Genomic DNA, 922746 nt, shown 5'->3' on the forward strand with positions numbered 1-922746 from the left:
TTAAACCCGCTAGAATGAATCCCTTGCCGTCACGCCGTCTCCAATCGGTGCCAGTGGCGGCTCTGGTGCTCGAAAACAAGAATACAAGCATTCGGGCAAATTCCATATTTGCTATCAGTTGAGGAATCGGGCAACCGATGGAAAATTTTTGGTCTATCTGTCTGGGCCGCTTTGAGCAGGAACTGTCAGCTCAGCAATTCAATACCTGGATCAAGCCGTTACATTTTGAGACGCATAACCATACCTTGCGGTTATTTGCGCCGAATCGCTTCGTCCAGCAATGGGTGAAAGACCGCTTTCTACCTCGTATCCAGAATCTCGCCGAAGAATTGATACAGCATCCGGTTGAAATCGAACTGGGGCTGCAAGACCCCTCAATGAAGAAGCAAATGGCAGCCCCAGTCGTTAAGACTGCCTCTGCTGACCTTAAGGTAGAAGAGGCTGCAGCGCCGTTCCTTCAGGAACCCCCCGCAAAAAAACCCGCGGCAAAAAATGTTGAGTCCAAAAAAAGCAAACCGCACGGCAATCCTAGCGGTCTCAACAGCGCCTTCAATTTCGATAACTTCGTGACGGGCCGTGCCAACCAGTTAGCGCGCGCAGCCGCCCTGCAAGTGGCGGAAAATCCTGGGACTGCCTATAACCCTTTATTCATCTACGGTGGCGTGGGCTTGGGTAAAACGCATTTGCTGCAAGCGATAGGCAACCATCTGAAAATGAATCGCCCGGATGCCAAGATCCGTTATCTGCATGCTGAGCGTTATGTATCTGATGTGGTTAAAGCCTATGAACTGAAAGCGTTTGATGAATTCAAACGCCAATATCATTCACTGGATCTGTTGTTGATCGATGATATTCAATTCTTCGCCAAGAAAAGCCGGACCCAGGAAGAATTCTTCTATGCATTCAACTCGTTAATTGAAGCGAAAAAGCAGATCATCATTACCTGCGATACCTATCCTAAGGAAATCGTGGATGTGGATGAGCGCTTGCGCACCCGCTTTAGCTGGGGCTTGACCGTCGCGGTAGAGCCTCCGGAACTGGAAATGCGGGTTGCCATCCTGCTTAAAAAGGCCGAAGAAGCCAAGTTTGTGTTGCATGAGGACGTCGCCTTCTTTATTGCGAAGCAAGTAAGATCCAGTGTGCGCGAACTGGAAGGGGCGTTAAACCGGATTGTGGCCATGGCCAACTTTACAGGTAACCCGATTGATGTCCATCTGGCAAAAGATGCGCTGAAAGACCTGATTGCGGTACGTGGGCGTCAGATCACGATGGAGAATATCCAAAAAACCGTCGCCGACTACTACAAGATCAAAGTTGCTGAAATGTATAGTAAAAAGCGCTCACGCAACTTTGCACGTCCCCGGCAGATCGCCATGGCACTCGCTCGGGAACTGACTAACCACAGCTTTCCAGAAATAGGAGAAGCCTTTGGTAGTCGGCATCACACGACTGTCATGCACGCATGTGAAGAAGTTGAGCAGTTACGCCAGAATGACCCCAATGTGGCACGAGATATCGCTTTTCTTACCCAGGTGATTCGTGATTAAGGCGATAGAGTAGGGTGATCTGAGCGAAGTTAAGCCGTGGATAAGTTGTGTACGTAAATGCAGGTTAGGCGCGATTTTAATAAAAGGGTAGAATAAGTAACATTTTATCCACAGCAGTATTGCTAGTTTTACGCAGACATAAAAGTTAAATAATAAATTGATTTAATTATAAAAAAACGAGTTATCAACAGAAATTCACACCATTATTGTTATTACTACAGAATTTATTATTTAGATTGTTATAAAACATGAACATCAAAATAAATCGCGATACCTTGTTAAAACCCCTCTCTTCTGTGACGAGCATCGTAGAAAGAAGGCATACGTTGCCTATACTTTCCAACCTTTTGCTGGAAGCAAAGGACGAGAAGATCGTTCTGACCGCAACTGACTTGGAAATGCAAATATCGCTAGCCTTACAAACGCCAGTAGGTGGCGAGTTGTCCACCACCATATCCGCCAAAAAATTGCTGGATATCTGCAGATCCTTGCCAGAGAATGCCGAGATCACCATGGCAACAGCAGAAAGCCGTATCCAGGTAAAAACAGGGAAAAGCCGGTTTAACCTGCAAACCTTGCCCGCTGCTGATTATCCGGTCATGACGAAAGCGACCGGTACGACATACACCGTCGTAACCATCGATCAGAAATCGCTCAAGCGCTTATTCAAGCAAGTAGAATTTGCCATGGCGCAGCAAGATATACGTTACTATCTGAATGGATTACTGTTTGAGGTCAACGGTAATCGCCTGAATGTCGTGGGTACAGATGGCCACCGATTGAGTTTTACATCAACAGAGCTCGCACAAAGCTACGAAAAACAAGAGCTTATCCTCCCACGCAAGACAGTGATTGAGTTAATCAAACTGCTGGATGACAGCGAAGAAGATGTCACTATTGAGATTGCCAGTGGCCAAGTGAATTTCTCGTTTGGCGATATCAAACTCATCTCCAAAGTAATTGATGGCAAATTCCCTGATTACACGCGCGTAATTCCGGTAGGGCACAAAAACAGCTTTAACGTTGATCGCATGACCATTCTGCTGGCCATGCAACGTGCTTCCATTCTGTCAAATGAAAAGTACCGTGGTATTCGAATGGTGCTTGGAAGCGACAGTCTGCGTTTGATCAGCACGAACAGCGAGCAGGAAGAAGCAGAAGAGGAACTGGAGATTGCCTACGCAGGAGATTCACTGGACATCGGCTTCAATGTGACCTACATGATTGATGTGCTGAATAATGTGAATTGCGATAGCGTGACTTTCTCGTTTGCGGATGCAAACAGCAGTTGCCTGGTAACGGTAGCAGATGACGAAACCTACAAATACGTTGTTATGCCGATGCGAATTTAAATCATCGGTTTTAAAGACTTGCAGTAGATTTCATTAGATTTAAGTGTTTCACGTGAAACTTTGAAAAGACAAAAGCATGACAGACTACGATTCATCCAGTATTAAGATTCTTGAAGGTCTGGACGCAGTACGCAAGCGTCCTGGCATGTACATTGGTGACACGTCCGATGGGAGTGGATTACACCATATGGTATTCGAGGTGCTGGATAATGCGATCGATGAAGCATTGGCCGGACATTGCGATGACATTAAGGTGATTATCCATCCGGATAATTCCGTCAGCGTTTCTGATAATGGTCGCGGTATTCCTACCGATATCAAACACGATGACATCAAGGCAGTAAAACGCTCGGCTGCTGAAATTGTAATGACCGAGTTGCATGCAGGCGGCAAGTTTGATCAAAACTCTTACAAAGTGTCTGGTGGTCTGCATGGCGTGGGTGTTTCCGTCGTGAATGCCCTGTCTGACTGGCTTAAGCTAAAAATTTACCGCAATGGCCAAGTGCATCAGATGGAATTCCGCCGTGGTGAAGCTGTTGCTCCACTGGCGATTACCGGCACCACGGAGCGTAAAGGCACTGAAGTCCACTTCCTGGCCTCTATCGAAACCTTTGGTCTAGTGGAATTTCACTTCGAAATACTGGCCAAGCGCATTCGTGAACTGTCTTTCCTGAATAACGGTGTCAAGATCGAGCTCATTGACCAACGCAATGGCAAGTCTGAAAACTTTGCCCATTCTGGTGGTGTACGCGGCTTTGTGGAATACATGAACCGTAGCAAGACGGTGCTGCATCCCAAGCCGTTCTATGCAGTGGGCGAAAAAGATGGCATGACTATTGAAGTTTCCATGCAGTGGAATGACTCCTATGCGGAAACCGTGCAATGCTTTACCAACAACATTCCGCAACGCGATGGTGGTACTCACCTGACCGGCTTGCGCACGGCGATGACACGGACACTCAATAACTACATTGAGCAAAACGAACTCGCCAAAAAAGCGAAAATTGAAACCACGGGCGATGACATGCGCGAAGGCTTGACCTGCGTTCTGTCCGTCAAAGTACCTGAGCCAAAATTTTCTTCACAAACCAAAGATAAACTGGTGTCTGGCGAAGTTCAGCCAGTGGTGCAGGAAGTAGTGGCCGCCAAGCTTGCCGAGTTTCTGCTGGAAAACCCAGTCGATGCCAAAGTGATCTGTAACAAGATCATTGATGCTGCCCGTGCACGCGATGCTGCCCGCAAGGCGCGTGAAATGACACGCCGCAAGGGCGCTATGGATACCATGGGCTTGCCGGGTAAACTGGCCGACTGCCAGGAACGTGACCCAACCAAATGCGAGCTGTACCTGGTGGAGGGTGACTCCGCGGGGGGTTCTGCCAAGCAAGGCCGTGATCGCAAATTCCAGGCCATTTTGCCGCTGAAGGGTAAGATCCTGAATGTGGAAAAAGCCCGCTTCGACAAGCTATTGTCCTCGCAGGAAATTGCCACCCTCATTACCGCCATGGGCACAGGCATAGGCAAAGACGACTTCAGTGCCGACAAGCTGCGCTACCACCGCATCATCATCATGACCGATGCTGACGTTGATGGTGCCCACATCCGTACCTTGCTGCTGACATTCTTCTATCGTCAAATGACGCAACTGGTGGAACGCGGCCATATCTATATTGCCCAGCCACCGCTCTACAAGGTCAAGCAGGGCAAGGACGAACGGTATCTCAAGGATCAGCAGGAGCTGGATCAATACCTGTTGCAATCTTCGCTCAAGGGTGCCGAGCTGTTGACACGAGAAGGTGGAGAAACGCTAGCCGGTGAGCAACTGGCTGAAATTGCCAAGCAAATGGTGCTCACCGAGGCGGTTATCCGCCGTCTGGCCTCCCTTTACGATGAAAGCGTGCTGCGCGCCCTGCAAAATGTAGAGGGCACTGTCGAGCTGGATACAGAAGCCAATGCCAATGCCGTCGCTGAAAAATTGCGGCCATTGCTGGGTCACACTGGATCTGAAGTGATTGTGGCACAAGACCTGGAAACCGGAACCTATCGCCTGGAAGTGAACAAATACGTGCACGGTAATTTGCAATCCTGCGTAGTTGATACCGACTTCCTCGCCAGCGGCGATTACCGCCAGATCAGCAAGATGTCGGTCATGCTGCAAGGCCTGCTGGGTGAGGGCGCCAGCATCAAACGCGGTGAAAAATCGCAGCCTGTCAGCAACTTCAAGGCAGCGCTTGACTGGTTGCTGGAAGAAGCCAAGCACAACCTCAATATTCAGCGCTACAAAGGCTTGGGCGAAATGAACCCGGAACAGCTTTGGGAAACCACCATGGACCCGACCGTGCGCCGCTTGTTAAAAGTGCAGATCGACGATGCGATTGCCGCGGACGAGATTTTCACCACCTTGATGGGCGACCAGGTAGAACCACGCCGTGCCTTCATTGAAAGTAATGCACTTGGTGTAAATAACCTGGATATTTAATTACTTAGCTTGATTTAGCTATTAAAAAAGCGGCCTAAAGGCCGCTTTTTTACGTTCAGTACTATTGATAGAACTAGTCAGACAGTTTTTGCTGCAATCTTTCCAATACCGAAGCTTCACCACATATCTGGAAGAATGTTCCTTGCTCATCCGAGCGCTCGCCCCTTACCTGGCAGGTCGCATAGATTTCGCCTAAAAGTTGTTGCTGGGCCCAGGGTACAAAAATTTCCGTCTCAATCAGGTCACGCTGGAAAAACGCCACGATCATCTTATGCAGCCTGGCGACATCGTCAGGCCGACGGGCGCTCATGACCACACAGTCAGGGTATTGGGCTTTGAGGGCGGCTTCGCGCTCGGCCTGCGCTGCTGCATCGCCCACGTGATCGATTTTATTGAAGACGCGGATGCGCGGGACATCATCGGCGTTGATTTCCTCAAGCACCTTGTCTGTTACTTCCAGCTGACGTTCAAAACCGGGGTCGCTGGCGTCGATCACATGTAGCAGCAGTGCGGCATCCAGTGCTTCATCCAGTGTGGATTTGAAGGACGCGACCAGACCGTGGGGCAGGTTTTTGATGAAGCCTACGGTATCGCTGACCAGCACGCGCGGCACGCTTTCCGGATAGAGCGTGCGCACGGTGGTGTCCAATGTGGCAAAAAGTTTGTTGGCCACCAGCACTTCACTGCCAGTAAGGGCACGCATCAGCGTGGATTTGCCGGCATTGGTATAGCCTACGAGTGCAACGCTGGTGAGGCCTTGCCGCTGTTGCCTCCTCGCGCGCTGTGTTTTGCGTTCAGCCTCCATCGCCAATATTTCCAGCTGTAGCTCGGCGATGCGGTCGCGTATCTTGCGGCGGTCCAGCTCAGTAGAGGATTCCCCCGCACCGCGGCCACCGACACCGCTACGCTGGCGGCCCTGTGGCCCAGCAAGCTTGGCGGCTTCACGCAGTCTGGGTGCCATGTATCCCAGGCGTGCAATCTCTACCTGGGCTTTGGCCGCCCGTGAACGGGCATTCCGGTGGAAGATTTCCAGGATCACCATCGTGCGGTCCATGACTTCACAGCCCGTTTCTTTTTCCAGGTTGCGCGCCTGGGAGGGCGAGATTTCATGGTCAACCAGAATAGCCTCGATGAGATGGCTATCTGCGGGAGCGTCTTCCTGCTCGGCGATTTCGTTTTCATGGTTGACCCAGGCCTGGATTTCCTGACGTTTGCCAATGCCGAGATAAGCCGTGGTATCAAAACTGCCGCGCTTTTGCACAAAGGTATGGACCACATGGTAGCCCAGCGTTTTGGCAAGTTCCCGCAGTTCGGTGAGGGATGCCTCAAACTCAATGTCGCTGACACTGGGTAATTGCACGGAGGCGACAATGGCGTACTTTGGAGCGTCTTTTACTTCTGTTTGCATAGTCAGGGGTAGGGTGCCTTGAAAAAAATCGCCTGAGCGATCAGAAATGCGTATTGGGGAAAATGTTATTAACTATGTTGTGGTCGAATTTTATGTGCGGGTGTTTCGGTGGCGCGGGCCTGCTTTTTTTCTTCTTCCTTGCGCACATCATCAATCACGCGCAGCACGCTCTTCAAATCCACCGGTATAGCATCTGGAGCTACCTGCCCGCTAAGTGATGATTCCGTGCTCAGGTCACCATGCGCATAAAGGGACCAAATTTCCTTGCCATATTGCGTGCCGAGCAGCGAAGGGGCAAAGCGGCCGAAATAGGCAGCCAGGTTATCCACATCGCGCTCCAGCATGCTGCTGGCGTGGTTGTTACCCGCTGCGTTAACAGCCTGCGGCAAATCGATGATGACGGGACCATCAACACCCAACAGGATGTTGAATTCGGAAAGGTCGCCATGCACGATGCCCGCATTCAGCATGCGGATAACATCCACCAGCAGGCTTTGGTGATGCTGCAGCGCTTCTTGCTCGGTAAATTCGACATCGTTAAGGCGAGGAGCGGCGTGGCCCACGGCATCCGTTACCAGCTCCATCAGGAGCACGCCTTCGTAAAAATTGTATGGCTGAGGTACGCGTACGCCAGCCGCCGCGAGGCGATAAAGCGCGTCGACCTCGGCACTCTGCCAGGCTTCTTCCTGCAGCTTGCGCCCATAGCGTGAACCTTTGCCCATGGCACGGGCCTGGCGGCTGCTTTTAACCTTGCGGCCCTCGGTGTAATCCACACTCTGGCGAAAGCTGCGTTTATCGGCTTCCTTGTAGACTTTGGCACAGCGGACATCATCGCCGCATCGCACCACATAAACGGTGGCTTCCTTGCCACTCATGAGCTGGCGCAGCACTTCATCAATCAGCCCATCTTCAATCAGGGGCTCCAGGCGTTTGGGAGGTTTCATTGGCCCCATCATACGGGGCTGCAAGCGCCCCGGCAAACTTGCGGGTAGCGTGTTAACCCGTGGTACCGAATTCAACCGGTGTTTTGACGTAAAACAGGGAAAGCGCATGTTGCGCCAAAACAGCAAAAAGCTGGTCAGCTTCGCTAGCTTGAACAATCATGACCACCAGTACCGGTTGATCTGCCAGTTCAAAAAAATGCGCGGCATGCAAAACGCCATCATGCCCATAACCCTGACTGGCAGGAATAATAGTGGCACCTTTGATGCCCAGCTTGCGTGCTTCATCCAGAAGCCAGTCGTGCATGGGGCGCTGTTCATGATGGCGGTTTTGTGCGGTGTAAAACGTGAGTTGAAATCCTTGCATGGCGGGCTCCTCTTTTCTAAAGCGATTTGATCGCGTTGATGGTGGCAAAGCCGAGCAGCGTCATGCTGATCGAGCCCGCCACATGCAGCAGAATGGCAGCGCCCGCCCAGCTAAGGCGACCCTGCTGCAGCAAGGCAGTTACCTCGGCAGAAAAAGTGGAGAAAGTCGTGAGTCCACCTAAAAAACCAGTGATGGCAAACAAGCGCCACTCGGGAGACAACTGCGGCAGGCTGGCAAACAGCGCCAGAAGCAAACCGATCAGATAGCCACCAATCAGGTTGGCAGCCAGTGTACCTGGCGGTATGGCCGGAAAAAGGGCATTGAGTGTCGAGCCCAGCCACCAGCGCGATATAGCCCCTAATGCAGCACCGAGGCCGATAACGAAAATAGAGTTAATCATGAAAACTGTCCTTCAGGATTGGCAGATTGCAAAGCCGGGACAGGGGGCGTGTACCTACGCACCCTGGCCAGGGTGTTATCGTAGGCATCATCAGCTGCAAGGCAGCGGTTAAGGGAGGAATGCCATCTCCACCGCCTGTAGTATAGCCGTCGGCTGGGAAAAAATCTAACTGTCGAACCGGATAAAGCCGCGAACGCAGAAATATTGGAAAAAGCGATTAATCACTTCATAAGTTGATGATTTATAGGTGGATTGTTTACACAACTTTACACGGGAAACAAGAACTGCATATTCCGCAATCCAGTCTTATGAGTAACCCGCATTTCGACGGGTAGACAGGATTAACAATATGCATGGCTTTAAAAAAATCATCTTGGCATTAAGTGTGGCTGCAGGTTTGCTGGGCAGCGGAGTCGCATTGGCTGATCGTGGACATTTTCACGGGAGTGTAGGTGTTTATGTCGGTCCGGGTTTTGGTCCCGGTTGGGGACCTGGCTGGGGTCCTTATTATCCCCGGCCGTATTACTACGATCCTTTCTATTACCCTTATCCCTTGCCCCCTGCTGTGATTGTGCGTCCAGCTCCTCAGCCTGAAGTGTATGTGGAGCAACCACAAGCTCAGGTTGCTCCCGCACCGGCTCAGGCGCCCGCAGCCCCTGCTACGGATAATTACTGGTATCACTGCGCGCAACCCGAAGGCTATTACCCTTATGTGAAGGAATGCCCACAAGGCTGGCAAAAGGTGGCTCCACAACCACCTGCACCCGCCAAGTAGGGAGAGAACATCATGAAGATTCCATTATGTTTATTGCTCGGCGGTAGCCTGGTGGTGAGTGGTTGCGTGACCGTACCGGATGGTCCTAGCCGTATGGCTTTGCCTGGCAGTACCAAAACATTTGACCAGTTCCGCGCCGATGACGCCAGTTGCCGTCAATATGGTCTGGAACAAAGCGGTGCTTCGGCCAAGCAGGCCGGCAACGATAGCATGGTGAAAAGTGCGGCTGTGGGTACGGCGGTAGGTGCTGTGCTGGGTGCTGCCATCGGTGGGCATGGCGCCACAGCCTTCGGTGCCGGCACCGGCTTGCTGGTAGGCACAGCAGCTGGCGCAGATGCGGCACAGGCCTCGTCTTATACCGTGCAGCAACGCTACGATAATGCGTATTTGCAATGCATGTACGCCAAGGGACATCAGGTGCCAGTGGCGGCTAGCGAAGCAAATCAACGCCGTGTGGTGCAGACTTACAGTCCCCCGCAACCTGCTTACTATCCACCTCCACCCCCTCCGCCAGGGTACTACTGAGCGCATTTTTCTAGCGCTACATGATCAGGGCTGCATGCCGCAAGGTATGCAGCCCTTTACACGCCGGTCTGCACCGAGCAGGCCGAGCCCCAAGCAGTTATAATAGCGCCGCTATTCATCATGCAATCGACGGATGCGCATCAAGCGCTTGGGGAGAGACGTGGCAGACAGGCAGGTTGATATTTTGTTGGTAGGCGGGGGTGTGATGAGCGCCACCCTGGGCACCATGCTGCAACAGCTGGATCCCACCTTGACCATCTTGATGGTGGAACGTCTGCCACAGGTCGCCGCCGAGAGCTCGGATGGCTGGAATAATGCCGGTACCGGCCATGCCGGCTATTGTGAGCTAAATTACACTCCACAATTGCCGGATGGCAAGCTGGAGATCAAGCGCGCCCTTGGCATTAATGCGGCATTTGAAGTTTCCTTGCAATTCTGGTCCTGGCTGGTCGAAAACAAGCTATTGCCTGAGCCCCAGCAGTTTATTCGTCCCACCCCGCATGAAAGCTTTGTCTGGGGCGCGGAGAACGTCGAATTTCTGCGTCAGCGCCATGCGGCGCTCAGCCAGCATCCTTTGTTCAAGGATATGGAGTTCAGCGATGATCCACGCGTGATTGCGGAGTGGATGCCATTGATCATGCGTGATCGCCCAGCCTCGCAGCCAGTAGCCGCTACACGCGTGGCTTATGGCAGCGATATTGATTTTGGTGCACTGACCCGCCAGCTGGTGCAGTCGCTGCAAACGCGTACAGAGTTTGAGCTCAAGACCCATACCAGCGTGAAAAGTCTGCGTCAGCTGCCGAGTGGCCGCTGGCGCGTGCAACTGAAAGGCAAGCAAGCCGCGAATAACCAGGTGGTGGAGGCTGGCTTTGTATTTCTGGGCGCGGGCGGCGGTGCGCTGCCTTTGTTGCAGAAGTCAGGCATTCCCGAAGCACGTGGCTATGGCGGTTTTCCGGTCAGTGGTTTATGGCTGGTGTGCAACAAGCCGGAGATCATTCGTCAGCATCAGGCCAAGGTCTATGGCAAGGCCCCGCTAGGCGCGCCGCCCATGTCGGTACCCCATCTGGATACCCGCTACATTGATGGCAAGCCCGCCTTGCTGTTTGGTCCATATGCCGGGTTCACCACCAAGTTTCTCAAGCAAGGCTCCTGGTTGAACCTGCCGGCCTCGGTAAAGCCACGCAATCTCAAATCCATGCTGGGGGCCGGTCGGCACAATCTTGACCTGACGCGGTATCTGATAGGCGAGGTGTTTCAGTCACACAGCAAACGCGTCGACGCGTTGCGACAGTTTTACCCGCAAGCGCGTGATGAAGACTGGACGCTCGCCAAGGCAGGTCAGCGCGTGCAGATCATCAAGCGCTGTGAAGATAAAGGCGGCAAGCTTGAATTCGGCACGGAGATAGTCGCCTCGGCCGACGGTACGCTAGCTGCATTGCTCGGGGCTTCCCCTGGGGCATCCACCTCGGTACAGGCCATGCTGGATGTGCTGCAGCGCTGTTTCAAGGCGCGCCTGCAAGAAACGGCATGGCAACAGCAATTGAAAGCCATGGTGCCTTCCTGGGGCGAGTCTTTGATTGAGGATGCGGACTTGCTGGCGCAAGTGCGTACTCGCACCTTGCACACTCTCAAGCTGAAAGCTTGATCAGTCAGGCGGCTTCCTAAGGGGCGACAGTAAACCGGTAGCGGTTGCTACCGAGCCGCTTGCCCTGGCTATCCTGTAACTCTGCCTGTAGCTCGTACTGGCCTGGTTTGGCTTGTTCCAGGCGGTAATCTTCCAGCTTTTTGCCGCTATCGGCGGCCATATCCAGCATCCATTCGCGTTGATCCACGGCCTGACCATCTCGCAACAGGCTGATGGTGTACTTCGCCTGCGGGTATGGCTGCCAAAGATCGTTGATGGCCCATAAACCAATGATGATGGTTTCACCACTCGCGTATTGGTCTTTCACCCATTGCAGGCTGGGCAGCACAGGTTGAAAGGCTGTACGCAAAGCCTCATAGCCGGGTTTGGGCTGGCGCCAGTAATCCACTACACCCCAATTGATGGAAGGCCAGTTTTCTACAAACATGAATTGGAAAATGGCGGATACCGGCGCATAGCGCTGTCGCCGGTAGTTTTCGGCAGCAAACTGAATCAGACGCGATTGATACGCCTGGGTATTTTGCATCAGCTCCTGCACATTGTTGCCGCGCGGCACATGGGCAATATTGAAAGTTTCATGTGGCTGAAAGTTATGGAATTGCCATTTTTCCCATTGTGGCTCCGTTTGCGGCCACATCTCTGCATCTGTAAACAGGCGCTGAAGGCTGCTCATCACGGGCAATGCCTGCGCACCAAACTCGGTAATCCATGGGTTAGGAGCAGGGCGGGCGAAGGCATGCCAGTTGTCCGAGTACCAGCCCAGCCATTCATGCTCCTTGGTGCCGGATTCGCGGCGTGTGATGCGGGTGTCGTCCAGCGCCCGCACGTCCTGATAAAGCGCATTATCCAGCGCGAGATTCTGATCAGCGCGATAGTCCGGATACTTGCTCACCATCCATGGGGAATCCCAGGGCGGTTCGTTGTGCATGGTCCAGGAAACCACTGAGGGATGGTGGTACAGGGTGCGGACCATGTCTGCCGCCTGCGCGCGTGCGGTACGATGAAAAGCCTCGTCATCGCTATATCCCCAGAGCAGGGGGAAATCCTGCATCACCAGCATGCCATTGCGATCGCAGGCGTCGTAAAACGCTGCCGATGAGATATGGGCATGCACGCGGATGGCATTCACATGGGCGTCGCGCATCATGCGGATATCACGCTCATAACGGTCGGGCGTCATTTCCGCCAGCCACTGGCTGCCAATATAGTTGGTGCCGCGGATGAACATGCGGTGATTATTGATGTACCACTGCTGCGTGGTTTCATCGACACGGATCTCTCGCAGACCGAGCGCCTGTTCTCGGGAGTCCAATACACGACCATTGTTGGTGATACGCAGCTTGAAGCGATACAGATTGGGTTTGCCATAGTCTGCCGGCCACCATAGCTCGGGCTGGGTGAGCGCATACTGCATGGTGAAGGTCTGGCTACCAGGCTTTAACTTGAGGGGTTGTGCAAAACGATAGCTGCGGCCTGCAAAATTTTCTGGCACCAGTTCGGCTTCAACCTGAACCAAGGTTTCATGTGAAACATCTCCTGCCAACGCGACTTCGCCATCCAGGCGCCAGGCATTGCCATGGCGGCGTGGTGTGAGCTTGAGACCCTGTACCGCAAGCTGATCACTGAAGGCGATGCTGACCGGCGCCCAGATGCCGCCGGTATTCTGTTCTTGCCCACGCACTGACCACGCGCCGCCAGGGCGAGTGTCGTGGTGACTGAATATCCCTTTCACCAGTCGTTTATGCAAAGACCAGTCTTCGGGTTTTTCCAGTGGGCTGTCCACGAGCACGGTAATGACATTATCGCCATCGCGCAGATGCGGCGTAATATCAAACGAAAATGGCTGGAAATAACCTTCATGGTGACCCAGATACTGGCCATTGATCCAGACATCTGCCAGATAATCCACACCTTCAAACTTCAACTCGGCATGCTTGCCGCGCATGCTGTCATCCAGTTTGAAGCGCGTGCTATACCAGGCTTGCCCAGAAATATCCTGACCTTGCCGGAACCAGTTGTCAGGCACATTGATGGTTTTCCAGCCTTCTGCAGGCGGTGTCAGGGACGGCGTGACGGGGATGCGATTGGTGGGCATGAACTGCCAACTGCCCGATAAATCGAGTACTTGCGGGCCACTGGATGGTGCTGCTTGCGCCATCCCTGGATTGATGGCCAGCCAGCACGCCGCCATCAGTATCAGAAAAAAGACGGCTGGCCCGAGCGGGCGCCCGTTGTGAATGTTCTTTATCAACGTGTATCCCAGTCGAGCCTGTTAATGTGAAGTGATAATGCAGGGTAAAACGGGCAGGGGCCAAGCCCCTGATATTACAGGCGCCCCATGCTGGCGGGCGCCCGATTGTGCTGCAGTCAGCTTATTCTGCGATTTTCGAAGGTTCGCGATGCAGGTAAGACTTTGCAACACGCTTAACGATATAACCAACCACCAAAGTCTTGATCAACAATCTCATGATGCTCTCCTTGTGATGAGTGACGAAGTCGGTGAAAAACCAACATAACGTCTGAGTACATTATTGCGAGTAAGTTGCCGCTATCTGATCCATGCAGCAACAATGAATACTCAGTCTAAAGGGCATGGCATCGGCTGGCTATCAGGCCTGGTCTGACATGGCTGTCGGACTAGCGCTTTATTTGATGGTTTCCCAGGCATTCAGCTTTTCAGCTTCCAGTTGCTGGCTGTGACGATAATAACGTTGCCCAGCCAGCCATAAGACGAGGCCAATCAGACTGAAGCCTAGTTGGCCTGCTGCCAGCCACAATACCGAATGGGATAGCACAGGCGCCAGCGCACCTGCTACCACGGCCGATAGCATGGTTTGCGTAAAGGACTGGCAGGAAGCCACGGTACCGCGGATGGCGGGGAACAGATCCAGCACAAACAAGGTGATACCAGGCGCGGCCATGGACATGCCTATGGTATAGAAAAACAGCGGCATGACCGACCAGGGCAGGGCAGGCGGGAAAATGGCATGGTAAATGACGTTGGCCAGGCCGGCGCCCACCATGAAGATAAAACCGATGTGAACCTGGCGCTGCACGGGCAATTTGCCCGCCATGCGATTGGCGGCCAAGGCCCCCAGAAAAATACCCGACACCGCAGGAATAAACTGCCAGCCGAACTGGTCAGGCCCCAGGTGCAAATGTTCGGTGAGAAACACGGGCGCTGCTGCCACATATAAAAACAGACCGGCAAAATTGAAGGCCAGGGTACCGGACTTCAACTGGAACAAAGGCGAGCGGAATACCTGCTTGTAGCTGGCCCATAAAAAATGCGGATTAAACGGCTGGCGTTTGGCCAATGGCAAGGTTTCGGGCAATAACTTGTAGCAGGCCCAGAACAGCAGAATGGTATACGCGAATAAGGCCAGGAATATGGTGCGCCAATCAAACCATTTCACAATCCATCCACCCAGGATAGGCGCGATGGCCGGGGCAATGGAAAAGATCATCGTCACCAGGGACAACAGGCGCGCAGCAGGCACATCGTCGTAGCGGTCGCGAATGATGGCGCGCCCCACCACTACGCCCGCCCCGGCCGAGACCCCCTGCAGAATGCGAAACGCCCACAGGTATTCCACACTGTGGGCGGCGGCACAGCCCAGCGAACCGATGGCAAACACAGCCAGCGCTACCAGCACGATATTGCGACGGCCAAACGCATCAGACAGCGCTCCATGCCAGAGAATCATGATGGCAAACGCGAACATGTAAGCCGTCAGGGTTTGCTGCACCTCAATCGGCGTCGCGTGGATGGAGGCCTGGATGGCTGGGAAAGCGGGCAGATAAGTGTCCACTGAAAAAGGGCCCAGCATGGCAAGTGCCGCAAGCAGGATGGCGAGTGTGGTCGAGCTGGAAAATAATTTATTGCGCGGAATCAGTGGCATATATCCATGGGAGGGGCGATTGCCCGGTTAAGTTTTCTTGGTTGATAAGGACGAGATGATATGGCCGGACACATGCTGGGTTGGTCAATTTACAGGTGAAAAAGTTTTAAAGTGGGCATGTGCTAGGCATCGCGTCAGCCGGGTGTCAGCCCTGGGCATTTTACCCTGAGCCGCGCATATTTAAATTGGACACTCAGCAGCAATTGGGATAGTTTTATAAGGGGTTGTTTGCATAATAAGTTCTTGCGTCATGAGCTCCGTTACAGGGATATATCGACGGCGGCTTAATGACCATGAGAATAATGGGAAGAGCACATCGCAATGATGACCACATATCTCGTTGACGCCCAGAAGGCGCTGGCTGACAGCAAACAATTGCTCGCCATGGCCGGTGATCTTGCGCGCATCAGCATGGCGATAGTCGATACCGATGGGCGTTGGCTTGCCGCCAATACCCCCTGTTGCCAGCAATTGGGCTACGAGGAAGCTGAACTGCTCAATACCAGTTATTGCGACCTGGTCCACCCCGAAGACAGAAGGGCTGAAAAGCTCACCTGGCGCGAGGTCCTCGCTGCCTGTTGCGCCCAACCGCTGGAGCACAGGTTCAAACATCGCTCTGGGCGTCATGTCTGGCTCAGCACCTCTTTTTCTCCCATACGCTCCCAAGATAACACCCTGCTGTTTTATCTTCTGCGCATTGAAAATATCACTGATCGCAAACTGGGGGAGCAGCATCGTGTACTGATGAATTTTGCGCTCAACCAGGTGAGCGAAGCCGCCTACCTGCTGGATGAAAATGACCGCCTGACCTATGTGAATGATGCGGCCTGCCATGCCCTGGGCTATAGCCGGGAAGAGCTGCTGCAGATGGAGATGGGAGATATTCATCGGGATGGTTGGCCGGAAATAACACGTACCACACTCAACAATTCGGCGCCTCATCTGGTGGCGGAAGCCATGCATACCCGTCAGGATGGCAGCCAGTTTCCCGTGGAAATTCATGCCAGCCTGTTTGAGTATGAAGGCGTACCCTATCGTCTGGTCATGGTCCGGGATATCGGCGATCGCAAAGCGGCAGAACAGCAATTACGTAGCCAGGAGCAGCTCTACCACACGCTGGTGGACCATTTGCCGGATCCGGTCATACGTTATGACAGCGAAGGCAAACGGGTTTTTCTGAATCCGGTTGCCGAGGCCCTGTTACAGCGGCCAACAGCCGAGTTGCTGGGGAAAACCAGTCTGGAACTGAATCCCGCCTCCCAGGCATTGCAAGAATATGTGGAACGGGTGAAGCACGTGGTCGCCACCGGCGAGGCGAGCGACTTTGATTTCTTTATGGACAGGCAACCTAGCGATCTTCAGGTGCACAACAAGGTGATCGCGGTGCGCATGGTGCCGGAACGTGACCCTGAGGGCCGGATTGCCGGCGTGCTGGCGGTGGGGCGTGATGTGAGCATGTTGAAGGAAGCCCAGCGCAAATTCAGCAGCCTTCTGGAAAATATCCCGGATCTCATCGCACGCTTTGATCTGCAGGGGCGTTACCTGTATGTGAATCCGACGTTTTGTGAAACGTTTGGCATGAAGGCCGCTGACCTGATTGGGCAGCAGGGCATTACCTGGCCGGGCGAGGCAGGGCAGAGTGCCCCTATTTTGAAGTCGATCCAGGAGGTTGCCCAACGCGAAGAGGCCATTACCGTTACCCTGGATGTGGCGCTGAATGGCAAGCCAAGTTACCTGGAGTGGCGGCTGATCCCGGAAAGTGATCAGCAGGGACGCGTGATCAGCGTGCTGGCGGTGGGGCGCGACATGACGCAGCTACGCATGCATGAGCGGCTTGAGCAGATGCGTTTGCTGATTCTGGAATCACTCGCGCATGGTGACGCTTTCTCCAGCGTGCTGGATCTGGTCACACGCTACATGGAGCAAGCCAAGCCCGGCTTTTTATGCAGCATCATGCTGCTCGATAGCACGGGCACGCGCTTATTGTGTACTCATGCGCCCAGTCTGCCGGCTGAATTTGTGGCTGCGGTGGATGGGGTTACCATCGGCATGGGGGTGGGATCGTGCGGAACGGCGGCCGTCTTGCAAGAGCGAGTGCTGGTGGATGATATCCGCACCCATCCCTATTGGGCGCCGTATAAAGAGATAGCTTTGGCCGCCAATTTGCTGGCGTGCTGGTCTGAACCCATTTTTGACTCCGCTCATCGCATGCTGGGTACTTTTGCCATTTATCGCCGCGAAGCAGGATCACCCAGTGCAGAAGACCTCAACTTTATTCACCAGGCCAGCCATCTGGTCGCCATCGCCATTGAGCGTCATCGCTCGGATACTCAGTTGCAGGAGCGTGAGCGTGAGCTTCGTTCATTGCTGGATAACTCGCCCGATACGATTACCCGCTACGACGCCAATTGCAGACGTCTGTATGTCAATCAGCGCATGCTGGAGTACTTTGATACCACCCCGGACGTTGTCCTCCACACCACGCCGCGGGATTTTCCCGGTGGCAGCGTGACGGTGGAGTACGAGGCCCGTATCCGTCAGGCGTTTCTGACTGGCCAGCCCGATGAGCTGGAGCTGCCGCTGAAAGCATCGAATGGAAAGCTCCTGGTGCGGCATATCCGCATGATGCCGGAGTTCAACCCCGACGGCACGGTGGCCAGTGTGCTGGCTGTCGGGCGCGATATTACGGAGATCGTGGAGTACCGCCAGCGTATTCACGACATGGCGTTCTACGATGCGCTGACCCGCTTGCCCAACCGTGCCATGTTGCTGGAGCAGATGCGCAGCGGCATATTGGCTGCGGCGGCAGGGGCACAGCAGGTTTTCAGCCTGATGGTGCTGGATCTGGACCGCTTCAAGCAGATCAACGAAACCCTAGGGCACAGCACCGGCGATTTGCTGTTGTGCGAGGCGGCTGCGCGTTTGCAGGATCATCTTCGGGAAGGTGACATGCTTGCCCGCATGGGTGGCGATGAATTTGTGCTGCTGTTGCGCCCCGGCGATGCCGAGCCTGAACTGATTGCCATGGCACAGACCTTGATCCAGGCGTTTCGTCAGCCTTTCCTTGTGGCGGGCAGGGAGCTGTTTGTCTCGACCAGTGTGGGCATTGCCCGTTACCCGACTGATAGCCAGGATGCCGATACCCTGCTCAAGTTTGCCGATACTGCGATGTATCACGCCAAGGCGCAGGGGCGTAACAACTTCCAGTTTTATGTCAGTGCGCTGACCGAGGTTTCATCTGCCCGGATTGAGCTTGAAACCATGATGCGCCGCGCCATTCAGCAGCAGGAGCTGGAGCTTTATTACCAGCCGCAATGGGATCTGCTCGAAAACCGGATTGTGGGGGTAGAGGCGCTGTTGCGCTGGAACCAGACCGAACATGGGCTCATGATGCCCAATGTCTTTATCCCGGTGGCCGAGGAAACCGGCCTGATCATCGAGCTTGGCGAGTGGGTGCTCACAATGGCTTGCAAGCAGGCCGTGCAATGGAACAAGGATAAAGACGAGCCACTGAAAATAGCGGTAAATCTCTCTACCCGCCAGTTTATTCAAAATCCTTTGCTTGCCTCTGTTACCCGCATCCTGCACGACACAGGCTGCCGTCCGGAATGGATCAAGCTGGAAATCACCGAAAGCCTGTTGCTGGAAAGCAACCTCGATATTCTCAATACCCTGAACGCTTTTGATGCCATGGGGCTGGTAATCTCGATCGATGATTTTGGTACCGGCTATTCTGCGCTGAGCTATCTCAATCGTTTCCCGGTCAAGCAGATCAAGATTGATCGCAGCTTCGTCAAGGATGTGCCCCATGACACGCATAAATCCGAGCTGGTGAAAGCCATGATCTCCATTGCCCATGTCCTGAATCTGGATGTCGTGGCGGAGGGTGTGGAAACCCAGGTGCAATCGGACTATCTCAAGGCCTCGGGTTGCCGTGCAGTGCAGGGCTATTTTTATGGCAGGCCCATGCCGCTGGCGGCACTGGAAGCCATGTTGCGTGAGCAGGCCCTGACCCGCAAGCCTGCCGACATATAAAAAAGGCCGGGTAAACAGGTTTACCCGGCCACGCTATGGATATGCCAAATGGAGATAAGGCATAAACTTACTGCAGCAAGTCGTTAATGCTTGACCGCGTTGCTGCGCAGAAACGCGACCACTTTGAGTACTTCATCCGGGGTAAGGCCCTGGGTAGGATCATCCGGTACCATGGCGCCCGCGCCTTTGGCCCCCATGCCGCCGGCTGTGCCGGCCCAGATCGTTTCAAAAATACCCTGATCGTTGGCATTCTTGGCGTAGTTCCATTTGTCATCAATCAGGTTGGGGCCGACAGCACCTTCGCCTTTTGCACCATGGCAGGCAGTGCAGCTATACATCTGAAAAATTTTCTTGCCGGTTTTGATGGCATCGGCATTGCCCAGATAGGCATTTTTGCCGGAACTCATGAATTCCTTGGCGGCAGGGGTATCAAACATCGCGCCGGGGATCGCCAGCGGTTTGTTGTCGATGGTGGATACCAGGCTGATGCCAGCGTTACCTGCGTAAGGCAGGGCGATAGCCAACAAGGCGATATAGCGTAATTTCATCATGTTGCTCTCCTCACGGGGAGACCCGTCTAGATAGGGCCTCCCACCGTTTTTTATGGTTTAAAGACTGAACACATTCATGGCACCGCCACCAGGCGCTGCATTCCACTTGGTCAGCTCCTTGTAGCCGCCGGCTGCACCCAGGCCATCGGTTTCATTGGTGAGGCCCAGATTCATCGCCACACCTGCCCAGCCACCGATACCCGACAGAACGCCCACGTATTGCTTGCCTTTGTGGCTATAGGTAATGGCATTGCCAACCACACCGGAACCTACCTGGAATTTCCAGAGTTCCTTGCCGGTTTGTGCATCCACAGCCTTGAACCAGCGGTCCAGGGTGCCGTAGAACACGATGTCGCTGGACGTTACCAATGCGCCACCCCAGGCAGAGAATTTCTCTTTGTTGTACCAGGCTGATTTGCCCTTGAGGCCGTCCCAGGCCATGAAGCCACCCATGACACCGTCAGGACCTGCAAACATGGTCAGGGTTGCGCCTACCCATGGCTGGCCAGCGATGTACTTGGACTCCACGGGTTCATAGGTCATGCACACATGGTTGAGTGGAACGTAGAACATGCCGGTCTTTGGCGAGAAGGCAGAAGGTTGCTCATCCTTAACGCCCAGCGCCGATGGGCAAATACCCTTGGCGTTGTAATCCTGGTGAGTCGAGAACTTGGGATCTTTCACCGGCACGCCTGATTTCAGGTCTACCTTGGTGGCCCAGTTAACGAAAGGATTCATCTTTTCAGCCACCAGCAACGTGCCGTTGGTGCGGTCAAAGGTGTAGCCAAAGCCGTTACGGTCAAAGTGTGTGGCCAGTTTCTTGCCCTTGGCTTCCCACAACACGATCTCGTTCATGCCGTCGTAATCCCACTCGTCATGCGGTGTCATCTGATAACCCCAGCGTGCCATGCCGGTATCCACATCGCGTGCGAAAATCGTCATGGACCACTTGTTGTCACCAGGGCGTACATCAGGGTTCCAGGTGCCTGGGTTGCCGGTACCGTAGTACATCAGGTTCAGCGCAGGATCAAACGAGTACCAGCCCCAGGTAGGGCCGCCGCCATGTTCATAGCCGTTTTTGATAGCCTGAGGCTTGAGCCAGGTACGGGTGCCCAGTTCTTTTTCCGGGAACTTCATCTGATCCTTGGTCAGGGCCTTGAATGAGCCGCCTTCCTTGTTGCCACCATTTACGTCTTCGTAAACCGACAGCGCGCTGTAGTGCGGGTTATCCTTGTTGAAACCGTCGCCAATCAGCGTTTCGCTGTCCGGGCCGGTGCTGTATGCACGCCATGCCAAGGAGCCATCCTTGATGTTGTAGGCGGAGATATAGCAACGTACGCCATATTCGCCACCGGAACAGCCGGTAATGACCTTGTCCTTGATGACGTGTGGCGCATTGGTGTTGGATGCGCCGGTTTTGGTGTCCACTACCTTAACGTCCCACAACTTGTTGCCGTTCTTCGCATCCAGGGCAACCAGAGTGCCGTCGTTCTGTTGCAGGAAAATCTTGCCATCGCCATAGCCCAGGCCGCGGTTAACGTTATCGCAGCACAGCAATGCCTGAACCGATGGATCCTGCTTGGGGAAGTAAGACCAGATGATCTTCTGGTTGTCGTTCAGATCCAGCGCGTATACGTTGTTGGGGAATGCCGTATGTACATACATGACATCATTGATTACCAGCGGGGCACCTTCGTGGCCGCGGTTCACACCCGTAGCAAAGGACCAGGCCATTTTCAGGTTGCGCACGTTGCCTTTGTTGATCTGGCTCAAACGGCTGTAGCCGGTATTTGCATAATCTTTACGAGGATGCGCCCACTGGTTGTCGTCCTTCATCAGGTTTTCAAGTTCAGTCGCGGCAAGGCTGCTCAAACTGCTGAGACCCAGTACGCCGGCTAATGCAAGTTTCAAGGTTGTTGTCTTCACGCTAAATCTCCATAGTGAATTTGTTTTAACAGCATGTGAGTGACTGGCCACCAGTTCCGGCGGGGGATCCAGAAGCCGGTGGCAGTAATGCCTTAATTGCAATCGCTGTGCCAGCCATGAAGCCGAGATGGGATGATTGCCTGGATGCCGCGCGGAATAAGGCTCGCGGGCGAGATGTGAAAATCATGGCCGTAGGGGGAATGCCGCTAGCGGCAGGCGTGTGGTTGTCACGAAAATGAACAGGTGTTACATTCAGTGACAGGTAATTTTCCCTGCATTTTCCCAGCCATACACTGATAGCAAAGCATGCAATATTCCATTCCCGATGAGGCACACCAGATCAGAAATGCGCGCTCGCAATTTCTGGTCAGTGGTCAGGTGCAGCAAGGTGCCGTGGCGGAAGAAATCGCCCGCTCCTGGCAGCGCTGCCTTGCCAATGGCATGGACAGCGCCGGGGCTGTGGATAATCAAATACTGACGCAATATGAATTGCGCCAGCGCCAGGAGCAGTATCATCTGCTGCTGTCGCATGCCCGTCCCGAAATGACCACGCTCAATGAGCAGATTGCGCATACGCGCAGCATGGTGATCCTGACGGATGACCAGGGCGTGATTTTGCATAGTCTGGGAGACAATGCGTTTCTGTCAGAGGCACAACAGCTTGCCCTTAACCCCGGTAGCTCATGGCATGAGGCGGACCGGGGCACCAACGCCATTGGCACGGCCCTCATTGAGCAATCTGCGCTTACCGTGCGCGGTGCCGAGCACTTCATGGAGCGCAACCAGCTTCTCAGCTGCTCCGCTGTGCCGATATTCGGGGCACACAATAATCTGTTGGGGACACTGGATGTTTCCAATGATTTGATGATGCCGCAACAACACACCCTCGCGCTGGTAAAAATGGCGGCGCAAATGATTGAGAACCGCCTTTTCCGCGCCAGCCACCAGGCCGAGATGGTGCTGCATTTTCATGCCCGGCCAGAATTCATTGGCACCTTGTGGGAGGGCATCGCCATGTTCGGAGCGGATGGCCGCCTGGTCGCCCTCAATCGAAGTGGACAGTTTCAGCTGGGCGTAGCGCCTGCAGAGTTGCCACCTGGCGGTGTCTATTTCCATCAGCTTTTTGAAAGCGACCTCGCCAAGCTCGAGGCGGCCAGTGCCAGTACGCTGGTCTTCCCTTTGCGCCTCACGAATGGTGCCCGCCTGTTTGCGCGTGCAGAGGCACGCAACGTTAGCCCCTCGCGCCCGGCGGCCACGATAGAGCCCCAGAAACGCGATGCGGCGGCCAATCTGGGCATGCTGAATACGGGTGATCCTCAGGTCGCGCGGGCGATCAGCCAGGTGACCCTGGTATTGAATCAGCAGATTCCGATTCTGATTGAAGGCGAAACCGGGGCGGGCAAGGAGTTGTTTGCCCGGGCAATTCATGAGGCCAGTGCGCGCTTTCAAGGTCCGTGGGTTGCGGTTAACTGCGCCGCCCTGCCTGAGGGCCTGATTGAGGCCGAACTGTTTGGCTATGAAGACGGCGCCTTTACCGGTGCACGCCGCAAGGGCAGCACCGGCAAGCTGGAGCAGGCTAACGGGGGAACCTTGTTCCTGGACGAAATCGGCGATATGCCCTTGGGCCTGCAGGCGCGGTTGCTACGCGTATTGCAAGAGCGCAGTGTTACCCCATTGGGTAGCAGCAAGTCCAAACCCCTGGACTTCATGCTGGTCAGTGCGACCAACCAGAAGCTGCGTGAACGAGTGGAGAAGGGCGAGTTCCGGCGGGATCTGTATTATCGGCTGAATGGCCTCAGTGTCAGTCTGCCGCCTCTGCGGCAGCGCACGGACCTGGCCGCGCTGGTGCAGCTCATCCTGCAGACGGAAAACGCTGAAACTACGCCCATCGATGCGGAAGTCATGCAGTTGTTCGAGTGTCATCCTTGGCCTGGCAATATTCGCCAGTTGCATAACGTGGTGAAGACGGCTCTCGCCTTATCAGGTGGGGGCAAGATCCAATCCATGCACCTGATGCAGGATTTTCTGGATGAGCTTGATCAGGGCGTGGGAGCACCGGAGCGCGTTCAGGAGTCTCCCCAGGCCTCGCTCGATGCCGTGACAACCGAGGCCGTACGCAATGCCTGGCAGCAACACGCGGGCAACGTATCTGCCGTGGCACGCCAGCTCGGTATCAGCAGGAATACCCTGTATCGCAAGCTCAAGGCCTTGCAGCTCATTTAGTCTTTCCCCGCGTCTTCATCGCGATTTCCGTTCGTCCTACAGCTAAATCGGACCAGACCTATACAGGCCGCGCAGGCTCTCCCGTATGGTAAAGGGCTGATCATAGGCTATAGACAACAGGAGGTCATCATGGACCATTATCAACATCGAGTAGCAGGCGTATACGTTTATCCGCAAGAGGCAGAAAACACGCTGCAAAAGCTGCGTGAGGGTGGTTTGCAGCCGGAGCAACTTCATCTGCTGACCTCAGATCGTCAGGCTACACACGAGCAGGAAGGTAGTCGCGATGTATTGAAAGACGTTATCAAGGATACAGCCATTGGAACGGTGGTCGGCGGCGGAGTAGGGGCCTTGGGCCAAGCGGCGATAGTCGCTGCTAATGTCAGCCTGTTTGTGGCCAGTCCACTGCTGGCACCTTTGGCCATGGTGGGCTGGGGAGCGGCAGTGGGCGCCATTGCTGGTGCGGGCGCTGGCATTGCGCAGAAATCAGGCGATTTCAGTAATTTTGTGATTGATGCGATCAATAATGGCTATGTCGTCTTGCTGGCATACACGCGCTCTGGTGATGAAACCGAGCTGGCGCGCGAGATTATTGCCGCCTCCGGCAAGGAGCAGCATGAGATGCAAGTGGTGAAATTGTAGAGGTAGGTGTCTATACCACAACCAGCTAAAATTGCTATAGTCGATATGTATCATTCCAATTGACGCATGTTTTGATATATTTGCTTTATCAGTAAAGTTGGGATGGTCATGACCCTTAGTGAACTTCGTTTCATCGTGGCAGTGGCCCGAGAGCGTAATTTTAGACGCGCTGCCGAAAAAAGTTTTGTCAGTCAGCCAGCGCTCAGCCTCGCCGTCAAAAAGCTCGAGGATGAGCTTGGCGTGATGCTGTTCGAGCGCAGCCGTAGCGATGTCAGCATGACGCCGGTTGGCGAACGTATCGTCGAGCAGGCCATACGTACGCTGGAAGAGGCGGGGCGCATCAAAGAGCTTGCCAAGCAGGGCAACAACCAGCTGATCGGCACATTTAAACTGGGCGTCATTTATTCTGTTGGTCCCTATCTCTTGCCCGAAATCATTCCACCATTGCGTAAAAGCGCGCCCGATATGCCATTGGAGGTGGAAGAAAACCTGACGGCCAATCTGGAAACCCAATTACGCAATGGCAATATAGACGCCGCCATTATTGCCCTGCCATTCGATATTCCCGGCATCAAGCTTCAATTGCTTTATGAGGAAGAATTTGTAGTGGTAGTGCCTGCGGATCACGCCTGGGCTGGCCGCCAGAGCATTAATCCGGATGATCTCGCCGAAGAAAAAGTGCTCTTGCTGAACACAGGGCATTGCTTCAGTAATCAAGTGCTGCTGGCTTGCCCGGATCTCTCCCGCAAGGGCGAAATGCTGCAGGGCAATTCTCTTGAAACCATACGCAATATGGTGGCTTCCAACCTGGGTATTACCGTGCTGCCTGCCAGTGCCGCGGTTGAGCGCTATCAGAATCCGCTGATCAAAGTCGTGCCTTTTGAAGCGCCGGTGCCCAAGCGCCAGATCGCCCTGGCCTGGCGCAAGAGTTATGGTCGCGAAAAAGCAGTGGATGAAATTGCCCATGCCATACGGGGCATACAGTCCGAATGCATACAAGTGAATAAACCCCATTAAAAAAGGAGGCCATGGCCTCCTTTTTTAATGGGAGCGTGGATCTAATCCACACCTCCTGATGCTATTGAATTAACGATTGCAAACGTACATCGTTACTTCAAAGCCGAAACGCATTTCAGTAGCTTCTGGTTTGGTCCACATGGTGATCTCCTTGGTAGTCAATGGATACTGCATGAAACACATCATAGGCTTGCGAGGGCTCGGCCGCATGCGCAGCTTCATGAAAGAACACTCATGAAAATCATGAGTGCTTAGTAATTCACAAACAAGCGGTAGCCTGAGACGGTTTGATGATCTGCTGTGAGCAGCAGCTTGATAGGCAGCTCTTTTCCTGCCGGGATGCCTTTTTCTACCACAGTGCCGGCAGGCAGATACTCTGCCGGGGTGAATGTGCGACGCAACACGGCTTGATCATTCGCATCGGTTAAGGTTAATTCCAGCTGCGGATAGGCTTGCACATGTCTTGCCTGATTAATCAGGGTGCTGGTCAGGATCAACAGGCCTTCGTAGTCGCTGTCTTCCAGCAGATTGGCATCGTCGATCACCAGTTTGCTAGCATCTCTGGGCAGTTCGACTTTGCAATTCAGCATGGCGCATGCTTGTTGCAGATAAGGTTTGCTTTCCGGCCAAGCCAGTGCCAGCGCATTGCGCTGGAAATAGGCCAGTTGCAGAGCAATCGTGATTACCAGCAACAACGCAAACAAGCCACTCAGCCAGGGGAAGGCCTTGGGCTGGATCAGGACTGTTTGTAACTTGGATTTTGGCGCTGCGTCATGCCAGGATGGCTGGGCAGGGATGTGCGGTGGAGTCTGGTGCGTTATATGCGCTTCTGCTGCATGGGGCTGAGCCTCAGGTACGACAGTCTCAGGTACGACCAGGTGCGACAGACTCAGGTGCGACAGACTCAGGTGCGACAGACTCAGGTGCGACAGACTCAGGTGCGACAGACTCAGGTGCGACAGACTCAGGTGCGACAGACTCAGGTGCGACAGACTCAGGTGCGACAGACTCAGGTGCGACAGACTCAGGTACGACAGTCTCAGGTACGACAGTCTCAGGTACGACAGACTCAGGTACGACAGACTCCGCCTCATGCAAGTGATCTAATGCATTAAACACATGCTGGCATTCGCCGCACCGTACGATCCCCCGCCGCAAGGATAATTGCTCCGGCTTCACGTGAAACACGGTGGAACATGCTGGGCAGGAGGTAATCAGACTCATCTTTTGCGACCGGTGAGTAACACCCAGCTATCCATGAATTGCGGGGTATCCATATCAAACCATTCGGCATAGATCGCCGAGACTTGCTCCTGTTGCTCACGCAAAATGCCGGAAAGCGCTATACGGCCCTGAGGCTTGCAGGCGGCGGCGAGTGCGGGGGCCAGCACCATCAGGGCGCTGGAGAGAATATTGGCAACGACCAGATCGGCAAAGCTATCAGGGAGTTGCTTTGGAAGATAGAACTCAGCTACTACGCCATTATTTTCGGCATTGAATTCACTGGATTGTATGGCCTGGGGGTCAATATCGACGCCAACAACCTTGCCCGCTCCCAATTTGCTGGCCGCAATTGCAAGAATGCCCGAACCGCAGCCGTAGTCCAGTACGGTGAGATCCTTGCGGACATGATCAGCCAGCCATGCCAGGCACAGGTGCGTGGTGGGGTGGCTGCCCGTGCCAAATGCCAGACCGGGATCCAGCACTATATTCAATGCATCCGGGTTGGGGGCGTCATGCCAGGATGGCACTATCCATAAATCATCCCGAATACGTATAGGATCAAATTGGGATTGGGTGGCACGCACCCAGTCCTGTTCTGCCACATGCTCCGTCGTGTAGGGCAAGTCGGCAAGCCCGGTGGCCATGGCCAGCTCGCCCATCAGTTCAGGAATATCGGTCGACTCTGCCAGCAGGGCACTGACAATGTTGTGTTGCCAGATGCCGGGAGGGGGATCCCCTGGTTCACCAAAAATCGGCTGTTCATCCGGGGTTTCGGCGTTGGCGTCTTCAATACTGGCGGACAACGCCCCAAGTTCCATCAGGGTGTCACTGATGAGGTCGGCGGTGTTGTCCCTGGCTTCTATTTTCAGCGATACCCAGGCCATGCTACTTGCTGCTTATGCCCAGCTTGTGTTCGAGATAGTGAATGCTGGTTTCACCGAGGTGGAACGCGGCATCGTTCATCAAATCACTGTGTAGCGGCACATTGGTTTTAATGCCTTCGACTACCATTTCCGACAGCGCGATGCGCATGCGGGCAATCGCCTGCTGACGGGTATCACCGTAAGCAATCAGCTTGCCTATCATGGAGTCGTAATGGGGCGGAACCAGGTAGTTCTGGTAGGCATGGGTATCAACGCGAATGCCAGGGCCGCCAGGCATGTGGAAGGTGTTGATACGGCCGGGGGAAGGAACAAAGTTGTATGGGTCTTCTGCATTGATACGGCACTCGATGGCGTGACCACGCAATACGATGTCGCTTTGCTTGAAGGAGAGCTTTTCGCCCGCTGCAATCAGGATCTGCTGCTGAACGATATCAATGCCGGTGATCATTTCCGTGACCGGATGTTCCACCTGGACCCGAGTATTCATTTCAATGAAGTAGAACTCGCCGTTTTCATACAGAAACTCAAAGGTACCTGCACCACGATAGTTGATGCGGCGGCAGGCATCGGCACAACGCTCGCCGATTTTTTCGCGCATTTTCTGGGTGATACCAGGCGCAGGTGCTTCTTCCAGTACCTTTTGGTGACGGCGCTGCATGGAGCAATCGCGTTCGCCCAGATATACGGCATTGCCATGTTCATCAGACAGCACCTGGATTTCAATATGGCGAGGCTGCTCAAGGAATTTTTCCATGTAGACAGTCGGGTTGCCAAAGGCTGCGCCTGCTTCTGCCTTGGTCATGCTGACCGAATTCAGCAAGGCGGCTTCCGTATGCACTACACGCATGCCGCGACCACCGCCGCCGCCTGCGGCCTTGATGATCACAGGGTAACCAATTTCCTTGGCAGCACGCAGAATTGCATCAGGATCATCGGGCAATGCGCCTTCGGAGCCTGGCACGCAGGGTACGCCAGCGGCTTTCATCGCATCCTTGGCGCTGACCTTGTCACCCATCAGGCGTATGGTTTCAGCACGTGGGCCGATAAATACAAAACCACTTTGCTCTACACGTTCTGCGAAATCGGCGTTTTCGGACAAAAAGCCGTAACCGGGATGGATGGCTTCCGCATCGGTGACTTCTGCCGCACTGATCACGGCGGGAATATTCAGATAACTTTGATTGGAGGGCGCGGGGCCAATGCAGACGGATTCATCTGCGAGTTTGACGTACTTGGCTTCACGGTCGGCTTCGGAATGCACCGCAACCGTCTTGATGCCAAGCTCGCGACACGCGCGCTGTATGCGCAGCGCAATTTCGCCGCGGTTGGCAATGAGGACTTTTTCAAACATGGAAACCTCGTTAGCCAATAATAAAGAGTGGTTCGCCGTATTCTACCGGCTGACCGTTTTCAACAAGTATCGCCTTGATCACACCGGTGTGATCCGCCTCGATTTCGTTGAGCAATTTCATGGCTTCAATAATGCAGAGCGTGCTGCCTGCGGTGATGCTGCTACCCACTTCAACAAATGGCTTGGCATCAGGGGAGGGCGAGCGGTAGAACGTACCGACCATCGGTGATTTCACCACATGCCCTTCAATGACGGGAGCGGCAGCGGCTTCTGCGACGGCGGGAGCGGCGGCCTGCGGAGCAGGGGCAGCCTGGATATACTGTGGAGCGAACTGCATGCCGGCATGAGCATTTGGCAGATTGCGACTGATGCGTACTTTTTCTTCACCTTCGGTCAGTTCCAGCTCGGAGATGCCGGATTCTTCGACCAGGTCGATCAGTTTCTTCAGTTTGCGTAAATCCATGTTGAACCTCTAAATGATTAAAGCGCATGTAACATGCGGTTATGTTGGTAGTTAATGTTGTAAACGGCGGATGGCGTAATCCAGCGCCAGAGAATAACCATGTGCGCCAAGCCCGCTGATGACACCGACTGCGATATCCGAAAAATACGAATGATGGCGGAAGGATTCACGGGCGTGTACGTTGGAAAGGTGAACTTCGATAAACGGTACTTTAACAGCGGACAGGGCATCGCGCAGGGCGACCGAGGTATGGGTGAAGGCAGCCGGGTTGATGATCACAAAATCGACAGGGTGTCGCGCGAGATCATGAATCCGTGCAATCAGCTCCGCCTCGGCATTGCTCTGAAACGTTGTCAGGGTGACGCCATGCGTATCGGCCTGCTCCTGCAGGCGCTGGTTGATCGCCTGAAGAGTATCGTTGCCGTAATGGTCAGGTTCGCGCAACCCCAGCATATTGAGGTTGGGACCATGCAATACGAGGATGGAATGAATCGTATCAGCAACCATGGCAGTGGGATTCGGAGGACCGGAGACGCGCTTTCATGGCAGCAAGTTTGCCGTAAATTGGGGGATATTGTCCAGTGAATTGACGAAATTTACGGAATTTAGATGTTTTTGAAAACTTCTAAGGGGCGGTGCTGGCTTGCAGTAAGGGCTTGACGGTTTGTTCGAGCAAATGGCGCGTGATACGGCCAAAGTATGTTTTGACGATATGACCATCGCGATCAATAACGACAGTGTAAGGCAAGACGCTGCGATGGTTGCCCAGACTATAGCTCAAGGGGCCAGCTTCTGTATCCGCTGCGAAAAGAGGATAGCCTACCGGCGACTCACTGGCAAACTGATTTACACTTTCCTGATCTTCGGCGGCAATGCCCAGCACGAGCAGGCCTTGATCGCGGTACATCGCCTGAAGTTCGCTTAGCTCGGGCATTTCTTCACGGCAGGGCGGACACCAGCTTGCCCAGAAATTTACCACCAGAATCCGTCCTCGCAATTCGGACATCGGCTGCATGGTACCTTTGACATCGGGCAATATCACGGCAAAAAAGCGTGCGCTGCTGGCAGCGGGATGATCCTGGCTGAAGCCGCCCTCTTGCCAGCGGCTGACCAGCGAATAGGCGCCTGCGGCAATCAGCAGCAAGGCAAGGATGAACAGGGCACGCCGGGAAATTTTCATATCAGCAATAGGCGATGCCGGTTTCACAGCCCAGCGTATGGCGTGCGCGCAAGAATTGCTCGCTATTCTGATAGCCAATCAGCTTGAGTTTAGGATCACGTTGGTCCTGCCCATGGAAAAACAGGATGGCAGGCGGGCCGAACAGCTGGAAACGTTGCAGCAAAGCGGCATCTGCGGGCGTATTCTGCGTAACATCCGCTTGAAGTAACACAACATTCTCGAGGGATTGCTGTACCCGTGGATCGCTAAAGGTGAACTGTTCGAGCTCTTTGCAGGCAACGCACCAATCCGCATAAAAATCCAGCATTACGATCTTGCCTTTGGCATCAGCCAGCGATTGCTGCAGCTCTCCCAGACTATGAATGCGCTTGAAGGGCAGTGCAGGGGCTGCGGAGGTTTTTTGCAGGCTGACGGCATTAAATCCCGAGAACGGTTGCAGGGGAGATCTTGCGCCGCTGAATGCGCCTATCAGCATCATCACGCCCAGCAGCAGCAGAATAATCCCCAGCCCCTTCCACACGCGTTGCCAACCCGTCGCCGTTTCCGGCAAGCGATCAAGCGCATGCAGAAAGATGGCAGGTACTATCAGCAGGGCCGCCCACAATGCCATCTGCACGGGTAATGGAATCACCGGGCTGATCAGCAGCAAGGCGACATAGAGCATGACCACGCCAAACAGTTGCCGTATGCGTTCCATCCACGGGCCCGCTTTCGGTAACAGGCTGCCTGCCGAAGCGCCGATCAATAGCAGTGGCAACCCCATGCCCAGCGATAGCGCAAACAAGGCGCTACCGCCCAGCCAGACATCGCGCGTCTGGCTGATATACAACAGGGCGCCCGCCAATGGGGCGGCCACACACGGGCTCACAATCAGCGCGGATACTACGCCCATCAGAAACACCCCGACAAAATGCCCACCGCGGATACGGCTGTTGGTACCGGTCAGACGATCAGCGAGCGACTGCGGCATGCGGATTTCATAAAAGCCGAACATGGAAAGCGCGAGCAGGACGAACAGTAGTGCCGTGGCTCCCAGCACCCATGGGGTCTGCAGGGCATTGCTCAGCAGTTGCCCGGACAGGCCGGCGGCGATGCCTGCCAAGGTGTAGCTGAGGGACATGCCGAACACATAGGCGGCGGATAACAGGATGGCGTGACCTTTGCCCCCATGGTTATGCGACTTGCTGCCGACGATAATGCCAGAGAGGATAGGAATCATGGGCAACATGCAGGGCGTGAAGGCAAGCAGCAGGCCTATGCCAAAAAAGCCGCTCAGTATCAGCCATAGTTTGCCGCTACCCAGGAGGCCTGCAATACGATCCTGCTCGGGTGGAGTTGCTATAGAGGTTTGGTCGGTGGCGTCCCCACCCAGACTCACATCCAGCGTTTTATGGATAGGCGGATAGCAAAGGCCTTTTTCACTACAGCCCTGGTAGGTCGCATTGAGCTTGAGAATGGCAGGAACATCGCCGCTGAAAGCGAGTTGCAGTTTGGCCTCGGCTTCACGGTGAAAAACATAGGTAGTACCAAAGGTGGGATCTTTTTTGGATTCCCCGGGGGGCAAGCTGGTATCGGTGACCGTCACGCCCGGGGTTGCACTGGAAAACTTGATGCGATCTCGGTAAATGTAATGGCCGGGAGCAATCTGGAAGACGGCTTGCAGGGTATCTTGCCGTATCGAGCCCACTTCCAGCTTGAAGGCTTCATCAGGCGGCAGTATGCCATCATCGTCGCTGGTAAAGAGCGCCAGCTTGCTGCTGAGCGGCGCGGCGGTAGCGGGTGCGCTGGACAGGGCGGGGAGGAGGCTGCATAACATCAGCAGCGCGTTCAAAAGGTGTTTCATGGGGTCAGGCCGTCGTTTCCTCGTTAAGCCACGCCAGGTAGGCAGGCAATCCAGTGCTGATTGGGACACAGAGGATTTCGGGAAGTTCGTAAGGGTGCTGCTGCACAATGGCTTGCTGCAAGGCGGCATATTGCGTGCGGCATGTCTTGATCAACAAGGGGATTTCATTGGCGGTTTCGACTTTGCCCTGCCAGCGATAGACCGAGGTGCAGGGCGTCAGGATATTGACGCAGGCAGCCAGCCGCGCGTTGACCAGCGACGCGGCCAAGCTGTTTGCCGACGTTTGATCCGGCATATTGGTCAGTACCAGAATCGCCTCGCTGGCCGTGACTGCATTTGATAAGGTGTCATGTGACATGATGTCAGCATCCCCGACTTGAAATATCCACGTGAAGCATCATTTACAAGGGAACAAGCGCGATGACGCGACGTCAGACCCTTGCTTCGCTATTTTTAAAGTACCGTTTATATGCCTTTACCCTTGCTGCTGCTGATTTTACTCGCATTCCCCGTTGTCGAGATATGGTTATTGATAGAACTGGCCGGGCGCTATGGCGTTTGGGTACTGGTTTACCTGGTGGTGGTCGCCATTCTGGGCTGGCGTTTGATACAGGACGAAAAGCTGATGATGCTGGGGCGCATGACCCAAACCCTGAGCCAGGGTGGCGCCCCCGCCCGCGCTTTGTTCAGTGGTGCCAAAAACATGCTCGCCGGCATCTTGCTGATTATTCCAGGCGTGGTGACCGATGCCATTGCCGTGATTCTGCTGCTACTGCCCTCGGCCAAGCCGGATGCTTTTGATGAAACCGTGCAAGCTGAGCCCCGCCAGAGCCGCAGGCCACAAGCAGCGAATGATGATGTTATCGAGGGTGAATATACCCGCGAAGATTAATGACAATCCTGCAACGCTCTGGGGCTATGCAAGCTCCGTTTGCAGGTCGGCATGCAGCTTGATCCAAGGCTTGTGTTAAACTCGCGCCTCACCTAATGGTTTGTTTTTGTGTGCATTAATTCTTTGCGGTCACATGGCCGACCAGACTTGATGCCACTTTCATCATTGTAGAATCAGGAACTGAACGCATGTCTCACCAAGTAACAGTCAAGCCTAGCGGCCATAGCTTTGTTGTTGAAGGCGACGCCACCGTATTGAGCGCCGCCATTGATGCAGGCCTGGGCTTGCCCTATGGTTGCCGTAACGGTGCCTGTGGCGCCTGCAAAGGCAAAGTGCTGCAAGGAGAGGTGAGCCATAACGATCATCAGGCTTCCGCCCTGACGGATGCCGACAAGGCCAATGGCCTGGCATTGTTGTGCTGTGCGGTTCCGCAAACCGATCTGGTCATTGAATGCCGCGAAGCCACAGGCAGCAATGGCATACGGCCTCGTATCATGCCGGCCCGCGTGCAGAAAATGGAAAAGCTGTCACACGATGTGATGGCCTTGTATTTGAAGCTGCCCAGCAATGAGCGCATGCAGTTTCTGGCCGGCCAATACATAGAATTTCTGCTTAAAGACGGCAAGCGCCGCGCTTTTTCGCTGGCGAATGCGCCACATCATGATGAATTACTGGAATTGCATCTGCGCCTGATTCCGGGCGGGACCTTCACCGAATACGTCTTCAACGAAATGCAGGAAAAAGCCATTTTGCGCCTGGAAGGGCCATTTGGCAGTTTTTACCTGCGTGAGGATCATGAGAAGCCCATCATTTTCGTCGCAGGTGGTACCGGTTTTGCGCCTATCAAAGGCATTATCGAGCATATCCTGCATCAGAAAACACCTCGCAAGATGGTGCTCTACTGGGGGGCTCGCTCCCTGGAAGACCTTTACATGCCGGAACTGCCCATGCGCTGGCTGGAGGAATCCAATCTTTTCAGTTACGTGCCGGTATTATCCGAGCCCAAGGACGAAGACGGCTGGCAAGGCCGACGTGGCCTGGTGCATGAAGCCGTATTGGAAGACTTTGCCGATCTGAGCGCATATCAGGTGTATTGCTGTGGTGCGCCGCAGATGGTGGATGTTGCCCATCAGGCTTTCCAGCTGAAGGGCTTGCCAGAAGACGAGTTCTTTTCTGACGCGTTTACCTTTTCCAATCCACCGCCCAAGCCTGCGGCGGCATGATCCTGAGGCGCAAGCCTTAGCTTAACGGGCAGTTGGCCGAGCGGCACTGCCCTTATTCGAACCCCGGACAGAATTGCGTGCTAAGACGGAATTGGTGATTGGCCGCTTCGGTCTCGCCGCGCTCGTCCAATAGGCGCGCCAGTGCCAGATGGGTGGCGGCACTTGGTTTTACGCTCAGGCTGGCCTCAAAGTAACTCTGCGCCTTGCCCCACAAACTCAGGCGTACACACAAATTTCCCAATGAACGTAGCAGGTCTGCGTCATTTTCATGGCTCAGCAACCAGTGTTCGGCCTGTTGCAGCTGCTTTTGCGGTTGTGAGGACAGGCAGTCGCCCAGCATTCCCGCCAGCTTGCTATCCCAGCCTTTGGTCAGGCTCATTTCTACAATTTCCGCAGCCTGGTCACCAGCACCTGCCTGAATAAAGGTCTGAGCAGCAATGCAGGCGATGCGGTTGTTCAGCCGATCTTCTTCCGGCATCTTTTTCCAGTAGGCATTCAGCTTGTCCAGATCGTCTGCCAGGCGTTGCAAGAGATGGGTATGCGCCTGTTGACGCAGTTCACGCAAATGCCAGCTTTCAATCGCATCATGCTTTTCCAGGCGGCGCAGGGTTACCAGCACCTGTTCCCAGTTTTTCAGGTGCACCTGGGCTTTCAACTCCAGGCGCAAGGCGGGAGGGTACTTGGATTCCAGTTTGTCCAGCTTGTGCAGTACATTCAATGCTTCGTTGTAACGGCGGTCATCCAGCATGAATTCGGCCTGGTAAAGCAGGCGGGCAACGGCAGCATCTGGCGCAATGCGTTCGGCCTCGGCCAGATAAAAATCGCGCTGCGATTTGTTCTTGAGCTTGTGCGCAGCCCGCGCAGCCACCAGTGTGGACAAGCCCGGATTTTCTTCCAGTGCCAGGGCTTTATTCGCTGCCTTTTCAGCGAGCAGATAGCGGCCTTCCGCCAGCGATTGCAGGCCTTCACTCAAGGCGGCACGGCCCAGGCGAATGCGGCGTTCTTCCTTATAGCTGCGAACACTGGCTGGCAGATGGCGTGTGTATTGAATCAGCCGCAACAAGAGGTGCAGGCTGATAAAGCCGCCCAGTATCATCACCAGCAGCAGGTTGAGCGATAGCTCCATGCGGTAAGGCGGCCGCACGATCAGCACATACCCTTGATTATTGACTGCCAGCAGCGAGATGCCTACCGCCAGCCCCAGAATCAGTAAAATCCAGAACAGCCAACGCACTATTTACGCTCCGTGTTGCTTTTTGCTGGTGTGCTCAGGCGTTCCAGCGAAAGTTTGTACTTGCTCACAAGCGACAGGCTTTCGTTCACATCAGGCAGGTCAATCACGATTTCCTTGGAAGAAAGTTCTTTCAGGATGTTTAACGCCAGCTGTGTGCCACTATCTCGCGGGTCAAAATGGCTTTTCAGCCATTTTTCGGCGGCTTGCAGATCTGCCCGATAGGTCGCTTCATCATGTTGTAGCAGGGCAATGCGGGCTGTCAGCAAATGCAGCTTGATGTTTTCGCGCAGGAAGAAATTCTGCTCCGGGGCCAGCAATGGGGGTTCCGGCCGGTCGATACGCTCCAGACGGATCATGGTGCGCAAGTCCTGCCATACCTCCTGGGCCAGGCGCCGCCATGGATTGCTGTCCCATTCGGGGGCCAGCGCTGGCGCGGATTGTGGATGGCGCTCGCTTACCAAAGGCAGCGTGCCGACGGATTCCGCCAGGTTTTCCAGTTTCAGGCTGATGCCTACCGTGTCGACTTGCGGCATGTTTTGCAGACGCTGAATATCCTGGCCTATGGATTTGCGCAACTGCACGACCTGGCCGCTATCCAGATGTTGCAAGCGGGTATCCGCAGTTTGCAGGGCCAGCAGGGCGGGCTTGATATTGCCAGCCAGCTGCAGCTGCTGGTTGGCGATGATGATCAATTGCTCAACTTCGGCAATCGTGCGTTCCTCACGATTGTTGGCAAGCTCCAGGTAAAGCGTCTGCAAGGCTTCGGCCTGATCGCGTGATTCGGCCAGTTTTTGCTCAAACAGGGAGGCGCGGGCACTGACTTCGGTGCTGCGCTCATCGGCATTGCGGGCCAGGGCCAGGGCTTGCTGGTTCACGCCATTGAATTGCTCAAGTTTTTGCGAAAGCTCCTGCTCCAGCACTGCGAAACGCTGGCGCGCGTGATACCACTGCCATGCCATGGCAATCGCCGCTGCCAGCGCGATGACGAGCGCAAGCTGGGTCAGCCAGTTGTTGCTGGTCGCAGAGGGCGCAGCCTCTTCCTGCAAGACCTCTTGTGCAGGCACGTTGGAGGTCGCGATGGCGGGCGTTTCAGCTGGCTGGGAAGGCGTGGGTTGTTCGCTCATATTCAGTGTCGTTGTTGTTTCAAGAGGGCTACAGTATTCAGGCATTGCAGCATGGCATCGTCTCCCGGCGCTTCTGCCACGATGACGCGCAATCCAAGCTCAATGGGCAGTTCGGCAATGCGTGCATGATTCACACACAGTGTCACATCGCGTATCCAGGCGTGCTGTCCGTTATTCGTCATGTTCAGCAAATAGCGCATGGCTTCACTGCTGGTGACTACAACGGCATCAAGCTGCTGTTGTTGCCAACGCTGTTCCAGTGGCTCTGCGCTGGTTTGCGGGTTGATGCGGCGGTAGCATTCGGCAAAATCCACAGTAGCTCCGCGGGCTCGCAGGCTCTCTGCCAGCAGTTCCCGGCCACCCACTCCACGGAAAATCAAAAACCGTTGCCCCTTTACCTGCTGCATCTCGGGGAGTGCCAGTAGCGATTCACTATCATACCTGCCTTGTGGCGTTAGCACTGGCCCGATGCCCAGCCTGGTCAGTTCGGCAGCGGTGACCGGGCCAATGGCAGCATGCCGCAATGTGGCTGGCGGCTGGCCGACCAGATTCAGCATCCTTGGTATGGCATTCTGAACCGCATTACTGCTGATAAAAATAGTCCAATCGTACTTGCCGAGCTCATGCAGCTGGGCATCAAATGCGCTGTAATCTGCCAACGGGGCAATTTCAATCAGCGGAAAGCCATAGGGCGTTCCGCCTGCTTCCACGATCAAGCGCGACAAGCGCGTGGCCTGATCCAACGGCCGGGTGATCGCCACCGACAAGCCTGTCAATGCCACGCTGCTCAGTGGTAAATCAGCCATGCGCGCTTTGTTCAGCCAGCGCCTGCAGAATCTTGTCTGCGCCCCGTGCAATCAGGGATTGGGCTAGCTGCTGGCCCAATAGTTCAGGCTTGGCCGCATTTCCTGTGGCTTCGGCACGCAGCATCTGTTTGCCATCTACACTGGCGACGAAGCCATGGATGGTGATGTTCTCGCCCAGCTTGGTGGCATAAGCCCCCAGCGGCACCGTGCAGCTGCCGGCCAGCGCCCGGCTCATGCCGCGCTCGGCTTCCACGCAGGCGGCTGTATCGGCGTGGTTCAGGGGCGCCAATACCGTTAACAGATCGGTACGCGCTGCGTTGATTTCAATCCCCAGCGCACCCTGGCCCACGGCGGGAATACTGTCTTCTGGCGCAATGGTTTGCGCAATGCGGTTACCCAGGCCCAGGCGGATCAGGCCTGCGGCTGCCAGAATGATGGCCGCATATTGGCCTTCATCCAGTTTGCGCAGGCGGGTTTGCAGATTGCCGCGCAGGGACTCAATCACCAGATGCGGAAAGCGCGCTTGCAACTGGCTCTGGCGGCGCAGGCTGGAGGTACCGACGATGCTGCCCGCAGGCAAGGCTTCCAGCGATGGGTAATCATTCGATACAAAAGCATCCCGTGGATCCTCGCGTTCACCTATCGCTGCCATGGCAAAGCCTTCGGGCAAATGCATGGGCACATCTTTCATCGAGTGCACCGCCAGATCGGCGCGGCCATCGGCCAAAGCCTGCTCCAGCTCTTTCACAAACAGCCCCTTGCCGCCAATGCGTGCCAGCGGGGAATCCAGAATCTGGTCGCCGGTGGTAGTCATGCCCAGAATTTCTACCTGCGTGCTAGGGTACAGCGCCTGCAAGCGAGCCTGGATGTGGCGTGCCTGCCACATGGCCAGCGCACTCTCACGCGAAGCAATAACAAGTTTTTCTGGGATGCTGATGGGGGAAGTCGAAGTCATAGTGGGCTGGCGGGGCGCAACGCCCGAAAAATCGAATAAAACGCTATTTTAACATACGGATGATGACCGCTTTGTGCGTCTGGTCAGCCTGCCAGATTTTTAAGCAGGTGCAGTTGCCGCCGACTGACGCCCACGGTTTCCGGAATGCCTTTCAGCAGCGCAACCCATTGGTGTTCCCCCTCCGTCATTTTCTGATACCCCAGCAGATAGTGTGGATTGACCAGGCAGTTGCGATGCAGCCGCAGAAAGCGCTCGCCAAATTCCTGCTCTATGCTGTTGAGGCTGTCTTCGATCAGGTATTCATGCTGTGCCGTGCGCAAGGTGGTGTATTTCAGCTCTGCACGTAGATAGATCACCTCGTTGACCGGAACCAGCAAGACACGTCCGCGCTCGCTGATGCTGAAATGGCTACGCTGGGGCTGCATGGGACGTATCGCCGCCAGTTGCGCAGGCAGCAGGGCGCGCGCCTTGTTGATGGCGGTGAGCAAGCGTTCGCGCCGGATGGGCTTTAGCAGGTAATCGATGGCACTCATGTCAAATGCCTGCAGCGCGTAAGCATCGTAAGCGGTGGTGAAGATGATCGCGGGCGGCGAGGGCATTTTCTGCAGATGGGCAGCCGCTTCTATGCCATCCATCTGCGGCATGCGTATATCCAGCAACACCAGATTGGCTCCGCTTTGCTGCGCCAGGGCAATGGCCTCGGCCCCATGGCGTGCTTCTCCAGCAATGCTGACGCCGGGCATGTCGGCCAGCAGCTCGCGCAGGCGGTTGCGTGCAGGCGCTTCGTCGTCGGCGATGATGAGCGTGACGGCTTGATCAACCATGGTTCAGTGGTAACTGCATCTTGAAATCCAGTTGTTTGGGCATCGTGCCATTTCTCATTTCAATAGCGTGTGTCAGCCATGGCGATGGCGTTGATAAGGCAGCACGATATGCACTTCATAACGGCCATCACGTGCAGAACTGGAGAGTGTGGCGGCGACATCGAAGTGCAAGGCCAGGCGCTCCCTGATATTGGCCAGCGCCATTTTGTTGCCCGAGGTGCGGGTCTGCTCGGGAGCCAGCGGGTTTGAGAGCAGCAGGTGTACATCATTGTGCACGGTGTAAATCTTGATGATGATCTCGCCGCCTTCACTCAGCGGCTCTATGCCATGGTAAACCGCATTCTCCAGTAATGGCTGCAACACCAGCGGCGGCACCATGGCATCGGGCGGCATGGTATCCATTTGCCATGTGACGAGCAGGCGCTCATCCAGCCGCAGTTTTTCCAGTGCCAGGTATTGGCGGCACAGGCTGATTTCCTGTGCCAGGGGCACCAGTTCGCGATTGTCCGCCATCAATACACGGAACAGTTCCGCCATGTCTTCCAGGGCGGCTTCTGCCCGCTGTGGCTGGCTGCGCACCAGCGATAGCACAGCATTCAGGCTGTTGAACAGAAAGTGTGGGCGTATGCGCGCCTGCAATGCCTGCAAACGTGCCTCGGCCATCGCGGGCGACATAGCTCGGTAACGCAGATGCAGGTAGTAAGCGGTGATCAGGCAGGCACTCAGGCTCAGTAGCCAGATTCTGGTTAGAGGCGGCAGGGCATCCATGCCCAGTATCTGCGTGCCCGCGAGGTACAGCAAGGTCACCACCAGCATGGCGCTTACCCCTGCCAGCAGCATCGCCAGGCTGTACCGCAGCCGTAACAGCCATGGGTATGCCAGATAAAGCACGAGCAAGCTCAGCAACAAGGCTGGCTGACCAAACGCCGATTGTTCGGTGAAGTGGCTGAGCGTTGCCGACAAGCTGGTGTTTTGCACTGCAGCAGAGAGCAGCATGAGCAGATTGACCAGTAACAGGATGCGCAAGGCGATGCCGGGATTACGAAAATCCGGCAGTTTCTGCAGCGCCCCCGCCGCGGTCGCAGTGAGCGTAAGGCCGGGCTTTTGCTTTATACTTGTCATAAGCTCATTATTCTTAACGAAAACGTCTCATGCAAGAACAATCCCGCACCCCCAATTCACTCGATGCAAAAGACAAAGCCTGGTCCGGCCGCTTTAACGAGCCGGTCGCCGAGCTGGTCAAGCGCTACACGGCATCGGTGGATTTCGACAAACGCCTGGCCGAGTTTGATATTCAGGGGTCGCTCGCCCACGCCCGCATGCTGGGCAAGCAGGGCATTATCAGCCATGAGGATGTCAGCGCCATTGAGCAGGGGCTGGCCTCTATCCTGCAGGAGATTCGCGCGGGTGAATTTGAGTGGTTGCTGGATCTGGAAGATGTGCATCTGAATATCGAGAAGCGCCTGACCGACAAGATAGGCGATGCAGGCAAGCGCCTGCACACAGGCCGCTCACGCAATGACCAGGTGGCGACCGATGTGCGCCTGTGGCTGCGCGCCACCACCGATGATGTGATCGCCGGCATTCGTGGCTTGCAGGCTTCGCTGCTCGATCTGGCCGACGCGCATAGTGATACCGTGATGCCTGGCTTTACCCATTTGCAAGTGGCCCAGCCAGTGACCTTTGGTCATCACCTGCTGGCTTATTTCGAGATGTTGCAGCGCGATGCCGAGCGTTTTGCCGATGCGCGCAAGCGTATCAATCGCCTGCCGCTGGGCGCTGCCGCGCTGGCAGGCACCAGCTACCCGATAGATCGCGAATACGTCGCGCAGCAACTGGGCTTTGATGCGGTCTGCCAGAACTCGCTCGACGCCGTATCCGACCGTGATTTTGCCATTGAATTTACCGCCGCTGCGGCGCTGCTGATGACCCATCTGTCGCGCTTTTCAGAAGAGCTGATTTTGTGGTCCAGCCCGCGCTTTGGCTTTATCGATATTGCCGATCGCTTCTGTACCGGCTCCAGCATCATGCCGCAGAAAAAAAATCCTGACGTACCCGAGCTGGTGCGTGGCAAGACGGGGCGCGTGAATGGTCATCTGGTGGCACTGCTCACCTTGATGAAAAGCCAGCCTCTGGCTTACAACAAGGATAATCAGGAAGACAAGGAACCCTTGTTTGACACCGCCGATACCATCCTGGTGACCTTGCAGATTTATGCCGACATGCTGCGTGGTATCAAGGTGGACAAGGCCGCCATGCGCGCTGCGGCCAGCGAAGGCTTTGCTACCGCTACCGACCTTGCCGACTATCTGGTGAAAAAAGGCACGCCTTTCCGCGATGCCCATGAAGTGGTGGCGCTGGCAGTGCGTTATGCGGTGGAAAAAGGCTGCGACCTGTCAGACCTGCCTTTGGCCGAGCTGCAGAAATTCAGCACCCAGATCAGCGATGATGTTTATGCCGTGCTGACGCTGGAGGGCTCGCTTGCCAGCCGCAATCACATTGGCGGTACCGCGCCGGAGCAGGTCAGGCTCGCCATAGGCCGCGCCCGTCAAGCCCTGGCCTGAGCGCTCGCCGCCCTCGGCATGCCGGTCGGATTTTATACATTCAGCGTGTCAGATGCTGCCCAGCATCTGACCTTTCCCGTTATTGCTTTTTACCCTGCCACCCAGGCTCCGCAGTCACACACGATAGGCCCTTACAGCATGGAAGTGGCGCTGGATGCTCCGGTGGCCCCCGGCGTTTATCCGCTAGTCGTGATTTCACACGGCAGCGGTGGCGCGCCGATCTTGTATCGCACCATCGCCCTGGCCTTGGCGGCGCGCGGCTATGTGGTGGTGTTGCTGGAGCATCCAGGCAATAATCGGCTGGATAACAGCCTCAAAGGCACCTGGCAAAATCTGCAGAATCGTCCGCGCCATGTCTCGCTGACCATAGACCATCTGGCCTCGCATCCGCAGTATTCCCGCTATCTTGATTTCACCCGCATTGCCGTCATCGGCCATTCGCTGGGAGCGTATACCGCGCTTGCGCTGGCGGGCGGGCAGCCCTGGACTCAGGAGCGGGAGGCCGTGCCGGTGGAGGCTGATGATCGCATCTCTACCCTGGTGCTGCTGGCGCCAGCCACGGCCTACTATCTGCCCGAGGACGCCTTGAGCGCGGTTAATCTTCCCATCCTCATCCTCACCGGTGAGCACGATGACATTACGCCGCAATGGCATGCCGACCTGGTGATCAAGGGCGTGCAGCAGCCAGCGAGTGTGAGCTGGCACGAGGTAAAGAATGCCGGGCATTTTTCCTTCCTGAGCCCGTTTCCGCAGGCGATGCAGCGGCCTGGCCTGGCTCCGGCGCTTGATCCCCCGGGCTTTGATCGTGTCGCCTTTCATCAGGTCATGCCACTGCAAATTGCAGACTTTTTGGATCACCATACAGGCCGGAGCTGAGGCAAAGCGGTGCACTGCTTGCTGAATTTCGCACATCTGTAGCAAACGGGCGGGTGCCTGCCTGTGTGACCGCGCCATGCTTTTTGTGTTAACTTGATGATTGTTAGCGGATTTTAAACATTGGCGCCCAAGTTGCAGCGGGCGGTACAAGAGTTGCTAGTTCTCCTGTTTGAGCAAGCGTGGATGCCAGGGCAGGCTATCGGCAATCGCGGGCTTGATGATAAAGTGACGTGCGGCTGGGGGTAGGCTGGGGGTAGGGAAGATCAGCCGCGTCAGATGAGATTCAGGGGTTCATCTGTGATATTTAAGAATTAATAGAAAAAGATAATGAAATCAAAGGCGCTGTTCCCATTTTTTAATGAGGACCCCAAAAGTCAATCACTCTCCATCGGGTGGCTGCTACTGGGGTTTGCCAGTTTGTTGATGTACCTGCTCAAGGTATCCATCGACGTCTTTGATCTTCAGCGCCAGCTCATGCTCTCCTGGGGCGTGTTTGTGATTCTGGCGTGCATGTACAAATGGCAAGTCACCAAGCGCCCACCATGGCGCTTTTTGTTTATTCTGCTTTCCGGCTTTCTGGCGTTGCGCTACCTGATCTGGCGCAGCACCGAAACCCTGATCTATACCGGCCCGCTCGATTTCATTGCCATGACGCTGCTGTATCTGGCCGAGGTGTATTCGCTCACCATTTACATGCTGGGCATTCTGCTGAATCTCTGGCCTCTGCGTAACCGGCCGCTCAAGTTGCCGCCCAATCTGGCAGACTATCCAACTGTCGATGTCTTCATCCCCACCTACGATGAGTCAGACGACATCATCCGCATTACTACCATCGCTGCCAGCCAGATTGATTATCCCAAGGACAAGCTGCGTATTCATATCTGCGACGATGGCAGCACAATAAACAAACGCAATAATCCGGCCACCGCCGAGGTCGCCTGGGCCCGCTATTACCGCTTGCGCAGACTGGCGCAGGATCTGGGCGCCAACTACATTACCCGGGAAACCAATGTTGCCGCCAAGGCGGGCAATCTCAACCATGCCCTGCATCAGACCCATGGCGAGCTTTTCCTGGTGCTGGATTGTGACCACGTGCCCACCCATGACATCCTGCGCCGCACCGTGGGTTTCTTTGCGGCCGATCCCAAGCTGTTTCTGGTGCAGACGCCGCACTTCTTCATTAATCCCACGCCCGTCGAGAAAAACCTTATCGGCGTGGGTAATCCCAATCGTGAAAACGATATGTTTTACAAGGAAATCCACCGTTCGCTGGATTTCTGGAACTCCAGTTACTTCTGCGGCTCGGCTGCATTGTTACGTCGCCGCTATGTGATGGAGGTAGGCGGCATTGCCGGTAAAACCATTACCGAAGATGCCGAAACCTCCTTTCACCTGCACAGCCTGGGCTACAACAGCATTTATCTGGATCGCCCCATGGTGTGCGGGCTATCGCCTGAGAGCTACAAGGATTACATCCTGCAGCGCACCCGCTGGGCGCAGGGCATGGTGCAGCTATTTTTGCTGAGCAATCCGCTGATGGCCAAAGGGCTTAGCTTCCACCAGCGCTTGTGCTATTTCAACTTCTGCTTTTACTGGTTCTTTGGGCTGGCGCGTGTGATGTTTTTTATCGCGCCCGCCTTGTTCCTGCTGCTCAGTCTCAAGATTTACTTTGCGTCGTTCACGCAGGTCATCAGCTATGCCGTGCCGTATATTTTTTCTACCTTCATGCTGATGGATTTCTTTTATGGCCGGGCTCGCCAGCCGTTTTTCTCGGAAATTTATGAGAGCGTGCAGTCGATTTTCCTGGCACCGGCGGTCATCGCCGTACTCTTTAACCCGCACAAACCCTCGTTCAAGGTCACGCCCAAGGGCAACACGCAGGAGCAGGATTTTCTCAATCCTCTGGCGGCCATCTTTTTTGTCATTATCCTGGTGAATATTCTGGCGATTGGTGCCGGGGTCATCAGCTGGTTTACCGATCCTATCCTGCGCGATACCTTGTCCGTGACGGCGGTCTGGTGCACTTACAATGTGGTTCTGGCGGTCATTTCGCTGGGTGCCTTCTGGGAGCGCAAGCAGATGCGCCAGTTCCACCGCATCAATGTGGAAGAGTCTGTCAGGATGCGCTTGCCGGGCGGGGATGCCGAATACACAGGGGAGACCATGGACCTTTCCATCACGGGCCTGGGATTCAAGGTCAAGCTGCCCCAGGCACCCAAGGTCTCGGACCTGGTGATACTGGAAACCAGCAGCAGCGATGGCAGGAAATTTGTCTTTAACGCGGTGTTCAAGCGGGTGATTGAGCGTAACGGCGTGTTTTATTGCGGGACGGAATTTGTGCTGGACAAGCAAAGTTACGCCCAGGCCGTGGCTTATTTGTATGGCGATAGCGGGCGCTGGACGCGCTTCTGGGCCAAGAAAACCCGCAATGAGAAGACATTCAGAATGCTGGGCCACCTGTTTGTGTCGGGCATCAAAGGCATGGCGGACAGCTTCGGGATCATGACGTCATCAGGGGTGCAGTACCTGGTGGCCTTGCAAAGAAAATACGCAAAAAAATAAACCAATCAATCATGGGGAAGTTCGGGGGTCGTATGAAAGTATGGATGTATGTCGTTTTATGGATGTTTCCGCTGCTGGGGTATGCCAATACCCAGCAGGTTGAGCTCGACAAGCTGATTGCAGCGCCCACGCTCACCTTGAAATGTACCGGGGATGAGCAGGGGCTGGATATTCCGCTGGCACATCGCTGGAATGTGAAAAAGGTGACGCTGAACCTGCATTACGTTTCCTCCATCAACCTGATTACCAGCCAATCCCAGCTGGTGGTCAAGCTGAACGGCATGCCCATCGCGCAGACCAAGCTCGACGCCTTGAGCCCGGATGTGCTGGTGCAGCTCAATCTGCCTGTGCGGTATCTGAGCGCAGGCTATAACAAACTCTCGTTTGCCGTGGCCCAGCATAGTGAAAGCAAGGGCTGCGAAAAGGGATGCTCGCCCGATATGTGGACGACCATAGACCTCAAGCGCTCGGTGCTGGCGATCGACTACGAAAACAAAGCGGTACCCGTGGCATTGTCCAGTGTGGGCACCCTGCTGTTTGATCCGAAAGTCTTCCCGCAGGCGGAAGTGCATCTCGTCACGGATACCCAGGATGGCGAATTGCTGAACCCGCTGTCGATAGTGGCCTCCGGCGTGGCGCATCATTTTGATTACCGCCAGGTCAGTTTCACGGTTTCACGCCAGTTGAAACCAGGGGTGGATAACATCCTGGTGGGCAAGCACGCCTTTGTCCAGGGCTTGCTGGGCGAGTCCAAGCTCGCCCTGACCGACCACGAGCAGGGTGGCTATGTCAGCATGCTGCCTCTGCCGCAGGCGGGAGGCGGGCAGGATGCAGGACATGCGCTGGTGGTGGTCACAGGCAAGCAGGTCGATGACGTCAAGCTCGCGGCTGAAACCTTTGCCAGCATGTCGACCTTCCCCGGCACGCCCAGCCTGAGCGCGTATGAATTCAAGTTGCCCAAGCTCAGGGAATACAGCGGACGTGAGCTGATTGAGCCGGGCAAGGAATATACCCTCAAGGCGCTGAATTTCCCGACGGCGACTTTCCAGGGTGGCAACGCCAGCGGCAAGGATATCAATTTCCGTTTGCCGCCGGATTTCATGATACGGCCCAACCTGTCTGCCAAGCTGGCCTTGCACTTTGCCTATGGCGCCGGCATGCGTGAAACCTCCGCGATGAATATCGTAGTGAATGGCAAGATCGTGAAGGGCATCCACCTCGGCAATACGGATGGCGCCTCGTTTCAGAATTACGTGATTGAAATCCCCACGCGTCTGTTTCAGCCGGGCAGCAACCGCATTTCCTTTGCCACCGAGTTGCATCCGCCCTTGAAGGAATGCGACCTGATGCTGACCGGCAATATGTTCCTGACCGTGTTTGATGACACCACCTTCAGCTTCCCCGACATGCCGCACTTTGTCGAACTGCCCAATCTTGAACTGTTTATGCTGAGTGGCTTCCCGTTCACGCGCTGGGCGGATGGCTACGAAAGCAAGGTGGTGCTGACCCAGACCGATGACAACACCCTGTCTGCGGCCATGAATCTGATCGGTTTGATGACGCAGAAAAGCGGCTTCCCCTTGTATGCCATCCAGCTGGACAAGGCTCTGGCCAACCCATGGAAGGGTGACTTCATCATGCTGGGGTCGCCAGACAGCATTTCTGCCGCGTTGGGCGGCAAGAGCCTGCCTTTTACCAAAGGCAAATCTGCCGTGCCTTATGCCTTGGTACGGGACTGGGCGTCAGATCCGGTGCTGATCAGCAGCGTGCAGTCCAGTCAGCTGGGGGAGGGCCAGGGCTATCTCCTGCAGTTTGAATCGCCGTATGAGTCGGGACGCACCGGCATGGTATTCGCCGCCCGGGATTCGAAAAACCTGCTCAGCCTGAGCGAGGCCTTGCTGAAATCCGAAGTGCAGGCGCAGACCGAGGGCGAGCTGACCATGCTGGACCTTGCCTCGCAGGAAGACAAGGCGATTGTGAAAAGCTTCAAGCCTGAAACCACCTACACCACGGGTAAATCCGGCAAGAAATCATTCTGGCAGTCCTACCTGTACACCCATCCCTATATCTATTACGGGCTGGTGATTTTGCTGACCATCGGGTTTGCCATCACCCTGTTTGTGGTGCTGCGCCGGTATCGCAAGAAGCGTGTGGCAGGGCGGCCGGTTTAAAGCGGCTTTATTCCAGCTGGTGATCGATGGTGCGCGTGCCATCCAGCGAGCTTAAGCCGTGCTGCAGTGGCTCGCGCCAGGTATACAGAAGCACCAGCAGAAACGGGATCAGGCAAATGAGGATGACCTTGATGAAAAAGCCAACGGAAGGCGCGCCTTGATGATGCACGGGGCCTGCCAGCTCGAACTCCTGCATTTTCCAGATGGCTTTGTAGGCGGTGGTGCTGGCATGATCCACCGTCCTGAATTTGATAGGCTGATCGTGGTGGATAGCGCGGTATGCGCTTTCTGACAGATGAATTTCCCCCGGACGCAGAAAAGCCGCTGGTGGGGGTGGCAAAGCTGCCGTGATATTTTCATCGCATGCGATATGAATACCCAACAGTATGGGCGGGTGGCTGCCGTTATCGAAATTGAAGAGGTCAGTCGCGCGCTGCATGGCGATGGCGGCCTCGAGGCTGGCGTCGGTACTGACAAAGCGGGCGACCCAGTACGTGTCTTCCGTGCTGATGCTGCCGGTGTGTTCTGTCACCGCCTCTTGCGCCAGCTGACGAACGCGCTGCAAAGCCTCATCGCTGTGGCTGAAAACCTGAATGGTCATCCGGGCTTCATGTGCCGGATGCCCTTGTTGTAATTGTGCGGAGCCTGTCATTGTTACCCTGTCAGTCATTTTTGAGAGACGTTATGTTTATGAGGGATAAGTCTTTATCTTACTTTAAGGCACTGCTGCTGGGTTTGCTAGTTCAATTTGGCAGCGCTTCTGCCATGGCAGGCCAGGCCGATTGGACGGAATTCAAGCAGCGCTTTGTGCTGGCCGAGGGGCGGGTGGTGGATGTGGGCAATGGCGGCATCAGCCATTCCGAAGGCCAGGGCGTCACCATGCTGCTGGCCGTGCATTACAACGATCAAAAAACCTTTGATCGCCTGTGGCAGTGGACGCAAAGCGCACTGCAGGTGCGCAAGGATCGCCTGCTTGCCTGGCGCTGGACCACCAAACAAGGGGTGAGCGACTTCAACAATGCCACGGATGGCGACTTGTATGTGGCGTGGGCGCTGCTGCGCGCCGCAGATAAATGGCATGTGCCCGCGTATAAAAAGGCAGCAGAGGCAATTCTCAACGATGTGAAGCGGCTACTGGTAAAGCCGAGCAAATGGGGCCCCGTGATTCTGCCCGGCTCGGCAGGTTTTGAAAAACCGGCTGGCCAGATCGTTAATCTGTCTTACTGGATTTTCCCGGCCTTGAATGATTTCAGTCGGTATGCGCCGGATCCGGTGTGGGATCAACTGGGCGAGAGCGGCGTCGCCATCATCCGTGAAAGTCATTTCGGCAAATGGCAGTTGCCCACTGACTGGGTGCAGCTCGGTAGCAAGGTGACGCCAGCGCCGGGGTTCCCTGCGCAATTTGGGTATGACGCGGTGCGCGTGCCGTTCTTCCTCATGTGGGGCAAAAAAGCCAACGCCAACCTGCTGGCACCTTTCCAGGCGTTCTGGGGCTATTACCAGAAAACTCCGTATCTGCCGCCTACCGTCAGCATGGAAAACGATGCAGTCGCCCCGTATGGTGCGGCGCCCGGCATACTCAATATTGCCGACCTCACATGCCGCTATCCAGCGGTAGCGCCCCGGCCTGACTATCCGATCAACACGCAGGATTATTACTCGGCCACGCTGTTGCTGCTGGCCGATATGATGGTCGGGGAGCAGGCACGTTGAAATACAAGGCTCTGGTGGTGATGCTGTCCGTGGCCGGCTTGGCCGAATGCCCGCTTATCGCTTGTGCAGACGAGGCCGCTGGCAATATGCGGGCGGTGACGGCCACCCCATCTGCATGGGCAGTCGTCGCAGAGCAGGAATCAAATGCATCACAGGCAACCATCAAGGCAGTGCCGTCCAATGTCATCAGCGAACCCAAGGCGGTATCTGATGCCATCGAATCGCAAACGCCAGAGAAAAATGGCCGGGTGCAAAGCCAGCCGCTGATCAACAATGTGCCGCTTTCCAGTTTTCTGACGCCCGCAAAAAAAGCGCCGGCTGCGGTAGCTGCCAAGCAAGACGCCGCACCCAGCGCGCCTGATACCCGCCCCCTGTGGAAGCTATTTAACCAGCATGAGTATGACCGTGTGGAGCAGGGCATTGCCAAGCTGCAGAGTCAGTATCCAGACTGGAAAGCGCCGTCTGAGCTATTGTCGCTGCTGGCGCAAAAGCGTAGGGAGCAACGCCTGGAGCAGGTGATCCGCGAGCAGGATACCGAGGCGCTGGTGAAGCTGGGTGAGCAATACCCGGAAGCCTTCTCCTGCGCGGCCATAGACAAGGCCTGGGCACTGGCCGCCGCCCGCGCGACGCTGGGGCAGCGCGAATCCTTGCAAGCGCAGCTGCAGCATCTGGTTACCCAGTGCGAGAAGGAAGAAGACCGGCTCGCCACCCTGTATAAAGCCCAACACTGGCTCAGCCGAGAGGAATGGGAGGCCTTGATTGCGCTTGGCGCGGCCACCCCGCGTACGGCGCGCGGCGAGGTACTTTTTCAGCAACTGGTATACCAGAATGGGGTAGAGGATCTGGCGCTTGCCATCAAACAGCATGACAATTCCAGGGTGGACAGCCTGTTTGAGCAGTTGCAGCCAGAGATCGTGGCCCGAAAAGATATCAGCCAGCTATTGCTGGTGGCCTGGCATGACTTCAAGTTGGAGCGACTGGCCGCAGCGCAGGATTTGTTTGCGACAGCACTGGCGATGGAACCGCAGAATGACAATGCCCGCTATGGCCTCGCCTTGGTCTTCGCGCGCGAGCAAAATCACGAAGAAGCGATTACGGTGGCCCAGGGCTTGCCGGCGAACGATGCCGGGCGCAATGATCTACTGCTGAATGCCTATCTGGCACTTGCAAAACAGGCCTACGGGCAACAGGATAGTCAGCAGACGCTGAACTACTTGCAGCAGGCAAAGCAGGCCGGGGCCTTGCCTCGTTATGCTTCGCTGATGGAGGCCTGGTCCCAGTTTGGATTGGGGAATACCACACAGGCTGCCGAGGTGTTTGCCAGCCTTTACCGGGCGCAGCCGGATAAAGAAAGTGCCGCGGGCGTCATGGCGAGTTATCTCAAGCTGGACCGGGCAGATGACATAGCTCCGCTGGCGACCACCGAGCCGCTGGCCAGCCAATACAAGCATCATGTGGCGGCGGGGTTGTTTGGGCAGAAGCGCTTTTTTGAAGCGCGCGCACTGGATGCTGACACCTATGGCGATGCCGGTGGCATAGCCGCGCCACAGGCCGGTGCCGGGATCGCGTTGCGCGACAAGAGTGGCACGCAGGGCTTATCGCAGTTGAGCATACGGCAGGTACCGGTGCTGGAAGCCAGCATGCCGACGGGTAACCATGGCGAGCTGAATGTGTCATTGCGCGAGGTCCGTCTGGATAGCGGCACATTGTCACGCGATGCGCTGGTGGGCTCTGGCAGTTCCGGTGCCTGGCGCTATTCCCCAACCACCTCTACCACCGGCCTGGAGCCGCGAGTCAGCTGGCGCGACGATGTGTGGGATATCGCCCTGGGCATGACGCCGGATAACGGCGAGGTCAGCAGCCGCCCAACGGGCTATGTGGCGCATCAGAGCATGAGCAAACTGGCGACGCTCACCAGCAGTTTGTATGTAGAGCCGGTGCGTGAATCCATCCTGTCGTATACCGGTATGCGTGACCCCTATACCGGCAAGCAATGGGGGCGCGTGCTGCGCAAAGGTGTTCGTTTGAACGGCCTGCAGCAACTGGGGAATAACTGGTCCGTGAGCGCTGCCATTAACCTGGAATATCTGGACGGCGAGAGTGTGGAGACGAATCGCCATGCGGGCGTGTTTGCCAGTGTGGGCAAAAACCTCGACTTGCCAGCATTTTCATATGCGGTGCTGGGGTTGGGGTTCAATTATGACCATTATCAAAAAAATCTCAGCCATTTCACGCTGGGGCATGGGGGATATTTCAGCCCGGAACGCTTTGTCAGCATAGGCCCGGCGCTGGACTTTTTGACCCGTGAAAACCAGCAGTTTATCGTGAAGGGGCGTTTGGCGTTTGCCACCGTGTCCATCGCCGAAGCGGCCTCGCCGTGGTTTCCCGGCAATGACGACGGCAATAGCTATGCCTCCAGCAAAAATAACGGCATGAGCTATACCGCTGAAGCCAGCGGTGTCTGGCGCATCAACGACAGGCTGCAGATCGGCGGTGCGCTCTCCGAGCGCAATGCGCCGCAGTACAAGGACGAAACGGGCATGCTGTTTTTACGGGTATTGTTTGAATCGCGGCAATCCGTATTAAGTACGGACTTACCGACCAGAACATTCAACGGGCTTTATTAAGCCGGGCTGGTAGATCGACTGTGATCTGCCACGAGACTGGGACCTCTGGCGAGGTTACTGCGCTGTTTATTCTTCCAGAAAGAGTTGCAACAGCTCATTCAAAAAGCGCTGCCCCAGCGCGGTGGGGGCAATCAGCTCGGGCGTGCGGGTGATCAGCCCGCGCTGCTCGGCCTGCTGCAGGGCCGGTTCCACCGTGCTCAGAGCTTGCCCTGTCATGGTGGTAAATAGCATGGGGTCAAAACCTTCAGTCAGGCGCAGGGCATTCATCATGAATTCAAAGCCGAGGTCAGACCGGTCCAGCAGACGTTCTTCCTCAATGTGGCCGGTTTCTGCCACGGCTTTCATGTAAGCATTGGGTTGCTTGATGCGGGATTGCCGCAGAATGCGGTCGTGAAAGCTCAGCTTGCTGTGAGCGCCCGCACCTATGCCCAGATAATCCCCAAACACCCAGTAATTCAGGTTATGCCGACAACGCTTGCCCGCTTTGCCAAAGGCCGAGGTTTCGTAATGGCTGTAGCCATGTTCTGCCAGCAGATGCTCGATGGCTTCCTGCATGGTGGCGCTGGTGTCATCGTCGGGCAGAGCCGGTGGCTTGTAGTAAAACGGGGTGTTGGGTTCCAGTGTCAGGTGATAAGCGGAGATGTGCGTGGGGCCTAACGCAATGGCGGTGCGCATATCCTGCAGCGCTTCTTCCAGCGTTTGTTCCGGCAGGGCGTACATTAAATCCAGATTGACGTTGCCGAAAATCTTGATGGCGTGCTCGGCGGCGTATTGCGCTTCTTCGCTGTTATGTATGCGCCCCAAGGCCTGCAAATGGCGCGGATTAAAACTTTGTATACCAATCGAAATGCGGTTGACCCCAGCATCACGGTAGCCTGCAAAGCGTTCCGCTTCAAAAGTACCAGGGTTGGCTTCCAGCGTGATTTCCGCTTCGTATTCCAGCGGTGTGAGCATGCGCACATGACTGAGAATGCGGTCTATGGACTCCGCACTGAACAGGCTGGGCGTGCCACCACCAAAAAAGATGCTGCGTACCTTGCGGCCCCATACCAGCGGCGTGGCTTGCTCAAGGTCGGCAATCAGCGCATCAACATAGGTACTTTCCGGGATAGGGTTGCGCGACTCATGTGAATTGAAATCGCAATAAGGGCATTTGCGCACGCACCAGGGGATATGGATATACAGGCTGAGTGGTGGCGGATTGCGCAGGCCGCTGCTGGTGAGCTGGCCGACCAGCGGATTTTCAGTCACCGGGGCAGGCGCAATCGGAATGATGGGTATCATGCGGCGCGGATAAGCGCTAAGCTTTGTTGTACGGATTGATCAGGCTGTCGACCAGCTGGTGCAAGGCATCACGCATCTGCTGCTCGGAGACTTCCATCAACAGGCCGTCCTCCAGCGCATCCTGCGCAATCTGTTTCAGCTCGTCAAAATTCTCGGTCATCACCTTCACTTTTTCAGTGCAGGAGACCACGCTGTTGTCATCACGTACCCATTTGGGCCAGTCGTTGCTACTCATGTTGCCAATCTCTCCAGCCTATGCAGCAAGCGGGCCATGGCCTGGCCTCGATGGCTGATGCGGCTCTTAATATCCAGGGGTAATTCGGCGACGGTCTTGCCGGTTTTGGCATCCAGAAACAAAGGGTCATAGCCGAAGCCATCTTCGCCGCGCAATGAGTCCAGTATCTCGCCTTGCCATACGCCTTCGGCAATCAGTGGTTCCGGGTCGTCAGCATGCCGCACCAGCACGATCACACAATAAAAATGCGCCTGCCGCTGGGTGAGACCCTGCATAACCTCCAGCAGTTTCGCATTATTACGGGCATCTGATTTTGGTTCACCGGCATAACGCGCTGACAGCACGCCAGGCGCACCCTGCAGGGCATCCACGCACAGGCCGGAATCATCGGCCAGCGCGGGCAATCCGGTATGGCGGCTGGCATGGCGCGCCTTGGTCAACGCATTTTCAATAAACGTGCAGTAGGGTTCTTCCGCTTCCGGCACATTGAGGGCGGATTGCGGGATGATTTCCAGGTCGAGCGGCGCCAGCAGATGGCGGATCTCACGCAGCTTGCCGGCGTTACCGCTGGCGATGACCAGTTGGTTGAATGGCAGCGCCATATTACAAGCCCAGCGCCTTGGTTTGCAGGGTGGTCAGCTCGCGTATGCCTGCGGCGGCGAGGTCCAGCATGCGATCCATATCGGCACGCTGAAACGGCACACCTTCAGCCGTGCCCTGAATTTCCACGTAGCCGCCGCTGCCTGTCATCACGACATTCATGTCGGTATCACAGTCGGAATCTTCAATGTAGTCGAGGTCCAGCACAGGTGTGCCCTGGTAAACGCCGACCGACACAGCGGCGACGGAATCGAGCAAAGGCGATTCGCTGATCAGGCCCTGCGCCAGCAAACGGCTGATGGCATCATGCAGGGCAACATACGCGCCGGTGATGCTGGCGGTGCGGGTGCCGCCGTCAGCCTGAATCACATCACAGTCTATCTGTATGCTGCGCTCGCCCAGTTTTTCCAGATCGATGATGGCGCGCAGGGAGCGGCCAATCAGGCGCTGAATTTCTTGTGTGCGCCCACTCTGCTTGCCGCGTGCCGCTTCGCGGTCCATGCGGCTGCCGGTAGAGCGGGGCAGCATGCCGTACTCTGCGGTTACCCAGCCCTGATTTTTGCCGCGCAAAAAACCGGGTACTTTTTCGTCCACGCTGGCGGTACACAGCACATGGGTATCGCCAAATTTGACGAGTACCGAGCCCTCGGCATGCTTGGTGTAGTGCCGGATGATTTCAATGGGGCGTAGCTGGTGGGTTTCTCGCTGGCTGGGGCGCATGATGGTTTCGCTCTGTCAAAACCCTGATTATAAGCCAGTCATGGGGAATTCAATAATGCCGGGTTCCACGTGAAACGGCGCCACCCGGCAGGTGACTAGCCGCGTGATTTGCTAATGGCGGCCTGTATCTCGGCAATGGCCAGGTCTATCTGCGCTTCGCTGAGCTCGACATCTTCTGCCTGGCCTGCGCTTTCGGTCACCGGGTTCAGAATGGTGGTGATGGCACCCATCGCCATATCATGAGAAGACAGCATCAGCTCGGCTTGGCCCAGACGCAGCCCGATGGCACTGGCATTGTCACCTTCACTGCCATTTTGCTCCTCGGCAGTTTCCAGCATCCTGGGAATGGCAATGTCGACCGGATGCTGGTAAATCATCTCGGCCATCTGTTCTTCGCTCAAGCCTGACCACAGGCCATCCGAGCACAGCAGCAGAATGTCGCCATCCATCAGCTTGCGCGGGGGGGTCAGCTCGATTTTGGGCGTATGGCTACTGCCCAGGCAGTTATAGATTTTGTGACGCTCCGGATGACGCGCCATCTCATCGCGATGCAGCAAGCCCTGGCGAAACATCTTTTGCACCACGGAGTGATCCTCTGTGTGGTAAATGCTGCGCCCGCTGCGGAAATGATAAAGGCGGGAGTCGCCCACATGGGCGGTGTACAGACGATGCTGCTGAATAATGGCGGCCACGATGGTAGTGCATGGTGCCTCGAGCATATGCTGGGTGTGCTTGAGTTGATGCAGGGCCTGATGAATGATCTGGATTTGCTCCATCAGGTAACGTCCGGGATGCGGTAGCAGGTCTACCGCTCTTTTTTTGAAATCCTCGGTCAGGGTTTTGACGGCCATGCGAGCGGCCACTTCACCGTGGCGATGGCCACCCATGCCATCGGCCAGCACCATCAGCACGGCATCGCGGCTGTAAGCATAGGCCAGCCGGTCCTGATTATGTGCGCGCGGCCCTTTGCGGCTGCTTTGGTAAATGCTGAATTTCATGTGTCTGGCCGCAAGTACTGACGCAGCTTGTCCATCAGGCCGGCTTTGGCGACTGGCGCACTGGGGATATTGTCCGCCAGCATTTTTTGCAGGGTCAGCACGCTTTGCGGGCGTTGCATGTGGTCCAGTGCCAGGCAGCGATCAATAATTTCCAGCAGTGCCGGCGAGTAATGGGCTTTGCCCAGGCGGACGGCGGGGATGAGTTTATCCTCCTTGCGGCGGGCATCGGCGGCGGGTGGCGTGCCACGGCTGATACAGGCATACATGCTGGCGCCCACGCTGTAGATATCGCTCCATGGCCCCAGCAGGGTCTTGTCTAAGTATTGCTCGGGGGAGGCAAAGCCCGGCGTGTAACTGGGCGGCAGGCTGGGCTGGGTGGCGGACAATGTTTGCCGGGCCGAGCCGAAATCCAGCAGCACAGGCGAGCCATCGAGCCGGATATAGATGTTGGCGGGCTTGATGTCCAGATGCAACAGCTTGCGGGCATGCACTTCACGCAGGCCATTCAGCAGCTCGCAGAAAACGCGACGGATGAAATTTTCCCCCAAGGGTTGCGACTGGTTGAGGATGGAAGCCTGCAGGGATTTGCCACGCTCGTATTGCATGACCATGTAAACGGTATCGTTGGCGCGGAAAAAATTCAGCACCCGCACTATATTGCGGTGTTCGATGGTAGCGAGTGCTCGCCCTTCCTCAAAAAAGCATTTGAGGCCGTGCTTGAAATTGGTAGAGGCGGCGGCGGAGTTGATCTGCACTTTGCTGCCTTCGCTGCGCAAGGCGAGGCCTGTAGGAAGATACTCCTTGATGGCGACGGTATTCTTGCTGGCATCCTCGGCCAGGTAGACCACGCTGAAGCCACCCGCGCTCAGAACCTTCTTGATGACATAGTCCTGTAGCGGGTGTCCAATGGGGAGAGACTGGTTTTGCGTAGCCTGCATACTGAACGATACATCCCAAGTGTCGGCCGTGGCATGAATAAAAAATGCGCATCATCATCAGAAAACCATGTGCCGCCGCGGCGAGGCACCAGCTTATTTTGGCATGAATCCGGCGGGATTTGATACCATGCCCCAACTTTAAAATCTTCATCTCCCCCAGGAATTTTCCATGACATTCAGTATGACCGGATTTGCCTCGCTGGAGCGCGAGGTCAGCGGCGGTACCCTCATTATCGAGTTGCGCTCTGTCAATCATCGCTATCTTGAATTGCACATGAAGCTGGATGACAGTCTGCGCAGTTTTGAGCCCATGGCACGCGAACTGATCGCGGCCCATCTCGGGCGTGGCAAGGTGGAATGCCGCATGAGCCTGATGCGCAGCCAGGATGCTGCCAAAAAAGCCGAGATTGATGTCAGCATCGTGCAGCAACTGGCCAAGCTGTCAGCCGATGTACAGCAGCACATGCCTGCCAGCGCACCGTTGACCGTAGCTGATATTCTGCGCTGGCCCGGTGTGGTGATGAGCGATGGCATCGATACGGCTGCGCTGGGGGATCAGGTCAGGGCGATTCTGGAGCAGGTGTTGCAGGACATGAGCGCCGCACGGGCACGTGAAGGTGCCAAGCTGGCCGCGGTGATCCGCGAGCGCCTGGCCGAGATGGAGCGCGAAGTTGCCCAGGTCAAGCCGCTGCTGCCATTGCAGATCAAGGCATATCAGGAGCGCCTTGTCGCCAAGCTGCAGGAGGCGCTGAAATCGGTGGACGAAGAGCGCGTGCGGCAGGAGTTGGTGCTATTCGCACAACGTGTGGATGTGGACGAGGAGCTCACACGCCTCACCGCGCATATTGAAGAGGTGAAGCGCATTCTCGGGGCCAAGGGCGCCGCCGGCAAGCGTCTGGATTTCCTGATGCAGGAGCTGAATCGCGAAGCGAATACGCTGGGTTCCAAGTCGGTCTCAACCGAAGTATCGCAAACCGCGATGGCGCTCAAAGTATTGATTGAACAGATGCGTGAACAGATTCAAAATATCGAGTAATCACATTTGAAAGGGCAGCGCGGAAACGGGCAGCCCATCTTGCAATCGCCGCCAGCCGGCGCAGACCATTTAAAAGAAATCACGAGCATGACAGGCAATCTATTTATCATCACCGCAGCTTCTGGCGCGGGCAAAACCAGTCTGGTGCGCGAATTGCTGGCGTCAGACAGCCAGATCCAGCTATCGGTGTCGTACACCACCCGCAAGCCGCGACCAGGCGAGATGGACGGGGTGCATTATCACTTTGTGGAAGAGGCTGAATTCATGCGCATGCTGGAAGCCAGCGACTTTCTGGAAAGTGCGCATGTGCATGGTGCGCGCTATGGGACATCGCAAAGCCGGGTGGAAAGCGTGTTGAAGCAAGGCAATGACCTGATTCTGGAGATTGACTGGCAGGGCGCTGCCCAGGTGCGCAGTCTTTACCCGCAGGCCATCAGCATTTTTATTTTGCCACCCTCGCTGGAGGCACTGGAGCAGCGCCTGCACGGCCGTGGACAGGATAGCGCCGAAGTGATTGCCCGTCGACTGGCGGCTGCTCGCGATGAGATGCGCCATGTGGTCGAGTTCGACTATGTTACAATTAACGACGATTTTGAGGTGGCGCTAAATGATCTGCGCGCCATCATCCGCACCCAGCGTTTGCAGCGCGAAAAGCAGTTGCTGCGGCACCAGGATCTGCTGGAAAAACTCATATAGATCATACGGAGGAATAACACATGGCTCGCATGACAGTAGATGATTGTCTCGAAAAAATCCCTAATCGCTTTCAACTGACGCTGGTAGCAGCGTACCGTTCGCGCCAATTGGCCAACGGCTCGGAACCTTTGGTCAATACCCATGGCCAGAAGGACAAGCCCACAGTGCTGGCATTGCGCGAAATCGCATCCGGCAAGGTCGGTCTGGAAGTGCTGAACCGCGGCCAAGCCTAAGTTCAACATCCGGTGCTAGATGCACCGAAGATCAAGCAAGGCGCTGTTTGAAGGCATTATGTGTGTTCAATCGGTGCCTTGTTTTTTTGGTAAAACCCTTTAGAAGCTTATGGATAGTCACAGGTGGTTGAGTCAGCATGCCTAAATTGGTAGCCAAACGTCCAGCAGAGTCGCTGAAACATGTGGCAGCCCCCCTATTGCCCGCCGATAGCGAAGATTCGCTACTGACGCAGCGCTTGCGGGTTTACCTCAAGCCCGAAGATATTGAACAGGTCTGGGCGGCGTATCGCTTCAGCGATATGGCGCATACCGGCCAGCTGCGCAAGAGCGGCGAGCCGTATATCACGCACCCGGTGTCGGTGGCCTGCATCCTGGCCGAGCTGCATATGGATGTGCCCACGCTGGTTGCCGCATTGTTACACGATGTGGTGGAAGATACCGGTGTCACCACCCAGGAGGTGAGTGAGCGCTTTGGCAAGCAGGTAGCCGAGCTGGTGGATGGTCTCTCCAAGCTGGACAAGATCAAGTTCAGTACCGAGACCGAAGCTCAGGCGGAAAATTTCCGCAAGATGCTGCTGGCGATGTCGCAAGACGTGCGCGTCATTCTGGTCAAGCTTGCCGACCGCCTGCACAACATGAGTACGCTGGGGGTGATGACCCCGGAAAAACGCCGTCGCACTGCGCGCGAAACCCTGGAAATTTATGCGCCCATTGCCAATCGCCTGGGGCTGAATGCCATTTATCAGGAGCTCGAAGATCTCAGCTTCAAGCATTTGTACCCCATGCGCTATTCGGTCATCTCCAAGGCGATCCTGGCTGCGCGCGGCAATCGCAAGGAAGTCGTCGGCAAGATCCTGGATGCCATACGCGAGCGCCTGGGCGAGATGCACATAGAAGCCGAGGTGACGGGGCGCGAAAAGCATCTTTATAGTATTTACCGCAAGATGACCGGTAAAACTGTGACCTTTTCGCAGATATATGACATTTATGGCTTCCGCATCATCGTCAAAGATCTGTCCAGCTGCTATCTGGCGCTGGGGGTGTTGCATGGTCTCTACAAGCCTATCCCAGGCAAGTTCAAGGATTACATCGCCATCCCCAAGGCCAATGGCTACCAGTCGCTGCACACCACGCTGTTTGGCCCGTTTGGCACACCGATTGAAGTGCAGATACGCAGTCGCGAGATGCATAACATTGCTGATGCGGGCGTAGCGGCCCACTGGCTGTACAAAACCACTGACGCGCATCTGACCGAACTGCAGCAGCAGACCCACCAATGGTTGCAGCGCTTGCTGGATATCCAGAGCGAAAGCACGGACTCGCTGGAGTTTCTCGAGCACTTCAAGGTCGATCTGTTCCCGGATGAGGTGTATGTATTTACGCCCAAGGGCAAGATCATGGCGCTGCCTAAAGGCGCGACGGCGGTGGACTTTGCCTACGCCGTGCATACGGATATTGGTAACCGCTGCGTGGCCGTCAAGATCAACCAGGAACTGGCGCCGCTACGTACCGAGCTGCATAACGGTGATCATGTGGAGATCATCACCGCTGCCCATGCGCACCCCAACCCCGCCTGGCTCAATTATGTTGCCACCGGCAAGGCGCGGGCGCATATCCGCCATTTTCTCAAGTCCTTGCAGACAACCGAATCCGCCCATCTTGGTGAGCGCTTGCTCAACCAGGCCTTGCGCGCGTTGCATGCGGATGTCGCGAAGATCGACGACACGCATTGGCAGAAACTGCTGCGCGATTATGGCGCCAAGAACAAGGAAGAAATTCTCACCGATATTGGCCTGGGCAAGCGGCTGAATGTCATGGTCGCGCATCAACTGCTGGCGATGAGCGAAGAGCAGGGCGAGCGCCATGCCAAGCATACCAACAAACCGCTGGGCACCATCACCATACGCGGTTCCGAGGGCATGGCGGTGCAGTTCGCCCAATGCTGCCGCCCGATACCTGGTGACCCCATCCTTGGCTTTATCAACAAGGACAAGGGACTGGTCATTCATACGCACGATTGCCCGGCCATTCGCAAATTCCGTGTCGACCCTGAAAAATGGCTGGATGTCGAATGGGATCCGGATGGCAAGCGCCTGTTCAATGTGAATCTGAAGCTGGTGGTCGCCAATCAGCGCGGCATGCTTGCACAGATCGCATCTACCATCGCCGAGGCGGGCTCCAATATTGACCATGTCAGCATGGAAGAGTCAGACAGCAGCGCCTATACCAATATGCATTTTACCGTGCAGGTGGAAAATCGCGTGCACCTGGCCGAGTTGATGCGGCGTATCCGCAAGATTCCTGACGTGGTGCGCATCAATCGCGTCAAGGGTGCCGGAACCGAGCAGCGCATACAGTAGGCTCGGCTACATCACGCAAACCTAATATCCTGAAAACCAAGACCTGAGGAAAACCATGGCAAAAAAGATCATCCATACCGACCACGCTCCTAAAGCGATTGGCACTTACTCGCAGGCGGTTGCCGTCAATGGCACCGTTTACCTGTCAGGGCAGATTGGCCTGGACCCCGCCAGCATGGAGCTGGTAGAGGGGATTGAAGCACAGGTGCATCGTGTATTCACCAACCTCAAGGCCGTGGCTGAAGCGGCTGGTGGTTCTCTGGCGGATGTCGTGAAACTGAATATTTTTCTGACCGATCTCGGTCACTTTGCCCTGGTTAATTCCATCATGTCTGAATATTTCAGCGAGCCTTATCCTGCGCGTGCTGCCGTTGGCGTCGCCACACTGCCACGTGGTGCGCTGGTGGAAGCCGATGCCGTCATGGTGCTCGCCTGAGTTATTAATTTTTCCGCTGGCAAGGATAGTCTCTGAAACCGCTGCAAGACCTCAAGGGCATCACGCAGCCGGTGCTAAACGGGCTGCGCAAGCTTGGCATTCATAGTATTGAAGACTTGCTCCTCCACCTGCCCCTGCGCTATGTGGATGAAACGCGCGTAACGCCGATTCGCGACCTGCGGCTCGGCGAGCAGGCGCAGGTCGAAGGCGAGATTATTCATGCCGAAGTCCAGTACAAACCCCGTAAAGCCCTGATTGCAAGATTGCAGGATGCCAGTGGCATCCTGACCTTGCGCTTTCTCAATTTTTATCCCAGTCAGATTGCGGCGCTGAAAGAAGGCAACCGTTTGCGCGCACTGGGTGAAGTGAGGAATGGCTTTTTCGGTTATGAAATGGTGCACCCGCAATGCAAGCCGGTGCGAGAAGGGGCTGCGGTCAAGCAGACCTTGACGCCGGTCTATCCGACCACGGCAGGCTTGTCACAGCCTTCGCTGCGGAAATGGATAGGGCGCGCCCTTGAGACGGCCAGCCATGATGAACTCCTGCCGGCCAAGGTGTATCAGGGCAAAGCCTGGCCTGATTTTCAGCAAAGCCTGCTGCAGTTGCACTATCCGCCGCCCGATGCTGATCAGCATGCCCTGCAGGAAAAAACTACCCCCGCCTGGCAACGCCTCGCATTTGACGAGCTGCTGGCTCAGCAGATTTCCATGCGCAAGCATTACGCCCGTCGTCGTGGTCTGGGCGCGCCTGCCATGCCGCCTTCCAAAAAGCTGGTTTCCGCATTATTGAAATCCCTGCCGTTTGGCCTGACAGCAGCCCAGCAGCGCGTATTCTCCGATATTCAGCACGATCTTGGCCGCAGTTATCCCATGCAGCGCCTGTTGCAAGGCGATGTCGGTAGCGGCAAGACCATTGTGGCGGCCATGGCTGCCTTGCAGGCGATTGAGCATGGCTGGCAAGCGGCCATCATGGCGCCTACCGAGATTCTCGCCGAGCAGCATTTCAATAAGCTGAATACCTGGCTGCAAAATCTGGCGGCTGGCGCGGCTCCGGTGCGCGTGGTCTGGGTGGCTGGCAGCCAGGGCAAAAAGGCGAGAGCAGAGGCACTGGCCGCGATTGCCAGTGGCGAGGCGCAACTGGTGATCGGCACCCATGCCGTGTTTCAGGACCAGGTACAGTTTGCCAGGCTTGGCCTCGTGGTGGTGGATGAGCAGCATCGTTTTGGTGTGCAGCAACGCCTGGCGCTGCGGCAGAAGGGCGCACAGCCGCATCAGCTGATGATGAGTGCCACGCCGATACCGCGTACGCTTTCCATGAGCTATTTTGCCGATCTGGATGTGTCAGTGATTGATGAGTTGCCGCCCGGGAGAACCCCGGTGGTGACCAAGCTGGTATCCGATGCGCGCCGTGAAGAAGTCTTCGAGCGGGTGCGTGCAGCTTGCAGTCAGGGCAGGCAGGCCTATTGGGTTTGCCCGCTTATTGAAGAAAGTGAAGCCTTGCAGTTGCAGACGGCGGTGGATACGCATATCGCTTTGCAAGAGGTGTTTCCCGAGTTGCAGGTGGGGTTGGTGCATGGCCGCATGAAGCCGGCCGACAAGCAGGCCGTCATGCAAGCGTTTGCTGCCAATCAAATCCATTTGCTGGTGGCGACGACGGTGATTGAAGTCGGGGTGGATGTGCCGAATGCCAGCCTGATGGTGATAGAGCACGCCGAACGCATGGGGCTTTCGCAATTGCATCAGTTGCGTGGGCGGGTAGGGCGGGGGGCCGCCAGTAGTGCCTGCATTCTGCTTTACCAGACGCCGTTGTCGGAAACGGCGCGTGCGCGCCTCAAGATTATTTATGAATCGAGTGATGGGTTCGAAATTGCCCAGGCCGACTTGCACTTGCGGGGGCCGGGCGAGTTCATGGGCATCCGGCAGAGTGGTACCCCCATGCTGAAGATTGCCGACTTGGAAAGAGATGCCGGGTTGCTGGAGGAAGCTCAGGCCATGGCTGACTGGTTATTGCAAAAGCATCCCCAAGCAGCCGAAGCGCATTTGCAGCGTTGGCTGCATCAGGCGCAAGAATTGGTCAAAGTGTGATTGAGCCTGCGATAATAGCGCCGTGAGAATTGTCCGCGCCTTCCCCCAACAACGTCAGCACTGGTTGCGCCAACCGATGGGCAGCGGCGCCTATCGCTCCTGGCTGGTGGAGACGGCATCCCTGACACAACGCCTGCAATCCCGTTCGACAACATTCGCCGTTCATACGCTTGGCCTGAGGCAGGCAATGCCTGCTCCGGAAGATGCCGTGTTACTGGGTATCCCTTCACGGCGTGCTTCCCTGATGCGAAACGTACATTTGCTTTGCAATGGCGAGCCAGCCGTCTATGCGTTCAGTGTGTTGCCACAATCCAGTTTGCGCGGCGCCTGGCGTGGTCTCGGGCGATTGGGGAACCGTTCGCTGGGCTCCATGCTGTTTTCCAATCCCCGGGTGAGCCGTGCGCCATTAAGTTATCGCAAACTGACAGCGCAGCATGCGCTATACAGGCAGGCTGTGGCGCATTTGCACAATAAACCGGCCTACGTGTGGGCAAGGCGCTCGGTCTTTCATCTTGAGTGTTCCGCCATTCTGGTCACGGAAGTTTTTTTACCCTCGGTCTTAACCTTATGAACTGGCTAGTGAAGAAGAGTAGCGCCTACTGGCGATTGACGCGCATGGATAAACCCATCGGCATCCTGCTGCTGCTGTGGCCCACGCTCTGGGCGCTGTGGCTCGCCAGTGCCGGTAAACCAGACCTGAAAGTATTAGCGGTGTTTGTATTGGGTACGGTGCTGATGCGGGCCGCTGGCTGTGTCATGAACGATATGGCGGATCGCAATTTTGATGGGCATGTCGCACGCACGCGCCATCGCCCCTTGGCGACGGGGGAGGTCAGTGTTAAAGAGGCATTGTTGCTGGCGATGATATTAAGCCTGATCGCTTTCGCATTAGTCATGCAATTAAACAAGCTGACGGTGCTTCTGTCTTTCCCGGCCCTGTTCCTGGCGGCCAGCTATCCATTGACCAAGCGTGTGATTGCGATTCCCCAGGCCTATCTTGGCGTGGCCTTTGGTTTTGGCATTCCCATGGCATATGCCGCACAGACGGGTAGCATCCCTGGTATCGCCTGGTTTCTGCTGCTGGGAAACGTGTTCTGGGCCATCGCTTATGATACGGAATACGCCATGGTGGATCGGGCGGATGACCTGAAGATCGGTATCCGTTCTTCGGCTATCTTTTTTGGTCCTAGGGATGTGGCGGCCATTATGCTATCGTACGGAGTCTTGCTGGGAGTATTGCTCCTTACGGGTCTTCATTATGGCCTGGACTGGCCTTATTATCTCGGTTTGATCATTGCCGCCATGCTCGCGGTTTACCACTACCTGCTCATTCGTGAGCGTCAACCAGCACGCTGCTTCAAGGCGTTTTTGCATAATAACTGGTTGGGTGCGGTGGTGTTTTTCGGGCTGGCTGCAAGTTATGCTCTTCATTTTTCGTCATAAAACCGCTAGCAAACGCAATATATCGTTTGACAAGCGTTACTTGCGTGACATAAAATCCGCCTCTTAATTTTTTCAGCGATTAATGGTTGTCCGATGAAGACCTTTTCTGCAAAAGCGCATGAAGTAAAGCGCGACTGGTTCGTGGTAGATGCCACGGATCTGGTGCTGGGCCGACTGGCCAGCGAGATTGCCCACCGTCTGCGTGGCAAGCATAAAACGATTTACACTCCGCACGTGGATACGGGCGATTACATTGTCGTGGTTAACGCCGACAAGATCAAAGTAACCGGCAACAAGGCAGGCGACAAGCTGTACCATCGCCACTCTGGTTACCCAGGCGGTATTTCCACCACGACCTTTGCCAAGATGCAAGACCGCTTTCCTGGTCGCGCGCTGGAAAAGGCTGTCAAGGGCATGTTGCCCAAGGGTCCTCTGGGCTATGCCATGTTCCGCAAGCTGAAGGTATATGCTGGTCCTAAGCATGACCACGCGGCACAACAGCCACAACCTTTGACTATTCAAAGCCAAGCGTAAGGATAAACGATGATTGGTAAATATAACTACGGTACTGGCCGCCGCAAAAGCTCGGTAGCTCGTGTCTTCATTAAGTCCGGCAGCGGCAATATCGTTGTTAACGACAAGCCTGTTGACCAGTATTTCTCCCGCGTGACTTCACGCATGATCGTGCGTCAACCACTGGAATTGACCGACAACGTTGCCAGCTTTGACATCATGGTCAATGTGGATGGCGGCGGTGAGTCCGGTCAGGCTGGTGCAGTTCGCCACGGTATTACCCGTGCACTGGTAGATTACGATGCAGCGCTGAAGAGCGCCCTGTCCAAGGCAGGCTTCGTTACCCGCGATGCACGTGAAGTTGAGCGTAAGAAAGTCGGCTTCCGTAAAGCACGTCGTCGTAAACAGTTCTCCAAGCGTTAAGCAGGACTGCTTTACCATGTACAAAAAGCCGCACTTGTGCGGCTTTTTGCTTTTCGCACACTTAATCGGTTTGGTGAGCCCCGCAAGCTTTGATACCATAAGCGCAACAAAGCCAGCTTAAGCTGGCGTTTTATTCATAGAAATCAGGTCATGCAAACATCTAAAATCAAGGTAGGTATTGTAGGCGGCACTGGCTATACCGGTGTTGAGTTGCTAAGAATACTGGCGATCCACCCATCGGTGGAGTTGAGTGTGATTACGTCGCGTGGCGAAGCCGGTTTGCCCGTGGCAGACATGTTTCCCAGTTTGCGCGGCTATATCGACTTGAGTTTTAGTGATCCGGCCAAATCAGACTTGGCCAGCTGTGACCTGGTCTTTTTTGCCACGCCTAATGGTATTGCCATGCAGCAGACCAGAGAATTGCTGGCAGCGGGGGTGCGGATTATCGATCTGGCAGCTGACTTCCGCATTCAGGATGTGGCTACCTGGGAAAAATGGTATGGCATGACCCACGCATGTCCGGAGCTTTTGTCACAGGCGGTATATGGCTTGCCGGAAATGAATCGTGAACAAATCAAGGGTGCGCAGCTGGTGGCAAATCCAGGATGCTATCCCACGGCAGTGCAGCTTGGGTTTATGCCGCTTCTTGAAGCGGGGCTGATTGATCCTCAATACTTGATTGCAGATGCCAAGTCCGGGGTGAGTGGGGCTGGCCGCAAGGCGGAAACGCATATTCTGTTTGCTGAAGCCGGAGACAATTTCAAGGCGTATGGTGTAGCAGGGCATCGCCATTTGCCGGAAATCAGTCAAGGCCTGACCAATATGGCAGGCAAGCCAGTGGGCTTAACCTTTGTGCCGCATCTGACGCCGTTGATTCGGGGTATTCACGCCACTCTGTATGGCCGGCTGAACAAAGAGGCTGATTTGCAGGCTTTATTTGAACAACGCTACGCTAACGAGCGTTTTGTAGACGTGCTGCCCAAGGGAGCACATCCTGAAACGCGTTCGGTAAGGGGCTCCAATCAATGCCGTATTGCTGTGCATAGACCACAAGGCGGTGACACGGTTGTCGTATTGTCGGTTATCGATAACCTGGTCAAGGGGGCTGCCGGGCAGGCTGTGCAAAATATGAACATCATGTTCGGCTTTGCTGAGAATACAGGGCTGGAAATCGTGCCCTTGCTGCCTTAAAAATGCGATCTGTCAAACGCAAGCTACGGCGACACTTCGGTGCGACTGCGCATCGTGTTGCTGTGCGTGCGCATCTGGCCTGGTATTGGTTGCCTTTGACGGCGCTTGTTGCCCTTGTTGTGGGCTATGGTGGGGCCTATGTGCAATTTGCCGGGAGCCAAATCCGTGGCATACATCAAAAATTGGCGGATGTGGATGCACGGAACCAGGTTATGCAGTTCAAGCTCGTGCAGGCTGAGCGCCAATTGCAGGTGGAGCGGGCAGCCCAAGCCAACTTGTCACGAGAGCTGGACAGCGTGCAGGCAGAGAGTATGCGGCTCAAGGAAGATATTGGCTTTTATCAAAATATCTTCAATGAACGCAAGGCTTTACGGGAGATACGTCTTCATACCTTCAAGGTGAATAAAGCGCTGGGCAATGGGGATTATGATTACCACATTCTGCTGATGCAGGCAGGCAACCATGATAAAGTTGTCGATGGTAGCCTGACGTTGACGTTATATGGAGCGCCGGCAGGTGGAGTGGAACCTCAGGCTATCTCGCTACAGGGCAACCCCAATCTGAAACAAAATCTGAGTTTTAAATATTATCAACAGGTGGACGGTAAATTTTCTTTGCCCGCCAATGTCAAATCTGGATATTTATTGCTGGAATTTGTTGAAAAAGGGGCAGCCCGTGCCAATATAAGTGAAAGGGTAGAGATTCCTGCTCAGTAGCGAATACTCAACCATGAAAGGGTCATGATGTTTTCCAGAAACAAGAATAAGCCGCAAAGCCGCATTGATACCTTGATCGGCGTAGAGTCCAGCATCGAGGGTAATGTCAGATTCAATGGAGGGCTGCGGGTTGATGGAAAAATCAAAGGTGATGTGACGGAAGCAGAGGCCAGTGCCTGTACCTTGGTATTAAGCGAGCATGGCAGTATCGATGGGGCCATCAAGGTTGCGCATGCGGTACTGAATGGCAATGTGAACGGCCCGGTTCGTGCCAGTCATTATCTTGAGCTGCAGAGCAAGTCACGCATTGTCGGAGATGTACATTATCAAACGCTGGAAATGCACACGGGCGCTGTCATTGAAGGAAAGCTTGTTTACCTGGGTGACGATAAAGAGTCCCCTGCGCAGGATAATAAAACGCTGGAAGATTGACCTGCTATCAAGTCCGCAGGATAATGATTTTATTAAGAATTTAAGGAGTGTGAAAAATGAACGCGATTACTGAAATGCCAAGCCCTTTGGTCTTTACGGACAACGCTGCCAAGAAAGTAAAGGAATTGATTGAAGAGGAAGGCTCGCCTGACCTCAAACTGCGCGTTTTTGTTAGCGGTGGCGGTTGCTCCGGTTTCCAGTATGGCTTTACTTTTGAAGATACGGTGAACGAAGACGACACCCAGGTGCAGAAAGATACCGTGACACTGCTGATCGACCCTATGAGCCTGCAATATCTGACGGGGGCCGAGATTGATTATCAGGATAGCCTGCAGGGTTCACAGTTTGTGATTCGTAATCCGAATGCGACGACGACCTGCGGTTGCGGTTCGTCTTTCTCGGTATAAATGAACTTGGATTAACCGGGCCCGAAACGGGCCGGCTGATTTCAATCAATAAAAAAGGAGCCTATGGCTCCTTTTTTATTTGGTGCTACATCTACTTAGCGCTGATCAATCGGCACAAAATCGCGGCGGATTGAGCCAGTGTAAAGTTGACGTGGTCGACCGATCTTGGCTTCCGGATCCGACATCATCTCGTTCCACTGTGATACCCAGCCAGCGGTGCGGGCAAGGGCAAAAATTGCGGTGAACATGGAGTTGGGAATTCCCATGGCGCGCATGACGATGCCGGAATAGAAGTCGACATTCGGGTAAAGTCGACGGCTGACAAAATACTCATCTTCCAGCGCAATTTGCTCCAGCTTGAGTGCCAGCTTGAACATTGGATCATCATGCAAGCCGAGCTCATCCAGCACCTGGTGACAGGTTTCACGCATGATGGCCGCACGTGGGTCCATATTGCGATAGACGCGATGCCCAAAACCCATGAGTCGGAAAGAATCCGATTTATCCTTGGCGCGCTTGATGAATTCGCCTATGCGGCTCACATCGCCAATTTCTTCCAGCATGTTCAGGGTGGCTTCGTTTGCACCGCCATGCGCAGGGCCCCAGAGCGACGCAATCCCTGCAGCAATACAGGCGAATGGATTGGCACCGCTGGAGCCTGCCAGGCGCACTGTGGAGGTTGAGGCGTTCTGTTCATGATCCGCATGCAGAATCAGGATGCGATCAAAGGCTTTTGCCAGAATCGGATTCGGTTCATACGTTTCACACGGCGTCGCAAACATCATGTGCATGAAGTTTTCCGCAAAATTGAACCGGTTCTGCGGATACATGAACGGTTCGCCTATATTGTATTTGTAGCTCCAGGCAGCGATGGTTGGCACTTTGGAGAGCAGGCGATAGGCGGATATTTTGCGGCTCTGTGGATCCTTGACATCCATGGCGTCATGATAAAACGCGGACATGGAGCCCACGACGCCCACCATGACAGCCATGGGATGCGCATCACGGCGGAAACCACGGAAAACATTGGTCAGCTGGTCATGCAGCATGGTGTGCTGCGCAATGCTGTCAGTAAACGATTTTTTCTGCGTGGCATCGGGCAATTCCCCGTGCATGAGCAAATACGAGACTTCAAGAAAGTCGCAATTCTTCGCCAATTGCTCAATGGGATAGCCGCGATAGTACAGCAGGCCTTCGTCGCCATCAATAAAGGTGATATTTGAGCTGCACGAGGCTGTCGATAAAAAGCCAGGGTCGTAAGTAAATACGCCGTGCTTGCCGAGATTACGAATATCAATAACGTCGCTGCCTAGGTTGCCTGAAACGACAGGCAATTCAATGGGAGGGGCGCCATTGTCAAAAGTGAGTGTTACTTTGGTGGGCTTTGTCATAGTCATTTTTGTATTTTAGTGAATGCGGCGGTGAATGCCAAATTACCTAGCATAAATCGCGCCCAGAATACGCGGCCCTTTGGCGCCGGTAACTGCTGGCAGGTTGGCAGGTTTGCCTTCCATGCATTGTTGAGCCAGCCATGCAAAGGCTGCCGCCTCCACCCAATTTACGCCTATCCCCAAGCTATCGCTTAAGCGGATCTTGATCGCTGGCAGCACCTCCTGCAAGCGTTCCAGTAGCAGGCTGTTGTGCGCCCCGCCGCCACATATATAAGCCTCGTCCACATTGTCGCAAAAGTCGTTGATGGCATTGGCAATGCTCCTGGCAGTCAGCTCAAGCAAGGTGCGCTGCACATCTTCAGGTGCATATGGATATTCCAGATGTTGCTCCAGCCAGGCCATATTGAAGCTGTCCCTGCCCGTGCTTTTGGGCGGGGATGCACTAAAATAGGGATATTGCAGCCATTGCTGGAGCAATTTTTCGATCACCGTGCCCGTTGCGGCCCATCGGCCCCCTGCATCATATCGCTCGCCCAGATGTTTCTCTGTCCAGGCATCCATCAGCATATTGCCGGGCCCGGAGTCAAAGCCCCTGACCTCGCCTGCGCTTGGCAAGTCTGTAATATTGGCAATCCCACCGATATTGATGACGGCGCGATTCGCTTGTGGGTGAGCAAATACAGCCTGATGAAAGGCGGGCACCAGCGGTGCTCCCTGGCCGCCTGCGGCAACATCACGGCTCCGAAAGTCCGCGATTACTGTCATGTCGAGTAGCTCAGCCAGCAATGCCGCATTGCCCAGTTGCAGCGTAAAACCCAACTCAGGACGATGGCGAATGGTTTGACCGTGACAGCCAATCGCGCGGATACGCGATTTATCAACATACGCACTTGCCAGCAGGGCACGTACTGTCTCGGCGTAAAGATGGGCTAGCTGATTGGCTGCGCTTGCGGCCAGCTCAAGCTCATTATGGGCGGGCGTGTGCAAATCCAGCAATGCAGCACGTAACTCGGCAGAATAAGGAATGGAATAGGTGTGGCGTACATGGCAGCTATGCCCGTCCAATTCCGCAATAACCGCATCGACGCCGTCCATGCTGGTGCCGGACATCATGCCGATATAAAGCTCGGTTGACATAGAACTAGACGATGCTCAAGTGAATACGATATTCACCTGAGCCTGTGAGATGGCAGTCCATGGAAAGGATTACTCGAGAGAGGCAAGGTTGCTGCTGATCAGCAGCTGTAACTGGGCAACCAGCTTGCTGCTGTTGGCCAGAAAGTCAGCTTTGTATTTTGGCGCAATCGGCACAGCGTTAGGCAAGGCCACGGTGAGCGGATCGCGATGCTGGCCGTTCAGTAGAAACTCATAATGAAGATGCGGACCAGTGGCCAAGCCTGTCATGCCCACATAAGCAATGATGTCGCCTTGACTGACTTTGCTGCCGCGATGCAAACCCGCAGCAAATCGGGATAAGTGCCCATATACCGTGCTGATGCCGTTTTGATGGCGCAGCACAACAACATTGCCGTACCCGCTTTTGACACCGACAAAATCCACAACGGCATCGGCGGAGGCTTTGACGCGAGTCCCAATGGGGGCGGCGTAATCGACGCCTTTATGCGCACGCATTTTTTGCAGAATCGGATGGAAACGACCGAGGCTGAAACCAGAACTGATACGGCTGAACTCTAAAGGAGAGCGCAGGAAAGACTTGTGCAGGCTTTTGCCTTCAGGCGTGTAGTAACTGACTTGACCTTCGGGGTTGCGATATCTGACGGCACGATAGGTTTTGCCGTCATTAATGAATTCGGCTGCCAGTACTTGGCCAGTGCGGGCCAGTTCCCCATTCCAGTAGCTCGCTTCATAGACGACCACGAAGCGGTCACCGCGGCGGAGATCGCTATGAAAATCGATATCCGAAGAAAATATCTCGGCCAGTTGTATGGCAATCGCATCAGGAATGCCGGCTTCATCGGTAGCACCGAAAAGCGAGCTTTTGATTTCTGCAGATTTCAGGACAGGATGAGTTTCCATCACTGTTTCAGCGACATGAGCTTCATAGCCGTTCGCGGTTAGTTCTACATGCAGGGTAGAGTTGTTGTCAGTCTGGTATTGCAGCTTTAATAGCTGACCATCCTGATTGGTTTGTGCCTGAATGGATCTGCCGGGGCGCAATTGTGTTGCCAAGGCTCTGGCATCAGGGTTGCGCTTGAGGAATTCAATGGCATCATCATTCGTGATATTGAGCCGAGAAAGTAAGCTGGCGAGGGTATCGTCGCGCCGGATCTGGTCTGCTTGCCAGAACGAACTATTTTGCGCATCCACTTGCACCATCGGCGCAATTGTCTCGGGAAGCTCAATATTTTCGACCACGGTATGGATGTTGATGTCTTGAACCGAAGTCTGTGGCGCAATACCGAATGCCGTGAAAATGCCGAATAGAGGAAGGCTTGAAAAGGCCAATAACCAGCGGAGGCGTAGCTTTCGTTCTTTAAATCTGCGGTTTTGCGATAAAATGCCGGGTTTGGAACTAGGTTCGCTTCGCTGCACTGGAGCTACCTCAAATACATGATAGGGATAGGGGATGCTAACAGAAAACCTATTCCTGGTGAAGGCAAAATGCCAGAGGCATGAAAGATAACAAAGAATGCGTGCTTTAAATGAAGATTTGGCGCTGATCAAGCGCGGATGTGATGAACTGCTGATTGAGCAAGAGCTGGTAGAAAAGCTCAAGCTGGGCCGACCTTTGCGCGTCAAGGCCGGTTTTGATCCCACCGCGCCTGATTTGCATCTGGGGCATACTGTATTGCTCAACAAATTGCGTCAGTTGCAAGAGCTTGGGCATCACGTGCTCTTTTTGATAGGCGATTTCACCGGAATGATCGGCGACCCAACCGGCAAGAGTGCTACTCGGCCACCGCTGACGGCTGAGCAGGTTCAGGAAAATGCCAAATCGTATGAAGCCCAGGTTTTCAAGATATTAAAGCCTGAGCAAACGGAAGTAGTTTTTAACTCTGCCTGGATCAGTCAGCTAGGGGCTGCCGGCATGTTAAAGCTGGCGGCGACACATACTGTCGCCCGCATGCTGGAGCGCGATGATTTCAGCAAGCGATATAAGAATAATCAGCCCATCGCTATTCATGAATTCCTCTATCCTTTATTGCAGGGATATGACTCCGTGGAGCTGAAGGCGGATCTGGAGCTCGGCGGTACGGATCAGAAATTCAACCTGTTAATGGGGCGTGAATTGCAAAAGCATTATGGCCAATCGCCGCAATGCGTGTTGACCATGCCCTTGCTGGAGGGGCTTGATGGCGTGAATAAGATGTCCAAGTCGCTCGGTAACTATATAGGTATAGCGGAACCAGCAAACGACATCTTCAGTAAATTGATGTCCATATCCGATACCTTGATGTGGCGTTATATAGAGCTGCTGTCGTTTGAGTCCATGGAAACCATTGCATCCTGGAAGCAATCGGTAGAGGCGGGTGAAAATCCTCGCAATATAAAAGTAAGGTTTGCCCAGGAACTGGTCACCCGTTTCCATTCTGCCGAAGCCGCAGAGCAGGCGCTGGCAGATTTCTCCCTGCGCTCCAAAGGTGGAATACCGGACGATGTGCCTGAGGTAAGTATCGCCTTGGCGCAGGATCGGATAGGTATTGCCGCCTTGCTGAAGCAGGCCGGGCTGGTCGCAAGCACCTCCGAGGCATTGCGCATGATAGAGCAAGGCGGCGTTAAGCTGGATAGTGAGAAGGTTGAAGATAAGGCTCTGCAACTGGGGGCTGGCGTAACAGTAGTGGCGCAGGTTGGTAAGCGCAAATTTGCCCGCATTACAATCAATCGCGGTCAATTGTAAATAATTTGTAATAATCGCGGATTGGGTATTGACGTCATTCGGCCAATCCGTAGAATGCGCGGCTCGCTTCAACGGCGACGTCGGGCAGGAAATCAAGCAGTAGAAAATTTCCCTTGACCAAATAAATTTGGTCTGTAAAATGCGCAGCTCGCTTGAGAAAGCGGCAGTGCAAAACAGGGCGAAACAAAAGCTTTTATGTTTCGCTTGACCAAGTAAAAACGGTCTGTATAATGCGCGGCTCGCTAGTAACAACGCGGTGTGCAGAGAAGTTAGCAGCAAAATTTCTCTTGACTGAATTAAAACGGTCTGCATAATGCGCACCTCTCAACGGAAGCGTTGATGAGTGAAGGCGAAGTAAGAAGTACCTGCTCTTTAACAAACTGAACAATCGATAGGTGTGAGTGCTTGTGGTTTTGTGAAGTCGGCCCGGTAATGCCGGGTGACACTCAAGATACATAAGTGCTTAACACCTTGAATGAAACTTTGTAGAAATACCCAGATTCATTTGAGAATTAAGCCAAGCGACATACCGACCCCTTTATTGGGGTCACAAGTAATAGTTGGGAATTAAACTGAAGAGTTTGATCCTGGCTCAGATTGAACGCTGGCGGCATGCTTTACACATGCAAGTCGAACGGTAACAGAGAGAAGCTTGCTTCTCTGCTGACGAGTGGCGAACGGGTGAGTAATATATCGGAACGTACCGTATTGTGGGGGATAACTAGTCGAAAGATTAGCTAATACCGCATACGCCCTGAGGGGGAAAGTAGGGGATCTTCGGACCTTACGCAGAACGAGCGGCCGATATCTGATTAGCTAGTTGGTGGGGTAAAGGCCCACCAAGGCGACGATCAGTAGCTGGTCTGAGAGGACGACCAGCCACACTGGAACTGAGACACGGTCCAGACTCCTACGGGAGGCAGCAGTGGGGAATTTTGGACAATGGGCGCAAGCCTGATCCAGCCATGCCGCGTGAGTGAAGAAGGCCTTCGGGTTGTAAAGCTCTTTCGCAAGGAAAGAAAACTTACTCGCTAATACCGGGTGAGGATGACGGTACCTTGATAAGAAGCACCGGCTAACTACGTGCCAGCAGCCGCGGTAATACGTAGGGTGCGAGCGTTAATCGGAATTACTGGGCGTAAAGCGAGCGCAGGCGGTTTTGTAAGTCAGATGTGAAAGCCCCGGGCTCAACCTGGGAACTGCGTTTGAAACTGCAAGGCTAGAGTATGGGAGAGGGGGGTAGAATTCCACGTGTAGCAGTGAAATGCGTAGAGATGTGGAGGAATACCAATGGCGAAGGCAGCCCCCTGGCCTAATACTGACGCTCATGCTCGAAAGCGTGGGGAGCAAACAGGATTAGATACCCTGGTAGTCCACGCCCTAAACGATGTCTACTAGTTGTTGGTGGAGTAAAATCCATTAGTAACGCAGCTAACGCGTGAAGTAGACCGCCTGGGGAGTACGGTCGCAAGATTAAAACTCAAAGGAATTGACGGGGGCCCGCACAAGCGGTGGATTATGTGGATTAATTCGATGCAACGCGAAAAACCTTACCTGGCCTTGACATGCTACTAACGAAGCAGAGATGCATTAGGTGCCCGAAAGGGAAAGTAGACACAGGTGCTGCATGGCTGTCGTCAGCTCGTGTCGTGAGATGTTGGGTTAAGTCCCGCAACGAGCGCAACCCTTGCCAATAATTGCCATCATTTAGTTGGGCACTTTATTGGGACTGCCGGTGACAAACCGGAGGAAGGTGGGGATGACGTCAAGTCCTCATGGCCCTTATGGCCAGGGCTTCACACGTAATACAATGGTCGGTACAGAGGGTTGCCAACCCGCGAGGGGGAGCCAATCCCAGAAAGCCGATCGTAGTCCGGATTGCAGTCTGCAACTCGACTGCATGAAGTCGGAATCGCTAGTAATCGCGGATCAGCATGTCGCGGTGAATACGTTCCCGGGCCTTGTACACACCGCCCGTCACACCATGGGAGTGGGTTCTACCAGAAGTAGTTAGTCTAACCGCAAGGGGGACGATTACCACGGTAGGATTCATGACTGGGGTGAAGTCGTAACAAGGTAGCCGTATCGGAAGGTGCGGCTGGATCACCTCCTTTCTAGAGAAAATCCGAAGCTGCAAGCATTCACACTTATCGGTTGTTCAAGAGCACATCAAGGAATGGCCTTAGAAGGGTCTGTAGCTCAGCTGGTTAGAGCACCGTCTTGATAAGGCGGGGGTCGTTGGTTCGAGCCCAACCAGACCCACCAGATTCACCCGAGTAGGGGGATTAGCTCAGCTGGGAGAGCACCTGCTTTGCAAGCAGGGGGTCGTCGGTTCGATCCCGTCATCCTCCACCACTACCTTGATGAAGAAGTTAGAAATAAGTGCAGGTTGCTGTATTTATTTCTGGCTTTTAAAGCCGGATTGATCTTTAACAAAATGGAAGAAGTAAAGAGAACACAAGAACTTTGTGATGAGGTTCTGAGTGTTCAAATGGGTAATTGATTGCAGAAATCAAAACATTTGAGCTCGTTTAGTTCGAAAGAAATAAGCGGATTCAAATAAGTTGCTTTAGAAGCAAGCCTATAGCGGACCGACTACTACTCGTTGGTCGCGAGATTTGAGTTTAAAAGGGCTCAGGTTTTAACGTTATAGGGTCAAGCGAATAAGTGCATGTGGTGGATGCCTTGGCGATTACAGGCGATGAAGGACGTGGTAGCCTGCGAAAAGTCTCGGGGAGCTGGCAAATAAGCTTTGATCCGGGAATGTCCGAATGGGGAAACCCACCCGCAAGGGTATCGCTCTCTGAATATATAGGAGAAGCGAAGCGAACCGAGTGAACTGAAACATCTAAGTAGCTCGAGGAAAAGAAATCAACCGAGATTCCGGAAGTAGTGGCGAGCGAACCCGGAAAAGCCTGTTATTTTTAGCAGACGCGATAGTAGAACGGAATGGAAAGTCCGGCCATAGCGGGTGATAGCCCCGTATACGAAATCCCGTTTGTGGAACTAGGATAACGACAAGTAGGGCGGGACACGTGAAATCCTGTCTGAACATGGGGGGACCATCCTCCAAGGCTAAATACTCGTAATCGACCGATAGTGAACCAGTACCGTGAGGGAAAGGCGAAAAGAACCCCGGGAGGGGAGTGAAATAGAACCTGAAACCGCATGCATACAAACAGTGGGAGCCTCGTAAGGGGTGACTGCGTACCTTTTGTATAATGGGTCAGCGACTTACATTCAGTAGCAAGCTTAACCGATAGGGGAGGCGTAGCGAAAGCGAGTCCGAATAGGGCGATAGTTGCTGGGTGTAGACCCGAAACCAAGTGATCTATCCATGGCCAGGATGAAGGTGCCGTAACAGGTACTGGAGGTCCGAACCCACTAATGTTGAAAAATTAGGGGATGAGCTGTGGATAGGGGTGAAAGGCTAAACAAACTTGGAAATAGCTGGTTCTCTCCGAAAACTATTTAGGTAGTGCCTCGTGTCTCACTCTTGGGGGTAGAGCACTGTTATGGCTAGGGGGCTCATAAGAGCTTACCAAACCATTGCAAACTCCGAATACCGAGAAGTGCAATCACGGGAGACAGACCATGGGTGCTAACGTCCGTGGTCAAGAGGGAAACAACCCAGACCGCCAGCTAAGGTCCCTAATGACGTGCTAAGTGGAAAACGAAGTGGGAAGGCACAGACAGCCAGGAGGTTGGCTTAGAAGCAGCCATCCTTTAAAGAAAGCGTAATAGCTCACTGGTCGAGTCGTCCCGCGCGGAAGATGTAACGGGGCTAAGCACGTAACCGAAGCTGCGGATGCATATTTATATGCATGGTAGGAGAGCGTTCTGTAGGCCTGCGAAGGTGTTCTGTGAGGAATGCTGGAGGTATCAGAAGTGCGAATGCTGACATGAGTAGCGATAAAGGGAGTGAAAAGCTCCCTCGCCGAAAGCCCAAGGTTTCCTGCGCAACGTTCATCGGCGCAGGGTGAGTCGGCCCCTAAGGTGAGGCAGAGATGCGTAGCTGATGGGAAACAGGTTAATATTCCTGTACCTCAATGTAATGCGATGTGGGGACGGAGAAGGTTAGGTCAGCCATCTGTTGGAATAGGTGGTTTAAGCGTGTAGGGAGATCCTTTAGGCAAATCCGGAGGGTCAATTCTGAGGCGTGACGACGAGTGCACTTGTGCACGAAGTGATTGATACCAAGCTTCCAAGAAAAGCCACTAAGCTTCAGTTATATTGAGACCGTACCGCAAACCGACACAGGTGGGCAGGATGAGAATTCTAAGGCGCTTGAGAGAACCCGGGAGAAGGAACTCGGCAAATTAGCACCGTAACTTCGGGAGAAGGTGCGCCCCGGTAGGTTGTAGAGATTTACTCTCGAAGGCCGATGGGGTTGCAGTGAAAAGGTGGCTGCGACTGTTTAATAAAAACACAGCACTGTGCAAACACGAAAGTGGACGTATACGGTGTGACGCCTGCCCGGTGCCGGAAGGTTAAATGATGGGGTGCAAGCTCTTGATTGAAGCCCCGGTAAACGGCGGCCGTAACTATAACGGTCCTAAGGTAGCGAAATTCCTTGTCGGGTAAGTTCCGACCCGCACGAATGGCGTAACGATGGCCACACTGTCTCCTCTCGGGACTCAGCGAAGTTGAAATGTTTGTGAAGATGCAATCTACCCGCGGCTAGACGGAAAGACCCCATGAACCTTTACTGTAGCTTTACATTGGACTTTGACAAGATTTGTGTAGGATAGGTGGGAGACTTTGAAGCAGGGACGCCAGTTCTTGTGGAGTCAACCTTGAAATACCACCCTGATGTTGTTGAGGTTCTAACCTAGGTCCATTATCTGGATCGGGGACCGTGTATGGTGGGCAGTTTGACTGGGGCGGTCTCCTCCCAAAGAGTAACGGAGGAGTGCGAAGGTAACCTAGGTACGGTCGGAAATCGTACTGATAGTGCAATGGCATAAGGTTGCTTGACTGCGAGACGGACAGGTCGAGCAGGTGCGAAAGCAGGTCATAGTGATCCGGTGGTTCTGTATGGAAGGGCCATCGCTCAACGGATAAAAGGTACTCTGGGGATAACAGGCTGATTCCTCCCAAGAGTTCATATCGACGGGGGAGTTTGGCACCTCGATGTCGGCTCATCACATCCTGGGGCTGTAGCCGGTCCCAAGGGTATGGCTGTTCGCCATTTAAAGTGGTACGTGAGCTGGGTTTAAAACGTCGTGAGACAGTTTGGTCCCTATCTGCCGTGGGCGTTGGAAGTTTGAGGGGGGCTGCTCCTAGTACGAGAGGACCGGAGTGGACGGATCTCTGGTGGACCGGTTGTCATGCCAATGGCATAGCCGGGTAGCTAAATCCGGAAGAGATAAACGCTGAAAGCATCTAAGCGTGAAACTTGCCTCAAGATGAGACTTCCCTGTGCTTTAAGCACACTAAAGAGTCGTTCGAGACCAGGACGTTGATAGGACGGATGTGGAAGTGCAGTAATGCATTAAGCTGACCGTTACTAATTGCTCGTGAGGCTTGATCCTATAACCTTGAAACTTGAGTTCAAGGTTGCTCTAAAGCGCAATCAATACGCATACTTTACTTCTTCTGTTTTTTAAAGACGCTTGTCTGCAAGGACAAGGTCAGCGTGTTCGAACGAACATGCAAAGCTTAACAGGGCTTGAATGCATCATCTCAAGCACTACCGGTTATGCTTGGCGGCCATAGCGAATTGGAACCACCCCTTCCCATCTCGAACAGGGCCGTGAAACGATTCTGCGCCAATGATAGTATACTTCTCGTATGCGAAAGTAGGTCACCGCCAAGCTTCTCCGGTTATGCTTGGCGGCCATAGCGAATTGGAACCACCCCTTCCCATCTCGAACAGGGCCGTGAAACGATTCTGCGCCAATGATAGTATACTTCTCGTATGCGAAAGTAGGTCACCGCCAAGCTTCTTATATATACTTGCCTTTGGTAAGTTTTTAGAAAAGCCCTCATTAGAGGGCTTTTCTATTTGTGCTATCTTGTATTATCAATTCATTGAATTGATTGATATAATGTATTTTTGATGGGCGTAAGCCCATTTTTTGTTTCTGTAGAGGATAAAAGGCATCTCGAATGCAGGATTTGTATTCATTATTGGAAAAATCTGTCAGCCAGCTTGGTTATGAGTTGGTGGATGTCGAGATTTCTAACCGGGGCAAGCTGATCCGATTATTTATTGATAAACCTGAGGGTATCAATATTGATGATTGTGTACTCGTCAGTAACCAGCTAGGTAATGTGCTCGCGGTAGAAAACGATATTGACTATGACCGGCTCGAGGTTTCGTCGCCTGGCTTGGATCGTGTCTTAAAGAAAGATGCCGATTTCATCCGCTTTACTGGTGAGCGTGCGCAAGTGAAATTGCGTATCCCAGTGGATAACCGGAAGAATTTTATTGGGATTTTGCAAGGTATTGAGCAGGATAACCTGTTGATTGAACAGGAAGGGGTGCTGCATCGCCTTGCCTTGTCCAATATAGACAAGGCTAGACTGGCACCTGAGTTTAAATAATTTAAGTACCTGTTGTGATACAGATTTTAGGCGGAGATTTGAAATGAGTCGCGAAATATTATTATTGGTAGATGCGCTGGCCCACGAGAAAAATGTGGCCAAGGAAGTGATCTTTACAGCGCTGGAACTGGCGCTGGCCTCTGCAACCAAAAAGCGCTTTACCGAAGATGCAGATGTTCGTGTCGAAATTGAGCGAGATAGCGGCAATTATCATTCATTCCGCCGCTGGCAGATTGTTTCTGATGATGATCTGGAAAATCCTGCTGCGCAGATGTATACGGATGATGAGCGTGCTGAAGGCTTGAATCTCGGCGATTATTATGAAGAGCCGCTGGAATCTGTTGAGTTTGGGCGCATTGGTGCCCAGGCAGCAAAACAAGTTATTTTGCAAAAAGTGCGTGAGGCCGAGCGTGAGCAGATTCTGAATGATTTTCTGGCGCGTAAAGAGCATTTGGTGACAGGTGTCATCAAGCGCATGGAAAAGGGTAACGCGATTATTGAAGTGGGTCGCATTGAGTCTGTGCTGCCACGTGATCAAATGATCCCCAAGGAGAATTTGCGCGTTGGTGATCGCGTGCGTGCATATTTGTCGCGAATCGAACGTACCGGACGCGGCCCGCAGTTGGTGCTTTCCCGTATCGCCCCTGAATTCTTGATCAAACTGTTCGAGCTTGAGGTGCCGGAAATTGAAGAGGGTCTGCTTGAGATCAAATCTGCTTCTCGCGACCCAGGTTTGCGTTCCAAAATTGCCGTTAAATCGAATGATCAGCGTCTGGACCCTGTCGGCACTTGCGTCGGCATGCGCGGTTCACGTGTACAAGCCGTCACCGGTGAGCTGGCTGGCGAACGTGTAGATATTGTTTTATGGTCCATGGAGCCAGCGCAGTTTGTCATTAACGCAATGGCGCCGGCCGAAGTCTCCAGCATTGTCGTGGATGAAGATGCACACAGCATGGATGTGGTCGTGGATGAAGAGCAGCTGGCACAAGCGATTGGCCGTAATGGTCAAAATGTTCGCCTTGCCTCTGAGCTGACCGGTTGGACATTGAATATTCTGACCGAAGCCGAAGCTGCTCAAAAACATGAAGAAGAATATACCAAGACACGTCAGCTCTTTATAGACAAGCTGGATGTTGATGAAGAAGTTGCCGATATCCTGGTGCAAGAAGGTTTCAACACACTGGAAGAAATTGCCTATGTGCCTATCGCTGAAATGAGCGAAATTGATGCCTTCGATGAAGAAACAATCAACGAATTGCGCAAGCGCGCACGCGCAGCCTTGTTAACCGAAGCCATTGCCAAGGAAGAGAAGCTGGAAGAGGCTTCGGAAAGCTTGCTGACAATGGACGGCATGGATGATGCTACAGCGCATTTGCTGGCATCCAAGGGCGTTTCCACGATGGAAGACCTGGCAGACCTGGCTGTTGATGAATTGATGGAAATGGCCAACATGGATGCGGAACGTGCCAAGCAGTTGATCATGACGGCACGTGCGCCATGGTTTGCGTAAGCAAATCATGAAATTGAATTTCAGTTAGACGCAACAACGTTTGTAATTAAATGAACAGTGGTATGCGTAAGATGAGGATGGAGTAACAGGATGGGACAAACAAGCGTAGCACAATTTGCCAGTGAGTTAGGGCTGCCGGCCGAGCTGTTGTTGGAGCAATTAAGAGGGGCTGGGGTAAATAAGGCTGCGGCGGATGACACCTTGACTGAGCATGACAAAACCTCATTGCTGGAGTTTTTGCGCAAGGAGCATGGCGCCCAGGCACCAAAAAACAAAATTACCCTTACGCGCCGCCAGAATACCGAAATCAAAAAGACGGACAGCAGTGGCAAGGCCAGAACCATTCAGGTGGAAGTGCGTAAAAAACGTGTCTTGGTACGTCGCGATCCATCCTTGCCTGAGCAAGATGATCAGGGCAACGAGTTTATTCCTGAATCTCAGGCTGAGCTTGAAGTTCAAGAATATGAAACCGTTGCTGAAACTCCCGTAGCCGAGCCGGTTGTTGAAGAGATTGTGCGCGAAGAGCCAGTTGCCGAACCGGAGCCAATTGCGGTTGTTGAAGCTGAAGCACCGGCGATCGTAGAAGAGCCCGAAGTTATTGCGGAGCCTGTTACGGCTGCCGAGGTAACTGCTGAACCCGCTGCTGCTCCCGCATCTGGTGGGCGTATCAGTGTGCTGAGTCCTGAGCAAATCGCCAAACGCGAAGAAGAAGCGCGTCGTCACGCCGCGCTGGTTGCTATTCAAACGGCTGAGTTGCGCAAGAAGCAGGAAATCCTGCAGAAGCGTCAGGAAGAAGAAGCCAAGAAAGCTGCAGCGGCCGCTGCAGAAGCCGCCAAGCCTGCCAAGGTTGAAGGTACGCTGCATAAGCCAGCGGTCAAGGATGCTACCAAAGCTGATGATAAGGGCGCTAAAAAAGGCAGCAAAAATAACAAAGACTGGGCAGACGCCGAAAACAAGAAGCGCGGTATTAAAACGCGCGGCGATGCTGCGCCTACACAAGGCTGGCGTACTCACAAGTCCAAGTCAAAATCCCACCGGGATGAAGATCAGCAACACGCGTTTAATGCGCCTACTGAGCCGATTGTGCATGAGGTGCTCGTCCCTGAAACAATTTCAGTCGCTGATCTTGCACACAAGATGGCGGTTAAAGCCAGTGAAGTGATCAAGGTGCTCATGAAAATGGGCATGATGGTAACCATCAATCAGGTTCTGGATCAAGAAACGGCCATTATCCTGGTAGAGGAAATGGGTCACGTTGCCAAAGCGGCAGCGGCAAATGATCCGGAAACCTTCCTGGAAGAGCACGATCATGCTGAAGCCATTCAGGAGGCCCGTCCTCCCGTTGTTACCGTCATGGGTCACGTTGACCACGGTAAAACATCCTTGCTGGACTACATTCGCCGTAGCCGTGTGGCTTCCGGTGAGGCTGGCGGCATTACGCAGCATATTGGCGCGTACCACGTTGAAACCCCACGCGGCATGGTGACCTTCCTGGATACGCCAGGTCACGAAGCCTTTACCGCAATGCGTGCTCGTGGCGCCAAGGCTACCGATGTGGTTATTCTGGTCGTCGCTGCCGATGACGGTGTGATGCCACAAACGATTGAAGCCGTTCACCATGCTAAGGCTGCAGGTGTGCCGGTTGTGGTCGCGGTAAATAAAATAGATAAGCCGGATGCCAATCCAGAGCGCGTCAAGCAAGAGCTGGTAACGCACGAGGTGGTCCCTGAAGACTGGGGCGGCGATACCATGTTTGTTGAAGTCTCAGCCAAGGCTGGCACCGGGATCGATGAACTGTTGGAAGCCGTGCTGTTGCAAGCAGAAGTGCTGGAGCTGAAAGCGCCAAAGAACACCCCTGCCAAGGGCCTGGTAATTGAAGGTCGCCTGGACAAGGGCCGTGGCCCGGTTTCTACCATTCTGGTTCAATCCGGCACTCTGCGTCGTGGCGATATGTTGCTTGCAGGTACCGCGTTTGGCCGCGTGCGCGCCATGTTGGATGAAGCGGGCAATGACATCAAGGAAGCGGGTCCTTCTATCCCGGTAGAGATTCTCGGTTTATCCGATGTGCCATCCGCAGGTGAGGAAGTGATCGTGCTGAATGATGAGCGCAAGGCACGTGAGATCGCCTTGTTCCGTCAAGGTAAATTCCGCGACGTGAAGCTGGCCAAGCAGCAAGCTGCCAAGCTCGAGAATATGTTCGAGCAAATGGCCGAAGGCGAAGTGAAGGTGCTGCCGCTGATCATCAAATCCGATGTGCAGGGTTCATACGAAGCTCTGGCAACTTCCTTGCAAAAGCTCTCTACCAACGAAGTCAAGGTCAACATCATACATACCGGTGTGGGTGCAATCAGCGAGTCTGACGTCAACCTGGCAGCAGCATCCAAGGCTGTTGTCATTGGCTTTAACGTCCGTGCGGATGCCGGTGCTCGCAAGCTGATCGACTCTTCGGGTGTGGATGTTCGTTACTACAACATCATTTACGAAGCAGTGGATGAAGTGAAAGCCGCCCTGGGTGGCATGTTGTCACCGGAGCAGAAGGAATCCATGATCGGTACCGTGGAAATTCGCGAAGTGTTCCGTATTTCCAAGGTGGGTGCGGTCGCGGGTTGCTATGTGAGCGATGGTGTTATCCGCCGTTCATCCAAGGTGCGTGTCCTGCGCGATAACGTGGTGATTCATACTGGCGAGCTGGATTCGCTGAAGCGCTTCAAGGATGACGTGAAGGAAGTGAAATCCAATTTTGAATGCGGTTTGTCACTGAAGAATTTCAATGATATTGAAGTGGGTGACACGCTGGAAGTATTTGAAATTGTTGAAGTTGCCAGAACGTTGTAAGGTCAGAAGGCGAACATGGCAAAAGAGTTTTCCCGTAGCGATCGCGTAGCGGAGCAGATGCAGCGCGAATTGGCAGATCTGCTTCAGTTTGAAGTAAAAGATCCTCGTGTGGGCATGGTCACCGTTACTGAAGTTGAGGTGAGCGGTGACCTGGCGCATGCCAAGGTCTTTTACAGTGCCGAAAAAGGCACGCCAGAATTGCAGAAGGGGCTCGAGAAAACAGCAGGCTTCTTGCGAAGTCAGCTGGCTAAACGGCTTTTATTGCGCACAGTGCCTCAATTGCATTTTGTTTACGATGCATCTATTGATAATGGTATGAAAATATCGCGACTGATCGATGATGCGTTGGCGCAGGATCAAGATAACGCTGACAAAGGTGATGCCTGACGCAATGACGTCAGTCATGTTGCAACTGTGCAGTTCAAACGAATCAAACGCGATATCAGCGGCATTCTGTTGCTGGATAAGCCGTTAGGGATATCCAGCAATCAGGCATTACAAATCGTCAAACGCCTGTTTCAGGCAGCCAAGGCAGGCCATACAGGCAGCCTGGATCCATTAGCAAGCGGATTGCTACCAATATGCTTGGGTGAAGCGACCAAGTTTTCTCATTTTCTGCTGGATTCCGATAAGAGCTACCGTGCCCTGGTGACGCTGGGCAGCACGACCACAACGGGTGATGCCGAAGGTGAAATACTCGAGCGGTCACCCGTTACGACTACCGCGGCAGAGTTGGATGTTGCGCTCAAAAAGATGGTGGGCGATATACTGCAGGTCCCCCCCATGTATTCGGCGTTGAAACATGGTGGTAAAGCGCTTTATGAATATGCCCGGGATGGCGTAGAAATTACGCGGGAAGCCAGGCCGGTTCGCATACATGACATTACGCTGGAGCGGTTTGAGGGTAACCAGTTTGAGATCGTAGTGTCCTGTAGCAAGGGTACATATATTCGCACTCTGGCCGAAGACATCGGTAAGTTGCTAGGCTGTGGTGCCCATCTTGGTGGTTTGCGCCGATTGACGACCGCACATTTCCATCTGGATGATGCAGTGACTATCGAACAGCTGGAACAAATGTCACTGGAGCAGCGAGACGAGGCTCTGCTTGGTGCGGATGCTGCGATCGAGGATTTGCCGCAGGTGACGATTGATGCTGATAGCGCCTTCTATTTACTGCGAGGCCAGGAAGTGTGGAAGTCAGGCCTCAGTATTGAAGGGGTATTCAGAATCTATAATGAACAGGGTGATTTTCTGGGGATAGGGGAGCAAACCTCACGCGGCGCAATCGCGCCCAAGCGATTGCTGCGTCAAACTGCCTGACAAAGCGCGGTTGAGCGACCTCCGTACCTGAACTATTCTTCACTCAAGAATGCAGCCAGTCTGGCAAAGCTTTCTTGAGTTTATGATTGAATGAAGATATAATTAAAAGTTGATTGTAAATGAATGCTCTAGCGGGGCTGGATGTAACCTGCATTTGCATTGACGCGCAAACACATCTCACAACACAGGATATAAGTTATGGCAATTACAGTTCAAGAAACAGCAAAGATTGTTGCTGATTTCCAACAAGCTCCAAATGATACAGGTAGCCCAGAAGTTCAAGTTGCACTTCTTAGCGCTCGCATTACATATTTGACAGAGCATTTCAAAAGCAATGCCAAGGATCACCACTCCCGTCGTGGTCTGCTGAAGTTGGTAAGTCAGCGCCGCAAATTGCTGGACTACCTCAAGCGCAAGAATGCTGATCGTTATCGCACTCTGATTGAGCGCTTGGGTCTCCGTAAATAATTACGTTGCACCTTGTAAAGTATCAGCGCAAATTCGTGAATTGAAGAAACAAGCCGAAGGCAAAGCGGTAACGCGGCGCTTATCGGCTTTTTTCGTTTTAATAAGGACATAAGACGTGAAAGCCATTAAAAAAACGATTACGTATGGTCAGCATGAGCTGACTCTGGAAACGGGCGAAATCGCTCGTCAGGCTGATGGCGCAGTGATGGTGAGTTACGGCGATACCGTCGTGCTCGTTACTGTGGTCGGCAAAACTGATGTAAAGCCTGGTCAGGATTTTTTCCCATTGACTGTGGATTACCAAGAACGCACCTACGCTGCCGGCAAGATTCCTGGCGGCTTTTTCAAGCGTGAAGGTCGCCCTTCCGAAAAGGAAACGCTGACATCGCGTCTGATCGACCGTCCTCTGCGTCCGCTCTTTCCTGAAGCTTTCTACAACGAAGTGCAAATTGTGGCGACCGTGATGTCGTCGGACAGCGAAATCGATTCCGATATTCCTGCCATCATCGGCGCTTCCGCGGCCCTGGCCATTTCCGGTATTCCATTCTATGGCCCGATTGGTGCAGCGCGTGTAGGTTACATCAATGGTGAATATGTACTGAACCCGACTGCCACTCAGTTGAAAGATACAGAGCTGGATCTGGTAGTTGCTGCGACATCGACCGCTGTACTGATGGTGGAGTCGGAAGCCAAGGAATTGCCTGAAGATGTGATGCTGGGTTCTGTGGTTTATGGCCACGAGCAAATGCAAGCCGTGATCAATCTGATCAACGAAATTGCGGCAGAAGTTGGCAAAGAGCCATGGGATTGGACTCCACCTGCTGAAAACACCGCACTCATCGAAAAAATCACTGGCATCGCTAGCGCCGATATCAACGCTGCTTATCAGATCAAGTCCAAAGGGGCTCGTTCTTCCAAGCTGGATGAAATCAAGAGCCGTGTCTTGAGTGAGCTGATTACTGAAGCCACGTCGACTGAAGAAGCGAACGAAATCAAGTCCATTCTGCATAATCTCGAAGCCAAGGTTGTACGTGGTCAGATTCTGAATGGCGAGCCACGTATTGATGGCCGTAATACTCGCACTGTGCGCCCGATTACTATCCGCACTGGTGTGCTGCCTCGTACCCACGGTTCTGCCTTGTTCACCCGCGGTGAAACGCAGGCGCTGGTCGTGGCTACTCTCGGTACTGGCCGCGATGAGCAAATCATTGATGCTCTGCAAGGTGAATACACTGATCGTTTCATGCTGCATTACAACATGCCTCCTTACGCTACCGGCGAAACTGGTCGGGTAGGTACGCCTAAGCGTCGTGAAATCGGCCACGGTCGTCTGGCCAAGCGTGCGTTGCTGGCTGCATTGCCAAGTCAGGAAGAGTTCGGCTATACCATTCGCGTCGTATCGGAAATTACTGAATCCAATGGTTCAAGCTCCATGGCATCCGTCTGTGGCGGCTGTCTGGCATTGATGGATGCAGGCGTTCCAGTCAAGACCCACGTGGCAGGTATTGCCATGGGCCTGATTAAGGAAGGTAACCGCGTTGCAGTTCTGACCGATATCCTGGGTGATGAAGATCATCTGGGTGACATGGACTTTAAGGTGGCCGGTTCGGAGGATGGTATTACCGCTCTTCAAATGGATATCAAGATTACCGGTATTACTGCCGAAATTATGCAAGCCGCTCTGGCGCAAGCCAAGGAAGGTCGCCTGCACATTCTGGGTCTGATGAAGGAAGCCATGGGTGAGACCCGTCAAGAGCTGTCCGCTTTTGCGCCTCGCATTATCACCATGAAGATCAACCCTGAAAAGATTCGTGATGTTATCGGCAAGGGCGGCGCAGTGATTCGTGCGCTGACCGAAGAAACCGGTACCACCATTGATATTGAAGAAGATGGCACGATCAAGATCGGCTGCACCAGTGCAGAGGCTGGTGAAGAAGCTAAGCGTCGCATTGAAGCCATTACTGCAGAAGTGGAAATTGGCCAGACGTATGAAGGCACTGTCATCAAACTGCTGGATTTTGGTGCGATTGTTTCATTGCTGCCAGGCAAAGATGGTTTGTTGCACATTTCGCAAATCGCTCATCAACGCGTAAATGCAGTGGGTGACTTCCTCAAGGAAGGCCAGGTTGTTAAGGTCAAGGTAATGGAAGCTGACGAAAAAGGCCGCGTGCGTTTGAGCATGAAGGCGCTGATCGATCCACCTGCAGAAGAAGCCAAGGCTGAAACCGAAGCATCTTAAGCATATAGGATAGCGATAGCACTAAAACAAAAGGCCGGAATTTCCGGCCTTTTTGTTTTTCTGGCAAGCCATCAAAAGATGGTGATGCCGAATAGAAACGCTTATTTATTTAGCAACTTGACGCTCGCGAATTTCATCCAGCGTTTTGCAATCAATGCAAAGTGTTGCGGTAGGGCGAGCTTCGAGACGCTTCAAGCCAATTTCAACGCCGCAGCTGTTGCAATAGCCATATTCGTGCTCATTGATCTTGCCCAGGGTCTCGTCGATTTTCTTGATCAGCTTGCGCTCGCGGTCACGATTGCGTAGCTCCAGCGCCATGTCGGATTCTTGGCTGGCACGGTCATTCGGGTCAGCAAACATGGTCACCTCGTCCTGCATGGTGTGCACAGTGCGATCAATGTCGTGACTTAACTCGGCTTTCCAGTCATTCAGGATCTTGCGGAAATGGTCGAGTTGCTTGTCATTCATGTATTCCTCATCCGGTTTCGGTTGATAAGGAATAAATTGTCTTGTGATTGCTTCAGCCATAGGTGCCTTGAAAACTCAAAATGCGATTGACAAAATTTAAAGCGGAGAAAGTGTACACCTAATATAAATGGTATGCAAAACACCTAACTGCATTGAACATGTTGCCTTCGTATATCAAATGAGCGTTCAATTTCCACAATGTCGGCTAGTGTACTACCAATCAGTATACTGGTAACTATATTTGGGCGGATTCCTTGAGTTCAAGGGCCATCAAGGTATTTTCCATCAATGTGGCAACCGTCATGGGTCCGACACCACCGGGTACAGGTGTAATCCAGCTGGCACGTTCCTTGGCAATGTTAAAGTCGACATCGCCGCAGATCTTGCCATCTGGCAGGCGGTTAATACCAATATCAATCACTACCGCGCCGGGTTTTATCCACTCACCGTTAATCAATCCGGGTTTGCCTGCGGCTGCAACGACGAGATCAGCACGTTCGATATTCTCGCGCAGATTTTTGGTATGGCGATGACAACAAGTAACCGTGCATCCAGCCAGAAGCAACTCGAGAGCCATGGGGCGGCCGACATGATTTGAGACACCAATCACGACAGCATCCAGTCCCATTAACTGAATATTGGCTGACTTCAACAGTTTGATGACGCCAAATGGCGTACAGGAGCGTAGGGTCGGCTCACGCACAGCCAAGCGACCGATGTTATATGGATGAAAGCCATCGACATCCTTGCTTGCGGAAATGGTCTCGATGATTTTCTTTTCGCTGATATGCGGAGGAAGCGGGGATTGCACCAAAATGCCATCGATTTCACTATCTTCATTCAACTGTCTGATCAACGCCAGCAGATCGGCTTCTGAAGTGTCGGCTGGCAGATCATAGGCAAGAGAGCGTATGCCAACCTTCTCACACGCGACGCGTTTGTTCCGCACATAAATCGCCGACGCAGGATCTGCGCCTAACATAATGACAACCAAGGCAGGTGCACGCTTGCCAGCAGCCAAGCGCTGGTCAACGCGTGCCTTAAGCTCAAGTAACATGGATTCGGCAACGGCTTTGCCATTGATGAGTTGTGCGGACATAGAATATGGACGAATGAAAAACCATGATTTTAACAGATTCAGTTTGACCACACCGCTGGTTTGCGCTATATTTGCGGTCCTCGGGGTGTAGCGTAGTCTGGTAGCGCGCCTGCTTTGGGAGCAGGATGTCGGGAGTTCGAATCTCTCCACCCCGACCAGTATTTCAAAACGATTGTCCGACAATCTGCCCGTAGCTCAACCGGATAGAGCACCAGCCTTCTAAGCTGGGGGTTACAGGTTCGATTCCTGTCGGGCAGGCCATGATACTGATCCCCCAGTTTCAATGGTGGCTGTAGCTCAGTTGGTAGAGCCCTGGATTGTGATTCCAGTTGTCGTGGGTTCGAGCCCCATCAGCCACCCCATTTGCTTGCTAGTTTTAAAATCCCCCTTATCACTCGCATCTAGTAGTATCAAATCCACTACGCTCGCTTAACTTCAAGTTGTTATCTGTTGGAGCGCTCGCTGGATGGCTTCCTGGCTGTCTGGCCTCACTTCTCGTGTTATTTCTTTACCATCTCGCAAAAATATCAATGTTGGCCATAGCTTGACGCCAAAGCTACGGCCCAGGCGACGCCCTTTTCCGTCTTCAACCCGGAAATACCTTATCTGGGGATTGGCTTTTATCAGTGCATCTATCCATGGGCGCCTTTGTTGGCAATAGCCACAATACGAAGCCCCGAATTCTATCAAGGCAGGACCTGCCAGCTGATCAATTTCAGCTCGAGTCGGATCAGGAAGGTTTTCAGTCATGATGTACTTGGTCCTTTTACGATCATATTCATCATGGGGTGGATATCGTATCGCCATTTCCGTTCAAAATAATGAAGAAATACGATCACAAACCGATGCGTACTGTAGGCTTTTTGTCCGTGGCGAATGAGGCATCTGGCGCGCTCCTGCATCGATATCTGCCATTGATGCTACTGGGCTTAGTGGTTATAGTAACGTCATGAAAAATAAAGATTCTTTAATTTAAGCTGTGGTAAGGGGGTGCCATGACTACAGCTCGTCCAGTTCTTATTATTGTTGACGATGATCCTCTGATCACCGATACATTGCACTTCGTATTGGGTAAATCGTTTGATGTATTTGTCGCCGCTTCCCGTGCCCAAGCGCAAAGCGTATTGCGCCAGCTGAGTGAGCCGCCTTCCCTGGCTCTGGTTGATCTTGGTTTGCCTCCCTCGCCACAAAAGCCGGATGAGGGATTTCAGTTGATTTCCGAATTGCTGGCGCATTCGCCCACCATGAAGATATTGGTGCTGTCGGGCCAGAATGAAGCGTTTAATGTGAAGCACGCCCTCACGCTGGGTGCCGTGGATTTTATCCCCAAGCCATGCGATGTCGAGCGACTGCAGACGATTTTGCTCAATGCCTTGCAGTTGCAGCATGCCGAGCAGAGTGAGGGGTACTTAAGCAACGAAACTTCCTTGCCAGGCTTGCTGGGCGAAAGCGCGCCTATTCAAACCTTGCGCACGCAAATAACGCAGTTTGCAGATGCGCCATTCCCCGTACTGATCGAAGGCGAGTCCGGTAGCGGCAAGGAACTAGTGGCAACCAGTCTGCATCGCCTGAGCAAGCGTGCGAACGCGCCTTATCTTTCCATCAACTGCGCGGCCATCTCGCCCTTACTCGCCGAGTCCATTTTATTTGGGCATGGCAAAGGCGCATTTACCGGAGCCGCCAACACCCAGACAGGGTATTTTGAAGATGCCGGGGATGGGACGTTATTTCTGGACGAAATTGGCGAGTTGCCACTGGAGCTGCAAGCCAAGTTATTACGCGTGCTGGAGAATGGCGAATACCAGCGCGTGGGTGAAACGCAGACCAGGCAAAGCCGGGCGCGCATCGTCGCCGCCACCAATCGCGATTTGCGTACCGAGGTGCGCAATGGCAAGTTTCGTATCGATCTTTATCACCGGCTGAGCGTATTCGCTTTGCGCGTTCCGCCATTGCGTGATCTGGAAAATGACCGATTGCTATTACTGGAGCATTTCAGTCAATTCTATGCTCGTGAAACTGGGCAGGCGTTATTTAAGCTGGATGAGCAGGCGCAGCAGTTATGGATGGATTATCACTTTCCGGGCAATGTGCGCGAGCTGCGTAACATCATTATCCGCCTGCTGGCCAATTACGCCGGCGAGACGGTGACGCAGAGCCGCCTGTCCTCAGAGCTGGATTTGATCGGGCAGATCAAGGTGAAAGAGATTCTGCTCAACGATGGTGATGCCATCACCTTGCATGCTTACCAGCACCTGCGCAGCGAAGCCAACATCAATGTGGATGCCGTGCTGAAGCGTTGGGAAAACGCTTATGTGAATGCCGCCCTGAAAATTACCCACGGTAATTTGAGCCAGGCTGCCAAGCTGCTCGGTATCAATCGAACGACCTTATATAGCCGCATACAAACCCAGGAAGAGTACAAAGAATAGGCCCATGTACTATGCGCATTTCGGCTTAAAGGAACCCCCTTACAAAATCACGCCGAATACCGACGTGTTTTTCACGGGCGGCAAGCGAGGTGCGGTCCTGGACGCCCTGATATATGCCATTCGCAGTGGTGAAGGCATTATCAAGGTGGTTGGTGAAGTGGGAAGTGGCAAAACCATGCTATGCCGCATGCTGCAGACACAACTGCCGGATAGCATAGAAACCGTTTATCTCGCCAACCCCAGCATGGCGCCGGATGAAGTGCTATATGCCGTAGCTTTTGAGCTGCAGCTCAAATTGCCTAAAAATGCGGACAAATTTCATGTCATGCAGATTCTGCAGCAGTATCTGCTCGACAGGCATGCAGCAGGAAAGCAAGTGGTGGTGTTCGTGGAAGAGGCGCAAGGCATGCCCCTCGCCACACTGGAAGAGCTGCGCTTGCTGTCCAATCTGGAAACCAAGCATGACAAGCTTTTGCAGATTGTCCTGTTCGGGCAGCCCGAGCTGGATACCAATCTGAACGCCTCGCATATTCGGCAGTTGCGGGAGCGTATTACCCATAGTTTCAAATTGCAGCCGCTCGATCAGCAGGAGGTGAGTGAGTACCTCATGTTTCGTTTGCGTGCTGCTGGCTATTTTGGTCCGCCATTATTTACGCCGGCTGCCATCAAGCTGCTTTCACGCACTGCGGAAGGTCTGGTGCGCAGGGTAAATGTACTGGCAGACAAGGCGCTGCTGGCGGCTTTTTCAGACAATGTCTACCAGGTGCGCCCCCAGCATGTGCGTAGCGCGATTGCCGATAGTGAATTTAGCCAGCAAGCACAGCAAAACAGGTGGCGGAGATGGCAATTTGCCCTGGGCGGGCTGACTTTGTGCGCAGGCTTGGTTGCTGGCTACATCGGGCATCAGTGGCAGTCTGGCAAACCCATTTCTCAAGCTGTAAATGCCCCGGTGTTAGCGCCATCGTCTGCGCCTGTGGTTTCCAAGCCCCGGGTAGAGGAGGTGAAACTGACAAGCGCCGCCGGGTCAGCGATTCATTCTTCAGCTGCCGAGCAGCCAACAGCCAGTGCAGTGCAAGATGTTCTGGAAGCCCGCTTGCAAGCGACGCACGCGTGGTTAGACCGACAGATCGAGACCACCGTCACCTTGCAGTTGATGGGGGCCTATCGCGATGAGGATATGCGTGATGCCCTGAAAACACTGGCGCTCAAATTGTCGCTGGATGATCTTTATGTCGTGCGTACGCGAGTTGGCGGCCAGCCATTCCTGAGTCTTTTTTATGGCAGCTTTGATAACCGCGAGGAAGCAGCATCCGCCTTGAAGCAATTGCCAGAAAGCGTGCGTGCCAACCAGCCACATATGAGGACTGTGGGTGGAATCACAAAAGAAATAAAACAACTTAAATAGCTTAATTGCCATACTGTACTTAATATGCGATAAATCAGGGGCTGTTTACATGGGGAATCACAAGGCACGATGAATAAGAAGATCGTCACTGCTATTGCCTGGCTCGGGTTGGCCGGCTGTTCACATGTATCGCAGATCACACCCTCCACGGGGCATATTGATGCAGTGACGCCACCTGCGCCAGTCGCTGCCATTCCCCAGCCCGTCAAAATCACCCCATTTGTCCCCGCGCCCAAGGCCAAAAATCGCGAGCAGACTTACAGCGTTGTCGTGAATGAAGTGCCAGTCAAAGAAATCCTCTTTGCGCTGGCGCGTGAGAGCAAGCTCAATGTAGACATTCACCCGTCCATCCAGGGCAAAGTCACACTGAATGCCGTGGATCAGACCTTGCCCGCGATTCTGGAGCGCCTCGCCAAACAGGTTGACCTGACCTACAAGGTTGAAAACAACGTGTTGTATGTGGCTCCCGATATGCCGGTGTTGCGTACCTACAAGGTCGACTATGTGAATATGTCGCGCGACACAACCGGCTTTATCGGAGCGGCAGCGGAAATTGCCAGTACCGGGCGTAGCGCCAGTACCGGGACTGCAGGGAGTGTGTCCACCGTCACAAGCAACGGTACCGGCGCCGCCAATAGCTCACGCACCGCCGTGAATAGCGAATCCAAAAATCATTTGTGGGAAACCCTGATTCAGAATCTGCGTGACCTGCTGGCAGAAACGGATAAGGAAGTGATCATTTCGCGCACGGCGAGTCCATCGCAAGCGGAGTCACCTGCTTCCACTAATGAAGGGAGCAATCCTGCGCAACCACTGAATCCGAGCCAGACCACATTGCCTCCGGCTGCAAGCAATGCTCGCAACGCGCAAGAAGAGCGTGATCAGGCACGCGCCGAATACAAAACCCTGTTTGCCGCGACCGTGATTGCCAGTCCGGAAACGGGCGTCATCAGCGTGCGAGCCACCAGCAGGCAGCATGAAAAAGTGCAGGAGTTTCTGGATAAAGTCATGGCGAGCGCCCGACGCCAGGTATTGATCGAAGCTTCCATTGTCGAAGTCACCCTCAACGACACGTATCAAGCCGGCATTGACTGGACCCGCCTCGGCGGCGGTTTTAACATCAATGGTTCTCTGGGCACTACCGGTATTGTTTCGCCATCCGGGGTGGCCGCGGCGGCGGGCAGTGTGAGCCCGTTTGTGGTGGGCTACAGCAGCAACGACATCAGCCTTGGTCTCAGGTTATTGCAACAGTTTGGCAATACCAAGGTGCTTTCCAGCCCAAAACTGATGGTCTTGAATAACCAGACAGCGGTGTTGAAGGTGGTGGATAACCTGGTGTATTTCACCATTCAGTCACAGATATCCCAGGGCCTCACCACCGGCTCCACCAATCTGCAATCGGTCACCACCACGCCCAATACCGTGCCTGTGGGCGTGGTCATGAGCGTCACACCGCAAATCAATGATCTTGGCCAGGTTAATATCAATGTGCGGCCAACAATTTCGCGGGTGGTCAGCTACGTCAATGATCCCAATCCCCAACTTGCCAACGCTAATGTCATCAGCCGTATCCCCCAGATTCAGGTGCGCGAGCTGGAATCGGTGTTGCGGGTGAACAGCGGCAACACGGCGGTGTTGGGTGGCTTGATGCAGGACAATATCCAGCAAGCGTCCGATCGCGTGCCTGAAGTGTCCAAAATCCCGTTTTTTGGCAAGCTGTTTACTGCCCGTAGTGACTTTACGATTAAAACCGAGCTGGTGATTTTCCTGCGGCCCATCGTCATTCAGAACGCCACGCTGGAAAGCGAGGAGCTGCAGTCATACAAGCAATATCTGCCCAGCATGCAATTACAGCAAAAACTCGATGAGTCTGCTAATTAAAGCCCTATCCCGCGCTGAACAAGGCAAGAGCAGTGGTGACGCTGCGACTGCCGAAACCTTGTCGCTCGAGCCGCAAGTCGCAGCTGGCAATACGCGTGAAGCTGAGCGGGCGCCTGCAGGCGATCGGGCTACGGCAAGCACGCTGATGCAGGCCAAGCCCCGCCATTCCGGAATATCGCCAACCACCCTGAGTGTGTTGGGATTAGTGCTGCTGCTGGCATTGCTTGGCGGATATTTTTTGTATGACTACCTGCAATCGTTAGCCAAACCTGACATTGTCATGGCAAAAATGGCCCCGCCAGAAGTGCCAGCTGCTCCATCCAGCCCAGTAGATGAAGAGCTGTCTGTGGCGGATGATAGTCCACCTGCGGCGACTTCGTCTGCGGAAGTGTTCTCAAACAAACATCCTGTACCCAGCGCTGGCGCAGATTCTGCTTTGGATATGAGTGCCCCTGCGAAATCACCAGCTGCGGCCAAAGCGGCACCGCAGGTATTTGGTGCGACGCCGGACTTGCCTACGGCAAGTACATTTACCGTCAGCAAAAGCAATATTGCGCCGGCGGTGAACCCGAATCTCATCGCCGCATATAAAGCCTGGCAGGCAGGAGATATTGCCTCGGCGCAAAAGCAATACCGCATGGTCCTGCAAAGTGATAGCGGGAATGTGGATGCCTTGCTGGGCATGGCGGCCATCGCCCTGCAGCAAGGGCGGCAAGCCGATGCACGCGGCTGGTATAGCAAAGTGCTGGAGCTGGATCCCCGTAACCCGACAGCACAATCGGCCCTGATAGGCATTGGAGAGGCGGCGGATCCTCTCGGTAGCGAAAGTGCATTGAAAAATTTGCTGGCGCAGCAGCCAGAGGCGGCCCACCTGCATGCCATGCTGGGCAATCTCTACGCCAGCCAGCAGCAGTGGGCTGCGGCACAGCAGGCGTATTTCCAGGCGCACCATTTTGCGCCGGATAACGTCGACTATCTGTTCAATCTGGCCGTCAGTCTGGACCAGATGGGCAAACCTGCACTGGCACTGCCGTATTACCTGCAGACCCTGCAACGCCTGCCCGCTGCCGGGGCGTCGCAGGTGGATCGCGCGCAGCTGGAAGCCCGTATCGCCCAGTTACAGCCTTGAACCTACATCGCATTTTTAAAGAGCATACTCGAACGGCATGACAGAACCTCAGCGTAAACAGCGGCTTGGTGAATTAATGGTGCAGCAGGGACTGCTGAGCCAGGATCAGCTCCGCATTGCGTTGATTGAGCAATCGCAAAATGATATTCCGCTAGGCCGTCATCTGGTGCGCCTGGGCTTTGTGACCGAAGCCATGGTGCGCGATCTGGTGGCGGACACCATAGGCTATGAAAGCATAGACCTGGCGCCTGTGGTGGCTGATGCCGAGGCACTTGCCATGGTGCCGGAGGACTTTGCCCGCCGCTATCATCTGTTGCCGATTGCCTATGAAGAAGCGGCGCGCCAGCTGGTGATCGCCATGGCGGATATGTTCAACGTGGTGGCGCTTGATCAGCTACGCGCCATGCTGGGGCCGCAGATTCAGATCAAGCCGGTGCTGGCCGCCGAAGCGCAGCTGGAAGAATATATCGACCAGTTTTACGGCTATGAGCTCTCGGTGGATGGCATTCTGCGTGAAATCGAAACCGGCGAAATCGATTACCAAAGCCTGCAGGCCGATGGCAATGAATATACCCAGCCGGTAGTGCGTCTGGTCGGTGCGCTGTTGATGGATGCGGTCAAACGCAACGCATCGGATATTCACTTTGAACCCGAGCTGGCTTTTTTACGCATACGTTACCGTATTGATGGCGTGCTGCGGCAGGTGCGTAGCCTGCACAAGACATTCTGGCCTGCCATTGCGGTTCGTCTCAAAGTCATCAGCGGGATGGATATTGCAGAAACCCGCGCCCCGCAGGATGGCCGCCTGCAGATCAACCTGGTCGGTCGCCCGATTGATTTCCGTGTGGCAAGTCACCCCACCATCCACGGGGAAAACCTGGTATTGCGCGTGCTCGACCGCGAAAAATCCATCATGCCGCTGGAGCGCATGGGCATGCGGCCGAATACCCTCAATGAATTGAAGCGCATGATGACGCGCCCCGAGGGCATCGTGGTCGTCACCGGCCCGACCGGTAGCGGCAAGACCACTACGCTGTATTCCCTGCTCGCGCATCAGAATACCGAGGCGGTGAATATCATGACGCTGGAAGACCCGGTGGAATACCCGGTCACCATGATGCGTCAGACTTCGGTAGCGGAGGTCAACAAACTCGATTTTGCCAATGGCATACGTTCCATCATGCGGCAGGATCCCGACATTATCCTGGTAGGCGAAATCCGCGATGAAGATACCGCCACCATGGCATTTCGCGCGGCGATGACCGGGCATCAGGTATTCACCACTCTGCATACCAATTCTGCGCTGGGGACTTTCCCCCGTTTGCTGGATATCGGCATTTCGCCGGACATCATGGCTGGCAATATCATCGGCGTGGTGGCCCAGCGGCTGGTGCGGGTACTCTGTCCGCAATGCAAGCAAGGCCATGCGCCTAACGAAGACGAGCGCACGCTGCTTGGTTTGGCCCCCGGCCAGGATGCCATTATCTACCGGCATGTGGGCTGCAAGCGCTGTGGCTATACCGGCTATCGCGGTCGCATGGCGATTATCGAGCTGCTGCGGATCGACAGCCAGATGGATGCCCTGATTGCCCGCCGTTCGCATCTGGATGAAATGCGCGCCCTGGCGATGGAGCAGGGCTTCGTGCCGCTGGCTGAAGATGGCGTGCGCCGCATTCTGGAAGGCTATACCAGCATCAGCGAAGTCATGCGGGTGATCGACCTGACCAACCGGATGCGTTGAGCATGCCGACCTTCAACTACAAGGCGGTGGATCAGATCGGGCGGCCAGCCCATGGCCAGATAGACGCGCTGAACGAGGTTGACCTGGAAGTGCGGCTGGAGCGCATGGGGCTCAGCATGATTACCTTTCGGCCTGCCCGCAAGTCGCCTGCCTTGTTCAAGCGCAGCCATGTCAGCCTGCAAGACCTGATGATGTTCTGCTTTCAACTGGAGCAGCTCACCAGCTCAGGCGTGCCTCTGCTGGAAGGTCTGGCGGATTTGCGCGACAGCACGACCAATCTGCATTTTCAAAAAATTATCGGCGCGGTGACGTCTGAGGTCGAGGGCGGCAAGCTATTGTCACAAGCCCTGGCCGAGCATCCCAAGGTGTTCAATCCATTGTTTGTCAGTCTGGTGCAGGCGGGGGAGCAAACCGGGCGTTTGCCCGAAGTATTCGATAATCTCGCCAACACCTTCAAATGGCAGGATGAACTGCTCTCGCAGACCCGCCGCCTCCTGGCCTACCCGCTGTTCATCATGGTGATGGTGCTAAGCGCGGTGGTGTTCCTGATGATTTACCTGGTGCCCAAGATGGTGGGCTTTCTGCGCAATATGGGGCAAGAGCTGCCTTTGCAGACCAAGGTGCTGATTTTTCTTTCCAATGCTTTCGTCAATTACTGGTGGCTGATTCTGGGGCTGCCGGTGCTCATTATCAGCGCACTGGCTTATCTTATTCATCACTCACCCGCGGCGCGTTACCGTTTTGATTACCTCATGCTGCATTTGCCCGTCACCGGGCCCATATTGCAAAAAATCATACTGGCGCGTTTTGCCCGCTATTTTGCCTTGATGTATCAAACTGGCATCCCGATTCTGGATGCCATCAAGACCAGTGAAAACATCGTGGATAATCGCGCGGTGGCGGATGCCCTGACGCGCGCCCATCATCAGATCAATGCGGGTGAAAGCATGAGTGAAAGCTTTCGCAATGCCGGGCTTTTCCCTGCGCTGGTGGTGCGCATGATCAAGGTGGGCGAAAGCACCGGTGCGCTGGATGTCGCACTGCTCAAGATCAGCTATTTTTATGATCGCGATGTACGCGAGTCCATCGAAAAGATGCTCAAGATGCTGGAGCCCGCGCTCACGGTCATCCTCGGCGCTATCATGGCCTTTATCATGTTCTCGGTGTTGGGCCCGGTTTACGATTCCTTCAGCACGCTAAAACTCTGATGGCCATCTTCAATAAAATCGTCCTCTGCGCTACCACTACCCAGCTGATTGCCGGGGTGTGGCGTCTGGGCAATTTGCAATCCAGCCACGAGTTCAGCAGTGATCCCAAAGGCTATGAGGCTTTTGTGCGCTTTCTGGCCCAGCACGACAATACCCGGCTCTACATGCTGGTGGATGCAGTGGAGGAGGATTACCAGCAGGATTATCTGCCGCATACCCGGGGCAGTGCCCGCCGTGAAATGCTCGCGCGCAAACTGAATCATGGTTATCGCAATGCCACTTTCAAGGCCGCGCATTTCATTGAGCGCCAGAAGGATAAGCGCAAGGATGATCGCTTCATCTACGTGGCCCTGACCAAGTCAGATTTCCTGCAGCCCTGGATGCAAGCGATCGCAGCTCAACGCATGCCGCTTGCTGGCGTCTATCTGCTATCGATGATGAGCGAGCTGTTGCTGCAGCGCATGAAGCTCAAGGCGCCGCATATCCTGCTGAGCGAACGGCTCAACTCGGGTCTGCGCCAGACGTACTTTCATCATGGACGTTTGCTGATCAGCCGCTCGGCGCCGGTGTCGCCCGCCATGCAGGAGCGCATGGCCTATTTTTACCTGGCTGAAACCGAGAAAACCCGGCTCTACCTCATCAGCCAGCGCCTGGTGATGCGTGATACGCCGATCAAAATGGTGCTGGCAGACATTGACGACACCAGCCGCCAGATTTGCCGCAATATTTCACAAGAGCAAAACCTGGAATGCGTCAGCGAAGATTTGAAAGTCCTCGCCAAAAGCCTGGGATTGAATCCGGAATTGCTGACGCGGCATCCCGAGCTGATGCACATGCATCTGCTGGCGACTGGCGAGTTGCCGGTCAATCTGGCTCCAGCCAGCTATACCCGCCACTATCAGGTTGGTAATGTGGCACGCAGTATTCATCTCGCCAGTGTGCTGACTTTGCTGGGCGGGTTTGTGGCGGCAAGCTATATCGGACAGCAAGCGGCGCAGACCTTGCAGCAAACGCTTGAAGCCGGCCAGGAAACCCGCATGCAGGAGCAGAAGTACCGCGAGGTCGCCAAAAATTTCCCTCAAACGCCTATCCCCAGCACAGACCTGCGTGCCGCGGTGGAAACTGCGCGCAAGCTTGCGTCTTATGTGCAAACGCCACAAGCCGCCATGCAGACGCTCAGTGAGGTTTTGCAGGCGCAGCCCGATATGCAGATTCATCGCATGCGCTGGTTGAATACGCCGGATATCACGATACGGGATGACAAGGCCGAAGGGGTTTCTGTGGGGCCAGCACAGGCTGCTCCGGCCGATGCTCAGCTCAGTGATACCAGCGTATTGCACCAGCTGGTGTTCGTGGATGGAGAGGTGGCGGGTTTTAATGGGGATTACCGCGCAGCTTTGGTACGCGTCAATCAGCTTGCTGAAAAGTTGCGCAGCTTGCCGCAAGTGGCATGGGTAGAGGTGCTGCAGGAGCCGGTGAATGTCAGCTCCTATTCCCGCTTGCAAGGCAGTACGACGGATGCCGTGTCGGCGGTTTCCATGGCGGCCGATTTCAAGCTCAAGTTTATTCTCCGGCCAACGGAGGGCGCGCAATGAAGCTCACCCGCCAGGATTGGTCGCGTCTGGCCTACCCATTGGCCGGGTTGGCATTGGCACTGATTGCGGCGGCCTTGCTGATCAGCTTTGCCTACGATCGTGTGACGGAAGCCGAGCAGGCGCTCCAGGCGCAGCAGCAGCAACTGCAGCGAGCCCGCAGCCGGTATATGGCGTCAGGCCAGGAAAAAGACACCATCGTCAGTTTTCTTCCTCCCTATAAAGCGCTGGTGGAGGAAGGCTTTATCGGCGAGGAGCGGCGTATCCTCTGGCTGGATAGCATCCGCAATATTCATCAGCAGTACAAACTGTTCAAGATCACTTACACCATTGGTGCGCAGGAGCCTTATACCCCACCGTTTCCGGTCGACACTGGCAGTTTTAAGCTCAATCGCTCGGTGATGCAGCTGGAGCTGCCCATGCTGCATGAGGGCGATATCCTGACCTTTTTGCAGGCATTGCGTCAGCAGCAGCGCAGCCCCATCATCATTCGCGAATGTGAATTGACGCGTTTGCGCGCCATCATGGATGCGACGATGACGCCTAATCTTATCGCCAAGTGTGAGCTGGACTGGTACACCCTGCGTGAAGCGCAACCGGGAGTGGCGCCATGAAAATATGGCTGACTATACTGTTATGTCTCGCCTCTGGCATGGCGCTGGCGGACGACCTGGGGCGATTGTTCACCACACCATTGCAACGCACACAGCTGGATGCGCAACGCCGCAATATGCGCGCCCTCCCGGAAAAAATACCGGAACAGGACATGGGGGCCGTGATGGATAGCGCCCCCTCTGGACCGATTTCAGTACAAGGCTATGTGCGCAGAAGCGATGGCAAGCCAGGTACGGTATGGGTCAATCAGCAAGCCATGCAGGAAAACAGGACGCTAGGCACCATGATTGTGGAAGAAGGAAAAAACCGCCGTGTGGAGATCAAGCTACCGGGTACCGGGCAATCGGTGAGGTTAAAGGCGGGGCAGGTGTACAAACCTGATAGCAACCGTATTGAAGAGTACAAGGCGACGGCCAAGGAATCCGCCCCCGTGTCACAAGAACGAGAAAATGCGCCTGCAGTGCCCTGAGTATTCCTCGCCGGCCACAGAGCAGCAAGGCATCATCATGATCGTGATGGCCCTGATCCTGCTGCTGGCTGGCAGCATGGCCTTTTTTGAGCGCATGGATGGCTATCAATACAAAGTAATGCGCGAACAGAAAACACTGGATGCGCTGGCAGAAGCCAAGGCTGCGCTCATAGGCTGGTCGGTAGCACATGCACAGTACCCTGGCATCCTGCCGTTTCCTGATCGAAATTCGGATGAAAACTACGATGGTCAGAGTGATTGTGTCAGTCAGGTGAGCACGCTCAATTACAGCCACTTGCTGGGCAAGCTGCCTTATCTTGCGCAAACGAATCCGTGCGTCGGTAGCGGCGCAGGTACCTATGGCTTATCTGAAAACCTGATGGATGCCGAGGGCGAGCGCTTGTGGTATGCGGTGTCACGCAATCTGGTGCGGCCTTCCACCAGCGCCGTGGTGATCAATCCCGATATTGCCGATGCCCCCACCTATCCCTGGCTGCAAGTGCGAGACAAAAGCGGTCGTCTGCTTTCAGACCGCGTGGCGGCGATTGTCATATCGGCGGGGCCGGTACTTGGTTCACAAAACCGGGCAGGCGGGATTGCGGGGCCGGCCGCCTATCTCGATAGCATCACCATCAATGGCGTTGCTTATTCGAACGCCAATTATCTGGTCGCGAATGAAGTGTTTATTAACGGCGAAGCCAGTGATCGTCTATCCAGCGAGAAACAGACCGAATTCAATGACACCCTGGTATTCATTACCATTGATGAACTGCTGGCTGCCCTGCAGAACAGGGCGATGGGGGAGGCGGCCACCGCGTTGCGCACTTATTATTCGGCGAGTGCGGCAGCAGCAAATAGCCGGTTTTTCCCTTATACCTCGCTTTTGCCCGATAGCACGCGCGCGTGCCAGGAGGGCAGTTTGAGTGGTAGCCTGCCGCTTATAAACAATAATTGCAGCCACCCGAATCCGGCGTTAACCCTGCCTGCCTGGTTTACGGAAAGCCACTGGCAAAACTATGTGAAATATGAACTCACGGCGGATTGCAGCTATGCAACGCGTGGCTGTAGCAGTAATGGGCTGGCGCAACTATCCAACCTTGATGGCACACGTATTTTGAAAGTAACACCATGACGTCGTATCGAATAAGCAGTCGAGGCTTCAGCTTGATCGAGCTATCGATAGTGCTGGTGATCGTGGGGCTGGTGATTGCTGGCATGCTGGTGCCGCTGTCTGCCCAGATTGATCAGAAAAATTACAACGAAACGCAAAGAGCCATGGCCGAACTGCGCGATGGCCTGATCGGATATGCCAGCAGTAATGGGTATCTGCCATGCCCGGATACCACGGGCGACGGGCGGGAAGACCGGGATGGCACAGGTGCCTGTGTGGTAGACCCAGCCGAGGGTAATTTGCCATGGGTTGACCTCGGCATGGGCAAGCAGGATGCCTGGGGGCAAAAGTATCAGTACCGGGTGGCAAAGGATTTTGCCAATAGCGGCAGCCGAATTACGTTTGCTAGCGCAGCCAGCAGCACTTTTCTGATGACCATTAACGACAGTAGCGGCACCAACCTGGCCCTTCGGGTGCCCGCCGTGATTGTCTCCAAAGGCAAGTCTGGTGCGGGCGCGGGTGCCAATGAGCAGGAAAACAGTGACAAGGATGAGTATTTTGTCAGCGATACTCCCAGTGCCGTGGCAGGCAACGAGTTCGACGATATTGTGGTGTGGGTACCATCGACCTTGCTATTGAACCGCATGCTGAGCGCCGGAAAACTGCCATAATTGCGGGTATGAACGACAACCAACTTTTACGCTATAGCCGCCATATCCTGCTGCCCAATATTGGTTACGAGGGCCAGGAGCAACTCGTCAACAGCCATGCCCTGATTGTGGGGGCGGGTGGACTGGGCGCGCCGGTGGCGATGTACATGGCGGCCGGCGGCACTGGCAAGCTCACCATCTGTGATTTTGATACGGTGGATATGACCAATCTGCAGCGCCAGATTATCCATACCACAGCCTCCGTGGGTATCAACAAGGCCGAGTCCGCGCAGCACGCCTTGCAGGCATTGAACCCGGAAGTAGAGGTGATCACGATACGCGAGAAATCGACAGAGGCTACGATGTCCGCTTTGGTGCGTAACGCCGATGTTGTGATCGACTGCAGCGATAATTTTGCTACCCGCTATGCCTTGAACCGCATTTGCCTGGCGGAAAAAAAACCGTTGGTATCCGGGGCGGCCATTGGCTTTGAGGGTCAGATTACGGTGTTTGATTTCCGGCAGGAGAACAGCCCCTGCTACCATTGCTTGTACCCGGATACAGGCGCCGACGATGCATTGCGCTGTGCTGAAAATGGCGTATTTGCACCGCTGGTGGGCATGATAGGCACGACACAGGCAGCCGAAGCCATGAAGCTGCTGATGGGAATCGGCCAGAGCCTGCAGGGCCGCCTGCTGCTGCTGGATGTGCTGAGCATGGAGTGGCGCAGCCTGCGCCTGCAACGCGACCCCACCTGCAGCGTTTGTCAGCCTTCTTAGGGGCGGATGCGGATATTGGGATATTGCTCGGCGATGTAATGCAGCAGGGCATTGATGAACAGGATCAGGCCTAGCATTTCCAACCCTTCCTCCAATGTACCCAACAGGCTGTATCCGAAGTTATCCCGACCATGCAGGGCAACATAACGCCCTCCCAATATTTCTACTCCAATGATCGCTATACAATATACCCCACCCGCTAGTAGAAATCGGATGCAGTGCGTGCGTTCAAGGTGTCGCAAAAAGCGAATGTAAGATATGCCGATGATGCTGATCAGTAACACGCCTGGTATCACCCAAGAGAAATTGAACCAAAGACTGTTTTCCAGATGAAGTTGTGGGGATATACCATTAAACAGCTCATGAAAGCTCATGAACTCATCCGCAGCCATCAGCAAAAAGCCCAGAGAAAGTATGTACCAGTGCGTAGCGTAAAGCGCTTTCTGAGTATGTTTCAGGTAAGTGATCAAGCCCAGTAAGGCGCTGCATATAAGAAGCAAAATGACTGAATAGAATGTTGGAATGTTGACTTCGGCATCCAGGTTTAGAAGCCTGGTCAGGCCCATGAGCCTGCCATGATCAGTGAAGTATTTCATCCATTGGGTTATCAGACTTGCCAGCACCAACGTAAGTGCGATGAGCAGCAATGCACGCGTTGCGACGAGTGTTGTTTTCATACCCCTTATCCCTTTTAATTATTATTCAATGACAGCCCGCTATCCTGCGGGCTTGTCATGCAGTTTATATCAGCTTTTGCCCCCCACAATAGCCCGAATGGCGCTGACGATATCGCCAGGCAAGGCCACGATCTTGCTGTTTTCTGATTCCCCCATGCGCTGCAGTGCCTGAATATAACGATCGCCTAGCAGGAATGTCGCAGAGCTGTTGTTTTCTTTCACGGCTTCGGCAATCAGGCGTATCGCCTCGGCGGAGGCCTGTGCGGCAACCATTTGCCCTTCGGCATCCTTGCGGGCGGCTTCCAGCCGGGCTTCGGCGTTCAGGATAATGGCCTGCTTTTCGCCTTCGGAACGGGTTACCAGCGCTACCCGCTCACGCTCGGCGGAGGCCTGCATTTCCATGGCTTGCTGCATGTTGGGGGAGGGCTTGATGTCCTGGATCTCCACCGACTTGACGGTCAGGCCCCAGTCGAGCGCCTCGTCGGCAATCGCTTCTTTTAGTTCAGCCTTGATACGGTCACGCGAGGTCAGCGCCTGGTTCAGATCCATGCCGCCGATGATGGAACGCAGGCTGGTTTGCACCATATTGCGCATGGCTTCACGAAAATCCTCAATGCCATACACCGAACGCTCAATATTGCTGACTTTGATGAACGACACCGCATTCGCCAGAATGACGGCATTGTCCCGCGTGATCACTTCCTGCTGGGGCACATCCAGAATGATGTCTTTGGTGGTGACTTTGTAACGCACCTCGTAGATGAACGGGATAATGAGGTTAAGCCCCGGCATCAGCACACGGTTAAACCGCCCCAGGCGTTCCACTACCCATTCTTCGCCCTGCGGCACAATGCGCAGACCTTTCCAGATGGCAATCACAACCAGGACGATGAGGGCCAGCATGAGTTCGGTCATTTCAGTTCCTTAAATATAGCGTTGCTTGATGTTTGCATGGTGCGGAAAGTTATCAACAATCTCAGGCGGCAACGCCAGAGCGTTTCACGCGCAAGGCATTGCCTTCAATACTGGTAATCTCGGCCTCTTCGCCTACGGCTAATGTCTGGCTGGAAATGGCTGTCCATTCCTTGCTGCCCATCACGCCCTGAGAGAAGCGGATACGCCCGCATTGCTCGGGACTGACCGCGACGACTATCTGGCCTGTGCGGCCAATTTCTTCCCCTTGGGACTGTCCCAATCGGGAGGCGGCCGGTTGACGGCGTTCAAATTTTTTCCATATGAGCAGGGTACTTAGGGACAGACCAGCGAAGAGCAGGAGTTGCACCCCGAGTGAAATGGCGGGAAACAGCCATAACAGCCCGCTGATGATCAAGGCCGCGAGGCCAAACCATAGAATGTACAGTGTGCCCGTTGCCAGCTCGGCAGAGAGCAGTACCAATCCGAAAATTCCCCAGATCCAGACGGCGTCCAATGGCGACCTCATGTGTCAACAGGTAAAGCCGTATCCTAACCCAAAGTTCTGACTTCGCGTCAATTCCGGCATACGCCATGGTCCGCATGAATCTCTGGGCAAGGGCGGGCCAGGCAGGCGGCCGCTGTGGTAAAATCCCCGACCTATGAATACTCAAACCACTGAAAACGCAGACACTTTAGCCAAAGCTTTTGACCCCAAGGCGCTCGAAAGCAAATGGTATCAATTCTGGGAATCCCGCGGCTATTACGCGGCTGGCATGGATGCCTCCAAATCAGACAATTTCTGCATCCTGCTGCCCCCGCCCAATGTGACAGGTACCCTGCACATGGGCCATGGTTTCAACCAGACCATCATGGATGCCCTGACACGCTATCACCGCATGCGCGGCGACAATACGCTGTGGCAGCCGGGCACGGATCACGCTGGCATTGCCACGCAGATCGTGGTGGAACGCCAGCTGGATGCGCAAGGCGTGAGTCGCCACGACTTGGGCCGCGAAAAATTTCTGGAAAAAGTGTGGGAGTGGAAAGAATACTCCGGCGGCACCATCACCCAGCAGATGCGCCGTCTGGGCACATCGCCAGACTGGAGCCGCGAGCGCTTCACTATGGATGCCGGCCTCAACAAGGTAGTGACCGAGAGTTTTGTCCGCCTGTATAACGAAGGCCTGATATACCGCGGCAAGCGCCTGGTGAACTGGGATGTGAAGCTGGGCACGGCGGTTTCTGACCTGGAAGTGGTGCAGGACGAAGAAGACGGCTCCATGTGGCACATCAACTATCCGCTGGCAGATGGCTCCGGGCATCTCACGGTAGCGACCACCCGCCCGGAAACCATGCTGGGTGACGTAGCGGTGATGGTGCATCCTGAAGATGAACGCTACGCGCATCTGATCGGCAAGGCCGTCAAGCTGCCATTGTGTGATCGCGAGATACCGATCATCGCCGATGACTATGTGGATCGCGAGTTCGGTACCGGTGTGGTCAAGGTAACACCGGCGCATGACTTCAATGACTATGCGGTAGGTCAGCGTCATGGTTTGCCCATGATCGGCATCCTCGACCTCAAGGGCTTCGTCAACGAGAATGCGCCTGAAGGCTATCGCGGTCTGGAGCGCTTTGCTGCCCGCAAGCAGGTTGTGGCTGATCTGGAAGCCCAGGGCTTTCTGGGCAAGGTCGACAAGCACAAACTGAAGGTGCCACGTGGTGACCGCACCGGCGTGGTGATTGAGCCCATGCTGACCGACCAATGGTTTGTCGCCATGAGCAAGCCGGCTGCCGATGGCAAGAGCATCACACAAAAAGCGCTGGAGGTGGTGGCCGACGGTCAGATCAAGTTCTACCCGGAAAACTGGGTAAACACCTACAACCAGTGGCTGAACAATATTCAGGATTGGTGTATTTCGCGCCAGCTGTGGTGGGGGCATCAGATCCCTGCCTGGTATACCGACAGTGGCAAGGTGTACGTCGCGCATGATGCGGACGAAGCGCAAGCCCTGGCGGCAAAGGATGGCTATACCGGCAAGCTGAAGCGCGATGATGACGTGCTGGATACCTGGTATTCCTCCGCTTTGTGGCCGTTCTCTACCCTGGACTGGACAGGGGATGAGGCCGTGGATGCGGCGAATCAGGCACTGCAGCAATATCTGCCATCCAGCGTGCTGGTCACCGGCTTTGACATCATTTTCTTCTGGGTAGCGCGCATGGTCATGATGACCACGCACCTCACCGGCAAGATTCCGTTCAAGCATGTGTATGTGCACGGGCTGATCCGCGATGCGGAAGGGCAGAAGATGTCCAAATCCAAGGGCAATGTGCTGGATCCTATCGACCTGATCGACGGCATTGATCTGGATGCGCTGATCAAGAAGCGCACGACTGGGCTCATGAATCCCAAGGACGCGGAAAAGATCGAGAAGCGTACCCGCAAGGAATTCCCCGAGGGCATCTCTGCGTATGGCACGGATGCGCTGCGCTTTACCTTTGCCAGCCTGGCTTCGCCAGGGCGCGATATCAAGTTTGACCTGCAGCGCTGCGAGGGCTACCGCAATTTCTGCAACAAGCTGTGGAATGCCACGCGCTTTGTGCTGATGAACACCGAGGGGCAGGATTGCGGCCTGGAAGATTGCAAAACCAAGCCTGAAGGCTATCTCAGCTTTTCCCAGGCTGATCGCTGGATTGTCAGCCTGTTGCAAAAAGTGGAGGCGGATATCGAGCGTGGTTTTGCCGATTACCGTTTTGACTTGATCGCGCAAAGTATCTACAAGTTTGTGTGGGACGAGTATTGCGACTGGTATCTGGAAATTGCCAAGACCCAGTTGCAGACCGGTACCGAGGCCGAGCAGCGCGCTACGCGCCGCACTTTGCTACGCGTTCTGGAGACCGTCCTGCGTCTGGCGCACCCCATCATGCCTTTCATTACCGAAGAAATCTGGCAAACCGTGGGCCCCTTGTCTGGCCGTGACATGCATCAGCCTGGCCCCAGCATCATGCTGCAGGTGTATCCAAAATCACAGCCAGGCAAAATTGATGAACAGGCGGAAGCTTGGGTTGGTCTGCTGAAAGAAGCCGTTGATGCCTGCCGCAGTTTGCGCGGGGAAATGGGTATTTCGCCCGCGACGCGCGTACCCTTGATTGCGGCGGGAGATGCCTCCGCATTGCAAGCCTACGCTCCGCATCTCAAAGCCCTGGCCAAGCTTGCCGAGGTTGAGATTGTTGCCGAGTTGCCGCAAGCCGATGCCCCGGTGGCGCTGGCAGGTGAATTCCGCCTGATGCTGAAGATTGAAGTGGATGTTGCTGCAGAAAAGGAACGCCTGAGCAAGGAAATTACCCGCTTGCAAACCGAAGTCAGCAAAGCGGAAGCCAAACTGGGCAATGCGAGTTTTGTCGATCGTGCGCCTGCCGCCGTGGTGGCACAGGAGCGGGAACGTCTGGCGGGCTTCAAGGCAACGCTGGACAAGCTGCAATCCCAATTGGCGCGTTTAGTTTAGGGAAATGACGGCCGCGTGACGCGGTTGTCGTTTACTGACCAAAAATGTCAGTCCTTTAGAAACAAGCAGATAGTAAATTGACTTTGCTGGAGCGCGGCGCGTTAATAGATGCATGAAAAGGCAAACCCGTTTGAAAGAACGGAGACGCAAAGCTACCGGTCTAAGGAGCAATCTATGACAGCGGGGCCGCCAATCCTCCAGTAAGCCAACCGGCTGGCTGCCTTTTCGGATAAATTCAATTTTTTGTTCTTAACACCGTTAAAGAACACTATGGATGCAAGACGAGAGGACAACATGATGAACCCCAGAAACGCAATATTGGCCGCGATTACTATCATGGCCAGCACCGCTGCAATGACCGCTCAGGCTGCGGAATACATTAAGTGCACTGGCACATCGGGCAAGACGATTTATACCAACCTGCCTTTTATGTGCGTAGACGCTGCCAAGCAGGCGCAAGAAGCAACGAAAGCGGCACTCGCTGCGCAGGCGGCCAAAGACGCGGCTGCCAAAGCGGCCGCCGAAAAGGCCGCCGCCGAAAAAGCAGCTGCTGATAAACTGGCAGCAGAAAAAGCAGCCGCCGCCGCTGCTGCCGCCGCGGCTGCTAATAAATTGACCACAGATGCCGTCTTTGCACCCACCAGTTTTTGGTATACCCCCATCCCCAAAGATGCTGTACTGCACGAAAACTCGGCTAAATTGGTAGAGGAATTCGTCCGCCAAAAGAAGTCCTACTACAACACTGTAAATATCAATACCGGACAGTATTCCAGCCCGATATATATTGCTGATGCAAAAACTCCGGTTATTCGCGTAAACGAGTGGGATTGCCAGAAAAAAGGCTATAAGGATTCTGGGCTAATGACGCAATGGGCTAATGTTCCCATGCCAAGTTATGCAGTAGCTTCGGAGGGAAATGATAAAGAAATGACGGTTTATCAGCCTTCGACCGATACTGTCTGGGAATTCTGGCAGGCGAAAAAAGAAAATGGGGTTTGGTATGCATGCTGGGGAGGCCGGCTTGATAATGCATCCAAGAGCAATGGGGTATTCTTCAAGTATTATGGGACAACGGCGACCAGCCTGCCATTCCTTGGTGGCCAGATTACGGCTGAAGAGCTCAAACGAGGAGAAATTCGACATGCTATCGGCATTTCCATGGTCGATCTTGAGCACTGGAATATATTCTCGTGGCCTGCCAATCGCTCTGATGGTTGGAATCCTAACAAAGCCCCTAACCGTATTATGGAAGGCCAACGTTTCCGGTTGGATCCCAACATAGATGTAAATGCGCTGCGGATGACCAAGGCCGGCAAAATCATAGCCAAAGCAGCGCAGACATATGGGTTCGTTGTATGGGATAAAGCGGGAGCAGTGTCTATCCGGGCTCAGAACATCTACTCGTATACAAAATTAGGCATGCCTGACCCTTATCCTACACTGTTTGAAAACAAGCCAAGCTATGCTGTTCTGGATGGTTTTCCATGGGAAAGCTTGCAGTTCATGCCCATCAATTATGGTAAGCCCGAAACTACTACCACTAAGTAATCTCAGGTTTTAGCTCGTACGCTTGCGAATGTGGAATGTAAACACCTTGTCCTGCATGGCCTCATCCGGCTCCTGCAGGGCAAGCATTTCATGCCCCGTCTGTTTGCAGAACGCCTGAAAATCTTTTACCGACCCCGGGTCGGTTGCCAGCACTTTCAATACTTGGCCGGACTCTAGCTCGGCCAAGCCTTTTTTACAGCGCAAAATCGGCAGCGGACATTTAAGACCGCGCGCATCCAGTTCTTTCGTAAATTCCATTTCTTATTCTCTTTCAAGATCACGCTTGAAGCGGGGCAAAAGGAAATCCAGCCCTTCCCCAAGCCAATACACCGCCTTGCAGGTTGTACACATTCTCACGGCCATGACTTGCAATAAACGATGCAGCTTGCCCTGACCGTATGCCGCTATGGCAATAAAAAACCAGGGTTTCGCTTCCTGCCGTCAAGTCATCAACGCTGGCCGGTATGAGGGAGAGTGGAATATGACTTGCGCCAGCGATAATCCCCCGAGCCACTTCATCGGCGTTGCGCACATCGATGAGACGCAACGTCCCTTTCTCAATGAGGGCAAACAGGTCTGCTGCGTCTATGTCTTTATGGGTTGTCATGGTGGAGCCTAAATATTGAAGTGAGAGGGCAATCATTCACTGCAGTCGGAGAGAACACAAGGCGTCGATGTTTCTAATGACACGCCCGGCTAAATCTGGAGCAGTGCTTTTGTTTTAGCGAGTGATGATTCGTACATGCCGATGGCGATGTAAGTTCCTGCAATGAAGGGGGTGATTTTATCGCTAATGTGACACGCCGTCTCTTGTTAACACCTTAAGTGCTGTCATCCAGAGTATTTTCAAGTCAAACATCAGCGATTGCCTGTGCAGATACTCTGCATCCAGTGCCACTTTCTGCGGGATGGGCAGCTCATCTCGTCCATTGACTTGGGCCCACCCTGTTAAACCAGGTACCAGTGCATCCACTCCCTGCGCTGTACGCAATGCAATCAGATCATCCTGGTTGTACAGGGCTGGCCGAGGCCCGACAAAGCTCATGTCGCCTTTGAGTATGCTCCAGAGCTGAGGTAGCTCATCCAGACTGGATTTGCGCAAAAATGCCCCGATCGGTGTCAGCCATTGCGAAGGGTTTTCCAGCAAGTGCGTTGCAACGGCGGGAGTGTCGATGCGCATACTGCGGAATTTAGGCATTTTGAAAATCCGGTTGCGCCGTCCAACACGATCACTCCAGTAGACGATGGGCCCTGGGGATGTCAGCCTAACAAGCATGGCCACAATCAGAATGGGCAGTATCAGCAACAGGGCAGCGATTAAAGCCAGTATCAAGTCAAACGCGCGTTTCATGCTTATCCTCGGACTGGGCGGCGCGCCGCAATCCTTCATCAATGGTGATTGGTGGGTTCCAACCTAATAACTGTCGCGTCTTTTCAATATCCACCTGTAAAGAGCCACATAGCCGCTGGAAAATGCTGCGCTTGTTCAGCAAGATAGCCCCCAGCTTTAGGATCGGAATGGGTACAAAAAAGAGGCGGGCTGGTTTACCAAGCGCTTTTGCCATGCGAGTCAAGAGCTCGGCAGATGACAAATCCTCCCCATCACTGACCAAAAATATTTGGTTGGCGGCGGCAGGATGGTCGATGCAGGTAATAATAAGATCTACCAGGTTATCCAAGGCTACCAAGCTGCGGCGGTTTTGATTTACAGCCCCCAGAGGTAATGGCCATCCGCGGGCCAGCCACTGCATCATAGAGGCAAAATTGGCTTTTACGCCGGGACCGTATACCAGAGGTGGTCGGATAATGACGACCTCCATGCCTGTTTTTCTTCCTATGGAGAGCAATGCTTGTTCTGCTTCATATTTGGAAACCCCATAAGCATCTTCTGGCACGGGCTGGCGATCCGCTGAAAAAGTCTGTCCAGGAAGAGTTGATTCCCCATTTACTTTGATGGAGCTGACAAAAATAAAACGTTTCACCCCCATTGCCGCTGCTTGGTGAGCCAGATTCAGGGTTGCGTCAACATTCACATAACGAAATGCTTGCAAAGGGTCGGTGCTTTGTTCAGACATCACATGCACACGTGCCGCAAGATGAATGACATTGCTGACATTACTTAAGGCTAATGTCCAGTCGGTGTTTTTGGAGATATCACCAATCGTAGTTAACTCAATCTCGTCGACCGACTCTGAACGGGAACGTATTGCGCCTCGCACAAGATATCCCTTTGTTGCCAATGTGTTGCATAGTCGCCTACCGACGAAACCATTGGAACCAGTCACCAGCGTTCTCATCGTTAGAGGTCCAGTGTTATCAGCGTTCGCGAAAATGAGAATGCTATGGGGTAACGCCATTCAAACGTGCATATGTTTTGACGCATTATCAAATCACTCTCCCCGGCGAGGTAGACGAGCGGCATGCTTCATGAAATAACGCGCCATACTCTGAAGATGCCAAGTCAAAAAACGCAGCCTTACATGGCTGGCTCGCTGCGCGGCATGAGTGACATGCACCATCGGCTGAATAGCCTTAATCTTTGCTCTGGATTTCCATAGGCGGGTACAAATATCCGCATCTTCATAATAAAGGAAAAAATGGGTGTCAAAGCCCCCTACCATCGAAAACCACTCGCTACGGAACAGCATGAACATACCCGCTACCCAATCAACCGAGATAGCGGTGCTATCTGCAGGAACCGTTATTGCGCCAGATTTCCCAAAAATGACTTTTGAAATAAGACCAGACAATGTTGGAAACTGACGAACATTGTCTTCAATGGCCCCATCGGGCGCCCTCACGACAGGTGCAATTACCCCCACATCTGTTTCTGCTATTGCCATTTTCAAATGCGAAAAAGGGTCACCGTTGAATGTAATGTCAGGGTTGAGCACACAGAATAAAGGGGTGTTACAAAAACGGAATGCCTGATTATGGTTTTCCCCAAATCCCTTGGGGTTCATATTCTCAATTTTATAGATACGATCAACCAATGCCTCTGGTATCTCAAGCAAAGGCTCCGCAATATTAAGCGTGAGCACAACCTTCGCAATATCGGGGCATTGAGTTAGAGCTCTCAAGCATTCGTTAAGCAACGCGCCATGGCCATGACTGACAACGGAAACGGTAATGGTATTTTTCATGTCGTTTTTAAGGGTGATCAGGGTTGTCTAGCCACTCACAAACGGTCATATCGAACTTTTTACCATCTGCAATAATTAAACGTTTATCGGGCGCAACACCCTCAGCAGCAATAGTGGTTGCAATGACAGTGGCCCCAGAGTCTACCATCTGAAGAACCTTGATTTTTACGCCTGCACCATAACGCAAGGGTGCAATGCATAATGTGGCTGCGGCAAGTAGAGGCGAGGGGTCATCCACTGCTCCGGTGATTTCGATGCCTGCAATAAATTTTGCCAACACTCTAAGCAGAAAACGAGGCCGTATACCCACAACCCACAAACATGCATCGGGGTGTTTTGCTTTTATTTTCGGAAAGTGAAAAAGAATGAAATGGACTATGGACCAGTGGTTTTCAGCGCGCTGCATATTGCCAAAAAAGACCAGGTTGCGCCTGCCAGCAAATGATTTAATAAGCTCCCAAGCTGGCTTACCTTCTGGCACAACCCCAGCTTTAACATGATGTAGAGGTGCCACAGAAATCTCACCTGCATAGCCAATATTGCGTAATAACACAGCATCTTTTTCTGCCATCACATGGCAGCGCTCTGCATGGGAGCTAAGGCGATTCTCTATTGCACCAATCTGATTTTTTAGTAAAGACAGCAAGGGGCGCCGGGAAACTTTCTGAAAGACGATGTCATGCACGAAGTAGTCTATCGAACGTTTTTTTAGTTCAGATACGAAACCTAGCGATGAGGGAAACTCTATCCAGATAGAGTCGAAAAGAGATGTTTCCAGTTTTTGTTTTAAATGCAGCCGATTGCCAGGGCTGCATCGAGTGAAAAACCATGGCGCAATTAAGCTGCCATAGCTCCAGTTGCACAGAATACCAAGCACGGAAGTCCAGCGGCTCTGCTCGATCACCGTATAAGATTTACAGAGCTTCACTACCTCCGCATTCTCGTGTTGGGATGGGAATGAAAAACATACCACATGCACTTCGTGACCCTGTTGGATAAGGTTTCTTAGATTACTCTCGCAGACACCTTCACCTGCGCCAATGAATCCCTCTCCCCCCGGATGCGACGACGTTACGAAAAGAATGCGACTCATGCTGTCTGCTAAATCCAGCGTTTTCTTAGGTTGAGGATTGAACAACGTAAACTGGCTAGTTTTTCGCTGAGATACAGCCTGTAGTTAGCTCTGATATGGACATTGTTGGGTATCACGCAACCATGCTTGCCAATTTCACCCGATAGCCTGTGCTCAAGATATATACAGCGCGCTTTGGTCGATATGAGCTTGGCATCTGTGGAGTAGCGACCTAATCCAGGCCAAACAAATGAAGGATGCCCATAAAGCAAAAATGCCCGGATGAACTCTCTAAAAGCGGCTGGTAGGTTAACACCCCATGCTTCATCAGAAATAGCAAGGTTGCGGTCAATGCCATCTGCATCTGCCAGCGATGGTAAGTTAAGAAGAATATTCATCCCTATGCTATTTAAAAGGAAACAATAGGTCGAAATGTAAAGATTCAACCTGCTCCATGGATTCTGATGGCATAAGGTGAGATATTTATCAGCCTTGCCACAAATAGCGGGCACTTGAAGTTTTTCTACCAAATCACGGTATTTCAGTGTCTCTTGCGCATTGGCATATGCGCTGTGGATAGAAAACAAACTATCATTAATGAATAAAATGGAAGACGGTGGCTGTTCGTTTAATGCCAGACAGTGTTTAAGACCTTCAATATAGGCTGAGAAATCATGGTCAGAGTTTGATCCATGAATATAATTCCAATCAGAATCGTTGGATGGTAAGGCCTCCTTGTGATTACTGACTATAATGCCATGCAGTTTCAGCCCTAATCGCTTTGATAGAGCATCAAGTTTGTTGCGTAGGTCTGCTACATGTAGAGAGTATGCACAAGCTATTACCAATTGTGAGTTATATGGATAAGACATAAATACCACCTAGTAAGCTAGCGGCATGGCCGAATACCGAAAATGGTAATGGAACATATTAAGTTCAACTTAATGCTTTTTTGATCCAAAGACATTTCTTACTGCTTCAAGAAATTGGTGGCCGTGACGCAAATCAGGCTCGAGGTGGCATCCCTCGGCCCATTCATTCCAAGCATTGATAAATATAATTCGCTCATCTTTCGGGTATTTGCTTACTCTTGATGAAGCATTTCGCAGCCATAACTCAAACAGTTTTGGATCATGGTTCTGAATTACTGTTGCTCCTGCGCGTCGCCTAGCTGATTTGTCCCAACTTGGCACTACACAAGGGAATTTACGTTCCGTTGAGGTAGGTGAGTTAATAGCATTAAGCAATAATTTTTTATAATCAAAAACATTTAAAACTGGCAATTGAGGTATGAATCCAGCTAGGCCTATGCTTTTACTCAAATAATTAATGACTCTTGCTGGGAAATAACGAAGGTAGTGCCAAGCATTTGGTTTCTGCATTGTACTAGAGTGTGGCTCAAAATCGACAATCGCATCAAACCCGAGTTTTATAGTTTCATCATCGGCTAATCTATGCATATGACTGCGAACAGCACAAATGTACAACCCAGAGAGACCCAGCAAAACCGATTTTTTTCTCCATCGATCCAGAATATTTTTAATATCTGGGAACTGATCGATTCTATATATTAGAATCAAAGGTTTATCATTAATTCGCATGTATCTAATATCGGCAAAAAAATGCTTTAGGTAATCCAAATGTTCTTCGGGATTATACGCCTCTAAATCTTGTCGTATTAAGAGCTCGTTTTCCCTACCATCCCAGCGTCGACTCCAAGATTCGTTAGCCCAACAGATACAAAATGGAAAATCAGGCTGACCTTCTTTAATCATTGCTTCTATTGGAGTTTCAAGAAGCATTTTTCCATTAAACCAGTAATGATAATAGCAAAAGCCGTTCACCCCGTATTCTCGGGCGAGTTCAGCCTGAGCAATTCTTGTTTCTGCCATTCGTAGATCATAAAACCCTAAATCTGCCGGAATATGAGGCTGGTAATGACCCCAAAATTTAGGCCGAGCCTTTGCTACATTTGTCCATTCTGTAAATCCATTACCCCACCACTTATTGTTTTCTGGAATTGGATGAAATTGTGGTAAATAAAATGCGATTACACGAGATTCTTTATCTTTATTATTCATCATCTCAGCTTGAGATTATATTAATATCTACGACTTCAATATTAGGTAAGGGAAATACTAAATTTATACCGAAAAACTTTTTATTAGATATAAAGAAATCTCTGAAATGCCAAGGTAAGACTATGAGATAGTCTGGTTTTTTAGCAATTAAGTCATCTTCGGGAATTATCGGAATCCAAGTACCTGGAGTATAGGAGTCAAACTTTTCTGAATTTACTTCGCCAACGAAGTTAACCTCTTTACTTGTAAGGCCACAGTATTGCAACAGCACGTTGCCTTTGGTAGATGCACCAAGTAACGCTAGTGATTTACCTTCAGATCGGGCTTGGGATATGAAAGCCAGTAAATCATGTTTTGTCTGAGCAACCCGTGTTGAGAAAGCACGGTAAGGCTCAAGGGTATCTAATCCTTTAGTACGTTCACTATCCAAAATATTTTGTACATGAGGCGCTATGGACTGATTGCCAAGAGACTTTTGTACGGTCACGGAAAAACTGCCGCCATTAATATCATTGAACTCAACATCGACAATTCGGAATCCAACCCGATCAGTCATCCATTTGATTTGTCGTAAAGCATAAAACTCAAGGTGTTCATGGCAAACCGTGTCATACGAGTTTGTTTCTAGCATGGTTGGCATGTAGCTTTGTTCAAAAACCCAGATTCCGTCGTCGGCTAGCACGTCATAGACCTGTTGCATGAACCCCATTGGGTCCTCTAAGTCATAAAACATGGAAAAAGAGGTGATTACTTTTGCTTTTTTATCTTGAAACCTAGTAGTAATAAGTTTTGATGAAAAGAAATCTGGAATTAGTTGTATATGGGGGGGGTAAAAGGTGTGAAATTTGATCCCGGTTGGATCAATACCAACCAATAAAGGGCCATTGGAAGGATAAGCTTGTAATGTGGTGCTGTCATTACTACCAATATCAATAACCAAGTCCCCTTCACCTAAGGACACAAGATCAAGGATGCGTTTCACCTTATTATTCAGGTGAGTTACCATACTTGCATTCAGGCCCGATCGATATCCGTAGTTTTCTCCATACATTTCACCCAGGTCATATGAGTGCTCCATTTGTAGTAGCCCACAAACATCCTCGGTACCAGTACATTTTACCAATCTCAGAGGGCCCGAAGTGATCTGGGCGTGAATTTGCTTTGGGAATACACCAGTAAGCATCTGATCTCCAAGATCTAATACCTGTTCAAGATGTGAATTCCCACAAATCCTGCACTTTTCTATTTTCTTATACATTCGCTAAGCCTTAATTATTCGTTAATACAATGCGTTAGATGGTGCAAGTCAGCGTCCACCATTTTGTGAACCAATTCCTTGAACCCTGTTTCTGGCACCCAGCCAAGGACTTTGCGCGCTTTTGCTGCTGATCCAACTAAAGGGCTTTGTTCATTCGGACGAAATGCTGCAATATCTTCACGAACATATTCTTGATAAGCCAGCCCCAAATGACTAAAAGCAAGCTCGCAAAACTCTCTCACAGTATGGATTTCTCCAGTCGCAAGCACAAAATCATCTGCGGTTTCCTGCTGAAGCATTAACCACATGCCTCGCACGAAGTCGTTGGCAAAACCCCAGTCGCGTTTTGCATCCAGGTTGCCCAGATGTAGTTCTTTTGCCAAGCCTAACTTGATTTTTACAGCCTCATGCGAAATCTTGCGAGTTACAAATCCTAGTCCACGTCTAGGGCTTTCGTGGTTAAACAAGATGGCCGAGCACGCAAAGATAGAATAGTGCTTGCGATAAATCTTGATCATCGAGTCAGCATACAGTTTCGCTGCACCATATGGGCTTCGAGGTATTGTCGCTGTTGACTCAGATTGAGGGCTCTCAATTGGGTCGCCAAAAATTTCTCTACTAGAGGCTTGGCATAGACGCATGGTAGGGTCTACACGTTTGATAGCTTCCAATAGTCGCGTTACCGCTATACCGTTTACCTCACTAATCAATACAGGATCGTCATACATCCCGGAGCCAGAAGACATGGCGGTAAGGTTGTAAATTTCTCTGGGCTTGTACTTCCTCAAGACATGCGCGATTTTTTCCTGATCAAAAACATCCCACTCGACTAATTCAACATTTCTGCGAATAGTCTCATTAATTGCGCGCTCAGCTTTAGCTATATCTCTGACGCCACCAATCACTCGGTATCCCTTGCTTATCAGAAGTTCAGCCAAATAACTTCCATCCTGACCGGTGACGCCTGTAATTAAAGCAGATTTCATATGCCTTACCCTACCTCGGAAGGGCTACGAGCTATGTTTTGATAAATTTCATCGCGTATATGAGTTGTTGATTGAACGCTGAAGTTCTCAATATATAAATTGTAAGCATTTTTTGAGAGAGTACTAGCTAATTTGGGATCTTCTAGCAAACTTGCTATAGCATTAGAGAATTCCGTAGGATTATTAGCTATCATGCCATTCACGCCATGAGAAAATCCAAATCCAAAAGCAGCTTTGTCTGTAGTCACTACTGGGATGCCATTGCCGATAGAAAGCAGAACTTTTAATCGTAAACCACCCCCTCCAAGTCGAATGGGGACGACATTAATACTGTTTTTTATATAACTATTTATGTCGTCTACATATCCCGTAAATACAACGCGGTTATCATGTTTAAATTTTGAAACAAAAGATTTAGACCATCTTCCCAATACAAAAAACTTTATATCAAATTTCGAAAGTTTAGGAAGTATTTCTTCAATAAACCACTCTACTGCATCCTTGTTAGGCAGGTGGCTCTCGTGACCAATAAAGACCAATTTATCCACGGAGAAATCTTCACGGCCATAATCTATCATGACTGGATCGTTTATTAAATTGAGGGGTGATACGTATATAGGCTTTTCTGGGAGTAATTTTTTTAATCTTTCTTGATCGTCATTGCTGTAACTAATTATTGCATCATATTTAGCTAGCAGAGCTATTTCTGTCGCTTTAACATTCTCAATAATAAAGTTATAGTAGTCAGATTTATCTGAGTTACCAATTAAAGTATGATCTGCAAGTAAAGAATATCGGGACTCTACTTCAACATAAACTTTTTTTATAGTAGATGGCAGGCAGTTGACTAATGAAAGATTCTGAGCATATTCAACCTGTATCAAGTCAAAATCAAAATGATTTGCATCTACAATTTTCTTAAGTGCATGAAAGTATCCCGGATTGCAATCAAGAAAGGGATAAAGTAAATGCGGGTCATCAAAAATTGATCTTTTGAATATAACTCGATTCAATATGTAAAATAGTTTTTTAACAAGACGAGAAAAGAACCAGGTTATATTTCTATGAGGAGCCTCAGTAGAAAGGATGTTTACATTTTTCCAATGCTCTTTGAGAGCGCTTAAATTTTGCACATCATTACGGTTGTTTGATGGCATGAGAACTGTAAAGTCGTATTTATTTCTAAGCTGCTCGATAAACGTATAGCTCGCTATTTTCCCACCGTCATCCGGGGGGAATGGGATAACAGGTAATAAAACAAGAATTGAAATATTTTTTTTCATGACTGAAGATTTTATCTCGCAGTTATTGATTGATGTGTAGATAATTTATTCAAAATAAGGAATATATTCTAAAGTGTAATCGACATTGTTATTTCTTTTCCCTATGGTTCTTGCAGGAGACCCAACTGCAATATCCCAGTCTGGGATGTCTTTTGTTACTACTGAACAAGCACCAATGATCGCACCTCTCCCTAGAGTTACCCCCGGCAATATCATTGCCCTTGCTCCTGTCCATACATAATCATTTATTAAGACTGGCGAGTTAACAGTTTCAAAAGATCTTGAGTCTTTCTGATGTGTTAGGCTAAAAATATAAGTCTGTGCAGTTATGGAAACATTGTTTTTGATAGTGATATCGCCAAGTAGATGACAATATCTCCCTATTACAGAATTGTCTCCAATTTCAATTTTATTTGGATAGAAAAAGCATCCCATATGGATGAAGCTTTTTTTTCCTACCTTTACTCCTATGGCGTGTATTAAATATTGCTTTCTCACAAAATAAATAGGGAAAAACGTAAGCCAGTGATTATATATATATAGGAGGAACGCTTTAGTTATCAGCTTAATACACAAAATGTATTTTCTAATTCCTATTGACTTAAATTCTCTATGTTTTTCAGAATCCATTTCATTTGCCTTCATTCACATTTAATATATATCGATGAAAGGTTTTTTTAATAGGAATGCTAAGCTCAGGTGTTAGGTGGAGCGCTACTATAAAAAAACATATTGAAGAAATAATGCCGGTTGCTAAACTTCCATATGTCGAAAGGTTTAAGTTGATTACTGTGATCTTAATTAAAACTGTGATCAACGCTACTATGAGTATTGGTAAAGCTACGTCTTTAGTTACCCACGCAACCGCTTTGCCGTGCAGAACCTTTTTATTGGTCAGCCAAGTGCTGAAAATCACATAAGATATATTCATTACTAACCATGCTAGTGCTCCACCAATAGCACCTCTAGACAGGGATAGATATATTATAAGTGGCAATATAAAAATCATAAGTACGCCATTAATAATAATGGGAAGGCGAGTCATTCCGTATGCTAGTTGTAGTGCATGTGGAATCATCATTATCCCATTCAAGGTTACTCCTGCTGCAAGTAGGGAAATTATTGGGGCTACGGAATTCGCAATTTTTAAGTTTCCAGTCCAGATTTCAATAATATTTTCCGGATATGCGATTAGTAACACGGCTGCGGGGATTAGAAAAACTAATACTATTCGAGTATATAGCCTGAATTTCTGTAATATTAAATCTCGATCTCCGGAAACTACCATGCTTGAGAATTGTGGATAAGCTGCATTATAGACAGGGGTTATTAGAAGATATAATCCATTAACTACAGTCGAAGCAAGCATGTAGTGGGCAAATTGTTCTAAATCTAGAAATTTGCTCAATATTATTTTGTCGAGTTGTGTATATATCATCCCCATTAAAGAAATTGCACTCATTCCAGCTGTGAATTTCCATATATTTTTTAATGAAGAATAATCAAATTTTTTTCTTTGGGTTGATCCTATGATTTTCCATGCGGCATATCGTATTATAAAAGCATGAGATATGCTGGTGATGGCTTGCCAGGTGAAGAACGCTGTGAGGGTGGGGGATATAAATGCGATGACCACAATAGCACCAACATTGCCTATAGTTATCATCGTCATATTGATTGAGCTTGAGAGGACGATGCGCTGTGAGCCCATTAATGCACCTTGATATAGCCCTATGGGCCAACGACAAGCCGCAACCAATCCCATATACATAATCGCATTGGAAACTGTTTCGACCGAATAAGTCTGTGATTTCAGCCAAAATTTTGCGATTAATGGAGCAAATGCCACAAACGATAATGCTATTGCTCCAGCTATTAACCAATAAATGATTGCAAGAGAATGTAGTAGATTGGTGGCTTCCTTGAGTTTTCCAGCGGCTGTGCAGCGAGCGACTTCACGGTTTATCGTTGGCGCCATTCCCATGTCAAGCAATTGAAGGAGCGCTTGCATGGTCGCAAAAAATCCGATGATTCCGTAAGCTTCTACTCCTAAATATTTGAGATAGAACGGTATTGATGCCAAAGCTATTAGGGCCGACCAACTTGAGTTGGCCAATCCGGCAATCAAATTCCTTCCTAGGGTCACGTAGTTTTACTCGTGAAAAATATTGGTATGGTATCCGTGACTTTTTACTAGCTCATCACGTTTAGCTGTTTCCAGATCTTCTTTGACCATCTCTTTAACCAATTCCTGGAATGAAGTTTTAGGCTGCCAGCCCAGTTTGTTTCTAGCCTTTGATGCATCACCCAGTAGTGTTTCTACTTCTGTTGGACGAAAATAGCGTGGATCAACAGATACTATACAATTGCCATTAATGTCATATCCCTTTTCATCAACGCCGTTACCCTCCCATTGGAGCTGCATTCCTAATTCTGTCGCGGCAATGTTTACAAAGTCGCGAACGCTGTATTGAACACCTGTAGCAATTACAAAGTCTTCAGGAAGTTCCTGTTGTAATATTAACCACTGCGCTTCTACATAATCCCGAGCATGTCCCCAATCTCGTTTGGCATCTAGGTTGCCAAGATACAGTTGTTTTTGCAGGCCGAGTTTGATGCGTGATAATGCGCGAGTAATCTTGCGAGTTACAAAATTCTCGCCGCGTACAGGCGACTCATGATTGAAGAGGATGCCATTGCAAGCGAATATGCCATATGCCTCGCGGTAGTTAACCGTGATCCAATAAGCATATAGCTTGGCAACTGCATAAGGCGATCGTGGGTAAAAAGGGGTGGTCTCTTTTTGGGGTGTTTCCTGTACTAGCCCATAAAGTTCAGAAGTGGATGCTTGATAGAAACGCGTTTTATTTTCCAACTTCAGAATACGTATAGCCTCTAATATTCTTAGAGCGCCTAGAGCATCTGAGTTTGCTGTGTATTCCGGCTCTTCGAAAGACACGGCGACATGGCTCTGTGCGGCAAGATTATAAATTTCATCAGGTTGTACCTGCTGAATAATACGGATCAAACAACTTGAGTCTGTCAGGTCACCATGGTGAAGAAAGAAGCGGACGCCCTCTTCATGAGGGTCTCTGTACAAGTGGTCGATGCGAGCTGTATTAAATGACGAAGCACGACGTTTAATGCCATGCACGATGTAGCCTTTGTTGAGCAGTAACTCTGCCAGATACGCCCCGTCTTGCCCGGTTACGCCTGTGATTAATGCAACCCTGTTCATTATTTTCTTTCCATAAAAACGTCAAGCTATATCGGTATAGTCAATTACACGCGCACCTCAAAAAGCACTAAAAAACACGCGAAGATTTTTCGTTAAACCGTTTTAGTGCAGTTTCATATTGCTCTGCGTTATTTCTTTGAGAAGTCTAGGGTCCTTGTTCACCATACTCGCGTAATTTTTGTTGGCTGACCGCACCGTGCGTGAAATCTTATGCAAGCGCGGTGGATACGGGGCAAAAGAGAGGTGCTGGGTGCTGATTGACGAAGCGTCAAATTTTGCCACATTGACGTAGGTTTGAGAATTTTTTCGTTGATTCAGGAGGTATTCATGACGTATTGGTATCCCGAGGAGATGAGTTACTCGGGGTTTCCGCTAGTTAGCTGAAAAATTCATTTTTTTGAATTTTCATGTAACTTACCGTTGACCTTGGAGCAATCCTACTAGCGTGTACCAAGAGGGTGCTGTTGATAACATTATGAAAAATAGAATCACTTTCTCGTTTTCACTAGAAAACGAGAAAGTGTATTTAGAATGAGAGTATATCTTTCTTGGTGGTGGGGTCGATTACTACTCAATCAACCCCAATTCCTTGAGTCTCGCCCTCAGAATATTCCGGCTGATACCAAGCAATCTCGCGGTATGTACCTGATTATGATGGCAAAAATCATAGGCTTTGCTCACCAGCAGGTTGTTGACGATGTCGAACAGCTTGTCCGGTGATTCCTGAAATAACTCATAAAACACCGTTTCCAGTGGGTAGGTGGAAACCTCGCTGCTCTGACCAGCGGAGGGCTTGGCAGGTTTGGCGGGATGATGCGGCCGGGCCGCGTGTTCCTCGCGTTGCAGCAGGGAGTGCGGCAGGTTGAGGTCGTGCGGTTGCAGGGTGTTGGTGTTCGAGACCAGCAATGCACGGTGAATCACGTTTTCCAGCTCGCGGATATTGCCTGGCCAGGGGTATTCGAGCATCACGCGGATGGTTTCCGGGGCCAGTTGGGGCGCAGCAGTCTGGAGTCTTTCCTTGTATACATTGAGGAAGTGTTCCACCAGTGGCAGGATGTCGCCACGGCGCTCGCGCAATGGCGGCAGGTTGATGGGCACGACCTTGATGCGATAGTAAAGATCTTCGCGGAAGCGGCCGGCACGCACGGCCTCTTCCAAATCCACATTGGTGGCGGCAATCAGCCGTACATTAATCGGGATGGCTTTGCGCGCGCCTACCCGCACCACTTCACGCTCTTGCAATACGCGCAGCAGTTTTACCTGGGTGGATTGTGGCAAGTCGCCGATTTCATCCAGAAACAGCGTGCCGCCATTGGCAGATTCAAACCAGCCGATTTTGGACTGCGATGCACCGGTAAAGGCGCCGCGTTCGTAACCGAATAATTCGCTTTCTACCAGCGTTTCAGAGAATGCGCCGCAATTGACGGCCTGAAAAGGCGCATGTTTGCGCTCGCTGAGCGCGTGCATCTGGCGCGCAATCAGTTCCTTGCCGGTGCCGGTTTCGCCAATAATCAATGCGGTGGCATCGCTCTTGGCTACGCGCTCTATCATTCTCAGCAGCTGTTGCGATTTTGGATCGCTGAATACCAGGGCGCTGGCCCGGATGGACAAGCTGACAGAGGATGGATTTGGGTGCGTGATGACGTGCTCGGCCCCTTTTGGTGGCTGAGTGGGCTCGTCGTCTTCCAGGTCATAGTCCCATAATTGAGTTCGCATTGTATGACGCTCTCTTTGGTAAATTGCAGTGCGCAATATAGCTAAATGTTATTAACATTTCCACTAATATCACATTATACCAATATAAGATATGGTTATATCTTATTCAGGCTCATGCAAATTAAGGCATGTAAAAAGTGGTGGTCAGGCAACAGTCTTGTGTTTACAGATGTTTGCCTGCCAACACTTGCTTGATCATGTCCACCTGGGTAAAGGCAGTGTGTGTTTCATAGGTCAATGAATTTAAACAATTAAAATTAATCATGCTGTGCTGGTTCTTTTTGGCATAGCTCTTGCCCCTGCTTGTTTATGCATCATTGGATGCAATACATATACCAACGTAGAGGGCAAAAAAATGAGCGTGATCGCTGTTGAAGCAAAAAGAGAGCTGGACGATTTTGTACAAAGCGTGCTGGAAGAGTCGCAATTGGCATTTGATGTGTTCCGCGAGACCGGAACCATCACGGCCAATGGCACGGTAGGTTTTGTCGAGCGTGTGCCAGGCCAGGAACAACTGGTGATCGTCAATTACGGCGGGCCTTTCAACAAGGGCAAAAAGCTGGAAGCGCTGGTGGTGGATTTTGATGGCAATGTCGTCATCGGCAAAAGCGGCCTGGGCAATACCCGTTACAACAAGCTGTTCAAGCAACATGCGGATGTCACCTCGATTTCCCACGTGCATTCCCCTTATCTGGGCGCATGGGCGCAGGCACACCGGCCTTTGCCTATCCGTTACGTGCCGGTGCAGCGTTTTAACCTGATTCGTGAAATCCCGATCTATATCGACCGTCGTCAGCAGGAAGTCGATTTCATTCTGGATCAGATTCGCCTGAACCCCCACAACACCGCGATTCTGGAAGCCAATGGCGGTTCAACCGTCTGGGGCAAGCAAGGCCTGCGCAAGCTGGCCGAATTCATTCTGCTGCTGGAAGAGGGCGCATTGATTCAAAGTCTGGCCGATTCCCTCGGCGGCTCGCGTGATTACGGTCCTGGCGTGCTGACCCAGCAGTGGAAGATGGCCAAGATTTATGACCAGGCCAAGGCGCTGGGATTGGTGCCTGCCAATGACAGTGCACCTGCCAGTCTTCAGGCAGCAGGTTAAGGGGATATCCGTGAGCTCAACCACTGCACAAGCCATAGACCGGCTCTGGCTCACCCGTTGCCCGGTGCCCACTGCCACCGGTCTCGCCCACAAGCTGGGCTGGCTGGAATCCGAGTTTGCCGCGGATGGCATTGTCCTTTCCACCTTGCAGGATCATCGCGAGCTGGCGCGTCATCATTACGATCACCAGCTGCCCACGCTGATTCGCGAGGGCGGCAATCTGCTGGCGATCGCAGCGCGGGCACAGGGGGCGCCTACACGGCTGATCGGCCTCACCTGGATTGATGAATGGCAAACCATCCTGGTACGGCCCGACTCAGGGATTAGCGAACCCGCTCATCTCAAGGGGCTGCGTCTGGCATTGCCCGCCTTCATAGAGCATCCCCTGCACGACCACATTCGCGGCAGCAGCATTGCGCGCGGCATGAGCCTGCATGGGTACAAGGGCGCGATGAAAATCGCCGGACTGACGCTGGATGATGTGCAGCTGGTGGAAGTGGGCTCCGGACAAGGTGGGCGTGAAGATCTGGGCGGCTTGTGGGCCGGTATCGAGCAACTGGCGGCGGGCAAGGTGGATGCCGTGTATGTGAAAGGAGCCTCTGCAGTAGAGGCCGCACAGCGGCAGGGTGTGGTCGTTGGTATCAATCTGGATACCTACCCGGACCTGCAGTACCGCGTGAATAACGGCACGCCGCGCCCGATCACTGTCCATGAGCAACTGCTGCAGGAGCATCCAGAGCTGGTCGCGCGCTTTCTGTATCAATCCTTGCGCGCATCCGAGTGGGCAAAAACCAATCTGGAAGGGGTGCGCAAGGTGCTGGAAGGGGAGACGCGCTCTGGCGGTATCGGCGTTCAGCAAGCCTACGGGGATCAATTCCATCTTAGTCTGGCCCCCGATTTGTCCGAGCAGCGGGTTCATCTCTTCCAGCAGCAAAAGAACTTCATGTTGATCCATGGGCTGCTGGATCGCGACTTTGATCTCGATGCCTGGATAGACCGAGGCCCACTGGAGACCGCCATCGGCTGGCTGCAAGCTGAGCGAAAAGCAGCCTGAGCGTAGTGGGCGCATTGTCCCAAATGAATGAATTAAGGAGCAGGTAATGAAAGTGAATGTGGTGTATCGCCTGGCGATACTGGCAGCAAGTGTGGCGGCATTCTGGGCATTTGTCGCCCAGCAGGCCGTGGCAGAAGAAGCACCGAAGGTGGTGCGTATTGCCGTGGTGGCTTATAACCTGGCAGGCAAGACGTCCTACATGGGCGTGGATGCCGTCAACAATGAAGGCGGCCTTGAACAAAGCCTGGCCAAAAAAGGCATCAAATTGGAGTGGGTGCCAGCCTCGCACTCCGGGGTCGGTCCTATCATCAATGAAGCCTTTGCCAACGGCACCATTGATTTTGCTGCCTATGGCGATTTGCCACCGATTATCCTCAATGCGGCCAAGCCGGTTGTTCAACTGGTGGCGCCCTGGGGCAGCAATGGCAATTCCTATCTGGTGGTGCCCGCCAACTCCACGGCCAAGAGCATTCTTGATCTCAAGGGCAAACGCATTGCATTGCATCGTGGCCGCCCATGGGAAGCCACCTTTGCCAGCCTTGCCGCTTCACAAGGGCTGACCCTCAAGGATTTCAAGATTGTGAACGTCAATCCGCAAGTCGGCGCCGCTGCGCTTGCCAGCGGTACGGTAGATGGCTTTTTCAGCCTGAATGATGCCTACAACCTGCAGGATAAGGGTGTCGGTCGCATTATCTGGTCCACTAAGACCTCGCTCACGGATCAAAAGCTGCGTGGCGGTATCTGGGCGACAAACGACTTTGTGAACAAATACCCGGAAATTACCCAGCTGGTAGTGAATGCTTATGTCAAAACCAGCTATTGGGCATCGCAGGAAGCCAATCGCGATAAATACATCAAGGACTACCTGAGCCAGGTGCAGCCGGAGTCGGTGGTTCGCCGTGATTACGAAAGTGATGCCGTGCCATGGAAAGACCGCTGGTCGCCCGTGTATGACGGCGTTCTCACCGCCCATTATCAACGCCTGGCTGCCTACGCCAAAAGCTCGGGCTTGATCCGCAATGAGGTGAGTGTCCAGCAACTGCTGAACCCGCGATTTGTGAATCAGGCACTCAAGGATCTGGGGATAGAGCACTATTGGGTGGCGCGCTCTGCGCCGCCTCCGGTGAATGTGGCTCAAGCCAGGAACTAACAACAAGCCGTCGCAAGACGGCTTTTTTCTTGGCTGTTGCAGGGGAAACAAAAGCCACCGTATTTGCTGTTGCCTGAGCAACAGTTGATTTTTTTATGGGATGGATGGTTTTGGTAAATAGCTGAAAATAAACAATAAAAAATACATACCTATGGCTGGCATATGCCTTGCATAGTCATATAGACATTCATGCTCATGCTGTTTTGGAATAAACAGTCATGGGTAAACAGACATTAGGTCGCAATACGATGCGGCATTGAAAAAGAGGTTGGCAGGCATGGCAGTGACAAGGGCAGTAATCGATTTCAGGCGGAGTGAAGAGCCAAAAGATGAGGTAGAGCAGCAGCCTGCGTCCTATGCGCTACAGCTGGATCATGTATCCAAAAGCTACCTCCTGCATGGCGAGCCGCTCAAGGTGCTGGATGATATCCAGCTGGATATCCGTTCTGGCGAGTTTGTCTCCATCGTCGGCGCCAGTGGTTGCGGCAAATCCACGCTGCTGCGCCTGATTACCGGCCTGGATGCGCAGTACCAGGGCAATATCGTGTATCAGGGCCAGCGTATCTCCGGTACGTCGCTCGATCGCAGCATTGTGTTTCAGGAGCATCGCCTGTTCCCTTGGCTGACCGTGGAAGAAAACATTCTGCTGGCGTTTTCGGCGACCAATGTTTCGCAGGAAGAGCGCCATGCCCGCGTCAAGGCGCAGATTGCCACCGTGGGGCTGACCGGCTTCGAGAAAGCCTATCCCCACCAGATTTCAGGCGGCATGTCACAACGTGTTGCCATCGCCCGCGCGCTGGTGTTGCGGCCCCAGCTCTTGTTGCTGGATGAGCCATTTGGCGCGCTGGACGTGCTGACCCGCATGAAGCTGCAACACGAATTGCAGCGCCTGTGGGAGCAAGAAGGATTAACCACGGTGCTTGTCACCCATGATGTGGAAGAAGCCGTGTTCCTGGGCGACCGCATTGTGGTGATGACATCACACCCTGGCCGTATAAAACGCATTGTCCCGGTGAAGCTGCCACGTCCGCGCATACGCTCGGCGAGCGAGTTTCAACGCATACGCGATGATGTATTGAGCGATTTTATTTGATGCGCAATCCACCCATTACTTATCGAAAGGAGAAAGGTCATGTCTAGTCTTTCGAATTCTCAGCCGAGTTACCCGTCAAGTTACACAAAGCTCGGCGCCTTGCCGGACATTGAAGAAAATTTATCGGTTCTTAAAGACGCTGTGGCGCGTGCCGTCTCGGATGGCGGCGAGCGTTTCGGGCTCTACCGCAATCGTGCCCTGGAGCAGCTGGAAAGCTCCGGCAAGTGGCTGACACAACGCAACAGCGGCATCGTCGCGCTGGTGGTGATCGCCCATGTTGTTGGTATTTCGGCCTATCTGGAATCCCAACGTGTGCCGCCCAAGCCACCTGCGCCCAAAGAAGTGGTCGTCGAATTTATCAAGCCAGCGCCCAAGATTGAGCCTGAAAAGAAAATCGAGCCGCCACCTCCACCACCACCCAAGGTTGAGCGCAAGCCGCAGCCAGCCAAGCCAGTGCAGGCCTTGAAAACGGCGCCGGCCGAGCCGGATATCAAACCCAGCGACATGACCGTGCAGGAAAACACCACGGCGCAGCATACACCTGAGCCCGTGCAGGCCGTACCTACGCCACCGCCTGCACCACCTGCGCCCAAGGAAGAACCACTGACCGAGGCCGTGGGCTATGCCGGTTATCTGCACAATCCGCCACCCGAGTATCCCGCGTTTGCCCAGCGTCAAGGCTGGGAGGGCAAGGTCATTCTGCGTGTGCGCGTATTGGCAAGCGGCAAGCCGGGTGCTGTGGAGGTGAAGCAATCCAGCGGCCGCAAGACACTGGATGAAGCGGCCCTCGAAGTCGTCAAAAACTGGGTATTTGCCCCCGCCAAGCGCGGCAGCACCCCGGTGGATGGCTGGGCCACCGTGCCTATCGAATTCCGGCTGGCCAAGTAAGTTGGTCGCCAGGTTACGCATTTATTAAATATCGCTAAATTAAATATTGTTAAGTTAAGGAAATCATTATGGCAATCAGTTCATCAACCTCCCTCATCGTCGATAGTGTGCTTTGGACACTGGTCGCATTTTCTGTTGTCACCTGGACGCTGCTGGCGGTGAAAGGCGTGCAGAATTTCCGCGCCGGCTATCAGAACAAACGTTACAAGAAGGCATTCTGGGCGGCGCCGGATTTACTCTCCGCGGCGGAAATCAACGACTTCAATGGCCCAGCCGCCCGCGTGGCACAGGCAGGTTTCAATGCCCTGCGCGATGCCGATACCCCAGGGCAGCATGACCTGGAGCACAGCGGCGAGCGTCAGGACTTGCTGGAGCGTTCCTTGCGCCAGCAGATCCTGAAAGAGCGTCGCAGCCTGGAAAGCGGTCTGGCCATCCTCGCCAGCATTGGCAGCACCTCACCGTTTGTCGGCCTGTTTGGCACGGTGTGGGGCATCATGCACGCGCTGACCGATATCGGTCGTCTTGGCACTGCCAGTCTGGAAGTGGTGGCCGGCCCTATCGGTGAAGCACTGGTTGCTACGGGCCTGGGTATTGCGGTTGCCGTGCCTGCCGTGCTGGCCTATAACTTTTTTACCCGCCGCCTGAAGCTGGCAAGTGGCGATCTGGATGATTTCGCCGCTGACCTCATCAACCTGTCACGCAAGGTATCGTTCCGCAACAGCAACAAGCCCGACGTGGCATCGTCTGTGGTCAATATCAAGAAAGAGGCATTCGCATAATGGCATTCTCTACAAGTAACGACGCCGATGAGGTATTGAGCGAAATCAACATCACACCGCTGGTGGATGTGATGCTGGTGTTGCTGGTGGCTTTTATCGTCACCATTCCCGTGCTGAATAACGCGATTACGGTCAATCTGCCAAAAACCGCACCCACTCAGCCTGCCGAGCAGAAAAAAGCGGTAAGCCTGAGTGTGGATGCCCAGGGCAAGGTGTTTATCGACAAGCGCGAGCTGGCGGTGGCTGATGTCGAGCGCGAGCTGAAAGCATTGCACGCTGCCGACCCAGACCTGAGCTTGCACCTGAGCTCGGACGAGTCGGTGAATTACGGCACGGTGGCCAAGGTCATGGCCGCGATTGAGCGGGCAGGCATTACCCGGCTTGCTGTATTAACCAACGCAGAATAGCGGGCGCAGGCAAATGAGTATCGGTATTCGGGCCGCCATTGGCCTTAATCGTGTGGCCGGGCGCGTGCATTATCGCAAGCTCAAGCTGGCAGCGTTTGTATCGCCCGTGCTGCTGGTGCTGCTATGGGGCTGGGTCAGTCACCTGCAGCTCATTTCCCCGCAGCTGCTGGCATCGCCACTGGAAGTCGCCAGTACCTTTCAGGAGCTGCTGGCATCCGGTGAGTTGCAGGAGCATCTCAGCAAAAGCCTGTCGCGTCTGGCATTTGGTTACAGCCTGGGGGCATCGGCCGGGCTGTTGTTTGGCATCCTGATGGCCCTGTCCAAAAACGTGGAGGCGCTGTGCGCTCCGCTGTTTCATGGCATACGCCAGATTCCCACCATCGCGCTGATCCCGATTTTCATCCTGCTGCTGGGGGTGGATGAAAGCTTCAAGATTGCCATTGTCATCAAGGCCTCGTTCTTCACGGTGGCACTGGCGGCCTATGAAGCTACCCGCGGTGTCTCTGTTAACTACCTGGAAGTGGCGCGGGTATACAAGCTGCCCTGGACCACACTCTATGGCAAAGTCATTATCCCGGCGATTTTCCCGCCGGTACTGACGGGTTTGCGCATTGCGTTTGCCCGCTCATGGACCGTGCTGGTGGCGGCCGAGCTGCTGGTGGCGGATAGTGGCCTTGGGCAGATGATGCAGATGGGGCGCGATATGTTCCGCCTGGATATTGTGCTGGTCGGCGTCGTGCTGACAGGCGTGATCGGTTTTTGCATAGATCGCAGTTTTAAATGGGGCGAAGCCCATCTGGTGCGCTGGCGCGTTGCCTGAGGAGTAGGTAGTCATGCGTTCAATTTCTTCTTTGTTTTCCCGGATAGGCCTGGGCCGTCGCGCGGTCGGCCTTATCCTGCCAATACTCCTGCTCCTGGGCTGGCAATATATGTCCACTCGCGGCGCCTCGTTTGCCTATGCTTTTTCGTCGCTGTCGCAAATGCAGGACGCCCTGCGCGAGCTGATCGCCAGTGGTGACCTTCAGGTCAATCTGGCGGCCAGTTTGCAGCGGGCGCTGACCGGGCTTGCCATCGGTGGTTCGTTTGGCCTGGTGCTGGGCGTTTCCATGGCCAGTTCCAGATTCATCGATACTTCGGTGGGGCCGCTGTACCATATTCTGCGTCAGGTGCCACTCATGGGTCTGGTGCCGGTGTTCAGCCTGTGGCTGGGCAATGGAGATACCGCCAAGCTGTTTATCGTGTGCCTGTCGGCGTTTTTCCCACTGGTGTTGGCCACCTATGAAAGCCTGCGTCAGGTCGATGGCAAATTTCTCGAAGTGGGCAACGTGCTCAAACTGAGCCGTGCCCAGCAGTTCCGGCATATCCTGTTGCCCGCTGCCTTGCCCAATATCTTTACCGGTGTGTCATTCGCGCTGGCCATGGCCTGGCTGTCTACCATAGGCAGCGAGATTCTGTTCAATGCCGGGGCTGGCCTGGGTAATCTGATGATGAATGCCGAAATGGCCTCCCGCATGGATATCCTGGTAGTGGTGACCATATTGATCGGTGTCGTCGGGTATCTGCTGACCTTTGTGCTGTATCGCATCACGGCTTATCTTTTCCGCTGGCGCAAAGTCGCCAGCGAGTAAACAGCCTGCATAACAACATCCATTTCATAACAACAATAATTCACCATGACCTACACCACCGAGTTTACCTACACCCGCTCTCCTGTTCCCACGCCATTGGGGTTGGCGATACAACTGGGATTGCTGGAGCGGGAGTTTGCCGGGGATATCCCGCTACGCTCGCTGATCGAGTCGGACAAACCGTCCGACCTGGTCTCGCACTTTGACCACCGGTTGCCCAATCTCTTTCGGCAGGGCGGCAATACGCCTGCCATCTGGGCCAAGGCCAATGGCAGCGATACGCGCGTGATCGGCATCAGCTGGACTGACGAATACCAAGCCATCATCACGCTGCCCGGTTCCGGCATACGCACGGCGCATGATCTCAAGGACCGCAAGGTCGGTATTCCCATCCACCAGATCGCCAGCGACTACAACCGCGCGGCCGCGCTACGGGCTTTTTATGTGGCGCTGGAACAGGCGGGTCTCGGTCTGCGCGATATTGAAGTGGTTGAGCTGCCGGATTCGGCTTATATCACCGTGAATGATATTGATCGGCCCGGTGGCTGGGGCCATGCGCGACACGGCTATGTCAATGAGGTGTATGCCCTGGTGCGCGGCGAAGTGGATGCGATTTACGTCAAGGACGTGCGCGGCGCTGAAATCACCCATCTGCTGGGCGCGCATATTGTGTTCGATCTCGGCTTTCATCCTGACCCGTATATTCGCATCAGCAACTGTGCGCCGCGGCCCCTTACCGTCAACGCCGACACCATTGCCCAGCATCCGGATGTGGTGGAGCGTTTTTTACGGCAAGTCGTGACTGCCGGCCTGTGGGCAAAAAAGAACCGCGAAGAAAGCCTGCGCCTGATCGGCCATGAAACCGGCTGGTCGGAGGCCTGGCTTGATAAAGTACTGGGGCCTGACTTTCACCAGAATCTGGTGATCACGCTGAACCAGCAAGCCATCGACGGCCTCACCATCGCCAAGCAGTTCCTGCTGGAGCATCACTTCATCGAACAGGATATCGACATCGCTGCCTGGATTGACCCCCTGCCGCTGGAGCGGGCGCATGACAATGTACGAAGGATTGCCTGACAGCGCCCTGGCCGGTCTATGGTGGGCCGCTCCAACACCGATGGCGCGTTCGCGCGTGCCAGCTGCTGCCCATCCTGTGGCGCGGCATGATCACATGCTGCCGGCATTCTCCCGCCGGCTTCTCCTTGTCCCCTTATTTCACCTGATTGCGCCTGCCAGCTGTTTGCCGTGCTGTTGCTAGCGCAACTTGTCTTGTTGCCATACCACCAGTTTTCGCGAGGCAGGTAGGCGGGCCAACGGCCACTTTCCAATTCAAAGCTTATGTCGGGGATGTCATTTGTGAGACGAATTCAATCCAACACAGAACGTTGGCGACAGGCGGAGCGCATTCTTCGCCGCACCAAATGCATGAAGCAGCTGAAACAGGCGCAAGCCATATTGCTGCCAGAAAAATACGGCATGACCCTCTTGCAGACCGCGGGTCTGCTCGGGGTTTCGCTAAGCCGCGTTACGCAGTTGCGCCGCATGCCACTCAAGGATGGCGAAGAGCGCGCTCCGGTTCGAGGCGGCCGAAAAAGGCAGAACATGACGCCTGAAGAAGAGGCCATTTTTCTTGCGCCCTATATTCAGCGCAGCGCCGATTGCCTGCCGACGGCGCTGGATATCAAACGGCGGCTGGATGCCTATCTGGGGCGGGCTGTCCCCTTGTCCTCGGTATACAACCTGCTGAAACGCCACGGACTGATACGCAACGCCCGGGAGTAAATTCATCGGCCTCCCCGCCCGTCATGCCTTTACGGCTGAGTAACATTTTTGAATTGGAAACCCGTTTGACCCATTTCCCCGGCACGCATGTTGCCAACCCCTAAGGCATGCAAGGCCGCAGCAGCGGCATGGCTGTTTTAGTTGTTTTGATTATTTACCAAGGGGAAAAAAGTAATGTCGCGAAGTTCCATCAATAAACCCAAGATGAAAGCACTGTCGCTGGCGGTATATGGCGCGCTGTTCCTGAGTGGCCCGGCCGTCGCCGCAGAGGAGGGCGAGGCCGCCACCGAGAAGTCGGCCGACCTGGGTGCGATTGTCGTCAAAGGCAAGGTGCAGGAAACCGTCGCCGATGCCAAGAGCGAGACCGTGCCTGAGTCGCGCGCCACGCTGACCAAAGCGCAGCTGGAAAAATTCGTCGGCCTGGACTCGGCCGTCACCGGTGCGTTGAAATATGTCCCGGGCGTGCATTTCAGCGGTGGCGATGCCACTGGTATCAGCGAAGGCAATATCTCGATTCGTGGCTTCTCCCAGGATCAGATCGGCATCACCCGCAATGGCATTCCATTGAATGACCCGCTCTACCTGACACCGCACAACGACTTTTTCGGCGATCCGGAAAACTACGAATCCATCAGCGTGATCTACGGCGGCGCCTCCATCAATGCGCCTACCCTGACCGCCAGTGGCGGCAGCGTCGAAATCCAGACCGTCAAGCCCACCAAGGAAGCGGGTCTGCTGGTGAAGCAGGGCTTTGGCAGCAACAACACGCGTCGTACTTTTGTGCGCGCCAATCTGGGTGAGAAGAATGGTCTTTCCGCCTGGGTATCGGCGTCGCGTACCACGGGGGATCTCTGGACCAAGGGCTCTGGTGCAGTGGAATCCAACCGTTACGAAGGTAACCTGCAATACGAGTGGGGCAATAACAACAGCATCAACGCCATCTTCTCTGTGTTCCTGATGCGTACCAATAGCTACTCGCACCCGACCCTGGCCCAATACCAAAGCCAGGATTATCGCCAGAATTACTCCTCGGCCATTAACTCCTCGTTTGGCGGTACCAATGGCGTAGCCGATATCTCAAGCGCGAATTCCAACAGTGCCAATCTGCAGCGTGCCGATTTCAAGATCCAGACCTATGGCTTGAATGGTGTATTCAACCTGACCGATACCATACACCTGAAAGTAGACCCTTATTTCGTGCGTGTGGCTGAGGGTACTGCGGCGGTATTTGCATCGGCAGTTCCGGAATCTGTGCTGAATGCCGATGTGAACGGCGATGGCGATCTGCTGGATATCAAGCCCTTTGCTGGCGCGGTATATCCCACGCAGTACCGCATAGGTTCGTCGCAGAAAATCGACTTTGACCTCAGCTCAAGCAATGTGCTGCAAGTGGGCGCCTGGTTTGACTACACCCACGCGACCAACCAGATGGCGGCGATACGCCTTAACGGCAATGGCAAGTCGGTCAGCATAGACGGTAGCAATGTGATCCGCGATGTGAATGGCAATGGCATCTATTTCACCAATCAGCGCAGCAAGATCACCACGCAAAAAGTCTGGGTGCAGGACAGCTGGAATTTTGCCCAGCAATGGAATCTGAAGGGGGCGCTGGCCTGGCAACACACCGAGCTGGAAGGCGAGAACGTTGCCGGTGTACTGAGCGGTGCAGCATTTACCAATTCCGCTGATTACTACCGCTTTTTGCCTAGCTTCAGCCTGGATTACCAGTATGACCAGCAGAATCAGGTGTATTACAACGTGACCTCCAATATCCGGGTGCCTGCCGTGGCTTCTATCTATGGCAACCAGTCGCTGGGCCAGCAAAATCCGGAAACCACCCTGAATCAGGAAATCGGCTGGCGCTATACCACGCCTGAGCTTCTGCTGAGCGCAGCCGTGTTCTACGACCAGTTCAAGAATCGCCAGGTGTCGTTTACCTCGCTGGGTACCACCTCTTACCTGAACGCCGGAAAAGTGGCGACCCAGGGGTTGGAGTTGTCGGCTAACGGCAAGCTGCCACACAACTTCAATTACCGCGGTGCCTGGACCTATGTGAAGGCCGAGCAGGATGAGGATTACACCCAGAACGGCGTGGTGGCAGATACCAAGGGCAAGCAGCTTTTCAACACCCCCAAGAATCTGGCGTCGGCAGGCATTGGCTATGACGATGGTCGCTTCTACAGCAACCTGCTGGCCCGTTACACCGGCAGCTTCTACGGCGATCTGGAAAACACCCAGAAAATCGGCGGCTATACCGTGGTGGACCTCAACCTGGGCTATTACTTCGATATCGGCAGCAAGCTGATCAAGAAGAGCCTGATCAGCTTCAACATCAACAACCTGTTTGATAAGGAAGCCCTGTCCGGGACATACGCCGGCACGGTGACGGCCGATGCCTCCAGCGCCCTGTACGCTGCGCCGACTTACAACCGGCTGCAGCCACGTAGCGCCTTCGCCAACCTGACGCTCGAGTTCTAGGCGAAGCCGTCTGCTGACATGAGGAAAACAGGCTGAGCAGCAAAGCCTGTTTTCCCTCAGCATTTCTAGGAAAAGTAACATGACAGATACGATTTTTGACTATGTGATCGTCGGTGGCGGCACGGCGGGCAGCGTGCTTGCCAACCGGCTTTCGGCCCGACCCGAAAACCGGGTTTTATTGATTGAAGCGGGTATTGATACCCCCGAAAACAACATCCCTCCCGAAATCCATGATGGCTTGCGTCCCTGGCTACCACGCCTGTCTGGCGACAAGTTTTTCTGGCCCAACCTGACTATCCATCGTGCCGCTGAGCACCCGGGCATCACGCGCGAGCCGCAGTTTTATGAACAGGGCCGCCTGCTGGGCGGTGGCTCCAGTGTGAATATGGTGGTGTCCAACCGCGGCTTGCCCCGGGATTATGACGAATGGCAGGCGCTGGGCGCCGATGGGTGGGACTGGCAAGGCGTGTTGCCATATTTCATCAAGACCGAACGCGATGCCGATTACGGGGATGATCCCCTGCATGGTAACGCTGGCCCCATCCCGATTGGCCGGGTGGATAGCCGCCACTGGAGCGACTTTACCGTGGCCGCCACCCAGGCGCTGGAAGCGGCAGGCCTGCCCAATATCCACGATCAAAATGCCCGCTTTGATGATGGCTATTTCCCCCCCGCGTTTACCTTGAAAGGCGAGGAGCGCTTCTCCGCCGCGCGCGGCTATCTGGATGCCAGCGTGCGGGTGCGCCCCAACCTGAGCTTATGGACAGAGTCTCGCGTACTCAAGCTGCTGACCACCGGCAATGCCATCACCGGTGTCTCGGTGCTGCGCGGCCGGGAAACGTTGCAAGTACAGGCGCGCGAGGTGATTCTGACAGCAGGGGCCTTGCAGTCGCCCGCCATATTGTTGCGCACCGGCATAGGCCCGGCGGCCGACCTCCATGCTCTGGGGATTCCGGTGCTGGCAGACCGGCCCGGCGTGGGGCGCAATCTGTGGGAGCACTCGTCCATTGGCGTGGTGGCGCCCCTGACCGAGCAGGCGCGGGCCGATGCCAGTACCGGCAAGGCAGGTTCACGTCATCAGCTGGGGATACGCGCCTCCTCCGGGGTGGATCCGGCCACGCCTTCCGACCTGTTTCTGCATATCGGGGCAGATCCCGTTTCTGGCCTTGCCAGCGCCGTCTTCTGGGTCAACAAGCCCAGCTCTACCGGCTGGCTGAAGCTGAAAGACGCCGACCCGTTTTCGTATCCGGACGTGGATTTCAACCTGCTGTCTGACCCGCGCGATCTGGGCCGCCTCAAGGCAGGCTTGCGGCTCATTACCCACTATTTTGCGGCGCCATCTCTCGCCAAATATGGCTTGGCTCTCGCGCTTTCACGCTTTGCCGCGCCGCAACCCGGCGGCCCGCTGCTAAACGATCTGCTGCAGGACGAAGCTGCACTGGAACGCTATCTGCGAACCAATGTGGGTGGGGTATGGCATGCCAGCGGTACCGCGCGCATAGGCCGGGCCGATGATTCTCAGGCCGTGGTAGACAAGGCCGGGCGCGTGTATGGCGTGACCGGCCTGCGCGTGGCCGACGCCTCCATCATGCCGACCGTGCCGACAGCCAATACCAATCTTCCTACACTCATGCTGGCCGAAAAAATCGCCGATGCGATTTTGACCCAGGCTTAAGGAGCGCTTTTCATGTCGACATTTCATTTACTTATTGATGGCCATCTGCAAGCCAGTGACCAATCGGATGTGGTGATCAACCCCGCGACCGAGCTGGAAGTCGGGCGTGCCCCGCGTGCCAGCGCCACCCAGGTCGACCAGGCAGTGGAAGCCGCACATCAGGCATTTCATCGCTGGGCATCACAGCCTGAGGTGCGCCAGCAGGCATTGCTGGGCGCGGCCGCCGCCATTCGCCAGCATGCCGATGCCCTGGCACGCCTGATCACGCAGGAGCAGGGGCGGCCATTGCACTTTACCCAGGGCGAGGTGGCCGGGGCTGCTGCTACCTTTGAACATTATGCCGGGTTTGCCGCGCCATCCGATGTGGTGCTGCAGCAGGACGAGCAAAAGCGCGTCAGCATTGAGCGCAGGCCGTTTGGCGTAGTGGCTGCCATTACGCCCTGGAATGTGCCCATCATCCTGCTGGTGCTGAAAATCGCCCCGGCCTTGAAGGCTGGCAATACCGTGGTCGCCAAGCCATCGGAATACACCCCGCTTTCTACCTTGTACCTGGGCGAAATTCTGAAAGATGTATTTCCGCCCGGCGTGCTGAACGTGATAGCTGGTGACGGTCAGGTGGGGGCCCGCCTGGCATCGCATCCGCTAGTGCAGAAGGTGACGTTCACCGGCAGCGTGGCAACCGGCAAAAAACTCTATGCCAGCGCCGCGCAGGATGTAAAACGCCTGACGCTGGAACTGGGCGGTAACGATGCGGCCATCGTGCTGGACGATGTCAATGTCGATGCCATTGCCGAGAAGATTTTCTGGGGCGCCTTCTGGAATAGCGGTCAGGTGTGCTTTGCCATCAAGCGCCTCTATGTGCACGAGGCAGTTTTTCAGCCCTTGCTCGATGCCCTGGTGAAACGCGCGCAAAAAACCCGCGTGGGCGATGGCCAACTGCCGGGTACCGAGCTCGGGCCGCTTACCAACAAAACCCAGTTTGAGCGCGTGATATCGCTGGTGGAAGACGCCAGACGCCATGGTGCCACCATTCATTCAGGCGGTGCTGCATTGCCCGGCCCCGGCTATTTCTATCCGCCAACCCTGGTCACCGGCATAGGCGCAGGTGTCGCGCTGGTGGATGAAGAGCAGTTCGGACCAGTATTGCCGCTGATTCCTTTCCGCGACGAGCAAGAGGCGGTGCGTCAGGCCAATGACAGTCCGTTTGGTCTGGGCGCTTCGGTCTGGACCGCCAATCCTGAACGCGGCCTGGCGCTGGTACGTCAGCTCCAGGCCGGGCTTGCCTGGGTCAATCAGCATGGCGATATCCATCCCGGTGCGCCCAAGGGCGGCTACAAATCCAGTGGCCTTGGCTACGAGGGCGGGCTGCGTGGCTATGACGAGTTCAGCGAGCTGCAAGTCGTCAATGCGGCGCTGGTTTAATCCGTCTGCTTAATCCATTTCATCTTTCATTAGCTTAGGAAATATCATGCGTTCAGGTACCTGGCCTTCTATTATTCTTACGCTGGCATTCGCCGTGATCATCGCGGCGTGCCACGGCAAAACCATTGTGCTGGTGGGCGACATTGCCAGAACATTCGGCGTCAGCCCTGCACACGCCAGCTGGGTGGTTTCCGCCGTGGCGCTGGTGGCGGCGGTCGCGTCGCCCCTGGTCAACTGGGCCATTGCCCACATCGGGGAGCGACGCTCCGTGGTGGCGGGTTTGATCATTGCGGCGACTTTCAGCTATTTCGGCAGTCTCGCCACATCGTTCTATAGCTTGTTGGCATTGCGCGTGCTCGAAGGCGCGGGCTATATCCTGGTGGTATTGGCTGCCCTGGCCCTCATTCTGCATACCACCGAGGGAAAGAAACGCACCAGCGCGCTGGCCTTCTGGTCTGTGGCATCGCCGCTGGGTGGCGCGATCGCGATTTTTTCGGTATCGCCATTTGTGGGCGGACACTGGCAAACGGCCTTCAGCGGCCATGCGCTTATTCTGCTGGTCCTGCTACTGCTGACGCCGTTGCTGCCTGGCGGTAGTCATGTGCATAAATCCGAGCGCAAACCGCTGGCTAAAGTGTTCAACATCTACTCCGACCCATCGCTGCTCCGACTCGCTGCGGCCGTGGGTGCGCCATTGACCCTGGCGCTGGGCCTGGTGGCGATTGTGCCGGTCTACTTTATCAGCACCTTGCATGTGGCGCCGACCACCATAGGCGTCATTTCCACCGTCGGTATTCTCTCCAGCGTGCTCGCCGGCATTTTTGCCGGGTTTATCCTCAACCTGCGCAATGTCGGTCCCTGGGTCGTGCTGTTTAGCGCCACCAGTGGTCTGGCCCTGGAGTTTGTGGTGTTCTGGCCTGGCATCAGTGCCGATGTGGCGATTGTGGCCAAGGTGCTGCAAGGCTTTTTTGGCAGCTTTGTGATCGCCTGGATTTTCACCAGCATTCCCAAGATGTCCAAGCGTGGCGATGTCATGGGCGCCGGGGGTGTAGCCGAACAGTTCCTCTACATTTCGATGTTCCTGGGTCCCGTCGTGCTGTTCCCCTTGTTTGCCTTGCCAACGCTCATCCCGTTCTTCATTGCGGTGACGATTGCACACCTGCTGCCGTTGTTCCTGTTGCCACTGGATCTGCCGTTTACGCGCGCATCCCGCATGAAGAAAGAGGCTGTGCAGGCATAGACGACCGTGTTGCTCCAATAAAAAAGCCTGCATATGCAGGCTTTTTTATTGGGTAATGGCTTGTATTACTTGTTGGGCTGTGGTGTCAGGCGCAGATAAGGTCTGACGGTTTTGAAGCCTTTGGGGAACTTGGCTTTGAGGATATCCGGATCGGTGAGTGAAGGCACGATCACGACGTCTTCGCCGTCTTTCCAGTTAGCGGGGGTTGCCACGCTGTGGTATTCGGTCAGTTGCAGCGAATCGATCACGCGCAGGATTTCATCAAAGTTGCGGCCCGTGCTGGCGGGGTAGGTGATGGTGAGGCGGACCTTTTTGTGCGGGTCGATAACGAATACCGAGCGCACGGTGGCGGTGGCGCTGGCATTGGGGTGGATCAGGTCGTACAGGGTAGAGACCTTGCGATCGGCGTCGGCCAGAATAGGGAAGTTGACCGTGGTGCCCTGGGTTTCGTTGATGTCCTTGATCCAGCCATGGTGAGACGCTACCGGGTCAACGGAAAGCGCGAGCACTTTGACATTGCGCTTCTTGAATTCGTCGGCGAGCTTGGCGGTGGCACCTAGTTCGGTGGTGCACACTGGCGTGTAATCGGCCGGGTGTGAAAAGAGAATACCCCAGCTGTCGCCCAGCCATTCGTGGAATGAGATGGGGCCGATGCTGGAATCCTGGGTAAAGTCGGGGGCGGTGTCGCCCAATTTGAGAGAAGCCATGTATACCTCCTTGACGAGAATAGCCCACACCGGCCATCAGGCCAGCGCGGGCTAGTGAATGGAACGAATTAATGACAGTAATTCGATCTGGTACCGCGATCAAGCTGAGCCGTGATCATGCGGCTTTCTGCTTGCGGGTGCGCAACAGCTCATCCAGCGGACCAGGCGCTATCCAGTCTGCCACGTCAAAGTCAGCCTTGAGGTAGCCCCATTTGAACAGGAAATCCTTGTAGGCACTGAGGCCGGCAATGGAGAGATCGTCCAGCGAAGTACCTTGCTTGAGATGGATGTCGTTGCCATAGGCTTTGCGTACCCACTCGTCAGTAGAGTGCGATTCCTTGGCAATGTAGCTGACGGTGTCGGCTTCATGTGCGGCAGCCCAGTCGGCTACATCCAGAATCTTGCTCAGGAAACGCACTACCAGGTCGGGGCGCTCTTGCAACAGGGCGTTGTCGACGGTAATCGGACGCGGCGCACTGTTGTTGGCACGGGCGATAGGATCAGGATGGTTGCGTACATCATAGAGCGTGGTGACGCCATGCTTGTGGGCTTCTTCCACGCCGCGCGCGCCTTTGACGTAAATGGCATCGACCTTGCCAGCTTTCAGGGCTTCAAACTCGGTGGCATAGGGCGTGTGGCTGGAGGTCCAGCCCACACCGGCGCCGCCCTGTGGCACGGGTAGATCTACAAATTGGATATCGTCGGCGCTGAGGCCAGCGGCTTCGAGCGTGACGACAATGCCGCGCAAGGCACTGGCACGCTGGTGGTCGATGCTGATGTCGTTGAGTGGCAGTGCAATGCGTTTGCCTTTCAGCTCGGCTACGCTGGTGATGCCGGAGGTGGGCAGGGTGACCACCAGTTGCGCTTCATCCACCCAGTTAAGGCCAATGACGCGGGTATCGGTGCCGTTGGCACGTGCCCAGATGGCAGGCACGCTGCCGCCCTGGCGGAAGGAGTGCGGCAGGCGATGGTCGTAGTGAGACTCGCGCAAATCGGCGTCTGTCACTTCCTGCAGGGTTTTGATGGTGATGTGGTCGGGGGCGAATTCCTGGGCAAACCAGTTTTCACGCGCGGCCAAACCCAAAGGGGTAGGCACTGGGCAGCGTGTGTACCAGATGCTATCGATAGCGGTAACAGACATGAGAGCTCCTCGTGATAAAGATGCGTAGTTAAAAGATCAATTTAAATGCGTGACAGGTATTTGCAGTATCCATACCAGCACGTGACAGGCCTGCCGCAAAAATATTGGCTATGTAAATCAATGGTTTGGTTTAAATGGTCAGCGCATGCCGCTGTTGCAGTGACTCGCAGTCAACAGGCGGCATGGCAGTTCTGCTTCCTAGGCAACAGAGCGCAAGCTGTCAGGCTCGGGCACGGAGGCTTCTTCATACGCCTTGTACAGCTGGCTATAGGCGCCACCCTTGGCGATGAGGGTGGTGTGGTTGCCGATCTCCTTCACTTCGCCATGCCAGATCACGGCAATGCGGTCGGCATCGCGAATCGTGGCGAGCCGGTGGGCAATGACGATGGCGGTGCGGCCTTCGCATAGGCGACGGAAAGCCACCTGCACGCGGCGTTCGGTATGAATATCCACGGCCGAAGTGGCTTCATCCAGCACCAATACCGACGGGTTGCCGAGATAAGCACGCACCAGGCACACCAGCTGACGCTGACCGTGGCTGAGAAAGGTCCCGAGCGGCCCGACTTCGGTCTGGTAACCCTGTGGCAGCCGTTCCAGTACCTCGTCGGCACCGAGATCGCGTGCGGCGCGAATCAGCTCTTCATCGCTGAAATCAGGCGCCGCCAGCCGCAGGTTGTGCAACACACTGCCGGAAAACAGCACGTTATCCTGCAGCACGACCCCGACTTTGCGACGCAACACTTGTTGCGGATACTCCCGCACATCCACATCATCCAGCAGCACGGCGCCGCCCTGCACTTCGTAAAAGCGTGTCAGCAACTGCACCAGCGTGCTCTTGCCATGGCCGGTCGGGCCGACGATGGCCAGCACTTCGCCTGCCGCCACCTGCAGGTTGAGGTGGCGAATCACCGGGCGGCTGCCGTCCTGCTGGTAGCCAAACACCACATCGCGAAATTCCACGCTGCCGCGTGGCAGCAAGGGGTTGCGGGGGGTGACCGGATCATTGATTTCGGGCTCGGTGTCCAGCATGAGAAAAATCCGCTGGGCAGACGAGGCGCCCGAGGTGTAGCGTTCCAGGAGCTCATTCAGCTCCTGCAGCGGCCCCAGGAAAAGATGCACATAGAACAGACTCTGGGCGAGCTGGCCAACGGTCATTTCGTGCTGGGCAATGCCCAGGCCACCGGCAAGCAGCAGGGCCGCCTGCCCCACGGTGCTGAGCAGCTGGGTGGTCGGCAGGAACCAGCCCGTGCGGATATTGCCCTTGACCAGCGTCTGGTTGAAGTCATCCACCAGCGCGCTATAGCGGGCTTCGTTGGCGTCTTCCTGTACGGTTTGCTTGATGATGCGCACGCCGGAAACGGTCTCTACCAGGTGCGCGGTAAACCGCGCGCGGGCTTCGGCCACTCGCGCCCAGTTGTCTTCTGAAATGCGCTTGAACAGCCAGGTACCCAGGATCAGCAATGGCGTGATACTGGCGAGGGCCAGCAGCAGCTTGGGCGAAATCCACCACAGGGCAAACGCCGCGCCCACCAGACGCAGCACCGCAGACAACAGCTCGGGCGGCCCCTGGATCAGCAGGGGTTCCAGCGCATCTACATCGCGGTCGGCGCGCGAGATGATGCGACCGGCCTTGGTGCTATCAAAATAGCGGATGCTGAGCGCCTGAATATGACGGAATACCCGCACGCGCAGGGCGTTCAGGATGTGAATGGCCGTCGAGCCCGCCAGGTATTGTGAGACTGCGGCGAAGGCAAAGCGCAGTGCCCAGGTCAGCCCCATGCCCAGCGCCATCCATACCAGCAACGGTGTATTGAGCACCAGCCCTTTTGCAGTCTGGATAAAGCCGTGATCGATGACTTGGCCAACAAACCATGGCCGCAAAAAGATGATGCCGACCAGTATCACCTCAATGCCGATAATGGCGGCAATACGGCCTTTATACGGCGCCAGCAGCGGTAACAAACGCCAGAACATATTGCGGTCCAGGCTCTTTTTGGCGAGCTTTTGTTCCAGCTCAATGTCGTTCAGGGCGCGCTCTTGGCGCAGGGACTCAGCCATGATGGACTCCTACCAGTTCGCGATATTCCGCATGATGTTCAAGCAAATGGGCGTGCTGGCCTTCGGCCACGATACGGCCTTTGTCCAGCACGGCGACACGGTCTGCCAGCAGAATGGTGGACAGCTTGCTGGCAATCAGCAGCACGGTCACCGCCTGGCCGCTGGCATCGCGCAGGCGACGAATGTTATCCAGCACGCGGCGCTCGGTCAGCGCATCCAGTGCGCTGGTGGCATCGTCCAGAATGAGGATGCTGGGATGCGCCAGGAAGGCGCGGGCCAGGCTGATGCGCTGGCGCTGCCCGCCAGAGAGCGTGATGCCGCGATCGCCGATGCGGGTCTGCAAGCCATCCGACAGCGAGTCCAGCACATCGCGTGCGGCCGCCAGCTCCAGCGCTTCCAGCAGCTCGGCTTCGCTGGCCTGCGGTCTTGCCAGGCGCAGATTGGCTTCCAGCGTATCGGAAAACAGAAAACTTTCTTGCGGCACGACATGGATGCGTCGCCGCAACTCATCCAAGCGGAACTGGTGGACGTTTTGCCACCCGGACGATGCAGAACCGATATCCACACTGCCATGGCTCGCATCCAGCAGCCTTGGCAGCAGAGCGGCCAGGGTGCTTTTGCCCGAACCGGTAATGCCGACCAGCGCCAGAATTTCGCCCGGGGCTGCGCTTAAATGGCAATGCTGCAAAATGGCATTGCCACCGGCGGCTTGTACGGTGACATCGTGCAAACGGAAACCCAGGGCAGCCTTGGGCACGGAGCCCTCACCGCCGATAATGGTGGGCGATTCATCCAGCAGCTCCCAGATGCGGCCAGCGGAAGAGCGGGCATCGGCAAATACCTGCATCACGCGGCCGATAGGCTCAATTCGGAAAATCAGCGTATTGGCGACCAGCAGGGAGGCAATGAGCGCACCGACTTCCAGCTGGCCTTGCTGGATCAGCCAGGCACCAAAACCCAGAATCCAGACCTGGGAAAGCGCAACCAGTGTTTGCGGCAGTGGCGTATGAACCGCCGCGTAGGCCAGCGCCGTGTGGGCATGGCGCACAAAGGTCTGCACAAAGCTTTCAAAAGCGCCAATGCGCGAGGATTCCAGGGCAAACGCCTTGATCACGCGCACGCCGTTAATGCCTTCACTCAGCTCCTGATTCACCTGGTCATACGCCTGGCCCACCGCGCGATCCAGCGTGACCAGTTGATCGGTCTGGCGAATGAAAATGGCAATGCCTGCCAGCACGAAAGCCAGCGTGCCCAGGCCCAGCCAGACGTTGTAAAGGCAGAGCAGGCCGATGGAAACCAGTATCCACACACTGGCTTCAAACACCTGGCGCCAGAAGTTGATCAGCGCATCGCGCACCTTGTCGGCATCGCGCGTGGTGCGGGTGACCATTTCGCCTACCCCGTGCTGCAGGTGGTAGGCGAGGTCCAGGCGCTGCACCTGCACCAGAATGCGCTCGCGCAGCAGGGAAAGGAGATCCTGACCAATGATCAGCGACAGCACGCCGGCAAAGTATTGCAGGATGCCACGGCCGGCAGCGACAGCAAGAATAATGGCGATCCAGTACCACGCGACGCTGAAGTCATAGTGACCATCTGCCAGCAGCTTGATGGCCTCGCCGGTATGGACTGCTTGCACCGCTTGGCCTATAAGCCAGAGCTGCCATGCCATGGCAGCATTCACCAGTAAAAACAGAAGGGCGGTCAGGCTGAAGCGCCATGGCATGGTGCGATATAGCCACAGGCAGCGGAGTAGCGGATGGGTGGGGGAAATGGACATAGTGCCTCGCATAAAACGTAAAAAGCGGATACCCGGCACGTGGCCGGATATCCGCTACAGGGGCTCTGTTTAGAAACGCAGTGTCAGCGATACACCAGCAGTACGGGGTGCGCCATAAATAGCGGTGGAACCGGTTGCAGGCGTGGCTGGCAACGCATGTGCCAGATACTCCTTGTCAAACAGGTTGTTCACGTACCCGGTAATGGCCAGACGATCACCTTTGGTGCTCCAGGTGACGCGTGCATTGACGATGGAGTAGCCTTCCTGGCTCAGCAGTTTGTAATAGGTGTTCTGCGCGGTGTTCTGTGCATTTACAAAATAATATTGCTGACCGGTATAACGCCAATCCAGACTGGTCACGATCTTGTTGTCGTTCGCCAATGGAATGCGATAGTTGGCTGACAGCAAGGTATTCAGGTTGGGGGTACGTACCAGATCGTTGCCGTCGTAGTTGGTGGTGCTGTTCTGTACCTGCAGTTTGTCGAACTCCCCGGATTGCAGGCCGATATTACCGATCAGGCGCAGATTGCTGGTCGGCAGTGCCTCCACTTCAAACTCCGCGCCTTTTACCGTCGCGCTATCCGCATTCTGCAGATACGACACGGTGGTAGTGGCACCCGCAGGCAAGCCCACCACGTTTACCTGAACATCCTTGTAATCGTAGTAGAACAAGGTCGTGTTGAAATTCAGACGACCGTTCAGCCATTCGGATTTGTAGCCGATTTCATAGGCATTCAGCTTTTCCGGTTTTACTGTGTTCAGGGCAGCCGTCGCTGTCGCGGCCGTATTAAAGCCGCCAGACTTTTCGCCGTGCGCAAACTTGAAGAAGGTGCGGCTGGTGTCGCTGATCTTGTATTCCGGCGTGAAGTCATAGGTAAACGAATCCCAGCGTTTTTCCTGATGTGCATCGAAGTTGGTTACGAGGCCAGTCGGATTGTTGTAGCTGCCGATGTAGCTATTCCACCATTGACCCAGATTGTCCCAGCTGGCAGCGGTAATGCCAGCACCAGAGGCCGAGCGGCGGCTGATGTCGACTTCTTTCTTTTCGGTCGACCAGCGCGCGCCCACGGTGGTCTTGAAGGCGTCGGTCCAGTTATATGTAGTGCTGCCAAACAGCGCGAAGCTGGAAGCCTTGTGATCGTAATCGGTGTAGCTGAAGTTGTTCAGAGCGTTGGTGCTGGTGCCGATGTAGGCTGGCACGCTGCCATTAGGCAAGCGGGCGGCAGCGCTGTAGGAACTGATGTCTTCCTTGAAAAAATGTACACCCGAGAGCCAGTTCCAGCGGTCTTCACGTGGTGATGCGAAGCGGAATTCCTGTGAATACTGCTTGCTGTCGGCCTTGGTATAACCACGGGAGAGTTCCAGCGCGCTGTTGTCAGCATCATTCAGCACGGTCTGATCCCAATCTTCGTATGCCGAAATGGACGTGAGCGAGTACTTGCCCAAATCCCATTTCAAGGTCAGCGATGCGCCATTCTGGGTTGAGTCGCCGCTGTTTTCGGCATTCGAGCTCACATCCTTGCGGCTGGTGCTGGGGACATAACCAAAGCGGAAAGCACCGCCCGGGCCGGCACCAATCACGGTCTGAATGCTGCCATCGGTAGTGTAGTCGCGACGGTGCACATTGAGCAGGGCTTCCAGATTATCGGTCAGCTGGAACAGCAATTGACCGCGCACGGCGGTGTCCTTAATCGCGCCATCGCGTTGGCCAGTGAATTGGTTGCGGAAGAATCCATCGCTGCTTTGATCATAGAAAGACAAACGGCCAGCCACGCGCTCGCTGACGATTTCGCCGCCTACGGCTCCTTCAAAAATGCGCGAGCCATAATTGCCGATATCGGCTTTCACATAATTTTCACCCGTATTGAACGAAGGCTTTTTGCTGATGATGTTGACCGCGCCGCCAGTGGTGTTCTTGCCCCACAGCGTGCCTTGGGGGCCGCGCAGGACTTCAACCCGGTCGAGGTCAAACAGCGGGAAGCCGCTAGCGGTGGCATTGCTGATATAGACGTCATCCAGGTAGATGCCTACCGGGCTGGCCATGTCGATCTGTTGCTGACCGGAACCCACGCCACGAATCCACCAGCGTGGGCGACCATTGAACTGGGTGTTGGCGGAGGCATTGGGCACGTAGTTGAGTACCTCGCCTGCGGATTTACCTATGCCTTTGTCCTGCAATTCCTTGCCGCTTAATACGGTGATGGCGGTTGGCACCTTCTGGGCGGTTTCTTCACGCTTGTTGGCGGTGACCACCACGCTGCCCAGGGAGGCTTCACTTTCGCCCTGGCTATTCACGGTGGCTGGCTGGGCAGCTGCGGTGGTGCCGGTGTCGCTTTTGCCATCTTCGGCGGATTTGGTCTGTGCCGTAGAGGCGTCATTGGCTGGCGTGGCATCAGCAGCATAGGCCTGGCTGATTACCAGGCTGCCGATAAAGACGCTGCTTAAGGCGCGCAATAGAGGTTTAACGATAAAGCGCGTTTGCGCCGGCTGATCTGATGGGCTGCTCGTTGTTATGGTCATATTGTTTCCTGTTAAGTGCAAATAAATAAACGACGACATGGGCTAGCGCAGAATCTGTGCCAGCGGTGGATGGCTGTTTGGAATTAACGCTAACTGTTTGTTGTAAAAAGATTTAAATGCACAGGCGTGTCGCACTTGTTCACTTGCTGCTGTTTTTGCAGCAACAATTTCTGGTGGGTCTGTTGCGTTTACTGTTGGCAGGGCAACAACGGACCTTCATGTGCCTGCAGGAATCTCCGGACACGAAAAACTCGCGACTGTTGCTCCAGCATCAGCAGTGGTGGAGAAAGTGTTGCGTGCTGCACAAACGCGTGAAGAGAACGCTAGTAAATGTCGATGAAAATGGAGAGAAAAAGACCGCTCGGAGAGGCTAGTCGATTGAAAAATAAGAGATAGACGTATGGCCCCAATATAAATGCCATGGGTTGGCACAAGCATTGCCAATGCATCGGAGGTCTGGCTATCACGCCATTAATAAAACCTCTTAATGTAAAGGAGACCTCATGTCTAACCCGCTGTCCGAGATTGACCTGATTTCATACGTGGAAGATGCCAAAGCCGATGCCATTCATGCCTTTGGTGTGCTGAGCCGCAACGGAACCCTGTCTGCCAGCCTGACTTACCATGTCACCCACCTGGTGCCAGGGCACGACAAATTGCTGCATATCCGCTTCCCAGGCGGCCTGGCGCGTGATCAGTCGCCCAGCATTGCCATTACCGAGTTCGCCCAGCATCCCGACCATATCCTGCGTGAATCGCGCCTGGACGCTGATACCGTCATCCATGCCCATACCAATTTCCTGTCAGCGTGGTCGCTGGCGCACAAGCCATTTCCGATTTTGTATGTGGCCGCGGCCCGCCATCTGGCCGCCCGTGAGATTCCCAACCATCTGGACCGCACGCGCAGTGTTTACGACGTTATCAAGGAGCGGCTCGATCAGCACCCTGAGCTCGCACCCCCACCTGCATTGCTGGAGTCGAATGGCGGCGCCAATTTCTGGGGCAAGGGGATTATCAAAACCTCCGAGTTGATCCTGTTTATTGAGGAGGCTGCGCGCTATCAGGCGATTGCCGAGCAGATCGGCGGCGCACAGCTGTATACCTCGGGGGCGCTGGAGTTGCAGTGGCAGCGTACTGGCCTGCTGGATAAAGCCAAGTCTTACACCGGGCGCTATCTGGCCGATATCACTGGCTAAGCACGGGGCCGGAGGTACGCGCTCCGGCCCGCCATCCACTTGATAAGCATGAAAGCAAGCACATGAGTATTTCCCGTAGTTCGACCTATCCGATTGAACCGGTTTTTCTGCAACGCTGGTCGCCGCGCGCATTCAGCGGCGAGGCTATCTCCGAAGAGACATTGCTGGCCCTGCTTGAGGCGGCGCGCTGGGCACCCTCGGCCAATAATGCCCAGCCATGGCGTTTTATTTATCTGCGGCCCGATTCGCCAGATTGGCAGGGGCTGCTGAACACCCTGAATGAGAACAACCGGCGCTGGGCGCCGCAGGCTTCGGCATTTCTGGTCCTGCTTTCCAAGACGACACATATACGCCCTGGCACCAGTGAGCCTGCTCCTCTGTATAGCCATTCACTGGATGCGGGTGCCGCCTGGGCTTATCTGGCTCTGCAGGCTGAGGCCAGCGGCTGGAGCACTCATCCTATCGGCGGCTACGATAGGGCTGCCCTGCAGGTATTGCTGGGGGTGCCGGAGGGCTATCGTCTGGAAACGCTGGTCGCGGTAGGAAAAAGGGGACCCGCCGAGGGGTTGCCAGACGATTTGCGCAGCCGGGAGCAACCCACGCCGCGTCGTCCACTGACGGAGATCGTGGCCAAAGATCGCTTCAGCTTTGCCACTACCTAGCGTGACGAAGCCTGGCCAACGCGACAGTTGGTCAGGCAACAGTCCGTTGCTGTAGCAGCAGCTGGCGTGTTGCCACAGCACCAGCTGCTCACACACTGCTGATTTTAAAACAGTACTAAGTTCATGGTTTTTATGTGTTTTTATTGGCGGACGAGGGTGGGCACGCATCCTGCAATATCCAGTTGTCGACCACAGTGTCAACTTTCAACAAGGAAACCGACATGACTATCCAGTTTTACTGGCAGGTGCCTACGCGCGGAGATGGGCGTTTGGCGGATGCTGCTGTCAAGCTGCGCGGCGAGCGTAGCGATGACCAACCTTATTTCACGGCAGGCGTGACTGATCCGCGTGGCCGCCAATTCAATTATTACGACCATCTGCATCAGATTGGCAAAGCGGCGGAGCTGGCCGGCTTTGATGGCCTGCTGGTGCCCAACGATCCGCAAGGCGAAGAATCCTGGATCGTGGCTGGTTATCTGACGCGCAATACACGCCGCGTGAAGGTATTGGCGGCTTTTGATTCGGCCCGCGGGTCTGCCGTGTATGCCGCCAAGAATGCCGTGAGTTACCAGCGCTACAGCAACAGCCGGTTTGCCTGGCAGATTGCGACACCCGCGGATGCGGCCGAGCGGCGTGCCAATGGCGACTTTATTGATGATGCGGATATTCCACAACGTACGGAAGAGTTCGTGACGGTGGCGCGGCATGTGATCACCGAGACCGGCTATAGCTTCAAGGGGCGTTTCTTTGAGGTGCTGGAAGGTGGCTTTAAAGGGCCTCTTTCCGGCCAGGCGGTACCACAGGTATTCCTGACCGGGCAGACCGAGGCGGATCTTGCGGTATCGGCCAAGCTGGCGGATGTGCATGTATTTGAAGCGCTGCCACTGGCGGAGTTGAAACCGCATCTGGAGCGCTTGCAAGAACTCTCCGCCAAAGCCGGTCGTCCGGTGCAGGCAGCGTTACGCATCGATTTGCTGGTGCGTGAAACCGCTGCAGAGGCCGTGCACGATGCTGCCCGTCAGGCGCGGCAGCAAGGGCAAACGGCCTTGCCAGACCAAGCCGGTCTGTGGCCTTTGCAAACGCCAGGCGCCGGTGCGGCACGCGCCACCCTGGTGGGCGATGCCGATCAGGTCATTGCTACCCTGACGGACTATGCCGCTGCCGGTATTACCGTGTTCCAGCTGGGCGCTGTGCCTGCGCTGGAAGAAGCTTACCGCATAGGCGAACAGGTGCTGCCCGCCCTGCGTGCACGCCTTGGTTTAACTCAACAACAGGCCGCCTAAGGAGACGATAATGGCGATTGATATTTTCTGGCGTATTCCTACGCATGGCGAGCCCAGCTCGCTGCGCAACAAACTTCACCATCGCGGTGACTGGTCGCAACAGGAGGGGGATCATATTGTGCATCGCGGCCTTGCCGGCGGCGGTAGCGATGGCTTCAACAGCCTGGACTATATTGCCGAGGTAGCGCGCGCCGCCGAAATTTCCGGCTTCCATGGTGGCTTGATTCCCTCATTCCCCATGACCGATGAGCCATGGGCGATTTCGTCTTTCCTGGCACGCGAAACCAGCACGTTCCGCTTCATGATCGCGTTTCAGCCGGGCTTCCTCAACCCGGTGACGGCGGCGCGCATGACCGCCAGTCTGCAGCGCGCCAGCAATGGGCGAGCATTGTTCAACATCATCACTGGCGGCGGTGGTCCCGCCCAGCTGTGGTGGGGCGATGTCGCGCCGCATGATGACCGCTATGCGCGCACGACCGAGTTCCTGGATGTGCTGCGTGGCTTGTGGAAGGGCGGTAGTTACTCTCATCACGGCAAGTTCTATCAGCTGGAAAATGCGGCATTGCCGGAACAGCTGCTCGGGCAGGATTTTCCTGAGATTTACTTCTCCGGCTCATCGGATGCGGCCTTGGTCTCGGCTTCCCAGCACGCTGACTTTTATCTTTCCTGGCTGGAGCCTTTTGACCAGCTCAAGGAGAAATTCGACAAGGTCAAAGAAAAAACCGACAAGCTGGGTCGCAAGGTGAAATGCGCCGTGCGGGTGGATATTGTGGCTCGGGCGACGGAAGAAGAAGCCTGGCGCGAAGTGCGGCGCGGCTTTGAAAACCTGAGCGAGGCTGATAAGGAGCGCTATGCCCGTTTTGCCCAGCAGACCGGCGATTCGGTTGGCGCCAACCGCCAACGCAACAACACGCCGAAGACGCTGGATAATTACCGTGATTTCATCCTGCACCCCAATATCTGGTCCGGTTTCAGCCTGCTGCGGGGTGGTCAGACCAACGGCATCGTGGGGAGCTACGAGCAGGTGGCAGAGCGTCTTGATGATCTGGTCAAACTGGGGGCGGATGCCTTTATCCTCGCCAGCACGCCACATCTGGAAGAGGCTTACCGCGTTGGCGAAGAAGTCCTGCCGCTGGTACAAGGCCATGGCGCCAGAAATTCGATACTGCGCGCGGTAGGGTAAAACGTCTCGAGCAGGCAATGTGCCCCAGCAAAAAGCCCAGTCATGACTGGGCTTTTTGCTGGGTGCAGCCGTTATAGAAAAGAGTGCTCGGGCCAAAGTTGCAGAACTTTTACCTTGTGCAATATGAAATCTCGCCATCACCTGTGGTGTTCGCTGAGTGCTTGGGATATTTTTCTGTTTTATGCGTAACGAGATCAGTATTCCGGGGTCTGATCATAGTAAATAAGCGAAGGCAAAATCAGCAAAGTTAGATCAGCCCTCGCTATTCCCCGGTGAGCATGTGGAGTGACATATCATGTTTTTTTGGTCGCTATCTGTGCATCCGTCTTTTTCTGGCGTTGTGCCACAACGCTTTATTAGTCTTTCTTAAGCCTGCTTTTAGTGCATGATGAAGTCTCTATGGAAATAAAATCCCACGATCTCTTGGCCAGCTTTATGGACCTCCTGATGGATGCCGTCCTGGCGGTGGATGTCGATGGCAAGATCGTCGTGGCAAGCGCGGCTTGCGAACGTGTATTTGGTTACACCCCGCAGGAAATGGTGGGCAGGAATATCTTTGCCATGGTGGTCCCGGAAGACCTTGACCGTACCACAGAGACTGCCCGTGAAGTCATGTCCGGCAATCCCTTGTTGTATTTTGAAAATCGCTATATCCGCAAGGATGGGCAGATTGTCGACATCATGTGGACGGCGCGCTGGTCGCCTGAAGACCAGCTGCGCATCGGCGTCGCACGCGACATTACCGAGCGCAAGCGCGCCGAGGCATTGCAGGCCGCGCTCTATGCCATTTCAGAGGCGGCGTATGCGGCGGAAGACCTCATCTCGCTGTTTCAGCGCATTCACCATATTGTCGGCAGCTTGCTCCCTGCGGACTGCTTTTCGGTGACGCTCTACGACGAGGACAAGGATCAGTTAACGTTCCCGTATCTGGTGGATAAGCTGGAATGGACCGAGCAGCCCTCCAAACCTGCCGCCGGTACCTTGTGCGCCGAGATTATACGGAGTGGCCAGCCTTTGCTGCTGACGGCAGAAGACATTGCTGCGGGGAGCGCTCTGGTGAAAAACGCGCTTGAGCCGCATGTGCTGAGTTGGCTCGGTGTCCCCCTCAAATCGCAGAAGGGCATGATAGGGGTGCTCACGATAAAGCGCTACCTGGGTGGCATCAGCTATCAGCTGAAAGATCAGGAGCTGCTGCAATTTGTATCCACGCAGATTGCTACCGCCATTGAGCGCCAGAAGATGCAGGCCAGGTTGCAGCAATTGGCCCAGTATGACGCTCTCACTACCTTGCCCAATCGCGAGTATCTCACCCATAAACTGGAGGCAGCACTGAGCTCTGCCGAGCGCGAGCAACGCCATTTGGCCCTGTTGTACCTGGATCTGGACAAGTTCAAGCAGGTCAATGACAGCCTGGGACATGACGCTGGCGATACGTTGCTGCAGGAAGTGGCGGCTCGTCTCAAGCTCAGCATGCGCGAAACTGACATGGTGGCGCGCCTGGGCGGGGATGAGTTTGTGGTGTTGCTGCAGGATATTTCTTCGCCGGATCAGGCGGCGATGGTGGTGGAAAAACTACGCGGAGTGCTGGCCCAGCCATTTGAGATTGATGGGCATCGCCTCGCCATTCGCCCCAGCATTGGCATCGCTCTTTATCCTGATCATGGGCAGGACAGGCATGCCTTGCTCAAGCACGCCGACAAAGCCATGTATCAGGAAAAGCATGGCGAGCGGAATGCAACAGCGAAACCTCAAACGGCATGACGATGCTTAACCCCTGATGCGGGCTATCAGGCACTCGGCTGTGAACGAGGCGGCAGCCTCTCAAAAAAATACTAAAAAATAAAAGCGGGCGGGAGCAGAAATGAAAACGCCCAACTAAAAGCTGGGCGTTTGATATTGGTGGCCGGGGGCAGAATCGAACTGCCGACACGCGGATTTTCAATCCGCTGCTCTACCAACTGAGCTACCCGGCCGGCGTTTTTGAGCACTTGGCTCGCAAACAAGACGCGCATTATAGCAAACTTATTTCAGCTGTGTCATTGCCAATCTGCGGTCACGCAAAGAATTTAAGATATTTTGCCGCCCTGCCATTAAAATGGTGCCAACTCATTGTTAGCCGTTCTCATGCAAATTCCTGATATTCAAACGCTGGACCGCGGCCTTTCTGCGGCCCTGCAGCACAAAATTGACCAGAAAACCAAACCACTGGGTGCCCTGGGCCGTCTGGAAGGGCTCGCCCTGCAGCTGGGGCTGATACAGCAGCGCCTGGATCCGGTGTTGCGCCAGCCGGTGATGATGGTATTTGCCGCGGATCATGGCATTGTCGCGGCGGGCGTCAGCCCTTATCCGCAGGCGGTGACCATGCAGATGGTGCTGAATTTTCTGCAGGGTGGGGCCGCAATCAATGTGTTTGCCCGCCAGGTAGGCATGGATATCCGTGTGGTGGATGCCGGTGTGAATCATGATTTTGCGCCGCACCCCATGCTGCTCTCGCACAAGGTGGCGATGGGTACGCAGAACATGTTGCAAGCACCTGCGATGTCGGAAGCCGAATGTGAAAAAGCCATCAATATTGGCAGACAACTGGCGCATGACGAGATTGCGAAAGGCAGCAACGTGCTGGCGTTTGGCGAAATGGGCATAGGCAATACTACGGCGGCAGCGACCCTGATGGCAGCGCTGTGCCAGCTGCCTGCCCAGGCATGTGTTGGCAGGGGCACAGGGCTGGACGATGCCGGCCTGCAGCGCAAAGTGGACGTGGTGGAACAGGTGCTGCAACATCACGCTTCGCACCTGCACAGTCCTTTATCCGTCTTGCAGCATGTCGGTGGGCTGGAGATCGCCATGATGGCAGGCGCCATGCTGGGCGCGGCAGAAAAGCAGGCCGTGATACTGGTGGATGGCTTTATCTGTACCGCCGCCATGCTGGTGGCAAGTCGCATCGCCCCGGCTGTGCTGGATTACGCGGTGTTTACCCATTGCTCTGGCGAGCAAGGGCATCGGTGTCTGTTACAGGCCCTGCAGGCGGAACCTTTGCTCGACATCGGTTTGCGGCTGGGTGAAGGCACCGGCGCCGCGCTGGCATATCCACTGTTGCAGGCCGCGGCCAATTTCATGAATGAAATGGCCTCGTTCGAATCCGCCGGTGTGGATGGCAAGAGCGCTTAAATCGCCGTGAAGTTCATCCATCCATTTTTGCTGGCACTCGGGTTTTTCAGCCGCATTCCCGTGCCATCCAAGCCGGATTTCAAGCCTGCTGACATGGCCGGGATTTCCGCGTTTTTCCCGTTAGTGGGCTGGATCATTGGTGCTGGCATGGCCGCGGTGTATATCGTCGTGCATCAGCTGCTGCCGCATGGCGTCAGCATAATTTGCATGCTGGCAGCCGGTATGTGGCTCACAGGAGCTCTGCATGAAGATGGTTTGGCCGATACAGTAGACGGCCTGGGTGGCGGCTTGTATCGAGAGCGTGTGCTCACCATCATGCATGATTCGCGAGTGGGAAGTTACGGCGTGCTGGCTTTGGGCGTGATGCTGTTACTGAAATTCAGTACCTTGTCCGCCATGTCTTCAGGGGTGATGTTATGGGCTGTATTGGCCGGGCATAGCGTGAGCCGCCTGGCGGGCGTATGGCTGATGCAAACACTGGAATACGTGCGTCCGCAGGGCAAAGGCGGAGGCATGACCCAGCCACTCGGCAAGCAAGCGCTTGCCTTTGCCATGCTGACAGGCTTGCTGCCTTTGCTAGGCGCCGCCTGGTGGATTCCACTGTGGAATTTGCCACTGGTGCTGCTGGCAGTGGCCCTGGTGTGGTGGTGGTTTCGCGCCGTGCTGCAGCGTCGCCTTGGCGGCTACACCGGAGATTGCGTAGGCGCCATGCAGCAGTTGACTGAAATCATGTTTTATCTGGGAGTGTTGGCATGTCTAAGCCAGTGATGGAATTGTATCTGGTGCGGCACACCACGCCGGATATCGCGCCGGGGATTTGCTACGGGCAGTCGGATATCGGCGTCAAGCATACCTTTGAAGAAGAGGTGACGGCACTAAGGCCTAAAATCGCCCATATTGAAGCCGCTTCCTTTCATAGCAGTCCATTGCAGCGTTGCCTCTTGCTGGCGCAAGCCGTGGCTGGGGCCGAGCACGAAATTCAGCAGGATGCCCGTCTCAAGGAACTCAACTTTGGCGATTGGGAACTGCAATCCTGGGATGACATTCCCCGTGGCCTGCTGGATGAGTGGGCGGACGAACATGTCAAACTGGCGCCGCCCAATGGCGAATCTTTCCATGATCTCTCGCAGCGTGCGCAGGCCTTCGTCGATCAGCTGGCGAACCAAGGCGCGGGCGTGCATGTTGCCTTCACGCATGCCGGGGTCATACGCGCCCTCACCGGATTTGCGCTGGGTTTACCCCTCAGTAACGTGTTTAGACTGCACATCGACTATGCTAGTGTCACGAAACTGATGATTGATCTTGACCGTGACCGGCCGCTGATGCGCGTCGGCTTTGTTAACCGCTGAGCCCCGTAACCTAACCTTATGTCTACATCGTCCACCCCATCCAGTCAGAAAAAAAACGCCGGGGCGGGCGAGCTGGTGACCCTGGCAAAACGCGCCGACCAGACCCTGGCGCAGGGGAATTACAAACTTGCCCTGGAACAGTACAACCAGATCCTGGTGCTACAGGCAGATAATCTGGCCGCGCTGGTGGGGTGTGGGCGTGCGCTAACTTCTCTCAAACAATACGAATTTGCCATCGCGCATCTGGATTATGCGCTGGCTGCCGCGCCGCAAGACGCCGCTATCCATCATTACCGTGGGCTCGCCCTGCAAAAGGCGCGTCGCTTTGATGAGGCTATCGCTGCCTTGCAGACGGCCATCGAGCTTGAGCCTGATCAGCCTGCGCTGTACCTCAATCTTGCCAATACCCTGGCAGACGCGGGAGATGCCGAGCTGGCCCTGGCGTTTTATGACCAGATCATTGCGCAATATCCCTCGGCGCTAGCATTTAATAATCGTGGCAACCTGCATCTGGATCAGGGGCGCTTTGCCCTGGCCATGCAGGATTTTAACGAGGCCATTGCCCGACAGCCCGATCAGCCCCGGTTCTTCTGGAACAAAGCCCTGCTGCATTTATTGCTGGGGGAGTACGAGGCGGGCTGGAAACTCTATGAATATGGATTTCACACCGAAGGCGAAGCACGTGGCCTGATGCGCAGGTTTGATCAGCCGCGCTGGCTCGGCGATACCCCATTGGCGGGCAAGCGCTTGCTGCTGTGGGCAGAGCAGGGCTATGGCGATACCATCCAGTTTAGCCGCTATGCGCTGCAGGCCATGGAGCAGGGTGCGCAAGTGATTCTTGAAGTGCAGCCGCCCTTGCAGGCGCTTATTCAGTCTATGCATCCGCAGCTGCAGGTTGTTGCCGCCGGGCAAGCCTTGCCGGCGTTTGACCTGCACAGCCCCTTGCTCAGCATGCCGCTGGCATGGGCCAATGCCGGGCAAGCCGGTGTGCCCGCTTACCCCGCCTATTTGCATGCCGATGAAATGCTCAAGGCGAGGTTTGTGCACGCCTCTGGTAATAAACCACGCGTAGGTCTGGTGTGGTCTGGTTCTACCACACATAGCAATGACCACCGGCGTAGCCTGCTGTTGCAGAGCCTGCAATCCTGGCGCGATTTGCCGATAGCGCTGCATTGCTTGCAGCTGGACGTGCGTGAGGCAGACCTGACTGCCTTGGCCGAGTGGCCCGGGATGCATCTCTATACCAGCCGCCTCAAGGATTTTAGCGATACAGCTGCCTTGATCAGCACGCTGGACGTGGTGATTTCGGTCGACACCGCCGTCGCGCATCTGGCAGGAGCCTTGGGCAAACCCGTATGGGTGCTCTTGCCATGGATACCGGATTTTCGCTGGCTGCTGCATAGTCCACATAGCCCCTGGTACCCCACGGCACGACTTTACCGGCAACCGGTAGCCGGAGATTGGGCGAGTGTGGTGGAGCAGGTGAGGATGGATCTGCTAGCCTTGGGCAGTCCGTCATAAGCGTTCACATAAAAATGAAGAAGGATGCGGCCGAAAAACGGCTTGCTGAAAACAGGGAGTCAACTGCATGAAAAATAAACGGCCCGCTGCGCCCCCGCAAAAACAGCCCGCTGCCGGTGTTGAGCCGCTGGAGGTTGGCTTGCGCCGCGGCATGCAGCTGCAAACCGCGCATGACTGGCAGGCTGCCGAAGCGTTGTATCAGCAACTGCTCACCCGTTTTCCGGAAGACAACCGTTTGCTTACCTTGTTGGCCAGCCTTTATTTGCAGACTCAGCGTCATGAACCATGCATTGAGTTCTGCATGCGTCTCTTGAGCGCCAACCCGGAGCAAGCCGATGTCTGGGCCATGATAGGCGAGGCATGTTATGCGCTGGGACGCTATGAAGAAGCGCTCACTGCGCTGGAAAGCGTATTGCAACTGCGCGAGACCGATGCTGCCAGTGCTTTCCTGGCAGGCAATGCTTGCATGATGCTGGGCCATGCAGAATCCGCCCAGGCTTATTACCAGCGTGCCCTCCAATACCGGCCTGACTACGCCGAGGCCTACCACAATCTTGGCATTATTCTGAACCAGCGGCGGCAATGGCAGGATGCACTCAGCTTTTTCAATAAAGCGATTGATCTGAAGCCAGACTATCTGGAAGCCTATACCAGCTGCGGCAATGCCTTGATTGAGCTCGGTAAGCACGATTTTGCCATCGCGCATTTTGATCATGTACTGCAAGTGCAAGCGCAAAATCCGCTGGCCTTGAATGGGCGTGGCGTTGCCCTCAAGCACCTGCGTCAGCATGCGCTTGCACTGGCAAGTTTTGACGCTGCCCTGGCGGCGCGCCCGGGGTTTGCCGAAGCCACATTGAATCGCGCCAATGCATTGCTGGCTCTCGACAGGCATGAGGAGGCGCTGGAGGCTTACGGTGCTGCGCTGGCCCTGACCCCGCATAACCCGCAGGTCTATTCCAACCGCGGCAATGCCTATCTGGATCTGGGGCAATACGATGCCGCCCTGCAGGATTACGATCAGGCCCTGCAGCTGGAGCCGGACAACGCCACCGTGCTGTGGAACAAGGCCCTGATCTGCCTCGTGCATGGCGATTTTGAACAGGGTTGGCATTTGTTTGAACACGGCTGGGAGGCGGAAGGCCCGCCACGCGGTTACCGTCGTGTATGCTCACAACCGCTGTGGCTGGGCGATGCCCCCATCGCAGGTAAGCGCCTGCTACTGACTGCCGAGCAGGGCCTGGGCGATACCGTGCAGTTTGTGCGCTATGCCAGGTTGGCGGCAAACGCCGGAGCGCAGGTCATTCTTGAGGCACAGCCAGCCTTGGTCGATCTGCTCAAGACCATGGGGCCGGAGTTTACCGTGGTAGAACGTGGCACGGGCTTTGAGGCGTATGACCTTTATTGCCCCTACATGAGCTTGCCGCTGGCATTTGAAACCACACTGGCTACCATTCCTGCCCATATCCCATATCTGGGCGTGCCAGAAACGGCGCATCGATTTGAATTTCCTGCCCTTGCAGACCAACCGCAGGGCTTGAAGGTGGGTCTGGTCTGGTCCGGCTCAGCCACCCACATGCGCGATGCCAAGCGCAGCATCCTGCTGCAAAGCCTGGCGCCACTAATGACGCTACCGGTGGAATTCCATTGTCTGCAAAAAGAGCTGCGGCCAGCGGATGAAGCTGTCATGGCGAGCCTGCCGATACAAGACCACCGGGCTGCGCTTCACCAGTTTGCCGATACGGCAGCTCTGATCGATGCCATGGATGTGGTGATTACTGTTGATACCTCCGTGGCGCACGTAGCGGGCGCCATGGGCAAACCGGTATGGGTGTTGCTGCCCTTTGTGCCGGATTATCGCTGGTTGCTGACGCGGGAGGATAGCCCCTGGTACCCCACCGCCAGATTGTTCCGTCAGGCCCAGCGGGGAGATTGGTCGGCAGTCGTCGCTCGCGTGGGTCAGGGCTTACAGGCCTTGCTGGACGCGCGCTGAGTGAAATCCGGCAGGGGAAATTGCGCGTTCAGGATGGGTATCCTGGCGCAGGCCATCTTAGCGTGGGTATGGAAGTAAGTCTGCGCTAAGCCCTGTTATTACATGGTGATTGCTTGTTTGCCCAATCGCTCAGTGCGCGTTGCAGCATGTCCCAGCGTTCAGGGGGTGGCAGTCCAAGCCGGATGGCCGATGGTTGGGCAAATAGCCGCGTCCAGATACCATGCCGTGCCAGATGGGTATGAAGGTCGATAGCACGCGGGTCTTGCCAGTAGCTGAAGAGCGCGGTGCTGCCAGTGGGCGAAATCCTCGCCGCATTCAGCAGCTCTTGCATTTTTGCCATGTCCTGCAGCAGGCGGTGGCGTTGCGCATGCTGCCAGTCATGGTCGGCCATGGCGGCTGTGGCGATCAGGCGCGCCGGGCCGCTGAGCGTCCACGGCCCCAACCATTCCCGTAGTTGATCCAGTAAGTCCGGCGCGGCTAGCACCATGCCCACGCGTGCCCCAGCCAAGCCAAAAAACTTCCCCAGAGAGCGCAGCACTATCAAACCAGGTTTTGCGGCTTGCGCGCTGATGCTGTTCTCCGGCGTTGCGTCCATGAAAGCTTCATCCACGATAAGCCAGCCGCCCGGCGCCAGTGCCTGTTGCCATGCATGCAGTTGCGCAGGCGGGCACAGGCGCCCAGTCGGGTTGTTCGGGTTGCACACCACCAGCACGTCCACATTTTGCAGCTCGTTTATCTCGGGCAAGTGATCGCGCTCGGTGACGGTATGGCCGTGTTGTCGCCAGGCGTGGGCATGCTCGGCATAAGCAGGAGTGAGTACCCATACACGGCTGCGTGGGCGCAAATGCGGCAGCGCCTGAATGGCGGCTTGCGAGCCTGCCACGGCCAAGAGATGCTCTTGCTGGTAATAACGGCGTGCGGTTTCCAGCAGCGCATCGTTTTCTATTGGCAATCGTTGCCAGAGCGCAGGGCTGATAGGGGGTATCGGGAAGGCGTATGGGCTGATGCCGGTGGAAAGGTCCAGCCAGGCTTCCAGCGGGCGATCGTTGTCTATGCAGGCTTGCTGCAGGTTGCCGCCATGCTCAAGCATGCAGCAGTTTCCAGATCAGCCAGGCCACTAAAACGCCCGCGCACCACAGCATCATGCTGCGCTTGATCAAGGCTAGCGCGGCCGGAATATGCGCTGGCTCGGCCGTTGCTCCCAGCCCCAGCGCTGGGCGATCTTTCCACACGCCATGGTAAGGCGCGCGGCCACCCAGTTTGACTTGCAGTGCGCCAGCGCCAGCCGCCATCACGGGCCCGGCGTTGGGGCTGTACCAGGTGCTCGCCTGGGTGAACCAGCATTTGAGCCCTGACCAGGTGTGGCCACAAAGCGCATAGGCCAGCGCTGTCAGCCGTGCTGGAATCAGGTTGAAGACATCATCAAGGCGGGCGGCAGCCCAGCCAAAATAGCGATAGCGTGGCGTACGGTAGCCCCACATGGCATCCAGGGTATTGGCCAGCCGGTAAGCCACCACTCCTGGCCCGCCCAGCAGTGCAAACCAGAAAATGGCGGCAAATATCGCGTCATTGCCATTTTCAAGGACGGATTCGACGGTAGCGGAGGCAATCTGCCCACGGCTCAGTTTTTTGCTATCGCGGCTGACCATCATGCCAACCGCTTCACGTGCGCGTACCAGGTCGCGTGCCTGCAGCGCCTCAAAAACCCGCATGGCGTGCAGGTGCAGGCTGCGGGCGCCAATGGCGAGGTAAAGCAGGATAACGTCTATCACCCAGCCCAGCGGATGCCAGGTGATGAGCATGGCGACCAGCACCGCAGGCACCAGCAGTATCAGCCAGGCCAGCAAGCCAGCAATGCGACCGGTAAACGCACCCTCCAGATGATTCATGGCGCGCTCAAGCCGCGCTGCCAGCGTGCCAAAGCCCACCAGGGGATGCCAGCGGGTGGGCTCGCCCAGCCGCCAGTCCAGCAGACAGGCGGCGATAATCAATAGGGCTGGGGTTGGCAGCCAACTCATGGAATAATGGACCAATGGCATCCGTTCAAACATTCATGGTTCAGGGTACGACTTCCGATGCGGGCAAAAGCACGCTGGTCGCGGGCTTGTGCCGGGTATTGTATCGCAGGGGCGTGCGTGTCGCGCCGTTCAAGCCGCAAAACATGGCGCTCAATTCGGCGGTGACGGTGGATGGCGGCGAGATAGGCCGCGCGCAAGCCGTGCAGGCCCAGGCCTGTGGCCTGCCGCCGCATACTGATATGAACCCCGTGCTGCTCAAGCCCAATAGTGATACGGGCTGCCAGGTGATCATTCATGGCCGTGTGGTCGGCAATCAGGAAGCCACGCGCTATCACGATTACAAACCCACGGCCATGAAAGCTGTGATGGCCTCATGGCAACGCCTGTGCCAGCAATATGAACGTGTGGTGGTGGAAGGCGCGGGCAGCCCGGCCGAGATCAATCTGCGCCAGAACGATATTGCCAACATGGGCTTTGCCGAGGCGGCGGATTGTCCGGTGCTGCTGGTGGCCGATATTGATCGCGGTGGGGTATTTGCCCACATTGTTGGCACACTGGCCTTGCTCAGCGAATCCGAACGCCAGCGGGTTATCGGCTTTGTCATCAACCGCTTTCGTGGCGATATTGCCTTGCTGCAACCCGGCCTGGATTGGCTGGAGCAGGAGACTGGCAAGCCGGTGCTGGGCGTGCTGCCGTATCTGCATCAACTGCATATCGAAGCAGAAGACGCTGTGCCGCGCGAAGTCGCGCTCAAGGACGACATCCGCCTGCGTGTGATCGCGCCCGTGCTGCCGCATGTGAGTAACCACACGGATATGGATGCCCTGCGCCTGCACCCGCATGTGCATTTCGAATTCATCAGCATGGGCGAGCCGGTGCCGCCGGCGGACCTGATTATTCTCCCCGGTAGCAAAAACGTGCGTGGCGATCTGCAGACGCTGAAAGCGCATGGTTGGGAGACTGCCCTGGCGCGCCATTTGCGCTACGGCGGCAAAGTGCTGGGCATTTGCGGCGGCTTCCAGATGCTGGGACAGCACATTCACGACCCGCACGGGCTGGAAGGCGATGCCGGCTCAGACCCCGGTTTTGGCTGGTTCGATATGCAAACCACGCTGCATACCCATAAAAAACTGGCGCAGGTGGCAGGGCGCCTTAGCTTTGGTAATCAGGCCGAAGTGACGGGCTATGAGATACACATGGGCGTCAGCGAAGGCCCGGCCATGCAACAGCCCATGCTCTATATAGGCGACACGCCAGAAGGTGCTATTTCAATGGATGGCCAGATAGCGGGCACTTACCTGCACGGCCTGTTTGACCAGGCCTCGGCGACCAGCGCCCTGTTGCAATGGGCAGGGCTGCCTGATCTGGAGGCACAGAAAACCGTGCTGGAATACGACTATATGCAACTGCGGGAAGATGGCCTGAATCGCTTAGCCGATGCGCTGGAACAACATCTGGATTGGGCGCGGCTCGCGCCCTATTTGTAGCACCCGCTCAGCCTGCGCGGCGGGTAATTACATCAAGCCGGATCTGCCGCAAGCACCTGTATGGTCTGTTCCATGCACTCCACTACCTGGCCCGCGCGTATCTTGGCGGTCTTGCGACTTTCCGGCTTGCCATCCACCGTTACCAGACCATCGGCCACCATGGCCTTGCCCTGGCCGCCAGAGTCGGCAATGCCGGTCAGTTTCAGCAGGTTGCAAAGCTCAATGAACTCGCCCTTGAGTGTAAATTCCATGATTATCCTTTTAATGTAAGTGGCAGCCCGGCGGCGACAAAAGTCACCCGCGGTGCAATGGCGGCAATCGCCTGGTTCAGCCTGCCTTGTTCATCCTGAAACTGGCGGTTGATCTCGCCCAGCGGTACGATGCCCATGCCCACTTCATTGCTCACCAGCAACACTTCGCCGGGCAATGTCGGCAGGGTTTCCAGCAAATCTCGTTTCTCCTGCTGCCAGTCTACGCCTTCCGGCGGCGCACAGTCCGGGCATATGCATTGCGCCAGCCACAAGGTCAGGCAATCCACCATCAGGCAGCGGTCAGCCGCCGCATGTTCGCGCAAGGTAGCCGCCAGGCCAAACGGCTTTTCCACCGTTGGCCAGTGTGCCGGACGCTGTTTGCGATGATGCGCGACGCGCTCGCCAAATTCGCTGTCATATACCTGCGCGGTAGCGATATAAATCACCGTCTTGCCGCTTTGCTCCGCCAGCTTTTCGGCGTACAGGCTTTTGCCAGAGCGGGCGCCGCCGAGGATCAGATGAGTAGACATGCTTAACTCCAATGCTTTTGATGGGCCTGCCGCGCGCCCCATTGCTGAATGATCTCCTGCAACTGCCGCAAGCCGTGTTGAATCAGGCTGGGGCCGGGCTGCAGAATATCCGCTGATTTTATCTCACGCAGCCAGCCCTGCTGCACGGCGGGGATAGTATCCCACCCCGGCCGCGCCATCACTTGTTCCGGCTGAAATTTTTTACCGCACCACGAGCCGATGATGATATCCGGCTGGCGGTCTACCACCTGCTGCGGGTCCGCAATAATCCTGTCCCTGGCGGAGGGAAACTGCGCCAGCTCGGCAAAGGCATCCTCGCCTCCCGCCAACGCAATCAGCTCGCCCACCCAGCGTATGCCGCTCATCATGGGCGCATCCCACTCCTCAAAATACACCCGCGGCTTGCGCGGCAGATAATCCGCCGTCTCGCGCACCGCATCCATCTCCTGCTGCAAGCGCGCTACCAGCGCCTGTGCCTCGGCGGCCTTATCCACCAACACACCCAGGCTCAAGATCATCTGTAACACCTGCGCCAGCGAGCGCTGGTTATACACATGCACCTCCACCCCGGCCCGTATCAGTGATGCTGCAATATCCGCCTGCAGGTTAGAAAAGCCAATCACCAGATCCGGCTCCAGCGCCAATATCTTGTCCAGCTTGGCACTGGTAAACGCCGACACCTTGGGTTTCTCGCGCCGCGCCGCCGCTGGCCGCGTGGTAAAGCCGGAAATCCCGACAATACGATCCTGCGCGCCCAGAAGATAAAGCGTTTCAACGGTTTCGGTAGTGAGGCAGACGATGCGGTGGTACATGAGGGTTCCTAAAAATTAATTGTAGTGTTCTTTTTTAAACCATAAGTGATGTGGAAGTTGGCTGGCTTGCAAAGCACTGACTAGAATCTTAAGCCCGACACAGTTGCTAAAAAAACAATACTGATACTTGATGAACTTGGTAATTATAAAGAGGTTATAAGATGAAATATGTACGTTATCCAATAGTTGATGGTGATCAAACTACAGCTGGATCATCAAGCAAGGTTATTTCACCCCCTATGAAATGTCCGCAACCTATTTTCGGTGCAGACGCAACATATGAGGGCGATAAAATTTGGTGTTCAGCTTGTGAAAGTTACGGTGTAGCGAAATGTATTCCTCCGTTTCGGCCTGATAAATCTTTTGATGGAAGGCAGCGAGTTTTAAGTGGCGATTTATGTATTTGTAAATGCCAAACTCCACCTCATTTAATTGCCAGAACCAAAAACTATACAATTAATTTTAATGAGGCTGAAGTAAAAAACATGCCTGGGTCTGAATATTGGCTTTCATTCATAAATAAAAGCGATTATAAAAATATACAGCCTTCTCATGATCAATATTTTATATTTATTACTGAAACAGGAGAAAGGTTATCCGGAATAAATTATAAAATTTATGATGACTTTGGCGGTCATATTTCAGGTAAATCAAACATAGATGGATGCACAAATAAAATTGAAGGTACATCGGGTTATCTTGTTAGTTGTCTGATAAGTAAAAGTGAGTTGGTATGAACGAAAATTATGGATTGTTAATAAAAGATATTCCGCTTACTCCTAAGAGTGATGATCGTGCTGTCTTCGTTAAGATTAAAACATTCTGGAAAACAAAAAATATTTGGAATGATAACTATATAAAACTCTTCCAGAGTCAGGTTCCAAATCTTGCAGAGAGAATTAGAGGCGAGAAAAGTTGGGATGGTGAAGGAAATGTAAATGCTACCAGATATACATGTGAAGATTTTGCATTAAGGGTTTTAGTGGAGTTTTCTTCAAAATATCAACTTCCCATTAAGATTAAAACGGGTGTTAGAGTTTATGAAAATATGGAATTTTATAATCCAGAGCAGCATGATCAATACTCGTCAAATCCATTAGGGTTTTGCGACATGGTAATGAGTACTTTTGGCGCGCCTGACTTTCAGAGGGTTGGAATTAATACCGTTATGATAGATGGACCAGAAAAACTGATGCCAGGCGATATTTTGGCTCAGGTTCATGACAGACGTGGTGATGTAGCACATCATATACAACTGGTTGCTGCATCTAGCCATAGCAGCATCCAAATTTATCAGGGCAATTCCGGTGCTGGCAATTGGCTTTCCCCTATGTTTAAAGTATTTGGAAAAAATCCCGCTGATCCAATGGACCACTCTTACACTGGCAAGCCAATAGAAATTGGTGTTTATGTAAAAAGTTATGATGAATGGAATTATGAAAATCAAACGCAAGGAGTATACAAAAAAGATTACTTGCGATTGTTTTCTTTTTATAGATGGAAATTTATGGAGTTTAACAAATGAGATTTATACAATTTCCTGAATGGATTACTGAACCTGCATTGTGTGTGGATGATGGATTTCGAGCCCTTTTTTTAATTACACTGTCTCTTTTTCATTTTATTGCTCTGATGTTGGTGGCAAGGCTAAAAATATCCATTGTGCTAAAACTTATTATATGCACGATACTGTCTCTAGTTCCACTCGTGACATTTTTATTGCTATACGTGGCTAGTCTACCTAAGGGGTAACAAGTTACCTTGCTTAATAAAGTAAATTTATTCTTTACTTAGGTAGGGAGTCTTATCCCATTCATCCTCCATCACCATCTCACTCAATGGCTTCGCCTCCGCCCATCCCTCCTCAATCAGCATGGGCTGCGCATAAAACGCGGGCACATGGCCCAGGCATAGCACGGCGACCGGCTTTGCGCCTTCTGGCATGTTGAGCAGTCTGGCGAGTTGCTCGGGGTCGAAGATGGAGACCCAGCCCATGCCGAGGCCTTCGGCGCGGGCGGCGAGCCAGATGTTCTGGATGGCGCAGGAGACGGAGGCGAGGTCCATCTCGGGCAGGGTGCGGCGGCCGAAGACGTAGCGTTCGCGGCCATCGCACAGGGCGGCGACGATGACTTCGCCGCATTGCAGGATGCCTTCTACTTTCAGGCGTAAAAATTCGGCTTCGCGTTCGCCCAGGGCATGCGCGGTTTGCTGGCGCTCCTGCTCGACCAATGCGTGTATCTGCTGGCGTAAGGCGGACTGAGTAATGCGGATGAAGCGCCAGGGTTGCATGAGACCGACGCTGGGGGCGTGGTGCGCGGCGTTGAGCAGGCGTTGCAGGGTGGCGGGGTCTACCGGGTCTGGCAAAAAATGGCGCATGTCGCGCCGTTCGGCGATGACGCGGTAGATGGCGGCGCGCTCTTCATCGCTGTAACGAAAGTCGCTCATTTTGCGGTTCCTTGCGGTGAGACTGAGGGTTGAGCGGGCTGCTTTGTTTGGGCGGATGGGTTGGCCTGCTCGATCAACAGCAGTTTGCCGGTTTTTTCATCGCGATAGACCTGGCCGACGGATTGATAGCCGCTGCCAGGGTTGCCGGACACGCTGGGTGGCGCGGCGATCTCGCGGCCGCGCTCCAGTTCCTTGGCGGGTTTGATCATGGCCTGGCCACCGGCGCTAAGGGCGGCGAGCAGGCCGCAGGCGAATACCAGCATGACATCCACCAGATTGACCAGGCTGGCGCGCGGGTCTTCATCGTCGTGGTCAAAGCGGCTGTGCAGGCGGCGTTTGGCCGGGCGTGGGGCAGCGGCGGGTTCCGTGTTCATGGCAGGGCCCGATTTCATGCTTGAGCTTTTCATGATAGGCCTTCAGCTTTCCAGCGATTCCAGCACATCTTCATACCAGCGGCGGCGCAGCTTGCCGATGACGAGGCCGGCAATACCGGCGATCAGGCCCAGCACGGTGGCATCAAACGCCGTGGTGACAGCTTGCGCCAGTTGCGCCGGGTTGCCTTGACCCAGCGCGGCGAGGCCGGGCCCGAGGGGGATAATGGTCGCCATCAGCCCCAGCATGGGCGGAATGCGCGCCAGCAGATCGGCGCGTTCCAGCCGGTGGCGGGCGGTTTTGATCACGGCATCGCTCGCCGACTGGCGCATCTGGCGCAGGCCAAACAGCCGCTCGCCGATGGCAATGCCAGATTCCAGCACGGCGAAGGCGACCGAGGCGATGAGAATGGCGATCACCGACGTGAGCAGGCTGGTAATGGCCGCGTGCAGATTGTTCATGTCAAACAGCATAAATCGTCCTTTTTACAATGTGATGCCGGGATGGGCTGCCATGGTGATGAAGCATCCTGCAATGCGGGGCAGTCATCGTCAGCGTTGTATATCCCACCGATCAAGCCTGCGGTTGCTTGCGCATGCCCAGCCAGATACCCAGACCCAGCGCAGGCAGCAGTGCTAGCAACCACCACCCCAGATGCAATTGCACGGATTTCACCGCGACTTCATACATGGTGGGTGCGGCTTGCACCGGCGCCGGAGGTGTTTTGGCAGCGGGCGCCGGTTTTTGTGCGGCCTTGTTGGCGTTTACTGGCTCGGGTTCTGGTGTCGCATCCGGCAGACGCGGAGCGTTGGCCTCAGCCTGTGCAGTGGGGCCATAGGTATTCAGGCCGTCACCGCGCGCCTTGGATAATACCTGCTGCAAGGCTTGCTTATCCTGGCTGCTGAGGTGGCCGGCGAGCCACGACCACATGGGGTGGTTGGGCGCGGTATGGCCGCTGCCGGGCAGGCCATTTTTGCTGACCAGTTGTGTGAGCTGGCTGCCGAGCTGGCGCACGGTGGCGTCATCGGCATGCCAGTAGCCTTTTTGCGCGGCAACCAGCATGATCGCCAGCATCTGCGCCTTGACATGGGCGTTGTGCTTGTCTTCCAGGAATTTATCCAGCCCCAGCCCGAGGCCATCGTCTACATACACGCGCTTCACTTCGTCCCAGGCCCAGTCCTTGATGATGTCGGGCCGGGTGACTTGCCAGCCCCACAGGTTTTCCATGAACTCGGTGCCCATGGTGCGTGCACCGGCATAGCCGTGGTCCATCAGCGGGCGTATCCAGTTGGGGTTCAGGTAGCGGCCACGCATTTCCATCAGCAGGGCGGTTTCCAGCGGATCGTCGCTGACGTTATTGGGGTCGCTGTGATTGAGAATGCGCGCCGCCGGACGCTGGCCGGTAACCTGCTCGGTGGCAAGGGAGAGGCCGCCCAGATAATCAAATGCATCGTTGTTATCCATCAGGCCATACAGGTTGGATGCGCGGCCATGGTAGGTGTTGGCAATGCTGCCTAGCGCGGTGGAAAACACAGCGTGCGCGGGCTGGCCCTGCGCATCCAGCCCATAAGCGTGGCCCATGCGGGTGAGGTAGGCGTTGCCCAGTTCGCTGCGGTCTTTCCAGCTGCCGGAGCGCTCGGTGAGGCGGTTGATGCCGGTGCCATAGGCGCCCGGGGCATCGCCAAAGATACGCCAGGCGGCTTCACGCCCGGCTTGTGCCAGCGGCATGCCCTGGGTTGCCAGTGCCTGGGTGCGGCGCAGCCAATGCAGTGCAACGCCATTGTTCTCCAGCGATTCACCGGCTTCCTGCCGGGCTTCGCCCAGCGGAGTCAGCGCGGCGTCCAGCGCATCATTGAGTTCAGGGTGCTGCTGCCGTATGCGCGTGGCGGAGGCGGCGAGCGCCATGCGGCCTGCAGTGTCTATCCACTGCATCAGGTTGGGGTAAAGGTCACGAAACAGCCCCGAGGTGGTGACGATGACATCGTGCCGCGCCACGCCGGGGGTGAGCTGCATTTTTTGCACAATGCCGCGCGCATTCCACTCCGGCTCGGTGCCCATCAGCCGCAAGATAAAGCTCACGATCACGCCTTCATCGCGCACCGCATCGGAGGCCCAGAGAATCACGCCTTCACTATCCTTGATGCTGTCGCGCTGTTTGACCTTGTCCGCCATGGCGGCGCCCATCTGAAAGCCCAGGCGCGTGGGCAAGACATCGCCATCCAGCGCGTGAAAATTGCGGCCCGTGGGCAATGATTCTGGCGAGCGCAGCGGGTCGTTGCCCTTGCCCGGCGGTATAAAGCCGCCATCCAGCGCATGCAAAAAGGCATGCATTTCCAGCCCCGGCGAGGCGGCGAGCGCATCGTGCGTGGCATCACTCACCTTGTGCTCCTGCCCGCGGCCCATGGAGTCCAGCATCAGTTGCAAGGACGCCTCCGACCAAGGGCGGCCGAAGATATGCAGGCCATGCGGCATGAACTTCTCCTGCAGCTTGGTCAGGTAATGGCCGACTTCATGTGCCAGCAAATCATCGTCCGTCTGCTCAAAGCCGATGCCGCGCACCTGCAGCACATCGGCCATGCTGGCTTCCAGCTCCGAGCGCAGTTGCAGGGCTTCTACCAGCCGTCGCATTTCACGGGCGGCCTCCAGTTTCATGGTGTCCGAGCTGGAGGATTCGTAGGTTTCCACTACCTGCCGCAGTTCCAGCAAGCGGTCATACAGCGGCGTGGCGGTGAGTGGTGGTGTCAGGTGATCTATCATCACCGCCAGCCCGCGCCGCTTGGATTGCGTGCCTTCGCCCACGCCATCGACGATATACGGATAAATGCCGGGCAGATCGCCCGCGATCAGGCGCGAGTAGTCATTGGCCGAGAGTCCCACGGCCTTGCCGGGCAGGAATTCATAGGTGGAATGGCGGCCAATGTGCACCAGCGCATCAGCACCGAAATCGGCTTGCAGCCAGTGGTAAAAACCCAGGTACTGATGCGGCGGCGGAATGGTGGTGTTGGCATGCAGCAATTCTTCATCCACCTCCCAGCCGCGTGGTGGTTGCGGGCCGATAAAAATATTGCCGAAGCGGATGCCGGGAATCAGCATGTTGCCGTTATGCACCATGACCTTGCCCGGTGGCTGACCCCAGCCGCGCAGGCCTTCAATACCCAGCGCGGCGAGGCGGGATTTATCCTGAGTGAGCTTGTTGCAGTCGGTGTGTTGATCCAGGCATTGCTCGTAGCCGGTTTGCAGGGCGGCAAGCTGGCGCAAGGCTTCATTGCGCTTGGGATGGTCCGCGCCTTCCAGCAGGTGGCGCAGCTCATGCATGGCTTTATCGAGGCGCGTGCGGCCAATGGCGATTTCTCCGGCTTGTTGCGCGGCCACGATATCCGCATGCAGCCTGCCGAGCGGGCCTTCGGTCATCTCGCCGCGCACGGCGGCGGGCAGGGTGGCAAACCAGCGCTGGTAACTTGCCGCATCCATATTGATGACGTGCTGCTGCATCTCGGCCAGGGCGCCGTTGTCTTCCGGCAGGTTAACGCCGCGTTGCTGCATGATATCGAGCAGCGCCTCGGGCGAGGCTGGCAGCTCGCCGGTGGTGTAGCCGGCCTGTTGCAGCGCGTGCAGCATGTCGAACAGGCTGGCGGGCACATCAAGATTATCGGCCCCGATATTCTGGCGACCTGGCGGGTGGTTGTAGTAAATCAGCGCGACTTTCTTGTCGGCATTCGGTTTGTCGCGCAGGGCTTGCCAGCGTATAGCCCGCGTCACCAGCGAGCCGATTTCGGCAGGCAGCATCTGCGGCAACTTGAGTTCCACGCCGGTTTGTTTGTCCAGCGTGGTGGGGCCAGCGGCCGCGACCACGATAGGTTGCGAACTGCCTTGAATCTCCGGCATGGCCACGCGGTATTGCACCGAGTTGATCGGCAGGCCATCCTCCGAAAGCTGCCAGGCCGAGGCGGTACGGTCGGTGAGGCGTATGGCCTTGTAGACCGGCACATCGAGCTGCGACAGCAGGTTGGTGACGGCCTCACGCCCTTCGGCGGCGCCGACCACAAAATCCTGCAGCACTACCAGCCCGGCGGGCTTGGCCGGCGCCACCAGGGTTTTCAGCTGGGCGATGGCATCGCGCGAGCTTTCGCCCCAGCGCGCCATCAGCACCAGGCATTGCAGTTTGCGGCGGGCGCTGTCCTGGCAGATGGCATCGGCGGGTTGCGGGTCGCTGGTATTGAGGTCGAGCACCACCAGTACCGGTGCGGCATTTAGACGCAGTGCCGTTGGCGCGATTTCCTTGTCCTGCATGCGGTAAACCATGGCAGGCTGCGGCTTGGGTAATGGCGCTGTGCCACGAGGGTGTAGCCAGTAGCGGATGAAGGCGGTCTGGTTTTCACTGCCACCGGCTTGCCACAGGTCATGCAGGGCCAGCCATTGCGCGGCTGCCGGATGGTTGCGCGCGGCGCTGGCAATCTCCGGGGCGAGATTGTTCTGAGTGAGTGTCAGCGCTGCCGCATCCTTAAAGCGGCTGACCGGCTTACCAGCAAAGCGGCTGCGCATGGAAAGCCCGCTTTCGCCATTGAGTGCGATGAAGTTGCGGATATCGCCACTGCCAGCCCGATCCAGCCGGACTTGCAGTCGTTGCGCGGCTTCGCCATAGACGGCGATGGCCATCACGGCATCGGCATTTTTCAGCCAGCGATCCAGCGTTTTGTCGTCCGCCGCCAGTACTTGCGATTGCGTGCGCAGCAGGATTTTATCCTTGCCGTTATTGGCAAGTACCACGTGCGCCGCATTGGCCACTGCCGGGGCGGTGCGATCGGAGACGATGCCGAACAGCGTGGCAGCGGAGGCAGGCGGGCTGGAAAGGGTGAATGCCGCAAGCAGCAGGCCGCCAAGGGTATAAGCAGGCAGCCGGGCCATCATGCGGTGAAGAGGGCGGCGGCCGCTTGCGGGTTGGAGGGGAAGTAAAAGTGCAGATAGCTCGCGGTCAGGCTGCCATGGCGATAGATGGCTTCGCCGGGTTTTCCGCGCTGGGTGATGGCGCTGTGCATAGGCGGCAAGGTGGTTTCCATGCGGGAGTAATGAAAGGTGTGGGCGTTGAGGCGCCCATCGGCAAAGTCGGCAAACTGCACGCCCAGCCCCTGAAAGCGCGGCTGCATGCTGGTGCTGCCAGGCAGCAGGCCAAACATCGGCGTGCTATCAATCGCCTCACTGAGTGCCATCATGCCGCCGCATTCGGCCAGCATGGGTATGCCTGCTTGCCAGGCTTGCTGCAATGCCTGGCGCATGGCCTGGTTGGCGCTGAGGGTCGCGGCATGGATCTCCGGATAGCCGCCGGGAAACCACAGGGCATCGGCGGTGGGCAGCGCCTGATCATGTAGCGGTGAGAAAAATTCGAGTTGGGCGCCCATTTCACGCAGGCAATCCAGATTGGCAGGATAAATAAAACAGAAGGCTGCATCGCGTGCGATGGCGATGGTTTTGCCCGCCAGCGGACGGAAGCTATCGGCTGGGGTGTCGGTTGGTGCAGCGAAGTCGGTAGCCGGGGGTAGCGGCAAGATGCCATCGGGCTGCGAGGCCAGCAGGGCCTGTGCTGCAGCGCTGATGCGTTGTTCCAGATCGTCAATCTCGTCGGCACGGTGCAGGCCGAGGTGGCGTTCTGGCAATGAAAAGTTGTCGGATTTTGGCAAGGCGCCCAGCCATGGAATATCGGCTGGCAGGCTCTGACGCAATAAATCCGCATGGTGGCTGCTACTGGTGCGGTTGCCGATGACACCTGCCGGAATCAGCGCCGGGCGATAGCGATAAAGCCCGGCTGCCAGTGCGCCAAAAGTCTGCGCCATGCCAGCAGCATCTACGGTCAGGGCGACAGGGATACGAAAGCGTTCGGCGATATCAGCGCTGGATGGCGCACCATCGTAAAGCCCCATCACGCCTTCAATGATGATCACATCGGCGTCGAGCGCGGCCTGATGCAGCCTGGCCTGGATGTCGGCCTCACCATTCATGGCCAGGTCGAGGTTGTAAACGGGATGACCGGTGGCGGTCGCCAGGATCATGGGGTCAAGAAAGTCGGGGCCGCATTTGAAACCACGCACCCGCAAGCCGCTATCGCGCCAGGCGCGGGCCAGGGCGGCGGTGACCAGTGTTTTGCCCTGATTGGATGCCGGGGCGGAAACCAGCAGGGCCGGGCAGGCCGCCGCTACCACTCCACCCCCGGCATGGCTTGCACGCCATTTTTAAAGGCATGCTTCACCATATTCATTTCGGTGACGGTGTCGGCCTGCTCTATCAGCTCCGGCGGCGCTGCCCGGCCGGTGACGACCACATGCTGCATAGCAGGGCGCGCGGCAATGTCCGCCAGCACATCGGCCAGCTCCAGGTAATGGTATTTGAGCACGATGTTGAGCTCGTCCAGTATCACCACGCCGACACTGCTATCTTGCATGGCTTGCTGCGCCTGGGCCCAGCCTTGTTTGGCAGCGGCAATATCGCGATCGCGGTTTTGCGTTTCCCAGGTAAAGCCTTCGCCCATCACATGCCAGGTGACATTGGGCTGGTTGCGGTAAAAGGCCTCTTCGCCGGTGTCGGAGCGGCCTTTGACAAACTGCACCACCACCGCACGCTGACCATGCCCCAGCGCACGCGCCAGCAGGCCAAACGCTGCGGTGGATTTGCCTTTGCCATTGCCGGTATTCACCAGCAACAGGCCGCGCTCTACCCGGGCGGCCTCAATCTTGGCATCGACCACTGCTTTTTTGCGCGCCATGCGATCGGCATGGCGCTGGTTCAGCCCCTGGTCTTGCTCACTCATGCGGCTTGCTTGGCATCAGCGCGCACCAGCTTGATCACGATATGAATGATGGCGGCGGTGGCGATGTAAAACGCCAGGGTTTGCAGGGAAGATGGATAGTATTTGGTCAGGCGTGGCAGGAATTCCATCAGTGATGGATCGGCGTAGCGACCGGAGAAGAAGTAGAAGCCGCCGCTGGAGAACAGGTGGCAGATAAAGCTACTGACCAGTACAGCGCCGCTCAATGTGAACAGGGATTTGATGGCAAAGCTGTAGTGCTTGGCAAACCAGCGACCGCCCAGCCACAGGGTACCGTAAGCCGGTACCAGGAAGCCATAGGCCGGGCTGGTGCAGAAATCGCTGCCGCCACTGGCGCTCACCGAGGCAAAGTCCAGACCCGCTGCGAGGCCCATGAAGACGGGAAACACCCACATTGGGCGCAGATAAACACCCAGCATGAAAAAGACGGCCCAGGATGCGCTGGGCAGATGGTTGACGCTGGCAAAGTGGTTGCCACGCGTCATGATCATGAGTGCTGCGAGCAGTAAGCCGACGATAAGCTGTTGCTGTTTGGTGAGGTTAAGCATGAGAGATTGCCTTATGGTTAAAGTATTTAAGAAACGGAACATTTCAATATTTTAAATGAAATGTTCCCTTAACATTGCCTCTTGCATGGCCTATCGTTTTGCCGCTGCTCTTTGCCCGCCTTAAAGCGCGGGCGAATAGCGCAGTGTGACGAACAGGTTGGTGCCGAACGTGCCATAGTCCTTGGCCAACTCATACTCGCGATCAAACAGATTGTTGACGCGCGCATTCACTGACCAGTCCTGGTTGATGCGGTAATTGGTAAACACATTGAGCAGGGTGTAACCGCTCAGGCGGAGAGCGTTGGCCGTGTCATCAAAACGATGGCCGGAGCTTTCGATTTCACTGCCAAATTGCCAGTCGCCCCACGTTTGGGTTAAGCCCAGCGCGCCATGCTCACGGGCGCGACGCGGCAGCCAGTTTCCTGTGTCGGCATCTTCTGCCCGCAAAAAGTCGGCATTGCCGTATACCTGAGTGCGATCCCAGCTGCCGTTGTAGCTCAGCGTCAGGCCTTTGAGATCGGCTTTATTGACGTTGATGGGTGGAGTAGTTGTGCCCACCGATGGCGTGATGATCAGGTTATCCACCTTATTTTTGTAATAGATGGCGCTGATACGCTGGCCACCCTGGCTAAATTGCAGGCCAATCTCGCCATTTTCGGCTTCTTCTGGTTTGAGGTTGGGATTACCTATGTATCTACCTTGCAAGGGGCTATAAAGCTGATTAAAGGTCGGTGCATTAAATGCCGTCCCGTATAGCGCATGGGCGCGCCATTGCGGATTAATCTGGTAAGCATACCCAAGGCTGCCGGTGGTTTTGTCGCCAAACTGCGAGTTCTGGTCGAGGCGACTGTTGGCCTGGAACTGGTGGCTCCCGAGCTTGTATTGCCAGCCCAGCAGATAGGATTGAATGTTGCGTTCATCCTTGGCAAATTTGGTCGTTCCCTCAACCTTCTGTTCGCGCCGCTCAGAGCCCAGCGTAAACAAGCCCAAATCTGTCGTGATGTCGTTTTGCCAGCTGTATTGGGTTTGCGTGGTCTTGATCAGTGAGCGGACTTTCAGGGTATTGGCCGTGTTTGGGCTGAATGACTCCAGATTGTCCTCACTCTGGCCGACGCTGAAATTGCTCATCCAGTTTTCGGTGAACTGATTTTTGCTGTAAACCGAGATCAGAGTCTGACGGCGGTTGCCATAATAATCAAAGCGGTTTGTTGGGTTTGCTGCTGGACTAGTAGTGCCACCATCGTAATGGTTGGTGCCCTCATTCAGCCAGCCCTGGATGCCGAGCTCATGGTTCTCGGTGAAATGCTGAGCCAGTTTCAATGACACATTTCTGTTGTTATAGCCATCGTCATCCGGGTTGTAATTTCTTAATGTTTTATTAGCAATGGCAGAGACGCCATTGGTGGAACTGGCTCCGGCCTGCACGCTGAAACTGGTGTTTTCGACTCGTCCCGCAATTCCAGCCGTGGCGCTGCTGCTGCCATAGGTGCCCAGGCCCACGCTCGCATTCAGGCGCGGTTTGCCTTTGCCGCTCTTGGTAAAAATCTGGATGACGCCGCCGATTGCATCAGCGCCATACAAGCTGCTGGCCGGGCCGCGCAGGATTTCCACGCGCTCAATCTGGTCGAGCGGAATATTTTCAAGCGCTGTGGTGCCGGTGGTGGCGGAGCTGACGCGCAGGCCGTCTATCAGCACTAGCGTATGTGTGGCGTTGGCGCCACGGATAAAGATATCAGCAGATTTGCCGGTGCCGCCATTCTGTACGATCTGCACGCCGGGTTGCATGGCGAGCAGTTGCACCAGGGTCGTCTGACCGGCTTTCTGAATCTGATCCTGGGTAATGACGGAAATATCGCCCAGCGCATCGCTGACTTTTTGTTCGGTGCGGGCGGCGGTGACGACGATGTCTGACAGTGTGGTATCGGCCGCCACTGAATTGAATGAATGCGCAAACAAAGGCGCAAGCGCGATGGCGAGTGCAGAACGGTGAAGCATGGAATTTTCCTTATGCTGTTCCCGGCAACGCTTGCGCCTGTGGCGTGGTAATCAAGACAGAGTGGAGAACAGCTGAAGCGAGTCTGGTGACGCTGCAACCCCGCAGCAATCCCTTGAATCATCAGGCCGGTCTCCGGGCTCATACGTTTTGTTAATCCGCCTTCCCATGGCTATGCCACAGTGGCGTGTAGGATCAACCACACGTAATTACCGTTGCGGGGGCAGCACAGGGTTTGTTTGTGAAAACTCACCTGTTTCCCAGTTTCACCTCATCGCAGAATAGCGACTTCGGCACCTGAACAACTGCGTGAATTATATGCGATGTCGCCGAAAATAAACAGGCGGGGAAATGCGGTTGAGGAAAAGCGAGGAACGAACGTTAGGCGTCTGGAGATACACTTTTTGCAAGCTTACATGGCATGCAGCCCAGCAGATTGCCGGGCTGAGAATGTTGATGAGGCTGACGTGGGCTACCACGCTACCCGACAAAGATTAAAGCGATATGCGGCTGGGAGCGGCGATACGCAATTTGAATAAACGGGCTGCCAGCCAACCAATCGCCACATACATCAACGCGTAGCCGACATAGGGCATGTAATACTTGGCTACGCGGACGCTAAATTCGGTAATGGTCAGGCTATCCACTTTGTCTGAAAACGCAAACCAGAAGGCATTGGACACAACAAAAGCAATGCTGGTGGAGCCCCAGGCAAACAAGGCAAATGGCAAGATGGAAAATGGCTTGTCACTATCCGCCAGTAACCGTCCCGCGCCCCATACCAGACCATAGGTGGGAATCAGGCCCCAGTAACCAGGCGACATGCAGTAATCCGACACGCCTTGCCAGCCCATGGCATACCCATCCATGCCAAATGCCGCAATCAGCGCCAGCCCCAGCCAGCTCGTATTAGTGATCAGCAAGCCGCCCATGAACAGCACCGCCAGCGTGGCGTCAGGCAGGTAAACATCATTGCCGAAATGCTGGGTGCGAGTGGCGATGATCAAGAGAATCAGGATAGCGCCCACCCAGAAAGACTGCTTGTTGTGCTGCGGCATTTCGTCAAAACTCCGTTGTGCTTGCTTAGTGCCTTGGATTGTAACTGTTTAAATCAAAATCCCCAAAAGCAAAAGCCGCCAGATACATTCAAGTAGGTGGCGGCCATATCAGCTTTAAGGGCGATTAAAAGTCAGCTTTCATGCCTACGCGCCAGGTACGTGAGAAATCGACTGGATAGATGGCATCGTCACGCACCTGTATGGAGTTCTTGTGTTCAAAAATGTTATTAAGTGCAGTGAATAGCTGCACATTCTTGAATTTATAACTCAGGGCAAGGTTAGTGGATTCGTAGCTATTTTGTTTCTGCGTCAGGTTATTGGCGAAGTCATCCGCTGAATAAGTGGAAGAGCGCCACACATGGCTGAGGTTTAGGTAAGCATTTTCGTAAAAACGATACCCAAGATTAGCTACTACCCCATTGCGCGATACTCCCGGGAGTTCTTTGCCATTAAACGCTCCATTCCCATCGGCTTCTCTATCGATAATTGCCCGTGTGTATGTGTAAATGAGGGACGTGCTGATGTTATCGGTAACTTGAAACTGATCTTGAAACTCAAGGCCATATTTGTGGGACTGGTCTATATTTGTATTAAGCCCAATAAGTGAGTTGTAATAAATTTCGTCATGTAAGCGAGTTTTGAAAAGGGTGATTTTCAAACGATTTTTTTCAATCAAATGATTGAAGCCCACATTGAGAGTTCTGGCCCGTGATGGCGCAATGAAACTATTAAATGCGCCGATCTGGTTGAAGAAACGGTCAATATCAGGAGCTTGGTAGGCTTTGTTATAGTTGGCAAACACGCTGGATTGCTGATTAAGGCGATAGTTCATGCCTATATCCCAAGCTCCCAGTTTATCCCCATTTTCCCAGCCAGTTGTTCCGGTTGGATTGTAGTTATATTCCACTTTTTCTCGGCGGGCTCCTGCCGAAAGTGTAAGAGCATCAAGATGCAGTTCTGATTGAATAAAAGCCGCTGTATTGTCTTTGGTGAAATTATTGCTAGTGCCTTTTCGCTCCCCTTCAAAGGTTTGTAAACCTCCAACAACGCTAAAGAGGTCGCTCTGATATGTCAGCCCTACGTCATGGGAAAGATAGTCGTAGTCGAACTTCGAACTATAGTTGAAATACTCGGAGTGCTTATCTTCCTGTGTGCGGTTGGCACTGAGTTTCCAATGATTGTTGATTTGATACTCCAGCCCCACTCGCCATTGATCAGAGTCCAACGCTTGATGGGTATATGCTCCGCTGCTGCCGTTTTGGCGAGGGTTATCTCTAAACTGTGCGCGTGTCAGTGAGTTGACATAGCGGATGTCGGTGCGCGAGCTCGTGCCCTCTACATTAAAACGAAGGCCATCCATAGGCTTAATACCGAGTTTGATATTCTGTGCTGTGGTTGAGTAGCTGTCTCTTTTGCCAGTACTATCTTTTTTGCTGTATCCATCATTGCTGTCATCAGAAGCGCTGGCAGATAAATCAAAGTATTGCTCAGAAATACCCGCGGAAATATTGCCAGTTTTGCTTCCGAAGTTCCCCGCTGAAGCGCTGACAGAAACGCCAGTGCGTGTTTTTGTATAAATCTGAATGGTCCCCGCCATTGCGCCGTCACCATAGATCACGGAACCACTGCCTTTGGTAATTTCGATGCGATCAATATTGCTGAGCGGAATCCCGCCAATCAATTGCGGTGAACCATCAATGTTATTCAGGCGTTGACCATCGACTGACACGACGATGTTTTGATAGCCGTTAGCATTGCCATAGCCACGCATATCAATCGAAGGCGTCGCTTTATTCCCGAAGTTTGGGAGTGTGGTGATGGACGTATGCTGGGCAAGATAATCATAGAGGTTGGTAGCGCCGGAAGCCTGAATCATCTCTTGAGTGTGCACTTCGGATGCGTAGGTCGTTTCGGTGTCTTTCCGTTCCAGGCGGTTGGCTGTGACAATCACGGTGCCAATATCCACGCTTTTTTCTTCTTCCGCGTATGCGCCCGTCGTAAACAGCAAGCCTATCGTACTTGCCAGTATGGTTTTGTTCATGAATACCCCTTTGTGTGCATGCGACCCCGCATGCGAGAAATAAAAAGGGAATACCGTGAGGGAAGCTGTTGAATCTATCCGGAACGAAGGCGCAATATGAAATTAAGTTATGTGCGATTCGCTGCGAAAACCGTCACCCCGCGGTATTGCCTGCTTGTGAGCTATCGGGCCGGTCTCCGGGCTTATACGTTTTGTTCATTCGCCTTCCCATGCATGTGCACAGTGGCTTGTTGAATGAACCGCACGTAATTACCGTTGCGGGGGCAGCACAGGAATAGTTGCTCGATTCGTCGTCAACGCACCTGTTTCCCAGTTTCACCCGGTTTGCAGAGCAGCAAATCGGGCACCAGATAACGTGCATAGGATTATACGTGATGCAAAAAATTTCACCAAAGTGAGATTAAAACTTAACGTGTTGTAATACTTTCAAAAATGCTCGTTAGCAGTTGACCATGCAAGCTTTTTACAATTATAGTGCCGATATGGAATCCGATCTGAAAGCCCTCGAAGACAAGGTAGGTGAGCTGGTGCAGCTTTACCATGCCGTGCGTTCGGAGAATCTGCAATTGCGTCAGGAGCTTGCCCAAAGCCGTGATGAGTCGCGCCTTTTGAAAGAGCAAATGTCCAAGGCCGGCAGCCGGATCGAGGCTCTGTTAAGCCAATTGCCAGAAGGTAGCCTATGAGCGAAGTGCGTGCAGTTGATGTCAACATCATGGGGCGGGAGTTCAAGGTTTCCTGTACGGATGATGAGCGTGAAGGATTGATTTCAGCCGTCACGTATCTTGATCGCAAGATGCGTGAAATTCGCGATACCGGCAAGGTGATTGGCATTGAACGTATTGCGGTGATGGCTGCCCTCAACATGGCACATGAGCTTTTGACTACCCGTAGCGGCGGCTTTGACATCGGGGATTTGAAGCGTAGAATGATGTCCATGCAGGAACAGATTGACGAGGCGATTGCCGAGCAAAACAAGTTGTTCTGATCAAAAATTTTCTTTTGCCATGTCTGTCATGGCGCCAGTTTGTTCCCTGCGGTATTGTTTAGGTCATAAATTCCTTGAACTAGTCTTTGGCATCGGTTTCGGTGTGTTGATTCACTGTTGAGCGCGCTCCTAATGTGGGTGTACCTGATGTGTTCCACGCTGTTACCACTTGAACCTTTTGGTTCAGGATGCTGGCCTGGGTGATGCTTGCGGGGAACTCCCACATTGCAAAAAGCACGTGATTCCAATGGAACCCCGTGCTTTTTTTATGGCGATGTCCTGATGATTTGGGTTATCGCAGTTCGTGGTATTTCAAATCGCCCAGACTCACAATCTCCAGCGCACGCTCGTGCGTGGCCTCCAGAATCACCGGCGGCGCAAACCCTGCCTCTGCGGCTTCATGCCAGCGGGCGGCGCACAAACACCAGCGGTCACCGGGTTTCAAGCCTTCAAATCCATATTCAGGTCGTGGCGTGCTGAGATCGTTTCCCCGGGATTGGGAAAACGCCAGAAACTCTTCGGTGACTTGCGCGCAGACGGTATGGCTGCCTGTGTCTTCGGGGCCGGTTTCGCAGCAGCCGTTACGGGTGAAGCCGGTCAATGGTTGAGTGCTGCAGGATTGCAGCGGGGTACCTAACACGTTTTTTGCCATGGTGCAGTTCCTGTATCAGTGCTTGGTGTGGGTATACTCCTCGATCTTGAAATGCAGAACCGAGAAGCTGGTTGGGCTTTGACGTTACGCCATTGAGTTGGATTATCATACGTAAAACTGAACGTCATAGAGAAGAAAAATGCGATATTGGTTAATGAAGTCTGAGCCCGGCGATGTGTCGATTGATGATCTTGCCGGTTTTCCCAATCAAACGGTGGACTGGTATGGCGTCCGCAATTATCAGGCACGCAATTTCATGCGTGACCAGATGAAGGTCGGCGATGGCGTGCTGTTTTACCATTCCAACTGTGCCGAGCCTGGCATTGTCGGCATCGCCGAAGTGAGCAGGCTGGCCTATCCTGACCGGTTGCAGTTTGTTGAGGGGCATAAATATTATGACCCCAAGGCAACGCCAGAAAATCCCCGCTGGTTCAATGTGGACGTCAAGCTGGTGCGTAAAACCCGTCTCTTGAGCTTGAAGGAAATGCGCGAAACACCTGAGCTGGAAAGTCTGCGCATTCTGCAGCGTGGTAATCGTCTTTCCATCACCCCGGTAGATCCGCGCGAATGGAATTTCATCATGAAGCTGCTGGAAGCCTAGCATGAGCAAGCAGTTTGACGCGCTTGGCCAGGAGCACATGGAGTTCATCTGGCAGCAACCCATGTTCTTTGTGGCTACTGCTGCGCCGGAAGGCCGGGTCAATCTCTCGCCCAAAGGTTTGGATTCATTGCGCGTGCTGGATGCCAACACCGTGGCCTGGCTGAATGTGACGGGCAGCGGCAATGAAACTGCTGCGCATCTGCTCGAAAACCCACGCATGACGCTGATGTTTTGTGCGTTTCAGGGCAAGCCGCTGATTTTGCGTCTATATGGGCAAGCGCAAGTGGTGCATCCGCATGACCGTGCCTGGAATGAGTGGGCCGCCCGCTTTGAGCAGCTGCCGGGAACACGCCAGATTTTTATATTGAAAGTTGATCTGGTGCAGACTTCGTGCGGCATGGCCGTGCCCTTGTTCAGTTACCAGGGCCAGCGCACCCAGTTGACGCAATGGGCAGAAAAACAGGGCGAAGCGGGCATGCGACGCTACTGGCAGGACAAAAACCAGCGCAGTCTGGATGGCAAACCAACCGGGATTTTTGGCCCGGATCTGTTTGATCCTATTTAACTGTTTTTTCATACCTCGCGTGCAAACGTGAAAAGCAAAAAAGCCCGCAATTGCGGGCTTTTTTGTACTGATCGAAGTGCCAGTCAGTGATTTAAGGCTGATCCAGGCTACCCATGGATTTAGGGTAAGTGACCAGGCCCCAAGGCATATCCTTGTCGGTCACGCGTTTTACGACATCCAGCGTCGTCGCATCAAATACCACCACTTCGTTGGATTTGCCGCATGCCAGCAGAATCTGCTTGTCATCTGGGGTGAAGCTGAAGTGCCAGCAACGATCACCGGTGGTAACGGACTTCACCTTGCTGTAGGTCTTGGCATCGTAGACTTCCAGGGCTTTTTCCTTGGAGGTGGCGACATAGATGTGCTTGCCATCGCGGTCATAGGCGATGCCGTAAGGACCCTTGCCGGTATCTACAGTCTTTAACACCTTGAACTTGTCATCCAGCACGACAAACTTGTTGCCGAATTCCAAAGTGGCGACATAGGTTTTGCCATCAGGGGAAACCTTGATGCCGCGTGGGCGTTCGCCGTATTCCTTGGTCTTGACGGTTTTCAGCAACTTGCCTGTAGCAATGTTGTGGACGGTGATGGTGTTGTCAGCCTCGTTGGTGATAATCAGCTTTTTGCCGTCCTTGGAGAATTCAATGCCTTCGGTTTCCGGGCCGCCGACAATCTCACGGATTTTCTTGCCTTTTTTCAGATCCACAATGGCGATGCGGGCTGGCTCGTCATCATCATCGTCATCTTCCTTGGCTGCGGGTTCACCTGGTTTTGGTGGTGGGCCGCCTTTGGAGCTGGGCTCAAAGGATACAAAGGCCAAGTCGCCCTTGATGCGGACAAATTCGGGGTTTTTGCCGATGTCGATATGCTGCACCAGCTTGCCAGTCGCGGTATCGATCACCGAGATATTGCCATTTTCCTTGTTGGCGGTGATGAGCAACTTGCCATCCGCCGTGACGCCCAGGCCACGTGGTGCCTTGCCCTGAATGTCGATGGTTCTGCTGGTTTCCAGGGTATCCAGATTGATGACGCTGACACCGGCATCCTGATTGGTCACATACGCGATACCTTTGTCGGCCATTGCCGCATGGCTTGCCAATAGTCCGCTGGCTGCCAGGATCAAGGTGGCGCTAAACCTCATGACGAGGGGGGTAGATTTCATGCTGACTCTCTCCTTCTTACGTGGTGGTTGACGTGCTTTTTATGATCTGTTGTAGGCAACGTCAAAATGCATAGGTTCATTGCCGTGCAGCATGCCTGGGGGCATTGCACGGGGCCGCTGACATCCATGCAAAAATCGTGCTGGAAAATTAATTCGAATTATTTCAAAAACTTGAAGAAATCCCCCAAAGAAACTGGCTGTAAGCAACCACCACTTTGGTTGCTTACAGCCAATGGCCTAGCCTAAAAATAATTCATAGGCGGGGTTGTGGCTTTCGTTCCAGTAGGGGTAACCCAGGTTCTGCAAGAAGTCGGCAAAAGCCTGCTGATCTTCAGGCGGAACCTGCATGCCGACCAGCACGCGTCCGAAGTCTGCGCCGTGGTTGCGATAATGAAACAGGCTGATGTTCCAGTTATGCCCCATGGTGTCGAGGAAATTCATCAACGCGCCGGGCTTTTCGGGGAATTCGAAACGGTATACGCATTCATGCTTGGCTTGCGGGGCATGACCGCCGACCAGATGGCGCAGATGCAGCTTGGCCACTTCGTTGTCGGTCAAGTCCAGCGTGGCCAGGCCATGCGCCTGCAGCATCTCGACCAGTGCCCGCGACTCCGCCGGATCCTGAATGGCAATGCCGACATAGATGTGGGCGGCCTGTGGATCGGAGTAGCGATAATTGAATTCGGTAATGCTGCGGCCACCCAGCAGGCGGCAGAAGGTTTTGAACGAGCCTGGTTTTTCCGGAATCGTCACTGCCAGCACGGCCTCGCGCTTTTCGCCGATTTCGGCGCGCTCAGCGACAAAGCGCAGGCGGTCAAAATTGATATTGGCGCCAGAGGCAATGCCAATCAGCGTTTTTCCCTGCAGTTGGTGACGCTTGGCGTATTCCTTCAGTCCGGCGGTGGCAAGCGCACCTGCAGGCTCCAGAATCGAACGCGTGTCTTCAAACACATCCTTGATGGCGGCGCATATGGCGTCGTTATCGACCAGTATCATTTCATCCACATACTCACGTGCCAGGCGGAAGGTTTCTTCACCGACCTGCTTGACCGCGGCGCCATCGGCAAATAGTCCGACCTGATCCAGCATCACACGCTGGCCTTGATCCAGCGAAAGCTGCATGGCATTGGCGTCGCTTGCCTCTACGCCGATGATCTTGATCTCCGGGCGCACCTGTTTGACATAAGCGGCAATGCCGGCAATCAGGCCGCCGCCACCTACGCAGCAGAAGATAGCTTCGATGGGCTCTGGATGCGCATCCAGGATTTCCATGGCAATGGTACCCTGGCCTGCAATTACATAAGGGTCATCAAAGGGGTGTACAAAGGTCAGGCCTTGTTCCTGCTCCAGCTTGAGCGCATAGGCATAGGCGTCTGAGTAGGAGTCGCCTTGCAGCACGACTTCAGCGCCGCGATTTTTGACTGCATTGATCTTGATCATGGGCGTGGTGGTCGGCATCACGATCACGGCACGGCAATTGAGCTTTTGCGCGGCGAGGGCGACACCTTGGGCATGGTTGCCGGCTGAGGCAGTGATCACGCCACGTTGCAATGCATCGGCGCTGAGATGCGCCATTTTGTTGTAGGCGCCGCGCAGCTTGAAGGAAAAAACCGGCTGCATGTCTTCGCGCTTGAGCAAAACCCGGTTGCCAATTCTGGCAGAGAGATTGGGCTGAAACTCCAGTGCGGTTTTGCTGGCGACGTCGTAGACGCGCGCAGAGCGAATTTTTTCCAGGTAGTCGTTTTTCATTAGGGGGCCGGGCGTGTATGATTCAAGTTTGGACGTGATTATAAAGAAAACAGGTAGGTAAAAGTAAAATGGCAACACAAGACGAATTGAAACAACAAGTAGCGAAGGCCGCGGTTGAATACGTTAAGGGCGGCATTATTGGGGTAGGCACTGGCTCTACTGCCAACTTTTTTATCGACGAACTGGCCAAGGTCAAAAGCAAGATTGATGGCGCGGTAGCAAGCTCGGAAGCCACTGCACAGCGTTTGCGCGCTCACGGCATTGAAGTATTTGACCTCAATAGCGTGGATGGCATGGAAATCTATGTCGATGGCGCCGATGAAATCACCGAGCACATGCACATGCTGAAAGGCGGCGGTGGTGCTTTGACCCGCGAAAAAATCGTCGCAGCCTGTGCCAAGACATTTATCTGTATCTGTGATGCCAGCAAGTACGTGCCTGTGCTGGGCAAATTCCCGCTGCCAGTAGAAGTATTGCCCATGGCCCGCAGCCACGTGGCACGCGAGCTGACCAAGCTGGGCGGTCAACCCAAGCTGCGCGACTTTACCACCGATAACGGCAACATCATTCTGGACGTGCATGGCCTGGAAATCCTCAACCCGGTTGAGATGGAAGCCAAGATCAACCAGATCGTGGGTGTTGTCACCAACGGTTTGTTCGCCGCGCGTCCTGCAGATGTTCTGCTGTTGGCCACGCCGGAAGGTGTGAAGACATACAAGCGCTAATGACGCGCCGCTGCTGAGAGGGTCTGGTGCTTGCGCCAGGCCACTCAGTCCGATAATTCGGGAAGATGAAGCGGTTGGGGGTTGTGCGGGCAGACATCAAACTGTCACATTCGCTGATTACACTACAGCGCTCACTTGATGACTGACCTGCGCTCTACATACTGAATAAAGGATCTGCGCTATGCAATTTGAACATACTTTCAAGCAATACGATGCCGAACTGGAAGCCGTCCGCGCCAAAGTGCTCCAGATGGGTGGCCTGGTGGAGCAGCAGATCGTCAATGCGCTGGATGCATTGGTGAATGCCAACGCCAGTCTGGCCGAAAGCGTCATTGCCAACGATCACCGCGTGAATGGTCTCGAAGTGCAGGTGGATGAAGACTGCAGTCATATCATTGCCCGTCGCCAGCCCGCTGCCGGCGATTTGCGCATGATCATGATGATGGTCAAGACCATTACCGATCTGGAGCGTATTGGTGACGAGGCAACCAAGATTGCCCGCGTTGCCCAGAAAATCTACGAATCCGACCGCATGTACACCCCACGGTTTGCTGAAATCAAAACCATGGTGGGCCTGGTGCGCGAAATGCTGCGTACTTCGCTGGATGCGTTTGCCCGCCTGGACGTCAGCAAGACTGTGGATGTTGCCCGTCAGGATGAGCAAGTCGATGAGCAATTCCGTGCCGCCATGCGTCAACTGATCACCTTCATGCTGGAAGATCCCCGTACCATCTCCATGTCACTGGAAGTGCTGTTCGTGGCCAAGGCGGTGGAGCGTATCGGTGACCATGCCAAAAACATCGCCGAATACGTGGTGTACATGGTAAAGGGCAAGGATGTGCGCCATACCAGCATGGAAGAAATGGAACGCGAAACGCTGCAGTCCTGATTCCGGGAGCCTGCATCGCAAACCCCGTCTATCCAGATCACCGGAAGACGGGGTTTTTGTCTTGAGGTGCGCCAATCGGGCATTTCAGGATTTATACTAAGAATTCATCACCTCATATCTCCAAAGGTTGTTTTGGCTACACAAATACCGGCACCTACTGAAATTGCCGCAGTAGATCTAGGCTCCAACAGTTTCCGTCTGCAATTGGCCAAAGTGGTCGATGGTCATCTTATTTTTCATGACTCCCTGCGCGAAGCGGTGCGGTTGGGTGCTGGCCTGGGCAAAGACAAACGCCTGGATGAAGACGCGCAGCGTCGCGCCATCGAGTGCCTGAAGCGTTTTGGCGAACGCCTGCGCGGTTTGCCGCCGCATGCCGTCCGAGCCGTGGCAACCAATACCTTTCGTGTTGCCAAAAATGCACCACAGCTGCTGAAAGAGGCCGAAGCGGCCTTGGGCTTTCCGATTGAAATCATCGCCGGGCGTGAAGAGGCCCGCATGATTTTTGTCGGCGTCAGTCATTGCCTGCCGCTATGCGAACACAAGCGGCTGGTGATTGATATTGGCGGCGGCTCCACCGAGTTTATTGTGGGCGAGGGTGTTGAGCCTATCCAGATGGAAAGCCTCTATATGGGCTGTGTCAGTTACAGCCTGCGGTTTTTCCCGGAAGGCCGCCTGACGGAAGACAACTTTGAGCAGGCTCGCATTGCAGCCGCGACTGAAATTCAGGCAATCCGCAAAAATTTCTCGTCATCCAACTGGCAGGAGGCGGTGGGCTCCTCCGGCACCGCGCGTTCCCTGGGTGAAATCATTCGTCTGAATGGCCTGAGCGATGGCAGCATTACCTATGAAGGATTGCGTTTTATCCGGCTGCAATTGATCAAGGCGCGCGATATCAAGAAAATCGAGCTGGCCGGTGTCAGCGCAGATCGTGCGGCGGTATTGCCGGGCGGCCTTTCCATCATGCTGGCGGCATTTGAAGCGCTCAACATAGACAAGATGACAACCGCCGACACCGCGCTGCGTGAAGGCGTGCTGTATGAGCTGCTGGGCCGTATTCATCATCATGACACCCGCGAAGCGACGGTGAGCAGCTTCATGCGGCGCTACCATGTGGATGCCGCCCAGGCCAAGCGCGTACACAGGCTGGCGCTGGATTTGCTGGCGCAGGTGAGTGACCAGTTGCGCATGGACGTGAGCAAGGCAGAAAACTACCTGACCTGGGCCGCCAAGCTGCACGAGATTGGCATATCCATTGCGCATAGTGGCTATCACAAGCATTCGGCCTATGTGATTGAGAATGCGGATATGCCTGGCTTTTCGAAAATGGATCAAGAAACCCTGGGCTTTCTGGTGCGGGCGCAACGTCGCTCACTTGCCAAGCTGGCGGTGCCCATGTTGTCGGACGACCATTGCCTGCTGGTGCTGATTTTGCGTCTGGCGGTGCTGTTCCATCGCAGTCGCCTGAGTGACCGGCAGCCCAAACTGGGCCTGAAAGGGCACGGGCAGCGCTTTGAGTTGTCAGTGGAGCCAGGCTGGCTGAGTGAAAATCCGCTCACCGATGCCGAATTGCGTAATGAAGTGGATTACTGGCGCGAGATTGGCATCAGCCTCACCCTTGCTTGATGGTCAGGATTTGAGGGGAGAGATCAGGAATGGGCGTTGCGCGTTGAGGCAATGCCCAACATTGACTGGTTTAAGTCCAAGGTAAATCAGGTAAATCAAATGCGCCCGCCAAAGGAGACTTCCTTGACGGGCGCATTTGCTTAGATCTCCGGTGGCAGATCCTGTCCGAGTTCCTGAATCAGGAAGTTCTGCGCGCTGAAGGCGGTGCCGCGACGTGCCGGGCGCAGTTTGTAGGTGCCATCAGGCAACATTTCCCAGGCGTTCGTGTTGTCCTTGAGGTAAGGCTCCAGGCCCTCGCGGATCACACGCTTTTTCACCTTGGCATCCAGTATCGGCAGGCAAACTTCAATCCGGCGGAAGAAGTTGCGGTACATCCAGTCGGCACTGGCAAGGTACACATCCTCAGCCCTGTTATTGTAGAAGTAGAAAATGCGGGTATGTTCCAGAAAGCGCCCGACAATCGACCGCACGCGGATATTGTCAGATATGCCGGGAATGCCGGGTTTCAGCGCGCAGACGCCGCGCACGATCAGATCAATTTCCACGCCTGCCGCTGACGCGTCATACAGCGCGCGGATTATATCGGAGTCCAGCAGGGCATTCATCTTGGCGATGATGCGCGCTTTTTTGCCGGACTTGGCGATCTCCATCTCGTTCTGGATGGCCTTGATCAGCCGTTGGTGCAGGGTGAAAGGCGATTGCCACAGATGGCGCAACTTGCTCGCCTTGCCCAGGCCGGTCAGTTGGGCAAACACATCATTCACGTCTTCGCAGATTTCTTCCTGGCAGGTCAGCAAGCCAAAATCGGTATACAGACGGGCGGTACGCTGGTGGTAATTGCCGGTCGACAAGTGCACGTAGCGGCGCAGCTTGTCATCTTCACGCCTAACTACCATGGCCATCTTGGCGTGTGTCTTGTGGCCCACAACGCCATAGATCACATGCGCACCGGCATTTTCCAGTTTGGCGGCCCAGTTGATGTTGGCTTCTTCATCGAAACGCGCCAGCAGTTCCACTACGACCGTGACTTCCTTGCCGCGGCGCGCCGCCTCAATCAGCGATTGCATCAAGGTGGAGTCAGCGCTGGTGCGATAAAAGGTCTGCTTGATCGCCAGCACCGTAGGGTCTTCCGACGCCTGCTTGATGAACTCGATGACCGGGTTGAACGATTGGTAAGGATGATGCAAGAGCACGTCGCCCTTGCGGATCACCTTGAATATGTCAGCTTCCTTGGCGAATTCCTTGGGCGCGCTGGGTGTGTAGCGCGCAAACTTCAGCTCTGGGCGGTCCACCCAGTCTGGTACTTGCATCAGCCGCACCAGATTGACGATGCCATTAACCTGATACAGGTCTTCTGGCCCCAGGCCAAACTGGCCCAGCAGGAAGGAAGACATGGCCGGTGGGCAACTGTCGGCGACTTCAAGCCGCACAGCGTCGCCATACTGGCGGTGCGACAGCTCGCCCTGCAGCGCGATGCGCAAGTCTTTGGTTTCTTCATCGTCCAGATTGAGGTCGCTGTCGCGTGTCACGCGGAACTGGTAGCAGCCTTTGACCTGCATGCCGGAGAACAGCTCATCCACATGCGCATGCAGGATGGATGACAGGAAGACAAAGCCATATTCGCAACCTGCGATATCGCTGGGCAAGCGAATCACACGGGGCAACGCGCGCGGCGCTTGTACTACAGCCACGCCGGAGTTGCGGCCAAAGGCATCCTTGCCTTCGAGCTCTACCGCAAAGTTAAGGCTCTTGTTGAGTACGCGCGGAAACGGATGCGATGGATCCAGCCCGATAGGCGTGAGGATGGGCATCAGCTCGCGGAAGAAATAATTGCGTATCCATTCGCGCTGGGTATCGTTCCAGTGTCCACGACGCAGGAAGCGGATATCGAGCTGCGCCAGTTGCGGCAGCACGATGTTATTGAGGATGTTGTATTGATGATCAACCAGCTCGTGGGATTCGCTGCTGATTTTTTCAAATGCCTGCTTGGGCATCAGGCCATCCGGGCCTACATGCAGCGAGTTGTATTTGATTTGCTCTTTGAGTCCGGCTACGCGAACTTCAAAGAATTCGTCCATATTGCTGCTGAAAATACAGAGGAATTTGAGGCGCTCAAGCAGCGGGACACGTTCGTCTTCGGCTTGGGCCAGCACGCGGCGATTGAAGGCAAGAATGCCGAGTTCGCGATTTACAAAGTATTCTGGGCTCAATTTGAGTGGGAACAAAATTAAAACCTCACTCTACTGATGCAATATGACAAAACGATGACTCATGTGAAGGTTTTGTAAACACATGGGTCATCGCAAATGATGGCGTTTTTTAATTAATCTTTAGGTGGAACATAGCCAGAAGCGGTATCTGCCCCGCTGCCAAAAAAGTAGGCTTCGGTTTGCTGGGAGAGATATTTGCGTGCTTGCGGGTCCGCCAGGCTCAGCCGGTTTTCATTCACCAGCATGGTTTGTTGCTTGAGCCAGCCAGCCCAGGCTTCTTTGGATACATTTTCATAAATGCGTTTGCCGAGCTCGCCAGGGTAAGGGGGGAAATCCAGGCCTTCCGCGTCATGTCCCAATTTAACGCAATGTACAGTCCGTGCCATAAGTGTTCTATCTCGCAAATGCCAAAACGACATGATAACGCATGGGGTATGCCGGGGGTAGCTCTGCTTGGACCTGGTAAGGCGCGGGAAGGATGGAAAGAGAGGGCGTGAGGCAGGTGCTGCCCCACGCCCGATACGACTAGAACGCGCCGCGCAAGCCGACCATGATGGAGCGGCCACCCATGGGGGCAATGTCCTTCAGGTAGGAAGTGTGGTCACGAATCTCTTCGTTCAACAGATTGTAGGCCTTGGCAAAAGCCTCCAGATAAAACTGTGAGGGAATACGATAAGTCGCCGTCAGGTTGACCTGGGTGTAACCATTGGTGGCCAGTTCTGCATCTGCCGTCCGGTCTTGCTTGAAGGCATGCAACACATCCAGCTTGGAGCCGAAGCGATCCAGCTGGTACAAAAAGCCGAAGCCAAGCTTGAGTGGCGCAATGCGTGGCAGTGGTTCGCCGGTATCACGGTTGGTGGCGCGCACGTAATCGCCGCGCAGGGTCAGGTCAAGGTCGCCCGTGCCTTCGTATACGCGGAATTTGCCTTCACCTTCCAGGCCTTTGAAAATGGCAGGCACCTGCAGAATTTGTGCCTCGGTGAGATCACCCCCAACCACGCCATCTTCATCCACTTGCCGCCCGGTATTGTTGAGCGTGATGAAATTGCTGAAGCGGGTATAGAAAGCACCCACGCTGAAACTGTTTTTGCCCTCTTTCCAGCGCAATTGCGTATCCACGCCATTCGAGCGCTCCACATCCAGATTGCTGTTACCAATTTCGTATTGGGCGGTGGCGACGTGAGCGCCATTGGCATACAGCTCGTTGTAGCTGGGGGCGCGTTCGTTATGCGAGAGATTGCCTACCAGCGACCATGTGGGTGTCAGTGTATACAAGGCGCCAAATGCAGCGCTTCGCGGTGCAAAGTCGCGCGAAACTGCCGGGCCAAATTTTCCGCCGCCATTCGAATCCACATCTACTTGCTCGGCGCGGCCCCCCAGACTTAATTTCAATGCATCCAGCGGCAGTTCCTCGTATACATACAGGGCTTTGCTGTCGGTGCTGTTTTTGGGAATGAAGGCTTCTTCGCCCAAGGCCTGAAAGCGGGAGTTTTGCAGTTGCAGCCCCACCACGCCAGACAGCGGACCGATGTTGCCGTGGCGCGCTTCAATCGCAGTTTCCAGGCCGCGGTTACGGAATGTCGTGCCTACCGCGCCATCTTCGATTTCCTGATGCTGGTAATCGGTATGCGCCATCTTGACCTTGACTGCCTGCACGATATTGCCGAGATCGCGGAATTCGGAGGCGAAGTCCCAGCGCTGGCTGTCCATGTCAATACGGACATCTTTTTCTGCTACTGTGCCGTAATTGCTGTTGTAGTCAGAGAACGAAAGCCCGGCATAGCCATTACCGAAATTCACCGACGCGCCCAATGCACCGCCATCGGAGCGTGCAGCACTATTAACCAGGCGGCCGCTGTCTTCACGCGCTGTGCCATCTGCTTCACTTTTACGACGAGAAACCGCATAGCCGGGAATATCCAGATCATCCGTTTTGCGTTCGTAGGCATCCGCGTGCAATGTCAGAACCCCATTGCCAGCATCAATGACCGCTGCGCCGCTCTTCTGGTTATCGGCGCCACCCAGGCGGACTTCGCCGCGCCCTGTCACACCGTCAATCGCTTCTTTGGGAATACGATGGTCAATCGCGTTGACTACGCCACCCACCGCACTGCCGCCATACAGCAATGCCGCCGGGCCGCGTACCACATCAATCTGCTCAATGACTAAGGGATCCAATGCCACGGCATGGTCCGGGCTTAATGCCGAAGCATCCAGAATGCCGACACCGTTTTGCATGATGCGAACGCGGTCATTATCCAGTCCGCGTATTACGGGGCGCGAAGCATTCGGCCCAAAATAACTGGAACTGACGCCGGGGATGGATTTCAGGGTTTCGCCCAGTGTGCTTTCACGTTGCAGGGACAATTCGCGGCCGCTTAGTACGGAGACCGGTGTTACCAGCGCATCGGAATCTACACCCAACGGGTTGGCAGTCACGGCCACGGGCGCTAATTGCAGCGTGGTGGAAGGTTTTGTGGTGTCATCTGCAGCATAAGCGTGGCTTGCAGACAGGGCTGGACTGAACGCCAAAGCGATAGCCATGAATAATTTTTTGCGTGCGCCAGGGCGCGCGGCAGGGGAGATCGGCAGCATGGGAAAACCTCAATTGCATAACATGAGTGGAGTGTCGGCGACTAACCGGCACAGCGAACAAGGTTATGCAGCAGAGGGAGGAGCGCGCGCTGAAAAGTGGCTGGAAAATGCAGGATGGTACGGGGTGCTCTGGTCGTGCCAGGCCAACTCCGAAAACGGTACTACGGGGATAGCGTGGATAGCTGGCTGCAGGCCTGCTGCCAACTCGCCAAAGCTCAGGCATTTATCGCAGAAACCACCATGAGGCGAAGCATCCTGCTTTTGCGAAAGAATGTCCGTGTAGTGCGATATTTCGTGCACGGCGGCGCTCTGTTGGCCAAAGGCAAACAGGAACACGAGCGATACTGTGAGAAATATGCGACGCAACATAGTTGCAAGTTTAGCAGAAATTTACACAAGACGGACAGGGGCCAAGCATCGCATACATTTGTGACACTAAAAAAACAAAAGGCCGCGAAGGCGGCCTTTGTGTCTGCTAGCTTAATTGCTTAAGCGGCGAAGTTTGCCGAAGCAAAATCCCAGTTGGCCAGAGAAGCCAGGAAAGTCTCAACGAACTTGGGACGTGCATTGCGGTAGTCGATGTAGTAAGCGTGCTCCCATACGTCGATGGTCAGCAGCGCCTTGTCACCGGTGGTCAGAGGGGTGCCAGCGGCGCCCATGTTGACGATATCCACAGTACCGTCAGCCTTCTTGACCAGCCAGGTCCAGCCGGAACCGAAGTTGCCAACAGCAGAAGCCTGGAATGCCTTTTTGAACTCATCGAAAGAGCCCCATTTTGCATTGATTGCATCGGCCAGTGGGCCAGTAGGAGCGCCGCCACCATTTGGCTTCATGCTGCTCCAGAAGAAGGTGTGATTCCAGATTTGCGCGGAGTTGTTGTAAATGCCGGCTTTGGAATTCTTGATGATGTCTTCCAGGCTGCTGTTTTCGAATTCAGTACCTTTGATCAGGTTGTTCAGATTGGTGACATAGGCTTGGTGATGCTTGCCGTAGTGAAACTCAAGTGTTTCTTCAGAAATGTATGGAGCAAGCGCGTTTTTGGCATAAGGTAAAGCAGGTAATTGATGTTCCATTGAGATTTCCTTTGAATAAATGAGGGAGGTGTGACGAAGCTTAGAGTTTTATTCTGCCATAAGAATTCGAGAATTCTCGTGCTGAGAATGATTCTCAAAAAATAGAGAAACTGCCAAGCGCGAGCTGAGCAATGGTGTGCATTCCGGGTTTGTCATTCTGAAAAACAGCTTGTCGAAACCTGTTTTGGAGATGTATGTCAGCAAGGCTGACGTGATGTCGTAGCCAAAATCCAGAGTGTTACTTTTTGCGGGCACGTGGATGAGCTGAATCGTAAACTTTGGCGAGATGGTGACAACAGGCAGGCTACTGCCTGTTGCGGTGGAGACTCATGCCAGCAAGGCTGGCGTGATGTCGTAGCCAAAATCCAGAGTTGAATCGTAAACTTTGGCGAGATGGTGAAAATCCAGATGCGTATACACCTGCGTAGTACTGATGTTGGCATGCCCCAGCATCTCTTGCACGGCACGCAGATCGCCACTGGATTGCAGCACATGGCTGGCAAAGCTGTGTCTGAGCATGTGAGGATGCACGCGGATATTGATGCCTTGCCGGATCGCCCATTGCTGCAGGCGATATTGCACGGCGCGGCGACTCAGGCGTTTGCCGAGGCGCGACAGGAAAAGCGCGGAGGTATCCTGAATCGGCAAGCCAGATCGTATGGCGAGCCAGGCTTGCAAGGCATTCATGGCGTGTTGCCCGACGGGAACGATGCGCGTCTTGTTGCCTTTGCCGGTGACGGTGATAGTGCCTTCGCCCAGATTCAAGGCATCCAGATTCAGGTTAACCAGTTCGGCCAGACGCAGACCTGAGGAGTAAAACAGCTCCAGCATGGCATGGTCGCGCTGGGCCAGGGTATCTTCATCGTCTATGGAAACCAGTTGTACGGCCTGATCTGGTGACAAGGCGTGCGGTAATGATTTTGGCGATTTTGGCGCGCGTATACCTTGGCATGGATTGGCTGAAAAACCATGGCGCTGAATAAGGAACTCGAAAAATCCGCGCCATGCGGAAAGCATGCGGGCGATGGATCTGCCACCCAGGTTGCGGCCATGCAGGGTGGCTACGTGGCGACGAATATGGGTGCCTGTCATATTCTGCAGCGGCACCTCACCATTCAACTCCAGCAGCACCTTCAGGTCGCGCTGGTAATTCTCGCGGGTCAGCGGACTTAAGCGCCGCTCATGGCTCAGATGGTCGAGATATTGGACAAGGTAATCGACCATCTGGCTTTAACTGTACAAGCTAGCTGAGCGTGACATGGCGTAACAGAGCGGCGCTGACCAGCTCGCCAATACGCTTCAGGAAGAGGGTGCCCATTTCCGGATAAAAGCGATTGGCATCGTCGGAGGCTAATGCCAGCAGGCCAAATGCATGCTCGCTACGCAGGGCAATGAGGGCATAAGACTGCGGTGTCGCATCAGTGCCAAACCATGTGGCAAGATCCAGCCCGGGCTGCTTGCCGCAATACGGCGTGAGCAGATTTTGGGTCCATTGGCTGAGCTCGGCATCTACTTGCTGATAGGCGTCATGTGCTGCGTGGGTGAGTTCCTGAGGCGTTGCCCACAGGCGAACCGCCACGTGCGGCACCTGAAAATCCTCACGCAGGCTGTGAATCAGCAGTTGCAGCAGAATATCAAACTCCTGCGCGGCGAGCAGGCCCAGGCTCAGGCGATGCACTTTCTCACTGATGGTGTCGTTTTCCTTGCCGTAGCTGAGAAGCTCCGACATGCGTGACTCAAGCACCCGGATCTTGTCGCGTTGGGCAAGTTGCTGCCGCTCGGCCAGGGATACGGTCCCGATGCCATGCGGGCTGGGCAGATACATATCGGCCAGCAACATGGGGTGGCGTTCAAAAAACTGCGGGTTTTTTTGCAGATATTCAGCGACCTGATCGTCTGAAACTTGCAGTGTGACTTCCATGTAAATTCCTTGTGCTTGATGGAGAGGGCAGATGATATCCGCCCCGGATTTATAGATGAATGGCGCCGGTAAATACGGTGGCAGCAGGCCCCGTCATCCAGACCGGGCTATCGCCACCTGTCCAGGCAATGTTCAATTCCCCGCCGCGGGTGCTGACCCGGACCGGGGATACAAGATGACCTAACCGTATACCGGATACGACAGCCGCGCAAGCCCCGGTCCCGCAGGCCAGGGTTTCACCGCTGCCACGCTCAAATACGCGCAAGCGGATGTGATGCGGGTCGACGATCTGCATGAAGCCTGCATTTACCCGCTTGGGGAAACGTGGGTGCGATTCAATTTGTGGGCCTTGTTCGGCAACGGGAGCCGTGTCGACATTATCGACAAGCTGAACGGCATGTGGATTCCCCATTGAGGCGATCGCCACTTCAACGGTTTCATGAGCCAGTTGCAGGGGATATAGCGATTGGATCGTTTCTGCTTCAAAGGGCAGATCGGCGGGCAGAAAGCTGGGCGGCCCCATGTTGACGGTCACTTCCCCATTGTCTTCCAGGCGAGGGTAAATCAAACCACGTGCGGTTTCGACGCAAATCTCGCGTTGCTGTGTCAGGCCCTGGTCATGCACGAATTTGACGAAACAGCGTGCACCATTGCCACATTGCTCGACTTCGCCGCCATCGGCATTGAATATCCGGTAGCGAAAGGCGGCTTCTGGCGTGGTGGCATGCTCAACAATCAATAGCTGGTCGCAGCCCACGCCAAAGTGGCGGTCGGAGATCGCGCGGATTTGATCCGGCGTCAGGGAGACGGGCTGGGAGTAAGCGTCAATGACGACAAAGTCGTTGCCGATGCCCTGCATCTTGGTAAATTCAAGTTTCATCATGGGTTGCCGTTGCTAAGTCTAAGCAGAGGAATACCCTGCATTATAAGTAGAGTCGCTGTTTGCCCCTAATTATGCAGTCGGTGTTGCGGTGGCCGGCTCTGCTTTACGGGACTGCGGTTGCTTGAAACGCCGATAGCTCCATAAATATTGTGCAGGATACTGCCGAACAAGTTGTTCAATTGCATCGTTAATATTTTGGGGTGATGCCTCGCCTTGCAAGGGCGTAATATGAATGGCGAATCCACGGCCCCATGACAAGCGCTCGCCAAAGGCCATGAGTACCACGGCGCCCGTGGCCTCTTGCAGCTTGCTGACGAGCGTCATGGTGTAGGCCGGATGATTGAAAAACTGTGCCCAGACGCCTTCACCATGCTCGGGCACCTGGTCGGGAAGTATGCCCACGGCTTCGCCTTTTTTAAGGGCTTTCAGCAGGCTGCGAACCCCGCTCAGGGTGGTGGGCGCCAACTTCATCTGGTCATGCAGGCGACCTTGCTCCAGAACGCCAGACAGCCAGGACTTGCGGGCTGGGCGAAACAGGATGGTAATGGGATGCAAGGTGGCGTAAAAGCGGGCGGTGATCTCATAACAGCCCAGATGCGGCGTGAGAAAAATGATGCCTTTGCCGCTGGCAAGCGCCTGGTCGACGTGTTCCCAGCCGTGCCGGCGTTTGACCCAGCGCAGCATGGCGGGCCGTGAACGACCCCAGAGTGAGAGGGTCTCAAGGATGGACTTACCGGTCTCGGCCACATTGCGGCGTAACAGGCGACGAAAATGATAAGTGGTGTTGGTTAACCCGACCATGTTGAGATTTTTGCGGGTGCGACGAGAGAATTTCTTGTCCGTCCAGAAGGTGATCCAGCCTGCCACAACACCGACAAGATGCAGCAGTGGCAAGGGCCATGCAGCGAGGAAACGGAGTAGTACGTTGAGCATGTATTTCTTTTTGAACCAAGGGGATTTTGCTATTCTAGCAATCTTTTGCCGTCCGGCCCGTGACGACTTTAATCTTTAAAAATATCCACTACATAAAACTGAGAAGCGATGAGCGAATATCTTTTTACCTCCGAATCCGTATCTGAAGGTCACCCAGACAAGGTGGCTGACCAGATTTCAGACAGCATTCTGGATGCTATTCTCGAGCAAGACCCTACGGCACGTGTCGCGGCAGAAACGCTCACCAACACTGGCCTGGTGGTATTGGCCGGTGAAATCACCACGTCTGCCAATGTGGATTACATCAAGGTGGCGCGTGAAACCATCAAGCGCATAGGTTACGACAATACTGACTACGGCATCGACTATAAAGGTTGTGCCGTGCTGGTGGCTTACGACAAGCAGTCTCCTGATATTGCCCAAGGTGTCGACAATGCCAATGATGATCCGCTGGATCAGGGTGCTGGCGACCAGGGGCTGATGTTCGGCTATGCCTGCGACGAAACCCCGCAATTGATGCCTTTGCCTATCTGGCTGTCTCACCGTCTCATGGAGCGCCAGTCGCAACTGCGCAAGGATGGCCGCCTGCCTTGGTTGCGTCCTGATGCCAAGAGCCAGGTCACGGTGCAATATGTGGATGGCAAGCCGCACAAGATTGATACCGTGCTGATCTCGACGCAGCACGCGCCAGAAAAGTCGCTGGACGAAATTCGTGAAGCCGTGATTGAAGAAATCATCAAGCCGACCTTGCCTGCGGAACTGATCAAAGGCGAAATCAAGTTTCTGGTAAATCCGACCGGCCGCTTTGTGATTGGCGGACCTCAGGGCGATTGCGGTCTGACTGGGCGCAAGATCATCGTGGATACCTATGGTGGCGCTGCGCCGCATGGTGGCGGTGCTTTCTCCGGCAAGGATCCTTCCAAGGTAGACCGTTCAGCAGCCTATGCCGGGCGCTATGTGGCCAAGAATATCGTAGCGGCGGGGCTTGCCTCGCGTTGCCTGGTGCAGGTTTCGTACGCAATTGGCGTGGCACGTCCGACCAGTGTCATGGTGGAAACCTACGGCACAGGCAAGGTGCCGAATGAAGTGCTGACACAACTGGTGCTGGATCATTTCGATCTGCGTCCCAAGGGCATAGTGAAGATGCTGGATCTGTTGCGGCCGATTTATGCCAAAACGGCTGCCTATGGTCATTTTGGTCGCGATGAACCAGAGTTCAGCTGGGAATCGGTAGACAAGGCTGCTGCCTTGCGAGCTGCTGTGTAATGTCCTTAACCATATAAGAATAAACCGCGCTCAACATCTAGCCATCTAGTCGAAAGCCATTATGTTAAAGCGTATTGCTGTTACCCAGGTGCGCCTGGGTATGTACATCCAGGAGCTGGGAGGCTCCTGGATAGACCATCCATTCTGGCGCAAGTCTTTCAAACTGGAAGACCCCGCCATGCTGAAGGCCTTGCAGACAAGTCCGATCAAGGACCTTGTGATTGATGTTAGCAAGGGCCTGGATGTATTGAATGAGTCGGGAAATGCCGAGGCCCATGAGGCCCATGAAGCAGCGCCGCTTGCGCCATCAGCAGAAGCTGAAAGCCCATCCCCCGGGGCAGACGCTTCGCCTGCGCCTGCGATCAAACGCATCAGCGCGGAGCAGGAAAGGGCGAGGGCGAAAAAGCTCCTGAAGGCCTCCAAGCAGGCCATTACCTCTATGTTTAATGAAGTGCGCATGGGGCAAGCCGTTAATGCGGCCGATGCCATGCCGCTGGTCGAGGAGATCACCGCGTCTGTCTCGCGAAATGAAGGAGCGCTCATCAGTCTGGTGCGGCTCAAGCATAAGGATGATTACACCTACATGCACTCGGTGGCCGTCTGTGCATTGATGGTGGCCTTGTCCAGGCAACTTGGCATGGATGACAAGCAAACCAAGCAGGCGGGCCTTGCTGGCTTGCTGCACGATATTGGCAAGTCTGCCATCCCGCTGGACATACTCAACAAGCCAGGCAAACTGACCGATGAAGAGTTTGATATTGTGCGCGGTCATCCCAAGGCGGGCCATGAGATTCTGCTGGCCTCTAATGGGGTAGATGAGGTCGCGCTGGATGTCTGCCTGCATCATCATGAAAAAGTCGATGGCACGGGATATCCCCACAAACTGCCAAACGATGAAATCAGCATCTTTGCCAAAATGGGTGCCGTATGTGATGTTTACGATGCCGTCACTTCCAATCGCCCCTATAAAGAGGGTTGGGAGCCTGGTGTGTCGCTGCAACGCATGGCGCAGTGGAGCAAAACGCATTTTGATGACCGGGTATTCAAGGCCTTTGTGAAAAGTGTGGGCATTTACCCCATCGGCTCCATGGTGATGCTGCAATCCGGGCGCCTGGGCGTGGTGGTGGATCAGAATCCGGTCTCACTGCTCAAGCCACTGGTGAAGGTGTTTTTTTCCACCAAATCCCGCACACGCATTCCTGTAGAAGTATTGGACTTGTCCAAACCAGCGGTGCAAGACAAAATCATGGGGCACGAAGACCCGATACTGTGGGGCATCGAGGATATCCACGAGCTATGGAGCCAGTAACTTGTTAACTACTGAATACCGCGTATAATCGCGAGAATTCCGAGGAGCGCTGCAAGTCCGCTTCGCCAGGCGAAGCCCTCCCAGGCTCGGAAAAATGCAGTAAACGGCGCTCACCTTACCAACCCGTGCCGGACACGGGATGAGGGTGAGCAGCGTCAACAGACCTCCCAACCCCCTTCCCTCCGGCCACAATTCAAAGGAATAGAAAATGAATTCTGTGGCTGATATCAAAGATTATGTAATTGCCGATATGAACCTTGCCGCCTGGGGCCGCAAGGAAATTGCCATCGCCGAGACCGAAATGCCTGGTCTGATGGCAATCCGCGAAGAGTACGCGTTAACCAAGCCTTTGCGCGGCGCCCGTATTACCGGCTCCCTGCACATGACCATCCAGACCGCCGTGCTGATCGAGACTCTGAAGGATCTGGGTGCTGAGGTACGCTGGGCTTCCTGCAATATTTACTCTACGCAGGATCATGCTGCGGCAGCCATTGCCGCGACAGGCACCCCTGTGTTTGCGGTCAAAGGCGAAACACTGGATGAATACTGGGATTACACCCATCGCATTTTTGAATGGACTGATGGTGGCTATTCCAACATGATTCTGGATGATGGTGGCGATGCCACTTTGCTGCTGCATCTTGGGACCAAGGCAGAAACCGATCCTTCTGTATTGAGCAGTCCGGGCAGTGAAGAAGAAATCTGCCTGTTCAATGCCATCAAGGCTAAGCTGGCCGTTGACCCTACCTGGTATTCCACCCGCCTCAAACACATCAAGGGCGTGACCGAAGAAACCACCACAGGTGTGCATCGTCTGTATCAAATGCACAAGGAAGGCCGTCTGGCATTCCCTGCCATTAACGTGAACGACTCTGTCACCAAGTCAAAATTCGACAATCTTTATGGTTGCCGTGAATCGCTGGTGGATGGCATTAAGCGCGCTACCGATGTCATGATCGCTGGCAAAATTGCGGTGGTTGCCGGGTATGGTGATGTGGGCAAAGGCTCTGCGCAGGCACTGCGCGCTCTTTCAGCCCAGGTATGGGTAACCGAAATCGACCCTATCTGCGCCTTGCAAGCGGCGATGGAAGGTTATCGTGTGGTCACCATGGATTATGCTGCCGAGCATGGCGATATCTTTGTGACGGCGACTGGTAACTACCATGTGATCACCCATGACCACATGCAAAAGATGAAGGATCAGGCCATCGTCTGCAATATCGGTCACTTTGATAACGAGATTGACGTCGCCTCGCTGGAAAAATATCAGTGGGATGAAATCAAGCCGCAAGTGGATCACGTGATTTTCCCGGACGGCAAGAAAATCATCCTGCTGGCCAAGGGTCGCCTGGTGAATCTGGGCTGTGGTACTGGCCATCCGAGCTATGTCATGAGCTCGTCATTTGCCAACCAGACCATTGCCCAGATTGAGCTGTTCACCCGTACCGAGCAATACCCGGTCGGTGTGTATACCTTGCCCAAGCATCTGGACGAGAAGGTGGCCGTATTGCAGTTGAAGAAGCTGAATGCCCAGCTGACCCGCCTTACCGATCAGCAAGCAGCTTATATCGGAGTATCGGTGGAAGGCCCATACAAGCCTGAGCACTACCGCTACTAAAAAACGCAAGGCCCGCGTTTCGCGGGCCTGTTTAAAGGAAATATGCCATGAAATTATTGCTGGTCTGGATACTGAACGCGCTGGCTTTGCTGGCGGTTACTTACCTGATGCCATCCATTCATGTGTCTGGCTTTGTCGCGGCCCTTATCGCGGCGGCGGTCATCGGGCTGGTCAATATGCTGATACGGCCGATACTGGTATTGCTGACCTTGCCGGTCACCATCGTGACGCTGGGCCTGTTCATTCTCGTGATTAACGGTCTGTTGTTCTTGCTGGTGGGGCATGTATTGCAAGGCTTTGAGGTGCATGGCCTGTGGGCAGGCATTGTCGGGGCATTCCTCTACAGCGTGATTTCATGGTTATTAAGCGCAATTGTGCTGCGCGATTGAGAAAGCGCAGACTGTGATGGATAAGCAAGAACTCATGATCAGTGTTGAATTTTTCCCTCCAAAAACTGAGGAGGGCATGGCCAAGCTGCGCGAAGCGCGTACACAACTGGCCAGGCTCAATCCCAAGTTTTTTTCGGTGACCTTTGGTGCCGGGGGCTCTACTCGCGACCGCACCCTGGATACGGTGCTGGATATTCAGGCGGCCGGATTTGAGGCGGCGCCGCATATCTCGTGCATCTCGTCCAGCAAGCAGGAAATCCGGGATCTGCTGCAGCTCTACCAGCAGCACGACATCAAGCGGTTGGTGGCATTGCGTGGGGATATCCCTTCTGGCGAAGTCAGTGCTGGCGATTTTCGCTATGCCAATGAGCTGGTGGAGTTTATTCGCCAGGAAACGGGCGATCACTTCCATATCGAGGTGGCCGCCTACCCTGAATTTCATCCGGAAGCGGCATCGCCTGCTGCGGATCTCGCCAACTTCAAGCGCAAGGTGGATGCCGGCGCCAATTCCGCTATTACCCAGTATTTTTACAATCCGGACGCGTATTTCTATTTCCGGGATGAGTGTACACGCCTGGGTATGGATATGCCGATTGTGCCGGGCATCATGCCTATCTATAACATTACCCAGCTGGCGCGTTTTTCCAGTGTGTGTGGCGCAGAAATTCCGCGCTGGCTACGCTTGCGCTTGCAGGGTTACGGCGATGACCTCGCGTCCCTGAGGGCGCTGGGGCTGGATGTGGTAACGGGAGTGTGCGAGAAACTGCTGGCCGGAGGAGCCCCCGGCCTGCATTTTTATACATTGAATCAAAGCGGAATTATCACCACTCTGGCCGAGCGCCTGGGCCTGAAAGCGGTCTGACACTCAGCCTGTGCAAAACCCACCTTGCGTTGTTCAGTGCAGCGTAGGGTGGGCATCGCCGAAGACGGCGTCTTCCACAAACAGGTAATCCTTGGTTTTACCCTGTTTCCACAAGGCCATCAGCACGATCCAGCGAGTTTCATCCAGGCCGATGACCGGCTGTGGCAAGGCTAGCGCACGGTCAACGATCAGTTCGCGCTCGGTGGCAGTCAGCACTTTTGCCTGTTCAAGGAACATGATGAAGCTCAGGCTTTCACTACTGATCTTGGTGGTTTCAGGTTCGCTGAAAATACGGAAACCCGAGGTGTTGAGTTCGGTGCCAGCCAGTTCCTTGGCGGTCATGGCCTCAAGTGCACTGAACCAGTCAAAGGCGTGATTAATGTCATCACTATCGAAACCTGCGGCGAATAATTCTTTGGCGAGAGTAGATTGGTCGGGACGGATATCTGCTTCAAAGTAATTCTCAAACATATATACCAGCACTTCGAACATATATATTCCCCTATGTGGATTCTTCTAAGAATTAAGCCTGACATCTTTATCTTTTAACGCCAGAATCAGGCCAAGCTTTAATTCTTAGAAGCAATCCCGCAAGCGCTGCAATCAGCTCATGCGCTGGTAGCGACCACCGGGAAGTGCCGCCACTTTATTTTCCAGCTCCAGTACCAACAGCATGGCCGAAAGGCTATCACTCGTCAAGCCACTTGATTGCTGTAATGCATCGATACTGATGGGGTCATAACCCATGCATGTGAGCAGTTGCGTATGAGGCGTTTCCTCAGGATCGTGTCCCGCAAAAGCATCTTCCTGAGAGGCTTGCTGCTGTTGGGAATGCAACGGTGCCATCTCCTGCACGATATCCTGTATGCAATCGACCAGTTTTGCCCCTTGTTTGATCAACTCGTGGCAACCTTTTGAAACAGGAGAATGGATAGAGCCAGGAATGGCAAACACCTCGCGTCCTTGTTCTGCTGCCAGCCTTGCTGTGATGAGCGAGCCGCTTTTGGCGTTGGCTTCTACCACCAGGCAGCCCTGGCTTAATCCGCTGATAAGGCGATTGCGCCGCGGGAAATTCTGCGGACGGGAGGGCGTGCCCAATGCAAACTCGGAAATGATCAGGCCTTGCTCCACTATCTGATGGGCCAGTGCGCGGTGTTTGGACGGATAAACAATATCAAGACCAGTGCCGACCACGGCGATCGTGATGCCTTGGGCTCGCAGGGCGCCTTGATGGGCGGCGCCATCAATCCCAAGCGCCAGGCCACTGATGACGCAATAGCCTTGCTCACACAGAGCCTGTGCAAAATCCGCCGCATTTTTTTCACCTTGGGGCGTTGCATTACGACTACCGACAATCGCCATTCCAGGCAAATCAAACGCTGCCAATTGGCCTTTAGCGTAAAGCAAGGGTGGTGGGTCGGCAATTTCCAGCAGGGCGGGTGGGTAGCGGCTATCTGCCAATGTCAGCAGATGATTGTTTTCCTGCATGAGCCAATTGGCAGCTAAGTCGGTCGCTGCCAGATCAGGGCCAGCGGTAATGGCTTCAGCAACAGGTTCGGGGACAACTTGCCGCAGGGCATCATGAGGTGCCGCAAAAATCTGTTCCGGACTGCCGAATGCTTTGAGTAGCTGGCAGAGCCGCTGACCGCCCAGGCCTGGAACCAGGCTCAGGGCTATCCAGAGGCGAGCTTCCTCTAAATCTGACGCACTAAGTGACATTCAGCTTCAGGGTGTATTGACGGTATCCAGCAGATTGACGGGCTCTGCTGCCTGCATGATCAAGCCGTAGGACACGCGATCAAACGTGCGGAATACCATCAGCAAGCCAATGCGCTCATCCGGTAGTTTGACCAGCGATTTGTCATTGGCGGGGTCTTTCTTCGGATCATATTTTTCGTCGGTTTTTGCCTGTGGCTTCTTGTTCTTCTCTTCGTTAGGGTCCACATCCTTGAAGCGGAACTCAGGCAGCTTGAATTTTTCTTCGGCCTTCTTTTCGGTGGGTTTACGGCTGACATAGGTGCCGGCGCGATTGATGCTCAATACATGGCCCTCTTCCAGGCCATCCAGCTTGCCCTTGTTGATCGAGATAATGGTGTTGGCACCTGCTTCAGCCACGCCGCCATAAATCGCCATGATGCGGCCTTTGATATCGCTTTCCGGTGCATGCGGGATATAGTTGAATTGCAGCTTGTCCTCAACCTTTACCAGCCGGTCATCGCTGAAAATCTCTTCTTTGGCACGGGTAATTTCACCGGTGGCAGGGTCGCCGAACTTGAGCACCTTGAGATCACCCAGGTACAGGGCTTCCAGCCCCAGTGGTTCTTTGGTTTCGGGGTCGACCATGATTTTACCGGGGCGGTAGATATGCCAGACATTGCCTTGGTCTTCCGGCAACTTGTCGATGTAGACCTTGTTGCCTGGGGCATAGGCCACGCGGTTTTGCGGGCCGGCGATAATGGTGGGAGAGTCTTTCAGCGAGTCAGCCTCGACGATGAGCGGGCGGCTGAGGAAAGGCGCAATGGTGCTGGGCGAGATGCTGGGAACAGCTTCTCTATCCAGCGGCTCTTCACGTATTCCGGGTTGCAGGGTGACGGTTTCGCGCAGTAGGCGCAGCTGAGGTTCGCCACTGCTGGTATCCAGCACAACCACGTCGCCGGGATAGATCAGATGCGGATTCTTGATTTCCGCGCGGTTCATGTTCCACACCCTGGGCCACTTCCAGGGATCTTTGAGGAATTTGCCGGAAATAGCCCACAGCGTATCGCCTTTCACCACAACGTAGCGTTCGGGTCGGTCAGGCTGCAGCTGCACATCATCCGCCGCGGCAGGTAAAGCCAGACAAGCCAATACGAGCGGCGTTATAATGTATCTCAACATATTCAAGACCTCGGCAATGATGCGGCATGAAATATCCGCGAACTTGCATTAAATTCTGCATGTAATTCATTCAACAATCAAGATTTATGGCAATTTTAGACATATTAAACTACCCCGATCCACGGCTTTATACGGTTGCCAAGCCGGTAAAGGAAGTGAACGCCAACATCCGTCGTCTGATCGATGACATGGCAGAGACCATGTACGCTGCTCCGGGCATAGGCTTGGCCGCTACACAGGTGGATGTGCATCAGCAGATTATTGTCATGGATCTGTCCGAAGCCAAGAACGAGCTGCGCGTGTTCATCAATCCCAAAATAACCGCGAAATGTGGCGCCCAGGATTACGAGGAAGGTTGCCTGTCGGTGCCGGGCATTTATGAAAATGTGACGCGCGCCGCCGAGGTCACCGTGGAGGCACTGGATCGCAATGGCGAGCCCTTTGTGCTTGAAGCACAAGGTCTGCTGGCTGTTTGCATCCAGCATGAAATGGACCATTTGCTGGGCAAGGTATTTGTTGATTACCTGTCGCCACTCAAGCAAAACCGCATCAAGACCAAACTCAAGAAACGTCAGCGGGATCGCTAACATGCCCGCACTCAAGATTATTTTCGCTGGCACGCCAGACTTTGCCGTGCCAGCACTGGCCGCCCTTGTGGCATCGCAGCATGAGGTTGTGATGGTGTTGACCCAGCCGGATCGCCCGGCGGGGCGGGGCATGAAACTCAAAGCCAGTCCGGTCAAGGAGCTGGCCTTGCAGCACCAGATCCCGGTGTTGCAGCCCGAGACCCTGAAGGATGCCGACATACAGGCGCAGATTGCTGCGGTGAAAGCCGATGTCATGATCGTGGCGGCCTATGGCCTGATCATTCCGACCTCCGTGCTGAACATGCCTGCACTCGGTTGCTACAACATCCATGCCTCACTACTACCTCGCTGGCGCGGGGCTGCGCCCATACAGCGCGCGTTGCTGGCCGGGGATGCCGAAACGGGTGTGACGATTATGGAGGTGGTGCCCGCGCTGGATGCCGGCGCCATGGTTGAGAAAGGTGTGCTGCCTATCACTGGGCGCGATACCGCACAATCGCTGCATGATGGCTTGTCTGCCATGGGCGCTCAACTGATGGTGAAGGCCATGGACACCTTGGCAACGCAGCGCAGTCTGCCTGCCGAGCCGCAAGACGAAGCCTTGGTGACGTATGCCGCCAAGCTGCAAAAGGCCGAAGCCGGCATAGACTGGACGCAGAGCGCCGAGGCGATTTCACGCCAGGTGCGCGCGTTCAACCCTTTCCCTGTCGCGCAGGCCAAGCTCAATGAGGACATCTGCCGTATCTGGATGGCGACGGCAGTGGACGGTAACGCAGAGCCCGGCGTGGTGGTTTCGGTGGGCGATGCCATTGTGGTGGGCTGCGGTCAGGGTCTGCTGCGCATTGAAGAATTGCAGATGCCCGGTGGCAAGCGCCTGCAGGCGGCGCAGTTTATGGCAGGCCATGCACTCAAGCCGGGTGACCGCTTTTATTCGGTATTGCCACAGGCTTGAATTTTTGCCGATCAGCCGCATCTAAGGGGCATCCTTCCCTTATTAATGAAAGACTTGAGGAATACACATGTTAGGTAACTGGTTGAAAACCTCCATTCTGATGGCGGGCATTGTGGTGCTGTTTGGTACCGTGGGCGCTGCGCTGGGTGGTGCCGGTGGCATGATGATCGCGTTGTTGCTCGCCGCGGCCATGAATGTTTACGCTTACTGGTTTTCCGACAAGGCCGTACTCAAGATGTACAACGCCCGCGAGGTGGATGCCGCCTCCGCTCCGCAGTTCTACAACATGGTGAAAGAGCTGGCGCAGAATGCCCAGTTGCCTATGCCCAAGGTCTACATCATTGACGAAGACCAGCCTAACGCATTTGCCACCGGGCGCGACCCGGAGCATGCAGCGGTCGCCGCGACCACGGGCATCATGCGTATCCTGAGCGAGCGCGAATTGCGTGGCGTGATGGCGCATGAGCTGGCACACGTCAAACACCGCGACACACTGATTTCCACCATCTCGGCCACGATTGCCGGGGCTATCTCCTCGATTGCCCAGTTCGGCATGCTGTTTGCCGGTGGCCATGATCGCGAACGCAGTGTGCATCCTGCCGTGGCGATCCTGATCATGATTCTGGCACCGATTGCTGCCATGCTGATCCAGATGGCGATTTCACGTGCACGCGAGTTTGAAGCGGACCGTGGCGGCGCAGAAATCAGCGGTGACCCTACCGCGCTGGCGGCCGCTCTGAAAAAAATCCACGATTACGCCCATCAGATTCCGCTGGAAACGGCGGAGCAGCATCCTGAAACTGCCCAGATGATGATCATCAATCCATTGTCAGGCGAAGGGATCAAAGGCTTGTTCAGTACACACCCGCAAACGCAGGAGCGGATTGCGCGCCTGATGGCCATGGCCTGATCCTCCGTCACAAGCGGCCGCAGACCTTAAATCTCTGCGGCTTTGTTTTTTTAGAATCCCCCGAAAGGCCGTTTTGCAAATAGCTCAACAACTCGCCGCCGAAGCCGTGCATCAGGTGCTGACGGGCCGTAATCTTGGCGTCACTCTGGATGCCATGTTCAGCCGGCAACGCAGTCTGACCCCGCAACAGCGTGGCATGACGCAGGACCTCAGCTACGGCTGCCTGCGCCAGTATGGGCAACTGCAAGCGCTGCTGAATCAGCTTTTGCAAAAACCACTGCAGGATGAGCGCTTGCGCTGCCTGCTGCTGGTGGCGATCTATCAGTTGCAGCAGGCACGTGCCGCCAGCCACACCATTGTGGATCAGGCCGTGCAGGCTTCGGCGCAATTCAAGAAACCATGGGTCAAAGGCCTGACCAATGCCGTTTTGCGCAATTTTCTGCGCCAGCAGGATGCGCTGGTAAAAAACATTGACCCCACTGACGATGTCGCTCGTTACTCCTATCCCCAGTGGTGGGTGAACAAGCTGCGGCATCAATATCCGCAAGACTGGGAGGCCATGCTGCTGGCAGGCAATCAGCATCCGCCCATGACCTTGCGTGTAAATCGCCGCCACCTCAGTGTCGAAGCCTACAGCCAGCAACTGGCAGATGCCGGGATAGCCGCGAGTCTTCTGGGTGGCAGCGCGGTGACCTTGACCCAGCCTATCCCCGTCGAGCGTATCCCCGGTTTTCTTGAGGGCGATGTCTCGGTGCAGGATGCAGGTGCGCAATGGGCGGCCCCCCTGCTTGATCTCGCCCCCGGCATGCGTGTGCTGGATGCCTGCTGCGCGCCAGGTGGCAAGACCGGCCATATTCTTGAGCTGGCTGATGTGGACTTGGTGGCCATGGATAGTGACGCTGGCCGATTGCGCCGTACGGAAGAAAACCTGCAACGCTTGAAATTGAAAGCCCAACTGGTAACGGGCGATGCGGCGGATGCTTCCGGATGGTGGGATAGCCGGCCGTTTGATCGCATTCTGGCCGATGTGCCATGTACCGCGTCTGGCATAGTCCGGCGGCATGTGGATATCAAATGGCTGCGCCGCGAGGCGGATGTGGCGTCCTTCGTTCGCCAGCAGGCACTCATTCTGCCGCAACTGTGGCAGTGCCTGGCAAAGGGTGGTAAATTGCTTTACGCAACGTGCTCGGTTTTTCATGAGGAAAACCAACAGCAGATTGACCGGTTTCTGCAACAGCACGCCGATGCGAAGCAGTTGCCGCTGAGTCAGGATGCTTCGCCTCATGCTCGGCATGGACAACTTTATCCTTGTGCAGCACATGACGGCTTCTTTTATGCACTTCTACAAAAAAACTGATTTTCGTCGTTTATTTGCCACGCTGTTGACCGGCAGTTTTGTTCTTTTCATGCTGACGATGGCATACGCTGCCGTTAGCAATCTCCATATCCGCAATGCCGAACTGGTGCCAACCGAAGATAGCTATCTGCTGAATGCCGATTTTGACGTCACGCTGAGCCCCACGGTAGAAGAAGCCCTGAACAAAGGCATTCCGCTGACCTTCCTGATTGAATTCCAGCTGACCTCGCCACGCCGCTACTGGTTTGACGATGAAATTGCCACGGTCAGTACCTATGTCACCCTGAGCTACCATGCCTTGTCACGGCAATATCTGGTCAATCTGAATAATCACCACCAGCGCTCATTTGCGTCCTTGCAGGATGCCAAGCAGGAGCTTTCACGGCTGGAGCAGTGGCCAGTATTTGAGAAAGCCCTGCTGAAAAAAGGCGAAGCCTACAAGGCCGCCTTGCGCGTGCGTCTGGATCAAACCAAGCTGCCCAAGGCCTTGCAGGTCGATGTGATTGGCGGCTCCGAGGACTGGAATATGGTCTCCCAACGGTATCGTTGGGTACCCACGCTGTTTTAGCATGCCTTTGCATCAATGAAATACATCGTTTTTATCAGTGCCCTGCTAGGTGCAGTTTTGCTGTACCTGCTGTCGCATGCCAGCACCAATACCGCTGCCTCAGGTAATTATTACACCTTGCTGCTGGTGTTGAATGGCGCCCTGGCGGTGGCCTTGATTGTCATGATCAGCATGCAGCTCTGGCGCCTGTTTCGCCAGATGCGCGCCCATGTCATGGGCAGTCGGCTTACCCTGCGATTGCTGGGGGCCTTTGCCCTCATGGCGATTATTCCTGGTGTGATTGTGTATGCGGTATCGGTCAATTTCCTGACGCGCTCGATTGAGTCGTGGTTTAACGTGAAAGTGGAAGCCGCGCTGGAAGGCGGTTTGCGTCTGGGGCAAAGTGCACTCGACATCATGCTGTCTGATATTGAGGAAAAAGCCGAAAGCATGGCGGTGTCTCTGGCGTTTCAGCCATCGAATTCACACCTGAGCGTGTTGAATGACCTGCGGGAAAAAAGCGGGGTGGAAGATGCGGTGCTGTTGACCTTGCAGGGGCGCATTCTGGCGTTTTCCAGCAATAACCCGGCGACATTTCTGCCTGAGCTGCCCAGCATTCCCCAGCTGCGCCAGGCACGGCAACATGTGTATGGCACCATAGAACCTATTCCGGATAAAGGCCTCTATCTGCGGGTACTGGCCCCGATCGTGATGCCGGATCTGGCAGGGGAAACGCGTATTCTGCAGCTGTTGCAGCCGGTGCCCAAAAGCTTGTCCACCACCGCGGAATCCGTGCAGGATGTGTATCAGGATTATCAGGAGCTGTCGCTCAGCCGTGAATCACTGAAAGAAGTATTTGCGCTGACACTGACGCTGGTGCTGATGCTTGCCATGTTGTCGGCTGTGTCGATTGCCTTTGTGTTGAGCCGCCGCCTTTCTGCGCCGCTGGGCGTGCTGGCGGAAGGCACCCGCGCCATTGCCCGCGGCGATTACGGCACCATGTTGCCGGTGCATGGCAAGGATGAGCTGGGCATACTGGTGCAATCGTTTAACAGCATGACGAGACAGCTGGGCGATGCCACGCTGGCGGCCGAGCGCAACCGGGCACGGGTGGAAGCGGCGCGGGGTTATCTGGCAACCATTCTGGCGCACTTGTCGTCCGGCGTGCTGGCGCTGGATGATCGTGCGCAATTGCGTACCTGCAATATGGCGGCTTCCAATATTCTTGGCGTCAACCTGAGCAATTTTCTTGAGCAGCCTTTCCAGCAGCTGGGGCAGACCCATGTGGCGCTGGAGGCGTGGGTAGAGCTGATTCTTGCGCATTGTGGCGACGACGACACGGGCGAGTGGCAAGAGGAACTGGAGCTGGTGACCGCCCAGGGCAAGCGCATTCTGCTGGTGCGAGGCACGCGTTTGCCGCAAACGGCGGATAGCGGTTTCCTCATCGTGTTTGACGATGTAACGGCCATGGTGCAAGCGCAGCGCGATGCGGCCTGGGGGGAAGTCGCACGGCGACTGGCACATGAGATCAAGAATCCACTCACGCCGATTCAGCTCTCGGCCGAGCGCCTGGAGCACAAGCTGGCGGCCAAGCTCGAAACCGACGATGCCGATATGCTACGGCGTGCCACCAATACCATCGTGACGCAGGTGGCTGCCATGAAAACCATGGTGAATGAATTCAGCGAATATGCCCGGGCACCCGCGCTTAATCTGAGTGAGCTGGCGCTGAATGGACTGATCAATGATGTGCTGGCCCTGTATGAGCCAGCGGATATTCAGCTGGAAGTCAGCCTGACGGAAGGGTTGCCCTCCGTCATGGGCGACGCCACCATGTTGCGGCAAGTGCTGCACAATCTGCTGCAAAACGCCCAGGATGCGCTGGAAGGCAGGGCGGATGGCGTGATTCACATCATCACGACGGCTGAAACGGAAATGGTCAAACTGGAGGTACGAGACAATGGCACCGGTTTCCCGCTGGAAATTCTCAGCCGTGCGTTCGAGCCCTACATGACCAGCAAGCGCCATGGCACCGGTCTTGGCCTGGCGATCGTCAAGAAAATCATAGAAGAGCATAAAGGCCACATTCATATTGAAAACCTGGCAGAGGGGGGCGCAAGCATCACTGTGACTTTGCCAGCAAAAACGAAAAGGGTGGAGTAATCGTAATGACCGCAAGACATGTGCTAGTTGTCGATGATGAAATCGGCATACGTGAGCTACTGTATGACATTCTGCAGGATGAAGGCTACCAGGTGAAACTGGCCGAGAATGCGGCGGAGGCGCGTGTTTATCGTGAACAGATGCGTCCTGATCTGGTACTGCTGGATATCTGGATGCCAGATTGTGATGGCATCAGCCTGCTGAAAGAGTGGGGGAATAGTGGCCTGCTGACGATGCCGGTGGTCATGATGTCCGGCCACGGCACGATTGATACCGCAGTCGAGGCAACCCGCATCGGGGCGTTTGATTTTCTGGAAAAGCCGATTGCCCTGCAAAAACTGCTGAAAACCGTTAGCGCAGCGCTCAAGCATGGTGAGCAATTGCCACGCTCTGACATGACGCTGCTCAACCTGGGCAAAAGCCCGGTGATCAGCGAACTGCGTCAGCGCCTGGAACAGATTGCAGGCGTCAAGAGTCCGCTCCTGCTGATCGGCGAGCAAGGCAGTGGCGCCGAGCTGTGCGCCAAATTTTTGCATAATCCGGATACTCCGTGGCTGAGCCTTACCGATTATGAACAGCTGGCGACAGCACCGCTTGATATTCTGGAGCAGGTGCAGGAGGGCATGCTGTTTATTCCTGAGGTGGCCGATCTCAGTAAAAACCAGCAGAAAGGCCTGCAGCTCTTATTGGCACGTGCCGACAAATACGGCGCCCGCGTCGTCTGTGTCACGGCCAAAAGCCTGCCTCAGCTGGTGGTTGCCGGGCGATTTGATAACCTGTTACTGCAGTCTATCTCCGCTACCAGCCTGCGTATCCCCAACTTGTCAGATCACCGTGAAGACATCCCCGACCTGGCCCGTGCCATGGCCGCGCTGCTGGTCGACAGTGGCGAGGTGCTGTACCGGGAGTTTGACGTCGCGGCGCTGAATGCACTGCGCAATGCGGAATGGCCAGGCAATATTACCCAGCTGGATAGCGTGATACGTAATCTCATGCAGACCAGCCTGGGCGAGAAAATCACCTTGGCGGATGTGAATCGCGTGCTGGAGCAGTTTGCGGCATTCCAGGCGGCCTTGCCTATCGTCGAGACTTCTTCGGCCAGTGCAGGCCTGGCGGCCTTGAATATCGACAAGCCTTTGCGCGAAGCCCGCGATGATTTTGAGCGTCTGTATTTCGAGCACCATCTGGTCAAGGCCGGGCACAACATGAGCCGGGTGGCCGAAGCGGTGCAGCTGGAGCGCACCCATCTCTACCGCAAACTGAAGCAGCTGGGTATCAAGGCGAAGTAAGCGAGACGAATTAAACTAGACGAAATAAACCAGGCAATCAGTCAGCCAAGGCTGACTTTGCTTGTCCGTTTGCTGCTGCGTCGTGGTTTCAAAGGTTTGGTACGCAAGGCGGCCGCATAAGCCTTGCGCGCCCAGCTGGCTGCCAGGTCCCGATCTTCCAGGATGAAATCCGGGGCTTGATAGTAGGGCAAGTCTATCCAGCGGCCCTGCTTTTCATAGCCAAAACGGGGCAAGGCCAGCGCTTGAAAGTCCCCTGCATTTTCCGCATCGGCCTTGAGATACAAGGTCTCGTCAAATACCAGTCCAAAGGTCAGCCCCTGATGATAGAGCGCATGGCCGCCAAACATTCGCCGTATGCTGATTGGGCCTAACAGCGCAAATATATCGGGCAGATAGTCGGTGAATTCGCTCATCGTTCACACATGCCATTCAGGTCTGAAGTCATACCATGTGGTTAGTTTGGTCAAGCTGTTCAATGCTATTCGGATAGCTCCAGTACCACCGGCGTATGATCCGAGGGCCGTTCCAGCTTGCGTGGAGCCTTGTCTATCCAGCTGGCCTTGCAGGCGGCCAGCAATGGCGTGCTTACCAGTATGTGATCAATGCGCAGGCCGAGGTTGCGGCGGAAACCCGCCATGCGGTAATCCCACCAGCTGAAACTGGCTTCTGGTTGCTCGAATAAACGGAACGTATCGTGCAAGCCCAGACCCACCAGCCCCTGAAACGCGTTGCGCTCGGGTTCGCTGACCAGTACCTGGCCTAACCAGGCTGCGGGGTCGTGTACATCGCGGTCCTCGGGAGCAATATTGTAATCCCCCAGCAAGGCCAGCTTGGGATGCGCTGCCAGCTCTGCCTGCAGGTGCGTGGTGAGCGAGGCCAGCCAGTTCAGCTTGTATTGATACTTGTCTGAATCCACGCTCTGCCCATTTGGAATATAGGCACAGACGATGCGTATGCCCTTGACTGTCGCGGCAATCAGCCTCTTTTGCTCATCGGCAAAGTCCGGAATGCCGTAGCTCGGATGTTCCAGCACATGGCGACTGAGAATCGCCACTCCGTTATAGGTTTTCTGGCCGCTATGGATGGCGTTGTAGCCAATCGCGGTCAGTGCTTCATAGGGGAATTTGCTGTCCTCCTGCTTGGTTTCCTGCAGGCACAGCACATCGGGCTGATTGGCCGTGCACCAGTCCAGCACATGCGGCAGGCGTACATTGAGCGAGTTGACATTCCAGGTGGCGAGTTTCACGTAAAGCTCCTGTGGATGCGTGGGCGCATCTCTTGGTGGGTGCCGTTGACCGTGGTCGTGGCGTGGTTAAGTTAAGGGGATTTGGCTTCGGCAGCCGGTTGCTTGTCGGCGACCTTGGCCGCCTTGGACGGTTTCTTGAAGTCTGCCATGGGGTTGCTGCGTGGATAGCCGGCCTGATCCAGCGCGCTGTTCCAGGCGGACTCTTCAAACCCCAGGTGCGGGTTCTTGCCTACCATCAGGAAAGGCACTTGCAAGCGACCAGTCAGCTTTTGCAATTCCAGCTTGTCCTCGTCCTTGTTCTTCAGGGTATAGGGCGCGCCGCGCTTGTCCAGCAGGGCCTTGGCCTGATCACATGGATTTCCGCACTCCTTGAAGACATACAGGGTGAGGGGATTTTTTTCGACAGCTACCTTGATTTCATAAGGCTCTTTGTCGGTTTCCACCACATTCAGGCTTTGCTTCAGTTTTTCTACCGAGCGGTTTTTCGCGGGGGGTGTATCGCCATAATTCACGCTTTCGGCATCGGTCCATTTGTATACATCCGCCAGACAGCTGGTGGCGCTGCATAGAGCGATCAGGAGCAATGCACGAAAGCGCATCATGGTGGTGTTCCCTTTAGGTCGTCATGCCATTGTGGCGCAATAGCGCATCAATATCCGGTGCACGGCCACGGAATGCAATAAAGGATTCCAGTGCCGTGCGGGAGCCGCCCTGGGCCAGAATCTCATTCCAGAAACGGCGGCCTGTTTCTTCGGATAATACCCCGTTTTCTTCAAACAGGCTGTAGGCGTCGGCAGACAGCACTTCCGCCCACTTGTAGCTGTAATAGCCAGCGCCATAGCCGCCCGCGAAGATATGCGAGAAGTTATTCGGGAAGCGATTCCATTTTGGTGGGCGTACCACGGCCACTTCGTCGCGGACTTCCTCGATCAGGTCCAGCGAGGTCTTGCTGCCATTGGGGTCAAAGTCGCCATGCAGGCGCATGTCGAACAGAGAAAACTCGATCTGGCGCACAGTCTGCATGCCCGCCTGAAAATTCTTGGCCGCGATCATCTTGTCGAACAGCTCGCGCGGTAATTGTGCGCCGGTTTCCACATGCTTGGTCATGTGACGCAACACATCCCACTCCCAGCAGAAGTTTTCCATGAACTGGCTCGGCAGTTCTACCGCATCCCACTCCACGCCCTTGATGCCGGAGACGCCGTAATCATCCACCTGCGTCAGCATGTGGTGCAGGCCATGGCCGAACTCGTGGAACATGGTGATCACTTCATCATGGGTGAACAGCGCCGGTTTGTCGCCTACCGGTGCCGAGAAATTGCAGGTGAGGAATGCCACGGGCGTTTCAACACCATGCGATTTTTTGCGACGGGTAATCGCTTCGTCCATCCAGGCGCCGCCACGCTTGTTGTTGCGAGCATAGAGATCAAGGTAGAACTGGCCTACCAGTTTGCCCTGGTGGTCGGTGATTTCGTAAAACTCGGCATTGTCATGCCATACCGGCGCCTTTGACTTGCGCACATGCACACCGAAAATGGTCTCCGTGACCTTGAACAGGCCATGCAGCACTTGCTCTTCCGGGAAGTACTGTTTCACTTCCTGATCGGAGAAGGCATATTTTTCTTCGCGCAGTTTTTCCGACGCATAGGCAATATCCCATGCCTGCAGATCGGTGAGGCCGAGTTTGCTGGCGGCGTATTCACGCAGCTCCTGCATGTCGCGCTCGGCAAATGGTTTGGCGCGCTTGGCCAGGGTCTGCAGAAACTCTTCGACCTGTGCCGGGCTTTCCGCCATCTTGGTGGCCAGCGATTCTTCAGCGTAATTGCGATAGCCCAGCATCACAGCAGCCTCGTGCCGCAGCTTGAGTATGCTGGAGATCAGTGCAGTGTTGTCCCACTCTGGCTTGCCAAACTCCGATGCGCGCGTGGCATAGGCGCGATACAGCTGTTCACGCAAGGCGCGGTCGTCGGCATATTGCAGCACAGGCATGTAGGAAGGGAAATGCAGGGTGAATTTCCAGCCACTTTTGCCATCTTCACGGGCCGCATCCTGGGCGGCCTGCAAGGCATCTTGCGGAATGCCGCGCAGGGTATCGGCCTGGTCGATATACAGGCTGAAGTCGTTGGTGGTATCGAGCAGGTTTTCCTCGAACTTGGCGGAGAGTGTGGAAAGCTCTTCCTGGATGGCCTTGAAACGGGCTTTTTGCGCCTCTGGCAATTCAGCACCGCCCAGGCGGAAATCACGCAGCTCATTGTCGACAATCTTGCGTTGTGCCGGGCTTAAGCTTGTGTAGCCTGCACTCTCGCGCAAGGCGCGGAAACGGGCATACAAGCGCTCATCCTGTGAGAGATCCGCATAAAACGCGGTCAGCTTGGGTAGGTTGTCGTTGTACGCCTCGCGCAGTTCCGGGCTGTTGACCACGGCATTCATGTGCGACACCTGCGACCAGGCACGTGAAATCTGCTCTTGCATGTCATCCATTGGGCGCACAAAGTTTTCCCAGGTGGGCGTTTCAGTGGCGCTCGCCAGTTGCTCCAGTATGGCGCGCCCCTGATCCAGCAAGCGGTCTATGGCCGGGGTGACATGGGCAGCTTTGACCTCATCAAAGCGGGGCAGGCCGGAAAAATCCAGCAGCGGGTTATCTTGCAAAGCCTTGTCGTTCACGTGAGCCATCCTTCTGGGTAATGCGGGTTAATCAAAAATTCCAGTATTAAAATTCAATTATGAAAATTCAAGTATCAGTTAATCAGGCGGAGCGTAAATGGGTAGCGGTAAGTCTCTCCGCGGCTGGCCGCCACGGCAGCCAGAAAGCTGAACACAATATTCAGCAGCCAGACGATGCCCATGAGCAAAAACCCCACCAGGATGAAAATCAGCGCCGAGCTGATGGCCTGGGCAATCAGCACCGTGATCTGAAAATTCAATGCTTCACGCGATTGCTGGCTGATGTAGGGACTATCGTTGCGCTTCAGCAGCCAGACGATCAGGCTGGGAAAGACGGAAAACAGAATACCGCCCAGGTGTGTCAGCACCATGATATTCAGGTCGTCTGACGGAATCTCCTGGGGTTCACGCTCGTGTTCTAGGTCTGTCATATGGTTATCTCCTTTACTGGAGATTCAGTTTTTGCAGCAAAGGTTCAACCCGATCAATATCCTGGGTGCCCAGAATCTTGCGTGCTACCGGAGTGATCAAGGGTAAATCGCTCTGCAGGATTTGGCGTTTGACGGTCAGGATCTGCGATGGATGCATGGAGAATTGACGCAAGCCAAAGCCCAGCAACAACCGGGCAAGCTTGGCTTCGCCCGCCATTTCGCCGCAGACGGATACCGGCTTGCCCAGCTTGTTGCCCGCGCGTATGGTCATCTCCACCAGTTGCAGCACGGCAGGATGCAAGGGGTTATAGAGATGCGAAACGGTATCGTCCGTGCGGTCAATCGCCAGCGAATACTGGATCAAGTCGTTGGTGCCAATGGACAGGAAATCCAGCTCGCGGGCAAAGGCCTCGGCGCACAAGGCCGCTGCCGGGATTTCAATCATGCCGCCAACCTGGATGTCTTTGTCGTAATGCGCTTTTTCCGCATCCAGACTTTGCTTGGCGCGCTCAATCAGTGCGAGCGTTTGCCGCAGTTCGGTAATCGAGGACAGCATGGGGATCAGAATCTTGATCTTGCCGTAATGCGAAGCGCGCAGGATGGCGCGCAGCTGCGTCAGGAAGATCGCCGGTTCTGACAGGCACAAACGAATGGCGCGCAGTCCCAGCGCCGGGTTGGTGCATGTGCGGGCGGTATCCGGATTCATTTCCTTGTCCGCGCCCAGGTCCAGCGTACGGATGGTGACCGGCAGGTCCTTCATGGCCTCGGCCACACTGCGATAGGCGGAAAACTGTTCTTCTTCACCCGGCATCTCGCGCCGGTTCATGAACAGAAACTCGGTACGGTAGAGGCCGATACCGGTCGCTCCCGCTGCTCTGGCATGGCTGACATCTTCCGGCACTTCAATGTTGGCATGCAGTTCAATGCTGGTGCCATCCAGCGTCACCGCCTTGGTGAGCTTGAGGCGTTTCAGTTTTTGCTGCTCGATTTCCCATTGTTCCTGCCGCAGCTTGTATTCGGCAAGGGTGTCCTTGTCCGGATTGACAATGACCACGCCCTGGTTGCCATCGACGATGATCAGTTCGCCATCGCGTACCAGGGTGCGTGCTCGTTGCAAGGCAACGATGGAGGGAATATTGAGGCTGCGCGCCAGAATCGCCGTATGAGACGTAGCACCGCCGACATCGGTGATGAAGGCGGCAAACTGGTGCTGCTTGAACTGAATGGCATCAGCCGGGGAAAGATCATGCGCCACCAGAATGATGGCACTCTCCTGCGAGCGTAGCGGCACCTGGCTCGGGTGCCCGAGCAGCACCTTGATAATCCGCTCGACGACCTGAATCACATCCTGTTTGCGCTCGCGCAGGTATTCGTCTTCAAATTTTTCGAACTGGGCAACGAGGTCTTCCATCTGCTGCTTCAGCGCCCATTCGGCATTGCAGCCTTCCGCCTTGATCATCTGCTTGGGCGTTTCAGACAGCGCGTGATCCTGCAGGATCATCAGATGCGTGCTGATAAAGGCGCTAAGCTCAGGCGGCGCTTTTTCCGGCAGCAGGCGGCGCACGGTTTCCAGGTCGTGCTTGACGGTTTTTACTGCCTTGTCAAAACGGGTAATCTCGTCGGCAATAAGGGCCTTGGGCACCTGAAAATGCACCACTTCAAGCAAGGCATGTGAGACGAGATGGGCATGACCGATGGCAATGCCGCTGGACACGCCAACGCCGTGGATGGAAAAACTGACTTTGGAAGCGGGGCTGGGGGCGGCCACGATGAATTTATTCCGGTTCGCCAAACTTGCCCGAGATCAGGGTCACCAGCGCCTGCATGGCGGCCTCTTCATCGGCACCATTGGTTTCTAGCACGATCTTGCTGCCTTTGCTGGCGGCCAGCATCATCACACCCATGATGCTCTTGGCATTGACTCTTCTACCGTTGCGCTCGATCCAGATTTCACTGCCAAACTGGCTGGCGGTTTGCGTCAGCTTGGTAGATGCGCGTGCGTGCAGGCCGAGCTTGTTGATGATTTCTATTTCTTGTTTAGTCATGATGCTTGCATGCTTCCTCAGTAAAATGGATAACGCCTTCGCTACCCCCGCTCAATGCTTTTTGTACCAATAGCTGAATATCCCCGTTGCGGTACGTCAGTGTGCGCACCAGCATGGGCAGGTTCACCCCGGCGACACCTTCCACCCGTCCCGGCTTCAGCAATTTGCCCACCATATTACATGGGGTTGCGCCGTAAATGTCCGAGAGGATGAGCACGCCATTGCCTTCATCCAGTTCATCCACCAGTTGCTGCGCCTGTGGCAGCATGGCGGCCGGATCATCGTGGGTGCCTATGCCCAGTTGCTTGAGCAGTGGCGGGCGTGTGCCCATCACATGGCTGGCGCAATGTATCAGGCTCTCACCCAATGTGCCGTGCGCAATAATCAGTATACCTATCATGAAAGCGTCCTGTTGCCGGGGCCCGGCATCGTGAATTTAAACAAGCCTGTCTACTCTAGCTCGCGGTGCCTGATCAGCACTTTTTGTTGTTTGTCCTTGAAATACTGGCTCAGCTGCTCGACGAAAAACACCGAGCGATGCTGACCGCCAGTGCAGCCGATAGCGACGGTCAGGTAGCTGCGGTGATCGCCATCAAAGCAGGGTAGCCAGCGCTCCACATAGCCGCGTATATCCTGCAGCATCTCCAGCGCCATGGGCTGTTGCCGCAAAAAGTCCTGTACCGGTGCATCTTTGCCGGTGAGCGGGCGCAATACCGGGTCGTAATGCGGGTTGGGCAGGCAGCGCACGTCAAACACAAAGTCGGCATCCAGCGGTATGCCATGCTTGAAGCCGAAGGAGACAAACAATAACGTCATGCCGGTGCTTTGCTGCACGACAAAATCGCGCACCCAGTTGCGTAAAGTATTGGCGCTGAGGTTGCTGGTGTCGATGCGATGATCCAGATTTACCAGCCGGTTCAGTAGCTGCCGTTCGTATTCTATGCTCTCGGCCAGTGTGGTTTTTTCATCGCTGAGCGGGTGCCGGCGCCGTGTTTCGCTGAAGCGCTTTACCAGGGTTTCGGCGTTGGACTCCAGGTAAAGCACCTGCACCGAGATGCCTTTGTCGCGCAGCGCCTGGATGTTTTCCGGCAAGGTTTCCAGCGCTGCGCTGCGGGTGTCTATGCTGATCGCCACGCGCTGCTGGGTGGCAGGTGCCAGATGCTCGGAAATCTGCGGCAGCAAGGTGGCGGGCAGATTGTCTATGCAATAAAAACCAGCGTCTTCCAGAGCGCGCAACACAATGCTTTTGCCTGAGCCGGAAAGGCCAGTGACAATGATGAGACGCATATTGCTGGTGGCCACGCTAGCTCTCCACTTGCTGCTGGCGCTTCATGGCTTTGCTCATCTCGCGATGCTGGCGCTGCATGAACTGCTTGGTGCCGTTAATGCCGCGCAGCAACAGCATGTGGTTGCGCACGGCGACTTCGACCAGCACCGCAATATTGCGGCCGGCCGCCACGGGAATCATGACTTTGGGGATTTTTACGCCCAGGATTTTTTCGTGATGCGATTTGATCTTGAGCCTGTCCAGCAGTTGCGGCGCCAGAGTATCGGCCATCTCAAGCTGAATGATGAGATCGAGCGGTTTGGTGGGCTTGACGGCATTGTCACCAAACAGGGCACGGATGTTGAGGATGCCGAGGCCACGCACTTCAAGGAAGTCCTGCAGGATAGGGGGGCAGCGCCCTTCAAGCCGGTCCGGCGCAATCCGGTAGAAATCGACAATATCATCCGCCACCAGACGATGTCCGCGCGAAATCAGTTCCAGCGCGAGCTCGCTTTTACCAATGGCCGGGTTGCCCTTGATCAGGATGCCAAAGCCCTGCACTTCAATGAAAACACCATGGGAGCTCTCGGATTCGGCGACGGCTTGCGCCAGATAATGGCTCAGGACATCCATCAGCCCCGGGCTGCGCATGGGTGAGGTAAACAAGGGGGTTTGAAAATCATCCGAGGCTGCATTCAGCTCGGCGGGTGGTTTTTCACCATTGGCGACGACAACGGCGGCCAGGTCGGTGGAAAACAGATTGTGGATGGCTTTCTTGAGCTCTGGCTTGGGCAGGCTGCGCAAGTAATCCATCTCAGCACAGCCCAACACCTGCACGCGGTTGGGGTGTACAAAATTCAGATGCCCGATCAGTGCCAGCGAGGGCTTGGTCACCGTTTCACTGGTGAGCAGGTTTTCGCCGCCATTCAGCCCGGAAACCCAGGTGAGCTTGAGATTGCGGCGCATATCCCGGTAAAGCTGTGCAACACTGATGGTAGCCATATGATTACCTTATGTTCGGCAGGGACAAGGCGACTGGCGATATGTAAGACAACACGCCTTTGCCTTGTCCCCGGTTAGACCTTTATTCCGCAGCCGCCTGGTGCTTGAGGGCACCGTTGGCCTTGTGATGGTCGCTTACTTTTTCCTTGTGCTTCAGAACCTGGCGATCCAGCTTGTCAGCCAGCGCGTCAATCGCGCCGTACATGTTTTCACCGCTGCTTTCGGCATGGATATCGTGACCCGGCACATGAATGGTGGCCTCCACTTTCTGCGCCAGCTTCTCTACGCTCATGGTGACTTTGACGTCAATCACATGGTCGAAGTGGTTACTCACGCGCTCAAGCTTGCTCTGCACATATTCGCGCAGGGCTGGGGTAACGTCGAGATGGTGTCCGGTGAGATGCAGGTTCATGATTTACTCCTTCAGGTAAAACGCAGATCAAAGCGATCTGCGCTGGTTGGCCGCGGGTATCTGCAAAGACTCGCGGTATTTGGCAATGGTGCGACGAGCAACCACGATGCCCTGTTTACCCAGGATATCCGTGATCTGGTTATCCGACAGCGGCTTTTTCGGGTTCTCTTCGCTGACCATTTGTTTGATCAGGGCGCGTATGGCAGTGGCGGAACAAGCGCCCCCGGATTCGGTAGCCACATGGCTGCCAAAGAAATATTTAAGCTCGTAAACTCCGCGTGGGGTGAGCATGTACTTGCGCGTGGTAACGCGTGACACCGTGGATTCGTGCAGGCCCAGCTCATCGGCAATCTCGCGCAGCACCAGGGGGCGCATGGCGACCTCGCCGTGCTCAAAGAAATTGCGCTGGCGATCCACAATCGCCTGAGAAACGCGCAGGATGGTGGAGAAGCGCTGCTGGATGTTCTTGATCATCCACTTGGCTTCCTGCATCTGGCTCATCAGGTATTGGCTCGAGCTTTCGCGGTTGCGCTTGAGGATGCCGGCATACAGCTGGTTGATGCGCAGCTTGGGCACGACTTCGTCGTTCAGATGGGCCAGCCAGACACCTTTGATTTTCTTGACCACGATTTCATGCTGAATGTAATGATCAGACGTGATTTTGCTGAATTCACCACCTGGGCGGGGATTGAGTTGCAGCACCAGCTGTTGCACTTCGCGCAATACATCATCGTCGCAGGCCAGCAATTTTTTCAGTTTTGCGTAATCGCGGGCTGCCAGCAGGGGCAAGTGCGTTTCGGCAACCTTGATGGCGAGATCCACATAAGGCGTATCTGGTGGCAAGGCGCGCAATTGCAAGGATAGGCATTCTGCCAGATTGCGCGCGCCTATGCCGGGTGGGTCCAGGTTCTGGATATGCTTGAGCGCCGTCTGCAACTCCAGCATGTCGATTTCGAGCTCCGGTGGCAGCATCTCGGCCAGCTCTTCCAGCGACTGCTCCAGATAACCGTCGTCGGTAATGGTATCGACCAGCAGCATGGACAAGGTCTGGTCGCGCTCGGACAGTGGCAACAGTTTGAGCTGACCTAGCAGATGATCGCGCAGGCTGAGGCTGACCGCTTCCTGGTAGCTGAAATCATTGTCATCGTCATTGCCGGAGCTGCTGTCTTCCCAGCGGTTGCTGCCGCTGCTGCTGCCGAATTCAAAATAGTCATCGCCACCAAATTCATCCTGGCGGGGAGCTTCCTCCGGTGTGGCGGCCACGCTGGGCTCAGGGGCTACTGGCGCCGCAATGAAGTTGTCGGGGATTTCCAGCGGTTCTTCGATCTTGTCAGCGCGTTCCAGCAATGGATTCGCCTGCAGTAGGGTTTCCAGCTCCTGATTGAGCTCCTGCGTGGATAGCTGCAACAAACGGATGGACTGCTGCAGTTGCGGAGTCAGCGCCAGGTGTTGCGAAAATTTGAGTTGTAAGCTTTGCTTCATACGTGGGGGCCGCCAAATGTGTGCTTAGAGGCGGAAGTCCTTACCAAGATACACTTCTCTTACGCTATCGTTGTGAATAATTTCGCTGGGCTTGCCTGCCGCGAAGACGCGTCCTTCATTGACGATATAGGCGCGGTCGCAAATACCTAATGTTTCCCGCACGTTGTGGTCGGTGATCAGCACGCCGATATTGCGTTCGGTCAAAAAGCGGATGATCTTCTGAATGTCCAGCACGGCGATGGGGTCGATGCCGGCAAATGGCTCATCCAGCAGAATGAAGCTGGGGTTGGTGGCCAGGCAGCGGGCGATTTCAACGCGACGGCGCTCACCGCCGGACAGGCTGACCGCCATGCTGTTGCGGATATGCGTGATATGCAGTTCCTGCAGCAGCGATTCCAGCTGGTTTTCCATCTGTTCCGGCGCCAGTTTCTGCAACTCCAGAATCGCCATGATGTTTTCGGCCACCGTCATCTTGCGGAAAATCGAGGGCTCCTGCGGCAGATAGGCGAGGCCCAGGCGCGCACGACGGTGTATGGGCAGACGGCTCAGATCCTTGCCATCCAGCAGAATGCGGCCATCATCCAGGGCCACCAGCCCCACCATCATGTAAAAGCTGGTGGTCTTGCCTGCACCGTTAGGGCCCAGCAAGCCCACCACTTCGCCGCTATTGAGTTGCAGCGAAATATCCTGCACCACCGTGCGGGATTTATATTTCTTGCGCAGACCTTCTACGATTAATTGGCTCATGTTTACTCAGGTATATCGTGTTGCACGCCAGACTGACGGATTGTCAGCATGGCAGGTTAATTGGCCGTCGCGCCATCGGTGCCAGCCGGTTTTTTCTTGGGCTGAATGACGGCACGTACACGCCCGGTCGGTGTGGCAGGCGTTGCTGCCTGGCTGCCACCGCCAATCACCTCGGCATATTCGGCATTGGCGTCATACATGATGTAGTCACCATGCACGATGTCATCGCCTTTTTTAACCCAGGCCTTGGTGTAGAGCTGTACCTTGTCCATACGTCCATCGTACTCGATACGTTGACCGCTGCCTTCCATATATTCGTTTTTACCTTCCATTTTTTGCTTGAAGGTGGAGGGCGTCTGCGGATTACCGTAGGTCGTGCTGTGCTGAAAGCCTTCTTTGTCCTCGCGCACCACCAGCTTATCGCCACGGATGATCAGCGTCCCCTGGGTGAGGATTACATTGCCGGTGTAGATGCTGGTCTTTTTGGCATCATTTACGGTGACGGCATCTGCTTCCAGATTGATGGGCTTGTCCTTGTCCGCCTTTTCGGCGTGTGCAGGCAGGCAGGCCATCATCAAAAGTAGCGGCAAAAAGCTACGGGGCAGGGTTGTCATATTTTCTCCGAATCCGGGCTTGGTTATTGGTACTGGTACTTCGTTTCGCCTGTGTTGCCTGTTTTTTAGCGGGGCTGGCGCTGGCCTTGGCATTTTTCTGTGGTGCCGCCTTGCTGGCTTTCGCTGGCGTGCTGGCAGGGGCTTTGCCAGCGGCTTTTTTTGTCACGCTGGGCGAAAGGTAATGCGCCCGCACGCGGCCACGCAGGTTGACGGTCTGGTTTTTCTTGTTGAATACCATACCGTTGGCATGAATCACCGTTTCCGGTGCCTGAGTGATCACCACAGGTTTGTCTGTCACGGCCACTTCCTGCTTGGGGAACATCTTGAGGTACTGGGTACGTACCATCATTTCCCCTTTATCCTTGGATGCCTGGCGAATGACGATCACATTATCCATGAATTCCACGGTCTCGCCATCGCTGGAGACGTTGCCACGCTGGCCTTCAATCTGCGTGTAAGGCTTGTTGACGGCATACTGCGTAAACCGGGGCCGTTCAAGTTCGGTGGTGTCATCATCCGGGTAATGCTTCATCTTTACCGCTGCCAGCACATAGGCCAGCGCACCGTTCACATTGGTCCGCGTCGTGACAAAGTTGTCCAGAATGTAATCCGGGTCATGGCGCAAATTGGCATCCGGCCGCCGCTCGGGAGGCTGAACACTGCGATCTATCCAGAACGTGAGCAGCGCCAGCAGGGCGAGCAGCACGAGCGGAAACACGACGGTTGGACGTCCCAATATCAATCCTTACTTCAGGAACCGGGCCATCTGTGCGTCAAAGGTGCCTTGTGCTTTCATCAGCAGTTCGCACACTTCACGCACGGCACCGTGGCCCGCAGGGCGGCTGGTGATGTAATGCGCATACTCTTTCACCAGCGGCATGGCATGCGGCACGGTAATGCCGAGGCCACCATAACGAATCGGGGGGATATCAATGACATCATCGCCCATGAAGGCGCATTCTTCGCGGCTGAAGCCAAATTGCGCGCGGACTTCATCAAAGGAGGCCAGCTTGTCGTCCACCCCCTGATGAAAATGCAGAATGCCGACATTGGCGGCGCGCTTGACCACGACCTGGGATGTGCGGCCAGTGACGATCGCCATGTGCACGCCGGTGGCTTTCAACAATTTCATGCCCAGGCCATCATGCGAGTGGAAAAATTTGTATTCCTGGCCGTCGTCGCCCAGTCCAAGGCCGCCGTCGGTCATGACGCCGTCGACATCGAATACCACGAGTTTGATGCGCTTGGCGCGTTCTTCTACGGACAACAATTCAAACCACCTTTGCAATAAGAAGATCGTGCATGTTCAATGCCCCGATCAGGGTTCCCTGCTGATCGGTGACCAACAGGCTGGTAATTTTTTTCTGCTCCATGATGGCAACCGCATCGACTGCCAGTTGCTCCGGGCGGATTTGCTGCGGCGATGTGTGCATCACATCCCGCATGTAGGTGCTGTTTATGTCCACGGCATTCTCGAATGCCCGGCGCAAATCGCCATCGGTAAATACCCCAACGGCATGCTGCTCCGCATCGACAATCGCTGTCATGCCGAGGCCTTTGCGCGACATTTCCAGCAAGCCTTCTTTCAGGCTGGCTTCAACTCCCACGCTGGGGATGGCATCGCCTGTGCGCATCACGTCGCGCACATGCAGCAGCAGTTTGCGGCCCAGCGTACCCCCCGGGTGCGACAAGGCGAATTCCTCGGCAGAAAATCCGCGCTGATCCATGACGGCAATCGCCAGGGCATCACCCAGTGCCAGCGAGGCGGTGGTGCTGGCGGTAGGCGCCAATGCCAGCGGGCATGCTTCTTCGGTAACGTGGGCATCCAGGCTCACATCTGCCGCTTTCCCCAGCGTTGATTGCGGATGGCCGGTGATGCTGATCAGGCGCGCGCCCATGCGCTTCAATGTGGGCAGTATCACGCGTAACTCATCTGCCTCGCCGGAGTTGGACAGGGCAATGACCACATCCTTGCCGGTAATCATGCCCAGGTCGCCATGGCTCGCCTCAGCGGGATGAACGAAAAAAGCAGGTGTACCTGTACTGGCAAACGTGGCGGCGATTTTGTTTCCGATATGACCGGATTTGCCCATGCCAGTCACCACAATGCGACCCTGGCATTGTAAAATGAGTTCGACGGCACGCGTGAAGCTGTCATCCAGCCTGCGGGCTAGTGCTTCCACCTCGCGTGCTTCAATTAACAGGACTTCCCTTGCCAGATCAATCGGCGTTTTGCTTGCACCGATTTTTCGTATTTTTGATGGTTCCATACCCGGCAAGTATAAAAGGGAATGTCCGACGAATAAAGGATTTATACGTAATCCATGCCGACTTTTGATAAAGTCGGCATAAATTTTGCCTGTAGGTTTTTTCAAGGGGAGGCGTGCATGAAAAGGGTTGTGTCTGAGGATCAAGCCAGCTGCCGGAAGATATCGATTGACCGTCTATGCATGACGGTCGGCCTTGTCTGCTTTCTCTTGTCTTCCACTCCAGACAGACCTCTTTAAATGTTGAGTTCCTTCAAAGCTATTTTAATGCACGATACCTTACCCGCTATTCTGATCCTGCTTACCAGCTCGGTGCTGGCTGTTGCCCTGTTTCGTGCCTTGCGCCTGCCGGCCATGCTGGCTTACTTCCTGGTCGGGCTGGCCCTGGGGCCGCATACCTTCGGCATTTTGCCGGATACGGAAGCCAATCGTGAGCTGGCCGAGTTCGGTATTGTATTTCTGATGTTCAGTATCGGGCTGGAGTTCAGTCTGGCCCAGTTGTATGCCATGCGCAAAACCGTGCTCGGCCTCGGCGGCATGCAGGTGCTGCTGACCATGCTTGCTGTCATGATGGCCTGCATTGCCTTTGGCCTCAGCTGGGAAACCGCATTTGTCATCGCCGGTGCCCTGTCCATGTCATCGACCGCGATTGTGTCGAAAATGCTGGTGGAAGGCCTGGAGCTGAATTCGCGCCACGGCCGTCTTTCCATTGGCGTGCTCTTGTTCCAGGATATTGCCGTGGTGCCCATGCTGGTGCTGATTCCAGCGCTGGCCTCGCATGGTGGTGATCTCGGTCAGGTATTGCTGATCTCTCTGCTAAAAGCCGCGGTCATGCTGATCATCCTGTTTGTTTTTGGCAAGTCGCTGATCAACCCCTGGTTTGGTCTGGTGGCCCGCCAGCGCTCGCGTGAGCTGTTTGTGATGAATGTACTCATGGTGACGCTGATGCTGGCTTTTGCCACCAAGCTCGCCGGGCTTTCCTATGCGCTGGGCGCCTTTATCGCCGGCATGCTGATTTCTGAAACCCGCTATCGCTATCAGGTGGAATCGGATATCGCGGCATTCCGCGACATTCTGCTGGGCCTGTTTTTCATTACGGTAGGCATGCTGCTGGATGTGCATGAGCTGGCGGCCAACCTGGGGCTGGTGTTGCTGGTCACGGCCGGATTCATTTTGTTCAAGGGCGTGCTGGTGGCGGTGCTGAGCCGGGCATTCGGTCACGAGCCGGGTGTCGCGATTCGTACCGGCATTACGCTGGCGCAAGCGGGCGAATTCAGTTTTGTTTTGCTGTCGCTGGGCCTGGGGCATGGTTTGATTGGTGGGCAGGCGCTGCAGGTGGTACTGGCTGCTTCGCTGATCTCCATGGTGGTGGCGCCCTTTATCATTCAGCACAACGAGCGGCTGGGCGAACTGCTGTCGCGCAGCTATGTGCGCAATCGCGAAAAGCAGATTCAGGATATCGAAAACATAGGCAAGGAACTGGTTGACCACGTGATTATTTGCGGTTTCGGGCGCAGCGGGCAGTATCTGGCGCGCTTTCTCAGTGAGGAAAATATACCGTTCATTGCGCTGGATATTGACCCTTCACGGGTGCGCGAAGCGGCCGCGGCGGGTGAAAACGTGATCTATGGCGATGCAGGCCGACGCGTGGTATTGGCGGCGGCGGGCGCGGCGCAGGCCAAGGCGCTGATCATCAGTTATGACGATGCGCCATCTGCCATGAAGATTCTGCATGTGGTGGAAGACAATTACCCCAAGCTGCCGGTTATTGTGCGCACGGTGGACGATGCCAATATGGAAGGCTTCCGCAAGGCGGGCGCGGCAGAAGTGGTGCCAGAAGTGCTGGAAGGCAGCCTGATGCTGGCCTCGCATGCGCTGGTCTTGCTCGGTGTGCCGCTGAATCGGGTGGTGAAGCGTATCCGTTTGTTCCGGGAAGAGCGTTACAAGATGTTCCGCGGCTTTTTCCACGGCATGTCCGATCTGGACGAAGAAGCGCAGGAAACGCCACGCCTGAACTCGGTGTTGATTACATCGTCCGCCTATGCGCTTAACATGCGCCTGGGTGATATCAATTTCTCCGGGCTCAATGTGGAGGTGAAGTTTATCCGTCGCCTCAACCTGAAGCCATGGGCTCCCACCTCGGAGTCCGTCTTTATCGAAGGTGATGTGGTCGTCCTGCTGGGCACGCCCAAGGATCTTGTCCTGGCTGAAAAAGCCTTGCTGCAAGGCCGCTAAAGTCCGACACTTTGTGATTTACATCCAATTTCAAATCTTATGAGCCGTAACATTATCGTAGCTGGGGGCGGCATACTCGGCTGTATGACCGCCATGTCCCTGATTCAACATGGCCATCAGGTCACCCTGGTGGAGCGTGGCCAGATTGGCGGACATGCGCAGGGCGAGGCTTCCTGGGCCGCGGCGGGTATTCTTTTTCCGCTGCTGCCGTGGGCCTATGTCGAGCCGGTGAACCGGCTGGCGGTGGCGAGCATGCGCGCCTATGGCGAGCTGTGCCAGCGCCTGCTGGAAGATACCGGCATAGACCCCGAGTATCAGCAGGATGGCATGCTGCTGTTACCGGATTACAAGCGCGAGCAGGCCTTGGCATGGGCAAGCCAGTATGGATTTGCCGAACATGCGGAGGCGCCTGCCCATAGTTTTGCAGCGGATCGTCAAAATGCGATGTGGCTGCCGGAAGTGGCGCATGTGCGGCCCCCCGTATTGCTGGCGGCCTTGCGGCAATGGCTGCTGCAACAGGGTGCCACTATCCTTGATAACACGGAGCTGTTGCCGTTGGCTACCAATGAAGAGACGGATCAGCTGACACGCTGGCCGACACGGGCAGGCCGCGAACTCGAAGCGGATGCCTTTGTACTGACGGCGGGCGCCTGGAGTGGTTTGTTACTGGGCGACCAGCAGCCACTGCCCATCAAGCCCATGCGTGGCCAGATGCTGCTGTATGCGCAACCTCATCAGCAAAAGCTCACGCATATTGTTTTCCGTGAAGGCTTTTATATGGTGCCGCGGCGGGATGGCCTGATTCTGGCGGGCAGTTGCCTGGAAGATGTCGGGTTTGATCATGCGGTGACCGATGACATGGGCAGCCAGCTGGCTGCCAAAGCCGCAGCCCTGTTACCCGAGCTGGCCGATGCGCCTGTGCTGGCACATTGGAGCGGTTTCCGTCCGGGGTCTCCGGATAATGTGCCCACCATTGCCGCGCACCCGCAGTATAAAAACCTCTATATCAATAGCGGTCATTTCCGTTACGGGCTGACGATGGCACCTGCGAGCGCCGAACTGCTGTCGGCCCTGGTGCAAGGAAGTGCTTCTGAAAGTGACCTAACTGCTTACGCCTACCGCGCTGCCGAATAGGCGCGCGGGCAGGCGAGGTCAGGCTCGCGCTTATTTGAGCTGCTTGATGATCTTGTCGGTAATGTCGACGCGTTTGCCGACATAAGCGGAGGTGTTGTAAAACACGATGTCGTAGCCTTCACTCTGCGCAACGGAGGTGACGGCTTTATTGATACGATCCTGCAGACTGGCCAGCTCGTCTTTCTTGCGCTGCTCAAACTCTTCCTGCAAAGCACGCTGACGGCGCTCCAAGTCCACACGCTGATTATTCAGATCGCGACGTTTGGTTCTCGCCACGCTCTCTGTCATGGTCAGCGAATCCTTGCTGAAAGCGGTTTCGCGGTCTTCCAGTTGCTTGTAGGCTTGCTGCAACTCAGCATTGCGCGGCTTGAATTCGGCCTGCAGCTTTTGACCAGTGGCCAGAAATTGCGGTGACTGCATGACAGTTTGCAGATGGACGTAGCCGATCTTGATTTCGGCGCTGGCATGCATGGAGGCCAATGCCAGAGTGGCGGCGAGGGCAATGTGCTTTAATGTTTTCAAACGATCTCCTTGTGACGTGGCTCTTGAGCTGGCAATAGGATACCCCTTCATGCCGCCACCTCCAAATTGGCGCTTGGCCACGCTCTGATTTATGCCGGGGTTGTGGCCTGCCAGTGGCCGGATTTTCCACCCTGCTTTTCCAGCAGTTGCACATTGTCTATGATCATGCCGCGATCGACCGCCTTGCACATATCGTAAATCGTCAGCAAGGCGACCGTAGTCGCGGTCAGCGCTTCCATTTCCACCCCGGTACGGCCGACGGTTTCGGCGGTGACCGTGCAATGGATGACAGGTTGGCTGCTCTCAATCTCGAATTCCACCCCGACCTTGGTCAAGGCAATCGGATGGCAAAGCGGAATGAGATCAGCGCAACGCTTGCTGCCTTGAATCGCCGCAATCCGGGCAATGCCCAGTACATCGCCTTTTTTGCTATTGCCCTCCTGAATCAGCGCCAGCGTGGCAGGCAGCATGCGGATGCTGCCTCGTGCCACAGCAATGCGCCTGGTCTCGGCTTTGTCGCCGACATCGACCATATGGGCCTGTCCGCTGGTGTCAAAATGGGTAAATTGCGTCATGGTGAAGCCTGCTCCGAAACGGTGAACTTGCTTGAGAATGCCGTTATCATAGCAACAATGAAGCTTGTTTATACCTCTGTCGTCGCCGTCATGGCGCTGTTTTTTGTGCCCGTATCTCCTGCGGATGGCCTGCCCGATCTGGGCGATGTTTCCGCTACCGTGCTCTCCCCGCTGGATGAAAAGAAAATTGCCGATCAGATCATGCGCAGCGTGATGGCCAGTGATGATGTGGAGCGCGACCCTGAAATACAGGACTATGTGCAGCAACTGGGTATGCGCCTCGTCGCTGCCAGTTCGGACAAGCTCTTGCCCTTCCAGTTTTTTGTGGTGAAAGATAACTCCATCAATGCCTTTGCTATGCCTGGTGGTGTGGTCGGCGTGCATACCGGGCTCATCGTTGCTGCTGAAAACGAATCCGAAGTGGCAGGGGTGCTGGGCCACGAAATCGGCCATGTGGTGCAGCGCCATCTGGCGCGCATGATGGCGCAGCAGAAGCGTGATTCCATCATCAGCATGGCGACGATTGGGCTTGCGCTGCTGGCGGCGCGCGCCAATCCACAGCTTGCCAGCGGAGCCATGATGTCGGCCAGTGCCGGCTCCTTGCAGAAGCAGCTGGACTACACGCGCGAACATGAGCGTGAGGCTGATCGCGTGGGTTTGCAGATCATGGCCGATGCGGGATTTGATACGCGTGGCATGCCGGCTTTTTTTGAGATTCTGCAGCGGGGCACGCGGTTTATTGATGGCAGTGCACCTTCCTTCCTGCGTACCCACCCGCTGACGACGGAGCGTATTGCCGATGTGCGCTCCCGTGTGGAGCAAGGGGCTTATCGGCAGGTGCAGGATAGTGCGGAATTTCAATATGTGCGGGCCAAGCTGCTTGCCAATCTGGGGCCTGCGCGGCAAGCCATGGAGCTGTTCAGGAATAACCTTGCCCAGCGCACTTATACCAACGAAGCTGCCCAGCATTACGGGCTGGCCATTGCCAGTTTGCGGGCCAATGATGTTGCGACGGCAGCGAGCGAGCTAGTCTGGCTCAAGCAGAATGCCAGTCCGCACGCCATGTTTGCCAGCCTGGCAGCCAACATCGAAGTGGCGAAACAAAATACGGCCGCAGCCACACGCCTGTTCCAGCAAGGCTTGGAACATTATCCTCGATCCCGTGCCCTGATTTTTGGCTATGCCGAGCACTTGCTGCGGCTGGGGCAGACGGATGCAGCGCTTAATCTGGTGGCGCAAAACATCGACCTCTATCCGGATGATCCCTATTTTTATGAGTTGCGCTCAAAGGCGTATACCATGCAGGGCAAACGTTTATTGCGGCATCAGGCACAAGGCGAAGCCTATGTGCGGAGCTATAACCTGCCGCGGGCGATTGAGCAGATGGAGCTGGCAGCCAAGGCGGGCGATGGCGACTTTTACCAGCAATCAATTGTAGAAGCGCGCCTCAAGCAATTGCGCCTGCTGCTGAACGACCCCAAGGACAGGGGCTAGAGATAAAAGGACAGCCATGAAAAGACGCGGATTTATGATGATGACCGGTGCAGCATTGCTCAGTGGTTTGCTACTGCCACTGCGGGTGCTGGCGGCGGTATGGAACAAAGCGGCTTTCGAAGCGACGACCCTGGCTGGCGCCACCCAGGGCCTGCAGGTCGACAAGGAAACGCCCAGCGCCGACATCACAGTCAATGCGCCAGACCGCGCGGAAAACGGCGCTGTCGTGCAGGTGGAAGTCATCAGCCGCATTCCCGGTACGGAGGCCATCGCCATTGTGGTGGAGCATAACCCTACACCTTTGATTGCCAATTTCATGTTTGCCAAAGGGGCGGATCCTTATGTGGTGACCCGCATCAAAATGGCGGAAACCGCTGAAGTGAAGGCGATTGTGAAAGTGGGATCGCGCTATTTCACCGCGGGCAAGCAGGTTGAAGTGCTGGAAAACGGCTGCGGCTAGGAGGCAACATGGCAGATAACATCAAAATGCGGGCGCAACTCAAGGGTGACGTGACCGAGCTGAAGGTGCTGATGACGCATCCGATGGAAACCGGGCGACGTAAAAACGATCTGGATGAGGTGGTACCTGCGCATTTTATTCAGCTGGTGACGATCAGTCTGAATGGCAACGTGGTGACGGAAGCGCAATGGGGGACGGGTATTTCCAAGAATCCCTATTTGACCTTGCACTTGCGCGGTGCCAAGGTTGGCGACCTGGTTGCCGTGGTCTGGCATGACAACAGGGGCCAGAGCGCCCGCCATGAAATTGCTGTCACGGCGGGCTAGCGGCTGGATGGATTTAGATCAACTGATTTAGAGATCAGCTTCCCAGGCATTGCCGTAGACTTTGCCATTCCGCGACAAAATCCACATCTGATACATGCTGGTAAACCACATGAAGGTCGAGGCAATGCTATAACCCAGACCGCCGATGATGGTCAGCCAGGCAAAGCCAGGATTCAGCTTGGTCAGCCACCATGACAGCACATCCAGAATCAGGAAGGCGAATGGGAAGGCGATGGCCAGAATCTTCAGTTTGCGCGGCACATTGACCGCAAAGCTGAAAATCAGCGACATGAAGAAGAAGATGAACGCGATACCAAACAGGTGAATGTGCGAAACGCGCGTCAGGCTCTCGATGCTGGCGCCTTCATTCACCTTGGCCACTTTTTTGACTTCATCAAAATGCGTGAAGTTAGGGATGCCAGGCACGTTGCTATGGCACATGACACAGTGCTGGGCAAACACTTGCTTGAAATGGGGTTCCCACTCTGACTCTGGTGCGCCTTCGCGCGCCCACTTGATGATGTCCAGGCGAACTTCAGGCGGTGCCTTGTCTTTCATGGCGCCATTCAGCATGCCTTCGAGGCGGCTGCCGCTGCGATCGCCATAGTAGCTGTAGACGATGTCGTCTTTTGACAAGCCGATTTTGCCGTCTGCCATGCCGTGGGTCAGCATGATCTGCAAACCTGCCATACAGAGGCCGACACCGATGACCAGCAAATAGCCGGAAAACAGAACCTTGACAGGGGTAGGGAGGTTGGGAAGGTTGAACCAGTCCATTGGTGATGTTGACTTCATTTGATTCTCATAAAGCAAGTTGAAAAAGCGGGATGACGGCTGCGTATTAACGTGGCGTTACATTGCTCGGCAAGGAGCTGTATCAGGCACAGCAGTTTCAACGAAAGAATACCTCAAACTTTGGCCCCTGCTACAAAATAAACAGCATTTTTATCCGGTGACAGGTTTTTTTGCATCGGTATCTTTCGGAAATGATGGAACAAATCGCGGCAGACAGGGTTTAATCAACATGCCGCTGCAAGTGCGGCATTATTACCACATCGATATGCAAAATATATCAAAAGTATTTAAACAATCAATTTTTATTATTATAGGACTTTCTCTATACTGAGCTTCGTTTCCAAACCAACCCAAAAGGAGATTTACATGAGCACCTTGATCAACACTGAAGTTAAGCCATTCAAAGCCCAGGCATTTCATAACGGCAAGTTTATTGAAGTGACCGATGCAGCTCTGAAGGGCAAATGGTCCGTGCTGATTTTCATGCCAGCCGCTTTCACCTTCAATTGCCCAACAGAAATTGAAGATGCTGCTGACAATTACGCTGAATTCCAGAAGGCGGGCGCCGAGGTGTATATCGTCACTACCGATACGCACTTCTCGCACAAGGTATGGCATGAAACATCGCCAGCCGTGGGCAAGGCACAGTTCCCGCTGGTAGGTGACCCGACTCACCAACTGACACGCGCTTTTGAAGTGCACATTGAAGAAGAAGGTCTGGCACTGCGCGGCACCTTCATCATCAACCCAGAAGGCGTGATCAAGACGGCTGAAATCCACGACAACGCCATTGCGCGTGATGTGAAGGAAACCGTACGCAAGCTGAAGGCAGCGCAATACGTGGCCAACAACCCAGGCCAGGTTTGCCCAGCCAAGTGGAAAGAAGGCGAAAAGACCCTGACGCCTTCTCTGGATCTGGTAGGCAAGATCTAAGGCGGGAATAGCGCCTTTAAACGTCCCTGCTGCGGCAGGGCGTTGAGCACAGGGCATGGAAGGCCAAACGCCAACCGTGTCCTGCCCTCGACGCTATCCCTGGAATAAACGTAACTAAGCCAGCGCCAAAAGCGCAAGGCGGGGGTGAACTCACCCCGAACAACTGGAGAACACCATGCTTGACGATACACTCAAAACTCAACTTCAGACCTATTTGGGCATGCTGCGCCAGCCTATCCGGTTGATTGCTTCACTCGATGGCAGTGAAAAAGCCGCTGAAATGCGTGAGCTGCTGCAAGACATTGCCGCGCTGTCAGACAAGGTCAGCCTGGACCTGGCAGGCAGTGATGCCCGCAAGCCTTCGTTCGTGATTGCACGTGAAGGTGAGACCAGTGGCGTGCGCTTTGCTGCCATTCCGCTGGGCCATGAGTTTACGTCGCTGGTGCTGGCCTTGTTATGGACCGGCGGTCACCCACCCAAGGTCGAAGCCGATGTGATTGAACAGATCAAGGCGCTGGATGGCGATTTCCGCTTTGAGGTGTACATGAGCCTGTCCTGCCATAACTGCCCGGACGTTGTGCAGGCAACGGCATTGATGGCCATTCTCAACCCCAAAGTGCAAACCACCGTGATTGATGGTGCCTTGTATCAGGATGAAGTGAATGGTCGCAACATCATGGCCGTGCCCACCACCTATATGAACGGTGAGCCATTTGGCTCGGGCCGCATGACGGTTGAAGAAATGCTGACCAAGCTCGATACCGGGGCTGAGGCACGCGAAGCGGCCAAGCTGGACCAGAAGGCACCTTATGATGTGCTGATCGTAGGCGGTGGACCTGCGGGTGCTTCGGCGGCCATCTATGCCGCTCGCAAGGGCATACGTACCGGTATCGTGGCCGAGCGGTTTGGCGGCCAGGTGATGGATACCCTGGGCATTGAAAACTTCATCTCGGTGAAGGAAACCGAAGGGCCCAAGCTGGTGGCCGCACTCGAAGAGCATGTGCGCAGCTACGATGTCGATATCATCAATCTGCAACGCGCCGAGTCGATTACGCGCGGCGAACTGGTCGAGGTGAAGCTGGCAGGTGGCGCAACGCTGAAGAGCAAGGCAGTGATTGCGGCTACCGGTGCCCGGTGGCGCGAGCTGAATGTGCCTGGCGAGAAGGAATACCGTGGCAAGGGCGTGGCGTATTGCCCACACTGCGATGGTCCTTTGTTCAAGGGCAAACGCGTCGCCGTGATTGGCGGTGGCAATTCAGGTGTAGAGGCAGCGATTGATCTGGCCGGTTTTGTTGGCCATGTCACCCTGATCGAATACGACACCAAGTTGCGTGCGGATGCGGTGCTGCAGAACAAGTTGTTCAGCTTGCCCAATGTGACCGTGATCATTAACGCGCAAACGACCGAAGTAACCGGCGATTCCCAAAAGGTCAATGGTTTGGTGTACAAGGACCGCGCCACAAGCGTGGATCATCACCTGGAACTGGAAGGTGTCTTTGTACAAATCGGTCTCTTGCCGAATACCGACTGGCTCAAGGGCAGTGATGTCGAACTGAGCAAGTTTGGTGAGATCAAGGTGGATGCGCATGGGCAGACATCAATGGCAGGTGTGTTTGCGGCGGGGGATGTGACGACCGTGCCTTACAAGCAGATCATCATTGCCATGGGTGAAGGCTCCAAGGCTGCGCTGGGCGCATTTGATTACCTGATACGCCAGTAAGCGTCACGCTGTACTTCCTTTTATGACAATCTCGGTTGCCATAAAAGGCCAGGGCCAGTGTTCTTTCCCGGGTAGGGGAGAACACTGGCCCTGAATTTTTTGGTTTTGCCGTTGTTACAGATCAAGCATTTTTGAGGATTTTAAATGGCTTGAGAGATCACAAACGATGGGTATTGGTCAAAGAAGGTGACTCTGACGTTGAAACCCAGATCACGGGCCCGTTGTGCGAGCAGCGTGAAAATGTGCAGTTCATTCTTCAGCGGGATCAGGAACACATTGTCGGCAAATGCCTGGGTAGACTCCGACTTGTGCTGCTCCTTGTTCAGCTGAATGATGTTTTGACTGCTGGTGATGAAGGTTACCCAATTCTTGTTTTCATGATTGGGGTTCGGCCGGTCTACGATCAATAGTGCTGAGTGCATTTTATATCTCCTCGTTTTTATAAAAGACCTACAGTTTCCGTACTTAAAAAATCAAAAACCGTGAAACTAGCATTACAGGTCTCTACAAGAAAATCAATACTCGCAAGATGGATATAGCTTTAAATTTTTATGATTTTGCTGCCGAGGCCGCTATGACAGGCTTAGCAGCTGACGTAACAAAGGCAGTGTGACAGGGCGTTTGTAGCTGAGCGACCATTCATCCAGGGCATCCAGTGTGGAAACCAGGGTGGGCAGATCACGACGCAAGTGGCGCAGGCAATAATCCAGCACTTCATCCGGCAATCGCATGCCACGGGCTGCTGCATGCTGGCGCAAGGCCAGGGCTTTTTCTTCATCGCTGAGCGGATGCAGCTGGTAGCTGAGGCCCCAAGCCAGGCGGGTGGCCAGGTCATCCCGCAGCTGCATGGCGGTTGGCGCGGCGATGCCGGCCGCTACCAGCACGCCTTCGCTATCGCGCAGGTGGTTGTAGCTGTCAAACAAGGCAATCTGCTCTTCATTGCTGAGCAGGTGAACATCATCGGCGCAGATCACATGCACGCCCAGGGCTTCGCCCGCACGGTTGCAGGCATGCAGCAGATGACTCTTGCCGCTGCCGGTTTCACCCCACAGGTAGATAAAGCGTTGCGCACTTTGCCCTTCCAGCGCGGCGCGCAGGCTATGCAGGGCCTCGGCATTGCGGCCTGGGACAAAATTGTCCAGGCTGGGCAACGCTGATGGTTGAATGTCGAGCAGTAACTGTTTCATGGCATTTAGCCGCAAAGCGGCAAGAGTGGGGCCTGCATTTTATGTGAACCTGATTAATGCAGGTAGATATCGCTATTGAGATAAGCGCGTTTGGCATGGCGCAGGCCGACGGCAATCGCGGCGCTGACAGGCAACGCCAGCAAAATGCCGGTAAAGCCGAACAGCTGGCCGCCAGCCAGCAAGGCAAAAATCACCATGACCGGGTGCAGGCCGATACGGTCACCGACCAGCCAGGGCGTGAGCCACATGCTCTCCAGCATCTGGCCGATACCAAATACCGCGATGACAGGAACATACTGGGCGAAGGTGGTGAACTGCAATACCGATGCCAGCGCGGCGAGCAGCATGCCAGTGCCGATGCCCAGGTATGGCACAAACCCAAGCAAGCCAGCAATCAAGCCGATGGGCAGCGCTAGCTCCAGTCCGGAAAGCCAGAGGCCGGTGGCGTAAAATGCGCTCATCAACAGCATGACGGATAATTGCCCGCGTAAAAATTCCGCAAGCATCATGTCAACTTCACGGGCAATCTCCACGGTTTTGGCATACCAGCGACGTGGCAGCAATTGATCGAAGCGGTTGAGAATGTCATGCCAGTCGCGCAGCAGGTAAAACAGCACAATCGGGATCAGCACCAGATTCGCCAGCCAGGCGAACAGTGCCAGCCCGTGATCGCTCAGTGCCAGCAAGAACTTGCCAACGAAATCACTGGCGGATTTCCAGTTACTGCTGATCACTTGCTGCACTTTGGCAGCATCAATATCGATCGCCACGCCGAAGTGCTGCAACAGCCAGGGCTCAATACGGGTGCGCAAGCCGGTGATGTAGGTTGGTAGTTTTTCCATGATCAGCATGAATTCTTTCTGCATCATGGGGATCACGATCAGCAGCAGGATGCAGATAATGGCGATCAGCATCAGCATGACCAGCAATGAGGCGACGGTCCGCCCCAAGGTGAACTGCCAGAGGCGCACCTGCGCCAATCTGTCGACCAGCGGATTGCAGATATAGGCGAAAATGGCGGCAATCAGAAACGGCGCCATGATGGGCAGCAGCAGATATACCACCAGCAGGAACAGGCCGCCGAGCAGAATCACGCGGTAATCAGGCAACAGGTTTTCTCGTTTGGCGGTCATTTCGGGTAAAATTATATTTAATTACTGTAATTTATCTTGTGGAAAGCGAGAACTCAACTTGAATTCTGATCAAACCAACGGCGGTGCCGCACCAACTTCAATGAGCTATCGCGACGCCGGTGTCGATATCGAAGCCGGCGATGCGCTGGTCGAGGAGATCAAACCGTTTGCCAAGCGTACCATGCGCCCCGAGGTTTTGGGCGGAATTGGCGGATTCGGCTCGCTGTTCGAAGTCCCGAAAAAATTCAAAAACCCCGTGCTGGTTTCCGGTACGGATGGCGTAGGCACCAAGCTCAAGCTGGCATTTCAGCTGAACAAACACGACACCGTGGGTATTGATCTGGTCGCGATGAGCGTGAACGATATTCTGGTGCAGGGCGCTGAGCCTCTGTTTTTCCTGGATTACTTTGCCTGCGGCAAGCTCGAAGTCGGCGTGGCTGCCCAGGTGATCAAGGGCATCGCGCTGGGCTGTGAGCAGTCCGGCTGTGCGCTGGTGGGCGGCGAAACCGCTGAAATGCCTGGCATGTATCCCGCCGGTGAATATGACCTCGCCGGGTTTGCCGTCGGTGCAGTCGACAAGGAAGCCATCATTGACGGTACTACCATTGCGGCGGGTGACGTTGTGCTGGGTCTGGCATCCAGTGGTGCGCATTCCAACGGGTACTCGCTGATCCGCAAGCTGATCGAGAAATCCGGCATTGATATGGATAGCGATTTCCATGGCAAGCCCTTCCGTGATGTGGTGATGGCGCCTACCCGTATTTACGTCAAATCCCTGCTCAAGTTGCTGGCTGCCATGCCGGTGAAGGGCATGGCCCACATTACCGGTGGCGGCATCACGGAAAATATTCCGCGCGTATTGCCTGCCGGCCTGACCGCTGAAGTTCGCCGCGACAGCTGGACTCTGCCGCCTTTGTTTCAATGGCTGCAGGCGCAAGGCAACGTGGCTGATGACGAGATGTACCGTACTTTCAACTGTGGCATTGGCATGGTGGTGATTGTGTCAGCCGCTCAGGCGCCAGAGGCAATCAAGCTGCTGTCAGATGCAGGTGAGCAGGTATGGCAGATTGGCCAGATTCGCGCGCAGCAGCCTGACGAAGCGCCTACGGTGGTGGTGTAGTCGCCGGAACGAAAACCAGCGGCTATCGTCACATGGACATCGTTTACTTCAAGTAGAACATCATGCGCTATCTTTCCTTACGCAATTCCATACTCACGGCTTGTTGCCTGCTGGCCGCGTCGCTTGTGCACGCCGCGCCACGCCAGGTGGAGCTGGTGTATGAAGCCACCCGCAATGGCCAGCCATTCGCCACGGTGACTGAGACCTTTCGTCAGGAAAATGGTCGCTACCGCATTGAAAGCGTGACGCAGGGGATAGGTGTGTACGCCTTGTTTGGCAAGCGCCGCTTGTTGAGTGAGGGTGAAGTTACCGAGCAAGGGCTCAAGCCCAGCCATTTTGAGCTGCATCAGGGTGACAACGATAAAAAATCTTTGCTGACAGATTTCGACTGGGCGCAGAACCAGCTCAATATGCAGGTGAAGGGCAAGACCGTTACCGCGCCGCTTGAGCCAGGTGCCCAGGATCTGGCCAGTTTCATTTACCAGTTCATGTTCCGTCCTCCAGTGGGTGAGGATGTGAATATGCCGGTGACAACGGGCAAAAAGCTGCGCAGCTATCACTACCGGGTGACGGAGCGCGATGTCCCGCTTGATCTGCCTGGCGGCCATTTCAAGACGCTGCACCTGGTCGATGCCACGCCAGAGGGCGAGGACGGCAAGGAATTCTGGTTGGCGACGGATCGTCATCACCTGCCGGTCCGTCTGGAAATGCGCGATGACAAAGGTGCCAAAATCGAGCAGATTCTGACCAGCGTGCATGCGGAATAAGCAAGACGACCCTCAGCGCAAGTATTACCTCCGCTATGCCCTGGCCCTGCTGATTTCATTGCTGTTGCATGTGGTGTTGCTGGGAGGGCTGGATTTAAGGCTACCAGATTTGCCTTCTGCCCCCAGCACCATGCAGGTTGAGATGATGCCTGCACCGTTGCCCAAACCATTGCCCCCGGCTATCAAGCCCAAACCCAAAAAAGCGGCTCCGGCAGCAGTGCCGGCGACCCCGCAGGATGCTGCGCCCGCTGTGGAGGCGCCAGCAGAGACTGCTTCATCAACACTTGCGGAGGCTGGTGATGCCGCTACCCCCGTACTCGAGGAAAACGAACCACCGGAAGAAGTGACCGAGGCCCTGCCGGAGCCTTCCAAGCCTGATCCGGTGAATTACGTGGAAATGGAGTACGAGGTCAAGCGAGGTGGCCAGGCTGGCACCTTGGGCCGTACCCATGTGCTTTTCAAGGTGCATGACGAGAATCGCTACACCCTGACCAGCGAAACCGAAGCGCAGGGCCTGGCATCGCTGTTTATATCAGGCAAGCTGGTGCAGCGCAGTGAAGGCCTGGTGACGGAACACGGCTTGCAGCCGCAGCATTTTTTTTATCAGTATGGCAACAACGAAGCCAAGGCCCAACGGGCCGAACTGGACTGGGATAATCACACGATTGCCATGCAAAGCAGCAAAGGACTGGTGACGCAGGCCCTGCCAGCGGGCACGCAGGACTTGCTGAGTTTCATGTACCAATACATGTATCAGGATCCGCTGGCCCAGATGCAGGTGGCAGTTACCAATGGCAAGCGCCTGCGGACATACAGCTATAGTTTTGAAGGGGAAGAGCAGGTGCAGACCCGCATGGGCGAGATACGTGCTCTCCATATTGCAAAATCCACTGGTAACGAAAAGACCGAGTTGTGGCTGGCGGTCGATTATCGTTACCTGCCTATTAAAATACGTAAAACAGACGAGGACGGTACAGTGCTTGAGCAGATTATGACCAGGCTGAATACCGATATCATGAAATGAAAAACATCCATCCCCAATTACTTCGCTTTGCTGGTACTGCGCTCGCTGACATCCTCGCGGGCACCGGTCCGGCCGATGCCGTGCTGGGCTCTTTTTTCCGTAACAACCGCGAGTTGGGTACCAAAGAAAGAGCCTTTGTCGCCGAGTCCGTGTATGGTGTGTTGCGTCGCAAGCGACTGCTATCCTACCTTGCCGATGGCGATGATCCGCGCAAGCTGCTGGTGGCCTGGCTGGTGCGTGTGCAGGGCATGAGCCTGCGCGATCTGGAAGACACGCTCAACACCCAGCAGAAAGAGTGGGCACAGGAGATCAAGGCTAAAAATACCGACAATCTCAGTCTGGCCATTCAAGCCGATATGCCGGATTGGTTATGGGAAAAACTCAGCGCCCAATATGGCGATGAGCAGGCACTCACTATTGCTCGCAGCATGCAGCAGCAAGCCATGATGGATTTGCGCGTGAATACCATCAAAGCCACGCGAGAAGACGTGCTGGCCAAATTCATCAGCGAAAATACCCAGCTGAATCAGGACACCATCTTACCGACTCCGCTGTCACCGACCGGTATACGTCTGCCGCAGCGCCTGAACATCAGCCGGCATATTCTGTTTACTGAAGGCAAGGTGGAAGTGCAGGATGAAGGCAGTCAACTGCTCGCGCATCTGGTAGCGCCACGTCGCGGCGAGATGATTGCCGATCTCTGCGCAGGCGCGGGTGGCAAGACGCTTGCCATGGGCGCGCTGATGCGCAATACCGGTCGTCTCTATGCATTTGATATATCCGAAAAACGCCTGACCAATCTGGGCCAGCGCCTCAAGCGCTCGGGCCTGTCCAACCTGCATAGCCAGCTGATCAGCAGCGAGCAGGATGCCAAATTGAAGCGCCTGAACGGCAAGTTTAACCGCGTGCTGGTGGATGCGCCTTGCAGCGGCCTGGGTACCTTGCGTCGCAACCCGGACCTCAAATGGCGGCAAACCCCGCAGGACGTTCTGGAACTCACCGGCAAGCAAACGTCTATTCTGGCGCGTGCTGCCAAGCTGGTAAAAGCGGGCGGCCGCCTGATTTACGCTACCTGCAGCCTGCTCTCAGATGAAAACGAAGCCATTGCCGATGCATTCCTGGCTGCGCACCCTGATTTCAAGCTGATTCCTGCTAATGAAGTCCTGGCGCAACAGCAGATTCCGGTCGATACCGGAGAGTACTTGAAGCTGTTACCGCACTTGCACCAGACCGATGGCTTCTTTGCTGCCGTGTTCGAAAAAGCAGCGGCGAGCTCGGAACCCCCCGCCCCCTGACCTTGCTGAAGTGCTGATTCGGGTGGCATCGCGCATCGAATCAGCGCTAGGCAGAGTCAGGCCGCTACGGTAAAGTAATTTCATGCGGCTTTTGGCCGCATGTCTTTGTATCAACCCCTTAGCTGCCTGACTCCGAGGTTTCGATGAAGCTTAGTCTTAACACCCAGATTTTTACTGGCGCCGCCATCGGCGTGCTTATCGGCATGGCCATCAGCCCGCTCGCGCAGGATAGCGAGCTGCGTGTGCAATCGCTGTATGCGCTTGGGCTCATCGGCAGTGTATTCATTGACCTGCTCAAGATGGTGTTGATCCCGCTGGTATTCACCTCGATTGTGGTCGGGGTAGCCAATCTGCAGGCGCATCGTCAGGTACACCGGGTGTGGACCAGCACCTTGGGGTTTTTCATCCTGTCCATGGCGCTGGCCATCGCACTTGCGTTAGCCGCGAGCAATATCTTCAAGCCGGGTGAGGGCATGCAACTGGCGATGTTCCAGGATGCCATGCAGAATTTCGAAGCTCACCGGCTGACCATGTCGGAGTTTTTCAAGCAATTTCTGCATGAGCTGTTCATGAATCCGTTTGCCGCACTCGCCAATGGCAAGGTGCTGGCTGTGGTGATTTTCGCCCTGTTCATGGGGATCGCACTGGTGGTGGGTGGCGAGCGCTACCAGAACATACACAAACTGCTGCAGGAAGCCCAGGAACTGGTCATGCGCATTGTCGGCTGGATCATGCATCTGGCGCCGCTTGGCATCATGGCCTTGCTGGCCCAGCTGGTGGCCAATCAGGATCTGAGCTTGCTCCAGACCATGGGGAAATTTGTCACGCTTATTGTGGCGACGACGCTTATCCATGGTGTCATCATTCTTCCGCTGTTGCTGTACCTGGTGACGGGGGTGACGCCATTGCGCTTCTGGCGTGGCGCGCGCGAGGCGCTGATTACCGCATTTGCCACCAGTTCGAGTTCGGCGACCTTACCGGTGACCCTGCGCTGCGTGGAAAACAAGCTGCATGTAAAACCGGAGATCGCCGGGTTTGTCGTGCCATTAGGCGCCACCATCAATATGGACGGCACAGCCTTGTATGAAGCGGCTGCTGCCTTGTTTATTGCGCATTTGGCGGGCATCGAACTGGGCACGGGCCAGCAACTGGTGGTATTTTTTACCGCCATGATCGCCGCCATGGGCGCGCCTGGCATCCCCAGTGCAGGCATGGTGACCATGGTGATGGTGCTGCAGTCGGTCGGCTTGCCCGCGGAAGCCATCGCGATTTTGCTTCCCATAGACCGCTTGCTGGATACATTGCGCACCGCCGTCAATGTGGAAGGCGACATGGTGGGCAGCCTGATTGTGCAAAAGCTGGTGCAACGCTAGTCAGTGTTGCTTGGCCTCCATGCCGCCGCCATAGCCTCGTAAGTCTTCTCCAGAAAATGCCAGCCACACCCAGGCTGGCATTTTTTATGGCTTTATATGATAATAATTCTCATTAGCCAGCGATGTCCCGCAGAGAAAGCAGGGCTGTAAGCCAACATTTCCCTACTTTAGCTCAGTAAAAAGGACATTACCCATGCGTTTATATCATTCCCTCGCGCTTGTTATCGGCTTTGCTTCCAGTCATGCCATGGCAGCTGGCTGTAGTGTGGATATCGAAGCCAACGATGCCATGCAGTTCAATACCAAAGCCATCGAAGTCAGCAAAAGCTGCAAGGAGTTTACCGTCAATCTCAATCACACCGGCACCATGGCCAAAGCCATGATGGGTCACAACTGGGTGCTCGCCAAAGCCAGTGATGAAAAAGGCGTGCTTGCCGATGGCGCGGCTGCCGGTTCGGCGAATGATTACGTCAAGGCGGGCGATGCCCGCGTGATTGCGCATACCAAACTCATCGGCGGCGGCGAAAAAGACAGCGTCAAGTTTGCTGCCAGCAAGCTCGCGGATGGGCAGGATTACGTCTTCTTCTGCTCTTTCCCCGGCCATGCCTTCATGATGAAGGGCAGCGTCAAGCTCGTAAATTAATCAGCCATTCACCAAGCTGAATTCAGGGCCGGGGGGCATTACCCATGCACTCCGGCCTTGACCTGGCGATAGCGACGGCCGTATAGTGCCGCCTCCATGAAAAAACAAATAGCGATCATTTCCGTCATTAACCGCAAAGCGCTGTGGCTGCGTGCCACCCAGTGCTGCGGTTGCTATTTGTCCTGAATTTTTGCAACCGCGGGCTCTCCGCGGTTGACTACTGTCTATTCTCGTTGAGCCCACAACCTGGGCCCACGATGTCTACGTTTATCAGTTCACGCTTTTCTTCTCCCATGGCGGGTATTGCCATGGTATTGCTCGCCTCGGTGGCAGTGTCCTCCAAGGCCATTATCGTCAAGCTGGCCTATGTGTATCCGGTGGATCCGGCCACGCTGATTGCCCTGCGCATGGCGTTTTCGATTCCCTTCTTTGCAGCCCTGGCGTGGTGGTCTGCCCGGCAGGATAGCCTGGCAACACTGTCATTGCGCCAATGGATGGCGGTGCTGGGGCTAGGCGCCATTGGCGGCTATGGGCCCATGTGGCTGGACTTTGCCGGGCTCGCCTATGTCAGCGCTGGCCTGGAGCGCATCATCCTGTTTCTTTACCCCACCATGGTGTTGATGTTTTCTGCCTTGCTGTTCCGGCAGGCGATCGGTAGGCGTGAGCTTTTTGCCCTGATTACGGGCTATGCCGGCGTCGGTTTGGTAGTGGGGCATGATATCGAGTTTGTGCATGGAACTGCGGATGCCACCCTCATGGGGGCTGCGCTGGTGTTCGCCAGTGCGGTGTTGTATGCCGCTTATCTGGTGTTGAGCGGCAAGTTGATTCCGCAGGTTGGTGCCTCGCGCTTTACCGCTTACACCATGCTGGTGGCGACCTTCACCAGTGGCATGCATTACGCCGGTAGCCAGCATGTAGTGAGCTGGTCGCAGTTGCCTGGTGAGGTCTATCTGCTGAGTTTGCTGATGGCGGTGGTGGCGACGGTGTTGCCGGCAGTGTTGCTTAATATCGGTATTCAGCGGCTGGGCAGCAACCGCGCGTCGCTTATCAGCTCCATCGGCCCGGTATCGACCATTTTTCTGGCCTGGGTGTTTCTTGGCGAACACATCACCTGGTTGCAGCTGGGCGGTACTGCGCTGGTCATGGCTGGCGTGCTGGCTGTGAGTCTGGGCCGCACACCGGCGTGAGAGATGGAATCGTGGGAAGAGGAGGCTAGGCGATCCGAGACCAGTCAAAGCCGGGGCCGGGATCGGTTTTGCGACCAGGGGCGATATCCGAATGCCCGGCAATGCCTGCAATCGGGTAGCGTTTTTTAAGGGCGGCGATCAATTGCTGCAATTGCGTGTATTGGGCTTCGGTAAAGGTGTCGGTATCGCACCCTTCCAGCTCGATGCCTACGGAAAAATCATTGCAGCGCTCCCGTCCCTGCCACTGCGACACCCCGGCATGCCAGGCGCGAAGGCCACACGGAACAAACTGCAGCACGCTACCATCGCGCCGGATGAGAAAGTGCGAGGAAACCTTGAGCGTATAAATCTCGGCGTAATACGGATGTGCCGTCGGATCCAGCTGATTGGTGAATAATTCGATAATGCCGTTTCCACCGTATTGTCCCGGCGGCAGGCTGATATTGTGGATCACAATCAGCTTCACCTCCGCCTCATCCGGCCGGGCGTCATGGTTGGGCGAGGGGATAAATGTCCCCTGATTCAGCACGCCGTCTGCGTTAATTTCGAGCGCTGTCATGTTGGCGTTCATGTTATCCGATAAAATCCTGAAACTTGTCGCGTGCCACACGGGCCACGCACCTTGACCGATACTGAAGAAATGGATGCATAACCATGGTGTTTTTTGAATTGTTCCTCATGCTGATTGTGATTCTAATCGCAGCCGAGGTGTTTACCAATGCGCTGGAGCATCTGGGGGAAAAGCTGGGGATTTCGGAAGGGGTGACTGGCTCGTTGTTTGCCGCTGTCGGCACGGCCCTGCCGGAAACCTCCGTGCCTTTGCTGGCCTTGCTGGCAGGCACGCAAAACCTGCAAACCAACGAAGAAATTGGCGTAGGCGCCATTCTCGGTGCGCCTTTGATGCTGGCAACCCTGTCCATCTCGCTGATGGCATTTGCCGTGCTCAAGAAGCGCGGGGCCTTTGGCCGTTTCCATCCGGAAAAAACCGGCTTGAGGCGCGATCTCGACTTTTTCATCGTGGCCTTTTCGTTTGCCGCGCTGGCCCTGTTTATTCCGCATACACAGGCGGCTATCCGTGGTGCGCTGGGTTTTGGCATGGTGCTGATCTATTTCATTTACATCCTGCTGACGATACGCGCTTCCAAGGATCTGGTGAGCAGCGGGCATGGGACCGAAGCTGAAGAGCCCATGTTCCTCTGCCGCATCGGCTTGCCCAATAACACGGTCGTGATCGTGCTGCAGCTGGTCCTGGGTCTGGGTCTGCTGGTGGCTGGGGCGAAAGGGTTTATTCATGGGGTGGAAGAGGCGGCGCAAATCATCGGGGTATCGACTCTGTTGCTGTCCCTGCTGATTATCCCGATTGCCACTGAATTGCCTGAAAAGGTGAACAGCATCCTGTGGGTGCGCAAAGGCAAGGATACCCTGGCTTTCGGCAATATCACCGGCGCCATGGTGTTTCAGGGTACCTTGTTGCCCGCTATCGGCATTATGCTCACGCCGTGGGAACCTCGGGTGGAAGTATTATCCGGGCTGGTGATTACGCTGGTGGCTGCCGTCTGGTTGCGCGTGCTAGTGGCACGGGGTGGCATCAAGATCTGGCATCTGTGGGTCAATGGCCTGATGTATCTGATCTACCTCGGCATCGTGTTGCTCTAAGTTTCAACATTGGCTGAGTTCACGCCTGACTCAGCATCTCACTTTAATCGGCCAGCCTGCGGTAATAATGCAGGCTGGCGCGATGATCAGATTAATCCTCGTCATCATCCCCATCGCTGTCTTTACCCAAACCCAGCTTGGAAAGGCGATAGCGCAGGGTGCGAAAGCTGACGCCGAGCAACTTGGCGGCAGCCGTCTTGTTATGGCCAGTTCTTTCCAGCGCGTTCAGAATCGCCTGCTTTTCTATGCTTTCCAGATAGTCTGGCAGGGGCAGGCCATTAGCTTCAATTTCCAGCGCAACCCGCTTGCTTTCTGTTTGCAGGCGCAGGTCAGTGGGCTGCAGGCTGCGCCCATCATGCAAGGTGAGTGCACGTTCCAGTATGGTTTCCAGCTCCCGAACATTGCCGGGGTAATAGTGCTGTAACAGCATTTGCTGGGTTTCGCGTGCGATCAGCGGAACATCTATTTTCTGGCTCTGGCACAGGCGTTTGAGCAGGTATTGGCTGATAGCGGCAATATCTTCGGGAATGTCGCGCAGGGCGGGCAGGTCCAGCGCGATCACGTTGAGCCGGTAATAGAGGTCCTGGCGAAACTGCCCACGCTCCATCATGGCGGTCAGATTACGCTGGGAAGCACTGATGATGCGGACATCGATGGTTTCTTCCTTGCGCTGCCCGGGGATGGAAATCGATTTGTCCTGAATGGCGCGCAGCAGGCGCACCTGGCTGGCCAGCGGCAGGGCGGCAATCTCCTTGAAGAAAAGCGTGCCACCGGAGGCTTTCTGCAGTGCGCCAGGTTCATCTTCGTCACCAAAGATTTCTTTTTCCAGCTGCTGCTCGGGGATGGCGCTGCAGTCCAGGGTAATGAATGCGCCGCTCTGGCGCGAGCTGGACTGATGGATCAGACGCGCAACCAGCGATTTTCCGGTTCCGGCCTCGCCGCTGATGAAGACGGGCGCCTGATTGCGGGAAAGCTTGGTGATGGTGGCGCGTATCTGTTGCAGCGCCGTCGACTCCCCCACCAGACTGGGGCCGCTGACATTGCCGGCAGCATTTGGCAGGTTGAGCGCGGATTGCACCAGGGGTCGCAATTGTTGCAGCGAAATGGGTTTGGTAATGTAATCAAAGGCGCCTGCCTTGAGGGCGGAGACCGCATTATCGGCGCTGCCGTAAGCGGTAATCACCGCGACTGGCAACCCGGCATGGTGCTGATTGATATAGCGCACCAGGTCCAGCCCATTGCCGTCGGGCAGCCGCATATCGGTCAGGCACAGGGCGTAGGATTTTTGCCGCAGCATGAATTTGGCATCGTCCAGGTTGGCTGCACTATCGGCTTTGAGGCCCATGCGTGTCAGTGTCATGACGATCAGTTCGCGGATGTCGTGTTCATCATCCACGACGAGGCAGTTGAGTGGGTTAGCCATTTTTTATAGTCATCGTAAAGAGGCTGCCTTGCGGAGTGGAGCTGCATTCCAGCCGCGTATTGTTGGCCTGACACAATTCGCGGGCGATATACAGGCCCAGACCGGTTCCGGTTGCCTCGGTAGTGTAAAAGGGTTCAAACAAGTGTGGCATCACATCAGGCGCAATGCCTGGCCCATCGTCCCGAATGGCGATGCGTATCGCGCGCGAACGCGACGAACGGCGAATTCCCATGTGCAGGCTTCCCTCCTGCTTTCGCCCGTGGCGCCATCCATTACGACAGATGTTCCACAATATCTGGTTGAGGTGCCTGTGGTCAAACATCACGACGTGGGCGCCGGGCTGGATATCCAGCACAAAGCCGCTAGGCGGGATGTTCTCAACCTGACAGAACTGTTCATGAAACGCCTGCACAAAACTGTCCAGCGCCACCGGCTGCTGCTGCGTGCGGTCGCGCCGGTTCAACTCCAGTACATCGGTGACAATGTGATCCAGCCTTTCCACATTATCGGCCACGATGCGCAATAACTTTTGCGAGCCGGGATCAGTAATGTCTTCCTGCAGCAGCTGATTGGCGTGGCTGATCGAACTCAGGGGGTTGCGGATTTCATGGGCGATGTTGGCGGTCAGTTTGCCCAGGGCGGCCAGTTTGATCTGATGTGCCTGGGTCTGGATCTGGCTCCAGTCCTCAATAAAGATGACAGCGCCCTGGTCACGTGCATGGTTGAGCGGCATGAAACGCAGGCGGAGGTCATGATGCGCACTCTGCAGTTTGAACACCGACTCCTGCCCGGTGTGATCATGTATCCAGTCCTGCATCAAGGCGGCAACCTCCGGCAAGGCATGCAGAGTGGTCGGTGCAGATGCCTCCGCGTCCAATCCCAGCAGGGTCAGGGCTTGCTGGTTATGGTGGCGTAATTGCATCGTATGGTCGACGACCAATACCCCATCGTGCATTTCCTCAATGATCAGCGCATTGATCTGCGCCATGCTTGCCAGGTCGACGCCTCGTTCCGATGCCAGTTTTTCACTTTCGCGGGCACGCTTGGCCAGGCTGTGCGCCAGCCAGGCCGTTGCATAACAGCTGAGGCTCAGCATGACGGCATGCGAATAATCGACGATGCTTTCCTGCCAGTGCAGCAACTGATAGGTTTGCTCAAGCAAGAGCGCGATGGTGGCGAGCGAGGCATAAAACAGGGCCAGCCGTCCCCGGCTGATCAGGCTGGCGGCGGCAATCGCCACTACCAGCAGCAGCCCCAGGCCATTGCGTATGCCGCCCGAGGCAAACATCAGCATGATGATGAAGCCGATATCCATCACCACCAGCGTGGTGAGCTGGGTTGAGAAGCCGGGTTTCTTCAGGCCGGTGAATACAATCGCCACCAGGCTGACGCCGAGATAGCCCAACGCGATCTGAAAATACAGGGCCTTATTGAAGTTTTCCCAGAAGGGGAGGTCATCCAGAAACTGGAACGACAAGACAAAGATGAGGGCAATGACCAGCCGGTAAAGATTGAACAATCCCATCGGCCGCCAGAAGGCGCGCTTCTCGATGATGGGCGACGCTTCCGGGCTACTGCTCATGATTGCGCGTTTGATCGGGACTGTGCAGCTGGGCATGCGCCAGGCTGCAGTAATCCGTTTGCGCCATGCGCACACTTTCACTCTGTGGCAGATGCACGCCGCAGTGCGCGCATTTCACCATTTTTTCTTCGCCAGAAGGCCGCGTATCGCGGGTATCCAGGTTTTTTGCGTAGCGCTTGAGTATGCTGTAAACCAGCCATGCAGCCACGACGAGCAGTAATAGTTTTGCCATTGCGAATTTGCTACCTGATTGAGTGACTAATATCTTAATTGATTTTTACAATTCGACGGCAAGGATCGAAACTCAACTGTTATACTGCATTGGCCAAGAGCGACCGTGAATGCGGCCCAGGCCCATTCGAGCGCTGTTTTATATCTCAAGACCATGCCCGTCTGTACCCACTACATTATGTCTGCAACCGCATAGAAAATGGCAACAGCTCAGGAACTTTCAACCTTTCTAGCCGAGGTCGAACGGCGCGCCTATCGGCAAACGGCTTATGCCGTGCGTGACGAGCACGCTGCACTCGACATCGTGCAAGATGCCATGCTCAAGCTTTCTGAAAAGTATGGCGCGCGGCCAGTGGAAGAATTTCCCATGCTGTTTCAGCGCATACTGCAGAACACCATGCGCGATTTCTGGCGCCGTCAGAAAGTGCGTAATCTCTGGACCTCTTTGCTTTCCTCCTTTGGCGGCCACGCGGCAGATGACGACGATGAGCATGACCCCCTGGAGACCATGGAAACCGGGCAGCGCAGCGAGGATGAGCCCGAGGCGCAGCTTGAGCGCAGTCAAACGATTGCTATAATTGAACGCGCGATAGAAAAACTGCCGGCACGTCAACGGGAAGCTTTCCTGATGCGTTACTGGGAGGATATGGATGTCGCCGAAACTGCCGCCGCGATGGGATGCTCAGAGGGAAGCGTCAAGACCCATTGCTCCAGAGCAGTGCATGCGCTTGCAGCAACACTACAACACTATGGATTTAATCAACAGGGACTCAAGAAACCTGGAGCCGGATCATGAACCAGCAAGAATCTACCGTCAAACTCGTCGTCCAAGCCCTGGACGCCAGTGTCGAAGACCTGGATGAAGACGTCATTCGCCGTCTGGCCGCTGCCCGCGAGCGCGCCGTGTCGGCCATGCAGCCGCAATGGCAGGCGGCGGGCCACAATGGTGTATTTCACAACCTGGGCAATTATGTCGTGCATCATCGCCTGATGACATCGGCGGCATTGCTGCTGGGAGCGCTGGTGCTCGGTTTTATCGTCACGCAGCATGTGATCGGCCAACATCAGCTGGAGCAGGGCGATGCATTTCTGCTGGGGTCTGAGTTGCCGCCTGAAGCATATCTGGATAAAGGGTTTGATACATGGCTGCAACAAAACGCGCGCTAGGCTTGCTGCTGCTGGTCCTGCTGAGTGGGCAGGCATGGGCAGAAGATAGCAAGAGCGTGATGTTGAAGTGGTCGCAACTCACGGAAGATCAACGCAAGGTATTGAATCCGCTTTCCAAGGAGTGGGATACCCTGCGCCCCTGGCAACGCGAGAAAATGCTGGATATTGCCCGTGATTACCCCAAGATGAATGCACAGCAACAGGCGCGTGTTCAACAGCGCCTGAACGACTGGAGCCGCATGACGCCCTTTGAGCGCGAGAATGCGCGCAAGAAATACCAGCAGTTCCAGTCCTTGCCGCCCGAAAAGCAGGAAGAATTGCGCAAGAAATGGCGCGAATACCAGAGCCTGCCTGAAGCTCAGCGTGAAGGCTTGCGCCGCGATCAGCCCGATCTTTACGACGCTAACGAACTTGATAACTAGCTCGCGCCAAATCTGGCCGGGCCCACTTTGCTCATGACGCTACCTGATTCCCCCCGCTGGCCACGCCGCCTTGCCGCTATGCTTTATGAGGCCTTGCTGCTGGTGGCCATCCTGTTTTTTGCTACCTTTCTGTTTGTCATCCTGCTGGGCAGCGCAACCGAGCCGCCGGCGCGCTATATTCTGCAGGGGTATTTGTGGCTGGTGGCGGGGGGCTATCTGGTGTGGTCGTGGCGGCATGGCGGACAGACGCTGGCGATGCAGACCTGGCGCATTCGCGTCACCAATCGCGAGGGTGGGGCATTGGACTGGCGGCAGGCTTGCTTGCGCTATGTCATCGCCAGTGTGTTTTTCGGGGTGGGGTTTTTATGGGCCTTGTTTGATCGGGAAGGCCTGTATCTGCATGACCGCCTGACCGGGTGCCGTTTGCAACTGGAACCCCCCAAGCGGCCTGCTAAGTAGATCCGCTAACGGCGCTCCGCCATGAACAGCATGGTCAGGCCAGCCAGCAGGAAGAGCAATGTCGGTACCACCGCACTCATGAGCGGCGACCAGTCGTTGAGCAGCCCCAGGTGAACAAACACCCGGTTCAATACCTGATACACAATCCCCAGCATGATCCCGGCAAAAATCTTGGCACTGGCGCCTCCCGAGCGCTGTTGCAAAAAGCCGAATGGCAGTGCCAGTACGACCATGACCAGCGAAGCCAGCGGATACACCATTTTTGACCAGAGGGCGATCTCATGCCGCGAGGTTTTCTGCTTGTTGGCGCTCAAGTGGTGGATATAGAAATACAGGTTCCAGGCGGACATTTTTTCCGGCACCACCAGCAGTACATTCAGCAGCTCCGGGCGGATCAACGATTGCCATTGCGCCTGCGGGAAAAACTCGGATTTGACCGTTTTATCCAGAAAATGTGTTTGCTGCACATCCTTCAGATGCCAGTTTTCTCCATCAAAGCGACCGGTTTTGGCATCGCTGATCGTACGCAGATGGAAGGAGTCATCAAACTCATAAATGTGAATATTCATGAGTCCTGAATCTGGCATCACTTCTTCCACATTGACGAAGCTGCGACCATCTTTCACCCACAGACCAGAGCGAAAATCCTGGGCCACGACCGAATCGGTTGCCTGAATACGCAGCCGCTGTGCGGTTTTTTCACTATATGGTGTGACAAATTCGCCGACAAAGAAGGTGATGACAGCGAAAATCAGGCCGACTTTCAGCAGCGAGCGGGCAATGGTCGCAATCGAGATGCCACTGACACGCAGGATGATCAGTTCAGAGTGTCGCGATAGCTGGCCCAGCGCATACATGGTGCCTACCAGCACGGCGACGGGCACCACCTCATAAACGTGGCCTGGGGCGCTCAGCAGCACAAACACTAGCACCTTGTTCAAGCCATAGGTGCCTTTGCCTATGCTTTCCAGTTCCTGGATCAGGTCAAAAAACGAGAACATGGCGAGCAAGGCCACCATGATCAGCATGATGCTGGAAACGATTTCCTGCGTCAGGTAACGGTTAAGCAGTTTCATGACTTGAACCAGCTTAATTTCCAGAATGCCGGTATCAGTGGACGTTGCAGCAGACGGCGATAAAACATCCAGATAGTCAGCAGCAGGAAGAACACATGCACCGGCCACAGCCCGACAACGGGATTCAGTTTGCCTTGCGTGAGCCAGGCCTGCACGATGCTGAGCATGTTGTTGTAAATGATGTAGATCAGCAATGCCAGCATCATGTTGGCGGAGCGGCCGGAGCGGTTATCCACAAAACTCAGGGGAATGGCCAGCAAGACCAGCAGGAATGCGGAGATCGGGATGGCGAGACGCCATTGCAGTTCGGCATTGTTGGCGGGGTTATGGTTCTTCAACAATTCCACGCTGCCGAGGGCGGCGGTGCCGGGCGGCTCTTCTTTCACTTCGTTGGGTTCAATGCGGATGGAATAACGCTCAAACTCGGTGGTGGAAAATTCCGCCGTATTCGGTTTGCCTTCGTAGCGGCGGCCATGTTCCATCACCAGAAAGTTATCGCCATTGTCAGCCACGGTGCGATGCCCCTGGCTAGCGACGACTACGCCCAGGCGCTGATGCTGCACTGATTGTACGAAAATGTTTTTGACGACATTCCCCAGCTCGTCAAAGCTCTCAACAAAGAATACACGATCGGCGTTGCGCGATTCCTTGAAGACGCCTGGGCTGATGGAAGCGAGCTCGTCGCGGCTTTTGAGCTGATCGCGGAATTCCGAACCTTTATTGGTGGCCCATGGCGTGACGAACAGGCTCAGCACCGCAATCACGGCTACTACCGGGATGGCGAATGTCAGCACAGGGCGTATCCAGCCAGCCAGGCCCATGCCTGAGCTGAACCACACTACCATTTCACTATCGCGGTGCCAGCGGGTCAGTGTCAGCAACACCGCCAGGAATATGGTGAGGGAAAGAATCATGGGCAGGAACTTCAGCATGCTGAAGCCCAACAAAGTATTGATGGCATCGCTTGCCAGGCTGCCTTTGGCGGCCACGCCAATATAGTAGGCAACGCGTTGCGCAATCACGATGCCAAACAGCACCAGGAAAGCGCCAATGGCGGTGCCCACAAGCTCTTGCAGCAGGGATCGTTTGAAGAGCATAGGCTTAATTAAATGGTCTTGTGATCAAGGATTTTGAGTTACAGCGAAAACGCAGGATAATCAAAAGAAGCTTAATAAAAAGGATAACTTGGAATGGAATTTAGCATAAAAACCGGCAATCCGGAAAAGCAACGTAGTGATTGCATCGTCGTGGGTGTATTTGATACGCGCAAACTGAGTGAGGCCGCAGTGGCGCTGGATCGTGCTGCCGAAGGTTATCTGACCACGGTACTGGCGCGCGGCGATCTCGACGGTAAGCTGGGTTCCTCCCTGATGTTGCATAGCGTGCCGGGTATCGCCAGTGATCGCGTATTGCTGGTTGGCCTGGGCAAGGCTACTGAATTCAAGGAACGCGAATATCGCCAGGCAGTGCGTGCTTCTTTCAAGGCGCTGAGTGGGACCAGCGTCAAGGCCGCCAGTACTTACCTTGCTGATCTGCCGGTGAAGAAACAGGATGCAGCATGGAAGGCAGCTCAGATCGCCGAGATCGGGCAAGACGTGGATTATCGGTTTGACGTCATGAAGGGCAAGGCCGCGCAGGAAGAAAAGGCAAAATCCGCCAAGCGTGTTGCCAAGGTCGCCGTGGCTTTTATCGAAAAATCGGAAGGTAAGCTGGCCGAGAGCGGTCTCAAGCAAGGCCTGGCATTGGCCGCAGGTGTGAGCCTGACCAAGGATCTGGGCAACCTGCCGCCCAATGTATGTACGCCAACTTACCTGGCCGATCAAGCCAAAGCCATGGGCAAGCAATATGGCTTGCAGGTGGAAGTGCTGGATCGCGACCAGATCGCCAAGCTGGGCATGGGTTCTTTCCTCGGTGTGGCGCAAGGCAGTGCGCAGCCACCTAAATTGATCGTGCTGCAGCACAAAAAGGGCAAGAAGAGCCAGAAACCAGTGGTACTGGTCGGCAAGGGCATCACGTTTGATACCGGCGGTATTTCGATCAAGCCTGGCGCTGAAATGGATGAAATGAAGTACGACATGTGTGGTGCCGCCAGTGTGTTGGGTACGTTCAAGGCGATTGCAGAAATGGATTTGCCGCTCAATGTCGTGGGCGTGATCCCGACCTGCGAAAATATGCCGGACGGCACCGCCATCAAGCCCGGTGATGTATTGACCAGCATGTCTGGCCAGACCATTGAGGTATTGAATACCGATGCCGAAGGCCGCCTGATTCTGTGTGATGCGCTGACCTATGCTGAACGCTTTGAGCCAGCTGCCGTGGTCGATATCGCCACGCTGACCGGTGCTTGCGTGATCGCGCTGGGTCACCATGCCAGTGGCTTGTTCAGCAACAATGACAAGCTGGCACAAGAGCTGCTGGCAGCTGGTGAAACGGCGCATGACCGTGCCTGGCACATGCCGCTGTGGGAAGATTACCAGCCACAGCTGGACAGCAACTTTGCCGATATGGCGAATATCGGTGGCCGTGCAGGCGGCAGCATTACCGCTGCCTGCTTCCTGTCGCGTTTCACCAAAAAGTACGAGTGGGCGCACCTGGATATCGCCGGTACGGCCTGGAAGTCTGGCAAGGACAAAGGCGGCACAGGTCGCCCCGTGCCATTGCTGACCGAGTTTCTGGTGAAACGCGCTGCCAAGTAATCCGCATGACCCGTATTGAATTTTTCTTTAACGTAGGCAACAAGCTCGACAAGGTGGCCGAGCTTAGCCAGCGTGCGGTGTCCAAAGGGCGCCGCATGATGGTGTTCGGCCCCGACGAAGCGGTGCTTTCCGAACTGGAGCGCGTGTTATGGAGCGGATCGGCCCTGAGTTTTGTGCCGCATTGCCGGGCCCAGCATCCGCTGGCGCCGGAAACCCCTATCGTGCTGGACTTTAAGGGTGAGCCACTGATACACGACGATGTGCTGATCAACCTGCAGCATCAGCACCCGCCGTTTTTCAGCCGGTTTCGCCGATTGATCGAGATTGTGGGCCAGGATGAGGCCGATAAGGCACAAGCACGCGTCAGGTATCGCTTTTATCGTGACCGTGGCTATGAAATTAGAACCTTTGATGAAAATGGAGCGGCATTGTGATGGAACCGGTTAATCGCCCAGGGGATGATCTGGCGGCTGTGCTTGGTCGTATCAGCTTGTTGACACAGCAGGCTGGAGTGCCGGCTGTGGATCCGGTGGAGACGGCCGATATTCCCATGCTGACAGATGTCTACGTGGGTTCCACCGTGCAAATGAAACCGGAGAGTATGCAGCAACAGGCATTGTCCATCCCGGGTGCCAGCACCACTGCATCGTATGAAGCTGTGCTGGACGACATGCTGCCGCTGATACGGTCCACGATCAACAAAGTGCTTACGGAAAGCCTGGATCAACTGATCCCGGGTTTGCAAAACAAGCTCACGCAAGAATTGGCAGAGCAGGTGAGGCTGAAACTCATCAGCCTCGCTGTCAATAAATCTGAATAGAAACGGCCCCATTTGGGGCCGTTTTCTTGTCCACATGGCGAAAGCAAGCGCCGCAGTCCTTACTGCCCCAGCTGTGCCTCGTAGCCAGCGGCATCCAGTAATTTCTCCACATCGGCTGCGTTATGGGCCTTGAACTGGAATATCCAGGCTTCATAAGGTTTGTCATTGATGAGTTCAGGAGTGCCTTGCAGATCGGCATTGATAGCAGTCACGACGCCATCCAGCGGTGCATGCAGGTCTGAGCCAGTCTTGACGGACTCAACCAGCCCGCATGCCTGGCCTGCTTTAAGCTCAGTCCCGGGCTGGGGTGCCTCGACATAGACAATATCGCCCAGCAGATCCTGCGCATAATCCGTGATGCCTGCATTAAAAATCCCGGCTTGCTCCGTAGGGGAGACCCAGAGATGTTCGGCAGAATAATGCAGATTGTCCTTAATTTTCATGAGATCGCGCCGTTAGATGAGATATGGCTTATTTTCGCATAAGCTGACCGGCTCTGGCAGGTCCGCCGTGCGGATTTTTGCAACGCTGGAAAAACTTGCCATACAGCTAAACCAGCGCGTAAAGAATCTTCGCTATCTTGATGACAAATTGTGATTATTTGGATAATATCCAGCTAATCGTTTTAGAAGGACAGGCCGCAATGTTACGAAATTTTCTTATTATGGTGACGGCGTTCACCCTGTCCATGCCTCCCCTCGTGGTTGAAGCCGCTACGACACAAAAGTCTACCAAGCGTGTCGCAGCCAAGGCCAAGCCAGCCAAAACCAACGTCAGCAGTCGCAAAATCATTCGCACCATTCGTGCTGATCGCAAATACCAGGTCCAGAAAGCCGCATACCACCCCGGTGTTTTCCAGGAAGATCATCCTTCCAACCTGCAACTCGCGTCTTCCAAGGCGCTGATTGTCAATCAGGAGACGGGTGAAGTGCTGTATGCCAAGAGTGTGGACCAGGCGACGCCCATTGCATCCGTTACCAAACTGATGACAGCGATGGTAATGCTGGATGCGCATCTGCCGATGGATGAGCTGCTGACCATCAACGAGGCCGATGTGGATACCCTGAAAGGTACCAGCTCGCGTTTGCGTCTGGGAACCACGCTGACGCGCGCCGAAATGCTGCATCTGGCGCTGATGTCATCCGAAAATCGTGCAGCATCGGCCCTGGGCCGCAACTACCCTGGTGGCTTGACTGCCTTTATTCGCGCTATGAATGCAAAGGCGTCCATGCTGGGCATGGCGCATAGCCAGTTTGTTGATCCAACCGGTCTGAACAGTGCGAACATCTCGACGGCGGAAGACTTGGTTAAGATGGTACGCGCAGCATATCAATACCCTGAAATTCGCCAGGTCAGCACTTCTGCCTCTCAGGAAGTCCCGGTATATGGCTTGCGCAACCCGATCAACTTTGTAAATACCAATGTGCTGGTTCGTAACAGTGATTGGGTGATTGGCCTTTCCAAGACCGGCTTTATCAACGAGGCAGGCCGTTGCCTGGTGATGCAGGCGGAAATTGCTGGCCAGCCCATGATCATCGTCCTGCTGGATTCCTATGGCAAGTACTCACGCATTGGTGATGCCCAACGTATTCGTAAATGGATAGAGAGCAGCAACGTCTCTCGCCATATGAGCTAGTGTTTATAAGAGCGGCGTAAAGCCGCTGTGTAGTGCCGGCTAACCCCATCGAAAGATGGGGTTTTTTATTGGTAAAAGCTGCTGGACGGCTAAAAATTAGTAGGGGTATTAGCGCATTGAGGGGGAGGGGGGTGAAGCAGTGCAACGTGCCCCTTTTCAAAGGCAGAGGTTGATATGTGAGATGGCAGCTACCTCCGCCAATGCTTGCGGGGAGTAGCTGCTGATTCGGCCTTAGCTTTCTGTCACAGCCGTTTTTTTGGCACGCGTGGTCGGTTTCTTGGTGGCCGTGGTTTTTTTGGTCGCCGTTTTTGCCGCTGGTTTTTTAGCAGCGGTGGTTTTTTTCTTGGCAGCTGGTTTCTTGGCCGGGGCTTCCTTGGCGGCTTTGGCTGCCAGCAGTGCCAGAGCCTCTTCCATGGTCAGCTCTTCCGGTGCCTCGCTGCTGGGCAGGGTGGCGCGCAATTTGCCATGCTGCACATAGGGGCCATAGCGGCCTGCATAAACCTCGATATTGCCGTCTTCCGTCGGGTGCTTGCCGAGGTCCTTGAGTGGCGCCGGGCCGGATTTGGCTTGGGCCAGCAGTTCGACCGCGCGCGGCAGATCGATATCGAACACGCTGTCCGAGCGTGGAATGGACTTGAACTTGCCATCGTGATTGACGTACGGCCCAAAGCGGCCGATGTTGGCCACAATCTTCTTGCCGGTTTCTGGGTGTTGACCCAGATCGCGCGGCAAGGCGATCAGCTTCATGGCGACTTCCAGGTCCACATTCGCCAGCGGAATTTCTTTGGGGATGCTGACGCGCTTGGGTTTCTTTTTGCTGCCTTCTTCTGGCAGCCCCAGTTGCAGATAAGGGCCGTAAGGGCCGTTCAGCAGCAGGATATCCTTGTCGCTTGCCGGATCGTGGCCCATGACCACAGGCTCGCTGCTGGCGGCGGCGTTGCTGCCGGTATTGCGGATGTAGTCACATTCCGGATAGCCGGAGCAGCCGATAAACTTGCCGAAACGGCCAAGACGGGAGTGCAATGGCTTGCCGCACTTGGGGCAGGCCTCGCCAATATCTTCCTGCGTGATTTCCGCGCGGTCGATATTGGCTTTTTCCAACAACTGCTTGTTAAAGCCTTGCCAGAAATCATCCAGCACGGGGACCCATTCGCGTTCGCCTTCGGCGATATCATCCAGCTCGTTTTCGAGGTTGGCGGTAAAGCCGTAATCCACATAGCGAGTGAAATGCTCGGTCAGGAACTTATTGACGACGCGGCCCACGTCGGTTGGTGTAAAGCGTTTCTTGTCCAGCAGCACGTACTCTCTATCCTGCAGGGTGGAGATAATGCTGGCGTAGGTGGAGGGGCGGCCAATGCCATATTCTTCCAGCACCTTCACCAGGCTGGCTTCAGAGTAGCGTGGCGGAGGTTCAGTGAAATGCTGGTCGCCGAAAATCTTGTTCACGTCCAGCACTTCGCCAGTTTCCAGGTGCGGCAGCTTGGCTTCGGCTTCTTCCTCGGCATCGTCCTGACCTTCCATGTATACGGCAATAAAGCCGGGGAAAATCATGGTTTGGCCGGTGGCACGGAACAGGTTGGCATCCGAACCCACTGCCAGATCGACGCTGACGGCATCAAACTTGGCAGGTGCCATCTGACAGGCGAGGGCGCGCTTCCAGATCATTTCATAAAGGCGGAACTGCTCTGGCGTCAGGTAGTTTTTCAGGCTTTGCGGTGTGCGCGTGATATCGGTTGGACGTATCGCTTCGTGCGCTTCCTGGGCGTTCTTGGCCTTGGTTTTGTACATGATGGGCGACTTCGGCAGGTAGTCGGGCTCGAAGTTGCGCTTGATGTAGTCACGAATCTGCATGACGGCCTCGGCGGCCATGCTGAAGCTGTCCGTACGCATGTAGGTGATCAGACCCACGGTGCCGTTACCAACATCAATACCTTCATACAGCTGCTGCGCAATGCGCATGGCGCGGCTGGTGGTGAACCCCAGTTTGCGCACGGCTTCCTGTTGCAGGGTGGACGTCGTAAAAGGCGCCGCCGGACTACGGTTTTTCTGTTTCTTCTCTACACGGCTGACCGTGGTTTTGCCCGCGCTGGCGAGCAACAGCTTGCCTACGATTTCGGCCTGCTGCGTTTCATTGGTCACCGTAAACTGTTCGACCTTGCTGCCATCCAGCTGCACCAGGCGTGCGTCAAACAGATGCTGGTGTTTCTTGGATTCCAGATGGATGGTCCAGTATTCCTGGCTCTTGAACGCCTCAATCTCAAGCTCGCGCTCGACAATCAGGCGCAAGGCCGGACTCTGTACGCGGCCAGCAGAGAGGCCACGGCGAATTTTTTTCCACAGCAGGGGCGACAGATTGAAGCCCACCAGATAATCCAGTGCGCGGCGTGCCTGTTGTGCATTGACCAGCGGCATGGAGATGTCGCGCGGGCTGGCAATCGCATTCTGCACGGCGGTTTTGGTAATTTCATGAAAGACCACGCGCTTGATCAGTTTGTCCTTGATCAGCTTTTTGTCTTTCAGGATTTCGGCAATATGCCAGGAAATGGCTTCACCTTCGCGGTCCGGGTCGGTTGCGAGGTAGATGGCATCAGAAGCCCGTACAGCTTTGGCGATGGCATCGACATGCTTGGAGTTGCGGTCGATGACTTCGTATTTCATGGCGTAGTCATTTTCCGGATCCACCGCGCCGTTCTTGGGAATCAGGTCACGCACGTGCCCATAAGAGGCAAGGACCTCAAAGTCGCTACCCAGATATTTTTTCAGGGTTTTGGCTTTTGATGGTGATTCAACAATCAGCAGTTTGGACATTGACGTGGGCGCAGACGATGGCAAGAGTGGCAGATAATAAGAGTAAATCCGTGACTAGACAAGGAAAGTCGCGTGTCAAGGGCTTGTCTCGCCACTATTTTGCAACTTTTATCTAGCCGTCGGCAAGTGCGCAAAATGGCGGGTTTACCCCTGATCAAGCTTCGATGTCGGCACTCAATCGATTTTCCGGACGGCGAAACTCAATGCGGGTACCTTCCTGGCTAGCCATGGCAAGCGCGGGCTGCTCTTCCTTGGCGATGTCGCCAAACAAGGGGTCCTCATCCTCCAGCGATGCGCTGGTCAGGCCTTTGAAGTCGTATAGATCAGTATCGGCCAGGTGTGAAGGCTCAACATTGGTAATGGCGCGGAAAATATTATTGATGCGGCCGGGCTGTTCGCGTTCCCACGCGTTCAGCATGTCCTTGATTTTTTGGCGTTGCAGATTTTCCTGGGAGCCACACAGGTCGCAAGGAATAATCGGGAATTCCATGCCCCTGGCGTAGGCGGCAATGTCTTTTTCAGCACAATAGGCCAGCGGGCGGATCACCATGAATTCGCCGCGATTGGTACTGAGCTTGGGCGGCATGGCTTTGAGCTTGGAGCCGAAAAACATATTGAGAAACAGGGTCTGCACAATATCGTCGCGATGATGGCCCAGGGCAATTTTATTGGCGCCCAGGGCTTTTGCCGTGCTGTAAATAATGCCGCGACGCAGGCGCGAGCACAGTGAGCAGGTGGTTTTGCCTTCGGGGATTTTTTCCTTGACGATGGAATAGGTGTCGGCTTCGACGATGCGGTATTCCACGCCCAGCTTTTCCAGATAGGCTGGCAGGACTTCTTCCGGGAAGTTGGGCTGCTTCTGGTCCAGATTCATGGCGATCAGCTTGAAATCCACCGGTGCGCGTTCCTGCAGGGCCAGCAACAGCATCAGCATGGCATGCGAATCCTTGCCGCCGCTCATGCAGACCAGCACGGTGTCGCCGTCTTCAATCATGTTGTAATCACCAATGGCTTTGCCAGTGGCACTGATCAGGCTGTTGCGCAACTTCAGGAAGTTGGCGGAGACGTTGTCGGGATAATGTTTCATGCCGCTATTATAAAGTATGCATCCGGATTTGATGCATGGCTCACAAGTTAAGCGAGCGACCACCATCAATGGCCATCACGTGCCCGGTGACAAAAGGTGCATCCTGAATCAGGAAGCGAACGGCCTTGGCCACATCGTCCCCCTCGCCTATGCGCTTCAGCAGGGTTTGCGAAATAACGCGTTGTCGATACACCTCGTCAAATTGCGGGTTGTCTTCCGGCCATAGCACGGGGCCGGGCGCCACGGCGTTAACGCGGACTTCTGGTCCCAGCTCATGCGCGAGCGATTTTGTCAGGGTGACCAGCCCCGCTTTGGCCACGCTGTAGACGATGTAGCCTTTCTTCGGCCGTTCTACATGCATGTCGGTAATGTTGATTATGCAGCCGCTATTTTTGCGCAGCTCGGGCGCTGCCGCTTGCGACAGGAACAACGGTGCTTTGAGGTTGGAGCCGACAAGGTCTGTCCAGGCGTCTTCGCTGATCTGGCCGAGCTCGGTGGCGTAATAGCTGGAGGCATTGTTGATCAGCACGTCCAGTTTGCCGAACTGCTTGATCGTTTCCTGAATCAGGCTCGGCAGTACCGCGATATTCAACAGATCCGCCTGGATAATGGCGACTGAATTTGGCCGTTGCAGGTTGAGTTCGGATTGCAGGGCGCGGGCTTCGCTCGCCGAGCTGCGGTAATGGATCATCAGCTTTGCCCCGCCAGCATGCAGCAGGCGGCAGATGGAGGCGCCTACGCGCTTGGCTCCCCCGGTAATCAGTACTACTTTGTCATTAAGATTTGAATTCACGCCAGTTTCCGAAATAGTGCCCAGTGCTGTTTATAATGCCGAGCTATCATGATCAATTCATTACCAAAACCAGATGCCGACGCGGCTGCCCACAGTCAGCAATTGAAGCTGCATATTGGCAGGCATATTGCAGAGGCGGGCGGCTGGCTGGACTTTGCACAATACATGGATTTGGTGCTGTATGCACCAAGCCTTGGGTATTACAGTGCCGGGGCCAAAAAGTTCGGTCCGGCAGGAGATTTTGTTACGGCTCCCGAGCTTTCTCCACTATTCGCCCGCACCCTTGCCATGCAGGCTGCCGACATACTGTCTGCAACTGCTGGGGATGTGCTTGAGCTGGGTGCCGGCAGTGGCCGGTTGGCGGCCGATTTGCTGCTTGAGCTGGATCGCCTGCAGCAGCTGCCATCACAATACCGCATTCTGGAGATAAGCGCTTACTTGCGGCAGGTGCAGAAGGATTACTTGCAGAAAGTTTTGCCCCCGCATTTGATGCAACGCGTGGAATGGCTGGATAGCCTGCCCGAGGCGTTTTCCGGCCTGGTGCTGGGGAATGAAGTGCTGGATGCCTTGCCCGTGCATATTGTCCATCAGCAGGCCGATGGACTGTTGCAACGGGGCGTTGGGCTTGCGCCAGATGCTGAATTGCAGTGGGTTGATCAGCCAGCTGATGCGCTCATTCAGGCCGCATTCCGCGAGACTCGATTGCCTGAGTCTTACACCACCGAAATCTGTATGGCAGCTGGCGGCCTGATAGCCAGCCTTGCCAGCATGTTGCAACGAGGTGTCGTGCTGCTGATTGATTACGGGTTTCCTCGCCATGAGTATTACCACCCACAACGCCAGCAAGGCACGCTGATGTGCCACTATCGCCACCATGCGCATACGGATCCGTTTTTATACCCAGGCTTGCAGGATATTACGGCGCACGTGGATTTCACCCGGATTGCCGAATCTGCCATGCAGCAGGGGCTGGCTGTCATGGGCTATGCCAGTCAGGCGCAATTCCTCATCAATTGCGGCATTACGGAGTGTCTTGTCGAGGTGTCCCCGCATGATGTCGCTGCATATGCACCGCTTGCTTCGTCTGCCCAGAAACTGCTATCCCCGGCGGAGATGGGCGAGCTATTCAAGGTGATCGCTGTCGGGCGTGGTATTGATGAGCCTTTGCGCGGCTTTGGCCGCGGCGACAAACGACATACCCTGTAATCCAAATTCCCGCTGGGGCGCCATGCCCCCTCCGTTATAATGACGGTTTAACGTAATTTGCATTGTGACCAGTATGGAACATAAAGAGCATGAGCTGCCCGCGGGTGAGCAGGACAATCCCAAGCATCGCCCCATTCGCAGCTTCGTATTACGGCAGGGGCGACTGACCGAAGGGCAGCGCAAGGCATTGGAGCAGTGGCTGCCAGTTTATGGCGTCGCGTATCAGCCGGAACCCATCGTGCTTGATCAGGTATTTGGCCGGGCGGAGAGTCCAAAAATTCTCGAGATCGGTTTTGGCATGGGGGATAGCACCGCAAAAATCGCCCAAGTACAACCCGAGCGCGATTTTATTGGCGTGGAAGTGCATACTCCTGGCGTCGGCAGCCTGCTCAAGCTGGTAGGCGAAATGCATCTGGAGAATATCCGGGTGATTCAGCATGACGCCGTCGAGGTGTTGCAGCACATGATCCCGGATGCGAGCCTGGATGGCGTGCATATTTTCTTCCCGGATCCCTGGCATAAAAAGCGCCATCACAAGCGCCGCTTGATTCAGGCGGCTTTTGTACAGCTGCTGTGCAGCAAGCTTAAACCCGGCGCTTATCTGCATGTGGCGACAGATTGGCAGGAATATGCCGAGTGGGTGCTGGAAGTGTTGCAGGGGGAGCCGCAATTGCGCAATACGGCGGATACGTATGCCGAGAAGCCGGATTACCGACCCTTAACCAAGTTTGAAAACCGTGGCATCAAGCTGGGCCACGGCGTATGGGATATTATCTTTACCCGAAAATAGGGCCTTACTCCGCAGGGCTCTCGGAGGGTTCTTCTGTGGTGTGATCCTGTGGTGGAAACAGCCATTTGCCGATGACGGCTTCGGCTTCTTCCACGCCTTGCTTTTTCAGGCTGGAAAACAGCTGTACCGAGCAGTTGCCCCATGTGGTATTCAATTCTTTGCGCACGGCATTCAGGGTCAGCATGGCGGCACTTCTGGACAGCTTGTCCGACTTGGTCAGCAGCACATGAATCGGTTTGCCGCTGGGACCAAACCAGTCCAGCATTTGCCGGTCCAGCGGGGTTAATGGGTGGCGGCTATCCATTACCAACACCAGTCCGTATAAGGATGAGCGGTGGCTCAGGTAATTGGAAAGCGTCATTTGCCAGTGCTTGCGCATGCTCTCCGGGACTTTTGCATAGCCGTATCCGGGCAAGTCCACCAGAAAACGATCTCCGCCCAGACTAAAGAAGTTGATCAGCTGCGTGCGGCCTGGCTGCTTACTGACAAAAGCCAGACGATTATGATTCGCCATGGTGTTGAGCGCGCTTGACTTCCCTGCATTTGAGCGGCCGGCAAAAGCGACCTCGATGCCGAATGGCGGAGGCAAGTCGCTCAGATGATGAGCAGAGATATGGAATGTGGCGTTTTGAAACAATGGCATAGATAGAGGCTTATTCAAGGACAGCAAGGGGCAAAAATGCTACCACGATAACGTAAATTTGGATAAAATGCGTGGCTAATGTTTAACCATATTTAAATCAGTAGTATTGTTTGAGGAGCTGGATATGAATTTCCGTCACATTGCGGTGCTTGCCCTGGGCTCAATGACCGCCATTTCTGCCTTTGCCGCAGGGGATGCCAGCAAGGGCGCTGCAACAGCGACCACCGTCTGTGCGGCCTGTCACGGTGCGGATGGCAATAGCATGGTGCCTATGTACCCCAAGCTGGCAGGTCAGCATCCGGAATACATTACCAAGCAACTCACCAACTTCAAGGCTGGCGATCGCAAGAACCCGATCATGGCTGGCATGGTGGCCAATCTGACCCCTGAAGACATGAGCAACCTGGGTGCATACTTCGGTTCGCAAACGCCTAAACAAGGCACGGCCAAGAGCAATGGTGCTGGTTCTGTTGGCGAAAAAATCTTCAAGGGTGGTATTCCTGGCGTAGGTGTTCCTGCCTGTGCTTCCTGTCACGGTCCTGCTGGCGCTGGCATTCCTGTGCAGTTCCCACGTCTGGCTGGTCAGCATGCGGATTACACCGTGACCCAGCTGAAGGCATTCCGTGCTGGCGAACGTGCCAATGATGCTGCCAAGATGATGCGTATGGTGGCCGCCAAGCTGAGTGATAGCGATATGGCAGCGGTTGCTGACTATATTCAGGGTCTGCACTAAGCTAGTCCCATCGGGGCTGGTCCAATAGCTGTTTTAAAAAGTTAAGGGTGGCTGCAAGCCACCCTTAACTTTTTTGGCAACTCCTGCCAGTCTTGTTTGTCCTAAACGAACTCTTTCAGATTGATTACGCCTTGAAGCCTCAGTTCTCCAACTCCCGTCGACTATACGAGCTCCTTAGTTCCATGCGTTTTGCCGTGAGCTTGCTTACCGTATTGGGGATCGCGTCTATCATCGGAACGGTCCTCAAGCAAAACGAGCCTTATCCCAATTACGTGATCAAGTTCGGCCAGTTCTGGTTTGATCTGTTCGAAAAGCTGGGCTTGTATGACGTGTACCACAGTGTCTGGTTTCTGGTGATACTGGTGTTCCTGGTGCTGTCGACCAGCCTTTGTATTTATCGTAATAGCCCCCTGATGTTACGGGAGTTGCGTGCTTATCGTGAGGGCGCGACAGAAAAATCCCTGCGGGCATTCAGTCATCGTGCTTCTTATACAGTTGCCGCTACTGCCGAGGCGCGTGCGCGTATCGTGCAGTTTTTAGGGCAGCGTGGTTTTCGCTTCAAAACCGTACAGCAAGCCGATGGCAGCGAGCTGATTGCCGCCAAGGCAGGCAGCTATCAGCGCTTGGGCTATATCCTGACGCACACGGCCATCGTCGTCATTTGTGTCGGCGGCCTGATTGATGGCAACGTGCCCTTCAAGGTGCAAGAGCTGCTCGGCTACAAAAAGGTCGAAACGCTGGATATTCCTGAGAATGAAGTGCCGGCCATCAGCCGCTTGTCCGTGCGGAATTTGTCTTTCCGCGCCAATATGACCCTGCCGGAAGGTGCCAGCTCCAATGTGTCTTTCATGCGCATTCGCGATGGCTATCTGGTGCAGGAGCTGCCATTCCGTATTCAGCTGAAGCAGTTCCGGATTGAGCATTACGCCACTGGCCAGCCCAAGTCCTTCGAGAGTGATCTCTTGATTATTGATCCTGACCTCAAGGAGCCGTTGGCGCACACCATCAGTGTCAATCATCCGCTGATTTACAAAGGCATTGCCATTTACCAGTCCGATTTTCAGGATGGTGGTACCAAGCTCAATTTCAATGCATATGGTTTGTTTGGCGCCAAAGATCAGCCGATCAAAGTGCAAAGCAATATCTTCAAGAACGTGACCCTGGGTGAGGGCGATCAGGCGCTGAAAGTTGAATTCAACGATTTCAGGTTGTTCAACATTCTTAACTTGTCTCCCGATGGCAAGGGCAAGCCACATAACGTTGGCCCCAACATCACGTACAAGGTGCGCGATGCCCAAGGTCAGGCGCGCGAGTATGTGAGCTACATGCAGCCATTGCAGCTGGATGGCCGCCGCTATTTCGTCACCGGCATGCGGGCAACGCCACAGGATGAATTGAAGTACCTGCGTATTCCTGCGGATGAGGATTACAGCTTGCAAGGGTTCATGCGGCTACGGGCCACCATGTTTGATCCCTCCCTGCACGAGGAAATTGCGCGTCGCTTTACTCAGGATGCCATGGGCGACAAAGCTGATCCCGACATGCGCAAGAAATTCCAGGCGAGTGTAGTGCAGTTGTTGCAAGGCTTTGATGCAGGTGGCTACACGCGGATTGCCAAGATGATTGAAGATGCCGTGCCGGAGCCGCAACGCGAAAAGGCGGCGCAGACCTATCTGAAAATTATCTCTGGTGCGACGCTTGAGGCCTACAAGCTGGGGCTTGAGCGTGCTGGACTCAAGGCCGGTGAGCCTGATTCCAATACGCAGATCTTTCTGCAGGAAAGTCTGAATGCCATGAGTGATCTATTCTTTTATGGCGCCCCGTTTTATTTGCAGCTGGATGAATTCCAGCAACGTCAGGCCAGTGGTTTGCAACTGACGCGCTCTCCCGGCAAGAATCTGGTGTATGGTGGGTCCGTGTTGCTGGTGCTGGGCATCTTTGCCATGATTTATATCCGGGAACGCCGTATCTGGATGTTGATCAAACCCACGAATGAAGTGTTGTTTACCATGTCTGCGAATCGCAAGAATCGCGATCTGGATATGGAGTTCGAGCAGTACCGCGAACAGTTGCGTCGATTGTTGCAAAGCGAATAGCGCATGCTATCTAGCCAAGGATCAGGAAAAACCATGAATACCATTTTGTTTGAAGATCACCCTCAGCCGCTGTTGAAGCGTTTGCGCTGGCAGGATTGGCTGTATGCCATCATCCTCTGTGCGGGCGCCCTGTTTGCCTACCAGCAATATGGCGCTTACATGGATGCCTACGAAAAAACCTTTTTGATCGGTGCCGCACTCGGCTTCAGTTATCTGGGCTGGCAGTGGAAACCCATGCGTCTTCTGATTATCGGCATCGGCATCATCAGCCTGTTTGCCATTCAGCTCTATCAGGCCGATCTGGCCCGCGCCGAGCATGCCTTCCTGTTGAAATTCCTTATCTCCAGCCAGTCCGCCATCATGTGGATGAATGTGCTGTTTGTGCTGGCCATGCTGACCTACTGGTTTGCCTTGTTCCGGCGCTCCGAATTCTCCGGCAAGGTGGCGACCAGCCTGACCTGGTCCGCCGTACTGATGGGCTTTGTCGGACTGATGGTGCGCTGGTATGAGTCCTATCTGATTGCGCCGGATGTTGGCCATATTCCTATCAGCAATCTGTATGAAGTATTTGTGTTGTTCTGCCTGATTACGGCACTTTTGTATCTTTACTATGAACGCCGCTATGAAACCCGCCAGCTGGGTGGCTTTGTCTTGCTGGTCATTAACGCGGCGGTAGGCTTCATCCTCTGGTACACCTTTGATCGTCAGGCCAATGCCATTCAGCCGCTGGTGCCTGCCTTGCAATCTTACTGGATGAAAATCCATGTGCCTGCCAACTTTATTGGTTATGGCGCCTTCTCGCTGGCAGCGATGGTGGGTAGCGCTTATTTGCTGGCCGAGCGTGGCATTCTGGCATCGCGCCTGCCCAAGCTTGAAGTGCTGGATGACGTGATGTACAAGGCGATTGCCGTCGGTTTTGCCTTCTTCACCATTGCGACCATTCTGGGTGCCATGTGGGCGGCGGAAGCCTGGGGCGGCTACTGGTCATGGGACCCGAAGGAGACCTGGGCACTGATCGTGTGGCTGAATTATGCGGCCTGGCTGCACTTGCGCCTGGTCAAGGGCTTGCGCGGCAGCATGCTGGCCTGGTGGGCATTGGTTGGTTTGCTGGTGACGACCTTTGCCTTCCTTGGCGTCAATATGTTCCTTTCCGGCCTGCACTCTTACGGAACGCTTTGATGATTGGTGCTAGGCCGGCTGTTGCGGGCCTAGCGTAAACCAGACTGCACCTTCGCGATTTTCCTTCAACGCCAGCGTTAATCCGCTGGCGTTTGCCTGTTTGGCAGCCTGATACAAGCCTATACCCAGCCCTTTGCCCGAGCTTACCTGTTTTTTGAACAGGTTCTCGGCGATAGTCGCGGGCATTGCGCTACCGGTATCTCTTACTGCCACCGTATAGTGATGATCCCCACTCAGGCTGACATAAATGGCCAGCTCTGGCTGACTGCTGCGCTTGGCCAGGGCATTCTGAATCAGATTGTCCGTCACGCTATCCAGCACATCGCCATCCACTTCTGGATTGGCAGAGATGGTGGTCTCGAAAATAATCCCAAGTTGAGGGTAATGCGCCTGAAAACTTTCCCACCACTGCAAGATGGGCAGCGTGTTACGCGTTTCGCTGGCAGGTGATTGCAGCTTGGTCAGCGTTTTTGCCATGCGTTCATTCAGCAGGGGTAATTGCTTGCGGATCAAGGCAAGCAGTCGCTCCTGATCGCTTGCTGCGGTATGCTCGGCTGCGCTGCACAGGGCGCCCATGGATTGGACCAGATTCTTGATGTCATGCGTCAGGCGGGCGCCGGTCTCATATACCGCCTGCATATAGGCATTCTGTGTCATGGTTTCTTCGCGGCGTTTTGCTTCATAAAACTCGGCCACAATGCGGGTCAGCAGTTTGACGTGTATCGTCAAGGCGGGAGTCAGCGGCCAGCGGCTATACAAGGTCAAATTCACATCATGAAACTGCAACTCGTGCAGATGCATGCTGGGTTTGCCCAATTGCTGTTCGCTCTCACCGAGGCGCCATGTGGCGCCCTCAACCCACGGCAACTGCGCAATGTCGGCAATGGCATGCGAAAGAAAGCTGGCTGGCGTGCGTTGCTGCTGGGCAAGCTCGGCGATACTCTGTATCCACTGTTCAAAAGGCAAGCCCACACTGAGCAGATAGCGCGAAAGTATCAGGCCAATCCCCGAGAAGCCTGCCCTGGGATTCCAGAACCAGCTCAAGGCCAGCAAGCCTGCCGCCAAGGCAAAAATCATCTTCAGCAATACTTCGGTGTAGCGTGCCTGTGTGGTCGTGGCGATGGCGAAGCATCCGAGCACCAGCGTGATGGTGACCATCAGAAGCATCAACGTATAGAAAAAGTCCATGGCAAGCGCTTGCCGAGCATCCCCATGCTCAGCCTTGGTAAACAGCACGCCGACGGGCAGCAAAAGCAGCCCGTATTCAACGAGCACCATCAAGGCATCCGTATCGATATTTCTGGCGAGCAAACGCGGCACGACATGCATGGTCAGCATGGCCAGCAAGTAGGTTGCGGCCAGCAGAAAGCCAGGGCGGGCAGATGTTTTTGCCAGCGAAAAAATGCGTCCGCCTAGCAAGGAAAACAGCAGGCAAAGCCAGAAAGCCATGAGCCACCAGCTCATGAATATAGTCATTACAATCCCGCCGCCCAGCAGAATCAGGGCGGTTCGCAGGGTGAGGGGCTCCCTGCCATGCAGCACGGGCTGCCAAAGCAGAAAGCAGCCATAATGAAAAAGGGCCCAGGCTGTTTGTAGCTCACTCCCTATGCCCCACACCAGCAACCCGTGCAATGAAAACAACATCAGCGCCAGCTGCCATTGCTGGCGAGATGCCATGGCAAATCGCGAGGCGTGCATGGCAATCGATGTGGGGCTGGTAGGTGTCATTTTATTGTCAGAGATGATGATATTTTGACGCTGGGAAGATGATTTTAATCATATAAGCCCATAATCGTAATCAATTTAATTTCGGAACAAGAATTTCGCCTGTGGCACGCCAATTGCAATGTAGAATGCAACAAAAATCAGTTATTTCTGATGTTGGCAGGTAAAAAAATAACAGGGGTCATAAGGATAGCTTAATGAACAAACAGTCTGGTTTTACCTTGATTGAGCTGGCAATTGTGCTGGTGATCATCGGCTTGCTGCTTGGCGGCGTGCTGAAGGGGCAGGAGCTGATTAACAGTGCCAAGGTAAAGAACATGGCATCTGACTTTAGAAACATTCAGGTTCAGGTATATTCCTATCAGGATAAATTCAAGGCATTGCCAGGGGATGACAAAGCCGCTATCAATCATGTGGGTGCAACCAGCAATGGCGACGGCGATGGCGTTATTGAAGGCGTCTGGAACTCGACAACCCAGACCGATGAAACCTACATTTTTTGGCAGCATTTAAGGCTGGCCGGGCTGGCAACGGGCTCAACCACACTGGGGGATGCGACTTACCAGCCGACCAACACCGAGGGTGGAGTGATTGGGGTGCAGTCCAATCCAAACAAGACGATTTCGGGGTTGAGCGGATCTTATGCCATATGCTCGACTGGCATTCTGGGCAAGTTCGTAAAACAGTTGGATGCCACCATGGATGATGGCAATACCGCGACTGGAGCCATGATGGCTGCCGAAACGGTGAGTGGGACTGCAGCTGCAACTGCGGTTGTGTCCGCCGGGAGTAGTCCATCCATTGTGGATTCGCAGAAATACGTGGTGTGCATGGCGTTTTAAGGCAGTTAAATTGTTGTAAAAAAGCCCGCTTAGGCGGGCTTTTTTGTTTTTGTATTACGTGCGCAACACGAATTGATTTAAAATGGCAGGATTCCAAATTCCAAGACCGCTATGGCCGACAACATCGTCGAAATCGACAATCTATCCTTTGGTTACAAAGGGCGACTGCTGCATAAGGGCATTAATATGTCCTTTCCGCGTGGCAAGGTGATCGCCATCATGGGTGGCAGTGGAAGTGGCAAGACAACCTTGCTGCGCCTGATTGGCGGGCAGCTGGTCCCCACTCAAGGCGAAGTGCGTGTCGAGGGTCAGGTGGTCCACAAGCAGGATCGTCATGGCCTGTTTCAGCTGCGTCGCAAGATGGGCATGCTGTTTCAGTTCGGCGCCCTGTTTACCGATTTGTCGGTTTACGAAAATGTCGCTTTCCCCATTCGGGAGCATGCTGACTTGCCTGAGTCCATCGTCCGTGATCTGGTGATGATGAAACTGAATGCTGTTGGCTTGCGCGGTGCTCGTAACTTGATGCCGACGGAGCTTTCAGGTGGTATGGCGCGCCGCGTGGCCTTGGCCCGAGCGATTGCGCTTGACCCGTCCATCATCATGTATGACGAGCCATTTACTGGTCTCGATCCGATTTCCATGAGCGTCACCTGCAACCTCATTCGTAGTCTGAATGATGCCCTGGGGGCGACCTCCATACTGGTTACCCATGATGTGAAAGAAGCGTTTTCGATTGCCGATTATGTCTACATCGTGGCCAATGGGGTGGTTGAGGCGGAAGGTGCTCCTGACGAGTTGCGGCAGTCGACGCTGCCGTTTGTACATCAATTTGTGCATGGTGAAGTTGATGGGCCAGTGCCCTTCCACTATTCCGCGCCTGATTACCGGCGCGATATGCTGAGAGGGCAGGATGCTTAATCGTTTGGCTGAAGTGTTGCGTGGCATGGGCCACCGCATTATTGATCGTGTCTGGCGTCTGGGTTCAGGCGCGCGATTCTTTGTGTACACGCTGATTTATTCTGGCGAGAGTTTCAGGCGTATCCACCTGACCATCCGGGAAATTTACTTTACCGGCGTCATGTCCTTGCTCATCATTTTGGTGTCTGCATTCTTTGTCGGTATGGTGCTGGCGTTGCAGGGTTATAACACCTTGCAGAAATATGGCTCGTCAGAAGCGATTGGCGTGCTGGTGGCGCTCTCTCTGGTGCGCGAGTTGGGTCCTGTGGTCACGGCGCTGTTATTTGCTGGTCGGGCCGGTACAGCCATTACCGCTGAAATCGGCCTGATGAAAACGACCGAGCAGTTGTCGGCGATGGAAATGATGGCGGTCAGCCCGATTGCCCGTGTGGTGGCTCCCCGCTTCTGGGCCGGTGTGGTTTCCATGCCCTTGCTGGCAGCCCTGTTCTCTATGGTAGGGGTATTGGGCGGTTATCTGGTGGCGGTTCCGGTCATCGGCGTGGATAACGGCGCTTTCTGGTCGCAAATGCAGGCCAGCGTTGATTTTCAGGCAGATATTGTGAATGGTGTCATCAAGAGTGTGGTGTTTGGCGTTGCTTGCACCATGATTGCCCTGTTTGAGGGGTTTGATGCTCCGCCTACTGCCGAGGGCGTAAGCCGGGCAACAACACGTACGGTGGTGAATTCGTCCTTGGCTGTGCTTGGCCTGGACTTCATCCTGACTTCTTTCATGATTGTGACTTGATTCGCTGATTGCGGGTGAGTAAGCCCTTGTGTAGGGCGCGAAATAAAATGCGTGATAACGCAAAGACTGGAGATTGAATGGAACGCACAACAATGGATTTATGGGTCGGCATTTTTGCCGTCGCTGGCGCTGCCGCCTTGTTTGGACTGGCGCTGAAAGTGGGCAATCTGACTTCCAGTAGCATCGGCGAAACTTACACGGTAACTGCTGCTTTTGAAAATATTGGCGGTTTGAAGCCACGTGCCCCGGTAAAAAGCGCGGGTGTGGTGATCGGCCGTGTCGACAATATTCAGTTCGATAGTAAAACCTTTGAAGCAAATGTGACTCTGAAGTTGGATAAGCGTTATCCATTCCCCAAAGACACGTTTGCCAATATTTATACGGCTGGCCTGCTGGGCGAGCAATATGTGGGTCTGGAAGCCGGTGGCGATGACCAGTCATTGAAAGATGGCGACAAGATTTCCCATACCCAGGATGCAGTTGTCCTGGAAAAAATGATCAGTCAGTTCTTGTATAACAAAGCCTCCGAGAGTGGCGATAGTAAAAAGGCGGAATAAACATGAAGTCTGTAATGAAATTCGTAGCAAGTATTGCCCTGATGGGCGCAATGCAGTTGGCTGTGGCCGATGTCGCCCCTGATGTGCTGGTGAAGTCGACTGCTGATGAAGTGCTGGCCATCGTCAAGAAAGACAAGGATATTCAGGCCGGCGATCAGAAGAAGATTTTTGCCTTGGCAGAAGAAAAGATTTTGCCTAATTTCGATTTTGATCGTGTTTCACGCATGGTGCTGGGCAAAAACTGGAGCCGCGCCAGCAAAGAGCAGCAGGATGCCTTCCAGAAGGAATTCCGCAGCCTGATGCTGCGTACCTATGCCACGGCGCTGGGTAAGTATCGTAACCAGACCATCAACTACAAGCCATTGCGCGCTGAGCCTTCCGATAAGGAAGTGACCGTCAAGACGGAAATCGTGCAGCCAGGTGGTCAGCCTATCGCTGTCGATTACAGCCTTGAAAAAACCGGCGAAGCCTGGAAGGTCTACGATATCGTCATTGAAGGCGTGAGCCTGGTGACTAACTATCGTGGTCAGTTCAGCAATGAAATTCGCCAGTCCGGCATGGATGGTCTGATTCAAAAGCTGGCCGACAAGAACGCTGGTTCTGCCAAATAACGGCAAGCAGAATGACGCAAATTATTTCTGAAGGGCAGCGCTGGCAGGTGCAGGGCGATATGACGATGCCGCAGGTGAATAAGCTGCTGGCACAAAGTCAGGCCTTGCCTATGGCAGATCGGCTTGAAGTTGATCTTTCCGCCGTGTCTGATGTGGATACGGCGACGATCAGCGTGCTGTTTGAATGGCTGCGCCGTGCGCAGGATCAGAAGTGTGAATTGAAGTTCATCCATTTTCCCAAGAACCTGACCAGTCTGGCGACGCTCTATGGCGTGCTGGATCTGATCCCTCACGTCGCCGCTTAGGCATTCGGGCTTTGCCCGTTTCATGACCATGACCCCCGCAATCAAGATTGAGCAGGTAACCAAAGATTTCGGTGCTTTAAAAGCACTGAAAGGAATTGATCTGTCGATTGAGCAGGGGGAGTTCTTTGCCTTGCTAGGCCCCAATGGGGCAGGTAAGTCCACCCTGATCAACTTGCTTGCTGGCCTGCTGCGTCCAAGTAGCGGCAAATTGTCAGTGATGGGGCATGACGTAGTATCCCAATATGCGCAGGCCAGGCAGTTACTGGGCGTTGTCCCGCAAGAACTGGTGTTTGATCCATTTTTCAATGTGCGCGAAATGTTGCGCTTTCAGGCGGGGTATTTTGGTCGTGGGCCAGAAAATGACGCCTGGGTGGATGAAGTGATTGAGTCCCTGGGACTGACCGACAAGGCCCACGTCAACATGCGTCGCCTGTCTGGTGGCATGAAGCGTCGGGCATTGATTGCACAGGCGCTGGCCCACAAGCCCCCCGTTATCGTGCTGGATGAACCAACCGCGGGCGTCGACGTGGAATTGCGCCAGACCATGTGGGCGTTCATTCAGCGCCTCAATCGCGAAGGCCATACCATCATTCTCACCACGCATTATCTGGAAGAGGCTGAAGTGCTCTGTTCGCGCGTTGCCATGATGAAGTCGGGCCAGATTGTTGCGCTGGACACCACGGCGAATCTGCTCAAGCAGATTCCTGGCAAGCAGCTGCGCGTCACCATGGCGCCTGGCAGTGTGCTGCCCGTTGGCATCGCTGCGCTGGTGCGTCATCGTGATGGCGATGTCTACACTTTTACATTGAATGATGTCGCCCAAGTGGCGGACGTATTGGCGGAGCTTCGCCAGTCGCAATTGACGTTTACGGATATGCAGCTGCTGGAAGCTGATCTCGAGGATGTGTTTGTCGATATGGTGGGGCGCGCATGAGCAGTCTCATCTCAGCACGCATGCGCGGTCCCTGGACGTTGTTCAAAAAGGAGCTGCTACGCTTCTGGCGCGTCAGTTTTCAGACAGTCGCAGCCCCGGTCATGACGGCGCTGCTGTACTTGCTGATTTTTTCCCATGTGCTTGACAAGCATGTGCAGGTTTACGACGGCGTGGGATACACCGCCTTCCTGATCCCGGGCCTGATCATGATGTCGGTATTGCAGAATGCCTTCGCCAACAGCTCATCCAGCCTTATCCAGTCCAAGGTGATGGGCAGTATAATTTTTGTGATGTTGACTCCGTTGTCTTATCTGGAGTTTTTCCTGGCATTCCTGGCGGCGTCCATAATTCGTGGCTTGGTGGTGGGGCTATGTATTTATCTGGTGGCGATCATCTTCATTGATCTGCCGATTGCGCATCCGGGGTTCATCCTGGCATTCGCGTTTCTGGGGAGTGCATTGCTGGGCGCGTTTGGCATTATCGCTGGCATATGGGCGGACAAGTTTGACCAGATGGCGGCATTCCAGAATTTTATTATCATGCCTCTGTCATTCCTTTCTGGCGTGTTTTACTCGATCCATTCCTTACCGCCGGTATGGCAGACGGTCTCCCATTTCAACCCGTTTTTCTACATGATAGATGGCTTCCGGTATGGGTTTTTTGGGCAAGGCGACATTTCTCCTGCCGTCAGTTTGCTGGTGGTCGGGGTCAGTTTCTTGCTGCTGTCATGGCTTGCGCTCAGAATGTTGAAATCCGGATACAAGCTCAGGGGCTAAAATGTTAAGCGCAGATGATGTAAAAACCTATATAACGCAGGGTCTGGCGTGTGATTACGTGCAAGTGCTGGGTAATGATGGCCAGCATTTTGAGGCGGTGATCGTGAGCGCTGCCTTTACAGGCAAGAATATGGTGCAGCAGCACCAGTTGGTTTATCAGGCTTTGGGCGATCGCATGCGCCAGGAAATTCATGCCTTATCGATGCGCACCTTCACGCCCGAAACCTGGGCGCAACGTGCTTCGACTTAAGCTTTTTAAGGAGTTTGAAATGGATAGTACTCAAGAATTGATCAAGAATCAGGTCACGGCAAACCCCGTGGTGCTTTATATGAAGGGCACGCCTAAGTTTCCGCAATGCGGTTTCTCCGGTCTTGCCGTGCAGATTCTGCAGGCGAGTGGTGTAAAGGATTTCGTGGCGGTGGATGTGCTGGCCGATCCTGCCATTCGTGATGGCATCAAGGTTTATGCTAACTGGCCAACCATTCCCCAGCTCTATATCAAGGGCGAGTTCGTGGGTGGCGCTGATATCATGCGCGATCTGTTTCAACAGGGCGAGCTGCAAAAAATGCTGGAATCCGCTACTGCCTGAATCTTCGGGCAGTTGCTAGACAATAAAAGTTAGGGATGGATTTTGGACAAGCTGGTTATTGAAGGCGGCATTCCGCTACAAGGGGAAATCACCATTTCCGGTGCCAAGAATGCGGCATTGCCGATTCTCTGCGCTTCGCTTCTGGCGGAAACCCCGCTTAAACTGAGCGCGGTGGCCAAACTCAAGGATGTGGGGACTACCATTACCTTGCTGGAACACATGGGTGTTCAGGCCAGCCGATCCGAAGATCGTGTCGTCCTCGATGCTTCGCATATCCATACCCAGGAAGCGCCTTATGAAATGGTGAAAACCATGCGCGCTTCCATCCTCGTGCTGGGCCCTTTATTGGCCCGGTTTGGTCATGCCCGTGTGTCGTTGCCCGGCGGCTGTGCCATTGGTTCGCGTCCTGTGGATTTGCATATCAAGGGATTGCAAGCCATGGGCGCCGAGATCCATATTGAACATGGCTACATTGAGGCGCGTGCCAGCAAGCTCAAGGGAGCACGCTATTTCATGGATATGGTCACGGTCACCGGTACCGAAAATCTCATGATGGCCGCATGTTTGGCCGAGGGGACCACGGTGCTTGAGAACGCCGCCAAAGAGCCCGAAGTGGTTGATCTTGCTGATTGCCTGATCAAAATGGGCGCGCGTATTGAAGGTGCTGGTACTGACATCATTACCATACACGGTGTGGAGCGTTTGCATGGCTGCGACCATCAGGTGGTATGCGATCGTATCGAGGCAGGAACCTATATGGTGGCTGCCGCCATGACCGGTGGTTGCGTCAAATTGAACAATGCACGGGCAGATCTGCTGGATGCCGTGATCGAAAAGTTGCGCGATGCCGGTGTAACAGTGGAAAGTGATGCAACTAGCATCACCGTGAAAAGTAACGGAAAATTGAAGGCTGTGAATATCCGCACAGCGCCGCATCCCGCTTTTCCCACGGACATGCAGGCGCAAATGATGGCCTTGAATACCATCGCGGATGGCGTGGCTAAAGTGACAGAGACTATTTTTGAAAATCGCTTCATGCATGTGCAGGAAATGCAGCGTCTGGGTGCCCAGATTGAAGTGGAAGGCAATACGGCGATTGTGCGCGGCGTGCCCAAGCTGGAAGGTGCTACCGTAATGGCGACTGACTTGCGCGCTTCGGCCAGCCTGGTGCTGGCGGCGCTGGTAGCCAGCGGCGAGACGATAATCGAGCGTATTTATCACCTGGATCGTGGCTATGAAAATCTCGAAGAGAAGCTCACGGCGCTGGGTGCCAAGGTCAAGCGGACTTCTTGAAGCGCTTTGCCATTGAATGACCGTATTAACAGAGAACTGAATTCATGATCACCATTGCCCTATCCAAAGGCCGCATTTTTGAAGAGACCACCCCTCTGCTGGCGGCCGCGGGCATTCATGCCCTGGAAGCGCCAGAGGCCTCGCGCAAGCTGATTCTGCCGACCAACCGTCCGGACGTCCGCTTGCTGATTGTGCGGGCGACCGATGTTCCCACTTACGTGCAATATGGCGCGGCTGATCTGGGCATTGCTGGCAAGGACGTGCTCACTGAACATGGTGGCGAAGGGCTGTATCAGCCGCTGGATCTGCAGATCGCCCGGTGCAAGATGATGGTCGCCGTGCGTGAGGATTTCGATTATTTCGGTTCGATTCGTCGCGGTGCCCGTCTCAAGGTCGTGACGAAATATGTGAAAACGGCGCGTGAGCATTTTGCCAACAAAGGCATGCATGTCGACCTGATCAAGTTGTATGGTTCGATGGAACTGGGCCCATTGGTCGGCCTGGCCGATGCGATTGTTGACCTGGTGAGCACCGGTGGCACATTGCGTGCCAATCAGCTCAAGGCCGTCGAAGAGATTGCCGATATCAGCTCTCGCCTGGTGGTGAATCAGGCTTCGCTCAAACTGAAGCGTGGCGAGCTGCAACCAATCATGGATTCATTTGCCCAAGCAGTGGCAGAAAATGGAAAGAAATAAGGCTACACAATGAATATTCGACGCTTTTCTACTCGCGATGTGACCTTTGATGCGGATCTCAAAGCCTTGCTGGCATTTGAGACCGCTCAGGATGACCAGATTGATCTGGTGGTTGCCGATATCTTGCGCAATGTAAAACAACGTGGCGATGCCGCTGTGCTGGAGTACACCAAGCGCTTTGATCATCTTGATGTGGCAGGTCTTTCCTCTCTGGAAATCTCCCAAGTAGAACTGCATTCCGCACTGGAAGCACTGCCGGCTGCCCAGCGCGAGGCATTGCAACAAGCGGCTGAGCGCGTGCGTCTTTACCACGAGAAGCAGTTGATGTCGTCCTGGAGTTATACCGAGGATGATGGCACTTTGCTCGGACAGCAAGTCACTCCGCTTGATCGTGTGGGCTTGTATGTGCCTGGCGGCAAGGCAGCCTACCCTTCATCCGTGCTGATGAATGCTATTCCAGCCAAGGTGGCAGGGGTAGAAGAACTGATCATGGTAGTGCCGACACCCAATGGTGAGCGTAACCAGCTGGTGCTGGCTGCTGCGGCGGTATGCGGCGTGGATCGCGTGTTCTGTATCGGTGGCGCCCAAGCCGTGGGAGCTCTGGCATATGGCACCGAGACCGTACCGCAGGTAGACAAGATTGTCGGGCCTGGCAATGCCTATGTGGCCGCTGCCAAGCGTCGCGTATTTGGCGTAGTCGGTATTGATATGGTGGCCGGACCTTCTGAAATTCTCGTGATCTGTGATGGCAAGACCAATCCGGACTGGGTGGCGATGGATTTGTTTTCGCAAGCCGAGCACGACGAGCTTGCCCAGGCCATTTTGTTATCGCCCGATGCCGAGTTTCTCGACAAGGTCGCCGCCAGTGCAGCACGTCTGGTTGAAGAGATGCCGCGCAAGGACATCATCAAGACATCGCTGCAAGGCCGTGGCGCGCTGATTCAGGTGAAGGATCTGGAAGAAGCCGCTCGCATCAGCAATTACATCGCTCCGGAGCACTTGGAGCTTTCACTGGATGATCCTCTGGCCTTCAGCAAGAAGATCAAACACGCCGGTGCCATCTTTATGGGGCGTGATACCTGCGAAGCACTGGGGGATTACTGTGCGGGACCTAATCACGTGTTGCCTACTTCACGTACGGCCAGATTTTCTTCGCCGCTTGGTGTGTACGATTTCCAGAAGCGCTCCAGCCTGATCATGGTATCGGCCGAAGGTGCGCAAAAACTGGGCAAAGTGGCCGCTACCCTTGCGTATGGCGAAGGCCTGCAAGCACACGCCCGTTCTGCGGAGTACCGGCTTAAAAAATGAGTAAATACTGGAGCCAGGTAGTACACGGCCTCACCCCCTATACACCGGGTGAGCAGCCTAAAATTGCCAACCTCATCAAGCTCAATACCAATGAAAATCCGTATGGCCCCAGCCCTAAGGTGCTGGAGGCTTTGCGCGGCGAAGCTGCGGATAGTCTGCGCCTTTACCCGGACCCCAATTCAGACCGGCTGAAACAGGCCATTGCCGAGTTTCATGGCTTGACGCCAGCACAGGTGTTTGTTGGCAATGGGTCGGATGAGGTGCTGGCACATGTGTTTCTTGCTTTGCTCAAGCATGATGCTCCTTTGTTATTTCCGGATATTACCTACAGCTTTTATCCGGTGTATTGCGGGCTCTACGATATTGATTATCAGACCGTGCCATTGACGCAAACCTTTGAAATCAACGTGGATGATTATCGCGTTGCGAATGGCGGGATTATTTTCCCCAACCCCAATGCGCCCACGGGGCGTGTGCTGGCGCTGAGCGAGATACGCCGGTTGCTGGATGCCAATACCGAGTCGGTGGTTGTCGTTGATGAGGCCTATATTGATTTTGGTGGTGAATCAGCCGTAACGCTGGTCAATGCGTATCCGCAGTTGTTGGTGACGCATACCTTGTCAAAATCACGTTCCCTTGCTGGTTTGCGTGTCGGGTACGCGGTGGGTCATCCTGAGCTGATCGATGCCTTGCATCGGGTGAAAGATAGCTTCAACTCCTACCCCATCGACAGGTTTGCCAGTGCTGGAGCAGTGGCTGCGATGGAGGATGTTGCCTACTTCGAGGCGACGCGTCAGCGCGTGATGGCTAGCCGCGAAAAGATTGTGGATGCCATGCAGGCCTTGGGCTTTGAAGTATTGCCTTCCGGAGCCAATTTCATTTTTGCGCGTCACCCCCATTGTGACGCCTTAGGTCTGACGACAGCATTGCGTGAACGCAGCATTATCGTGCGCCACTTTAAAAAGCCTGCCCGTATTGATCAGTTCATGCGCATTACCGTGGGAACTGATGAGGAATGTGAGGCACTGATTGCCGCTTTGAAGGACATTCTCTCCGCCACCTGAACTTAAAAGCGATTATGATGCTGCCTAATGATGCATTTAAGGTGCATCATGGCAAAATATTGCTAAAATTCAACCGATTTACCCTATTCACAAGAAAAAATGTATCATTACGGAGTGAGTAAATCATAACCCTGTAACTTAAGCGGAGGAAGTATCGTGGCACAACCATCAGTACAAATGGCATTGGATTCATTGGATTTCGATGCAACCGTAGCACTGGCTACCAAAGTAGCCCCCCATGTAGATATTCTTGAAATCGGTACCCCTTGTATCAAGTACAACGGTATCAAGCTGCTGCAAACACTGCGCGCTAAATTCCCGAATAACAAGATTCTGGTTGATCTGAAGACCATGGATGCTGGCTACTACGAAGCTGAGCCTTTCTACAAGGCTGGCGCTGACATTTGCACCGTACTGGGTACTGCCGATATCGGTACTATCAAGGGTGTAATTGATGTTGCCAACAAGTATGGCAAAGAAGCTCAAATCGATCTGATCAACGTTGCTGACAAAGCTGCACGTACCAAGGAAGTTGCAAAGCTGGGCGCGCACATCATCGGTGTGCACACTGGTCTGGACCAACAAGCTGCTGGTCAAACTCCATTTGCTGACCTGGGTCTGGTATCCAGTCTGAATCTGGGCGTTAAGGTTTCTGTTGCTGGTGGTATCAAGCCAGCTACTGTTAAGCAAGTAGTGGATGCTGGTGCCAACATCGTTGTTGCTGGTGCTGCTATCTACGGTGCTGCTGACCCTGCTGCTGCTGCTGCTGAAATCAGCGGCCTGGCAAAAGGTTCGACTTCCAGCGGCGGCGTGTTCGGCTGGTTGAAGAAACTGTTCAGCTAAGACGAAATATCACGTCTGGAACTCAAACCGCCGCAGTCGCTGCAAAGGTCTGCGGCGGTTTTTAGTTTTTTGAAACTCAAGAAAGTAATGATCTTCCCATGCGTATTGCCGAAGTAAGTCGTAATACCCTCGAAACGCAAATCTCGGTGTCAATCAATCTGGATGGTACCGGCGTATCCAAGCTCGCCAGCGGTCTGGGTTTTTTTGATCACATGCTGGATCAGATTGCCCGTCATGGCATGATGGACATTACAGTGTCTGCCAATGGCGATTTGCATATTGATGCGCATCACACTGTCGAGGATATTGGCATTACCCTGGGTCAAGCTTTTGCCAAGGCAATAGGCGATAAAAAAGGCATACGTCGTTACGGTCACTCTTATGTACCGTTGGACGAAGCATTGTCGCGTGTTGTACTGGATATTTCCGGCCGCCCCGGCATGGAATTCGGCGTGGAGTTTACACGCGCCCGCATAGGCGACTTCGATGTCGACCTCATACACGAATTTTTCCAGGGCTTTGTCAATCACGCCCTGGTGACCCTGCATATCGATAATCTGCGTGGTGACAATGCGCACCATCAGGCAGAAACGATTTTCAAGGCTTTTGGCCGCGCTTTGCGTATGGCCGTGGAAGCAGATGACCGCATGACCGGCATCATGCCTTCGACTAAAGGCACTTTATAAGTTTTGGGTAGTCCCAATATTTCTGATTTTGTTAAGCACAGACTATGATCGATATTGCTGTTGTGGATTATGGCATGGGCAATTTGCGCTCCGTATCCAAGGCGCTGGAGCATGTGGCGCCCGGTAAACGGGTGGTCGTGACCAGTGATCCTGCCGACATTGCGGCGGCTGAGCGTGTGGTCTTTCCTGGCCAGGGGGCCATGCCTGACTGTGTCAGGGAGCTTGATGCCAGAGGCCTGCGCCAAGCGGTGATTTCTGCGGCTGCCGACAAGCCTTTTCTGGGCATCTGTATCGGGCTGCAGCTCCTGTTCGATCATAGTGAAGAAGGCAATGCCGCTGGACTGAGCATCTTGCCAGGGAATGTTAAGCGCTTTGCTGATGCTGATATGGTGGATGCAAACGGCGCACGGTTAAAAGTACCTCATATGGGCTGGAACGAGGTTTATCAGAGCCGTCCTCACCCCATATGGAACGATATCGCCGATGGCGCGCGTTTCTATTACGTGCATAGTTACTATGTCGTTCCCGAGGACGCCGGGATTGAGGTGGGTTACAGCAATTACCCCAAGCGCTTTACCAGCTGTATTGCGCGCGATAATATTTTTGCGGTGCAGTTTCACCCAGAAAAAAGCCAGCACGCCGGCCTGAAGTTGTTATCCAATTTTGTTGCGTGGGACGGACGTCCTTAATTTCTATCTATTAAAAAAATATGCTGATTATTCCTGCCATCGACCTGAAAGACGGTCACTGTGTACGACTCAAACAAGGCCTTATGGAAGACGCCACCGTGTTTTCCGAGGATCCGGGTGCCATGGCGCGCCATTGGGTAGATAAGGGCGGCAAACGTCTGCATCTGGTTGACCTTAATGGCGCATTTGCAGGAAAGCCCGTGAATGAAGGCGCGATCAAAGCCATTGTGGATGCGGTTGGTGGAGAAATCCCAATTCAGCTCGGCGGTGGTATCCGTGATCTTGAGACCATTGAGCGTTATCTGGACGATGGTATCGATTACGTCATCATTGGCACAGCTGCCGTTAAAAATCCGGGGTTTTTACATGAGGCATGCTATGCCTTCCCTGGTCAGATCATGGTTGGCCTCGATGCCAAGGATGGCAAGGTGGCGGTAGATGGCTGGTCCAAACTCACCGGGCATGACGTGATTGATCTTGCACAGAAATTTGAAGGCTATGGCGTGGAAGCCGTGGTGTATACCGATATCGGTCGCGATGGCATGCTGAGCGGGGTGAACATTGAAGCAACCGTGGCATTGGCGCGAGCGCTGACCATTCCGGTCATTGCCAGTGGCGGCATTACCAATCTTGAAGATGTGCATAAGCTGTGTGCCGTGGAAAGTGAAGGCATCATGGGAGCCATTACCGGCCGCGCCATTTATGAAGGCACGCTGGATTTTGCTGCCGCACAAGCATTGGCAGACGAGCTGAACGGATGAGCCTGGCCAAGCGCATTATTCCGTGCCTGGACGTGACCGATGGTCGTGTGGTCAAGGGCGTGAATTTCCTGGAGCTGCGCGATGCGGGTGATCCGGTTGAGATTGCCAAACGCTATGATGATCAGGGCGCAGATGAGCTTACTTTTCTGGATATCACGGCCAGTTCGGACAACCGCGGCTTAATTCTCAATATTATCGAGCAAGTCGCTTCCCAGGTCTTCATTCCATTGACGGTGGGCGGTGGCGTGCGCGAAGTTGACGATGTCCGCCGTTTGTTGAACGCCGGGGCCGATAAGGTCAGTATCAACACTTCCGCTGTCACCAATCCGCAATTGGTGGCAGACGCGGCAGGACGCTTTGGTTCGCAATGCATTGTGGTGGCGATTGATGCCAAGCAGGTGGGCGATCATTGGGAAGTGTTTACCCATGGTGGCAGAAAAGCCACGGGACTTGACGCTGTTGAGTGGGCAAAGAAAATGGTTGCGCTTGGTGCTGGTGAATTGCTGGTGACCAGTATGGACCGCGATGGCACCAAAATCGGTTTTAACCTGCCCTTGAATCGCGCGATCAGCGATGCGGTCAGTGTCCCTATCATTGCTTCGGGAGGTGTGGGCAATCTATTGCACCTTGTTGAAGGTGTACAAGAGGGTGGCGCTGACGCTGTGCTGGCAGCTAGTATTTTCCACTATGGTGAATTTACCGTACGCCAGGCAAAAGAATACATGCGTGACCATGGCATAGAGGTGCGATTGTGAGCGTAGCATGGCTGGATAAAGTGCAATGGACAGCGGATGGCTTGGTGCCCGTTATTGCCCAGGAAGTGGGTAGTAACAAAGTGCTGATGTTCGCATGGATGAATCGCGAAGCCTTGCGCCTGACTGCCGAAACCGGGCAGGCTGTTTATTGGTCACGCTCGCGCAATCGGCTCTGGCATAAGGGTGAGGAATCCGGTCATGTGCAAAAGGTGCATGAGATTCGCCTTGATTGCGATGAGGATGTGGTACTCATCAGTGTCGAGCAGGTGGGCGGCATTGCCTGCCATACTGGGCGGCATAATTGTTTTTTCCAGAAGCTGACAGATACTGAGTGGGTGATAGACCAGCCCGTTATCAAAAATCCTGGGGATATTTACCACCGTGAGTGATGTACTTAACCGATTGGGCGAGTTGCTGGAACAGCGTAAACAAGCTGATCCGGCAGCCTCCTATGTGGCCAAGCTGTATGCCAAGGGCATGGATAGTATCCTGAAGAAAGTAGGCGAAGAGGCCGCGGAGACCATCATTGCCGGCAAGGGTGGCAACAAAGATGAAATCATCTATGAAACTGCCGATCTCTGGTTTCATACCTTGATCATGCTGGCGCATGCCGGGCTTGAGCCTCAGGATGTGCTGGATGAGCTTGCCCGCCGCGAAGGCCTCTCTGGGCTGGTAGAAAAAGCCCAACGCAAGGAGTAGCATGGAATGAGTGCTGATTGTATTTTTTGCAAAATTGTCGCGGGTGCCATTCCGTCCACCCAGATTTATGCAGATGACGACGTGGTGGTATTCAAGGATATTAATCCTCTGGCCCCCGTTCATTTTCTTATTGTTCCGCGCGCGCACATAGAATCATTGGCCAGCTGCGACGCATCTCATCAGGCATTGCTGGGGAAAATGTTGCTGTTGGCCCCCAAGCTGGCCAAAGAGCAAGGCCTTGCCGGTTTTCGTACCATGATCAATACCGGGCGAGAAGGTGGCCAAGAGGTATTCCATATTCATGTTCATGTTTTTGGCGGCGGCACTACCCTGCCAAAAACCTAGCGCTAAAATTCAGGAGAGTTGAAATGGGTTCATTCAGTATTTGGCATTGGTTGATCGTGCTGGTTATCGTGGTACTGATTTTTGGTACCAAGAAGCTACGCAATATGGGCAGTGATGTAGGTGGCGCGGTGAAAAACTTCAAGGATGCCATGAATGAAGGCGCGCAAAAGCCGGGCAGTTTGGATGATCGCGGAACCAGCAATACCGTAGAGGGCGAAGTGACCCAGAAATCCAAGCAGTAAAGCGGTCACCTACCCGTGTTTGATATTGCTTTTTCCGAACTGCTAGTGATTGGCGTAGTTGCCTTGATTGTGATCGGCCCGGAAAAACTACCCAAGGTGGCACGGACATTGGGGTTACTCGCAGGCAGGTTGCAACGCTATGTTGCCAATGTAAAGTCTGATATTGATCGTGAGCTCCAATTTCAGGATTTGCAGAAGTTGCAGCAGGAAATCAAGCAGGGGGCTGATCGTCTCCAGGCAGATATGCATCAATTTCAGTCTCGCGCCAATGAGCAGCTCAAGGAGGTCGAAAAAAGTATGATTCCTCCTCCTGAGTCATCGCCCGAGGCCGTTACTCCCCTAGTACAACCTGACACCCACAAGCCACAGTGACGACGACGGATACCTTTATTTCGCATCTGATTGAGTTGCGCAACCGGTTGTTGCGTATTGTCATCGGAGTGGTGCTGGTATTTATCGGCTTATTCCCTTTTGCCAATAAAATTTATACGCTATTGGCACAGCCATTATTGAGTCATTTGCCGGCTGGCGGACAAATGATTGCTACAGCTGTCACCACGCCTTTCTTTGTGCCCATGAAAGTGGCGATGCTGGCTGCATTTGTTATCTCTCTGCCACACACCCTTTATCAAGTCTGGTCATTTATTGCACCTGGGCTTTACACCCATGAGCGGCGGTTCATGGCGCCACTGGTCGTGGCGAGCACGCTCTTGTTCTTCGCCGGGATGTGCTTTGCTTATTTTCTGGTGTTCCCGGTCGTGTTTGGCTTTATTGCCGGCACAGCGCCTGAGGGCGTCGCCGTGATGACTGATATCGGCAACTATCTTGACTTTGTTATCACGCTTTTCATGGCGTTCGGTATTGCCTTTGAAGTGCCGGTGGCTGTCGTGTTATTGGTGTATTTTGGCCTGGTCAATATTGAGACGCTCAAAGATATACGTTCCTATGTCATTGTCGGAGCCTTTGTCATTGGCGCCATTTTCACCCCTCCAGATGTCATATCCCAGGTCATGCTGGCTGTCCCTCTGTGGTTGCTATACGAGGCCGGCATTCTCGTCGCAGGATTCCTGCGCGTTCGTACTACTCAAGCTGATTAGTTTTTTACCTTAGCGTTGCAAAAATGCATACGACCATAATTTATTCATGGTTATTTAACCATATTTAAAAAAAGGTCTTTAAAAAGTTTTTTGCCAGGCGTAAGATCAATTTGCCTATAACAATGACAGGGTAAAAGGAGATTGAAATGCTGAAAGTACTGTTTGGATCCTGGGTTGGAATTGCTTCCATCATGACGATAGTGCTGACGATCGTGGTAGTCAGCTATTGGGTAGGGTATTGCGTGGTCAATGCGAACCGCGCCAAATAATGCGCGGATATTCCCGGGCTTGTTGCCCGGGACTTATTCGGTAGGAACGACGGTTGGACGCGGGCGCTTGCCAATAAGAACAGGCACTGAAAATTCTCTCTGGTCGCGCGAGATTTTCAGTACGGCTTTCTTGTTGGGTTTCAAACTGGAGATCAGGTTCAGCATGCTGGAACTATCCTGAACCTGGCGCCCGTCAATTTCCAGAAGAATATCTCCGGGTCTCAAGCCGGCTCGCTCGGCAGGGCTGTCGCGCAATATGCCGGCAATCAGTGAGCCACGCACCTCTTTCAGGCGGAAAGACTCCGCCAGTTCCGGTGTGATGTCTTGAGCCTCAATGCCAATCCAGCCACGCGTTACACTGCCTTGACGAATGATCTGTTCCATAACCTGTTTGGCAAGGCTGACTGGAATGGCAAAACCAATCCCCATTGACCCGCCACTGCGCGAGTAGATGGCGCTGTTGACACCAACCAGATTGCCATCTGTGTCTATCAATGCCCCTCCGGAGTTGCCCGGGTTAATCGGCGCATCGGTCTGAATGAAGTTCTCAAAAGTATTAATGCCCAGGTGGCTGCGACCAACCGCGCTAATAATGCCTTGCGTCACGGTTTGCCCGACGCCAAACGGATTGCCAATCGCCAGTACCACATCGCCAACATTAATCTGATCCGCTTTGGCAAACGTAATCGCGGGCAGATTCTTTACGTCTACTTTAAGCACGGCCAAATCCGTCTCGGGGTCTGTGCCAACGACGCGTGCCGATACTGTTCTGCCATCAGCCAGTGCGACTTCGATTTCATCAGCAGATTCAATGACGTGGTGATTAGTCAGGATCAGCCCCTGGGTGCTGACGATAACACCAGACCCCAGGCTGTTCTCACGTTGTGGTTGCTCATCCTGCTGATCACCAAAAAAATGACGAAAAAGTGGATCATCCATGAAAGGTTGAGATGGATTTGCCTCAGCCTTTTTGCTGGTAAAAATGTTAACAACGGAAGGCATGGCCTTCTTTGCGGCAGCACTGTAAGACCCGGGCGGTATGGAGGAGGCTGGGGTGGCAGGTGCCTCATTGACGACCAGCGGTTTGGCGCTGTGAGTGAACAAATCTGGATAAAATTGTTGAGCGACAAAAATGACAGCGAGACTGATGGTGACAGTCTGTGCAAAAATGAGCCAAAGTTTGCGCATGATCTAAATGAGTTTTTCCGAAAATGGATACAGAAAAATGAAATTGAATGAGTTGTTAGATTATACCGGACAAATTCTTCAGGTAGCGCGGTTCAAGGATTATTGCCCAAATGGGCTGCAAGTGGAGGGGCGGTCTGAAGTCACGCGCGTGGTGACAGGTGTGACGGCATCGCTTTCGCTGCTGGAGGCGGCCAGAGAGCAGGAGGCCGACTTGGTGATGGTGCATCACGGATATTTCTGGCGCAACGAAGATGCGCGAATCGTGGGAATAAAGCAAAAACGTATCAAGCTTCTGTTGGAAAGCGGGATGTCATTGGCAGCCTATCATCTTCCTCTAGACGCTCATCGGGAATTGGGAAACAACGCACAACTGGCGAGACAATTGGAATTCGTTATCGATGGTTGGACCGGGGAGCAGGACCTGATTGCCTACGGCAGAACTGCGGTTGAGATGACGGGTAGCATGTTGCGGCAGCATATATCCAGCATTTTGAATCGCGAGGCGATATTGTTGGGGCCTGGTGAGAAAGCGATTCACAAGGTGGCGTGGTGTACAGGGGGTGCGCAAGGTTATATGGAACAAGCCATTGCATTGGGCGTAGACGCGTACATCAGTGGGGAGGTGTCGGAGCAAAACTTGCATCTCGCTAATGAGGCCGGGGTAGTTTATATTGGGGCGGGACATCACGCGACGGAGCGTTATGGCATTCAGGCCTTGGGCGCACATCTCCAAAATCGATTCAATCTGGAGCATCACTACATCGAAATCAATAACCCTGTATAAGCCGCGGTTTTAGGTTTAAGTTTTTCTCTGAACGCTGTAAAATGGCGCGCTAATTAACTGTATTAGAGCAAGTCGCATTAAATTTAAGGGAATGTGATGGCGAATCAACAAGTGGATCAGGGGAAGCGGCGCTTTTTAATCGCAGCGACTACCGCAGTGGGAGGTGTGGCGGCCGCGGCTGTTGCAGTTCCTTTTATTACAAGTATGTTGCCAAGCGAGCGAGCAAAGGCAGCGGGTGCTCCAGTCGAGGCTGATATCAGCAAGATCGAGTCGGGCGCCATGATCACCGTCGAGTGGCGCGGTAAGCCAGTATGGCTGATCAATCGTAGCCAGGAAATGATGGCCGCATTGACCCAGCATGATGACAAATTGTCTGATCCCAAGCTGGAAGTCACCACGCAGCAGCCTGCGTATTGCCAGAATGCTTCACGTTCGATCAAGTCGAATTTGATGGTGCTGGTGGGTATATGTACTCACCTGGGCTGTTCACCATCCCCCAAATTACAAGCTGGTAACGAAATGGGCGCAGATTGGCCGGGCGGTTTTTTCTGTCCTTGCCATGGTTCCCGTTTTGATCTGGCGGGTCGTGTATTCAAAGGCTCTCCCGCACCTATCAATCTGGTGGTGCCTCCACACAAATACCTCAACGACAATCTGCTGTTGATTGGTGAAGACGATAAGGGGGCCGCGTAATCATGCAAAAATATTTAACTGGTTTGCTCGGGTGGGTAGATGACCGTTTTCCATTGACGGCCAACTGGAAAGCTCACCTCTCAGAGTATTACGCTCCCAAGAACTTCAACTTCTGGTATTTCTTCGGTTCATTGGCACTGTTGGTGTTGGTGCTGCAGATCGTTACTGGCATTTTTCTCACGATGAATTACAAACCTGATGCAGAGCTCGCCTTTGCTTCGGTGGAGTACATCATGCGTGACGTTTCCTGGGGCTGGTTGATTCGCTACATGCACTCAACCGGGGCTTCCATGTTCTTCGTGGTGGTCTACCTGCATATGTTCCGTGGTCTGATCTACGGGTCTTATCGGAATCCTCGTGAACTGATATGGCTGTTCGGTGTAGGGATTTTCCTTGCGCTGATGGGTGAGGCATTCTTCGGCTATCTGTTGCCATGGGGGCAGATGTCCTACTGGGGTGCTCAGGTGATTATCAATCTGTTTACCTCTATCCCGTTTGTTGGGCCAGATATTTCACTTTGGCTGCGCGGTGATTACATGGTGTCTGACGCGACCCTTAACCGGTTCTTCGCGTTCCACGTAATTGCTCTTCCTTTGGTGCTGCTGGGTTTGGTGGCTGCGCATATCATTGCTCTGCATGAGGTGGGCTCTAATAACCCGGACGGTGTTGAAATCAAGAAGCACAAAGATCCTGAAACCGGTATCCCACTGGACGGTATTCCTTTCCATCCGTATTACACGGTGAAGGATATTGTCGGTGTGTCAGTTTTCCTGATCGTGTTTTCGGCCATTATCTTCTTTGCGCCGGAAATGGGCGGCTACTTCCTGGAAGCAAATAACTTCATTCCGGCTGACCCGTTAAAAACACCAGCGCACATTGCGCCCGTTTGGTATTTCACGCCTTATTACTCTATTTTGCGTGCGGTGCCGCCCATCATGAATTCGCAGTTCCCTGGCGTTGCTGCCATGGGTCTGTCCGTCGTGATTTTCGCCTTGCTGCCTTGGCTGGATCGTAGTCCCGTGAAGTCGATACGCTATCGCGGTCCTATCTACAAGGTGTGGCTGGCATTGTTTGTAGTGAGCTTTTTGATTCTGGGTTATCTGGGTACCGAGCCTTCGAATGTCTGGGGGGTGTTTGATCCCTCAACATTTATCGTGGGCGGTGCGGACCGTGCAACGGTGGTAGCTAGAATTTTCACTGCAGTTTACTTTCTGTTCTTTATCTTGATGCCTTGGTATACCAGCATCGATAAGACCAAGCCAGTTCCAGAAAGGGTAACAGGATAATGAAAAAGGTATTATTGTTGGTCGGCCTGTTATTGCCTGCCTTGGTGATGGCAAATGAGAGTGTGCATCTTGATCATGCGCCTATCGATCCCAATAATCAGGCTTCGCTGCAGCGTGGCGCCAGGACATTTGTAAACTACTGCCTGAGCTGTCACAGCGCTGCCTATATGCGGTACAACCGGCTTAAAGACATTGGTTTGAGCGATGCTGAAATCAAATCAAACCTGATGTTTGCCGGTGAGAAGGTGGGCGACACGATGACTGTCACCATGCCTAAGCGCGATGCCAAATCCTGGTTTGGAGCAACACCTCCGGATCTCTCGGTGCAGGCGCGTGCATATGCAAACGGACCTGACTGGCTGTACAGCTACTTGAGAGGCTTCTATCGTGACGATACTCGTCCGACAGGCTGGAACAATACTGTCTATGACAAAGTGGCTATGCCGCACGTGCTATGGCAGTTGCAGGGTGAGCAAACTCTCAAGGTTCAGAAAACAGTGGATGAGCACGGCCATGAGGTCGAGAAGCATACGCTGGTGCTGACCAAGCCAGGAGTGCTTGAGCCTGCTCAGTATGACGCGATGGTCGCTGACCTGGTGAATTACCTGGTATTCATGAGCGAGCCTGCTAAAGGTCTGCGCCTGCAATTGGGATTAATCGTGATCCTGTTCCTGGGTTTGCTTTTCATCGTCGCGTACTATCTGAAAAAAGAATTCTGGAAAGATATACACTAACGTTCTATTCAAGGCGGGATTGCCTTTGCGGGCAATCCCGCTTTTTTGTTTTGTAAGGAAACAACATCATGATGACTTTGTATTCTGGAACTACTGATCCATACAGCCACCGCTGCCGCATTGTGCTATTTGAAAAAGGCATGGATTTCCAAGTGATCGACGTGGATCTTGCCAACAAGCCAGAAGATCTGGCCGTAATCAATCCGCACAATGAAGTCCCTGTCCTCGTTGAGCGTGATTTGGTCTTGCAGCAGGCAAACATCATCAATGAATATATTGACGAGCGTTTTCCTCATCCTCAGCTTATGCCTGCTGACCCTGTCATGCGAGCACGTGCCAGATTGTTTCTTCACAACTTTGAAGAGCAGTTGTTCAGTCATATCAAAGATATTGAGTCTGGCAATCAGAAGCTGGCTGACAAGGCGCGCTTGATTATTCGAGACAATCTGACGCAGATCGTGCCTTTGTTCAGCCGCCAGGAATATATTCTGGGCGACGAATTTTCCATGCTGGATGTAGCCATTGCACCGCTCTTATGGCGTCTTGGGCATTATGGAATTGAGCTGCCAAAGCAAGCTGCGCCTTTACTTAAGTACGCAGAACGTATATTCTCTCGCCCGGCTTACATCGAGGCGATGACCCCTTCCGAAAAAGCAATGCGGAAGTAAGGTCATGGAAAATGTTTCATCCACTAAGCCCTACCTGATACGCGCCGTGCATGAGTGGTGCGTGGACAATGGATTTACGCCACATTTGCTAGTGGCGGTGGATGAAAATACCCGAGTGCCAATGGCATACGTAAAGAATGGCGAAATAGTGTTAAATATCAATTATTCAGCCACCAAGGACTTGGTGATTGATAACACTGCAATCAGTTTTTCAGCAAGATTTTCTGGTGCATCGCAAAATATTTACGTGCCAATTGGCGCGGTTCGTGGTATCTTCGCTCGCGAAAATAGTCAGGGCATGTTTTTTGAGGCTGAGCCTGTTGAGGATAAACCTGATCAGGTAAGTCAGTCTGAAGCTGTTGAAAAGCCTCAGGCGCCTAAAGAAGTAAAAAAGCCTTCTCTGACGTTGGTCAAAAAAGATTAAATAAGTTTTACGCCGGATTAGCTCAGTTGGCAGAGCAGCGCACTTGTAATGCGAAGGTCGTCAGTTCGATTCCGACATCCGGCACCAGTTACCGCCCAGTTAGGGTTTGACAGTACGTGAAATTGTCAGCATAATCTCGGGTTCGGTTTGGAGGGGTGGCCGAGTGGTTAAAGGCGACGGACTGTAAATCCGTTCTCTCAGAGTACGAAGGTTCGAATCCTTCCCCCTCCACCAAATTTAAAGTTGGAGCCAGCGTTGATAACTGGCGAGGCGCGCGGGTGTAGCTCAGTTGGTAGAGCACTTGCCTTCCAAGCAAGATGTCGCGAGTTCGAACCTCGTCGCCCGCTCCAGTTTAAGTAAGAATTTAGTAAAGCGCCCATGTGGCTCAGTGGTAGAGCACTCCCTTGGTAAGGGAGAGGTCGCGGGTCCGATTCCCGCCATGGGCACCACTTCATTAACTTGATAAAGTCGGTTAAAGGAAACGGTAATGGCAAAAGGTAAATTTGAGCGGACGAAGCCGCACGTCAACGTAGGCACGATTGGTCACGTTGACCATGGTAAGACGACGCTGACAGCGGCGATCACGACAATTCTGTCGAAGAAGTTTGGTGGTGAAGCCAAGGCATACGACCAGATCGATGCGGCGCCAGAAGAAAAGGCACGTGGTATTACCATCAACACAGCGCACGTTGAATACGAAACTGCAACTCGCCACTACGCTCACGTAGACTGCCCAGGTCACGCCGACTATGTTAAGAACATGATTACCGGTGCTGCGCAGATGGACGGCGCGATTCTGGTCTGTTCCGCGGCTGACGGCCCAATGCCACAAACCCGTGAGCACATCCTGCTGGCACGTCAGGTTGGCGTACCTTACATCGTCGTGTTCATGAACAAGGCTGACATGGTGGATGACGCCGAGCTGCTCGAGCTGGTTGAAATGGAAATCCGCGAACTGCTCTCCAAGTACGACTTCCCAGGCGATGACATCCCTGTGATCAAGGGTTCCGCCCTGAAGGCACTGGAAGGCGACCAATCCGAAATCGGCGAACCTGCCATCTTCCGTTTGGCAGATGCGCTGGACAGCTACATCCCAACCCCAGAGCGTGCTGTTGACGGCACCTTCCTGATGCCAGTAGAAGACGTATTCTCCATCTCTGGTCGCGGTACTGTCGTTACTGGCCGTATCGAGCGTGGTATTGTGAAGGTTGGCGATGAAATAGAAATCGTAGGTATCAAGCCAACCCTGAAGACCACCTGCACCGGCGTAGAAATGTTCCGCAAGCTGCTGGACCAAGGTCAAGCAGGCGACAACGTTGGCGTACTGCTGCGTGGTACCAAGCGTGAAGAAGTTGAGCGTGGTCAAGTATTGGCCAAGACCGGTTCGATCAAGCCACACACCAAGTTCAGCGCAGAAATCTACGTGCTGGGCAAGGACGAAGGCGGCCGTCACACCCCATTCTTCAATGGCTACCGTCCACAGTTCTACTTCCGTACCACTGACGTAACTGGTGCAGTAGAACTGCCAGCAGGTACCGAAATGGTAATGCCAGGCGACAACGTATCCATCACCGTGGCACTGATTGCCCCGATCGCGATGGAAGACGGTCTGCGCTTTGCGATTCGTGAAGGTGGCCGTACCGTTGGTGCCGGTGTCGTCGCGAAAATTATTGAGTAATCGTTTCTGATCTGACTGGGGCTGCGCGATGTCCATCGTTGCAGCCCTTGTGCGTTCTCCAGAGTTTTAGGCCAGTAGCTCAATTGGCAGAGTATCGGTCTCCAAAACCGAGGGTTGGGGGTTCGAGACCCTCCTGGCCTGCCATTACAACATTAAGTGCGCAACATATATGATTGATAAAATTAAGCTTGTGCTTGCTTTGATACTTGTCGCTGCAGGCGTGGCAGGCTTTTATTTGCTGTCTGAGCATGCGCTGGTTGTGCGAATCCTGGCTGTATTGGCCGGGATTATTGCTGCTGTCGTTGTTTTCTGGTCCACGCCTTTGGGGCGTGAGGCTTTTGCGTTTGTGCAAGATTCAGCTGCTGAAGCACGTCGCGTCGTTTGGCCAACGCGTAAAGAGACAATACAGACTACCGTTGCAGTCTTTGTGCTGGTAATGGTGATGGCGGTCTTTCTATGGCTGGTTGACATTGGCTTTTTGTGGGGTGTGAAAATGCTGATGGGAAGGGGCGCCTAAGATGAGTATGCGATGGTATGCAGTGCAAGCCTTTTCTGGCTTTGAAAAATCCGTTCAGCGTGGGCTGGAAGAGCGTATTGCTCGTTCGGATTTGCAGGATATGTTTGGTCAGATTCTCGTCCCTGTTGAAGAAGTGATTGAGATGAAAAATGGCCAGAAGGCCATTAGTGAGCGCAAGCTTTACCCTGGGTATGTGTTGGTGCAAATGCAGATGAACGACGATACCTGGCATTTGGTTAAGAGCACTCCGCGAGTGACAGCGTTTATCGGTGGTACAGCTCTCAAGCCTACCCCGATCAAGGATAAGGAAGTTGAGATTATCCTTCAGCGTATGGATGAGAGTAAGAGTAACCCCACCCAGAAGCTTACCTTCGAAAAAGGTGAGTCAGTACGAGTTATTGACGGACCCTTTAAAGATTTTTCTGGCAATGTTGAAGACATTAACTACGAAAAGAGCAAGTTGCGTGTCTCTGTCGTAATCTTCGGACGTGCCACCCCAGTAGAGCTTGATTTCGATCAGGTAGAAAAAGAAGTTTAAGATTTCAGGCTTGCCTTTGGCAGGCCTGTTTGCGTCTTTAAAAATGACGCAGTGGCTGTAGCGTAAGCTGCATTTATTGACGGGGAGCTTTGTAACTAAAGCGCTTGTACCCATTGAGGAGTTTAAAATGGCAAAGAAAGTTGTCGGCTATATCAAGCTGCAGATTCCTGCAGGCAAAGCCAATCCTAGTCCACCAGTTGGTCCAGCACTGGGTCAGCGTGGTTTGAATATCATGGAATTCTGCAAGGCATTCAATGCTGCTACGCAGAGTCTGGAGCCAGGTCTGCCAATTCCAGTGGTCATCACTGCATTCGCGGACAAGAGCTTCACCTTCGTAATGAAGACCCCTCCCGCTACCATTCTGATCAAGAAGGCAGCGAAGATTGATAAGGGTTCCCCACGTCCTCATACCGATAAGGTTGGCAAGATCACTCGCGCTCAAGCCGAAGAGATTGCTAAGACTAAAGCACCTGACTTAACAGCAGGTGATCTGGATGCGGCTGTTCGTACCATTGCAGGTAGCGCGCGCAGCATGGGTATTGAAGTGGAGGGTGTGTAAATGGCTAACATTTCTAAACGTTTGCAGGCTCTGCGTGCCAAGGTTGACCGTAATAAAGTTTACGCAGCCACCGAAGCCCTGGCTCTGGTAAAAGAAACCGCAACCGCCAAGTTTGATGAGTCGGTAGACGCTGTTATCAATCTGGGTATTGATGCACGTAAATCTGACCAACTGGTTCGTGGCGCTCTCGTATTGCCACACGGCACTGGTAAGACCAAGCGAGTGGCTGTATTTGCCCAAGGCGCCGCTGCTGAAGCAGCCAAAGCCGCAGGTGCAGATATTGTTGGTTTTGAAGATCTGGCTGAACAAGTTAAGGGCGGCATGCTCGACTTTGACGTTGCAATTGCGACTCCTGATGCTATGCGTATCGTGGGTGCCCTGGGTCAAGTGCTCGGTCCACGTGGCCTGATGCCTAACCCCAAGGTTGGTACGGTTACTCCTGACGTGGCTACTGCCGTCAAGAATTCCAAGGCAGGTCAAGTCCAATATCGTACAGACAAGGGCGGTATCGTGCATTGCACTATCGGTCGTGCCTCTTTCGGTGTTGACGCTCTGCAAGCCAACTTGGCTGCACTGGTTGATGCTTTGAACAAAGCCAAGCCAGCATCTTCCAAGGGTGTTTACCTGAAGAAGGTCTCGGTTTCCAGCACCATGGGTGCTGGTGTGCGTGTTGATCAGTCCAGCATCGCTTAATGTAATACTTGCCAGCCTGGCTGGCATTAAAAGAACTTTGGGCCTGTGGCGGGAACATTCGTCACAGGGTTATCAAAGACCGTAGGAATCTCGCAAGAGATTTAATCGGGGCAGGCTTAAGTTGGTGGCTTGTCTATCCTACGCAGATGGCGTTACCCGAAACAGGATATCAACACAATGTGTATTCCTGATGAAAGGTCGCCGTGGGAAGGTGTTTGCGGGCAACTGCAAATGCTTAATTAACGGAAGGAGAAGACCTTGAGTCTTAATCTTGAGCAGAAAAAGGCAGTGGTTGCTGAGGTCAGCGAGCAAGTCGCAACGGCACAGGCAATCATTCTTGCTGAGTATCGTGGCATTGAAGTAGGGGATATGACCCAACTGCGTGCACAAGCCAGAAAATCCGGTGTGTATCTGCGTGTTCTGAAGAATACGCTGGTGCGTCGTGCTGTTGATGGCACCCCGTTTTTCGGTCTTGCTGACGCAATGGTCGGCCCTCTGGTATTCGGTATTTCTACCGATCCAGTTGCCGCGGCAAAGGTATTGAGTGATTTCGCCAAAGCCAACGACAAGTTCGTTATCAAGGCAGGTGCAATGCCTAACCAGGTCATGGATGCGAAAGCAGTTCAAGCCCTGGCGTCGTTGCCTAGCCGTGAAGAGTTGCTGGCCAAGTTGCTGGGCACCATGCAAGCCCCGATCGCCACCTTTGTACGTACGCTTAATGAAGTACCTACGAAGTTTGCGCGCGGTCTGGCTGCAGTACGTGACCAGAAACAAGCAGCTTAATCAAAATCAAATTATCAGGAGTATTACAAATGGCATTATCTAAAGCAGAAATTCTTGACGCAATCGCGTCGTTGACCGTTCTGGAACTGTCCGAACTGATCAAGGATCTGGAAGAGAAGTTTGGTGTATCTGCTGCAGCTGCTGCTGTAGCTGTTGCTGCAGCTCCTGCTGCAGGCGGCGCTGCTGCCGCTGAAGAGAAAACTGAATTCGACGTAATTCTGGTTTCCGCTGGCGACAACAAAGTGAACGTTATTAAGGCTGTTCGCGAACTGACTTCCCTGGGTCTGAAGGAAGCTAAGGACCTGGTTGACGGTGCTCCTAAGGCTGTTAAGGAAGGCGTATCCAAGGCTGATGCCGATGCTGCCGCCAAGAAGCTGGAAGAAGCTGGCGCTAAGGCCGAAGTTAAGTAATAAGTAATACTGTGGTGCACAGGCTGACGGGAGACCGTCAGCCTTCACCATTTTAAGAAGATATAAAACAGAGGGTTATTTTTAGCACTCTGTTTTCTACCTTCTACCCCCTCTCAGGAGATGCTATGAGCTATTCCTTTACCGAGAAAAAACGTATACGTAAAAGTTTTGCCAAGCGTGAAAGCGTGCAGGAAGTACCTTACCTGCTCGCCATGCAATTGGAGTCGTATGCGGCTTTCCTGCAGGCTAATGTGCCCGTCGACAAGCGTGAAAATGCAGGATTGCAAGCCACGTTCAACTCGGTTTTCCCTATTGTTAGCCATTCCGGCAATGCCCGTCTGGATTACGTCAGCTATACCTTGGGTCAAGAGCCTTTTGACGTCAAGGAATGTCAGCAACGTGGCCTGACCTACGCCGCACCTTTGCGCGTCAAGGTCCGCCTAACAATCATGGATAAAGAAGCTTCCAAGCCTACCGTGAAGGAAGTCAAGGAGCAGGAAGTCTACATGGGCGAACTGCCCCTGATGACGGAGAATGGCTCGTTTGTTATCAACGGCACTGAGCGCGTTATCGTGTCCCAGTTGCATCGTAGCCCTGGCGTATTCTTCGAGCATGATCGCGGTAAAACCCATAGCTCGGGCAAACTGCTGTTCTCGGCTCGTATCATCCCTTACCGTGGTTCCTGGCTCGACTTTGAGTTTGATCCAAAGGACTACCTGTATTTCCGCGTTGACCGTCGTCGCAAGATGCCAGTGACCATTCTGCTGAAAGCCCTGGGCTTTACACCAGAGCAGATTCTGGAAACGTTCTACGATCTGGACACGTTCCATATCAGCGCCAAGGGTGTGCAGTTTGAACTGTTGCCCGAGCGCCTGCGCGGTGAAGTCGCCAAGTTCGACATCATCGACGGCAGCGGCAATGTGATTGTCGCCAAGGATAAGCGCATTACCGTCAAGCATATCCGCGACATGGAAAAAGCTGGCATCAGCAAGATCAATGTGCCTGAAGAGTTTGTACTCGGCCGTGCATTAAGCTCCGGCATTATCGACAAGGAAACCGGTGAAGTTGTGGCGAATGCCAACGACGAAATCACCGAGTCTTTGCTTGAGAAGTTGCGTGAAGCCAAGGTTGGCAAGATTAATACTCTGTATGCCAATGACCTGGATCATGGTGATTACATTTCGCAAACCTTGCGGATTGATGAAATCCCTGACCAATACAGCGCACGCGTTGCGATCTATCGCATGATGCGTCCTGGTGAGCCACCTACTGAAGATGCTGTAGAAGCCCTGTTCGATGGCCTGTTCTTCAATGAAGAGCGCTATGACCTGTCGACCGTTGGTCGCATGAAATTCAACCGTCGTGCATTCCCTGAAAAGATTGAAGAGCGCACTGCTGCCTGGTTGCGTCGCTTCTATGAAAAATCAGGTGCACGTGGTGCTGAAGGTGCTCCGGTTCTCTCCAACGAAGATATTCTGGCCGTTATTGCGGTTCTGGTTGAATTGCGCAATGGCCGTGGCGAAATTGACGATATTGACCATCTGGGTAATCGTCGTATCCGTTCCGTTGGTGAATTGGCCGAAAATCAGTTCCGTGCAGGTCTGGTTCGTGTGGAGCGTGCCGTTAAGGAGCGTTTGTCGCAGGCTGAATCTGACAACCTGATGCCGCACGATCTGATCAATGCCAAGCCGGTGTCGAGCGCGATCCGTGAGTTCTTCGGTTCGTCTCAGCTTTCCCAGTTTATGGACCAGACCAACCCGCTGTCGGAAATTACCCACAAGCGTCGTGTTTCTGCTCTGGGCCCAGGCGGCTTGACCCGTGAACGTGCTGGCTTTGAAGTGCGTGACGTACACTCGACCCATTACGGCCGTGTATGTCCGATTGAAACGCCTGAAGGTCCAAACATTGGTCTGATCAACTCGTTGGCGCTGTACTCACGCACCAATCAGTATGGTTTCCTGGAAACGCCTTACCGTCGTGTTGATGGGAACAAGGTAAGTGACAAGATTGACTTCCTCTCTGCGATTGAGGAAAGCCAATACATGATCGCCCAGGCTAACTCTGAGCTGGATAAGAATGGCCAGTTCAAGGAAGAACTGATCTCTGCCCGGTACCACAATGAATTCACCATGGCACAGCCTGATCGCGTGCAATACATGGACGTGGCCCCTGGTCAGATTGTGTCGGTAGCTGCTTCCCTGATTCCGTTCCTGGAGCACGATGACGCCAACCGCGCATTGATGGGCGCCAACATGCAACGTCAGGCAGTACCATGTCTGCGTGCTGAAAAAGCGATCGTGGGTACCGGCATTGAGCGTACCGTAGCGGTAGACTCCGGCACGACTGTACAAGCCCGCCGCGGTGGTATCGTCGATTACGTGGACTCTGGCCGTATCGTGGTGCGTGTGCATGATGCCGAAGCGGCTGCTGGCGAAGTCGGCGTGGACATTTACAACCTGATCAAATACACCCGTTCCAACCAGAACACCAACATCAACCAGCGTCCGCTGGTCAAGATTGGTGACGTGCTGGCTCGCGGTGACGTGATTGCGGACGGCGCATCTACCGACATGGGTGAATTGGCGCTGGGCCAGAACATGCTGGTCGCCTTTATGCCATGGAATGGTTACAACTTCGAAGACTCAATTCTGATCTCCGAGCGCGTAGTGGCAGATGACCGTTATACCTCGATCCATATCGAAGAGTTGTCCGTGGTTGCCCGTGACACCAAGCTGGGTGCAGAAGAAATTACACGTGACATCTCCAACCTGTCCGAGCGCATGCTTGGTCGTCTGGATGAGTCCGGCATCATCTACATCGGTGCGGAAGTGGAAGCAGGCGACGTGCTGGTCGGCAAGGTAACACCCAAGGGTGAAACCCAGCTGACGCCAGAAGAGAAGCTGCTGCGCGCCATCTTCGGTGAGAAGGCTTCAGATGTTAAGGATACTTCCCTGCGCGTGCCTTCCGGCATGTCAGGTACCGTTATCGACGTACAAGTCTTCACCCGTGAAGGCATTGATCGCGACACGCGTGCACAGCAGATCATTGATGATCAGCTGGGTCACTACAAGCAGGATCTGGCTGACCAGATGCGTATTGTGGAAGACGATGCATTCGGCCGTATCCGTCGCCTGATCGAAGGCAAGGTAGCTACGGGTGGTCCTAACAAGCTGAAGAAGGGTGAGACCCTCACCGCTGAGTATCTGGAAAGCATTGGTCGTTATGACTGGTTTGATATTCGCCTGTCTGACGAAGAAGCTGCCCGCCAACTTGAACAGCTGAAGGACAGTCTGGCACAAGCCCGCGTTGAGTTTGACAGCAAGTTCGAAGAGAAGAAGCGCAAGCTGACTCAGGGCGATGAGTTGCCTCCAGGCGTGCAGAAAATGGTCAAGGTTTACCTGGCTGTTAAGCGTCGTATTCAGCCTGGTGACAAGATGGCCGGCCGTCACGGTAACAAGGGTGTGGTTTCCAAGATTGTGCCAGTAGAAGATATGCCACACATGGCAGACGGTACTCCTATGGATATCGTGCTGAACCCGCTGGGCGTGCCTTCACGGATGAACATCGGTCAGATTCTCGAAGTTCACTTGGGTTGGGCTGCCAAGGGCTTGGGCATGCGTATTGGTGCAATGCTGCAGGCAGAAACCAAGGCCAATGAAATCCGTAAGTTCATCGACCAGATTTACAACAACAGCAACGGCAAGAAAGAAGACATCAAGTCGCTGACCGACGAAGAAGTATTCGAACTTGCCCGCAATCTGGAACGTGGTGTGCCATTTGCAACGCCAGTGTTTGACGGTGCAACCGAGCAAGACATTCGTGACATGCTGGATCTGGCTTTCCCGGATGATGATGCCCGCACACAGCAGCTGCAGTTTGCGGCTGGCAAGACCCAGGTCAAGCTGATTGACGGCCGTTCCGGTGAGCCATTCGAGCGTCCAGTGACGGTTGGCTACATGCACGTACTGAAGCTGCATCACTTGGTAGATGACAAGATGCATGCACGTTCTACTGGTCCATACTCGCTGGTTACTCAGCAGCCATTGGGCGGTAAGGCGCAGTTTGGTGGTCAGCGCTTCGGTGAAATGGAAGTTTGGGCACTGGAAGCCTATGGTGCTTCGTACACCCTGCAGGAAATGCTCACGGTTAAGTCGGATGACGTATCCGGCCGTACCAAGGTCTACGAGAACATCGTCAAGGGCGAGCACAAGATCGATGCCGGCATGCCGGAGTCGTTCAACGTGCTGGTGAAGGAAATTCGCTCGCTCGCTATCGATATTGACCTGGACCGTAATTAAGGAGAATCCGCGTGAAAGCTCTATTAGACTTATTTAAGCAGGTAACACAGGAAGAAGAATTTGATGCGATCAAGATCGCGCTGGCTTCTCCTGAAAAAATCCGCTCCTGGTCCTATGGCGAAGTTAAAAAGCCAGAAACCATCAACTATCGTACGTTCAAGCCAGAGCGTGATGGTCTGTTCTGCGCCAAGATTTTTGGCCCGATCAAGGACTATGAATGCTTGTGCGGCAAGTACAAACGCCTGAAGCATCGCGGTGTCATCTGCGAAAAGTGCGGCGTTGAAGTCACCTTGTCCAAGGTACGTCGTGAACGCATGGCTCACATCGAGTTGGCTTCGCCGGTAGCCCATATCTGGTTCCTGAAGTCCTTGCCAAGCCGTTTGGGCATGGTGCTGGATATTGCCTTGCGCGATATCGAGCGCGTGCTGTACTTCGAAGCATATATCGTGATTGATCCAGGCATGACCCCGCTGACACGCGGCCAATTGCTGACGGAAGACGACTACCTGGCTAAAGTAGAAGAGCACGGCGATGAATTCAATGCCGTGATGGGTGCTGAAGCTGTGCGCGAACTCTTGCGTACCATGGATGTGCACACGGAAATTGAAAAGCTGCGTCGTGAACTGGGCGAAACCGGTTCCGAAGCGAAGATCAAGAAGATCGCCAAGCGTCTGAAGGTACTGGAAGCATTCCAGAAGTCTGGCATCAAGCCTGAGTGGATGATTCTGGAAGTGCTGCCTGTGCTGCCACCAGAACTGCGCCCACTGGTTCCTTTGGATGGCGGCCGTTTCGCTACTTCCGATCTGAACGATCTGTATCGTCGCGTGATTAACCGTAATAACCGTCTGAAGCGCCTGCTGGAACTGAAGGCCCCTGAAATCATTGTGCGTAACGAAAAGCGCATGCTGCAGGAAGCGGTTGACTCGTTGCTGGACAACGGTCGTCGCGGCAAGGTCATGACAGGCGCCAATAAGCGCCCTCTGAAGTCACTGGCCGACATGATCAAGGGTAAGGGCGGTCGTTTCCGTCAGAACTTGCTGGGTAAGCGCGTTGACTACTCTGGTCGTTCCGTGATCGTGGTGGGTCCGCAGCTTAAGCTGCATCAGTGCGGTCTGCCTAAGAAGATGGCGCTGGAACTGTTCAAGCCATTCATTTTCCACAAGCTGGAAGTATTGGGTCTGGCCACGACTATCAAGGCCGCCAAGAAGAAGGTTGAAGAGGAAGGTCCAGAAGTCTGGGATATCCTGGAAGACGTGATTCGCGAGCATCCGGTCTTGCTGAACCGTGCACCTACGCTGCACCGTTTGGGTATTCAGGCATTTGAACCTGTGCTGATTGAAGGCAAGGCCATTCAATTGCACCCTCTGGTCTGCGCCGCGTTTAACGCCGACTTTGACGGTGACCAAATGGCGGTTCACGTGCCTTTGAGCCTGGAAGCGCAAATGGAAGCCCGCACACTGATGCTGGCATCCAACAACGTGCTGTCTCCAGCCAACGGCGAGCCTATCATTGTGCCTTCGCAGGATATCGTGCTGGGTCTGTACTACATGACCCGCGAGAAAAAAGCCGCACGCGGCGAAGGCATGCGCTTTGCCAACGTTGCTGAAGTTCAACGTGTGTACGATGGCGGTCTGATCGATTTGCACGCACGTATCACTGTGCGTATCCGCGAATTCGATATGGAAGTCGATGGTCAGAAGCGCGAAAAGATCACCCGTTACGAAACTACGGTTGGCCGTGCTCTGCTGTCGGAAATTCTGCCAGCTGGCCTGCCATTCAGCGTGATTGACAAGGCACTGAAGAAAAAAGAAATTTCCAAGCTTATTAATGCCAGCTTCCGTAAGGTGGGCATCCGCGAAACCGTTATTTTTGCGGACAAGCTGATGTACACCGGTTACAGCTATGCTACGCGTGCTGGTATTTCCATCAGCATCAACGACATGCTGGTACCGCCTGAGAAAGAACAGTTGATTGCGGCTGCCGAATCTGAAGTCAAGGAAATCGAAGACCAGTATGTTTCTGGCCTGGTGACTCAGGGTGAGCGTTATAACAAGGTGGTGGATATCTGGGGTCGTGCCGGCGATAAGGTCGCTGACGCCATGATGAAGCAACTGCGCGAAGAAACCGTGCTGGATGCCAATGGCGATGCTGCCAAGGATGAAAATGGCAAGGTTATCAAGCAAGAGTCGTTTAACGCGATTTACATGATGGCTGACTCCGGTGCCCGGGGCTCTGCAGCGCAGGTGCGTCAGCTGGCTGGTATGCGCGGTCTGATGGCGAAACCAGATGGCTCCATCATTGAGACACCGATTACCGCCAACTTCCGTGATGGCTTGAACGTGTTGCAATACTTTATTTCAACCCACGGCGCCCGTAAGGGTCTGGCAGATACCGCGCTGAAAACAGCGAACTCCGGTTACCTGACGCGTCGTCTGGTGGACGTTACGCAGGATCTGGTGGTGACTGAGCTGGATTGCGGCACGACGGAAGGCCTGGTTACCAAAGCGCTGGTCAAGGGTGGTGAAGTAGTTGAGCCATTGCATGACCGTATTCTGGGTCGCGTGGCCGCACTGGATGTGATCAATCCTGAAAATCAGGAAGTGGTTTACCCTGCTGGTACATTGCTGACCGAAGATGAAGTTGAGCATATCGATGCCCTGGGCATTGATGAAGTCAAGGTGCGTACTGCGCTGACTTGCGATACACGCTACGGTATTTGCGCTAAATGCTACGGTCGTGACTTGGGTCGCGGCAAGCTGATCAACATCGGCGAAGCTGTCGGTGTGATCGCGGCACAATCCATTGGTGAGCCTGGTACTCAGCTGACCATGCGTACTTTCCACATCGGTGGTGCGGTATCGCGTGCGGCTTCTATCAGTCAGGTAGAAAGCAAGTCCAACGGTATTGTCAGCTTCACTTCAACCATGCGTTATGTGACCAATGCCCGTAATGAGCAAGTGGTGATTTCGCGTAACGGTGAAGCCGTGATTCACGACGAAAATGGTCGTGAGCGCGAGCGTCATAAAGTGCCTTATGGTGCGACGCTGCAAGTGACAGATGGCAAGCAAGTGAAGGCTGGTCAGGCTCTGGCCACCTGGGATCCGCATACCCGTCCGATCATTACGGAATACGCTGGTCGTGTGAAGTTTGAAAACGTCGAAGAAGGTGTGACCGTTGCCAAGCAGGTAGATGAAGTCACTGGTTTGTCCTCCCTGGTGGTCATTGATCCCAAGCAACGTGCTGGTCAATCCAAGGGCTTGCGTCCGCAGGTGAAGTTGCTCGATGCCAATGGTGTTGAAGTCAAGGTTGCCGGTGGCGATGCCTCTGTTAACGTGACATTCCAGCTGGGTTGCATCATTACCGTGAAGGATGGTCAGGAAGTAGGCGTGGGCGAAGTGCTGGCGCGTATCCCGCAAGAGTCTTCCAAGACTCGTGATATTACCGGGGGTCTGCCACGCGTTGCCGAACTGTTTGAAGCACGTTCACCTAAAGATGCTGGCATGCTGGCGGAAGTTACCGGTACTGTTTCCTTCGGTAAGGACACCAAGGGCAAGCAACGTCTGGTCTTCACCGATCTGGATGGTGTATCCCATGAGTTCCTGATTCCTAAGGACAAGCACGTGACGGCGCATGACGGTCAAGTCGTGACCAAGGGTGAAAGCATTGTTGACGGTCCGGCAGATCCGCAGGATATCCTCCGTCTGCAAGGTCGTGAGGCATTGGCCCGCTACATCATCGATGAAGTGCAGGATGTGTATCGTCTGCAAGGCGTTAAGATCAATGACAAGCACATCGAAGTTATTGTGCGTCAGATGTTGCGTCGTGTACGTATCACCGATGCTGGCGATACCAACTTCATCATGGGTGAACAGGTTGAGCGTGCGGATGTGTTGTCGGAAAACGAACGCGTCATTGCAGAAGACAAGCGTCCAGCCAGCTATGAGTTTGTCTTGCTGGGTATTACCAAGGCATCGCTGTCGACAGATTCGTTCATTTCTGCCGCTTCCTTCCAGGAAACGACACGCGTACTTACCGAGGCTGCAATCCTTGGCAAGCGCGACGAACTGCGCGGTCTGAAAGAAAACGTGATTGTTGGCCGTCTGATTCCTGCAGGTACAGGGCTCGCATATCACGAAACACGCAAGCGTCAATCGGCTGGGGTGGATGCAGCACCAGCCGTTATCGAGGAAGCGATTACTGAAGTTGAACCGCAGCAAACACCAGCAGAAGAAGCCGCTGGAAATGTATAGTTGCTTGACAACCTATTGAACGCTAAATAAAATGCTATGTTTTCCGGGATGGCGCTTGTCGCCGTCCCGTAATTTTTAGCGAGCTAACAAATTTAAAGGCTAAAGAGTTATGCCAACCATCAATCAATTAGTGCGCAAGCCGCGCCAAAAAGTAGTGACCAAGAGCAAAGTTCCAGCTTTGGAAAGCTGCCCACAAAAGCGTGGTGTTTGTACACGTGTTTATACGACAACACCTAAGAAGCCTAACTCCGCTTTGCGTAAAGTGGCTAAGGTTCGCCTGACCAATGGCTATGAAGTAATTAGCTACATCGGCGGTGAAGGCCACAACCTGCAGGAGCACTCGGTTGTGCTGCTGCGCGGTGGTCGTGTGAAGGACTTGCCAGGTGTGCGTTACCACATGGTGCGCGGTAGCCTGGATACTGCCGGTGTTAAAGACCGTAAGCAGTCCCGCTCCAAATACGGCGCGAAGCGCCCTAAGGCTGCATAAGCTGATTTGCTTAGCGGTCACCAAGTTTAAGGAAAAACCATGCCAAGACGTAGAGAAGTTCCCAAGCGCGATATTCTGCCTGATCCGAAATTCGGTAGCCAGGAAGTATCCAAGTTCATTAACGTGCTGATGACTGGCGGCAAGAAGTCTGTTGCTGAGCGTATCCTGTACGGCGCATTTGATCAAATCGCCCAAAAGAGCGGCAAGGATGCTCTTGAAGTGTTCACGGTAGCTATCAATAACCTGCGTCCGGTTGTTGAAGTGAAGAGCCGTCGTGTGGGTGGTGCAAACTATCAAGTGCCTGTTGAGGTGCGTCCTGCACGTCGTAGCGCCCTCGCGATGCGTTGGCTGCGTGATGCTGCTCGCAAGCGTGGTGAAAAGTCCATGGGTCTCCGTCTGGCAGCTGAGCTGGTTGAAGCATCCGAAGGTCGCGGCTCTGCCATGAAGAAGCGTGAAGAAGTGCACCGTATGGCTGAAGCCAACAAAGCCTTCTCGCATTTCCGCTTCTAAACAAGTTCATTAGTAAAGGTAATAGCTGTGGCTCGTAAAACCCCCATTAATCGCTATCGTAACATTGGTATCAGTGCTCACATTGATGCTGGTAAGACAACGACAACCGAGCGTATTCTTTTTTATACCGGTGTGAACCACAAGATTGGTGAAGTTCACGATGGTGCTGCTACCATGGACTGGATGGAGCAAGAGCAAGAGCGTGGTATTACCATCACCTCTGCTGCGACCACCGCGTTCTGGAAGGGGATGGGTGGTAACTATCCTGAGCATCGTATCAATATCATTGATACCCCTGGGCACGTTGACTTCACGATTGAAGTTGAGCGCTCCATGCGTGTTCTGGATGGTGCCTGCATGGTTTACTGTGCGGTGGGTGGTGTGCAGCCTCAGTCTGAAACCGTATGGCGTCAAGCGAACAAGTACGGTGTGCCTCGCCTTGCCTTCATCAACAAGATGGACCGTACCGGTGCCAACTTCTTCAAGGTGTACGATCAGCTGAAGACTCGTCTGAAGGCGAATCCTGTGCCTGTTGTCGTGCCTATCGGTGCGGAAGATACATTTACCGGTGTGGTTGACCTGCTCAAGATGAAAGCGATCATCTGGGATGAGGCTAGCCAGGGCACCAAGTTCACGTATGAAGAGATCCCCGCAGACTTGCTGGCTGAATGCCAGAAGTGGCGTGAAAATATGGTGGAAGCAGCTGCTGAAGCCAATGAAGATCTCATGAACAAGTATCTGGAATCTGGCGAGTTGTCCGAAGAGGAAATCGTCAAGGGCTTGCGCGACCGTACAATCGCCAACGAAATCCAGCCTATGCTGTGCGGTACTGCGTTCAAGAACAAGGGCGTTCAGCGCATGCTGGATGCTGTGATTGATTTCTTGCCATCGCCAGTGGATATTCCTCCAGTGACCGGTGAGTTGGAAAATGGCACCCAGGCTGAACGTAAGGCAGATGATGCTGAGAAGTTCTCTGCGCTTGCATTCAAGATCATGACTGACCCGTTTGTAGGTCAGCTGATTTTCTTCCGCGTCTACTCTGGCGTGGTGAATTCGGGTGATACTGTTTACAACTCGGTGAAGGGCAAGAAGGAACGTCTTGGCCGTATTCTGCAGATGCACGCCAATCAGCGTGAGGAAATCAAGGAAGTTCGCGCTGGTGACATCGCGGCCGCAGTAGGTCTGAAAGACGCTACTACCGGTGATACCCTCTGTGATCCGGACAATGTGATTATCCTGGAGCGCATGGTATTCCCTGAGCCAGTGATTCACGTGGCTGTTGAGCCCAAGACCAAGGCTGACCAAGAGAAGATGGGTATTGCCCTGAACCGCTTGGCCCAGGAAGATCCTTCTTTCCGTGTTCGTACTGACGAAGAGACCAATCAAACCATTATTTCCGGTATGGGTGAGTTGCACCTGGAAATTCTGGTGGATCGTATGCGCCGTGAATTCAACGTTGAAGCTAACGTTGGTGCGCCTCAGGTTGCGTATCGCGAAGCGATCAAGAAGAAAGTCGAAGTGGAAGGCAAGTTTGTTAAGCAGTCCGGTGGTAAGGGTCAATACGGCCACGTATGGATCACCATGGAGCCTAACGAAGCTGGCAAGGGTTACGAGTTCGTGGATGCCATTAAGGGCGGTACCGTTCCTCGTGAATTCATTCCTGCAGTTGACAAGGGTCTTCGTGAGACGATTCCTGCAGGTATTTTGGCTGGCTTCCCTGTTGTTGATGTCAAGGTAACCCTGTTCGATGGTTCTTACCATGATGTTGACTCGAACGAAAACGCCTTTAAGATGGCTGCTTCGATCGCGTTCAAGGATGGTATGCGTAAAGCAGATCCTATCCTGCTCGAGCCTATGATGGCGGTGGAAGTTGAAACACCTGAAGACTACATGGGTGATGTGATGGGTGACTTGTCCTCACGTCGCGGCATGATTCAGGGTATGGAAGACAGCCCGAGTGGCAAGATTATTCGCGCTGAAGTTCCTCTTGCTGAGATGTTTGGTTACTCGACCGTTGTGCGTTCTCTGTCACAAGGTCGCGCCAGCTACAGCATGGAGTTCAAGCACTACTCGGAAGCTCCAAGAAACGTCGCAGAAGCGATTATCAACAAGAAATAATTGAATATTAGTTGGATTAATAAAGGAAACGGTAATGGCAAAAGGTAAATTTGAGCGGACGAAGCCGCACGTCAACGTAGGCACGATTGGTCACGTTGACCATGGTAAGACGACGCTGACAGCGGCGATCACGACAATTCTGTCGAAGAAGTTTGGTGGTGAAGCCAAGGCATACGACCAGATCGATGCGGCGCCAGAAGAAAAGGCACGTGGTATTACCATCAACACAGCGCACGTTGAATACGAAACTGCAACTCGCCACTACGCTCACGTAGACTGCCCAGGTCACGCCGACTATGTTAAGAACATGATTACCGGTGCTGCGCAGATGGACGGCGCGATTCTGGTCTGTTCCGCCGCTGACGGCCCGATGCCACAAACCCGTGAACACATCCTGCTGGCACGTCAGGTTGGCCGCCGACTATGTTAAGAACATGATTACCGGTGCTGCGCAGATGGACGGCGCGATTCTGGTCTGTTCCGCCGCTGACGGCCCGATGCCACAAACCCGTGAACACATCCTGCTGGCACGTCAGGTTGGCGTACCTTACATCGTCGTGTTCATGAACAAGGCTGACATGGTGGATGACGCCGAGCTGCTCGAGCTGGTTGAAATGGAAATCCGCGAACTGCTCTCCAAGTACGACTTCCCAGGCGATGACATCCCTGTGATCAAGGGTTCCGCCCTGAAGGCACTGGAAGGCGACCAATCCGAAATCGGCGAACCTGCCATCTTCCGTTTGGCAGATGCGCTGGACAGCTACATCCCAACCCCAGAGCGTGCTGTTGACGGCACCTTCCTGATGCCAGTAGAAGACGTATTCTCCATCTCTGGTCGCGGTACTGTCGTTACTGGCCGTATCGAGCGTGGTATTGTGAAGGTTGGCGATGAAATAGAAATCGTAGGTATCAAGCCAACCCTGAAGACCACCTGCACCGGCGTAGAAATGTTCCGCAAGCTGCTGGACCAAGGTCAAGCAGGCGACAACGTTGGCGTACTGCTGCGTGGTACCAAGCGTGAAGAAGTTGAGCGTGGTCAAGTATTGGCCAAGACCGGTTCGATCAAGCCACACACCAAGTTCAGCGCAGAAATCTACGTGCTGGGCAAGGACGAAGGCGGCCGTCACACCCCATTCTTCAATGGCTACCGTCCACAGTTCTACTTCCGTACCACTGACGTAACTGGTGCAGTAGAACTGCCAGCAGGTACCGAAATGGTAATGCCAGGCGACAACGTATCCATCACCGTGGCACTGATTGCCCCGATCGCGATGGAAGACGGTCTGCGCTTTGCGATTCGTGAAGGTGGCCGTACCGTTGGTGCCGGCAGCAGGTACCGAAATGGTAATGCCAGGCGACAACGTATCCATCACCGTGGCACTGATTGCCCCGATCGCGATGGAAGACGGTCTGCGCTTTGCGATTCGTGAAGGTGGCCGTACCGTTGGTGCCGGCGTCGTCGCGAAAATTATTGAGTAATTAATACTTGTCAGGCCGCAAGCTTATGCTTGCGGCCTTTTTGTTCTTTAGAAATATCGCTCTTTAAGGAAAGTAACATGGCTGCTCAAAAAATCCGTATTCGCCTCAAAGCATTTGACTATCGTCTGATCGATCAGTCCGCTCTTGAAATCGTAGAAACTGCAAAGCGCACCGGCGCAGTTGTAAAGGGCCCAGTTCCTTTGCCTACCCGTATTGAGCGTTTTGACTTGCTGCGTTCTCCTCACGTCAACAAGACTTCGCGTGACCAATTCGAAATTCGTACCCATCAGCGCTTGATGGACATTGTTGATCCTACGGATAAAACAGTGGACGCACTGATGAAGCTGGATCTGCCAGCAGGTGTTGATGTAGAAATCAAGCTGTAATTTACAACAGTAAGTTGTGTTTGGTTGCAGGCTCGGATATAATCCCGGGCTTGCATTAAAAATCGGCCGATCAATTGTAATCGGCCTTTTAATTATTATAAGGAAATGATCATGAGCTTAGGGCTTATTGGTCGCAAGGTGGGTATGACCCGCGTATTTACCGATGAAGGCGAAAGCATTCCGGTAACTGTGCTGGAAGTTGTACCAAACCGTGTGACACAAGTTAAGACGCCGTCTAGCGACGGCTATGCTGGTCTCCAGGTTGCGCATGGTGAGCGTCGTGCTAGCCGTGTAACCAAGGCGCTGGCTGGTCACTATGCCAAGGCTGGCGTTGCTGCCGGTTCTGGTATCAAAGAATTCGCTGTTGCTGAAGATGTTCTGGCCAACTATGCCGTTGGCGGTCAGATCACCGTTGAGCTTTTCCAGGCTGGTCAGTACGTTGACGTTACTGGCGTTTCGCTTGGTAAGGGTTTTGCTGGTGCAATCAAGCGCCACAACTTCAGTTCTAACCGTGCCTCTCACGGTAACTCCCGTTCGCATAATGTTCCCGGCTCTATCGGTATGGCGCAGGATCCAGGTCGTGTATTCCCTGGTAAGCGTATGCCTGGTCATCTGGGTGCTGTGAAGACTACCGTTCAAAATCTGCAAATCGTTCGCGTTGATGCTGAGCGTAATCTGTTGCTGATTAAGGGTGCTGTTCCAGGATCCAAGGGTGGCGACGTAGTGGTTCGTCCCGCTGTTAAGGCAGGTGCATAATGGAACTCAAGTTAATCGATAAAAATGGTAAGCCGGCCAAAAACGGCGTTGAAGTTTCCGAAGTAACCTTCGGTCGCGAATTCAACGAAGCCCTGGTGCATCAAGTCGTTGTTGCATATCAGGCAAATGCGCGTACTGCGACGCGTGCACAATTGGGTCGTGGCACAGTTAGCCACACTACCCATAAGCCATGGAACCAAAAAGGTACTGGCCGTGCACGTTCGGGTATGAGCTCCAGCCCAATCTGGCGTGGAGGCGGTCGCGCTTTCCCAAACAGCCCTGACGAAAACTTCAGTCACAAGGTTAACCGCAAGGTTTACCGTGCTGGTATGCGCTCCATTCTGTCCGAACTGGTTCGTCAGGATCGTTTGAGCGTGATTGAAGAGTTTGTGGTTGAGACTCCAAAAACCAAAGCTCTGGTCGAAAAGATCAAGGGTCTGGGTTACGGTGAGGGTGTTCTGGTGTTGGTGGATGGTTTTGATGAAAACCTGTACCTCTCCGCACGCAATCTGCCTAACGTTCTGGTTGTTGAAGCTCAATACGCTGATCCTGTCAGTCTGGTTCGCTTCCCAAATGTGGTGGCTACCAAGGCTGCAGTCAAGAAATTAGAGGAGATGCTGGCATGAGCGCAAATCTGAACCAGATCGCTACTCAAGATCGTTTGCTGCAAGTCATCCTGGCTCCGCAAATCACTGAAAAAGCAACGTACGTTGCCGACAAAAACCAACAGATCGCATTCAAGGTGCGTACTGACGCAACCAAGCCTGAAATCAAGGCTGCGGTTGAACTGGTTTTCAGGGTTGAAGTTGCTGCTGTTACTGTCGCCAATGTTAAGGGCAAGGTAAAGCGCGCAGGCCGTGTGCTGGGTCGTCGTAAGGACTGGAAAAAGGCTTATGTAAGCCTGAAGCCAGGCCAAGAAATTAACTTTGCAGCAGGCGAATAGGAGATATTATGGCACTGATTAAAGTCAAGCCGACTTCCCCTGGCCGTCGCGCAGTCGTTAAGGTTGTTACACCTGAGTTGCACAAGGGTAAGCCTTACGCGCCTCTGCTGGAGAAGCAAAGCAAAAAAGCTGGTCGTAACAATAACGGCCATATCACGACACGTCACCAAGGTGGCGGTCACAAGCAACATTACCGCGTGATTGACTTCCGTCGCAACAAGGACGGCATTGTCGCCAAGGTTGAGCATCTGGAATACGATCCAAACCGTAGCGCGCATATCGCTCTGCTGGTTTATTCGGATGGTGAGCGTCGTTACATCATTGCTCCACGTGGCGTTTCCGCTGGTGCGCAACTGGTAAGTGGTTCTGATGCTCCGATCAAAGTGGGTAATGCATTGCCTCTGCGCAATATTCCCGTTGGTAGCACGATTCACTGCGTAGAAATCATGCCTGGTAAGGGCGCGCAAATTGCTCGCTCTGCAGGTACTTCGGTGCAACTTCTTGCTCGCGAAGGCAGCTATGCTCAGTTGCGTCTCCGTTCCGGCGAAGTTCGTCGCGTTCACGTGGATTGCAAAGCGACCATTGGTGAAGTGGGTAACGAAGAGCATTCATTGCGTTCCATCGGTAAAGCTGGTGCGATGCGTTGGCGCGGTGTTCGTCCTACCGTTCGCGGTGTGGTAATGAACCCTGTTGATCACCCGCACGGTGGTGGTGAAGGTAAGACCGCTGCTGGTATGAATCCAGTAAGCCCATGGGGTACGCCTACCAAGGGTTATCGTACACGTAGCAACAAGCGCACCGACAACATGCGCGTAAGCCGTCGTCCGGCTAATAAGAGGTAAGGAAAATGGCACGTTCAATTAAAAAAGGCCCATTTATTGATGGGCACTTGGCTAAGAAGGTGGAAGTGGCTGTTGCTGCTCGCGATAGAAAGCCAATCAAGACTTGGTCTCGTCGCTCCACCATTCTTCCTGATTTTATTGGTCTGACGATCGCTGTGCACAATGGCCGCCAACACGTGCCAGTGCTGATCTCGGAAAACATGGTAGGCCACAAGCTCGGCGAATTCGCGCTGACCCGTACGTTCAAGGGTCACGCTGCCGATAAAAAAGCCAAGAAGTAGGAGATGACGATGCAAGTATCCGCAGTATTAAAAGGTGTTCATCTGTCCCCGCAAAAGGCTCGCTTGGTTGCTGACCTGATTCGCGGCAAGAAAGTTGATTACGCACTCAATATTCTGAATTTCACACCTAAAAAGGGTGCTGAGATCATCAAGAAGGTTGTTGAGTCCGCTATCGCTAACGCTGAACACAACGAAGGTGCCGATATCGATGAGTTGAAGGTCACTTCAATCTACGTTGACAAGGGCATCGTTCTTAAACGTATTCGTGCGCGTGCCAAAGGTCGTGCTGGACGGATTATTAAGCCTACATGTCACATCACAGTGACTGTTGGTAATTAAAGGAATCGTTATGGGTCAGAAAATTCATCCGTTTGGTTTCCGTCTGAGTGTCCAGAAAAACTGGTCATCTCGTTGGTACGCCAACAGCAAGAACTTCCCAGCTATGCTGAATAGCGACATCAAGGTGCGTGACTTCCTCAAGAAGAAGCTTTCGCACGCTGCTGTCAGCAAGATCGTGATCGAGCGTCCTGCAAAGAACGCAAAGATCACCATTTACAGTGCACGTCCAGGTGTGGTGATTGGTAAAAAAGGTGAGGATATTGAATCCTTGCGCTCCAGCCTGCAAGGTTTGATGGGTGTGCCAGTTCACTTGAACATCGAAGAAGTGCGCAAGCCTGAAATTGACGCAACACTGATCGCTGAGAGCATCGCTCAACAGCTTGAGAAGCGTGTGATGTTCCGCCGTGCAATGAAGCGTGCAATGCAAAACGCGATGCGTCTGGGTGCTCAAGGCATCAAGATCATGAGCTCGGGTCGTTTGAACGGTATCGAAATCGCGCGTACTGAGTGGTATCGCGAAGGCCGTGTGCCATTGCATACTCTGCGTGCTGATATCGATTACGGCGTAGCTGAGGCTAAAACCACCTACGGTATCATCGGCATCAAGGTGTGGGTATTCAAGGGCGAAGTGTTTGGCACTCATGCCGAACAGCAAGCCGCAGTACCTGCTGAACCAGAAAAGAAAGTAAGAAAGTCGGGGGCGAAAAATGCTGCAGCCAGCTAGACAGAAATTCCGTAAACAGCAGAAGGGCCGTAATAAAGGCATTGCTACTACCGGTAACAAGGTGAGCTTTGGTGAGTTTGGTCTGAAAGCTGTTGGCCGTGGCCGTTTGACTGCGCGTCAAATTGAGGCTGCTCGTCGTGTGATGACACGTCACATCAAGCGTGGTGGTCGTGTCTGGATCCGCATTTTCCCCGACAAGCCAATCTCCAGCAAACCTGCTGAAGTTCGTATGGGTAACGGTAAAGGTAGTCCGGAGTACTTCGTTGCTGAAATTCAACCGGGCAAGATGTTATACGAGATGGATGGTGTGAGTGAGCAGTTGGCCCGCGAAGCGTTCCGCTTGGCGGCAGCTAAGTTGCCAATCGAAACTACTTTCACAACTCGTCATATCGGGAGTTAAAGATGAAAGCTAGTGATTTAAGAAACAAGTCTGTTGATGAGTTGAACAATGAGTTGATCGACCTGCGTCGCGCTCAATTCTCCTTGCGTATGCAATTGTCTACTCAGCAATTAAACAAAGTTGATCAGGTAAGCAAGGTTCGTCGCGATATCGCTCGTGTACGTACCGTGCTGGCTGAAAAAGCTAAGCAAGCTTAAGGTGAGTAGATGATGACCGATACACAAGCAGATAAAGTTGTACGCAGTCTGACTGGTCGCGTAGTCAGCGACAAAATGGACAAGACCGTAACCGTATTGGTGGAGCGCAAGGTTAAGCACCCACTGATCGGCAAGGTTGTTCGCCGTTCCAACAAGTTCCATGCACACGATGAAAACAACGAGTGCAAGGAAGGCGACCTGGTAGTGATTGAGGAAAGCCGTCCGCTTTCCAAGACCAAAACCTGGAAAGTCAGCAAGATTGTAGAAAAAACACGCAACATATAATTTATATTGCATCCCGTCTGGGATGCAATATATAATGACGGACTTTTTGGCGCCCATGCAAGCTGGCGCCCCAATACTGACCGTAGTGCTGTCGGCCGTGATGCTCGCGGCCGGTGTTGGTTTAACGGATTAAGTTGGAGATTATTCTCATGATTCAAATGCAATCTCGGCTGGATGTTGCCGATAATACTGGTGCGCGTTCCGTAATGTGTATCAAGGTATTGGGTGGCTCCAAGCGTCGTTACGCCGGTATCGGTGATGTGATCAAGGTCACTATCAAGGATGCTGCGCCCCGCGGTCGTGTTAAAAAAGGCGAGGTATATAGTGCCGTAGTGGTTCGTACCACTAAGGGTGTTCGTCGTCCAGATGGTTCTCTGGTGAAGTTCGATGGCAATGCAGCAGTGTTGCTTAACAACAAGCTCGAGCCTATCGGTACGCGTATTTTCGGGCCTGTGACCCGTGAGCTTCGTGGTGAGCGTTTCATGAAGATCGTGTCTCTAGCCCCAGAAGTCTTGTAGGAGCGTTGAGATGAGTAAGATTCGCAAAGGTGACGAAGTAATTCTGAATACTGGCAAGGATGCAGGCAAGCGCGGTACCGTACTGCGCATTCTGGATTCTGGCAAAGTGGTAGTTGAAGGCGTTAATTTGGTTAAGAAGCATGCCAAGCCAAACCCAATGCGTGGTGTGGCTGGCGGTATCATCAGCAAGGAAATGCCTGTTGATGTATCGAATGTTGCTTTATTTAACCGCGCCACCCAAAAAGGTGATCGCGTGGGTTTTAAGACACTGGATGATGGCCGCAAGGTCCGTGTTTTCAAGTCCAGCGGCGAAGTTGTGGACGCGTAAGGGTTAATCATGGCTCGTTTAAAAGATTTTTATAAAGATACTGTGGTCAAGTCTATGACCGAGCAGTTCGGCTACACCTCGCCAATGCAAGTTCCACGCATTGAGAAGATCACTCTTAATATGGGTGTTGGTGAAGCGGTTGCTGACAAGAAGGTAATGGAAAACGCCGTTGGCGATATGGAAAAGATTGCTGGTCAAAAAGCGGTCATTACCAAAGCCCGTAAGTCCATTGCATCATTCAAGATTCGTGATGATTATCCTGTTGGCTGCAAAGTCACCTTGCGTCGTGAACGTATGTATGAATTTCTGGATCGTTTGATTACAGTGGCTATCCCACGTATTCGTGACTTCCGTGGTATTTCCGCAAAGTCGTTTGACGGTCGCGGTAATTACAACATGGGTGTGCGCGAGCAGATTATTTTCCCTGAAATCGAGTACGACAAGATTGATGCTTTGCGTGGTATGAACATCACCATCACGACAACAGCAAAAACCGATGAAGAAGCGCGTGCACTGCTTGCAGCGTTCAACTTCCCGTTTAGGAACTGAGGCTAACAATGGCTAAAACCTGTTTGATTGAACGCGAACAAAAACGTCGCGATACAGTAGAAAAATTTGCCGCCAAGCGCGCTGAATTAACTGCTGCTATGAATAATGCTGCAGCGAGTCCTGAAGAGCGTCGTGCTGCACGCCTTAAGCTGCAAAGTCTGCCACGTAACTCCAGTCCAGTTCGCCTGCGTAACCGCTGTGCATTGACTGGTCGTCCTCGTGGTGTGTTTAGTAAGTTTGGTATTGCGCGCGGCAAGCTGCGCGAATTGATGATGCGTGGCGAAGTGCCAGGCGTTACAAAAGCCAGCTGGTAACGGAGGAATTAGACGATGAGTATGAGTGATCCGATTGCCGATATGCTGACGCGCATTCGTAATGCGCAGAGCACCAACAAGCAAACAGTTTCTATGCCTTCTTCCAAATTGAAGGGCGCTATTGCTAGCGTTCTGAAAGATGAAGGTTATATTGATGATTTTGCGGTGCAGTCTGTAGATGGCAAACCACAATTGAATATCAGCCTCAAGTACTATGCTGGTCGCCCAGTGATTGAGAAGATTGAGCGCGTAAGTCGCCCTGGTCTTCGTATCTACCGCGGCAACCAGGATATTCCTGTGGTAATGAATGGTCTTGGTGTGACTATCGTGTCTACATCCAAGGGTGTGATGACTGATCGTAAAGCGCGTGCTGCCGGTGTTGGCGGCGAAGTGCTCTGCGTAGTAGCTTAAGGAGAATACTATGTCTCGTGTAGCTAAAAACCCAGTCGCTATTCCTGCCAAGGTTGAAGTTGCATTGACTGCAAGCAACATTGCGGTCAGCGGCCCTCTGGGTAAGCTGAATCAAGCACTGACTGGTGCAGTTAATATTGTTCGCGAAGGTGACAATCTGACATTCGCTGCAGCTAATGACAGCCAGCACTCACGTGCAATGTCAGGCACTGTACGTGCCCTGGTGGCCAACATGGTGCAAGGTGTGTCGCAAGGGTTTACCCGCAAGCTTAATCTGGTTGGTGTGGGCTATAAGGCCCAGGCGCAAGGCGCTACTCTTAATCTGGATCTGGGTTTTTCCCATCCGATTAACCACAAGATGCCAGAAGGCGTGACCGTGCAGACGCCAACCCAAACCGAAATCTTGTTGACAGGTGTCGACAAGCAGGTTGTTGGTCAGGTGGCTGCCCAGATTCGTGCATATCGTTCACCAGAGCCTTATAAGGGCAAGGGTGTTCGTTATTCCGATGAAGTGGTCACTATCAAAGAAACCAAGAAGAAGTAAGGTTTAAGCCATGAATAACGTAAATTCACGCCTGCGTCGTGCACGTAAAACCCGTGCCAAAATCGCAGAATTAAAGGTAACGCGTTTGAGCGTTCATCGCAGTAATGGCCATATTTATGCCCAAATCATTGCGGAAACCGGTGACAAGGTATTGGCAAGTGCCTCTACTGTTGAGGTGGAAGTTCGCAAAGATATCAAGAATGGTGGGAATGTGGCTGCTGCTGCCGTGATCGGTAAGCGTATTGCTGAAAAGGCGAAGGCTGCCGGCATTACTTCTGTGGCTTTTGACCGTTCGGGTTACAAATACCACGGCCGTATCAAAGCGCTGGCTGATGCTGCGCGCGAAAACGGTCTGTCCTTCTAATTACGAGGTTGATGATGGCTAAAGATATTGAACAACAGCAAACCGATGGTTTGCGCGAGAAAATGATCTCGGTCAACCGCGTCACTAAAGTGGTTAAGGGCGGTCGTATCATGTCCTTCGCTGCACTGACAGTGGTTGGTGATGGCGACGGTGCCGTTGGCATGGGCAAGGGCAAGGCACGTGAAGTTCCAGTTGCTGTGCAAAAGGCAATGGATGAAGCACGTCGCGGTATGGTTAAGGTAAGTTTGAATAACGGTACGCTGCATCATGCAGTTACCGGTGTTCACGGTGCTGCCAAGGTATTCATTCAGCCAGCTTCTGAAGGTACCGGCATTATTGCTGGTGGCGCAATGCGCGCTATCTTTGAAGTGATGGGCATTACCAACGTGTTGGCTAAGTGCATTGGTTCTACCAATCCTTACAACGTGGTGCGTGCTACATTAAATGGCTTGCAGTCTATGAATACTCCGGCTGAAGTTGCTGCAAAACGCGGCAAGACCGTCGAAGAAATCAGAGGTTAATCATGGCTAAGGCAAAAAAAGCAGCAGCTACAGTAAAAGTGACTTTGGTAAAAAGTACCATTGGCCGTATTCAATCGCATCGTGCATGTGTTCGCGGCTTGGGTATTCGTCGTCTGCATCAAACCGTTGAAGTGCTGGATACCCCAGCAAATCGCGGCATGATCAATACAGTCGGCTATCTGTTAAAGGTTGAAGCATAATGAAACTGAATTCCATCAAGCCCGCTGAAGGTAGCAAGCACGCCAAGCGTCGTGTTGGCCGCGGCATTGGTTCTGGCCTGGGTAAGACTGCAGGTCGTGGTCACAAGGGTCAAAAGTCCCGTACTGGTGGTTTCCACAAGGTGGGTTTTGAAGGCGGTCAAATGCCTATTCAACGCCGTCTGCCAAAGCGTGGTTTCAATTCCCTTACCAAGGCTGATACTGCTCACGTGCGTACCAGCGAACTGGACAAGGTTCAAGCTGACGTAGTGGATCTGCTGGCATTGAAGCAAGCCAATGTAATCCCTGGTTCTGCTCGTGCTGCAAAAGTTTATCTTTCTGGCGATCTTTCCCGTGCGATCACTGTGCAGGGTTTATTGCTGAGTAAAGGCGCCAAGGCTGCAGTTGAAGCCGCTGGCGGCAAGATCGTAGAGTAATTGCAAGTTGGCTAAAGATAATATTTTAGGTGCGGTAAGCAAGACCAGTGAGCTGAAAAGCCGCTTGCTGTTTGTGCTTGGTGCCCTCGTTGTCTATCGCCTAGGTGCGCACATTCCGGTTCCAGGTATTGATCCGGATGTGCTCGCCAAGTTATTTGAATCGCAAAGCGGTGGCATTCTGGGCATGTTCAACATGTTCTCAGGTGGCGCTCTTTCCCGCTTTACTGTATTCGCGCTGGGTATCATGCCTTATATTTCGGCATCCATCATCATGCAATTGCTGACGGTGGTTTCTCCGCGGATGGAACAGTTGAAGAAGGAAGGTGAAGCTGGGCGTCGCCAAATTACCAAATACACACGCTACGGCACTGTGTTCCTGGCTACTTTCCAGGCTTTGGGTATTGCGATTGCTCTTGAAGGTCAAGCAGGGTTGGTATTGGATCCTGGCCTGATGTTCCGATTCACAGCCGTGATTACCTTGGTAAGCGGCACTATGTTCCTGATGTGGCTGGGTGAGCAGATTACCGAGCGCGGAATTGGTAATGGTATTTCAATTATCATTTTTGCAGGTATCGTCGCTGGCTTGCCGCATGCGATTGGTGGAACATTGGAATTGGCCCGTACAGGTGCATTCTCCATACCTCTGGTGATCTTCCTGTTTGCCGCTGCTGTGCTGGTAACCGCATTTGTAGTGTTTGTAGAGCGTGGTCAACGCAAGATCACGGTGAACTATGCCAAGCGTCAAGTTGGCCGCAAAGTGTTTGGTGGGCAGACAAGTCATTTGCCATTGAAGCTCAATATGGCGGGCGTCATTCCTCCGATCTTTGCTTCAAGCATTATCTTGTTCCCTGCCACCATGGCTGGTTGGTTTGGAAGCAGTGAGAATTTTTCCTGGCTTAAGGATATTGGTACTACCTTATCGCCTGGTCAGCCGCTTTACATTATTTTCTTCGCTACAGCGATTGTGTTTTTCTGCTTCTTCTACACGGCATTGGTATTCAATCCAAAAGAAACAGCAGATAACTTGAAGAAGAGTGGTGCTTTTGTTCCAGGTATTCGTCCTGGTGACCAAACCGCCAAATATATTGATCGCATCATGGGTCGTTTGACTTTGGTGGGTGCTCTTTATATTACTGCCGTATGTTTATTGCCTGAGTTCCTGATATTGAAATGGAACGTGCCGTTTTACTTTGGTGGGACTTCGCTGCTGATTATCGTGGTTGTGACGATGGATTTCATGACTCAGGTTCAAGCGCATTTGATGTCCAATCAATACGAAGGCTTACTCAAGAAAGCCAATTTTAAAGGCGGTGCGGGTATTACTCGCTAAACAGGCGCAGGTAGCGGCATGGCAAAAGAAGACAGAATCGAGATGCAAGGCGAGGTTCTTGAGAACCTTCCGAATGCAACGTTTAGAGTTAAGCTGGAAAACGGTCATGTAGTGTTGGGTTATATCTCTGGGAAAATGCGTATGCACTACATCCGTATTCTTCCAGGGGACAAAGTAACAGTTGAAATGACCCCCTACGATTTATCGCGTGCGCGGATTATTTTCCGCGCCAAATAAAGTTTTTGCGAAGAGGTGAAATATGAGAGTTCGTGCTTCAGTCAAGGCGTTATGCCGTAATTGTAAAGTGGTTCGTCGCCGTGGTGTGGTACGTATTATTTGTACTGATCCACGTCACAAGCAGCGCCAAGGTTAATCAGGCAACGCAAATTAGTTGTGAAATCAGCGAATACGATTGTTAAAACTCGGACAAGCTGTTAAAATTTTGGGCTTTTTTGGCGATTTGTAAAAAAATTAAATGCGCCATTATTTTGGAGTAGGTACATGGCTCGTATAGCAGGGGTAAACATCCCAAATCATAAGCACACTGAAATCGCATTAACTTCGATTTACGGTGTGGGTCGTAACACTGCGAAGCAGATTTGCTTGGCTGCTGGCGTTGCTGGCACTGCCAAGATTAAAGATCTGAATGATGCAGAAGTTGAAAAGCTGCGTGACGAAGTCGCTAAGCTCAAGGTTGAAGGTGACTTGCGTCGTGAAGTTACCATGAACATTAAGCGTCTGATGGACTTGGGCTGCTATCGCGGTGTACGTCATCGCCGTGGCCTGCCAGTCCGTGGTCAGCGCACCAAGACCAATGCGCGCACACGCAAGGGTCCTATTAAGCCTATTAAGGCATCCAAGTAAGGAATAATGCAACATGGCTAAAGCTAACGTACGCGTACGCAAGAAAGTCAAAAAGAACATTGCCGAGGGCATTGCCCACGTGCACGCTTCTTTTAACAACACGATTATTACGATTACTGATCGTCAGGGTAATGCCTTGTCTTGGGCTACTTCTGGTGGTGCAGGTTTTAAGGGTTCACGTAAAAGTACTCCTTTTGCAGCGCAGGTTGCAGCTGAAGCCGCCGGCAAGGCAGCTCAGGAATGCGGCGTGAAGAACCTTGAAGTTCGTATCAAGGGCCCAGGTCCAGGTCGCGAATCTGCTGTTCGCGCACTGAACGCTGTTGGCTTTAAAATCACCAGCATTTCTGATGTGACGCCAGTCCCACATAACGGCTGCCGTCCACCCAAAAAGCGCCGCATCTAAGCCGCGCCTGATAGAACTAGGAGAATACCTTGGCTAGAAATCTTGATCCAAAGTGCCGTCAGTGCCGCCGCGAAGGCGAGAAGCTTTTCCTGAAAGGTGAAAAGTGCTTCACTGACAAATGCGCGATTGAAAAGCGTAACTTCCCACCTGGTCAGCATGGTCAGCGCCGTAATCAGCGCTTGTCCGACTACGGTGTGCAATTGCGTGAAAAACAAAAAGTACGTCGTATCTATGGCATCCTCGAAGGCCAATTCCGCAGCTACTACGCTGAAGCTGATCGCCTGAAGGGCATCACCGGTGAAAACCTGCTGCAATTGCTGGAATGCCGTCTGGATAACGTTGCATACCGTATGGGTCTCGGTTCTTCCCGTACTGAAGCGCGTCAAATCGTTCGCCACAACAGTATTCTGGTTAACGGTAAGCGCGTAAATATTCCTTCATATCAGGTTCGTCCTGGTGATGTGGTGCAGGTTGCAGAGGCTTCCAAGTCGCAACTGCGTATCAAGGGTGCTCTGGAGGCTGCTGAACAGCGTGGTTTCCCCGAGTGGCTCGAAGTTGATGTCAAGGCTCTGAAGGGTACCTTCAAAGCCAAGCCTCAGCGTGATGAACTGCCTGCTACCATTAACGAATCGCTCGTGGTTGAACTTTACTCTAAGTAATCCAGGGCCGTAAGGAACATTATGCAAAACAGTCCTACCGAATATTTGAAGCCTCGCGTTGTTGACGTTGAAGTTATTTCGCCGGTGCGTGCACGGGTGACGCTTGAGCCGATGGAGCGTGGCTTTGGTTATACGCTGGGTAATGCGTTGCGCCGCGTATTGCTTTCTTCCATTCCTGGCTTTGCTATTACTGAAGTCAAAATTGATGGTGTGGTGCACGAATATTCCACACTGGATGGCGTTCAGGAAGATGTAGTGGACATTCTGCTGAATCTGAAGGGTGTTGCCCTGAAGTTGAACAGCAAGTCAGAAACCACTCTGACCCTGAAAAAGTCGGTTGAAGGTGTTGTTACTGCCGGTGATTTCGATACCGGTCACGATGCTGAAATCGCTAATCCAGGTCATGTCATTGCGCACCTGACCAAGGGTGGCAAGATCGATCTTGAAGTCAAGGTTGAAATGGGCCGTGGCTATCAGCCAGTTCCAGCTCGCCAGAAGACAGATGAAGACCGCGTGCTGGGCTTTATCATGGTGGATGCCTCGTTCAGCCCAATCAACAAGGTAAGCTACCATGTTGAAAGCGCTCGTGTTGAACAGCGTACGGATCTGGACAAGCTGATCATGGACGTTGAAACCAACGGCGTGGTTGAGCCTGAGCAAGCTATTCGTGATGCAGCGCGTATTCTGATGGGTCAGCTGTCTGTATTCGCTGATCTGGAAGGTGCTCCAACGGAAGTTGAAGTAAAGCACACGCCACAGGTTGATCCTATCCTGTTGCGTCCAGTTGATGATCTGGAATTGACTGTTCGCTCGGCAAACTGCTTGAAAGCAGAAAATATTTATTACATTGGTGACTTGATTCAGCGCGGTGAAAACGAGCTGTTGAAGGCACCTAATCTGGGCCGCAAATCTCTGAACGAGATTAAGGACGTGTTGGCTTCCAAAGGGCTGACACTGGGCATGAAACTTGAAAACTGGCCACCTGTTGGCCTGGAAAAAGCATAACAGCAAAGGTGTGAGGGTATCACTATGCGTCATCGCAACAGCAATCGTAAATTAAACCGCACCAGCAGCCATCGTCAAGCAATGTTGCGGAACATGGCCACTTCACTGCTGCGCCATGAAGTTATTAAAACAACCTTACCCAAGGCTAAGGAGTTGCGTCGTGTCGCTGAGCCACTCATTACTTTGGGCAAGAATGCTACTCTGGCAAACCGCCGTCTGGCATTTAGTCGCCTTCGTGACCGTGATATCGTTGGTAAATTGTTCAATGAACTCGGCCCACGTTATCTGACACGCAATGGTGGTTATTTGCGTATTCTGAAGTGCGGTTTCCGCGTTGGTGACAATGCGCCTATGGCACTGGTTGAATTGGTTGACCGTCCAGATCTGAGCACTGAAGCTGTTGTTGCTGAGTAATTAGTGACCACATAGCTGTAAAAAAGGCCGGTTTCCCCGGCCTTTTTTATTGGGCGCTCTCAATGAGATGTGTGATCTCATTGGCAGAAAATGGCCAGTACAGGCTGGTTTTATCGGCGACGGTAAGAACTGGTATCTTGAGGCTGTAAGCATTCATTAATTCTTCGTCGTCGATAATATCGATGTAATGGAATGTGATATTGGCATATGGCAACGTTGCCTCGGTTATCAATTCAAGTGCGTGATCGCACAAATGGCAACCTTCTGTACCGTAGAGTTTCAATTGAATCATGCGCTTGTATCCGTCATGTGGATGGAGTGGTGGCAGATTGCCTTGGGTAATGAATTTAAGGTTTTCGTTAACTTTAAAAAGCTCCATAATATCGAAGTTGCATGATGGACGCATAGGTTACCTGCATAGTGCAGGCTGGATTTTCCTGATGTATTAAGTATTTCTTGGCGGGCTTTAAAGAATGGCTGATATTCAAGAATCAAAAGAAAGCTTGCAGGAAAGTTTACAGCAGGTCATTACCCTGCTGAGCAAACATCGGTTGGTCGAAGACCTGATCCATAAGCAGGATATGCCCAAGCAGCAGCTGGTTGAGACTCTGGTTCACAAACAGAACCTGGCCGAGCTGCAGAAAAAACTGGATGCATTGCACCCGGCTGACGTTGCATACATCCTTGAAGCCCTGCCTCTTGAGCAGCGTCTGGATGTATGGGAACTGGTCAAGGCTGAGCGTGATGGCGAAATCCTTCTTGAAGTATCCGATGCTGTCCGGCAAACCCTCATTGCCGACATGGACAGCGACGAACTGCTCGCAGCGGCTGAGCAGCTGGATACTGACGAGCTGGCCGATCTGGCCCCTGATCTCCCTAAAGATGTGCTGCAAGAACTCCTGGATAGCCTGGACATACGCAATCGTGAACGCCTGCAGTCCGCGCTGGGCTACGAGGATGACACCGTAGGCGCGCTCATGGACTTTGATATCGTCACAATACGTGAAGATATCACCCTGGAAGTCGCCTTGCGCTATCTGCGCCGTATTGGTGGTTTGCCAGACCATACCGACAAACTGTTTGTGGTCGATCGCTATGACATCTTGCGCGGGGTCCTGCCGCTAAAGCGCATGGTGGTGAATGATCTTGATGCCGAAGTGGCTGACATCATGGCCGATGATGCGGTGGTGTTTCACCCGGAAGATGAAGCGGATGAAGCCGCGAAGGCGTTTGAACGCTATGACCTGGTCACTGCGCCCGTGGTGGATGCCAATAACAAGCTGGTTGGCCGGCTTACGGTGGATACGGTCATGGATTACATCCGTGAAGAAGCGGAAAGCGACATGCTCTCGATGGCCGGTTTGCGCGAGGAAGAAGATCTGTTCTCTTCCGTGTGGAAGTCCGTACAAAACCGTTGGACCTGGCTGGCCATCAATCTCGTCACAGCGTTTGTAGCTTCACGCGTTATTGGCATGTTCGAAGACTCCATTGAGAAAATCGTAGCCTTGGCGGCTCTCATGCCCATCGTGGCTGGTATAGGTGGCAACTCTGGGAATCAGACAACGACGATGATTGTGCGCGGCTTGGCCTTGGGCCAGATTGCTTCACATAATATGAAGTCATTGCTCAAGAAAGAGCTGGGTGTGGCTCTGCTCAATGGTCTTCTCTGGGGCAGTGTGCTGGGCGTGGTGGCGTATGCGCTTTATCACAACATTGCACTCGGGCTGGTCATGACCGGGGCGATGACCTTGAATCTGTTACTGGCTGCCATCATGGGTGTCATGATTCCTCTGGTCATGACCAAGGTTGGCCGTGACCCCGCGGTGGGGTCAAGCGTATTGATTACTGCCATGACCGATAGTGGTGGCTTCTTTATTTTCCTGGGACTCGCGACGATTTTCTTGTTATGAATAGTGACATGCAGCAACTTTGGACGGAGTTTCTTGCCGATCTGGCGACTCCGGCATTTACCTGGCAAGTGGGTATTATCATTGCCGGCTTGCTTTTTGCGTGGTCCATGAATGGAGCCCTGCGGGCCTACGTTATGCGCAAGGCCCCCGAGACATGGAAAGTCGGTATTGGTGGCATCAACAGAGTGCTGTTCCCGCTGACTTCCCTCATCTTCATCTATATCAGCGAATTGATTTTGAAGCACTGGCAGCATACCAGCATGCTGTTGATCGCCATGAATCTGCTGGTGGCCATGGCCGTTATCCGGCTGGTGGTCTATGCCTTGCGTTATGTGTTTTCCCCCAGTGCCTGGGTAAGCACGATGGAAAATGCAATCTCGAGCACAGTGTGGCTGGTTCTGGCGCTCCATGTCAGTGGCATTCTGCCTGAAATACTGCACACGCTTGAAGATGTCAGTTTCAATATCGGCAAGAGCAAAATGAATCTGCTGCTGCTGATACAAGGCTTGCTAACCGTACTGATCACCCTGTTTATCGCGCTCTGGTTAAGTCGCTGGCTGGAAAATCGCCTGATGCGGGCTCAGCAGATCAATATGAATGTGCGCGTGGTATTGAGCAAGCTGATCAGGATAGGACTTTCGTTTATCGCTATCCTGATGGCGCTGTCAGCGGTGGGGCTGGATATCACATTGCTGTCGGTGTTTGGCGGCGCGCTTGGTGTTGGCCTCGGTTTCGGCCTGCAAAAAATCGCCAGCAATTACGTGAGCGGTTTTATCATTTTGCTTGATCGCTCCATGCACATGGGTGACGTGATTACGGTGGATGCCCATTATGGCGTGGTGAGTGAAATGCGCTCCCGCTACATGGTGCTGCGCAAGCTGGATGGCACCCAGGTGGTGATTCCGAATGAAACACTGATCACCAGTGCCGTGATCAATCATTCATATAGCGAACGCAAGGCGCAGGTCAAAATGCCTTTGCAGGTGAGTTACGAGAGCCCGTTGGAAAGAGCCATGGAGATCATGCAACATGCTGCCATGGCACAGGATCGCGTGATGCAAGACCCGCTGCCGGATGTCAAGATTGCCGGCTTTGGCGAGAGTGGCATTGATCTCACCCTGACGTTCTGGATACCAGATCCTGAAGAGGGCTCTGGACGGCTGCAATCCGATATTTACCTGGATATCTGGCGCGCATTCCAGAAGAACAGCATCAGTATTCCATATCCGCAGCGCGAAGTGCGTATACTGAATGCTGGGACGCCGACAATGCCTGCTGCTCAAGGATAAGTTCTCGTCCGTTCGCGAGTTGGTTATATAAAGGAAATCGTCATGACATTCTGGATGTTTGATTTGCCATGGTGGGGCTACATTCTGGTGGCCTTGGGTCTCACCCATATTACGATTGCTGCCGTCACCATTTACCTCCATCGTTGCCAGGCTCATCGTGCCCTGGATTTGCATCCCATCGTGAGCCACTTCTTCCGCTTCTGGTTATGGATGACCACCGGCATGGTGACCAAGGAGTGGGCCGCCATTCATCGCAAGCATCATGCGCATTGCGAGACGGTGAATGATCCTCACAGTCCGCAGATCCTCGGTATCAAGAAAGTGTTGCGCGAGGGTGCCGAGCTTTACCGCAAAGAAGCGGCCAATGAGGAAACCCTGCAGAAATATGGCAGTGGCACCCCCGATGACTGGATGGAGCGTCATGTCTACAGTCGTCACAGTGGCCTTGGCATACGTTTGATGCTGATCATCGACGTGCTGCTGTTTGGCCCACTCGGACTCACGATCTGGGCGGTGCAGATGGCCTGGATTCCCTTAACCGCCGCAGGCATTATCAATGGGCTGGGCCACTACTGGGGTTATCGGAATTTTGCAGCGGCAGATGCCAGTACTAATCTCGTGCCTTGGGGCATCATCATCGGTGGTGAAGAACTGCATAACAATCACCATGCCTATGCCAGTTCCGCACGTTTATCCAGCAAGTGGTATGAGTTTGATATAGGCTGGATGTATATCCGCCTCATGCAGATTAGTCGCCTGGCCAAGGTCAAGAAAATAGCGCCCAAGGTCAAATTTGACTGGGCCAAGACGCGTTGTGATCTCGATACCTTGCAAGCCGTCATTACCCACCGCTTCGATGTCATGGGCAAGTATGGCGTGATGCTCAAGCAGGCTTACAAGGAAGAGATCAGCAAGATTCGTCTGGCTTATCAGCAGCACGGCCACGAAACGACCGTACTTGAGCGTTTGCGTCACTGGCTGCATCTGGATGCCAAGGATCTCGAAGTGCAGGACAAGCAAGCACTGGAGCAGGCGCTGACACATAGCGCACGGTTGCAAACTATCTATCAGCTCAAGCAGGAGCTGGCGCAGGTGTGGGCACGCTCCACAGCCTCGCAGGAGCAATTGCTGAAGGGGCTTGAGGACTGGTGCCAGCGCGCCGAGAAAAGTGGCATAGCGGCGCTGGAAGAGTTCTCACGACGCCTGCGTTGCTATCGCATGGCGTAGATGTGGTGGGGTGCCATCATTGGTGCCCTTCCAAAGCCATGTAATGACGCCCGCTAAATGAAACGCCGACTGGTGGTATTGCATGCGCCAGTCAATAAAAAAGCCCGCATAAGCGGGCTTTTTTATTGAGAACCTTGCCGAATTACTTCAGCTTGGTTTCCTTGTACATCACATGCTTGCGAGCGACAGGATCAAACTTCTTGATTTCCATCTTTTCAGGCATGGTGCGCTTGTTCTTGGTCGTGGTGTAAAAGTGACCAGTTCCAGCGCTAGATTCCAGTTTGATTTTTTCACGCATGATGAATCCTTAGATTTTTTCGCCGCTGGCGCGCAGATCGGCCAGAACAGCATCAATGCCGTTCTTGTCGATTGTACGCAAGGCTGCGTTGGTGATACGTAAGCTAACCCAGCGGTTTTCGCTTTCAACCCAGAACTTGCGGTTTTGCAAGTTAGGCAAGAAACGACGCTTGGTCTTGTTATTTGCGTGGGAAACGTTATTCCCAACCATCGGCTTTTTGCCGGTTACCTGACATACGCGTGCCATGGCGGACTCCGAAATTCGAAAAGACCGCATTTATACCATGAAACGAAGCGGCAATTCAAGTTAAATTGCTAGTTTTTAATGTTTTCCGGTACTGCCGAAGCCACCTTCGCCACGTTCACTTGTAGTGAAGTCCTGCACGATATTAAAGCTGGCCTGTATAACAGGCACGATCACCAGTTGGGCGATGCGCTCCATCGGGTTCAGCAGAAAAGCTTCCTTGCCACGGTTCCAGCAGGAGACAAGCAGCTGGCCCTGATAATCCGAATCGATGAGTCCGACCAGATTACCTAGCACGATGCCATGTTTATGACCCAGACCCGAGCGTGGCAGGATCATGGCCGCATATCCCGGGTCAGCCAGATGGATCGCCATGCCGGTGGGTATCAAGGTGGTCTCGCCCGGATGCAGGGTTTGGGTATGCTCAATACACGCCCGCAAATCCAGCCCGGCAGAACCCGGGGTGGCATAGCCTGGCATCATGTGATGCAAACGGTCATCAAGGATTTTCAAGTCAACTTGTAAGCTCATTCAGGGATACTCGCGTCAGAAGTGGTTGAAGGAGGTAGCATGCCGGCCATATGTTGCAACAGCATGTGCGCCAGCATGGTCTTGGAGCCAGAAGGAAGCGGATATTCACCATGATCATCTATCAGCACGATACGGCTATCGTTGCCCCCCATGGCTTCACTGACCAGGTTGGCCGCCAGCAAGGGCACATTTTTCTGCAGCCGTTTTTTGCGCGCATGTTCCAGCAACTGATCGCTCTCGGCAGCAAAGCCGACACAGAATGGCCGGTCAGGCAGGCTGCTCACCGCGGCCAGGATATCCGGATTACGCACCAATTCGAGCTGCAAGGTCTCAGCATGTTTCTTGATCTTCTGGCTTTGCATTTCTCGCGGGCGATAGTCGGCAACGGCGGCCACCGCAATAAAGACATCCTGCCCGCGCACTTCCGCCATCACGGCGTCATGCATTTGCTGGGCGCTGGTGACTTGAATGGTGGTGCAGTGCCTTGGTGCCGCCAGGGCTGTCGGCCCGCTGATCAGGGTAACATCCGCACCCATCTCAATGGCCGCCTGGGCAATCGCATAGCCCATTTTGCCTGAGCTGAAATTGGTAATGCCACGCACAGGATCAATAGCCTCGATGGTGGGCCCTGCCGTGACAAGAATACGTTTGCCTGCCAGCAAGTTGCTTGGGCATGTAACTTGCAGCGCATCCACTATGGATTGCGGTTCCAGCATGCGGCCCAGGCCGGTTTCGCCGCAGGCCTGTTCGCCGCTATCCGGGCCAATGAGGCGTACGCCGTCTTGTTGCAGTTGTGCGACATTGCGCTGGGTCGCAGGATGTTCCCACATCTGGCGGTTCATGGCCGGGGCAACGATCAAGGGACAATCGCGTGCCAGACACAAAGTGGAAAGCAGGTCATCGGCAGCACCATGCACCAGTTTTGCCATGAAGTCAGCACTGGCAGGGGCGACCAGAATGGCATCCGCCTGGCGCGAAAGCTCGATGTGCGGCATGCCATTGGCAATGCGCTCATCCCACAAGTCGGTGTATACCGGGCGACCAGATAGGGCTTGCATGGTCAGTGGGGTGATAAAGCGCGTGGCTGCCGACGTCATTACCACGTCTACCTGTATGCCTTGTTTGACCAGCAGGCGCACCAGTTCGGCGGTTTTATAGGCGGCAATTCCGCCCGTCATGCCGACAACCAGATGTTGAATTGGACGAGTCATGATAAATTCTTGAATTAGTGGGCTCATTTTAATACAAATTACGGCAGCGCCAGTCTGCCGATTGCACGATTTAAACGGGGATGCAGGGTATGTGGCGAAAACTCAGGATATTTGTATTGCTGTTTGTGTTGGTGACCGTGGCCCAGCAAGCCTGGCTGAAAAACGGGCAGCCGGACTGGCACCGCACGTTGTATGTCACGCTATACCCGGTGAATGCCGATCTAAGTGAAGCCTCCAATGTGGCGATCCGCCGGCTGAATCAGGCACAACTGACGCAAATTGAAGAATATTTTGCCGAGCAGGGCAAACGATACCATCTCGCGCAGGTACAGCCATTTGCCGTGCACCTTGGGCCTGTGGTTGCGGATATTCCACCGCCCCCGCCGCGCAATGCGGGCATGCTGTCTACGATGACCTGGAGCCTGCATTTTCGCTGGTGGACCTGGCGACATAGTCCGCCCACGCCGATAAAAGCCGATATTCGCCTTTATCTGCTCTATTTTGATGTGGCGGGGCATCCCACCTTGCCGCATTCCACCGCCCTCAGCAAAGGCCGCGTCGGGCTGGTGAACGTATATGCCGATCCCGGACAAACCGCGCAAAACAATGTGGTGATTGCCCATGAGCTGCTGCACACCGTCGGTGCCCGCGACAAATATGATCTGACGACTACACAACCTCATTACCCAGAGGGATACGCCGAGCCGGACCGGCAGCCCTTGTATCCGCAACGCTTCGCTGAACTCATGGCTGGACGCATTCCAGACAGCCAGCATGGCGCGCATATTCCGGCAAATCTGTCACAGACGTTGGTGGGGGACCTCACAGCCAGGGAAATCGGATGGCAACCATGAGGAAACATAAGGTATGGCAATTATCGATTGGCCGGAAGGGGAGCGCCCGCGCGAAAAGCTGCTGACGCAGGGTAGTAGCGCATTGTCAGATGCTGAATTGCTGGCGATTTTTTTACGCGTAGGCGTGACCGGTAAAAGTGCAGTGGATCTGGCGCGCGAGCTATTGCAGGTGTTTGGCAGCCTGAACGGTATTTTTGCCGCCAGCCTGGAACAGATTTCCCGGATCAAGGGCATGGGCAGCAGCAAGTATGTGCAGCTGCAGGCGATTTTTGAGATGAGCCGGCGTGCGCTCACTGAAGAAATGCAGGCGCGCGATGTCATGAACTCGCCGCAACAGGTGCGCGATTTTCTCAGCCTCAAGCTGGGAGGGCTGCCGCGTGAAGTGTTTCTGGTGATATTTCTGGATGCGCAAAACCGCGTACTGGCACATGAGGAGATGTTTGCGGGTACGCTGACACAGACCAGCGTGCATCCGCGGGAAATCGTCAAGCGGGCGCTCTATTACAACGCGGGCGCGGTGATCCTTGCCCACAACCACCCCTCCGGTGTTGCCGAGCCTAGCCGGGCCGATGAAATGATCACGGCTCAGCTGAAGACGGCGCTGGATCTGGTAGATGTGCGGGTGCTGGATCATTTTGTTGTGGCGGGCAATACCACCTTGTCATTTGCGGAGCGCGGCCTGCTCTAGGATGGCGCCTCGCTGAAGCGGGCTAATTCTGCTCGATGGGGGTCACGGTGACGCTGACATCCAGCTGCTGGGCGCCACCGCCCAGTACTACACCCCGCATGGGCGAAATATCGCTGAAATCGCGTCCCCAGGCGACGGTGATGTGATCCGTCTGCACCAGGCAGTTGTTGGTCGGGTCAAAATCCACCCAACCCGTATCCGGGCAGTAAACCGAGGCCCAGGCATGCGAGGCATCGGCACCGATCATACGCTCCTGGCCTTCGGGTGGGGTGGTGAGTATATAGCCGCTGACATAGCGGCAAGCCAGGCCCAGGCTGCGCAGGCAGGCAATCATCAGATGCGCAAAATCCTGGCATACGCCACGGCGCCCGGCCAGCACGTCGGATAAAGGCGTAGAAATGCTGGTGGCCTGATCATCAAATTCAAAATCCTGGTAGATGCGTTGGGTCAGGTCCAGCGCCGCTTCGAGCAAGGGTCTGCCGGGCGTGAAGCTGGGCGCGGCGTAATTCGCCAGCGTGTAGTGGCGACCCGCCTTGGGCGAGCTGAACAGGAACGCCTGCGCCTCGATATGCGTGTTGTAGTGCTGGATCAGCTCTTCTTTCACAAACTCCCAGCTCGGGCTTTGGCTTAGTGAAGCAGGCAATACGCGCGGCAGCACTTCCACTGTGGATTCCGAGATGACAGACAAGGTCTGGTGCGGGCTGTAAATGGAAAAATACAGGCGAGAATTGCCGAAATAATCCAGCCGCTGCGAGGTCTCGCTGGGATTGGGCGAAATGGTGATCTGATGCGCCAGCGTGGTTTGCCATGCCAGTAGTCGCGGCGTCATGTGCAGCATGTGCTGCGACAGGGTCACATCAAAGTCGTACTGATACTCGGTCTGGTGCTGGATGTGGTAGCGCATGGCGGTTTAGTTGGCGGTGGTGTCCGAGAAGCTGAAAAAGCGATGCCCCAACTGCGTAGAAATATCCACGCTGGCCTGATAGGTGTCGCTCAGCCATACCATCAACTCCGGGCTGTTGTGATGGAACGATGCATCCACATCAAACGCGCGCAGGCTTTCCATGCGCTCCATCATGCGTCCTTCGCCGCCACCGCCGTTGTAGGTGGACGATATCTGCGACAGGTATTTCACCAGTCCGCGTAACTGGAACATCATCGCATTCGGATTATTTTCATCAATCAGCAACAGATAAAGCACTGGCAACCACTCCGGCTGCGCGGCATAGCGTGCGCGATAGGTGACGATGGAATCGGTCAGTTCCAGCAGCCAGTCCAGGCTGCTTTCGGCCGGCATCGCCAACGCCTTTTGCAACAGGATGCACAGAAACTGCAGGCGTTCGATGCGGCGCCCCAGGGACAGGAAGCGCCAGCCCTGGTCACGCGTCATGCTGTCCAGCGTAAAGCCGGAGATGGTGACCAGGGAGGTGTTGGTTTCATCCAGCACTGCCAGCGCCTCGCTCAGGGAGGCTTGGGCATCACGCTCGGCAAAGCGCAGATGCAGCTGGTTGATCAGGCGCCAATGGTCGCCCGACAAGCGTTCACGCAAACTGAAAGCCAGCTGGAAAAACTGGGAAATGTGATTGGCCAGGCTGGAGCTGTCGTTGGCAAAAATGGCCGCAATAAGCAGACACTCAATGGCGTTTTCATCTTCGGCAAACAGGGGGTAATTGCCGTCAGACTCCTCATCTTCAGGCGGCATGAGGTTGTACCAGACACACATGGCTTTGACGGTAGGCCATTCCACAGCCCGATGCTCGGGCGAGAAGTCCAGCAGGTAATGAATGGCCGTGCGCAGCAGTCGGGTGGCATGGTAGCTGCGCACCGAATGACGGCCAAACCAGAACAGGTTTTCAATGACGCGGCTGGAAAGGTGAATGTTGTCATGCACCAGCCCGGCACTGGAGGTGGTCTTGCGCAGCAGGCTGGGCGTGTTCGGCTTGAACTCGGGCGTGATCACCCAGGTATCCTTGCTGCAGCCGCTGCCCTGCATGGTAATCACGCGTTTGCTGGCATTGCTGGCTACTCGTGTCAGGCCGCCTGGCATGACGATATAACCATTGGGCGTGGCACAGGCAAATACCCGCAGCCCCACCGATTGCGCCTGCATCTGCTGCAGCTGGCTGTTCCAGACTGGCGCCTGCGATACCTTGACCAGCTCCTGCGCCAGGTAGTTTTCCGGATTGGCGCGCAGTTGCGCAATCAGCTCCTCGCGTGCCGCGCCATCCAGGTCCTGCCCGTAAATCATGATTTCACGCGTGTGCAAAAAGGCGTTCTTGATCAGCAAGCGATCCAGATTGGCAATCACGGTCTCCAGCGCCTGTGGCTCGCCGCACCACCAGGTGGCGACCGAGGGTAACATCAACGGCTGCTTCAGCAGATGCTGGCTGAGCGCAGGCAAAAAGCCCATCAGCGCGCCCGATTGCAGCACATTGCTGCCTAGGCTATTCGCCAGCAGCACATGGCCGCGACGCGCGACTTCGGTGAGCCCGGCAATGCCCAGCAGCGATTCGGCATTCAACTCCAGCGGGTCACAGTAAATATCGTCTAGCCGCCGCAGAATGGCATGCACGGGTTTCAGTCCAGCAAGTGTTTTCAGCCAGACCACGCCTTCGCGCACGGTCAGGTCGTTACCCTGTACCAGCGGAAAACCGAGATAGCCTGCCAGGTAGGATTGCTCGTGATAGGTTTCATTAAAGGGCCCCGCCGTCAGGATCACGGTTAGCGGCTGCTCGCTGGGGCTCAGCGGGGCGATGTTGGGGTTGGCTTGCGATTGCCGATAGGCACACTCACGTCCCCAGTGGGCCAGGCTATCGCGCAGGCTGGCAAAAAATCCGCTCAGGCGCTGGATGTTAAGGTCACGAAACAGATCGGGAAACACGCTGGAAATCACCATGCGGTTTTCCAGCGCATAGCCAGTACCCGCAGGTGCCTGCGTGCGGTCCGACACTACCCACCAGCGGCCATCGGCCGAGCGGGCGAGGTCTACGGCATACATGTGCAAAGCGACGCCATCCGGCTGCGGAATGCCATGGCACGGGCGCAGGAAACCGGCATTGCCGTGTATGAGGGCTGGTGGCAGCATGCCTTGCGCCATCAGTGTCTGTTCACCGTAAATGTCGCGCAACACGGTGTTGAGGATGGTGGCGCGCTGGATGACGGCGGCTTCGATATGCGCCCATTCATCCTGCGGCAGGATAAAGGGCAGGGGGTCCAGATCCCAGGGCCGCTGCCCGCCCTGAGTGTCGGCGTAGGCGTTATAGGTCAGGCCGTTTTCATGTACCAGTCGACGCACGTTTTCAACGCGCTTGCGCATCTCGGCAGGCTCTTCACCACTCAATGAATCTATCAGTGGCTGCCAGTGAGGGCGGGGCGTTCCGGGCGATTGCAGCAGCTCGTTATGAGAGTTTGCCGCAAACGGGTATTCGTTCAGTATCGAAGACAGCATGGCGCAATATTAAACAGCTTGCCACCGCAGGTCGAGCGTAAACGGGAATTTCGGGTTGCGCGGTTCTTCCGCAATCGATACCGCCCCCGGCGTGTGACCATGATCCCAGAAGCGCGTAAAGCGGCGCGCCTCGGCCTCAAAGGCATTGACCGGGAAGCTGTCGTAATTGCGCCCACCGGGATGGCTGACGTGGTAAGTGCAACCACCTATTGCCCGCCCGCTCCAGGTATCGACCAGATCAAACACCAGTGGTACATGCGGCGCGATGGTAGGGTGCAGGGCGGACCAGGGGCTCCAGGCACGGAAGCGCACGCCCGCGACATATTCGCCGGCAATGCCGGTGGCTTGCAGCGGCAGAGGTCTGCCATTGCAGGTGACGATATGGCGGCCATCCGTCAGGCCGCGCACGCGCAACTGCATGCGCTCTACCGAGGAATCCACATAGCGCGAGGTGCCGCCGCCGCTCATCTCTTCGCCCAGCACATTCCAGGGCTCGATGGCCTGACGCAATTCCAGCTCCACGCCGTGGTAGTTGACCGTGCCGTAACGCGGGAAACGGAATTCCACAAAAGGATCAAACCAGTGTTTTTCGAAGGCATAACCCGCTTCGCGCAGGTCCGCCACCACATCGGCAATATCCTGCGCAATAAAATGCGGCAGCATCCAGCGATCATGCAGCTCGGTGCCCCAATGCACCAGCTTGCCCTGGTATGGCTTGCGCCAGAAATGCGCCACCAGCGCCCGTAGCAGCAGCATTTGCAGCAGGCTCATGCGGGCATGGGGCGGCATTTCAAAGGCGCGGAATTCTACCAGGCCCAGACGGCCAGTCGGGCCATCAGGCGAATAGAGTTTGTCGATGGAAAATTCGGAACGGTGGGTATTCCCTGTCAGGTCCACCAGCAGATTGCGCAATAGCCGGTCGACCAGCCACGGGCGCTCACTCTCCGTGGTGTCTGGCAATACCTTGTCCATTTGCTGAAAGGCAATCGCCAGCTCGTAGAGATTGTCGTCGCGAGCTTCATCCACACGGGGCGCCTGGCTGGTGGGGCCGATAAAGGTGCCAGAAAACAGATACGACAATGCCGGGTGGTTTTGCCAATAGGTAATCAGGCTTTTCAATACATCCGGTCGGCGCAGCATGGGACTGTCGGCCGGGGTGGCGCCGCCCAGGGTGGCGTGGTTGCCACCGCCGGTGCCAGTGTGGCGGCCATCCAGCATGAATTTCTCGGTGCCCAGCCTGGTCTGGCGGGCTTCTTCATACAGGGTGGTGACATTACCCACAAGCTCCTGCCAGCTCGCTGCCGGGTGGATATTGACCTCGATCACGCCCGGGTCAGGCGTGACGCTGAGTGACTTGATGCGTGCGTCGCGAGGAGGTGGGTAGCCTTCCAGCCAGAGCTTGAGCTGATGCTTGGCCGCGGTGGCTTCAACCGCCGCCACCAGGGTCAGGTAATCCTCAATGCGCGACACGGGCGGCATGAATACATGCAGTCGTCCGCCGCGGACTTCCACGCACAGCGCGGTGTGCACTACCTCGCGCGCTTCCGGTTTTTTCAGGCTGGCCTTGCCGGGCTTGCTGCGGGCCAGAGGTTTTTCCGGCAAGTCTGCTCTGGCTTCAAAGGGATCCACCGCAAACTCGGGCTCGACATCGTCGGGCAATACCCATGGCAGCGAGGCTAATGGCAGGCGCAGGCCCATGGGCGAGTCGCCGCTCAACAGGTAAAGATGCTCGCGGCGTAGCGGCCATTTACTGGTGCGCCAGCTGGTGGTTTTGCTGGTGGATTCCGGCTTGAGCGGAATCACATAACCAGCGGCTTTGCCCAGGCCCACTTCCAGCAGTTGAGCCAGGCGTTTGCGTTCTTCGCTGGCACCAAGGTCGGCCTGCAGGGGGTCAACATTGTCCGGCAGGCGCTGTTCCAGCAAGGCTTGCTGCATGACATCCTCATACGCTTCTATCATGCAGGCCGGGGGCAGACCCAATGTTTCCACCAAGCTGGTGGCAAACAGTCTGGCCTCGGCTACGTCGTAATTCTCCGGCTGACCATCCTTGGAAAACAGCGAGGCATCACTCCACATGGGCTGGCCATCCACACGCCAGTACATATTGATGGCCCAGCGCGGCAAAGGCTCGCCCGGGTACCATTTTCCCTGGCCATAATGCAGCAGGCCGCCCTGACTGAAGCGCTCTTTCAGCCGCAGCGCCAGCTTGCCTGCCAGCTCACGTTTCTTGTCGCCATGGGCCTGGGTGTTCCACTCGGGGCCGTCCATGTCATCGATCGATACAAAGGTGGGCTCCCCACCCTGGGTGAGCCGCACATCCTGCTTTTGCAGATCACGGTCTACCTGCTGACCTATCTGGTCTATCTTTTCCCAGTCTTCTTCACTGTAGGGTTTGGTGACGCGCGGGTCTTCGTGTATGCGCGTGACACTCATTTCATGGTGAAACGTAACTTCTGCGATGTCGGTAAAGCCGGTTACCGGCGCAGCCGAGGCGGGCATGGCGGTACACGCCAGCGGAATATGGCCTTCGCCTGCCAGCAAGCCGGAGGTCGGGTCCAGGCCTATCCATCCGGCGCCGGGGATATACACTTCGGTCCAGGCATGCAGATCGGTGAAGTCCACCTCGGTGCCACTGGGCCCATCTAGCGCCTTGATGTCGGCGGTGAGCTGAATCAGATAGCCGGAGACAAAGCGCGCAGCCAGGCCAAGGTGGCGCAGTATCTGCACCAGCAGCCAGGCGCTGTCGCGGCAGGAGCCACTGCGTTTTTCCAGCGTTTCTTCCGGCGTTTGCACGCCGGGCTCCATGCGCACCAGATAGCCGATATCGCCTTGCAGACGCTGGTTGATGGCCACCAGGAAATTGGCAATGCTGAGTGGTGAGGCCAATAGCTGGCTGCGCGTGTCGTCCAGCCACTTGGCCAGCCTCGGGCCTGCCGGTTCCGCTTTCAGGTAGGGAGCGAGTTCGTATTCCAGTTGTTCGGTATAGGCAAAAGGAAACTGCTCGGCGTATTTTTCCACGAAAAAATCGAAGGGGTTGATGACCGTCATATCGGCCACCAGCGTCACCGTGAAGTCCAGCTGGGTGACTTTTTCCGGGAACACAAAGCGTGCAATGTAATTGCCGTAGGGATCCTGCTGCCAGTTGATGAAGTGCTTTTCCGGGTTTACCGTCAGCGAGTACGACAACACCGGCGTGCGGGCGTGGGCCGCGGGCTTGAGCCGTACTTCATGCGGAGAGAGATTAACCAGGCGATCAAAGGTGTAGCTGGTCTTGTGGTGCAATGCAACGCGTATGGCCATGCGAATCCTTCACAACTGTTCTTAAGTTCACGAGTCTTGAGTCACGAATCTTTGGGTCACGAACGTTTTTGGACTTATTCAGATGGCAGGCCAACATGACCTGCCACGGCCATGAATACCAGCATGAACCATGCCAGCAAACGACTGCTGAGCCTGTTTTCAGGCTGTGGGGGAATAGCGTGGTACTGATTCAGCCCAGCGCACACCGGGAGTGAAGACTAACTTGGCTTGTAGTATGCGCTGGATTGAGGAAATAAACCGTGCTCTTTAAAAATGAAGGCCATTCCAAAGAGCACGTATCAGGAATAACTTAACGACCCTTGCCGCTCATGGAGCCGCGGTTGTAATCCTTGTCGCCTTGCGGAATGCAACGACCAAAGCCGAGGAAGCCGCCTTGCATATTGGATGGACAGCCCTGGTTTTCCGGGAACTGCTTGGCGATTTCCTTGGCTTCAGCTGCTTTTGCCGTATCCACGAATTCCCAGCGGCCATTCGGGTGCAGCACGACTTTCTCGCCCTTGTCAGTGGTACCGGTGATGTCTTGCGCCTCACTATCAGCGGCATGGGCGAAGGGAGTGAGGGCGGCCAGCAGCAGGCCGATGTAAACGAATTTCATGGATTGTCCTTATGGTTAAGCGGCAGTTCTGCCGTGCAGTTGTACCAGTTTTTTCAGTTCGGGCACGCATGAACCGCATTGCGTACCGCATTTCAGCTTGTTTTGCAGGGTAATGAAATCAGCGCCCATCTGTATGGTATCAATAATTTCGTTCTCTGCCACATTCAGACAATTGCATACAATCTTGCCGCGACTCCTCTGGCCGGTGGGTGGCGCACTCAATGGCGCCAGCGCCCAGCGCCTCAGCTCATCGCTGAACTGGCCTTCCGTCATGACTTCGCGCAGCCACTCGGCAGCCAGGGTTTCGCCTATCAGCCGCACACCAGTGACTTGCTGGTGACCGGTCGCGGCGTCGGGCTCCACCAGAATACGCTTGCTGATACCACGCCGTGCATCCTGATAATTCAGCATGGGCGCGCCTTCTGTCATACCCAGCAGCGCATCCAGCGCATCTATCACCGCGGCATCGGGGGCCGCATGGTGGGCGGCTTGCAGCACGACCATACCGTTGCCGCGCCCATAAAGCCCACAACTCGCATAGTCGAAACCGGGCAGCAGGCGGCGAATCGCCTCCAACAACTGCATGTCGTGGTAGTTGCGCATCACGGTCATCCGCCATGGCAGCTCGACTTTCTCCAGCTTGACCGCGGTGTGCTTGAGTTCGGGTTGGCGTGAGAATTTGTCAAACGCCGATGGCATCAGCGCATTGCAGCCCAGCCCGCTCATGAACTGGCTGCCCCAGTGCATGGGAATAAAACTCTGCGCCGGCTGGATCTCATCGGATGGTTGCGCCCGCAATGTCAGGCTGCCACGTTTATTGCTGACCTTGACCAAGTCGCCCGGCTTGATCTGGTGCCGCTCCATGTCCTGCTGGTTGAGCGAAATCACTGGCTCATCCACATGGTTGAACAGCTGGGCCACGGTGCCGGTGCGGCTCATGCCATGCCACTGGTCGCGCAGGCGTCCGGTGAGCAAATGCAAAGGTTGTCGCGCATCGGTTTTGTCGGCGGTGGGCTTGTAGTGCGCGATATGAAATTGCGCGCGGCCATCCGGTTTGGGGAAAATGCCATCACTATATAAGCGTTGTAAGCCAGTGCTTACCTTCTCGTTAAGCGGCCACTGTTGTGGTCCCTGCGTATCTAGAAGCTGATAACTGAGGCCGGTAATATCGAGGTCACGACCGCGGGTGGATTCGCGGTGCTCATTGAAGATCGTCTCGGGCACCAGATAGTTGAACAGCGTGTTTGCCTTGCCCATGCGCTGTTCCAGACGCTGTGCAAAATCGACCACAATCTCCCAGTCATGGCGGGCTGCCCCCGGTTTGGCGACGGCTGGGGTGATATGCGTAATGCGCCGTTCGGAGTTGGTGACGGTGCCTTCTTTCTCGCCCCAGCTGGTGGCGGGCAGCACCACATCGGCATAGATATTGGTATCGGTATTGCCGTACGCATCCTGCAATACCACCAGTTCGGCATTCTCCAGCGCGGCCCGTACCTGGTTGAGGTCGGGCATGGAATGCGCCGGATTGGTGCAGGCGATCCAGATTGCCTTGATTTCGCCTGATTTCAGGGCATCGAACATCTCGACGGCGGTCTTGCCTGCTGCCGCGGGCACATCCTCCACACCCCACAGGGCGGCAACCTCGGCGCGATGCTCTGGATTATCCAGATCGCGGTGGCCGGATAGCAGATTCGCCATGCCACCCACTTCGCGTCCGCCCATGGCATTGGGCTGGCCGGTAAGCGAAAACGGACCTGCGCCCGGTTTGCCGATTTGCCCGGTGGCGAGGTGCAGATTGATGAGGGCGGCGTTTTTATCGCTGCCATGAATAGACTGGTTGAGCCCCATGCAATACATGGAAAGTGAAGGACCGCTACCAAACCACTTGGCGGCGGTCACCAGATCGGCCTCGCGGATACCGCAAATGTCCGCCACCATCTTCGGCGTGTATTCCCGCACGGTTTCCTTCAGCGCATCAAAGCCGTTGGTGTGCTCACGGATAAATGCCTGATCCAGCATGCCTTCCCACAGCATGATGTGCAGCATGCCATTGAACAGGGCGACGTCGGTGCCCGGCTGAATGGCCAGATGCAGGTCAGCAAAGGTGGCGGTATCGGTACGACGTGGGTCGACTACCACGATTTTCATGTCCGGATTGCGGGCCTTGGCATCTTCAATGCGGCGGAAAATGATGGGGTGGGCATAGGCGGTATTTGAGCCGGCGATGAAAAGACAGGCGGTGTGGTCGATGTCTTCATAGCAGGCCGGCGGTGCATCGGCACCTAGTGTCAGTTTGTACCCACTCACGGCGGAACTCATGCACAGACGCGAGTTGGTATCGACGTTGTTGGTGCCGATCAGGCCTTTGGCGAGCTTGTTGAAGACGTAATAATCCTCGGTCAGTAGCTGGCCGGAGATATAAAACGCCACGCTGTTGGGGCCATGCTCGCGTATGGTCTCGGCGAAGCGGTATGCCACATGGTCGAGCGCCGTATCCCAATCAGTAGGCTGGCGCGGGGCCTGACGGCTGGTGCGCATTTCGGGTTGCAAGACGCGCGTATCCAGCTTGGCCGTGAGGTGCAGCGTGGAGCCTTTGGTGCACAGGCGGCCGAAATTCGCCGGATGATCGGGATCGCCGCGCACGCCGGTAATGCGGTCATCTTCGCTGGTGATGATGACGCCGCAGCCAACGCCGCAATAACAACAGGTGGATCTGGTTTCTTTTAACATGATTCTGGGTACCGCTGGTTAAGGCCAACACGAGAGTAAAGGATAGACTGCGTCCCAGCATGACGGGCAAGTGACGCTGATCTTCCATATTCGTGTTGCATGATCAAACGCATGGGGCTGACTGCCTTCAGGACGGAATGTCCAGGAAGACCATGCCGTCTTCTACCTTGACGGCGAAGCAGGCAGTCTCGCCCACATCCGGCTCTTCGGCCTTGCCGTCGATCAGGCTGATTTTCCAGCTATGCAGCGGGCAGGCCACCTTATCACCATACACAATACCTTGCGACAGCGGGCCACCTTTATGCGGGCAGCTGTTGTTAAGGGCAAACACGCGGTCATCCTCAGTGCGGAATACGCCGATGTCGCCCTTGGCTGTGCGCACCACGCGCGAGCCCAGCTTGGGAATATCAGTCAAAGGGGCAATTTTGGTCCAGGTACTCATAAAAAAACTCCAAATCAAGAGATGACAACGCAACAACAAAAACACAAAACGTACTAACAAAAACTCAATAAGCCGCTGTCCTGCGCTCGACTTAAACCGGCAGCATTAGGAGACGATCAGCAAGTACAGCAGCATGAAATTCACCATCAGCGATACCAGCGCAATCCACTGCCATTTGACTAGTCGCGCCCGGGCAATCAGCGGCGTGCGTGGCGGCGGCAAAATCGGCCGGGTTTCGCCTATCTCCAGTGCCAGCAGCATTTCTTCGGCGGTTTCAAAACGGTGCTCGGGCAGACGGGCGACGGCTTTCAGCAAAATATTTTCCAGCCAGCGTGGAATCTCCGGCCGATAACGCGTAGGCGGTACAGGCTCGCCAAAGCGCGGATGCTGGAAAGGCTCAATCTCGCCATAGGGATATTTGCGCGTCAGCAGGTAATACAGGGTGACGCCCGCCGCATAAAGATCGCTGCTGACCGAGGCGCCAGCGCCATCAAACAGCTCGGGCGCCATAAAGCTGGGCGTACCGGGGTTATCCATGCTGGCAATATGGCCGGTGACCGGGCTCAAGGCCACGCCCAGGTCCAGAATGCGCAGACGCTGATCCATCGCCATGTGCAGATTGGCGGGCTTGATGTCGCGATGCAGTATCTGCAAGCGGTGCAGGGCGCCCAACCCGCGCAGCAGGGCAATGCCAATGCCGGTAATGCCAGCGGTGGTGAAGTGATGGCCGTTATCCAGCCGATGTTGCAGGGTGGCGCCCTCATGCCAGCTCATCACGTAATACAGCTGGCTGCGCTGCTCGGCGGTCAGTGGCAGCACTTGTGGCAGGTATTGCGATACCACGCGCTTGGCCAGCCATTCTTCATTAAGCAGGGCCTGGCAGCTGTCACGATCTTCCGCCAGCAAGGGTTGCAGGGTTTTGAGTACCCACAGCTGGTTGGTGATGCGGTGGCGTACCTTGTAAATAAGACTGGCGCGTGACTCATGCAAGACGCTGAGCACTTCAAACTGGTCGATGACATCGCCCGCTTTCATCTTGGGCGGCACCCGCAAATGGCGGTGCTCTGCCAACAGGTCAGTGAGGGTTTCCTCTCCCAGCTGCACCACATGTGCCGCCAGCACGGTGGCATTGTCGTGACCGCCCTGGGCAATTGCCAGCCGGGTCAGCTCATCGCAGATCAGCTGCGGGTTATCGTAAAGCCCCATGACATGATGCAGCGTCGCTTGGTCCAGCACATCCCACACGCCATCGCTCATCAGCGCGTAAACATCGCCCACCTGCAGGGCGCCATCGGCATAGTCGACGGACAAATGCTGGTCGAGGCCGATGGCCCGTTTCAGCACATGCCGCATGTCGGGGCGTTCCCACACATGGTCGGTGGTGAGTTGTTGCAATTCACCATGGCGCAGGCGATAGATGCGGGTATCGCCCACATGCGCCGAGTAAAAGCGCTGGCCGCGAAACACGATCAACGACAGTGTGCTGGCCATGCCGGCAAAATCCTTGTGCTGGGCGGCTTGCGCCAGCAGCCAGCGGTTGGCGGCGGTGATCACCTTGTCCAGCGCGCTATGCACTTCCCAGGTATCGGGTGTGGCGTAGTAGTCGGACAAGATACTGCGCACGGTCATTTCAGCGGCCTCACGCCCACCGGCATTGCCGCTGACGCCATCGGCCAGGGCGATCAGCGCGCCCTTGGTCTGCAACTGCATGCCAACCGGCGTCACCATGCCCGCAAAATCCTCATTGCGTTCACGCGGGCCGGTGGCCGTGCTTTGGCCGAGCAGCAATTGCAGAGACATGAAAATCCTAGACCTTGGCCGACGTCACGGCGGCCGAGCCCCAGGTGGTGCGCCAGCGTTTTTTGACACTAGTGAGGCCGATCACCGCCAGAATGGCCAGACCGGCAAACACGGTCAGCCCGATCTGGTAACTGCCCGTGACCTGCTTGGAGTAACCCAGGCTTGAAGCCAGATAGAATCCACCCACACCTCCGGCCATGCCTACCAATCCGGTCATCACGCCGATTTCCTTGCGGAAGCGTTGCGGTACCAGCTGAAACACGGCGCCATTGCCCATGCCCAGTGCCAGCATGGCAGCGATGACGACAGCCAGGCCAGCTACTTGTTGCGCAGGACCAAAACTCAGCACGAACAGGAAAAACGCCGCGACGATATACATGACCGTCAGTGTGCGGATACCGCCGATGCGGTCAGCCAGATTGCCACCCAGTGGCCGCACCAGCGAGCCAGCAAATACGCAGGCCGCCGTAAAGTAACCGGCATGCACCGGTGACAAGCCATATTGATCGTGGAAATAAATGGTGAGCGACGATGCCATGCCGACAAAACCGCCAAAGGTCACGCTGTAAAAAAACATGAACCACCAGGCATCGCGGTCTTTCAGCACCGCCACATACTGGCTGATGGACTTGGCGGCGGGGGCATCGGGCGCATCCTTGGCAAATATCAGATACACCACCAAGGCAAACGCCAGAGGGATCAGCGCCAGGCCGAAGACATTATTCCAGCCATAGGCAATGGCAAGGCCCGGGGCGAACAGAGCGGCCAGCGCCGTACCCGAATTACCCGCGCCGGCAATGCCCAGCGCCGTGCCCTGATGCTCCGGCGGATACCAGCGCGAAGCCAGCGGCAAGGCGACGGCAAAGGCTGCACCGGCAAAGCCCAGAAACACGCCTAGCAACAGGGTGTGCTGATAGCTGTGGATGCCATGCAACCAGGCCACCAAGAGCGCGGCGATGACAATCAGCTGGCCGATCAGCCCGGCTTTTTTCGGCTTGATCTGATCCACCAGCACGCCCATCACAATGCGCAACAAGGCGCCTGTCAGCACGGGGGTGGCGACCATCAGGCCTTTTTGCGCCGGGGTCAGTTGCAGGTCGGCGGCGATCTGCACCGCCAGCGGACCCAGCAATACCCAGACCATGAAACTCAGGTCAAAGTACAGAAAGGATGAAAACAGGGTGGGCTTGTGCCCGGCCTGCCAGAAACTTGTTTGCATGCGAATCTCCTCAGCAATGCCGGGTGCCAGCGCAGACTCAGGCTACCACAAGCCTGAGCCATACATGGCACGCGGTGCGTTAAACGGTAATGGTGTCGAATTCCTTGTGCGTTTCGCGCTGGTTGGCACGTTCCGCCCATGGGTCGGTGGCGCCCTGCAGGGCAAACATCAGCCGCTCGTAGGCGGCCTTGCGGCCTTCGGCATCTTCCAGAATGCGTTTCTTCACATAATCCAGACCCACGCGCTCTATCCAGTGCACGGTGCGGTCCAGGTAGCGCGCTTCTTCGCGGTAAATCTGGATAAAGGCACCGGAATACTCGATGACTTCTTCCGCTGTTTTTACCTTGCACAGGAACTGCGCGACTTCGGTCTTGATGCCGCCGTTGCCGCCGACATAAATCTCCCAGCCGGAATCGACGCCGATTACGCCCACATCCTTGATGCCGGATTCGGCGCAGTTGCGCGGGCAGCCGGAGACGGCAAATTTCACCTTGTGCGGTGCCCACATGTGGTCAAAGGCTTTTTCGATATCAATGCCCAGCTGGGTGGAGTTTTGCGTGCCAAAGCGGCAGAACTCGGAGCCGACGCAGGTTTTCACCGTGCGGATGCTCTTGCCATAGGCATAGCCGGACGGCATGTCGAGGTCTTTCCACATGTCCAGCAGGTCTTCCTTCTTCACGCCCAGCAAGTCGATGCGCTGGCCGCCGGTAACCTTGACCATGGGCACGGCATACTTGTCGGCCACATCGGCAATCTTGCGCAGCTGGTCTGGCGTGGTGACGCCGCCGTACATGCGCGGCACGACGGAGTAGGTGCCGTCTTTCTGGATATTGGCGTGAACTCGTTCATTAATAAATCTTGATTGCGGATCATCCTTGGCTTCATGCGGCCAGGTGGAAATCAGGTAGTAATTCAGCGCCGGGCGGCAGGTAGCGCAGCCATTTGGTGTGCGCCAGCCCATGCCCTTCATGGCATCGGGAATGCTGAGGTATTTGTGCTTGCGGATTTCATCGCGCACTTCTTCGTGGTTGAAATCGGTACAGCCACACACTGCCTTCGAGGTGGAAGGAGGCGCATAACCGCCGCCCAGGGTGGAAGCCAGAATCTGCTCGACCAGCCCGGTGCAGGAGCCGCAACTGGAGCCTGCCTTGGTCTGTTTCTTGACTTCATCTATGGTAAACAGGCCCTGGCTCTTGATCGCCTTGACGATGGTGCCCTTGCATACGCCATTGCAGCCGCAGACTTCCATCTCGTCGGTCATGCTGGAAGCTTTGTCCTGGCCCTGGTGGCCGGTATTGCCCAGGCTGTCCTGGCCGAACATCAGGTGGTCACGAATCTCGTGAATAGGCTTGCCATCGCGCAGCAGCTGGAAGTACCAGCTGCCGTCGGTGGTGTCGCCATAGAGCACGCTGCCGATGATTTTGTCATCTTTGATGACGAGTTTTTTGTAAACCCCGCCAACTGCATCGTGTAAAACAATTTCTTCGGAGCCTTCCGTTCCGCTGAAGTCGCCTGCCGAGAACAGATCAATGCCGGTTACCTTGAGCTTGGTGGAGGTGACCGAGCCCTTGTAGAGGCCGATGCCGAAATTGGCCAGGTGGGTGGCGCAGACTTTTGCCATCTCAAACAAGGGGGCAACCAGGCCATAACTGATGCCGCGGTGCGCCACGCATTCGCCCACGGAATAGATGCGCGGATCGTAGGTCTGCATGGTGTCATTGACCACAATGCCGCGGTTGCAATGGATGCCTGCTGACTCTGCCAAGGCATAGTTGGGGCGTATGCCCACGGCCATCACCACCAGGTCGGCGGCAATCTCGCTGCCATCCTTGAAACGCACGCCGGTCACGCGGCCGTTTTCACCCAGAATCTGCTCGGTGTGTTTTTCCAAGAGAAAGCTGAGGCCTTTGGCTTCCAGCGATTTTTGCAGCATCTTGCCTGCGGTCTTGTCCAGCTGGCGTTCCAGCAGCCAGCCGCCGATATGCACCACGGTAACGTCCATGCCCTGAATCTTGAGACCGTTGGCAGCTTCGAGGCCCAGCAAGCCGCCGCCAATCACCACCGCATGCTTGTGCGTTTTGGCGGTCTCTATCATGGTATCCACGTCTTTAATGTCGCGGAAACCGATCACGCCATCCAGCTCCTTGCCGGGAATCGGCAGCATGAACGGCGTGGAGCCGGTCGCCAGCAGCATGCGGTCGTATTCGGCCTCGGTGCCATCTTCGGCATAGGCGATGCGGCGCGTGCGGTCTATCTTCACAATGCGCTTGCCGGTATGCAGCGTGATGTTGTGCTCGGCATACCATTCGCGCGTGTTCAGGATGATGTCATCAATGGTCTGCTCGCCTGCCAATACGGGCGAGAGCATGATGCGGTTGTAATTGGGGTGCGGCTCATCGCCAAACACGGTGATTTCATAGAGATCCGGGGCTATCTTAAGCAGCTCTTCTACGGTTCTCATGCCAGCCATGCCATTGCCGACGACGACCAGTTTCATTTTTTTCATACTCATTCTCCTACCTCTTAAAAATCACGCAGCAGCAACGGCTGCCACGTCCAGGTTCAGTTGTGCCAGGCGTACCACATCGCCCACCACGATAATGGCCGGGCTACCCAGGCCCGCCTGCTTCACCGCCATGGGCAGCATGCCCAGGCTGGTGACGACTTGCTGCTGCTCCGGCAGGCTGCCTTGCTGGATCGCCGCTGCCGCTGTCTCTGCCGATAAGCCTGCTGCCAGCAGCTCGCTGACGATGCTGGCGAGATGCTTCATGCCCATGTAAATCACCAGCGTGGTGCCGCTGGCGGCCAGTGCCTGCCAGTTGGGTTGCTCACCATCGCGGGTATGGCCGGTCACCAGCGTGACGCCATGCGTATACTCGCGATGCGTTACCGGCACGCCAATCGCGGCCGCAGCGGCTATACCGCTGGTGATGCCGGGGATGATGTCGACCGCAATGCCCGCGGCACGCAGCTCCAGCATTTCTTCGCCGCCGCGGCCGAACAGGAAGGGATCACCGCCCTTGAGCCGGGCCACAGTCTGGCCCTGCTCGGCGAGCGATACCATCAGGCGGTTGATGAAGTGCTGCGGAGTCGACTTGCAGCCGCCGCGCTTGCCCACTTCCACAATGCGCGCCTGGGGTGCATGCGCCAGCAGGGCGCGGTTCACCAAGTCATCCACCAGCACCACATCGGCTGCCTGCAATGCCTTCACTGCCTTGAGCGTGATCAGCTCCGGATCCCCGGGACCTGCCCCTATCAAATACACTTTTCCTGCCATCGCATTCACCGTTTCAATCTTGATACATTGTGTTCAAGGCCCGTCGCATTAGCGCTGGGCCGACTTCATGGCGCTGACGATCAGCTCGTCCAGCTCGCCCGTGATGGCGGTAAGCACACCGGCCACCACCGAAAATTCCTTGCCAGCGTCGCCCGCCCGCGCTGCCATGATCTGCGCATTGACCGACACAGTCTTGGCCTGCTTGGCGATCTGCTGGATGTTGCCCATCAGCGCCCTGTGCTCTTTTTGCTGGGCATGGGCGTGCTGCTTGGCTTCCGCCTCATATACCTGCGTGATCTGATTGAGCAGGTTGACTAATGGGGTGGCCTGTTTGCCGAGCTCTTCCACCTGGGCGGCAGCCGCCTTGGTGCCAAGCGCCGCGATGGCCGAGCGGGCTTGCAGGATGAAAGCGCGGATGCGCTTGACTGCCTGCTGTTCGCCAAAATAAATGGCCTGCAGCGCAGGGAAAAACACACCAGGCAGTGTGGCATTGCCTTTTGTCAGCTCGCCATGGCTGGTTTCAAACAGGGCTAGCGCCTGCTCGGCGACTGCTACCGCTTCTTCATGCTGTTGCGTCGCCAGAATGGCATTGAGGATGATGCGTTGCGACAACATGCGCTGGCGCCCGGCCAGGTTGATCAGCGAGCTGAAAGTCTCGGAGCTGACTGCCTTGGCCTCGGCATGGTGTGGGCGGCGATGTTGTATAACGTTATTCATGCATGCATCCATCTCTTGTTGTTCAAAAAGGTATCTGCATCGCAGGATGCAGATACCGCTGCTTATTTCACTGGCTGTCTGATATAACGGCCTAGAAGGTGTACATCACGGTCAGCCACAACTTTTCGGTATCGCGAATCCGCCCGCGATTGCCAGCGGTGGTATCGGCTGCAGCCAGCAAGGTGTAATGGTCATCCTCGGTGTATTTGCCGTATTCCAGCTTGGTAACCAGGTGCGGGTTCACGTTGTAGGTCACGGCGGTATTCCACTCGGTGCCATACTTGTTGCCAAAACCACCGCCCACAGTGTTGAAGCGTTCGTCCGATTTCAGGACGTGGTAATCGGCAAAGAACAGGAAATCGCCCCATTTGTAGGTGGCGGTGACAAAGCTGTCCTGGATGCCTTCTACCGGCGTGGTCAGGAATTTATCCACCCAGCCTTGGAACAGGTGGTTGGTGCCAAATGGGGTCTGGAAGGCATACTGGCCGTTGTTGCTGGACAGCAGTTCCTGATCGGCGCGTATGCTGAAGTTATCAATGCCGACGCCGCCACCGAGCTTGTAGTAGTGGGCGTCAATGCGGGAGTCACCGCCGCTGTAATCGGTCTGCTTGGCATATTCGGCGGTGTAGAGCGCACGCAGGTTGGGGTTGAACGGGTGCACGCCATCCAGCCGCAGCCCCAGGATCTTGTTGCCCTGGTCAGCGTTCTGGTTGATGTTGCCATTCTTGCCCTGGGCGACCCCACCGGTACCGGCGGCATTGCCAAACCAGCCACGGCCATAGCCCAGGTCATCAAAGCCGGAGAAGTAGCCATAGCCCACCAGGAACTCGGTAGGCGACAGGCGGTATTTGGCATTCAGGATTTCCAGCGCGCCGTTGTCACGTGTTTCGGTGGTGATCTGCTTCACGCGCTCCATATGCCCCACAAAGACTTCGGTATTGGGGATGGTTTTGTTGAGCAGGCTGACACCGTCAAACACCTGCATGACCTGACGGAAACCGATGTCGCCAATAAAGCGCACATTGTCCAGGTTGATCTGCTGGCGGCCCAGGCGCACGCGGTTGTTCTTGATACCGGTCCAGTCGATATAGAGCTGGTTGATGCCGGTGTAGTCGGGGTCAACAATCTTGGCGTATTCGGCATGGCTGGTCTGGTTGGATACGCTGTTGATCAGGGTGCCGTTGGTGCTGTCGTTGTAGTCATCCTGAAACTTGGCGACATCGATCATCTGCGCCGCAAAACTGAAATTCTTGTAGGGCGCGGTTTGCCAGCCGATCAGGCTGCGCAGGGTCAGGCCTTCGCCATCCTTGAGCGCGTTGTTGGCGGCTGATGTGCCCGCCGGGCCCAGGCCATCCTGATTCACGTTTTCATAACGCAGGCGAAAGCTGGTGAGATTTTTGCCGGTTTTGACCGCATCCATGAAGGTGTATTCGGGCAGCGTCTCTTCTGCCATGGCGATGGATGCCTGTGCGCTGCCCAAGGCCAGCAGTACGCAAATGCTGGCTTGACGCAAGGTGAAACTCGAATTACTTTGCATGTGTTGCTCCTTTTTTCTGATGAGGGGTAACTTGCTGTACCGGCCCGTCCTGACCGACGGGCCACTTTTTTGCCTGTTTGTTTAAATACTCGTATTGCCTGCTCAAGCCGCCTTCTTGGCGTGGCGTTCATACAAAAACTTCAGCACTTCGCTACGCAGATGGTTGTAGTGGCTGTCTTCTGCCAGCTCCAGCCGCTTGCGCGGGCGCGCCAGTTCCACGTCCAGGATTTCACCGATAGTGGCGGCCGGGCCGTTGGTCATCATCACAATGCGGTCTGAGAGCAGCACGGCCTCGTCCACATCATGCGTGACCATCACTGCCGTGCAGCCGGACTTCGCCATGATGGCCATCAGCTCGTCCTGCAAATGGGCGCGGGTGAGGGCATCCAGCGCGCCAAACGGCTCATCCAGCAGCAGCACCTTGGGTTCCATGGCCAGCGCACGGGCAATGCCCACACGCTGTTTCATGCCGCCGGAGATTTCATTCGGGCGTTTGTCGGCGGCATGGGCCAGGCCCACCAGCTCTATCGCAGCCTGGGTGCGCTTTTTCAGCTGGTCTTTGGTGTCGGTGGCGCCAAAGACGCGTTCCACCGCCAGGTAAACGTTTTCACTGCAGGTGAGCCAGGGCAGCAGCGAGTGGTTCTGGAACACCACGGCGCGCTCAGGGCCGGGGCCAGCAATCTCGCGGCCCGCGCAAAACAGGTTGCCATTGGTGGGTTGCAACAGCCCGGCAATCAGGTTGAGCACGGTGGATTTGCCGCAACCAGAGTGGCCGATGATGGAGATGAACTCGCCTTCGCGTATGCTGAAGTTCACATCTTTCAGCGCTTCAAACGTGCCTTTTTTGGTGAAGAAGGTCATGTTCACGTTTTCCAGCTGCACATACTTTTCTTGCAGGATTTTTTCCATGATGGGTTCCTTATTCGTAGCTGAAGCGGCGGGCGAGGGAGGTCAGTGCCAGCTCCAGCAGGAGGCCGACAATGCCGACAACGAAGATGGCGATGATGATGTGTTCCACATTGAGGTTGTTCCATTCATCCCACACCCAGAAGCCGATACCGACACCGCCGGTCAGCATTTCTGCTGCCACGATCACCAGCCAGGCCACACCGATGGACAGGCGCACGCCCGTCATCATGTAAGGCAGCACGAAGGGGAACAGAATCTTGGTGACGATCTTCCACTCGGAGAGGTTGAGCACCTTGGCGACGTTCATATAATCCTGCGGCACCTTGCTCACGCCCACGGCGGTATTGATGATCATGGGCCAGATGGCGGAGATGAAAATCACCCAGATGGCCGCCGGGTTGGCGGCCTTGAATACCAGCAGGCCGATAGGCAGCCAGGCCAGCGGCGATACCGGACGCAGGATGCCGATGATGGGTGCTGCCATGCGCGACATGAACTGGAAGCGGCCGATGATGAAACCCAGCGGTATGCCTACCAGCGCAGCCAGGCCAAAGCCCAGGCCCACACGTTCCAGCGACGCCAGGATATTCCAGCCTATGCCCTGGTCATTGGGGCTGTTGTTGTAGAACGGGTCGCTGAACAGCTCCACTGCCGAGTGCCAGGTGCTGACGGGACCAGGCAGGTTGGGTGATTGATAGGAGATCAGCGTCCATACCGCGATCATGGCCAGCACCCCGAAAACCGGCGGCAGCAGCCATTCAAAAAACGCACGCAGTTTCAGGGCGCGCGCACTGGGGCGCTTGCTCGGTGCCATGCGCGCGGCTGCGGGCTGGACAGCGGCTTTCACTGCCGTGGGGGTGGTTTGCTCATTCTGCATGATGGTCTTGATGCTTTCCTTGCTTATTCCGATTGCACTCATGATGATTTGCCTCGCATCACATGTCCGTGACTGGCGGCCCAGACTTCCGGGCCGCCGCTCGCCTTATCAGGCCTTGATCTTGAAACCGTTGGCATAGGCTTTCGGGTCCTTGCCATCCCACACCACGCCGTCGATCAGCTTGCTGCTGCGCATCGGGTCGCTTGGCACGGCAATGCCCAGGGATTTGGCCGCTTCAGTGTAGATGTCGATACGGTTGACCTTTTTGGCGATCGCCAGGTAATCCGGGTCGGTTTTCAGCAAACCCCAGCGCTTGTGCTGGGTGAGGAACCACATGCCATCCGACAGGTAAGGGAAGGTCACCTTGCCGTCGTTGAAGAACTTCATGTAGTTGGGGTCTTCCCATTTCTTGCCGATGCCATTGTCGTAATGGCCAAGGAAGCGGCCTTCGATGACTTCTTCCGGGGCATTCACATAGGCCTTGCCAGCAATCAGCTTGGCCACCGCGGGGCGATTGGCGGTGGCGTCGATGTAGCGGCAGGCATCCAGAATGGCCTTGGTAATGGCCAGCGCGGTATTGGGGTTCTTGGCGACAAATTCAGCGGTGGTGCCCAGTACCTTTTCCGGATGGTCGGTCCAGATTTCCTGGGTGGTGGCAGCGGTGAAGCCAACCTTGTCGTAAATGGCACGTGCATTCCATGGCTCGCCCACGCAGTAACCATCCATATTGCCGATACGCATGTTGGCGACCATTTGCGGTGGCGGTACCACGATGGTTTTCACATCCTGGAAGGGGTGGATGCCGTAAGTCGCCAGCCAGTAGTAGAGCCACATGGCGTGGGTGCCCGTGGGGAAGGTCTGGGCGAAGGTGTAATCGCGGTTTTCATTGTCGAGCAGGCGTTTCAGCGTGGCGCCACCGGTGACGCCCTTGTCCTTCAGCTGGTTGGCCAGCGTAATGCCCTGGCCGTTGTTGTTCAGCGTCATCAGCACGTTCATGTCTTTTTGCTGACCGCCTATGCCCATCTGCACGCCATACACCAGGCCATACAACACATGCGCCGCATGCAGTTCGCCATTGACCACCTTGTCGCGCACGCCAGCCCAGGAAGCTTCCTTGGACGGCACGATCTTGATGCCGTATTTCTTGTCGAAGCCCATCTGCGCAGCCACCACGATAGGCGCACAGTCCGTCAGCGGGATGAAGCCGATTTTGACTTCGGTGAGTTCTGGAGCATCCGAGCCTGCAGCCCATGCCTGGTTGCGCAACCCTGCCGGTAGCATGTTCATCATGACGGCAGCGCCCAGTGCACCGGCGGCGGCGTTCTTGAAAAACTGGCGACGACTGGTGTCGACGTCAGGTGTAGCGTTATCTGCTGCAGTATCTGGTGTTTTTTTCATGTCTGCTCCCTAAAAATGATGCATCAAGTATCAAAATCAAAACCGCAAAAACAAAAAAGGCGTCCAGCCTGCAAACAGTTTCCTGTCTACATGCTGGACGCCTTTGTCCATATCCGTGGAAGCGCAATCGCTTCGTTTAATGTGCTGCTTTGCTAACCTTTGCCTGCATTCAGCGAGGCTAGATTACTGCTGCTTGCAGAGGTCGTTTCCTGGTGGATATGCCCTGCTGCATAAACGTTAGGCCGCCGTTGGCCTGACATTTTGTCTAGACATAAGCAAACCGTGTGCCAACTTCATTTTAAAAATTAAGTTATTGAATTTTAATGATTTTATAAATGGCGGGGCTGAATTTCAGCCGAGGTGACTTTGTGATGCATCGCACTTATTGTGTGCAAGTGCACCATGATATGAAGCGGACTATTGCCCTTGTGCGGATAGCGAGATGATATTTTCGGCAATATCAATTAGCTTGCGATTTTGCTCCATCGCCGTGTTGCGCAGCATTTTGTAGGCTTCCATTTCGGATAAGCCCAGTTTGCTCATCAGCAGGCCTTTGGCGCGTTCAATACGCTTTCTTTCCGCCAGCGATTTTTTGGTTTCCGACAGCTCATTTTCAATTTCCGCCAGTTGCTGCGATTGCTGTTGCAGTAAGGCAATTATGGATTCCATGGGGTAGGGCGTGAGCTCGTCGTGGGCTAAAAAGGTAAATGCACTTTCCAGCGGAATCGCCAGATTGAAAAACGTGCTGTCGACATTGGATGTGGGCGTTTGCCTGGCTTTCAGCTCGCCCAGATGCAAGCGCGTGTTTTCCAGATCCCGTCGCGCCTGCTCGCTCAAGCTGTTCAGGGTGTCGTGCATGGCGGCCACCAATCGGCACTGGATATGCCATATCTCCGTGAGCCTTGTGCTGCAAGCTTCAAACCAGGCATCGCTATCAGCGCGCTGGAGTGCCTGCTGGTCTTTGGCGGCGGTCAACTTGCTTCTGTAAGCGCGCTGTGTGTGGTGTGCTTCGGTCTCCAGCGTGGTACGCCAAGCTTCGCGCAAGGCATCCGTGCCAAACTGGCTGAACAGCTCAAAATGCCGGTCCTGTTGCGCTATCAGCTCCAGGAGCTTGTGCTGGTGTTCCAGTTGCATGTAGCCCGAACCAAACAGATGCGAGCCCAAGGCGCGCTCCTGCCCCGCAAATTCTTTGCCTTGTACCAGGTTGTAGAGCGCGACCAGATAGCTCGAGATCTTGCTGTTAACGGTATTGTCGGTAATTTCAAAAATGAGCGAAATCAGACTTCCGATCAGCCGCGTGTAGGACTGTATGCAGTCGCTGAACGGAATTTTTAGTAAGGTGACTTGGTGGCGAAAGGGCAAGAGCTGCTCAAGCCCCAGCAAAATCCACGAAACCAGGGTCAGCTGTTTGGCATCTGCCGAGGTGTTGTGATGGAGGTAGCGTTGCAAGGCCTCTTTAAACGCCGACTCCGAAATCTGGTTCTGCTCAATGATGGCACTGCGCTCTTTGGCGAAGCGGCTGCCAGCGGAGGCCAGATAAAGACAGCTTGCACCGCGCTCTGCCTGCAGCTGGTGCACCATCCAGCCTATGCTCTCGACAAACTGAATGCTGACGGAAAGCCGTTCCAGCTCTTCGATATGGCGCGTTTTGGCCAATAAAATCGTATTGTCGGGTGAGATATTCTGCATGGTGAGTCAATGCAAGCAAGAACAGTGCTCAATGCATTCAGGCATGGAGCACAGAACGGCGTGCACTTCGAGACGTCTTGAGGTGGCTGATGATTCGCCGAATTGTAGCTTAGCGAGGCGGCTATACAAACCGCCCGTATTTCTGATGCGGCATCCGGCGCGCTGGTGGGCGCGTCCCACCGCAGATTCGGCGGGTTTTGGGGATTAGCGTTGCTGTAGCTGGCAGCTGTGCAGGATGGATTGCTGGAGTGTATTGAAGCTGGCAAGTGCGCCGGTAGCCGTGGCATAAGGCTGCTTTTGCAGGTAAATAATCAGGGCCATCTGGCGCGGGGGAATACTGGCCGATAACTGCTGCAGCCTGCACTGGCAGGCGGATGTCAGGTCGGTGGCCTGCCAGCCCTGGCGGCAGGCATGCAGCTGCGATTGTTGCAGGGCCAACGGCCAGGCTTGCTGATTTTGCTGGCCATCCGGGATATGGGCGCGCAGCTGGGTTAGCAGCTGATACATGAATTCCAGCCCCTGGTTCAGCGCTTTCAGATCGGCAGGGTGCGCATCATTAGCCGCGATGGTGACCACGCTTTCGGTCTGCTCGGGGATGGCATAGCCTTGTGCGCTCATGAGGATACGTTTGGCCGGGTTTTGCTCCAGATATTGACGGGTTTGTTCCAGATCGGCGGCGGGGAGTTGCAGGCGTAATTCAGTGGCGCAGTCGGGCAGCGAGCGCAGTTCGACCTGAATGGTGCCATCTTCGCGACCTTGCTGGAATACCGGTGCAAGCTCGGCCAGCACGGCATTTTCTTCCGTTTGCCAGCGCTGCAGCACCGCATCGCAAGGCTGGGCCAGGGCTGGCAGGGCGGCGGCCAGCAACAAAGCCAGCAGCCAGCGGGAAAAGAAATGGCGCATTGTCATCATGAGCACTGGGAGCATGCAGCGCGGGCGCAAGTTCAGGCGCGCCCGCTTGCATTGCTTCAGGGCTTATTCATGAGCGAGGCTGGCGGCATCGGCAGGGGTGGGGGCTGCGGGGGACGGGTTGCCAGAGGCTTCGGTATCGTGGAACTGCAGTTTGGCCAGACGCGCATAGAGCCCGCCCATCTGACGCAGTTCTGCTGGCGTGCCGGTTTCCACGATGCGCCCCTGATCCATGACGATAATCCTGTCCACCTGCTGCACCGTGGCCAGGCGGTGCGCGATGATGAGGGTAGTACGGCCTTGCATGGCGGCCTGTAAGCCTTGCTGCACCAGGATTTCGGATTCGGCATCCAGCGCGCTGGTGGCTTCATCCAGCAGCAGGATAGGGGCGTTTTTGAGGATTGCACGTGCGATGGCGATACGCTGGCGTTGCCCGCCCGACAGCCGCGTGCCGCGTTCGCCCAGGAAAGTATCGTAGCCCTTGGGCAGGCGATGGATGAACTCATCGACCTGGGCGGCCTTGGCGGCCATCAGCACTTCGGCATCGGTGGCATAGGGGTAGCCATAGCGGATATTTTCCATGGCATTGGCCGAGAAAATCACCGGGTCTTGCGGCACCACGGCGATCAGGCCGCGCAGGCTTTCCAGGCTGAGCTGGCGTATATCCTGCCCGTTGATGGTAATGCTGCCAGCGCTGGTGTCGTAAAAGCGCAGCAGCAACTGGAACAAGGTGGTCTTGCCGGCACCTGATGGGCCGACCAGCGCAATGTTTTCGCCAGCGGCGATCTCCAGTGTCAGCTCTTGCAAGGCAGGCTGGGTGGGGCGTGAGGGGTAATGAAAGCTGACATGGTGAAAGCCGATGGTGGCTTCCGTGGTCGACTTCAATGCCATGGGTTCTGCCGGTGCCTGAATGGCAGGCTCGGCCTGCAACAGCTCGAGCAGGCGCTCGGTGGCACCCGCGGCCCGCATGATGTCGCCCCAGACTTCGGCCATGGTGCCCACCGCCCCTGCCACCATGGCGGCATACAACACAAACGATGCCAGCTCGCCGCCGGTCATGGCGCCATCACTGACCTGACGCGCCCCCAGCCACAGCACAAAGACGATGGTTCCCAGCACGGCGGTGATGATCAATGCGGTCAGCGCGGCGCGCACGCGAACGCGACGGATCGCGGTTTCAAAGCTGAGCTCCGTGCTTTGCTTGAAGCGGCCAATCTCGCGCTGCTCCTGCGTATAGGACTGCACGGTGGGCATGGCATTCAGGATTTCACCGGCCATGGCCGAGCTGGCGGCGATCTTGTCCTGCGATTCGCGCGAGAGCTTTTTGACAGAGCGGCCGATCAGCATGATGGGCAACACCAGCAGGCACATCAGCCCGAGGTTGATGGAAAAGAGATAGGTGCTGGTGACGGCCAGCATCACCATGCCGCCGACAAACTGGAACAGGCTGCGCAGACCCATGGAGGCAGAGCTGCCAACCACCGTCTGGATCAGGGTGGTGTCGGTGGTCAGTCGCGACAGCACCTCGCCGGTCTGCAGGGTTTCAAAGAATTGGGGTGATTGCGTCAGCACGCGGGCATAGACGGCGCTGCGCAAGTCTGCCGTCACCCGTTCCCCCACCCACGAGACGGTGAAATAACGTGCCGCAACCAGCATGGCCCAAGCACAGGCCAGCCCAAACAGTAGCAGGAAGTGGCTGTTGAGATCGCCATTGGCACTCGGCCCCTGCTGCGGCGGTTTGTCAAAACCAAAATCCACCAGATCGCGGAATGCCAGGGGCACCGCCAGCAGGGTGGCACTGGCAAGTGTCAGCAGTAACAGGGCAAGCATGATCTGCCAGCGATAGGGTTGCAGGAACGGCCAGAGCCGACTCAGTGCGGAAAGGCGTTTGGCAGGGGCAGCAGGCACGGGGGTTTCTGCGCTCATATCGGGGGAATCGGGCGTGGTTGTCATGTAAACGACAGACCTTGTTGGGGGTGGGAATGTTCCATGGATTGCATGGTACTCCAGAAATCGCCCGCACAATGCCTGAGGCGCGGGAGACTTACCTAACTGGTAAATGCCTGCGCATAACTGTAAGCCTCCACTGACACCCGTATCAGACCTACCCCTATGTGCGTTGCGAGCAAGCCCCTATACAGTGGAGCTGCGTGTCAAACAAACGCTTAAACCAAGGAGGGAATTCTGATGATTAAATATTTTATTGCCTGGCTGCTGGGTGTACCGGCATTCCTGCTCATCATCATCTATTTTTTCATGCACTAAATTAATTGCACGCCTGCGCGTGCATGAATACCGTCGGCCTTTGGTCGGCGCCGCATCACAAATTACCCCATAACCAGAGCAGTTCAACTGTTCACTAATTTGAAGAAAAGAGGGAATTTATGTCCATCACGACCATTTTGCTTATCGTACTGATCCTGATGTTGCTGGGTGCGTTGCCGACCTGGGGGCACAGCCGTAACTGGGGCTATGCGCCAAGTGGCGGTTTGGGCCTGGTTGTCATCATTCTGTTGATTCTGCTGCTCACCGGCCGTATCTAGCCATCGTGCCAGCAAGTTAATAACTAAACAGCTTTAGGAGATAGACATGCAAATCCTCAATAAAACCTGGCGGGTGACCGGCATCGTGTTGACGGTGGCGTGTCTTTCCGCCTGTAGCAATATGTCCGCCCGCGACAAGAATACAGCCGTAGGTGCAGGTGTTGGTGCCGCGGCAGGCGCTGTGTTGACGGGCGGCAGCGCTGTCGGTACCGTCGGTGGCGCTGCCGTGGGCGGCATTATCGGCAATCAGGTTGGTAAAGATAAGAAATAGATAAAAGCAGGGAGGAGACCACCGAGTGCCTGGCACCAGGTGGTGATGTTGAGAAAAAGCCGGAGCATGATTGCTCCGGCTTTTTTATGTATTCCAATAGCTTCTGTTCCAGGCACGCCTTTTTCTATGCATCCAGCCTGCAGGTGTCATATCCATGCCAGCCATCCCAAAGGTAGACACGGCATATCGCCCAGGTCTGTTTTATACTGTGAGCCCATTGCACATCACTCACGGTCATTATGAAAACTATCCTGAAGAATAGCGTGTGGCTGCTCGTTGCCATCCTGGGGGCGGCAGCGGTGGGAGGCATCGCCCTGCATCGCGGCGAGAGTATCAATTCCCTGTGGTTTATTGCCGCGGCATTATGTGTGTATGCCCTGGCGTATCGGTTTTACTCGGCATGGATTGCCGCCCGGGTGCTGATGCTGGATGCCTCGCGGGCAACCCCGGCCGTGCGCCTGGATAACGGCCGCGATTTTGTGCCCACCAATAAATGGATCGTCTTCGGCCATCACTTTGCGGCGATTGCCGGGCCTGGCCCATTGGTGGGGCCAACGCTGGCCGCCCAGTTTGGCTATTTGCCAGGTACCTTGTGGATATTGTTTGGTGCTGTGCTGGGGGGAGCCGTGCAGGATATGGTGACCTTGTTCCTCTCTACCCGCCGTAATGGGCGCAGCCTGGGTCAGATGGCGCGTGAGGAACTGGGGGCAATAGGCGGCACCGCCGCTCTGGTCGGCACCTTTGCCATCATGATCATCCTCATCGCCGTGCTCGGGCTGGTGGTGGTGAATGCCATGAAGCACAGTCCCTGGGCCACCTCCACTGTGGCGGCGACGATTCCCATCGCCATGATTGTCGGTTTGTACATGCGCCACTTCCGTGCGGGCAAGGTGCTGGAAGCCTCTGCCCTGGGCGTGATCCTGCTGTTGCTGTCCGTTGCGGGTGGCGGCTGGGTGGATCATCACCCGACCTTGCGCCTGTGGTTTGACCATGAAGGCCTGACCCTGGCCTGGTGGATTATTGCCTACGGCTTTGCTGCCGCCATTCTGCCGGTCTGGCTGCTGTTGGCGCCACGCGATTATCTCTCCACCTTCATGAAACTGGGCACCGTTATCGTGCTGGCGATTGCGATTCTGATGCTGCAGCCGGAAGTCAAAATGCCGGCACTGACTCAGTTTATTGATGGCACCGGCCCCATTTTCGGCGGCAAGCTGTTCCCGTTTGTCTTCATCACCATCGCTTGCGGCGCTATTTCCGGTTTCCACGCGCTGATTGCCTCCGGCACCACGCCCAAGCTGCTGGAAAACGAGCGCGACATCCGCATGATCGGCTATGGCGCCATGTTGCTGGAGTCCTTCGTGGCCATCATGGCGATGATTGCCGCTACCGTGCTTGATCCCGGCGTGTTTTTTGCGATCAACAGCCCGGCGGGCATCGTCGGCAAGGAAGCAGCCGATGCCGTTGCCACCATCAGCGGCTGGGGTTTTCCGGTCACCGTGGCGCAAATGGATACGCTGGCGCGCGAGATGGGCGAGGCCACGCTGTTTGCCCGTACCGGTGGTGCGCCGTCGCTGGCGGTGGGCATGGCCAGCATTTTTGGCAGTGCGTTCGGCCAGGGCCTGCTGGCGCTGTGGTATCACTTTGCCATCATGTTCGAGGCGATTTTCATCCTGACCACGCTGGATGCAGGCACCCGCGTAGGCCGCTTCATGCTGCAGGATATGCTGGGCAATATCTGGCCCAAGCTGGGCGAGACCTCCTGGTATCCCTCGGTATTGTTTACCAGCGCGCTGGTGGTCGCCGGATGGGGCTATTTCCTTTACATCGGCGTGATTGACCCTAATGGCGGCGTCAATATCCTGTGGCCGCTGTTTGGTATTTCCAACCAGATGCTGGCGGCCATTGCTTTGTCGGTTGCCACGGGCATTTTCGTCAAATCCGGCCGTCTCAAATTTGCCTGGGTAACGGCACTTCCGCTCACCTGGCTGGTCATTATTACCAGTACCGCCGCCTGGCAGAAAATCATGAGCGATGATGTGCGCGTGGGCTTTTTTGCCGCCGCCAATGATATGGCGGCCAAGCTGGCGGCAGGTGCTTTGCCACCAGAAAAAGCCGCCGTGGCACCGCAGCTGATTTTCAACCAGCAACTGGATGCCTGGCTGACACTGTTTTTCGTCGTGATACTGTGGGTGGTGATACTCGATATGCTGCGCGTGTGCTGGCGCTATCTGGCAGGCAAGTCTGTACGGCCATCGACCGAGCACCCACACGAAGCCGCGCCGCTGAATGCCCAATGGGCAAGGGATTGAACATGCTGAATAAATTGAAAGCCTTCTGGCGCGTGGTGCGCCGCCTGTCTGGCGATGATGCCTACGAGCGTTATCTGCGGCATCACGCCGAGCAGCACGTGGACGAGCCGCCGCTGACGCGCGAAGCCTTTTTCAAGCAATGGCAGGATGGCAAATGGAAAGGCGTAAAGCGGTGCTGCTAACTCGGGATACCGTTCAGCCCACTATCTCCGGTCAGGAGCTGAGTGCGGCGGATATTGGCCGGGTAATCGAAATGGCGTGGGAAGATCGCACGCCATTTGAAGCCATTGCATTTCAATTTGGCTTATCTGAAGCCGAGGTGATAGTGCTGATGCGGCAGCAATTGCGCGCTTCGGCATTCCGGTTATGGCGCAAGCGCATGCAGGGCCGGTCAACCAAGCACGCCGCCTTGCGCAGCCCCGAGGTCGCGCGCCATCGTGCCCGCCATCGGGTGCCGCAGTTTTAAGCTCGCTGCCGGGGCGCCGGTAAAATATCTCACCAGACCCGCAATTACCATGGACAAGCTTAGCCCCGTCGGTAACAATCCCAAATAACTATCAGTGTTTTCACACGCTACGTAAGTCAGTCGGGCCTGGAGATCAATTTGCTAACAACAGTACTTAGTAGTGTTATCGGGACGATATGTGTTGCTGCCATTCTTGCAGCTCTAAAGAGTCGGTGGCTGTATGTTATTGCCCCGAAACTGTATCTAAACACTCCAATTAGCGACGGCCAAATAATATCGATTAACATATTCAATGCTGGCCTCACGGCAGAAGAAGATGTTGCCGTTACATTCCGTCAAGCATGCAAATTTGAACTGATTGGCACATCCAAAAGCACTTTGGTCATAAATGGGAAAACCATTTCTATTCCCAAACTATCAAGGCTCGAATCAATAACGATCGTATTGCTAATCGAAGGAAAGATATTCGACCCAATAGACATTGAGAGTGTTGAATCTAAATCAACAAAGGGCAAGGTTGTTGAGAGCAAAGAAAAGGCCACCGCCTTATGGCAAACTGCGATTGTCATTCCCATCGCTCTTTTGTTTCTTGCTGTGCCATTTGCTTTTGGTACATCTGTCGGTGCAGAAATGAAGGTCTCGGCGTTCGACTATCTAAATGACAAGCTCGAGATGTTCGGACAGAGCAAGCAGCTTTCTGGATTCAAGACCTCTCTGCGAGAAATTAGCGCCGATAATAAGTTCGAAGGGGCAATCAAGGACTCAAAGATCTCAGTAGAAACGACTGAGGTTGTTAGACGAGGAGATGTGATAACAATAATTACAAAACTATCAAACAATACCAAAGAGCCACTTATGATTGAGGGTTACCTCAAGAGTTCCGCTGGCGACAAGGGTCCTTTGAGTTTTTGGGATGAGCGTGTCGAAACTCTCGCACTGGCACCTGGTGAGAAGAAGTCCGTAAGACAAAGAGCGTTCCTCCCGGAAGCACTCTCGGCCAAGATCATAGAGAACAGGTTTTCATTTGAGAGCCTGTCAGGTGAATCACTTAGTACCTCGCTGGTAATGGAGTTCAACTAGTTGCCTAACATGGTGGTCAACACGGAAGCTCCGCCGATAAGACCTGCTCCACGCCTGTTACCTTCACGTTGGACCTCATGAATGCTGTCCTTCTCCGAAATTGAGACCTGGCTCAAACAAGCGAACACAAGATACAGAAGCGAGTCCATTCCTCATCGTCAGAGACCGTTTCGAGCGATAAGTGACTTCTCTGTAGAACACAAGATATCCCTTGATTTCTCATCGACAACTGCCAATCAAATTTTTGAGTGGTTTAAGTCAAACAGCCCGCCGTATTCTCATGCCCTCGGCTCAATGTTCACTGGAGCATACTTTTTTGACTCTGCATTTTGGCCTATTGAAGTCCCTATCATTTATGGCCAGATTACCGTGGACGCCTTCAAATGTTTGGAGACGATGCCGCAGACAATCAAAAATGAAATTGAATCTAGCCAAGGAGATACTCGGCGGCTTGTCGATTATTGGGTAGATTGCATGGATTACGGTTACGGCATCGACGAAATTCGAAACGGTGCTGGTGGACTATCTGATAAAGCGAGGCACTTCGCAAAAAGTGCCGATCGTGAGTTGCGAGGAGCCATCAGCCAGATTGTTTTACCGAGGCCAAACACAAAAGCCATTCTTGGGCTGCGAATGGCAACGGAGATTTTCATGAAGGCAGTTTTAATTCAGGAGCTAACTCTCAAAGACTCAGATCTCAAGAGGATTAATCACAGTTTGAAAAGTGCAGCTCATGAGTGCGCCAGAATTACCAGTGATGAAACGTACTCAGCTTTGGCAGATATGAGTGACGTCTTTCCGGCGGTCTCCTCTCGTTACGAACGCGACGAATGGCCTTTGAAAGACTTGTGGCAAGCAGTAACCCTAGCCCAGATTTCCGCAACAGCGCTAACGCGGAGATTTACGGACAAAGATATTCGACTGAGTTTTTTTAGGTAATTCATAGTTTAGTGCGCCGCCATGAAATTGAGGTTCAACCCATTATTCCACCGGACCGCCTTCGGCGGCCGGTGAATTCAAACGTTAGATTATTATGAGCCTACGCGAGCTTTATCAAACCCATTACTTCTACGAGACTGATCGTAGAGACCAAATTAACAACTCACTGACCATACCACTTGGAGTTATCTCATTGGTCAGTGGGGCATTTTTAGTTATCGCTAGGGAAATTGATTATCCATTCAACATCTCTGAAACAATACAGCTTTATCTCCTAGGCTTAACAGCCGTAAGCTTAATTTTGGCTGCCATTTTCATGGGCCGTGCATATTGGGGCTATGGTTATGCCCATATGCCGAGAGCTGAAGAAATACGTCAATACTGTGAGAACTTAAAAATTCACTATATAAGTCAAAACTACACTATAGATGATGCAAATAAGTTGGCTGATGAAGAAACACTTGAATATGTTGAGTCTCAATATTCGGTGAACGCTGAACTAAATGCAGAAAACAACGACATAAAATCAGCAAACTTGTTCAAAGCTAATGGCTTCACAATGGCATCAGTAGTTTTTTTAGTAATTTCTGCTGTACCCTATGTAATAAACTCAATCGAAGAGCCTAGTGAAATTCAAAAAGTCAAAATTACAAACTTAAAGGAGCTATCTATGGCAACCCCAACACCACAACCTCAAAGTCAACAACAGCCAGTTCCACAACCTAAGCCATCCCCCCCACCTAGCAGGGTTATTAAAGAACATGTTGAGCCAACATTGAAGAAATAATCTAACCTATCTTTCAAGCGGGACGCCTAACGGCGCCCCTTAATTCACACGTTAGGCCTTTCCACTGGAACCACTATGGCGCTATCCCTCGGCAAGCTACTTGAGACCTTCGACCAACGCATTGACAACACAACCCTCGACGAATTCCGAGATCATCTTGAAACGTCTTTGCGCCGTCGAGAAAAGGCGTTGGAAAAAGAGTACTCCTCGCTCACAGAGGAAGATTTTGAAGATCCTCGTGACATTGACGGCTACAAGATGCATATTGAGGACCAAGTCTACTATGCAAACGAGGTGAGAAAGCTTGGTCATGAGCTATGTATCGTCGCGCTATATCGCCAAATTGAAATTCACTCTAAACGTGTGGCAAAGAGAAACTTCCCAAGCCTTAACGAGCGGCAGTTATCCAACATAGCTGCGATGAAAGTAGCTCTCCCTTTCGATCTTGAGGCGCTCCCACACTTCGCGGCTTTCGATGAACTTCGCTTGTTCAATAACGCAATCAAGCACGAGGGGCGCGTTTCAGACGACTTAGTGAAAAAGTTTCCAGCCTTGCGCGCAGGAGAAGAGCTTGCCGACCTTGATAAGACTTACGACAGACTATTGCCGTTGATACAGCAATATACGAAGGCGTTTGTGTCGGCTGCGTATGCAAATTCAGCAAAGTACAAGGTCTAACATTGCGGTCAAAGCCGCTCCCTCCGGTCGCTGCGCGATAAAGCGCCGCGCCCTTTACATCAAACGTTAGGCGCCATTCGAACATGTCTACCCGACTGACTGCACTTGAGATTGCCGAACGTCAGTTACTGACTGCGTTGCAGATGTGGCGTGATGGCGACTTCATCAGTTGCATTACTCTCGCTGGCGCTGCGGAGGAGATATTGGGCAAGCGCATGCTCAAACTTGGCCTTGAGCCCTCTTTCGACAACATCAAGGAAACGATTGTTAGGTTTGCTCGGCACTTTGGGGAGGCAGACCAGAACATCAACAAGACGGTCGCCGAATTGATGAACCAAACTCGTAACGAGCTAAAGCACTATTCCGGTGACGAGTCGCTGGAGTTCGACATCAAGGCAGACGCGGAGGAAATGCTGGAAAGAGCAATCTCAAACTACACTGGACTTACAGGCAGGGTTCCAGAAGAAATTCTTCAATTCTGGGGTGCTTTCGGTGGTGCCTAACCAATCCATCAAGCGGGACTGCACTTACAGCGCAGCCCCTTATCCTAAACATTAGGGCTATTCAAAAGCACTGCCCTGGGAGCCGCTCTGGTATTGCCTCTGCAACGTGTCGGCACATCGGAAGAGGCAGCAGCCGTGGCAATGTTCCTTTTTTCTATTGTCTCGTCCTATGTAACGGGCAGCCAGTATGCAGTTGATGGTGGTTTAATTGAGGCTATACCGTAATTTCGTACCATTAGAAAATGGAATTTCCGGCACAATTTTCACCAAGAAGAAGGGAGGTTGTGTTGTGAAGAGATCAGAGTTTACGGAAGAGCAGACCGTATAATCAGGGGCAGGTCTCTAGGTAAAGTCTAGGTAAGTCTCAGACACAGCGCCCCCATCGGCCGCCACAGTTTCTAGGCACGCGGCTTCCGGCACAGGTAAAACATCACCAGCCCGGCGATCACCATGGGCAGGCTCAGCCACTGGCCCATGCTTAGCCCCATCGATAACAATCCCAGGTAGCTGTCCGGCTCGCGGGTGTATTCCGCCAGAAAGCGGAAGCTGCCGTAGCCGATCAGGAAGAGCGCCGAGACCGTGCCGCGTGGTTTGGGTTTGCTCGAATAAATCCATAAAATCAGGAACAGCACGACACCTTCCAGCGCAAATTCATAAAGTTGGGAGGGATGCCGTACCACGTTGTCCACTTTGGGGAAAATCATGCCCCAGGGCATGTCGGTGGCCCGGCCCCACAGCTCGCCGTTGATGAAATTGCCCATGCGCCCGGCGCCCAGGCCTATCGGCACCAGGGGGGCTACAAAGTCCATGATCTCCAGCCAGCGCTTGCCGGTTTTGCGGGCAAACAGCGCCATGGCCGCCAGCACGCCGAGAAATCCACCATGGAATGACATGCCGCCTTGCCACAGATAGAGGATTTCATGCGGATGCTGGCTGAAGTAAGTGGGCTGGTAAAACATGACATACCCAAGTCGCCCGCCGATGATGACGCCCAGCGCTCCGTAAAACAGAATGTCATCGACATCGCTGACCTTCCAGCCACTGTCAGGGTTGCGGCGTATGCGCCACTTGCCCAGCCACAGCAGGCTCAAAAAGCCCAGCAGGTACATGAGGCCATACCAATGGATGCCGAAGCTGCCGATATGAATGGCGATGGGGTCGAATTCTGGATGTATGAGCATGGTGGAAGCAGGCCTGCCCAAGTCGGCTAGCCCTTGGTTCTGTTGGTATTCATGATGTGCTATGGTAACCGAAAATAATGACAATCAGGATCGCGCAAGCAAATTGCCGATGTGCGATACCGGTTTTGGGAGGGTGACATGCAACACTCAGGGATGGAAACGTCCATGCAGAATCCGGGGGAGATCCCAGCTCAGCCCATTACCCTGGACATGCTCTGCCGCTTTGCGGTAGCCATGTTTCAGCACACTAATGAAAAAATTGCCCTCTATAACCTGAAGGCCGAGACGCGCTATATCAACCCCGCGCTCAAGGCGATATTGCCTGATCACTTGGGCGGAACCGCCGATGTGGTGCTGCATCCTTTTTTCTGGAATTACCGCGAGACACTGGAAGAGGTGATCCGAACAGGCCGTCCGGGTGGTTGCGTGGCGCATTTCACCGTGGGTAGCCAGGAAATATTTGATCTCATCAGCTTCAGTCCATTGTCAGATGAACATGGCCAGATGATCGGTGTGCTGGCGATTGGCCGCCAGACCGACCAGCGCGATGCCGCGGAGACGCTGGAGATCCGCCGTCGCGAACAATATCAGCGTGCCGTGCTGAATACCTTTCCTTTCATGGTGTGGCTGAAAGACAAACAAAGCCGCTTTCTGGCCACCAACAAGGCGTTTGCTGAAGTGCTGCAAATTGCGCATGACGAAGACATGCGTGGCAAGACGGATTTTGACTATTTCCCCCACGCCATGGCGGAGGGTTATGTGGCGGATGATCAAGAAGTGCTGGCTTCCGGCGCAGCCAAGATGCTGGTAGAGCCCATCATGAATCCAGACGGCGAGCTGCATTGGGCGGAAACCTACAAATCGCCGGTGGTAATTGATGGACAGGTCATCGGGACGGTGGGCTTTGCGCGGGACATCACAGCAGAGCGCCGGCTGGAAGCAGAAATCGCCCGCCGTGAGAATGAATATTCCATGCTGGTGCAAAATCTGCCGCTGACGGTGGTGCGCTATGACCGCGAGTGCCGCCGTGTGTTTGTGAACTCGTATTGCGCCATGCGCGAAAGCCTGCAGCAGCGTATCAGTGAGGTGATGGGCAAGACGCCGGCCGAGTATTGGAGCGGCAATATCATCAATATCACGGCCGAGGATTACCAGAAACGTATTCTTGAGGTGATGGCGACGGGCGAGTCCGATACCCTGGAACTGATCACGCAGTATGGCGAGGAGCAACTGGTGCATCTGGTTCGCATCGTGCCGGAGCGCTCAGCAACTGGTGAGGTGATCGGCGCCATGACGGTGGCGAGTGATGTCACGGAAAACAGCCGCTACCGCAAGCGCATCGAGCAGCTGGCTTACCACGATATCCTGACTGAGTTGCCCAATCGCTTGCTGTTCAATCAGAAACTGCAAATGCTGATTGAACAGACGCCAACCAACAAGCATGGCTTCTGCCTGCTGTTTATTGATCTGGATAACTTCAAGACTATCAACGATACGCTGGGCCATTCGGTCGGCGACAAGTTGCTGATTGAGGTATCGCGCCGGATCCGCCAGTTGCTAGGCAAGGACGACATGCTGGCGCGCATGGGCGGCGACGAATTTGCCATTTCCCTGCCGCATTGCCTGTCGCGCCTGGACGCCGCCTTGCTGGCCGCGCGCATTATTGATGCGCTCAATGTGCCGTTTGAAGTGTCCAGCATCAAGTTTTTTGTGTCAGCCAGCATGGGGATTGCTTTTTACCCCGAGGACAGCAGCCATCTGGATGATTTGCTCAAGCATGCCGATCTGGCCATGTACCACGCCAAGCGCCAGGGGCGTAACAATTTCCAGTTTTACAACCAGGAGCTGACCGTCAATGCGGCCGAGCGTTTGCTCATGGAAAACCTGTTGCGGCAGGCGCTGGCAAAAGGCGAGCTGCAGCTGTATTACCAGCCCATCATGGAGCTGGCGACAGGCGAGATGTATGGCGCCGAAGCCCTGCTGCGCTGGAACAGTTTTGACCTCGGCATGGTGGGGCCGGACAAATTCATTCCCATCGCCGAGGAGCGGGGCATGATCGTCGAGATTGGCGGCTGGGTGCTGCGCGAGGGCTGCCGTACCGCCGTGGCCTGGAATGCGCTGCGCAGCCAGCCCTATGTGCTGGCCATCAATCTGTCTTCGCGGCAATTCATGCAGCAGGATTTTCTGACCACGATTACCGACTGCCTGCAGGAAACCGGGTGCCGCCCGCAATGGCTCAAGTTTGAAATTACCGAAAGCCTGCTATTGCATGACAGCGACCATATACGCCAGACGCTGGAAGCGCTGCACTCTATCGGCATTGCCATTGCGATTGATGATTTTGGTACCGGCTATTCGGCGCTGGGCTATCTGAATAAATTTCCTGTGAGTCAGGTCAAGATTGACCGCTCGTTTGTCAGCGATATTGCTACCAATACGGAATCGGCGCTGCTGGTCAAAGCCATCATTGCCATGGCCGATAGCCTGGGCAAGGATTTGGTGGCCGAAGGCGTGGAAACTGCCGAGCAGGCCGAACTCCTCAGTCAGCTTGGCTGCCAGTATGTGCAAGGCTATTACTACGGCCGCCCGGTGCCGCTGGAGACCTTCAACCAGTCGTTGCGTTGATGCAACGTCGTGGTCCGCTTGGGCCGCTCAAATGATGCAAGATAGAGACATCTCACGTCCTCGACGTTGATCTGGGTTAAAATTTACTTTTTTGATTCCACTCGGATTAACGCCATGCCTGAATACCGTTCCCGTACTACCACCCATGGCCGCAATATGGCGGGTGCCCGTGCCCTGTGGCGGGCTACCGGCATGAAGGAAGAAGACTTCACCAAGCCAATTATTGCGATTGCCAATTCCTTTACCCAGTTTGTGCCTGGCCATGTCCACCTTAAGGACCTGGGCCAGATGGTCGCCCGTGAAATTGAGCGTGCTGGCGGCGTTGCCAAGGAGTTCAACACCATTGCCGTGGATGACGGCATCGCCATGGGCCACGGTGGCATGCTGTACAGCCTGCCCAGCCGCGACCTCATTGCCGATAGCGTTGAGTACATGGTCAACGCTCACTGTGCCGATGCGCTGGTATGTATCTCCAACTGCGACAAGATCACTCCCGGCATGCTGATGGCCGCACTGCGTCTGAATATCCCGGTGGTATTCGTGTCTGGCGGCCCGATGGAAGCAGGCAAGGTCAACTGGCAAGGTACATTCCACAAGCTGGATCTGGTGGATGCCATGGTGGCCGGCGCTGACAGCAAGGTCAGCGATGCGGAGTCCGAGGCGATTGAGCGTTCTGCCTGCCCGACCTGCGGCTCCTGCTCCGGCATGTTTACCGCCAACTCCATGAACTGCCTGACCGAGGCGCTGGGTCTGTCATTGCCCGGCAATGGTTCGACGCTCGCCACGCACGCTGCCCGCAAGGAGCTGTTCCTCAAGGCGGGTCGCCTGATTGTGGAGATCACCAAGCGCTATTACGAGCAGGACGACGAAAGTGTATTGCCGCGCAACATTGCCAACTTCAAGGCCTTTGAGAATGCCATGAGCCTGGATGTGGCCATGGGCGGCTCCACCAACACCGTGCTGCATTTGCTGGCCGCTGCGCATGAAGCGGGCGTAGATTTCACCATGGCCGATATTGACCGCATTTCGCGAAATGTGCCTTGCGTCTGCAAGGTAGCGCCTGCCACTGCCAAGTACCACATGGAAGACGTGCACCGTGCTGGTGGCGTGATGGGTATTTTGAGCGAGTTGAACCGCGCCGGAAATATCCACGCGGATACGCCTACCGTGCACAGCCCAACCCTGGGCGATGCACTGGCGAAGTGGGATATCACCACCACTACCGACGAAGACGTGAAGAAATTCTATCGCGCTGCGCCTGGCGGCATCTCCACCACCATCGCTTTCAGCCAGTCCATGCTGTGGCCTGAGCTGGACACGGACCGTGAGGAAGGCTGCATCCGCAACAAGGAGCATGCTTACTCGCAGGATGGCGGCCTGGCCGTGCTCTACGGCAACATTGCGCTGGATGGCTGTATCGTCAAGACCGCCGGTGTGGATGACAGCATTCTCAAATTTACCGGGCGTGCGCGCATTTTTGAATCGCAGGATGCCGCCGTTGAAGGCATTCTCGGTGACAAGATCGTGGCGGGCGATGTCGTGGTCATTCGTTACGAAGGTCCACGCGGTGGCCCTGGCATGCAGGAAATGCTGTATCCGACCTCCTATCTCAAGTCCAAAGGTCTTGGCAAGGAATGTGCTTTACTTACGGACGGACGTTTTTCTGGCGGTACCTCGGGTCTCAGTATCGGCCATGCATCGCCGGAAGCGGCTGAAGGCGGCGCCATTGGTCTGGTGGAAGAGGGCGATACCATCGAAATCGATATCCCCAACCGTACCATTCATCTGGCCGTGAGCGATGAAATCCTGGCGCACCGTCGTGCCGCCATGGAAGCGCGCGGCAAGGATGCCTGGAAACCACAGGCGCGTGAGCGTCATGTGTCACCAGCCCTGCGTGCCTATGCTGCCATGAGTACCTCGGCGGCCCGCGGTGCAGTGCGGGATGTCAGCCAGATCGAAAAATAATATTGTAAGGATCAAGAGTCGGATGCAATCCATACAGCAGTTGAATGCGCGTTACGGCGTTGGCCAGAAAATCCATTTCTATTCCGATCAGAATGGTCTGGTAACGGTTCATATTGAAAACCCCCATGCCTCGGCCAAGATCGCCCTGCAAGGCGCGCATGTCATGGAGTGGCAACCCCATCACTCTGAAGAGCCGGTATTGTGGCTGGGGGGGGAGGGGGGGTTTGAGCCGGTATTGTGGCTGTCGGATCAGGCGCGTTTTGTTCGTGGCCGTTCGATTCGCGGTGGGGTGCCGGTCTGCTGGCCCTGGTTTGGTGCACATGCCACCGATGAATCCCTCTGTCCGCACGGTTTTGCCCGCGTGGCCCAGTGGAAAATCGTCGATACCGTCATTGATCCGGATGGCGCCACGCGCATCATCATGCAGCTCATTGAAACCCAGCAGCTCGGCAAGCAATGGCCGCATCACTGTGAAGTCACCCTCACGGTGATTGTCGGCTCCGCCCTGCGGATGCAACTTACTACCACCAATACCGGTACCGCACCGTTTGTGCTGGGTGAGGCGTTGCATACCTATTTTCATGTCAGCGATATTGAAGTCATCAAGATCAGCGGGCTGGATAACACCCAGTATCAGGACAAGGTGGAAGGCTATGCCGTCAAGCAGCAGCAGGGCGACATCCGCTTTACGGAAGAAACCGATCGGGTCTATATCAATACCGAGAATACCTGTGTGATTGAAGATCCGGGCCTGCGCCGCCGCATTACCGTGCAGAAGTCCGGCAGCAAATCGACCGTGGTATGGAACCCCTGGGGACAGAAAGCCGCCGAGATCGGCGATCTGGGCAGCCATTCGGGCTGGCGCCACATGGTGTGCGTGGAGTCGGCCAATGCGACTGACAATGTCGTCACCGTTGCACCGGGCGAAGTCCATACGCTGGAGGTGGAATACAGCACCGAATATTACCTCTAGCCTGCATGGCGAAAAGGGGTCGCCTGGCAGCCGGATTGAACGGCTGGCGGTCAGGCAAGTCAGAATGATGCATGTGCAAGTGATGCATGACAGGACACGGTCAACGTTCAGGCTTTATTGACGTTGATAAGGTGTAGGTGATGCACGAGATTGACAGGGTTAATAAAACGCTTAAGCACTTTCCAAGGCGAGGCAATCCTAGGTATCATTACAAGTTGTATTAACGTAGTTTTTACAAGACCGAGATGAAGGAGAAAGCATGAAAGGTTTATTAATGACGGTTGCAGCCGCCGGCACTTTGATGCTGGCTGGACAAGCAAGCGCAGCAGATGCCAAGGCCGCTGAAGCCCTGGCGCAAAAGAATGGCTGTCTGGCATGTCACAGTGTTGCCAACAAGGTAGTGGGTCCTGCTTACAAGGACGTTGCTGCCAAGTACAAGGGCGACAAGACAGCAGAAGCCAAGCTGATCGCCAAGGTCAAGGCTGGTGGTAGTGGTGTTTGGGGTCCTATTCCAATGCCGCCTAACAGCCCACACGTAAAAGACGAAGACATCAAGACTATCGTTGAATGGATTCTGACTCTGTAATTACGGATTACAGTTTTCAAACAAAAAAGCCGGTTCAAAAGACCGGCTTTTTTGTTGCTCGCAGCTCTCAATGCATGAGGTTGAAATCGCAGTCGCAGGTGATGTTTCTGCCTATAGCTGGGCGGCTGTTATGACGATTTCAATCCGCCACTCTGGCCGCGCCAGCGCCGCCTTTACCGTGGCACGCGGGGGAGCCGCTCCGGCGGGCACCCAGGCATCCCACACTTTGTTCATGCCGTCGTAATCGGCCAGGTCGGCCAGAAAAATCTGCGCCATCAGGATGCGCGATTTATCGCTACCAGCTTCTGCCAGCAAGTTATCGATCATGGTCAGTACTTCGGCGGTTTGGCCCTGGATATCCAGACTGCCGTCGTTGGGGACCTGGCCAGCCAGGTAAATCGTGCCGTTGAAAATGGTGGCCTCGCTGTAGCGGGCACCAGGATGTAAACGTTGAAGGTCGGACATAAAAATTAACGCGCTTGTTTATTGAGAACGCTATGGTGCCTGGAATAAACAAAATAAAACACTATTCCGATCAGCACCCAGATAATAAAGCGATGCCAGGTTTCATTGGGCAGGAATACCATCAATGCCCCGCATGAAATTACGCCCAGCAGGGGAATCAACGGGTTCCATGGATTTTTGAAGGGGCGCTTGAGATCAGGCTGACGTATCCGCAATACCATGACGCCTATGCACACCATGACAAAGCTTGCCAGGGTGCCGATATTCACTGTCTCCGCGAGTTCGCCCAGCGGGAAAAAGCCGGCGATGGAGGAAATAATCAGCGCGCAAAGCAGAATGATGCGCACCGGCGTGCGTCGCTCCGGATTGAGCTTGGAAAACACGGGGGAAATCAGACCATCGCGGCTCATGGCATAGAGGATGCGGGTGAGGCCATACATGAGCACCAGCAGCACGGTAATCAAGCCAGCCAGCACGCCGGTCGCCACCAATGTGGAAGACCAGGTGAAGCCGATTTTGGTCAGCGCGTAGGCGACGGGGGAGCTGACATTGAGTTCGGTGTAATGCACCATCCCGGTCAGCAGGCCTGAGACCAGAATGTAGACCAGGGTGCAGAAGGTCAGCGATGCGATCAGGCCGATGGGCAGATCACGCTGGGGGTTTTTAGCCTCGTCTGCTGCGGTGGAAACCGCATCAAAACCAAAGTAGGCAAAAAACACCAGGGAAGCTCCAGCCAGCACACCGATGGTATGCCCATCTGCATGCTTGTCGAACCAGCCAAACGGCATGAAGGGCTGCCAGTTGTCGGCATGAATGTGCAGGGCGGCAATGCCGACAAAAATCACGATGGTGCTGAGCTTGATTGCCACAATGATGTTATTGACCTGCGCGCTCTGTTTTACGCCGCTGATCAGCAGCAGGGCCAGCACCCAGATAATGCCAAACGCGGGCAGGTTGATGATGCCGCCCTGACTGGGAGCCTTGGTCAGCAGTTCCGGCAGGTGGATATTGAAATTCGCCAGCGTACCAATGAAATACCCGGACCAGCCATTGGCAACTGCAGCCGCTCCCACCCCATACTCAAGCAGTAGTATCCAGCCCATGATCCAGGCGATCAGTTCACCGAAGGCGACATAACTGTAGCCATAAGCGCTGCCGGAGCCGCCTACTGAAGCGGCCAGTTCGGCGTAGGAGAGCGCTGCGAAACCAGAGGCAATGCCAGCAAAAATAAATGAGACCACCACCGCTGGGCCTGAGAGGGTGGCGGCTGCAATGCCGGTCAGCACGAAAATGCCGGTGCCGATGGCGCATCCTATACCTAGCAGCGCCAAGTCAAAGGCGCTGAGACATTTTTTTAGACCGCTGCGGTCTTCAGTATCAATCGGCTTGGTACGAAAAAGCTGTGCAAACATGCTATCCCCTATTTTTTGAAAATAGTATGCACGAAATATGCCTGTCGCCTACGCCTTGAAGTAACGGTCGGTTTCCGCCTTGATCACCTTGGAAAGTACCAGCAGGCCGATCAGATTGGGAATCGCCATCATGCCATTCATCAGGTCCGAGAAATTCCACACCAGTTCCAGGCTGATGCTGGCACCCACGGCGACCGCCAGGGTGAACACCAGGCGATAAATCTTGATACTGCGGAAGCCGAACAGGTATTCCACCGCTTTTTCGCCGTAGTAATTCCAGCCGATGAGGGTGGAGTAGGCAAACAGCGCGGTTGAAATGGCGACGATATATTTGCCAGTGTCGCCCAGGGTTTCTGCCATGCTGATGCTGGTGAGCTGGCCTGCGCTGACGCCATGCTTCCAGGCCGTGGCGGTGAGGATGATGAGGGCGGTCATGGTGCACACCACCAGCGTATCAATAAAGGTTTGCGTCATGCTCACCAGTGCCTGGCTGACCGGGTCTTTGGTGCGTGCGGCAGCGGCGGCAATGGGGGCCGAGCCGAGGCCGGATTCATTGGAAAACACGCCGCGGGCAATGCCATAACGCATGGCGGCGGCGACCGTGGCTCCGGCAAAGCCTCCACCGGCGGCGGCCGGGCTGAAGGCGTGATGAAAGATCAGGTAAAACGCATGCGGGATTTCGCTAAAGTTGTAGGCCAGCACCACCAGGCCGCTGCCCACGTATATCAATATCATCAGGGGAACGAGGTAGGAGGTGAATTTGCCGATGGACTTGATGCCGCCGATGATCACGAGGCCGGTCAGCACCATGAGGATAAAGCCGGTGAGCTCGGTGGGAATATGAAAGGTGGATTTGAAGATTTCTGCCGTGGCATTGGCCTGCGCCATATTGCCAATGCCAAAGGCGGCACAGGCGGTAAAGAAAGCGAACAGGGCGCCCAGCCACGGCATGCCCACGCCTTTTGCCAGGTAGTACATGGGGCCGCCGCGCATGCCATGCGGGCCTTTTTCACGGTATTTGATGGCGAGGACGGCTTCTGAATATTTGGTCACCATGCCGACCAGGCCTGTCATCCACATCCAGAACACAGCGCCTGGCCCGCCCAGGGTAATGGCGGTGGCAACGCCGACAATATTGCCTATGCCCACGGTCGCGGCAAGCGCGGTCATCAGCGCTGCAAAGTGGCTGATATCGCCGTCGTGCCCGACTTCTTTTTTGAAAATAAGCTTGAATGCCAGTGGCAGGGTGCGGAACTGCAAACCCTTGAGCAGCACGGTCAGGTAAAGGCCGGTGCCTACCAGCAGGATCAGCATGGGCGGCCCCCAGATCCAGCTGGATAATGTGGCGATGACGCTTTCAACGGTTTGCATTTATCACTCCCTTTTTACAGGGATTATAAGCACAAACCGCGCCGATCAAGCTAACCCAGCCAGTTTTTATCGATCAGGAAGTCGCTGTAGAGACGGGCTTCAGGCGAGCCTGCTTCGGGTTTCCAGTCATAGCGCCATTTGACGATGGGTGGCATGGAAAGCAGGATGGATTCGGTACGGCCATTCGATTGCAGTCCAAACAGCGTGCCGCGGTCATACACCAGGTTGAATTCCACATAGCGGCCACGACGATAGGCCTGAAAGTCGCGCTCGCGCTCGCCGTACGCCATGTCCTTGCGGCGCTGCACGATAGGCATGTAAGCCTGAATGAAGGCATCGCCCACATTGCGGATCAGGGCAAAGCTCTGCTCAAAGCCCAGCTCATTGAAATCATCAAAGAAGATGCCGCCTATGCCGCGTGGCTCCTTGCGATGCTTGAGGTGGAAATATTCATCGCAATGCTGCTTGAAGGCGGGGTAATACTGGCTGCCGAAGGGCGTGAGTGCTTCGCGGCAAAGGCGGTGAAAGTGAATGGCGTCTTCTTCAAACCCGTAATACGGCGTCAGGTCCATGCCGCCGCCAAACCACCAGATCGGCTCTTCACCGGGTTTTTCCGCGACAAAAAAGCGCACATTCATGTGCACGGTGGGGATGTAAGGGTTACGCGGATGAAACACCAGCGAGACGCCCATGGCTTTCCAGCTGCGGCCTGCTGCTTCCGGGTGTGCCACGCTGGCGGAGGGCGGCAACTTGTTGCCAATCACATGCGAAAAGCCCACGCCTGCACGTTCAAATACATTACCTTCTTCCAGCAGGCAGGAAGTGCCGCCGCCGCCTTCCGGCCGCTGCCAGCTGTCGTTGAGGAAGTTCTTGCCATCAATCAGCTCAATTGCCTCAACGATGCGGCTTTGCAGACCTTGCAGATAGTCATATACGGCGTCGGAATTCATGCGGTGCTCCGGTTTAGGGGCGCAAAATGCGTCCGGTGATGAGGTCTTGTATGGTCGAGGGCTTGCGGGCGCCGCCGGTGAGTCCGGCGATGACGCGTACGCGCTGCCCGAAAAGCTGGCGGCATTTACGGGTGGTTTTGGCCGGGGCATGGCCTGCCTTGTTGGCGCTGGTGGAAACAAGGGCCATGCCTGCCATGCGGCAAAGTCTTGCCGACAGAGGGTGTGCTGTCACCCGCACGGCAAGCGAGGGATGACGGCCATGCAGCCAGATGGGGCAGTCTTCGGCGTGTGGCACCAGCCAGGTATGCGGGCCGGGCCAGGTGGTGGCAACCCGCGCTTGCTGCTCGGGGCTTAAGGGTGCGATCAGGCGCTTGAAGCGCGTCTGCTGATCGCCAATCAGGATCAGCCCTTTGCGCTGCGGCCGACCCTTAAGGCGCAATATGCGCTGCACGCCCAGGCGGCTGTGTGGATCGCAGCCCAGCCCGAAACAGGACTCGGTAGGATAGGCAATGACCCCGCCATGACGCAGGTAATGCCGCAACTCGCGTGCATTCATCATTGCTTTTTACCCTCAGGATTTAACGGCGCGGTAGCCGATATCCTTGCGCATCTGCGCGCCATCAAAGCGAATCTCTTCGGCGATCTGGTAAGCACGGCTTTGCGCGTATTTCACGGTTTCGCCCAGCGCGGTAACGCAGAGTACGCGGCCACCGCTGGTCAGCACGCGGCCATCTTCCAGGCGGGTGCCGGCATGAAACACATGGGCATCCTGCAGATCACGCGGCAGGCCGGTGATTTCATCGCCCGTGCGTGGGGTATCGGGGTAATTGGCCGCTGCCATCACCACGCCCAGCGCGGTACGGCGATCCCAGTCCACCGTCGCCTGATCCAGCGTGCCGTTGACGGCATGCTCGGCCAGACCCACGAGGTCCGTCTTCAGACGCAGCATGATGGGCTGGGTTTCCGGGTCGCCCATGCGGCAGTTGAACTCCAGTGTCTTGACGTCGCCTTCAGGCGTAATCATCAGGCCTGCATACAAAAAGCCGGTGTAGGGAATGCCATCTTTTGCCATGCCTGCCACGGTGGGGGCAATGATTTCGCGCATTACCTTGGCGTGTATGTCAGGAGTGACCACAGGGGCGGGGGAGTAGGCTCCCATGCCGCCGGTATTGGGGCCCTGGTCGCCATCCAGCAGGCGTTTGTGGTCCTGGCTGGTGGCCAGTGGCAGGATATTCTTGCCATCGACCATCACGATAAAGCTGGCTTCTTCGCCCGTCAGGAATTCTTCGATGACCACGCGGGCACCGGCCGCTCCCAGCTTGTTGTCGGCCAGCATGGCGTCAATGGCGGCGTGTGCTTCGTCTTCATCCATCGCCACCACCACGCCCTTGCCAGCGGCCAGACCATCGGCCTTGATGACGATAGGCGCGCCTTGCGCACGCACGTAGTCATGGGCAGCGGCGGCATCGGTAAACGTGGCATAGGCCGCTGTCGGGATGCCATGACGAATCATGAAGGCCTTGGCGAAATCCTTGGAGCTTTCCAGCTGGGCAGCGGCTTTGGTCGGGCCGAAAATCTTCAGGTCATTGGCACGGAACGCATCGACGACACCCTGCGAAAGCGGGGCTTCCGGGCCGACGATGGTGAGGGCGATCTGCTCCTTGAGTGCAAACTCCAGCAGATCCGCTACCGATGAAACGGGAACGTTGACCATGTCCGGGTTAAGTGCGGTGCCTGCATTGCCCGGCGCGACATAGACGCGGCTGATATTGGGGTTTTGCGTAACTTTCCAGGCCAGTGCGTGTTCGCGGCCACCGCTGCCAATGACGAGTACTTTCATGTTGTTAACCCTGTGCTATATGAACAATGCCCTGCGGTCTGAACAATGCGCACTCCGGGTAATCGGAAAGCACGTCCAGATACGCAGGGCATGGCATGTTTAGTGACGGAAATGACGAATGCCGGTGAGCACCATGGCGATGCCATGCTCATCCGCGGCAGCAATGACTTCTTCATCGCGAATGCTGCCACCTGGCTGAATAACGCAAGCAGCACCGGCTTCAGCCAGCACGTCCACCCCATCGCGGAACGGGAAGAAAGCATCGGAAGCCACGGCAGAACCCTGCAGGGAAAGCCCTGCATTCTGTGCCTTGATGGCAGCAATCTTGGTGCTGTCCACACGGCTCATCTGGCCTGCGCCCACGCCCAGCGTCATGCCATTGCCACAGAAGACGATGGCATTGGATTTGACATACTTGGCCACACGCCAGGCGAAGAGCAGGTCTTGCAGCTGTTGCGGGGTAGGCTGTGTGCGGGTAACCACCTTGAGGTCAGACAGGCTGAGCTCGTGGTTGTCCGCAGTCTGAATCAGCAGGCCCGAGCCCACGCGCTTGGTGTCATGCGAATTGCGGCCTTGCTCCCAGGCGCTGCTGCCACCGGGTGGCAATGCAATCTTGAGCACGCGCACATTGGCCTTGGCCTTAAAAATCGCCAGCGCATCGGCCGTGAAGTCAGGCGCAATCAGCACTTCGACAAACTGCTTGGCAACGGCTTCTGCCGCGGCAGCATCCACAGTCTGGTTGAAGGCGATAATGCCGCCAAAAGCCGAGGTCGTGTCAGTCTGGAAAGCCTTGCTGTAGGCTTCGAGTGCGGTCGCGCCTACGGCAACGCCACAAGGGTTGGCATGCTTGACGATCACGCAGGCGCCACTGTCAAAGCTCTTCACGCATTCCCAGGCGGCATCGGCATCGGCGATGTTGTTGTAGGAAAGCTCCTTGCCCTGCAACTGTTCGGCGGTGACCAGTGAGCCAGGTGCCGGGTACAAGTCGCGGTAGAACGCAGCCTGCTGGTGCGGGTTTTCGCCATAGCGCAGGTCTTGCACCTTGACGAAGCGGCCATTGGTTTGTGCAGGGAATGCGCTGCGGGTGCCATCGCTATTGATAGAGGAAAGATAATCGCTGATGGCGGCATCGTAGTTGCTGATGCGGTTGAACGCGGCGACGGACAGCGCAAAGCGTGTGGCCTGGCTGGTGGCGCCACCCGTGCTCTTCATCTCATCCAGCACGGCGGCGTATTGCGATGCATCGGTCAGCACCACGACGTCTTTCCAGTTCTTGGCGGCAGAGCGCACCATGGCCGGGCCACCGATGTCGATGTTTTCAATCGCATCTTCCAGCGTACAGTCGGCCTTGGCGACAGTGGCTTCGAACGGGTAAAGATTCACGCACAGCAAATCAATATTGGGGATGCCCGCTTCATGCATGGCGCTGACATGCTCGGGCAGATCGCGGCGACCCAGCAGGCCGCCGTGCACCTTGGGATGAAGCGTTTTGACGCGGCCATCCAGCATTTCAGGAAAGCCGGTGTAATCACTGACTTCAATCACCGGAATCTGGTGATCGCGAAACAGCTTTGCCGTGCCGCCAGTCGAGAGGATTTCGACGCCAAAGGCGTGCAGGCTTTGGGCAAATTCGAAGATGCCTGCCTTGTCGGAAACGCTGATGAGTGCTCTTTTGATGATGGCCATGATGTCAGTTGATGTCTGTGTGGGTCAGTAAATATGCGTCGTTAAATGAAGCGGGAAAAATAAAACAGGAAAACATGTAGCGCAGCAGGAGGCGGCCGTGGCCGCCTGGCGGTTATTCAATCTGATAAAGCTGCATCTTCTTGCGCAGGGTATTGCGATTGAGGCCGAGAATCTCGGCAGCCTTGCTCTGGTTGCCCCCGGCACGATGCAGCACGTATTCGAGCATGGGTTTTTCCACGCAGCCCATTACCATGTCATACACGGCGTGGGGCGGCTGGCCATCCAGGTCTTTGAAATATTCATCCAGGGCAGCCCGGATACAGGCGGCGACGTCTTTATTACTCATATTCAGGCCGCCATCGCTTGGTCGTCGGAGGATTCAGTCTCGGGGACATATTGCAGACGCTGGTCGTGCTGCAGCAACTGGCTGAAGAACTGGCTGATGGCTGCCTGTTGCTCGTCTACGGTTTGCAACTGATTCATGTGGTGGCGGAAATTCGCGGAATCCTTCAGCCCCTTGGTATACCAGGAGATATGCTTGCGCGCCACGCGCATGCCGGTCAGCTCGCCGTAAAAGTCATACAGATCCTGCACATGGTCCAGCATCACCTGATGGATTTCGCTCACTTCGGGTGGCGGCAGATGCTCGCCAGTTTCCAGAAAATGCGCAATCTCACGGAAAATCCAGGGGCGACCCTGCGCCGCACGGCCTATCATCACGGCATCGGCCTGGGTGTATTCCAGCACAAACTTGGCTTTTTCCGGGGTGGTGATATCGCCATTGGCGATCAATGGAATCTTGATGGCTTGCTTGACGGCGGCAATGGTGTCGTACTCGGCATCGCCGTTATACAGGCAAGCCCGGGTGCGGCCATGCATGGCCAGGGCTTGTACACCGATGTCTTCCGCCATGCGCGCCACGGCCACAGCGTTGCGGTTGTTCTTGTCCCAGCCGGTACGGATTTTCAGGGTGACTGGCACATCCACGGCGGCCACCACTGCTTTCAGAATCTGCGATACCAGCGGCTCATCCTTGAGCAAGGCCGAGCCTGCCATCACATTGCAAATCTTCTTGGCCGGACAACCCATGTTGATATCGATGATCTGTGCACCGTTATCCACATTGTGCTTGGCGGCTTCCGCCATCATCTTCGGGTCTGCCCCGGCGATCTGCACCGAAATCGGCTCCACTTCGCCCTCGTGGTTGGCGCGGCGCAAGGTCTTGGCGCTGCCATACAGCAGCGAGTTCGACGTCACCATCTCGGAAACAGCCAGCCCCGCCCCCAGCTTCTTGCATAGCATGCGGAAAGGCCGATCCGTCACGCCTGCCATAGGCGCAACTACCAGATTGTTTTTGAGTTTGTATGGGCCGATTTGCACTGAAGCTGAAACCTTGGACAAAGTCCGTACGATGATTGTGGAAAAGCTGCCTATTTTATATGCAAACGGCAGGCGCGCAAAACGAAAAATTGTAATTAGTGGGCTTGACAAGAGTAAAAGCATGCCTCTGCTAGCTTGTTGATTCCCTTAATACTATCGAGATTGTCCCGTGCCCCGTCCCAGGGCAGAGTCAGGCAAAAACACTTGCCTTGCTGAACCACATTTTCTGGCATCAGAATGCCTGAAAAGTGGGCTTCACGCGATGGATGCTTTATGCTGGCGCCACCCCGATACCATAAGCACATATCCCGATGAACATGCAGCCGACATCTACCCCCTCCACCACCCGCATTGCCTTTGCCAGCTTCATCGGCACGGCAATCGAGTTCTATGACTTTTACATCTACGCCATGGCGGCAGCACTGGTGATTGGGCAGGTGTTCTTCCCGGCGGAGGCGCCAGCGGCACAGTCGCTCAATGCCTTTTTGACCTTTGGCATTGCCTTTCTGGCGCGGCCGCTGGGGGCGGTGCTGTTCGGGCATTTTGGTGACCGGGTGGGGCGCAAGGTGACGTTGGCGGCATCGTTGCTGTTGATGGGGATTAGCACGCTGCTGATAGGCGTGCTGCCGGGCTATGCCGAATGGGGCGTGTGGGCGCCGGTGGTGTTGTGCCTGTTGCGCTTTGGTCAGGGCCTGGGGCTGGGTGGCGAATGGGGTGGTGCGGCCCTGCTGGCTACCGAACATGCGCCGGAGGGGCGGCGTGCCTGGTTTGGCATGTTTCCGCAGTTGGGGCCCTCCGTGGGCTTTTTGCTCGCGACCTTGAGCTTTCTTGGTTTAAGCCTGTGGCTGACAGATGCTGAGTTCAAGGCCTGGGGGTGGCGCGTGCCGTTTATTGCCAGTGCCTTGCTGGTGGTGGTGGGGCTTTATGTACGCTTTACGCTGGCCGAAACCCCAGCCTTTGCCGCTGTACTGGCTCACAAAGCCACCCATACCCTGCCGGTGGGCGCCTTGCTGAAGACCCATGCGCGTGCCGTGCTGCTGGGTGCGCTGGCGATGGGCGTGTGCTACAACCTGTTTTACACCGCGACGGTGTTTTGCCTGAGCTATGGCACCGGCACGCTGGGCATATCGCGCCCGGTTTTTCTGGGCATGCTGTGCGTGGCGATTCTGGCGATGACGCTGGCGACGCCCTTGGCCGCTGCCTGGAGTGATCGTATCGGGCGTCGACCGGTGTTGCTGCGCGGAGCGCTGGCCGCCATGCTGGCGGGGTTTCTGCTGGCACCTGCCTTGCAGAGTGGTTCATTGTTGCTGGTGACGGCTTATCTCGCGTTGTTGCTATTCCTGATGGGCGTGACCTTTGCCCCCATGGGCGCATTTTTGCCCGAGCAGTTTCCGGCCGCCGTGCGCTACAGCGGCGCCGGGCTGGCATATAGCCTGGGCGGCATTCTTGGCGCCTCGCTGGCGCCTGCCATTTCGCAAGCGTTGGTGCAGCAGGGCGGGCTGGCCTGGGTAGGCGGCTATGTGTCGGTGATGGCGGGGTTGAGTGCGTTGGCTGTGCTGGGGCTCAGGGCGCGGGCTGGGTAAGTTGTTCCAGTTCGCCTAGCCAGCGGATTGCGTGCTCGCGGCTGGTGCCGCACATGGCGGGTTCCGGTTGCAGGCCGCCGCAAAAGTGCGGGCGCTCGGGCTGGCCGAAGATGGCACAGCGCAGGTCATCCGTTAATTGTATGCAGCGCACACCCGCTGGCTTGCCATGCGGCATGCCGGGGATGGGGCTGGTGATGGAGGGGGCGATGCAGCAGGCGCCGCAGTCGGGGCGACAATCCATTTATATGGCTTGCCAGGGGAAACCGGCTTGCGTCACGCCTTGCGTGATGTCGGCCATGGCGGTGGCTACCTGCTCAGCTGGGCCTTTGACCCCGAGCTCAATGGTGCGGCGCGTATCCAGCTTGGGCAGACTGAAGAGCTTGACCTCGGGGTGGGTGGCGACGATGTGGTTCATGAGATCGATCAGCTGGCTCTCACCGGCATCCCACACCACAATCGCTTGTTCGGTGATCACATCCTGGTGGAACAGATGGGCGTAATGCGTATCCAGCACCCATTCCATCATGGGCCATGCCATCTCGGGAAAGCCGGGCATGAAATAATGCGAGCGCAGTGAAAAGCCCGCCACGCGGTTGACCGGGTTAGGGATCAAGTCAGCGCCCTGGGGGAAGTCGGCCATCAGCACGCGCTTGGGATAGGCGGCCTCGCCAAAGCGTGCTTCGATTTCGGCTACTGCGCCAGCGTGGCGCTCAATCGGCAGGCCCGCGGCTTCGGCAGCGGCCTGGCGGGTAAAGTCGTCCGGCGTGGCGCCTATGCCGCCAAAGCTGAGCACGATGTCGCCACGGTCCATGCTGCGTTTGAGGCTTTGCGCGATACGGCTCTGGTCATCGCCCAGATACTCGGCCCAGCCGAGCTGCAAGCCGCGTGCGGCCAGGGTCTGGATTACCCGTGACAGATGGGCATCCTGCCGTTTGCCGGAGAGGATTTCATCGCCGATGATGTAGGCACCGAAGGTTGGCATGATATGTGGACGTTATCGAAAATTGCATTATATCCTGCCCGGCAATGCAGGCTCGATGTGCTGGCGCTTGCAAGATCCGACCTTATGCAAGGCCATAAAGCCGGGCGCCATGTCATATACTTGGCAGCATATTTACCTTGATGCAGCTTATGACCACCGACAAAGACAACCCCGACAACGAAGTGCTATGCCACTGTAGCGGCACCAAGCGCGGCCAGATACGCGCGCTTTTTCTGGAGGGGCGCGATCTGGAGGGCATCTCACGCTGGACGGGTGCGCTGACTGGCTGCGGCGGCTGTGAATGGGATATTGAGTGGTATCTGAAGGAGCTGAAGGAAGAGGGCGCGGGGGCTGCGCCCGTTTCTGCGGCAGTGCCGGATTCCGCCGAGCCGCCCGCGGGCGATATTCCGGAGGCCCCGGCAGAGGAATCTTAGGGCTTAACCAGCTTGGCCTGCCAACATCTGCGGTGCTGAACCATGTGCTGAACGATCAGTGCGCTGCTTCCCAGTTACTCCCCACCCCGACTTCTGCCAGCAATGGCACATCCAGTTTTGCCACATCCTGCATCAGCTGCGGCAGTTTTTCCTTCACCAGCGCCAGCTCGTTATCCGGTACTTCCAGCACCAGTTCATCGTGCACTTGCATGATGAGTTTTGTGGCGAGCTTTTCGCTTTCCAGCCAGCCTTGCACGGCTATCATCGCGAGCTTGATGAGGTCGGCCGCGGTGCCCTGCATGGGGGCGTTGATGGCGGCGCGCTCGGCGCCGGCGCGGCGCATGCCGTTGGGGCTGTTGATCTCGGGCACCCACAGGCGACGGCCGAAGAAGGTTTCCACATAGCCCTGGGCTTTGGCGCGCTCGCGCGTGTTTTGCATGTAATCGCGCACGCCGGGGTAGCGGGTGAAATAGCGCTCGATGTAGTTCTGCGCGGCCTGGCGTTCGATGCCGAGGTTTTGCGCGAGGCCGAAGGCGCTCATGCCGTAGATCAGGCCGAAGTTGATGACTTTGGCATAACGGCGCTGCTCGCTGCTGACGGCGTCGCGCTCCACGCCAAAGATTTCCGCCGCGGTGGCGCGGTGAATATCCTCACCGGCGGCAAAGGCGGTCAGCAAGCCGTCATCCTGTGACAAGTGCGCCATGATGCGCAGCTCGATCTGGGAATAGTCAGCCGAGACGATGTGGCCACCCGCAGGCGCCACAAAGGCTTCGCGAATGCGGCGGCCTTCGGCGGTGCGTACCGGAATATTCTGCAGATTGGGGTCCGAGCTGGAGAGCCGACCGGTCACCGCCACGGCCTGACTGTAGCTGGTGTGCACGCGGCCGGTGGTCGGGTTGATCATGCGCGGCAGCTTGTCGGTGTAGGTGGATTTCAGCTTGGCGAGGCCGCGATATTCCAGCAAGACCTTGGGCAAAGGGTAATCCAGCGCCAGCTCCTGCAGCACGTCTTCATCGGTAGAAGGCGTGCCGCTGGGGGTTTTCTTCAGGGGCTTGATGCCCAGCTTGCCGAACAGGATTTCCTGCAATTGCTTGGGCGAGCCCAGGTTGAAGGGCTGCCCGGCCAGTTCGTAAGCCTGTTGTTCCAGCGCCATCAGCTTCTGGCCGATTTCGTGGCTCTGGCGATTCAGCATGTCATTGTCGATCAGCACGCCATTGCGCTCGATGGTGAACAGGATATCCAGCACCGGCATCTCGATCTGGCGATAGACGAATTCCAGCTTGGCATCTTCCGCTACCTGCGGATAGAGATTTTCATGCAGTTGCAGGGTGACATCGGCATCTTCGGCGGCGTATTCGCTCGCCTGCTCCAGGGCCACCTGGCTAAAGGATACCTGCTTGGCGCCTTTGCCTGCGACTTGTTCATAGGTGATGGTCTGCACGCCGAGGTGGCGCATGGCGAGATCATCCATGCCATGGGTGCGATGGCTTTCCAGCACGTAAGATTGCAGCAGGGTGTCGTGCGCAATGCCATTGAGCACAATGCCGTGGTTGGCCAGCACATGCTTGTCGTATTTGAGGTTCTGCCCCACTTTTTTAATGGCGGGGTTCTCCAGCAGCGGCTTGATGCGTGCCAATGTGGCTGCAAACGGCAGCTGATCCGGCGCGCCAGGGTAATCATGTGTCAGCGGCAGATAAGCGGCTTCGCCCGCCTTGATCGAAAACGACATACCGACCAGCTTGGCGGTGAGTGGATCCAGCGAGGTGGTTTCGGTATCAAAGCACACCAGTGCGGCGCTGCTGATCTTGTCCAGCCAGCGTTGCAGGCTGGCTTCATCGAGGATGGTCTCAAACTGGCGGGTAGTGACGCCAGCGGCGGCAAAGAGATCTGCCGAGGTGCCTGCAGGCTGGGCTGCCATGGCAGGCAGCGGTGCTTGCGCGGCGGGAACGGCAAGGTCCAGCTCGCGGCGCAGGGTCTTGAATTCAAAACGGTCGAACAGCTCGATCAGCTTTTCGCGGTCCTGCGGGCGTGGTGCCAGATCCTCCAGGCTCTCCTGTATGCCCACATCGCAGCGTATGGTGATCAGCTCGCGCGCCGTCGGCAGCCATGGCAGAGCTTTGCGCAGGTTTTCGCCTACTACGCCGGTAATCTGGTCGGCATTGGCGACGATGTTTTCCAGCGAGCCATATTGGGTCAGCCATTTGACGGCGGTTTTCGGGCCGACTTTTTCCACGCCGGGCACATTGTCCGAGCTGTCGCCTATCAATATCAGATAATCCACCATCAGGCTGGGCGGTACGCCAAATTTGGCTTCGACGCCTGCCGGGTCCAGCACTTCATCGGTTTTGCGGAAGGCATCGCGCATGGTGTTGACGACGGTGATGTGTTCATTCACCAGCTGCGAAATATCCTTGTCGCCAGTGGAGATGATGACGCGCATGCCTTCGCGCTCGGCTTGCTTCGCCAGCGCGCCGATGACGTCATCGGCTTCCACGCCGTCTTCCACAATCAGCGGCCAGCCCATGGCCTGGATGGCAGTGTGCAATGGCTCTATCTGCAGGCGCAGATCGTCGGGCATGGAGGCGCGGTTGGCCTTGTATTCGGGGTAGATGTCGTCACGAAAGGTTTTGCCTTTGGCATCAAACACACAAGCGCTATAATCGGCCGGATAATCTTTATGCAGGCGGCGCAGCATGTTGAGCACGCCCTGAATGGCGCCGGTCGGCTCGTTTTGCTTGTTGCGCAAATCGGGCATGGCATGAAACGCCCGGTAAAGATAGGATGAGCCGTCAACCAATAACAATGTTTTCATAAGGTGCCTTCATAAACTGACTTCTGACGCATGCCGGATATTCAGGATGCCATGCGCCAGTCCCGCATTTTTCCAGGCCCTCAACACGCAAGGTTAAGCCCCATGTCTGCTGCAAAAAAAATCCCGAAACTGATGGACCCGGATCTGATCGAGCATCGACGTTCCTCGCACGAGGCCTGGCATGCACTCGAGATTATGTCAGAATTCGTCGATGCCACCGAACGCCTGAAACAGATAACCCCGGCCGTCTCGATTTTTGGCAGTGCCCGCACGGCACCGGATCATCCTTATTATCAGCTGACGGAAGAAATCGCGCGCCAGCTCTCCGAGGCAGGCTTCAGCGTGATTTCGGGCGGTGGCCCCGGCATCATGGAGGCCGCTAACAAGGGCGCGTTTTACGCCCGCTCGCCCAGCATCGGTCTCAATATCGAATTGCCGCACGAGCAAAAGGGCAACCAGTATCAGGATATCAGCCAGACCTTCCACCACTTTTTCATGCGCAAGGTCATGTTCGTCAAATACGCCTCAGCCTATGTGGTGATGCCCGGTGGCTTTGGCACGCTGGATGAGCTGATGGAAGCACTGACGCTGATACAGACTGGCAAGTCGCGCAAGATACCGATCATTCTGGTGCATGAGCCTTTCTGGAGAGGCATGCTGGACTGGTTCCGCAATACGCTGGTGGCCGAAGGCATGGTGTCGCCGGATGACATGGATCTGGTGCAGGTGATTGATGATCCCGCCGCCGTGGTGGAAGCCATCTTCAAGCACTATGAAACCCGTGGCTTCGAGTTGTCACCTGCCGAGCGCCAGATTCAGCTTTATCTGTGATTGGTGTACGACAAGTTCTGCATATCCATTTTCCCGGCTTGGGGTGGTTTTTGCTAGAATGCCTTCATCCCGCCGCTTTCGTTGTGAAGGCGGCTCAAAGCCTGAGGTGATTATGCGACTGCTTCGTCATTTAGTTGTTCTAGCACTGGTATTGCCATGGCTCGCCCATGCCGCGGACCTGCCCAAGAATCTTGAACCGTTGCCAGAGGCGCCACCGCCTCCAGGCTATGAAAACACACCTGAGCCAGAAGTCACCATCACCAAGAAGGGTGAGGACACCATTGAAGAGTACCGCATGAACGGTGAGCTTTACATGATGAAGGTGACGCCTTCGCATGGCGTGCCTTACTATCTGACCAAGGATGACGAGCAAAGCGATTGGGCACGTTCCAATGGGCCAACCCCACCCATCTCCATTCCAAAGTGGGTATTGTTCCGATTCTAGAATCCCGGTGCGAAGAGTTCAGCTCTTCGCCATCTCACGATAAGCGTTATGTCCGTATTCACTACCGTTACTTTCGAGCAGCTCAGCCATTGGCTTGAAGCTTATCCGCTGGGCCAGCTGCGGGATCTGCAGGGCATCGCTTCCGGCATTACCAACACCAATTATTTCGTAACGACCGAGACTGGTCGTTATGTACTCACCCTGTTTGAAGAAAACACGGCGGAAGAGCTGCCGTTCTTTCTTGATCTTATGACCCATCTGGCCGAGCGCGGCATTCCGTGTCCGCACCCGGTCAAAAACCACGCGGGCTCCAGCCTGGGCGAGCTGAATGGCAAGCCAGCGGCGCTGGTGAGCTGCCTGCGCGGCAAATCCCTTGAACATCCTTCCGTTGAGCAATGTGCTGCAATCGGCCGTGTGCTGGCTGACATGCATCTGGCTGGCCTGAGCTTTCCTGCCGGCATGAAAAATCAGCGCGATGGCGACTGGCGGCAGAAGACCGCGGCCAAAGTGGCCCCTTTATTGCGGCCTGCAGATAAAGCCTTGCTGGATGCGCAGCTGCAATTCGAGGCCGAGGCGGATTCGGAATATCTGCCCGGCGGCGTCATTCATGCCGATCTCTTCCGCGACAATGTGCTGTTTGATGGCAACGAACTGGGCGGTATCATTGATTTTTACTACGCCTGCCAGGATGCCTTGCTCTACGACGTGGCCATTGCCGTGAACGACTGGTGCGTGCATGCCGATGGCAGCCTGGACCAGGCCAGAGTTATGGCGCTGATAGAGGCATACCACGCCGTGCGCCCACTGACCGCCGCCGAGATCGAGGCGTGGCCGGGCATGCTGCGCACAGCGGCCATGCGGTTCTGGTTATCGCGCCTGCATGACCTGCATTTCCCCAGTGCCGGGGAACTGACGCATGCCAAGGATCCAGACCATTTCAGAAATATATTGCACAAGCGCATGACTGAGCCGTCAGTGCTGGGGTCGCTACCCGCCTGAGGCGGCGGCCCACAATCGTCTAAAGGGGAAAAGACATCATGTTCAAGCGTAGCGCCAAAGAAGCCTTCCACTGGGTAAAGGATTGTCTGAGTATCTTCCGGCAGAATCCTGCCATGTGGATGCTGGTGGCCCTGAGCTATGTGCTGCTGTTCATGGTGATTCCCGCCATGGTCTTCTTACCGGTGATCCTCAAATTGCTGGTGGTGATCATGGGGCCGTTTTTCCTGGTGCTGGCGCTGACGCTATACCGCGAGGCCGACTACGGGCGCGATACCGAATTCAGTGACATCGTGGCGCAGGTAAAGCCGCAGATCGGCAAGCTGGTTGCTCTGGGCGGCGCTTGCATGGTCTATGGCATTCTCATCAGCTATGTCACCTCGGGCGATATGCAGGCGCTGGATGACATGGTGAATGCCAAGGCCGATGCCGAAGCGCTGGCCACGCGCGCCGTGCCGCTGGCGATCAAGATGCTGGTGTTGATGACGCCGATTTTCATGTCCACCTGGTTCGCCCCTATGCTGGTGGCGCATCACCAGTTCTCGGTCTGGAAAGCCATCAAGTCCAGTATTGCGGGCTGCCTGACCAGTGTGTTGTCGCTGACCTTTGCCTGGATATTGCTCACCGCGGGTCTGGCTCTTTGCATGATGGCGACGGGGATTGTGGTGGCGCTGGTGACCGCGATTATCAAACCGGTTGGTCTGATCCTGACCTCGCTGACACTGCTGGCCTTTTTGCTGCTGGCCACCTCGCTGATGCTGGGCTTGCAATATGTCAGCTATCGCGACATCTTTGCCAAGAAGCTGGATGCCAAGGCGCTGGAGCCTTCCGCTGCATAAAATAGGCGTGGCAACCAGCTCGTTTTGAACGATGCTCTTCAAACAAAAGGCCCGTCTCTGCGGGCCTTTTGTTTTATACCTTTTCCAGCTTGGCGTATTCCAGCATGAGCCATTTCATGCCTTCGCTGCCAAAGTTCACTTGTACCCGCATGTCGTTGGCGTTGCCTTCGTAATTGACGACTACGCCTTGCCCAAATTTGCTGTGCGCTACGGCCTGGCCTATTTTCCATGGCATGCTGTTTTTCTGCTCGCTGCTGGTGGCGGCTTGCGATACTGGCGACTCGCCATAGCCACCCCGGCCAGGGCTGGCGCGGGTATTCAGGCGCTTCAGCAAGGCCTCAGGTATTTCATCCAGAAAGCGCGATGAAATACCGTAGCGTACCTGACCGTGCAGCATGCGGCTTTGCGCGTGGCTCAGATAAAGACGCTGGCGCGCGCGCGTCACGGCCACGTACATCAGGCGTCGTTCTTCTTCCAGGCCATTCGTTTCATACAGGCTTTGCTCATGCGGGCACAAGCCTTCTTCCAGCCCGCTGATAAATACCGTGCGGAACTCCAGCCCTTTGGCGGCATGCACGGTCATCAGCTGCAAGGCATCGCGGCCGACTTCTGCCTGATGTTCACCCGCTTCGAGGCTGGCAAAGGTCAGAAAGTCCGTCAGGGTGCCGGCATCCTCATTGTTATTGACGAAGGTAACGGCCGCCGAGATTAATTCATCCAGGTTGGCGATACGGTCTTCGCCTTCCTTTTCATTCTGGTAATGGGTTCTCAGGCCGGAGAGCGTGGTGGCAATCTCGGCCATTTCCGGCAGGGTGAGCCCGGTGGCTTCTTCCGCCATTTGCCGGATCAACGCGACGAACCCTTCAACCCCTTTGCCTGGGCGGCCATTGCCCACTTTGTTGATGGCGGCCTGCCACAGGCTGCAGTCTTCGGCGCGGGCGGCTTCCTGCAATTGTTCCAGGCTGCGGGCGCCTATGCCGCGGGTCGGGAAGTTGATCACGCGCAGCAATGCGGTGTCGTCGTTCGGGTTGGCAATCAGGCGCAGATAGGCCAGCGCATGCTTGATTTCGGCGCGTTCAAAAAAGCGCAGGCCGCCGTAAACACGATAAGGCAAACCAGCTGAAAACAGCGCATGCTCCAGCACCCGTGACTGGGCATTGGAGCGATAGAGCAGGGCGATCTCGCTCAGCTCGGTGCCTTCGCTGTGCAGGGATTTGATCTCGTCGACGATAAAGTTGGCTTCATCAATATCGTTGTACGCCTGATACACGCGTATCGGCTCGCCCTTGCCAGCCGAGGTCCACAGGTTCTTGCCCAGGCGGTTGCGGTTGTGGGTGATGATGGCGTTGGCGGCATCCAGAATATTGCCGTGCGAGCGGTAGTTCTGTTCCAGCTTGACGATATTGCGCACATTAAAGTCTTGCTCAAAGTCGCGCATATTGCCCACGCGCGCGCCGCGGAAGGCATAAATTGACTGGTCGTCATCGCCTACGGCAAACACGCAATTGTCCGCCCCGGCCAGCAGCTTCAGCCACAGGTATTGCAGGCGATTGGTATCCTGAAACTCATCAACCAGAATGTATTTGAAGCGGCTCTGGTAGTGCTGGCGTATGCTGGCATCGCGACTCAGCAGCTCATAGCAGCGCAGCAGCAGCTCGGCAAAATCTACTACGCCTTCACGCTGGCACTGGCGGTCATACTCTTCAAAAATCTCCCGCATGCGCTGTGAGTGCGCGTCATAGGCATCCACCGCGTTCGCCCGCAGGCCTTCTTCCTTGCAGCTGTTGATATAGCCCATGACCTGCTTGGGTGGAAATTTTTCATCATCCACATTCATCTGCTTCATCAGGCGTTTGATGCTGGATAACTGGTCGGCGGTGTCCAGAATCTGGAAGGTAGCAGGCAGCAGCGCTTCGCGATGATGCGCCCGGAGCAAACGGTTGCAAAGGCCATGGAATGTGCCCGCCCACATGCCGCGGACATTGATCGGCAGCATGGCAGACAGCCGTGTCAGCATTTCCTTGGCGGCCTTGTTGGTAAAGGTCACCGCCAGCAAACCATTGGGCGATACTTGTCCGGTCTGGATCAGCCACGCAATGCGCGTCGTCAGTACCCGGGTTTTGCCGCTGCCCGCGCCGGCAAGGATCAGGGCAGATTGGTGCGGCAGCGTGACCGCCTCAAGTTGCTTGTCGTTCAGGCCTTCGAGCAGAGAGGTAGAGGGGTGTTGTGCGTTCATGCGCTAATTATCGCAGGTCACACTGGGGAAGAGAACCTAAAACCGGAGGGGAGGGCTGGGAATGTTAAAAAATGAAAAATCGGGGATCATGTCTGACAATTTTAGAAATTGTCGGAACTAAACGCGAGTGACTTCGTCTTACTTTGCAGATGGCGCAAGTCATCTCCCGCTTCTCCTCCCTGAGCGGGAAGCCTTATCTGATGAGGCTGCTTGATCCCCGATTTTACTCCCCTTTAATCGGGGTTTTTTTTGCCTGTCGCTCTTGTAAATCCTTACGGATTCTGGCGCGGAAGCGTTTCTGGAGCTGATTATACCTCGGGCAAGATTAAATTGTAAAAAAATGTAACAGAAAATTTGCCCCCAATACTGGCTCGTCTTTCAGGCGAGTATTGGGGGCAAAGAATTCTTATTTTTACGTGGCAATGTTCCGGGTTTAATCCGTCACCACAATAATGCTCACCCGGCGGTTTTCTGCCCGGCCCGCTACGGTGGCATTGCTCGCTACCGGGCTTTGTGAGCCCATGCCTCGAACAATAATGCCACTTTTGGGCATGCCGGATTGGATAAAGGCATCCGCCACCGCCCAAGCGCGCTGCTCTGACAACTCGACGTTATAAGACTCGCGACCCGTAGCGTCAGCGTGGCCCTCAATCCGCATCTTGTTCAATCCGACCGACTGCAGCGCCTTGCTTACCTTTTGAACAGCGCCGCGGCTTCTGTCATTGAGTACAGCCTGGTTGGTATCAAACAGCAATTTGTCGGCGAAGCTGAGCGCCCAGCCATCATCGGTGTGCACAAAGCCTTGCTCTTTCAGCGTACGAATCTGCTTCTGCCGCAGGGTTTCCTGTGCAGGGGCCGCAGGCGTTGATTTACACGCGGAGAGGGTCAGCGATAGGGTAAATGCCAGCAATGCATAACAAACAGTAGAACGAAATAATGAATACAATTTAAACCTCATACTTGGAATGTGGGGGAAAACCCTGTGTTGAATATCCCACGCTTGATGCTGAGCCTATGACTGGCTCTTGATGAATTCCTTGATTACAAACCGATGGCCCAACTGCCGCGCTCCTGGTCCTTGGCCCGATACATGGCTTCGTCCGCTGCCGCGAGCAACTCCTGTGCGGTACGCGCATGGTCGGGGTAGAGGGCAATCCCGATGGTCACTGAGCAGGTGATCAGCTCCCCGTTGGGTAGCGTGATGGGGGATTGCATCTGATGGGCAATTTTCTCGGCGATATGCACCGCATCTTCGGCATGCTTGATGGGTTTAAGCAGCGCCGCAAACTCATCCCCACCCAGACGGGCCACAATATCGCTCTCACGTAACTGGCCACTGATGCGCAGCGCCATGATTTTCAGCACCTCATCGCCAGCCGCGTGTCCGTAGGTGTCGTTGATTTCCTTGAAGTGATCGCCATCCATGAACATCAGCGCTACCGCGTTGCTGTGGAATCTGGCATCACGCACGGCGTGCTCCAGTTCGGATTCGAGCAGGCTGCGATTGCACAGGCCGGTGAGGCTGTCATGGTTGGCGCGATAGGCCAGGGTGTCGTGTTCACGCTTGACATGGCGTTGCCAGGTGGCAAGTTCATCCATCAGGGCATTGAAGTCCTGATTGAGTTGATTGAGCTCGGCGATATTGGCAGCAGGCGCACGCAAGCCGAAGCTGCGATATTGGCGCACGCGGTGGGCGGTATCGGCAAGGATATTCAAGGGCCCGGAAATCCCGGCATGCATGCGGCGGGAGAGTGCCAGTGCCAGTAAGGTACTGAACGCCATGCAGGCAAAGACGCAGCTGATCCCGGTGACCATGTATTCCAGCAGCAGGCGGCTGTGAGGTACCAGACGGATACGGCCTATGGTCATATTATCGTGTGTGACCGGGTAGTAGTAGGGCTCGGGCATGACGATGTTGGCCAGCCAGCTTTCCAGGTGAAAAAAGGCGCCTGTCTCAGGGCGTTTCCAATTGGCCAATGGGATGCCATGGCGGCCGATGACGCGGATCTCGGCCACATCCTCGCGCTTGCCTACCTTATCCAAGGCCTCTTGCACCGCCAACTCATCGTTGAACAGCACAGCCGCTTCCACCGTATAACTCAGCGAGCGCGCTACCAGCTGCATGTTTTGCGTGGCATACGCCTGCAAGGCATACATGCCAGCGAGGGTCAGCGCAAGCCCGGAGGAAATGACGGCAATCAGCGCCACGCTGAGGTGCGCGCGCCGCAGAACCTGATCCAGCCTTGGGAGTGGTGAGCGAGGCGTGGTCATGGCGAAGCCTTGCGCTTTCCTAGCTGCAGTACATTGGGATGCACACGCAAACCGCTGCGCGCGATCGTATCGAGATTGACCTCGAAGTAGACATTGTCTTCACGGAACAAGAGGCAGAACATGCCCCCTGCGCTGCACGAAGGCGGAGGCTCGCTGATGATGAGCACGGGCTGGCCGATGAGCTGGGCCAGCAGCGATTCACGTTCGCCATTTTCCATGGTCCCAAGGTAGGCAATCTGGCACTGGGCAACCGCTTCGGGAGTATGCAGGGCCAGCTGGCGTACCGTAATGCGGGGATGCATGGGGTTGGGCGCACCGGCCATCAAGGCATCGGCATATCGCGTGTCACCGGTGATGCAGAGCTGAAGTTCAGGAAAAGGCGCCGGCCAGCGCGTATAGCTGACGATACCGTACACAATTTGCGCCACCTGTTTGCCACGCGCAATGTCATCGCTGGCGGCGGCGTGGCTGATCTGGCTCGTTAGCAGCAGGCAGGCGAAACCCAGCCATGCCAACAGCAAAGAATCAGGACGGTAGCACTGCCTACCGGGAAATGGTGCGAAACGGTAAATTTAACAACCCCTAGTCAATCAAATATGACGAGTTACCCGCAAGCACCCGTTCTGTATTTATACGCGTAAGTATGGCCTGAAATGGATGAGCTGCATAGATATCGGGCTGTGCAGCCCATGTAAAGACATCGGGCCCTGAGGGTTTATTTTACGTGAATTGCGATATTTCAGCCCTGGGTAACCTGAGCTCGAATCGCATGGTGTGATCTTGGTAAAGCGCACGAATGCTGCCGCCATGCGCTTCGATAATGGACTTGGTAATGGCAAGTCCCAAGCCTGTGCCTTCGCTCTCGCGCTGGCGCGATGGGTCCACCCGATAAAAGCGGTCAAATAGCCGCGCCAAGGCGTCTTCAGGAACAGGCTCGCCGGCATTGTCCACCCAGACCGTGATCCAATGGCTATCGTCATAGTGGAGGGTGATCGTGATGGTCTGCCCCACCGGGGTGTAGCGCACGGCGTTGGAGAGCAGATTGCTGAAAGCGCGGCGTATCATCAGCCGGTCTCCGGCCAGGGTGGCGGTGCCATGGCGGCTGACCAACAGCTGTTTTTCAGCCGCGAGCGCTTCGTAAAACTCAATGACGGCATCGATTTCCACGCCCAGATCCATGGTTTCGCGGTGCGGCACCAGCAGGCCATTGTCGGCCTTGGCCAGAAACAGCATGTCGGCAATCATGCGCGAGAGCCTTTCATACTCTTCAATATTGGAATAGAGAATCTCCTGGTATTCGCCCGTCGAGCGAGCTTGGGAGAGCGCCACATGACTTTGCGTCATGAGGTTGCTGACCGGCGTGCGCAGCTCATGGGCAATATCGGAGGAAAACTCGGAGAGCCGGAGAAATGATTCCTGCAGACGCTGCAGCATGTCGTTGAACGATACCCCCAGTTCGACCAGCTCCCGCGGTAGGGAGGCGACATCGATTCTTTCGCCCAGACGGCTCGCCGAGATATTGCCCGCCATGCGCGCAAAGTCGCGAATCGGCCGCAGGCCACGGCGGGCCGCGATCCAGCCGACCGCCACCAGAAACAGAATGCCGGTGGTGAGATAAAGCCACAAGGACCGCTGGAAGTGATGGATGAAATGGTCATGGTGGCCAATATCCACCGCAATCGCGACATTCCAGAAGGGGCGCTGAGCGCTTGCCGGAAACTGCACCACCAGCCCGCGATAGGCGTGCCCGTTTTGCTGCCAGCGTTGCAGGTGTGCACTGTGTGGAGCGTAAGGTGCCGGATGCGGAAGCAGTAACTCCGGAGGGAAGCTGGCCTCCATGGAGCGGTAAACCAGCTGCTTGTCCGGGCGATAAACCATGACAGAAAGGGCGTGATGACCGATCAGCGCGTCGTTCAGGCGCTGTGGCAGAGGTTGCTCTTCCTTCTCAGGCGCGGAATTCAATGCATGATGGATGAGTTCAAGCTTGCCTTCTATTTCGATCAGGTCCTCTTCGGCAAAGTGGCTATCCACCGCGTAGCTGGCAATCGCCCCGATGGCGATCATGACCACCGTGGAGAGTGCCGCAAAAATCAGGGTGATGCGGGTGATGATGGATGTGTGCATGTTCATGGTGCCTCGGGCACATCCAGCACATAGCCCATGCCGCGCACGGTGTGAATCAGCTTGGGCTCGAACGGATCATCAATCTTGGCGCGCAGGCGCCGCATGGCCACCTCGATCACATTGGTGTCGCTGTCAAAATTCATGTCCCACACCTGCGAGGCAATCAGCGAGCGCGATAACACTTCACCACGCCGACGCACCAGCAATTCCAGCAGTCCAAATTCCTTGGCCGTGAGCTCGATTTTCTTGCCATCGCGCTGCACGCGCCGCCGCAGCACATCGATTTCAAGATTGGCAACTTGCAGCACATCGGCTTCGCGCGTTCTGCCGCGCCGCAGTAGCGTGCGTATACGGGCCAGCAATTCAGAAAAGGCAAACGGTTTGACCAGGTAGTCATCCGCGCCCAGTTCCAGGCCTTTCACGCGGTCTTCCACCAGGTCACGCGCCGTCAGAAAAAGCACGGGCGTATGCTTGCCCGCCTCACGCAGGGCAGCGATGATCTGCCAGCCACTGGCGCGTGGCAGCATCACATCCAGAATAATCAGGTCGTAATGTTCAGCCAGCGCCATATGTTGCCCATCCAGGCCATCATGGACCAGGTCCGTGACAAAGCCCGCCTCGGTCAGGCCTTTGCGCAGATACTCGCCGGTTTTGTGTTCATCCTCGACTACAAGAATTCGCATGGAGTGGTCAGGTGGTGGTGTAGACAGTGATTGTGCCGCAAACCATGCTGCCTGGCAGCAAGATGACAAAAATGTAATCTGGATGTCAGCTGGCTGTCGGGTCAGCCATGCCATGCTGGTCAGCATGAAATTTTCTCCGTCTATCCGCTCGCCCCGCACTGACATGATACGCATGGCATATGCGCGGCTGTTGCTGCCACTGGTGCTTGTCAGCCTGTTGCCCGGCTGCGCCACGTTTTCGCGTGATGGCGGGTTTGATCAGGTGGCTTCTACGGTGAAAGCGAAAACCGGCAAGGAGATACGCTGGGTCAAATCTGAAGACGAGCGCCACGCTCTGGATGAGCGTATCGCGCAACTGTTGCAGCAGCCCATCAGCGTGGACGATGCCGTGCAGATTGCCTTGCTGAATAACCATGGCCTGCAGGCATCGTATGCCGAACTGGGTATTTCAGAAGCTGATCTGGTGCAGGCCGGGCGCTTGCCCAATCCGCGCTTTTCCATGCTGCGCGCCAGCCGCGACGGCGATTACAAGATCGAACAGGCGCTGACCTTTAATATTTTTTCGCTGGTGACCATGCCCAAGGCCACCGCCATCGAGCGCCGCCGCTTTGAGCAAACCCAGCGTCAGGTATCGCTGGAGGTATTGCGACTGGCGACTGCTACCCGCAAAGCGTATTTCAGCGCGCTGGCTGCCGCGCAATCCGAACGCTACATGCAGCAGGTAATGCGGGCAGCCGAGACCAGTGCCACGCTGGCGCAGCGCATGAAGCAGGCAGGCAACTGGAGCACACTGGATGAGGCCCGTGAACAAGGCTTTTATGCCGATGCCACCTTAGGCGCAAGCCGTGCCCGCCAAGCCAGCTTGCAGGCTACCGAGCAGCTCACACGCTTGATGGGCCTGGATCATACCCACTACACCCTGCCCGAGCGCATGCCGGATTTGCCCGCGCATGCAGAAGAGGCGGCCAATCTGGAGCAGACTGCTTTGCAACAGCGCATGGATGTGCAGATGATGAAGCTGCAAACCGAAGCCCTGGCCGGTCAATTGGGCCTGACCAAAACCACGCGCTTCATCAATGTGCTGGAGCTGGGCCCTGCCCGCGTGCTGGAAGGACGGCGCTCGGACCCCTACAAAAATGGGGTGGAGATTTCGCTGGAGATTCCCTTGTTTGACTGGGGCAGTGCCCGCGTGGCGAGGGCGGAATCTACCTACATGCAGGCCGTGAACCAGCTGGCGCAAGTGGCGGTGGAAGCCAGGTCAGAAGTACGCGAGGGCTATGGGCGTTACCGCGCCAGTTACGATATTGCCCGGCATTATCGCGATAGTGTGGTGCCTATCCGTCAGAAAATCGCCGAAGAAAACCAGCTGCGCTATAACGGCATGCTGGTCAGCGTGTTTGATTTGCTGGCAGATGCACGGGCGCAGATTGCCAGTGTGAATAGCTACATCGAAGCCTTGCGCGATTTCTGGCTGTCGCAAAGCGATATGGAAATGGCCTTGATCGGCAAGCCGGATTTTTCCATGCCAGCTTCGGCACTGGCCGCCCAATAAAGCCAGCCCAACCCAGGCGCAAGTGATCAACAGGACAGGAAACGATATGGTGTCTAGGCGTGATTTTCTTAAAGGGGCCAGTCTGGCCGGGGTAGCCGCTACCGCGGCCACGGTCAGCAAGGTCGCCATGGCGGCGTTGCCGGAGATCATCTCGGTGAGCGATGCCGACACCCAGGCGTCGCACATGCCGGATACTGGCCGTCCATATAACCCGGTTGTCACCCTCAATGGTTGGACTTTGCCATGGCGCATGCGCAATGGCGTAAAGGAGTTTCATCTGGTGGCCGAGCCGGTAGTGCGCGAATTGGCGCCCGGCATGAAAGCGCATTTATGGGGCTACAACGGTCAGAGCCCCGGCCCCACTATCGAAGTGGTAGAGGGTGACCGCGTGCGCATTTACGTCACCAATCGCCTGCCCGAGCATACTTCCATGCACTGGCATGGTCAGCGCCTGCCCAATGGCATGGATGGCGTCACTGGCCTGACTCAGCCAGGCATCAAGCCCGGCAAGACCTTTGCCTATGAATTTGTCGCGCAGCGGGCGGGCACCTTTATGTATCACCCGCATGCCGATGAAATGACGCAAATGGCGATGGGCATGATGGGCTTCTGGGTCACGCATCCGAAAAACCCCGCCACCATGGCGGTGGACCGCGATTTTGTGTTTCTGATCAATGCCTACGATATTGACCCCGGTGCCTACACACCGCGCATCAACACCATGCTGAATTTCAATCTGTGGACCTTTAACAGCCGGGTGTTTCCCGGTATCAGCCCCATGGTGGTGAATCAGGGCGACCGCGTGCGCATCCGCGTCGGCAATCTCAGCATGACCAATCATCCCATTCATATTCATGGGCACGAATTCATGGTGACCGGTACCGACGGCGGCTGGGTGCCACCCAGCGCGCGCTGGCCCGAAGTGACGACGGATATAGCTGTGGGCCAGATGCGGGCGCTGGAATTCAAGGCGGATGCGCCGGGCGACTGGGCGTTTCATTGCCATAAAAGCCATCACACCATGAATGCCATGGGGCATGACGTGCCCACCATGCTGGGCGTGGAGCAGCGGGATCTGAGGCAGCAGCTGCAAGGCTTGTTGCCCGATTACATGGCGATGGGTCAGCACGGCATGGCGGATATGGCCGAGATGCAAATGCCGCTGCCGGACAACACCTTGCCGATGATGTCGGGCCAGGGCCAGTTTGGCGGGGTGGAAATGGGCGGCATGTTTACCACCGTCAAAATCCGCCAGGGCATCGCCAAACATGATTATCGCGACCCCGGCCATTACCAGCACCCCGCCGGTACCGTCGCCTGGGAAGTGGAAAACGATCTTCCGCCAGTTGAGCGCCCCGCAGACACCGACGCCCGGGGTGGCGTTGAAGTACAGGTGCGCAAACCCGGCGACCACATGCAGCATTAACCTGAATGGAAGTTACTCATGAGCAAACCCGTCATTCGTGTTTTATGGACTTTTAACCTGATCGGCATGATGGCCTTGCCGCTAACGGTATTCGCGCATGAAGGAATGGCGCATGACGCGCCGGTGACTGCTGCTGCAGATGCCGACATCAGCGCCACTCCGGGCGAAGTGCGCAAGATCAATCTGGAGCAAGGCACCATCACGCTACGCCATGGCGATATCAAAAACCTGGGGATGCCGGGCATGACCATGGTGTTTGTCGCGCAGGATAAAGCCATGCTGAACGGCTTGGCAGAGGGCGATCAGGTGGTGTTTCGTGCCGAGCGGCTGAATGGGGTGCTGATGGTGATTGCCATCCAGAAACAGGGGGCGGCCAGTTCATCGTCAAACCCGGCGCCCTGAGTCAGCTTCGCGATGCAAGGCTGATGTCATGACAATAGCGCGGCTGGACATGGCATTCAATTCATCGCAAAGACCATAAAAAAAGCCCCGGTTTCCCGGGGCTTTTTGCTTGATGGCGAGGCTTGCAGCCTCTGCATCAGGGCTTGATTACATCATGCCGCCCATGCCACCCATACCGCCCATGTCGCCGCCGCCCATCGCAGGCGCGTCTTCCTTAGGCAGTTCTGCAACCAGTGCGTCGGTGGTCAGAATCAGGGATGCAACAGAAGCTGCATTTTGCAGTGCGGAACGGGTTACCTTGGCTGGGTCCAGAACGCCCAGTTCAACCAGGTCACCGTAAGTGCCGTTGGCAGCGTTGTAACCGTAGTTACCCTTGCCTTCCAGAACCTTGTTAACCACAACAGATGGCTCGTCACCAGCGTTAGCCACGATCTGGCGCAGAGGCTCTTCAATCGCGCGCAGCACGATCTTGATACCAGCGTCCTGATCAGCGTTGTCGCCCTTCAGTTCCTTGATGGCAGCGCGAGCACGCAGCAGAGCAACGCCGCCGCCAGCCACGATACCTTCTTCAACAGCAGCGCGGGTAGCGTGCAATGCATCTTCCACGCGTGCTTTCTTTTCCTTCATTTCGATTTCGGTAGCAGCGCCAACCTTGATCACAGCAACACCGCCAGCCAGCTTGGCTACGCGCTCTTGCAGTTTTTCACGGTCGTAGTCGCTGGTAGCGTCTTCGATTTGCTTCTTGATCTGGTCAATGCGGCTCTTGATGGTGTCTTCAACGCCAGCACCGTCGATGATGGTGGTGTTTTCTTTGCCCACTTCAATCCGCTTGGCTTGGCCCAGATCATTCAGGGTCACGCTTTCCAGCTTCAGGCCCACTTCTTCAGCAATCACGGTACCGCCGGTGAGGATGGCGATATCTTCCAGCATGGCCTTGCGACGGTCACCAAAGCCAGGAGCCTTGACAGCCACAGTCTTCAGGATGCCGCGGATGTTGTTCACTACCAGGGTAGCCAGGGCTTCGCCTTCGATGTCTTCTGCAATGATCAGCAGAGGACGGCCAGACTTCGCTACTTGCTCCAGGGCTGGCAGCAGGTCACGAATGTTGGAGATCTTCTTGTCGTGCAGCAGCACGAATGGATTTTCCAGCAGGGCGATTTGACGCTCTGGGTTGTTGATGAAGTAAGGAGACAGGTAACCGCGGTCAAACTGCATGCCTTCAACCACGTCCAGCTCGTTTTCCAGGCCGGAACCGTCTTCCACGGTGATCACGCCTTCTTTGCCTACCTTGTCCATGGCATCCGCAATGATCTGACCGATGTCAGCATCGGAGTTGGCGGAGATGGAGCCCACTTGAGCAATTTCCTTGCTGGTGGTGGTTGGCTTGGAGATCGCCTTGATTTCTTCCACGATCGCCACAACAGCCTTGTCGATACCGCGCTTCAGGTCAGCTGGGTTAAAACCGGCAGCAACGTATTTGAAGCCTTCACGTACGATGGCTTGAGCCAGTACGGTAGCGGTGGTGGTGCCGTCACCAGCGTTGTCGGAAGTCTTGGAAGCCACTTCCTTCACCAGTTGTGCGCCCATGTTTTCCAGCTTGTCCTTCAGCTCGATTTCCTTGGCAACGGATACACCGTCCTTGGTCACGGTAGGGGCGCCGAAAGAACGCTCCAGCACCACGTTACGGCCTTTAGGACCCAGCGTTACCTTAACGGCATTTGCCAGAATGTTCACACCGTTAACGATTTTGGCACGTGCCTCATCGCCAAAAATTACTTGTTTTGCAGCCATTGTTAATTCTCCTGAATCTAGATTCGGTTAAGGGATGCGTCGCAATTAAGCTTCAACAACGCCCAGAATGTCTTCCTCACGCAGTACCAGCACTTCTTCGCCGTTAACCTTCACAGCCTGGCCTGCATACTTGCCGAACAACACCTTGTCGCCCACTTTCACATCCAGAGCGATAGCCTTGCCGCTGTCATCTTTCTTGCCAGGACCAACAGCGATCACTTCGCCTTGATCGGGCTTCTCAGCAGCAGTATCTGGAATGACGATGCCGGATGCTGTTTTACGTTCTTCTTCCAAGCGCTTAACAATCACGCGGTCATGCAATGGACGAATTGCCATGAGTTACTCTCCTTGATTAAAGTCATTTTTTGACATTGGGTTGATCAGAATTCGGGTCGGGATGGATGCTGTTAGCACTCATGCCTATAGAGTGCTAATAATAAGGGCGGGGGTGGGTTTTTTCAAGAGAGGGGAGGGATCTTTTTGGAATGCCGGTGGATTCGTAAGCGTTTGCTGTGCAGGTGCAGCCTCTGAGGATACGGGAGCGACCTCCCGTTTTAGGTCTGCAGTTCCATATGCATCGCCACTGACACATGATGCGGTGTGTCAGTGGCGATGGCTCAACTGCATGTTATCGGCTGGTGCCTTATTGCGGTTTGGTCACGACTTCGCGCAATTGAAAATAATCAGAAAAGCAGCGATTTTCCCAATGGGTAGGGTCCGCCGTGATATCGCTGAAAAAGGTAATAGGCAGCAAGTGGCGAGAATAGGCTGATACCTGCAGCTTGCCATCGGTTGATGCCTGGGCCGTGGCAAAGCGCTGCTGCATGAAAGAGTGCAAATCCTGACTGGCTTGTACCTGCACGATGACTTCTCTCCATGACTTGTGGGGGTAAGTGATGAAGGTAGCCAGCAAGCCAATCATCAACACGGTTATGGCGGCGATGCCATAGGTTCTTTGCCAGGACAATCCAGGCTGATCAGATTGTGCGAGGTAATTCAGGTAAGTAAATCTGGCGATAAAGAAGGCCATGACGATAATCAGCATGAAATCCTGCGTTTTTGTCCGGCTGGGGCCGAGGTCGCCCATGATGTATGCCCGCGCAAAAATACCGGCCCACAGGGCTGCGAACAGGGCGATTGCAATGGTGATGGTGTCAGGACGCGAAATCCTGCTCAGTGGGTTTTTGAACGGAAACAGCTCCATGAATATACGCCACAGGACGACCAGTGCCAGAAATGCGAAAAGGTAACGCCGTATGATCAACTCAAGTGCCAACCAGGCAGCTTGAAGGATGCTGGTCTTGTCCGGCATCAGCGCGGCGCGCAAAAAGTTGCCTGGGGCGAGGCCTGCGATCAGTCCGCCGATAATGGCGGCCAGTAACACCCAGCCCAGACGTTTGTCATGTTCGCGCAGGTAATAGGCCAGGGTGAGTGACCCGAGGAATGCAATATTGGCGAGCAGGGCGCCTTCGTTGCAACCTGCAAGCAGAAGGGCCCCGCAACTCATCAGGCCCACTCTGGCTGGGGTAAGTACGGTCTGATTGGTGTAAACCTTTACCGTCTCGGTAATCACTAGCAGGAAAAGGCCGCAGGCAACGCCATAGGTTGCGCCACCAGATAGCCAGAATAAAGACTGCCTGAGCTGAAAGAACGCCATTAGGAGCACAAAAAAGCCCAGCACCATAAAAAAACGCGACTGGGCAAACGCCCTCACAAAATGAATGGTCGCGATGAGATTCAGCAGCAGGATGAAGAAGGGAACCGCGTAATAGTGCTGCAACAACAAATGTGCAGAGCCAGCAAATCCCGAAATAAGAAATGTGCTGAGATAGCGCCCACTCCAGTGGTGGTAGATGTCAATGACATTGCCAACGAGGCCATGTACATGCTCGCCATATCCATAACAAAAATCATCGACTGATGGCACGGCATTCAATGCGTTAAACACCAGCCACATTAGAAAAACAATGGCTGTTAATAGCCAAGTGATACGCACCGCGCTCAACACCCGGGTCGCCGTGATGTCGGCGTGCAGGTTCGAAGGTTGATAGGTGGTGGTGGGCGTCATGCTGCGGCCGCCTCGGTTGCACCATGATTCGATGCCAGGCTGGTCTCGCAGCTTGTATGGTAGTTAAGACAAGTGACGGATGAAACTGGAAGAGTTTCAAGTCGAATATGCCCATGCGTCTGCGCACGGACGTGGATACTGATAAATGCAATCACTGCATTCCCCTGAAAATAAAGTAATAAGTGGTCGAGCTAGTGTTTTATGGCGCCTCTCTATCGGAGGCTGCATCTGCTTCAGGCTGGTCAGAAAAGCGTGCGTGTATTAGCCTCGCTAAACTGGCGATGCACTGCGCAGTGCGCGTAGCTTAAATCAATTGCCCTAACAATTGTTAAGCTATGTAAATTTTTTGTGATGTGGTCATGCCAAGGCTTGCCTGAAACGGATTGCACGCAGGTGCCAATCGTTGCTGCGTTCCATATGCGATCACGAAGTGATCAAACCAAAGCTGAGGATCGGTGCTGAGGAGAGAGAGGCGGATTCTCTGAACGCTACCTGGAAAATAAATCCAGGCAGCGTTTTATCCGCCTCCGCTATTCTATAGAAGACTTAATTGCGCTTTTAGCTGAATATTGGCGTGTGAAAGGTGAAATGTAGGCAGAAATTGCTCAAATGCCTCGATCGGCAGGGGCTTGCTGAAGAGATACCCTTGATATTTCATGCAGCCTTTATTCAGCAGGTAATGCAGTTGCTCGATGGTTTCCACCCCTTCGGCAATCAGCATCATGTTGAGGTTTTTGCTGAGCACGACCAGAGTTTCCACAATCGCCTTGTCGCTCTCGTTGGTCAAGAGATCGCGCACAAACGATTGGTCTATTTTCAACTGTTCAAATGGCAGGTGCTTCAGGTAGTTGAGCGAGGAGTAGCCAGTGCCAAAGTCATCCAGTGACCAGCTGATGCCGAAGGCACGCAGGGCTTTCATCTTCTGGATGGTGGTGTCGACATCCTTCGCCAGCATGCTTTCGGTGAGTTCGAGTTTTAGCTGCGCGGGCGTGGCGCCGCTGCGCATCACGATCTCGATGACTTCCTGCACGAAGTCGGGCTGCCTGAGCTGCGATGCGCTGACATTCACCGAGATGCTGAGATGCGCCATGTTGGGGTCTTTAGACCACTTGACCAGTTGGGCGCACGCTTCTTTCAGCACCCATGTGCCAATGGGCTGGATCAGGCCGGTTTCTTCGGCTGCGGCGATAAAGACGCCCGGGGGAATCATCCCGCGCACGGGATGTTGCCAGCGTAGCAGGGCTTCCGCCCCGAAAATATTGCCTACGGCATCCACCTGCGGCTGATAATGCAGGCGGAACTGGCCTTGCGCCAGCGCCGCACGCATATCGGCATACAGCGAATGACGCGTGGAAATGTCAGTTTGCATGACAATCAGCGCCACACCCAGAATCGCGAGTGCAGCCAGGTTGTTAATCCATGCTCCCAGCAGGCGAATCTCCTGATCGGCGATCAGCTCGGGTTTGACGATGCCGATGTGAGAGCTCGCAAAAATCAGGCAGCACGCCAGCAAGGTAAATGGCAGCACCAGACGCAGATAGAGATTTTCCTTGCGAAATATCAGCGAGGCGCCCGCCGCCACCGGCAGAAAATACATATGAACCGAGCGGGGGACATCCTGCGTTGGCACATCCAGCCAGCAGATCACGCAAAGCATTACCAGCAACCCATGCGACATGCTGATCGCCACCAAGCGCTCGCGCCCGGCGTTGATGAGAATGAGGGTGTAGATCCCCAGGGCAATCAGAATGGCATGGGACGCCATCAACAGCCATTTGCCATGACAAAGATAATAGGCGCCCCACATGCTGCAGAGCATGATCAGCGACCATCCGCCAATCGCCAGCAACATTCTTACCCGCAGGTTGTGCGGTTCCTGTGCATAGGGTGGAAGCTCGTGCTGCAATAATTTGAACAAGAACCGTAATGGCATCGGCAGGCTATTCAGATGGGGCATGGCACATTGCCCCTGGCGAACGATACGGTCGCGATGGCATCCGCCTCCATCAGAAAAGCCGCCAGGCAATCTGCAGCGGGTCGAGGTCTCATTGCCAGTCTGGTAATCACTAACTACTTTCCGTTGAATTTATCTCCAGCCACGCCACGCAGGGCGATAGCCGCCTGACAGCCAAGCCTCAGCTCACGCTGGGCTCACATGTCTGATGCGGGTGATACATCATGGAAATTGTAAAACGCCGAATACATTCACCCTTGCGGTAAACGGCAGTCCCGCTACCGTAGGCATATGCCCTTAGGTCGGAAACTTTGCGTCCCTGCCTTTCAGCAGGTTTGCCTTTCAATAACGGCGGTCAGTTCATCAAACTTTGCCGGGTATGTCAACTCTGCATCCTGCAATTTCACCCAGTATCACTCTGGAAATAACGCTTGAGATGAATTTTTCAGAGTTATTTTATATCCGCATGACTTCCTTAAGCTGCCTCTAGTAATTATCAAAAATGGATGTTTCCCCATTGTTAGTGATTTTGCACACATGACAATGGTTGATTGTGGCATATATTTTTTTGCCCATTCTTATACGGAGTGCCCGTGTAAATCTCGGGGATAGAGATACTTTTAATCAATATCTCCAATTTTATGTTGGCACTTAATTTAATTAGCCCTTCATTTAATTAGCCCTTCTTGGCTAGTTATGTTTCAAATTCCTCACTTAAATTTAAAGATAAATATGAAAATCAATGGTTTGTGTGTAAGTGTTGTCGCGTTGGTGCTTTTTGGATGTGCATCAACCCCAAAAATTTCTGAATCGGATATAAAAACATTACTTCAAGGACCTGTTCAGATAAATATACCTGCACCAATTGCACTTTCAGAGCGTACCAAAGCACGTGCGATAGGCAATTTTGTGGCGTCGTCGGTAGCGGGGAGCGTTGCAGGAAGTACTGGAAACGCAAAGACCTTAGGGCAGATGCAAGCTAATCAGCAAATTGGGAGTCAGTTTGGTAACCAGCTCAATCAGGCTTTACCAAAAGGGGTTTCAGTTACAAAAGGCGGAGGTGTTAATACTTTGCTAGCCAATAAGTTGAAAGATGAGTTCGCAGAAAAAGCTTCAGCAAATCCTGATCTTGAGATCCAGCTCAACGTTAATACCAGACAATGGGAGTTGGAATATGTAGGCCTTCTAAGTAGTGACTACAAGCTTAACTATAATTTGGAGGTCAATCTTGTTCGAGTACAAGGTGGGAAGTCATCTGTTCTAAAATCATGGGCATGCATGGGTAGCGCTCCAGAGTTAAAAACTTATGAGGCGTGGATTAAAGATGATTATGTTGCTGTCAACAACCAGGCAGTAAAAGTTTCTGAGAAATGCATTTCCGAATTCAAAAAATCAGGGTTGTTATAGGTGGAACTATTTTCACGATTTAGATAAATGGGTTGCGGTGTTTTATGTGAGTAATGATGGCTTCCAAATGAGGGTTAATGGTAGCCAATATCTCAAAGGTACCAGCATCGCCTGCAAAAGTTAATTGTTGGGTAAGCAGCTTTACAAACGATAAAATGGACTCTATAACGAAGTGTATATTTTCAATGGTGTAGCAGCCATTTATCGAAAAGGACATTACCTCCCATGACAATCCAATCCACCGTCACCACCCTGCTCGAAAGCAAAGGCATCGCTTTCAAGATCATCGAAATCCCGCTTAGCGAAGACAAAAAGCCTATCCGCAGTCTTGAGGAGTTGCTCTCTGCGCAGGGGTTGGATCCGCAGTCGGTGGTGCGCAGTGTGGTGTTCAAGGGTGAGCAGAGCGGGTTTTGCCTGCTGGCGGTGGCGGGTGGTGGTCGTGCGGATTGGGCGTTGTTGCGTAACTTTCTGGGGGAGCGCAAGTGCCGCATGGCGGAATATGCCGAGGTACCGGAGGCGACCGGGTATGTGGTCGGTGCGGTGCCGCCGATTGCCTTGCCTGAGGGCTTGCGGGTGCTGGTGGATAACAGTGTTTCTGCGTATGAGACGGTGGTGATCGGCAGTGGCGTGCTGGGTTATGCACTGGCCTTGAAGTCGGCGGATTTGCTGAGTCTGTTGCAAGACAAGCCGCAGGGTAGCTTCGTCAAGGTCGAGTAGTTTATCGGGGTGGTATCGCGGGCACGCCTCGTTCGCTTCGCGATACAATAAGGCCTCACGCCAGTGAGGTGGAAAATCGTGATCCCCTCTCGTCTGGTCCTCCACATTGCCTGACCCCACAAGGATGCAACATTAAGCTCGCTCCCAGCCTGGTCGTTTCCGAAAATCCTGCGGATCCGTTCCGGTACATTATTTCTGTGCGTGCCATGTGCGATCTGGTTGCCCGCCGCGGTGATCTGGATCAGCGCTTTACGCCTGCGCCCACGGCGCTGGAGGGGATGATGGGGCATACCTCGGTCACGTCCAACCGCAATGCGAGCTACGAGACCGAGATTGCACTCACCGGCGAGTACCAGAATATTTTTGTGCGGGGCCGGGCCGATGGTTATGACCCGGAGTTGAACCAGCTGGAGGAGATCAAGACCTTCAAGGGCCTGCTGGAGCGCATGCCGGAAAACCATCGCTTCCTGCATTGGGCTCAGGCCAAGGTATATGCCGCGCTGCTGTCGCAGGAGCGCGAGCTGCGCGAGATCAATACCGCGCTGGTGTATTACAACGTATCGAGCAAGACGGAAGAGCCGCTAAGCGAGCTTTATACGGCGGAGGCGCTGGCGGCGTATTTCAACGCTCAGTGCGCCCAGCTGCGCACCTGGGCGGACCGCGAGGTGGCGCATCGTTTGCGCCGCAACCTGCAGCTCACGGCCTTGCAGTTTCCGCATCCCACTTTTCGCACCGGGCAGCGCGTGCTGTCGGAATCGGTATACAAGACCGCGAGCCTGGGAAAATGCCTCATGGCGCAAGCCACCACCGGCATCGGCAAAACGCTGGGCACGCTTTTCCCCCTGCTGAAAGCCATGCCGGAAAAGAAGCTGGACAAGATTTTCTTTCTTACCGCGAAAACCTCCGGACGCAAACTGGCGCTTGATGCCATCCATGTGATTCACGCGGCCAACCCTGACCTGAGCTTGCGCACGCTGGAACTGGTGGCGCGCGAAAAAGCCTGCGAACATCCCGACAAAAGCTGCCATGGCGATTCCTGCCCGCTGGCCAAGGGTTTTTACGATCGCTTGCCGCAAGCGCGCATACAGGCGCTTGAGCGCGGCATGATGGACCGCGAGGCACTGGCGGCGGTGGCGCGTCAACATCAGATCTGCCCTTATTATCTGGCGCAGGATCTGGTGAGCTGGAGTGATGTGGTGGTGGGCGATTACAACTACTACTTTGATCTTTATGCCGTGCTGTATGCGGGCACGGTGATGAATGAATGGCGCGTAAGCATCCTGGTGGATGAGGCGCACAACATGATAGAGCGCGGCCGCAAGATGTATAGCGCCGAGCTGGATCAGCAGATGTTTGAAGCCATGCGGCAGGAAGCCCCCAAGTCGCTGAAAACGCCGCTGGAGAAGCTCAGCCAGGCCTGGAGCAGCATGGTACAGCAGCAGGTGGCGCCGTATGAAGTCTATCCGGCGATTGAGGAAGACTTTGAGCTTTCCCTGCAGCGGGTAGTCACGCGCATTACCGATTATCTGGCGCTGCACCCGACCGATAATGCCGCCAGCCTGCTGAATTTCTATTTTGATGCGCTGCAGTTTGTCACGCTGGCCGATGCCTTTGGCCCGCATTGCATGTTTGATATCACGCTGAAACAGGGCCGCGCTAATCTGTTGCAGGCAAACACGGTGCTGTGCATACGCAATATCGTGCCCGCCCCATTTCTCAAAACACGTTTTGACGCCGCGCAATCGGCCACGCTGTTTTCCGCCACGCTCAGCCCTTCGCATTTTTACAGTGACATGCTGGGCCTGCCGGATAAAACGCCGTTTATCGATGTGCCATCGCCATTCAGCCCAGAGCAGCTGGACGTGCGGCTGGTGACGCATATTTCCACGCGCTATCTGCGGCGGCGCCACTCGGTGATGCCGATAGCCCAGCTCATGGCCAAACAATACAAAGCCCGGCCGGGCAACTATCTGCTGTTCGTGAGCAGCTTTGATTATCTGCAGCAGGTATACGAGCTATTCAGCGAGCGTTATCCCGATATTCCGGTGCGACAGCAATCGCGCATGATGACGGAGCAGGACAGGGAAGCCTTCATCAATCGCTTTACCGAAACCTCAGAAGGCATTGCGTTTGCTGTGCTGGGCGGCGCTTTCGGTGAGGGCATCGATTTGCCGGGTGATCGGCTGGTGGGCGCCTTTGTCGCCACCATAGGCTTGCCGCAGATCAACGAGGTAAATGAGCAGATGCGGGAACGCATGGAAGAAATATTTGGCGCGGGTTATGAGTACACCTATCTCTACCCCGGCCTGCAAAAAGTGGTACAGGCGGCGGGCCGTGTGATCCGCACGCGTGAGGACACTGGGGTCATCTACCTGATTGATGATCGCTATTCGCAGGTCGAGGTGCGCGCCCTGCTGCCCACCTGGTGGGATATCCGTTAAGGCTTTGGGCCCGGGTTGCCTGGTGTTGAAGCCGCCCGATCCCGCCACTCAACCTTCGTCAGGCCGCTTCGCTTTTTCGTGCATCGGCTATCTGCCGTTGCAGCAAATGCAGCACATGCCGCTCAATGGCATCCAGCGCCCATGGGGCATCCTTATCCGTGGTTTCCTGCTCCACGGCCTCCAGTAATTTCCCCGCCATATAGGTTTCGATAATCAGCGGGTGCACATAACACTTGCGGCAGATGGTGGGGGTATTGCCCAGCTTGCGGGCGGCTTCGGTGATGGCCTGCACCACATTCTTTTTGGCCTGGGTCTGGTTTTCAAAGGCATCCAGCGTGGTGAGCGATTGAAAGGTATGCAAGGTGCCAGACCAGGTTCTGAAATCCTTGGCGGTATAGTCGCGACCGGTGATGCTTTTGAGATAGGCATTCACGTCCGATGAACTCACCGCATGGCGTTCACCGGCGTCATCCACATACTGAAACAGCGCTTGCCCGGGCAAGTCTTTCATCTTGCGCACCAGTCTGGCGAGCCTGGCGTTCTGCAGCTCGATGGCATGTTCCACCCGGCTTTTGCCGCGGAAGTGAAAGGCGATGCGGCCGCCTTGTACATCCACATGGCGGTTGCGCAGGGTGGTGAGGCCAAAGGAGCGATTGGTGCGGGCGTATTCATCATTGCCGACCCGTATCATGGTTTTTTCCAGCAGGGCGATGACCAGCGCCAGCACTTTCTCCCGGCACAACGCTGGCCTGGCAAGGTCGGCATCTACCTGTTCGCGTATCAGCGGTAAATGCAAAGCGAAATCCAGCATGTGCGCGTATTTGGCTTCATCGCGGATGGCGCGCCACTCCTTGTGGTAGCGGTACTGCTTGCGGCCCTTGGCGTCTATCCCCGTAGCCTGGATATGCCCATTGGCATACGGGCATATCCACACGTCTTGCCAGGCGGGCGGAATGGCGAGTGCCCGGATGCGCGCCAGATGCGTTTTGTCATGCAAGGGGCGGCCTTGCCGGTCCACATAACGAAAGCCCTTGGCCATGCGCTTGCGGGCAAAGCCCGGCGTGCCGTCATTCACATAACGCAGCCGCGCAGCTTCGGCAGAGAGCGCCATGTCGCCATGCAATTCGGCGCCAAGGGCGTCGTTGAGCTGTACCGTACATTCATCAAGTGGGGTATCGGGCATTGCATGCTTTCAACGGAGGTATGTGTACTTGATGACCCGCCCAGGCAGCGAAAAGTGCCATAAGAAAAGCGCGGCCATTGCATACAGTGGGCCGGGGATAATGTATGAGAGCTGAGCGAGGCGAAGGTATCTGCTCCGGTTTTTTTTGCAGGAACTGCATCTGTTGGGGTTAGGCTCCCTGTTTTATGATGTGCCTTTCGTTGATAGCGGCTGGGGCAGACATGCAGATTGTGGCAGTAACCAAAAAAGATCAGGACTTGCTGTTTGCCTCGGGCAATACCTTGCGCATTTCGGTGGAACGCATGTTTGAGGTTGGTATTTACGAGGGTGTTGCCGAGGTGGCACGTATTCGCTTTGAGGCCTTGTCGTCGCTGAATAACCTGGAATTGCCACCTTTGTATCGTCTATCCGCCGCGTCGGTGACGGCCGCCATGCCGCGCGAGCAGCTGGCCGATGCCGGTCGCGCCGCTATTGCCTTGTTTCAGTATTACACCAATGGCAGCGTGCGCGTGCCCGATGAGATGCAGGCGACGCTGGCACTGGCCTGATTAGCGGATATGCTCGGGAATCAGCCTCGCCACCGTGTGCAGGGCCTGCTCGATTTCGCTGGTCCATTCATGGCCGTAATTCAGCCGTATATATTCTGAAAACTGCCGCTGCGCCGAGAACATGGGGCCGGGGGCAATGCTGATGCCCAGCTCCAGACAGTGCTGATGCAGCGAGAGCGCATCAGTACCTTCCGGCAGTTTTAGCCACAGAAAATAACCCCCCGCCGGACGCGTGAGCTGCGTGCCAGCAGGGAAGACCTGCTCAATGGTTTCAATAAAGCGAATCTGCTGCATCAGCAGGGTGTGCCGCAAGGCACGCAGGTGCCGGTCATAGCCGCCCATGGCGAGATAGGCCGCCAGCGTTTGCTGCACCGGTGCCGGTGCGGCGAGCGTGGTGGTGAGCTTGATGCGCTCTATGGTTTTGGCAAAGCGGCCTGCCGCTACCCAGCCCACGCGATATCCCGGTGCCAGACATTTGGAAAACGACGAGCAATGCATGACCAGCCCCTCGGTATCAAATGCCTTGGCCGGCTTGGGGCGCTGTTGTCCAAAGTACAGTTCGCCATACACATCGTCTTCTATCAGCGGCACCTGATAGCGCTGCAGCAAGGCCACCAGAGCCTGCTTTTTATCTTCCGGCATCAGGCTGCCCAGCGGATTCTGAAAATTGGTCATCAGCCAGCAGGCCGCCGGTTTGTGCTGCTCCAGCGCCGCCGCCATTGCATCGAGATTAACGCCGGTTTTGGGGTGGCTGGGGATTTCAATGGCATTCAGCCCGTTACGCTCAATGGCTTGCAACGCGGCATAAAAGGTCGGGCACTCAATCAGGATGCTATCGCCGGGTTTGGAGACCGCGGCCAGGCAGAGATTCAGCGCTTCCAGCGCGCCATTGGTAATCACGATGTCATCGGTGGGTACGCTGAAACCATCGATCATATAGCGCACGGCAATCTGGCGGCGCAGGTTTTCATCGCCCGGGCTCAAGTCGCGCACCGAGCTCCACGGGTCCATGTGCTGGGCGATGGAGGCCATGGTGCGGCCCAGTTTTTTCAGCGGAAACAGCAAAGGGCTGGGAAAGGCAGACCCCAGTGGCACCACCGTGCGATTGCGGGTGGCACCCAGGATATCAAACACCAGCTCGCTCACATCCACCGGCGTCAGATAAGGATGCGCCACCGGGTGCGCGGCCAGCTCCGGCAGGGTTGAACTGCCGCCGCTGACGTAATAGCCAGAGCGCTCTTTTACCGTAATCAGGCCGCGCGCTTCCAGCAGGTAATACGCTTCAAACACGGTAGACGCATTCACCGCATGGCTGGCGCTGGCCTGCCGCACCGAAGGCAGTTTATCGCCCTTGCGCAATACACCGGTGCGTATGGATTCGGCAATCTCTTCCGCCAGTTTTTCGTATTTTTTCATGGCTGGGCCTTGCTGCTGATCATGCAGGTAGTATAAATCTGATATGGTTTTTTATATAGTTTCTGCATCTGTTTTATCTTGCTGGCGAGTTTTAACATGGCACACACTCAAATGAATGGAGCCAGCCATGCAAGCGGTTATTGCCGGTGCTGCCAAGCCCGCCAGAAAAATCATTCCCATCGTGCCGTATGCGGTCAAGGGCAAATATCGCAACCTCAAGACCGGGATTCTGCTTCTGGCCTACACGGTTTATTTTGGCCTGCCCTGGCTCACCTGGCATGGCGCGGCGCGCAGTGGCCAGCCCTTGCTGTTTGACCTAGCCAATTCGCGCTTCTTTTTGTTTGATATCGTGATCTTCCCGCAGGACCTGATGGTGCTGATGGCGATCATGGTCATGGCGGCCACCATGCTGTTTGTGTCGGCGGCGCTGTATGGCCGGGTGTTCTGCGGGTTTTTCTGCTTCCAGACTCTGTGGACCGATGCCTTCCGCATGATAGAAGGCTGGGTGCAGGGCGAAGCACAAGCCCGTATCCGCTTGATGAAACAACCCTGGGGCCTGGAGAAAATCGCCAAGCTGGGGTTGACCCATGCGCTCTGGCTTGTCCTGGCGCTGGCAACCGCCGTGACCTTTACCCTGTATTTTGCTGATGCCCGCCAGCTGATATCCGCCATCTGGGAGGGCCGTGCGCCCATGGCGGCCTATACCGCGATTGCCACCATCACCGCCACTACCTATGTCGCCGCCGGCTTTGCCCGCGAGAACATCTGCCGCGTGGCTTGCCCCTATGGCAAATTCCAGAGCGCCATGCAGGATCCGCTGACCAAAACCGTGGTCTACGATGCTGCCCGGGGTGAACGCACCCAAGGCCGCCAGCCGCCTGCCAAAGCGCTCAAGGAGCCGGGCTCTCGCCAGCAGCAAGGCGTGGGTGACTGTATTGATTGCGGCTATTGCGTCAATGTCTGCCCCACCGGTGTGGATATCCGCAAAGGCTTTCAGATTGACTGCATTGCCTGTGGCTTGTGTATTGATGCCTGCAATACCATCATGAAATCCATACAGCTGCCGACCGGCCTGATTGATTTCCGCCAGGCCGCGGCCGTCGAGCCTGCGGCCAAATCTGCCACCATCAGCTTTGCCAGCCGCCTCAAGCAATATGGCTATCTGGGGCTGATGGCATTGGCGATTGTCTTCTTTGCCTACAAGATTCAGCACCTGGAGCCCTTTGTCGCCAATATCCAGCAGGACCAGCCGCTGGTGACCCGCATGTCCAATGGCGATCTCAAGAGCCGCTACATCGTGCGCCTCACCAATAAAGAAGCCCAGGCGCAGACCTATGTGCTCACCCTGCAAGGCTTGCCGCCCGATGCTTCTCCTGCGCGGCATGTGATGCATGTGCCATCCGGCAAGACCTACGCCAGCACGTTCAGCATTGTGGTGTCACCGCAGGTAGCGCAAACCCTGCAAGGCTTCACCGCCGTGATTACACCCATGGAAGCGCATGAACGCGCCGAGCCTGAACAAGCGCAGGAATTCAGTCTGGCGTATTCATCAGGCCAGGCTCGGTAATGACAGGGATGAAGGTGATGCGTGTTGCCCTATAACAAGGGCAGCATCTGTGGCGGCGCGGGGACATCCTGAAATAACAGGGAAGGATTGTGCAGTACCTGCGTCATTTCCTTGGCGGGCAGGGGTTTGCTGAACAGGAAGCCTTGCATCTTGGTGCAGCCCAGGGATTGCAGGGTGTGCATTTGCGGGATGGTTTCCACGCCTTCGGCGATGAGGTCGAGCTTGAAGCCGTTGGCGATGCCGGCAATCGCCGAGATGATGGAGGCGTTTTCGCTGGTGCTGCTGATGTCGCTGACAAAGGATTTGTCGATCTTGACGCTATGGATGGGGAAGCGACGCAGGTAAGCCAGCGAGGAGTAGCAGGTGCCAAAGTCGTCCAGGGCGATCTTGATGCCGTGGCTGCCCAGCTCTTTCAGCTTGCTGATGGAGCTTTCCACATCGCGCATCAGGAGGTTTTCGGTAATCTCGATTTCAAACAGGTCTTCGCTCAGCTGGTGGTGGCGTATCGGCGTCAAAATGCGGCTGACAAAGGCATCTTCTTCCACCAGTTGCGGAGAGATGTTGATCGCCAGGCTGAAGTTGTTGAGCCCGGCATCCTGCCATTGCCGCATCTGCACGCAGGCTTCTTCCAGCAGCATTTCACCCAGGGCGTGGATAAGGCCGGTTTCTTCTGCCAGCGGGATGAATTCCAGCGGCGAGACCAGGCCCAGCTCGGGGTGATGCCAGCGCGCCAGGGCTTCGAGGCCGATGACGCAATGACCATCCAGATGAATCTTGGGCTGGTAGTAGAGCACGATCTGGCGTTTTTCGATGGCGCGCCGCAGCTCGTTTTCCAGCGACAGCTTTTTGTGGAACATGCTGTTCATGCTTGGATCGTAATACTGGAAGCCATTCTTGCCGCGCCATTTGACGTGGTACATGGCAATGTCGGCGCGCTTGATCAGGTTCTCGATGGAGTCGCCATGGTCCGGGTAAATGGCAATGCCGATACTGGATGAGATGAAGATTTCGCGATCATCCAGCATGAAGGGGCGTTTCAGCTCATCAAAAATCTTCTGCGCAATCACCGTGGCATCGTCGGGCTGATTCAGCTCGTGCAGCAGCATGGTGAATTCATCGCCGCCCATGCGCGCCAGCGTATCCTGCTCGCGCATGCAGTTGCGCAGGCGTGCCGCCACTTGCTTCAGGAGCTCATCTCCATACAGATGGCCTAGCGTATCGTTCACCCATTTAAAGCGGTCCAGATCCAGGAACATGATCGCCAGCTTGTGCTTGTTGCGCTTGGCGTGATGGATGGCTACGGTTAAGCGGTCCTTGAACAGCATGCGGTTGGGCAGGTCGGTCAGCGTATCGTGATAAGCCTGGTGCGTGATGGCCTGCTCGGCCTTCTTGCGCTCGGTAATATCGCGCGCCACGCCATAGGTGCCATTGAATGGCGTGCCATGTTCCGGGTGCGTGCCATAAATGCCCATGGCATTGATGACCACCGTGATGTAGTTCTGCTCGGGCTGGCGGCGTTCACTGCGGCGCTCCTGGCAGCGCAGGCGCAGCTCCACGTTCTTGGCGGCGCGGTTGCCGGTGCGGCGCTCGTTGAAGGCGTGGTGCGCGCGCTCGTAGTCCTCTTCATGGATCAGCAGCGTGTAGTGCTTGCCCAGCATGGTCTCGCGTGAATAACCCAGCAGGGTTTCCACGCGATTGTTGATGAAGGTGAAGTTGCCGTTGTCATCCAGCGTGTAGATGATGTCGGGCGAGCTGTCGATCAGGTACTGGTAGAGCGTTTCTGATTCTTCCAGCCGGGCGTGGATGGATTTGTTCTGCAGCTCGAGCCGGGAGTGTTCCAGCGCGTTTTCGATGGTGCGCAGCAGCTCTTCCGGCTGATAAGGCTTGCGCAAAAAGTCATAGGCGCCGTGGCGCATGGCGTCAATCGCGGCATTCAGGGTTTTGGTGCCGCTGATGACGACTACGGGAATGCGTTGCTTGCCCTTGGGCAGTTGCATCAGCACCTCATGGCCGGTCATGCCCGGCATGGAAAGGTCCAGCAGCATCAGGTCAAAGCGCTGCTCGGCAACGAGATCAAGCGCGGCAAAGCCAGAGTTGCACACGTGGGCGACATAGCCATGAATTTCGACCAGGTATTTCAGGCTTTCCGCCAGCCGCACATTGTCATCGACAATAAGCAGCCGCGCCAGCGGCGCTGTTTCGGCAACCGGCTTGGGTGAGGCGTTGATGGGGTAGATGCTCGACATGGTGCCCTTTTATTCCATTAATGCCAGATCGCTGGCTTCGGATTGCAGAGGCAGGCGCACGTCAAAGCTGGTGCCCTGGGGGGATGTACGGCAGGCCATGCTGCCATGCAGGGATTTGATAATGTCGTTGCTGATGGTGAGCCCGATGCCGCCGTGGTTGCCGCCCTTGGTGCTGGTTTGCGGGCTGAACAGGCGAGCCATCACCTCATCCGGGATGCCGTGGCCGGTATCGCTGACCTGAATCAGCAGCATGGGTTCTTCGCCAGCCCGGTTCTCCACATGGGTGGCAATGGTCAGCGTGCCGCCATTCGGCATGGCTTCGGCGGCATTGCGGATCAGATTGACCAGCACTTGCCGCAACTGATACGGAATGGTGGTGACTTCGGGCAGGTTCGGATGCAAGGCTTCCACTACATCCACACCGGCGGGTTCCAGGTAAGTCTGCCGATGCAGGGTAATCAGGTCCAGCACCATCTGGTTGATATCCACACTGGCGGCGCTATAGCTTTGGCCATTGGAATACAGCTCGCCGATCATGACGCCGATACGGTCGATCTCCTCATTGACGATGCTGATGTCATCGCTTTGCATGCCGTTTTTCAACATGCGCTGCTCTAAAATCGCGAGGTAGTTTTTAACCGTGGTGAGCGGGTTGCTGGTCTCATGTACAAACCGTCGCAGGCGCTCTTTTTGCGCTTCGCCTGCCAGCATGTCATCGGCTGGTTGTCCGCTGGCGGCCAGGCGGCTGGCGGCAATACGGGCAAGGGCGGTGGGGATGGACATTTGCGTGTCCAGCAGCAGAAACTCGGGCTGATCCAGCGCCAGCACCATTACGCCCATGGGCTTGCCTTTCAGCATCATGGGCACGCACAGCATGCCGGCGGCATTGCTCATGCGCATCATTTGCTTGTCTGGCAGGGTGGCCTTGCTGCCACGGAAGGCTTCAAAACTATGGCGGGCCGCCTGCGCAAGCCAGGTATCGGCAATCAGGCTGACATCCTGCTGGGTCGGCAGAATGAAATCGGCCACCCACTTCTGGTCTGCCTGCAGCGGCTTGCCGATGAGGGTGTTCTGGGTTTCATTGGGCACAAACAGCATCAGCTGCTTGCTGTGGCAAATCAGCCGCGCCAGCTTTTGCAGTTGCAGCAGCAGGGCTTCTTCATCCGGCTGCTGGCTGAGCGTGCTTTCCATGTGGTTGATCAGCGCATTGCTTGCTACGCCTTGCATCAGGCGGTCATCAATATTGGACGACGGCGCAAGCGGCGCTTGTGCGCGGTTGCCCAGCGCACCCAGCAGGGCTTCGATATCTTCGGCTTCCGGGGCGCTGTCCATGCCCAGCGCTGGTTTTTCGGCTTCCAGGTTAAGCGAGATCGCCAGCACATCAATCTGCTGATGGCTGATGCTGACAATTTCATCCAGCGCGGTTTCGCTCAGGTTGAACCAGCGCTCGGCCAGTTCGGCCAGGGCGGGTTTGTCACGGATATTCTGCTGTGCCAGCAGATTGGCCAGGTAGACAATCTTGATCAGCGCCGGCGAATGTTCCAGCTGTGCGGCTGGAAGATGGTGATAGGCAATCGCATCTTCCAGGAAGGACTTCACCTGCCAGTTTTTGATGACCCAGGCGCCCAGCTCGCAATGGTCGATGCCAAAGCGCGCGGCTTCACTCTCGATGTAGTTGGGCAGGGATTCGTCGATGGCAAAAAACGCCTGGTACTGGGCATTGAATCCACTCAGCAGCCCCAGGCGGCCAATATCATGCAGCAGCCCGGAAATATAGGCTTCGTCGGTAGAAACCGCGCTGGTGCGGGCGGCCAGTGCCTTGCACAGCAAGGCGGTGCGCAGCGAGTGATACCAGTAACTGGCGAGATCCTGCTGATTGCTCTTGAAGTAATCGCTCAGCATGCGCTGGAAGATAATGCTCAGGGTCAGCGTCTTGACCAGGTCCCAGCCCAAGTTGGAGATGCCGCTGTATACCGACAATACCTGGGTGCCGCGCTGGAAGGCCGCCGAGTTGGCTACCTGCAGGATGCGGGCACTGATCACCACATCCATTTCCATCAGGTCCGCCAGCTTGCGCATGTCGGTATCTTCATCCTGCAGCATTTCCAGAATGCGCGTCAGCACCTGCGGAATAGACGGCAGCGCACTGATCGTGACGTGATTCAGCACGATCTGCGCGTGATGGTCCGGCGTATATTGAGGCGATTGCTGCATGGGTTTATGGATTCAATGTCCGCGTTTTATAAACAGGCTACAAAAGGGCGGGACGCAAGAATCGTGCTCGCAAGGCGCATGCTATATAGACCCCCCTTGGAAAAACGCAATTAAACTACGTAAAATTTTCTGTTAAAAAGTGATGTTTTTTTATAATTTGCCAACAAATTAAGGCACTTATGCCAAATTATTAAACCACAATGTATCATTGTGTGAATAAAGAGACAATACCGTGTCTTATCCCACAATTAATTTTTAGGATTTGTGTTATCCAACGGCGGTCGGGCGCAAAGAAATGTGGTGCCGAAATCCCGTACTGACTGACCAGATTTCGACGTTGCCATGCTGGGAGGGAAACTGCCCGGTTTGGTGCCGGGCAGTTGGGTAGGTGGAGATTAGAACTGCATCTGTGCCGAGAAGGCCAGGCTGCGCGGGGTGCCAAGGTAATAGGAGTTCAGCCAGTAATCCTTGTCGAACAGGTTATTCACATTCAATCGCAAGGTCAGCGGGCGATTAGACACCGTGGTCTGATAACGCGCGCCAATATCGGCCGTGACATAGGATGGCAGACGGTCCTTGTTGGCATCATCCGCATATTGCTTGCCGGTGTAGTAAACCCCGCCGGTGAGCGTCAGCCCCTCAACGCCAGGAATCTGATACTCGCTATAGACCTTGGCAAACTGCTGCGCGACATTCACCGGCACATTCCCTGCATTTTCCGATTTCTTCACCGTGGCATCCATTAGCGTCAGGCCGGTAATCAGCGTCAGCCGGTCTGTGGCTTTGCCGGTAGCACCGAGTTCTATGCCCTTGTGGTTCTGACGGCCATTCTGGCGATAGGTGCTGATACCGTCTGCCACATCAATGTACTGGTATGCCTTTTCGATTTCAAAAATAGCGGATGTCAGCAATATCTTGCCCACACTGGCTTTCAGGCCGAACTCCTGCTGGCGGCTGACCATAGTCGGCATGACGGCATTGGCATTAGACACGCTCGTTGGCGCGCGACCACCAGCTTCCAGCCCTTCGATGTAGCTGAGATAAGACGTCAGCCACGGCATGGGTTTGTATATCAGGGAAACCGCAGGTGAGGTACGGCTCTTGTCGTAGGAGGAGGTCTTGCTATTTGCTTCGTCGTAGGTGAGCGACAGGATGCGGCTGCGGTTTACCCCGGCCAGCATGGACCATTGCTCGTTGAAGGTCACCAGATCGCCCAGCATCAGATTTTCATTGATATCGCGGCCCTGGGTATAGAGCGACTCGGTGTTCGCTGCAAAGGCGGGCTGCCCAACATAGGTCGGGCTGCTGATGGAGAATGGTCCCAGATAGTTGTTGGAGCCGCTGCTGTAATTCGATCCACGGTAAAGGTCGGAATTCATGTAGTAGCCGGTGGTGACCTTGTGCGAAATGCTGCCGGTATCAAAGCGGATATCGGCAAATGCCTGCCCGGCATTGTATACATCCTCGGTATCGTCACTGGCCAGGGCGAGCTGCCGGTAAGTCGTTGCCGATAGCGGGTAGTTGTACGTCCCCGGATTGCCTTCACGGTTGATGTAATCTCGCATATAGGCACCGCGCAGGGTGACATGGTCATTCAGCTGATAGGTGAGCTTGCCCATCAGCTTGGTGTTGTGAAACTCATCGCCTGTCCATTTCTGGCCCCAGTTCTTGCTGCTGTCCGGGGCGGAGGGGCGCTGTACTCCACTTCCAGCATCCACATACCAGTAGGCCGAGGTGCCGTCGATTCGGTAGTGGTTGTAAGCTGCATTCAGCTCCAGCAGCAGCTTGTCGGTGATCTGCCAGTCGATGGCGCCGCTGACCAGCTCGCGCTGTATGCTCTGATGATCCACTGCCGTGCCGCCATCCTGCTTGACCACGTTTAGCCGATAGCCGGCGCGACCTTCGTCGTCAATGCGGCCGCCAAAATCGCCATGCACATAGGCCTGGCTGCCACCGTAGTTCCCTACCGTCACGCTGTTCAGCCGCTCTATGGTCGGGCGTTTGTATACGAAATTGATCATGCCGCCGGGGCTGGCTGCGCCATATAAAAAGCCGGAAAGGCCATTCAGCACTTCCACCCGTTCCTTGTCTTCCATGGTGGCAGCGTGGTTGTAGGCGCGGCGCATGCCGTCTTCGGCCGTGTTGTAACCGCCAAAGCCGCGAATATTCACATTGGGGCTGAAGCCCGTGATCTGCGGCGTGGTGGTGCGAGTCGATGGGTTCAGCTTGTACACATCGTCTGGCGATTGTGCCTGGATATTCTGGATCAGCTCCTGCGGAATCACGCTCATGGCATAGGGGGTATCCTGCAGGCGCATGCTGCCGAGTGCGCCGACGGAGGAGATGGTCTTGACCCGATAGCCATCTGCGGCCTTGCCTTCTTCCTGCACGTTAGCGCTGGATTCGTTGGCGGCTGACACGCTGACTTCAGGTAGCGTGGTAGGCTCGGCATGGCTTTGCGGTTTTTCCACATTGGCGGGATTGGGCTTGAGGGTGTAACTGCCATTGCTGCCTTTTACCGCCTGCAAACCGCTGCCGGCCAGCAGCGCGGTCAAGGCGTCTTCCGGCTGGTATTGCCCATTGATAGGTTTGGCCTGCTTGTTGCGCACCAGGTCGGCATCCACCCCGATCAGCATGCCGGTTTTGGCGGCCAGCTCGGTGAGGGCTTGCCCCAGTGGCTGGGCGGCGATCTGCAAATGGCTGGCAGTGCCGGTGTCGGCGGCGTGGGCCTGCGTCATCTGGCACAGGCACGCCACAATGGCGAGATGTAAAAGTGAGGCGCGGCCCCACGCTGGAGATGTTGTCATATGGACTCCCTGAGTTTGGTCATTGGAATTGAGAAGCTCTCAACTCCAATGACCGCGCTGAGGAAAAATCGGGCAGTCAGGAGTATTCGTCCCTTATATAAATCCTATAGAACGCTACCGATCCGACGCAGGCTCGTTGCCGGCATCGACCAGCACGATGTAGTTCGAGTAGCGCTGAATGCGAATGGGCAATGCCTGTTGCAGGATGCTGAGCGCCTTGTCGCTATCATCGGTGGGCAACACCCCGGTAAAGCGGAAGGCTTGGGTATTTGTCCTCAGCTTGAGCAGGCCGGGGCGGTATTCCGCCAGCCGTGCGATCACGGCACTGAGTGGTGCATCTTCAAACACCAGCCGTTGCATGTGCCAGCTATCTGCCAGGGCAGGCGCTGGCATCAGGGTGTATGCCTGCTGGGCGTCAAAGCGTAGCTGTTCGCCTGCATATACTTTGCTGATGGTGGCGGAGTGGCGCGGCTTCACAGCGACCGTGGATTCCAGCACGGTGACGGTGCTGCTATCGGCATCCTGCCGCACCAGATAACGCGTACCCAGGGCTGTGGCCGTGCCATCGCGATTTTCCACGATAAAGGGGCGCTGCTGCGGATCGTGCGCGACTTCGGCCAGCACTTCGCCCTCGGTCAGGCGTATGGTGCGGGTGTGGGCATCAAAGCGGATATCCACGGCGCTATGTGTATTCAGGGTGATGCGGCTGCCATCACTCAGGCTGATCTGGCGAATTTCGCCGGTCGATGTACGTTCATCTGCCAGCCAGTAGCGGGTGGTGGGCAGTTGCAGGCCGCCCAGCAGCAGCAAGGCACTCAGGGCGGTGCCGATCAGCGCCTTGCGCCTGCCCTTGCTGCGTTTTGGTTTCGCAGTGTCACCATGGTCCGCCAGGCTTTGCCACAGGGTTTGCATCTGACGAAATATCTCGGCGTGGCCAGGGTGCTGCTGTTGCCATGCCTGGCAGGCCGTCTGCAATGCGGCACGCTGGGTGTCGCTTTCGGCCTCGGATAACTGAATCAGCCATTCTGCGGCCTGCTGGCGTATCTCGGCCATGCGGGGCTGTGTCATCCCGGCGGAGGAGGCTGGCGTTGGCATGTCGTCGGGCATGATCAGGGCGCGCCGGGGTAGAGCCGGGCATGGCAATGCACCAGCGCCCGCGACAGATATTGCTTCACGCTGCTTTCCGAGACTTGCATGGTGGCGGCGATCTCGCGGTATCCCAGCCCATCGACGCGAGCAAGCAGCAGGGCGCGCCGCGCTTTTTCATCCAGCTCTTCGCTCAGCATCAGCAATACCTGCGCCAGCAATTGCCGCGCCGAGCAGATGGTTTCCGGACTATGGCTGCTGTCATCGGCGTTGAGCAGCGCCACGGCTTGCAGGGTTTCCTGCTCCACCTGCCGCTTGCGGAATTCATTGATCATCAGCCGGTTGGCCGTCACCAGCAGGTAAGCCCTGGGCTCGCGAATGTCGGGGATGTTGTCCAGCGCCAGCAGGCGGCTGAAGGTGTCGTGCGAAATATCCGCTGCATGGTGCGGGCAGCCCAGCTTCTTGCGCAGCCAGCCCATGAGCCAGCCCTGATGGTGGCGATAGAGCAGGCTTAACCATTGATTGCGCAGATGAATCTGGGGACTCAGCATGGTCGTGGCGGATTAATTCGCGGGGCTGGGCTTGGAGCCGTCGCGCTGCGCCAGTTGGCGCTTGCTTACGTCAGTGGACGCGGCGCGCTGACTTTGGTGCAGGCGCGACTTGCGCTTGCGTGCCCAGATAATGATGCCTGTGACGGAAAGCATGGTGACGACCACCCCCATCAGCGAGATCAGGATGCGCCCCGGCAAGCCGAGAATGCGGCCCGAATGCAGCGGGAACTGCGCCTGCATGAAGATATCGCCGGCACTGCCCGTGCCCGGCACGATGGCGCCCGCATATTCGCCAGTCTTGCCATCGAAATAGAGCCAGGGGTTGCCGAGCCCGCCATCGCCATGGTCATTGTCGGCTTCAAAGAATCCCACGCCATACACGCCAAATTGCGGCGACCAGAAAATGGCACCGGGAGGCGCTTCCCAGCCGCGCTTTCGTGCCTCGCTGGTGGCACGATCCAGCACGGCCTGACGCGAGATGACCGGCGTCAGCGGTTTATCCAGCGGGCTGGGGGTGATGGTATCAAACGGGCTGGCAGTCAGCGGCGATATGCGGTTTACCAGCGGGCGCATGACTTCCGTACCCAGGTTCATCGAGATGGAGGTGACCGCCATGATCAGCAGCAAGCCCCAGACCCAGACGCCGCCCGAGCGGTGCAAATCAAAGTTGAGCGCATAGCCGCCCTTTTGCCAGCGAAACGCAAACGACTTGCGCCAGCTGGCGAGGTTGGGGAAGGAAATCCACAAGGCAATCAGGCTGTCTATGGTCCAGACGATGGCAATAATCCCCATGAACAGCACGCCCAGTTCAAGATTGAAGCCATCGGGGATATGCAGGCTGTAATGCAGCTTGTACAAGAATGGCAGCAGGTTTTCCGGCGCCAGTGAAATCTCGCCCCACATGCGCTTGCCCTGCACCTCGCCCGTGTAAGGGTTCACCGCCATCTGGTTGAAGTCTGGCGTGTAGGGCTTGCCGGTGGCCGGGTTGAGCCGCGGCTGCACGAATAGCTGCAAGGCATGTCCGGCTTCTGTTGCCAGCGGCAGGTAGGTCACCTGGATGGACGGGTTGGCGGCCTCGATCTCGGCAGCCAATTGCAAGGATGGCTGCGGAATGCCATGCGCCGGAGCTTGCAGCTCGAAAAGATGCGGATTCAGCGCCGCATCCAGTTCATGATCCCAGGAAATAACCGCGCCGGTAAGACCGGCAATAAACAGAAAAATCGCGGTGGCAAGGCCAAACCAGCGATGTAGCAGGGCAAGTGGTTTACGCATGAAGCATCCGGCAGTAACAATATTCAGGGGATATTATACATATCAAATACAAATCATTCTCATTTTGTGCTGAGCCATGATATTGCATGAAAGCAGAGCGGGATCATGTGCTTGCACGCAGGGACCTTATCCCGACTTTACGATTGAGCGGTTGTGGGATGTCGGCTTGTTTCATATAATGATAATTATTCTCAACTGTATGTATCGGTCATGTCCCTGATTCTTTGTCCCCGTCGTCGCGATGTGGCGGAAATGCTTTATACCCAGCATCACAGCTGGTTACAGGGCTGGCTGCGCAAAAAGCTGGGCTGCGCGCAAGGGGCGGCGGACATTGCACAGGATACATTTTTGCGGCTGATGGCCTCACGTGATCTGCTGATGCTGCAGGAGCCGCGGGCTTTCCTCACGCGCACGGCAACCCGCTTGCTGATTGATGATGCGCGGCACAAGAAAATCGAAGCCCTGTATCTGGAGGAACTGGCGGCACAGCTGGAACAAGCCCATGCGCCAGACCCGGCAAAAATACTGGAAGCGGTGCGCGCTCTGACCTATCTCGTCTCGGTGCTGGAAACCCTGCCGCAGAAGCCGCGTGAGGCATTTCTGATGGCGCAGCTGGAAGAACTGGGGCATGACGAAATCGCCCGTCGCCTGTCGGTGTCCACCCGCATGGTGCGCAAGTACCTGGTGCAGGCGTTGGTGCATTGCCACGATGCGCTGGAGCAGGTGCAAGCATGAGCGAAACATTCGCATGAGCAACATCGCAGATCAGGGCGCAAAGTCAGCTGAAACGAGGTCTGCCGTGGTGCGTCAGGCAGCCGAGTGGCTGGTGCTGCTGGCCAGCCCGGAGGCCAGCGCGGCGGACGAGGCGGCGTTTAATGCCTGGGTACAGGCAGATCCTGCCCATCTCAATGCCGTGGTTACCATGCGCGGCTTCGTCGGCAAGCTAAGTGCCATAGCGAGCGATACCTCGCAACGCGCTGTTCTCCAGCAGGCGTTGCACAAACCGGCATCCGGCCGCGGCTGGCGTAACGCAGTCGCCGCGATGTTGCTGCTGGGCGCCATGCTGGGCAGCTGGCAGCTACTCAATCCATGGTCGGCCATGTTTGCCGATCTGAGTACCGAAACCGCCGAGTGGAAAAGCGAAGTGCTGCCAGATCAATCGCACCTGGCCTTGGCCAGCGCCACGGCGGTGGATATCAACTTCAGTGCGCATGAGCGCAAGCTTGCGCTGCTCAAGGGCGAGATTCTGGTGGATGTTGCGCCTGATCCAGAGCGTCCATTTATCGTGCAAACCCCACATGGCACCATGCGCGCCCTCGGCACGCGCTTTGTGGTGACGCTGACCGATAGCGGGACCACGCTGACCATGCTGCATTCCCGGGTCGAGGCCAAAACCGAGGCGCAAGATCAGGCGCGCATAGTGAGTGCAGGCGAGCAGGTGCTGCTGTCGGCTGAACACATCAGCGCTCCCGTGGCGATTGATACGGAAAGTGTCGCCGCTGCGTGGAGTGCCCATCAGCTGATGGTGCAGGACCAGCCTATGGACCAGGTGCTCGACAAGCTGTGGCGCTACCGTCGCGGCATTGTCATGTATCGCACGGCCGATATGGAAGCCATGCATGTATCGGCCCTGCTGCCACTGGACGATACGGACCGGGCGCTGCAATTGCTGGCGAGCAGCTTCCCGCTGCGCATCCGTCATTTGACGCCCTGGCTGAGCTGGGTGGAGAAGGTGGAAAAGCCTCAGTCGGCAGCCAATGTCAGCCAAGCCCCTGCGCAGGGTTCATCCAAATAACTGACAAAAAAACGGCAAGAAATGCAGCACATGCAGTTCCGCTTTTGCGGGTGACTACGTCATAGCTTGTGTAGACACCATCAAAAAGGGGAGCACATGAAGCAGTATCAGAAAAGTGGGAAAGGGCAGGCGCGCATGCCTGCAAAAGCGGCAGCGTGGACAAGATTAAAGCCCGCCTGTCTGGCGGTACATCTGGCCCTGGGTTCCATGCTTGCCATCTCGGCAAGCACCCAGGCAGCAGAAGTTGCGCAAAAGAGTTACCAGATTCCAGCGGGCAGTCTCGCCCAGGTATTGAACCGCTACGCGCAGCAGGCTGGCGTGCTGATTTCGTATGATGCCGGGCTGGTGAAAAACCTGAATTCGCCCGGCCTGCAAGGGCAATACGACGTGGACGCAGGCTTTGCCCGTTTGCTGGATGGCAGTGGTCTGCAGGTAAAGCGCAATGCCGCAGGCTACGTGCTGGAAGTCGCGCCCAAAGCCGCTGCGCCAGACTCGGCGGCAGTGCGTGATCAGACCCTGCCTGAAGTCGCTGTGGTCGCAAACGAGGAAAGAATGGCCGTCACCGAAAACACCGGCTCGTACACTACGGGCGAGACCAGCACCGCCACCCGGCTCGGTTTGTCCCTGCGCGAAACGCCGCAGTCGGTGAGCGTGATCACGCGCCAGCAAATGGACGACCGCGCCTTGCTGGGCTTGTCAGATGTATTGCGCCAGACCACGGGCATCAGCGTCAACCAGAATGGCTCGGACGTCACCGATGGCGTGCAGTATTACTCGCGCGGCTTCGCAGTGGAAAACTACATGATAGACGGCATTCCGCTGTCAACCAGCGAAAGCTGGCAGTATCAGGTTTCCGACCTGGCATTTTATGACCGGGTTGAGGTGGTACGGGGCGCGACTGGCCTGATGAGTGGTGTCGGCACGCCTTCCGCCGCAATCAATCTGGTGCGCAAGCGCCCGACCAAAGAGTTTCAGGCCTCGGTCACCGGCATGGCGGGCTCCTGGGATAACTTCCGTGGCGAAGCGGATGTTTCCGGAGCGCTGAATGAAGATGGCAGCGTACGTGGCCGCATGGTGGGCGTGCGCCAGAGCAGCAATTCCTTTATCGACCGCATGAGCTCCGACAAGGAAATGTTCTACGGCATTCTGGAAGTCGACCTTACCCCCAGCTTGCTGTTTACCGCTGGCCTGGAATATCAGAAATACACCTCCACTAGCGCCAGCCGTGCAGGCCTGCCCTTATTCTTCAGCGATGGTAGCCGCACCAACTGGTCGCGTTCAGCCAATTCGTCTGCGTCATGGGCGGATTTCAATCATGAGCAGCGCTCGTATTTTGCCTCGCTGGAAAAGCGCTTTGACAACGACTGGCTGGCCAAGGTGGTGGTCAACCAGCGTCGTAGCGATTACGACGCCCTGCTGGGCTATGCCATCTGGAAGACACCGAATACCGACGGCACCGGCATGGGCATGTACAAGGGCAGCTGGCTGGCCAAGCCCAAGCAGAACACTATCGATGTTTATGCCACTGGGCCATTTAGCCTGTTCGGGCGCGAGCATGAGCTGGTGGTAGGTGTCACCGCCTCCAAAACCAGTTATCAGCGCACCACAAGCACTGGCTGGGCGCGTAGCGATATTGACAATATCTTTACCTGGAATGGCGATACGCCTGGCTACGACGGTATCCCGGTAACTGGTTCCGGTGCGTTTGATAGCCACGAATCCGGTGCCTACACCACGGTGCGCCTCAAGCCCGTGGATGATCTTTCCATCATGATCGGCAGCCGTATCAGCAACTGGAGCACGCGCAACTTCTCCTGGGACCCGAGTGGTACGCAGAATGCCACCGATGCCCGCAGTGAAAGCGGCGTGGTAACGCCGTATGCCGGTGTGGTGTATGACCTCAACCGTACCTGGTCGGTGTATGCGAGCTATACCGATATTTTCAAGCCACAAACCAACCGCGGTTCTGACGGTACTTTTCTGGATCCTCTGACCGGCAACAGCAAGGAAGCGGGCGTCAAAAGTGAATTCTTTAATCGCAAGCTCAACTTCAGCGCCGCTGTGTTTGAGATTCAGCAGGACAATCTGGCGCAGCTGATTCCCGGTGTCACGATTGACGGCAACTCAGTGTATCGCGCTGTATCCGGGACCAAGAGCCGCGGCTTTGAAGCCGAAGTCAGTGGCGAACTTCGCCCGGGCTGGCAAGTGGTGGCCGGGCTTTCACATAGTCGCGCCAAGGATAAAGACGGCGAGCTGCTGAATACCTATGTTCCGCAGAACACCATCAAGCTGTTTACCACCTATCGCATGAGCGGTGTGCTGAACAAGCTGACGGTGGGCGGCGGCACCAACTGGCAGAGCAAGACCTACACTGATGGGCTGGGGCCGAATGGCGACCAGCGCTTCACGCAGGATGCCTATGCCGTGGTCGACCTGATGGCGCGCTATCAGGTGGATAGCCATCTGTCGGCTGCGTTCAATATCAACAACGTGTTCGACAAGTCGTATTACAGCACGACCAGTTCGAGCTATTTCGGTACGCCGCGCAATGCCATGCTGACACTCAAGTATCAGTTCTGACGCGCGTCGATTTGTGGTTTAACCCGTGACCGGTACCTGGTTGTTTTCAGGTGCCGGCCTGTTTTTTTTGTAAAGGATGCATGCAGGTGTATGACGAAGGCAATGAGATGAGTGACGCCGGGCTGGCGCCGCGCAAGTCCGCGCACGCGCCGCGTAAATCAGGCTCCGGCACATCCGCAACCAGCATGCGCTGGGCGGTGTTTTCCCGGGTGATGGCGGCGATTATCGGCGCCTATGTGCTGACGCTGCTGAGCATCGCCGTGCTGGTACTGGTATTGCCGATGTCGCGCGCGGAGTCGGTGTTGCTGTCCATGCTGTTGTCCTTCCTGATCTATGCCTGCGCTGTCCTTTGGGTGTTTGCCACGCGCAGTGCCTGGCGCGCATGGTGTGGCATGTTGCTGCCTTCGCTGCTTATGGCAGCGGGGCTGGGTGTGTGGTGGAGTGTGAGATGAAAGACGCGTTTAGAGCTTCCATGGCATGGGTGCACACCTGGGCTGGCTTGCTGGTGTGCTGGGTGTTGCTGCTGATCTTTGCCGCAGGCACGGCCAGCTATTATCGCAACGAGATTACCTTGTGGATGCAGCCCGAGCTGCATGCCATTGCCCCCAGTCAGGATAGCCAGGCCCACATGGCCGAGCGGGCGGTGATCGCCCTGCAACAGCGCGCGCCCGATGCCAAGCAATGGTTTATCGGTTTTCCCAATGAGCGCAGCCAGGGCCTGCAGATTTTCTGGGAAGACAAACTGCCGCCGGGGGTAGAGCCCACGCGTGAACGCTTTCACGATGTGATGCTGAACCCCGATACCGGCTTGCCACTGGAGGTGCGGGAAACCAAGGGCGGCAATTTCTTCTACCGGCTGCATTTTGATCTGCATTACCTTCCGGTGACGCTGGCGCGCTGGATCGTCGGTTTTTGCGCCATGTTCATGCTGGTGGCGCTGATCACGGGCGTGATTATCCATCGCCGCATTTTCAAGGATTTTTTCACCTTCAGGCCCGGCAAGGGGCAGCGCTCGTGGCTGGATGCCCACAACATCACCGGCGTGCTGGCCTTGCCCTATCACCTGATGATTACCTACACCGGCCTCATGCTGCTGATGTACCTCTACATGCCCACGCCGATTGTGGTTGCCTACCAGGGCAACAACCAGGCATTTTTCGGCGAGCTGTTCCGCGAGGAGCCGGCGCCTGAGCCCAGTGGCCGAGCAGCAAAACTGACGTCCATCGGTAATCTTGTCGCACAGGCACAGCATATCTGGCGCGGCAGCGAGGGTAATGGCAGCCATGCAAAAGTCGACCACATGCATATCAACAATCCCAACGATGCCGCCGCCAGCGTCAGCATGGATAAAGCCGGGGATGGCGGCCTGATTGAGAGCGGCATGTCGCTCACCTTTGATGGTGTCAACGGCAAGCTGCTGCATGAGGTGGATGCGGAACAACGCGCCGTGGTACAGACCGCCACCGCAATGCGCAGCCTGCATGAGGCAAATTTTGCCCAGCCCTTGCTGCGTGCCCTGTTTTTTATCAGCGGCCTGGGTGGCTGCCTGATGATTGCCAGTGGGGCGGTGCTGTGGACCGTGAAAAAGCGCCAGGCGCAAGCCAAGAGCTTGGCCAGTGGCCTGCCGCCAACGTGGGGATTGCGGCTGGTTGAGGGGCTGAACCTGGGCGTGATTGCGGGTCTGCCTATCGCCTTTGCCACGTTTTTCTGGGCGAACCGCATATTGCCGGTAGGGCTCGCGGACCGCGACGAATGGGAGATTCACTGTGTGTTTATCGCCTGGGCCGCCGTGCTGCTGCTGGCGCAGTGGCGACCGCGGCGGCATATGTGGCAGCTGATGCTCTGGCTGGGCGGCCTGATGTGGCTGGCGCTACCGGTACTGAATGCCATGCTGACGCCGCAATCGGCCTTGTTGACCACCTTGCAGCAAGGCCCAGCGGCCGTAGCCGGCTTGGATATTACCGCCATGCTGCTGGGCGCGGCCATCTGTTTTGCCGCCTGGCGTACCGGCAAGGTGCGCAGCCAGTTAAGCAATCCTCGGCGCTCTGCACGGCCTGAACACAGACCCGAGCTGGCCGAAACGGAGGTGGCATGATGAAAGGCTCATGGCTTTACCTGGCAGTGTTTGCACTGGCGTATCTGGGGCTGGCAAGCCTGGCCTATGGCATGGAGCGTCACCACAAGCAGCTCACCCGCGCACACGGTTCTTCCGTGCTGGCGGCGCTGAAGCGCCTTACTCCAGTAGCAGCGTGGGGCTGGCTGATTGCTGCCTTGTATCTGGCGATCAGCCTCGAAGGTGCCGGGCCCGGCAGCGTGCTGTGGCTGGGTAATCTTACGGCAGCGGCCATGTTGCTGGCCTTGCTGTTGACCTATGCTCCGGGTCTGGCGCGCAGGTTCGCCATGGTCAGCCTGCCGCTGATCGTGCTCGGCATGCTAGTGGCCTACTGGGCATAGATATGCACGTACCAAGTCTGGCAACTTGTTCCAGGCTTGTTTTGGAAATTTCACACGGAAGGTAATTCATCTTGATGCATTCAACACTCTCGCGTTTTGCTATTGCCCGCCTGGGCGCTTTGCTGTTGTCGACCCTGCTGTTCAGCCTGTCGGCGCATGCCGATTATGTCTGGCTGGAGCGCGATGGCGCCACGGCCCATGCCTATCTGGGCGAGCTGCAGCCGGATCGTCCTGTGGCCAGCGCCGAATTGCTGGGCGATGCCCGCGCCTTTATGGCGGATGGCAAATCGCTGGCGACCACCATGAGCGACAGCCATTACAGCATTGCCAACCTGCGCGAAGGTGGTGATCTACGCTTTACTGCCAAGCGCCAGTCATCCAATGGCGGCCTGCTGTTTTACCAGGCCAAGGCCGGGCGTGAGGACACCAAGCCAGTGAATGATCTGGAGCTGGTGCCGGACCAGGCGGGCGGCAATACCTTCCGCCTGTATTGGAAAAGCCGGCAGGTACCTGCTGATCAGGTCAACGTCTACACCTCCGAAGGCTGGACGCGCAGCTTCAAGGCCGCCGCCGATGGCAGCGTGACCATCACCACGCCATTCCCCGGCCGCTATGTGCTGGAAGTGACCGCCAAGGTCAATGGCACGGTGGAACTGGACGGCAAAAAGTACGATGACGTGCGCCATGTGGCGACCGTGAGTTTTGTCGTCGCAAAATAAACGCGTAAACGCAGTACCCATTTCGTTTGCTCATCCGTCATAGAAAGTAAGAGCCGAAAAAATCGGCGAAAAGGTGGATGAGATGAAGAAGCAAACATATGGATGGGGACTGCTGGCCCTGGGGATAGTGCTGACCGGCGCCTTGGTCTGGACCATGCGCGACACGGTGGAGCGCGATACGCAGGCCGTGAGCAAGGGAGACATCGAGATCAATGTCAGCGCACTTGGCACCTTGCAGCCGCGCAGTTATGTTGATGTTGGCGCGCAGGTGTCGGGGCAGATACGGCGCATACACGTGGCCCCCGGCAGCCATGTGGAAAAAGGCGAGTTGCTGATCGAGATAGATCCCAGCATTCAGCAGGCGGTGGTTGATAGCGACCGGGCGACGCTGGCCGCCCTCAAGGCACAATTGATGGAAAGCCAGGCGCAAAGCGAGCTGGCCGGGCAGCAACACCGCCGTCAGCAGCAGCTGGCAAAAGACGACGCCACGCGAGAAGAAGATGTACAGACCGCCCTTGCCAGCTGGCGCGCTGCCGAAGCCCGGGTAGACAATCTGCGTGCGCAGATTGATGGCGCCCAGTCCACGCTCAAGGGCCATGAAGCCCAGCTGGGCTACACCCGCATTTATGCGCCTATGGCCGGTACCGTGGTATCGCTGGAGGCGCGTGAAGGGCAAACCCTGAACGCCACTTACCAGACCCCCATGATCCTGCGCATTGCCGACCTCAGTAGCATGACGGTATGGGCGGAAGTCTCCGAAGTGGATGTCACGCGCGTCAAGCCTGGCATGCCGGTGTATTTCACCCGCCTGGGTACCGAGCAGCGCCGCTGGCAGGGCAAGGTGCGGCAAGTGCTGCCTGCGCCACCCACGCCCGCCGGGCAAGGGCAGAGCAGTGAAACCAAACCCGCCGCCTCATCCGTGGGTAAAGTGGTGACCTACACCGTACTGTTTGATGTGACGAATGCTGATGGTGACCTGATGCCGCAAATGACGGCGCAGGTATTTTTTGTGGTGTCGCAGGCGCTGGATGTGGTGATGGTGCCCATGCAGGCCCTGCATATCAAGACGCCCGGCGTATATGAAGCGCGGGTGCTGAACAAGGCGGGCAAGATTGAGGTGCGCGAGGTGCGCATTGGCCTGCAGGACCGCATTCATGGTGAAGTCCTCCAAGGCTTGCAGCCTGGTGATCAGGTGGTGACAAGTGAACGCAATATCAGCCACTGGGCCGAGAGGTTTCAGTGGTGAGTGAGGCCATCCCGCTGATCGAGCTGCGCGCCATCCGCAAGTGTTATGGCGGCGGCGATACGCCCGAGGTGGAAGTGTTGCGCGGCATATCGCTCAGCATTCATGCGGGCGAATTCGTGGCCATCGTCGGGGCATCGGGTTCCGGCAAATCCACCCTGATGAATCTGCTGGGTTGCCTGGACCGGCCGACCAGCGGCGAATACCTGTTCGCCGGGCTGGATGTTGCCGGGTTGGGAGCCGATGCCCTGGCCTGGTTGCGCCGCGAAGCTTTTGGTTTTGTGTTTCAGGGTTATCACCTGATCCCTACCGAATCCGCCCGCGAAAATGTGGAAATGCCCGCCATTTATGCCGGCTTGCCCGATGCCGAGCGCGCGGCACGTGCCATCAGCCTGTTGCAACGGCTGGGCCTGGGCGATCGCCTGGACCACAGGCCCAGCCAGCTTTCTGGCGGTCAGCAGCAGCGGGTGTCGATTGCGCGCGCGCTGATGAATGGCGGCCGCATCATTCTGGCCGATGAGCCCACCGGCGCGCTGGATAGCCGTAGTGGCGAAGAAGTCATGGCTTTGCTGAATGCACTGGCCGATGCCGGACATACCATTCTGCTGATTACGCATGATCGTGAAGTCGCCGCGCAGGCCAGGCGCATCATCGAAGTGCGCGATGGGCAGGTGGTGTCGGATTCCCAAGCTTCTGGCCGTGACGAGAACTCCGTATCGCCTTCCATTGTGAACGCCACACCCGCTGCGGCTTCCTTGCTGGGCTCACCCCAGCAATTGGTCGAGGCCATGCAGCAAGGCAGCACCGCCTCCCCAGTATTCTGGAGCGATCTGCGCGAGGCCTGCCGCGCCGCCTGGCGCGTGATGACCATCAACCGCTTTCGCACGGCGCTCACCTTGCTCGGCATTGTGATTGGCGTGGCGGCGGTGATCGTCATGCTGGCGGTGGGCAATGGCGCCAAGCGCAATATCCTGTCGCAGATTTCCATGTTCGGCTCCAAGAATCTTTACCTGGAGCCGCAAGGCGAAAGCGCGCTGCAAAACGGCGGGCGCATCTCGCTGGATGACGTCGCTGCGGTGCGCGAGATTCCCAATGTGCTGGCCGCCATGCCGTATCTCGAAGGCTTTTATACCGCCCGCTATGACAACCGGGATTTCCGTACCGAGATTGGCGGCGTTACGGTGGAGTTTCCACTGACCATCAACTGGAACGTGGCGCGTGGCAGCTTTTTTAACACCACCGATGAAAACAGCATGGCAAAAGTCGTGCTGCTGGGCACCAGTGTGAAAAAAGCCTTGTTCCCGGATGAGGTGGACCCGCTCGGCAAATATGTGCTGCTGAACAATATTCCGTTTCAGGTGATCGGCCTGCTGGCAGAAAAAGGCGCGGGTCGCGGCCAACAGGACGAAGACAATCGCGTGGTGATTCCATATTCCACCGCCAGCAGCCAGATTTTCGGCAGCCCTTACCCCAACTGGGTCGCCATCACCCTGGATGATCCGGCGCTAATGCATGAAACCGAGCAGGCGGTGGATCAGCTCATGATGGCGCGACACCATATCAAGGATTATCGCCTGTTCAATGCCGCTTCGTTTATCAAGGGGCAGGCCAAAGCCAGCGACACCATGTCCTTGCTGCTGGGACTGATTGCGGTGGTTTCGTTGCTGGTGGGCGGCATAGGCATCATGAATATCATGCTGATGACGGTGCGTGAGCGCACGCGTGAAATCGGCATCCGCATGGCTACCGGCGCCCGTCAGCGCGACATCATGCGACAGTTTCTCACCGAGGCCATGCTGGTCTCGCTGGTGGGCGGTGCGGTGGGCGTGGTGCTGGGCCTGTTGATCGGTGGGGTGCTGGTGGTGGCTGGCGTGCCTATCATATTTTCAATAAGTGCCATTCTGGGGGCATTTGGCTCTGCCATGCTGGCGGGCCTGATCTTTGGCTACACGCCCGCCAAAAAGGCGGCGCAGCTGGACCCGGTAGTGGCATTGGCGAGCGAATGATGCAATTTTCTGATCTGGATGTACCTATGAATGCGGTTGGTGCGCGGGCAGTCCGCCTGGCTGGCTTATCAAATCTGCTAACGATCTCAAAGCGCTGGCGCTTGCTTGGCGGCATGATGGGCATTGTGGCCGCCAGTTTGAGTGCATGTTCAAGCACGCCACCGCAACCCTTGCCAGCCACTTCGGTGCCTGATCGCTGGCAATACGCGACGGGGAGTGTTGCCGCCGATGCCGTCTCGCAGCAATGGTGGCAAAGTTTTGGCAGTGATGAGCTGGACCAGCTGCTGACCCGTGCCCAGCGCGACAGCTTTGATGTGCAAGCGGCTGCCGCACGCGTGGAGCAGGCGGTGGCTCAGGCGCGGATTGCCGGGGCGCCTTTGTTGCCTGAGCTTAACCTTGGCGTCAACGCCAGTCGGCAGGATTATCTGGATAGCCATCGCACGGCGGATGGTTCCAGCCACACCGTGGCGCTGGCCGCAAGTTATGAGGTGGATTTCTGGGGCCGCAACCGGGCGCTGCGCGACCGTGCCCGCTATCAGCTGCAATCCAGCCGTCATGACCTCGACACCGTGCAGCTGACACTGACCAGTGGCGTGGCACGTCTTTACCTGCAAGTGCTGGGCTTGGCCGAGCGCCTGTCGATTGCCGAACTGAATGTGGCGAATGCCAGCCGGGTGCTGGAAGTGGTGGAAGCGCGTTATCGCGCCGGGGCGGCAACTGCGCTGGAGGTGGCCCAGCAGCGTGGCTTGCTCGCCAGCCAGCAACGCACGCTGGAAACCCTGCGCCAGCAGCTGGCGGATGGCAAAACCGCGCTGGCGGTGCTGATCGGGCTGCCACCGGCGGAGCTGGTGATAAGTGGGCAGGGCTTGCAGGGCGTACAAACGCCGCAGATTACGCCGGGCCTGCCTGCACAACTGCTGGTGCGGCGGCCGGATATTGCCCGCGCCGAGGCCGCACTGGCGGCGGCCGATGCCAATACCATTGCCGCCCGCGCCGCCATGTTGCCGCGTGTGCAGCTCACCGGCAGCCTGGGGCTGGGCGGCGAGCAATGGAGTGACATGCTGGCGCATCCGATCTACAGCGTGGCCGCTGCGCTGACTGCGCCGGTATTCAACGCCGGTCGGCTGGCGGCCGGGCGGGATCTGGCGCTGGCGCAGCGCACCGAGCTGTTGCAAAACTACCGCGCGGCGATTGTGGCGGCGTTTGGCGATGTGGAAACCGCGCTCAATGCCGTGCAGGCGATTGAGCAGCAGCGGCGCTGGCAAAGCGAAGAACTGGCCCAGGCCGAGCGCGCGTTTCGTCTGGCGGAAACCCGCTACCGGGCTGGCGCCGATACCCTGCTGACCATGCTGGATGCCCAGCGCACCTGGTATAGCGCGCAGGATCAAGCCGTGCAGCTCACGCTGGCCAACTTGCAAGGGCGCGTTGCCTTGTTCAAGGCCCTGGGCGGCGGCTGGCAGCTCACACCTGCGTCCGCCTCGTGATCCAGCTATTGAATAAGGGGAGTATTCACGGCAAAGCCTTGGGATGACGGGCTGCCTGTGTCACAATTCCATCTGAAACAATTACCCTGCCTGTGTGGCAGATGATGGAGATGATGATGGTGGACGCATTGACGGATGCGGCGATCCAGCAGCTCAATCTGGGCTACAACGCCGAGGAAGACCGACTGCTGCTGAAGATAGGTTTGGCGGACGATGTGGAGGTGCCGGTATGGCTCACACGGCGCATCGTGCGCTCCTTGTGGAAACTGCTGCATCGCGATGCAGCGCCAGCCGCCACGGCTCCTGAGCTGGCCGCTACCCCGATTTACCCCACCGCTGCCGCGCAGGTCATGCAGGCCTTTGCCGAAGAGATGCGCGAGCTGACGCTGGCGCAGCAGGTCAGCGAAAGCCTGGACATGACCGGTGCCTATGAAGAACGCAGCCAGCAGCTGGGCGACGAACCCTTGCTGGTTAGCGTATGCCGCATGATTACCGAACAACCGGATAAACCGACACTGGAGCTGGCCGCCGCCGATGGTCAGACCCTGCATTTTTCCCTGAGCCCCGAACTTGGCATGGCATTGGGCAGCATGCTGCAACTCGCCACCCGCGAAGCTCAGTGGGATCTGGGCTTTGCCGATGGCCCGCTGCTGATCGATCAGCATGTGGTGCCCGCTGTTCTGCATTAATGAAGGCCACCTGCATTTTCAATGACTGAAGCGAGCCGTAATCAACAGCTGCTGGCGCGCAGCCTGCATGCCGTGTGGCATCCCTGCACCCAGATGAAACATCACGAACACCTGCCGCTGGTACCCATACAGCGCGGTGAAGGCGTATGGCTGTATGACATGGATGGCAAAGCCTATCTTGATGCTGTCAGTTCGTGGTGGGTCAATCTGTTCGGCCATAATCATCCCCGCATCAAGGCCGCCATCAGCCAGCAAATGGATCAGCTGGAGCATGTGATCCTGGCGGGCTTTACCCACGAGCCCGTGGTGCAATTATCCGAGCGGCTGGCAGCGCTCACTGGTCTGGGGCATTGTTTTTATGCTTCGGATGGCGCCTCGGCGACCGAAATTGCGCTCAAGATGAGCTTTCATTACTGGCGCAACCTTGGCCTTACGCAAGGCAAGCCCAGCGCTAAAACCGGCTTTATCAGCCTGCAAAACAGCTATCACGGCGAAACCCTGGGCGCACTATCGGTGACCGATGTCGCTATTTTCAAGGATACCTATGCCTCCCTTCTGCGGCAGAGCACCCAGATTCCCAGCCCGGACTGGCGGCTGGCAGAAGCCGGCGAGAGCGCCGAAGCCTATGCCCTGCGCTGTGCCCAGGCGCTTGAAACCCATCTGCAACAGCACCATGCCACCACCGCTGCCGTGATTATTGAGCCGCTGGTGCAATGCGCTGCCGGCATGGGCATGTACCACGAGGCTTACCTGCAACGCTTGCGCGCCTTGTGTGATCAGTACGAGGTGCATCTGATCGCCGATGAAATTGCCGTGGGCTTTGGCCGCACCGGGACGCTGTTTGCCTGCGAGCAGGCTGGCATACGGCCCGACTTCCTGTGCCTTTCCAAGGGCATCACCGGTGGCTATCTGCCTTTGTCGGTATGCCTGACGACCGATGCCATATACCAGGCGTTTTACGATGACAGCACCGCGCGTGGTTTTTTGCATTCGCACAGCTATACCGGCAATGCGCTGGCCTGCAGTGCGGCCCTGGCCACGCTGGATATTTTTGCCGAGGAAGACGTCATTGCGCGCAACCGCGGCAAAGCTGCAGCGATGAATGTGCAATTGCAGGCCTTGCAGGATCTGCCCATCCATCATCTGCGCCAACGCGGCATGATCTGGGCGTTTGATGTTGAATCGGCGCGCCCCGATTTCTCCCGCCAGTTTTACCTTGAAGCCTTGCAGCACGGGCTTATCCTGCGGCCCATCGGCAATACGGTGTACTTCATGCCGCCGTATTGCATTACGCCGGACGAGATGTCCGCCCTCGTCGACCACACCGCGCAGATACTGCGCAAGCTGGGTTAGCCGTGTTGCGCCGCCTGCTGCTTTGTTGCTTGCTGGGGCTGGCCGTGCCTGCACACGCCGTATTGCCTTTGCCCGTGAGCCAGGCTTTGCAACAGGCCGGGCTGGCGGATGATGATGTGGCGGTGTATGCCCAGCGGCTGGACCTTCCCCTGCCGGTGATTGCGCACCGTGCCGATGCCGCGCTTAACCCGGCATCCACCATGAAGCTGCTAACGACTTATGCCGCGCTCGATATGCTGGGCCCGGCCTACCGCTGGCGTACCGAGATTTATCGCGATGGTCCGCTGGTGGATGGCGTGCTGCAGGGCAATCTGATTCTGCGTGGCGAGGGCGACCCGGCGCTGATGGCGGAAGATTTCTGGCGCTTGCTGAGCCGTTTGCGCCAGCTGGGCGTGCGCGACATTACCGGCGATCTGATCATCGATACCAGCTATTTTGCACCGCAGGCGCAGGATGCCGCGGCCTTTGATGGGGATGGCTACCGGGCTTACAACGTCACCGCCTCGGCACTGGTGATCAATCTGCAAGCCAGCAGCCTGAGGCTGGCGGTATCCGCCGATAGTCCCGCCAAAGTAGAAGTCAGCGCCGAGCCGGCATTGCCGGGCGTGGTAGTGCAAAACCGCCTGCAGGTCACACGCGATAGTTGCGGTGACTGGCGCAGCCGCCTGCAATACAAGGTGCAACCCAAAGTGGAGCCGCAGGCGGCAAATGATCCTGTGCGTGGTGTGAGCATCACATTGAGCGGGACGTTTTCGGCAGATTGCGGTGAAAAGTATCTAGAACTCAGCGTGCTGGATGGCCCGCAATATACGTATCAATTGTTCCAGAGCCTGTGGCAATCGCTCGGTGGCTCCTTGCATGGCGAGGTGCGGTTGCAGGCCTTGCCGCCACAAGCAGTGAAACTGACGGACCAGCTATCGCCGCTGCCACTGGCGGATGTGCTGCGGCGCCTGAACAAATACAGCAACAACCTGATGGCGCGGCAACTGCTGCTGACTGTGGCCGCCCAGCAGGGCTCCCTGCCCGCCACGGAAGAGGCCGGAGCGAATGCCGTGCGGCAATGGCTGGCTAAAAAAGGCTACCGCTTCCCTGAGCTGATGATAGAAAACGGCGCCGGGCTGTCGCGCGTAGAGCGCATCAGTCCGCGCCATCTGGGGAATATTCTGGCCGATGCCTATGCCGGCCCATGGATGCCGGAACTGATGTCATCGTTGCCCGTGCTGGGCGTGGATGGCACGTTGCTCAAGCGCATGCAGGGCCAGCCGGTGCAAGGGCGGGCGCATCTCAAAACCGGGTCGCTGAATGGTGTGAGCACGCTGGCGGGTTATGTGCTGGACCAGCACGGCCAGCGCTGGCTGCTGGTGTTCATGGCGAATCACCCACGCGCCGCGGCTACAAGAGCGGCGCAGGATGCCCTGATTAACTGGATTTACCGGCATGATGAGTAGGCAGGATTCAGGCATGGTTTGCCCCGGATTTGCGCGGCCTCCGGTGCCAGGCTACGGAACCGAAGTCGAATTCGGGTATCATAATTCCCTCAGAAACGGGCGGAGAGGCTGCAAGGCAGCTGTCTGTTTCTGCGGCACTTGATCCAATAACAGCAATATCCCGTAACAGCGATGCCGTAAAAAGGTCCCATCAAACGGGCCTTCGTAACATTAGCCCCTAAATTTTGGAGTACGCAATGAAACATGTAAGTCTTTTTGCCAGCGCATTGTTGCTGGCGATGTTTGCGACCAGCGGATGCAGTGCTGACAATAACGGAACATCTTCAACACAGGAAAAACCCGCCATGAGCAAAACCATTACCGAACTGGTCAAGATCGACCAGGTAGTCGGCACCGGCCGTGAAGCCGAACCCGGCCTCAACGTTACCGTGCATTACACCGGCTGGCTGTATGACCCCAGCAAGCCAGAAGGCCATGGCGCCAAATTTGATAGCTCGGTGGATCGTCGCGATCCTTTCATTTTCTACCTCGGCGGCGCGCAAGTGATCCGTGGCTGGGATGAGGGCGTAGTCGGCATGAAGGTGGGCGGCAAGCGTACCCTGATCATTCCATCGCACATGGCCTACGGCGAGCGTGGTGCGGGCGGCGTGATTCCTCCGTATGCCACGCTGGTATTCGATGTGGAACTGCTGAACGTCAAGTAATCTGTCTGAACCGGCCATGGTTTGGCCGGTTCAACACAAGCCCGTAAGCGGGCGGGAGCAAGTATGAAAGCAAGAATCAAGTGGGTGGAAAATGTCTGTTTCATGGGCGAGTCCGAGACCGGACATGCTGTGATTCTGGATGGCGCACCGGATGCCGGTGGCCGTAACCTGGGCATGCGGCCAATGGAAATGCTGTTGATCGGCATGGGCGCCTGCACCTCGTTTGACGTCGTCACCATCCTCAAAAAAGCCCGGCAACCGGTGACGGATTGCGTCGCTGACATCAGCGCTGAACGTGCTGACGAAGTGCCCAAAGTGTTTACCAAGATTCATGTGCATTTTGTGGTGACAGGCAAAGGCCTGAATCCGGCACAGGTTGAGCGTGCGGTGAAACTGTCTGCCGAAAAATACTGCTCGGCATCCATCATGCTCGGCAAGGCGGCAGAGATTACCCACGACTTTGAAGTGGTGGAGGCTCCGCTGTGAGTACACGCCCAGGCGGTATGCTGGGCATGCATCATGTCGCATTGTTTGTGCATGATCTTGAGGCCTGCCTGCATTTTTACCGTGATGTGGTCGGCATGGTCGAAGAGTGGCAGCCTGATCCGGACAATATCTACCTGACCTCTGGCAATGACAATGTCGCCCTGCATCGGCTAGCGGCAGACAAAACGTTGGATGGCCCGCAACGGCTGGATCATCTGGGCTTTATCTTGCGGACTCCGGAGGACGTGGATGCCTGGGATGCCCATCTTACGGCGAATGCCGTACGCATCGCGCAGGCGCCGAAAACCCATCGGGATGGCGCACGTAGCCTTTACTGCTTTGACCCTTGCGGGAATCTGGTGCAGTTTATTTATCATCCGCCGATTTCGGGACGCATTACCCTTTGATTGTGATAGTGGTTTTGCTTCTGTAATAAAAAAGCCCCGCATTGCGGGGCTTTTTTATTTGCTGGTGGGGCGGTGATGACTAGGCACTAGTACTGCCAGGTTAGCGTGGCACTCGCATTCATTGGGGCGCCATAATAGCTCTGGCCCGTCATCAGGCTGCTGAGATATTTCTCGTTGGTCAGGTTGTAGACATTGAGCGCAGCGCTCCAGTGCTTGTTCAGCTCGTAGTTGGCCATCAGGTTAATCAGAGCATAACTGTCCTGTTTGACGCTAGCGCCATCATTGTAAACATAATGCACATCATCCTGCCAGTTTACGGATGCGCCGACCTTAAGCTTCTCGATATTGGGTACGCGATATGTGGCGCTCAGCTTGACCATGTTGCGAGGGGTATAAGGCTTGACGTTTTGATCATTGTCGCCTTTCACGCTCATGAGACGGGTGTAGCCGCTGCTGACTTTCAGGCGATCATTGACCTCACCTGAGAGATCAAATTCGTAGCCCTTGGTCGTAGCGTTGATGGCTTCATTGATGAGTGCTCCGTTTTCATCATACGTATTAGTTGACTGGGCAAGATTTTCCTGAACAGATTTGAACAAGGCGAATGAAAAATTCAGATTGTTTGCCAGTTCGCTCTTAAACCCAGCCTCATAATTCTTGCCCTTTAACGGGGGCAGTATAGATTTATTTTTATCGATAGCGGTTTGAGGATTGTAAATGCCGGTATAACTTGCATAGAGCGAATGTTGGTCTGTCAGGTTAAACACCGCGCCCACATAAGGGGTGACTTTGTTGTGTGCTTCCGCAGAGTTGTCCGCAAAGTAGTAGATACCGTCATATTTGTAGGTGAGCATGCTGGCACCTGTGGTGACTTTCAGCTTGTCCGTCACATTGAATTTGGCGGCAGTATAACTATTAAGGCGCTTCTGGGTTCTGGAACCGTAGTTGTTCCAGCTTGTCCAGTCAGGTTGTTCAAAGGTGGCGGAATCGTTAAAACTGCTCAAGGTTGAGGAGGTGACGTTGCCAATCGAATGTACATTTGCGCGCGACCAACTCGTGCCTATAACCAGCTCATGTTCGCGTCCCGCCAGATTGAATGGGCCAGAAGCATAAATGTCGGCTATATATTCCTTGAAGGTATCGCGATAGCGGCCAGCGTAATAGATCAGGCCGGTGCCTGTAGTGCGGCTTTCATAGCCGTCCAGATAAAACAGCTTGGTATTTCCGACCTCGCGCTTGCTGCTAAGCTGGGTCTTGATTTTCCATCCGTTGTTGAATGAATGTGTCAGTTCGGCAAATGTAATATTGGTCTGGTTGTTCCAATAGGTCCAGTCAGGTGAGGGGGTGGTAGACCGGCTATAGGTGCGTGGTGAGCCATCAGCATAACGAAGGGGTAGTGCGCCCCAAGTGGGCGCATTCGTATCATTTTGCTGATAGGTATGCCCGAGGGTCACTGTGGTCTTCTCTGTAATGTCCGCTTCGATAATACCGTAGGCCAGATTGCGCTCTTGACTGTTACGGTCCAGATAGGAATTGCGGTTCTGGTTAGCCAATACAATTCTTCCGCGCACATTGCCAGCCTCATTCAGGGAGCCCGAAACATCGGCCTCAACCCGGCGCTTGTCCCAAGAGCCTGCGGTCACGCTTAGCTTCGCCTGAAACTCTTCCGTAGGACGCTTGCGGATGAAATTGATTGTTGCCGAGGGATTGCCAGTGGATGTCAGCAAGCCATTGGCGCCGCGCAGCACTTCGATTCTGTCGTAAATCGCGGTGTCCATATCGCCTATCATCAAGCCGGTTTGAAATGGCACACCTATTCCATCAATCTGGAAGTTTGTGATGTCAGAGCCGCGCGCGCTGTAATAGGTCCGGTCAGTCTCGACTCGCTCGACTTTGATGCCGGTCGCCATATCCAGCAAATCATTCACGGAGGTCAGTTTGAAATCATCAATTTGCTCGCGCGTAATCACCGAGATCGACTGTGGTGTTTCCTTCAGGCTGGTATTCAGACGGGTAGCGGTTTCCGTCGATTTCACCGAATAGGATTTTGTTTTTTCAGAAGGTTTTGGAGCCGAGTCTTCGGCCTGTGCACTGACTTTGACTTCGGGCAAGGTGTTTGTGTTTTCAGCGGTTTGTTCGGCGGCGAAACTGTTCGTCGCCCAAATGGCGGATAGTGCCAGCGCAAGAGCTTTTTGTTGCATGGGTGTCCTCATGAGGCTTGTTGTGAGGCACGGGCGGGCTACTTGTTGCTGGCTGGTGCGGATGATTAATTTATCAAATGATAATCGTTTTCATCCACATTGGAAATGCATGGAGTGTAAAAGTGTTGGATTTTTACATCTGCAAAGGAACTTACAGGGTGTCAGGGGAGGTATCCCCCGCTTGAAATGGAGTGAATGTTGCAAGGGTGCAACATTCACGGAGGGGGGAATTTATTCTGTCACTTCGGCCGTCAAGGTGTGCTGGCTCGAAACGACATCCAGCAAGCGGTCGATATTGGGGTGTTTGCCTGGAAAGGCTTTTGCATCCGCGGTGTGCTCGGCATACAGTTCCAAGCCCTCCTGAGCTGCGGCGGGTGTGATGGCGCCATGCTTTTTCAGCAGGTGTTGGTACACCTTGAGCGAGCCCTGGCTGCCGGGTTTGTTTTCAATCAAGCCAGCGGGTTGCTGGTCAGGAGTGTAAAGGGCGATGGATTGAATATGATCTGCACTGGCAAGGGTGCTGAGAATTTCGCTAAAAGGTTTCATGTTGGTGTTTTATCAGGCTTAAAGATAATAGGTGGTGGAAGTCATGACTTTGGACGCGGCTTGCATGGCGGACTTGATCGGAGGTGGAAGCTCAGCTCCACCCTGTGCCACCGCGGTTTCGGCATGCTTGGCTTCGTCTTCTTGCATCTGGGTGACAACTGCACGGCTTTTGGCATCCTGCTCAGGCAGCGTTTGCAGATGGGATTGCAAATGCCGACCCACCTGACGTTCCGTTTCCGCCAGAAAGCCCAAGTTCCATTTATCGCCCAGGGCGCCAGCCAATGCACCAAGTGCAAACGAGCCACCGTACCAGAGCGGGTTGAGCAGGCTTTTGCGGCCACCCAGTTCGCGGATGCGCTTTTCGCACCAGGCCAGATGCTCGGTCTCTTCACGCGAGGCTTCCTGCAAAGCTGCCACCGTCTGCGGATTGCGTGCAGTCAGAGCCTGGCCGTTGTACAGCGCCTGTGCGCAGACTTCGCCCACATGGTTGATGCGCATGAGGGATGCCGCATGGCGTTTTTCAGTCGCGCTGAGAGGTGCTTCGGGAATCGTTTGGTCGGGGAAGGGGCGTTGGCTGTGGGCTTCGGCAAATACCGTGCGCAGGCCTTTGTCTAACTCGATGATCAGTTTGTCCAGCATGATGACTTTCCAATGAAAACCGCCGCCATATTGCATGGCGGCGGGTTCGGTCTTACTTGTGTTGCAGGATCTGCAGGCCTTTGAGCAGGTTCAGGGCCTGAGTGAACTGGTAGTCGTTCTTGGAGCCTGGCTCCATGGGAGCCTTGTCAGCGGCTTTGTCCTTCCCATCCTTGTCGGCTGGCTTGGCATCATCCTGGCTGTTGGCCGGGGTTTTTGGCGTTTCAATCGTCACCGGAGTATCGCCATCCTTAGGGTTGGACAGGTGATGTGACAGATCAGCCTCGCGCAGATTCATGCCTTGCTCGACGGTGTTGATCGTTCCTTCTTCCACAGCGATGTCCGGCACGATGCCCTTGGCCTGGATGGAGCGGCCGTTAGGCGTGAAGTAGCGCGCAGTTGTCAGCTTGATGGCGGTGCCGTTATTCATGGGCAGAATGGTTTGAACGGAGCCTTTGCCAAAACTCTGGGTGCCCATGATGACGGCGCGCTTGTGATCTTGCAGAGCGCCGGACACAATTTCAGAAGCCGAAGCGGAGCCGCCGTTTACCAATACTGCCATGGGCACGGTCTTGATGTCCGCAGGCAGGTTGCGCAGGTAATCACCACCGCCGCGCACGTAGTTTTCAGGTTGTGCGGTCAGACGCATCTTGGCATCTTCCGTGCGGCCTTCGGTGTAGACCACGAGGTCACCCTTGGGCAGGAAGGCAGCCGAAACACCAACAGCTGCGTTCAACAAGCCGCCTGGATTGTTGCGCAAGTCCAGAATCAGGCCCTTGAACGGTTCCTTGTTTTCGTCACGCATGGTCTTGAGGGCCTTGGCCAGGTCTTCACCAGTGTGTTCCTGGAACTGGGTGATGCGGACATAGGCGTAGCCAGGTTCGGTCAGCTTGAATTTCACGCTTTGCGTTTTGATCACGGCCCGGTTCAGGGTCACGATGATAGGTTTGGCTTCGCCCTTGCGCAGGATGGTCAGGGTGATGGGGGTGTCTGGCTTGCCGCGCATGCGCTTGACGGCATCATTCAGCGTCATGCCTTTAACCGGGGTTTCATCCAGTTTTACGATCAGGTCGCCGCTCTTGAGGCCGGCCTTGTAGGCAGGGGTGTCTTCAATCGGGGAAACTACCTTGACGAAACCATCTTCCATGCCGACTTCTATGCCCAGGCCGCCGAATTCGCCTTGCGTACCGGCTTGCAGATCCTTGAAGCCATCAGCATCAAGATAGGCCGAGTGAGGGTCCAGCCCGGACAGCATGCCGTTGATAGCCTCGGTCAGGAGTTTTTTGTCTTCCACCGGTTCTACGTAGTCACTTTTGATCTTGCCGAAAATCTCAGCGAAGGTGCGCAAATCGTCGATAGGCAGCTGTGGTTTGGTTTCCTTATCGGCGACGGCGGAGTAGTTGAGGCTGAGCATGATGCCCAGAACAGCACCCGCAGTGATGAGGCCGAATTTTTCGAATTTTGCGCGCATGTGACACGATTCCTTCATGGGAAAAGTAATGGGAAGTACTTAATGATTAATCAGATTAAAATTGAGCTTAACGCAAAGCTTGCATATTTTCCGCTATTTAATGGGAGCTTGCAAAGCCGCCGAGTGTTTTTAGGCGGTTTTTTACGCTATTTGTCAAAATCTTGCATACCTAACATCTTGCTAACTTGAGGTTGTCATGAAATCACATCATATCGAACTCGAATACTGTACCCAATGCCGCTGGTTGCTGAGAGCGGCCTGGATGGCACAAGAGTTATTGACGACCTTCGAATCGGACATCGAACGTGTATCGCTGGTTCCGGGTACCGGGGGCATTTTTGAGGTGCGCCTGAATGGCGAGGTCATTTTTTCGCGAAAACAGATGGAGCGCTTCCCCGAGTCCAAAGAATTAAAGCAGCTGATCCGTGACCGCATTGATCCTGAGCGTTCTCTTGGGCACAGTGATCGCTAGGAGGCGTTTGCAGAAATGCATAAATTTTAAGGGATAAATTTTTAAGCTTAATTTTGCAAATTTTTACTTTAAATAATAATCATTCTCAAATAGAATTGGCTGTATGTGATTCTGATTGAGGTGAATGTTAATGAATGCGATTAACCGGCTTGAGTTAAAAGCGCTGTTTGCCAGCCAGGCACTAGACCCTGAGGAACTGCCTGCCCATGACATGCTGGATGTGGTGATGTCCCGGCGCTTTGGGGTGGAGTATCAGCCTATTGTCGACGTGCAGGCTTGCGAAGTGATGGGCTATCAGGCCTCTGCCAGGTTCTGGAATGCCGAGCAGCAAGCGCTGGATGCAGGGCGCATGTTTGCCAGCCTGCACCGCAACCCCTTGCTGCTGTTTTATACCGAACTAGAGATGAAGCGCTTGCAGATCGCGCAGGCGCCTAGCCAGGGATGGCTGATGCTGGATCTGGATATCGACAGCTTTTTTGAAGGTGGTGACCATCTGGATAATCCGTTTTTGCAGCTGTTCAAGACCCATGCCTGGACCGAGCGCGAGCTGCTGGTCAACATCGTCGAAAATCATAATCTGGCCGATGCCCAGCGCTCGCAACGCATGATCGAGCTATTGCAGCAGAGCGGCACTTCGGTAGCGCTGGAGGATGTGGGCGTGCGCTGGGGCATGTTTTCACTGAGTGCTTTTATGGATGCCACGGTGATCAAATTTAATGGTCAGCAGTTGCGCAGCATGAATGAAAACGCCGCTCAGGCCATGGTCGATTGGCTGGTGAGCGCTGCCCGGCGCATAGGCGTGCATGTCATCATGAGTGGCATTGATAGCTGCGAAGAATTCGAATGGGCGAAACGTTTTGGCGTGGATTATGTGCAAGGCGGACTGTTTGCCAAGCAAGAGATTACGGCCAAGCTATAAACGACAGGGTGGTAAGGAAAGGCAGTTGAAACAGAGGTTGCGGCGGGGGGTATTACTTGAGGGAAGGCTGGCTGGATTCGGTTTCACTCGGCTCAATACGTCGGGCGCCATTGAAGCGTTTGGCCCAGTAGGCATCTTTCATATCCACCACCTGAATGCCGCCGCCCGTGCTGGGGGCATGGATAAAGCGGTTGTCACCCAGATAAATGCCCACATGAGAAAAGGCAGATTTCAGCGTATTGAAAAATACCAGATCCCCGGGTTGCAGCTCATCTTTGGATACCGACTGGCCCAACTGGCTGATGGCGCGCGCATTATGCGGCAGGGTCAGGCTGGCTGCCTGCTTGAATACATAACGAACAAAACCGCTGCAATCAAACCCGGTGTCCGGAGAGTTGCCACCATATTTGTACTGAATGCCAGTCAGGCTGAGCGCGTTTAGCAGCACTTCTTGCGCCGTGTCAGACCAGTCAGCCGTGTCGGCAGCAAAGCCTGATTTGGTGGTGCCATTGTCCGCGCGCGTCTCTGCCGCATGGCAAAAACTGGTGAACAACAAGCCGAGAAAAATGAAGAGGGTGGCAAAACGCATGCCCCGATTCTAAAAGCAAAAGACGCGTGTTGTAAACCCTTGACGCAATGTGAAATTATTTTCGGTCTTCGGTTGCCAAGGAACCATAGTGTAGAATCAGGCTCAAGACATCACCAACGCCGGAGCCTGGTATGCGCAATCACTCCCTGATGAAATTCCGCAATATTCGCTATTCCTCCCCTCAGCTGGCGCATGATGTGCAGCGACCGCAAGAGGGCTTGCAGGGCACCTTGGCCGACTACGCACATCACATGGGGGTGAGCACCAGGCAACGTTTGCGTTTGATTGCCAGAGGCGTTGTAAATGAAATTCGCAGCAGCGCGCGGGAAGGCGGCAAGATGGCGGGCCGGGCGGCGGAACGAGTAAAAGCCAGACTGGCGCATGGCGCTGCCCGCCGACTGATCAAGCTGGCGGACAGGCTGGAACGCAAGGTCTCCCGCATCAAGTAGCCTCAAGTTACGTAGCGCTAATGTCACCCACCTAACAGGAATAAATTAACGCCCATGATTCGTGCCACCCTCTTCGTTATTCGTGACTTCCGCCGTATTCGGGCCATCGCCGGTATTTTGATGCGCTATGGCTGGGGGGATGTCGCCAAGCGTCTTGGGCGTGGCAGCTTTATACGCAGGGCGGGCAATGCCCTGAATTCAGAGGCTTCACGCGAGGTCATGAGCTTGCCATCCGAAGTGCGCGCGCGCCTGGCGATTCAGGAGCTGGGCCCAACCTTCGTGAAATTGGGGCAGGTGCTGGCAACCCGTCCCGATATTTTTCCGCCGAACTGGATTGCCGAGTTTGCCAAGCTGCAGGATCAAGTGCCGCCAGTGGCTTTTGAAGAGCTGCTGCCTGAGCTGGAAAAAGCGCTGGGCCGTTCGCCGTTCGATGTGTTTCGTGATTTTCAGGTAGAGCCGATTGCTGGCGCCTCCATTGCCCAGGTGCACCTTGCCAAGTTGCAGGATGGCACCCCAGTCGTGCTTAAAATCCGCCGCCCCAATGTACAGCATAGTATTGATGCCGACCTGCGCTTGCTGATGCATCTGGGCAAGCTGGTCGAGGCCGAGTTTGAGCAGGCACGCCGCTTTCAGCCGGAAGAAATCATCAGCCAGTTTTCCAAATCCCTCAAGCGCGAGCTGGATCTGGCGCTGGAGGGGCGCAATACCGAACGCTTTGCGCAGAATTTTGCCAAGGATAAAAACGTCAAGTTTGCCAAGATATTCTGGGAATTCACCAGCGAGAGCGTTCTGGTCATGGAACATATTGACGGTATTGCTGGCAACGCGCTGCAAGAGGCGCGTGAGGCTGGGCTGGACCTCAAGCTGCTGGCCGAGCGTGGTGCCAATGCGGTGCTGAAGATGGTGCTGATTGATGGTTTCTTTCACGCCGACCCGCATCCGGGCAATATTTTTTATCTGGAAAACAACCGCGTTGCCATTATTGATTGCGGCATGGTGGGGCGTATTTCGTTTGAGCGGCGCGGTGAAATCGCCGATTTGCTGGCGGCGCTGGTGTCACGGGATATTGATACCCTGCGCGATATCCTCATTATCTGGGCGGGCGATGCCGAGGTGGATGAAGCCAAGTTGAGTGCGGATGTGGATGAGTTCATCTGCAACTATGACAATGCGCCGCTCAAGCACCTCAAATTCAGTGCCTTGCTGAATGACCTGACGACCATCATGCGTGAAAATCACCTGTCCGTACCGCCTGACCTCACCATGCTGTTCAAGGCATTGGTGACCCTGGAAGGCCTGGGCAGGCAGCTGGATCCGGACTTTCAGATTGTCAGCCACCTTACGCCCTTCGTGAAGAAAATCATTATTGATCGTTACATGCCAAGCACCCTGCTCAAGCGTGGGCGACGCGGCATCAGTAGTATTGCCAGTGCGATTACCGAGCTGCCAGGCGATGTTTCGCAGGTATTGAAAGAAGCTGGCCGCGGCAAGCTCAAGATCAATCTGGACCTCAAGCGCCTGGATCACTTTGGTCATCAGCTTGATCACAGTACCAATCGGCTCACCATGGCCATGATTACTGCAGCCCTTATTGTGGGCTCGTCCATCGTCATGACGGTGCGCGGCGGCCCCACGCTATTTGGCCTGCCGGCCTTCGGGTTTATCGGCTTTTTCCTGGCCTTTGTCATCGGCGTCATGCTGGTGATTTCCATCTGGCGCTCAGGGCGGGATTGAGTCAAACATGCATTAGCTCTACAGCAGGGCGCGCCGTTTGAAGGCGCGCCCCAACTTGGTGCAAAAACGCACATATTGTCAGGAGTTGCTCTTGAAGATCATGATTTCTAACGACATTATGCGCTGGCACGCGGTTTGCGTAAGCTAAACCATGGATACTACCCTTCAAACTGCATTCGATGAGATGCAACTTCCAGCGGGGGCGGTACGCGAGATTTACGCCGCTTATGCTGACTGGTTGCGTGATGTTCCCCACCAACAGCTGGAAAGCAAACGGCAGGAAGCCGAGCTGCTGTTTCGCCGCGTAGGTATTACTTTCAATGTCTACGGTGAAACAGCGGGTGCCGAGCGCCTGATCCCGTTTGATGTGATCCCGCGACTGCTGGCCGCCAAAGAGTGGAAAGTGTTGTCGGATGGGGCGATTCAGCGGGTACGGGCGCTGAACATGTTCCTGAACGACATCTACCACAACAAGGACATCATCAAGGCGGGTATTGTCCCCGCCAGCATCCTCGCCAACACTCAATACCGCCCGGAAATGCACGGGGTGGACGTACCAAATGGCATTTATGCCCATATCGCCGGTGTCGATATCGTGCGCACCAGCGAAAGCCAGTTCTACGTGCTGGAAGATAATCTGCGCACCCCATCTGGCGTTTCCTACATGCTGGAAGACCGCAAGATGATGATGCGGCTTTTCCCCGAACTGTTCCGTCGTTACTCCATCGCGCCGGTCGAGCATTACCCGCAAGTCCTGCTGAATAATCTGCGCGCGGTGGCCCAGCCCGGCGTGCAAGAGCCAACGGTGGTGCTGCTGACGCCAGGTGCTTATAACAGCGCCTATTTCGAACATGCTTTTATTGCGCAGCAGATGGGCATCGAGCTGGTCGAAGGCCAGGATCTGTTTGTGCGCAACAATGCGGTGTATATGCGCACGACCGAAGGCCCCAAGCGCGTCGATGTCATCTACCGCCGCATAGACGATGATTTCCTTGACCCATTGAGCTTCCGCCCCGACTCCATGCTGGGTGTTCCCGGTTTGCTGACGGTTTACCGCAACGGCGGGGTTACCTTGGCCAATGCCGTGGGTACCGGCGTTGCCGATGACAAGGCGACTTATACCTATGTGCCGGAGATGATCCGGTTTTACCTGGGAGAAGAGCCCATCCTTTCCAATGTGCCCACGTATGAACTGAGCAAGGAGGATGACCTCAAGTATGTGCTTGATCACCTGCCTGAGCTGGTGGTTAAGGAAGTGCAGGGGTCTGGCGGTTACGGCATGCTGGTTGGGCCTAGTGCCAGCAAAAAGGAGATTGAGGAATTCCGCTTGCGTATTCTTTCCAATCCCGCCAATTACATTGCCCAGCCAACACTGGCGCTTTCCACCTGCCCGACCCTGGTTGAGCAAGGGATTGCGCCCCGGCATGTGGATTTGCGTCCATTCGTGCTTTCCGGCAAGACGGTTACCCTGGTGCCTGGCGCCTTGTGCCGTGTGGCATTGCGAGAGGGGTCGCTGGTGGTCAACTCATCCCAGGGTGGCGGTACCAAGGACACCTGGGTGCTGAATGACACCGGCATGTAAGCGCGGACTTGAAGCTTAAGCAGTTGCAGGCCGCTACGATAATGTAAAAAAGAGGGAATTCCGGCAAGGCAACGCCGGACCTCTCGGAAAAGGGTTCAAAGTGTTAAGCAGAACGGCGGATCACCTCTACTGGATGGCACGTTACATTGAGCGTGCCGAGAACATGGCACGTGTGCTGGATGTGACTTACAACATGTCACTGGTGCCGAATGCGGCGCAAAGCGAAGCGGCATTGTGGCAACCCGCGGTGGAGATTGCGGGCAACACCGAACTGTTTGAAAAGAATTACGGCGAGTACACGGCGGCGAATGTCATTCAGTACATGTCCATGGACGATGCCAATCCATCCAGCATTTACAACTCCTTGCGCAGCGCGCGCGAGAATGCGCGGGCGGTGCGGGTGGCCATGTCCTCCGAAACCTGGGAAAACATCAACACCCTGTGGCTGGAATTCAGCCAATTCATCGGTATCCGACTGGTGGAGAGCGGGCTTAGCGTATTTTGTGACTGGGTCAAATCCCGTTCGCATCTGTTTCGCGGCGTGAGCTTTGGCACCATGCTGCGTGATGATGCGTTCCGCTTTGTGCGGCTGGGGACGTTTATCGAGCGGGCAGATAACACTGCCCGGCTGCTGGATGTGAAATACCATTTGCTGTTGCCCGAAGGCGAAGAGGTGGGCGGCGCGGTGGATTATTACGAGTGGAGTGCGGTGCTGCATTCGGTGTCGGCCTTTCAGGCTTACCAAAAGGTATTCAGCGATACCATTGTGCCTTGGCGTGTGGCGGAGCTGCTGGTGCTGCGTGGCGATATGCCGCGTTCACTGCTGGCCTGTTACGATGAAATCACCATTATTCTGGGGCAGCTGTCCGGTCGGCAGAATAATGAATGTCGCCGACTGGCAGGCGAGCTGCACGCCAAGCTGCGCTATGCGCGCATGCGCGACATTTTCCAGGATGGGCTGCACGAATTCCTCGAAGACTTTATTGTCAGCAATAACAGGCTCGGTGGCGAAATCCAGCGTACCTATCTCAATGTGCACGGCGGCTAAGGCGAACTAACGGGTTACGGCAATGCTACTTAATATTGAACATCGCACGACCTACCAATACAGCGAGGTGGTGAATTACACCATCCAGCTTTTGCGTCTGACGCCGCAAAACGGCTTCGGCCAGCAGGTGTTGCGCTGGGAGATTCGCGTCAATGGCCATCTGCAGCCGCACAAGGATACCTACGGCAATCATGCCCATACGCTGGTGGTGGATGCCCCGCATGAAGAGATCAGTATCGTGGCATCGGGCGAGGTGGAAACCGGCCTGAATGTGTTGCCTATCAATGATGGCTTGCCCACGCCGATTTATCTGCGTCCTACGCCGTTGACCGAGATGGACGAAAACCTGACGGCCTTTGTGGAAGAGTTCAAATTAACGCACCCCAAACTGCAGGAGCCCGCAGCCCTGCAAACCTTGATGGATGCCATCATTGACCGTGTGCCGTATGTGAAAGGCCAGACGGCGGTGGAAACCTCCGCGGCCAAGGCATTCGCCCTCGGCTCCGGCGTTTGCCAGGATCATGCTCATATTTTTATTGCCTGCTGCCGCTATCTGGGCGTGCCGGCCCGCTATGTCAGCGGTTATCTGTTTACCCCGGATGGCAGCCTGATGGAAAGCCATGCCTGGGCAGATGCCTGGCTGGATGATATCGGCTGGATCAGTTTTGATGTCACTAATCGCTGCCGTACCAACGGCGTGCATGTGCGGCTGGCAACCGGTCTGGATTATCGTGACGCCTGCCCCATCAGCGGCGTGCGCAATGGTGGCGGTGTGGAAACCATGTCGGTCAAGGTCGTTGTCCATCAGATGCAGCAGCAAGCCCAGCAATAAGCGCTACCGTCATACCCAAGGAATCAGCACATGAACTCTCTCGGCTTTGCCCGTCACGGCGATAAGGAAAACTCGCCATTCTTTGAAGAATACCTGGTGCGCCTGCTGGAAGAGCGGGACCGTGTCGGCCTGACTGACATGATTCACGAAATAGATGCGCTGATGATTACGGTGGACCCAGGGCATTCCATTCAATACATCGCCGAGCTGGCGCTGATGACGCCGTATCATTACCTGGTCACGCTGGAAAGCGAGAGCCACTGGACGCATATCCTGCGCATTGATCTGGAGTCACCGGATATTCTGGTGCGCGAAGTCAAGGACCCCAACCTGCGCGGGATTTTCCGTGCCCTGAATGAGGTGTACCCGGTGGGCGCCCGCAAACCCAACAGCCGCTATATGGGGGAAGTGCTGCGCGTCAGCAATCTGCACGAAGTCAGCCGCCTGCAGCAAGCGCGTGAATTCCGCTTTTTCAGTCAGGATGAAGTGCGCAAGCTGGAGCTGCCTGGCAATCTGGCCGTGAGCAAACCCTCGCCTTATACCCATAACATCATTGCCTATCTGGAGCGCGAGCCGCAGGAGCTGCGTGTGTATGCGCTCGGGGTCAGTCGCATTGATAATGAAGTGCAGGCGGTCTACGAGCAAGCCAAGAATACCCAGGCCAAGCTGGGTGTGGATCAATTGTTGCTGCCGCTGGATCACCTGGCCACGCGCGTTTACAGCCAGAATCGCGAACTGGCGATTCTGGAGTACCTGTCCTGGTCGAGCTACTATTTCTGGGGCGCCTACAATATTCACGACCAGAACTCGTCGACCAATGTCACCAAGAGCGTGCATGGCATCCCCGAGTCCAAGAGCCCGGCCAAGGTGTTTACGGCCAACAACACGCCTTATTTCGTCAATCACCTGGAAAAACTGCCTTCGCCGACCGAGACCTTTGTGCGCAATTATGGGCCGCGCCTGCACCACATGGCGATCGCCGTGCGCGATGGCGAAACCCAGGGCCTGGAGAACATCGATTACGTGGTGAATTCCATCGCCGAACAGGGCAAGGGTTTTCTGCTGGATGTGATCGGCTCAAAGAGTGAAGGGCTGAAGCAGATTTTCTCCAATGCTTCCGAACACTCTTCGCTCATCATTGAGTATGTGCAGCGCTTCGGCAGCTTTGATGGCTTCTTTACCAAGGATAATGTGGCTGTGCTCACCGAAGCAGCAGGCCGCGAAGAGGGCGTGCAAGCCGTAGTCTGAGGGTGTACGCCATCCGTGCGCAGACGCTGGGGGCGCTTTGCGGTAAAATACGCGCTTCCCCAGCCTAGTCCTTCGCCATGACCGCTCACCGTCGCCAACTTGAACTGCTCGCCCCTGCCCGTAATGCCGACTTTGGCATTGAGGCTGTGCGGCATGGCGCCGATGCGGTATACATCGGCGGCCCGGCGTTTGGCGCTCGTGCCAAGGCTGAAAACTCCGTCGCCGACATTGCGCGCCTGGTGCAATATGCCCACCGCTTTCGTGCCGAAGTGTTTGTCGCGTTCAATACCATTTTTCACGATAACGAGATCGAAGCTGCCCGTGACATGACCTGGCAGCTTTACGAAGCGGGTGTTGACGCGCTGATCGTGCAGGATATGGGCCTGCTGGAAATGGATATTCCGCCTATTCAACTGCACGCCAGCACGCAAACCGATATTCGTACTGTGGAAAAAGCGGTGTTTCTGGATCAGGTAGGGTTCAGCCAGATCGTTCTGGCGCGGGAGATGGATATCCAGACCATCCGCAAAGTCGCGGATGCGACCCAATGCAATCTCGAGTTCTTTATTCATGGCGCGCTGTGTGTGGCCTTCAGCGGCCAGTGCTATATCAGTCACGCCCATACCGGCCGCAGTGCCAATCGCGGCGAATGCTCCCAGGAATGCCGCCTGCCATACACGCTGGAAGACAGCAAAGGCCGCATTCTCGCCAAAGACAAGCACCTGCTTTCCATGAAAGACAACGACCAGAGTGCCAACCTGCGTGCGCTGATTGATGCAGGCGTCAGCTCCTTCAAGATCGAGGGGCGCTACAAAGACCTGGCCTACGTCAAAAATGCCACCGCGCATTATCGTCAGCTGCTGGATGAGATTCTGCTGGACCTGCCGGATTACGCACGTGCGTCTTCCGGGCGCTGCAGCTATACCTTCACTCCGCAACCGGAAAAAACCTTCAATCGCAGCACCACCGAGTATTTTATTCACGGCCGTGGTGAGGACGTGGGCGCGTTTGACACGCCCAAGTTTGCCGGAGAAGAAATCGGCAAGGTAAGCAAAGTCGGTCAGGATTATTTTGAGGTGGAAAGCCAGCTGGAATTACATAACGGCGATGGCGTGTGTTTTTTTGATGTGCATAAAGAGCTGGTTGGCATGCGCATCAATACCGTCAACGGTAAGCGCCTGTACCCGAATGAAATGCCTGCGGACATACGCCGCAACATGACGGTGTATCGCAATCGCGACCAAGCCTATATGCGTCTGCTGGAAAAAGACTCTGCCAGCCGCCGCATCAGCGTCGATATGGTGTTTTATGAAACCCGCGATGGCTTTGCGCTGGATCTGGTGGATGAAGATGGCGTCACTGCGCATGCGCAATGCGTGGCGGAAAAGCAACCGGCCCAGCAGGCCGAGAAAGCCTATGCCAGCTTGCGCGATAACCTGACCAAGCTGGGCGCTACCGATTTTGTGGCACGCGACATCCGGCTTGAGATTGCCCAGCCCTGGTTCCTGGCGGCATCCATCATTAACGGCCTGCGCCGCGATGCGGTATCCGCGCTGGAAGAGGCGCGGCTGCAAACCTATCCTCGCCCGCAACCGGCGATTCCCGCCCAGCCGCCCGCTGTTTATCCGGAAGATACCCTGAGCTATCTCGCCAACGTCTACAACAAGCATGCGCGGGCGTTTTATGAAAAGCATGGTGTCAGCGCGATTGCCGCTGCCTATGAAGCCAATGAAGAGCTGGGCGAAGTGCCGGTGATGATTACCAAGCACTGTCTGCGCTATAGCTATGCCATGTGCCCCAAGGAAGCCAAAGGCGTCATCGGTGTGCAGGGGACGATTACCGCCGAGCCCATGACCCTGATTAGCGGCAAGGACAGGATTACCCTCAAATTTGACTGCAAGCGGTGTGAGATGCATGTCATGGGCAAGGTGCGCAAACCTGTCCTTGCCATGCCGCCGCCGCAGCCCGTGCAGTTCTTTGCCAAGCGGCCATGAGCCCTCGGCGTGCATGATGCGATGTGAATAAATTCGCGTCAAAGCTGTAAAAACCGGTAAACCCGGCTGATCGCTCTCGCGGGCCTGCTTATACTCGTTGCTCCATTATCTGGGGAGTTCTTGATATGCGTTCCATCCATAGCCCAATTGCCATCGCGTTACTGTTGTCGGCCTCGCTCGCTTCGGCTGATGCGCCGCCGCCTCCACCTCCGCAGGATTTTGCTGCCGCCAAGCAGGACGCCATTCAACGGCTTAATGCCGAGCTCGCCTGCGTGCAGGCGGCCAAAACCCCTCAGGCATTGCAGCAATGCCGTCCACGTCCGCCGGCTGGCGCTGATGGGCGGTCGCAGAATGCCCCACCTGGGCCGCCGCCTTCCTCCTGGTAGTCGTGTTCGCGCCCGAATCTCATGCGCTCGCGTGTTAGAATGCACGCGGAAGTTGGCTGGACAGTCGCCGCCCGCGCAAGCGGGGGGAGGAAAGTCCGGGCTCCGCAGAGCAGGATGACGGCTAACGGCCGTACGCCGTGAGGCGAGGAACAGGGCCACAGAGACGAGCGTATTAAGTTACGGTGAAACGCGGTAACCTCCATCCGGAGCAAGACCAAATAGGGTAGCAAGGGCGTGGCTCGCGCTGCTACCGGGTAGGTTGCTTGAGCGTACGAGCAATCGTGCGCCTAGATGAATGACTGTCACGCATCGCAAGATGCGACAGAACCCGGCTTATCGGCCAACTTCCTTTTATTGCTTCTGTTTTTCCCTCTGATTTTGACCCGATTTACACCACTTTCCCCCACCTGATTATCGAGCACCTCACGATTCAGTCACATCAAAGATTGTTCTCACAAAGCACTTTCAGTTAATTGGCTATCTCCTTATTTTTAAACAACTAATTTTTTGGCAGCAAAATTCGCTAAGTCATTGTCCCATAAAGGAAAAATAGCAAAAAACCGCTTGCATGCCCTTATTTTTTTAACTATAGTGGGCGTAAGTGGAGAAATGTGGGTTTTTGTGGGAGATTGCTGGCCGAGGCTAAGGGCGGTCAGCAATTTTTCTAACCCGACAATTGGCAAAGGGGTGTGTGTTTTAAATGTTTCGCGGTGCTACATCATTGAATCTGGATGCCAAGGGCAGATTGGCCGTGCCGGCCAAGCACCGCGATGCCCTGTTGTCCCAGTGCGCCGGTCATCTGGTGCTCACTGCGCATCCACACCGCTGCCTCCTCCTTTATCCCCAGCCTGCCTGGGAACCCATTCAGGCAAAAATGATGGCGCTCTCCAGTTTTGACCGCCAGTCCAGCAGTCTGCAGCGTTTGCTGGTGGGCTTTGCCGAAGATATCGACATGGATAGCGCAGGCCGCCTGCTGGTGTCTCCGGTATTGCGCGAATTTGCCGGTCTGGAAAAACAGGCCATGCTGGTCGGTCAGGGTAGCCATTTTGAGCTCTGGAACATGGACGCCTGGCGAGCCCAGCTTGATCAGGTGATGGCCGCCGACGAAATGGTGCTGCCGGCCGAACTTGAAGGATTCTCACTGTGAGCGCGCGCTCACAATCCCCCTCCGAAGTCGTTGTGTCCCCACATGTTTCGGTATTGCTTGAAGAGGCGGTCGCTGCCCTAGCGATCAAGCCCAATGGCATTTACGTGGATGGCACCTTTGGTCGCGGTGGTCATAGCCGCAAAATTCTCGAGCAATTAGGCGCAGATGGTCGCCTTCTGGGCCTGGACCGTGATCTGGCAGCTGTTTCGGCTGCCCAGTCCATTCAGGATCCACGTTTTTCCATACACCATCATCACTTTTCCGAGTTGGGCGAAGTATTGCGCGCCCAAGACATCCAGCAGGTCGACGGGGTCTTGCTGGACCTTGGAATTTCATCGCCGCAAATCGACGAAGGCGAGCGCGGTTTCAGTTTCAGATTTGACGGTCCGCTGGACATGCGCATGGATCAAAGCCGTGGGCAAACAGCCGCTGAGTTTCTGGCGGAAGCGTCCGAGCAACAACTTACGGGGGTAATTAAAGAATATGGTGAAGAACGGTTTGCTAAACAGGTTGCAAGGGCGATTGTTGCGGCACGCACAGGGGGGAATGCCCTCACCACTACAGGACAGCTTGCCAAGGTCGTGGCTGGGGCGATCCCCAAAGTCGAGCCTGGGCAAGACCCGGCGACGCGCACCTTTCAAGCTTTACGGATTTTCCTCAATCAGGAGCTTGAGGAGTTGTCGCTAGTTTTACCGCAATGCCTGGATGCCCTGGCACCAGGCGGTCGTCTGGCCGTGATCAGTTTTCACTCGCTGGAAGACCGCATCGTGAAACGCTTTGTGCGCAGTGAGCAGGATCGCGACGACTTGCCTGCCAATTTTCCGGTGCTGGCGAAGGACTTGCCACAGCCACGCATGATGGCGGTGGGCAAACCCATCAAGCCCAGTGCCGCTGAGATCAAGCGCAACCCACGTTCACGCAGCGCCGTGCTGCGTGTGGCCGAGCGTACGGGGGTGGCATAACCATCATGACGCGGCTCAACCTCATCCTCTTCATGGTACTGATCGTGACGGCGCTAGGCGTCATTACGTCTCAGCACAAGTCGCGCAAACTCTATATCGAGTTGCAGCAACAGGAAGATGCCGCCAAGCAATATGACGTGGAGTGGGGCCAGTTGCAGTTGGAGCAAAGCACCTGGGCCATGCACGCGCGGATTGAGCAGATCGCCAATCAGCGTCTGCATATGCAGGTGCCGGATGCCAAGCGGGTGCAGGTGGTGACGCGAGGTGCCCAGCCATGAGGTCGCGCGTGATTCAGCCTCCCGTTATCAAGCTCCCCGCCTGGCGTCGCCGCGTATTGTTGATCGTGGTGATGGCGGGGTTTGCCGCATTGCTGGGCCGCAGTATCTACCTGCAAAGCATGCACAAAGGCTTTCTGCAGAAAGAGGGCGATGCCCGCTATAGCCGCTCGATGAAGCTGCCAGCGCATCGCGGCATGATCACCGATCGTTTTGGTGAGCCACTGGCCATCAGTACGCCGGTGGAGTCGATCTGGGCGAGTCCGCCGGACGTGCAGGCTACGCCGCAGCAGATCAGCAAAATGGCGACGCTACTCAAAATGAAGCCCGCCGAACTCAATAAAAAACTCGCCAATAATCCGCGCGAGTTTGTCTACATCAAGCGCCGCATTCCGCCCGAGCTTGCCAAGCAAGTCATGCAGATTGGCGTGCCCGGTGTTTTCATGCAGCGCGAATACCGTCGCTATTACCCAGCTGGCGAAGTCATGGCGCATCTGGTCGGGTTTACCGGCATCGATGAAAATGGCCAGGAAGGCTTTGAGCTGCGCTATCAGGATTGGCTCTCCGGCAAATCCGGCAGCCGTCGCGTCATCAAGGACCGCCAAGGCCATATTGTGGAAGACCTGGAAGCCGTCAAAGTCCCGCAGGATGGCCATGATCTGGTGTTGTCGATAGACCGCAAGATCCAGTATCTGGCCTACCGCGAACTGGCGCATGCCGTCGAGCAGTTCAAGGCCAAGGCTGGTGCTGCCATTGTGCTGGATGCCCGTACTGGCGAAGTGCTGGCCATGGCCAATCTGCCCACTTACAACCCCAATAACCCGGTCAATATGGCCGGGCGTTCGCGCAATCGCGCCATTGTTGATACTTTTGAACCAGGCTCCACTCTCAAGCCATTCACCGCTGCAGCTGCCCTGGAGTCCGGACATTTCACGCCAGATACCCATATCCAGACCGCGCCTGGCATTCTGCGCATTGGCCCGGCTACCATCCACGACGCTCACCCGCAAGGCATGCTGACGGTGGCGCAGGTGATCCAGAAATCCTCCAACGTCGGTTCGGCCAAGATGGCCCTGACGCTGGAGCCGCAATATCTGTGGGGCATTTATAACCACATGGGCTTTGGCAGCCCGACGCATATCGGCTTCCCTGGCGAAGCTTCCGGCCGCCTGCGCAATTACAAGAACTGGCGGCCTATCGAGCAAGCCACCATGTCGTTTGGTCACGGTATCAGTCTCACGCTCTTGCAGCTGGCGCGGGCCTATACCGTGTTTGCCAATGATGGGGAGCTGAAGCCGGTTTCGCTGCTGAAGCTGAAGGAAGCCCCGGTGGGGCAGCAGGTGTTTTCCGCCAAAACGGCGCTCGCCGTGCGCGATATGCTGGAGCTGGTCGTGCAGCCAGGCGGCACGGCGCCACGTGCCCAGATAGCGGGTTACCGCGTGGCAGGCAAAACCGGTACCGCCCACAAGCTGGGGCCGGGCGGTTATCTGGCCGATAAATATGTGTCCTCGTTTGTGGGGCTGGCTCCGGCTTCCAACCCACGCCTGATTATTGCGGTGATGGTGGATGAACCGAGCAGCGGCCAATATTACGGCGGCACCGTGGCGGCGCCCGTGTTCAGTGCCATCATGGCCGGCGCGCTGCGCATGCTCGCGGTGCCACAGGATGCGCCCAACGACAATATCGTGATCCCGCCAGAAGATGCGCCAGAGATCAAGGAGGTGGTGTAATGACCATCCTTGCCTCCCTTCATGATCTCGGCATACGCCCAAGCAGCCTGACTTCCGATAGCCGCAAGGTGACGGCGGGCAGTCTTTTTGTGGCTTACCCTGGTGACGCTGCCGATGGACGGGCCTATATTCCGCAGGCGATTGCCAATGGCGCTGGCGCCGTATTGTGGGAGGCCGAAGGCTTTAGCTGGCCGACTGATCTGCAGGCCGTCAATCTGCCGGTGAAAGACTTGCGCAAGCAGGCCGGCGAGATCGCCGATGAATTCTATGGTCACCCTTCCCGCGCGTTGTGGATGGTGGGGGTGACCGGTACTAACGGCAAGACCTCCTGCACGCAGTGGCTCACCCATTGCCTGAATAGCCTGCAGCGCAAAACCGCTGTCATCGGTACCTTGGGCAATGGTTTCCCCGGGGAGCTTGCTACTGCCATCAATACCACGCCGGACCCTATTGTGTTGCACGGTCTGCTGGCCGAGTACCTGAAACAGGGCGCGGTAGCCACCGCCATGGAAGTCTCCTCGCATGGGCTGGACCAGGGGCGCGTCAATGGCGTGCATTTTGATGTTGCCGTGTTTACCAACCTCACGCGCGACCATCTGGATTATCACGGCGACATGGACAGCTACGCTGCCGCCAAGCGCCGTCTGATGGAGTGGCCTGGCCTCAAGCTGGCGGTATTGAACGCAGAAGATGCCTACGGGCTGACCTTTTTGCAGGCGCTGCGCTCCGAAGGGCGCCCGGTGTTGAGTTACGGCATGCAAAGCGGCGATGTGCATTCCACCAGCCTGCATCTGCATGAAACCGGCATGCAAATGTCGGTGACGACGCCTTGGGGGGATGTGACGCTGCAAGCTTCAGTCATGGGCCGATTTAATGCCTATAACCTGCTCGCCGTGCTGGCGACCCTGCTGGCAATGGATGTGCCGCTGGAGGCTGCCGCGCAAGCCATCGCTACCTTGAAGCCCGTGCCAGGACGCATGGAGCAATACGGTGGCAACGCCATGCCCGTGGTGGTCATTGATTACGCCCATACACCCGATGCCCTGGAAAACGCATTGCAGGCTCTGCGCGAGCAAACCCGCGGCAAGCTCTGGTGCGTGTTTGGTTGCGGTGGTGATCGCGATGCCGGCAAGCGGCCAATGATGGGTGCCATTGCCAGCCGTCTGGCCGATCACGTCGTGGTCACCAGCGACAATCCCCGCAGCGAAAACCCGGACACCATCATTGCCGACATTACCGCCAGCATGGGTAGAAATCACCAGATCATGGTGGATCGTCGTGCTGCGATTGCCCACGCCATTGAGCAGGCCGCACCAGGGGACATCGTGCTGGTGGCAGGCAAGGGACATGAAACGTATCAGGAAATCAAAGGCGTTCGGCATCCGTATAGCGATGTCGATGTCGTCACAACATTATTAGGAGCCGTCGCATGATGCGTTTGTCCGAGTTGGCGGCTGCAGTAGGCGGCGAGCTGGTGGGGGAAGATGTGCTGTTCACCAGCGTGGGCACCGATAGCCGCAATATCGTGCCAGGCCAGCTGTTTATTGCCCTGCGTGGCGAACGGTTTGATGGTCATGCCTATGTGCTGCAGGCACTGCAGTCCGGTGCCGCGGCTGCGTTGGTGGCAGAGGCCCAGCCAGGCATGGCCGCTGGCGTGGTGGTCAAGAATACGCGCCTGGCATTGGGCCAACTGGCCGCCGTGTGGCGCAACCGTTTCTCGATTCCGGTGGCAGCGATTACCGGCAGCAACGGCAAAACCACGGTCAAGGAAATGGTCGCTTCCATTCTGCGTGCCGAGGCCGGTGACAGCAATGCCGTGCTGGCGACACGTGGCAATCTCAATAACGACATTGGCCTGCCGCTGACCCTGCTGCGCTTGCGTCCTTCGCACAAATACACCGTGGCCGAGATGGGCATGAACCATTTTGGTGAAATTCGCTACCTGAGCCAGATGGCGCGACCTACCGTGGCGCTTGTCAACAATGCCACCAGTGCCCACCTGGGCGGGCTTGGCTCCGTAGAAGGCATCGCCCGCGCCAAGGGTGAAATCTTTGAAGGGCTGGCGCTGGAAGGCATGGCCGTCATCAATGCCGATGATCTTTACGCGCCGCTGTGGACCGAGCTCGCAGGCGAACATGACATTCTGACCTTTGGCCTCGCCAAGATGGCCGATGTTACAGCCAACTATGAGCTGCGTGCTGATACCAGTTATGTCTACATGAAATCGCCCATAGGCGGCATTGCCTTCAACCTGCAAGTGGCGGGTTTGCACAATGTGCGCAATGCCCTGGCTGCCAGCACGGTGGCCATTGCCATGGGCGCAAGACCAGAGTCGATAGCCAAGGGCCTGGAAGCCTTTGATGGTGTGGATGGCCGTCTGCAGCATCGCGCTGGTATCGGTCAGGCGCTGGTGATTGATGACACCTATAACGCCAACCCGGCCTCCATGAAAGCTGCGATTGATGTGCTTGCCGCCCGCCCGGGCAAGCGCCTGCTGGTGCTGGGCGACATGGGCGAGCTGGGAGAAACCGCCGGGAAAAACCCGCCGCTGCCATGCATACCGAAATCGGCCAATACGCCCGTGAGGCTGGCATTAACGGTCTCTACACGCTGGGCGATTTGTCCCTGGAAATGAGCAAGGCCTTTGGTGACCCTGCCCATCATTACAAAACGCCCGAGCAGCTGGTGGCTGGCCTCTGCCACGAGATGGATGCCAATACCGTGGTGCTGGTGAAAGGCTCACGCTTCATGCGCATGGAGCGCGTGGTGCAGTTGATTGTGAGTGAACAAAATAATACGAAAGAGGAGGCGCACTAATGTTACTGGAACTTGCCCGCTGGCTTGCGCAAGACGTACGCGGTTTTAACGTCTTCAATTACATCACCCTGCGTGCCGTCATGGCGACGCTGACGGCCCTGGCTATTTCCTTCATTGTTGGCCCCGGCCTCATTCGCAAGCTGACCCAGTACAAGGTGGGCCAATCTGTGCGCGATGACGGTCCACAGACCCATCTGGTCAAGGCCGGTACGCCGACCATGGGTGGCGCCCTGATTCTGGTGGCGATTGGTATTTCCACCCTGTTGTGGGCGGACCTGACCAATCGCTTCGTCTGGGTGGTGCTGATTGTTACCCTGGGCTTTGGCATCGTTGGCATGGTGGATGACTGGCGCAAAGTGGTGCACCGCAACCCCAAAGGCCTGTCTGCCAAGGAAAAATACTTCTGGCAGAGTCTGCTGGGCTTTGGCGCGGCAATCTACCTCTGGCATACCTCTACCATCCCGGCGGAAACCACGCTGATTTTCCCTTTCTTCAAAACCGTCACGGTGCCTTTGGGTGCTGCGAGCTTTATTGTGCTGACCTATCTTGTCATCGTCGGCAGCAGCAATGCCGTCAATCTGACCGATGGGCTTGATGGCCTGGCCATTCTGCCCACTGTACTGGTAGCAGGCGCATTGGCGATCTTTGCCTACGCCGCGGGTCACCTCTATTTCTCCAAGTATCTGGGCATTCCTTATATTCCCGGCGCGGGCGAGCTGGCCGTGTTTTGCACTGCCATGGCAGGCGCAGGTTTGGGCTTTCTGTGGTTCAACGCTTACCCCGCCGAAGTGTTCATGGGTGACGTCGGTGCGCTGGCGCTTGGGGCCGCGCTGGGTGTGGTGGCCGTGATTGTGCGTCAGGAAATCGTGCTGTTCATCATGGGTGGCGTGTTTGTGATGGAAACGCTGTCTGTAGCCGCCCAGGTGACGTATTTCAAATACACGAAAAAGCGTTACGGCACCGGCCGACGCATTTTCCTGATGGCGCCATTGCACCATCACTATGAACAAAAGGGCTGGAAAGAAACGCAAGTCGTGGTGCGCTTCTGGATCATTACCATGATGTTGGTACTTGTCGGCCTGTCGACTTTGAAACTGAGATAAATATGAAGACGAAGCGCACGATATTTTGTGTTGGGGGAGACTCACATGCGAGCCAGGGCTCGCATGTTATGGCGACACCAAACCAATATATCCGCTTCTGGATCATTACCATGATGTTGGTACTGGTCGGCTTATCCACATTGAAACTGCGTTAAGGAAAACAAAGACCATCATGCGCGATCTTGCAGGCAAACAGGTGCTGGTGCTGGGGCTGGGTGATACCGGCCTTTCGGCCTTGCGCTGGCTGCGCGGCCAGGGTGCCGTGCTGTCTGTTGCCGACTCGCGCACGGCACCGCCTAATCTGGATACGCTCAAGGCGGAGTTCCCTCAGCTCACGGTATATACCGGGCCATTCCGTTCCGCCATGTTCAATGCGGTTGATCTGGTGGTGATCAGCCCTGGTGTGGCGCTGGCCGAGCCGGAAGTGCAACAGGCACTGGCCAATGGTATTCAGGTGGTGGGCGATGTTGAGCTGTTTGCCCAGTTCCGTCCGCGCAGCAGCAAGGTGATCGCGATTACCGGTGCCAATGGCAAGACCACCGTCACCACGCTGGTGGGTGAAATGTGCAAGGCGGCTGGTCTCAAGACTGTGGTGGCTGGCAATATCGGCCTGCCCGTGCTCGATGCGCTGCGTCAGGTGGAAACCGACGGCGCGCCCGATGTTTACGTGCTGGAGCTTTCCAGCTTTCAGCTCGAAACCACGAGCAGCCTGGCACCCGATGCGGCTGCCGTGCTGAACGTGACCGAAGATCATATGGATCGTTACCCCGGCATGCCGGAATACGCCGCCGCCAAGGCACGCATCCTCAAAGGGGCTGGCGTGCAGGTGCTCAACCGCGAAGATGCCTGGTGCCGCAACATGGCCTTGCCGGATCAGCCCGTGGTGACATTTGGCCTGGATCTGCCTGTCGAGTCTCATGCCTATGGCCTGCTGGCGCTGCATGATCAACTCTGGCTGGCACAAGGCGCACACCCCATTCTGCATGTGGAAGAGCTGCGTATCCCCGGCTTGCACAATGCCGCCAACGCCCTGGCAGCGTTGGCCTTGTGTCGTGCCATCGGAGTGGATTGGGCGCCACTGCAGCATGTGCTGCGCGAATTCAAAGGCTTGCCACACCGGGTGGAGTGGGTGGCTGATCTGCATGACATTGCCTTTTACGATGATTCCAAGGGCACCAATGTGGGCGCGACCTGCGCTGCGCTGGCTGGCTTGCCACGCAAGGTGGTGCTGATTGCCGGTGGCGATGGCAAGGGCCAGGATTTCAGCCCGTTGCGTGAGCCAGTCGACCAGAATGCCCGCGCCGTGGTGCTGATAGGGCGCGATGCTGCGCTGATTGAGGCCGCCCTGCAAGGCAGCCCGGTGCCACGCCTGCATGCCGCAAGTCTGGAAGAAGCCGTGCAGCAGGCTTATGCCGCCGCGACGCCTGGCGACGCCGTTCTGCTGTCCCCCGCGTGTGCCAGCTTTGATATGTTCCGCAATTATGCCCACCGTGCCGAAGTCTTTATCGCCGCCGTGGCAGATCTGGTGACGCGTCACGAGGAGGTCCAGTCATGATGATCACCCTCGGTAGCCGCGAGCGTTTCAATAGCGCCACCTATGATCAGGGGCTGGTCTGGGTCACGCTGATCTTGCTGGGCATAGGCCTGGTGATGGTGTATTCCGCCTCCATCGCCCTGGCCGAAGCTGACAAAGCCACCGGCCATCAAAGTACCTATTTCCTGATTCGCCAGGCGGTCTTTATTGTCATCAGCCTGATCGCCGGTTTGATGGCCTTCCAGGTGCCCACGGCCATGTGGCAGAAAATGGCGCCGTATCTGTTCCTGACCGGGATTGCGCTGCTGGTGCTGGTGCTGATCCCCGGTGTGGGCCGCAATGTGAATGGCAGCCAGCGCTGGCTGTCGCTGTTCATTATCAATCTGCAGCCATCGGAGTTCATGAAGCTGTTTGCCGCCATTTACGTGGCGGATTACACCATACGCAAATCGGCCGTGATGGATAGCTTTACCAAAGGCTTCCTGCCCATGGTGTTTGTGATGCTGCTGGTCGGCTGGCTGCTACTGCGCGAGCCTGATTTCGGCGCATTTGCCGTTATCGCCGCGATCTCCATTTCCATCCTCTGGCTGGGTGGCATCAATGGCCGTATTTTCGCTGGTCTGCTGACGCTGTTGCCGATTGCGATTGTCGGCCTGATCTGGAGCTCACCATACCGCCTGCAACGTGTGATCGGTTTCATGGACCCATGGGCTGATCCGTTCGGCAAGGGCTATCAACTGTCGCACGCCTTGATCGCGTTTGGCCGTGGCGAGTGGTTTGGCGTTGGCCTGGGGGCCAGCGTGGAAAAACTGCTCTACCTGCCCGAAGCGCATACCGACTTCCTGCTGGCCGTGATCGCCGAAGAGCTGGGCTTTGTCGGCGTCATGGTCGTGATTGCGCTATTCGCCTGGCTGATCCTGCGCGCCTTTGGCATCGCCAAAGAAGCCATCGGCAATGAGCGTTACTTCTCCGCCCTGCTGGCACAAGGCATAGGCGTTTGGATGGGCGTGCAAGGCATCATCAACATGGGCGTGAACATGGGGCTCTTGCCCACCAAAGGCCTGACTCTGCCTCTGCTGTCGTTCGGCGGCAGCGGCATCCTCGCCAACTGCATCGCACTGGCGGTCTTGCTCCGGATTGATTGGGAGAATAGACGATTGCAGAAAGGATTGCCGGCATGAGCAAGACGCTCCTGATCATGGCGGCGGGTACGGGCGGGCATGTGATGCCAGGCCTGGCGATTGCCGATGTGATGCAGCGTCGCGGCTGGCAGGTGCACTGGCTGGGCACAACGCACGGCATGGAAAACCGTCTGGTACCACCCAGTGGCATTGCCATGACACGGCTGGATTTTTCCGGGTTGCGCGGCAAAGGCTTGTTGCATACCGCCAAAGGTGTATTCAAGCTGCTGGCCGCCACCTGGCAGGCCTGCAAGCTGATCAAGCAATTGCAGCCTGCGGCTGTGCTCGGCATGGGCGGCTATGTGACCGTGCCGGGTGGCTGGGCTGCCCGTTTGTGCAAGGTACCGCTGGCGCTGGTGAATGCCGATGCCGCGCTGCTGATGTCGAATCGCGCGCTGGCCAAGTCGGCCAACCGCATCCTGTTTGGTTTTGAGGGTGGAGAAGGCGGCCTGGGGGGTATGGCCGTCAAGGCGCGCGTGACCGGTAACCCCGTACGCGCCGCGATTGTGGCAGTGCCTGCACCAGAAGAGCGTTATGCCAAACGCCAGGGTCCGCTGCATCTGCTGGTAGTGGGCGGCAGTCTGGGCGCGCAAGTGCTGAATGTGAATTTGCCACGGGCGCTGGCGCTGATTCCCATGGAGCAGCGTCCCACGGTAACCCATCAGTCTGGCGCTGATCAGGTGGATATGTTGCGGGCGTCCTATGCGGCGGCAGGCGTGGAAGCTGAGGTGCTGCCTTTTATTGAAGATATGGCCAAGGCCTACAGCGAAGCGGATGTGCTGGTGTGCCGTGCCGGTGCCATTACGGTGAGTGAGCTGGCAGTGGCGGGGGTGCCCGCGATCCTGGTACCGCTGGTGGTGTCAACCACTTCGCACCAGCGTGACAACGCGGCCTGGATGGCGGCGCAAGGCGCAGCCGTTCATCTGCCGCAGCAGGAAATGACGCCACAGCGTCTGGCCAATTTGTTGCAGGAACTGAATCGCACGCGGCTGCTGGAAATGGCGCTGGCAGCGCGCAGTCTGGGCCGCCCACAGGCGACCGAGACCATCGCCAATGAACTGGAAAGTATGGCCCTGGCATCCCGGGGTGGAGCTGCGATATGAAACATAAAGTAAAAAACGTGCATTTTGTCGGCATCGGTGGCTCGGGTATGAGCGGCATTGCCGAGGTGCTGCTGAATCTGGGCTTTGGCGTCAGCGGCTCTGACCTGGCGAGCAATGCCACCACCCAGCGTCTGAACAGCCTGGGTGCCAAGGTGTATCAGGGCCATGAAGCCGCGCACCTGAGCGATGCCGATGTGGTGGTGGTGTCGAGTGCGGTGAACGAAAGCAATCCGGAAATCATCGCCGCGCGTGCCAGCAACACGCCGGTGATTCCACGGGCGCTGATGCTGGCCGAGCTGATGCGCTTCCGCCAGGGCATTGCCGTGGCAGGGACGCACGGCAAGACCACCACCACCAGCCTGATCGCCAGCATTCTGGCCGAAGCGGGCATGGACCCGACCTTTGTCATCGGTGGTCGCCTGGAAGCCGCCAGTGCCAACGCACGGCTGGGTACCGGTGAATTCATTGTGGCCGAGGCCGATGAATCCGATGCTTCATTCCTGCACCTGTCGCCGGTGATTTCGGTGGTCACCAATATTGATGCCGACCACATGGATACCTATGGGCACGACTTTGAAAAGCTCAAGGGCGCGTTTGTCGAGTTCCTGCAGCAGTTGCCGTTCTGGGGCATGGCAGTGTTGTGTATTGATGATCCCAACATCCGGGCCATTTTGCCCAGCGTGACCAAGCCGATCATGCCGTATGGCTTTTCGGAGGATGCGCGCATCCGTGGCAAAAACGTGCGTGCGGATAACGGCACCATGCACTTCACGGTGCAGCGCATTAACGGCGTGACTACCGAGTTTGATGTCACGCTCAACCTGCCTGGCAACCACTACGTGCTGAATGCACTGGCAGCGATTGCCGTGGCGAGCGAATTGAATGTACCCGATGCCGCCATCATTAAGGCGCTGCGTGAATTCAAGGGCGTGGGGCGCCGCTTTGAGCGCTATGGCGAAGTGCCAGCCCGCAATGGCGGCCAATTTACCCTGATTGATGATTACGGCCATCACCCGGTCGAGATGCAGGCGGTGATTGCCGCTGCCCGTGGTGCATTCCCTGGTCGCCGTCTGGTGCTGGCCTTCCAGCCGCACCGCTACACGCGCACCCGGGATTGCTTTGAGGATTTTGTAAAAGTGCTGTCGAGCGCCGATGCCGTGTTGCTGAGCGATGTATATCCGGCCGGTGAAGCGCCTATCGTCGCTGCCGATGGTCGTGCGTTGGTGCGCGCCATTCGCGTGGCAGGCAAGGTGGAACCCCTGTTTGTCGAGACGACCGCCGAGTTGCCAGAGGCCATTCTGGGCGTAGCGCAGGATGGCGATGTGGTGATCGTGATGGGCGCAGGCTCGATTGGACAAGTCGCTGCCAAGACCAGGGAGGCCGCGACGGCATGATGGCCCAGCAGATCCCCATGCAAGGTGAACTGATGCTGAATGCGCCATTGGAGCGCTATAACAGCTGGCGCGTGGGTGGTCTGGCGGATCGTTTGTATATTCCGGCGGGGCTTCAGGATTTGCAGCAGTTCATGCGCACGCTGAGCAAGGACGAGCCTCTGCATTTCATTGGTCTCGGCTCCAATCTGCTGGTGCGTGATGGCGGTGTGCGCGGCACGGTGATCGTGATGCATAACGTGCTGACCGGGCTGGAGATGGTGAATGGCGAGCTCTATGCCGAAGCGGGCGTGACCTGCGCCAAGCTGGCCCGCTTCAGCGCCCGGCAAGGTTTGCAGGGGGGCGAATTCATGGCGGGCATTCCCGGTACCGTGGGCGGTGCGCTGGCCATGAATGCAGGCTGCCATGGCGGCGAAACCTGGGACATCGTGCAGCGGGTGCTGACCATGGACCGTCAGGGCGAACTGCATGAGCGCAGTCGTGCCGAGTTCGATGCCAGCTATCGGCATGTGGCGCTGGCTGGTCAGCCTGAGCATTGGCTGGGCGAGCAGGAATGGTTTATCGCCGCCTGGTTCAGCCTGCCAGCGGGCGATGCGGAAGAGGCTGAGCAGAAGATCAAGCAATTGCTGGCAAGGCGGCTCGCGACGCAGCCGCTTAACCAGCCGAATGCAGGTTCGACTTTTCGCAATCCGCCAGGCGATTATGCGGCGCGGTTGATTGAAGAGTGCGGGCTCAAGGGCTACCAGATTGGTGGTGCGCAGGTATCGGAAAAGCATGCCAACTTCATCGTCAACCTCGGTGGCGCAAGGGCGGCAGAAATTGAACAGTTGATTGCGCATATGCGCGAGTCGGTAAAAGCCAAGTTTGGCATTGAGTTGCAGCAAGAGGTAAGAGTGATAGGCGAGACGGAAACAGGAGAGCGGGAAGTGTAAATGCGCAGGGTAGCCAGCAAGGCTCACCTGCAAACACATGAACCAGCGGATGTGATGATGAAAAATTTTGGAAAAGTGGCGGTATTGATGGGCGGGCGCTCCGGCGAACGCGAGGTCTCCCTGAAGAGCGGCGGCGCGGTGCTGGCTGCCCTGTTGCGTCAGGGCGTGGAGGCTGCTGCCTTTGATCCTGCCGAGCGTGACCTGCATGAACTGCTGGCGTTTGATCGCGTGTTTATCTCGCTGCATGGCCGCTTTGGTGAAGATGGCACGGTGCAGGGCGCACTGGAACTGATGGGTATTCCCTATACCGGCAGCGGTGTGCTGGCCTCCAGCGTGGGCATGGATAAATGGCGCACCAAACTCTTGTGGCGCTCCGCAGGGATTGCGACGCCGGACTTTGAGCTGCTGGATGCCAGCAGTGACTTTGCCGCCGTGGAGCAGCGCCTGGGTCTGCCAATGTTCGTCAAGCCAGCCAATGAAGGCTCCAGCATCGGCATCAGCAAGGTCAAGCAGTCCGGCGCGCTGAAAGCGGCATACGAACTTGCCGCCAAGTCCGATCCACTGGTGATCGCCGAGCGTTTTGTCGGTGGTGGCGAATATACCGTGGGCATTCTGGGCGATGAAGCTCTGCCCATCATCCGTATCGTGCCGGCCAACGAATTTTATGACTTTGAAGCCAAGTATCTGCGCGATGACACGCAGTACCTGTGCCCATGCGGTTTGCCCGCCGAGCAGGAAGCCCGCATCCGCGCTGAAGCGCTGCAAGCTTTCCGTGCCATTGGTGGCCGTGGCTGGGGTCGCGTGGATTTTCTGATGGATGAAGCCGGCCGCCATTACTTCCTGGAAGTGAATACGTCGCCGGGCATGACAGACCACAGCCTGGTGCCGATGGCCGCCAAAGCCAATGGCATCAGCTTTGACGAATTGGTGATCCGCATACTGGAGTTGGCGCGTGTGGGATAAACCCCAGGTCCTGAACTGGATCGCTAACTTCCTGTTTGCGCTGGCAGCGGTGCTGATGCTGTATGGCGCGCTGTTTGTGGTCGTGCACCTGCCGATTTTTCCTATCCGCCAGGTGCGGGTAGATGGCTCGCTGGACCATGTGACGCGCGAGCAGATCAAGCTGATTGTCAGCCGCCACTTGCAGGGGAATTTTTTCACGATGGACCTGGAGCAGGCGCGCAGTTCGTTTGAAAAGCTGCCATGGGCAAGATCGGTGAGTGTGCGCCGCCGCTGGCCGGACAAGCTGGAGGTCACGGTAGAGGAGCATCGCGAACTGGCACGCTGGGGCGATATTGCGCTGGTGAATACCTATGGCGAACTGTTTCATGCGGCTTCGGATAGCGACCTGCCAGTGTTTTATGGGCCTGGTGATGGCGTGCATGAAGTGGCCGAGCACTACGGCAAATACAGCCAGCTGCTGTCGGTAGCCGGTATGCGGGTGAGCGAACTGGTGCTGACACCGCGCCGCGCCTGGCAGATACGCACCGACAAGGGCATGGTGATTGAACTGGGGCGCGAGCAGATGGATGAGCGGCTGGAAAAGTTTGCCGATGTGTATCAAGGCACGCTTTCCAAGCTGGGGGTGGCTGTGCGCTACGCCGATTTGAGATATCCGAACGGGTTTGCGGTACGCAAGCCTGAGACAGGCAAGGCCGAAAAACCGGCCACGAACGAGCCGATAACAGCCAAAGCGCGGGCGGCATAAGCACCACAATGAATGAATTGAAATACTGGAGAAATCAATGAGCAGGGTTAGAGATGATAAGAATCTTATCGTCGGACTGGATGTCGGCACATCGAAGATCGTCGCCATCGTGGCGGAGTTGCAGCCCGATGGTGGACTGAAAGTCATTGGTCTCGGACAGCATGCCTCGCGCGGCTTGAAAAAAGGTGTGGTGGTCAACATCGACTCCACCGTACAAGCCATACAGCGCGCACTGGAAGAAGCCGAGCTGATGGCGGACTGCAAGATCAGTACCGTGTTCACCGGCATCGCAGGCAGCCACATCAAGAGCCTGAATTCGCACGGCATGGTGAAGATCAAGGATGCCGAAGTGACGCAGATGGATGTCGATCGCGTGATTGAAACGGCGCGCGCGATTGCCTTGCCGTCCGATCAGCAGATCCTGCATATCCTCACGCAGGAATTCATTATCGACGGCCAGGAAGATGTGCGCGAACCACATGGCATGAGCGGCATGAAGCTGGAGGTGAAGGTGCATATCGTCACCGGCGCCGTGGCAGCCGCACAAAACATCGTCAAGTGCATCAAGCGCTGCGGCCTGGAAGTGACCGACCTCATTCTGCAACCGCTGGCTTCCAGCATGGCGGTGCTGACCGAAGACGAAAAAGAGCTGGGCGTATGCCTGGTGGATATCGGTGGCGGCACGACCGATATTGCTGTGTTCAAGCAAGGTGCGATACGCCATACCGCGGTGGTGCCGATTGCCGGTGACCAGATTACCAATGACGTGGCCGTGGCGTTCCGCACGCCTACGCAATCCGCTGAGGAAATCAAGATCAAGCATGGCTGCGCCTTGCGCCAGCTGGCGGATCCACGCGAAGTGGTGGAAGTGCCGGGTGTGGATAACCGTGATCCACGGGAGTTATCGGTACAGACCCTGGCTGAAGTCATCGAGCCGCGTGTGGTCGAGCTGTATGAGTTTGTACTGGGCGAACTGCGCCGCAGTGGCATGGAAGAAATGATTGCTTCCGGCATCGTCATCACCGGCGGTTCCGCCATGATGCGCGGCATGGTCGAGCTCGGCGAAGAGATATTCCACATGCCGGTGCGTCTGGGCATGCCGCGCTATGTGGGCGGTTTGTCAGAAGTGGTCGGCAACCCGCGCTATGCCACGGGTGTGGGCCTGGTGTTGATGGGCAAGCAGCAGATCGAGCGTCAGTTGCAAGGGCAAATGGAATCCACGTCCTTGAGCCAGATTTTCAGCAGGATGAAGAGCTGGTTTCAGGGCAATTTTTAGTAGCAGCAAGTAGCAGTGTCATCAGTAGCACGTGATTTAAGGCAGATTTTGTTAGGCAGACAACAAGGAGGATGTACAGATGTTTGAAATTATGGATAGAGATTCGCAAGAAGCGGTCATCAAGGTTATCGGTGTAGGTGGTTGCGGTGGCAATGCCGTGGCCCACATGATCGAAAAAGCGGTAGGCGGCGTGGAATTCATTTGCGCCAACACCGACATGCAGGCATTGAAGAAAAGTAATGCCAAGACCGTGCTGCAAATTGGTACGGATATCACCAAGGGTCTGGGCGCTGGCGCCCGTCCTGAAATCGGCCGCGAAGCCGCACTGGAAGATCGTGACCGCATCGCGGAAGTGATTGATGGCGCGGACATGCTGTTCATCGCCGCGGGTATGGGCGGTGGCACAGGTACTGGTGCTGCTCCTATCATCGCTGAAGTGGCCAAGGAAATGGGCATCCTGACCGTCGCTGTCGTGACCAAGCCATTTGCCTTTGAAGGCAAGCGCACCAAGGTTGCACAAGAAGGTCTGGAGGAACTTTCCAAGCACGTGGATTCTCTGATCATCATCCCGAACGAGAAGCTGATGCAGGTATTGGGTGAAGATGTGCCTTTCCTCGAAGCATTCCAGGCTGCCAACGACGTGTTGCATAACGCCGTGGCCGGTATTGCCGAAATTATCAATTGCCCAGGTCTGGTCAACGTCGACTTTGCAGACGTACGCACCGTGATGTCCGAAATGGGTATGGCGATGATGGGTTCCGCACTGGCTACCGGTCCGGACCGCGCTCGCATTGCCGCCGAGCAGGCTGTTGCCAGCCCGCTGCTGGAAGATGTGAATCTGGCTAACGCCCGTGGCGTTCTGGTCAATATCACCGCCAGCACCTCGTTCAAGATGAAGGAATACTATGACGTTATGAACACCATCAAGGCGTTCACTGCAGAAGATGCGACCGTCATCGTTGGTAACGTAGTGGATGAGAGCATAGGCGATGGTCTGCGTGTGACCATGGTGGCGACAGGCTTGAATGGGATTGTAGGCCGCCGTCAGCAGAAGCCTGAACTGCGTGTGATGACCCAGGTGCGCGACGGTACCACCAACCAGCCCATGTTTGTTGGCGGTGGCGTGGTGGAAGACGAAAGCCCCGCGGTATTCAGCAGCAACGGCCGCCGTGCTCAGGTGGAAGCCATGAAGCTGTCGGGTGTGGAGGAATACGATATTCCTGCCTTCCTGCGCAAACAGGCTGACTAGCCAGTACAGCATCAAGGTCTGAGCTGGTGTCGTCCCGACACAGGCTGTCAGCGTTGATGCAGGGGGCAACCCCGCATGTAAAAGCCAGTAAAACAGGCGAAAACCGTGTGGTTTTCGCTTGAGGAAAGCTGCCGGCTATGGCGGCGCATATGCTATGATGTTGAAATAATTGAGGTTAATGCCGCAGTGCTTAATGCTGCGGCCCAAGTGTTAACGGGTTGTATACCCAGGGTGTAAGAAATCATGTTGAAACAACGCACACTGAAAACCGTGATCCGCGCCACCGGCGTCGGGCTGCATACAGGCGACAAGGTCGAGATGACCTTGCGCCCGGCTGCGCCCGATACCGGAATTGTATTCCGTCGTGTCGATCTGCCCGACACGGCGGCATTCAAGGTGCAGCCTCAATTCGTTACCGATACCCGTTTGTGCTCAGCCTTGGAGCATGGCGGCAGTCGCGTAGCCACCGTCGAGCATTTGATGTCCGCCTTGGCCGGCCTTGGTGTAGATAATGTGCAGGTGGATCTCACCGCCGGTGAAGTGCCCATCATGGATGGCAGCGCCGGTCCGTTTGTCTTCCTGCTGCAGCAGGCAGGGATAGTCGAGCAGCCTGCGCTCAAGAAATTCATCCGTATCAAGAAAACAGTGGAAGTCCGTGATGGCGACAAATGGGTGCGCTTCGACCCCTATTTCGGCTTCAAGCTGGATTTCACTATTGATTTCAATCATCCGGTGTTTGAACACAGCGGCAAGCGCGTCGTGATCGATTTTGCTGACAACTCCTATATCAAGGAGATCAGCCGTGCTCGTACTTTCGGCTTCATGCATGAAGTCGAGTACTTGCGTTCCAATGGACTGGCCCGTGGCGGCAGCCTGGATAACGCCATCGTGCTGGATGAATACCGCGTGCTGAACAACGATGGCTTGCGCTATGACGACGAGTTCGCCAAGCACAAGGTGCTGGATGCCATTGGCGACCTCTATGTTCTGGGGCATCCGGTAATCGGTGCGTATACCGCCTATAAATCCGGCCATGCCATGAACAATCAGCTATTGCGCAATCTGCTGGCCGATCAGGAAGCGTGGGAATATGCCACTTTCGAGCGTACCGAAGAAGCACCTAGCGGCTTCCAGGCGCCGATCGGCATGCCGCCTGTCCTGCAATACGCCTGAGCCCGGGTAATCCCTGATGCTGGTCTTGCGACTTTTACTGGTCATCGGGGTCATCGCGGTGGCTGTTTCAATGGCGGTTTACCTGCTGTCCGGCGATAAACGCTACCTTCGCTTTTCCTGGCAATTGATCAAGTTCACCGGTGTTTTGCTGTTTGTGGCGGCGGTCATCATGGCCATGGGCCGCATTATCCTGTTCTGATTTCCTTGGTGTAATCTCACAGCCCAGGGCTGGGTTGTCCGCGCAGGATTGCGTGGCAAAACGTGTCCTATTCGTGCCCCATAGCCAGTAGCCCTGTGCTATGCTTTTCTCAGTAGTAATCGACACAGGCTTTACCCATGCAACGGTACTCCGCAGTTTTCAGTTTTGCTTTCATGCTCATGGTGTCCACGGCGGCGTCTGCACTCCTTGTGCCTGCAGCACAGGCTGCCAGCAATGAAGAGTTGTTCAACGATGCCCGCATTGCCTACAAAAACCGGGATGATCTTAGCCTGGAACGTGACTTGCAGCAGATGCAGGCACAAGACTATCTGCTCGCCCCTTATGCCGATTACTGGTTGATGCTGCTGAGGCTCAACCAGTCGGACAGCCAGACCGTACGCACTTTTCTCGCCCAATATGCCGATATGCCATTTGCCGACCGCGTGCGCGGCGAGTGGCTGAAAGGCCTCGCCAAGCGCCAGGAGTGGACGACCTTTTTTGATGAGCTCCCCGCCTTGAAGCGGGATGATGCCGGGGTCAGCTGTTATGCCCTGGAAGGTCGCGCCATCCGTGGCGATAGCGATGCCCTGGCGGAAGGCCGAACACTCTGGATGAGCACCGCCGAGCAGCCGGTCAATTGTCTCGCCTTGTACGATCGCATGCAGAAAAATGGCGCCTTGAGTAATGACCTGATCTGGGAAAAGTTCAGGCTGCTGATGGCCGATAACAAGGTGAGCCCGGCCAAGCTGGTGGCACAGCGTATATCGACGATGGATGCCGCGGCCCTCAAATTGCTGGACAAGACTTATCAGAATCCGCAGCAGGCGCTCGAAAAGAAAACGCTGAGCCTGAAAACCCGCTATGGCCGCGAGCTCAATCTTTACGCCCTGGACCGTCTGGCACGCACGCAGCCTTTGTATGCGCTGGATATGTGGCAAAAGCTGCAAGCTTCATTTGAGCCCGCCGAGCAGGATTATTTCTGGAGCAGGTTAGCCCTGCATGCCGCGCGTCGGCATGACCCGGCCGCCCTGAGCTTTTATGACCGGGTGCCTGCGGCTGCCCTGGATAAGGAACAGATGGCCTGGAAGGCCCGTGCCGCGCTGCGTGTCAGCGATTGGTCACGATTGCTGAACACCATTGCCGAAATGCCAGCCACGCAGCAGCAGGAGGCCGCCTGGCGTTACTGGAAAGGCCGCGCGCTGAAGGAGCAAAAGCAGATCCCTGCCGCCAATGCACTGCTGGTACCGTTGTCGCGTGAGCGGAGCTATTACGGCCTGCTGGCGGAAGACGAGCTGGGCGACGTGCTGAGCGCGGTACCTGCCAGCTATCGGCCCACCTCGGCAGAAGTGGAAGCCGTGAGTGCTGTCCCTGGCATACAGCGTGCGATGGAGCTGCAGCGCTATGACATGCGCTGGGAGTCGCGCACCGAATGGGCCGCAGCGACCACGGGCTTTGATGACAAGCAGATGATTGCCGCTGCCGAACTGGCCGCCAAGCAGGAGTGGTATGACCTCGCGATTATTACCGCCGACAAGACCACCAGCACGCATGATTTTTCCTTGCGCTACCCCACGCCTTATCGCGAAATCGTGCGCGGTTTTGCCAAGGAACAGGGGCTGGATGAGGCCTGGATTTATGGTCTGACCCGTCAGGAAAGCCGATTCATGCACTATGCCAAATCCGGCGTGGGTGCCTCTGGCCTGATGCAGGTGATGCCTGCCACTGCCAAATGGATCGCCAAGCGCATGGGGTTGGATAACTACCAGAACACCATGATTCACCAGCTGGATACCAATGTGCAGCTGGGGACTTACTATATGCGCTACACGCTGGATCTGATGGGCGGGCAATCCCTGATGGCAACCGCGGCCTATAATGCAGGACCGGGGCGCGCCCGGCGCTGGATGGCGGATCAACCGCTGGAGGGGGCGATTTATGCCGAAACCATTCCTTTCAGCGAGACGCGCAACTATGTGCAGAAGGTCATGGGCAATGCTTATTATTATGCGCATCGCCTGGGCACTAAAATACTAAGCCTCAAGCAGCGGCTCGGCACAGTGGGCGGCGGCGGAGGGGTAATGACGACGGAAGAGGCGGAAAACTAAGCATGAAAATAAAACAAATATGTGTACTCGGTGGTTCTGGCTTTGTCGGTAGCGCAATTGTTCACCGTTTGAGTGCGGCCGGTTATCTGGTCAAGGTGCTGACGCGTCGGCGTGAAGCCAGCAAGCACCTGATCCTGCTGCCCAATGTGCAAGTCGTGGAATGCGATGTCATGGATGATCAGGCCTTGCGTACGCACCTGACAGGCTGTGATGGGGTGATCAATCTGATAGGCATACTGCATGAGAGCCGCAAGGCCAGCTTCGAGGCCATGCATGCCGAGCTGCCCAGCCGTCTGGTGCAGTTGTGTGTGAAGCTGGGTGTCTGTCGCCTGCTGCACATGAGCGCCCTGCAAGCGGCGCCCGATGCGCCCAGTGCCTATCTGCGTTCCAAGGCAAAAGGCGAAGCGGCCGTTCTGGCCAATGCGGATCGCCTGAATGTCACCATCTTTCGGCCATCGGTCATTTTTGGCCGCAATGACAGCTTTCTCAATCTGTTTGCCAGCCTGGTCAAGCTCATGCCTGTGGTCGCCCTGGCGAAACCCCAGGCACGCTTTCAGCCCGTATGGGTGGAAGATGTAGCCCAGGCATTTACCAATGCCGTTGAAAATGCCGAGACCTTTGGTCAGGTATACGAATTGGGCGGCCCACGCGTGTACACCATGAAAGAGCTCATTCTGTTCGTTGCGTTTGTGCTGGGCAAAAAGCGCATGGTGGTCGGGCTTAACGACAAGCTTTCTTACCTGCAGGCCTATGCGCTGGAAAAAATGCCCGTCAAGCTGATGACGCGTGACAACCTGAGCTCCATGGAAGTGGATAGCGTGACCAGTGCACCTTTCCCCGCTGTGTTGGGCGTCACGCCTACCGCGCTGGAAGCGGTGGTGCCTGAATACCTGACCAATGACACGCCACGCAACGCCTATAACCGTTTTCGCGGCCTGGCCGGTCGCTAGGTTCTGGTGGGCATGCAAACCTTTGTCGTGGGCGGAGCCGTGCGGGATGCGCTGCTGGGCTTGCCCGTGCAGGATCAGGATCATGTCGTGGTTGGCAGCACCCCGGCAGAAATGGAGGCGGCGGGTTTTCGTCGTGTCGGCAAGGATTTTCCTGTCTTCCTGCATCCGGATACCCACGAAGAATATGCGCTAGCCCGCACCGAGCGCAAAACCGCCAAGGGGTACAAAGGGTTTGAGGTGCATGCCTCCCCCGATGTCACGCTGGAAGAAGACCTGGCGCGACGCGACCTCACCATCAATGCCATCGCCCGCGCTGAGGATGGCAGCCTGATTGATCCCTACCATGGCAAAGCGGACCTGGAGGCGCGCATATTGCGCCATGTCAGCCCGGCATTTGCCGAAGACCCGGTGCGCATCCTGCGAGCCGCACGTTTTGCCGCAAGATTTACCGAATTTACCCTGGCTCACGAAACCCTGGCCCTGATGCAGCAGATGGTCGCTGATGGCGAGGTCGATGCCTTGGTGCCGGAGCGGGTCTGGCAGGAGCTGGCCAAGGGCCTGATGGAGGCTAAGCCTTCGCGCATGTTTGAGATGCTGCGTGCCTGCGGGGCCTTGCAGAGAATATTTCCCGAGCTGGATCGCCTGTGGGGCGTGCCGCAACCAGCCCAGCATCATCCCGAAATCGACACGGGAGTGCATGTCATGATGGTGATTGATTATGCGGCCAGCCAAGGCTATTCATTGCCGGTACGTTTTGCTGCTCTGACGCATGACCTGGGCAAGGGCACCACGCCGCCGGATATCTGGCCACGGCATATCGGCCATGAGTTGCGCAGCGTGGATCTGCTCAAGGATGTAGTCAAGCGCCTGCGAGTGCCCAACGATTGCCGCGAGCTTGCGCAGCTGGTGGCCAGGTTTCATGGCAAGGTGCATCAGGTTAACGCCATGCGGCCGGATACCCTGCTGCACTTTCTGCAGGAGCTGGATGCCTTGCGTCAGCCGACGCGGTTTGACGATTTTCTTAAGGCTTGCGAATCTGATTCGCGCGGCCGTGCTGGCTTTGAGCACAAAGCTTTTCCTGAAGCTGCTTATCTCAAGCACCTGCTGCAAGCCGTGATGCAGGTGGATGCTGGCGCCATAGCCCGACAGTTTTCCCATCCCGAAGAAATTAAAAATGCGGTATTTGCCGCCAGGCTGAGTGCCTTGCAGGAAGTATTGGCTGTCCGACATTCCTGAAAAACGTCACCATGCGGTGACACTTTCAGGCGCGGCGACTGAGGCATACGCTGCCTATCATTCGCTACACCTTCAATGGAAGCCAATAGCCACGCCACTTGCAAGCAGCATGCACGCAGATTGTTGCGTATCAGGCATGCATCTGGTGCATATTGACCGCGCTTTGTGCATGCCAGCTCGAACGCCAACTGGCTAATGCTATAAATCGCCGCATTTAAACGCTTTTTGACGATTTTTTGCCAGAAACCTATGGCTTATGCAAGTTGGCACGCGGATTGCTTTAGTTACACCAAACGTAACTTAAGGAGTCTGCACCATGAAACGAGCACTTGGTACTTCCTTGATCGCCGCGGTTGTTGGTCTTTCTCTCAACCACGCGGCACAAGCAGCAGAAATGCCTGGCAATCAGGCAGTCACTGCCAATTTCAGCATGAATGAGCCGGTGGCTTTGACCGCCAACACCGCTACCTTGCTGGCCATGGCCGATACTGGCCGGGCCGACCGCTTTTCCATGACGGCCATGGCAGATAGCAATATCGGCTTTGATGCACCAGCCGCGCCTGCCCAGTCCACCGAGCTGGCTTTGCGGCCAGTTCCTGAGCCCAAGGCAGTGATGCTGCTGACGGGCCTGGGCTTGCTGATGTTTGTGGGTTATCGCCGTTCGCGAATGTAGTCAGGCTGTCGGTTCGGATAATAAAAAAGGCGGACATGTTCCGCCTTTTTTATTATCTCTGTTAACAGAGCGTCTGTGCCGACTGAACCTCAGTTTCAGTTGATCAGCAGCCCGAGTTGCTGCTGTACGAATTCCATGGGTTTGCGCTTGAAGCCGCTCTTGGCGAATTGCTGCCAGCGCCCCACCACAAAACACAGCATCAGATTGGCTTTGGCTTCGGGTTGCAGTTCACGCCCAGTCTGGGTTTCTGCAATGCGCAGGCTTTGCTTGAGCGTGGACTCAATGCGATCAAACAACTGATTGATGCGGGTTTGCAGCGCGTCATCTTCATTCACCAGCGCGTCACCAATCAGTACGCGTGTCATGCCGGGATTTTTTTCCGCGAACAGCAGCAGGATGGTCACAATGCGCTGTGCCTGCTTCATGCCTTCGGATTCTTCGCTGGTGATTTTGTTGATCAGGCCAAACAGGGTTTGCTCGATGAATTCGATCAGGCCACCAAACATCTGCGCCTTGCCTGCGAAGTGGCGATAAAGCGCCGCTTCAGACACATTCAGGCGAGCAGCCAGAGAGGCGGTGGTAATCTTTTCGCGCTTGGGCGTTTCCAGCATTTTTGCCAGCGTTTCCAGAATCTGTTGTTTGCGTTCTCCAGCCATTGCTCATCCTTGCTAGGTAATAAGGTTAGCGGATTTTAGGGGAAAACGTCGCCGAGTGAAATAGCTGACTGCCTGCTGTTTCTATATTGTGTGACGAGTAAGCGCTAACACGCTGTTTAGTCTGGCAGATACGTAACATGGCTTGTGCAAACGACGTGTGATGTGCACGGTTTTCATGCCCAGGCGACGCGCGGTCCGCAGGGCGGGGAGATTATCTTCGACCATGATGCACTGGCCGGGGTGGGCGCGCAGGGTGCGCAACAAACTCTGAAAACCGCGCACGGAAGGCTTGGGGTGAAAGCGCGTGGACTCGACGCTATGCACAATCTCGAACATGTCTTCCACGCCAATCAGCTTGAGTACGCGCAGAGCGTATTGCATGGGCGCATTGGTGAACACGACTTTGCACCCGGGCAGGCGCAGCAGGGCATGTCGCAGGCGCTTGGCATGCACCACCATGTCAGGCAGGTTCATCAGTTCGTGGGTGCGCACCAGAAAATGGTAAGGGTCAGTGCCATGGTGGCGCATCAGCCCTTTCAGCGTGGCGCCATAAATACGCCAGTAACGCTGGCGCAAGGCATGGGCTTCTGCCTCGCCTAGCGCCAGGGTGTCCATGATGTAATGCGTCATGGCGCGATTGAGGTGCGGGAAGATATGGGCGGACGCGTCGTGCAACGTGTCGTCCAGATCAAAGATCCAGATAGGGCGCAAGGCGGGCGTCTGGCTTTATTTTGCCTTGATCAGGGTGCCCACCCCTTCATCGGTCAGCACTTCCAGCAGCAGGGCGTGCTCCACCCGGCCGTCGATGATGTGTACTGATTTGACGCCACTGCGCGCGGCATCCAGCGCCGAGCTGATCTTGGGCAGCATGCCGCCGGAAAGGGTGCCATCGGCCACCAGATCGTCAATCTGCTTGGGGGTCAGGCCGGTCAGCAGATTGCCTTCCTTGTCCAGTACGCCAGGTGTATTGGTCAGCAGGATGAGTTTTTCCGCACCAAGGATTTCGGCCAGCTTGCCAGCCACCACATCGGCGTTGATGTTGTAGGTTTCGCCTTCCGTGCCTACGCCGATAGGCGCGATCACTGGAATAAAGTCGCCACTATCCAGGAACTGGATCAGGCTGGGGTCGATGCCGCTGATTTCCCCGACCTGACCGATATCGATCATTTCGTCCGGCTTGTCCTTGTTGGGGATCATCAGCTTGTGCGCGTGAATGAAGTTGCCATCCTGTCCGGTCAGGCCGACAGCCTTGCCGCCGTTACGGTTGATCAGATTGACGATTTCCTTGTTGACCTGACCGCCCAGCACCATTTCCACGATATCCATGGTTTCTTCATCGGTGACGCGCATGCCCTGGATGAACTCGCCTTTTTTGCCCAGGCGGTCCAGCAGCTCGTTGATTTGCGGGCCGCCGCCATGCACGACGACGGGGTTCATGCCGACCAGCTTGAGCAGCACAACATCGCTGGCAAAGCATTCCTTGAGGTGCGGGTCGGTCATGGCGTTGCCGCCGTATTTGATGACAATGGTCTTGTCAAAAAAGCGTTTGATGTAGGGCAGGGCTTCCGCGAGGGTCTGGGCTTTTTGCGCGGAGGTGGTGTCGTTCAGCATGTGGTGTCTCGGCGTTGGCAATGCTGTGCATTTTACCTTGAACGGCTGCATTTGAGATGGTGTAATCTTCTAAAAAAACAAGGGGTATGGCGATGACGTCTGATATTGAAATTGCGCAACAGGCCAGCATCCTTCCCATGGAGGACATCGCGGCCCGTTTGGGGCTACCTGTCGAGGCGCTGGAGTTGTATGGCGCCCACAAGGCCAAGATCAATCTGCACAAGCTGCCCGTGCCTGCGGACGCCGGGCAGGGCAGGCTGATACTGGTCAGTGCCATCAGCCCGACCCCGGCTGGCGAGGGCAAAACCACTACTACCATAGGGTTGGGCGATGCCTTGCAGCGCATAGGCAAATCGGTATGCATCTGTTTGCGCGAGCCCTCCATGGGGCCGGTGTTCGGCATGAAAGGTGGGGCGACGGGTGGTGGTCATGCCCAGGTCATGCCGATGGAAGACATCAATCTGCATTTCACTGGCGATTTTGCTGCGATTGCAGCGGCGCACAATCTCCTCGCCGCGCTCATCGATAACCACCTGCATCAAGGCAATGCGCTCGGGCTGGATGTGCGGCGCATTACCTGGCGCCGTGTGCTCGATACCAATGACCGCGCCTTGCGCCATGTCGTGGTCGGGCTGGGCGGCAAGGCCAACGGTTATCCGCGTGAAGATGGCTTTGACATCGTAGTGGCTTCCGAAGTCATGGCGATTCTGTGCCTTGCCTCTTCGCTGGCCGATCTCAAGCGCAGGCTGGGCAATATCGTGGTGGGCTATCGCACCGATGGCCAGGCGGTGACGGCAGGGCAATTGCAGGCACAAGGCGCCATGGCCGTATTGCTGAAAGAAGCGATCAAACCCAATCTGGTGCAGACGCTGGAACATACCCCGGCCCTGATACATGGCGGCCCGTTTGCCAATATTGCCCATGGCTGCAACTCGGTGGTGGCGACGCGGCTGGCATTGCAGCATGCTGATTATGTGGTCACCGAAGCCGGCTTCGGCGCCGACCTGGGGGCCGAAAAATTCATCGATATCAAATGCCGCAAGAGCGGTTTGCGGCCGCATGCCTGCGTGATAGTGGCGACCATACGCGCACTCAAGTACCACGGCGGGCAAGCCCTCTCTGCCTTGCCGCAGGAGAGTCTATCGGCCCTCAAGCAGGGCCTTGCCAATCTGCAGAAGCATGTGGAGAACGTCAGTACGCATTACGGCTTGCCCTGTGTGGTCGCGCTGAACCGTTTTTCGCAGGATACCGAGGCCGAGCTGGCGCTGGTGCAGGCTTGCATGGCGGAGCAGGGCGTCAGGGTGGTGCTATGCACGCATTGGGCCGATGGGGGTGCCGGGGCGGAAATGCTGGCGCATGAGGTGGTGCGGCTGGCAGCGGCTGAGTCCACGATGCGTCTGGTGTATGCCGATGAAGACAGCTTGTGGGAAAAACTGCGCAAGCTCGCGACGGCAGTCTATGGCGCTGCGGATATTGCGGCCCCGGCGCAGGTGAAGGCGCAGCTGCAAGCCTGGCAGGATGCCGGCTATGGCCATTACCCTATCTGCGTAGCCAAAACCCCCTATTCTTTCACCACAGATGCGGCGCAGCGCGGGGTGCTTGCCGGCCATACGCTGACGGTGCGCGAGGCCAGGCTGTGCGCTGGCGCGGAATTCATTGTGCTGATTTGCGATGGCGTGAATACCATGCCCGGCCTGCCAGCCGAACCCGCTGCCCATCGTATCGATATTGATGACCAGGGGAATGTCAGCGGATTGTCCTAGCCTGAGACCTGCCCATGTCAGCGGGGGATATCTGAATGCATGTATGGGCAGAAAGTCCTGAGAAAAGAAAAGCCCCGACGGTGGGTCGGGGCTGGGGCAGGCAACTTGTGATTACCTGGGTAACTGCTGCTTTACGTTAATTAATGGTGAGTTTTCTGGCGCTGGTTGCCGCTTTTTTCGGCAGCGTCAGTTGCAGTACGCCGTCGCGGTATTGGGCTTCGGCGCGACTGTCATCAAGTTCATTCGCCAGCTCAAAGCTGCGCGACAGTTTGCCGTAGTGACGTTCGCTGCGTAGCAGTCGTCCGCCTTCCTTGACATCCTGTTCGCGTCTGGATTCCGCACTGATGGCCACACGATTGCCATCAATGGTGACGTGGATGTCTTCTTTTTTTACGCCGGGCAGATCAGCATGCACGGTGTAATGGTCGTCGTGTTCTTGCACGTCAATTTTCAATACGGCGGAGCGCTCAGCGCTGACTGGACGGAAAAAGCCCTTGAAGACATCGTCAAACGGATCCAGCGCGTTGACGGTGAAGGGATCGAAACGGGTAAGGTTGGCCATGTTTAATCTCCTTTAATGAGGTTGGGAATTGTGTTCCTGTTGTCATTAATGGGATCGGGCTTTTTGTTTTCAAGCCCCCATCCGTATCTATTTTGCCGCCCATGCGGCCTGGTTTTTACAGTTGTTTGGTAAATACCTTGGAGCGGCGTTGCAGGTTGTAAAGCTGCTGCCGCTGTTGCGGCAGGGCATTCACATCGCGCTCGATGAATCCTCGCTCTTCAAACCAGTGCTCGGTATGGGTGGTTAGGACAAATACCGATTTCAGGCCTTGCTCTTTGGCAATGCTTTCGCAGTATTGCAGCAGCCGGTCGCCACGTCCGCCACGGCGATAGGCATGATGCACCGCCATGCAGGCGAGCTCTGCGGTTTTTTCTTCCGGGAAGGGGTAAAGCGCCGCGCAGCCGATAATGCGGCCATCGTGTTCCATAACATGGAAGCGGCTGATTTCCATCTCCAGCCGTTCACGGCCACGCCGCACCAGCACGCCTTCGGCTTCCAGTGGCTCGATCAATTGCAATATGCCGCCCACATCGCTGATTTCTGCTTCGCGCATGGATTCCAGCGGCTGCTCGGTCACCATGGTGCCGATGCCGTCATAGGTGAACAGCTCTTGCAGAATGGCACCGTCAATATGGCGGCTGATCAGGTGGGTGCGGGCTACCCCCTGGTCACAGGCGCGTACGGCGGCCGGCAGGTAATACGCTTCATCTTCACTGAAATTCTGTGCGCCGCTGCCCTGGGTGTTGTTTTCTACATTGCGCAGCAGGTTTTTGGCTTTCAGTGCTGTCATTTCACGCAGCAGTTCGCCGCGCACGTTGTGTACGCCGTTGGCATCCATCAGAAAGATCAGCTTGTCTGCGTCCAGGGCGGCGGCGGCGCTCACGGCCACGTCTTCCAGCGTCAGGTTGAATACTTCGCCGGTTGGGGAGTAACCCAGCGGCGACAGCAGCACCAGTTCGCCGTCGTCCAGCCGCTTCTGGATGCCAATGGCATCGACCTTGCGCACGGTGCCGGTGTGTTGCAAATCCACGCCATCGCGCACGCCCAGCGGTCGTGCCGTGACAAAGTTGCCGCTGGCAACACGGATATCCGAGCCAGCCATCGGGGAGTTGACGATACCCATGGAGAGCTGGGCCTCGATTTCTACCCGAATTGCGCCATTGGCTTCTTTTACAGCTTCCATGGCTTGCGCATCGGTCACCCGCAGGCCGTTGACCAGGCGGGTTTCGATGCGGGCGCGCTTCAGGCGCGATTCGATCTGGGGCCGGGCGCCATGCACCAGCACCAGCCGCACTTCCAGGCTGGCGAGCAGGTTGAGGTCGTGCGACAGGGCGGTAAATTGGCCGTCTTCAACGACTTCGCCACCAAAGGCGATCACAAAGGTCCGGCCGCCAAAGGCGTGAATATAAGGCGCGGCCGAGCGGAACCAGCGCACAAAATCCTGGGGATGCTGCATGGGGCGCGGTGTCGTCGCGGGGGTGGTGGCCGTGTCGGCTTGCGCGTATAGCTGGGCGGGTGTGCAGTCCAGCGCATGACACAACTTGCGCAGCATGGACTCGGAAACGCCTTGCGCCCCGCGCTCGATGCGGGAGAGGTTGCCGCTGTCAGTGCCTACATTGGCTGCGAGGGTTTGCAGGGTGAGCGCGAGTGTTTTGCGCCGTTTGCGGATGGCTTGGCCCAGTGACATGGCGGTGTCCTTTTATGTAATGCGCAGACTTTATATAAATTTTGCGTAATTTGCAATTAATGAAATGGGTCTGTCTTGCCGAGAGTCAAGGGCGATGCTATAAACAGCCTTGATTCGCCTTCATTCCAATAACATCAATATCGGTGGCTTCATGATCAGATCCCTGCTTGCCCGACTGCCGCGCACGGCCACAGCGCCTTTCTGTCCGTCCGAAGTGCGTGGCACGGTTCAACTGGCCCCTGGGCTACCCTTCTGGAAAAAGCTGCTGAAATTCGCAGGCCCCGGTCTTCTGGTCGCAGTGGGGTATATGGATCCGGGCAATTGGGCAACGGATATCGAGGCTGGTTCCAAATATGGCTATGCGCTGCTTTTCGTGATTTTAAGCTCCAGCCTGATTGCCATTTTTCTGCAGGGCTTATGCATACGTTTGGGCATCGCCAGCCGTCGCGATCTGGCACGCTTGTGTCGTGAGCACTACAGCCGCCCGGTCAATCTCACTTTGTGGGCCATGGCGGAGCTGGCGATTATTGCCTGCGATCTGGCGGAGGTGCTGGGCGCGGCCCTGGCGCTGCATCTGCTGTTTGGCTGCTCGATTCTGACGGGGGTGGTGCTGACGGCCTTTGATACGCTGATAGTCCTCGGTCTCAAGGGCAAAGGCTTCCGCCAGGTGGAGGCAATCGTGCTGGGGCTGATCATGACCATCAGCTTGTGCTTTGTGGTGCAACTCTGGCTGGTGGGGCCCGATTTTGCCGCTGCTGCTGCGGGCCTGGTGCCATCGGGCGCCGCCTTGCACGATGCTGAGGCGCTTTACCTTGCCATCGGCATTCTGGGGGCAACGGTGATGCCGCATAACCTCTACCTGCATACCTCCATCGTGCAGACGCGAGTGGTGAGCGATCGCCCGGCTGACAAGCGCGAGGCCATCCAGCTTTCTACGATTGATACCGTGGTGTCGCTCAGCCTGGCTTTTTTCGTCAATGCGGCGATTCTGGTACTGGCGGCCGCGGCTTTTCACGCCAACGGCCACAGTGATGTGGCCGATATTCAGGATGCCCACCAGTTGCTGAGTCCGGTATTGGGCACGGCTGCTGCTGGCGTGTTGTTTGGCCTGGCCTTGCTGGCGGCCGGACAAAGCTCCACGCTGACCGGTACGATTGCGGGGCAGGTGATCATGGAAGGGTTTCTTGATCTCAAGATTCCCTGCTGGCAACGCCGTCTGATTACCCGGGGGCTGGCGCTCATCCCGGCGTTTATTGGGGTGTCGTTGTGGGGTGAGGGGGCAGTGGGCAAGTTGCTGGTACTCAGTCAGGTAGTGCTGAGCTTTCAGCTTCCGTTTGCCATTTACCCATTGATGCGGCTTGCCAGCAACCGCAAGGTGATGGGGGAGTTTGCCATCGGCTGGATGAGCCAGGCGCTGGCGTGGTTTCTGTTTCTGATGATTTCCTCGCTGAATGCCTGGCTGGTGTTCCGGTTTTTTGTGGCTTAAAAATCACCCCATACTGTATTGATGGCAGCAAGCGCAGCAAGAGCGGCGGTTTCTGTGCGCAGGATGCGCGGGCCTAACTGCACTCCGGTAAAGCCCTGGGAGGCGGCCATGGCAATCTCTTCGCTGGTCAGTCCACCCTCGGGGCCAATCAGCAGGCATATGGGTCCCTGCGGGAGAGGGAGGTCTTGCAGGCGTGTGCTTGCCAGTGGATCCAGCGTAATGCGCGTAGCAAATGGCGGGGCGCTTGATAGCCACTTTGCCAGCGATGTTGCTTGCCCCACCTCGGGCAGAAAGGCGCGGCCTGATTGTTCGCAGGCGGAGATGGCGACGTTCTGCCAATGTTCGCGTCGCTTGTCTGCCCGGTCGCCAGAGAGCTTGACGACGCTTCTCTGGCTGCTGATGGGCTGAATGGTATGTATGCCGAGTTCTACCGATTTCTGTATCGTGAAATCCATGCGGTCGCCTGCTGAAATGCCTTGTGCCAATGTGATCTTCAGCCTGGACTCATTGCTGACGGCGACAGCCTGCCCGGTTTTTACGATGACTTCATTTTTGCGGATTGTTTCGATTTCGGCACTGTAATCATGCCCATCGCCATTGAATAAACGCAGGGCATCGCCCACCTGCAGGCGCAGTACCTTGATAGCATGGTTGGCGGCGGTGGCTGGCAGGGTGATCGAGCTGTTGCTGGTCAATGGCACATCGGAGAAAAAGCGGGGGCTGGACATAAGAGCCTAAGTGAATGTTAGTATTGCGGATTATTTTAAAAGATCGGCTTGCTGGCGGCGAGTTTTTATCGGGTATGCACGAGATTTTGCGCGCATTCAGTTGAAGGGCGCATATCTCCACCCGACATGCAGGCGAGCGGATCAAGGCAAGATAGGAGCAGTCGGTAAAAATGGCAAGCGTAAATCCCCCGGTATGTGACTTCGGCTGGAAGGCACCTGACTTCAGTCTGCCTGACGCGGATGGGCGAATCTGGACTCTGGCAGATATTCGCGGTGAGCGTGGCACACTTGTCATGTTCATCTGTAATCATTGCCCCTATGTGCAATCCATACGCCAGCGGCTGGTGAATGATGTGCGTGAATTGCAGGCGCAAGGCATCAATACGATTGCCATCCAGTCCAATGATACTGTCGCTTACCCGGAGGATGGTCCGGAGCGCATGCGGGAAGTGGCCGCTGAGTACGGTTTTTGCTTCCCATACGTTATTGATGAGAGTCAGGATGTCGCTCGTGCTTATGGGGCGGTGTGTACGCCTGATTTCTTTGGCTTTAATGCCGACCTCGAGCTGCAGTATCGCGGGCGTTTTGATGCATCGCGCAAGGAGCTTGCACCAGAGAGTAGCAGGGATTTATACCGCGCCATGGCGCAAATTGCGGCCACAGGTCAGGGGCCACGTGAACAAATTGCCAGTATAGGCTGCTCACTCAAATGGAAAGAGTGAGTCATTTAATAAAAGCTTGAGCTTGTATATTCCTCCATTAATTACTGAATCTGCATTGTATTCGCCCACCATTCAAGGGGTGCTAGCCAAGCTGATCGCCCTTACCAGCGAACGCGATGTCAACGCGCTGGAGATTTCGCTCGCCCATGCCTTGTTTGAACTGGTAGCGCCTGGCGCAGTTGCCATATACAAGCTTGAGGATGTCCATAGCAAGAAATTCGCCCTTACCGTGATGGAAGGGGGTGATGTACCCAGCGCTCAGATTCCTGCCGATTTGCAGCATATGCTGGAGCAGTGTGTCGCCACTGGTCAGCGTCAGCAATACGTGCGGCAAGATGGTGAAACCGTCACGCTTTATCCTGTGAGCTGTGCCAAAAACAAGCCATTGGCCGTGATTGGCGTTACCGCACCCGAAGTAGCCGGTTTCGACCAGATTACCGGCATGCTGCTGCAGGTGTATCAGAACTTCATTGCCCTGATTAATGATAACGAGCAGGACACCCTGACCGGGCTGCTTAATCGCAAGACCTTCGAGCACAAGGTCAACAAGGTGGTGACCCGCGTGCAAAATAGGCATCAGCGCGAAGACGATGCGCTGGGCCTGCACTATTACATGGCGATTTTTGACATTGACCATTTCAAGCTGGTGAATGACCGCTATGGCCATCTGCTGGGGGATGAGGTGCTGTTGCTGTTCGCGCAACAAATGACTTACAGCCTGCGCGATCACGATCTGCTGTTCCGCTTTGGTGGCGAAGAATTTGTCGCCATTTTTGAATGTCATGATCAGCAAGAAATGCAGATGGTGCTGGATCGTTTCCGCGAGCGCGTCGCCGAATTCGAGTTTCCGCAGGTGGGCCGTATCACCGTGAGTGCCGGCTATACCGAGATCATGGCCTACGATGTTTCCTCACATATCATCGACCGGGCGGATGTCGCTTTGTATTATGCCAAGCATCATGGCCGCAACAGGGTTTGCAATTATGAGCGGCTGGTGGCAGAGGGCGCTCTCGAAAACAAGCGAAACGAAGGGGGAGTAGAGCTTTTCTAGTCCTTTTGATTAAACGGCGGTATTGCTCAAAAGTGGGTTCTAAGGAATAATTAGGCACTGAACGCGTACCGCAGCAACAACGTTATATAGCGTTACATTCCCTGCATCAGGGGATTTCCAAAAGAATTTGAGGTAAGGCTTCTAGCCGGCTGAGACGGCCGGGTAGATGCCTTTTTTCTCTTTAACCGTGGGAGATTTTAATGGCAACTCGTGTAGATTTAGCAAACGCCATCCGTGCGCTTTCGATGGACGCCGTCCAGAAAGCCAACTCGGGGCACCCAGGCGCGCCTATGGGTATGGCGGAAATTGCAGAAGTAGTGTGGAACCACAACCTGAGCCACAACCCGACCAATCCTCAATGGGCTAACCGCGATCGCTTCGTGCTGTCCAATGGTCACGGCTCTATGCTGATTTACTCCCTGCTGCACCTGACTGGTTACGATGTTTCCATCGACGACATCAAGACATTCCGTCAATTGCATTCCAAGTGTGCAGGTCACCCTGAATACAGCTACGCTCCTGGCGTAGAAACCACCACTGGTCCTCTGGGCCAGGGTATTGCCAACGGCGTTGGTTTCGCCATGGCAGAAAAGCTGCTGGCCAGCCAGTTCAACAAGCCAGGCCACGACATCGTTGACCACTACACCTACGTGTTCCTGGGCGACGGCTGTATGATGGAAGGCGTTTCTCACGAAGCTTGTGCACTGGCCGGTACCTGGGGTCTGGGCAAGCTGATGGCTTTCTGGGATGACAACGGCATCTCCATCGACGGTCACATCGAAGGCTGGTACACCGATGACACCGCTAAGCGTTTTGAAGCATACGGCTGGCACGTTCAGTCTGTAGACGGCCATGACTCCGCTGCGATCCAGGCTGCTATCGACGCTGCCAAGAAGGTGACTGACAAGCCATCGCTGATCTGCTGCAAGACCATCATCGGCAAGGGTTCTCCAAACAAGTCCGGCAGCCATGACTGCCACGGTTCCGCACTGGGTGACGCTGAAGTGGCTGCTACTCGCGCCAACATCGGCTGGAACCACGAGCCATTCGTAATCCCTGCTGACGTATACGCAGGCTGGGATGCCAAGGCCAAGGGTGCTGCTGCCGAGTCTGCATGGGACGCCAAGTTCGATGCATACGCAAAGGCTTTCCCAGCAGAAGCCGCTGAATTCAAGCGCCGCATGGCAAATGAACTGCCAGCAAACTGGAAGGAAGCGACCACCAAGATGATCGCCGACTTCAACGAAAAGGCAGAAGGCGTTGCCAGCCGCAAGGCCTCGCAAAACGTTATCGGCGCTCTGGCTCCACTGCTGCCAGAATTCCTCGGCGGTTCCGCTGACTTGACCGGCTCCAACCTGACCAGCACTGGCAGCTTCGTGCACGTGGATGGCAAGAAGCCAGGTAACTACATCTCCTACGGTGTACGTGAATTCGGTATGGCTGCGATCATGAACGGTATGGCACTGCACGGTGGCTTGCTGCCATTCGGCGGTACTTTCCACATGTTCTCCGACTACATGAAGAACGGCATGCGTATGTCCGCGCTGATGAAGCAACGTGTTGTTTACGTGCTGACTCACGACTCTATCGGTCAAGGCGAAGACGGCCCAACTCACCAACCAGTGGAAAACACCTCCGGTCTGCGTTACATCCCACGCATGAACGTATGGCGTCCTGCTGATGCTACTGAAACTGCTGTGGCATGGGTAGCTGCTGTTGAGCGTACCGATGGTCCAACCAGCCTGGTGCTGAGCCGTCAGAATCTGCCTGGCATCAAGCACGATGCTGCGCAAATTGACCTGATCCGCAAGGGTGGTTATGTATTCTCCGACGTGTCTGGCAAGGCTGATGTGATCATCATCGCCAACGGTTCCGAACTGGATCTGGCCATCAAGGCCGCTGCTGAGCTGAATGCAGCTGGTACCAAGGTGCGTGTGGTTTCCATGCCATCTACCAACGTATTCGACGCACAAGACCAGGCTTACAAGGACAGCGTGCTGACCCCAGGCGTGAAGCGTGTTGCAGTGGAAGCTGCTCACCCTGACTTCTGGCGCAAGTATGTTGGTCTGGAAGGTGCTGTGGTCGGTATCGACACCTTCGGCGAGTCCGCTCCTGGCGGCGTGCTGATGAAGCACTTCGGTTTCACGGTTGAAAATGTTGTGAAAACCGTAAAATCCGTACTGTAATAGTGTGTAGTTAAGTCAAAGGGAGCCAGTCTAGTGTTGGCTCCCTTTTTCTTTATCAGGGAAAGGAAAGACAAATGGCAATCAGGGTTGGTATCAATGGATTTGGCCGCATTGGCCGTATGGTGTTTCGTGCAGCAGCTCAGCATTTCACCGATATTGAAGTAGTCGCGATCAATGATCTGCTGGAGCCGGACTATCTGGCATACATGCTGAAGCATGATTCCGTGCACGGCAAATTCAAGGGTGATGTCGCTGTGGAAGGCAATCATCTGGTGGTGAACGGCAAGACAATCCGCCTGACCGCCGAAAAAGATCCGGCCAACCTCAAGTGGGACGAGGCCGGTGTGGATATCGTGATCGAATGTACCGGCTTCTTCCTGACCAAGGAAACCTGCCAGAAGCATATCGATGCGGGCGCCAAAAAAGTGGTGCAATCGGCTCCTTCCAAGGACGATACCCCCATGTTTGTCTATGGTGTTAACCATGCCAGCTACCAGGGCGAAGCGATTGTGTCGGCAGCTTCCTGCACCACCAATGGCCTGGCGCCGGTTGCCAAGGTGCTGAACGATGCATTCGGCATCAAGCGTGGCCTGATGACCACGGTACACGCTGCCACGGCAACACAGAAAACCGTCGATGGCCCATCCAACAAGGATTGGCGCGGCGGCCGCGGCATTCTGGAAAACATCATTCCTTCGTCCACTGGCGCTGCCAAGGCCGTCGGCAAGGTGATTCCTGCCTTGAACAAAAAGCTGACAGGCATGGCTTTCCGTGTGCCAACCTCGGATGTATCCGTGGTGGACCTGACCGTGGAACTGGAAAAAGAGACCAGCTACGAGCAAATCTGCGCTGCGATGAAAGCCGCGGCTGAAGGCGAACTCAAGGGTGTGCTGGGCTATACCGAAGAAAAAGTGGTGTCCACCGATTTCCGTGGTGAAACCTGCCCATCGGTATTTGATGCTGATGCTGGCATTCAGCTTGACCCGACCTTTGTCAAAGTCGTGGCCTGGTACGACAACGAGTATGGCTACACCTGCAATCTGATGCGCCTGGTGCAGCACGTCGCTAAATAAGGAGCTGGGCATGAAAGTCATCAAAATGACCGACCTGGACCTTAAGGGTAAAAAGGTACTGATTCGTTCTGATCTCAATGTGCCGGTCAAGGACGGCAAAGTGACCTCGGATGCCCGCATTACCGCATCCATGGCCACTATCGAGCACGCGCTGAAGGCGGGTGCCAAGGTCATGGTGACGTCTCATCTGGGGCGTCCGGAAGAGGGCGTGTATTCCGAGGAGAACTCGCTCAAGCCGGTTGCCGATGTCATTGCTGCCAAGCTTGGCAAGCCTGTGCGCCTGATCAAGGACTGGGTGGATGGCGGCTTTGACGTGGCCGACGGTGAACTGGTGCTGCTGGAAAACTGTCGTTTTAACAAGGGCGAGAAGAAGAATCTCGACGAAACGTCACAAAAATACGCCAAGCTGTGCGATGTGTTTGTGATGGATGCCTTTGGTACCGCCCACCGCGCAGAAGCTTCCACGCATGGCGTTGCCAAGTTTGCGCCCGTGGCTGCTGCAGGCATCCTGCTGGTACAGGAACTGGATGCGCTGGGCAAAGCCCTGCTCTGTCCGGCCCGGCCTATGGTGGCGATTGTCGGTGGTTCCAAGGTGTCGACCAAGCTGACCGTGCTGGAAAGCCTGGCTGAAAAAGTGGACCAACTGGTGGTGGGCGGCGGCATTGCCAATACCTTCCTCAAGGCCACCGGACATGAAGTCGGCAAGTCCTTGTGTGAAGATGATCTGGTGCCCACAGCCAAGGCGCTGATCGACAAAATGTCCGCACGTGGTGCAGCCGTGCCGATTGCCGTGGATGTAGTTGTCGGCAAGCAATTCGACGCCAACGAGCCTGCGGTGCTGAAAGACGCGAGTGACGTGGCCGCAGACGAGATGATTTTTGATATTGGCCCGAAATCTGCTGAGGAATTGGCGGAGATCATCATGAATGCCGCCACCGTGGTCTGGAATGGCCCGGTAGGGGTGTTCGAGTTTGATCAGTTTGGTGAAGGTACCAAACGCATCGCGGAAGCCATTGCCCAGACCAAGGCGTTTACCCTGGCGGGCGGTGGCGACACCATTGCCGCGATTCAGAAGTATGATATCTATGACAAGGTGTCCTATATTTCAACGGCCGGTGGTGCTTTCCTGGAGTTTCTGGAAGGCAAGCCCCTGCCAGCAGTTGAAATTCTGGAGGCACGCGCACGCGGTTAAGCCGATACGCGGCTATTCAGTAAAAAGGGGCGCTCGCGCCCCTTTTTTTATGGGCAGCCGTTATTGGTAATATGGTTTCAGGTGGCAGCGTTTGCGGTCTGCAGACGATGGCCATTTCAGGAGGTAGCAATGGAATTACGCAGAACCAAGATCGTGGCGACGCTGGGACCGGCCTCCAGTGAGCGTGAAGTGCTGGAACGCATGCTGGATGCCGGGGTGGATGTGGTGCGACTGAATTTTTCGCATGGGCAGGCGGCAGACCATATTGCCCGGGCAGAGCTGGTGCGGGAGCTGGCGCGTGCGCGGCGACGCTCGGTAGGCGTGCTATGCGATTTGCAAGGCCCCAAAATCCGTATTGGCAAGTTTGCCGATGGCAAGATACTGCTGCGGCCCGGTGATAATTTCATTCTGGATGCAGATTGCCCCTTGGGCGATCAATCGCGCGTGGGCCTGGATTACAAAACCCTGCCACAAGAGGTCGTCACGGGCACGGTGCTGCTGCTGGACGATGGCCGTATCGTGCTCACCGTGGATTCAGTGGAAGGTAGTGCGGTCTATTGCACAGTCAAGGTAGGCGGCCTGCTATCCAATAACAAAGGCATTAATCGCTTGGGTGGGGGCCTGGCAGCCGAAGCGCTGACGGAAAAAGACCGCGAGGATATCAAGACCGCTGCTGCCCTGAGCGCCGACTATATCGCCATCTCGTTTCCGCGCAGCGGGGCGGATGTCGAACTGGCGCGACAACTGGTGCAAGAAGCAGGCGGCCATGCCCATATTGTCGCCAAGATCGAACGGGCAGAAGCGATACCCGCCCTGGAAGAGATTGTGGATGCCGCCGATGTCATCATGGTGGCGCGCGGGGATCTGGGCGTGGAAGTGGGCGACGCCGTGGTGCCCGGCTTGCAGAAACGCATGATCCGGCTGGCGCGCGCCAAGAACAAGCTGGTGATTACCGCCACGCAGATGATGGAATCCATGATCCTCAACCCCATCCCAACCCGGGCCGAGGTATCGGATGTGGCGAATGCCGTGCTGGATGGCACGGATGCGGTGATGCTGTCGGCGGAAACCGCGGCCGGCCAGTTTCCGGTGGAAGCGGTATCAGCCATGCATCGCGTATGCAAGGAAGCGGAGAAAGAATACTACGACGACAGCGTGCGACGCCTGGGACGTGATACCTTTGATGAAATCGATGAAGCGATTGCCATGGCCACCAGTTACAGCGCACGGCATTTCAACGTGAAGGCGATAGCCGCACTGACGCAGTCGGGCAAGTCGGCCATCTGGTTATCGCGTGCCAACAACAATGTGCCCATCTATGCGCTGACGCCAGAGCAAAACACGCGGCGCAAGCTGACGCTGTGCCGTGGGGTCTACCCTTATCGCATGGAGGTGGGCAGTCATGATATTGACCGTATTCTGTTTGATGCGGAAGAAGAGCTGGTCTCGCGTGGTGTGGTGACCAATGGCGATTATATTTTGCTGACCTTTGGCCAACCCATCGGTAAGGCTGGCAGCACCAACACCATGAAACTTGTCCAAGTAGGGGAACATCGCCAAAGTTAGGAGTTTGCCATGGCACTCATTACTCTCAGGCAGGCACTGGATCACGCGGCCGAATATGGCTACGCCCTGCCTGCGTTCAACGTCAATAACCTGGAGCAGATACAGGCGGTCATGCAGGCTGCCGATGCGGTGGATAGCCCGGTCATCCTGCAAGCCAGCGCGGGGGCACGTAAATACGCAGGCGAGATCTTCCTGCAGCATCTGGTGCTGGCCGCCATTGAAACCTACCCGCATATTCCTGTGGTCATGCATCAGGATCACGGTGCCTCGGCTGATGTATGTGTGCAGGCCATACGGCTGGGCTTTTCCAGTGTGATGATGGATGGCTCGCTGCGTGAAGATGCTTCTACCCCTGCGGATTTTGCCTACAACGTGGAAGTGACGCGTCGGGTAGTGGATATTGCCCATGCCGTTGGCGTGTCCGTGGAGGGCGAGCTGGGGGTGCTGGGTTCACTGGAAACCGGCATGGCGGGCGAGGAAGATGGGGTTGGTGCCGAAGGCCACCTGGACCACAGTCAGTTGCTAACTGACCCGGAAGAAGCTGCCGATTTTGTACGATTTACCAATGTGGATGCGCTGGCGATTGCCATAGGCACTTCGCATGGCGCCTATAAATTCAGCCGGCCACCCAGCGGCGATATTCTTGCCATCGAGCGCATCCGTGAGATTCATGCACGCTTGCCCAACACCCATCTTGTCATGCACGGGTCATCCTCGGTACCGCAGGAGTGGCTGCAACTGATCAATGCCCATGGTGGCGAGATTCCCGAAACCTACGGTGTCCCAGTGGAAGAGATTGTGCAGGGGATACGGCATGGCGTGCGCAAGGTGAATATTGATACCGATCTGCGCATGGCGTTTATTGGGTCGGCGCGGGAATTTCTGCATGGTGGACAGCACAATCGCGAGCTTGATCCGCGCAAGCTGCTGACGGCTGCCACGCAGGGCATGGCCAGCATCTGTCGGGCACGCTTTGAGGCATTCGGCTCAGCGGGTCAGGCATCGCGAATCCGGCCTGTGGCCTGTGCCGAGATGGCCCGCCGCTATCGGCAAGGCGAGTTAACCGCGCTGGTACAGCCTCGCCAGGGTGTGTGATGCTCGCGTAAGTGCTTGCTTATCTGCATATCGTACGGGTGTGGTTGTCATGTAAAATAGCGCTCAGGCCAGCATGGCTGGATTCATTTGATGAATCTGGCGTAGTCATGACACATAAGACAATATCAGGTAAAAACCTTGGGGAGCGCCAGCATGAAACCAAATAAATTTAGCAGCCTGGGCCAGTATGGCCTGGGCATTGTCGAGCAGATCGTATTGATCGTGATTGCACTTGCGACCGTGGTGGCGACCTATCAGCAGATTGCCCATATCTGGCAGGCCTGGGCAGTCACAGTGGGCGATTTGCTCCTGCTGTTCCTCTACCTTGAGGTCATGACCATGCTCAACCATTACCTGGGCTCGGGCAAGCTGCCAGTGCGCTATCCACTCTACATCGGCATTATTGCCTTGGCGCGCTATCTGGTACTGGATATCAAGGAGCTGGATGCCTGGCGCATTTTTGCCGTCTCGGCCTCCATCCTGCTCATTGCCATGGCGATTTTGCTGGTGCGTTACGGCCATGTGCGCTTCCCCTATACCGATGGCACGGATCTGCAATCCAAATAGGATCGTGATTTAGATAACCATGCCAGCACACCGCATTAACGCATATTGATTAAGGAATCCGTTTTGACAGCACCTCTCATGCGATCCAGCATTAACAGCCTGCCTCTGATCAATCAGGGCAAGGTCAGGGATATTTACGACATCGACGACAAGACCATGCTGCTGGTGACGACTGATCGCCTGTCGGCTTTCGATGTGATTTTGCCAACGCCGATACAGGACAAAGGCGCCGTGCTGACCCAGATTGCCAATTTCTGGTTTGATAAGCTGGGGCATATCGTGCCCAATCACCTGACCGGCATTGCCCCGGAAAGCGTGGTGTCAGACCCGGCGGAAAAAGCCCAGCTGGCGCGTCGTGCGCTGGTGGTCAAAAAACTGAAGCCGCTGCCGATCGAAGCCATTGTGCGCGGCTATCTGGTGGGTTCCGGCTGGAAAGAATACAAAGCCTCGGGCACCGTATGCGGCATCGCCCTGCCAGCAGGTTTGCAAGAAGCTTCACCATTGCCACAGCCACTGTTCACTCCATCCAGCAAAGCCGAGATGGGCGACCATGACGAAAATATCACGCTGGAAAAATGCGCCCAGCTGCTGGGCAAAGAGCTGGCCGAAAAAGTGGCCCGCATCAGCATTCAGCTGTATACCGAAGCCGCTGCCTATGCGCTGACACGCGGCATTATCATTGCCGACACCAAGTTTGAGTTTGGCCTGGATGCGGCTGGCGAGCTTTATCTGATTGATGAAGCGCTCACGCCGGATTCCTCGCGTTTCTGGCCTGCCGAGCAATACGCCGTAGGCAGCAACCCACCCAGCTTCGACAAGCAATATGTGCGCGACTGGCTCGAATCCACTGGCTGGAACAAGGTTGCGCCTGGCCCTGAGTTACCCGCTGACGTTGCGCAGAAAACCGCGGACAAGTACCGCGAAGCCTATCGCAAACTGACGGGCAGCGAGTTGCCCCGCTGAAGCAGAAGCTGAAACAGCTTGCCGCCACGCTCAAGGCCGAGTTCCAGGTCTACAAGCGTGTGCTGGCGCATCCGAAGACGCCAATGGCAGCCAAGGCATTGCTATGGTTGGCCCTGGCGTATCTGGTGATGCCGTTTGACCTGATACCTGATTTTATTCCTGTTATCGGCCAGCTCGATGAGCTGATCATCATCCCCGGTCTGGTGTACCTGGCACTTCGCCTTATCCCATCCTGGGTGGTTGAAGAGTGCCGGGCACAATTGAAGAAAGAAACCTGCATGACGGATTTTCAGAAGTTGATCGATGGTTATCGTCGTTTTCACGATAACTACTTCGTGACGGACGAGCAGCAACTGTTTGCCGAACTGAGTCAGGGCCAGAAGCCCAGCACGCTGGTGATTGCCTGTTCAGATTCCCGTGTCGATCCGGCCATCGTGCTCGATTGCAAGCCTGGCGATTTGTTTGTGGTGCGTAACGTGGCGAATCTGGTCCCGCCCTATGAGCAGGGCGGCGGTTACCACGGTGTGAGTGCGGCGCTGGAGTTTGGTGTCAGCGCCCTGGAGGTGCAACACATAATCGTGTTGGGGCATAGGCAGTGCGGCGGTATCAAGGCCCTGTTTGAAGGCATTCCAGAAGGAATGGACGGCGAATTCATCAAGCCCTGGGTCGGCATGGCGAAGCGGGCGGCCGACCGGGTCAATGCCGAGCATGGCCATGAGACGGCAGATGACAAGCTCTGCGCCTGCGAGATGGCGGCCATTGTGGTTTCGCTGGAAAACCTGCAAACATTCCCCTTCATACGCACCCGTATTGAGCAGGGGCTTATCAAGCTGCACGGCTGGTATTTCGATATCATCAACGGCGAGATGAAAGCCTATAACGCCGATCAGCTCAAATTCGAGACGCTGGTTTAAAATAACAACTGAATCACCCTATTTTTGATAAAAGGATCAAGTAATGTCACTGAACAATGTGCCAGCAGGCAAGGATATCCCCAACGATTTCAACGTCATCATCGAAATCCCGATGCGTGGCGAGCCGATCAAATTTGAAGTGGATAAAGAGTCCGGCGCGGTTTTCGTGGATCGTTTCATGGGCACTTCCATGCACTACCCCTGTAACTACGGCTACATCCCTCACACCCTGGCTGAAGATGGTGACCCGACCGATGTGCTGGTGATTACCCCTATTCCTTTGCAGCCTGGTGTGGTGATTCGTTGCCGCCCGATTGGCATGCTGACCATGGAAGACGACGGCGGCGTGGATGCCAAGGTACTGGCCGTGCCTGTTGATAAGGTCTGCCCTCAGTACAAGGATGTAAAAAGCTATCACGACATTCCTGAGTTCCAGTTGGCACCTATCTCCCACTTCTTTGAGCACTACAAGGATCTGGAAAAGGGCAAATGGGTCAAGGTGGGTGGCTGGGTGGGCACCGATGAAGCCAAGGCGGAAATCCTGGCCAGCGTGGCACGCTACAGCAAGTAATCTCTGCTTAAGCTTTCAATAAAAAACGGCGCATAAGGCGCCGTTTTTTATTGTCCGCGAGGCATGTGCCAGGCTGGCTTACCAGTGTATGGGCGTTTGCCCCCACTCGGCCAGCACGGCGTTGGTCTGGCTGAATGGTCGGCTGCCAAAAAATCCGCGGTGCGCGGAAAGCGGCGATGGGTGAACGGACTCGATGATGCGGTGCTGCGGGGCGATCAGGGATTTATGGCGTTGCGCATGGCTGCCCCAGAGGATGAATACCAGAGGCTGCTCACGCTGGCCCAGCCATGTCATCAGCTTTTCAGTAAACGCATGCCAGTAGGCCGCATGCGCGCCAGCTTCGCCGCCGCGCGTCGTTAGCGAGGCATTCAGCAGCAGCACGCCCTGCTTGCTCCAGTTGCTGAGGTTGCCGCCTTCAATATGCGCTTCGCCAATATCGCTCGCCAGCTCCTTGAGGATATTGCGCAGAGACGGCGGCGGGCGCACACCTTCAGGCACCGAAAACGCCAGGCCATGCGCCTGCTGTATGCCATGGTCTTCACCGTGATAGGGATCCTGGCCGAGAATGACGACGCGCGCCTCTTGCGGGTTTACTGCGCGCAATGCCTCAAACCATAGGCCGGGCCGCGGACGTATATCGGTTTCATCACGCAGTTGCTCGCGAATGCTGGCATATTGCTGTGCCAGTTCTGGTAATCGCTCAGCCCAGGTGGATGGGATGGTTTCAGGGGAATGCATGATGACTCCGGCAGGGCCTGTGGCGGGCTGGCGCTTATTCGCCGATTTGCAGCAGCAATCCGCGGCGGCGAGCGGCGCGGAAATAGCCCAGAAAGGCAGCGATGCCACCACCCAGATACAGAATATTCAGCAATATGGCATTGACCAGATAATGCATATTGAAGGTACCCTGCAACAGCAGCTCGCGCATGCCTTCAAACACATGGCTCGCTGGCAAGGCCCAGGCTACCGGCTGCAGCCAGTGCGGCAAAGTGGCGACAGGATAATAAATGGCGCACAAGGGCTGAATGGCAAACACCGCAATCCAGGCCACACTTTCAGCACCCAGGCCATAGCGCAAGACGATGCCGGACACCAGCAAACCCACGGCCCAGCCCATGGCGATCAGGTTGAAAAAGAAGGCGATGAGCGGCAGCCCCATGTCAAAGATGTTGTAATGGAACAGCGGAATCGCCACCAGTGCTGCACCGCCTATGCCGATCAGGGTGCGGATCAGGCTCATGACGATCAGCGCCGATACCATTTCATAAGGGCGCAGGGGGCTGACAAAAAGATGCCCCAGGTTGCGCGACCACATCTCTTCCATGAATACCAGGGCTATGCCCAGTTGACTGCGAAACAGCACATCCCACAGCAGCACCGCAGAGAGCAGAATGCCGGCAGCCTGCGCCACGTAATGGCTGTTTTCCTTGAGGAACAGGGTGATGAAGCCCCAAAGGATCATCTGCACCGTAGGCCAGTACACCATTTCCAGCACGCGCGGCCAGGAGGTGCGCATCAGATAAAGATGGCGCAGCACAATCGCGCCGATACGGCGTGGTGAATAATGGATGTCTTGTTTGCTCATTGTGGGGCGCGGTCCCGTGCGATATCGATAAAGACCTCTTCCATGGAGGTGCGGCCATAGCGCGCCAGCAGCGCATCAGGCGAGCCAGTGTCGACTACTTTGCCTGCGCGCAGCATGATCACATCGCTGCACATGCGCTCGACTTCGGTCATGTTGTGCGATGCGAGCAATATGCTGGCGCCAGTGCGTTGCTGGTATTGCTCCAGGTGCGTGCGTATGGCATCGGCGGTGTCCGGGTCCAGCGAGGCGGTCGGCTCATCCAGCAGCAGAACTTCCGGTTCATTGATCAGCGACTTTGCCAGAGAAACGCGGGTTTTCTGTCCTGCGGAGAGTTTGCCGTAAGGCCGGTCCAGCAGCTGGCTGAGGTTCATATCTTCTGCCAGTTTGGCAATGCGTTGCTTGAGCGCGGGCAGGCGATAGAGATGGCCAAATACCGTCAGGTTTTGCCGCACGGTGAGGCGCTGAGGCAAATCGACGTAAGGCGATGAGAAATTCATGCGATGCAACAGGCGGTGCCGGTGTTTCAGCATGTCTTCGCCCAGTATGCGGATATTGCCACTGCTGGGCAGCAGCAATCCCAGCAGCATGGCGATGGTGGTCGTCTTGCCCGCGCCATTGCCACCGAGTAATGCCGTGGTCACTCCGCGCCGAGCGGTGAAATCCAGTCCATTGATCGCGGTGACCTGATCGAAGTGCTTGTACAGTCCACTCACTTCAATGACGTTGTCTTTGCTGGTATCAAGGCTCATGTTGCATCCCCGCTCATATGACTTTCCACAGCATGTTGAGTCCGAGTGCCAGCAGCAGGCAGGCGAACAGGCGGCGCAGTATCGGCGTCGGCAGGCGATGTGCCAGGGCCGCGCCCCAGGGGGCGGTGATAATGCTGGCCAGTGCTATACCCGCCAGCGCAGGCAGATAAATGAAGCCCAGGCTGTTGGCAGGCAAGCCGGGCACACTCCAGCCGGTGTAGATATAGCCTATGGTCCCCGCCAGGGCAATCGGCAGGCCGATGGCGGCTGAGGTACCAATCGCGCGTTTCAAAGGTACATTGCAATAATGCAGATAGGGTACAGATACCGTGCCACCGCCTATCCCCACCAGACTGGAGATAAACCCGATAACAACGCCCATGACGCCATTCAGCCAGCGACCAGGAACCCGGCTAGCCTGATTGGGGCTGAGCTTGAACAGCATCTGGCAAGCCACGGCTGTGAGGAAAACCGCAAAAATCGCTTGCAAGGCATGGCTATGTATCTGGGCAACGATCAGGCTGCCGAGCAAGGTGCCAAGGACGATGGTGGGGGCCAGTTGCCTGACCAGGGCGAAGTCCACATTGTCCTTGCGATGATGGGCGCGCGCAGATGACAGCGAGGTAAACACAATGCTGGCGAGCGAAGTGCCCAGCGCAATGTGCATGATATGACTTTCGGGGAAACCCAGGCCTGCAAACAGATAAGCGAGGATGGATACAATGACTACGCCGCCGCCTATGCCGAAAAGGCCAGACAGCACGCCGGTTGCAGCACCTGCTGCCAGATAGTACAAAAATTCCATAGTTTGATCAGAGCTTGCGTTAAGAGATTAGTTTCAGAAGGGAGAGGGCCGGGCTTATTTTTCTGCCCGGCTGATCAGTCGGCTGAGCGCTTCCCCCAGCGGAGAGCCTTTGAGTTTCTGTGCCAGATCATCCAGGTTTTCTGCGGCTTGCGCGCTCAATGTGCGCAGTATTTTGGGTGTTTCCCGCGTGCCAGATTGCACTTGCACTTCCACCCGAATTGAAGTAACTTCAACCCCTTGCTTTTGCAGCCCACTGATTAAAGTTGGCAATAAAAGCTTCAGTCTTGCCGCAATTGCGCCGTTATGGGCATATACGGTCAAGCGCTTGTGCTTGATGACACCGGGTTGCGTATAGCGCGCCAGCTGAGCAGGCACCACAGCATTCCAGGCATTTTTAGAGGCAGTCAAACTGTCCGACAAGCTGGTCAATGCTTCGAGATTGGCATTATCTTTGAATAACGCGTTCAGCTTGCGCATGCCGATGGGCTCTCAAAGGGGAATTGCGTGAATATCATTATTGTCTCTGACACAATGGCAAAACCCAGGGTTCTCACTCTGGGGCAAGTCGTACTATTTCTGGCGCTTTTGATAGCAGGCATAGCCCTGCTCACATCCCTCCTTATTCTGCCACAGGCAGATGGCAAGCACCATGGCGTCAAGGCGCTTATTCCGGCGGCTTTGCACCTTGTTTCCCCCAATACCCAAGAACATATTGATGCCCTGGCCATGCAGCTGGGTGAATTGCAGGCGCGCATGATGCGACTGGATGCCACCAGCGAGCGGCTCTCCGGCATGGCGGGGATCTCGCCATCCACTCCTGAAGAAGCGCAGCCCGAACCTGGACGCGGCGGCCCCGAAGTACGCGCCTACGGACTGGATGTCCCGCAGTTGCAGGAGAAGATATCCGAGCTGCTGTTCGAGATGGAGCGCAAGCAGGACCAGCTGAGTGCTATTGAGGCATTCATGATGCAGCAGAGCGTGCAGAAAAATGCTTTCCCCAATGGCCATCCCGTCAATGGCGCTTATAACTCTTCAAGTTATGGTTGGCGTCTGGACCCCTTCAGCGGCAGGATGGCGTTTCATGAAGGCCTGGATTTTACCTCTGAGGTAGGTACGCCCATTTACGCGGCGGCAGGTGGCCTTGTCACGACGGCAGAGCAGACGCCCGATTATGGTAAAATCGTCAAGATTGACCATGGTGCAGGTTTTGAGACCCGATATGCCCACGCCTCAGAATTATTGGTAAAGGTGGGTGACCGGGTTGAAAAAGGCCAAATGATCGCCAGAGTAGGTACTACAGGACGTTCTACGGGTGCGCATTTGCATTTTGAAGTTCGCCTGAATGGCGCACCGCTGGATCCCAGGAAATATTTGCTGAATTAAGTCGTCCATCATGGGTGGATGCGCGTTGTTGCTGGCATTGTTACATACCCAGAAACTGTTTAAGTCAACCTAGAGGTTTCCGTCCTTGGGGCGGAAAGTTGGTGTTATTGCATGTTATCCACGCTGTTCAAGAAAATTTTCGGTAGCCGCAATGAGCGGCTGGTCAAACAATACGCACAGAATGTGCAGGTGATTAACGCGCTGGAGCCTGCATTGCAGAGCTTGAGCGATGAACAGCTGAAAGCCAAAACAGAGGAGTTCAAGCAGCGCTATCAGAATGGCGAGTCGCTTGAAAAACTGCTGCCGGAAGCATTTGCAGTAGTGCGTGAAGGCAGTCGCCGTATTCTGGGTATGCGTCACTTTGACGTGCAGTTGATCGGGGGCATGGTACTCAACGCTGGCAAGATTGCCGAAATGCGTACCGGTGAAGGTAAAACCCTGGTGGCTACATTGCCGGCCTACCTGAATGCGCTGACCGGCAAGGGCGTGCATGTCATCACCGTCAACGATTACCTGGCAAAGCGTGATGCCGAGTGGATGGCCCGCCTTTACAACTTCCTGGGCTTGACCGTCGGTATCAATCTCTCGCAGATGTCACATGATGCCAAGCAAGAGGCATATGCGGCTGACATCACCTACGGCACCAACAACGAATTCGGGTTTGACTACCTGCGCGACAACATGGTGTTCACCTCGCAGGAACGCGTGCAGCGCGGTCTCAGCTATGCGCTGATTGATGAAGTCGACTCCATCCTGATTGACGAAGCGCGTACCCCGCTGATTATTTCCGGTCAGGCCGATGACAGCATCGACCTTTATGTGCAAATGAATGGCATCGCCGCCAAGCTCAAGCGCCAGCAGGAAGAAGAGGGCGAGGGGGATTTCTGGGTGGATGAGAAATCCCATCAGGTCCTGATGTCAGAAGCCGGACATGAGCACGCCGAACAACTGCTGGCCGAGGCCGGTTTGCTGTCCGAAGGCGCCAGTCTTTACGATGCTGCCAGCATCAGCCTGGTTCACCACATGTATGCCGCCTTGCGCGCGCAATCTCTTTTCCACCGCGATCAGCACTATGTGGTGCGCGATGGCGAAATCGTGATCGTGGATGAATTCACCGGCCGCATGATGCCGGGCCGCCGCTGGTCCGATGGCTTGCATCAGGCTGTTGAAGCCAAGGAAGGCGTGGCGATCCAGAAAGAAAACCAGACGCTGGCATCCATTACCTTCCAGAATTACTTCCGCATGTACGGCAAGTTGTCCGGCATGACCGGTACTGCCGATACCGAAGCTTACGAATTCAACCAGATCTATGGTCTGGAAACCGTCGTGATCCCTACCCATCGTGGCATGCAGCGCAAAGACATGATGGACAAGGTCTACCGCACCTCAGGCGAGAAATACCGCGCCGTTATCGAAGACATCAAGGATTGCCAGAGCCGTGGGCAACCCGTGCTGGTGGGTACCACTTCGATTGAAAACTCCGAACTGATTTCGCATCTGCTGAATGAAGCCAAGCTGGAGCACCAGGTGTTGAACGCCAAGCAGCACGAGCGCGAGGCACAGATCATTGTGCAGGCGGGTCGTCCTGGCGTGATCACCATTGCGACCAACATGGCGGGTCGTGGTACCGACATCGTGCTGGGGGGCAACCCTGAGCCAGAGATTGCGCTGGTGCGCAGCGATGAAAGCCTGAGCGACGCTGACAAGGAAGCCCGTATCGCCGCCATCAAGGCCGATTGGCAGAAGCAGCATGACGCTGTGCTGGCTGCAGGTGGCCTGCACATTATTGGCACTGAGCGCCATGAATCACGCCGCGTGGATAACCAGTTGCGCGGCCGTTCTGGCCGTCAGGGTGACCCAGGTTCCAGCCGTTTCTATCTCTCTCTCGAAGACCAGTTGCTGCGTATTTTCGCTTCTGACCGCGTATCCGCCATCATGGAGCGCCTGAAAATGCCAGATGGCGAAGCGATTGAGCATCCATGGGTGACGCGCGCCATCGAGAACGCGCAGCGCAAGGTGGAAGGCCGCAACTTCGATATTCGCAAGCAGCTGCTTGAGTACGATGATGTGTCCAATGATCAGCGCAAGGTGATCTACCAGCAGCGTAACGAGTTGCTGGAAGCCGCCGATGTGGGCGAGACCATCGCCGCCATGCGTGCCGATGTGGTGAATGACACCTTTGCTTCCCATATCCCGCCAGGCACCCTCGAAGAGCAGTGGGATATTGCCGGTCTGGAGAAAGTCCTGCTGGCCGATCTGGGTCTGGATATTCCCCTGCAAAAGATGCTGGAAGAAAATCCTGACCTGCATGAAGAAACCCTGCGTGAGCATGTGCTGAATGCGGCGGAGGCGGCGTATGCTGCCAAAGAACAACAGGCCAGTGCCGATGTGATGCGCCAGTTTGAGCGCGCCGTGATGCTGCAAAGCCTTGATAACCATTGGCGCGAGCATCTGGCAGCGCTGGATCATCTGCGTCAGGGCATACACCTGCGGTCTTATGCGCAGAAAAACCCCAAGCAAGAGTACAAGCGCGAAGCCTTTGAGTTGTTTGCTGCCCTCCTGGATACCGTAAAGCGTGAAGTCACCCAGATCACCATGCTGGTGCAAGTGCGCAATGAAGCTGATGTGGAAGCCGTAGAAAAACCGGTGGAGCTGGAAAACGTGCAATACCAGCATGCTGACTTTGATGCGAGTGCCAGCGTCGGTGAGGATCCACTGGCCGTTGCGGATGTTTCCGCGACGGAAGAAAGCCAGCCCTTTGAACGCGAAGGCGTCAAGGTCGGGCGTAATGATCCATGCCCATGTGGCTCTGGCAAAAAGTACAAGCAGTGCCATGGCAAACTGAGCTGATTTATCGCGTATTGTCTGACTTGAAAAAACCCGGCTGATGGCCGGGTTTTTTTATTGGTGGCATGGCTTTTGCGTGAATATGCCTGTGAAAGAAGCGCCCGGCAGTTGTCAGTCCGGGCAAAAAGCGGAAGGCGAGGGCATATTGAGGGCAGTCAGCAGCAAGATGGCAGGGATGTCGCTGGGCATTGGCAGCTGGGTCGGCTTGATGCCAGCGGTCGCTCATGCCGCACCCACTGGCCCCGGCATGGTGCCGGTGACACAGATCAGTGCCGGGGATACGGCATGGATGCTGACGGCCACGGCTCTGGTGCTGCTGATGACCATTCCCGGCCTCGCCTTGTTTTACGCAGGCATGGTGCGCAAGAAGAATGTACTTTCGACCGCCTTCCAGAGTCTGGCGGTCACCTGCGTGGTCACCCTGGTATGGGTGGTGGTGGGCTACAGTCTGGCCTTCACGCCATCCAGTTTTTTCATTGGCGGTTTTGATCGGGTCTTGCTGCATGGCCTGGGTTTCAGCCCGGATGGGGCGGAGATCAGCGTCAGCCATATCGCTTCCAGCGTACCTGAAGCCGTGTTTGTCATGTTTCAGCTTACCTTTGCCATCATTACGCCAGCCCTGCTGACAGGCGCTTTTGCCGAGCGCATCCGCTTCCCTGCCATGCTGCTGTTTATCGCGCTCTGGAGCTTGCTGATCTATGCGCCGATTGCGCACTGGGTGTGGGAGCCAGGCGGCTGGCTGGCGGCGCAGGGCGTGCTCGATTTTGCGGGCGGTACCGTCGTGCATATCAACGCCGGTATTGCCGGTCTGGTCTGCGCCTACATGCTGGGGCCGAGGTTGGGCTATGGCCGGCTTGCTTTCCCGCCATTCAATCTTACCTATACCTTGCTCGGTGCTTCCCTGCTTTGGGTAGGCTGGTTTGGGTTTAATGCGGGCTCTGCCGTGGCGGCGGATGGGCGTGCGGCCATGGCCATGCTGGTCACGCAAGTGGCAACGGCCATGGCGGTGTTAACCTGGATGGCGCTGGAGTGGTGGGTGAAGGCACGCGCGACCTTGCTTGGCGCGTGCTCGGGCGCCGTGGCGGGTCTGGTCGCGATTACCCCCGCCTCAGGGTTTGTGGATGCAGATGGCGCGTTGATCATCGGCGTGGCGGCGGGCATTGCCTGCTATTGGGGCGCCACCGGCTTGAAGCAGGTGCTGGGTGCGGATGATGCGCTTGATGTGTTTGGCATTCATGGCATAGGCGGCATTGTGGGGGCCTTGCTGACCGGCTTGCTGGCCAATCCCGCTGTCGGTGGCATGCATGGCAACATGATCGCGCAAACCACAGGGGTGATTGCCACCCTGGTGTATAGCGGGGTGGGTACTTGGGTCATCCTGTTGCTTGTGAATCTGGTAAGTCCGCTGCGGGTGAGTGCCGAGGATGAGGAGGATGGGCTGGATATTTCCCAACATGCGGAGCGTATCATCTGATGGCGGATACTGAAAAAACAGCGATAGCTGCGCACCTCTATGTTTCCTTGCGTAGGGTTGCCAACCGCGTCATTGATATCGAGTGGATGGCGCAAAATGAAGAGTATGCCCGTGCGATCATCAAGCTCGCGGTTGAACAGGGCAATGACGAACTGGCGCGCCAGGCGCTACGCTACCAGGCCTTGCTAAATGGGGAGCAAGGCCCTGCCCGAACCGAGGCCGCCGCCCCTTCCGTCGATACTGTCAAGAAGCGCTATATCGGCACATTGCGGTAGTGTTGCCAGATCATATCTTCGGAGATGCTTGCTGCCGACAGGCTGGGTCCATGTGATTATTCAGGTGGTCTCATCTTGGCCTGCACTACCTTCTTTCCATTGCACTATCAATCCCGGCCATCTCCAGGATTTTCTGCGCCTATAGCTCGCTGCATGTTTGTTATAATCCTGAGGCTATTCTCCAGAGGTTGTTTCCCATGAGTTCTGAACCCAATTCCACCGTTGTATCCTCGCCCTGTATCGGCGTCTGTGCCATGAACGAAGAAACCGGCTTGTGCGAAGGCTGTTTTCGCACCATAGACGAGATTCGCGAGTGGTGGGATATGTCGCCCCAGCAGCGTCATGAAGTAAAAGAACGGCTGGCACAACGCCAAATCGAAATCGCCCGCTTCGACGACTAAGCCCGGTCTGCTGCCCGGCTGCTTGCGCTATTCTCCGTGCGCGCGATGACCTCACAGGGTTACGCCACTCCACATGTCATGCCCTTGTCGCGGTGATCGGGTAAAATCGCGACTACTTTCTAATTTCGTGTCCATCTTTCGGGAAACCTCCACATGCCAGTTCATCTTACTGCTCCTGATGCCGCCACCCTGAAGCCGGTTGCCGGCATTACCCTGGGTTATGCCAAAGCCCATATCCGCAAGCCAGACCGCAAGGATGTGCTGGTCATGCAGCTGAGCCCAGGGACGCGTGTGGCAGGCGTATTCACGCAGAACCGGTTTTGTGCAGCCCCAGTCACGCTTTGCCGTGAACACCTGGCTGCGGGAAATGAGATCCGTGCGCTGGTAGTGAATACGGGTAATGCCAACGCAGGCACTGGTGAGCCCGGCATGCAGCATGCGCGTGAAACCTGCGATGCCCTGGCCACCTTGCTGGGCTGCCAGGCCGGGCAGATTCTGCCATTTTCGACCGGTGTGATTCTGGAGCCTTTGCCGATTGAACGGCTGGTGGCAGGTTTGCCCGCAGCCGTGGCAGCTCAACGCGCCGATGGCTGGCTGGATGCGGCCGAAGCCATCATGACTACCGATATCGTGGCCAAGGCCGCATCGCGTCAGGTGATGCTGGGCGGCAAGCAAGTGACAGTGACCGGCATTGCCAAGGGCTCCGGCATGATACATCCCAACATGGCGACCATGCTGGGCTATGTGGCGACCGATGCCGCAGTTAGTCAGTCGGCTTTGCAGGCGATCATTGATCACGCGGTAAATCACTCGTTCAACTGTATTACCGTCGATGGCGACACCTCCACCAATGACTCCCTGATCCTGATGGCAACGGGCCAGGCAGGAAATGCGGAAATTACCGAAAGCAGCAGTGAGTTTGAGGCTTTGCGTGCGGTGATGACGGAAGTCGCCGTTGAACTGGCGCAAGCCATTGTGCGCGATGGCGAGGGTGCTACCAAGTTCATGACCATACATGTCGAAGCTGGCAAAGACCGCGAAGAATGCCGCAAGGTGGCGTATGCCATTGCGCACTCCCCGCTGATCAAGACGGCATTCTTTGCCTCTGACCCGAATCTTGGCCGTATTCTGGCGGCTATCGGTTACGCCGGTATCGCTGACCTGGATGTCAACGCCATGCAGCTTTATCTGGGCGATGTGCTGGTCGCAGAGCATGGCGGCCGCGCTGCCAGCTATGAAGAGGCGCAGGGTGCAGCCGTCATGAAGGAAGCGGAAATCACGGTGCGGGTGGTGCTGAATCGCGGTAGCGCAAAAGCCACCGTGTGGACCTGTGATTTTTCCTATGATTACGTCAAGATCAATGCAGACTATCGCTCCTGATTATTGAATTCAGACGAGGCCATCCATGGCAGATATTGAACAATTGATACAGAAAGCCGAGCGCCTGCTCGACCGTCTGGAAAAGCACTTGCTGCCGCAGGCGCAGGATACCGATTGGAGTGCGATCGCCTGGCGCTGGGTTGCGCATCAGGGGCGTGGTTATCTGCAAGCCGTGCATCACCCGCATTATGTCAGCCTGTATGGCCTGCAAAATGTGGATGAGCAGAAGGCGCGCATCGTGCGCAACACCGAGCAGTTTGTGCGTGGCCTGCCGGCCAATAATGTGTTGCTGACCGGCGCGCGCGGTACCGGAAAGTCTTCCCTGGTGAAAGCGGTGCTGAGCCACTTTGCCCAGCATGGTTTGCGGCTGGTGGAAGTGGAAAAGCAGGATCTGGTGTCATTGCCAGAGATCGTGGCGATTTTGCGCGAGCGCCCCGAACGCTTTATTGTCTTCTGCGATGATCTGACGTTTGATGCTGGTGAGCCTGGCTACAAGGCGCTCAAGGTGGTGCTGGATGGCTCGGTCTCGGCGACCTCGGACAATGTGCTGGTGTACGCCACCTCCAATCGCCGCCACCTCATGCCAGAGTACATGGCCGAAAATCTCGAAACCCAGCATCTGGGTGAAGAGATACGCCCTGGCGATACCGCTGAAGAAAAAATTTCGCTGTCGGAGCGCTTTGGCCTGTGGCTGTCCTTCTATCCATTCAGCCAGCAAGACTATTTGCGCGTGGCCGAGCAGTGGCTGGAATACCATGGCATCACGCCGTTTACCGAAGATGCGCGTCAGGCGGCCTTGCAGTTTGCGCTGGCTCGCGGCTCGCGCAGTGGCCGCATTGCCTCGCAATTTGCCCGTGATTATGCCGGGCAGGCCAAGCTGAGCGAACTGGCAGCCGTCAGCAATCCTCCGGATGCGCAATGACCGATAAGCCTGTGGTGCATGCCGCTGTGGCGGTGCTGGTGCGGGAAGATGGCAAAGTGCTGCTGGCGCAACGCCCTGAAGGCAAACCCTGGGCCGGTTGGTGGGAGTTTCCCGGAGGCAAGATCGAGCAGGGCGAATCCGTCTTGCAAGCGCTTAAACGTGAAATCGAAGAGGAGCTCGGCACCGCGATTGTCGAGGCTTATCCCTGGATTACCCGCCGCTTTGCCTATCCCGAGCGTACCGTTCAATTGCATTTCTATCAGGTGCGGCGATGGGCTGGTGAGCCACATGGGCGCGAAGGTCAGGCCTTGTCCTGGCAATGGCCTTCTGCGGTGGATGTCGGGCCTTTGTTGCCTGCGAACGAACCATTGCTCCGCATGCTGAGCTTGCCCTCCATATATGCGATCACGCAGCTGGAGGCGCTGGGTGAGCCGGTGTTTCTGGCCCGCCTGGAGCGGGCATTGCAAGGCGGCTTGAAGCTGATACAGGTGCGCGAAAAGCATCTGAGTGAAGAGGCTCTTCTGGCTTTTGCCACTAAAGTCCTTGCGCTGGCGCGCCCTTACGGTGCCAGAGTCTTGCTGAATGCGTCGCCGGAATTGGCCTCCAGGGTGCATGCTGATGGCGTGCATCTCAGCAGCCAGGCGCTGATGGCCCTGGAACAAAAGCCTGAGGGCTTGGTGGTGGGGGCTTCCTGCCATGATGCACACGAGCTTGCCCGCGCGGCTGAGCTTGAGCTCGACTTCGTCGTGTTTTCCCCTGTGCTGCGAACCCTGTCCCATCCGGATGCCAAGCCTCTGGGCTGGCATGGGTTTGCCGAGGGCATTGCTGGCTATGCCTTGCCAGTCTATGCATTGGGTGGTTTGCAAGCATCCCATCTGCAAGAGGCGTGGCGTCATGGCGCGCACGGTATTGCCATGTTGAGAGGATGTTGGAATGAAAACAGCTAAGCGCAAAAAATGGGCGGTATTGGCGCTGTTGCTTATGGTGGGTGCGGTCGCACTTTATTTCTATATGCGGGCGCCAGCGATGCCGCAGAGTATCAAATTGTTATATTGCCCAGCACCGGTGGACGGCTGCGGTGATCAGAATCTGCATGTCGTGTTTGCCTCGTCGCCTGCGGTGCTGAAGCCCTTTGGTATCGATGTCGCCATGGCGGGTGCTCAGACCATACATGCCAGTTTTGCCATGGACGGCATGGAGATGGGGCTTAATAAATACCGGCTGCTGCAGAAGCCTGATGGCCGCTGGCATGGGGATATTACGTTGCCGGTGTGTGTGCAGGGGCGCAGTGACTGGATCGCGCGTATTGATGTGGAAACCGCCGCCGGGCTGCAGCGCTATCAGTTTACCTTCAAGGCGGAGTCGCGCTGAGGTCGACGCGAGTGCTGGCTAATCGGCTGCCGCTTTTACCAGGCTGCTGTGCGTGTAGACATGCTGCTTGCCGTGGCTGTCCTGTACGTGGAGTTTGAACGTCACATTCGTGCCTGCCTTCAGCGGGGCCTTCAGATCAAACAGCATCAGGTGAAAGCCGCCTGGCTCTAGATTGACCGCTTGCTGCGCTTTTAATGGCAAGGTTTCCAGCATGCGCATCCGCATGACACCGTCGTTCATGGTCATGCTGTGTATTTCCACCGATCCTGCAACATCGCTTTCCACTTTGGTCAGGGTGGCGTCTTCAGCGCTGGTCAGTGTCATGTAGGCTGCGCCTACGGCCTGCCCCGGTGCTGTGGCACGTACCCAGTCATGGCTGATGCGCAAGGCATCGGCTGCCCAGACGCTCTGGGTGGCAGACAATAACAGGCATAAGGCGATACATCTGAGCTGTTGGAACATGGGCATGACTCCTTATTCTTCCAGGAATTCGTCAGGTTCTATGGGTTGTGCAATACGGTAACCCTCGTCTGCCCACAAGCCCAGGTCAATCAGCTTGCAGCGCTCGGAGCAAAAGGGACGAAAACGATTTTCGACAGAGTATTCGGATACGGCTTGGCATTGGGGACAGGTGACCAAGCGTTTTTTGATGGGCTTTACAGGTTGCACAGGGTAAGGGTGAAGTTAACGTTCTTGTCGCATGCACGCGGCTTTTGCGCGTAGTCCAGGCTATTGAAACGGATGTTGATGGCGTATTTGTTGGCGCTGACTTCCGGGAAGCATTCGACATCATCGTCGACCTGCAATCTCAGCATCTGGGCAGGTTTGGAGCCGCCCAGCATTTGCTGGTACACGCCATTGATGGCGGTTAGCTCAACGGTGTTGCCGCTGCCGCGCAAAATATGCAGGATGATGCGCAAGGCATCATAAATGCTGATCAATGGCTGCAGCCAGTTATCGAGATCCTGACGGCGCCTGTCTTCATCCAGCCCCAGCCAGTAATGGTAGGACGGCAGATCAAACTCGCAGACGCCACCTGGAATGCCAGCACGCTGTTTGATGCTCATCAGCCAGTCGTTATCGCGCAGGGTTTGGCCAAGCTTGGTGGTGTTCTGGCGCAGGGCTTTGCTGGTATTTTCGATTTCGCCGATCAGGTCGGTAAGCACTTTTTCGGCGATGGAGGGATTGCCAAGCAAGCTGGTCATGACGATCTTTTGCCGGTCCAGCTCTTGCAGCAGGTCCGCCTTCAATTCGGCACGATCAATCACATCAAGAATCTGGAACAGGGAGAGTAGCGCGCAGTGATGGTGATACTCATGCCCGGCCGCCATATTGTGCAGCACTTTAGTGAACAGATCCTCCAGGCGCAGCAGCGTCCGGATACGTTCATTAAATGGGTAATCGTAACTGGGCACGGGCTTTTTTGGCTGAGCGCTTAGCGTTTTTAAAGTTACGGTGGATTATGAAATCTAATTGCTAACTATGCAAGGATTAATGTATTTTTGGTGAAAAGCGATGACATTTTTTTGTAATTCATCCAGGCTGCCGTTGTTGCTGATGATGTCATTTGCCAATTGCCGACGGGTTTCGCGGGAGAGCTGGGCTGCCATGATGTTTTTCACTTCGATTTCCGACATTTGGCTGCGCTGCATGGTGCGGGCAATCTGTATGGATTCCTCACAATCAATCAGCAGGCTGCGATCTATCAATCGCTGGTAGCGTTCGCTTTCAAACAGCAGAGGCACCACGATGATGCTGTATGGCGCGGTGTTGCGAACCTGCTGCAGCTGGCGTTGCGCTTCTTCATAAATAGCCGGGTGCAAAATGCCTTCCAGCTGCTGGCGTGTCGCAGCATCCTCAAATACCTTGCTGCGTACAGCGGCGCGGTTGAGGCTGCCATCTGCGTTAAGCATGTCATTTCCCAGTTCCTTGGCGATCGCCAATACAGCTGGTTGGCCTGCTGCGGTGAGCTGGTGCGAGATGACATCCACATCAATGACCGGAGTACCCAGGGCAGCAAACTGCGCTGCTGCCGCTGATTTTCCGCTGCCTATGCCGCCCGTCAGTCCTACGATCATGTCAGCTGCCCAGGTAAAAGCTTGCCAAAGTCGGGCCGAAGAACAAGGCGGCAATGCCGCCTAATGCCAGGTAGGGGCCAAATGGGATGGGCGTGCTGCGACCATGGCGTGCAAACAGAATCAAGCCTATGCCAATGACCGAGCCCGCCAGTGATGAAAGCAGGATGACGGCAGGCAGCATTTGCCAGCCAAACCAGGCGCCGATGGCGGCAAGCAATTTGAAGTCGCCGTAGCCCATGCCTTCTTTGCCTGTTATCAGCTTGAACAGCCAATAGATGCTCCACAGGATGAGATATCCGGCTGCGGCGCCACCCACGGCGGAGGATAAGTCGGTAAAGCCGCCATTGAGATTGACCAGCAAGCCCAGCCATAGCAAAGGGAGCGTAATGTCGTCAGGCAGCAGCTGCGTATCCAGGTCAATGAAGGTCAGGGCGATCAATGCAAAAACAAATAGCCAGGCAAACACCGTCATGCCGCCGTAGCCTAGTTTCCAGCTCACCAGGGCTGTCAGGATGCCGGTGAGCAGCTCGACCGCTGGGTAGCGCAAGCTGATAGGCGCCTTGCAAGCCCGGCATTTGCCGCGCAGGCCCAGGTAGCTGATCAGGGGGATGTTCTCGATGGCCGTGATGGCATGTCCGCAATGCGGACAGCTGGAACGTGGAGTCAGCAGGTTGAATTTTTTCGGAGGTTCTGAAGGTGTCTGTCCATCGAGTGACTGGCAATTCAGTCGCCATTCCGCTTCCATCATTTTAGGTAGCCGATGAATGACGACATTCAGAAAGCTGCCTACCAGAAGCCCGAGCAGGGCAGAAACGGCAATAAAAAAGGCAGGGGAGTCCTGCAATACCTGAAGAAAATTGCTAATAACGTCGGGCATACGCTTGTTCCATTAAACTTTCTGCATCATCGCACCGTTATACAGATATAAGCAACTATCCACTGTCGGGTAGAGTCACACTTGAAATTGCGCCGTATCGACGCCACTTACACCTTAACCAACCACTTAAAACGAAAGGAAGCGAATGATGGAAAACACTGTCCAAGCTGCATGGGAAGCCCCGGTCGTTTGCCGCGTAGAGGTTGATCTTCCAGGATGGATGGAGCAGTTGACCGGCCGCTCCAACTGGGAAGTCTATGGAGAAGAGGAGGACGACGGGTACATGAGCTTTGCCATGAGGCAAGGACGTCAGCAGGCTGAAGTGACGCTCTACCATAACGGCTATGCCGTGGTGGATGTTGATGGGCGAGCCTTGTTTGATGGAGCGCTCACGCCAGATACCAGCCCCTGCGCTCACCTTAGCTACTATCGTGCCGATAGCGGCGAGCAGATTGTATTGAATTGATGTAGTGCCAGGATGCCTTGCGCATTCTGGCACCTGCTTCAGTCTGTTGAAAAAAACGCCACCACCCTTAGCGGGTTGGTGGCGTTTTTGTTGGTGCGCGGGTTCTGCGACTGCTTAAAATGTGCGGTCCACTGCAAATTCGGCCAGTTTTAGCAGTGCCTGGCGTGAAGGGGAGTCCGGCAGATGCTGAATCGCGTCGCACCCGGCCTTGGCCTCCTGCCGCGCAATCGCGCGCACCTGATCAAGCGCGCCAGTCTCGTGCACAGCTTGCATGACGGCGGGTAGTTCATCCAGACCGCCCTCTTCAATCGCTTTGCGTATGGTCTGGGCTTGTGCGGTAGTGCCCAGACGCATGGCGATCAGCAGAGGCAGGGTTGGTTTGCCTTCTGCCAGGTCGTCACCCAGATTTTTGCCAATTTCCTGGCTGTCGCCGCTGAAATCCAATACGTCATCAATCAGCTGAAACGCGGTGCCGAGTCGCATGCCGTATTCCGCCATCGCCTGTTCATCCTGTTCCGAGGCTGAGCAGATAATCGCGCCGAGGCGGGTGGCGGCTTCAAACAGCTTGGCCGTTTTGTAATGGATGACTTTGAGATAGGCCTCATCGGTGATGTCGGCATCGTGTACGTTCAGCAGTTGCAATACTTCGCCTTCAGCGATGATGTTGGTGGCTTCGGCCAGCACTTCCATCACGCGCATGCTTTCGACGCCGACCATCATCTGAAAGGCGCGTGAGTAGATGAAGTCGCCCACCAGTACGCTGGCTGCATTGCCGAACAAGGTGTTGGCCGTGGCGCGCCCACGGCGCATGGCGGATTCATCGACGACATCGTCGTGCAGCAAGGTGGCAGTGTGGATGAACTCCACAACAGCGGCGAGCTCGTGATGGCGCGCATTCACCTCGCCAAACGCGCCAGCGGACAGAAGAACCAGCGCAGGCCGCAGGCGCTTGCCGCCGCCATTGATGATGTACTCGGCAACCTGGTTGATCAGAACAACATCGGAGTGAAGGGATTTGCGAATCACCGCGTCGACTGCTTGCATGTCTTGAGCGATGCAGGATTGTATAAAAGCGAGGGACACGAGTATCAGCCAGAATTAGATGCGGCATTTTAACATATAGGGTATGGGCATATACAGCGCTTGTCCCGTGCTTGTTGGCCTTGCGCAACGTCTGCGGCATAATGTCGGCGTTATGGCGAATTGTTTGCGGAAAAGCGCATTAAGATTTGCTAAACGTCCAATTTTCCGTATAATGCTCGATTCATTTGAATGCGTAGCGAACGAGGCTAGATCATGTATGCAGTCATCAAGACCGGCGGTAAGCAGTACCGTGTAGCAGCCGGCGACAAACTTAAGGTTGAGAAGTTGGTGGGCGAAGTCGGTAGCGACATCACCATCGACCAAGTATTAATGGTTGCTGACGGCGACAACGTTACTATCGGTGCTCCTGTCATCGCTGGTGCCACTGTCAAGGCCAAGGTGGTCGCACACGGTCGTGCTGACAAGGTCTTGATCTTCAAGATGCGTCGTCGTAAGCACTATCGCAAGACCCAGGGTCATCGTCAGGATTTCACTGAAATCCAGATCGAAAACATTGCTGCCAAGTAATTCGGCTGCAGTTACTTGAGATAAGGAATAAAACATGGCACACAAAAAAGCAGGCGGTAGTTCCCGTAACGGCCGCGACTCACAGGCCCAGCGACTGGGCGTGAAAGCCTTCGGCGACCAATTGGTTTCTGCTGGCAGCATTATTGTTCGTCAACGTGGCACTCGCATGCACGCTGGTGACAATGTAGGCATGGGCAAGGATCACACCCTGTTTGCCAAGGTGGATGGCAAGGTTGCTTTCTCAGTTAAGGGCGCTCTGCGTCGCAAGCTGGTCAGCATCATCCCTGCTTAATTCGCAGCACAGGTTGGTAAAAGCCCTATCGCACAGATAGGGCTTTTTTATTTCAGGCGTGCATGTCGGAAAAAACGGCTTGCTATAATAAGCCGCGCTTGTCGATATTGAGATTGACTGGAAAACATGAAATTCATAGATGAAGCAACCATCAAGGTCTACGCCGGCGACGGCGGTAATGGCGTAGCCACCTTCCGGCGCGAAAAGTACGAGCCCATGGGCGGTCCCAATGGCGGCGATGGCGGTCGTGGTGGCTCCATCTATGCGGTCGCTGACCGCAACATCAATACCCTGGTGGATTATCGATACACGCGAACCTTCCGCGCCCAGCGCGGTGAAAATGGTCGCGGTTCGGATCAGTACGGTGCGGGTGGTGAAGACCTGATACTGCGCGTGCCCGTGGGCACCGTGATCAGCAACAAAGCCACCGAGCAAGTGCTGATAGACCTCGCCGAGCATGGTCAGCAGGCTTTGCTGGCCAAGGGCGGTAATGGCGGCTTGGGCAATATTCATTTCAAATCCAGTGTTAATCGTTCTCCCCGTCAATGTACCAAGGGGGAGCCTGGCGAAGAGTTTGAGCTTTATTTCGAGCTGAAGGTCCTGGCGGATGTGGGCTTGCTCGGCATGCCTAATGCAGGCAAATCGACGTTTATTCGCTCGGTCTCTGCAGCCAAACCCAAGGTGGCGGATTATCCTTTCACCACGCTGCATCCCAATCTGGGCGTGGTACGCGTGGATACCAATCGCAGTTTTGTTATTGCCGATATTCCCGGGCTGATAGAAGGCGCGGCCGAAGGGGCTGGCCTTGGTCACCAATTCCTGCGGCATCTGGCACGCACGCGCTTGTTGCTGCATCTTGTCGACATTGCGCCTTTTGATGAGTCGGTTGATCCAGTCAAAGAAGCCCGTGCGATTGTGGAAGAACTGCGCAAATACGACGAGTCCCTTTATCAAAAGCCACGCTGGCTGGTGCTGAACAAGGTCGACATGCTGTCTGACAGTGCAGAGGTTGTCGCGGCATTTGTGCGCGATTATGGCTGGGAAGGCCGTGTATTTGCCATATCGGCGCTGGCAGGCATCGGTTGCAAAGAGCTGACCTACGCCATCATGGAACATATCGAATCTGTACGCGCGGGTGAGCATGCGCAAGAGGATCAAGATGGACTCCCTGCTGCTTGAGGCTGATTGCATTGTCGTCAAGGTAGGTTCAAGTCTGGTCACCAATAATGGTGAGGGACTGGATCGGCAGGCGATTGCCGCCTGGGCAGACCAGATATCGCATCTGGTAAAGCAGTCGCGGCAAGTGGTGCTGGTTTCCAGTGGTGCGGTTGCCGAAGGCATGCAGCGCCTGGGCTGGAAAAAACGGCCCAAGGCCGTAAATGAGTTGCAGGCCGCCGCGGCTGTTGGTCAAATGGGGCTGGTGCAGATGTACGAAAGTTGCTTCAGCAAACACGGTCTGCACACCGCCCAAGTGCTGCTGACGCATGATGATCTGGCAGACCGCAAGCGTTACCTGAATGCGCGCAGCACATTGCGTACCCTGCTTGATCTCGGGGTCATCCCCATCATCAATGAAAACGATACGGTCGTCACCGACGAAATCCGCTTTGGGGATAACGACACTCTGGGTGCGCTGGTGGCCAATCTGATTGAAGCGGATGCGCTGGTTATTCTTACCGATCAGCAGGGTTTGTACTCGGCTGATCCACGCAAAAATCCCGATGCCCAGTTCATTAACCACGCGGTGGCGGGTGCTCCCGAACTGGAAGCCATGGCAGGCGGCGCGGGCAGCAGTGTCGGTACTGGTGGCATGCTGACCAAGATACTGGCGGCCAAGCGTGCGGCACGCAGTGGAGCCCATACCGTGATCGCCTCAGGCCGTGAACCACAAGTGCTGGTGCGTCTGGCCGCGGGTGAAGCGGTGGGGACACACCTGCAAGCAGGCCAGGTGAAATTGATGGCTAAAAAACAATGGCTGGCAGATCATCTGCGCCTTTCCGGCAAGGTCATCATGGATGATGGCGCCGTGAAAGCGCTACGCGAAGATGGCAAAAGTTTGCTGCCAATAGGCGTGCTTTCGGTCGAGGGCAGTTTTGAGCGTGGCGAGGCTGTGGCGTGTTTTGATCAGCGGGGGCAGGAAATTGCCCGTGGACTCGTAAACTACAGTGCCAGTGAAACCTCGCGCATCCTGCGCAAGCCCAGCGCGGATATTGCCCAGATACTGGGCTATGTGGATGAAGCCGAGCTGATTCACCGCGATAATCTTATTCTTTTGTAAAGGTAGCTTCCATGTCTACAACACAGGCGCAAGTCGCCATCATCATGGGGTCTGATAGCGATTGGCCCGTCATGCGGCTCGCGGCGCAAATGCTGGCTGATTTTGGCGTCGCATATGAAGCTCGCGTGGTGTCGGCTCATCGTACTCCGGACCTGATGTTCGAGTTTGCCGAGCAGGCCGCTGAGCGTGGCTTCAAGGTAATCATCGCCGGTGCTGGCGGTGCTGCTCACTTGCCCGGCATGGTCGCAGCCAAGACCATACTGCCTGTTCTGGGCGTGCCTGTCCCCTCCAAGCATTTGCAAGGGCAAGATTCCCTGTTATCGATTGTGCAGATGCCCAAGGGTATCCCCGTCGCTACATTCGCCATTGGCGAAGCCGGGGCGGCAAACGCTGGCTTGTTTGCCATCGCCATGCTGGCGACACAGGATGCTGCGCTGGCCACCAAGCTGAATGAATTCCGTGCGGCCCAGGCCGACAAAGTATTTGCCATGCAATTATCGGAGCAACCTTGAGCGTGAAATTAGCTGAACTTTCTTCCAAGATTTTGCCGCCTGCCATGCTCGGCATGCTGGGCGGCGGCCAACTGGGCCGTTTTTTTGTGATTGCTGCACATGAAATGGGTTACCGGGTGACCGTGCTTGATCCTGATCTGAATAGCCCGGCAGGCAAGATTGCCGATGTGCATTTGTGCGCGGCTTACGATGATCGTGAGGCGCTTGAGTCCATGGCGCAGAGCTGTGTTGCCATTACCACCGAATTTGAAAATGTCCCGGCCGAAACGCTAGAGTTTTTTGAGCAGACCCGCATTGTGCGTCCGGCTGCGGCCGCAGTTGCCACCGCGCAGCATCGCGTCAAGGAAAAAAACTTCATACGCGATGCTGGCTTGCCAGTGGCGCCGTTCCATGTGATTGAATCCGCTGCTGATTTTAATTCGGTGGATACCGCGATTTACCCGGCGATTCTGAAAGTGGCGCGATTTGGCTATGACGGCAAAGGCCAGGCGCGGATAAGTGGGCGCCAGGAAGCTGAAGCGGCGTTTGAGCAGTTTGGCGGCGAGACCTGCGTGCTGGAGAAAATGCTGGCGCTGGATCTTGAAGTTTCCGTGGTGCTGGCGCGCGATGTACATGGGCATGTGGCTACCTTCCCGGTAGCAGAAAACAGCCATCTGAATGGCATTCTGGATATCAGCATTGCCCCTGCGCGCTGTAGTGATGCCTTGCGCGAAAAGGCCACGGCGCTGGCGATTGAACTGGCACAGAAGCTGGAATACGTTGGCGTGCTGGGTGTAGAGTTTTTTGTCTGTGGCGACCAGATTCTGGTGAATGAAATTGCTCCGCGGCCGCACAACTCCGGGCACTACACGCTGGATGGCTGCGTGACTAACCAGTTCGAACAGCAGGTGCGCGTGCTGACCGGACACGCCTTGGGCGATGCGCGTTTGCATAGCCCGTCTGTCATGGTGAATATCCTGGGCAATATCTGGCACGATGGCGAGCCGGATTGGGCCGCTGCGTTTGCCGTGCCAGCACTCAAGCTGCATTTGTATGGCAAACATGAGCCCCGTGCTGGTCGCAAGATGGGCCATTTTACGGTGGTGGATGTGAATGCGGATAATGCTTATGGTTTAGCCATGCAAGCCCGTGAGGCTCTGGGGATTGGCGAGTAACGCACCACAAGAGATTTTATTAAGAAAGTTGGTCGATGTGAGGGTGCGAAGTTTGCACCCTCATTTGTTTTGTTGCGCTTGGTTTTTTAGATCGGTTCAGGTCTCTTGCTAGCTGAATATCCTGGAGCCGAATGCGGGTGTATTGGATTGGCGCCATTGATAAAGGATGGCGGGTGGTCTGAGTTTGGGGTTGGGGCGCTAACACCAATAAAAAAGCCGAACATCTGTTCGGCTTTTTTGCTTGCAGCTATGTAGCTTGAATACTATGCCATGGCCTTGATAGAGGCAGACAGGCGGCTCTTATGGCGAGCGGCCTTGTTCTTATGGATGATATTCTTGTCCGCGATACGATCAATCACGCTTACATTTTCGATGTAAGCAGTTTGTGCGGCAGCTTTGTCACCTGCTTCAACCGCTTTGATGATCTTTTTGATCGCGGTGCGCAGAGTGGAACGTAAGCTGGCGTTGTGGGCGCGTTGCTTAACTGCCTGACGGGCACGTTTTCTCGCCTGTGCGCTATTAGCCATGGATAATCCTAATCAAGTTTGTAAATTCGAAGCCGAGCATATTAGCCGTTTTTTTGCCATCGTGCAAGTTGTCTCGCGCATGTTGCGCTTTAGGCTTGCCGTGTGGGCATGCTAAAATCATGCGCTTGTATTCATGGCGTTAGGTATGCCGCTGCTATCGGCGTGCCGATGCACTCATTGCCGGGTTTGCGCCTTGGTTTAGACCCCGATGTCCATGAGTGATTTTTGCAGCTATTGGACTTAAAGAGTGGCTTCGCAGGCCACGCGCATTTTATAGATGGCTCCGCGCCAACCCACGGCGGTGGCAGAATATTAATTGAAAATACTGGCGTAATGAACCTCTTAAAAGCTCTGGCTACTGTCGGCAGCATGACCTTTGTCTCGCGCATTCTCGGTTTTGTGCGCGATACGCTGATTGCTCGCGTGTTTGGTGCAGGTATATACACCGACGCTTTTTTTGTTGCCTTCAAAATCCCCAATCTGTTGCGTCGCCTGTTTGCCGAGGGCGCGTTTTCGCAGGCATTTGTGCCTGTGCTGGCCGAATACAAAAACCGGCGCGGCCACGAAGAAACCCGTCTTCTAGTGGATCATGTCGCCACTTTGCTGGGACTCGCGCTTATCGTCGTGACAATATTGGGTATGCTGGCAGCGCCCTGGGTGGTGTATATCAGTGCGCCCGGCTTTGAATCCGAACCGGATAAATTCGCCATGACCGTGGCGCTATTGCGGGTGACGTTTCCGTACATCTTCTTTATCTCGCTGGTCTCGCTGGCGGGCGGCGTGCTGAATACCTATAGCAAGTTTTCGGTGCCTGCCTTTACGCCAGTCTGGCTCAATATCACCTTCATTGTGGCCGCGCTGTTTTTTGCGCCTTACTTTGATCCTCCTGTCATGGTACTGGGGTGGGCGGTATTTGCTGGCGGTGTGTTGCAGCTGGTGTATCAAGTGCCATATTTGCGCCAGATCGGTCTCCTGCCCCGCATACGACTCGGCTTGGGGGATGAAGGGGTATGGCGTATTTTGCGTTTGATGGGCCCGGCGGTTTTCGGGGTGTCGATCGCACAGATTTCCCTGCTCATCAACACCATTTTTGCCTCGTTTCTGCAGACTGGCAGCGTCTCCTGGCTCTATTACGCAGACCGCCTGATGGAGTTTCCGACCGGCATTCTTGGCGTTGCCCTGGGGACCATCCTGCTGCCCAGCCTGTCCAAAAGCTTTGCGGACAAGGCCGATGGCGAATACTCGCAATTGTTAGACTGGGGGCTACGCCTGACGTTTATTCTGGCTTTGCCCGCGGCGGTGGCGCTGGCGGTGATCGCCGTGCCGCTGGTTGCGAGCCTGTTCCACTATGGCGCGTTTTCCGAACAGGATGTGTGGATGACACGGCAGGCCCTGATGGCATACAGCCTGGGGCTGCTTGGCCTGATTCTGGTCAAGGTGCTGGCGCCTGCCTTTTACTCGCGTCAGGACATTAAAACCCCGGTGAAGATTGCCATTTTTACCCTGCTGGCGACGCAGGCGATGAATCTGCTGTTCATCGGTCCATTCAAGCATGCCGGGCTCGCGCTGGCCATTGGGCTGGGCGCTTGCCTGAATGCCGGGCTGCTCTATTTTTACCTGCGCCGAGCCAATATCTACAAGCCGCAAGCTGGCTGGTGGATGTTCATGTTCAAGCTGCTGGCCGCGGTTTCCGTGATGGGCGGTGTGTTGTATGTCGCCATGGGCGACAACCAGCACTGGATGCACCTCAAGTTGCTGGCCAAGCTGACTTCCGTGACCATGCTGGTAGCGTTGGGGGCGGTTTCTTATTTTGCTGCGCTCTGGCTGATGGGCATACGGCCCAAGGACTTCATGCGGCGGGTGGCTATCTGATGCGGGTATTCCGACATTTTCCTGCAAGTGGAGAGCGCCCCCCGGCAGCGCTGGCGATAGGCAATTTTGATGGCGTACACCTTGGCCATCAGGCCTTGTTGCGCCAGCTGGTGCAGGTGGCGGCGGCGCGAGGTTTGCAACCCGTGGTAATGACCTTTGAGCCACATCCGCGTGAATTTTTTACGCCTTTACAAGCGCCAGCGCGCCTGACCTCGCTGCGTGAGAAGCTCGAACACTTTATCGAGGCCGGGGTGGCCGATGTCTATGTTTGCCATTTCAATCAGCGCTTCGCCGCGCTGGAGGCCTCCGCCTTCATGCAGGACATTCTGCGCGGGCAATTGAATGCCGAAGCCATACTGGTGGGCGATGACTTTCGCTTTGGTGCGCGGCGCCAGGGTGGGCTGGACGATCTGCGCCAGGCCGGCTTTGCACTGGAAAGCGTGCCAGAGATTCAGCTGGATGGCGATCGCATTTCCAGCACGCGCGTGCGTCAGGCGCTGCATGACGGCGACTTGCCTCTGGCGAGTGCCTTGCTGGGACGTTACTACAGCATCAGCGGTAAGGTGGTGCATGGACGCAAGTTGGGGCGCCAGTTGGGATTTCCCACTGCAAACATACACATGCGGCACGAACGGCCTGCACTGACCGGGGTATATGCGGTAAAATTGGACGGTTTGCCGGGTGTGGCCAATCTTGGCGTGCGCCCGACCATTGCCGGAACCCCGCGCCTGAGTCTTGAGGTCCATTTGCTGGATTACAGCGGCGACCTTTACGACCGCCATGTCCATGTCAGCTTTCTGAAAAAGCTGCGTGATGAAATGAAGTTTCCCGGGCTGGATGCGCTCAAGCAACAGATAGCGCTGGATAGTGCCCAGGCCCGCACCTTTTTTGCAAGCCAGGGTGGCTGATCAGGGTGCCTGATTTTTTATAATACCGTTTCACTTTTGCAAACCATACGGCTCAACTTAAAGATACGCGTTCATGACCGACGAAACCAAATACCCGCTTAATTTGCCGGAAACCAGCTTCCCCATGCGTGGCGATCTCGCCAAGCGTGAGCCAGGCTGGCTGAAAGCCTGGCAGGATAAAAAACTTTACCAGCGCATCCGCAAGGCACGTCAGGGCAAGCAGAAATTCATCCTGCATGATGGCCCGCCGTATGCCAACGGGGATATTCATATCGGTCATGCCGTTAACAAAATCCTGAAGGACATCATCGTCAAATCCAAGACCCTGAGCGGTTTTGATGCGCCCTATGTGCCGGGCTGGGATTGCCATGGCCTGCCTATCGAGCTCATGGTGGAAAAGCAGCACGGCAAGAATATTGATCCTGCCCGTTTCCGCGAGCTGTGCCGCGAATATGCCAAGGAACAGATCGAGCGCCAGAAGAAGGATTTCATCCGCCTGGGCGTACTCGGCGATTGGGATCATCCCTACCTGACCATGGATTTCAAGACCGAGGCCGACATCATGCGCGCTCTTGGCGAGATCTATCAGAATGGTTACCTGTATCAGGGCAGCAAACCCGTGCACTGGTGTGTGGACTGCGGCTCTGCGTTGGCCGAAGCCGAAGTGGAGTACGAGGATGTCAATTCGCCTGCCATAGATGTGGGGTTTCGCTTTGTTGACAACGCTGCACTGAGTGCCGTTTTTGATACGCCATTGGACGGTGACGTGTATGCCGTCATCTGGACGACAACCCCTTGGACCCTGCCTGCCAATCAGGCAGTGAGCGTGCATCCGGAGCTGGATTATGATGTGATCCGCACCAGCAAGGGCTTGCTGGTGTTAGCGCATGCCCTGGCTGAGGCTACGCTCAAGCGTTATGGCGAAGAAGATGCGACGACGCTGGGCAGTTGCAAAGGCGCCAGCCTCATGGGCTTTATGCTGCAGCATCCTTTCGATAATCGTCAGGTGCCCGTGATCACGGGGGAGCATGTCACCACCGATGCTGGTACCGGCCTCGTGCATACGGCGGCTGCCCATGGTAACGACGACTGGCTGGTGATGCGTGCACATTACCCGAATGAAAAGCCATTGGTGCTTATCGGTGGGGATGGCAAATTCTTCACTAGTGATCTGGTTGAACTGGAAGCGATCCGTGGCCTCAACCGTCAGGAAGCCAACAAGGTCATCCTCGCCAAGCTGCAGGAAAACGGTGTGCTGTTTGCCAGCGCGCGTCTGAATCACAGCTTCCCGCATTGCTGGCGCCACAAGACACCGTTGATGCAACTAGCAACACACCAATGGTTTATCGGCATGAATGCCCAGGACAAGACCGGCACCAGCCTGCGTGAACATGCCAATCAGGCGGTCGATGCCACCGAGTTCTTCCCGACATGGGGACGTGCGCGCCTGGAAGCCATGATCAAGAATCGTCCGGACTGGTGCGTGTCGCGTCAGCGCAACTGGGGTGTGCCCATGCCGCTGTTCGTGCACAAGGAAACCGGCGAGCTGCATCCTGACACCATGCGCCTGCTGGAAACCGTCGCGCTGCAAGTGGAACAACAGGGCGTCGAAGCCTGGTTCTCGCTGGATGGCGCTGCCTTCCTCGCCCAGCATGCGCCGGACAATGCCGGGCAATACAAAAAAGTCACCGATACCCTGGACGTCTGGTTTGATTCCGGCGCCACGCATGCGGCTGTGCTGAAGCGGCGTGAAGAGCTGCGCAGCCCGGCTGATCTGTATCTGGAAGGCTCGGACCAGCATCGCGGCTGGTTCCAGTCCAGCCTGCTGACGGGGTGTGCCATCGATGGCCGCGCGCCGTATAACGCCTTGCTGACACATGGTTTTGTCGTGGATGGTGCTGGTCACAAGATGAGCAAATCCAAGGGCAATGTCGTGGCGCCGCAAAAGGTGATGGACACTTATGGCGCCGATATCCTGCGTCTGTGGGTGGCTTCCACTGATTACTCCGGCGAGCTGACCATCTCCGATGAAATCCTAAAGCGCGTGGCCGAAGGCTATCGTCGCATTCGCAATACCTTGCGCTTCCTGCTGGCAAATCTGGCTGACTTTGATGCCAGCAAGGATTTGCTGCCCGTGGATCAATGGCTGGAAATCGACCGCTACGCGCTGGTGCTGACCACGCAACTGCAGGAATCCATCGTCAAGGATTACGACAAGTATGAGTTCCACCTCGCGGTGCAGAAATTTGTCGGCTTCTGTTCAGAAGACCTGGGCGGTTTCTACCTGGATATCCTGAAAGATCGCCTCTACACCACCGGCGCCAGTTCGCATGCGCGCCGTGCCGCGCAGAGCGCGCTCTACCATATCACGCACGGGCTGATGCGCCTGATGGCGCCTATCCTCAGCTTTACCGCCGATGAAATCTGGCAGACGCTGGGCTTGAGCGCGGACGATAGCGTGTTTGAGGAAGAGTGGTACACGCTGCCTGCGCATGGCATGAGCGATGAAGATATCCGTGTCTGGGGAGACATCACACAGGTGCGTTCACTGGCCAACAAGGCGATTGAAGAAAAGCGCGCTGCTGGCCTGGTAGGCTCCTCGCTGCAGTCTGAGCTGGATATTTATGCCGATGGTGCCGTCCATGCTTCGCTGGCTCGCCTGGGCGACGATTTGCGCTTTGTGCTGATCACCTCGCGCGCGACCTTGCATCTGCGTCAAGGCGGCCCAGTTGAAATCCAGGTAGCGCCAAGCGCGCATGCCAAGTGCGATCGTTGCTGGCATTACCGCGCTGATGTTGGCGCGCATGCTGAGCATCCGACCCTCTGCGGCCGCTGCGTCAGCAATCTGTTTGGTGCCGGTGAGCCACGTCAGCATGCGTAAATGGCTGGCGCTTAGCGCGGCGGTCATTGCGCTCGATCTCTATACCAAGCATCTGGTGGTCAAGGCATTTGCTTATGGCGAGCATCTGCCGATTACCTCGTTTTTTGATCTGGTGCGGTACCACAACGAAGGCGCGGCATTCAGCTTCCTCAGCCAGGCTGGCGGCTGGCAGCGCGTCTTTTTCAGTGCGATTGCCCTGATTGCATCGGGCATTATCCTGTTCATGCTGCGCCGCCATCCCACACAGAAACTTTTCTGTTTTGCGCTGGCCCTAGTATTAGGCGGGGCGCTGGGCAACCTGTATGACCGACTGACGCTGGGCTATGTGGTGGATTTCCTGTTCTTCCATTACCAGAGTTTCTATTGGCCCGCGTTTAATGTGGCCGATTCGGCGATCTGCGTGGGCGTCGCCCTGCTGATTCTGGACAGCTTCAAAAAGAAGTCCTGACCCTCTTTTCTAACCGACGGCCCGGGCGGGCTAGTCCACAGGAGCCATCACATGCCGGATTGGGAAAAACTCATTGCTGCCAAAGTCGCCGTCGCCAAGCGCGGCTTGCAAAAGCCGGGCAAGGTCAGCGCCAACGCGCGCATTCCTGCTGGGCAGACCGAGGTCAGGAATTTCCCCGTGCTTGATCTGGGCATCCAGCCTGATATTCCCTTGAATGAGTGGTCATTGCGCGTGTTTGGCCTGGTGCAGCATGACATCACGCTGGATTGGGCTGCCTATCAGGCCATGCCGCAGATAGAAGATGTATCGGACTTTCATTGCGTTACCCGCTGGTCGCAACTGGATATGGAATGGGCAGGTATATCGGCCAGCGAACTGTTGCTGCGCGCTGGCCCCTTGCCTGAGGCTGGCTTTGTGACCTTGCATTGCTACGATGGCTACACCACCAACCTGCCGCTGGAAGCCCTGCTGGATGATGATGTGATCATTGCCCACAGCGTGTTTGGTCAGCCGCTGAGTATTGAGCATGGCGGGCCGGTGCGATTGGTCGTGCCCAAACGTTATGCCTGGAAGAGCCCCAAATGGCTGAAGGCCATTGAACTGCATGCGGAAGACCGTCCCGGTTTCTGGGAAGTGCGTGGATATCACAACGAGGCGGACCCATGGCTCGAACAGCGCTTCGGTTAAAACTGATCGAAACCCTGATGGCAAAACGTCAGGCTGATCGTGAGGAGAACATCATGGCAACTGTCATCAAAACCGATGAAGAATGGCGCGCCCAGCTGACGCCATTGCAATATGAAGTCACCCGCAAAGCCGCTACCGAGCGTCCTGGCACCGGTGAATATGCGTTTCGCTTTGAGCCTGGAGTGTATCGCTGTGTGTGCTGTGGTACGCCGTTGTTTGCCTCGGATACCAAGTTTGATGCGGGCTGTGGCTGGCCCAGCTATTTTGAGCCACTAGACCCGGGCAATGTGCGTGAGAAGCGGGACATCAGCCACGGCATGATACGCACCGAGGTGCTGTGCAATGTCTGCGATGCGCATCTCGGGCATGTGTTTCCTGATGGCCCCAAGCCTACCGGGCTGCGCTATTGCATCAACTCTGCTTCGCTAAGCTTCGAGCCTTTGCAACCCGTTCGGGGCTGAGCATTCCTCAGCCCTGTTCGTGGTTTTCATAAGGGCTGCCGCCTTCACGCAGATTACTTGCGGCGTATCAGCCGCTGAATAATAGTCACCACCAGCACGATCAATCCACCTGCCACGATGCCAGTAATGGCATCCAGTGTAATCGTCGCCAGCAAGGCAACCGCATTGCCTGCGCTGGCACTTACCGTGCTTTGCACATCTGCCGCGAGGTGATGCAGCCAGGGCAAGCCATGCGCCAGTATGCCGCCGCCCACCATGAACATCGCCGCGGTACCCACCACGGAAAGTGTGCGCATCAGCCATGGTGCACCCGCCAGCAGCAAGCGCCCCAGGCTGCGGCTGAATACGGCCCATAACGACGCTCCACGACGCTGTGCCAGATAAAGCCCGCCATCATCCAGTTTGACGATACCCGCCACCAGACCATACACGCCGACTGTCATGATGACCGCGATGCCGGTGAGCACCGAGATTTGCTTGGCAAGAGTGGTTCCAGCCACTGTCCCCAGCGTGATGACAATGATCTCTGCCGACAGGATAAAGTCGGTACGCACCGCACCCTTGATCTTGTCGCGTTCAAAACTCACCATATCAACAGCGGGGTCGCTCAGTGCCTGGGCTTGTGCAGCGTGTCGGGTTTCTTCTTCAGCGCCATGCAGGTATTTGTGCGCGATTTTTTCAAAGCCTTCAAAACACAAAAATGCGCCTCCCAGCATGAGCAGAGGCGTGATGGCCCAGGGCAAAAATGCGCTGATCAACAACGCCGTCGGCACCAGTATCAGCTTGTTGATGAAGGATCCCTTGGCCACGGCCCACACCACGGGCAGTTCGCGGTCAGCTTTTACTCCGGCCACCTGCTGGGCATTGAGCGCCAGATCATCGCCCAGTACCCCGGCGGTTTTCTTGGCGGCTACCTTGGTCATGACGGAAACGTCATCCAGAATAGTGGCAATGTCGTCGATCAGGGTGAGCAAGCTGCTACCGGCCATAATGTTGTCCTGTGTATCAATGGATCCGCCAGTGTACCTGAATGTCGGGCAGATAATAAAAAGCCCCCGGCGCAAGGCGGCGGGGGCGGGCAGTGCATCGCTTTTTTATCAGGCGGCCTGTTTCAGGCTGGCCAGATCAATCACAAAGCGGTATTTCACGTCACTCTTCAACATGCGTGCAAACGCATTCTCGATGTCCTGGATTTTGATCAACTCAATGTCCGAGGTGATATTGTGCTCGGCGCAGAAATCCAGCATCTCCTGGGTTTCGCGCAAGCCGCCAATCAGCGAGCCCGCCAGCGAGCGACGCTTGAAGATCAGGTTGCCAATGTTCGGCGTCGGGTGAGGGCTATCCGGCACGCCAACCAGGCAATGCGTGCCATCGCGCTTCAGCAGCGCCGTGTATTGATCCAGATCATGCGGTGCGGCCACGGTATTCAGAATAAAATCAAAACTCTGTGCGTGCTTGGCCATTTCTTCCGGGTTTTTGGAGATCACGACTTCATCCGCACCCAGGCGCTTGGCATCTTCCACCTTGCTGGCTGAGGTAGTGAACAGCACGGTATGAGCGCCGAAGGCATGCGCAAATTTCACGGCCATGTGACCCAAGCCGCCGAGGCCGACCACACCGACCTTTTGACCCGGGCCGACCTTCCAATTGCGCAGGGGGGAGTAGGTGGTGATGCCAGCACACAGCAAAGGCGCGACTGCTGCCAGGTCCAGTTTTTCCGATACCTTGAGCACAAAACGCTGCTCCACCACGATCAGGTTGGAGTAACCGCCATAGGTGGATTGCCCTGGCATTTGCTTGTCCGGTGAGTTGTAGGTAAACACCGCGTGGTTACAGTATTGCTCCAGGCTGTCTTCACAATCCGGGCAGCTGCGGCAAGAGTCCACCAGACAGCCTACACCCGCCAGATCCCCTGCCTTGAACTTGGTGACGGCGCTGCCGACCTTGGTCACGCGGCCAACAATCTCATGCCCCGGCACCATGGGGAAAGTCGAGTTGCCCCATTCATCGCGTACCTGGTGCAAATCCGAGTGGCAAACGCCGCAAAACAGGATTTCGATTTCGACATCATTGGCACCTACCTCGCGACGTTCGAAATTAAAAGGGGCCAACGGCTTCTTGGGATCGTAAGCGGCATAACCAATTGCTTTTGCCATGGGGATAACCTCCGCAGAATTATTAGAAAACAGAAGAGACTGTGCCGAACGGCACAACTTCATGTGGGACAGTATGCAATAGTCTGGTGTTCCAATAAATGATGCAGTCTTGAAATCAGAATTCCGGAAATGGAAACAATCTTGGATGACATGTGCGAGTGCTGGACGTCTGCTTTGAAATCCATGCCACGCTTCTGTTTTTACATCGGCCTGCTGTTTTTGCAAACTGCGTGCGGCATTGAACCCCATATCAATTGTACGGATGCTAAAAAAGTGCATGTAGGCATGAGGCAGGCAGATGTGGTAAAGCTGCTGGGAGACCCTTACTTTGTCAGTCTCAGCAAAGACAACGTGGTGTTTGGCTGGCAGGACAAAGAGGATATACGTCTGGTGAAAAATAGTCTGCAAATCCACATTAACCCGCAAACCGGGCTTATCAACAACATCGAAGGGACATGTGCGGAATGATCAGGATAATCTGCATTTTGATGGCAGCTGCGTGCATTAGTCTTCAGTCCGCGCTGCCTGCGTTCGCGGAAACTGTGGTGGGCATGCCATTCAATGTAAAGGGCGAGCGTCTCGATGTGACGCCGCCAGCTGGCTGGAAAATCGTCTGGATGGAGGGCGACCCCAAAGGCGAGTATTTCGTGGAATACGCGCCGCCAGGAGAAGATGTCGAAACCTGGAAAACCGGGCATCTTTCCATTATCAGAAAACCCTATCCTTCTGCGCAGACCATGAAGGAAATTCGCGATGCCAAACTCAAGGTGGCGGACGTGGCATTGATAGGCATGGTCAAGCGCTTGTCTGGCTCATGTGCGGGATATGAGGAGATCACCATGCGGACCACGACGGCCAACGGGCTTTATTCTGCACTCGGCGGGGGATATTGTGGCAAACCGTCCGAAAATGCCCCACTGGGGGAAGGCGCTTTTGTCGCTTTTTACGAAAGCAAGAATTTCATTTACAAAGTGCAGTACAGCTGGCGCCCTCAATCCGAAGCCGAGAAGCAGAGCTCGCTATGGGCGATTGATGCGGCTCACGCCAAGCTCTATCGTGAGTCCATGAAATCTGCGGCCCTTTGCGATGAAAGCAAAAAAACCTGCAAAACGCGTTATCTGCCCTGAGTGTATGTATGCCCCCACCGTATGGGGGATCAGCGAAGGTAAAAAAGTAAAAAGGTAAAAAAGCCCCGCATCCTTTCGGAATGCGGGGCTTTTTCATGGCGGAAAATTACGAAATAGCGGCAATCGCCTTTTTCACGCCAGCAGCATAAGCCGGGTCGGCTTTTTCAAACTGCGCAAGTACACGCGCCTGAATATCTGCATTGGCTTGCGACAAGCCACCGGCAATATTGTTGAACAACTGTTGCTTCTGATCGTCGTTCATCAAGCGGAAGAGTTCACCGGCCTGCGTGTAATAGTCTTCCTGGCTCTGGTCGTGGTAGCCAATCCATGCTTGTTCCAATACCGGCATCGGCGGTGGTGCAAATTCCGCTGCGGGGACTGGCGCACCTTCGGCTGCCCGATCATTCGGGTAGAAATTCGGCGAGCCGAGGAAGGCATTTTCATGACCATGTGCCGGGCAACCCATGCCTGCCATGGCGCCATCGCGCTGGTAGTGGTTAACCGGGCAACGCGGAGCATTGACTGGCAACTGGTTGGCGTTAACACCCACGCGGTAACGATGCGCATCCTGATAAGCCAGCAAGCGGGCCTGCAACATCTTGTCCGGCGAGGCACCTACACCAGGCACCAGATTGCTGGGTGCGAAGGCAGCTTGCTCGGTTTCGGCAAAGTAGTTGCGCACATTGCGGTTCAACTCCAGCTGACCAATCTCGATCAAGGGGAAATCCTTGTGCGGCCAGACCTTGGTCAAGTCGAACGGGTTGATGTGATAACCCTTTGCTTCGGCTTCCGACATGATCTGCAACTTCACTGTCCAGCTGGGGAAATCGCCGCGATCAATCGCATCCACCAGATCCTTCTGGGCACCAAACGCTGGCATCTTGGCTGCTTCTTCATTGGTCAGGGTTTTGATGCCCTGATTGGTCTTGAAGTGCCATTTGATCCAGTAGCGCTGGCCATCCTTGTTCCAGAAGCTCAGTGTGTGTGAGCTGAAGCCGTGTACATGGCGGTACGAAGCCGGGATGCCACGGTCCGACATCAGGATGGTCATCTGATGCAAGGATTGCGGGTGATTGGCCCAGAATTCGAAGGCATTGGCCGGGTTGGGCAAATTGGTGCGCGGGTCTTTTTTCTGGCTGTGGATGAAGTCCGGAAACTTGATCGGGTCATTCAAAAAGAACACGGGCGTATTGTTGCCCACAATATCCAGGTTGCCTTGCGGTGTGTAGAACTTGACGGCAAAGCCGCGAGGATCACGTGCATAGTCGCTGGAATCCTGGCCGCCACCTACGGTAGAGAAGCGCAAGAATACTTCGGTCTTTTGCCCCACATCCTGCAAAAAGCTGGCGATGGTGTAATCCTTGAGGCTCTTGCTCAAGGTGAAAGTGCCGTAAGCGCCGGTGCCGCGGGCATGCACTACGCGCTCGGGAATGCGCTCACGGTTGAAGTGTGCCAGCTTTTCGAAAAGGTAGTGATTGTCAAAGGTCAGTGGGCCACGTGCACCGACACTGATGCTGTTGTTGTCATCGGGTACCGGAGCCCCGGCAGAGGTGGTCAAGATGTCTTTGCTCATTACATTTCTCCTTATCTGGGTTGATAACCTGGCAGTGGCGCCTTGGTATGGGTGCCATAGTAATGAAACTTGATTGATATCTGAAGTTGATTGTTTTGATGTAATCAATAAGTAAAACTGATCAAATAAATCCTACCTGGCTGACTATAAAAAAATAAGGCGGTTTCTCCTAGAGAAACCGCCCACAGCGGAGATGAAACCAGTGATGAATTGAAACGGCAGGCCTGATTAGCTATTCAGTGTCCTGCTCTTCAAATGGCAGCTCCGATTCGAGCCACATGACATTGATGATGCCAAATGCCAGCGCCAGTCCGACGCCCAGTATCCAGGTGAAATACCACATGTGCGTGCTCCTTTAATAGGCAGTATGCGAGTTATCGCGGATATGCTGTACCGTGATCTTGCCGCGCAGTACGCGGAATACCCAGGAGGTATAGATCAGGATCAGCGGCAGGAAAATCAGGGTCACGATGAACATGATGCCCAGTGTCTTCTTGCTGGAGACCGCATCCCACAGGGTCAGGCTGCTTACCGGATCGGTGCTGGAGGGCATGATGAACGGAAACATGGAGAAACCGGCCGTGAGGATAATCCCCGCCAGCGCCAGGCTGCTGAAGACAAAAGCGCAGCGCTCCCATTTTTTGGCCGCACTCAGCAGGGCCAGCGCAATGCCAGCGAAGCCGACGGTGGGTGCCAGCGTCATCCAGGGATAGGTGCTGTAATTGCTGAGCCAGGCCCCGGCCACTTTTTCTACCGTTTTGTGCAGTGGGTTGATGGCGTTATTCACGTCTGGAATCTGCAGCAATCTGTAACCCTCAATGCCGGCCGCCAGCCACAGGCCTGCCAGCGCAAACAGAATGGCGCATGTGATGCCGCTGATGCGGGCTGCGCGCGCTGCGCGTTTTTGCACTACACCTTCGGTACGCAGTTGCAGGTATATCGCACCGTGCATCAGCAGCATGGTCAGGCTGACCAGGCCGCAGAGCAGGGCAAACGGATTAAGCAATGCCCAGAAGCTGCCGGTGTAAAACGAACGCAGCGTGTCGTCGTAATGAAACGGCAGGCCCAGCAGCAGATTGCCAAAGGCCACGCCAAACACCAGCGATGGCACAAAGCCGCCGACGAACAAGGCCCAATCCCAGCTATTGCGCCACGCAGGGCTTTCCATCTTGCTGCGGTAATCAAAGCCTACCGGGCGGAAAAACAGGGCAAACAATACCAGCAGCAAAGCCACGTAGAGACCGGAGAACGCCGCGGCATACACCAGCGGCCACGCCGCAAAAATGGCGCCACCTGCGGTGATCAGCCAGGTCTGGTTACCTTCCCATACCGGGCCCACCGAGTTGATGATGACACGACGCTCGTCGTCGGTTTTTCCCAGAAAGGGCAGCAAGGTGGTGACGCCCATGTCAAAGCCATCCATGATGGCAAAGCCAATCAGCAATACGCCCACAAACAGCCACCAGACCAGCTTTAGGGTTTGATAGTCGATGATTTCGCTCATGATTTTTCCTTAAGCAGCAGCACGCGAAGAAACTTCAAAGTGATAGCGACCGGTATGCAGGCTGGACGGCCCGAGTCGCGCGTACTTGAACATCAGGAACAACTCGATCAGCAGCAGCAGGGTATAGAAGCCGAGAAAGCCGGCAATGCTGAAATAGAGTTCGCCGGTGTTGAGCGATGAGGTGGACAGATGCGTGGGCAGAATGCCGGAAATCGTCCATGGCTGACGGCCCATTTCCGCCACCACCCAGCCCATTTCGGCGGCAATCCAGGGCACGGGGATCGCGGCTACTGCCAGGCGCAGCAGCCAGGTTTTGCTGGCAATGGTGCGTTTGGCCGAGTAGTAAAACGCGGCACCCAGCATGAACAGCATCAGCACGCCCAGGCCCACCATGACACGGAAGCTCCAGAACAGCACGAACACATTGGGGATGGTGTCGGCGGCGGCAAGCTTAACTTGCTCGTCTGTCGCATCGACGACATTCGGCGTGTATTTCTTCAGCAGCAGGCCATGGCCCAGATCATCCTTGACTGCGTTGAAAGCCGCGACGGCTTCGGCGCTGGTATCGCCGCCCTTCAACTTCTGCAGGGCAGCATAGGCCACCATGCCGTTGCGGATGCGGTCTTCGTTTTCACGCTTGATATCCACCAGGCCGGCCACGGGCTCATCCAGCGAGCGGGTGGCGATGATGCCCATCACGTATGGAATCTTGACGGCGTAATCGGTGCGTTCCTCTTTCTGGTTGGGCAGGCCAAACAGGGTAAAGGATGCGGGTGGCTGCTCGGTATGCCATTCGGCTTCCACCGCGGCCAGCTTGACCTTTTGCACTTCGCCGGTGGCGTAGCCGGATTCATCGCCCAGAATAATCACCGAGAGGATGGAGGCAAGCCCAAAGCCGGAAGCGACCGCAATCGAGCGCAGGGCAAATGCGGTATCGCGCTTTTTCAGCAGATACCACGACGAAATGCCGAGCACAAACATGGCCGCCGTGGTGTAACCCGCTGCCACGGTATGCACGAACTTGACCTGGGCTACGGGGTTGAACAGCAGATGCGCGAAATTCGTCATTTCCATGCGCATGGTTTCAAAGTTGAATTCAGCGCCCACCGGGTTCTGCATCCAGCCATTGGCAATCAGGATCCACAGCGCGGAAAGATTGGAGCCAAGGGCCACCAGGAAGGTCACGACCAGATGCTGCTTCTTGCTCAGGCGATCCCAGCCGAAGAAAAACAGGCCGACAAAGGTGGATTCGAGGAAGAAAGCCATCAGACCTTCAATGGCGAGCGGCGCGCCGAAAATATCGCCGACGTAATGCGAGTAATACGCCCAGTTGGTACCAAACTGGAATTCCATGGTGATACCGGTGGTGACCCCCATGGCAAAGTTGATGCCGAACAGCTTGCCCCAGAACTTGGTCATGTCCCGGTAAACCTGCTTGCCAGTCATCACATATACGGATTCCATGATCACCAGCATCCAGGAAAGCCCGAGCGTCAGGGGGACAAACAGGAAATGGTAGAGTGCGGTGGCGCCGAACTGCAGCCGCGAGAGATCGACGACTTCTGCCGAGGGTAGCATGACATGACTCCTATTTTGAGGTGCTCATTATTATGCGGGTGACCGCTGCCTGCCTGTCCTGCTTGGCGATGGGGTGTGAAAAGCACGCCCACCAGAGCAGGTAAAGCAGTACTACTTTTGCGAGCAGGATCACCGTAATTTCGATGGCCAGACGACTATATCGGCGATGCGCCTTGAGCGATGTCAGATGCGATATCCAGCGATTATTCATCATTCGGCATAGTAGTTTGGCTGGGCTTATTATAATAGGCCTTATTTAAATATGGTTATTAATTTGGGCCTGATTTGGGCGATATAAAATAAATATATCAATACCTTATGTTTGATAGTTTTTGTGTGGCTTACTGGCGCGTCGGATGTTTGTTCAATTTGCGCTGCAGGGTGCGCCTGTGCATGTTAAGGCTGCGCGCCGTGGCCGAGATATTGCCGTCATGCTCTTTCAGCACGCGCTGTATATGCTCCCACTCCATGCGGTCTACCGATAAGGGGTTGGCGGCGAGCGGAATGGTGTCATCGGCTTCTTTACGCTCCAGCGCCTGCAGGATTTCATCGGCATCGGCCGGCTTGGCAAGGTAGTAGGTCGCCCCCAGTTTGACCGCCTCAACCGCCGTAGCAATGCTGGCATAGCCGGTCAGCACCACTATGCGGGTTTCTTCATCCAGGGCTTTCAGCTGGCGGATCAGCGTCAGTCCGGAATCCCCGGGCATTTTCAGGTCAAGCACGGCATATTCGGGGGGATTGGCGGTCGCCATGCTCATGGCCTGCACCGCATCATGCGCCACACTGACGGCAAAGCCGCGCCTGGTCATGGCGCGGGCCAGCACGTGGGTAAAAGTTTCGTCATCATCTACCAGCAACAGGCTGGGGAGTTCGTCCATCTCACTCATGCGACAATCTCCGTAATGGCAGGCTGACGCTGGTGAGCGTGCCGCCCTGCTCACGATTGCTGAATTGCAGGCTGCCGCCCAGGCGCTCAATCACGGATTTAGCCAGGAACACGCCCAGCCCCAGGCCGCCCACGCTTTCCCTGTCTGCGGAGGTGTGCATGCTGGATTCCAGATGCACTGCCGCCTTGGTGGTGAACCCCGGCTCACCCAGCCGCGCCTGTGCCACGCTGTTGAGGCCGGGGCCATTATCAACAATCTGCAGCTCCAGCCAGTCGGCTCGCCAGCGCGCATGCACGCTGATGCCATCCGGCGAGGCATCGCCCGCATTATCCAGCAGATTGCAGATGGCCTGGCTCAAAGCCCGGTCAGCCACAATCTGCGGCGCAGGGCTGCTGCCTTGCTGATCCAGCGCCAGCGGAATGGCCGGGCGCATATCCTGCCAGCGGCTGAAGGTATCCTGCAAAAACGCATCCAGCGGACGACTCAGCCCTGCCTCGGCACGCAACTCGCCCGCCGAGCCGGAGAGCGAGGACAAAATGCCCTTGCAGCGGTTGATTTCCTTGCGCAACAGATCAAGTGATTCTGTCAGCTCGGTATTATCGGTATGGGTTTGCCGTAGCTCTTCGGTGACTACCGCCATGGTGGCAAGTGGTGTGCCCAGCTCGTGTGCAGCCCCGGCTGCCAGGGCGCCGAGCGCGAGCATGCGCTCACTTTCCAGTGCCTGTTCCCGGGCTTCTGCCATCAAGCGGTCATACTCGCGCAGGCTGCGTGCCATGCGCTCCACAAAAATGGCAATGACGCTGGCAGACACCACAAAGCCTGCCCACATGCCGACCAGATGTACGCTGAATCCACTCTGGCTGGCGTGCATATGCATCATGTGCATGTCCATATCCATCTGCGACATGTCCATGCCTGGCATCATGCTCGGCATGGTCGAAGGTAGCGGCTGATACCAGAACATCAGGCCGCTGTAGCAGGCGATGGCCAGAGAGGCGACCAGCCAGACAAAGCGCGAGGGCAGGGCGACGGCCGCGACAATCAGTGGCAGCAGATACATCCAGACAAAGGGATTGGTGTAGCCGCCTGCCTTGTAGAACAGCACACTGAGCACGCCCATATCCAGTAACAGCTGCATAAGCAATTCAATGTCGGATACCGGCATGGGGTGACGCAAACGCCACCAGGTCATGCCATTCAGTATCAGCATCAGCAGCATGGCGCCCACCACGGTATGCATGGGCAGCGCCACATCGTAATACAGCATGGCAATGGCGGCGGCGGCGCCCAGCACCACGGTCATGACGAGCCGCAGCCTGAGCAGGCGGCGCAGATTGGTGCGGGTGGCAAGCGAGGATGACGTGGACGCGAACATGCCGGGGATTCTAACCCAAGTTGGCGGCGCATCGCTGCGGCAAATTGCCACAGCGGGCTTGCTGCATGTGGGCCAGAGGGTGATGGGTGCGACAACATGTCGCATGGTGGCGCCGTGGGGCAGACCCTACAATTTCGGGCATGAAAACAACTGCCTGCATCATTCACTCACTTGTCTGCGGCGCCCTTGTCACTGGGGCAGGGCCTGCGCATGCCGACCATAACGAAACCGTGGTGCTGGATCCGCTGGAAGTGACGGCCACGCGCAGTGCCACTGAAACCAACCAGCGCGTGCCCGCGGTCATCGAAAGCGTCACCGCGCAACAGATTGCCGAGACCACTAACGCCGCCACGGCCGCTGAAACCATCAAATACCTGCCCAGCCTGCAGGTGCGCGAGCGCTATATTGGCGACCGCAATGGCATTATCGCCAGCCGCACGGCGGGTACCTTATCCAGCGCGCAAACGCTGTTGTATGCCGATGGTATTCTGCTGTCCAACCTGCTTGGCAACTCCTTTGCCTATCCGCCGCGCTGGGGCATGGTGTCGCCGGAGGAAATCCAGCAGGTGGATGTCATGTATGGGCCGTATTCCTCGCTGTATGCGGGCAACTCCATGGGCGGGGTGGTGAATATCCAGACGCGCATGCCACAGAAGTTTGAAGCGCATGCCAACATGCAATGGTTCACGCAGCGCTTCGATCTTTATGGTACCAAGCAAAACAACGAGGGCAAGCATGCCAGCGCTTCTGTCGGTAACCGCATCAACGACCTTTCTTTCTGGCTGGGGGTGGATCATCTGGATACCTGGGGCCAGCCCATGCAGTTTGCCGTGGCAACGGCCACCACGGGTGGTGCCGGTACTGCGGTGACTGGCGCCTATCGCGATGTCAGTGAAAAGGGCGTCTCCCGCCTGGTGTTTGGCGCCTATGGCATAGACCACTCGGTGCAGGACAACCTCAAGCTCAAGCTGGCGTATGACATCAGCCCCAGTTTGCAGGCGCGCTATACCGTGGGCTTGTGGCAGCTGGATTCCGATACCCGGGTGGACAGTTATCTGCGCACCGCCAGCGGCGCCGCGTTTTACAACGGCAATGTCAGTATCGGCGGCAATACCTACAGTGTGCGCGGCCTCAACCCCACCGCCGCCAACAGCGTGCATCTGATGCAGGCCTTGCAGTTGCAATCCAAAGCGGATGGCGGCTGGCAATGGCAGCTCGGCCTTTCCGATTACCGCTACAACCGCGATGAAAGCCGTACCTCAACCGCCAACAACCCAACCCTGAGCAGTGTGGGCACAGTGCAGGACATGCAGGGGACCGGCTGGACCGCGGCCGACGCCCAGGGCACCCTGAGTCGCGGTGCACATCAGGTGGATGTGGGCTATCACATTGATCACTATGCCCTGCGCAGCGTGACGGATAACGCCAGCGACTGGAGCAGCGCCACTACCACTACACGCAATAGTGCTTCGCGTGGCGATACCATGACCCAGGCGCTGTATGTGCAGGATGCCTGGCGCTTTGCCCCCCGCTGGAAACTGACAGCCGGCGGACGCTATGAAGACTGGCGGGCATGGAATGGGCAGAATCAGGCGACCGTGGGCGGCAGCCTGCAAACCAGCGATTACGCCGACAAGCAGGAGCGTGCGTTTTCGCCCAAGCTGGCCCTGAGCTTTGAGCCTGAGCCTGCCTGGGGTTTCAACGCCGCCCTGGGGCGTGCCTATCGCTTTCCTACCGTGAGCGAACTGTTCCAGAGTATTACCAGTGGCAGCAATCTGGTGCAGGGCAATCCTGACTTGCAGCCGGAGCGGGTGCTGTCGGCCGAGCTTTCTGCCGAGAGGCGCTTTGCCAAAGGCTATCTGCGCGCCACGTTGTTTCAGGAAAACAAGCACGATGCCTTGATCTCGCAAACCGTTACTAACGGGGTTAGTGCCTGTGGCAGCGCCACCTGCAGCTTTATCCAGAATGTGGACCTGATACGTACCCGCGGCATTGAACTCGCAACGCAATGGCAGGATGTGTTTGTACATGGGCTGGACCTGGGTGGCAGCCTGACCATGACCGAAGCGGAAATTCTGCGCAATAGCGCCAACCCTGATACCGAAGGCAATCGCCCGCCGCGCATCCCCAATGCCGTCGCCAAGGCAGTGGCGACCTATCATCAGGGGCAGGCGCTTACCTATAGCCTGGCATTGCGCTACAGCGGTCGCCAGTACACCTATCTGGATAACAGCGATAGCAACCCCGATACCTATGGTGGCGCCAGTCATTTCTTTTTTGTGGATGTGCGCATGGCGTATAAATTTGCTGACCGCTGGACAGCGGCGCTGGGCGTCGATAATCTCAACAACGACAAGGCCTATGTGTTTCACCCTTACCCGCAACGCACGGCCTTTGCCCAACTCAAGTTTGATTACTGATAACGGATTTGCATGCGCATGCTGATGGTTTTACCGGCAATCTGCCGGGCGATTGTATTGTTTTTGCTGGGTTTGCCAGCACTGCTGGCGGCTAGTCTTGCCCTTGCCCATGAAGGGCACGATCACGGCGCTGCGGCAGCGCCCCTCGCCATATCCCTGGTCTTCGATGCGCAAGGGACCTTGTGGCGCGCCTCGGTAAAAGACGGCCATGTTCTGGTGGATAGCTCGCCCGATAACGGCCAGCATTTTGATACGCCGCGCGTGGTGAATCCTGACGCGCAAAAAATCGGCGTGGATGGCGATGCCAAACCCAAGCTCGCCCTGGGGCAAGGGGGGCATCTGTATGTCACCTGGACGCAGGCGCTGCCCAAACCCTATACCGGCTATATCTGGTTTGCCCGCTCCGTGGATGGCGGCAAGCACTTTGAGCCACCGTTTATCGTGCATCAGGACCGCGCCGAGATAACCCATCGCTTTGATGCGCTGGCCGTCAGCCGCGTGCCGGGGCAGGCCCAGGATCGCCTGTACGTTGCCTGGGTGGACAAGCGTGATCTGCTGGCGGCGCAAGCCGCGGCTAAACCCTATGCGGGTGCTGCGATCTATTACGCGGTATCGGACGATGGTGGCGCCAGTTTTGCTGCCGAGCGCAAGCTGGCCGATAGCAGTTGCGAATGTTGCCGCATTGCGCTGGTGACCCCGGATGACGGTTCGGGCGATGCCGTGGCGTTATGGCGCCATGTGTTCGAGGGCGGCGTGCGCGACCATGCCATTGCCAGATTCAATACCAAGCCCGTCGCTGCGGATGCCATCAAACGCGCCAGCTTTGGCAACTGGCAGATAGACGCCTGCCCGCACCATGGTCCGGCGCTGGCGCAAGGCGGCGACTGGGGCTGGCACATGGCCTGGTTTGACGGTGGCACGCATAATCGCGAAAAAATGCCCGGCCTGTTTTACGCCCGCATGGACGGCGAAGCCTGGGTATCCTCTCCCGCCAAACGCATAGGCGATGGCAGCAAACAGGCGGGACATCCCGCGCTGATCAGCCGTGGCGATGCCGTATGGCTGGCCTGGCGCGAGATGGAAGCCGACGGCAGCCGCCTTTACCTGATGCGCTCGCAAGATGGCGGCCGCAGCTGGGGTCAGGCCGAAGCCATGCTCAGCACCGCAGGCAGTGCCGATTACCCCATGCTGCTCATGCGCGGCACCCAGGTCTATCTGGCCTGGAATACCGCCCGTGATGGCCTGCTTGTGAAGCCGCTGGAGACGGCGCCGTGAGCATGCGTGACCTGGCTGCCATCTGTGGCCGTGTTGCGCGTGGCATGGCGCGGGAGATTGCCCTGATCGGCTTGCTGATGGTGGTATCCGTGGTCGGTAGCCGCTGGGCCATGGCGGCTGACTTTCAGCCCTGGCAAGGGGAGAGCCGCCGGGCACTCGAACAGCAATACGCCCGCAAACCCTTTATTCTCGCCTTGTGGTCACTCGATTGCGCCTATTGCGCCGAGGACTTGCGCACGCTGGGCGCCTGGGTCAGGCAGCATCCACACGTTACCTTGGTCACGGTGAATACCGATATCGGTCAGGCAACAGAAGCCGCAGCATTCATGGATGGGCTCGCCTTGCCAGCCCATGCCCGCTGGCAGTTCGCCGGGAATGATGCCGATCGCCTGCGCTACCAACTGGACCCCGCCTGGTATGGCGAGCTGCCACGCACCTATTTTTATGATGCCCGCCATCAGGTCCAAGCCATCAGTGGCCGGCCAGCCAAAAACTGGCTGGACAACTGGGGCCGCAGCCTGCCTTAGCGGATCCATGGCTACGCGGATATTCATGCGTGGCGCACTTCTTATCCCGAGTTTCCTGATTTCCGCTTTGTCTCCCATCTGAATTGTCTCCCATCTGAATCACTGGCGTTTCTGACAGGCCCGTCCCGTCTGCGCGTGCGACATCATGTCGCATTTTCAATTTCCCCTGCTTCGCTAGAATGCCTGCGCAACATGAGCCTGCGCCTGCAGGCATGCGATATGAGAAAGACAGGGAGTCTATGAAACAAGCAATCCGCATGAAACATCTGCCATACGCGGTGGCCGTCGCCATCAGCGCGATGAGCTGCAACAGCCTGTACGCCGAAGAAGCGACAGTGAAACTGCCCGAGGTAGTGGTCGATGCCAAAAAAGACAGCGAGCCTGTGCGGGCGCGCCCGCTCAATAGTGCAGATGTGGTCGAAGTGCTGGCAGCTGAAGGCAGCCTGCAGTTTTACCAGTCGGGCGGAGTGTCGGCCTTGCCGGTGATACGCGGACTCAATGATGACCGCATCAAAATCCTGGTGGATGGCGCCGAGGTGACTGCTGCCTGTGGCAATCACATGAACTCCCCCTTGTCGTATGTTGCCCCTGCTACCGTGGCGAATGCCAGCGTGCTGGCGGGTATCACCCCCGTCAGCCAGGGTGGCGACAGCATCGCGGGGACTATACTGCTGAATTCGCCCACTCCGGTGTTCGCCGGGAATGGCGAGACGCTGGTGACCCAGGGCCGTTTCTCCAGCCTCTATCGCAGCAATAACAATGCCTTCAGCACCGCCCTCAGCGCCTCTGTTGCCAATGACAGCCTGAGCCTGGGCTTTACCGGCACCATAGACCGTGCGGGCAGTTACGAAGATGGCCGCGGCAACAAGGTTCGCTCCACCCAGTTTGACCGGCGTACGCAAACGGTCAACGTTGCGGCGCGCGGTGAAGACCAGCTGTTGACCGTCAAACTCACCCATCAGGATGTGCCGTTCCAGGGTTATGTGAATCAATACATGGACCTGATCAATAACCAGTCTGACGCCATCAATATCGGCTATAGCCGCACGTTTGCCTGGGGCGATCTGGATACGCGCCTCTACTGGCAGAATGTGAATCACGAGATGGGATTCTTCTCGAACGAGAAGACCGGCACCATGCCCATGAAAACCAAGGGCGAGGATATGGGCTATAGCATCAAGGCCACGGTGCCGCTGGATGCCATTCATACCCTGCGCATTGGCAACGAAGCCCACCGCCAGAAGCTGGATGATTTCTGGCCTGCCGTGCCGGGCAGCATGATGATGGGCCCGCAGACCTATGTGAATATCAACAATGGTCGTCGCGATCGCGTGGCCGTGTATGCCGAGGTGGCCTCCAGCTGGAGCAATCAGTGGAGCACACTGCTGGGCCTGCGCGAGGATGTGGTCCACACCAGCACCGGCGAGGTGCAGTCCTACGGCGGCATGATGAACGCCACCGACAATGCGGCGGCCCAGGCTTTCAATGCCGGCAATCGCTCGCGCACCGATCAGAACATCGACGTCACCGCCATGGCGACCTATATCGCCAGCAACACCGCCAGTGTGGATTTCGGCTATGCCCGCAAAAACCGCGCTCCCAGTCTGTATGAACGCTATTCCTGGGGCCGCGGCACCATGGCCATGACCATGATAGGCTGGTTTGGCGATGCCAATGGCTATGTGGGGGACCCTGACCTCAAGCCGGAAACCGCCAATACCATCAGTGCCACGCTCAATCTGCACGATGCCGCGCAAGCGCAATGGGAGCTCAAGCTCACGCCGTATTACACCTATGTGCAGGATTACATCGGCGTGAATCGCATCGGAACCTTCAATCTGGCCAGCGGCGTGCCGCGTGCACTACTGCAATTCCAGAATCAGGATGCCCAGTTTTACGGGGTGGAGGCGGCCTTCAAGCGCAGCCTGTGGGATAACGCACGCTTTGGCCAAGGCCGTGTCAGCGGCTCGCTGGGCTGGACGCGTGGCGAGCGCGTCAGCAATGGCGACGATCTCTATCACATCATGCCGCTGCAGTTCAAAGCCTTGCTGGAGCAGCGTATCGGTGCCTGGAGCAATGCCATTGATCTGCAACTGGTGGACAGTAAAACCGCGGTGGATAGCGTACGCTTTGAGTCCAAAACGGCAGGCTACACCCTGGTGAACCTGCGCACTGGCTATCAATGGAAAAAGGCGCGGCTGGATCTCGGCGTCACCAATCTGTTCGACAAGTTCTACTACCTGCCCTTGGGCGGCGCGGATTATGCCAACTGGAATGCCAATGGCGGGCAGGGGGCAATTGGCCCTGTGGCTGGCATGGGGCGCTCGGTGAATGTGGGCTTGAGCGTGGATTTCTAACGGAAGCCAGGACCGCATCCGGCTAACAAAAAACGGCGGCGAGTGGGGGACACTCGCCGCCGTTTTTTTACACTTGCAGATTCGCCTTGAGCGCAGGTTTGACTTGCGATCTGGTTAACTTGCGATCTGATTATCCTTGCTGATGAAATAGCTCAGGCGCTTGCGCGGTTTGAGGAAGTGCATGGCATCCTCTGGTAACTGCGAAGGCTTGAGGCAGAGGCTGATATTGATGCTGGGGTCGTCGCGCAGGTCGATCAGCTGGCTTTCCTCAGTCGGCGAAGCCGGGTCATGCACCATGACAAAGGGGCGCAGCGGCTTGTCCATGTTGACCGACACCACAATGCCATGCAGGCCGGTGGAAAGCTGCACCACGCTGCCTGGCGGATACACGCCCAGGCATTTGATCAGGCGCTTCAGCAGGCTTTCATCGAACTTGCTGCGCTGGTGGGCAAACATATAGGCCAGCGCTTCATACGGGGTGAGGGCCTTGTTTGTCAGCGCCGGGTTGCACAAGTTGTCGTAGACATTGACGATGGCCAGCAGGCGCGCCAGCAGCGATATGTCGTTCATCTTCAGGCGCTTGGGATAGCCGCTGCCGTCGGCATATTCGTGATGATGCAGTATCAGCTCGACTACTTCGGGGGACATGCCGCACTGTTTGGCAATGCGCGCGCCAATTTCACTATGCTGCTCCATGAAGGATTGCTCGGCCTTGGTCAGCGGCTCGGTTTTCATCAGCAGGCGGTTGGGAATCTCGATCTTGCCGATGTCATGAAACAGCGCAGCCAGGCCCAGGGTGCGGGCATGTTCTTCCGACATGTCCATGGATTTGGACAGCATCAGCGCCAGCGTCGTTACATTCAGCGGGTGGTTGAAATGCTCATCCCCCGAGCGGTTGCCGCTCATGGCATAAATCGCGATATCGCTCTCGCCCAGCACCGAGTCCACCATGCCTTCTATCAAGGTGTTGGCCTGCTGCAGGGAGGTCTGGGTTTGCGTCAGGATATTGCGCGTCACCTGCTTGGCCACATTGGCGGCTGCCAGGAATTTCTTTTCGCTTTCATCCAGCGCATGTTGCAGTTCTTGCAGGCGCAAGCCCGGGTCTGGCTGATGCCTGTCATGGGAAACAGGCTCCACGGGCGGCTCCACCAGCGGCCCTCGCGGCGAGAGGATGGGCTCGGGCATGGGCAGCGGGTCGCAATCACTGCGGTTGGGGTCGTAACGCAGGCGTTTGAGGCCGACTTTTTTGATGGTGGCGATCTGCTCTTCATCCTTGAGCTTGAAGTTGCTGAAGGTGAAGGGGTGGTCCATCCAGCCGAGATCCAGGTGGACATAAAGCCCCACCCTCAGCTGGTTCACATCGATGAAATGATTTTGTTGCGGATTCATTTTTTATTGTTGAGTTGTTCTGCTCGCAAGAGCGCAGTGAATTCGCTGGCAGTGACGGGGCGGCTGTAAAGATAGCCCTGACCCTGCTGGCACCCTATTTTCTTTAAAAAGCTCGCCTGTTGCCGTGTTTCTACCCCCTCGGCAATCACGGTAAAGCCCAGGCTCTGCGCCATGGCATTGATGGCGGTGGCAATGGCCGCGTCATCGCTGTTATTGGGCAGGTCGCGCACAAACGACTGGTCAATCTTGATCTTGTCCAGCGGCAAACGCTTGAGGTGGGAGAGCGACGAATAGCCAGTGCCAAAGTCGTCAATCGCCAGCCGCACCCCCAGATGCTTGATGCGATCAAACACATCAATCACATATTCCGTGTTGTGCATGACGGTGCTCTCGGTAATCTCCAGCTCCAGCAGGTGCGATTCGCAATCGGTTTCCACCAGAATGCCATACACGGTATCGGCAAAATTGCTGCGCTGTATCTGCACGCCGGAGACATTGACCGACACCCAGTCGATATCAAAGCCCTGGTCGTGCCACTCCTTCACCTGCATGGCCGATTGCCGCAGCACCCATTCGCCGATGGGGATGATCAGCCCGGTTTCTTCCGCCAGCGGGATGAACTTGGCGGGCGATACCACGCCCAGCTCCGGGTGTATCCAGCGGATCAGCGACTCGGCGCCGATAATGCGGCCGGTTTCCAGCGATACCTGGGCCTGGTAATACACTTCAAACTGATCCCGTGCCAGCGCGCGACGCAGCTGGTTTTCCAGGGTAAAGCGTTCCACCGCGTTCTGGCTCAGGTCAGCGGAGTAGAAGCAATGGTTGTTCTTGCCCTTGTTTTTCACCTGATACATGGCGATGTCGGCGGCCTTGATCAGGCCATCCACATCCAGGCTGTCGTCCGGGTAAACCGAAATGCCGACGCTGGCGCTGATGAACAGCTCGCGGCCATCAATCAGGAACTCATTCTGCAGGCTGCTGATGATTTTCTTGGCGACCTTGGCGGCATCTTCGCGTTCGCGCAGCACATCCATCATGACAATAAACTCATCGCCACCGAGCCGGGCCACCGCATCGCTGTCGCGCACCGCGGCGCGTATGCGTTGCGACACCTCAAACAGCAGCTTGTCGCCCATCTGATGGCCCAGGGTGTCGTTGATCGCCTTGAAGCGATCCAGATCCACAAACAGCAGCGCAATCTCGTTCTGCTCGCGCTCGGCATATTTGATGGCATGGTCCAGCAGCTCATGCATCAGGCGGCGGTTGGGCAGGCCGGTGAGCGGATCGCGATTCACCAGCTCATTGAGCCGGCTTTGCGAATGCTTGATTTCACTGATGTCGGCAAACACGCCAACGTAGTTGATCACCTTGCCTTCTTCATTGTTAACGGCGGTGAGCGTCACCCATTCGGCATATTGTTCGTTGTTCTTGCGCTGGTTCCAGAATTCGCCGCGCCAACGGCCTTCGCGCGTCAGGGCTTTCCATATCTCGCGGTGTGGCTCGGGCTTTTTCAGGTCGGCTTCCAGCACATTGGGGATATTCCCCAGCACATCATCCTCGGTATAGCCGGTGATGTCGGTAAAGCCCTGGTTGATGGCGATGGTGCGCAGCTCATCATCGGTGATGAAAATGCCTTCAGCCGTGCTTTCAAAGGCGATTTTGGCCTGATGCAAGCGGTGGTCGGAAGATTCGCGCTGAATCGCCACGCCGAACGAACGGCCGATGGACATCAGCGCACCCAGCTCCTGCGAAGTGACTGTCGAGGCCGCATGATCGCGCTCTATCATGATCACGCCCCACCAGTGGGCATGTACGAAAATCGGGATGATGACGAAAGACTGGCTATCGTGGTTCAGCAGAAAGCGGCGTTCGTCGGGCGGGAAGTCATCGGCATTGCCAAAAATCGGGCTGCCCTGTTGCAGGATGTTGAGCCAGCGGCTGCAACCATCGCGCAGATAATCAATGCAGTGGTAGCCATCGCTCAGTGGCTTGAAGCCAGGCGCATTCCAGTGGTGCAGCAGTTCGGAAATAGGCGCTTCGGCTTCGATATCGCTGCTGTTTTTCAGCAAGGCTGCCCGGCTGGCATGGGAAGCCAGCCCCAGCAGTTCCAGCACGCCGACGGCGACTTTTTGCCAGGATTCCGAAGAGTGCAGCAGCCAGTCGCAGGAGATCAGCGCATCAAGGATGGCGCTACGCTGTCGCAGCTGGCTCTCCACCTGCTTGCGGTCGGTGATGTCGCGCCCCAGGGTGACAATGCCATGGCGACTGCCGTCATCATGAAACAGCGGCACCTTGATCACATCCAGCACCCGGTCACCGCCGGGCAGCGGTACGGTTTCTTCTTCCCGCAGCAGCTGGCCGGTTTCCCAGACATATTCATCCGCAGCCTGCCAGTGCTGCATGAAGTCACGCAGATTGGGGTGCGTGAGATCGGCCAGTTCGCGGTCGGTCTTGCCCTGGGTGTTGACGCCATTGAGATGCAGTAGTGAAAGTCCGCTGGTATTAGCATGCAGCCAGCGGCCCGCACCATCTTTCAGGCAGATGTAGTCGGGGCTGGCATCGATCAGTTTACGCAGCAGATTGAGCATGCTGCGCAGCTCGTATTCGCTGGCAAAGCGTTCGGTGACATCCTGCATGTAAAGCACATAGTCGGCGCCTGCGGTCGCTGGCTCCAGCGTTGCGATCTGCACACAAAAACTTTTGAGCGCATTGCCCACGGCATGCTGCAGGGTGAATTTGAGATTGTTTTTCTGTAGCTCGGCCAGCACGCGCTGACCTATGCTGGCAGGAAGTTTGGCGCGCGACGGGGATTTGAGGCTGAGAATCTGGAGGGCGTATGGGCTGGCGTAGCGAATATGCAGCTTGGCATCAAAAGCAATAACAGCGACTCCATCCATGGCGTGGAGTAGCTGATGAATCAGATCGGACTCTGTCTGTGCGGTCAGTGCCATACCAGAGATACGTAAATCGAGATCATGACAGGCTGGCCCGCTGCACGGCGGCGCGTAATACAGACATACTTCTTCCCCCGGATTGGTCTAAGTTTGCTGCATGACATTCATTTTTAATCAAGCCGTTAAGGCCCTAAATGTCGAATTCTCATGAAGCTTATGGCGCTAAGTTACCACGAGGTCTGTCAGATGAAAACCTTTTATGCTTAAGGATATATCGGCCGGGTGCAGGTAAAACTTGAAATATGGAAAAACCCTCCCATCTATAGGGTATTCAAAATACATGACGAGGAGCAGGAAATGCGTATAGACAAGCTGACAACCAAATTTCAGCAAGCCCTGAGCGATGCGCAAAGTCTGGCTGTCGGCAACGATAATCCCAGCATAGAAGCACAACACTTGTTGGCAGCGCTGATCAATCAGGAAGATGGCGGCACCCTGTCGCTACTGTCCCGGGCGGGGGTCAATACCGGCAACCTGAAAGGCAGTTTGCAAAAAGCCATCGAGAGCTTGCCCAAGATGGAAGAAAGCACGGGTGAAGTGACCGTGTCGCGTGAGCTGAATAATCTCTTGAACCTGACCGACAAGCACGCGCAAAAACGCGGCGATGCCTATATCGCCAGTGAGATGTTTTTGCTGGCGCTGGCCGAGGACAAGGGTGACACCGGCAAACTGCTGAAACAGGCCGGACTCAATAAATCTGCGCTGGAAGCGGCCATCAACGCCGTGCGCGGTGGGGACCAGGTGAATAGCCAGGAATCGGAAGGCAATCGCGAGGCGCTGAAGAAATACACCATGGACCTGACCGAGCGTGCTCGTGCTGGCAAGCTGGATCCGGTGATCGGGCGTGACGATGAAATCCGCCGTGCGATTCAGGTGCTGCAACGCCGCACCAAAAACAACCCGGTGCTGATCGGCGAGCCTGGCGTGGGTAAAACCGCGATTGTGGAAGGCCTGGCACAGCGCATTGTGAATGGCGAGGTGCCGGAATCGCTGAAGAACAAGCGCGTGCTGTCGCTGGATATGGCGGCATTGCTGGCAGGGGCCAAATACCGCGGCGATTTTGAAGAGCGCCTGAAATCCGTGCTGAAAGAGCTGGCACAGGATGAAGGCCAGACCATCGTCTTTATTGATGAAATCCACACCATGGTTGGTGCGGGCAAGGCCGATGGCGCCATGGATGCCGGCAATATGCTGAAGCCTGCGCTGGCACGCGGTGAACTGCACTGCGTGGGCGCCACCACGCTGGACGAATATCGCCAGTACATAGAAAAAGATGCCGCGCTGGAGCGTCGTTTCCAGAAAGTGCTGGTGGATGAGCCCAGTGTGGAGGCGACCATTGCCATCCTGCGTGGCTTGCAGGAGAAGTACGAGCTGCACCACGGCGTGGAGATTACCGATCCGGCGATTGTGGCGGCGGCTGAACTCTCGCAGCGCTACATCACCGACCGCTTTTTGCCAGACAAGGCGATCGACCTGATCGACGAAGCGGCCTCGCGCATCAAGATGGAAATCGACTCCAAGCCGGAAGTGATGGACAAGCTTGACCGTCGCCTGATTCAGCTCAAGATCGAGCGCGAAGCCGTGCGCAAGGAAAAGGACGAAGCCTCGCAAAAACGCTTTGACCTGATTGAAGACGAGATCAAGCGCCTGGAGCGGGAATATGCCGATCTGGACGATATCTGGAAATCGGAAAAAGCCCAGGTGCAAGGCTCGGCCCATATCAAGGAAGCCATTGAAAAGCTGAAGCAGCAGATGGAAGAAGCCAAGCGAGAAGGCGACTGGCAGCGCGTGTCGGAAATGCAGTACGGCAAGTTGCCGCAGCTGGAAGCCCAGCTCAACAAGGCTGCGTCGGAAGAGTTGAATGGCGTGCCGGTGAAAAACCGATTGCTGCGCACGCAGGTGGGCGCAGAGGAAATTGCCGAGGTGGTGAGCCGTGCGACCGGGATTCCCGTGTCCAAGATGCTGCAGGGGGAACGCGACAAATTGCTGACCATGGAAGACAAGCTGCACGAGCGCGTGGTCGGCCAGGATGAAGCCGTGCGACTGGTGGCCGATGCCATCCGCCGCTCGCGCTCTGGTTTGTCCGACCCGAACCGGCCTTATGGTTCATTCCTGTTCCTTGGCCCGACGGGTGTGGGCAAGACCGAGTTGTGCAAGGCGCTTGCCAACTTCCTGTTTGATTCGGAAGAGCATCTGGTGCGGATCGACATGAGCGAGTTCATGGAGAAGCATTCGGTATCGCGCCTGATAGGCGCGCCTCCCGGCTATGTGGGCTACGAAGAAGGTGGCACGCTGACCGAGGCCGTGCGGCGCAAACCTTATAGCGTGATCCTGCTGGATGAGGTGGAAAAGGCGCACCCGGATGTATTCAACGTGCTGCTGCAGGTGCTGGACGATGGTCGCCTGACCGATGGTCAGGGCCGTACGGTCGACTTCAAGAATACCGTCATCATCATGACCTCCAATCTGGGCAGCCAGATGATACAGAGCATGAGCGGCGACGATTATCAGGTGGTGAAGCTGGCAGTGATGGGCGAAGTCAAAACCCATTTCCGTCCGGAGTTCATCAACCGTATCGATGAAGTGGTGGTGTTCCACTCCCTGGGTGAAGCGCACGTGAAGTCGATTGCCGGCATCCAGTTGCAAAGCCTGGCAAAACGCCTGAATGCGATGGACATGCAGTTGGAAGTCACGCCGTCTGCGCTGGCAGAGATTGCCGCTGCTGGCTTTGATCCGGTGTATGGCGCCCGTCCGCTCAAGCGGGCCATCCAGTCCGAGATTGAGAATCCGCTGGCACGCGAAATCCTCAGTGGAAACTTCGCCGCCAAGGATACGATCAAGGTCGAGTACAAGGGCGGCAAGATGCTGTTCAGCAAGGCCTGAGCTGGAGGGCTTGCGATTTTAGTCGCTAGTTAACTCATGTTGTAAACGGAAAAAGCCGACGTCCTGTCGGCTTTTTTCTTGGCGGCTATCGGGAGTTACAGCGCGGCAGCGATGGCGGTGGCCAGCGGCGTCGTTGGCCGCCCAATCAGCTGGCTTAACTGGTGGCTGTCATCAAACAGCGCACCTTGCGATGCACCGGTATCCGATTCTGCCAGCAGCACCGCCAGAAAATCGGGCAGACCGGCATCCAACAAGGCTTGTTTATAGGCCGCTTCCGGCAGGTTCTGGTAGGTGACCGTCTTGCCCGCCACACGCGAGAGCTCGGCCGCGAATTCCGCCAGGGTATAGGCTGTATCGCCTGCCAGTTCGTATACCTTGCCCGCCTGATTGGGCGTGCGCAAGACGGCAGCTGCGGCAGCCGCGTAGTCACTGCGACTAGCCGAGGCGATTTTGCCGTCGCCTGCGCTGCCTAGCAGGACACCATGTTGCAAGGCGGGCTGGATGCTGGCGGCATAATTTTCCGTATACCAGCCATTGCGCAGGATCACATAAGGTAACCCGGAATTGCGCAACGCTTCCTCTGTCGCCTTGTGTTCAGTTGCAATTGGCAGCGGTGTGGTATCGGCATGCAACAGGCTGGTATAGGCCAGCAGGCTGACATTGGCGCGTTTGGCGGCGGCAATGACGTTCTGGTGTTGCGGTAATCGTTGGCCGATTTCGCTGGAGGAAATCAGCAGAATCTGGGTGGCACCGTCAAAGGCGGCATCCAGCGTGGCCGGGTGAGTGTAGTCCGCCTGACGCACAACGACGCCACGGGCGGCGAGGTCGGCCACCTTGGCGGGGCTGCGGACGGCGGCAATAATCTGGTTGGCAGGCACCGAGCTTAACAGCGCCTCAATCACCAGTCGGCCGAGTTGGCCGGAAGCTCCGGTAATCACGATCATGGTAAAACTCCTGTTGGCTTGAAATTAAAGAAAAGGCACAATAACAAACAAGCTAACTTTTAGTAAGTACTTACAGAAAGGTAAGTGTCAACATGGCGAATAAAGAAACAATGCCCACCGAAACGCTCGCAGAATTGATGCAGCGTGGCAATGTGTTTGCCGCGCAATGCCCTTCGCGCGAGGTATTGAAGCATGTCACCAGTCGCTGGGGTGTACTGGTGCTGGTCGCCTTGCTGGGCGGTACGCATCGCTTCAGCGATTTACGGCGCAAAATAGGCGGCGTCAGCGAACGCATGCTGGCGCAAACCCTGCAATGGCTGGAGCAGGATGGCTTTGTGTTGCGCACCTCTTACCCGGTGGTGCCGCCGCATGTGGAATACAGCCTGACCCCGCTGGGGCAGGAGGTGGGCTTGCGCGTGGAAGCACTGGCCGACTGGATACAGGAAAAGTTGCCGAATATCCTGGCCGCACAACAAGCCGATGCATAGCGCGATGCCGGCCTTTATGCATGGCAATGGCGTAGAATGCTGCAAGTCTTGAGGTGCACTCAAGACTTGCGCTGGGAAGCCGTTCAAGTAGAGCATGCGGCGCATTGGTGTTGGCGGATGTACTGTTCAAATCATGATGGGGTAACGTAAATCAGGCATGGGTAAATTCCCGATGATCTTGGTGTGGATGTTCGTTTTCAGCAGCTTGCCCGCTGGCATCGCCATGGCCGCTGAAAGCGCGTCGTCTGCCAGCCAGACGCAGCAGGCGCGCGCAATCGACGATATTCTGGATAATGAGCCGCCCGTCATTCGTCAGCTGCTGCAGGATGCCAGCCGCCTTGAAACCAGTCTGGACGAGGTGGAGGGCGAGTGGCAAGCCGCCCGTCTGTATTGCCAGGCCTCGCGCATGGGCAGTGCCGAGGCGCAATATCGGCTCGGCATGCTGTATGCCTTTGGCAAGGGTGTGCCGCAGAGCCAGGCGCTGGGCGCGTCGCTATTCACCCTGGCATCCAGCCAGGGGCATTTTCAGGCGCAACGCATGCTGGAGACGATTGCGCTTACCTCCAGTGAATTGCCGCCCTGTGTATTGGCCGATGTGGCGCCGGACAAAGCGCCGTTGGATAGTTACGCCGGCAGTGATGCCGCCCGTATCGAACAGCACATTGCCAGCCTGCCTGCCAACAAGCGCTGGCTGGTGGGCTTGGTGGATACCCTGGCGCGCTGGCACCAGGTGGACCCCAAGCTGATACTGTCGATTATTGCCGTGGAGTCCAATTTCAAGCTGTCTGCCCGCTCTTCCAAGGAGGCCATGGGGCTGATGCAGCTGATCCCCGATACTGCCGAGCGTTTCAATGTGCGTAACGCCTACGATGCCAGCCAGAATATACGCGGCGGCATTGCCTACATGCGCTGGTTGCTGGCTTACTTCAAGGGCGATGTGCGTCTGGCGGTGGCTGGCTACAATGCGGGGGAGCGTGCGGTGGATCGCTATCGTGGCGTTCCGCCCTATGCTGAAACCCGTGCTTACGTAAAGCGCGTGATGGAGTTATACCCGCGCCTGCATCATCCCTATGACGAGCGCGTGGTGGACCCCACGCGCGTGATCATGAAGCAGGGGTAATATCGGCGCTGAAACATTTCACCAGCCCGTGCGTTGGCGATGAATTTTTGATTCGCCGGGCAGTCGAAACACCAATCACTAATTGTTCTGGAGATGAACGTGCAAACAATCAAACAGCTCTGGCTGGCCAGTATGTTAATGCTGCTGGCAGCGTGCGCTACCACCGGCCAGCAGGAACCGCAGGTCAAGCGGATTTCCCCCGAGGAGCTGGAACGCCTGATGCCGAAGCCGGTGCCGAATATCAGTCTGGAAGAGCTGGTGCAGCTTTCCAAAACCACCCCGCCGGAAGAGCTGATCGCCAAAATCAAGGCCAGCAATTCGCAGTATGACCTTACACCCTCGCAATCGGTGGAGCTGAGCAAGCAGGGCGTCAGCCCCAAGGTGCTGGACTATATTTACCAGACCCGCGAAGCTGCCTTGCGCGAAGGCTTTGCCGATGAAATCAACAAGCGTGAAAAAGCCAAGCGCGAAGAACAGGAACGTTTGCGCCGCGAATACCAGCTGCGCTATCAACCCTACTATGACCCCTGGTGGGGCTATAGCTACGGCCCCGGCCCCTACTGGCGGCGTCCTTTCTATGGCCCGAGTTTCCGGTACGGTTACGGCTGGTAATCCTTGCTAGCCGGACAGGATGAACACAGCGTAGCCGCATTGCCCTGTGTACGTCTTGTCCGGCATATAATTCTGCTTGATCTCATGGGAGAAGCAGATGCAACAATCATCCACGCACATCACCGTGCGCACGCAGGGCAAGCGCCTGTATGACATCACCCCGCAAGTCACCGACTGGGTAGCCGATACCGGCCTGCAGTCCGGCTTGCTCACGCTTTATATTCAGCACACCTCGGCCAGTATTCTGGTGAATGAAAATTACGACAGCGATGTGCTGGTGGACATGGAAGCCTTTTTTGCCCGCCTCGTGCCTGAGGGCGATCCATTATTCATTCACACCGCCGAAGGGCCGGATGACATGCCCGCCCACGTGCGCAGTGCGCTGACGCAGACCAGCATCTCCATTCCCATCCTCGACGGCGCGGTCGCGCTGGGCACCTGGCAAGGCATCTTTCTGTATGAGCATCGCCGCATGTCGCATACGCGCAAAGTGCTGTTGCACGCGATAGGCGAGTAATGCAGATTCCCGCGTTCAATTTTGGCCAGATGCCGCGCATCGTATTTGGTGCGGGTACCCGGCACCAATTGCCTGCATTGGCGGCTGAGTTCGGCTCACGCATCCTCATCCTCACCGGTGCGCGCTCGTTTACCGCGAGCGATGATTGGCCGGTGCTGCAAACCGCATTGCGCCATGGCGGCTTATCCTTTGAGCACGCCGTGGTTGATGGCGAGCCCTCGCCGCAACTGGCCGATGCGCTGGCAAGCCAATATCGTGCTGCAGGCATTGAAGTCGTCATTGGCATAGGCGGCGGCAGTGTGCTGGATGCCGCCAAAGCGGTGGCGGGGTTGCTGCGCATCCCCAATAGCGTGATGGATTTTCTGGAAGGCGTCGGGCCGGAATTGCCTTATCCCGGCCCGGAAGTGCCGTTCATTGCCGTACCCACGACAGCAGGCACGGGCTCGGAAGCCACCCGCAACGCCGTGCTCTCGCAACATGGCGAAGGTGGTTTCAAGAAGTCGTTCCGGCACGAGCGGCTGGTGGCGAACTATGCCGTGATAGACCCCGATCTGTTGGCGTCCTGCCCGCCTTCCCTGATTGCGGCCAATGGCATGGATGCCCTGACGCAATTGCTGGAGTCGTATGTTTCTACCCGTGCCAATCCCTTGACGGACGCTTTAGCCATGTCTGGCCTGCGCGCGGTGCGCGACAGTTTGTTGCCATGGTTTCGTGGCGAAGGCGACCTGGCAAGCCATCGCAGCAATATGGCCTATGCCGCCCTGTTATCTGGCATTACCCTGGCGCAGGTGGGGCTGGGCTCGGTGCATGGATTGGCGGCACCGCTAGGGGCATTTTTCCCGATGCCGCATGGCGTGGTTTGCGGCACGCTGGTGGCGGAGTGCACGCGCGTCAATATCGCCTGTTTGCAAGAGCGGGCTCCGGGCAGCGACTTTCTCTGGCGGTATGCCCATGTTGGTAAAGTGCTGGCGAATGATATGCGGCTTGCTGAGACCGATGGCCTGCATGCCCTGGTCGAGCGGCTGGAATTACTCACCGGTGAAATGGCATTGCCCGTGCTCTCCAGCATGGGCATGCAGGCATCGGATATTCCCCGCGTGGTGGCCAACTGTCGTGGCAGCAGCATGAAAACCAACCCCGTCGTGCTGAGCGATGACGAGGTGGCGGGTATTTTGCAGGCCCGCTTATAACATTCACTTCATCGTAACGTCATGCGTTTGTCATCTGCCCCGGCAACCATGGCGCCATGGATGATCAAACAACAATAGTGCGTCCCGCCATCGGGCAAGCCCGGCGCCTGGTACTGGTCACGGAAACCTGGCCGCCGGAAATCAATGGTGTAGCCATGACTCTGTCGCGGCTGGTGCAGGGCATTTCAGACCTTGGCTGGCAGGTGCGGCTGGTGCGGCCGCGCCAGAAGTCGGATGGCGAAGATTCGGCTGGTCACATGCTGGTGCCCGGTTTGCCTATCCCTGGCTATAGCGGTTTGCGCTTTGGCATGCCCATGGTGGAAAAACTGCGCCAGGCCTGGAAAAAAGAGCGGCCAGATGTGGTGCATATTGCCACCGAAGGTCCGCTGGGCTGGGCCGCCCTCAAGGTGGCACGCAATATGGGTATTCCCGTCACTTCCAGTTTTCATACCAACTTTCATCGCTACTGCAAGCACTACGGCATGAGCTGGCTGCGTGGCGTGGTGACGCGTCATCTGCGTCAGTTTCACAATCAGTCTGCGCTGACCATGGTACCCAACGACACCCTGCGCCAGATGCTGCTGCAGGAAAACTATCGCAATGTGGCGGTGCTGGGTCGCGGTGTGGATAGCAGTCTGTTTTCACCTGCCCGCCGCAGCCCGGCCTTGCGCGCCGAGTGGGGACTTGCGCCGGATGATCTGGCGGTGATCTATGTGGGTCGGCTGGCGGCGGAGAAGAATCTGGCGCTGGTGATCAAAGCATTTGATGCCATACAGAAAGTGAACCCGACCGCCCGCATGGTCTGGGTGGGCAGTGGCCCGGAAGCGCGCAAGCTGATGCGCCGCTATCCGCAGCATATTTTCTGCGGAGCAAAATCGGGCGAGGAATTGGCGGAACACTATGCATCCGGCGATGTGTTTCTGTTCCCCAGCATGACCGAAACCTTTGGCAATGTGTTGACCGAAGCCATGGCCAGCGGCCTGGCAGTGGTGGCGTATGACTATGCTGCGGCTGAAATCTTCATACAGCCGGGTGTGAATGGCGTCAGGGTGCCATTTGGCGATAGCGCCGGGTTTATCCAGGCGGCGACGGCACTGGTGGCTGACCCTGCGCTAATGCGGCAATACGGCGGCGCGGCCGCGAGCGCAGTGGCGCAGTGTTCCTGGCAAAGTGTGTGCCGTTTGTTTGATGGGTATTTGCAGGCACAAATTCCTGCGCAGAATGTTCCGGAAGACGTTGCCAGCCCCAGTCTGACGCCGCAGCTTTAAGCCGCCGGATGTGCATGGCTGGCGAGTGACTAGCGCACCACGCTCCAGCTTAAAGGATCAAACGGCTTGCTCTGGTAACGCAGCTCGAAGTACAAGCCGGAGGCCTCGTTGCCACCACTGTTGCCCACCGAGGCAATGGTATCCCCGCCCTTGACCGTGTCGCCCACCTGCTTCAGCAAGGCCTGATTGTTGCCATACAGGCTCATATAGCTATTGCCGTGGTCCACGATGATGAGATTGCCGAAGCCACGCAACCAGTCGGCAAACACAACGCGGCCGCTGGCGACGGACTTCACTTCGCTACCTTCGGCCGATTTGATGAACAGGCCTTTCCACGAGACGCCGGTATCTTCGCGCGAACTGCCGAAGCGGTTAGTGATGTCGCCACGCACAGGCAGATTCAGTTTGCCTTTGAGCGCGGCAAAATTACCGCCTTCAAACGCATTGGTCGGCAGGTCTTCATTGCGGGCAATCACTTGCGGCGATGAAGGGGTCGTAGCCTTGTCAGTGGTCGCAGGCTTCTGCGGTTTGCGTTTCGGTGGCATGGCGGCCAGGCGCGCCAGTTTTTCCACCAGCTGCGACAAGCGCTGCTCATCACGCTTCATTTTGTCGATCTGACCGCGCTGACTGTTGATCTTGGCGGCCAGGCTCTGCAGCACCTTGTTGCGCTGATTTTTTTGCGCTTGCAGGGCTGCGCGTTCTGCTTCCTGGGAGGCTTTCAGATCTGTCAGTTTTTGCAGGCTGGCAGCGGTTTCCTCATTCAGCCGGGTGAGTTTGTCCAGGTTGCGCTGCATGCCGGAAATCAGCTCGGCGCGGGCCTGGGCAACGTAGCGATAGTATTGCCACTGACGGGCAGCCTCGGCCGGGTTTTCCTGTTGCAGAAAAAGCTGGGTGTATCCCGGCTGGCCGTGCAGGTATTGCTTGTAAAGCTGCGAGGAAAGCATGCGCTGCTGCTTTTGCAGCTCGTTGTCTACGCCATTTTGCTGTTGCTGCAGGGCTTGTAATTGCGTGCTCGTCTGCTGTTGCTGCTGTTGCAGTTCATACAGCTTGCGATTGGTATTGCTGATAGCCTGCTCGCTCTCTTTCAGCGCATCGCTGGCATCGGCATGGGCTTCCTTGGTGTCGTCGAGTTCTTTTTTCAGCGATTCGATCTTGTCATGCAGCTCGCTCAGCTCGGCCTTGGATTTTTCCACCTTGGGCGCTGCCACGCTGATGCCTGGAGCCAGGCTGAGCGCGCACAGCAAGACGAGCCCGAGTGCAGATGCATCGGGCCACAAACGCAGGTAATCACGCATTCGTCGGGGCGATGAAATGAACGAGGGGGTGCCCGGTCATTTCGGCAGGTTGCGGCAGTCCCATCATCTTGAGCAGGGTAGGGGCAATATCCGACAGCGCACCCGTGGCCGACATGGTGGCCTCGCGACCCACATACAGCAGAGGTACCAGATTGGTAGTGTGCTGCGTGTGTGGCTGGTGATTGGTGTAATCCTGCATCTGCTCGACATTGCCGTGGTCGGCGGTGACGATGACTTCGCCACCGATGGATTGCATGGCCTTGATCACGCGGGCAACGCAGGTATCCAGCGTCTCCACGGCCTTGATGGCGGCATCCAGCTTGCCGCTGTGGCCTACCATGTCACAGTTGGCAAAGTTGCAGATGATGGCGCTGTACTGGCGGCTCAAGATAGCGGCTTCCAGTTTGTCGGTGACTTCAAACGCGCTCATTTCCGGTTGCAGGTCATAGGTGGCGACCTTGGGGGAAGGCACCAGAATGCGGTCTTCGCCGGGGAACACCAGCTCTTCGCCACCATTAAAGAAGAAGGTGACGTGCGGGTATTTCTCGGTTTCGGCGATGCGCAGCTGGGTCAGGCCCTGGCTTGCCAGATATTCGCCAAAGGTATTGCGCACTTCCATGGGCGGAAAGATGGGCACGGCACGCACTTCATTCTTGTCGTACATGGTCAGCGTGAAGTAGGCGCTGAATTGCGGAATGTGGTGACGCTCAAAACCATCGAATTCGGGAGAGAGCAGGGCGTGGGTCAGCTGACGCGCGCGGTCTGAACGGAAGTTCATGAAGACCACCATGTCACCATCTTCCATGCGCAATGGCGCGCTACCGGGGGCGGTGATGGCGGTTGCTTTTACGAACTCGTCGTTCTCGCCGCGGGCATATGCGGCGCTCAACGCTTCTTGCGGCGTGCTGGCGGTGAATTCTCCTATGCCTTCTGTAACCAGACGGTAGGCCGGAGCCACGCGCTCCCAGCGCTTGTCGCGGTCCATGGCGTAGTAGCGGCCACATACCGAGGCGACTTTGCCTGCACCGATCTCGGCCAGTGCGGCTTCCAGTTTTTGCAGGTAGGGGCCGGCGCTGATGGGCGGCGTATCGCGGCCATCAAGGAAGGCATGCACGTAGATGCGGTCCAGCCCCTGTTGTGCTGCCATGCGCACCATGGCGTGGATATGATCCTGATGGCTGTGTACGCCGCCATCCGATAGCAGGCCAAAAATATGCAGGGCTTTGCCTTGCTGCTTGACCTGCTGTACGGCATTGACCAGGGCTGGCATGGTGTAAAACTCGCCGCTGGCAATGGCATTGTTGATGCGTTCAAATTCCTGGAACACCACGCGGCCTGCGCCAATGTTGAGGTGGCCGACTTCCGAGTTGCCCATCTGACCGTCTGGCAGGCCGACATAATGCTCGGAAGCATTGATCAGCGTGTGCGGATATTGGCTCCATAGCGCATCCCAGTTCGGGGTGTTGGCCTGGGCGATGGCGTTGTCCTTGATTTCTTCGCGATAACCAAAACCATCGAGTATGAGCAGTATTACCGGGGTGACCTTCATTGGGGATTGTTTTCCAGCTGATTGAACACGAGCCTTGTATTTTAGAGATTTTTTGCCAATAAATCTGCAAGTAAATGTCAGGCGCAGTCAGCCCTTGTTGCTGACGATGAGGTGGCGCTCTTGAAATTCCGCCGATTGGCAGCATAGTCATTCAATGTCATTAGGAATTCGGTACAATCGGCAGGCATTTTTCGGGCTATTCTTTTGAGGGCTTCACAGTGAAATTTCTGATCAATAACGCAATTTATATCGGCCTGGCCGTCGGCTCTGGCCTCATGCTGTTGTGGCCCATGCTGCGACGCGGCGCCAAGAGCGTCAGCCCCAGCGAGGCGGTACTGCTGATTAACCGTAACCAGGCCATCGTGCTGGATGTGCGCGACGATGCCGAATTTGCCGCCGGACATCTGCAGGATGCCCGCCACATTCCGCTGGCCAAGCTGGATGAACGGCTGGCAGAGCTGCAAAAGTTTCGCGAAAAACCGGTGATCGTGCATTGCCAGAGTGGGGTGCGGTCCAGCAAGGCAGCTGCCACGCTGCGTAAACATGAATTCACCCAGGTGTATGAACTGGATGGCGGCGTGAATGCCTGGACCCAGGCCAAGCTGCCTTTGGTAAAGGGGTAAGCCATGCCTAGAATCACTATGTATACCACTGCATATTGCCCCTACTGCATGCGTGCCGAGCAACTACTGGACGCCAAGGGCGTGACCGTGGAGAAGATTCGTGTGGACCTTGACCCGGCCGAGCGCGAGACCATGATGACACGCACCGGACGCCGGACAGTGCCACAGATTTATATCGACGATTTTCACGTCGGTGGCTTTGACGATTTGCGCGCCCTGGACCTCAAGGGCGGGCTCGATCCGTTGTTATTCAAAAACACGCCATAAGCAGTTAGAATGGCATGAGAGATGCGGGGCCTGCCCCGCTTTTTATTATTCATTAACGATAGGGACAAGGGAGCGCCTTTGCTCCCATTAGGAAACATCATGGCCGAAGAACAAGCAGTAGCCCAGGATCAAGACAATCAACCTGGTTTCAGCATTGAAAAAATCTACGTGAAGGATATCTCCCTCGAGATCCCTAACGCGCCGCAGGTATTCATTCAGCGCGAAGCCCCACAAGTGGGTATCGAGCTCAGCAACAGCGCCAGTGCTGTGGAAGATGGCATCTATCAGGTGCTGACCACCGTGACAGTGACCTCCAAGGTGGAAGACAAGACCGTATTCCTGATCGAAGTGGCACAAGCCGGTATTTTCCAGATTCGCAATGTTCCTCAAGAAAACCTGGAAATCATCCTGAGCGTGACTTGCCCGAACATTCTGTTCCCTTACCTGCGCGAAGCGGTTTCCGATATTTCCACTCGCGCTGGTTTCCCACCAGTACTGCTGAATCCGATTAACTTCGAAGCCCTGTACGCCCAACAAAAGCAGGAACAGGCTGCGCAAGCGAATGGTTCAACGACCCACTAAGGTTTTACTTTCCATTGCCATGATTCTGGCGTTGACGCCCTCGGTGGCTTCAGCGCTGGAATACCGTTCTGTCGCGGTTCCGCGCGCCATCCTCTACGATGCTCCTTCCGGTCAGGGTAAAAAGCTCTATGTCATCTGGCAGGGGTATCCGCTGGAGGTGATCGTCAACCTTGGTGACTGGATCAAGGTGCGCGATAACCGTGGCGGCCTCAATTGGATAGAAGCCAAGCAACTGGCGACCAAGCGTACCGTGATCGTGATTGCGACCCAGGCCTCCATTCAGCAATCTGCCGACGCCGCCTCGAGTGTGGTGGGAACGGTAGAAAAGGATGTAGTGCTGGATATGCTCGAAATGAGCGGCAACGGCTGGATCAAGGTGCGTCATCGTGACGGGCTGGTAGGGTATCTGCCCACAACCGCCGTCTGGGGATATTAATGAAAGTTACCGTATTGGGGGCGGGCGCCTGGGGAACGGCGCTTGCCATGCAAATCAGCATACAGCACCCCGTGGTGCTGTGGGCACATAATCCGGAGCACGTCTCCGGCATGAAGCGGGCGCGTGCCAATCCGCGCTATCTCGGCGATTTCAAGTTTAATGACAACCTGAGCATTGAAGGCGATCTTGGCCGTGCGGTAGCCCATTCTGATCTCGTGCTGTCTGTCGTGCCTACCGCAGCCTTTCGAACTACGCTGCAAGCCCTGAAAGCGCTTGATTGCAAGTTGCCGGTGGTGTGGGCCAACAAAGGCCTGGAACCGGAAACGGCCAAGCTGCCACACGAGGTGGCGATGGACGAACTGGGTCCGCAACATCCATGGGGTGCGCTTTCTGGCCCCAGCTTTGCTGCAGAGCTGGTGCGCGGCTTGCCAACCGCTGTGACGCTGGCGGCTAACGATGCCGATTTTGCTCGCGAAGCCGCGAGCGTCATGCACGGCGGCAGTTTTCGAGTGTATTCCAGCGATGACGTGGTGGGCGCATCCGTAGGTGGTGCCTTGAAAAACGTCATGGCGATTGCCGCAGGCATCAGTGATGGCATGGACTTTGGCAACAATGCCCGTGCTGCGCTCATCACCCGTGGCCTCGCCGAGATGACGCGTTTCGGCGTAAGCCTGGGTGCCAAAAAAGAAACGTTTATGGGCCTGGCCGGGGCTGGTGACCTGATACTGACCTGTACCGGCCAATATTCGCGTAACCGCGAAGTGGGCTTGCAACTGGCTTCAGGCCGCAAGCTGCCCGAGATTCTGCAAAGCCTGGGGCATGTGGCAGAAGGCGTGAACACCACGCGTGAAGTGGTACGACGTGCCAAGCTGATGGGCGTGGATATGCCTCTGACCGCTGAGGTTGATCAGGTGCTGTCGCATGGCAAATCGCCACGTGTCGCGGTGGAAAGCCTGCTGAGCCGGGAGCAGAAACCGGAGTCGGTTTGAGGCAGGGTCTGGCGAGATAAATCTTTGAATCAAAAAAACAGGCTGGCATTTCGCCAGCCTGTTTTTTTATGCAGATGACAAACCGCAAACGCGCTTAAACAGCGCCGGCAAAATCGTGTTGCCGCCAGGCCTCGTACAACAGCACCGCTGCGGAGTTGGATAAATTCAGGCTGCGGTTATTCGGCATCATGGGCAGGCGGACGCGGTGGTCCGGGGCGAATTGATCCCGTATTTCTTCCGGCAGCCCACGGGTTTCCGGCCCGAAGACAAACACATCGCCCTCCTGAAAGGCAATGGTACTATGACGCGTGCTGCCCTTGGTGGTCAACGCAAACATGCGGCGCCCCGCCAGCGCGGTGCAACAGGCCTCCCAATTCTCGTGCACCTGCATATTGGCATACTCATGATAGTCCAGGCCGGCCCGTTTCAATTGTTTGTCTTCCAGGCTGAAGCCCAGCGGTTTTACCAAGTGCAGGCGCGTGCCGGTATTGGCGCACAGGCGGATGATGTTGCCGGTATTGGGCGGGATTTCCGGTTGATAAAGCACGATGTCGAACATGATGAGTACCGCTGAACAGATGGCCTGCATTTTACATGAGCATGCAAACTCAGCGGGTCGATGACATGCAGATAGACAGGAATGAAATTTTTGTCATAAAATTGTCATAATTCTGAAACATTTTGAATCGTGTGCTGTCCTATCGGCAAGATGAAATTCATGGTGCGCCGTTGCTGGTGTTCCCGTAATAATGGAAGAGAGATACACCTGATACCCATGTGGTTAATGTAGTGCTTATGCAGAAAATAACCTCCTTACTCAAGCCATTTGCTGTGCTGTTGCTGATCTGCCTTCTGTTCCAGGCATTCGTCAGCGGCCAGCCCATGGTCGATATCGATCAGGCCAGAGGCGACGCACAGCCCGCTGTGGTAATGGCGCTGTCCGAGTTGCCGGATCAGCAGGATGTGCTGCCTGATCCTGAGCTTGATGATGAGATCAAACAGAAAAGCACCTTCTCCGAACTGGATGTGGATCATCTGTCCTCGCTCTATCTGGCGCAGGATACTTCACGCCATCTTTTAGTCAGTCCTCTCAGCTTTTCCTACGCCGACATTCTCGCCGGTCTCTATCGCCCTCCCCAGGCGATCATTTCCTAAGGTAATTCCCGAATTCCGGATGGTGCGCAAGCACTGACCGGATACCCAGCGCATCCTCTGGATGCCTTTCTGGACGGCTTCGTCCGTCTGTCTCAACCACAATATGTGTGCATCCACGGCTGCTTGTGGCAGCGGTGTACTTGCACTCAGGAGGAGTTTTTGCATGAAAAAAATACATTCATTATCCGTGGCCGCTATCTGTGCCCTGTCCGTGGCGGCGTTTTCGCTACCAGCTCAGGCGGGGCAGAGCGAAGAGCAGCGCTACATCATACGCAAGGCGATTGAAGCCAAGCAGGAAAAGGCGCGCCAGGCTGCGCAGCTGAAACGGGAAGAGATGCAGAAGCAGGCAGGGGAGTGTGTACGCCCTGAACAAAGCCAGGCTGACGCACCGACCAACGCCAGCTAGCCGTCCCTCTCCCGACGGGTTCGCCCGTCGGGGAATGCAATGCCTGCGCAAGGGTAACGGCCTTACGGTTTCACACCGTTGCGCAGGGTTTTCATCACTTATTTAGGATCAAGCAAATGTACAAACATCCCCTGATCGATCGCGACAAAATCACACCTACGGCTGCCCTCGATTACCTGATCGAGGGCAACCAGCGGTTTACCAACAATATCTCCAGCAACAAGGATTTGCTGCAGGTCGCTAATATCACCAAGGACCAGCAGCATCCTTTGGCTGCCATATTGAGTTGCAGTGATTCACGTACTTCCACAGAACTGATTTTTGACCAGAATCTGGGCGATATTTTCAGTGTGCGCCTGGCAGGCAATATTGCCTCCAACAAGGCCATCGGCAGTCTGGAATATGCCTGCCAGTATCTGGGCGCCAAGGTCGTGGTAGTGCTGGGACACACCAAGTGCGGGGCGGTGAAGGCGGCCTGTGATCACTTCAGCGGCGGTCACATTGGCGAAATCACATCCCTCATTAAGCATGCGGTGGATGGAGAAAAAGAGTGCCGCGAGCATCGGCATTCTGGCAATCCCGAGTTTGTAGACAGGGTATGCGAGCTGAATATTGCCTTGCAGATGGTGCGTATCCTGCATGGCAGCGAGATGCTGCTCAATATGCTGCGAGAACAGCGCATCGGCCTGGTCGGCGGCATGTATGACTTGGAGACGGCCATGGTGGCTTTTCCGGAACAGTATCGCTGGTTCAACCTGCCCGATGCCCTGAAACAGGTGGCGTTTGACGATCTCATGCGCATCAGCGCCGGAGGAGTCCTGCATGCAGCGGCTTGATCGGCAGATTCTTAGCAAAGACATGCTGGCATCGCTGGTGGTGTTCCTGGTGGCGCTGCCCTTGTGCATGGGGGTGGCGATTGCCTCGGGCATGCCGCCCACGGCCGGCATCGTCACCGGCATCATCGGGGGCATCATTGTTGGTGCCTTGTCTGGCTCGCCGCTTACGGTGAGCGGCCCGGCCGCCGGGCTGGTGGTGCTGGTGGCGGATATGCTGCAACGCTTCGGACTGGCCATGCTGGCCTTGATCATCCTGCTGGCCGGGGTGGTGCAGATCCTGGCAGGCGCCTTGCGCATGGGCGTCTGGTTCCGGGCGATTTCCCCTGCGGTGATCCATGGCATGCTGGCAGGTATTGGTATTCTCATTATCGGCTCGCAATTTCACATCATGCTGGACCGCTCGCCGCTCAACAGTGGTGTCGCCAATCTGATGGATATTCCGAACGCCATGGTGGAAACCCTGAGTCATCACGGGGGCAACCTGCCTGCGGCCTTTATCGGGCTGCTGACCATTGCCGCTATTGTGCTGTGGACGCGTTATGCCCCGCCACGATGGCGTGTGATCCCCGGTGCCCTGGTCGGGGTGGTACTGGCGGTGCTGGTGGCGAATGTGGGCGGCCTTGAGATCAAATATCTGGTCGATCTTTTTGCCGAGCCCGCACAGCTTGGCAGCCTGTTCCAGATTGCCCTGCCAGATTGGGCAACCTTGCGCGAAGGCCTCAATGGCGGCTTGCTGCTTGCGGTGATTTCACTGGCATTCATCGCCAGTGCCGAGACCCTGCTCTCTGTCAGCGCGGTGGACAAGATGCACAGTGGCCCACGCGCCCGCTACGATAAAGAGCTGATGGCGCAAGGCTTGGGCAATTCACTCTGCGGTTTGCTGGGAGCATTGCCCCTGACGGGCGTTATCGTGCGCTCCACCGCCAATATCCAGGCTGGAGCTGCAACACGCACGTCCACCATCCTGCATGGCCTCTGGCTGCTGCTGTTCGTGGGGGCGTTCCTGTTCACGTTCAACTATATCCCCGTTGCCACGCTCGCGGCCGTGCTGGTGTATACCGGCTACAAGCTGGCATATCCTAAGGTGGTAAAGGAACTGGCCCAGTACGGCAAAACCGAAGTAGCCATTTATGCCATTACCATCCTGAGCATCGTGTTCTTTGATCTTCTGACCGGGGTGGTGGTTGGGCTGGCCTTGTCGCTGATCAAGCTGATCTACATCTTTACTCATCTGGCGGTCTGGGTTGAGGAGGAAGCCCATGGGCGCAAAACTACCGTGCATCTGCAGGGCTCGGCCACATTCCTGGCGCTGCCCAAGCTGGCCAATGTGCTGGAATGCCTGGATTACGGGCGTGAAGTCATTATTGAGTTTGATGATCTGGAGTATATGGATCATGCCTGCATCGAGCTGATTGATGACTGGCAAAAGCAGTATCTGGGTACTGGTGGCCGCGTGCACATCGACTGGGATACGCTCATCAGCAAATACCACGACAAGTTCAATCGCCGGGCCTTGCCTGCCTGAGGTTGCTGCTTTGCTTTGTGCTGCGTCTTGTTGCAAGCTGCCGGGCTTGTGGCGGGGCGCAGCTTTTTTCCACTATCGCGGCAGTGTCCGCGCTATCACCCAGCACTCCACGTCGGCTGCACCTGCTTTTTTAATGGCTTTGGCCAGTGCTTGCAGGCTGGCGCCAGTCGTCATCACGTCATCCAATAGCACCACGCGCTCACCAGCCAGCGAAGCATGGCAGGCAAACGCGCCTTTCATATTGCTGGCGCGCGCTTTCAGCGGCAGGCTGGCTTGTGGCGGCGTGAACTTGATGCGTTCGCAGCTGCTGTAATCCAACGCTATATCCAAGGCCTTGCTGATAACGCGGGCGACTTCCAGTGATTGGTTGTAGCCGCGTTCCCGCAGGCGCAGCGGGTGCAGCGGCATGGGGATCAGTCGGTCAGGTCGCGGTCTTGCCTTCACTGATTCTGCCAGCAGATGGCCGAATACGCGGGCCATATGCAGCATGTCGCGGTATTTATAGCCTTGCAGCATGGCATCCAGCGGAAAGTCGTAGCGGAGCAGGGCATGGGTATGGTCGAATGCCGGCGGCGAGGTCAGGCAATGGCCGCACAGCAAGCCCTGACTGGAGGGCAGGGCGCATTGCGGACAGCAGGGAGCCTTGTGCCAGGGCAGGTCCTGTTGGCAGGACGCGCACAATCCCAGATCACCGCCGTCGGCTGCGGTGCACAACAAACACTCCTGCGTCAGAATCTGACTAAAAAATGAGCACATGTTTTAAAGGTGACTGGCATTTAATCGACAAGTATAATGGCGGACACGACATAGCGAGGTGTATACATGGCTACCAAAGTGATTACCGTCAAGCAGCAGATTCGGGCTGCGCAGATGTTTACCTTCTTTTCCATCATCGCGGTGCTTTTGTTGCCAGCGATTATCCCGATGCTGTTGTGGCTGGCGGCTTCCATCTTTGTATACGCGGCGGCGGCCAATCATCCCAATCCCAAGATCTGTGATTACATCCGTTTCTCCGGGTACCGCTTTTACGGCGTGGTCGGCACGCTGGTCGTGATTCTGAATTTTAGTCCCCAACTGGCAAAAATGGCAGGCGGCTGGCCACATTTGATGGGGTTTATCTGGTTGGGATGTTTCCTGGTGGTGGTGCCTTTGGGCGTGCGGGATTTGTTGCGCGCGAAGAATGATTCCTGGCAAGAAATGAATGTAGAGGTAGACAATGCTTGAAGTTGCAGTGGATGCGAACAGCATCAAGAAAAACACACCGGTCGTCGAGGCTGAAAAACGCTGGACGGTCGCCCAGATTGTCGAGCTGTTTGAAATGCCCTTCAGTGATCTGATTCACCGGGCACAAACCGTGCACCGCCAGAATTTTGACCCGAATGCCGTGCAAGTCAGCACGCTGCTGTCGATCAAGACCGGCGGCTGTTCGGAGGATTGCGGCTACTGTCCGCAAGCGGCCCGCTACCACACCGATGTTGAAAACGAACCTCTGATGGCGCTGGACGCCGTGCTGGAAGCCGCCAAGGCCGCCAAGGAAAATGGCGCCAGCCGTTTCTGCATGGGCGCTGCCTGGCGCAGCCCCAAGCAGCGTGACCTTGAGCCTGTGCTCAAGATGATCGCCGAAGTGAAAGCCATGGGGCTGGAAACGTGCGCTACTTTAGGCATGCTGAAAGACGGCCAGGCCGAACAGCTGAAAGATGCCGGTCTGGATTACTACAACCACAATCTGGATACCGCTCCCGAGTTTTATGGCGATGTGATCACCACTCGTACCTATCAGGACCGGCTGGACACGCTGGATCGCGTGCGCGATGCCGATATCAATGTCTGCTGCGGTGGCATTATCGGCATGGGCGAAAGCCGCGTGCAGCGTGCCGGTTTGCTGGCACAGTTGGCCAATATGGAGCGTCCACCGGAAAGCGTGCCGATCAACCTGCTGACCCAGGTTGAAGGTACCCCGCTGCATGGCACCGATGAGCTCGATCCATTCGAGTTTGTGCGCACCATCGCCGCTGCCCGCATCACCATGCCTGGCAGTTATGTCCGTCTATCTGCAGGCCGCCAAAGCATGCATGAGGGTATCCAGGCGCTGTGCTTTATTGCTGGGGCGAACTCCATTTTCTACGGCGAAAAGCTGCTGACGACCGGTAATCCTGAAGCCGAGGCAGATCGCGCACTGTTCGCCAAGCTGGGCCTGCATCCCGCCTGATCATGACCTTGCTGGACGAGCTGGCTGCTGAACTGGCAGAGCGTACCTCTGCTGGTTTGCGGCGCCAACGACGGGTTATCCAAGGCCCGCAAGCCGCCGAGGTAGTGGCAAACGGTAAGCGCTTGCTATCGTTTGCCAGCAATGATTACCTGGGGTTGGCCAATCACCCACGCCTGATCTCCGCCATGCAGCAGGCGACCCAAGCGGTGGGTGTTGGCAGTGCTGCCTCCCACCTGATTACCGGCCATCATGTCTTGCATGAAGAACTGGAGCAGGCGCTGGCCCGCTTTGTGGGGTTGCCTGCCGCGCTACTTTTCTCCACTGGTTACATGGCCAATATGGGTGTCGTCGCTGCGCTGATGGGGCGTGATGACGCCGTGTTTGCCGACAAGCTCAACCATGCCTCGCTGAATGATGCCGTGGTGTTATCGCGTGCTGAATTCAAGCGTTACCCGCATCAGGATCTGGCCGCCCTTGAATCCCTGCTTGCCGCTAGTCGCGCACGGCGCAAGCTGGTGCTGGTCGATGCGGTGTTCAGCATGGATGGCGATATTGCGCCGGTGCCTGAAATTCTTGCCCTGTGCGAACGCTACGATGCCTGGCTGATGCTGGACGATGCGCACGGCTTTGGCGTGCTGGGCGAGCACGGTGCGGGCATCCTTGAGCACTTCAATATCACCTCGCCTCGCATCATTTACATGGCAACCCTGGGCAAGGCGGCGGGTGTGGCGGGTGCATTTGTGGCAGGTGAGCCGGTGCTGATCGATTACCTGCTGCAGCAGGCGCGCACCTATATCTATACCACGGCCAGTCCGGCGCCACTGGCCGCCGCGTTGCTGGAGGCCTTGAACGTCATCCGCGACGAGCCACAGCGCCGCGCGCATTTACGGTGCCTCATGTCTGTCCTTAAAACCCATACGCCTCGTCGCTGGCAGTGGATGCCCTCGGCAACAGCCATACAGCCTTTGCTTGTTGGCAGTAATGATGAGGTATTGCGCCTCAGTGAGTATTTGCTGACGCGCGGGCTGCTGGTACCTGCCATCCGGCCGCCAACTGTTCCCAAGGGCACCGCCCGTTTGAGAATTTCGCTCTCGGCAGCGCATAGTGAGCAGGATGTTCATACCTTGATAAACGCTCTGCGTGAAGCAGAGGTGGTACTGGAGTCTGCCGCATGAGCCTGCATATTGACATTAAGGGTACTGGTCATCCGCTGGTGCTGATCCATGGCTGGGGCATGCATGGTGGCGTCTGGCAGCCGCTGATCAAAAAACTCAGCCATCATTACCAGCTTCATATTGTGGATCTGCCTGGCATGGGCCACAGCCGTCCGCTGGAGCCCGCGCATCTGCATGCCATTGCTGAGGCATTGGCGGCGCAGTTGCCACCGCATGCCGATATCTGCGGCTGGTCCATGGGCGGTCTGGTAGCCATGCGTCTGGCCCTCACGCATCCTGAGGTGGTACGGCGCATGATACTGATCGGCAGTTCGCCGCGCTTTGTCAACGCGGACTCCGACAACGCGGCATCTGAAGATGGCAGCGTTGACCCGTGGTCGTACGGCATTGCCGCGGACGTGTTTCATCAATTCGCCAGCCAGGTGAATGCGGATTACCATGCGACGCTGATCAAGTTCCTGACGCTGCAATGCATGGGTTCCAGCGACGCCCGCGCCACGGTCAAACAACTGCGCTCGACGTTTTCCGAGCGACCGGTGCCAACGGCGGGCTCGCTGCAAAAAGCACTGCATATCCTGCTGGAAAACGACCTGCGTCACGAGATTTTGCATTTGCACAAACCCGTGCTACTGATTCACGGGGATCGCGATACCCTGGCGCCGGTGCAAGCGGCCCACTGGCTGTCGCAACATTTACCATTTGGGCGCCTGCGCGTCATTGCTGGCGCTGGGCACGCGCCGTTTCTCTCACACCCTGAGCAGTTTGTGCACGCGATTGACGAATTTCTTGAGCCGGGCAAAGCGGGCCATCCGCTGGAGCGCCAGCCATGACCGCCGACGCTTATCTGATAGACAAAGCCCGTGTGCGCCGCTCGTTTGACCGCGCCGCGGGCACCTATGATGCGGCCGCCCTGCTGCAGCGCGAAGTGCGCGAGCGCATGCTGGAGCGGCTTGATCTGGTCAAACTCGCCCCACAGGCTGTGCTGGATGCAGGCTGTGGCACGGGGCACGCCAGTGCGGCCTTATCTGCCCGTTACCGCCAGAGCCAGGTGATCTCGCTGGACATTGCCATGGGCATGCTTAAAAAAACCATGGCGGCGCGCTCGCTGGTGCAGCGGCTGTTTGGCTTTGACCGGCGTCATGCGGTGTGTGCGGATATTGAGCGCCTGCCCCTGGCCGCCGCCAGCATCGACCTGGTGTGGTCCAATATGGCGATTCAATGGTGCAATGATCTTGATCAGGCGTTTGGCGAGATACAGCGCGTGTTGAAGCCCGAAGGTCTGCTGATGTTCAGCACGCTGGGGCCGGACACCCTGAAAGAACTGCGCGCAGCGACACGCCAGGACAATACTCATGTCACCGTCAGCCGCTTTATCGATATGCATGATATTGGCGATGCCCTGGTGCGGGCGGGCTTTAATGCGCCGGTGCTGGATGTGGAGTATTTCGAGTTGACCTATGATGACGTCATGGGCGTGATGCGCGACCTCAAGGCCATAGGCGCCCATAATGCTGCCGAAGGTCGCCACCGCGGTTTGCAGGGCCGGGGCTTCCTGCAGCAGGTTCAGGCACGCTATGAATCTTTCCGGCGGGATGGCAAGCTGCCTGCCACCTATGAGGTAATCTACGGCCATGCCTGGAAACCCCAGGCCCGAGTGGCGCTGCCAGATGGGCTATCGCCTGTGCAGTTTCGTCCACGCGCATCCTCTTCCACATAAACGACCTGATTCACCAGATGCAGAATCCTCTCAATAACAGCAAGGCCTGGTTTGTGACCGGCACCGATACCGGCGTCGGTAAAACCTTGATCTCCAGTGCGCTGGTGCATGGCTTTGCTGCGCAAGGCCTGCGCTCGGTTGGCATGAAGCCTGTGGCCGCTGGCTGTGAGTGGCGCGATGGCGAGTTGCACAATGATGATGTCGCCATGTTACGCGCCGCCAGCAATCTGTCCTTGGCGCGCGAGCTCATCAATCCCTACGCCTTTATGCCTCCGATCGCGCCACATATCGCGGCGCAACAGGCGAATAGCCCGATCGTGTTTGATGTGCTGCTGCAGAACTTTCATGGCTTGCAGGCTGAGGCGGAACGCGTGATTGTGGAAGGAGTGGGCGGGTTTTGCGTGCCCTTGGGCGATACCTTGGATACGGCGGACCTTGCCGTGGCGCTGGGCTTGCCCGTCATCCTGGTGGTGGGTTTGCGACTCGGTTGCCTGAACCATGCCTTGCTGACGCAGGAGGCGATATTGTCGCGTGGCCTGCGCCTGCATGGCTGGGTGGGCAACCACATTGATCCCGACATGGCGATGCCTCTGGAAAACATCGCCGCCTTGCAGCAACGGATACAGGCGCCTTGTCTGGGGATTATTCCGTGGCAGGCTGGGGCTAGTTCTGATTTAGTGACGTCGCATCAGCCGGATTTCCGGCGAGTCGCTTCTCTGCTTAATCTCTCAACACTTGCGGATTAGACTAGCTAAAAACTTTGGCATGCTCTTAAAGCCCTGCCTGAATTACATCTAGACTCGGCGAAGTTGATAGATTTTTAATACTGAGAAACCAATGGTTATTAGGCTGAATGCATAAATTAAGCCTATTAGCTCGCCTGCCTGAGGCTTTATGAACGAGTTCAGTCTTTGGGTAAGAAAAATTGCCGCGAAGATAGCGGGGTAAGAGGTTTTTCCATCTAGAGACTCTTTGTATCCCAGGTAAGAAAGGGAAGCAAGAAGGGCAATGCTGGCTAAAATAATTGGTTTGGTTGGATCAATCACTGCCAACACACTGATGCACAAACCCAATCCAATAGATAGCGCCAATTTCCATAGTGAGATGCTCGACATGCAGCCTCCTTTTTTCTTTATCTGACTATATTTGATTTTTTTAAAAAGGTCAGACTTAACCGTTATCCCGATAAAGCTTGTGCTGGTTGATGTATGCCAGCACATTGTCCGGCAGCAGATAGCGCACACTCAAGCCTTGCTCCAGCGTGGCGCGTATATGGGTGGCTGAAATATCCAGCGCGGTGATGTCCTGCAGGTAAATATGCCCGGCGGGTTTCTGCTGCAGGCGGGCGGTGTCGTGGGTCTGGCGTTTGCCGAGCAGGCTGCGCAGTTCGGGGCTGAGGTCGGCATGGATTTCGGCCGGGCCGGGCCGATAGGCTACGACCAAGTGACAATACTCCAGCAGTTCTTGCCAGCGATGCCAGCTGGATAAACCCGAAAAGGCATCGCTGCCCAGCAGCCAGCATAATGACACTTGCTCGCCCAGCTCGGCTCTCAGCGATATCAGGGAGTCAATGGTGTAGGAGTGCCCGGAGCGTTCCAGCTCGCGTGTATCTAATACAAAACGTGGATTGCCCGCGATGCCCAGCTGGACCATGGCAACGCGATGCGCCGAACTCACCTCGGGCTCCGCACGGTGCGGCGGATGCGCGGCAGGCATAAAGCGCACCTGCTCCAGGCCGATGGCATCGGCCAGCTCCTCCGCCATGCGTAAATGCCCCAGATGCAGCGGGTTGAAGGTGCCGCCCAGAATACCGATGACTGCGGGGGATTTCATGGGCGGCGAGGTTTCATGTGGAATGAGGGATCAGGCCCGGACCTGGCCGTCGCCAAATACTACGTATTTGAGCGAGGTCAGTCCTTCAAGGCCCACCGGGCCGCGGGCATGCAGTTTGTCGGTGGAAATCCCGATCTCAGCGCCCAGGCCATATTCAAAGCCATCAGCAAAGCGTGGGGAAGCATTGACCATGACACTGCTGGAATCTACTTCGCGCAGGAATTGGCGCGCCCGGGTGTAGTTTTCCGTGACGATGGCTTCGGTATGCTGCGAGGAGTACTGGTTGATATGGGCAATGGCCTCATTCACATCGGCGACAACCTTACATGAAATGATCGCGGCCAGATACTCGGTGTAGTAATCCTCTTCGGTCGCCGCCTTGGCTTCTGGTACCAAGGCGCGCGTTTCATCGCAGCCGCGGATTTCCACGCCTTTGGCCGTCAGCATGGCCGCCAGTTTTGGCAGCGCTTCAGCGGAAATGCCGCGCGCGACCAGTAACGATTCCGCCGTGTTGCAGGTGCCCAGGCGCTGGGTCTTGGCGTTTTCCAGTATGCGCACGGCCTTGTCGAGGTCGGCGCTGTCATCCACATAGACATGGCAATTGCCATCCAGATGCTTGATGACAGGAATGCGCGCTTCGTTGGAGATGCGCTCAATCAGCCCCTTGCCGCCACGTGGCACAATCACATCCACATATTCTTTCATGGTGATCAATTCGCCGACGGCGGCACGGTCCGTGGTTTCCACCACTTGCACGGCCGCGGCAGGCAGACCCGCCGCGTGCAGGCCTTCATGTACCAGCTTGGCCAGCGCGCGATTGCACTCAATGGCTTCGGAGCCACCGCGCAAGATGGCGGCATTGCCAGACTTGATGCACAGTCCGGCAGCATCCACCGTCACATTCGGACGGGCCTCGTAAATGATGCCGATGACGCCCAGCGGCACGCGCATGCGTCCGATCTGGATGCCAGAAGGACGGTATTTGAAGTCAGACATTTCGCCGATAGGGTCGGGCAGGGAGGCGATCTGCTCCAGGCCCTCTGCCATGGTAGCGATGGATTTTTCGCTCAAGGCCAGGCGATCCAGCATGGCGGCTTCCATGCCATTGGCCTTGGCGCGATCCAGATCCGCCTGGTTGGCGGCCAGCAGGGCAGCCTGATGACGCCGTATGGCCTGGGCGATGGTGATTAGCGCCAGGTTTTTGGTGTTGGTATCGGCGCGGGCCATGGCACGCGATGCCTGCCGTGCCTGCTGACCTACCTGTTGCATGTAATGTTTGATATCCATGATGTCCTCTATGCTGCCTGATGCAGCATGTTCTTATGTGCGCCGTGCTGCGCGGCTGCTTACTTTTGCCAGGCCGAAGCACAGGCGCGATATTTCAAGCCAGGCATCCTGACGGATCAGGCCCTTGGCGGTCTTGTCGATCTCGGCCAGCTTGTGCAGGGCGGCTTGCAGTTGGCGCAGGCTCAGTCTTGCCAGCGCTCGTCGAGTCAGGGCCTGCCGGTCGCCGTAAATGCGCGCTTGCTGCATGGCCTGGTTCAGATTCTCGCCGCGTGTCTCGGCTTCTTTCACGCGTACCAGCGGCCTCAGCACCCACAGCAACGGATTCATGACCGCGATAGGCTGCACGCCCTCATCGCGCAAGCCTTGCAGTATCCGCACCGTGCGTTCGGTATCACCGGCCAGTACGGCCTCGCCAAGTTGAAACGCATCGTAGCGCGATACATTCAAGACGGCATCGCGCACGGCTTCAGCAGCAAGTGGTCCCGCCGGATACAGGAGCCCCAGTTTCTGGATTTCCTGATGTGCCGCCAGGAGATTGCCTTCCACCTGATGCGCCAGAAACTCCAGCGTGGCCTGATCCGTCTCTTGCTGCTGCATGGCCAGCCTGCGCGCAATCCATTGCGGCAGCTGAGCAGCCTCCACTTCCTGCAAGGTCAGGGTGACTGCCGCATTTTCAAGGGCACCATACCAGGCGCTGTTTTTACCATCGCGATCCAGCTTGGGCAGGATGATGATGGTGACCGCATCGGGCAGCGGTTTGGCTGCCATGGCCTGCAATGCCTTGCCGCCATCGGTGCCGGGCTTGCCGGAGGGAATATGCAATTCCAGTATGCGCTGGCTGGCAAACAGCGAAATCGACTGACCAAATGCGGCAATCTGCTGCCAGTTGAAATTGCGCTCCACGGTCAGGCTGGTGCGTTCATCAAAGCCCAGTGCACGAGCCTTGGCACGTATGGCATCCAGACACTCGCGCTGGGCCAAAGGTTCGTCGCCGGTCAGCACATAGATGGGCTCCAGGCCCTTTTCAAGATGCTTGGCGAGTTGCTCTGCCGGTAAACGCATCAGAGCTTGGGTGCTTGCAGATTGCCTGGTTTTTGCACAATCAGGCGGCGCAGCAGTTCGCGGGCAGCCTCGGCGCGCATATCGTCATACAGGCGTTGCTCTTCGCCCTGCTTGGCCAGCAATTCGGCATCGCTGTAGGAGTAATCGCGGCGTTGTTCAATCATTTGCTCCTTGCCCCACAATTCGCTGTCCGGGTCTTTCAGGCGGAAATAGACGCGATAGTAGAGATCAAATTCTCGTACCAGACCGGTACCGCTCAGGGACAGAATGCGCTTTTCCGTTTTTTCGCCCACCATCTCCAGCATCAGCTCGGCGTTTTCCTTATCCGGCACGATAGTCACGCCGTTGACGGCCAGGGCTTTTTTCAGAGGCCTGTCTATGCTGGTATTGACGCCTGTCATGTACAGGTTCTTGAATGCCAGGTCGGCGGTGCCGCGCATCTGAAAGCCGCAGCCGGCCAGCACCATACTGATCAGCAAGAGCAGTACGGAGAGGCCGGAAAATCCGGAGCCAATGAAAGGGTTAACGCCGTTACGCATTCTGTGCATGGACTATCCCACTACAATGTTGACGAGTTTGTTCGGTACCACAATGATCTTGCGTACAGTGCCTTCGGCCAGGTGTTTTTGCAAGCTTTCATGTTGCAGGGCCAGTTGCTCGATGCTGGCTTTATCCAGTGTTTTGGGCACCGTCATATTGCCGCGCAGCTTGCCATTCACCTGCAAGACCAGCGTGATGTCATCCTGCACCAGGGCAGCCTGATCGGCCACCGGCCATGCAGCATCGACAATCTGGCTGCCGGGTTTAAGTTCGCTCCACAGGGCCTGACTGATATGCGGCACAATCGGCGACAGCAACAGGATGGCATGTTCCAGTACTTCCTGGCGCACGCTGCGCGTCACATCGTCTTGTCCTTCCAGCTTGGCATAGGCATTCATCAGTTCCATCACGGCGGCAATCGCGGTGTTGAAGGCATGACGGCGACCATAATCATCGCTGATTTTTTCGATGGTCAGGTGCAACTGGCGGCGCAGGGTTTTCAATTCTGCGTTCAGTTCGCCAGTCGATGTGGCGGCGCTATATGCCGACACTACGCCTTGTTCCACATGGGCGGCCACGGCAGCCCATACGCGTTTCAGGAAGCGGTGCGCGCCTTCCACGCCAGCGTCTGACCATTCCAGGCTTTGCTCGGGGGGGGCCGCAAACATCATGAACAGGCGGGCAGTATCAGCGCCGTATTGCTCAATCAGGGCTTGCGGATCCACCGTATTGCCCTTGGATTTCGACATCTTGCTGCCATCTTTCAGCACCATGCCTTGCGTCAGCAGCTTGTTGAACGGCTCGTCGTTCTTGAGCAGGCCGACATCGCGCATCAGCTTGTTAAAGAAGCGCGCATACAGCAAATGCAGAATGGCATGCTCAATCCCGCCTATGTATTGATCCACCGGCAGCCAGTAGTTGGCACGCTCGTCGACCATGGCCTTGTCCGCATCAAAGCTCGCATAGCGAGCGTAATACCATGAGGATTCAAAGAAGGTATCCAGCGTGTCCGTTTCGCGCGTGGCCTTGCCGCCACAGGTCGGGCAGGTGGTCTCGTAGAAGCCGGGGTCTTTCTTGATCGGCGAACCGACGCCATCCATCACCACATCTTCCGGCAATACGACCGGCAGTTGGTCGGCGGGCACGGGGACTTCGCCACAGCTGTCGCAGTGGATGATGGGGATAGGGCAACCCCAATAACGCTGACGTGAGATACCCCAGTCACGCAGGCGGTATTGCGTGCGGCGCTTGCCGAGGTTTTTGGCGCTGAGCGCGGCAGCAATGGCGGCGGAGGCACCATCAAAATCCAGTCCGTCAAACTCACCCGAGGCAAACAGTACGCCGTGCTCAGTATAAGCGGCGGTCAGTGGCAGGCTGAGTTCGCCGTCGACGGGGCGAATCACGGCTTTCACTGGCAGCTGATATTTGCCTGCAAATTCGAAGTCGCGCTCGTCATGTGCAGGCACGGCCATCACCGCGCCTTCGCCGTAACTGATCAGCACGTAATTGGCGATCCACACCGGCAGCTTTTCGCCAGTCAAAGGGTGGGCAACAAACAAGCCAGTCGCCATGCCTTTTTTCTCGGCAGTAGCAAGGTCGGCTTCGGCCACGCTGCCCATCTTGCATTCAGCAATAAAGGCCTGCAGGGCAGGGTTATTGGCCGCTGCCTGGGTAGCCAGTGCGTGCTCGGCGGCCACGGCCACATAGGTGGCGCCCATCAGCGTATCGGGGCGGGTTGTGTACACCTTGAGCGTGTCCGCAGTGGCATTGCCTGCCGCATCCAGGATGGGGAACTCGACTTCACAGCCGTAGCTCTTGCCTATCCAGTTGCGCTGCATGGTCTTGACCTGCTCGGGCCAGCCTTCCAGCTTGTCCAGATCCGCCAGCAGCTCATCGGCGTAGGCAGTGATCTTCATGAAATATTGCGGGATGTCGCGCTTCTCAACAATCGCGCCCGAACGCCAGCCACGACCATCAATCACCTGCTCGTTTGCGAGCACGGTCTGGTCGACCGGATCCCAGTTCACCGTGGCCGTCTTTTTGTAGATCAGGCCTTTCTTGAACAGCTCGGTAAACAGCCATTGTTCCCAGCGGTAGTATTCCGGCTTGCAGGTGGCGATCTCGCGCTGCCAGTCTATGCCCAGGCCCAGCGATTTCAGCTGGCTCTTCATATGCTCGATATTGCTGTAGGTCCAGCCAGCAGGCGCCACGTTGTTTTTGATGGCAGCATTTTCTGCGGGCAGGCCGAAGGCATCCCAGCCCATGGGCTGCATAACGTTAAAGCCTTTCATGCGATGAAAACGGCTTAATACATCACCAATCGTGTAGTTGCGCACATGGCCCATGTGCAGGCGGCCGCTGGGGTAGGGGAACATCGACAGGCAATAGTATTTTGGCTTGTCGCTTTGCTCGCTGGCGGCAAATGTCTGATGGGTTTCCCAGTATTGCTGGGCCTGTTGTTCAATTTCGCGGAAAGGATACTGCTGCTGCATGAGGACGTGGGCTTTTGTAATGATTTATAAAGCTAAAATTATACCTTGAAGCCGTATGCCATGTCAGACTGCGGCGTAAAAACATGCGCCTGCATGCACCATGAAAAAAAGCCCGCGCAAGCGGGCTTTTTGCTGAAACGCAAGATGCAGTAAACAGCTTACTTCAAGGCATCAAAAATGCTGTCGCGGATCTTGTTCATGTCGCCCAGGCCATTGACCTTGACGTATTGTGGTGCGCCGCCGGTGCCAGACTTGGCCCAGTCGGAGTAGTAGCCGATCAGCTGTTCGGTCTGCTCGTGGTAAACCTGCAGACGTTTTTGCACGGTTTCTTCCTTGTCATCTTCACGCTGCACCAGGTCTTCGCCGGTGATGTCGTCCTTGCCTTCGACCTTGGGCGGGTTGAATTTGACGTGGTAGGTGCGGCCGGAAGCCGGGTGCGAGCGGCGGCCGCTCATGCGTTCAACAATCGCTTCGTCGGGCACGTCGATTTCCACGACGTAATCGATGCCAACGCCGGCTTGCTTCATCGCTTCGGCTTGCGGAATGGTGCGTGGAAAGCCGTCAAACAGGAAACCGGCCTTGCAGTCGTCATCCTTGATGCGTTCCTTGACCAGACCGATGATCACTTCATCCGGCACCAGACCACCCGCATCCATGAATTTCTTGGCTTCCAGACCCAGTTGCGTGCCTGCCTTGACTGCTGCGCGCAGCATGTCGCCGGTGGAAATTTGCGGAATATTGAATTTTTCCTTGATGAAATTGGCCTGGGTGCCTTTACCGGCGCCGGGAGCGCCAAGAAGTATCAGTCTCACGTGAGGTTCCTTTTTTGTACTGAGTGCGGAATCGAAACCGCGATTATATCAAACGAGGTAATTGGCGATGCTGACAAATGAGGAGAGCGGCAGATTTTCTGCGCGCCACTGTGAATCGATGCCGAGCGCTTCAAAGCCCGCGTCATCCAGCAGGCCCTTGAGCGTGTTGCGTAGCGTCTTGCGGCGCTGGCCGAATGCGGTCGCCACCACGCGTGAAAACAAGGCGTAATCCTTGGCGGGAAATGGCAGCTCGGTATGCGGCACGCAGCGTACAAAGGCGGATTCCACCTTGGGAGCCGGGTCAAAGGCTTCAGGCGGCACGGTGAACAGATATTCCATGTGCAAATGGTATTGCAGCATGACCGACAAACGCCCATAAGCCGCGCTTGACGGCTCGGCGACCATGCGCTCGACCACTTCCTTTTGCAGCATGAAGTGCATGTCGATGATGTGGGCTACGTTATCCAGCAGATGAAACAGGATGGGCGTGGAAATGTTGTATGGCAGGTTGCCGACCACGCGCAGCCGGGGCGCAATGCTGGCGAAATCAAATTTCAGCGCATCGATGTTGTGGATGGTGACCTTGCCGGGGGCATAATGCTTTTCCATCCAGGCGATGATGTCGCGATCAATTTCCACCACGTGCAGGTTTTCCAGCCGTTGCAGCAAAGGCTGGGTCAGGGCGCCAAGACCAGGGCCGATTTCGACCATGAGGTCATTCGGCTGCGGGGCGATGGCATTGACCAGGCTGGTGATGATGGCCTGATCTGTCAGGAAATTCTGGCCGAAGCGTTTTTTTGCAACGTGTTTCATGCGGAAGCGGATGTTTTCTGTGAGAGTTCAATGGCAAGCTGGATGGCGGCCAGCAGGCTGCCAGGGTTGGCGTTGCCGGTGCCAGCAAGGTCGAGTGCCGTGCCATGGTCTACCGAGGTGCGGATGATGGGCAGCCCCAGCGTGACGTTGACGCCGCCGCCGAAGCTGGCGTGTTTTAGCACCGGCAGGCCCTGGTCATGATACATCGCCAGCACCGCATCGCCGTGCTGCAGGTGATGGGGCGCAAACAGCGTATCTGCCGGTAGCGGGCCTTGCAGCAGCATGCCTTCGCTACGCAGCATTTCCAGCACAGGGGTAATGGTGGTGATTTCTTCATCACCGAGATAACCACCTTCACCGGCGTGCGGATTCAGCCCTGCCACCAGAATGCGCGGCTGGGCGATGCCGAATTTATGGATCAGGTCGTGATGCAGGATGCGCAGCGTGGTTTCCAGGCTGCGGCGTGTAATGGCGGCACTGACGGCGGTTAAGGGCAAGTGGGTGGTAGCCAGCGCCACGCGCATGCCGCCGCCGACCAGCATCATCACCACTTGCGCGGTGCCGGTTTTTTCTGCCAGAAACTCGGTGTGGCCGGTAAAGGCGATACCCGCATCGTTGATCACGCCTTTGTGTACGGGAGCGGTGACCATAGCGTTAAAGCGGCCATTGGCGCAGCCCTCTAGCGCGATCTCCAACGTGCGCAGCACATAGGCGCTGTTGCGCGCATCCAGCGTGCCTGCCATGGCCGGGGCGGCTAGCGGGGTATGGTGCACACGCAGTTCACCTTTACCCTGGTGTACGGATGGAGTCGTTTCGTCGGAGGTGATGGTGAGGGGCAAGCCCAGTTGTTGTGCGCGTGCTGTGAGCAGGTCGCGGTCCGCAATGACGGTGACGCAGGCCGCCAGTGGCTGACTGGCCAGCATCACACACAAATCCGGACCTATGCCGGCGGGTTCGCCAGCGGTAATGGCTATATGGGGTAAGCGCCTGTCCACTGCTTAATATTTGTCTTCCAGGCGCAGCTCGACATAGGCGCGGTCGCGCAGTTCGCGCACCCAGTCCTGGTAAGCTTCATCAGCTTTGCGCTGGCGGATTTCCTGACGCGCTTTCATGCGTTCTGCTTCACGCGTCATGTCCTGGTTGCGGCGTTCCAGCACCTGAATCAAATGCCAGCCAAAAGGCGAACGCACGGCGTCACTGATCTGGCCTGGCTGCAGGGCATTCATGGCTTTTTCAAATTGTGGAACGGTGTCACCCGGGTTAACCCAGCCGAGGTCGCCACCATTGGCGGCCGAGCCGTCGTTGGAATAGCGTTTTGCCGCCTCACCAAAATCCTCACCGTTATCAATCAGCTGTTTGATGCCATCAATCTTGCGCTTGGCTTCGGTTTCCGACAGCACTTCGCTGGTCTTGATCAGGATGTGGCGGGTATGCGTTTGCTGCACCATGGTGGAGGTATTGCCGCCACGACGGTCGGTAAGCTTGAGAATATGAAAGCCATTGGGGCTACGCAGAATGCCGGATAACTGGCCGACCTGCATGGGTTTCAGTGCTTCCAGGAATAAGGCGGGCACCTGGGCCGCGGTCTTCCATCCCAGCTTGCCGCCTTCCAGTGCATTCGGTGCATCGGATACGCGGGCGGATACCTGTCCGAAATCCTCGCCTGCTTGCAGTTTCTTCAATGCATCTTCGGCTTTTTCACGCAGGCGCTTGAGGTCTTCAGGCGATCCATCTTCCGGCGCGCGGATGAGGATATGGGAAATTTCATATTCATCCGATGAATCCTGACGAGACGATTGCGTGGTCAGGAAGTTATCCACTTCGGATTCGGTGACATTGACGCGGTTGTCCACTTCACGCTCGCGCAAGCGCGCCAGCAGGATTTCGTTGCGGATGTCTTCGCGGAATTTCTTGTAGACAATGCCTTCGGCCGCCAGGGCTTCCTTGAACTCCGGTACGCCCATCTTGTTCTGCTCGGCGATACGCATGATGGTCTTGTCGAGCTGGTCATCGTCTACGCGCAGGCCGGTCTGCGCTGCATACTGAAGCTGCAACCGGTCGTTGATCAGGCGCTCCAGTATCTGTTTTTCGAGTACATTGCGTGGCGGTAACTGGTTGCCTTGCTTTTCCAGTTGCGCGCTGACGATTTCAATGCGGTCGTTTAATTCTTTCTCGGTGACGACGCCTTGGTCGACGACGGCCACGATACGGTCAATCTTGTTGACAGAGCCATCCTGTGCGGCGATAGCGACATGCGGCAGCAAGGCGCCAGCCCACAGGAACAGGCCTGCCATCAGGCAGTTTTTAATGGTCATATTACTCATAGGAGGATGGTTGTTGCTGAACGGTATCGGGGAGCAAGCCAGTGCTGGTGTAGCCTGGAATACCCCGGTTTAACAGAGTTAACGGATTGGAACCAATGGAGGCCAGGCCGCCCAGTTCCAGTTGGATAAAGAAGGCATAGTTGGCACTGGCCGTTGCGGTGGAGACCCGTTGCAGCACAGTACGCGCCTGCCAGCAGCCTGCGTTGTATTCAAGCCCCGCCAGACCTTCAATCGGACGGGTTTCACGCAGGGAGTAGTTCCAGCGGCCCAGGCCATACCAGCCATTGCCCAGCGGCCATTGGCTAGACAAGTTGATCTGTTCCAGACTGTCTTCGGTATAACGGTAGCCGATATTCAGCACTTTGCCGGGCTCGGGGTTGTAGCGCGCGCCGATGTTGGCCTTGGTGGTGCGGCTGCGATCCGTATTGAACTGCCATGCCGTATCCAGGCTCCACTTGTTGAGCAGCTTGGCAGTGAGGGCGGTCACGATATCGGAGGAGTCACCGGTACGCAGGTTTGCACCGGGTAGACCCACCTTCTGGTCAGCAAAGTAAAAGCGCTGGCCTACGGTGGCGGCAAGCCGCTGCTCACCCGTGCGACTGTCGATCATGCGCGAGGTGACCGCCAGGGTGATCTGGTTGGCGTTGTTGATGCGGTCATTGCCGTTGAACTGATTTTCCAGGAACAGGGTGCTCATGCTCAAGTCGGACTGTGAGCTGTCAAACACCGGCAACATCGACTGGTCCTGGTAGGGAATGTAGACATAGTACAGGCGCGGTTCCAGCGTCTGCGTGTACATGTTTTTCACGACCCGCACCTGGCGATCATAAAACAGACCGCTGTCCACGCTGACGATAGGTAGCGTGCGACTGGTGGATTCATAATTGCCGCTGACGGAGCCCAGCGTGTATTCGGAATTTTGCAGTCCGTAGCTGGTGTAATTCACGCCGATCTTGGGCGTGATATAGCCATAAGGCCTGGCCATGGGCAGGCTGACCGAGGGGTAGGCAGTAAAGCGATTACCGGTTACCGAGGTGGTCAGCACTTGACCGCTGGCAGTGGTCGAAGTCAGTGGGCTGCTGGGGTTGCGGTCAAAGCTGACCCATTGGGTATAAAGGTTGGTATTGAAGGCGCCCACATCCTTGTTGCCGGTCAGTGTCAGCTGGGGCAGCCGCTCATAGGGGTAAGAAACCCCATCCAGAGTCTGATACTTTTGTACCAGGCCATTAAAATTCCATACATCGTTCGCGTAGTTCAAATACGCTTGTTGCGGCAAATTCACCCGGCTGGTTACCGTAATGCGGGTAGAGAGTTCGGAGAAGTATTTGTCATCCGATACCTTTTCGAACTGGTAACCCGTCGACCAACCATTGGGCAATGTCTGGTCATGCTTCAAGCGCATGTAGTAACGTGTATCGCCCGTGCTGGCATCGCTAGGCAGATATTCCACGTTATCAATGCCGGAATAGGTTTCACCCAGATAGCGGAATTCACCCTGGTATTGCATGCCGCGTGTACCCAGATAACGGGTGGCGACAGTGGCGTCCATGTTCGGAGCAATATTCCAGTAAAACGGGGTCAGCAATTCGAAACCGCTACGCGACGTGGTGCCGAAGGTTGGTGATAACAAACCGGTTTTACGCTGGTTCAGGAAGGAAAAACTAATCCATGGTGTATATAGAATCGGCGTATTCAAGAACTCCACGCGCGCGTTGCGTGCGGTGGCCGTCTTGGTGTAATCATCCAGCTCAATCTCACTAGCCTTGATGTACCAGTCATCCTTGCCCACTTCGCAGGTGGTGTAGCGTGCCCCGGTCAGGCGCTTTTTATCCTGGCCTTCAAAGAAAATGGCCGAGGCATCGCCGCGCGATGCGCCTATTTTCTTCTGGAAGCCTGGCGAGCTGCTGGACTTGTCGTCTATATTTTGTGAGCTGATTTGCGAGTTGCTGTCCGCGATGACTTCATTCGGGTCGGCAAAGGTTTTTGTACTGCCCAGATTGGCAGCGCCTGCCAGCGGGATCCCGGTGAACTGATTGTTGAGCTTGAAGGAGGCGTCGCGCATTTCGCCTATGTTTTCATGCAGCTGCATGCGCAGCTCCGGGCCGGTGACGACACCGCCACCAGACTCGATGCGGGCATTGCCCAGCACGTGCAGGGCTTCGTTTTGCTCGTCGTACTCAATCACATCGCCGTATACATCCTGACTTTGCTGGTGCAGCGAGGCATTGCCGGTGGCTTTCATTTTGCGGCCCAGATTCATCTGCAGCTTGTCGCCTTCAATGACGACTTCACCCGGCTGGCTGGTGACGCCAACGGTCTGCAACGGAGCGCTGCCCATTTGCTCGAGTTCGGATGTCTCTGCGGCTTGGACTGAACTGTAGTTGAGGCAAATGAGGGCTACGGCAAATGGTAGTCGGCGGATTTTCACTATGGTTGGGCTACGCAAAAAGTGTGGGTGGGACTTTGTTATAGGGTGATAAAATCGCATAAATTCAATTTTTAGGCAATGCATATCTTTGCCGCCGATAGCGTGAAAACCGCGTCGCGCAAGCATTCGCAGGCGTTGCCACAAGTGTTAATTTTGTCAGGAAGTTTTTACCCCATGCGATTGACTCAACTGCAGGCGTGGCTGGATCAGGTTCTGAACCATGCCGCTTATCAGCTGACCACGGCTTCGGCCGATGCCAGTTTCCGGCGTTATTTTCGAGTACATCTGGCGGACCGGACCCTGATTGCGATGGATGCGCCGCCGCCTCAGGAAGATTGCCGGCCATTCGTCGAAGTCGCCAGGCTGCTACTGGAGGCTGATCTTCATGTGCCGCAGGTACTGGCGCAAGATCTGGAGCAGGGATTTTTGTTATTAAGTGATCTGGGCGACACGACCTACCTGCAAGTGCTCACGGCAGACAATGCCAGTGCCTTGTATCGTGATGCCTGTCAGGCGCTGGTGTCATTGCAGCGCGCCAGTCGTCCCGACGTTTTGCCCCCATACGACGAAGCCTTGCTCATGCGGGAAATGCAGCTGTTCCCGGACTGGTATGTCAAACGGCACCTTAACAGGGAGCTGGATGCAAAACAGCAGGCGGTGCTGGACAGCACCTTTGCCGTCCTTACCCAAAATGCGCTGTCTCAGGGCCAAGTGTATGTGCATCGTGATTACCATGCCCGCAACCTGATGCTCTGCGAGCCTAACCCCGGCGTGCTGGATTTTCAGGATGCCGTGTATGGGCCGATCACCTATGATCTGGTCTCGCTGTTCAAGGATGCCTACATTGCCTGGGAAGAAGAGCAGGTGCTGGATTGGACGGTGCGCTACTGGCAATCGGCACGCGATGCCGGTTTGCCGGTACCGCAGGATTTTTCCGAGTTTTATCGCGATTTTGAGTTCATGGGCGCGCAGCGTCATATCAAGGTGCTGGGGATTTTTGCCCGCCTGAATTACCGCGATGGCAAGGATGGCTATCTCAAGGACATGCCACTGGTGCTGGAATATTTGCGCCGTGTCTGCGCCCGCTATACCGAGCTGCGCCCGATGTGGCGCCTGCTGGATCAATTGCATGATGTTGCCCCGCAGCAGGGTTTGACCTTCTGATGCGCGCGATGATACTGGCGGCGGGCCGCGGCTCCCGCATGCGGCCGCTGACCGACCATACGCCCAAGCCTTTATTGAAAGCGGGTGGCAAGCCATTGATCGTGCATCACCTCGAGCATCTGGCCGCCGCGGGCTTTTCTGAAGTGGTCATCAATCATGCCTACCTCGGCGCGCAAATTGAGCAGGCACTGGGGAACGGCAGCGCCTGGGGCCTGTCGATAGAGTACTCGCGAGAAGCCGAGGCGCTGGAAACAGCGGGCGGCGTAGCCGCGGCCTTGCCTTTGTTGGGCGATGAGCCTTTTCTGGTGATCAGTGGCGACATTTATGTTGAGGCGGATTACCGGGAGTTGAGCGAAGGTTTGCTGGCCGAAAATGATGCTGCCCTGGCCTGCCTGTGGATGGTGGACAATCCATCCTGGCACGCTGCCGGGGATTTTGGTCTGGTCGATGGCTTGATTCAGCTGGATGGCAACCCCAAGCTGACCTATGCCAATATCGGGGTTTTTCAGCCTGCTTTTTTTGCCAGCGTACCCGCGGGGGCAAGCATGCCCATGCTGCCCTTGTTCAAACAGGCGATCGCCAGGCGGCAATTGGCCGGCCGGCATTTTTCGGGTGTTTGGGACAATATAGGCACGCCCGCCCAGCTCGCGCAGCTGGATGCCTATCTGAATGAGTCACATGCTTAAGGTCATGCCATGCTAGATATACCGCATTTGCAATCCCGCCGTGCCACCCTTGCCAGCCGCATGGGGCAGGGCGTCGCCATTATCCCTACCGCGGCTGAGGCTCTGCGCAATCGGGATACCCATTATCCCTATCGCTATGACAGCTACTTTTACTACCTGACGGGCTTTACCGAGCCCGAAGCCGTGATCGTGGTGATTGCCGGTGATACTCCCAAAAGTATCCTGTTCTGCCGCGACAAGGATATGGAGCGCGAAATCTGGGATGGCTTTCGCCATGGTCCCGCCGGTGCGCTGGCGGAGTTTGGTGTTGACGAAGCCTACTCCATCAGCGAACTGGATACCCGCATCCCGGCCTTGCTCGCCAACCAGCCCGAGCTTTACTTCAGCCTGGGCGCCGATGCGGTCTGGGATCAGCGCGTGACGGGGTGGATCAATCAGTTGCGCAGCCAGGGCCGGGCGGGTGTCAGCGCGCCTGCTGCGATTCGCGATGTAAGAGCCTTGCTGGACGAGATGCGGCTTATCAAGTCGCCGCAGGAGATTGCCACCATGCGCCGCGCGGCCGTTATTTCGGCTGAAGCACATGCGCGTGCTATGCAGGCCACCAGGCCAGGCAAGCATGAATACGAAATTGAAGCCGAGTTGCTGCATACCTTTTATCGCCATGGCAGCCAGTATCCAGCGTATACCTCCATCGTGGCCGGCGGCGCGAATGCCTGCGTGCTGCATTACATCGCCAACAATGCGCCGCTCAACGATGGTGATCTGCTGCTGATCGACGCGGGTTGCGAACTGGATGGTTATGCTTCGGACATTACGCGGACTTTTCCCGTCAATGGCCGATTCAGTGGGGCGCAAAAGGATGTTTATGAGCTGGTGCTGGCGGCGCAATACGCCGCCATCGCCCAGGTCAACCCGCAATCGCACTGGAACGCCCCGCATGAAGCCGCACTCAAGGTGTTGGCGCAAGGCTTTATTGATCTGGGCCTGTGCCGCGGTACGGTGGATGCGGTGCTGGAGTCGGGCGATTATCGCCAGTTTTACATGCATCGCACTGGCCACTGGTTAGGCCTGGATGTACATGATGCAGGTGAGTACAAGCTGGACGGCGAATGGCGCACATTGCAGCCAGGCATGGTGCTGACGGTGGAGCCGGGTTGTTACATTCGACCTGCCGACGGTGTGCCGGAAGCGTTCTGGAATATCGGCATCCGTATTGAAGATGATGCGCTGGTGACTGCCGAGGGTTGCGACATCATTACCGAAGCGGCACCTAAAACCGTCGCCGCCATTGAAGAGTTGATGAGGGCAGCATGAGTGATCAGGCCGATATCATTATCGTAGGTGGCGGTCCGGTCGGCGCTACTCTGGCGCTTACTCTGCGCAAACAGGGGCTGCGCGCTACGTTGCTGGAGGCCCGCGCGCCCGGTGCCGCGCATGCGGATCAGCGCGCGCTGGCTTTGTCTTATGGTACGCGCGTCATTCTGGAAAAGCTCGGTCTGTGGAGCCAGCTTGCAGAGCAGGCGACCGCCATCAACACCATTCATATTTCACAACGTGGCAGCCTGGGCCGCTCGCGCTTGCGGGCAGAAGAGCACGGCCAATCGGCGCTGGGTTATGTGCTCTCCTATGGCAATCTGAGCCGTGTGCTTGATCACGCATTACAACAGGATAACGAGACCGATATCCGCCATGAAGCCGAGGTACTGACGATTACGCCTTCAGCCGAACATGGTGAAGTGAGTTACCGGCAGCATGGCGTGACACATACCCTGACCGGCAAGCTGGTAGTTCTGGCCGATGGTGGCCGCAGCCTGGGCGATATTCCGGGGCTGAAGCGCGAAACCAAGCACTATGGGCATGATGCCCTGGTCACCAAGGTCCGCGCCGAGCTGGCCCACGACAATATTGCCTATGAGCGATTCACCCCGGATGGGCCGGTCGCCCTGTTGCCCAATGGGCCGCGCGACTTTTCGCTGGTATGGACCGGACAGGCAGATGCCATCCACGGTTTGCTGGAACTGCCGGATGATGTCTTCCTGCAGCAGTTGCATCAGCACTTTGGTGATCGTGTTGGGCGTTTTTTGCAGGTGGAAAAGCGCATGAGCTTTCCGCTCAAGCTGTCCTATCTTGATCCGGTAACCGCGCCCCATCTGGTGGTGATCGGCAATGCCGCCCAGACCATGCATCCGGTGGCCGGGCAAGGTTTCAATGTGGGGCTGCGCGATGCCTGGGAGCTGGCCAGAAAAATCGCCGAAACGCCTTCCGCCGCATGGGGAAGCCCGGATATGTTCAAGGCCTACAGCGCCAGCCGTAAAACCGACACCAAGCGCGGTTTGCTGTTTACCGATTTCCTCGTCAACCTGTTTTCCAATGACATTGTCGGACTCAATCGCATGCGGGGTGTAGGCCTGGGTTTGCTGGATGTGGTGCCTTTTGTTAAACACAGATTGGTGCGCAAAATGAGTTTTGGGAGCCGTGGATGAGTACGCGCGCTGAGATGGTAGTGGTAGGTGGCGGTCTGGTGGGCTTGGCAACGGCACTGGCGGCCACGCACCAGGGCATGCATGCTATTTTGCTGGATCGTGCAGTACGTTCTTCCGAGGAACTCACGCATGACTGGGATAGCCGGATTTATGCCATCACCCCGGGCAATGCCGAGTGGCTGGCAGCACTGGGTGTCTGGTCGCGTATCCCCGCTGAGCGAATTTGCCCCATCGATCGCATGATGGTCTGGGGCGATAGCGCCCAGGACCAGTTGCATTTTGACGCCGAAGACATAGGCGCCTCCCAGCTGGGGTTTATTGTTGAAAACACGGCCTTGCAGCAGGCGCTACTGCAAGCTCTGGACGAGGCTGGCGTTGATATGCGATTTGGTACTGCGTGTGCGGGTGCCTCTTTCAGTGACAAAGCCGCTACGCTGACGCTGGAAAGTGGTGAGAAAATCAGTGCCGACCTGCTGGTGGCAGCCGATGGCGGGGCCTCCTGGGTGCGGCAGCAGGCCGGCATCAGCAGCGATAAACATGTGTATGCCCAGCAAGGGCTGGTGGCGAATTTCGAAACGGCATTGCCACACGGCAATATCGCGCGGCAATGGCTGAATAAGGATGGAATCCTGGCCTGGTTGCCCTTGCCGGGGAACCGCATTTCGATTGTCTGGTCCACGGAGGGGGCAAAAGAATTACTTGCCCTGGATGCCGCGGCGCTGGAGGCACGTGTGGCCGAGGCTGGGCAGCATGCCTTGGGCGCTTTGCGCCTGATTACGCCAGCTGCTGCGTTTCCTCTGGTCAAACAGACATCGCATGTGCTGGTAAAGCCCCATCTGGCGCTGGTGGGCGATGCCGCGCATCAGGTGCATCCGCTGGCCGGGCAAGGGGTGAATCTGGGCTTTCGCGATGTGGTTAGCCTGATGCAGAGTCTGACCCGGCGACACGCCCTGCAAAGCTGGGGCGATATTCAGCTTTTGCGTCATTACGAGCGGTCGCGCAAGACGGATATGGTATCGTTGCAGGGATTGACGCATGGCTTGCAACTGCTGTTTGCCAGTGAGCATCCGGTGCTGCGGCGTTTGCGTAACCATGGCATGCGGCTGGTAGATGCTTCCGCATTGAAAAAACCGCTGATACAGCACGCTATTATTTAAGCAGTTTGATTAAGGAAATTTCATGATTAAGAAGTTGATGGGAATGATGCTGGTTGCGGCGTTCAGCCTGAATGTGCACGCCGATGAAGCCAGCCTGCGCAAGGCGATTGAAGCGACGTATCCCAAAGTGCGCGTTGAAAGCATCACCAAAACCAGCTATGCCGGCTTGTATGAAGTATTTCTGGATGGTCAGATTATCTATACCGACGACAAATTCAGCTTTCTGATTGCGGATGGCCGTCTTATCGAGCCCAAGTCCAAGCGTGATGTGACTGGCGAGCGTCTGGATGAACTGACCAAGGTGGATTTCTCTTCCTTGCCGCTGGATCAGGCCATCAAGGTCGTCAAGGGTAATGGCAGCCGCAAGCTGGTCGTATTTTCTGACCCCGACTGCCCTTATTGCAAACGGCTTGAGCAAAAAGAGCTGGTGAATATCAACGATGTCACGATCTACACCTTCCTTTTCCCGCTGGAACAATTGCATCCTGATGCGGTGAACAAATCCAAGGCCATCTGGTGCGCTACTGATCGCGCCAAGGCCTGGCAGGATTGGGTGTTGAATGGTCAGCTGGCCAAAGCCGGTAACTGCGATACCTCTGCGATTGATAAATCCGCCGAGCTTGGTCGCAAACTGGGCGTGGTGAGCACCCCCACCCTGATTTTCGCCGATGGCAAACGCATGCTGGGTGCCTATCCTGCCAAGGATATTGAAAAAGCCATGAGCACCACACCGGCCAAGAAATAACAGTCACTGTTTTTGGGCTGTAAAAAAAGAGGCGGTAATCCGCCTCTTTTTTTGTGTCCGCGACCCGCTGAAAAGCCAGCGGGCTAATCTGTTGCAACGCGCCTTAAACCACTTGCCCCATCTTGAAGATAGGCAGGTACATGGCGATGACCAGCCCCCCGATCAGCGTGCCCAGCACGACCATGATGATAGGCTCCATCAGGCTGGACAAGGCTTCTACCGCATCATCCACTTCTGCTTCGTAGAAATCGGCGACCTTGGACAGCATCGAGTCAAGCGCACCCGATTCCTCACCAATGGCGACCATTTGCAATACCATATTGGGGAAAACTTCTACATTCTGCATGGCCACGGTGAGGCTGGTACCCGTGCTGATCTCGCTTTGAATCTGCTTGGTTGCCTCATAGTAAACGCGATTGCCCGATGCGCCGGCAACGGAATCCAGTGCTTCCACCAGTGGCACGCCGGCGGCAAACATGGTGGAGAGGGTGCGTGCAAAGCGGGCGATGGTGGCCTTGCGTATCAACTCTCCAAATACCGGAATTTTAAGAACAAGCCGGTCCATGGTCGCTTGCATCTTGATCGAGCGCTTCCATGAGTAGAAGAAAAACCACACGCCGCCACCAATGGCCCCAAAAATTGCCCACCAGTATTCCACAAAGAAATCGGAGATAGCCATGACGATGAGGGTCGGGGCTGGCAGGTCCGCGCCAAAGCTGCTGAATAGTTCCTTAAAGGCCGGAATCACGAAGATCATGATAACGGCAGTGATGATGAAGGCGACGACAATGATGGAGACGGGGTAAAACAGCGCCGACTTGATCTTGCTTTTGATCGCGAGGATTTTTTCCTTATAGGTTGCCAGGCGGTCAAGCAGCGAATCCAGAATACCGGCTTGCTCACCAGCTCCTACGAGGTTGCAATAAAGGGCATCAAAGTAAAGCGGGTATTTTCGGAACGCTTGGCTGAGACTGCTGCCAGTTTCCACGTCGGATTTGATATCGCCCAGCAGTTTGGAAACCGCGGGATTGTTATGCCCTTTGCCGACAATCTCGAATGCCTGTAGTAGCGGCACGCCAGCTTTCATCATGGTGGCCAGTTGACGCGTAAATAGCGTGACATCCTTTTCCTTGACCTTGCCGCCGGACTTGAGACCGCTCTGTTTTTTGATCTTGGTAACGGTAATGCCCTGGCGACGCAAGGTGGCATTGACGAAGGCTTCGCCACTGGCTTTGACTTCGCCTTTGATTTTTTTGCCTTTTTTGTCCGTGCCTTCCCAGGCGTAGATCACTTCCTTGCTAGCTTGTGCGGCCATAATTACCCCTGAGTGATGCTATGGTTGGCGGATTATTCATTGGTCACTGCCTCAACCTCTGCGATGGAAGTGAGACCCTGTTTGACTTTCATGAGGCCTGACTGGCGAAGGTCACGTACGCCTTCGCGCTTGGCCTGGTCCGCAATGTCATGCGCGGTGCCGTTTTTCATGATGATACGGCTCATTTCGTCCGAAACGGGCATGACCTGGTAAATCCCCACCCGACCTTTGTAGCCGCCATTGCACATCTCGCAGCCACCTTCGCGCGGCCCATACAGTTGCCAGCTTCCATCCAGATCGGCTTCGGTGAATCCCACGCTGAGCAGCGCTTCTTTTGGCAGGTCGAGCGGCTCTCTGCAATGCGGGCACAAGCGTCGTGCCAGACGCTGGGCTGTAATCAGCGAAACAGCCGAGGCAATGTTGAAAGGTGCCACGCCCATATTCATCAGGCGGGTCAGGGTCGATGGCGCATCGTTGGTATGCAGGGTGGACAGCACCATGTGGCCGGTCGAGGCGGCCTTGATCGCCATGTCGGCCGTTTCCAGATCGCGAATTTCCCCGATCATGATGATATCGGGATCCTGTCGCAAAAATGCTTTCAATGCAGCGGCAAAGGTCAGGCCCTGCTTGTCATTCACATTCACCTGGTTGATGCCAGGCAAAGGGATTTCCGCCGGGTCTTCCGCAGTGGAAATGTTGACGCCTGGGCTATTGAGAATATTGAGGCAGGTGTAGAGAGACACGGTTTTGCCTGAGCCGGTGGGCCCGGTGACCAGCACCAATCCATATGGGCGGCTGACGGCACTGAGCAGTGCCTCTTTCTGGTCTGGCTCATACCCCAATGCCTCAATGCCCAGCGTGGCGCTGCTCGGGTCCAGAATCCGCATGACGATTTTTTCGCCATTGATCATGGGCAGGGTGCTGACGCGGAAGTCGATGGTCCGGGTTTTGGACAGCACCAGTTTCATTCGGCCATCCTGCGGAACACGCTTTTCCGAGATATCCAGATTGGAGATCACCTTGATGCGGGAGGCCATTTTTTCCTTGATGGCCAAGGGCGGCTGGGCGATTTCCTGCAATACGCCATCTACCCGATAGCGAATGCGGTAATACTTTTCATACGGTTCGAAATGCAGGTCAGAGGCACCCATGTTGATCGCATCCAGCAGTATCTTCTGGATGTATTTCACCACCGGAGCATCGTCAATTTCCGCACTGCTGACTTCTTGCTCCACCGGCTCATTGCCGGATTCCATGTCCAGACTGAATTCATCGCTCATGCTGAGCGATTGCATGCTGGTATCGCTCGCTTCCACGAGTCTGGCAATCCACTTGCTCAGTTTGTCTTCTTCGACCACTACAGGCGAAAGCGCCATGCCCACCTGAAACTGGACATCATCCAGAGCATGCAGGTTGGTGGGGTCGGACAGGGCGACAAAAAGCGAGTTGCCGCGGCTTTGCAATGCCATGACACGGCTGCTCGCCATGAGCTTGGTGTCTATCGTTTTGGCCGGAATGTAATCGGGATTTAAAGCATCAAGATCAAACAAGGGGAAGCCGAAGGCATTGGCTGCCGTCTCGGCAATTTTCAGTGCCGGCAGTTTCTTGCTTTGTACCAGCTGGCTGACAAAGGGGATGCGTTGTGCAGTTGCACTGGCCTGTACACTGGCCGCGTCTTCTTCCGATAGCAGTTGCTCTTGCACCAGCATGCGTGCAAGCCCGCCTAACTTACTGGGAAGGGTGGTGGCTGCCATTCAGATAACCGACCTTGCTGTGCTTGTATTGGGAGTTTTCACGACATTTAATAATGCACGGTCGGCTTTTTTTTGTAAAGCAAGTGACATATACAGGTGACAAATTTTGCATTTCAATACAGATAAATAGCCATTGCACTTCAGAATCCAAGTGAATACTTGGCGTGCCCCGTCAGATTGGGGGTAAATAGCGTAGTTGAATTAGGCACTTAGCTGTCTTGTATTGAAACTGTTTTAAAAAGTTCAAATAAAATGCAAAAAACGCTAAAAAAACCTTGACTTCTTGATTCAACACACGTAAAAACGCGTTCAGGCGTTTGGATTCGAGGTCATAGTAGCCGGCACTACCGACTTAAAGTCTTGAAGTACAAACTTTTGAGGACGCCTCCTCTTAATGTTTTAGCAAGGAAGTATGAAATGGCAACAGGTACCGTAAAGTGGTTTAATGACTCCAAAGGTTTTGGTTTCATTACCCCGGACGATGGTGGCGACGATTTGTTCGCACACTTCTCCGCAATTGTAGAGTCTGGCTACAAAAGTCTTAAGGAAGGTCAGCGCGTAAGCTTTGACGTTACCGAAGGCCCTAAAGGCAAACAGGCTTCCAACATCCAGAAGGCCTAAGCTTTTTAAGCTAACCAGTCTTCATGAAAACGGCCCGTCACGCGGGCCGTTTTCATTTGTAGTGAGTTTTGCGCATGTTAGCCACCCTAATGGCGTGGCTAACATGGCTGGCTGATTACATGTTGTTGATGATTTCGTCGCCAAATTGAGCGCTGCCTACTTGCGTAGCGCCTTCCATTTGCGAGGAGAAGTCATGCGTGACGCGTTTGGCGCTAATCGCTTGCCCCACGCCTTTTAGCACCAGATCGGCGGCTTCTGCCCAGCCCATGTGGCGCAGCATCATCTCAGCGGAGAGGATGAGTGAGCTTGGGTTGGCAATATCCTTGCCTGCAATCTTGGGGGCAGTGCCGTGTGTTGCCTCAAACATGGCAACGGTATCCGACAGATTGGCGCCTGGCGCAATGCCAATACCACCGACTTGCGCGGCCAGCGCGTCGGACATGTAATCACCATTCAGATTCAGGGTGGCCACCACGTCATAGTCCTGCGGGTGCAGCAGAATTTCCTGCAGGAAGGCATCGGCGATGCAATCCTTGATGATGATGCCATTTGGCAGCTTGCACCATGGGCCGCCATCGATCTCCACCGCGCCAAATTCTTCCTTGGCGACTTCATAGCCCCAAGTCTTGAAACCACCTTCGGTGAATTTCATGATGTTGCCTTTGTGGGCAATGGTCACCGATTTGCGGTTGTTGTCGATCGCATATTGAATAGCCTTGCGAACCAGGCGCTTGCTGCCATCCACGGATACTGGCTTGATGCCGATGGAAGAGGTTTCGGGAAAACGGATTTTCTTGCGCACGCCCATGTCGGAAAGGAAGTCGATGACTTTCTTGACTTCATCGGTCCCTGCCGCCCACTCGATACCAGCATAAATGTCTTCGGTATTTTCACGGAAAATCACCATATCGGTTTTTTCCGGGTGTTTAACCGGGCTGGGCACGCCGGTGAAGTACTGTACCGGGCGCAGACAGACATACAGATCCAGTTCCTGACGCAGGGTCACATTCAGCGAGCGGATGCCGCCGCCTACTGGCGTTGTCAGCGGGCCCTTGATCGAGATCACATAGTCGCGCACGGCTTTCATGGTTTCTTCAGGCAGCCAGGTATTGTCTCCATATACCTTGGTGGCCTTTTCACCAGCGTACACTTCCATCCAGGCAATCTGGCGCTTGCCGCTGTAGGCCTTGTTTACCGCAGCATTCACAACCTTGATCATGGGGGGCGTGATGTCAACGCCAATGCCATCGCCCTCGATAAATGGGATAATCGGCTGATCGGGAACGTTGAGAGAGTTATCTGCGTTTACGGTGATTTTTTCGCCAAAGCCAGGCACAACGATTTTTGTAGACATTGAGTAGATCCCTAGAAATTAAATGCTTATTCTGTTCAACAAGCCTTTTGGCGTAGTTTGCCAGTTCAGCGCGCATGAAAATCATCCCACGCTCAAGGATTACATCGCGATGCCGGATGTATATGCAGCGGGGAGACTAGATACGGACAGCGAAGGTTTGCTCATTTTAACCGATGACGGCCGCTTGCAACACAGGATTGCGCACCCCAAGCATAAAGAAATCAAGATATATTGGGCTCAGGTGGAAGGTGCGCCGGACGATGAAGCACTCTCGCCGCTGCGCCGTGGTGTCGATTTGGGCGATTTTGTGACTCAGCCTGCACAGGTAAAAATTATTGCCGAGCCTGCCAATCTATGGGCACGGGTTCCGCCCATCCGCGAGCGCAAAGCCATTCCCACCACCTGGCTGGAAATCCGCATCAGTGAAGGTAAGAATCGCCAGGTAAGGCGCATGACGGCCAAGATCGGCTTTCCTACCCTCCGGTTGATACGCTATGCGATAGGCGCACATACCCTGGCCGGGTTGCAACCTGGCGAGTTTAAGATACTGGCGACCTGATGGTTTTGTCTCAGCCAGCCGATTGCCATGAAAGCTATCTCTGATGGATGTCGTTTTTTAATTAACCCGCTTTTTATGAGGATTACGCATGAAGCCCGTCATCATTTTTCGTCACGCTGCAGTTGAAGGTCCCGGATTTCTGGCGCAGTTTCTGGATGCGCATCAGATTCCCTGGCAATTGTTGAAGATTGATCAGGGTGAAAGCTTGCCCACATCGATTGCCGACTACAGTGGCGTGGTTTTGATGGGTGGACCCATGAGTGTGCATGATGATCTGCCATGGATAGCGCCTGTGCTGGGCCTTATCCGTGAAGCGTATGCACTGGATATCCCGCTGCTGGGGCACTGTCTGGGTGGCCAACTGATCAGTCAGGCACTCGGCGGCCAGGTAACGCTGAACCCGATCAAGGAAATCGGCTGGGGCGAGGTATCACCAACGGCTGCGCCGGAAGCAAAAGCCTGGTTTGGAGATCAAGCCCATTTCCTGGCATTTCATTGGCATGGTGAAACCTTTGCGCCACCACCGGCAGCCACGCCCTTGCTGGTCAGCCCCTATTGCGAAAATCAGGCCTATGCCATCGGCAAGCACCTGGCATTGCAATGCCATATTGAAATGACCGAGCAAATGGTGCTGGACTGGTGCCGTGTCGGCGCAGATGAAATCCAGGCCGCTGCGGCCAGCCCTGGTGTGCAGCAGGTCGCCGATATCACGGCGGCGCTCAGTGCAAATGTGGCGGTGCTGCAGAAAACGGCAGAGCGCGTCTACACGCAATGGATTCGCGGCCTCAAGGCTTGAGGCGCGGCATGCCAGTCTGGCGCTTATGGTAAACTTCAGCCTTTTCAGGCTTATACGCAAGAGAATCTCATGTCCGGCAATACACTAGGCACACTTTTTACGCTTACCTCCTTCGGTGAGTCTCACGGCCCCGCCATTGGCGGTGTGGTAGACGGGTGTCCGCCGGGCATGGCCCTCAGCGAGGCTGATCTGCAAGTGGAGCTGGACCGGCGCAAGCCCGGTACTTCGCGCCATGTCACGCAGCGCAAGGAGCCGGATACCGTTGAAATCCTGTCTGGTGTGTTTGAAGGTAAAACCACCGGCGCGCCGATAGGCTTCATTATTCGCAATCAGGATCAACGCAGCCAGGATTACGGCAAGATCGCCGAAACATTCCGCCCAGGCCATGCCGATTACACCTACTGGCAGAAATACGGCATCCGCGATTACCGCGGTGGTGGCCGCTCCAGTGCCCGCGAAACGGCAGTGCGTGTGGCGGCAGGCGCCATTGCCAAGAAGTGGTTGAAAGAGCGTTACGGCGTCACCATTCAGGGTTATATGAGCCAACTGGGTGAGCTGACCATTCCCTTCGAGACCTTTGATGCTGTCGCAGAAAACCCCTTCTTTGCGCCCAATCGCACCATCTTGCCTGAGCTGGAAGCCTATCTGGACAAGATTCGCGCTGAGCGCGACTCGGTGGGCGCCCGTATTTCCGTGGTGGCCCGTGGCGTGCCGGTGGGCTGGGGCGAGCCGGTCTACGATCGTCTGGATGCCGAGCTGGCATACGCCATGATGAGCATCAATGCAGTCAAGGGTGTCGAGGTCGGCGCAGGTTTTGCCAGCGTGGCGCAGCGTGGCTCGGAACATAGCGACGAGCTGACGGCGCATGGTTTTGCTACCAATCATGCCGGCGGCATACTCGGCGGTATTTCGAGCGGACAGGATATTGAAGTGCACCTCGCGCTTAAGCCAACGTCCAGCATTCCCCAGGAGCGCCGCTCCATCGACAAGCAGGGCGAAGAACTCACCATGCAGACGACTGGTCGCCATGACCCTTGTGTCGGTGTGCGTGCGACGCCCATTGCCGAGGCCATGATGGCGCTGGTGCTCATTGATCACGCCTTGCGTCATCGTGCGCAATGCGGCGATGTTGTGACCCCCACACCACATATCTGATTTTCTCTGAATAAAACCGCAGACGTCCGGTATGCATAAGTCTCTCTACTGGCGTCTGTCTGGTTTTTATCTTGCCTATTTTGGCTTCGTCGGCGCCTTTACGCCGTTCTGGAGTCTCTACCTGAAATCCCTCGCCTTCAGCGCTTTCCAGATCGCGATTCTCATGTCGCTGTTTCAGGTGGCGCGCATATTCTCGCCCAGTTTGTGGGGCTGGCTGGCCGATCATCTGGGCCATCGTGTCCGTATCATTCAATGGCTGGCGGGCTTGAGCCTGCTGGCATATGCCGGTGTCTTCTTCGGAACCTCATTTGCCTGGCTGTTTGCGGTGATGCTGGCGTTGAGTTTTTTCTGGAGTGCTTCCTTGCCATTGATTGAGGCGGTCACGCTGGGACATCTGGGGGACAGGTTTGATCGGTATGGCCGCATCCGCCTGTGGGGGTCGATCGGGTTTATTGCCGCCGTCATTGGCCTCGGTTACCTGCTGGATTTCAGCGATATCCGGGCGCTGCTGTGGGTGGTGCTGGGTTTGCTGGTCGGGGTGTTTCTGTTTTCACTCAAGCTGAATGATCCCGCCGTACTTCGGCACCATGATGATGCCGGATCGCTATGGGCGATTATTCGCCGTCGGGAAGTGGTCGCGCTGATGGTCGCCTGTTTCACCATGTCGGCGGCACATGGTGTGTATTACACCTTCTACTCGATCTATCTGGTTGCCCACGGTTACAGTGCCACCCATGTCGGCTGGTTATGGGGGCTGGGCGTGGTGTGCGAGATCCTGATTTTTCTTGGCATGCCGCGGCTGACCGCCATGTTCGGCTTGCGCCGCATCATGATGGGCAGCCTGGTTCTGGCCTTTGTGCGCTTCAGTGTGATTGGCTGGGCGGTGGATAGCTGGGTGCTGATTCTGCTGGCGCAGACCCTGCATGCGGCGACCTTCGGCTCTTATCACGCCGCCGCCGTGGCACTGACGCATCAATATTTCAAGGGGCGCCACCAGTCCAAAGGGCAGGGGCTGTATACGAGCGTCTCCTATGGCATGGGCGGCACGGCCGGGGCCATTGCCAGTGGTTATGCCTGGGATACGCTGGGGCCCAGCTGGACATTTACCCTCTCGGCCAGTTGCGCTATGCTGGGCTGCCTGTTATTTGCCTGGCTGATGCCCAAGAAAAACCACTGAGTCCTCTCTGAAGGAGACCCGCATGCCGCGGCTGTTCACTCTCGCTTTGCTCTGCCTGTGGCCGTTTGCCGTGCATGCGGATACCGATATCAATGTGGTGGCCCTGTTTAACAACAAGGCGATGCTGATTATCAACAAGGGTAAGCCGCAGACTCTTTCTGTGGGCCAGGTCTCACGTGAAGGCGTCAAATTGGTGGCGGCCGATACCAGCCGGGCGGTGCTAGAGGTGGAAGGCAAGCGGCGTGAACTCGGGATGGGGCAGGCTGCTACAGTGGCGGGAAATCAAGCCACCGGCCCTGCCAGTGTCACTCTTTATGCCGATGGTGCCGGGCACTTTGTGACGGATGGCATGGTGAATGGCCGCGAGCTCCGATTTCTGGTTGATACCGGGGCTACATTGATCGCCATGAACAGTGGTGATGCGGTCTATGCCGGCATTGATTACAAAAAGGGGACTCGCATTCCTATCCATACTGCCTCGGGGGAAGAGGTGGGGTACCGTGTGGTGATCAATACACTGAAGCTGGGAAACGTGATCCTGAATCAGGTCGATTGCGTGGTGCTGGAGGGTGGTTCCCCCTCGATGGTATTGTTGGGCATGAGTGCGCTGAACCGCATGGAAATGCGGCGCGACGGTATCACCATGACGTTGACCAAAAAATACTGACCCCGCGATTTTCGCTGGGTTTCGGCAACAAAAAAGCGCATCTGGTGAGATGCGCTTTTTTATTTTCAGCTCGCTGCAAGGCTTGCCAGCGTTAAGCCTGGATACGTTTGTCCCGCTCGATCAAGGCATAGGCCGAGTGGTTGTGAATGGACTCGAAATTCTCAGATTCCACTACGTATTTCACGATGCGCTTTTCCACATTCAGTTGAGCCGCTACATCGCGCACCATGTCTTCCACAAACTTGGGATTGTCATAGGCATGCTCAGTGACGTATTTTTCATCTGGACGCTTCAGCAGACCAAACAGCTCGGAGGAAGCTTGTGTTTCCACGATGCGGATCAGGTCTTCCACCCAGATGAAATCATTGATCAGGGCGGTGATGGTCACATGCGAACGCTGGTTGTGCGCGCCGTAGTTGGAAATTTTCTTCGAGCATGGGCACAGGCTGGTGACCGGGACCATGACTTTGACCGTGATATCAAATTTGCCCTTGTTGATTTCACCAATGAAGGTGACTTCATAATCCAGCAGGCTTTGCACGCCAGAGATCGGCGCTGCCTTGTTGATGAAGTACGGGAAGGTCATTTCGACGTAACCGGACTCCGCTTCCAGCCGCTCTACCATGGCACGCAGGATAGTCTCGAAGGACTCCACCGAAATCTCGCGCTCGTTCATGTTGAGAATCTCAACAAAGCGCGACATGTGGGTGCCCTTGAAGTTGTGCGGCAGATGCACATACATGTCGAACATGGCGACCGTATGTTGCACACCGCCAGTTTTGTCCTTGACCTTTACCGGATGGCGTATGGATTTGATCCCCACCTTGTCGATGGCGAGATGTCGCGTATCCGGCGTGTTCTGGACATCTTCAATGGCTGGTGTAACTGGCTGGTTCATGGGGCGTTCCAATATCGTAAAGAGAGTGCGGTGTAATACTTGAGTATACTACTAGGTTAATTTTTTCTCAATTGAGGCAATGATGCCTTCCGCATTGAGACCGCATTCCGCCAGCATGGTTTCATGCACGCCATGATCAATGAAGGTATCCGGTAAGCCCAGGCTCAGGGTGGCCACCTGCGGATTGATCTGCTGCAGTGCTTCCATCACCGCCGCGCCTGCGCCACCGAGCAATGTGTTTTCTTCCACCGTCACCAGTAGGCTATGGCTGGCGGCCAGCTCGGCAATCAGGGCCACATCCAGCGGCTTGACGAATCGCATGTTGACGACCGTGGCATCCAGCTTTTCTCCAGCTGCCAGCGCGGGTGTCAGCATGCTGCCAAAGGCCAGTATGGCAACGTTTTTGCCATGGCGGCGCACCTCGCCCTTGCCGATGGGCAGGGCTGTCATGGCCTTTTTAATGACGGCACCAGGGCCGCCACCACGAGGGTAGCGCACCGCGCTGGGGCCATCATGCTGATAGGCGGTATACAGCATTTGGCGGCATTCATTTTCATCCGACGGCGCCAGGATCAGCATGTTGGGGATGCAGCGCATAAAGCTCAAATCAAAGCTGCCGGCATGGGTCGGGCCATCGGCGCCCACCAGGCCAGCGCGATCAATCGCAAACACGACAGGCAGGTTTTGCAATGCAATATCGTGAATAAGTTGATCGTAGGCGCGCTGTAAAAATGTCGAGTAAATGGCGACCACCGGCTTCATGCCATCGCAGGCCATACCCGCGGCAAAGGTGAGGGCATGCTGCTCGGCAATGCCCACATCAAAAAAGCGCTTGGGGAATTTTTCGGCAAAGGCATTCAGGCCAGAGCCATCGCACATGGCCGGGGTAATGCCGATCAGGCGCTCGTCTTGCTCCGCCATGTCGACCAGCCAGTCGCTGAATACCTGGGTGTAGGTTTTTTTGCTGCTGGTGGCAACAGAGCAGCCATTGCTCGGATCAAATTTCCCCACACCATGGTATTTGCCGGGATTATCCTCGGCAGGCGCATAGCCATGGCCTTTTTGCGTGACGATATGGAGGAATTGCGGGCCCTTGAGCTTGCGGATGTTTTTCAGCGTGGTAATCAGGGTTTCAATATCGTGGCCGTCAATCGGGCCGATATAGTTAAAGCCGAACTCTTCAAACAGCGTGCCTGGCGTGACCATGCCCTTGACGTGCTCTTCCGCACGCTTGGCAAATTCCAGCATGGGTGGCACCACGCCCAGCACCTTCTCGCCGGAGCGGCGCATGGACGCGTAAAAGCGGCCGGAAAGCAGCTTGGCCAGATAGTTGTGCAGGGCGCCCACATTCGGCGAAATCGACATGTCATTGTCGTTGAGGATTACCAGCAGGTTGGCATCCATTGCGCCTGCGTTGTTGAGCGCCTCAAAGGCCATACCGGCGGTCATGGCACCGTCGCCGATGATGGCAACCGCGCGGCGCTCTGAACCCTGCTGCTGGGCGGCAATCGCCATGCCCAGTGCGGCGGAGATCGAGGTGCTGGAATGCCCCGTGCCAAAGGTATCGTATGGGCTTTCGTTGCGACGCGGAAAACCGGCGATGCCATTCGGCATGCGCAGATCGGCCATGCCATCGCGGCGTCCGGTCAGAATCTTGTGCGGGTAGGTCTGGTGGCCCACATCCCACACCAGCCGGTCTTCCGGGGTGTTGAATACATAGTGCAGGGCGATGGTCAGCTCAACCACGCCCAGGTTGGATGAAAGATGGCCGCCCGTCCGCGCCACGCTATCAATCACAAAGGTGCGCAGTTCCTGGGCCAGCTCGGGAAGCTGCTTGCGATCAAGTAATCGTAGCTGTTCCGGCGATTGGATAGTGTCGAGTAATGGATACATATCAGAAGCTGCGTTGCGTAATGAATTTAGCCAGCTGCTGCAGGCGTATGGCGGAATCCCCGTAAGCAGCCAATGGCGCCAGGGCTTCGTCGTAAAGTTCTTGCGCCAGCTGCTTTGCCCGCTCCAGGCCGAGGATGGTGACATAGGTCGGCTTGTTGCTGTCGGCGTCCTTGCCAGCGGTTTTGCCGAGCGTGGTGGTGTCGGCTTCGCTATCGAGAATGTCGTCCACCACCTGGAAGGCGAGGCCGATCGCCTGAGCATAGTGGTCGACGGCTTTAATGCGGTCGGCATCAACCGTATCCGCGCTTTCGGCACCCAGCAGGGCGGCAGCACGAATCAGTGCACCGGTTTTGTGGATGTGCATCTGTTCCAGTTCGGTCTGCGTCAGGTCGAGGCCCACGCTGGCAAGATCAATTGCCTGCCCACCGGCCATGCCGCGCGAACCGCTCGCCACCGCCAGAATATGCACCATATGCATTTGGCGTGCTGCATCACGAAGCAGCCCCGGCTCCGCCAGCACCTTGAACGCCAGTGCTTGCAGGGCATCACCGACCAGCAATGCGGTGGCGTCGTCGTATTGTTTATGACAGGAGGGTTTGCCGCGGCGTAGGTCGTCATCGTCCATGCAGGGCATGTCGTCATGCACCAGCGAATAAGCGTGTATCAGCTCTACCGCGGCGGCTGATTGTTCCACCGCCGAAATCGGCGCCTGACAGAACTCCCCCGCAGCGTGGGCGAGCAGGGCGCGAACGCGCTTGCCTCCGCCCAGCACGGCATAGCGCATCGCCCCATGCAGGCGCGATGGTATGATATTTGCAGCAGGTAATATGTCGTCCAGCACCCGCTCCATGCGGGTCTGGATATCCAGCGACCATGCGTTGAAATCCATTATTGTTGATCGCTAAAAGATTTGAGTTGGTGGGTATCGTTCAATATCTGCACTTGTTGATCGACATCGGCCAAGGTCTGCTGGCAGAATTTCAATAACTCGGCCCCGCGTTTGTAGGCGGCCAGCGAGAGCTCCAGCGGTAGCTGGTTGGTCTCCATCTGCTGAACCAGTGCTTCGAGTTCGCTCACAGCACTTTCGTAAGTGAGTGGCGCATCGGCAATTTTTTTGCTCATGACATTGATTATTCTGGGGCGTGCGTCTGTAAAATGAAGGCCGCGAGGCGATAACGAGTATGCATTTCTAGCCTGAATTATATAGTTTACGCTATATCTTTGTCAGGGCTAAATGCAGGGTCGGGAATAACAATACAACAGGGAGCAGCGCAGGCTGCATATAACGATGATGAAGAATGCTACCTCGCTGGACGAAGGCTGGCTGGTTCGCCTGGAGTCAGCCAACCAGGCTTTGTCCAAAGCCATGCCGCTTGGTGATCTTGAAGCGGTGATCTATCTGCAGCAATCGTGCCGGCCGGATTTGCTGTCACTGACTCGCTACTTTGCCACCACGCCCAAGCTCGATGTCGTCCTGGAAAACCGCATTGTGCGTACCGTCGGCGAGCATCTGCAACAGTCACGCGTGGCATGCACCAACCATATCAAAGCCTTGATGGCCCGCCAGAGCAAGCAGCAGCTCATGCAGTTGCTGCTGGAAAAGCTGCAGGTCATGGCCTTGATCGCCAAATGGTGTTACCTGCGTTATCAGCCTATTCCCGAGCGGTACTGGCTGGAACTGCATGCGGATTATCTGCTGGCCGAACGCTTGCGGCTGGATATCCCCGCTTTCCAGTCGGGCTATGTGCATATTCTGATGCTGGACAGCATCAATCTCAGTAGCATGCAGAAAGCCGAAATCGAAGCGCTGGACCGCTGGGTAGCGCAGTGGAGCGTGCAAGTCGCAGTGACGTCACATTGCGATGACCGCCCGCATGCCATGTTTGTCGACCTGGGGCAAGATGTCGGTGCCCGTCGTCTGCGCAACTTTACGCCCACTGAAAACTTTCGCTGCTGGGTGATTGAGATGATCCTGCGCGATCTGGAGCAGATGCGCGAGCAGCTCTCTGCTGGCGCCATTAGCCTGCCGATATTGCCAGACGCCACGACAGTCCGAAGCGCCCAGATCATTGATCTGCTTATCATGGCCTGGTCTGATCTGCGTGAGCAACGTCGACGCGTCGAGCGTGCCGCCGTCTCCAAGCTGGCGCAAGCGGTCAATGGCCTGTTTGCCGTATGTCAGCAAATCCGAAACGAAGCCTACCGCCCGACTTTTCTTCATCCGGATGATGTGCAGCCCCTGCCTAATTCGTGGGAGGTGCAGAACGAGAGCGTATTTGGCCTGGGCGCGGTCGTGAATGCGGACCTGAATCTGTGGGTCAAGCCCGGCGCCTTGCTATCCCTCCAGTTTGCGTTGAATCCGGATATGGAAGTGCTGGCCGTGGTGCGTAGCCTCCAGCAGCGGCCGGGGCGCGAGCTATATGTCGGCCTGGAAGTGATTTCCTATACGCCAGCCTATGTGCAGCTGACGACGGAAGACCCACCTGCCGACGAAGAGCCCATTCCTGGTCTTTATCTGGGGCGCGATGACGACAGAAACTGGCCGCCGAGCTTGCTGCTGCCTCTGCAGCCGCAAGCCTATGTTGGAGAACTGGTAATGCATCTGGAGCATTCCGATTATCGGGCCACGCTGGGCGATGTGCTGGAACAGCAGGCCGACTGGGTGCGCATAGCCGTCATGGTGCGCGATTAAACGCGCTGCGCCCGGGCATGCTCGAGGTTGTTGATGAGTATGCCGTGGGCCGGAAAGCGATGAGCCTTAACGCAGCACGCGCTGCAAAAACTGGCGGATGTCGTCAATTTCTTCGGCACATACGCTATGCGGCATGTCGTAGGTATGCCATTCCAGCGCATAGCCATTGTCTCGCAATACATCGCGCGACGTGGCCGCAGTGGAGGGCAGAATTACGCTATCGTCAGCGCCATGGGCCATGAAAATGGGCGTTGCCTGATTTGCGGCATGTTTCTCAGTAGCCAGTGCCTGTTTGATCGGTAAGTAAGTCGAGAGGGCAAGGACCCCAGCCAATCGATGTGGGCAGCGCAATGCTGTTTGCAGCGCCATGGCGCCCCCCTGCGAAAAGCCCGCCAACACAATGCGCTCAGCGGCAATGCCACGCGCGATTTCATCCTCAACAAGTGTTTCGATCTCGGCCTGCATGGCGCGTATGCCCGCTTCATCCTGCTGGCTATCCAGCCCCAGCCCAAAAATATCGTACCAGCCGCGCATGGGGTAGCCATTGTTGAGGCTGATAGGCCGCACTGGCGCATGCGGAAAAATATACCGCACTTGCAGCAAGCCCAGTTCCTCGGCAATCGGCACGAAATCATGCCCATCGGCGCCCAGTCCATGCAGCCAGATAATGCTGGCGGTCGCCAGCGCTTGAGGTTCCAGGGTGATTTTTTCGAGCATGTGTGGATTATCCAGATAATGTTGTTGGCCGGGCTGCTAGGCTGGGCGGGGAATACGCGCTAACATCGTGCCATGCCAGTCTGTCCGGCAGCGGGCAAGCATCTATCATAACAAAAGACGGAAGCGGGGCTATATGGAGCGAGCGCCATGCAAGTGAAAGTATTGGGATGTAGCGGCGGCATAGGCGGCAATCTGCGCACGACCTCATTGCTGGTGGACGACGATATCCTGATCGACGCAGGCACCGGGGTGGGCGATCTCAGTATTGAGCAGATGGCGAGAATAGATCATGTCTTCCTCACCCATTCGCATCTGGATCATATTGCCTGTTTGCCTCTGATGCTCGATACGGTGGCTGGTCTGCGCGAAGCGCCAGTGACTATTTATGCGCTCCCCGAGACCTTGCATGCGCTTAAAACCCACATCTTCAACTGGATCATCTGGCCTGATTTCAGCGCCGTCCCCAGTGAAACAAGCCCCTTGCTGCGCTACGCCGAGGTCGCGCAAGGTAAAGCCGTAAGCTTAAGCGGGCGCAGCATTACCCCCTTACCCGCCAATCACACGGTTCCTGCGGTCGGCTACTGGCTGGATAGCGGGGCGAACAGCATGGTCTTCACCGGTGACACGACCACATGCGATGCCTTGTGGGAGCAGGTCAATCAGATTGAAAACCTGAAATACCTGCTGATTGAAACGGCGTTTGGCAATGAGAATCTCGCTCTTGCTCAAGCGTCGAAACATCTATCTCCCATATTATTAATCGATGAGTTGATGAAGTTAAAACAACAAGTTTTAACTTACATTACCCATATTAAAGCAGATTCATTTAACGCAATATCGAAACAATTAATAGAAAGCAGGAATGGGCTTCCTAAGGTGATGATACTAACCGGTATGACTTTGTTTGAGTTTTAGAAAATAAAAAAGGAGCCTTAATTCAGGCTCCTTTCGCTAGCTAAAAAATTTAAACTCTACAATTTGCTGGTACATATTTGTTGAGGTCGGCTGCGCTAACCGCACATGCCCATGTAATTGACCCCGCATTAAGTGTTGGCGTAAGGCTGAGGGTCATACCGTTAGCAGTTGGTGAGCCACCGAGAGTGTTGTTGTAAGTTATCGTAATTACACCGCTTGCGCCTACGGCAACACTGGTTACAGCATTACCTCTAATGTCGGTACTTTCAGGAAGGCCCGCGGCAGCATTTGTTGCAGGGAAACTGCCTGATGAAGCATTAGTTTCGGCTACAGCAACTTTTGCAGCATCTGCCAAACCTAACCCTTCAGTTACTTTTGAGCGGATCGTGTAATCTTGGTACGAAGGAATCGCCACCGCTGCCAAAATACCGATAATCGCGACCACGATCATCAGTTCGATAAGAGTAAAACCTTGCTGTGCGTTTTTCATGTCATCACCTTTCAATCAATTTAGGAGAGTCTCTAGCAGATGTCTGCCAGGGGTGTTGCGTCGATAAACGGGGTGTTGGTTGATCACTTCGTTTATCAGATGAATCAAGCATAACGCAGGCAAAAAAAAAGCGGATGGTGACATCCGCTTTTTTGATTTTCAGTGACAAAAAATGTCACCGTTTGCTGATGGCAATTAGTTGCCTTCAGCTACTTTCTTCAGGTTGGCCAGGCCAGCGTCGTAGACACCGGTCACAGCATTGATGGCGGATTCGTCATCCTGACCTGGTGGGATAGGTGGGTTAAGCTTGTACACGCGGTAGAAGCGGCCTACCCAGGTCACAGTGCTTTCACCAGCGCCAGGGCCTGCCTTGACGGTAATGAAGGAGTTGTAATCAGCTACGGGCAATACGCCTTCCACGATTTCGTACTTCAGCTTCATGTCGGCGTCGTCAATGCTGCGCAGTTTTTCGTAGATGGTGCCGCCACCCTTCAGGGTCAGCAGGCGATAGGTGTCACCATCTTTGGTTTCGAGCTTGGTGCTGGCCACAGCAGGGTGCCATTTTTGCAGGTTGCCGAAGTCTTTCACCAGCGCCCATACCTTGGCGGGATCAGCCTTGATGGTAACGGATTTTTCCACTTTTTGTGGGGATGGACCGTGCGCAGCGGCGGTCAATGGAATGACGGCCATGGCAATGAGGGCGAGTAGTTTTTTCATGCGATTTTTCTCCGTTGATAAAAGTCTTGGTGCTAAATCCGAATCCGGGGCTGGATTCATTCTCAGTGCGCCGTCTCCTGAATAAACTGGCCAAATGCCCGGCTTTGCTTGTCCGTGGCAATGGTCTGGACCAGCTTATTGTTGCTGGCGTCGATCACTGAAACCGTGTTGTCGAACCAGTTGGCAACATATACCCGCTGGTTCGCATGATCAAAACTGATGCCTTCGGGGTAACCTCCCACCGGCACGATGCTGATGACTTTTTGCTGGGCAACATCAATGACTGAGACATTGTCGCTTTGCGTATTGGTGACGTAGATGCGGCTGCCATCTGTGCTGACCGTGACGCAATAGGGATGTTCCCCCACCTTGATGGTGTTGACCTGGTGTGTTTGCGTATCAATCATGGAAACGCTGTTGCTATAAACATTAACGGCGTAAAGCTGCTTGCCATCCCGGCTCAGGCCCAGGCCAAATGGGTGTTCACCCACGGCAATGCGCTTGACGATCTGCATGCTGGTGGTATCAATGATAGCGACATCGTTGCTATCGCGATTGGCAACATAAAGCTGCTTGCCATCCGGGCTGACGATAATGCCTGCTGGCGCCTTGCCGATATTGACTGTGCGCTGTTGTGTAAGATCGGCGGTATCCAGCGCCAGTATCTTGTCTTCAAACCAGTCGGCGACAAACAGGGTTTTGCTGTCTGGCGAGAGGGCAATGCCGACCGGCGAGCCATGCAATGGCAACTCTTGCAATACTTTGTAATGCTGAGAGTCAATCACGCTGATGGATTGGCCGTCGACATTGCTGATATAGGTGCGGCCCAGGGCTGCAGAAGTCGCGACTCCGACAGGCGCCTTGCCAACTTCTATGCTGGCAATGACCTGATTTGACGCAAGATCAATCACCGATACCGTGTTATTCCCCTGATTGCTGATGTAGGCAAAGCCGCCAGCCTGGCATGACCATGCGATACAGGCGGAGAATGCAGCAAGGAGGATAAGCAACGGTTTCAATGGAAAGCGGATCTGCGGAATGGTTGTGATGTGAATCAAACGCTTGAAAAGCCGATATGGTTGACTACGCAGTATACGGGGGGCTTGCAAACAGCGTCAAGGCGCGCTTGGCAGGTGATATTCCCGAATTTGCACGGCCTGCAGGCGTGATCCTCTGGCTTCCGGTGAGGCAAGTTGGCATGCGGCTTTCAATCGGGGCTGAAGTGTGAAAAAATTACACTAAATTATTAAGGTAGTACGTCATGATAGATCGCGATGGATATCGCCCGAATGTCGGCATCATATTATGCAATGCCCGCAATGAGGTTTTTTGGGGCAAGCGTATTCGCGAACACTCCTGGCAGTTTCCGCAGGGTGGCATCAAGCACGGCGAAACGCCCGAGCAAGCCATGTACCGTGAGCTTATGGAAGAGGTTGGCTTGCGCCCGGAGCACGTCAAAATTCTTGGCCGCACCCGCGACTGGTTGCGGTATGAAGTCCCCACCAACTGGATCAAGCGTGAGTGGCGCGGCAGTTATCGCGGCCAGAAGCAGATATGGTTCCTGCTGCGTATGGTAGGTCGCGATTCGGATGTGTCGCTGCGTGCCAGCACGCATCCTGAGTTTGATGCCTGGCGCTGGAGCGAGTATTGGGTGCCCATGGAGAGTGTGATTGAGTTCAAGCGCGAGGTGTATCGTCTTGCCCTGAATGAGCTTGCGGCTCACCTCAGCGGGGATACGCGCAAAAAACCGCGCAGTCACAGCAGTTCGATTATTGCCTCCTGAGCAAGGCTTGCGTGGGGCTGGTGCGTGCTAGCCCCTGTTTGCCATGGCTTCGCCCAGCCGGATCGGGCGGCCTTCCTGCCATACCGGATTAAACTGCAAGGGCTGTTTTGGAAAAAGCAGCACCACCGTTGAGCCCAATAAAAACCGACCCATTTCCTCATTCTGCTTGAGGTGAATCTGGTGCTCTGCATATTCCCATACCGAAATATTGCCCGGACGTGGCGGATTGACCACGCCATGCCAGGTTGTGGCCATGCTGCCGACGATGGTGGCGCCTACCAATACCAGCACAAACTTGCCATGCGCCGAGTCAAACTCGCACACCACGCGCTCGTTGCGCGCAAACAGGCCAGGCACGCCTTGCGCAGTCACCGGGTTGACCGAAAACAGATCGCCGGGGACGTAGGTCATGCGCAGCAGATGCCCATCGCAGGGCATGTGGATGCGGTGATAGTCTCTGGGGCTGAGGTAGAGGGTGGCAAAGTGGCCATCCTGAAATTCATCTGCCAGTGCCTGATTGCCCGCCAGCAATGCTGTGGTGGAGTAGTGATGGCCTTTGGCCTGAAAAATCTGGTCGCCAACAATGGGGCCGATCTGGCTGATAGCACCATCAACCGGGCATAGCCAGGTGGCCTCAGCGACGGGGCGGGCATCTGGACGCAGGGGACGGGTGAAGAATTCGTTAAAACTGGCGTAGCGCTTGATATCGGGCTCAACGGCCTCTTGCATATTCACTGAGTAACGAGCGACGAACCAGCGAATGATCGCTGTTGTTACCCAGCCCATGCGGGCATTGGCGACCCATCCAGCGAAAACGGTGATGGCCTGTTTGGGCAAGAGATATTGCAGGGAGACGGCGAGACTGTTCAACACACAAGATTCCGGATGGGCAATGAGCGGACTATTATAATGATAGCGGCGGCAAGTCCCAAGGATGGCGGTGTGGAGGCAATAAAAAAGGCGATGCATGAGCATCGCCTTTTTCATGGTGTCATGCGTTGAATTTACGCATGACGGAGATGTTGCTTAGTTCTTGCTTTGGTCAACCAGCTTGTTCTTGGTGATCCAAGGCATCATGGCGCGCAGTTGGCCACCAACTTGCTCAATCGGGTGAGCAGCGTTCAGGCGACGACGTGCGGTCATGGATGGGTAGTTGGTGCGGCCTTCGGCGATGAACTGCTTGGCGTATTCGCCAGTCTGGATGTTCTTCAGGCATTCCTTCATGGCAGCACGTGCCTGATCAGCAATCACGCGTGGGCCGGTCACATATTCACCGTACTCAGCGTTGTTGGAGATCGAGTAGTTCATGTTGGCAATGCCGCCTTCGTACATCAGGTCCACAATTAGCTTCAGCTCGTGCAGGCACTCGAAGTAGGCCATTTCAGGCGCGTAACCAGCTTCGGTCAGGGTTTCAAAGCCAGCCTTTACCAGCTCAACCGCGCCGCCACACAGCACAGCCTGTTCGCCGAACAGATCGGTTTCGGTTTCTTCGCGGAAGTTGGTTTCGATCACGCCACCCTTGGTGCCGCCGTTGGCGCAAGCGTAGGACAGTGCAACATCCTTGGCCTTGCCGGATTGGTCCTGGTAGACAGCGATCAGGGTTGGTACGCCGCCGCCCTTCAGGTATTCGGAACGCACGGTGTGGCCTGGGCCCTTGGGGGCAATCATGATCACATCCAGGTCGGCGCGTGGCACGATCTGGTTGTAGTGAATGTTGAAGCCGTGAGCAAATGCGACGGTAGCGCCTTGCTTCAGGTTGTTTGCGATGTCGGCATGGTAGATTTGCGGCATGGTTTCATCTGGCAGCAGAATCATGACCAGATCGGCCTGCTTCACAGCATCGGCGATTTCAGCAACCTGGTGACCGGCATTCACAGCCTTGTTCCAGGAGCTGCCATCCTTGCGCAGAGCCACGGTTACATTAACACCGGAGTCTTTCAGGTTTTGTGCGTGGGCGTGGCCTTGAGAGCCATAACCGACGATGGTGACTTTCAGATTCTTGATCAGTGAAAGGTCGGCGTCTTTATCGTAATAAACTTTCATTTCAACTCCTAAATTTATAGTGTTTGGCGTGAGTCCGGATATTTGAAATCAGGTCTGGGCCATGCGGCGCCAGAAAACGGGCATCCAATTGCCCGAACTCACATTGATTAAATCTTGAGAATCCGGTCGCCGCGTCCGATGCCAGAGGCGCCGGTACGCACTGTTTCCAGTATGGCCGTCTTGTCCAGCGCTTCCAGAAACGCATCCAGCTTGCTGCCAGTGCCAGTCAGCTCAATGGTGTAACTGCCATCGGCCACATCAATGATGCGACCACGGAAGATATCGCACATACGTTTCATTTCGTCGCGGAAAGGGCCAGTGGCCTTTACCTTGACCAGCATCAGTTCGCGTTCGATATAACGACCATCGTTAAGGTCGAGTACCTTGACCACATCGACCAGCTTGTTGAGCTGCTTGATGATCTGCTCGATCACTTCGTCGGATCCGGAAGTGACGATGGTCATGCGTGACAATGTGGGATCTTCGGTAGGAGCCACAGTCAGGGATTCAATATTGTAGGCACGCGCCGAGAACAGGCCGGCCACACGGGACAAGGCGCCCGCTTCGTTTTCCATGAGTAAGGAAATAATGTGTTTCATCTAACAGCTCGCTCTACAGTTCTTCGGCCAGAATCATCTCGGACAGCCCCTTGCCATTCGGCACCATCGGGAATACGTTTTCCTTCTGGTCGGTGAGGAAGTCCATGAATACCATGCGCTCTTTCAGCTTAGGGCCGAACGCTTCTTTCAATGCTGGCTCGACATCGGATGGCTTCTCGATGCGCATGCCAACGTGGCCATAAGCTTCCGCCAGCTTGACGAAGTCAGGCAGCGCGTCCATGTAGGATTCGGAGTAACGGTTGCCGTAGAAGAACTCTTGCCACTGGCGCACCATGCCCATATAGCGGTTGTTCAGGGTGATTACCTTGACCGGCAGGTGGAACTGCTTGCAGGTAGACAGCTCCTGAATACACATCTGTATCGAAGCTTCACCAGTCACACAGGCAACTTGTGCATCGGGGTAAGCCAGTTGCACGCCCATGGCGTAAGGCAGGCCCACACCCATGGTGCCCAGGCCGCCAGAATTGATCCAGCGACGTGGCTTGTCGAATTTGTAATATTGCGCCGCCCACATCTGGTGCTGGCCTACGTCGGAGGTGATGAAGGCATCGCCCTTGGTCACTTCCCACAGTTTTTCCAGCACGTATTGTGGCTTGATGATGTCGCTGTTGCGGTCGTAGCTCAGACACTTCTTGCTGCGCCAGGCTTCAATCTGGGTCCACCATGCCTGAATGGCCGCTTCTTCCGGTTTTTTGTCGGCAGCCGCTTTGAATTCGCCATCCAGCAGATCATTCATCTCGCCGAGTACGGACTGTACGTGGCCAACGATAGGCACATCCACCTTCACGCGCTTGGAAATGGAGGAAGGGTCGACATCAATATGAATGATGGTGCGGCTCTTGCTGAAGAAGTGATCCGGATTGCCAATAACGCGGTCATCAAAACGCGCGCCGATGGCAATCAGCACATCACAGTCCTGCATCGCCATATTGGCTTCCAGCGTGCCGTGCATGCCCAGCATGCCGACAAACTGGCGGTCGGTGGCAGGGTAGCCACCCAGGCCCATCAGCGTGTTTGTGATCGGGAAGCCCAGACGGCGTGCCAGCTTGACCAGCTGCTCGGACGCATCGCCCAGAATAATGCCGCCGCCCGTGTACAACATCGGGCGCTTGGCATCCAGCATCAGGCGCAGGGCTTTCTTGATCTGCCCGGAATGACCCTTGAGTATCGGATTGTACGAACGCATTTCCACGGTTTCAGGATAGCTGAATGCGTGGAACTGGGCCGTGATGTCCTTGGGAATATCCACCACTACCGGGCCTGGACGGCCGGTGCCTGCAATATAGAAGGCTTTCTTGATGGTGGCAGCAAGATCCTTGATGTCCTTCACCAGGAAGTTGTGTTTCACACAGGGACGGGTAATGCCGACCATGTCGACTTCCTGGAAGGCGTCCATGCCGATGGAGGGGGCTGGAACCTGACCACTCAGCACCACCAGTGGGATCGAATCCATGTAAGCGGTCGCAATGCCAGTGACGGCATTGGTCGCACCAGGACCGGAGGTGACCAGCGCAACACCGACTTCGCCCGTGGCGCGTGCGTAAGCATCCGCCGCATGCACGGCAGCCTGCTCATGGCGAACCAGCACGTGCTTGAAGTGGGATTGATTGAAAATCGCGTCGTAAATGTTCAAGACAGCGCCGCCAGGATAGCCGAAAACGAATTTAACGTTTTCTTCCTGTAAGCAGCGAATAACGATTTCTGCGCCCGTGCATTGATTGCCCGTGGTCGGATTGCTAGGGTCTTCCATAAATCTTGCTGTTTTTACTGAGAATTGGGGAACCCTGAACAGTAACTGTTTGAATGTATTTGGTCAAGAATCAAAATGCGAAATTGACGGATGTACAAACATATTCGGCACAGATAATGAAATTTGCGCCAAAGAGGCTTATTCCAGAGGTGGCGCTACCTTGCTCAATTCTTCCATGGTGGTGAGTCCGGCCGCGATTTTTTCGGCGCCATTGATGAGCAATGGTTGCATGCCTTGCTTGTAAGCCATGGCGCGAATTTTTGCCAGGTCGGCATCCGGGGTGATGAGTTTTTTGATCTCGGGGGTGATGGTCAGCATTTCATAAATACCGCTACGGCCGCGATAGCCGGTCATGCGGCATTCCAGGCAGCCGGTAATGCCGTGCGCATGCGCTGGCGCGGGCAGCTTCCATGGTGCGGTGTATTGATGCCACTGGTCGCTGTCTATGGTCATGGGCTGTTTGCAGGCAGGGCAGAGGGTGCGCACCAGCCGTTGCGCCATGATGCCGAGCACCGTGGACTGAATAAGGTAGGACGGCACGCCAAGATCCAGCAGGCGGGTGATGGCCGATGGCGCATCGTTGGTATGCAGTGTCGATAGCACCAGGTGACCGGTAAGCGCCGCCTGGATGGCCATTTCGGCGGTTTCCACATCCCGGATTTCGCCCACCATGATGATGTCTGGATCCTGGCGCAGCAGCGTGCGTATGCCATCGGCAAAGCTGAGGTCAATGTTCTGCTGCACCTGCATCTGGTTGAAGGCCGGCTCCACCATTTCAATAGGCTCTTCCACCGTGCAGACGTTGACTTCTGGCGTGGCCAGTTGCTTGAGAGTGGAATACAGCGTGGTGGTTTTGCCAGAGCCGGTGGGGCCGGTGACCAGAATGATGCCATTCGGTTGGCGGGTCCAGGCGCGCCATTGCTCATCTTGCGCAGATGAAAAGCCCAGTTCGATGAAGTCCTTGACGATGACATCCGGGGTAAATACCCGCATCACCAGTTTTTCGCCAAAGGCGGTCGGCATGGTGGAAAGGCGCAGTTCGACCTCATTGCCTTCGGTGGTCAGTGTCTTGATGCGGCCATCCTGCGGACGGCGTTTTTCCACCATGTCCATGCGGCCCAGCAGTTTGATGCGGCTGGTAATGGCATTCATGATGGTGGAAGGCAGCTGGTACACCTGATGCAGCACGCCATCAATACGGAAGCGCATGATGCCGATATTGCGGCGGGGTTCCAGATGGATATCGCTGGCGCGTTGCTCGAATGCGTATTTGAACAGCCAGTCCACGATGTTGACGATGTGTTGCTCGTTGGCGTCGAGATTCTTGTTCTTGCCCAGCTCCACCAGTTGCTCGAAGTTCTGTACCCCGATGATCTGCCCGGCCTTGGCCGTATTGGCGAGATTGATGGAGTTGGCGAGGTTGTACACCTCGGGCAGGTAGCGGTTGATCTCCAGCGGATTGGCGATGACCAGGCGTATCTTGAGATTCATGATGCGCTCAAGATCGGGAATCCAGTCGGTCAGGAAAGGCTCTGCGGTGGCGATGGTGGCTTCGTTGGCGCCGACCTTGACCGGCATGATCTTCAGCCGTTCGGCATAGGCTTTGGAGACGACCTGCGCCACCGATCCGAAATCCAGATTGAGCGGGTCTATGTGAAAGTAATCGAGGCCTACCCGTTTTGCCAGCCACTCGGTCAGGTTTTCAACGGACAAGGGCTTGTGTGGGCTTAGCAGGCTTTTCCACTTTTGTTCACCGATGACGACCAGTGGGTGCAGGTTGGATTTGTCCAGCTTGCGATCTTTATATAACTGCTCGGCATCCTTTTTTTCCACCATGCCGTCATTCACCAGCATGCGCAATACATCGCCAATGGTGAGGCGGCCTTGCAGAGGTTTGGCTGTGGCAGCGACTTTGCTCATGTGGGGTCCTTCGGTATGCCCTGTTGTCATATTTCAGTCATTCAGGATAGTGGCAAACGCGCTCACGGGTCTAGCGTTTTTACGATTGTAAGTGTTGTTGTTTCAAGACTTTGAATATTCACTCTTGAATCTTCACTCTTCGATATTCAGTCTTGAAACCGGAGCGATAAGTCTATCGCATGTACGTGTTTGGTCAGGCCGCCAATGGAAATGCGGTCCACACCGGTTTCCGCAATGGCGCGCACGGTCTCCAGCTCAACTCCCCCCGATGCTTCCAAAATGGCACGTCCGGCAGTCAATGCCACTGCCTCGCGCATGCCGGCCAGATCAAAGTTATCCAGCAGGATTAATTGTGCGCCTGCGGCCAGCGCTTCTTCAAGCTGAGCCAGGGATTCCACCTCAATCTGCAGGCTGGCATGCGAGCTCAATTGGATGGCGGCTTGCATCACCGCCGCAATGCTGCCTGCAGCGGCAATATGATTTTCCTTGATCAGAATGCCATCGTACAACCCCATTCGCTGGTTCACGCCACCGCCGACGGTGACGGCATATTTTTGTGCCATGCGCAGCCCGGGCAAGGTTTTGCGGGTATCCAGAATTCGCGCTTTGGTGCCCTGCACCGCTTGCACGTAGCGCGCGGTGACCGTGGCGGTCGCCGACAAGGTCTGCAGGAAATTCAGCGCGCAGCGTTCGGCAGTCAGGATTTGTCGGGCATTGCCGGTGATGATGCACAAGGTTTGTCCGGCGGTGACTTCAGCCCCTTCGCTGATCTGCCACAGCAGCCTGGCTTGTGGAGCCAATCGCGCAAAGCAGGCCTCCACCCAGGGAATGCCGCATATTATCGCGGGCTCGCGGCTGATCAAGGTGGCATGCGCATGCTGGTCGGCGGGTACCAGACTGGCTGTCAGGTCGCCGCTGGCAATGTCTTCGGCAATGGCCGCCTCAATATTGCGCTGGATCGCGCTTTGTAATTCGGGGGAGAGCAGGGGAACGGATAGGGTGGTGGTCATGATTTACATTATAATGCCGACTAAGCTTATCTTCGTCGAATCCTCCATCCTTATGAAGCTCTATTACTCACTCACCAGCCCTTATGCCCGCAAAGTTCGTGTGGTCGCTGCCGAAAAACGGATTGATATCGAGATGGTGCAGGTGGTGCTCTCTGACCCTGACTGCCCCGTGCCCGACCATAATCCCTTGGGCAAGATTCCCGTTCTGGTGCTGGATGATGGGGAGAGCATTTTTGATTCGCGCGTGATCGTCGAATTTCTGGACCACCGTACCCCGGTGGCTCACTTGATCCCGCAGGATCATGGGCAAAAAATACGGGTTCGCCGCTGGGAAGCCCTAGCTGACGGTGTGTGCGATGCCGCCGTGGCGGTGATCATGGAAGGTCGCCGTGCGCCTGAAAAGCAGGATGCGGCTGCGCTGGAAAAACAGATGGGTAAAGTCACGCGCGGCCTTGCGGCCATGAATGATGAACTGGGCGCGGCCAAATGGTGTGTCAACGGCAACTTCAGTCTCGCGGACATTGCACTGGGCTGTGTGCTGGGCTACCTGGATCTTCGTTATTCGGATCTTGGCTGGCAGGACACCTACCCCAACCTGGCCCGGCATTATGCAGCCATGCTGCAACGCCCCTCGTTCAAGGATACGATGCCACCCGCCCAATAATGGCATGGCAGGCGGCGGTGCTGGAGAGTCCAGTACAGCTGCCTGCCGGTGTTCAATGCTGGGGCTTCAAGGTCATTTCTTCCATCCCAGCTTCAAATGCTGCTGCCATCGAGCAGCCCAGTCAAACTTTTCTATCAAACTCCGCCTGTCAAACTGCGCGGGTAATGATGCCACCACCCAAACACACCTGACTTTCATAGACCACGGCGGATTGCCCCGGCGTGATCGCCCATTGCGGCTGGCCGAAACGGATTTCGGTTTCGCTTTCTTCCAGGCGATCAATTTCGCAAGGCGCATCTGGCTGGCGATAGCGGGTCTTGGCTGCATACACCCAATGTGTTTCCGGCGCTTCGCCTGCAATCCAGTGCAATTGGCTGGCCACCAGGCCATCGTTGCATAGCAGCGGATGGTCATGGCCTTGCACGACGATCAGCACATTGCGCTGCATGTCCTTGCCCGCTACAAACCATGGTTCGCCATTGCTTTCACGCGAGCCGCCTATCTTCAGGCCCTGACGCTGACCCAGTGTGTAATACATCAGGCCTTCGTGTTCGCCCACCACTTTGCCTTCCGGCGTTTGCATTTCGCCGGGTTCGCGCGGCAGGTAACGATTCAGGAACTCGCGGAAGGGACGCTCGCCGATAAAGCAGATACCGGTGGAGTCTTTTTTGCCTGCCGTGACCAAGCCTTCGCGATGGGCGATTTCACGCACCTCGCGCTTCAGCAGGCCGCCCAGCGGAAACAGCGTTTTGCTAAGCTGAAGCTGGTTCAGGCGATACAGAAAATAGCTTTGGTCTTTGCTGCCATCTTCTGCCTTTAATAGCTGGAACAAGCCGTTTTTCTCGCGTACTTGCGCGTAATGGCCGGTGGCGATCAGGTCGGCGCCCAGGCCCATGGCATGATCCAGAAAGGCCTTGAACTTGATTTCCGAGTTGCAGAAGATGTCCGGATTCGGCGTGCGGCCCGCCTGATACTCTTCCAGAAAGTTCTGGAAAACACGTTCTTTGTATTCCTTGCTGAAGTTAACCGCTTCCAGCTCAATACCGATCTTGTCGGCGACCGCCGCGGCGTCTATCAGGTCCTGCTTGGCCGGGCAGTATTCATCGGTGTCGTCGTCTTCCCAGTTTTTCATGAAAAGACCCACGACGTCATAGCCTTGCTCCTTCAATAGCAAGGCCGTTACAGAAGAGTCGACGCCGCCGGACAGGCCAACGACTACACGCTTTTTACTCATGGTTCACCGCGTTCCAGATGGGTAATGATGTTGAGCGGGAAACGTTGTCCCGCCAGATAATGTTCGATGCAGGTCAGCACCTGCGGGCTGCGATGCAGCGCGCGGCATGCCTGGATTTCCTCCAGGCTCATCCACAAGGCGCGCCGTATGCCGCTATCCAGTGGCTGCTCGGGATCATGGTCGGACACTGCGCCAATAAAGGCATACCGCATATAGGTAATGTCTTTTTGCGGATGATGCCACTGGTAAATGCCGAGCAAGGCTTGCGGCTCAAAGCGGTAGGCGGATTCTTCGCGGGTTTCGCGGATCACGGCTTCCAGCAGCGATTCGCCACGTTCAAGATGGCCGGCCGGCTGGTTGAATCGCACGCCGTCGGCGGTGTCTTCTTCTACCAGCAGAAATTTGCCGTCCTGCTCAACGATGGCGGCGACAGTGGTGTTGGGTTTCCAGATCATGCAATTGCTTGAAAAATTGCATATTTTACCGCGCTTGCTACGGCTTAGCCATTCAAACCGGGAAAAAGTCCGCTAATGCCCTGCGCAATGAACTCCACCGCCATGGCCGCCAGAATCAGGCCCATCAGGCGGGTCACGATGTTAATCCCCAGTGTCCCCAGCTTGTGGGCAATCGCCGAAGACAGTCGCAAGGTCAGCCAGATCAGCAGGCATACCGCTGCGACAGGAACAATCAATGACACATGCCCCCAGAAACCGGAATGCTTTTGCGCCGTGATGATCATGCTACTGATGGCGCCCGGCCCAGCCAGTAGCGGAATGCTGAGCGGCACGATGGCGATGACCTCACGCTCGGCGACTGCCTGGGCTTCTTCCGGCGTCTGCCGGGCGTGGCTTTGCTTGCCGTGCATCATGGAGATGGCGATCAGCATGACCAGTATGCCGCCACCGACCTGAAACGAGGGAATGCTGATGCTGAAAAAATCCAGAATGCCGTTGCCAAGAAACGCCGAGGTCATTAGCACAACAAATACCGTCAGCCCAACTGTTTTGGCGGTGCGTGCGCGATCTTTGGGGCTCCAGCCATCGGTGGCGCTGATAAAGATAGGCACGCTGCCCACCGGGTTGACGATGGCAAACAGGGCAATGCCGGTTTTGAACAGGTAGGCCCATTCGCTCATAGCTTCAGATTCTCCGTGACAGGCTTCGGTTGGTGGTTTTTGTAGACATCAGTTAGTATTTGTCACCATTTGATTATAACTGCCGCACAAGGTTTTATGCCCTCTGTATTGATTCCACTGGCCCATGGCTGTGAAGAGATGGAAGCCGTCATCGTGATGGACATTCTGCGCCGTGCTGGCGTGGATGTTGTGGCGGCCAGTTTGACGCCAGGCCCGGTGGTCTGTAGCCGTGGAACGCGCCTGCTGGCGGATGCCTTGCTGGATGAGGTGCTGCAGCAACCATTCGACATGCTGGTATTGCCCGGCGGCATGCCAGGTTCCGAGCATTTGAAAAACGATGCGCGCATTCAGGCACTGCTGACGCAATATGCTGCAGAAGGCCGCTATATTGCCGCCATCTGCGCGGCGCCCATGGCCCTGCATGCGGGCGGATTGCTTGAAGGCAAGCGCGCAACCAGCTTCCCCGGTGTGCTGGATCAGTTGCCGGGCACACATCACTATATGGAAGATGCCGTGGTCAGGGATGGCAACATCGTCACCTCACGCGGACCCGGCACGGCGATGTCGTTTGCGCTGGCGCTGGTGGGCTTGCTGTGCGGCGAAGCCAAGCGTCAGGCGGTAGAGGAGCCTTTGCAGCGATCATGATGAAAAAACGCCTATACTTGGCATCGCGTTCTCCACGCCGTGCCGAGCTGCTCCAGCAATTGGGCCTGGAGACGATATTCATGGCGGCCGATGTGGATGAGTCACCGTTGCCCGATGAAGCCCCCCACGATTATGTGCTGCGCCTGGCGCAAGCCAAAGCGGAAACCGGCCTTGCCGCATGGCAGGCGCAGGGTGGTGAAGCCCTGCCCCTGCTCGCCGCGGATACCACGGTGGCGATTGATGGCCTGATACTTGGCAAGCCGGAAGACGATGCGGATGCCCGCGCGATGCTGTTGCGCATGTCCGGCCGCTGGCATGAGGTGCACACCGGTGTGGCTGTCGCCTCGGCATCTGGCGTGCATGTCCGTTTGTCTACCACCCGTGTGGAGATGACGACGCTGGACGAGGCCACCATTCAGGCTTACATTGCCACCGGCGAGCCGCGTGACAAAGCCGGGGCCTATGGCATCCAGGGCTTGGCCAGTACTTTTATTCGCCGTATCGAAGGCAGCTATTCCGGGGTGATGGGCTTACCGGTATTTGAGACGTCCGAACTATTGAAACAGGCAGGAATTTCCGTGTTGTGAACGTCATGCATGCATGGCAGAGAGCTGGTAAATGAGTGAAGACATTCTGATCAACGTGACCCCGCAAGAAACGCGGGTAGCCATTATCGAGCAGTGCATCGTGCAGGAGCTGCATATCGAGCGCAATACCTCGCTGGGTCTGGTGGGCAATATCTACCGGGGCCGCGTCTGCCGGGTGTTGCCGGGCATGCAGTCTGCGTTTGTCGAGATCGGCCTGCAGCGCGCGGCATTTCTGCATGTGGCAGATGTGCTGGAGTGCGCCAATAGCGACAAGGACAAGGAAAAAACCATCCAGGAAGTGCTGCACGAAGGCCAGCCCATCATGGTGCAGGTCATTAAGGAGCCGATAGGGACCAAAGGCGCGCGCCTTACCACTCAGATCAGCATTGCCGGGCGCTTTCTGGTGTATCTGCCCCAGCAGCAGCATATCGGCGTGTCGCAGCGGATTGAAGACGAAGCCGAGCGCGAATTTCTGAAAGAGCGGTTGCTGAAGCTGTTGCCGGAAAACCGGCAGGGCGGCTACATCATACGCACCATGTCCGAGACCGCCACCGATGATGAGTTACTGGCGGATGTGGATTATCTCAACAAGGTCTGGAGCAATATCCAGGCGGCCAGCCATGGCGCGGCAGACCGTTCGCTGGTGTTTCAGGATCTCAGCCTGCCCATGCGCGTGTTGCGCGATGTGGTGAACGAAGACACCGACCGCGTGCTGGTGGACTCGCGCGAGACTTACCAGAAACTATTGGAGTTTGGTCAGCACTACGCGATAGGTGCGGTGAAAAAGCTGGAACATTACCAGGGCGAGCGCCCGCTGTTTGACATGTACCACGTGGAGCAGGAAATCGAGCGTGCCATGTCGCGCAAGGTGGAGATGAAATCTGGCGGCTATCTCATTTTTGATCAGACCGAAGCACTGACCACGGTGGACGTGAACACCGGCGGTTTCGTCAATGGGCGCAGCCTGGCCGATACCATCTTCAAAACCAATCTTGAGGCGTCGCAATGCATTGCCCGGCAGCTTCGCCTGCGCAATCTGGGCGGCATCATCATCATCGACTTCATCGACATGGATGAGGATGAACATCGCGTGGCGGTGCTGGATGAACTGAAACGCGCACTGGCCAAAGACCGCGCCCGTACCGGTATCAGCGGGTTCTCGGCACTGGGCCTGGTGGAAATGACGCGCAAGCGCACGCGCGAGAGCCTGGCGCATATTCTGTGTGAGCCTTGCCCGGCCTGTCAGGGCCGCGGCGAGATCAAAACCGCGCAAACCATCTGCTATGAAATCCTGCGCGAGCTATTGCGGCATGCCCGCCAATTCACGGCGCGTGAGTTGCGCGTGCTGGCCTCGCCCAAGGTCATTGATCTATTGCTGGATGAAGAGTCGCAGAGTCTGGCCAACCTGTCGGACTTTATTGGCAAGCCGGTATCGCTGCAGGCCGAAACCCAATATCCGCAGGAAAACTTCGACATCATCCTGATGTAAGGCTGCTTGCAGTTAAGGTAGATAGCCAGGGAATAAAAAAACGGCGCGACCATTTGATCGCGCCGTTTTTTATTGGGTCTCTGCGAAGAGACTGTAGCTTAGAACAGCTTGAGGAATTGCAGCTCCAGTGGTGCCACGATCAGCATCAACAGCAATTGCGCGATGATGAAGACCAGAATCGGCGTCAGATCAAAGCCACCTACCAGTGGTACCCGATTACGCAGCGGGGCCAATATGGGACGGGTCAGCGCATCCAGCACCGGGGTAATCACCGTGTAGGGATTCACCCAGCTCAGGATAGCCTGCAGGATAACGGCATACAGGAAGATATAAATGCTGAGCTTGATCAGCCCAACCACGGCGAGGCCCACCAGCGCAATCCATACGCCACCACCCGCGACCATCAGCGGAAAGTCACTCAACCATAATGAAGCGAGCTTCAATATCAGCTGGGCGACAAAAGCTACGATCAGCGTGGAGATATCCAGTCCGCCCCAGCCAGGAATCACCCGGCGCAGCGGCTTGACCGCAAAATTGGTAATGGCCACGACGAATTGCGATGCCGGGTTTTTGAAAGGCGCGCCAGTCAGCTGCAGGTAAAAGCGCAGTAGCGCGGCCAGGGTAAACATGCCGAGTATGGTTTCCAGCAGAAATTGCAAAGCGTTGGCGATCATGTCATTCCTTACCTAATTGGTCGCCCAGCTCGGCAGAGCGGGCGGCAGCAGCGTGAGCCGCCTGAATAATGGCGTTTTTAACCCCGGCGGTATCCATGGAGAGCAGGGCGCGTTCGGTGGTGCCGCCTTTGGAAGTCACCTGCGCACGCAGGGTGGCGGGCGTTTCGCTGCTTTGGCTGGCGAGCGCCGTGGCGCCGGCAAAGGTCTGCAGGCTGAGCAAACGGGCGTCTTCTGCACTCAGGCCCAGCTCCAGCGCGGCTTGCTGCATGGCCTCTATGAAATAAAACACATACGCGGGACCACTGCCGGAGATGGCGGTGACCGCATCCATTTTCTGCTCGGCATCCAGCCACACGGTTTTGCCCGCGGCCTGCATGATGGTGTCGGCAATGTCTTTTTGTGCGGCGCTGACGGCAGGCAAGGCGTACAAGGCAGAAATCCCGGCCTGTATCTGCGCCGGTGTATTGGGCATGACGCGTACGATGGCCTGGTAACCGCCGAGCCAGCGTGCCAGATCCTGGCTGCGGATGCCGGCGGCAATCGAGATCACCAGCTGCTCATGCAGCAGGCTGCCCAAGAAGATCGCCAGGTCGCGCAGTTGCTGCGGCTTCACGGCCAGCACAATGACATCGGCACTGCTCACGCTGGGCAGTTGCTCGGTCACATGCACACCATATTCTGCGTGCAGTTGCTGGCGCTTGTCGGCATCCGGCTCGATGACGCTGATGGCATCCATGGCGTAGCCATTGCTCTGCAGGCCGCCGATAAGGGCGCGCGCCATATTGCCGCCGCCGATGAAACTGATTTTTGTCATGGTTTATCGTTCAGTATTTAAAGTTGTTTTGCGTTGCACTGCGTACTGCTGTTGTCCTGACATGCGCTGCCGCGGGTCATGCCGTCTCTGCCTTTGCCGGACGTGGGCCGAAAATCGCCGAGCCCACCCGCACGATAGTGGCGCCTTCGCCTATGGCAACCGGAAAATCTTCCGACATGCCTATCGACAAGGTATCCAGCGCGATGCCTTGCTGCCTCAGCGCATCATACAGGGCGCGCACCATTCTAAACTGTGCACGTTGCAATTCCATATCGGGCGTAGGGGCAGGTATCGCCATCAGGCCTCGCAGTTGCAGGCGTGGCAATTGGGTGATGGCACTCGCCAATGCGTATGCCTCCTCTGGCGCAATGCCGCTTTTGCTTTCCTCATGGCTGACATTCACTTGTAGGCATATCTGCAGCGGAGGCAGCTCCGCTGGCCTGGCCGCGTTCAGACGCTCGGCAATCTTGAGCCGGTCCACACCATGCACCCAGCTGAAATGCTGGGCGATAGGCTGGGTCTTGTTGCTCTGGATGGGCCCGATGAAGTGCCACTCAATCGGCAGGTCTTGCAGCAGCGACTGTTTGTTCAGGGCTTCCTGCAGATAATTTTCGCCAAACCGTTGCTGACCAGCGGCCCATACATCGCGGATGGCATCGGCGTTTTGCGCCTTGCTGACGGCCAGCAGGGTAATCTCCTGCGGGTCGCGTCCAGCGGCCGTGGCCGACTGACAAATACGGGCTTGCACGGCTTGCAAGCGTTCTGTGATTGCGCTCATAATCCATTCATCATTTTTATAAAATTATAGCAGGAGCCTAGGGTGGATATTTCGGATTTGCTGGCGTTCTCGGTTAAAAACAAGGCTTCTGATTTGCATCTTTCCGCCGGTATGCCACCCATGATCCGGGTGCATGGCGACGTGCGCAAAATCAACCTGCCCTCCATGGATCACAGCCAGGTGCACGACATGGTGTATGACATCATGAACGACGGCCAGCGCAAGATTTACGAAGAAACCCTGGAGTGCGATTTCTCGTTCGAGATTCCCAATCTTGCCCGTTTCCGGGTCAATGCCTTCAATCAGAATCGCGGTGCGGGCGCGGTATTCCGTACCATTCCTTCCAAGATTCTGAGCATGGAAGAGCTGAACTGTCCGCCTATCTTCCGTGAAATCGCGCAAAACCCGCGCGGCATCGTGCTGGTGACCGGGCCGACCGGTTCCGGCAAATCCACTACGCTGGCGGCCATGGTCGATTTCATCAATGAAAACGAGTACGGCCATATCCTGACGGTGGAAGACCCGATTGAGTTCGTCCACACCTCGAAAAAGTGTTTGATCAACCAGCGCGAAGTCGGTCCGCATACCCTGTCGTTCTCGAATGCCTTGCGCTCAGCGCTGCGTGAAGACCCTGACGTGATTCTGGTTGGCGAAATGCGCGACCTGGAAACCATACGCCTGGCCCTGTCGGCCGCTGAAACCGGCCACCTGGTGTTTGGCACCCTGCATACCAGCTCGGCGGCCAAGACCATAGACCGTATCGTCGATGTATTCCCCGCGGCCGAAAAGGAAATGGTGCGCTCCATGCTCTCTGAGTCCTTACGGGCGGTAATCTCGCAAACACTGTGCAAAACCAAGGATGAGCAGGGCCGTGTTGCCGCGCATGAGATCATGATAGGCACGCCGGCCATCCGTAACCTCATCCGCGAGAACAAGATTGCGCAGATGTATTCCGCCATCCAGACCGGGCAAAATGTGGGCATGCAGACGCTGGACCAGAACCTGCAGGAGCTGGTGAAGCGCAATATCATTTCGGTGGGCGAAGCCCGAGGCAAGGCTGCCAACAAGGAATCCTTCGGCGGCTAAGCAGCTTTTCGTACGATTATTCAACGCGTTTATTTAAGGTAGTCTTCCATGGAAGAAGGTCAGGCAGAGAAGTTTGTTTTTGATTTGTTGCGCATGATGATTGCCAAGAAAGCCTCTGATCTGTTCATCACGGCGGCCTTTCCACCGGCAATGAAGATCGATGGCAAGATGACGCCCATGAGCAGCCAGCCACTCACGCCCCAGCACGTGCGCGAGATTGCCCGTGCCATCATGAACGACAAGCAGGCTGCCGAATTCGAAGCGACCCGCGAATGCAATTTCGCCATCAGCATGCCGCGTGTGGCCCGGTTCCGGGTCAATGCCTTTGTGCAGCGTGGCTCGGTCGGTCTGGTATTCCGGACCATTACCTCGGCTATTCCAAAGTTTGATGACCTGCGCCTGCCTGAGGTATTGAAGGAAGTCTCCATGACCAAGCGCGGCCTGGTGATTCTGGTCGGCGGCACGGGCTCCGGCAAATCCACCACGCTGGCGGCGATGATGGGCTACCGCAACGAAAACAGTTACGGTCATATCATCACCATTGAAGACCCGATTGAATTCATACACGACCACAAAAACTGCATCGTGACCCAGCGCGAAGTGGGCGTGGATACCGATAACTGGTTTGCTGCGCTGAAAAACACCCTGCGCCAGGCGCCTGATGTGATCATGATCGGCGAAATCCGCGATCGCGAAACCATGGACTACGCCATTGCCTTTGCCGAAACCGGCCACCTGTGCATGGCAACACTGCACGCCAACAGCACCAACCAGGCGCTGGACCGCATTATCAACTTCTTCCCTGAAGAGCGTCGTCAGCAATTGTTGATGGATCTGTCGCTGAACATGCGGGCCTTTGTCTCGCAACGCCTGATTCCGAAGCGTGATGGTCAGGGCCGTGCGGCGGCGATTGAGATCATGCTGAATTCCCCCCTTATTTCTGACCTGGTGCTGAAGGGCGAAGTGCATGGCATCAAGGAGATCATGGCGAAGTCACGCGAACTGGGCATGCAGACCTTTGACCAGGCCCTGTTTGAGTTGTATGAGCGCGATGAAATCAGCTACGAAGATGCACTGCGCAATGCAGACTCCATCAACGATATCCGCCTCAAGATCAAGCTGGAGGGCAAGGACGCGCAAGATCGCGATATGTCCTCCGGGCTCGATAAACTGGGAATAGTCTAGCTTTCAAACGCCGCTGTGGTTGCTGCTGGGCACCTGGGGGAACGAACTTTGCCCTGAGTTCGCTTACCAACGGATATGGCGGCTGATATACGGATTGGTATTTCTGGTTGGCGATATCCTCCCTGGCGTGGTGTCTTTTATCCCGAAGACCTCACGCAGGCGCGGGAGCTTGAGTTTGCTTCCCGTGCGCTGCCCAGCATTGAGCTGAACGGCTCGTTTTATGGATTGCAGCGCCCGACCAGTTACCAGCGCTGGTATCAGCAAACTCCCTCCGATTTCATCTTCAGCATTAAAGCCACGCGTTATGTCACGCATATCCTGCGCCTGCGCGATATCGAGACTGCCATGGCGAATTTTTTTGCCTCCGGCCTGCTGGCGCTCAAGGAAAAGCTAGGCCCCATCCTCTGGCAATTCCCGCCCAGTTTTAAATTCGATGCCGCCCTATTCGAGCATTTCCTGCAACAGCTGCCACGCGATACCCATGCCGCCGCTACGCTGGCCCGCGACCATAGTCCGGAAATGGCGGGCAAGACATGGTTTGAAGTGGATGAGAAGCGGCGCCTGCGGCATGCGGTGGAAATACGGAACGTCAGTTTCGAGCATGCGGAATTCATTGCCTTGTTACGCCAATATGGAGTGGCGCTGGTCGTGGCGGATACCGCAGGCAAATGGCCGTATATGGAAGATGTGACGGCAGATTTTGTTTACCTGCGCTTGCATGGCGATGCGGAGTTATACGCCAGCGGCTATGGCGAAGAGGCCTTGAATCGCTGGGCGAAACGTATCAGCCAGTGGAGCCATGGGGGTGAACCCACTGACGCCAGTCGGGTCGCGGAAGCGGATGCTGCGCCATCTGCCAGGGCACGGGATATCTATTGTTATTTTGATAATGACATCAAGGTGCGTGCACCGTTTGATGCTCGGAAGCTGTTGCAGGTGCTGGGCCGTGATCAGGGACTGGTGCCGCTGGATGCCTCCGCGCTGGAGAATGCGGTAAAGCCGCCGAGGAAGCGGGCGCCCCGCCGGCAATCGATAAAAAAATAACGCCAGCCGATGTGGCTGGCGTTTTTGCGATCTGCGGCCATGGTCAGGCCTCGGACGAATTATGCGGCCTGATACACCAGCTGGCCGTTGACCAGGGTATAGCGTACCTTGCCCCGCAAGTGCAGCCCCAGGAAGGGGGTATTTTTGCCCTGGCTTTGCAGCGCATTGGCTTCCACTTTCCACTCCTGTGCCGGGTCAAGCAGACAAAGGTCGGCGTCTGCGTGCAAGGATAACTCGCCCGCAGGAATATCCAGTATGGCCGCTGCCTTGGTGGTGACGGCGGCAAGAGCCTGAGTCAGCGGAATATTCTGCTCATCAGCCCATTTGCATACCAGGGGCAACAACAACTCCAGCCCGGTGGCCCCGGCTTCCGCTTCCCCAAACGGTTGCAGTTTGGCGTCGTCATCCACAGGGGTATGGTCCGAGCAGATGGCGTCTATCGTGCCGTCAATCACTCCCTGGCTCAAGGCATCGCGATCGCGCTGGCCGCGCAATGGCGGACGCAGGTGGCAGTTGGGGTCAAAGTATCCGATGTCATGCTCTGTCAGATGCAGGTGGTTGATGCTGACATCGCAGGTAACAGGCAGGCCTTGCCGTTTGGCGGCGCGCACCATTTCCACACCTTCCGCCGTGGAGAGGCGGCACAGGTGGATGCTGGCGCCTGTTTCGCGGGCAATGGTCAATATGCTGGCAATCGCCAGCGTTTCGGCTGCCGCCGGGATGCCTTTGAGGCCGAGGCGGCTGGCGACTTCGCCGTCGTGGGCTGTGCCGCCGCTGGCGAGGTAAGGTTCTTCCGGCCGCAGCCAGATGGTATAGCCGAAGGTGGCGGCGTACTGCATGGCGCGCCACAACACCTGGGTGTCGGTAATCGCCACATCGGCTTGCGAAAAACCTACACAACCGGCCTCGGTCAGTTCGGACATTTCGGTCAGCTGTTTGCCCTGCAACTGGCGGGTAATGGCACCCAGCGGATACACATGGGCCAGGTGCAACTGTTTGGCCTTGTGCTTGAGCATCTCTACCAGGCCGGGTTCATCCAGCACCGGATCGGTATCGGGCGGGCAGGCCAGGCTGGTAACACCGCCAGCGACGGCGGCCTGCATTTCACTTTCCAGCGTGGCTTTGTGCTCAAAGCCGGGCTCGCGCAGGCGGGCGGACAAATCCACCAGTCCGGGCAACACCAGCAAGCCGCTGGCATCCAGAGTCTGTGTCGCTTCGAAGCCAGCAGGGCCGCTGCCTATGCCGACGATCTTGCCTGCGGCAATGTAGATATCCTGCGTGGTGTCGATGTTGTTTTTGGGGTCGATCAGGCGCCCGTTTTTAATCAGTATTTTCATGCGCTGTTTCCTGCAAGCATGGACATGACCGCCATGCGTACGGCGATACCATAAGTGACCTGGGGCAATATCACGGATTGTTTGCCGTCAGCGACGGCGGAGTCGATTTCTACCCCACGGTTCATGGGGCCGGGATGCATGACAATCGCATCCGGTTTGGCCAGGGCCAGTTTTTCCGGGGTCAGGCCATAACACTTGAAGTACTCCTGCGCGCTGGGCAGCAGGGCGCCACTCATGCGCTCGTTTTGCAGGCGTAGCATCATGATCACATCCACATCCTTCAGGCCTTCGCGCATGTCGTGATACACCTGCACGCCCAGTTTTTCTACGTGCTGCGGCAGCAGGGTCTTGGGCGCGATGACGCGCACTTCGGGCACGCCCAGCGTGGTCAGGGCATGAATCTCGGAGCGGGCCACGCGGGAATGCAGCACATCCCCTACCAGCGCCACGCGCAGGTTGTGCATGTCCGGCTTGTAGCGGCGGATGGTGAATACATCCAGCAAGCCCTGGGTCGGGTGCGCATGGCGCCCATCACCGGCATTGATCACGTGGATATGCGGCGCCACATGCTGCGCGATCAGGTGGGCAGCACCGGATTGCGCGTGGCGGATGACGAACATGTCGGCGTGCATGGCCGTCAGGTTGTCTATGGTGTCCAGGATGGTCTCGCCCTTGGATTGCGACGAGGTGTTGACGTTGAGGTTGATCACGTCAGCGGACAGGCGCTTGGCGGCAATCTCGAAGGTGGTGCGGGTGCGGGTGCTGTTTTCGAAGAAGATGTTGCACACGGTTTTTCCGCGCAGCAGCGGCACTTTTTTCACCTCGCGCTCGGCCACCCCGACAAAAGATTCCGCGGTATCCAGAATCTGGTTAAGGATGGCGCGCGGCAGGCCTTCGGTAGACAGCAGGTGTCGCAGCTTGCCATCCGGGGTAAGTTGGGGGTTAAGCATCAGAGGCTGTCTTTCAGTTCAAAATGGAAACGGCCGTTTTCCGATTGCAGCAGTTGCAAGTTCTGGCTTACGGGCAGTGGAATATCCGCCGCGACGATCTGCGGCACGATGGGCAACTCGCGGCCACCCCTGTCCACCAGCACCGCAAGGCTGATGCTGGCCGGGCGGCCGTAATCAAACAGCTCGTTCATGGCAGCGCGTATGGTGCGGCCAGTATGAAACACATCGTCAACCAGGATGATGTGCTGATCCTGTACATCAAACGGGATCTGCGATGGCTTGTTTTCAGCACGCAGGCCACGCTGGTCGAAATCATCCCGATAAAACGAGATATCCAGCGTTCCGCGTGCCACAGGGCGGCCCAGCAGTGGCAGCAGGCGGTCTACCAGCCAGACGCCACCACTGTGAATACCCACCAGTGCAGTGTTGTCGGTGATGAGCGGTTTCAGCTTTTGCAGCAGCACCTCAAAGGTGGCTTCGGCGTCAGGCAGTATCATGGTGATGTGCTCTATTCATGGTGTCATTGGCTCCCCGCATGCGGTTGCGCTACGGAGAGGGAAGACAATGTGTCAAAGTAGGATTGCAAGATATGTTGGGCGGCCACCTGATCCAGCATGACTTTCTGCTTGCGGCCGTATACACCAGTTTCATTCAGCGAACTGCTGGCCTCTGCCGAGCTCAGGCGCTCGTCTATCATGACCACGGGCAAACCAAAGCGGCCATCAAGCCGTCGGGCAAATTTGCGGCACAGCAGGCTGGTGGCATGCTCTTCGCCATCAAGCGATAGCGGCAGGCCGACAATTAACACGGTAGGGCGCCACTCGTTGATCAGCGCGGTAATCGCCGCAAAGCGCACATCGTTGGCTTCACTTTCGATGGTGGTGAGCGGGTGGGCGATGCCCAGCAGGTGTTCGCCTACGGCCACGCCTATGCGTTTTTCGCCAAAGTCAAAAGCCAGCGCCGTTCCCTCTGAGGTGAGCAGCAATTGCTTGGCGGGATCGTTGTTGATGGTGTTGAGGCGAGGGGTGACGGTCTGCATGCGCTCAGGCAGGAAGAGAAGTAGGGGCCATATCAGGCATGCCCGGCCTCTTCCGAAAGCTTGGCAAAATCAAGCCCCAGCAGTTGCATGGCCGCGGTGAGTTTGTTTTCACTGGGCAGGTCAAACAATACCGTGTCGTCGGCAGGGACGGATAACCAGGCATTCTGCGCCATTTCCTGCTCCAGCTGCCCGGCAGCCCAGCCGGAATAGCCCAGCGAGATGAAGATTTTTTCTGGCCCCGTGCCATTGGCGACGGCTTCCAGCACATCTTTCGAGGTGGTGAGCGTCGTCTTGCCATTGATGGAGATGCTGGACTGCCAGTCGCCGGGCGGCTGGTGCAGCACAAAGCCGCGGTCTATCTGTACCGGTCCGCCAAAGTGCACGGCACTGGCGGCCATCTCGGCATCGTCCAGCGACAGGTTGATCTGGCTGAACAGCTCCTGCAGCGTCATCTCGGTCGGGCGGTTGATCACGATGCCCAGCGCACCATCCGCATTGTGCTCGCATATATAGGTGACCGACTTGGCAAAATTGGGGTCGGCCATGGCGGGCATGGCAATGAGAAAGTGATTGGTAAGATTGACGTTTTCCACGGTTCCAATTATCGCATAAATATCAGGTCGGGGAAGCTTCCAGATAGCCAACGACTTCCAGCCCGAAGCCGGTCATGCTCGGCATTTTGCGCGGGGCAGCCATCAATCGCATTTTGCGTACACCCAGGTCGAGCAGGATTTGCGAGCCTATGCCGTAATTCCGCAGATCCTGCTTGTGCCGGATGGACTGATCCGCACGCTGGATGCGGTCGACCAGATCACTGCCGTGTTCGTCACCACGCAGCAGTATCATCACGCCGCATTCGGCCTGGCTGATGGTCTCCATGGCTTTCAGGGTATTCCAGGAGTGCGAGCAGCTGGAACTGTCGAGCAGGTCGAATACCGACAGCGGCTCGTGCACGCGCACCAGCACTTCTTTCGATTCATCTGGTGCGCCTTTGATCAGCGCCAGATGGGTCTGGTCATTGATGCGGTCCGTGTAGGCAATCAGTTGCAGCGGACCGTAAGGCGTCTGCACCGTGCGCTCGGCGCTGCGCTGTACCAGGCTTTCGGTCTGGCTGCGGTAGTGAATCAGGTCGGCAATGGTGCCGATTTTGAGCTGGTGTTCGCGCGCGAATTCAATCAGGTCAGGCAGGCGGGCCATGCTGCCGTCGTCCTTGAGGATTTCGCAGATAACGCCTGCGGGCTCCAGACCAGCCAGGGCGGCAAGGTCACAACCCGCTTCGGTGTGGCCGGCGCGTACCAGGACGCCACCATTTTCTGCCGTGAGCGGGAAGATGTGCCCAGGGCTGACAATGTCGGCCGGGCTGGCATTGCGGGCAACGGCTGCCTGCACCGTGCGTGCACGGTCCGCAGCCGAAATGCCGGTGGTGACACCTTCGGCGGCTTCAATCGACACGGTGAAGGCGGTGCCCAGCGGCGCGCCATTTTTCTGCACCATAGGTGGCAGTGCCAGCTGCTGGCAGCGGTCTTCGGTCAGGGTCAGGCAGATCAGGCCGCGACCATATTTGGCCATGAAATTAATATGTTCAGGCGTGGTGAATTGCGCGGCCAGCACCAGATCGCCTTCGTTTTCGCGGTCTTCCTCGTCCACCAGAATGACCATGCGGCCCTGGCGAATGTCCTCGATAATGTCTTTGGTCGGGCTGATCACGCACTTTCTCCTTCGGTTTTCCATTGCGCCATGCGCTCTACGTAACGGGCGATCATGTCGACCTCCAGGTTCACCCGGCTGCCCACGCCCAGGCTCTTGAGCGCGGTCACTTCTATCGTATGGGGAATCAGGTTCACGCTGAACACATCGCCATCCACGCTGTTAACGGTGAGGCTGACCCCATCAATCGTGATGGAACCCTTGATAGCGATATAGCGCGAAATGGCATGTGGCGCACGCACGGCCAGCAGCATGCAATCTCCCGCAGGCTCGAACCGCACCACCTGACCGACGCCATCCACATGGCCGCTGACAATGTGGCCGCCCAGACGGTCGGAAAAGCGCAGGGCTTTTTCCAGATTGACGGGTTTGACATTATCCAGCCCGACCGTGCAGTTGAGGGTTTCGCGCGAGACATGCGCCTGAAAATGGCTGGGGCTCAGGCTGACGGCGGTGAGGCACACGCCATTGACGCAGATGCTGTCGCCAATGGCAACATCACCAAGATTCAGTGCGGTGGCGTCTATCGTCAGCTTGACATCGCTGCCGAGGGTGTCGACTTTTTCGATACGGCCTACCGCTTGGATGATTCCGGTAAACATGAGAGTGTAAGGGCTCCAGAATGTAAAGGTTTGCAATGCCTGCCCGGGCGCATTGGTCCACACGGGCAAGGCATGCTGTTTATGCTGATCACAGCCTTGCATAATTTTAGCAGAATGGCGCCTGTTCCCTGCTAGAATTCGGCGCTATGGCTATTAAATTCACTACATTGCCGTACGAGATTTTCGTCGGCCTGCGCTATACACGCGCCAAGCGTCGCAATCACTTCATCTCCTTCATTTCCATGACCAGCATGATAGGCATAGGCCTCGGTGTGGCTGCGCTGATTATCGTGCTGTCGGTCATGAATGGTTTTCAGGAGGAGTTGCGCTCGCGCATTCTGGGCGTAGCTTCGCATATGCAGATCAGCGGCGTCGATAACAAGCTGGCCGACTGGCCCATCCTCGCCAAAGAGGTGGAGCATGCGCCCCATGTGCAGGCCGTAGCGCCTTACATCATGGCGCAGGGCATGCTTTCCTACGGGCAATCGGTGCAGGGCGCCATTGTGCGTGGCGTGCTGCCGGTGGATGAAGATCGGGTGGCGGACCTGGGCCGCCATATGCGCGCAGGCAAGCTGACCGATCTTAAGGAAGGCGAATTCGGCATTGTGCTGGGAGCCGAGCTGGCGCAATCGTTAGGGGTGATACTGGGCGACAAGGTCGTGGTGCTGGCGCCGCAAGGTCAGTTCACGCCGACGGGTATCGTGCCGCGCATCAAGCAGTTTCGCGTGGTGGGTATTTTTCAGATTGGCATGTACGAATACGATGCCGGCCTGGCCTTGATCCACATGGCGGATGCCGCCAAGCTTTATCGCATGGGCAGCGATGTCTCCGGCGTCAGGCTCAAGCTGGATGACCTGTTTGCTGCGCCGCGTGTCACCACGGCACTGGTGGCGCAATTGCAAGGCAAGGGCAATTATTACATCAGCGACTGGACCGAGCAGCATGCCAATTTCTTCCGCGCCGTGCAGATGGAAAAGCGCGTCATGTTCATTATTCTTGCGCTGATTGTCGCGGTGGCCGCATTTAATATCGTCTCCACGCTGGTGATGGCCGTGACCGACAAGCGCGCCGACATTGCCATCATGCGTACCTTTGGCGCCAGCCCCTCCAGCATCATGCAGATATTCATTGTGCAGGGCGCGCTGATCGGCGTGATCGGCACGGTCTTTGGCGCGATTTTTGGTGTGGTGATTGCGCTCAATATCGAAACCATCGTGCCCTTCATCGAACGTACCCTGGGCATCCAGTTTTTGGCCAAGGACGTGTATTACATCAGCGAGCTGCCATCGCACCTGCTGTGGAGCGATGTCGCGGTGATTACCGTCATGTCTTTTATATTAAGTCTGCTGGCCACGCTTTACCCAAGCTGGCGCGCAGCGCGCATCAATCCGGCGGAGGCTTTGCGTTATGAGTAATGAAGTGATTGCATGTAGCGCCTTGCGCAAAACCTATGCCGGGCTGGATGTCGCCGTGCTGAACGGCATTGATCTGCATGTGACACAGGGCGAGCAGGTGGCGATTGTGGGCACCTCCGGTTCTGGCAAAAGTACGCTGCTGCATCTGCTCGGCGGGCTGGATGCCGCCAGCGCAGGCGAAGTGCGGGTGATGGGGGAAAAACTGGCAGACCTCAGCGAGGCGCGCCGCGGTGAGCTGCGTAACCATGCCCTGGGCTTTGTGTACCAGTTTCACCATCTGCTGCCCGAATTCACCGCGCTGGAAAACGTCGCCATGCCCTTGTTTATCCGCCGCATGCCGCGGGCAGAAGCGCTGGCGGCTGCAGCTGAAACGCTTACCCAGGTCGGGCTGGCGCATCGTCTGGAACATATGCCTGGCGAGCTTTCCGGCGGCGAGCGGCAACGCGCTGCGGTAGCGCGGGCGCTGGTGACTAATCCGCGTTGCATATTGGCGGATGAGCCGACGGGCAATCTGGACAGGCACACGGCCAATGCGGTGTTTGATCTGTTGCTGGAGCTGAATGCGCGGCAAGGCGTTAGCCTGGTGGTGGTTACGCATGATCTGGAGCTTGCCGCCAAGATGCAGCGCCAATACCGCTTGCAGGATGGTCAGCTGATCAGCACCGGTGCTGATCATTCTTCGTCTGTTTCCGTTTGACCCTGCCCTGACGTGATTACCCTGGCGCTCGCGTTTACTGCCGGCGCCTGGGTACTGCAACAACTCCCTTCTCTCCCTGCACTTTGGCCGGTCGGCCTTTTACTTATATTACTGACAGGTCTTTGCTGGTATTTGCCTGCGCATATGCGGCGGGTGTTTCTATGTCTGCTTGCCGTTGTATGCGGTTTTGCCTGGGCCGCATGGCTAGCGCAAGCGCGCTTGGCCGATGCCTTGTCTCCGGAATGGGAGGGTCGTGATATTGCGGTGGTGGGGGTGGTGGCTGGCTTGCCCGAGCAGCGCGAACGTGGCGTGAGTTTTGCATTTGATGTTGAGCAGGTATTGACGCCAACCGCCAGAGTGCCAAATCGCATCTCGCTGAATCTTTATCGACACAATGCCTTTGGCTCACGAGATTCCGGTACAGGAGAGAGCGCATCTCCAGCGGAGAAGCAGGCCGCCATACCGCAAATACACGCCGGTGAGCGCTGGCAATTGACTGTCCGGCTCAAGCGTCCGCATGGCAGTGTGAATCCGCATGGCTTTGATTTTGAACGCTGGGCACTGGAAAACGATCTGCAGGCATTCGGCTATATCCGCACCCGCAGCGAATATCGGCGCGTGGACGATATGGTGTGGCGCCCGGCCTATGTGGTGGAGCGGGTGCGTGAGCACCTGAATGCACGCATCGCCCAGGTCTTGCCCGGAAGGCCCGCCATGCCATTATTGCAGGCGCTGGTGACGGGTGATGATAGCGGCATCACCACTGCAGATTGGGATGTGTTCTTGCGCAGTGGTGTGAACCATTTGATCAGTATTTCCGGTTTGCATATCACTATGCTGGCCAGTCTGGCGTATTGGGCCGTGTATGCGGGCTGGCGCCGCAGCTACCGGCTGAATCTGCTGCTGCCAGCACGCAAGGCCGGTGTCATCCTGGGCTGGTTGGTGGCATTGCTTTACTCGCTGGTGGCCGGGTTTTCGGTACCCACCCAGCGCACCTTGTACATGTTGACGGTGTTTGCCATTGCCTTGTGGCTGGGGCGGCGATTCGGCATTGCAAGGGTACTGGCGTGTGCCTTGCTGGTCGTCGTGCTGATCGACCCCTGGGCGGTGATGGCACCGGGTTTCTGGTTATCCTTCGGTGCAGTGGCGGTGATGGCTTTTGCCGGAGCATATCGTATCGGCATGCTGGCCAAATGGCGTCAGGCGGTGCATGCCCAGTGGGCAGTGACGCTCGGCTTGTTACCCCTTTTGCTCTTGCTGTTTCAGCAAGTATCGCTGGTGTCGCCGCTGGCAAATGCCATCGCCATTCCAGTGGTCAGTCTGGGCGTGGTGCCCCTGGCCCTGGCCGGTACCTTGTTGCCTATTGATAGTCTGCTTTGGCTGGCGCATGCCTTGATGCAGTTTGTTACCCAGGCCATGCATTGGCTCGCCGTATCGCGATGGGCAGTATGGCAGCAGCAGGCGCCCCCTGCGTGGTCGCTATTGCCCGCCATGGCGGGTATTTTCTGGATGCTGTTGCCAAGAGGATTTCCCTTGCGCTGGCTGGGGTGGATGGGCCTGCTGCCCATGCTGCTGATCCGCCAGGAGCCGCTGCCGGACGGTGCTATGCGCGTGGTGATGCTGGATGTGGGGCAAGGCATGGCAGTGGTGGTTCATACCGCCCGGCATACCTTGCTTTACGATACCGGCCCGCGTTACTCCGCGGAAAGCGATGCTGGGCGGCGCGTTATCCTGCCGTATTTGCGCGGAGAGGGCATCGTCCGGCTGGATGGGCTGATCGTGAGCCACAATGACAATGATCATAGCGGCGGATTGCAGGCTGTGGCGGATGTGTTGTCCCCGCAGTGGATGCTGAGCTCATTGCCTGCCGAGGCTGTTCCGCTACAAGTCAAACAGCACAGAACCTGCCAGGCAGGCCAGCGCTGGCAATGGGATGGTGTGGTGTTTGAAATGCTGTATCCGGATGTGACCAGCATGGAACAGGTAGATCTCCAGGATAACAACCGCAGTTGCGTGGTGAAGGTAAGCAGTCGCTACGGCAGCATATTGCTGGCTGGCGATATTGAAAAAAGCGCAGAGGCTCGCCTGCTGGAGGCGGCGGGTGGCCGTGTGGCCGCGGATGCCTTGCTGGTGCCGCATCACGGCAGCCGCACCTCGTCTACGCCTGCATTTGTGGCGGCCGTGCGTCCCGCGATTGCCCTGTATGCCGTTGGCTATCGCAATCGATTTGGTCACCCCAAGGCCGAGGTAATGGCGCGCTACCATGGGCTGGGCGCGCAGGATTATCGGTCAGATCGCGATGGCGCCATCCTGCTCGACTTTTTGTCGGTCGAGGGAATCGCCGTGCATAGCTGGCGACAGCAATCCATGCGCTATTGGTATGCGCGTGATTAAGCGCGCCTGTATACAGTCCTTGTCTCATAAGTAATACCTATCGCTTTTTTCTCCACAAACATGCGGATTCATCGTAAAGTTTGGCTCGGTGCTGCCGAAGTATCTATAAGACAGGGTACGCATGCATGGGGATACGCAGTAATGCATGGTGGCAACGAAAAAATAAACAAAAATCGAGACGGAGTAGCTTGATATGACACCCTTGCGCGTTGGCATTGCAGGACTGGGCCGCATAGGCCGCGGTATTTTACGAGCGAACCACGCTGCATTGGCCGAGGGGCGTTTCGATATCAAGGTCGTATGTGATGTGATGCCCATCGATCAGGTGGCTTATCTGCTCGCGCACGACACCACCTATGGCAAACCGCCATTTACCCTGGATTTTCAAGGCAACGATCTGATTCTTGGCGACAAGCGCATTCGTTACGAGCGCGTTGATCGCCGCCGCCGCCCCACCGAAGACAGCTTTGCCGCACTGCGTGAGTTTGATCTCGATGTCTTTATCGACGCGACCGGCACGGCATCGATTGCCGATTTGCGTGCCGTTATCGAGCGCAAGGTGGCGCGGAAAGTGGTGTGTACGGCCAATATCGCCGGCTGTGATATGAGCATGGTCTACGGTGTCAACCACGAGCAGTATGATCCCCTGCAGCATGACATCATTGCCTCCAATACCTGTACAGGCAATGCGCTGGCGCCTGTGGCCTATGTGCTGCAAAAGCATATAGGCATTGAGTATGCCAGGGTCATTACCATACACCCGGCGCTGTCCGATCAGCGCGCGCTGGACGGGTATCACCCCACTTCGCATCTGGGCCGTGCCTGCGCGGCCTCCATTCTGCCAACCAGCACTAATGTCGCTGCTTCTACCGTATTGGCCTTGCCGGAGCTAGAAGGCAAGCTGGACTCCCTGTCATATCGCGTGCCGACTGAAATCGTGTCTATTATCGATATAACCGCGACGCTGACCCGCGACACCTCGCGCGATGAATGTATTGAGTTGTTTGAAAAATATGCCAGGGGCGATCTTAATGGCATTGTTCAATGTGATTACGGCGCTTGGGGGCATCAGCGTGCCAGCATTGATTATCTCGGCACGGAGTTTTCCGCCATCCTGCAAATGCGGCATCTCACCGTGAGCCATGGGCGACAATTGGGCCTGACGCTGATGCATGACAATGAGGTGGCTTACTGTTGTCGCGTGCTGGATGTGCTGGGGGTAATAGATCGTGTAAAGGCGGCCAGCAAACTCAAACTGGTGGAGCCCTTGCGCGCCTGAGGAAGTTTTTGCATAGACATCATGCCTTTATCTGAAAGCCGGACACCTTGTCCGGCTTTGTCATTCCTGCGTTTGGCGAAGCGCTTGCCAGTTGTAAGTTTGCTTGCTGAAAACCGGCTCGCACGCTAAAGTATTGCCACTTTTGATCATCCTTTGGAGCCTCACTGTGTGGGAAATTATTCTAGCGGCCGGCTGGCCGATTTGGCCGCTGATTATCGCTTCTATCATTGCTGTTGCGATTATTGTTGAGCGTTTGTGGGCATTGCGTGCCGAATTGATTGCACCTAGCAACCTGTTGCCGGAAGTGCAGCGTTGGCTGGGCCAGGGCGGTGTTAACAAGGAAACCTTGATCAAGTTGCAACAACATTCCCTGCTGGGGCAGATTTTCGCCAGTGCCCTGGCCAATGTCGATTCTTCTCGCGAAGTCATGAAAGAAGCGATTGAAGAGTCCGGCCGTGCCGTGGCGCACAAGCTGGAAAAATACCTCACCACACTGGGTACTATCGCCACTGTCAGCCCGCTGCTGGGTCTGCTGGGTACGGTGATCGGGATGGTCGAACTCTTCGGTGCCTTTACTGCGACTGGCCATGATGTGGCTCAGTTTGCCCGTGGTATTTCCGTCGCGCTGTATAACACGGCAGGCGGTATTGTCGTGGCCGTACCCGCGATGATTTTCTACCGCTATTTCCGCGGCAAGGTAGATGGCCTGATTGTGGAAATGGAACAGCAAGCCGTCAAGCTGGTGGAACTCATCCACGGCGAACGTAAATAAGCGAGCAAACACCATGAATTTTCAACGCGGAAAAAAGCACGAAGATCTGGAAATGAATCTGGTGCCGTTGATCGACGTGTTGCTGGTCATTATTATCTTTCTGGTCGTCAGCACGACGTTCTCGCGCGTGAGTGAGTTGCAGATCAACCTGCCTACCGCAGAGGCAACGCCGCCAGAGCAAAAGCCGCTGATCGTGAATGTAGGTGTTGATGCCAGCGGGCATTATGTGGTGAATGACAAGCCGGTGAGCGATACCAGCGTGGCTGGTCTTGGCGTCGCATTACGGCAGGCCGTCGGTAACGGCAAGGAACCAACCATTGTGATCAATGCTGATGCCAACAGCACGCACCAGTCTGTGGTGAATGTCATGGAAGCTGCGCGGCAGGAAAACTATACCCATATCAACTTTGCGACACAGGTAAAGTCTGGCTCCTGATTCTGACGCACGTTTACCTGTTCGGGTAACTCCACTATCCTGGTTTGCCCGCCATTTGGCGGGCAAACCTTTTAACAGTCCCTGAGATTTATGTCCAAAAAATCCTCCCGCCGAGCCCCGGTTGCTTCCGAGCATAACGCCAGAACCCTTTATATGCGATTGCTCGGCTATACCCGTAAATTCTGGGTAGCCATGACACTTACCATTCTGGGGCTGGTCGTGCTGTCAGCGACGAATACCGGTTTTCTGGCAACCATCAAGATGGTGGTGAATGAAGGTTTCGTCCAGCGCGAGAGCAGCAAGCTGGCATTGCTGCCCTTGATGCTGTTCGGGCTGCTGGCCTTGCGCGCGTTTGCCGGGTTTGTCTCTGCATTTGGCATGCGCTGGGTCTCGCGCCGCGTGGTAGAAAGCTTGCGCCTGGATGCATTTCGCCGATTGATGGCATTCCCGGTCAGTTACTTTGATGCGAATTCAGCCGGGATGGTGACCTCCAAGCTGACCTACGATACCGAGCAGATTGCCAAGGCATCGACCAATGTGGCGGTGGCGGCGGTGCGGGATACCCTGACCATTATCGGCATGGTGGGCTACATGCTCTACCTTGACTGGAAGCTGACGATGATTTTCGTCATCGTGGTGCCATTGATGGTGTTTTACCTGAAGATCATGACGCCCAAGCTGCGACAGGCAAGCCGTGTGGTGCAGGAGTCCATGGGCGATTTGACGCAGGTGATTGAAGAGGCTGTGTCCGGTCAGCGTGTGGTCAAGATTTTTGGCGGTGCCGATTACGAGTTTCAGCGTTTTGCCAAAGTGGCCGGGCGCAACCGTTATACCTTGATCAAGATGGCGCGCCTGTCCAGCCTTAACAGTATGGTGATTGAGGTGCTGGCGGGCTTGGCGCTGGGGCTGGTGGTTTACTACGCCATTGGCAATTTTACCGCAGGCGAGTTTGCTGCCTTTATTGGCGCCTTGTTGATGCTGATCGCGCCTATTAAAAGCCTTACCGGCATGAATGAGGATATCCAGACCGGACTTGCGGCCGCGGAAAGTGTGTTTGCCTTGATTGATTCGCCGGTAGAGGTAGATACAGGCACGCGTGAAATTGGACGCGCGCGCGGCTTGATCGAGTTTCGTCATCTGGAATTGCATTACGAGAATGCCAAGCGCGCCGCCTTGAGTGATCTCAACTTCACGGTAAACCCCGGTGAAAAACTGGCCCTGGTGGGTCGTTCTGGTGGCGGCAAAACGTCCTTGGTGAATTTGCTGCCGCGCTTTTATGAGTATCAGCAGGGCGAGTTGCTGCTGGATGGTCTGGATACCCGGCAGATGAGTTTGCATAATCTGCGGGCACAATTCTCACTGGTGAGCCAGGATGTGATCCTGTTCAACGACACCGTGTTCAATAATATTGCTTACGGTGTGTTGCGTAATGCGTCGGAGGCGGATGTCATCGCCGCAGCCAAGGCGGCGCATGCATGGGAGTTCATCCAGCAATTGCCCGAGGGCCTGCAAAGTGAGATTGGCGACCGCGGTGTTCGCCTGTCTGGCGGTCAGCGCCAGCGCCTTGCGATTGCCCGTGCGATTTTGAAGGATGCTCCGATTTTGCTGCTGGATGAAGCGACTTCCGCGCTCGATACCGAATCCGAACAGCATGTGCAGGCAGCCCTGGACGAACTGATGCGCAATCGGACCACCATTGTGATTGCCCACCGTCTGTCCACTATTGAAAATGCAGACCGCATTCTGGTGATGGATCATGGCCGGATTGTCGAGAGCGGTAATCATCAATCCTTGCTGGCGCAGGATGGCTATTATGCCAAGCTGTATCAAAAGCAGTTTCACTAAGTTGTACTGTGTAAGCGAGGCCTGAGCCCGATGAAGGCGAAATTGGCTACCTTTATCCAGCAACAATGGACACGTACCGGCGTCTGGCATCTGCTGCTGATTCCTTTATCCTGGCTTTTTGCCGCTTTAAGCAGTCTCCGGCGCCTAGCCTATCAATATAGCCTTCTCCCTTCATTTCGCCTGCCCGTGCCCGTGATTGTGGTCGGCAACATCAGTGTGGGCGGGACAGGAAAAACGCCCCTCGTCATCTGGCTGGTCAAGCAATTGCAAGCAGCGGGTTTTCATCCTTTGATCGTAAGCCGCGGCTATGCCGCCTACGCCGATGTTGTCGATATCAGGCAGGTCCAGCCTGGCAGTGATCCGGCGATTGTGGGAGATGAGCCTCTGTTAATGGCGCAACGCACGCAGGTCCCTGTCTGGATTGGACGCGAGCGTGCCAAAGTGGCGCAGGCTGCGCTGGCGAATTCTCCGGAGTGCAATGTGATCGTCAGTGATGATGGCCTGCAGCATTATGCATTGCAGCGCGATATTGAAATTGCGGTGGTGGATGCAGCCCGCCTGTTTGGCAATCGTCGATTATTGCCGGCCGGCCCCTTGCGCGAGCCGGTGGCGCGCTTGTCCGAGGTGGATGCCGTGGTAATGAACGGTGCCAATGGCGATGAGGATGGCTTTTATATGCAACTGGTCAGTCATGAACTGTATAACCTCAAATCACCTGCATCCACATGTGCGCTAAAGGTATTTGAAGGTCAGGCTGTTCACGCTGTGGCTGGTATCGGCAATCCCCAGCGTTTTTTTGCTCAATTGAAAAGCGCCGGGCTTGAAGTGATTGAGCACCCGTTTCCCGATCATCATGCCTTTGAGGCTTCGCAGCTGGCATTTTGTGATGATGTTCCCGTCATCATGACTGAGAAAGATGCCGTGAAGTGTGCCGCCTTTGCGCAACCCAACTGGTGGGTGATGCCTGTTGAAGCCGAGCTTTCGCCTGCATTTCTGCCACATGTTCTCAGTAAATTAGGAGTTTGATATGGATGCAAAATTACTCGACATCCTGGTGTGCCCCGTATGCAAGGGCCCGCTGGTATTTAAAAAAGAAGCACAAGAGCTCGCTTGCAAGCCTTGTCGTCTGGCCTATCCCATACGTGATGGCATTCCCGTCATGCTGGAAGATGAAGCACGGCGCCTGGCGGACACGGAAGAAGTCTGAATATGAAATTCAATGTCGTCATCCCCGCCCGGTATGCCAGCTCCCGTCTGCCCGCAAAGCCATTGCTCGACATCGCCGGCAAGCCGATGGTGATCTGGGCTGTTGAGCGCGCCCTGCAGAGTGGCGCTGAGCAGGTGATTGTGGCGACGGATCATGCCGATATCCTGCAAGCGGTGCAGTCTTATGGATATCAGGCCATCATGACGCGAGAGGATCATCCCTCCGGAACGGATCGTATTGCGGAGGTGGCGGCATATTTTGGATGGAGTGATGACACGATAGTCGTCAACGTGCAGGGCGATGAGCCGCTGATCGATCCGCTATTGATTAAAGAAGTCGCGACCAACCTGCGCGATCATCCAGAAGCGGCCATGGCAACTGCATGTCATGCCATTCATGATCGTGAGCAGATATTCAATCCCAACGTAGTCAAAGTAGTGACCGATAAGGATGGGCACGCGCTTTATTTCAGCCGCGCTCCTATTCCTTATGCTCGCGATGCTTTCCAGAGCGAGTCTTCACCGGAGGAGATAGTGGCATACCGACATATAGGTATCTATGCATATAAGGTGAGTTTCCTTAATGCATATAGTCTTCTTGAAGCCTGTTCCTTGGAGAAAACTGAAATGCTAGAGCAGCTAAGGGCGCTTTGGCATGGCTATAAGATCAGTGTTGCCGAGACTGCGCATGCCCCCGCTGCCGGGGTAGATACCCCGGCAGATCTGGTCAGAGTCCGGATGATGTTGAAAGACGCGGCGGCTGGCTAAAAAATCCCTAAAACCGCGTATTGGGCAAAGAGCAATTGATCTCCTTGATTATTAAGGAAATGGCATCTGGCGCCGCTTCAGGGGATGCGGGAGTTTAGTGGAAAACCTCAAAAGAGCGTTGACAGTGTCGTTTCTGCTTTGCTATAGTCTCACCTCTCGACGCAACGTACATAGCGAAGCGACGAAGCGGACGCGGGGTGGAGCAGTCTGGCAGCTCGTCGGGCTCATAACCCGAAGGTCACAGGTTCAAATCCTGTCCCCGCAACCAAATAAACGAGTCTGAATTTAGTTGTTGACGAAACGTTTAAGCGCTGTATAATGCGCACCTCTCAACGGAACAGCTCGTCGGGCTCATAACCCGAAGGTCACAGGTTCAAATCCTGTCCCCGCAACCAAATAAACGAGTCTGAATTTAGTTGTTGACGAAACGTTTAAGCGCTGTATAATGCGCACCTCTCAACGGAAACGTTGATGAGTGAAAGCGAAATAAGAAGTACCTGCTCTTTAACAAACTGAACAATCGATAGGTGTGAGTGCTTGTGGTTTTGTGAAGTCGGCCCGGTAATGCCGGGTGACACTCAAGATACATAAGTGCTTAACACCTTGAATGAAACTTTGTAGAAATACCTAGATTCATTTGAGAATTAAGCCAAGCGACATACCGACCCCTTTATTGGGGTCACAAGTAATAGTTGGGAATTAAACTGAAGAGTTTGATCCTGGCTCAGATTGAACGCTGGCGGCATGCTTTACACATGCAAGTCGAACGGTAACAGAGAGAAGCTTGCTTCTCTGCTGACGAGTGGCGAACGGGTGAGTAATATATCGGAACGTACCGTATTGTGGGGGATAACTAGTCGAAAGATTAGCTAATACCGCATACGCCCTGAGGGGGAAAGTAGGGGATCTTCGGACCTTACGCAGAACGAGCGGCCGATATCTGATTAGCTAGTTGGTGGGGTAAAGGCCCACCAAGGCGACGATCAGTAGCTGGTCTGAGAGGACGACCAGCCACACTGGAACTGAGACACGGTCCAGACTCCTACGGGAGGCAGCAGTGGGGAATTTTGGACAATGGGCGCAAGCCTGATCCAGCCATGCCGCGTGAGTGAAGAAGGCCTTCGGGTTGTAAAGCTCTTTCGCAAGGAAAGAAAACTTACTCGCTAATACCGGGTGAGGATGACGGTACCTTGATAAGAAGCACCGGCTAACTACGTGCCAGCAGCCGCGGTAATACGTAGGGTGCGAGCGTTAATCGGAATTACTGGGCGTAAAGCGAGCGCAGGCGGTTTTGTAAGTCAGATGTGAAAGCCCCGGGCTCAACCTGGGAACTGCGTTTGAAACTGCAAGGCTAGAGTATGGGAGAGGGGGGTAGAATTCCACGTGTAGCAGTGAAATGCGTAGAGATGTGGAGGAATACCAATGGCGAAGGCAGCCCCCTGGCCTAATACTGACGCTCATGCTCGAAAGCGTGGGGAGCAAACAGGATTAGATACCCTGGTAGTCCACGCCCTAAACGATGTCTACTAGTTGTTGGTGGAGTAAAATCCATTAGTAACGCAGCTAACGCGTGAAGTAGACCGCCTGGGGAGTACGGTCGCAAGATTAAAACTCAAAGGAATTGACGGGGGCCCGCACAAGCGGTGGATTATGTGGATTAATTCGATGCAACGCGAAAAACCTTACCTGGCCTTGACATGCTACTAACGAAGCAGAGATGCATTAGGTGCCCGAAAGGGAAAGTAGACACAGGTGCTGCATGGCTGTCGTCAGCTCGTGTCGTGAGATGTTGGGTTAAGTCCCGCAACGAGCGCAACCCTTGCCAATAATTGCCATCATTTAGTTGGGCACTTTATTGGGACTGCCGGTGACAAACCGGAGGAAGGTGGGGATGACGTCAAGTCCTCATGGCCCTTATGGCCAGGGCTTCACACGTAATACAATGGTCGGTACAGAGGGTTGCCAACCCGCGAGGGGGAGCCAATCCCAGAAAGCCGATCGTAGTCCGGATTGCAGTCTGCAACTCGACTGCATGAAGTCGGAATCGCTAGTAATCGCGGATCAGCATGTCGCGGTGAATACGTTCCCGGGCCTTGTACACACCGCCCGTCACACCATGGGAGTGGGTTCTACCAGAAGTAGTTAGTCTAACCGCAAGGGGGACGATTACCACGGTAGGATTCATGACTGGGGTGAAGTCGTAACAAGGTAGCCGTATCGGAAGGTGCGGCTGGATCACCTCCTTTCTAGAGAAAATCCGAAGCTGCAAGCATTCACACTTATCGGTTGTTCAAGAGCACATCAAGGAATGGCCTTAGAAGGGTCTGTAGCTCAGCTGGTTAGAGCACCGTCTTGATAAGGCGGGGGTCGTTGGTTCGAGCCCAACCAGACCCACCAGATTCACCCGAGTAGGGGGATTAGCTCAGCTGGGAGAGCACCTGCTTTGCAAGCAGGGGGTCGTCGGTTCGATCCCGTCATCCTCCACCACTACCTTGATGAAGAAGTTAGAAATAAGTGCAGGTTGCTGTATTTATTTCTGGCTTTTAAAGCCGGATTGATCTTTAACAAAATGGAAGAAGTAAAGAGAACACAAGAACTTTGTGATGAGGTTCTGAGTGTTCAAATGGGTAATTGATTGCAGAAATCAAAACATTTGAGCTCGTTTAGTTCGAAAGAAATAAGCGGATTCAAATAAGTTGCTTTAGAAGCAAGCCTATAGCGGACCGACTACTACTCGTTGGTCGCGAGATTTGAGTTTAAAAGGGCTCAGGTTTTAACGTTATAGGGTCAAGCGAATAAGTGCATGTGGTGGATGCCTTGGCGATTACAGGCGATGAAGGACGTGGTAGCCTGCGAAAAGTCTCGGGGAGCTGGCAAATAAGCTTTGATCCGGGAATGTCCGAATGGGGAAACCCACCCGCAAGGGTATCGCTCTCTGAATATATAGGAGAAGCGAAGCGAACCGAGTGAACTGAAACATCTAAGTAGCTCGAGGAAAAGAAATCAACCGAGATTCCGGAAGTAGTGGCGAGCGAACCCGGAAAAGCCTGTTATTTTTAGCAGACGCGATAGTAGAACGGAATGGAAAGTCCGGCCATAGCGGGTGATAGCCCCGTATACGAAATCCCGTTTGTGGAACTAGGATAACGACAAGTAGGGCGGGACACGTGAAATCCTGTCTGAACATGGGGGGACCATCCTCCAAGGCTAAATACTCGTAATCGACCGATAGTGAACCAGTACCGTGAGGGAAAGGCGAAAAGAACCCCGGGAGGGGAGTGAAATAGAACCTGAAACCGCATGCATACAAACAGTGGGAGCCTCGTAAGGGGTGACTGCGTACCTTTTGTATAATGGGTCAGCGACTTACATTCAGTAGCAAGCTTAACCGATAGGGGAGGCGTAGCGAAAGCGAGTCCGAATAGGGCGATAGTTGCTGGGTGTAGACCCGAAACCAAGTGATCTATCCATGGCCAGGATGAAGGTGCCGTAACAGGTACTGGAGGTCCGAACCCACTAATGTTGAAAAATTAGGGGATGAGCTGTGGATAGGGGTGAAAGGCTAAACAAACTTGGAAATAGCTGGTTCTCTCCGAAAACTATTTAGGTAGTGCCTCGTGTCTCACTCTTGGGGGTAGAGCACTGTTATGGCTAGGGGGCTCATAAGAGCTTACCAAACCATTGCAAACTCCGAATACCGAGAAGTGCAATCACGGGAGACAGACCATGGGTGCTAACGTCCGTGGTCAAGAGGGAAACAACCCAGACCGCCAGCTAAGGTCCCTAATGACGTGCTAAGTGGAAAACGAAGTGGGAAGGCACAGACAGCCAGGAGGTTGGCTTAGAAGCAGCCATCCTTTAAAGAAAGCGTAATAGCTCACTGGTCGAGTCGTCCCGCGCGGAAGATGTAACGGGGCTAAGCACGTAACCGAAGCTGCGGATGCATATTTATATGCATGGTAGGAGAGCGTTCTGTAGGCCTGCGAAGGTGTTCTGTGAGGAATGCTGGAGGTATCAGAAGTGCGAATGCTGACATGAGTAGCGATAAAGGGAGTGAAAAGCTCCCTCGCCGAAAGCCCAAGGTTTCCTGCGCAACGTTCATCGGCGCAGGGTGAGTCGGCCCCTAAGGTGAGGCAGAGATGCGTAGCTGATGGGAAACAGGTTAATATTCCTGTACCTCAATGTAATGCGATGTGGGGACGGAGAAGGTTAGGTCAGCCATCTGTTGGAATAGGTGGTTTAAGCGTGTAGGGAGATCCTTTAGGCAAATCCGGAGGGTCAATTCTGAGGCGTGACGACGAGTGCACTTGTGCACGAAGTGATTGATACCAAGCTTCCAAGAAAAGCCACTAAGCTTCAGTTATATTGAGACCGTACCGCAAACCGACACAGGTGGGCAGGATGAGAATTCTAAGGCGCTTGAGAGAACCCGGGAGAAGGAACTCGGCAAATTAGCACCGTAACTTCGGGAGAAGGTGCGCCCCGGTAGGTTGTAGAGATTTACTCTCGAAGGCCGATGGGGTTGCAGTGAAAAGGTGGCTGCGACTGTTTAATAAAAACACAGCACTGTGCAAACACGAAAGTGGACGTATACGGTGTGACGCCTGCCCGGTGCCGGAAGGTTAAATGATGGGGTGCAAGCTCTTGATTGAAGCCCCGGTAAACGGCGGCCGTAACTATAACGGTCCTAAGGTAGCGAAATTCCTTGTCGGGTAAGTTCCGACCCGCACGAATGCCGTAACGATGGCCACACTGTCTCCTCTCGGGACTCAGCGAAGTTGAAATGTTTGTGAAGATGCAATCTACCCGCGGCTAGACGGAAAGACCCCATGAACCTTTACTGTAGCTTTACATTGGACTTTGACAAGATTTGTGTAGGATAGGTGGGAGACTTTGAAGCAGGGACGCCAGTTCTTGTGGAGTCAACCTTGAAATACCACCCTGATGTTGTTGAGGTTCTAACCTAGGTCCATTATCTGGATCGGGGACCGTGTATGGTGGGCAGTTTGACTGGGGCGGTCTCCTCCCAAAGAGTAACGGAGGAGTGCGAAGGTAACCTAGGTACGGTCGGAAATCGTACTGATAGTGCAATGGCATAAGGTTGCTTGACTGCGAGACGGACAGGTCGAGCAGGTGCGAAAGCAGGTCATAGTGATCCGGTGGTTCTGTATGGAAGGGCCATCGCTCAACGGATAAAAGGTACTCTGGGGATAACAGGCTGATTCCTCCCAAGAGTTCATATCGACGGGGGAGTTTGGCACCTCGATGTCGGCTCATCACATCCTGGGGCTGTAGCCGGTCCCAAGGGTATGGCTGTTCGCCATTTAAAGTGGTACGTGAGCTGGGTTTAAAACGTCGTGAGACAGTTTGGTCCCTATCTGCCGTGGGCGTTGGAAGTTTGAGGGGGGCTGCTCCTAGTACGAGAGGACCGGAGTGGACGGATCTCTGGTGGACCGGTTGTCATGCCAATGGCATAGCCGGGTAGCTAAATCCGGAAAAGATAAACGCTGAAAGCATCTAAGCGTGAAACTTGCCTCAAGATGAGACTTCCCTGTGCTTTAGGCACACTAAAGAGTCGTTCGAGACCAGGACGTTGATAGGACGGATGTGGAAGTGCAGTAATGCATTAAGCTGACCGTTACTAATTGCTCGTGAGGCTTGATCCTATAACCTTGAAACTTGAGTTCAAGGTTGCTCTAAAGCGCAATCAATACGCATACTTTACTTCTTCTGTTTTTTAAAGACGCTTGTCTGCAAGGACAAGGTCAGCGTGTTCGAACGAACATGCAAAGCTTAACAGGGCTTGAATGCATCATCTCAAGCACTACCGGTTATGCTTGGCGGCCATAGCGAATTGGAACCACCCCTTCCCATCTCGAACAGGGCCGTGAAACGATTCTGCGCCAATGATAGTATACTTCTCGTATGCGAAAGTAGGTCACCGCCAAGCTTCTCATTAAAAAAGCCTCTGCTGATGCAGAGGCTTTTTGCTTTTGTGGTACTTGAAATCCATATTGCTAGAGCACTCCTCAGGACAGCGACCATGCTGTCCTGAGCTCTAAATGTACTCTGCTCATCATGCAAACCAAGCTGTGTATTTAGCTTGATGCAGTTTTGTACACATGAATCGAGCGTGCTGGTATTACTAAACTATCCTTTTGTTTTACCTCTTTGCCTTCACCCGATGAGCTCACCAGGAATTGCCATTGCTTGATTTCGCATTCCGGGATTGTGGCTTCTATTTCAATGTGCGACGCATTGAATATCACCAGTATGCTAGCCTGGTGCTTGTCGACAGCCATGAGTTTCACGATAAGCGATTTATTGAAAGGGTCTTCCCATTGCTCGTTGGTCATTAGCTGACCATTGACGTTGTACCACGCTACATCGGCATTCCCGTGTTTGTTCACGCCGGTTAAAAACTCTGCTCTGGATATCGCATTATTTTCACGGCGTATCTGGGCGAGTAATCCGACAAGTTCGATCAAGGTTTTGTCAGGGTTTTGCCAGTCTATCCATCCAATTTCACTATCCTGACAGTAGGTATTGTTATTACCGCCCTGGCTGTTGTGTAGTTCATCCCCCGCTAACAGCATGGGGACGCCTTGCGAAAGAAATAATGTGATAAGGAAATTTTTCTTTTGCTGCAGACGCAACGCATTAATCTCGGCATCTTCAGTTTCACCTTCTACACCACAATTCCAGCTTCTATTGTCATTAGCACCGTCGTTATTATCTTCGCCATTCGCCTCGTTGTGTTTTTCGTTATAGGAAACAAGATCGTGCAGTGTGAATCCATCATGGGCGGTCACGAAATTCACACTGGACCACGGACGACGATGCTGGGCGTCGAACAAATCACTGGATGCAGCAAATCGGCCTGCGAATTTGGCTAAACAACCTTCATCACCTTTCCAGAAATCACGAGTCACATCACGATAGTCGCCATTCCATTCCGAGAATCCAGGTGGAAACTCACCTAGTTGATAGCCACCCGGGCCGACATCCCATGGTTCTGCGATGAGCTTGCAGCGGGACAATATGGGGTCTTGCAATATGGTATGGAAAAAAGGGTGGCGGGCAGTAAAACCAGTGTCCTCGCGGCCCAGGGTTAAGGCCAGGTCAAATCGGAACCCATCAACGCCATACACTGTCGTCCACATCCGCAGACTATCCATGACCATCTGCAGTACTTTCGGGTGGGATGTATTCAAGGCATTCCCGCACCCGGTCAGGTTGTCGTAATAGCGCGGTTCACCAGGCAGGGATCGGTAATAACTTAGATTGTCTATGCCTTTCCAGGATAAGGTAGGTCCCAGATGATTGCCTTCACATGTATGGTTGTAAACAACATCCAGAATCAACTCAATGCCTGCTTCATGCAAACGATCCACAGTCGTGGCTATTTCTTCGAGATCCCCGCTATGCAGGTAATTGGTCTCTGGGGCAAAGAAGGCCAGCGTGTTGTATCCCCAATAATTTCTAAGATTACGCTCAATCAGATGCCTGTCCTGAGCAAAGGCATGTATCGGCAACAACTCCAATGAAGTAATGCCGATGCGATGCATATGGTCAATCAAGGCAGGGTCCGAAAGGGCTGCAAAGCTTCCACGAATATCATCCGGTATCAGGGGATGCTTCATGGTCAGCCCTTTGACATGGGCCTCGTAAATGATGGTTTTGGGCCATTTGACTTGTGGTTTGTTTGATTTGGTCAGAGGCGCAGGATCCACCACAATCGCTTTGGGCATAAAGGCCGCGCTGTCGCGATCATCCATGCGGAGGTCCGCATCTTTGGATGGACTGAGCTGGTAGCCATACAGGGCATCATCCCACTGGATATCCCCGGAAAGCTTTCTCGCATAAGGATCGAGCAATAATTTGTTGCTATTGAAACGCTGCCCTTGAACAGGATCCCAAGGGCCATGAACCCGGTAACCATACAACTGGCCTGGCTGGATGTCTGGAATATAAACATACCAAACTCCGTTGGTGCATTCCGTGAGGTCTATTCGTTCAACTTCTTTGCCATCTGCGGAAAACAGGCACAAGGTCACACCTGTGGCATTATCAGAAAATAATGCAAAGTTAGTACCTTTGCCATCGTATGTTGCGCCCCGGGGGAAAGGGGATCCTTCTTTTATTGTGCGCATACTTTCCTCAAAACAGTAGGTGGATGACGAATGTTCAGTTTGGAACGTACTATCCAGATAAAGTTTATTCAGGGATTGCCGTATTAGGATTATCGACAAGCAATATAGCAACGCGATGAAGTATGGGCAGAAGCTCCGCCGTGCTTTGTCATGGGGATGCTATTGCTGAGGTATAACAAGGGGGCGGGGCAATGGAAAGCAGGGTTGCAGCGAAATACGTATACCAGATACGAAGTAGAAATGGTGTGGTGGTAGACAATTTGCAGATATTCGGCCGAGACGAGACGGAGGCCCGCCTAAAACTGCAAAAAATGTACACGCACTGTGAAATTCTGGATTGTCGGGTGTTATCCGGTGGCAAAGCGCCGACTTCCAATTACGAAGATATACTGGACCTCTTGGTTAAATCCACATGAACAGCAGGATCAAGCTCTTCGCTCAGCTCAATCTTGCTGAGCTCCTGCAGTAGTGCCATATAGTCATGGGCGCCCTTAGCCTGCGGGCTGTAGCGGAAGATATCCTCTTTGGCCTGGGGACTTTCTGCGACCGCCACATTTTCCGAAATAACTGTCTGGCATAGCTCGTGAGCGAAATATTGCCGCGCGAGCTTTTCAACTTCGAACGTCATGCTTCTCCGTCTATCGTAACAAGTCAGCAAATAACGCCGAGGCACTCGACGTTTAAGCACATTCTCCAGCGCCTTCAATGTCTTCTCGACTTTCTGGGCCCCTTGCAGAGATAAAAAATCGGAAGCAATCGGCACGATAATCAAGTCTGCTGCAAATACCGCATTCAAGGAAAGTACGCCCAGATAAGGGCAGCAATCCAGTAATATGCAGTCAAGATTGATCTTTTTTTCCAGCGCATCCAGTCCTGATCGCAGGCGATTAAGGATAGTGGGACCCTTGCCAAAAATACTATCTACCTTCACCAATTCCCGATGTCCCGGAATCAACAAGCCAGCGTCATTCCATGGCGTAGTGAGCTCATCAAGCGGTGTATTGTTCTGGTAAAAGCCAAATAAACTGCGCTGCGAACTGGGAAGGCCGTCGCTCAGGATTTCCGTGAGATGGCATTGGGGGTCCATGTCGATCAATAACGGCGATTGTTTCTGACTGAGCATGGCGGCTGCAAGGTTAAGTACGGAGGTTGTTTTTCCTACGCCTCCTTTTTGATTGAATACCGCAATTCGACGCATGTAATTCCTTTTAAGGCATACAAAAGCTGAATCTGAAACCCGATCTTCGTGTAAAACAGAACTATCATACGATCAAGCCCACTAATTCGGTAGTAATTGATAGCGGCGATTTTTTCGTTTGCGATAACTGACAGGATGCACCATGGTAAAAGAGTTGGATGTAGCAGTATTGGCGGGCGGTTGTTTCTGGTGCCTTGAGCCTGTGTTTTCACAGCTGGATGGCGTTGAGAAAGTCGTCTCCGGATACACGGGCGGGCATACATTGCAGCCGGACTACAAACAGGTGTGCCGCGGGGATACTGGGCATGCGGAAGCCATCCGTATCAGCTTCGATCCTGCGCGGATCAGCTTTTACGAATTGCTGGAAATCTTCTTTTTATCGCATGATCCGACGACGCCAAATCGGCAGGGAAATGATATTGGCACCCAGTACCGTTCGGCGATTTTCTGCCAGAATGCAGCACAGCGATCTACCGCTGAACAAATGATTGCCGAGCTCAATCAGCTGCATGTGTTTGCCTCGCCTATCGTCACCGAAGTTAATGATGCCGCCGTGTTTTATGCCGCGGAGGATTACCATCAGCAATACTATGAGCAACATCAGGAACAACCCTATTGCATGCTGGTTGCAGCCCCCAAGGTCGCTAAGATTCGCGCCAAATTCCCTGAAAAGATTCGCAACTGATAAAGCCTGGGCAGAGCTGCCAGGCCTAGTGCCGGCTCAGCCATTGGCGGCGCCAGAATAAAAGCCCCATGGAGGAAGCGACAAAGGCCATGACGCACAGCGTCCACCAGAAACCATTGGGGTTTTTAAGCCACGGCATGCTGTCAAAGTTCATGCCGAATATCCCGGTGATCAAGGTAGCCGGCATGAAGAGCATGGTGACGACCGTCAGCGCCCGCACTTCCATGTTGACCCGGTTGCTGATGCTCGACATGTAAATATCCAGCATGCTGCCTAACTGATCCCGTATCGCTTCCAGCGATTCGATCAGGTGGATGGTGTGGTCATACACATCGCGCAGAAAGACGACATTCTCCACGGCAAAAAACTTGTCGTCATTACGTACCAGCTGGTTGACGGCTTCACGCAATGGCCAGATGCTGCGGCGCAATTCCATGCTCTGGCCCTTGAGCTTGTGCAACTGGAGCAAATGCTGATTGTTGGGCGTGTGCAGCAATTGCTCCTCCAGCTCCTCGCATTCATCACCCAGTTTTTCCAGGGTGCTGAAATACTGGTCCACGGCGGCATCCAGCAATGCATAAGCAAGATAATCCGTCCCCGCCTCGCGGATGTGAACGCGGCCATTGCGCAGCCGCTCGCGCACTGGCTCGAAGCAACCGGTAGGGCGCTCCTGAAAGGTCAGTACATAGTCGCGCCCGAGGATGATGCTGATTTGTTCGGTTTGCAGCTGGTCAGATACCGAGTCGTAGGCTACATGGTGCAAGACGATATAGAGGTAATCGCCATAGCTTTCCACTTTGGGGCGCTGATTGGTATTGAGGATATCCTCCATGACCAGCGGGTGTAGTCCGAAACATTTACCCAATTCAGCGATCAGGCTGGTTTCGTGCAAACCATAGACATTCAGCCATAACTTGCAGGAGGGCGGCCGCTGGTAATGCGCGAGCTCAGCCTGGGTGAGCTGCTTTTCATGCAGGCTCTCCGCTCCATATTCCAGAATATGAATGGCGGGTTGCTGGGTTTTGATGTCCCCGATATAGACCAGGGTGCCGGGGGCTGCCCCGGCTTTTTTCAGGCGCGATTTGCGATGCTTTTTACTCGCCATTACACATCCAGGTGGCTATAAAGCGGCGTCGACAAATAGCGTTCGCCAAAGGATGGAATAATCACCACTATCAGTTTGTCCTTGTTTTCCTGGCGGGCGGCCAATTGCAACGCGGCCGATACGGCTGCGCCGGAGGATATGCCGACCAGCAAGCCTTCCTCCGTTGCCATGCGGCGGGCGATGTCCATGGCATCATCATTCTTTACACGGACGATTTCATCATAAATCGCCGTATTCAGAATCTCGGGAATAAAGCCTGCACCTATGCCCTGAATCGGATGCGGACCGCGAGCGCCTCCGGATAATACCGGGCTTGCATCGGGTTCTACAGCAACCACCTGTATGGCAGGGTTGCGGGCCTTCAACACCTCGCCAACACCCGTAATGGTGCCACCGGTGCCAACGCCAGACACAAAAATATCGACCTTGCCATCGGTATCGCGCCAGATTTCCTCAGCGGTTGTGCTGCGGTGTATGGCCGGGTTGGCGGGGTTGGAAAATTGCTGGGCGATCACATACCGGGAATCAGCCGCCGCCAGTTCTTCTGCCTTGCGTATGGCGCCAGGCATGCCTTCGCTACCCGGGGTCAGGATCAATTCTGCCCCATACGCCTTGAGCAGCAGTTTGCGCTCGCGGCTCATGGTTTCCGGCATGACAAATGCACAGCGCAAGCCGCGCGCTGCACACACCATGGCGAGGCCTATGCCCGTATTGCCACTGGTTGGTTCAAGCACGATGCTGTCTGCCTTGAGTTTGCCAGCGGCCTGCAAGGCATCAATCATGGCTACGGCAATGCGGTCTTTCACGCTATGGGCTGGATTCATGTATTCCAGTTTGCAGACGATGGTAGCGGGCAGATTGGCACTGATACGATTCAAGCGTACCAGCGGGGTATTCCCCACCAGCTCAGCGGTATTGTTGGCAATGTTCATTCTGATAGCTCTCCAAAAATAAGCGATGCACGAAGGCAAAATATAATGCCGCTATTTTATCCGCCCTCATGCTTTAGCAGGCGCATAAATTGCATCTCCCTAGCAGATTTTCCCGGCGCGTCAAATCCGTATTGCCATTTACAGTCACTCTGGAAAGGGTTACTGTACGAACATTGGGGAAGTACTTATAAAAACAGATGCAACATGATGAAATTGCTACCATTATTAAAAAATTCAATGATGCCAATATGCCTCCTATAAATTCCCTTGCACGCAGGTCCTGCTTCAAAGCGCTTTCGCTGATACTTCTGCTGGTATTGGTGCCTGTGCTTGCCTTTGGTGCAGGCCTGGGGCGTATTAATGTCAAATCGACGCTGGGGGAACCACTTAACGCAGACATCGAGTTGCTGGAAATGCCAGCCAAGGAAGCCGCCACGCTTGTCGCGCGTATCGGCAATAATGATGAATATCTGACAGCCGGACTGCAGGACGCCATCGTGCCACCGGGAGTCCGGGTCACCAGTGTGGCGCGGCCAGATGGCACACATGTTCTGCACGTCACCACACCAAGAGCCGTCAATGAGCCTTTTCTTGAGCTGCTTATCAAGGTGGACTCGGATAATTTGCATATGGTTCGGCAATACACGGTATTGCTCGATCCTCCCACCAGCAAAATTGGCGATGAACCTGTCGTCGTTAATACAATCCCCGAGTTGCAAAGTCAGGGGCTGGTCGCAGAAGTACCGCCTCCATTCCCGGTAAAATCCAAATCCCGCAAATCACGCTCTGGCGGCAATGTTGCCCATGCGTTTTACACGTCCAAAGCCGCTATCCCGTTATCCGCCGATACCTATCTGACACAGCCGGGCGATATTTTTGGCAAGGTTGCCCAACAATACCAACCGGCGGGAGTACCACTCAAAAAGGTGATGGCCGCTTTGTATGCCGCCAACCCCGAAGCCTTTCTCGATGGCGATATCAATCAGCTCAAGTCTGGTCAGGTGCTCAAGATTCCCAGTCCTGAAGCGCTGGGCGGAGAGCTTCCAAACAAGGCGAGGCCTGCGGTCGTTGAGGTTCCTCCTCCTGCAGCACCCAAGTCGGCAGATGCTCCAGCCAACCCGGAGTTTGTTTTAAAGATATCGCCCGGAGATACCTCGGATGCTGCCGACAAGGATGGCCAGACCGGGGAGCCCACTGCCGATGCAAACGCGGAAGCGAAAGGTCGGGGCACGCAGGCCACTCCTACGCCCGAGCTTGTTGCGCCAGCGCCTGCTGTCGCCCAGGCTGCACCCCCCGCACCCTCACTGGCAACGGTTGCCAACCAGGGGCAGCCGGGTTTCTGGGATACGGTGCTCGACCGCCTGGTATGGATAGGCCTGGGCTTGCTGCTGGGATTGGTCTCACTAGGCATGGTGTATTACCTGCACATGCGTCGATTGACCGCCATGCAGAACTGGCACGAAAGCATGGTACAAACGACCGCTCCTCGCCCCCATCCGAATGATGTTGAGCCTAAAGTGGTGAGCGCGCCCCCGCCGGTAATGCCTGTTGAACCAGCCGTAGCGGCCATTATGGCACCTGCCATTGCGGCGGCAGTGGCAGAGGATAAGCAGGAGGCATCTTCATCGACTGCGCCGTCGCAGCCCGGCTCGGAGCAGGAGGCTGATTTTGACATCCATGAGGTGGATCCCATGGTCGAGGCGGAGATTTACATCTCCTATGGTCGTGACGAGCAGGCCGAAAACATTCTGCTGAATGCACTGGAAAAAACACCGGATCGCCATGAGTTGACGCTTTGCCTGTTGAAAATTTATGCGGAACGTCAGGACGCGATTGCCTTCGATAATCTTGCATTGCGCTTGCAACAAGCTGCGGAGAATGGGGAGCCGGGAACGCTGGAACAGTGGCACAGTGCGGCTGTGATGGGGCATCGCCTGTCGCCGCATAACCCGCTTTATATTGTTGAAGGACTGACGGATCAGACGCCCGCTCCAGAACCAGAAGAAGACACTCTGATGTTGCCGGAGCTGGAGCCTATTGTGGAGGAGCCTCCGGTTCTTCCCGAGTTTGAACCATTAAAGCCCTTGGCGGAAACCAATATTCTGGAATTCACGTTTGAAAAAATCCCGGCAGAGGGTGCCCAGAAAAAACCAGAAGAAGTTGAAGAGCATGACACCCATGCCACTTTGTTTCCCTCTGAGAAAAAATAGCACCAGGTAGGGAATAAAAAAGCCGACGATGACGTCGGCTTTTTTGTTTAAGTCGCCTGAATACTCTTGCCGGGCGTGAAGAAAAATCCTCCGGCCACATGGTGCAGGGTTTTCAATGCATCATGATCGTCAAAATGCCAGCGACCATCCGAGAACACCCGCTCGTCTGCCCAGGCGGCGACTACCTCAGCGAGGTATAAATCGTAGGTATCCTGAATATGGGGCTCAGGAATCAGCTCGCATTCCAGCCATGCGACACAGCCCTTGATTAACGGTGCCGGGACTTTGCTGGCAGCAAAGGTTGGCAAATCAAAAGCGGCAAACTTGGTGGCTGGTGCCTTCCCCAGCAATTCACGTCCCGAACTCGAGCCTACCTTCACCACCAAGTCGGCTTGGGCCGCACATGGTACGTTAATGGCAAACTTGCCACTGGCTAGGATGAGTTCGCGTGTGTAGGTATTCCTGTCGATCACAATGGCCACTTTGGGTGGCTTGAAGTCCAGCGGCATGTTCCAGGCCGCTGCCATCACATTGCGTTGATCCCCATGGGCAGAGCTTACCAGCACGGTGGGCCCGTGATTCAGCAATCGATATGCTTGCTCCAGGCTCACCGCGACCACATTTTTCTCCATGGGGGTCAAACGGCCGGCTTATTTCTGCCAGGCATCGCGTAATGTCACGGTGCGGTTGAACACGGGTTTGCCCTCAACCGAGTCTTTTTTATCGGCGACAAAATAACCATGGCGTTCAAACTGGAAGGTGTCTTCCGGTTTGGCTTCCTTGAGGGCAGGTTCGAGTTGCGCCGTGATCACGGTGAGCGAGTTCGGATTGATGTCATTCAGGTAGTTGCGGTCGCCACTGCCTGGATGAGCCTCCTTGAACAGGCGATCATACAGGCGCACTTCGGCGGCATAGGCATGCGCGGCGGACACCCAGTGGATGTTGCCCTTGACCTTGATGCTGTCGGCGCCAGGCGTGCCGGACTTGGTATCTGGCAGGTAATCGCAGTGCACGACCGTCACATTGCCGTCGGCGTCTTTTTCAAAGCCGGTACATTTGATGACATAGCCATAACGCAGGCGCACGGTATTGTCCGGGAACAAACGGAAATAGCCTTTGCTGGGGACTTCCATGAAGTCTTCGCGCTCAATCCAGAGTTCGCGCGACAGGGGGACTGTGCGTTTGCCGAGCTCTGGTTTTTGCGGGTGGTTAGGGGCAAAGCAGTCTTCGGACTGACCTTCCGGATAATTGTCGATGATCAGCTTGATCGGGTCCAGCACGGCGATACGGCGTTCGGCAGATTCATTCAGCGTTTCGCGCATGCAGTCTTCAAGGATGGTGTACTCAATCCAGGAGTCTGCTTTGGAGACGCCGATGCGATCAGCAAACAGGCGGAACCCTTCCGGGGTGTAGCCGCGACGGCGTGCGCCCGCCAGGGTGGGCAGGCGAGGGTCATCCCAACCACTGACATGGCCGCCATCTACCAGCTCAATCAGCTTGCGCTTGGACAGCACCACATAGGTGAGGTTAAGCCGCGAGAATTCGTATTGTTTGGGCAACGGGTGTGCCAGCAGGCCACCCTCCGCCAGTTTTTCCAATACCCAGTCGTAAAACGGCCGCTGGTCTTCAAATTCCAGCGTGCAGATGGAGTGGGTAATGCCTTCCAGCGCATCCTCCAGCGGATGGGCATAGGTATACATCGGGTAGATGCACCAGGTGTCGCCCGTGTTGTGGTGAGTCGCGCGTTTGATACGGTAAATCGCCGGGTCACGCAGATTGATATTGGGGGACGCCATGTCGATCTTGGCGCGCAATACCATGCTGCCATCCGGATGCTTGCCATCACGCATCTCGCGGAAAAGGGCAAGGTTTTCTTCAGCCGGGCGGTCGCGCCAGGGGGAATTTTTGCCCGCCTCGGTCAGCGTGCCACGGTTAATCCGCATTTCTTCGGCGGATTGCTGGTCGACATAAGCATTGCCGGACGTGATCAGGTATTCCGCCGCGCGGTACATGAAATCGAAATAATTGCTGGCGTAATACAGATGGGAGTGACCAAATGCCTCCCAGCCGAAGCCCAGCCATTGCACGGAGTCCTTGATGGAGTCTACGTACTCTTGTTCTTCTTTTTCCGGGTTGGTGTCATCGAAGCGCATGTGGCATACGCCCTGATAATCCCGTGCCAGACCGAAATTCAGGCAGATGCTCTTGGCATGGCCGATATGCAGGTAGCCATTGGGCTCAGGCGGAAAGCGCGTGCGGATTTTGGCCGGGTCTGGCTGGCCGGTTGCCTGCGTGCTTGCATCGCCGGGCTCGCCACACCATTGGCGGCTGGCATAGGTGCCTTGCTCGATGTCGCGTTCAACGATATGACGAATGAAATTGGAGGCAGGTGCTACTGGGGTTTTATCGGCTGACATGGAATCTGACTAAAATGGGATTGCCGATATTTTACACCCAGCCGCCTGCTGAGTGGACACTCGTGCCTATGCTAATATAGCCCTGACATGACAAACCCGCTTACATTCCCCATTCTGCACCGCCTGGCGGATGGGAGCTTCCATTCTGGCGAGGCACTTGCTGCCCATTTCAAGGTAAGCCGATCCACGGTATGGAATGCAGTCAAACATGCAGAAACACTAGGCGTTGAAATTTTCTCGGTGCGTGGCAAAGGCTATCGACTCTCCCAGCCGCTCAATTTATTGCGGGCCGATAAGATTTCGGCGGCGCTCGGGTCTGCCTCTAACAACGTGCATCTGCTGGTGCACGATCAGCTCGATTCCACTAATCGCTGGTTGATGCAGCAGGCAGCGAGCGGGGCTGCTCATCTCAGCTGTGCCGTTACCAGTCATCAAACCCATGGGCGAGGGCGCCGTGGTCGGGTGTGGCAATCCGCGCTGGGTAACAGCCTCACATTCTCTCTGCTTTGGCGCTTCGATACGGGGGCGGCAGCCTTATCTGGCTTGAGTCTGGCAGTTGGGCTGGCACTTGGGCAGGCATTTGCCGAGATGGGCGTGACCGTTGCGCTCAAGTGGCCGAATGATGTGCTGGTGGAGTACCGCAAACTTGCCGGTATCCTGATTGAGTTGCAGGGCGATATGGAGGGGCCGAGTGCTGCTGTGATTGGCGTTGGAATCAATTTGCGTTTGCCGGAGCGCATGCTGGCGCAGATTGACCAGGCGGCGATTGATCTGCAAAGCCTCAAGGATGAAGCCGTGGATGCCAATGTGGTGCTGGGCATTGTGCTGAAGCACATGCTGCAGGTGATTGGCCGCTTTGAGCAAGAGGGGTTTGCGGCGCTGGTCGCCGACTGGCAAGCCATGCATGTTTACCATCAGCAGCCCGTGCGCTTGTTGATGCCAGATGCTACCGAACGCCATGGCGTGGTCGCTGGCGTGGCGGAGGATGGCAGCTTGCGGGTGATGACCGACGCGGGTGAGCAGCGTTTTACCTCAGGCGAAATCAGTTTGCGAAAGGGCGTGGCGTGATACTGGCAATCGATGCTGGCAATACCCGTTGCAAATGGGCCTTGTTTGATCCCAAGGCAAGTGTGGTGGCCGAGGGCAGTTGGCTAAACGAGGCGTTGGCGGATTCAGTATTGCCCACGTGCTGGCAAGAGGCCAAGCGCATTGTCGTTTCGAATGTGGCTGGCCTGGCGGCAAGCCGACCTTTGCTTACCCTGTTTGAACAACTGAAAGCGCCAGTGCACTGGGTACATGCATCGCACGCTGCGGCCGGGGTGTTTAATCGTTATCAGCCGCCTGAGGCCCTGGGCAGTGATCGCTGGGCCGCCCTGATTGCGGCCTGGCAGCACTATCGTGCGCCTTGTCTGGTAGTAAGTGCAGGCACGGCGCTGACGGTGGACATGCTAGGTCGTCACGAACAACCGTCAGGTGGCGAATTTAAAGGCGGCACGATCAGCCCCGGTTTTCGCCTGATGCATCAGGCCCTTTTGCAGAATACCGACGGCATCCGGACTTTGCCCGGGATGTGGCGTACAGCGCCGACGAATACTGGCGATGCCTTGTATACTGGCATTTCGCATGCGATGGCGGGCAGTGTGTTATTGCAATGGCAGCAGATGAAAACCCTGCCAGGATTGGATCCCGCTATCGTGATTCCGTGCGTGCTGACCGGTGGCGATGCGGAATTGTTAAGACAGGCATTGGTGCAAGCGCAAGCTGATATGCCCATCACAATAGATGCTTCGCTGGTATTGCGTGGCTTGTTCTATCTTGAAAGAGAATGTTTATGAAGTGGTTGGTTTCCGCGCTGATCGTTGTGAATGTATTGGTCTGGGCCTATTTCAAAACGCAGCCCTCCGGCAACGAATTGCCTGGCGTTGCTGAGCAATCGATTTCACCCGAGCGCATCAAGCTTTATACCGCAGAAGAAGCCGCCAAGCTGCCGAAAAAAGCGGCGGTAGAAGCTGAGAGCACTACCAACGCATGTTACGAATGGGCGGGCTTCACCGCCAATACGGTCGCAACTGCGCGCGCTGCACTGCTCAAATTATCCATATCGCCTCAGGAGCGTGAGGATAAGGTCAGTGATACCATCCGCTACTGGGTTTACATTCCGCCCATGAAATCCCTGCAGGCAGCCCAGGCAAAAATCCAGGAACTGCAGTCATTGGGAATTACCGAAAGTGCAGTGATGCAGGATCCTTTATGGAGAAACGCGATTTCACTGGGGGTATTTACCGATGAGCAACTGGCCAATCGTCTGCTTAATGATTTGCGGAACCGCGGAGTGCGTTCTGCAACCAAGGGAATGCGGCATGCGGAAAAAGGCCTGACAACCTTGTTGCTCGGGCCGTTATCTACCGAAGTCGTTACCGAAGTCGAAAAACTGAAGCCGGAGTTTGCCGGCACTGAATTCAAGCAGGTTAATTGCCAATAGGAGGTAGTATGGGGTTTTTCAACACAGTACTTAAGTCCGTCGCAAAGAAAGCCGCGCTCGCCGCACTGGTCGTCGTAGGCAAGCAGGTGCTTACCAAAGCCATTGGCAGTGCCATTGATAAACGCAAGGCAGAGGATACCGGGGTGGGCGAGGAAACGCAGGCGCCATCCGCAGCCGCTCCCTCTGACGCGACAGTAAAAGCCAAACCAGTACGCAGGTCCCGTGCCAAGCCCAAGCCAGCGGTGACTACGGATGAGAAGCTCGTCAAAAAGCCCGCTGCCAGTCGCAGCAAAACCAAGGATGCCAGCACGAGCACCGCGACCGCCCGCAAGCCAAGAGCGCCCAGGAAACCGAAAGTCGTCGAAAGCAAAGGGGAGGAGCCAGGCACTCCGAACCAGCCAGCACAAGGGCCAGCCAGCGAGTGATGAACTTGACCCTCGCCGGAATGGCGAGGGTGGTTTGAGCACTTCACTGCTACAGTCGTGTTTGGAGTGGCAACCGCTAGCGCGTAAACGCAGTATTAGTCCGTGAACAATGTCTCAACATTAAAGAGCCGCAATTGCGGCTCTCATGTTTTTATGGTCTCTATGTGGGGTGGGCAAGCCTCAGGAGTGCGGTTTGGCATTTGCATTAAGGACGAAGAGGCGCAGAGCTTGTAGTGGTGACGAACGCAGTGGTTGCCGGAAGTGGCTCCCTTTTTTGTTGTGAGTCGTATGTGAGCGATGCATCATTACCCATGACCACCCGCATGGTGATGGGGTAGTTATAACCATAGCCAGTGGCGTGATCGATCAACGCTCCTATGGCGCCACCTGGCATCACCAGATTGCCGCGAGCGGCATCATTCGCATGCGATGCTGAGGTGAAGCGTCCGGCCTCATTGTCACCGCGTTCACGCTCGCAAATAATCCTGAGGTCGCCACTGGAGCGATGAATTTGCAGTTTCCCGGGGGCATAGCCGACCCACGTCCCCACATCATTGCTGGCTACACAACGCGCCTGGACGGGTTGGTTGTCCCTGGTATAGGCTTCCAGCATCACGGTCTGCATGCCGTCCTGCGTCAGCGTGGCACAGCCGTTGAGACTGAGCACTAGGGGGATAACCAAGCATGTGATTGCATGACGCATAGCGGATTCCTTGTGCCAAAGGGAGGAGCCGGACAAAAATATAGCTGGAGCAAGCCCCAGCTATATTTACGGCACCAATCGCAAAAACTTGATTAGCGTTTTTTCGGTGGCAGCATATCCGTGATCGTGCCTTCCTTCAGTTCTGCGGCAAAGCAGATAGTTTCAGACAAGGTCGGGTGCGCATGGATGGTGAGCCCCAGATCATGCGCATCGGCGCCCATCTCAATGGCCAGCACGGCTTCTGCCAGCAATTCACCGGCATTTACCCCGACGATACCCGCACCAATGACGCGATGGGTTTCCTTGTCGAAAATCAGCTTGGTAGCACCTTCGGTACGTGCGATGGACAATGCACGGCCGCTGGCGGCCCACGGGAATGAGGCCTTTTCGATTTCGATGCCTTTGGCCTTGGCTTCGGTTTCGGTCATGCCTGCCCATGCCACTTCAGGGTCGGTATAGGCGACGGATGGAATGACCAGTGCCTGGAACTCGACTTTGTGACCGGCAATGACTTCGGCGGCAACTTTGGCTTCGTGCGTGGCTTTGTGCGCCAGCATGGGTTGTCCGACGATATCGCCGATGGCGAAGATGTGCGGCACATTGGTACGCATCTGCTTGTCGACCGCAATAAAACCGCGATCATCTACCGCGACACCGGCATTCTCGGCGCCAATGTTCTTGCCATTGGGACGGCGGCCAATCGAAACCAGTACGCGGTCATAGACCTGGGCTTCTTTCGGTGCATTTTCGCCTTCAAAACTGACATGAATGCCATCTTTTTTGGCATCAATCTTGGCAACCTTGGTTGACAGCATGATGCTTTCAAAGCGCTTTTCCATGCGCTTCTGCAATGGGCGGATCAGGTCGCGGTCGCAACCGGGGATCAGACCATCCATGAACTCGACCACGCTGACTTTACTGCCCAAGGCATCGTAAACCGTGCCCATTTCCAGGCCGATAATCCCACCGCCAATGACCAGCAGACGCTTGGGGATATCTGCCAGCGCGAGGGCGCCAGTGGAGTCCATGATGCGTTCGTCATCCGGCGCACCGGGGAATTTGGTGGCTTGCGAGCCAGCCGCAATAATCGCGTTCTGAAAGCCGACCGTCGTTACCTTGCCATCGGCTGCCGTGACGGCGATCTGATGCGAGCTGGTGAATTTGCCTACACCTTGCACCACCGTTACGCCACGTTGCTTGGCCATGGCGGCCAGGCCACCTGTCAGCTTGCCAACGACATCGTTGGCTTTCCAGTTACGGAGCGTGTCCAGGTCAACCTTGGGCGCGCTGAAGCTCACGCCGTGATGGCTGGTTTCTTCGGCTTCGGTAATGACTTTTGCCGTATGCAGCAAGGCTTTGGACGGGATGCAGCCTACATTCAGGCAAACACCGCCCAAGGTGGAGTAGCGCTCGATCAGCACGACCTTCTTGCCCAGATCGGCGGCGCGGAAGGCCGCGGTATAGCCGCCAGGGCCTGAGCCGAGTACTACCACTTCTGTATCAATATCATTGTTGCCACTGGGCGCTGCTGCCACGGGGGCAGGAGCGGCTGGCGTGGCAGCTTGGGTCGGTGCAGGCGCTGCGGCGGCAGGGGCCGGGGCACTGGCGGCGACGGGCGCTGCTTCGGCAGCAGATGCTTCCACCAGCAGAATCAGCGAGCCCTTGGCGACCTTGTCACCGACCTTGATCTTGACTTCCTTGACGGTGCCAGCGTGGGAGGATGGAATGTCCATGGAAGCCTTGTCGGACTCCAGCGTGACCAGTGCATCTTCCTTGGCGATAACATCGCCCACCTTTACCAATACTTCAATGACATCGACGCTATCGAAATTGCCGATGTCCGGGACGAAAACTTCTGTTAACTGACTCATGAAAACCCTTTACAGCAAGAGACGGCGAACGTCGGACAGCATCATGCGCAGGTGGCTGGTAAAGCGTGCGCCATCGGCGCCATCGATCACGCGGTGGTCGTAAGACAATGACAACGGCAGGATCAGACGCGGCTCGAAGCCTTTGGTCTTGGGGTCATACACCGGCTGGAAGCTGGAACGTGACACGCCCAGGATCGCTACTTCAGGGCAATTGATGATGGGCGTGAACGCCGTGCCACCGATACCACCCAGGCTGGAAATCGTGAAGCAACCACCTTGCATTTCCTCGATCTTGAGTTTGCGCTCGCGTGCCTTGGCAGACAGGTCAGCCAGATCACGGGCAATATCCAGCACATCTTTCTGGTTCACATCACGGATGACGGGCACGACCAGGCCATCCGGCGTGTCGCAGGCAAAACCGATGTGGTAATACTGCTTGAGGATCAACTCGTCGCCAGCAGGAGAGAGCGAGGAATTGAAGTTGGGGTAAGTGCGCAGGGCGTTGACCACGGCCTTCATCAGGAAGGCCAGCATGGTCAGCTTGACGCCGCGCTTGGCTGCTTCATCCTGCATGGACTTGCGGAAGTCTTCCAGATCGGTGATGTCGGCTTCGTCGAATTGTGTGACGTGCGGTGCGGTCACCCAGTTGCGATGCAGGTTGGCACCTGACAGCTTCTTGATGCGCGACATCGGCTTTTGCTCGATGCTGCCGAACTGGCTGAAATCAATGACTGGCGCCTGTGAAACGGCAATGCCACCGGCGGCGCTACTGCTTTGCGGCTTGGCCAGTTGGGCTTTTACATAGGCTTGCACATCGCTTTGCAGGATGCGGTTTTTCGGTCCGCTGCCGCTGACCAGTGACAGGTTGACGCCGAGCTCGCGCGCAAACTTGCGGATGGAAGGGCTGGCATGGGCCAGTTTGCCCGGCGCAGCCGCTGTGCTGGCGGCAATCGGATTAGGCGTGGCTTGCGGCTGGATCACCTTGGGTGGCTCAGCGACGGGACGGCTAGGCGCAGGCACGGCCTGCTCCTGTACCGAGGTCACCACGGGTGGTGCCGTTGGCGCTGGTGCAGGCTTGGCTGCGGTCGCCTGTTCCTCTGCGGCATCCAGCGTCAGGATCAATGTGCCCTGAGCAGCCTTGTCACCTACCTTGATGCTGACTTCCTTGACTACCCCGCCAAATGGCGCGGGAATGTCCATGGAGGCCTTGTCGGATTCCAGGGTCACCAGCGAGTCATCCTTGGCGACGGTGTCGCCAGCTTTGACCAGCACTTCGATGACATCTACGCTATCAAAATTGCCGATATCGGGGACGAGTACTTCCTTGATTGCCATTTTCTAATCGTCTCCTGAATTAAAGAGTCACCGGGTTTGGACGGGTGATATCGATGTTGTATTTCTTGATCGCTTCCGCGGCCTTGGCTGCAGGCAGCTTGCCTTCGTCAGCCAGCGCCTTGAGGGCTGCCAGCACGACGTAGTAGCGGTCGACTTCGAAGAAGCTGCGCAGTGCTTCACGCGAATCCGAACGGCCGAAACCATCGGTGCCCAATACCACATAGCGTTGCGGGATGAAGTTACGGATCTGGTCAGCAAACGAACGCATGTAGTCGGTGGAGGCAATGACCGGGCCTTCGGCCTTGGACAGTTGCTGTGCCACATAGCTTTGCTTCTGTTTCTTTTCAGGATTCAGCAGATTCCAGCGCTCGACATCCAGGCCTTCACGACGCAGCTCGGTAAAGCTGGTGACGCTCCAGATATCGGCAGAAACGCCCCAGTCTTTTTCCAGCAATTCGCCAGCGGCAATCACTTCGCGCAGAATCACGCCGCTGCCCATGAGTTGTACCTTGGGGCCCTTGGCTTTGGATTTGCTGAAGTTGTAGATGCCTTTGAGGATGCCTTCTTCAGAACCCTTGGGCATGGCCGGATGGCTGTAATTTTCGTTCATCAGGGTGATGTAGTAGTACACATCTTCCTGGTTTTGCACCATGCGGCGCAGGCCTTCCTGAATGATCACGGCCAGCTCGTAGGCAAAGGTCGGGTCATAGGAAATGCAATTCGGCACAGTGGCAGACATCAGATGGCTATGACCATCTTCGTGTTGCAGGCCTTCGCCATTCAGTGTGGTGCGGCCAGCAGTGGCGCCGAGCAGGAAGCCACGGGTACGGCTGTCGCCAGCGGCCCAGGCCAGGTCGCCAATACGCTGGAAACCGAACATGGAGTAGAAGATGTAGAACGGGATCATCTGCACGCCGGTCACGCTGTAGGACGTGCCCGCTGCAATCCAGGACGAGAAAGAACCGGCTTCGTTGATGCCTTCTTCCAGAATCTGGCCGTCCTTGGATTCCTTGTAGAACATGACCTGGTCAGCATCCTGCGGCTCATACAGCTGGCCCAGGTGCGAGTAGATGCCCAGCTGGCGGAACATGCCTTCCATACCAAAGGTGCGGGCTTCGTCCGGCACGATAGGTACCACGAATTTGCCCAGCGTCTTGTCACGCACCAGGGTGGACAGGATGCGCACAAAGGCCATGGTGGTCGAGATTTCGCGCTCACCGGTGGCACCCAGCATGTTTTCAAAGGCGGAAAGCTCGGGCACTGTCAGTTCGTTGCCCTTGCGACGGCGGGATGGCACAAAACCACCCATGGCTTCGCGACGCTGCTTCATGTACTGCATTTCCGGACTGTCGTCAGCCGGCTTGTAGAAGGACAGATTTTCTACCTGCTCGTCGGTCAGCGGCAGATCAAAGCGATCACGGAACGCCTTCAGCGAGGCAATATCCATGCTCTTCTGCTGGTGGGTCGTGTTATGACCTTCACCAGCTTCACCCATGCCGTAGCCCTTGACCGTCTTGGCCAGGATCACGGTAGGTTGGCCCTTGTGGTTCACTGCCGAGTGGTAGGCGGCGTACACCTTGTGTGGGTCGTGACCACCGCGGTTGAGGCGCCAGATGTCTTCATCGGACATGGCGGCGACCATTTCCTTCAGCTCGGGATACTTGCCGAAGAAATGTTCGCGGGTATAGGCGCCGCCCTTGGCCTTGAAGTTCTGGTATTCGCCGTCCACGGCTTCTTCCATGCGCTTCTTGAGCAGGCCGTCCTTGTCCATGGCCAGCAATGGATCCCAGTAGGAACCCCAGATCACCTTGAGCACATTCCAGCCGGAACCGCGGAAATCGGATTCCAGTTCCTGGATGATCTTGCCATTGCCGCGCACCGGACCGTCCAGACGTTGCAGGTTACAGTTGATGACGAAAATCAGGTTGTCGAGCTTTTCACGGGCGGCCAGCGAAATCGCACCCAGCGATTCCGGTTCGTCCATTTCACCGTCGCCGCAGAATACCCAGACCTTGCGATCGGAGGTGTCGGCAATGCCGCGGTCATGCAGGTATTTCAGGAAGCGCGCCGTGTAAATGCCCTGCAATGGGCCCAGGCCCATGGACACCGTGGGGAATTGCCAGAAATCTGGCATCAGCCATGGGTGTGGGTAGGAAGACAGGCCATTGCCGCCGGTTTCCATACGGAAATTGGATAATTGTTCTTCAGTAATGCGGCCTTCAAGGAAGGCGCGGGCATATACCCCAGGGGACGAGTGACCCTGGAACAGCACCAGATCGCCACCGAATTTATCGGAAGCGGCGCGGAAAAAGTGGTTGAACCCGGTGTCATACAGCGTGGCAGCAGACTGGAAGCTGGCAATGTGGCCGCCGACGCCAGGGGATTTTTCATTGGCGCGCAATACCGTCATGATCGCGTTCCAGCGCACCAGTGCGCGGATCTTGCGCTCCATGGCGGTGTCGCCAGGATGCTTGGGCTGCAGGTGGGCTGGAATGGTGTTAACGTAGGCCGTGGTGGCATTGTACGGAAGGTATGCGCCTGAGCGTCTTGCCTTGTCTACCAGGGTTTCGAGCAAAAAGTGCGCGCGTTCTGATCCCTCGTTCTCAAGTACCGCATCGATGGCTTCCAGCCACTCGTGGGTTTCTTGAGGGTCAATATCGGGGGTTAATGCCATGTGAGAAGTCTCCGGGAAACTTTTGTCTATGCTGTAGGTATAATCAGCCAAGGACTTATTGTTGTGCTTGAACTGAAGCTTGAGTGCCGAGGCAGTTTTTGACTGACTGACTTAAGGCGATATATTGGCTTTTTTGACTATTTTGGTCAAGTTAAGCATCTCCAGTAGATTTAAAACTTCTGCTGCTAAGTGCCCGCAAAATCTGAAAAATTTGTAACAAACTGTATACATTCCAAGAGGGTTTATGGCCATCCAATTAAAGCAAAATGCGGCATATGCTGATGCCAGCCAGCTTAACAACGCGACGCATATCCTGTTTGTACTCCCCGCCAAGCGGCCGCAGGATCTCCCTCATGCATCGGTGCTGGATGCCAGAATGAAGCGGCAGCGCAGTCTATATGCTGAGCTTGCCAAGTCCCCCTTGACCGCCGACTTGCCTGAAGGCGCCAGGGCAAGTTGGGTCGTGCTTGAGCAAAAGCAATCTGTGTTCCAGCGGCACACCCTGTTGCGCAAAGCGGTCAAGCCACTGCTGGATGAGTCGCCCGCGCAATTGGTGATTGCGGTATATGGTGACGCGGAAGAGGCCGCGCAGGCAGCTGCAGAGGCTTTATATGTCACCGAGGTGAATGCGGCTGTGCTGCCCACCCGCAAATCCAAGTCAAAAAAACATGCGCTCAAGACGATTCATCTCCATGGACACAAGCGTGCCGACGGCTTTGCGGCGGTGCGTGCGCGTGCCCAGGGCAATATTCTGGTGCGCCAGCTCACCGTGTTGCCACCGAATGAACTGACGCCCGCCCTCTATCGGGACCGTATCGCCGAGTTGGCAGCCAAGCATGGCTGGGACCATGAGAGCTTTGACATGAAGAAGCTCGGCAAAATGGGCGCCGGGGCATTTGTGGCCGTGGGCCAGGGTTCAGACCCGCAAGACGCCGCGATTGTGCATCTTCGCTATAAACCCAAGCATGCCAAAAAGCGCATCTCACTGGTGGGCAAGGGCATCTGTTTTGATACTGGTGGCCATAACCTCAAGCCTGCCCGTTACATGAATGGCATGCATGAGGATATGAACGGCTCCGCTGTGGTGCTGGGGACGCTGCTTGCCGCTACCGAGGCTGGCTTGCCTGTGGAGATTGATGCCTGGCTTGCCATTGCGCAGAACCACATCGGTCCGCGGGCCTATAAACAGAATGACGTCATTACCGCGCTCAACGGTACCACCATCGAGATTGTGCATACCGATGCCGAGGGCCGCATGGTGCTGGCGGATACGCTTACGTTGGCCTCACGCCAGAAGCCGGACCTGATGATCGACTTTGCCACGCTGACCGGCAGCATGGTAACAGCGGTGGGCAATCGCTACAGCGGTGTGCTGGGCAATCGTCCTGACATGCTGTGTCACGCGGTGGCGGCGGGTAACGAGGCGGGCGAGCGCGTGTGTGCATTCCCGTTCGATGCGGATTACGAAGAAGAACTGGATAGCGATATTGCCGATATCAAGCAATGTACGCTGGATTCGGATGCCGACCATATCATTGCGGCGCGTTTCCTTTCGCGTTTTATCGAGGGCGATATTCCCTGGATGCATGTCGACCTCGCTGCCGTGAACCGCAAGGGCGGGCTGGGTGCCGTGGCTACGGATACCACCGGTTTCGGGGTCGGGTTTGCGCTGAATGTGATAGCGGCATTTATGGCGACCAAGGCATGAGTGCCGGCTGCAGGCATCACTAGATAGGACGCGGGCAGCCATGGCACACATCAAACCCATTACGGATCTGGACTGGTTGGTGCAATTCCCCGCGCTGATGGCATTGGAGCCCGAGGCGCGGAGCTTGTTGTTGAAGCATGCGCGCGTGGTCGAAGCCCCGGTCGGTACCATAGGCTATGAGGAAGGTACCCCTTGCCACGCTTATGTGCTGAGATTGGCGGGGCAATCGCGCGTGTTCAAACTTTCCAGCAGCGGCCGGGAGATTTTGCTGTACCGCGTGACGGGTGGCGAAACCTGCGTATTGACGACCACCTGTCTTTTGGGCTCCAGCGATTATCCCGCATCTACCGTCGTGGAGGAGCCGATACGCGATATCCTGGTGCCGGCCGCTGCCTTTCACGAAATGATGCTGGAGTCACGCGTGTTCCGCCGCTTTGTCATGGAAAACTATGGCGCCCTGATCAGTGATCTGATTGTGCTGCTGGATGAAGTGGCTTTTCATAGCCTGGACGCCAGGCTTGCCAAACTGCTGCTGGAGGAGCCGGGTGACCAGGTGCGTCGTACCCATCAGCAGCTTGCGGATGAACTGGGCACGGCACGTGAAGTGGTGAGCCGCCAGCTCAAGCGCTTCGAGCAAAAAGGCTGGCTGGCGCTGGGGCGTGGCAAACTGGAATTGCTGGATCGGGCTGCGCTGGAGCGCATGATTCATTAAGCCGTGTTTTTATACGGAAGCGTTGTGCGCGGATTTGCGGCGTTTGATCTGCCGCCACAGCCAGCTATCCGCCAGCTGCTGGTCATGCAGCATGTAGCGCATGGTTTTGAAATCTCCCAGCGCGTAAGTCGTGGTGCTCTTGGCGTTGTCATGGCCGCAAAACAGGATGCGGTCTCCGCGTTCAAGTGGGGTAGTGGCTTCTGGCAGCAGTAGCGGCTGATGGTTGCGTAATATCATCAACGGCACAATCGGCAGACTGGTTTCCCGATGATGCGGATTGCGCAGGATGTCCGCCAGCGTAATCGGTTCATGCGCCAGCATGTGGAACAGGGCGGGCGTGTTTTCCTGCGTAATGCTGATGGCCCAGGTTTCCGGCACATTTTCGCCCACGGTTTCCACCAGGCGCTGTATCAGGCTGTTGGCCCAGACATTGGTTTGCAGCCGGACTAGGCTGAGGAATTGCGCCAGCAGCGGTGAAATCATGTTGGCCAGGCATTCATGCGCAATGATGTCGCTGGGTTCCATGGTGATGTCGGCCTTGAAGTGCTCAAACAGCGCGGCGTTAAAGCGCTTGTTCTTGCGCAATACCACAAACAGATCCGGGTTCATCTCGCGCGCGGTCATCACGATAGACAGGTTGTTGATGTCGTCATTGGTGCCCGCCACGATACCCACCGCTTCATGCACCCCTGCCTGTTGCAGTGTCTCCTTCTCGGTGCCATTGCCCACGATACATTCCTTGCAGCCAGTACGCTCCGGGTCAGCCTCGATGATGGTGGTGACGATGTGCTCAAGCTCCAGATTCTGCACGACCGAACGGCCAAAGCGGCCATAGCCGCAAACGATCCATTTGCCGATGGGCGGGCAGATCGGCGATTTCAGGCTTTCCCCAGGCACGCCGGTCAACCATTCATGCAGCAGGTAAGTGCCAATGGCATGCACTTCCATCGCCAGATGATCGCCAAAAATTGTGTAGGGATTGATGATGTGATCGGTGCCAAACGAGGCCATGTTGGACGCCGTTTGTTCGGTTTCGGCGCGCCCCAGCACGCGTAGCTCCGGGCTGATCAGCTTCACTGCCACGGCAATGGCGAGATTGGCATGATCATCATTGGTGAGCGCGGCAACGCCCTGGCACATCGGGTTTTTCAGCCCGGCACGCAGCAGGGTTTCGGGCAGCTTGGCATCCGCACACAGGTTGGGGATATCAAACTGGTAATCTTCCAGCTCCAGCTCATTGATGCGCTCCTGCTCCAGCTCGATCACCACCACGCGCACTTCATTTTTATCCAGTGCCCGCACCAGCAGGCTGCCGGTTTCGCCATAGCCGCAGACGATATAAAACGGCTCCATCAGATGGTTGACCTCACGCGCAAACCGCGAGGTGGTAAAGGCCTGGCGCAAGCCCGGATCCTGGAACAGGGTAATGATCTTGCCGATAGCGTAAAACCAGGGGATCACCGTGAGGTAAATCGAAAACGACATCCACATGCGTTGTGCCGTGGAGTAGGGGAAAGGCACTTCGCCAAAGCCTATGGTGGTGGCGGTATAGCTGATGACGTAAAACGCTTCAAAAATGCTGAGTCGCCATGGGTGACCATCCGGGTCAACGCCTGGCATGAGCGACATGCCGGCGACCGCAATGGTGTAGCTGACAATAACCGCGATGATAGGCAGGCGCATGCGCCTGAGAATCAGAAACAGGATGTTGTTCACGGCGTGGCGGCTTTGCGCTTGCCTTGGCCTAGCGCTTGATCTGGATGGTTTCTGCAATCAGCAGAACCACGGAGGTGATGTTGGCAAGCAGTGCACCGCCCGAGAGCGAGACCACACTCACGATAACGCTGGGGTCATCACCTTGTGTGCCTGCTGCTGCCCAAAGGATAGCCGCGGCAATCAGTTGCAGATCCGCGACCAGGCTGGTGGCCAGGTGAATGGCCCCAATATGCGTGCGGTCGCCGAACTTGAGGACGGTGGCAATCAGATTCACCACAATCGCGACATACAGCTCATAGGCGTGGTGATGGTGAGGGTTATCAATGTCGCCGATAAAAAAGCCGAAATTCAGCGTCAATGCCAACAGGATAAAAAAACCGAAAATGACTTTCTCGAGATTCATGGTATTCCCTTGTGCTGATGAGGCTAAAGGCGGTTGCCCATTATGCAGAGCTTACCGGGGCTGAACAAGCGTTGCCTGGGCCAGCAGCCAGGCGCCGGTTTGCAGAAGCAGGCGCTGGCAGCGCTGGCTTTGCAGCAGCGTGTGGAGGTGATGCGCTGCTGCTTGGTCATCCGGCTGTGTGGCATGGGCCGTATCGTGCAGCCAGTGGTATTCGGTCAGCAATGCAGCAGGCGTCAGTGTGTACAGCTGCAGTGCGCTTGGCAGGTATTGCAGGGTGCTACGGATCTCGGCGATGGCATGCTGCTGGAGTTGAGCGTCGTCTGCTTCCAGCAAGGCTTGCTTGCTTTGTACTTGGTGCACGCATGCCCACACCAGCTTGGTCAGCGCCGCTTTATCCAGGGCTTGCGGCAATGCCGCCAGCGCCAGGGTGGAAAGCGATGGCGGCAGCGTGCGGTAATGTCCATAGCCGCGCTGTGCCTTGCTGATGTTTTCGATGGTGAGCGGAATATCTGCCTGCAAAGCCAGCGCCAGCGAAAATACCTGTGCGGCATCGCCACTTTTCAGTTCGATCTCGACTTCGCTGATGGTTTCGCGAATATGGCTGCCCACTTGCAGCTCGCCCAGATCAAGAGCCACTTCCAGCGCCGTGCCGTCAGCCATGCGCAGTTGCCATTCGGTGCGTTCCACATCCGTCACGAACAGGGGCTGCAAGGCATCGCGCAATTGCCGGTCGGCAAATATGGCAGCCAGCGCGGGTTCGGTGATTTTGCTGAAATCAGGCTCGCTGCCGCTGATAATGTCTTCCCACTCCATGCGCTGGTGGAGGCCGGCGACGGAGGAGCCCGCGGCTTTTACCGCCTGAAACCAGCCGCCGGACATGCTGCGCACGCGCAGGCTGATTTCGGCATCCAGCAAACGCAGGTCGGGTGTGTCGAAGTACGTGCTGATGAGCTGGCGCGTGAGCGGACCATGCTCCAGTCCATTTGCCAGCGCTGGGTGATTGAACAGGCGCGTTGTATCAGCCGCGTCTATGCGCAGCTTCAGTTCTATTTCATTAGGCATTGCGGTCTGCGTTCACCAGCCAGTGCAGCAAGGGCGCCCATTGCTGCAGATCACGAGCGACCTGCGATGGGCGAATATCAAACAGGCTGGCGCCTTGTTCGGCGACCAGGGCATAAATCTGCGCATCCCGCAGGTTGCCCATGACGGGGAAGCCGCTTTTATCGAGATAGCGCTGCAAATTTGCCGCCGAACGGGTACGGCTGTCGATGCGCATGCCGACGACGGCGACAAAGGTACGCTCCTTGCGCACGGCTTTTTCTTCGCGCAGGGTTTCAAGGAATTCCTGGCTGGCGCCAATATCAAAGGCCGAGGGCTGGATGGGTACAATCACCCAGTCGGCTGTTTTTACAGCGTCGGTCAGCTTGTCGCCGCGCAGTCCGGCGGGGGAGTCGATGATGGTCCAGTCTGCACTCAGGCTGTCTGCGTGTCTGCCGCGACCATCCATGCCATGAATCAAGGGGAGTTGACTCGGTCTGCGCTCCAGCCATTGCAGGGAAGATTGCTGCCTGTCCATGTCCGACAGCACGACATGGCGTCCACGGCTGGCAAAGTACCCGGCAAGATTGGTGGCCAGTGTGGTTTTACCGCTGCCTCCCTTGGGGTTGGCGATCAGTACTGTTCTCAAATTCCGTCTTCCTTGTTTGCCGGCCTGTTGTGCCAGCCGGTGGCTGACCACATTATTCTGCGCGGCATTTCTTCTTGTGTCTGTTTATGCTTGAGCGCTTGATTTTGCCTGCTGAGCGTTATGGGATGCAACCAACAGGCTTGCGATATATCTCAGGTAACGCGTTTTATAGATGATCCGGCGAAATAACCGCACGCAAAATGGTCTGGTCTTCATGGGCGCGCTGGCGATTGCTCAGCCACCAGATATTGCCTTTCTTGACGCACCAGTACTGAATTTTTCCGCTCATGGCCAGCGCAGCCGCCATGCCCAGCGAGGGTTGGTGCCCGACGACCAGCACTGAGCCCTGAGCCTTGGGCCAGCCGGCGGCTTGCAATACATCATGCGGAGCGGCGCCGGGGGCGAGGGCGTCGACTGTCGTGAAATCCATCCCCAGTGCCAGCGCAGTTTGCTGGGTGCGCGTGGCTGGGCTCACGATAATGCGGGTGGCGGGGGGCAGGTGCTGGCGTAACCATTCGCCCATGACAGCGGCCTGTTTTTTACCATTGGCCGTGAGGGCGCGCGTGATGTCTGGTGAGGTGTCGTCTGCTTCGGCATGACGCCATAAAATGAGATCCATATAGCGTATCATTCTGTTAAGTTGAATATATCTTAGCGCCTGCACGGCGTATAACAAAGTGACATCTAAGTGAACCTGAAGTGAATCTCCAGATTTTCCTGAAAACACCGCACACATTAATGACCATGAGTCCCGCCGTGGTGGCGACCTTTGAGCGTTTGCTGGCGGTGGGTCGACGTGAATTCCTGACGACGACCATTGATGAGATATTGTGCAGCAGCGCGGGTCTTGCCAGCCAGCAAGACTGGCCGCTAGCCTCATTGGCGGCGCTGGCTGACGGCCTTTCATTGCCGACCGAGTATGTGTTTTTTGCCCATCCTGTGCATCTGCAACTGCAGCGTGACTCTTTTACGATTGCCGTGCCTGAGGCCTTGTCGCTGCAAAAAGCAGAGGCGGATAGCTTGCTGACTTTATTGAATGAGCATTTTGCGGAGCAGGAGCTTAAATTTGTGCAGAGCCCGCATTGCGCTGATCGCTGGTATTTGCAGGTGCAAACGCCGCCGCATATTCAAACAACCCCGGTCGATGTGGCAGTGGGGCGCGATATTCGCAGCCTGTTGCCGCATGGGCAGGATGCGGCTTTCTGGAATGCCTTTTTGAATGAATTGCAGATGTTGCTGTTCGAGCATCCGCTTAATCAGGCGCGCGAGGCGCAGGGCGCATTGCCGGTAAGCGGCGTGTGGGTCTATGGCGGCGGCGTCTTGCCAGCGAAATCCCCCCGGGTATTGCCGCTGCTTTTTGCTGAGGATGCCGTGGCGCGTGGTCTGGCTACCCTGCAGGCAGGCGAATGCCATGCGGTGCCGCAGGATATTCGCGAATTGCTACGACATGAAGCGACGCAGGCCTGGCTGGTTCCAGTTGAATCGGCAGCGGCGGTGGTGAATGGATTGCCCGTGCTATGGCAGGCGCTACGTCGCGGGGGGCTAAGTCAGCTGGAATTGAATATTGCTTTGGGAGATCGGGTATTGCAGTGTCGCGTGAATAAATGGGATACCTATCAATTCTGGCGTAAATCCAGACCGTGGACGGAGGTGCTTGGTGGTTAATATTGTAAGGCGCGAGCCTGACGAGGCTGCTGCTGCCACGCTGGCAGCCAGTGGCTTGTCGCCATTGCTGGCGCAGCTGCTTGCGGCGCGCGGAGTTAAAACGCCAGTGCAGCTTGAAGCCTCGCTCGCCGGGCTGATTCCTCCTGATCGTCTGACCAATAACACTCGCATGGCGGCTTTGCTGGCAGATGCGATTGTCGCAAAGCGCTCTCTGCTGGTTGTCGGCGATTATGATGCGGATGGGGCAACCGCCACCGCCGTGATGGTGCGCGGCTTGCGCATGCTGGGCGCAGTAGTTGATTTTCTGGTGCCTAATCGCTTTGAATATGGCTACGGCCTGACGCCTGAAATTGTGGAGCTTGCTGCTCAGTCCAAGCCGGATTTCATCATTACCGTGGATAATGGCATTGCCAGCGTCGATGGGGTGGCGCGTGCTAATGCGCTGGGCATGTCCGTACTGGTTACGGATCACCATTTGCCCGGCGACCATGTGCCGGCAGCCGCCTGCATTGTGAATCCCAATCAGCATGGCTGCGATTTCCCCAGCAAGCATCTTGCCGGAGTGGGCGTGGCGTTTTATGTGATGCTGGCTTTGCGTGCCGAGATGCGGGCGAGAGGCTTGTTTGAGGGCAAGGCTGAGCCGAATCTGACCAGTCTGCTGGACTTGGTGGCCTTGGGAACGGTGGCTGACCTGGTCAAGCTGGATGACAACAACCGCATTCTGGTTGAGCAGGGGCTGCGGCGTATTCGTGCCGGCCAGTGCAGCCCGGGTATTTTATGGCTGATGCGTCTGGCAGGCCGTGAGCCCGCCTCAAGTTGTGCGCAGGATCTTGGTTTCAGCGTGGGGCCAAGGCTGAATGCGGCAGGTCGCCTGGATGACATGACGCTGGGCATCAGCTGCCTGCTGGCTGAGGACGATCAGTCAGCCCATGCCATGGCCCAGCAGCTGCATGCCCTCAACCATGAACGTCGCAGCATAGAGGCGGATATGCAGGAAAGTGCGCTGGCAGAGCTGGATGGCCTGGATGCAGAAGGCCGCTATAGCCTGAGTTTGTATCAGCCGGACTGGCACCAGGGGGTGATAGGCATTCTGGCATCGCGCATCAAGGAGCGTTACCATCGCCCCGTAATTGCCTTTGCCCAGGCGGGCGATGGGGTGCTCAAAGGCTCGGGGCGTTCGATACCCGGGCTGCATCTGCGGGATGCGCTAGATCTGCTGTCCAAGCGTGAGCCTGATCTGATACTCAAGTTTGGCGGGCATGCCATGGCAGCCGGGCTCAGTATTCGCGAAATTGATATGGAGCGTTTCCGGCTGGGCTTCGAGTCTGTGGTGGCAGGCTTGCTGACTCCAGCGGATCTGGAGTCCATTATTGAAGTCGACGGGGCGCTGACGCTGGAGGATATGCACTGGGATGTAGCGGTGGCGCTGCAGCGCCAGGTGTGGGGGCAGGGGTTTCCTCCCCCGATGTTTTGCGACGATTTTGAGGTGGTGGCGCAACGGATTGTCGGTGGCAAACATCTAAAGCTTACTTTGTCGACCCGTGGACGCGCCGTGGATGCGATATTTTTCCGGCAGGAGGAGTTTTTGCCGCAGTATGTCACGGCGGTGTATGAATTGCAGACCAATGCCTTTAACGGCGCCCGCAACGTACAGTTGCTGATCAAGCACTGGCAGCCTGTGGCGGCGCAGTCAAATTGACTGCCGAGCAGGCTGCACGGTACCATTCGGAAAATTTTTAGGTATTCATATGCGTCGTAAGCTGGTGGTCGCTAATTGGAAAATGCATGGCGACCTTGCGCAAAACAAGGTGCTGTTTGATGCATTCAGGCAGCGGCTTGATCATTTGACCTCGGCCGATTTTGCGGTCTGTGTGCCATACCCTTATCTGTTTCAGGCGCAGCAGGAGCTGCAGGGCAGCCATATTGCCTGGGGCGCCCAGAATGTTGCCAAGCATGAAGTCGGAGCATACACCGGAGAAGTCAGTGCGCGCATGCTCAAGGACTTTGGTGCCAGTTATGTGATCGTGGGGCATTCCGAGCGCAGTACCGCCTATTGCGAAAGCGACGAGAATATTGCCGCCAAATTTGTGGTGGCGCGCAAATCGGGCATCACGCCTGTGCTTTGCCTGGGAGAAACCCTGGCCGAGCGCGAGTCCGGTCTGTGTCATCAAGTCATTGCCAGCCAGATTGATGCCGTACTGAAGACGGTGGGGGCTGGCGTGTTTGCACATGCCGTTGTTTCCTATGAACCGGTATGGGCTATCGGCACGGGTTTATCTGCAACACCGGAGCAGGCACAGCAGGTACATGCGTTTATCCGTGATAGAATCGCCGCGCTGGATGTGCATGCGGCAGAAACCGTAAGAATTCTGTATGGGGGTAGCGTAAATCCCCTAAATGCGTCACAATTATTCGTTATGCCGGATATAGACGGCGGTTTGATTGGCAGATGTTCATTGAATGCCAACGATTTTGAGGAAATTTGTCGCGCTGCTTGTCAGTAGATTTGATAAAATCAAACTAAAGCTGACTTAAGCAGTGGATTTGAGAGAACATGGAAACTTTAGTATCAATTGTGCACGTATTGGCTGCACTCGGTGTTATCGGATTGGTATTGCTTCAGCACGGCAAGGGTGCTGATATGGGCGCCGCTTTTGGTAGTGGTGCTTCAGGCAGCCTGTTCGGTGTTAGCGGATCCTCCAACTTCATGAGTCGTGCCACCGCTGTTTTTGTGGGCATCTTCTTTGCTACCAGCTTGACCCTGGCTTACATGTCTAGCCACCGCACCCAAGGTTCAAGCGTCGTCAAGCTCCCAACGAATTCTGTTGTTGCACCTGGCAAGGCAAGCGAAAGCGCGCCAGCCAAACCTGCTGAATCCTCACCAGCAAAGGATGTGCCGCAGTAATAGTTGTATTGGCTTTAGCAGCCAGACTTGCCGTCGTGGTGGAATTGGTAGACACGCTATCTTGAGGGGGTAGTGTCGAAAGACGTATGAGTTCGAGTCTCATCGACGGCACCAATAATTAAAATACTCAATCACAATTAGGTGCATTGAGTTAAATTGGGGCGTGAACATGCTGGAAAACTACTTTCCTATATTACTGTTCATCATCGTCGGTTTAGCCGTCGGTATAGCCCCTATTGTCCTTGGCAAAGTGGTGGCCCCCAGCCGCCCTGACGCCGAAAAAAATTCTCCCTATGAATGCGGCTTCGAAGCTTTCGAAGACGCTCGCATGAAATTCGACGTACGTTATTACCTCGTCGCTATCCTCTTTATCCTGTTCGATCTTGAAATCGCTTTCCTCTTCCCCTGGGCCGTTGTGCTGCAGGAAATTGGTCTTTTCGGTTTTATTGCCATGCTGGTTTTCCTGGGAATTCTGGTGGTGGGTTTCGTCTACGAATGGATGAAGGGGGCGCTCGAGTGGGAATAAACCTCAATCGCTGTCCTGGTAATGTGCCATTGGCGGCGCATGTTCAGTCCGCTGCCTTGCTATCCATTACGCATATTGTTATCGCTCTGCTACCTGCTTTATGGCAAGTAGATGCCGACTACGGGGTCTCTGCATGAGTATTGAAGGTGTACTGGAAAAAGGGTTTGTCACGACCACGCTGGATACGGTCATCAATTACACGCGCACGGGTTCGCTGTGGCCGATGACGTTTGGTCTGGCGTGCTGTGCGGTGGAGATGATGCATGCGGGCGCATCCCGTTATGATCTGGACCGGTTTGGCATTGTATTCCGCCCAAGCCCCCGCCAATCCGATGTGATGATCGTGGCAGGCACGCTGGTCAATAAAATGGCCCCTGCGCTACGCAAGGTATATGACCAGATGGCCGAGCCGCGCTGGGTCATTTCCATGGGCTCCTGTGCCAATGGCGGCGGTTATTACCATTACTCGTATGCTGTTGTTCGCGGCTGTGACCGTATCGTTCCTGTCGATGTATATGTGCCAGGTTGTCCACCGACAGCCGAGGCGCTGCTCTATGGCATCATCCAGTTGCAAAACAAAATCAAGCGTACCAATACTATCGCCAGGTGATTACATGAGCTCCCGTCTGCAACAACTTACCGCCAATATTGAGTCGGCGCTTGGAGACAAGCTGGGCCGTCTGGTGAGCCATGTCGGCGAATTGACGATTGAATGCTCGGTTGCCAATATGCTGGATGTCTGCCTTATCCTGCGAGACCATCCTTCGCTCAAGTTTGAACAGCTGATTGATCTGTGTGGCGTTGACTATGCCGAGTATGGGGAGGGTAGCTGGAGCGGGCTGCGTTTTGCCACGGTCTACCATTTTCTTTCCATCAGCTTGAACCAGCGTGTGCGTTTGCGGGTATTCGCAGCAGATGATGATTTTCCCGTACTTCCTACGCTGGTAGATATGTGGCCGGTTGCCAACTGGTTTGAACGCGAGTCCTTCGACCTCTACGGCATTATGTATGAAGGCCATCCTGATTTGCGCCGTCTGCTCACCGACTATGGTTTTGTAGGCCACCCTTTCCGCAAGGATTTCCCGATGATAGGCAATGTGGAAATGCGCTATGACCCTGAGCAACAGCGCGTCATTTATCAGCCAGTGACGATTGATCCCCGCAACAACGTGCCACGTGTTATCCGTGACGAGGGCTTCCATCATGGCTGAAATTCGTAACTACACCATGAACTTCGGTCCCCAGCACCCGGCTGCGCACGGCGTGCTGCGACTGGTGCTGGAGCTGGATGGCGAAGTCATCCAGCGGGCCGATCCGCACATTGGCCTGTTGCACCGTGCGACGGAAAAGCTGGCCGAGAATCGCACCTATCTGCAGTCAGTGCCTTATATGGATCGCCTCGACTATGTGTCGATGATGGCGAACGAGCATGCCTATGTCATGGCGATTGAAAAGCTGCTCGGGCTCGAAGTCCCCATCCGCGCTCAATATATCCGCGTGATGTTCGATGAAATTACCCGCGTGCTGAATCACCTGCTGTGGCTGGGTGCGCATGCGCTGGACGTCGGCGCGATGACGGTATTCCTGTACGCATTCCGCGAGCGTGAAGACCTGTTTGACTGCTATGAAGCCGTCTCTGGCGCCCGCATGCACGCTGCTTACTACCGGCCTGGCGGTGTCTATCGTGATTTGCCAGCCCGTATGCCGCAATACGAAAGCTCCACCGTTCGTGCCAAGGATGAAATCAAGCGCCTCAATGAAAATCGCCAGGGCTCCTTGCTCGATTTCATTGAAGACTTTACCAACCGCTTCCCCGGATATGTGGACGAATACGAAACCCTGCTGACCGATAACCGTATCTGGAAGCAGCGTACTGTGGGAATTGGCGTGGTGACGCCTGAGCGCGCCTTGGCGCTGGGCTTGTCCGGCCCCATGTTGCGCGGTTCTGGTTTTGCCTGGGACTTGCGCAAGAAACAGCCTTACGAAGTCTACGACAAGATGGATTTCGATATCCCGGTGGGCGTAAATGGTGATTGCTATGACCGTTACCTGGTGCGTATCGAAGAAATGCGCCAGTCCAACCGTATCATCAAGCAATGCATAGACTGGCTGCGCAAAAATCCTGGCCCGGTGATTACTGACAATCACAAGGTGGCACCGCCTGCCCGTGAAGGTATGAAGCAGGACATGGAGTCCCTGATCCACCACTTCAAGCTGTTTACCGAAGGCTTTCATGTGCCCGCCGGAGAAGCCTATGCAGCGGTGGAACACCCCAAGGGTGAGTTTGGCATTTACCTGATTTCGGATGGGGCCAACAAGCCTTATCGTTTGAAAATTCGTGCGCCTGGTTTTCCGCATCTGGCAGCGCTGGATGAAATGACGCGCGGCCACATGATTGCCGACCTGGTGGCCATTATCGGTACACAGGATATCGTTTTCGGGGAGATTGATCGCTAATGTTGTCTCAGGAATCCCTCGCCAAGATTGATCGCGAATTGACCAAATACCCGGCTGACCGTCGTCAGGCGGCCGTCATGTCCGCCTTGCGTATTGCCCAGGATGAAAAAGGCTGGTTGTCCAAAGATACAGTGGCCTTTGTGGCGGAGTATCTTGGTATCCCGCCGATTGCCGCCCTGGAAGTCGCCAGTTTCTACAATATGTATGAGCTGGAACCGGTTGGGCAGTACAAGATCACCGTCTGTACCAATATCTCCTGCATGCTGCGTGACTCCGATGTCATTGTGGACCATTTGCAGGAGCGCCTCGGTATCGGCTTCAACGAAACCACGCCTGATGGCAAATTCACACTCAAAGAAGGCGAGTGCATGGGTTGCTGCGGCGGTGCGCCTTTGTTCCATATTAATAACAAGCGCATGTGTGAATTCCTGACCAAGGAAAAAGTGGATGCGATTCTGGAGGAGTTGAAGTAATGGCTGCTTTTGATACGCCTGTTCAACATCGCTCCGACAAGGAAACTCTGGTCTGCCTGCGCACGCTGGGGCAGCCTGATCCCGCATCGCTGCAAGCCTATCTGAATGTGGGCGGCTACAAGCAATTGCAACGCCTGGTGCAGGATAAGGTGAAAGCCACCGACGTCATCACTCAGGTCAAGCTTTCCGGTCTGCGCGGCCGCGGTGGCGCTGGTTTTCCTACCGGTCTCAAGTGGAGCTTCATGCCGCGTTATTACGATGGCACCAAGTATCTGGTATGCAATACCGATGAAGGCGAGCCCGGTACCTTCAAGGACCGCGACATCATCCGCTACAACCCGCACCAGCTGATTGAAGGCATGGCCATCGCCGCCTATACGCTGGGCGCGCGCGTGGGCTACAACTACATACACGGTGAAATCTGGCAGGACTACGAGATATTCGAGCGTGCGCTGGATGAAGCGCGTGCTGCTGGCTTCATAGGCGAAAACCTGTTCGGCACCACCTTCAGTTTTGATCTGTTTGCCGTGCATGGCTATGGCGCGTACATCTGCGGTGAAGAAACCGCACTGATCGAGTCGATTGAAGGCAAGAAGGGCCAGCCGCGTTTCAAGCCGCCATTCCCCGCCAGTTACGGCGTGTTCGGCAAACCGACCAATGTCAACAATACCGAGTCCTACACATCGATACCCTGGATACTTGAGCATGGTGGCGATGCCTTCCAGGCGCTGGGTGTGCCAAACTCAGGCGGCACCAAGCTGTTTTCGGTGTCCGGCCATGTGGAGCGCCCAGGCAATTACGAAGTGCGCATGGGCATGCCGTTTACCGAACTGCTGGATATAGCCGGTGGCGTCTGGAAAGGTCGCCAGCTTAAGGCCGTGATTCCTGGTGGTCCATCGACGGCCGTCATGCCCGCTGCCGCCATCATGGGTGCGACTATGGATTACGATGGCTTGTCCAAGGCGGGTTCCAGTCTGGGTGCAGGATCCATGATCGTGATGGATGAAACCACCTGCATGGTGAAAACCCTGAAACGTCTCTCGTATTTCTTCTATGAAGAATCCTGCGGTCAATGCACGCCGTGCCGTGAAGGTACAGGCTGGCTTTACCGCGTGGTGAAACGTATTGTCGAGGGTGAAGGTCGCATGGGCGATCTTGATCTCCTGACCGATGTGAGCAGCAATATCTCCGGCCGCACGATTTGCGCGCTGGGCGATGCCGCTGCTACGCCGGTGCTCAGTTTCATCAAGCATTTCCGTCCTGAATTCGAATATTACATTCAGCATGGCAAGTCCATGGTGACGGGCAAGGCGGAGTGATGGTCATGACCACGTACACATGCAATTTCAGTCGTGATAAAGCCAGCCAGCTGGTGTTCTTGCGTGTGTCCGGGGTTGAACATAGCTTTTCAGTGTTAGGCTTTTCAAGGTTAGTACCATGCTGAATATAGAGATAGACGGCAAAGCCGTAGAAGTCGATCACGGCACCACGATCATCGATGCAGCCGACAAGCTTGGCATTGCCATTCCGCGTTTCTGCTATCACAAAAAACTCTCCGTAGCCGCCAATTGCCGCATGTGTCTGGTGCAGGTTGAGAAGTTTGCAAAGCCGCTGCCTGCCTGTGCGACGCCAGTTGCCGATGGCATGAAAATCTTCACCCGCTCCAAAGCCGCCGTGGAAGCGCAGAAAAGCGTCATGGAGTTCCTGCTGATCAATCACCCGCTGGATTGCCCGATTTGCGATCAGGGCGGCGAGTGTGACCTGCAGGATATCGCCGTTGCTTACGGCGCCCCCGCTTCGCGCTATGCCGAAGAAAAGCGGGTAGTCCTTAACAAGAATATCGGCCCATTGGTCTCTACCGACATGACCCGCTGCATTCAGTGCACGCGCTGCGTTCGCTTCCTCAAGGAAGTCGGCGGCATGATGGAGCTGGGCATGGTAGGCCGTGGCGAGCATGCCGAAATTACGGCGTATGTCGACAAGAGTGTCGACTCCGAACTATCCGGCAACATCATTGATTTGTGCCCCGTGGGCGCACTCACCAGCAAGCCATTCCGCTACAAAGCCCGTACCTGGGAACTGACACGCCGTCCTTCCATTGCCCCGCATGATGGTCTGGGTTCGCAGATCGAAGTGCATATCAAGGATGGGAAAGTGTTGCGCGTACTGCCGCGCGAAAAAGAAAGCATCAATGAATGCTGGCTGTCTGACCGTGACCGTTTTTCCTATGAAGGCCTGAACAGCCCCGACCGTCTGACCGTGCCCATGATCAAGCATCATGGTGAGTGGCACGAAACCGACTGGAAGACGGCACTGGAATTTGCGGCAGGCCAGCTCAAGGACATTACCAATGCCGACGGCGGCGAGCAGTTTGGCGTGCTGGTTTCACCCAACAGCACCATGGAAGAAGCCTATCTTGCCAAGCAGATTGCGCATGGCCTGGGCTCCAGCAACATTGACTATCGCCTGCGCCAGACCGACTTCCGCCTGGATGGCAAGCGCATGGGGACGCCGTGGATGGGCTGCAATATCCCTGACCTGCAAGAGATGGATCGCATCCTGGTCATCGGCAGCAATCTGCGCAACGAGCACCCGCTGCTGGCAAACCGTATTCGTAAGGCAGTAGCGCAGGGCGCCGAGCTGTCGCTGGTCAACCCTATGGATGATGATCAGTTGATGGCCGTCAAGCACAAGGCGATCTGCACCCCGAACGATATGGTCAACGTGCTGGCGCAGATACTGAAAGCCATGTCAGGTTTGCAACGCCTGTCGCTGTGTTTGCCAAAGTCACTTAATGATCTGCTGGAAACCGTCCGCGTGTGGGATAACTCGCAAGCCATGGCAGAAAGCCTCGCCGGTTTGGGCAAGGAAGTCGACCTCGTCAGCCCGCGCACCGGTATTTTCCTGGGCAATATTGCCCAAAGTCATCCTCGCTTTACCGAGCTTTATAGTCTGGCTGAAGCCATTGCATCGCTCTGCGGCGCTACCTTTGGCATCCTGTCGCCAGCAGCCAATAGCACCGGTGCCCATCTGGTGGGCGCCCTGCCAGGCGAGCATGGCCTGAATGCCAAAGCCATGCTGGAGTCACCACGCAAGGCTTACCTGCTGGTGAATGTGGAGCCCGAGCTGGATTGCCATCATGCTGCGCAGGCCCGTCAGGCCATTGCGGAAGCCGAGTGTGTGATCGCACTGACAGCATACAAATCCGAGGCGCTGGAGCATGCCGATGTGCTGCTGCCAATTGCGCCGTTTACCGAGACCTCCGGCACCTACATGAGCATGGAAGGGCGCGTGCAGAGCTTTACCGCGGTGACCAAGCCCTTGGGTGAATGCCGTCCGGGCTGGAAAGTATTACGCGTGTTGGGCAATACCCTGGGCTTGTCCGGCTTTGATTTTGATAGCAGTGAACAGGTTAAAAACGCGATTTTTGGCGGTCAGAAACCTTCTACTGTGGTCTGGAACTCGCTCAATAACAATCTGCGCGAACTGATCGAAATTCAGGTCAAGATCAAATCCAATGTCTTGCAACGCCTGGGCGAAGTACCGCAGTTCCAGTCCGATGCTATCGTGCGTCGCTCACCGCCATTGCAAAAAACCCGTGCCGTGCAGGCTCCGGTAGCTGCCATGCATAGTCAGCTGCTTACAGAGCTGGGCCTGGATGATGGTGAAATGGTCACCGTGAAGCAGGGGGTGGCAAGTGTGCTGCTTAAAGCCAAGCGTGATGATGGCCTGCCACATGGCGTGGTGCGTGTACCGACCGCCCTGCCGGTGACCAGTCTGCTGGGTGATCTCATGGGTGAAATCGAGGTGACACGCGCATGATCGCCTTTATGCAAAATCTGTTGGGCCCAGCGTGGCCCGTGGTCTGGACCCTGGTCAAGATCATTGCCATCGTGGCGCCCATCATGGGCGCGGTGGCTTACCTGACCCTGGCTGAACGCAAGGTGATTGGCTTCATGCAGGTGCGCATGGGTCCTAACCGTGTGGGCTATTTTGGCCTGTTGCAGCCGATTGCCGACGGCCTGAAGCTGTTGATGAAGGAAATCATCATTCCTTCGGCGGCCAATAAAACCTTGTTCCTGCTGGGACCCGTGCTGGCGATTGCGCCTGCGCTGGCGGCCTGGGCCGTGGTGCCGTTTGATGTGGACATGATCCTGGCCGATATTGATGCGGGCTTGCTGTATATCCTCGCCATGACTTCGGTGGCCGTATATGGCGTGATCATCGCTGGTTGGGCATCCAACTCCAAGTATGCCTTCCTTGGCTCGCTACGCTCGGCGGCCCAGATTGTTTCCTACGAAATCGCCATGGGCTTTGCGCTGGTGGGTGTGCTGATGTGCGCCGGCAGCCTGAATCTGGGCAAGATCGTGGTCGCGCAGGCGGGCGGTTTCTGGCAATGGTACTGGTTGCCATTGTTCCCCTTGTTTATTGTTTACTTTATCAGTGCAGTGGCGGAAACCAATCGCGCCCCATTTGACGTGGCCGAAGGCGAGTCCGAAATTGTCGCGGGTTTCCATGTGGAATACTCGGGCATGGCGTTTGCCGTGTTCTTCCTGGCCGAATACGCCAACATGATACTGGTCTGCATGCTGGCGGCCATCATGTTCCTGGGTGGCTGGCAGCCTCTGCTTGACGTAGCGCCTTTCAACATGATCCCAGGCTTCCTGTGGCTGATCATCAAGGTGGCGCTGCTGTTGTTCTTCTTCCTTTGGTTTCGGGCTACTTTCCCGCGTTATCGCTATGACCAGATCATGCGACTGGGCTGGAAGGTGTTTATTCCTATCACGCTTGTTTGGATCATCGTGGTTGGCGGTCTGATGCAGACCCCGCTGGCCTATCTGTTCCACTGAGACCATTATGCTAGCCAAGATCAAAACCGTATTATCAAGCCTGATGCTGGTCGAGTTGCTGAAAGGCATGGCGCTGACCGGACGTTATTTTTTCGCGCGCAAGATCACCATTCAGTTCCCGGAAGAGCGCACGCCCATGAGCCCGCGTTTTCGTGGTCTGCATGCCTTGCGCCGCTACCCGAATGGCGAGGAGCGCTGCATTGCCTGCAAGCTGTGCGAAGCTGTTTGCCCGGCCATGGCGATCACCATTGAATCTGAGCAGCGCGAAGACAATACGCGCCGTACCACACGCTACGATATCGATCTGACCAAATGCATTTTCTGCGGCTTCTGCGAAGAATCATGCCCGGTCGACTCCATTGTGGAAACGCGGATTTTTGATTACCACGGCGAGAAGCGCGGCGATTTGCTTTATACCAAGCCCATGCTGCTGGCGGTGGGCGATAAATATGAAACCCAGATTGCGGCGGATCGCAGTGCGGACGCCAAATACCGCTAATTTAGCGTGCCAATAAACACGAGCGACGGATACGAATAACTATGCGCCCTACATCAACCGAGCTGACTAGATGAATTTCAACGACTACGTATTCTATGTCCTGGCGGCTATCCTGCTGTTTGCTGGCTTGCGCGTCATTACTTCACGCAATCCGGTGCATGCCGCCTTGCATCTGGTGCTGGCGTTTTTTACCGCTGCCGGTATCTGGCTGCTGCTGGAGGCCGAGTTTCTGGCGATTGCGCTGGTGCTGGTTTACGTGGGCGCGGTGATGGTGCTGTTCCTGTTTGTGGTGATGATGCTGGATATCAATCTCGACAAGCTACGTGAAGGTTTCTGGGAAGCGCTGCCGATTGCCTTGCCCGTGGGCATTCTGATGACGCTGGAAATGGTCATGATTCTGGGCTCCAAGCACTTCGGCGTTGACCGTGTTGCAGCGCCAACCCCGCATCCCGCCGGTTATAGCAATACTGCCGAGCTTGGGCGTCAGCTGTATACCGATTACCTGCTGCCGTTTGAGCTGGCTTCTGTCGTGCTGCTGGTGGCGATTGTGGCGGCCATTGCGCTGACCCTGCGTGATCGCAAGGATTCGAAGTTCATTGACCCGGCCGAGCAGGTCAAGGTCAAGCGTGCAGACCGTATTCGCATGGTGAGCATGCCTGCCGATGTGGAAATCCCGGCAGCTGCCGAGACCGAAGGAAAGGACAAGGCGTAATGGTTGGCCTCTCGCATTACCTCATACTGGGTTCATTGCTGTTTGCCATCAGCGTGGTCGGCATTTTCCTTAACCGCAAAAACGTCATCGTGCTGCTGATGGCAATTGAGCTCATGCTGCTGGCGGTTAACCTCAACTTTATTGCCTTCTCGCATTATCTGCAGGATACGGCTGGCCAGGTGTTCGTGTTCTTCATTCTGACGGTGGCGGCAGCCGAGTCTGCCATTGGCCTCGCCATTCTGGTGGTGCTGTTCAGAAACCTGAAAACCATCAACGTCGATGACATCAACAGTCTCAAGGGTTAAGCGGAAAATAACAAATGACTGACATGCAAACCATCTATCTGCTGATTCCGCTCTTGCCACTAGTGGCGGCGACCATTGTCGGCCTGTTTGGCCGCATGCTGCCGCGCGCTGCTGCACACTGGCTCACCATTGCTGGTGTGGCAGGTGCCTTTGCGCTGTCGGTAGTGGTATTCAATGATGTGTTGCAGGGCAGGGTGTTCAACGGCACGGTCTACACCTGGCTGACCAGTGGCGATACCAGCTTTGAAGTCGGGTTCCTGATCGACCGGCTGACAGCTGTCATGATGCTGGTGGTGACCTTTGTTTCGCTGATGGTCCACGTATACACCATAGGCTACATGGCCGAAGATCCTGGCTATAGCCGCTTCTTCAGCTATATCTCGCTGTTTACCTTCTCCATGCTGATGCTGGTGATGAGCAACAACTTCATGCAGCTCTTCTTCGGCTGGGAGGCGGTGGGCCTGGTGTCCTATCTGCTGATTGGTTTCTGGTATACCCGCCCGACCGCCATCTATGCCAATCTCAAGGCTTTCCTGGTAAACCGCGTGGGCGATTTCGGCTTCCTGCTCGGCATTGCCATGGTGCTGTATTTCTTTGGCAGCCTGGATTACGCCGCCGTGTTCTCCATCGCACCGCAGTTTGCCGATGCCACGGTCAGCATCATCCCCAATACCGAATGGTCGCTGTTGACGGTGATTTGCATCCTGCTGTTTATCGGCGCCATGGGTAAATCGGCGCAAGTGCCTTTGCACGTATGGCTGCCAGACTCCATGGAAGGCCCGACGCCTATTTCTGCGCTGATCCACGCGGCTACCATGGTGACTGCCGGTATTTTTATGGTGGCGCGCATGTCGCCGCTGTTTGAAATGTCGACGACAGCTTTATCCACTGTGATGGTGATCGGCGCGATTACTGCCTTGTTCATGGGCTTTCTTGGCATCATCCAGAACGACATCAAGCGCGTGGTGGCGTATTCCACGCTGTCGCAACTGGGCTACATGACAGTGGCGCTGGGTGCATCGGCCTACTCCGTGGCCATCTTCCACCTCATGACCCATGCCTTCTTCAAGGCCTTGCTGTTCCTGGCCGCCGGTTCTGTGATCATGGGCATGCACCACGATCAGGACATCCGCAATATGGGGGGCCTGCGCAAATACATGAAGATCACCTGGATCACCTCATTGATTGGCTCCCTGGCGCTTATCGGCACGCCATTGCTGTCCGGCTTCTACTCCAAGGATTCGATTATCGAAGCGGTGAAGCTCTCGCATATCCCCGGCAGTGGCTTTGCCTACTTTGCCGTGCTGGCGGGCGTGTTTGTGACGGCGTTTTACTCTTTCCGCATGTATTTCCTGGTGTTCCATGGCAAGGAGCGCTGGATGGAAAAAACAGCGCATGCGCATGATCACCATGATGCCCATGCCGATGATGATCATGATCACGACGAGCATCACCACGGCCTGGGCCCGCACGACAAGCCGCACGAGTCGCCCTGGGTGGTGACCCTGCCGCTGATCGCACTGGCGATCCCATCGCTGGTTATCGGCTATATCGCCATTGGCCCCATGCTGTTCGGACATTTCTTTGATGGCGTGATCTTTGTGGATACCGAGGCACACCCCGTCATGCATGAGCTGGCGCATCATTTCCACGGCGCTGGCGCCATGGCTCTGCATGCCCTGACCAGCCTGCCTTTCATCTTTGCCCTGGCGGGTGTGGTGCTGTCGTGGTTCTTCTACATGAAGCGGCCGGACATCCCTGCCGCCATCCAGAAGCGTTGCGGCTGGCTGTATCGCCTGATGGAAAACAAATATGGCTTTGATACCTTTAACGAGAAGGTATTCGCCGGTGGCTCGCGCTTCCTGGGTGGCAAGCTCTGGGGCATAGGCGACGTCAAGTGGATCGATGGTTATCTGGTCAACGGCACCGCACGCCTGATTGGTCGCATTTCCGGCATTATCCGGCACTTGCAGTCCGGCCTGATCTATCACTACGCCTTTGCCATGATCATCGGCGTGTTCCTGTTACTGTCCTTGTTCATGAAAGTATAAGCGGTGGATTGGCCTATTCTTAGTCTAAGTATCTGGGTACCTATTTTCGCCGGGGTGCTGGTGCTGTGCACGGGCGGTGATCAAAACGCACGTCTGGCGCGCTGGCTGGCCTTGTTCGGCAGTATCGCGGCTTTCCTGGTCACGCTGCCTTTGTATACCCATTTCAACATGATGGATGGCGGCTTTCAGTTTCAGGAAGGCCATCGCTGGATCACCTCCTTCAATATCAATTACCACCTGGGGGTTGATGGCCTGGCCGTACCGCTGATCATCCTCACCAGCTTTACCACGGTGATAGTGGTGATTGCCGGCTGGGAAGTGATCGAGAAGCGCGTGGCGCAATACATGGCGGCATTCCTGATCATGTCTGGGTTGATGATAGGCGTATTTGCCGCGCTGGATGCCATTCTGTACTACATGTTCTGGGAAGCGATGCTGATCCCCATGTTCCTGGTGATTGGTATCTGGGGTGGTCCTAACCGCGTCTATGCCACCATCAAGTTCTTCCTCTATACCTTTATCGGCTCTCTGCTGATGCTGGTGGCTTTCATCTATCTCTATCATCAGAGCAATAGTTTTGAGCTGGTGGATTACTACCAGCTGCCGCTCAGCTTCAAGGCGCAGATCCTGATCTTCCTGGCTTTCTTCATGGCATTTGCCGTCAAGGTGCCGATGTGGCCGGTGCATACCTGGCTGCCGGATGCCCACGTGGAGGCACCAACGGGTGGTTCCGTGGTGCTGGCAGCCATTGCCCTTAAGCTTGGCGGCTACAGTTTCCTGCGCTTTGCCATGCCGATAGCTCCGGATGCTGCACATTACCTCTCCGGTTTCATGATCACGCTGTCACTGATTGCCGTGGTGTATATCGCCTTGGTGGCCCTCGTGCAAAAGGACATGAAAAAGCTGATCGCCTATTCGTCGATCTCGCACATGGGCTTTGTCACGTTGGGCTTCTTCATTTTTAATCCGCTGGGCATGGAAGGCGCGATTGTGCAGATGATTTCGCACGGTTTTGTATCCAGTGCCATGTTCCTGTCGGTGGGCGTGCTGTATGACCGCATGCATAGCCGCCAGATCGCTGATTACGGCGGTGTGGTCAACACCATGCCAACATTTGCTGCCTTTGCTGTGCTGTTTGGCATGGCCAATGCCGGTCTGCCAGGCACCTCCGGCTTTGTGGGGGAATTCATGGTGATTCTGGGCGCCTTGCAAGCCAACTTCTGGTTTGCCTTCCTCGCCTCCACCACGCTGATCCTGGGCGCAGCCTATACGCTGTGGATGGTGAAGCGCGTGTTCTATGGTGAGATTGGCAATGCCCATGTGGCCGCGCTGAAAGACCTGAATCGCCGCGAGTTTTTCATCCTGTCGGTGCTGGCTCTGCTGGTGATCGGGTTTGGCGTGTATCCGCACCCGATTACCGAAATGACACACGCCACCGTGAACAACCTGCTCGCGCACATGGCGCAGAGCAAGCTGCTTTGATAATGCCTAGATAACAAGCGAACCAGCCAATGAACGCGATTCAATCCGACCTGTATGCCGCCTTGCCGGAGATCATCATTCTCTGTATGGCGATGTTCGTGCTGCTTCTGGACCTATTCCTCAAGTCACACAATCGCTCCCTGATATACATCTTTACCCAGTTGGGCCTCGCAGCGGCGGCAGTCGTCACCGCGTGCACGCACAATGTCTCGGTGGTGAGCTATGCCTTCAATGGCATGTTTGTCGATGACCCCTTGTCCGATGTGCTCAAGCTGATGATGTACCTGACAACATCGGTCATGCTGGTCTACACCCGCCAATATGTCTCGCTGCGTGATATGTTCCGTGGCGAGTATTTTGCCCTTACGCTGTTTGCCTTGCTGGGCATGATGATCATGGTCTCCGGCCAGCACTTCCTCACGCTCTACATGGGCCTGGAACTGCTGTCGCTGTGTCTGTATGCACTGGTCGCCATGGACAGGGACAACCCGCGCGCCACCGAAGCCGCCATGAAGTATTTCGTACTGGGTGCGCTGTCTTCCGGCATGCTGCTGTACGGCATGTCCATGCTGTACGGCGTGACGGGCACGCTGGATGTTGCCGAAGTCGCCAACGCCTTGCTGCAAGGTGCGCCTGATCATGCCGTGCTGGTATTGGGCGTGGTATTCCTGATTGCAGGCCTGGGCTTCAAGCTCGGTGCAGTGCCTTTCCAGATGTGGGTGCCGGATGTGTACCATGGCGCGCCCACGGCCGTCACGCTATTCATTGGCTCGGTAACCAAGCTGGCCGCGTTTGCCTTCATGATCCGCCTGCTGATTCAAGGGCTCTATGTGCTGGCGATCGATTGGCAGGGCATGCTGGCGATCATGGCTGTGTTGTCCATCCTCATCGGCAATATCACCGCCATTGCGCAAACCAACCTCAAGCGCATGCTGGCATATTCCACCATCTCGCATGTGGGCTACCTGCTATATGGCTTCATGAGTGCGGGCACCAATGGCTATGTGTCCGCCATGTTTTACATCATGGCTTATATGCTGATGACCCTGGGCGGCTTCGGCATCATGCTCTTGCTCTCACGCAAAGGCTTTGAGGCCGATAACCTGGAAGACCTGAAAGGCCTCAACCAGCGCAGCCCATGGTATGCCTTCCTCATGCTCATCATCATGTTCTCCATGGCCGGTGTGCCACCCACGCTGGGCTTCTATGCCAAGTTTGCCGTGCTGCAGGCCGCGCTCCAGGCTGGCTTTGTTGGCCTCGTCATCTTTGCCGTGGTCATGGCCGCGATTGGTGGTTTCTACTACCTGCGCGTGGTCAAACTCATGTACTTTGATGAACCACTGGATAACACGCCGATCAAAGCCCCGATCGACATGAAAGTGCTGCTCAGCCTCAATGCGCTGCTGTTGCTCGCACTCGGCATGTTCCCGCAACGATTGATGGATATTTGCGCTTACGCCATCACCCACAGTTTTCAATAAGTAGCTGATATGACACAAACGATTTTGCTGTTGCTGGCCCTGGTGCTGGCGAATATGCCCTGGTTTTCCGAACGCCTGTTTTTCGTGATCCCGCTTAAAGGCGGCACCAAGCACACTGGCTGGTGCTTGCTCGAACTCATCGTGATGTACTTCGTCACCGGTGGCATCGCCCACTACGCCGAACTCTCCACCATGGGCCAGGCATTCCCCCAGGGCTGGGAATTCTATGCCACCACCGGCAGCCTGTTCCTCGTCTTCGCCTTCCCCGGCTTCGTCTACCGCTACTTCTGGCTCAACCGCGCCTGAGCCTGCGTTATCAAGCCGCCAGCACTCAGTGAGGGCGGCCTGTCTGTTGAATTTTACTGTCAGCAACAGGATAATAAAGCCTCCTTTCGCCATCACCCGCATGGCTTCCGGGGTGTAGCTTAGCCTGGTAGAGCGCCGCGTTCGGGACGCGGAGGCCGGAGGTTCGAATCCTCTCACCCCGACCAAACACTCATAAAAATCGTCTATCAATGTTCGTAATATCGAACATTGGCTCACAGCTTCTATGAAAGCACTTTTTTAAAAAGACCGTATTTGGCTTTGCGGAAATCAGCTACAAGATTTCTTTAAATTTGGTCGTAACCATGTTGTAATTCAAACACCTAATATGCCTGTACAAGCGATTACAAGAGATATGTATTTGAATTTTATTCAGCAAGGTAAATAAAATGGTTACAGAATTTGCTCCGGAAGGCTATGAACCTACATTGGATAGAATTGTGTCGGCATTTGGAAAGGCTCCACACTTTGTAATAGGTGGTAGGAGTTTTACTTTAAACGAAATTTTTGGGGATATTTTGTATGGAGTTGAAGGTGTAAAGGCTAAAACTAAAGTACCTGAAAAATTGGAAATCATAGAACAGGTGATTGCAAAACTTCATGAAGCCAGGGCTGCATTGGAAGCTAACGAGGAGCGAGCAGGGATCATGGCTTTAGCAGATGCAAAGGAGCTCTTCAGAAGTATCAGATTAGCGGGTAGAAAATAACTCCCTCAACATCTGATCGACGCGCAGGCACCATTTGGTCCGTGACGAAATCACCGGCAGCTTCGAGCGGCCCAACTACCGCTACAACAGCGCTGCTTAATCCCGGCAGTGTCGCCAACCAAGTCACGCGGTATTACTACGTAGACGGGAAACGGGTAGGGGATGTAAGCAACGACGGAGCCAGCCCCACGCACTACGTGCAAGGCATGGCCGCGCGCACTGCCAAGAGCGGCAACTACGCCAACTGAAAACCGGTGGAGAGCGCCGACTTCGACCAGAACTACCAGCCGATCACCCTCACCAACCCTGGGCCAAGGGACTATTCGTAATAAGAGCCTGGAAGCGAGTCAGGTACAAGATTTCTTTAAATTTGGTGGTAGCCATGTTGTAATTCAAATACCTGATATGCCTATGCAAGCGATAACAAGAGATCAGTATTTAAATTTTATTAAGCAGGCGAAATAAGCATGGTTACAAAGTTTGCTCCTGAGGGATATGAGCGTACGCTTGGAAAAATTGTCTGGGCTTTTGGCTACGCCCCACACTTCTATTCTGACCCTATCGGCAGAAATTTCACTTACGATGAAATTTTTGGGGATATTTTGTATGGAGTTGAAGGTGTAAAGGCTAAAACTAAAGTACCTGAAAAATTGGAAATCATAGAACAGGTGATTGCAAAACTTCATGAAGCAAGGGCTGCGTTGGAAGCCAACGAGGAGCGAGCAGGGATCATGGCTTTAGCAGATGCAAAGGAGCTCTTCAGAAGTATTAGATTAGCGGGTAGAAAATAACCCGCTCAACATGTGACCGACGCGCAAGGCACCTCCTGGTCCGTGACGAAATCACCGGCAGCATCGAGCGCCCCAACTACCGCTACAACAGCGCCGCCTTTAATCCCGGCAGTGTCGCCAACAAGGTCACGCGGTAACGGCTAACGGGTGGGGGATGTCAGGAATGACGGCGGTAGTGGAGGACGCGCCTGCTTGCCGATATTAAGCAGTAATCCAGCGCATGCACATAGCCGAATGCGCCACTATCACTTAAACTCAAGCCTAACCATCTACCAATTGATTACTCCCCATGCACAACGACAACGACCTCATCGAAACTCCTATCTCTTCTGAAGTAATCGCCTCGGGCGGTATGCTGACGGCGCGCCGTGACCAGGTACGCTTGCCTACGGGCGGGCAAAGCCAGCGCGAGTATGTGTTGCATCCTGGCGCTGTGGTGATGGTTGCACTGCTGGATAACGGTCATCTGATACTGGAACGGCAGTTTCGGTATCCCTTGCGTCGCGTGTTTATCGAGTTGCCGGCGGGCAAGATTGATCAGGGCGAGGCGCCGCTGCTGACCGGGCAGCGCGAGTTGCTGGAGGAAACGGGGTATACCGCCAAGGAGTGGGTGTATCTGGGTTTGCAGCACCCCTGCATCGGCTACTCAAATGAGGTGATTCATATCTATCTGGCACGTGGTCTTACCGCTGGTGAGCACATGCGCGATGAAGATGAGGCTTTGCATATTATTGATGCCAGCTTGCAGGATTGCCTGGCGATGGTGCAGCGCGGCGAGATTACCGATGGCAAAACCATCGTGGCGTTGATGTGGGCGGAGAAGTATTTGTCTGGCCAATGGCAGCCGATGCCAGCGCAGGCTTGAGATGACAGATCGCGCACTGGTAGTGGGCTGCGGTGATCTGGGGCAGGCCGTCGCCAGCCTGCTGCAGGATGGAGGACTGGAAGTGTATGGGCTGAAGCGCAGCGCCACGGACTTGCCGGCAGGTGTGCATCTGCTGCAGGCGGACGTGACGCAGCCTGAAACCTTGCAGGGGTTGGCGGCCTTGAAGCCCCGTATCGTGATTTATTGCGTGGCGGCGGATGCGCATCGCGATGACAGTTACCGTGCGCATTATGTGGATGGTTTGCGCAATACCCTGGCGGCCCTGCGGCAAGCGCCACCTGAGCATGTGTTTTTTGTTTCCAGCACGGGCGTGTATGGGCAGGTGAGCGATGACTTGCTGGATGAAGCCACGCTGCCGGTGCCGGATGGTTTCAGTGGCGAACGCATGTTGCAGGCAGAGCAGTTATTGGCGAGTGAATATCCTGCCGCGCATACGATTCTGCGTTTCTCGGGCATCTACGGCCCTGGCCGCCGCCGTATGCTGGACCTGGCGCGTGAGCCTGCGCGCTGGCCTGCGCAAAATGGCTGGACCAACCGCATCCACCGGGATGATGGCGCGGCCGCGATTGCCTACCTGGTCAAGCAACTGTTTGCAGGCAAGCCGGTGGAGCTGCTGTATGTGGTGACGGATGACCGGCCTGCATCGCAATACGAGGTGCTGCAATGGCTGGCACAGCAGATGGGGGTGCCGGATGCTCCGCAGGATGCGCCTGCGATTAGTGGCAACAAGCGCCTGAGCAATCAGCGTCTGCGGCATACAGGGTTTCAGTTGCGCTATCCGGATTATCAAACAGGTTATGCGGCCCTGCTGGAACAGGAAAACCTGTAGCCTTGATTATTCTGCCAGGATAGTCAGCAACGCCGTTTGTCGGGCATGCTCCTATCGGGGCCTCATCCCCACGCAACCCTTGCGGATATGAATGGGCGGGCGATTCCAGCAATACAGCTTTGATAATATAGAGTCGATCAAACAGAAATACGCATATCCCAGGCCGTCAGGCCTGGGCTTGCTGGCCCAGCTGATTCAGCGCCAGCAACAGTTCATCCATATCTTCTGCTTGTGTGTAGGGATTCATCAGCGTGGTGCGTAGCCAGACCCGGCCTTCCAGCGTCACGCGCGTTAAATGAAAGCGGCCGCTCTGTACCAGTTGCTCGCGCAGGCGGCTCTGATGCGCATCCAGCGCGGGGCCTTCCAGTGCAGTTGGCCGATGGCGGAAACACACGATATTGGTTTGCGGCTGCATGAGCAGCTCAAAGTCCGGATGCACCTCCAGCTTTTGAGCCAGCAGGCGCGCCTTGGCAAAAGCGCTGTCCAGCAGTTGCGCCATACCGCGCACGCCATACAGTGAAAACGCCACCCACAGCTTCAAGCCCATCATGCGCTTGGTGCATTCCAGCGTGCGGTAACTGACGTTATACATTTCCTCAATATGCTCGCCGCCCTGAAAAAGGTAGGAGGCATCCTGGCTGAATGCTTCAAAGCTGCTGGCCGTGTTGCGAAACAGCACGGCGGAAACAGCGGCGGGCATATACAGCAGTTTGTGACCATCCCACACTACAGAGTCGGCGAGGGCAATGCCTTGCAGCGCAGGGCGATGCTGTTCGGAGAGTAGGGCAGACGCGCCATGCGCGCCATCTACATGCAGCCACAATCCATGGTCCTGGCAGTAGCGGCCTATCTCCAGCAACGGGTCTATGCTGCCCGTGGGGGTGCAGCCTGCGGTAGCCACCACGGCCATCACCGTGGTGTCATTCGCCAGGACTTCGGCATGCGCAACAGCCAGCGCGTTGACCAGCATGCGGCCTTCGGTATCGGTAGGAATACTAACGACGGCATCGGTACCCAGCCCCATGATGCCCGCCGCGCGACTGATGGAGTAATGCGCATGCTCGGACACCAGAATGCGCAACGGTTTGACGTCGGCCACGCCATGCTTCCATACATCGGCCGCATGTTGGCGCGCAGCGAGCAGGGCGGTGAGATTGGCTTGCGCGCCGCCCGAGGTCAGTATGCCACCTGCATCCTGCCAGCCGATCAGCTCGCCCAGCCAGCGCAGGACTTGCCGCTCCAGCATGGTGGCACTGGGGCCGGTTTCATAGACGGCCATGGCCTGGTTGGTGAGGGCGGCGACCAGATCGCAAAGGGCGGCCACGGGCAATGGCGTGGCGACCTGATGTCCCATGTTGTGCGGATGATGAATCGCCAAACTGGTCGGGAGGATGTCATTTTTCAGGCGTGCGAGTAATCCGTCAGCATCCAGCACAGGCTCTTGTGGCAAGGGCATTTGCCATTGCGCGTCCGCTTTCTCGGGGGCTTGCCAGTGCATCACCGGGTCTTGCCCGGCCAGATTGCCAGCCAGGTAATCCGCCAGCAAATCGATCAGCTTATGCCCTAGTTCACGGAAATTTTCCGGGGCAAACATGGCGGCGATGTCCGCCGAAGGGGTTGGTGGTGTGTTCATCAAATGGCAGTGCTGCGTGTTCGGAACCAGCCAGTCAGGCTGATGCGTTCGCGGCGTGAAGGCATGACTTCATGCATGAAGCGGCCAGAGAGAAAGGTGACCAGCGTACCGCCGGTCGGGCTGATGTCCATATAGGGTTCGCTGGCGTTGCCATTCAGGTAGATACGCAAGGTGCCGCCGTCTTCCGGCTGCCAGTCTTCATTCAGGTACAGGATGCAGCTGACCTGGCGCTCAGCACGCCCCTGAAACTGATCCAGATGCTTGCGATACACGGCCCCGGGCGGATAAATGGCCAGATGTGTTTCCAGCTCAAACAGCCCCATGAACAGGGCCTGGTTGAAGTCCTGCTGCAACTGCCGCATGGCGGCCAGATAATCCTGCTGTGCCGGACTGGCGAGATCATCCTCAAGCCAGTGAATGAAGTCGCCCCGCAGCCCGATATTGTCTGCCGACCGGCGACTGGAAAGTCCCGTGGTCGCCGCCTGCAGTGCGCCTTGCGCATGCAGGGCCTTTGCCTCATCGGCCAACGCCTTGATCAGGGCAGGTGGCAAAAAGTCAGGAGTAATGGCATAGCCATCATTGGCAATAGCATCCACCAGTAAATCATTGGAACGTGAATTCATGTGAGGGCAGAACCCGGACTAAGAGCAGTCGCCCATTATAGCCCGCCCAGGCCGGGCTTATGCAGCGGGCAGATGATACAAGGCGTATGCCAGGCCTCCTGCAAGCAATACCCCCAGCCAACCCAGCAAACGCAAGCGCCGCCGCAGGGATTCCATCTGCGCCACCATCCCGGCATTCTGCTCGGCCAGCCGCTTGATCAGCTGACCCGACTCCTCCAGCTCATCATGCAAACGTGCCAGTGCCTGACGCTGCTCACGCACGGCCTGCGCCAAGGCTTCCGGTTCGGGCGGAAGTACCATAATCTCGGTTCCATACGTGTCGGTTTCCGCCTGGCCTTCGGCTCTCAGGCGCTGATACAGCCTTTTGGCGCCATCCAGCACTTGGGGAGCGTGATCAATGACTTGCCCCCACGGGATCAATTTGAATAATGTAGACCAAAGCATGATCTTCCTTTGAATAATGACCCTTGAATAACCGCTTACCTGATCAAAAGACCGCTAGCGGCTTAAATCATTCCCTCCCGCATGAAGATCAAGCGTCATCTGGCGTGCGTTACGGTGATTGTTCCACGCCGGGAGTTCGGCTATAATGCGTGCCTCTTGAAGCTTGAGGCATCAATTCAAGCCTGCAGTCGCGTAGCTCAGCTGGTTAGAGCACCACCTTGACATGGTGGGGGTCGATGGTTCGAGTCCATTCGCGACTACCAAACAAATAAAAAAAGCCGCTCATTTGAGCGGCTTTTTTTATTGTCAGATTCAGTTCAAAGATTACTTGGATGCCAATCCATACCAGCCGCTCTTGCGCATGCAGATAAGCAAGCCGCGCGTGGTGTATTGCGTAACCGGGTCCGGACGATGCTCTTCGCCGAGTTCAGCAACGCACTGGTTGGTGGCGTTTTCTAATGTGACTCCACCTACGCCCCTTTTCCACCAGGACGAGATTTTGAATTTATCCAACATGCTCTTGACCTCAGGGGCAGTGGAGTTCTGAGGATCGCTTTTGTTGCCAGCTTCTACCATGGTGGCCTTTGTAGCGGCTGCCATTTCCTCATGCGTCATGCTTTTGCTGGGGCTGTTATTTTCGCTGGGCGTCATCACTGCGACAGGGTCAATATCGTTGAGGTCTTGCACAAACCAGCCCTGTGCTTCCATGCATTTCTTCACGGCAGCGGAATCCGGGTTTTGCGCCCGACAGTCGGCACGGGTTCGCTCTAAATCTGTTGCTGATGCACCACGCTTATAAGAAAACTCCCCGCATGCAGTTAATAGCAGGCAAGTTAGCAAGGGGGTAAGTAGCAGTTTTTTCATCGGGTTGTCCTCGCCTTTTTTCACGTCGTCAATTTCCTTGTAGGACAAAAGCTCACACAGCATACCGCTCTCGTCTGTAAAAACAACTACGCAATATGACGTATTTAAGCCCCCCTTCGCACTCGCTAATCTAGCACCACGTTGCACGTCAGTCGGTTTTTGCGATGGATGACGTGAAACCCGTTTCAGGGTGCAGGTTTTTTTACAGTGTGTGGCTCATCAATATAAAGGGGATTTCGTGATGAATTTCAAGCTTAACAAGTGTGCGTTGGCAGTAGCGGCAGTGGCAGCCATGTCGGTTCCAGCAATGCAGGCGCAGGCTGGCGGCACTATCAATTTTGGTGACGATAAATCAATCAGTGTTGGTTTTGGCATGCGCGGTTCGTTTTCCAGTGTAGAAGATGCTGCCGCAGATGGTGGCCGTTCGCAGGATTTTAAACTTGATAGTGCGCGTATTTATTTGTCCGGTAAGTTGAATAAGTACATCTCCGGTATGTTTAATACCGAAAAATCTAGTGATGACACTACGAAAGTGATTGACGCCAATGTTCAGTTGAATCTGACGCCTGAGATTGCAATCTGGGCTGGTCGATTCCTCTCACCAAGTGATCGTGCAAACCTCGCAGGACCTTACTACTCGTTGGGTGGTGGCTACTGGGCCAGCGTTGCCTCTCGGTATGGTTTTAATGGTGGAACGATTGGCCGTGACGATGGTGTTGCGTTGGTTGGTAGCGCCTTTGGCGACAAGTTGAGTTACTCCTTCGGCGCATTTGAAGGCGACAAAATCTTCTTCTTCAGTGGTGTGGGCGCGCAAGCACAGGATAGTACTGCTGCTAAGACAGCACGGGCTTCTGACTCCCTGATGTATGCAGGCCGTGTTCAAGTGGACTTCTGGGATCCAGAACCGGGCTACTACGGCACAGGTAACTACCTGGGTACCAAGGATATTCTGGCTGTAGGTATTGCAGGTCGTTACAAGAAAGACGGTGCAATTTCTGCCGCTGCCGCCAAGGGTGATTACTCCTCATACAGCGTTGACTTCCTGCTTGAGAAAAAAGGGGTTGGTCCGGGTGCAGTCTCTGTAGAAGCTGCTTACTACGACTATGACACGGATGGCGTATTCCTGAGCGAGCAAGGTAAGGCGTACTCCGCTGGCGCTGGTTATATATTCAACGACACAGTCGGTGTTGGTCGCTTCCAACCTTTTGTTCGGTATCAAAAGTTTGATGCTGACAGCAAAGTTGACACCAAAAAATACGACTTGGGTACGGCTTACATCATTGATGGCTACAACGCCCAGGTCAGTGCTTTCTATTCCAATCTTGATGTGACGGGTGCATCCAAGGTCAATAGCTTCAACGTCGCTATGCAGTTCCAGTTCTAACCTTCAATTAGAGGAGATGCCACAAGATGAAAACCCTTGTAAAACTCGATCTTGATAAAAAGCCATGGGAACAGGACGGCCAGATTCACAATCGCTGGCATCCCGATCTGCCGATGATTGCCATGGTGAAGCCTGGCGATGAATTCCGGGTGGAGTGCATGGATTGGACTGGCGGTCAGATCAAGAACGACGACAGTGCAAACGACATTCGTGATGTGGATCTGTTGCAAGTGCATTACCTGAGTGGCCCGATTGGCGTCGAAGGTGCCGAGCCGGGCGATTTGATGGTGGTGGAGATTCTGGATGTAGGCACGCTGGAAGATTCGCAGTGGGGTTTCAATGGTTTGTTTGCCAAGGAAAATGGCGGTGGTTTCCTGACCGATCATTATCCTGAAGCACGCAAGTCGATCTGGGACTTCCACGGCATTTACACCACATCGCGCCATGTGCCCAACGTTAAGTTCGCCGGCATCATGCACCCTGGTCTGATCGGTTGCCTGCCATCCCGCGAGTTGCTGGACACCTGGAACAAGCGCGAAGGCGAGCTGATTGCGACTGATCCTGAGCGCGTGCCACCACTGGGCCTGCCACCAAATGCGCAAGCCGCCGTGATGGGCAAGATGACCGGTGAAGCTGCCAAGGCTGCTGCGATGGAAGGTGCGCGTACCGTGCCGCCACGCGACCACGGCGGTAACTGTGACATCAAGAACCTGACCAAGGGTTCCAAGGTGTTTTTCCCGGTCTACGTCAAGGATGGCGGTCTCTCCATGGGCGACCTGCACTTCTCGCAGGGTGACGGCGAAATCACTTTCTGCGGCGCGATTGAAATGGCCGGTTACCTCGATATCAAGGTCAGCCTGATCAAGGATGGCGTCAAGAAATACGGCATCAAGAATCCGGTGTTCCAGCCTAGCCCATTGACCCCCAACTATCGCGATTACCTGATTTTTGAAGGTATTTCGGTGGATGAGCAGGGCAAGCAGCATTACCTGGATGTGCATGTGGCTTACCGTCAGGCCTGCCTCAATGCTATCGAGTACCTCAAGAAGTTTGGTTACAGCGGTGCGCAGGCCTTGTCGATTCTGGGCACAGCGCCGGTAGAAGGCCATATCAGTGGCGTGGTGGATATCCCGAATGCGTGCGCCACCTTGTGGTTGCCGACCGAGATCTTTGACTTCGACCTGAAGCCCAATGCCGATGGACCGAAAATCATGGTCGCCAGCGGTCCTGACCTGGCCAAAACCAGCTGATCAGAACGTCGTCGACTAGCGTAAATAAAGGGGAAGCCGGTATGCCTGTATATGAGTATCACTGTGAAAGTTGTGGCGTGTTTTCTGCACTGCGCAAGATGTCCGAGTCCAGCCAGCCTGCCGTCTGCGAAAGCTGTGGCGGCATGGGCGAGCGGATTCTGTCAGCACCCAACCTGGCCATTCTTGGCAAGGCACAGCGCAGCGCACACGAGCGCAATGAAAAGTCCGCACACGAGCCAGGCGTACGCCGTCGCTCCAGTTGCGGGTGCACGGGTTCTCATACCTGCAAGCCATCCGGCGGCGCCACCAAAGAGAAATCAGCAGGTGGTAACAACGGTTTGCAGATGCAAACCAAAAAAACGGCAAGGCCGTGGATGCTGGGGCACTAGCCCTTTTATCCCCGCCTTTGCTGCAAGCAGTTTTTCGTAGGGCAGATAAGGTTAGCTTCACTTTCAACTAGGAGAAATTTATGAGTACCAATGATAGACGTCGATTCATGACTAAAGTGGGCGCCCTGACCGGCGCACTGCTGGCGGTCAGCATGGTTTCCGGCATGGGCAGCGCTTTTGCCGAGGACTTCCCTACTGCCAAGGTGAACACCACCAAGCTGGCCGTGACCGACAAGACCGTCAAGGTCGGTATTCTGCACTCGGCTACCGGCACCATGGCCATCAGTGAAACAGGTTCCATCCAGGCTGAAAAGCTGGCGATTGCCCAGATCAATGAAATGGGTGGCGTGCTCGGCCGCAAGATTGAAATCATTCAGGAAGACGGCGCCAGCGACTGGCCGACCTTTGCTGAAAAATCCAAGAAACTGCTGGAAAACGACAAGGTAGCCGCTGTATTCGGTTGCTGGACTTCCGCTTCCCGCAAGGCCGCCTTGCCAGTGTTTGAAAAAGATAACGGTCTCTTGTTCTACCCCACCTTCTACGAAGGCCTGGAGCAATCCAAGAACGTGTTCTACACCGGTCAGGAAGCGACTCAACAGATTCTTGCTGGTCTGGACTGGATCGCCAAGGAAAAGAAGGCAAAAACCTTCTACCTGATTGGCTCTGACTACATCTGGCCACGTACTTCCATGAAGATCGCCCGCAAGCACATTGAGCAGCATCTGGGTGGCAAGGTGGTAGGTGAAGAGTACATCGCGCTGGGCGATACGCAGTTTGGTTCCGTGATCAACAAGATCAAGCTGAAGAAGCCTGATGTGATCTACGCAGCGGTTGTAGGTGGCAGTAACGTGGCCTGGTTCAAGCAATTGAACGCTGCTGGCCTTAACTCCAGCAAGCAAACCATGCTGACTATCTCGGTAACCGAAGATGAAGTACTGGGTATCGGTGGTGAAAACCTGGCTGGCTTCTACTCTGCCATGAAGTACTTCCAAACCTTGAAGAACCCGAACAACGAAAAATTCGTGGCTGACTTCAAGAAAATGTGGGGCCCGAAAGCCGTTATCGGTGACGTGACCCAGGCTGCTTACCTCGGCCCATGGCTGTGGAAGGCTGCTGTTGAACGTGCAGGCAGCTTCGACGTGGACAAGGCAGTGGTTGCATTGCCAGGCTACGAGCTGAAGACAGCGCCAGAAGGCTACGTCAAGGTTGATCCTAACCATCACCTCTGGAGCAAGCTGCGCATCGGTAAATGGCGCGCTGATGGCCAGGCTGATGTGGTATACGAATCTGAGCTGATCAAACCTGATCCGTTCCCAAAGGGTTACCAATAAGCATCACGTAAACCATACGGCCCTTAGGGGCCGTATTGGTGAGCGGTAACAAAAACAGTTCAAGCAATGGGAAGTTTTGTGAAATTGTGCAGTGAATTTTTCAGGCAAGTCATACAAGTGGAGGCCTAATCATGTTCGGATATTCAATGGCGGAAATAGGAAACATCATGGTGATGCAGGGCTTCGCCGGCCTCAGCATGTTCAGCGTCCTGTTACTGATGGCGCTAGGTCTCGCGATCATTTTCGGGCAAATGGGGGTGATCAACATGGCGCATGGCGAGTTCATGACCATAGGCGCATATACCACCGTGATGCTCTCAAAACTGGCCGTCGCCTACGGCTTTGTTAATTACTACTTTATCTTCGCCATTATCGTGGCCTTTGTGCTGGCTTTCGCCATCGGCTACCTGGTTGAGTTCACTTTGATCCGGCATCTCTACAAGCGACCGCTGGATACCTTGCTGGCGACCTGGGGCTTAAGCCTGGTCATGCAGCAGATTTTCCGTTCCAGCTTCGGTGCCAAGGAAGTGAGCGCTGAATTGCCAGAATGGCTGCTGGGTTCTTTCCAGCCTACACCTGATATTGATATCCCGATTAACGGGGTATTCGTGATGGGGCTTGCTGCCGTCGTCACCTTCGGTGTGTTCCTCTTCATGTTCCGTTCGCAATGGGGTCTGCGTGTCCGCGCTACCGTGCAAAACCGTGTCATGGCAGGGGCTGTCGGCATCAATACCAAAAAGGTTGACCGCGTAACGTTCGCACTTGGCTGTGGCATTGCCGGGGTTGCCGGTGCTGCATTTACCACCATTGCCTCCACCGGTCCTACCACCGGTACGCTCTACATCGTCGACAGCTTCATGGTCGTCGTGTTTGGCGGTGCGGCAAGTCTGTTCGGTACCATTGCTTCTGCCTTCGGCATAGCCCAGGCGCAATCGATACTGCAGTTTTTCATGACCAGTTCCATGGGTAAGGTGGCCACCCTGCTCACCATCGTCGGCATTCTGATGATGCGTCCTGAAGGTCTGTTCGCTTCCAAAGTGCGTAAGTAAAGGAAACATTCATGAAAACACTCTCCGATAAATTGTTGGGCGGCAAGCAGGGGGTCTTGGGCCTTGCCCTGCTGGCGCTGCTGATCCTGGTTATCCTGCCGCTGGGCCTGGATATCTTCCGGCTCAATCTGGTGGGCAAATACCTCACTTACGCCTTTGTGGCACTGAGTCTGGTGCTGCTGTGGGGCAATGGCGGCATCCTTAGTCTGGGGCAGGGCATGTTCTTCGGCCTGGGCGGTTACTGCATGGCGATGTTCCTGAAACTGGAAGCCTCTGACCCGATCAGCACCAAGATCCAGACCACGCCAGGCATTCCTGACTTCATGGACTGGAACCAGCTGACGGCCTTGCCATGGTTCTGGGAGCCGTTCAAGAGCTTGCCATTCACCATCCTGGCGATCCTGATCGTGCCCACCATCTTTGCCTACATCATCGGCTTTGCCATGTTCAAGCGTCGTGTGGGTGGTGTGTACTTCGCCATCATCACGCAGGCGATTGCGCTGATCCTGAGCATCCTGATTGTGGGCCAGCAAGGCTATACCGGTGGTGTGAACGGCATTACCGACCTCAAGACCATGCTGGGCTGGGATATCCGTACCGATAGCGCCAAGTACATTCTTTACTATGTGAATGCGATTCTGCTGTTCGGCTGCATCTTCCTGTCGCGTTACATCCTGACCAGCAAATTCGGCATGCTGCTGCTGGCCATGCGCGATAAAGAAGAGCGCGTGCGCTTCTCTGGTTACGATGTGTCTGACTTCAAAATCTTCACCTTCTGCGTGGCTGCGATGATCTCCGCCATCGGTGGCGCCATGTTTACCCTGCAAGTGGGCTTCATGTCACCTTCATTTGTCGGTATCGTACCGTCGATTGAAATGGTGATCTTCGCTGCTGTGGGTGGGCGCATGTCGCTGATAGGCGCGGTATACGGCACCTTGCTGGTCAACTACGGCAAGACCGTGTTCTCGGAAACCTACCCGGAACTCTGGCTGTTCCTGATGGGTGGCCTGTTCATCGCCGTGGTGATGTTCTTCCCGGATGGCCTGGCTGGCATTTACCAGAAACATGCCCGCAAGATTCCTTTCCTCAAGCGCTGGGTGGCGGAGGAGAAACAAAAGCAGACTGACGCCCATGCCAGTCATGGCAAGGTAGGCACAAAACTGGGAGCAGAAGCATGAGTAATACTGACTTTATCCTGGCAATTGAAGACCTGACCGTATCGTTTGACGGTTTCAAGGCGGTGGACAAGCTGAATCTGTACGTCGACAAGAACGAGCTGCGCGTGGTGATCGGCCCTAACGGCGCCGGCAAGACCACCGTGCTCGATCTGATCTGCGGCAAAACCAAATCCACCTCGGGCTCGATCAAGTTCAAGAACAAAGAGCTGACCAAGCTGGCCGAGCATGAAATTGTGCGCGCCGGGGTGGGGCGCAAGTTCCAGACGCCTTCCATCTACGAAAACCTGACCGTGTACCAGAATCTGGAAGTGTCGTATCCACGTGGTCGCAGCGTCTGGGGCAGCCTGCTGTTCAAGCGCTCGGACGATGTAATGACACGGGTATACAAGGTGGCGGAAGAAATCCTGCTGAAAGACCTGCTGGATATGGAGGCCGCCTTGCTGAGCCACGGCCAGAAGCAATGGCTGGAGATCGGCATGTTGCTGATGCAGGAGCCAGAACTCTTGATGCTGGACGAGCCAGTGGCGGGCATGAGCGCCAAGGAGCGCGACCAGACGGCCGACTTGTTGAATCGCATCTGCCAGAACCGTTCGGTGATCGTGATCGAGCACGACATGGAGTTCGTGAAGAAGATCGCGCACAAGGTGACTGTGCTGCATCAGGGCAAGATTCTGGCCGAAGGCAGCATGGACAAGGTGCAGGCCGATGAAAAGGTCATTGAAGTGTATTTGGGCCACTAGCAGTTGAGCCATTACGTCACGGGAGACAGACGATGTTTGAAATTCAAGACCTGAATGTGAGTTATGGCCAGAGCCAGGTGATCCACGGCCTCAGCTTCAAGGCTGAGCGCAACGAAACCCTGGCCATCATGGGCCGCAATGGCATGGGCAAGACCACGCTGTTCAAATCGCTGATGGGCATTCTGCCCAGCAAGGCCGCCAAGGCAACGGTAGATGGTGTAGACCTCAATGGCAACGAAAGCCATGAGCGCGTGGCCAAGGGTCTGGCATATGTGCCACAGGGCCGGATGATATTCCCTACCATGACGGTGCAGGAAAACATCATGACCGGCATGGAGAAATCCAAAACCCGGGAAATCCCTGAGGATATCTATGCCTTGTTCCCGGTGTTGTTCGAGATGCGTAACCGCAAGGGCGGCAATCTCTCCGGTGGTCAGCAGCAGCAGCTGGCGATTGCCCGTGCGCTGGTGACCAATCCCAAGGTATTGCTGCTGGATGAGCCCACCGAAGGCATACAGCCTTCCATCATCAAGGACATTGCCAAGGTGTTGAATGAAATCCGCAAAATGCGCGAGATCACCATCATCGTGTCCGAGCAGGTGCTCAGCTTTACCATGGAAATTGCCGATCGCATCATCGTGATCGACAAGGGTAAATTCATCCACGAAAACAAGCGTGAAGAAGTGGATGCGGCCAAGATCAAGAGTTACCTCTCGGTGTGAGCGACCGGGAGTTTCCCCCGACTGGCAGGCCCTTTCAGACTGCCAGTCGGCCCTTTTCGCAGTCCGTTTTTCCATTTTTTTATGTCATGATGCGGTATGAACCAGATTTCCCATGAGGCGCTTACCGCATTATCCGGCGCATATGCCGCAGGCTGGCAAGCCAGGCTGGAGCTGGAGTTTGCCGTCAGTCACCAGCGCAGCACGCTGGTTCGCCGCGCCCATCAGGGGCCGCTGGTCATACAGAAAAGCCTGCATCCGGAAGGACCTGAGGTCTGCCACGGCATTATCGTGCATCCGCCTGGCGGTGTTGCCGGTGGTGATCAGCTGACCTTGCAAGCCACGCTGGGGCCGCAATCGCAGGCCTTGCTGACGACACCCGGTGCGGGCAAGTGGTATAAATCCGGTGGCCGTCGCGCCAGTCAGGCACTGCAGTTTCATCTGGCTGACCAGGCGCAACTGGAATGGCTGCCGCAGGAAAATATATTGTTTGATGGTGCTGATGTGCACTTCGAAGCCGACATTCACCTGACCGGCCAGGCTGTTTTTGCCGGATGGGATATTCAGTGCTTTGGGCGTCAGGCGCGCGGCGAGCTATGGCAGCACGGAGCTGTGCGCCAGCGCTTTACCATCCGTCGTGATGGGCGCTATATCTGGCTGGAGCGTGGTCACTGGCATCCAGAATCCCTGGTCATGCGTTCGCCCGTCGGTCTGCATCACGCGCTGGTCCATGGCAGTTTTGTGGTCGCCGCGGGCAGTTTGCCCAAGGATATTCTGGCGGATTGTCAGGCATTGACGGTGGCATCCGCCGCGCGCGTCGGCGTGACCGCCTTGCCGGAGATCGTGGTGGCCCGCTATCTGGGGGATTCTGCCCCGGAGGCCCGGCAGTATTTTGAGGCCTTGTGGCAGCACTTGCGCCCCTGGTACGGTGCGCGTCAGGCTGTGCGGCCACGTATCTGGAACACCTGATAGGGGACACCGCGGCGGGGTAACCAGCTGTTCACTGTGTCTGCGTGGCTTGGCGATCATGGCGGTGAAGTGGTAGAAAACGGCTTGCTATAACAGGATGAGTTGGCGAAATGCCAAGAGGATGAAACGAGGCAAACGATGGAATTAAGCCCAAGAGAAAAAGACAAATTGCTGATTTTTACAGCCGCGCTGCTGGCTGAGCGTCGCAAGGCGCGCGGGCTCAAGCTCAATTACCCGGAATCGGTGGCGTTTATTTCAGCCGCCATCATGGAAGGCGCACGCGACGGCAAGACCGTGGCCGAGCTGATGGGCTATGGCGCCACGCTGCTGACGCGTGACGATGTGATGGAGGGCGTGCCCGAGATGATTCCTGAAATCCAGATTGAAGCGACATTCCCCGATGGCACCAAGCTGGTCACCGTCCATCACCCCATACCCTGATTGTCTGTCACGCAAAAGTTAACGAAAAGAGACATGTCATGATTCCTGGTGAAATGCAGGTAGAAGCAGGCGAGATACTCCTTAACGATGGCCGTGCCACGGTGACGCTGGCCGTTGCCAACACCGGCGACCGGCCGATACAGGTAGGCTCGCATTACCATTTTTACGAGACCAATGAAGCCTTGAGTTTTGATCGTCAGCTTGCCTATGGCTTCCGGCTGGATATCGCCGCGGGCACTGCGGTCCGCTTTGAGCCGGGGCAGACACGCACCGTGCAACTGGTAGCACTGGCGGGTGACCGGCAGGTGTATGGATTTGCCGGCAAGGTCATGGGAGCACTGATATGAGCGTCAAGATTACACGGCAGGCCTATGCTGAAATGTTTGGCCCCACGGTGGGCGACCGCCTGCGACTGGCGGATACCGACCTCTGGATCGAGGTGGAAAAAGACTACACGCTGTATGGCGAAGAGGTGAAATTCGGTGGCGGCAAGGTGATACGCGATGGCATGGGTCAGGGCCAGCGGGTCGCGGCCGAGGTTGCCGACACGGTAATCACCAATGCCCTGATTGTGGACTATACCGGCATCATCAAGGCCGATATTGCCATCAAGGCCGGCCGTATCGCCGCGATTGGCAAGGCGGGTAATCCCGATATTCAGCCTGGCGTCACCATTGCCATTGGCGCCGCGACTGAGGTCATTGCCGGCGAAGGCATGATCGTGACCGCTGGCGGCATTGATACCCATATCCATTTCATTTGCCCGCAACAGATTGAAGAAGCGCTGATGTCGGGCGTCACCACCATGATAGGCGGCGGCACCGGCCCGGCAACGGGTACCTTTGCCACTACCTGTACCCCGGGCCCCTGGCATATTCATCGCATGTTGCAGGCGGCCGATGCCTTCCCCATGAACCTGGGTTTCCTGGGCAAGGGCAATGTCAGCGTGCCGCAGCCGCTGGTGGAGCAGGTGGAAGCCGGCGCCATCGGCCTCAAGCTGCACGAAGACTGGGGCACCACGCCCGCCGCCATTGATAATTGCCTGAGCGTGGCGGAGGACATGGATGTGCAGGTGGCTATTCACTCCGATACGCTGAATGAATCGGGCTTTGTCGAAACCACGATCGCCGCCTTCAAGGATCGCACCATCCATACCTTCCATACCGAAGGCGCCGGTGGCGGTCATGCGCCGGACATCATCAAGGCGGCAGGCTTTGCCAATGTGCTGCCATCTTCCACCAATCCGACCCGGCCCTACACCGTCAATACCATCGATGAGCATCTGGATATGTTGATGGTGTGCCATCACCTTGATCCCGCCATTGCAGAAGACATCGCCTTTGCCGAGAGCCGCATCCGCCGCGAGACCATTGCCGCAGAAGACATCCTGCATGATTTGGGTGCTTTTTCCATGATGTCGTCCGATTCACAGGCCATGGGCCGCGTCGGCGAAGTCATCATTCGTACCTGGCAGACCGCGCACAAAATGAAAGTGCAGCGTGGCGCCCTCGCTGAAGATACCGCGCGTAACGATAATTTCCGCGTGAAACGCTATATCGCCAAGTACACCATCAACCCTGCGCTGACGCACGGGATAGCGCACGAAGTGGGCTCTATCGAAGTCGGCAAGCTGGCAGATCTGGTGCTATGGCGCCCGGCATTTTTTGGCGTCAAACCCTCCACCATCCTCAAGGGGGGCATGATCGCCGCAGCGGCCATGGGCGATCCCAACGCGTCCATTCCCACGCCGCAGCCTGTGCACTATCGCCCCATGTTCGGCGCCTACGGCGGCGGACTTAAAACGTCGGTGACCTTTGTCTCGCAAGCTGCGCTGCATAATCCGCAGCTGGCGGCACTGGGCTTGCAAAAACCGCTGGTGGCCGTGCGCGGCACGCGCGATGTCAAGAAAAAAGACATGATCCACAACGGCTGGATGCCAACGATAGATGTGGATACCGAAACCTATGCCGTGCGCGCCGATGGCATGCTGCTGGTGTGCGAGCCTGCTACCGTGCTACCCATGGCGCAACGCTATTTTCTGTTTTAATGGCATGCCTTGCATGACGAGCGCAAGTCAGGGGGAAGCGCAGATTCAATGAGCGAAATGCTGAATATATTTGAACGGGCCGTTGGCCACGACCACATTGATGACCGGGTGGCATTGCCTTTTGATCGTCGCCAGAAAAGCCGGTTGCGCGTCACCTTGCAGTCTGGCCAGGAGGCCGCCTTGCTGCTGGAGCGCGGCACTATTCTGCGTGGCGGCGATTGTCTGCGCGCGGAAGATGGCCGCATTATTGAAGTGCTGGCGGCCGAGCAGCCGGTGATGGATGTGACGGCCGCCGATGCGCCGACGCTCACCCGCGCTGCTTATCATCTGGGTAACCGGCATGTGCCTTTGCAGGTTGGCGATGGCTGGTTGCGGCTGGAACAGGATCACGTGCTGAAAGACATGCTGCTGGGGCTGAATGTGACGGTGCATGAACTGCAGGCACCATTTGAACCTGAAGCCGGTGCCTATGGCGGCGGCCATCGCCATCATCATGATGAGGATACCGGCGGCAACCTGCGTCCGCCCATGCGGTTGAAGCGCCATGCCGGATAAGGCGCTGGCCCTTTCGCGCCTGTTGCAGCTGGCAAGCCCTATGTTGCCAGTAGGTGCCTACAGTTATTCGCAAGGCCTGGAGTGGGCTATCGAGTGTGGCGATGTCACCGATAAAACCAGTGCCGAGGCCTGGATAGGGGCGGTGCTGACCATGTATCAGGGACAGTTTGAGTTACCGCTTTTGCATCGCCTGATGCTGGCATGGGCGGCGGGTGATCAGCCAGCGGTCCATGAATGGGATGCGATTTACCAGGCCGGGCGTGATACGGCCGAAGCGCATGCCGAAAGTCGCCAGATGGGCTATTCACTGGTGCGCTTGCTGAGCGAGTTTGAGAGTCTGCCCGTGGATTGGCTGGCGCGCTTGCAGGCCATGCCGACCCCGGCATTTATCACGGTATATGCCGGCATTGCCGACCAGTGGCAGATTTCACCTGAGCAGGCCTTGCATGCTTATGCCTGGTCCTGGCTGGAAAATCAGGCCTCTGCCGCCATGAAAGCGGTGCCACTGGGGCAGGTGGCCGGGCAGAAAATACTGCTGGAACTGGGCGGGCGATTGCCCGCGCTGGTGGCGAGTGCCATGGCATTGCCGGACGAGGACATCAGCAACTTCTGCCCCGGCCTCAGCATTGCTGGCTGCCGCCATGAAACACAATATACCCGGCTATTCCGCTCCTGACGGGGTAGCCATGACCATCGCAATGAACAGTGAGATCAAGCCAAGGAATACGATATGAGCACATCAACAGAACACACGACTGAACCCCTGCGTGTCGGCATAGGCGGCCCGGTAGGCTCCGGCAAGACGGCGCTGACACTCGCCTTGTGCAAGCGTTTGCGCGACGTCTACAACATCGCCGTGGTGACCAACGATATTTACACCAAGGAAGACGCTGAGTTCCTGACGCGCAACGAGGCCCTGAGCCCGGATCGCATTATCGGCGTGGAAACCGGCGGCTGCCCGCATACCGCTATCCGCGAGGATGCGTCCATGAATCTTGAGGCGGTGGCACAGCTCAGTCAGCGCTTTGCGCCGCTGGACGTGGTATTCGTCGAGAGCGGTGGCGATAACCTCGCCGCCACCTTCAGCCCCGAGCTGTCAGACCTGACGATTTACGTGATTGATGTAGCGGCAGGCGAGAAGATTCCACGCAAGGGCGGTCCTGGCATTACCAAATCCGATTTGCTGGTCATCAACAAAATCGATCTCGCTCCCATGGTAGGCGCATCGCTGGAGGTCATGGACCGCGACGCCAAACGCATGCGCGGCGAGCGGCCATTTCTGTTCAGCAATCTCAAGACCGGCCAGGGCCTGGAAGACATTGTCCGCTTTATCGAAAAACAAGGGCTGATGCAGTAATTGCACGGTCCGTTACCCGCTACACAACAGGAGTCCATTATGCAAAATCGACATACACACACAGGTCTGGCAGCCATGGCCTTGCTGCTGAGTCCAGCGCTGGCACTGGCGCACCCGGGCCATGGCCTGGACAGCGCTGCAGCTGGCTTCATGCATCCACTAACCGGCTGGGATCACTTGCTGGTGATGCTGGCGGTGGGGCTGTGGGCTGGGCGTCTTGGCGGCGCTGCCCGCTGGCAATTGCCGCTGACCTTTTTACTGGTGATGCTGGTGGGCGCACTGGCCGGCATGGCCGGGCTCACACTGCCCGCGATGGAAACCGGTATTGCTGCCAGTGTCATGGCCATTGGCCTCTTGATCGCCTTGCATGTGGTATTGAAACGCCTGTGGCAGGTGGCGCTGGTCGCGCTGTTTGCCCTGCTGCACGGTGTGGCGCACGGTGCTGAGCTGGTCACCCACTCAGCGCTGATGGTGCTGCCTGCCATGCTGGCGGCCACGGCCTTGCTGCATATGGCGGGTTTGCTGTTGGCCTCGCGCGGCCTGCCTTTGTCCGCACGCCTGCAGCAAGCCATCGGTGGTGCCATTGCGCTGGCGGGCGGCTGGATGCTCTTCGCCTGATACGCTTTACTCAGTCACTCGAAAAACGCCTGCCCATTCTGGGTGGGCGTTTGTTTTTTCCCTCCCGTCATCTGCCATTTCTGCATGGCAGCTTAGCGATTCATATTTCTTTACCAGGGCGTATCGCCCGATATTTATGATTTTGGTGTTATAAAACACTGACTATGCGCAGAGCTGGCAGGTAAGGTGCATCTCTTTGAAATACGTCATTTGACGCAGTGCGAAAAGTTTTGAGCTTGCGTAGGATGAAGTGGGGCAGGTTTGTGCCAAACAAATAACAAGGCAGCAGGGGGCATTGCTGCGCTATATGGCGGAAATGAAATGGCAGACGGGACAGTCAATCAGGGGAAATTGAACGGCGAATCCATGGCGACGCAGCGTATCGTGAAGATACGTCGCGACTACAACACATGGGTCGCCAATGAGACCCTGGAAGACTACGCCCTCCGATTCACTCCCCGCTCTTTCCGCAAATGGTCGGTGCTGCGCGTGGCGAATACGGCGTTCGGCGCCATTTCCTTTCTGGTGCTGGAGGCCATAGGCGGCACCATCGCCGTCAACTACGGTTTTATCAATGCCTTCTGGGCCATCATGGCCGTCGGCCTCATCATCTTCATGACCGGGCTGCCCATCAGTTATTACGCTGCCAAGTATGGCGTGGACATGGATCTGCTGACCCGTGGCGCCGGCTTTGGCTATATCGGCTCAACCATTTCCTCCTTCATCTACGCGTCGTTCACTTTTATTCTGTTTGCGCTGGAGGCCGCCATCATGGCCTATGCGCTGGAGCTCTGTTTCCATTTGCCGTTGTGGATAGGGTATATGGTGAGCGCGCTGGTGGTCATTCCGCTGGTGACGCACGGCGTGACGCTAGTGAGCCGCATCCAGATGATCACCCAGCCGATATGGCTGGTGCTGCTGGCCTTGCCTTTCATTTTTGTGATCTATAAAGATCCGGACATACTCAATCGCCTGCATGCCTATAGCGGCAGTTCCGGCCTGCATGGCGAGTTCAACCTTCTGATGTTTGGGGCCGCCATTGCCGTGGGTATTGCCCTGATTCCGCAGATTGGCGAGCAGGTCGACTTCCTGCGATTCATGCCGGAAAAAACCGAAAAGAACAAATGGCAATGGCATGCGGGCGTGTTGCTGGCGGGGCCAGGCTGGATATTGCTCGGCATCCTCAAAATGCTGGGTGGCGTGCTGCTGGCCTATCTGGTGATTGAGCAGGGCGTCAGTCATGAGCAGGCGATCAACCCGACGCATATGTACATGGCAGGGTTCAATTACGTCTTCTCCTCACCGCAAGTGGTGCTGGGGGTCACGACCTTGTTTGTGGTGATCTCGCAGGTCAAGGTCAATATGACCAACGCTTATGCCGGTTCGCTCGCCTGGTCCAACTTCTTCGCCCGGCTCACGCACAGTCACCCCGGACGCGTGGTGTGGATGGTGTTCAACGCGCTGATTGCCGTCATGCTGATGGAGCTCGATGTGTTCCAGGCGCTGGAGCAGGTGCTGGGGCTCTACTCCAATATTGCGATTGCCTGGATCGCCGCTGTGGTGGCTGATCTGGTGATCAACAAACCGCTGGGCTTGAGTCCCAAGGGCATCGAATTCCGCCGCGCCTATCTGTTTGACATCAATCCGGTAGGGGTGGGCGCGATGCTGCTGTCATCCGTGCTATCCATCCTGGCGTTTTCTGGCACCTTTGGTCAGCAGGCGCAGGCATTCTCGGCCTTTATTGCATTGTTTACCGCCTTGCTGGCATCACCGCTGATTGCCTGGGCCACGCGCGGCCGTTATTACATTGCGCGTGAGCCGTTCAAGTTCACCTTGCCGCAATCCAGCATCCCCATGCGCATCGCCAAATGCTCGGTGTGTGGCAATGATTACGAAACTGATGATATGGCGAACTGCCCGGCCTACCAGGGCTTCATTTGCTCGCTGTGCTGCTGTCTGGACGCCCGCTGTAACGATGCCTGCAAACCGCAGGCGCGCTTTTCCGAACAGTGGCAGGACATGCTCAAGTTTGTCTTCCCCAAGGCCTTGTGGTCCTATTTGCAGAGCGGTCTCAGTAACTATCTGCTGCTGATGGGAGTCACGCTGACCTTTCTCGGCGCCCTGCTCGGGCTGATTTACTTCCACGAAACGCTGATCCTGGAGAAGAGTGCCGCCGCCGCTTTGCTCGGGCCCTTGCGGCTGGCCTTCCTCAAGGTATTTGCAGCGCTGGTGTTTGCCAGTGCGGTGATCGCCTGGTGGCTGGTGCTCACCAGTGAAAGCCGCCGTGTGGCGCAGGAAGAATCCAATCGCCAAACCGGTTTGCTGCTGCGCGAAATCGAACTGCACCGGCAAACTGACGCCGAGCTGCAACAGGCGCGCCAGGTGGCCGAGCAAGCCAATCAGGCCAAGAGCCGCTATATCACGGGTATCAGCCATGAGTTGCGTACGCCGCTCAACAGTATTCTTGGTTATGCCCAGCTGCTGGATAACGATGTTTCCATTCCCGCTGCCCGCCAGCCCGCCATCCGCGTGATTCGGCGTAGCGGTGAGCATTTGCTATCGCTGATTGAAGGTACGCTCGATATTGCCCGTATCGAGAGTGGCAAGCTGACCTTCGATATCAAGCCCTTGCGCCTGCCGGAGTTTATCCAGCAGGTGGTCGATATGTTTGAACTGCAGGCCCGCAACAAGGGCTTGACCTTCAGCTATCAACTCACTGGCGATCTGCCCGACATGGTGCGCGCCGACCAGAAGCGCCTGAGCCAGATACTGATCAATATTCTGGGCAATGCCGTGAAATTCACCCGGCAGGGTGGCGTGGTATTCCGGCTGCGCTATGCGCGCGAGCTGGCTGTCATCGAGATCGAGGACACCGGCCCCGGCATTCTGAAAGAGGAGCTGGATGAGATTTTCGAGCCCTTTGCCCGTGGCAGTGCGGCTAATAACAGCACGGTGGCAGGTACCGGCCTGGGGCTGACCATCAGCAAGATGCTGACGCAGTTGATGGGCGGCGAGTTGAGTGTGCGCAGTGTGGTGGGCAGTGGCACCGTGTTTCAGATCCGTCTCTTCTTGCCGCAAATTCACAGCAGCAACGAAATGCAGTCGGTCATCATTGCGCAGCCTGTGGCTTACAAAGGCCCGCGTCGCCGGGTGCTGGTGGTGGATAACGAGCATGTGGACCGCGAGCTGATCATCAATATTCTGGAGCCGCTGGGCTTTGAAATGGCGCAGGCGGCCAATGGTCGTGAGTGTCTGGAGATCTACCCCAATTTCCGTCCCGATCTGATTTTGATGGATCTGGCGATGCCGGTGATGGATGGCTGGGAAGCGAGCTACATCATACGCAAGGTGCATCAATCCGATGTCTGCATTGGGATTGTTTCGGCCAATGCTTTCGACAAGGGGCTGGAAAACACGGCCGGAATTCCGACTGAAGACATTATCCTCAAGCCGGTGAATGTGTTTGAGTTGCTGGGCTGGATGGGTAACCGTCTGGGCCTGGAGTGGGTGACACGCGCCGAGAGCGTTGCCGAGGAGCCACCTCCACCACCGCAGGAGCCTTTGCTATTCCCGCCGCCGGAGTTTCTGCATGAGTTGCAGTCATTCCTGAAAATCGGCTTTGTGCGTGGAGTGGCAGAAAAACTGGAAGTCATTGCCTTGCTGGGCCCACAATACGGCCCCTTTGTGACCCTGATGCAGCGGCTGCTGAAAGAATTTCAGCTCGATGCCATGCGAAAAATACTGGAAGAAGTGAGTCTCCATGAAAAAAGCGAATGATGACCGTAGCGCGCAGACGGTTGTTCTGATCGTTGACGATGTGCTGGATAACCTGGCGGTATTGCATGATGCCCTGGATGAATCCGGCTTTATGGTGCTGATTGCCCAGGATGGCGCAACGGCCCTGGCGACAGCGGCACAGGCTCAGCCTGATGTCATTCTGCTGGATGCCATCATGCCGGGGCTGGATGGCTTTGAGGTATGCCGTCGCCTGAAGCAGGAGCTGGTGACGCGACATATTCCGGTGATTTTCATGACTGGCCTCACCGAGTCCGAAAACATTGTGGCGGGGTTTGAGGCGGGCGGCACCGATTATGTGACCAAGCCCATACGCACGGCAGAGGTACTGGCACGTATCAGCGCACATTTGAAGACATCCCGTCTGGTACACCAGACTCGTGGCGTGCTTGATGCATTTGGCCAGGCCGCGATTGCAGTGACGCCGGGCACTGGCAAGATCGTCTGGCAGACACCATTGGCGCGGCAGTGGATGGAGCGTTATTTTGGTGAAGAAACCATGCCGGAATATAGCGCTACCATGCCGCCGGAGCTGGTGCGCTGGCTGAAAGAGCTGTTCGAGGGCGGCATTGCTGGGCTCAACAAGCCGACACTGACCATTCCGCAAGGCAGTGGCCGCCTGATCTTTACCCTGGTGGAAATCGATAACGATGACCAGTGGGTGATTCTGCTGCACGAAGAGTCGGATGCCGCCAAGATAGACGCGCTGATGACCACGTTCAAACTTACCCGCCGCGAGTCCGAGGTGCTGTACTGGGCCATGCAGGGCAAGACCAATCGCGATATCGGCGACATCCTGGGTACCAGTCCGCGTACCATCAACAAGCATCTCGAGCATGTGTTCACCAAGCTCGGGGTAGAGACCCGCACCGCCGCTTCGGCGCTGGCAAGAAGCAAACTCAAGATTTAGCGTTTCCTCGTTTGGCTTTAAGGCCGGATATGCTATGTTGAACCACAGGATAATAAATCCAGCAGTTCAATAACAGTCACAGCGCATGCCGTCAGCGGCAAGGCGCATCTATGGGTGGAGAGCATATGGCGGCAAAGATCGGCCGTTTTGAAATCGTGCGTATGCTGGGCAAAGGCGCGCAAGGCATTGTTTACCTTGCGCGTGACAGCCATCTGGGGCGCGATGTGGCGATCAAAACCCTGCATGCTACGCAAGAGGGCATGGGCGCGCTGCTGCAGGAGGCGCGTATCGTCAGCAAGCTGCAGCACGCCAATATCGTGACCCTGTTTGATGCGGGAGAACACGAGGGCGCCCCCTATCTGGTATATGCCTATGTGCAAGGGCAGACGCTGGCGCAGCTGCTGCACGCGGAGCCCGGGCTGCCCCTGACCCGTGCCGTGCAGATTGTCAGCAGCCTGCTGGATGCCGTTGCCTATGCGCATGCGCAGGACGTGCTGCATCTGGATATCAAGCCCGCCAATATCATGCTGAACGCGACCGGCCAGCCGCAGATCATGGATTTTGGGATTGCGCGCAGCATCAGCCAGCCACCTCAGGGCCGTATTGAAGGCTCGCCACATTACATGGCGCCCGAAATGGTCACCGGCAAAACAATCACGCCGCGTGCCGACCTTTATTCGCTAGGCATGCTGTTGTATGCGCTGGTGACGGGCCAGCCCGCAGTGGAGGGCGATGATGTGCAGGAGGTGCTGCGCAAGACGCTGCATGATGCCACCACCGCGCCGTCTGAACGCAACATCCATGTGGATGCCCAGCTGGAAGCCATTATCCTGAAAGCGCTGGCAAAAAATCCGGATGACCGCTATGCCAATGCTGCCGCCATGAACCAGGCCTTGCAGCAATACCTTGACCCGACGCGCGAGGATGAAAAATCCGGGCACGATGGCAAGCACAGCACGCTTGAGTTTTTGCTGCGGCGCATGCAGAGCAAGAGTGATTTCCCGATTTTGTCGTCTACCTTGAGCGAGATCAATCGCGTGGTGGATGACGAGTCTGCCAGTACCAACATTCTCACCAAGACCATCCTGCAGGACTTTGCCCTGACCAACAAGCTGCTGCGACTGGTGAATACCGTCACCTACGGCCAATTTGGCGGCAAGATCAACACCATTTCCAAGGCGGTGGTGATCCTGGGTTTTGAGACTGTTCGCAATGTCGCGATGACGCTGATACTGTTTGAGTTTCTCCAGAACAAGGCACAGGCCGCCCAGCTGAAGGACGATGTGCTGTCATCGTATTTTGCCGGGATACTGGCCGCGCAATTTTCCTCGGGGCGCAATATACGCGATGCCGAGGAGGCCATGATCTGCTCCATGTTTCGGAATCTGGGCAAGCTGTTGGCGACGTTTTATTTCTTTGAAGAAAGCCAGGAAGTCGCGCGGCTGGTGGAACAGGGCGACGGTGAGGAGAAGGCAGCGGTAAAGGTGCTGGGCATAGGCTATAGCGAGCTGGGCGTGGGCGTTGCCAAGAGCTGGAATTTCCCGCCCCGTCTGCTGGCCGGCATGCAGAGGCTGGTGGGTGAGGTGATCAAGCCCTATGGCGAGCTGGAAACCCTGACGGTGACGGTCAATCTCGCCAACGAGCTCTGTGCGGTGATTGCGCATGGCGATGCCGAGCAGCAAACTCAGGGCATACGCAAGATCATGAAGCGCTACAAGGATGCCGTGGCGATTACCGAGCCACAGTTGCGTGCGGCGATAGAGTCCAGCCTGGCTGAAATGTCGGCACGCGCCGGTATCGTCAGCATCAATCTCGCCCAAAGCGCCCTGATGAAAAAAATGCGGCAGTGGGCCGGGGAGGAAGAGCCAGTCGCCAAACAGCAGCCTCCTGAAGTGGATAGCATGGCCGGTATCACGCGGCTGGACATGGGGCATATTGCCGATGCGGAGGATGGGGATGCTGACCGGCACGATGCCGATGCCATCCTGTCGGCGGGTATTCAGGATGTCACCAATACCCTGGTGGAAGACCATCAGCTGAATGACATCATGCAGATGGTGCTGGAAACCATGCACCGCGGCATGGAGTTTCAGCGCACGATTATCTGCGTGCGCGATGCCAAGCACAACGTGATGGCGGCCCGCTTTGGTTTTGGCAAAGATGCCGAAGCCATGCTGCCCAAGTTTCGCTTTCCCATCAATACCACACCCGATGTGTTTCAGATTGCGCTCAGCAAGGCCGCCGATCTCTCCATCGCGGACATCAATGCGCCCAATATTGCGGACAAAATTCCCGCCTGGTATCGCGCCATGGTGACGACGGGCAGCTTGCTGCTGTTGCCTATCGTCATCAAGGAAAAACCCATTGCCCTGTTTTATGCCGATATGCCTACCGCCAACAGCATGCAGATCTCGCAGCGACAGTTGTCCTTGTTGCGTACCTTGCGCAATCAGGCCGTGCTGGCCATCCGCCAGAAAATGTAGCGCGAACGCCATGGCGTGATGGCGGTCACATTGGTGGTGAGATCAATAATGGGAGGTAATGCATGGAAAGCCCTGCGCATGAAATGGCTCAATTGTTTGAGCAGCTAGGATTGCCTTCGGATGAAGCATCGATAGTGGAGTTCATTAGCACGCATGGCCATTTGCACACGGGTCTGGCGTTGAGCGAGGCCCCATTCTGGACGCTATCGCAGGCGGCATTCCTGCGTGAAGCCATCCAGGCAGATGCCGATTGGGCCGAAGTGGTGGACAGATTGAATGCCAGTCTGCATGCGGCGCGCGATGCGGGTGGCGACCAGGCTTGAGAAAGATGGAGACTGGCTGGAATTAACAAAAAAGGCAGCTCAGGCTGCCTTTTTATGTATTAGCACGCCTTAAGACGGGCTATTTTGACCGTGGCGGCCGGGGAGCGATTTGCGCTCTGGCGGCTGATGGGCTGTCGACGGTGAAGTGGCGATGTCGCCCAGCTGTAGAAAGCCCACGCGGCCGAAACCACAAAGCCGGTTGTGCCGGTCAGCATGGCGCCGTCGCTTTCATTGGCAAACCAGCCTAAACCAGCGCTGAATGCAGTAAAGACAAAGGGTATGGCAAACAGAATGAAAAACTTGATAAGCATAATGTCCTTTTGGGATTTTTGATGTTGAGAAATCGTTGGCTTGGGTAAAACCAACGATTGCATTGTGACAGACATTTGTTACAGAAAAATGTAATAAATGAAAGCAATTGAAACAGCGGCTGGCTGGCGGCGGCCTTGCCAGTGGGTTTGAAGTCCACAGAGCGGTGAGCTTCAGGGCTTTGTTCAGGGCTCAGAAAGCTCAGCCAATATCGCCTGCCACTCTTCTTCCGGCGTCTCGTATTCCTCATACCGATGGCTAGTCCTCGCATACCAGTAGCGGCTGTTGCCCTCGTCGGGTTCTATCTTGTGCAACACGGCGTGAATCCAGTGCGCGATGGGATGCCCCGAGGCCTGGGCAATGTTGTGCGCGGCATCCCATTGGCCAGCCATCGCCAGATGAGTGGCTCGGATCAACTCTTCACGTGCTTTTTCTGGATTCATTCTACTGGCTCCTTGTCTGGTATCAGCGCGCCACGTTTACCCAGGTTGGCTGCTTGCCATAAATACCACGCAGCAATACTGCGGTAGGGTTTCCATTGTTCGCCAATCACCGCCAGGGCTTTGGGCTTAGGCTGCTCAGGCAGGTTTTTAAGCAGGCGCCAGCCTTCGCGTACGCCAAAATCATCCACCGGCAGCACGTCATTGCGTCCCAGGCTAAATATCAGCAGCATTTCTACCGTCCACCGGCCTATGCCCTTCAGCGAGGTGAGACGGGTGATCAACTCTTCTTCGCTCATGTCCGCAGCGATGCTGGCGCTGGGGACGGTGCCCGCCAGCGTGGCTGCGGCAATGCCCCGGATGGCGTTGACTTTTGCCATGGATAGACCGCAGCTTCTGAGCTGTGTTTCATCCGCGGTTGCAAGCTGCTCAGCACTTGGGAAACTATCATGCGGAAAGCTTGCCATCAGTCTGGACAATATGGCGGCAGCGGCGTTGCCATGCAATTGCTGGTGGGCGACGGCGCGTACCAGCGCCTCATAAGGTTCGCGCTGCTCGCGGCGCTGAATGGCGCAAGGCCCCACCAAGGTGACCAGGCGTTGCCAGTCCGCATCCAATCCCGCCAGAAAGCGGCTGGCTGCGATGTCTGTATTGTCAGGTGGGGCTGTTTGCATGGGCTCTCGTCATGAATGTGCGGCATACAGGCGTGTTCAACATGAGGTGTTCAGGCGCCTGCGTTGCCGCAAATGGGTCATAAATAGCCTAGCATGATTCAGTTGGCCAGGGATGTTGTCCAGTTTTTGCGCTTTGTGCGATAATTTCCCGTTGGGCGGCATCCTCCCCCATACGCTGGAAAGCCGTTAAATCAACGACTTTTACATCTGTAGTCCCCTTAATAGCTTGAAAGATCACTATGCCGGTAATACGTTTGCCTGACGGCTCTGAACGACAGTTCGACGCCCCCTTAACCGTTGCTGCGGTTGCGCAAAGCATAGGCGCTGGCCTTGCTCGTGCCGCACTGGCAGGCAAAGTCACATTGCCGGGGCAGGAGCCTCGCCTGGTGGATACGTCTTTCGAGATCGCCGAGGATGTAGACCTCGCCATCATTACCGACAAGGATGCGGACGGGCTTGAAGTCATTCGCCACTCCACTGCCCACTTGCTGGCGTATGCGGTCAAAGAGTTGTTCCCGGAAGCCCAGGTAACCATTGGCCCCGTCATTGATAACGGCTTCTACTATGACTTTTCCTACAAGCGCCCATTTACGCCGGAAGATCTGGAAGCCATTGAAAAGAAAATGGCCGAGCTCGCCAAAAAGGATGAGCAGGTCACCCGCAAGGTGTTGCCGCGCGATGAAGCCGTGGCGTATTTCCAGTCCATAGGCGAGGCCTACAAGGCGGAAATCATTGCCTCCATTCCGGCTGACCAGGATGTGTCGCTCTATACCGAAGGCAATTTCACCGACCTCTGTCGTGGTCCGCATGTGCCCTCCACTGGCAAGCTCAAGGCATTCAAGCTGATGAAGGTGGCTGGTGCCTACTGGCGTGGCGATTCTAACAATGAAATGCTGCAACGCATTTACGGTACTGCCTGGGCCAAAAAGGAAGACCTGGAAGCCTATCTGCACATGCTGGAAGAAGCGGAAAAGCGCGATCACCGCAAGCTGGGCAAGCAATTGGACTATTTTCACATGCAGGACGAAGCGCCCGGCATGGTGTTCTGGCATCCGCGAGGCTGGAACTTGTGGCAGGAAGTGGAACAGTACATGCGCGGCCTGTTCCGTCAGTACGGTTATCAGGAAGTCAAAACGCCGACCATCATGGACCGCTCCCTGTGGGAGAAGTCTGGTCACTGGCAAAATTACCGTGAAAACATGTTCACCACATCCTCGGAAAACCGCGATTATGCGGTGAAGCCGATGAATTGTCCTGGCCATATCCAGATATTCAACAGTGGTTTGCACAGCTATCGTGACCTGCCCCTGCGACTGGCCGAGTTTGGTTCCTGCCACCGAAACGAGCCCTCTGGCGCATTGCATGGTCTGATGCGCGTGCGTGGGTTTACCCAGGATGACGCACACATTTTCTGTACTGAAGATCAAGTAAAGCAGGAAGTCGCGGACTTTATTGTCATGCTGTACCAGGCTTACAAGGATTTTGGTTTTAACGATGTGCTGGTCAAGCTCTCGACTCGCCCTGAAAAGCGCGTGGGTTCTGATGAAACCTGGGATAAAGCCGAAGCGTCCCTGGCAGCGGCATTGCGGGAAAACAATCTGGCATTCGACCTGCAACCGGGCGAGGGCGCGTTTTATGGTCCCAAGATTGAATTCACTCTGAAAGACAGTCTGGGTCGCCTCTGGCAATGCGGTACTATACAGCTGGACTTCAACTTGCCAGAGCGCCTTGGCGCGGAGTATGTGGCTGAGGACAACACGCGCAAGCACCCTGTGATGCTGCATCGCGCCATCGTCGGTTCCATGGAGCGTTTCCTGGGTATCCTGATTGAAAACTATGCCGGAGCGATGCCTACCTGGCTCGCCCCTGTTCAGGCCATGGTCCTCAATATCACCGATAGCCAGTCTGCTTATGTGCAGGAAGTGGTCGCCGAACTCAGGAAAAACGGCTTCCGGGTCGATTCGGACTTGAGGAATGAGAAAATAACCTATAAAATTCGCGAACATAGCTTGCAGAAGCTGCCTTATCTGCTAGTGGCAGGTGACCGCGAAATGCAAAGCGGACAAGTGGCTGTGCGTACCCGCAAGGGTGAAGACCTTGGTTCCATGTCGGTGAGCGCTTTTATAGAGCGGCTCAAGGCGGACGTTGGCGCCAAGGTTTAAATTTATGCATGGCCGTTTAATGATTAATTTGGAGAATTTGCGATAGCTCAAGAAAAAGAAATACGAATCAACGGTGACATTACTGCACAACAGATTCGATTGGTGGGGGTTGATGGCGAGCCGCTGGGGATCATGAGTCTCAATGAGGCTTTTGCAAAAGCGGAAGAAGCTGATATTGATCTGGTTGAGATTGCGCCTCAGGCGCAGCCACCAGTCTGTCGCTTGATGGATTACGGCAAATTCAAATATGCCGAAAGCAAGCGTCAGCACGAGGCTCGTCTCAAGCAGAAGCAGGTTCAGGTCAAGGAAGTGAAATTCCGACCAGGCACGGATGAAGGCGATTACCAGGTCAAGCTGCGTAGCCTGATCCGTTTCCTGCAGGAAGGCGACAAGGCCAAGATTACCTTACGTTTCCGTGGCCGTGAAATTACCCACCAGGAACTTGGGCTCGCACTTTTGAAACGTGTGGAAGCCGACTTGCAGGAACATGCGGTGGTTGAGCAGTTCCCCAAGATGGAAGGCCGTCAGATGGTGATGGTCCTCGGTCCGCACAAGAAGCAGAAGTAAGTGCATTAACTTCAGCCCGTTATTGCGTTATAATAGAGGGCTGTTTTGATGATGGCTGGCGCTAAATGCTGCCAGTATCAAGCAGCAAGAGGTAGCGACGCGGCTAAAGGCATGCCCGATCGCTCTTTTTTATTGTTCCTTCAGGAGAAAAAAATGCCAAAAATGAAAACCAAGAGTGGCGCCAAAAAGCGCTTCAAGTTCTTGGGTAATGGCAAGGTTAAGCGTACCCATTCGCACCTGCGCCACATCCTTACCAAGAAGACCACCAAGCAGAAGCGTAACCTGCGTGGCACGGCTATTATTTCCGCAACTGACGTCAAGCGCGTACGCGCCATGATGCCAACTCAATAAGGAGATAGAGCATGCCTAGAGTAAAACGTGGTGTCATCGCCCGCGCACGTCATAAGAAGGTTTTAGACGCTGCCAAGGGTTACCGTGGTCGTCGCAAGAATGTATACCGCATTGCCAAGCAAGCGGTAATGAAGGCTGGTCAATATGCATACCGTGACCGTCGTCAAAGAAAGCGTCAATTCCGTGCTTTGTGGATCGCGCGTATCAACGCCGGTGCACGTGAGTATGGTTTGACATACAGCCGTTTCATCAACGGTCTGAAGAAGTCTGCTATTGAAGTGGATCGCAAGGTATTGGCCGATCTGGCTGTGTTCGACAAAGTGGCATTTGCCAAGTTTGCCGAGCTGGCAAAATCGGGCCTTGCTGCCGCTTAAATCCGGCAATTGAAAAAGGAGGCCTTGTGCCTCCTTTTTTATTGGGTTTTTCCCTCAGCCGTTTCGCTGTGGATTTTCGATGGAATTCCTGCATCTGAATGCTGATGAAAATGCCCTGGTTTATTGATGCATGACACATGCAAGTAAGGTCTCAAGAATATATGACACAACATCTTGATCACATCCTGAGCGAGGCACAAAGCGCGTTTGCTGCGTGTGACAATCTCAATGATCTGGAGCAGGCCAAGGCACGATTCCTCGGTAAGAGTGGTGCCTTGACCGATGCATTGAAGGGCTTGGGCAAGCTGTCAGCCGAAGAGCGTCCCGCCGCCGGCGCGGCGATAAATGTGGTGAAGCAGGGCGTAGAAGAAGCTTTGCGCAACCGTCGCGATACGCTGTTGCTGGCGGAGCAGGAACGTCAGCTTTCCAGCGAGGCGCTGGATGTGACATTGCCTGCCCGAAGTGGTGATCGAGGCGGTGCCCATCCGGTTTCGCTGACGCTGGCACGGATTGAGCAACTGTTTCACTCCATTGGCTTTGATGTCGCTGAAGGCCCGGAAATCGAGTCCGATTTCTATAATTTCACCGCCCTGAATATTCCTGAAGATCACCCTGCGCGTGCCATGCACGACACGTTTTATGTGGATGAGCAGCATGTGTTGCGTACGCACACCTCGCCTGTGCAAGTCCATTACATGCAAAACAAGACCCCACCGTTGAAAATCATTGCGCCTGGCCGCGTGTATCGTGTGGATTCCGATGCCACCCACTCGCCCATGTTCCATCAGGTGGAAGGCTTGTGGGTCGATGAAGACATCAGCTTTGCCAACCTCAAGGGCGTTGTGCAGGATTTCTTGCAGCGTTTCTTCGAGCGTGAAGATCTGGAAGTGCGATTCCGTCCTTCGTTTTTCCCCTTCACTGAGCCCTCTGCCGAAATGGATATGAGCTGGAATGGTGGCTGGTTGGAAATCGGTGGCTGCGGCATGGTGCATCCCGAAGTGTTCAAGCATGTGGGCATCGATAGTGAAAAATATCGTGGGTTTGCCTTTGGCCTCGGCGTTGAGCGCCTGACGATGCTGCGGTATGGCGTGAATGACCTGCGCCTGTTTTTCGAAAACGATCTTCGCTTCCTCAAGCAGTTTGGTTAACGATCATGCAATTCTCAGAAATTTGGTTACGCCAGTACGTCAATCCTGCCATTAGCAGTGAGCAGCTCGGTCATGCCTTGACCATGGCTGGCCTTGAGGTGGAAGCGATGGACGCTGTGGCGCCAGCGTTCAGTCACGTCGTGGTGGCAGAAGTGCTGACGGCAGAAAAGCATCCGGATGCGGATCGCCTGCAAGTATTAACAGTGGATGTCGGCTCGGGTACGCCCCTGCAGATCGTCTGTGGCGCCAGCAATGCGCGCGTGGGCCTGAAGGCGCCATGCGCCATGGTTGGTGCGGCCTTGCCTGGCTTTAACATCAAGCAAGCCAAAGTACGCGGTGTCGAGTCGTTTGGCATGATGTGCTCCGCCAAGGAGCTGGGGCTTGCCGAAGAGAGCAGTGGCTTGCTGGAGCTGCCTGCAGAGGCGGTAACCGGTACGGATATTCGTGATTTCCTGCAACTCGATGATCAGCTGTTTACATTGAAGTTGACGCCTAACCGTAGCGACTGCCTGAGTATCGTCGGCATCGCCCGTGACGTGGCTGCGATCACAGGTGCAGCATTGCAGGTGCCGGCGATTGATCAAATAAGTCCGGCTGCCAGCACTGGCGTCAAGATCGCCGTAAGAGAAGCCGAAGCTTGCCCGTATTACAGTGGGCGCAGCATCCGTGGCGTGAATGCCGCCGTGGCGACACCCGACTGGATGCAACGACGTCTGGAGCGTAGTGGTATTCGCAGCATCAGTGCGATTGTCGATATTACCAATTATGTATTGCTGGAACTGGGGCAGCCTCTGCATGCCTTTGACGCTGGGAAGCTGCAGGGCGATATCGAGGTGCGATATGCCAATTCTGGCGAGGCGCTGAGCTTGCTGAATCAGCAGCAAGCGAACTTGCAACAGGATATGCTGGTGATCGCCGATGCCCAGGGGCCGCTGGCCTTGGCCGGCATTATGGGTGGTCTGGATTCGGCTGTCTCACTGGAGACACGCGACATTTTCCTGGAAAGTGCATACTTTGCCCCCGGCGTGATCGCTGGCAAAGCACGCCGCCTGGGCTTGTCGACGGACTCGTCGTATCGCTTTGAACGTGGCGTGGATTTTGGCAGCACCCGTCAGGCATTGGAACGTGCAACTGCGCTTATTCTAGAGATTTGCGGTGGTGAGCCTGGTGATGTTGTCGAAGTCAAATCTGCCTTGCCCACGCGCAAACCGGTGACATTGCGCTATGAACGACTGCTTTCGGTGCTGGGTATCCCGCTGGAGCGTAGCGAAGTATCGGCCATATTTGCCCGCCTTGGTTTCGAGGCACGTGAGTCGGATGGTCGTTACGAGATTACGCCTCCCAGTTATCGCTTTGATATCGAAATTGAGGAAGACCTTATCGAGGAAGTGGCTCGCCTGCATGGCTATGAGCATATCCCCGCGATTGCGCCGCAAGCCAGATTGGCCATGTTGCCTGCCTCAGGTAGCGAACTGAATCGTGCCTGGGTGCGCGATGCCCTGGTGGCTGGTGGCTATCAGGAAATCGTCAGCTACAGTTTTGTGGATGCCAGCTGGGAACGTGACTTGCTGGGGAATAATGACGCGATTGTGCTGAAAAACCCCATCGCCAGCAACATGAGCGTGATGCGTAGCGGCTTGTGGGGCGGTCTGTTGCAGACGCTGGTTTATAATCTCAACCGCAAGCAGCCCCGCGCCAAACTGTTTGAAATTGGCTCCGCCTATCATAAAGCGGACTCCGGCTATGCTGAAACCATGCGTGTCTCCGGGTTGGCTTACGGTGCTGCCCACCCTGAGCAATGGGCTGAAGATGAGCGTGATGTGGATTTCTATGATGTGAAAGCCCAGGTGGATGCGCTGACGCACGGACGCGCTGTGTATCAGGCCGCCACGCATCCGGCGCTGCATCCAGGTCAATCTGCCCATATCTTGCTGGATGGCAAGATCATCGGCTGGCTGGGCAAGTTACACCCCAAGTGGCAACAGCATTATCAATTGCCACGCAGCACGGTGGTGTTTGAATGTGATCTTGCCCCTTTGCTTACCGTTCAGTTGCCTAGATATCAAGAGGTGGCTAAGTTCCCGCCTGTGCGACGCGATATTGCCGTGGTTGTGGATGAGGCAACCCCTGTTCAAGCGCTGTTGGATACCATGAATGATGCGAAAAATGTCTTGATTTCAGACATCGCATTGTTCGATATTTACCGCGGAAAAGGTGTTCCAGAAAACAAAAAAAGCCTTGCATTTCTTGTGCTTATGCAAGATACTCAAAAAACTTTGACGGATGCTGAGGCAGATGCCGTCATGAGTAATTTGCTAGCATTGCTCAAGACCAAACATGGTGCGGAATTAAGAAATTAGAACGCCAATGGGGCGCCAGTTTTTAGAAAATGCGTCGCGATGGTGCGAAAGTTAAGAAAAGTAGTTGGGAGATTTGCATGACATTAACCAAAGCCGATCTGGCTGATTTGCTCTTTGAACAGGTTGGGCTGAACAAACGTGAGGCCAAAGATATGGTCGAAGCGTTTTTTGAAGAAATACGTACGGCTTTGGAATCAGGAGACAGTGTAAAACTGTCGGGTTTCGGCAATTTCGAATTACGTCAAAAATCAGAGCGGCCAGGCCGCAACCCCAAAACCGGCGAAGAAATCCCGATCACGGCACGCCGTGTCGTCACGTTTCATGCCAGCCAGAAGCTCAAGCTAAAGGTAGAGGAGGCTTATGCCGGAGACCGCGCCTAAGGTTGTGTTGCCGCCGATTCCTGCCAAGCGTTACTTCACCATTGGTGAGGTCAGCGAGCTATGTGGCGTTAAGCCCCATGTCTTGCGCTATTGGGAGCAGGAATTCACGCAGCTCAAACCCGTCAAGCGCCGTGGTAATCGCCGGTATTACCAGCACCATGAAGTTCTGCTGATTCGCCGTATCCGTGAATTGCTCTATGAGCAAGGCTTCACTATCAGCGGCGCCCGCAACAGGCTTGATGATGCGGCACAAGCAGTAGAAGCTCCACCTGAAACTGTGGTGGAAAAGCAGGTTGAGCATTCCTCAGCTGCCTCCGCCTATCCGCAACTGGATGTTGGTTTGTTGCGCAGCGAGTTGCGTGAAGTGCTTGATCTGCTGCGCGCCCACTAAAAACCAATTTCCTGTTTGTTCCCTCCAGTTCATTCCGCTATAATGCAGGCCTTGTTGCTTTAGCGACATCGGGGCGTAGCGCAGCCTGGTAGCGTACTTGCATGGGGTGCAAGTGGTCGCAAGTTCGAATCTTGCCGTCCCGACCAGTATCCAAAAGGGGTTAGGTAACTAACCCCTTTTTTCATGCCGCTTTTTCATGTTCGCGCGATCAGCGCGATATCTCGTTTATTCCTGTTCCCGGACTATCACGTTTTTCCAAGGCGTTGGAATCTTCACGTTTTGTTATCGCTCGGCTCGTTCATGGGTTCCGAACTGGATTCTTAAGCATCGACATTGTTAATGAGAATTGTTATTATTTATAAATGCTTCTTAATAACAATGATATGCAAGGAAAATAATGTCTCGCTTCTCTTTACTGACCAGTACGGTCGATCCCATACAAGTTTCTGGCAAGGCAGCGGGTGCTTTATTACTGTTGGCATTTTCTACGGGCGGGTCTGCAGAGGAGGTGACAGAGCAGCAACTGGCGGATAAAAAGAAAGCACAGCAGAGTGCAGCGGCAACGCCAGTTGCGACAACACTGGATACTGTCCATGTTGTTGATAAGTCGGCAGACACGGTTTTGCCTGGCGAGTTGATGCCTGCGTATGTGGGTGGTCAAGTCGCGCGAGGGGGGCGGGTGGGATTGCTGGGCAATAAGTCAGTGCTGGATACGCCATATAGTGTGATTAGCTATACCCGTGAGCTCATTCAGAACCAGCAGGCGACGACCTTAGCGGATATTGTCGAAAACGACTCATCCATTCGCAATAACAACCCCAGGTTTGGTCGCTTTGATCAGTTCTCCATCCGTGGTTTTTCTCTATCGAATGGGGAGGTGGCGCTGAACGGATTGTTCGGGCTGGTTCCCAATTACACAGTACCACTGGAGGGGGTTGAGCGAGTTGAAGTGCTCAAGGGGCCTAACAGTTTGTTGAATGGCATGGCACCTACGGGTGGCGTTGGCGGTGCGATCAATGTGATTGCCAAGCGGGCGACAGATGCACCGATTACCCAGTTTACCGCTAACTATGCCTCAAGCTCGGTTCTTGGCGGGCATGTGGATATTGGTCGACGCTTCGGTAGCGATAACCAGTTTGGCATTCGTCTGAACTCGGTATATCAGGATGGTAGGACGGCATTTTCGAATGATCAGAGAATAGAGCGTTCACTCATGACCTTGGGGCTGGATTTTCGAGGTGAAAATTTACGCCTGTCTACGGATGTGTGGCATTACGAGAATCGAGGCACGGCACCAATGGAACGGGTAACCTTGAACAGCCGCGGTGGTGTTCTGGCCGCCGTGCCTGATGCCGATAAGGTCACGCGCAACTTTGCCCAGCGCTGGTCTTATGCCAATACCATAGACACGACCGTTGCCGTGCGTGGCGAATATGATTTTTCACCTGCTATCACAGCCTACGCCGCGGTGGGGGCTCGTCGCGGACGATATGATTTTCTGCGAGTGCCGGTGGCGGTCGATTCTGCGGGCAATTTTGTTACCACGACCGGTAACACTACGGTCAATACGAGTACCGTGAATCGTTTTCTAAGGCATGAGGATACGGTGTCTGGAGAGGCGGGCGTGCGCACCATGTTTGATACTGGTGCGGTTCACCACACGGTGAATCTCAATACCAGTTTGTATCGTATCCAGTTTGGTAATCTGGAAAATGAAATAGGCACGGTAGCATCCAACATTTACAACCCGGTGAATGGGGTGGAGCCAGCCGTGATTGGCATGTCCAATACACCTCCACGAACAGCGGAGACCGACTTGAGCAGTATTGCCCTGAGCGATACTTTATCCATGCTGGATGATCGTCTGCAAATCACCATAGGCGTCCGCAAGCAGGCGGTTCTTAATAAAACCTATCTGGTGACAGGGCCCGTGCGTGCCAAGTATGACGAAGACGCACTAACGCCGACGTTCGCTTTTACGGTAAAGCCGCTCGACCATCTCGCTCTTTATGGAAACTACATTGAGTCGCTGACCCAGACCGCTATGGCCCCTACAAATGCTGCCAATGCGGGAGATATTTTTCCTCCAGCCAAAACCAAGCAGGTTGAAGTGGGGGCGAAGCTGGATCTTGGTAACTTCGCTTCTACCTTGGCATTGTTCCGGATTGAACGTCCAAGTACATTTCGCGACCCCGCTACCCTTGTTTTTGGGTTGAATGGCGAGCAACACAACACGGGCCTGGAGTGGTCTCTGTATGGGGAGCCCGTGAGTGGCGTGCGTGTATTGGGTGGGGTGACACTGCTGGATGGCAAATTGAAAAAGACACTGGGTGGCGCGAACGATGGCAATACTGCGCCAGGCGTAGCCAAAGTGAATGCCAATCTCGGCATGGAGTGGGATGTTACTGCCATACCTGGTTTTACCTGGACGGCACGTACCATCTATACCAGTGATCAATATGTAGATGCTGCCAATACGCGCGAGATTCCGGATTGGGCGCGGCTGGATCTTGGTGCCCGCTACCGGTTTGTTTCGGCGGGTAAAAACGTAACCCTGCGCGCCACGGTAGATAACGTGCTCGACAAGCATTACTGGGCTACCGTCAGCACTAGCGATAGCGTGAATGGCCTGACGTATGGCACACCGCGCATGGCATTTTTCTCTGCCACGGTGGACTTTTAATCGGAGCGATATCTGGGAGTTAATGGCCAATGGCTGATTCCAAGCCATTGGCCATCGGACTATTTTTGGCCCTGGCGCTTTTTGAGCCAGATAAAGACACCGGTCCAAGCCAGCAATACGGTCAGCAAGCCGGTGACTAAAATGAGTATGCGCCCGGGCAAGCCAAATATCTGCCCGGTATGTAGCGGATATTGCAGAATACTCAAGCGATCTCCCGTTTTGCCTCGTGCGTAGCCGTATTGGGCTTTCAGTTCGCCTGTGTTTGCATCAAAAAACACTTGCTCACGCTTGAAGGTCAGCCAGGCATTGGGTTGACGTTCATCAAAGGTCAACCGGTAGACATTCTGCTTGGCCAAGTATGAAATATTGGCAACCCGGTAATCATCCGCACTGGCGGGCCGCAAGGCTAAGCCACGCTGATAAGCAGCATCCCAATCCAGTGAAATCTCCCCATCTTTCACTTTGGGCAAGCTATCACCAGGAAGAGGGCTGAAGGGCATTATCATGCCCATCACCGGTCTGAACACTTCCCGGTTGAGATTGAGGTAAAAACTGCTGAATGCGACGACAGCCAGCACGGGCCACAGCCACAAGCCACTGGCACGATGCAGGTCAAAATTTACGCGAGTTGCATTTGCCTGATACTTTATTTTCCAGGCGGGCGCCCATTTTTTCATGAACTGTACGGGCGCTGGCAGTAGACCATGTCGTGGCAAAGCCAAATAAAATCCAACAAAACAATCCAGTAGCCAAAGTATGGCAACGCCACCCAATAGCCATTTTCCAATTTTTCCTGGCAGATGAAGTGTGTCATGCAATTTGAACAGGAATGGCATCAAGCCCTGACGACTGATATCCACCTTGCCCCATTCGCAGGCGCCCAGAATTTGATTGGTATAAGGGTTAACAAATACCTGCATGGGAAGAGGGGCGTCGTCGCCAGTCTGTTTACTATCCATACGCACAATCAATGCGCGATCGGCGCTGTGCTGAAACTCAATGCGTGCTATCTGATGGTCGGGATAGGCCTGACTGACCTTGCGTGCAAGTTGTGCCAGCGGCACTGGTGAGCCTGCCGTGGGCGTCACCAGCATCCAGTCCGGATTCAGCCATTCATCAAGCTCGTGATAAAACGCCAGCGATGCTCCGGTCAGTCCCGCAACCGTTAAAAACAACACTAGGATTAACCCTGCATAACGATGCAGGCGGACAAACAATTTTCTGGACATGAGGGCGAGAGCCTGTTCTTTGGTGTCGCGATTGGAAATAGCAAGGATGCCTGCCGTAGACCTGGATGAATGAGGCGGACGGGTAGCGTGTATTATCTCAAATTGTAAATGATATCAATTATCATTTGAGATGTATAATGCGGGACGCAAATATACACGCAGGAGCTGTTATGAAATTAAAGTGGGGCGTTGTTTGCGCCTTGATGATGCCGTATTGGTCTGTCTATGCTGAGGTGGCGGAGGATGCCGCTGAATTGCCGGAAGTCGCTGTCAGCGCCCGTCAGGAGGAGTCGGCCACTGGGCCAGTGAAAGGCTACAAAGCCAGCCGTTCGCAAACGGCCACCAAAACCAATGCCGCGTTATCAGAAACCCCCCAGTCCGTGACGGTGATTGGCAGTGAGCAGATCCGCGATCAGGGCGCACAGTCGCTGGCAGAGGCTTTGCGCTTTACCGCTGGGGTCGATGCCGGGCAGCGCGGACGGCGTGGGTTGGATGATATTTCCATCCGCGGTTTTGTGCAGAGTGCTTATGTGCTGCGTGATGGCATGCGCATGGATAACGACATGTGGATACAGAACGAGCCGTTTGCCTTTGAACGTATCGAGGTGCTGAAAGGCCCGGCATCCGTACTCTATGGCCAGATTTCTCCCGGTGGGCTGGTTAATCTGGTGACGAAACGGCCAACTGACAAGCCAATTGCCGAAATCGGCATCGGCCTGGGCAATTACAATCAGAAGCAACTGACCGCCGACTTTTCGGATGCATTGAATGAGGACGGCACGGTGCGTTATCGCCTGGTGGGCATTTCATCCGCGAGCGACGACCAGGTAGATTTTGTCGATCGCCAGCGTACCTATATTGCGCCGTCATTAACCTGGGATATCAGCGACAAGACCAGCCTGACCTTGCTGGCAAGCTATCAGAAGAGTGACTTTGTGCCGATTCGTGGCCTGCCTGCGCGTGGTACCGTGCTAGCCAATCCCAATGGCCCAATTTCATACAGCCGGTTTGTCGGCGTGCCCGGTGTGGATAAATACAGCACCGAGCAGACGCAAGTCGGGTATCTGTTTGAGCACGCGTTTTCCCCATCCATCAAATTCAAGCAGAGCATGCGCGTGAATGATTATGACCTGGAAGGTGCGTTTACCAGTCCGACATCATTGTCTGCCAACGGCCTTAACTACGCTCGCCGGATTGAGTATCGCGATGTGCATGGCCAGATGCTGACCATGGACAATCAGCTCAACATGCAGTTTGACACGGCGGCCTTGCGCCATGATGTGCTGGTGGGGTTTGATTACCTGCATTTTGACAGCAAGCGCACGGATAAACGCGCCAGCGTCACCGCGCTTAATCTCTATAACCCGAATTACAGCCCGACTATAGGTGTTGCCGTTACAACGCCAGCGACCACCGGCACAGACAAGCTCGAACAAAAAGGGTTATATCTGCAGGATCACATCAAGTTTGGCGATGGCTGGAATCTGGTGCTGGGCTTGCGTCGCGATGAATCCGATCTATTGGAAAAACGCCTGAGCGGCAGCAGAACTCGCACCAATCCGGGGGCAACTACCGGGCGTGCCGGCTTGCTGTATGCCTTTGGCAATGGCTGGTCACCTTATATCAGCTATAGCGAATCTTTCGTACCCGTTACCGGCAGCGGGGCAGACGGTTCCGCCTTCAAGCCGGAAACCGGTCAGCAGCGTGAAATCGGCCTCAAGTATGAAACACCGAACAAGGCATTTGGCACCACCGTGGCGCTGTATGACCTGACGCGCCAGAACGTGACGACGACGGATCCCAATAACACCGCATTCAACATCCAGACCGGCGAGCAGCAGCATCGCGGTGTGGAAATCGAGGCTACCGGGCAACTGACCTCGCGGCTCAATGTGGTGGGCAGCTACAGCTATATTGATGCCGAAATCACCAAGAGCACCACAGGCACGCTGCACAAACGTCCGATTCTGGTGGCGAAAAACATGGCCAATCTCTGGGCCAATTACGACATGGGGCGCTGGCTGCAAGGCCTGGGCGTAGGCATAGGCGCGCGTTATATCGGCAAGCAGGCGGGGGATGATCTTAATACCTTCTACACGCCGCATTACACCGTGTACGATGCCGCCTTGTTCTACCGCACGGGGCCATGGCGCTTTGCCCTGAATGCGCGCAATCTGGCTGACAAGGAGTACATTGCCTCCTGCTCCAGCGTGAGCGCCTGTTACACGGGTGATCCGCGCATGATCATGTTGAATGCCACTTACGCCTTCAAATAACACCGCCCTTTTAGCTGAAAAACCGCGGAGCCTGGCCATTCGGTCAGGCTCCGTTTCCATATGGGGCGGCATCTGCTACATTGAGGGCAGTGTTTACTACCTCATCGAGATACCTCCTTGTCGGCCTCTGCCTTGCACGATTACCCCGCATCGTTTCCTGTAGCACGCGGCATGCGGCGCCATTTCCATTTTTATCTTGGCCCTACCAATTCCGGCAAAACCTATGAAGCGCTGCAAGTGCTGCAGCAAGCGGCATCCGGCGTCTATCTGGCGCCTTTGCGGCTGTTGGCAATGGAGGTGCGTGATCGGCTGATGGAAGCGGGTGTGCCCTGTAATCTGGTCACCGGGGAAGAGCGGCACTGGGTGCCGGGTGCCCGGCATACGGCCTGCACGGTTGAGATGATGCGGCCGGATCAGGTGGTGGATGTGGCTGTCATCGACGAAATCCAGATGCTGCAAGATGAGGCGCGTGGCTATGCCTGGACCGCCGCACTGGTTGGCGTCCCCGCGCAGCAGGTGTTTGTGTGCGGTTCGGATGCCGTCACGCCCATCTGCCTGGCCTTGCTGGAATCGCTGGATGAGCCGTGGCAACTGACGCGGCTTGAGCGCAAAACGCCATTAATCCTGGAAGAGCACGCCATTTGCGGCGAACGCTACAACCGGGCGCGGCTGAAAGGCAAGCTGCAAAAGGGCGATGCTGTCATCGCCTTCACGCGCAAGGATGTGCTGACCTTGAGTGCGCGCATACGGCAATGGGGCTTGTCGGTGGCCTCCATTTACGGGGCATTGTCGCCCGAAGTGCGGCGTACCGAGTCGCGACGCTTTGCCAGTGGCGAGGCTGATGTGCTGGTGGCGACCGATGCCATTGGCATGGGGCTGAATCTGCCAATCCGGCGCGTGGTGTTTACTACCGTACATAAATTTGATGGCGTGGCGAGCCGCCTGATCGGCCCGACCGAAACCCGGCAGATTGCGGGGCGTGCCGGACGTTACGGTATCTATCCCACCGGCTTTGTCGCCGCGGTGGAGGCCGATGAACTACTGCATCTGCAACACATGCTGACGACATCGGATAGTGCGGAGTTGCAGCAATTGCCGGTGGCCGCCAATTGGCCGGATATCGCGCGGCTTTCGCAACGGGTGCACACCGCGCGCATAGGGGAATTGCTGGAGAGCTTTTCCCGGCAAGCGCTGGAAAGTGATCTGTTTCACCTCACCAGTGCCGAGGGGCAGATTGCGCTGGGGCATCTTATCGACCAGCAGGCGCCTCATATGCCCCTGGCCGACAAGTTCCGGTTTTCATGCGCCCCGGTGTCTTTCGACAAGCGGCACGAGATGGATTATTTCATTCAATGCCTGAAAGCCCATGCCGCCCACAAGCGCAGGCGCCTGCCAGAGGATGTGGCCTGGCTCGACAGCAGCGGGCCGCAATACCTGGAGCCGGCGGAACAATTCAGTCAGGACATCAGCCTTTATGCCTGGCTGGCATTCAAGTATCCGCAGACCTTTCCTGATGGCGAGCTGGTACCCATGCTGCGGCAGCGCGTGAGCCGCTATATTGAGCGCGCGCTGCTGACGCAGGCGGGCTATGGGGATATCACGCGCGAGCTCTATGTGTATGGCTGAGACGCGCATGCCTCTGCCGCAGTGAGCGGGAAATGACTGGCACCTGCCGCGCTACTTAACACGCGGAGCGGGGCTAGCGCCCCAGCCCCAACGGCCTTACCCAATAAACGCTAGACGCACACGGCGCGCACTTGCGCGATATCGGTTTTGCCCTGGAGTACCTTGTTGATGCCATCCTGCTTCAGCGTCAGCATGCCGCTATTCAGGGCTTCTTCCAGCAGTTCACTCACCGGTGCACGTTTCTGAATCATGCGCTTGATTTCCGGCGTCACGATCATCAACTCATACAGGCCAAGACGCCCACGGTAGCCGGTGTTGTTGCACTCTTTGCAGCCTTTGGCGCGATAAAGGGTAAATTTGCCCTCACGCGCAAATTCTTCCTGAAAGCGCGCCAGTTCTTTCGTCGCGCCATGGCTGGTGCCAAGGACAAATTCGGCCGCCAGCTCTTCCAGCTCGGCATGGCTGGGTTCATAGGCTTCCTTGCATTTGTCGCACAAGGTCTTGGCAAGACGTTGGGCCATGATCGCCAGCAACGCATCGGCAAAGTTGAAGGGGTCCATGCCCAGGTCGAGCATACGCACAATACTTTCCGGCGCGCTATTGGTGTGCAGCGTGGAGAGCACCAGGTGGCCGGTCAATGAGGCTTCAATGCCGATCTTGGTGGTTTCCTGATCACGCATTTCGCCCACCATGATCACATCCGGGTCGGCCCGCAGAAAACTGCGCATGGCGGCGGCGAAGGTCCAGCCTATCTTGGCATTCACCTGCACCTGGCGCAGCCCCTGCTGGGTAATTTCCACCGGGTCTTCGGCTGTCCATATCTTGCGTTCAGGGGTGTTGATGTACCCCATCAGCGAGTGCAGCGATGTGGTTTTGCCTGAGCCGGTCGGGCCACAGACCAGAATCAGCCCATAGGGCCGCTGCATCAGCTTTTTCAGGTTTTCCAGTTTGTCCTGCGCCAGCCCGAGTTTATCCACTGGTACAGGTTTGGCCGCCGCCAGCACCCGCATCACTACATCTTCCAGCCCATTGGCGGTGGGGATGGTCGCCACGCGCAGCTCGACATTGGCCGGGCCGAATTGCTTGAAATCCAGCTTGCCATCCTGTGGCTTGCGCCGTTCGGAAATATCCAGCTGCGACATGATCTTGATCCGCGAGATCAAGGCATTGCGGAAATTGGACGGGATTTCCAGATACTGCACCAGCGTGCCATCTTTGCGGAAACGCACCTGCGTATTGCGGCGATCCGGATAGGTTTCAATATGAATATCCGATACGCCATCCTGATAAGCATCCAGAATCATTTTATTGACCAGCTGCACCAGCGTGTTATCGGACTCTGCCACGGGCTCTTCGGCAGACTCAAACTGCATGCTGTTCTCTTCGCTGAACAGCTTGGTGGCCAGGTCATCAATCTGCATGCCGGCGACATTGCTGGATTTCAGGTCGAAATCCAGCATGTCATCCTTGCTTTTGCTGAATTCAAACGCACCGCTGCGACCATAAAAGCTGTCAATCGCCGTGACGATATCTTCACGCGAGGCCATGGCAGGCAGGGTTTTCATCTGCGTGAGAAAGCGTACCTCATCAATCGCCTTCACATTCATCGGATCTTCAAACGCCACCACCAATGCGCCTTCATACATACACAGCGGTATCAGCAGATGCTTGCGGGCCACGGGCGCGCCAATCAGGCGTATGGCATTCGGGTCAAAGTTGAATTTACTCAGACTGACATACGGGATGCCCAGCTTTTTCGCCAGCGTGCCCTTGAGGGTCTGCTCATCGACGATGCCCATGTCGACCAGAATGCGACCCAACGGAATACCGCGGTTTTCCTTCTGCTTGTTCAAGGCATGCTGCAGTTGATCCTCGGTAATCAGCTCCAGCTGTCTCAGTGCCTCGCCCAGCTTGAGAATCGGGCGACTTTCCTGATGGCGAATCGCCTTTTGCAGCTCTTCACTGGTGACAATCTGATTTTCAAACAGGTAATCGCCTATGCGCTGATTGCGCAATTCATCCTGGCGTTTCAGCGCTTCTTCCACCGCATCTTTGGTCGCCAGCTTTTCCTGTATCAGGATTTCGCCTATCTTCTGACCAATCTTGTAACTCTTGATGGATGCGCGTGGGAAGTAACCGCGGATGATCTTGCTGTCAGCCGTGGTCGGGTAAATGTACAAGCCATGGTTCGTGGTGACATAGCTGTAGGTGTAACCCACCACCATTTCGCCATCGGTATATTCGATCGCATAGGTTTGTTTTTCGGAAGGGGGAAACAGCTCCTCGGCCCTGTCCTCAAGAAAAGACTGGTTGGGCACCAGTTCCATGGGTTGCAGCAGCTGTATGCTTTTGATTTTATCGACGGCCAGCGTTTCTTGCGGTTTATCCTTGGCGGTACGATAGATCAGGGTATTGGCATCGGGCATGAACTCGATGAGCTGTCCCAGTAGCTTCTTGCCATCAAACAGGTAGATCAGGCAGATTTCGTTAGCAGGGCTCTCGCCATTGGCAGCAAAGCTGAAATAAGGTGGCTTGGGCCACTCGATCACTGATTCTTTCATACTCCCCCTAGTGATACGTACGTATATATTCCGCTTATTAAAGCACGGCCCATGCCATCACATAAGGGGGCTTTTATTTTTATTTTAAATGGGTAAGGCTGGCATGCCACAGGCCTGAGAGGCGGGGCGACAATATCATCCGGTAGATGAAGGGCAGTCTGGCTTGCCCCTCCGGTCGGCGCATGATGTTCTGCAGTCAAGGCAGGTTAGTGCCTTCCTCACCATCCCGCATGTTCAGGTGAATTCGGGAAAATTTCCCGAATGATGAAAGGAGCTAAGACTATAGAATAGCCGTTTTCACGAAGACGGAGCGCCATGAGCCTCAAGTTACGCTTAAATCTGATGATCACGGCCCTGCTGGTGCTGATCATGGCGCTTGGCACCATGCTGATGGTGGCAAATGCAAGGCAGGATGTGCGTGCCGAGGTGGAGTCGACCGCCAAACTGGCCCTGTATCTGCTGGATGCAGAAGCCTTGTATTACTCCCAGCTTTCCAATCCCCAGCAGCTGCGTTCATTCCGGCTTAAAAGCCTGAGCAATCTGCGTCACTTGCGCATTGAATTCTATGATCACAACGGCACGCTGGTGGACAGCAACAGCCTGCCTGCCGATGCGGAAAACGAAGCGCCACCTCCACGCTGGTTTGTCAGTGCAATGGGCATGGTGTCGAGCGAGTGGATACAGTCGCGCCGCATGATCAAGGTCAATGGCCGGGTGATCGGTGTGCTGGTCGTCACTCCTGACCCTTCGTACGAGATTGCCGAAGTCTGGGGCGATACCCAGGATCTGCTGGTGCTGTCGGCGCTGTTTTTCCTGCTGGTGAATCTGATGGTGTACTGGGCGGTGGGCCATGCCTTGCGTCCGGTGGATACGGTACTGGCCGCGCTTAACGAACTGGAGCGTGGCAATCTCAAGGCACGCCTGCCGGATTTCAAGCTGAAAGAGCTGGCGCGCATCAGCCACAAATTCAATCTGATGGCGCACAAGCTGGAAACCAGCGTGGAGCGTAACCATCGTTTGTCGCAACAGCTGATACGTGCGCAGGAAGATGAGCGCAAGCATCTTGCACGCGATCTGCATGACGAAATCGGCCAGAGCCTGACGGCGATCAATGCCGATGCCACGGCCATCGTGAATTCCGATTCAAGCAATCCGCGTATCAAGGAGAGTGCGGCGGCGATTGTGCAGGTGGCACGCCATGTGGTGACTATTGTGCGCGACATGCTGGAGCACCTGCGGCCAGATACCCTGGATAAGCTCGGCCTGCACATTGCCCTCACGGATCTGGTGAGCAACTGGCGTCAGCGGCATCCCGAGGCGACCATCACCATCAATATTGAGGAAGACCTGGAAGATCTGGGCGAGTTTATCCCGATCACCATCTACCGCCTGGTGCAGGAGGCGCTGACCAATATCAGCCGTCATGCCAAGGCGGGGTCGGTCAGCCTGGCAGTGCAACGCATGGGCAACCACCTGCATCTGGTGATACGCGATAACGGCTGTGGGTTTGAAATGGAAAAAGCGCCTTCCGGCTTTGGCTTGGCTGGTATGCGCGAGCGGGTGGAAGGGTTGGGCGGCAAGCTTGATGTGCAGAGCGCGCCAGGGGAGGGGACGACCATCATGGTCAGTATCCCGGTGATAAATCAACAGGAGTTGTCAGGTGAGTGAAGAAATTATCCGGGTCTTGCTGGTCGATGACCACACAGTGGTGCGTTCTGGCTTGTGCCGCTTGCTGGAGCAACACTCCGGCATCAAGGTGGTGGCCGAGGCCGAGAGCGGTGAGCAGGCTTACCAGGTGTTTGGCGAATACCTGCCCGATGTGACGGTGATGGATCTTTCCATGCCGGGTATGGGCGGGCTCGAAGCCATGCGCCGGATATTGGCGCGGTACCGTACAGCGCGCGTGCTGATTTTCTCCATGCATGAAAATGCCGCGTTTGCCATGCAGACCCTGAAGAGCGGTGCACGCGGCTATGTAGCCAAAACCGGCTCGTTTGATGAGCTGGTAAAAGCCGTGGTGGAAGTTGCGCGAGGCAAGAGCTATATCAGCACCAGCATTGCCCAGAAGATCGCCCTGCAAACCGTCATCGGCGATGGCGACCTTATCAGCCAGCTGTCGCCGCGTGAATTCGAGGTGTTCCGTTTGTTTGCCGAGGGCAAGAATGCCGAAGAGATTGCCGAGGTATTGAAGATCAGCCAGAAAACGGTGGCGAATTACCACACGCTGGTGAAGCAGAAGCTGGGCTTGTCCAACCCGGTGGAGATGGTGCGTTTTGCCATCAAGCATGGCTTGATCGATAGCTGAGGCCAGTTCATGGCTGGTCTGGCGAACCATATAAGCCAGAGCAAAAAAAAGACCGGCAAGGGTATGCCGGTCCATCAACTATGGTGTTGTCAGTGGAGAGAGACAACTGACTCCAGTGTAAAAGCAGAGCCCCGCTTGCCGTGAGAGACGGCTTCATGATTTCAGCGGGAAATGTTCACGTTTTGATGATGTTGAGCTTGATGGCGAGCAGCATCAGTTGCGCGGCGTTTTCCACATTCAGTTTTTGCCGCAGGCGCGTCTGCACATTGGCGATGGTCTTGTAATCCAGACACAGAGCCGCGGCAATATCCTCAATCGAGCGGCCCTGGGCCAGCAGGTTGAATACCTCGAATTCGCGTGAGCTCAGGCTGTTGAGTATGTCGCCGCCATTGATGTTGTGCATGGCGATTTCCTGCGCGATATCGTGGCTGACGTATTTGCGGTTATTGGCAATGGCAAATACGGCCTCTACCAGCACATCCGGCGCAGACGACTTGGTGACATAGCCACTGGCGCCCGCCTGCAATGCGCGGGTGGGGAATATGGCATCGTCATGCATGCTGAACACCAGCACCTTGGCATTGCGGTCGCGCGAGACAATGCGCTTCAGCGCTTCCAGGCCGCCCATGCCGCGCATGGAAAGGTCCATCACCACCACTTCCGGCTGGTGCTCCGAGTAAACCCGGTAGGCATCCTCGCCACTATCAACTTCGGCGATCACCTTGATTCCGGATTTTTCCAGCAGGTGGCGATAGCCCTGCCTTACCACGGCATGGTCGTCCACCAGCATCACTCTTACTGCACCTTGCATTACACCATCTCCTTTATCGGGGTTGTGGGGATGACCGCACGAATCCGGGTGCCCGTGCCAGCAGCGCTGGACACCTCGAATTTACCGTCAACCGCCTTGATTCTTTCACGCATGCCGGCAAGCCCCAGGCCTTTGTGCGGCTGGGCCTGCGAGATGCCGCAACCATCGTCGGTAATATCCACGATCAGCTTGTCGCCCTGCATGAACAGGTGCACATCAATCAGGCTGGCCTGGGCGTGGCGTGCGGCATTGGTAATTGCCTCCTGAATCACGCGATAGATATTGATGGTCAGCTTGTCATCCAGATGGTCAAGCGCATCGTCTATCGCCAGCTGATAGCGCGTGCCATTGGCCGGATATTTCCAGGTGTCGATCAAGTGCTGCAAGGCTGCGCCCAGCCCAAGCTCGTCCAGCGCGGCAGGGCGCAGGCGATGAATAAGCTGGCGCGCCGAGCGGTAGATATGATCGGAGTGCGAAATAATGTGCAGCGCCACTTCACTGATGCTGGGTGGCAGATCCGGCATATTGACCAGGCTAGTGGCGTTGGCCTTGATCGCATTCAGGTATTGCCCCATGTCGTCGTGCAGGTCGCGGGCAATATGGCGGCGCTCTTCTTCCTGCAACTCCAGCGCCTGTCGCAACAGAAAGTGATTCTCCCGGAGCAGGTTGGAAATTTCCGATTCGGCGGTTTTGATCTCGGTGATATCGGCGGCAAACACATGCAGGAACTGCAAGCTGCCATCCTGGCTGAAATGCCCGAGGATGCGAGCCATGGCATAAGTGCGTTTACCGTAGACGCCTATTACACACAGCTGCTCCACATCCACTTTTTGATGTTCTTTGACCACTTCCATCAGGTGCGACCACGACGGGCCGTGCTGCAAGTAGTCGGCCAGGTTATTCCCCACGGCCAGCTCTGGCGTCTGTATTTCCAGGAAGCAGGCCATGGCCGGGTTGCACATCTGGATCACGCCTTGCGTCGTGACCACGGCATTCCCCGCCAGGTTTTCATTGAACAGTGTCTGGAATTGCAGGCGCTCTGCCAGCAGTGCCTGTTCGGTCTGGTTGCGGCTGCGCACCTCGCGCTTGATCTCCTGCCAGCGGCGCCAGGCAAACCAGCTCATGGCGAGGGTGGCGGCGGCCAGCGCATAGGGCAGCTCATCAATGTCGTATTCGTCTTGGCTGGTCAATGTCCAGTCGATGAAGATTTCCGACAGCTCAAAGTAGCCTGCCAGCAGGTAAGTCAGGATGAAGCTGCAAGGGACAATCGCAAACTCGAGCAGGACATTCTTTCTATCCAGCTGCTTGCCTAAGGTAATGGGGGCGAACGGGATGCGCATAAATGCTCAGTATGCGCTCTGTCACATTGGCACCCTAGCGACTCGCTCCCGAATGTGACCGGGAGCTCATCCTTACATTGTTACAAAATGTAATTAAGTATTACAAATTGTGAATATGTGAATTTTTCCCTGCGCAAAAGTGAATGGCGCACCTCGTGCCGCAAAGGCAGGTTTGAGATAGTTCGTCGTCGCTCTACGACAGTGGTAGCGAGGGAGTAGGACTATATCAACATACGAGGAGGATTCCGAAGATGAAGGCAAGAATAACAGCTACTGGCTTTGCAGTTGCTGGATTGGCATTGTCAGCCATGCTGCCATCAGTAGCTGCGGCAGCTGATAGCCTGGAAGCGCTGGGTGCCAATCCCAATAACTGGACAATGCAAACTGGGGATTATACGGGGCAACATTACAGCCGCCTTTCACAAATCACGACAGGTAACGTCAAGAACCTGAAAGCTGCCTGGTCGTTCTCCACCGGCCTGCTGCACGGTCATGAAGGTGCACCGCTGGTGATTGGCGACATGATGTACATCAACACGCCATTTCCAAACAATACATTTGCCCTCAACCTGGCTGAGCCAGAAAAGATTGTCTGGCAGCACAAGCCCAAGCAGGATGCCTCCGTCAAGGCGGTTGCCTGCTGTGACATCGTGAACCGTGGCCTTGCCTACGATGATGGTCGCATCTTCAAGACCCAGCTGGATGGTCACCTGGTTGCCCTGGATGCCAAGACCGGCAAGGAACTGTGGAAGATGGAAAACTGCGATCCTGCAGTAGGTTCCACCATTACCCAGGCGCCTTTCGCTGTTAAGGGCAAGGTGCTGGTTGGTTGTTCCGGTGCTGAGCTGGGCGTGCGCGGTTACGTGACTGCCTATGATCAGAAAACCGGTGAGCTGGTATGGCGTTCGTTCGCGACCGGTCCTGACAATGAGCTCAACCTGGCCAAAGACTTCAACAAGGACAATCCTCACTACGGTCAAATGGGCCTCGGCACCAAGACCTGGGAAGGCGAAGCCTGGAAAATCGGCGGCGGCACCAACTGGGGCTGGTATGCCTATGATCCCAAGCTGAACCTGTTCTACTACGGTTCCGGCAACCCTGCTCCATGGAATGAAACCATGCGTCCAGGCGACAACAAGTGGACCATGACCATCTGGGCACGTGATGTGGATACTGGCGCCGCCAAGTGGGGCTACCAGAAGACTCCTCATGACGAGTGGGACTTCGCTGGTGTTAACCAGATGATCCTGACCGATCAGCCAGTTGGCGGCAAGTCGCAGCCTCTGCTGACTCACGTTGACCGTAACGGCATCATGTACACACTGAACCGTCAAACCGGTTCTATCGTACAAGCTGCCAAGGTTGATCCTGCAGTGAATGTATTCAAGAAGGTGGACCTGAAGACCGGCCTGCCATTGCGCGATCCTGAATTCAGCACCCGCATGGACCACAAGGGTACCAACATCTGCCCATCTGCCATGGGTTTCCACAACCAGGGTCTGGATGCTTACGATCCTGACAGCCGCACGTTCTACTTCGGTCTGAACCACATTTGTATGGATTGGGAGCCGTTCATGCTGCCATACCGTGCAGGTCAGTTCTTCGTTGGTGCAACGCTGGCTATGTACCCAGGCCCTAACGGCCCAACCAAGAAGGAAATGGGTCAAGTTCGCGCCATGGACGGTGTAACTGGCGAAGTGAAGTGGACCAAGTGGGAGAAATTCTCCGTTTGGGGCGGCACTCTGGCTACCAAGGGCGGCCTGGTGTTCTACAACACTCTCGACGGCAACATCAAGGCTCTCGACAAGACCAACGGCAAGGAAATCTGGAAATTCAAGATGCCTTCCGGTGCGATTGGTGCGCCTATGAGCTACGCCTACAAGGGTAAGCAATACATCGCTACCAACTACGGTGTAGGCGGTTGGCCTGGTGTAGGTCTGGTATTTGACCTGACTGACCCAAGTGCTGGTCTGGGCGCTGTAGGTGCCTTCAAGGAACTCCAAAGCTACACCCAAATGGGCGGTGGTGTGATGGTGTTCGGTCTGTAATACAGGCCTTGTGATTAGGCCGCCGGTGCCCGGCACGATGACAGGGTGCCGGCGGTTTTTATCAGATAGCGTTTTTACTGTGCAGTTTTAAAGATCATCACGGTGTGTTTTAAGGGAAAGCAATGAAACTGATCAAGTGGAGTGTGATGTTCGCCATCTGGGCGAGCGCGTTCGGCGGGCAGACTGCCATGGCGCAAGACAATGCGCAAATCAAGACCAAAGCCGACAGTCCATTACGAATTTGTGCGGGTGAGGATGAACTGCCTTACTCGAATACCCGGGAAGAAGGGTTTGAAAACCGGATCGCCGATGTGCTGGCCAGTGAGCTGGGCCGCAAGGTGGAAAACGTCTGGTGGAAAGATGCGCGCTATGTGGTGCGTGACCTGCTGGATAAGGATAAATGCGATGTGATTATTGGTGCCGATGAAAACGACCCACGTGTCGCCACGACGCCTGCTTATTACCGTTCCGGCTACATCTTTGTTTACAAGAAAGACAAGGGCGACCTGGGGCTGACGGACTGGAATAGTCCTTACCTGAAGAAATCATCCACCCAGATAGGCTGGATTCCGGAAACGCCACCAGAGGTGATGCTGGTGCAGATCGAGCGCTTTGTCGACATGTTCCAGTACAAGGCCGAGATCTCCAATTACAAGTCGCCGCGCAACCATTACATCAAGTATGACCCATCGCGTGTGGTGAATGATGTGGTGAATGGCCGCCTGGATGTGGCGGTGTTGTGGGCGCCTGCAGCTGCCCGATATGTCAAGCAGTCCAGCGTGCCGCTGGTGGAAAAGCTGGTGGTGGATAACGCCAAGAAATCCAATGGTGAGCGTGTTCCGCATCAGTTTTCGGTAAGCGTGGGTGTGCGTAAGAACGATACCGAGCTGCTGAAGCAGATTGAGCAGGCGCTGGTGAAGCGCAAGGGCGATATTGATGCCATTTTGAAGGCAGAAGGTATCCCGTTGTTGCCAACAACCAAGCCTTGAAGCGACGCTTTACTGAGCGGTAGCCACGATTTTTCAATAAGCAATAAAGGGTAATGCAATGCGTAAACGTAACAAACTGGTTCTGGTCGCGGCACTTCTGGCGGCCACCGTATCTGTCTTCGCGGATGACCTGATCTTCCGCGGCACCATCTCCGGTGAAATGCTCGATTTCAAGGGCCTCAACGAGACGGAAACCGATGCGGTGAAGAAATTCAAGCAAACCGGCGTCAACCCCTACAACGGCAATGCCGAGGTGATCAAGAAGGGTGAGAGCCTGTTCTCCACCGCCTGTTCCGGCTGCCATGGCCATCTGGCCGAAGGCAAGCTGGGCCCGGCGCTGTCCGACGACTACTGGACCTACCCCAAGAATGCCACCGACAAGGGCTTGTTCGAGACCATTTTTGGTGGCGCCGAAGGCATGATGGGCCCGCAACGCGGCCGTCTGACGCAGGATGAGATGCTGCAGATCATGAGCTGGGTACGTTCCATTTATCAGGGCGATCCTGAAAAAGCCAAGTGGCTCAATAACTAAGTTGCTTTTGTATCACTCCCTTCGCGATGTGATCCTGGCCGCGCGAAGGGTTCTTTAACTGCCGGGTATGAGGAGGAATGCAATGCAAAGCAAAAATTGGCTCAAGCACGGTCTGATGGGCGTGGCGGTTTTGGTATTTTCATCCAGTGCTTTTGCTTACGATGGCACCAACTGTAAAGAACCAGGCAACTGCTGGGAACCAAAACCAGGTTTCCCGGAAAAGATTGCTGGTTCCAAATACGACCCCAAGCATGACCCCGTCGAACTCAGCAAACAGGAAAAGGCCATCAAGGCCATGAACGAGCGTAACGCCAAGCGCGTTGCCAACCTGAAAGAAACAGGTCAGTTCAAATACGACGTCAAGTAAAGCGATTGATTTAACTGGCGTAGCGGATAGTGCATGTTATGCGCTATCCGCTTTTTCCGGTGCCACCGCGGCATCCCGGACCCCCTCTGCCGCCTTGCGCGGATTAACCCGATAGTGAGTTCCATGAATACGACACCTTCTGCTCTGGCCGACTGGCGTGAACGCGCCACGGCGTTTGAACAATCCCTGAATGCGGTCGTTCTGGGGCAGACCCACCCGATCCGTTCCCTGCTTATTTCACTGTTTGCCCGTGGCCATGTACTGCTTGAAGGCGATGTGGGCGTAGGCAAGACCACGCTGCTGCGTGCGGCTGCCCGTGCGCTGGGTGGCGCTTATCAGCGCGTTGAGGGCACGGTGGACCTGATGCCTTCCGACCTGATTTACCACACATGGATAGACGATGCCGGGCAGATGCGCATTGATCCCGGCCCCTTGCTCAGTCAGGGCGACGCCTTGTCCGTGTTTTTCTTTAACGAGATCAACCGGGCGCGTCCACAAGTCCACTCACTGCTGCTGCGCGCCATGGCCGAGCGCAGCGTGACGGCATTTAACCGCGAATATTATTTCCCGCATTTCATTCTGTTTGCTGACCGCAACCGCGTGGAAAAAGAAGAAACCTTTGAGCTGCCGGGCGCCGCGCGCGACCGCTTCTTCATGGAAGTGCTGGTGAAGGCTCCGGACGACGACGAGATTCGCAAGCAACTGATGTTTGATACCCGCTTTCAGGATACCGACAAGCTTATCGAGAGTGTGCCTGCGGCCATCCTGCCGTATGACCAGCTGAACGATGTGGCCGCCAGCATTCAAAAGCATGTGCAGGCCAGCCCTGCGCTGCAGAATTATGCGCTCGCCCTGTGGCAGGCGACTGCCCAGCCACAGGATGTGGGTGTGCAGTTATCCGGCATTGACGTGGGCAGCCTGGTGCTGGCCGGAGCCAGCCCACGTGGCATGGGCATGCTGATGCGCGGTGCGCGCGTGGTAGCGTGGCTGGCCGGGCGTGATTATCTGATGCCGGAAGACATACGCGAAGTGTTCTACGACATTATTGCCCACCGCGTGTTTCTGCAGCCAGTGCACGAGCTGCACCGCGATGTGATTGCCCCAGCCTTGATGGAAGCCGTACTGGCACAAGTGGCGGCACCGTGAGCCTGTTGTCCTCTATCCCCGAGCTGATTCACTACTATGTGAAATGGCGCGCCAACGGCTTGCGGGCTGGCGCCCATGTCGGCCGCATTGCCGGTTCCGGCAGCCGCTTTCGCGGGCACGGCCCCTTGCTGGATAACCCGGATCCGCGCCGCATTGATGTGCGTGCGACTGCACGTGATCCATACCGCCGCCTGCTGGTGAAGATGTACCAGCAAAATGTATCGCTGCCAGTGTGGGTGGTGGCCGACTGGTCGGCCTCCATGGCGTTTCAGAGCGAGCAGGGGACAGGCGCCGGGATGATGCAGGATTCCGCTGAACATCCACTGAGCAGTTCCAAAGCTTCAGCGCGTGGTGACGCAAACAAAATCGAAGTGATTGCCGACCTGTGCGAGCAATTGGCCTGGTCTACCTGGCGTATGGCAGACCGGCTGGGGTTCATAGCCTGCAACGATGGCATCGTGCGCGAGCTGCAAGTCCCCGCACGCTGCAGCCGCCTGCAGGGCAGCGCCATTCGCCAGCGGCTCATGCAAGCGCCCGCTCCGCAAGGCGGCGCGCATGGTCTGGCCTCTGCCGCCGCCGAGATCGGCCGCGAGCGTTCGCTGGTTTTTCTGGTGACCGATGCCCATTACCCCTTGCCTGAATTGCAACAGGTGCTGCAAAGCCTGAGCGGCCATGATGTGGTGCCCGTGGTGCTATGGAATAGCGCCGAATACAGCGCCCTGCCGCGCTGGGGCTTTGCCCGCTTTCGCGATGCCGAAACGCGGCAGGAGCGCCTGCTGTGGTGCCGGCCTCGCCTGCAGCAAAAAATCAATGCCGCCTATGAGGCGCGCCGTGAGGCCATTGCCGAGGTCTGTGCGCAATGGGGACGCCTGCCGTTTTTTATCAGTGACCGCCTGCAAGCGCGGGCGCTGACACATTATTTTATGGAGTCGGCACGATGATGCCTTTACACCGTCCGTGGCGCCTGATTTCCGGGTGCCGCAGGGCATGGCTGGCGATGCTGGGCCAGGCCATGCTGGTTTTTTCGATGGCAAATGCGCACGCCGCTGCTGATGCGCATGTGGAAAGCCATTACCGCGAGGCCGGATACTTTATCGGCGACGTGATTGATGAAGTGGTGGATATTACCGCCACGCCAGGTGCCACGCTGGTGGAAGAAACCCTGCCGCGCAGTGGTGATGGCCAGTGGATAGAGCTGCGCGAGGTGGATGTACAGGAAAATGCCCCGCAGCATGGCCGTTTCAAGCTGCATCTGCGCTGGCAGTTGTTCAAGGCTCTGCGCGAGACGCGCACCATCCCCTTGCCTGCCTTCACCGTTAACCTGCGCCATGGCCAGACCGTGTTGCCGGTCAAAATCCACGAACGGCAGGTCATGGTGTCGCCCTTGCTGCCGGTGATTCTTGATACCAGCCAGACCAGTTTGCGCCCAGACAGCCTGCCGCCATTACGCGATACCGCGCAGCCCATGCGCTACACCTTGCTAGCACTGGCGCTGACGCTGACTGCCGCGCTCTGGCTGTTATGGCGCCATGACAAACCACCTTTCCGCTGGGCGCCCGCTGGGCCATTCACGTCGGCCTGCCGTCGTCTGCGTGGTCGCCAGGGCCGCAAACTCAGCCTGGCGCAAAGCTTTGCCGTGGCGCATCACGCGTTTAACCAGACGGCAGGGCGGACGGTGTTTGCCAGCGATGTGCCGGTGTTGCTGAAACTGCGGCCTGAGCTTGCGCGCCTGCGCCCCGAGATTGAAGCGTTTTATGCGCGCTCTGCCCGCGTGTTTTTTGCCGAGGCACCGAATGCCGCGAGCGCTGACGATGTCGCCGCGATCAAGACCTTGCTGGCCGCCTGTCGCGCACTGGAGCGAGGCCGCAAACCGTGATCAACGCCTTGGGGTTTGATACGCCAGCCGCGCTGTGGCTGCTGGTGCTGGGCTTGTTGCCCTTATGGCGCCATGGTCAATCGGTGTTGCGCCATCCAGCCATGTTGCTGATGCCGGAAGACCGCTGGTCGCGCATCTTGTCATGGGCCTTGCGGCTCATTGGCATGCTGAGTGTGGTGGCGCTGGTGCTGGGCATGGCGGGCTTGCACCTGCGCCAGTCCGAGGTGGAGCGTGTGGGGCATGGCGCCCATATCATGGTGGTGCTGGATCGCAGTGCCAGCATGAACGATGACTTTGCCGGCAAATATATCCAGTCGACCGACGCCGTGCAGAATCCCTCCAAGCTCAAAGCCGCCCGCGAAGTGCTCGCCAAATTTATCGAGAGCCGCCAGCAGGATCTGGTGGGCCTGATCACCTTCAGTACCTCCCCGGTGTTTGTGCTGCCACTGACGCATGATCAGGTCGCGCTCAAGGCAGCGCTGGATAGTGCCGAAGCCCAGGGCATGGGCTTTACCGCCGTGGCGCGGGGCCTTGGCATGGCGCTGGATTACTTCAAGGGCAAGCCGGTGACAGGCGCCCGGCTGATCCTGCTGGTATCTGACGGCGGCGCCCATATCGACAGCCAAACGCAGGACCGTATACGCAGCTGGTTTGCCAGTGAGCACGCAGCGCTTGCCTGGATTTATATCCGCGGCACCAATTCCCCCAGCATTTTTGTGCAGCCGGGGGAGGGCGATGATGCCGCCAGCGCCCCTGAGTATTTCCTGCATGAATATTTCAAAACCCTGGGCGTGCCTTATCAGGCTTATGAGGCGGAAAACCCGCGCGCGCTGGAAGCCGCATTGCGCGATGTAGGCAAGATGCACAACCTGCCTTCGCATTACTTTGAAAAACAGCCACGCCGCGATCTGGCAGGGATTTGCTATGCCGCAGCCCTGCTGTTGCTGGCGCTGCTGTATGGCGCAAAACGAATGGAGATATCGCAATGGCACGCATGATCTTGTGGCGCGAGACCCTGGCCTGGAGCCTGCTCGCCGCCGGTCTGGGGCTTACTGGCTGGCAGGGCTGGCAATGGTTGCAGGCCAGCCAGGTGAATCAGGTACTGGCTAACCCCAAGGAGCCGATAGAGAAGCACGCGCCATGGCTAAGCCAGACTCCCGAAGGGCAGCTGCTGCAAGCCTGGCAGCTGACGCGACGTGGCGATAGTACGCATGCGCTGGAAATCTATGGTCGGCTGGAGCAGCACCTGCCTCCGGCCTTGCTGGCGCGCGCCAAATACAATATGGGCAATACCTATCTGTCGACGGCGCTGGGCGCGTTGAGTGAAGAGGGCGCGCTGGCCTACAACCAGGCCGCTCCCTTGCTGGCGATGGCCAAGGATGCTTACCGTGACGCCCTGCGCCATGATCCGACGCTATGGGATGCCCGTCACAACATGGAGCTGGCGCAGCGTGCCAGCCCGGATCTGACACCCGGCATCCGCAATGAGCAATCACAGGAAGAAACCGAGCTGAAGACTACCACCGAGCGTGCCTGGCCGACGATACCCGGTTTCCCCAAGGGCATGCCGTGAAGCAAGGCTGGCGTTTGCGTATTGCCCAGGCTCCGGGTCGGGCGCTGCTGCTGGCGGCCTGTATCCTGATGTTGCCGGTGTTTCTGCATCCGGAGCTGCCCTTGCCGCGCAAGGTGTACTCGGTGGGCTTTGTTATCGATATTACCCAGAGCATGAATGTGCGCGATGGTGGTCCCGGTGGTGTGGCCCGCCTGGCATTCGCCCGACAAGCGGTGCGCGATGCCTTGCGTCATCTGCCCTGTGGCTCGCTGGTGAGCATCGGCATGTTTACCGAGCGCGACGTTTCCATGCTGTTCAAGCCCATGGAAGTCTGTGCCCATTTCAGTGTGCTGGATGAAGCCGTGGAGCGGCTGGACTGGCGCATGGCCTGGGCGGCGGATTCCTTCATCACGCATGGCCTGTATCGCGGTATTGAAGAAACCCGCAAGCTCAAGCTCGATACCCTGGTGTTTCTGACCGATGGTCAGCAGGCACCGCCCGCCAATCCGCGGTACATGCCGGTGTTTGATGGCAAACCGGGCGAAGTAGGCGGCATCATTGCCGGGGTCGGCGGGCTGCAACGGCAAGCCATCCCCAAGCTCGATGAAAACGACAACATTACCGGCTACTGGCTGCCGGAAGATGCCATGCAATTTGCCACCTTCGGCATGTCCCACGTGCAGTCTGTGCTGGAAATGGAAGGTTACCATGGACGCAATGCGCCGCATGGCGCACATCCCGAAGGCTCGTATACCGAGCATATGTCGGCCCTGGATGAAAAAGGCCTGCAGGAACTCGCCAAGATAACCGGTTTGCATTATCTGCATCTGCAGGACAAGGCCCAGCTGGCCGATGCCCTGCGTCAGAACACCTTGCACCGGCAGTGGGTTGCCAGCGATATCCGTCCCGTATTTGCCGGGCTGGCCTTGCTCCTGCTGCTGGCCTCGTATTTCCCCGCTTTTATTTCATCATTGTTCAAGAAAGGAAAACCATGAAATCATGGATTGCAGCACTGTTATTGGCATTACCCCTGGCGGCGTGGGCGCATGGCCCCACCCCGCAGAAAGCCGAGGAAACCGTAGAGATCAATGCGGCACCCGCTGCCGTCTGGGCCAAGATCAAGGATTTTGGCGCGATTGCCAGCTGGCAACCTGCCGTGGAAAAAGTGGCGGCTGAAGGCGGCAATGGCAATGGCGCCAAGCGTACGCTGACATTCAAGAGCGGCGGTGTGCTGGAAGAAGAACTGGATGATTACTCGGATGCCGAGATGCGCTATGCCTACCGCATGGGCCGTGACATGGATATCAAGGCCTTGCCGGTCAGCTCGCTGAATGGTCGTCTGGAAGTGACCGCAGGCAAGGACGGCAAGACCGTGGTGACCTGGAAGGCTCGTTTCTACCGTGCCTTTACCGGCAATGAGCCGCCAGCCGGGCAGGATGATGCCACGGCAGTGGAAGGCGTGACTGCCTATTTCCGTCAGGGTCTGGATAATCTGAAGCAGCTGGTGGAAAGCGGCAAGTAACTTTCGGGAAAAATTCCCGAGGTTTTTCGGGATGGCCAGTGTAGTGGCAACAGACGGCGACCTTTAGTATGCAACACATGCTCTAGTGCAATTGAAATGTCAGGAATGACGGTTCGCGTGTCGCACAATGTTCAGGCATACTCCATAGAAATTCAACCAGACTTGCTCTCCAGGTCTGGTTTTTTTTTGCCGGTTATCGGCCGGTCTGATCCTCCCCGCAATTAACGCTTGTGAAATTATGTGGATGCGATTATCTTAAAATCGCTTGCACGCCTTGTGCTGACTGCCTGCAAGCGGCTTGATCTCCATAAAAACTTATCCATGAACAACAGGTGATGTCTTGCTAGAGGCAACGATAGCCAATCCATTTTTTTCTGCACTGATGTCAGGCATGTCGGATGAAGCCTATCTGGTGGATGCTAATAACATGCAACTGGCCTGCGTCAGCAGTCAGGCGCTGGTCAGTCATCAATGCACGCTGACGCAATTGCATGCAATGCCATTGCACGCGGTGCTCGGCATGCCCGAGACCGAGCTTGTGCAGTGGCAGGCCCAGTGCGTGAAACAGCCTTCAGGCGCACCGTTGACGACGCTGTTATTACCCAAGGCCGATGGCGAAAAAGGGCGGCGTGCAGGCGACAGCACCAAAGTGAGCTTTTTTGAGGCCGAAGGGCGGTCCTGGATGCTGGTTATGAAAAACAGCGTCAGCCGCTCAGCCATGCAGGCGCTGGATGACAGCGAGTCGCGCTTTCAGGCGATTGTGGCCAACACGCCGGGTCTGGTATTCCAGTTCAGATTGCTGGGGCCGGGCCGGCTGGGTTTTATCTATCTGAGCGAGGCCTGTTATGCCGTGCTGGGCATTACCGAAGCCGAGTTGACCAAGACGCCATCGCAGTTTTACCGGCTGATGGCAGAAGAAGACCGGCCATCGTTCCGTGAAGCCTTGCTGACCTCGGCCAATGAAATGAAGGTATTGAACTGGGAGGGCCGCATCTGGATCAAGGCCTGGCAGGATACCAAGTGGATCAACCTGCGTGGCAGTCCCATCAAGCTGCACGATGGCGAAGTGCAATGGGGCGGCATCATTACCAACATTACGCAGAGCAAAAACGAAAAGCTCGAGATTGAACGCTCACGCCAGCGCATGGCCGAGCTGTCTGCCCACCTGACACAGGTGAAAGAGCAGGAGCGTCGGCGCATTGCGCGCGAGATACATGATGATCTCGGTGGCAACCTGACCGCGATCAAGATCGGCCTTACCTCCATTATCAAGCGTATCAATCCCGATGAACCCAAGCTGGTGGAGAAGGCACACAATCTGGAAAGCATTGTCGATCGCACCTTTGATATCGTGCATCGCATTGCCAGTGACTTGCGGCCGGATGTGCTGGAACTGGGCATCGTCGCGGCGCTGGAGTGGCAATGCGGGCAATTTGAAAAGCAGTTTTCCCTGCCGTGCCGGTTTTACAGCTCGCAGACCGAGCTGGCTGTCAGTGCCGATGAGGCGATCACGCTGTTCCGCATCTGCCAGGAGGCGATGTCCAATATCGCCAAGCATGCCAGGGCCAGGCAGGTGGAAGTTGAGCTTCTGGTCGAAGACCGCGATATCATGCTGCGTATCGTCGATGACGGTCAGGGCATACGCATGCAGGACCAGCATAAATCCAACTCTTTTGGTCTGCGGGGCATGCGGGAGCGCGTCGCTGCGCTGGATGGCAGTCTTGAAGTCGAAAAACGTGTACGTGGGGGTACAGCGGTGCAGGTTAAAATTCCACGCAGTCTCAAGTAAGATTGCGACATAACGAAGGTAATACGGGGACAAGCATTTATATGCCTGCAGATAAAAAAATAAAGGTCATCATCGCCGATGACCATGCGATTCTTCGCGAAGGGCTGAAGCAGATATTGTCGGAAACCGAGGATATCGAAGTCATCGCCGAGGCGCAAAATGCCAGTGAGGCCATCCACTACGCCTGCAAACTCGAGGCCGATGTGCTTCTGCTGGATATTTCATTGCCGGACCGCAGTGGTATCGATGCGCTGCGCTATATCAAAAAGGAAAACACCAAGATCGCCATCCTCATGCTGTCCATGCATCGTGAGGATCAATACGCCATCCGCTCGCTCAAGGCCGGCGCAGCTGGCTATCTGGGCAAGCAGGGTGCCTCTTCCGAGCTGGTGAATGCGATCCGGGTGATCGCCAAGGGCAAGAAATACATTACGCCGGAAGTGGCCGACGCCCTGGCCAATCAGGTGATGGATACCGAGAAGCCCTTGCATGAGTCGCTGTCCGACCGCGAATTCCAGACGCTGACGCTGATTGCCTCCGGCCTGACGGTGGGTGAGATTGCCCTGCGGCTGTCGCTATCCGTCAAAACCGTGAGCATGTACCGCACCCGGCTTCTGGAAAAAATGCAGCTGAAGCACAACGCTGAACTCACGCACTACGCGATAAAAAACAATCTGGTCGATTAGGCGGCTGTCGCTGCCTGGAGACAGCGCAGATGTGAGTCCACGTCTCTGGTCTGACCCTACTCTGGCAAAGCTCAGCCGTGGGTTTTGCCGATTTAAGCGGTTTTTACCTCCCTGTTAGGCTGTTTGCATTGTCGTCTGTTTGATTAGCATGGCGGAATCAAACTATAGACGGAGCCTTTGCCCGAGCGGCAAAGGAGATGCAGCCATGGCAGACCCTACTCTCCATATCTATCAGCAGAAACCCGCCTTGCTCGGCCAGGAAATCCTGGCACGACTGGAGGCGCGTGACATTGCGCCTACGCCTGAAGCCTATCAGGCCTTGTATCTGGAATTGACTGGACAACAGGCCGCCGCGCCGACGAGCGCCCCACAACAGGGCAGCCCGTCGCCTGCCGCTCCCAGCATGCTGGAGCAGCGCTTTCAGAAAGTGGCCCGCCAGCTGGCGAAAAACTCCAATGAAGCGGGGATGAAGCTGGCCTATGCCATTGAGAATGAAGACTGGGATGCATTGCTGGACGGGATTTTCAAGCTGGTGAAGGCCTCGGTGGCCATCCAGTCGCAACGGTCCCGGTTTGCCGCCTTTGGTGATTTAAGCAATGCCGCAGATGATGGCCGACCCTGGCAGGATCAGCTTGCCAAGATGTTGGCACATACTTTGCCTGCATTGTTGCAGAACGAATCCGAGCTGGCCATGAAGTCACGTCAGCTGGCTGAACAGGTGAAGACAACACAATCTTACCGTGCCATGCAAAAGGTCATGCGCGAGGTCAATGAGCTCAGTTATCGCATCAGCATGGTGACCGAAGATGAGTACGGCAAGCAGAAAGCGTTCATCCGTTTGCTCAATTTGACACTGGATAGTCTCACCGAAGTGATCCAAAGCGACGATCAAGTCCTGCATGAAGTGCGGAATTTTCAGAAAATCGTTAATGAGCCATGGGACCAAACCAAGCTAAACAAGGCAGCAAAGCAGTTGACCACGCGAGTTTCGGCTCAGCGTACATAAGTTTAAGTAATTGATTTTTATAGTTCTTAATAAAAATATATGAGAAAGGTTTAAAGATTTGTTAATTACGGCCGTCATCAAACACAAGATTGCTTGATTCGGAATGCTTGAAAATTTAAATAGCCAACCCCGCTAAATTTTCACTAAAAGTAACCGATAAACAATTTAACAGCGGCGCGATGAACGCAATGCTGAAATGCAAAGTAAGTGTTTGAATCAATTAACAAAGGAGAATTACCATGGCTGCTGTAATTAACACCAACATCGCCTCGCTGAATGCTCAACGTAACCTGTCTGCTTCTCAGTCGAGCCTGAATACTTCGCTGCAACGTTTGTCTTCTGGTCTGCGCGTAAACAGCGCTAAGGATGACGCCGCTGGTATGTCCATCGCAACGCGTATGGACTCCCAGGTTCGCGGTCAAACTGTTGCGATCCGTAACGCTAACGATGCGATCTCTTTCGCACAAACTGCTGAAGGCGCGCTGGGTAAAGTAACCGATGCACTGCAACGTATGCGTGAACTGGCTGTTCAGTCCGCCAACGCCACCAACGGTACTGGTGACCGTTCTAACCTGGATGCTGAATTCCAGCAACTGGCTAGCGAAATCACCCGTCTGGGCACTGACACCAAGTTTAACAGTATCGCTGTGTTCGGCTCTACCAGCATGACCTTCCAAGTGGGTGCAGATAGCGGTCAGACGATTACTGTCAGCGCAACAGCAGCTTCTTCGATCTCAGGCAACATCCTGACCGACACCGCTGCTAACACGGCATTGACTGCGATTGATACGGCCCTGAACACTGCCAATACCAACCGCGCTACGCTGGGTGCTGTGCAAAACCGCTTTGAGTCTGTGATCAGCGCCTTGCAAGTATCGGTTGAAAACCAGTCGGCAGCCAAGTCACGGATTGTTGATGCTGACTTTGCGGCAGAAACCGCCAACCTGACCCGTACGCAGATTCTGCAACAGGCAGGTACCGCGATGTTGGCCCAGGCTAACACCGTACCGCAAAACGTGCTGACCCTCCTGAGAGGCTAAGACGTAAGCGAAGGCTAGATGGGATGAATCGCCCGTAGAAGGAACGAAAGCCTTCTACGGGCATTCACACAAAGGAGCTAAAAATGTCGATCGCAAATATAAATGCATATACATATGGCGCTGGCAGCAGCCCCCAGGGTTTGGGTGGCGGCAGGGCAGCAGCGACAGTGTCAGCACCAGCCCAGACAACGGCTGCGCAAAACGACACCAACAAATCTGCAAGTGACAAAGATATCGCGGCCGCAGTTAAAACGCTGAACAGTTTTATTTCACCCGTGGCACAGAGTGTGCAATTTTCCATGGATCAGGATTCCGGAAAAGTCGTGGTGAAAGTAGTGGATACAGAAACAAACAAAGTGTTGCGGCAAATCCCCAACGAAGAAGTGCTGGCGATTTCCAAGACGCTGGATAAATTGCAAGGTCTGGTTATTAAACAAACGGCTTGATGCCGATAGGTAGGAGAGGATTATGGCGACATTGACAGGATTAGGAACTGGTTCCGGACTGGAGCTCGAGACCTGGGTGACGGCATTAGTCAACGCAGAAAAAGGCCCTCTTACCCAAGTAACCGCGCAAAAGACTGCAACGCAATCCAAGATATCGGCCTATGGCACATTGAAAAGTGCGCTGTCTACTTTCCAGACTACGATCAGCAGTCTGGCAACCGCCTCCAAATTCAACCTGCAAACGGCAACGTCCAGCGATACCAGCCTGTTCACGGCTACTGCCACCGGCAGTGCTACTGTGGGCAATTACTCGATCAATGTGACCCAGCTTGCACAAGCGCACAAGATCGCTTCTTCCGGTTTTTCCTCGACCAACGCGGTAATCGGTAGCGGCACGCTGGAGATCAGCTTCGGCGAGTACAACAGCACCACCAATACCTTTAGCGTCAACGGCAGCAAAACCGGGGCAACCATCACCATTGACTCTTCCAATAACACCCTGGCTGGCGTGCGCGATGCGATCAATTCCGCCAATGCCGGAGTGACGGCTTCGATTGTGAATGACGGCTCCACCAATGGTGCGCGTCTGGTGGTGACCTCCAAAGAGACGGGCGCCTCCAGTAGCGTCAAGATCAGCGTAACCGATAGCGATGGCAACAGCAGCGATGCCAGCGGGCTTTCGCAGCTGGCCTACGACCCGACCAGCACGGCAGGCGCGGGCAAAAACATGACACAAAGCCAGGCTGCCACCAATGCCTTGCTGACAGTGGATGGCATCAGTGTCACCAAGTCCAGCAATACCATTACAGACGCGATTCAGGGCGTGACCCTCAATCTGCTCAAGGTAGGCACCGGCACCGCCACCAATCTGAATGTGGCTACCGATACGGATGGCATCGTCAAGAATGTGCAGGCGTTTGTCGATGCCTACAACGCACTCGACACCACGATACGCAACCTGACCAATTTCAATGCGACAGACAGCACCAAGTCTGGCGTATTACTGGGGGATTCTGGCGCACGCTCCATCTCCACCCAGATGAAAAGTATTTTTACCCAGACCATTGATGGCACCAGCACTTACAGCACCCTGTCGCAAATTGGCGTCGGCTTTCAGCGCGATGGCAAACTTGCACTGGATAGCACCAAGCTCAAGACTGCTCTGGAAACCAATTTCTCTGATATTTCAAAACTGTTCGGTGCCAGCGGTACGACCACGGATGCGCTGACCGCATACGGCGGCAGCTCTACCGCTACCAAGGCCGGTACCTATGCCGTGACGGTGACGCAGCTGGCTACCCAGGGCACCATGGTGGGCGGTGGCGCCCCCAACCTGACGATTACCGCCGGCAGCAACGACAAGGTGACCTTTTCGATTGACGGCACTGACTACAGTATTACCTTGGCCGCAGGCACTTATGCCAGCACCCAGGCACTGGCTGACCAGGTGCAGCAGCAGCTGGTGAGTGCAGGTTCCCTGGCCCAGATTGGCGTGGATGGCGGCGGTGCGCTGAAAATCACTTCGCCCAGCTACGGTTCTGATTCGCGGATTACGCTGAATGGTGGCAATGGTGCCAGCGGCCTGTTTGGCAGTGCCACTTCCACCACCGGTGTGAATGTCGCCGGCTCGATCAATGGCGTTGCCGCTACCGGCACAGGGCAGAGCTTGAAGGGCGCGACGGGTGACGATTCTGAAGGCCTGTTCGTCAAGATTCTGGGTGGCAGCACCGGCAGTCGCGGCACGATTACCTTCAGCAAGGGCTTCGCCAGCCAGTTGAATGAAGTCACGACCAATCTGCTGAGCGACGATGGCTTGCTCGCGACGCGTACCGATGGTCTGAACAGCTCAATAACTCGTTTGACCAAGCAGGAGGAGGCCTTGAATGATCGTCTGGATGCGATTGAAAAACGCTACCGCGCCCAGTTCAGTGCACTGGATACTCTGGTCGCCAGCATGAAAACGACGAGCAGCTACCTGACTCAGCAGCTCGCGCAACTTTCGGCAAACAGCTAACCCTGCCATTTAAGGAATAAAGATTATGTTTGGATCTAGTCGTGGTGTGAATGAATATTCCCGGGTTGGCGTTGAAACCGGCGTGGTCTCCGCCGACCCCCACAAACTGGTAGTGATGTTATATGACGGTGCGATGACGGCCTGCCACACCGCCGTGATGCATATGGAAGCCAAGGACTTTGAGCGCAAGGGCGCCATGATCTCCAAGGCGATCATGATTATCGAGAGCGGCCTGCGCCTGAGTCTGGACAAAAAAGCCGGTGGCGAGATTGCCACCAGTCTGGATGCGCTGTACGGCTATATGAGCGACCGTCTCTATATGGCCAATATTAAAAATGATCCCTCGCTGATACAGGAAGTCATACGCCTGTTGGGCGATCTCAAGAGTGCCTGGGAAGCCATTGGTACCCAGGTTGCGCCTGACAACACCCAGTTTCAGCGTGTACAAAATTACGCAAAGGCATCGTAATGAGCGAATCCATGGAAGTCCAAATCTACGAGTCTGTGGCCGATGTCACTGGCGAAATGCTGCTGGCAGCGCGCGAACATGACTGGGAGCGCCTGGCACAGCTGGAGCAGCGTTGCGCGGATTTTGTGCAGCAACTGAAGTCCTGCACCGAAGAGCATTTGAGTGGGCCATCCTTGCAGCGCAAGATCGCCAGCATCAAGAAAATCCTGGCAGATGATCGCGAAATCCGCAATCTGGTGGATCCGTGGATGGTCAAGCTGTCGGCCATGATCAGCAGCAACAGCAACGAGCGTCGACTCGGTAGCAGTTATCGGCAGTAATGAACTGCCATGCAGATCAAGCTATCGGATACGCCAGGAGTTGCGCCGGTTAGCCGGGTAACCCAGGCGCTGCCTACGGTCAGGGTTGCCGATACTGTTCAGGATGTCGATTTTCGTTTCAATCAATTCATCAAGGGCCAGGATTATCTGGCCCAGGTGATGTCCCGTGCCGATCCCCGGCATTTCAATGTGGAAGTTGGCGGCACGCTGCTCAAGATGGACCTGGGTTCGCAGGCCAGGGTAGGGCAAAACCTCACCCTGCGTTTTCTGGATGAAACGCCGACCCCCACCTTTCAGCTCATGTCATCGCTTACTGCAGAGGCCGAGCCCGACATTGCCCTCAGTTCTGCCGCCCGACTCATCGACAGCAAATTGCAGGAAGCCCAGAAGCAGGGCGTTCCTACCCGGTTTGAGGCCACAGGCATTGTCAGCCAATCGCCACAGGCGCCGCAGCAAATGGCGCAGGATCTCAAGCAGGCCCTCACGTTGACCGGGCTGTTTTATGAATCGCATCTCAAGTCCTTTGCCGAAGGTGGGCGTCCTTTGGCCGCGATCCTGCAAGAGCCACAGAATCAACCCAACTCCAATGCCGGCACCATGCTGTTGCCGCAGCAGCTTTCCGTGCTGGAAAACAGCCGGGTGAACTGGCGCGGCGAGGTGTGGCCTGGCCAGCAGATGAACTGGTCGGTGGAAGTGCAACAAGCACAGCCGCAATCCACGCAGACCCAGGCCTCACCGGCAGCGGCCGTGCAAGCACAGGCATTCAATCAGCCATCGCCTTTGCAGCAATCCATGTTGCCCAATCCTGCTCTCAATCAGCCCTTGCTGTACCAGCCGCCATCGGTGCCGGTGGCGCAGCGCGGCAATCAGCAGGATACGGCGACCGATCACGCCACCGCGCAGCTGGATTACGAACCTGAAGTCAGCAGCGAGTTGACGCTGGACTTGCCACAACTGGGACGCGTCAGCGCCCGCCTGCGCGTGGTGAATGGCCACATGAGCATACAGTTGCAGGCGCAGCAGATTGATACGCTGCAAACCATGCGCGCACGTCGGCATCAACTGTTTGAGGCATTGGAACAAAGCGGGCAAACGATAGATGCCCTGGTGGTGGTGCGCGATGGCGAATAAACCGGCCGAAGCGGGTCTGACCCAGCAGGCGATAGCCCTGGCCTACGAGACCGGTGACTTTGCGCCGCGTGTGGTGGCCAAAGGCCGTGGGCTGGTGGCGGAGCAGATTATTGCCCGGGCGCGCGAGCATGATGTGTTTGTGCATGAATCCAAGGAGCTGGTGTCCTTGCTGATGCAGATTGATCTGGACGACCATATCCCGCCCAAACTGTATATGGCGATTGCGGAGATTCTGGCCTGGCTCTATCGGCTGGAGCAGGATGCGGACGCGGAGCCGCCGCAATACCACCCCTGAGATTTTTATCCTGAAACGGCTTAAACCTGCATGTTCATGATGTCCTGATAGGCGGACACCAGTTTGTTGCGCACCTGCAAGGTGGCCTGGAAGGAAATATTGGCCTTCTGCCCGGCAATCATGACATCGGACAGGCTGACCGAATCATCACCCATGGCGAAATTCTTGCCCAGGCGTTCCGCTTCCAGTTGCGACTGGTTCACCTGATTCAGGCTGGCTTTCAGTGTTTCGGCAAAGTCGACTTTGGGTGTGCTTTGCGTGTTGCTGGCAGGCGTGGTCTCGGCAACAGGCGCCATGGCTGGCTTCTGCGTTGCCGCTCTGATCTGCGCCAGCATGGATTCTATCCTGCTGGAATCTATTCCGTTAATGGCCATCTTGTCCTCACCGCATAGGGAATGCTACGAAGCTAATGTATCATTCCCCTTATCCAGTCAGCCCCCAAATAAACCAGTGAAATTCGCTCTATTCCAGCATTTGAAAATGGCGGATGCGATGATAATGACCTGCAATCGGTAATCCTTGCTCAAGGGCCCAACATTAAACCGGTCACTTGAGCGCGTTTTGAATTGGAGATGGATATGGCTGCAGCACCTGACGCCGTTGTTGAAGCTGCCCCCACTGGCATATTTGGGCAGAACACGGCTGTATTGACCAACAAGGTTTTGCTCGCACTGGGCGTGGCCGCCGTGGTCGCTGTCATGGTGGTGTTCTGGTTGTGGAGCCAGCAACCCGAATACCGTGTGTTGTTTTCCAATTATGCTGACAAGGATGGCGGCGCCATTGTCGCCTCGCTTGAGCAGATGAACATCCCCTACAAGTTTTCCGAGAGCGGCACTGCCATTCTGGTGCCAGCATCGCAAGTGCATCAAGTGCGGCTGAAGCTTGCAGCCCAGGGCTTGCCCAAGGGCGGCAATATCGGCTTTGAGCTGCTTGAAAACCAGAAATTCGGGGTTTCCCAGTTTGTCGAGCAAGTGAATTTCCAGCGCGGCCTTGAAGGCGAGCTGGAGCGCAGCATCCAGACCATCTCCGCCGTTGAAGTGGCCCGTATCCACCTGGCGATTCCCAAGCCTTCCGTCTTTGTGCGCGATCAGCAAAAGCCCACTGCCAGTGTGCTGCTCAATCTGCGCCCAGGCCGCATGCTGGATCAGCAGCAGGTGAGCGCCATCGTGCATCTGGTGGCGAGCAGCGTGCCTGAGCTGCCGATTGCCAATGTGACCGTGGTCGACCAGAACGGCAATCTGTTGTCCGATACCGACAAAAAAGCTGGCCGCAATAATCTGGACCCAACGCAACTTAAATATATAGACGAGTTGCAGCAAAATATCGTGCGCCGCGTTGAGTCCATCATCGCGCCTATGGTCGGTGCCAAGAACGTGCATGCCGAAGCCAGTGCCGAAGTGGATTTCTCTACCCAGGAGCAGGCTGCTGAAACCTATCGCCCCAATCAGGCACCAGATGCCATGTCGGTGCGCAGCCAGCAATCCAATGAATCACAAAGCACCTCGCCTGCTGGTGTGGGTGGTGTCCCAGGTGCGCTGTCCAATCAGCCACCGGCACCTGCCACGGCACCGCTGAATACCGCTGTTCCAGCCAATGCCGGTGCGCCCGGCGCAGGCACGCCTGCGAATGCAGCGGCCGCTAACGCAGCCAATGCCACGCCTGCCGTACCGGTTAACACGCAAAAGAACGTCACCACCAATTACGAGCTGGATAAGACCATCCGCTATGTGCAGCAACCCATGGGGGGCGTCAAACGCCTGACCGTGGCCGTGGTGGTGAATCACAAGCAGGTGGTGGACAAGAATGGCAAGGTGACCAACCGCCCACTGACCGATGCCGAAAAAACCGAGATCAGCGATCTTGCCAAGCAGGCAATGGGCTTCAACCAGGAACGTGGCGATTCGCTGACCGTAGTCAACAGCTCGTTTGCCGGTGATCAGATCGAAGCCATCCCTGATCTGCCATTGTGGAAGCAGCCAGAAAACATCGAGATGGCCAAAGAGTGGCTGAAGATGGCCGCAGGCCTGCTGGTAATCTTCCTGCTTTATCGTAAACTGATGAAACCGATGATGCAAAAGCTGGTAAAGTCGGATGAAAAGGAAGCCTTGCCCGCGCCCGGTGACGATGATGCCGCCGTGGTGACACTGACTGGCGCCGCTGAGGGAGCGGAGGGTGAAAATATGGTGGGTGTGCCGAGAAAGCTCGCCGCCAAAGGCTACGAACAAAATCTGGAAGCTGCCAAACAGCTGGCCAAGGAAAACCCTAAACTGGTCGCGAGTTTGGTAACGAATTGGGTGAGTAAAGAATGAGTGAAGATGGCGTGATGAAAAGCGCAATCCTCATGCTCGCATTGGGGGAGGATGAGGCGGCGGAGGTCATGAAGTACCTGAGCCCGAAAGAGGTGCAGAAGCTTGGGTCGGCCATGGCGGGTATGAAATCGGTTGAGCATGACCAGATTGAAGCCGTGGTGACGGAGTTTCTCGATATTGCTGACCAGAAAACCTCCATCGGCCTCGATTCCGACGAGTACATCCGCTCCGTGCTGACCAAGGCACTGGGCGATGACAAGGCAGCCGGGCTGCTGAACCGCATTCTGCAAACGCGCGACGCCAGCGGCATTGAAAGCCTGAAGTGGATGGATGCGCAGACCGTGGCGGAATTCATCAAGAACGAACATCCCCAGATCATCGCCACTATCCTGGTCCATCTTGAGCCCGATCAATCCGCTGAAGTGCTGAGCAATTTTACTGATCGTCTGCGGCAGGACGTCATGCTGCGCATTGCCACGCTGGATGGCGTCAAGCCAGTCGCGCTGCGCGAACTCAATGAAGTGATGACCAAGCTCCTGACTGGCAACGAAAGCCTGAAGAAGCAGCAGATGGGCGGTATCAAGGCGGCAGCCGAGATCATGAACTATCTGGGCGGCGACAACGAAGCCAGCGTCATGGAAGGCCTGAAGAGCTACGACGAAGACATGGCGCAGAAGATCATGGATGAGATGTTTGTCTTTGATAACGTCATTGATATCGACGACAAGGGCATACAGGTCATGCTGCGCGAAGTGCAGTCCGAAACCCTTATCGTGGCACTCAAGGGTGCGACGCAAGAGCTGCGCGACAAGATATTCAAGAACATGTCCAGCCGTGCGGCCGAGATGATGCGCGAAGACCTCGAAACCAAGGGACCGGTCAAGCTTTCCGAAGTCGAGGCGCAGCAGAAGCAGATCCTGCAGATCATCCGCCGTCTGGCCGACGAAGGCCAGATTATCCTGGGCGGCAAGGGCGACGAGGCTTATGTCTAACGCCACCATCCCCAAGGAAAAACAGACCGCATATCAGCGCTGGGAGCTATCCTCGTTTGCCGAGGATAAACCCAAGCCGGTGGCGGTCGCCAAATCGCCCCAGGAAAAAGAAGCCGACAGCGCCAAGCTGGCGCAGATGATAGACAAGCTGCGCCAGGAAGGTTACGCCAAAGGGCTGGAAGAAGGCTATGCCGCTGGCATGGCGCAAGCCCTGGAGCAGGCGCAGGCCGAGCGTGAGCAATTGCAGGTGTTGCTCAACTCGCTGACCGAAGCCATGTCGGCCTCTGATGAAGCCGTGGGCGAGCAATTGCTGGCACTGGCGCTGGACTTGGCCAAGGCCATGCTGAAGACCAAGATCGAAGTCGATCCGGCCGCCGTGCTGAGCGTGGTGAAAGATGCCATTCACTATTTGCCGTATGTGCAGCGTCCTGCCCGGATTCTGGTGCATCCCGAGGATGTCAAAACCCTGAAAAACTATCTGGTGGACGATATTGCCGAGCACCACTGGATGATCCAGGAAGACCGCAATGTCGAGCGTGGTGGCTGCATCGTCGAAACCGCCGCCAACCAGATCGACGCCACCAATGAAGTGCGCTGGAAGCGCATTGCCGATGCACTTTCCCAGCAGAATGACTGGCTGAAATAATGACTGCCGCCAATCCTCACGTGCAACGCTGGCATCGCTATCTGCGCGATTGCGGCGAGATACTGGAGATTGTTGAGCCGCTGGAAGTCGCAGGCCGTATCACTAAACTCACCGGGCTGGTAATGGAAGCCGTCGGCATCAAGCTGCCCATCGGCAGCGCCTGTGTGGTGCCACTGGCCGAAGGCCGCCGTGTAGAAGCCGAAGTCGTGGGCTTTGATGGCGATAAATTGCTGTTGATGCCGCAAAGCGGGGTAGAGGGCATCGTCCCCGGCGCCAAGGTGTTTGCCATGGATGTGTCCGATGCCTTGCCCAAACCCAGCCATTCCAATCCTCCACGCCGCCGTACCTCGGATCGCGCCCGCCATTTGCCCGTCGGCGATGGCTTGCTGGGGCGCGTGGTTGATGGTGCCGGCCGTCCGCTGGATGATCTCGGCCCATTGCTCACGCAGAACAGCGTGCCACTGAATACCCGTCCGCTTAATCCCTTGATGCGTGCCCCGATTACCGATGTGCTGGATGTGGGCGTACGCGCCATCAACAGCATGCTGACCGTAGGCCGTGGCCAGCGCATGGGCCTGTTTGCCGGTTCCGGTGTGGGCAAGAGCGTGCTGCTGGGCATGATGGCGCGCTACACCACGGCCGATGTGATTGTGGTGGGCCTGATTGGCGAGCGGGGCCGCGAAGTAAAAGAGTTTATCGAACAGATTCTGGGCACGGATGGCCTCGCCCGCTCGGTGGTGGTGGCGGCTCCGGCCGATGTGCCCGCGCTGATGCGCTTGCAGGGCGCCAGCTATGCCACGGCGATTGCCGAGTTTTTCCGTAATCAGGGCAAGAATGTTCTGCTGATCATGGATTCGCTGACGCGCTATGCCATGGCTCAGCGCGAGATCGCATTGGCGATCGGCGAGCCGCCTGCCACCAAGGGCTATCCGCCTTCGGTATTTGCCAAGTTGCCAGCGCTGGTGGAGCGTGCGGGCAACGGACGGCCAGGCGAGGGCTCTATCACCGCGTTTTATACCGTGCTGACTGAAGGCGATGACCAGCAGGACCCGATTGCCGATGCCGCGCGCGCCATTCTGGATGGACATATTGTGCTGAGTCGCAGCCTGGCAGAAAGCGGCCATTACCCGGCGATTGACATCGAGCAATCCATCAGTCGCGCCATGCATAACATAACCTTGCCCGAACATCAAAAGCTATCAAGAAGGTTAAAGCAGCTCAATTCGCGGTATACACGCAGTGCGGATTTGATTAATGTAGGAGCATACGAAGCTGGCAGCGACCCGGTCCTGGATGAGGCGATTGCCAAGCACACAAAAATCGAGGCGTTTTTGCAGCAGGATATTGCAGAGCGTTCCGATGTTGAACATAGTATTGCTGAGCTTGCCGCCGTGGTGGCAGGCTGAGTTAATCAGTAGGGGGCAGATATGACAGCACAATCACTGGTTCTGGTGACATTGACCGAGCTGGCTGGCAAGGAGGCCGATCAGGCCGCCGAAAAGCTGGTGGCACTCAACAAGCTGCTCGAAGATGCACAGGTCAAGCTCAATATGCTGACCGAATACCGCAATGACTACATGGCCAAGCTGGCGCGTGATCTCGAAACCGGCATGGATGCCCAGTCGTATCAGAATTTTCAGTCCTTTATCCGCAAACTTGACCAGGCGGTAGGGGGGCAGCAGGAATCCGTGGAACTGGCGCGCAGCCGTGTTTCCGCCCAACGCATCGTCTGGCAGGAATGCCAGAAAAAGAAATTATCTTATGAGGTACTGGCAGAGCGCTCGGAAAAGAAAGCGCACCAGCAGGAGCAAAAGCGCGATCAGAAACTGATGGATGAGCATGCCATGCGCAGCAGCCGTCAGCCTGGCCGAGGCTAGCTCCCATACTGCGAAAGAGTGAATCATGCAAAATACCCCGTTACCGATCATTTCCAGCACCCCGTCCAGCAATGGCATGGGCTCCATGAATGCCCCCAAGTCCACGACGACGGACAGCGCGGCGGCCACCAATAGTTTTCAGAAAGTGCTGTCCAACCAGGTGCAGCAGCGCCAGCAAAAGAACGACAGTCAGCAGGGCAAAGCCACGACGGCGAATGTGAAATCGCCACAGACCGAGCAAAAAGCGACGGATACCAAGGCGGCTGACGCCAAAAAAGATGCCGCAGACATCAGCGCCAATATCGCCCCTGAATTGGCTGACCAGTTCAAGGACCTCGCCTTGCTTGCCAAGCAGGGAAAAGACCTCAAGGGCAAGCCTGAGAAGTCGGAAGAAACAAAAGAAACCACAGATGCCGCGTCCGTGGTGACTACGGATCCTGCCATTGCGGCACTGGCCGTGCCTGCCAACGTGCCGGTAACGCCTGCTGACAAGCCTGCATTGACCACAGAAGATGCCGCAGCCGCCCCGAAGCCGCAGGTGGATACTACTGACAGCCGCCCCCGTGGCCGCCTGGATCAGGAGCTGGGCAATATGCTGGCTCAAAGCCGCACTGACACTAGCGATACCAGCCAGATTGCGCAGGCTGGCAGTGACCAAGCCGATATGAGTGCATGGCTGGAGAAAATGCTGCCAGGATTCAGTACGGGCGAAACCGCCAAGCTGGCTGAACAGCAAGCGGCCAAGGTGGATAACACCGCCACCATTACCCAGGCGCAAGCTGTCGCAGCGACTGCGCCCATGAATCCTGTGCAGGCGAGCGAAGCCGTCGGTAGCTCCAATACCATTACGGCGTATCCTGGCCGCGCAGGCTGGGATCAGGCCATCGGCCAGAAAGTGGCCTGGATGGTGGCTGGCGGCGAGCAATCTGCCACGCTCACCCTGAACCCGCCTGACATGGGGCCGCTGCAAGTGGTCATTCATGTGCACAATGACATTGCCGATGCCACCTTCATGTCCAACAACCAGGAAGTGCGCCAGGCACTGCAGGATGGCATGTCCAATCTACGCGACATGCTCAATGCCTCCGGCATCCAGCTTGGGCAGAGCAACGTCGGCGAGCATACGCAATCCCAGCAGCAACTGGCAGAAGCGGGTGGCCGTAGTGGCCGCGCTTCCGGCAATGCGGCGGAAGATGGTAGTGCAGCCCCCGCCGCCGTGCAGTCTACCGCGGTGCGTAGCGGCAACGGCATGGTGGATACCTTCGTCTAGGGCGTTTGCTCAGTCACTTAAGTCGGGCACGTTCAGCCGGGCACCTTCAGTCGCCCTGATACACAGATCGGCATCCGCTTTGGCCCTGATATGGCCCGGATGCCCATCCAACCCTCCCCGCCGCGCGCTCTCTGCCCGATTTGGGCTATTTTTCTCCCTCTTTTCGGCGCATCTTGGTATCCTTGGATTTTTAATAATAGAAGCGTCCAGATAGACGCGGTTACAAGGGAAGAGCATTAGATGGCAAAAGATCCAAAAGCGGCAGCGCCCGCAGAAGAAGCACCTGCAGCGGGTTCCAAGAAGAAGCTGATCATGATTATCGTGATTGCCCTGCTGGTGCTCGGCGGTGGCGGTGGGGCGGCAGCATGGTTCTTCCTGCACAAACCTGCCAAGGAAGAACACAAGGTCGAAGAAAAGCACGAAGAGGCGCCAAAACCGCCGGTCTTTGTCAGCCTGGAGACCTTCACCGTCAATCTGCAACCTGATCCTGAATCCCAGTTCCTGCAAGTCGACCTCACATTAAAAGTCGCCGATGCCGAGCAGGCTGAGATCGTGAAGCTGCACATGCCGGAAATACGCAACCGTCTGCTGATGCTGCTTTCCAGCAAAAAGCCTTCCGAAGTTACCAGCATTGAAGGCAAGAAAGCCTTGAGCGACGAGATTGTGGCGCAGGTCAAACAGCCATTCTCGGCGGGCGAAAAGCCGCTGGAAGTCAGTGGCGTATTTTTCACTTCATTCGTGGTGCAATAAACAGCCATGGCGGACAGTTTTTTATCTCAGGATGAAGTCGATGCCCTGCTGAAGGGCGTGGGCCTTGACCAGGACGATACCCCGGTCGAGCACGACCCGCATGGCGTGCGCGAATACAACCTTGCTACCCAGGAACGTATCGTCCGTGGGCGCATGCCTACGCTTGAGATCATTAACGAACGCTTTGCCCGCCTGTTGCGCATTGGCCTCTTCAACTTCATGCGCCGCAGCGTGGAAGTCTCCGTCGGCCCCGTGCGCATTTCCAAATACAGCGAGTTCGTGCGCAATCTGGTGGTGCCTACCAATCTTAACCTGGTGCACATGAATCCACTGCGCGGCACCGGGCTCATGGTGTTTGATCCCTCGCTGGTATTTTCCATCGTTGACAATATGTTTGGCGGCGATGGCCGTTTTCATACCCGCATTGAGGGGCGCGACTTTACCCAGACCGAGCAGCGCATCATCCAGCGCGTGCTGGCGATCGTGATCGAAAACTACGAAAAATCCTGGGAGCCGGTATATCAGGTCAAGTTCGAATACCTGCGCTCGGAAATGAATACCCAGTTTGCCAATATTGCCACTCCCAACGAAGTGATCGTGGCGACCACCTTCAGTATTGAGCTGGGCCCGGCAGGCGGCGAAATCCATTTCTGCTTCCCGTATTCCATGATCGAGCCGGTGCGCGATCTCCTGACTTCCAGCCTGCAAGGCGAGGTGCTGGGCGTGGACAAGCGCTGGGTGCGCCTGATGACGCAACAGATTCAGGCCGCCGAGGTGGAGCTGGTGGCTAACCTGGCCAAAGCCAGAATGCAGCTGGGCGATGTACTGAACATGAAAGTGGGCGATGTGATTCCCCTCAATATTTCGGAAACGATAGAGGCGCATGTCGATAATGTGCCGGTCATGGAATGCAAATACGGGGTGTTCAACGGGCAATATTCGCTGCGGGTAGAGAAATTGCTGCGGGCCAACGCCTCAGAGTATGTAAAAGGAGAGAAACATGGCGAATAGCCCGGAAGACGAATTTGAACAAGCCGCAGCAGGCGCTGCCGCTGAAGACGACTGGGGTGCCGCCATGGCCGAGCAGCAGCAGGCCGAAGACAGTCCGCTGCAAGCCAAGCCTGCCCAGGCGACGGTGTTTACCGAGCTGACCGGCAAGAAGATGAGCGAGACGCAGAACGACATCGACTTCATTCTCGACATTCCCGTACAGCTGACCGTCGAGCTGGGCCGCACCAAGATCGCCATCAAAAACCTGCTGCAACTGGCGCAGGGCTCGGTGGTGGAACTGGATGGCATGGCCGGTGAGCCGATGGATGTTCTGGTGAATGGCTGCCTGATTGCCCAGGGTGAAGTGGTGGTGGTGAATGACAAGTTTGGTATCCGCCTCACCGATATCATCACCCCGGCTGAACGCATACGTAAAATCAACCGATAGGCAGCGCATGAGAAAACTGGCTGTCCTTCCCGCGCTGCTGTTGCCGATGCTGGTGTTTGCTGCTGATGCGCCACCGACGCCTGCCACCAGTGCCCTCAAGATGACGTTTGGTTTGCTGGTGGTGCTTGCCATCATGGCGGGCCTGGCTTGGCTTATTCGCCGGTTTGCCCCTGGACGCACCGCCCAGAATTCGGTCGCCCGCGTCGTGGGTGGCGTCAGCGTGGGTACCCGTGAACGTGTCGTGGTGGTTGAAGTGGCGGGACGCTGGATCGTCGTGGGCGTGGCCCCCGGGCAAGTGCGTGCACTGGCCGATCTTGAAGCAGGTGACAGCCAGGTCGAGCAGGCCATCACCAGTGCCAACCCGCAGCCCTTTGCCGGCTGGTTACAACGATCCGCAGAGAAATTTCATGGCAAAAAGTAATTCCATCCTGGCGCATCGTCATTGCAAAACTCTGCTCCGGCATCTGCCATGGGCACTGCTGGCTATTCCGGCGCTGGCCCATGCCGAGGCCGCCATGCCCCTGATCAATGCCGCTCCGGGCTCCGGTGGCAGCCAGAATTACACCCTGAGCCTGCAGACGCTGCTGCTGCTGACCTCGCTTTCTTTCCTGCCTGCTGTATTGCTGATGATGACTGGCTTTACCCGCATCATCATTGTCTTGTCGCTATTGCGCCAGGCGCTGGGTACACCGACTTCGCCGCCCAACCAGGTGCTGGTGGGGCTGGCGCTGTTCCTGACATTTTTTGTGATGAGTCCGGTGATGGACAAGATCTACGTTGAGGCTTACCAGCCTTTGTCCGAGAACAAGATCACCCTGCAGGAAGCGCTGGAGAAGGGCGCTGCCCCGCTCAAGACTTTTATGCTGAAGCAAACGCGCGAGGCCGATATTGCCCTCTTTATGCGCATTTCGCGCAGTGATGCTGTGGATGGCCCCGAGCAGACGCCGTTGCGTGTGCTGGTGCCTGCCTTCATGACCAGTGAGCTGAAAACCGCCTTCCAGATCGGCTTTGCCATCTTCATTCCCTTCCTCATCATCGACATGGTGGTCGCCAGCGTGCTGATGTCCATGGGCATGATGATGGTGTCACCTGCCATTGTGGCCCTGCCATTCAAGCTCATGCTGTTTGTGCTGGTGGATGGCTGGCAACTGGTGCTTGGCTCACTGGCCGAGAGTTTTTACTGAGAAAGGTGCGGACATGACCCCAGAAGGCGTGATGACCCTGGGCCGCCAGGCCATGGAAGTGACTCTGATGGTATCGGCGCCCATGCTGATCGTGGTGCTGGTCATCGGCTTGCTGGTCAGTATTTTTCAGGCGGCGACGCAGATCAACGAAACCACCTTGTCGTTCATTCCCAAACTGGTCGGTGTATTTGCCGTGCTGGTGATCGCGGGCCCGTGGATGCTCAGCGTCATGCTGGACTACATGCGCGCCATCTTCACCAGCATTCCTTCCCTGGCGGGATAAGCCCACGCTGTGGTCTCTCTCAACACGGATATCCTGCAATCCTGGATCGTGCTGCTGTTGTGGCCCATGACCCGTATTCTGGCCATGATCGCCGTGGCCCCTGTCCTCAGTCACCGTTCCATCTCCGCCCGCGTCAAAATCAGCATGGCGCTGATGATGACACTGGCGCTACTGCCCAGTCTGCCTCAACCGCCGTTGCTGGATATTTTCAGCTGGAAAGGCATACTGGTGCTGGCGCAGCAGATGGTGATCGGGTTTGCCATTGGCTTCAGCATGCGTATCGTGTTTGCCGCGGTGGAAATGGCGGGCCAGATGATAGGCATGACCATGGGCCTGGGCTTTGCCATGTTTTATGATCCGCAGACCCAGGGGCAGAGCAATGCCATCAGCCAGTTCATGGTGTTGCTGACCACGCTGATCTTCCTGAGTCTGGATGGGCATTTGCTCATGATCTCGGCCGTGATGGAAAGCTTTGCCAATTTTCCCCTGAGTGCCGAATGGCAGGGCGGGCTGGACTTCATGAAAATGGCGAACTGGGGCGGCAAGATTTTCAGTGCCGGTCTGCTGATTTCACTGCCGGCGATCGCGGCCTTGCTGATTACCAACATGGCGCTTGGCATACTGACACGTACCGCGCCGCAGCTTAATCTTTTCGGGATAGGGTTTCCGGTGACCATCGCCATAGGCTATGTGGTGGTCGCGCTGGTATTGCCGGGGATTTTGCAGCCTATCCTGCAATTAATACAGGAAAGCACGGCCAATATGGCCTTGCGTTTCTAGCCACCTTATCTTCAAACCGCCTGTCTTCAAGCCCTGCACATTCGTAGGCAGATCACATTAGATGTACTTGAACAGCGTGAGGCCGGAGAGCTGAACGTAAGACTGCTGCGCTGCTTCCAGAATGGTTTTTTGCTTGGTAATGTCGGACAACGCCTGGGCGTAATCCAGATCCTGAATGTCGGACAGTTCTGCCTTGTATTGTAGATTTCTATCGTCGCCGTTGTTGTCCAGCGCGTCGATTTCCTTCAGCTTGGAGCCGGTGGAGGCGCGCACGGTCAGCACGTTGTCCAGGCCTTTATCCAGGCTGGTATTGGCCGAGGCCAAGGCGGTATTCAGCGCGGCGGAGGTGGTGGCGGGGTTGGAGAGCAGGTCCACAATATTGGAAAGCGTGGCAAATACGTCATTGCCCTCTGCCTGAAATACGTCCGGGCCATTTTCCGTGGTCGACATGCGGCGCGTATCGCTGACCTGCATGTCCATCTGGCCATTATCCCCGTTGTAAGTGGCGCCCGTGGTAGTGGCGGTATAGGGCTGGGTCGTGTTCTTGAAACCGCCGAACAGGTAGTTGCCATTGCCGTCCTTGCTATTGGCAAGGCCGATCAATTCCTGCAGGTCATTACTCAGCTGGGTGGCAATGTAATTTTTTTCCTCGCTGGACAAGACTGCATTGCCGGCACCGACCAGCGTGCTCTTGGCCGATACCATGAGATCGGTCACGCTGGTCAAGGTGCTTTCAATCGAGTTCAGGTTGAACGAGGCCATGGCGCGGTTATCGGCATACTGGCTGTTAATGCTTTGTGCCTGGCTGATGGTCAGCGCGCGGGCAGCGCCGACAGGATCATCGGCGGGGGTCAGAATACGCTTGCCGGAAGAAACCTGTTGTTGCAGCTTGTACTGCTCGCTCTGCAGGGCGCTGATCTTGTTGATCCCGGTTTGATAAATTGTATTGGTGCTAATGCGCATGGCGATATTCCTTAGCGGATATTGATCAGCGTGTCGAACATCTGGCTGGCAATCTGCATGACTTTGGCAGCGGCCTGATAAGACTGTTGATAGCGAAGCAGGTTGGCGGCTTCTTCGTCCAGGTTGACCCCGGAGTTGGATTCCATTTCGGCCTGTGCCTGTTCCAGCAGGGTGGCTTCTGCCGCGCCTGTTACCTGCAGCTCACTGGTCTTGTTGCCCACTGCGCTCACGATTTGGGCAAAGGCAGCTTCATATGACTTGTTGCCGCTAACGGTAGAGGCTGTTTGCAGCTTTGCCAACAGCAAGGCGTTGGTATTGTTGCCTGAACTGCTGCCGGTGCTGGGCGTCAGCGTGAAGCTGTCGCCGTTATTCGGTGTGCCACCCATGGTGAAACTGGCCCCGGCCACGGTGTAGGTTGCTCCGGCGGTATAGGGAACAGCAGCGCCAGCGGCATAGGTCGTCGTGGTGCCGCTACTGGTTTTGACGGTGACGGCTTCGGTCGCGGGGAAACCATTCAGCGTGCCTGTACCGCTATTGTATGTAAGCGTGAGTGCGCTACTGAAAGGGCTGCCCATGTAGGCACTGTTCACTGTCAGGTTGCTGATGGCGCCACTGCCGGTATTGCTGCTGCTTTTGGCGGCAATCAATGGTGATGCTGCGGCAATCTGGTCGGTGCCGGTGATCGATACGGAAATCTGTCTGGCGGCATCGGCTGTGGGCTGGATGAGGAAGTTATCCCCGCTGCTCATGGTGCCGCTACTGACGCTGATGCTGACCCCGTCAATGGTGATCGGCATGCTGGTGTAGTTGGTGGTGGTGCCATCGCTCAGGCGTTTGACCGAGTAATTGGTGCCGCCGTTATAGGTCAGCGTATAGTCGCTGGTGGTAACCGCCGAGGCATCGGTAAAACTGCCGGTCAACACGGCATTGCCGGTATTGTTGCCATTGGATTTGATGGTCGGGCTGATGGTGTTGAAGTAATTCACGCCCGCATTGCCATTGAGGTCCAGCCCCAGTTTTTGCTGGGCGTTGAAAGTCTCGGTCAGTGAAATGGCAATCTGGCCCAACTGGTTTTTGGTGGTATCCAGTGAGTGGTTGCGGAACTGGACCAGGCCGCCCAGCGTGCCGCCGGTGACGCTGTTTTCCCCCAGAATGATCGGGGTGCCACCCTTGCCGGAATATGCCACTTCAAGCCGGGTGCTGTCGGTGGGCGAATTGACCACGGACAGGCTGTAGCTTTCCTTATCCACCACCAGAGGCAAACCATTGCCGACAAATACGTTATAGCTGTTGCCCGATTGCACGATGGTGGTCTTGATCTGACTGCTCATCTTGCTGACCAGCAGATCACGCTGGTCCATCAGGTCATTGGGTGTTTTGCCCGTGGCCCCCATCGCATTGTTGATCGAGTCATTCAGGGAGGCGATCTGCTGGGCGTATGAGTTGACCAGTGAGGTGCTGCTTCTCAGTTGCGAGTTGACCGAATTTTCCATCTCGGTGAGGCGGCTGCTGAGGCTCTGAAAACGGCTGGCAAGCGCTTCGGATGAAGACAGCATGGCCTGGCGGCTGGAAGCCGAGCCCGGGTTGTTGGTCAGATCCTGCACGCTGTCGAAGAAATCCTGCAGGGCAGGCGACAAGCCTGCCGAAGAATCGGCCAGCATGTTGTTGATACTGTTGATCTGCGAACTGTAGGTGGAGAGCTCACTGCTGCGGGCCTGGCTGACATTCACCTGCTTGGCCAGCAGGGCACTGTATACCCGTTCGATGCTGGTTACCTGAGTACCTTTGCCCAGATAGCCAAAGCCTACATTCTGCGAAGCGGCTGCTGATTGCGAAATCACTTGCCGGTTGTAACCCGCACTGGAAGCGTTGGAGATATTGTTGCCCGTCACGCTAATCCCGATCTGGGCTGCGTTCAGCGCACTTTTACCTATATTTAAGATATCGCTTCCCATGGTTCTTTTTTCCTAGACTATGGATTATTGACGGCAGAAGCCGCAGGAACTTTAATCGTGGGCATCAGGCGGTAGTGACCTTCTTGATCACACTGATCAGTTTGCTGGCGTAGTCAGGATCTGTAGCGTACCCCCCGTTTTGCAGTCCTTGCGCGTAGGCATTGACGTCATTGAGGTTGGACATGGCGTTGCCATAGCGCGGATTCTTGCTGATCATGTTGGCAAAATCCTTGAAGGAGTCTGCATACGAGTCATAGGCGCGGAAGGTTTCCACGCGCTTCTGCTTGACGCCATTCACGTATTCCGTGGTGACAGCATCCACGGTCTTGCCAGTCCAGCCAGCGGTGGCCTTGATGCCAAACAGGTTATAGCTGTTCTCGCCGTTGACGCCCTTGATTTCGCGTTTGCCCCAGCCGCTCTCAAGCGCGGCCTGACCCAGCATGAAGTTGGCAGGGATGCCCGTTGTGCGGCTGGCTTCCTCGGCATACGGCGCCATGGTGGCCTGGAAGCTGTCAGCATTGCCATCGGACTTGGTTGAGCCTGAGCCCTTGCTGGCGTCCTGCGATGGGTCTGCATACATCTGCAGCGCCGTGCGGGGCACAAAGGGGCTGCTATAGGGCAAAGCCGCGCTCACACCGTCATCCTGATCGGGGTTGGCGCCGGGGGTAACACCAGTTTTGCTCAGCTGTCTTGCCAGTACATCGGCCAGGCCTATGCCCTTGGATGCAATATTCTGACTCAACTGCTGATCCAGCATGGCAGTGAAAGTGCGGCTTTGTTCATTGTCAAACATGCCTTCCTGGGGCGTGGCATCGCGCATGCTTTTCAGCATCATGTTGACGAATACGGCTTCAAACTGCTTGGCGACGGCCTTGATCGCTTCAGGCGAATCATTCTTGCCGGCCAGCTTCAGCTGATTCAGGCTATTGGCATCAAATGCCAGTTTGCCGGTGCTGTCTGAAGGAGCGTTGACCATGGTGTGCGGCCTAGATCACTTCAAGTTCTGCGCGCAAGGCGCCAGCAGACTTCATGGCCTGCAGAATGGCGAGCAGGTCCTGGGGGGTGGCGCCGATGGCATTCAGGGCCTTGATCACATCGGATAGCGATGCGCCGCCATCCAGCTTCAGGACCTTGCCAGGTTCTTTTTCGATAGAGATTTCCGAGCGGGCGGTGCTGACGGTTTGTCCGCCGGAAAGCGCGCCAGGCTGGCTGATGACCGGCGCGGTGTTGATGACGACGGAAAGATTGCCGTGCGATACCGCGCAGTCTTCCAGCGATACCGAGCGGTTCATGACCACCGAGCCGGTGCGTGCATTCAGAATCACCTTGGCCGAAGATTCGGCAGGGTTGACGTTAATCGACTCCAGCGCGGCCAGGAAGCTAACGCGGCTGCTGTCTGCGGGGGCATTGACGCGGATGACGCGGCCATCCTGCGCGGCGGCCGTGCCCGTGCCAAAGCGCTGGTTGATGGCATCGACCACCTTGCTGGCGGTGGAGAAATCCGAATCTTTCAATTCCAGGTTAATGCCGGTGCCCTGATTCAGCGCCACCGGAACCGCACGTTCCACCGTGGCACCGGCCGAGATACGGCCTACGCCCAGGTGATTGATCTGGGTCTGGCTGCCATTGGCCGAAGCACCGACGCCGCCTACCACCAGGTTGCCCTGGGCCATGGCGTAGACTTGGTTATCAGCACCTTTCAGCGGTGTCATCAGCAGCGTGCCGCCGCGCAGGCTCTTGGCATTACCCATGGAAGATACCGTCACATCCAGCGCCTGGCCCGGCTGGGCAAAGGGCGGCAGGGTGGCGGTGACCATCACGGCGGCGACGTTTTTCAGTTGCAGGTTGGTGCCCTGTGGCAGGGTCACGCCCATGCCTTGCAGCATGCTGATCAAGCTTTGTACGGTAAATGGCGTTTGTGTGGTCTGGTCACCGGTGCCATCCAGACCCACGACCAGGCTGTAGCCGATCAATTGGTTGGAGCGCACGCCCTGTATGGTCGCCAGATCTTTCAGGCGCTCCGCTTCCACCGGCAGGCTCATGCCCAGGCCGGCGGCCAGCAGGGCAATCAGCAGAATATTCAGGCGGCGTTTAGGCAGAAGCGTGGTCATGATGGCATTCTCACAGCGGGATGAAGCTCAGGAAAAAGCGTGACAGGATGGACGTCACAAGGGCGGCATCCACACGGCTGTTAGTGCGATATTCGATACGGGCGTCAGCCACGCGGGTCGATGGCACGGTGTTGGCGGCCGTGATGGTGTCGGGGTTCACGACGCCGGACAGGCGTACAAACTCGGTGCCTTTATCCAGCGCCACCTGTTTTTCACCACCCACGACCAGGTAGCCGTTAGGCAGCACATCAAGTACCGTGACCGCAATCGAGCCAGTAAAGACGTTGCTGGCATTGGCGGCAGCGGCATCGGTGTACGACAGGTCAGATGCGCTGTTAAACGCGGCACGCGGCAATGGGCTGCCAAACGAGGCGGTGACGGAAGAGTCTACGCTGCCTTTTTTGCTGGCGGAGCTGCCGTTGGCTTTGGTGGCCGAGGTGTTCTCGGTAATGTTGATCATCAGCGTATCGCCGATCAGGCGCGCGCGACGGTCTTCAAACAGCGGGCGGTAAGCGGCGACGTTGTAAATGGCGCCGTTGGTGGGCGGACGTGCCGAGGCCGGGTAAGGCTTGGTGGTCAGCGGCCCTTGCGTGATCGAGGTGGGTGTGCAGGCGCTCAAGGTCAGCGCGCCAGCCGCCAGCAGCCCCAGTACGGCGGGCTTCAGTTGCGTTGCAATATGACGAATGATCTTAAGCATGTTCATACTCCCGGCCTTGCCATGACTATAGCTGCGACAGCCTTTGCAGCATCTGGTCAGAAGTGGTGATGGCCTTGCTGTTGATTTCATAGGCGCGCTGGGTCTGGATCATGCTGACCAGTTCCTCAACGACGTTCACGTTGGAGGTTTCCACGTAACCCTGATTCAATACACCCGCGCCGTTGGCGCCTGGGGTATTGGTGCTGGCCGTGCCCGAAGCCGAGGTTTCGACATACAGGTTTTCGCCCTTGGATTGCAGACCGGCCGGATTGATAAACGTGGCCAGCTGGATGGTGCCAATCTGGGTGGTCGCCACCGAGTTGGGCAGGGTGACGGACACCGTGCCATCGCGACCAACGGTGATGCTCTGCGCATTGGCCGGAATGGTGATGGCTGGCTGGATGGTGTAACCGCTGGCGGTTACCATCTGGCCCTGGTTATCGACCTGGAATGAACCATCGCGCGTGTAGGCGGTGGAACCATCGGGCAGCAGCACCTGAAAAAAGCCTTCGCCATTGATGGCGAGATCCTTGGCGTTTTCCGTTTGCTGCAGGTTGCCCTGGCTGAAAATGCGCTCAGTGGCCACGGGTTTGACACCGGTGCCGAGCTGCATGCCGGAAGGCAATTGGGTTTGCTGAGAAGACTGCGCACCGGGCTGGCGGATGTTCTGGTAGAGCAGATCCTCGAATACGGCGCGTGAGCGCTTGAAGCCATTGGTGCTGACGTTGGCCAGGTTATTGGCGATCACGTCCATTTGCGTTTGCTGCGCATCCAGGCCGGTCTTTGAAATCCACAGTGAGCGTATCATGATGATGTCCTCTCGTGCCCGAGATGCATAAACGGGCGTTGGTATGACTGCATATTAACGTAAGCCTGATCAACCCAAACTGAAGAGTTGACTGGCTTTATTGGCGTTATTCTCGGCGTTCTCCAGCAGTTTCATCTGCGTTTCGAACTGGCGGGCCAGGCTGATCATGTTGACCATGGCATCCACTACATTGACATTGCTGCCTTCCAGCGCGCCGCTGGCGACCTGGATATTGGCATCAGCCTGTGCTGGCTGGCCGTTCTGTGTGCTGAACAAGCCATCCGTGCCACGCACCAGCGTGCTTTCGTCCGGATTCACCAGCTTGATGCGGCCGACGATATTGGTCGGGCTGGGTACGGTCACACGCGACACGGTAGATACCGTGCCATCCTTGCCGATGGCGATTCTTTCATCGGGCGGTATGGTGATGGGGCCACCATCGCCAAGCACGGTCAGGCCGTCTGCCGTCTGCAAAATGCCATTTTCATTGACCTTGAGCGAGCCATTGCGGGTGTAAGCCTCGCTGCCATCCAGCCGTTGCACCGCAATCCAGCCCCGGCCCTGAATGGCGATATCCAGATCGCGCGAGGTGCCGATAATGGTGCCGGGCGTGAAATCGGTAGCCACGGTGGTGTCAATGACGAAAGCCCGCGTTGGCAGGCCTTCGCTGACAATAGGCACAGCGCGGAAAGAATCCACCTGGGCCTTGAAACCGGTAGAGGTGGCATTGGCCAGATTGTGCGCCGTGGTCGCTTGCTGCTCCAGAATATGCTTGGCGCCTGACATCGCGGTGTAAATCATGCGGTCCATATGGTCTCTCCTTTACGGCTTCAGCCCGGGCTCAATGCTTAACGCAGGTTGACCAGGGTCTGCAAGACCTGATCTTGCGTCTTGATAGTTTGCGCGTTGGCCTGGTAGTAACGCTGTGCAGTAATCATGTTCACCAGTTCCGCCGTCAGATCCACGTTGGAGTCTTCGGTGGCGGATGATTGCAGGGTGCCCAAACCTCCGGTTCCAGCCTTGCCGATGACCGGTACACCTGCGTCGGCGGTTTCGGCAAACTGGTTGTTACCCAGCGCAGACAGGCCGTTAGGGTTGGCAAACTTGGCCAATACTACCTGGGCCAGGGCCTTGGCCTGACCGTTGGTATAACGGCCGATAATGGTGCCGTCAGCCGCAGTGCTGAAGCTGGAAAGGCGGCCGGAGGCGTAGCCATCCTGCACCTGGCTGTTCAGGCTGTAATCGGAGCCAAACTGGGTGGAGCTGGCGAAATCAATGGTAATGGCCTGTGATGCAGGTACCGTTGGCGGTGCCAGAGTAACGGCCTGAGTAGTCGTGCCGGTCAACAGGCCGTTGGTGTCAAATGTCAATGTAGATGAACCCACGGCGGTGGTGCCACCGTCAACGGTGGTGCGCACACTCCAGGTATTGGCGGCGGTTTTGATCAGGTAGCTCTGCAGGGTGTGCGGATTACCCTGACTGTCATACACGGAAATCGGCACTACCTGCGTGTAGGTGGTGGGGTCGGCCGGATTGAACGAGGCGATCGGCAACACGGCGCTGCGCGAATCCAGGTTAAATACATCGTTGACCTTGGTAGAGGCCTGGGGCGCCAGGTCTGCCGAGCTGATCTTGATATCGGTCAGGGCACCGGTCTGCAGGGCGCCATTGGTGTCCGCCACGTAGCCCGTCAGGCGTTCGCCGCTGGAGGTCACGATGTAGCCTGCTTTATCCAGCTGAAACTGACCGTTACGGCTGTAGGTAATGGCGCCGCTATTGCTGAGGCGGAAGAAGCCATTGCCATTGATGGCGATGTCCAGCGGGTTTTCGGTGTTGGTGATATTGCCCTGGGTGAACTGGCGCTGGATGTCGGCGACTTTCACGCCGATACCGGCGGAGCCGGTGCCAGAACCGTTCAGTGCGTTGGCATACACATCGGCAAACTCGGCGCGCGATTGCTTGAACCCGACCGTGTTGGCGTTGGCGACGTTATTGCCAATGACGTCCAGACTCTTGGATGCGGCATTGAGGCCGCTTAACCCTTGTTGAAAACTCATGTTGATCTCCTTGTTAGCGTGAGGACGTGCATTGACTAAAAGACTTCCACGACATCATCAATACCGATGGAGTCGAGTTTGCCCAGGTTGAGTTTGATGCCACTGCTGCTGTTGGATACGCTCATGACCTGATCGTAAGACAACGGCGTGGCGGTGACGCTGGTATTGGCGGTGGTGGCGGCGACTTCGAACTTGTAATTGCCGTCTGCTGCCTTGGAACCATCATCCTTGTAACCATCCCAGCTCAGTGGCAATACGCCGGCTTCCTGCTTGCCCAGGGTCAGTTGACGCATCTGATTGCCGGCAGAATCCTTGATGGTGACGGTGACCTTGTCGGCGCCTACCGGCAGGTTGATGCCCAGATAGGATTTGCTCTCGGTGAGGGTCAGGCTGTCGCCCTTGGTCAGCACATAGCGGCCTATCATGTTGGATGCCTGATAGGTCTGGCTGGACTGCACGTTGCTGATCATGGATTCCATGGTGGTGTTCAGCTTGTCGATACCGGTAACCGTGGAAAGCTGGGCCAGCTGGCTGGTCACCTGCGCGTTATCCATCGGGTTGAGCGGATCCTGGCTTTTCATCTGGGTGATGAGCAGGGTCATGAAACGGTCCTGCACATCGGAGGCGCTGGAACCCGAGCTGGATTTGCGCGTGTTCATCGTAGTCAGCAGGTCATTTGAAATGGTGGTCATGGCGTGATCCTTAAAGGAAATTATTGTCCGATGGTCAGTGTTTTCAACAACATGGTCTTGGCGGCATTCATGGTTTCCACGTTATTCTGGTAGGCACGCGAGGCCGAGATCATGTTGACCATTTCTTCGGTCACATTCACATTGGGCATGGTGACATAGCCTTGCGCATTGGCTGCCGGGTGCTTGGGGTCGTACACCACCTTGGGTGGAGACGGGTCTTCAATCACCTGTTGCACCTTGACGCCGCTGACAGCGGCGTTGTTGGTGGGGGTGGCGCTGAATACCACCTGCTTGGCCTTGTACGGCTGACCATTGGCACTGGTGGCGCTATCGGCGTTGGCCAGATTGCTGGCGACGGCATTAAGCCGCTGCGACTGGGCGCTCATGGCTGAGCCGGACACATTGAATACATTGAACAGAGACATGATGGTGCTCCTTTATATAATCCGGCTATTGGCCCTGAATCGCCGACAGCAGCTTCTTGATCTGGCCGTTGATCATGTTGAGGCTGGCTTCGTAACGGATGGCATTGTCGGTAAACTGGTTGCGCTCCACGTCCATGTCGACAGTATTGCCATCCACGCTACCCTGGATCAGGGGGCGGAACATGGGCTCGCCCGGCTTGCCGGTCGGCACGTAGTCGACACTGGTGGGGTCGCCACTGAGGTGGGCGCTGGATGTTTTGCTGACGTCGAGGCCAGAGCCGGGGGTGTCGTTACCGCTCAGGGCATTATTGAGCGCATCATTGAAATTGATGTCGCGCGCCTTGTAGTTCGGGGTATCGGCATTGGCGATATTGGCGGCAATAAGCTCCTGCCTTTGCGCACGCACGCGAAGAGCGGACTGCTGAAATGCCAGTGCTGCATCTAGTCTGTTCATGTGTACTGACCTCCTGTTTCGATCCGGCTTCAAGTTTTCACCCAGCTCAGGTTTTTACCTGGCTCAAGTTTTAACTTAGTGCAGCCGTTATCTATGATGAGGGCGAGTGTAGAGCCCGACAGTCAACTTCAATCAGAGGAGTAAAGGGGGAAATGTCGTCTTTTTCCACCATTTACTTTTGTCCCGGCTACGTAGAATGCAGGCTGTATCTTTCTCCGCAGTCGAGGAACGCATCATGGCAAGTCATTCTATCGTAAAGCAATTTTTGGCATTCTGCACAGGAATATTGCTCCTGGCTGGCAGTGCGCTTTCCCATGCTGAAGCGATGCCGAATACTGACCAGACGCAGAACCTGACCTCCATCCGCAAGAAGGTCGAAGAATTCCTGACCGTGCAGACCGCCGGTTATCCCGGTCGTGTCACCGTCACTGCCGGTGCCATAGACAATAATCTCAAGCTCGCCAAATGCCCGGCGCTGGAAGTGTTCATGCCGCAGGGTAGCCGTGCCTGGGGCAAGACCAATGTCGGTGTGCGCTGCAATGCGCCCGCCTGGACCATCTACATGCAGGCCACAGTGAATGTGGTGGGGCAGTATCTGGTGGCGGCGGCGCCGCTGGCTCAGGGCCGGGTGGTGGATAGCGGTGACCTGCTGTTTGAAAGTGGCGATCTGGCTCAGCTGCCTCCCGGTATCTTTACCGATCCCGAGCAAGCCATTGGCCGCATCGTTAATATTTCCATGAATGCCGGTACCGTGCTGCGCCAGGAGATGCTGAAAGCGTCACCTGTCGTACAGCAGGGTCAAACGGTCACGCTGATTACGCGAGGCAAGGGCTTCAGTATCAGCGCCGAAGGTCACGCGCTCAATAATGCTACCGATGGCCAGCTGGTGAGGGTCAAGGTCGCCAATGGGCAGGTAGTAAGCGGGATTGCCCGCAATGGTGGAAAAATTGAAGTCAGTTTTTAAGCATGTGTTTTTGCGTCGAATGAATGTAAAGGCTGGCAAGAGCCGTTTCAAACTTGCCGATCGGTGTTAAAGTTTAAGAAAACCCTGCCGATATGAGCCTTATAGAAGGCAAGATGCACACACATTCATGCATGAGGAAAAACCATGAAGATCAATGACTCCATCCAGAAAACCACTGGGTTGGTGACCGAGAAGATCGAATCCGGCACCGCAAAGAAAACACCGGCACCGGCAGTGGGTGGCGCAACCGCCACCGGGGGCCCCCCCCCCCGCCACTGAAAGCGTCACGCTTTCCCCACTGTCCTCGCAATTGCAATCCCTGGAAGCACGGATCGCGACGCAGACGGTATATGACACAGATAAGGTAGACGCCATCAAAACGGCGATTACCAACGGCCAATTCCAGGTCGATTCCGGCAAGGTTGCCGATGGCCTGATTGAAACCGTTAAGGATTTATTAACTTCAGCCAAATCGTGAGATAACCATGAGCACAAGCATCTCGTTCGAGCAGGATAGCCAACTGGTCAATCAATTGATCGTTTTATTATCCCGTGAACAAGCCAGCCTGGTGAGAGCCAATATGGACGAGATCGAGCAGATTCTTGATGAGAAGGCGCATCTGCTCAGCGAGCTTGGCAGCACGGTACAAAAGCGTCACGACGCCCTGGTGAAACTGGGCTTCGAAGGCAGCGAAAAAGGCATGGCAGATTGGCTGGTAGCCCAGAAAACCGTGGCTGTGCAGCAATCGTGGATGCAGTTTCACAAAATGCTGGTGCAAGCCCAGGAAATGAACCGTGTGAATGGCGTGCTGATCAACAAGCACTTCAGTCGTAATGAACAGTTTCTCAATGCGCTGCATGCGCATCACTCACCTGGCCAGATGTATGGTGCCAACGGCCAGGCCACGACGCAAAGTTATCTGCGGAGTGGATTACAGGCCTAGCGAACTTCCAGTTCCTCCAGAGGCGTTAAGTGTAGTTAACGCCCCGCCGCCCCGATGGGCGGTTTTTTTTGCCCTTTAACCTTTCCAATACCAGATCACACTGCCCGATCGCCCGGCCTCATCCTTGCCAGGCATGGGTTCGCCTTGCCGCATGCTCACCTCTTGCATGCTCAGGTGCGGCGCAAACCATATCCCCTCTTTGGGGCAAGGCTCCCCTGGCAGGGCAGACAGCGTCGCAGTGCGCGCTGGGGCAGCAGGCGTCTGCGGGAGCTGCCTTGTTTCTGGCGTGGGCCAGTCGCTGTCGTCATCAAAGCGTCCCATCCAGCGCGGGCCGTCTATGGTGTTAAAACGGGGATTGGGGTCATCATCTCAAGGGTCAAGGCTGGAGAGCAGCAGATCGTCACAGCGCACCGGGCGGATCAGGCGGCTGGCGGCGGCGAGCAGCGGCGGTATGCCCTCTTCCACCGGATGCAGGGCCAGCTCCCCCAGTTGTACCCAGTAAGCGGTCTTGCCTTGCGGGTATGGGATCGCGGTGATGGTCCCTCCTAGCGGGGTCAATGCCTGATAAAGGGCATCGGCCGTCAAGCCCAGCTTCGCCAGCCAGAAAGGCGACAGCAGAAAGCACCAGGTGGGGGTGCGCAGGCCTGCGCTCAGGTCCGATACATTCACCCAGCCGCTCTCGTCATCACGATAGTGGTAGCCCATATCCCCCGGATGATCGATATCCAGCCCATAGAAATAATCCGCGCAAATACGCTCCATGACCTCGGCTTCATAAGACCCCATGGCGCCACTGCCGGTGGAGCCGATTTCAAAGCCGCTGTAGTACTGGTCAGGCTGCAGAATGCTGATCCACTTGTGCATAAAGCGGTGCCACTCGGCCTTGTGCTGCAAATACCAGGCATGGCGGAAGGTGATCTTGAGCGTGGTGTAGCGCATCTCGGTGTTGTTGTTGACCCAGGCTTCAATCGCCCAGCGGGCGGAAGAGATGCGGCTCTCCATGTCGGTGGCTTGAATCCAGAAGGGTTGCTCTTTGTGTACGGCCTTGCGCACCTCTTCATACAAATCGGCAGGCAAGCGCCTGTCGCCAGCCTTGAACCAGACTTCCGTGGAGTCTTTCCATATCATGCGATACGGACTATCGATCATGCCCAGCAGTTGTTCATGCACCTCGATCATGTGGTGGGCCATGTTCTCAAAGTCTTCTGGCTTGTGCACGATGTACATTGTTACGAAGGGGCAGACGCCGTATTCCTGGCCCTCGTAGCCATAGAAGTATTGCGGGGATTGTTTTGTTTCATGAATGAAGTTGGCAATTTCTTCTTCGGTTAAATACAGCTCAGAGGTGGACATAGTGTGATCGCCTTATCGTTTGCCGGGGCCTTTTTTGCGGCTGGTGTGAGTTGGTTTGGAATCTTCGCTGCTTCCGTCCTTCTGCCGGATACGGTCCCAGGGGTAGCGGAACAGGGAGACGCGCGCGCCCAGGGTCACGCCCTTGCCTTCCAGCGTGCGGGCTTTACCCACATGGGCGGTCTTGGCTTTGGCGCAGTCTTTGCTGAGCTGCTTGTAGCGCCTAAACTGCTCATCCCGAATCGTATCGCCGGGGAACTTGATCTCGACGATGCCGAAGAGGTTGGTTTTGCTGAGGGGCTCGTGCCGGTAATCGGGGATCGCCACATCGGCGGCAATGGCGCCCTTGCGTCTATGAGGCATGGGGTAAAAGGGATTCAGCTTGCCGCCCAGCCGGGTAAGCCGGGTGCCCTGCACTGGTGGGTTTTCAAAACGGGGCCCAAAGCAGGCTTCGGCTTTCATGGGGCTTTTCCAGTCCAGCAGGTCATCGGCAAATTCGATCATGTGGGACACCACCAGCTGCTTCAGCCGCACCACGATAAAAGCATCCAGATCAACATCCGCCAGCTCCTCAGCGCTCATGGCCAGCAACTCAATCAGAATTTTTTTCTTGGCCTGTGGCAAGTCTTTGATCTCCACCCCGCGCTTGCGCCGCAGCGATAGCACCGGGGTCTTGTTGACGATATCGCATATTTCCGTCAACTGACGGCGAAACGGCATGGGCATGCGGATGGCGGTTTTAATCAATTCGCTGCCACAGCCCTGCCAGCAACCTAGCCCTATGCTTTCCAATACCAGATCACGCTACCCGACTGCCCATCCTGCCCCACACCAGGCATGGGGTCACCTCGTCGCATGCTCACCTCTTGCATGCCCAAATGCGGGGCAAACCATACTCCCTCTTTCGGACAAGGCTCCCCTGGCAGTGCAGACAGCGTCGCACTGCGTGCTGGGGCAGCGGGCGTCTGCGGAAGCTGCCGTGTTTCTGGCGTGGGCCAGTCGCTGTCGTCATCAAAGCGCTTTAGCCAGCGGCGGCTTTCCGTGGGGGTAAATACCATGTCATCGTCATCATCCCAACGGGTCATGCCGGTCAGGCTGAGCTCTTCGCCCCGTGCCGGGCGCATCACCTTGGCCACAAAGGCCAGGTCGGCAGGTACCGGCTCGCTGACTGGGTGTAGCTGAGGCGCATCGCCGACTTCAATCCATACCTGATCCTGGTTCAGCACTTCGGTACGGATCGCGGGATGCTCATCATGACGCAAGGCATGCACCAAGGCATAAGCCCCCCCAAGTTTTTGTAGCCAGGGGCCGCCTACCAGCCCCGCCCACACCAGTGGACGCATGCCGCCCAGAGGCAGGCCTCTTGTTTTGCTGTTCTCAAAACCGTTCCAGAACGGCTGCTCAATATCCAGCCCATAAAAATGCTGGGCCAGCTGGTATTCCAGCCCCTCAATATCCGCCGATGCGCCGAGGTCCAGTGGCCGGGCAAAGCCCAGGCCCATATAGCCCTGTTCGGCCCCCAGTTGCCGGGCCGTTTCGCGCAGAAAGCGGCCAAAGACGTCCCGCTGGGTGTGCCACCATGTCAGAGTAAAGTCAAAGCGCAGGTTGTTGTAATCTTCTGTGTTATTCGCCAGTCTTACTTTGGAAGACAAGGCGAACTCGGGGGAGTCGGTGATGGCTTTTTCGCTGGTAAATCCATAATTGATATTTCTGTCCTTGCATGCTTCAGTATAGGCATGCCAGTCCTGCGGCAAGCGTTTGCCGCCAAAGGGATGGGGCCGGGAGGAATCAGGGTGTTCTGCCGTCACGAACTTGTTGCCTATCATGGCATTGAAGCGCTCTATGCAATCGACCACGATATGCGCTTTGTCCCGGGCCTCGCGGGCGGTGCCGGAGCGGAAGTACAGGGTGGCGAAGCAGCCTGTGCCTAACCATTGGGTGCGGCCATCTGGGAAATCCCATCCCCATACGGTATTCGGGTCTTCAAGTAAATCTGCAATTTTGCGGGGCAGTTTGTCCTGATCGAAATTCATCCTTATTTACCTCTTCCACGTTTTTGATGATTATCTCGCCCCCGTGTCGCATCCCGTCCATCCCGCGTCTTTGGCCGCAGGCTGACATGCAGGTCTTCCGGCACCCGCATCAGGGCGACGCGGTGTTCTTCCACCAACTTGGAATAATCTTCCAGCTGTTTTTTTCGAATGGGATCATTGGGGAATTTGATTTCCACCACGGCAAACACATTGTCACGCGGGGTGAGCGCGGCCGGTTGATGGCGGTTTTCTGCAATGGTCAGGTCGGGGATGAGCGCCCCTCTGGGTACCGGCCAGAAGGTAAACGGCAGATTGCCCACCCGCTTCGGCCGGGTGGGCGGGGCTGCATTCAGATAAGGGGCTTTGGTATCCGGGTTATAGGCCAGCTCCGCTTTCAGCGGGCTTTTCCAGTCCAGAATCGCATCCACGGTTTCAAAGCAAACGCTGGCCGTGTATTGACGCAAGGCCACTTCAATGGTGCGGTGACGCAGTTCGCCACTAGCGCTCACCATCGTGCGCAGTCGCCGTGGCACTTTGATCGGATGCTCGTTTGCCAGCTTAACCACATGGCTGATCGGCAGGCGGAATGGGATTCTGCGATTAATGAAGGGGCGAAAGGTGGCTTGGTCACGCACTTCGGATTGGGTGCGCCATGCGTGGGTATTGCCACCGGAGTCAACACGAGCCAGCTGGCTCGATTTCACATCAATCTCATGCTTGAGATTGTCCAGCACAGCTTCTTTGAGAAAGGCTTTATATTGGGCTACTGCCTTGGCCAGTTCAGCGGCATCCACCATCGCCTGGGCAGCTTGATATGCTTCATAGGCACGCCAGCCAATAACCCCCGCCTCAATGGCCATTTCGATCATGGCGATGACTAATGCACCCATTACGCCCCCTCCGCATCATTCGCCGCAAGGAAGGCGTCCAGGTCTGCCGGATCAGGAGGAGCGTCCGTGCGCTGACTCGGCACCGACAAGCCATTTATCTTCGCCTGATAATTCTCGGTGATGGGCTGATCCACCCGCAGGGGCGCCATTTCCGCGACGATGTTTTCTGGGAGGTCGGTGTAAAGATACTCGCCCAGGCCTTGATCGTCCGTCACCCCGCCAACGCTCTGCCCCTCCTCCGTGCTGACCCGATAGCGATGCCCGGCGAAATGTGTTTGTTCTGCCTCTGGAAGCTGATTTTTATTGAACTGGTAGCGGCCAAGTGGATGGTTGAGACTGATGGGCACCTCCGGCATCACCACCGGCAATCTCGGCCTTGTGCTGCAAATACCAGGCATGGCGGAAGGTGATCTTGAGCGTGGTGTAGCGCATCTCGGTGTTGTTGTTGACCCAGGCTTCAATCGCCCAGCGGGCGGAAGAGATGCGGCTCTCCATGTCGGTGGCTTGAATCCAGAAGGGTTGCTCTTTGTGTACGGCCTTGCGCACCTCTTCATACAAATCGGCAGGCAAGCGCCTGTCGCCAGCCTTGAACCAGACTTCCGTGGAGTCTTTCCATATCATGCGATACGGACTATCGATCATGCCCAGCAGTTGTTCATGCACCTCGATCATGTGGTGGGCCATGTTCTCAAAGTCTTCTGGCTTGTGCACGATGTACATTGTTACGAAGGGGCAGACGCCGTATTCCTGGCCCTCGTAGCCATAGAAGTATTGCGGGGATTGTTTTGTTTCATGAATGAAGTTGGCAATTTCTTCTTCGGTTAAATACAGCTCAGAGGTGGACATAGTGTGATCGCCTTATCGTTTGCCGGGGCCTTTTTTGCGGCTGGTGTGAGTTGGTTTGGAATCTTCGCTGCTTCCGTCCTTCTGCCGGATACGGTCCCAGGGGTAGCGGAACAGGGAGACGCGCGCGCCCAGGGTCACGCCCTTGCCTTCCAGCGTGCGGGCTTTACCCACATGGGCGGTCTTGGCTTTGGCGCAGTCTTTGCTGAGCTGCTTGTAGCGCCTAAACTGCTCATCCCGAATCGTATCGCCGGGGAACTTGATCTCGACGATGCCGAAGAGGTTGGTTTTGCTGAGGGGCTCGTGCCGGTAATCGGGGATCGCCACATCGGCGGCAATGGCGCCCTTGCGTCTATGAGGCATGGGGTAAAAGGGATTCAGCTTCCCACCCAGCCGGGTAAGCCGGGTGCCCTGCACTGGTGGGTTTTCAGTGCCGGTAATCGGGGATCGCCACATCGGCGGCAATGGCGCCCTTGCGTCTATGAGGCATGGGGTAAAAGGGATTCAGCTTCCCACCCAGCCGGGTAAGCCGGGTGCCCTGCACTGGTGGGTTTTCAAAACGGGGCCCAAAGCAGGCTTCGGCTTTCATGGGGCTTTTCCAGTCCAGCAGGTCATCGGCAAATTCGATCATGTGGGACACCACCAGCTGCTTCAGCCGCACCACGATAAAAGCATCCAGATCAACATCCGCCAGCTCCTCAGCGCTCATGGCCAGCAACTCAATCAGAATTTTTTTCTTGGCCTGTGGCAAGTCTTTGATCTCCACCCCGCGCTTGCGCCGCAGCGATAGCACCGGGGTCTTGTTGACGATATCGCATATTTCCGTCAACTGACGGCGAAACGGCATGGGCATGCGGATGGCGGTTTTTATCAATTCACTGCCATCCCCCAGCGGCCCCTGCACCTTGCGGGTGACCTCGCTCTGGACTTTGCGAGCATCCACATTTAACAGGCGTGCCAGCAGTTGCCGTTCTTCCTTATGGTCAATATTGTTGTTTACCTCTTCCTGTAATGACTGCATCAGGCGACGAATCTGTTTTTTCGCCTCCTCAAGATTGGATTCGTATTTGCTAACGTCGTCATACAAGGTTCTCGCTAGATCATAAGTCTCATAAACAGCAGCAGCTTCTATGATCAACTCCAGAATGGCCCAGACAATCGGCATGCTACACACTCGCTTTCTTGTTTAATGCAGCAAGCCACGCCGTATCGATACGTTCACTTTCACGAGTCCTCGCCTTGACGATATGGGTACTGACGACCTGCTCACTCTCCAGCAATGCACTTGTACCTTTGCTATCGGTAATGCCATTGGCTACTTCGCCAGACTCAGCCTCCACCTTCCATGCGTAACCTTCAAATGGCCGACCATCATCTTTGAACAGCTGATAGCTGGCTGCATAAGGGCCTATGCCGCCGGAAGGCACCTCCGGCATCACCACCGGCAATGTTTTGGGGCCATCCATCCCATGCTGATTGGCATGGACTTTCCAGCTGCCTGCCGTGCCGCTCTCAATGCCGCTGGCGCTCCAGCGGGTGTAGCTGCCGCGGCACCTCCGGCATCACCACCGGCAATGTTTTGGGGCCATCCATCCCATGCTGATTGGCATGGACTTTCCAGCTGCCTGCCGTGCCGCTCTCAATGCCGCTGGCGCTCCAGCGGGTGTAGCTGCCGCCTGCGTTCACCACGATTTCCTGTTTGGCGTTGAAGGTGATGTTTTCTGCGGTGTGGCGAATGTCCAGATTGGCGACCATGTCGATGCTGTGTTTGAGGGCTTGGATATCGATGCTCTCTTGTGCCGAAATGAGCTTGATGCCCGCCTTGTACGCAAACAGCCGTATCGCCTCACGTACACTGGCGATGAGGCTGCGATTGGCACTCAAGCTGACATTGCCGCCTTGTACGCAAACAGCCGTATCGCCTCACGTACACTGGCGATGAGGCTGCGATTGGCACTCAAGCTGACATTGCTGCCCGTGGTAATGGCATGGTCTTCGCCACTGTGCTGATGGGTGCTGCCGGGGGTGGTGCTGGCAATGCCAGCGGGGCTAGCCATGACGAGGTGCGGTTGCTGCAGTTCGAGGAAGGCGGTGTCGTTGGAGTTTGTATTGCTGGTATTGCTGCTCTTGTTGCCGGTAATACCGTCATTCTGCCCCTGCAGCCGTTCGCTCACCCTGGGCTGGTCGTCGTTGTCCTGCGCCTGGTGCTGGCTGGCGAGCTGGCCCAGGTCGGCATGCTGGGCTTGTGCCTGTGTGAGACGTGCTGTGGTCTCGCTGAGGTCGGTGAGGTGGTTCTGGGCTTCTCTTCTCGCTTCGGTGGTGAGGATAAGGCCTTGTCTGGCGCGAATCGCCCCATGCCCATCGGTGCGGAGTTCCGTTCTAGTCTTGCCGTGGTCTCGCTGAGGTCGGTGAGGTGGTTCTGCGCTTCTCGTCTCGCTTCGGTGGTAAGGATAAGGCCTTGTCTGGCGCGGATGGCCCCATGCCCATCGGTGCGGAGTTCCAGCCCTTCACCCCGGTAGTCCAGCCGTCCGGCATTGCCGTCTATACGGGTGATATGCCCCAGGCTTAAGGAGGAGCTGTCATGGTCGCTCTTGAGGTGTGAGACGTGCTGTGGTCTCGCTGAGGTCGGTGAGGTGGTTCTGGGCTTCTCTTCTCGCTTCGGTGGTGAGGATAAGGCCTTGTCTGGCGCGAATCGCCCCATGCCCATCGGTGCGGAGTTCCAGGCCTTCACCCCGGTAATCCAGCCGTCCGGCATTGCCGTCGATACGGGTGATATGCCCCAGGCTTAGGGAGGAGCTGTCATGGTCGCTCTTGAGCTGCAGCTGGATCTTGCCATCAGTGTCATCGAGGATGAGATGATTGCTGCGGCCGGCAGCGCCATTGCCCCCACCGGGGATGAGCTCGCGCGAGCGGATGCCACTCAAGGCTTGCTGAGCCGGGAGCTGCCACGGCGGCAGGTTGAGCTGGTTGTAGAGACGGCCGGTACATACCGGCAAGTCAGGATCCCCGCCGAGGAAGTCAATCAGCACTTCTTCGCCTATGCGCGGCAGGTGCATGGCGCCCAGCTGATTGCCACGGCGGCAGGTTGAGCTGGTTGTAGAGACGGCCGGTACATACCGGCAAGTCAGGATCCCCGCCGAGGAAGTCAATCAGCACTTCTTCGCCTATGCGCGGCAGGTGCATGGCGCCCAGCTGATTGCCTGCCCAGGCTTGCGATACCCGGACCCAGCAACTGCTGTGCTGGTTCTTCAGCCCATAGCGGTCCCAGGGGAACTGCACCTTGATACGACCGTACTGGTCGGTGTAGAGATTGCTCTCGGCGGTGTCGCCCGTAGGCCCGGTGACGAGGGCGGTCTCCGGGCCATGGGTACGTGGCTTGTGGCCGGGGGCATGCGGCAGCAGCACCTCGGGACGCAGCACTTCGCGGGTGGGCTGGCCGCTGAAGTGGGTCTCCATGCGCCAGGTGCCGGTGAGTTCGCCTGTCAGCGCGCCACTGCTGCTATCGACGAGGGCGGACTGGATGGCGCTGAGCCCAGCGCCACTGCCGTGGCTTGCATTTCCTCCCGTCTTTCCGACGGTCTTGCCAACCGTCTCTTCACTCACATTCTCAATCAGCGAACTGCACCTTGATACGACCGTACTGGTCGGTGTAGAGATTGCTCTCGGCGGTGTCGCCCGTAGGTCCGGTGACGAGGGCGGTCTCGGGGCCATGGGTGCGTGGCTTGTGGCCGGGGGCATGCGGCAGCAGCACATCGGGGCGCAGCACTTCGCGGGTGGGCTGGCCGCTGAAGTGGGTCTCCATGCGCCAGGTGCCGGTGAGTTCTCCCGCAATGGCGCCACTCACTCTATCCATGATGGCGGCACGCACCGTTGAAGCTGAAGAGGACACGGTCTCTTCACTCACATTCTCAATCGAGGACACCGTCTCTTCACTCACATTCTCAATCAGCAAGGTGGTGCTGAGGATCAGGTACTCCTGATTGGCCTTTGCTCTGGGATGTTCTTTGAGGGTAAAGGTATGGCCAGGCACGACACCCCGGATATGGCCTTCGCCGGCCACCCGGTGGCCGGGCTGGCGCAGGGCTTCCATGCGCAGCCGGGCCAAGAGCTCACCTTGCGGCTCGGTCTGGTTGGCTTCGCGGTCCATGCCGGCATTGGGCTGGCTGTAGTCACTGCCATGGTCAGTGCGCCATTGGCAAGCTCGGCCCGGGGACGGGTGTAGTCGTAATCGCGGCTGGCATAGACGCCTGAGGTCAGTTGCTCGGCATCGCTGAAGTGGTGCAGGTACTCTGCATCGGTCTTATGGTCTGGTGGGTAATAGGCAATGGTGTGATAGCCACTGGCCGGGTCATCGGGCTGGAATGGCGTATAGGCGCCATTGTGATCGGCCAGTACCAGGGTATGGCGCCCGTCGTCATGGCGGAAATGAAAGCTGATGCCCCACTCCCGCCACAACCGGGTGAGGAAGGCAAAGTCGGATTCGTTGTATTGCACGCTGTAGTCCCGGGCGGGATAGGTCTCGATCAGCCGCTTCTCCAGCGCATAGGGATAGTCCGCCAGTACGGCTTCGGTGATCTCGACCACGGTCTGGTCCTGGAACACCTTGCAGTCGGTGGTGAGGGTGGCGAGGTGGAGCCAGGGGCGTAGCGTAATGACATAGAGCGCATGGCGGCTGTCTTCGCCAGCGTGGCGTATGTCGGTGATGAGTCCACTGACATACCGTGTGCCTGCCCCCTGATTCGCCATGCCGAGATCGCCCAGCGCACCGGGCAGGAACTGGCCGTGGCCTTCGAGGCTGATGCCGCAGGTCAATACTTGACCCATCAGCGGACCGAAGTCGAGATCACTGCCGACTTCCCCCAGACGGCTACGCACCGTGAGCTGGTAGTCAAACAGGGTGTTGATGCCCTCGGCCTTCGAGGCTGATGCCGCAGGTCAATACTTGACCCATCAGCGGACCGAAGTCGAGATCACTGCCGACTTCCCCCAGACGGCTACGTACCGTGAGCTGGTAGTCAAACAGGGTGTTGATGCCCTCTCCCCCGGCAAGGCGGACAGGCTCCAGCCCATCGGGCAGGATCTGATGGAGTGCGGGACATTGCAGGGTAAGCAGGCGACGGGAGGATAACAGCGAGGGCAGCATGACAGGGAATCCGGGGCTAAAGGCGGGTTCGATCATGCACAGGATTGCTAAATCAGGAAATTGCCCTTAAGGGCGAATGACAACTCCTGAGGTCATTTAGATACCGTACTCAAGTATTGAAGCTTTTGCCCTGGAGTGTTGTGGTGCAGGGCTTAGGGCGTATGGTCACTGTCTTGCTTGCTGCCTTCTTGCGCCTGGTGATACTGGTGGGCAAGCTTGGGCACGATATGCAGGATGGCATACGCCAGAATGGCGCTCAAAATGGCGGTGGATTCGCGGCCCAGACCAGCGGCGACGCCGATGGCGGCCGTCATCCACAAGCCTGCGGCGGTGGTGAGGCCATGCACTTCGCCATCGTGCCCATGTTTGATGATGGTGCCTGCGCACAGGAAACCCACACCCGCAATCACCCCTTGTACCACGCGGCTGATTTCAGCGTCGGTGAGCCCGGCCTGTATTGGCACCAGCACAAACATGGCAGCGCCCAGCGCTACCAGCATATGCGTGCGCATGCCGGCGGCCTTGCCGCGGAATTCACGCTCATAGCCCAAAAGCCCGCCCAGCATCGCGGCGATACCCAGACGCAGAACCACGCGCGTGACCTCGGCCCCATTGGGCAGGTCGGAAAACTCGGCCATGATGGTGTTGATGACTTCATGCAGCAGGCTATCCATCCGGTTTCCTTCGTCTTACTTGCTAGCCAGGCTGACGCTACGCCCGCTAGCGGCGGCTTCCAGCGTCGCGACAATCGCGCGGCAATTGGCCTTGGCATCCTGCAGGCTCAGCAACGGGGTTTTATCGTTGAGCACACAGTCGCTGAAATGGGCGATTTCCAGATTGAAGTGGTTGCTGGGCGCGTAGGTTTCGACGTGTTTTTGCCCGTCATCGGTCCACCAGCTGATTAATGGCACATCGCTGGTGCCTGGCAGTTGCCACACGGTATGGCAGATCAGCGAGCCTTTGTTGCCGACAATACGGTATTCGGACTGGCGGCTGCATTCAAAACTCACATCAAAATGCCCGCGTTTGCCATCGCCAAAGTCCAGAATGCCGCTGGCAGAAATATCGGCGCCGCTTTCAGCGTATTTGGCCATGGCCGAGACGGCGAGGGGCTCGCTGCCAAAGCAGTGGCGCAGGGTATGGATGGCATAAGGGCCCACATCCCACATGGCACCGCCGCCATTGGCGGTGTCTTTTGCCAGGCGATAAAGCCGGGCAGGGCGCATCAGGAATGAAAAGCTGGCGTGCGCATAGCGGATATCGCCCAATACCCCCGAGGCCACAATCTCTTGCACGCGCTGATGCTGCGGGTGAAAGCGATACATAAAGCCTTCCATCACCTTGAGGTTTTTTGCCTGGGCAGCGGCTTCAATGGCGTTGATGTCCTCTACCTTGAGTGCCATGGGCTTTTCGATCAGCACATGCTTGCCTGCGGCCAGTGCCTTCAGCGCCCATTCGGCGTGCTCGTCATTGGCCATGGGCAGGTAGACGGCTTCCACGCGTTCATCTTGCAGCAGTGCTTCCAGATTATGGTAAAGCGAGACACCGGGCGTGCCGGGCGCGTATTTTTTCAGGGTTTCGGCCGCGGCATCGGGACGGCGGCTGGCAATCGCAACCAGTTCGGCATTGGGCGCCGCCACGATGGCAGGCAACAGGCGTTCATTGACTCTGGCAGCACCCAGAATGCCCCAGCGCAGGCGAGAACTTGAGCTCATGTACAGGCCTTATGGTGATAAGTGAAGCGTTGAATGATGGCAGAATTCGGTGGCTGCGGCTAGCTGAGCCGTGAGCGGGAGCTAGTTGGCGGCGGGTTTGCTGCTGGCTGCAGCTGGCGGTTTGGCTGACGCCGGTGCTTGTGCCGCTGCTGGGGTAGCGGTGGCTTCCGGGGCATTGCCTGCCTCGGGTGCGGAGGGCGCTGTTGGCCGGATGACCGTCGTTTTGTCGGGGGTGATCTCGGAAACATCGGTCTGATTGGGCATCAGTGAGTCGTAAAGAATCATGATGGAAACACGACGGTTGCGCGCCCGGCCCAGTGGCGTGCTGTTGTCCTCCAGCGGTTGCGAGGCGCCAAAGCCCACGGCGCTCAGGCGTTTCTCATCCAGGCCACTATCCTGCAGCATGCGTACCACGCTGCTGGCGCGCATGGCGGATAGCTCCCAGTTGGAGTAAAACTTGTCGTTATGGATGGGCACATTGTCGGTGTGGCCTTCCACCTGAATCGCATGGTTATTGGCTTTCAGTGCCTGGGCGATCTCGTTGAGCGGACCGCTGGCGATGGGTTGTAGCTCGGAGGCGCCGGGCGCAAACAGCAGGCTGTCGTGGATATCCACCCGCACGCCGCGGTTGTTCTGCATGACCTTGATCTTGCCTTCCAGCACCATGGGGGCCAGGTGGTTGGCGAGATTGTTCGCCATGGCGGTCATGGCTTCGCGCTCACGGCGTTGCTTGTCGTTGCGGCGGGCGAGTTCCAGCGGACGGATGAACGATGGCTGCCCATACAGGCCCTTGATATTGGCATGCTCGTTGTTGCCATCGGGCGGGTTGTTGAGTTGGGGTGTGTTTTCGCCGGTGAAGGCGGTGCCCAGAGAAGATGTCAGCTGCTCGTACTTGCCCTGATTGACTGAGGAGATCGCGTACATGACCACAAAAAACGCAAACAGCAGGGTGATGAAGTCAGCATAGGACACCATCCAGCGTTCCTTGTTGTCCTCGTCTTCCTCTACCTGTCTTCTGCGCATGGATAGGGTTCCGTATCAGCGCATGTAGCTGTTGAGGCGCTCTTCTACCACGCGCGTATGGTCGCCTTGCGCGATGGATACCCAGGCATTCATGAGCATTTCGCGCCGGCTGGCCTCTTGCAATACGTAAGCCTTGAGCTTGCTGCCTATGGGCAGGAACACAATATTGGCGAGGCCCACGCCATAGATCGTGGCGACGAATGCCACCGCAATGCCACTGCCCAGACGGCTGGGGTCGGACAGGTTTTCCATCACATGAATCAGGCCTAGCACCGCCCCCAGAATGCCAATGGTAGGCGCGTAGCCGCCGGCGGAATCCCAGATTTTGGCGGCACTGCGGTACTGGCTTTCGTAATAGTAGATATCAATGGCGCAGATTTCGCGGATCTTGTCAGCGGCGATGCCGTCGATCAGCAGGCGCAGGCCTTTTTTGATAAAGGGGTCGGTTTCGTTGTACAGCTGGGCTTCGAGCTTGAGCAGGCCATCGCGGCGGGCGGTGTGGCTCCAGCCGATGATGCGGCGACTGAGTTCTTTTCTGTCATCCACCGGCGGCTGCACAATCCAGCGCAGCAGCATGATACCCAGCTTGAAATTGGCCGGTTTGCTTTGCAGCAGGACGGCACCAAAAGTGCCAAAAACCACAATCAGGAAAGCCGCAGGCTGAATCAGCGAAGCAACCTTGCCGCCTTCAATGGCTTGCCCCAACAGAATGCCGAAAATGGCGAGTAAGATGCCGCCTAGGCTGCCCCAGTCCATAATTGCTCTTTCATGTAAGCGCGTAATCGAGCAATGGCTTGACTATGCAACTGGCAGACCCGTGATTCGGAGACATTCATCACAGCGCCAATTTCTTTGAGGTTAAGTTCTTGTTCGTAGTACAGACCCATTAAAATCTGTTCGCGCTCGGGCAGGTTTTCAATTGCCTCAATCAGGGTTTCCCGGAAATTGCTGTCGAGCAGGCCTTTGATCGGGTTGCCTGAGTCATCCTGCAGAAAGCGGTCCAGAAAGTGGTCGCCGCCTTCGGATTCATGAAAATCTTCGTAGTAGAGCAACTGGTGGCCGCTGCATTCGCCCAGCATGTCGTAGTAATCATCCAGCGACATCTTGAGTTGCTTGGCGACTTCGCCTTCGGTCGGTGGCCGCCCCAGCACTTGTTCCAGCTGGTTGATGGCACCTTCCACATCGCGCATGTTCTTGCGGATGCTGCGTGGCAGCCAGTCGGCATTGCGCAGCTCATCTATCATGGCGCCGCGTATGCGCTGGGCTGCGTAGGTTTCAAACTGGGCGCCATGCGTATCTTCATAACGATTGATCGCATCCAGCAGGCCCATCATGCCGGCCTGCACCAGGTCGTCCAGCTCCACGCTGGGCGGCAGCTTCGCCTTCAGCTGATAGGCCAGCTTCTTCACCAGCGTGGCATGCTGGTGCAGCAGGCTATCTTTCTGATTGGGTTTTCCCGTGGCCGTATACATACTTTCCTTGCTTGGGCACCTTGTCGTTTAATAGTGTGAGATGGATCACAAGCATTGCTTGCCGACATTCTACACCCGTGCCGCGCGAGCGCCAGCCCGCCTGCGGTTGCGCATATCAATCCGATATGTGCAACCGTGCCTGAGCCGAGGCTACGGCATTGTCTTGCCCTGCGTATTGTGGCCTGGCCTTACAGCGTGATCGAAGTACGCTGAATCTCTGCCAGTATCGCCTGCCGGTAATCCAGCTTACGCGCCAGTGCCTTGAAGGCAGCCGAGGCTTGTGCCATTGGAAATGCATCAATGACCACGCGCCCCAGTTTTTCTGCCCGGCTCAGGTGCTCATCCGCCGGGATCGCCCCCATGAACTCCAGGTCTATCTGCATGAAGCGGCGTGCCACCTGGGCAATGTTTTCAAACACCAGCATGGCCTGGGCCTGGCTGGCGTTGCTCACCACAATACCGAAAGAGCGTCGCCCCAGCTGGCTGCATACCTGCTTGATGAGGATGTAGGCCTGCTTGATCGACTCCGGATCGCGCGTGAGTTGAATCACAATTTCGCCATCGTTGAGCGATTGTAATGGCAGAGCGTTATTATTTAAAACAGTATCGACCAACACGATGTCATATTCCTGCGCCAGCTTGCCGAAGATACGGTCCAGCTGCAGGCCTTCTGCTTGCTGGAACTGCATGCTGCCCTGCTTGGGCAATAGACGGCTGATGCGATAACCCTGCTCGGAAAACTTGATCGCCTTGTTCAAAGGCACGCGCTGATTGGCAACTTCCAGCAGGCTGGGGGTATTGCCCAGCTTGTAATGGGTCAGGGCATCGCCTGTATTGGCGGTGGCGTGCACGATGATGACATTGTTGCCATCATCCTGAATCGAGGCACCGAGATTCTTGATCAGTCTGGCCTGGGCATTGCCCGGCATGGCGGACAACACCGACACGATACGGGGCCGGGGGCCGGACATGATGCGCCGCAGACCGGCAGCTTGATCTTCGCGGAAACTAGACATGATCGGCTCCCATGCTCAGCTTGGTGGCGACTGGCGAGGTATTGCCCATCAGGAATGGCAGCTCGTTATGCTTGAACTGGAAGGATGACGTGTTCTGCGCACCAGCGCGGAACGCGCGATGGATCAGCAGCTTTTTATTGGCGACATGCAGGTCTTCCGGCACGCGCTGACCATTCGCCACGTAATACAGGCGCAGTTTTTCGCGGATGATCACATCCAGCGCGCTGCCGATGGTGGCGGCTTCGTCCAGCTTGGTGATGATGCAGCCATCCAGCTGCTTGACCTTGTATGCACGCACCACATCGGTCAGTGTTTCGCCGGTGTTGGTGGCGTTGAGGCACAACAGCTTCTTGATCGGCTGGCGGGTGCTGGACAGCATGGCGATCTGCTCGGCCACCATGCGGTCTTTCTGGCTGACACCCACGGTATCGATCAGGATGGTGTGCTTGCCCTTGAGCTCTTCCAGCGCAATTTTCAGGTCGGCTTCGTCTTTCACCGCATGCACCATCACGCCCAGAATCTTGCCGTAGATGCGCAATTGCTCATGACCGCCAATCCGGTAGGCATCGGTCGTGATCAGACCCAGCTTGCCAGGACCATGCTTCATGACAAAACGTGCGGCCAGCTTGGCGGTGGTGGTGGTCTTGCCGACACCGGTTGGCCCGATCAGCGCAAACACGCCACCGCGATTGAGGATTTCATCTTCATTAGGGATGGCTTGCAGGTTTTTTTCCAGAATCGATTGCACCCAGGTGTTGGCTTCGGCGCTGGTGCGATGATCAGGCATGTTTTCGGCAATCTGGCGCGACAGCGCAGCACTGAAGCCTGCGGACAGCAGCATGTTCAGTGTGTTGGATTTGACCGGGTCACGGTGCTGGATATTGCCCCAGGAGATTTCCACCAGTTGCGATTCGATCACGCTGCGCATATTGCGGATCTCGTTCAGCATGTCATTGATCTGCTTGTTGGACTGTGGCGCGGCTGCTTGCGCTGGTGTGGTGGTGACCTTGGGGCGTGCCGTGGTGGTAGGTGCAGGCTCGGTACGCACAGCGCGATAAGGTTCGGCTTCGGGTGCAGCCTGACGCACAGGAGGACGTGCCTGGCGTGCAGCGGGGCGTGCCTGCGCAGCTTGCAGGGGCTCCATGGCAGGCGCTGCACGGCGCTTGCTGCTTTGCACCGGGGTATCATCGGACATGAAGGAGGCCATGTCTTCTTCCTTGAAGGCCAGGATCTCGTTACCCCCGTTGACCGCACGGTTAGACAGGATAACGGCATCCTCACCCAGGCTTTTACGGACCATGGCTAATGCTTCGCGGGAACTCGATGCGAAAAAGCGTTTGATGTTCATGCTTGACCTCCAATAAGGCTAGTGACACGGATAGTTTTTGAATCAGGAAGCTCTTCATGCGACAGCACACGAAGATGCGGAATAGCACGGCGCAGGAATTTCGACAGGGCAGAGCGCAGCGGACCCGGTACCAGCAGCACAGGCGTCATGCCCAGTTGCTCCTGCTTGCGGGTAGCGGCTTCGGCCTGTTTGGACAGGGTTTCAGCCAAGCCAGGCTCAATGGCAGCACCGCCAGCATTGCTGCTGCTCAAGGCTTGCATCAACAGGCGTTCCAGCTGGTTATCCAGCGCCATGACGGAGACTTCATTGCCAGTGGGGAACAGCTGCTGAACGATAGCGCGGCCCAGCTGCACGCGGACAAAGGTAGTCAGCTCGCTTGGGTCTTGTGTGCGTGAGGCATATTCGGACAGGGTTTCGACGATGGTGCGCATATCGCGGATGTGCACGCCTTCGCTCAGCAGGTTCTGCAATACCTTCTGCACCACGGACAATGGCAATTGCTTGGGCACCAGGTCTTCGACCAGCTTTGGCGAATCCTTGCCAATATGGTCCAGCAGCTGCTGGACTTCCTGGCGGCCCAGCAAGTCAGCGGCATTGGTGGTGATGATGTGGTTCAGGTGGGTAGCCACCACGGTGCTGGCATCCACTACGGTATAACCCATGGCCTGGGCCTGATCACGCACTGCGGATTCCACCCAGATGGCGGGCAGGCCAAAGGCAGGGTCGGTGGTGGCGGTGCCAGGCAGGGTGCCACTGACCATGCCAGGGTTGATCGCCAGAAACTGACCATGGTTGGATTCGCCGCTGCCGACTTCTACACCTTTCAGGGTGATGCGATAGCCGGAAGGACGCAGTTCCAGGTTGTCGCGAATGTGCACGGTAGGGGCGAGGAAGCCGACTTCCTGGGCGAATTTCTTGCGCAGGCCTTTGATGCGTTTCAAGAGATCGCCACCCTGGGCTTTGTCGACCAGCGGAATCAGACGATAGCCCACTTCCAGCCCGATAACATCGACCGGGAGCACATCATTCCAGCTAGCCTCTTCAGGCTCGCCGGTAGGAACAGGTGGCGGTGCCACCACAGGGTCTTCCGCGCTCTTCTTTTTCTCGGCCACGAAATAGGCCAGACCGGCAAGCAGGGCACCCAGCGTGAGGAATGCAAAGTGTGGCATGCCAGGAATGGCGCCCATGCTGCCGATAATGGCGGCGGTGACATAAATGACCTTGGGGTTGGAGAACAGCTGGGTCACCAGTTGTGTGCCGACGTCTTCCGTATTGGCGACGCGGGATACCACCACACCGGCTGCCACAGAAATCACCAGCGAAGGAATCTGTGCGACCAGACCGTCACCAATGGCCAGCAAGGTGTAATTCTTGATGGCATCGGCAAAGGCCATGTCGTGCTGCACCATGCCCACGATCAGGCCGCCGACGATATTGATGACCGTGACCAGGATGCCGGCGACGGCATCGCCCCGTACATATTTGCTGGCACCGTCCATGGCGCCGTAGAACTCGGCTTCCTGGCCGATCTCGGAACGGCGGCGGCGGGCTTCATCTTCGCCGATCAGGCCGGCATTCAGATCGGCATCAATTGCCATCTGCTTGCCGGGCATGGCGTCCAGGGTAAACCGGGCGCCCACTTCGGCAATCCGGCCAGCACCCTTGGTCACCACGGTAAAGTTGATGATGGTCAGGATCACGAACACCACGATACCCACGGTGTAGTTACCGCCAATCAGGAAGTGGCCAAAGGCCTCAATCACTTTACCTGCAGCATCCGGACCGGCATGCCCCTCGGTCAGCACCACGCGGGTGGAAGCCACGTTCAATGACAGGCGCAGCATGGTGCTAACCAGCAGCACGGTCGGGAAGGCGATGAAGTCCAGTGGCTTGGATGTTTGCAGGCCTATCATCAGCACCATGATGGACAGGGCGATGTTGAAGCTGAACAGCACATCCAGCGCGATGGCAGGCAATGGCAGAATCATCATCGCCAGCAACATGACGATCAGCAGCGGGGCGGCGATGGTACGGCCGCCCAGATGACTCAGGATATCCTTGAGGGCAAAGTTGTTCATCAGGCTGTTACCTCAGTCAGCTTGTGATGGGGATCCAGTGCATCCGGCACATCCAGTTGGGTCGGTGTTTCAGGGCGGAAGCCGCCATGCTTGTTGAAGGCGCGCATCTGGAACACATAAGCGATGATCTCAGCCACGGCGGAATACAGTGCCTGAGGAATTTCATCGCCCAGCTCGGTGTGGGCATAAAGCGCCCGTGCCAGCTTGGGGGATTCCAGCGTCATGATCTTATGCTCGGCGGCCACTTCACGAATCTTCAGGGCCACGGCATCGGCGCCCTTGGCAATCACCACCGGTGCACGCATGCCCAACTCCTTATATTGGATAGCCACGGCGTAGTGGGTCGGGTTGGTGATGACGACATCCGCCTTGGGGATTTCCGACATCATGCGGCGGCGGGCAATCTCGCGCTGTTGCTGACGGATACGTGCCTTGATCTGCGGGTTGCCTTCGGATTCCTTGGATTCCTGCTTGACCTCTTCCTTGGTCATTTTCAGGTTATTGGCATAGGTGGTGAGCTGGTAGGGCACATCAATCGCGGCAATCAGCACCAGGGCGCCCACAATGAAAAAGAAGCTTTTCAGCAGCATGTCTTCCACTTCGGCGATGCTGGTGTGCAAGGGCAACAGGGCAAGCGAGAGGATGGTGTCGACATCATGCGCCACCACGACATACGCCACCGAGCCTACCAGTATGGTTTTGCCCACGGCCTTGAGCAGTTCCACCAGGGCATTTTTGGAGACCATATTGCCCAAACCACTGACGGGGTTAAGGCGGTTGAATTTGGGCACAAAGGCCTGATTGCTGACGTTCCAGCCACCAATCAGGGTAGGGGCGGCAATCGCCATGATGAACAGCAAACCTGCCAGCGGAGCAAAGGTGATTAGCAGACTATATATAGAGTCGGAAATTTTCATGAGCAGCAGATTGCTGTCATAGGCCAGGGCGCGCTCAAAATGCAGGCTGCCGCCCATGGTGTGCTTGAGCGCATCACCAAACTGCGAACTCATCATGGCAATGCCCATGCCGCCAGCCAATAGCATCGCACAGGTCACGAACTCGCGTGAGCGGGGGACATTACCTTCCTCGCGCGCCTTTTCGAGGCGCTTGGGCGTCGCCGGTTCTGTCTTTTCTAAATCGCTGTCTTCAGCCATTTCGTGTCCTGTGTGCCGTGTGTGTGATGGGGATGTGCGGTCCCGCTGACATGGAGCACATTATCAGTGGCTGACCCCATGGAGCATTCCATGAATAAAAGGGGTAAACCCATGCTTAATTCCAATGGCGATGGTGGGCTTGAGAAGATTCAGTACAGATTTTTAAAAAAATTGAAAATAAAAATATATATAAAACAAATACATATTAATTTTATTAAAAATAATTTAAAAAATCCTAAAGTTTTCCTGAAGCCAGCCGATAGACCATTTGTGTGATACGGATTAATGCGTCTTCAAGGGGTTGGCGGCGCGTAGTGCGTATGTTGGTGTGTGTAGCAGCAGCCTGGCTTTAGGGATTTTTTAATAAAATTAGGTTAATTGAAACAATGAGTTATCAAATTAATTCTAATTTTTTAAAAAAATCCCTAAAGTTTTTAAAAGCCGGGCCGATAAATCCTTTGTGTGTAGTCCAGTAGTGTGTGTGGTGGTGTGATTTGTTGAAGTGTGTGGCTTTAACAAATCTGACAATCGTAAACTTGTGTAAGGTTGTGTAAAAATTAAGGTTTTTATAAACAACAACTTATCAAATTGTTTATGATGCATTCCGGGTAAGCGCTAAAGTTTTTCTCAGGCGTGCCGTAATGGAAGTGTGTGTAGTAAATCGTGTGTGTGTCAGGCTGCTTTTAGCGCCTACCCGATGTGTGCAGTAAAGTAGTAAAGCTTAATAGTCCTTTGATTTTAAAAGGTTTAAGCTGAAAATCAGTCAAGTATCCCAGCCGGATGTAGGCGTTTGTAAGACAAACGCCTACATTTCCGCGTCTTCGCGTCTTACGCAAAAAACCGACAGACTCCAGTTATGCCCGCATCCCTTTAGGTTCAAAGTACGTCTCACGCGCCCCACACACAGCGCACACACACACGAGGGACCCAAAATGACTGAAAAAGACATGATGTCTGACATCAAAGACGCCAACCTGAGCTACCTGATGCTCGCCCAACAAATGATTCGCTCCGACAAGGCTTCCGCCATCTTCCGTCTGGGCGTCAGCAAAGAAATCGCGGATGTTCTGGAAAGCCTGACTACCGCTCAATTGCTTAAACTCTCCAGCACCAACATGATGCTTGCCCGCTTTCGCTTCGACGACTGCGCCATTCTGAACATGCTGACCAGCTACACCAAGGATCGTCACCTTGCCAGCGCGCATGCCGCCATCCTGATGGCAGGCCAGGCGCCTGAGGCAATGGCTTAAGGTTTTTGGAAAGCGCCGCTCCGGCAAATTGATCAAGAAGGCAGGCATTATCATGGAAAAGAAAAGCGTAGTTAACGAAGCACAACAAATCCAGTTGGCGATACAGCTGATCACGCTGGGCGCACGGTTGCAACTGCTGGAATCGCAGACGACCTTGTCCCGTGAGCGCCTGATCAAGTTGTACAAGGAGCTGAAAGGCGTATCGCCACCCAAGGGCATGCTGCCATTTTCCACCGACTGGTTCCTGACCTGGCAGCCCAACATTCACTCTTCCATGTTCCTGAATATTTACAATTTCATGCGGGAACATACGGATGTGAACGGCATAACCGCCGTGATCAAGGCCTACCAGCTGTATCTGGATGAAACCGGTACCGAAGATCCCGAAACTGCCGTGCTGTCGCTCACCCGCGCCTGGACTCTGGTAAGATTTGTCGAGAGCAAGATGCTCAAGCTGCAAGCCTGCAGCTGCTGCGGCGGCCACTTTGTGGTGAATGTGTATGACTTGAATCAACACTTTGCCTGCAGCTTGTGCCATGTACCATCGCGTGCTGGCAAAACCAAAAAAACCAGGGAAATGGCTGCCGCCTGAGGCGCCGGGCAAATTCGCGCTGTTGAGGTATCACCACACCGCCAGTGAATAGCGCCCCGCGCGCCAGGGCGCTTGATCGGGGGTAGGGTGAATTACGCAAACAGGCAACATCAACAGCAAGCGACATTGCCACGAGAGGTACTTGCCTGCGCAGGCTCAAGCCATGTCGTGGCGCCTGCCATCCGGCCGGGCGATTTTCTGTCAGCTGACAGTCATTGTCCCTTGTTCATCACCCCGTCTTTTCTAAACCTGCCTGGCGTTCTCCATGGCATCTGAATCTCCTCGTGTATTGCCCGCTACCCTTGCCTTGCTGATACAGCTGGGCATGCTGGGCATCAATTTGGTCATTGCCTTGCTGTTTGGCCAGCTCACCGGGCGCGTATATCCCTTCTGGTTGCTGGTGCTGATACAAGCGGTGGGGGCTTATCTATTGGCCCGGCTTTGGGGCATGGCCTCGTGGTGGCGCCTCATCCATCTCTTTTTTCCGCTGGTCGTCTGGCTCATGGTGCAGCTGCATCTCCCCAATTGGGTGTACCTGGCTGGATTTTTGTTCAGCCTGATGCTGTTCTGGACCACGTTTCGCACACAGGTACCGTTTTACCCCTCCTTTCCGGCAGTGTGGCGGCAAGTGCTGGCGTGGATGCCAGCGCGGCAGGGCTTGCGCATGATTGATATAGGCAGCGGGCTCGGTGACATGGCCATGCACATCGCCAAGGTGCGCCCCGACTGCCAGATGCTCGGCATTGAAGTGGCTCCTCTGCCATGGCTGATCAGCCATGCGCGTGGACGCTGGCGCAGATCCTCCCCCCGCTTTGTGCTGGGGGATTACCACAAGCTGGACTTTCGGGAATTTGATGTGGTGTTTGCCTATCTGTCACCCGCGGCCATGCCCGCGCTGTGGCAAAAGGCGAGTAGCGAAATGCGGCCGGGCAGCCTGCTGATCAGCTATGAATTTGAAATACCGGGCGTACCGCCCGCATTGCAGCAGCCTATTGGTGAAACGGGGAAAGTGCTTTATGGCTGGATCATGCCGGGCATGTGAGCTCACTATTGATCGCGAAGCAGCCGCCTGTTGCCAGAGATCACAATCGGGTTGCCGGAGGCTGGGCATCGTGCGCCATCCTTGATGATACCCAGCCTGCTTTAACCTAAAAATCCATGGTGGCCGATAGCATTACGGTGCGCGGCTGACCAAGATATAACCAGCTGCCGGAGCTGCTGCTCCAGTAGTCGCGACCAAACAGATTCTGTATCCCCAGCCTCAGGACCAATGGCCGCTCGGCCGCGGTGGTTTTGTAGCGAGCACCGACGTCCCAGCGGGTCCAGCCCGGAATACTGCGTGTATTGGCTTCATCCAGATACTGGGCGCTGGTTGACATCATGCGGGCGGTGAGGGTCATGCCTGGCACCAGCGAAAGATCATATTCGCTGCCCAGGTTCAGCTGCCAGCGCGAGACGTTGGGCGCGGTGTTGCCGTCATAAGCATCGCTGCTTGCATGCGTGAGTTTGGGCTGGATGTAAGTCGCCCCGCCAAGCAGGCGTACGCCCTGAACTTCGCCGAACACATTCAGCTCAATACCGCGATTGCGTTGTTCTCCTCCTACCTGGTAGGTCGAGGTGCCATCGCCATTGGAAACCGTCAGCCCGCTTGGTTTTTCAATCTGGAAGGTGCTAAGCGACGTAGTGAAGCGGCCGAAATCGTATTTCACCCCGACTTCGTGTTGCTTGGTCTTCACCGGAGGGAACACCTTGCCTGCATTGGTGGTGCCAATCGGCGCGGTGTCGCCTTGCGTCAGCCCTTCAATGTAATTGCTGTAGATCGACCAGTTTGCACCGGGTTTCCACACTGCAGCCAGCACCGGAGTCACGGCATGCTTGTCATAGGAGGTGGTGCTTTCCCCCGTGCTGCTGTAGTCAATGACTTCTACGCGTTGATAACGTCCCCCCAGGGTAACGCTCAGTCTGTCATCAAGAAAGCCCAAGGTGTCGGCTACGGCCAGAGATGGCAGCTGCAGGCGGTTGGTCTTGTCCGGGTGGGAGTCCATGCCGGCAGTGGATGGGCGGCTAACACTGGGCGGGTTGTAGATGTTGGTGGCAAAACTGCTGAAGCCATAATAGTCGGCCGTATAGCCGCTATCTTTCATCAAGTAGTTGGCGCTGAAGTTGAGCTGATGGCTAACCGCGCCCGTGCTGAAATTGCCACGCACACCGCCCTGTGCAGTGCGGTAATTCGTCCAGTTGGGCCAGTAGTACACGGTGGCTTGCGCATTGCCCTGGGCATCGGCCACGCTGACGTCGGTGGAAAGATAACTCGAGATGGTATTGCTGCCGCCTGCTGCGCCGTAGAGGGTCCAGGTGGGGGTGAGGTCATACTCGGCTTTTGCCAGCAGATAATTGCTTTTGGAGTTGGCATACTCCCAATCCTGCGCAATCCGTTTTTTGGCGCTGGGCGGAGAGGGGATGGTGATGCCGTCGGCAATTCCGAAGCCAGCTGCGCCCTGAGGAGCTTCGTTGTTCATGGTCTGATGCCCGGCATCCAGCGATGCCCGCAGACGATTGCCGCGGTAATCAATGCCGATGGTGGCTGCGCCCAGTTCAACCGATTGCCCTGCAGTGGCGTTTTTGCCGTCGCGATATACGCCATTGAAGCGGATGCCCCAGGCATTATCCTCGCCAAAGCGACGCCCGATATCGACATGGCCACCGAAGTTGCTATTGGACATATAGGTGGCCGTCAGTCGGGTCAGCGGCGTGTCATCCGCCCGTTTTGGCACCATATTGATGGTGCCGCCGACGGCTCCGCCCGCGCCTGGCGCCATGCCGTTCAGGAGGGCGCTCGGGCCTTTCAGCACCTCGATGCGTTCCGCCATCTCCACCGGGGCAGCGCGATTGGATGCGATGCCGCTGATGCCATCAAACAACACGGAATCCTGAACCGAAAATCCGCGTATCAGGAAAATATCCCCGCCAGCGGCCGCGTTGGTCAGGCTGTAAGACACCGTGCGCACGGAAGGGTCGTTGAGCACCACATCCGCAGCGGTGATCGCCTGCTGGTTTTCCATCAGTTCGGCGGTGTAACTCGTGGTGTTGAATGGCGTATCCAGCACATCCTTGTTGCCCAGCAGTCCCAAACGGCTGCCACGGGCGACCTGACCACCCGCGTAAGCGGAGGGCAGGTTTTCTGGTCGCTCAGCGACTGCCGTAACGGCTACGAGCGGTAAGGTGGACATGTCATCCTGGCGCGTGCTTGCGGCTTTGACCGCTACCGCCCGCATGCCATAACTGCCATCGGCCTGCCGGTATGCCTCAAGCCCGCTTCCGGCCAGCAGCCTGGCCAAGCCATCCTCGACATTAAAATTACCCTTCAATCCCTCGCTGGTCTTGCCTTCGATTATCTCGCCAGCGCCGACGAGGTAGATCCCGGATTCGCGCGAAAATCGGGTCAATGCGACGCTGAGCGGCCCGGCGGGAATGTCATACGTGCGCAGGCTCTGGGCGCCGCTGGTTTGTGCGTGGGCTGGAGGCGCCCATACGCCAAGGGCGAGCGCGCCCTCGAGCATGAGCAGGTGAATGGCGAATGCCAGTGGGCGCATCTTGGGGAAACGTGCGGCAGTCGCAGGTGAAGCAGGCTTGGTCTGGTCGTGGTGATACATCAATGCATATCCTTTAGCGTTAAGGGTCTGGAAAAAGCGAAGACCCTTACGGCACGGATCGTTTGGCTACCTTGACGCATCGCGGCCATTGCCACGGGAAGTCATCTTGAGGATGGCGGGAATTCAATGATGAAAGGGGTCTTCTTGCTTGGTATAACCATTGGCAAGGCAAAACCCGGAACTATATTTTGCAAATATTTTTTCAGCGCGCGGATTCCAGCGTTGTCCACCAGGGCAGCGGCTGCTCGACGCGGATGGGCAAGGCCGATGCCAGCATGCGCAATACGCGATCTGTGTCTTGCAGCGGGAAGCTGCCGTAGACCTTGAGTTCGGCCACGCCATCCGCCACACCAAGATGGCCTGGCCGATAGCGGCGCAGTTCCTGCACGACGTCGCGCAATGCAATGTTATCGGCCACCAGCATGCCCTGCGTCCAGGCTTCCCGCGCAGCCCCCGCCGTTGCCATGGCGGTAATGTCTGCGCGATCAAAGCGTGATTGCTGGCCTGCCCTTACCACGCGGCTGATGGCGCTTGACGCCGTGCGTATTTCCACCGCGCCCGCATACACGTCGAGCTGAGTGTGTGCTTCATCCAGATACACATTGAATCGCGTGCCCAGTGCCCGCATGCGGCCATGCGGTGTTTCCACCAGAAATGGTCGAGTTTCATCATGGGCGGTTTCAATGAACACCTCACCTTGTACAAGCTCTATGCGACGTTCACTGGCACTGAAGTGAACATTAAGGGCACTGGCTGTATTGAGCCAGAGCTGGGTGCCGTCGGCCAGGGTGAGGCTGCGCTGCTCCCCGGTGGGGGTGCGATGATCGGCTGTCCACGCCAGCATGCTTGCGGGCAACATGCTTTGGCGCCAGCTCAGCAAGCCCAGCGTGCCGCCGCTGGCCAGCGCAGCCAAGGTAATCAGTACGCGCCTGCGGGCATGCAGGCGGGCATGGGCCTTGGTCAGCGCATGGGCGGTTTGCCGTGGGTCAACGGTGGTGCGCAAGGGGTCAAGTCCGCGGCTGATGTCTTCCACATACTGCCAGGCGGCTTGATGTTCTTCGGCGGCGTGCAGCCACGCTTGCCAGCGGGCGGTCTCGTGGCTGCTGGCGCTGCCATCGCGCAAGCGGGCATACCATTCGGCAGCTTGGGTCAGCACGGCGTGCGAGGGGGCTGGCTGTAGATTGCTGGTAGGGGCGGGTTTCATGGATAACGATGAACGTATAACAACAAGCGCATCAGCCTGCAGGCTCGCTAGTCAACTCGCGCATGGTCTGCTGCGCGCGCAGCGTCAGGCAGCCCAGCATCGCCTGTGCCACGTATTTTCGGACCATGCGGCCAGACACACCCAGCGCTAACCCGACTTCGTCGTCGGTCATGTCGCAGATAACGGCCAGCGTGAACGCGCGAGCGGCTTTGGGGGGCAGCTGGCCGAGCATGGCGGTGACTTCTTCCAGTGCCTGCAACACCATGGCCTGGCGTTCGGCAGAAGGGTGGTGCGTGGCAGGCATGGCTGCCAGTGTTTCCAGCCAGGCTTGCTCAATCTCGCGGCGACGCCACAAGTTGATGCATAGATGCTGTGCGGTAGTGCGCAGATAGGCTCTCGCTTCGGCCACGCTGTCAAAACGCCGTTGCGTGCGACCGCTGATCAGTCTGACAAAGGTGTCATGTGCAAGGTCGGCGGCATCGGCGCCGTTGCCCAGGCGACGGCGCAGCCACCCCTGCAGCCAGCCATGATGATGAACATAAAGATTTTCAAGAATAGAAGACGGCTGGCTCAATGGAGGATGCTCAACGGCAAATGAGAATTAATATCAATTATTGCCGAACCCGCACCAGCTTGCAACTGAGTATGGAGCAATTTCTTTGGGTTGCTTTCAGGCTGTGATTCTAGGACACAGTTTTTGCAACTTGGTCTCGTTAATCCTCTGCAAGCGGCTTCATCACAAGAATTTCACCGGAAGCGCTGGTTTGCAATATAAAATGGAAAACACAAGTTGATCGGCGATTTGGTGTAGTGCAATACCCTGTTAAGCTTAGGGGAATAGCTTAATATGTGGCATGCATCACTCGCTAGGGATGCAGAATTTTAATCGGGGGGTTTAAACGTGCTAGTAATCGTAGGGTATGTCGTGGTCCTGGCGGCCGTGTTCGGGGGATATGCGCTGGCTGGGGGGCATTTGGGGGCATTGTGGCAACCCCTTGAAGTATTGATGATTTTTGGTGGTGCCATCGGGGCGTTTATTGTCGGCAATAACGGCAAGGCGTTGAAAGCAACCCTGGGCGCGCTGCCAACACTATTCAAAGGTTCCAAATTCACTAAAGCGCTCTACATGGATTTGCTGGCCTTGCTGTTCGAAATTCTCAGCAAGATTCGCAAAGACGGCATGATGTCGATTGAAAACGACGTTGAAAATCCCGAGAGCAGCCCGCTCTTCAGCAAATATCCTGCCTTGCAGGCCGATCACCACCTCATGGAATTCATCACCGATTATCTGCGCTTGATGATTTCCGGCAACATGGATGCCTTCCAGGTGGAAAATCTCATGGATAACGAAATCGAAACCCATCACCAGGAGGGGCATGTGCCGGTGCACTGTATCGCCCGCCTCGGCGATGGCCTGCCAGCTTTTGGTATTGTGGCCGCGGTGATGGGCGTGGTGCACACCATGGAAAACGTGGCCTTGCCGCCTGCCGAACTGGGCATTCTGATTGCCCACGCGCTGGTGGGTACCTTCCTCGGTATTCTGCTTGCCTATGGTTTCATCGGCCCGCTTTCCAGCCTGCTGGAACAAAAGCTGGATGAGTCCACCAAGATGTACCAGACCGTGAAGGCCACGCTGCTGGCCAGTCTCAACGGTTACGCCCCGGCGATTGCTGTCGAGTTTGGCCGCAAGGTACTGTACTCCACTGAGCGCCCTGGCTTCACCGAGCTCGAAGAGCACGTCAAGCAAGCCAAGTCCAAATAAGCCCATAGCGTAGCGGAGTCTGTCGTGGCAGAAGATACCAAGCCGATAATTGTCAAACGCATTAAAAAGGTGGCCGGTGGTCACCATGGCGGGGCATGGAAGATTGCCTACGCCGACTTCGTCACCGCCATGATGGCGTTCTTCCTGCTGATGTGGCTATTGGGGTCTACCTCCAAGGCCACGCTGGAGGGAATTTCCGAGTATTTCAAAATGCCGCTCAAGGTTGCGCTGCAAGGCGGGCCCTCGGTTGCAGCCAGCGATTCGGTGCTAAAAGGCGGCGGCAAGGACCTCACCAAAAAGCAGGCGCAGGTAAAACCTGTCGATGGCCCTAAAGGAAAGCAAAAAGAGGTCGATATAAAAGATGCGAAGACTGCTCTGGAGAAGGCGGAACAGGAAAAACTGGCTGAACTGAAACTCAAGATTGAAGAAGCGATTGATGCCAGCGCCACCTTGAGCAAGTTTAAAAAGCAATTGCTGATTGATATTACGTCGGAAGGCTTGCGCATCCAGATCGTGGATGAGCAGAACCGGCCGATGTTTGCTTCTTCAAAAGCCGAGCTGCAGCCTTACGCCAAGCAGATTTTGCATGAGATAGGCAGCATGCTGAACGATGTGCCAAACAAGATCAGCTTGTCGGGACATACCGATGCTGTGCCTTACCCCACCGGGGATAAAGGTTACAGCAACTGGGAGCTTTCTTCTGACCGGGCCAATGCCTCGCGCCGCGAGCTGGTGGCGGGCGGAATGGATGAATCAAAGTTGTTGCGTGTGGTGGGGCTGTCATCGGCTTCCTTGTTTGACAAGGAAAACCCGTTGAACCCGGTGAATCGCCGGATCAGCATCATCATCATGAACAAAAAGGCCGAGGAAGACGCGGTCAAGGATGAAGGTGCGACGGTCAATGTGCCGTCGGATAACGCCGCCAGTGAAGTCCAGAAAGCGACTGAAGTGCAGAAAGCGGCGACTGGCCAATGAAGACATAGATAACGACCGTACTGGTACTGAATACGGCGAATAAAAAAGAAGGATGATGGGAATATGCAGTCGGAGACAATACCAGTAGAAGAGCTGAGACAGTTGTTGGCGGGCGTGTCCGACCATGGGACACAACACCTGCTTGAGGTCGAGGCCGATCTGATGCAAACCACCTACCTGCTGAGTGAGGCGATAGAGAAACTCGGCGCCTGTTTCATGTCCGTCCACGAGGCCGTCACGGCCCAGCAGCAGGAGCTTGATCTCCTGCTGCAACAAACCAAACTCCCAGACCAGCAGCAGCAAAAGCTGCTCCAGTATCGCGAGCAGATCGCCAAAGAAGTCAATACAGCCGTTACCGGGCTGCAATTCCAGGATTTAACCAGTCAGCTTATCGCCAGGACCATCAAGCGCGTCAACGGGCTCAAGGAGCTATTGAGCGCGCTCGCTACGCACGGCGACAGCATGGACAGCGAGCAGGAGCACCAGGAAATCGCCCGGCTCCTGCAAGAAATGAATCGCAGCCTGAATAGCCGCAGTGTTGAGCTGTCAGGCGGTTTGCGCAAAGCCGTGGACCAGCACCATATGGGAAGTGGAGAGATTGAGTTGTTCTGAGGATTGAGATCAGCAGACTCATGGTATAGAGCAGTTCATGTGTAGAAATTTAATCAACAAGCGAGTATGAAAATGGCAAAAACAATTTTAGCAGTCGATGATTCGGGGTCTTTACGTCAGATGGTGGCGTTCAGTCTGACGGCGGCTGGCTATCAGGTCGTGCAAGCTGTGGATGGCCAGGATGGCTTGAACAAGGCGCGCGACCAGGTAGTGGACCTGGTGCTGACGGATCAGAACATGCCCAATATGGATGGCCTGACGCTGATCAAATCCCTGCGTGGCATGAGCAGCTATCAGAAGGTGCCTATCCTGATGCTGACCACCGAATCCAGCGACGAGATGAAGGCCAAAGGCCGCGCTGCCGGTGCCAATGGCTGGCTGGTCAAGCCGTTTGATCCCAAGCGCTTGATTGATGTTGTACAAAAAGTAATCGGTTAATACCTCTTTTTTCGACCTAATGAATACGCCCGCCGCATGATGCAATGCAGGCAAGCAAAAATGGAGTCAGCAAATGTCGATTGATATGAGTCAGTTTTATCAGGCTTTCTTTGATGAAGCCGAGGAATTGCTCGCCGAGGCGGAGCATCTGTTGCTCGCCCTCGATCTGGACAATCCCGACTCGGAAGACCTGAATGCCATTTTCCGTGCTGCCCATTCCATCAAGGGCGGCGCCGCCACTTTCGGCATGACCGACATGGCAGAAATCACACACGTTCTGGAAAACCTGCTGGACAAGATCCGCAAGAACGAGATGGCGTTGACCGGTGAGCATGTGGACACCTTTCTCGAAGCCAAGGATGTGTTGAATTCGCAGCTGGAAGGCCACCGTTCCGGTGCCGATGTGGATCGCGATGTGCAGGAAGAAGTCAAACGCAAGCTGAAAGCCTTGTCCGAAGGCAAGCCGGTATCGGCCGCTGCGGAAATGGCGGCAGTGGCTGCCCCGGCTGCGGCATCTGCCCCGGCGGCTCCCAAGCCCGCCGCTGCCGCCCCGGCTGCACCCGCAGACAAGATGCGTCATTACAATATCGACGTCAAAGCCTTGAGCGAAAAAGACACCGCCAACCTTGAAGGCGAGCTGGGTCTGCTCGGTGAAGTCAGCAGCAAGCGCCTTGATAATGGGCATGTGGCTTTCTCGCTGAAAACCGAAGACAGTGAAGATGACATCATCTCCATCTGCGCGTTTATTGTTGAACCCGAAGATATCAAGATCACCCTGCAGTCTGGCGCTGCTGCGCCATCGGCTGCGGCAGCTGCTCCTGCCGATGGCAAGCACCGCTTCAACATTGAAGTGCCCGAGCTCAGCGACAAGGATGCAGAAAACCTGAAATCCGAGCTGGCATTGCTGGGTGACGTCAGCATCAGCAAGGCGGGTGGTAAAACCATCTTTGCCCTGACCACCGAAGATAGCAAAGACAGCATCGAATCCATCTGTTCGTTTGTGGTGGACCTCGACACGCTGGTGATCAAGGATGCCCCAGCCGCTGCTGAAGCACCTGCGGCAGATGTCGCCGTTGCGGCAAGTGGCTTTATTGAAGGCGATGGCTTCGGCTTTTTTGAGCCGATCACGCCACCACCGCCAGCACCCGTCGTCGAGGCGGAAGCTCCCAAGCCAGTGGAAGCAGCACCCGCCCCGGTCGCCGAGAAAAAACCCGCCGCCGCCAAAAAAGAAGTCGAAAAACCGGCCGCTGCCGAAACCACCTCGATTCGGGTGGGCGTAGAAAAGGTCGACCAGCTGATTAACCTGGTGGGCGAACTGGTGATTACCCAGGCCATGCTGGAAGAGCGTATCAGCAAGCTTGATCCGGTCACCCATGAAGATCTGCTCAACAGCCTGGGCCAGCTCACCCGCAACACGCGTGATCTGCAAGAGTCGGTGATGTCTATCCGCATGATGCCGATGGACTATGTGTTCTCGCGCTTCCCCCGCATGGTGCGCGATCTGGCCACCCGTCTCGGCAAGAAAGTGGAGTTTGTCACCAGTGGTGCCGCCACCGAGCTCGACAAGGGCCTGATCGAACGCATTGTGGATCCCCTGACCCACCTGGTGCGCAACAGCATTGACCATGGCATTGAAGTGCCGGACGTACGTCACAAATCCGGCAAGAATGAAACCGGCCGCTTGTCCCTGTCCGCTTCCAATCGCGGCGGCAACATTGTGATTGAAGTGACCGATGACGGCGCTGGCCTCAACCGTGAACGCATTCTGAGCAAGGCCAAACAGAGCGGCCTGCCCGTGAGCGATACCATGCCCGATAGCGATGTCTGGCAGCTGATTTTTGCCCCGGGCTTTTCCACGGCCGAGCAGGTGACTGATGTATCCGGTCGCGGCGTTGGCATGGATGTGGTGAAGCGTAATGTGAGCGCCATGGGCGGCGTGATTGATATCCGCTCGGCGCTGGGCTACGGCACCACCATGTCGATCTCCTTGCCGCTGACACTGGCGATTCTGGATGGCATGTCGGTTTCGCTGGGCGACAACATGTACGTGGTGCCACTCAATCTCATCGTGGAAACCATGCAGCCGCAAGCGACGGACATCAAGACCGTCACCGGTGCCGGTTTCATGGTGCATGTGCGCGGCGAATACCTGCCGATTATTCCGCTGTATTCCCTGTTTAATCAGCCTACCCAGATCACCAATCCGGTGGATGGTGTGCTGGTGATCATCGAAGCCGAAGGCAAAAAAGCCGCCCTGTTTGTCGATGGCCTGGTTGGCCAGCAACAGGTGGTGATCAAGAGTCTGGAAACCAATTACCGCAAAGTGCCCGGTATTTCCGGTGCCACCATCATGGGCGACGGCTCGGTCGCGCTCATCCTGGATGTGCCCACCATTATCAAGATGGGCCAGAACAATAATTCTGAAGGAGTGTATCAATGAGCAGCATCACGGAAAGTGGTAACAACACCAACGATGGCGTTACCAATGCCAAGGAATTTCTGACCTTTGTACTGGGCAACGAAGAATACGGCCTGGAAATCCTCAAGGTGCAGGAAATTCGTGGTTACGACGCCGTGACCAAGATTGCCAATACGCCTGACTTCATCAAGGGCGTGGTCAATCTGCGCGGTCGTATCGTGCCGATTGTGGATCTGCGCATCAAATTCAATCTGGGCAAGGTGGAGTACAACGAATTCACCGTGGTCATCATCCTCAACCTCAATGGCCGCATTGTCGGCATGGTGGTGGATGGCGTATCCGACGTGATGAGCCTGCAACCCAACCAGATTCGTGCAGTGCCCGACATTGTGGCCAGCATTGATACCAAGTACATCGTGGGGCTGGCATCGGTGGAAGAGAAAATGTTCATCCTGGTGGACATTGAGCAGTTGATGAGCAGTACAGACATGGAGCTGATGGATACCGTCGCCATGCATTAAGTGAAGCACCTGGCCGAGCGTCACGCCGGCACATAACTATAAATTTGAGGAGTATGCACATCATGAAAATGACTGTCGCAAATCGTATCAAGCTGTTGATTGCTGCTGCAGTAATCGGTCTGCTGATCGTGGTAGCCATCGGTCATGTTCAGACTGGGCGGGTATTCGACAAAGCCAACTATGGCAACGAAAACACCACGCCAAGTGTCGCAAGTCTGGGCCTGATACAAGAGTATTTCCAGCGCTATCGCATCGTGGTTCTGCGCCACATTCTGGATACCGAGCCTGCGGAAATGGTCAAGGATGACCAGCGACTGCTGGAACTCAAAGGCAAGCTCGACGATGAATTGAAAAACTATGGCGATAATTACATCAGCAATGATGAAGACCGCCAGATGTATGACAAAACCAAGGCAGACTGGGATAAATATCAGCAGCTATTGCAGAATGTGCTGAGCCTTTCACGTGCAGGTGAGCGCGATCAGGCCGCCGCACTGCTCAAAGCGCAGGCCGATAATATTGCCCGGGATCTTACCGCCCATATCGAAGAGCACTTCAAACTGAACATGACCTTTGGTACCGCTGCTGCGGAAGACGCCATGGCAACGCGTCATACGGCGACCATCATTAATGTGGTGGTTGCAGTAGTAGTGACCCTGGCCGTGATTGTGATTGGTATCTTCATGCTGCGCGCCATCATGCGCCAATTGGGCCAGGAGCCAGCAGAGCTGGCTGAAATGAGCCGGAAATTTGCTGCGGGCGATCTGACCCAGAAAATCACGGTGGCCGAAGATGATAAATCCAGCGTGGTGTACTCCATGCGCCGGCTGCAGAAGACCCTGCAGGGCCTGACCGATTCTCTCAATTTTGTCAGTGCCGCCCATGAAAAAGGCGATATTGACGAGACCTTGAAGGCCGATCTGTTTGAAGGCTTGTTCCGGGATGTTGCCAATGGCGTCAATGGCATGGTTGGTGGCCATGTGAACATGATGCGCAAGACCATGGCTACAGTTGAAGGCTTTGGTGCAGGCAATTTTGATGCGCCGCTGGAGAAATTCCCGGGCAAGAAAGCCTTCATCAACGACACCATTGAAAAAGTACGCAGCAACATCAAGAGCTTTATTGCCGACATGAACCACATGTCGCAAGAGCATGATGCCGGTGATATCGATGTCCGCATGGACGTGAGCAAATACCAGGGTGCCTATGCCGAGATGGCCAATGGCGTGAATACCATGGTGGGCGGTCATATTGATGTGAAGAAGAAATCCATGGCCGTGGTGCGCGCATTTGGCGAGGGCGACCTTACTGCCACGATTGAGCAGTTGCCTGGCAAGAAAGCTTTCATCAACGAGGCGATTGAGAAAACCCGTGGTCAGCTGAAGGCTGCTGGCGAGGCTGCCCGTTTTGCCGAACTGATCAAGACCAGCCTGGACAATGCCGCTGTCAGTGTCATGGTAGCCGACCCTGATGGCATCATCATCTACATGAACAAGTTTACCGAAGACCTGATGAAGCGCTCCGAAGCCAATCTGCGCACACAACTGCCCAACTTCTCCGCGAACAATATCATTGGTCAGAACTTCGACGTTTATCACAAGAATCCCAGCCATCAGCGCAATATGCTGGCCAGCCTGCACAGCCCTTATGCCACCGAAATTACGGTGGGCGAGCAGATATTCAAGCTCAATGCAGCGCCTATCTTCAGTAGTAGCGGAGAACGTATGGGCACCGCCGTGCAGTGGATAGATCGCACGACCGAGGCACATGCCGAACACGAAATCGGCGAGATCGTGAAAGCTGCTGCCGATGGTGACTTCAGCAAGCGTGCGCGCAGTGATGGGCGTGAAGGCTTCTTCAAGCTGGTGGCTGAAGGCCTCAACCAGACCCTGGATACCATCATCGCGCCGATCAGCACGGTAAAAGAAGCCGCAGACGCGATCAACACCGCTGCGAAAGAAATTGCCCAGGGCAACTCCGACCTGAGCCGCCGTACAGAAGACCAGGCATCGTCGCTGGAGAAGACCGCTGCCAGCATGGAGCAACTGGCCTCCACCGTGAAGCAGAACGCCGACAACGCCAAGCAAGCCAACCAGCTCGCTTCTGCGGCATCTGGTGTGGCTGTAAAGGGTGGCGAAGTAGTTGCCGATGTTGTCTCCACCATGAGCGCCATCAACGACAGCGCCCGCAAGATCGAAGACATCATCTCTGTGATTGACGGCATTGCCTTCCAGACCAACATCCTGGCGCTGAACGCTGCGGTAGAAGCCGCCCGTGCCGGTGAACAAGGCCGCGGCTTTGCCGTGGTCGCCGGCGAAGTACGCAACCTGGCGCAACGCTCCGCAGCGGCAGCGAAGGAAATCAAGGAACTGATCAACGACTCGGTCAGCAAGACCACCGAAGGCACCACCCTGGTGGAAAACGCCGGCAAGACCATGGAAGAAGTGGTGCAGTCTGTGAAACGCGTATCAGACATCATTGGCGAAATTGCCGCCGCCTCGCAAGAGCAGAGCGCCGGCATTGCCCAGGTGAACGATGCCGTGATCAAGATGGACGACGTGACGCAGCAGAACACCGCGCTGGTGGAAGAGGCTGCTGCGGCAGCGGGCAGAGCGCCGGCATTGCGCAGGTGAACGATGCCGTGATCAAGATGGACGACGTGACGCAGCAGAACACCGCGCTGGTGGAAGAGGCTGCTGCGGCGGCAGAATCCCTGGTTGAGCAGGCCACTGCGCTGACCGATGCCGTGGCCGACTTCAAGCTGCGTGAAGGCGATGTCCGCGCACCTGCCGCCGCCAAGATGCTGTCCCGGCCAGAAGTACGAAGCAACCCGGCTCCGCGTCCAGCCCCTGCCAGAGCTGCAGCTGCGCCAGTGCTGAAGGTCGCGTCCAAGGCCAGCGTGAATGAGGATGAGTGGGAAGAGTTTTAATGCAAACATCCTGATTTTGCATCTCAGTGAAGTAAAAAAAGCCCCGGATTTCCGGGGCTTTTTTTGCATAGGAGTGCAGCCTATGCAATCTGTAATCAAGTGTAAATACTGTAAAAAATCATGAATATATGCATTTTGTGGCTGTTTTTTGAATTAAAGCCCTAAAGTTTTTCAATGCATTGATTTAATTGGGTATTTTTGTCTTGTTCCATATATTCCCGGCAATATCGGGAAACTTTATTGTTAATGATGTGTAATTTTCCTAAAGAAATCCAAGAGTTAGGTCGTAGCAGGTTCAGATGGTGATGATCGAGAAGTGAGCGCCTCACCAGTCTGCAGTACCTATATATCCCTACATGGAGAATGACAAATGACAAAGATGATCGTAGCAATCGTTTCCCTGGTAGCTGCAATGGCAGCATTCAATGTGCAAGCTGAAGAAGTGTGCAAGGTAAGCGTAATGGGCCGTATCTGCACCAATGACAACAGTGCTGAAACCGCCGCCCACATGAAGGGCAACGCGGTTGCCGAAGCCGAAGCCAAGAAGCTTGCCGCTGCTACCTCCAAGGATGGCAAGACCGTTCTGGTAGATGCCAAGGACGTGCAGTCCAAGTAATCCAGCACCCCGGGTAGCCCGTGCCCGAGAGCCAAGTCTCATCTCCGCGACCACCGCTCTCGCACTGATAGCGCCCAAAGATGTACTAACCGCTTCTTATTGAAGCGGTTTTTTTTTGCCAGTACCTGGAGCATATTGCCCAGACAGGACAGTGGCCACATGGCCTGCATGGCATAAATAAGCTGTAAATACGCGCTTGTTCATGCGATGACCGGATACTGCAAGCCGCTATAGTCTGGCAATGGGGTAAAACCCTGCACAGGACAGGCGCGATGCACTGAAAAAAATGCGTTAAAGATTCAAGTTCTGCGGAATTTACACGTAAGAGATGTAGAAGCTTGTAGCTCGGTTTGTCGAGCGCTGCACCGGATCAATGCCAAGGCATGAAACAACATAAAAATGAAGTCGGAGAAAAGAAATGACTGTCGCTAAGCGTATGTATCTTTTGATGGCGGTTGCCATTCTGGGGCTGGTGTCCTTGGCCGGGTTGGCCTATCACCAGATTAATCGGGTCTATGACATCACCAACTTTTCCAATGTGGATTCCATGCCCAGCATTGCCAGGCTCGATGAAGCGCTCAGCGAGTTTGAAGAGCTGAATACCCTGGTATGGCAGCACATGACCAACCAGGACAATGCCAAGAAGGCCGAGATTGAGACCAAGGTTGCTGCCGCCCACGTACGTCTGACCGATACCCTGAAAAAATACGAAGACAATCATATCTCCGATGATGAGGACAAGCGTTTGCTGCAGGTGGATCGCCTGTTGCTCGCGGACTACGACAACCTGGCGGGCAATGTGTTGACGCTTTCTCTTGCCAACAAACATGATGAAGCGCGTGATGCCTTGCTGGCAGGCGAGACCACCATCCTCAAGTTGCAAAAGGCGATTGCTGACCACCGCCAGCACAACGTTGAGTTGGGTGTCCAGAGCGCTGAAAAAGCGGCTGCCATCAAAGCCAGTGCAACCGAGTTCATGATGATTATCGCCATCGTGGCTCTGGCCCTGGTCACCGTGATCGGCTTCATGATCATCCGCACCCTCATGCGTCAGCTCGGTGGCGAGCCCGCCCTGGCTGCGCAAGTGGCCAAGCGTATTGCGGCTGGCGATTTGCATGTGGCGATCAAGCTCGCCAATGATGATAAAACCAGCCTGATGTATTCCATGAAGCAGATGACCGACACCATCATCACCCTGCTTAAGGATCTGGAAAGCCTGGCCGATCAGCATGAAGCCGGCAATATGCGCGCCACTATCGTCAGCAGCCGCTTCAATGGCGAATTCAACACCCTGGCTGACAAGATCAACCACATGGTGGGCAATTATGCGGACGTGCTGAATAAATCCATGTCCTGCATTACCGCGTTCTCCCAGGGCGATTTCACCAAGACCCTGCAAACCCTGCCAGGTGACCTGGCCTTTATCAACAAGGGCGTGGAAGGTCTGCGCCAGAACATCCAGACCCTGATCTCCGATATGCATTACATGTCCACTCAGCACCGTGAGGGCGAGGACGATGTCGTCATGGATATCAGCAAATACAGTGGCTCGTATGCCGAAGTTGCCGCCGGTGTGAACAGCATGGTCGGCGACCATATTGAAGAGAAAAACAAGATTGTGAGCTTCGTGACCGCCATTGGTAACGGTGACTTCACCATCAAGGTAGATCCATTCCCAGGCAAGAAGGCTTCCATCAACAAGAGCCTGGAAAAAGTCCGTGGCAACCTGCAAGGCCTGATTGACTCGATCAAGTGGGTCAGTAACGAGCATGAGCAGGGCAATATCGACATGACGCTGCATGCCCACCTGTTCAAAGGTGACTTCAGCAAGGTGGCCGAGAACGTCAATATCATGGTGGGTGGCCATATCCAGCTGATGGAAAAAGCCATGGCCTGTGTCAAAGCCTTTGGTGAAGGTAACTTCAATGCCGAACTGGAGCAGTTCCCTGGCAAGAAGGCGTATATCAACGAAACTGTTGAGCAAGTGCGCAAAAACCTCAAGGCACTGAATGAAGACGTACAGATGCTGGTGCGTGCCGCCAATGAAGGCCGCGTATCGGTACGTGCCGATGCCAGCCGCCATCCTGGTGACTTCCGCAAGATTGTCGATGGCGTGAACGAAACGCTGGAAATGATCGTAGGCCCGATCAGCACGGTAAAAGAAGCCGCGGATGCGATCAACACCGCTGCGAAAGAAATTGTGACTTCCGCAAGATTGTCGATGGCGTGAACGAAACGCTGGAAATGATCGTAGGCCCGATCAGCACGGTAAAAGAAGCCGCGGATGCGATCAACACCGCTGCGAAAGAAATTGCCCAGGGCAACTCTGACCTGAGCCGCCGTACGGAAGACCAGGCATCGTCACTGGAAAAAACCGCTGCCAGCATGGAGCAGTTAGCCTCCACCGTGAAACAGAACGCCGACAACGCCAAGCAAGCCAACCAGCTCGCTTCTGCGGCATCCGGTGTCGCTGTAAAGGGTGGCGAAGTAGTCGCCGATGTGGTGTCTACCATGAGCGCCATCAACGACAGCGCCCGCAAGATTGAAGACATCATCTCGGTAATTGACGGCATTGCCTTCCAGACCAACATCCTGGCGCTGAATGCTGCGGTAGAAGCCGCCCGTGCTGGTGAACAAGGCCGTGGATTTGCCGTGGTGGCAGGCGAAGTACGCAACCTGGCGCAACGCTCTGCGGCAGCGGCCAAAGAGATCAAGGAACTGATCAACGACTCGGTCAGCAAGACCACCGAAGGCACCACCCTGGTGGAAAACGCCGGCAAGACCATGGAAGAAGTGGTGCAGTCTGTGAAACGCGTATCGGACATCATTGGCGAAATTGCCGCGGCCTCGCAAGAGCAGAGCGCTGGTATTGCGCAGGTGAACGACGCCGTGATCAAGATGGACGACGTGACGCAGCAGAACACCGCGCTGGTGGAAGAAGCTGCTGCGGCAGCGGAATCGCTGATGGAACAAGCCAACGGCCTGTTGAATTCGGTGAGTGTATTCGTGCTGGATGGTCAGGCTGCGCCTGCCGTCGCCGCGCCTACCCGTCGGCCCGCCATTGCCTCCGCACCGTCTGGTCGCCCCGTGCCTGCACCGCAACCCAAGCTGCAAGCACCGGCCAAAACCGGTACAGATGACGAGTGGGAAGAGTTTTAACGCTGTAAACGCAATACGCTGACAGGCTGGGGCAGGGCGCTTGTGTCCTGGCCTGCCTGTCAGGCACTGTCAGTGCAATAAACGAGAGGTAATGCCAACCAGGACATTACCCGGTACCAGGTGGAGAAAGCCATGCATTATCCTGTTCTTGAAGCGGCAAGGTCGCCATACGATGGCAGCGTTGCTGGTCTATGCTACGTGCGATTTTTCACCTGTCCTGTTCACGATGAGCCATTGGGGCCCAGGGGCGCAATTTGCGGCAGTGTCTGATTTCCTGCCGTGCATATTCATGCGATGCTGTTTGCGAAGTTGCCGGCGGGTTGGAGGTCGATCAGACCATGCTGACCTGGTGGCAAGCGCTTGATGGGTTGAAAAGAAAACAAGGTTAATTATGGTAACGAAATCCAGCCATGGTGGTGAGCGCGAGTTCGAGTTTACGCAACAGGACTTCGAAAAGGTACGCAAGCTGATTTATGCCCGTGCCGGCATCTCATTATCCGAAGCCAAAGTCGACATGGTGTATAGCCGTATCGGCCGCCGATTGCGTGCTCTCGGCATGAATTCGTTCAAGTATTATCTGGATGCACTGGAAAGCAATGCCAACCCGGATGAGTGGGAAGCCTTTACCAACGCGCTGACCACCAATCTGACCTCGTTCTTTCGCGAGGAGCACCATTTCCCCGTGCTGGCCGAGCATCTGGCCCATCTCAAAAAACCGATCACCATCTGGTGCTCTGCCAGCTCGACTGGCGAAGAACCCTATTCGATAGCCATGACCGCTTGCGAAGCGTTTGGCACCCTGCATCCGCCCGTCTCCATTATTGCTTCGGATATTGATACCAATGTGCTGGCAACAGCCGCGCGTGGTGTGTATCCGGAAGATCGCATCAGCAAGATGTCCCCCGAGCGCTGCAAGGCGTTCTTTCTGCGCGGCAAGGGCGCACAGGAGGGGCTGGTGCGCGTGCGCAATGAGCTGCGTGATCTGATTACCTTCCAGCAAGTGAATCTGCTGGCCGACGAATGGCCGTTGAAAGAGCCGTTTGATGCGATTTTCTGTCGCAATGTCATGATTTACTTCGACAAGCCGACCCAGGCCAAGATCATCAGCAAGTTTGTGCCATTGATGAAGCCGCATGCCTTGCTGTTTGCCGGCCATTCTGAAAACTTCCTGTACGTGTCGCACGACATCAAGCTGCGCGGGAAAACCGTCTACGAGTTGAATCCTGCCACTGCAGGTGCGGCGACGGAGTCTGCCATGAGCCGACTGGCAAGGGAGACTGTCTAACCATGCTGGTGAATGAAGAAATCTCGACCTCGCTTTACTACGATCGCACCTTTGATTGCGATGCCGCCAAGATATCGCCCGGCGAGTATTACTACACCGACAAGGACATGGTGATTGTCACCGTGCTGGGCTCCTGTGTATCAGCCTGTATACGCGATACCGTCTCCGGCATAGGTGGCATGAACCACTTCATGCTGCCCGATGGCGGCAATGCCGATAAAGACAATCCGGCCTCTGAATCCATGCGCTATGGTGCCTATGCCATGGAAGTGCTGATCAACCAGCTGTTGCGCAATGGTGCGCGCCGCGAAAACCTCGAAGCCAAGATTTTTGGCGGCGGCAATGTACTGCGCAGTTTTACTTCCATGAACGTGGGGGAACGCAATGCGCTGTTTGTGCGCCAGTTCCTCAAGGATGAAAACATCAAGGTCACCGGCGAAGACCTCAATGATATCTATCCGCGCAAGGTCTACTTTTTCCCGAAAACGGGTAAAGTACTGGTCAAGAAGCTCAAGCAGCTGAACAATTACACGCTTATCAAGCGCGAAGAAACATACGCAAGCCGCCTCAAGACGGACAGTGTGGGTGGTGAGGTTGAGCTGTTTTAACGATTAATCAACACATAACAAAAAAAATTTAGGGAAGAGATTAAGCAGAATGAAGATCAAAGTATTGGTGATAGATGACTCCGCCTTGATACGCAGCCTGTTGACGGAGATCATTAACAGTCAGCCCGACATGGAAGTGGTCGCCACCGCGCCGGACCCGTTGATCGCGCGTGATTTGATCAAGCAAACCAATCCCGACGTGCTGACGCTGGATGTGGAAATGCCGAAGATGGACGGGCTGGATTTTCTGGAACGCCTGATGCGCCTCCGCCCCATGCCGGTAGTCATGGTCTCCACCCTGACCGAGCGTGGCTCGGAAATCACCATGCGCGCGCTGGAGCTTGGCGCCATTGATTTTGTTACCAAGCCCAAGCTCGCCATCAGTGACGGCATCCGTGAATACGCTGACCTCATTGCAGACAAGATCCGCGCTGCCAAGCAAGCCCGTATCTCAACCCTGGCGCCACGCAGCACCGCGCCAACTCCAGGCGCACCGCAACAGAATGCCTCGCTTCGCAACCCGCTGATCAGTAGTGAAAAGCTGATCATCATTGGCGCCTCGACCGGTGGTACCGAGGCGATCAAGTCTTTCCTGATGGAAATGCCGCCTGATTGTCCCGGTATCCTGATTACCCAGCACATGCCGGCTGGTTTTACCCGTTCATTCGCCAATCGCCTGGATTCCTTGTGCCAGATTTCCGTGGCCGAAGCGCAGGGTGGCGAGCGTATCCTGCCGGGGCATGCCTTTATCGCACCGGGCGACAAACACTTGCTGCTGGCACGTAGCGGGGCCAACTATGTAACCGAATTGAGCGATGCCGCGCCGGTGAGCCGTCACAAGCCATCGGTAGACGTGCTGTTTGACTCGGCAGCCGCCCAGGCTGGCAAGAATGCCATCGGCGTGATACTTACTGGCATGGGCAAAGATGGCGCCCTCGGCATGCGCGCCATGAAAGAGGCGGGTGCCTACAATTTTGCGCAGAACGAAGAGAGCTGCGTGGTCTACGGCATGCCGCGCGAAGCGGTGGCGCATGGCGGTGTGGATGAAGAATTGCATCTGCGTGACATGCCTTCCCGCGTGCTGGCGTACCTGATGGCCAACAGCTCGCAGTCGCTGCGTGTGTAATTTTGCTAAGATGCTGATTAAAGCTTGCCCGGTTTTGGACGATAAACAAGGTAAGACCTTAATCAATGCTCGGTAACATGATTCAATTCGCTAACATCACGGATCAGCCTGATTGGATCATGGCAGCACATAACTATGGAGTTTTAGATGGCTAATCCAAATACCAAATTTCTCGTGGTTGATGACTTTTCAACCATGCGCCGAATTGTGCGCAACCTGCTCAAGGAGCTGGGCTATACCAATGTCGATGAAGCCGAAGATGGCGTCATGGCCCTCAGCAAGCTGCGTGGCGGCAATTTTGAGTTTGTCGTGTCCGACTGGAACATGCCAAATATGGATGGCCTGACCATGCTGAAGGAAATCCGCGCCGACCCCACCTTGTCATCGCTGCCCGTGCTGATGGTGACCGCAGAAGCCAAGAAGGAAAACATCATCGCCGCTGCCCAGGCTGGTGCCAATGGTTACGTGGTGAAGCCCTTCACCGCTGCCACGCTGGATGAGAAGCTCGCGAAAATCTTTGAAAAACTGGAAAAGTCAGGGGCATAACATGAGCGAGCCTCTTACTTCTGAAGACAACAGCTCGTCGGCAGCGCCAGTGAATACCAACGACGAAATCCTCAACCGTATCGGCCATGTCACACGCGCTCTGCATGATAATCTCTCCGGCCTGGGCTTTGACAAAATACTGGAAAAAGCTGCCTCAGAAATCCCCGATGCGCGCGAACGCCTGAATTATGTGGCCAAGATGACCGAGCAAGCGGCCGAGCGCGTGCTGAATGCCACCGATGTTGCTACACCGCTGCAAAATGCCTTGTCCACCCAGGCGGCAGATTTGCAGAAGCGTTGGGATGCCTTGCTGGCCACCCCGGCCCTCAAGAGCCAATACGATGCGATTGCGACCGATACCATGGCTTTCTTGGATCAGACGGTGAAGAATACCTCTGAGACCAAGGATCTCTTGATGGAAATCATGATGGCGCAGGATTTTCAGGATCTTACCGGTCAGGTGATCAAGAAGATCACCACGCTGGCGCAGGATCTGGAACAGCAGCTGGTACAAGTGCTGATCGACTTCTCGCCTGGCCATATCAATACGCCCAAGAAAGAAGCCGATACCGGCCTGCTGAATGGGCCACAGATCGACCCGAATGCGGTGGATGTGGTGGCGAGTCAGGCACAGGTGGATGATCTGCTTGATAGCCTGGGGTTCTGAAGCGCGCCGTATGAATGAAAAAGCCGACGAAAACGTCGGCTTTTTTTATGGGGCAGAATGGAATTGACTCGCTGATCGCATGTATCAGGATCAGCCAGCAGGTGTTTGGGTGCTTATCCCACTACCGTGTAGCCTGCTTCTTCAATAATGCTGGCCAGCTCTTGCTTGCTGAGCGTGCTTTCAGTGCTCAGCTTGCCGCTGGCAAGATCCACTTCCACTTTGGCTGCAGCATCCTCGTTCTGAATCGCCCGGGTAACGGCATTAACGCAGCCGCCGCATACCATGCCTTCTACCTTGAATGTCTCCATGCGCTATGCTCCTGACCTGATTTTCTGAAAAACCGATTATACTGATGATGCTGTTGTCATATGAGACTGGCGTTGCCGATAAAGGTTTTGCTTTCGCTGAACGTCATGCCGGAATCCGGTGTGACGGCTGATGATAGCCGGGCAGAGTTGCCCGTGAATGTGAAGCAAACCAGGCAAATAAAAAAGGCCTGTGCAGAGCACAAGCCTTTGTTTTTGGTGGGAGATCGGGGGATCGAACCCCGGACAAACGGATTAAGAGTCCGCTGCTCTACCAGCTGAGCTAATCTCCCTTTGCGACTTCAAAATCGCGAAGAAGGCGAATTATCAATATAAACGTGACCTCTGTCAACCTTAAGTCACCAAAATCAGGAAGAGTATTCATGACAGTACAAGTTGTTGCCAGCCAACCCTATCAGGACCAGAAGCCAGGGACTTCCGGCCTGCGTAAACGCGTGCCTGCATTTCAGCAGGTGCACTACCTGCAGAATTTTGTGCAGAGCATTTTCGATACTATACAGGCAGCGCCCGGTGCGACGCTGGTGCTGGGCGGCGATGGCCGTTACTACAATCGTCAGGCGATTCAGATTATCCTCAAAATGGCGGCGGCCAATGGCTTTGGCCGCGTGCTGGTCGGGCAGGGCGGTATCTTGTCCACGCCCGCCGCCTCATGCGTGATACGCAAATACAAGACCTTTGGCGGCATTATCCTGTCTGCCAGCCATAACCCTGGTGGGCCAGATGGCGATTTTGGTATCAAATACAACATGGAAAATGGCGGCCCGGCGACGGAAACCGTGACCGAAGCCATTTACGCCCGCAGCAAGGTCATCAACGAATACCGCATTGTGGATGCCGCCGATGTGGCGCTGGATGTGATCGGCGAAAGCCAGCTGGGCAATATGGTGGTGCAGGTGATTGATGCGGTGGCGGATTATGCCGAGCTGATGGAGTCCCTGTTTGATTTTCCTGCCATTCGCAGCCTGCTCGCGAGCGGCTTCCGGCTCAAGTTTGATGCCATGCATGCGGTAACAGGCCCTTATGCACGCGAGATTCTGGTCAAGCGTCTGGGCGCCAGCGAAGATAGCGTGATGAATGCCGTGCCGCTGGAGGACTTTGGCCAAGGCCACCCCGACCCCAATCTGACCTATGCGCACGAACTGGTCGAGATCATGTATGGCGACAATGCGCCTGAATTCGGTGCTGCTTCGGATGGTGATGGAGATCGCAACATGATACTGGGCGATCATTTCTTTGTGACGCCCTCAGACAGTCTGGCCTTGATGGCCGCCAATGCGCGTTTGATTCCGGCCTATGCGGCTGGCATTGCCGGGGTGGCGCGCTCCATGCCTACCAGCGCGGCGGTGGATCGCGTGGCTGAGGAGCTGGGAATTCCCTGCTACGAGACACCCACGGGCTGGAAGTTTTTTGGCAACCTGATGGATGCTGGCAAGGTGACGCTGTGCGGCGAAGAAAGCTTCGGCACCGGCTCTGACCACGTGCGTGAAAAAGATGGTTTGTGGGCCGTGCTGTTCTGGCTCAATATTCTGGCCATCAAGCGCCAGCCGGTGGCGACCCTGGTCAAGCGGCATTGGCGCCAGTTTGGCCGCAATGTGTATTCGCGCCACGACTATGAAAACCTGCCAACCGAAGCGGCACAAGGCGTCATGACGCTGCTGCGCGACAGCTTTGCAAGCCTGCCTGGCAAGAGCTTTGGTCGCTATACCATCGCCAGCTGCGACGACTTCAGCTATACCGATCCGATTGATGGCAGCCTGAGCACCAAGCAAGGCGTGCGTATCCTGTTTGAAGATGGTTCGCGCATCGTGTTCCGGCTTTCCGGCACCGGCACTGAAGGCGCAACCCTGCGCATCTACCTGGAAGCCTACGAACCTGATAGCACCAAGCATGACCTGGATGCACAGGATGCGCTTGGGGACATGATCAAGATTGCCCTGACCATTTCGGAGCTCGCCACCCGCACCGGCCGCGATACGCCTACCGTGATTACCTGATGCAAACGCGGATGTGCCCTGTGCCTGTATGGGCATAACTCACATCCGCGAACCTTGAATGGGTGAAATGGGGACTGGCAGGAATGCCAGTGCTCAGAAATCGCCGCCTTTAGCAGCAGGAACCGGTTCATCGCCTTGTTTGATGGTCATGCTGCCACGAAACAGCCGCACATCCATGCGCCCCAGAAATGACATGCCTAGCAGGGCTTCGCCTTGCAGGCCTGGCGTGATCATGGCGGCGACATCCTGGGCTTCCACATCACCGATCTTGACGCTGCGAAGGCGCGTGATATAGGCCACGGCGTCACCATTGGCCGTGCTGGTGCGCGCTGCCACATGGCTACTCAGGCCCAGGCGCTCGGCAGTCTGGCTTGAGATCGCCACTCCTGTCGCGCCTGTGTCCACCAGCACCTCCACTTTTTCGCCATTGATCAGCGCGGTGGCCCGGTAATGCCCATCCATGCCGCGCTGCAGTGTTACTTCGCCGCCCTGGCTGCTTGGGTTGCGGTTGGGGTTCATGCGGGCATCCACCACATAGTAGATGCCGCCAGCTGCCAGCAACCATGCCAGCACCGCCAGCCATGCCGTTTTACTCAATGGATCACCTGTTTAAAAAGGCAGATGCACGTGCGGCGCTGCCGCCAGAATCACACTGCGGAAGGCTTCCTGAATACGGCGCAGTGCGGCTTCGTCATCGGCTTCAAAGCGCAACACGATCACCGGGGTGGTGTTGGATGGGCGCATCAGACCAAAGCCGTCCGGGTATTCCACGCGCAGACCATCAATGGTGATGACTTCGGTGGCGCCCGCGAATTCAGCGGTCTTTTGCAGGCTGGCGATCAGCGCATGCGGCTCGCCTTCATTCATGTGTATGTGTTGCTCAGGCGTGCTGACGCTGTCTGGCAATGCATTCAGCAGCGCGGAAGGGTCGGACGAGCGGCTGAGGATTTCCAGCAGGCGCGCGCCGCTGTAGAGGCCATCATCAAAACCGAACCAGCGCTCCTTGAAGAATACATGGCCGCTCATTTCGCCTGCGAGGGCGGAGCCGGTTTCTTTCATTTTTGCCTTCACCAGCGAGTGGCCGGTTTTCCACATCAGTGGCAAACCGCCGCGTGCCTTGATCCAAGGCGCGAGGTTGCGTGAGGATTTCACGTCATAAATGATGGTGGCGCCGGGTTCGCGCTGCAGGACATCTTCTGCAAACAGCAGCAGCTGACGATCAGGGTAGATGATCTTGCCATCCTTGGTGACCACGCCCAGGCGGTCCCCATCGCCATCGAATGCCAGGCCGATTTCGGAGCTGCCTTTGCCGAGGGCGGCAATCAGATCCAGCAGGTTTTCCGGCACGGAAGGATCAGGGTGATGGTTGGGGAAGTGGCCATCGACCTCGCAGAACAGCTCTTCCACCTCGCAACCCAGAGCGCGGTAGAGCTTGCCCGCGTAGGCGCCAGGCACACCATTGCCGCAATCGACGGCAATGCGCATGGGGCGGCTCAGCTTGATGTCAGAGGCAATGCGGTTGATGTAGTCATCGGCAATGTCGTAATCACTGGCCTTGCCACTGCCGCTGGCAAAGTCCTGTTGCTCAATGCGGGTGCGCAAACGCTGGATGCTCTCGCCAGAAAGGGTTTCCTCGGCGATCACCATCTTCAGGCCGTTGTAGTCAGGCGGATTGTGGCTGCCCGTGACCATGACGCCACAGCCGGTCTTGAGCTGATGCGCGGCAAAATACACCATAGGCGTTGCCACCAGGCCCAGGCGTATGACATCCACCCCTGTGCTGAGAATGCCGCGTGCCAGGGCTTCCGCCAGCTCGGGGCCGGAGAGGCGGCCATCGTAGCCTATGCAAATGGCTTTTTGCTGCAGTTTGGCAGCCTCGCTACCGATTGCCTTGCCGATTTGCTCGACAATCTCGGGAGTCAATGTTTTACCGACAATACCGCGGATATCGTAAGCCTTGAAAATCTCTTTTGGTGCAAGCATGCGACGTGCCCTTTGCTGAATGGAATTGCTCCTATTCTAAACGGGATTCCGATATCGCGGCTTGCTCAAATCGGGCAATACCGCGGGCAATAGTCCAGATGGATTAAGGCTGGAAAATTTTAACCATAAATATATAATGGTTATTATGGAATTCCCGACCTCACTCGTGCACAAATACAGCAAGGCCGCGCCGCGTTACACCTCGTATCCCACGGCCTTGCATTTCCATACCGGCTTTGATGCGGCAGACTGGCAGCATGAGCTGCAAGCCAGCCGTGACAGCGGGCGCGATATCTCGCTGTATGCGCATATCCCGTTTTGCGACACGCTCTGTTATTACTGCGGCTGCAATATGGTGGCCACGCGCGATTACAGCAAAGCCGAGCGTTACCTGGAGGTATTGCTGCAAGAGATGGCGCTGGTGGCAGACACTGCCTCAGCTGATCGCCTGGTGCGTCAGATGCACTGGGGTGGTGGCACGCCTACTTATTTAAAACCGGATGATCTGGTGAAGCTGCATCAGGCATTTGCTGGTCGTTTCCGCATGGCAGACGATGCCGAAATTGGCTGCGAAATGGATCCGCGTGAACTGTCGCGTGCGCATGTGGATGCACTGGCCTCCTGCGGATTCAACCGCCTGAGCCTGGGCGTGCAGGATCTCGATCCGCAGGTGCAAGAGGCCATCAACCGCATTCAGTCGCAGGATCTGATCGAGCAGGTGTACGGGTGGATACGCGATGCCGGGATCAACAGCATCAATTTTGACCTCATCATTGGCCTGCCACACCAGACCCCCGAGCGCTTTGCCCATACGCTGGATGCGGTGATCGCGATGGCGCCGGATCGACTGGCCGTTTTCAATTACGCGCATGTGCCGTGGATGAAGAAGCATCAACGCCTGATACCAGAAGCGGCATTGCCGACGCTGGATCAGCGCCTGGAGTTGCTAAGAATGACGCTGGATCGCCTGACGGCGGCGGGCTATGTGCATATCGGCATGGACCACTATGCCAAACCCGAGGATGAACTGGTACGTGCCCAGCAGCAAGGGAGCTTGTATCGCAACTTTCAGGGCTACACCACGCACAAGGATTGTGACATCCTGGCCCTGGGCGCCTCGGCCATTTCGCAAACGGAAAACGCCTATGCGCAAAATACCAAGGTGCTGTCAGAGTATCGGGATGCGGTGACGGCAGGGCGGCTACCGATTGAACGTGGCTTGCAAGTAACTCCCGAAGACCAGCTGCGCCGCGCGGCCATTACCCAGGTGATGTGTGAGTTACGCCTGGATAAACGCGCATTTTCAGCGGCATGGAATATCGATTTTGATGACTATTTTGCTGCGGCTTTGCCTCAGATGGAGGAGATGCAGCAGGATGGTTTGCTGGCATTGCAGGGCGATGAACTTCGCGTGAGCGAGATTGGTCGTTTGTTTCTGCGCAATATCGCCATGCTGTTTGATGGCAGGCAGATGGAGACCAAGCCTCTGAGCAGCGATCAGACCATTCAGGTGCAGCCGCGCTATTCCAACAGCATCTGAATTGCCACCTGGGCATAGAGGAATTCTGACGAATCCCGCCACGTTAAGCGTGGTCACTGGTCAAGCAGCGACTACGCTTAACGCTGGTGATACGGGGGGGCTATTCTGCCTCTTCTATCCAGGCCAACTGGATCGCTTCCAGTATCTTTTCGCCGCATTTTTCCGGCGCATCGTCAAACTCCTCCAGATCCAGCACCCATTGATACAAATCGGTAAAACGGATGGTCTTGGGATCAATATCCGGGTGTGCGTCATACAGCGCTTCAGCGATGCGCAGGCTGTCAGTCCATTTCATGCGGGTTTCCTTGCGTAAGAGTGAATATCAAAAACTTTTGGCACGCTCGTACTGCAGCGGCCATGGGTGGTCTGCCCGTAATTCGCGCGCGGCATGCAATGGCCAGTGCGGGTCGCTCAACAGCGTACGCGCCATGAAAATCACATCGGCCTGATGCGTGGCGAGAATATGCTCGGCCTGGGTCGAGGTGGTGATCATGCCGACGGCACCACTGGCAATGCCGGCTTCATTGCGAATACGGCTGGCAAATTCGGTCTGATAGCCAGGCCCGGTGGGAATCACGGCATCGTAAATCAGGCCGCCGCTGGAGCAGTCAATCAGATCAATGCCGATCTCCCTGAGCCAGCGTGCGAATTGCACGGACTGGGCGATATCCCAGCCGCCTTCTATCCAGTCGCTGGCGGAAATGCGCACGAACACAGGTTTATCCTGCGGCCAGAAGTCGCGCAGGCGCTTCGCGATTTCCAGTGGCAGGCGGCAACGGTTTTCCAGAGAGCCGCCGTATTCATCGTCGCGCTGATTGGCAAGCGGCGACAAAAATTCATGCAGCAGATAGCCGTGTGCGCAATGCAGTTCAATCACGTCAAAGCCCGCGGCCAGCGCTCGTTCAGCCGCTGCCATAAACGCATCCGAAATGCGGGCGATGCCTGCTTTATCCAACGCTTGTGGCGTTGCATGCTGCGGGCTGAATGGTATGGCGGATGGTGCGACGGTCTCCCAGCCACCCTGCGCGACAGGTATGCCCGTGCTGCCTTCCCAGGGGCGGGTCGACGAAGCCTTGCGTCCGGCATGTGCCAGTTGAATGGCGGCCGCGGCGCCTTGTCCATGAATGAAATCCACAATGCGATGCAAGGCATCGCGCTGGGTGTCGTTCCACAAGCCCAGGCACTGCGGCGTAATACGACCTTCCGGCAGCACGCCGGTGGCCTCCACCATCACCAGCCCGGCCCCACCGCGGGCAAAGCTGCCCAGATGCACCAGATGCCAGTCATTCGGCATGCCCTCAATGGCGGAATACTGGCACATGGGCGATACAAAAATGCGGTTGCGGATGGTCAGCTCGCGCAGCGTGATGGGAGTAAAAAGATGGGCCATGACGGGACTCGCTTCCTAGGCAGTAAAAATGGGGATGTCGGCAATCTTTGGACGCCATTCTGCCGGGCCGGTTTCATGCACCGAATGGCCCTGGCTATCTACGGCTACCGTCACCGGCATGTTTTCCACGGTGAATTCATACACCGCTTCCATCCCCAGATCAGCAAACGCCACCACGCGCGCCGCTTTGATGGCGTGCGAAATCAGATAAGCGGCACCGCCGATGGCAATCAGGTACACCGATTGATGGCGACGTATGGCATCTACCGTCGCTTCACCGCGCTCGGCTTTGCCTATCATTCCCAGTAACCCGGCTTCACCCAGCATGGTGTCGGTGAAGCGGTCCATGCGGGTGGCGGTGGTCGGGCCGGCAGGGCCGATGACTTCATCGCGCACCGGGTCTACCGGGCCGACGTAATAAATAAAGCGGTTATGAAAATCCAGGCCATCCGGCAAGGGCTGGCCGGAGGCGAGCAGGTCGACAATGCGCTTATGCGCGGCATCGCGCCCGGTCAGCAATTTGCCGCTCAGCAGCAACTGTTCGCCCGGCTGCCATTGCAGGATGTCAGCTTTGGTCAGGCTGTCCAGGTTCACCTGGCGCATGGGCGTGCCTGATTCCTGCGCAATCTGCGGCCAGTCTTGCAGGCGTGGCACCGGCAATATGGCCGGGCCGCTGCCATCGAGCGTGAAATGAATATGACGCGTGGCCGCGCAGTTGGGGATCATGGCGACCGGTAGTGAAGTGGCGTGCGTGGCGGTTTGCAGGATTTTGACATCCAGTACCGTGGTCAGGCCGCCCAGCCCCTGGGCGCCTATGCCTAGGCGATTCACTTTTTCGTAAAGTTCCAGCCGCAACTCTTCGGCGCGGTCCGCCGGGCCGCGTGCCCGCAGTTCATGAATATCGATAGGGGCAAACAGCGATTGCTTGGCCAGCAGAACGGCTTTTTCTGCCGTGCCGCCTATGCCTATGCCCAGCACGCCCGGTGGGCACCAGCCGGCGCCCATGGTGGGCACCGTGCGCAATACCCAGTCGACGATATTGTCCGAGGGCTCCAGCATGGCGAGCTTGGCCTTGTTTTCCGAGCCGCCACCCTTGGCGGAAATGTTGATCTCGACTTTGTCGCCCGGCACCAGTTCCACATGCACCACGGCAGGCGTGTTGTCCCGTGTGTTCAGGCGCTTGCCTGCGGGGTCAGAGACGATGGAGGCGCGCAAGCGATTGTCCGGATCACCATACGCCAGGCGCACGCCTTCATTGACCATCTCTTGCAGACTCAGCTTCGCATCCCATTGCACCTGCATGCCAACCTGCACAAAGGCCACCACGATGCCGGTATCCTGGCACAGCGGGCGCTGCCCCTGCGCGCACAGGTAGGAGTTGATGAGGATTTGTCCCATGGCATCGCGTGCAGCGGGGGCGGGTTCGCGTTGCCATGCCTCATGCAGCGCCTGCAAAAAATCAGGTGAGTGATAGCAGGCAATGTATTGCAGGGATTGGTAAATGCTCTGTATGAAGTCGTCTTGGCGAATCGTGGTCATGGAAGCGCTCGGGGATAAATGCTTGGCCATTATAGCGCTCAACAAGGACCTCACAAAAAAAGACCGCTGTGCGGCCTAAGCCATGCACAGCGGGTGAAGAGACCTATGAGATATACGTCAGGAGATTGCCATTAGCTGTATCGCAAGGCGCGTGCCAGATATTTTTTGATTTTTAATCAATGGCTTGAGTTCGGCGCTCGGTTGCCTGGTGGTTGTAATCAGCCACATGGCTGTATATAGCCACCAACGATGCACTGCGCAATGAGTGAAGCGTATTCATTCTTTAAGTGGCTGATCATGTTAAAATTCTGCCTATTTACTTTTTAAGCCCTTGGAAAATTGAACATGTTTAGCACGGCAAAAACCCTGAACGTCGCAGATCCTGAACTTTGGCAGCATATTGAAGCCGAGCGTCAGCGCCAGGATGAGCATATTGAACTGATCGCCTCTGAAAACTACACCAGCCCTGCTGTCATGCAGGCGCAAGGTTCTCAGCTGACCAACAAGTATGCTGAAGGTTATCCAGGCAAGCGTTTTTACGGTGGCTGTGAGTTTGTCGACCAGGTAGAGCAACTGGCGATTGACCGTGTGAAGAAGCTGTTCGGTGCTGAATATGCCAACGTGCAGCCGCACTCCGGCTCTCAGGCCAACCAGGCTGTGTATTTCTCTATCCTCAAGCCAGGCGATACCGTCATGGGCATGAACCTTGGCCACGGTGGTCACCTGACTCACGGTTCCCCAGCCAACCTGTCCGGCAAGCTGTTCAACATCGTGCCTTACGGCCTGAACGACAAGGAAGAAATCGATTACGACGAGATGGAGCGTATTGCCATCGAGTGCAAGCCCAAGCTGCTGATTGGCGGTGCTTCTGCCTATGCCCTGCGCTTTGACTGGGCACGCATGGCCGAGATCGCCAAAAAGGTGGGCGCTTATTTCATGGTCGATATGGCGCATTACTCCGGCCTGATCGCCGCTGGTGTTTACCCTAACCCGGTACCCCATGCTGATTTCGTGACATCCACCACCCACAAGACCCTGCGCGGTCCACGTGGCGGCATCATTCTCGCCAAGGCCGAGTTTGAAAAGTCCCTGAATTCCAATGTGTTCCCATCCCTGCAAGGCGGCCCGCTGATGCACGTGATCGCAGGCAAGGCCACGGCTTTCCTCGAAGCATTGCAGCCAGATTTCAAGGCTTATCAGGAACAAGTACTCAATAATGCCAGCATCATGGCGCAAACTCTGGCAGAGCGCGGTCTGCGCATTATCTCCGGCCGTACCGAGTCGCATGTGTTCCTGGTGGACCTGCGTCCCAAGAACCTGACCGGCAAGGCGGCGGATGCTTACCTCGGCCAAGCCCACATCACCGTGAACAAGAACGCGATCCCGAATGATCCGGAAAGTCCGTTTGTTACCTCCGGCATACGTATCGGTTCGCCAGCCATCACCACCCGTGGCTTCAAGGAAGAAGAAGCCCGTCTGGTGGCCAACCTGATTGCCGATGTGCTAGACAACCCGACCGATGAAGCCGTGATTGCTGCGACCAAGGCCAAGGTACACGCCTTGACCAGCCGCTTCCCGGTATACGGCGCTTAATTCCCGCCCATCTTCATCGCGACACATGAAAGGGGACATGTGAAACATCAGGCTGAGGCGTCCGTATCCATGGAGGAGGCTAAACCTCGTTCATGGGCAGAATGCCTGTCGCCTGGGTTTCATCCCTTTCACCGCGTTGCGTTTAACCTGCCTGGTCAACTCTCATGAAGTGTCCTTTTTGCGGTACCGATGACACCCAGGTCATTGATTCCCGGGTGAATGAAGAAGGCAACTCCATCCGTCGCCGTCGCCGTTGTGCGGCCTGCGACAAGCGTTTTACCACCTACGAAACCGCCGAGCTGCATCTGCCGCAAGTGGTCAAGCAGAATGGCAACCGCGAGGAATTCAATCGCGACAAGCTGCGGCTTTCCTTTACCCGTGCCTTGCACAAGCGCCCCGTGCCCACCGAATATGTGGACCGCGCCATTGAGCACATCGTGCAAAAGCTGCTGGCCAAGGGCGAGCGCGAAATCATGGCGCGCGATCTCGGCGAGAGCGTGATGCAGGAGCTGCGCCTGATGGACAAGGTGGCCTATGTGCGCTTTGCCTCGGTGTATCGCAGCTTCCAGGATGTCGACGATTTCAGCGATGTGATTCGCGACCTGGACAAGCCCCACCGTCGCCTGACGGACCCCGCCGGAGAATAAGCCCGTGTTCAGCGCGCTGGATCATCAGATGATGGCGCGAGCCCTGCGGCTGGCAGAGCAGGGCCTCTACACCACCACTCCCAACCCTCGTGTCGGCTGCGTGATCGTCAAGGACGGTCAGATTGTCGGCGAAGGCGCGCACCTCAAAGCCGGCGAGCCGCATGCCGAGGTACATGCCCTGCGGCAGGCAGGCGATCTGGCGCAAGGCGCCGATGCCTATGTCACGCTTGAACCCTGCAGCCACCATGGACGTACACCGCCCTGCGCTGACGCCTTGATCAAGGCCGGTGTGAAGCGCGTGGTCGCCGCCATGCAAGACCCCAACCCCCAGGTTGCCGGAAGCGGTTTGCAACGCTTACAGGCGCAAGGCATTGCCGTGCAGTCCGGCTTGCTGGAAGCGCAGGCGCGTAGCCTGAATGCCGGATTCATTTCGCGCATGACGCGCCGCCGTCCGTTTGTGCGCAGCAAGATCGCCGCCAGCCTGGATGGCGCCACCGCCTTGCAAAATGGCATCAGCCAATGGATTACCGGCCCTGAGGCCCGCAAGGACGTGCAACACTGGCGCGCGCAATCCTGCGTCATGCTGACTGGCATAGGTACCGTGCTGGCCGATGACCCGCAACTCAGCGTGCGGGATGAGGCCGGAGAACTGCAAGGCCGCCAGCCGCTACGCGTGATTGTGGATAGTCATCTGCAGATTTCACCGCAGGCGCGCATTCTGCAAGGTGGCAATGCCCTCATCGTCTACGGCAGCGCCAGCGCGGACCGTATTGCGGCCCTTTGCCAGCATGGAGTAGAGCTGATGCACTTGCCCGACCATCAGTCACGCGTCAGCCTCGATAGCCTGCTGGAACTCCTGGCGAGCCGTGGCATCAATGAAGTGATGGTGGAAGCCGGTGCCACGCTGAATGGGGCTTTGCTGCATGGCGGACTGATTGATCAGCTGATTCTGTATTACGCCCCCAAGTTGCTGGGTGCCGATGCCCGTGGCATGTTTGGACTGCCTATGTTGCAAAGCATGGCGGCCCGCATTGATCTGGATATTACCGACATGCGGCAAATAGGCCGCGACATCCGTTTGCTGGCAACGCCGCACTCACCACAACCCTGAATCACCAAGGTCCGCTACACGGACACCTCACCCCGGGAGAAGCCGCGCGTGCTTGTCGATACCCATTGCCATCTTGATGCGTCAGAGTTCGATGACGACCGGGCAGACATCGCCGTGCGCGCGCAGGATGCTGGCGTTGCGCGCATCGTGGTGCCGGCGGTAGAGGCGGCAAATTTCACTATCGTGCAGGCATTGGCCGCCGAATTTCCCTGGTGCCGCTACGCGCTGGGCATACACCCACTGTTTATTGCGCGTGCCAAAGAAGAGGATATCGATGCGCTGAAACAGCAGCTGGAGCAGCGCCTGCCCGTGGCGATTGGCGAAATCGGCCTCGATCTCTTCATCCCCAACCCGGATATCGAACGCCAGCAAGCTTTTTTCGTGGCGCAGCTCAAGCTGGCGCGTGATTTTGATCTGCCCGTCATCCTGCATGTGCGCAAATCCAGCGATCTGATCCTCAAGCACTTGCGCCGCATAGGCGTAAAGGGCGGCATTGCCCATGCCTTCAATGGCAGTTTTCAACAGGCAGAGCGCTTTATGGAGATGCGCTTCAAGCTCGGCTTTGGCGGCGCCATGACCTATGACCGCGCCCTGCATATCCGTGAGCTGGCCCGGAAACTGCCGCTGGAAGCCATTGTGCTGGAAACCGATGCCCCCGATATTGCGCCCGAATGGCTGGGACATCGTGGCCGTAACAGCCCGCACGAGTTACCTGCCATTGCTCAGGTACTGGCGGATTTGCGCGGCCTGCCGTTGGCAGAAGTCATTGCTGCGACAGGCAAAAATGCCCTGGAAGCCTTGCCTGCGATAGCCTAGTTATGCACATGAGCTCATGTGCTACATTAACTTGAAGCGAAAAACCTTAACAATCCAATGACATAACATAAACCATTGATTTTAAATGGTTATTTATAAGACTATTTTTTAGGCGTTTTAAAAAATCCCTTACGGCAGCCATAGTTACATTTTTAAGTCACAGCTGTTCACAGTTTTATCCACAGAAATTGTGGATGGATAGTTGAGTGCGGGTGAACCTTACTCCTACTGATCGGTGAGCGGTACCAGGGAATGTGCAAACACCCATTCACTGTACGTCTGTTTTTTTTCAAAATCTTTGTATCGTGTTGGAAAACCGTAGCGTTTTATCGGGCGCTGTACCCCAAGACTATAGACACCCATGATGTTATTGAACTGATCAAGCACTAGCCCCCAATCCTCGGCACCGGTCATAGGGTCACGAGGTATTTTGCGAAGATGGCGTTTTGTGTTGGGGAAGCGTGTATCGTTTAACAAGGCACTCAACGACGCAGGGTGTTGTTTTACCAGACCAGGGGATTGATCATAATATTGTTCGATGGCTTCTCTTAGCTTGTCGCCTGTTTTCAGCAATTCTTTTTCTCGTTGCCGCTGAGCGTCTTGCGAATAGACCAACGCAGCCTGACTCAACATTAATCCTATCAGTACAAGCAACACCAGCAACCATAGCAAGGCATAGCCTGCCAGCGTCTTCTTACCAGTCCGAATAGGCACTGCCATCCTCCGCAATATCAGTTGAGCCGCTGTGTATATCGTAAATTAAGCCTTTTGTTTCCGGGTCCGCAGGGGAAACGACAGTCCAGGTTTGGGTGCTTTTGGTGATGGGGTCTTCCGGGATGCTGCGCAAGTATTTTCCCTGGACCAAGTCTTCCAGCGTTTCTGGATATGCGGCGTTGTCGGCGTAGTACTTGTCGATCGCCTCCCGCATGGTGATCAGATCATGCTTGAGCGAGGTTTCCTGAGCGCGGCTGATCGTATCGAAGTAACGGGGCGCTACCAGACTGAGCAGTGTGGCGATGATCGCCAGCACGACCAACACCTCAATAAGCGTAAATCCCTTGCGTTTATGCATCACCACTCCCGGTAAGGCCGTTTGTCCAGCCCCTTGTCACGTGAAAGCGAGTAGACGTCATATACATCGTCGCCAGGCTGCGGTTCATCAAATGAGCTGGCATAACTGCGCTTGCCCCAAGTCGCTTCAGGGTCTGTTTCGCTCGCCGGGGCAAAAGGGTCTCGCGGGATGCTACGCAGAAAGTAGAGCTTGCGCTTTTTAGGGTCGCGCTGGTTTTCTACGCCTTTCACCAGGGTCTGCAAATTCGGCGGATAACCGGACTGCTCAGGATTTTTCTTGATTAATCCTTCGTCCCCGGCTTTCTTGTAAGCATCCAGTGCATCGCGAATCTGCCACAGCGCCCGTCGCAATTCCTGTTCTTTGCTGCGCTTCATGGTCATTTGCACCATGGGCGCTGCCGAACTGAGAATGAGGGCGAGCAATACCAGTGTGACTAGCAGTTCAATCAGGGTGAAACCCCGCATACGTGGCATTTTCATGATCAAGGAGCAGGAGGAGCACTGATCTGGTCAATTGGCCGCATCACGGCAGCGGCTTTTTCGTCCCGTGCATTGCCTGCTTGGTTATCCTGAACTTGTGGCGTAACGATGACTTGCGTCTGAGAGCCAAGATCTTGTGCAGCCCGTCCTGTCTTGCTTGTGCCGCGGTCCACGCCTGCCGGGAAGGCGGTGTACATGGCATCTGCCGGAGTAATGTTGCTGATGATGCGGGGTGTGATCAGCAGGGCGATTTCCTTTTTGGTGCGATCGGTGTTGCGGTCGGTGAACAGTTTGCCGATCAGCGGCAGGTTGGCCAGCCCCGGTACCTTGTTGGAAATCTTCTGTTCGTCATCGCGCAGCAGGCCCGCCAATACCTGTGTTTCGCCGTTTTTGAGGCGAAGCATGGTATTGGCGTTACGCGTGCCTATGGTATAGGTCACGGTGCCTGAGCTGGAGGTGATCTTGTCGGTCTGGTTGCTGACCTCGAGGCCCACCTTGATCGAAACTTCGTCATTCAGCAGCACGGTAGGCTCCACATCCAGCTTGATGCCCACCTCGATATAACTGACCGACTGCGACACAAAGCCGGTGGAGTTGGCGATGCTGGTCAGCACCGGGATACGGTCACCCACGTGAATCTTGGCTTTTTCACGATTTTTGACACGGATGCGCGGATTGGCCAGCAGGTTGGTGTCGGTATCCTGCTGCAAGAGATTCAGCGCCAATACCGGGTCGCTGATGCTGAATACCCCAAGGTCCGAGTTGAAGTTTTTAAGCTCACGCACAGTCAGCTCACCTGGGCTCAAGGTCGTGGTGCCATTCACCGTATCGCGACCCTGCACGCCCACACTCACGGCGCTGGGGTAACGGATGCCGATGGCTTCCAGGCTGCGGCGGTTGATCTCCAGCACTTCCACCTCCAGCACTACTTCCGGCTCTGCCATGTCCTGCGACATGATCAGCTTTTCGGCGGTGCGGATCGCCTCGGGCGTATCGCGCATGACCAGCGTGTTCAGCTTTTCATCGATGTAAACATCCTTGCTTTTCACCACGGTCTTGATCATGTTCATGGCTTTTTTGGCCTCGGTATTGCCGAGGTAAAAGCTGCGCACATACATTTCCTGGTATTCCTGGCTGCGGCTCAGGGGGTAGATCATCAGCGTATTGTCATTTAGCACCTTCTTGGCCAGCTGGTTGCTGGTAAGGATTACTTCGATGGCGTCTTCAATGGGCGTATTGCGCAGGAACAGGCTGGTGCGCTGGTCATTCGGCATGTCGTGGTCGTAGGTAAAGTTGATGCCCGCCGCCTTGGAAATAAACTCGAACACCGACTTGATCGGCACATCCTTGAACTCCAGGGTGATGGGCTGCTTGAACGCCGACTTGATCAGTGGCGGGTTGGCAATCTTGTCGATGCGTTTCTGTTCGATATCTTCAAACATGGCCCGCGCCGCCACATGGTTGCTTTCTTCCGCCAGCACGGCGCGGGTGATGTTCTGCGCGCCCTCGCTATCGCCAGCCTTGAGCAAAGCCTGCGCGCGCTGCAGCATGGCATCGTGACGGGCCGCATTGTTGAGCTGGCGCAAGCCTTCCTGCGCACGCTGGTTCTGATTGTCCAGGGCCAATACGCGGTAATAGCCTGCCTCGGCTTCTGTCATGCGGCCTTGCTGCTTGTTCTGGTCGGCTTCTTTCAGCAGCAGGGTCAGCTGCATGTCCTGTTGCTGTTTCAGGTAGGCGCGGTACTGCGGATTGTCGGGGAAGGTGCGGAGCAGCTCGCGCAGGCGGGCGATGCCGCCTTCAATATCTCCGGCATTTACCAGCTTGCGGGCTTCCTGAAATTCGGCATTGCCTTGCTGCACCTTTTTTTCCTGCGCGGAACAGGCGGCCAGCCCCAGCATCAATGCAACAACAACAGCGCGATAAGGGCGGGGCAATTTCAATTGATATCTCCAATCATCATGGGAACTTCGGTATTCAATGGGCGGTAGCTCATGATCATCTGCGGCGGCTCTATGCGTTTTACCTGCCATTTGCCGATGACATCGCCTTCGCGCACGGTGTAATTCAATGCGCCCTTGCTGAGAAACACCGTCAGCTGGCCGTTGTTAACCAGCTTGCCCGCATAGATGAATGGCAAGGCCGGCGTTTGCGGCACGGGTGGAGCTTCCTGCGCCTGGGCAGACTCAGGGGGCTCTGGCATTTCCAGATTGAACAGGTTGGGAATAGGCTCATCGCTGGTGCGTTGGCTCAGCTTGCGGATATCCAGTTCGTCGTTATCCGCGGCTTCCTCACCGCGCGAGCCGGAGGCGAATACCTGGCGTTCGGGTTTTATTGCGGTAGCGGGCTTGCCAGGTTTGCTGACCTTAGGCCTTGCCGCGGCAACATCCGCTTCAGGTTCGTTGATGGATGTCCACACGGTGGCGCCCAGTGTCAGCGCCAGGCCCAGCCAGATCGCATATCGGGAAACAGGCGTGCGTTCGCTCATGACTGACCCCGCTGCAAAAATACGGTAAAGCGCAGACGGGCTTCCAGTGCTTCGGTATTGATATCCTGGCGTTTCAGCGTGATCTCGTTGAGCGCCGCTGATGGTATGCGCTGCAATACCTGGTTGGCAAAGCTGCGTATCTGCACATAGTTTCCACGCACTGGCAGGGTGATCTGATAACGGGTAAAGGCCGCGGCTGGGCTGCGTGCCAGAGAGTAGTCGGCTTTTTCCGGTACCAGTTGATGCTCGGTGGCGGTGGTCAGTATGACGCCCAGCAGGCGGGTGGCTTCTTTTTCCGCGGGCAAAAAGCCATAAAAGGTATTGAGCGTGGCCTGTGGGGAGCGATCCACAAAGCGGGCCTGATGTTGTGGCATGGTGGCGCGCAAGACGTCCAGCTCCTGCTCACGCTGTGCCAGATGCGTATTGCCTGGCACCAGCCAGCCTAGTACCAGGGCCGCGCTGATCACCAGCAGGACCAGCCCGAGAAGCCCCTGCCAGCCCAGCTGGCGCGCCTGGTACTGCAGCCAGGCCATGATGGCATGCTGGTTTACTGTACCCATGCGGCCTCCACAACAAAATGCACGGGCATGGGGCTGCCTTCGCTGCGTTCATGGGTCAGTAAAAACACATCCTGCAATACCGGTTGTGCTGCCAGTTTTTGCACGTAGCTCAGCATGCCTTCCACGTCCATCGCCTCGGCGGTAATGCGGATTTTTCGCAGCCTGGCATTGGGCTCAATCGCCAGCAGCTTGACCTCGGGCGTATTCAGGCCTTCCAGGGTTTTAAACAGCGGCCGCCAGGGCAGTGCCAACTCGGCCATCACGGTTTTTACCGCGGCAATCTCATCGCGCTTGGCGGCGTTTTCCTTGCCACTCAGCGAGAGACTGCTGGTGTTGCGGCGTGGCTGCTGCCATTGCTGCAGATCCTGTTCCAGCTTGCGCTGCTGTTCGTCAAGTTGTTGCCAGGCAATGCCGGTGGCGACAGCGGCCGCGCCGCCGATCAGCAACAGCAGACGGGCAAGCGAGGTTTGCGCGTGGGCAGGGCGCCCATGATTGAGTACCAGGGTTTTCATGATGCGGTCTCCGCCAGCCCAGGCTGGCGTACAAAAGGAATTTCACGGCTGAACTGCTGCAGCGCACGGCCACTGATATGCACGCGCGGCGCACCCGGTTCAGCGCTGTAGACGACCACAGGCCATGGCTGGCTATCGAGCCCGGCCAATATCGCATCCCGCTGAATCAGGGCGGGCAGGGCGTCAACATGGGCACTGTGGCACTGCACGCTGCGCCATTGCTTGTCCTGTTGCAGCAGCACGGCAATCCGCCCCTGCTCCAGCACCGCGAGGCATAAGCCGGATGCGCTGGTATTGCCGCGCTTGCCTTTGCCTGCACGCTTGCTGCGCTGGCGAGCGGTCTCGTTAATGGCCTGCATCAATAGTGGGTGTATGTGTTGCAGCCGCATGCCCGCTTCGGCGAAACAGTGCTGCAAGGCTTGCAGCAGGGCGGGGTCGACGCCACTGGCGATGGCGGCCTGTCCATAGCCCGTCGGGCTGACGCGCAGATCCCATTGCCGGGCAGGCTCGCCATAAGCCTGGGTAAAGCAGTGGCGCACAAAGGCGTGTTTTTCTTCCGGCCGGCTGAGGCTGGCGTTCCAGGGAATCAGCACATAGCGCACCAGATGATTGGAGAGCACGACACGCGGCTGGCAGCCTTGCCAGGCCTGATCGCGTAGCGCCAGAGCCAGTTGGGTGAGGGCGGCTTGCCAGATGGCAGGGGCGGGTATGCCGGCATCACCGGCCATGGCAGGGGACGGGCGGGCAATGGTGATCACGTCTTCGCATATCACGCGCTGTTTGCGCCAGCCACCCAGGCGCGTCAGCACCAGCTGGTGCGGCTGTACCAGCACGCGCAATTCGTCGCGCCCCAGCTTGCCTATGAGCGGCAGGCGCGAGAGCAGGCCAGAGGCGCCGCCTGTGTAAAGGCCAGAAGATATGTTAGACCAGCGAGGTGACACGGTTGATCTCCAGTAAGGTAGTTTCGCCACGCCGCACCATATCCAGCGCGGCTTCGCGCATGGTGCGGGTACCGTTGGCGCGGGCGGCTTCCTTTACCTTGCGCACGGGTTCGCGGGTGACGATCAATTCGCGGATCAAATCATTGAATACCAGCAATTCGGCCACCGCCTTGCGGCCCTTGTAGCCAGTGCCGTGGCAATGGCCACAGCCCTGCCCGCTGCGGAAGTGAAAGCTGGGCAGCATGTCAGCAGTTACGCCGGATTTGGCCAGCAGCTCGTCGTCCGGCATGTCATCCACCGCGCAGTGCGGGCAGATGATGCGCACCAGCCGCTGCGCCATGATGCCGTTGATGGCAGACACAAAGCTGTAGGGGTCGACGTTCATGTTGGTAAAGCGGCCGATCACGTCAAACACATTGTTGGCGTGCACCGTGGTCAGTACCAGGTGGCCGGTGAGGGCAGACTGCACGGCAATCTGCGCGGTTTCGGAATCGCGGATTTCGCCCACCATGATCTTGTCCGGGTCGTGCCGCAAAATGCTGCGCAGGCCGCGGGCAAAGGTCAGGCCTTTTTTCTCGTTAACGGGAATCTGCAGCACGCCAGGCAGCTGATATTCCACTGGGTCTTCAATGGTGACGATCTTGTCCTGGCCGTTATTGATTTCGGAGATGATGCCGTACAGCGTGGTGGTCTTGCCTGAGCCAGTGGGGCCGGTGACCAGCAGCATGCCGTAGGGCTCCTCGGCCAGCAGGCGGAAGCGCGCCATGATGGATTCTTCAAAGCCCAGCACTTCCATGCTGAGGCCCTTGGCCTGATCGGTGACGGCCTTGCGGTCCAGAATCCGCAACACGGCATCTTCGCCAAACACGCTGGGCATGATGGACACGCGCAAATCCACTTCGCGTCCCATGGCCATGACCTTGAAGCGGCCATCCTGCGGCACGCGGCGCTCGGCAATATCCAGCTCGGACATGACCTTGATGCGTGAAATCGCCTGCTCGGCCTGCGTTATCCCCTGCACGCTGCCCACCATGTTCAGCACCCCGTCGATGCGGTATTTGATGGTGAGGCCGTGGGGATCGGTTTCCATGTGGATATCGCTGGCACCGGCCTTGAGCGCGTCATACAGCGTCGAACGCACCAGCTTCACCACCGGGCTGGTGTCTTCCGAGATGGAGCGTAGCGAAATATCTTCTATGCCGCTGTTGCCGCTTTCGGCATCGCCATGCTCCGGCAGAATGCCATCCATGGCACGCATGCTTTCTTCAAAGCGGGCGAGGTAGGCGGCAAAATCCTTGCGGTGCGCCAGTGCCCAGTGGGCGGGCTCCGCCAGGCGCAGCTCCATGCGGCCATGCAGGTAAGGGTCCAGCGGGTTGGCGCAGACCATATGCAGCTGGCCGTCATCATCGCGCAGGGCAACGCATTCCTGCTTGCTGGCTTCGGCATAGGGCAGCAGGGCAAAATCCGGTGTCAGCAAGTGCAGCTCGGCCATGGGCAATACGGGGTAATGCAGCAGGGCGCCCAGTGCCTGGGCAAAGCTATCGGCATCCAGCGCCGAGAGTTCTTCCAGCACATCCAGCACATGGCGCTGGCTTTGGCTGGCAAGCTGGCGTGCCTGCTCTACCTGTGCCAGTGTGAGTTGGGCAGGCGGGCTCATGATGTCGTTACCTGTGCTTTGCGCGGCAAGCTGATCAAGCGCGGGCGATAACATGGCGTCCAGAGGTTGGTTCATTGAATATTCCCCGCCAGTTCAAAAATCGGCATATACATCAGCACCACCACCACGCCGATCACCAGGCCGATCACCACCATCAGCAAGGGCTCCAGCAGGCGGGTAAACCAATCCACAGCACGGGCGATTTCTTCATCGTAAAACACGCCTATGCGTTCCATCATCTCGCCCATGCGGCCGGTGCGTTCACCCACGCGCAGCATGCGGATGGCGATGGACGTTGTCATGCCATGTTCTTCCATGGCGCTGGAGAGTGGCTTGCCTTCGCGAATGTCGCGCTCGACCAGGGCCAGACTATTGCGCAGTGCTGGTTGCAACAGCGAAGACACCATCTGCATCGCGGTGACCAGCGGAATGCCGCCGCGCAGCAGCATGCCCAGCGTGCGGTAAAAACGCGCCAGCTGATAAATGCGCATGGTTTCGCCCAGCGCGGGGATCTTCCACACCTGATTCATGATGGCGGCCCGCACGGCCTGGCGGCTCAGCACATAGCCCAGCACGCTCACCACGGCAATAAATCCGAGAAACACCTGCTGGCCGTGCTCTTGCAGCAAACGGCCCCAGGCCAACAATACTTGTGACATCCACGGCAGGTCATTGCCTGCGCTTTCATAAATCGTGCTGAACTTGGGCACGACATAACCCAGCAAAAACAGCATCACCAGCCCGCCGACAATAATCAGCAGTACCGGGTAAATGGAGGCGGTGACGATCTTCTTGCGCACGGCATCCAGCTGACCCTGATACGTCACATGGCGGCCCAGTGCCTGCACCATGTCGCCCGTGCGTTCGCTGCTGCGGATCAGCGCCACATACAGCGCGGGGAATACCTGTGGAAAGCGCTCCAGTGCGCTCGATAGCGGCAGGCCTTCATACAGCGCGGCCATGACTTGAGTCAGGATGGTTTTGGAGTCGGCATTGGCTTCTTTTTCTGCCAGCGCCTCTATCGCCTCCACCAGGCTCAGGCCCGAATCCAGCAGCGACAATAACTCCTGGCTGAACAGCATCAGGTTGAATTTCTGCTTGCCCAGGCCACGCGCCACCGCCAGCTTGCCCTGCGCCTTGGTCGCCAGCACGCTATAGCCTTGAGCCTCAGCCTGCAGCTGGGCTTGTATCGCATCGCTCGCATCCAGCACCAGCGATTGAATCTGCTGCCCGCGGGCTACTTTCAGTTCAAATTTCATGGCAGCTCAACTCTCATCACGCTTCAATTTCATATACTTGAAAGGCATATCCACAAATCGCGCCCCATGTCAGCGCGTTAACTGCACACATGCATTTCTGTGTCGCTTTACCACACCTGCGGTAGGCCACCTGGCCGCTACCAGTTCACCACATCGGCAAACTCATCATTGCCGCCGGCCTGGCCATCCTTGCCAAACGACCACAGGTCAAATTCCCCATGCTCGCCCGGATATTTGTATTGATAAGGCTTGCCCCAGGGGTCATTCGGCACGGTTTTCTGCAGATAAGGCCCTTGCCATTTCGGTTCATCAGACGGCGCGCTATTCAGCGCTGCCAGCCCCTGCTCCGTGGTCGGGTAATGCCCGGTATCCAGCCGGTATTGATCCAGTGCCTTGCCCAGCGCATCAATCTGCGCCTTGGCCGTTTTCACTTCCGACTTGCCAATCTGCGCAAAATATTTAGGCCCGACATAACCCGCCAGGAGGCCGATGATGACCATGACGACGAGGAGTTCCAGCAGGGTGAAGCCAGCGTTAGCGCGTGGGCTTAAGTGGTATTTCATGCGAATTCCTTGTAATTACTGGCTGATGATGGCGCCCGGCGGAGCATAGCCCGGTAGCGAGATTTCGATGGCATCCTGCCCCTGTCCGGTAGAGCGCAGGCGAATAGCTCCCTCATACTCGCGCGGCTCTGCTGTCGCACATTCCGCTTTGACGTATAGGGTTGAGGTGTAGGGGTAGCTAGTACCGTCAGGATCCTGGGGATTGACATCGGTTGTGAAGTCAACCCAGTTGTCATTAACGGCAGCTTCATGGTCGTGAATGGCAATGGGTTTTTCATTGGCCTTGGAAGGCAGTTTTGGTAATGCGCTATCGCCAGGCATATGGCGTACAGAGGTAAACGTGCGCCCAATGCGGAATACCACCTCGGTTTCACGTGCAGCACGCGGATGGTTGGAGAAAAAATAGGCTGCTTCTACGGATTTACCGGCGAAGCCGCCGCGCACAACGTCATTCAATTCAAACGATTTGCCATTTTTCAGCGTGATGTTTTTTAGCTGGACATGCGTGCCATACAAACAGAACCCATTCTCCGGATTGCGCCAGAGGGTATCGCTGACAGTTGCTACATCGGGATCGGCCTGAACATATTTCTCAGGGACCAGGGCAGATTTTGAGGTATAGGCGACGAGTTTGTATCCTGCGAGCGGGGCCCGCATCACATCACGCATCATGGCCTCGGTGTATACCGCGCATTCGTTTTCTTCAGACGCTGAGGGAGGTGTACTCAAGCCTAGGCCAAAGTCCCCGGTGGTATTGCAGATGCGATAAGCAGATTCACTAAATCCAGCTATCGGAATATCGACAAATCCTAATTTTGCATGTGCCTGATGACTGGTTATGATCAATGAGGTTAACAATAACAAGTGGTTTGTATTCATTTGCTCTACAACATCCTTTTTTCATCTAAACCCTGACGCATCCGCGCCAGGGGGCTTGCGTAACAGTGATTCAACAAAGGTTTAAAAACTGGTATTTGCCCCCGCTGGAACAAAACCAATAGTGCTGATGGTGACCCATGGCTGGGTTTCCTGGCCGGTCTGACGAATTTTCACGCTGTTCGGCAGGGCGACAGGAGGAGCTGAGCTGCATGTACTGCGGACATACATCACGGAGCTATCCGAGGCGGATGCTCCATCTTCATCCGCACCCCCGGAAATATCCAGGGTGAAATCTACCCAGTTAGCGCTGATAGCAGCGGTTTGCTGTGCAGCTGTTGGGTTACCAGGAGGGGTTGGGTAAGTTTGGCCTACGCCATTGATCTCGGTGCTGGCTGCCGGTGCACCACTGGTGAGTGGCTGAGCCAGATAGCCTGTCGCAATAGTGTTTGGGTTGAAATAATTTGCCTGCATTTGTACTGAGGTGTGGGTGCGGCCGATACGGAAGATAGGTGAGTACTCAACAACACTAGGAGGCAAGTAATATCCGGCCTGCAGACTGGTGGAGTTGTTAAAACCCGCAAATGCTATGTCATTGACGGCGAGTTTTTGTGATCCTGTGCGTTGCGGGTGGTAGTCAAAGTCGGCTGCCGCCACGGTGTTCATGCGCAGACGCTTGGCAAAGATGCATTCGGTGTTGGCGGCATTGCGGAATACACGTTCATCCATGAATGCAAGTGATTGGCCGTTGGCCGTGATCGTGCGGGTCAGTGATGTACCGGACACCAGAGTAAAGCCACTTACCGGTGAAGTGTTGATATTGCTGGGGAATACAGCGCAGGTGTTGTTGGCACCCGCAGTTGGAGGAGTGTGGGTGACAGAACCAAAATTGCCCGTCTGGTTGCATAAAGTATAGGCAGAGGTGCCACCACTGGTTACGAAACCCGTGGCGGGTAGAGCGACCAGCCCAGTAGCGTGGCTGGCGGTGGGGATCAAATACAGCGCTATGAACAAGACAGGGTGAACATTCAGTCGTTTCATTATTACGCTCCTTAAATTTGGTTACCCAACCTTCTGGCACGAATGCCAGAAGGTGGTTCTCAGAAACGAGAATTCACTACATTAGAAGCTGGTGTTAGCGCCTGAACGTGCAAAACCAGTTGTGCTAATCGTGACCCATGGTTGAGTCTCTTGGCCGGTTTGGCGAATTTTCACGCTATTAGCCAGCGCAACCGGTGCTGCAGATGTGCATGCAGCACGCACATACAGCATGGAGCTGTCTGGCTCGGTGGTACCGTCCTCATCCTCACCGCCGGTGATATCCATGGTGAAATCAACCCAGTTGGTGCTGATCGCGGCAGTTTGCTGCGCAGCTGTTGGGCTACCTGGGAAGGTTGGATAAGTTTGGCCTACACCATTGATTTCAGTGCTGGCTGCTGGTGCGCCGCTGGTGAGCGGTTGTGCCAGATAACCTGAAGCAATATTGGCAGGATTGCTGCCATCTGCTTGCATTTGCACGGAGGTGTGAGCCCGGCCGATACGGAAGACAGGCGAATCTGAAATGTTGGTGAAGTAATAGCCTGCCTCAGGGGTTGTCGTGCTGCTGAACCCAGCAAGCGCTACATCATTCACTTCCAGTTTTTGAGCGCCAGTCAACTGCGGGTTGTAATCGAAATTGGCGCTGGCGGCAGTGTTCATACGCAGACGCTTGCCGTAGATACACTCCGTGTTGTTGGAATTGCGGAACACGCGCTCTTCAAGGGTGCCAAGAGTCTGGCCATTGGCTGTAATGGTGCGGGTTACCGAAGTGCCAGAAACCAGCGTAAAACCAGAAACAGGCGAAGTGTTGATATTGGACGGGAACACAGCACAAGTGTTGTTTGCACTTGTTGTTGGTGCAGTGAAGTCATCCGAACCAAAATTGCCAGTCTGGTTGCACAGTGTGTAGGCAGAAGTGCCCCCGGCAGTTGAAAACCCTGTAGATGGGAGACCAACCAGACCGGTAGCTTGGGCAGCGCCCGAGACCACACCCAGAACGGCAACAATAGCGGCATGCAAAGACAAGTTTCTCATTACTATCTCCTATAGTTACAATAGGCAGGCATTTGTGGCTGCCCGCTTCACCAATTCACCTCAATCAGCATTAGGGCCTGTAAAACGCTAAGTTGATTGCGGATGAATATTGCAGGGGGCAGTCACAATGCCCCTTTCCCCCTTTAAAACCATAAAATTCCCTAAAAATCATACGTGAGGCTGACCCAGGCAGCTCTAGGCGCACCCGGCGCCAGGAAGGTGCTGCTTCGCCATTCGCTGGAGTTGTAGTTAAAGCCTCCGGTGCCTATCAGACCGTTGGTGGATGGGGAGAACGGATTAAGGCCCAAACGCCCCGCACTGTAGTATTCCCGGTCAAACAGATTATTAACCTGCAGACGCAGGGTCAGGTTCTTGTCCAGTTTGTAGCTGGTATGGAAGTTGAATACGGCATAGCCTGGTGTTTTGCCTGGAAAGCGCACATTGGGCCGGTTGATAGTGTAACTACAGGTCGCGTTGGAGCCGTATAGCACCCCATAATCATTTACGGCTCTATCTCCACACCCTCCCACCAGAGGCAAGGATTCGCCTTCACGGTGTTTGTTATTTTCGTTGCCGCGCACAAAAGCTTCGGAGTGCATCACGGCAGTGATGCCCATAGACCAGTTGTCGGTAATGTCATAGCTGAAACTTGCATTCAGGTTATGCAACGGCACACCGGGAATACGGTCTCCCGGACGCACATGAATTTGCTGATAGCCCGTAGGTGTTAGTGAACTTGCCAGACCATCTCGTTGAATGACATTGCCAGCACTGCTGTTGTTGGGGCTTGCCGTCAGGAAGTCATCCTGAAAGGTTGCATCAGTCAAAGAGTAATTAACACGGAAGCTAGCCCGCCCCGATTTGCCTTGCAGGCCCATTTCTACCCCCTGCCTGCGAGTAGCCCCTACATTCTGGAAATAACTGCGGTCGGGCGTGAACGATACAAAGTAAATATCATCTTCCAGATTAGATTGGTACACGCTGGCATTCCACTGAATATCTTCGGTGATATAGCCACGTGCACCAAACTCCAGAGTCTTGGAGATGACTTGTTTTAAATATGGATCGCCCGACAACGTGCTTGGCAAACTGCAAAAGCGCCGTTCGACCAGAGAGCGCGGCATGGTACTAATCACATTGCCCGCCGTATCATAGTTAGGGACAGGGGTGTCGTCGTATGCGCACCCTAGTTCAATCACCGAGGGGGTGCGAGCTCCTTGACTCCAGTTGCCATAGACATTCAACTTTTCATTGACTTGCCATGTGCCGCCAAATGATGGATTTAAAGAGTAGTAGCTAAACTTTTCCGTTTCTGCTGAACCAATCAGGCCTCTGCCCGCAGCATATTCGGGTGTGAAGTAATTGATCTCTCCGGAAGGGCATTCATCTGCGGTAATCGTGCCGTCATTGTTATTATCCGTACATAAGACGCCTAAACTGTAAAAGTTAAGGAACGAGGCCGGGCCATTCAGGCCAAGGATATTGTTGGTGGCCAGAACATTGCGTACGCGTGTGGCGTTGTAGCGCAATGAAGTATTGAAGTTAAGGTTTTTCGTGGGTGACCAAGTCTCGCTGGCATACAGGCTCTTGGTAATGCTGGTGCCGTTGAAGTCATTCAGCCCCAGACCATAAGAGGCTGCCGCGTATTCATAGCCTATGCGGTCTGCGGCCAGATAAGCGTTGCGGTTAGCATCCAGAAGCCCCAGTTGCTGCTTGCTGTTGTAGTCCGCCCCTGCGCTGTCGATAGAGGCACCCACCATGAACTTGTGCTTTTCCAGATTCCAGTTAAGTTGCAGCGAAGCGCCATCAGTAATCTGGTCGATCTGGGTGTTGGTGATGACAGCTGTGGGCGTGCAATTATTGCCTTGGGCATCACAGGCATAACCTGGGCCTGTGCCTCGTCCTGTTCCCGAGTTCGCGTCTGCTCCATCGCGGTTAATGCCGCGGCTGCCTACTGAAGTGTCATTTCTGACGATGAGTCCAAGTGGTTTTCCTAACCCAGGGTTGGCTGAGTTGAACTGACCGAGCTTGGGCGCCGAAGCGATGATGTTCCCATCCTGATCTCGCTCATAAATCAAATAGTCGTCCGGATTAATCGCATTTGCGCCAACATAGACAATGAACCCACTATTATCCAGATAGTTGCCATTCAAATAGCCTTCTGAAACACCCCCTACACTGTAGGTATAAGCTTGCCCACCCTGATTATTGATAACACTGGTAAAACCATATTTTTGCGAAATGCCATCCCAGTTATTTGGAAAAGATCGATTAGCCCACATCTCTTTTATATATTGGTTATATTGAGAGGGCAGGGTTGGGTTTAAGGTTGAGTTCGGATTCGCCCCCCATTGAAGTGCTTGACGAACCACATTGCCTTCGGAGTCGATAACATCGACCGTACCTTGCCCCGCGACCGCTGGCGAGTTTGCATCCGTGCCTATGGCCAGATTGTTAGGATCAAATGCTGTGTTTTCAGAGCCATCGGACAGGAATTGGGGATTGCCATGGATATCAAGCAAGTAACCTTCCGTTGTCGCGGCCACATTGTAGACTGTGGCTTGAAGGTCTGGCAGACCATCACGATCATAGTCGGTAAAGCCAGCTGATACTTTTTCTCCAGCCTCCGCGCGACGGGTGACTGTTCCGCTGATATTGGTATTGACATCGCCAGTGCTACCGTGGCGTTTGCTGTCACGTCGATACACCTGGGCCGTGACGTTAAAGGTGTCGCTGACATCCCAGATGCCGCTCAGTTGAAACTGCGCCAGTGTATTTCTGGTGATATCCGGCGAGGTAAATACCTGAGAGTTGTCTTGCATTGCCATCTCGGTCGGCAGCATGCCGTTACCCACCAATTTGTTTTGCGCTAGCAGGGTGGCAAAGCTCAATCGCAGGTTTTCATTCTGCCATTCCGCTTTGCCGAACACTTGATTCACCCGTGAAGGGGAGTTGTCGCGCCAGCCATCTTCCATGAATAGATTGGCCGATAAAAAACCGGCAATCACGCCGTTATTTCCGCCCCATGAGGCCTGTAATTGCTTGCGGCCAAAGGATCCGGTCAGGATCTGTGTTGATCCGCCGACATCAGTAAAGCCACTTTTGGTTCGCATGGAGATGGCGCCACCCAGTGTTCCCAGACCAAATACCGGGTTACCGCCGGGGAACACATCGATCGAGCTCAATGCGTTAAGCGGGATCATGTCCCAGTTCACGACATCGCCAAATGGTTCATTAACCCGAACGCCATCAACAAACACGGATAAGCCCTGTGCCGTGCCGATTTGAGGGCTTGCAGTAAAGCCGCGATAAGTGACATCCATTTGAAAGGGGTTGCTCTGGTAATCATTGACATTGACCGATTGCAATTTTGTGTTCATCAAATCAGTGATACTTAAGGCATTGGCTTCTTTGATTTCCTTGGCCGAGATGCTCTGCACATTGCCGGGAATCTCTTCCTTGGTGAGTCCCAGCCCTGGCAGGGGTCCCACTTCATACAGCCGTTTTGCCCGCACCTGAATCTCCTGGAGTTTCATTGCTGAACTTTCACCGGGTAGAGCATTCGGGTTATTTTCTGGTTGGGTTGATACCCCGTTTTGCTCATCGGTACCTGCAGCCAGCAAGATGCCTTTGGATACATTAAAGCTGGACGCTTGCGCGGGTAGTTGCGCTAACGCATCCTGTTTGTTGGTTTTTGCTGCGTTGGCATATTCCTCTTCAATATCCACGGCGTGAGCTTGGGTACACAGTGCGATACAGTAAGCCCCTATTGCTCGGGAAATTTTCCCGGTTTTCTTTTGAGGAAAATGTGATTGGAAATCCTGATTTTTTTGCTGCATGCTGCCCCATAGGGCAAGCTTTTGGCCTTGTTTTGAGCCTTTTTTTATTGTCTGGTTATATGTTTTTTGAAATTGCATTTACATCCCTCCACGATAATCATGAAGGGGCAAGAGATGTGCCAAATGTAAAAATATGTAACTAAATAATAGAAAAAATCATATAAATTAAAAGGTTGATGTTTCGATGGATTGTAAAAAGTTGTAATGCCTAAAATTGCGAAGGTGGTTGGTAGTAGCCAAATTGGCTGAAGATATGCAGCCAATTTGGCTGATAGTAACCAGCACGCGAAAAAGTTCTAACGGTGCAAGTGATCGGGAAAATTTCCCGATGAAAGCTAGGCGGGCGAGCGTAAGTCTGGCAGCGCGTTCGTGGGGGAGAGGTCTGTGTAAAAAGGCGATGTCAAATCACGTCTGCGGATGGAAATAGCAACACAAATGTAAAAAGCCTGTTAAGCAGCAAGGCTTTATGAAATTGGTGTAAAAACCGCTTGCCATGCGGGTAAAACAGTGCTTCTTGAATTCATTTATACACACCACCTAAAGTGTTACATTAACTCGTGTAAAAAAATGATACAAATCCAATAACATACGAATTTATTTATAATAAACAACGAGTTGCAAATAAGTTCAAAAAATAAGCGATTTAAAAAAGTCCTTATAAATGCAATGGTTACATTTTTAAGTCACAGCTATCCACATAATTATCCACAGATTTTGTGGATAGGAATATTTCGTATTTGGCACCCTTTCAAATGAAAATAAATCAAGCTTTTTTTCGTACTATTTGGCCGGTGGTGGAAGGCGGGGCGGTGGAGATTATCGACCAGACCCAGCTGCCGCATCGCTTGCATATCCTTCGCATCGACAGCGTGGATGAGATGGTGCATGCCATCAAGCACATGCAGGTGCGCGGGGCGCCTTTGATCGGTGCTGCTGCGGCGTATGGCATGGCCTTGGGTATTGTCGATAGCGCGCTGGATGGCGATGTGGAACGCATAGGCGAGACATTGCTGCAGAGTCGACCCACGGCGGTGAACCTGCGTTGGGCGGTGCAGCGCATGCAGCGCGTGCTTTTGGCCTTGCCGGTGGAAGAACGTGCAGTTGCGGCCTGGCGCGAGGCGGCGGTGATTTGCGATGAAGATGTCGCGTTGAATCAGGCCATAGGCCAGCATGGTTTGAGCATGCTGCGTGCGTTGGCGACTGCGCGTGGTCGCGGCTCTGCGGCGCAACCCTTGCAGATACTCACGCATTGCAATGCTGGCTGGCTGGCGACGGTGGATTGGGGCACGGCTTTGGCACCCATCTATGCCGCGCACGAGGCCGGGCTGGCGGTGCATGTGTGGGTGGACGAAACCCGGCCGCGCAACCAGGGGGCGGCATTGACCGCCTGGGAACTGGCACAGCATGGCGTGCCGCATACCATCATCAGCGACAACGCGGGTGGGCACCTGATGCAGCATGGCAAGGTGGATTGCGTGATCGTGGGAGCCGACAGGGTGACGGCAACAGGCGATGTCTGCAACAAGATCGGCACTTATCTCAAGGCGCTGGCAGCCCATGACAATGAGGTGCCGTTTTATGCGGCTGTGCCATCGCCCACCATAGACTGGAGCATGCAGGATGGACGGCGGGAGATTCCCATAGAAGAGCGCGATGCCGATGAGGTGCACTATATGCAAGGTGTGACGGCGGATGGGGTAGTGCAACGGCTGCGCATCACGCCGCCGGGGAGTGCGGCCGCCAACCCGGCCTTTGATGTGACACCTGCGCGACTGGTGACAGGGATTATCACCGAGCGGGGCATTGCCAGCCCGGCTGCATTGCATGCGCTTTTTCATACCTCAGGCTGATGGTATGCGGGTGGGGCGCCGCACCGATACGCAGGCTCCAGCAATCCGTGTAAGATCGCAGTTCACGTTCCGGGAGTGAACATCATCATGCTCAGCCAGCGCGAAAACCTGTTGAATACCAGTCGCAAGCTCGTGGAGTTGGGGCTTAATCGCGGCACCTCCGGCAATGCCAGCGTGCGCAGCGACAAAGGGTTTTTCATCACGCCCTCGGGCATGGAGGTGGATGCCATGACCCCGCACGACATGGTGCTGATGGATATGGCTGGCAAACACAAGGCGGGGTGCAAGCCTTCCAGCGAATGGCGTTTTCACCGGGATATTTATCAGGCGCGGCCTGAGGTTGGCGCGGTCATCCACGTGCACTCCACCTTCGCCACCAGCCTGGCTTGCCTGCGTCGCGATATTCCACCTTTTCATTACATGATTGCCGTAGCCGGTGGTAGCGATATTCGCTGTGCGCCCTATGCGCTGTTCGGGTCGCAAGCCTTGTCGGATGCGGCTTTGCAAGCCCTGCAGGGTAGGCGCGCCTGTCTGCTGGCGAATCACGGCATGATTGCATTAGGAGCCACGCTTAAGCAGGCGCTGGATATTGCCCATGAGGTGGAAACCCTGTGCGAGCAATACTGGCGTGCCTTGCAGGTGGGGGAGCCGGTGTTGCTGACGGAAGCCGAAATGGCGGAGGTCTTTGAACAGTTCAAGGGCTATGGGGCATGGGCCGAGCCCTCCCAGGCGGCATCGGCATAACCCGGCATCACGATGCGAGCGCGAAAATGAATACTCAGGAATCGACATGCAAGCCTTATATCTGACCTCCAGCCTGCGCAAGCTTGAGCAACAGTACGCGTCAGAACCGCTGATGGAGCGGGCAGGGCACGCAGTGGCGACTCTGGCCCGCACATTGTTGGCGGAGGGACACAACCGCATTCTGGTGGTCGCCGGCCCCGGCAATAATGGCGGCGATGCGTTTGTCGCCGCGCGCTACCTCAAGGCCTGGTGGCACGAGGTGACGGTGGTATTTGCCGGGCAGCGCGCCAGCCTGCCGCCGGATGCCGCGCATGCTTATGATGGCTGGCTGGAATGCGGGGGCGAGGTGCTGAATACCTGGCCGGAAACGGGAGCCTGGCAACTGGCGATTGATGGCTTGTTTGGCATAGGCTTGAAGCGGCCCCTGACCGGTGAGATGGCGGACCTGGTCGCACGCATCAATGCCCTGAGCCTGCCTGTGCTGGCGATTGATATCCCCAGTGGCCTGGCCGCTGACACCGGCGTCATACTGGGGACGGCGGTTCGTGCGACCCATACCATTACCTTTCTCGGCCGCAAACCCGGGCTATATACGCTGGATGGCCCAGACCATGCCGGGAAAGTGCATGTGGATTTGCTCGGCTTGCCGCCTTTGCCGGAAGCCGATGGTACTTTGCTGGATGCACCATTTACCTTGCCTGCCCGCAGGCGCTTGAATAGTCACAAAGGCAGCAATGGCAGCGCAGGCGTGATTGGTGGTGCGGCCAGCATGACAGGCGCTGCCTTGCTGACCGCCCGTGCGGCGTTGCTGCTCGGCGCCGGGCGTGTTTATGCCGGCCTGCTGGATCCGGCTGCGCCTGCGCTGGATGCGGAGTATCCGGAATTGATGCTGCGCGATGCTGACCAATTGCCCACGGTGCATGCCCTGGCGGTGGGGCCAGGCATGGGCCGCTCGCCGCAGGCACACGCGGCCTTGCAGCAGGCGCTGGCTAACCCGGCGCCGCTTGTCCTGGACGCCGACGCGCTTAATCTGCTGGCAGCGGATGCTGATTTGCAGCATCGCCTGGCTGAGCGGGCACCTGGTTCGGTGGTGATCACGCCGCACCCCGGAGAAGCGGCGACCTTGCTAGCGACGGATACGGCCCGTCTGCAGGCGGACCGCATTGCTTCTGCCCGGGCACTGGCGGTGCGGTATCAGGCAATTGCGCTGCTCAAGGGCTGCGGCACGGTGGTGGCAACGCCGGATGGGCGCTGGTGGATCAATGCCAGTGGTAACCCCGGGCTGGGCAGTGCTGGCATGGGCGATACCCTGACCGGCATCATCGTCGCGCTGGCGGCGCAGGGCTTGCCTTTGCTGGAATCCACCCTGCTCGCCGCGTACTTGCATGGGGCGGCAGCCGATGCGGCGGTGGCCCATGGACAAGGGCCGCTCGGGCTTACTGCAACGGAGGTCATGCTCTCTGCCAGGCGCTTGCTGAATCACTGGCTGAGTACCGCGCATGCTTGATGACTGGACGCACAGAGGCGGTCGATAAGGCCAATTGTCATTTGTGGCGAATGACCGTTTCCAGTAAAATACGCTTCCGTCCGCAATGTCCGAAAAGCTCCATCACATGACCAAATACGTATTCGTTACCGGCGGGGTTGTTTCCTCACTTGGTAAAGGCATTGCAGCCGCAAGCTTAGGCGCAATTCTCGAATCGCGTGGTATCAAAGTTACCATGCTCAAGCTAGATCCCTACATTAACGTCGACCCGGGCACCATGAGCCCGTTTCAGCACGGTGAAGTGTTTGTCACCGACGACGGCGCTGAAACCGACCTCGACCTCGGCCACTATGAGCGCTTTATCAGCGCCCGCATGGCCAAACGCAATAATTTCACCACTGGCCAGATTTACGAAACCGTGATCAAGAAAGAACGTCGCGGCGAATATCTGGGCAAGACGGTACAAGTCATTCCGCACATCACTGACGAGATCAAGGCCCACATCAAGCGTGGCGCCGAAGGTGCCGATGTTGCCATCGTTGAAGTGGGCGGCACGGTAGGCGATATTGAGTCCCTGCCATTCCTGGAGGCGATTCGCCAGATGGGGATAGAAGAAGGCAAGTCCAACGCCTGTTATATCCACCTGACGCTGTTGCCCTGGATTCCTACTGCAGGCGAACTCAAGACCAAGCCTACCCAGCACTCGGTGAAAGAGTTGCGTGAAATCGGTATTCAGCCCGATATCCTGCTGTGTCGTGCTGACCGTAGTATTCCTGATGATGAGCGCCGCAAGATCGCGCTTTTCACCAATGTGCCACCAGAAGCGGTTATTTCCGCGATTGATGCCAGCTCCATCTATCAGATTCCTGGCCTGCTGCATGACCAGATGCTGGACGAAATCGTCTGTCACAAACTGAATATTCTGGCACGTGCTGCCGATCTTTCCAGCTGGAACAAGATCGTGCATGCGCTGGCAAACCCACGCTACGAAGTCAATATTGCCTTCGTAGGCAAATATGTAGACCTGACTGAATCCTATAAATCGCTGACCGAAGCCCTGATACACGCGGGGATTCATACCGAATCCAAGGTCAAGATCCACTACATCGATTCCGAAGATATCGAGAAAAACGGCACTGGCGCATTGAAGGCCATGGACGCCATTCTGGTTCCCGGTGGCTTTGGCAAGCGCGGCACCGAAGGCAAGATTGCCGCTATCCGCTATGCCCGTGAAAACAAAGTGCCTTATCTGGGCATCTGCCTCGGCATGCAGCTGGCGGTGATTGAATTTGCCCGTGATGTGGCAGGTCTTGCCGATGCCAATAGCACCGAATTCAATCCGGATAGTCCACATCCTCTGGTTGGCCTGATCACCGAGTGGAAAGACGCCAGCGGCAATGTGGAAGTGCGCAGCGAAGACTCCGACCTGGGCGGCACCATGCGTCTGGGTGCGCAGAAGTGTCCTATCGAGCCGGGCACCATGGCGGCTGCTATTTATGGCAGCGAAGTCAACGAACGCCATCGCCATCGCTATGAAGTCAACAATCATTATGTTGAACAATTGCAGGCGGCAGGCCTGGTGATTTCGGCGCGCACCCCCACAGAAAATCTCTGTGAAATGATCGAGTTGCCGCAGGATGTGCACCCCTGGTTTGTGGCGTGTCAGTTCCACCCGGAATTCACTTCCAATCCGCGTACCGGCCATCCGCTGTTCAAGGCTTATGTGCAGGCGGCATTAGCCAGAAAAAACAAATAGGCTGGTTTGAAAGGGGAGCCTGTCTCCCCTGAGTTTTCCGTCGCAGACAGCTTGATGGGCGATCTGCCTGGTGAGCATGGGCAATTATTAAAGGCGTAAAAGTATGAAATTATGTGGTTTTGATGTTGGTATCGAGCATCCGATTTTTCTGATCGCTGGCCCATGTGTCATTGAGTCCAAGCAAATGGCGATTGATACTGCCGGGCAGTTGAAGGAAATCGCCGCGGCGATCGGTATTCCCTTCATCTACAAGTCTTCTTACGACAAGGCCAATCGCAGCTCCACCAAGACCTTTCGCGGCTTTGGCATGGAAGAAGGCCTGCGTATCCTGGACGATGTGCGTGCGCAGATCGGCGTGCCTATCCTGACTGATGTGCATACCGAAGAGCAGGTGCCGCATGTGGCGGCTGTAGTCGATGTATTGCAAACGCCCGCATTTCTGTGCCGCCAGACCGATTTCATTACCGCCGTCGCTACCTGCGGCAAGCCGGTGAATATCAAGAAAGGCCAGTTCCTGGCGCCAGGCGACATGAAACAGGTCGTGCAAAAAGCCAAGGAAGCCAATGGCGGCGCCGATACCATCATGGTTTGCGAGCGCGGTGCTTCGTTTGGTTACAACACCCTGGTGTCGGATATGCGCGGACTTGCTATCATGCGCGAGACACAATGTCCGGTGGTGTTTGATGCCACCCACTCGGTGCAGCAGCCCGGTGGTCAGGGCGACAAGAGTGGCGGCCAGCGCGAGTTCGTACCAGTCCTGGCCCGTGCGGCTGTGGCCAGTGGTATTGCCGGTCTGTTCATGGAGACCCATCCTGACCCCAGCAAGGCGCTGTCAGATGGCCCGAATGCCTGGCCTTTGCCCAAGATGAAAGACTTGCTGCAGGTGCTGGTGGAACTGGATCGCGTGGTTAAAAAAGCCGGTTTTATCGAGCATACGCTATAACAGGAGCCTGTCGGCGGAGAGGTCCGCAGGCAGTGCCACAGATCCATACGTCATACCCATAAATACCGTTTATTAAGTACCGTTTTTTTTATTCGCATGTACCTGTCCCCGGGGCAGAACCATTCAAGTTTTTATATAAAGGAAGAAAAAGCATGAGCGCAATTGTAGACATCATTGCCCGCGAGATTATTGATTCCCGCGGTAACCCGACGGTAGAAGCGGATGTGTTGCTGGAGTCCGGCATTATTGGCCGCGCTGCCGTGCCTTCCGGTGCTTCTACTGGCACCAAGGAAGCCGTCGAGCTGCGTGACGGTGATACGGGTCGCTACCTGGGCAAAGGTGTACTGCAAGCCGTTGAAAACGTGAATACCGAAATCGCTGAAGCGATTGTGGGCCTGGATGTGGAAGAGCAAAGCTTTATCGACACCACCCTGATTGATCTCGACGGCACGGAAAACAAGAGCCGTCTGGGTGCCAATGCCATCCTCGCGGTTTCCATGGCATGTGCGCGTGCCGCTGCCGAAGAATCCGGCCTGCCACTGTACCGTTACCTGGGTGGTTCCGGTTTCATGCAACTGCCTACCCCCATGATGAACATCATCAATGGTGGCGCGCACGCTGAAAACAGCGTCGACATGCAAGAATTCATGATTATTCCAGCTGGCCTGCCCAGCTTCCGCGAAGCCCTGCGTGCAGGCGCTGAAGTATTCCACGCCCTGAAGAAGACCCTGCACAAGAAGGGTCTGGCCACTACCGTGGGCGATGAAGGCGGCTTTGCGCCTGACCTGCCATCCAACGAATCTGCCATTCAGCTGATTCTGGAAGCCATTTCCGCTGCTGGCTACGAGCCAGGCCGCGACATTCTGCTGGGCCTGGACTGCGCCAGCTCCGAGTTCTACAAGAATGGCATGTATCACCTGGAATCCGAAGGCCTGCAACTGACCTCCGCCCAGTTCTCTGACTATCTGGCAACCTGGGTCGACAAATACCCCATCATCAGCATTGAAGACGGCATGTCCGAGCATGACTGGGATGGCTGGAAGCTGCTGACTGACCGCATGGGCAAAAACGTGCAGCTGGTGGGTGATGATCTTTTCGTCACCAACGCCAAGATCCTGCGTGAAGGCATCCAGAAGGGCGTAGCTAACTCCGTGCTGATCAAGGTCAACCAGATCGGTACCCTGACCGAAACCTTCCAGACCATTGAAACCGCCAAGCGCGCGGGTTACACCTCGGTGATCTCGCATCGCTCCGGTGAAACCGAAGACACTACGATTGCGGATATCTCGGTAGCCACCAATGCCTTGCAGATCAAGACCGGCTCCCTGTCCCGTTCCGAGCGCATTGCCAAGTACAACCAGCTCTTGCGTATTGAAGAAGAGCTGGGCGACGCAACCAGCTACGCTGGCATCGATGCCTTCTATCATCTGGCTCGCTAAGCACTTGCCGGATTAAATCAACATGCGCAGTTTGCCTGGCAGACTGCGCATTGTTATTTAAAACGTATCCATGCGATTTTTAACCCTTATTTTTGTCATACTGATTGCGACGCTGCAGTATCCCTTGTGGCTGGGCAAAGGCAGCTGGTTGCGGGTGTGGGACTTGAACCGGCAAATCAGCGAGCAGAAAGACAAGAACGCTCAGTTAAAAGCGCGAAATGATACACTGGACGCAGAAGTGCGTGATCTGAAACAGGGCTTTGCTGCCATTGAAGAGCGCGCCCGCAGTGAGCTGGGAATGATCAAGCAGGATGAAGTGTTTTATCAGGTGATCGATAAAGCGCCCGTTGCACAACCTGCACCGCCCGCTGCACCACAAAAATAAGAGTTCGACTTCATGGGTAAATTCATCATGAATAGACACAAGCTCATTTTTTTATTGACGCTTGTCCTGGCGATGGGCGGTATCAGCATTTCGCTGATGAGCTACTCCGTGTCCAAAGCCTCTATTCACCGCGCCATCAGCGATAACGAGTTGCCGCTCACGGCAGACAATGTCTATTCCGAGATTCAGCGCGACCTGGTCCGGCCTGTCTTCATTTCCTCCATGATGGCTTCGGATACCTTCCTGCGCGACTGGGTGCTGGATGGCGAACGGCGTGTCGATTCCATCAGCAAATACCTGCAGGAAATCCAGAGTACCTACGGTACTTTCATCAGCTTTTTCGTCTCGGAAAAAACCCGCCAGTACTATTACGGCAACGGCGTTCTGAAAAAAGTGCAGAAGACCGAGCCCCGCGATGTGTGGTATTTCCGGGTGCGGGATCTCAATCAGCCTTATGAAATCAATGTAGACAAAGACCTCGCGCATCAGGATGCGCTGACGATTTTCGTCAATTATCGTGTTTACGATTATGCGAAAAACTATATAGGCGCCGTGGGTGTGGGCCTCACGGTGGATTCGGTCAAAGGGTTGATTGACGGCTACCAGGAGAAATTCCGCCGCTCGGTGTATTTCATCACCTCCGAAGGTACTGTGATGCTGTCCGGCAGCAAGCAGCATATCTCCGGCAGCCATGTGCGCGAATTGCCTGAATTGCACGCCCTGTTGCCGCAGATTACTTCGCAGGAGACCGGCTCATTTGAATACCGCTACAAAGGCAGTGATCGCCTGATCAATACCCGCTACATTCCCGAGCTCAAGTGGTATCTGATCGTGGAAAAAAACGAGAGTGAAGCCACGCAAGTCATCCGCAATACCTTGTATATCAATCTTGGGATTTGCCTGCTGTTGACGGCCCTGGCGGTCTATCTCACCAACCTCGCGCTTAAGCGGTATCAAACCCAGATTGAAACCATGGCGACTACGGACTCGCTGACGCACCTGCCCAATCGCAAGGCCTTTGAGATCATCATCGATGTCATCATGCAGGAGCGCATACGCTATGGCAAAGACCTGGCGGTGATCCTGCTGGATATCGACCATTTCAAGCAGATCAATGATCGCCATGGCCATTTTGCCGGTGACCAGGTGCTGACTGAGGTCGCGCTCATCATACGTTCGTGTTTGCGTTCGGTAGACTTTGTTTGCCGCTGGGGCGGAGAAGAGTTCCTCATCCTGCTCAAGGATTGCAGCGAACGGAATGCCCGCCTGCTGGCAGAAAAAATCCGCGAGACGCTGGAAACGCGTCCGGTGGACCACAAGAATGTGCCCATACACCTTACCGCCAGCCTGGGCGTAGCCATGGTGCAGAATGGCGAACGCATCGAGCAGGTGCTGGAACGGGCGGATTACGCCATGTACCAGGCCAAGGCGCTGGGCCGTAATCAGGTGATTTTCAGTAACTTCAAGAATGGCTGAGCTGGCTTGCTAGCGTATTGATGCTGCGTCGTCTCGCATAAAAAAAGCCCGCATTTAGCGGGCTTTTTTGTTGGTTTATTTTCTGTCCGGAGGAAAAGCGTAGGGCATGGGTAACCAGGTGATCGCTTGCTGATGCCAGCTTACGGTTTTGCCCTCGCTGGCTTCCTGGCGCAGTTCCACCAGCACCCGGCCCTCGGCTCCGGCAATGCCGCTGCTGCGAACTATCTGGCCTACGGCCTCGCCTTCGCCGATAAATACCTCATCGCCTGGCGCGGGTATCTGGTCAGTCGCTGTCAGGCTGCCAATCAGTGACCGGCGCTTTACCTTGCCCAGATAATGGGTGCGGGCGACGATTTCCTGGCCGGTGTAACAGCCTTTCTTGAAGTTGATGCCGCCTAGCGCATCCAGATTCACCATCTGCGGCACAAAGGCTTCCTGCGTGGCTGGGAATATCTCGGGAATACCGGCTTCGATTTCCAGCCAGTCCCAGCCGGTCTGGCCGACGGGGTCAAAGTGCTGTTCCAGTTCTTGCCAGAGTTCTTGCGCGTTTTCCTGCGAGGTGAAAATCTCAAAGCGCGGTAGTGCGCCAGGCAAACGGATCAGTGTGGCATTCTCCTGCGTGCTGATGCCGTGAACTTCTGTAGGCACAAACTCAAACATGGCCCCCAGAATTGCCTCGCTATTGCTGCCTGCTACGCCGATGCGCACGATAGTGGTCGACACATCCTGAATCACCACCTTGGAGCGTAGCACGTACATTTTCAAACGTTTGAGTATGGGTTCCAGCAGGCTGCCATTCAGTTGCAGGTGGATATGGCCCTGATGGGCAAAGGCGAGAAACAGGGCCAGCAGGCGGCCTTTGGCGGTGCAATAGCCTGCATAGTGGCTGTTGCTGCCGTTCAGCAGGTTGATATCATTCGTCAGCTGGCCCTGCAGGAAGGTAATGGCATCTTCGCCATCTACCTGCAGCAAACCCAGATGAGAGAGATCGGCCATGACATGATCGTGCCGGGCGGCGGCCAGCTCTTTGGCGGGGGCACCGAAATCAAGCAGGCGACCATCGACAATAGAGGCGCCGCGGGACTGTAAGAATTCTTGCCATTGCGTCATGATAGTAAGCCATCAATAATCGAATGGGACATTATAGCGTGAAGCCCCTGCAAGTCGACCTTCGTCCATCGCCCCGGCTCGCGGCCATCCTCATGGTGGCGAGTGTCGGCGCAGTGCTTATGTTGCTGGTTGTTCCTCTGGTATGGTGGGTGAAGCTGGCGGGCGGCGTCGCTATCGTGGTGGCCAGCGTATGGCATCTGCGACGCCATGCCTGGCGCTCTGTTCCGCAGGCATGGGTGGGCTTGCGCTGGTCAACTGAAAGTGGCTGGCAAGCCTGGCGTCAGGAGGGGGAGGCCATGGCGATCACGATATTGCCGGACTCCATGGTGACCAGCGCGCTTACGGTGATTCGATTTCGCAGTGCGGACCAGCGTTGGCCGCAGGCCCTCGTGCTGCTGGCCGACAGCGCGGATGCGGAATCCTTGCGCCGCTTGCGCGTGCAGTTGCGCTGGGCTTATGAGCGCACGTCGGCTGAACCGGCAGCGCGCTGACGACGTTCGGCTCTGGCTGCCCGCAGGCGCTTGAACAGATGCACCAGCCGTTGCGGGGTATAGGCACCGATGATGGCGATGCCCGCCAGGGTAGCGAGTATCCAGTCGATCTGCATGGGCGAAAAATCACGGCGGGAAGGCTTGAGTTCGCTCATGGCGCTGCGTACCGCTTGCAGGCTATCGCCACGCACATAGGTCGCGTGGATTTCTTTCGACAGTTGCATCAGGTATTCCTCATCCAGCCGGGATGCGTAACGGTCATTTTCTGAAGGCGCGACGTTGTCGTCGCGATTACCAAAGTTCTGCTGCGAAATCTGGGCGATACCGGGCTGCATGGTGAAGTTTTCAGCAGACCAGTAGCCGATGACCTTGTTGGACTCATCCATCTTGGGAATGGGGTGCGGGTCCATGCTGCCTATGCCCACCATCAGCCAGCCACCGCCTTGAAAGGTGCTCAGGTCGCGCGTGTTGAAGGCATGCAGCTTGGGTGCTTCTTCACCATCGGTAAAAAACACCACTTGCGAAGCTTCCGGCATGGCACGCAACAAGCGGCTCAATGACTCGGTACTGTCGCGCAGGCGGCTGTTGCCAGACCAGGCCATGCGCCACTCCATATGGTCGATGGTGTCCTGAATCGCCGAGTAGTTGGCACAGACCTCAATCGGCGTGTAAAGCGCGGCCACACTAACCCCCGCAAACAGCGAGATGCTGACCCGGCTGCCGCAGGGCAGGCGGCCGATAATGTCGTGCAGCATGCTCTTGGTGTAATCCAGGCGCGAGACTTCCTTGCCATGCCAGTACATGCCCTTCACGTTCATGCTCTGGCTGATATCCACCACAAACACATAGCTGTAGATATTGCGGGGGATGGGCACGGTGGGTTTGAATGCCGCTGCCAGCACCAGCACAAACGCGGTTGCCAACATGGCGGCATCGCGGCGGTGCCACAGGTAATGCCCAAAGCGTTTAAGCAGCTCAGTGCGCCACATGATCAAGGCAGCCCGACCGGAATATTGCCCATGATCAGACCGGGCGAATCAGAATCACCCACGCCCGGCGTAGGGTGGGCTGGCAGTATGGTCAGCACGCGATCCAGATTATGGCGTGCATCCCAGAAGTGGTTATCCAGCCGCAGGGATTGCTGGTAGGCGGTTTTTGCTTGGGTCAGCAGATACTCGGTCTGGTCGCGCACCGTCATGTTGGTGCCGTTGATGGCGAGTCCGCGCAGGAAGAAGATATTGCCCATATTGAATTGCACCGCCGAGCGTTGCGTATCCGTGCCCTGGTCATTGAGCTGGCTGAACAAGAGCGTGGCTTCCTGCAGCCTGCCATTTTTGGCCTGCCAGTAGGCCACGGCAAACTTGGCTTCGTAAGACTGCTTGTCAGTTTGCGGGGGATCACCCTTGCTGATGGCAGCGTTGAACGCCTTGATCTGCTGGATACGGTAGGCTTCGCCGGCAGCAACAGCGGCGCTGGCGATGGCAATGACGCCGAGGATCAGCGTCCATTTTTTAGCACTTAATGCCATGTTCGGACCTCAATGAATTTAACGGCAAGCAGCAAGGCAATCAGAACAGCGGCGATGCTGTAGCACCACGGTGCGTAATCCTTGCCGGGAATCTCTTCAATGTACTTGATCGGTTTTTTCTCTTTGCGATTGATGTCCTGAATCGCGGCTGCCAGCGATTGCGGATCTTCCGCTTCATAGGGCTGGTAGCCCGAGCGCAGGGTCTTGAAGTAATCGTTGAGCTCAATCGCCGGTGGTGGTGGTCGGTCATCCGGCGTTTTGTAGGTCTCATCAAAAATACTGATGGAGCCCGGCTGGCGCAGCACGATCCAGTACAGCGTGACGTGCATGCGGTCCAGCCAGTCGCGGATTTTCTCCTGCGTGGCAGCGCCTATGCGACCGCCGCCATCGGACAGCAGGATAATGGCGCGGGAACCCGAGTCCGGCGTCTTGTCGAACTGGGCGAGGCCGGTTGTCAGGCCGCTGCCGATATTGGTCTGGAACAGCGCCGAGCCGCCAGCCGCGCGGATGGCCGCCAGAATCGCTTCCTTGCTCTCGGTTAGCGGCAACACATGCATGGCGGAGTTGCTGAAGGTCACCATGCCAAACATATCGTTCTTGCGCTCATTGACGAAGCGGGTGATCAGGCGTTCGGCGGCGGCGGCTTTGGATTCACCGGCACGTCCGCTGGCAATCGCGCCGGAAAAGGGGTCATCCATACTGGCACTGCGGTCTATGATCAGTACCAGCTGCGCGCCAATGCCGGTGCGTTCAATGGGCTGGGAAGGCGTGGCAGGTCCGGCAACGCCCAGGATAATGAACATCAGCGCCAGCGCCGCCAGTATCTTGAGCAACAGCCCCAGCAGATCGGACAACCCATCGCGCGGAATCAGCTGCATCCATGAGTAACTCTTGCTGTGCTGGCGATCCAGCAGCAGTGGCACCAGTGCCAGCGGTAACAAAAGCAGGACCCAGGGTGTGACGAAATTCACTTGTTCAGCCCTCGTTCGCAATCGCGGCAGTGGCGGCAAAATTGTTGCAGCCATTGTTCGGGGTCACCCTGCACCTGGTGCTTGGCCGTGGCATCAAAAAATACGCTACGCGACAGGCGGAAGAACTGGTTCAGCTCATCGCGCATGCTGGCAAAGCCTGGTTTGCGGGCAATGATGTCATCGGCGCTGAATACGCTACCGCCGCTACTCTGGTTCAGGGCATGGTGCATGCGGGTCATGCCGGTTTGCAGGCCCAGGTTCTGTTTGCGGATTTTCTTGATGTCGCGGTAGGCGCGCGCGAATTCTCCACCCATGCGCGGCAGCCAGCGGCGGTTGCCCAGAATATAAAGCAGCCCCAGCAGTGAGAGTGCCAGCGTGCCGAGTGCAATCCACAGCGCCAGTTTTTGCTGGCTGTCATCCAGTAGCAAGGGGCCGCGCAACTGGCTCATGTCGTTTTCGATCTTTACCGAGCCATATACCGCCAGCGGGGAAATGCGGAAGCTCCAGTAAGGAATCCGCACCTGAAATACGCGGCCTTCGCCACCAAACTTGACGTATTCAGCCGGCAGTTGGCTGGGCTTCACCACCACATTGTTGGTAAACACCTGGTATTGCAGCTTGAGCGTGTAAATATTGAAGGCACCTTGCTGTTTTTCGCTGATATCCACCGAGCGCACTTCCACGCCCTGATTCTGTCCGCGGTATTTTTTCTCCGTGCCCTTGAGCGGCAGCGAGGTGTCCAGCAACTTGTAGCTGGCGGGCGCTTTCAGGATGATGGTGCGATGCAGGATATCGCCCACATGGTAGCCGACGTCACGCGCCGGGTTGATCTCAGTGACCAGGACTTGCGGGTTGGGTTGGCTATCGGCAAGCGCGGCGGGGATGCCGTGCACGCTGAGAACTACCAATATCAGGGAGAGTATCCGGGAGTTGATCATCATTAAGCAGCCACAAACTGGTAAAAATACTCGGTTAAGGCGTCGGGCTTGAAGCCGTCTTCCATGAAAAATGGGGGCAGGTCGTAACGCATGAATAGCGCGCTGAGGGCGGCGCGGCGTTCGGCAAAGGCCGCCTGTATGCGGGCATGCATGTCGCCGCGCAAAAACACCGTGCGGCGCTCGCCGGTTTCACTATCGGTAATGTGCGTTACGCCAAACTCCGGCAGCTTGCGATACTCCGCCGCATCCCACAGCACCATGGGTACCACGTGATGGCGTTGCATGCCGACCAAGGCTTCTTCCAGCACATTCAAGGGCATGTGAAAGTCGGATACCAGGAAAATCAGCGCCCGCTCGCGGGAGAGGTAGGGCACGACCTGCGCCAGTCCATCGCCCCCGACTTGCGGCGGCTGGTAATCGCGCAAGCGTTCGGCCATCTGATATGCACCTTGCAGGCGGGTGCTGGGGTGTGACATCCAGTCCTCACGCACCTGCTGATCAAAGCCGATAAAGGTGAATGGGTCGTTGACGCGCGAGGCTGAATACGCCGCCGAGGCGGTAATCTCCGCGGCAATTTGCAGCTTGTGGTGCTCGCCGCTGAAGCCCATGGAGCCTGACAGATCGCACACCACGTAAATGGGTGTGGCACTGCGCTGGTTGAAAATGCGCACAAACACCTGTTCGGCAGGGTCGCGCAGCGTCAGACGCAAGTCGATACGGCGCGGGTCGGGATAGGAAATCAGCGGTGCATGGCCGACGAAGTCCATGCCCAGCCCGCGCTGTACGCTGGCGTGGCGGCCAGCGTGGCGGCCACGGGAGCGCCAGCCGATCTGGTAAGTGAATTCCTTGGCAAGTGCGTGGGTCATGTGCGGTCAACTATTCCGTAAAATCAACGGCCTTAATTCCTGGCGTTTCGCCGGTGTTCAGCATGAAGGTCAGGGCCATGCGAGGGTTCAGCACCTGTCAAATCAAGGAACGCTGATGGCATTGACAATGCCAGACAGCAATTCACGCGCAATTTCGGTACGGCGCATCTCATAAACCGGGCTGAATACCAGGCGGTGCGCCACGGTTTCGTGGAACACGGCGTGTATGTCTTCCGGCAATACGGCATCGCGCCCATTGAGCCAGGCATTGACGCGCGCAGCGCGCAGCATCATGGCCATGCCGCGTGGGCTGGCGCCAGCGATGACCAGGCGGTTGATGTCGACGCCACTGATCTGTATACCGTATTGCCCCGGTGTCTTGGTGGCCAGCCACAGATTGAGGGCATAGCGGCGCAGGGCAGGGCTTGCTTGCACCTTATCCTGCACCAGGGCCGCAAATTCATTCAATTGATCAAACTGCAGAATACCGGCAGGCACTCTCTCGACCAGCGCATCCACATTGTGGAAGCGCGTATCGAACATCAGCGATTCCATGACATCGGCATCGCTAGGTACCACGATAGGAATTTCCATCATGAAGCGATCGCGGGCGGCGGAAGGGATTTCAAAGGTTTCTTCTTTTTCCACCTGGTTGCGGTCAGCAAATACCAGCATGTGCGGGAACTGGTGCTCCTTGTTGAAGGCGGACAGGGTGCGCTCGGCCATGACGCGCAGCAGCAGCGAGTGCACTTGCGGGCGGGCACGATTGATTTCGTTGAAGAAGAACACGGCCAGGTTTTCACCTTCGGATAGCAATGGGCCAGGGCTCACGTGCGGGCGGCCATCTTCGCCCAGATAGGTGTGGTACACCAGATCGTTGGGCATCAGGTCTATCGTGCCTTCAATACGCTGGTAGCCGCCGCCGATGCCGCGGGTAAAGGCGCGCAGCAGGGTGGTTTTGCCCACGCCAACATCGCCTTCAAGCAATACGTGCCCACGCGCAAAAATGGCGGTGGTAATCAGCCGCACCGGCGATTCCTGGCCGACGACGACTTTATTGATTTCGGATTCCAGGTTTAACGCATGTGCTTGCCAGTCAGCTAAAAGACGGTCACTCATTGACTTGATCCTGATGGTAGATAAGGGTGAATGTAAAAAAATGTTACGGCATCTTAGCCAGATTCCCGGTGGGTGTAAACCGATCGGTATACCCCTTGCAAAATATAGTTTATTTTCAAAGGGCTTTCGTTTCGAAGCGTTTCCGGCGAAAATACTGTTTTTTACCGATCAGCATCCTACAAGCAGAATTACATGCAAAAACAAAACAGTTTCACTTTTGAAGAGCTTCTGGCCTGTGGCCGGGGCGAAATGTTCGGCGCTGGCAATGCGCAACTTCCCTTGCCCCCCATGCTGATGTTCGATCGCATTGTGTCGATTACCGAAGATGGCGGCAAATATGGTCATGGCCAGATTGTGGCCGAACTGGATATCAAGCCTGATCTCTGGTTTTTTAATTGCCACTTTGAAGGTGATCCTGTCATGCCTGGTTGCCTGGGTCTGGATGCCATGTGGCAACTGGTGGGCTTCTATCTGGGCTGGATGGGTGGCGCGGGCCGTGGCCGTGCGCTGGGCGCTGGCGAGGTGAAATTCACCGGCCAGGTATTGCCTACCGCCAAACTTGTCACCTATCGCATTGATCTGAAACGCGTCATCATGCGCAAGCTGGTCATGGGGATTGCCGATGCCCATATGGAAATTGATGGGCGTGAAATCTACAATGCGCAAGATCTGCGTGTGGGCCTGTTTACCCGCACCGACAATTTCTAAGCAAGGTTTTAAATTAACAGAGCAAAGCAGGGTAACGGTATCATCGGGTGCAATGCAGTTGGCGATGTTCATGATGACATACGCAAAAACGACTTTGTCACACGGTTACCCTAGACTCAAAGGTTCATCTGGCAAGTTGAACTCAATAATGTGAGGAATCACGAGATGCGTCGTGTAGTAGTAACTGGCATGGGGATCGTCTCCAGCCTAGGCAACAACAAATCCGAAGTGCTGGACAGCCTGCATGCAGGCCGTTCCGGTATTACCTTTCAGCAGGAATATGCTGACCAGGGCTTGCGTTCGCACGTCGCCGGGTCAATCAAAAACCTGAACGTGGAAGAATTAATTGATCGCAAGCTGATGCGCTTCATGGCCAAAGGTCACGCCTATGCCTGGCTGGCCATGCAGGAGGCGATTGCCGATGCTGGCCTGCCCAAGGAACTGGTGTCCAACATCCGTACTGGCCTGATCGTGGGCCAGGGCGGTGCTTCGCATGAAAGCATCATGAACGGCATTGATACCCTGCGTGAAAAGGGCGTGCGTCGCGTAGGCCCATACATGGTGACCAAGGCCATGGCCAGCGGTGTTTCCGCCTGCCTGGCAACCGGTGCCGAGATCAAGGGTATCAATTACGCCATCAGCTCCGCCTGCGCCACCAGTGCGCATTGCATAGGCGCCGGGCTTGAGCAGATTCAGCTGGGCAAACAGGACATCGTGTTTGCCGGCGGTGGCGAGGAAGAGCACTGGACGCTGTCTTTCATGTTCGATGGCATGGGCGCACTTTCGAGCAAGTACAACGACACGCCTGAAAAGGCATCGCGTACCTATGATGCCAATCGCGATGGTTTCGTCATCTCTGGCGGCGGCGGTATCGTGGTGCTGGAAGAGTATGAGCATGCCAAGGCACGCGGTGCCAAGATTTATGCCGAAGTGGTTGGTTACGGTGCCACTTCCGATGGTTACGACATGGTAGCCCCAAGCGGTGAAGGTGCCGAGCGCTGCATGCGCCTGGCGCTGCAAGGCGTGGAAGGTGGTGTGGATTACATCAACACCCACGGTACCAGCACACCTGTGGGCGATCTGAAGGAACTGGAAGCCATTCGCGCCGTGTTTGGCGATAGCAATACTGCCATTGCTTCCACCAAGTCATTGTCTGGCCATGCGCTGGGCGCTGCGGGTGTGAATGAAGCGATCTACACGCTGCTGATGATGGAAAACAACTTCATTGCGGCTTCTGCCAATATTGAAACGCTGGACCCGGCTGCCGAAGGCCTGAACATCGTGCGCCAGCGTATTGATAACGCCAATATCCAGACCGCACTGTCCAACAGCTTTGGTTTCGGCGGCACCAACGCCACGCTGACCTTCTCGCGTCGCGGTCTGTAACTTCTTCCCGGCTGTGTGCCTCTGAAGTTCGGAGGGCGCGCGGCCGGGTAAATTCCAAGCAAAATGAAAGCGCAGCCTGCTGCGCTGACAAAGATTCAGTCGTTCAGTCAGCTGGCTGCCGGGTTGACCAGCAGGGCGGCGGCGACGTGACGGTCTTCTGCCATGAGGATGTTGTAAGTGCGACAGGCGGCGGCCGTGGTCATGCATTCCACCGGGATGCCGCGTGCAGTGAGTGACGCCGTGAGACGGGGATGGATAAACCGGTGCTTGTCGCCAGTGCCCAGCAATACCACCTCGGGTGCCAGCTCGGCGATGCGTTCAAAATCCGCTACCGTCAGCGCATCAAAATCTGCAACCTGCCAATCGGTCACCAGCAGGTTGGGGAGCACCAGCAGGCTGCCGTGATAGCGCTGGGCATTCACCTCTACCCACTCGGGCGCATGTCCGGTAATCAGCTGGTTGCCAGCCGCCTGGGTTAAATGCAGTTTCATTGGTTGTCAGTCCTGGCTTTAAATTGCCTGATAAGGCTATGACAATGTAAGATAACACATTTTTTTCGTCAGGTTTTCCGCCGTGGATCCATTACTCAAGTCTTCCAAACTCAATAACGTGTGCTACGACATTCGCGGCCCGGTATTGGCGCGCGCGCGCGAAATGGAAGAAGACGGCCACCGCATCATCAAACTGAATATCGGCAACCCGGCGCCGTTTGGTTTTGAAGCACCCGAAGAGATTCTGCAGGACGTGATCCACAATATGGATCAGGCGTCCGGTTACACCGACTCCAAGGGCCTGTTTGCCGCCCGCAAAGCCATCATGCACTACACCCAGCAGAAGAATATTGCGGGTGTGACCATCGATGACATCATCATCGGCAATGGCGTGTCCGAGCTCATCGTCATGGCAATGCAGGCACTGCTTAATAATGGCGACCAGGTGCTGGTGCCCATGCCCGACTATCCATTGTGGACAGCGGCTGTCACCCTGGCTGGTGGTACTGCCCGCCACTACCTGTGCGATGAAAACACCGGCTGGTTGCCTGATCTCAAGGACATTGAGTCCAAGATCACCGCTAACACGCGCGGCATTGTCATCATCAACCCGAACAACCCGACCGGTGCGCTTTATCCGCGTGAAACGCTGGAAGGCATTATCGAAATCGCCCGCCATCACGGCCTGGTGATTTTTGCTGACGAGATTTACGACAAGGTGCTGTATGACGGCAACACGCACACCTCCATCGCCTCACTGGCCGATGATGTGCTGTTTGTGACCTTCAACGGCTTGTCCAAGAATTACCGTACCTGCGGCTACCGTGCTGGCTGGCTGGTGGTGTCCGGTGAAAAACGGCATGCTGGTGATTATATTGAAGGCTTGAACATGCTGGCCTCCATGCGCCTCTGTGCCAACGTGCCGGGACAATTGGCCATCCAGACCGCGCTGGGCGGCTATCAGAGCATCAATGATCTGGTGGCCCCGGGCGGACGCCTTTGCAAGCAGCGTGACCTCGCGTATGAGTTGCTGACGGCGATTCCCGGTGTCACCTGTGAAAAGCCAGCGGCGGCCATGTACCTGTTCCCGCGGCTGGACCCCAAGATTTACCCGATCAAGGATGACCAGCAGTTCATTCTTGACCTGTTGCTGGAAGAAAAAGTCCTGCTGGTGCAGGGCAGTGGGTTCAACTGGAAAAAACCGGATCATTTCCGCGTGGTGTTCCTGCCCAATGTGGATGACCTGACCGAAGCGATCAAGCGTATTGCCCGCTTCCTCGAAGGCTATCGCAAGAAGCACGGCACAGACAAAATCAGCGCATAACGCGCCATCTGCCGCGGCTTGATATGGCCGCGAGTAGTTGTCATTGTTTACTTTAAAAAGATCAGCGTGAATATGAAATCAATCAATGTAGGCTTGTTGGGTATTGGTACGGTGGGCGGCGGCACTTACACCGTGCTGACCCGTAACCATGATGAAATTGCACGGCGTTCCGGCCGTGACATTCGCATTGCCCGGGTGGCTGACCGCAATCTGGAACTGGCTCGTCAAGTGACCCAGGGCAAGGCGGACGTCACCGATGACGCGTTTGCCGTGGTGAGTGACCCTGCCATTGATGTGGTGGTGGAGTTGATTGGTGGCTATACCATTGCCCGCGAATTGGTGTTGCAGGCGATTGCCAATGGCAAGCACGTGGTCACTGCCAACAAGGCGCTGATTGCCTTGCACGGCAAAGAGATTTTTGCGGCCGCGCGCGCCAAAGGCGTGATCGTGGCCTTTGAGGCGGCGGTGGCTGGTGGCATCCCCATCATCAAGGCGCTGCGTGAGGGCCTGAGTGCCAACCGCATTGAGTGGATTGCCGGCATTATCAATGGCACCACCAACTTCATTCTTTCCGAAATGCGTGAAAAAGGCCTGACCTTTGCCGATGTGCTGAAAGAAGCGCAACGCCTGGGCTATGCCGAAGCCGACCCTACCTTCGACGTCGAAGGCATTGATGCTGCCCACAAGCTGGCGATTCTGTCTGCCATTGGTTTCGGTACGCATCCGCAGTTTGATAAAGCCTATACCGAAGGTATTACCCGTCTGGATGCGGTTGATATCAAGTATGCCGAGGAACTGGGCTATCGCATCAAGCTGCTGGGTATTACCAAACGCAGTGAAGCCGGGGTGGAGTTGCGCGTGCACCCGACCCTGATTCCTGAAAAGCGCCTGATCGCCAATGTAAATGGCGCCATGAACGCCGTGGTGGTGAAGGGCGATGCTGTGGGCCCCACCTTGTATTACGGCGCCGGTGCCGGTGCCGAGCCTACCGCCAGTGCCGTGGTGGCTGATCTGGTGGATGTGGCGCGCATGATGGATGCAGCCATTGACCAGCGCGTGCCTTATCTCGCTTTCCAGGATGAGCAACTGCAGGACCTGCCGGTATTGCCGATCAGCGACATCAGCAGCGCCTATTACCTGCGCTTGCGTGCCATGGACAAGCCCGGCGTGCTGGCGGAAGTGACCCGCATCCTGGGTGATCGCGATATTTCGATTGATGCCATGATCCAGAAAGAGCCGGAAGAGGGCGAGGATCAGGCCGATATCATCATTCTCACCCATGTGACCGTAGAGAAAAACATGGATAGCGCGATTGCTGCGATTGAAGCCTTGCCTGCGATTGCCGGCAAGATCACCAAATTGCGTATGGAAGAACTGGGCCGATAATGAAGTACATCAGTACCCGCGGGCAGTCGCCTGCACTCTCGTTTACCGAAATCCTGCTGGGTGGTCTGGCGCCGGACGGCGGCCTGTACTTGCCCGAGCAATATCCACAGCTGAGCGATGCGGACCTGACACGCCTGCGCGGCATGAATTACCGCGATCTGGCATTCAGCATTCTTTCGCTGCTGGCGGACGATATTCCGCCAGCGGATCTGCGCGCGATTGTCGACAAGACCTACCGTGCCGATGTGTATGCCTATGCGCGGCCTGAGCAAAATGCCGAGGACATTACCCCGACGCTGAAGCTGGAAGACAATCTCTATTTGCTGTCCCTGTCCAACGGCCCGACGCTGGCCTTCAAGGATATGGCCATGCAGTTGCTGGGCAATCTGTTTGAATATGTGCTGGCGAAAAAAGGCGAGACCACCAATATTCTGGGTGCCACCTCCGGCGACACCGGCTCCGCGGCTGAATACGCCATGCGCGGCAAAAAAGGCGTCAAGGTGTTCATGTTGTCACCGCACAAGAAAATGAGCCGCTTCCAGACCGCCCAGATGTTCAGCCTGCAGGATGAGAACATTTTCAATATCGCCGTCAACGGCGTGTTTGATGACGCGCAGGATATCGTCAAGGCAGTGTCCAATGACGCCGCGTTCAAGGCCAGGAACAAGATCGGTGCGGTGAACTCCATCAACTGGGCACGCGTCGCGGCGCAGGTGGTGTATTACTTCAAGGGCTACTTTGCCGTGACCCGCAGCAACACGGAAAAAGTGAGCTTTGCCGTGCCTTCCGGCAATTTTGGCAACGTGTGTGCCGGCCATGTGGCGCGCATGATGGGCTTGCCTATCGATAAACTTGTGGTCGCCACCAATGAAAACGACGTGCTGGACGAGTTCTTCAAAACTGGCGTGTACCGTCCGCGTGGCTCGGCCAATACCTACCACACCTCCAGTCCTTCCATGGACATCAGCAAGGCCTCCAACTTTGAGCGCTTTGTGTTTGATCTCACCGGGCGCGATGCCGCCAAGGTGCGTGCCCTGTGGAGCAAGGTAGATCAGGGCGGTGCCTTTGATCTGAATGAAGACGGCCTGTTTGCCCAGGTAGCCGATTACGGCTTTGTCTCGGGCAGCAGCAATCATGCAGCCCGCATGCAGACCATACGTGAGACACAAGCCAAGTATGGTGTGACCATTGATACCCACACCGCTGATGGTCTGAAAGTCGCGTTGCAAGTGCGCGACCCCGCCACCCCCATGCTGGTGCTGGAAACGGCATTGCCGGTCAAGTTTGAAGATGCGATTCAGGAAGCCCTGGGCCACAAGCCGGAGCGCCCGGCCAGCCTGCAAGGCCTGGAAGATTTGCCGCAGCGCTTTGAGGTGATGGATGCCGATGTGCAGGCCATCAAGCAATTCATTGTCGACCACACCGCCGATTAGGCTGGATTTACGCGGAAAGCCGTCACCTTATGCAAACCTATCATGATCTGATGCGCCATGTGCTTGAGCATGGCCACAAGAAAGAAGACAGAACCGGCACCGGCACTCTGTCCGTATTTGGTTACCAGATGCGGTTTGATCTGGCGGCTGGTTTTCCGCTGCTCACCACCAAAAAAGTGCATCTGAAATCCATCATCCACGAGTTGCTGTGGTTCCTGCAAGGCAGTACCAATATTGCCTATCTCAAGGAAAACGGCGTCACCATCTGGGACGAATGGGCCGATGCCGAGGGCAATCTGGGCCCGGTGTATGGTTATCAATGGCGCAACTGGCCCAAGCCGGATGGCAGCCATATCGACCAGATCACCCAGGTGGTGGACGCCATCAAGCGCAATCCGGATTCGCGTCGGCTGATTGTCTCGGCCTGGAACGTGGCCGATGTCGACCAGATGAAGCTGCCGCCTTGCCATGCCTTCTTCCAGTTTTATGTGGCGGATGGCAAGCTCAGCTGCCAGCTGTATCAGCGCAGTGCGGATATCTTCCTTGGCGTGCCGTTCAACATCGCTTCCTACGCCTTGCTGACCATGATGGTGGCGCAGGTGTGTGGGCTTAAACTGGGCGATTTTGTGCATACATTGGGCGATGCGCACATTTATCTCAACCATATGGAGCAAGTGAAAGAGCAGTTGTCGCGCACGCCCCGCAGCTTGCCCACCATGCAAATCAACCCAGACGTGCGTGATATTTTCGCATTCCGCTACGAAGATTTCAGTTTGCAGAATTACGATCCATATCCGCCCATCAAGGCACCTGTCGCTGTTTAAGCTTGGCGGGAAGCTTCGTTTTTCCCGCACAAGCGTCACATTTCAATAACTACAATAAATGCCATAATCTGGCTGTAAGCTCTTGTCGGCATTGGTTTTGCTTGCAAATTTTTGCTGACTTGTTTTTTTAATCACTATGGAGTTGTTACTATGAAAAAATTATCTGTTGGTGCTGCACTGATCGCCTTGGCATTTGCTGCCAATAGCGCGGTTGCTGCCGATCTGGTGATCCCCAAGACCAAGGTAAGCCTGGAAAAGTGCCTGGTTGCTGCAACCAAGGCCAAGCCCGGTACCGTGGTAAAAGTGGAAATGAAGCTGGAGAAAAAGGTTCCAGTTTATGAGTTCGATATTGAAGCCGCTGATGGCAAGGCTTGGGATGTTGAGTGCAACGCGCTGAGCGGCAAAGTGACTGAAATCGAGCAAGAAGTGAAGTCTGCTGAAGACCCACTGTTCAAAGCCAAGATGAAGGTTAGCGAAGCCGATGCACGCAAGACGGCATTGGAAGCTCATCCAGGTGAAATCACCGAAGTCGAATACGAAATCGAAGAAGACGGCGCTGCTACTTACGAGTTCGACATCGTGGGTAAGGATGGCAAGGAAATCAAGGTTGAGGTTGATGCCACTTCCGGCAAGATCGTGGAATCGCACAGCGAGATCTACCAGATCGGCAAGGAATAATCAGCAGCCTGATTGGTGTTGATTCGACCCAATAAAAAACGCCCGTGAGGGCGTTTTTTATTGCCTGTTTCCAGGCAGCGGGGGAAGAAAAAAGGCGGACCTCCTCGGGGATTAGAGGCCCGCCACGGGGAAACGTTAAGCGTTAAGCTGGCGCCCTATGCTAAGCCGGACTTGCTCACCCACGGCGAGACGGGGACGGTCAAGTTGCGTAATGGTATGCGTCACGCCATCTGCCATGCGCACCTGGATGATGTAGGCGGTCAGTTTTTCGCCATCACGCGCCTGCAGGGCGGGTTGTTGCAGTGGATGCTGCAGGGCTTCGCCCTCTACCGTGCGTATCGAAATAATCGTGCCGCAGCTGCTGCAAGCTGACGAATGCTGATCGGGAACCGGCGCAGCAGCGGCCTGGGGCTTGGCAATGGCGGCGTCACGGTGACGGCCATCAGTCAGGCTTTGCGCCGCATCCTGTTTTTCGGAATGCACTGGAATCAGACCGGTAATTGCCGCGCTACCAAGCAGGCTGAAGATTGTCAGTGCGACGGCGGCAACCAGAACCAGTGGATGCGTTTTGCGTGGATTAGGATTTTTCATGGTAATACCCTCCCTTAGTATCCGTAACCTTGATAACGGTAGTATCTGTCGTGACCATGACCGTGGTCGTGATGACGTGGACCGCGCCAGTCGCGCTCATACACCATGTAACCGCGTGGGGCTGGCTGGTAGTAGACGCGCGGTGCAGGTTGGTAATACACCCGTGGGGCGGGGCGATAGCGAGGCTCTGCCTGGTAGCGTGGTGTCTGTGACGCAATCGCCACACCTGCGGCCGCACCAATGGCACCGCCGATGATCGCGCCATCACGGCCACCGATGGAGGAGCCGACTATGGCGCCGGCACCGCCGCCCAGTGCGCCACCGAGAATCGAGGGTCCATTCACCTCCATAAAGCCTTCGGCCTGGGCCGAGGTGCTGAAGGCACAAACCAGCGCCAAGGCTGCGCAGGCGTGGGCAATTTTCGTATTCATCTTGTTCTTAAGCATGTGATTTACCCCTTAACAACCAAACTGTTTTTAACCGTTTGCACACCCTGCACGGAGGATGCAATTTCCACCGCGCGATGCGCTTGCTGATCCGTATCGACAAAGCCGCTTAATATCACTTCACCTTTGTAGGTTTCCACACTGATGTTGAGCGATTTGGTGTGACTGTCGTGCACCAGTTCATCGCGAATCTTTTCGGTTACTTCGGTATCGTCCAGAAATGCTTCCATGCGGGCTTGCTGGGCAGCTTGCTTGAACTGTTCAAATTCCTGCTCGCTCAAACTGCCATTGCGGTCGATATCGGCGTTTTCGAAATGCTGTGCGAGGTCTTGATCCTGAACCGCCTCATCGTGGTTCAGACGATGATCCTGATTGCTGTCCAGCTTGCTGAAAGCGCTGGCAAAAGGCTGCACCAGTGGACGATCAGCGTTAGCCGCAACCCCGGATGCGCTGTAGGCGCACAGAGCCAAGCTCAGCGTCAGGGCGGTGGTTTTCAGATTAAATGTAAATGGCTTGTTTTTCATGTTGGTTTGCTTACATTGCTCACAAGATATATGGCAAGTAGCGTGCCAACATGAAAATGTTGTTTTAAATCAATCGATTAATTGAAATTTAGGATTTTTAACCCCCGGTGAAATCGTCGCTGAATGGCGACGCTCCACAGGGGGTGTTTTGTAAAGCGTTGAATTTAAATAGGAATGGGTGTCGCGAAAACTAGGCAGCTTGGCCGCTGGTGTCGTCTTTGAACAACGCCGGGGTCAATTGATGCCGTTGCAGCAGCTTGTAGAACTCGGTGCGATTACGTTGAGCCAGTCTGGCAGCTTGCGTGACGCCGCCATTGGTGGCCTTGAGCAGCTTGATCAGGTAGTCCCGCTCAAAGTTCTTGCGCGCAATCTCAAATGGCACAATGCCGCCGATATCGTCCTGCAGGGCTTTTTGTACCAGGGAGGTGGATACCAGCGGTGTGGTCGATAACACCACCGTCTGTTCCACGATGTTTTGCAATTGCCGGACATTGCCCGGCCACGGCGCTGCAATCAGCAACTCCATGGCGTCGGGTGAAAAGCCATTGAGGTTTTTGCCGTATTTGGTGCTCAAGGCATGGAGGAAGTTATTGGCCAAGAGAGGGATGTCCTCGCGCCTGCCTGCCAGGGAAGGGATATCCAGCGATACCACGTTGATGCGGTAATACAAATCCTCACGGAAGCGCCCGGCTTTCATTTCTTCGGCGAGGTTTTTATGCGTGGCCGAAATAATCCGTACATCCACCGCAATCGAGGTGTTGGAGCCGACAGGCCGTATCACGCGCTCTTGTAACGCCCGTAGCAGCTTGACCTGCAAGGGCATGGGCATGTCGCCGATTTCATCGAGGAAAATCGTGCCGCCTTCCGCGCTCTGGAACAGGCCTTTGTTATCCCTGACGGCGCCGGTAAAGGCGCCTTTGGTATGACCAAACAGCTCGGATTCAAGCAGGGCTTCGGGGATCGCGCCACAGTTGATCGCCACAAACGGGCGGCGATTGCGCGGACTGGCTTTGTGTATGGCACGCGCCAGCAGTTCCTTGCCGGTACCACTGTCGCCTTGAATAAACACACTGGCGTCTGACATGGCCATCAATTTGGCCTGGCTCAGAAGGTTTTCCATGTGCGGACTGCGGGTGATGATGGCTTCGCGCCAGCTTTGATCTTCCGTGCTGTCTGCCGTGACATGCGCGCCTGCGGTGAGCCGCAAGGCTGCTTCCACCTGTTGCAACAGGGATTTGCTGTCAAATGGTTTGGTTAAAAAGCCAAACACGCCACGCCGGGTGGCATCCACCGCTTCTGGAATCGAGCCGTGCGCGGTGAGCAGGATGACGGGCAGGGCAGGGTCCGCCTGATGGATGGCGTCAAACAGCGCCAGGCCGTCCATGCGCGGCATGCGCAGATCGCTGATCACCAGTGCGGGGCGACTCACCCCGATATGCGCCAGCGCTTCTTCGCCATTGGCCGCGGTGACAACCTGGTAGCCAGCGGCCACCAGCCGCATTTCCAGCAGTTTAAGAATGTCGGGATCGTCGTCTACAGCCAGAATCTTGCGGCCAGTGACGGGCGATAAAGCCAAAACACTCATTTCTTGGGTCCTTGGTCACGATCTATCATGGTTTTTTCAATATCCTTGAGGTCATCCAGTTTTTTCTGCAGGTTCATCATGCCGGTCTGGGCCGTATCCGCGCGCTTTTGCTCATCGCGCACGCGGCTTACCAATCGCAGGTTTTCGCCAACGAAGTCGCGCAACAGGCCAAACAGATTCTTTTCATCGGCAGACAGCGTTTTCTCTGTCAGTAATTCATCCAGCAAGATTTGGGCCTTCTGCGAATCACGCGTTTTACTGGAGGGCAGTGCATAAGCAATTGCCAGCTTGCTTCGCGTGAGCAGAGGCAGTTTTTCCTTGCCATTGCTTGTGCTCAGGATGGCGACCTCCTTTTTCTGAGTATCGGCGGGCAGGTCGGTGAAATACTGCGCGTACTCCAGCAAGGCATTGTTGTTGACCACGGGGGTTTCCGCTTTGACCTCGGTTTTGCCGCTATGTTCGTGGTGCGTGGTCGCAGACTCGGTAACCGGAGCCTGCGGTTTGGTCGAGACCGGCGCGCAGGCATTTAACAGCAGCGCGGTGAGTAGCGGCAATGCTGCTCGGGTCAGGCCCGGATAAAGGGCGGTAGTCTTCATGGAATATTCTCCTAAAAATTCGTATTAATGCCGATATGCCTGACCACGCGGGGTGAAGCATATTGCTGACATGCCATGAAGGACGGCAATAAGGGCAAGGCTTGAGTGGACTAGGCGGCTTTACTGGCCGGATGCAACGGCAGGCGCACCTGGAAGTGGGCGCCATGTTCCGATGGCAGCAGCATGATCTCGCCGCCGTGCGCATCTACATATTCTTTGGCAATCGACAAGCCTAGCCCGCTTCCACTGACCAGACTTTCATAGACGCCGTTCCCTTTGTAAAAAGGATCAAACAGTTTTGCCTTGTCCGCCGCCATGACGCCCGGGCCGCCATCATGGACTTCAAACACCAGACTGTCATTAGTTTGCCGGGTGCGCAAGCGGATGGTGCCGGATTTTGGCGTGTACTTGATGGCATTCGAAATCAGGTTGTCGACGATGGTGGCGACTTTTTCGGCATCCGCCTTGAGGTGCACGGTTTCGCAGTCCCGCTCAATAGTAATCTGCTTGCTGCTCATGGTCAGCGCATACGAATTCAACACATTTTCCAGCAGGGTGGGGAAGTCAAATCCGCTTAATTCCAGCTGCGGTTTCTGATATTGCACGGCGGAATAATTCAGCAGGTTTTCTATCATTTTTTGCAGGCGCATACTGCTTTCGCGCAGGATATTCGCAATCTCTTTCTGCTGCGGACTTAAGGCGCCCCCGATTTCATCGCTCAGCAGTTCGCTGCCTTCGCGGATGGCGGTGAGGGGCGTTTTCAGCTCGTGCGATACGTGGCGCAAGAAGCGTTGTTTTTGCTGATTGAGCTCATCCAGTTGCGCTCGCAGCCAGTCCAGGCGTATGCCCAGGTTATGCAGGTCGCCGGGGCCATCAATGCTGATGGGTTCATCGTACTTGCCTTCGCCCAGCCGACGGATGGCGGCATCCATGCGCTTGATGGGTTGTGCGACCAGGAATGTGATTACAGCGGCAACCAGCAGCGCTACCGGAATCAGGGTCATGGTCTGGCTGATCAGCATTTCCTGGGTTTGCTCGGCCGTGCGCGCCAGAATCGCTGACTCGCGGTCGATCAGGCGATTGTTTTCACGCAGGATATTCTGCGCCTGATCCGATAAATCCAGGAATTCGGCAATGGCTGCCTTGGCGGTTTCCGGGGTGGGCTGCAATTGCACCACCGTGTCGTAGAGCTTGTCTTCCTGCTGGTTGATCGCTTTCAGCGCCTCTGCCTGGCTCGCCGTAATGCTGAGGCCGCTCAGCTCATCAATCGCATCGGCAAACTGCTCGTGTGCCCGCGTGAAGTTCACCAGCAACTGCACGTCATGCAGCACAAAATACTGGCGGGCGCTACGCTCCATCAGCATGAGTTGTTCCGCAATCGCCCGGCTGGCGCGGGTGGCCTGCACCGATTGCGCCACGGTCGTGCGACTTTTATCGGCGAGTCTATCCAGATAAACCGCCGCATTGCCGAAGGCAAATAGCAATGGGAGCATGGTGAGTGCAAAACCAAACAGCAATAGCTTTAAAAATGATCGAGGATAAGCAATGCGCAACTAATCAATCTCCAATGTTCAGGCCATGCCTGGCTTGCCTGAGCTTGCCGCCATATGGACCGGCGATTTTTCATGAATGGGCGAATGTGACCCGGTGTGTCCGTTGCCATTCGGGATTCAGGGGCCGGGCAGTATAATACCGCCATGCCCAAACTCTCTCTTATCGTAGCCATCGCGCATGATGGCGTCATCGGGGTCAATAATACCCTGCCTTGGCATTTGCCCGAAGACCTCAAGCGCTTTCGCGCCTTGACCATGGGCCATCATATCATCATGGGCCGAAAAACCTATGAGTCACTGAACCGCCTGTTGCCGGGCCGCACCACCGTCATTGTCACGCGCAATGCGGACTATCGGGTTGAAGGCGCACTGGTGTCCAGCTCGCTGGAAGATGCCCTTGCACAGTCGGCAGGCGATGATGAGGTGTTCCTCATCGGTGGTGCAGAACTTTACCGTGAAGGTCTTGCCAAAGCGGATCAGCTCTACATTACGGAAATTGATGCCCACTTTGAAGGCGATGCTTTTTTTCCGCAGATGGATAGGGGGCAATGGCAGCTCATCGAAGAGGAGCGCCATGTCAGTGAACAAGGCTTGCCATTCCGCTATCTGACTTACAGACGCAACGCAGCCTAACAAGCAGCATTATCAAGGCAGGGGTTCGCACTATGATCGATTCAAACGACCAGACATCGACTGATATAAAGCCTGAGGTCGAACCCGAGGCGTGGTTCTCGCAGGCGCTGGCCTATATGCGAATTGAACAATGGGCAGAAGCTGAAAAGGCACTGCGGCAAGCGCTGCAGCTGGCGCCGGATTATGCGGAAGCCCATTGCAATCTTGGGTACGTGCTTGAGCAGTGCGGCCATTGGGATGCGGCAGAAGATGCCTATCGCAGCTCCTTCCAGCATGCGCCGGCCTTGCTCAATGCTGCACTTAATCTTGGCGTGCTGCTGCAACGCATGAGCAGGTTTGATGAGGCGGAGAGCATCTATCAGCAGGCCATGCGTCATCATTCTGAACAACCTGCCTTGTGGACCAACCTTGGCATTCTTTACACGGCGCTGCAGCGGGAACACGAGGCGGAGCGCGCTCACCGCCATGCGCTGAACATGGCACCGGACTATCGAAAGGCGCGGTTCAACCTTAGTTACCTGCTCCTGCGGCAGGGGCGTTTCGAAGAAGGATGGCGCTGCCTGGAAGCGCGAACTCTTACGCCACATGCCTCTATTGTGAATGCCCCTCGCTGGAATGGCGAGCCTCTCAGCGGGAAAACCCTGCTCATCATTTGTGAAGGTGGCCATGGCGATGCGATCCAATTCTGTCGCTATGCATTGATGCTGCAACAACAGTGGTCTGTGCGCCTGCAGATCGTATGCCCCTTGGCCTTGCAGCGGCTGTTTTCCATGCAGCCCATGTTTGATGAGATATTGACCAATGCGGGGCAAGCTCAGTGTGATTACTGGTGCCCGCTCCTAAGCCTGCCCGGGCTTATGGAAACCCGCATCGACAATATCCCGGCACAAACTCCCTATTTGAGCGTCTCTTCCGAGCACCAGCAGGAATGGCAGGCCCTGCTGCCTGCCGAGGGCGTGAATGTGGGGCTGGTGTGGAAGGGCAATCCTAAATTCGAGAATGATGTTGACCGTTCGCTGCCTAGCGCCGGCTGCTTCATGCTGCTAAGAAATATCCCCGGAGTTAATCTGATCCGGCTGCAGCAGGAGCCGGCAAGTGAGGTTGGTGCCGCTGCCGTGGGCTTGCACGATTTACCTGAAGCCATGGTGGACTTTGCAGATATGGCCGCTGTGATCTCGGGGTTGGACCTGGTGATATCGGTGGATACGGCCGCCGCTCATCTGGCGGGTGCGATGGGCAAGCCTTGCTGGCTCATGCTGCCGACGTACATGACAGACTGGCGCTGGATGACCGTGCGCGACGACAGCCCCTGGTACCCTAGCATGCGCTTGTTCCGTCAAACGGAACGAGGGATGTGGCTTGACGTGATGAATGACATGGCTCACACCTTGCAAGCCGCCACCGCCGTCGGTGGTATGTTCTCCTTGCGCGAATAGCGCTTGCCCGCGCTGACCGCGATGAAATGCGCCGACCCTCAGGGCCAGCGCACGCGATTAATCAGGCCGCCACGCAATCCACGTAGTAATACGCCTTGCCATCCACCACTTGCTTTACCAGGCCGTGCACATCGGTTTCAAAGCCAGGGAAGCGCTCATTGAAATCGCGGGCAAAGCGCAGGTAATTCACGATGATCGCATTGAACTGCTCACCCGGAATCAGCAATGGAATGCCAGGCGGGTAAGGCGTCAGCAGCACGGCAGTGATGCGACCTTCCAGCTCGTCGATCTGCACGCGGTCAATCTTGCGGTGCGCCATGCGCGCAAATGCATCGGTCGGCTTCATGGCCGGAATCATGTTGGACAGATACATTTCGGTGGTCAGGCGTGCCACGTCGTTGGCGCGATACACTTCGTGAATTTGCGTACACAAATCCTTGAGGCCAATGCGCTCATAGCGTGGCTGCTTGGCAACAAATTCCGGCAGTACTTTCCACAGCGGCTGGTTCTTGTCGTAATCATCCTTGAACTGCTGCAAGGCGGCGACCATGGTGTTCCATCGGCCCTTGGTAATGCCGATGGTGAACATGATGAAGAACGAGTAAAGACCGGTCTTTTCCACGATAACGCCGTGCTCGGCCAAATACTTGGTGACGATGGCGGCGGGGATGCCAAACTCGTCCGAGAACGAGCCATCCACATCCAGCCCAGGCGTGATAATGGTGGCCTTGATCGGGTCCAGCATGTTGAAGCCTTCGGCCAGATTGCCGAAACCGTGCCAGCGTTCGCCGGCTTTCAGCATCCAGGCTTCGCGTTCTTCAATGCCCTCTTCGGACAAGTCGTCCGGGCCCCAGACCTTGAACCACCAGTCGCTGCCCCATTCTTCATCCACCTTGCGCATGGCGCGGCGGAAATCCAGGGCTTCCATGATGGATTCTTCCACCAGGGCTTTGCCGCCCGGGGCTTCCATCATGGCGGCAGCTACATCGCAGCTGGCAATAATCGAATATTGCGGGCTGGTGGAGGTGTGCATCAGATAGGCTTCATTGAATACATCCCGGTCCAGGCGGTTGTCTTCTGCATCCTGCACCAGAATCTGCGATGCTTGGCTCAGGCCGGCGAGCAGCTTGTGCGTGGACTGGGTGGAGAACACCATGGAGTCTTTGCAGCGCGGGCGGTCAGCGCCAATGGCGTGGTAGTCACCGTAAAAGTCATGGAAGGTGGCGTGTGGCAGCCAGGCTTCGTCAAAATGCAGGGTGTCGATCTTGCCATCCAGCATTTCCTTGATTTCTTCCACGTTGTAGAGCACGCCGTCGTAGGTGGACTGCGTAATCGTCAGTACCCGTGGCTTGGCATTTTTGTCGGTGGCAAACGGGTTGGCTTCAATCTTCTTCTGGATGTTTTCCCAGGCGAATTCCTCTTTGGGAATCGGGCCGATAATGCCGAAGTGATTGCGCGTTGGCATCAGGAACACCGGCACGGCGCCGGTCATGATGATGGAGTGCAGCACCGACTTGTGGCAATTGCGGTCCACCACCACGATATCGCCGGGGGCGACGGTGGAGTTCCACACGATCTTGTTCGAGGTCGAGGTGCCATTGGTCACGAAATACAAATGGTCGCAGTTGAAAATGCGCGCCGCATTGCGCTCGGAAGCGGCAACCGGGCCGGTATGGTCCAGCAACTGGCCCAGTTCGTCCACGGCGTTGCAGACGTCAGCGCGCAGCATGTTTTCACCAAAAAACTGGTGGAACATCTGGCCGACGGGAGATTTCAGGAAGGCCACGCCACCGGAGTGACCGGGGCAGTGCCAGGAATAGGAGCCATCGGCTGCGTAATGGGTCAGCGCGCGGAAGAATGGCGGTGGCAGGCTGTCCAGATAG

Annotated in this window: 884 protein-coding genes, 19 tRNA genes, 7 rRNA genes, 1 other RNA gene, 11 pseudogenes and 6 riboswitches (1 of these 928 only partly in view); of the genes and pseudogenes, 555 read left to right on the forward strand and 367 right to left on the reverse strand. The window is 55.7% G+C overall.

Annotated features, from left to right (window positions below; genetic code table 11):
* Nucleotides 1-137 precede the first annotated feature (137 nt).
* The 3 genes from dnaA to gyrB all read left to right on the forward strand — a co-directional run bounded on the left by dnaA (nt 138) and on the right by gyrB (nt 5375).
* On the forward strand, nt 138-1547 hold the full coding sequence (gene dnaA, locus MPQ_RS00005) for a chromosomal replication initiator protein DnaA (protein ID WP_013440826.1): 1410 nt from the start codon (nt 138-140) through the stop codon (nt 1545-1547).
* A 248-nt stretch (nt 1548-1795) separates the two neighbouring features.
* On the forward strand, nt 1796-2899 hold the full coding sequence (gene dnaN / locus MPQ_RS00010; protein WP_015829057.1) for a DNA polymerase III subunit beta: 1104 nt from the start codon (nt 1796-1798) through the stop codon (nt 2897-2899).
* Between the two features lie 76 nt (nt 2900-2975).
* On the forward strand, nt 2976-5375 hold the full coding sequence (gene gyrB / locus MPQ_RS00015) for a DNA topoisomerase (ATP-hydrolyzing) subunit B (protein ID WP_041361886.1): 2400 nt from the start codon (nt 2976-2978) through the stop codon (nt 5373-5375).
* Between the two features lie 73 nt (nt 5376-5448).
* Here gyrB and hflX read toward each other — a convergent pair whose 3' ends face one another.
* The 4 genes from hflX to crcB all read right to left on the reverse strand — a co-directional run bounded on the left by hflX (nt 5449) and on the right by crcB (nt 8491).
* Nucleotides 5449-6783 (reverse strand): GTPase HflX, encoded by a 1335-nt coding sequence (hflX, locus tag MPQ_RS00020; protein ID WP_013440829.1) that lies wholly within the window; start codon nt 6781-6783, stop codon nt 5449-5451.
* A gap of 68 nt (nt 6784-6851) precedes the next feature.
* Entirely contained in the window at nt 6852-7727 is an 876-nt protein-coding gene (locus MPQ_RS00025) for a PA4780 family RIO1-like protein kinase (protein ID WP_013440830.1), read from the reverse strand.
* Nucleotides 7728-7779: 52 nt separating this feature from the next.
* Nucleotides 7780-8091 (reverse strand): DUF190 domain-containing protein, encoded by a 312-nt coding sequence (locus MPQ_RS00030; protein ID WP_013440831.1) that lies wholly within the window; start codon nt 8089-8091, stop codon nt 7780-7782.
* 16 nt (nt 8092-8107) lie between these two features.
* Entirely contained in the window at nt 8108-8491 is a 384-nt protein-coding gene (gene crcB, locus MPQ_RS00035) for a fluoride efflux transporter CrcB (protein WP_013440832.1), read from the reverse strand.
* Between the two features lie 74 nt (nt 8492-8565).
* Nucleotides 8566-8630, reverse strand: a riboswitch (Fluoride riboswitch).
* A gap of 210 nt (nt 8631-8840) precedes the next feature.
* Between crcB and MPQ_RS13600 the strand changes: the two genes are divergently transcribed.
* The 3 genes from MPQ_RS13600 (at nt 8841) to mqo (ending at nt 11436) form a co-directional block, all read left to right on the forward strand.
* On the forward strand, nt 8841-9266 hold the full coding sequence (locus MPQ_RS13600) for a hypothetical protein (protein WP_013440833.1): 426 nt from the start codon (nt 8841-8843) through the stop codon (nt 9264-9266).
* A gap of 12 nt (nt 9267-9278) precedes the next feature.
* On the forward strand, nt 9279-9791 hold the full coding sequence (locus MPQ_RS00040) for a YMGG-like glycine zipper-containing protein (RefSeq protein ID WP_013440834.1): 513 nt from the start codon (nt 9279-9281) through the stop codon (nt 9789-9791).
* Between the two features lie 133 nt (nt 9792-9924).
* Nucleotides 9925-11436, forward strand: a complete 1512-nt coding sequence (gene mqo / locus MPQ_RS00045) for a malate dehydrogenase (quinone) (RefSeq protein ID WP_013440835.1) — start codon at nt 9925-9927, stop codon at nt 11434-11436.
* A 16-nt stretch (nt 11437-11452) separates the two neighbouring features.
* Here mqo and MPQ_RS00050 read toward each other — a convergent pair whose 3' ends face one another.
* Both MPQ_RS00050 and MPQ_RS00055 read right to left on the reverse strand, forming a co-directional pair.
* Nucleotides 11453-13687, reverse strand: coding sequence for a glycoside hydrolase family 2 protein (locus MPQ_RS00050; protein ID WP_148225242.1), 2235 nt, complete (start codon nt 13685-13687; stop codon nt 11453-11455).
* A 394-nt stretch (nt 13688-14081) separates the two neighbouring features.
* On the reverse strand, nt 14082-15338 hold the full coding sequence (locus MPQ_RS00055; protein WP_013440837.1) for a multidrug effflux MFS transporter: 1257 nt from the start codon (nt 15336-15338) through the stop codon (nt 14082-14084).
* Nucleotides 15339-15659: 321 nt separating this feature from the next.
* On the opposite strand from MPQ_RS00055, the gene MPQ_RS00060 reads away from it, so the two are divergent.
* Nucleotides 15660-19373, forward strand: coding sequence for an EAL domain-containing protein (locus MPQ_RS00060; RefSeq protein WP_013440839.1), 3714 nt, complete (start codon nt 15660-15662; stop codon nt 19371-19373).
* Nucleotides 19374-19456: 83 nt separating this feature from the next.
* Here the strand turns inward: MPQ_RS00060 and MPQ_RS00065 are convergent, their stop codons facing one another.
* Both MPQ_RS00065 and MPQ_RS00070 read right to left on the reverse strand, forming a co-directional pair.
* Nucleotides 19457-19924 carry a cytochrome c gene (locus MPQ_RS00065; protein WP_013440840.1) on the reverse strand — a complete coding sequence of 156 codons (468 nt, stop codon included), beginning with the start codon at nt 19922-19924 and terminating at the stop codon, nt 19457-19459.
* Nucleotides 19925-19981: 57 nt separating this feature from the next.
* Entirely contained in the window at nt 19982-21850 is a 1869-nt protein-coding gene (locus MPQ_RS00070) for a methanol/ethanol family PQQ-dependent dehydrogenase (RefSeq protein WP_013440841.1), read from the reverse strand.
* 306 nt (nt 21851-22156) lie between these two features.
* On the opposite strand from MPQ_RS00070, the gene MPQ_RS00075 reads away from it, so the two are divergent.
* From MPQ_RS00075 to MPQ_RS00085, 3 genes are all read left to right on the forward strand, one after another.
* Nucleotides 22157-24073, forward strand: a complete 1917-nt coding sequence (locus tag MPQ_RS00075; protein WP_013440842.1) for a sigma-54-dependent Fis family transcriptional regulator — start codon at nt 22157-22159, stop codon at nt 24071-24073.
* Between the two features lie 129 nt (nt 24074-24202).
* Nucleotides 24203-24715, forward strand: a complete 513-nt coding sequence (locus tag MPQ_RS00080; RefSeq protein ID WP_013440843.1) for a hypothetical protein — start codon at nt 24203-24205, stop codon at nt 24713-24715.
* Between the two features lie 108 nt (nt 24716-24823).
* Entirely contained in the window at nt 24824-25732 is a 909-nt protein-coding gene (locus MPQ_RS00085; protein ID WP_041362474.1) for a hydrogen peroxide-inducible genes activator, read from the forward strand.
* 69 nt (nt 25733-25801) lie between these two features.
* Here MPQ_RS00085 and pqqA read toward each other — a convergent pair whose 3' ends face one another.
* The 10 genes and pseudogenes from pqqA to cutA all read right to left on the reverse strand — a co-directional run bounded on the left by pqqA (nt 25802) and on the right by cutA (nt 33035).
* On the reverse strand, nt 25802-25873 hold the full coding sequence (gene pqqA / locus MPQ_RS14195) for a pyrroloquinoline quinone precursor peptide PqqA (RefSeq protein WP_013440845.1): 72 nt from the start codon (nt 25871-25873) through the stop codon (nt 25802-25804).
* A gap of 110 nt (nt 25874-25983) precedes the next feature.
* On the reverse strand, nt 25984-26826 hold the full coding sequence (locus tag MPQ_RS13990) for a DUF3426 domain-containing protein (RefSeq protein ID WP_013440846.1): 843 nt from the start codon (nt 26824-26826) through the stop codon (nt 25984-25986).
* A gap of 25 nt (nt 26827-26851) precedes the next feature.
* Nucleotides 26852-26956, reverse strand: a pseudogene (locus MPQ_RS14125) (MJ0042-type zinc finger domain-containing protein); the annotation flags it as partial.
* A complete protein-coding gene (gene prmA, locus MPQ_RS00095) occupies nt 26953-27840 on the reverse strand; it encodes a 50S ribosomal protein L11 methyltransferase (protein WP_013440847.1) in 888 nt (295 codons plus the stop codon). The pseudogene MPQ_RS14125 and the gene prmA, both read right to left, overlap by 4 nt.
* Nucleotide 27841: 1 nt before the next feature.
* Nucleotides 27842-29191 carry an acetyl-CoA carboxylase biotin carboxylase subunit gene (gene accC / locus MPQ_RS00100; RefSeq protein ID WP_013440848.1) on the reverse strand — a complete coding sequence of 450 codons (1350 nt, stop codon included), beginning with the start codon at nt 29189-29191 and terminating at the stop codon, nt 27842-27844.
* Nucleotides 29192-29201: 10 nt separating this feature from the next.
* Nucleotides 29202-29654: an acetyl-CoA carboxylase biotin carboxyl carrier protein gene (gene accB, locus MPQ_RS00105; RefSeq protein ID WP_013440849.1), complete on the reverse strand. Its 453-nt coding sequence runs from the start codon at nt 29652-29654 to the stop codon at nt 29202-29204.
* Between the two features lie 51 nt (nt 29655-29705).
* A complete protein-coding gene (gene aroQ, locus MPQ_RS00110; RefSeq protein WP_013440850.1) occupies nt 29706-30161 on the reverse strand; it encodes a type II 3-dehydroquinate dehydratase in 456 nt (151 codons plus the stop codon).
* Nucleotides 30162-30279: 118 nt separating this feature from the next.
* Nucleotides 30280-30834 carry a TlpA disulfide reductase family protein gene (locus tag MPQ_RS00115; protein ID WP_013440851.1) on the reverse strand — a complete coding sequence of 185 codons (555 nt, stop codon included), beginning with the start codon at nt 30832-30834 and terminating at the stop codon, nt 30280-30282.
* 1 nt (nt 30835) lies between these two features.
* Complete coding sequence (gene dsbD, locus MPQ_RS00120; RefSeq protein ID WP_041361888.1) at nt 30836-32677, reverse strand: protein-disulfide reductase DsbD; 1842 nt, start codon at nt 32675-32677, stop codon at nt 30836-30838.
* Nucleotides 32678-32681: 4 nt separating this feature from the next.
* Complete coding sequence (gene cutA, locus MPQ_RS00125; RefSeq protein WP_013440853.1) at nt 32682-33035, reverse strand: divalent-cation tolerance protein CutA; 354 nt, start codon at nt 33033-33035, stop codon at nt 32682-32684.
* Between the two features lie 111 nt (nt 33036-33146).
* Between cutA and MPQ_RS00130 the strand changes: the two genes are divergently transcribed.
* Together MPQ_RS00130 and MPQ_RS00135 are read left to right on the forward strand one after the other, a co-directional pair.
* Nucleotides 33147-33569, forward strand: coding sequence for an FxsA family protein (locus MPQ_RS00130; protein ID WP_013440854.1), 423 nt, complete (start codon nt 33147-33149; stop codon nt 33567-33569).
* A 188-nt stretch (nt 33570-33757) separates the two neighbouring features.
* Complete coding sequence (locus MPQ_RS00135; RefSeq protein ID WP_013440855.1) at nt 33758-34792, forward strand: CDP-6-deoxy-delta-3,4-glucoseen reductase; 1035 nt, start codon at nt 33758-33760, stop codon at nt 34790-34792.
* A gap of 52 nt (nt 34793-34844) precedes the next feature.
* Here the strand turns inward: MPQ_RS00135 and MPQ_RS00140 are convergent, their stop codons facing one another.
* From MPQ_RS00140 to MPQ_RS00160, 5 genes are all read right to left on the reverse strand, one after another.
* Nucleotides 34845-36026 (reverse strand): heme biosynthesis protein HemY, encoded by a 1182-nt coding sequence (locus tag MPQ_RS00140; protein WP_013440856.1) that lies wholly within the window; start codon nt 36024-36026, stop codon nt 34845-34847.
* Entirely contained in the window at nt 36026-37150 is a 1125-nt protein-coding gene (locus MPQ_RS00145; protein WP_013440857.1) for a uroporphyrinogen-III C-methyltransferase, read from the reverse strand. The genes MPQ_RS00140 and MPQ_RS00145 overlap by 1 nt, the downstream gene beginning before the upstream one ends.
* A 2-nt stretch (nt 37151-37152) precedes the next feature.
* Nucleotides 37153-37956 carry a uroporphyrinogen-III synthase gene (locus MPQ_RS00150; RefSeq protein ID WP_041361889.1) on the reverse strand — a complete coding sequence of 268 codons (804 nt, stop codon included), beginning with the start codon at nt 37954-37956 and terminating at the stop codon, nt 37153-37155.
* Nucleotides 37949-38911: a hydroxymethylbilane synthase gene (hemC, locus tag MPQ_RS00155; RefSeq protein ID WP_013440859.1), complete on the reverse strand. Its 963-nt coding sequence runs from the start codon at nt 38909-38911 to the stop codon at nt 37949-37951. Before hemC ends, MPQ_RS00150 begins: the two co-directional genes overlap by 8 nt.
* A gap of 83 nt (nt 38912-38994) precedes the next feature.
* Nucleotides 38995-39735: a LytTR family DNA-binding domain-containing protein gene (locus tag MPQ_RS00160; protein ID WP_013440860.1), complete on the reverse strand. Its 741-nt coding sequence runs from the start codon at nt 39733-39735 to the stop codon at nt 38995-38997.
* A gap of 233 nt (nt 39736-39968) precedes the next feature.
* Between MPQ_RS00160 and MPQ_RS14230 the strand changes: the two are divergent.
* Nucleotides 39969-40025, forward strand: a pseudogene (locus tag MPQ_RS14230) (hypothetical protein); the annotation flags it as partial.
* Nucleotides 40026-40164: 139 nt separating this feature from the next.
* Here the strand turns inward: MPQ_RS14230 and MPQ_RS00165 are convergent.
* Nucleotides 40165-40857, reverse strand: a pseudogene (locus MPQ_RS00165) (sensor histidine kinase); the annotation flags it as partial.
* A 29-nt stretch (nt 40858-40886) separates the two neighbouring features.
* On the opposite strand from MPQ_RS00165, the gene argH reads away from it, so the two are divergent.
* The 4 genes from argH to MPQ_RS00185 all read left to right on the forward strand — a co-directional run bounded on the left by argH (nt 40887) and on the right by MPQ_RS00185 (nt 47908).
* A complete protein-coding gene (gene argH / locus MPQ_RS00170) occupies nt 40887-42299 on the forward strand; it encodes an argininosuccinate lyase (protein WP_013440862.1) in 1413 nt (470 codons plus the stop codon).
* An 18-nt stretch (nt 42300-42317) separates the two neighbouring features.
* Nucleotides 42318-43175 carry an alpha/beta fold hydrolase gene (locus tag MPQ_RS00175; RefSeq protein ID WP_013440863.1) on the forward strand — a complete coding sequence of 286 codons (858 nt, stop codon included), beginning with the start codon at nt 42318-42320 and terminating at the stop codon, nt 43173-43175.
* 327 nt (nt 43176-43502) lie between these two features.
* A complete protein-coding gene (bcsA, locus tag MPQ_RS00180; protein ID WP_013440864.1) occupies nt 43503-45737 on the forward strand; it encodes a UDP-forming cellulose synthase catalytic subunit in 2235 nt (744 codons plus the stop codon).
* Nucleotides 45738-45769: 32 nt separating this feature from the next.
* Nucleotides 45770-47908, forward strand: coding sequence for a cellulose biosynthesis cyclic di-GMP-binding regulatory protein BcsB (locus tag MPQ_RS00185; protein ID WP_041361890.1), 2139 nt, complete (start codon nt 45770-45772; stop codon nt 47906-47908).
* A 7-nt stretch (nt 47909-47915) separates the two neighbouring features.
* On the opposite strand, the gene MPQ_RS00190 is transcribed toward MPQ_RS00185, so the two are convergent.
* Complete coding sequence (locus MPQ_RS00190) at nt 47916-48509, reverse strand: hypothetical protein (protein ID WP_013440866.1); 594 nt, start codon at nt 48507-48509, stop codon at nt 47916-47918.
* A 134-nt stretch (nt 48510-48643) separates the two neighbouring features.
* Between MPQ_RS00190 and MPQ_RS00195 the strand changes: the two genes are divergently transcribed.
* Together MPQ_RS00195 and MPQ_RS00200 are read left to right on the forward strand one after the other, a co-directional pair.
* Nucleotides 48644-49621, forward strand: a complete 978-nt coding sequence (locus MPQ_RS00195; protein ID WP_238525324.1) for a glycosyl hydrolase family 8 — start codon at nt 48644-48646, stop codon at nt 49619-49621.
* Nucleotides 49618-52248 (forward strand): cellulose synthase subunit BcsC-related outer membrane protein, encoded by a 2631-nt coding sequence (locus MPQ_RS00200; protein ID WP_013440868.1) that lies wholly within the window; start codon nt 49618-49620, stop codon nt 52246-52248. The genes MPQ_RS00195 and MPQ_RS00200 overlap by 4 nt, the downstream gene beginning before the upstream one ends.
* Nucleotides 52249-52314: 66 nt before the next feature.
* On the opposite strand, the gene hemW is transcribed toward MPQ_RS00200, so the two are convergent.
* The 6 genes from hemW to MPQ_RS00230 form a co-directional block, all read right to left on the reverse strand.
* Nucleotides 52315-53532, reverse strand: a complete 1218-nt coding sequence (gene hemW / locus MPQ_RS00205; RefSeq protein WP_013440869.1) for a radical SAM family heme chaperone HemW — start codon at nt 53530-53532, stop codon at nt 52315-52317.
* 16 nt (nt 53533-53548) lie between these two features.
* Entirely contained in the window at nt 53549-53767 is a 219-nt protein-coding gene (locus MPQ_RS00210; protein ID WP_013440870.1) for a hypothetical protein, read from the reverse strand.
* Complete coding sequence (gene rdgB / locus MPQ_RS00215; RefSeq protein WP_013440871.1) at nt 53764-54369, reverse strand: RdgB/HAM1 family non-canonical purine NTP pyrophosphatase; 606 nt, start codon at nt 54367-54369, stop codon at nt 53764-53766. Before rdgB ends, MPQ_RS00210 begins: the two co-directional genes overlap by 4 nt.
* Before the next feature lies 1 nt (nt 54370).
* Nucleotides 54371-55087: a ribonuclease PH gene (gene rph / locus MPQ_RS00220; protein ID WP_013440872.1), complete on the reverse strand. Its 717-nt coding sequence runs from the start codon at nt 55085-55087 to the stop codon at nt 54371-54373.
* Between the two features lie 95 nt (nt 55088-55182).
* Nucleotides 55183-56085 (reverse strand): PP2C family serine/threonine-protein phosphatase, encoded by a 903-nt coding sequence (locus tag MPQ_RS00225; protein ID WP_013440873.1) that lies wholly within the window; start codon nt 56083-56085, stop codon nt 55183-55185.
* On the reverse strand, nt 56082-57023 hold the full coding sequence (locus tag MPQ_RS00230) for a serine/threonine-protein kinase (RefSeq protein ID WP_013440874.1): 942 nt from the start codon (nt 57021-57023) through the stop codon (nt 56082-56084). Before MPQ_RS00230 ends, MPQ_RS00225 begins: the two co-directional genes overlap by 4 nt.
* A gap of 169 nt (nt 57024-57192) precedes the next feature.
* Here MPQ_RS00230 and MPQ_RS00235 point away from each other — a divergent pair, with 169 nt between their 5' ends.
* The 14 genes from MPQ_RS00235 to erpA all read left to right on the forward strand — a co-directional run bounded on the left by MPQ_RS00235 (nt 57193) and on the right by erpA (nt 68993).
* A complete protein-coding gene (locus MPQ_RS00235) occupies nt 57193-58059 on the forward strand; it encodes a YicC/YloC family endoribonuclease (protein WP_013440875.1) in 867 nt (288 codons plus the stop codon).
* An 87-nt stretch (nt 58060-58146) separates the two neighbouring features.
* The gene (gene gmk, locus MPQ_RS00240) at nt 58147-58755 is read left to right on the forward strand and encodes a guanylate kinase (protein WP_013440876.1); all 609 of its coding nucleotides are present in this window, start codon (nt 58147-58149) and stop codon (nt 58753-58755) included.
* A 20-nt stretch (nt 58756-58775) separates the two neighbouring features.
* The gene (gene rpoZ / locus MPQ_RS00245) at nt 58776-58988 is read left to right on the forward strand and encodes a DNA-directed RNA polymerase subunit omega (protein WP_013440877.1); all 213 of its coding nucleotides are present in this window, start codon (nt 58776-58778) and stop codon (nt 58986-58988) included.
* Between the two features lie 137 nt (nt 58989-59125).
* Nucleotides 59126-61348, forward strand: a complete 2223-nt coding sequence (locus tag MPQ_RS00250) for a bifunctional (p)ppGpp synthetase/guanosine-3',5'-bis(diphosphate) 3'-pyrophosphohydrolase (RefSeq protein ID WP_013440878.1) — start codon at nt 59126-59128, stop codon at nt 61346-61348.
* A 55-nt stretch (nt 61349-61403) separates the two neighbouring features.
* Nucleotides 61404-61784, forward strand: coding sequence for a RidA family protein (locus MPQ_RS00255; RefSeq protein ID WP_013440879.1), 381 nt, complete (start codon nt 61404-61406; stop codon nt 61782-61784).
* 32 nt (nt 61785-61816) lie between these two features.
* Nucleotides 61817-63868, forward strand: coding sequence for an ATP-dependent DNA helicase RecG (gene recG, locus MPQ_RS00260; RefSeq protein ID WP_041361894.1), 2052 nt, complete (start codon nt 61817-61819; stop codon nt 63866-63868).
* Between the two features lie 22 nt (nt 63869-63890).
* The gene (locus MPQ_RS00265; RefSeq protein WP_148225243.1) at nt 63891-64439 is read left to right on the forward strand and encodes a chorismate lyase; all 549 of its coding nucleotides are present in this window, start codon (nt 63891-63893) and stop codon (nt 64437-64439) included.
* Nucleotides 64436-65311 (forward strand): 4-hydroxybenzoate octaprenyltransferase, encoded by an 876-nt coding sequence (gene ubiA / locus MPQ_RS00270; RefSeq protein ID WP_015829098.1) that lies wholly within the window; start codon nt 64436-64438, stop codon nt 65309-65311. Before MPQ_RS00265 ends, ubiA begins: the two co-directional genes overlap by 4 nt.
* 93 nt (nt 65312-65404) lie before the next feature.
* Nucleotides 65405-65845: a 50S ribosomal protein L13 gene (rplM, locus tag MPQ_RS00275; RefSeq protein ID WP_013440883.1), complete on the forward strand. Its 441-nt coding sequence runs from the start codon at nt 65405-65407 to the stop codon at nt 65843-65845.
* 9 nt (nt 65846-65854) lie between these two features.
* Nucleotides 65855-66247, forward strand: coding sequence for a 30S ribosomal protein S9 (gene rpsI, locus MPQ_RS00280; RefSeq protein WP_013440884.1), 393 nt, complete (start codon nt 65855-65857; stop codon nt 66245-66247).
* 150 nt (nt 66248-66397) lie between these two features.
* Nucleotides 66398-67438 (forward strand): N-acetyl-gamma-glutamyl-phosphate reductase, encoded by a 1041-nt coding sequence (gene argC, locus MPQ_RS00285; protein ID WP_013440885.1) that lies wholly within the window; start codon nt 66398-66400, stop codon nt 67436-67438.
* Between the two features lie 2 nt (nt 67439-67440).
* Nucleotides 67441-68154 carry a DUF6776 family protein gene (locus MPQ_RS00290; protein ID WP_041361895.1) on the forward strand — a complete coding sequence of 238 codons (714 nt, stop codon included), beginning with the start codon at nt 67441-67443 and terminating at the stop codon, nt 68152-68154.
* Nucleotides 68155-68181: 27 nt separating this feature from the next.
* The gene (locus MPQ_RS00295) at nt 68182-68586 is read left to right on the forward strand and encodes a polymer-forming cytoskeletal protein (RefSeq protein ID WP_015829101.1); all 405 of its coding nucleotides are present in this window, start codon (nt 68182-68184) and stop codon (nt 68584-68586) included.
* 56 nt (nt 68587-68642) lie between these two features.
* Nucleotides 68643-68993: an iron-sulfur cluster insertion protein ErpA gene (gene erpA, locus MPQ_RS00300; RefSeq protein ID WP_013440888.1), complete on the forward strand. Its 351-nt coding sequence runs from the start codon at nt 68643-68645 to the stop codon at nt 68991-68993.
* 95 nt (nt 68994-69088) lie between these two features.
* Here the strand turns inward: erpA and gltA are convergent, their stop codons facing one another.
* From gltA to MPQ_RS00315, 3 genes are all read right to left on the reverse strand, one after another.
* A complete protein-coding gene (gene gltA, locus MPQ_RS00305; protein ID WP_013440889.1) occupies nt 69089-70384 on the reverse strand; it encodes a citrate synthase in 1296 nt (431 codons plus the stop codon).
* 42 nt (nt 70385-70426) lie between these two features.
* Complete coding sequence (locus tag MPQ_RS00310; RefSeq protein ID WP_013440890.1) at nt 70427-71521, reverse strand: anhydro-N-acetylmuramic acid kinase; 1095 nt, start codon at nt 71519-71521, stop codon at nt 70427-70429.
* Nucleotides 71522-71590: 69 nt separating this feature from the next.
* Complete coding sequence (locus MPQ_RS00315; RefSeq protein WP_015829104.1) at nt 71591-72937, reverse strand: OapA family protein; 1347 nt, start codon at nt 72935-72937, stop codon at nt 71591-71593.
* A 97-nt stretch (nt 72938-73034) separates the two neighbouring features.
* Here MPQ_RS00315 and tyrS point away from each other — a divergent pair, with 97 nt between their 5' ends.
* The 14 genes from tyrS (at nt 73035) to pnp (ending at nt 89164) form a co-directional block, all read left to right on the forward strand.
* Nucleotides 73035-74243: a tyrosine--tRNA ligase gene (tyrS, locus tag MPQ_RS00320; protein ID WP_013440892.1), complete on the forward strand. Its 1209-nt coding sequence runs from the start codon at nt 73035-73037 to the stop codon at nt 74241-74243.
* 569 nt (nt 74244-74812) lie between these two features.
* Nucleotides 74813-76357: ribosomal RNA gene (locus MPQ_RS00325) — 16S ribosomal RNA — on the forward strand.
* 74 nt (nt 76358-76431) lie between these two features.
* Nucleotides 76432-76508, forward strand: a tRNA-Ile gene (locus MPQ_RS00330).
* Between the two features lie 14 nt (nt 76509-76522).
* Nucleotides 76523-76598 (forward strand) — tRNA-Ala (locus tag MPQ_RS00335).
* A 298-nt stretch (nt 76599-76896) separates the two neighbouring features.
* Nucleotides 76897-79777 (forward strand): 23S ribosomal RNA (locus tag MPQ_RS00340).
* Nucleotides 79778-79947: 170 nt separating this feature from the next.
* Nucleotides 79948-80061 (forward strand): 5S ribosomal RNA (rrf, locus tag MPQ_RS00345).
* Nucleotides 80062-80074: 13 nt separating this feature from the next.
* Nucleotides 80075-80188 (forward strand): 5S ribosomal RNA (gene rrf / locus MPQ_RS00350).
* The 16S, 23S and 5S rRNA genes sit together here with 2 tRNA genes alongside, the layout of an rRNA operon.
* A 166-nt stretch (nt 80189-80354) precedes the next feature.
* A complete protein-coding gene (rimP, locus tag MPQ_RS00355) occupies nt 80355-80792 on the forward strand; it encodes a ribosome maturation factor RimP (protein ID WP_013440893.1) in 438 nt (145 codons plus the stop codon).
* Between the two features lie 43 nt (nt 80793-80835).
* Entirely contained in the window at nt 80836-82302 is a 1467-nt protein-coding gene (gene nusA, locus MPQ_RS00360) for a transcription termination factor NusA (RefSeq protein ID WP_013440894.1), read from the forward strand.
* Nucleotides 82303-82392: 90 nt separating this feature from the next.
* On the forward strand, nt 82393-85137 hold the full coding sequence (infB, locus tag MPQ_RS00365; RefSeq protein ID WP_013440895.1) for a translation initiation factor IF-2: 2745 nt from the start codon (nt 82393-82395) through the stop codon (nt 85135-85137).
* 15 nt (nt 85138-85152) lie between these two features.
* Nucleotides 85153-85524 carry a 30S ribosome-binding factor RbfA gene (gene rbfA / locus MPQ_RS00370; RefSeq protein WP_013440896.1) on the forward strand — a complete coding sequence of 124 codons (372 nt, stop codon included), beginning with the start codon at nt 85153-85155 and terminating at the stop codon, nt 85522-85524.
* 27 nt (nt 85525-85551) lie between these two features.
* Nucleotides 85552-86457: a tRNA pseudouridine(55) synthase TruB gene (gene truB, locus MPQ_RS00375; RefSeq protein ID WP_013440897.1), complete on the forward strand. Its 906-nt coding sequence runs from the start codon at nt 85552-85554 to the stop codon at nt 86455-86457.
* Between the two features lie 198 nt (nt 86458-86655).
* Entirely contained in the window at nt 86656-86925 is a 270-nt protein-coding gene (rpsO, locus tag MPQ_RS00380) for a 30S ribosomal protein S15 (protein ID WP_015829110.1), read from the forward strand.
* 115 nt (nt 86926-87040) lie between these two features.
* Complete coding sequence (gene pnp / locus MPQ_RS00385; RefSeq protein WP_013440899.1) at nt 87041-89164, forward strand: polyribonucleotide nucleotidyltransferase; 2124 nt, start codon at nt 87041-87043, stop codon at nt 89162-89164.
* A 105-nt stretch (nt 89165-89269) separates the two neighbouring features.
* Here the strand turns inward: pnp and dksA are convergent, their stop codons facing one another.
* Together dksA and folD are read right to left on the reverse strand one after the other, a co-directional pair.
* Nucleotides 89270-89692: an RNA polymerase-binding protein DksA gene (gene dksA, locus MPQ_RS00390; RefSeq protein ID WP_013440900.1), complete on the reverse strand. Its 423-nt coding sequence runs from the start codon at nt 89690-89692 to the stop codon at nt 89270-89272.
* A gap of 175 nt (nt 89693-89867) precedes the next feature.
* Nucleotides 89868-90731, reverse strand: coding sequence for a bifunctional methylenetetrahydrofolate dehydrogenase/methenyltetrahydrofolate cyclohydrolase FolD (folD, locus tag MPQ_RS00395; protein WP_041362481.1), 864 nt, complete (start codon nt 90729-90731; stop codon nt 89868-89870).
* A gap of 81 nt (nt 90732-90812) precedes the next feature.
* Here folD and MPQ_RS00400 point away from each other — a divergent pair.
* From MPQ_RS00400 to MPQ_RS00410, 3 genes are all read left to right on the forward strand, one after another.
* Nucleotides 90813-90889 (forward strand) — tRNA-Pro (locus MPQ_RS00400).
* A gap of 26 nt (nt 90890-90915) precedes the next feature.
* Nucleotides 90916-90992: transfer RNA gene (locus tag MPQ_RS00405), tRNA-Arg, on the forward strand.
* A 25-nt stretch (nt 90993-91017) separates the two neighbouring features.
* Nucleotides 91018-91093, forward strand: a tRNA-His gene (locus MPQ_RS00410).
* A gap of 73 nt (nt 91094-91166) precedes the next feature.
* On the opposite strand, the gene MPQ_RS00415 is transcribed toward MPQ_RS00410, so the two are convergent.
* Nucleotides 91167-91538 (reverse strand): thioredoxin family protein, encoded by a 372-nt coding sequence (locus tag MPQ_RS00415; RefSeq protein WP_369750491.1) that lies wholly within the window; start codon nt 91536-91538, stop codon nt 91167-91169.
* A 188-nt stretch (nt 91539-91726) separates the two neighbouring features.
* Here MPQ_RS00415 and MPQ_RS00420 point away from each other — a divergent pair, with 188 nt between their 5' ends.
* From MPQ_RS00420 to MPQ_RS00475, 12 genes are all read left to right on the forward strand, one after another.
* A complete protein-coding gene (locus MPQ_RS00420; protein WP_013440902.1) occupies nt 91727-93160 on the forward strand; it encodes a sigma-54 dependent transcriptional regulator in 1434 nt (477 codons plus the stop codon).
* 4 nt (nt 93161-93164) lie between these two features.
* Nucleotides 93165-94565 carry an AAA family ATPase gene (locus tag MPQ_RS00425; RefSeq protein WP_013440903.1) on the forward strand — a complete coding sequence of 467 codons (1401 nt, stop codon included), beginning with the start codon at nt 93165-93167 and terminating at the stop codon, nt 94563-94565.
* Between the two features lie 69 nt (nt 94566-94634).
* Entirely contained in the window at nt 94635-96446 is a 1812-nt protein-coding gene (gene mshL, locus MPQ_RS00430; protein WP_013440904.1) for a pilus (MSHA type) biogenesis protein MshL, read from the forward strand.
* Nucleotides 96430-97575 carry a lipopolysaccharide assembly protein LapB gene (locus MPQ_RS00435; protein ID WP_013440905.1) on the forward strand — a complete coding sequence of 382 codons (1146 nt, stop codon included), beginning with the start codon at nt 96430-96432 and terminating at the stop codon, nt 97573-97575. Before mshL ends, MPQ_RS00435 begins: the two co-directional genes overlap by 17 nt.
* A gap of 37 nt (nt 97576-97612) precedes the next feature.
* The gene (locus MPQ_RS00440) at nt 97613-99316 is read left to right on the forward strand and encodes a GspE/PulE family protein (RefSeq protein WP_041361897.1); all 1704 of its coding nucleotides are present in this window, start codon (nt 97613-97615) and stop codon (nt 99314-99316) included.
* A 2-nt stretch (nt 99317-99318) separates the two neighbouring features.
* Nucleotides 99319-100524, forward strand: coding sequence for a type II secretion system F family protein (locus MPQ_RS00445; RefSeq protein WP_013440907.1), 1206 nt, complete (start codon nt 99319-99321; stop codon nt 100522-100524).
* Nucleotides 100524-102119 (forward strand): hypothetical protein, encoded by a 1596-nt coding sequence (locus tag MPQ_RS00450; RefSeq protein WP_013440908.1) that lies wholly within the window; start codon nt 100524-100526, stop codon nt 102117-102119. Before MPQ_RS00445 ends, MPQ_RS00450 begins: the two co-directional genes overlap by 1 nt.
* Entirely contained in the window at nt 102116-102730 is a 615-nt protein-coding gene (locus tag MPQ_RS00455; protein WP_013440909.1) for a hypothetical protein, read from the forward strand. The genes MPQ_RS00450 and MPQ_RS00455 overlap by 4 nt, the downstream gene beginning before the upstream one ends.
* Nucleotides 102727-103200 (forward strand): hypothetical protein, encoded by a 474-nt coding sequence (locus tag MPQ_RS00460; RefSeq protein ID WP_013440910.1) that lies wholly within the window; start codon nt 102727-102729, stop codon nt 103198-103200. The genes MPQ_RS00455 and MPQ_RS00460 overlap by 4 nt, the downstream gene beginning before the upstream one ends.
* Complete coding sequence (locus tag MPQ_RS00465; protein ID WP_013440911.1) at nt 103181-104332, forward strand: hypothetical protein; 1152 nt, start codon at nt 103181-103183, stop codon at nt 104330-104332. Before MPQ_RS00460 ends, MPQ_RS00465 begins: the two co-directional genes overlap by 20 nt.
* Nucleotides 104329-104982, forward strand: coding sequence for a type II secretion system protein (locus MPQ_RS00470; protein WP_041361898.1), 654 nt, complete (start codon nt 104329-104331; stop codon nt 104980-104982). Before MPQ_RS00465 ends, MPQ_RS00470 begins: the two co-directional genes overlap by 4 nt.
* 8 nt (nt 104983-104990) lie before the next feature.
* Nucleotides 104991-105740, forward strand: a complete 750-nt coding sequence (locus MPQ_RS00475) for a molybdopterin-synthase adenylyltransferase MoeB (protein WP_013440913.1) — start codon at nt 104991-104993, stop codon at nt 105738-105740.
* On the opposite strand, the gene MPQ_RS00480 is transcribed toward MPQ_RS00475, so the two are convergent.
* From MPQ_RS00480 to MPQ_RS00490, 3 genes are all read right to left on the reverse strand, one after another.
* The gene (locus tag MPQ_RS00480; protein ID WP_013440914.1) at nt 105737-106417 is read right to left on the reverse strand and encodes a hypothetical protein; all 681 of its coding nucleotides are present in this window, start codon (nt 106415-106417) and stop codon (nt 105737-105739) included. The genes MPQ_RS00475 and MPQ_RS00480 overlap by 4 nt on opposite strands.
* Before the next feature lie 69 nt (nt 106418-106486).
* Nucleotides 106487-107332, reverse strand: a complete 846-nt coding sequence (locus MPQ_RS00485; RefSeq protein WP_013440915.1) for an SPFH domain-containing protein — start codon at nt 107330-107332, stop codon at nt 106487-106489.
* 61 nt (nt 107333-107393) lie between these two features.
* Nucleotides 107394-107846 (reverse strand): NfeD family protein, encoded by a 453-nt coding sequence (locus MPQ_RS00490; RefSeq protein ID WP_013440916.1) that lies wholly within the window; start codon nt 107844-107846, stop codon nt 107394-107396.
* A 145-nt stretch (nt 107847-107991) separates the two neighbouring features.
* Between MPQ_RS00490 and MPQ_RS00495 the strand changes: the two genes are divergently transcribed.
* Both MPQ_RS00495 and MPQ_RS00500 read left to right on the forward strand, forming a co-directional pair.
* Nucleotides 107992-110838: a valine--tRNA ligase gene (locus MPQ_RS00495; protein ID WP_013440917.1), complete on the forward strand. Its 2847-nt coding sequence runs from the start codon at nt 107992-107994 to the stop codon at nt 110836-110838.
* A gap of 109 nt (nt 110839-110947) precedes the next feature.
* A riboswitch (cyclic di-GMP riboswitch) is annotated at nt 110948-111032 on the forward strand.
* 100 nt (nt 111033-111132) lie between these two features.
* The gene (locus MPQ_RS00500) at nt 111133-112386 is read left to right on the forward strand and encodes a DUF4124 domain-containing protein (RefSeq protein ID WP_148225244.1); all 1254 of its coding nucleotides are present in this window, start codon (nt 111133-111135) and stop codon (nt 112384-112386) included.
* Nucleotides 112387-112395: 9 nt separating this feature from the next.
* Here the strand turns inward: MPQ_RS00500 and MPQ_RS00505 are convergent, their stop codons facing one another.
* From MPQ_RS00505 to MPQ_RS00570, 15 genes are all read right to left on the reverse strand, one after another.
* Nucleotides 112396-112644, reverse strand: a complete 249-nt coding sequence (locus tag MPQ_RS00505; RefSeq protein ID WP_013440919.1) for a sulfurtransferase TusA family protein — start codon at nt 112642-112644, stop codon at nt 112396-112398.
* A 19-nt stretch (nt 112645-112663) separates the two neighbouring features.
* Nucleotides 112664-112993: a rhodanese-like domain-containing protein gene (locus MPQ_RS00510; RefSeq protein ID WP_041361900.1), complete on the reverse strand. Its 330-nt coding sequence runs from the start codon at nt 112991-112993 to the stop codon at nt 112664-112666.
* A 183-nt stretch (nt 112994-113176) separates the two neighbouring features.
* Nucleotides 113177-113737 carry a sugar transferase gene (locus tag MPQ_RS00515; RefSeq protein ID WP_013440921.1) on the reverse strand — a complete coding sequence of 187 codons (561 nt, stop codon included), beginning with the start codon at nt 113735-113737 and terminating at the stop codon, nt 113177-113179.
* Entirely contained in the window at nt 113721-114743 is a 1023-nt protein-coding gene (locus tag MPQ_RS00520) for an SDR family oxidoreductase (RefSeq protein WP_013440922.1), read from the reverse strand. Before MPQ_RS00520 ends, MPQ_RS00515 begins: the two co-directional genes overlap by 17 nt.
* Before the next feature lie 33 nt (nt 114744-114776).
* A complete protein-coding gene (locus tag MPQ_RS00525) occupies nt 114777-115529 on the reverse strand; it encodes a glycosyltransferase family 2 protein (RefSeq protein ID WP_013440923.1) in 753 nt (250 codons plus the stop codon).
* Between the two features lie 7 nt (nt 115530-115536).
* Entirely contained in the window at nt 115537-116622 is a 1086-nt protein-coding gene (locus MPQ_RS00530) for a glycosyltransferase (RefSeq protein WP_013440924.1), read from the reverse strand.
* Between the two features lie 8 nt (nt 116623-116630).
* Nucleotides 116631-117473, reverse strand: coding sequence for a hypothetical protein (locus MPQ_RS13800; RefSeq protein ID WP_148225245.1), 843 nt, complete (start codon nt 117471-117473; stop codon nt 116631-116633).
* A 69-nt stretch (nt 117474-117542) separates the two neighbouring features.
* Complete coding sequence (locus MPQ_RS00535; protein ID WP_238525325.1) at nt 117543-118685, reverse strand: glycoside hydrolase family 99-like domain-containing protein; 1143 nt, start codon at nt 118683-118685, stop codon at nt 117543-117545.
* Between the two features lies 1 nt (nt 118686).
* Nucleotides 118687-119940: a class I SAM-dependent methyltransferase gene (locus tag MPQ_RS00540; protein ID WP_013440927.1), complete on the reverse strand. Its 1254-nt coding sequence runs from the start codon at nt 119938-119940 to the stop codon at nt 118687-118689.
* A 14-nt stretch (nt 119941-119954) separates the two neighbouring features.
* Nucleotides 119955-120926: a GDP-mannose 4,6-dehydratase gene (locus MPQ_RS00545; RefSeq protein ID WP_013440928.1), complete on the reverse strand. Its 972-nt coding sequence runs from the start codon at nt 120924-120926 to the stop codon at nt 119955-119957.
* Between the two features lie 5 nt (nt 120927-120931).
* Nucleotides 120932-122209, reverse strand: a complete 1278-nt coding sequence (locus tag MPQ_RS00550) for a glycosyltransferase (protein WP_013440929.1) — start codon at nt 122207-122209, stop codon at nt 120932-120934.
* A 45-nt stretch (nt 122210-122254) separates the two neighbouring features.
* The gene (locus tag MPQ_RS00555) at nt 122255-122839 is read right to left on the reverse strand and encodes a DapH/DapD/GlmU-related protein (RefSeq protein WP_049821856.1); all 585 of its coding nucleotides are present in this window, start codon (nt 122837-122839) and stop codon (nt 122255-122257) included.
* Between the two features lies 1 nt (nt 122840).
* Nucleotides 122841-124337 carry an oligosaccharide flippase family protein gene (locus tag MPQ_RS00560; protein WP_168088807.1) on the reverse strand — a complete coding sequence of 499 codons (1497 nt, stop codon included), beginning with the start codon at nt 124335-124337 and terminating at the stop codon, nt 122841-122843.
* A gap of 24 nt (nt 124338-124361) precedes the next feature.
* Entirely contained in the window at nt 124362-125447 is a 1086-nt protein-coding gene (gene gmd, locus MPQ_RS00565; RefSeq protein ID WP_013440932.1) for a GDP-mannose 4,6-dehydratase, read from the reverse strand.
* 567 nt (nt 125448-126014) lie between these two features.
* Nucleotides 126015-127163, reverse strand: coding sequence for a sigma-54-dependent Fis family transcriptional regulator (locus MPQ_RS00570; RefSeq protein ID WP_013440933.1), 1149 nt, complete (start codon nt 127161-127163; stop codon nt 126015-126017).
* 355 nt (nt 127164-127518) lie between these two features.
* Here MPQ_RS00570 and MPQ_RS00575 point away from each other — a divergent pair, with 355 nt between their 5' ends.
* The 15 genes from MPQ_RS00575 (at nt 127519) to MPQ_RS00645 (ending at nt 143861) form a co-directional block, all read left to right on the forward strand.
* Nucleotides 127519-128265 (forward strand): class II aldolase/adducin family protein, encoded by a 747-nt coding sequence (locus MPQ_RS00575; RefSeq protein WP_013440934.1) that lies wholly within the window; start codon nt 127519-127521, stop codon nt 128263-128265.
* Entirely contained in the window at nt 128228-129319 is a 1092-nt protein-coding gene (locus tag MPQ_RS00580) for an ABC transporter substrate-binding protein (RefSeq protein ID WP_049821857.1), read from the forward strand. The genes MPQ_RS00575 and MPQ_RS00580 overlap by 38 nt, the downstream gene beginning before the upstream one ends.
* A gap of 46 nt (nt 129320-129365) precedes the next feature.
* Nucleotides 129366-130469 (forward strand): ABC transporter substrate-binding protein, encoded by a 1104-nt coding sequence (locus MPQ_RS00585; RefSeq protein ID WP_013440936.1) that lies wholly within the window; start codon nt 129366-129368, stop codon nt 130467-130469.
* A gap of 277 nt (nt 130470-130746) precedes the next feature.
* Entirely contained in the window at nt 130747-131562 is an 816-nt protein-coding gene (locus MPQ_RS00590; RefSeq protein WP_013440937.1) for an ABC transporter ATP-binding protein, read from the forward strand.
* Nucleotides 131563-131601: 39 nt separating this feature from the next.
* Nucleotides 131602-132450: an energy transducer TonB gene (locus tag MPQ_RS00595; protein WP_013440938.1), complete on the forward strand. Its 849-nt coding sequence runs from the start codon at nt 131602-131604 to the stop codon at nt 132448-132450.
* Nucleotides 132451-132518: 68 nt separating this feature from the next.
* Nucleotides 132519-133229: a MotA/TolQ/ExbB proton channel family protein gene (locus MPQ_RS00600; RefSeq protein WP_013440939.1), complete on the forward strand. Its 711-nt coding sequence runs from the start codon at nt 132519-132521 to the stop codon at nt 133227-133229.
* The gene (locus tag MPQ_RS00605; protein ID WP_013440940.1) at nt 133229-133636 is read left to right on the forward strand and encodes a biopolymer transporter ExbD; all 408 of its coding nucleotides are present in this window, start codon (nt 133229-133231) and stop codon (nt 133634-133636) included. The genes MPQ_RS00600 and MPQ_RS00605 overlap by 1 nt, the downstream gene beginning before the upstream one ends.
* Before the next feature lie 13 nt (nt 133637-133649).
* Nucleotides 133650-134456, forward strand: a complete 807-nt coding sequence (locus MPQ_RS00610; protein WP_013440941.1) for an ABC transporter permease — start codon at nt 133650-133652, stop codon at nt 134454-134456.
* A 13-nt stretch (nt 134457-134469) separates the two neighbouring features.
* Nucleotides 134470-135264 (forward strand): ABC transporter permease, encoded by a 795-nt coding sequence (locus tag MPQ_RS00615; protein ID WP_013440942.1) that lies wholly within the window; start codon nt 134470-134472, stop codon nt 135262-135264.
* Nucleotides 135265-135309: 45 nt separating this feature from the next.
* Nucleotides 135310-136341, forward strand: coding sequence for an ABC transporter substrate-binding protein (locus MPQ_RS00620; RefSeq protein WP_013440943.1), 1032 nt, complete (start codon nt 135310-135312; stop codon nt 136339-136341).
* A 348-nt stretch (nt 136342-136689) separates the two neighbouring features.
* A complete protein-coding gene (locus tag MPQ_RS00625) occupies nt 136690-137046 on the forward strand; it encodes a hypothetical protein (RefSeq protein WP_013440944.1) in 357 nt (118 codons plus the stop codon).
* Nucleotides 137047-137220: 174 nt separating this feature from the next.
* Complete coding sequence (locus MPQ_RS00630; protein ID WP_013440945.1) at nt 137221-139524, forward strand: TonB-dependent receptor; 2304 nt, start codon at nt 137221-137223, stop codon at nt 139522-139524.
* Between the two features lie 79 nt (nt 139525-139603).
* Nucleotides 139604-141199, forward strand: a complete 1596-nt coding sequence (locus MPQ_RS00635; RefSeq protein ID WP_013440946.1) for a 5-(hydroxymethyl)furfural oxidase — start codon at nt 139604-139606, stop codon at nt 141197-141199.
* Between the two features lie 12 nt (nt 141200-141211).
* The gene (locus MPQ_RS00640; RefSeq protein WP_013440947.1) at nt 141212-142621 is read left to right on the forward strand and encodes an aldehyde dehydrogenase family protein; all 1410 of its coding nucleotides are present in this window, start codon (nt 141212-141214) and stop codon (nt 142619-142621) included.
* 46 nt (nt 142622-142667) lie between these two features.
* Nucleotides 142668-143861, forward strand: coding sequence for an MFS transporter (locus tag MPQ_RS00645; protein WP_013440948.1), 1194 nt, complete (start codon nt 142668-142670; stop codon nt 143859-143861).
* 65 nt (nt 143862-143926) lie between these two features.
* Here the strand turns inward: MPQ_RS00645 and MPQ_RS00650 are convergent, their stop codons facing one another.
* From MPQ_RS00650 to MPQ_RS00670, 5 genes are all read right to left on the reverse strand, one after another.
* Nucleotides 143927-144568 carry a peroxiredoxin gene (locus MPQ_RS00650; RefSeq protein ID WP_013440949.1) on the reverse strand — a complete coding sequence of 214 codons (642 nt, stop codon included), beginning with the start codon at nt 144566-144568 and terminating at the stop codon, nt 143927-143929.
* A gap of 115 nt (nt 144569-144683) precedes the next feature.
* The gene (locus tag MPQ_RS00655; protein WP_013440950.1) at nt 144684-145709 is read right to left on the reverse strand and encodes an ABC transporter substrate-binding protein; all 1026 of its coding nucleotides are present in this window, start codon (nt 145707-145709) and stop codon (nt 144684-144686) included.
* A 198-nt stretch (nt 145710-145907) separates the two neighbouring features.
* Entirely contained in the window at nt 145908-147767 is a 1860-nt protein-coding gene (locus MPQ_RS00660) for an ABC transporter ATP-binding protein (protein WP_013440951.1), read from the reverse strand.
* Nucleotides 147760-149544 (reverse strand): ABC transporter ATP-binding protein, encoded by a 1785-nt coding sequence (locus MPQ_RS00665; RefSeq protein ID WP_013440952.1) that lies wholly within the window; start codon nt 149542-149544, stop codon nt 147760-147762. The genes MPQ_RS00660 and MPQ_RS00665 overlap by 8 nt, the downstream gene beginning before the upstream one ends.
* Before the next feature lie 69 nt (nt 149545-149613).
* Nucleotides 149614-152064: a TonB-dependent receptor gene (locus MPQ_RS00670; RefSeq protein WP_013440953.1), complete on the reverse strand. Its 2451-nt coding sequence runs from the start codon at nt 152062-152064 to the stop codon at nt 149614-149616.
* Nucleotides 152065-152567: 503 nt separating this feature from the next.
* Between MPQ_RS00670 and MPQ_RS00680 the strand changes: the two genes are divergently transcribed.
* The 5 genes from MPQ_RS00680 (at nt 152568) to MPQ_RS00700 (ending at nt 158149) form a co-directional block, all read left to right on the forward strand.
* Nucleotides 152568-153260: a class II aldolase/adducin family protein gene (locus MPQ_RS00680; RefSeq protein WP_013440954.1), complete on the forward strand. Its 693-nt coding sequence runs from the start codon at nt 152568-152570 to the stop codon at nt 153258-153260.
* A gap of 62 nt (nt 153261-153322) precedes the next feature.
* On the forward strand, nt 153323-153922 hold the full coding sequence (locus MPQ_RS00685; RefSeq protein WP_013440955.1) for a nitroreductase family protein: 600 nt from the start codon (nt 153323-153325) through the stop codon (nt 153920-153922).
* Nucleotides 153923-154143: 221 nt separating this feature from the next.
* Nucleotides 154144-155205 (forward strand): LLM class flavin-dependent oxidoreductase, encoded by a 1062-nt coding sequence (locus MPQ_RS00690; protein WP_013440956.1) that lies wholly within the window; start codon nt 154144-154146, stop codon nt 155203-155205.
* 10 nt (nt 155206-155215) lie between these two features.
* Complete coding sequence (locus tag MPQ_RS00695) at nt 155216-156388, forward strand: LLM class flavin-dependent oxidoreductase (protein ID WP_013440957.1); 1173 nt, start codon at nt 155216-155218, stop codon at nt 156386-156388.
* Nucleotides 156389-156787: 399 nt separating this feature from the next.
* Complete coding sequence (locus tag MPQ_RS00700) at nt 156788-158149, forward strand: bifunctional diguanylate cyclase/phosphodiesterase (RefSeq protein WP_013440958.1); 1362 nt, start codon at nt 156788-156790, stop codon at nt 158147-158149.
* A 136-nt stretch (nt 158150-158285) separates the two neighbouring features.
* On the opposite strand, the gene MPQ_RS00705 is transcribed toward MPQ_RS00700, so the two are convergent.
* Nucleotides 158286-158361 (reverse strand) — tRNA-Phe (locus MPQ_RS00705).
* A 151-nt stretch (nt 158362-158512) separates the two neighbouring features.
* Between MPQ_RS00705 and cobT the strand changes: the two genes are divergently transcribed.
* From cobT to MPQ_RS00730, 5 genes are all read left to right on the forward strand, one after another.
* A complete protein-coding gene (gene cobT / locus MPQ_RS00710; protein ID WP_013440959.1) occupies nt 158513-159556 on the forward strand; it encodes a nicotinate-nucleotide--dimethylbenzimidazole phosphoribosyltransferase in 1044 nt (347 codons plus the stop codon).
* A 6-nt stretch (nt 159557-159562) separates the two neighbouring features.
* Complete coding sequence (gene cobS / locus MPQ_RS00715) at nt 159563-160324, forward strand: adenosylcobinamide-GDP ribazoletransferase (protein WP_013440960.1); 762 nt, start codon at nt 159563-159565, stop codon at nt 160322-160324.
* Entirely contained in the window at nt 160309-160905 is a 597-nt protein-coding gene (gene cobC / locus MPQ_RS00720; protein WP_013440961.1) for an alpha-ribazole phosphatase, read from the forward strand. Before cobS ends, cobC begins: the two co-directional genes overlap by 16 nt.
* 18 nt (nt 160906-160923) lie before the next feature.
* Entirely contained in the window at nt 160924-162426 is a 1503-nt protein-coding gene (locus tag MPQ_RS00725; protein ID WP_013440962.1) for a tetratricopeptide repeat protein, read from the forward strand.
* A gap of 67 nt (nt 162427-162493) precedes the next feature.
* The gene (locus MPQ_RS00730; RefSeq protein WP_013440963.1) at nt 162494-164416 is read left to right on the forward strand and encodes a tetratricopeptide repeat protein; all 1923 of its coding nucleotides are present in this window, start codon (nt 162494-162496) and stop codon (nt 164414-164416) included.
* 85 nt (nt 164417-164501) lie between these two features.
* On the opposite strand, the gene cobD is transcribed toward MPQ_RS00730, so the two are convergent.
* Both cobD and cbiB read right to left on the reverse strand, forming a co-directional pair.
* Nucleotides 164502-165506 carry a threonine-phosphate decarboxylase CobD gene (gene cobD, locus MPQ_RS00735; protein WP_013440964.1) on the reverse strand — a complete coding sequence of 335 codons (1005 nt, stop codon included), beginning with the start codon at nt 165504-165506 and terminating at the stop codon, nt 164502-164504.
* Nucleotides 165499-166434, reverse strand: coding sequence for an adenosylcobinamide-phosphate synthase CbiB (gene cbiB, locus MPQ_RS00740; RefSeq protein WP_041361909.1), 936 nt, complete (start codon nt 166432-166434; stop codon nt 165499-165501). The genes cobD and cbiB overlap by 8 nt, the downstream gene beginning before the upstream one ends.
* A gap of 14 nt (nt 166435-166448) precedes the next feature.
* Between cbiB and MPQ_RS00745 the strand changes: the two genes are divergently transcribed.
* Complete coding sequence (locus MPQ_RS00745; RefSeq protein WP_013440966.1) at nt 166449-167921, forward strand: cobyric acid synthase; 1473 nt, start codon at nt 166449-166451, stop codon at nt 167919-167921.
* 32 nt (nt 167922-167953) lie between these two features.
* Here the strand turns inward: MPQ_RS00745 and MPQ_RS00750 are convergent, their stop codons facing one another.
* The 3 genes from MPQ_RS00750 to MPQ_RS00760 are packed head-to-tail and all read right to left on the reverse strand — an operon-like array spanning nt 167954 to nt 169514.
* Nucleotides 167954-168172 carry an RNA-binding S4 domain-containing protein gene (locus MPQ_RS00750; RefSeq protein ID WP_013440967.1) on the reverse strand — a complete coding sequence of 73 codons (219 nt, stop codon included), beginning with the start codon at nt 168170-168172 and terminating at the stop codon, nt 167954-167956.
* A 2-nt stretch (nt 168173-168174) separates the two neighbouring features.
* On the reverse strand, nt 168175-168702 hold the full coding sequence (gene cobU / locus MPQ_RS00755) for a bifunctional adenosylcobinamide kinase/adenosylcobinamide-phosphate guanylyltransferase (RefSeq protein WP_013440968.1): 528 nt from the start codon (nt 168700-168702) through the stop codon (nt 168175-168177).
* A gap of 2 nt (nt 168703-168704) precedes the next feature.
* A complete protein-coding gene (locus MPQ_RS00760) occupies nt 168705-169514 on the reverse strand; it encodes a cobalamin-binding protein (protein WP_013440969.1) in 810 nt (269 codons plus the stop codon).
* A gap of 161 nt (nt 169515-169675) precedes the next feature.
* On the opposite strand from MPQ_RS00760, the gene MPQ_RS13805 reads away from it, so the two are divergent.
* Together MPQ_RS13805 and MPQ_RS00770 are read left to right on the forward strand one after the other, a co-directional pair.
* Nucleotides 169676-170251, forward strand: a complete 576-nt coding sequence (locus tag MPQ_RS13805; RefSeq protein ID WP_148225247.1) for a PAAR domain-containing protein — start codon at nt 169676-169678, stop codon at nt 170249-170251.
* On the forward strand, nt 170248-171039 hold the full coding sequence (locus MPQ_RS00770) for a hypothetical protein (protein WP_041361911.1): 792 nt from the start codon (nt 170248-170250) through the stop codon (nt 171037-171039). Before MPQ_RS13805 ends, MPQ_RS00770 begins: the two co-directional genes overlap by 4 nt.
* A 254-nt stretch (nt 171040-171293) precedes the next feature.
* Here MPQ_RS00770 and bluB read toward each other — a convergent pair whose 3' ends face one another.
* The 10 genes from bluB to MPQ_RS00825 form a co-directional block, all read right to left on the reverse strand.
* Nucleotides 171294-171959, reverse strand: coding sequence for a 5,6-dimethylbenzimidazole synthase (gene bluB, locus MPQ_RS00780; RefSeq protein ID WP_013440973.1), 666 nt, complete (start codon nt 171957-171959; stop codon nt 171294-171296).
* On the reverse strand, nt 171956-172333 hold the full coding sequence (locus tag MPQ_RS00785) for a DUF2149 domain-containing protein (RefSeq protein WP_049821920.1): 378 nt from the start codon (nt 172331-172333) through the stop codon (nt 171956-171958). Before MPQ_RS00785 ends, bluB begins: the two co-directional genes overlap by 4 nt.
* Nucleotides 172334-172375: 42 nt before the next feature.
* Complete coding sequence (locus tag MPQ_RS00790) at nt 172376-172804, reverse strand: MotA/TolQ/ExbB proton channel family protein (RefSeq protein ID WP_013440975.1); 429 nt, start codon at nt 172802-172804, stop codon at nt 172376-172378.
* A 100-nt stretch (nt 172805-172904) separates the two neighbouring features.
* Entirely contained in the window at nt 172905-177239 is a 4335-nt protein-coding gene (locus tag MPQ_RS00795) for a cobaltochelatase subunit CobN (protein WP_013440976.1), read from the reverse strand.
* On the reverse strand, nt 177236-178525 hold the full coding sequence (locus MPQ_RS00800; protein WP_013440977.1) for a cobyrinate a,c-diamide synthase: 1290 nt from the start codon (nt 178523-178525) through the stop codon (nt 177236-177238). The genes MPQ_RS00795 and MPQ_RS00800 overlap by 4 nt, the downstream gene beginning before the upstream one ends.
* Nucleotides 178519-179130 (reverse strand): cob(I)yrinic acid a,c-diamide adenosyltransferase, encoded by a 612-nt coding sequence (cobO, locus tag MPQ_RS00805; RefSeq protein WP_013440978.1) that lies wholly within the window; start codon nt 179128-179130, stop codon nt 178519-178521. Before cobO ends, MPQ_RS00800 begins: the two co-directional genes overlap by 7 nt.
* A complete protein-coding gene (locus MPQ_RS00810) occupies nt 179127-179696 on the reverse strand; it encodes a hypothetical protein (protein WP_013440979.1) in 570 nt (189 codons plus the stop codon). Before MPQ_RS00810 ends, cobO begins: the two co-directional genes overlap by 4 nt.
* A gap of 120 nt (nt 179697-179816) precedes the next feature.
* On the reverse strand, nt 179817-181691 hold the full coding sequence (locus tag MPQ_RS00815; RefSeq protein ID WP_013440980.1) for a TonB-dependent receptor domain-containing protein: 1875 nt from the start codon (nt 181689-181691) through the stop codon (nt 179817-179819).
* 106 nt (nt 181692-181797) lie between these two features.
* A riboswitch (cobalamin riboswitch) is annotated at nt 181798-182005 on the reverse strand.
* Between the two features lie 178 nt (nt 182006-182183).
* On the reverse strand, nt 182184-182747 hold the full coding sequence (locus MPQ_RS00820; protein WP_013440981.1) for a hypothetical protein: 564 nt from the start codon (nt 182745-182747) through the stop codon (nt 182184-182186).
* A gap of 124 nt (nt 182748-182871) precedes the next feature.
* On the reverse strand, nt 182872-184788 hold the full coding sequence (locus MPQ_RS00825) for a TonB-dependent receptor (protein ID WP_013440982.1): 1917 nt from the start codon (nt 184786-184788) through the stop codon (nt 182872-182874).
* A 149-nt stretch (nt 184789-184937) separates the two neighbouring features.
* Nucleotides 184938-185154: riboswitch (cobalamin riboswitch) on the reverse strand.
* 86 nt (nt 185155-185240) lie between these two features.
* Between MPQ_RS00825 and MPQ_RS00830 the strand changes: the two genes are divergently transcribed.
* Both MPQ_RS00830 and MPQ_RS00835 read left to right on the forward strand, forming a co-directional pair.
* Nucleotides 185241-185471 (forward strand): hypothetical protein, encoded by a 231-nt coding sequence (locus MPQ_RS00830; protein ID WP_013440983.1) that lies wholly within the window; start codon nt 185241-185243, stop codon nt 185469-185471.
* Nucleotides 185468-185773, forward strand: coding sequence for a cell division protein ZapA (locus MPQ_RS00835; RefSeq protein WP_013440984.1), 306 nt, complete (start codon nt 185468-185470; stop codon nt 185771-185773). The genes MPQ_RS00830 and MPQ_RS00835 overlap by 4 nt, the downstream gene beginning before the upstream one ends.
* A gap of 292 nt (nt 185774-186065) precedes the next feature.
* Here MPQ_RS00835 and MPQ_RS00840 read toward each other — a convergent pair whose 3' ends face one another.
* The gene (locus tag MPQ_RS00840; RefSeq protein ID WP_013440985.1) at nt 186066-186425 is read right to left on the reverse strand and encodes a DUF2237 family protein; all 360 of its coding nucleotides are present in this window, start codon (nt 186423-186425) and stop codon (nt 186066-186068) included.
* Between the two features lie 139 nt (nt 186426-186564).
* Between MPQ_RS00840 and MPQ_RS00845 the strand changes: the two genes are divergently transcribed.
* Together MPQ_RS00845 and MPQ_RS00850 are read left to right on the forward strand one after the other, a co-directional pair.
* A complete protein-coding gene (locus MPQ_RS00845; RefSeq protein ID WP_015829179.1) occupies nt 186565-187026 on the forward strand; it encodes an EVE domain-containing protein in 462 nt (153 codons plus the stop codon).
* Between the two features lies 1 nt (nt 187027).
* On the forward strand, nt 187028-187591 hold the full coding sequence (locus MPQ_RS00850) for a pyridoxamine 5'-phosphate oxidase family protein (protein WP_013440987.1): 564 nt from the start codon (nt 187028-187030) through the stop codon (nt 187589-187591).
* Between the two features lie 91 nt (nt 187592-187682).
* Here MPQ_RS00850 and MPQ_RS00855 read toward each other — a convergent pair whose 3' ends face one another.
* Both MPQ_RS00855 and ilvA read right to left on the reverse strand, forming a co-directional pair.
* Nucleotides 187683-188753 carry a cytochrome D1 domain-containing protein gene (locus MPQ_RS00855; RefSeq protein ID WP_013440988.1) on the reverse strand — a complete coding sequence of 357 codons (1071 nt, stop codon included), beginning with the start codon at nt 188751-188753 and terminating at the stop codon, nt 187683-187685.
* Between the two features lie 237 nt (nt 188754-188990).
* Nucleotides 188991-190502 carry a threonine ammonia-lyase, biosynthetic gene (gene ilvA / locus MPQ_RS00860; RefSeq protein WP_013440989.1) on the reverse strand — a complete coding sequence of 504 codons (1512 nt, stop codon included), beginning with the start codon at nt 190500-190502 and terminating at the stop codon, nt 188991-188993.
* A gap of 68 nt (nt 190503-190570) precedes the next feature.
* Between ilvA and rpiA the strand changes: the two genes are divergently transcribed.
* From rpiA to ppx, 3 genes are all read left to right on the forward strand, one after another.
* On the forward strand, nt 190571-191227 hold the full coding sequence (gene rpiA, locus MPQ_RS00865) for a ribose-5-phosphate isomerase RpiA (RefSeq protein ID WP_013440990.1): 657 nt from the start codon (nt 190571-190573) through the stop codon (nt 191225-191227).
* 181 nt (nt 191228-191408) lie between these two features.
* A complete protein-coding gene (phoU, locus tag MPQ_RS00870) occupies nt 191409-192116 on the forward strand; it encodes a phosphate signaling complex protein PhoU (protein ID WP_013440991.1) in 708 nt (235 codons plus the stop codon).
* 132 nt (nt 192117-192248) lie between these two features.
* Nucleotides 192249-193739 (forward strand): exopolyphosphatase, encoded by a 1491-nt coding sequence (ppx, locus tag MPQ_RS00875; RefSeq protein ID WP_013440992.1) that lies wholly within the window; start codon nt 192249-192251, stop codon nt 193737-193739.
* Nucleotides 193740-193879: 140 nt separating this feature from the next.
* On the opposite strand, the gene ppk1 is transcribed toward ppx, so the two are convergent.
* From ppk1 to MPQ_RS00920, 9 genes are all read right to left on the reverse strand, one after another.
* On the reverse strand, nt 193880-195964 hold the full coding sequence (ppk1, locus tag MPQ_RS00880) for a polyphosphate kinase 1 (protein ID WP_013440993.1): 2085 nt from the start codon (nt 195962-195964) through the stop codon (nt 193880-193882).
* A gap of 98 nt (nt 195965-196062) precedes the next feature.
* Nucleotides 196063-196335, reverse strand: a complete 273-nt coding sequence (locus MPQ_RS00885; protein ID WP_015829185.1) for an oxidative damage protection protein — start codon at nt 196333-196335, stop codon at nt 196063-196065.
* 139 nt (nt 196336-196474) lie between these two features.
* Nucleotides 196475-198544, reverse strand: coding sequence for a TonB-dependent receptor (locus MPQ_RS00890; protein ID WP_013440995.1), 2070 nt, complete (start codon nt 198542-198544; stop codon nt 196475-196477).
* 63 nt (nt 198545-198607) lie between these two features.
* Complete coding sequence (locus MPQ_RS13615) at nt 198608-198913, reverse strand: hypothetical protein (protein WP_013440996.1); 306 nt, start codon at nt 198911-198913, stop codon at nt 198608-198610.
* Between the two features lie 119 nt (nt 198914-199032).
* A complete protein-coding gene (locus MPQ_RS00900; protein WP_013440997.1) occupies nt 199033-199617 on the reverse strand; it encodes a superoxide dismutase in 585 nt (194 codons plus the stop codon).
* A 327-nt stretch (nt 199618-199944) separates the two neighbouring features.
* Nucleotides 199945-200841, reverse strand: coding sequence for a tyrosine recombinase XerC (xerC, locus tag MPQ_RS00905; protein WP_013440998.1), 897 nt, complete (start codon nt 200839-200841; stop codon nt 199945-199947).
* Nucleotides 200842-200860: 19 nt separating this feature from the next.
* Nucleotides 200861-201538 carry a DUF484 family protein gene (locus MPQ_RS00910; RefSeq protein ID WP_013440999.1) on the reverse strand — a complete coding sequence of 226 codons (678 nt, stop codon included), beginning with the start codon at nt 201536-201538 and terminating at the stop codon, nt 200861-200863.
* Nucleotides 201539-201587: 49 nt separating this feature from the next.
* Entirely contained in the window at nt 201588-202418 is an 831-nt protein-coding gene (gene dapF / locus MPQ_RS00915) for a diaminopimelate epimerase (RefSeq protein WP_041361914.1), read from the reverse strand.
* A gap of 72 nt (nt 202419-202490) precedes the next feature.
* Nucleotides 202491-203354: a lysophospholipid acyltransferase family protein gene (locus MPQ_RS00920; RefSeq protein ID WP_013441001.1), complete on the reverse strand. Its 864-nt coding sequence runs from the start codon at nt 203352-203354 to the stop codon at nt 202491-202493.
* Between the two features lie 108 nt (nt 203355-203462).
* Between MPQ_RS00920 and metK the strand changes: the two genes are divergently transcribed.
* From metK to metF, 5 genes are all read left to right on the forward strand, one after another.
* Nucleotides 203463-204620, forward strand: a complete 1158-nt coding sequence (gene metK, locus MPQ_RS00925) for a methionine adenosyltransferase (RefSeq protein WP_013441002.1) — start codon at nt 203463-203465, stop codon at nt 204618-204620.
* Between the two features lie 61 nt (nt 204621-204681).
* Nucleotides 204682-205929: an HD-GYP domain-containing protein gene (locus MPQ_RS00930; protein WP_013441003.1), complete on the forward strand. Its 1248-nt coding sequence runs from the start codon at nt 204682-204684 to the stop codon at nt 205927-205929.
* Between the two features lie 35 nt (nt 205930-205964).
* Nucleotides 205965-206048: riboswitch (S-adenosyl-L-homocysteine riboswitch) on the forward strand.
* An 89-nt stretch (nt 206049-206137) separates the two neighbouring features.
* Nucleotides 206138-207547, forward strand: a complete 1410-nt coding sequence (gene ahcY / locus MPQ_RS00935; protein ID WP_013441004.1) for an adenosylhomocysteinase — start codon at nt 206138-206140, stop codon at nt 207545-207547.
* A 47-nt stretch (nt 207548-207594) separates the two neighbouring features.
* The gene (locus MPQ_RS00940) at nt 207595-207936 is read left to right on the forward strand and encodes a phage holin family protein (protein ID WP_013441005.1); all 342 of its coding nucleotides are present in this window, start codon (nt 207595-207597) and stop codon (nt 207934-207936) included.
* A 16-nt stretch (nt 207937-207952) separates the two neighbouring features.
* Complete coding sequence (gene metF, locus MPQ_RS00945) at nt 207953-208798, forward strand: methylenetetrahydrofolate reductase [NAD(P)H] (RefSeq protein ID WP_013441006.1); 846 nt, start codon at nt 207953-207955, stop codon at nt 208796-208798.
* A gap of 33 nt (nt 208799-208831) precedes the next feature.
* On the opposite strand, the gene MPQ_RS00950 is transcribed toward metF, so the two are convergent.
* The 3 genes from MPQ_RS00950 to MPQ_RS00960 all read right to left on the reverse strand — a co-directional run bounded on the left by MPQ_RS00950 (nt 208832) and on the right by MPQ_RS00960 (nt 211675).
* Nucleotides 208832-209290, reverse strand: a complete 459-nt coding sequence (locus tag MPQ_RS00950; RefSeq protein WP_013441007.1) for a DUF494 domain-containing protein — start codon at nt 209288-209290, stop codon at nt 208832-208834.
* A gap of 111 nt (nt 209291-209401) precedes the next feature.
* Nucleotides 209402-210517: a DNA-processing protein DprA gene (gene dprA / locus MPQ_RS00955; RefSeq protein WP_013441008.1), complete on the reverse strand. Its 1116-nt coding sequence runs from the start codon at nt 210515-210517 to the stop codon at nt 209402-209404.
* A gap of 6 nt (nt 210518-210523) precedes the next feature.
* Nucleotides 210524-211675: a LysM peptidoglycan-binding domain-containing protein gene (locus tag MPQ_RS00960; RefSeq protein ID WP_041361917.1), complete on the reverse strand. Its 1152-nt coding sequence runs from the start codon at nt 211673-211675 to the stop codon at nt 210524-210526.
* A gap of 86 nt (nt 211676-211761) precedes the next feature.
* On the opposite strand from MPQ_RS00960, the gene def reads away from it, so the two are divergent.
* The 7 genes from def to MPQ_RS00995 all read left to right on the forward strand — a co-directional run bounded on the left by def (nt 211762) and on the right by MPQ_RS00995 (nt 219480).
* Nucleotides 211762-212262 carry a peptide deformylase gene (def, locus tag MPQ_RS00965; protein WP_013441010.1) on the forward strand — a complete coding sequence of 167 codons (501 nt, stop codon included), beginning with the start codon at nt 211762-211764 and terminating at the stop codon, nt 212260-212262.
* Between the two features lies 1 nt (nt 212263).
* Nucleotides 212264-213214, forward strand: coding sequence for a methionyl-tRNA formyltransferase (fmt, locus tag MPQ_RS00970; RefSeq protein ID WP_013441011.1), 951 nt, complete (start codon nt 212264-212266; stop codon nt 213212-213214).
* Between the two features lie 67 nt (nt 213215-213281).
* A complete protein-coding gene (gene htpX, locus MPQ_RS00975) occupies nt 213282-214124 on the forward strand; it encodes a zinc metalloprotease HtpX (protein WP_013441012.1) in 843 nt (280 codons plus the stop codon).
* Nucleotides 214125-214197: 73 nt separating this feature from the next.
* Nucleotides 214198-215481 carry a 16S rRNA (cytosine(967)-C(5))-methyltransferase RsmB gene (gene rsmB, locus MPQ_RS00980; protein ID WP_013441013.1) on the forward strand — a complete coding sequence of 428 codons (1284 nt, stop codon included), beginning with the start codon at nt 214198-214200 and terminating at the stop codon, nt 215479-215481.
* Nucleotides 215444-216049 (forward strand): DUF4390 domain-containing protein, encoded by a 606-nt coding sequence (locus tag MPQ_RS00985; RefSeq protein WP_238525327.1) that lies wholly within the window; start codon nt 215444-215446, stop codon nt 216047-216049. The genes rsmB and MPQ_RS00985 overlap by 38 nt, the downstream gene beginning before the upstream one ends.
* A 15-nt stretch (nt 216050-216064) precedes the next feature.
* Complete coding sequence (locus tag MPQ_RS00990; protein WP_013441015.1) at nt 216065-218191, forward strand: ATP-binding protein; 2127 nt, start codon at nt 216065-216067, stop codon at nt 218189-218191.
* 5 nt (nt 218192-218196) lie between these two features.
* Nucleotides 218197-219480, forward strand: a complete 1284-nt coding sequence (locus MPQ_RS00995; RefSeq protein ID WP_013441016.1) for a sigma-54 dependent transcriptional regulator — start codon at nt 218197-218199, stop codon at nt 219478-219480.
* Nucleotides 219481-219521: 41 nt separating this feature from the next.
* On the opposite strand, the gene MPQ_RS01000 is transcribed toward MPQ_RS00995, so the two are convergent.
* The 17 genes from MPQ_RS01000 to MPQ_RS01080 all read right to left on the reverse strand — a co-directional run bounded on the left by MPQ_RS01000 (nt 219522) and on the right by MPQ_RS01080 (nt 233660).
* A complete protein-coding gene (locus tag MPQ_RS01000; RefSeq protein ID WP_013441017.1) occupies nt 219522-219893 on the reverse strand; it encodes a TfoX/Sxy family protein in 372 nt (123 codons plus the stop codon).
* 65 nt (nt 219894-219958) lie between these two features.
* Entirely contained in the window at nt 219959-220726 is a 768-nt protein-coding gene (locus tag MPQ_RS01005; RefSeq protein ID WP_013441018.1) for an exodeoxyribonuclease III, read from the reverse strand.
* A gap of 71 nt (nt 220727-220797) precedes the next feature.
* Nucleotides 220798-221328: a glutaredoxin family protein gene (locus tag MPQ_RS01010; protein ID WP_013441019.1), complete on the reverse strand. Its 531-nt coding sequence runs from the start codon at nt 221326-221328 to the stop codon at nt 220798-220800.
* A 13-nt stretch (nt 221329-221341) separates the two neighbouring features.
* Nucleotides 221342-223390 carry a M3 family metallopeptidase gene (locus MPQ_RS01015; protein WP_013441020.1) on the reverse strand — a complete coding sequence of 683 codons (2049 nt, stop codon included), beginning with the start codon at nt 223388-223390 and terminating at the stop codon, nt 221342-221344.
* Nucleotides 223391-223464: 74 nt separating this feature from the next.
* Complete coding sequence (locus MPQ_RS01020; protein WP_013441021.1) at nt 223465-223821, reverse strand: DUF4870 domain-containing protein; 357 nt, start codon at nt 223819-223821, stop codon at nt 223465-223467.
* A gap of 13 nt (nt 223822-223834) precedes the next feature.
* Entirely contained in the window at nt 223835-225589 is a 1755-nt protein-coding gene (gene ptsP, locus MPQ_RS01025) for a phosphoenolpyruvate--protein phosphotransferase (RefSeq protein ID WP_013441022.1), read from the reverse strand.
* Nucleotides 225590-225596: 7 nt separating this feature from the next.
* Complete coding sequence (locus MPQ_RS01030) at nt 225597-225866, reverse strand: HPr family phosphocarrier protein (RefSeq protein ID WP_013441023.1); 270 nt, start codon at nt 225864-225866, stop codon at nt 225597-225599.
* Nucleotides 225859-226266: a PTS sugar transporter subunit IIA gene (locus MPQ_RS01035; RefSeq protein WP_013441024.1), complete on the reverse strand. Its 408-nt coding sequence runs from the start codon at nt 226264-226266 to the stop codon at nt 225859-225861. Before MPQ_RS01035 ends, MPQ_RS01030 begins: the two co-directional genes overlap by 8 nt.
* A gap of 50 nt (nt 226267-226316) precedes the next feature.
* Nucleotides 226317-227153, reverse strand: a complete 837-nt coding sequence (gene rapZ, locus MPQ_RS01040) for an RNase adapter RapZ (protein WP_041362502.1) — start codon at nt 227151-227153, stop codon at nt 226317-226319.
* A 16-nt stretch (nt 227154-227169) separates the two neighbouring features.
* Nucleotides 227170-228135 (reverse strand): HPr(Ser) kinase/phosphatase, encoded by a 966-nt coding sequence (hprK, locus tag MPQ_RS01045; RefSeq protein ID WP_013441026.1) that lies wholly within the window; start codon nt 228133-228135, stop codon nt 227170-227172.
* Between the two features lie 82 nt (nt 228136-228217).
* Nucleotides 228218-228547, reverse strand: a complete 330-nt coding sequence (hpf, locus tag MPQ_RS01050; protein ID WP_013441027.1) for a ribosome hibernation-promoting factor, HPF/YfiA family — start codon at nt 228545-228547, stop codon at nt 228218-228220.
* A gap of 27 nt (nt 228548-228574) precedes the next feature.
* Nucleotides 228575-230029, reverse strand: a complete 1455-nt coding sequence (locus tag MPQ_RS01055) for an RNA polymerase factor sigma-54 (RefSeq protein ID WP_013441028.1) — start codon at nt 230027-230029, stop codon at nt 228575-228577.
* Nucleotides 230030-230053: 24 nt separating this feature from the next.
* The gene (gene lptB, locus MPQ_RS01060) at nt 230054-230776 is read right to left on the reverse strand and encodes an LPS export ABC transporter ATP-binding protein (RefSeq protein WP_013441029.1); all 723 of its coding nucleotides are present in this window, start codon (nt 230774-230776) and stop codon (nt 230054-230056) included.
* 56 nt (nt 230777-230832) lie between these two features.
* Nucleotides 230833-231390: a lipopolysaccharide transport periplasmic protein LptA gene (gene lptA, locus MPQ_RS01065; RefSeq protein ID WP_013441030.1), complete on the reverse strand. Its 558-nt coding sequence runs from the start codon at nt 231388-231390 to the stop codon at nt 230833-230835.
* The gene (lptC, locus tag MPQ_RS01070) at nt 231371-232126 is read right to left on the reverse strand and encodes an LPS export ABC transporter periplasmic protein LptC (protein ID WP_015829205.1); all 756 of its coding nucleotides are present in this window, start codon (nt 232124-232126) and stop codon (nt 231371-231373) included. Before lptC ends, lptA begins: the two co-directional genes overlap by 20 nt.
* A gap of 9 nt (nt 232127-232135) precedes the next feature.
* A complete protein-coding gene (locus MPQ_RS01075) occupies nt 232136-232660 on the reverse strand; it encodes an HAD family hydrolase (RefSeq protein WP_013441032.1) in 525 nt (174 codons plus the stop codon).
* 1 nt (nt 232661) lies between these two features.
* Complete coding sequence (locus MPQ_RS01080; protein ID WP_013441033.1) at nt 232662-233660, reverse strand: KpsF/GutQ family sugar-phosphate isomerase; 999 nt, start codon at nt 233658-233660, stop codon at nt 232662-232664.
* A gap of 264 nt (nt 233661-233924) precedes the next feature.
* On the opposite strand from MPQ_RS01080, the gene MPQ_RS01085 reads away from it, so the two are divergent.
* A complete protein-coding gene (locus MPQ_RS01085) occupies nt 233925-235892 on the forward strand; it encodes a cation:proton antiporter (protein WP_013441034.1) in 1968 nt (655 codons plus the stop codon).
* A gap of 39 nt (nt 235893-235931) precedes the next feature.
* Nucleotides 235932-237026, forward strand: a complete 1095-nt coding sequence (thiO, locus tag MPQ_RS01090) for a glycine oxidase ThiO (RefSeq protein ID WP_041361921.1) — start codon at nt 235932-235934, stop codon at nt 237024-237026.
* A gap of 30 nt (nt 237027-237056) precedes the next feature.
* On the opposite strand, the gene MPQ_RS01095 is transcribed toward thiO, so the two are convergent.
* The gene (locus MPQ_RS01095) at nt 237057-237548 is read right to left on the reverse strand and encodes an OmpH family outer membrane protein (protein ID WP_013441036.1); all 492 of its coding nucleotides are present in this window, start codon (nt 237546-237548) and stop codon (nt 237057-237059) included.
* Nucleotides 237549-237637: 89 nt separating this feature from the next.
* Nucleotides 237638-238123 carry a cyclic pyranopterin monophosphate synthase MoaC gene (gene moaC / locus MPQ_RS01100; protein ID WP_013441037.1) on the reverse strand — a complete coding sequence of 162 codons (486 nt, stop codon included), beginning with the start codon at nt 238121-238123 and terminating at the stop codon, nt 237638-237640.
* 57 nt (nt 238124-238180) lie between these two features.
* Between moaC and MPQ_RS01105 the strand changes: the two genes are divergently transcribed.
* Genes MPQ_RS01105 through soxZ form a run of 3 tightly spaced genes read left to right on the forward strand, consistent with a single transcriptional unit; the run spans nt 238181 to nt 240403 of the window.
* Nucleotides 238181-239617, forward strand: a complete 1437-nt coding sequence (locus MPQ_RS01105) for a M48 family metalloprotease (RefSeq protein WP_013441038.1) — start codon at nt 238181-238183, stop codon at nt 239615-239617.
* A gap of 16 nt (nt 239618-239633) precedes the next feature.
* The gene (locus tag MPQ_RS01110) at nt 239634-240077 is read left to right on the forward strand and encodes a thiosulfate oxidation carrier protein SoxY (RefSeq protein ID WP_015829211.1); all 444 of its coding nucleotides are present in this window, start codon (nt 239634-239636) and stop codon (nt 240075-240077) included.
* 8 nt (nt 240078-240085) lie between these two features.
* Complete coding sequence (gene soxZ, locus MPQ_RS01115; RefSeq protein ID WP_013441040.1) at nt 240086-240403, forward strand: thiosulfate oxidation carrier complex protein SoxZ; 318 nt, start codon at nt 240086-240088, stop codon at nt 240401-240403.
* A 27-nt stretch (nt 240404-240430) separates the two neighbouring features.
* Here soxZ and MPQ_RS01120 read toward each other — a convergent pair whose 3' ends face one another.
* Nucleotides 240431-241180, reverse strand: coding sequence for a hypothetical protein (locus MPQ_RS01120; RefSeq protein WP_013441041.1), 750 nt, complete (start codon nt 241178-241180; stop codon nt 240431-240433).
* Between the two features lie 37 nt (nt 241181-241217).
* Between MPQ_RS01120 and MPQ_RS13810 the strand changes: the two genes are divergently transcribed.
* The 3 genes from MPQ_RS13810 to ahpF all read left to right on the forward strand — a co-directional run bounded on the left by MPQ_RS13810 (nt 241218) and on the right by ahpF (nt 243851).
* A complete protein-coding gene (locus MPQ_RS13810) occupies nt 241218-241529 on the forward strand; it encodes a hypothetical protein (RefSeq protein ID WP_148225248.1) in 312 nt (103 codons plus the stop codon).
* A gap of 35 nt (nt 241530-241564) precedes the next feature.
* A complete protein-coding gene (ahpC, locus tag MPQ_RS01125) occupies nt 241565-242131 on the forward strand; it encodes an alkyl hydroperoxide reductase subunit C (protein ID WP_013441042.1) in 567 nt (188 codons plus the stop codon).
* Nucleotides 242132-242306: 175 nt separating this feature from the next.
* Nucleotides 242307-243851 carry an alkyl hydroperoxide reductase subunit F gene (gene ahpF / locus MPQ_RS01130; protein ID WP_013441043.1) on the forward strand — a complete coding sequence of 515 codons (1545 nt, stop codon included), beginning with the start codon at nt 242307-242309 and terminating at the stop codon, nt 243849-243851.
* A 140-nt stretch (nt 243852-243991) separates the two neighbouring features.
* Here ahpF and MPQ_RS01135 read toward each other — a convergent pair whose 3' ends face one another.
* The 3 genes from MPQ_RS01135 to MPQ_RS01145 all read right to left on the reverse strand — a co-directional run bounded on the left by MPQ_RS01135 (nt 243992) and on the right by MPQ_RS01145 (nt 246171).
* Nucleotides 243992-244273, reverse strand: coding sequence for a hypothetical protein (locus tag MPQ_RS01135; protein ID WP_013441044.1), 282 nt, complete (start codon nt 244271-244273; stop codon nt 243992-243994).
* A 150-nt stretch (nt 244274-244423) separates the two neighbouring features.
* Complete coding sequence (locus MPQ_RS01140; RefSeq protein ID WP_013441045.1) at nt 244424-245038, reverse strand: DnaA ATPase domain-containing protein; 615 nt, start codon at nt 245036-245038, stop codon at nt 244424-244426.
* 53 nt (nt 245039-245091) lie between these two features.
* Nucleotides 245092-246171: an AI-2E family transporter gene (locus MPQ_RS01145; RefSeq protein ID WP_013441046.1), complete on the reverse strand. Its 1080-nt coding sequence runs from the start codon at nt 246169-246171 to the stop codon at nt 245092-245094.
* 100 nt (nt 246172-246271) lie between these two features.
* Here MPQ_RS01145 and purM point away from each other — a divergent pair, with 100 nt between their 5' ends.
* The 7 genes from purM to MPQ_RS01180 all read left to right on the forward strand — a co-directional run bounded on the left by purM (nt 246272) and on the right by MPQ_RS01180 (nt 253580).
* The gene (purM, locus tag MPQ_RS01150) at nt 246272-247291 is read left to right on the forward strand and encodes a phosphoribosylformylglycinamidine cyclo-ligase (RefSeq protein WP_013441047.1); all 1020 of its coding nucleotides are present in this window, start codon (nt 246272-246274) and stop codon (nt 247289-247291) included.
* Nucleotides 247292-247353: 62 nt separating this feature from the next.
* A complete protein-coding gene (locus MPQ_RS01155; protein WP_013441048.1) occupies nt 247354-248058 on the forward strand; it encodes a DUF3108 domain-containing protein in 705 nt (234 codons plus the stop codon).
* A complete protein-coding gene (locus MPQ_RS01160) occupies nt 248048-249082 on the forward strand; it encodes a DUF3108 domain-containing protein (protein WP_013441049.1) in 1035 nt (344 codons plus the stop codon). The genes MPQ_RS01155 and MPQ_RS01160 overlap by 11 nt, the downstream gene beginning before the upstream one ends.
* Nucleotides 249079-250377 carry an RsmB/NOP family class I SAM-dependent RNA methyltransferase gene (locus tag MPQ_RS01165; RefSeq protein WP_013441050.1) on the forward strand — a complete coding sequence of 433 codons (1299 nt, stop codon included), beginning with the start codon at nt 249079-249081 and terminating at the stop codon, nt 250375-250377. Before MPQ_RS01160 ends, MPQ_RS01165 begins: the two co-directional genes overlap by 4 nt.
* Nucleotides 250378-250520: 143 nt before the next feature.
* Complete coding sequence (locus tag MPQ_RS01170; RefSeq protein ID WP_013441051.1) at nt 250521-251750, forward strand: dicarboxylate/amino acid:cation symporter; 1230 nt, start codon at nt 250521-250523, stop codon at nt 251748-251750.
* A gap of 193 nt (nt 251751-251943) precedes the next feature.
* Nucleotides 251944-252393 (forward strand): azurin, encoded by a 450-nt coding sequence (gene azu, locus MPQ_RS01175; RefSeq protein WP_013441052.1) that lies wholly within the window; start codon nt 251944-251946, stop codon nt 252391-252393.
* A gap of 257 nt (nt 252394-252650) precedes the next feature.
* Entirely contained in the window at nt 252651-253580 is a 930-nt protein-coding gene (locus MPQ_RS01180) for a DMT family transporter (RefSeq protein WP_013441054.1), read from the forward strand.
* Nucleotides 253581-253605: 25 nt separating this feature from the next.
* Here MPQ_RS01180 and ampD read toward each other — a convergent pair whose 3' ends face one another.
* Nucleotides 253606-254139, reverse strand: coding sequence for a 1,6-anhydro-N-acetylmuramyl-L-alanine amidase AmpD (ampD, locus tag MPQ_RS01185; RefSeq protein WP_369750492.1), 534 nt, complete (start codon nt 254137-254139; stop codon nt 253606-253608).
* A gap of 95 nt (nt 254140-254234) precedes the next feature.
* On the opposite strand from ampD, the gene MPQ_RS01190 reads away from it, so the two are divergent.
* Nucleotides 254235-255236, forward strand: a complete 1002-nt coding sequence (locus MPQ_RS01190) for a sodium:calcium antiporter (protein WP_013441056.1) — start codon at nt 254235-254237, stop codon at nt 255234-255236.
* Nucleotides 255237-255327: 91 nt separating this feature from the next.
* On the opposite strand, the gene MPQ_RS01195 is transcribed toward MPQ_RS01190, so the two are convergent.
* From MPQ_RS01195 to MPQ_RS01205, 3 genes are read right to left on the reverse strand one after another with little or no spacing between them, the layout of a single operon-like run.
* Nucleotides 255328-256659 carry a sigma-54 dependent transcriptional regulator gene (locus tag MPQ_RS01195; RefSeq protein ID WP_041361924.1) on the reverse strand — a complete coding sequence of 444 codons (1332 nt, stop codon included), beginning with the start codon at nt 256657-256659 and terminating at the stop codon, nt 255328-255330.
* Complete coding sequence (locus MPQ_RS01200; protein ID WP_049821858.1) at nt 256652-258241, reverse strand: nitrogen regulation protein NR(II); 1590 nt, start codon at nt 258239-258241, stop codon at nt 256652-256654. The genes MPQ_RS01195 and MPQ_RS01200 overlap by 8 nt, the downstream gene beginning before the upstream one ends.
* Nucleotides 258231-258473 carry a PP0621 family protein gene (locus tag MPQ_RS01205; RefSeq protein WP_013441059.1) on the reverse strand — a complete coding sequence of 81 codons (243 nt, stop codon included), beginning with the start codon at nt 258471-258473 and terminating at the stop codon, nt 258231-258233. The genes MPQ_RS01200 and MPQ_RS01205 overlap by 11 nt, the downstream gene beginning before the upstream one ends.
* 198 nt (nt 258474-258671) lie before the next feature.
* Between MPQ_RS01205 and MPQ_RS01210 the strand changes: the two genes are divergently transcribed.
* From MPQ_RS01210 to MPQ_RS01225, 4 genes are read left to right on the forward strand one after another with little or no spacing between them, the layout of a single operon-like run.
* Entirely contained in the window at nt 258672-259268 is a 597-nt protein-coding gene (locus MPQ_RS01210; protein WP_013441060.1) for an RNA polymerase sigma factor, read from the forward strand.
* A complete protein-coding gene (locus tag MPQ_RS01215) occupies nt 259265-259639 on the forward strand; it encodes a DUF3619 family protein (protein WP_013441061.1) in 375 nt (124 codons plus the stop codon). Before MPQ_RS01210 ends, MPQ_RS01215 begins: the two co-directional genes overlap by 4 nt.
* Complete coding sequence (locus MPQ_RS01220; RefSeq protein WP_013441062.1) at nt 259615-260061, forward strand: DUF3106 domain-containing protein; 447 nt, start codon at nt 259615-259617, stop codon at nt 260059-260061. The genes MPQ_RS01215 and MPQ_RS01220 overlap by 25 nt, the downstream gene beginning before the upstream one ends.
* 33 nt (nt 260062-260094) lie before the next feature.
* A complete protein-coding gene (locus tag MPQ_RS01225) occupies nt 260095-260520 on the forward strand; it encodes an RDD family protein (RefSeq protein WP_049821859.1) in 426 nt (141 codons plus the stop codon).
* A 5-nt stretch (nt 260521-260525) separates the two neighbouring features.
* Here the strand turns inward: MPQ_RS01225 and lptG are convergent, their stop codons facing one another.
* Together lptG and lptF are read right to left on the reverse strand one after the other, a co-directional pair.
* Entirely contained in the window at nt 260526-261596 is a 1071-nt protein-coding gene (lptG, locus tag MPQ_RS01230; protein ID WP_013441064.1) for an LPS export ABC transporter permease LptG, read from the reverse strand.
* Nucleotides 261593-262693, reverse strand: a complete 1101-nt coding sequence (gene lptF / locus MPQ_RS01235; protein WP_015829230.1) for an LPS export ABC transporter permease LptF — start codon at nt 262691-262693, stop codon at nt 261593-261595. Before lptF ends, lptG begins: the two co-directional genes overlap by 4 nt.
* A gap of 93 nt (nt 262694-262786) precedes the next feature.
* Here lptF and MPQ_RS01240 point away from each other — a divergent pair, with 93 nt between their 5' ends.
* Genes MPQ_RS01240 through MPQ_RS01250 form a run of 3 tightly spaced genes read left to right on the forward strand, consistent with a single transcriptional unit; the run spans nt 262787 to nt 265112 of the window.
* Nucleotides 262787-264292 (forward strand): leucyl aminopeptidase, encoded by a 1506-nt coding sequence (locus MPQ_RS01240; RefSeq protein WP_013441066.1) that lies wholly within the window; start codon nt 262787-262789, stop codon nt 264290-264292.
* 5 nt (nt 264293-264297) lie between these two features.
* On the forward strand, nt 264298-264726 hold the full coding sequence (locus tag MPQ_RS01245) for a DNA polymerase III subunit chi (RefSeq protein WP_013441067.1): 429 nt from the start codon (nt 264298-264300) through the stop codon (nt 264724-264726).
* The gene (locus MPQ_RS01250) at nt 264726-265112 is read left to right on the forward strand and encodes a hypothetical protein (RefSeq protein WP_013441068.1); all 387 of its coding nucleotides are present in this window, start codon (nt 264726-264728) and stop codon (nt 265110-265112) included. The genes MPQ_RS01245 and MPQ_RS01250 overlap by 1 nt, the downstream gene beginning before the upstream one ends.
* A 59-nt stretch (nt 265113-265171) precedes the next feature.
* Here MPQ_RS01250 and gcvH read toward each other — a convergent pair whose 3' ends face one another.
* Nucleotides 265172-265555, reverse strand: a complete 384-nt coding sequence (gene gcvH / locus MPQ_RS01255; RefSeq protein WP_013441069.1) for a glycine cleavage system protein GcvH — start codon at nt 265553-265555, stop codon at nt 265172-265174.
* A 200-nt stretch (nt 265556-265755) separates the two neighbouring features.
* Here gcvH and pbpG point away from each other — a divergent pair, with 200 nt between their 5' ends.
* Nucleotides 265756-266748 (forward strand): D-alanyl-D-alanine endopeptidase, encoded by a 993-nt coding sequence (gene pbpG / locus MPQ_RS01260; protein ID WP_013441071.1) that lies wholly within the window; start codon nt 265756-265758, stop codon nt 266746-266748.
* A 231-nt stretch (nt 266749-266979) separates the two neighbouring features.
* On the opposite strand, the gene topA is transcribed toward pbpG, so the two are convergent.
* From topA to MPQ_RS01275, 3 genes are all read right to left on the reverse strand, one after another.
* Nucleotides 266980-269556 (reverse strand): type I DNA topoisomerase, encoded by a 2577-nt coding sequence (gene topA / locus MPQ_RS01265; protein WP_013441072.1) that lies wholly within the window; start codon nt 269554-269556, stop codon nt 266980-266982.
* Nucleotides 269557-269710: 154 nt separating this feature from the next.
* On the reverse strand, nt 269711-270643 hold the full coding sequence (gene ttcA / locus MPQ_RS01270; protein WP_013441073.1) for a tRNA 2-thiocytidine(32) synthetase TtcA: 933 nt from the start codon (nt 270641-270643) through the stop codon (nt 269711-269713).
* A 40-nt stretch (nt 270644-270683) separates the two neighbouring features.
* Complete coding sequence (locus MPQ_RS01275; RefSeq protein WP_013441074.1) at nt 270684-271436, reverse strand: pteridine reductase; 753 nt, start codon at nt 271434-271436, stop codon at nt 270684-270686.
* Between the two features lie 48 nt (nt 271437-271484).
* On the opposite strand from MPQ_RS01275, the gene MPQ_RS01280 reads away from it, so the two are divergent.
* Nucleotides 271485-272642, forward strand: a complete 1158-nt coding sequence (locus tag MPQ_RS01280) for a class I SAM-dependent methyltransferase (protein WP_013441075.1) — start codon at nt 271485-271487, stop codon at nt 272640-272642.
* Nucleotides 272643-272715: 73 nt separating this feature from the next.
* Entirely contained in the window at nt 272716-273432 is a 717-nt protein-coding gene (gene trmB / locus MPQ_RS01285; RefSeq protein WP_013441076.1) for a tRNA (guanosine(46)-N7)-methyltransferase TrmB, read from the forward strand.
* Between the two features lie 4 nt (nt 273433-273436).
* On the opposite strand, the gene yihA is transcribed toward trmB, so the two are convergent.
* Nucleotides 273437-274075 carry a ribosome biogenesis GTP-binding protein YihA/YsxC gene (gene yihA, locus MPQ_RS01290; RefSeq protein ID WP_013441077.1) on the reverse strand — a complete coding sequence of 213 codons (639 nt, stop codon included), beginning with the start codon at nt 274073-274075 and terminating at the stop codon, nt 273437-273439.
* A gap of 124 nt (nt 274076-274199) precedes the next feature.
* On the opposite strand from yihA, the gene MPQ_RS01295 reads away from it, so the two are divergent.
* The 3 genes from MPQ_RS01295 to ccsB all read left to right on the forward strand — a co-directional run bounded on the left by MPQ_RS01295 (nt 274200) and on the right by ccsB (nt 278083).
* Nucleotides 274200-274808 (forward strand): cytochrome c, encoded by a 609-nt coding sequence (locus tag MPQ_RS01295; RefSeq protein WP_013441078.1) that lies wholly within the window; start codon nt 274200-274202, stop codon nt 274806-274808.
* Between the two features lie 182 nt (nt 274809-274990).
* The gene (locus MPQ_RS01300; protein WP_013441079.1) at nt 274991-276904 is read left to right on the forward strand and encodes a cytochrome c biogenesis protein ResB; all 1914 of its coding nucleotides are present in this window, start codon (nt 274991-274993) and stop codon (nt 276902-276904) included.
* A 33-nt stretch (nt 276905-276937) separates the two neighbouring features.
* The gene (ccsB, locus tag MPQ_RS01305) at nt 276938-278083 is read left to right on the forward strand and encodes a c-type cytochrome biogenesis protein CcsB (RefSeq protein WP_013441080.1); all 1146 of its coding nucleotides are present in this window, start codon (nt 276938-276940) and stop codon (nt 278081-278083) included.
* 9 nt (nt 278084-278092) lie between these two features.
* Here the strand turns inward: ccsB and MPQ_RS01310 are convergent, their stop codons facing one another.
* Nucleotides 278093-279811, reverse strand: coding sequence for a HAMP domain-containing sensor histidine kinase (locus MPQ_RS01310; protein WP_013441081.1), 1719 nt, complete (start codon nt 279809-279811; stop codon nt 278093-278095).
* Between the two features lie 194 nt (nt 279812-280005).
* Here MPQ_RS01310 and MPQ_RS01315 point away from each other — a divergent pair, with 194 nt between their 5' ends.
* From MPQ_RS01315 to MPQ_RS13620, 26 genes are all read left to right on the forward strand, one after another.
* Nucleotides 280006-280650 (forward strand): prepilin-type N-terminal cleavage/methylation domain-containing protein, encoded by a 645-nt coding sequence (locus MPQ_RS01315; RefSeq protein ID WP_013441082.1) that lies wholly within the window; start codon nt 280006-280008, stop codon nt 280648-280650.
* Between the two features lie 111 nt (nt 280651-280761).
* Complete coding sequence (locus MPQ_RS01320) at nt 280762-281568, forward strand: ABC transporter ATP-binding protein (protein ID WP_013441083.1); 807 nt, start codon at nt 280762-280764, stop codon at nt 281566-281568.
* On the forward strand, nt 281561-282352 hold the full coding sequence (gene mlaE / locus MPQ_RS01325; protein WP_015829243.1) for a lipid asymmetry maintenance ABC transporter permease subunit MlaE: 792 nt from the start codon (nt 281561-281563) through the stop codon (nt 282350-282352). The genes MPQ_RS01320 and mlaE overlap by 8 nt, the downstream gene beginning before the upstream one ends.
* A gap of 77 nt (nt 282353-282429) precedes the next feature.
* Complete coding sequence (gene mlaD / locus MPQ_RS01330) at nt 282430-282909, forward strand: outer membrane lipid asymmetry maintenance protein MlaD (RefSeq protein WP_015829244.1); 480 nt, start codon at nt 282430-282432, stop codon at nt 282907-282909.
* A gap of 2 nt (nt 282910-282911) precedes the next feature.
* Entirely contained in the window at nt 282912-283520 is a 609-nt protein-coding gene (locus tag MPQ_RS01335) for a phospholipid-binding protein MlaC (protein WP_013441086.1), read from the forward strand.
* Nucleotides 283521-283531: 11 nt separating this feature from the next.
* Nucleotides 283532-283825, forward strand: coding sequence for a lipid asymmetry maintenance protein MlaB (locus MPQ_RS01340; RefSeq protein WP_013441087.1), 294 nt, complete (start codon nt 283532-283534; stop codon nt 283823-283825).
* Between the two features lie 22 nt (nt 283826-283847).
* Complete coding sequence (locus MPQ_RS01345) at nt 283848-284759, forward strand: ABC transporter ATP-binding protein (protein WP_013441088.1); 912 nt, start codon at nt 283848-283850, stop codon at nt 284757-284759.
* Nucleotides 284756-285535, forward strand: a complete 780-nt coding sequence (locus tag MPQ_RS01350) for an ABC transporter permease (RefSeq protein WP_013441089.1) — start codon at nt 284756-284758, stop codon at nt 285533-285535. Before MPQ_RS01345 ends, MPQ_RS01350 begins: the two co-directional genes overlap by 4 nt.
* A gap of 1 nt (nt 285536) precedes the next feature.
* Nucleotides 285537-285785 (forward strand): BolA family protein, encoded by a 249-nt coding sequence (locus MPQ_RS01355; RefSeq protein ID WP_013441090.1) that lies wholly within the window; start codon nt 285537-285539, stop codon nt 285783-285785.
* A gap of 19 nt (nt 285786-285804) precedes the next feature.
* The gene (gene grxD / locus MPQ_RS01360; protein WP_013441091.1) at nt 285805-286125 is read left to right on the forward strand and encodes a Grx4 family monothiol glutaredoxin; all 321 of its coding nucleotides are present in this window, start codon (nt 285805-285807) and stop codon (nt 286123-286125) included.
* 42 nt (nt 286126-286167) lie between these two features.
* Nucleotides 286168-287418, forward strand: coding sequence for a UDP-N-acetylglucosamine 1-carboxyvinyltransferase (gene murA, locus MPQ_RS01365; RefSeq protein ID WP_013441092.1), 1251 nt, complete (start codon nt 286168-286170; stop codon nt 287416-287418).
* A gap of 44 nt (nt 287419-287462) precedes the next feature.
* A complete protein-coding gene (gene hisG, locus MPQ_RS01370) occupies nt 287463-288113 on the forward strand; it encodes an ATP phosphoribosyltransferase (RefSeq protein WP_013441093.1) in 651 nt (216 codons plus the stop codon).
* A gap of 9 nt (nt 288114-288122) precedes the next feature.
* Nucleotides 288123-289421 carry a histidinol dehydrogenase gene (hisD, locus tag MPQ_RS01375; protein WP_013441094.1) on the forward strand — a complete coding sequence of 433 codons (1299 nt, stop codon included), beginning with the start codon at nt 288123-288125 and terminating at the stop codon, nt 289419-289421.
* Nucleotides 289418-290485 (forward strand): histidinol-phosphate transaminase, encoded by a 1068-nt coding sequence (gene hisC, locus MPQ_RS01380; protein WP_013441095.1) that lies wholly within the window; start codon nt 289418-289420, stop codon nt 290483-290485. Before hisD ends, hisC begins: the two co-directional genes overlap by 4 nt.
* Before the next feature lie 177 nt (nt 290486-290662).
* Nucleotides 290663-291328: a 3-hexulose-6-phosphate synthase gene (hxlA, locus tag MPQ_RS01385; RefSeq protein WP_013441096.1), complete on the forward strand. Its 666-nt coding sequence runs from the start codon at nt 290663-290665 to the stop codon at nt 291326-291328.
* Between the two features lie 98 nt (nt 291329-291426).
* Nucleotides 291427-292014 carry an imidazoleglycerol-phosphate dehydratase HisB gene (gene hisB, locus MPQ_RS01390; RefSeq protein WP_013441097.1) on the forward strand — a complete coding sequence of 196 codons (588 nt, stop codon included), beginning with the start codon at nt 291427-291429 and terminating at the stop codon, nt 292012-292014.
* Nucleotides 292015-292058: 44 nt separating this feature from the next.
* Nucleotides 292059-292703, forward strand: coding sequence for an imidazole glycerol phosphate synthase subunit HisH (hisH, locus tag MPQ_RS01395; RefSeq protein ID WP_013441098.1), 645 nt, complete (start codon nt 292059-292061; stop codon nt 292701-292703).
* Nucleotides 292704-292723: 20 nt separating this feature from the next.
* The gene (gene hisA / locus MPQ_RS01400) at nt 292724-293464 is read left to right on the forward strand and encodes a 1-(5-phosphoribosyl)-5-[(5-phosphoribosylamino)methylideneamino]imidazole-4-carboxamide isomerase (protein WP_013441099.1); all 741 of its coding nucleotides are present in this window, start codon (nt 292724-292726) and stop codon (nt 293462-293464) included.
* Nucleotides 293461-294219 carry an imidazole glycerol phosphate synthase subunit HisF gene (gene hisF / locus MPQ_RS01405; RefSeq protein WP_013441100.1) on the forward strand — a complete coding sequence of 253 codons (759 nt, stop codon included), beginning with the start codon at nt 293461-293463 and terminating at the stop codon, nt 294217-294219. Before hisA ends, hisF begins: the two co-directional genes overlap by 4 nt.
* Entirely contained in the window at nt 294216-294608 is a 393-nt protein-coding gene (hisI, locus tag MPQ_RS01410; protein WP_013441101.1) for a phosphoribosyl-AMP cyclohydrolase, read from the forward strand. The genes hisF and hisI overlap by 4 nt, the downstream gene beginning before the upstream one ends.
* Complete coding sequence (locus MPQ_RS01415; protein ID WP_015829251.1) at nt 294601-294918, forward strand: phosphoribosyl-ATP diphosphatase; 318 nt, start codon at nt 294601-294603, stop codon at nt 294916-294918. The genes hisI and MPQ_RS01415 overlap by 8 nt, the downstream gene beginning before the upstream one ends.
* A gap of 6 nt (nt 294919-294924) precedes the next feature.
* Nucleotides 294925-295263: a histidine triad nucleotide-binding protein gene (locus MPQ_RS01420; RefSeq protein WP_013441103.1), complete on the forward strand. Its 339-nt coding sequence runs from the start codon at nt 294925-294927 to the stop codon at nt 295261-295263.
* Between the two features lie 23 nt (nt 295264-295286).
* Nucleotides 295287-295505 carry a Sec-independent protein translocase subunit TatA gene (tatA, locus tag MPQ_RS01425; protein ID WP_013441104.1) on the forward strand — a complete coding sequence of 73 codons (219 nt, stop codon included), beginning with the start codon at nt 295287-295289 and terminating at the stop codon, nt 295503-295505.
* A 15-nt stretch (nt 295506-295520) separates the two neighbouring features.
* Nucleotides 295521-295877 (forward strand): Sec-independent protein translocase protein TatB, encoded by a 357-nt coding sequence (gene tatB / locus MPQ_RS01430; RefSeq protein WP_013441105.1) that lies wholly within the window; start codon nt 295521-295523, stop codon nt 295875-295877.
* Nucleotides 295874-296602 (forward strand): twin-arginine translocase subunit TatC, encoded by a 729-nt coding sequence (tatC, locus tag MPQ_RS01435; RefSeq protein ID WP_013441106.1) that lies wholly within the window; start codon nt 295874-295876, stop codon nt 296600-296602. Before tatB ends, tatC begins: the two co-directional genes overlap by 4 nt.
* Nucleotides 296603-296748: 146 nt before the next feature.
* Complete coding sequence (locus tag MPQ_RS13620; protein ID WP_013441107.1) at nt 296749-296871, forward strand: DUF3149 domain-containing protein; 123 nt, start codon at nt 296749-296751, stop codon at nt 296869-296871.
* 33 nt (nt 296872-296904) lie between these two features.
* On the opposite strand, the gene MPQ_RS01440 is transcribed toward MPQ_RS13620, so the two are convergent.
* The gene (locus MPQ_RS01440) at nt 296905-298059 is read right to left on the reverse strand and encodes a Do family serine endopeptidase (protein ID WP_041361929.1); all 1155 of its coding nucleotides are present in this window, start codon (nt 298057-298059) and stop codon (nt 296905-296907) included.
* Between the two features lie 37 nt (nt 298060-298096).
* Between MPQ_RS01440 and MPQ_RS01445 the strand changes: the two genes are divergently transcribed.
* From MPQ_RS01445 to rplQ, 55 genes and pseudogenes are all read left to right on the forward strand, one after another.
* A complete protein-coding gene (locus MPQ_RS01445) occupies nt 298097-298843 on the forward strand; it encodes a Nif3-like dinuclear metal center hexameric protein (RefSeq protein WP_041362517.1) in 747 nt (248 codons plus the stop codon).
* Between the two features lie 96 nt (nt 298844-298939).
* Nucleotides 298940-299536 carry a ubiquinol-cytochrome c reductase iron-sulfur subunit gene (petA, locus tag MPQ_RS01450; protein ID WP_013441111.1) on the forward strand — a complete coding sequence of 199 codons (597 nt, stop codon included), beginning with the start codon at nt 298940-298942 and terminating at the stop codon, nt 299534-299536.
* Nucleotides 299537-299538: 2 nt separating this feature from the next.
* The gene (locus MPQ_RS01455; RefSeq protein ID WP_013441112.1) at nt 299539-300822 is read left to right on the forward strand and encodes a cytochrome bc complex cytochrome b subunit; all 1284 of its coding nucleotides are present in this window, start codon (nt 299539-299541) and stop codon (nt 300820-300822) included.
* Complete coding sequence (locus MPQ_RS01460) at nt 300822-301556, forward strand: cytochrome c1 (protein WP_013441113.1); 735 nt, start codon at nt 300822-300824, stop codon at nt 301554-301556. Before MPQ_RS01455 ends, MPQ_RS01460 begins: the two co-directional genes overlap by 1 nt.
* Nucleotides 301557-301624: 68 nt before the next feature.
* Nucleotides 301625-302224 (forward strand): glutathione S-transferase N-terminal domain-containing protein, encoded by a 600-nt coding sequence (locus MPQ_RS01465; RefSeq protein WP_013441114.1) that lies wholly within the window; start codon nt 301625-301627, stop codon nt 302222-302224.
* A 4-nt stretch (nt 302225-302228) separates the two neighbouring features.
* A complete protein-coding gene (locus MPQ_RS01470) occupies nt 302229-302648 on the forward strand; it encodes a ClpXP protease specificity-enhancing factor (protein ID WP_013441115.1) in 420 nt (139 codons plus the stop codon).
* An 11-nt stretch (nt 302649-302659) separates the two neighbouring features.
* Nucleotides 302660-302735 (forward strand) — tRNA-Thr (locus MPQ_RS01475).
* A 62-nt stretch (nt 302736-302797) separates the two neighbouring features.
* A tRNA-Tyr gene (locus MPQ_RS01480) sits at nt 302798-302882 on the forward strand.
* Between the two features lie 40 nt (nt 302883-302922).
* Nucleotides 302923-302998, forward strand: a tRNA-Gly gene (locus tag MPQ_RS01485).
* A gap of 24 nt (nt 302999-303022) precedes the next feature.
* A tRNA-Thr gene (locus tag MPQ_RS01490) sits at nt 303023-303097 on the forward strand.
* 38 nt (nt 303098-303135) lie between these two features.
* Nucleotides 303136-304326 carry an elongation factor Tu gene (tuf, locus tag MPQ_RS01495; protein WP_013441116.1) on the forward strand — a complete coding sequence of 397 codons (1191 nt, stop codon included), beginning with the start codon at nt 303136-303138 and terminating at the stop codon, nt 304324-304326.
* 68 nt (nt 304327-304394) lie between these two features.
* Nucleotides 304395-304470, forward strand: a tRNA-Trp gene (locus MPQ_RS01500).
* A 7-nt stretch (nt 304471-304477) separates the two neighbouring features.
* Nucleotides 304478-304843, forward strand: a complete 366-nt coding sequence (gene secE / locus MPQ_RS01505) for a preprotein translocase subunit SecE (protein ID WP_255348597.1) — start codon at nt 304478-304480, stop codon at nt 304841-304843.
* Between the two features lies 1 nt (nt 304844).
* Nucleotides 304845-305381, forward strand: a complete 537-nt coding sequence (gene nusG / locus MPQ_RS01510; RefSeq protein ID WP_013441118.1) for a transcription termination/antitermination protein NusG — start codon at nt 304845-304847, stop codon at nt 305379-305381.
* A 127-nt stretch (nt 305382-305508) separates the two neighbouring features.
* On the forward strand, nt 305509-305940 hold the full coding sequence (gene rplK / locus MPQ_RS01515; protein ID WP_013441119.1) for a 50S ribosomal protein L11: 432 nt from the start codon (nt 305509-305511) through the stop codon (nt 305938-305940).
* Nucleotides 305941-306633 (forward strand): 50S ribosomal protein L1, encoded by a 693-nt coding sequence (rplA, locus tag MPQ_RS01520; RefSeq protein ID WP_013441120.1) that lies wholly within the window; start codon nt 305941-305943, stop codon nt 306631-306633. It abuts the gene before it with no gap.
* A gap of 258 nt (nt 306634-306891) precedes the next feature.
* Entirely contained in the window at nt 306892-307416 is a 525-nt protein-coding gene (gene rplJ / locus MPQ_RS01525) for a 50S ribosomal protein L10 (RefSeq protein ID WP_013441121.1), read from the forward strand.
* 29 nt (nt 307417-307445) lie between these two features.
* Nucleotides 307446-307826, forward strand: coding sequence for a 50S ribosomal protein L7/L12 (rplL, locus tag MPQ_RS01530; RefSeq protein ID WP_013441122.1), 381 nt, complete (start codon nt 307446-307448; stop codon nt 307824-307826).
* A 125-nt stretch (nt 307827-307951) separates the two neighbouring features.
* Nucleotides 307952-312124: a DNA-directed RNA polymerase subunit beta gene (gene rpoB / locus MPQ_RS01535; protein ID WP_013441123.1), complete on the forward strand. Its 4173-nt coding sequence runs from the start codon at nt 307952-307954 to the stop codon at nt 312122-312124.
* 11 nt (nt 312125-312135) lie between these two features.
* Entirely contained in the window at nt 312136-316374 is a 4239-nt protein-coding gene (gene rpoC, locus MPQ_RS01540; protein WP_013441124.1) for a DNA-directed RNA polymerase subunit beta', read from the forward strand.
* Between the two features lie 109 nt (nt 316375-316483).
* The gene (rpsL, locus tag MPQ_RS01545) at nt 316484-316861 is read left to right on the forward strand and encodes a 30S ribosomal protein S12 (RefSeq protein ID WP_015829259.1); all 378 of its coding nucleotides are present in this window, start codon (nt 316484-316486) and stop codon (nt 316859-316861) included.
* 39 nt (nt 316862-316900) lie between these two features.
* Nucleotides 316901-317371: a 30S ribosomal protein S7 gene (gene rpsG, locus MPQ_RS01550; protein ID WP_013441126.1), complete on the forward strand. Its 471-nt coding sequence runs from the start codon at nt 316901-316903 to the stop codon at nt 317369-317371.
* Between the two features lie 27 nt (nt 317372-317398).
* Complete coding sequence (gene fusA / locus MPQ_RS01555) at nt 317399-319489, forward strand: elongation factor G (RefSeq protein ID WP_013441127.1); 2091 nt, start codon at nt 317399-317401, stop codon at nt 319487-319489.
* A gap of 34 nt (nt 319490-319523) precedes the next feature.
* A pseudogene (locus MPQ_RS14130) lies at nt 319524-319892 on the forward strand (GTP-binding protein); the annotation flags it as partial.
* 13 nt (nt 319893-319905) lie between these two features.
* A pseudogene (gene tuf / locus MPQ_RS14135) lies at nt 319906-320817 on the forward strand (elongation factor Tu); the annotation flags it as partial.
* Nucleotides 320818-320836: 19 nt separating this feature from the next.
* Nucleotides 320837-320968, forward strand: coding sequence for a hypothetical protein (locus MPQ_RS14140; RefSeq protein WP_369750502.1), 132 nt, complete (start codon nt 320837-320839; stop codon nt 320966-320968).
* 77 nt (nt 320969-321045) lie between these two features.
* Entirely contained in the window at nt 321046-321354 is a 309-nt protein-coding gene (gene rpsJ / locus MPQ_RS01570; RefSeq protein ID WP_013441128.1) for a 30S ribosomal protein S10, read from the forward strand.
* 111 nt (nt 321355-321465) lie between these two features.
* Nucleotides 321466-322110 carry a 50S ribosomal protein L3 gene (gene rplC, locus MPQ_RS01575; protein WP_013441129.1) on the forward strand — a complete coding sequence of 215 codons (645 nt, stop codon included), beginning with the start codon at nt 321466-321468 and terminating at the stop codon, nt 322108-322110.
* Complete coding sequence (rplD, locus tag MPQ_RS01580) at nt 322110-322736, forward strand: 50S ribosomal protein L4 (protein ID WP_041361934.1); 627 nt, start codon at nt 322110-322112, stop codon at nt 322734-322736. Before rplC ends, rplD begins: the two co-directional genes overlap by 1 nt.
* Nucleotides 322733-323053: a 50S ribosomal protein L23 gene (gene rplW, locus MPQ_RS01585; RefSeq protein ID WP_013441131.1), complete on the forward strand. Its 321-nt coding sequence runs from the start codon at nt 322733-322735 to the stop codon at nt 323051-323053. Before rplD ends, rplW begins: the two co-directional genes overlap by 4 nt.
* Nucleotides 323054-323061: 8 nt before the next feature.
* A complete protein-coding gene (gene rplB, locus MPQ_RS01590) occupies nt 323062-323895 on the forward strand; it encodes a 50S ribosomal protein L2 (RefSeq protein ID WP_013441132.1) in 834 nt (277 codons plus the stop codon).
* A gap of 5 nt (nt 323896-323900) precedes the next feature.
* Entirely contained in the window at nt 323901-324176 is a 276-nt protein-coding gene (gene rpsS, locus MPQ_RS01595; RefSeq protein WP_013441133.1) for a 30S ribosomal protein S19, read from the forward strand.
* Between the two features lie 9 nt (nt 324177-324185).
* Nucleotides 324186-324515 (forward strand): 50S ribosomal protein L22, encoded by a 330-nt coding sequence (rplV, locus tag MPQ_RS01600; RefSeq protein ID WP_015829262.1) that lies wholly within the window; start codon nt 324186-324188, stop codon nt 324513-324515.
* A gap of 10 nt (nt 324516-324525) precedes the next feature.
* Complete coding sequence (gene rpsC, locus MPQ_RS01605; protein ID WP_013441135.1) at nt 324526-325239, forward strand: 30S ribosomal protein S3; 714 nt, start codon at nt 324526-324528, stop codon at nt 325237-325239.
* Complete coding sequence (gene rplP, locus MPQ_RS01610) at nt 325223-325639, forward strand: 50S ribosomal protein L16 (protein WP_013441136.1); 417 nt, start codon at nt 325223-325225, stop codon at nt 325637-325639. Before rpsC ends, rplP begins: the two co-directional genes overlap by 17 nt.
* Nucleotides 325640-325641: 2 nt before the next feature.
* Nucleotides 325642-325836, forward strand: a complete 195-nt coding sequence (rpmC, locus tag MPQ_RS01615; RefSeq protein WP_013441137.1) for a 50S ribosomal protein L29 — start codon at nt 325642-325644, stop codon at nt 325834-325836.
* A 9-nt stretch (nt 325837-325845) separates the two neighbouring features.
* A complete protein-coding gene (gene rpsQ, locus MPQ_RS01620) occupies nt 325846-326121 on the forward strand; it encodes a 30S ribosomal protein S17 (protein WP_013441138.1) in 276 nt (91 codons plus the stop codon).
* A 149-nt stretch (nt 326122-326270) separates the two neighbouring features.
* Nucleotides 326271-326639, forward strand: a complete 369-nt coding sequence (rplN, locus tag MPQ_RS01625; protein WP_013441139.1) for a 50S ribosomal protein L14 — start codon at nt 326271-326273, stop codon at nt 326637-326639.
* 10 nt (nt 326640-326649) lie between these two features.
* Nucleotides 326650-326967: a 50S ribosomal protein L24 gene (rplX, locus tag MPQ_RS01630; protein WP_013441140.1), complete on the forward strand. Its 318-nt coding sequence runs from the start codon at nt 326650-326652 to the stop codon at nt 326965-326967.
* A gap of 9 nt (nt 326968-326976) precedes the next feature.
* Entirely contained in the window at nt 326977-327516 is a 540-nt protein-coding gene (gene rplE, locus MPQ_RS01635; RefSeq protein WP_013441141.1) for a 50S ribosomal protein L5, read from the forward strand.
* A gap of 8 nt (nt 327517-327524) precedes the next feature.
* Entirely contained in the window at nt 327525-327830 is a 306-nt protein-coding gene (gene rpsN / locus MPQ_RS01640) for a 30S ribosomal protein S14 (RefSeq protein ID WP_013441142.1), read from the forward strand.
* Between the two features lie 15 nt (nt 327831-327845).
* Nucleotides 327846-328241 (forward strand): 30S ribosomal protein S8, encoded by a 396-nt coding sequence (rpsH, locus tag MPQ_RS01645; RefSeq protein ID WP_013441143.1) that lies wholly within the window; start codon nt 327846-327848, stop codon nt 328239-328241.
* A 10-nt stretch (nt 328242-328251) separates the two neighbouring features.
* Nucleotides 328252-328785, forward strand: coding sequence for a 50S ribosomal protein L6 (gene rplF, locus MPQ_RS01650; RefSeq protein WP_013441144.1), 534 nt, complete (start codon nt 328252-328254; stop codon nt 328783-328785).
* 10 nt (nt 328786-328795) lie between these two features.
* Nucleotides 328796-329149: a 50S ribosomal protein L18 gene (gene rplR / locus MPQ_RS01655; protein ID WP_013441145.1), complete on the forward strand. Its 354-nt coding sequence runs from the start codon at nt 328796-328798 to the stop codon at nt 329147-329149.
* Between the two features lie 14 nt (nt 329150-329163).
* Complete coding sequence (gene rpsE, locus MPQ_RS01660) at nt 329164-329670, forward strand: 30S ribosomal protein S5 (RefSeq protein WP_013441146.1); 507 nt, start codon at nt 329164-329166, stop codon at nt 329668-329670.
* A gap of 2 nt (nt 329671-329672) precedes the next feature.
* Nucleotides 329673-329870, forward strand: coding sequence for a 50S ribosomal protein L30 (rpmD, locus tag MPQ_RS01665; protein ID WP_013441147.1), 198 nt, complete (start codon nt 329673-329675; stop codon nt 329868-329870).
* The gene (gene rplO / locus MPQ_RS01670; RefSeq protein ID WP_013441148.1) at nt 329870-330304 is read left to right on the forward strand and encodes a 50S ribosomal protein L15; all 435 of its coding nucleotides are present in this window, start codon (nt 329870-329872) and stop codon (nt 330302-330304) included. Before rpmD ends, rplO begins: the two co-directional genes overlap by 1 nt.
* Before the next feature lie 7 nt (nt 330305-330311).
* Nucleotides 330312-331634 (forward strand): preprotein translocase subunit SecY, encoded by a 1323-nt coding sequence (secY, locus tag MPQ_RS01675; protein WP_013441149.1) that lies wholly within the window; start codon nt 330312-330314, stop codon nt 331632-331634.
* 18 nt (nt 331635-331652) lie between these two features.
* Nucleotides 331653-331871, forward strand: a complete 219-nt coding sequence (infA, locus tag MPQ_RS01680) for a translation initiation factor IF-1 (RefSeq protein ID WP_011478668.1) — start codon at nt 331653-331655, stop codon at nt 331869-331871.
* 22 nt (nt 331872-331893) lie between these two features.
* Nucleotides 331894-332007 carry a 50S ribosomal protein L36 gene (gene rpmJ, locus MPQ_RS13630; protein ID WP_013147060.1) on the forward strand — a complete coding sequence of 38 codons (114 nt, stop codon included), beginning with the start codon at nt 331894-331896 and terminating at the stop codon, nt 332005-332007.
* A 128-nt stretch (nt 332008-332135) separates the two neighbouring features.
* Nucleotides 332136-332498, forward strand: coding sequence for a 30S ribosomal protein S13 (gene rpsM, locus MPQ_RS01685; RefSeq protein WP_015829265.1), 363 nt, complete (start codon nt 332136-332138; stop codon nt 332496-332498).
* A gap of 13 nt (nt 332499-332511) precedes the next feature.
* Complete coding sequence (gene rpsK, locus MPQ_RS01690) at nt 332512-332901, forward strand: 30S ribosomal protein S11 (protein ID WP_011478671.1); 390 nt, start codon at nt 332512-332514, stop codon at nt 332899-332901.
* 29 nt (nt 332902-332930) lie between these two features.
* On the forward strand, nt 332931-333560 hold the full coding sequence (gene rpsD, locus MPQ_RS01695; protein WP_013441151.1) for a 30S ribosomal protein S4: 630 nt from the start codon (nt 332931-332933) through the stop codon (nt 333558-333560).
* A 21-nt stretch (nt 333561-333581) separates the two neighbouring features.
* Nucleotides 333582-334565 (forward strand): DNA-directed RNA polymerase subunit alpha, encoded by a 984-nt coding sequence (gene rpoA, locus MPQ_RS01700; protein ID WP_013441152.1) that lies wholly within the window; start codon nt 333582-333584, stop codon nt 334563-334565.
* Nucleotides 334566-334589: 24 nt separating this feature from the next.
* Entirely contained in the window at nt 334590-334979 is a 390-nt protein-coding gene (gene rplQ, locus MPQ_RS01705; RefSeq protein ID WP_015829266.1) for a 50S ribosomal protein L17, read from the forward strand.
* 46 nt (nt 334980-335025) lie between these two features.
* Here rplQ and MPQ_RS01710 read toward each other — a convergent pair whose 3' ends face one another.
* Complete coding sequence (locus MPQ_RS01710; protein WP_013441154.1) at nt 335026-335358, reverse strand: glutaredoxin family protein; 333 nt, start codon at nt 335356-335358, stop codon at nt 335026-335028.
* A gap of 94 nt (nt 335359-335452) precedes the next feature.
* On the opposite strand from MPQ_RS01710, the gene mgtE reads away from it, so the two are divergent.
* The 3 genes from mgtE to MPQ_RS01725 are packed head-to-tail and all read left to right on the forward strand — an operon-like array spanning nt 335453 to nt 339405.
* Entirely contained in the window at nt 335453-336889 is a 1437-nt protein-coding gene (mgtE, locus tag MPQ_RS01715) for a magnesium transporter (protein WP_013441155.1), read from the forward strand.
* Entirely contained in the window at nt 336886-338178 is a 1293-nt protein-coding gene (locus MPQ_RS01720) for a mechanosensitive ion channel family protein (protein ID WP_041361938.1), read from the forward strand. Before mgtE ends, MPQ_RS01720 begins: the two co-directional genes overlap by 4 nt.
* A 42-nt stretch (nt 338179-338220) precedes the next feature.
* On the forward strand, nt 338221-339405 hold the full coding sequence (locus MPQ_RS01725; RefSeq protein WP_013441157.1) for a fatty acid desaturase: 1185 nt from the start codon (nt 338221-338223) through the stop codon (nt 339403-339405).
* 142 nt (nt 339406-339547) lie between these two features.
* Here the strand turns inward: MPQ_RS01725 and rpmG are convergent, their stop codons facing one another.
* From rpmG to coaBC, 4 genes are all read right to left on the reverse strand, one after another.
* Nucleotides 339548-339703 (reverse strand): 50S ribosomal protein L33, encoded by a 156-nt coding sequence (rpmG, locus tag MPQ_RS01730; protein WP_013441158.1) that lies wholly within the window; start codon nt 339701-339703, stop codon nt 339548-339550.
* Nucleotides 339704-339712: 9 nt separating this feature from the next.
* The gene (gene rpmB / locus MPQ_RS01735) at nt 339713-339949 is read right to left on the reverse strand and encodes a 50S ribosomal protein L28 (RefSeq protein WP_011478680.1); all 237 of its coding nucleotides are present in this window, start codon (nt 339947-339949) and stop codon (nt 339713-339715) included.
* 75 nt (nt 339950-340024) lie between these two features.
* The gene (dut, locus tag MPQ_RS01740; protein WP_041361939.1) at nt 340025-340477 is read right to left on the reverse strand and encodes a dUTP diphosphatase; all 453 of its coding nucleotides are present in this window, start codon (nt 340475-340477) and stop codon (nt 340025-340027) included.
* Nucleotides 340474-341688 (reverse strand): bifunctional phosphopantothenoylcysteine decarboxylase/phosphopantothenate--cysteine ligase CoaBC, encoded by a 1215-nt coding sequence (gene coaBC / locus MPQ_RS01745; protein ID WP_013441160.1) that lies wholly within the window; start codon nt 341686-341688, stop codon nt 340474-340476. The genes dut and coaBC overlap by 4 nt, the downstream gene beginning before the upstream one ends.
* An 89-nt stretch (nt 341689-341777) precedes the next feature.
* Here coaBC and MPQ_RS01750 point away from each other — a divergent pair, with 89 nt between their 5' ends.
* Both MPQ_RS01750 and radC read left to right on the forward strand, forming a co-directional pair.
* Complete coding sequence (locus tag MPQ_RS01750; RefSeq protein WP_013441161.1) at nt 341778-342542, forward strand: hypothetical protein; 765 nt, start codon at nt 341778-341780, stop codon at nt 342540-342542.
* Between the two features lie 13 nt (nt 342543-342555).
* Nucleotides 342556-343230 (forward strand): DNA repair protein RadC, encoded by a 675-nt coding sequence (radC, locus tag MPQ_RS01755; protein WP_013441162.1) that lies wholly within the window; start codon nt 342556-342558, stop codon nt 343228-343230.
* Between the two features lie 22 nt (nt 343231-343252).
* Here radC and MPQ_RS01760 read toward each other — a convergent pair whose 3' ends face one another.
* From MPQ_RS01760 to MPQ_RS01845, 18 genes are all read right to left on the reverse strand, one after another.
* On the reverse strand, nt 343253-344134 hold the full coding sequence (locus tag MPQ_RS01760) for a transglutaminase family protein (protein ID WP_013441163.1): 882 nt from the start codon (nt 344132-344134) through the stop codon (nt 343253-343255).
* A gap of 6 nt (nt 344135-344140) precedes the next feature.
* Nucleotides 344141-346678, reverse strand: coding sequence for a circularly permuted type 2 ATP-grasp protein (locus MPQ_RS01765; RefSeq protein ID WP_013441164.1), 2538 nt, complete (start codon nt 346676-346678; stop codon nt 344141-344143).
* Nucleotides 346679-346687: 9 nt separating this feature from the next.
* Nucleotides 346688-349978: a DUF2126 domain-containing protein gene (locus MPQ_RS01770; RefSeq protein ID WP_013441165.1), complete on the reverse strand. Its 3291-nt coding sequence runs from the start codon at nt 349976-349978 to the stop codon at nt 346688-346690.
* 310 nt (nt 349979-350288) lie between these two features.
* Nucleotides 350289-350594 (reverse strand): hypothetical protein, encoded by a 306-nt coding sequence (locus MPQ_RS01775; protein ID WP_013441167.1) that lies wholly within the window; start codon nt 350592-350594, stop codon nt 350289-350291.
* Between the two features lie 15 nt (nt 350595-350609).
* The gene (locus tag MPQ_RS01780) at nt 350610-353324 is read right to left on the reverse strand and encodes a nitrate reductase (RefSeq protein WP_013441168.1); all 2715 of its coding nucleotides are present in this window, start codon (nt 353322-353324) and stop codon (nt 350610-350612) included.
* Between the two features lie 127 nt (nt 353325-353451).
* Nucleotides 353452-353766, reverse strand: coding sequence for a nitrite reductase small subunit NirD (gene nirD / locus MPQ_RS01785; protein WP_013441169.1), 315 nt, complete (start codon nt 353764-353766; stop codon nt 353452-353454).
* Nucleotides 353767-353871: 105 nt separating this feature from the next.
* On the reverse strand, nt 353872-355566 hold the full coding sequence (locus MPQ_RS01790) for a bifunctional protein-serine/threonine kinase/phosphatase (RefSeq protein ID WP_013441170.1): 1695 nt from the start codon (nt 355564-355566) through the stop codon (nt 353872-353874).
* Between the two features lie 7 nt (nt 355567-355573).
* Nucleotides 355574-356785 (reverse strand): NarK/NasA family nitrate transporter, encoded by a 1212-nt coding sequence (locus tag MPQ_RS01795; RefSeq protein ID WP_013441171.1) that lies wholly within the window; start codon nt 356783-356785, stop codon nt 355574-355576.
* Nucleotides 356786-356864: 79 nt separating this feature from the next.
* Nucleotides 356865-359291 carry a nitrite reductase large subunit NirB gene (gene nirB / locus MPQ_RS01800; protein WP_013441172.1) on the reverse strand — a complete coding sequence of 809 codons (2427 nt, stop codon included), beginning with the start codon at nt 359289-359291 and terminating at the stop codon, nt 356865-356867.
* A 24-nt stretch (nt 359292-359315) separates the two neighbouring features.
* Complete coding sequence (cobA, locus tag MPQ_RS01805; protein ID WP_013441173.1) at nt 359316-360062, reverse strand: uroporphyrinogen-III C-methyltransferase; 747 nt, start codon at nt 360060-360062, stop codon at nt 359316-359318.
* A gap of 48 nt (nt 360063-360110) precedes the next feature.
* Complete coding sequence (locus tag MPQ_RS01810; protein ID WP_013441174.1) at nt 360111-360779, reverse strand: type IV pili methyl-accepting chemotaxis transducer N-terminal domain-containing protein; 669 nt, start codon at nt 360777-360779, stop codon at nt 360111-360113.
* Nucleotides 360780-360870: 91 nt separating this feature from the next.
* Entirely contained in the window at nt 360871-362316 is a 1446-nt protein-coding gene (locus MPQ_RS01815) for an alginate export family protein (protein WP_013441175.1), read from the reverse strand.
* Nucleotides 362317-362418: 102 nt separating this feature from the next.
* Complete coding sequence (locus tag MPQ_RS01820; RefSeq protein WP_013441176.1) at nt 362419-363225, reverse strand: ABC transporter ATP-binding protein; 807 nt, start codon at nt 363223-363225, stop codon at nt 362419-362421.
* Nucleotides 363226-363235: 10 nt separating this feature from the next.
* Entirely contained in the window at nt 363236-364144 is a 909-nt protein-coding gene (gene ntrB, locus MPQ_RS01825; RefSeq protein WP_013441177.1) for a nitrate ABC transporter permease, read from the reverse strand.
* Nucleotides 364145-364210: 66 nt separating this feature from the next.
* Nucleotides 364211-365500, reverse strand: coding sequence for a CmpA/NrtA family ABC transporter substrate-binding protein (locus tag MPQ_RS01830; RefSeq protein ID WP_013441178.1), 1290 nt, complete (start codon nt 365498-365500; stop codon nt 364211-364213).
* A gap of 417 nt (nt 365501-365917) precedes the next feature.
* Nucleotides 365918-367189 (reverse strand): nitrate regulatory protein, encoded by a 1272-nt coding sequence (locus MPQ_RS01835; protein WP_013441180.1) that lies wholly within the window; start codon nt 367187-367189, stop codon nt 365918-365920.
* 204 nt (nt 367190-367393) lie between these two features.
* Nucleotides 367394-368101 (reverse strand): hypothetical protein, encoded by a 708-nt coding sequence (locus MPQ_RS01840; protein WP_238525328.1) that lies wholly within the window; start codon nt 368099-368101, stop codon nt 367394-367396.
* A gap of 63 nt (nt 368102-368164) precedes the next feature.
* Nucleotides 368165-370051, reverse strand: a complete 1887-nt coding sequence (locus tag MPQ_RS01845; protein ID WP_013441182.1) for an ABC transporter transmembrane domain-containing protein — start codon at nt 370049-370051, stop codon at nt 368165-368167.
* Nucleotides 370052-370482: 431 nt separating this feature from the next.
* Here MPQ_RS01845 and MPQ_RS13635 point away from each other — a divergent pair, with 431 nt between their 5' ends.
* From MPQ_RS13635 to MPQ_RS14235, 11 genes are all read left to right on the forward strand, one after another.
* Nucleotides 370483-370641, forward strand: a complete 159-nt coding sequence (locus tag MPQ_RS13635) for a DUF3309 family protein (protein ID WP_013441183.1) — start codon at nt 370483-370485, stop codon at nt 370639-370641.
* Between the two features lie 46 nt (nt 370642-370687).
* On the forward strand, nt 370688-370912 hold the full coding sequence (locus tag MPQ_RS01850) for a glycine zipper 2TM domain-containing protein (protein ID WP_013441184.1): 225 nt from the start codon (nt 370688-370690) through the stop codon (nt 370910-370912).
* A gap of 239 nt (nt 370913-371151) precedes the next feature.
* The gene (locus MPQ_RS01855) at nt 371152-373221 is read left to right on the forward strand and encodes a carbon starvation CstA family protein (RefSeq protein WP_013441186.1); all 2070 of its coding nucleotides are present in this window, start codon (nt 371152-371154) and stop codon (nt 373219-373221) included.
* Between the two features lie 2 nt (nt 373222-373223).
* Nucleotides 373224-373403: a YbdD/YjiX family protein gene (locus MPQ_RS01860; RefSeq protein ID WP_190274883.1), complete on the forward strand. Its 180-nt coding sequence runs from the start codon at nt 373224-373226 to the stop codon at nt 373401-373403.
* Complete coding sequence (locus tag MPQ_RS01865) at nt 373376-373687, forward strand: TIGR03643 family protein (RefSeq protein WP_013441188.1); 312 nt, start codon at nt 373376-373378, stop codon at nt 373685-373687. The genes MPQ_RS01860 and MPQ_RS01865 overlap by 28 nt, the downstream gene beginning before the upstream one ends.
* Before the next feature lie 138 nt (nt 373688-373825).
* Nucleotides 373826-374767, forward strand: a complete 942-nt coding sequence (locus MPQ_RS01870) for a hypothetical protein (protein ID WP_013441189.1) — start codon at nt 373826-373828, stop codon at nt 374765-374767.
* Between the two features lie 81 nt (nt 374768-374848).
* Entirely contained in the window at nt 374849-375706 is an 858-nt protein-coding gene (locus tag MPQ_RS01875) for a hypothetical protein (RefSeq protein ID WP_041361942.1), read from the forward strand.
* 94 nt (nt 375707-375800) lie between these two features.
* Nucleotides 375801-376493, forward strand: coding sequence for a hypothetical protein (locus MPQ_RS01880; protein WP_041361944.1), 693 nt, complete (start codon nt 375801-375803; stop codon nt 376491-376493).
* Nucleotides 376494-376568: 75 nt separating this feature from the next.
* Nucleotides 376569-377171 (forward strand): hypothetical protein, encoded by a 603-nt coding sequence (locus tag MPQ_RS01885; protein ID WP_013441190.1) that lies wholly within the window; start codon nt 376569-376571, stop codon nt 377169-377171.
* 83 nt (nt 377172-377254) lie between these two features.
* Complete coding sequence (locus MPQ_RS01890; protein ID WP_013441191.1) at nt 377255-377674, forward strand: hypothetical protein; 420 nt, start codon at nt 377255-377257, stop codon at nt 377672-377674.
* A gap of 93 nt (nt 377675-377767) precedes the next feature.
* Nucleotides 377768-377899, forward strand: coding sequence for an SDR family oxidoreductase (locus tag MPQ_RS14235; RefSeq protein ID WP_202944351.1), 132 nt, complete (start codon nt 377768-377770; stop codon nt 377897-377899).
* A 173-nt stretch (nt 377900-378072) separates the two neighbouring features.
* Here MPQ_RS14235 and lgt read toward each other — a convergent pair whose 3' ends face one another.
* Nucleotides 378073-378855, reverse strand: a complete 783-nt coding sequence (lgt, locus tag MPQ_RS01895) for a prolipoprotein diacylglyceryl transferase (protein ID WP_013441192.1) — start codon at nt 378853-378855, stop codon at nt 378073-378075.
* Nucleotides 378856-378993: 138 nt separating this feature from the next.
* On the opposite strand from lgt, the gene MPQ_RS01900 reads away from it, so the two are divergent.
* From MPQ_RS01900 to MPQ_RS01915, 4 genes are all read left to right on the forward strand, one after another.
* On the forward strand, nt 378994-381480 hold the full coding sequence (locus MPQ_RS01900; protein ID WP_041361946.1) for an EAL domain-containing protein: 2487 nt from the start codon (nt 378994-378996) through the stop codon (nt 381478-381480).
* A gap of 114 nt (nt 381481-381594) precedes the next feature.
* Nucleotides 381595-383445 (forward strand): dihydroxy-acid dehydratase, encoded by a 1851-nt coding sequence (gene ilvD / locus MPQ_RS01905; RefSeq protein ID WP_013441194.1) that lies wholly within the window; start codon nt 381595-381597, stop codon nt 383443-383445.
* 22 nt (nt 383446-383467) lie between these two features.
* Nucleotides 383468-384418 carry a D-hexose-6-phosphate mutarotase gene (locus MPQ_RS01910; RefSeq protein ID WP_013441195.1) on the forward strand — a complete coding sequence of 317 codons (951 nt, stop codon included), beginning with the start codon at nt 383468-383470 and terminating at the stop codon, nt 384416-384418.
* Between the two features lie 259 nt (nt 384419-384677).
* Entirely contained in the window at nt 384678-385004 is a 327-nt protein-coding gene (locus MPQ_RS01915) for a c-type cytochrome (protein WP_013441196.1), read from the forward strand.
* 111 nt (nt 385005-385115) lie between these two features.
* Here the strand turns inward: MPQ_RS01915 and MPQ_RS01920 are convergent, their stop codons facing one another.
* The 9 genes from MPQ_RS01920 to dusB form a co-directional block, all read right to left on the reverse strand.
* A complete protein-coding gene (locus MPQ_RS01920) occupies nt 385116-385469 on the reverse strand; it encodes a RidA family protein (protein ID WP_013441197.1) in 354 nt (117 codons plus the stop codon).
* 5 nt (nt 385470-385474) lie between these two features.
* Entirely contained in the window at nt 385475-386881 is a 1407-nt protein-coding gene (locus MPQ_RS01925) for an APC family permease (RefSeq protein WP_013441198.1), read from the reverse strand.
* 48 nt (nt 386882-386929) lie between these two features.
* Nucleotides 386930-388252 carry a sodium:alanine symporter family protein gene (locus MPQ_RS01930; RefSeq protein WP_013441199.1) on the reverse strand — a complete coding sequence of 441 codons (1323 nt, stop codon included), beginning with the start codon at nt 388250-388252 and terminating at the stop codon, nt 386930-386932.
* A 50-nt stretch (nt 388253-388302) separates the two neighbouring features.
* The gene (gene hemF, locus MPQ_RS01935; RefSeq protein ID WP_013441200.1) at nt 388303-389202 is read right to left on the reverse strand and encodes an oxygen-dependent coproporphyrinogen oxidase; all 900 of its coding nucleotides are present in this window, start codon (nt 389200-389202) and stop codon (nt 388303-388305) included.
* Nucleotides 389203-389215: 13 nt separating this feature from the next.
* Nucleotides 389216-389761: a Sua5/YciO/YrdC/YwlC family protein gene (locus MPQ_RS01940; RefSeq protein WP_013441201.1), complete on the reverse strand. Its 546-nt coding sequence runs from the start codon at nt 389759-389761 to the stop codon at nt 389216-389218.
* A 12-nt stretch (nt 389762-389773) separates the two neighbouring features.
* Complete coding sequence (purD, locus tag MPQ_RS01945) at nt 389774-391042, reverse strand: phosphoribosylamine--glycine ligase (RefSeq protein WP_013441202.1); 1269 nt, start codon at nt 391040-391042, stop codon at nt 389774-389776.
* A gap of 99 nt (nt 391043-391141) precedes the next feature.
* On the reverse strand, nt 391142-392728 hold the full coding sequence (gene purH / locus MPQ_RS01950) for a bifunctional phosphoribosylaminoimidazolecarboxamide formyltransferase/IMP cyclohydrolase (RefSeq protein WP_013441203.1): 1587 nt from the start codon (nt 392726-392728) through the stop codon (nt 391142-391144).
* A gap of 112 nt (nt 392729-392840) precedes the next feature.
* Complete coding sequence (locus MPQ_RS01955; protein WP_013441204.1) at nt 392841-393074, reverse strand: Fis family transcriptional regulator; 234 nt, start codon at nt 393072-393074, stop codon at nt 392841-392843.
* 2 nt (nt 393075-393076) lie between these two features.
* Nucleotides 393077-394108: a tRNA dihydrouridine synthase DusB gene (dusB, locus tag MPQ_RS01960; RefSeq protein ID WP_013441205.1), complete on the reverse strand. Its 1032-nt coding sequence runs from the start codon at nt 394106-394108 to the stop codon at nt 393077-393079.
* A 311-nt stretch (nt 394109-394419) separates the two neighbouring features.
* Between dusB and MPQ_RS01965 the strand changes: the two genes are divergently transcribed.
* Complete coding sequence (locus MPQ_RS01965) at nt 394420-395691, forward strand: MFS transporter (protein WP_013441207.1); 1272 nt, start codon at nt 394420-394422, stop codon at nt 395689-395691.
* Here the strand turns inward: MPQ_RS01965 and MPQ_RS01970 are convergent.
* Nucleotides 395672-395932 (reverse strand): YkgJ family cysteine cluster protein, encoded by a 261-nt coding sequence (locus MPQ_RS01970; RefSeq protein ID WP_013441208.1) that lies wholly within the window; start codon nt 395930-395932, stop codon nt 395672-395674. The genes MPQ_RS01965 and MPQ_RS01970 overlap by 20 nt on opposite strands.
* Entirely contained in the window at nt 395933-396673 is a 741-nt protein-coding gene (locus MPQ_RS01975; RefSeq protein ID WP_013441209.1) for a molybdopterin-binding protein, read from the reverse strand. It abuts the gene before it with no gap.
* 149 nt (nt 396674-396822) lie between these two features.
* Here MPQ_RS01975 and MPQ_RS01980 point away from each other — a divergent pair, with 149 nt between their 5' ends.
* Nucleotides 396823-397107: a (2Fe-2S)-binding protein gene (locus MPQ_RS01980; protein WP_013441210.1), complete on the forward strand. Its 285-nt coding sequence runs from the start codon at nt 396823-396825 to the stop codon at nt 397105-397107.
* Nucleotides 397108-397162: 55 nt separating this feature from the next.
* On the opposite strand, the gene polA is transcribed toward MPQ_RS01980, so the two are convergent.
* Complete coding sequence (gene polA / locus MPQ_RS01985) at nt 397163-399919, reverse strand: DNA polymerase I (RefSeq protein WP_013441211.1); 2757 nt, start codon at nt 399917-399919, stop codon at nt 397163-397165.
* 102 nt (nt 399920-400021) lie between these two features.
* Between polA and MPQ_RS01990 the strand changes: the two genes are divergently transcribed.
* The 4 genes from MPQ_RS01990 (at nt 400022) to MPQ_RS02005 (ending at nt 403030) form a co-directional block, all read left to right on the forward strand.
* Nucleotides 400022-400750 carry a TIGR00730 family Rossman fold protein gene (locus tag MPQ_RS01990; RefSeq protein ID WP_041361948.1) on the forward strand — a complete coding sequence of 243 codons (729 nt, stop codon included), beginning with the start codon at nt 400022-400024 and terminating at the stop codon, nt 400748-400750.
* Nucleotides 400751-400862: 112 nt separating this feature from the next.
* Complete coding sequence (locus MPQ_RS01995) at nt 400863-401195, forward strand: DUF2782 domain-containing protein (protein ID WP_041361949.1); 333 nt, start codon at nt 400863-400865, stop codon at nt 401193-401195.
* Nucleotides 401196-401243: 48 nt separating this feature from the next.
* Entirely contained in the window at nt 401244-402194 is a 951-nt protein-coding gene (thrB, locus tag MPQ_RS02000) for a homoserine kinase (protein WP_013441214.1), read from the forward strand.
* A 38-nt stretch (nt 402195-402232) separates the two neighbouring features.
* Nucleotides 402233-403030: a BPSS1780 family membrane protein gene (locus MPQ_RS02005; RefSeq protein ID WP_013441215.1), complete on the forward strand. Its 798-nt coding sequence runs from the start codon at nt 402233-402235 to the stop codon at nt 403028-403030.
* Nucleotides 403031-403103: 73 nt separating this feature from the next.
* Here MPQ_RS02005 and uvrD read toward each other — a convergent pair whose 3' ends face one another.
* From uvrD to MPQ_RS02035, 6 genes are all read right to left on the reverse strand, one after another.
* Nucleotides 403104-405266 (reverse strand): DNA helicase II, encoded by a 2163-nt coding sequence (gene uvrD / locus MPQ_RS02010; protein ID WP_013441216.1) that lies wholly within the window; start codon nt 405264-405266, stop codon nt 403104-403106.
* A 433-nt stretch (nt 405267-405699) separates the two neighbouring features.
* Nucleotides 405700-406212: an OmpA family protein gene (locus MPQ_RS02015; RefSeq protein ID WP_013441217.1), complete on the reverse strand. Its 513-nt coding sequence runs from the start codon at nt 406210-406212 to the stop codon at nt 405700-405702.
* A 95-nt stretch (nt 406213-406307) separates the two neighbouring features.
* Nucleotides 406308-407537 carry a diguanylate cyclase domain-containing protein gene (locus MPQ_RS02020; protein ID WP_013441218.1) on the reverse strand — a complete coding sequence of 410 codons (1230 nt, stop codon included), beginning with the start codon at nt 407535-407537 and terminating at the stop codon, nt 406308-406310.
* Nucleotides 407534-408052, reverse strand: a complete 519-nt coding sequence (locus MPQ_RS02025; RefSeq protein ID WP_238525329.1) for a YfiR family protein — start codon at nt 408050-408052, stop codon at nt 407534-407536. The genes MPQ_RS02020 and MPQ_RS02025 overlap by 4 nt, the downstream gene beginning before the upstream one ends.
* Nucleotides 408053-408257: 205 nt before the next feature.
* On the reverse strand, nt 408258-409661 hold the full coding sequence (locus tag MPQ_RS02030) for a heavy metal sensor histidine kinase (protein WP_148225249.1): 1404 nt from the start codon (nt 409659-409661) through the stop codon (nt 408258-408260).
* Between the two features lie 2 nt (nt 409662-409663).
* Nucleotides 409664-410344, reverse strand: a complete 681-nt coding sequence (locus MPQ_RS02035) for a heavy metal response regulator transcription factor (RefSeq protein ID WP_041362526.1) — start codon at nt 410342-410344, stop codon at nt 409664-409666.
* 163 nt (nt 410345-410507) lie between these two features.
* Between MPQ_RS02035 and MPQ_RS02040 the strand changes: the two genes are divergently transcribed.
* Genes MPQ_RS02040 through MPQ_RS02050 form a run of 3 tightly spaced genes read left to right on the forward strand, consistent with a single transcriptional unit; the run spans nt 410508 to nt 413724 of the window.
* On the forward strand, nt 410508-411896 hold the full coding sequence (locus MPQ_RS02040) for a TolC family protein (RefSeq protein ID WP_041362528.1): 1389 nt from the start codon (nt 410508-410510) through the stop codon (nt 411894-411896).
* A 46-nt stretch (nt 411897-411942) separates the two neighbouring features.
* Nucleotides 411943-413322, forward strand: a complete 1380-nt coding sequence (locus MPQ_RS02045) for a multicopper oxidase family protein (protein WP_013441223.1) — start codon at nt 411943-411945, stop codon at nt 413320-413322.
* An 18-nt stretch (nt 413323-413340) separates the two neighbouring features.
* Complete coding sequence (locus MPQ_RS02050; RefSeq protein WP_013441224.1) at nt 413341-413724, forward strand: copper-binding protein; 384 nt, start codon at nt 413341-413343, stop codon at nt 413722-413724.
* Between the two features lie 147 nt (nt 413725-413871).
* On the opposite strand, the gene groL is transcribed toward MPQ_RS02050, so the two are convergent.
* The 4 genes from groL to MPQ_RS02070 all read right to left on the reverse strand — a co-directional run bounded on the left by groL (nt 413872) and on the right by MPQ_RS02070 (nt 419540).
* Nucleotides 413872-415515 carry a chaperonin GroEL gene (gene groL / locus MPQ_RS02055; protein WP_013441225.1) on the reverse strand — a complete coding sequence of 548 codons (1644 nt, stop codon included), beginning with the start codon at nt 415513-415515 and terminating at the stop codon, nt 413872-413874.
* Nucleotides 415516-415560: 45 nt separating this feature from the next.
* Nucleotides 415561-415851, reverse strand: a complete 291-nt coding sequence (gene groES, locus MPQ_RS02060) for a co-chaperone GroES (RefSeq protein ID WP_013441226.1) — start codon at nt 415849-415851, stop codon at nt 415561-415563.
* 307 nt (nt 415852-416158) lie between these two features.
* Nucleotides 416159-417583 (reverse strand): DUF6056 family protein, encoded by a 1425-nt coding sequence (locus MPQ_RS02065; RefSeq protein ID WP_013441227.1) that lies wholly within the window; start codon nt 417581-417583, stop codon nt 416159-416161.
* 535 nt (nt 417584-418118) lie between these two features.
* The gene (locus MPQ_RS02070) at nt 418119-419540 is read right to left on the reverse strand and encodes a bifunctional diguanylate cyclase/phosphodiesterase (protein ID WP_013441228.1); all 1422 of its coding nucleotides are present in this window, start codon (nt 419538-419540) and stop codon (nt 418119-418121) included.
* A gap of 262 nt (nt 419541-419802) precedes the next feature.
* Nucleotides 419803-419887: riboswitch (cyclic di-GMP riboswitch) on the reverse strand.
* A gap of 382 nt (nt 419888-420269) precedes the next feature.
* Here MPQ_RS02070 and MPQ_RS13815 point away from each other — a divergent pair.
* The 3 genes from MPQ_RS13815 to MPQ_RS02090 all read left to right on the forward strand — a co-directional run bounded on the left by MPQ_RS13815 (nt 420270) and on the right by MPQ_RS02090 (nt 424102).
* Nucleotides 420270-420944, forward strand: coding sequence for a hypothetical protein (locus tag MPQ_RS13815; RefSeq protein ID WP_148225250.1), 675 nt, complete (start codon nt 420270-420272; stop codon nt 420942-420944).
* A gap of 225 nt (nt 420945-421169) precedes the next feature.
* Complete coding sequence (locus MPQ_RS02085) at nt 421170-421661, forward strand: aminoacyl-tRNA deacylase (protein ID WP_013441231.1); 492 nt, start codon at nt 421170-421172, stop codon at nt 421659-421661.
* A 206-nt stretch (nt 421662-421867) separates the two neighbouring features.
* Entirely contained in the window at nt 421868-424102 is a 2235-nt protein-coding gene (locus MPQ_RS02090; protein WP_238525330.1) for an ATP-dependent DNA helicase, read from the forward strand.
* Nucleotides 424103-424160: 58 nt separating this feature from the next.
* Here the strand turns inward: MPQ_RS02090 and MPQ_RS02095 are convergent, their stop codons facing one another.
* Nucleotides 424161-425285, reverse strand: a complete 1125-nt coding sequence (locus MPQ_RS02095; RefSeq protein ID WP_013441233.1) for a DNA topoisomerase IB — start codon at nt 425283-425285, stop codon at nt 424161-424163.
* Between the two features lie 221 nt (nt 425286-425506).
* Between MPQ_RS02095 and MPQ_RS02100 the strand changes: the two genes are divergently transcribed.
* The gene (locus MPQ_RS02100) at nt 425507-425833 is read left to right on the forward strand and encodes a hypothetical protein (RefSeq protein ID WP_013441234.1); all 327 of its coding nucleotides are present in this window, start codon (nt 425507-425509) and stop codon (nt 425831-425833) included.
* Here MPQ_RS02100 and MPQ_RS02105 read toward each other — a convergent pair whose 3' ends face one another.
* Nucleotides 425834-427249, reverse strand: coding sequence for a PLP-dependent aminotransferase family protein (locus MPQ_RS02105; RefSeq protein WP_013441235.1), 1416 nt, complete (start codon nt 427247-427249; stop codon nt 425834-425836). It abuts the gene before it with no gap.
* 127 nt (nt 427250-427376) lie between these two features.
* On the opposite strand from MPQ_RS02105, the gene ccoG reads away from it, so the two are divergent.
* The gene (ccoG, locus tag MPQ_RS02110) at nt 427377-428816 is read left to right on the forward strand and encodes a cytochrome c oxidase accessory protein CcoG (RefSeq protein ID WP_013441236.1); all 1440 of its coding nucleotides are present in this window, start codon (nt 427377-427379) and stop codon (nt 428814-428816) included.
* Nucleotides 428817-428845: 29 nt separating this feature from the next.
* Here the strand turns inward: ccoG and MPQ_RS02115 are convergent, their stop codons facing one another.
* The 6 genes from MPQ_RS02115 to MPQ_RS02140 all read right to left on the reverse strand — a co-directional run bounded on the left by MPQ_RS02115 (nt 428846) and on the right by MPQ_RS02140 (nt 438992).
* Nucleotides 428846-431062: an EAL domain-containing protein gene (locus MPQ_RS02115; protein ID WP_013441237.1), complete on the reverse strand. Its 2217-nt coding sequence runs from the start codon at nt 431060-431062 to the stop codon at nt 428846-428848.
* Between the two features lie 9 nt (nt 431063-431071).
* Complete coding sequence (locus MPQ_RS02120) at nt 431072-433276, reverse strand: HDOD domain-containing protein (RefSeq protein ID WP_013441238.1); 2205 nt, start codon at nt 433274-433276, stop codon at nt 431072-431074.
* Nucleotides 433277-433671: 395 nt separating this feature from the next.
* Nucleotides 433672-436083, reverse strand: a complete 2412-nt coding sequence (locus tag MPQ_RS02125) for a TonB-dependent receptor (protein ID WP_041361957.1) — start codon at nt 436081-436083, stop codon at nt 433672-433674.
* A 114-nt stretch (nt 436084-436197) separates the two neighbouring features.
* Nucleotides 436198-437190, reverse strand: a complete 993-nt coding sequence (locus tag MPQ_RS02130) for a FecR family protein (RefSeq protein WP_013441241.1) — start codon at nt 437188-437190, stop codon at nt 436198-436200.
* A 2-nt stretch (nt 437191-437192) separates the two neighbouring features.
* Complete coding sequence (locus MPQ_RS02135) at nt 437193-437720, reverse strand: sigma-70 family RNA polymerase sigma factor (protein WP_013441242.1); 528 nt, start codon at nt 437718-437720, stop codon at nt 437193-437195.
* 12 nt (nt 437721-437732) lie between these two features.
* A complete protein-coding gene (locus MPQ_RS02140) occupies nt 437733-438992 on the reverse strand; it encodes a PepSY domain-containing protein (RefSeq protein WP_013441243.1) in 1260 nt (419 codons plus the stop codon).
* Between the two features lie 210 nt (nt 438993-439202).
* Here MPQ_RS02140 and MPQ_RS02145 point away from each other — a divergent pair, with 210 nt between their 5' ends.
* From MPQ_RS02145 to MPQ_RS02220, 16 genes are all read left to right on the forward strand, one after another.
* Nucleotides 439203-439727, forward strand: a complete 525-nt coding sequence (locus MPQ_RS02145) for a sigma-70 family RNA polymerase sigma factor (RefSeq protein WP_013441244.1) — start codon at nt 439203-439205, stop codon at nt 439725-439727.
* A 13-nt stretch (nt 439728-439740) separates the two neighbouring features.
* On the forward strand, nt 439741-440787 hold the full coding sequence (locus MPQ_RS02150) for a FecR domain-containing protein (protein WP_049821860.1): 1047 nt from the start codon (nt 439741-439743) through the stop codon (nt 440785-440787).
* Nucleotides 440788-440883: 96 nt separating this feature from the next.
* On the forward strand, nt 440884-443367 hold the full coding sequence (locus MPQ_RS02155; protein ID WP_013441246.1) for a TonB-dependent siderophore receptor: 2484 nt from the start codon (nt 440884-440886) through the stop codon (nt 443365-443367).
* A gap of 107 nt (nt 443368-443474) precedes the next feature.
* On the forward strand, nt 443475-443819 hold the full coding sequence (locus MPQ_RS02160) for a DUF3649 domain-containing protein (protein WP_238525331.1): 345 nt from the start codon (nt 443475-443477) through the stop codon (nt 443817-443819).
* Nucleotides 443816-445462, forward strand: a complete 1647-nt coding sequence (locus MPQ_RS02165) for a PepSY domain-containing protein (protein WP_013441248.1) — start codon at nt 443816-443818, stop codon at nt 445460-445462. The genes MPQ_RS02160 and MPQ_RS02165 overlap by 4 nt, the downstream gene beginning before the upstream one ends.
* Nucleotides 445459-445821, forward strand: a complete 363-nt coding sequence (locus MPQ_RS02170; protein ID WP_013441249.1) for a DUF3325 domain-containing protein — start codon at nt 445459-445461, stop codon at nt 445819-445821. Before MPQ_RS02165 ends, MPQ_RS02170 begins: the two co-directional genes overlap by 4 nt.
* A gap of 74 nt (nt 445822-445895) precedes the next feature.
* The gene (locus MPQ_RS02175; protein WP_013441250.1) at nt 445896-446540 is read left to right on the forward strand and encodes a hypothetical protein; all 645 of its coding nucleotides are present in this window, start codon (nt 445896-445898) and stop codon (nt 446538-446540) included.
* Nucleotides 446541-446622: 82 nt separating this feature from the next.
* A complete protein-coding gene (locus MPQ_RS02180; protein WP_013441251.1) occupies nt 446623-447786 on the forward strand; it encodes an efflux RND transporter periplasmic adaptor subunit in 1164 nt (387 codons plus the stop codon).
* Complete coding sequence (locus tag MPQ_RS02185) at nt 447783-449789, forward strand: MacB family efflux pump subunit (protein ID WP_013441252.1); 2007 nt, start codon at nt 447783-447785, stop codon at nt 449787-449789. The genes MPQ_RS02180 and MPQ_RS02185 overlap by 4 nt, the downstream gene beginning before the upstream one ends.
* Nucleotides 449786-451273 carry an efflux transporter outer membrane subunit gene (locus MPQ_RS02190; RefSeq protein WP_013441253.1) on the forward strand — a complete coding sequence of 496 codons (1488 nt, stop codon included), beginning with the start codon at nt 449786-449788 and terminating at the stop codon, nt 451271-451273. Before MPQ_RS02185 ends, MPQ_RS02190 begins: the two co-directional genes overlap by 4 nt.
* Before the next feature lie 110 nt (nt 451274-451383).
* Nucleotides 451384-451962, forward strand: a complete 579-nt coding sequence (locus tag MPQ_RS02195) for a hypothetical protein (RefSeq protein WP_238525332.1) — start codon at nt 451384-451386, stop codon at nt 451960-451962.
* Between the two features lie 21 nt (nt 451963-451983).
* Nucleotides 451984-453315, forward strand: coding sequence for an adenosylmethionine--8-amino-7-oxononanoate transaminase (bioA, locus tag MPQ_RS02200; protein WP_013441255.1), 1332 nt, complete (start codon nt 451984-451986; stop codon nt 453313-453315).
* Between the two features lie 2 nt (nt 453316-453317).
* Nucleotides 453318-454763, forward strand: coding sequence for a D-alanyl-D-alanine carboxypeptidase/D-alanyl-D-alanine-endopeptidase (gene dacB, locus MPQ_RS02205; RefSeq protein WP_013441256.1), 1446 nt, complete (start codon nt 453318-453320; stop codon nt 454761-454763).
* 236 nt (nt 454764-454999) lie between these two features.
* The gene (locus MPQ_RS02210; protein ID WP_015829351.1) at nt 455000-455467 is read left to right on the forward strand and encodes an FKBP-type peptidyl-prolyl cis-trans isomerase; all 468 of its coding nucleotides are present in this window, start codon (nt 455000-455002) and stop codon (nt 455465-455467) included.
* Nucleotides 455468-455530: 63 nt separating this feature from the next.
* Nucleotides 455531-455953 carry an OsmC family protein gene (locus MPQ_RS02215; protein WP_013441259.1) on the forward strand — a complete coding sequence of 141 codons (423 nt, stop codon included), beginning with the start codon at nt 455531-455533 and terminating at the stop codon, nt 455951-455953.
* A 17-nt stretch (nt 455954-455970) separates the two neighbouring features.
* The gene (locus tag MPQ_RS02220) at nt 455971-456360 is read left to right on the forward strand and encodes a VOC family protein (RefSeq protein ID WP_013441260.1); all 390 of its coding nucleotides are present in this window, start codon (nt 455971-455973) and stop codon (nt 456358-456360) included.
* Nucleotides 456361-456446: 86 nt separating this feature from the next.
* Here MPQ_RS02220 and MPQ_RS02225 read toward each other — a convergent pair whose 3' ends face one another.
* The 4 genes from MPQ_RS02225 to MPQ_RS02240 all read right to left on the reverse strand — a co-directional run bounded on the left by MPQ_RS02225 (nt 456447) and on the right by MPQ_RS02240 (nt 461214).
* The gene (locus tag MPQ_RS02225; protein WP_013441261.1) at nt 456447-458561 is read right to left on the reverse strand and encodes a TonB-dependent siderophore receptor; all 2115 of its coding nucleotides are present in this window, start codon (nt 458559-458561) and stop codon (nt 456447-456449) included.
* Between the two features lie 231 nt (nt 458562-458792).
* On the reverse strand, nt 458793-459107 hold the full coding sequence (locus tag MPQ_RS02230; protein WP_013441262.1) for a DUF2322 family protein: 315 nt from the start codon (nt 459105-459107) through the stop codon (nt 458793-458795).
* 18 nt (nt 459108-459125) lie between these two features.
* Nucleotides 459126-459782, reverse strand: coding sequence for a 2-polyprenyl-3-methyl-6-methoxy-1,4-benzoquinone monooxygenase (coq7, locus tag MPQ_RS02235; RefSeq protein ID WP_013441263.1), 657 nt, complete (start codon nt 459780-459782; stop codon nt 459126-459128).
* Nucleotides 459783-459798: 16 nt separating this feature from the next.
* On the reverse strand, nt 459799-461214 hold the full coding sequence (locus MPQ_RS02240; RefSeq protein ID WP_013441264.1) for a S41 family peptidase: 1416 nt from the start codon (nt 461212-461214) through the stop codon (nt 459799-459801).
* Nucleotides 461215-461410: 196 nt separating this feature from the next.
* On the opposite strand from MPQ_RS02240, the gene MPQ_RS02245 reads away from it, so the two are divergent.
* Both MPQ_RS02245 and MPQ_RS02250 read left to right on the forward strand, forming a co-directional pair.
* Nucleotides 461411-461686 (forward strand): SelT/SelW/SelH family protein, encoded by a 276-nt coding sequence (locus tag MPQ_RS02245; protein ID WP_015829357.1) that lies wholly within the window; start codon nt 461411-461413, stop codon nt 461684-461686.
* 130 nt (nt 461687-461816) lie between these two features.
* Nucleotides 461817-462605: an EAL domain-containing protein gene (locus MPQ_RS02250; protein ID WP_013441267.1), complete on the forward strand. Its 789-nt coding sequence runs from the start codon at nt 461817-461819 to the stop codon at nt 462603-462605.
* A 52-nt stretch (nt 462606-462657) separates the two neighbouring features.
* Here MPQ_RS02250 and MPQ_RS02255 read toward each other — a convergent pair whose 3' ends face one another.
* On the reverse strand, nt 462658-463194 hold the full coding sequence (locus MPQ_RS02255; RefSeq protein ID WP_013441268.1) for a C40 family peptidase: 537 nt from the start codon (nt 463192-463194) through the stop codon (nt 462658-462660).
* A gap of 131 nt (nt 463195-463325) precedes the next feature.
* On the opposite strand from MPQ_RS02255, the gene MPQ_RS02260 reads away from it, so the two are divergent.
* The 32 genes from MPQ_RS02260 to MPQ_RS02405 all read left to right on the forward strand — a co-directional run bounded on the left by MPQ_RS02260 (nt 463326) and on the right by MPQ_RS02405 (nt 497211).
* The gene (locus tag MPQ_RS02260) at nt 463326-463643 is read left to right on the forward strand and encodes a hypothetical protein (protein ID WP_013441269.1); all 318 of its coding nucleotides are present in this window, start codon (nt 463326-463328) and stop codon (nt 463641-463643) included.
* Nucleotides 463644-463697: 54 nt separating this feature from the next.
* Nucleotides 463698-465377, forward strand: coding sequence for an AarF/ABC1/UbiB kinase family protein (locus tag MPQ_RS02265; RefSeq protein ID WP_013441270.1), 1680 nt, complete (start codon nt 463698-463700; stop codon nt 465375-465377).
* 151 nt (nt 465378-465528) lie between these two features.
* On the forward strand, nt 465529-466959 hold the full coding sequence (locus MPQ_RS02270) for a circularly permuted type 2 ATP-grasp protein (protein WP_013441272.1): 1431 nt from the start codon (nt 465529-465531) through the stop codon (nt 466957-466959).
* A gap of 100 nt (nt 466960-467059) precedes the next feature.
* Nucleotides 467060-468007, forward strand: a complete 948-nt coding sequence (locus MPQ_RS02275; RefSeq protein ID WP_015829359.1) for an alpha-E domain-containing protein — start codon at nt 467060-467062, stop codon at nt 468005-468007.
* Between the two features lie 22 nt (nt 468008-468029).
* Nucleotides 468030-468839, forward strand: coding sequence for a transglutaminase family protein (locus MPQ_RS02280; RefSeq protein WP_013441274.1), 810 nt, complete (start codon nt 468030-468032; stop codon nt 468837-468839).
* Between the two features lie 30 nt (nt 468840-468869).
* Complete coding sequence (locus tag MPQ_RS02285) at nt 468870-470087, forward strand: hypothetical protein (protein WP_013441275.1); 1218 nt, start codon at nt 468870-468872, stop codon at nt 470085-470087.
* A gap of 77 nt (nt 470088-470164) precedes the next feature.
* Nucleotides 470165-472081, forward strand: a complete 1917-nt coding sequence (locus tag MPQ_RS02290) for a U32 family peptidase (protein WP_013441276.1) — start codon at nt 470165-470167, stop codon at nt 472079-472081.
* A gap of 125 nt (nt 472082-472206) precedes the next feature.
* The gene (locus MPQ_RS02295) at nt 472207-472467 is read left to right on the forward strand and encodes a hypothetical protein (protein ID WP_013441277.1); all 261 of its coding nucleotides are present in this window, start codon (nt 472207-472209) and stop codon (nt 472465-472467) included.
* Between the two features lie 48 nt (nt 472468-472515).
* Nucleotides 472516-472819, forward strand: an RNA gene (gene rnpB / locus MPQ_RS13595) — RNase P RNA component class A.
* Nucleotides 472820-473167: 348 nt separating this feature from the next.
* Nucleotides 473168-473614 carry a division/cell wall cluster transcriptional repressor MraZ gene (gene mraZ, locus MPQ_RS02300; RefSeq protein ID WP_013441278.1) on the forward strand — a complete coding sequence of 149 codons (447 nt, stop codon included), beginning with the start codon at nt 473168-473170 and terminating at the stop codon, nt 473612-473614.
* Nucleotides 473611-474576, forward strand: coding sequence for a 16S rRNA (cytosine(1402)-N(4))-methyltransferase RsmH (gene rsmH / locus MPQ_RS02305; RefSeq protein WP_013441279.1), 966 nt, complete (start codon nt 473611-473613; stop codon nt 474574-474576). The genes mraZ and rsmH overlap by 4 nt, the downstream gene beginning before the upstream one ends.
* Before the next feature lie 5 nt (nt 474577-474581).
* Entirely contained in the window at nt 474582-474854 is a 273-nt protein-coding gene (gene ftsL / locus MPQ_RS02310) for a cell division protein FtsL (RefSeq protein ID WP_013441280.1), read from the forward strand.
* Nucleotides 474851-476581 carry a penicillin-binding protein 2 gene (locus tag MPQ_RS02315; protein WP_015829364.1) on the forward strand — a complete coding sequence of 577 codons (1731 nt, stop codon included), beginning with the start codon at nt 474851-474853 and terminating at the stop codon, nt 476579-476581. Before ftsL ends, MPQ_RS02315 begins: the two co-directional genes overlap by 4 nt.
* Entirely contained in the window at nt 476581-478014 is a 1434-nt protein-coding gene (locus MPQ_RS02320; RefSeq protein ID WP_013441282.1) for a UDP-N-acetylmuramoyl-L-alanyl-D-glutamate--2,6-diaminopimelate ligase, read from the forward strand. The genes MPQ_RS02315 and MPQ_RS02320 overlap by 1 nt, the downstream gene beginning before the upstream one ends.
* Entirely contained in the window at nt 478011-479216 is a 1206-nt protein-coding gene (murF, locus tag MPQ_RS02325; protein ID WP_369750506.1) for a UDP-N-acetylmuramoyl-tripeptide--D-alanyl-D-alanine ligase, read from the forward strand. Before MPQ_RS02320 ends, murF begins: the two co-directional genes overlap by 4 nt.
* A complete protein-coding gene (locus tag MPQ_RS14240; RefSeq protein WP_369750507.1) occupies nt 479135-479398 on the forward strand; it encodes a hypothetical protein in 264 nt (87 codons plus the stop codon). The genes murF and MPQ_RS14240 overlap by 82 nt, the downstream gene beginning before the upstream one ends.
* Entirely contained in the window at nt 479398-480501 is a 1104-nt protein-coding gene (gene mraY / locus MPQ_RS02330) for a phospho-N-acetylmuramoyl-pentapeptide-transferase (protein WP_013441283.1), read from the forward strand. Before MPQ_RS14240 ends, mraY begins: the two co-directional genes overlap by 1 nt.
* Nucleotides 480502-480673: 172 nt before the next feature.
* Nucleotides 480674-482056 carry a UDP-N-acetylmuramoyl-L-alanine--D-glutamate ligase gene (gene murD / locus MPQ_RS02335; RefSeq protein ID WP_013441284.1) on the forward strand — a complete coding sequence of 461 codons (1383 nt, stop codon included), beginning with the start codon at nt 480674-480676 and terminating at the stop codon, nt 482054-482056.
* On the forward strand, nt 482053-483216 hold the full coding sequence (ftsW, locus tag MPQ_RS02340; protein ID WP_013441285.1) for a putative lipid II flippase FtsW: 1164 nt from the start codon (nt 482053-482055) through the stop codon (nt 483214-483216). Before murD ends, ftsW begins: the two co-directional genes overlap by 4 nt.
* Nucleotides 483213-484319: an undecaprenyldiphospho-muramoylpentapeptide beta-N-acetylglucosaminyltransferase gene (gene murG, locus MPQ_RS02345; protein ID WP_013441286.1), complete on the forward strand. Its 1107-nt coding sequence runs from the start codon at nt 483213-483215 to the stop codon at nt 484317-484319. The genes ftsW and murG overlap by 4 nt, the downstream gene beginning before the upstream one ends.
* A complete protein-coding gene (murC, locus tag MPQ_RS02350; protein WP_013441287.1) occupies nt 484316-485713 on the forward strand; it encodes a UDP-N-acetylmuramate--L-alanine ligase in 1398 nt (465 codons plus the stop codon). Before murG ends, murC begins: the two co-directional genes overlap by 4 nt.
* On the forward strand, nt 485710-486642 hold the full coding sequence (gene murB, locus MPQ_RS02355; RefSeq protein ID WP_013441288.1) for a UDP-N-acetylmuramate dehydrogenase: 933 nt from the start codon (nt 485710-485712) through the stop codon (nt 486640-486642). The genes murC and murB overlap by 4 nt, the downstream gene beginning before the upstream one ends.
* Before the next feature lie 54 nt (nt 486643-486696).
* Nucleotides 486697-487605, forward strand: a complete 909-nt coding sequence (locus MPQ_RS02360; protein ID WP_193373540.1) for a D-alanine--D-alanine ligase — start codon at nt 486697-486699, stop codon at nt 487603-487605.
* On the forward strand, nt 487595-488350 hold the full coding sequence (locus MPQ_RS02365; RefSeq protein WP_013441290.1) for a cell division protein FtsQ/DivIB: 756 nt from the start codon (nt 487595-487597) through the stop codon (nt 488348-488350). The genes MPQ_RS02360 and MPQ_RS02365 overlap by 11 nt, the downstream gene beginning before the upstream one ends.
* 37 nt (nt 488351-488387) lie before the next feature.
* Nucleotides 488388-489626 (forward strand): cell division protein FtsA, encoded by a 1239-nt coding sequence (ftsA, locus tag MPQ_RS02370; RefSeq protein ID WP_013441291.1) that lies wholly within the window; start codon nt 488388-488390, stop codon nt 489624-489626.
* A gap of 79 nt (nt 489627-489705) precedes the next feature.
* Nucleotides 489706-490875: a cell division protein FtsZ gene (gene ftsZ, locus MPQ_RS02375; protein WP_013441293.1), complete on the forward strand. Its 1170-nt coding sequence runs from the start codon at nt 489706-489708 to the stop codon at nt 490873-490875.
* Nucleotides 490876-491118: 243 nt separating this feature from the next.
* On the forward strand, nt 491119-492048 hold the full coding sequence (gene lpxC, locus MPQ_RS02380; protein WP_013441294.1) for a UDP-3-O-acyl-N-acetylglucosamine deacetylase: 930 nt from the start codon (nt 491119-491121) through the stop codon (nt 492046-492048).
* Between the two features lie 16 nt (nt 492049-492064).
* The gene (locus MPQ_RS02385) at nt 492065-492247 is read left to right on the forward strand and encodes a hypothetical protein (RefSeq protein ID WP_013441295.1); all 183 of its coding nucleotides are present in this window, start codon (nt 492065-492067) and stop codon (nt 492245-492247) included.
* A gap of 137 nt (nt 492248-492384) precedes the next feature.
* Nucleotides 492385-494352, forward strand: a complete 1968-nt coding sequence (locus tag MPQ_RS02390) for a lytic transglycosylase domain-containing protein (RefSeq protein ID WP_083801032.1) — start codon at nt 492385-492387, stop codon at nt 494350-494352.
* Nucleotides 494353-494354: 2 nt separating this feature from the next.
* Nucleotides 494355-495302, forward strand: coding sequence for a complex I NDUFA9 subunit family protein (locus MPQ_RS02395; RefSeq protein ID WP_013441297.1), 948 nt, complete (start codon nt 494355-494357; stop codon nt 495300-495302).
* A 12-nt stretch (nt 495303-495314) separates the two neighbouring features.
* Nucleotides 495315-496538, forward strand: a complete 1224-nt coding sequence (locus MPQ_RS02400) for a multifunctional CCA addition/repair protein (RefSeq protein WP_013441298.1) — start codon at nt 495315-495317, stop codon at nt 496536-496538.
* A 316-nt stretch (nt 496539-496854) separates the two neighbouring features.
* Nucleotides 496855-497211 carry a PEP-CTERM domain protein gene (locus MPQ_RS02405; RefSeq protein WP_013441299.1) on the forward strand — a complete coding sequence of 119 codons (357 nt, stop codon included), beginning with the start codon at nt 496855-496857 and terminating at the stop codon, nt 497209-497211.
* A 95-nt stretch (nt 497212-497306) separates the two neighbouring features.
* Here MPQ_RS02405 and slmA read toward each other — a convergent pair whose 3' ends face one another.
* The 3 genes from slmA to argB all read right to left on the reverse strand — a co-directional run bounded on the left by slmA (nt 497307) and on the right by argB (nt 499478).
* Complete coding sequence (gene slmA / locus MPQ_RS02410; protein ID WP_013441300.1) at nt 497307-497867, reverse strand: nucleoid occlusion factor SlmA; 561 nt, start codon at nt 497865-497867, stop codon at nt 497307-497309.
* An 81-nt stretch (nt 497868-497948) separates the two neighbouring features.
* Entirely contained in the window at nt 497949-498578 is a 630-nt protein-coding gene (locus MPQ_RS02415; protein WP_013441301.1) for a pyrimidine 5'-nucleotidase, read from the reverse strand.
* Nucleotides 498579-498593: 15 nt separating this feature from the next.
* Nucleotides 498594-499478 (reverse strand): acetylglutamate kinase, encoded by an 885-nt coding sequence (gene argB / locus MPQ_RS02420; protein ID WP_013441302.1) that lies wholly within the window; start codon nt 499476-499478, stop codon nt 498594-498596.
* Between the two features lie 92 nt (nt 499479-499570).
* Here argB and MPQ_RS02425 point away from each other — a divergent pair, with 92 nt between their 5' ends.
* Complete coding sequence (locus tag MPQ_RS02425) at nt 499571-501241, forward strand: formate--tetrahydrofolate ligase (RefSeq protein ID WP_041361962.1); 1671 nt, start codon at nt 499571-499573, stop codon at nt 501239-501241.
* Nucleotides 501242-501377: 136 nt separating this feature from the next.
* Here MPQ_RS02425 and MPQ_RS02430 read toward each other — a convergent pair whose 3' ends face one another.
* Entirely contained in the window at nt 501378-501803 is a 426-nt protein-coding gene (locus MPQ_RS02430; protein WP_013441304.1) for an Hsp20/alpha crystallin family protein, read from the reverse strand.
* Between the two features lie 115 nt (nt 501804-501918).
* Entirely contained in the window at nt 501919-503490 is a 1572-nt protein-coding gene (gene argA / locus MPQ_RS02435) for an amino-acid N-acetyltransferase (protein WP_013441305.1), read from the reverse strand.
* Nucleotides 503491-503641: 151 nt separating this feature from the next.
* Here argA and MPQ_RS02440 point away from each other — a divergent pair, with 151 nt between their 5' ends.
* Entirely contained in the window at nt 503642-504976 is a 1335-nt protein-coding gene (locus MPQ_RS02440) for an Nramp family divalent metal transporter (RefSeq protein WP_041362536.1), read from the forward strand.
* Here the strand turns inward: MPQ_RS02440 and MPQ_RS02445 are convergent.
* Nucleotides 504973-505704: a 16S rRNA (uracil(1498)-N(3))-methyltransferase gene (locus MPQ_RS02445; protein WP_013441307.1), complete on the reverse strand. Its 732-nt coding sequence runs from the start codon at nt 505702-505704 to the stop codon at nt 504973-504975. The two genes, MPQ_RS02440 and MPQ_RS02445, sit on opposite strands and share 4 nt — an antisense overlap.
* A 170-nt stretch (nt 505705-505874) precedes the next feature.
* Between MPQ_RS02445 and MPQ_RS02450 the strand changes: the two genes are divergently transcribed.
* From MPQ_RS02450 to ppa, 11 genes are all read left to right on the forward strand, one after another.
* Nucleotides 505875-506426, forward strand: a complete 552-nt coding sequence (locus MPQ_RS02450) for a thioredoxin family protein (protein ID WP_013441308.1) — start codon at nt 505875-505877, stop codon at nt 506424-506426.
* Between the two features lie 55 nt (nt 506427-506481).
* Nucleotides 506482-507477 (forward strand): GGDEF domain-containing protein, encoded by a 996-nt coding sequence (locus MPQ_RS02455; RefSeq protein ID WP_013441309.1) that lies wholly within the window; start codon nt 506482-506484, stop codon nt 507475-507477.
* Between the two features lie 200 nt (nt 507478-507677).
* Nucleotides 507678-509663: a transketolase gene (gene tkt, locus MPQ_RS02460; RefSeq protein WP_041361963.1), complete on the forward strand. Its 1986-nt coding sequence runs from the start codon at nt 507678-507680 to the stop codon at nt 509661-509663.
* A 74-nt stretch (nt 509664-509737) separates the two neighbouring features.
* On the forward strand, nt 509738-510736 hold the full coding sequence (gene gap, locus MPQ_RS02465; protein WP_013441311.1) for a type I glyceraldehyde-3-phosphate dehydrogenase: 999 nt from the start codon (nt 509738-509740) through the stop codon (nt 510734-510736).
* A gap of 10 nt (nt 510737-510746) precedes the next feature.
* Nucleotides 510747-511928 (forward strand): phosphoglycerate kinase, encoded by a 1182-nt coding sequence (locus MPQ_RS02470; RefSeq protein WP_013441312.1) that lies wholly within the window; start codon nt 510747-510749, stop codon nt 511926-511928.
* A gap of 129 nt (nt 511929-512057) precedes the next feature.
* Complete coding sequence (gene pyk / locus MPQ_RS02475) at nt 512058-513494, forward strand: pyruvate kinase (RefSeq protein WP_013441313.1); 1437 nt, start codon at nt 512058-512060, stop codon at nt 513492-513494.
* A 9-nt stretch (nt 513495-513503) separates the two neighbouring features.
* Complete coding sequence (gene fba, locus MPQ_RS02480) at nt 513504-514589, forward strand: class II fructose-bisphosphate aldolase (RefSeq protein WP_013441314.1); 1086 nt, start codon at nt 513504-513506, stop codon at nt 514587-514589.
* Nucleotides 514590-514742: 153 nt separating this feature from the next.
* Nucleotides 514743-515156: a phosphate-starvation-inducible protein PsiE gene (locus MPQ_RS02485; protein WP_013441315.1), complete on the forward strand. Its 414-nt coding sequence runs from the start codon at nt 514743-514745 to the stop codon at nt 515154-515156.
* Between the two features lie 63 nt (nt 515157-515219).
* On the forward strand, nt 515220-516119 hold the full coding sequence (locus MPQ_RS02490) for a phosphoribosylaminoimidazolesuccinocarboxamide synthase (RefSeq protein WP_013441316.1): 900 nt from the start codon (nt 515220-515222) through the stop codon (nt 516117-516119).
* Between the two features lie 83 nt (nt 516120-516202).
* Nucleotides 516203-517033, forward strand: a complete 831-nt coding sequence (locus MPQ_RS02495) for a carbonic anhydrase (protein ID WP_369750508.1) — start codon at nt 516203-516205, stop codon at nt 517031-517033.
* A gap of 43 nt (nt 517034-517076) precedes the next feature.
* Nucleotides 517077-517604, forward strand: a complete 528-nt coding sequence (ppa, locus tag MPQ_RS02500; protein WP_013441318.1) for an inorganic diphosphatase — start codon at nt 517077-517079, stop codon at nt 517602-517604.
* A 78-nt stretch (nt 517605-517682) separates the two neighbouring features.
* On the opposite strand, the gene MPQ_RS02505 is transcribed toward ppa, so the two are convergent.
* The 5 genes from MPQ_RS02505 to MPQ_RS02525 are packed head-to-tail and all read right to left on the reverse strand — an operon-like array spanning nt 517683 to nt 521220.
* Nucleotides 517683-518342, reverse strand: coding sequence for a uracil-DNA glycosylase (locus MPQ_RS02505; RefSeq protein WP_013441319.1), 660 nt, complete (start codon nt 518340-518342; stop codon nt 517683-517685).
* Nucleotides 518343-518376: 34 nt separating this feature from the next.
* Nucleotides 518377-519189: an ABC transporter permease gene (locus tag MPQ_RS02510; RefSeq protein WP_013441320.1), complete on the reverse strand. Its 813-nt coding sequence runs from the start codon at nt 519187-519189 to the stop codon at nt 518377-518379.
* Nucleotides 519186-519938, reverse strand: a complete 753-nt coding sequence (locus tag MPQ_RS02515) for an ABC transporter ATP-binding protein (RefSeq protein WP_013441321.1) — start codon at nt 519936-519938, stop codon at nt 519186-519188. Before MPQ_RS02515 ends, MPQ_RS02510 begins: the two co-directional genes overlap by 4 nt.
* 13 nt (nt 519939-519951) lie before the next feature.
* Nucleotides 519952-520743: a sulfite exporter TauE/SafE family protein gene (locus tag MPQ_RS02520; protein WP_013441322.1), complete on the reverse strand. Its 792-nt coding sequence runs from the start codon at nt 520741-520743 to the stop codon at nt 519952-519954.
* A 54-nt stretch (nt 520744-520797) separates the two neighbouring features.
* Nucleotides 520798-521220: a DUF721 domain-containing protein gene (locus MPQ_RS02525; RefSeq protein WP_013441323.1), complete on the reverse strand. Its 423-nt coding sequence runs from the start codon at nt 521218-521220 to the stop codon at nt 520798-520800.
* Between the two features lie 27 nt (nt 521221-521247).
* Here MPQ_RS02525 and MPQ_RS02530 point away from each other — a divergent pair, with 27 nt between their 5' ends.
* From MPQ_RS02530 to MPQ_RS02570, 9 genes are all read left to right on the forward strand, one after another.
* Nucleotides 521248-522126, forward strand: a complete 879-nt coding sequence (locus MPQ_RS02530; RefSeq protein ID WP_013441324.1) for a M23 family metallopeptidase — start codon at nt 521248-521250, stop codon at nt 522124-522126.
* Nucleotides 522127-522237: 111 nt separating this feature from the next.
* Entirely contained in the window at nt 522238-524976 is a 2739-nt protein-coding gene (gene secA, locus MPQ_RS02535; protein WP_013441325.1) for a preprotein translocase subunit SecA, read from the forward strand.
* Nucleotides 524977-525055: 79 nt separating this feature from the next.
* Nucleotides 525056-526447 (forward strand): ammonium transporter, encoded by a 1392-nt coding sequence (locus MPQ_RS02540; RefSeq protein WP_041362540.1) that lies wholly within the window; start codon nt 525056-525058, stop codon nt 526445-526447.
* The gene (locus MPQ_RS02545) at nt 526447-526722 is read left to right on the forward strand and encodes a hypothetical protein (protein ID WP_013441327.1); all 276 of its coding nucleotides are present in this window, start codon (nt 526447-526449) and stop codon (nt 526720-526722) included. Before MPQ_RS02540 ends, MPQ_RS02545 begins: the two co-directional genes overlap by 1 nt.
* Nucleotides 526723-526919: 197 nt before the next feature.
* A complete protein-coding gene (locus MPQ_RS02550) occupies nt 526920-527123 on the forward strand; it encodes a DUF1289 domain-containing protein (protein WP_015829397.1) in 204 nt (67 codons plus the stop codon).
* A gap of 153 nt (nt 527124-527276) precedes the next feature.
* The gene (gene argJ / locus MPQ_RS02555) at nt 527277-528503 is read left to right on the forward strand and encodes a bifunctional glutamate N-acetyltransferase/amino-acid acetyltransferase ArgJ (RefSeq protein ID WP_013441330.1); all 1227 of its coding nucleotides are present in this window, start codon (nt 527277-527279) and stop codon (nt 528501-528503) included.
* A gap of 25 nt (nt 528504-528528) precedes the next feature.
* A complete protein-coding gene (locus MPQ_RS02560) occupies nt 528529-529425 on the forward strand; it encodes an ATP-binding protein (RefSeq protein ID WP_013441331.1) in 897 nt (298 codons plus the stop codon).
* On the forward strand, nt 529422-530372 hold the full coding sequence (locus MPQ_RS02565; RefSeq protein ID WP_013441332.1) for a Nudix family hydrolase: 951 nt from the start codon (nt 529422-529424) through the stop codon (nt 530370-530372). The genes MPQ_RS02560 and MPQ_RS02565 overlap by 4 nt, the downstream gene beginning before the upstream one ends.
* Nucleotides 530359-530796 (forward strand): hypothetical protein, encoded by a 438-nt coding sequence (locus MPQ_RS02570; RefSeq protein ID WP_013441333.1) that lies wholly within the window; start codon nt 530359-530361, stop codon nt 530794-530796. Before MPQ_RS02565 ends, MPQ_RS02570 begins: the two co-directional genes overlap by 14 nt.
* A gap of 18 nt (nt 530797-530814) precedes the next feature.
* Here the strand turns inward: MPQ_RS02570 and MPQ_RS02575 are convergent, their stop codons facing one another.
* The 5 genes from MPQ_RS02575 to MPQ_RS02595 are packed head-to-tail and all read right to left on the reverse strand — an operon-like array spanning nt 530815 to nt 533751.
* Nucleotides 530815-531258, reverse strand: coding sequence for a copper chaperone PCu(A)C (locus MPQ_RS02575; protein WP_013441334.1), 444 nt, complete (start codon nt 531256-531258; stop codon nt 530815-530817).
* A 12-nt stretch (nt 531259-531270) separates the two neighbouring features.
* Nucleotides 531271-531465, reverse strand: coding sequence for a DNA gyrase inhibitor YacG (locus MPQ_RS02580; protein WP_041361966.1), 195 nt, complete (start codon nt 531463-531465; stop codon nt 531271-531273).
* Complete coding sequence (gene zapD, locus MPQ_RS02585; RefSeq protein WP_013441336.1) at nt 531453-532211, reverse strand: cell division protein ZapD; 759 nt, start codon at nt 532209-532211, stop codon at nt 531453-531455. The genes MPQ_RS02580 and zapD overlap by 13 nt, the downstream gene beginning before the upstream one ends.
* Nucleotides 532212-532265: 54 nt before the next feature.
* On the reverse strand, nt 532266-532874 hold the full coding sequence (coaE, locus tag MPQ_RS02590) for a dephospho-CoA kinase (protein WP_013441337.1): 609 nt from the start codon (nt 532872-532874) through the stop codon (nt 532266-532268).
* A 1-nt stretch (nt 532875) separates the two neighbouring features.
* Nucleotides 532876-533751 (reverse strand): A24 family peptidase, encoded by an 876-nt coding sequence (locus MPQ_RS02595; RefSeq protein WP_013441338.1) that lies wholly within the window; start codon nt 533749-533751, stop codon nt 532876-532878.
* 145 nt (nt 533752-533896) lie between these two features.
* Between MPQ_RS02595 and MPQ_RS02600 the strand changes: the two genes are divergently transcribed.
* Nucleotides 533897-534217, forward strand: coding sequence for a hypothetical protein (locus tag MPQ_RS02600; RefSeq protein WP_041361967.1), 321 nt, complete (start codon nt 533897-533899; stop codon nt 534215-534217).
* A 114-nt stretch (nt 534218-534331) separates the two neighbouring features.
* On the opposite strand, the gene ispB is transcribed toward MPQ_RS02600, so the two are convergent.
* The gene (gene ispB, locus MPQ_RS02605) at nt 534332-535300 is read right to left on the reverse strand and encodes an octaprenyl diphosphate synthase (RefSeq protein ID WP_041361968.1); all 969 of its coding nucleotides are present in this window, start codon (nt 535298-535300) and stop codon (nt 534332-534334) included.
* Between the two features lie 213 nt (nt 535301-535513).
* Between ispB and rplU the strand changes: the two genes are divergently transcribed.
* The 6 genes from rplU to MPQ_RS02635 all read left to right on the forward strand — a co-directional run bounded on the left by rplU (nt 535514) and on the right by MPQ_RS02635 (nt 540064).
* A complete protein-coding gene (gene rplU, locus MPQ_RS02610; RefSeq protein WP_013441341.1) occupies nt 535514-535828 on the forward strand; it encodes a 50S ribosomal protein L21 in 315 nt (104 codons plus the stop codon).
* Nucleotides 535829-535862: 34 nt separating this feature from the next.
* Entirely contained in the window at nt 535863-536120 is a 258-nt protein-coding gene (gene rpmA / locus MPQ_RS02615; RefSeq protein ID WP_013441342.1) for a 50S ribosomal protein L27, read from the forward strand.
* A 126-nt stretch (nt 536121-536246) separates the two neighbouring features.
* Nucleotides 536247-537299 (forward strand): Obg family GTPase CgtA, encoded by a 1053-nt coding sequence (gene cgtA, locus MPQ_RS02620; RefSeq protein WP_013441343.1) that lies wholly within the window; start codon nt 536247-536249, stop codon nt 537297-537299.
* Nucleotides 537280-538398: a glutamate 5-kinase gene (gene proB / locus MPQ_RS02625; RefSeq protein ID WP_013441344.1), complete on the forward strand. Its 1119-nt coding sequence runs from the start codon at nt 537280-537282 to the stop codon at nt 538396-538398. Before cgtA ends, proB begins: the two co-directional genes overlap by 20 nt.
* An 11-nt stretch (nt 538399-538409) precedes the next feature.
* A complete protein-coding gene (purE, locus tag MPQ_RS02630; protein WP_013441345.1) occupies nt 538410-538910 on the forward strand; it encodes a 5-(carboxyamino)imidazole ribonucleotide mutase in 501 nt (166 codons plus the stop codon).
* Nucleotides 538907-540064: a 5-(carboxyamino)imidazole ribonucleotide synthase gene (locus MPQ_RS02635; RefSeq protein ID WP_013441346.1), complete on the forward strand. Its 1158-nt coding sequence runs from the start codon at nt 538907-538909 to the stop codon at nt 540062-540064. The genes purE and MPQ_RS02635 overlap by 4 nt, the downstream gene beginning before the upstream one ends.
* 263 nt (nt 540065-540327) lie before the next feature.
* Here the strand turns inward: MPQ_RS02635 and rpsT are convergent, their stop codons facing one another.
* On the reverse strand, nt 540328-540591 hold the full coding sequence (gene rpsT, locus MPQ_RS02640) for a 30S ribosomal protein S20 (RefSeq protein ID WP_013441347.1): 264 nt from the start codon (nt 540589-540591) through the stop codon (nt 540328-540330).
* Nucleotides 540592-540924: 333 nt separating this feature from the next.
* Between rpsT and murJ the strand changes: the two genes are divergently transcribed.
* The 6 genes from murJ to msrB all read left to right on the forward strand — a co-directional run bounded on the left by murJ (nt 540925) and on the right by msrB (nt 547848).
* Complete coding sequence (gene murJ / locus MPQ_RS02645; RefSeq protein WP_013441349.1) at nt 540925-542463, forward strand: murein biosynthesis integral membrane protein MurJ; 1539 nt, start codon at nt 540925-540927, stop codon at nt 542461-542463.
* Nucleotides 542463-543371 (forward strand): bifunctional riboflavin kinase/FAD synthetase, encoded by a 909-nt coding sequence (locus MPQ_RS02650; RefSeq protein ID WP_013441350.1) that lies wholly within the window; start codon nt 542463-542465, stop codon nt 543369-543371. The genes murJ and MPQ_RS02650 overlap by 1 nt, the downstream gene beginning before the upstream one ends.
* A 73-nt stretch (nt 543372-543444) precedes the next feature.
* Nucleotides 543445-546252 carry an isoleucine--tRNA ligase gene (gene ileS, locus MPQ_RS02655; protein ID WP_013441351.1) on the forward strand — a complete coding sequence of 936 codons (2808 nt, stop codon included), beginning with the start codon at nt 543445-543447 and terminating at the stop codon, nt 546250-546252.
* On the forward strand, nt 546245-546700 hold the full coding sequence (lspA, locus tag MPQ_RS02660; RefSeq protein ID WP_049821862.1) for a signal peptidase II: 456 nt from the start codon (nt 546245-546247) through the stop codon (nt 546698-546700). The genes ileS and lspA overlap by 8 nt, the downstream gene beginning before the upstream one ends.
* Before the next feature lie 51 nt (nt 546701-546751).
* The gene (locus MPQ_RS02665) at nt 546752-547387 is read left to right on the forward strand and encodes a sulfite oxidase-like oxidoreductase (RefSeq protein WP_013441353.1); all 636 of its coding nucleotides are present in this window, start codon (nt 546752-546754) and stop codon (nt 547385-547387) included.
* Nucleotides 547388-547440: 53 nt separating this feature from the next.
* Entirely contained in the window at nt 547441-547848 is a 408-nt protein-coding gene (gene msrB / locus MPQ_RS02670) for a peptide-methionine (R)-S-oxide reductase MsrB (RefSeq protein WP_041362546.1), read from the forward strand.
* Nucleotides 547849-547901: 53 nt separating this feature from the next.
* Here the strand turns inward: msrB and MPQ_RS02675 are convergent, their stop codons facing one another.
* Together MPQ_RS02675 and MPQ_RS02680 are read right to left on the reverse strand one after the other, a co-directional pair.
* Nucleotides 547902-548837, reverse strand: coding sequence for a DUF808 domain-containing protein (locus MPQ_RS02675; protein WP_013441355.1), 936 nt, complete (start codon nt 548835-548837; stop codon nt 547902-547904).
* Between the two features lie 108 nt (nt 548838-548945).
* A complete protein-coding gene (locus MPQ_RS02680) occupies nt 548946-550004 on the reverse strand; it encodes an NAD(P)-dependent alcohol dehydrogenase (RefSeq protein ID WP_013441356.1) in 1059 nt (352 codons plus the stop codon).
* Nucleotides 550005-550133: 129 nt separating this feature from the next.
* On the opposite strand from MPQ_RS02680, the gene MPQ_RS02685 reads away from it, so the two are divergent.
* Nucleotides 550134-550472 carry a hypothetical protein gene (locus tag MPQ_RS02685; RefSeq protein ID WP_015829417.1) on the forward strand — a complete coding sequence of 113 codons (339 nt, stop codon included), beginning with the start codon at nt 550134-550136 and terminating at the stop codon, nt 550470-550472.
* A gap of 83 nt (nt 550473-550555) precedes the next feature.
* The gene (locus tag MPQ_RS02690; protein WP_148211140.1) at nt 550556-551131 is read left to right on the forward strand and encodes a hypothetical protein; all 576 of its coding nucleotides are present in this window, start codon (nt 550556-550558) and stop codon (nt 551129-551131) included.
* Nucleotides 551132-551237: 106 nt separating this feature from the next.
* Here MPQ_RS02690 and MPQ_RS02695 read toward each other — a convergent pair whose 3' ends face one another.
* The 7 genes from MPQ_RS02695 to MPQ_RS02725 form a co-directional block, all read right to left on the reverse strand.
* On the reverse strand, nt 551238-552704 hold the full coding sequence (locus tag MPQ_RS02695) for a catalase (protein ID WP_013441359.1): 1467 nt from the start codon (nt 552702-552704) through the stop codon (nt 551238-551240).
* A 232-nt stretch (nt 552705-552936) separates the two neighbouring features.
* Nucleotides 552937-553047, reverse strand: coding sequence for a cytochrome bd-I oxidase subunit CydX (gene cydX, locus MPQ_RS13645; protein ID WP_015829420.1), 111 nt, complete (start codon nt 553045-553047; stop codon nt 552937-552939).
* 12 nt (nt 553048-553059) lie between these two features.
* The gene (gene cydB / locus MPQ_RS02705) at nt 553060-554208 is read right to left on the reverse strand and encodes a cytochrome d ubiquinol oxidase subunit II (protein ID WP_013441360.1); all 1149 of its coding nucleotides are present in this window, start codon (nt 554206-554208) and stop codon (nt 553060-553062) included.
* 9 nt (nt 554209-554217) lie between these two features.
* Nucleotides 554218-555786: a cytochrome ubiquinol oxidase subunit I gene (locus MPQ_RS02710; RefSeq protein ID WP_013441361.1), complete on the reverse strand. Its 1569-nt coding sequence runs from the start codon at nt 555784-555786 to the stop codon at nt 554218-554220.
* A gap of 10 nt (nt 555787-555796) precedes the next feature.
* Nucleotides 555797-556000, reverse strand: a complete 204-nt coding sequence (cydP, locus tag MPQ_RS14245; RefSeq protein WP_015829423.1) for a cytochrome oxidase putative small subunit CydP — start codon at nt 555998-556000, stop codon at nt 555797-555799.
* A 127-nt stretch (nt 556001-556127) separates the two neighbouring features.
* Entirely contained in the window at nt 556128-556673 is a 546-nt protein-coding gene (locus MPQ_RS02720) for a response regulator transcription factor (protein WP_041361972.1), read from the reverse strand.
* Complete coding sequence (locus MPQ_RS02725; protein ID WP_013441364.1) at nt 556666-558048, reverse strand: ATP-binding protein; 1383 nt, start codon at nt 558046-558048, stop codon at nt 556666-556668. Before MPQ_RS02725 ends, MPQ_RS02720 begins: the two co-directional genes overlap by 8 nt.
* A 140-nt stretch (nt 558049-558188) precedes the next feature.
* On the opposite strand from MPQ_RS02725, the gene MPQ_RS02730 reads away from it, so the two are divergent.
* The 4 genes from MPQ_RS02730 to MPQ_RS02745 all read left to right on the forward strand — a co-directional run bounded on the left by MPQ_RS02730 (nt 558189) and on the right by MPQ_RS02745 (nt 564627).
* The gene (locus MPQ_RS02730; protein ID WP_013441365.1) at nt 558189-560468 is read left to right on the forward strand and encodes a TonB-dependent receptor; all 2280 of its coding nucleotides are present in this window, start codon (nt 558189-558191) and stop codon (nt 560466-560468) included.
* Nucleotides 560469-560480: 12 nt separating this feature from the next.
* Nucleotides 560481-561743: a hypothetical protein gene (locus tag MPQ_RS02735; RefSeq protein ID WP_013441366.1), complete on the forward strand. Its 1263-nt coding sequence runs from the start codon at nt 560481-560483 to the stop codon at nt 561741-561743.
* A 2-nt stretch (nt 561744-561745) separates the two neighbouring features.
* A complete protein-coding gene (locus MPQ_RS02740) occupies nt 561746-562270 on the forward strand; it encodes a hypothetical protein (protein WP_238525367.1) in 525 nt (174 codons plus the stop codon).
* Nucleotides 562271-562527: 257 nt separating this feature from the next.
* A complete protein-coding gene (locus MPQ_RS02745) occupies nt 562528-564627 on the forward strand; it encodes a TonB-dependent receptor (protein WP_013441369.1) in 2100 nt (699 codons plus the stop codon).
* Between the two features lie 114 nt (nt 564628-564741).
* On the opposite strand, the gene MPQ_RS02750 is transcribed toward MPQ_RS02745, so the two are convergent.
* Nucleotides 564742-566016 carry an HD-GYP domain-containing protein gene (locus MPQ_RS02750; protein WP_013441370.1) on the reverse strand — a complete coding sequence of 425 codons (1275 nt, stop codon included), beginning with the start codon at nt 566014-566016 and terminating at the stop codon, nt 564742-564744.
* Complete coding sequence (locus tag MPQ_RS02755; RefSeq protein ID WP_013441371.1) at nt 566013-568967, reverse strand: EAL domain-containing protein; 2955 nt, start codon at nt 568965-568967, stop codon at nt 566013-566015. Before MPQ_RS02755 ends, MPQ_RS02750 begins: the two co-directional genes overlap by 4 nt.
* 300 nt (nt 568968-569267) lie before the next feature.
* Here MPQ_RS02755 and clpB point away from each other — a divergent pair, with 300 nt between their 5' ends.
* Nucleotides 569268-571853 carry an ATP-dependent chaperone ClpB gene (gene clpB / locus MPQ_RS02760; protein WP_015829432.1) on the forward strand — a complete coding sequence of 862 codons (2586 nt, stop codon included), beginning with the start codon at nt 569268-569270 and terminating at the stop codon, nt 571851-571853.
* 95 nt (nt 571854-571948) lie between these two features.
* Here clpB and MPQ_RS02765 read toward each other — a convergent pair whose 3' ends face one another.
* On the reverse strand, nt 571949-572797 hold the full coding sequence (locus MPQ_RS02765; RefSeq protein WP_013441373.1) for an SDR family oxidoreductase: 849 nt from the start codon (nt 572795-572797) through the stop codon (nt 571949-571951).
* Nucleotides 572798-572889: 92 nt separating this feature from the next.
* On the opposite strand from MPQ_RS02765, the gene MPQ_RS02770 reads away from it, so the two are divergent.
* From MPQ_RS02770 to MPQ_RS02795, 6 genes are all read left to right on the forward strand, one after another.
* Complete coding sequence (locus MPQ_RS02770) at nt 572890-573285, forward strand: helix-turn-helix domain-containing protein (protein ID WP_013441374.1); 396 nt, start codon at nt 572890-572892, stop codon at nt 573283-573285.
* A 157-nt stretch (nt 573286-573442) separates the two neighbouring features.
* Nucleotides 573443-574405, forward strand: a complete 963-nt coding sequence (locus MPQ_RS02775) for a lytic transglycosylase domain-containing protein (protein WP_013441375.1) — start codon at nt 573443-573445, stop codon at nt 574403-574405.
* A gap of 93 nt (nt 574406-574498) precedes the next feature.
* On the forward strand, nt 574499-575017 hold the full coding sequence (locus MPQ_RS02780; protein WP_238525335.1) for a hypothetical protein: 519 nt from the start codon (nt 574499-574501) through the stop codon (nt 575015-575017).
* Between the two features lie 97 nt (nt 575018-575114).
* Entirely contained in the window at nt 575115-575534 is a 420-nt protein-coding gene (locus tag MPQ_RS02785; protein ID WP_015829435.1) for a secondary thiamine-phosphate synthase enzyme YjbQ, read from the forward strand.
* Nucleotides 575534-576724 carry an iron-containing alcohol dehydrogenase gene (locus MPQ_RS02790; RefSeq protein ID WP_013441378.1) on the forward strand — a complete coding sequence of 397 codons (1191 nt, stop codon included), beginning with the start codon at nt 575534-575536 and terminating at the stop codon, nt 576722-576724. The genes MPQ_RS02785 and MPQ_RS02790 overlap by 1 nt, the downstream gene beginning before the upstream one ends.
* Before the next feature lie 56 nt (nt 576725-576780).
* Entirely contained in the window at nt 576781-577992 is a 1212-nt protein-coding gene (locus MPQ_RS02795) for a glycosyltransferase family 1 protein (RefSeq protein WP_013441379.1), read from the forward strand.
* A 29-nt stretch (nt 577993-578021) separates the two neighbouring features.
* Here MPQ_RS02795 and MPQ_RS02800 read toward each other — a convergent pair whose 3' ends face one another.
* Together MPQ_RS02800 and gpmI are read right to left on the reverse strand one after the other, a co-directional pair.
* Complete coding sequence (locus MPQ_RS02800; protein WP_013441380.1) at nt 578022-579287, reverse strand: murein hydrolase activator EnvC; 1266 nt, start codon at nt 579285-579287, stop codon at nt 578022-578024.
* Nucleotides 579280-580836 (reverse strand): 2,3-bisphosphoglycerate-independent phosphoglycerate mutase, encoded by a 1557-nt coding sequence (gene gpmI, locus MPQ_RS02805; RefSeq protein WP_013441381.1) that lies wholly within the window; start codon nt 580834-580836, stop codon nt 579280-579282. The genes MPQ_RS02800 and gpmI overlap by 8 nt, the downstream gene beginning before the upstream one ends.
* Nucleotides 580837-581054: 218 nt before the next feature.
* On the opposite strand from gpmI, the gene MPQ_RS02810 reads away from it, so the two are divergent.
* The 5 genes from MPQ_RS02810 to MPQ_RS02830 all read left to right on the forward strand — a co-directional run bounded on the left by MPQ_RS02810 (nt 581055) and on the right by MPQ_RS02830 (nt 583733).
* Complete coding sequence (locus MPQ_RS02810) at nt 581055-581459, forward strand: rhodanese-like domain-containing protein (protein WP_013441382.1); 405 nt, start codon at nt 581055-581057, stop codon at nt 581457-581459.
* Nucleotides 581460-581462: 3 nt separating this feature from the next.
* Nucleotides 581463-581726 (forward strand): glutaredoxin 3, encoded by a 264-nt coding sequence (grxC, locus tag MPQ_RS02815; protein WP_041361974.1) that lies wholly within the window; start codon nt 581463-581465, stop codon nt 581724-581726.
* Nucleotides 581727-581825: 99 nt separating this feature from the next.
* Nucleotides 581826-582308 (forward strand): protein-export chaperone SecB, encoded by a 483-nt coding sequence (gene secB / locus MPQ_RS02820; RefSeq protein WP_013441384.1) that lies wholly within the window; start codon nt 581826-581828, stop codon nt 582306-582308.
* Complete coding sequence (locus MPQ_RS02825; RefSeq protein ID WP_013441385.1) at nt 582289-582744, forward strand: SH3 domain-containing protein; 456 nt, start codon at nt 582289-582291, stop codon at nt 582742-582744. The genes secB and MPQ_RS02825 overlap by 20 nt, the downstream gene beginning before the upstream one ends.
* Entirely contained in the window at nt 582744-583733 is a 990-nt protein-coding gene (locus MPQ_RS02830) for an NAD(P)H-dependent glycerol-3-phosphate dehydrogenase (RefSeq protein WP_013441386.1), read from the forward strand. The genes MPQ_RS02825 and MPQ_RS02830 overlap by 1 nt, the downstream gene beginning before the upstream one ends.
* A 94-nt stretch (nt 583734-583827) precedes the next feature.
* On the opposite strand, the gene trmL is transcribed toward MPQ_RS02830, so the two are convergent.
* Nucleotides 583828-584292, reverse strand: a complete 465-nt coding sequence (gene trmL / locus MPQ_RS02835; protein WP_041362548.1) for a tRNA (uridine(34)/cytosine(34)/5-carboxymethylaminomethyluridine(34)-2'-O)-methyltransferase TrmL — start codon at nt 584290-584292, stop codon at nt 583828-583830.
* Between the two features lie 236 nt (nt 584293-584528).
* Here trmL and MPQ_RS02840 point away from each other — a divergent pair, with 236 nt between their 5' ends.
* The 4 genes from MPQ_RS02840 (at nt 584529) to MPQ_RS02855 (ending at nt 587655) form a co-directional block, all read left to right on the forward strand.
* A complete protein-coding gene (locus tag MPQ_RS02840; RefSeq protein ID WP_013441388.1) occupies nt 584529-584888 on the forward strand; it encodes a hypothetical protein in 360 nt (119 codons plus the stop codon).
* A gap of 163 nt (nt 584889-585051) precedes the next feature.
* Nucleotides 585052-585294, forward strand: a complete 243-nt coding sequence (locus tag MPQ_RS02845) for a hypothetical protein (protein WP_013441389.1) — start codon at nt 585052-585054, stop codon at nt 585292-585294.
* Between the two features lie 116 nt (nt 585295-585410).
* Entirely contained in the window at nt 585411-586130 is a 720-nt protein-coding gene (locus MPQ_RS02850; RefSeq protein ID WP_013441390.1) for a carbonic anhydrase, read from the forward strand.
* Nucleotides 586117-587655, forward strand: coding sequence for a SulP family inorganic anion transporter (locus tag MPQ_RS02855; RefSeq protein ID WP_013441391.1), 1539 nt, complete (start codon nt 586117-586119; stop codon nt 587653-587655). Before MPQ_RS02850 ends, MPQ_RS02855 begins: the two co-directional genes overlap by 14 nt.
* A 72-nt stretch (nt 587656-587727) precedes the next feature.
* Here the strand turns inward: MPQ_RS02855 and MPQ_RS02860 are convergent, their stop codons facing one another.
* The gene (locus MPQ_RS02860; protein ID WP_041361978.1) at nt 587728-588411 is read right to left on the reverse strand and encodes a ComF family protein; all 684 of its coding nucleotides are present in this window, start codon (nt 588409-588411) and stop codon (nt 587728-587730) included.
* A gap of 66 nt (nt 588412-588477) precedes the next feature.
* On the opposite strand from MPQ_RS02860, the gene MPQ_RS02865 reads away from it, so the two are divergent.
* Genes MPQ_RS02865 through bioD form a run of 6 tightly spaced genes read left to right on the forward strand, consistent with a single transcriptional unit; the run spans nt 588478 to nt 593502 of the window.
* On the forward strand, nt 588478-588879 hold the full coding sequence (locus MPQ_RS02865; RefSeq protein WP_013441393.1) for a hypothetical protein: 402 nt from the start codon (nt 588478-588480) through the stop codon (nt 588877-588879).
* A complete protein-coding gene (gene bioB / locus MPQ_RS02870; protein ID WP_013441394.1) occupies nt 588872-589864 on the forward strand; it encodes a biotin synthase BioB in 993 nt (330 codons plus the stop codon). Before MPQ_RS02865 ends, bioB begins: the two co-directional genes overlap by 8 nt.
* Before the next feature lie 2 nt (nt 589865-589866).
* On the forward strand, nt 589867-591039 hold the full coding sequence (gene bioF, locus MPQ_RS02875; protein WP_013441395.1) for an 8-amino-7-oxononanoate synthase: 1173 nt from the start codon (nt 589867-589869) through the stop codon (nt 591037-591039).
* Complete coding sequence (gene bioH, locus MPQ_RS02880; protein ID WP_013441396.1) at nt 591036-591869, forward strand: pimeloyl-ACP methyl ester esterase BioH; 834 nt, start codon at nt 591036-591038, stop codon at nt 591867-591869. Before bioF ends, bioH begins: the two co-directional genes overlap by 4 nt.
* Nucleotides 591866-592756 carry a malonyl-ACP O-methyltransferase BioC gene (gene bioC, locus MPQ_RS02885; protein ID WP_013441397.1) on the forward strand — a complete coding sequence of 297 codons (891 nt, stop codon included), beginning with the start codon at nt 591866-591868 and terminating at the stop codon, nt 592754-592756. The genes bioH and bioC overlap by 4 nt, the downstream gene beginning before the upstream one ends.
* Before the next feature lie 17 nt (nt 592757-592773).
* Nucleotides 592774-593502 (forward strand): dethiobiotin synthase, encoded by a 729-nt coding sequence (bioD, locus tag MPQ_RS02890; RefSeq protein ID WP_013441398.1) that lies wholly within the window; start codon nt 592774-592776, stop codon nt 593500-593502.
* Nucleotides 593503-593550: 48 nt separating this feature from the next.
* Here the strand turns inward: bioD and MPQ_RS02895 are convergent, their stop codons facing one another.
* The 11 genes from MPQ_RS02895 to MPQ_RS02945 all read right to left on the reverse strand — a co-directional run bounded on the left by MPQ_RS02895 (nt 593551) and on the right by MPQ_RS02945 (nt 606257).
* Nucleotides 593551-593871: a hypothetical protein gene (locus tag MPQ_RS02895; RefSeq protein WP_041361980.1), complete on the reverse strand. Its 321-nt coding sequence runs from the start codon at nt 593869-593871 to the stop codon at nt 593551-593553.
* Between the two features lie 55 nt (nt 593872-593926).
* On the reverse strand, nt 593927-594589 hold the full coding sequence (gene nadD / locus MPQ_RS02900) for a nicotinate-nucleotide adenylyltransferase (protein WP_013441400.1): 663 nt from the start codon (nt 594587-594589) through the stop codon (nt 593927-593929).
* A 30-nt stretch (nt 594590-594619) separates the two neighbouring features.
* The gene (locus MPQ_RS02905) at nt 594620-595876 is read right to left on the reverse strand and encodes a glutamate-5-semialdehyde dehydrogenase (protein WP_013441401.1); all 1257 of its coding nucleotides are present in this window, start codon (nt 595874-595876) and stop codon (nt 594620-594622) included.
* Between the two features lie 33 nt (nt 595877-595909).
* Nucleotides 595910-596938, reverse strand: coding sequence for a DNA polymerase III subunit delta (holA, locus tag MPQ_RS02910; RefSeq protein ID WP_013441402.1), 1029 nt, complete (start codon nt 596936-596938; stop codon nt 595910-595912).
* Entirely contained in the window at nt 596938-597486 is a 549-nt protein-coding gene (gene lptE / locus MPQ_RS02915; RefSeq protein ID WP_148225251.1) for an LPS assembly lipoprotein LptE, read from the reverse strand. The genes holA and lptE overlap by 1 nt, the downstream gene beginning before the upstream one ends.
* A gap of 3 nt (nt 597487-597489) precedes the next feature.
* Nucleotides 597490-599970, reverse strand: coding sequence for a leucine--tRNA ligase (gene leuS, locus MPQ_RS02920; protein WP_013441404.1), 2481 nt, complete (start codon nt 599968-599970; stop codon nt 597490-597492).
* Nucleotides 599971-600128: 158 nt separating this feature from the next.
* Complete coding sequence (gene adk, locus MPQ_RS02925) at nt 600129-600782, reverse strand: adenylate kinase (protein WP_013441405.1); 654 nt, start codon at nt 600780-600782, stop codon at nt 600129-600131.
* Between the two features lie 48 nt (nt 600783-600830).
* Nucleotides 600831-601595 (reverse strand): 16S rRNA (adenine(1518)-N(6)/adenine(1519)-N(6))-dimethyltransferase RsmA, encoded by a 765-nt coding sequence (gene rsmA, locus MPQ_RS02930; protein ID WP_013441406.1) that lies wholly within the window; start codon nt 601593-601595, stop codon nt 600831-600833.
* Nucleotides 601592-602590, reverse strand: a complete 999-nt coding sequence (gene pdxA, locus MPQ_RS02935; protein ID WP_041361982.1) for a 4-hydroxythreonine-4-phosphate dehydrogenase PdxA — start codon at nt 602588-602590, stop codon at nt 601592-601594. The genes rsmA and pdxA overlap by 4 nt, the downstream gene beginning before the upstream one ends.
* Before the next feature lie 3 nt (nt 602591-602593).
* The gene (locus MPQ_RS02940) at nt 602594-603910 is read right to left on the reverse strand and encodes a peptidylprolyl isomerase (protein ID WP_013441408.1); all 1317 of its coding nucleotides are present in this window, start codon (nt 603908-603910) and stop codon (nt 602594-602596) included.
* A 1-nt stretch (nt 603911) separates the two neighbouring features.
* Nucleotides 603912-606257: an LPS-assembly protein LptD gene (locus MPQ_RS02945; protein ID WP_238525336.1), complete on the reverse strand. Its 2346-nt coding sequence runs from the start codon at nt 606255-606257 to the stop codon at nt 603912-603914.
* A 264-nt stretch (nt 606258-606521) separates the two neighbouring features.
* Here MPQ_RS02945 and MPQ_RS02950 point away from each other — a divergent pair, with 264 nt between their 5' ends.
* From MPQ_RS02950 to MPQ_RS02975, 6 genes are read left to right on the forward strand one after another with little or no spacing between them, the layout of a single operon-like run.
* The gene (locus MPQ_RS02950) at nt 606522-607511 is read left to right on the forward strand and encodes an aminoglycoside phosphotransferase family protein (protein WP_041362550.1); all 990 of its coding nucleotides are present in this window, start codon (nt 606522-606524) and stop codon (nt 607509-607511) included.
* Nucleotides 607511-608197 carry an N-acetylmuramate alpha-1-phosphate uridylyltransferase MurU gene (gene murU, locus MPQ_RS02955; protein ID WP_013441411.1) on the forward strand — a complete coding sequence of 229 codons (687 nt, stop codon included), beginning with the start codon at nt 607511-607513 and terminating at the stop codon, nt 608195-608197. The genes MPQ_RS02950 and murU overlap by 1 nt, the downstream gene beginning before the upstream one ends.
* Before the next feature lie 9 nt (nt 608198-608206).
* On the forward strand, nt 608207-609511 hold the full coding sequence (locus tag MPQ_RS02960) for an aminopeptidase P N-terminal domain-containing protein (RefSeq protein ID WP_013441412.1): 1305 nt from the start codon (nt 608207-608209) through the stop codon (nt 609509-609511).
* Nucleotides 609508-610680 (forward strand): FAD-dependent oxidoreductase, encoded by a 1173-nt coding sequence (locus MPQ_RS02965; RefSeq protein ID WP_013441413.1) that lies wholly within the window; start codon nt 609508-609510, stop codon nt 610678-610680. Before MPQ_RS02960 ends, MPQ_RS02965 begins: the two co-directional genes overlap by 4 nt.
* Nucleotides 610677-611837 (forward strand): FAD-dependent monooxygenase, encoded by a 1161-nt coding sequence (locus MPQ_RS02970; RefSeq protein ID WP_041361984.1) that lies wholly within the window; start codon nt 610677-610679, stop codon nt 611835-611837. The genes MPQ_RS02965 and MPQ_RS02970 overlap by 4 nt, the downstream gene beginning before the upstream one ends.
* 22 nt (nt 611838-611859) lie before the next feature.
* Entirely contained in the window at nt 611860-612582 is a 723-nt protein-coding gene (locus MPQ_RS02975; RefSeq protein ID WP_013441415.1) for a DsbC family protein, read from the forward strand.
* 103 nt (nt 612583-612685) lie between these two features.
* Here MPQ_RS02975 and MPQ_RS02980 read toward each other — a convergent pair whose 3' ends face one another.
* Together MPQ_RS02980 and pilB are read right to left on the reverse strand one after the other, a co-directional pair.
* The gene (locus tag MPQ_RS02980) at nt 612686-613897 is read right to left on the reverse strand and encodes a type II secretion system F family protein (protein WP_013441416.1); all 1212 of its coding nucleotides are present in this window, start codon (nt 613895-613897) and stop codon (nt 612686-612688) included.
* Nucleotides 613898-613929: 32 nt separating this feature from the next.
* Nucleotides 613930-615651: a type IV-A pilus assembly ATPase PilB gene (gene pilB, locus MPQ_RS02985; protein WP_015829464.1), complete on the reverse strand. Its 1722-nt coding sequence runs from the start codon at nt 615649-615651 to the stop codon at nt 613930-613932.
* 417 nt (nt 615652-616068) lie between these two features.
* On the opposite strand from pilB, the gene MPQ_RS02990 reads away from it, so the two are divergent.
* The gene (locus MPQ_RS02990) at nt 616069-616272 is read left to right on the forward strand and encodes a cold-shock protein (RefSeq protein WP_013441419.1); all 204 of its coding nucleotides are present in this window, start codon (nt 616069-616071) and stop codon (nt 616270-616272) included.
* Between the two features lie 115 nt (nt 616273-616387).
* Here the strand turns inward: MPQ_RS02990 and icd are convergent, their stop codons facing one another.
* Entirely contained in the window at nt 616388-617626 is a 1239-nt protein-coding gene (gene icd / locus MPQ_RS02995; protein WP_013441420.1) for an NADP-dependent isocitrate dehydrogenase, read from the reverse strand.
* A gap of 22 nt (nt 617627-617648) precedes the next feature.
* Here icd and MPQ_RS03000 point away from each other — a divergent pair, with 22 nt between their 5' ends.
* From MPQ_RS03000 to MPQ_RS03020, 5 genes are all read left to right on the forward strand, one after another.
* Complete coding sequence (locus MPQ_RS03000) at nt 617649-618185, forward strand: pseudouridine synthase (protein WP_013441421.1); 537 nt, start codon at nt 617649-617651, stop codon at nt 618183-618185.
* Nucleotides 618186-618273: 88 nt separating this feature from the next.
* Nucleotides 618274-618981, forward strand: coding sequence for a type 1 glutamine amidotransferase (locus MPQ_RS03005; RefSeq protein ID WP_013441422.1), 708 nt, complete (start codon nt 618274-618276; stop codon nt 618979-618981).
* Nucleotides 618982-619050: 69 nt separating this feature from the next.
* Nucleotides 619051-620136, forward strand: coding sequence for a chorismate synthase (gene aroC / locus MPQ_RS03010; protein WP_015829467.1), 1086 nt, complete (start codon nt 619051-619053; stop codon nt 620134-620136).
* A gap of 31 nt (nt 620137-620167) precedes the next feature.
* A complete protein-coding gene (locus MPQ_RS03015) occupies nt 620168-621313 on the forward strand; it encodes an MFS transporter (RefSeq protein WP_013441424.1) in 1146 nt (381 codons plus the stop codon).
* A 22-nt stretch (nt 621314-621335) separates the two neighbouring features.
* Entirely contained in the window at nt 621336-621980 is a 645-nt protein-coding gene (locus tag MPQ_RS03020) for a TIGR02281 family clan AA aspartic protease (RefSeq protein WP_013441425.1), read from the forward strand.
* 91 nt (nt 621981-622071) lie between these two features.
* Here the strand turns inward: MPQ_RS03020 and folE2 are convergent, their stop codons facing one another.
* The 4 genes from folE2 to MPQ_RS03040 are packed head-to-tail and all read right to left on the reverse strand — an operon-like array spanning nt 622072 to nt 625893.
* Complete coding sequence (gene folE2 / locus MPQ_RS03025; RefSeq protein ID WP_013441426.1) at nt 622072-622878, reverse strand: GTP cyclohydrolase FolE2; 807 nt, start codon at nt 622876-622878, stop codon at nt 622072-622074.
* 51 nt (nt 622879-622929) lie between these two features.
* Nucleotides 622930-624771 carry a 1-deoxy-D-xylulose-5-phosphate synthase gene (gene dxs / locus MPQ_RS03030; RefSeq protein WP_013441427.1) on the reverse strand — a complete coding sequence of 614 codons (1842 nt, stop codon included), beginning with the start codon at nt 624769-624771 and terminating at the stop codon, nt 622930-622932.
* Nucleotide 624772: 1 nt separating this feature from the next.
* The gene (locus MPQ_RS03035; RefSeq protein ID WP_013441428.1) at nt 624773-625660 is read right to left on the reverse strand and encodes a polyprenyl synthetase family protein; all 888 of its coding nucleotides are present in this window, start codon (nt 625658-625660) and stop codon (nt 624773-624775) included.
* Nucleotides 625660-625893 carry an exodeoxyribonuclease VII small subunit gene (locus tag MPQ_RS03040; protein ID WP_013441429.1) on the reverse strand — a complete coding sequence of 78 codons (234 nt, stop codon included), beginning with the start codon at nt 625891-625893 and terminating at the stop codon, nt 625660-625662. Before MPQ_RS03040 ends, MPQ_RS03035 begins: the two co-directional genes overlap by 1 nt.
* 166 nt (nt 625894-626059) lie before the next feature.
* Between MPQ_RS03040 and MPQ_RS03045 the strand changes: the two genes are divergently transcribed.
* Nucleotides 626060-627463, forward strand: a complete 1404-nt coding sequence (locus tag MPQ_RS03045) for a hypothetical protein (protein WP_013441430.1) — start codon at nt 626060-626062, stop codon at nt 627461-627463.
* Nucleotides 627464-627529: 66 nt separating this feature from the next.
* On the opposite strand, the gene MPQ_RS03050 is transcribed toward MPQ_RS03045, so the two are convergent.
* On the reverse strand, nt 627530-628180 hold the full coding sequence (locus tag MPQ_RS03050) for an alpha/beta hydrolase (RefSeq protein WP_013441431.1): 651 nt from the start codon (nt 628178-628180) through the stop codon (nt 627530-627532).
* A 147-nt stretch (nt 628181-628327) separates the two neighbouring features.
* Here MPQ_RS03050 and MPQ_RS03055 point away from each other — a divergent pair, with 147 nt between their 5' ends.
* Nucleotides 628328-629095 (forward strand): 3',5'-cyclic-nucleotide phosphodiesterase, encoded by a 768-nt coding sequence (locus MPQ_RS03055; protein ID WP_013441432.1) that lies wholly within the window; start codon nt 628328-628330, stop codon nt 629093-629095.
* A gap of 49 nt (nt 629096-629144) precedes the next feature.
* On the opposite strand, the gene MPQ_RS03060 is transcribed toward MPQ_RS03055, so the two are convergent.
* The 3 genes from MPQ_RS03060 to MPQ_RS03070 all read right to left on the reverse strand — a co-directional run bounded on the left by MPQ_RS03060 (nt 629145) and on the right by MPQ_RS03070 (nt 631360).
* A complete protein-coding gene (locus MPQ_RS03060; protein WP_041361986.1) occupies nt 629145-629585 on the reverse strand; it encodes a pilin in 441 nt (146 codons plus the stop codon).
* 195 nt (nt 629586-629780) lie between these two features.
* The gene (locus MPQ_RS03065; protein WP_013441433.1) at nt 629781-630302 is read right to left on the reverse strand and encodes an SRPBCC family protein; all 522 of its coding nucleotides are present in this window, start codon (nt 630300-630302) and stop codon (nt 629781-629783) included.
* Nucleotides 630303-630364: 62 nt separating this feature from the next.
* On the reverse strand, nt 630365-631360 hold the full coding sequence (locus tag MPQ_RS03070; RefSeq protein ID WP_238525337.1) for a beta-propeller fold lactonase family protein: 996 nt from the start codon (nt 631358-631360) through the stop codon (nt 630365-630367).
* Between the two features lie 203 nt (nt 631361-631563).
* Between MPQ_RS03070 and MPQ_RS03075 the strand changes: the two genes are divergently transcribed.
* Nucleotides 631564-632085, forward strand: coding sequence for an RNA pyrophosphohydrolase (locus MPQ_RS03075; protein WP_013441435.1), 522 nt, complete (start codon nt 631564-631566; stop codon nt 632083-632085).
* 27 nt (nt 632086-632112) lie between these two features.
* On the opposite strand, the gene asd is transcribed toward MPQ_RS03075, so the two are convergent.
* From asd to nadC, 6 genes are all read right to left on the reverse strand, one after another.
* Nucleotides 632113-632958, reverse strand: coding sequence for an archaetidylserine decarboxylase (gene asd, locus MPQ_RS03080; RefSeq protein WP_013441436.1), 846 nt, complete (start codon nt 632956-632958; stop codon nt 632113-632115).
* 153 nt (nt 632959-633111) lie between these two features.
* Nucleotides 633112-634128 (reverse strand): ketol-acid reductoisomerase, encoded by a 1017-nt coding sequence (gene ilvC / locus MPQ_RS03085; protein ID WP_013441438.1) that lies wholly within the window; start codon nt 634126-634128, stop codon nt 633112-633114.
* Nucleotides 634129-634235: 107 nt separating this feature from the next.
* Nucleotides 634236-634727, reverse strand: coding sequence for an acetolactate synthase small subunit (ilvN, locus tag MPQ_RS03090; protein ID WP_013441439.1), 492 nt, complete (start codon nt 634725-634727; stop codon nt 634236-634238).
* 13 nt (nt 634728-634740) lie between these two features.
* On the reverse strand, nt 634741-636540 hold the full coding sequence (locus MPQ_RS03095) for an acetolactate synthase 3 catalytic subunit (protein ID WP_255348599.1): 1800 nt from the start codon (nt 636538-636540) through the stop codon (nt 634741-634743).
* A gap of 96 nt (nt 636541-636636) precedes the next feature.
* Nucleotides 636637-638418 (reverse strand): GspE/PulE family protein, encoded by a 1782-nt coding sequence (locus tag MPQ_RS03100; RefSeq protein ID WP_013441441.1) that lies wholly within the window; start codon nt 638416-638418, stop codon nt 636637-636639.
* 146 nt (nt 638419-638564) lie between these two features.
* The gene (gene nadC, locus MPQ_RS03105; protein WP_013441442.1) at nt 638565-639428 is read right to left on the reverse strand and encodes a carboxylating nicotinate-nucleotide diphosphorylase; all 864 of its coding nucleotides are present in this window, start codon (nt 639426-639428) and stop codon (nt 638565-638567) included.
* A gap of 52 nt (nt 639429-639480) precedes the next feature.
* Between nadC and MPQ_RS03110 the strand changes: the two genes are divergently transcribed.
* On the forward strand, nt 639481-640092 hold the full coding sequence (locus tag MPQ_RS03110) for a glutathione S-transferase family protein (protein ID WP_013441443.1): 612 nt from the start codon (nt 639481-639483) through the stop codon (nt 640090-640092).
* A 148-nt stretch (nt 640093-640240) separates the two neighbouring features.
* Here the strand turns inward: MPQ_RS03110 and mnmA are convergent, their stop codons facing one another.
* Genes mnmA through MPQ_RS03125 form a run of 3 tightly spaced genes read right to left on the reverse strand, consistent with a single transcriptional unit; the run spans nt 640241 to nt 642461 of the window.
* Complete coding sequence (mnmA, locus tag MPQ_RS03115) at nt 640241-641326, reverse strand: tRNA 2-thiouridine(34) synthase MnmA (RefSeq protein ID WP_013441445.1); 1086 nt, start codon at nt 641324-641326, stop codon at nt 640241-640243.
* On the reverse strand, nt 641323-641781 hold the full coding sequence (locus MPQ_RS03120; protein WP_013441446.1) for an NUDIX hydrolase: 459 nt from the start codon (nt 641779-641781) through the stop codon (nt 641323-641325). Before MPQ_RS03120 ends, mnmA begins: the two co-directional genes overlap by 4 nt.
* 44 nt (nt 641782-641825) lie before the next feature.
* Entirely contained in the window at nt 641826-642461 is a 636-nt protein-coding gene (locus tag MPQ_RS03125; RefSeq protein WP_013441447.1) for a YchE family NAAT transporter, read from the reverse strand.
* Between the two features lie 96 nt (nt 642462-642557).
* Between MPQ_RS03125 and MPQ_RS03130 the strand changes: the two genes are divergently transcribed.
* From MPQ_RS03130 to rng, 3 genes are read left to right on the forward strand one after another with little or no spacing between them, the layout of a single operon-like run.
* Nucleotides 642558-643106 (forward strand): DJ-1 family glyoxalase III, encoded by a 549-nt coding sequence (locus MPQ_RS03130; protein WP_013441448.1) that lies wholly within the window; start codon nt 642558-642560, stop codon nt 643104-643106.
* Complete coding sequence (locus tag MPQ_RS03135) at nt 643103-643693, forward strand: nucleoside triphosphate pyrophosphatase (protein ID WP_041361989.1); 591 nt, start codon at nt 643103-643105, stop codon at nt 643691-643693. The genes MPQ_RS03130 and MPQ_RS03135 overlap by 4 nt, the downstream gene beginning before the upstream one ends.
* Nucleotides 643694-643724: 31 nt before the next feature.
* Nucleotides 643725-645182 (forward strand): ribonuclease G, encoded by a 1458-nt coding sequence (rng, locus tag MPQ_RS03140; RefSeq protein WP_013441450.1) that lies wholly within the window; start codon nt 643725-643727, stop codon nt 645180-645182.
* 98 nt (nt 645183-645280) lie between these two features.
* Here the strand turns inward: rng and MPQ_RS03145 are convergent, their stop codons facing one another.
* From MPQ_RS03145 to MPQ_RS03155, 3 genes are all read right to left on the reverse strand, one after another.
* Nucleotides 645281-645856: a YggT family protein gene (locus MPQ_RS03145; protein ID WP_013441451.1), complete on the reverse strand. Its 576-nt coding sequence runs from the start codon at nt 645854-645856 to the stop codon at nt 645281-645283.
* 1 nt (nt 645857) lies between these two features.
* Nucleotides 645858-646670: a pyrroline-5-carboxylate reductase gene (gene proC, locus MPQ_RS03150; protein WP_013441452.1), complete on the reverse strand. Its 813-nt coding sequence runs from the start codon at nt 646668-646670 to the stop codon at nt 645858-645860.
* A gap of 76 nt (nt 646671-646746) precedes the next feature.
* On the reverse strand, nt 646747-647448 hold the full coding sequence (locus MPQ_RS03155; protein WP_013441453.1) for a YggS family pyridoxal phosphate-dependent enzyme: 702 nt from the start codon (nt 647446-647448) through the stop codon (nt 646747-646749).
* Between the two features lie 42 nt (nt 647449-647490).
* Here MPQ_RS03155 and MPQ_RS03160 point away from each other — a divergent pair, with 42 nt between their 5' ends.
* The 3 genes from MPQ_RS03160 (at nt 647491) to MPQ_RS03170 (ending at nt 650763) form a co-directional block, all read left to right on the forward strand.
* Nucleotides 647491-648534, forward strand: coding sequence for a type IV pilus twitching motility protein PilT (locus tag MPQ_RS03160; protein WP_013441454.1), 1044 nt, complete (start codon nt 647491-647493; stop codon nt 648532-648534).
* Between the two features lie 48 nt (nt 648535-648582).
* Nucleotides 648583-649719, forward strand: a complete 1137-nt coding sequence (locus tag MPQ_RS03165; RefSeq protein WP_013441455.1) for a PilT/PilU family type 4a pilus ATPase — start codon at nt 648583-648585, stop codon at nt 649717-649719.
* A 75-nt stretch (nt 649720-649794) separates the two neighbouring features.
* Nucleotides 649795-650763 carry a DUF72 domain-containing protein gene (locus tag MPQ_RS03170; protein WP_013441456.1) on the forward strand — a complete coding sequence of 323 codons (969 nt, stop codon included), beginning with the start codon at nt 649795-649797 and terminating at the stop codon, nt 650761-650763.
* A gap of 59 nt (nt 650764-650822) precedes the next feature.
* Here MPQ_RS03170 and MPQ_RS03175 read toward each other — a convergent pair whose 3' ends face one another.
* Genes MPQ_RS03175 through MPQ_RS03205 form a run of 7 tightly spaced genes read right to left on the reverse strand, consistent with a single transcriptional unit; the run spans nt 650823 to nt 656398 of the window.
* Nucleotides 650823-652100 carry a dihydroorotase gene (locus MPQ_RS03175; RefSeq protein ID WP_013441457.1) on the reverse strand — a complete coding sequence of 426 codons (1278 nt, stop codon included), beginning with the start codon at nt 652098-652100 and terminating at the stop codon, nt 650823-650825.
* On the reverse strand, nt 652097-653050 hold the full coding sequence (locus MPQ_RS03180) for an aspartate carbamoyltransferase catalytic subunit (protein WP_013441458.1): 954 nt from the start codon (nt 653048-653050) through the stop codon (nt 652097-652099). The genes MPQ_RS03175 and MPQ_RS03180 overlap by 4 nt, the downstream gene beginning before the upstream one ends.
* The gene (gene pyrR, locus MPQ_RS03185; protein WP_013441459.1) at nt 653050-653547 is read right to left on the reverse strand and encodes a bifunctional pyr operon transcriptional regulator/uracil phosphoribosyltransferase PyrR; all 498 of its coding nucleotides are present in this window, start codon (nt 653545-653547) and stop codon (nt 653050-653052) included. Before pyrR ends, MPQ_RS03180 begins: the two co-directional genes overlap by 1 nt.
* Nucleotides 653548-653570: 23 nt before the next feature.
* Nucleotides 653571-654089, reverse strand: a complete 519-nt coding sequence (gene ruvX / locus MPQ_RS03190; protein ID WP_013441460.1) for a Holliday junction resolvase RuvX — start codon at nt 654087-654089, stop codon at nt 653571-653573.
* A 32-nt stretch (nt 654090-654121) separates the two neighbouring features.
* The gene (locus tag MPQ_RS03195; protein WP_013441461.1) at nt 654122-654682 is read right to left on the reverse strand and encodes a YqgE/AlgH family protein; all 561 of its coding nucleotides are present in this window, start codon (nt 654680-654682) and stop codon (nt 654122-654124) included.
* A gap of 22 nt (nt 654683-654704) precedes the next feature.
* Nucleotides 654705-655796, reverse strand: coding sequence for a bifunctional 3,4-dihydroxy-2-butanone-4-phosphate synthase/GTP cyclohydrolase II (gene ribBA / locus MPQ_RS03200; protein WP_013441462.1), 1092 nt, complete (start codon nt 655794-655796; stop codon nt 654705-654707).
* Nucleotides 655793-656398 (reverse strand): riboflavin synthase, encoded by a 606-nt coding sequence (locus MPQ_RS03205; RefSeq protein WP_015829496.1) that lies wholly within the window; start codon nt 656396-656398, stop codon nt 655793-655795. The genes ribBA and MPQ_RS03205 overlap by 4 nt, the downstream gene beginning before the upstream one ends.
* Nucleotides 656399-656544: 146 nt before the next feature.
* Between MPQ_RS03205 and MPQ_RS03210 the strand changes: the two genes are divergently transcribed.
* The 16 genes from MPQ_RS03210 (at nt 656545) to rrf (MPQ_RS03285) (ending at nt 673160) form a co-directional block, all read left to right on the forward strand.
* Nucleotides 656545-657813 carry a lipoprotein-releasing ABC transporter permease subunit gene (locus MPQ_RS03210; protein ID WP_013441464.1) on the forward strand — a complete coding sequence of 423 codons (1269 nt, stop codon included), beginning with the start codon at nt 656545-656547 and terminating at the stop codon, nt 657811-657813.
* On the forward strand, nt 657806-658510 hold the full coding sequence (gene lolD / locus MPQ_RS03215; protein ID WP_013441465.1) for a lipoprotein-releasing ABC transporter ATP-binding protein LolD: 705 nt from the start codon (nt 657806-657808) through the stop codon (nt 658508-658510). Before MPQ_RS03210 ends, lolD begins: the two co-directional genes overlap by 8 nt.
* A 12-nt stretch (nt 658511-658522) precedes the next feature.
* Nucleotides 658523-660904, forward strand: a complete 2382-nt coding sequence (locus MPQ_RS03220) for a DNA internalization-related competence protein ComEC/Rec2 (protein ID WP_041361991.1) — start codon at nt 658523-658525, stop codon at nt 660902-660904.
* A gap of 193 nt (nt 660905-661097) precedes the next feature.
* Entirely contained in the window at nt 661098-662183 is a 1086-nt protein-coding gene (locus MPQ_RS03225) for a type I glyceraldehyde-3-phosphate dehydrogenase (RefSeq protein WP_013441467.1), read from the forward strand.
* 166 nt (nt 662184-662349) lie between these two features.
* Nucleotides 662350-662955 (forward strand): MotA/TolQ/ExbB proton channel family protein, encoded by a 606-nt coding sequence (locus MPQ_RS03230; protein ID WP_013441468.1) that lies wholly within the window; start codon nt 662350-662352, stop codon nt 662953-662955.
* Nucleotides 662956-662968: 13 nt separating this feature from the next.
* Entirely contained in the window at nt 662969-663391 is a 423-nt protein-coding gene (locus tag MPQ_RS03235) for a biopolymer transporter ExbD (RefSeq protein ID WP_013441469.1), read from the forward strand.
* A 90-nt stretch (nt 663392-663481) separates the two neighbouring features.
* Nucleotides 663482-665236, forward strand: a complete 1755-nt coding sequence (gene msbA, locus MPQ_RS03240; protein WP_013441470.1) for a lipid A export permease/ATP-binding protein MsbA — start codon at nt 663482-663484, stop codon at nt 665234-665236.
* 30 nt (nt 665237-665266) lie between these two features.
* Nucleotides 665267-666262, forward strand: coding sequence for a tetraacyldisaccharide 4'-kinase (gene lpxK, locus MPQ_RS03245; RefSeq protein WP_013441471.1), 996 nt, complete (start codon nt 665267-665269; stop codon nt 666260-666262).
* Between the two features lies 1 nt (nt 666263).
* On the forward strand, nt 666264-666443 hold the full coding sequence (locus MPQ_RS03250; RefSeq protein ID WP_013441472.1) for a Trm112 family protein: 180 nt from the start codon (nt 666264-666266) through the stop codon (nt 666441-666443).
* Between the two features lie 2 nt (nt 666444-666445).
* Nucleotides 666446-667210 carry a 3-deoxy-manno-octulosonate cytidylyltransferase gene (kdsB, locus tag MPQ_RS03255; RefSeq protein ID WP_013441473.1) on the forward strand — a complete coding sequence of 255 codons (765 nt, stop codon included), beginning with the start codon at nt 666446-666448 and terminating at the stop codon, nt 667208-667210.
* Nucleotides 667211-667401: 191 nt separating this feature from the next.
* A tRNA-Met gene (locus MPQ_RS03260) sits at nt 667402-667478 on the forward strand.
* A gap of 433 nt (nt 667479-667911) precedes the next feature.
* Nucleotides 667912-669456 (forward strand): 16S ribosomal RNA (locus MPQ_RS03265).
* Nucleotides 669457-669530: 74 nt separating this feature from the next.
* Nucleotides 669531-669607, forward strand: a tRNA-Ile gene (locus tag MPQ_RS03270).
* A gap of 14 nt (nt 669608-669621) precedes the next feature.
* A tRNA-Ala gene (locus tag MPQ_RS03275) sits at nt 669622-669697 on the forward strand.
* Between the two features lie 298 nt (nt 669698-669995).
* Nucleotides 669996-672876: ribosomal RNA gene (locus MPQ_RS03280) — 23S ribosomal RNA — on the forward strand.
* A gap of 170 nt (nt 672877-673046) precedes the next feature.
* Nucleotides 673047-673160, forward strand: a 5S ribosomal RNA gene (gene rrf / locus MPQ_RS03285).
* Nucleotides 673161-673308: 148 nt separating this feature from the next.
* Here the strand turns inward: rrf (MPQ_RS03285) and glgX are convergent.
* Together glgX and MPQ_RS03295 are read right to left on the reverse strand one after the other, a co-directional pair.
* Nucleotides 673309-675363 (reverse strand): glycogen debranching protein GlgX, encoded by a 2055-nt coding sequence (gene glgX, locus MPQ_RS03290; RefSeq protein WP_041361993.1) that lies wholly within the window; start codon nt 675361-675363, stop codon nt 673309-673311.
* A gap of 376 nt (nt 675364-675739) precedes the next feature.
* Nucleotides 675740-676561, reverse strand: a complete 822-nt coding sequence (locus tag MPQ_RS03295) for a ParA family protein (protein ID WP_013441476.1) — start codon at nt 676559-676561, stop codon at nt 675740-675742.
* A gap of 142 nt (nt 676562-676703) precedes the next feature.
* Here MPQ_RS03295 and msrA point away from each other — a divergent pair, with 142 nt between their 5' ends.
* Nucleotides 676704-677246, forward strand: coding sequence for a peptide-methionine (S)-S-oxide reductase MsrA (msrA, locus tag MPQ_RS03300; protein WP_013441477.1), 543 nt, complete (start codon nt 676704-676706; stop codon nt 677244-677246).
* A gap of 25 nt (nt 677247-677271) precedes the next feature.
* Here the strand turns inward: msrA and corA are convergent, their stop codons facing one another.
* Both corA and cysK read right to left on the reverse strand, forming a co-directional pair.
* Nucleotides 677272-678351, reverse strand: a complete 1080-nt coding sequence (gene corA, locus MPQ_RS03305; RefSeq protein WP_013441478.1) for a magnesium/cobalt transporter CorA — start codon at nt 678349-678351, stop codon at nt 677272-677274.
* Nucleotides 678351-679283 (reverse strand): cysteine synthase A, encoded by a 933-nt coding sequence (gene cysK / locus MPQ_RS03310; protein ID WP_013441479.1) that lies wholly within the window; start codon nt 679281-679283, stop codon nt 678351-678353. Before cysK ends, corA begins: the two co-directional genes overlap by 1 nt.
* 248 nt (nt 679284-679531) lie before the next feature.
* On the opposite strand from cysK, the gene MPQ_RS03315 reads away from it, so the two are divergent.
* Complete coding sequence (locus MPQ_RS03315) at nt 679532-681493, forward strand: FimV family protein (protein WP_013441481.1); 1962 nt, start codon at nt 679532-679534, stop codon at nt 681491-681493.
* A gap of 47 nt (nt 681494-681540) precedes the next feature.
* Here MPQ_RS03315 and MPQ_RS03320 read toward each other — a convergent pair whose 3' ends face one another.
* Both MPQ_RS03320 and MPQ_RS03325 read right to left on the reverse strand, forming a co-directional pair.
* Complete coding sequence (locus MPQ_RS03320) at nt 681541-682125, reverse strand: flavin reductase family protein (RefSeq protein ID WP_013441482.1); 585 nt, start codon at nt 682123-682125, stop codon at nt 681541-681543.
* Between the two features lie 18 nt (nt 682126-682143).
* Nucleotides 682144-683910, reverse strand: coding sequence for a glutamine--tRNA ligase/YqeY domain fusion protein (locus MPQ_RS03325; RefSeq protein WP_013441483.1), 1767 nt, complete (start codon nt 683908-683910; stop codon nt 682144-682146).
* Nucleotides 683911-683997: 87 nt separating this feature from the next.
* On the opposite strand from MPQ_RS03325, the gene MPQ_RS03330 reads away from it, so the two are divergent.
* From MPQ_RS03330 to MPQ_RS03345, 4 genes are read left to right on the forward strand one after another with little or no spacing between them, the layout of a single operon-like run.
* On the forward strand, nt 683998-684978 hold the full coding sequence (locus MPQ_RS03330) for a biotin--[acetyl-CoA-carboxylase] ligase (protein ID WP_013441484.1): 981 nt from the start codon (nt 683998-684000) through the stop codon (nt 684976-684978).
* Complete coding sequence (locus MPQ_RS03335; RefSeq protein ID WP_013441485.1) at nt 684975-685745, forward strand: type III pantothenate kinase; 771 nt, start codon at nt 684975-684977, stop codon at nt 685743-685745. Before MPQ_RS03330 ends, MPQ_RS03335 begins: the two co-directional genes overlap by 4 nt.
* Nucleotides 685742-686392, forward strand: a complete 651-nt coding sequence (locus MPQ_RS03340; RefSeq protein ID WP_013441486.1) for an SPOR domain-containing protein — start codon at nt 685742-685744, stop codon at nt 686390-686392. The genes MPQ_RS03335 and MPQ_RS03340 overlap by 4 nt, the downstream gene beginning before the upstream one ends.
* A gap of 8 nt (nt 686393-686400) precedes the next feature.
* The gene (locus tag MPQ_RS03345) at nt 686401-686817 is read left to right on the forward strand and encodes a hypothetical protein (RefSeq protein WP_013441487.1); all 417 of its coding nucleotides are present in this window, start codon (nt 686401-686403) and stop codon (nt 686815-686817) included.
* A 205-nt stretch (nt 686818-687022) separates the two neighbouring features.
* Here MPQ_RS03345 and MPQ_RS03350 read toward each other — a convergent pair whose 3' ends face one another.
* From MPQ_RS03350 to aceE, 4 genes are all read right to left on the reverse strand, one after another.
* Complete coding sequence (locus tag MPQ_RS03350) at nt 687023-687499, reverse strand: hypothetical protein (RefSeq protein WP_238525338.1); 477 nt, start codon at nt 687497-687499, stop codon at nt 687023-687025.
* Nucleotides 687500-687612: 113 nt separating this feature from the next.
* Nucleotides 687613-689391 (reverse strand): dihydrolipoyl dehydrogenase, encoded by a 1779-nt coding sequence (gene lpdA, locus MPQ_RS03355; RefSeq protein ID WP_013441489.1) that lies wholly within the window; start codon nt 689389-689391, stop codon nt 687613-687615.
* 9 nt (nt 689392-689400) lie between these two features.
* Nucleotides 689401-690726 carry a dihydrolipoyllysine-residue acetyltransferase gene (gene aceF / locus MPQ_RS03360; protein ID WP_013441490.1) on the reverse strand — a complete coding sequence of 442 codons (1326 nt, stop codon included), beginning with the start codon at nt 690724-690726 and terminating at the stop codon, nt 689401-689403.
* A 19-nt stretch (nt 690727-690745) separates the two neighbouring features.
* Nucleotides 690746-693400, reverse strand: coding sequence for a pyruvate dehydrogenase (acetyl-transferring), homodimeric type (gene aceE, locus MPQ_RS03365; protein WP_013441491.1), 2655 nt, complete (start codon nt 693398-693400; stop codon nt 690746-690748).
* Nucleotides 693401-693644: 244 nt separating this feature from the next.
* Here aceE and MPQ_RS03370 point away from each other — a divergent pair, with 244 nt between their 5' ends.
* Nucleotides 693645-695108 carry a leucyl aminopeptidase family protein gene (locus MPQ_RS03370; protein WP_013441492.1) on the forward strand — a complete coding sequence of 488 codons (1464 nt, stop codon included), beginning with the start codon at nt 693645-693647 and terminating at the stop codon, nt 695106-695108.
* 40 nt (nt 695109-695148) lie between these two features.
* The gene (locus MPQ_RS03375) at nt 695149-695820 is read left to right on the forward strand and encodes a Crp/Fnr family transcriptional regulator (RefSeq protein ID WP_013441493.1); all 672 of its coding nucleotides are present in this window, start codon (nt 695149-695151) and stop codon (nt 695818-695820) included.
* 9 nt (nt 695821-695829) lie between these two features.
* Here MPQ_RS03375 and MPQ_RS03380 read toward each other — a convergent pair whose 3' ends face one another.
* From MPQ_RS03380 to MPQ_RS03400, 5 genes are all read right to left on the reverse strand, one after another.
* Nucleotides 695830-697536 carry a TrkA family potassium uptake protein gene (locus MPQ_RS03380; protein ID WP_013441494.1) on the reverse strand — a complete coding sequence of 569 codons (1707 nt, stop codon included), beginning with the start codon at nt 697534-697536 and terminating at the stop codon, nt 695830-695832.
* 28 nt (nt 697537-697564) lie between these two features.
* The gene (locus MPQ_RS03385; protein ID WP_013441495.1) at nt 697565-697939 is read right to left on the reverse strand and encodes a DUF6394 family protein; all 375 of its coding nucleotides are present in this window, start codon (nt 697937-697939) and stop codon (nt 697565-697567) included.
* 51 nt (nt 697940-697990) lie between these two features.
* On the reverse strand, nt 697991-699001 hold the full coding sequence (locus MPQ_RS03390) for an inorganic triphosphatase (protein ID WP_013441496.1): 1011 nt from the start codon (nt 698999-699001) through the stop codon (nt 697991-697993).
* The gene (locus tag MPQ_RS03395; RefSeq protein WP_013441497.1) at nt 698994-699626 is read right to left on the reverse strand and encodes a ParA family protein; all 633 of its coding nucleotides are present in this window, start codon (nt 699624-699626) and stop codon (nt 698994-698996) included. The genes MPQ_RS03390 and MPQ_RS03395 overlap by 8 nt, the downstream gene beginning before the upstream one ends.
* A gap of 166 nt (nt 699627-699792) precedes the next feature.
* Nucleotides 699793-700245 (reverse strand): histidine phosphatase family protein, encoded by a 453-nt coding sequence (locus tag MPQ_RS03400; RefSeq protein ID WP_013441498.1) that lies wholly within the window; start codon nt 700243-700245, stop codon nt 699793-699795.
* 119 nt (nt 700246-700364) lie between these two features.
* Here MPQ_RS03400 and MPQ_RS03405 point away from each other — a divergent pair, with 119 nt between their 5' ends.
* The 26 genes from MPQ_RS03405 (at nt 700365) to MPQ_RS03525 (ending at nt 722569) form a co-directional block, all read left to right on the forward strand.
* Nucleotides 700365-701291 carry a hypothetical protein gene (locus MPQ_RS03405; RefSeq protein ID WP_049821865.1) on the forward strand — a complete coding sequence of 309 codons (927 nt, stop codon included), beginning with the start codon at nt 700365-700367 and terminating at the stop codon, nt 701289-701291.
* Nucleotides 701284-702990 (forward strand): single-stranded-DNA-specific exonuclease RecJ, encoded by a 1707-nt coding sequence (recJ, locus tag MPQ_RS03410; RefSeq protein ID WP_041362554.1) that lies wholly within the window; start codon nt 701284-701286, stop codon nt 702988-702990. Before MPQ_RS03405 ends, recJ begins: the two co-directional genes overlap by 8 nt.
* 49 nt (nt 702991-703039) lie before the next feature.
* The gene (gene tpiA / locus MPQ_RS03415) at nt 703040-703795 is read left to right on the forward strand and encodes a triose-phosphate isomerase (RefSeq protein ID WP_013441501.1); all 756 of its coding nucleotides are present in this window, start codon (nt 703040-703042) and stop codon (nt 703793-703795) included.
* A gap of 50 nt (nt 703796-703845) precedes the next feature.
* A complete protein-coding gene (secG, locus tag MPQ_RS03420; protein WP_013441502.1) occupies nt 703846-704196 on the forward strand; it encodes a preprotein translocase subunit SecG in 351 nt (116 codons plus the stop codon).
* Between the two features lie 29 nt (nt 704197-704225).
* Nucleotides 704226-704310: transfer RNA gene (locus MPQ_RS03425), tRNA-Leu, on the forward strand.
* A 55-nt stretch (nt 704311-704365) separates the two neighbouring features.
* Complete coding sequence (locus MPQ_RS03430) at nt 704366-704722, forward strand: NADH-quinone oxidoreductase subunit A (RefSeq protein WP_015829529.1); 357 nt, start codon at nt 704366-704368, stop codon at nt 704720-704722.
* 133 nt (nt 704723-704855) lie between these two features.
* On the forward strand, nt 704856-705332 hold the full coding sequence (locus MPQ_RS03435) for an NADH-quinone oxidoreductase subunit B family protein (RefSeq protein WP_013441505.1): 477 nt from the start codon (nt 704856-704858) through the stop codon (nt 705330-705332).
* Nucleotides 705333-705336: 4 nt separating this feature from the next.
* Nucleotides 705337-705933, forward strand: a complete 597-nt coding sequence (locus tag MPQ_RS03440; protein ID WP_013441506.1) for an NADH-quinone oxidoreductase subunit C — start codon at nt 705337-705339, stop codon at nt 705931-705933.
* Nucleotides 705926-707179, forward strand: coding sequence for an NADH-quinone oxidoreductase subunit D (locus MPQ_RS03445; protein WP_013441507.1), 1254 nt, complete (start codon nt 705926-705928; stop codon nt 707177-707179). The genes MPQ_RS03440 and MPQ_RS03445 overlap by 8 nt, the downstream gene beginning before the upstream one ends.
* Nucleotides 707179-707652, forward strand: a complete 474-nt coding sequence (gene nuoE / locus MPQ_RS03450; protein ID WP_013441508.1) for an NADH-quinone oxidoreductase subunit NuoE — start codon at nt 707179-707181, stop codon at nt 707650-707652. The genes MPQ_RS03445 and nuoE overlap by 1 nt, the downstream gene beginning before the upstream one ends.
* The gene (gene nuoF / locus MPQ_RS03455) at nt 707652-708971 is read left to right on the forward strand and encodes an NADH-quinone oxidoreductase subunit NuoF (protein ID WP_013441509.1); all 1320 of its coding nucleotides are present in this window, start codon (nt 707652-707654) and stop codon (nt 708969-708971) included. The genes nuoE and nuoF overlap by 1 nt, the downstream gene beginning before the upstream one ends.
* Nucleotides 708972-709089: 118 nt before the next feature.
* Nucleotides 709090-711474, forward strand: a complete 2385-nt coding sequence (gene nuoG, locus MPQ_RS03460; RefSeq protein ID WP_013441511.1) for an NADH-quinone oxidoreductase subunit NuoG — start codon at nt 709090-709092, stop codon at nt 711472-711474.
* Nucleotides 711471-712502 carry an NADH-quinone oxidoreductase subunit NuoH gene (gene nuoH / locus MPQ_RS03465; RefSeq protein ID WP_013441512.1) on the forward strand — a complete coding sequence of 344 codons (1032 nt, stop codon included), beginning with the start codon at nt 711471-711473 and terminating at the stop codon, nt 712500-712502. The genes nuoG and nuoH overlap by 4 nt, the downstream gene beginning before the upstream one ends.
* A gap of 7 nt (nt 712503-712509) precedes the next feature.
* Nucleotides 712510-713001, forward strand: coding sequence for an NADH-quinone oxidoreductase subunit NuoI (nuoI, locus tag MPQ_RS03470; protein WP_013441513.1), 492 nt, complete (start codon nt 712510-712512; stop codon nt 712999-713001).
* Nucleotides 713002-713071: 70 nt separating this feature from the next.
* Nucleotides 713072-713713: an NADH-quinone oxidoreductase subunit J gene (locus MPQ_RS03475; protein WP_013441514.1), complete on the forward strand. Its 642-nt coding sequence runs from the start codon at nt 713072-713074 to the stop codon at nt 713711-713713.
* Nucleotides 713713-714018 (forward strand): NADH-quinone oxidoreductase subunit NuoK, encoded by a 306-nt coding sequence (nuoK, locus tag MPQ_RS03480; protein WP_013441515.1) that lies wholly within the window; start codon nt 713713-713715, stop codon nt 714016-714018. The genes MPQ_RS03475 and nuoK overlap by 1 nt, the downstream gene beginning before the upstream one ends.
* A 14-nt stretch (nt 714019-714032) precedes the next feature.
* The gene (gene nuoL / locus MPQ_RS03485; RefSeq protein ID WP_013441516.1) at nt 714033-716069 is read left to right on the forward strand and encodes an NADH-quinone oxidoreductase subunit L; all 2037 of its coding nucleotides are present in this window, start codon (nt 714033-714035) and stop codon (nt 716067-716069) included.
* 3 nt (nt 716070-716072) lie between these two features.
* The gene (locus MPQ_RS03490; RefSeq protein WP_013441517.1) at nt 716073-717551 is read left to right on the forward strand and encodes an NADH-quinone oxidoreductase subunit M; all 1479 of its coding nucleotides are present in this window, start codon (nt 716073-716075) and stop codon (nt 717549-717551) included.
* 29 nt (nt 717552-717580) lie between these two features.
* Nucleotides 717581-719032, forward strand: a complete 1452-nt coding sequence (nuoN, locus tag MPQ_RS03495) for an NADH-quinone oxidoreductase subunit NuoN (RefSeq protein ID WP_013441518.1) — start codon at nt 717581-717583, stop codon at nt 719030-719032.
* Between the two features lie 9 nt (nt 719033-719041).
* The gene (locus tag MPQ_RS03500) at nt 719042-719338 is read left to right on the forward strand and encodes a DUF2818 family protein (protein WP_013441519.1); all 297 of its coding nucleotides are present in this window, start codon (nt 719042-719044) and stop codon (nt 719336-719338) included.
* A 108-nt stretch (nt 719339-719446) separates the two neighbouring features.
* Nucleotides 719447-719523: transfer RNA gene (locus MPQ_RS03505), tRNA-Pro, on the forward strand.
* Nucleotides 719524-719745: 222 nt separating this feature from the next.
* A complete protein-coding gene (locus MPQ_RS03510) occupies nt 719746-720063 on the forward strand; it encodes a hypothetical protein (RefSeq protein WP_041362001.1) in 318 nt (105 codons plus the stop codon).
* A gap of 41 nt (nt 720064-720104) precedes the next feature.
* Entirely contained in the window at nt 720105-720311 is a 207-nt protein-coding gene (locus MPQ_RS13820; protein WP_148225253.1) for a hypothetical protein, read from the forward strand.
* Between the two features lie 219 nt (nt 720312-720530).
* Nucleotides 720531-720854 (forward strand): hypothetical protein, encoded by a 324-nt coding sequence (locus tag MPQ_RS03515; RefSeq protein ID WP_041362003.1) that lies wholly within the window; start codon nt 720531-720533, stop codon nt 720852-720854.
* 289 nt (nt 720855-721143) lie between these two features.
* Entirely contained in the window at nt 721144-721719 is a 576-nt protein-coding gene (locus MPQ_RS03520) for an NUDIX domain-containing protein (protein ID WP_013441520.1), read from the forward strand.
* 1 nt (nt 721720) lies between these two features.
* Nucleotides 721721-722569, forward strand: a complete 849-nt coding sequence (locus MPQ_RS03525; protein WP_013441521.1) for an SDR family oxidoreductase — start codon at nt 721721-721723, stop codon at nt 722567-722569.
* 166 nt (nt 722570-722735) lie between these two features.
* Here the strand turns inward: MPQ_RS03525 and MPQ_RS03530 are convergent, their stop codons facing one another.
* The 3 genes from MPQ_RS03530 to MPQ_RS03540 are packed head-to-tail and all read right to left on the reverse strand — an operon-like array spanning nt 722736 to nt 725269.
* Nucleotides 722736-724202, reverse strand: a complete 1467-nt coding sequence (locus MPQ_RS03530; protein ID WP_013441522.1) for an aminotransferase class V-fold PLP-dependent enzyme — start codon at nt 724200-724202, stop codon at nt 722736-722738.
* Nucleotides 724202-724825, reverse strand: coding sequence for a 2OG-Fe(II) oxygenase (locus MPQ_RS03535; protein WP_013441523.1), 624 nt, complete (start codon nt 724823-724825; stop codon nt 724202-724204). The genes MPQ_RS03530 and MPQ_RS03535 overlap by 1 nt, the downstream gene beginning before the upstream one ends.
* A 57-nt stretch (nt 724826-724882) precedes the next feature.
* Complete coding sequence (locus MPQ_RS03540; protein WP_013441524.1) at nt 724883-725269, reverse strand: hypothetical protein; 387 nt, start codon at nt 725267-725269, stop codon at nt 724883-724885.
* A gap of 186 nt (nt 725270-725455) precedes the next feature.
* Between MPQ_RS03540 and MPQ_RS03545 the strand changes: the two genes are divergently transcribed.
* Nucleotides 725456-725532: transfer RNA gene (locus tag MPQ_RS03545), tRNA-Val, on the forward strand.
* A 61-nt stretch (nt 725533-725593) separates the two neighbouring features.
* On the opposite strand, the gene MPQ_RS03550 is transcribed toward MPQ_RS03545, so the two are convergent.
* Nucleotides 725594-726196 carry a hypothetical protein gene (locus MPQ_RS03550; RefSeq protein WP_013441525.1) on the reverse strand — a complete coding sequence of 201 codons (603 nt, stop codon included), beginning with the start codon at nt 726194-726196 and terminating at the stop codon, nt 725594-725596.
* Nucleotides 726197-726374: 178 nt separating this feature from the next.
* Between MPQ_RS03550 and MPQ_RS03555 the strand changes: the two genes are divergently transcribed.
* The 20 genes from MPQ_RS03555 to MPQ_RS03650 all read left to right on the forward strand — a co-directional run bounded on the left by MPQ_RS03555 (nt 726375) and on the right by MPQ_RS03650 (nt 747671).
* Nucleotides 726375-727517, forward strand: a complete 1143-nt coding sequence (locus MPQ_RS03555) for a hypothetical protein (protein WP_013441526.1) — start codon at nt 726375-726377, stop codon at nt 727515-727517.
* Between the two features lie 26 nt (nt 727518-727543).
* Nucleotides 727544-728767 (forward strand): formamidase, encoded by a 1224-nt coding sequence (fmdA, locus tag MPQ_RS03560; protein WP_013441527.1) that lies wholly within the window; start codon nt 727544-727546, stop codon nt 728765-728767.
* Nucleotides 728768-728808: 41 nt separating this feature from the next.
* Nucleotides 728809-729156, forward strand: coding sequence for an FmdB family zinc ribbon protein (locus MPQ_RS03565; RefSeq protein ID WP_013441528.1), 348 nt, complete (start codon nt 728809-728811; stop codon nt 729154-729156).
* Between the two features lie 80 nt (nt 729157-729236).
* Nucleotides 729237-730487, forward strand: coding sequence for an urea ABC transporter substrate-binding protein (gene urtA, locus MPQ_RS03570; RefSeq protein ID WP_013441529.1), 1251 nt, complete (start codon nt 729237-729239; stop codon nt 730485-730487).
* A 131-nt stretch (nt 730488-730618) separates the two neighbouring features.
* A complete protein-coding gene (urtB, locus tag MPQ_RS03575; RefSeq protein WP_013441530.1) occupies nt 730619-731536 on the forward strand; it encodes an urea ABC transporter permease subunit UrtB in 918 nt (305 codons plus the stop codon).
* Between the two features lie 11 nt (nt 731537-731547).
* The gene (urtC, locus tag MPQ_RS03580) at nt 731548-732714 is read left to right on the forward strand and encodes an urea ABC transporter permease subunit UrtC (protein ID WP_013441531.1); all 1167 of its coding nucleotides are present in this window, start codon (nt 731548-731550) and stop codon (nt 732712-732714) included.
* Nucleotides 732711-733454 (forward strand): urea ABC transporter ATP-binding protein UrtD, encoded by a 744-nt coding sequence (gene urtD / locus MPQ_RS03585; RefSeq protein WP_013441532.1) that lies wholly within the window; start codon nt 732711-732713, stop codon nt 733452-733454. Before urtC ends, urtD begins: the two co-directional genes overlap by 4 nt.
* Nucleotides 733455-733486: 32 nt before the next feature.
* Nucleotides 733487-734176: an urea ABC transporter ATP-binding subunit UrtE gene (gene urtE / locus MPQ_RS03590; RefSeq protein WP_013441533.1), complete on the forward strand. Its 690-nt coding sequence runs from the start codon at nt 733487-733489 to the stop codon at nt 734174-734176.
* A 96-nt stretch (nt 734177-734272) separates the two neighbouring features.
* The gene (locus MPQ_RS03595) at nt 734273-735142 is read left to right on the forward strand and encodes an urease accessory protein UreD (RefSeq protein WP_013441534.1); all 870 of its coding nucleotides are present in this window, start codon (nt 734273-734275) and stop codon (nt 735140-735142) included.
* 138 nt (nt 735143-735280) lie between these two features.
* Nucleotides 735281-735583: an urease subunit gamma gene (gene ureA, locus MPQ_RS03600; RefSeq protein ID WP_013441535.1), complete on the forward strand. Its 303-nt coding sequence runs from the start codon at nt 735281-735283 to the stop codon at nt 735581-735583.
* Between the two features lie 38 nt (nt 735584-735621).
* A complete protein-coding gene (locus MPQ_RS03605) occupies nt 735622-735930 on the forward strand; it encodes an urease subunit beta (protein WP_013441536.1) in 309 nt (102 codons plus the stop codon).
* A complete protein-coding gene (ureC, locus tag MPQ_RS03610) occupies nt 735927-737630 on the forward strand; it encodes an urease subunit alpha (RefSeq protein ID WP_013441537.1) in 1704 nt (567 codons plus the stop codon). Before MPQ_RS03605 ends, ureC begins: the two co-directional genes overlap by 4 nt.
* A 57-nt stretch (nt 737631-737687) precedes the next feature.
* A complete protein-coding gene (gene ureE, locus MPQ_RS03615; protein WP_013441538.1) occupies nt 737688-738185 on the forward strand; it encodes an urease accessory protein UreE in 498 nt (165 codons plus the stop codon).
* Nucleotides 738175-738861: an urease accessory protein UreF gene (locus tag MPQ_RS03620; protein WP_013441539.1), complete on the forward strand. Its 687-nt coding sequence runs from the start codon at nt 738175-738177 to the stop codon at nt 738859-738861. Before ureE ends, MPQ_RS03620 begins: the two co-directional genes overlap by 11 nt.
* A gap of 54 nt (nt 738862-738915) precedes the next feature.
* Entirely contained in the window at nt 738916-739542 is a 627-nt protein-coding gene (gene ureG / locus MPQ_RS03625; protein ID WP_013441540.1) for an urease accessory protein UreG, read from the forward strand.
* A gap of 39 nt (nt 739543-739581) precedes the next feature.
* Complete coding sequence (locus tag MPQ_RS03630; protein WP_013441541.1) at nt 739582-740160, forward strand: HupE/UreJ family protein; 579 nt, start codon at nt 739582-739584, stop codon at nt 740158-740160.
* A gap of 321 nt (nt 740161-740481) precedes the next feature.
* The gene (locus tag MPQ_RS03635; protein WP_015829553.1) at nt 740482-743937 is read left to right on the forward strand and encodes an ATP-binding protein; all 3456 of its coding nucleotides are present in this window, start codon (nt 740482-740484) and stop codon (nt 743935-743937) included.
* Nucleotides 743921-744865, forward strand: a complete 945-nt coding sequence (locus tag MPQ_RS03640; RefSeq protein ID WP_013441543.1) for a response regulator transcription factor — start codon at nt 743921-743923, stop codon at nt 744863-744865. Before MPQ_RS03635 ends, MPQ_RS03640 begins: the two co-directional genes overlap by 17 nt.
* Nucleotides 744866-744990: 125 nt before the next feature.
* Nucleotides 744991-747348, forward strand: a complete 2358-nt coding sequence (locus MPQ_RS03645) for a serine/threonine protein kinase (RefSeq protein WP_041362558.1) — start codon at nt 744991-744993, stop codon at nt 747346-747348.
* 62 nt (nt 747349-747410) lie between these two features.
* Nucleotides 747411-747671 carry a DUF2789 domain-containing protein gene (locus tag MPQ_RS03650; protein ID WP_013441545.1) on the forward strand — a complete coding sequence of 87 codons (261 nt, stop codon included), beginning with the start codon at nt 747411-747413 and terminating at the stop codon, nt 747669-747671.
* 59 nt (nt 747672-747730) lie between these two features.
* Here MPQ_RS03650 and MPQ_RS03655 read toward each other — a convergent pair whose 3' ends face one another.
* From MPQ_RS03655 to MPQ_RS03665, 3 genes are all read right to left on the reverse strand, one after another.
* Nucleotides 747731-748045 (reverse strand): hypothetical protein, encoded by a 315-nt coding sequence (locus MPQ_RS03655; RefSeq protein ID WP_238525339.1) that lies wholly within the window; start codon nt 748043-748045, stop codon nt 747731-747733.
* A 120-nt stretch (nt 748046-748165) separates the two neighbouring features.
* The gene (locus tag MPQ_RS03660) at nt 748166-748423 is read right to left on the reverse strand and encodes a hypothetical protein (protein ID WP_013441547.1); all 258 of its coding nucleotides are present in this window, start codon (nt 748421-748423) and stop codon (nt 748166-748168) included.
* Nucleotides 748420-749016: a DNA-3-methyladenine glycosylase gene (locus tag MPQ_RS03665; protein ID WP_369750513.1), complete on the reverse strand. Its 597-nt coding sequence runs from the start codon at nt 749014-749016 to the stop codon at nt 748420-748422. The genes MPQ_RS03660 and MPQ_RS03665 overlap by 4 nt, the downstream gene beginning before the upstream one ends.
* 317 nt (nt 749017-749333) lie before the next feature.
* Here MPQ_RS03665 and thrS point away from each other — a divergent pair, with 317 nt between their 5' ends.
* The 10 genes from thrS to MPQ_RS03715 all read left to right on the forward strand — a co-directional run bounded on the left by thrS (nt 749334) and on the right by MPQ_RS03715 (nt 759510).
* The gene (gene thrS / locus MPQ_RS03670; protein ID WP_013441549.1) at nt 749334-751256 is read left to right on the forward strand and encodes a threonine--tRNA ligase; all 1923 of its coding nucleotides are present in this window, start codon (nt 749334-749336) and stop codon (nt 751254-751256) included.
* Nucleotides 751257-751298: 42 nt separating this feature from the next.
* A complete protein-coding gene (gene infC, locus MPQ_RS03675; RefSeq protein ID WP_015829557.1) occupies nt 751299-751823 on the forward strand; it encodes a translation initiation factor IF-3 in 525 nt (174 codons plus the stop codon).
* Nucleotides 751824-751976: 153 nt separating this feature from the next.
* Nucleotides 751977-752174, forward strand: a complete 198-nt coding sequence (rpmI, locus tag MPQ_RS03680) for a 50S ribosomal protein L35 (protein WP_013441551.1) — start codon at nt 751977-751979, stop codon at nt 752172-752174.
* An 11-nt stretch (nt 752175-752185) separates the two neighbouring features.
* On the forward strand, nt 752186-752548 hold the full coding sequence (gene rplT, locus MPQ_RS03685; RefSeq protein ID WP_013441552.1) for a 50S ribosomal protein L20: 363 nt from the start codon (nt 752186-752188) through the stop codon (nt 752546-752548).
* Nucleotides 752549-752709: 161 nt separating this feature from the next.
* Nucleotides 752710-753696: a phenylalanine--tRNA ligase subunit alpha gene (gene pheS / locus MPQ_RS03690; protein WP_013441553.1), complete on the forward strand. Its 987-nt coding sequence runs from the start codon at nt 752710-752712 to the stop codon at nt 753694-753696.
* Nucleotides 753697-753701: 5 nt separating this feature from the next.
* Complete coding sequence (gene pheT, locus MPQ_RS03695; protein ID WP_013441554.1) at nt 753702-756056, forward strand: phenylalanine--tRNA ligase subunit beta; 2355 nt, start codon at nt 753702-753704, stop codon at nt 756054-756056.
* A gap of 77 nt (nt 756057-756133) precedes the next feature.
* Complete coding sequence (locus MPQ_RS03700; RefSeq protein WP_013441555.1) at nt 756134-756436, forward strand: integration host factor subunit alpha; 303 nt, start codon at nt 756134-756136, stop codon at nt 756434-756436.
* Nucleotides 756417-756827, forward strand: a complete 411-nt coding sequence (locus MPQ_RS03705; protein ID WP_013441556.1) for a MerR family transcriptional regulator — start codon at nt 756417-756419, stop codon at nt 756825-756827. Before MPQ_RS03700 ends, MPQ_RS03705 begins: the two co-directional genes overlap by 20 nt.
* A gap of 69 nt (nt 756828-756896) precedes the next feature.
* Nucleotides 756897-756973: transfer RNA gene (locus MPQ_RS03710), tRNA-Pro, on the forward strand.
* A 362-nt stretch (nt 756974-757335) separates the two neighbouring features.
* Nucleotides 757336-759510 carry a TonB-dependent siderophore receptor gene (locus tag MPQ_RS03715; RefSeq protein ID WP_168088808.1) on the forward strand — a complete coding sequence of 725 codons (2175 nt, stop codon included), beginning with the start codon at nt 757336-757338 and terminating at the stop codon, nt 759508-759510.
* A 59-nt stretch (nt 759511-759569) separates the two neighbouring features.
* Here the strand turns inward: MPQ_RS03715 and MPQ_RS03720 are convergent, their stop codons facing one another.
* Entirely contained in the window at nt 759570-760739 is a 1170-nt protein-coding gene (locus tag MPQ_RS03720; RefSeq protein WP_041362011.1) for a PepSY domain-containing protein, read from the reverse strand.
* Between the two features lie 170 nt (nt 760740-760909).
* Between MPQ_RS03720 and MPQ_RS03725 the strand changes: the two genes are divergently transcribed.
* On the forward strand, nt 760910-763015 hold the full coding sequence (locus MPQ_RS03725) for a TonB-dependent siderophore receptor (RefSeq protein ID WP_013441559.1): 2106 nt from the start codon (nt 760910-760912) through the stop codon (nt 763013-763015).
* A gap of 171 nt (nt 763016-763186) precedes the next feature.
* Nucleotides 763187-764641 (forward strand): helicase-related protein, encoded by a 1455-nt coding sequence (locus MPQ_RS03730; RefSeq protein ID WP_049821924.1) that lies wholly within the window; start codon nt 763187-763189, stop codon nt 764639-764641.
* Nucleotides 764642-764751: 110 nt separating this feature from the next.
* On the opposite strand, the gene MPQ_RS03735 is transcribed toward MPQ_RS03730, so the two are convergent.
* Nucleotides 764752-767202: a GspE/PulE family protein gene (locus tag MPQ_RS03735; RefSeq protein WP_049821866.1), complete on the reverse strand. Its 2451-nt coding sequence runs from the start codon at nt 767200-767202 to the stop codon at nt 764752-764754.
* A 315-nt stretch (nt 767203-767517) separates the two neighbouring features.
* Here MPQ_RS03735 and MPQ_RS03740 point away from each other — a divergent pair, with 315 nt between their 5' ends.
* Complete coding sequence (locus MPQ_RS03740; protein ID WP_013441562.1) at nt 767518-768870, forward strand: ATP-binding protein; 1353 nt, start codon at nt 767518-767520, stop codon at nt 768868-768870.
* Nucleotides 768863-769507, forward strand: coding sequence for a response regulator transcription factor (locus tag MPQ_RS03745; RefSeq protein ID WP_013441563.1), 645 nt, complete (start codon nt 768863-768865; stop codon nt 769505-769507). The genes MPQ_RS03740 and MPQ_RS03745 overlap by 8 nt, the downstream gene beginning before the upstream one ends.
* A 175-nt stretch (nt 769508-769682) precedes the next feature.
* Here MPQ_RS03745 and MPQ_RS03750 read toward each other — a convergent pair whose 3' ends face one another.
* Together MPQ_RS03750 and MPQ_RS03755 are read right to left on the reverse strand one after the other, a co-directional pair.
* A complete protein-coding gene (locus tag MPQ_RS03750) occupies nt 769683-770318 on the reverse strand; it encodes a response regulator transcription factor (protein WP_013441564.1) in 636 nt (211 codons plus the stop codon).
* Nucleotides 770318-771658, reverse strand: a complete 1341-nt coding sequence (locus MPQ_RS03755; RefSeq protein ID WP_013441565.1) for an ATP-binding protein — start codon at nt 771656-771658, stop codon at nt 770318-770320. The genes MPQ_RS03750 and MPQ_RS03755 overlap by 1 nt, the downstream gene beginning before the upstream one ends.
* A gap of 251 nt (nt 771659-771909) precedes the next feature.
* Between MPQ_RS03755 and MPQ_RS03760 the strand changes: the two genes are divergently transcribed.
* From MPQ_RS03760 to MPQ_RS03860, 21 genes are all read left to right on the forward strand, one after another.
* Nucleotides 771910-773706, forward strand: coding sequence for a methanol/ethanol family PQQ-dependent dehydrogenase (locus MPQ_RS03760; RefSeq protein ID WP_013441566.1), 1797 nt, complete (start codon nt 771910-771912; stop codon nt 773704-773706).
* 122 nt (nt 773707-773828) lie between these two features.
* A complete protein-coding gene (moxJ, locus tag MPQ_RS03765; RefSeq protein ID WP_013441567.1) occupies nt 773829-774695 on the forward strand; it encodes a methanol oxidation system protein MoxJ in 867 nt (288 codons plus the stop codon).
* Between the two features lie 58 nt (nt 774696-774753).
* A complete protein-coding gene (gene moxG / locus MPQ_RS03770) occupies nt 774754-775227 on the forward strand; it encodes a cytochrome c(L), periplasmic (RefSeq protein WP_013441568.1) in 474 nt (157 codons plus the stop codon).
* 82 nt (nt 775228-775309) lie between these two features.
* On the forward strand, nt 775310-775594 hold the full coding sequence (locus tag MPQ_RS03775) for a methanol dehydrogenase [cytochrome c] subunit (RefSeq protein WP_013441569.1): 285 nt from the start codon (nt 775310-775312) through the stop codon (nt 775592-775594).
* Between the two features lie 123 nt (nt 775595-775717).
* Nucleotides 775718-776740: a MoxR family ATPase gene (locus MPQ_RS03780; protein WP_013441570.1), complete on the forward strand. Its 1023-nt coding sequence runs from the start codon at nt 775718-775720 to the stop codon at nt 776738-776740.
* Nucleotides 776737-777681: a DUF58 domain-containing protein gene (locus MPQ_RS03785; RefSeq protein ID WP_013441571.1), complete on the forward strand. Its 945-nt coding sequence runs from the start codon at nt 776737-776739 to the stop codon at nt 777679-777681. Before MPQ_RS03780 ends, MPQ_RS03785 begins: the two co-directional genes overlap by 4 nt.
* Nucleotides 777678-778616, forward strand: coding sequence for a hypothetical protein (locus tag MPQ_RS03790; protein WP_013441572.1), 939 nt, complete (start codon nt 777678-777680; stop codon nt 778614-778616). The genes MPQ_RS03785 and MPQ_RS03790 overlap by 4 nt, the downstream gene beginning before the upstream one ends.
* Nucleotides 778613-779614: a VWA domain-containing protein gene (locus MPQ_RS03795; RefSeq protein ID WP_013441573.1), complete on the forward strand. Its 1002-nt coding sequence runs from the start codon at nt 778613-778615 to the stop codon at nt 779612-779614. Before MPQ_RS03790 ends, MPQ_RS03795 begins: the two co-directional genes overlap by 4 nt.
* On the forward strand, nt 779602-780189 hold the full coding sequence (locus tag MPQ_RS03800; RefSeq protein ID WP_013441574.1) for a hypothetical protein: 588 nt from the start codon (nt 779602-779604) through the stop codon (nt 780187-780189). Before MPQ_RS03795 ends, MPQ_RS03800 begins: the two co-directional genes overlap by 13 nt.
* Complete coding sequence (locus tag MPQ_RS03805; protein ID WP_013441575.1) at nt 780186-781163, forward strand: VWA domain-containing protein; 978 nt, start codon at nt 780186-780188, stop codon at nt 781161-781163. The genes MPQ_RS03800 and MPQ_RS03805 overlap by 4 nt, the downstream gene beginning before the upstream one ends.
* On the forward strand, nt 781160-781690 hold the full coding sequence (locus MPQ_RS03810; protein WP_013441576.1) for an SRPBCC family protein: 531 nt from the start codon (nt 781160-781162) through the stop codon (nt 781688-781690). Before MPQ_RS03805 ends, MPQ_RS03810 begins: the two co-directional genes overlap by 4 nt.
* A 391-nt stretch (nt 781691-782081) precedes the next feature.
* Nucleotides 782082-783479, forward strand: a complete 1398-nt coding sequence (locus MPQ_RS03815) for a histidine kinase (protein ID WP_013441577.1) — start codon at nt 782082-782084, stop codon at nt 783477-783479.
* 41 nt (nt 783480-783520) lie between these two features.
* A complete protein-coding gene (locus MPQ_RS03820) occupies nt 783521-784165 on the forward strand; it encodes a response regulator transcription factor (protein WP_013441578.1) in 645 nt (214 codons plus the stop codon).
* Between the two features lie 205 nt (nt 784166-784370).
* A complete protein-coding gene (locus MPQ_RS03825; RefSeq protein WP_013441579.1) occupies nt 784371-785171 on the forward strand; it encodes a hypothetical protein in 801 nt (266 codons plus the stop codon).
* A gap of 239 nt (nt 785172-785410) precedes the next feature.
* Nucleotides 785411-786211, forward strand: coding sequence for a flagellin (locus MPQ_RS03830; RefSeq protein ID WP_013441580.1), 801 nt, complete (start codon nt 785411-785413; stop codon nt 786209-786211).
* An 83-nt stretch (nt 786212-786294) separates the two neighbouring features.
* Nucleotides 786295-786657, forward strand: coding sequence for a flagellar protein FlaG (locus tag MPQ_RS03835; protein WP_013441581.1), 363 nt, complete (start codon nt 786295-786297; stop codon nt 786655-786657).
* A gap of 22 nt (nt 786658-786679) precedes the next feature.
* Nucleotides 786680-788671 carry a flagellar filament capping protein FliD gene (gene fliD, locus MPQ_RS03840; protein ID WP_013441582.1) on the forward strand — a complete coding sequence of 664 codons (1992 nt, stop codon included), beginning with the start codon at nt 786680-786682 and terminating at the stop codon, nt 788669-788671.
* Nucleotides 788672-788696: 25 nt separating this feature from the next.
* Nucleotides 788697-789140 carry a flagellar export chaperone FliS gene (gene fliS / locus MPQ_RS03845; protein WP_013441583.1) on the forward strand — a complete coding sequence of 148 codons (444 nt, stop codon included), beginning with the start codon at nt 788697-788699 and terminating at the stop codon, nt 789138-789140.
* A complete protein-coding gene (locus MPQ_RS03850; protein ID WP_013441584.1) occupies nt 789140-789460 on the forward strand; it encodes a flagellar protein FliT in 321 nt (106 codons plus the stop codon). The genes fliS and MPQ_RS03850 overlap by 1 nt, the downstream gene beginning before the upstream one ends.
* A gap of 9 nt (nt 789461-789469) precedes the next feature.
* Nucleotides 789470-790591, forward strand: coding sequence for a flagellar hook-length control protein FliK (locus MPQ_RS03855; RefSeq protein WP_013441585.1), 1122 nt, complete (start codon nt 789470-789472; stop codon nt 790589-790591).
* Complete coding sequence (locus MPQ_RS03860) at nt 790581-790886, forward strand: EscU/YscU/HrcU family type III secretion system export apparatus switch protein (protein WP_013441586.1); 306 nt, start codon at nt 790581-790583, stop codon at nt 790884-790886. Before MPQ_RS03855 ends, MPQ_RS03860 begins: the two co-directional genes overlap by 11 nt.
* A 20-nt stretch (nt 790887-790906) precedes the next feature.
* Here the strand turns inward: MPQ_RS03860 and fliE are convergent, their stop codons facing one another.
* Entirely contained in the window at nt 790907-791260 is a 354-nt protein-coding gene (gene fliE, locus MPQ_RS03865; RefSeq protein WP_015829583.1) for a flagellar hook-basal body complex protein FliE, read from the reverse strand.
* 204 nt (nt 791261-791464) lie between these two features.
* On the opposite strand from fliE, the gene fliF reads away from it, so the two are divergent.
* From fliF to fliR, 13 genes are all read left to right on the forward strand, one after another.
* Nucleotides 791465-793195: a flagellar basal-body MS-ring/collar protein FliF gene (gene fliF, locus MPQ_RS03870; RefSeq protein WP_041362562.1), complete on the forward strand. Its 1731-nt coding sequence runs from the start codon at nt 791465-791467 to the stop codon at nt 793193-793195.
* A complete protein-coding gene (gene fliG / locus MPQ_RS03875) occupies nt 793192-794187 on the forward strand; it encodes a flagellar motor switch protein FliG (RefSeq protein ID WP_013441589.1) in 996 nt (331 codons plus the stop codon). Before fliF ends, fliG begins: the two co-directional genes overlap by 4 nt.
* A complete protein-coding gene (locus tag MPQ_RS03880) occupies nt 794180-794833 on the forward strand; it encodes a FliH/SctL family protein (protein WP_013441590.1) in 654 nt (217 codons plus the stop codon). Before fliG ends, MPQ_RS03880 begins: the two co-directional genes overlap by 8 nt.
* Entirely contained in the window at nt 794833-796239 is a 1407-nt protein-coding gene (gene fliI, locus MPQ_RS03885) for a flagellar protein export ATPase FliI (RefSeq protein ID WP_013441591.1), read from the forward strand. Before MPQ_RS03880 ends, fliI begins: the two co-directional genes overlap by 1 nt.
* A gap of 21 nt (nt 796240-796260) precedes the next feature.
* The gene (gene fliJ / locus MPQ_RS03890; protein WP_013441592.1) at nt 796261-796710 is read left to right on the forward strand and encodes a flagellar export protein FliJ; all 450 of its coding nucleotides are present in this window, start codon (nt 796261-796263) and stop codon (nt 796708-796710) included.
* A gap of 25 nt (nt 796711-796735) precedes the next feature.
* Nucleotides 796736-797980, forward strand: a complete 1245-nt coding sequence (locus tag MPQ_RS03895) for a flagellar hook-length control protein FliK (protein WP_013441593.1) — start codon at nt 796736-796738, stop codon at nt 797978-797980.
* A 240-nt stretch (nt 797981-798220) separates the two neighbouring features.
* Nucleotides 798221-798730, forward strand: a complete 510-nt coding sequence (fliL, locus tag MPQ_RS03900; RefSeq protein WP_013441594.1) for a flagellar basal body-associated protein FliL — start codon at nt 798221-798223, stop codon at nt 798728-798730.
* Nucleotides 798731-798736: 6 nt separating this feature from the next.
* Nucleotides 798737-799741: a flagellar motor switch protein FliM gene (gene fliM, locus MPQ_RS03905; protein ID WP_013441595.1), complete on the forward strand. Its 1005-nt coding sequence runs from the start codon at nt 798737-798739 to the stop codon at nt 799739-799741.
* Nucleotides 799731-800168 (forward strand): flagellar motor switch protein FliN, encoded by a 438-nt coding sequence (fliN, locus tag MPQ_RS03910; protein WP_013441596.1) that lies wholly within the window; start codon nt 799731-799733, stop codon nt 800166-800168. Before fliM ends, fliN begins: the two co-directional genes overlap by 11 nt.
* 7 nt (nt 800169-800175) lie before the next feature.
* Complete coding sequence (gene fliO, locus MPQ_RS03915; protein ID WP_013441597.1) at nt 800176-800589, forward strand: flagellar biosynthetic protein FliO; 414 nt, start codon at nt 800176-800178, stop codon at nt 800587-800589.
* On the forward strand, nt 800576-801352 hold the full coding sequence (fliP, locus tag MPQ_RS03920; protein WP_015829589.1) for a flagellar type III secretion system pore protein FliP: 777 nt from the start codon (nt 800576-800578) through the stop codon (nt 801350-801352). Before fliO ends, fliP begins: the two co-directional genes overlap by 14 nt.
* 13 nt (nt 801353-801365) lie before the next feature.
* A complete protein-coding gene (gene fliQ / locus MPQ_RS03925; protein WP_013441599.1) occupies nt 801366-801635 on the forward strand; it encodes a flagellar biosynthesis protein FliQ in 270 nt (89 codons plus the stop codon).
* A gap of 9 nt (nt 801636-801644) precedes the next feature.
* Entirely contained in the window at nt 801645-802415 is a 771-nt protein-coding gene (fliR, locus tag MPQ_RS03930; protein ID WP_013441600.1) for a flagellar biosynthetic protein FliR, read from the forward strand.
* 57 nt (nt 802416-802472) lie between these two features.
* Here fliR and flgL read toward each other — a convergent pair whose 3' ends face one another.
* From flgL to flgB, 11 genes are all read right to left on the reverse strand, one after another.
* Nucleotides 802473-803378, reverse strand: a complete 906-nt coding sequence (flgL, locus tag MPQ_RS03935) for a flagellar hook-associated protein FlgL (protein WP_013441601.1) — start codon at nt 803376-803378, stop codon at nt 802473-802475.
* Between the two features lie 11 nt (nt 803379-803389).
* Complete coding sequence (gene flgK / locus MPQ_RS03940; protein WP_013441602.1) at nt 803390-805333, reverse strand: flagellar hook-associated protein FlgK; 1944 nt, start codon at nt 805331-805333, stop codon at nt 803390-803392.
* Nucleotides 805334-805397: 64 nt separating this feature from the next.
* Complete coding sequence (gene flgJ, locus MPQ_RS03945) at nt 805398-806309, reverse strand: flagellar assembly peptidoglycan hydrolase FlgJ (protein ID WP_013441603.1); 912 nt, start codon at nt 806307-806309, stop codon at nt 805398-805400.
* A 10-nt stretch (nt 806310-806319) separates the two neighbouring features.
* Complete coding sequence (locus tag MPQ_RS03950; protein ID WP_013441604.1) at nt 806320-807444, reverse strand: flagellar basal body P-ring protein FlgI; 1125 nt, start codon at nt 807442-807444, stop codon at nt 806320-806322.
* Nucleotides 807445-807454: 10 nt separating this feature from the next.
* Entirely contained in the window at nt 807455-808141 is a 687-nt protein-coding gene (locus MPQ_RS03955; protein WP_049821925.1) for a flagellar basal body L-ring protein FlgH, read from the reverse strand.
* A gap of 25 nt (nt 808142-808166) precedes the next feature.
* Nucleotides 808167-808949 carry a flagellar basal-body rod protein FlgG gene (flgG, locus tag MPQ_RS03960; protein ID WP_013441606.1) on the reverse strand — a complete coding sequence of 261 codons (783 nt, stop codon included), beginning with the start codon at nt 808947-808949 and terminating at the stop codon, nt 808167-808169.
* A gap of 69 nt (nt 808950-809018) precedes the next feature.
* Complete coding sequence (flgF, locus tag MPQ_RS03965) at nt 809019-809759, reverse strand: flagellar basal-body rod protein FlgF (protein ID WP_013441607.1); 741 nt, start codon at nt 809757-809759, stop codon at nt 809019-809021.
* A 38-nt stretch (nt 809760-809797) separates the two neighbouring features.
* On the reverse strand, nt 809798-811006 hold the full coding sequence (gene flgE, locus MPQ_RS03970) for a flagellar hook protein FlgE (protein WP_013441608.1): 1209 nt from the start codon (nt 811004-811006) through the stop codon (nt 809798-809800).
* Between the two features lie 35 nt (nt 811007-811041).
* Nucleotides 811042-811698, reverse strand: a complete 657-nt coding sequence (locus MPQ_RS03975) for a flagellar hook assembly protein FlgD (RefSeq protein ID WP_013441609.1) — start codon at nt 811696-811698, stop codon at nt 811042-811044.
* A gap of 20 nt (nt 811699-811718) precedes the next feature.
* Nucleotides 811719-812123 carry a flagellar basal body rod protein FlgC gene (gene flgC / locus MPQ_RS03980; protein ID WP_013441610.1) on the reverse strand — a complete coding sequence of 135 codons (405 nt, stop codon included), beginning with the start codon at nt 812121-812123 and terminating at the stop codon, nt 811719-811721.
* Between the two features lie 25 nt (nt 812124-812148).
* Nucleotides 812149-812577, reverse strand: a complete 429-nt coding sequence (gene flgB / locus MPQ_RS03985; RefSeq protein WP_013441611.1) for a flagellar basal body rod protein FlgB — start codon at nt 812575-812577, stop codon at nt 812149-812151.
* A 235-nt stretch (nt 812578-812812) separates the two neighbouring features.
* Between flgB and flgA the strand changes: the two genes are divergently transcribed.
* The 4 genes from flgA to MPQ_RS04000 all read left to right on the forward strand — a co-directional run bounded on the left by flgA (nt 812813) and on the right by MPQ_RS04000 (nt 814485).
* Nucleotides 812813-813541 carry a flagellar basal body P-ring formation chaperone FlgA gene (gene flgA / locus MPQ_RS03990; protein ID WP_013441612.1) on the forward strand — a complete coding sequence of 243 codons (729 nt, stop codon included), beginning with the start codon at nt 812813-812815 and terminating at the stop codon, nt 813539-813541.
* 144 nt (nt 813542-813685) lie between these two features.
* Nucleotides 813686-813820 carry a hypothetical protein gene (locus tag MPQ_RS14145; RefSeq protein WP_013441613.1) on the forward strand — a complete coding sequence of 45 codons (135 nt, stop codon included), beginning with the start codon at nt 813686-813688 and terminating at the stop codon, nt 813818-813820.
* The gene (gene flgM / locus MPQ_RS13540) at nt 813780-814019 is read left to right on the forward strand and encodes a flagellar biosynthesis anti-sigma factor FlgM (protein ID WP_013441614.1); all 240 of its coding nucleotides are present in this window, start codon (nt 813780-813782) and stop codon (nt 814017-814019) included. Before MPQ_RS14145 ends, flgM begins: the two co-directional genes overlap by 41 nt.
* Nucleotides 814020-814026: 7 nt before the next feature.
* Nucleotides 814027-814485 carry a flagella synthesis protein FlgN gene (locus tag MPQ_RS04000; RefSeq protein ID WP_013441615.1) on the forward strand — a complete coding sequence of 153 codons (459 nt, stop codon included), beginning with the start codon at nt 814027-814029 and terminating at the stop codon, nt 814483-814485.
* Nucleotides 814486-814560: 75 nt separating this feature from the next.
* On the opposite strand, the gene MPQ_RS13545 is transcribed toward MPQ_RS04000, so the two are convergent.
* The 28 genes and pseudogenes from MPQ_RS13545 to flhB form a co-directional block, all read right to left on the reverse strand.
* Nucleotides 814561-814806, reverse strand: a complete 246-nt coding sequence (locus MPQ_RS13545) for a hypothetical protein (RefSeq protein ID WP_013441616.1) — start codon at nt 814804-814806, stop codon at nt 814561-814563.
* Between the two features lie 48 nt (nt 814807-814854).
* Nucleotides 814855-815838 (reverse strand): hypothetical protein, encoded by a 984-nt coding sequence (locus MPQ_RS04005; RefSeq protein WP_013441617.1) that lies wholly within the window; start codon nt 815836-815838, stop codon nt 814855-814857.
* 12 nt (nt 815839-815850) lie between these two features.
* A complete protein-coding gene (locus tag MPQ_RS13550; protein WP_193373541.1) occupies nt 815851-816582 on the reverse strand; it encodes a hypothetical protein in 732 nt (243 codons plus the stop codon).
* A gap of 32 nt (nt 816583-816614) precedes the next feature.
* Nucleotides 816615-817868 (reverse strand): type VI immunity family protein, encoded by a 1254-nt coding sequence (locus MPQ_RS04015; protein ID WP_013441619.1) that lies wholly within the window; start codon nt 817866-817868, stop codon nt 816615-816617.
* A gap of 2 nt (nt 817869-817870) precedes the next feature.
* The gene (locus MPQ_RS04020; RefSeq protein WP_013441620.1) at nt 817871-818758 is read right to left on the reverse strand and encodes a VRR-NUC domain-containing protein; all 888 of its coding nucleotides are present in this window, start codon (nt 818756-818758) and stop codon (nt 817871-817873) included.
* On the reverse strand, nt 818758-819105 hold the full coding sequence (locus tag MPQ_RS13825) for a hypothetical protein (protein ID WP_168088809.1): 348 nt from the start codon (nt 819103-819105) through the stop codon (nt 818758-818760). Before MPQ_RS13825 ends, MPQ_RS04020 begins: the two co-directional genes overlap by 1 nt.
* Nucleotides 819059-819604: a hypothetical protein gene (locus MPQ_RS04030; RefSeq protein ID WP_013441622.1), complete on the reverse strand. Its 546-nt coding sequence runs from the start codon at nt 819602-819604 to the stop codon at nt 819059-819061. Before MPQ_RS04030 ends, MPQ_RS13825 begins: the two co-directional genes overlap by 47 nt.
* A gap of 12 nt (nt 819605-819616) precedes the next feature.
* Complete coding sequence (locus tag MPQ_RS04035) at nt 819617-820057, reverse strand: hypothetical protein (RefSeq protein WP_049821867.1); 441 nt, start codon at nt 820055-820057, stop codon at nt 819617-819619.
* Nucleotides 820029-820766: a hypothetical protein gene (locus tag MPQ_RS04040; RefSeq protein ID WP_013441624.1), complete on the reverse strand. Its 738-nt coding sequence runs from the start codon at nt 820764-820766 to the stop codon at nt 820029-820031. The genes MPQ_RS04035 and MPQ_RS04040 overlap by 29 nt, the downstream gene beginning before the upstream one ends.
* Before the next feature lies 1 nt (nt 820767).
* On the reverse strand, nt 820768-821067 hold the full coding sequence (locus MPQ_RS04045) for a hypothetical protein (protein ID WP_013441625.1): 300 nt from the start codon (nt 821065-821067) through the stop codon (nt 820768-820770).
* A gap of 46 nt (nt 821068-821113) precedes the next feature.
* Nucleotides 821114-821485, reverse strand: coding sequence for a DUF2345 domain-containing protein (locus tag MPQ_RS14010; protein ID WP_041362018.1), 372 nt, complete (start codon nt 821483-821485; stop codon nt 821114-821116).
* The gene (locus MPQ_RS14015) at nt 821482-821775 is read right to left on the reverse strand and encodes a DUF2345 domain-containing protein (protein ID WP_041362020.1); all 294 of its coding nucleotides are present in this window, start codon (nt 821773-821775) and stop codon (nt 821482-821484) included. The genes MPQ_RS14010 and MPQ_RS14015 overlap by 4 nt, the downstream gene beginning before the upstream one ends.
* Before the next feature lie 99 nt (nt 821776-821874).
* Nucleotides 821875-821949: pseudogene (locus MPQ_RS14020) on the reverse strand (hypothetical protein); the annotation flags it as partial.
* 83 nt (nt 821950-822032) lie between these two features.
* Nucleotides 822033-822164: pseudogene (locus tag MPQ_RS14250) on the reverse strand (type VI secretion system Vgr family protein); the annotation flags it as partial.
* 16 nt (nt 822165-822180) lie between these two features.
* Nucleotides 822181-822657 (reverse strand): type VI secretion system Vgr family protein, encoded by a 477-nt coding sequence (locus tag MPQ_RS04060; RefSeq protein WP_041362022.1) that lies wholly within the window; start codon nt 822655-822657, stop codon nt 822181-822183.
* Nucleotides 822620-823204 (reverse strand): type VI secretion system tip protein VgrG, encoded by a 585-nt coding sequence (gene vgrG / locus MPQ_RS14200; protein ID WP_041362024.1) that lies wholly within the window; start codon nt 823202-823204, stop codon nt 822620-822622. The genes MPQ_RS04060 and vgrG overlap by 38 nt, the downstream gene beginning before the upstream one ends.
* Before the next feature lie 4 nt (nt 823205-823208).
* A pseudogene (locus MPQ_RS14255) lies at nt 823209-823766 on the reverse strand (contractile injection system protein, VgrG/Pvc8 family); the annotation flags it as partial.
* Nucleotides 823767-823846: 80 nt separating this feature from the next.
* A pseudogene (locus MPQ_RS14260) lies at nt 823847-824476 on the reverse strand (phage late control D family protein); the annotation flags it as partial.
* 13 nt (nt 824477-824489) lie between these two features.
* On the reverse strand, nt 824490-824780 hold the full coding sequence (locus tag MPQ_RS14035) for a hypothetical protein (protein WP_238525340.1): 291 nt from the start codon (nt 824778-824780) through the stop codon (nt 824490-824492).
* 116 nt (nt 824781-824896) lie between these two features.
* On the reverse strand, nt 824897-825418 hold the full coding sequence (locus MPQ_RS04075; RefSeq protein ID WP_013441626.1) for an MgtC/SapB family protein: 522 nt from the start codon (nt 825416-825418) through the stop codon (nt 824897-824899).
* A 15-nt stretch (nt 825419-825433) separates the two neighbouring features.
* Nucleotides 825434-826459, reverse strand: coding sequence for a Gfo/Idh/MocA family protein (locus MPQ_RS04080; RefSeq protein ID WP_013441627.1), 1026 nt, complete (start codon nt 826457-826459; stop codon nt 825434-825436).
* Between the two features lie 81 nt (nt 826460-826540).
* Nucleotides 826541-827482, reverse strand: a complete 942-nt coding sequence (motD, locus tag MPQ_RS04085; RefSeq protein ID WP_013441628.1) for a flagellar motor protein MotD — start codon at nt 827480-827482, stop codon at nt 826541-826543.
* A 15-nt stretch (nt 827483-827497) separates the two neighbouring features.
* Nucleotides 827498-828238 (reverse strand): flagellar motor protein, encoded by a 741-nt coding sequence (locus tag MPQ_RS04090; RefSeq protein ID WP_013441629.1) that lies wholly within the window; start codon nt 828236-828238, stop codon nt 827498-827500.
* The gene (locus tag MPQ_RS04095; RefSeq protein ID WP_013441630.1) at nt 828220-828954 is read right to left on the reverse strand and encodes an RNA polymerase sigma factor FliA; all 735 of its coding nucleotides are present in this window, start codon (nt 828952-828954) and stop codon (nt 828220-828222) included. The genes MPQ_RS04090 and MPQ_RS04095 overlap by 19 nt, the downstream gene beginning before the upstream one ends.
* 188 nt (nt 828955-829142) lie before the next feature.
* Entirely contained in the window at nt 829143-829970 is an 828-nt protein-coding gene (locus tag MPQ_RS04100) for a motr (RefSeq protein ID WP_013441631.1), read from the reverse strand.
* Complete coding sequence (gene flhF / locus MPQ_RS04105) at nt 829963-831318, reverse strand: flagellar biosynthesis protein FlhF (RefSeq protein WP_013441632.1); 1356 nt, start codon at nt 831316-831318, stop codon at nt 829963-829965. Before flhF ends, MPQ_RS04100 begins: the two co-directional genes overlap by 8 nt.
* Entirely contained in the window at nt 831315-833396 is a 2082-nt protein-coding gene (gene flhA / locus MPQ_RS04110; RefSeq protein ID WP_013441633.1) for a flagellar biosynthesis protein FlhA, read from the reverse strand. Before flhA ends, flhF begins: the two co-directional genes overlap by 4 nt.
* On the reverse strand, nt 833396-834550 hold the full coding sequence (gene flhB / locus MPQ_RS04115) for a flagellar biosynthesis protein FlhB (protein WP_013441634.1): 1155 nt from the start codon (nt 834548-834550) through the stop codon (nt 833396-833398). Before flhB ends, flhA begins: the two co-directional genes overlap by 1 nt.
* A 111-nt stretch (nt 834551-834661) precedes the next feature.
* On the opposite strand from flhB, the gene MPQ_RS04120 reads away from it, so the two are divergent.
* From MPQ_RS04120 to MPQ_RS04135, 4 genes are all read left to right on the forward strand, one after another.
* Nucleotides 834662-834826, forward strand: coding sequence for a hypothetical protein (locus MPQ_RS04120; RefSeq protein WP_238525341.1), 165 nt, complete (start codon nt 834662-834664; stop codon nt 834824-834826).
* A 656-nt stretch (nt 834827-835482) separates the two neighbouring features.
* Nucleotides 835483-835800: a flagellar transcriptional regulator FlhD gene (gene flhD, locus MPQ_RS04125; protein WP_013441636.1), complete on the forward strand. Its 318-nt coding sequence runs from the start codon at nt 835483-835485 to the stop codon at nt 835798-835800.
* Between the two features lie 52 nt (nt 835801-835852).
* Nucleotides 835853-836392 carry a flagellar transcriptional regulator FlhC gene (gene flhC, locus MPQ_RS04130; RefSeq protein ID WP_013441637.1) on the forward strand — a complete coding sequence of 180 codons (540 nt, stop codon included), beginning with the start codon at nt 835853-835855 and terminating at the stop codon, nt 836390-836392.
* A gap of 265 nt (nt 836393-836657) precedes the next feature.
* Nucleotides 836658-837434, forward strand: a complete 777-nt coding sequence (locus MPQ_RS04135) for a class I SAM-dependent methyltransferase (protein ID WP_013441638.1) — start codon at nt 836658-836660, stop codon at nt 837432-837434.
* A 106-nt stretch (nt 837435-837540) separates the two neighbouring features.
* On the opposite strand, the gene MPQ_RS04140 is transcribed toward MPQ_RS04135, so the two are convergent.
* The 3 genes from MPQ_RS04140 to MPQ_RS04150 form a co-directional block, all read right to left on the reverse strand.
* Nucleotides 837541-840045 (reverse strand): TonB-dependent receptor, encoded by a 2505-nt coding sequence (locus MPQ_RS04140; protein ID WP_013441639.1) that lies wholly within the window; start codon nt 840043-840045, stop codon nt 837541-837543.
* Nucleotides 840046-840247: 202 nt separating this feature from the next.
* Nucleotides 840248-841249: a FecR domain-containing protein gene (locus tag MPQ_RS04145; protein ID WP_013441640.1), complete on the reverse strand. Its 1002-nt coding sequence runs from the start codon at nt 841247-841249 to the stop codon at nt 840248-840250.
* A 31-nt stretch (nt 841250-841280) separates the two neighbouring features.
* Complete coding sequence (locus tag MPQ_RS04150) at nt 841281-841823, reverse strand: sigma-70 family RNA polymerase sigma factor (protein WP_013441641.1); 543 nt, start codon at nt 841821-841823, stop codon at nt 841281-841283.
* A 327-nt stretch (nt 841824-842150) separates the two neighbouring features.
* Here MPQ_RS04150 and motA point away from each other — a divergent pair, with 327 nt between their 5' ends.
* The 14 genes and pseudogenes from motA to cheZ all read left to right on the forward strand — a co-directional run bounded on the left by motA (nt 842151) and on the right by cheZ (nt 858912).
* Entirely contained in the window at nt 842151-843011 is an 861-nt protein-coding gene (motA, locus tag MPQ_RS04155; RefSeq protein ID WP_015829619.1) for a flagellar motor stator protein MotA, read from the forward strand.
* A 24-nt stretch (nt 843012-843035) separates the two neighbouring features.
* Complete coding sequence (gene motB, locus MPQ_RS04160; protein ID WP_013441643.1) at nt 843036-843986, forward strand: flagellar motor protein MotB; 951 nt, start codon at nt 843036-843038, stop codon at nt 843984-843986.
* 63 nt (nt 843987-844049) lie between these two features.
* Nucleotides 844050-844598 carry a hypothetical protein gene (locus MPQ_RS04165; RefSeq protein WP_013441644.1) on the forward strand — a complete coding sequence of 183 codons (549 nt, stop codon included), beginning with the start codon at nt 844050-844052 and terminating at the stop codon, nt 844596-844598.
* A 72-nt stretch (nt 844599-844670) separates the two neighbouring features.
* Nucleotides 844671-845036, forward strand: coding sequence for a response regulator (locus MPQ_RS04170; RefSeq protein WP_015829621.1), 366 nt, complete (start codon nt 844671-844673; stop codon nt 845034-845036).
* 73 nt (nt 845037-845109) lie between these two features.
* The gene (locus tag MPQ_RS04175; RefSeq protein WP_013441646.1) at nt 845110-847476 is read left to right on the forward strand and encodes a chemotaxis protein CheW; all 2367 of its coding nucleotides are present in this window, start codon (nt 845110-845112) and stop codon (nt 847474-847476) included.
* A complete protein-coding gene (locus MPQ_RS04180) occupies nt 847473-847976 on the forward strand; it encodes a chemotaxis protein CheW (RefSeq protein ID WP_013441647.1) in 504 nt (167 codons plus the stop codon). Before MPQ_RS04175 ends, MPQ_RS04180 begins: the two co-directional genes overlap by 4 nt.
* A gap of 62 nt (nt 847977-848038) precedes the next feature.
* Nucleotides 848039-850905, forward strand: a pseudogene (locus MPQ_RS14205) (methyl-accepting chemotaxis protein).
* A 370-nt stretch (nt 850906-851275) separates the two neighbouring features.
* A complete protein-coding gene (locus MPQ_RS04195; protein ID WP_013441650.1) occupies nt 851276-851521 on the forward strand; it encodes a hypothetical protein in 246 nt (81 codons plus the stop codon).
* Between the two features lie 418 nt (nt 851522-851939).
* Nucleotides 851940-854680: pseudogene (locus MPQ_RS04200) on the forward strand (methyl-accepting chemotaxis protein).
* Nucleotides 854681-855071: 391 nt separating this feature from the next.
* A complete protein-coding gene (locus MPQ_RS04210; protein ID WP_013441651.1) occupies nt 855072-855965 on the forward strand; it encodes a CheR family methyltransferase in 894 nt (297 codons plus the stop codon).
* A 2-nt stretch (nt 855966-855967) separates the two neighbouring features.
* A complete protein-coding gene (gene cheD / locus MPQ_RS04215) occupies nt 855968-856573 on the forward strand; it encodes a chemoreceptor glutamine deamidase CheD (RefSeq protein ID WP_013441652.1) in 606 nt (201 codons plus the stop codon).
* 49 nt (nt 856574-856622) lie between these two features.
* Nucleotides 856623-857699 (forward strand): chemotaxis response regulator protein-glutamate methylesterase, encoded by a 1077-nt coding sequence (locus MPQ_RS04220; protein ID WP_013441653.1) that lies wholly within the window; start codon nt 856623-856625, stop codon nt 857697-857699.
* 147 nt (nt 857700-857846) lie between these two features.
* Complete coding sequence (gene cheY / locus MPQ_RS04225) at nt 857847-858245, forward strand: chemotaxis response regulator CheY (RefSeq protein WP_013441654.1); 399 nt, start codon at nt 857847-857849, stop codon at nt 858243-858245.
* A 1-nt stretch (nt 858246) separates the two neighbouring features.
* Entirely contained in the window at nt 858247-858912 is a 666-nt protein-coding gene (cheZ, locus tag MPQ_RS04230) for a protein phosphatase CheZ (RefSeq protein WP_013441655.1), read from the forward strand.
* Between the two features lie 113 nt (nt 858913-859025).
* On the opposite strand, the gene MPQ_RS04235 is transcribed toward cheZ, so the two are convergent.
* Nucleotides 859026-859220 carry a heavy-metal-associated domain-containing protein gene (locus MPQ_RS04235; protein ID WP_013441656.1) on the reverse strand — a complete coding sequence of 65 codons (195 nt, stop codon included), beginning with the start codon at nt 859218-859220 and terminating at the stop codon, nt 859026-859028.
* Nucleotides 859221-859434: 214 nt separating this feature from the next.
* Nucleotides 859435-859510: transfer RNA gene (locus MPQ_RS04240), tRNA-Lys, on the reverse strand.
* 90 nt (nt 859511-859600) lie between these two features.
* On the opposite strand from MPQ_RS04240, the gene MPQ_RS04245 reads away from it, so the two are divergent.
* Nucleotides 859601-861232, forward strand: coding sequence for an alpha-D-glucose phosphate-specific phosphoglucomutase (locus tag MPQ_RS04245; protein WP_013441657.1), 1632 nt, complete (start codon nt 859601-859603; stop codon nt 861230-861232).
* Between the two features lie 93 nt (nt 861233-861325).
* Here MPQ_RS04245 and MPQ_RS04250 read toward each other — a convergent pair whose 3' ends face one another.
* Together MPQ_RS04250 and MPQ_RS04255 are read right to left on the reverse strand one after the other, a co-directional pair.
* A complete protein-coding gene (locus tag MPQ_RS04250) occupies nt 861326-861829 on the reverse strand; it encodes a TIGR02281 family clan AA aspartic protease (protein WP_013441658.1) in 504 nt (167 codons plus the stop codon).
* A 12-nt stretch (nt 861830-861841) separates the two neighbouring features.
* Nucleotides 861842-863215 (reverse strand): phosphomannomutase/phosphoglucomutase, encoded by a 1374-nt coding sequence (locus MPQ_RS04255; RefSeq protein WP_013441659.1) that lies wholly within the window; start codon nt 863213-863215, stop codon nt 861842-861844.
* Nucleotides 863216-863351: 136 nt separating this feature from the next.
* Between MPQ_RS04255 and hemN the strand changes: the two genes are divergently transcribed.
* Nucleotides 863352-864755 carry an oxygen-independent coproporphyrinogen III oxidase gene (gene hemN, locus MPQ_RS04260; protein ID WP_238525343.1) on the forward strand — a complete coding sequence of 468 codons (1404 nt, stop codon included), beginning with the start codon at nt 863352-863354 and terminating at the stop codon, nt 864753-864755.
* A 100-nt stretch (nt 864756-864855) separates the two neighbouring features.
* Here the strand turns inward: hemN and iscX are convergent, their stop codons facing one another.
* Genes iscX through MPQ_RS04275 form a run of 3 tightly spaced genes read right to left on the reverse strand, consistent with a single transcriptional unit; the run spans nt 864856 to nt 867684 of the window.
* Nucleotides 864856-865050, reverse strand: a complete 195-nt coding sequence (gene iscX / locus MPQ_RS04265) for a Fe-S cluster assembly protein IscX (RefSeq protein WP_013441661.1) — start codon at nt 865048-865050, stop codon at nt 864856-864858.
* Nucleotides 865051-865077: 27 nt separating this feature from the next.
* Nucleotides 865078-866145 carry an NADH:flavin oxidoreductase/NADH oxidase gene (locus tag MPQ_RS04270; protein ID WP_013441662.1) on the reverse strand — a complete coding sequence of 356 codons (1068 nt, stop codon included), beginning with the start codon at nt 866143-866145 and terminating at the stop codon, nt 865078-865080.
* Between the two features lie 15 nt (nt 866146-866160).
* On the reverse strand, nt 866161-867684 hold the full coding sequence (locus MPQ_RS04275) for a fumarate hydratase (protein ID WP_041362030.1): 1524 nt from the start codon (nt 867682-867684) through the stop codon (nt 866161-866163).
* A 345-nt stretch (nt 867685-868029) separates the two neighbouring features.
* Here MPQ_RS04275 and glyA point away from each other — a divergent pair, with 345 nt between their 5' ends.
* The 4 genes from glyA to MPQ_RS04295 all read left to right on the forward strand — a co-directional run bounded on the left by glyA (nt 868030) and on the right by MPQ_RS04295 (nt 871851).
* Entirely contained in the window at nt 868030-869277 is a 1248-nt protein-coding gene (glyA, locus tag MPQ_RS04280; protein ID WP_013441664.1) for a serine hydroxymethyltransferase, read from the forward strand.
* 164 nt (nt 869278-869441) lie between these two features.
* Nucleotides 869442-869924, forward strand: coding sequence for a transcriptional regulator NrdR (gene nrdR / locus MPQ_RS04285; protein WP_015829640.1), 483 nt, complete (start codon nt 869442-869444; stop codon nt 869922-869924).
* A 4-nt stretch (nt 869925-869928) separates the two neighbouring features.
* Nucleotides 869929-871035, forward strand: coding sequence for a bifunctional diaminohydroxyphosphoribosylaminopyrimidine deaminase/5-amino-6-(5-phosphoribosylamino)uracil reductase RibD (gene ribD, locus MPQ_RS04290; protein WP_013441666.1), 1107 nt, complete (start codon nt 869929-869931; stop codon nt 871033-871035).
* 48 nt (nt 871036-871083) lie between these two features.
* The gene (locus MPQ_RS04295; protein WP_013441667.1) at nt 871084-871851 is read left to right on the forward strand and encodes a TatD family hydrolase; all 768 of its coding nucleotides are present in this window, start codon (nt 871084-871086) and stop codon (nt 871849-871851) included.
* 225 nt (nt 871852-872076) lie between these two features.
* Here MPQ_RS04295 and MPQ_RS04300 read toward each other — a convergent pair whose 3' ends face one another.
* From MPQ_RS04300 to MPQ_RS04370, 15 genes are all read right to left on the reverse strand, one after another.
* Nucleotides 872077-872571, reverse strand: coding sequence for a hypothetical protein (locus MPQ_RS04300; RefSeq protein ID WP_013441668.1), 495 nt, complete (start codon nt 872569-872571; stop codon nt 872077-872079).
* Nucleotides 872546-872923 (reverse strand): type II secretion system protein, encoded by a 378-nt coding sequence (locus tag MPQ_RS04305; protein ID WP_013441669.1) that lies wholly within the window; start codon nt 872921-872923, stop codon nt 872546-872548. The genes MPQ_RS04300 and MPQ_RS04305 overlap by 26 nt, the downstream gene beginning before the upstream one ends.
* On the reverse strand, nt 872923-873387 hold the full coding sequence (locus MPQ_RS04310) for a prepilin-type N-terminal cleavage/methylation domain-containing protein (RefSeq protein WP_013441670.1): 465 nt from the start codon (nt 873385-873387) through the stop codon (nt 872923-872925). Before MPQ_RS04310 ends, MPQ_RS04305 begins: the two co-directional genes overlap by 1 nt.
* A gap of 17 nt (nt 873388-873404) precedes the next feature.
* Nucleotides 873405-875300, reverse strand: a complete 1896-nt coding sequence (locus MPQ_RS04315; RefSeq protein WP_049821926.1) for a secretin N-terminal domain-containing protein — start codon at nt 875298-875300, stop codon at nt 873405-873407.
* 38 nt (nt 875301-875338) lie between these two features.
* On the reverse strand, nt 875339-875887 hold the full coding sequence (locus MPQ_RS04320; RefSeq protein WP_013441672.1) for a hypothetical protein: 549 nt from the start codon (nt 875885-875887) through the stop codon (nt 875339-875341).
* Nucleotides 875884-876447, reverse strand: a complete 564-nt coding sequence (gene pilO, locus MPQ_RS04325) for a type 4a pilus biogenesis protein PilO (RefSeq protein ID WP_013441673.1) — start codon at nt 876445-876447, stop codon at nt 875884-875886. Before pilO ends, MPQ_RS04320 begins: the two co-directional genes overlap by 4 nt.
* On the reverse strand, nt 876435-876959 hold the full coding sequence (locus tag MPQ_RS04330; RefSeq protein WP_013441674.1) for a hypothetical protein: 525 nt from the start codon (nt 876957-876959) through the stop codon (nt 876435-876437). The genes pilO and MPQ_RS04330 overlap by 13 nt, the downstream gene beginning before the upstream one ends.
* Nucleotides 876956-877900, reverse strand: coding sequence for a hypothetical protein (locus tag MPQ_RS04335; RefSeq protein WP_013441675.1), 945 nt, complete (start codon nt 877898-877900; stop codon nt 876956-876958). The genes MPQ_RS04330 and MPQ_RS04335 overlap by 4 nt, the downstream gene beginning before the upstream one ends.
* On the reverse strand, nt 877881-879632 hold the full coding sequence (locus MPQ_RS04340) for a GspE/PulE family protein (RefSeq protein WP_013441676.1): 1752 nt from the start codon (nt 879630-879632) through the stop codon (nt 877881-877883). The genes MPQ_RS04335 and MPQ_RS04340 overlap by 20 nt, the downstream gene beginning before the upstream one ends.
* On the reverse strand, nt 879629-880816 hold the full coding sequence (locus tag MPQ_RS04345; protein WP_013441677.1) for a type II secretion system F family protein: 1188 nt from the start codon (nt 880814-880816) through the stop codon (nt 879629-879631). Before MPQ_RS04345 ends, MPQ_RS04340 begins: the two co-directional genes overlap by 4 nt.
* Nucleotides 880817-880953: 137 nt before the next feature.
* The gene (gene gspG, locus MPQ_RS04350; protein WP_013441678.1) at nt 880954-881379 is read right to left on the reverse strand and encodes a type II secretion system major pseudopilin GspG; all 426 of its coding nucleotides are present in this window, start codon (nt 881377-881379) and stop codon (nt 880954-880956) included.
* Between the two features lie 15 nt (nt 881380-881394).
* Nucleotides 881395-882258 carry a hypothetical protein gene (locus tag MPQ_RS04355; protein ID WP_013441679.1) on the reverse strand — a complete coding sequence of 288 codons (864 nt, stop codon included), beginning with the start codon at nt 882256-882258 and terminating at the stop codon, nt 881395-881397.
* A gap of 81 nt (nt 882259-882339) precedes the next feature.
* Entirely contained in the window at nt 882340-883296 is a 957-nt protein-coding gene (locus MPQ_RS04360) for a hypothetical protein (protein WP_013441680.1), read from the reverse strand.
* Between the two features lie 81 nt (nt 883297-883377).
* Nucleotides 883378-884313 carry a hypothetical protein gene (locus tag MPQ_RS04365; RefSeq protein WP_238525344.1) on the reverse strand — a complete coding sequence of 312 codons (936 nt, stop codon included), beginning with the start codon at nt 884311-884313 and terminating at the stop codon, nt 883378-883380.
* 176 nt (nt 884314-884489) lie between these two features.
* Nucleotides 884490-888245: a TonB-dependent receptor domain-containing protein gene (locus MPQ_RS04370; protein ID WP_013441682.1), complete on the reverse strand. Its 3756-nt coding sequence runs from the start codon at nt 888243-888245 to the stop codon at nt 884490-884492.
* Between the two features lie 674 nt (nt 888246-888919).
* Between MPQ_RS04370 and mtnA the strand changes: the two genes are divergently transcribed.
* The 8 genes from mtnA (at nt 888920) to MPQ_RS04410 (ending at nt 898246) form a co-directional block, all read left to right on the forward strand.
* Nucleotides 888920-890017, forward strand: a complete 1098-nt coding sequence (gene mtnA, locus MPQ_RS04375) for an S-methyl-5-thioribose-1-phosphate isomerase (protein ID WP_041362034.1) — start codon at nt 888920-888922, stop codon at nt 890015-890017.
* An 87-nt stretch (nt 890018-890104) separates the two neighbouring features.
* Nucleotides 890105-890761, forward strand: coding sequence for a class II aldolase/adducin family protein (locus tag MPQ_RS04380; protein WP_013441685.1), 657 nt, complete (start codon nt 890105-890107; stop codon nt 890759-890761).
* Nucleotides 890762-890807: 46 nt separating this feature from the next.
* Nucleotides 890808-892268, forward strand: a complete 1461-nt coding sequence (locus MPQ_RS04385; protein WP_013441686.1) for a bifunctional ADP-dependent NAD(P)H-hydrate dehydratase/NAD(P)H-hydrate epimerase — start codon at nt 890808-890810, stop codon at nt 892266-892268.
* 106 nt (nt 892269-892374) lie between these two features.
* Nucleotides 892375-894003 (forward strand): CTP synthase, encoded by a 1629-nt coding sequence (locus MPQ_RS04390; protein ID WP_013441687.1) that lies wholly within the window; start codon nt 892375-892377, stop codon nt 894001-894003.
* A gap of 103 nt (nt 894004-894106) precedes the next feature.
* Nucleotides 894107-894946, forward strand: coding sequence for a 3-deoxy-8-phosphooctulonate synthase (gene kdsA / locus MPQ_RS04395; RefSeq protein ID WP_013441688.1), 840 nt, complete (start codon nt 894107-894109; stop codon nt 894944-894946).
* A 152-nt stretch (nt 894947-895098) separates the two neighbouring features.
* Nucleotides 895099-896385 (forward strand): phosphopyruvate hydratase, encoded by a 1287-nt coding sequence (gene eno, locus MPQ_RS04400; RefSeq protein ID WP_013441689.1) that lies wholly within the window; start codon nt 895099-895101, stop codon nt 896383-896385.
* Nucleotides 896386-896455: 70 nt separating this feature from the next.
* The gene (gene ftsB / locus MPQ_RS04405; RefSeq protein ID WP_013441690.1) at nt 896456-896770 is read left to right on the forward strand and encodes a cell division protein FtsB; all 315 of its coding nucleotides are present in this window, start codon (nt 896456-896458) and stop codon (nt 896768-896770) included.
* Between the two features lie 27 nt (nt 896771-896797).
* Nucleotides 896798-898246, forward strand: a complete 1449-nt coding sequence (locus MPQ_RS04410) for a sensor domain-containing diguanylate cyclase (protein ID WP_238525345.1) — start codon at nt 896798-896800, stop codon at nt 898244-898246.
* Between the two features lie 75 nt (nt 898247-898321).
* Here the strand turns inward: MPQ_RS04410 and MPQ_RS04415 are convergent, their stop codons facing one another.
* Nucleotides 898322-899356 carry a folate-binding protein YgfZ gene (locus tag MPQ_RS04415; protein ID WP_013441692.1) on the reverse strand — a complete coding sequence of 345 codons (1035 nt, stop codon included), beginning with the start codon at nt 899354-899356 and terminating at the stop codon, nt 898322-898324.
* A 38-nt stretch (nt 899357-899394) separates the two neighbouring features.
* On the opposite strand from MPQ_RS04415, the gene MPQ_RS04420 reads away from it, so the two are divergent.
* Nucleotides 899395-899847, forward strand: a complete 453-nt coding sequence (locus MPQ_RS04420; RefSeq protein WP_238525346.1) for a protein YgfX — start codon at nt 899395-899397, stop codon at nt 899845-899847.
* Here MPQ_RS04420 and MPQ_RS04425 read toward each other — a convergent pair.
* From MPQ_RS04425 to MPQ_RS04450, 6 genes are all read right to left on the reverse strand, one after another.
* Nucleotides 899811-900836, reverse strand: a complete 1026-nt coding sequence (locus MPQ_RS04425) for a vWA domain-containing protein (RefSeq protein ID WP_013441694.1) — start codon at nt 900834-900836, stop codon at nt 899811-899813. The two genes, MPQ_RS04420 and MPQ_RS04425, sit on opposite strands and share 37 nt — an antisense overlap.
* 2 nt (nt 900837-900838) lie before the next feature.
* Entirely contained in the window at nt 900839-901375 is a 537-nt protein-coding gene (locus tag MPQ_RS04430; RefSeq protein ID WP_013441695.1) for a hypothetical protein, read from the reverse strand.
* Nucleotides 901366-902346: a VWA domain-containing protein gene (locus MPQ_RS04435; RefSeq protein ID WP_041362038.1), complete on the reverse strand. Its 981-nt coding sequence runs from the start codon at nt 902344-902346 to the stop codon at nt 901366-901368. Before MPQ_RS04435 ends, MPQ_RS04430 begins: the two co-directional genes overlap by 10 nt.
* Nucleotides 902343-903287, reverse strand: coding sequence for a hypothetical protein (locus tag MPQ_RS04440; protein ID WP_013441697.1), 945 nt, complete (start codon nt 903285-903287; stop codon nt 902343-902345). Before MPQ_RS04440 ends, MPQ_RS04435 begins: the two co-directional genes overlap by 4 nt.
* Nucleotides 903287-904150, reverse strand: a complete 864-nt coding sequence (locus tag MPQ_RS04445) for a DUF58 domain-containing protein (RefSeq protein WP_013441698.1) — start codon at nt 904148-904150, stop codon at nt 903287-903289. The genes MPQ_RS04440 and MPQ_RS04445 overlap by 1 nt, the downstream gene beginning before the upstream one ends.
* A gap of 102 nt (nt 904151-904252) precedes the next feature.
* Nucleotides 904253-905269 (reverse strand): MoxR family ATPase, encoded by a 1017-nt coding sequence (locus MPQ_RS04450; protein WP_013441699.1) that lies wholly within the window; start codon nt 905267-905269, stop codon nt 904253-904255.
* 192 nt (nt 905270-905461) lie between these two features.
* Between MPQ_RS04450 and fabA the strand changes: the two genes are divergently transcribed.
* Entirely contained in the window at nt 905462-905977 is a 516-nt protein-coding gene (gene fabA, locus MPQ_RS04455) for a 3-hydroxyacyl-[acyl-carrier-protein] dehydratase FabA (RefSeq protein WP_013441700.1), read from the forward strand.
* 165 nt (nt 905978-906142) lie between these two features.
* Nucleotides 906143-907363, forward strand: coding sequence for a beta-ketoacyl-ACP synthase I (gene fabB / locus MPQ_RS04460; RefSeq protein WP_013441701.1), 1221 nt, complete (start codon nt 906143-906145; stop codon nt 907361-907363).
* 107 nt (nt 907364-907470) lie between these two features.
* On the opposite strand, the gene MPQ_RS04465 is transcribed toward fabB, so the two are convergent.
* Nucleotides 907471-907854 (reverse strand): Mth938-like domain-containing protein, encoded by a 384-nt coding sequence (locus MPQ_RS04465; protein ID WP_013441702.1) that lies wholly within the window; start codon nt 907852-907854, stop codon nt 907471-907473.
* 82 nt (nt 907855-907936) lie between these two features.
* Here MPQ_RS04465 and MPQ_RS04470 point away from each other — a divergent pair, with 82 nt between their 5' ends.
* The 5 genes from MPQ_RS04470 to MPQ_RS04490 all read left to right on the forward strand — a co-directional run bounded on the left by MPQ_RS04470 (nt 907937) and on the right by MPQ_RS04490 (nt 913499).
* Complete coding sequence (locus tag MPQ_RS04470) at nt 907937-909178, forward strand: pyridoxal phosphate-dependent aminotransferase (protein ID WP_013441703.1); 1242 nt, start codon at nt 907937-907939, stop codon at nt 909176-909178.
* 72 nt (nt 909179-909250) lie between these two features.
* Nucleotides 909251-910564, forward strand: a complete 1314-nt coding sequence (locus tag MPQ_RS04475; protein WP_013441704.1) for a homoserine dehydrogenase — start codon at nt 909251-909253, stop codon at nt 910562-910564.
* Nucleotides 910564-911997 (forward strand): threonine synthase, encoded by a 1434-nt coding sequence (gene thrC, locus MPQ_RS04480; RefSeq protein ID WP_013441705.1) that lies wholly within the window; start codon nt 910564-910566, stop codon nt 911995-911997. The genes MPQ_RS04475 and thrC overlap by 1 nt, the downstream gene beginning before the upstream one ends.
* A 29-nt stretch (nt 911998-912026) precedes the next feature.
* On the forward strand, nt 912027-912821 hold the full coding sequence (locus MPQ_RS04485; protein WP_013441706.1) for a thymidylate synthase: 795 nt from the start codon (nt 912027-912029) through the stop codon (nt 912819-912821).
* Nucleotides 912822-912971: 150 nt separating this feature from the next.
* Nucleotides 912972-913499 (forward strand): PepSY domain-containing protein, encoded by a 528-nt coding sequence (locus MPQ_RS04490; protein ID WP_013441707.1) that lies wholly within the window; start codon nt 912972-912974, stop codon nt 913497-913499.
* Between the two features lie 135 nt (nt 913500-913634).
* Here the strand turns inward: MPQ_RS04490 and MPQ_RS04495 are convergent, their stop codons facing one another.
* The 6 genes from MPQ_RS04495 to MPQ_RS04520 all read right to left on the reverse strand — a co-directional run bounded on the left by MPQ_RS04495 (nt 913635) and on the right by MPQ_RS04520 (nt 918734).
* Complete coding sequence (locus tag MPQ_RS04495) at nt 913635-914090, reverse strand: hypothetical protein (RefSeq protein WP_013441708.1); 456 nt, start codon at nt 914088-914090, stop codon at nt 913635-913637.
* Nucleotides 914091-914104: 14 nt separating this feature from the next.
* Nucleotides 914105-914536 carry a glycine zipper domain-containing protein gene (locus MPQ_RS04500; protein WP_013441709.1) on the reverse strand — a complete coding sequence of 144 codons (432 nt, stop codon included), beginning with the start codon at nt 914534-914536 and terminating at the stop codon, nt 914105-914107.
* A gap of 5 nt (nt 914537-914541) precedes the next feature.
* On the reverse strand, nt 914542-915060 hold the full coding sequence (locus MPQ_RS04505; protein WP_013441710.1) for a BON domain-containing protein: 519 nt from the start codon (nt 915058-915060) through the stop codon (nt 914542-914544).
* Nucleotides 915061-915250: 190 nt separating this feature from the next.
* A complete protein-coding gene (locus MPQ_RS04510; RefSeq protein WP_013441711.1) occupies nt 915251-916645 on the reverse strand; it encodes a sigma 54-interacting transcriptional regulator in 1395 nt (464 codons plus the stop codon).
* Nucleotides 916642-917241, reverse strand: coding sequence for a hypothetical protein (locus tag MPQ_RS04515; protein ID WP_013441712.1), 600 nt, complete (start codon nt 917239-917241; stop codon nt 916642-916644). Before MPQ_RS04515 ends, MPQ_RS04510 begins: the two co-directional genes overlap by 4 nt.
* Before the next feature lie 110 nt (nt 917242-917351).
* Entirely contained in the window at nt 917352-918734 is a 1383-nt protein-coding gene (locus MPQ_RS04520) for a HAMP domain-containing sensor histidine kinase (RefSeq protein ID WP_238525347.1), read from the reverse strand.
* 204 nt (nt 918735-918938) lie between these two features.
* Between MPQ_RS04520 and MPQ_RS04525 the strand changes: the two genes are divergently transcribed.
* Both MPQ_RS04525 and MPQ_RS04530 read left to right on the forward strand, forming a co-directional pair.
* Entirely contained in the window at nt 918939-919427 is a 489-nt protein-coding gene (locus tag MPQ_RS04525; protein WP_013441714.1) for a dihydrofolate reductase, read from the forward strand.
* A gap of 32 nt (nt 919428-919459) precedes the next feature.
* The gene (locus MPQ_RS04530) at nt 919460-920863 is read left to right on the forward strand and encodes a tetratricopeptide repeat protein (protein ID WP_013441715.1); all 1404 of its coding nucleotides are present in this window, start codon (nt 919460-919462) and stop codon (nt 920861-920863) included.
* A gap of 61 nt (nt 920864-920924) precedes the next feature.
* On the opposite strand, the gene MPQ_RS04535 is transcribed toward MPQ_RS04530, so the two are convergent.
* Nucleotides 920925-922746, reverse strand: the 3' portion of a protein-coding gene (locus tag MPQ_RS04535) for an arginine/lysine/ornithine decarboxylase (protein ID WP_013441716.1). Its footprint extends 419 nt past the window's final position; 1822 of the gene's 2241 nt are visible here — the last part of the coding sequence; its start codon lies off the right edge, out of view; the stop codon is at nt 920925-920927.

It is taken from the genome of Methylovorus sp. MP688 (genome assembly GCF_000183115.1).
Classification (GTDB): Bacteria; Pseudomonadota; Gammaproteobacteria; order Burkholderiales; family Methylophilaceae; genus Methylovorus; species Methylovorus glucosotrophus.

Excerpts from the sequence above, each read along its gene's own strand:
- MPQ_RS03530 (WP_013441522.1), bottom strand. The coding sequence starts at position 724,202 with ATGAACACACCACCAACCCCTTCGGCGGACATCGCCGCCATGTTTGCC.
- MPQ_RS00815 (WP_013440980.1), bottom strand. The coding sequence starts at position 181,691 with ATGCTTCACCGTTCTGCACTCGCCATCGCGCTTGCGCCTTTGTTTGCG.
- MPQ_RS04180 (WP_013441647.1), top strand. The coding sequence starts at position 847,473 with ATGAGCAGCATCACGGAAAGTGGTAACAACACCAACGATGGCGTTACC.
- MPQ_RS02445 (WP_013441307.1), bottom strand. The coding sequence starts at position 505,704 with ATGTCCAGCCCCCGCTTTTTCTCCGATGTGCCATTGACCAGCAACAGC.
- MPQ_RS00495 (WP_013440917.1), top strand. The coding sequence starts at position 107,992 with ATGAATACTCAAACCACTGAAAACGCAGACACTTTAGCCAAAGCTTTT.
- MPQ_RS00910 (WP_013440999.1), bottom strand. The coding sequence starts at position 201,538 with ATGGAAGTCACACTGCAAGTTTCAGACGATCAGGTCGCTGAATATCTG.
- MPQ_RS00730 (WP_013440963.1), top strand. The coding sequence starts at position 162,494 with ATGAAAAATAAACGGCCCGCTGCGCCCCCGCAAAAACAGCCCGCTGCC.
- yihA (WP_013441077.1), bottom strand. The coding sequence starts at position 274,075 with ATGCCATTGTTTCAAAACGCCACATTCCATATCTCTGCTCATCATCTG.
- nadC (WP_013441442.1), bottom strand. The coding sequence starts at position 639,428 with ATGACCACCACCCTATCCGTTCCCCTGCTCTCCCCCGAATTACAAAGC.
- rpsO (WP_015829110.1), top strand. The coding sequence starts at position 86,656 with ATGGCAATTACAGTTCAAGAAACAGCAAAGATTGTTGCTGATTTCCAA.
- MPQ_RS00030 (WP_013440831.1), bottom strand. The coding sequence starts at position 8,091 with ATGCAAGGATTTCAACTCACGTTTTACACCGCACAAAACCGCCATCAT.
- rpsQ (WP_013441138.1), top strand. The coding sequence starts at position 325,846 with ATGATGACCGATACACAAGCAGATAAAGTTGTACGCAGTCTGACTGGT.
- MPQ_RS00960 (WP_041361917.1), bottom strand. The coding sequence starts at position 211,675 with ATGTTGAGATACATTATAACGCCGCTCGTATTGGCTTGTCTGGCTTTA.
- MPQ_RS03390 (WP_013441496.1), bottom strand. The coding sequence starts at position 699,001 with ATGCCTAATGAAATAGAACTGAAGCTGCGCATAGACGCGGCTGATACA.
- MPQ_RS01205 (WP_013441059.1), bottom strand. The coding sequence starts at position 258,473 with ATGGCAAAACTATTACTGCTCGTCGTGGCTGCATGGCTGGTTTACAGC.
- motD (WP_013441628.1), bottom strand. The coding sequence starts at position 827,482 with ATGCGCAGAAGACAGGTAGAGGAAGACGAGGACAACAAGGAACGCTGG.
- MPQ_RS02680 (WP_013441356.1), bottom strand. The coding sequence starts at position 550,004 with ATGGCAAAAGCAATTGGTTATGCCGCTTACGATCCCAAGAAGCCGTTG.
- bluB (WP_013440973.1), bottom strand. The coding sequence starts at position 171,959 with ATGAGCGACTTTCGTTACAGCGATGAAGAGCGCGCCGCCATCTACCGC.
- MPQ_RS03950 (WP_013441604.1), bottom strand. The coding sequence starts at position 807,444 with ATGACCACGCTTCTGCCTAAACGCCGCCTGAATATTCTGCTGATTGCC.
- MPQ_RS03165 (WP_013441455.1), top strand. The coding sequence starts at position 648,583 with ATGGAAGAAGGTCAGGCAGAGAAGTTTGTTTTTGATTTGTTGCGCATG.
- rplN (WP_013441139.1), top strand. The coding sequence starts at position 326,271 with ATGATTCAAATGCAATCTCGGCTGGATGTTGCCGATAATACTGGTGCG.
- hisC (WP_013441095.1), top strand. The coding sequence starts at position 289,418 with ATGAGTAAATACTGGAGCCAGGTAGTACACGGCCTCACCCCCTATACA.
- rpsT (WP_013441347.1), bottom strand. The coding sequence starts at position 540,591 with ATGGCTAATAGCGCACAGGCGAGAAAACGTGCCCGTCAGGCAGTTAAG.
- MPQ_RS00505 (WP_013440919.1), bottom strand. The coding sequence starts at position 112,644 with ATGGAATTTACGAAAGAACTGGATGCGCGCGGTCTTAAATGTCCGCTG.
- cutA (WP_013440853.1), bottom strand. The coding sequence starts at position 33,035 with ATGTCACATGACACCTTATCAAATGCAGTCACGGCCAGCGAGGCGATT.
- nuoI (WP_013441513.1), top strand. The coding sequence starts at position 712,510 with ATGCTAGCCAAGATCAAAACCGTATTATCAAGCCTGATGCTGGTCGAG.
- flgC (WP_013441610.1), bottom strand. The coding sequence starts at position 812,123 with ATGTCTCTGTTCAATGTATTCAATGTGTCCGGCTCAGCCATGAGCGCC.
- MPQ_RS00455 (WP_013440909.1), top strand. The coding sequence starts at position 102,116 with ATGAAGCTCACCCGCCAGGATTGGTCGCGTCTGGCCTACCCATTGGCC.
- nuoL (WP_013441516.1), top strand. The coding sequence starts at position 714,033 with ATGACTGACATGCAAACCATCTATCTGCTGATTCCGCTCTTGCCACTA.
- MPQ_RS02090 (WP_238525330.1), top strand. The coding sequence starts at position 421,868 with ATGTGCGATCTGGTTGCCCGCCGCGGTGATCTGGATCAGCGCTTTACG.
- MPQ_RS01455 (WP_013441112.1), top strand. The coding sequence starts at position 299,539 with ATGCAAAAATATTTAACTGGTTTGCTCGGGTGGGTAGATGACCGTTTT.
- MPQ_RS03345 (WP_013441487.1), top strand. The coding sequence starts at position 686,401 with ATGGGGTTTTTCAACACAGTACTTAAGTCCGTCGCAAAGAAAGCCGCG.
- MPQ_RS03700 (WP_013441555.1), top strand. The coding sequence starts at position 756,134 with ATGACATTAACCAAAGCCGATCTGGCTGATTTGCTCTTTGAACAGGTT.
- MPQ_RS01980 (WP_013441210.1), top strand. The coding sequence starts at position 396,823 with ATGACCACCGACAAAGACAACCCCGACAACGAAGTGCTATGCCACTGT.
- rng (WP_013441450.1), top strand. The coding sequence starts at position 643,725 with ATGAGTGAAGACATTCTGATCAACGTGACCCCGCAAGAAACGCGGGTA.
- MPQ_RS02120 (WP_013441238.1), bottom strand. The coding sequence starts at position 433,276 with ATGCAGCAATCGCCTCAATATACGCCGGACCATCACGCGCAGATCGTG.
- MPQ_RS01350 (WP_013441089.1), top strand. The coding sequence starts at position 284,756 with ATGAGCAGTCTCATCTCAGCACGCATGCGCGGTCCCTGGACGTTGTTC.
- MPQ_RS03780 (WP_013441570.1), top strand. The coding sequence starts at position 775,718 with ATGAATACGACACCTTCTGCTCTGGCCGACTGGCGTGAACGCGCCACG.
- rplQ (WP_015829266.1), top strand. The coding sequence starts at position 334,590 with ATGCGTCATCGCAACAGCAATCGTAAATTAAACCGCACCAGCAGCCAT.
- MPQ_RS03760 (WP_013441566.1), top strand. The coding sequence starts at position 771,910 with ATGAAGGCAAGAATAACAGCTACTGGCTTTGCAGTTGCTGGATTGGCA.
- MPQ_RS02215 (WP_013441259.1), top strand. The coding sequence starts at position 455,531 with ATGAAAGCAAGAATCAAGTGGGTGGAAAATGTCTGTTTCATGGGCGAG.
- nadD (WP_013441400.1), bottom strand. The coding sequence starts at position 594,589 with ATGAAATCCCCCGCAGTCATCGGTATTCTGGGCGGCACCTTCAACCCG.
- MPQ_RS00550 (WP_013440929.1), bottom strand. The coding sequence starts at position 122,209 with ATGAAAAAAAATATTTCAATTCTTGTTTTATTACCTGTTATCCCATTC.
- MPQ_RS02570 (WP_013441333.1), top strand. The coding sequence starts at position 530,359 with ATGAAAACAGCTAAGCGCAAAAAATGGGCGGTATTGGCGCTGTTGCTT.
- cheZ (WP_013441655.1), top strand. The coding sequence starts at position 858,247 with ATGAGCGAGCCTCTTACTTCTGAAGACAACAGCTCGTCGGCAGCGCCA.
- MPQ_RS00160 (WP_013440860.1), bottom strand. The coding sequence starts at position 39,735 with ATGGTTGATCAAGCCGTCACGCTCATCATCGCCGACGACGAAGCGCCT.
- MPQ_RS01770 (WP_013441165.1), bottom strand. The coding sequence starts at position 349,978 with ATGGCCATACGCGTTGCATTGCACCACAAGACCAGCTACACCTTTGAT.
- murD (WP_013441284.1), top strand. The coding sequence starts at position 480,674 with ATGCGCGATCTTGCAGGCAAACAGGTGCTGGTGCTGGGGCTGGGTGAT.
- MPQ_RS04100 (WP_013441631.1), bottom strand. The coding sequence starts at position 829,970 with ATGTCTAGTTTCCGCGAAGATCAAGCTGCCGGTCTGCGGCGCATCATG.
- MPQ_RS03015 (WP_013441424.1), top strand. The coding sequence starts at position 620,168 with ATGCATAAGTCTCTCTACTGGCGTCTGTCTGGTTTTTATCTTGCCTAT.
- aroC (WP_015829467.1), top strand. The coding sequence starts at position 619,051 with ATGTCCGGCAATACACTAGGCACACTTTTTACGCTTACCTCCTTCGGT.
- flgJ (WP_013441603.1), bottom strand. The coding sequence starts at position 806,309 with ATGGTCAACGCTCCTTCAGACAGCACCGGCAAACTGGCATTTGATGCC.
- MPQ_RS02840 (WP_013441388.1), top strand. The coding sequence starts at position 584,529 with ATGCAGAAAATAACCTCCTTACTCAAGCCATTTGCTGTGCTGTTGCTG.
- MPQ_RS02390 (WP_083801032.1), top strand. The coding sequence starts at position 492,385 with ATGCAACGGTACTCCGCAGTTTTCAGTTTTGCTTTCATGCTCATGGTG.
- MPQ_RS04450 (WP_013441699.1), bottom strand. The coding sequence starts at position 905,269 with ATGAGTGACCGTCTTTTAGCTGACTGGCAAGCACATGCGTTAAACCTG.
- slmA (WP_013441300.1), bottom strand. The coding sequence starts at position 497,867 with ATGGCTGGAGAACGCAAACAACAGATTCTGGAAACGCTGGCAAAAATG.
- MPQ_RS00825 (WP_013440982.1), bottom strand. The coding sequence starts at position 184,788 with ATGAACAAAACCATACTGGCAAGTACGATAGGCTTGCTGTTTACGACG.
- rpsJ (WP_013441128.1), top strand. The coding sequence starts at position 321,046 with ATGGCTGCTCAAAAAATCCGTATTCGCCTCAAAGCATTTGACTATCGT.
- MPQ_RS01780 (WP_013441168.1), bottom strand. The coding sequence starts at position 353,324 with ATGTTAAAAGAAACCAGATCCACCTGTTGTTATTGCGGCGTTGGCTGC.
- rplM (WP_013440883.1), top strand. The coding sequence starts at position 65,405 with ATGAAGACCTTTTCTGCAAAAGCGCATGAAGTAAAGCGCGACTGGTTC.
- MPQ_RS03430 (WP_015829529.1), top strand. The coding sequence starts at position 704,366 with ATGCTGGAAAACTACTTTCCTATATTACTGTTCATCATCGTCGGTTTA.
- MPQ_RS03735 (WP_049821866.1), bottom strand. The coding sequence starts at position 767,202 with ATGAAAGAATCAGTGATCGAGTGGCCCAAGCCACCTTATTTCAGCTTT.
- MPQ_RS00475 (WP_013440913.1), top strand. The coding sequence starts at position 104,991 with ATGAACGACAACCAACTTTTACGCTATAGCCGCCATATCCTGCTGCCC.
- tyrS (WP_013440892.1), top strand. The coding sequence starts at position 73,035 with ATGCGTGCTTTAAATGAAGATTTGGCGCTGATCAAGCGCGGATGTGAT.
- MPQ_RS04120 (WP_238525341.1), top strand. The coding sequence starts at position 834,662 with ATGCTTAATTCCAATGGCGATGGTGGGCTTGAGAAGATTCAGTACAGA.
- crcB (WP_013440832.1), bottom strand. The coding sequence starts at position 8,491 with ATGATTAACTCTATTTTCGTTATCGGCCTCGGTGCTGCATTAGGGGCT.
- MPQ_RS01340 (WP_013441087.1), top strand. The coding sequence starts at position 283,532 with ATGACGCAAATTATTTCTGAAGGGCAGCGCTGGCAGGTGCAGGGCGAT.
- rpmC (WP_013441137.1), top strand. The coding sequence starts at position 325,642 with ATGAAAGCTAGTGATTTAAGAAACAAGTCTGTTGATGAGTTGAACAAT.
- MPQ_RS01165 (WP_013441050.1), top strand. The coding sequence starts at position 249,079 with ATGAAAAACATCCATCCCCAATTACTTCGCTTTGCTGGTACTGCGCTC.
- mraZ (WP_013441278.1), top strand. The coding sequence starts at position 473,168 with ATGTTTCGCGGTGCTACATCATTGAATCTGGATGCCAAGGGCAGATTG.
- MPQ_RS00210 (WP_013440870.1), bottom strand. The coding sequence starts at position 53,767 with ATGAGTAGCAACGACTGGCCCAAATGGGTACGTGATGACAACAGCGTG.
- MPQ_RS02100 (WP_013441234.1), top strand. The coding sequence starts at position 425,507 with ATGCAGATTGTGGCAGTAACCAAAAAAGATCAGGACTTGCTGTTTGCC.
- pyrR (WP_013441459.1), bottom strand. The coding sequence starts at position 653,547 with ATGATACTGCCTGACGCCGAAGCCACCTTTGAGGTGCTGCTGCAAAAG.
- MPQ_RS00510 (WP_041361900.1), bottom strand. The coding sequence starts at position 112,993 with ATGACAACCCATAAAGACATAGACGCAGCAGACCTGTTTGCCCTCATT.
- MPQ_RS00555 (WP_049821856.1), bottom strand. The coding sequence starts at position 122,839 with ATGGATTCTGAAAAACATAGAGAATTTAAGTCAATAGGAATTAGAAAA.
- MPQ_RS02600 (WP_041361967.1), top strand. The coding sequence starts at position 533,897 with ATGATGGAAAACACTGTCCAAGCTGCATGGGAAGCCCCGGTCGTTTGC.
- fliO (WP_013441597.1), top strand. The coding sequence starts at position 800,176 with ATGAGAAAACTGGCTGTCCTTCCCGCGCTGCTGTTGCCGATGCTGGTG.
- MPQ_RS03500 (WP_013441519.1), top strand. The coding sequence starts at position 719,042 with ATGACACAAACGATTTTGCTGTTGCTGGCCCTGGTGCTGGCGAATATG.
- MPQ_RS03640 (WP_013441543.1), top strand. The coding sequence starts at position 743,921 with ATGAAAAAAGCGAATGATGACCGTAGCGCGCAGACGGTTGTTCTGATC.
- rph (WP_013440872.1), bottom strand. The coding sequence starts at position 55,087 with ATGCGCCCCAGCCAGCGAGAAACCCACCAGCTACGCCCCATTGAAATC.
- MPQ_RS01445 (WP_041362517.1), top strand. The coding sequence starts at position 298,097 with ATGAAATTGAATGAGTTGTTAGATTATACCGGACAAATTCTTCAGGTA.
- MPQ_RS04425 (WP_013441694.1), bottom strand. The coding sequence starts at position 900,836 with ATGTGGCGCACTGAGCTGCTTAAACGCTTTGGGCATTACCTGTGGCAC.
- MPQ_RS02280 (WP_013441274.1), top strand. The coding sequence starts at position 468,030 with ATGCTACTTAATATTGAACATCGCACGACCTACCAATACAGCGAGGTG.
- MPQ_RS02550 (WP_015829397.1), top strand. The coding sequence starts at position 526,920 with ATGAGTTCTGAACCCAATTCCACCGTTGTATCCTCGCCCTGTATCGGC.
- nuoG (WP_013441511.1), top strand. The coding sequence starts at position 709,090 with ATGCTGAATATAGAGATAGACGGCAAAGCCGTAGAAGTCGATCACGGC.
- thiO (WP_041361921.1), top strand. The coding sequence starts at position 235,932 with ATGAGCCGTAACATTATCGTAGCTGGGGGCGGCATACTCGGCTGTATG.
- MPQ_RS00840 (WP_013440985.1), bottom strand. The coding sequence starts at position 186,425 with ATGGCAAAAAACGTGTTAGGTACCCCGCTGCAATCCTGCAGCACTCAA.
- ubiA (WP_015829098.1), top strand. The coding sequence starts at position 64,436 with ATGAACTGGCTAGTGAAGAAGAGTAGCGCCTACTGGCGATTGACGCGC.
- rplB (WP_013441132.1), top strand. The coding sequence starts at position 323,062 with ATGGCACTGATTAAAGTCAAGCCGACTTCCCCTGGCCGTCGCGCAGTC.
- MPQ_RS03315 (WP_013441481.1), top strand. The coding sequence starts at position 679,532 with ATGCCTCCTATAAATTCCCTTGCACGCAGGTCCTGCTTCAAAGCGCTT.
- MPQ_RS00985 (WP_238525327.1), top strand. The coding sequence starts at position 215,444 with ATGACGGCTTCTTTTATGCACTTCTACAAAAAAACTGATTTTCGTCGT.
- MPQ_RS00025 (WP_013440830.1), bottom strand. The coding sequence starts at position 7,727 with ATGAAACCTCCCAAACGCCTGGAGCCCCTGATTGAAGATGGGCTGATT.
- fabA (WP_013441700.1), top strand. The coding sequence starts at position 905,462 with ATGCAAAAACAAAACAGTTTCACTTTTGAAGAGCTTCTGGCCTGTGGC.
- rplE (WP_013441141.1), top strand. The coding sequence starts at position 326,977 with ATGGCTCGTTTAAAAGATTTTTATAAAGATACTGTGGTCAAGTCTATG.
- MPQ_RS04380 (WP_013441685.1), top strand. The coding sequence starts at position 890,105 with ATGCTCAGCCAGCGCGAAAACCTGTTGAATACCAGTCGCAAGCTCGTG.
- gspG (WP_013441678.1), bottom strand. The coding sequence starts at position 881,379 with ATGAAATACCACTTAAGCCCACGCGCTAACGCTGGCTTCACCCTGCTG.
- MPQ_RS03825 (WP_013441579.1), top strand. The coding sequence starts at position 784,371 with ATGGCAGACCCTACTCTCCATATCTATCAGCAGAAACCCGCCTTGCTC.
- MPQ_RS01160 (WP_013441049.1), top strand. The coding sequence starts at position 248,048 with ATGCGGAATAAGCAAGACGACCCTCAGCGCAAGTATTACCTCCGCTAT.
- MPQ_RS01035 (WP_013441024.1), bottom strand. The coding sequence starts at position 226,266 with ATGATAGGTATACTGATTATTGCGCACGGCACATTGGGTGAGAGCCTG.
- MPQ_RS04490 (WP_013441707.1), top strand. The coding sequence starts at position 912,972 with ATGAAAAAATTATCTGTTGGTGCTGCACTGATCGCCTTGGCATTTGCT.
- rplP (WP_013441136.1), top strand. The coding sequence starts at position 325,223 with ATGCTGCAGCCAGCTAGACAGAAATTCCGTAAACAGCAGAAGGGCCGT.
- MPQ_RS02495 (WP_369750508.1), top strand. The coding sequence starts at position 516,203 with ATGGCAGCCAAGGCATTGCTATGGTTGGCCCTGGCGTATCTGGTGATG.
- MPQ_RS02905 (WP_013441401.1), bottom strand. The coding sequence starts at position 595,876 with ATGGATATCAAACATTACATGCAACAGGTAGGTCAGCAGGCACGGCAG.
- MPQ_RS02195 (WP_238525332.1), top strand. The coding sequence starts at position 451,384 with ATGATGATGGTGGACGCATTGACGGATGCGGCGATCCAGCAGCTCAAT.
- flgA (WP_013441612.1), top strand. The coding sequence starts at position 812,813 with ATGGCAAGTCATTCTATCGTAAAGCAATTTTTGGCATTCTGCACAGGA.
- MPQ_RS01225 (WP_049821859.1), top strand. The coding sequence starts at position 260,095 with ATGACGCTACCTGATTCCCCCCGCTGGCCACGCCGCCTTGCCGCTATG.
- MPQ_RS01470 (WP_013441115.1), top strand. The coding sequence starts at position 302,229 with ATGGAAAATGTTTCATCCACTAAGCCCTACCTGATACGCGCCGTGCAT.
- MPQ_RS04270 (WP_013441662.1), bottom strand. The coding sequence starts at position 866,145 with ATGGCCCATCTTTTTACTCCCATCACGCTGCGCGAGCTGACCATCCGC.
- gyrB (WP_041361886.1), top strand. The coding sequence starts at position 2,976 with ATGACAGACTACGATTCATCCAGTATTAAGATTCTTGAAGGTCTGGAC.
- MPQ_RS02850 (WP_013441390.1), top strand. The coding sequence starts at position 585,411 with ATGTACAAACATCCCCTGATCGATCGCGACAAAATCACACCTACGGCT.
- gap (WP_013441311.1), top strand. The coding sequence starts at position 509,738 with ATGGCAATCAGGGTTGGTATCAATGGATTTGGCCGCATTGGCCGTATG.
- MPQ_RS04330 (WP_013441674.1), bottom strand. The coding sequence starts at position 876,959 with ATGAAAACCCTGGTACTCAATCATGGGCGCCCTGCCCACGCGCAAACC.
- rpsN (WP_013441142.1), top strand. The coding sequence starts at position 327,525 with ATGGCTAAAACCTGTTTGATTGAACGCGAACAAAAACGTCGCGATACA.
- purM (WP_013441047.1), top strand. The coding sequence starts at position 246,272 with ATGAGCTATCGCGACGCCGGTGTCGATATCGAAGCCGGCGATGCGCTG.
- MPQ_RS03340 (WP_013441486.1), top strand. The coding sequence starts at position 685,742 with ATGAAGTGGTTGGTTTCCGCGCTGATCGTTGTGAATGTATTGGTCTGG.
- MPQ_RS00065 (WP_013440840.1), bottom strand. The coding sequence starts at position 19,924 with ATGATGAAATTACGCTATATCGCCTTGTTGGCTATCGCCCTGCCTTAC.
- MPQ_RS04440 (WP_013441697.1), bottom strand. The coding sequence starts at position 903,287 with ATGATGATCAACTCCCGGATACTCTCCCTGATATTGGTAGTTCTCAGC.
- MPQ_RS03120 (WP_013441446.1), bottom strand. The coding sequence starts at position 641,781 with ATGATCTGGAAACCCAACACCACTGTCGCCGCCATCGTTGAGCAGGAC.
- MPQ_RS02520 (WP_013441322.1), bottom strand. The coding sequence starts at position 520,743 with ATGGAATTTTTGTACTATCTGGCAGCAGGTGCTGCAACCGGCGTGCTG.
- MPQ_RS01110 (WP_015829211.1), top strand. The coding sequence starts at position 239,634 with ATGAAAAGACGCGGATTTATGATGATGACCGGTGCAGCATTGCTCAGT.
- fliJ (WP_013441592.1), top strand. The coding sequence starts at position 796,261 with ATGACAGCACAATCACTGGTTCTGGTGACATTGACCGAGCTGGCTGGC.
- MPQ_RS01335 (WP_013441086.1), top strand. The coding sequence starts at position 282,912 with ATGAAGTCTGTAATGAAATTCGTAGCAAGTATTGCCCTGATGGGCGCA.
- lpxC (WP_013441294.1), top strand. The coding sequence starts at position 491,119 with ATGTTGAAACAACGCACACTGAAAACCGTGATCCGCGCCACCGGCGTC.
- urtB (WP_013441530.1), top strand. The coding sequence starts at position 730,619 with ATGTTCGGATATTCAATGGCGGAAATAGGAAACATCATGGTGATGCAG.
- argJ (WP_013441330.1), top strand. The coding sequence starts at position 527,277 with ATGCCAGTTCATCTTACTGCTCCTGATGCCGCCACCCTGAAGCCGGTT.
- hprK (WP_013441026.1), bottom strand. The coding sequence starts at position 228,135 with ATGGCTACCATCAGTGTTGCACAGCTTTACCGGGATATGCGCCGCAAT.
- MPQ_RS03790 (WP_013441572.1), top strand. The coding sequence starts at position 777,678 with ATGATGCCTTTACACCGTCCGTGGCGCCTGATTTCCGGGTGCCGCAGG.
- ahpF (WP_013441043.1), top strand. The coding sequence starts at position 242,307 with ATGCTTGACGATACACTCAAAACTCAACTTCAGACCTATTTGGGCATG.
- MPQ_RS03510 (WP_041362001.1), top strand. The coding sequence starts at position 719,746 with ATGGTTACAGAATTTGCTCCGGAAGGCTATGAACCTACATTGGATAGA.
- MPQ_RS02210 (WP_015829351.1), top strand. The coding sequence starts at position 455,000 with ATGAAACATGTAAGTCTTTTTGCCAGCGCATTGTTGCTGGCGATGTTT.
- MPQ_RS04310 (WP_013441670.1), bottom strand. The coding sequence starts at position 873,387 with ATGCGGGGTTTCACCCTGATTGAACTGCTAGTCACACTGGTATTGCTC.
- MPQ_RS00075 (WP_013440842.1), top strand. The coding sequence starts at position 22,157 with ATGCAATATTCCATTCCCGATGAGGCACACCAGATCAGAAATGCGCGC.
- MPQ_RS13545 (WP_013441616.1), bottom strand. The coding sequence starts at position 814,806 with ATGGGACGCTTTGATGACGACAGCGACTGGCCCACGCCAGAAACAAGG.
- bioB (WP_013441394.1), top strand. The coding sequence starts at position 588,872 with ATGCTTGAAGTTGCAGTGGATGCGAACAGCATCAAGAAAAACACACCG.
- rpmA (WP_013441342.1), top strand. The coding sequence starts at position 535,863 with ATGGCACACAAAAAAGCAGGCGGTAGTTCCCGTAACGGCCGCGACTCA.
- mtnA (WP_041362034.1), top strand. The coding sequence starts at position 888,920 with ATGAAAATAAATCAAGCTTTTTTTCGTACTATTTGGCCGGTGGTGGAA.
- flhF (WP_013441632.1), bottom strand. The coding sequence starts at position 831,318 with ATGAACATCAAACGCTTTTTCGCATCGAGTTCCCGCGAAGCATTAGCC.
- hpf (WP_013441027.1), bottom strand. The coding sequence starts at position 228,547 with ATGAACCTGCATCTCACCGGACACCATCTCGACGTTACCCCAGCCCTG.
- MPQ_RS03145 (WP_013441451.1), bottom strand. The coding sequence starts at position 645,856 with ATGATCGCCAACGCTTTGCAATTTCTGCTGGAAACCATACTCGGCATG.
- MPQ_RS01995 (WP_041361949.1), top strand. The coding sequence starts at position 400,863 with ATGCGACTGCTTCGTCATTTAGTTGTTCTAGCACTGGTATTGCCATGG.
- MPQ_RS00630 (WP_013440945.1), top strand. The coding sequence starts at position 137,221 with ATGTCGCGAAGTTCCATCAATAAACCCAAGATGAAAGCACTGTCGCTG.
- rpmB (WP_011478680.1), bottom strand. The coding sequence starts at position 339,949 with ATGGCACGCGTATGTCAGGTAACCGGCAAAAAGCCGATGGTTGGGAAT.
- rbfA (WP_013440896.1), top strand. The coding sequence starts at position 85,153 with ATGGCAAAAGAGTTTTCCCGTAGCGATCGCGTAGCGGAGCAGATGCAG.
- MPQ_RS02315 (WP_015829364.1), top strand. The coding sequence starts at position 474,851 with ATGAGGTCGCGCGTGATTCAGCCTCCCGTTATCAAGCTCCCCGCCTGG.
- tpiA (WP_013441501.1), top strand. The coding sequence starts at position 703,040 with ATGCGTCGTAAGCTGGTGGTCGCTAATTGGAAAATGCATGGCGACCTT.
- MPQ_RS00795 (WP_013440976.1), bottom strand. The coding sequence starts at position 177,239 with ATGATGGCCCGGCTGCCTGCTTATACCCTTGGCGGCCTGCTGCTTGCG.
- MPQ_RS00055 (WP_013440837.1), bottom strand. The coding sequence starts at position 15,338 with ATGCCACTGATTCCGCGCAATAAATTATTTTCCAGCTCGACCACACTC.
- grxC (WP_041361974.1), top strand. The coding sequence starts at position 581,463 with ATGCCTAGAATCACTATGTATACCACTGCATATTGCCCCTACTGCATG.
- MPQ_RS02785 (WP_015829435.1), top strand. The coding sequence starts at position 575,115 with ATGCAACAATCATCCACGCACATCACCGTGCGCACGCAGGGCAAGCGC.
- MPQ_RS02145 (WP_013441244.1), top strand. The coding sequence starts at position 439,203 with ATGTCCCTGATTCTTTGTCCCCGTCGTCGCGATGTGGCGGAAATGCTT.
- secG (WP_013441502.1), top strand. The coding sequence starts at position 703,846 with ATGGAAACTTTAGTATCAATTGTGCACGTATTGGCTGCACTCGGTGTT.
- MPQ_RS04340 (WP_013441676.1), bottom strand. The coding sequence starts at position 879,632 with ATGAACCAACCTCTGGACGCCATGTTATCGCCCGCGCTTGATCAGCTT.
- MPQ_RS02385 (WP_013441295.1), top strand. The coding sequence starts at position 492,065 with ATGCTGGTCTTGCGACTTTTACTGGTCATCGGGGTCATCGCGGTGGCT.
- MPQ_RS04355 (WP_013441679.1), bottom strand. The coding sequence starts at position 882,258 with ATGAATACAAACCACTTGTTATTGTTAACCTCATTGATCATAACCAGT.
- radC (WP_013441162.1), top strand. The coding sequence starts at position 342,556 with ATGGCAATTATCGATTGGCCGGAAGGGGAGCGCCCGCGCGAAAAGCTG.
- MPQ_RS03550 (WP_013441525.1), bottom strand. The coding sequence starts at position 726,196 with ATGCTGTGTGAGCTTTTGTCCTACAAGGAAATTGACGACGTGAAAAAA.
- MPQ_RS02400 (WP_013441298.1), top strand. The coding sequence starts at position 495,315 with ATGCAAACCTTTGTCGTGGGCGGAGCCGTGCGGGATGCGCTGCTGGGC.
- rpsE (WP_013441146.1), top strand. The coding sequence starts at position 329,164 with ATGGCTAAAGATATTGAACAACAGCAAACCGATGGTTTGCGCGAGAAA.
- MPQ_RS00425 (WP_013440903.1), top strand. The coding sequence starts at position 93,165 with ATGTACTATGCGCATTTCGGCTTAAAGGAACCCCCTTACAAAATCACG.
- MPQ_RS00570 (WP_013440933.1), bottom strand. The coding sequence starts at position 127,163 with ATGCGAACTCAATTATGGGACTATGACCTGGAAGACGACGAGCCCACT.
- coaE (WP_013441337.1), bottom strand. The coding sequence starts at position 532,874 with ATGATCGTAGGACTGACGGGCGGCATAGGCAGCGGAAAATCAGCGGCA.
- ccsB (WP_013441080.1), top strand. The coding sequence starts at position 276,938 with ATGAATACCATTTTGTTTGAAGATCACCCTCAGCCGCTGTTGAAGCGT.
- rpsM (WP_015829265.1), top strand. The coding sequence starts at position 332,136 with ATGGCTCGTATAGCAGGGGTAAACATCCCAAATCATAAGCACACTGAA.
- flhB (WP_013441634.1), bottom strand. The coding sequence starts at position 834,550 with ATGGCTGAAGACAGCGATTTAGAAAAGACAGAACCGGCGACGCCCAAG.
- MPQ_RS04015 (WP_013441619.1), bottom strand. The coding sequence starts at position 817,868 with ATGAATTTCGATCAGGACAAACTGCCCCGCAAAATTGCAGATTTACTT.
- rdgB (WP_013440871.1), bottom strand. The coding sequence starts at position 54,369 with ATGGCGCTGCCATTCAACCAACTGGTCATCGCCAGCGGTAACGCCGGC.
- MPQ_RS03040 (WP_013441429.1), bottom strand. The coding sequence starts at position 625,893 with ATGAGCAAAAAAATTGCCGATGCGCCACTCACTTACGAAAGTGCTGTG.
- MPQ_RS00255 (WP_013440879.1), top strand. The coding sequence starts at position 61,404 with ATGGCAAAAAAGATCATCCATACCGACCACGCTCCTAAAGCGATTGGC.
- trmL (WP_041362548.1), bottom strand. The coding sequence starts at position 584,292 with ATGTTCGACATCGTGCTTTATCAACCGGAAATCCCGCCCAATACCGGC.
- MPQ_RS02160 (WP_238525331.1), top strand. The coding sequence starts at position 443,475 with ATGAGTGACGCCGGGCTGGCGCCGCGCAAGTCCGCGCACGCGCCGCGT.
- rplW (WP_013441131.1), top strand. The coding sequence starts at position 322,733 with ATGAGCGCAAATCTGAACCAGATCGCTACTCAAGATCGTTTGCTGCAA.
- MPQ_RS03830 (WP_013441580.1), top strand. The coding sequence starts at position 785,411 with ATGGCTGCTGTAATTAACACCAACATCGCCTCGCTGAATGCTCAACGT.
- MPQ_RS01020 (WP_013441021.1), bottom strand. The coding sequence starts at position 223,821 with ATGACAGACCTAGAACACGAGCGTGAACCCCAGGAGATTCCGTCAGAC.
- MPQ_RS01795 (WP_013441171.1), bottom strand. The coding sequence starts at position 356,785 with ATGCAAACAAGTTTCTGGCAGGCCGGGCACAAGCCCACCCTGTTTTCA.
- MPQ_RS02735 (WP_013441366.1), top strand. The coding sequence starts at position 560,481 with ATGCGCATGCTGATGGTTTTACCGGCAATCTGCCGGGCGATTGTATTG.
- corA (WP_013441478.1), bottom strand. The coding sequence starts at position 678,351 with ATGGCGAGTAAAAAGCATCGCAAATCGCGCCTGAAAAAAGCCGGGGCA.
- MPQ_RS00695 (WP_013440957.1), top strand. The coding sequence starts at position 155,216 with ATGGCGATTGATATTTTCTGGCGTATTCCTACGCATGGCGAGCCCAGC.
- kdsA (WP_013441688.1), top strand. The coding sequence starts at position 894,107 with ATGAAATTATGTGGTTTTGATGTTGGTATCGAGCATCCGATTTTTCTG.
- MPQ_RS01315 (WP_013441082.1), top strand. The coding sequence starts at position 280,006 with ATGAACAAACAGTCTGGTTTTACCTTGATTGAGCTGGCAATTGTGCTG.
- MPQ_RS02775 (WP_013441375.1), top strand. The coding sequence starts at position 573,443 with ATGGGTAAATTCCCGATGATCTTGGTGTGGATGTTCGTTTTCAGCAGC.
- MPQ_RS01280 (WP_013441075.1), top strand. The coding sequence starts at position 271,485 with ATGATCAATTCATTACCAAAACCAGATGCCGACGCGGCTGCCCACAGT.
- nuoE (WP_013441508.1), top strand. The coding sequence starts at position 707,179 with ATGTTGTCTCAGGAATCCCTCGCCAAGATTGATCGCGAATTGACCAAA.
- bioA (WP_013441255.1), top strand. The coding sequence starts at position 451,984 with ATGACTGAAGCGAGCCGTAATCAACAGCTGCTGGCGCGCAGCCTGCAT.
- MPQ_RS03065 (WP_013441433.1), bottom strand. The coding sequence starts at position 630,302 with ATGAAAAAACTACTCGCCCTCATTGCCATGGCCGTCATTCCATTGACC.
- MPQ_RS02690 (WP_148211140.1), top strand. The coding sequence starts at position 550,556 with ATGCCATTCAATGTAAAGGGCGAGCGTCTCGATGTGACGCCGCCAGCT.
- MPQ_RS01210 (WP_013441060.1), top strand. The coding sequence starts at position 258,672 with ATGGCAACAGCTCAGGAACTTTCAACCTTTCTAGCCGAGGTCGAACGG.
- MPQ_RS04095 (WP_013441630.1), bottom strand. The coding sequence starts at position 828,954 with ATGTATACGGCCACGGGAAAACCCAATCAGAAAGATAGCCTGCTGCAC.
- ruvX (WP_013441460.1), bottom strand. The coding sequence starts at position 654,089 with ATGCAGACCGTCACCCCTCGCCTCAACACCATCAACAACGATCCCGCC.
- MPQ_RS01310 (WP_013441081.1), bottom strand. The coding sequence starts at position 279,811 with ATGACACCTACCAGCCCCACATCGATTGCCATGCACGCCTCGCGATTT.
- mlaE (WP_015829243.1), top strand. The coding sequence starts at position 281,561 with ATGCTTAATCGTTTGGCTGAAGTGTTGCGTGGCATGGGCCACCGCATT.
- MPQ_RS01930 (WP_013441199.1), bottom strand. The coding sequence starts at position 388,252 with ATGCAAACCGTTGAAAGCGTCATCGCCACATTATCCAGCTGGATCTGG.
- MPQ_RS02745 (WP_013441369.1), top strand. The coding sequence starts at position 562,528 with ATGAAACATCTGCCATACGCGGTGGCCGTCGCCATCAGCGCGATGAGC.
- MPQ_RS04135 (WP_013441638.1), top strand. The coding sequence starts at position 836,658 with ATGGCATCTGAATCTCCTCGTGTATTGCCCGCTACCCTTGCCTTGCTG.
- MPQ_RS02030 (WP_148225249.1), bottom strand. The coding sequence starts at position 409,661 with ATGCACACATCCATCATCACCCGCATCACCCTGATTTTTGCGGCACTC.
- MPQ_RS00525 (WP_013440923.1), bottom strand. The coding sequence starts at position 115,529 with ATGAAAAATACCATTACCGTTTCCGTTGTCAGTCATGGCCATGGCGCG.
- MPQ_RS04210 (WP_013441651.1), top strand. The coding sequence starts at position 855,072 with ATGGTAACGAAATCCAGCCATGGTGGTGAGCGCGAGTTCGAGTTTACG.
- MPQ_RS01865 (WP_013441188.1), top strand. The coding sequence starts at position 373,376 with ATGGAAAGGCGTAAAGCGGTGCTGCTAACTCGGGATACCGTTCAGCCC.
- MPQ_RS02595 (WP_013441338.1), bottom strand. The coding sequence starts at position 533,751 with ATGCCCGACGTTATTAGCAATTTTCTTCAGGTATTGCAGGACTCCCCT.
- MPQ_RS02565 (WP_013441332.1), top strand. The coding sequence starts at position 529,422 with ATGACCGATAAGCCTGTGGTGCATGCCGCTGTGGCGGTGCTGGTGCGG.
- MPQ_RS03180 (WP_013441458.1), bottom strand. The coding sequence starts at position 653,050 with ATGCTTAACCCCCAACTTACCCCGGATGGCAAGCTGCGACACCTGCTG.
- MPQ_RS03835 (WP_013441581.1), top strand. The coding sequence starts at position 786,295 with ATGTCGATCGCAAATATAAATGCATATACATATGGCGCTGGCAGCAGC.
- MPQ_RS00520 (WP_013440922.1), bottom strand. The coding sequence starts at position 114,743 with ATGGCGTTACCCCATAGCATTCTCATTTTCGCGAACGCTGATAACACT.
- MPQ_RS01080 (WP_013441033.1), bottom strand. The coding sequence starts at position 233,660 with ATGGAACCATCAAAAATACGAAAAATCGGTGCAAGCAAAACGCCGATT.
- MPQ_RS00465 (WP_013440911.1), top strand. The coding sequence starts at position 103,181 with ATGCGCCTGCAGTGCCCTGAGTATTCCTCGCCGGCCACAGAGCAGCAA.
- MPQ_RS01840 (WP_238525328.1), bottom strand. The coding sequence starts at position 368,101 with ATGATGACAATGCGCCATTTCTTTTCCCGCTGGCTGCTGGCTTTGTTG.
- lpxK (WP_013441471.1), top strand. The coding sequence starts at position 665,267 with ATGAAGGCGAAATTGGCTACCTTTATCCAGCAACAATGGACACGTACC.
- MPQ_RS02770 (WP_013441374.1), top strand. The coding sequence starts at position 572,890 with ATGGCGAATAAAGAAACAATGCCCACCGAAACGCTCGCAGAATTGATG.
- MPQ_RS00115 (WP_013440851.1), bottom strand. The coding sequence starts at position 30,834 with ATGAAAATTTCCCGGCGTGCCCTGTTCATCCTTGCCTTGCTGCTGATT.
- MPQ_RS03210 (WP_013441464.1), top strand. The coding sequence starts at position 656,545 with ATGGCTATTAAATTCACTACATTGCCGTACGAGATTTTCGTCGGCCTG.
- MPQ_RS02255 (WP_013441268.1), bottom strand. The coding sequence starts at position 463,194 with ATGCGTTTTGCCACCCTCTTCATTTTTCTCGGCTTGTTGTTCACCAGT.
- MPQ_RS00515 (WP_013440921.1), bottom strand. The coding sequence starts at position 113,737 with ATGAAACGCGCGTTTGACTTGATACTGGCTTTAATCGCTGCCCTGTTG.
- MPQ_RS03405 (WP_049821865.1), top strand. The coding sequence starts at position 700,365 with ATGACCATGAGTCCCGCCGTGGTGGCGACCTTTGAGCGTTTGCTGGCG.
- MPQ_RS00995 (WP_013441016.1), top strand. The coding sequence starts at position 218,197 with ATGACCGCAAGACATGTGCTAGTTGTCGATGATGAAATCGGCATACGT.
- MPQ_RS01890 (WP_013441191.1), top strand. The coding sequence starts at position 377,255 with ATGTCTACCCGACTGACTGCACTTGAGATTGCCGAACGTCAGTTACTG.
- MPQ_RS02005 (WP_013441215.1), top strand. The coding sequence starts at position 402,233 with ATGTTCAAGCGTAGCGCCAAAGAAGCCTTCCACTGGGTAAAGGATTGT.
- purE (WP_013441345.1), top strand. The coding sequence starts at position 538,410 with ATGTCTACAACACAGGCGCAAGTCGCCATCATCATGGGGTCTGATAGC.
- erpA (WP_013440888.1), top strand. The coding sequence starts at position 68,643 with ATGAACGCGATTACTGAAATGCCAAGCCCTTTGGTCTTTACGGACAAC.
- azu (WP_013441052.1), top strand. The coding sequence starts at position 251,944 with ATGCGTTTATATCATTCCCTCGCGCTTGTTATCGGCTTTGCTTCCAGT.
- MPQ_RS03400 (WP_013441498.1), bottom strand. The coding sequence starts at position 700,245 with ATGGATCTCATTTTATGGCGTCATGCCGAAGCAGACGACACCTCACCA.
- rpoA (WP_013441152.1), top strand. The coding sequence starts at position 333,582 with ATGCAAAACAGTCCTACCGAATATTTGAAGCCTCGCGTTGTTGACGTT.
- nrdR (WP_015829640.1), top strand. The coding sequence starts at position 869,442 with ATGAAGTGTCCTTTTTGCGGTACCGATGACACCCAGGTCATTGATTCC.
- MPQ_RS04345 (WP_013441677.1), bottom strand. The coding sequence starts at position 880,816 with ATGAAATTTGAACTGAAAGTAGCCCGCGGGCAGCAGATTCAATCGCTG.
- MPQ_RS01355 (WP_013441090.1), top strand. The coding sequence starts at position 285,537 with ATGTTAAGCGCAGATGATGTAAAAACCTATATAACGCAGGGTCTGGCG.
- hflX (WP_013440829.1), bottom strand. The coding sequence starts at position 6,783 with ATGCAAACAGAAGTAAAAGACGCTCCAAAGTACGCCATTGTCGCCTCC.
- MPQ_RS03860 (WP_013441586.1), top strand. The coding sequence starts at position 790,581 with ATGGCGAATAAACCGGCCGAAGCGGGTCTGACCCAGCAGGCGATAGCC.
- MPQ_RS02450 (WP_013441308.1), top strand. The coding sequence starts at position 505,875 with ATGGCAAGCGTAAATCCCCCGGTATGTGACTTCGGCTGGAAGGCACCT.
- MPQ_RS04465 (WP_013441702.1), bottom strand. The coding sequence starts at position 907,854 with ATGAAACTGCATTTAACCCAGGCGGCTGGCAACCAGCTGATTACCGGA.
- MPQ_RS03750 (WP_013441564.1), bottom strand. The coding sequence starts at position 770,318 with ATGCAAGGTGCAGTAAGAGTGATGCTGGTGGACGACCATGCCGTGGTA.
- cobC (WP_013440961.1), top strand. The coding sequence starts at position 160,309 with ATGTCTAAGCCAGTGATGGAATTGTATCTGGTGCGGCACACCACGCCG.
- MPQ_RS04390 (WP_013441687.1), top strand. The coding sequence starts at position 892,375 with ATGACCAAATACGTATTCGTTACCGGCGGGGTTGTTTCCTCACTTGGT.
- MPQ_RS02970 (WP_041361984.1), top strand. The coding sequence starts at position 610,677 with ATGAGTACGCGCGCTGAGATGGTAGTGGTAGGTGGCGGTCTGGTGGGC.
- MPQ_RS00610 (WP_013440941.1), top strand. The coding sequence starts at position 133,650 with ATGAGTATCGGTATTCGGGCCGCCATTGGCCTTAATCGTGTGGCCGGG.
- MPQ_RS02665 (WP_013441353.1), top strand. The coding sequence starts at position 546,752 with ATGCCGGATTGGGAAAAACTCATTGCTGCCAAAGTCGCCGTCGCCAAG.
- purH (WP_013441203.1), bottom strand. The coding sequence starts at position 392,728 with ATGGCCATCATCAAAAGAGCACTCATCAGCGTTTCCGACAAGGCAGGC.
- argB (WP_013441302.1), bottom strand. The coding sequence starts at position 499,478 with ATGCTGAACGACACCACCTCCGCGCAAAAAGCCCAGACCCTCGCGGAA.
- MPQ_RS04145 (WP_013441640.1), bottom strand. The coding sequence starts at position 841,249 with ATGAAACCCGCCCCTACCAGCAATCTACAGCCAGCCCCCTCGCACGCC.
- fliL (WP_013441594.1), top strand. The coding sequence starts at position 798,221 with ATGGCAAAAGATCCAAAAGCGGCAGCGCCCGCAGAAGAAGCACCTGCA.
- MPQ_RS04080 (WP_013441627.1), bottom strand. The coding sequence starts at position 826,459 with ATGAGCTCAAGTTCTCGCCTGCGCTGGGGCATTCTGGGTGCTGCCAGA.
- MPQ_RS02765 (WP_013441373.1), bottom strand. The coding sequence starts at position 572,797 with ATGATCGTGATTACCGGAGCTTCCGGCCAACTCGGCCGACTGGTGATT.
- MPQ_RS04075 (WP_013441626.1), bottom strand. The coding sequence starts at position 825,418 with ATGGATAGCCTGCTGCATGAAGTCATCAACACCATCATGGCCGAGTTT.
- MPQ_RS02950 (WP_041362550.1), top strand. The coding sequence starts at position 606,522 with ATGCGATTGACTCAACTGCAGGCGTGGCTGGATCAGGTTCTGAACCAT.
- MPQ_RS04520 (WP_238525347.1), bottom strand. The coding sequence starts at position 918,734 with ATGCTCCCATTGCTATTTGCCTTCGGCAATGCGGCGGTTTATCTGGAT.
- rpsK (WP_011478671.1), top strand. The coding sequence starts at position 332,512 with ATGGCTAAAGCTAACGTACGCGTACGCAAGAAAGTCAAAAAGAACATT.
- bioF (WP_013441395.1), top strand. The coding sequence starts at position 589,867 with ATGACCTTGCTGGACGAGCTGGCTGCTGAACTGGCAGAGCGTACCTCT.
- MPQ_RS02575 (WP_013441334.1), bottom strand. The coding sequence starts at position 531,258 with ATGTTCCAACAGCTCAGATGTATCGCCTTATGCCTGTTATTGTCTGCC.
- fliS (WP_013441583.1), top strand. The coding sequence starts at position 788,697 with ATGTTTGGATCTAGTCGTGGTGTGAATGAATATTCCCGGGTTGGCGTT.
- MPQ_RS01880 (WP_041361944.1), top strand. The coding sequence starts at position 375,801 with ATGAGCCTACGCGAGCTTTATCAAACCCATTACTTCTACGAGACTGAT.
- MPQ_RS03440 (WP_013441506.1), top strand. The coding sequence starts at position 705,337 with ATGAGCTCCCGTCTGCAACAACTTACCGCCAATATTGAGTCGGCGCTT.
- MPQ_RS04505 (WP_013441710.1), bottom strand. The coding sequence starts at position 915,060 with ATGAAAAACAAGCCATTTACATTTAATCTGAAAACCACCGCCCTGACG.
- dapF (WP_041361914.1), bottom strand. The coding sequence starts at position 202,418 with ATGAAACTTGAATTTACCAAGATGCAGGGCATCGGCAACGACTTTGTC.
- trmB (WP_013441076.1), top strand. The coding sequence starts at position 272,716 with ATGGAACATAAAGAGCATGAGCTGCCCGCGGGTGAGCAGGACAATCCC.
- fba (WP_013441314.1), top strand. The coding sequence starts at position 513,504 with ATGGCACTCATTACTCTCAGGCAGGCACTGGATCACGCGGCCGAATAT.
- MPQ_RS03555 (WP_013441526.1), top strand. The coding sequence starts at position 726,375 with ATGAATTTCAAGCTTAACAAGTGTGCGTTGGCAGTAGCGGCAGTGGCA.
- rpmD (WP_013441147.1), top strand. The coding sequence starts at position 329,673 with ATGGCTAAGGCAAAAAAAGCAGCAGCTACAGTAAAAGTGACTTTGGTA.
- murJ (WP_013441349.1), top strand. The coding sequence starts at position 540,925 with ATGAACCTCTTAAAAGCTCTGGCTACTGTCGGCAGCATGACCTTTGTC.
- rpsL (WP_015829259.1), top strand. The coding sequence starts at position 316,484 with ATGCCAACCATCAATCAATTAGTGCGCAAGCCGCGCCAAAAAGTAGTG.
- gcvH (WP_013441069.1), bottom strand. The coding sequence starts at position 265,555 with ATGAAAATTAAGGACAATCTGCATTATTCTGCCGAACATCTCTGGGTC.
- MPQ_RS03880 (WP_013441590.1), top strand. The coding sequence starts at position 794,180 with ATGTCTAACGCCACCATCCCCAAGGAAAAACAGACCGCATATCAGCGC.
- ntrB (WP_013441177.1), bottom strand. The coding sequence starts at position 364,144 with ATGAGTGCAATCGGAATAAGCAAGGAAAGCATCAAGACCATCATGCAG.
- moaC (WP_013441037.1), bottom strand. The coding sequence starts at position 238,123 with ATGACGCAATTTACCCATTTTGACACCAGCGGACAGGCCCATATGGTC.
- MPQ_RS13990 (WP_013440846.1), bottom strand. The coding sequence starts at position 26,826 with ATGAGGCGGAGTCTGTCGTACCTGAGTCTGTCGTACCTGAGACTGTCG.
- MPQ_RS04045 (WP_013441625.1), bottom strand. The coding sequence starts at position 821,067 with ATGGATGGCCCCAAAACATTGCCGGTGGTGATGCCGGAGGTGCCTTCC.
- ampD (WP_369750492.1), bottom strand. The coding sequence starts at position 254,139 with ATGACAGCGCTCGAAATTAACGCAGACGGCGTGCTGAATCAGGGGACA.
- flgB (WP_013441611.1), bottom strand. The coding sequence starts at position 812,577 with ATGAACAGACTAGATGCAGCACTGGCATTTCAGCAGTCCGCTCTTCGC.
- fmt (WP_013441011.1), top strand. The coding sequence starts at position 212,264 with ATGCCCGCACTCAAGATTATTTTCGCTGGCACGCCAGACTTTGCCGTG.
- ftsL (WP_013441280.1), top strand. The coding sequence starts at position 474,582 with ATGACGCGGCTCAACCTCATCCTCTTCATGGTACTGATCGTGACGGCG.
- MPQ_RS01815 (WP_013441175.1), bottom strand. The coding sequence starts at position 362,316 with ATGCAAAGTAATTCGAGTTTCACCTTGCGTCAAGCCAGCATTTGCGTA.
- MPQ_RS00665 (WP_013440952.1), bottom strand. The coding sequence starts at position 149,544 with ATGTCCATTTCCCCCACCCATCCGCTACTCCGCTGCCTGTGGCTATAT.
- MPQ_RS02515 (WP_013441321.1), bottom strand. The coding sequence starts at position 519,938 with ATGAGCCTTGATACCAGCAAAGACAACGTCATTGAAGTGAGTGGACTG.
- MPQ_RS01190 (WP_013441056.1), top strand. The coding sequence starts at position 254,235 with ATGGTGTTTTTTGAATTGTTCCTCATGCTGATTGTGATTCTAATCGCA.
- MPQ_RS00810 (WP_013440979.1), bottom strand. The coding sequence starts at position 179,696 with ATGCTTAACCTCACCAAACAGCAACAGCTTATCGTCGGCTTACTGCTC.
- MPQ_RS02650 (WP_013441350.1), top strand. The coding sequence starts at position 542,463 with ATGCGGGTATTCCGACATTTTCCTGCAAGTGGAGAGCGCCCCCCGGCA.
- proC (WP_013441452.1), bottom strand. The coding sequence starts at position 646,670 with ATGACAAAAATCAGTTTCATCGGCGGCGGCAATATGGCGCGCGCCCTT.
- nuoF (WP_013441509.1), top strand. The coding sequence starts at position 707,652 with ATGGCTGCTTTTGATACGCCTGTTCAACATCGCTCCGACAAGGAAACT.
- MPQ_RS02965 (WP_013441413.1), top strand. The coding sequence starts at position 609,508 with ATGAGTGATCAGGCCGATATCATTATCGTAGGTGGCGGTCCGGTCGGC.
- MPQ_RS02150 (WP_049821860.1), top strand. The coding sequence starts at position 439,741 with ATGAGCAACATCGCAGATCAGGGCGCAAAGTCAGCTGAAACGAGGTCT.
- MPQ_RS03050 (WP_013441431.1), bottom strand. The coding sequence starts at position 628,180 with ATGCTCGAAAAAATCACCCTGGAACCTCAAGCGCTGGCGACCGCCAGC.
- MPQ_RS01970 (WP_013441208.1), bottom strand. The coding sequence starts at position 395,932 with ATGGATTGTCGCCCCGACTGCGGCGCCTGCTGCATCGCCCCCTCCATC.
- MPQ_RS02860 (WP_041361978.1), bottom strand. The coding sequence starts at position 588,411 with ATGTGCTCATTTTTTAGTCAGATTCTGACGCAGGAGTGTTTGTTGTGC.
- cobO (WP_013440978.1), bottom strand. The coding sequence starts at position 179,130 with ATGAGTGAGCAAGACCAGGGGCTGAACCAGCGCCATGCCGATCGCATG.
- groL (WP_013441225.1), bottom strand. The coding sequence starts at position 415,515 with ATGGCTGCAAAACAAGTAATTTTTGGCGATGAGGCACGTGCCAAAATC.
- MPQ_RS00745 (WP_013440966.1), top strand. The coding sequence starts at position 166,449 with ATGGCATCCGTTCAAACATTCATGGTTCAGGGTACGACTTCCGATGCG.
- flhA (WP_013441633.1), bottom strand. The coding sequence starts at position 833,396 with ATGAACAACTTTGCCCTCAAGGATATCCTGAGTCATCTGGGCGGCCGT.
- MPQ_RS04370 (WP_013441682.1), bottom strand. The coding sequence starts at position 888,245 with ATGCAATTTCAAAAAACATATAACCAGACAATAAAAAAAGGCTCAAAA.
- nuoN (WP_013441518.1), top strand. The coding sequence starts at position 717,581 with ATGAACGCGATTCAATCCGACCTGTATGCCGCCTTGCCGGAGATCATC.
- MPQ_RS01010 (WP_013441019.1), bottom strand. The coding sequence starts at position 221,328 with ATGATGCGCTTTCGTGCATTGCTCCTGATCGCTCTATGCAGCGCCACC.
- MPQ_RS00900 (WP_013440997.1), bottom strand. The coding sequence starts at position 199,617 with ATGGAACATCAATTACCTGCTTTACCTTATGCCAAAAACGCGCTTGCT.
- MPQ_RS02525 (WP_013441323.1), bottom strand. The coding sequence starts at position 521,220 with ATGCGCAAGCTGAACGCGTTATTCAAAGATAATGCCAATCTCGAAGCA.
- MPQ_RS01760 (WP_013441163.1), bottom strand. The coding sequence starts at position 344,134 with ATGCGCTACCACATCCAGCACCAGACCGAGTATCAGTACGACTTTGAT.
- MPQ_RS01925 (WP_013441198.1), bottom strand. The coding sequence starts at position 386,881 with ATGTTTGCACAGCTTTTTCGTACCAAGCCGATTGATACTGAAGACCGC.
- MPQ_RS03135 (WP_041361989.1), top strand. The coding sequence starts at position 643,103 with ATGATGAAAAAACGCCTATACTTGGCATCGCGTTCTCCACGCCGTGCC.
- MPQ_RS01900 (WP_041361946.1), top strand. The coding sequence starts at position 378,994 with ATGCAACACTCAGGGATGGAAACGTCCATGCAGAATCCGGGGGAGATC.
- MPQ_RS03060 (WP_041361986.1), bottom strand. The coding sequence starts at position 629,585 with ATGAAAAACGCACAGCAAGGTTTTACTCTTATCGAACTGATGATCGTG.
- MPQ_RS02540 (WP_041362540.1), top strand. The coding sequence starts at position 525,056 with ATGCCTGTGAAAGAAGCGCCCGGCAGTTGTCAGTCCGGGCAAAAAGCG.
- petA (WP_013441111.1), top strand. The coding sequence starts at position 298,940 with ATGGCGAATCAACAAGTGGATCAGGGGAAGCGGCGCTTTTTAATCGCA.
- MPQ_RS02720 (WP_041361972.1), bottom strand. The coding sequence starts at position 556,673 with ATGAGTGAGATGGACGAACTCCCCAGCCTGTTGCTGGTAGATGATGAC.
- MPQ_RS01965 (WP_013441207.1), top strand. The coding sequence starts at position 394,420 with ATGAACATGCAGCCGACATCTACCCCCTCCACCACCCGCATTGCCTTT.
- MPQ_RS02290 (WP_013441276.1), top strand. The coding sequence starts at position 470,165 with ATGACCGCTCACCGTCGCCAACTTGAACTGCTCGCCCCTGCCCGTAAT.
- mraY (WP_013441283.1), top strand. The coding sequence starts at position 479,398 with ATGTTACTGGAACTTGCCCGCTGGCTTGCGCAAGACGTACGCGGTTTT.
- hisA (WP_013441099.1), top strand. The coding sequence starts at position 292,724 with ATGCTGATTATTCCTGCCATCGACCTGAAAGACGGTCACTGTGTACGA.
- MPQ_RS00940 (WP_013441005.1), top strand. The coding sequence starts at position 207,595 with ATGAAATTATTGCTGGTCTGGATACTGAACGCGCTGGCTTTGCTGGCG.
- dprA (WP_013441008.1), bottom strand. The coding sequence starts at position 210,517 with ATGTCACTTAGTGCGTCAGATTTAGAGGAAGCTCGCCTCTGGATAGCC.
- MPQ_RS02085 (WP_013441231.1), top strand. The coding sequence starts at position 421,170 with ATGACAATCCAATCCACCGTCACCACCCTGCTCGAAAGCAAAGGCATC.
- MPQ_RS04275 (WP_041362030.1), bottom strand. The coding sequence starts at position 867,684 with ATGACCACGATTCGCCAAGACGACTTCATACAGAGCATTTACCAATCC.
- flhC (WP_013441637.1), top strand. The coding sequence starts at position 835,853 with ATGGAAAAGAAAAGCGTAGTTAACGAAGCACAACAAATCCAGTTGGCG.
- MPQ_RS02425 (WP_041361962.1), top strand. The coding sequence starts at position 499,571 with ATGACGTCTGATATTGAAATTGCGCAACAGGCCAGCATCCTTCCCATG.
- MPQ_RS02170 (WP_013441249.1), top strand. The coding sequence starts at position 445,459 with ATGATGAAAGGCTCATGGCTTTACCTGGCAGTGTTTGCACTGGCGTAT.
- topA (WP_013441072.1), bottom strand. The coding sequence starts at position 269,556 with ATGTCCAAACTGCTGATTGTTGAATCACCATCAAAAGCCAAAACCCTG.
- MPQ_RS02800 (WP_013441380.1), bottom strand. The coding sequence starts at position 579,287 with ATGCGTGATTACCTGCGTTTGTGGCCCGATGCATCTGCACTCGGGCTC.
- MPQ_RS01810 (WP_013441174.1), bottom strand. The coding sequence starts at position 360,779 with ATGAATAACGTTATACAACATCGCCGCCCACACCATGCCGAGGCCAAG.
- MPQ_RS00930 (WP_013441003.1), top strand. The coding sequence starts at position 204,682 with ATGTTAAAGCGTATTGCTGTTACCCAGGTGCGCCTGGGTATGTACATC.
- hemN (WP_238525343.1), top strand. The coding sequence starts at position 863,352 with ATGGTTATTATGGAATTCCCGACCTCACTCGTGCACAAATACAGCAAG.
- fliD (WP_013441582.1), top strand. The coding sequence starts at position 786,680 with ATGGCGACATTGACAGGATTAGGAACTGGTTCCGGACTGGAGCTCGAG.
- MPQ_RS02225 (WP_013441261.1), bottom strand. The coding sequence starts at position 458,561 with ATGCAACAAAAAGCTCTTGCGCTGGCACTATCCGCCATTTGGGCGACG.
- rpsH (WP_013441143.1), top strand. The coding sequence starts at position 327,846 with ATGAGTATGAGTGATCCGATTGCCGATATGCTGACGCGCATTCGTAAT.
- MPQ_RS03535 (WP_013441523.1), bottom strand. The coding sequence starts at position 724,825 with ATGAATTCACGTTCCAATGATTTACTGGTGGATGCTATTGCCAATGAT.
- moxJ (WP_013441567.1), top strand. The coding sequence starts at position 773,829 with ATGAAACTGATCAAGTGGAGTGTGATGTTCGCCATCTGGGCGAGCGCG.
- MPQ_RS01295 (WP_013441078.1), top strand. The coding sequence starts at position 274,200 with ATGAATTTCCGTCACATTGCGGTGCTTGCCCTGGGCTCAATGACCGCC.
- MPQ_RS03020 (WP_013441425.1), top strand. The coding sequence starts at position 621,336 with ATGCCGCGGCTGTTCACTCTCGCTTTGCTCTGCCTGTGGCCGTTTGCC.
- MPQ_RS04220 (WP_013441653.1), top strand. The coding sequence starts at position 856,623 with ATGAAGATCAAAGTATTGGTGATAGATGACTCCGCCTTGATACGCAGC.
- MPQ_RS00595 (WP_013440938.1), top strand. The coding sequence starts at position 131,602 with ATGTCTAGTCTTTCGAATTCTCAGCCGAGTTACCCGTCAAGTTACACA.
- MPQ_RS01775 (WP_013441167.1), bottom strand. The coding sequence starts at position 350,594 with ATGAAATTCGTTTACATCGGCCTGCTGCTGGCCGCCCTCACTCCCTTC.
- MPQ_RS03740 (WP_013441562.1), top strand. The coding sequence starts at position 767,518 with ATGAGCCTCAAGTTACGCTTAAATCTGATGATCACGGCCCTGCTGGTG.
- accB (WP_013440849.1), bottom strand. The coding sequence starts at position 29,654 with ATGGATTTACGCAAACTGAAGAAACTGATCGACCTGGTCGAAGAATCC.
- MPQ_RS00585 (WP_013440936.1), top strand. The coding sequence starts at position 129,366 with ATGAAAGTGAATGTGGTGTATCGCCTGGCGATACTGGCAGCAAGTGTG.
- soxZ (WP_013441040.1), top strand. The coding sequence starts at position 240,086 with ATGGCAGATAACATCAAAATGCGGGCGCAACTCAAGGGTGACGTGACC.
- lptG (WP_013441064.1), bottom strand. The coding sequence starts at position 261,596 with ATGAAACTGCTTAACCGTTACCTGACGCAGGAAATCGTTTCCAGCATC.
- rpsI (WP_013440884.1), top strand. The coding sequence starts at position 65,855 with ATGATTGGTAAATATAACTACGGTACTGGCCGCCGCAAAAGCTCGGTA.
- MPQ_RS03730 (WP_049821924.1), top strand. The coding sequence starts at position 763,187 with ATGCGGCGCCATTTCCATTTTTATCTTGGCCCTACCAATTCCGGCAAA.
- MPQ_RS01910 (WP_013441195.1), top strand. The coding sequence starts at position 383,468 with ATGCAATCCATACAGCAGTTGAATGCGCGTTACGGCGTTGGCCAGAAA.
- eno (WP_013441689.1), top strand. The coding sequence starts at position 895,099 with ATGAGCGCAATTGTAGACATCATTGCCCGCGAGATTATTGATTCCCGC.
- ilvC (WP_013441438.1), bottom strand. The coding sequence starts at position 634,128 with ATGAAAGTTTATTACGATAAAGACGCCGACCTTTCACTGATCAAGAAT.
- MPQ_RS00145 (WP_013440857.1), bottom strand. The coding sequence starts at position 37,150 with ATGAGCGAACAACCCACGCCTTCCCAGCCAGCTGAAACGCCCGCCATC.
- ftsZ (WP_013441293.1), top strand. The coding sequence starts at position 489,706 with ATGTTTGAAATTATGGATAGAGATTCGCAAGAAGCGGTCATCAAGGTT.
- flgE (WP_013441608.1), bottom strand. The coding sequence starts at position 811,006 with ATGAGTTTTCAACAAGGGTTAAGCGGCCTCAATGCCGCATCCAAGAGT.
- MPQ_RS02105 (WP_013441235.1), bottom strand. The coding sequence starts at position 427,249 with ATGAAAAAATACGAAAAACTGGCGGAAGAGATTGCCGAATCCATACGC.
- pheT (WP_013441554.1), top strand. The coding sequence starts at position 753,702 with ATGCAATTCTCAGAAATTTGGTTACGCCAGTACGTCAATCCTGCCATT.
- lspA (WP_049821862.1), top strand. The coding sequence starts at position 546,245 with ATGCGTAAATGGCTGGCGCTTAGCGCGGCGGTCATTGCGCTCGATCTC.
- MPQ_RS00890 (WP_013440995.1), bottom strand. The coding sequence starts at position 198,544 with ATGCTGCCGATCTCCCCTGCCGCGCGCCCTGGCGCACGCAAAAAATTA.
- thrS (WP_013441549.1), top strand. The coding sequence starts at position 749,334 with ATGCCGGTAATACGTTTGCCTGACGGCTCTGAACGACAGTTCGACGCC.
- MPQ_RS00190 (WP_013440866.1), bottom strand. The coding sequence starts at position 48,509 with ATGACCATTCAGGTTTTCAGCCACAGCGATGAGGCTTTGCAGCGCGTT.
- MPQ_RS00470 (WP_041361898.1), top strand. The coding sequence starts at position 104,329 with ATGACGTCGTATCGAATAAGCAGTCGAGGCTTCAGCTTGATCGAGCTA.
- MPQ_RS03635 (WP_015829553.1), top strand. The coding sequence starts at position 740,482 with ATGGCAGACGGGACAGTCAATCAGGGGAAATTGAACGGCGAATCCATG.
- MPQ_RS00660 (WP_013440951.1), bottom strand. The coding sequence starts at position 147,767 with ATGGCTGAGTCCCTGCGCCAAGAGCGCGCCCTGAACGACATTGAGCTG.
- MPQ_RS03130 (WP_013441448.1), top strand. The coding sequence starts at position 642,558 with ATGCCCTCTGTATTGATTCCACTGGCCCATGGCTGTGAAGAGATGGAA.
- MPQ_RS13800 (WP_148225245.1), bottom strand. The coding sequence starts at position 117,473 with ATGTCTTATCCATATAACTCACAATTGGTAATAGCTTGTGCATACTCT.
- coq7 (WP_013441263.1), bottom strand. The coding sequence starts at position 459,782 with ATGCAATATGGCGGCGGTTTTCATTGGAAAGTCATCATGCTGGACAAA.
- MPQ_RS00615 (WP_013440942.1), top strand. The coding sequence starts at position 134,470 with ATGCGTTCAATTTCTTCTTTGTTTTCCCGGATAGGCCTGGGCCGTCGC.
- MPQ_RS02830 (WP_013441386.1), top strand. The coding sequence starts at position 582,744 with ATGAAAGTTACCGTATTGGGGGCGGGCGCCTGGGGAACGGCGCTTGCC.
- cobT (WP_013440959.1), top strand. The coding sequence starts at position 158,513 with ATGCAAATTCCTGATATTCAAACGCTGGACCGCGGCCTTTCTGCGGCC.
- MPQ_RS03810 (WP_013441576.1), top strand. The coding sequence starts at position 781,160 with ATGAAATCATGGATTGCAGCACTGTTATTGGCATTACCCCTGGCGGCG.
- MPQ_RS03855 (WP_013441585.1), top strand. The coding sequence starts at position 789,470 with ATGCAGATCAAGCTATCGGATACGCCAGGAGTTGCGCCGGTTAGCCGG.
- urtE (WP_013441533.1), top strand. The coding sequence starts at position 733,487 with ATGTTTGAAATTCAAGACCTGAATGTGAGTTATGGCCAGAGCCAGGTG.
- MPQ_RS00750 (WP_013440967.1), bottom strand. The coding sequence starts at position 168,172 with ATGGAATTTACACTCAAGGGCGAGTTCATTGAGCTTTGCAACCTGCTG.
- MPQ_RS02115 (WP_013441237.1), bottom strand. The coding sequence starts at position 431,062 with ATGTCGAGCATCTACCCCATCAACGCCTCACCCAAGCCGGTTGCCGAA.
- pheS (WP_013441553.1), top strand. The coding sequence starts at position 752,710 with ATGACACAACATCTTGATCACATCCTGAGCGAGGCACAAAGCGCGTTT.
- MPQ_RS01920 (WP_013441197.1), bottom strand. The coding sequence starts at position 385,469 with ATGTCCGACCTTCAACGTTTACATCCTGGTGCCCGCTACAGCGAGGCC.
- MPQ_RS04235 (WP_013441656.1), bottom strand. The coding sequence starts at position 859,220 with ATGGAGACATTCAAGGTAGAAGGCATGGTATGCGGCGGCTGCGTTAAT.
- MPQ_RS03955 (WP_049821925.1), bottom strand. The coding sequence starts at position 808,141 with ATGCTTAAGATCATTCGTCATATTGCAACGCAACTGAAGCCCGCCGTA.
- MPQ_RS01135 (WP_013441044.1), bottom strand. The coding sequence starts at position 244,273 with ATGCACTCAGCACTATTGATCGTAGACCGGCCGAACCCCAATCATGAA.
- MPQ_RS00990 (WP_013441015.1), top strand. The coding sequence starts at position 216,065 with ATGAAATACATCGTTTTTATCAGTGCCCTGCTAGGTGCAGTTTTGCTG.
- MPQ_RS03155 (WP_013441453.1), bottom strand. The coding sequence starts at position 647,448 with ATGAGCGCAATCACAGAACGCTTGCAAGCCGTGCAAGCCCGTATTTGT.
- MPQ_RS03175 (WP_013441457.1), bottom strand. The coding sequence starts at position 652,100 with ATGAAAATACTGATTAAAAACGGGCGCCTGATCGACCCCAAAAACAAC.
- MPQ_RS02855 (WP_013441391.1), top strand. The coding sequence starts at position 586,117 with ATGCAGCGGCTTGATCGGCAGATTCTTAGCAAAGACATGCTGGCATCG.
- ftsB (WP_013441690.1), top strand. The coding sequence starts at position 896,456 with ATGCGATTTTTAACCCTTATTTTTGTCATACTGATTGCGACGCTGCAG.
- flgF (WP_013441607.1), bottom strand. The coding sequence starts at position 809,759 with ATGGACCGCATGATTTACACCGCGATGTCAGGCGCCAAGCATATTCTG.
- ureA (WP_013441535.1), top strand. The coding sequence starts at position 735,281 with ATGGAATTAAGCCCAAGAGAAAAAGACAAATTGCTGATTTTTACAGCC.
- MPQ_RS02130 (WP_013441241.1), bottom strand. The coding sequence starts at position 437,190 with ATGCCCGACGACATGCCAACGCCAGCCTCCTCCGCCGGGATGACACAG.
- rplA (WP_013441120.1), top strand. The coding sequence starts at position 305,941 with ATGGCTAACATTTCTAAACGTTTGCAGGCTCTGCGTGCCAAGGTTGAC.
- MPQ_RS04195 (WP_013441650.1), top strand. The coding sequence starts at position 851,276 with ATGACAAAGATGATCGTAGCAATCGTTTCCCTGGTAGCTGCAATGGCA.
- MPQ_RS04305 (WP_013441669.1), bottom strand. The coding sequence starts at position 872,923 with ATGCATAAACGCAAGGGATTTACGCTTATTGAGGTGTTGGTCGTGCTG.
- phoU (WP_013440991.1), top strand. The coding sequence starts at position 191,409 with ATGCAATTTGAACATACTTTCAAGCAATACGATGCCGAACTGGAAGCC.
- MPQ_RS04415 (WP_013441692.1), bottom strand. The coding sequence starts at position 899,356 with ATGACGCAATGGCAAGAATTCTTACAGTCCCGCGGCGCCTCTATTGTC.
- MPQ_RS04385 (WP_013441686.1), top strand. The coding sequence starts at position 890,808 with ATGCAAGCCTTATATCTGACCTCCAGCCTGCGCAAGCTTGAGCAACAG.
- MPQ_RS02865 (WP_013441393.1), top strand. The coding sequence starts at position 588,478 with ATGGCTACCAAAGTGATTACCGTCAAGCAGCAGATTCGGGCTGCGCAG.
- MPQ_RS00855 (WP_013440988.1), bottom strand. The coding sequence starts at position 188,753 with ATGAAATCTACCCCCCTCGTCATGAGGTTTAGCGCCACCTTGATCCTG.
- MPQ_RS01055 (WP_013441028.1), bottom strand. The coding sequence starts at position 230,029 with ATGAAGCAAAGCTTACAACTCAAATTTTCGCAACACCTGGCGCTGACT.
- MPQ_RS02250 (WP_013441267.1), top strand. The coding sequence starts at position 461,817 with ATGAATGCGATTAACCGGCTTGAGTTAAAAGCGCTGTTTGCCAGCCAG.
- MPQ_RS00175 (WP_013440863.1), top strand. The coding sequence starts at position 42,318 with ATGCCGGTCGGATTTTATACATTCAGCGTGTCAGATGCTGCCCAGCAT.
- MPQ_RS01030 (WP_013441023.1), bottom strand. The coding sequence starts at position 225,866 with ATGACTAAACAAGAAATAGAAATCATCAACAAGCTCGGCCTGCACGCA.
- groES (WP_013441226.1), bottom strand. The coding sequence starts at position 415,851 with ATGGCAATTCGTCCATTGCATGACCGCGTGATTGTTAAGCGCTTGGAA.
- MPQ_RS03895 (WP_013441593.1), top strand. The coding sequence starts at position 796,736 with ATGCAAAATACCCCGTTACCGATCATTTCCAGCACCCCGTCCAGCAAT.
- MPQ_RS03645 (WP_041362558.1), top strand. The coding sequence starts at position 744,991 with ATGGCGGCAAAGATCGGCCGTTTTGAAATCGTGCGTATGCTGGGCAAA.
- MPQ_RS04175 (WP_013441646.1), top strand. The coding sequence starts at position 845,110 with ATGTCGATTGATATGAGTCAGTTTTATCAGGCTTTCTTTGATGAAGCC.
- MPQ_RS03620 (WP_013441539.1), top strand. The coding sequence starts at position 738,175 with ATGCCGGATAAGGCGCTGGCCCTTTCGCGCCTGTTGCAGCTGGCAAGC.
- MPQ_RS02190 (WP_013441253.1), top strand. The coding sequence starts at position 449,786 with ATGATGCAATTTTCTGATCTGGATGTACCTATGAATGCGGTTGGTGCG.
- clpB (WP_015829432.1), top strand. The coding sequence starts at position 569,268 with ATGCGTATAGACAAGCTGACAACCAAATTTCAGCAAGCCCTGAGCGAT.
- murC (WP_013441287.1), top strand. The coding sequence starts at position 484,316 with ATGAAACATAAAGTAAAAAACGTGCATTTTGTCGGCATCGGTGGCTCG.
- MPQ_RS13600 (WP_013440833.1), top strand. The coding sequence starts at position 8,841 with ATGCATGGCTTTAAAAAAATCATCTTGGCATTAAGTGTGGCTGCAGGT.
- MPQ_RS00920 (WP_013441001.1), bottom strand. The coding sequence starts at position 203,354 with ATGCTCAACGTACTACTCCGTTTCCTCGCTGCATGGCCCTTGCCACTG.
- MPQ_RS13635 (WP_013441183.1), top strand. The coding sequence starts at position 370,483 with ATGTCCATCACGACCATTTTGCTTATCGTACTGATCCTGATGTTGCTG.
- MPQ_RS03055 (WP_013441432.1), top strand. The coding sequence starts at position 628,328 with ATGCAAGTGAAAGTATTGGGATGTAGCGGCGGCATAGGCGGCAATCTG.
- purD (WP_013441202.1), bottom strand. The coding sequence starts at position 391,042 with ATGAAAGTACTCGTCATTGGCAGCGGTGGCCGCGAACACGCACTGGCC.
- MPQ_RS02980 (WP_013441416.1), bottom strand. The coding sequence starts at position 613,897 with ATGGCCGCACAAGCTAGCAAGGAAGTGATCTACGCCTGGGAAGGCACG.
- MPQ_RS02505 (WP_013441319.1), bottom strand. The coding sequence starts at position 518,342 with ATGCATTCCCCTGAAACCATCCCATCCACCTGGGCTGAGCGATTACCA.
- iscX (WP_013441661.1), bottom strand. The coding sequence starts at position 865,050 with ATGAAATGGACTGACAGCCTGCGCATCGCTGAAGCGCTGTATGACGCA.
- cobU (WP_013440968.1), bottom strand. The coding sequence starts at position 168,702 with ATGTCTACTCATCTGATCCTCGGCGGCGCCCGCTCTGGCAAAAGCCTG.
- MPQ_RS00230 (WP_013440874.1), bottom strand. The coding sequence starts at position 57,023 with ATGCAGGCTACGCAAAACCAGTCTCTCCCCATTGGACACCCGCTACAG.
- ilvN (WP_013441439.1), bottom strand. The coding sequence starts at position 634,727 with ATGAAACACATTATTTCCTTACTCATGGAAAACGAAGCGGGCGCCTTG.
- MPQ_RS00835 (WP_013440984.1), top strand. The coding sequence starts at position 185,468 with ATGAGCGAAGTGCGTGCAGTTGATGTCAACATCATGGGGCGGGAGTTC.
- MPQ_RS00290 (WP_041361895.1), top strand. The coding sequence starts at position 67,441 with ATGCGATCTGTCAAACGCAAGCTACGGCGACACTTCGGTGCGACTGCG.
- polA (WP_013441211.1), bottom strand. The coding sequence starts at position 399,919 with ATGAAAACATTGTTATTGGTTGACGGCTCATCCTATCTTTACCGGGCG.
- htpX (WP_013441012.1), top strand. The coding sequence starts at position 213,282 with ATGTTAGGTAACTGGTTGAAAACCTCCATTCTGATGGCGGGCATTGTG.
- MPQ_RS02740 (WP_238525367.1), top strand. The coding sequence starts at position 561,746 with ATGCGTGACCTGGCTGCCATCTGTGGCCGTGTTGCGCGTGGCATGGCG.
- MPQ_RS03325 (WP_013441483.1), bottom strand. The coding sequence starts at position 683,910 with ATGTCAGCCGATAAAACCCCAGTAGCACCTGCCTCCAATTTCATTCGT.
- MPQ_RS04495 (WP_013441708.1), bottom strand. The coding sequence starts at position 914,090 with ATGAAAAATCCTAATCCACGCAAAACGCATCCACTGGTTCTGGTTGCC.
- cydP (WP_015829423.1), bottom strand. The coding sequence starts at position 556,000 with ATGATGAATAATCGCTGGATATCGCATCTGACATCGCTCAAGGCGCAT.
- MPQ_RS02260 (WP_013441269.1), top strand. The coding sequence starts at position 463,326 with ATGCGCAATCACTCCCTGATGAAATTCCGCAATATTCGCTATTCCTCC.
- MPQ_RS03125 (WP_013441447.1), bottom strand. The coding sequence starts at position 642,461 with ATGAGCGAATGGGCCTACCTGTTCAAAACCGGCATTGCCCTGTTTGCC.
- MPQ_RS03850 (WP_013441584.1), top strand. The coding sequence starts at position 789,140 with ATGAGCGAATCCATGGAAGTCCAAATCTACGAGTCTGTGGCCGATGTC.
- MPQ_RS00790 (WP_013440975.1), bottom strand. The coding sequence starts at position 172,804 with ATGCTGTTTGACATGAACAATCTGCACGCGGCCATTACCAGCCTGCTC.
- MPQ_RS00845 (WP_015829179.1), top strand. The coding sequence starts at position 186,565 with ATGCGATATTGGTTAATGAAGTCTGAGCCCGGCGATGTGTCGATTGAT.
- MPQ_RS01750 (WP_013441161.1), top strand. The coding sequence starts at position 341,778 with ATGTGGCGAAAACTCAGGATATTTGTATTGCTGTTTGTGTTGGTGACC.
- MPQ_RS01820 (WP_013441176.1), bottom strand. The coding sequence starts at position 363,225 with ATGGAAAAAATCCTGCAAGAAAAGTATGTGCAGCTGGAAAACGTGAAC.
- MPQ_RS03435 (WP_013441505.1), top strand. The coding sequence starts at position 704,856 with ATGAGTATTGAAGGTGTACTGGAAAAAGGGTTTGTCACGACCACGCTG.
- MPQ_RS03565 (WP_013441528.1), top strand. The coding sequence starts at position 728,809 with ATGCCTGTATATGAGTATCACTGTGAAAGTTGTGGCGTGTTTTCTGCA.
- MPQ_RS01860 (WP_190274883.1), top strand. The coding sequence starts at position 373,224 with ATGCTGAATAAATTGAAAGCCTTCTGGCGCGTGGTGCGCCGCCTGTCT.
- kdsB (WP_013441473.1), top strand. The coding sequence starts at position 666,446 with ATGAAATTCAATGTCGTCATCCCCGCCCGGTATGCCAGCTCCCGTCTG.
- fliN (WP_013441596.1), top strand. The coding sequence starts at position 799,731 with ATGGCGAATAGCCCGGAAGACGAATTTGAACAAGCCGCAGCAGGCGCT.
- MPQ_RS03975 (WP_013441609.1), bottom strand. The coding sequence starts at position 811,698 with ATGACCACCATTTCAAATGACCTGCTGACTACGATGAACACGCGCAAA.
- MPQ_RS00080 (WP_013440843.1), top strand. The coding sequence starts at position 24,203 with ATGGACCATTATCAACATCGAGTAGCAGGCGTATACGTTTATCCGCAA.
- MPQ_RS03235 (WP_013441469.1), top strand. The coding sequence starts at position 662,969 with ATGAATTTTCAACGCGGAAAAAAGCACGAAGATCTGGAAATGAATCTG.
- ftsA (WP_013441291.1), top strand. The coding sequence starts at position 488,388 with ATGAGCAGGGTTAGAGATGATAAGAATCTTATCGTCGGACTGGATGTC.
- MPQ_RS13815 (WP_148225250.1), top strand. The coding sequence starts at position 420,270 with ATGAAAATCAATGGTTTGTGTGTAAGTGTTGTCGCGTTGGTGCTTTTT.
- rimP (WP_013440893.1), top strand. The coding sequence starts at position 80,355 with ATGCAGGATTTGTATTCATTATTGGAAAAATCTGTCAGCCAGCTTGGT.
- MPQ_RS02685 (WP_015829417.1), top strand. The coding sequence starts at position 550,134 with ATGGAAACAATCTTGGATGACATGTGCGAGTGCTGGACGTCTGCTTTG.
- rpoZ (WP_013440877.1), top strand. The coding sequence starts at position 58,776 with ATGGCTCGCATGACAGTAGATGATTGTCTCGAAAAAATCCCTAATCGC.
- MPQ_RS03000 (WP_013441421.1), top strand. The coding sequence starts at position 617,649 with ATGCTTATTCTGTTCAACAAGCCTTTTGGCGTAGTTTGCCAGTTCAGC.
- lptF (WP_015829230.1), bottom strand. The coding sequence starts at position 262,693 with ATGCTCTTCAAACGATCCCTGCTGCAAGAGCTTGTGGGCACCGCCATT.
- MPQ_RS00445 (WP_013440907.1), top strand. The coding sequence starts at position 99,319 with ATGCCGACCTTCAACTACAAGGCGGTGGATCAGATCGGGCGGCCAGCC.
- MPQ_RS03595 (WP_013441534.1), top strand. The coding sequence starts at position 734,273 with ATGAACCAGATTTCCCATGAGGCGCTTACCGCATTATCCGGCGCATAT.
- cheY (WP_013441654.1), top strand. The coding sequence starts at position 857,847 with ATGGCTAATCCAAATACCAAATTTCTCGTGGTTGATGACTTTTCAACC.
- MPQ_RS01460 (WP_013441113.1), top strand. The coding sequence starts at position 300,822 with ATGAAAAAGGTATTATTGTTGGTCGGCCTGTTATTGCCTGCCTTGGTG.
- MPQ_RS00670 (WP_013440953.1), bottom strand. The coding sequence starts at position 152,064 with ATGACCATAACAACGAGCAGCCCATCAGATCAGCCGGCGCAAACGCGC.
- MPQ_RS03630 (WP_013441541.1), top strand. The coding sequence starts at position 739,582 with ATGCAAAATCGACATACACACACAGGTCTGGCAGCCATGGCCTTGCTG.
- MPQ_RS02960 (WP_013441412.1), top strand. The coding sequence starts at position 608,207 with ATGCTAGATATACCGCATTTGCAATCCCGCCGTGCCACCCTTGCCAGC.
- MPQ_RS03075 (WP_013441435.1), top strand. The coding sequence starts at position 631,564 with ATGATAGATCGCGATGGATATCGCCCGAATGTCGGCATCATATTATGC.
- MPQ_RS00225 (WP_013440873.1), bottom strand. The coding sequence starts at position 56,085 with ATGAAATTCAGCATTTACCAAAGCAGCCGCAAAGGGCCGCGCGCACAT.
- MPQ_RS04000 (WP_013441615.1), top strand. The coding sequence starts at position 814,027 with ATGAGCACAAGCATCTCGTTCGAGCAGGATAGCCAACTGGTCAATCAA.
- MPQ_RS02675 (WP_013441355.1), bottom strand. The coding sequence starts at position 548,837 with ATGGCCGGTAGCAGCTTGCTCACCCTGATCGACGACATTGCCACTATT.
- MPQ_RS02125 (WP_041361957.1), bottom strand. The coding sequence starts at position 436,083 with ATGACAACATCTCCAGCGTGGGGCCGCGCCTCACTTTTACATCTCGCC.
- dxs (WP_013441427.1), bottom strand. The coding sequence starts at position 624,771 with ATGTATCCATTACTCGACACTATCCAATCGCCGGAACAGCTACGATTA.
- MPQ_RS00600 (WP_013440939.1), top strand. The coding sequence starts at position 132,519 with ATGGCAATCAGTTCATCAACCTCCCTCATCGTCGATAGTGTGCTTTGG.
- murU (WP_013441411.1), top strand. The coding sequence starts at position 607,511 with ATGCGCGCGATGATACTGGCGGCGGGCCGCGGCTCCCGCATGCGGCCG.
- MPQ_RS02780 (WP_238525335.1), top strand. The coding sequence starts at position 574,499 with ATGAACGTGCAAACAATCAAACAGCTCTGGCTGGCCAGTATGTTAATG.
- lptB (WP_013441029.1), bottom strand. The coding sequence starts at position 230,776 with ATGAGCCAATTAATCGTAGAAGGTCTGCGCAAGAAATATAAATCCCGC.
- dut (WP_041361939.1), bottom strand. The coding sequence starts at position 340,477 with ATGAGCTTACAAGTTGACTTGAAAATCCTTGATGACCGTTTGCATCAC.
- MPQ_RS14240 (WP_369750507.1), top strand. The coding sequence starts at position 479,135 with ATGCATACCGAAATCGGCCAATACGCCCGTGAGGCTGGCATTAACGGT.
- rplV (WP_015829262.1), top strand. The coding sequence starts at position 324,186 with ATGCAAGTATCCGCAGTATTAAAAGGTGTTCATCTGTCCCCGCAAAAG.
- cheD (WP_013441652.1), top strand. The coding sequence starts at position 855,968 with ATGCTGGTGAATGAAGAAATCTCGACCTCGCTTTACTACGATCGCACC.
- pbpG (WP_013441071.1), top strand. The coding sequence starts at position 265,756 with ATGTTACGAAATTTTCTTATTATGGTGACGGCGTTCACCCTGTCCATG.
- MPQ_RS02135 (WP_013441242.1), bottom strand. The coding sequence starts at position 437,720 with ATGCTGAGTCCCCAGATTCATCTGCGCAATCAATGGTTAAGCCTGCTC.
- mgtE (WP_013441155.1), top strand. The coding sequence starts at position 335,453 with ATGGCTGATATTCAAGAATCAAAAGAAAGCTTGCAGGAAAGTTTACAG.
- MPQ_RS02470 (WP_013441312.1), top strand. The coding sequence starts at position 510,747 with ATGAAAGTCATCAAAATGACCGACCTGGACCTTAAGGGTAAAAAGGTA.
- MPQ_RS03815 (WP_013441577.1), top strand. The coding sequence starts at position 782,082 with ATGTCGGATGAAGCCTATCTGGTGGATGCTAATAACATGCAACTGGCC.
- MPQ_RS01915 (WP_013441196.1), top strand. The coding sequence starts at position 384,678 with ATGAAAGGTTTATTAATGACGGTTGCAGCCGCCGGCACTTTGATGCTG.
- nusA (WP_013440894.1), top strand. The coding sequence starts at position 80,836 with ATGAGTCGCGAAATATTATTATTGGTAGATGCGCTGGCCCACGAGAAA.
- hemC (WP_013440859.1), bottom strand. The coding sequence starts at position 38,911 with ATGACTTCGACTTCCCCCATCAGCATCCCAGAAAAACTTGTTATTGCT.
- dksA (WP_013440900.1), bottom strand. The coding sequence starts at position 89,692 with ATGGCTGAAGCAATCACAAGACAATTTATTCCTTATCAACCGAAACCG.
- MPQ_RS03375 (WP_013441493.1), top strand. The coding sequence starts at position 695,149 with ATGGCACACATCAAACCCATTACGGATCTGGACTGGTTGGTGCAATTC.
- MPQ_RS03705 (WP_013441556.1), top strand. The coding sequence starts at position 756,417 with ATGCCGGAGACCGCGCCTAAGGTTGTGTTGCCGCCGATTCCTGCCAAG.
- MPQ_RS13620 (WP_013441107.1), top strand. The coding sequence starts at position 296,749 with ATGCTGAAAGTACTGTTTGGATCCTGGGTTGGAATTGCTTCCATCATG.
- MPQ_RS01710 (WP_013441154.1), bottom strand. The coding sequence starts at position 335,358 with ATGGAGCTTTTTAAAGTTAACGAAAACCTTAAATTCATTACCCAAGGC.
- tkt (WP_041361963.1), top strand. The coding sequence starts at position 507,678 with ATGGCAACTCGTGTAGATTTAGCAAACGCCATCCGTGCGCTTTCGATG.
- nirB (WP_013441172.1), bottom strand. The coding sequence starts at position 359,291 with ATGAAAAAAATGAAACTGGTCGTCGTCGGCAATGGCATGGCTGGCATG.
- MPQ_RS04030 (WP_013441622.1), bottom strand. The coding sequence starts at position 819,604 with ATGTCCACCTCTGAGCTGTATTTAACCGAAGAAGAAATTGCCAACTTC.
- MPQ_RS03755 (WP_013441565.1), bottom strand. The coding sequence starts at position 771,658 with ATGCGCATCCCGTTCGCCCCCATTACCTTAGGCAAGCAGCTGGATAGA.
- bcsA (WP_013440864.1), top strand. The coding sequence starts at position 43,503 with ATGAAATCAAAGGCGCTGTTCCCATTTTTTAATGAGGACCCCAAAAGT.
- MPQ_RS04500 (WP_013441709.1), bottom strand. The coding sequence starts at position 914,536 with ATGCTTAAGAACAAGATGAATACGAAAATTGCCCACGCCTGCGCAGCC.
- urtC (WP_013441531.1), top strand. The coding sequence starts at position 731,548 with ATGAAAACACTCTCCGATAAATTGTTGGGCGGCAAGCAGGGGGTCTTG.
- thrC (WP_013441705.1), top strand. The coding sequence starts at position 910,564 with ATGAAGTACATCAGTACCCGCGGGCAGTCGCCTGCACTCTCGTTTACC.
- MPQ_RS00605 (WP_013440940.1), top strand. The coding sequence starts at position 133,229 with ATGGCATTCTCTACAAGTAACGACGCCGATGAGGTATTGAGCGAAATC.
- MPQ_RS01240 (WP_013441066.1), top strand. The coding sequence starts at position 262,787 with ATGGAATTTAGCATAAAAACCGGCAATCCGGAAAAGCAACGTAGTGAT.
- metF (WP_013441006.1), top strand. The coding sequence starts at position 207,953 with ATGGATAAGCAAGAACTCATGATCAGTGTTGAATTTTTCCCTCCAAAA.
- bioC (WP_013441397.1), top strand. The coding sequence starts at position 591,866 with ATGACCGCCGACGCTTATCTGATAGACAAAGCCCGTGTGCGCCGCTCG.
- hisD (WP_013441094.1), top strand. The coding sequence starts at position 288,123 with ATGAATATTCGACGCTTTTCTACTCGCGATGTGACCTTTGATGCGGAT.
- lolD (WP_013441465.1), top strand. The coding sequence starts at position 657,806 with ATGAGTAATGAAGTGATTGCATGTAGCGCCTTGCGCAAAACCTATGCC.
- MPQ_RS02040 (WP_041362528.1), top strand. The coding sequence starts at position 410,508 with ATGATACGCATGGCATATGCGCGGCTGTTGCTGCCACTGGTGCTTGTC.
- MPQ_RS02155 (WP_013441246.1), top strand. The coding sequence starts at position 440,884 with ATGAAGCAGTATCAGAAAAGTGGGAAAGGGCAGGCGCGCATGCCTGCA.
- MPQ_RS02695 (WP_013441359.1), bottom strand. The coding sequence starts at position 552,704 with ATGAGCAAAGACATCTTGACCACCTCTGCCGGGGCTCCGGTACCCGAT.
- MPQ_RS03110 (WP_013441443.1), top strand. The coding sequence starts at position 639,481 with ATGAAGCTCTATTACTCACTCACCAGCCCTTATGCCCGCAAAGTTCGT.
- mshL (WP_013440904.1), top strand. The coding sequence starts at position 94,635 with ATGAATAAGAAGATCGTCACTGCTATTGCCTGGCTCGGGTTGGCCGGC.
- murF (WP_369750506.1), top strand. The coding sequence starts at position 478,011 with ATGATGCGTTTGTCCGAGTTGGCGGCTGCAGTAGGCGGCGAGCTGGTG.
- MPQ_RS02730 (WP_013441365.1), top strand. The coding sequence starts at position 558,189 with ATGAAAACAACTGCCTGCATCATTCACTCACTTGTCTGCGGCGCCCTT.
- argC (WP_013440885.1), top strand. The coding sequence starts at position 66,398 with ATGCAAACATCTAAAATCAAGGTAGGTATTGTAGGCGGCACTGGCTAT.
- MPQ_RS00645 (WP_013440948.1), top strand. The coding sequence starts at position 142,668 with ATGCGTTCAGGTACCTGGCCTTCTATTATTCTTACGCTGGCATTCGCC.
- MPQ_RS02545 (WP_013441327.1), top strand. The coding sequence starts at position 526,447 with ATGGCGGATACTGAAAAAACAGCGATAGCTGCGCACCTCTATGTTTCC.
- MPQ_RS01420 (WP_013441103.1), top strand. The coding sequence starts at position 294,925 with ATGAGTGCTGATTGTATTTTTTGCAAAATTGTCGCGGGTGCCATTCCG.
- hxlA (WP_013441096.1), top strand. The coding sequence starts at position 290,663 with ATGGCATTGGATTCATTGGATTTCGATGCAACCGTAGCACTGGCTACC.
- MPQ_RS02265 (WP_013441270.1), top strand. The coding sequence starts at position 463,698 with ATGATTCGTGCCACCCTCTTCGTTATTCGTGACTTCCGCCGTATTCGG.
- MPQ_RS03045 (WP_013441430.1), top strand. The coding sequence starts at position 626,060 with ATGATGAAGAATGCTACCTCGCTGGACGAAGGCTGGCTGGTTCGCCTG.
- MPQ_RS00680 (WP_013440954.1), top strand. The coding sequence starts at position 152,568 with ATGTCTAACCCGCTGTCCGAGATTGACCTGATTTCATACGTGGAAGAT.
- MPQ_RS04485 (WP_013441706.1), top strand. The coding sequence starts at position 912,027 with ATGCAAACCTATCATGATCTGATGCGCCATGTGCTTGAGCATGGCCAC.
- rsmA (WP_013441406.1), bottom strand. The coding sequence starts at position 601,595 with ATGAAACACGTTGCAAAAAAACGCTTCGGCCAGAATTTCCTGACAGAT.
- MPQ_RS03820 (WP_013441578.1), top strand. The coding sequence starts at position 783,521 with ATGCCTGCAGATAAAAAAATAAAGGTCATCATCGCCGATGACCATGCG.
- MPQ_RS00545 (WP_013440928.1), bottom strand. The coding sequence starts at position 120,926 with ATGAAATCTGCTTTAATTACAGGCGTCACCGGTCAGGATGGAAGTTAT.
- MPQ_RS00950 (WP_013441007.1), bottom strand. The coding sequence starts at position 209,290 with ATGTTCGAAGTGCTGGTATATATGTTTGAGAATTACTTTGAAGCAGAT.
- MPQ_RS01990 (WP_041361948.1), top strand. The coding sequence starts at position 400,022 with ATGTCTGCTGCAAAAAAAATCCCGAAACTGATGGACCCGGATCTGATC.
- MPQ_RS04090 (WP_013441629.1), bottom strand. The coding sequence starts at position 828,238 with ATGGACTGGGGCAGCCTAGGCGGCATCTTACTCGCCATTTTCGGCATT.
- MPQ_RS03660 (WP_013441547.1), bottom strand. The coding sequence starts at position 748,423 with ATGAATCCAGAAAAAGCACGTGAAGAGTTGATCCGAGCCACTCATCTG.
- hemF (WP_013441200.1), bottom strand. The coding sequence starts at position 389,202 with ATGAATTCCGACGCCGTATATGACTATCTGCAAGGTCTGCAAAGCCGC.
- MPQ_RS00060 (WP_013440839.1), top strand. The coding sequence starts at position 15,660 with ATGATGACCACATATCTCGTTGACGCCCAGAAGGCGCTGGCTGACAGC.
- MPQ_RS04245 (WP_013441657.1), top strand. The coding sequence starts at position 859,601 with ATGACAGTACAAGTTGTTGCCAGCCAACCCTATCAGGACCAGAAGCCA.
- fliE (WP_015829583.1), bottom strand. The coding sequence starts at position 791,260 with ATGGCCATTAACGGAATAGATTCCAGCAGGATAGAATCCATGCTGGCG.
- aroQ (WP_013440850.1), bottom strand. The coding sequence starts at position 30,161 with ATGGTTGCTGATACGATTCATTCCATCCTCGTATTGCATGGTCCCAAC.
- MPQ_RS03525 (WP_013441521.1), top strand. The coding sequence starts at position 721,721 with ATGACAGATCGCGCACTGGTAGTGGGCTGCGGTGATCTGGGGCAGGCC.
- MPQ_RS02050 (WP_013441224.1), top strand. The coding sequence starts at position 413,341 with ATGAGCAAACCCGTCATTCGTGTTTTATGGACTTTTAACCTGATCGGC.
- MPQ_RS01170 (WP_013441051.1), top strand. The coding sequence starts at position 250,521 with ATGAAGCTTAGTCTTAACACCCAGATTTTTACTGGCGCCGCCATCGGC.
- MPQ_RS00185 (WP_041361890.1), top strand. The coding sequence starts at position 45,770 with ATGAAAGTATGGATGTATGTCGTTTTATGGATGTTTCCGCTGCTGGGG.
- ccoG (WP_013441236.1), top strand. The coding sequence starts at position 427,377 with ATGCAAGCGGTTATTGCCGGTGCTGCCAAGCCCGCCAGAAAAATCATT.
- thrB (WP_013441214.1), top strand. The coding sequence starts at position 401,244 with ATGTCCGTATTCACTACCGTTACTTTCGAGCAGCTCAGCCATTGGCTT.
- rpoB (WP_013441123.1), top strand. The coding sequence starts at position 307,952 with ATGAGCTATTCCTTTACCGAGAAAAAACGTATACGTAAAAGTTTTGCC.
- lptA (WP_013441030.1), bottom strand. The coding sequence starts at position 231,390 with ATGACAACCCTGCCCCGTAGCTTTTTGCCGCTACTTTTGATGATGGCC.
- gltA (WP_013440889.1), bottom strand. The coding sequence starts at position 70,384 with ATGACAAAGCCCACCAAAGTAACACTCACTTTTGACAATGGCGCCCCT.
- rpsG (WP_013441126.1), top strand. The coding sequence starts at position 316,901 with ATGCCAAGACGTAGAGAAGTTCCCAAGCGCGATATTCTGCCTGATCCG.
- MPQ_RS02065 (WP_013441227.1), bottom strand. The coding sequence starts at position 417,583 with ATGACGCCCACCACCACCTATCAACCTTCGAACCTGCACGCCGACATC.
- MPQ_RS13615 (WP_013440996.1), bottom strand. The coding sequence starts at position 198,913 with ATGTTGCGTCGCATATTTCTCACAGTATCGCTCGTGTTCCTGTTTGCC.
- MPQ_RS04315 (WP_049821926.1), bottom strand. The coding sequence starts at position 875,300 with ATGCTGGGGCTGGCCGCCTGTTCCGCGCAGGAAAAAAAGGTGCAGCAA.
- MPQ_RS00415 (WP_369750491.1), bottom strand. The coding sequence starts at position 91,538 with ATGGCGATACGATATCCACCCCATGATGAATATGATCGTAAAAGGACC.
- argH (WP_013440862.1), top strand. The coding sequence starts at position 40,887 with ATGCAAGAACAATCCCGCACCCCCAATTCACTCGATGCAAAAGACAAA.
- MPQ_RS02045 (WP_013441223.1), top strand. The coding sequence starts at position 411,943 with ATGGTGTCTAGGCGTGATTTTCTTAAAGGGGCCAGTCTGGCCGGGGTA.
- flhD (WP_013441636.1), top strand. The coding sequence starts at position 835,483 with ATGACTGAAAAAGACATGATGTCTGACATCAAAGACGCCAACCTGAGC.
- MPQ_RS00130 (WP_013440854.1), top strand. The coding sequence starts at position 33,147 with ATGCCTTTACCCTTGCTGCTGCTGATTTTACTCGCATTCCCCGTTGTC.
- MPQ_RS00760 (WP_013440969.1), bottom strand. The coding sequence starts at position 169,514 with ATGTACCACCGCATCGTCTGCCTCACTACCGAAACCGTTGAAACGCTT.
- MPQ_RS04020 (WP_013441620.1), bottom strand. The coding sequence starts at position 818,758 with ATGGGTGCATTAGTCATCGCCATGATCGAAATGGCCATTGAGGCGGGG.
- MPQ_RS04040 (WP_013441624.1), bottom strand. The coding sequence starts at position 820,766 with ATGCCGATTGTCTGGGCCATTCTGGAGTTGATCATAGAAGCTGCTGCT.
- MPQ_RS03725 (WP_013441559.1), top strand. The coding sequence starts at position 760,910 with ATGAAATTAAAGTGGGGCGTTGTTTGCGCCTTGATGATGCCGTATTGG.
- glyA (WP_013441664.1), top strand. The coding sequence starts at position 868,030 with ATGTTTAGCACGGCAAAAACCCTGAACGTCGCAGATCCTGAACTTTGG.
- MPQ_RS00770 (WP_041361911.1), top strand. The coding sequence starts at position 170,248 with ATGAACGAAAATTATGGATTGTTAATAAAAGATATTCCGCTTACTCCT.
- gpmI (WP_013441381.1), bottom strand. The coding sequence starts at position 580,836 with ATGAAGGTCACCCCGGTAATACTGCTCATACTCGATGGTTTTGGTTAT.
- MPQ_RS00620 (WP_013440943.1), top strand. The coding sequence starts at position 135,310 with ATGACCTACACCACCGAGTTTACCTACACCCGCTCTCCTGTTCCCACG.
- bioD (WP_013441398.1), top strand. The coding sequence starts at position 592,774 with ATGCAGAATCCTCTCAATAACAGCAAGGCCTGGTTTGTGACCGGCACC.
- MPQ_RS00655 (WP_013440950.1), bottom strand. The coding sequence starts at position 145,709 with ATGTCTGTTACCGCTATCGATAGCATCTGGTACACACGCTGCCCAGTG.
- def (WP_013441010.1), top strand. The coding sequence starts at position 211,762 with ATGGCAATTTTAGACATATTAAACTACCCCGATCCACGGCTTTATACG.
- MPQ_RS01215 (WP_013441061.1), top strand. The coding sequence starts at position 259,265 with ATGAACCAGCAAGAATCTACCGTCAAACTCGTCGTCCAAGCCCTGGAC.
- MPQ_RS04300 (WP_013441668.1), bottom strand. The coding sequence starts at position 872,571 with ATGGCAGTGCCTATTCGGACTGGTAAGAAGACGCTGGCAGGCTATGCC.
- MPQ_RS03385 (WP_013441495.1), bottom strand. The coding sequence starts at position 697,939 with ATGAATCTCGAGAAAGTCATTTTCGGTTTTTTTATCCTGTTGGCATTG.
- MPQ_RS02360 (WP_193373540.1), top strand. The coding sequence starts at position 486,697 with ATGATGAAAAATTTTGGAAAAGTGGCGGTATTGATGGGCGGGCGCTCC.
- MPQ_RS02940 (WP_013441408.1), bottom strand. The coding sequence starts at position 603,910 with ATGACCATTAAAAACTGCCTGATGGCAGGCCTGTTCCTGTGGGCTGGC.
- pyk (WP_013441313.1), top strand. The coding sequence starts at position 512,058 with ATGGAATTACGCAGAACCAAGATCGTGGCGACGCTGGGACCGGCCTCC.
- rplK (WP_013441119.1), top strand. The coding sequence starts at position 305,509 with ATGGCAAAGAAAGTTGTCGGCTATATCAAGCTGCAGATTCCTGCAGGC.
- MPQ_RS02430 (WP_013441304.1), bottom strand. The coding sequence starts at position 501,803 with ATGGCCAACCTTACCCGTTTCGATCCCTTCACCGTCAACGCGCTGGAT.
- MPQ_RS01195 (WP_041361924.1), bottom strand. The coding sequence starts at position 256,659 with ATGGCTAACCCACTCAACTGCCTCGTCGTGGATGATGAACACGACATC.
- MPQ_RS01000 (WP_013441017.1), bottom strand. The coding sequence starts at position 219,893 with ATGAGCGAATTCACCGACTATCTGCCCGATATATTTGCGCTGTTAGGC.
- secB (WP_013441384.1), top strand. The coding sequence starts at position 581,826 with ATGGCCGAAGAACAAGCAGTAGCCCAGGATCAAGACAATCAACCTGGT.
- cysK (WP_013441479.1), bottom strand. The coding sequence starts at position 679,283 with ATGAACATTGCCAACAATACCGCTGAGCTGGTGGGGAATACCCCGCTG.
- cobA (WP_013441173.1), bottom strand. The coding sequence starts at position 360,062 with ATGGCAGGAAAAGTGTATTTGATAGGGGCAGGTCCCGGGGATCCGGAG.
- rplO (WP_013441148.1), top strand. The coding sequence starts at position 329,870 with ATGAAACTGAATTCCATCAAGCCCGCTGAAGGTAGCAAGCACGCCAAG.
- MPQ_RS01765 (WP_013441164.1), bottom strand. The coding sequence starts at position 346,678 with ATGCTGTCTTCGATACTGAACGAATACCCGTTTGCGGCAAACTCTCAT.
- MPQ_RS03540 (WP_013441524.1), bottom strand. The coding sequence starts at position 725,269 with ATGCTTTGGTCTACATTATTCAAATTGATCCCGTGGGGGCAAGTCATT.
- MPQ_RS02295 (WP_013441277.1), top strand. The coding sequence starts at position 472,207 with ATGCGTTCCATCCATAGCCCAATTGCCATCGCGTTACTGTTGTCGGCC.
- MPQ_RS03720 (WP_041362011.1), bottom strand. The coding sequence starts at position 760,739 with ATGTCCAGAAAATTGTTTGTCCGCCTGCATCGTTATGCAGGGTTAATC.
- MPQ_RS04255 (WP_013441659.1), bottom strand. The coding sequence starts at position 863,215 with ATGCTTGCACCAAAAGAGATTTTCAAGGCTTACGATATCCGCGGTATT.
- fliF (WP_041362562.1), top strand. The coding sequence starts at position 791,465 with ATGGCTGCAGCACCTGACGCCGTTGTTGAAGCTGCCCCCACTGGCATA.
- MPQ_RS00540 (WP_013440927.1), bottom strand. The coding sequence starts at position 119,940 with ATGTATAAGAAAATAGAAAAGTGCAGGATTTGTGGGAATTCACATCTT.
- MPQ_RS01725 (WP_013441157.1), top strand. The coding sequence starts at position 338,221 with ATGACATTCTGGATGTTTGATTTGCCATGGTGGGGCTACATTCTGGTG.
- MPQ_RS03605 (WP_013441536.1), top strand. The coding sequence starts at position 735,622 with ATGATTCCTGGTGAAATGCAGGTAGAAGCAGGCGAGATACTCCTTAAC.
- MPQ_RS02990 (WP_013441419.1), top strand. The coding sequence starts at position 616,069 with ATGGCAACAGGTACCGTAAAGTGGTTTAATGACTCCAAAGGTTTTGGT.
- ureE (WP_013441538.1), top strand. The coding sequence starts at position 737,688 with ATGCTGAATATATTTGAACGGGCCGTTGGCCACGACCACATTGATGAC.
- MPQ_RS04525 (WP_013441714.1), top strand. The coding sequence starts at position 918,939 with ATGCCCAAACTCTCTCTTATCGTAGCCATCGCGCATGATGGCGTCATC.
- aceF (WP_013441490.1), bottom strand. The coding sequence starts at position 690,726 with ATGGCAATCAAGGAAGTACTCGTCCCCGATATCGGCAATTTTGATAGC.
- ahcY (WP_013441004.1), top strand. The coding sequence starts at position 206,138 with ATGAATTCTGTGGCTGATATCAAAGATTATGTAATTGCCGATATGAAC.
- MPQ_RS02825 (WP_013441385.1), top strand. The coding sequence starts at position 582,289 with ATGGTTCAACGACCCACTAAGGTTTTACTTTCCATTGCCATGATTCTG.
- dnaA (WP_013440826.1), top strand. The coding sequence starts at position 138 with ATGGAAAATTTTTGGTCTATCTGTCTGGGCCGCTTTGAGCAGGAACTG.
- MPQ_RS01145 (WP_013441046.1), bottom strand. The coding sequence starts at position 246,171 with ATGACCGCCAAACGAGAAAACCTGTTGCCTGATTACCGCGTGATTCTG.
- MPQ_RS00435 (WP_013440905.1), top strand. The coding sequence starts at position 96,430 with ATGAGTCTGCTAATTAAAGCCCTATCCCGCGCTGAACAAGGCAAGAGC.
- MPQ_RS02790 (WP_013441378.1), top strand. The coding sequence starts at position 575,534 with ATGCAGATTCCCGCGTTCAATTTTGGCCAGATGCCGCGCATCGTATTT.
- rplX (WP_013441140.1), top strand. The coding sequence starts at position 326,650 with ATGAGTAAGATTCGCAAAGGTGACGAAGTAATTCTGAATACTGGCAAG.
- MPQ_RS02975 (WP_013441415.1), top strand. The coding sequence starts at position 611,860 with ATGATTAAGAAGTTGATGGGAATGATGCTGGTTGCGGCGTTCAGCCTG.
- MPQ_RS04410 (WP_238525345.1), top strand. The coding sequence starts at position 896,798 with ATGAATAGACACAAGCTCATTTTTTTATTGACGCTTGTCCTGGCGATG.
- MPQ_RS01875 (WP_041361942.1), top strand. The coding sequence starts at position 374,849 with ATGCTGTCCTTCTCCGAAATTGAGACCTGGCTCAAACAAGCGAACACA.
- lptE (WP_148225251.1), bottom strand. The coding sequence starts at position 597,486 with ATGCACAGAATGCGTAACGGCGTTAACCCTTTCATTGGCTCCGGATTT.
- rapZ (WP_041362502.1), bottom strand. The coding sequence starts at position 227,153 with ATGCGTCTCATCATTGTCACTGGCCTTTCCGGCTCAGGCAAAAGCATT.
- MPQ_RS00535 (WP_238525325.1), bottom strand. The coding sequence starts at position 118,685 with ATGATGAATAATAAAGATAAAGAATCTCGTGTAATCGCATTTTATTTA.
- MPQ_RS02320 (WP_013441282.1), top strand. The coding sequence starts at position 476,581 with ATGACCATCCTTGCCTCCCTTCATGATCTCGGCATACGCCCAAGCAGC.
- ppa (WP_013441318.1), top strand. The coding sequence starts at position 517,077 with ATGTCACTGAACAATGTGCCAGCAGGCAAGGATATCCCCAACGATTTC.
- MPQ_RS14140 (WP_369750502.1), top strand. The coding sequence starts at position 320,837 with ATGCCAGGCGACAACGTATCCATCACCGTGGCACTGATTGCCCCGATC.
- MPQ_RS04530 (WP_013441715.1), top strand. The coding sequence starts at position 919,460 with ATGATCGATTCAAACGACCAGACATCGACTGATATAAAGCCTGAGGTC.
- rpiA (WP_013440990.1), top strand. The coding sequence starts at position 190,571 with ATGGCAACACAAGACGAATTGAAACAACAAGTAGCGAAGGCCGCGGTT.
- MPQ_RS02165 (WP_013441248.1), top strand. The coding sequence starts at position 443,816 with ATGAAAGACGCGTTTAGAGCTTCCATGGCATGGGTGCACACCTGGGCT.
- mlaD (WP_015829244.1), top strand. The coding sequence starts at position 282,430 with ATGGAACGCACAACAATGGATTTATGGGTCGGCATTTTTGCCGTCGCT.
- gmd (WP_013440932.1), bottom strand. The coding sequence starts at position 125,447 with ATGAACAGGGTTGCATTAATCACAGGCGTAACCGGGCAAGACGGGGCG.
- ureG (WP_013441540.1), top strand. The coding sequence starts at position 738,916 with ATGAGCACATCAACAGAACACACGACTGAACCCCTGCGTGTCGGCATA.
- MPQ_RS02395 (WP_013441297.1), top strand. The coding sequence starts at position 494,355 with ATGAAAATAAAACAAATATGTGTACTCGGTGGTTCTGGCTTTGTCGGT.
- MPQ_RS01155 (WP_013441048.1), top strand. The coding sequence starts at position 247,354 with ATGCGCTATCTTTCCTTACGCAATTCCATACTCACGGCTTGTTGCCTG.
- MPQ_RS13805 (WP_148225247.1), top strand. The coding sequence starts at position 169,676 with ATGAAATATGTACGTTATCCAATAGTTGATGGTGATCAAACTACAGCT.
- MPQ_RS02405 (WP_013441299.1), top strand. The coding sequence starts at position 496,855 with ATGAAACGAGCACTTGGTACTTCCTTGATCGCCGCGGTTGTTGGTCTT.
- flgG (WP_013441606.1), bottom strand. The coding sequence starts at position 808,949 with ATGATACGCTCACTGTGGATTTCAAAGACCGGCCTGGATGCGCAGCAA.
- MPQ_RS03475 (WP_013441514.1), top strand. The coding sequence starts at position 713,072 with ATGAATTTCAACGACTACGTATTCTATGTCCTGGCGGCTATCCTGCTG.
- MPQ_RS00725 (WP_013440962.1), top strand. The coding sequence starts at position 160,924 with ATGTCTACATCGTCCACCCCATCCAGTCAGAAAAAAAACGCCGGGGCG.
- ahpC (WP_013441042.1), top strand. The coding sequence starts at position 241,565 with ATGAGCACCTTGATCAACACTGAAGTTAAGCCATTCAAAGCCCAGGCA.
- MPQ_RS04430 (WP_013441695.1), bottom strand. The coding sequence starts at position 901,375 with ATGGCATTAAGTGCTAAAAAATGGACGCTGATCCTCGGCGTCATTGCC.
- MPQ_RS01465 (WP_013441114.1), top strand. The coding sequence starts at position 301,625 with ATGATGACTTTGTATTCTGGAACTACTGATCCATACAGCCACCGCTGC.
- MPQ_RS01885 (WP_013441190.1), top strand. The coding sequence starts at position 376,569 with ATGGCGCTATCCCTCGGCAAGCTACTTGAGACCTTCGACCAACGCATT.
- lgt (WP_013441192.1), bottom strand. The coding sequence starts at position 378,855 with ATGCTCATACATCCAGAATTCGACCCCATCGCCATTCATATCGGCAGC.
- MPQ_RS01940 (WP_013441201.1), bottom strand. The coding sequence starts at position 389,761 with ATGATGAATGCACGCGAGTTGCGGCATTACCTGCGTCATGGCGGGGTC.
- MPQ_RS02070 (WP_013441228.1), bottom strand. The coding sequence starts at position 419,540 with ATGCCCCATCTGAATAGCCTGCCGATGCCATTACGGTTCTTGTTCAAA.
- xerC (WP_013440998.1), bottom strand. The coding sequence starts at position 200,841 with ATGGTCGATTACCTTGTCCAATATCTCGACCATCTGAGCCATGAGCGG.
- flgL (WP_013441601.1), bottom strand. The coding sequence starts at position 803,378 with ATGCGCATTAGCACCAATACAATTTATCAAACCGGGATCAACAAGATC.
- flgK (WP_013441602.1), bottom strand. The coding sequence starts at position 805,333 with ATGGGAAGCGATATCTTAAATATAGGTAAAAGTGCGCTGAACGCAGCC.
- argA (WP_013441305.1), bottom strand. The coding sequence starts at position 503,490 with ATGTCACTGGGCCAAGCCATCCGCAAACGGCGCAAAACACTCGCGCTC.
- MPQ_RS01440 (WP_041361929.1), bottom strand. The coding sequence starts at position 298,059 with ATGCGCAAACTTTGGCTCATTTTTGCACAGACTGTCACCATCAGTCTC.
- nuoH (WP_013441512.1), top strand. The coding sequence starts at position 711,471 with ATGATCGCCTTTATGCAAAATCTGTTGGGCCCAGCGTGGCCCGTGGTC.
- MPQ_RS02175 (WP_013441250.1), top strand. The coding sequence starts at position 445,896 with ATGCATTCAACACTCTCGCGTTTTGCTATTGCCCGCCTGGGCGCTTTG.
- MPQ_RS01120 (WP_013441041.1), bottom strand. The coding sequence starts at position 241,180 with ATGGACTGGTTCAACCTTCCCAACCTCCCTACCCCTGTCAAGGTTCTG.
- MPQ_RS03515 (WP_041362003.1), top strand. The coding sequence starts at position 720,531 with ATGGTTACAAAGTTTGCTCCTGAGGGATATGAGCGTACGCTTGGAAAA.
- MPQ_RS04005 (WP_013441617.1), bottom strand. The coding sequence starts at position 815,838 with ATGTCCACCTCTGAGCTGTATTTAACCGAAGAAGAAATTGCCAACTTC.
- fliQ (WP_013441599.1), top strand. The coding sequence starts at position 801,366 with ATGACCCCAGAAGGCGTGATGACCCTGGGCCGCCAGGCCATGGAAGTG.
- folE2 (WP_013441426.1), bottom strand. The coding sequence starts at position 622,878 with ATGAACCAGCCAGTTACACCAGCCATTGAAGATGTCCAGAACACGCCG.
- ilvD (WP_013441194.1), top strand. The coding sequence starts at position 381,595 with ATGCCTGAATACCGTTCCCGTACTACCACCCATGGCCGCAATATGGCG.
- MPQ_RS01855 (WP_013441186.1), top strand. The coding sequence starts at position 371,152 with ATGAAAACTATCCTGAAGAATAGCGTGTGGCTGCTCGTTGCCATCCTG.
- glgX (WP_041361993.1), bottom strand. The coding sequence starts at position 675,363 with ATGCGCACAATAAAAGAAGGATCCCCTTTCCCCCGGGGCGCAACATAC.
- MPQ_RS00885 (WP_015829185.1), bottom strand. The coding sequence starts at position 196,335 with ATGGCACGGACTGTACATTGCGTTAAATTGGGACATGACGCGGAAGGC.
- MPQ_RS03005 (WP_013441422.1), top strand. The coding sequence starts at position 618,274 with ATGAAGCCCGTCATCATTTTTCGTCACGCTGCAGTTGAAGGTCCCGGA.
- MPQ_RS00700 (WP_013440958.1), top strand. The coding sequence starts at position 156,788 with ATGGAAATAAAATCCCACGATCTCTTGGCCAGCTTTATGGACCTCCTG.
- urtD (WP_013441532.1), top strand. The coding sequence starts at position 732,711 with ATGAGTAATACTGACTTTATCCTGGCAATTGAAGACCTGACCGTATCG.
- uvrD (WP_013441216.1), bottom strand. The coding sequence starts at position 405,266 with ATGAACGCACAACACCCCTCTACCTCTCTGCTCGAAGGCCTGAACGAC.
- ttcA (WP_013441073.1), bottom strand. The coding sequence starts at position 270,643 with ATGAAACATTATCCCGACAACGTCTCCGCCAACTTCCTGAAGTTGCGC.
- metK (WP_013441002.1), top strand. The coding sequence starts at position 203,463 with ATGAGCGAATATCTTTTTACCTCCGAATCCGTATCTGAAGGTCACCCA.
- MPQ_RS03520 (WP_013441520.1), top strand. The coding sequence starts at position 721,144 with ATGCACAACGACAACGACCTCATCGAAACTCCTATCTCTTCTGAAGTA.
- MPQ_RS03295 (WP_013441476.1), bottom strand. The coding sequence starts at position 676,561 with ATGCGTCGAATTGCGGTATTCAATCAAAAAGGAGGCGTAGGAAAAACA.
- fliG (WP_013441589.1), top strand. The coding sequence starts at position 793,192 with ATGAGTGAAGATGGCGTGATGAAAAGCGCAATCCTCATGCTCGCATTG.
- MPQ_RS00650 (WP_013440949.1), bottom strand. The coding sequence starts at position 144,568 with ATGGCTTCTCTCAAATTGGGCGACACCGCCCCCGACTTTACCCAGGAT.
- proB (WP_013441344.1), top strand. The coding sequence starts at position 537,280 with ATGGACTCCCTGCTGCTTGAGGCTGATTGCATTGTCGTCAAGGTAGGT.
- MPQ_RS00820 (WP_013440981.1), bottom strand. The coding sequence starts at position 182,747 with ATGCCGCAGCACAACAAGCAGTCTTTCTGGGTGGGCGCTATCCTGATT.
- MPQ_RS04515 (WP_013441712.1), bottom strand. The coding sequence starts at position 917,241 with ATGAAGACTACCGCCCTTTATCCGGGCCTGACCCGAGCAGCATTGCCG.
- nirD (WP_013441169.1), bottom strand. The coding sequence starts at position 353,766 with ATGAGTACCTGGACCAAAATTGCCCCTTTGACTGATATTCCCAAGCTG.
- MPQ_RS04060 (WP_041362022.1), bottom strand. The coding sequence starts at position 822,657 with ATGCACCTGCCGCGCATAGGCGAAGAAGTGCTGATTGACTTCCTCGGC.
- MPQ_RS03225 (WP_013441467.1), top strand. The coding sequence starts at position 661,098 with ATGACACCCTTGCGCGTTGGCATTGCAGGACTGGGCCGCATAGGCCGC.
- MPQ_RS02710 (WP_013441361.1), bottom strand. The coding sequence starts at position 555,786 with ATGCTACCCTCGGCAGAAGTCGTCGATCTCTCGCGGCTGCAGTTCGGC.
- MPQ_RS02755 (WP_013441371.1), bottom strand. The coding sequence starts at position 568,967 with ATGGCACTGACCGCACAGACAGAGTCCGATCTGATTCATCAGCTACTC.
- rplR (WP_013441145.1), top strand. The coding sequence starts at position 328,796 with ATGAATAACGTAAATTCACGCCTGCGTCGTGCACGTAAAACCCGTGCC.
- pilO (WP_013441673.1), bottom strand. The coding sequence starts at position 876,447 with ATGGGTACAGTAAACCAGCATGCCATCATGGCCTGGCTGCAGTACCAG.
- MPQ_RS14035 (WP_238525340.1), bottom strand. The coding sequence starts at position 824,780 with ATGATCGAACCCGCCTTTAGCCCCGGATTCCCTGTCATGCTGCCCTCG.
- dsbD (WP_041361888.1), bottom strand. The coding sequence starts at position 32,677 with ATGAAACACCTTTTGAACGCGCTGCTGATGTTATGCAGCCTCCTCCCC.
- MPQ_RS00295 (WP_015829101.1), top strand. The coding sequence starts at position 68,182 with ATGTTTTCCAGAAACAAGAATAAGCCGCAAAGCCGCATTGATACCTTG.
- MPQ_RS01790 (WP_013441170.1), bottom strand. The coding sequence starts at position 355,566 with ATGTCTCTGCAATTGCTGCTCGGCCAAAGCACGGCCACCGGCCCGCGT.
- MPQ_RS04510 (WP_013441711.1), bottom strand. The coding sequence starts at position 916,645 with ATGAGTGTTTTGGCTTTATCGCCCGTCACTGGCCGCAAGATTCTGGCT.
- infA (WP_011478668.1), top strand. The coding sequence starts at position 331,653 with ATGGCAAAAGAAGACAGAATCGAGATGCAAGGCGAGGTTCTTGAGAAC.
- MPQ_RS01105 (WP_013441038.1), top strand. The coding sequence starts at position 238,181 with ATGAAGCTTGTTTATACCTCTGTCGTCGCCGTCATGGCGCTGTTTTTT.
- murG (WP_013441286.1), top strand. The coding sequence starts at position 483,213 with ATGAGCAAGACGCTCCTGATCATGGCGGCGGGTACGGGCGGGCATGTG.
- coaBC (WP_013441160.1), bottom strand. The coding sequence starts at position 341,688 with ATGACTCGTCCAATTCAACATCTGGTTGTCGGCATGACGGGCGGAATT.
- MPQ_RS00150 (WP_041361889.1), bottom strand. The coding sequence starts at position 37,956 with ATGGCTGATTTACCACTGAGCAGCGTGGCATTGACAGGCTTGTCGGTG.
- MPQ_RS01140 (WP_013441045.1), bottom strand. The coding sequence starts at position 245,038 with ATGAAACAGTTACTGCTCGACATTCAACCATCAGCGTTGCCCAGCCTG.
- leuS (WP_013441404.1), bottom strand. The coding sequence starts at position 599,970 with ATGCAGCAGCAGTATCCTTTCCGCGAAATTGAACAACAGGCCCAGCAA.
- MPQ_RS03330 (WP_013441484.1), top strand. The coding sequence starts at position 683,998 with ATGACAAACCCGCTTACATTCCCCATTCTGCACCGCCTGGCGGATGGG.
- MPQ_RS04360 (WP_013441680.1), bottom strand. The coding sequence starts at position 883,296 with ATGAAACGACTGAATGTTCACCCTGTCTTGTTCATAGCGCTGTATTTG.
- MPQ_RS02270 (WP_013441272.1), top strand. The coding sequence starts at position 465,529 with ATGGATACTACCCTTCAAACTGCATTCGATGAGATGCAACTTCCAGCG.
- rplF (WP_013441144.1), top strand. The coding sequence starts at position 328,252 with ATGTCTCGTGTAGCTAAAAACCCAGTCGCTATTCCTGCCAAGGTTGAA.
- rpsC (WP_013441135.1), top strand. The coding sequence starts at position 324,526 with ATGGGTCAGAAAATTCATCCGTTTGGTTTCCGTCTGAGTGTCCAGAAA.
- fliP (WP_015829589.1), top strand. The coding sequence starts at position 800,576 with ATGGCAAAAAGTAATTCCATCCTGGCGCATCGTCATTGCAAAACTCTG.
- rpmG (WP_013441158.1), bottom strand. The coding sequence starts at position 339,703 with ATGCGTGAAAAAATCAAACTGGAATCTAGCGCTGGAACTGGTCACTTT.
- MPQ_RS03655 (WP_238525339.1), bottom strand. The coding sequence starts at position 748,045 with ATGCAATCGTTGGTTTTACCCAAGCCAACGATTTCTCAACATCAAAAA.
- MPQ_RS00635 (WP_013440946.1), top strand. The coding sequence starts at position 139,604 with ATGACAGATACGATTTTTGACTATGTGATCGTCGGTGGCGGCACGGCG.
- moxG (WP_013441568.1), top strand. The coding sequence starts at position 774,754 with ATGCGTAAACGTAACAAACTGGTTCTGGTCGCGGCACTTCTGGCGGCC.
- rplT (WP_013441552.1), top strand. The coding sequence starts at position 752,186 with ATGCCTAGAGTAAAACGTGGTGTCATCGCCCGCGCACGTCATAAGAAG.
- MPQ_RS00625 (WP_013440944.1), top strand. The coding sequence starts at position 136,690 with ATGAAGCAGCTGAAACAGGCGCAAGCCATATTGCTGCCAGAAAAATAC.
- grxD (WP_013441091.1), top strand. The coding sequence starts at position 285,805 with ATGGATAGTACTCAAGAATTGATCAAGAATCAGGTCACGGCAAACCCC.
- mnmA (WP_013441445.1), bottom strand. The coding sequence starts at position 641,326 with ATGAGTAAAAAGCGTGTAGTCGTTGGCCTGTCCGGCGGCGTCGACTCT.
- fmdA (WP_013441527.1), top strand. The coding sequence starts at position 727,544 with ATGAAAACCCTTGTAAAACTCGATCTTGATAAAAAGCCATGGGAACAG.
- MPQ_RS03775 (WP_013441569.1), top strand. The coding sequence starts at position 775,310 with ATGCAAAGCAAAAATTGGCTCAAGCACGGTCTGATGGGCGTGGCGGTT.
- mqo (WP_013440835.1), top strand. The coding sequence starts at position 9,925 with ATGCGCATCAAGCGCTTGGGGAGAGACGTGGCAGACAGGCAGGTTGAT.
- hisF (WP_013441100.1), top strand. The coding sequence starts at position 293,461 with ATGAGCCTGGCCAAGCGCATTATTCCGTGCCTGGACGTGACCGATGGT.
- MPQ_RS00785 (WP_049821920.1), bottom strand. The coding sequence starts at position 172,333 with ATGAACACGGAACCCGCCGCTGCCCCACGCCCGGCCAAACGCCGCCTG.
- MPQ_RS01180 (WP_013441054.1), top strand. The coding sequence starts at position 252,651 with ATGTCTACGTTTATCAGTTCACGCTTTTCTTCTCCCATGGCGGGTATT.
- MPQ_RS02440 (WP_041362536.1), top strand. The coding sequence starts at position 503,642 with ATGATCAGATCCCTGCTTGCCCGACTGCCGCGCACGGCCACAGCGCCT.
- MPQ_RS03320 (WP_013441482.1), bottom strand. The coding sequence starts at position 682,125 with ATGGAGAAAAATGTGGTCGCGGTGAGCCTGGAGCAAGCATATCGATTG.
- MPQ_RS02560 (WP_013441331.1), top strand. The coding sequence starts at position 528,529 with ATGGCAGATATTGAACAATTGATACAGAAAGCCGAGCGCCTGCTCGAC.
- MPQ_RS02485 (WP_013441315.1), top strand. The coding sequence starts at position 514,743 with ATGAAACCAAATAAATTTAGCAGCCTGGGCCAGTATGGCCTGGGCATT.
- MPQ_RS00690 (WP_013440956.1), top strand. The coding sequence starts at position 154,144 with ATGACTATCCAGTTTTACTGGCAGGTGCCTACGCGCGGAGATGGGCGT.
- dnaN (WP_015829057.1), top strand. The coding sequence starts at position 1,796 with ATGAACATCAAAATAAATCGCGATACCTTGTTAAAACCCCTCTCTTCT.
- MPQ_RS02895 (WP_041361980.1), bottom strand. The coding sequence starts at position 593,871 with ATGTCGAGCATCTCACTATGGAAATTGGCGCTATCTATTGGATTGGGT.
- MPQ_RS00850 (WP_013440987.1), top strand. The coding sequence starts at position 187,028 with ATGAGCAAGCAGTTTGACGCGCTTGGCCAGGAGCACATGGAGTTCATC.
- MPQ_RS02725 (WP_013441364.1), bottom strand. The coding sequence starts at position 558,048 with ATGTTCGCGTCCACGTCATCCTCGCTTGCCACCCGCACCAATCTGCGC.
- MPQ_RS00530 (WP_013440924.1), bottom strand. The coding sequence starts at position 116,622 with ATGAGTCGCATTCTTTTCGTAACGTCGTCGCATCCGGGGGGAGAGGGA.
- MPQ_RS03650 (WP_013441545.1), top strand. The coding sequence starts at position 747,411 with ATGGAAAGCCCTGCGCATGAAATGGCTCAATTGTTTGAGCAGCTAGGA.
- hisB (WP_013441097.1), top strand. The coding sequence starts at position 291,427 with ATGCGTATTGCCGAAGTAAGTCGTAATACCCTCGAAACGCAAATCTCG.
- hisH (WP_013441098.1), top strand. The coding sequence starts at position 292,059 with ATGATCGATATTGCTGTTGTGGATTATGGCATGGGCAATTTGCGCTCC.
- MPQ_RS03170 (WP_013441456.1), top strand. The coding sequence starts at position 649,795 with ATGGCGGCTGATATACGGATTGGTATTTCTGGTTGGCGATATCCTCCC.
- secA (WP_013441325.1), top strand. The coding sequence starts at position 522,238 with ATGTTATCCACGCTGTTCAAGAAAATTTTCGGTAGCCGCAATGAGCGG.
- bioH (WP_013441396.1), top strand. The coding sequence starts at position 591,036 with ATGAGCCTGCATATTGACATTAAGGGTACTGGTCATCCGCTGGTGCTG.
- MPQ_RS01345 (WP_013441088.1), top strand. The coding sequence starts at position 283,848 with ATGACCATGACCCCCGCAATCAAGATTGAGCAGGTAACCAAAGATTTC.
- MPQ_RS01975 (WP_013441209.1), bottom strand. The coding sequence starts at position 396,673 with ATGCCAACCTTCGGTGCCTACATCATCGGCGATGAAATCCTCTCCGGC.
- MPQ_RS02245 (WP_015829357.1), top strand. The coding sequence starts at position 461,411 with ATGAAATCACATCATATCGAACTCGAATACTGTACCCAATGCCGCTGG.
- MPQ_RS01320 (WP_013441083.1), top strand. The coding sequence starts at position 280,762 with ATGGCCGACAACATCGTCGAAATCGACAATCTATCCTTTGGTTACAAA.
- MPQ_RS02020 (WP_013441218.1), bottom strand. The coding sequence starts at position 407,537 with ATGACCACGCCTCGCTCACCACTCCCAAGGCTGGATCAGGTTCTGCGG.
- holA (WP_013441402.1), bottom strand. The coding sequence starts at position 596,938 with ATGCGTTTACCGGCAGAGCAACTCGCCAAGCATCTTGAAAAGGGCCTG.
- cbiB (WP_041361909.1), bottom strand. The coding sequence starts at position 166,434 with ATGAGTTGGCTGCCAACCCCAGCCCTATTGATTATCGCCGCCTGTCTG.
- MPQ_RS00310 (WP_013440890.1), bottom strand. The coding sequence starts at position 71,521 with ATGTCAACCGAGCTTTATATCGGCATGATGTCCGGCACCAGCATGGAC.
- MPQ_RS02230 (WP_013441262.1), bottom strand. The coding sequence starts at position 459,107 with ATGAAACCTTTTAGCGAAATTCTCAGCACCCTTGCCAGTGCAGATCAT.
- MPQ_RS01830 (WP_013441178.1), bottom strand. The coding sequence starts at position 365,500 with ATGAAAAAAACACCAGATACTGCAGCAGATAACGCTACACCTGACGTC.
- MPQ_RS00480 (WP_013440914.1), bottom strand. The coding sequence starts at position 106,417 with ATGAAAACAACACTCGTCGCAACGCGTGCATTGCTGCTCATCGCACTT.
- MPQ_RS03205 (WP_015829496.1), bottom strand. The coding sequence starts at position 656,398 with ATGTTTACCGGAATCATCCAAGCGGTAGGCCGTATCGAAAAAGTCGAC.
- MPQ_RS00590 (WP_013440937.1), top strand. The coding sequence starts at position 130,747 with ATGGCAGTGACAAGGGCAGTAATCGATTTCAGGCGGAGTGAAGAGCCA.
- MPQ_RS00460 (WP_013440910.1), top strand. The coding sequence starts at position 102,727 with ATGAAAATATGGCTGACTATACTGTTATGTCTCGCCTCTGGCATGGCG.
- MPQ_RS00580 (WP_049821857.1), top strand. The coding sequence starts at position 128,228 with ATGACAGTGCACCTGCCAGTCTTCAGGCAGCAGGTTAAGGGGATATCC.
- ftsW (WP_013441285.1), top strand. The coding sequence starts at position 482,053 with ATGATGATCACCCTCGGTAGCCGCGAGCGTTTCAATAGCGCCACCTAT.
- prmA (WP_013440847.1), bottom strand. The coding sequence starts at position 27,840 with ATGGCCTGGGTATCGCTGAAAATAGAAGCCAGGGACAACACCGCCGAC.
- MPQ_RS00685 (WP_013440955.1), top strand. The coding sequence starts at position 153,323 with ATGAGTATTTCCCGTAGTTCGACCTATCCGATTGAACCGGTTTTTCTG.
- rpmI (WP_013441551.1), top strand. The coding sequence starts at position 751,977 with ATGCCAAAAATGAAAACCAAGAGTGGCGCCAAAAAGCGCTTCAAGTTC.
- MPQ_RS03035 (WP_013441428.1), bottom strand. The coding sequence starts at position 625,660 with ATGGATTTCAACGCATGGTCGCTGGATATCCAGACCCGCATGGAGCGG.
- MPQ_RS00440 (WP_041361897.1), top strand. The coding sequence starts at position 97,613 with ATGACAGAACCTCAGCGTAAACAGCGGCTTGGTGAATTAATGGTGCAG.
- msbA (WP_013441470.1), top strand. The coding sequence starts at position 663,482 with ATGTCCAAAAAATCCTCCCGCCGAGCCCCGGTTGCTTCCGAGCATAAC.
- MPQ_RS03250 (WP_013441472.1), top strand. The coding sequence starts at position 666,264 with ATGGATGCAAAATTACTCGACATCCTGGTGTGCCCCGTATGCAAGGGC.
- MPQ_RS01300 (WP_013441079.1), top strand. The coding sequence starts at position 274,991 with ATGCGTTTTGCCGTGAGCTTGCTTACCGTATTGGGGATCGCGTCTATC.
- accC (WP_013440848.1), bottom strand. The coding sequence starts at position 29,191 with ATGTTTGAAAAAGTCCTCATTGCCAACCGCGGCGAAATTGCGCTGCGC.
- MPQ_RS00235 (WP_013440875.1), top strand. The coding sequence starts at position 57,193 with ATGACATTCAGTATGACCGGATTTGCCTCGCTGGAGCGCGAGGTCAGC.
- MPQ_RS02510 (WP_013441320.1), bottom strand. The coding sequence starts at position 519,189 with ATGAGCAAACAAGACATCCATTATTCACCACGCCGTATCGGCGCGATT.
- msrA (WP_013441477.1), top strand. The coding sequence starts at position 676,704 with ATGGTAAAAGAGTTGGATGTAGCAGTATTGGCGGGCGGTTGTTTCTGG.
- MPQ_RS03445 (WP_013441507.1), top strand. The coding sequence starts at position 705,926 with ATGGCTGAAATTCGTAACTACACCATGAACTTCGGTCCCCAGCACCCG.
- MPQ_RS04170 (WP_015829621.1), top strand. The coding sequence starts at position 844,671 with ATGGCAAAAACAATTTTAGCAGTCGATGATTCGGGGTCTTTACGTCAG.
- MPQ_RS04165 (WP_013441644.1), top strand. The coding sequence starts at position 844,050 with ATGCAGTCGGAGACAATACCAGTAGAAGAGCTGAGACAGTTGTTGGCG.
- folD (WP_041362481.1), bottom strand. The coding sequence starts at position 90,731 with ATGTCCGCACAACTCATCAATGGCAAAGCCGTTGCCGAATCCATGTTA.
- MPQ_RS01850 (WP_013441184.1), top strand. The coding sequence starts at position 370,688 with ATGCAAATCCTCAATAAAACCTGGCGGGTGACCGGCATCGTGTTGACG.
- murB (WP_013441288.1), top strand. The coding sequence starts at position 485,710 with ATGATGGCCCAGCAGATCCCCATGCAAGGTGAACTGATGCTGAATGCG.
- MPQ_RS04320 (WP_013441672.1), bottom strand. The coding sequence starts at position 875,887 with ATGAGCGAACGCACGCCTGTTTCCCGATATGCGATCTGGCTGGGCCTG.
- MPQ_RS03370 (WP_013441492.1), top strand. The coding sequence starts at position 693,645 with ATGGCCATCCAATTAAAGCAAAATGCGGCATATGCTGATGCCAGCCAG.
- MPQ_RS02140 (WP_013441243.1), bottom strand. The coding sequence starts at position 438,992 with ATGCGTAAACCACTTGCCCTGCTACATCGCTGGTTTGGCCTTGCCACC.
- MPQ_RS00575 (WP_013440934.1), top strand. The coding sequence starts at position 127,519 with ATGAGCGTGATCGCTGTTGAAGCAAAAAGAGAGCTGGACGATTTTGTA.
- MPQ_RS01200 (WP_049821858.1), bottom strand. The coding sequence starts at position 258,241 with ATGAGCAGTAGCCCGGAAGCGTCGCCCATCATCGAGAAGCGCGCCTTC.
- MPQ_RS00830 (WP_013440983.1), top strand. The coding sequence starts at position 185,241 with ATGCAAGCTTTTTACAATTATAGTGCCGATATGGAATCCGATCTGAAA.
- infB (WP_013440895.1), top strand. The coding sequence starts at position 82,393 with ATGGGACAAACAAGCGTAGCACAATTTGCCAGTGAGTTAGGGCTGCCG.
- rpsS (WP_013441133.1), top strand. The coding sequence starts at position 323,901 with ATGGCACGTTCAATTAAAAAAGGCCCATTTATTGATGGGCACTTGGCT.
- MPQ_RS00135 (WP_013440855.1), top strand. The coding sequence starts at position 33,758 with ATGTCTCACCAAGTAACAGTCAAGCCTAGCGGCCATAGCTTTGTTGTT.
- MPQ_RS02240 (WP_013441264.1), bottom strand. The coding sequence starts at position 461,214 with ATGCGCGCAAAATTCGAAAAATTCGGCCTCATCACTGCGGGTGCTGTT.
- MPQ_RS01720 (WP_041361938.1), top strand. The coding sequence starts at position 336,886 with ATGAATAGTGACATGCAGCAACTTTGGACGGAGTTTCTTGCCGATCTG.
- ileS (WP_013441351.1), top strand. The coding sequence starts at position 543,445 with ATGACCGACGAAACCAAATACCCGCTTAATTTGCCGGAAACCAGCTTC.
- hemW (WP_013440869.1), bottom strand. The coding sequence starts at position 53,532 with ATGATACCCATCATTCCGATTGCGCCTGCCCCGGTGACTGAAAATCCG.
- nusG (WP_013441118.1), top strand. The coding sequence starts at position 304,845 with ATGAGTATGCGATGGTATGCAGTGCAAGCCTTTTCTGGCTTTGAAAAA.
- cobD (WP_013440964.1), bottom strand. The coding sequence starts at position 165,506 with ATGCTTGAGCATGGCGGCAACCTGCAGCAAGCCTGCATAGACAACGAT.
- aceE (WP_013441491.1), bottom strand. The coding sequence starts at position 693,400 with ATGGCATTAACCCCCGATATTGACCCTCAAGAAACCCACGAGTGGCTG.
- tatA (WP_013441104.1), top strand. The coding sequence starts at position 295,287 with ATGGGTTCATTCAGTATTTGGCATTGGTTGATCGTGCTGGTTATCGTG.
- tuf (WP_013441116.1), top strand. The coding sequence starts at position 303,136 with ATGGCAAAAGGTAAATTTGAGCGGACGAAGCCGCACGTCAACGTAGGC.
- gmk (WP_013440876.1), top strand. The coding sequence starts at position 58,147 with ATGACAGGCAATCTATTTATCATCACCGCAGCTTCTGGCGCGGGCAAA.
- MPQ_RS00450 (WP_013440908.1), top strand. The coding sequence starts at position 100,524 with ATGGCCATCTTCAATAAAATCGTCCTCTGCGCTACCACTACCCAGCTG.
- cydB (WP_013441360.1), bottom strand. The coding sequence starts at position 554,208 with ATGAGCGAAATCATCGACTATCAAACCCTAAAGCTGGTCTGGTGGCTG.
- MPQ_RS00040 (WP_013440834.1), top strand. The coding sequence starts at position 9,279 with ATGAAGATTCCATTATGTTTATTGCTCGGCGGTAGCCTGGTGGTGAGT.
- ureC (WP_013441537.1), top strand. The coding sequence starts at position 735,927 with ATGAGCGTCAAGATTACACGGCAGGCCTATGCTGAAATGTTTGGCCCC.
- msrB (WP_041362546.1), top strand. The coding sequence starts at position 547,441 with ATGGCAACTGTCATCAAAACCGATGAAGAATGGCGCGCCCAGCTGACG.
- icd (WP_013441420.1), bottom strand. The coding sequence starts at position 617,626 with ATGTCTACAAAAATCGTTGTGCCTGGCTTTGGCGAAAAAATCACCGTA.
- MPQ_RS00420 (WP_013440902.1), top strand. The coding sequence starts at position 91,727 with ATGACTACAGCTCGTCCAGTTCTTATTATTGTTGACGATGATCCTCTG.
- MPQ_RS01250 (WP_013441068.1), top strand. The coding sequence starts at position 264,726 with ATGGAACCGGTTAATCGCCCAGGGGATGATCTGGCGGCTGTGCTTGGT.
- MPQ_RS04475 (WP_013441704.1), top strand. The coding sequence starts at position 909,251 with ATGAAATCAATCAATGTAGGCTTGTTGGGTATTGGTACGGTGGGCGGC.
- MPQ_RS00085 (WP_041362474.1), top strand. The coding sequence starts at position 24,824 with ATGACCCTTAGTGAACTTCGTTTCATCGTGGCAGTGGCCCGAGAGCGT.
- cgtA (WP_013441343.1), top strand. The coding sequence starts at position 536,247 with ATGAAATTCATAGATGAAGCAACCATCAAGGTCTACGCCGGCGACGGC.
- MPQ_RS03800 (WP_013441574.1), top strand. The coding sequence starts at position 779,602 with ATGGCACGCATGATCTTGTGGCGCGAGACCCTGGCCTGGAGCCTGCTC.
- urtA (WP_013441529.1), top strand. The coding sequence starts at position 729,237 with ATGAGTACCAATGATAGACGTCGATTCATGACTAAAGTGGGCGCCCTG.
- fabB (WP_013441701.1), top strand. The coding sequence starts at position 906,143 with ATGCGTCGTGTAGTAGTAACTGGCATGGGGATCGTCTCCAGCCTAGGC.
- hisG (WP_013441093.1), top strand. The coding sequence starts at position 287,463 with ATGATCACCATTGCCCTATCCAAAGGCCGCATTTTTGAAGAGACCACC.
- ilvA (WP_013440989.1), bottom strand. The coding sequence starts at position 190,502 with ATGAAAAACGACTACCTGGAAAAAATTCGCTCTGCGCGCGTCTACGAC.
- MPQ_RS01835 (WP_013441180.1), bottom strand. The coding sequence starts at position 367,189 with ATGCAGAATATCTCACCCGACAATACGATTTTATTGGCCAAAACGCGC.
- cydX (WP_015829420.1), bottom strand. The coding sequence starts at position 553,047 with ATGTGGTATTTCACCTGGATACTGGGCGTCGGACTGGCGCTGGCATTT.
- MPQ_RS00640 (WP_013440947.1), top strand. The coding sequence starts at position 141,212 with ATGTCGACATTTCATTTACTTATTGATGGCCATCTGCAAGCCAGTGAC.
- MPQ_RS01845 (WP_013441182.1), bottom strand. The coding sequence starts at position 370,051 with ATGACAACCACGCCCGATTCCCCCGATATGAGCGCAGAAACCCCCGTG.
- rplU (WP_013441341.1), top strand. The coding sequence starts at position 535,514 with ATGTATGCAGTCATCAAGACCGGCGGTAAGCAGTACCGTGTAGCAGCC.
- MPQ_RS01085 (WP_013441034.1), top strand. The coding sequence starts at position 233,925 with ATGCACGATACCTTACCCGCTATTCTGATCCTGCTTACCAGCTCGGTG.
- rplC (WP_013441129.1), top strand. The coding sequence starts at position 321,466 with ATGAGCTTAGGGCTTATTGGTCGCAAGGTGGGTATGACCCGCGTATTT.
- MPQ_RS01245 (WP_013441067.1), top strand. The coding sequence starts at position 264,298 with ATGACCCGTATTGAATTTTTCTTTAACGTAGGCAACAAGCTCGACAAG.
- MPQ_RS01220 (WP_013441062.1), top strand. The coding sequence starts at position 259,615 with ATGGCTGCAACAAAACGCGCGCTAGGCTTGCTGCTGCTGGTCCTGCTG.
- MPQ_RS02285 (WP_013441275.1), top strand. The coding sequence starts at position 468,870 with ATGAACTCTCTCGGCTTTGCCCGTCACGGCGATAAGGAAAACTCGCCA.
- MPQ_RS01955 (WP_013441204.1), bottom strand. The coding sequence starts at position 393,074 with ATGAGTAATAAAGACGTCGCCGCCTGTATCCGGGCTGCCCTGGATGAA.
- lpdA (WP_013441489.1), bottom strand. The coding sequence starts at position 689,391 with ATGAGTCAGTTAACAGAAGTTTTCGTCCCGGACATCGGCAATTTCGAT.
- fliI (WP_013441591.1), top strand. The coding sequence starts at position 794,833 with ATGACTGCCGCCAATCCTCACGTGCAACGCTGGCATCGCTATCTGCGC.
- rpmJ (WP_013147060.1), top strand. The coding sequence starts at position 331,894 with ATGAGAGTTCGTGCTTCAGTCAAGGCGTTATGCCGTAATTGTAAAGTG.
- MPQ_RS02945 (WP_238525336.1), bottom strand. The coding sequence starts at position 606,257 with ATGGGCAGCGCTCCGTTGCAGACCGTTGGCGTCACCAGCCAGCCGGGT.
- MPQ_RS00500 (WP_148225244.1), top strand. The coding sequence starts at position 111,133 with ATGATGAACCCCAGAAACGCAATATTGGCCGCGATTACTATCATGGCC.
- MPQ_RS04445 (WP_013441698.1), bottom strand. The coding sequence starts at position 904,150 with ATGACCCACGCACTTGCCAAGGAATTCACTTACCAGATCGGCTGGCGC.
- fliM (WP_013441595.1), top strand. The coding sequence starts at position 798,737 with ATGGCGGACAGTTTTTTATCTCAGGATGAAGTCGATGCCCTGCTGAAG.
- MPQ_RS02035 (WP_041362526.1), bottom strand. The coding sequence starts at position 410,344 with ATGCGAATTCTTGTAGTCGAGGATGAACACAAAACCGGCGAGTATCTG.
- rplL (WP_013441122.1), top strand. The coding sequence starts at position 307,446 with ATGGCATTATCTAAAGCAGAAATTCTTGACGCAATCGCGTCGTTGACC.
- rplD (WP_041361934.1), top strand. The coding sequence starts at position 322,110 with ATGGAACTCAAGTTAATCGATAAAAATGGTAAGCCGGCCAAAAACGGC.
- MPQ_RS02795 (WP_013441379.1), top strand. The coding sequence starts at position 576,781 with ATGGATGATCAAACAACAATAGTGCGTCCCGCCATCGGGCAAGCCCGG.
- MPQ_RS02750 (WP_013441370.1), bottom strand. The coding sequence starts at position 566,016 with ATGAATCCGCAACAAAATCATTTCATCGATGTGAACCAGCTGAGGGTG.
- MPQ_RS04035 (WP_049821867.1), bottom strand. The coding sequence starts at position 820,057 with ATGTGGCGATCCCCGATTACCGGCACTGAAAACCCACCAGTGCAGGGC.
- nuoK (WP_013441515.1), top strand. The coding sequence starts at position 713,713 with ATGGTTGGCCTCTCGCATTACCTCATACTGGGTTCATTGCTGTTTGCC.
- MPQ_RS02180 (WP_013441251.1), top strand. The coding sequence starts at position 446,623 with ATGAAGAAGCAAACATATGGATGGGGACTGCTGGCCCTGGGGATAGTG.
- MPQ_RS00250 (WP_013440878.1), top strand. The coding sequence starts at position 59,126 with ATGCCTAAATTGGTAGCCAAACGTCCAGCAGAGTCGCTGAAACATGTG.
- pilB (WP_015829464.1), bottom strand. The coding sequence starts at position 615,651 with ATGGCAGCCACCACCCTTCCCAGTAAGTTAGGCGGGCTTGCACGCATG.
- MPQ_RS04140 (WP_013441639.1), bottom strand. The coding sequence starts at position 840,045 with ATGTATCACCACGACCAGACCAAGCCTGCTTCACCTGCGACTGCCGCA.
- MPQ_RS02095 (WP_013441233.1), bottom strand. The coding sequence starts at position 425,285 with ATGCCCGATACCCCACTTGATGAATGTACGGTACAGCTCAACGACGCC.
- MPQ_RS02845 (WP_013441389.1), top strand. The coding sequence starts at position 585,052 with ATGAAAAAAATACATTCATTATCCGTGGCCGCTATCTGTGCCCTGTCC.
- MPQ_RS03100 (WP_013441441.1), bottom strand. The coding sequence starts at position 638,418 with ATGAGCAAAGTCGCTGCCACAGCCAAACCTCTGCAAGGCCGCCTCACC.
- MPQ_RS02220 (WP_013441260.1), top strand. The coding sequence starts at position 455,971 with ATGCTGGGCATGCATCATGTCGCATTGTTTGTGCATGATCTTGAGGCC.
- MPQ_RS00485 (WP_013440915.1), bottom strand. The coding sequence starts at position 107,332 with ATGACCGAACTCATGCTGGCCCTCATCGTCCTGGTTGTGATTGCCATC.
- MPQ_RS14145 (WP_013441613.1), top strand. The coding sequence starts at position 813,686 with ATGAAGATCAATGACTCCATCCAGAAAACCACTGGGTTGGTGACCGAG.